Origin of the sequence: Neobacillus piezotolerans (assembly GCF_003362805.1) — a bacterium.
GTDB lineage: Bacteria > Bacillota > Bacilli > Bacillales > Cytobacillaceae > Bacillus_D > Bacillus_D piezotolerans.
On the sequence record NZ_QNQT01000002.1, the window covers coordinates 1 to 791,295 of the forward strand.

The 791,295-nt window shown below is 45.3% G+C and carries 763 protein-coding genes, 5 tRNA genes, 1 other RNA gene, 9 pseudogenes, 10 riboswitches and 3 other annotated features; of the genes and pseudogenes, 547 read left to right on the forward strand and 231 right to left on the reverse strand.

Features of this window, described 5'->3' with window-relative positions; all coding sequences use genetic code 11:
* Nucleotides 1–295 precede the first annotated feature (295 nt).
* From gyrA to dnaA, 7 genes are all read right to left on the reverse strand, one after another.
* Nucleotides 296–2,887: a DNA gyrase subunit A gene (gene gyrA / locus DRW41_RS05120; protein ID WP_115450920.1), complete on the reverse strand. Its 2,592-nt coding sequence runs from the start codon at nucleotides 2,885–2,887 to the stop codon at nucleotides 296–298.
* Between the two features lie 135 nt (nucleotides 2,888–3,022).
* A complete protein-coding gene (gene gyrB / locus DRW41_RS05125; RefSeq protein WP_115451609.1) occupies nucleotides 3,023–4,942 on the reverse strand; it encodes a DNA topoisomerase (ATP-hydrolyzing) subunit B in 1,920 nt (639 codons plus the stop codon).
* Between the two features lie 61 nt (nucleotides 4,943–5,003).
* On the reverse strand, nucleotides 5,004–5,234 hold the full coding sequence (remB, locus tag DRW41_RS05130; RefSeq protein ID WP_115450921.1) for an extracellular matrix regulator RemB: 231 nt from the start codon (nucleotides 5,232–5,234) through the stop codon (nucleotides 5,004–5,006).
* 9 nt (nucleotides 5,235–5,243) lie between these two features.
* On the reverse strand, nucleotides 5,244–6,362 hold the full coding sequence (recF, locus tag DRW41_RS05135; protein ID WP_115450922.1) for a DNA replication/repair protein RecF: 1,119 nt from the start codon (nucleotides 6,360–6,362) through the stop codon (nucleotides 5,244–5,246).
* Between the two features lie 11 nt (nucleotides 6,363–6,373).
* Entirely contained in the window at nucleotides 6,374–6,592 is a 219-nt protein-coding gene (gene yaaA, locus DRW41_RS05140) for a S4 domain-containing protein YaaA (RefSeq protein WP_115450923.1), read from the reverse strand.
* Nucleotides 6,593–6,868: 276 nt separating this feature from the next.
* On the reverse strand, nucleotides 6,869–8,005 hold the full coding sequence (dnaN, locus tag DRW41_RS05145; protein ID WP_115450924.1) for a DNA polymerase III subunit beta: 1,137 nt from the start codon (nucleotides 8,003–8,005) through the stop codon (nucleotides 6,869–6,871).
* Between the two features lie 184 nt (nucleotides 8,006–8,189).
* Nucleotides 8,190–9,536 (reverse strand): chromosomal replication initiator protein DnaA, encoded by a 1,347-nt coding sequence (gene dnaA, locus DRW41_RS05150; protein ID WP_115450925.1) that lies wholly within the window; start codon nucleotides 9,534–9,536, stop codon nucleotides 8,190–8,192.
* Between the two features lie 668 nt (nucleotides 9,537–10,204).
* Between dnaA and rpmH the strand changes: the two genes are divergently transcribed.
* The 11 genes from rpmH (at nucleotide 10,205) to DRW41_RS05210 (ending at nucleotide 20,583) form a co-directional block, all read left to right on the forward strand.
* Nucleotides 10,205–10,339: a 50S ribosomal protein L34 gene (gene rpmH / locus DRW41_RS05155; RefSeq protein ID WP_115450926.1), complete on the forward strand. Its 135-nt coding sequence runs from the start codon at nucleotides 10,205–10,207 to the stop codon at nucleotides 10,337–10,339.
* Nucleotides 10,340–10,555: 216 nt separating this feature from the next.
* A complete protein-coding gene (rnpA, locus tag DRW41_RS05160) occupies nucleotides 10,556–10,921 on the forward strand; it encodes a ribonuclease P protein component (protein WP_115451610.1) in 366 nt (121 codons plus the stop codon).
* A gap of 142 nt (nucleotides 10,922–11,063) precedes the next feature.
* Nucleotides 11,064–11,840, forward strand: coding sequence for a YidC family membrane integrase SpoIIIJ (spoIIIJ, locus tag DRW41_RS05165; protein WP_115450927.1), 777 nt, complete (start codon nucleotides 11,064–11,066; stop codon nucleotides 11,838–11,840).
* Nucleotides 11,837–12,460 (forward strand): RNA-binding cell elongation regulator Jag/EloR, encoded by a 624-nt coding sequence (jag, locus tag DRW41_RS05170; protein WP_115450928.1) that lies wholly within the window; start codon nucleotides 11,837–11,839, stop codon nucleotides 12,458–12,460. Before spoIIIJ ends, jag begins: the two co-directional genes overlap by 4 nt.
* 355 nt (nucleotides 12,461–12,815) lie before the next feature.
* Nucleotides 12,816–14,201 carry a tRNA uridine-5-carboxymethylaminomethyl(34) synthesis GTPase MnmE gene (gene mnmE / locus DRW41_RS05180; RefSeq protein ID WP_115450929.1) on the forward strand — a complete coding sequence of 462 codons (1,386 nt, stop codon included), beginning with the start codon at nucleotides 12,816–12,818 and terminating at the stop codon, nucleotides 14,199–14,201.
* Nucleotides 14,202–14,254: 53 nt separating this feature from the next.
* Nucleotides 14,255–16,144, forward strand: a complete 1,890-nt coding sequence (mnmG, locus tag DRW41_RS05185) for a tRNA uridine-5-carboxymethylaminomethyl(34) synthesis enzyme MnmG (RefSeq protein ID WP_115450930.1) — start codon at nucleotides 14,255–14,257, stop codon at nucleotides 16,142–16,144.
* A gap of 21 nt (nucleotides 16,145–16,165) precedes the next feature.
* Nucleotides 16,166–16,882 (forward strand): 16S rRNA (guanine(527)-N(7))-methyltransferase RsmG, encoded by a 717-nt coding sequence (rsmG, locus tag DRW41_RS05190; RefSeq protein WP_115450931.1) that lies wholly within the window; start codon nucleotides 16,166–16,168, stop codon nucleotides 16,880–16,882.
* A gap of 114 nt (nucleotides 16,883–16,996) precedes the next feature.
* On the forward strand, nucleotides 16,997–17,866 hold the full coding sequence (gene noc, locus DRW41_RS05195; RefSeq protein WP_115450932.1) for a nucleoid occlusion protein: 870 nt from the start codon (nucleotides 16,997–16,999) through the stop codon (nucleotides 17,864–17,866).
* A 319-nt stretch (nucleotides 17,867–18,185) separates the two neighbouring features.
* Nucleotides 18,186–18,947, forward strand: coding sequence for a ParA family protein (locus DRW41_RS05200; RefSeq protein WP_115450933.1), 762 nt, complete (start codon nucleotides 18,186–18,188; stop codon nucleotides 18,945–18,947).
* Nucleotides 18,940–19,794 carry a ParB/RepB/Spo0J family partition protein gene (locus DRW41_RS05205; RefSeq protein ID WP_115450934.1) on the forward strand — a complete coding sequence of 285 codons (855 nt, stop codon included), beginning with the start codon at nucleotides 18,940–18,942 and terminating at the stop codon, nucleotides 19,792–19,794. Before DRW41_RS05200 ends, DRW41_RS05205 begins: the two co-directional genes overlap by 8 nt.
* Before the next feature lie 75 nt (nucleotides 19,795–19,869).
* Nucleotides 19,870–20,583: a DUF554 domain-containing protein gene (locus DRW41_RS05210; RefSeq protein WP_115450935.1), complete on the forward strand. Its 714-nt coding sequence runs from the start codon at nucleotides 19,870–19,872 to the stop codon at nucleotides 20,581–20,583.
* 44 nt (nucleotides 20,584–20,627) lie between these two features.
* Here the strand turns inward: DRW41_RS05210 and yyaC are convergent, their stop codons facing one another.
* Complete coding sequence (gene yyaC, locus DRW41_RS05215) at nucleotides 20,628–21,263, reverse strand: spore protease YyaC (RefSeq protein WP_115450936.1); 636 nt, start codon at nucleotides 21,261–21,263, stop codon at nucleotides 20,628–20,630.
* A gap of 304 nt (nucleotides 21,264–21,567) precedes the next feature.
* Here yyaC and DRW41_RS05220 point away from each other — a divergent pair, with 304 nt between their 5' ends.
* The 25 genes from DRW41_RS05220 (at nucleotide 21,568) to rlmH (ending at nucleotide 44,706) form a co-directional block, all read left to right on the forward strand.
* Entirely contained in the window at nucleotides 21,568–22,461 is an 894-nt protein-coding gene (locus tag DRW41_RS05220; protein ID WP_115450937.1) for a mechanosensitive ion channel family protein, read from the forward strand.
* A complete protein-coding gene (locus tag DRW41_RS05225; protein ID WP_115450938.1) occupies nucleotides 22,461–22,658 on the forward strand; it encodes a DUF951 domain-containing protein in 198 nt (65 codons plus the stop codon). Before DRW41_RS05220 ends, DRW41_RS05225 begins: the two co-directional genes overlap by 1 nt.
* Nucleotides 22,659–22,737: 79 nt before the next feature.
* Entirely contained in the window at nucleotides 22,738–24,750 is a 2,013-nt protein-coding gene (locus DRW41_RS05230; RefSeq protein WP_115450939.1) for a molybdopterin-dependent oxidoreductase, read from the forward strand.
* A gap of 159 nt (nucleotides 24,751–24,909) precedes the next feature.
* A complete protein-coding gene (gene ychF, locus DRW41_RS05235; RefSeq protein WP_115450940.1) occupies nucleotides 24,910–26,010 on the forward strand; it encodes a redox-regulated ATPase YchF in 1,101 nt (366 codons plus the stop codon).
* 182 nt (nucleotides 26,011–26,192) lie between these two features.
* Nucleotides 26,193–26,480: a 30S ribosomal protein S6 gene (rpsF, locus tag DRW41_RS05240; protein WP_066205283.1), complete on the forward strand. Its 288-nt coding sequence runs from the start codon at nucleotides 26,193–26,195 to the stop codon at nucleotides 26,478–26,480.
* A gap of 71 nt (nucleotides 26,481–26,551) precedes the next feature.
* Nucleotides 26,552–27,064, forward strand: a complete 513-nt coding sequence (ssb, locus tag DRW41_RS05245; protein WP_115450941.1) for a single-stranded DNA-binding protein — start codon at nucleotides 26,552–26,554, stop codon at nucleotides 27,062–27,064.
* A gap of 50 nt (nucleotides 27,065–27,114) precedes the next feature.
* On the forward strand, nucleotides 27,115–27,354 hold the full coding sequence (gene rpsR, locus DRW41_RS05250) for a 30S ribosomal protein S18 (RefSeq protein ID WP_053368607.1): 240 nt from the start codon (nucleotides 27,115–27,117) through the stop codon (nucleotides 27,352–27,354).
* A gap of 360 nt (nucleotides 27,355–27,714) precedes the next feature.
* Nucleotides 27,715–29,688 (forward strand): DHH family phosphoesterase, encoded by a 1,974-nt coding sequence (locus DRW41_RS05255; protein ID WP_115450942.1) that lies wholly within the window; start codon nucleotides 27,715–27,717, stop codon nucleotides 29,686–29,688.
* Entirely contained in the window at nucleotides 29,685–30,134 is a 450-nt protein-coding gene (gene rplI / locus DRW41_RS05260) for a 50S ribosomal protein L9 (protein ID WP_115450943.1), read from the forward strand. The genes DRW41_RS05255 and rplI overlap by 4 nt, the downstream gene beginning before the upstream one ends.
* A gap of 128 nt (nucleotides 30,135–30,262) precedes the next feature.
* Entirely contained in the window at nucleotides 30,263–31,627 is a 1,365-nt protein-coding gene (dnaB, locus tag DRW41_RS05265) for a replicative DNA helicase (RefSeq protein ID WP_115450944.1), read from the forward strand.
* Nucleotides 31,628–31,685: 58 nt separating this feature from the next.
* Nucleotides 31,686–32,240, forward strand: coding sequence for a GNAT family N-acetyltransferase (locus DRW41_RS05270; RefSeq protein ID WP_115451612.1), 555 nt, complete (start codon nucleotides 31,686–31,688; stop codon nucleotides 32,238–32,240).
* A 166-nt stretch (nucleotides 32,241–32,406) separates the two neighbouring features.
* Complete coding sequence (locus DRW41_RS05275) at nucleotides 32,407–33,702, forward strand: adenylosuccinate synthase (protein WP_115450945.1); 1,296 nt, start codon at nucleotides 32,407–32,409, stop codon at nucleotides 33,700–33,702.
* A gap of 394 nt (nucleotides 33,703–34,096) precedes the next feature.
* A tRNA-Lys gene (locus DRW41_RS05280) sits at nucleotides 34,097–34,172 on the forward strand.
* A 15-nt stretch (nucleotides 34,173–34,187) separates the two neighbouring features.
* Nucleotides 34,188–34,259: transfer RNA gene (locus DRW41_RS05285), tRNA-Glu, on the forward strand.
* 7 nt (nucleotides 34,260–34,266) lie between these two features.
* Nucleotides 34,267–34,343, forward strand: a tRNA-Asp gene (locus DRW41_RS05290).
* Between the two features lie 176 nt (nucleotides 34,344–34,519).
* Nucleotides 34,520–34,592: transfer RNA gene (locus DRW41_RS05295), tRNA-Phe, on the forward strand.
* A 425-nt stretch (nucleotides 34,593–35,017) separates the two neighbouring features.
* Nucleotides 35,018–36,478 (forward strand): M23 family metallopeptidase, encoded by a 1,461-nt coding sequence (locus DRW41_RS05300; RefSeq protein ID WP_245959355.1) that lies wholly within the window; start codon nucleotides 35,018–35,020, stop codon nucleotides 36,476–36,478.
* A 412-nt stretch (nucleotides 36,479–36,890) separates the two neighbouring features.
* A complete protein-coding gene (gene yycF, locus DRW41_RS05305; protein ID WP_115450946.1) occupies nucleotides 36,891–37,601 on the forward strand; it encodes a response regulator YycF in 711 nt (236 codons plus the stop codon).
* 8 nt (nucleotides 37,602–37,609) lie between these two features.
* Entirely contained in the window at nucleotides 37,610–39,433 is a 1,824-nt protein-coding gene (walK, locus tag DRW41_RS05310; RefSeq protein WP_115450947.1) for a cell wall metabolism sensor histidine kinase WalK, read from the forward strand.
* Entirely contained in the window at nucleotides 39,430–40,746 is a 1,317-nt protein-coding gene (locus DRW41_RS05315) for a YycH family regulatory protein (protein WP_115450948.1), read from the forward strand. The genes walK and DRW41_RS05315 overlap by 4 nt, the downstream gene beginning before the upstream one ends.
* A complete protein-coding gene (locus DRW41_RS05320) occupies nucleotides 40,733–41,533 on the forward strand; it encodes a two-component system regulatory protein YycI (RefSeq protein WP_115450949.1) in 801 nt (266 codons plus the stop codon). Before DRW41_RS05315 ends, DRW41_RS05320 begins: the two co-directional genes overlap by 14 nt.
* Before the next feature lie 5 nt (nucleotides 41,534–41,538).
* A complete protein-coding gene (locus tag DRW41_RS05325) occupies nucleotides 41,539–42,333 on the forward strand; it encodes an MBL fold metallo-hydrolase (protein WP_115450950.1) in 795 nt (264 codons plus the stop codon).
* Between the two features lie 215 nt (nucleotides 42,334–42,548).
* Nucleotides 42,549–43,793: a S1C family serine protease gene (locus DRW41_RS05330; protein ID WP_115450951.1), complete on the forward strand. Its 1,245-nt coding sequence runs from the start codon at nucleotides 42,549–42,551 to the stop codon at nucleotides 43,791–43,793.
* Nucleotides 43,794–43,966: 173 nt separating this feature from the next.
* Nucleotides 43,967–44,125 (forward strand): CxxH/CxxC protein, encoded by a 159-nt coding sequence (locus tag DRW41_RS05335; RefSeq protein ID WP_115450952.1) that lies wholly within the window; start codon nucleotides 43,967–43,969, stop codon nucleotides 44,123–44,125.
* Between the two features lie 101 nt (nucleotides 44,126–44,226).
* Nucleotides 44,227–44,706: a 23S rRNA (pseudouridine(1915)-N(3))-methyltransferase RlmH gene (rlmH, locus tag DRW41_RS05340; protein WP_115450953.1), complete on the forward strand. Its 480-nt coding sequence runs from the start codon at nucleotides 44,227–44,229 to the stop codon at nucleotides 44,704–44,706.
* Here the strand turns inward: rlmH and DRW41_RS05345 are convergent.
* Complete coding sequence (locus tag DRW41_RS05345; RefSeq protein ID WP_342771989.1) at nucleotides 44,641–45,807, reverse strand: recombinase family protein; 1,167 nt, start codon at nucleotides 45,805–45,807, stop codon at nucleotides 44,641–44,643. The two genes, rlmH and DRW41_RS05345, sit on opposite strands and share 66 nt — an antisense overlap.
* Here DRW41_RS05345 and DRW41_RS23350 point away from each other — a divergent pair.
* The 4 genes from DRW41_RS23350 to DRW41_RS05360 all read left to right on the forward strand — a co-directional run bounded on the left by DRW41_RS23350 (nucleotide 45,692) and on the right by DRW41_RS05360 (nucleotide 51,761).
* Nucleotides 45,692–46,126: a hypothetical protein gene (locus tag DRW41_RS23350; protein WP_245959356.1), complete on the forward strand. Its 435-nt coding sequence runs from the start codon at nucleotides 45,692–45,694 to the stop codon at nucleotides 46,124–46,126. The genes DRW41_RS05345 and DRW41_RS23350 overlap by 116 nt on opposite strands.
* 113 nt (nucleotides 46,127–46,239) lie before the next feature.
* Nucleotides 46,240–48,597, forward strand: coding sequence for an EcoAI/FtnUII family type I restriction enzme subunit R (gene hsdR / locus DRW41_RS05350; RefSeq protein ID WP_115450955.1), 2,358 nt, complete (start codon nucleotides 46,240–46,242; stop codon nucleotides 48,595–48,597).
* A 27-nt stretch (nucleotides 48,598–48,624) separates the two neighbouring features.
* Entirely contained in the window at nucleotides 48,625–50,070 is a 1,446-nt protein-coding gene (locus DRW41_RS05355) for a type I restriction-modification system subunit M (protein WP_115450956.1), read from the forward strand.
* On the forward strand, nucleotides 50,067–51,761 hold the full coding sequence (locus DRW41_RS05360) for a restriction endonuclease subunit S (RefSeq protein ID WP_115450957.1): 1,695 nt from the start codon (nucleotides 50,067–50,069) through the stop codon (nucleotides 51,759–51,761). Before DRW41_RS05355 ends, DRW41_RS05360 begins: the two co-directional genes overlap by 4 nt.
* 34 nt (nucleotides 51,762–51,795) lie before the next feature.
* On the opposite strand, the gene DRW41_RS05365 is transcribed toward DRW41_RS05360, so the two are convergent.
* Nucleotides 51,796–52,269, reverse strand: a complete 474-nt coding sequence (locus DRW41_RS05365) for a hypothetical protein (RefSeq protein WP_115450958.1) — start codon at nucleotides 52,267–52,269, stop codon at nucleotides 51,796–51,798.
* 186 nt (nucleotides 52,270–52,455) lie between these two features.
* On the opposite strand from DRW41_RS05365, the gene DRW41_RS05370 reads away from it, so the two are divergent.
* From DRW41_RS05370 to DRW41_RS05385, 6 genes are all read left to right on the forward strand, one after another.
* Entirely contained in the window at nucleotides 52,456–52,713 is a 258-nt protein-coding gene (locus tag DRW41_RS05370) for a helix-turn-helix domain-containing protein (protein WP_115450959.1), read from the forward strand.
* Between the two features lie 596 nt (nucleotides 52,714–53,309).
* Nucleotides 53,310–53,603 (forward strand): hypothetical protein, encoded by a 294-nt coding sequence (locus DRW41_RS05375; RefSeq protein WP_115450960.1) that lies wholly within the window; start codon nucleotides 53,310–53,312, stop codon nucleotides 53,601–53,603.
* Between the two features lie 238 nt (nucleotides 53,604–53,841).
* The gene (locus DRW41_RS05380) at nucleotides 53,842–54,108 is read left to right on the forward strand and encodes a hypothetical protein (RefSeq protein ID WP_115450961.1); all 267 of its coding nucleotides are present in this window, start codon (nucleotides 53,842–53,844) and stop codon (nucleotides 54,106–54,108) included.
* 44 nt (nucleotides 54,109–54,152) lie between these two features.
* Nucleotides 54,153–54,290 carry a hypothetical protein gene (locus tag DRW41_RS22870; protein ID WP_181884430.1) on the forward strand — a complete coding sequence of 46 codons (138 nt, stop codon included), beginning with the start codon at nucleotides 54,153–54,155 and terminating at the stop codon, nucleotides 54,288–54,290.
* Between the two features lie 176 nt (nucleotides 54,291–54,466).
* Nucleotides 54,467–54,598 (forward strand): hypothetical protein, encoded by a 132-nt coding sequence (locus tag DRW41_RS23555; RefSeq protein WP_281272282.1) that lies wholly within the window; start codon nucleotides 54,467–54,469, stop codon nucleotides 54,596–54,598.
* A 444-nt stretch (nucleotides 54,599–55,042) separates the two neighbouring features.
* A complete protein-coding gene (locus tag DRW41_RS05385) occupies nucleotides 55,043–56,308 on the forward strand; it encodes a hypothetical protein (RefSeq protein ID WP_245959357.1) in 1,266 nt (421 codons plus the stop codon).
* Nucleotides 56,309–56,895: 587 nt separating this feature from the next.
* Here DRW41_RS05385 and DRW41_RS05390 read toward each other — a convergent pair.
* The 4 genes from DRW41_RS05390 to DRW41_RS05405 form a co-directional block, all read right to left on the reverse strand.
* Nucleotides 56,896–57,582 (reverse strand): RloB domain-containing protein, encoded by a 687-nt coding sequence (locus DRW41_RS05390; protein ID WP_115450962.1) that lies wholly within the window; start codon nucleotides 57,580–57,582, stop codon nucleotides 56,896–56,898.
* Between the two features lies 1 nt (nucleotide 57,583).
* Nucleotides 57,584–58,912 (reverse strand): AAA family ATPase, encoded by a 1,329-nt coding sequence (locus DRW41_RS05395; protein ID WP_115450963.1) that lies wholly within the window; start codon nucleotides 58,910–58,912, stop codon nucleotides 57,584–57,586.
* A 566-nt stretch (nucleotides 58,913–59,478) separates the two neighbouring features.
* Nucleotides 59,479–60,441, reverse strand: coding sequence for an aromatic acid exporter family protein (locus DRW41_RS05400; protein ID WP_181884431.1), 963 nt, complete (start codon nucleotides 60,439–60,441; stop codon nucleotides 59,479–59,481).
* A gap of 304 nt (nucleotides 60,442–60,745) precedes the next feature.
* Entirely contained in the window at nucleotides 60,746–61,528 is a 783-nt protein-coding gene (locus tag DRW41_RS05405; protein ID WP_115450965.1) for a metal-dependent hydrolase, read from the reverse strand.
* A 222-nt stretch (nucleotides 61,529–61,750) separates the two neighbouring features.
* Between DRW41_RS05405 and DRW41_RS22875 the strand changes: the two genes are divergently transcribed.
* Together DRW41_RS22875 and DRW41_RS05410 are read left to right on the forward strand one after the other, a co-directional pair.
* A complete protein-coding gene (locus tag DRW41_RS22875) occupies nucleotides 61,751–61,936 on the forward strand; it encodes a hypothetical protein (RefSeq protein WP_181884432.1) in 186 nt (61 codons plus the stop codon).
* Nucleotides 61,937–62,181: 245 nt separating this feature from the next.
* Entirely contained in the window at nucleotides 62,182–62,955 is a 774-nt protein-coding gene (locus DRW41_RS05410) for a nucleoside phosphorylase (protein WP_115450966.1), read from the forward strand.
* Between the two features lie 129 nt (nucleotides 62,956–63,084).
* Here DRW41_RS05410 and DRW41_RS05415 read toward each other — a convergent pair whose 3' ends face one another.
* A complete protein-coding gene (locus tag DRW41_RS05415) occupies nucleotides 63,085–63,942 on the reverse strand; it encodes a dimethylarginine dimethylaminohydrolase family protein (RefSeq protein WP_115450967.1) in 858 nt (285 codons plus the stop codon).
* 801 nt (nucleotides 63,943–64,743) lie between these two features.
* Between DRW41_RS05415 and DRW41_RS05420 the strand changes: the two genes are divergently transcribed.
* The 3 genes from DRW41_RS05420 to DRW41_RS05430 all read left to right on the forward strand — a co-directional run bounded on the left by DRW41_RS05420 (nucleotide 64,744) and on the right by DRW41_RS05430 (nucleotide 68,789).
* The gene (locus DRW41_RS05420; RefSeq protein ID WP_115450968.1) at nucleotides 64,744–66,690 is read left to right on the forward strand and encodes an FUSC family protein; all 1,947 of its coding nucleotides are present in this window, start codon (nucleotides 64,744–64,746) and stop codon (nucleotides 66,688–66,690) included.
* A 486-nt stretch (nucleotides 66,691–67,176) separates the two neighbouring features.
* Nucleotides 67,177–67,596, forward strand: coding sequence for a hypothetical protein (locus tag DRW41_RS05425; protein WP_115450969.1), 420 nt, complete (start codon nucleotides 67,177–67,179; stop codon nucleotides 67,594–67,596).
* Nucleotides 67,596–68,789, forward strand: coding sequence for a DUF6575 domain-containing protein (locus tag DRW41_RS05430; protein ID WP_115450970.1), 1,194 nt, complete (start codon nucleotides 67,596–67,598; stop codon nucleotides 68,787–68,789). The genes DRW41_RS05425 and DRW41_RS05430 overlap by 1 nt, the downstream gene beginning before the upstream one ends.
* A 57-nt stretch (nucleotides 68,790–68,846) precedes the next feature.
* Here the strand turns inward: DRW41_RS05430 and DRW41_RS05435 are convergent, their stop codons facing one another.
* Genes DRW41_RS05435 through DRW41_RS05445 form a run of 3 tightly spaced genes read right to left on the reverse strand, consistent with a single transcriptional unit; the run spans nucleotide 68,847 to nucleotide 69,891 of the window.
* Nucleotides 68,847–69,197, reverse strand: coding sequence for a hypothetical protein (locus DRW41_RS05435; RefSeq protein WP_115450971.1), 351 nt, complete (start codon nucleotides 69,195–69,197; stop codon nucleotides 68,847–68,849).
* Nucleotides 69,197–69,487: a hypothetical protein gene (locus DRW41_RS05440; protein WP_115450972.1), complete on the reverse strand. Its 291-nt coding sequence runs from the start codon at nucleotides 69,485–69,487 to the stop codon at nucleotides 69,197–69,199. Before DRW41_RS05440 ends, DRW41_RS05435 begins: the two co-directional genes overlap by 1 nt.
* On the reverse strand, nucleotides 69,484–69,891 hold the full coding sequence (locus DRW41_RS05445; RefSeq protein WP_115450973.1) for a RusA family crossover junction endodeoxyribonuclease: 408 nt from the start codon (nucleotides 69,889–69,891) through the stop codon (nucleotides 69,484–69,486). The genes DRW41_RS05440 and DRW41_RS05445 overlap by 4 nt, the downstream gene beginning before the upstream one ends.
* 336 nt (nucleotides 69,892–70,227) lie before the next feature.
* Here DRW41_RS05445 and DRW41_RS05450 point away from each other — a divergent pair, with 336 nt between their 5' ends.
* The 5 genes from DRW41_RS05450 (at nucleotide 70,228) to DRW41_RS05470 (ending at nucleotide 75,721) form a co-directional block, all read left to right on the forward strand.
* Nucleotides 70,228–70,905 carry a GIY-YIG nuclease family protein gene (locus tag DRW41_RS05450; protein ID WP_115450974.1) on the forward strand — a complete coding sequence of 226 codons (678 nt, stop codon included), beginning with the start codon at nucleotides 70,228–70,230 and terminating at the stop codon, nucleotides 70,903–70,905.
* A 220-nt stretch (nucleotides 70,906–71,125) separates the two neighbouring features.
* A complete protein-coding gene (locus DRW41_RS05455) occupies nucleotides 71,126–72,484 on the forward strand; it encodes an MFS transporter (protein ID WP_181884433.1) in 1,359 nt (452 codons plus the stop codon).
* Between the two features lie 224 nt (nucleotides 72,485–72,708).
* Entirely contained in the window at nucleotides 72,709–73,089 is a 381-nt protein-coding gene (locus DRW41_RS05460; protein WP_245959358.1) for a zinc-binding metallopeptidase family protein, read from the forward strand.
* 367 nt (nucleotides 73,090–73,456) lie between these two features.
* Nucleotides 73,457–74,362, forward strand: a complete 906-nt coding sequence (locus DRW41_RS05465; RefSeq protein ID WP_115450976.1) for a Gfo/Idh/MocA family protein — start codon at nucleotides 73,457–73,459, stop codon at nucleotides 74,360–74,362.
* A 21-nt stretch (nucleotides 74,363–74,383) separates the two neighbouring features.
* Entirely contained in the window at nucleotides 74,384–75,721 is a 1,338-nt protein-coding gene (locus tag DRW41_RS05470; RefSeq protein WP_115450977.1) for a hypothetical protein, read from the forward strand.
* 170 nt (nucleotides 75,722–75,891) lie between these two features.
* Here DRW41_RS05470 and DRW41_RS05475 read toward each other — a convergent pair whose 3' ends face one another.
* Nucleotides 75,892–76,338: an FAD-binding protein gene (locus DRW41_RS05475; protein WP_245959359.1), complete on the reverse strand. Its 447-nt coding sequence runs from the start codon at nucleotides 76,336–76,338 to the stop codon at nucleotides 75,892–75,894.
* A gap of 228 nt (nucleotides 76,339–76,566) precedes the next feature.
* Between DRW41_RS05475 and DRW41_RS05480 the strand changes: the two genes are divergently transcribed.
* The 6 genes from DRW41_RS05480 to DRW41_RS05505 all read left to right on the forward strand — a co-directional run bounded on the left by DRW41_RS05480 (nucleotide 76,567) and on the right by DRW41_RS05505 (nucleotide 83,267).
* Nucleotides 76,567–77,094: a phosphatase PAP2 family protein gene (locus DRW41_RS05480; RefSeq protein WP_342771978.1), complete on the forward strand. Its 528-nt coding sequence runs from the start codon at nucleotides 76,567–76,569 to the stop codon at nucleotides 77,092–77,094.
* Between the two features lie 295 nt (nucleotides 77,095–77,389).
* Entirely contained in the window at nucleotides 77,390–78,130 is a 741-nt protein-coding gene (locus DRW41_RS05485) for an SDR family NAD(P)-dependent oxidoreductase (RefSeq protein WP_181884434.1), read from the forward strand.
* 312 nt (nucleotides 78,131–78,442) lie between these two features.
* On the forward strand, nucleotides 78,443–79,021 hold the full coding sequence (locus tag DRW41_RS05490) for a bifunctional transcriptional activator/DNA repair enzyme AdaA (protein ID WP_115450980.1): 579 nt from the start codon (nucleotides 78,443–78,445) through the stop codon (nucleotides 79,019–79,021).
* Nucleotides 79,002–79,910, forward strand: a complete 909-nt coding sequence (locus DRW41_RS05495) for a DNA-3-methyladenine glycosylase family protein (RefSeq protein WP_115450981.1) — start codon at nucleotides 79,002–79,004, stop codon at nucleotides 79,908–79,910. Before DRW41_RS05490 ends, DRW41_RS05495 begins: the two co-directional genes overlap by 20 nt.
* The gene (locus DRW41_RS05500) at nucleotides 79,903–80,391 is read left to right on the forward strand and encodes a methylated-DNA--[protein]-cysteine S-methyltransferase (protein ID WP_115450982.1); all 489 of its coding nucleotides are present in this window, start codon (nucleotides 79,903–79,905) and stop codon (nucleotides 80,389–80,391) included. The genes DRW41_RS05495 and DRW41_RS05500 overlap by 8 nt, the downstream gene beginning before the upstream one ends.
* Before the next feature lie 437 nt (nucleotides 80,392–80,828).
* Entirely contained in the window at nucleotides 80,829–83,267 is a 2,439-nt protein-coding gene (locus DRW41_RS05505; protein ID WP_115450983.1) for a beta-glucosidase, read from the forward strand.
* A 254-nt stretch (nucleotides 83,268–83,521) separates the two neighbouring features.
* Here DRW41_RS05505 and DRW41_RS05510 read toward each other — a convergent pair whose 3' ends face one another.
* Both DRW41_RS05510 and DRW41_RS05515 read right to left on the reverse strand, forming a co-directional pair.
* Complete coding sequence (locus DRW41_RS05510; protein ID WP_115450984.1) at nucleotides 83,522–83,986, reverse strand: DUF8821 family protein; 465 nt, start codon at nucleotides 83,984–83,986, stop codon at nucleotides 83,522–83,524.
* A 13-nt stretch (nucleotides 83,987–83,999) separates the two neighbouring features.
* Nucleotides 84,000–84,479: a GyrI-like domain-containing protein gene (locus DRW41_RS05515; protein WP_115450985.1), complete on the reverse strand. Its 480-nt coding sequence runs from the start codon at nucleotides 84,477–84,479 to the stop codon at nucleotides 84,000–84,002.
* Nucleotides 84,480–84,588: 109 nt separating this feature from the next.
* Here DRW41_RS05515 and DRW41_RS05520 point away from each other — a divergent pair, with 109 nt between their 5' ends.
* The 5 genes from DRW41_RS05520 (at nucleotide 84,589) to DRW41_RS22880 (ending at nucleotide 88,501) form a co-directional block, all read left to right on the forward strand.
* On the forward strand, nucleotides 84,589–85,551 hold the full coding sequence (locus tag DRW41_RS05520) for a helix-turn-helix transcriptional regulator (protein ID WP_115450986.1): 963 nt from the start codon (nucleotides 84,589–84,591) through the stop codon (nucleotides 85,549–85,551).
* 125 nt (nucleotides 85,552–85,676) lie between these two features.
* Nucleotides 85,677–86,525, forward strand: coding sequence for an MBL fold metallo-hydrolase (locus tag DRW41_RS05525; protein ID WP_115450987.1), 849 nt, complete (start codon nucleotides 85,677–85,679; stop codon nucleotides 86,523–86,525).
* A 407-nt stretch (nucleotides 86,526–86,932) separates the two neighbouring features.
* Nucleotides 86,933–87,430, forward strand: coding sequence for an LURP-one-related/scramblase family protein (locus DRW41_RS05530; protein ID WP_115450988.1), 498 nt, complete (start codon nucleotides 86,933–86,935; stop codon nucleotides 87,428–87,430).
* 350 nt (nucleotides 87,431–87,780) lie between these two features.
* Nucleotides 87,781–88,356 (forward strand): hypothetical protein, encoded by a 576-nt coding sequence (locus DRW41_RS05535; protein ID WP_115450989.1) that lies wholly within the window; start codon nucleotides 87,781–87,783, stop codon nucleotides 88,354–88,356.
* A complete protein-coding gene (locus DRW41_RS22880) occupies nucleotides 88,346–88,501 on the forward strand; it encodes a hypothetical protein (RefSeq protein WP_181884435.1) in 156 nt (51 codons plus the stop codon). Before DRW41_RS05535 ends, DRW41_RS22880 begins: the two co-directional genes overlap by 11 nt.
* Nucleotides 88,502–88,636: 135 nt before the next feature.
* On the opposite strand, the gene DRW41_RS05540 is transcribed toward DRW41_RS22880, so the two are convergent.
* The 3 genes from DRW41_RS05540 to DRW41_RS23235 form a co-directional block, all read right to left on the reverse strand.
* Entirely contained in the window at nucleotides 88,637–89,263 is a 627-nt protein-coding gene (locus tag DRW41_RS05540) for a hypothetical protein (RefSeq protein ID WP_115450990.1), read from the reverse strand.
* 343 nt (nucleotides 89,264–89,606) lie between these two features.
* Nucleotides 89,607–90,068 (reverse strand): SRPBCC family protein, encoded by a 462-nt coding sequence (locus tag DRW41_RS05545; protein ID WP_115450991.1) that lies wholly within the window; start codon nucleotides 90,066–90,068, stop codon nucleotides 89,607–89,609.
* 293 nt (nucleotides 90,069–90,361) lie between these two features.
* Nucleotides 90,362–91,057 carry a hypothetical protein gene (locus tag DRW41_RS23235; RefSeq protein ID WP_222928832.1) on the reverse strand — a complete coding sequence of 232 codons (696 nt, stop codon included), beginning with the start codon at nucleotides 91,055–91,057 and terminating at the stop codon, nucleotides 90,362–90,364.
* A 360-nt stretch (nucleotides 91,058–91,417) separates the two neighbouring features.
* Between DRW41_RS23235 and DRW41_RS05555 the strand changes: the two genes are divergently transcribed.
* From DRW41_RS05555 to DRW41_RS05565, 3 genes are read left to right on the forward strand one after another with little or no spacing between them, the layout of a single operon-like run.
* Complete coding sequence (locus DRW41_RS05555) at nucleotides 91,418–92,626, forward strand: hypothetical protein (RefSeq protein WP_115450992.1); 1,209 nt, start codon at nucleotides 91,418–91,420, stop codon at nucleotides 92,624–92,626.
* Between the two features lie 18 nt (nucleotides 92,627–92,644).
* A complete protein-coding gene (locus DRW41_RS05560) occupies nucleotides 92,645–93,874 on the forward strand; it encodes a Zn-dependent hydrolase (RefSeq protein ID WP_115450993.1) in 1,230 nt (409 codons plus the stop codon).
* Between the two features lie 2 nt (nucleotides 93,875–93,876).
* Complete coding sequence (locus DRW41_RS05565; protein ID WP_115450994.1) at nucleotides 93,877–95,052, forward strand: M20 family metallopeptidase; 1,176 nt, start codon at nucleotides 93,877–93,879, stop codon at nucleotides 95,050–95,052.
* A 247-nt stretch (nucleotides 95,053–95,299) separates the two neighbouring features.
* On the opposite strand, the gene DRW41_RS05570 is transcribed toward DRW41_RS05565, so the two are convergent.
* The 5 genes from DRW41_RS05570 to DRW41_RS05595 all read right to left on the reverse strand — a co-directional run bounded on the left by DRW41_RS05570 (nucleotide 95,300) and on the right by DRW41_RS05595 (nucleotide 98,784).
* The gene (locus tag DRW41_RS05570) at nucleotides 95,300–96,487 is read right to left on the reverse strand and encodes an amidohydrolase (protein ID WP_115450995.1); all 1,188 of its coding nucleotides are present in this window, start codon (nucleotides 96,485–96,487) and stop codon (nucleotides 95,300–95,302) included.
* Nucleotides 96,488–97,041: 554 nt separating this feature from the next.
* A complete protein-coding gene (locus DRW41_RS05580) occupies nucleotides 97,042–97,350 on the reverse strand; it encodes a hypothetical protein (protein WP_115450996.1) in 309 nt (102 codons plus the stop codon).
* 181 nt (nucleotides 97,351–97,531) lie between these two features.
* On the reverse strand, nucleotides 97,532–98,005 hold the full coding sequence (locus tag DRW41_RS05585; RefSeq protein ID WP_181884436.1) for an MltG/YceG/YrrL family protein: 474 nt from the start codon (nucleotides 98,003–98,005) through the stop codon (nucleotides 97,532–97,534).
* A complete protein-coding gene (locus tag DRW41_RS05590) occupies nucleotides 97,995–98,375 on the reverse strand; it encodes a hypothetical protein (protein ID WP_115450997.1) in 381 nt (126 codons plus the stop codon). The genes DRW41_RS05585 and DRW41_RS05590 overlap by 11 nt, the downstream gene beginning before the upstream one ends.
* A gap of 223 nt (nucleotides 98,376–98,598) precedes the next feature.
* A complete protein-coding gene (locus tag DRW41_RS05595) occupies nucleotides 98,599–98,784 on the reverse strand; it encodes a hypothetical protein (RefSeq protein ID WP_115450998.1) in 186 nt (61 codons plus the stop codon).
* Between the two features lie 311 nt (nucleotides 98,785–99,095).
* Between DRW41_RS05595 and DRW41_RS05600 the strand changes: the two genes are divergently transcribed.
* The 4 genes from DRW41_RS05600 to DRW41_RS05615 all read left to right on the forward strand — a co-directional run bounded on the left by DRW41_RS05600 (nucleotide 99,096) and on the right by DRW41_RS05615 (nucleotide 103,809).
* A complete protein-coding gene (locus tag DRW41_RS05600; RefSeq protein WP_115450999.1) occupies nucleotides 99,096–100,034 on the forward strand; it encodes a coiled-coil domain-containing protein in 939 nt (312 codons plus the stop codon).
* 38 nt (nucleotides 100,035–100,072) lie between these two features.
* On the forward strand, nucleotides 100,073–100,798 hold the full coding sequence (locus DRW41_RS05605) for a hypothetical protein (protein WP_181884437.1): 726 nt from the start codon (nucleotides 100,073–100,075) through the stop codon (nucleotides 100,796–100,798).
* A 274-nt stretch (nucleotides 100,799–101,072) separates the two neighbouring features.
* Nucleotides 101,073–101,759, forward strand: a complete 687-nt coding sequence (locus DRW41_RS05610; RefSeq protein ID WP_115451001.1) for a response regulator transcription factor — start codon at nucleotides 101,073–101,075, stop codon at nucleotides 101,757–101,759.
* Nucleotides 101,746–103,809: a HAMP domain-containing sensor histidine kinase gene (locus tag DRW41_RS05615; RefSeq protein ID WP_222928833.1), complete on the forward strand. Its 2,064-nt coding sequence runs from the start codon at nucleotides 101,746–101,748 to the stop codon at nucleotides 103,807–103,809. The genes DRW41_RS05610 and DRW41_RS05615 overlap by 14 nt, the downstream gene beginning before the upstream one ends.
* Before the next feature lie 102 nt (nucleotides 103,810–103,911).
* Here DRW41_RS05615 and DRW41_RS05620 read toward each other — a convergent pair whose 3' ends face one another.
* Both DRW41_RS05620 and yedE read right to left on the reverse strand, forming a co-directional pair.
* Complete coding sequence (locus DRW41_RS05620; protein WP_281272294.1) at nucleotides 103,912–104,091, reverse strand: sulfurtransferase TusA family protein; 180 nt, start codon at nucleotides 104,089–104,091, stop codon at nucleotides 103,912–103,914.
* A gap of 69 nt (nucleotides 104,092–104,160) precedes the next feature.
* Nucleotides 104,161–105,392, reverse strand: a pseudogene (gene yedE, locus DRW41_RS05625) (selenium metabolism membrane protein YedE/FdhT).
* Nucleotides 105,393–105,872: 480 nt separating this feature from the next.
* On the opposite strand from yedE, the gene DRW41_RS05630 reads away from it, so the two are divergent.
* Both DRW41_RS05630 and mqo read left to right on the forward strand, forming a co-directional pair.
* The gene (locus DRW41_RS05630; RefSeq protein WP_115451003.1) at nucleotides 105,873–106,736 is read left to right on the forward strand and encodes a hypothetical protein; all 864 of its coding nucleotides are present in this window, start codon (nucleotides 105,873–105,875) and stop codon (nucleotides 106,734–106,736) included.
* A gap of 271 nt (nucleotides 106,737–107,007) precedes the next feature.
* Nucleotides 107,008–108,543, forward strand: a complete 1,536-nt coding sequence (gene mqo, locus DRW41_RS05635) for a malate dehydrogenase (quinone) (protein WP_115451004.1) — start codon at nucleotides 107,008–107,010, stop codon at nucleotides 108,541–108,543.
* A 125-nt stretch (nucleotides 108,544–108,668) separates the two neighbouring features.
* Here the strand turns inward: mqo and ahpF are convergent, their stop codons facing one another.
* From ahpF to gdhA, 3 genes are all read right to left on the reverse strand, one after another.
* Nucleotides 108,669–110,198: an alkyl hydroperoxide reductase subunit F gene (gene ahpF, locus DRW41_RS05640; RefSeq protein ID WP_115451005.1), complete on the reverse strand. Its 1,530-nt coding sequence runs from the start codon at nucleotides 110,196–110,198 to the stop codon at nucleotides 108,669–108,671.
* Between the two features lie 12 nt (nucleotides 110,199–110,210).
* Nucleotides 110,211–110,774, reverse strand: a complete 564-nt coding sequence (gene ahpC, locus DRW41_RS05645; RefSeq protein ID WP_115451006.1) for an alkyl hydroperoxide reductase subunit C — start codon at nucleotides 110,772–110,774, stop codon at nucleotides 110,211–110,213.
* 362 nt (nucleotides 110,775–111,136) lie between these two features.
* Nucleotides 111,137–112,519, reverse strand: a complete 1,383-nt coding sequence (gene gdhA, locus DRW41_RS05650) for an NADP-specific glutamate dehydrogenase (protein ID WP_115451007.1) — start codon at nucleotides 112,517–112,519, stop codon at nucleotides 111,137–111,139.
* A 175-nt stretch (nucleotides 112,520–112,694) separates the two neighbouring features.
* Between gdhA and gltC the strand changes: the two genes are divergently transcribed.
* On the forward strand, nucleotides 112,695–113,600 hold the full coding sequence (gene gltC, locus DRW41_RS05655) for a glutamate biosynthesis transcriptional regulator GltC (RefSeq protein WP_115451008.1): 906 nt from the start codon (nucleotides 112,695–112,697) through the stop codon (nucleotides 113,598–113,600).
* 229 nt (nucleotides 113,601–113,829) lie between these two features.
* Nucleotides 113,830–114,462: an FMN-dependent NADH-azoreductase gene (locus DRW41_RS05660; RefSeq protein WP_115451009.1), complete on the forward strand. Its 633-nt coding sequence runs from the start codon at nucleotides 113,830–113,832 to the stop codon at nucleotides 114,460–114,462.
* 145 nt (nucleotides 114,463–114,607) lie between these two features.
* Here DRW41_RS05660 and DRW41_RS05665 read toward each other — a convergent pair whose 3' ends face one another.
* From DRW41_RS05665 to DRW41_RS22885, 3 genes are all read right to left on the reverse strand, one after another.
* On the reverse strand, nucleotides 114,608–115,774 hold the full coding sequence (locus tag DRW41_RS05665; protein WP_115451010.1) for a hypothetical protein: 1,167 nt from the start codon (nucleotides 115,772–115,774) through the stop codon (nucleotides 114,608–114,610).
* Nucleotides 115,775–116,171: 397 nt separating this feature from the next.
* Nucleotides 116,172–116,306 carry a DUF6254 family protein gene (locus DRW41_RS23240; RefSeq protein WP_222928834.1) on the reverse strand — a complete coding sequence of 45 codons (135 nt, stop codon included), beginning with the start codon at nucleotides 116,304–116,306 and terminating at the stop codon, nucleotides 116,172–116,174.
* 54 nt (nucleotides 116,307–116,360) lie between these two features.
* Nucleotides 116,361–116,525 (reverse strand): hypothetical protein, encoded by a 165-nt coding sequence (locus tag DRW41_RS22885; protein WP_181884439.1) that lies wholly within the window; start codon nucleotides 116,523–116,525, stop codon nucleotides 116,361–116,363.
* Between the two features lie 132 nt (nucleotides 116,526–116,657).
* On the opposite strand from DRW41_RS22885, the gene DRW41_RS05675 reads away from it, so the two are divergent.
* Nucleotides 116,658–117,722 (forward strand): DmpA family aminopeptidase, encoded by a 1,065-nt coding sequence (locus DRW41_RS05675; RefSeq protein ID WP_115451011.1) that lies wholly within the window; start codon nucleotides 116,658–116,660, stop codon nucleotides 117,720–117,722.
* 120 nt (nucleotides 117,723–117,842) lie between these two features.
* Here DRW41_RS05675 and DRW41_RS05680 read toward each other — a convergent pair whose 3' ends face one another.
* Nucleotides 117,843–118,283 carry a YtoQ family protein gene (locus DRW41_RS05680; protein WP_115451012.1) on the reverse strand — a complete coding sequence of 147 codons (441 nt, stop codon included), beginning with the start codon at nucleotides 118,281–118,283 and terminating at the stop codon, nucleotides 117,843–117,845.
* A gap of 244 nt (nucleotides 118,284–118,527) precedes the next feature.
* Here DRW41_RS05680 and DRW41_RS05685 point away from each other — a divergent pair, with 244 nt between their 5' ends.
* Both DRW41_RS05685 and DRW41_RS05690 read left to right on the forward strand, forming a co-directional pair.
* The gene (locus tag DRW41_RS05685) at nucleotides 118,528–119,037 is read left to right on the forward strand and encodes a hypothetical protein (RefSeq protein ID WP_115451013.1); all 510 of its coding nucleotides are present in this window, start codon (nucleotides 118,528–118,530) and stop codon (nucleotides 119,035–119,037) included.
* Nucleotides 119,038–119,134: 97 nt separating this feature from the next.
* Nucleotides 119,135–119,473, forward strand: coding sequence for a zinc ribbon domain-containing protein YjdM (locus DRW41_RS05690; protein WP_115451014.1), 339 nt, complete (start codon nucleotides 119,135–119,137; stop codon nucleotides 119,471–119,473).
* 47 nt (nucleotides 119,474–119,520) lie between these two features.
* On the opposite strand, the gene DRW41_RS05695 is transcribed toward DRW41_RS05690, so the two are convergent.
* The 5 genes from DRW41_RS05695 to DRW41_RS05715 form a co-directional block, all read right to left on the reverse strand.
* Nucleotides 119,521–119,898, reverse strand: coding sequence for a VOC family protein (locus DRW41_RS05695; RefSeq protein ID WP_115451015.1), 378 nt, complete (start codon nucleotides 119,896–119,898; stop codon nucleotides 119,521–119,523).
* Nucleotides 119,899–119,953: 55 nt separating this feature from the next.
* The gene (locus DRW41_RS05700; RefSeq protein WP_115451016.1) at nucleotides 119,954–120,814 is read right to left on the reverse strand and encodes a helix-turn-helix domain-containing protein; all 861 of its coding nucleotides are present in this window, start codon (nucleotides 120,812–120,814) and stop codon (nucleotides 119,954–119,956) included.
* Between the two features lie 250 nt (nucleotides 120,815–121,064).
* Nucleotides 121,065–121,772, reverse strand: a complete 708-nt coding sequence (gene rluF / locus DRW41_RS05705) for a 23S rRNA pseudouridine(2604) synthase RluF (RefSeq protein WP_115451017.1) — start codon at nucleotides 121,770–121,772, stop codon at nucleotides 121,065–121,067.
* Between the two features lie 175 nt (nucleotides 121,773–121,947).
* Nucleotides 121,948–123,186 (reverse strand): MFS transporter, encoded by a 1,239-nt coding sequence (locus DRW41_RS05710; protein ID WP_115451018.1) that lies wholly within the window; start codon nucleotides 123,184–123,186, stop codon nucleotides 121,948–121,950.
* Nucleotides 123,187–123,358: 172 nt separating this feature from the next.
* Nucleotides 123,359–124,669 carry an MFS transporter gene (locus DRW41_RS05715; RefSeq protein WP_115451019.1) on the reverse strand — a complete coding sequence of 437 codons (1,311 nt, stop codon included), beginning with the start codon at nucleotides 124,667–124,669 and terminating at the stop codon, nucleotides 123,359–123,361.
* A gap of 132 nt (nucleotides 124,670–124,801) precedes the next feature.
* On the opposite strand from DRW41_RS05715, the gene DRW41_RS05720 reads away from it, so the two are divergent.
* Nucleotides 124,802–125,659 (forward strand): CPBP family intramembrane glutamic endopeptidase, encoded by an 858-nt coding sequence (locus DRW41_RS05720; RefSeq protein WP_115451020.1) that lies wholly within the window; start codon nucleotides 124,802–124,804, stop codon nucleotides 125,657–125,659.
* A gap of 37 nt (nucleotides 125,660–125,696) precedes the next feature.
* On the opposite strand, the gene DRW41_RS05725 is transcribed toward DRW41_RS05720, so the two are convergent.
* Nucleotides 125,697–126,575: a LysR family transcriptional regulator gene (locus DRW41_RS05725; protein ID WP_115451021.1), complete on the reverse strand. Its 879-nt coding sequence runs from the start codon at nucleotides 126,573–126,575 to the stop codon at nucleotides 125,697–125,699.
* A 120-nt stretch (nucleotides 126,576–126,695) separates the two neighbouring features.
* Here DRW41_RS05725 and DRW41_RS05730 point away from each other — a divergent pair, with 120 nt between their 5' ends.
* From DRW41_RS05730 to DRW41_RS05805, 16 genes are all read left to right on the forward strand, one after another.
* The gene (locus DRW41_RS05730; RefSeq protein ID WP_439330849.1) at nucleotides 126,696–127,724 is read left to right on the forward strand and encodes a YeiH family protein; all 1,029 of its coding nucleotides are present in this window, start codon (nucleotides 126,696–126,698) and stop codon (nucleotides 127,722–127,724) included.
* Between the two features lie 210 nt (nucleotides 127,725–127,934).
* Entirely contained in the window at nucleotides 127,935–128,153 is a 219-nt protein-coding gene (locus DRW41_RS05735) for a spore germination protein (protein ID WP_245959360.1), read from the forward strand.
* Nucleotides 128,154–128,220: 67 nt separating this feature from the next.
* Nucleotides 128,221–128,463 (forward strand): spore germination protein, encoded by a 243-nt coding sequence (locus tag DRW41_RS05740; protein ID WP_115451022.1) that lies wholly within the window; start codon nucleotides 128,221–128,223, stop codon nucleotides 128,461–128,463.
* A gap of 32 nt (nucleotides 128,464–128,495) precedes the next feature.
* A complete protein-coding gene (locus tag DRW41_RS05745) occupies nucleotides 128,496–128,738 on the forward strand; it encodes a spore germination protein (RefSeq protein WP_115451023.1) in 243 nt (80 codons plus the stop codon).
* A gap of 12 nt (nucleotides 128,739–128,750) precedes the next feature.
* Nucleotides 128,751–129,218, forward strand: a complete 468-nt coding sequence (locus tag DRW41_RS05750) for an Hsp20/alpha crystallin family protein (RefSeq protein WP_115451024.1) — start codon at nucleotides 128,751–128,753, stop codon at nucleotides 129,216–129,218.
* A 48-nt stretch (nucleotides 129,219–129,266) separates the two neighbouring features.
* Nucleotides 129,267–129,728 (forward strand): Hsp20/alpha crystallin family protein, encoded by a 462-nt coding sequence (locus DRW41_RS05755; RefSeq protein WP_115451025.1) that lies wholly within the window; start codon nucleotides 129,267–129,269, stop codon nucleotides 129,726–129,728.
* Nucleotides 129,729–129,756: 28 nt separating this feature from the next.
* On the forward strand, nucleotides 129,757–130,254 hold the full coding sequence (locus tag DRW41_RS05760; protein WP_115451026.1) for a hypothetical protein: 498 nt from the start codon (nucleotides 129,757–129,759) through the stop codon (nucleotides 130,252–130,254).
* A 134-nt stretch (nucleotides 130,255–130,388) separates the two neighbouring features.
* On the forward strand, nucleotides 130,389–131,402 hold the full coding sequence (locus DRW41_RS05765) for a LacI family DNA-binding transcriptional regulator (RefSeq protein ID WP_281272283.1): 1,014 nt from the start codon (nucleotides 130,389–130,391) through the stop codon (nucleotides 131,400–131,402).
* 215 nt (nucleotides 131,403–131,617) lie between these two features.
* Nucleotides 131,618–133,024 carry a sucrose-specific PTS transporter subunit IIBC gene (locus DRW41_RS05770; protein ID WP_115451028.1) on the forward strand — a complete coding sequence of 469 codons (1,407 nt, stop codon included), beginning with the start codon at nucleotides 131,618–131,620 and terminating at the stop codon, nucleotides 133,022–133,024.
* A gap of 97 nt (nucleotides 133,025–133,121) precedes the next feature.
* On the forward strand, nucleotides 133,122–134,603 hold the full coding sequence (locus tag DRW41_RS05775) for a glycoside hydrolase family 32 protein (RefSeq protein ID WP_115451029.1): 1,482 nt from the start codon (nucleotides 133,122–133,124) through the stop codon (nucleotides 134,601–134,603).
* Entirely contained in the window at nucleotides 134,600–135,544 is a 945-nt protein-coding gene (locus tag DRW41_RS05780) for a carbohydrate kinase family protein (RefSeq protein ID WP_115451030.1), read from the forward strand. Before DRW41_RS05775 ends, DRW41_RS05780 begins: the two co-directional genes overlap by 4 nt.
* 134 nt (nucleotides 135,545–135,678) lie before the next feature.
* Nucleotides 135,679–135,860, forward strand: a riboswitch (Lysine riboswitch).
* Between the two features lie 150 nt (nucleotides 135,861–136,010).
* The gene (locus tag DRW41_RS05785; protein ID WP_439330855.1) at nucleotides 136,011–136,817 is read left to right on the forward strand and encodes a transporter substrate-binding domain-containing protein; all 807 of its coding nucleotides are present in this window, start codon (nucleotides 136,011–136,013) and stop codon (nucleotides 136,815–136,817) included.
* A 72-nt stretch (nucleotides 136,818–136,889) separates the two neighbouring features.
* Complete coding sequence (locus DRW41_RS05790; protein ID WP_115451032.1) at nucleotides 136,890–137,624, forward strand: amino acid ABC transporter permease; 735 nt, start codon at nucleotides 136,890–136,892, stop codon at nucleotides 137,622–137,624.
* 25 nt (nucleotides 137,625–137,649) lie between these two features.
* Nucleotides 137,650–138,390, forward strand: a complete 741-nt coding sequence (locus DRW41_RS05795; RefSeq protein ID WP_115451033.1) for an amino acid ABC transporter ATP-binding protein — start codon at nucleotides 137,650–137,652, stop codon at nucleotides 138,388–138,390.
* A gap of 109 nt (nucleotides 138,391–138,499) precedes the next feature.
* Nucleotides 138,500–138,588, forward strand: a riboswitch (cyclic di-GMP riboswitch).
* A gap of 68 nt (nucleotides 138,589–138,656) precedes the next feature.
* Nucleotides 138,657–139,088, forward strand: coding sequence for a hypothetical protein (locus tag DRW41_RS05800; protein ID WP_115451034.1), 432 nt, complete (start codon nucleotides 138,657–138,659; stop codon nucleotides 139,086–139,088).
* 105 nt (nucleotides 139,089–139,193) lie between these two features.
* Nucleotides 139,194–140,120, forward strand: coding sequence for an HD domain-containing phosphohydrolase (locus tag DRW41_RS05805; RefSeq protein WP_245959361.1), 927 nt, complete (start codon nucleotides 139,194–139,196; stop codon nucleotides 140,118–140,120).
* Nucleotides 140,121–140,243: 123 nt separating this feature from the next.
* On the opposite strand, the gene DRW41_RS22630 is transcribed toward DRW41_RS05805, so the two are convergent.
* A complete protein-coding gene (locus tag DRW41_RS22630) occupies nucleotides 140,244–140,741 on the reverse strand; it encodes a hypothetical protein (protein ID WP_142752186.1) in 498 nt (165 codons plus the stop codon).
* A gap of 28 nt (nucleotides 140,742–140,769) precedes the next feature.
* Nucleotides 140,770–140,852: riboswitch (cyclic di-GMP riboswitch) on the reverse strand.
* A gap of 461 nt (nucleotides 140,853–141,313) precedes the next feature.
* Between DRW41_RS22630 and DRW41_RS05810 the strand changes: the two genes are divergently transcribed.
* Together DRW41_RS05810 and DRW41_RS05815 are read left to right on the forward strand one after the other, a co-directional pair.
* Nucleotides 141,314–142,246, forward strand: coding sequence for an ImmA/IrrE family metallo-endopeptidase (locus tag DRW41_RS05810; RefSeq protein WP_115451035.1), 933 nt, complete (start codon nucleotides 141,314–141,316; stop codon nucleotides 142,244–142,246).
* 17 nt (nucleotides 142,247–142,263) lie between these two features.
* Entirely contained in the window at nucleotides 142,264–142,602 is a 339-nt protein-coding gene (locus DRW41_RS05815) for a helix-turn-helix domain-containing protein (protein WP_115451036.1), read from the forward strand.
* A 121-nt stretch (nucleotides 142,603–142,723) separates the two neighbouring features.
* On the opposite strand, the pseudogene DRW41_RS23355 reads toward DRW41_RS05815, so the two are convergent.
* The 3 genes and pseudogenes from DRW41_RS23355 to DRW41_RS05830 all read right to left on the reverse strand — a co-directional run.
* Nucleotides 142,724–142,864: pseudogene (locus DRW41_RS23355) on the reverse strand (ATP-binding cassette domain-containing protein); the annotation flags it as partial.
* 255 nt (nucleotides 142,865–143,119) lie between these two features.
* Complete coding sequence (gene deoD / locus DRW41_RS05825; protein WP_115451038.1) at nucleotides 143,120–143,824, reverse strand: purine-nucleoside phosphorylase; 705 nt, start codon at nucleotides 143,822–143,824, stop codon at nucleotides 143,120–143,122.
* 179 nt (nucleotides 143,825–144,003) lie between these two features.
* Complete coding sequence (locus tag DRW41_RS05830) at nucleotides 144,004–144,720, reverse strand: Crp/Fnr family transcriptional regulator (protein WP_115451039.1); 717 nt, start codon at nucleotides 144,718–144,720, stop codon at nucleotides 144,004–144,006.
* Nucleotides 144,721–145,021: 301 nt separating this feature from the next.
* Here DRW41_RS05830 and DRW41_RS05835 point away from each other — a divergent pair, with 301 nt between their 5' ends.
* The 6 genes from DRW41_RS05835 to DRW41_RS05860 all read left to right on the forward strand — a co-directional run bounded on the left by DRW41_RS05835 (nucleotide 145,022) and on the right by DRW41_RS05860 (nucleotide 152,487).
* Complete coding sequence (locus tag DRW41_RS05835) at nucleotides 145,022–146,302, forward strand: NCS2 family permease (protein WP_439330856.1); 1,281 nt, start codon at nucleotides 145,022–145,024, stop codon at nucleotides 146,300–146,302.
* A 291-nt stretch (nucleotides 146,303–146,593) separates the two neighbouring features.
* Nucleotides 146,594–147,877, forward strand: coding sequence for an NCS2 family permease (locus tag DRW41_RS05840; RefSeq protein WP_181884440.1), 1,284 nt, complete (start codon nucleotides 146,594–146,596; stop codon nucleotides 147,875–147,877).
* Between the two features lie 385 nt (nucleotides 147,878–148,262).
* The gene (locus DRW41_RS05845; protein ID WP_115451041.1) at nucleotides 148,263–148,997 is read left to right on the forward strand and encodes a sulfite exporter TauE/SafE family protein; all 735 of its coding nucleotides are present in this window, start codon (nucleotides 148,263–148,265) and stop codon (nucleotides 148,995–148,997) included.
* 190 nt (nucleotides 148,998–149,187) lie between these two features.
* On the forward strand, nucleotides 149,188–151,068 hold the full coding sequence (htpG, locus tag DRW41_RS05850; RefSeq protein WP_115451042.1) for a molecular chaperone HtpG: 1,881 nt from the start codon (nucleotides 149,188–149,190) through the stop codon (nucleotides 151,066–151,068).
* 85 nt (nucleotides 151,069–151,153) lie between these two features.
* Nucleotides 151,154–151,200: riboswitch (PreQ1 riboswitch) on the forward strand.
* Nucleotides 151,201–151,326: 126 nt separating this feature from the next.
* Nucleotides 151,327–151,827 carry a preQ(1) synthase gene (gene queF / locus DRW41_RS05855; protein WP_115451043.1) on the forward strand — a complete coding sequence of 167 codons (501 nt, stop codon included), beginning with the start codon at nucleotides 151,327–151,329 and terminating at the stop codon, nucleotides 151,825–151,827.
* A gap of 15 nt (nucleotides 151,828–151,842) precedes the next feature.
* A complete protein-coding gene (locus tag DRW41_RS05860; protein ID WP_115451044.1) occupies nucleotides 151,843–152,487 on the forward strand; it encodes a queuosine precursor transporter in 645 nt (214 codons plus the stop codon).
* A gap of 126 nt (nucleotides 152,488–152,613) precedes the next feature.
* Here DRW41_RS05860 and DRW41_RS05865 read toward each other — a convergent pair whose 3' ends face one another.
* Nucleotides 152,614–153,948 carry a S8 family serine peptidase gene (locus DRW41_RS05865; RefSeq protein ID WP_115451045.1) on the reverse strand — a complete coding sequence of 445 codons (1,335 nt, stop codon included), beginning with the start codon at nucleotides 153,946–153,948 and terminating at the stop codon, nucleotides 152,614–152,616.
* A gap of 131 nt (nucleotides 153,949–154,079) precedes the next feature.
* Nucleotides 154,080–155,795 carry a ribosomal protection-like ABC-F family protein gene (gene abc-f, locus DRW41_RS05870; protein ID WP_115451046.1) on the reverse strand — a complete coding sequence of 572 codons (1,716 nt, stop codon included), beginning with the start codon at nucleotides 155,793–155,795 and terminating at the stop codon, nucleotides 154,080–154,082.
* A 427-nt stretch (nucleotides 155,796–156,222) separates the two neighbouring features.
* On the opposite strand from abc-f, the gene DRW41_RS05875 reads away from it, so the two are divergent.
* The 3 genes from DRW41_RS05875 to DRW41_RS05885 all read left to right on the forward strand — a co-directional run bounded on the left by DRW41_RS05875 (nucleotide 156,223) and on the right by DRW41_RS05885 (nucleotide 158,994).
* Complete coding sequence (locus DRW41_RS05875) at nucleotides 156,223–157,341, forward strand: NAD(P)/FAD-dependent oxidoreductase (RefSeq protein ID WP_115451047.1); 1,119 nt, start codon at nucleotides 156,223–156,225, stop codon at nucleotides 157,339–157,341.
* A 253-nt stretch (nucleotides 157,342–157,594) separates the two neighbouring features.
* Nucleotides 157,595–158,449 carry a KPN_02809 family neutral zinc metallopeptidase gene (ypfJ, locus tag DRW41_RS05880; RefSeq protein WP_115451048.1) on the forward strand — a complete coding sequence of 285 codons (855 nt, stop codon included), beginning with the start codon at nucleotides 157,595–157,597 and terminating at the stop codon, nucleotides 158,447–158,449.
* 41 nt (nucleotides 158,450–158,490) lie between these two features.
* Nucleotides 158,491–158,994, forward strand: coding sequence for a cupin domain-containing protein (locus DRW41_RS05885; RefSeq protein WP_115451049.1), 504 nt, complete (start codon nucleotides 158,491–158,493; stop codon nucleotides 158,992–158,994).
* A 48-nt stretch (nucleotides 158,995–159,042) separates the two neighbouring features.
* Here DRW41_RS05885 and DRW41_RS05890 read toward each other — a convergent pair whose 3' ends face one another.
* The 3 genes from DRW41_RS05890 to DRW41_RS05900 form a co-directional block, all read right to left on the reverse strand.
* Nucleotides 159,043–160,719 carry a hypothetical protein gene (locus DRW41_RS05890; RefSeq protein ID WP_115451050.1) on the reverse strand — a complete coding sequence of 559 codons (1,677 nt, stop codon included), beginning with the start codon at nucleotides 160,717–160,719 and terminating at the stop codon, nucleotides 159,043–159,045.
* Nucleotides 160,720–160,850: 131 nt separating this feature from the next.
* Nucleotides 160,851–161,570 carry a YebC/PmpR family DNA-binding transcriptional regulator gene (locus tag DRW41_RS05895; RefSeq protein ID WP_115451051.1) on the reverse strand — a complete coding sequence of 240 codons (720 nt, stop codon included), beginning with the start codon at nucleotides 161,568–161,570 and terminating at the stop codon, nucleotides 160,851–160,853.
* A 303-nt stretch (nucleotides 161,571–161,873) separates the two neighbouring features.
* Nucleotides 161,874–163,022: a GGDEF domain-containing protein gene (locus DRW41_RS05900; RefSeq protein ID WP_245959363.1), complete on the reverse strand. Its 1,149-nt coding sequence runs from the start codon at nucleotides 163,020–163,022 to the stop codon at nucleotides 161,874–161,876.
* A 337-nt stretch (nucleotides 163,023–163,359) separates the two neighbouring features.
* Here DRW41_RS05900 and DRW41_RS05905 point away from each other — a divergent pair, with 337 nt between their 5' ends.
* From DRW41_RS05905 to DRW41_RS05935, 8 genes are all read left to right on the forward strand, one after another.
* Nucleotides 163,360–163,689, forward strand: a complete 330-nt coding sequence (locus DRW41_RS05905; protein ID WP_115451053.1) for an MGMT family protein — start codon at nucleotides 163,360–163,362, stop codon at nucleotides 163,687–163,689.
* A gap of 139 nt (nucleotides 163,690–163,828) precedes the next feature.
* Nucleotides 163,829–164,032 carry a hypothetical protein gene (locus DRW41_RS22890; protein WP_181884441.1) on the forward strand — a complete coding sequence of 68 codons (204 nt, stop codon included), beginning with the start codon at nucleotides 163,829–163,831 and terminating at the stop codon, nucleotides 164,030–164,032.
* Nucleotides 163,980–165,287, forward strand: coding sequence for an ABC transporter substrate-binding protein (locus tag DRW41_RS05910; protein ID WP_115451054.1), 1,308 nt, complete (start codon nucleotides 163,980–163,982; stop codon nucleotides 165,285–165,287). The genes DRW41_RS22890 and DRW41_RS05910 overlap by 53 nt, the downstream gene beginning before the upstream one ends.
* A 258-nt stretch (nucleotides 165,288–165,545) precedes the next feature.
* Entirely contained in the window at nucleotides 165,546–166,406 is an 861-nt protein-coding gene (locus DRW41_RS05915; protein ID WP_115451622.1) for a carbohydrate ABC transporter permease, read from the forward strand.
* Nucleotides 166,406–167,221 carry a carbohydrate ABC transporter permease gene (locus tag DRW41_RS05920; RefSeq protein ID WP_115451055.1) on the forward strand — a complete coding sequence of 272 codons (816 nt, stop codon included), beginning with the start codon at nucleotides 166,406–166,408 and terminating at the stop codon, nucleotides 167,219–167,221. Before DRW41_RS05915 ends, DRW41_RS05920 begins: the two co-directional genes overlap by 1 nt.
* Nucleotides 167,222–167,299: 78 nt before the next feature.
* On the forward strand, nucleotides 167,300–168,319 hold the full coding sequence (locus tag DRW41_RS05925) for a LacI family DNA-binding transcriptional regulator (RefSeq protein WP_115451056.1): 1,020 nt from the start codon (nucleotides 167,300–167,302) through the stop codon (nucleotides 168,317–168,319).
* Between the two features lie 171 nt (nucleotides 168,320–168,490).
* The gene (locus DRW41_RS05930; RefSeq protein ID WP_115451057.1) at nucleotides 168,491–169,375 is read left to right on the forward strand and encodes an ABC transporter ATP-binding protein; all 885 of its coding nucleotides are present in this window, start codon (nucleotides 168,491–168,493) and stop codon (nucleotides 169,373–169,375) included.
* Entirely contained in the window at nucleotides 169,376–170,584 is a 1,209-nt protein-coding gene (locus DRW41_RS05935) for an ABC transporter permease (protein ID WP_115451058.1), read from the forward strand.
* A 39-nt stretch (nucleotides 170,585–170,623) separates the two neighbouring features.
* Here DRW41_RS05935 and pepT read toward each other — a convergent pair whose 3' ends face one another.
* The gene (pepT, locus tag DRW41_RS05940; protein ID WP_115451059.1) at nucleotides 170,624–171,859 is read right to left on the reverse strand and encodes a peptidase T; all 1,236 of its coding nucleotides are present in this window, start codon (nucleotides 171,857–171,859) and stop codon (nucleotides 170,624–170,626) included.
* 282 nt (nucleotides 171,860–172,141) lie between these two features.
* Here pepT and DRW41_RS05945 point away from each other — a divergent pair, with 282 nt between their 5' ends.
* From DRW41_RS05945 to DRW41_RS05975, 7 genes are all read left to right on the forward strand, one after another.
* A complete protein-coding gene (locus tag DRW41_RS05945) occupies nucleotides 172,142–173,329 on the forward strand; it encodes an ABC transporter substrate-binding protein (RefSeq protein ID WP_115451060.1) in 1,188 nt (395 codons plus the stop codon).
* A gap of 140 nt (nucleotides 173,330–173,469) precedes the next feature.
* Entirely contained in the window at nucleotides 173,470–174,348 is an 879-nt protein-coding gene (locus DRW41_RS05950) for a branched-chain amino acid ABC transporter permease (RefSeq protein WP_115451061.1), read from the forward strand.
* Nucleotides 174,349–174,359: 11 nt separating this feature from the next.
* Nucleotides 174,360–175,331: a branched-chain amino acid ABC transporter permease gene (locus DRW41_RS05955; protein ID WP_115451062.1), complete on the forward strand. Its 972-nt coding sequence runs from the start codon at nucleotides 174,360–174,362 to the stop codon at nucleotides 175,329–175,331.
* Entirely contained in the window at nucleotides 175,306–176,085 is a 780-nt protein-coding gene (locus tag DRW41_RS05960) for an ABC transporter ATP-binding protein (RefSeq protein WP_115451063.1), read from the forward strand. The genes DRW41_RS05955 and DRW41_RS05960 overlap by 26 nt, the downstream gene beginning before the upstream one ends.
* Nucleotides 176,085–176,792, forward strand: a complete 708-nt coding sequence (locus tag DRW41_RS05965) for an ABC transporter ATP-binding protein (RefSeq protein WP_115451064.1) — start codon at nucleotides 176,085–176,087, stop codon at nucleotides 176,790–176,792. The genes DRW41_RS05960 and DRW41_RS05965 overlap by 1 nt, the downstream gene beginning before the upstream one ends.
* A 263-nt stretch (nucleotides 176,793–177,055) precedes the next feature.
* A complete protein-coding gene (locus tag DRW41_RS05970; RefSeq protein ID WP_115451065.1) occupies nucleotides 177,056–178,261 on the forward strand; it encodes an MFS transporter in 1,206 nt (401 codons plus the stop codon).
* A 182-nt stretch (nucleotides 178,262–178,443) separates the two neighbouring features.
* Nucleotides 178,444–179,352 (forward strand): nuclease-related domain-containing protein, encoded by a 909-nt coding sequence (locus tag DRW41_RS05975; RefSeq protein WP_115451066.1) that lies wholly within the window; start codon nucleotides 178,444–178,446, stop codon nucleotides 179,350–179,352.
* Nucleotides 179,353–179,990: 638 nt separating this feature from the next.
* Here DRW41_RS05975 and DRW41_RS05980 read toward each other — a convergent pair.
* The 4 genes from DRW41_RS05980 to DRW41_RS05995 form a co-directional block, all read right to left on the reverse strand.
* Nucleotides 179,991–180,734: an amino acid ABC transporter ATP-binding protein gene (locus DRW41_RS05980; RefSeq protein ID WP_115451067.1), complete on the reverse strand. Its 744-nt coding sequence runs from the start codon at nucleotides 180,732–180,734 to the stop codon at nucleotides 179,991–179,993.
* An 11-nt stretch (nucleotides 180,735–180,745) separates the two neighbouring features.
* Nucleotides 180,746–181,411, reverse strand: a complete 666-nt coding sequence (locus tag DRW41_RS05985; protein WP_115451068.1) for an amino acid ABC transporter permease — start codon at nucleotides 181,409–181,411, stop codon at nucleotides 180,746–180,748.
* Nucleotides 181,412–181,491: 80 nt separating this feature from the next.
* Complete coding sequence (locus DRW41_RS05990; protein WP_115451069.1) at nucleotides 181,492–182,268, reverse strand: transporter substrate-binding domain-containing protein; 777 nt, start codon at nucleotides 182,266–182,268, stop codon at nucleotides 181,492–181,494.
* Nucleotides 182,269–182,421: 153 nt separating this feature from the next.
* Complete coding sequence (locus tag DRW41_RS05995; protein WP_115451070.1) at nucleotides 182,422–184,209, reverse strand: TIGR04190 family B12-binding domain/radical SAM domain protein; 1,788 nt, start codon at nucleotides 184,207–184,209, stop codon at nucleotides 182,422–182,424.
* Nucleotides 184,210–184,754: 545 nt separating this feature from the next.
* Between DRW41_RS05995 and DRW41_RS06000 the strand changes: the two genes are divergently transcribed.
* From DRW41_RS06000 to DRW41_RS06030, 7 genes are all read left to right on the forward strand, one after another.
* A complete protein-coding gene (locus DRW41_RS06000; RefSeq protein ID WP_115451071.1) occupies nucleotides 184,755–186,617 on the forward strand; it encodes a GAF domain-containing sensor histidine kinase in 1,863 nt (620 codons plus the stop codon).
* Nucleotides 186,592–187,239, forward strand: a complete 648-nt coding sequence (locus tag DRW41_RS06005) for a response regulator (RefSeq protein ID WP_115451072.1) — start codon at nucleotides 186,592–186,594, stop codon at nucleotides 187,237–187,239. Before DRW41_RS06000 ends, DRW41_RS06005 begins: the two co-directional genes overlap by 26 nt.
* 186 nt (nucleotides 187,240–187,425) lie before the next feature.
* A complete protein-coding gene (locus DRW41_RS06010; RefSeq protein ID WP_115451073.1) occupies nucleotides 187,426–189,909 on the forward strand; it encodes a S8 family serine peptidase in 2,484 nt (827 codons plus the stop codon).
* 374 nt (nucleotides 189,910–190,283) lie between these two features.
* On the forward strand, nucleotides 190,284–192,737 hold the full coding sequence (locus DRW41_RS06015) for a S8 family serine peptidase (RefSeq protein ID WP_115451074.1): 2,454 nt from the start codon (nucleotides 190,284–190,286) through the stop codon (nucleotides 192,735–192,737).
* Between the two features lie 195 nt (nucleotides 192,738–192,932).
* A complete protein-coding gene (locus DRW41_RS06020) occupies nucleotides 192,933–193,388 on the forward strand; it encodes a hypothetical protein (RefSeq protein ID WP_115451075.1) in 456 nt (151 codons plus the stop codon).
* Between the two features lie 63 nt (nucleotides 193,389–193,451).
* Nucleotides 193,452–193,934 (forward strand): Cys-tRNA(Pro) deacylase, encoded by a 483-nt coding sequence (gene ybaK / locus DRW41_RS06025; protein WP_115451076.1) that lies wholly within the window; start codon nucleotides 193,452–193,454, stop codon nucleotides 193,932–193,934.
* A 260-nt stretch (nucleotides 193,935–194,194) separates the two neighbouring features.
* Nucleotides 194,195–194,278, forward strand: a riboswitch (cyclic di-GMP riboswitch).
* A gap of 22 nt (nucleotides 194,279–194,300) precedes the next feature.
* Nucleotides 194,301–197,327 carry an Ig-like domain-containing protein gene (locus DRW41_RS06030; protein ID WP_115451077.1) on the forward strand — a complete coding sequence of 1,009 codons (3,027 nt, stop codon included), beginning with the start codon at nucleotides 194,301–194,303 and terminating at the stop codon, nucleotides 197,325–197,327.
* 34 nt (nucleotides 197,328–197,361) lie between these two features.
* On the opposite strand, the gene DRW41_RS06035 is transcribed toward DRW41_RS06030, so the two are convergent.
* Nucleotides 197,362–197,898 (reverse strand): HD domain-containing protein, encoded by a 537-nt coding sequence (locus DRW41_RS06035; RefSeq protein ID WP_115451078.1) that lies wholly within the window; start codon nucleotides 197,896–197,898, stop codon nucleotides 197,362–197,364.
* A gap of 433 nt (nucleotides 197,899–198,331) precedes the next feature.
* Here DRW41_RS06035 and DRW41_RS06045 point away from each other — a divergent pair, with 433 nt between their 5' ends.
* From DRW41_RS06045 to DRW41_RS06060, 4 genes are all read left to right on the forward strand, one after another.
* Nucleotides 198,332–199,432, forward strand: coding sequence for a PRK06851 family protein (locus DRW41_RS06045; protein WP_115451080.1), 1,101 nt, complete (start codon nucleotides 198,332–198,334; stop codon nucleotides 199,430–199,432).
* Between the two features lie 17 nt (nucleotides 199,433–199,449).
* Nucleotides 199,450–199,938, forward strand: coding sequence for a hypothetical protein (locus DRW41_RS22895; RefSeq protein WP_245959364.1), 489 nt, complete (start codon nucleotides 199,450–199,452; stop codon nucleotides 199,936–199,938).
* A gap of 162 nt (nucleotides 199,939–200,100) precedes the next feature.
* A complete protein-coding gene (locus tag DRW41_RS06055) occupies nucleotides 200,101–200,307 on the forward strand; it encodes a hypothetical protein (protein ID WP_115451081.1) in 207 nt (68 codons plus the stop codon).
* Nucleotides 200,308–200,438: 131 nt separating this feature from the next.
* Nucleotides 200,439–200,633 (forward strand): hypothetical protein, encoded by a 195-nt coding sequence (locus DRW41_RS06060; RefSeq protein ID WP_142752187.1) that lies wholly within the window; start codon nucleotides 200,439–200,441, stop codon nucleotides 200,631–200,633.
* Between the two features lie 66 nt (nucleotides 200,634–200,699).
* On the opposite strand, the gene DRW41_RS22900 is transcribed toward DRW41_RS06060, so the two are convergent.
* The gene (locus tag DRW41_RS22900; RefSeq protein ID WP_181884442.1) at nucleotides 200,700–200,843 is read right to left on the reverse strand and encodes a hypothetical protein; all 144 of its coding nucleotides are present in this window, start codon (nucleotides 200,841–200,843) and stop codon (nucleotides 200,700–200,702) included.
* 119 nt (nucleotides 200,844–200,962) lie between these two features.
* On the opposite strand from DRW41_RS22900, the gene DRW41_RS06065 reads away from it, so the two are divergent.
* The 3 genes from DRW41_RS06065 (at nucleotide 200,963) to DRW41_RS06075 (ending at nucleotide 203,341) form a co-directional block, all read left to right on the forward strand.
* Nucleotides 200,963–201,475, forward strand: coding sequence for a GNAT family N-acetyltransferase (locus DRW41_RS06065; protein WP_115451083.1), 513 nt, complete (start codon nucleotides 200,963–200,965; stop codon nucleotides 201,473–201,475).
* A gap of 26 nt (nucleotides 201,476–201,501) precedes the next feature.
* Nucleotides 201,502–202,170, forward strand: a complete 669-nt coding sequence (locus DRW41_RS06070; protein WP_115451084.1) for a DNA alkylation repair protein — start codon at nucleotides 201,502–201,504, stop codon at nucleotides 202,168–202,170.
* A 97-nt stretch (nucleotides 202,171–202,267) separates the two neighbouring features.
* Nucleotides 202,268–203,341 (forward strand): PQQ-dependent sugar dehydrogenase, encoded by a 1,074-nt coding sequence (locus tag DRW41_RS06075; protein ID WP_115451085.1) that lies wholly within the window; start codon nucleotides 202,268–202,270, stop codon nucleotides 203,339–203,341.
* 91 nt (nucleotides 203,342–203,432) lie between these two features.
* Here DRW41_RS06075 and DRW41_RS06080 read toward each other — a convergent pair whose 3' ends face one another.
* Genes DRW41_RS06080 through DRW41_RS06090 form a run of 3 tightly spaced genes read right to left on the reverse strand, consistent with a single transcriptional unit; the run spans nucleotide 203,433 to nucleotide 205,859 of the window.
* Nucleotides 203,433–204,083, reverse strand: coding sequence for a TetR/AcrR family transcriptional regulator (locus DRW41_RS06080; RefSeq protein WP_115451086.1), 651 nt, complete (start codon nucleotides 204,081–204,083; stop codon nucleotides 203,433–203,435).
* 22 nt (nucleotides 204,084–204,105) lie between these two features.
* Entirely contained in the window at nucleotides 204,106–205,134 is a 1,029-nt protein-coding gene (locus DRW41_RS06085) for an ABC transporter permease (protein ID WP_115451087.1), read from the reverse strand.
* The gene (locus DRW41_RS06090; RefSeq protein ID WP_115451088.1) at nucleotides 205,134–205,859 is read right to left on the reverse strand and encodes an ABC transporter ATP-binding protein; all 726 of its coding nucleotides are present in this window, start codon (nucleotides 205,857–205,859) and stop codon (nucleotides 205,134–205,136) included. The genes DRW41_RS06085 and DRW41_RS06090 overlap by 1 nt, the downstream gene beginning before the upstream one ends.
* 196 nt (nucleotides 205,860–206,055) lie before the next feature.
* Here DRW41_RS06090 and DRW41_RS06095 point away from each other — a divergent pair, with 196 nt between their 5' ends.
* Nucleotides 206,056–206,523 (forward strand): SRPBCC family protein, encoded by a 468-nt coding sequence (locus DRW41_RS06095; RefSeq protein WP_222928835.1) that lies wholly within the window; start codon nucleotides 206,056–206,058, stop codon nucleotides 206,521–206,523.
* A 152-nt stretch (nucleotides 206,524–206,675) separates the two neighbouring features.
* On the opposite strand, the gene bshB2 is transcribed toward DRW41_RS06095, so the two are convergent.
* The 3 genes from bshB2 to pdxK form a co-directional block, all read right to left on the reverse strand.
* Nucleotides 206,676–207,341 carry a bacillithiol biosynthesis deacetylase BshB2 gene (gene bshB2 / locus DRW41_RS06100; RefSeq protein ID WP_115451090.1) on the reverse strand — a complete coding sequence of 222 codons (666 nt, stop codon included), beginning with the start codon at nucleotides 207,339–207,341 and terminating at the stop codon, nucleotides 206,676–206,678.
* Nucleotides 207,342–207,378: 37 nt separating this feature from the next.
* Nucleotides 207,379–207,726: a YojF family protein gene (locus DRW41_RS06105; protein ID WP_115451091.1), complete on the reverse strand. Its 348-nt coding sequence runs from the start codon at nucleotides 207,724–207,726 to the stop codon at nucleotides 207,379–207,381.
* 244 nt (nucleotides 207,727–207,970) lie between these two features.
* Nucleotides 207,971–208,786 carry a pyridoxine/pyridoxal/pyridoxamine kinase gene (pdxK, locus tag DRW41_RS06110; protein ID WP_115451092.1) on the reverse strand — a complete coding sequence of 272 codons (816 nt, stop codon included), beginning with the start codon at nucleotides 208,784–208,786 and terminating at the stop codon, nucleotides 207,971–207,973.
* Between the two features lie 563 nt (nucleotides 208,787–209,349).
* Between pdxK and fdhD the strand changes: the two genes are divergently transcribed.
* The 12 genes and pseudogenes from fdhD (at nucleotide 209,350) to DRW41_RS06170 (ending at nucleotide 221,578) form a co-directional block, all read left to right on the forward strand.
* Nucleotides 209,350–210,156 (forward strand): formate dehydrogenase accessory sulfurtransferase FdhD, encoded by an 807-nt coding sequence (gene fdhD, locus DRW41_RS06115; RefSeq protein WP_115451093.1) that lies wholly within the window; start codon nucleotides 209,350–209,352, stop codon nucleotides 210,154–210,156.
* 47 nt (nucleotides 210,157–210,203) lie between these two features.
* Nucleotides 210,204–210,776, forward strand: a complete 573-nt coding sequence (locus tag DRW41_RS23920) for a twin-arginine translocation signal domain-containing protein (protein WP_115451094.1) — start codon at nucleotides 210,204–210,206, stop codon at nucleotides 210,774–210,776.
* A gap of 12 nt (nucleotides 210,777–210,788) precedes the next feature.
* A pseudogene (fdnG, locus tag DRW41_RS06125) lies at nucleotides 210,789–213,185 on the forward strand (formate dehydrogenase-N subunit alpha); the annotation flags it as partial.
* On the forward strand, nucleotides 213,185–214,012 hold the full coding sequence (locus tag DRW41_RS06130) for a 4Fe-4S dicluster domain-containing protein (protein ID WP_115451096.1): 828 nt from the start codon (nucleotides 213,185–213,187) through the stop codon (nucleotides 214,010–214,012). The pseudogene fdnG and the gene DRW41_RS06130, both read left to right, overlap by 1 nt.
* A complete protein-coding gene (locus DRW41_RS06135; protein WP_115451097.1) occupies nucleotides 214,005–214,715 on the forward strand; it encodes a formate dehydrogenase subunit gamma in 711 nt (236 codons plus the stop codon). The genes DRW41_RS06130 and DRW41_RS06135 overlap by 8 nt, the downstream gene beginning before the upstream one ends.
* A gap of 331 nt (nucleotides 214,716–215,046) precedes the next feature.
* Nucleotides 215,047–215,856 carry a formate dehydrogenase accessory protein FdhE gene (locus DRW41_RS06140; protein ID WP_115451098.1) on the forward strand — a complete coding sequence of 270 codons (810 nt, stop codon included), beginning with the start codon at nucleotides 215,047–215,049 and terminating at the stop codon, nucleotides 215,854–215,856.
* A gap of 39 nt (nucleotides 215,857–215,895) precedes the next feature.
* Nucleotides 215,896–216,501: a molybdenum cofactor guanylyltransferase gene (gene mobA / locus DRW41_RS06145; RefSeq protein ID WP_115451099.1), complete on the forward strand. Its 606-nt coding sequence runs from the start codon at nucleotides 215,896–215,898 to the stop codon at nucleotides 216,499–216,501.
* Nucleotides 216,502–216,531: 30 nt separating this feature from the next.
* Nucleotides 216,532–217,764 (forward strand): molybdopterin molybdotransferase MoeA, encoded by a 1,233-nt coding sequence (locus tag DRW41_RS06150; protein ID WP_115451100.1) that lies wholly within the window; start codon nucleotides 216,532–216,534, stop codon nucleotides 217,762–217,764.
* Between the two features lie 12 nt (nucleotides 217,765–217,776).
* Nucleotides 217,777–219,696 carry a molybdopterin biosynthesis protein gene (locus DRW41_RS06155; protein ID WP_115451101.1) on the forward strand — a complete coding sequence of 640 codons (1,920 nt, stop codon included), beginning with the start codon at nucleotides 217,777–217,779 and terminating at the stop codon, nucleotides 219,694–219,696.
* Nucleotides 219,697–219,768: 72 nt separating this feature from the next.
* A complete protein-coding gene (locus DRW41_RS06160; RefSeq protein WP_115451102.1) occupies nucleotides 219,769–220,230 on the forward strand; it encodes a molybdenum cofactor biosynthesis protein MoaE in 462 nt (153 codons plus the stop codon).
* Nucleotides 220,223–220,456 (forward strand): molybdopterin converting factor subunit 1, encoded by a 234-nt coding sequence (moaD, locus tag DRW41_RS06165; RefSeq protein WP_115451103.1) that lies wholly within the window; start codon nucleotides 220,223–220,225, stop codon nucleotides 220,454–220,456. Before DRW41_RS06160 ends, moaD begins: the two co-directional genes overlap by 8 nt.
* Nucleotides 220,457–220,558: 102 nt before the next feature.
* Complete coding sequence (locus DRW41_RS06170) at nucleotides 220,559–221,578, forward strand: thiazole biosynthesis adenylyltransferase ThiF (protein ID WP_115451104.1); 1,020 nt, start codon at nucleotides 220,559–220,561, stop codon at nucleotides 221,576–221,578.
* A gap of 135 nt (nucleotides 221,579–221,713) precedes the next feature.
* Here DRW41_RS06170 and DRW41_RS06175 read toward each other — a convergent pair whose 3' ends face one another.
* Entirely contained in the window at nucleotides 221,714–222,037 is a 324-nt protein-coding gene (locus tag DRW41_RS06175; protein WP_115451105.1) for a YflT domain-containing protein, read from the reverse strand.
* 162 nt (nucleotides 222,038–222,199) lie between these two features.
* Between DRW41_RS06175 and DRW41_RS06180 the strand changes: the two genes are divergently transcribed.
* The 4 genes from DRW41_RS06180 (at nucleotide 222,200) to DRW41_RS06195 (ending at nucleotide 224,187) form a co-directional block, all read left to right on the forward strand.
* The gene (locus DRW41_RS06180; protein ID WP_115451106.1) at nucleotides 222,200–222,880 is read left to right on the forward strand and encodes a uracil-DNA glycosylase; all 681 of its coding nucleotides are present in this window, start codon (nucleotides 222,200–222,202) and stop codon (nucleotides 222,878–222,880) included.
* A gap of 102 nt (nucleotides 222,881–222,982) precedes the next feature.
* Nucleotides 222,983–223,366 carry a DUF1259 domain-containing protein gene (locus tag DRW41_RS06185; protein WP_115451107.1) on the forward strand — a complete coding sequence of 128 codons (384 nt, stop codon included), beginning with the start codon at nucleotides 222,983–222,985 and terminating at the stop codon, nucleotides 223,364–223,366.
* Between the two features lie 161 nt (nucleotides 223,367–223,527).
* A complete protein-coding gene (locus DRW41_RS06190; RefSeq protein WP_115451108.1) occupies nucleotides 223,528–223,800 on the forward strand; it encodes a YwdI family protein in 273 nt (90 codons plus the stop codon).
* Between the two features lie 15 nt (nucleotides 223,801–223,815).
* Nucleotides 223,816–224,187: a DUF423 domain-containing protein gene (locus DRW41_RS06195; RefSeq protein WP_115451109.1), complete on the forward strand. Its 372-nt coding sequence runs from the start codon at nucleotides 223,816–223,818 to the stop codon at nucleotides 224,185–224,187.
* A 68-nt stretch (nucleotides 224,188–224,255) separates the two neighbouring features.
* Here the strand turns inward: DRW41_RS06195 and gerQ are convergent, their stop codons facing one another.
* Complete coding sequence (gene gerQ / locus DRW41_RS06200; RefSeq protein WP_115451110.1) at nucleotides 224,256–224,759, reverse strand: spore coat protein GerQ; 504 nt, start codon at nucleotides 224,757–224,759, stop codon at nucleotides 224,256–224,258.
* Between the two features lie 223 nt (nucleotides 224,760–224,982).
* Nucleotides 224,983–225,726: a hydrogen peroxide-dependent heme synthase gene (hemQ, locus tag DRW41_RS06205; protein ID WP_115451111.1), complete on the reverse strand. Its 744-nt coding sequence runs from the start codon at nucleotides 225,724–225,726 to the stop codon at nucleotides 224,983–224,985.
* Nucleotides 225,727–226,108: 382 nt separating this feature from the next.
* Between hemQ and pta the strand changes: the two genes are divergently transcribed.
* Nucleotides 226,109–227,086, forward strand: a complete 978-nt coding sequence (pta, locus tag DRW41_RS06210) for a phosphate acetyltransferase (protein ID WP_115451112.1) — start codon at nucleotides 226,109–226,111, stop codon at nucleotides 227,084–227,086.
* A gap of 226 nt (nucleotides 227,087–227,312) precedes the next feature.
* On the opposite strand, the gene zupT is transcribed toward pta, so the two are convergent.
* On the reverse strand, nucleotides 227,313–228,119 hold the full coding sequence (gene zupT / locus DRW41_RS06220; protein ID WP_115451114.1) for a zinc transporter ZupT: 807 nt from the start codon (nucleotides 228,117–228,119) through the stop codon (nucleotides 227,313–227,315).
* 257 nt (nucleotides 228,120–228,376) lie between these two features.
* On the opposite strand from zupT, the gene lipL reads away from it, so the two are divergent.
* Complete coding sequence (gene lipL / locus DRW41_RS06225; protein WP_115451115.1) at nucleotides 228,377–229,210, forward strand: octanoyl-[GcvH]:protein N-octanoyltransferase; 834 nt, start codon at nucleotides 228,377–228,379, stop codon at nucleotides 229,208–229,210.
* A gap of 96 nt (nucleotides 229,211–229,306) precedes the next feature.
* Here lipL and DRW41_RS06230 read toward each other — a convergent pair whose 3' ends face one another.
* Nucleotides 229,307–230,107 (reverse strand): RsfA family transcriptional regulator, encoded by an 801-nt coding sequence (locus DRW41_RS06230; protein WP_115451623.1) that lies wholly within the window; start codon nucleotides 230,105–230,107, stop codon nucleotides 229,307–229,309.
* A gap of 285 nt (nucleotides 230,108–230,392) precedes the next feature.
* On the opposite strand from DRW41_RS06230, the gene DRW41_RS06235 reads away from it, so the two are divergent.
* From DRW41_RS06235 to DRW41_RS06245, 3 genes are all read left to right on the forward strand, one after another.
* On the forward strand, nucleotides 230,393–230,614 hold the full coding sequence (locus DRW41_RS06235) for a YuzB family protein (protein ID WP_115451116.1): 222 nt from the start codon (nucleotides 230,393–230,395) through the stop codon (nucleotides 230,612–230,614).
* Nucleotides 230,615–230,856: 242 nt separating this feature from the next.
* Nucleotides 230,857–232,155, forward strand: a complete 1,299-nt coding sequence (locus tag DRW41_RS06240; RefSeq protein ID WP_115451117.1) for an HD domain-containing protein — start codon at nucleotides 230,857–230,859, stop codon at nucleotides 232,153–232,155.
* A 155-nt stretch (nucleotides 232,156–232,310) separates the two neighbouring features.
* On the forward strand, nucleotides 232,311–232,820 hold the full coding sequence (locus DRW41_RS06245; protein ID WP_115451118.1) for a YwgA family protein: 510 nt from the start codon (nucleotides 232,311–232,313) through the stop codon (nucleotides 232,818–232,820).
* A gap of 87 nt (nucleotides 232,821–232,907) precedes the next feature.
* Here DRW41_RS06245 and thmT read toward each other — a convergent pair whose 3' ends face one another.
* Nucleotides 232,908–233,093 (reverse strand): 2-hydroxymuconate tautomerase, encoded by a 186-nt coding sequence (gene thmT / locus DRW41_RS06250; protein WP_115451119.1) that lies wholly within the window; start codon nucleotides 233,091–233,093, stop codon nucleotides 232,908–232,910.
* A gap of 185 nt (nucleotides 233,094–233,278) precedes the next feature.
* On the opposite strand from thmT, the gene DRW41_RS06255 reads away from it, so the two are divergent.
* Nucleotides 233,279–233,935 (forward strand): site-2 protease family protein, encoded by a 657-nt coding sequence (locus tag DRW41_RS06255; RefSeq protein WP_115451120.1) that lies wholly within the window; start codon nucleotides 233,279–233,281, stop codon nucleotides 233,933–233,935.
* A 36-nt stretch (nucleotides 233,936–233,971) separates the two neighbouring features.
* On the forward strand, nucleotides 233,972–234,481 hold the full coding sequence (locus DRW41_RS06260) for a YwhD family protein (RefSeq protein WP_115451121.1): 510 nt from the start codon (nucleotides 233,972–233,974) through the stop codon (nucleotides 234,479–234,481).
* 149 nt (nucleotides 234,482–234,630) lie between these two features.
* Here DRW41_RS06260 and DRW41_RS06265 read toward each other — a convergent pair whose 3' ends face one another.
* Nucleotides 234,631–236,706 carry a transglycosylase domain-containing protein gene (locus tag DRW41_RS06265; RefSeq protein ID WP_115451122.1) on the reverse strand — a complete coding sequence of 692 codons (2,076 nt, stop codon included), beginning with the start codon at nucleotides 236,704–236,706 and terminating at the stop codon, nucleotides 234,631–234,633.
* 409 nt (nucleotides 236,707–237,115) lie between these two features.
* Between DRW41_RS06265 and speE the strand changes: the two genes are divergently transcribed.
* The 5 genes from speE (at nucleotide 237,116) to DRW41_RS06290 (ending at nucleotide 241,727) form a co-directional block, all read left to right on the forward strand.
* On the forward strand, nucleotides 237,116–237,946 hold the full coding sequence (gene speE, locus DRW41_RS06270) for a spermidine synthase (protein ID WP_115451123.1): 831 nt from the start codon (nucleotides 237,116–237,118) through the stop codon (nucleotides 237,944–237,946).
* Between the two features lie 102 nt (nucleotides 237,947–238,048).
* On the forward strand, nucleotides 238,049–238,921 hold the full coding sequence (gene speB, locus DRW41_RS06275; protein ID WP_115451124.1) for an agmatinase: 873 nt from the start codon (nucleotides 238,049–238,051) through the stop codon (nucleotides 238,919–238,921).
* Nucleotides 238,922–239,283: 362 nt separating this feature from the next.
* Nucleotides 239,284–239,712 carry a YwiB family protein gene (locus DRW41_RS06280; RefSeq protein WP_115451125.1) on the forward strand — a complete coding sequence of 143 codons (429 nt, stop codon included), beginning with the start codon at nucleotides 239,284–239,286 and terminating at the stop codon, nucleotides 239,710–239,712.
* Complete coding sequence (gene argS / locus DRW41_RS06285) at nucleotides 239,709–241,379, forward strand: arginine--tRNA ligase (RefSeq protein WP_115451126.1); 1,671 nt, start codon at nucleotides 239,709–239,711, stop codon at nucleotides 241,377–241,379. The genes DRW41_RS06280 and argS (DRW41_RS06285) overlap by 4 nt, the downstream gene beginning before the upstream one ends.
* A 162-nt stretch (nucleotides 241,380–241,541) precedes the next feature.
* Nucleotides 241,542–241,727, forward strand: a complete 186-nt coding sequence (locus DRW41_RS06290; protein ID WP_115451127.1) for an H-type small acid-soluble spore protein — start codon at nucleotides 241,542–241,544, stop codon at nucleotides 241,725–241,727.
* A gap of 100 nt (nucleotides 241,728–241,827) precedes the next feature.
* Here the strand turns inward: DRW41_RS06290 and uvsE are convergent, their stop codons facing one another.
* Together uvsE and cls (DRW41_RS06300) are read right to left on the reverse strand one after the other, a co-directional pair.
* On the reverse strand, nucleotides 241,828–242,784 hold the full coding sequence (gene uvsE / locus DRW41_RS06295; protein WP_115451128.1) for a UV DNA damage repair endonuclease UvsE: 957 nt from the start codon (nucleotides 242,782–242,784) through the stop codon (nucleotides 241,828–241,830).
* A gap of 57 nt (nucleotides 242,785–242,841) precedes the next feature.
* Nucleotides 242,842–244,038 carry a cardiolipin synthase gene (cls, locus tag DRW41_RS06300; RefSeq protein WP_115451129.1) on the reverse strand — a complete coding sequence of 399 codons (1,197 nt, stop codon included), beginning with the start codon at nucleotides 244,036–244,038 and terminating at the stop codon, nucleotides 242,842–242,844.
* Between the two features lie 522 nt (nucleotides 244,039–244,560).
* Here cls (DRW41_RS06300) and DRW41_RS06305 point away from each other — a divergent pair.
* From DRW41_RS06305 to pyrG, 11 genes are all read left to right on the forward strand, one after another.
* Nucleotides 244,561–246,672 (forward strand): (Fe-S)-binding protein, encoded by a 2,112-nt coding sequence (locus tag DRW41_RS06305; protein WP_115451130.1) that lies wholly within the window; start codon nucleotides 244,561–244,563, stop codon nucleotides 246,670–246,672.
* A 257-nt stretch (nucleotides 246,673–246,929) separates the two neighbouring features.
* The gene (locus tag DRW41_RS06310) at nucleotides 246,930–248,117 is read left to right on the forward strand and encodes an acetyl-CoA C-acetyltransferase (RefSeq protein ID WP_115451131.1); all 1,188 of its coding nucleotides are present in this window, start codon (nucleotides 246,930–246,932) and stop codon (nucleotides 248,115–248,117) included.
* Between the two features lie 56 nt (nucleotides 248,118–248,173).
* Complete coding sequence (locus DRW41_RS06315) at nucleotides 248,174–249,025, forward strand: 3-hydroxybutyryl-CoA dehydrogenase (protein WP_115451132.1); 852 nt, start codon at nucleotides 248,174–248,176, stop codon at nucleotides 249,023–249,025.
* Nucleotides 249,026–249,161: 136 nt separating this feature from the next.
* Nucleotides 249,162–250,280, forward strand: a complete 1,119-nt coding sequence (locus DRW41_RS06320) for an acyl-CoA dehydrogenase (protein ID WP_115451133.1) — start codon at nucleotides 249,162–249,164, stop codon at nucleotides 250,278–250,280.
* A gap of 247 nt (nucleotides 250,281–250,527) precedes the next feature.
* Nucleotides 250,528–251,667, forward strand: coding sequence for an acyl-CoA dehydrogenase (locus DRW41_RS06325; RefSeq protein ID WP_115451134.1), 1,140 nt, complete (start codon nucleotides 250,528–250,530; stop codon nucleotides 251,665–251,667).
* A 106-nt stretch (nucleotides 251,668–251,773) separates the two neighbouring features.
* On the forward strand, nucleotides 251,774–252,451 hold the full coding sequence (locus DRW41_RS06330) for a TetR/AcrR family transcriptional regulator (RefSeq protein WP_115451135.1): 678 nt from the start codon (nucleotides 251,774–251,776) through the stop codon (nucleotides 252,449–252,451).
* A 298-nt stretch (nucleotides 252,452–252,749) separates the two neighbouring features.
* A complete protein-coding gene (gene iscB / locus DRW41_RS06335; protein WP_115451136.1) occupies nucleotides 252,750–254,012 on the forward strand; it encodes an RNA-guided endonuclease IscB in 1,263 nt (420 codons plus the stop codon).
* A 52-nt stretch (nucleotides 254,013–254,064) separates the two neighbouring features.
* Nucleotides 254,065–257,325 (forward strand): fused isobutyryl-CoA mutase/GTPase IcmF, encoded by a 3,261-nt coding sequence (icmF, locus tag DRW41_RS06340; protein WP_115451137.1) that lies wholly within the window; start codon nucleotides 254,065–254,067, stop codon nucleotides 257,323–257,325.
* Nucleotides 257,326–257,782: 457 nt separating this feature from the next.
* Entirely contained in the window at nucleotides 257,783–257,983 is a 201-nt protein-coding gene (locus tag DRW41_RS06345) for a hypothetical protein (protein ID WP_115451138.1), read from the forward strand.
* A gap of 115 nt (nucleotides 257,984–258,098) precedes the next feature.
* The gene (gene rpoE, locus DRW41_RS06350) at nucleotides 258,099–258,722 is read left to right on the forward strand and encodes a DNA-directed RNA polymerase subunit delta (RefSeq protein ID WP_439330850.1); all 624 of its coding nucleotides are present in this window, start codon (nucleotides 258,099–258,101) and stop codon (nucleotides 258,720–258,722) included.
* 319 nt (nucleotides 258,723–259,041) lie between these two features.
* Nucleotides 259,042–260,640 (forward strand): CTP synthase, encoded by a 1,599-nt coding sequence (gene pyrG, locus DRW41_RS06355; RefSeq protein WP_115451139.1) that lies wholly within the window; start codon nucleotides 259,042–259,044, stop codon nucleotides 260,638–260,640.
* Nucleotides 260,641–260,682: 42 nt separating this feature from the next.
* On the opposite strand, the gene DRW41_RS06360 is transcribed toward pyrG, so the two are convergent.
* The gene (locus tag DRW41_RS06360) at nucleotides 260,683–261,219 is read right to left on the reverse strand and encodes a DUF2529 family protein (RefSeq protein ID WP_115451140.1); all 537 of its coding nucleotides are present in this window, start codon (nucleotides 261,217–261,219) and stop codon (nucleotides 260,683–260,685) included.
* Nucleotides 261,220–261,405: 186 nt separating this feature from the next.
* Between DRW41_RS06360 and DRW41_RS06365 the strand changes: the two genes are divergently transcribed.
* The 9 genes from DRW41_RS06365 to DRW41_RS06400 all read left to right on the forward strand — a co-directional run bounded on the left by DRW41_RS06365 (nucleotide 261,406) and on the right by DRW41_RS06400 (nucleotide 269,065).
* Complete coding sequence (locus DRW41_RS06365) at nucleotides 261,406–261,780, forward strand: response regulator (RefSeq protein ID WP_115451141.1); 375 nt, start codon at nucleotides 261,406–261,408, stop codon at nucleotides 261,778–261,780.
* Between the two features lie 120 nt (nucleotides 261,781–261,900).
* On the forward strand, nucleotides 261,901–262,023 hold the full coding sequence (locus tag DRW41_RS23560; protein WP_281272285.1) for a hypothetical protein: 123 nt from the start codon (nucleotides 261,901–261,903) through the stop codon (nucleotides 262,021–262,023).
* 12 nt (nucleotides 262,024–262,035) lie between these two features.
* The gene (locus DRW41_RS06370) at nucleotides 262,036–262,893 is read left to right on the forward strand and encodes a class II fructose-bisphosphate aldolase (protein WP_115451142.1); all 858 of its coding nucleotides are present in this window, start codon (nucleotides 262,036–262,038) and stop codon (nucleotides 262,891–262,893) included.
* A 146-nt stretch (nucleotides 262,894–263,039) separates the two neighbouring features.
* Nucleotides 263,040–263,681: a fructose-6-phosphate aldolase gene (fsa, locus tag DRW41_RS06375; protein ID WP_115451143.1), complete on the forward strand. Its 642-nt coding sequence runs from the start codon at nucleotides 263,040–263,042 to the stop codon at nucleotides 263,679–263,681.
* A gap of 214 nt (nucleotides 263,682–263,895) precedes the next feature.
* Complete coding sequence (gene murA / locus DRW41_RS06380; RefSeq protein WP_115451144.1) at nucleotides 263,896–265,182, forward strand: UDP-N-acetylglucosamine 1-carboxyvinyltransferase; 1,287 nt, start codon at nucleotides 263,896–263,898, stop codon at nucleotides 265,180–265,182.
* A 105-nt stretch (nucleotides 265,183–265,287) separates the two neighbouring features.
* Nucleotides 265,288–266,250 (forward strand): class II fructose-bisphosphatase, encoded by a 963-nt coding sequence (gene glpX, locus DRW41_RS06385; RefSeq protein WP_115451145.1) that lies wholly within the window; start codon nucleotides 265,288–265,290, stop codon nucleotides 266,248–266,250.
* Between the two features lie 320 nt (nucleotides 266,251–266,570).
* Complete coding sequence (gene rho, locus DRW41_RS06390; protein WP_115451146.1) at nucleotides 266,571–267,848, forward strand: transcription termination factor Rho; 1,278 nt, start codon at nucleotides 266,571–266,573, stop codon at nucleotides 267,846–267,848.
* A 174-nt stretch (nucleotides 267,849–268,022) separates the two neighbouring features.
* Nucleotides 268,023–268,226, forward strand: coding sequence for a 50S ribosomal protein L31 (rpmE, locus tag DRW41_RS06395; protein WP_115451147.1), 204 nt, complete (start codon nucleotides 268,023–268,025; stop codon nucleotides 268,224–268,226).
* Between the two features lie 218 nt (nucleotides 268,227–268,444).
* A complete protein-coding gene (locus DRW41_RS06400) occupies nucleotides 268,445–269,065 on the forward strand; it encodes a thymidine kinase (RefSeq protein ID WP_115451148.1) in 621 nt (206 codons plus the stop codon).
* A gap of 121 nt (nucleotides 269,066–269,186) precedes the next feature.
* On the opposite strand, the gene DRW41_RS06405 is transcribed toward DRW41_RS06400, so the two are convergent.
* Nucleotides 269,187–270,161 carry a cation diffusion facilitator family transporter gene (locus tag DRW41_RS06405; RefSeq protein WP_181884444.1) on the reverse strand — a complete coding sequence of 325 codons (975 nt, stop codon included), beginning with the start codon at nucleotides 270,159–270,161 and terminating at the stop codon, nucleotides 269,187–269,189.
* Nucleotides 270,162–270,508: 347 nt separating this feature from the next.
* On the opposite strand from DRW41_RS06405, the gene prfA reads away from it, so the two are divergent.
* From prfA to upp, 14 genes are all read left to right on the forward strand, one after another.
* A complete protein-coding gene (gene prfA / locus DRW41_RS06410) occupies nucleotides 270,509–271,582 on the forward strand; it encodes a peptide chain release factor 1 (protein WP_115451150.1) in 1,074 nt (357 codons plus the stop codon).
* The gene (gene prmC, locus DRW41_RS06415; protein WP_115451151.1) at nucleotides 271,575–272,435 is read left to right on the forward strand and encodes a peptide chain release factor N(5)-glutamine methyltransferase; all 861 of its coding nucleotides are present in this window, start codon (nucleotides 271,575–271,577) and stop codon (nucleotides 272,433–272,435) included. Before prfA ends, prmC begins: the two co-directional genes overlap by 8 nt.
* 13 nt (nucleotides 272,436–272,448) lie before the next feature.
* Nucleotides 272,449–272,946 (forward strand): GNAT family N-acetyltransferase, encoded by a 498-nt coding sequence (locus tag DRW41_RS06420; protein WP_115451152.1) that lies wholly within the window; start codon nucleotides 272,449–272,451, stop codon nucleotides 272,944–272,946.
* A gap of 80 nt (nucleotides 272,947–273,026) precedes the next feature.
* Nucleotides 273,027–273,344 carry a hypothetical protein gene (locus DRW41_RS06425; RefSeq protein ID WP_115451153.1) on the forward strand — a complete coding sequence of 106 codons (318 nt, stop codon included), beginning with the start codon at nucleotides 273,027–273,029 and terminating at the stop codon, nucleotides 273,342–273,344.
* A gap of 184 nt (nucleotides 273,345–273,528) precedes the next feature.
* Nucleotides 273,529–274,377, forward strand: a complete 849-nt coding sequence (spoIIR, locus tag DRW41_RS06430) for a stage II sporulation protein R (RefSeq protein ID WP_115451154.1) — start codon at nucleotides 273,529–273,531, stop codon at nucleotides 274,375–274,377.
* Nucleotides 274,378–274,592: 215 nt separating this feature from the next.
* Complete coding sequence (locus DRW41_RS06435; RefSeq protein ID WP_115451155.1) at nucleotides 274,593–274,985, forward strand: con-10 family general stress protein; 393 nt, start codon at nucleotides 274,593–274,595, stop codon at nucleotides 274,983–274,985.
* A gap of 129 nt (nucleotides 274,986–275,114) precedes the next feature.
* Nucleotides 275,115–275,558 carry a GNAT family N-acetyltransferase gene (locus tag DRW41_RS06440; RefSeq protein ID WP_115451156.1) on the forward strand — a complete coding sequence of 148 codons (444 nt, stop codon included), beginning with the start codon at nucleotides 275,115–275,117 and terminating at the stop codon, nucleotides 275,556–275,558.
* Nucleotides 275,559–275,736: 178 nt separating this feature from the next.
* On the forward strand, nucleotides 275,737–276,792 hold the full coding sequence (locus tag DRW41_RS06445) for an L-threonylcarbamoyladenylate synthase (RefSeq protein WP_115451625.1): 1,056 nt from the start codon (nucleotides 275,737–275,739) through the stop codon (nucleotides 276,790–276,792).
* A gap of 128 nt (nucleotides 276,793–276,920) precedes the next feature.
* Nucleotides 276,921–277,475: a manganese efflux pump MntP gene (locus DRW41_RS06450; RefSeq protein ID WP_115451157.1), complete on the forward strand. Its 555-nt coding sequence runs from the start codon at nucleotides 276,921–276,923 to the stop codon at nucleotides 277,473–277,475.
* 131 nt (nucleotides 277,476–277,606) lie between these two features.
* The gene (locus DRW41_RS06455; RefSeq protein WP_115451158.1) at nucleotides 277,607–278,062 is read left to right on the forward strand and encodes a low molecular weight protein arginine phosphatase; all 456 of its coding nucleotides are present in this window, start codon (nucleotides 277,607–277,609) and stop codon (nucleotides 278,060–278,062) included.
* A gap of 37 nt (nucleotides 278,063–278,099) precedes the next feature.
* Nucleotides 278,100–278,546, forward strand: a complete 447-nt coding sequence (gene rpiB / locus DRW41_RS06460; protein WP_115451159.1) for a ribose 5-phosphate isomerase B — start codon at nucleotides 278,100–278,102, stop codon at nucleotides 278,544–278,546.
* 113 nt (nucleotides 278,547–278,659) lie between these two features.
* Complete coding sequence (locus DRW41_RS06465; RefSeq protein WP_115451160.1) at nucleotides 278,660–279,235, forward strand: TIGR01440 family protein; 576 nt, start codon at nucleotides 278,660–278,662, stop codon at nucleotides 279,233–279,235.
* 83 nt (nucleotides 279,236–279,318) lie between these two features.
* Nucleotides 279,319–280,560, forward strand: a complete 1,242-nt coding sequence (gene glyA, locus DRW41_RS06470) for a serine hydroxymethyltransferase (RefSeq protein ID WP_115451161.1) — start codon at nucleotides 279,319–279,321, stop codon at nucleotides 280,558–280,560.
* A 227-nt stretch (nucleotides 280,561–280,787) separates the two neighbouring features.
* Nucleotides 280,788–281,417: a uracil phosphoribosyltransferase gene (upp, locus tag DRW41_RS06475; protein ID WP_115451162.1), complete on the forward strand. Its 630-nt coding sequence runs from the start codon at nucleotides 280,788–280,790 to the stop codon at nucleotides 281,415–281,417.
* Nucleotides 281,418–281,482: 65 nt separating this feature from the next.
* Here the strand turns inward: upp and DRW41_RS06480 are convergent, their stop codons facing one another.
* A complete protein-coding gene (locus DRW41_RS06480; protein WP_222928837.1) occupies nucleotides 281,483–282,265 on the reverse strand; it encodes an AAA family ATPase in 783 nt (260 codons plus the stop codon).
* Nucleotides 282,266–282,424: 159 nt separating this feature from the next.
* On the opposite strand from DRW41_RS06480, the gene DRW41_RS06485 reads away from it, so the two are divergent.
* From DRW41_RS06485 to DRW41_RS06615, 27 genes and pseudogenes are all read left to right on the forward strand, one after another.
* Complete coding sequence (locus DRW41_RS06485) at nucleotides 282,425–284,728, forward strand: S8 family serine peptidase (protein WP_115451163.1); 2,304 nt, start codon at nucleotides 282,425–282,427, stop codon at nucleotides 284,726–284,728.
* Between the two features lie 385 nt (nucleotides 284,729–285,113).
* Nucleotides 285,114–285,335, forward strand: a complete 222-nt coding sequence (locus DRW41_RS06490; RefSeq protein WP_115451164.1) for an AtpZ/AtpI family protein — start codon at nucleotides 285,114–285,116, stop codon at nucleotides 285,333–285,335.
* 7 nt (nucleotides 285,336–285,342) lie between these two features.
* A pseudogene (locus tag DRW41_RS06495) lies at nucleotides 285,343–285,713 on the forward strand (ATP synthase subunit I).
* A 23-nt stretch (nucleotides 285,714–285,736) separates the two neighbouring features.
* Complete coding sequence (atpB, locus tag DRW41_RS06500; RefSeq protein ID WP_115451165.1) at nucleotides 285,737–286,447, forward strand: F0F1 ATP synthase subunit A; 711 nt, start codon at nucleotides 285,737–285,739, stop codon at nucleotides 286,445–286,447.
* 68 nt (nucleotides 286,448–286,515) lie between these two features.
* Nucleotides 286,516–286,728, forward strand: coding sequence for a F0F1 ATP synthase subunit C (atpE, locus tag DRW41_RS06505; RefSeq protein WP_053368380.1), 213 nt, complete (start codon nucleotides 286,516–286,518; stop codon nucleotides 286,726–286,728).
* Nucleotides 286,729–286,927: 199 nt separating this feature from the next.
* Nucleotides 286,928–287,449, forward strand: a complete 522-nt coding sequence (gene atpF, locus DRW41_RS06510) for a F0F1 ATP synthase subunit B (RefSeq protein WP_115451166.1) — start codon at nucleotides 286,928–286,930, stop codon at nucleotides 287,447–287,449.
* The gene (locus DRW41_RS06515) at nucleotides 287,446–287,982 is read left to right on the forward strand and encodes a F0F1 ATP synthase subunit delta (RefSeq protein ID WP_115451167.1); all 537 of its coding nucleotides are present in this window, start codon (nucleotides 287,446–287,448) and stop codon (nucleotides 287,980–287,982) included. The genes atpF and DRW41_RS06515 overlap by 4 nt, the downstream gene beginning before the upstream one ends.
* 23 nt (nucleotides 287,983–288,005) lie before the next feature.
* Nucleotides 288,006–289,514 (forward strand): F0F1 ATP synthase subunit alpha, encoded by a 1,509-nt coding sequence (atpA, locus tag DRW41_RS06520; RefSeq protein WP_115451168.1) that lies wholly within the window; start codon nucleotides 288,006–288,008, stop codon nucleotides 289,512–289,514.
* A 154-nt stretch (nucleotides 289,515–289,668) separates the two neighbouring features.
* Nucleotides 289,669–290,526, forward strand: a complete 858-nt coding sequence (locus tag DRW41_RS06525) for a F0F1 ATP synthase subunit gamma (RefSeq protein WP_115451169.1) — start codon at nucleotides 289,669–289,671, stop codon at nucleotides 290,524–290,526.
* A 103-nt stretch (nucleotides 290,527–290,629) separates the two neighbouring features.
* Nucleotides 290,630–292,051: a F0F1 ATP synthase subunit beta gene (gene atpD / locus DRW41_RS06530; RefSeq protein WP_115451170.1), complete on the forward strand. Its 1,422-nt coding sequence runs from the start codon at nucleotides 290,630–290,632 to the stop codon at nucleotides 292,049–292,051.
* Between the two features lie 20 nt (nucleotides 292,052–292,071).
* The gene (locus tag DRW41_RS06535) at nucleotides 292,072–292,479 is read left to right on the forward strand and encodes a F0F1 ATP synthase subunit epsilon (RefSeq protein ID WP_115451171.1); all 408 of its coding nucleotides are present in this window, start codon (nucleotides 292,072–292,074) and stop codon (nucleotides 292,477–292,479) included.
* A gap of 174 nt (nucleotides 292,480–292,653) precedes the next feature.
* Nucleotides 292,654–293,574 carry a DL-endopeptidase inhibitor IseA family protein gene (locus DRW41_RS06540; protein WP_115451172.1) on the forward strand — a complete coding sequence of 307 codons (921 nt, stop codon included), beginning with the start codon at nucleotides 292,654–292,656 and terminating at the stop codon, nucleotides 293,572–293,574.
* Nucleotides 293,575–294,082: 508 nt separating this feature from the next.
* Nucleotides 294,083–294,174, forward strand: a riboswitch (cyclic di-GMP riboswitch).
* A gap of 230 nt (nucleotides 294,175–294,404) precedes the next feature.
* Nucleotides 294,405–297,191 carry an LPXTG cell wall anchor domain-containing protein gene (locus DRW41_RS06545; RefSeq protein WP_181884445.1) on the forward strand — a complete coding sequence of 929 codons (2,787 nt, stop codon included), beginning with the start codon at nucleotides 294,405–294,407 and terminating at the stop codon, nucleotides 297,189–297,191.
* Nucleotides 297,192–297,248: 57 nt separating this feature from the next.
* Nucleotides 297,249–297,992, forward strand: coding sequence for a class D sortase (locus DRW41_RS06550; protein ID WP_115451174.1), 744 nt, complete (start codon nucleotides 297,249–297,251; stop codon nucleotides 297,990–297,992).
* A 162-nt stretch (nucleotides 297,993–298,154) separates the two neighbouring features.
* Nucleotides 298,155–298,247, forward strand: a riboswitch (cyclic di-GMP riboswitch).
* Nucleotides 298,248–298,355: 108 nt separating this feature from the next.
* Nucleotides 298,356–299,078: a transglutaminase-like domain-containing protein gene (locus DRW41_RS06555; RefSeq protein WP_181884446.1), complete on the forward strand. Its 723-nt coding sequence runs from the start codon at nucleotides 298,356–298,358 to the stop codon at nucleotides 299,076–299,078.
* 517 nt (nucleotides 299,079–299,595) lie between these two features.
* Nucleotides 299,596–299,970, forward strand: a complete 375-nt coding sequence (locus DRW41_RS06560; RefSeq protein ID WP_115451176.1) for an NADH-quinone oxidoreductase subunit A — start codon at nucleotides 299,596–299,598, stop codon at nucleotides 299,968–299,970.
* On the forward strand, nucleotides 299,961–300,473 hold the full coding sequence (locus DRW41_RS06565; RefSeq protein WP_115451177.1) for a NuoB/complex I 20 kDa subunit family protein: 513 nt from the start codon (nucleotides 299,961–299,963) through the stop codon (nucleotides 300,471–300,473). The genes DRW41_RS06560 and DRW41_RS06565 overlap by 10 nt, the downstream gene beginning before the upstream one ends.
* Nucleotides 300,474–300,476: 3 nt before the next feature.
* Nucleotides 300,477–301,598, forward strand: a complete 1,122-nt coding sequence (locus tag DRW41_RS06570) for an NADH-quinone oxidoreductase subunit C (protein ID WP_115451178.1) — start codon at nucleotides 300,477–300,479, stop codon at nucleotides 301,596–301,598.
* A 3-nt stretch (nucleotides 301,599–301,601) separates the two neighbouring features.
* Nucleotides 301,602–302,702, forward strand: coding sequence for an NADH-quinone oxidoreductase subunit D (locus DRW41_RS06575; protein ID WP_115451179.1), 1,101 nt, complete (start codon nucleotides 301,602–301,604; stop codon nucleotides 302,700–302,702).
* Nucleotides 302,702–303,712 (forward strand): NADH-quinone oxidoreductase subunit NuoH, encoded by a 1,011-nt coding sequence (gene nuoH / locus DRW41_RS06580; RefSeq protein WP_115451180.1) that lies wholly within the window; start codon nucleotides 302,702–302,704, stop codon nucleotides 303,710–303,712. Before DRW41_RS06575 ends, nuoH begins: the two co-directional genes overlap by 1 nt.
* Nucleotides 303,713–303,792: 80 nt before the next feature.
* Nucleotides 303,793–304,212, forward strand: coding sequence for an NADH-quinone oxidoreductase subunit NuoI (gene nuoI, locus DRW41_RS06585; protein WP_115451181.1), 420 nt, complete (start codon nucleotides 303,793–303,795; stop codon nucleotides 304,210–304,212).
* Nucleotides 304,209–304,718 carry an NADH-quinone oxidoreductase subunit J gene (locus tag DRW41_RS06590; RefSeq protein WP_115451182.1) on the forward strand — a complete coding sequence of 170 codons (510 nt, stop codon included), beginning with the start codon at nucleotides 304,209–304,211 and terminating at the stop codon, nucleotides 304,716–304,718. Before nuoI ends, DRW41_RS06590 begins: the two co-directional genes overlap by 4 nt.
* Before the next feature lies 1 nt (nucleotide 304,719).
* A complete protein-coding gene (gene nuoK / locus DRW41_RS06595) occupies nucleotides 304,720–305,037 on the forward strand; it encodes an NADH-quinone oxidoreductase subunit NuoK (RefSeq protein ID WP_053368361.1) in 318 nt (105 codons plus the stop codon).
* A gap of 167 nt (nucleotides 305,038–305,204) precedes the next feature.
* The gene (gene nuoL, locus DRW41_RS06600; RefSeq protein ID WP_115451183.1) at nucleotides 305,205–307,073 is read left to right on the forward strand and encodes an NADH-quinone oxidoreductase subunit L; all 1,869 of its coding nucleotides are present in this window, start codon (nucleotides 305,205–305,207) and stop codon (nucleotides 307,071–307,073) included.
* Complete coding sequence (locus DRW41_RS06605; protein ID WP_115451184.1) at nucleotides 307,070–308,590, forward strand: NADH-quinone oxidoreductase subunit M; 1,521 nt, start codon at nucleotides 307,070–307,072, stop codon at nucleotides 308,588–308,590. The genes nuoL and DRW41_RS06605 overlap by 4 nt, the downstream gene beginning before the upstream one ends.
* A gap of 6 nt (nucleotides 308,591–308,596) precedes the next feature.
* Complete coding sequence (gene nuoN / locus DRW41_RS06610; RefSeq protein ID WP_115451185.1) at nucleotides 308,597–310,114, forward strand: NADH-quinone oxidoreductase subunit NuoN; 1,518 nt, start codon at nucleotides 308,597–308,599, stop codon at nucleotides 310,112–310,114.
* Nucleotides 310,115–310,316: 202 nt separating this feature from the next.
* On the forward strand, nucleotides 310,317–310,556 hold the full coding sequence (locus DRW41_RS06615) for a hypothetical protein (protein WP_115451186.1): 240 nt from the start codon (nucleotides 310,317–310,319) through the stop codon (nucleotides 310,554–310,556).
* Here the strand turns inward: DRW41_RS06615 and galU are convergent.
* Nucleotides 310,536–311,414 carry a UTP--glucose-1-phosphate uridylyltransferase GalU gene (gene galU, locus DRW41_RS06620; protein WP_115451627.1) on the reverse strand — a complete coding sequence of 293 codons (879 nt, stop codon included), beginning with the start codon at nucleotides 311,412–311,414 and terminating at the stop codon, nucleotides 310,536–310,538. The genes DRW41_RS06615 and galU overlap by 21 nt on opposite strands.
* A gap of 294 nt (nucleotides 311,415–311,708) precedes the next feature.
* Here galU and DRW41_RS06625 point away from each other — a divergent pair, with 294 nt between their 5' ends.
* The 4 genes from DRW41_RS06625 to spoIID all read left to right on the forward strand — a co-directional run bounded on the left by DRW41_RS06625 (nucleotide 311,709) and on the right by spoIID (nucleotide 315,620).
* Complete coding sequence (locus DRW41_RS06625) at nucleotides 311,709–311,942, forward strand: DUF1146 family protein (RefSeq protein WP_439330857.1); 234 nt, start codon at nucleotides 311,709–311,711, stop codon at nucleotides 311,940–311,942.
* A 353-nt stretch (nucleotides 311,943–312,295) separates the two neighbouring features.
* Nucleotides 312,296–313,030 (forward strand): YwmB family TATA-box binding protein, encoded by a 735-nt coding sequence (locus tag DRW41_RS06630; RefSeq protein WP_115451188.1) that lies wholly within the window; start codon nucleotides 312,296–312,298, stop codon nucleotides 313,028–313,030.
* A gap of 32 nt (nucleotides 313,031–313,062) precedes the next feature.
* The gene (gene murA, locus DRW41_RS06635; protein ID WP_115451189.1) at nucleotides 313,063–314,373 is read left to right on the forward strand and encodes a UDP-N-acetylglucosamine 1-carboxyvinyltransferase; all 1,311 of its coding nucleotides are present in this window, start codon (nucleotides 313,063–313,065) and stop codon (nucleotides 314,371–314,373) included.
* 215 nt (nucleotides 314,374–314,588) lie between these two features.
* Entirely contained in the window at nucleotides 314,589–315,620 is a 1,032-nt protein-coding gene (spoIID, locus tag DRW41_RS06640) for a stage II sporulation protein D (protein ID WP_115451190.1), read from the forward strand.
* Between the two features lie 418 nt (nucleotides 315,621–316,038).
* Here the strand turns inward: spoIID and DRW41_RS06645 are convergent, their stop codons facing one another.
* Nucleotides 316,039–316,476, reverse strand: a complete 438-nt coding sequence (locus tag DRW41_RS06645; RefSeq protein ID WP_115451191.1) for a VanZ family protein — start codon at nucleotides 316,474–316,476, stop codon at nucleotides 316,039–316,041.
* A 119-nt stretch (nucleotides 316,477–316,595) separates the two neighbouring features.
* Between DRW41_RS06645 and spoIIQ the strand changes: the two genes are divergently transcribed.
* The 3 genes from spoIIQ (at nucleotide 316,596) to DRW41_RS06660 (ending at nucleotide 320,180) form a co-directional block, all read left to right on the forward strand.
* The gene (gene spoIIQ / locus DRW41_RS06650; protein WP_115451628.1) at nucleotides 316,596–317,435 is read left to right on the forward strand and encodes a stage II sporulation protein SpoIIQ; all 840 of its coding nucleotides are present in this window, start codon (nucleotides 316,596–316,598) and stop codon (nucleotides 317,433–317,435) included.
* A 162-nt stretch (nucleotides 317,436–317,597) separates the two neighbouring features.
* Nucleotides 317,598–319,607, forward strand: coding sequence for a penicillin-binding transpeptidase domain-containing protein (locus tag DRW41_RS06655; protein WP_115451192.1), 2,010 nt, complete (start codon nucleotides 317,598–317,600; stop codon nucleotides 319,605–319,607).
* A 75-nt stretch (nucleotides 319,608–319,682) separates the two neighbouring features.
* A complete protein-coding gene (locus DRW41_RS06660; RefSeq protein WP_115451193.1) occupies nucleotides 319,683–320,180 on the forward strand; it encodes a GNAT family N-acetyltransferase in 498 nt (165 codons plus the stop codon).
* 63 nt (nucleotides 320,181–320,243) lie between these two features.
* On the opposite strand, the gene DRW41_RS06665 is transcribed toward DRW41_RS06660, so the two are convergent.
* A complete protein-coding gene (locus tag DRW41_RS06665; RefSeq protein WP_115451194.1) occupies nucleotides 320,244–321,707 on the reverse strand; it encodes a DUF5667 domain-containing protein in 1,464 nt (487 codons plus the stop codon).
* 76 nt (nucleotides 321,708–321,783) lie between these two features.
* Nucleotides 321,784–321,870: riboswitch (cyclic di-GMP riboswitch) on the reverse strand.
* Between the two features lie 221 nt (nucleotides 321,871–322,091).
* Between DRW41_RS06665 and DRW41_RS06670 the strand changes: the two genes are divergently transcribed.
* From DRW41_RS06670 to DRW41_RS06685, 4 genes are all read left to right on the forward strand, one after another.
* Entirely contained in the window at nucleotides 322,092–323,696 is a 1,605-nt protein-coding gene (locus tag DRW41_RS06670; protein WP_115451195.1) for a gamma-glutamyltransferase family protein, read from the forward strand.
* 14 nt (nucleotides 323,697–323,710) lie between these two features.
* Nucleotides 323,711–324,316, forward strand: coding sequence for a pyroglutamyl-peptidase I (locus DRW41_RS06675; protein WP_115451196.1), 606 nt, complete (start codon nucleotides 323,711–323,713; stop codon nucleotides 324,314–324,316).
* A 147-nt stretch (nucleotides 324,317–324,463) separates the two neighbouring features.
* On the forward strand, nucleotides 324,464–324,937 hold the full coding sequence (locus tag DRW41_RS06680) for a hypothetical protein (protein ID WP_115451197.1): 474 nt from the start codon (nucleotides 324,464–324,466) through the stop codon (nucleotides 324,935–324,937).
* The gene (locus tag DRW41_RS06685) at nucleotides 324,909–325,703 is read left to right on the forward strand and encodes a nucleotidyltransferase domain-containing protein (protein WP_115451198.1); all 795 of its coding nucleotides are present in this window, start codon (nucleotides 324,909–324,911) and stop codon (nucleotides 325,701–325,703) included. The genes DRW41_RS06680 and DRW41_RS06685 overlap by 29 nt, the downstream gene beginning before the upstream one ends.
* A 115-nt stretch (nucleotides 325,704–325,818) precedes the next feature.
* Here DRW41_RS06685 and DRW41_RS06690 read toward each other — a convergent pair whose 3' ends face one another.
* Nucleotides 325,819–326,844: a Gfo/Idh/MocA family protein gene (locus tag DRW41_RS06690; protein ID WP_115451199.1), complete on the reverse strand. Its 1,026-nt coding sequence runs from the start codon at nucleotides 326,842–326,844 to the stop codon at nucleotides 325,819–325,821.
* A 521-nt stretch (nucleotides 326,845–327,365) separates the two neighbouring features.
* On the opposite strand from DRW41_RS06690, the gene spoIIID reads away from it, so the two are divergent.
* From spoIIID to DRW41_RS06715, 5 genes are all read left to right on the forward strand, one after another.
* A complete protein-coding gene (gene spoIIID / locus DRW41_RS06695; protein ID WP_115451200.1) occupies nucleotides 327,366–327,638 on the forward strand; it encodes a sporulation transcriptional regulator SpoIIID in 273 nt (90 codons plus the stop codon).
* A gap of 141 nt (nucleotides 327,639–327,779) precedes the next feature.
* Nucleotides 327,780–328,781, forward strand: coding sequence for a rod shape-determining protein (locus DRW41_RS06700; protein WP_115451201.1), 1,002 nt, complete (start codon nucleotides 327,780–327,782; stop codon nucleotides 328,779–328,781).
* Nucleotides 328,782–329,033: 252 nt separating this feature from the next.
* Entirely contained in the window at nucleotides 329,034–329,312 is a 279-nt protein-coding gene (locus tag DRW41_RS06705) for a DNA-directed RNA polymerase subunit beta (RefSeq protein ID WP_115451202.1), read from the forward strand.
* Nucleotides 329,313–329,395: 83 nt separating this feature from the next.
* Nucleotides 329,396–329,830, forward strand: coding sequence for a 3-hydroxyacyl-ACP dehydratase FabZ (fabZ, locus tag DRW41_RS06710; protein WP_115451203.1), 435 nt, complete (start codon nucleotides 329,396–329,398; stop codon nucleotides 329,828–329,830).
* 374 nt (nucleotides 329,831–330,204) lie between these two features.
* On the forward strand, nucleotides 330,205–330,429 hold the full coding sequence (locus DRW41_RS06715) for a hypothetical protein (protein ID WP_115451204.1): 225 nt from the start codon (nucleotides 330,205–330,207) through the stop codon (nucleotides 330,427–330,429).
* 328 nt (nucleotides 330,430–330,757) lie between these two features.
* Here DRW41_RS06715 and DRW41_RS06720 read toward each other — a convergent pair whose 3' ends face one another.
* The gene (locus tag DRW41_RS06720; protein WP_115451205.1) at nucleotides 330,758–331,195 is read right to left on the reverse strand and encodes a YwpF-like family protein; all 438 of its coding nucleotides are present in this window, start codon (nucleotides 331,193–331,195) and stop codon (nucleotides 330,758–330,760) included.
* A 261-nt stretch (nucleotides 331,196–331,456) separates the two neighbouring features.
* Here DRW41_RS06720 and DRW41_RS06725 point away from each other — a divergent pair, with 261 nt between their 5' ends.
* Nucleotides 331,457–332,080 carry a single-stranded DNA-binding protein gene (locus DRW41_RS06725; protein WP_115451629.1) on the forward strand — a complete coding sequence of 208 codons (624 nt, stop codon included), beginning with the start codon at nucleotides 331,457–331,459 and terminating at the stop codon, nucleotides 332,078–332,080.
* Nucleotides 332,073–332,306 (forward strand): hypothetical protein, encoded by a 234-nt coding sequence (locus DRW41_RS06730; protein ID WP_115451206.1) that lies wholly within the window; start codon nucleotides 332,073–332,075, stop codon nucleotides 332,304–332,306. The genes DRW41_RS06725 and DRW41_RS06730 overlap by 8 nt, the downstream gene beginning before the upstream one ends.
* Nucleotides 332,307–332,579: 273 nt before the next feature.
* On the opposite strand, the gene DRW41_RS06745 is transcribed toward DRW41_RS06730, so the two are convergent.
* The gene (locus DRW41_RS06745) at nucleotides 332,580–335,729 is read right to left on the reverse strand and encodes a DEAD/DEAH box helicase (RefSeq protein ID WP_245959366.1); all 3,150 of its coding nucleotides are present in this window, start codon (nucleotides 335,727–335,729) and stop codon (nucleotides 332,580–332,582) included.
* Complete coding sequence (locus DRW41_RS06750; protein WP_115451208.1) at nucleotides 335,722–337,344, reverse strand: SWIM zinc finger family protein; 1,623 nt, start codon at nucleotides 337,342–337,344, stop codon at nucleotides 335,722–335,724. Before DRW41_RS06750 ends, DRW41_RS06745 begins: the two co-directional genes overlap by 8 nt.
* 466 nt (nucleotides 337,345–337,810) lie before the next feature.
* On the opposite strand from DRW41_RS06750, the gene DRW41_RS22635 reads away from it, so the two are divergent.
* Nucleotides 337,811–338,011 carry a YwzD family small protein gene (locus tag DRW41_RS22635; protein ID WP_142752188.1) on the forward strand — a complete coding sequence of 67 codons (201 nt, stop codon included), beginning with the start codon at nucleotides 337,811–337,813 and terminating at the stop codon, nucleotides 338,009–338,011.
* Nucleotides 338,012–338,133: 122 nt separating this feature from the next.
* Here DRW41_RS22635 and DRW41_RS06755 read toward each other — a convergent pair whose 3' ends face one another.
* The gene (locus DRW41_RS06755; protein ID WP_342771980.1) at nucleotides 338,134–338,724 is read right to left on the reverse strand and encodes a sigma-70 family RNA polymerase sigma factor; all 591 of its coding nucleotides are present in this window, start codon (nucleotides 338,722–338,724) and stop codon (nucleotides 338,134–338,136) included.
* A 320-nt stretch (nucleotides 338,725–339,044) separates the two neighbouring features.
* Here DRW41_RS06755 and DRW41_RS06765 point away from each other — a divergent pair, with 320 nt between their 5' ends.
* From DRW41_RS06765 to DRW41_RS06775, 3 genes are all read left to right on the forward strand, one after another.
* The gene (locus DRW41_RS06765; protein ID WP_115451211.1) at nucleotides 339,045–339,701 is read left to right on the forward strand and encodes a 5-bromo-4-chloroindolyl phosphate hydrolysis family protein; all 657 of its coding nucleotides are present in this window, start codon (nucleotides 339,045–339,047) and stop codon (nucleotides 339,699–339,701) included.
* Nucleotides 339,698–340,879, forward strand: coding sequence for a toxic anion resistance protein (locus DRW41_RS06770; protein WP_115451212.1), 1,182 nt, complete (start codon nucleotides 339,698–339,700; stop codon nucleotides 340,877–340,879). Before DRW41_RS06765 ends, DRW41_RS06770 begins: the two co-directional genes overlap by 4 nt.
* Nucleotides 340,880–341,541: 662 nt before the next feature.
* Nucleotides 341,542–342,504 (forward strand): CPBP family glutamic-type intramembrane protease, encoded by a 963-nt coding sequence (locus DRW41_RS06775; RefSeq protein WP_115451213.1) that lies wholly within the window; start codon nucleotides 341,542–341,544, stop codon nucleotides 342,502–342,504.
* A gap of 63 nt (nucleotides 342,505–342,567) precedes the next feature.
* Here the strand turns inward: DRW41_RS06775 and DRW41_RS06780 are convergent, their stop codons facing one another.
* Entirely contained in the window at nucleotides 342,568–343,428 is an 861-nt protein-coding gene (locus DRW41_RS06780) for an STAS domain-containing protein (RefSeq protein ID WP_115451214.1), read from the reverse strand.
* A gap of 699 nt (nucleotides 343,429–344,127) precedes the next feature.
* Between DRW41_RS06780 and DRW41_RS06785 the strand changes: the two genes are divergently transcribed.
* Nucleotides 344,128–348,234: a 5'-nucleotidase C-terminal domain-containing protein gene (locus DRW41_RS06785; RefSeq protein WP_115451215.1), complete on the forward strand. Its 4,107-nt coding sequence runs from the start codon at nucleotides 344,128–344,130 to the stop codon at nucleotides 348,232–348,234.
* A gap of 503 nt (nucleotides 348,235–348,737) precedes the next feature.
* Here DRW41_RS06785 and DRW41_RS06790 read toward each other — a convergent pair.
* Both DRW41_RS06790 and DRW41_RS06795 read right to left on the reverse strand, forming a co-directional pair.
* Nucleotides 348,738–350,255: an ATP-binding protein gene (locus tag DRW41_RS06790; RefSeq protein WP_115451216.1), complete on the reverse strand. Its 1,518-nt coding sequence runs from the start codon at nucleotides 350,253–350,255 to the stop codon at nucleotides 348,738–348,740.
* A gap of 216 nt (nucleotides 350,256–350,471) precedes the next feature.
* Nucleotides 350,472–351,626, reverse strand: coding sequence for a C40 family peptidase (locus DRW41_RS06795; protein ID WP_115451217.1), 1,155 nt, complete (start codon nucleotides 351,624–351,626; stop codon nucleotides 350,472–350,474).
* A gap of 1,137 nt (nucleotides 351,627–352,763) precedes the next feature.
* Between DRW41_RS06795 and DRW41_RS06800 the strand changes: the two genes are divergently transcribed.
* From DRW41_RS06800 to DRW41_RS06885, 18 genes are all read left to right on the forward strand, one after another.
* A complete protein-coding gene (locus DRW41_RS06800; protein WP_115451218.1) occupies nucleotides 352,764–355,505 on the forward strand; it encodes an S-layer protein in 2,742 nt (913 codons plus the stop codon).
* A 232-nt stretch (nucleotides 355,506–355,737) separates the two neighbouring features.
* Entirely contained in the window at nucleotides 355,738–356,232 is a 495-nt protein-coding gene (locus tag DRW41_RS06805; RefSeq protein ID WP_115451219.1) for a tetratricopeptide repeat protein, read from the forward strand.
* Nucleotides 356,229–357,797, forward strand: a complete 1,569-nt coding sequence (locus tag DRW41_RS06810) for an O-antigen ligase family protein (protein ID WP_115451220.1) — start codon at nucleotides 356,229–356,231, stop codon at nucleotides 357,795–357,797. The genes DRW41_RS06805 and DRW41_RS06810 overlap by 4 nt, the downstream gene beginning before the upstream one ends.
* A 43-nt stretch (nucleotides 357,798–357,840) precedes the next feature.
* On the forward strand, nucleotides 357,841–358,809 hold the full coding sequence (gmd, locus tag DRW41_RS06815) for a GDP-mannose 4,6-dehydratase (RefSeq protein ID WP_115451221.1): 969 nt from the start codon (nucleotides 357,841–357,843) through the stop codon (nucleotides 358,807–358,809).
* Between the two features lie 24 nt (nucleotides 358,810–358,833).
* Nucleotides 358,834–359,799: a GDP-mannose 4,6-dehydratase gene (locus DRW41_RS06820; protein WP_181884448.1), complete on the forward strand. Its 966-nt coding sequence runs from the start codon at nucleotides 358,834–358,836 to the stop codon at nucleotides 359,797–359,799.
* Nucleotides 359,800–359,809: 10 nt separating this feature from the next.
* Nucleotides 359,810–360,586: an ABC transporter permease gene (locus DRW41_RS06825; RefSeq protein ID WP_115451223.1), complete on the forward strand. Its 777-nt coding sequence runs from the start codon at nucleotides 359,810–359,812 to the stop codon at nucleotides 360,584–360,586.
* A 1-nt stretch (nucleotide 360,587) separates the two neighbouring features.
* On the forward strand, nucleotides 360,588–361,901 hold the full coding sequence (locus tag DRW41_RS22905; protein ID WP_181884449.1) for an ABC transporter ATP-binding protein: 1,314 nt from the start codon (nucleotides 360,588–360,590) through the stop codon (nucleotides 361,899–361,901).
* Nucleotides 361,883–363,193 carry an FkbM family methyltransferase gene (locus DRW41_RS06835; RefSeq protein ID WP_115451224.1) on the forward strand — a complete coding sequence of 437 codons (1,311 nt, stop codon included), beginning with the start codon at nucleotides 361,883–361,885 and terminating at the stop codon, nucleotides 363,191–363,193. Before DRW41_RS22905 ends, DRW41_RS06835 begins: the two co-directional genes overlap by 19 nt.
* A gap of 8 nt (nucleotides 363,194–363,201) precedes the next feature.
* On the forward strand, nucleotides 363,202–365,715 hold the full coding sequence (locus DRW41_RS06840) for a glycosyltransferase (protein ID WP_115451225.1): 2,514 nt from the start codon (nucleotides 363,202–363,204) through the stop codon (nucleotides 365,713–365,715).
* A gap of 49 nt (nucleotides 365,716–365,764) precedes the next feature.
* On the forward strand, nucleotides 365,765–368,347 hold the full coding sequence (locus tag DRW41_RS06845; protein WP_115451226.1) for an LTA synthase family protein: 2,583 nt from the start codon (nucleotides 365,765–365,767) through the stop codon (nucleotides 368,345–368,347).
* A gap of 78 nt (nucleotides 368,348–368,425) precedes the next feature.
* A complete protein-coding gene (locus DRW41_RS06850) occupies nucleotides 368,426–369,535 on the forward strand; it encodes a glycosyltransferase family 4 protein (protein ID WP_115451227.1) in 1,110 nt (369 codons plus the stop codon).
* On the forward strand, nucleotides 369,510–370,628 hold the full coding sequence (locus tag DRW41_RS06855) for a glycosyltransferase family 4 protein (RefSeq protein ID WP_115451228.1): 1,119 nt from the start codon (nucleotides 369,510–369,512) through the stop codon (nucleotides 370,626–370,628). Before DRW41_RS06850 ends, DRW41_RS06855 begins: the two co-directional genes overlap by 26 nt.
* A complete protein-coding gene (locus DRW41_RS06860; protein WP_115451229.1) occupies nucleotides 370,625–371,725 on the forward strand; it encodes a glycosyltransferase in 1,101 nt (366 codons plus the stop codon). Before DRW41_RS06855 ends, DRW41_RS06860 begins: the two co-directional genes overlap by 4 nt.
* A 254-nt stretch (nucleotides 371,726–371,979) precedes the next feature.
* Nucleotides 371,980–373,353, forward strand: a complete 1,374-nt coding sequence (locus DRW41_RS06865) for a sugar phosphate nucleotidyltransferase (protein ID WP_115451230.1) — start codon at nucleotides 371,980–371,982, stop codon at nucleotides 373,351–373,353.
* Between the two features lie 8 nt (nucleotides 373,354–373,361).
* Nucleotides 373,362–374,765 carry an undecaprenyl-phosphate glucose phosphotransferase gene (locus tag DRW41_RS06870; RefSeq protein WP_115451231.1) on the forward strand — a complete coding sequence of 468 codons (1,404 nt, stop codon included), beginning with the start codon at nucleotides 373,362–373,364 and terminating at the stop codon, nucleotides 374,763–374,765.
* A gap of 94 nt (nucleotides 374,766–374,859) precedes the next feature.
* A complete protein-coding gene (gene manA, locus DRW41_RS06875) occupies nucleotides 374,860–375,807 on the forward strand; it encodes a mannose-6-phosphate isomerase, class I (protein WP_115451232.1) in 948 nt (315 codons plus the stop codon).
* 874 nt (nucleotides 375,808–376,681) lie between these two features.
* Nucleotides 376,682–378,988 (forward strand): YncE family protein, encoded by a 2,307-nt coding sequence (locus tag DRW41_RS06880; protein ID WP_222928838.1) that lies wholly within the window; start codon nucleotides 376,682–376,684, stop codon nucleotides 378,986–378,988.
* Nucleotides 378,989–379,179: 191 nt separating this feature from the next.
* Nucleotides 379,180–381,456: a bifunctional 2',3'-cyclic-nucleotide 2'-phosphodiesterase/3'-nucleotidase gene (locus DRW41_RS06885; protein WP_115451234.1), complete on the forward strand. Its 2,277-nt coding sequence runs from the start codon at nucleotides 379,180–379,182 to the stop codon at nucleotides 381,454–381,456.
* A 74-nt stretch (nucleotides 381,457–381,530) separates the two neighbouring features.
* Here DRW41_RS06885 and DRW41_RS06890 read toward each other — a convergent pair whose 3' ends face one another.
* Nucleotides 381,531–383,390 (reverse strand): LTA synthase family protein, encoded by a 1,860-nt coding sequence (locus DRW41_RS06890; RefSeq protein WP_142752189.1) that lies wholly within the window; start codon nucleotides 383,388–383,390, stop codon nucleotides 381,531–381,533.
* A gap of 241 nt (nucleotides 383,391–383,631) precedes the next feature.
* Here DRW41_RS06890 and DRW41_RS06895 point away from each other — a divergent pair, with 241 nt between their 5' ends.
* From DRW41_RS06895 to DRW41_RS06920, 6 genes are all read left to right on the forward strand, one after another.
* Nucleotides 383,632–385,482 (forward strand): bifunctional metallophosphatase/5'-nucleotidase, encoded by a 1,851-nt coding sequence (locus DRW41_RS06895; protein ID WP_115451236.1) that lies wholly within the window; start codon nucleotides 383,632–383,634, stop codon nucleotides 385,480–385,482.
* A 260-nt stretch (nucleotides 385,483–385,742) separates the two neighbouring features.
* Nucleotides 385,743–389,231, forward strand: a complete 3,489-nt coding sequence (locus tag DRW41_RS06900) for a S8 family peptidase (RefSeq protein WP_115451630.1) — start codon at nucleotides 385,743–385,745, stop codon at nucleotides 389,229–389,231.
* A gap of 221 nt (nucleotides 389,232–389,452) precedes the next feature.
* Nucleotides 389,453–390,694 carry a CAP domain-containing protein gene (locus tag DRW41_RS06905; protein WP_245959367.1) on the forward strand — a complete coding sequence of 414 codons (1,242 nt, stop codon included), beginning with the start codon at nucleotides 389,453–389,455 and terminating at the stop codon, nucleotides 390,692–390,694.
* Nucleotides 390,695–390,938: 244 nt separating this feature from the next.
* The gene (locus tag DRW41_RS06910; RefSeq protein ID WP_115451237.1) at nucleotides 390,939–393,398 is read left to right on the forward strand and encodes a phosphodiester glycosidase family protein; all 2,460 of its coding nucleotides are present in this window, start codon (nucleotides 390,939–390,941) and stop codon (nucleotides 393,396–393,398) included.
* A gap of 387 nt (nucleotides 393,399–393,785) precedes the next feature.
* Nucleotides 393,786–394,193, forward strand: coding sequence for a hypothetical protein (locus tag DRW41_RS06915; protein WP_115451238.1), 408 nt, complete (start codon nucleotides 393,786–393,788; stop codon nucleotides 394,191–394,193).
* Between the two features lie 232 nt (nucleotides 394,194–394,425).
* Nucleotides 394,426–395,100, forward strand: coding sequence for a C40 family peptidase (locus tag DRW41_RS06920; RefSeq protein WP_115451239.1), 675 nt, complete (start codon nucleotides 394,426–394,428; stop codon nucleotides 395,098–395,100).
* A gap of 97 nt (nucleotides 395,101–395,197) precedes the next feature.
* Here DRW41_RS06920 and DRW41_RS06925 read toward each other — a convergent pair whose 3' ends face one another.
* Complete coding sequence (locus DRW41_RS06925; RefSeq protein WP_115451240.1) at nucleotides 395,198–396,082, reverse strand: accessory Sec system S-layer assembly protein; 885 nt, start codon at nucleotides 396,080–396,082, stop codon at nucleotides 395,198–395,200.
* A 21-nt stretch (nucleotides 396,083–396,103) separates the two neighbouring features.
* Complete coding sequence (gene secA2 / locus DRW41_RS06930) at nucleotides 396,104–398,476, reverse strand: accessory Sec system translocase SecA2 (protein WP_115451241.1); 2,373 nt, start codon at nucleotides 398,474–398,476, stop codon at nucleotides 396,104–396,106.
* A gap of 350 nt (nucleotides 398,477–398,826) precedes the next feature.
* Between secA2 and DRW41_RS06935 the strand changes: the two genes are divergently transcribed.
* Nucleotides 398,827–399,906 (forward strand): glycosyltransferase family 4 protein, encoded by a 1,080-nt coding sequence (locus DRW41_RS06935; RefSeq protein ID WP_115451242.1) that lies wholly within the window; start codon nucleotides 398,827–398,829, stop codon nucleotides 399,904–399,906.
* Nucleotides 399,907–400,027: 121 nt separating this feature from the next.
* On the opposite strand, the gene DRW41_RS23245 is transcribed toward DRW41_RS06935, so the two are convergent.
* Nucleotides 400,028–400,171 carry a hypothetical protein gene (locus tag DRW41_RS23245; protein WP_222928839.1) on the reverse strand — a complete coding sequence of 48 codons (144 nt, stop codon included), beginning with the start codon at nucleotides 400,169–400,171 and terminating at the stop codon, nucleotides 400,028–400,030.
* Nucleotides 400,172–400,379: 208 nt separating this feature from the next.
* Here DRW41_RS23245 and DRW41_RS06945 point away from each other — a divergent pair, with 208 nt between their 5' ends.
* From DRW41_RS06945 to DRW41_RS06990, 11 genes are all read left to right on the forward strand, one after another.
* Entirely contained in the window at nucleotides 400,380–401,492 is a 1,113-nt protein-coding gene (locus tag DRW41_RS06945; RefSeq protein ID WP_115451244.1) for a DegT/DnrJ/EryC1/StrS family aminotransferase, read from the forward strand.
* A 102-nt stretch (nucleotides 401,493–401,594) separates the two neighbouring features.
* Entirely contained in the window at nucleotides 401,595–402,347 is a 753-nt protein-coding gene (locus DRW41_RS06950; RefSeq protein WP_115451245.1) for a GumC domain-containing protein, read from the forward strand.
* Nucleotides 402,348–402,502: 155 nt separating this feature from the next.
* The gene (locus DRW41_RS23565; protein WP_281272286.1) at nucleotides 402,503–402,637 is read left to right on the forward strand and encodes a hypothetical protein; all 135 of its coding nucleotides are present in this window, start codon (nucleotides 402,503–402,505) and stop codon (nucleotides 402,635–402,637) included.
* Nucleotides 402,638–402,686: 49 nt separating this feature from the next.
* Nucleotides 402,687–404,000 (forward strand): nucleotide sugar dehydrogenase, encoded by a 1,314-nt coding sequence (locus tag DRW41_RS06955; protein ID WP_115451246.1) that lies wholly within the window; start codon nucleotides 402,687–402,689, stop codon nucleotides 403,998–404,000.
* A gap of 101 nt (nucleotides 404,001–404,101) precedes the next feature.
* Complete coding sequence (locus DRW41_RS06960; RefSeq protein WP_115451247.1) at nucleotides 404,102–404,833, forward strand: acyltransferase; 732 nt, start codon at nucleotides 404,102–404,104, stop codon at nucleotides 404,831–404,833.
* 1 nt (nucleotide 404,834) lies between these two features.
* A complete protein-coding gene (locus tag DRW41_RS06965) occupies nucleotides 404,835–406,268 on the forward strand; it encodes a lipopolysaccharide biosynthesis protein (protein WP_115451248.1) in 1,434 nt (477 codons plus the stop codon).
* Between the two features lie 80 nt (nucleotides 406,269–406,348).
* On the forward strand, nucleotides 406,349–407,410 hold the full coding sequence (wecB, locus tag DRW41_RS06970; protein ID WP_115451249.1) for a non-hydrolyzing UDP-N-acetylglucosamine 2-epimerase: 1,062 nt from the start codon (nucleotides 406,349–406,351) through the stop codon (nucleotides 407,408–407,410).
* Between the two features lie 12 nt (nucleotides 407,411–407,422).
* A complete protein-coding gene (locus DRW41_RS06975) occupies nucleotides 407,423–408,805 on the forward strand; it encodes an O-antigen polymerase (RefSeq protein WP_115451250.1) in 1,383 nt (460 codons plus the stop codon).
* Between the two features lie 9 nt (nucleotides 408,806–408,814).
* Nucleotides 408,815–409,936, forward strand: coding sequence for a glycosyltransferase family 4 protein (locus tag DRW41_RS06980; protein WP_115451251.1), 1,122 nt, complete (start codon nucleotides 408,815–408,817; stop codon nucleotides 409,934–409,936).
* Nucleotides 409,933–411,018 (forward strand): glycosyltransferase, encoded by a 1,086-nt coding sequence (locus tag DRW41_RS06985; protein WP_115451252.1) that lies wholly within the window; start codon nucleotides 409,933–409,935, stop codon nucleotides 411,016–411,018. Before DRW41_RS06980 ends, DRW41_RS06985 begins: the two co-directional genes overlap by 4 nt.
* Before the next feature lie 29 nt (nucleotides 411,019–411,047).
* Nucleotides 411,048–412,277 carry a glycosyltransferase family 4 protein gene (locus tag DRW41_RS06990; protein ID WP_115451253.1) on the forward strand — a complete coding sequence of 410 codons (1,230 nt, stop codon included), beginning with the start codon at nucleotides 411,048–411,050 and terminating at the stop codon, nucleotides 412,275–412,277.
* 654 nt (nucleotides 412,278–412,931) lie between these two features.
* On the opposite strand, the gene DRW41_RS07000 is transcribed toward DRW41_RS06990, so the two are convergent.
* The 5 genes from DRW41_RS07000 to DRW41_RS07020 all read right to left on the reverse strand — a co-directional run bounded on the left by DRW41_RS07000 (nucleotide 412,932) and on the right by DRW41_RS07020 (nucleotide 419,415).
* Nucleotides 412,932–414,461, reverse strand: a complete 1,530-nt coding sequence (locus DRW41_RS07000; RefSeq protein ID WP_245959369.1) for a SpoIID/LytB domain-containing protein — start codon at nucleotides 414,459–414,461, stop codon at nucleotides 412,932–412,934.
* 1 nt (nucleotide 414,462) lies between these two features.
* The gene (locus tag DRW41_RS07005; RefSeq protein ID WP_115451255.1) at nucleotides 414,463–415,176 is read right to left on the reverse strand and encodes an SH3 domain-containing protein; all 714 of its coding nucleotides are present in this window, start codon (nucleotides 415,174–415,176) and stop codon (nucleotides 414,463–414,465) included.
* Nucleotides 415,177–415,334: 158 nt separating this feature from the next.
* The gene (locus DRW41_RS07010) at nucleotides 415,335–417,362 is read right to left on the reverse strand and encodes an N-acetylmuramoyl-L-alanine amidase (RefSeq protein WP_115451256.1); all 2,028 of its coding nucleotides are present in this window, start codon (nucleotides 417,360–417,362) and stop codon (nucleotides 415,335–415,337) included.
* Between the two features lie 277 nt (nucleotides 417,363–417,639).
* On the reverse strand, nucleotides 417,640–418,683 hold the full coding sequence (locus DRW41_RS07015; protein WP_115451257.1) for an LCP family protein: 1,044 nt from the start codon (nucleotides 418,681–418,683) through the stop codon (nucleotides 417,640–417,642).
* Between the two features lie 102 nt (nucleotides 418,684–418,785).
* On the reverse strand, nucleotides 418,786–419,415 hold the full coding sequence (locus DRW41_RS07020; RefSeq protein ID WP_115451258.1) for a YigZ family protein: 630 nt from the start codon (nucleotides 419,413–419,415) through the stop codon (nucleotides 418,786–418,788).
* A 413-nt stretch (nucleotides 419,416–419,828) separates the two neighbouring features.
* Between DRW41_RS07020 and DRW41_RS07025 the strand changes: the two genes are divergently transcribed.
* The 10 genes from DRW41_RS07025 to DRW41_RS07070 all read left to right on the forward strand — a co-directional run bounded on the left by DRW41_RS07025 (nucleotide 419,829) and on the right by DRW41_RS07070 (nucleotide 429,618).
* On the forward strand, nucleotides 419,829–420,977 hold the full coding sequence (locus DRW41_RS07025) for a sensor histidine kinase (protein WP_115451259.1): 1,149 nt from the start codon (nucleotides 419,829–419,831) through the stop codon (nucleotides 420,975–420,977).
* Nucleotides 420,978–421,010: 33 nt separating this feature from the next.
* A complete protein-coding gene (locus DRW41_RS07030; RefSeq protein WP_115451260.1) occupies nucleotides 421,011–421,697 on the forward strand; it encodes a response regulator in 687 nt (228 codons plus the stop codon).
* 319 nt (nucleotides 421,698–422,016) lie between these two features.
* Entirely contained in the window at nucleotides 422,017–422,856 is an 840-nt protein-coding gene (locus DRW41_RS07035; protein ID WP_115451261.1) for a DegV family protein, read from the forward strand.
* A gap of 622 nt (nucleotides 422,857–423,478) precedes the next feature.
* Nucleotides 423,479–424,477 carry a nuclease-related domain-containing protein gene (locus tag DRW41_RS07040; RefSeq protein ID WP_115451262.1) on the forward strand — a complete coding sequence of 333 codons (999 nt, stop codon included), beginning with the start codon at nucleotides 423,479–423,481 and terminating at the stop codon, nucleotides 424,475–424,477.
* Nucleotides 424,467–425,981, forward strand: coding sequence for an ATP-dependent helicase ComFA (locus DRW41_RS07045; RefSeq protein WP_115451263.1), 1,515 nt, complete (start codon nucleotides 424,467–424,469; stop codon nucleotides 425,979–425,981). Before DRW41_RS07040 ends, DRW41_RS07045 begins: the two co-directional genes overlap by 11 nt.
* Before the next feature lie 37 nt (nucleotides 425,982–426,018).
* Nucleotides 426,019–426,735, forward strand: a complete 717-nt coding sequence (locus tag DRW41_RS07050; RefSeq protein ID WP_115451264.1) for a ComFC family protein — start codon at nucleotides 426,019–426,021, stop codon at nucleotides 426,733–426,735.
* 216 nt (nucleotides 426,736–426,951) lie between these two features.
* Nucleotides 426,952–427,500, forward strand: a complete 549-nt coding sequence (hpf, locus tag DRW41_RS07055; protein WP_115451265.1) for a ribosome hibernation-promoting factor, HPF/YfiA family — start codon at nucleotides 426,952–426,954, stop codon at nucleotides 427,498–427,500.
* 160 nt (nucleotides 427,501–427,660) lie between these two features.
* Complete coding sequence (locus DRW41_RS07060) at nucleotides 427,661–428,524, forward strand: DUF1028 domain-containing protein (protein WP_115451266.1); 864 nt, start codon at nucleotides 427,661–427,663, stop codon at nucleotides 428,522–428,524.
* Between the two features lie 12 nt (nucleotides 428,525–428,536).
* On the forward strand, nucleotides 428,537–429,091 hold the full coding sequence (locus DRW41_RS07065; RefSeq protein WP_115451267.1) for a chromate transporter: 555 nt from the start codon (nucleotides 428,537–428,539) through the stop codon (nucleotides 429,089–429,091).
* The gene (locus DRW41_RS07070) at nucleotides 429,088–429,618 is read left to right on the forward strand and encodes a chromate transporter (protein ID WP_115451268.1); all 531 of its coding nucleotides are present in this window, start codon (nucleotides 429,088–429,090) and stop codon (nucleotides 429,616–429,618) included. Before DRW41_RS07065 ends, DRW41_RS07070 begins: the two co-directional genes overlap by 4 nt.
* A 197-nt stretch (nucleotides 429,619–429,815) precedes the next feature.
* On the opposite strand, the gene DRW41_RS07075 is transcribed toward DRW41_RS07070, so the two are convergent.
* The 6 genes from DRW41_RS07075 to DRW41_RS07100 form a co-directional block, all read right to left on the reverse strand.
* Nucleotides 429,816–432,248, reverse strand: a complete 2,433-nt coding sequence (locus DRW41_RS07075; protein ID WP_115451269.1) for a cadherin-like beta sandwich domain-containing protein — start codon at nucleotides 432,246–432,248, stop codon at nucleotides 429,816–429,818.
* A 302-nt stretch (nucleotides 432,249–432,550) separates the two neighbouring features.
* Nucleotides 432,551–434,116, reverse strand: coding sequence for a cytochrome c3 family protein (locus DRW41_RS07080; protein WP_115451270.1), 1,566 nt, complete (start codon nucleotides 434,114–434,116; stop codon nucleotides 432,551–432,553).
* A 114-nt stretch (nucleotides 434,117–434,230) separates the two neighbouring features.
* Nucleotides 434,231–435,202 carry a 6-bladed beta-propeller gene (locus DRW41_RS07085; protein ID WP_115451271.1) on the reverse strand — a complete coding sequence of 324 codons (972 nt, stop codon included), beginning with the start codon at nucleotides 435,200–435,202 and terminating at the stop codon, nucleotides 434,231–434,233.
* 2 nt (nucleotides 435,203–435,204) lie between these two features.
* On the reverse strand, nucleotides 435,205–435,903 hold the full coding sequence (locus DRW41_RS07090; RefSeq protein WP_181884450.1) for a tetratricopeptide repeat protein: 699 nt from the start codon (nucleotides 435,901–435,903) through the stop codon (nucleotides 435,205–435,207).
* A gap of 22 nt (nucleotides 435,904–435,925) precedes the next feature.
* Nucleotides 435,926–437,116, reverse strand: coding sequence for a NapC/NirT family cytochrome c (locus DRW41_RS07095; protein ID WP_115451273.1), 1,191 nt, complete (start codon nucleotides 437,114–437,116; stop codon nucleotides 435,926–435,928).
* Nucleotides 437,117–437,198: 82 nt separating this feature from the next.
* Nucleotides 437,199–438,569: a cytochrome c3 family protein gene (locus tag DRW41_RS07100; protein ID WP_115451274.1), complete on the reverse strand. Its 1,371-nt coding sequence runs from the start codon at nucleotides 438,567–438,569 to the stop codon at nucleotides 437,199–437,201.
* Between the two features lie 803 nt (nucleotides 438,570–439,372).
* Here DRW41_RS07100 and secA point away from each other — a divergent pair.
* Together secA and prfB are read left to right on the forward strand one after the other, a co-directional pair.
* Nucleotides 439,373–441,880, forward strand: coding sequence for a preprotein translocase subunit SecA (secA, locus tag DRW41_RS07110; RefSeq protein WP_115451276.1), 2,508 nt, complete (start codon nucleotides 439,373–439,375; stop codon nucleotides 441,878–441,880).
* A 572-nt stretch (nucleotides 441,881–442,452) separates the two neighbouring features.
* Nucleotides 442,453–443,554, forward strand: a protein-coding gene (gene prfB / locus DRW41_RS07120) for a peptide chain release factor 2 (protein ID WP_115451278.1) whose coding sequence is annotated in 2 segments (ribosomal slippage) — nucleotides 442,453–442,524 and nucleotides 442,526–443,554 — 1,101 coding nt in all. Because the reading frame shifts where the segments join, the coding sequence is not laid out codon by codon here.
* A 183-nt stretch (nucleotides 443,555–443,737) separates the two neighbouring features.
* On the opposite strand, the gene DRW41_RS07125 is transcribed toward prfB, so the two are convergent.
* Nucleotides 443,738–444,061 carry a hypothetical protein gene (locus tag DRW41_RS07125; RefSeq protein WP_115451279.1) on the reverse strand — a complete coding sequence of 108 codons (324 nt, stop codon included), beginning with the start codon at nucleotides 444,059–444,061 and terminating at the stop codon, nucleotides 443,738–443,740.
* 73 nt (nucleotides 444,062–444,134) lie between these two features.
* Here DRW41_RS07125 and DRW41_RS07130 point away from each other — a divergent pair, with 73 nt between their 5' ends.
* From DRW41_RS07130 to DRW41_RS07165, 7 genes are all read left to right on the forward strand, one after another.
* The gene (locus tag DRW41_RS07130; RefSeq protein WP_142752190.1) at nucleotides 444,135–444,317 is read left to right on the forward strand and encodes a hypothetical protein; all 183 of its coding nucleotides are present in this window, start codon (nucleotides 444,135–444,137) and stop codon (nucleotides 444,315–444,317) included.
* Between the two features lie 146 nt (nucleotides 444,318–444,463).
* Complete coding sequence (locus tag DRW41_RS07135; protein WP_245959370.1) at nucleotides 444,464–445,330, forward strand: YitT family protein; 867 nt, start codon at nucleotides 444,464–444,466, stop codon at nucleotides 445,328–445,330.
* Between the two features lie 51 nt (nucleotides 445,331–445,381).
* A complete protein-coding gene (cccB, locus tag DRW41_RS07140; protein ID WP_115451282.1) occupies nucleotides 445,382–445,693 on the forward strand; it encodes a cytochrome c551 in 312 nt (103 codons plus the stop codon).
* 483 nt (nucleotides 445,694–446,176) lie between these two features.
* The gene (ftsE, locus tag DRW41_RS07150) at nucleotides 446,177–446,863 is read left to right on the forward strand and encodes a cell division ATP-binding protein FtsE (protein WP_115451284.1); all 687 of its coding nucleotides are present in this window, start codon (nucleotides 446,177–446,179) and stop codon (nucleotides 446,861–446,863) included.
* Entirely contained in the window at nucleotides 446,853–447,737 is an 885-nt protein-coding gene (ftsX, locus tag DRW41_RS07155; RefSeq protein WP_115451285.1) for a permease-like cell division protein FtsX, read from the forward strand. Before ftsE ends, ftsX begins: the two co-directional genes overlap by 11 nt.
* A 95-nt stretch (nucleotides 447,738–447,832) precedes the next feature.
* Entirely contained in the window at nucleotides 447,833–449,149 is a 1,317-nt protein-coding gene (locus DRW41_RS07160) for a murein hydrolase activator EnvC family protein (RefSeq protein WP_115451286.1), read from the forward strand.
* Nucleotides 449,150–449,526: 377 nt separating this feature from the next.
* On the forward strand, nucleotides 449,527–450,978 hold the full coding sequence (locus DRW41_RS07165; protein WP_115451287.1) for a S41 family peptidase: 1,452 nt from the start codon (nucleotides 449,527–449,529) through the stop codon (nucleotides 450,976–450,978).
* Nucleotides 450,979–451,325: 347 nt separating this feature from the next.
* Here the strand turns inward: DRW41_RS07165 and DRW41_RS07170 are convergent, their stop codons facing one another.
* Complete coding sequence (locus DRW41_RS07170) at nucleotides 451,326–451,589, reverse strand: excalibur calcium-binding domain-containing protein (RefSeq protein WP_115451288.1); 264 nt, start codon at nucleotides 451,587–451,589, stop codon at nucleotides 451,326–451,328.
* A gap of 370 nt (nucleotides 451,590–451,959) precedes the next feature.
* Between DRW41_RS07170 and treP the strand changes: the two genes are divergently transcribed.
* The 3 genes from treP (at nucleotide 451,960) to treR (ending at nucleotide 456,222) form a co-directional block, all read left to right on the forward strand.
* Nucleotides 451,960–453,381, forward strand: a complete 1,422-nt coding sequence (gene treP, locus DRW41_RS07175; protein WP_115451289.1) for a PTS system trehalose-specific EIIBC component — start codon at nucleotides 451,960–451,962, stop codon at nucleotides 453,379–453,381.
* Nucleotides 453,382–453,506: 125 nt separating this feature from the next.
* A complete protein-coding gene (gene treC, locus DRW41_RS07180) occupies nucleotides 453,507–455,183 on the forward strand; it encodes an alpha,alpha-phosphotrehalase (RefSeq protein ID WP_115451290.1) in 1,677 nt (558 codons plus the stop codon).
* Between the two features lie 322 nt (nucleotides 455,184–455,505).
* Complete coding sequence (gene treR, locus DRW41_RS07185; protein WP_115451291.1) at nucleotides 455,506–456,222, forward strand: trehalose operon repressor; 717 nt, start codon at nucleotides 455,506–455,508, stop codon at nucleotides 456,220–456,222.
* A 126-nt stretch (nucleotides 456,223–456,348) separates the two neighbouring features.
* On the opposite strand, the gene DRW41_RS07190 is transcribed toward treR, so the two are convergent.
* Together DRW41_RS07190 and DRW41_RS07195 are read right to left on the reverse strand one after the other, a co-directional pair.
* A complete protein-coding gene (locus DRW41_RS07190) occupies nucleotides 456,349–457,350 on the reverse strand; it encodes an anti-sigma factor (protein WP_115451292.1) in 1,002 nt (333 codons plus the stop codon).
* Nucleotides 457,343–457,861, reverse strand: a complete 519-nt coding sequence (locus tag DRW41_RS07195; RefSeq protein ID WP_115451293.1) for a sigma-70 family RNA polymerase sigma factor — start codon at nucleotides 457,859–457,861, stop codon at nucleotides 457,343–457,345. Before DRW41_RS07195 ends, DRW41_RS07190 begins: the two co-directional genes overlap by 8 nt.
* Before the next feature lie 194 nt (nucleotides 457,862–458,055).
* Here DRW41_RS07195 and DRW41_RS07200 point away from each other — a divergent pair, with 194 nt between their 5' ends.
* The 4 genes from DRW41_RS07200 (at nucleotide 458,056) to DRW41_RS07210 (ending at nucleotide 461,677) form a co-directional block, all read left to right on the forward strand.
* Entirely contained in the window at nucleotides 458,056–459,258 is a 1,203-nt protein-coding gene (locus DRW41_RS07200; RefSeq protein WP_342771981.1) for a PDZ domain-containing protein, read from the forward strand.
* 270 nt (nucleotides 459,259–459,528) lie between these two features.
* On the forward strand, nucleotides 459,529–460,443 hold the full coding sequence (locus tag DRW41_RS07205) for a VOC family protein (RefSeq protein ID WP_115451295.1): 915 nt from the start codon (nucleotides 459,529–459,531) through the stop codon (nucleotides 460,441–460,443).
* Nucleotides 460,444–460,687: 244 nt separating this feature from the next.
* A complete protein-coding gene (locus DRW41_RS23570) occupies nucleotides 460,688–460,816 on the forward strand; it encodes a hypothetical protein (protein ID WP_281272287.1) in 129 nt (42 codons plus the stop codon).
* Nucleotides 460,817–460,849: 33 nt separating this feature from the next.
* The gene (locus DRW41_RS07210; RefSeq protein ID WP_181884452.1) at nucleotides 460,850–461,677 is read left to right on the forward strand and encodes a polysaccharide deacetylase family protein; all 828 of its coding nucleotides are present in this window, start codon (nucleotides 460,850–460,852) and stop codon (nucleotides 461,675–461,677) included.
* 59 nt (nucleotides 461,678–461,736) lie between these two features.
* Here DRW41_RS07210 and DRW41_RS07215 read toward each other — a convergent pair whose 3' ends face one another.
* The 3 genes from DRW41_RS07215 to DRW41_RS23870 all read right to left on the reverse strand — a co-directional run bounded on the left by DRW41_RS07215 (nucleotide 461,737) and on the right by DRW41_RS23870 (nucleotide 463,445).
* Nucleotides 461,737–461,967, reverse strand: coding sequence for a hypothetical protein (locus tag DRW41_RS07215; protein WP_115451297.1), 231 nt, complete (start codon nucleotides 461,965–461,967; stop codon nucleotides 461,737–461,739).
* On the reverse strand, nucleotides 461,967–462,287 hold the full coding sequence (locus DRW41_RS07220) for a YbjQ family protein (RefSeq protein WP_115451298.1): 321 nt from the start codon (nucleotides 462,285–462,287) through the stop codon (nucleotides 461,967–461,969). Before DRW41_RS07220 ends, DRW41_RS07215 begins: the two co-directional genes overlap by 1 nt.
* A 114-nt stretch (nucleotides 462,288–462,401) precedes the next feature.
* Nucleotides 462,402–463,445 carry a lytic transglycosylase domain-containing protein gene (locus DRW41_RS23870; protein ID WP_115451299.1) on the reverse strand — a complete coding sequence of 348 codons (1,044 nt, stop codon included), beginning with the start codon at nucleotides 463,443–463,445 and terminating at the stop codon, nucleotides 462,402–462,404.
* A gap of 172 nt (nucleotides 463,446–463,617) precedes the next feature.
* Between DRW41_RS23870 and DRW41_RS22910 the strand changes: the two genes are divergently transcribed.
* On the forward strand, nucleotides 463,618–464,151 hold the full coding sequence (locus DRW41_RS22910) for a CueP family metal-binding protein (RefSeq protein WP_181884453.1): 534 nt from the start codon (nucleotides 463,618–463,620) through the stop codon (nucleotides 464,149–464,151).
* 129 nt (nucleotides 464,152–464,280) lie between these two features.
* Here the strand turns inward: DRW41_RS22910 and DRW41_RS07240 are convergent, their stop codons facing one another.
* Nucleotides 464,281–465,108, reverse strand: coding sequence for a sulfurtransferase (locus DRW41_RS07240; protein WP_115451302.1), 828 nt, complete (start codon nucleotides 465,106–465,108; stop codon nucleotides 464,281–464,283).
* Nucleotides 465,109–465,229: 121 nt separating this feature from the next.
* Here DRW41_RS07240 and DRW41_RS07245 point away from each other — a divergent pair, with 121 nt between their 5' ends.
* The 8 genes from DRW41_RS07245 (at nucleotide 465,230) to DRW41_RS23575 (ending at nucleotide 474,218) form a co-directional block, all read left to right on the forward strand.
* A complete protein-coding gene (locus tag DRW41_RS07245) occupies nucleotides 465,230–465,754 on the forward strand; it encodes a GNAT family N-acetyltransferase (RefSeq protein WP_115451303.1) in 525 nt (174 codons plus the stop codon).
* Nucleotides 465,755–465,830: 76 nt separating this feature from the next.
* Nucleotides 465,831–466,169: a YmaF family protein gene (locus tag DRW41_RS07250; protein ID WP_115451304.1), complete on the forward strand. Its 339-nt coding sequence runs from the start codon at nucleotides 465,831–465,833 to the stop codon at nucleotides 466,167–466,169.
* A 113-nt stretch (nucleotides 466,170–466,282) separates the two neighbouring features.
* Nucleotides 466,283–467,029 carry a hypothetical protein gene (locus DRW41_RS07255; protein WP_115451305.1) on the forward strand — a complete coding sequence of 249 codons (747 nt, stop codon included), beginning with the start codon at nucleotides 466,283–466,285 and terminating at the stop codon, nucleotides 467,027–467,029.
* A gap of 248 nt (nucleotides 467,030–467,277) precedes the next feature.
* Nucleotides 467,278–467,410, forward strand: a riboswitch (cyclic di-AMP (ydaO/yuaA leader).
* A gap of 118 nt (nucleotides 467,411–467,528) precedes the next feature.
* The gene (gene kimA, locus DRW41_RS07260; protein WP_115451306.1) at nucleotides 467,529–469,355 is read left to right on the forward strand and encodes a potassium transporter KimA; all 1,827 of its coding nucleotides are present in this window, start codon (nucleotides 467,529–467,531) and stop codon (nucleotides 469,353–469,355) included.
* A 293-nt stretch (nucleotides 469,356–469,648) separates the two neighbouring features.
* On the forward strand, nucleotides 469,649–470,005 hold the full coding sequence (locus DRW41_RS07265; protein WP_115451307.1) for a SpoIIAA family protein: 357 nt from the start codon (nucleotides 469,649–469,651) through the stop codon (nucleotides 470,003–470,005).
* Nucleotides 470,006–470,242: 237 nt separating this feature from the next.
* Nucleotides 470,243–473,089: an ATP-binding protein gene (locus tag DRW41_RS07270; protein WP_115451308.1), complete on the forward strand. Its 2,847-nt coding sequence runs from the start codon at nucleotides 470,243–470,245 to the stop codon at nucleotides 473,087–473,089.
* A 12-nt stretch (nucleotides 473,090–473,101) separates the two neighbouring features.
* On the forward strand, nucleotides 473,102–473,917 hold the full coding sequence (locus DRW41_RS07275; protein WP_115451309.1) for a CheR family methyltransferase: 816 nt from the start codon (nucleotides 473,102–473,104) through the stop codon (nucleotides 473,915–473,917).
* A 172-nt stretch (nucleotides 473,918–474,089) separates the two neighbouring features.
* Nucleotides 474,090–474,218, forward strand: a complete 129-nt coding sequence (locus DRW41_RS23575) for a hypothetical protein (protein WP_281272288.1) — start codon at nucleotides 474,090–474,092, stop codon at nucleotides 474,216–474,218.
* A gap of 48 nt (nucleotides 474,219–474,266) precedes the next feature.
* Here the strand turns inward: DRW41_RS23575 and DRW41_RS07280 are convergent, their stop codons facing one another.
* Complete coding sequence (locus tag DRW41_RS07280; RefSeq protein ID WP_115451310.1) at nucleotides 474,267–475,409, reverse strand: PP2C family protein-serine/threonine phosphatase; 1,143 nt, start codon at nucleotides 475,407–475,409, stop codon at nucleotides 474,267–474,269.
* Nucleotides 475,387–475,731 (reverse strand): hypothetical protein, encoded by a 345-nt coding sequence (locus tag DRW41_RS07285; protein ID WP_115451311.1) that lies wholly within the window; start codon nucleotides 475,729–475,731, stop codon nucleotides 475,387–475,389. The genes DRW41_RS07280 and DRW41_RS07285 overlap by 23 nt, the downstream gene beginning before the upstream one ends.
* Nucleotides 475,732–476,015: 284 nt before the next feature.
* Between DRW41_RS07285 and nhaC the strand changes: the two genes are divergently transcribed.
* The gene (nhaC, locus tag DRW41_RS07290) at nucleotides 476,016–477,419 is read left to right on the forward strand and encodes a Na+/H+ antiporter NhaC (RefSeq protein ID WP_115451312.1); all 1,404 of its coding nucleotides are present in this window, start codon (nucleotides 476,016–476,018) and stop codon (nucleotides 477,417–477,419) included.
* 64 nt (nucleotides 477,420–477,483) lie between these two features.
* Here nhaC and DRW41_RS07295 read toward each other — a convergent pair whose 3' ends face one another.
* The 3 genes from DRW41_RS07295 to DRW41_RS07305 form a co-directional block, all read right to left on the reverse strand.
* Nucleotides 477,484–478,053, reverse strand: coding sequence for a peroxiredoxin family protein (locus DRW41_RS07295; protein WP_115451313.1), 570 nt, complete (start codon nucleotides 478,051–478,053; stop codon nucleotides 477,484–477,486).
* A complete protein-coding gene (locus tag DRW41_RS07300; RefSeq protein ID WP_115451314.1) occupies nucleotides 478,050–478,655 on the reverse strand; it encodes a hypothetical protein in 606 nt (201 codons plus the stop codon). The genes DRW41_RS07295 and DRW41_RS07300 overlap by 4 nt, the downstream gene beginning before the upstream one ends.
* 348 nt (nucleotides 478,656–479,003) lie before the next feature.
* Nucleotides 479,004–479,363 (reverse strand): hypothetical protein, encoded by a 360-nt coding sequence (locus DRW41_RS07305; protein ID WP_115451315.1) that lies wholly within the window; start codon nucleotides 479,361–479,363, stop codon nucleotides 479,004–479,006.
* A gap of 194 nt (nucleotides 479,364–479,557) precedes the next feature.
* Between DRW41_RS07305 and DRW41_RS07310 the strand changes: the two genes are divergently transcribed.
* The 4 genes from DRW41_RS07310 (at nucleotide 479,558) to DRW41_RS07325 (ending at nucleotide 483,638) form a co-directional block, all read left to right on the forward strand.
* Nucleotides 479,558–480,187, forward strand: a complete 630-nt coding sequence (locus DRW41_RS07310; RefSeq protein WP_115451316.1) for an NAD(P)/FAD-dependent oxidoreductase — start codon at nucleotides 479,558–479,560, stop codon at nucleotides 480,185–480,187.
* 270 nt (nucleotides 480,188–480,457) lie between these two features.
* Nucleotides 480,458–480,868: a metal-sensitive transcriptional regulator gene (locus DRW41_RS23580; protein ID WP_281272289.1), complete on the forward strand. Its 411-nt coding sequence runs from the start codon at nucleotides 480,458–480,460 to the stop codon at nucleotides 480,866–480,868.
* A gap of 25 nt (nucleotides 480,869–480,893) precedes the next feature.
* Entirely contained in the window at nucleotides 480,894–481,100 is a 207-nt protein-coding gene (gene copZ / locus DRW41_RS07320) for a copper chaperone CopZ (protein ID WP_115451317.1), read from the forward strand.
* 117 nt (nucleotides 481,101–481,217) lie between these two features.
* Complete coding sequence (locus DRW41_RS07325; protein ID WP_115451318.1) at nucleotides 481,218–483,638, forward strand: heavy metal translocating P-type ATPase; 2,421 nt, start codon at nucleotides 481,218–481,220, stop codon at nucleotides 483,636–483,638.
* 98 nt (nucleotides 483,639–483,736) lie between these two features.
* Here DRW41_RS07325 and DRW41_RS07330 read toward each other — a convergent pair whose 3' ends face one another.
* Nucleotides 483,737–484,315 (reverse strand): hypothetical protein, encoded by a 579-nt coding sequence (locus DRW41_RS07330; RefSeq protein ID WP_115451319.1) that lies wholly within the window; start codon nucleotides 484,313–484,315, stop codon nucleotides 483,737–483,739.
* A 271-nt stretch (nucleotides 484,316–484,586) separates the two neighbouring features.
* Between DRW41_RS07330 and DRW41_RS07335 the strand changes: the two genes are divergently transcribed.
* From DRW41_RS07335 to DRW41_RS22640, 4 genes are all read left to right on the forward strand, one after another.
* Complete coding sequence (locus DRW41_RS07335; RefSeq protein WP_115451320.1) at nucleotides 484,587–484,970, forward strand: hypothetical protein; 384 nt, start codon at nucleotides 484,587–484,589, stop codon at nucleotides 484,968–484,970.
* Complete coding sequence (locus DRW41_RS07340; protein WP_245959371.1) at nucleotides 484,930–486,321, forward strand: 4Fe-4S binding protein; 1,392 nt, start codon at nucleotides 484,930–484,932, stop codon at nucleotides 486,319–486,321. Before DRW41_RS07335 ends, DRW41_RS07340 begins: the two co-directional genes overlap by 41 nt.
* 21 nt (nucleotides 486,322–486,342) lie before the next feature.
* The gene (locus DRW41_RS07345; protein ID WP_115451321.1) at nucleotides 486,343–487,281 is read left to right on the forward strand and encodes a F510_1955 family glycosylhydrolase; all 939 of its coding nucleotides are present in this window, start codon (nucleotides 486,343–486,345) and stop codon (nucleotides 487,279–487,281) included.
* Nucleotides 487,282–487,361: 80 nt separating this feature from the next.
* Nucleotides 487,362–487,544, forward strand: coding sequence for a hypothetical protein (locus DRW41_RS22640; RefSeq protein ID WP_142752193.1), 183 nt, complete (start codon nucleotides 487,362–487,364; stop codon nucleotides 487,542–487,544).
* A 29-nt stretch (nucleotides 487,545–487,573) separates the two neighbouring features.
* On the opposite strand, the gene DRW41_RS23750 is transcribed toward DRW41_RS22640, so the two are convergent.
* Complete coding sequence (locus tag DRW41_RS23750) at nucleotides 487,574–487,747, reverse strand: DUF2933 domain-containing protein (protein WP_439330851.1); 174 nt, start codon at nucleotides 487,745–487,747, stop codon at nucleotides 487,574–487,576.
* Between the two features lie 117 nt (nucleotides 487,748–487,864).
* Between DRW41_RS23750 and DRW41_RS07355 the strand changes: the two genes are divergently transcribed.
* Nucleotides 487,865–488,197: a four-helix bundle copper-binding protein gene (locus tag DRW41_RS07355; protein WP_115451323.1), complete on the forward strand. Its 333-nt coding sequence runs from the start codon at nucleotides 487,865–487,867 to the stop codon at nucleotides 488,195–488,197.
* A gap of 204 nt (nucleotides 488,198–488,401) precedes the next feature.
* Here the strand turns inward: DRW41_RS07355 and DRW41_RS23370 are convergent, their stop codons facing one another.
* Both DRW41_RS23370 and DRW41_RS07375 read right to left on the reverse strand, forming a co-directional pair.
* Nucleotides 488,402–488,854 (reverse strand): PCYCGC motif-containing (lipo)protein, encoded by a 453-nt coding sequence (locus tag DRW41_RS23370; protein ID WP_342771982.1) that lies wholly within the window; start codon nucleotides 488,852–488,854, stop codon nucleotides 488,402–488,404.
* A 281-nt stretch (nucleotides 488,855–489,135) separates the two neighbouring features.
* Nucleotides 489,136–489,597, reverse strand: coding sequence for a PCYCGC motif-containing (lipo)protein (locus tag DRW41_RS07375; RefSeq protein WP_342771983.1), 462 nt, complete (start codon nucleotides 489,595–489,597; stop codon nucleotides 489,136–489,138).
* 249 nt (nucleotides 489,598–489,846) lie between these two features.
* On the opposite strand from DRW41_RS07375, the gene speD reads away from it, so the two are divergent.
* Nucleotides 489,847–490,743, forward strand: a complete 897-nt coding sequence (gene speD, locus DRW41_RS07380) for an adenosylmethionine decarboxylase (protein WP_115451328.1) — start codon at nucleotides 489,847–489,849, stop codon at nucleotides 490,741–490,743.
* Between the two features lie 239 nt (nucleotides 490,744–490,982).
* Nucleotides 490,983–492,443: a spore germination protein gene (locus tag DRW41_RS07385; protein WP_115451329.1), complete on the forward strand. Its 1,461-nt coding sequence runs from the start codon at nucleotides 490,983–490,985 to the stop codon at nucleotides 492,441–492,443.
* A gap of 143 nt (nucleotides 492,444–492,586) precedes the next feature.
* Here the strand turns inward: DRW41_RS07385 and DRW41_RS07390 are convergent, their stop codons facing one another.
* Nucleotides 492,587–493,678 carry an SGNH/GDSL hydrolase family protein gene (locus DRW41_RS07390; protein ID WP_115451330.1) on the reverse strand — a complete coding sequence of 364 codons (1,092 nt, stop codon included), beginning with the start codon at nucleotides 493,676–493,678 and terminating at the stop codon, nucleotides 492,587–492,589.
* A gap of 203 nt (nucleotides 493,679–493,881) precedes the next feature.
* Nucleotides 493,882–494,676: a YqjF family protein gene (locus DRW41_RS07400; RefSeq protein ID WP_115451332.1), complete on the reverse strand. Its 795-nt coding sequence runs from the start codon at nucleotides 494,674–494,676 to the stop codon at nucleotides 493,882–493,884.
* 213 nt (nucleotides 494,677–494,889) lie between these two features.
* Between DRW41_RS07400 and DRW41_RS07405 the strand changes: the two genes are divergently transcribed.
* The 10 genes from DRW41_RS07405 to DRW41_RS07445 all read left to right on the forward strand — a co-directional run bounded on the left by DRW41_RS07405 (nucleotide 494,890) and on the right by DRW41_RS07445 (nucleotide 505,766).
* Entirely contained in the window at nucleotides 494,890–495,735 is an 846-nt protein-coding gene (locus DRW41_RS07405) for an STAS domain-containing protein (protein WP_115451333.1), read from the forward strand.
* A gap of 34 nt (nucleotides 495,736–495,769) precedes the next feature.
* On the forward strand, nucleotides 495,770–496,003 hold the full coding sequence (locus tag DRW41_RS07410) for a CsbA family protein (protein ID WP_115451334.1): 234 nt from the start codon (nucleotides 495,770–495,772) through the stop codon (nucleotides 496,001–496,003).
* Nucleotides 496,004–496,454: 451 nt separating this feature from the next.
* Nucleotides 496,455–498,434: an excinuclease ABC subunit UvrB gene (uvrB, locus tag DRW41_RS07415; RefSeq protein ID WP_115451335.1), complete on the forward strand. Its 1,980-nt coding sequence runs from the start codon at nucleotides 496,455–496,457 to the stop codon at nucleotides 498,432–498,434.
* Between the two features lie 7 nt (nucleotides 498,435–498,441).
* Nucleotides 498,442–501,324: an excinuclease ABC subunit UvrA gene (gene uvrA / locus DRW41_RS07420; protein ID WP_115451336.1), complete on the forward strand. Its 2,883-nt coding sequence runs from the start codon at nucleotides 498,442–498,444 to the stop codon at nucleotides 501,322–501,324.
* Between the two features lie 317 nt (nucleotides 501,325–501,641).
* Nucleotides 501,642–501,782: a hypothetical protein gene (locus tag DRW41_RS22915; RefSeq protein WP_181884457.1), complete on the forward strand. Its 141-nt coding sequence runs from the start codon at nucleotides 501,642–501,644 to the stop codon at nucleotides 501,780–501,782.
* Between the two features lie 62 nt (nucleotides 501,783–501,844).
* Nucleotides 501,845–502,789, forward strand: coding sequence for an ABC transporter permease subunit (locus DRW41_RS07425; RefSeq protein ID WP_115451337.1), 945 nt, complete (start codon nucleotides 501,845–501,847; stop codon nucleotides 502,787–502,789).
* A complete protein-coding gene (locus DRW41_RS07430) occupies nucleotides 502,789–503,700 on the forward strand; it encodes an ABC transporter permease subunit (protein WP_181884458.1) in 912 nt (303 codons plus the stop codon). Before DRW41_RS07425 ends, DRW41_RS07430 begins: the two co-directional genes overlap by 1 nt.
* A 69-nt stretch (nucleotides 503,701–503,769) precedes the next feature.
* The gene (locus DRW41_RS07435; protein WP_115451339.1) at nucleotides 503,770–504,078 is read left to right on the forward strand and encodes a magnetosome magnetite crystal formation protein family; all 309 of its coding nucleotides are present in this window, start codon (nucleotides 503,770–503,772) and stop codon (nucleotides 504,076–504,078) included.
* Nucleotides 504,079–504,178: 100 nt separating this feature from the next.
* Nucleotides 504,179–505,303, forward strand: a complete 1,125-nt coding sequence (locus DRW41_RS07440) for a DUF4097 family beta strand repeat-containing protein (RefSeq protein WP_115451340.1) — start codon at nucleotides 504,179–504,181, stop codon at nucleotides 505,301–505,303.
* 106 nt (nucleotides 505,304–505,409) lie between these two features.
* Nucleotides 505,410–505,766 (forward strand): phage holin family protein, encoded by a 357-nt coding sequence (locus DRW41_RS07445; RefSeq protein ID WP_115451341.1) that lies wholly within the window; start codon nucleotides 505,410–505,412, stop codon nucleotides 505,764–505,766.
* A 97-nt stretch (nucleotides 505,767–505,863) separates the two neighbouring features.
* Here the strand turns inward: DRW41_RS07445 and DRW41_RS07450 are convergent, their stop codons facing one another.
* From DRW41_RS07450 to nagA, 5 genes are all read right to left on the reverse strand, one after another.
* A complete protein-coding gene (locus tag DRW41_RS07450) occupies nucleotides 505,864–506,661 on the reverse strand; it encodes an N-acetylmuramoyl-L-alanine amidase (RefSeq protein ID WP_115451342.1) in 798 nt (265 codons plus the stop codon).
* A 117-nt stretch (nucleotides 506,662–506,778) separates the two neighbouring features.
* The gene (locus DRW41_RS07455; protein WP_115451343.1) at nucleotides 506,779–507,105 is read right to left on the reverse strand and encodes a YnfA family protein; all 327 of its coding nucleotides are present in this window, start codon (nucleotides 507,103–507,105) and stop codon (nucleotides 506,779–506,781) included.
* Nucleotides 507,106–507,233: 128 nt separating this feature from the next.
* Complete coding sequence (locus tag DRW41_RS07460) at nucleotides 507,234–507,965, reverse strand: GntR family transcriptional regulator (protein ID WP_115451344.1); 732 nt, start codon at nucleotides 507,963–507,965, stop codon at nucleotides 507,234–507,236.
* 12 nt (nucleotides 507,966–507,977) lie between these two features.
* Nucleotides 507,978–508,703 carry a glucosamine-6-phosphate deaminase gene (nagB, locus tag DRW41_RS07465; protein ID WP_115451345.1) on the reverse strand — a complete coding sequence of 242 codons (726 nt, stop codon included), beginning with the start codon at nucleotides 508,701–508,703 and terminating at the stop codon, nucleotides 507,978–507,980.
* Nucleotides 508,704–508,771: 68 nt separating this feature from the next.
* Nucleotides 508,772–509,968, reverse strand: a complete 1,197-nt coding sequence (gene nagA / locus DRW41_RS07470; protein WP_115451346.1) for an N-acetylglucosamine-6-phosphate deacetylase — start codon at nucleotides 509,966–509,968, stop codon at nucleotides 508,772–508,774.
* 177 nt (nucleotides 509,969–510,145) lie between these two features.
* Between nagA and hprK the strand changes: the two genes are divergently transcribed.
* The 12 genes from hprK (at nucleotide 510,146) to DRW41_RS07530 (ending at nucleotide 522,085) form a co-directional block, all read left to right on the forward strand.
* Nucleotides 510,146–511,081, forward strand: coding sequence for an HPr(Ser) kinase/phosphatase (hprK, locus tag DRW41_RS07475; RefSeq protein ID WP_115451347.1), 936 nt, complete (start codon nucleotides 510,146–510,148; stop codon nucleotides 511,079–511,081).
* A 48-nt stretch (nucleotides 511,082–511,129) separates the two neighbouring features.
* The gene (lgt, locus tag DRW41_RS07480) at nucleotides 511,130–511,954 is read left to right on the forward strand and encodes a prolipoprotein diacylglyceryl transferase (RefSeq protein WP_115451348.1); all 825 of its coding nucleotides are present in this window, start codon (nucleotides 511,130–511,132) and stop codon (nucleotides 511,952–511,954) included.
* A 655-nt stretch (nucleotides 511,955–512,609) separates the two neighbouring features.
* Nucleotides 512,610–513,551 carry a nucleoside recognition domain-containing protein gene (locus DRW41_RS07485; protein WP_115451349.1) on the forward strand — a complete coding sequence of 314 codons (942 nt, stop codon included), beginning with the start codon at nucleotides 512,610–512,612 and terminating at the stop codon, nucleotides 513,549–513,551.
* Nucleotides 513,548–514,195, forward strand: a complete 648-nt coding sequence (gene ppaX, locus DRW41_RS07490; protein ID WP_115451350.1) for a pyrophosphatase PpaX — start codon at nucleotides 513,548–513,550, stop codon at nucleotides 514,193–514,195. The genes DRW41_RS07485 and ppaX overlap by 4 nt, the downstream gene beginning before the upstream one ends.
* Nucleotides 514,192–514,749: an acyltransferase gene (locus tag DRW41_RS07495; RefSeq protein WP_115451351.1), complete on the forward strand. Its 558-nt coding sequence runs from the start codon at nucleotides 514,192–514,194 to the stop codon at nucleotides 514,747–514,749. The genes ppaX and DRW41_RS07495 overlap by 4 nt, the downstream gene beginning before the upstream one ends.
* A 538-nt stretch (nucleotides 514,750–515,287) precedes the next feature.
* Nucleotides 515,288–516,778 (forward strand): tetratricopeptide repeat protein, encoded by a 1,491-nt coding sequence (locus DRW41_RS07500; RefSeq protein ID WP_115451352.1) that lies wholly within the window; start codon nucleotides 515,288–515,290, stop codon nucleotides 516,776–516,778.
* A 197-nt stretch (nucleotides 516,779–516,975) separates the two neighbouring features.
* Nucleotides 516,976–517,929 carry a thioredoxin-disulfide reductase gene (gene trxB / locus DRW41_RS07505; RefSeq protein ID WP_115451353.1) on the forward strand — a complete coding sequence of 318 codons (954 nt, stop codon included), beginning with the start codon at nucleotides 516,976–516,978 and terminating at the stop codon, nucleotides 517,927–517,929.
* 310 nt (nucleotides 517,930–518,239) lie between these two features.
* Nucleotides 518,240–518,698 (forward strand): NUDIX hydrolase, encoded by a 459-nt coding sequence (locus DRW41_RS07510; RefSeq protein WP_115451635.1) that lies wholly within the window; start codon nucleotides 518,240–518,242, stop codon nucleotides 518,696–518,698.
* Nucleotides 518,699–518,714: 16 nt separating this feature from the next.
* Complete coding sequence (rapZ, locus tag DRW41_RS07515) at nucleotides 518,715–519,608, forward strand: RNase adapter RapZ (RefSeq protein WP_115451354.1); 894 nt, start codon at nucleotides 518,715–518,717, stop codon at nucleotides 519,606–519,608.
* A complete protein-coding gene (gene mgfK / locus DRW41_RS07520) occupies nucleotides 519,605–520,585 on the forward strand; it encodes a gluconeogenesis morphogenetic factor MgfK (protein WP_115451355.1) in 981 nt (326 codons plus the stop codon). The genes rapZ and mgfK overlap by 4 nt, the downstream gene beginning before the upstream one ends.
* 196 nt (nucleotides 520,586–520,781) lie before the next feature.
* A complete protein-coding gene (whiA, locus tag DRW41_RS07525) occupies nucleotides 520,782–521,729 on the forward strand; it encodes a DNA-binding protein WhiA (protein ID WP_115451356.1) in 948 nt (315 codons plus the stop codon).
* A 98-nt stretch (nucleotides 521,730–521,827) separates the two neighbouring features.
* Nucleotides 521,828–522,085 carry an HPr family phosphocarrier protein gene (locus DRW41_RS07530; protein WP_115451357.1) on the forward strand — a complete coding sequence of 86 codons (258 nt, stop codon included), beginning with the start codon at nucleotides 521,828–521,830 and terminating at the stop codon, nucleotides 522,083–522,085.
* A gap of 182 nt (nucleotides 522,086–522,267) precedes the next feature.
* Here the strand turns inward: DRW41_RS07530 and clpP are convergent, their stop codons facing one another.
* A complete protein-coding gene (gene clpP, locus DRW41_RS07535; protein ID WP_115451358.1) occupies nucleotides 522,268–522,876 on the reverse strand; it encodes an ATP-dependent Clp endopeptidase proteolytic subunit ClpP in 609 nt (202 codons plus the stop codon).
* Nucleotides 522,877–523,095: 219 nt separating this feature from the next.
* Here clpP and DRW41_RS07540 point away from each other — a divergent pair.
* From DRW41_RS07540 to DRW41_RS07625, 18 genes and pseudogenes are all read left to right on the forward strand, one after another.
* A tRNA-Arg gene (locus DRW41_RS07540) sits at nucleotides 523,096–523,167 on the forward strand.
* Between the two features lie 205 nt (nucleotides 523,168–523,372).
* The gene (rpoN, locus tag DRW41_RS07545; RefSeq protein WP_115451359.1) at nucleotides 523,373–524,683 is read left to right on the forward strand and encodes an RNA polymerase factor sigma-54; all 1,311 of its coding nucleotides are present in this window, start codon (nucleotides 523,373–523,375) and stop codon (nucleotides 524,681–524,683) included.
* A 16-nt stretch (nucleotides 524,684–524,699) separates the two neighbouring features.
* A complete protein-coding gene (locus tag DRW41_RS07550; protein WP_115451360.1) occupies nucleotides 524,700–524,960 on the forward strand; it encodes a glutaredoxin family protein in 261 nt (86 codons plus the stop codon).
* 154 nt (nucleotides 524,961–525,114) lie between these two features.
* The gene (locus DRW41_RS07555; RefSeq protein WP_115451361.1) at nucleotides 525,115–526,146 is read left to right on the forward strand and encodes a sugar-binding transcriptional regulator; all 1,032 of its coding nucleotides are present in this window, start codon (nucleotides 525,115–525,117) and stop codon (nucleotides 526,144–526,146) included.
* 79 nt (nucleotides 526,147–526,225) lie between these two features.
* A pseudogene (gene gap / locus DRW41_RS07560) lies at nucleotides 526,226–527,231 on the forward strand (type I glyceraldehyde-3-phosphate dehydrogenase).
* Nucleotides 527,232–527,384: 153 nt separating this feature from the next.
* Nucleotides 527,385–528,572, forward strand: a complete 1,188-nt coding sequence (locus DRW41_RS07565; RefSeq protein ID WP_115451362.1) for a phosphoglycerate kinase — start codon at nucleotides 527,385–527,387, stop codon at nucleotides 528,570–528,572.
* A gap of 25 nt (nucleotides 528,573–528,597) precedes the next feature.
* Entirely contained in the window at nucleotides 528,598–529,353 is a 756-nt protein-coding gene (gene tpiA / locus DRW41_RS07570; protein WP_115451363.1) for a triose-phosphate isomerase, read from the forward strand.
* Nucleotides 529,353–530,888: a 2,3-bisphosphoglycerate-independent phosphoglycerate mutase gene (gene gpmI, locus DRW41_RS07575; protein ID WP_115451364.1), complete on the forward strand. Its 1,536-nt coding sequence runs from the start codon at nucleotides 529,353–529,355 to the stop codon at nucleotides 530,886–530,888. Before tpiA ends, gpmI begins: the two co-directional genes overlap by 1 nt.
* A 74-nt stretch (nucleotides 530,889–530,962) precedes the next feature.
* Nucleotides 530,963–532,258, forward strand: coding sequence for a phosphopyruvate hydratase (gene eno, locus DRW41_RS07580; protein ID WP_115451365.1), 1,296 nt, complete (start codon nucleotides 530,963–530,965; stop codon nucleotides 532,256–532,258).
* Nucleotides 532,259–532,555: 297 nt separating this feature from the next.
* A complete protein-coding gene (gene nagE / locus DRW41_RS07585; RefSeq protein ID WP_115451636.1) occupies nucleotides 532,556–533,932 on the forward strand; it encodes an N-acetylglucosamine-specific PTS transporter subunit IIBC in 1,377 nt (458 codons plus the stop codon).
* Between the two features lie 298 nt (nucleotides 533,933–534,230).
* A complete protein-coding gene (locus DRW41_RS07590; protein WP_115451637.1) occupies nucleotides 534,231–535,148 on the forward strand; it encodes a DUF7916 family protein in 918 nt (305 codons plus the stop codon).
* Between the two features lie 163 nt (nucleotides 535,149–535,311).
* Entirely contained in the window at nucleotides 535,312–535,545 is a 234-nt protein-coding gene (gene secG / locus DRW41_RS07595; protein WP_115451366.1) for a preprotein translocase subunit SecG, read from the forward strand.
* 110 nt (nucleotides 535,546–535,655) lie between these two features.
* Complete coding sequence (locus tag DRW41_RS07600) at nucleotides 535,656–536,072, forward strand: NUDIX hydrolase (RefSeq protein WP_115451367.1); 417 nt, start codon at nucleotides 535,656–535,658, stop codon at nucleotides 536,070–536,072.
* 226 nt (nucleotides 536,073–536,298) lie between these two features.
* Nucleotides 536,299–537,045: an alpha/beta hydrolase gene (locus tag DRW41_RS07605; protein ID WP_115451638.1), complete on the forward strand. Its 747-nt coding sequence runs from the start codon at nucleotides 536,299–536,301 to the stop codon at nucleotides 537,043–537,045.
* A 30-nt stretch (nucleotides 537,046–537,075) separates the two neighbouring features.
* Nucleotides 537,076–539,475, forward strand: a complete 2,400-nt coding sequence (rnr, locus tag DRW41_RS07610) for a ribonuclease R (RefSeq protein WP_115451368.1) — start codon at nucleotides 537,076–537,078, stop codon at nucleotides 539,473–539,475.
* 148 nt (nucleotides 539,476–539,623) lie between these two features.
* Nucleotides 539,624–540,091: an SsrA-binding protein SmpB gene (smpB, locus tag DRW41_RS07615; protein ID WP_115451369.1), complete on the forward strand. Its 468-nt coding sequence runs from the start codon at nucleotides 539,624–539,626 to the stop codon at nucleotides 540,089–540,091.
* A 162-nt stretch (nucleotides 540,092–540,253) separates the two neighbouring features.
* Nucleotides 540,254–540,589: a transfer-messenger RNA gene (gene ssrA, locus DRW41_RS07620) on the forward strand.
* Nucleotides 540,590–540,924: 335 nt separating this feature from the next.
* Entirely contained in the window at nucleotides 540,925–541,305 is a 381-nt protein-coding gene (locus DRW41_RS07625) for a hypothetical protein (RefSeq protein WP_181884459.1), read from the forward strand.
* Nucleotides 541,306–541,976: 671 nt separating this feature from the next.
* Here DRW41_RS07625 and DRW41_RS07630 read toward each other — a convergent pair.
* From DRW41_RS07630 to DRW41_RS07645, 4 genes are all read right to left on the reverse strand, one after another.
* Nucleotides 541,977–543,305 carry a glycoside hydrolase family 18 protein gene (locus DRW41_RS07630; protein ID WP_115451370.1) on the reverse strand — a complete coding sequence of 443 codons (1,329 nt, stop codon included), beginning with the start codon at nucleotides 543,303–543,305 and terminating at the stop codon, nucleotides 541,977–541,979.
* A gap of 139 nt (nucleotides 543,306–543,444) precedes the next feature.
* The gene (locus DRW41_RS07635) at nucleotides 543,445–543,882 is read right to left on the reverse strand and encodes a threonine/serine exporter family protein (protein WP_115451371.1); all 438 of its coding nucleotides are present in this window, start codon (nucleotides 543,880–543,882) and stop codon (nucleotides 543,445–543,447) included.
* A gap of 12 nt (nucleotides 543,883–543,894) precedes the next feature.
* Nucleotides 543,895–544,650 carry a threonine/serine exporter family protein gene (locus tag DRW41_RS07640; RefSeq protein WP_115451372.1) on the reverse strand — a complete coding sequence of 252 codons (756 nt, stop codon included), beginning with the start codon at nucleotides 544,648–544,650 and terminating at the stop codon, nucleotides 543,895–543,897.
* Nucleotides 544,651–545,024: 374 nt separating this feature from the next.
* On the reverse strand, nucleotides 545,025–545,285 hold the full coding sequence (locus DRW41_RS07645; protein WP_115451373.1) for a winged helix-turn-helix transcriptional regulator: 261 nt from the start codon (nucleotides 545,283–545,285) through the stop codon (nucleotides 545,025–545,027).
* 158 nt (nucleotides 545,286–545,443) lie between these two features.
* On the opposite strand from DRW41_RS07645, the gene spxA reads away from it, so the two are divergent.
* From spxA to DRW41_RS07675, 6 genes are all read left to right on the forward strand, one after another.
* Entirely contained in the window at nucleotides 545,444–545,848 is a 405-nt protein-coding gene (spxA, locus tag DRW41_RS07650; protein WP_115451374.1) for a transcriptional regulator SpxA, read from the forward strand.
* Nucleotides 545,849–545,868: 20 nt separating this feature from the next.
* Nucleotides 545,869–546,303: a MarR family winged helix-turn-helix transcriptional regulator gene (locus DRW41_RS07655; RefSeq protein ID WP_342771985.1), complete on the forward strand. Its 435-nt coding sequence runs from the start codon at nucleotides 545,869–545,871 to the stop codon at nucleotides 546,301–546,303.
* A gap of 64 nt (nucleotides 546,304–546,367) precedes the next feature.
* Nucleotides 546,368–547,315 (forward strand): ring-cleaving dioxygenase, encoded by a 948-nt coding sequence (locus DRW41_RS07660; protein ID WP_115451376.1) that lies wholly within the window; start codon nucleotides 546,368–546,370, stop codon nucleotides 547,313–547,315.
* 49 nt (nucleotides 547,316–547,364) lie between these two features.
* Entirely contained in the window at nucleotides 547,365–548,312 is a 948-nt protein-coding gene (locus DRW41_RS07665; protein WP_115451377.1) for a ring-cleaving dioxygenase, read from the forward strand.
* Between the two features lie 149 nt (nucleotides 548,313–548,461).
* Nucleotides 548,462–549,235, forward strand: coding sequence for a sensor domain-containing diguanylate cyclase (locus tag DRW41_RS07670; protein WP_115451378.1), 774 nt, complete (start codon nucleotides 548,462–548,464; stop codon nucleotides 549,233–549,235).
* Between the two features lie 289 nt (nucleotides 549,236–549,524).
* Nucleotides 549,525–550,724, forward strand: a complete 1,200-nt coding sequence (locus DRW41_RS07675) for an MFS transporter (protein ID WP_115451639.1) — start codon at nucleotides 549,525–549,527, stop codon at nucleotides 550,722–550,724.
* A gap of 61 nt (nucleotides 550,725–550,785) precedes the next feature.
* On the opposite strand, the pseudogene DRW41_RS07680 reads toward DRW41_RS07675, so the two are convergent.
* Nucleotides 550,786–551,228, reverse strand: a pseudogene (locus tag DRW41_RS07680) (cell wall hydrolase).
* 138 nt (nucleotides 551,229–551,366) lie between these two features.
* Here DRW41_RS07680 and DRW41_RS07685 point away from each other — a divergent pair.
* The 3 genes from DRW41_RS07685 to DRW41_RS07695 all read left to right on the forward strand — a co-directional run bounded on the left by DRW41_RS07685 (nucleotide 551,367) and on the right by DRW41_RS07695 (nucleotide 553,674).
* Complete coding sequence (locus DRW41_RS07685; RefSeq protein WP_245959372.1) at nucleotides 551,367–552,365, forward strand: DoxX family membrane protein; 999 nt, start codon at nucleotides 551,367–551,369, stop codon at nucleotides 552,363–552,365.
* Nucleotides 552,366–552,497: 132 nt separating this feature from the next.
* Nucleotides 552,498–553,007 carry a hypothetical protein gene (locus tag DRW41_RS07690; protein WP_115451379.1) on the forward strand — a complete coding sequence of 170 codons (510 nt, stop codon included), beginning with the start codon at nucleotides 552,498–552,500 and terminating at the stop codon, nucleotides 553,005–553,007.
* A gap of 139 nt (nucleotides 553,008–553,146) precedes the next feature.
* Nucleotides 553,147–553,674: a GNAT family N-acetyltransferase gene (locus tag DRW41_RS07695; RefSeq protein WP_245959373.1), complete on the forward strand. Its 528-nt coding sequence runs from the start codon at nucleotides 553,147–553,149 to the stop codon at nucleotides 553,672–553,674.
* A gap of 50 nt (nucleotides 553,675–553,724) precedes the next feature.
* Here the strand turns inward: DRW41_RS07695 and DRW41_RS07700 are convergent, their stop codons facing one another.
* The gene (locus DRW41_RS07700) at nucleotides 553,725–553,868 is read right to left on the reverse strand and encodes a twin-arginine translocase TatA/TatE family subunit (RefSeq protein WP_115451642.1); all 144 of its coding nucleotides are present in this window, start codon (nucleotides 553,866–553,868) and stop codon (nucleotides 553,725–553,727) included.
* Between the two features lie 135 nt (nucleotides 553,869–554,003).
* Between DRW41_RS07700 and tnpB the strand changes: the two genes are divergently transcribed.
* On the forward strand, nucleotides 554,004–555,152 hold the full coding sequence (gene tnpB, locus DRW41_RS07705) for an IS200/IS605 family element RNA-guided endonuclease TnpB (protein WP_115451380.1): 1,149 nt from the start codon (nucleotides 554,004–554,006) through the stop codon (nucleotides 555,150–555,152).
* A gap of 46 nt (nucleotides 555,153–555,198) precedes the next feature.
* On the opposite strand, the pseudogene DRW41_RS23875 reads toward tnpB, so the two are convergent.
* From DRW41_RS23875 to DRW41_RS07720, 4 genes and pseudogenes are all read right to left on the reverse strand, one after another.
* Nucleotides 555,199–555,300, reverse strand: a pseudogene (locus DRW41_RS23875) (twin-arginine translocase TatA/TatE family subunit); the annotation flags it as partial.
* Nucleotides 555,301–555,680: 380 nt separating this feature from the next.
* Nucleotides 555,681–555,884, reverse strand: a complete 204-nt coding sequence (locus DRW41_RS07710; protein ID WP_115451381.1) for a YbdD/YjiX family protein — start codon at nucleotides 555,882–555,884, stop codon at nucleotides 555,681–555,683.
* On the reverse strand, nucleotides 555,877–557,991 hold the full coding sequence (locus DRW41_RS07715; protein ID WP_281272290.1) for a carbon starvation CstA family protein: 2,115 nt from the start codon (nucleotides 557,989–557,991) through the stop codon (nucleotides 555,877–555,879). The genes DRW41_RS07710 and DRW41_RS07715 overlap by 8 nt, the downstream gene beginning before the upstream one ends.
* A 213-nt stretch (nucleotides 557,992–558,204) precedes the next feature.
* The gene (locus DRW41_RS07720) at nucleotides 558,205–559,335 is read right to left on the reverse strand and encodes a substrate-binding domain-containing protein (protein ID WP_245959374.1); all 1,131 of its coding nucleotides are present in this window, start codon (nucleotides 559,333–559,335) and stop codon (nucleotides 558,205–558,207) included.
* Nucleotides 559,336–559,527: 192 nt separating this feature from the next.
* On the opposite strand from DRW41_RS07720, the gene DRW41_RS07725 reads away from it, so the two are divergent.
* Together DRW41_RS07725 and DRW41_RS07730 are read left to right on the forward strand one after the other, a co-directional pair.
* A complete protein-coding gene (locus DRW41_RS07725; RefSeq protein WP_115451382.1) occupies nucleotides 559,528–560,220 on the forward strand; it encodes an ABC transporter permease in 693 nt (230 codons plus the stop codon).
* The gene (locus DRW41_RS07730; RefSeq protein ID WP_115451383.1) at nucleotides 560,217–560,936 is read left to right on the forward strand and encodes an ABC transporter ATP-binding protein; all 720 of its coding nucleotides are present in this window, start codon (nucleotides 560,217–560,219) and stop codon (nucleotides 560,934–560,936) included. Before DRW41_RS07725 ends, DRW41_RS07730 begins: the two co-directional genes overlap by 4 nt.
* 104 nt (nucleotides 560,937–561,040) lie before the next feature.
* On the opposite strand, the gene DRW41_RS07735 is transcribed toward DRW41_RS07730, so the two are convergent.
* The 13 genes from DRW41_RS07735 to DRW41_RS07795 form a co-directional block, all read right to left on the reverse strand.
* Entirely contained in the window at nucleotides 561,041–561,829 is a 789-nt protein-coding gene (locus tag DRW41_RS07735) for an ABC transporter permease (protein ID WP_115451384.1), read from the reverse strand.
* 2 nt (nucleotides 561,830–561,831) lie between these two features.
* The gene (locus DRW41_RS07740) at nucleotides 561,832–562,614 is read right to left on the reverse strand and encodes an ABC transporter permease (RefSeq protein ID WP_115451385.1); all 783 of its coding nucleotides are present in this window, start codon (nucleotides 562,612–562,614) and stop codon (nucleotides 561,832–561,834) included.
* Nucleotides 562,577–563,587 (reverse strand): ABC transporter ATP-binding protein, encoded by a 1,011-nt coding sequence (locus DRW41_RS07745; protein ID WP_115451386.1) that lies wholly within the window; start codon nucleotides 563,585–563,587, stop codon nucleotides 562,577–562,579. The genes DRW41_RS07740 and DRW41_RS07745 overlap by 38 nt, the downstream gene beginning before the upstream one ends.
* 101 nt (nucleotides 563,588–563,688) lie before the next feature.
* Entirely contained in the window at nucleotides 563,689–564,723 is a 1,035-nt protein-coding gene (locus DRW41_RS07750) for an ArsR/SmtB family transcription factor (RefSeq protein WP_181884460.1), read from the reverse strand.
* 149 nt (nucleotides 564,724–564,872) lie between these two features.
* A complete protein-coding gene (locus DRW41_RS07755) occupies nucleotides 564,873–565,325 on the reverse strand; it encodes a (2Fe-2S)-binding protein (protein ID WP_115451645.1) in 453 nt (150 codons plus the stop codon).
* A gap of 7 nt (nucleotides 565,326–565,332) precedes the next feature.
* The gene (locus tag DRW41_RS07760) at nucleotides 565,333–566,178 is read right to left on the reverse strand and encodes an FAD binding domain-containing protein (protein WP_115451388.1); all 846 of its coding nucleotides are present in this window, start codon (nucleotides 566,176–566,178) and stop codon (nucleotides 565,333–565,335) included.
* Nucleotides 566,165–568,495: a xanthine dehydrogenase family protein molybdopterin-binding subunit gene (locus DRW41_RS07765; protein WP_115451389.1), complete on the reverse strand. Its 2,331-nt coding sequence runs from the start codon at nucleotides 568,493–568,495 to the stop codon at nucleotides 566,165–566,167. The genes DRW41_RS07760 and DRW41_RS07765 overlap by 14 nt, the downstream gene beginning before the upstream one ends.
* A 96-nt stretch (nucleotides 568,496–568,591) precedes the next feature.
* Nucleotides 568,592–569,209: a nucleotidyltransferase family protein gene (locus DRW41_RS07770; RefSeq protein WP_115451390.1), complete on the reverse strand. Its 618-nt coding sequence runs from the start codon at nucleotides 569,207–569,209 to the stop codon at nucleotides 568,592–568,594.
* Complete coding sequence (locus tag DRW41_RS07775; protein WP_245959390.1) at nucleotides 569,206–570,201, reverse strand: XdhC family protein; 996 nt, start codon at nucleotides 570,199–570,201, stop codon at nucleotides 569,206–569,208. The genes DRW41_RS07770 and DRW41_RS07775 overlap by 4 nt, the downstream gene beginning before the upstream one ends.
* A 96-nt stretch (nucleotides 570,202–570,297) precedes the next feature.
* Complete coding sequence (locus DRW41_RS07780; protein WP_115451392.1) at nucleotides 570,298–571,302, reverse strand: FUSC family protein; 1,005 nt, start codon at nucleotides 571,300–571,302, stop codon at nucleotides 570,298–570,300.
* A 321-nt stretch (nucleotides 571,303–571,623) separates the two neighbouring features.
* Nucleotides 571,624–572,022 carry a VOC family protein gene (locus tag DRW41_RS07785; protein WP_115451393.1) on the reverse strand — a complete coding sequence of 133 codons (399 nt, stop codon included), beginning with the start codon at nucleotides 572,020–572,022 and terminating at the stop codon, nucleotides 571,624–571,626.
* On the reverse strand, nucleotides 572,019–572,789 hold the full coding sequence (locus tag DRW41_RS07790; protein WP_115451394.1) for a phosphosulfolactate synthase: 771 nt from the start codon (nucleotides 572,787–572,789) through the stop codon (nucleotides 572,019–572,021). Before DRW41_RS07790 ends, DRW41_RS07785 begins: the two co-directional genes overlap by 4 nt.
* Complete coding sequence (locus DRW41_RS07795) at nucleotides 572,737–573,474, reverse strand: 2-phosphosulfolactate phosphatase (RefSeq protein ID WP_115451395.1); 738 nt, start codon at nucleotides 573,472–573,474, stop codon at nucleotides 572,737–572,739. Before DRW41_RS07795 ends, DRW41_RS07790 begins: the two co-directional genes overlap by 53 nt.
* 326 nt (nucleotides 573,475–573,800) lie before the next feature.
* Between DRW41_RS07795 and DRW41_RS07800 the strand changes: the two genes are divergently transcribed.
* The 3 genes from DRW41_RS07800 (at nucleotide 573,801) to cysC (ending at nucleotide 576,375) form a co-directional block, all read left to right on the forward strand.
* Nucleotides 573,801–574,523, forward strand: coding sequence for a phosphoadenylyl-sulfate reductase (locus DRW41_RS07800; RefSeq protein ID WP_115451396.1), 723 nt, complete (start codon nucleotides 573,801–573,803; stop codon nucleotides 574,521–574,523).
* Between the two features lie 81 nt (nucleotides 574,524–574,604).
* Nucleotides 574,605–575,768, forward strand: a complete 1,164-nt coding sequence (gene sat / locus DRW41_RS07805; protein WP_115451397.1) for a sulfate adenylyltransferase — start codon at nucleotides 574,605–574,607, stop codon at nucleotides 575,766–575,768.
* Nucleotides 575,761–576,375, forward strand: coding sequence for an adenylyl-sulfate kinase (gene cysC / locus DRW41_RS07810; protein ID WP_115451398.1), 615 nt, complete (start codon nucleotides 575,761–575,763; stop codon nucleotides 576,373–576,375). The genes sat and cysC overlap by 8 nt, the downstream gene beginning before the upstream one ends.
* Before the next feature lie 259 nt (nucleotides 576,376–576,634).
* Here the strand turns inward: cysC and DRW41_RS07815 are convergent, their stop codons facing one another.
* The 4 genes from DRW41_RS07815 to DRW41_RS07830 form a co-directional block, all read right to left on the reverse strand.
* Nucleotides 576,635–577,801: an ATP-grasp domain-containing protein gene (locus DRW41_RS07815; RefSeq protein WP_181884461.1), complete on the reverse strand. Its 1,167-nt coding sequence runs from the start codon at nucleotides 577,799–577,801 to the stop codon at nucleotides 576,635–576,637.
* Between the two features lie 193 nt (nucleotides 577,802–577,994).
* Entirely contained in the window at nucleotides 577,995–578,699 is a 705-nt protein-coding gene (locus DRW41_RS07820) for a DUF421 domain-containing protein (RefSeq protein WP_115451400.1), read from the reverse strand.
* Between the two features lie 526 nt (nucleotides 578,700–579,225).
* Nucleotides 579,226–580,683 (reverse strand): aspartate ammonia-lyase, encoded by a 1,458-nt coding sequence (aspA, locus tag DRW41_RS07825; RefSeq protein ID WP_115451401.1) that lies wholly within the window; start codon nucleotides 580,681–580,683, stop codon nucleotides 579,226–579,228.
* Nucleotides 580,684–580,743: 60 nt separating this feature from the next.
* A complete protein-coding gene (locus DRW41_RS07830) occupies nucleotides 580,744–582,057 on the reverse strand; it encodes an anaerobic C4-dicarboxylate transporter family protein (protein WP_115451402.1) in 1,314 nt (437 codons plus the stop codon).
* 322 nt (nucleotides 582,058–582,379) lie between these two features.
* Here DRW41_RS07830 and DRW41_RS07835 point away from each other — a divergent pair, with 322 nt between their 5' ends.
* The 4 genes from DRW41_RS07835 to DRW41_RS07850 all read left to right on the forward strand — a co-directional run bounded on the left by DRW41_RS07835 (nucleotide 582,380) and on the right by DRW41_RS07850 (nucleotide 589,209).
* Nucleotides 582,380–583,663 (forward strand): ATP-binding protein, encoded by a 1,284-nt coding sequence (locus tag DRW41_RS07835; protein WP_115451403.1) that lies wholly within the window; start codon nucleotides 582,380–582,382, stop codon nucleotides 583,661–583,663.
* Nucleotides 583,664–583,668: 5 nt separating this feature from the next.
* Nucleotides 583,669–584,592: a response regulator gene (locus DRW41_RS07840; RefSeq protein WP_115451646.1), complete on the forward strand. Its 924-nt coding sequence runs from the start codon at nucleotides 583,669–583,671 to the stop codon at nucleotides 584,590–584,592.
* 190 nt (nucleotides 584,593–584,782) lie between these two features.
* Nucleotides 584,783–587,857: an efflux RND transporter permease subunit gene (locus tag DRW41_RS07845; RefSeq protein WP_181884462.1), complete on the forward strand. Its 3,075-nt coding sequence runs from the start codon at nucleotides 584,783–584,785 to the stop codon at nucleotides 587,855–587,857.
* 194 nt (nucleotides 587,858–588,051) lie between these two features.
* Nucleotides 588,052–589,209, forward strand: coding sequence for a cation:proton antiporter (locus tag DRW41_RS07850; RefSeq protein ID WP_115451405.1), 1,158 nt, complete (start codon nucleotides 588,052–588,054; stop codon nucleotides 589,207–589,209).
* A gap of 79 nt (nucleotides 589,210–589,288) precedes the next feature.
* On the opposite strand, the gene DRW41_RS07855 is transcribed toward DRW41_RS07850, so the two are convergent.
* From DRW41_RS07855 to DRW41_RS07865, 3 genes are all read right to left on the reverse strand, one after another.
* Nucleotides 589,289–589,498: a TM2 domain-containing protein gene (locus tag DRW41_RS07855; RefSeq protein ID WP_115451406.1), complete on the reverse strand. Its 210-nt coding sequence runs from the start codon at nucleotides 589,496–589,498 to the stop codon at nucleotides 589,289–589,291.
* Between the two features lie 270 nt (nucleotides 589,499–589,768).
* On the reverse strand, nucleotides 589,769–591,232 hold the full coding sequence (locus tag DRW41_RS07860; protein WP_181884463.1) for a sensor domain-containing diguanylate cyclase: 1,464 nt from the start codon (nucleotides 591,230–591,232) through the stop codon (nucleotides 589,769–589,771).
* Nucleotides 591,233–591,385: 153 nt separating this feature from the next.
* Nucleotides 591,386–592,525, reverse strand: a complete 1,140-nt coding sequence (locus DRW41_RS07865; protein ID WP_115451408.1) for a zinc-dependent alcohol dehydrogenase — start codon at nucleotides 592,523–592,525, stop codon at nucleotides 591,386–591,388.
* A gap of 224 nt (nucleotides 592,526–592,749) precedes the next feature.
* Here DRW41_RS07865 and DRW41_RS07870 point away from each other — a divergent pair, with 224 nt between their 5' ends.
* The 9 genes from DRW41_RS07870 (at nucleotide 592,750) to DRW41_RS07905 (ending at nucleotide 602,488) form a co-directional block, all read left to right on the forward strand.
* Nucleotides 592,750–593,919 carry an NHL repeat-containing protein gene (locus DRW41_RS07870; RefSeq protein ID WP_115451409.1) on the forward strand — a complete coding sequence of 390 codons (1,170 nt, stop codon included), beginning with the start codon at nucleotides 592,750–592,752 and terminating at the stop codon, nucleotides 593,917–593,919.
* Entirely contained in the window at nucleotides 593,916–594,998 is a 1,083-nt protein-coding gene (locus DRW41_RS07875) for an NHL repeat-containing protein (protein WP_115451410.1), read from the forward strand. Before DRW41_RS07870 ends, DRW41_RS07875 begins: the two co-directional genes overlap by 4 nt.
* Nucleotides 594,999–595,283: 285 nt before the next feature.
* Nucleotides 595,284–596,594 carry an alkaline phosphatase gene (locus tag DRW41_RS07880; protein ID WP_115451411.1) on the forward strand — a complete coding sequence of 437 codons (1,311 nt, stop codon included), beginning with the start codon at nucleotides 595,284–595,286 and terminating at the stop codon, nucleotides 596,592–596,594.
* 179 nt (nucleotides 596,595–596,773) lie between these two features.
* Nucleotides 596,774–597,370, forward strand: coding sequence for a TVP38/TMEM64 family protein (locus DRW41_RS07885; RefSeq protein WP_245959375.1), 597 nt, complete (start codon nucleotides 596,774–596,776; stop codon nucleotides 597,368–597,370).
* Nucleotides 597,367–598,323, forward strand: a complete 957-nt coding sequence (gene msrA, locus DRW41_RS07890) for a peptide-methionine (S)-S-oxide reductase MsrA (RefSeq protein WP_115451413.1) — start codon at nucleotides 597,367–597,369, stop codon at nucleotides 598,321–598,323. The genes DRW41_RS07885 and msrA overlap by 4 nt, the downstream gene beginning before the upstream one ends.
* A 2-nt stretch (nucleotides 598,324–598,325) precedes the next feature.
* Nucleotides 598,326–598,448, forward strand: coding sequence for a hypothetical protein (locus DRW41_RS23585; protein WP_281272291.1), 123 nt, complete (start codon nucleotides 598,326–598,328; stop codon nucleotides 598,446–598,448).
* A gap of 11 nt (nucleotides 598,449–598,459) precedes the next feature.
* The gene (locus DRW41_RS07895) at nucleotides 598,460–599,029 is read left to right on the forward strand and encodes a glycerol-3-phosphate responsive antiterminator (protein WP_115451414.1); all 570 of its coding nucleotides are present in this window, start codon (nucleotides 598,460–598,462) and stop codon (nucleotides 599,027–599,029) included.
* 148 nt (nucleotides 599,030–599,177) lie between these two features.
* Nucleotides 599,178–600,668: a glycerol kinase GlpK gene (gene glpK / locus DRW41_RS07900; protein WP_115451415.1), complete on the forward strand. Its 1,491-nt coding sequence runs from the start codon at nucleotides 599,178–599,180 to the stop codon at nucleotides 600,666–600,668.
* A 161-nt stretch (nucleotides 600,669–600,829) separates the two neighbouring features.
* A complete protein-coding gene (locus DRW41_RS07905) occupies nucleotides 600,830–602,488 on the forward strand; it encodes a glycerol-3-phosphate dehydrogenase/oxidase (protein WP_115451416.1) in 1,659 nt (552 codons plus the stop codon).
* Nucleotides 602,489–602,708: 220 nt separating this feature from the next.
* Here the strand turns inward: DRW41_RS07905 and DRW41_RS07910 are convergent, their stop codons facing one another.
* Nucleotides 602,709–603,587: a glycerophosphodiester phosphodiesterase gene (locus DRW41_RS07910; protein ID WP_115451417.1), complete on the reverse strand. Its 879-nt coding sequence runs from the start codon at nucleotides 603,585–603,587 to the stop codon at nucleotides 602,709–602,711.
* A 203-nt stretch (nucleotides 603,588–603,790) separates the two neighbouring features.
* On the opposite strand from DRW41_RS07910, the gene DRW41_RS07915 reads away from it, so the two are divergent.
* The 6 genes from DRW41_RS07915 (at nucleotide 603,791) to DRW41_RS07940 (ending at nucleotide 609,756) form a co-directional block, all read left to right on the forward strand.
* Nucleotides 603,791–604,516, forward strand: coding sequence for an MgtC/SapB family protein (locus DRW41_RS07915; RefSeq protein WP_115451647.1), 726 nt, complete (start codon nucleotides 603,791–603,793; stop codon nucleotides 604,514–604,516).
* A gap of 72 nt (nucleotides 604,517–604,588) precedes the next feature.
* Nucleotides 604,589–605,722: an ABC transporter ATP-binding protein gene (locus tag DRW41_RS07920; RefSeq protein ID WP_115451418.1), complete on the forward strand. Its 1,134-nt coding sequence runs from the start codon at nucleotides 604,589–604,591 to the stop codon at nucleotides 605,720–605,722.
* The gene (locus DRW41_RS07925; RefSeq protein ID WP_115451419.1) at nucleotides 605,719–606,648 is read left to right on the forward strand and encodes a carbohydrate ABC transporter permease; all 930 of its coding nucleotides are present in this window, start codon (nucleotides 605,719–605,721) and stop codon (nucleotides 606,646–606,648) included. Before DRW41_RS07920 ends, DRW41_RS07925 begins: the two co-directional genes overlap by 4 nt.
* A gap of 8 nt (nucleotides 606,649–606,656) precedes the next feature.
* A complete protein-coding gene (locus DRW41_RS07930) occupies nucleotides 606,657–607,463 on the forward strand; it encodes a carbohydrate ABC transporter permease (protein ID WP_439330852.1) in 807 nt (268 codons plus the stop codon).
* Between the two features lie 150 nt (nucleotides 607,464–607,613).
* A complete protein-coding gene (locus DRW41_RS07935) occupies nucleotides 607,614–608,918 on the forward strand; it encodes an ABC transporter substrate-binding protein (protein ID WP_115451649.1) in 1,305 nt (434 codons plus the stop codon).
* A gap of 94 nt (nucleotides 608,919–609,012) precedes the next feature.
* The gene (locus DRW41_RS07940) at nucleotides 609,013–609,756 is read left to right on the forward strand and encodes a glycerophosphodiester phosphodiesterase (RefSeq protein WP_115451420.1); all 744 of its coding nucleotides are present in this window, start codon (nucleotides 609,013–609,015) and stop codon (nucleotides 609,754–609,756) included.
* 245 nt (nucleotides 609,757–610,001) lie between these two features.
* Here DRW41_RS07940 and DRW41_RS07945 read toward each other — a convergent pair whose 3' ends face one another.
* Nucleotides 610,002–610,478 carry a GNAT family N-acetyltransferase gene (locus DRW41_RS07945; protein WP_115451421.1) on the reverse strand — a complete coding sequence of 159 codons (477 nt, stop codon included), beginning with the start codon at nucleotides 610,476–610,478 and terminating at the stop codon, nucleotides 610,002–610,004.
* Nucleotides 610,479–610,613: 135 nt separating this feature from the next.
* On the opposite strand from DRW41_RS07945, the gene DRW41_RS07950 reads away from it, so the two are divergent.
* Nucleotides 610,614–610,886 carry a ubiquitin-like small modifier protein 1 gene (locus DRW41_RS07950; RefSeq protein ID WP_115451422.1) on the forward strand — a complete coding sequence of 91 codons (273 nt, stop codon included), beginning with the start codon at nucleotides 610,614–610,616 and terminating at the stop codon, nucleotides 610,884–610,886.
* Between the two features lies 1 nt (nucleotide 610,887).
* Nucleotides 610,888–611,163, forward strand: a complete 276-nt coding sequence (locus tag DRW41_RS07955) for a MoaD-like domain-containing protein (RefSeq protein WP_115451423.1) — start codon at nucleotides 610,888–610,890, stop codon at nucleotides 611,161–611,163.
* Nucleotides 611,164–611,306: 143 nt separating this feature from the next.
* Here the strand turns inward: DRW41_RS07955 and DRW41_RS07960 are convergent, their stop codons facing one another.
* The gene (locus DRW41_RS07960; protein ID WP_115451424.1) at nucleotides 611,307–612,551 is read right to left on the reverse strand and encodes an MFS transporter; all 1,245 of its coding nucleotides are present in this window, start codon (nucleotides 612,549–612,551) and stop codon (nucleotides 611,307–611,309) included.
* Between the two features lie 396 nt (nucleotides 612,552–612,947).
* Between DRW41_RS07960 and DRW41_RS07965 the strand changes: the two genes are divergently transcribed.
* From DRW41_RS07965 to DRW41_RS07975, 3 genes are all read left to right on the forward strand, one after another.
* Entirely contained in the window at nucleotides 612,948–613,907 is a 960-nt protein-coding gene (locus tag DRW41_RS07965; protein ID WP_115451425.1) for a nucleoside hydrolase, read from the forward strand.
* Nucleotides 613,907–614,839: a nucleoside hydrolase gene (locus DRW41_RS07970; protein WP_115451426.1), complete on the forward strand. Its 933-nt coding sequence runs from the start codon at nucleotides 613,907–613,909 to the stop codon at nucleotides 614,837–614,839. The genes DRW41_RS07965 and DRW41_RS07970 overlap by 1 nt, the downstream gene beginning before the upstream one ends.
* A gap of 213 nt (nucleotides 614,840–615,052) precedes the next feature.
* Nucleotides 615,053–615,943 (forward strand): DMT family transporter, encoded by an 891-nt coding sequence (locus DRW41_RS07975; RefSeq protein WP_115451427.1) that lies wholly within the window; start codon nucleotides 615,053–615,055, stop codon nucleotides 615,941–615,943.
* A gap of 269 nt (nucleotides 615,944–616,212) precedes the next feature.
* Here DRW41_RS07975 and DRW41_RS07980 read toward each other — a convergent pair whose 3' ends face one another.
* From DRW41_RS07980 to DRW41_RS07990, 3 genes are all read right to left on the reverse strand, one after another.
* Nucleotides 616,213–616,926, reverse strand: a complete 714-nt coding sequence (locus DRW41_RS07980) for a class I SAM-dependent methyltransferase (RefSeq protein ID WP_115451428.1) — start codon at nucleotides 616,924–616,926, stop codon at nucleotides 616,213–616,215.
* Nucleotides 616,927–616,929: 3 nt separating this feature from the next.
* Nucleotides 616,930–618,261: an amidohydrolase family protein gene (locus DRW41_RS07985; RefSeq protein WP_115451429.1), complete on the reverse strand. Its 1,332-nt coding sequence runs from the start codon at nucleotides 618,259–618,261 to the stop codon at nucleotides 616,930–616,932.
* A 157-nt stretch (nucleotides 618,262–618,418) separates the two neighbouring features.
* Nucleotides 618,419–620,260 (reverse strand): aldehyde ferredoxin oxidoreductase family protein, encoded by a 1,842-nt coding sequence (locus tag DRW41_RS07990; protein WP_115451430.1) that lies wholly within the window; start codon nucleotides 620,258–620,260, stop codon nucleotides 618,419–618,421.
* Nucleotides 620,261–620,435: 175 nt separating this feature from the next.
* On the opposite strand from DRW41_RS07990, the gene DRW41_RS07995 reads away from it, so the two are divergent.
* Nucleotides 620,436–621,458 (forward strand): ThiF family adenylyltransferase, encoded by a 1,023-nt coding sequence (locus DRW41_RS07995; RefSeq protein WP_115451431.1) that lies wholly within the window; start codon nucleotides 620,436–620,438, stop codon nucleotides 621,456–621,458.
* A 116-nt stretch (nucleotides 621,459–621,574) separates the two neighbouring features.
* On the opposite strand, the gene DRW41_RS08000 is transcribed toward DRW41_RS07995, so the two are convergent.
* Nucleotides 621,575–621,820, reverse strand: coding sequence for a hypothetical protein (locus DRW41_RS08000; RefSeq protein WP_181884464.1), 246 nt, complete (start codon nucleotides 621,818–621,820; stop codon nucleotides 621,575–621,577).
* 170 nt (nucleotides 621,821–621,990) lie between these two features.
* On the opposite strand from DRW41_RS08000, the gene cls (DRW41_RS08005) reads away from it, so the two are divergent.
* The 8 genes from cls (DRW41_RS08005) to DRW41_RS08045 all read left to right on the forward strand — a co-directional run bounded on the left by cls (DRW41_RS08005) (nucleotide 621,991) and on the right by DRW41_RS08045 (nucleotide 629,917).
* Nucleotides 621,991–623,502: a cardiolipin synthase gene (gene cls / locus DRW41_RS08005; RefSeq protein ID WP_115451433.1), complete on the forward strand. Its 1,512-nt coding sequence runs from the start codon at nucleotides 621,991–621,993 to the stop codon at nucleotides 623,500–623,502.
* Nucleotides 623,503–623,599: 97 nt separating this feature from the next.
* On the forward strand, nucleotides 623,600–624,424 hold the full coding sequence (gene nadE / locus DRW41_RS08010; RefSeq protein ID WP_115451434.1) for an NAD(+) synthase: 825 nt from the start codon (nucleotides 623,600–623,602) through the stop codon (nucleotides 624,422–624,424).
* A gap of 262 nt (nucleotides 624,425–624,686) precedes the next feature.
* Nucleotides 624,687–625,205, forward strand: coding sequence for a hypothetical protein (locus tag DRW41_RS08015; protein ID WP_115451435.1), 519 nt, complete (start codon nucleotides 624,687–624,689; stop codon nucleotides 625,203–625,205).
* Nucleotides 625,206–625,332: 127 nt separating this feature from the next.
* On the forward strand, nucleotides 625,333–626,505 hold the full coding sequence (locus DRW41_RS08020) for an MASE3 domain-containing protein (protein ID WP_142752194.1): 1,173 nt from the start codon (nucleotides 625,333–625,335) through the stop codon (nucleotides 626,503–626,505).
* A gap of 306 nt (nucleotides 626,506–626,811) precedes the next feature.
* The gene (locus DRW41_RS08025; protein ID WP_281272292.1) at nucleotides 626,812–627,642 is read left to right on the forward strand and encodes an amino acid ABC transporter substrate-binding protein; all 831 of its coding nucleotides are present in this window, start codon (nucleotides 626,812–626,814) and stop codon (nucleotides 627,640–627,642) included.
* Nucleotides 627,629–628,327, forward strand: a complete 699-nt coding sequence (locus DRW41_RS08030; protein ID WP_115451650.1) for an amino acid ABC transporter permease — start codon at nucleotides 627,629–627,631, stop codon at nucleotides 628,325–628,327. Before DRW41_RS08025 ends, DRW41_RS08030 begins: the two co-directional genes overlap by 14 nt.
* An 81-nt stretch (nucleotides 628,328–628,408) precedes the next feature.
* Entirely contained in the window at nucleotides 628,409–629,149 is a 741-nt protein-coding gene (locus DRW41_RS08035) for an amino acid ABC transporter ATP-binding protein (protein ID WP_115451652.1), read from the forward strand.
* Between the two features lie 390 nt (nucleotides 629,150–629,539).
* Nucleotides 629,540–629,917: a hypothetical protein gene (locus DRW41_RS08045; RefSeq protein WP_115451438.1), complete on the forward strand. Its 378-nt coding sequence runs from the start codon at nucleotides 629,540–629,542 to the stop codon at nucleotides 629,915–629,917.
* Nucleotides 629,918–630,001: 84 nt separating this feature from the next.
* Here DRW41_RS08045 and DRW41_RS23590 read toward each other — a convergent pair whose 3' ends face one another.
* Nucleotides 630,002–630,136 (reverse strand): hypothetical protein, encoded by a 135-nt coding sequence (locus tag DRW41_RS23590; RefSeq protein WP_281272293.1) that lies wholly within the window; start codon nucleotides 630,134–630,136, stop codon nucleotides 630,002–630,004.
* Nucleotides 630,137–630,335: 199 nt separating this feature from the next.
* Between DRW41_RS23590 and DRW41_RS08050 the strand changes: the two genes are divergently transcribed.
* Both DRW41_RS08050 and floT read left to right on the forward strand, forming a co-directional pair.
* Nucleotides 630,336–630,878 (forward strand): NfeD family membrane protein, encoded by a 543-nt coding sequence (locus DRW41_RS08050; RefSeq protein ID WP_115451439.1) that lies wholly within the window; start codon nucleotides 630,336–630,338, stop codon nucleotides 630,876–630,878.
* A gap of 11 nt (nucleotides 630,879–630,889) precedes the next feature.
* A complete protein-coding gene (gene floT, locus DRW41_RS08055) occupies nucleotides 630,890–632,416 on the forward strand; it encodes a flotillin lipid rafts scaffold protein FloT (protein WP_115451440.1) in 1,527 nt (508 codons plus the stop codon).
* A gap of 301 nt (nucleotides 632,417–632,717) precedes the next feature.
* On the opposite strand, the gene DRW41_RS08060 is transcribed toward floT, so the two are convergent.
* The gene (locus DRW41_RS08060) at nucleotides 632,718–634,082 is read right to left on the reverse strand and encodes a sensor histidine kinase (RefSeq protein ID WP_115451441.1); all 1,365 of its coding nucleotides are present in this window, start codon (nucleotides 634,080–634,082) and stop codon (nucleotides 632,718–632,720) included.
* 437 nt (nucleotides 634,083–634,519) lie between these two features.
* Between DRW41_RS08060 and DRW41_RS22645 the strand changes: the two genes are divergently transcribed.
* The 3 genes from DRW41_RS22645 to DRW41_RS08070 are packed head-to-tail and all read left to right on the forward strand — an operon-like array spanning nucleotide 634,520 to nucleotide 636,867.
* Nucleotides 634,520–634,825, forward strand: coding sequence for a hypothetical protein (locus DRW41_RS22645; RefSeq protein WP_222928840.1), 306 nt, complete (start codon nucleotides 634,520–634,522; stop codon nucleotides 634,823–634,825).
* On the forward strand, nucleotides 634,803–635,501 hold the full coding sequence (locus DRW41_RS08065; RefSeq protein ID WP_115451442.1) for a response regulator transcription factor: 699 nt from the start codon (nucleotides 634,803–634,805) through the stop codon (nucleotides 635,499–635,501). Before DRW41_RS22645 ends, DRW41_RS08065 begins: the two co-directional genes overlap by 23 nt.
* The gene (locus tag DRW41_RS08070) at nucleotides 635,494–636,867 is read left to right on the forward strand and encodes a HAMP domain-containing sensor histidine kinase (protein ID WP_115451443.1); all 1,374 of its coding nucleotides are present in this window, start codon (nucleotides 635,494–635,496) and stop codon (nucleotides 636,865–636,867) included. Before DRW41_RS08065 ends, DRW41_RS08070 begins: the two co-directional genes overlap by 8 nt.
* 441 nt (nucleotides 636,868–637,308) lie before the next feature.
* Here the strand turns inward: DRW41_RS08070 and DRW41_RS08075 are convergent, their stop codons facing one another.
* The 4 genes from DRW41_RS08075 to DRW41_RS08090 all read right to left on the reverse strand — a co-directional run bounded on the left by DRW41_RS08075 (nucleotide 637,309) and on the right by DRW41_RS08090 (nucleotide 640,802).
* On the reverse strand, nucleotides 637,309–638,043 hold the full coding sequence (locus DRW41_RS08075) for an ABC transporter ATP-binding protein (protein WP_115451444.1): 735 nt from the start codon (nucleotides 638,041–638,043) through the stop codon (nucleotides 637,309–637,311).
* Nucleotides 638,040–638,738, reverse strand: a complete 699-nt coding sequence (locus tag DRW41_RS08080; protein WP_115451653.1) for an ABC transporter permease — start codon at nucleotides 638,736–638,738, stop codon at nucleotides 638,040–638,042. Before DRW41_RS08080 ends, DRW41_RS08075 begins: the two co-directional genes overlap by 4 nt.
* Nucleotides 638,739–638,992: 254 nt before the next feature.
* Nucleotides 638,993–639,859 carry an ABC transporter substrate-binding protein gene (locus DRW41_RS08085; protein ID WP_181884465.1) on the reverse strand — a complete coding sequence of 289 codons (867 nt, stop codon included), beginning with the start codon at nucleotides 639,857–639,859 and terminating at the stop codon, nucleotides 638,993–638,995.
* The gene (locus DRW41_RS08090; protein WP_115451445.1) at nucleotides 639,852–640,802 is read right to left on the reverse strand and encodes a helix-turn-helix transcriptional regulator; all 951 of its coding nucleotides are present in this window, start codon (nucleotides 640,800–640,802) and stop codon (nucleotides 639,852–639,854) included. The genes DRW41_RS08085 and DRW41_RS08090 overlap by 8 nt, the downstream gene beginning before the upstream one ends.
* A gap of 313 nt (nucleotides 640,803–641,115) precedes the next feature.
* Here DRW41_RS08090 and DRW41_RS08095 point away from each other — a divergent pair, with 313 nt between their 5' ends.
* Nucleotides 641,116–641,766: an FMN-dependent NADH-azoreductase gene (locus tag DRW41_RS08095; RefSeq protein WP_115451446.1), complete on the forward strand. Its 651-nt coding sequence runs from the start codon at nucleotides 641,116–641,118 to the stop codon at nucleotides 641,764–641,766.
* 194 nt (nucleotides 641,767–641,960) lie between these two features.
* Here the strand turns inward: DRW41_RS08095 and DRW41_RS08100 are convergent, their stop codons facing one another.
* Entirely contained in the window at nucleotides 641,961–642,743 is a 783-nt protein-coding gene (locus DRW41_RS08100) for an undecaprenyl-diphosphate phosphatase (protein ID WP_115451447.1), read from the reverse strand.
* 645 nt (nucleotides 642,744–643,388) lie between these two features.
* Between DRW41_RS08100 and DRW41_RS08110 the strand changes: the two genes are divergently transcribed.
* Entirely contained in the window at nucleotides 643,389–644,549 is a 1,161-nt protein-coding gene (locus DRW41_RS08110; protein WP_115451449.1) for an FtsW/RodA/SpoVE family cell cycle protein, read from the forward strand.
* 53 nt (nucleotides 644,550–644,602) lie between these two features.
* On the opposite strand, the gene DRW41_RS08115 is transcribed toward DRW41_RS08110, so the two are convergent.
* The 4 genes from DRW41_RS08115 to DRW41_RS08130 all read right to left on the reverse strand — a co-directional run bounded on the left by DRW41_RS08115 (nucleotide 644,603) and on the right by DRW41_RS08130 (nucleotide 649,619).
* Nucleotides 644,603–645,682, reverse strand: a complete 1,080-nt coding sequence (locus DRW41_RS08115) for a Ger(x)C family spore germination protein (protein WP_115451450.1) — start codon at nucleotides 645,680–645,682, stop codon at nucleotides 644,603–644,605.
* Complete coding sequence (locus tag DRW41_RS08120) at nucleotides 645,669–646,766, reverse strand: GerAB/ArcD/ProY family transporter (RefSeq protein ID WP_115451451.1); 1,098 nt, start codon at nucleotides 646,764–646,766, stop codon at nucleotides 645,669–645,671. The genes DRW41_RS08115 and DRW41_RS08120 overlap by 14 nt, the downstream gene beginning before the upstream one ends.
* Before the next feature lie 14 nt (nucleotides 646,767–646,780).
* Nucleotides 646,781–648,259: a spore germination protein gene (locus tag DRW41_RS08125; protein WP_115451452.1), complete on the reverse strand. Its 1,479-nt coding sequence runs from the start codon at nucleotides 648,257–648,259 to the stop codon at nucleotides 646,781–646,783.
* A gap of 394 nt (nucleotides 648,260–648,653) precedes the next feature.
* The gene (locus tag DRW41_RS08130) at nucleotides 648,654–649,619 is read right to left on the reverse strand and encodes an ABC transporter substrate-binding protein (protein ID WP_115451453.1); all 966 of its coding nucleotides are present in this window, start codon (nucleotides 649,617–649,619) and stop codon (nucleotides 648,654–648,656) included.
* Between the two features lie 295 nt (nucleotides 649,620–649,914).
* On the opposite strand from DRW41_RS08130, the gene DRW41_RS08135 reads away from it, so the two are divergent.
* The 6 genes from DRW41_RS08135 (at nucleotide 649,915) to DRW41_RS08160 (ending at nucleotide 654,574) form a co-directional block, all read left to right on the forward strand.
* Nucleotides 649,915–650,898 carry a FecCD family ABC transporter permease gene (locus tag DRW41_RS08135; protein ID WP_245959377.1) on the forward strand — a complete coding sequence of 328 codons (984 nt, stop codon included), beginning with the start codon at nucleotides 649,915–649,917 and terminating at the stop codon, nucleotides 650,896–650,898.
* Nucleotides 650,895–651,950: a FecCD family ABC transporter permease gene (locus tag DRW41_RS08140; protein WP_115451454.1), complete on the forward strand. Its 1,056-nt coding sequence runs from the start codon at nucleotides 650,895–650,897 to the stop codon at nucleotides 651,948–651,950. Before DRW41_RS08135 ends, DRW41_RS08140 begins: the two co-directional genes overlap by 4 nt.
* A 128-nt stretch (nucleotides 651,951–652,078) precedes the next feature.
* Complete coding sequence (locus tag DRW41_RS08145; RefSeq protein WP_115451455.1) at nucleotides 652,079–652,906, forward strand: ABC transporter ATP-binding protein; 828 nt, start codon at nucleotides 652,079–652,081, stop codon at nucleotides 652,904–652,906.
* Nucleotides 652,907–653,056: 150 nt separating this feature from the next.
* Nucleotides 653,057–653,866 (forward strand): IucA/IucC family C-terminal-domain containing protein, encoded by an 810-nt coding sequence (locus DRW41_RS08150; protein ID WP_115451456.1) that lies wholly within the window; start codon nucleotides 653,057–653,059, stop codon nucleotides 653,864–653,866.
* Nucleotides 653,823–654,080, forward strand: a complete 258-nt coding sequence (locus tag DRW41_RS08155; protein WP_115451457.1) for a DUF2573 family protein — start codon at nucleotides 653,823–653,825, stop codon at nucleotides 654,078–654,080. The genes DRW41_RS08150 and DRW41_RS08155 overlap by 44 nt, the downstream gene beginning before the upstream one ends.
* 260 nt (nucleotides 654,081–654,340) lie before the next feature.
* On the forward strand, nucleotides 654,341–654,574 hold the full coding sequence (locus DRW41_RS08160) for a hypothetical protein (RefSeq protein WP_115451458.1): 234 nt from the start codon (nucleotides 654,341–654,343) through the stop codon (nucleotides 654,572–654,574).
* 123 nt (nucleotides 654,575–654,697) lie between these two features.
* On the opposite strand, the gene DRW41_RS08165 is transcribed toward DRW41_RS08160, so the two are convergent.
* Nucleotides 654,698–655,030: a spore coat protein gene (locus DRW41_RS08165; protein ID WP_115451459.1), complete on the reverse strand. Its 333-nt coding sequence runs from the start codon at nucleotides 655,028–655,030 to the stop codon at nucleotides 654,698–654,700.
* 12 nt (nucleotides 655,031–655,042) lie between these two features.
* The gene (locus tag DRW41_RS08170) at nucleotides 655,043–655,324 is read right to left on the reverse strand and encodes a hypothetical protein (RefSeq protein WP_115451460.1); all 282 of its coding nucleotides are present in this window, start codon (nucleotides 655,322–655,324) and stop codon (nucleotides 655,043–655,045) included.
* 524 nt (nucleotides 655,325–655,848) lie between these two features.
* Here DRW41_RS08170 and DRW41_RS08175 point away from each other — a divergent pair.
* On the forward strand, nucleotides 655,849–656,046 hold the full coding sequence (locus DRW41_RS08175; RefSeq protein ID WP_115451461.1) for a hypothetical protein: 198 nt from the start codon (nucleotides 655,849–655,851) through the stop codon (nucleotides 656,044–656,046).
* Between the two features lie 260 nt (nucleotides 656,047–656,306).
* Here DRW41_RS08175 and DRW41_RS08180 read toward each other — a convergent pair whose 3' ends face one another.
* The 3 genes from DRW41_RS08180 to DRW41_RS08190 form a co-directional block, all read right to left on the reverse strand.
* On the reverse strand, nucleotides 656,307–656,501 hold the full coding sequence (locus DRW41_RS08180; protein WP_115451462.1) for a cysteine-rich CWC family protein: 195 nt from the start codon (nucleotides 656,499–656,501) through the stop codon (nucleotides 656,307–656,309).
* A 97-nt stretch (nucleotides 656,502–656,598) separates the two neighbouring features.
* Nucleotides 656,599–656,733, reverse strand: a complete 135-nt coding sequence (locus tag DRW41_RS08185; RefSeq protein ID WP_082306974.1) for a YuzL family protein — start codon at nucleotides 656,731–656,733, stop codon at nucleotides 656,599–656,601.
* 297 nt (nucleotides 656,734–657,030) lie between these two features.
* Nucleotides 657,031–657,207 carry an aspartyl-phosphate phosphatase Spo0E family protein gene (locus DRW41_RS08190; RefSeq protein WP_115451463.1) on the reverse strand — a complete coding sequence of 59 codons (177 nt, stop codon included), beginning with the start codon at nucleotides 657,205–657,207 and terminating at the stop codon, nucleotides 657,031–657,033.
* A gap of 335 nt (nucleotides 657,208–657,542) precedes the next feature.
* Between DRW41_RS08190 and DRW41_RS08195 the strand changes: the two genes are divergently transcribed.
* Nucleotides 657,543–657,998, forward strand: coding sequence for a GNAT family N-acetyltransferase (locus DRW41_RS08195; protein ID WP_115451656.1), 456 nt, complete (start codon nucleotides 657,543–657,545; stop codon nucleotides 657,996–657,998).
* A 175-nt stretch (nucleotides 657,999–658,173) separates the two neighbouring features.
* Here DRW41_RS08195 and DRW41_RS08200 read toward each other — a convergent pair whose 3' ends face one another.
* Genes DRW41_RS08200 through DRW41_RS08210 form a run of 3 tightly spaced genes read right to left on the reverse strand, consistent with a single transcriptional unit; the run spans nucleotide 658,174 to nucleotide 659,505 of the window.
* Nucleotides 658,174–658,998, reverse strand: a complete 825-nt coding sequence (locus tag DRW41_RS08200; RefSeq protein ID WP_142752196.1) for a hypothetical protein — start codon at nucleotides 658,996–658,998, stop codon at nucleotides 658,174–658,176.
* Nucleotides 658,943–659,131, reverse strand: a complete 189-nt coding sequence (locus DRW41_RS08205; protein WP_181884467.1) for a hypothetical protein — start codon at nucleotides 659,129–659,131, stop codon at nucleotides 658,943–658,945. Before DRW41_RS08205 ends, DRW41_RS08200 begins: the two co-directional genes overlap by 56 nt.
* Before the next feature lie 5 nt (nucleotides 659,132–659,136).
* Nucleotides 659,137–659,505, reverse strand: a complete 369-nt coding sequence (locus tag DRW41_RS08210) for a sigma-70 family RNA polymerase sigma factor (protein ID WP_181884468.1) — start codon at nucleotides 659,503–659,505, stop codon at nucleotides 659,137–659,139.
* A 140-nt stretch (nucleotides 659,506–659,645) separates the two neighbouring features.
* On the opposite strand from DRW41_RS08210, the gene DRW41_RS08215 reads away from it, so the two are divergent.
* From DRW41_RS08215 to DRW41_RS08260, 9 genes are all read left to right on the forward strand, one after another.
* On the forward strand, nucleotides 659,646–660,065 hold the full coding sequence (locus DRW41_RS08215) for a VOC family protein (RefSeq protein ID WP_115451467.1): 420 nt from the start codon (nucleotides 659,646–659,648) through the stop codon (nucleotides 660,063–660,065).
* A gap of 629 nt (nucleotides 660,066–660,694) precedes the next feature.
* Complete coding sequence (locus DRW41_RS08220) at nucleotides 660,695–661,072, forward strand: VOC family protein (protein WP_115451468.1); 378 nt, start codon at nucleotides 660,695–660,697, stop codon at nucleotides 661,070–661,072.
* Between the two features lie 136 nt (nucleotides 661,073–661,208).
* Nucleotides 661,209–661,541 carry a hypothetical protein gene (locus tag DRW41_RS08225; RefSeq protein WP_115451469.1) on the forward strand — a complete coding sequence of 111 codons (333 nt, stop codon included), beginning with the start codon at nucleotides 661,209–661,211 and terminating at the stop codon, nucleotides 661,539–661,541.
* A gap of 83 nt (nucleotides 661,542–661,624) precedes the next feature.
* Complete coding sequence (locus DRW41_RS08230) at nucleotides 661,625–661,837, forward strand: hypothetical protein (RefSeq protein ID WP_115451470.1); 213 nt, start codon at nucleotides 661,625–661,627, stop codon at nucleotides 661,835–661,837.
* A gap of 109 nt (nucleotides 661,838–661,946) precedes the next feature.
* Nucleotides 661,947–662,202, forward strand: a binding site (T-box leader).
* 44 nt (nucleotides 662,203–662,246) lie between these two features.
* Nucleotides 662,247–664,184 carry a threonine--tRNA ligase gene (gene thrS, locus DRW41_RS08235; protein WP_115451471.1) on the forward strand — a complete coding sequence of 646 codons (1,938 nt, stop codon included), beginning with the start codon at nucleotides 662,247–662,249 and terminating at the stop codon, nucleotides 664,182–664,184.
* Between the two features lie 165 nt (nucleotides 664,185–664,349).
* Nucleotides 664,350–664,883 carry a hypothetical protein gene (locus DRW41_RS08240; protein ID WP_115451472.1) on the forward strand — a complete coding sequence of 178 codons (534 nt, stop codon included), beginning with the start codon at nucleotides 664,350–664,352 and terminating at the stop codon, nucleotides 664,881–664,883.
* 32 nt (nucleotides 664,884–664,915) lie between these two features.
* Nucleotides 664,916–665,479, forward strand: a complete 564-nt coding sequence (locus tag DRW41_RS08245; protein WP_115451473.1) for an NUDIX hydrolase — start codon at nucleotides 664,916–664,918, stop codon at nucleotides 665,477–665,479.
* 28 nt (nucleotides 665,480–665,507) lie between these two features.
* Nucleotides 665,508–666,113 carry a YdcF family protein gene (locus DRW41_RS08250; RefSeq protein WP_115451474.1) on the forward strand — a complete coding sequence of 202 codons (606 nt, stop codon included), beginning with the start codon at nucleotides 665,508–665,510 and terminating at the stop codon, nucleotides 666,111–666,113.
* A gap of 763 nt (nucleotides 666,114–666,876) precedes the next feature.
* Nucleotides 666,877–667,341 carry a hypothetical protein gene (locus DRW41_RS08260; RefSeq protein WP_115451475.1) on the forward strand — a complete coding sequence of 155 codons (465 nt, stop codon included), beginning with the start codon at nucleotides 666,877–666,879 and terminating at the stop codon, nucleotides 667,339–667,341.
* Nucleotides 667,342–667,429: 88 nt separating this feature from the next.
* On the opposite strand, the gene DRW41_RS08265 is transcribed toward DRW41_RS08260, so the two are convergent.
* Together DRW41_RS08265 and DRW41_RS08270 are read right to left on the reverse strand one after the other, a co-directional pair.
* Nucleotides 667,430–668,197, reverse strand: coding sequence for a helix-turn-helix domain-containing protein (locus DRW41_RS08265; protein ID WP_245959378.1), 768 nt, complete (start codon nucleotides 668,195–668,197; stop codon nucleotides 667,430–667,432).
* A 98-nt stretch (nucleotides 668,198–668,295) separates the two neighbouring features.
* Entirely contained in the window at nucleotides 668,296–669,114 is an 819-nt protein-coding gene (locus tag DRW41_RS08270; protein WP_115451476.1) for a VOC family protein, read from the reverse strand.
* A gap of 163 nt (nucleotides 669,115–669,277) precedes the next feature.
* Nucleotides 669,278–669,375: riboswitch (guanidine-I (ykkC/yxkD leader) on the forward strand.
* Nucleotides 669,376–669,444: 69 nt separating this feature from the next.
* Between DRW41_RS08270 and DRW41_RS08275 the strand changes: the two genes are divergently transcribed.
* From DRW41_RS08275 to DRW41_RS08295, 5 genes are all read left to right on the forward strand, one after another.
* Nucleotides 669,445–669,786, forward strand: a complete 342-nt coding sequence (locus DRW41_RS08275; RefSeq protein ID WP_115451477.1) for a DMT family transporter — start codon at nucleotides 669,445–669,447, stop codon at nucleotides 669,784–669,786.
* Entirely contained in the window at nucleotides 669,786–670,100 is a 315-nt protein-coding gene (locus tag DRW41_RS08280; RefSeq protein ID WP_115451478.1) for a DMT family transporter, read from the forward strand. The genes DRW41_RS08275 and DRW41_RS08280 overlap by 1 nt, the downstream gene beginning before the upstream one ends.
* 82 nt (nucleotides 670,101–670,182) lie before the next feature.
* Complete coding sequence (locus tag DRW41_RS08285; protein ID WP_115451479.1) at nucleotides 670,183–670,548, forward strand: YybH family protein; 366 nt, start codon at nucleotides 670,183–670,185, stop codon at nucleotides 670,546–670,548.
* Nucleotides 670,549–670,766: 218 nt separating this feature from the next.
* Complete coding sequence (locus DRW41_RS08290; RefSeq protein ID WP_115451480.1) at nucleotides 670,767–671,168, forward strand: GNAT family N-acetyltransferase; 402 nt, start codon at nucleotides 670,767–670,769, stop codon at nucleotides 671,166–671,168.
* 40 nt (nucleotides 671,169–671,208) lie between these two features.
* Complete coding sequence (locus tag DRW41_RS08295; protein ID WP_115451481.1) at nucleotides 671,209–671,793, forward strand: Crp/Fnr family transcriptional regulator; 585 nt, start codon at nucleotides 671,209–671,211, stop codon at nucleotides 671,791–671,793.
* 3 nt (nucleotides 671,794–671,796) lie between these two features.
* Here DRW41_RS08295 and DRW41_RS08300 read toward each other — a convergent pair whose 3' ends face one another.
* Nucleotides 671,797–672,516, reverse strand: a complete 720-nt coding sequence (locus tag DRW41_RS08300; RefSeq protein WP_115451482.1) for a DUF4386 domain-containing protein — start codon at nucleotides 672,514–672,516, stop codon at nucleotides 671,797–671,799.
* Between the two features lie 155 nt (nucleotides 672,517–672,671).
* On the opposite strand from DRW41_RS08300, the gene DRW41_RS08305 reads away from it, so the two are divergent.
* Together DRW41_RS08305 and DRW41_RS08310 are read left to right on the forward strand one after the other, a co-directional pair.
* The gene (locus DRW41_RS08305) at nucleotides 672,672–673,391 is read left to right on the forward strand and encodes a DUF5694 domain-containing protein (RefSeq protein ID WP_115451483.1); all 720 of its coding nucleotides are present in this window, start codon (nucleotides 672,672–672,674) and stop codon (nucleotides 673,389–673,391) included.
* Between the two features lie 33 nt (nucleotides 673,392–673,424).
* A complete protein-coding gene (locus DRW41_RS08310) occupies nucleotides 673,425–673,997 on the forward strand; it encodes a GNAT family N-acetyltransferase (protein WP_115451484.1) in 573 nt (190 codons plus the stop codon).
* Nucleotides 673,998–674,044: 47 nt separating this feature from the next.
* On the opposite strand, the gene DRW41_RS08315 is transcribed toward DRW41_RS08310, so the two are convergent.
* Both DRW41_RS08315 and DRW41_RS08320 read right to left on the reverse strand, forming a co-directional pair.
* Complete coding sequence (locus tag DRW41_RS08315) at nucleotides 674,045–674,575, reverse strand: hypothetical protein (RefSeq protein ID WP_181884469.1); 531 nt, start codon at nucleotides 674,573–674,575, stop codon at nucleotides 674,045–674,047.
* A 92-nt stretch (nucleotides 674,576–674,667) separates the two neighbouring features.
* Entirely contained in the window at nucleotides 674,668–674,976 is a 309-nt protein-coding gene (locus DRW41_RS08320; protein WP_245959379.1) for a hypothetical protein, read from the reverse strand.
* A 128-nt stretch (nucleotides 674,977–675,104) separates the two neighbouring features.
* Here DRW41_RS08320 and DRW41_RS08325 point away from each other — a divergent pair, with 128 nt between their 5' ends.
* Entirely contained in the window at nucleotides 675,105–675,569 is a 465-nt protein-coding gene (locus DRW41_RS08325; protein ID WP_115451486.1) for an NUDIX domain-containing protein, read from the forward strand.
* A gap of 53 nt (nucleotides 675,570–675,622) precedes the next feature.
* Here DRW41_RS08325 and DRW41_RS08330 read toward each other — a convergent pair whose 3' ends face one another.
* The 4 genes from DRW41_RS08330 to DRW41_RS08345 all read right to left on the reverse strand — a co-directional run bounded on the left by DRW41_RS08330 (nucleotide 675,623) and on the right by DRW41_RS08345 (nucleotide 678,671).
* The gene (locus DRW41_RS08330) at nucleotides 675,623–676,420 is read right to left on the reverse strand and encodes a DUF2935 domain-containing protein (protein WP_115451487.1); all 798 of its coding nucleotides are present in this window, start codon (nucleotides 676,418–676,420) and stop codon (nucleotides 675,623–675,625) included.
* Nucleotides 676,421–676,739: 319 nt separating this feature from the next.
* Complete coding sequence (locus DRW41_RS08335; protein ID WP_115451488.1) at nucleotides 676,740–677,390, reverse strand: ABC-2 transporter permease; 651 nt, start codon at nucleotides 677,388–677,390, stop codon at nucleotides 676,740–676,742.
* Nucleotides 677,391–677,431: 41 nt separating this feature from the next.
* On the reverse strand, nucleotides 677,432–678,292 hold the full coding sequence (locus tag DRW41_RS08340; RefSeq protein ID WP_115451489.1) for an ABC transporter ATP-binding protein: 861 nt from the start codon (nucleotides 678,290–678,292) through the stop codon (nucleotides 677,432–677,434).
* Between the two features lie 4 nt (nucleotides 678,293–678,296).
* Nucleotides 678,297–678,671: a GntR family transcriptional regulator gene (locus DRW41_RS08345; RefSeq protein WP_115451490.1), complete on the reverse strand. Its 375-nt coding sequence runs from the start codon at nucleotides 678,669–678,671 to the stop codon at nucleotides 678,297–678,299.
* 338 nt (nucleotides 678,672–679,009) lie between these two features.
* On the opposite strand from DRW41_RS08345, the gene DRW41_RS08350 reads away from it, so the two are divergent.
* Both DRW41_RS08350 and DRW41_RS08355 read left to right on the forward strand, forming a co-directional pair.
* Complete coding sequence (locus tag DRW41_RS08350) at nucleotides 679,010–679,546, forward strand: GrpB family protein (RefSeq protein WP_115451491.1); 537 nt, start codon at nucleotides 679,010–679,012, stop codon at nucleotides 679,544–679,546.
* Between the two features lie 79 nt (nucleotides 679,547–679,625).
* Nucleotides 679,626–679,826 carry a hypothetical protein gene (locus DRW41_RS08355; RefSeq protein ID WP_115451492.1) on the forward strand — a complete coding sequence of 67 codons (201 nt, stop codon included), beginning with the start codon at nucleotides 679,626–679,628 and terminating at the stop codon, nucleotides 679,824–679,826.
* Between the two features lie 116 nt (nucleotides 679,827–679,942).
* On the opposite strand, the gene argS (DRW41_RS08360) is transcribed toward DRW41_RS08355, so the two are convergent.
* Nucleotides 679,943–681,628: an arginine--tRNA ligase gene (gene argS, locus DRW41_RS08360; RefSeq protein WP_115451493.1), complete on the reverse strand. Its 1,686-nt coding sequence runs from the start codon at nucleotides 681,626–681,628 to the stop codon at nucleotides 679,943–679,945.
* Nucleotides 681,629–681,670: 42 nt separating this feature from the next.
* Nucleotides 681,671–681,891 (reverse strand) — a binding site (T-box leader).
* A 133-nt stretch (nucleotides 681,892–682,024) separates the two neighbouring features.
* Between argS (DRW41_RS08360) and DRW41_RS08370 the strand changes: the two genes are divergently transcribed.
* The 5 genes from DRW41_RS08370 to DRW41_RS08390 all read left to right on the forward strand — a co-directional run bounded on the left by DRW41_RS08370 (nucleotide 682,025) and on the right by DRW41_RS08390 (nucleotide 684,396).
* Nucleotides 682,025–682,444, forward strand: coding sequence for a MarR family winged helix-turn-helix transcriptional regulator (locus DRW41_RS08370; RefSeq protein WP_439330853.1), 420 nt, complete (start codon nucleotides 682,025–682,027; stop codon nucleotides 682,442–682,444).
* Nucleotides 682,428–682,769: a DUF3147 family protein gene (locus DRW41_RS08375; RefSeq protein ID WP_115451496.1), complete on the forward strand. Its 342-nt coding sequence runs from the start codon at nucleotides 682,428–682,430 to the stop codon at nucleotides 682,767–682,769. Before DRW41_RS08370 ends, DRW41_RS08375 begins: the two co-directional genes overlap by 17 nt.
* Nucleotides 682,770–682,886: 117 nt before the next feature.
* Complete coding sequence (locus tag DRW41_RS08380) at nucleotides 682,887–683,153, forward strand: hypothetical protein (protein ID WP_115451497.1); 267 nt, start codon at nucleotides 682,887–682,889, stop codon at nucleotides 683,151–683,153.
* A gap of 55 nt (nucleotides 683,154–683,208) precedes the next feature.
* A complete protein-coding gene (locus DRW41_RS08385; RefSeq protein ID WP_115451498.1) occupies nucleotides 683,209–683,802 on the forward strand; it encodes a YdeI/OmpD-associated family protein in 594 nt (197 codons plus the stop codon).
* Nucleotides 683,803–684,042: 240 nt separating this feature from the next.
* Nucleotides 684,043–684,396, forward strand: coding sequence for a DUF952 domain-containing protein (locus DRW41_RS08390; protein ID WP_115451499.1), 354 nt, complete (start codon nucleotides 684,043–684,045; stop codon nucleotides 684,394–684,396).
* A 19-nt stretch (nucleotides 684,397–684,415) separates the two neighbouring features.
* On the opposite strand, the gene DRW41_RS23380 is transcribed toward DRW41_RS08390, so the two are convergent.
* Nucleotides 684,416–684,889 carry a hypothetical protein gene (locus DRW41_RS23380; protein WP_245959380.1) on the reverse strand — a complete coding sequence of 158 codons (474 nt, stop codon included), beginning with the start codon at nucleotides 684,887–684,889 and terminating at the stop codon, nucleotides 684,416–684,418.
* 141 nt (nucleotides 684,890–685,030) lie between these two features.
* On the opposite strand from DRW41_RS23380, the gene DRW41_RS08400 reads away from it, so the two are divergent.
* Entirely contained in the window at nucleotides 685,031–685,378 is a 348-nt protein-coding gene (locus tag DRW41_RS08400; protein WP_115451500.1) for a short-chain dehydrogenase, read from the forward strand.
* 2 nt (nucleotides 685,379–685,380) lie between these two features.
* On the opposite strand, the gene DRW41_RS22920 is transcribed toward DRW41_RS08400, so the two are convergent.
* Nucleotides 685,381–685,548 (reverse strand): hypothetical protein, encoded by a 168-nt coding sequence (locus DRW41_RS22920; protein WP_181884470.1) that lies wholly within the window; start codon nucleotides 685,546–685,548, stop codon nucleotides 685,381–685,383.
* Nucleotides 685,549–685,666: 118 nt separating this feature from the next.
* Between DRW41_RS22920 and DRW41_RS08405 the strand changes: the two genes are divergently transcribed.
* From DRW41_RS08405 to DRW41_RS08420, 4 genes are all read left to right on the forward strand, one after another.
* A complete protein-coding gene (locus DRW41_RS08405) occupies nucleotides 685,667–686,368 on the forward strand; it encodes a GNAT family N-acetyltransferase (protein WP_115451501.1) in 702 nt (233 codons plus the stop codon).
* Nucleotides 686,369–686,473: 105 nt separating this feature from the next.
* Entirely contained in the window at nucleotides 686,474–687,349 is an 876-nt protein-coding gene (locus tag DRW41_RS08410) for an alpha/beta fold hydrolase (protein ID WP_115451502.1), read from the forward strand.
* A gap of 124 nt (nucleotides 687,350–687,473) precedes the next feature.
* Complete coding sequence (locus DRW41_RS08415) at nucleotides 687,474–688,181, forward strand: DNA alkylation repair protein (protein ID WP_115451503.1); 708 nt, start codon at nucleotides 687,474–687,476, stop codon at nucleotides 688,179–688,181.
* 90 nt (nucleotides 688,182–688,271) lie between these two features.
* Nucleotides 688,272–688,835 (forward strand): dihydrofolate reductase family protein, encoded by a 564-nt coding sequence (locus tag DRW41_RS08420; RefSeq protein ID WP_115451504.1) that lies wholly within the window; start codon nucleotides 688,272–688,274, stop codon nucleotides 688,833–688,835.
* A gap of 166 nt (nucleotides 688,836–689,001) precedes the next feature.
* Here the strand turns inward: DRW41_RS08420 and DRW41_RS08425 are convergent, their stop codons facing one another.
* Nucleotides 689,002–689,655 (reverse strand): carboxymuconolactone decarboxylase family protein, encoded by a 654-nt coding sequence (locus DRW41_RS08425; RefSeq protein WP_115451505.1) that lies wholly within the window; start codon nucleotides 689,653–689,655, stop codon nucleotides 689,002–689,004.
* Nucleotides 689,656–690,272: 617 nt separating this feature from the next.
* On the opposite strand from DRW41_RS08425, the gene DRW41_RS08430 reads away from it, so the two are divergent.
* From DRW41_RS08430 to DRW41_RS08485, 12 genes are all read left to right on the forward strand, one after another.
* Nucleotides 690,273–692,195, forward strand: a complete 1,923-nt coding sequence (locus DRW41_RS08430; protein WP_115451506.1) for a BglG family transcription antiterminator — start codon at nucleotides 690,273–690,275, stop codon at nucleotides 692,193–692,195.
* Between the two features lie 107 nt (nucleotides 692,196–692,302).
* On the forward strand, nucleotides 692,303–692,626 hold the full coding sequence (locus tag DRW41_RS08435; protein WP_115451507.1) for a PTS sugar transporter subunit IIB: 324 nt from the start codon (nucleotides 692,303–692,305) through the stop codon (nucleotides 692,624–692,626).
* Between the two features lie 60 nt (nucleotides 692,627–692,686).
* The gene (locus tag DRW41_RS08440) at nucleotides 692,687–692,989 is read left to right on the forward strand and encodes a PTS sugar transporter subunit IIB (protein WP_115451508.1); all 303 of its coding nucleotides are present in this window, start codon (nucleotides 692,687–692,689) and stop codon (nucleotides 692,987–692,989) included.
* Nucleotides 692,990–693,025: 36 nt separating this feature from the next.
* Nucleotides 693,026–694,360, forward strand: a complete 1,335-nt coding sequence (locus DRW41_RS08445; protein ID WP_115451509.1) for a PTS sugar transporter subunit IIC — start codon at nucleotides 693,026–693,028, stop codon at nucleotides 694,358–694,360.
* Between the two features lie 65 nt (nucleotides 694,361–694,425).
* Nucleotides 694,426–694,740, forward strand: coding sequence for a PTS sugar transporter subunit IIA (locus tag DRW41_RS08450; protein ID WP_115451510.1), 315 nt, complete (start codon nucleotides 694,426–694,428; stop codon nucleotides 694,738–694,740).
* Between the two features lie 16 nt (nucleotides 694,741–694,756).
* Nucleotides 694,757–695,200 carry a DUF3284 domain-containing protein gene (locus DRW41_RS08455; protein WP_115451511.1) on the forward strand — a complete coding sequence of 148 codons (444 nt, stop codon included), beginning with the start codon at nucleotides 694,757–694,759 and terminating at the stop codon, nucleotides 695,198–695,200.
* Nucleotides 695,201–695,218: 18 nt separating this feature from the next.
* Nucleotides 695,219–696,307, forward strand: coding sequence for a DUF871 domain-containing protein (locus DRW41_RS08460; protein WP_115451512.1), 1,089 nt, complete (start codon nucleotides 695,219–695,221; stop codon nucleotides 696,305–696,307).
* A 215-nt stretch (nucleotides 696,308–696,522) separates the two neighbouring features.
* On the forward strand, nucleotides 696,523–697,743 hold the full coding sequence (locus DRW41_RS08465; protein ID WP_115451513.1) for a serine hydrolase domain-containing protein: 1,221 nt from the start codon (nucleotides 696,523–696,525) through the stop codon (nucleotides 697,741–697,743).
* Between the two features lie 189 nt (nucleotides 697,744–697,932).
* Nucleotides 697,933–698,352 carry a PspA/IM30 family protein gene (locus tag DRW41_RS08470; protein WP_115451514.1) on the forward strand — a complete coding sequence of 140 codons (420 nt, stop codon included), beginning with the start codon at nucleotides 697,933–697,935 and terminating at the stop codon, nucleotides 698,350–698,352.
* Nucleotides 698,353–698,395: 43 nt separating this feature from the next.
* Nucleotides 698,396–699,424 (forward strand): TFIIB-type zinc ribbon-containing protein, encoded by a 1,029-nt coding sequence (locus DRW41_RS08475; RefSeq protein ID WP_115451515.1) that lies wholly within the window; start codon nucleotides 698,396–698,398, stop codon nucleotides 699,422–699,424.
* Nucleotides 699,418–700,338 carry a TPM domain-containing protein gene (locus DRW41_RS08480; protein WP_439330854.1) on the forward strand — a complete coding sequence of 307 codons (921 nt, stop codon included), beginning with the start codon at nucleotides 699,418–699,420 and terminating at the stop codon, nucleotides 700,336–700,338. Before DRW41_RS08475 ends, DRW41_RS08480 begins: the two co-directional genes overlap by 7 nt.
* 52 nt (nucleotides 700,339–700,390) lie before the next feature.
* Entirely contained in the window at nucleotides 700,391–701,371 is a 981-nt protein-coding gene (locus DRW41_RS08485; RefSeq protein ID WP_115451516.1) for an SPFH domain-containing protein, read from the forward strand.
* Between the two features lie 94 nt (nucleotides 701,372–701,465).
* Here DRW41_RS08485 and DRW41_RS22925 read toward each other — a convergent pair whose 3' ends face one another.
* Nucleotides 701,466–702,728: a transglutaminase domain-containing protein gene (locus DRW41_RS22925; RefSeq protein WP_181884471.1), complete on the reverse strand. Its 1,263-nt coding sequence runs from the start codon at nucleotides 702,726–702,728 to the stop codon at nucleotides 701,466–701,468.
* A 380-nt stretch (nucleotides 702,729–703,108) separates the two neighbouring features.
* Here DRW41_RS22925 and DRW41_RS08495 point away from each other — a divergent pair, with 380 nt between their 5' ends.
* The 5 genes from DRW41_RS08495 to DRW41_RS08515 all read left to right on the forward strand — a co-directional run bounded on the left by DRW41_RS08495 (nucleotide 703,109) and on the right by DRW41_RS08515 (nucleotide 709,137).
* Entirely contained in the window at nucleotides 703,109–704,347 is a 1,239-nt protein-coding gene (locus DRW41_RS08495; RefSeq protein WP_115451517.1) for a pyridoxal-phosphate-dependent aminotransferase family protein, read from the forward strand.
* A 326-nt stretch (nucleotides 704,348–704,673) separates the two neighbouring features.
* A complete protein-coding gene (locus DRW41_RS08500; protein ID WP_142752197.1) occupies nucleotides 704,674–705,678 on the forward strand; it encodes a LacI family DNA-binding transcriptional regulator in 1,005 nt (334 codons plus the stop codon).
* Nucleotides 705,679–705,879: 201 nt separating this feature from the next.
* A complete protein-coding gene (locus tag DRW41_RS08505; protein WP_115451519.1) occupies nucleotides 705,880–707,121 on the forward strand; it encodes a NupC/NupG family nucleoside CNT transporter in 1,242 nt (413 codons plus the stop codon).
* Between the two features lie 73 nt (nucleotides 707,122–707,194).
* Nucleotides 707,195–708,115: a ribokinase gene (rbsK, locus tag DRW41_RS08510; protein ID WP_115451520.1), complete on the forward strand. Its 921-nt coding sequence runs from the start codon at nucleotides 707,195–707,197 to the stop codon at nucleotides 708,113–708,115.
* Between the two features lie 23 nt (nucleotides 708,116–708,138).
* On the forward strand, nucleotides 708,139–709,137 hold the full coding sequence (locus DRW41_RS08515; protein ID WP_115451521.1) for a nucleoside hydrolase: 999 nt from the start codon (nucleotides 708,139–708,141) through the stop codon (nucleotides 709,135–709,137).
* Nucleotides 709,138–709,291: 154 nt separating this feature from the next.
* On the opposite strand, the gene DRW41_RS08520 is transcribed toward DRW41_RS08515, so the two are convergent.
* The 6 genes from DRW41_RS08520 to DRW41_RS08545 all read right to left on the reverse strand — a co-directional run bounded on the left by DRW41_RS08520 (nucleotide 709,292) and on the right by DRW41_RS08545 (nucleotide 716,672).
* A complete protein-coding gene (locus DRW41_RS08520; RefSeq protein ID WP_245959392.1) occupies nucleotides 709,292–710,188 on the reverse strand; it encodes an EamA family transporter in 897 nt (298 codons plus the stop codon).
* A 223-nt stretch (nucleotides 710,189–710,411) separates the two neighbouring features.
* On the reverse strand, nucleotides 710,412–711,818 hold the full coding sequence (gene gnd / locus DRW41_RS08525) for a decarboxylating NADP(+)-dependent phosphogluconate dehydrogenase (protein ID WP_115451523.1): 1,407 nt from the start codon (nucleotides 711,816–711,818) through the stop codon (nucleotides 710,412–710,414).
* 108 nt (nucleotides 711,819–711,926) lie between these two features.
* Nucleotides 711,927–713,273: a GntP family permease gene (locus DRW41_RS08530; protein WP_115451524.1), complete on the reverse strand. Its 1,347-nt coding sequence runs from the start codon at nucleotides 713,271–713,273 to the stop codon at nucleotides 711,927–711,929.
* A gap of 19 nt (nucleotides 713,274–713,292) precedes the next feature.
* Complete coding sequence (gene gntK, locus DRW41_RS08535) at nucleotides 713,293–714,831, reverse strand: gluconokinase (protein WP_115451525.1); 1,539 nt, start codon at nucleotides 714,829–714,831, stop codon at nucleotides 713,293–713,295.
* Nucleotides 714,824–715,549 (reverse strand): GntR family transcriptional regulator, encoded by a 726-nt coding sequence (locus DRW41_RS08540; RefSeq protein ID WP_115451526.1) that lies wholly within the window; start codon nucleotides 715,547–715,549, stop codon nucleotides 714,824–714,826. Before DRW41_RS08540 ends, gntK begins: the two co-directional genes overlap by 8 nt.
* A 376-nt stretch (nucleotides 715,550–715,925) precedes the next feature.
* Nucleotides 715,926–716,672, reverse strand: coding sequence for a class I SAM-dependent methyltransferase (locus tag DRW41_RS08545; protein ID WP_115451527.1), 747 nt, complete (start codon nucleotides 716,670–716,672; stop codon nucleotides 715,926–715,928).
* A 161-nt stretch (nucleotides 716,673–716,833) separates the two neighbouring features.
* Between DRW41_RS08545 and DRW41_RS08550 the strand changes: the two genes are divergently transcribed.
* From DRW41_RS08550 to DRW41_RS08600, 11 genes are all read left to right on the forward strand, one after another.
* Entirely contained in the window at nucleotides 716,834–717,175 is a 342-nt protein-coding gene (locus DRW41_RS08550) for a hypothetical protein (RefSeq protein WP_115451528.1), read from the forward strand.
* 64 nt (nucleotides 717,176–717,239) lie between these two features.
* Complete coding sequence (locus tag DRW41_RS08555; protein WP_115451529.1) at nucleotides 717,240–717,857, forward strand: NUDIX hydrolase; 618 nt, start codon at nucleotides 717,240–717,242, stop codon at nucleotides 717,855–717,857.
* Nucleotides 717,858–717,963: 106 nt separating this feature from the next.
* Entirely contained in the window at nucleotides 717,964–718,446 is a 483-nt protein-coding gene (locus tag DRW41_RS08560) for a hypothetical protein (protein ID WP_142752198.1), read from the forward strand.
* 147 nt (nucleotides 718,447–718,593) lie between these two features.
* A complete protein-coding gene (locus DRW41_RS08565; protein ID WP_115451531.1) occupies nucleotides 718,594–718,971 on the forward strand; it encodes an SET domain-containing protein in 378 nt (125 codons plus the stop codon).
* Nucleotides 718,972–719,001: 30 nt separating this feature from the next.
* Nucleotides 719,002–719,211 (forward strand): hypothetical protein, encoded by a 210-nt coding sequence (locus DRW41_RS08570; protein WP_115451532.1) that lies wholly within the window; start codon nucleotides 719,002–719,004, stop codon nucleotides 719,209–719,211.
* Nucleotides 719,212–719,445: 234 nt separating this feature from the next.
* On the forward strand, nucleotides 719,446–720,012 hold the full coding sequence (locus DRW41_RS08575; RefSeq protein ID WP_115451533.1) for a permease: 567 nt from the start codon (nucleotides 719,446–719,448) through the stop codon (nucleotides 720,010–720,012).
* Between the two features lie 222 nt (nucleotides 720,013–720,234).
* Nucleotides 720,235–720,651 carry a hypothetical protein gene (locus DRW41_RS08580; RefSeq protein ID WP_115451534.1) on the forward strand — a complete coding sequence of 139 codons (417 nt, stop codon included), beginning with the start codon at nucleotides 720,235–720,237 and terminating at the stop codon, nucleotides 720,649–720,651.
* Between the two features lie 208 nt (nucleotides 720,652–720,859).
* Nucleotides 720,860–721,237, forward strand: a complete 378-nt coding sequence (locus DRW41_RS08585) for a hypothetical protein (protein WP_115451535.1) — start codon at nucleotides 720,860–720,862, stop codon at nucleotides 721,235–721,237.
* A 269-nt stretch (nucleotides 721,238–721,506) separates the two neighbouring features.
* A complete protein-coding gene (locus tag DRW41_RS08590; RefSeq protein ID WP_115451536.1) occupies nucleotides 721,507–721,716 on the forward strand; it encodes a hypothetical protein in 210 nt (69 codons plus the stop codon).
* Entirely contained in the window at nucleotides 721,713–722,084 is a 372-nt protein-coding gene (locus DRW41_RS08595) for a hypothetical protein (protein WP_115451537.1), read from the forward strand. Before DRW41_RS08590 ends, DRW41_RS08595 begins: the two co-directional genes overlap by 4 nt.
* 192 nt (nucleotides 722,085–722,276) lie before the next feature.
* Nucleotides 722,277–723,254 (forward strand): NAD(P)-dependent alcohol dehydrogenase, encoded by a 978-nt coding sequence (locus tag DRW41_RS08600; protein ID WP_115451538.1) that lies wholly within the window; start codon nucleotides 722,277–722,279, stop codon nucleotides 723,252–723,254.
* A gap of 345 nt (nucleotides 723,255–723,599) precedes the next feature.
* Here the strand turns inward: DRW41_RS08600 and DRW41_RS08605 are convergent, their stop codons facing one another.
* Entirely contained in the window at nucleotides 723,600–724,706 is a 1,107-nt protein-coding gene (locus DRW41_RS08605; protein ID WP_115451539.1) for a carbohydrate kinase, read from the reverse strand.
* Between the two features lie 553 nt (nucleotides 724,707–725,259).
* Here DRW41_RS08605 and DRW41_RS08610 point away from each other — a divergent pair.
* From DRW41_RS08610 to DRW41_RS08620, 3 genes are all read left to right on the forward strand, one after another.
* A complete protein-coding gene (locus DRW41_RS08610) occupies nucleotides 725,260–726,342 on the forward strand; it encodes a carbohydrate kinase family protein (protein ID WP_181884479.1) in 1,083 nt (360 codons plus the stop codon).
* Nucleotides 726,326–727,243: a pseudouridine-5'-phosphate glycosidase gene (locus tag DRW41_RS08615; protein WP_115451541.1), complete on the forward strand. Its 918-nt coding sequence runs from the start codon at nucleotides 726,326–726,328 to the stop codon at nucleotides 727,241–727,243. The genes DRW41_RS08610 and DRW41_RS08615 overlap by 17 nt, the downstream gene beginning before the upstream one ends.
* 165 nt (nucleotides 727,244–727,408) lie before the next feature.
* Nucleotides 727,409–728,338: a nucleoside hydrolase gene (locus tag DRW41_RS08620; protein ID WP_115451662.1), complete on the forward strand. Its 930-nt coding sequence runs from the start codon at nucleotides 727,409–727,411 to the stop codon at nucleotides 728,336–728,338.
* Between the two features lie 71 nt (nucleotides 728,339–728,409).
* On the opposite strand, the gene DRW41_RS08625 is transcribed toward DRW41_RS08620, so the two are convergent.
* Entirely contained in the window at nucleotides 728,410–729,408 is a 999-nt protein-coding gene (locus tag DRW41_RS08625) for a hypothetical protein (protein WP_115451542.1), read from the reverse strand.
* A gap of 305 nt (nucleotides 729,409–729,713) precedes the next feature.
* Between DRW41_RS08625 and DRW41_RS08635 the strand changes: the two genes are divergently transcribed.
* Nucleotides 729,714–730,382: a hypothetical protein gene (locus tag DRW41_RS08635; RefSeq protein ID WP_142752201.1), complete on the forward strand. Its 669-nt coding sequence runs from the start codon at nucleotides 729,714–729,716 to the stop codon at nucleotides 730,380–730,382.
* A 185-nt stretch (nucleotides 730,383–730,567) separates the two neighbouring features.
* Here DRW41_RS08635 and DRW41_RS08640 read toward each other — a convergent pair whose 3' ends face one another.
* Nucleotides 730,568–731,050, reverse strand: a complete 483-nt coding sequence (locus tag DRW41_RS08640; RefSeq protein WP_115451545.1) for a nucleoside deaminase — start codon at nucleotides 731,048–731,050, stop codon at nucleotides 730,568–730,570.
* Between the two features lie 539 nt (nucleotides 731,051–731,589).
* Here DRW41_RS08640 and DRW41_RS08645 point away from each other — a divergent pair.
* The 3 genes from DRW41_RS08645 to DRW41_RS08655 all read left to right on the forward strand — a co-directional run bounded on the left by DRW41_RS08645 (nucleotide 731,590) and on the right by DRW41_RS08655 (nucleotide 733,473).
* The gene (locus tag DRW41_RS08645) at nucleotides 731,590–732,093 is read left to right on the forward strand and encodes a VOC family protein (protein WP_245959382.1); all 504 of its coding nucleotides are present in this window, start codon (nucleotides 731,590–731,592) and stop codon (nucleotides 732,091–732,093) included.
* 231 nt (nucleotides 732,094–732,324) lie between these two features.
* Nucleotides 732,325–732,771 (forward strand): DUF6376 family protein, encoded by a 447-nt coding sequence (locus DRW41_RS08650; protein ID WP_115451546.1) that lies wholly within the window; start codon nucleotides 732,325–732,327, stop codon nucleotides 732,769–732,771.
* Nucleotides 732,772–733,035: 264 nt separating this feature from the next.
* Complete coding sequence (locus tag DRW41_RS08655) at nucleotides 733,036–733,473, forward strand: GNAT family N-acetyltransferase (RefSeq protein WP_439330858.1); 438 nt, start codon at nucleotides 733,036–733,038, stop codon at nucleotides 733,471–733,473.
* Between the two features lie 160 nt (nucleotides 733,474–733,633).
* On the opposite strand, the gene DRW41_RS08660 is transcribed toward DRW41_RS08655, so the two are convergent.
* Nucleotides 733,634–734,500 carry an RNA polymerase sigma-70 factor gene (locus DRW41_RS08660; protein WP_115451548.1) on the reverse strand — a complete coding sequence of 289 codons (867 nt, stop codon included), beginning with the start codon at nucleotides 734,498–734,500 and terminating at the stop codon, nucleotides 733,634–733,636.
* Nucleotides 734,497–735,786 carry a phytoene desaturase family protein gene (locus DRW41_RS08665; protein ID WP_115451549.1) on the reverse strand — a complete coding sequence of 430 codons (1,290 nt, stop codon included), beginning with the start codon at nucleotides 735,784–735,786 and terminating at the stop codon, nucleotides 734,497–734,499. The genes DRW41_RS08660 and DRW41_RS08665 overlap by 4 nt, the downstream gene beginning before the upstream one ends.
* A 480-nt stretch (nucleotides 735,787–736,266) precedes the next feature.
* On the opposite strand from DRW41_RS08665, the gene DRW41_RS08670 reads away from it, so the two are divergent.
* The 4 genes from DRW41_RS08670 (at nucleotide 736,267) to DRW41_RS08685 (ending at nucleotide 738,720) form a co-directional block, all read left to right on the forward strand.
* Nucleotides 736,267–736,626 (forward strand): VOC family protein, encoded by a 360-nt coding sequence (locus DRW41_RS08670; protein WP_115451550.1) that lies wholly within the window; start codon nucleotides 736,267–736,269, stop codon nucleotides 736,624–736,626.
* Nucleotides 736,627–736,674: 48 nt separating this feature from the next.
* Entirely contained in the window at nucleotides 736,675–737,013 is a 339-nt protein-coding gene (locus tag DRW41_RS08675) for a DUF1801 domain-containing protein (RefSeq protein ID WP_115451551.1), read from the forward strand.
* Between the two features lie 130 nt (nucleotides 737,014–737,143).
* Complete coding sequence (locus DRW41_RS08680) at nucleotides 737,144–738,097, forward strand: NAD(P)-dependent alcohol dehydrogenase (protein ID WP_115451552.1); 954 nt, start codon at nucleotides 737,144–737,146, stop codon at nucleotides 738,095–738,097.
* Nucleotides 738,098–738,360: 263 nt separating this feature from the next.
* Nucleotides 738,361–738,720: a hypothetical protein gene (locus tag DRW41_RS08685; RefSeq protein WP_115451553.1), complete on the forward strand. Its 360-nt coding sequence runs from the start codon at nucleotides 738,361–738,363 to the stop codon at nucleotides 738,718–738,720.
* A 122-nt stretch (nucleotides 738,721–738,842) separates the two neighbouring features.
* On the opposite strand, the gene ileS is transcribed toward DRW41_RS08685, so the two are convergent.
* Complete coding sequence (gene ileS, locus DRW41_RS08690; RefSeq protein ID WP_115451554.1) at nucleotides 738,843–741,935, reverse strand: isoleucine--tRNA ligase; 3,093 nt, start codon at nucleotides 741,933–741,935, stop codon at nucleotides 738,843–738,845.
* 60 nt (nucleotides 741,936–741,995) lie between these two features.
* Nucleotides 741,996–742,233: a binding site (T-box leader), on the reverse strand.
* Nucleotides 742,234–742,528: 295 nt separating this feature from the next.
* The gene (locus DRW41_RS08695) at nucleotides 742,529–742,675 is read right to left on the reverse strand and encodes a YjcZ family sporulation protein (protein ID WP_115451555.1); all 147 of its coding nucleotides are present in this window, start codon (nucleotides 742,673–742,675) and stop codon (nucleotides 742,529–742,531) included.
* 138 nt (nucleotides 742,676–742,813) lie between these two features.
* Here DRW41_RS08695 and DRW41_RS08700 point away from each other — a divergent pair, with 138 nt between their 5' ends.
* From DRW41_RS08700 to DRW41_RS08715, 4 genes are all read left to right on the forward strand, one after another.
* Nucleotides 742,814–743,257 carry a GNAT family N-acetyltransferase gene (locus DRW41_RS08700; protein ID WP_115451664.1) on the forward strand — a complete coding sequence of 148 codons (444 nt, stop codon included), beginning with the start codon at nucleotides 742,814–742,816 and terminating at the stop codon, nucleotides 743,255–743,257.
* Between the two features lie 30 nt (nucleotides 743,258–743,287).
* Complete coding sequence (locus tag DRW41_RS08705) at nucleotides 743,288–743,503, forward strand: hypothetical protein (RefSeq protein ID WP_115451556.1); 216 nt, start codon at nucleotides 743,288–743,290, stop codon at nucleotides 743,501–743,503.
* 24 nt (nucleotides 743,504–743,527) lie between these two features.
* Entirely contained in the window at nucleotides 743,528–743,878 is a 351-nt protein-coding gene (locus tag DRW41_RS08710) for a hypothetical protein (protein ID WP_115451557.1), read from the forward strand.
* A 193-nt stretch (nucleotides 743,879–744,071) separates the two neighbouring features.
* The gene (locus DRW41_RS08715; protein WP_115451558.1) at nucleotides 744,072–744,509 is read left to right on the forward strand and encodes a YybH family protein; all 438 of its coding nucleotides are present in this window, start codon (nucleotides 744,072–744,074) and stop codon (nucleotides 744,507–744,509) included.
* An 86-nt stretch (nucleotides 744,510–744,595) separates the two neighbouring features.
* On the opposite strand, the gene DRW41_RS08720 is transcribed toward DRW41_RS08715, so the two are convergent.
* On the reverse strand, nucleotides 744,596–745,405 hold the full coding sequence (locus DRW41_RS08720; protein ID WP_115451559.1) for a DODA-type extradiol aromatic ring-opening family dioxygenase: 810 nt from the start codon (nucleotides 745,403–745,405) through the stop codon (nucleotides 744,596–744,598).
* Nucleotides 745,406–745,574: 169 nt separating this feature from the next.
* On the opposite strand from DRW41_RS08720, the gene DRW41_RS08725 reads away from it, so the two are divergent.
* The 4 genes from DRW41_RS08725 to DRW41_RS08740 all read left to right on the forward strand — a co-directional run bounded on the left by DRW41_RS08725 (nucleotide 745,575) and on the right by DRW41_RS08740 (nucleotide 748,440).
* Entirely contained in the window at nucleotides 745,575–746,015 is a 441-nt protein-coding gene (locus tag DRW41_RS08725; RefSeq protein ID WP_115451560.1) for an NUDIX hydrolase, read from the forward strand.
* 114 nt (nucleotides 746,016–746,129) lie between these two features.
* Nucleotides 746,130–746,387, forward strand: coding sequence for a hypothetical protein (locus DRW41_RS08730; protein WP_115451561.1), 258 nt, complete (start codon nucleotides 746,130–746,132; stop codon nucleotides 746,385–746,387).
* A gap of 134 nt (nucleotides 746,388–746,521) precedes the next feature.
* The gene (locus tag DRW41_RS08735; RefSeq protein WP_115451562.1) at nucleotides 746,522–747,418 is read left to right on the forward strand and encodes an RCC1 domain-containing protein; all 897 of its coding nucleotides are present in this window, start codon (nucleotides 746,522–746,524) and stop codon (nucleotides 747,416–747,418) included.
* 74 nt (nucleotides 747,419–747,492) lie between these two features.
* Nucleotides 747,493–748,440, forward strand: a complete 948-nt coding sequence (locus tag DRW41_RS08740) for a phosphotransferase enzyme family protein (protein ID WP_115451563.1) — start codon at nucleotides 747,493–747,495, stop codon at nucleotides 748,438–748,440.
* 260 nt (nucleotides 748,441–748,700) lie between these two features.
* Here the strand turns inward: DRW41_RS08740 and DRW41_RS08745 are convergent, their stop codons facing one another.
* Both DRW41_RS08745 and DRW41_RS08750 read right to left on the reverse strand, forming a co-directional pair.
* The gene (locus tag DRW41_RS08745) at nucleotides 748,701–749,057 is read right to left on the reverse strand and encodes a hypothetical protein (protein ID WP_115451564.1); all 357 of its coding nucleotides are present in this window, start codon (nucleotides 749,055–749,057) and stop codon (nucleotides 748,701–748,703) included.
* A 26-nt stretch (nucleotides 749,058–749,083) separates the two neighbouring features.
* Nucleotides 749,084–749,536, reverse strand: a complete 453-nt coding sequence (locus DRW41_RS08750; RefSeq protein WP_115451565.1) for a hypothetical protein — start codon at nucleotides 749,534–749,536, stop codon at nucleotides 749,084–749,086.
* Nucleotides 749,537–749,741: 205 nt separating this feature from the next.
* On the opposite strand from DRW41_RS08750, the gene DRW41_RS08755 reads away from it, so the two are divergent.
* Both DRW41_RS08755 and DRW41_RS23880 read left to right on the forward strand, forming a co-directional pair.
* Nucleotides 749,742–750,011 (forward strand): hypothetical protein, encoded by a 270-nt coding sequence (locus tag DRW41_RS08755; protein WP_115451566.1) that lies wholly within the window; start codon nucleotides 749,742–749,744, stop codon nucleotides 750,009–750,011.
* Between the two features lie 173 nt (nucleotides 750,012–750,184).
* Nucleotides 750,185–751,776: pseudogene (locus DRW41_RS23880) on the forward strand (GMC family oxidoreductase).
* A gap of 44 nt (nucleotides 751,777–751,820) precedes the next feature.
* Here DRW41_RS23880 and DRW41_RS08765 read toward each other — a convergent pair.
* Nucleotides 751,821–752,375 carry a DUF1259 domain-containing protein gene (locus tag DRW41_RS08765; RefSeq protein WP_342771988.1) on the reverse strand — a complete coding sequence of 185 codons (555 nt, stop codon included), beginning with the start codon at nucleotides 752,373–752,375 and terminating at the stop codon, nucleotides 751,821–751,823.
* Between the two features lie 261 nt (nucleotides 752,376–752,636).
* On the opposite strand from DRW41_RS08765, the gene DRW41_RS08770 reads away from it, so the two are divergent.
* On the forward strand, nucleotides 752,637–753,734 hold the full coding sequence (locus DRW41_RS08770; protein ID WP_115451567.1) for a metallophosphoesterase: 1,098 nt from the start codon (nucleotides 752,637–752,639) through the stop codon (nucleotides 753,732–753,734).
* Here the strand turns inward: DRW41_RS08770 and DRW41_RS08775 are convergent.
* Nucleotides 753,731–754,036 (reverse strand): hypothetical protein, encoded by a 306-nt coding sequence (locus tag DRW41_RS08775; protein WP_115451568.1) that lies wholly within the window; start codon nucleotides 754,034–754,036, stop codon nucleotides 753,731–753,733. The genes DRW41_RS08770 and DRW41_RS08775 overlap by 4 nt on opposite strands.
* A gap of 172 nt (nucleotides 754,037–754,208) precedes the next feature.
* On the opposite strand from DRW41_RS08775, the pseudogene DRW41_RS08780 reads away from it, so the two are divergent.
* The 4 genes and pseudogenes from DRW41_RS08780 to DRW41_RS08800 all read left to right on the forward strand — a co-directional run bounded on the left by DRW41_RS08780 (nucleotide 754,209) and on the right by DRW41_RS08800 (nucleotide 756,920).
* Nucleotides 754,209–754,699 (forward strand): annotated as a pseudogene (locus tag DRW41_RS08780) (DUF4275 family protein).
* A gap of 68 nt (nucleotides 754,700–754,767) precedes the next feature.
* Complete coding sequence (locus tag DRW41_RS08785) at nucleotides 754,768–755,613, forward strand: alpha/beta fold hydrolase (RefSeq protein ID WP_142752202.1); 846 nt, start codon at nucleotides 754,768–754,770, stop codon at nucleotides 755,611–755,613.
* Nucleotides 755,614–755,634: 21 nt separating this feature from the next.
* A complete protein-coding gene (locus DRW41_RS08790) occupies nucleotides 755,635–756,120 on the forward strand; it encodes a hypothetical protein (RefSeq protein ID WP_115451570.1) in 486 nt (161 codons plus the stop codon).
* A gap of 407 nt (nucleotides 756,121–756,527) precedes the next feature.
* Nucleotides 756,528–756,920 (forward strand): hypothetical protein, encoded by a 393-nt coding sequence (locus DRW41_RS08800; RefSeq protein ID WP_245959383.1) that lies wholly within the window; start codon nucleotides 756,528–756,530, stop codon nucleotides 756,918–756,920.
* A gap of 65 nt (nucleotides 756,921–756,985) precedes the next feature.
* Here DRW41_RS08800 and DRW41_RS22930 read toward each other — a convergent pair whose 3' ends face one another.
* The gene (locus DRW41_RS22930) at nucleotides 756,986–757,153 is read right to left on the reverse strand and encodes a hypothetical protein (protein WP_181884472.1); all 168 of its coding nucleotides are present in this window, start codon (nucleotides 757,151–757,153) and stop codon (nucleotides 756,986–756,988) included.
* A 198-nt stretch (nucleotides 757,154–757,351) separates the two neighbouring features.
* Here DRW41_RS22930 and DRW41_RS08805 point away from each other — a divergent pair, with 198 nt between their 5' ends.
* Entirely contained in the window at nucleotides 757,352–757,540 is a 189-nt protein-coding gene (locus DRW41_RS08805; protein ID WP_115451572.1) for a hypothetical protein, read from the forward strand.
* 278 nt (nucleotides 757,541–757,818) lie between these two features.
* Nucleotides 757,819–758,193 (forward strand): YciI family protein, encoded by a 375-nt coding sequence (locus DRW41_RS08810; RefSeq protein ID WP_115451573.1) that lies wholly within the window; start codon nucleotides 757,819–757,821, stop codon nucleotides 758,191–758,193.
* A 229-nt stretch (nucleotides 758,194–758,422) separates the two neighbouring features.
* Here DRW41_RS08810 and cspC read toward each other — a convergent pair whose 3' ends face one another.
* Nucleotides 758,423–758,623 (reverse strand): cold shock protein CspC, encoded by a 201-nt coding sequence (gene cspC, locus DRW41_RS08815; protein WP_053367965.1) that lies wholly within the window; start codon nucleotides 758,621–758,623, stop codon nucleotides 758,423–758,425.
* 335 nt (nucleotides 758,624–758,958) lie between these two features.
* On the opposite strand from cspC, the gene DRW41_RS08820 reads away from it, so the two are divergent.
* The 4 genes from DRW41_RS08820 (at nucleotide 758,959) to DRW41_RS23390 (ending at nucleotide 760,839) form a co-directional block, all read left to right on the forward strand.
* Nucleotides 758,959–759,576: a hypothetical protein gene (locus tag DRW41_RS08820; RefSeq protein ID WP_115451574.1), complete on the forward strand. Its 618-nt coding sequence runs from the start codon at nucleotides 758,959–758,961 to the stop codon at nucleotides 759,574–759,576.
* A gap of 67 nt (nucleotides 759,577–759,643) precedes the next feature.
* Nucleotides 759,644–760,126: an NUDIX hydrolase gene (locus tag DRW41_RS08825; protein WP_115451575.1), complete on the forward strand. Its 483-nt coding sequence runs from the start codon at nucleotides 759,644–759,646 to the stop codon at nucleotides 760,124–760,126.
* Between the two features lie 33 nt (nucleotides 760,127–760,159).
* Nucleotides 760,160–760,471: a hypothetical protein gene (locus DRW41_RS08830; protein ID WP_115451576.1), complete on the forward strand. Its 312-nt coding sequence runs from the start codon at nucleotides 760,160–760,162 to the stop codon at nucleotides 760,469–760,471.
* Nucleotides 760,472–760,557: 86 nt separating this feature from the next.
* Nucleotides 760,558–760,839, forward strand: a complete 282-nt coding sequence (locus DRW41_RS23390) for a DUF3658 domain-containing protein (protein WP_245959384.1) — start codon at nucleotides 760,558–760,560, stop codon at nucleotides 760,837–760,839.
* 122 nt (nucleotides 760,840–760,961) lie between these two features.
* Here DRW41_RS23390 and DRW41_RS08840 read toward each other — a convergent pair whose 3' ends face one another.
* Together DRW41_RS08840 and DRW41_RS08845 are read right to left on the reverse strand one after the other, a co-directional pair.
* Complete coding sequence (locus tag DRW41_RS08840) at nucleotides 760,962–762,323, reverse strand: DUF2268 domain-containing putative Zn-dependent protease (protein WP_115451577.1); 1,362 nt, start codon at nucleotides 762,321–762,323, stop codon at nucleotides 760,962–760,964.
* Between the two features lie 84 nt (nucleotides 762,324–762,407).
* Nucleotides 762,408–763,109, reverse strand: coding sequence for a hypothetical protein (locus tag DRW41_RS08845; protein ID WP_115451578.1), 702 nt, complete (start codon nucleotides 763,107–763,109; stop codon nucleotides 762,408–762,410).
* Nucleotides 763,110–763,185: 76 nt separating this feature from the next.
* On the opposite strand from DRW41_RS08845, the gene DRW41_RS08850 reads away from it, so the two are divergent.
* A complete protein-coding gene (locus tag DRW41_RS08850) occupies nucleotides 763,186–763,371 on the forward strand; it encodes a hypothetical protein (RefSeq protein WP_115451579.1) in 186 nt (61 codons plus the stop codon).
* Between the two features lie 11 nt (nucleotides 763,372–763,382).
* Here DRW41_RS08850 and DRW41_RS08855 read toward each other — a convergent pair whose 3' ends face one another.
* Complete coding sequence (locus tag DRW41_RS08855) at nucleotides 763,383–763,739, reverse strand: hypothetical protein (RefSeq protein WP_115451580.1); 357 nt, start codon at nucleotides 763,737–763,739, stop codon at nucleotides 763,383–763,385.
* Between the two features lie 101 nt (nucleotides 763,740–763,840).
* Between DRW41_RS08855 and DRW41_RS08860 the strand changes: the two genes are divergently transcribed.
* The 8 genes from DRW41_RS08860 to DRW41_RS08895 all read left to right on the forward strand — a co-directional run bounded on the left by DRW41_RS08860 (nucleotide 763,841) and on the right by DRW41_RS08895 (nucleotide 769,139).
* A complete protein-coding gene (locus DRW41_RS08860; RefSeq protein ID WP_115451581.1) occupies nucleotides 763,841–764,179 on the forward strand; it encodes an NIPSNAP family protein in 339 nt (112 codons plus the stop codon).
* 91 nt (nucleotides 764,180–764,270) lie between these two features.
* Nucleotides 764,271–764,705: a MarR family winged helix-turn-helix transcriptional regulator gene (locus tag DRW41_RS08865; protein ID WP_245959385.1), complete on the forward strand. Its 435-nt coding sequence runs from the start codon at nucleotides 764,271–764,273 to the stop codon at nucleotides 764,703–764,705.
* Nucleotides 764,702–765,244 carry an NADPH-dependent FMN reductase gene (locus DRW41_RS08870; protein ID WP_115451583.1) on the forward strand — a complete coding sequence of 181 codons (543 nt, stop codon included), beginning with the start codon at nucleotides 764,702–764,704 and terminating at the stop codon, nucleotides 765,242–765,244. The genes DRW41_RS08865 and DRW41_RS08870 overlap by 4 nt, the downstream gene beginning before the upstream one ends.
* 722 nt (nucleotides 765,245–765,966) lie before the next feature.
* Nucleotides 765,967–766,446 carry a DinB family protein gene (locus DRW41_RS08875; RefSeq protein WP_115451584.1) on the forward strand — a complete coding sequence of 160 codons (480 nt, stop codon included), beginning with the start codon at nucleotides 765,967–765,969 and terminating at the stop codon, nucleotides 766,444–766,446.
* A 44-nt stretch (nucleotides 766,447–766,490) separates the two neighbouring features.
* The gene (locus DRW41_RS08880) at nucleotides 766,491–767,816 is read left to right on the forward strand and encodes an erythromycin esterase family protein (RefSeq protein WP_115451585.1); all 1,326 of its coding nucleotides are present in this window, start codon (nucleotides 766,491–766,493) and stop codon (nucleotides 767,814–767,816) included.
* Between the two features lie 63 nt (nucleotides 767,817–767,879).
* Nucleotides 767,880–768,407, forward strand: a complete 528-nt coding sequence (locus DRW41_RS08885; protein WP_245959386.1) for a GNAT family N-acetyltransferase — start codon at nucleotides 767,880–767,882, stop codon at nucleotides 768,405–768,407.
* 39 nt (nucleotides 768,408–768,446) lie between these two features.
* The gene (locus tag DRW41_RS08890) at nucleotides 768,447–768,641 is read left to right on the forward strand and encodes a hypothetical protein (protein WP_115451586.1); all 195 of its coding nucleotides are present in this window, start codon (nucleotides 768,447–768,449) and stop codon (nucleotides 768,639–768,641) included.
* Nucleotides 768,642–768,686: 45 nt separating this feature from the next.
* Nucleotides 768,687–769,139 (forward strand): DUF3995 domain-containing protein, encoded by a 453-nt coding sequence (locus tag DRW41_RS08895; RefSeq protein WP_115451587.1) that lies wholly within the window; start codon nucleotides 768,687–768,689, stop codon nucleotides 769,137–769,139.
* Between the two features lie 31 nt (nucleotides 769,140–769,170).
* On the opposite strand, the gene DRW41_RS08900 is transcribed toward DRW41_RS08895, so the two are convergent.
* A complete protein-coding gene (locus tag DRW41_RS08900; protein WP_115451588.1) occupies nucleotides 769,171–769,710 on the reverse strand; it encodes a dihydrofolate reductase family protein in 540 nt (179 codons plus the stop codon).
* A gap of 262 nt (nucleotides 769,711–769,972) precedes the next feature.
* Here DRW41_RS08900 and DRW41_RS08905 point away from each other — a divergent pair, with 262 nt between their 5' ends.
* The 5 genes from DRW41_RS08905 to DRW41_RS08925 all read left to right on the forward strand — a co-directional run bounded on the left by DRW41_RS08905 (nucleotide 769,973) and on the right by DRW41_RS08925 (nucleotide 773,018).
* Nucleotides 769,973–770,299 carry an ArsR/SmtB family transcription factor gene (locus DRW41_RS08905; protein WP_115451589.1) on the forward strand — a complete coding sequence of 109 codons (327 nt, stop codon included), beginning with the start codon at nucleotides 769,973–769,975 and terminating at the stop codon, nucleotides 770,297–770,299.
* Between the two features lie 45 nt (nucleotides 770,300–770,344).
* Nucleotides 770,345–770,875 carry an SRPBCC domain-containing protein gene (locus DRW41_RS08910; protein ID WP_115451590.1) on the forward strand — a complete coding sequence of 177 codons (531 nt, stop codon included), beginning with the start codon at nucleotides 770,345–770,347 and terminating at the stop codon, nucleotides 770,873–770,875.
* Between the two features lie 80 nt (nucleotides 770,876–770,955).
* Entirely contained in the window at nucleotides 770,956–771,381 is a 426-nt protein-coding gene (locus DRW41_RS08915; protein ID WP_115451591.1) for a DUF1801 domain-containing protein, read from the forward strand.
* Between the two features lie 99 nt (nucleotides 771,382–771,480).
* Nucleotides 771,481–771,798 (forward strand): DUF2187 family protein, encoded by a 318-nt coding sequence (locus DRW41_RS08920; RefSeq protein ID WP_245959387.1) that lies wholly within the window; start codon nucleotides 771,481–771,483, stop codon nucleotides 771,796–771,798.
* 200 nt (nucleotides 771,799–771,998) lie between these two features.
* A complete protein-coding gene (locus tag DRW41_RS08925) occupies nucleotides 771,999–773,018 on the forward strand; it encodes an STAS domain-containing protein (RefSeq protein ID WP_115451593.1) in 1,020 nt (339 codons plus the stop codon).
* A gap of 265 nt (nucleotides 773,019–773,283) precedes the next feature.
* Here DRW41_RS08925 and DRW41_RS08930 read toward each other — a convergent pair whose 3' ends face one another.
* Nucleotides 773,284–773,700, reverse strand: a complete 417-nt coding sequence (locus DRW41_RS08930) for an RDD family protein (RefSeq protein WP_115451594.1) — start codon at nucleotides 773,698–773,700, stop codon at nucleotides 773,284–773,286.
* A 215-nt stretch (nucleotides 773,701–773,915) separates the two neighbouring features.
* Nucleotides 773,916–774,488: a hypothetical protein gene (locus DRW41_RS08935; protein WP_115451595.1), complete on the reverse strand. Its 573-nt coding sequence runs from the start codon at nucleotides 774,486–774,488 to the stop codon at nucleotides 773,916–773,918.
* Nucleotides 774,489–774,712: 224 nt separating this feature from the next.
* On the opposite strand from DRW41_RS08935, the gene DRW41_RS08940 reads away from it, so the two are divergent.
* Complete coding sequence (locus tag DRW41_RS08940) at nucleotides 774,713–775,306, forward strand: hypothetical protein (RefSeq protein ID WP_142752203.1); 594 nt, start codon at nucleotides 774,713–774,715, stop codon at nucleotides 775,304–775,306.
* A gap of 81 nt (nucleotides 775,307–775,387) precedes the next feature.
* Nucleotides 775,388–775,882, forward strand: coding sequence for a YfbM family protein (locus DRW41_RS08945; protein ID WP_181884473.1), 495 nt, complete (start codon nucleotides 775,388–775,390; stop codon nucleotides 775,880–775,882).
* 129 nt (nucleotides 775,883–776,011) lie between these two features.
* Here the strand turns inward: DRW41_RS08945 and DRW41_RS08950 are convergent, their stop codons facing one another.
* The 4 genes from DRW41_RS08950 to DRW41_RS08965 form a co-directional block, all read right to left on the reverse strand.
* On the reverse strand, nucleotides 776,012–776,770 hold the full coding sequence (locus DRW41_RS08950; protein ID WP_115451598.1) for a hypothetical protein: 759 nt from the start codon (nucleotides 776,768–776,770) through the stop codon (nucleotides 776,012–776,014).
* Between the two features lie 331 nt (nucleotides 776,771–777,101).
* Nucleotides 777,102–777,959 carry an SGNH/GDSL hydrolase family protein gene (locus DRW41_RS08955; RefSeq protein WP_181884474.1) on the reverse strand — a complete coding sequence of 286 codons (858 nt, stop codon included), beginning with the start codon at nucleotides 777,957–777,959 and terminating at the stop codon, nucleotides 777,102–777,104.
* Between the two features lie 272 nt (nucleotides 777,960–778,231).
* Nucleotides 778,232–778,516 carry an early set domain-containing protein gene (locus DRW41_RS08960; RefSeq protein WP_115451600.1) on the reverse strand — a complete coding sequence of 95 codons (285 nt, stop codon included), beginning with the start codon at nucleotides 778,514–778,516 and terminating at the stop codon, nucleotides 778,232–778,234.
* Nucleotides 778,517–778,536: 20 nt separating this feature from the next.
* Nucleotides 778,537–779,430 (reverse strand): HD domain-containing phosphohydrolase, encoded by an 894-nt coding sequence (locus tag DRW41_RS08965; RefSeq protein WP_115451601.1) that lies wholly within the window; start codon nucleotides 779,428–779,430, stop codon nucleotides 778,537–778,539.
* 383 nt (nucleotides 779,431–779,813) lie between these two features.
* Between DRW41_RS08965 and DRW41_RS08970 the strand changes: the two genes are divergently transcribed.
* The 4 genes from DRW41_RS08970 (at nucleotide 779,814) to ppsA (ending at nucleotide 788,453) form a co-directional block, all read left to right on the forward strand.
* Nucleotides 779,814–782,189 carry a 3-hydroxyacyl-CoA dehydrogenase/enoyl-CoA hydratase family protein gene (locus DRW41_RS08970; protein ID WP_115451602.1) on the forward strand — a complete coding sequence of 792 codons (2,376 nt, stop codon included), beginning with the start codon at nucleotides 779,814–779,816 and terminating at the stop codon, nucleotides 782,187–782,189.
* Nucleotides 782,190–782,538: 349 nt separating this feature from the next.
* The gene (locus tag DRW41_RS08975) at nucleotides 782,539–783,714 is read left to right on the forward strand and encodes an acetyl-CoA C-acetyltransferase (RefSeq protein WP_115451603.1); all 1,176 of its coding nucleotides are present in this window, start codon (nucleotides 782,539–782,541) and stop codon (nucleotides 783,712–783,714) included.
* Nucleotides 783,715–783,759: 45 nt separating this feature from the next.
* A complete protein-coding gene (locus tag DRW41_RS08980; RefSeq protein ID WP_115451604.1) occupies nucleotides 783,760–785,544 on the forward strand; it encodes an acyl-CoA dehydrogenase FadE in 1,785 nt (594 codons plus the stop codon).
* 302 nt (nucleotides 785,545–785,846) lie between these two features.
* The gene (ppsA, locus tag DRW41_RS08985; RefSeq protein WP_115451605.1) at nucleotides 785,847–788,453 is read left to right on the forward strand and encodes a phosphoenolpyruvate synthase; all 2,607 of its coding nucleotides are present in this window, start codon (nucleotides 785,847–785,849) and stop codon (nucleotides 788,451–788,453) included.
* Nucleotides 788,454–788,566: 113 nt separating this feature from the next.
* Here ppsA and DRW41_RS08990 read toward each other — a convergent pair whose 3' ends face one another.
* The gene (locus tag DRW41_RS08990; protein ID WP_115451606.1) at nucleotides 788,567–789,034 is read right to left on the reverse strand and encodes a hypothetical protein; all 468 of its coding nucleotides are present in this window, start codon (nucleotides 789,032–789,034) and stop codon (nucleotides 788,567–788,569) included.
* 100 nt (nucleotides 789,035–789,134) lie between these two features.
* Nucleotides 789,135–790,544, reverse strand: coding sequence for a MocR-like pyridoxine biosynthesis transcription factor PdxR (pdxR, locus tag DRW41_RS08995; RefSeq protein ID WP_115451607.1), 1,410 nt, complete (start codon nucleotides 790,542–790,544; stop codon nucleotides 789,135–789,137).
* Nucleotides 790,545–790,670: 126 nt separating this feature from the next.
* Here pdxR and DRW41_RS09000 point away from each other — a divergent pair, with 126 nt between their 5' ends.
* Nucleotides 790,671–791,189, forward strand: coding sequence for an ECF transporter S component (locus DRW41_RS09000; RefSeq protein WP_115451608.1), 519 nt, complete (start codon nucleotides 790,671–790,673; stop codon nucleotides 791,187–791,189).
* Nucleotides 791,190–791,295 lie beyond the last annotated feature (106 nt).

The window sequence follows — 791,295 nt, forward strand, 5'->3', positions numbered from 1 at the left end:
TTATTGTTTGTTGACGCTTGTTTGTTTAGTTTTCAAAGAGCAATTGTCGCTTAACGGCGACTTTAATAATATACCATATCGGTTAGCTTCCGTCAACACTTTTTATAAACTTTTCAACTTGTCCGTGTTAACAACTCAAGCCGACCTTTGTGATTATATCAGCATCCTAGTAATCAGGCAATACCTTTTAAAACAGAAAGTTATTTCAGATAATTCATTTCTATAAATTCAGGAAAAAAAGGAACGGGAAGCCAATTCCCGGCTTCCCGCTTTTGTTTAATGTTTGGCTTCGAACTTATTCTTCGCCGCTTTCTTCATCTGAAGTTTGTTCCAGATCCCCGGCAGGCTCATCCAATTCGACAACCTCAGTTACCGTAATATTTTCATCTGTATGCGTTGCTTCCACGGCCGCGCCGGAAAAGCCTGATTCATCTTCTGGCTTTTCTCCTTCTTCTTCTTCTTCCCTCTCTACTTTCGCAACCGTTGCAACACTTTCATTATCTTTAATATTAATTAGCTTTACGCCAATTGTGTTACGGCCAACCTTCGAAATGCTGTCGACAGGTATACGGATAAGCACGCCGCCAGTCGTTATAAGCATAAGGTCTTCTTCACCGGTAACAGTTTTCATTGAAACAAGGTCACCATTCCGTTCAGTTACGTTTGCGGTTTTAATCCCTTTTCCTCCACGCCCCTGAATCCGGTATTCGGCTGCGGCTGTGCGCTTTCCGTATCCTTTTTGGGTTACGACAAGGACATCCGTGCCCTCTTCAAGGACCTCCATCCCAATCACTTCATCATCCTGATCGAGCGTAATCCCTTTTACACCTGTTGCTGTCCTTCCCATCGTCCTTACATCGGTTTCCGGGAAACGGATTTGCATTCCTTTTTTCGTGGCTATGACGATTTCTTTACTTCCGTCAGTAAGCCGGACAGAAATCAATTCATCGCCCTCACGCAAGTTCAGTGCAATAAGGCCATTGTTTCGGATATGGGCAAATGAAGTAAGTGGCGAACGTTTCGATATTCCTTCCTTTGTCGTAAAGAAGAGGAACCAATCATCGACAAATTCATCAATTGGGATTATCGCGTTGACCCATTCACCTTTTTCAATGCCCAGGAGGTTAATGATAGGTATTCCTTTTGCCGTACGGCTGAATTCCGGAATTTCATAACCTTTCGCCCGGTATACCTTCCCCTTATTCGTAAAGAAGAGGATTGTATCATGGGTTGACGTTGTAATCAGTTGTTCAACAAAGTCATCCTCATTCGTACCCATTCCCTGGATTCCCCGGCCACCGCGTTTTTGGGCGCGATAGGTTGAAACCGGCAGGCGTTTGATGTAGCCATTGTGGGTAAGGGTAAGTACAACTGTTTCGCGTGGAATCAGGTCTTCATCCTCGATGTTTTCAATTCCGCCGGCAACGATTTCCGTGCGCCTTTTATCGTTGAAACGCTCCTTGATTTCGAGCAATTCTTCACGGATGATTTCAAGGATTTTCTCCTCATCGGCAAGGATTGCTTTCAATTCTGCGATCAATGCCATCAGGCTTTGGAATTCTTCCTCGATCTTTTCCCTTTCCAGGCCGGTAAGCCGCTGAAGCCTCATATCAAGGATTGCCTGCGCCTGCTTTTCGGAAAGGTTGAATGTGGACATCAAGCCGTCCTTTGCGATATCGGTTGTTCTTGAATTACGGATAAGAGTTATGACCGCATCCAGATTGTCCAGGGCGATGCGCAGCCCTTCGAGGATATGCGCCCTCGCTTCAGCTTTGCCAAGCTCATATTCCGTCCTGCGGCGGATAACAACCTGCTGGTGGTTTAGATAGTACTTTAAGCATTGTTTCAGATTCAAAACTTTTGGTTCGCCATCGACGAGTGCGAGGACGTTGATTCCAAAGCTTGTTTGAAGCGCGGTCTGTTTGTACAAATTGTTCAAAACGACATTCGCGTTCGCATCTTTTCTGACCTCAATGTAAATACGCATTCCGTTTCGGTCGGATTCGTCACGCAGGTCTGTGATTCCGTCAATCCTTTTGTCACGTACCAGCTCGGCGATTTTCTCAATCAGCCTTGCCTTGTTTACCTGATATGGCAATTCATTTACAATGATGACTTCTTTTCCATTCTTCAGCTGTTCAATTTCCACTTTAGCACGAAGAGTGATTGAACCCCGGCCGCTTTCATATGCTTTTCGGATACCGCTGCGCCCTATGATAATTCCGCCAGTCGGGAAATCAGGGCCAGGAATCGTCTCCATCAATTCCTGGACAGTAATATCCGGGTCTTTGCTGACGGCCAATACGCCATCTATTACCTCACCAAGCTGGTGTGGAGGGATATTCGTCGCCATTCCAACAGCAATCCCTGTCGTGCCATTCACGAGCAAATTCGGGAAACGGGCTGGAAGGACTACAGGCTCTTTTTCCTCTCCATCATAGTTATCCTGATAGTCAATGGTATCTTTATTGATATCCCTTAGAAGTTCCATTGAAATTTTGGACATTCTGGATTCTGTGTAACGCATAGCCGCTGCCGAGTCGCCGTCAACCGAACCAAAGTTTCCATGTCCATCCACGAGCATATATCGGTAGTTGAAATCCTGTGCCATACGTACCATTGTTTCATACACGGCGGAATCACCATGGGGATGGTATTTACCAATTACATCCCCAACAATACGCGCGGACTTTTTATATGGTTTGTCTGAATGCATTCCAAGGTCGTGCATCGCATAGAGGATACGGCGGTGTACCGGTTTCAGTCCATCCCGGACATCAGGAAGGGCACGTGAAACAATAACACTCATTGCATAGTCCAGGAAGGATGATTTCATTTCCTGGCTAATATTTATTTCCCTTATTCGGGGGTTTTCAAAATCAGCCATCAGATTACCTCCATTAGGGGTTGGCCACTTTTTTAGCACACAGGCCCAAAACCCTAAATTAATTACAAAAGCAGGATAGATCCTATCTATCCTGGCTTTTAAGTTGATGTATCACCGAGATGGGGACTATCCGGATTAGATATCCAGGTTTTTCACATAAAGGGCGTTTTCCTCGATAAAGTTCCTGCGGGGCTCCACCTTGTCGCCCATAAGGATTTCAAATGTCTCATCGGCTTCGATCGCGTCACTTAGGTTCACCTGGAGAAGGGTCCTGGTCTCTGGGTTCATAGTTGTCTCCCAAAGCTGGTCAGGGTTCATTTCCCCAAGACCCTTATATCGCTGGATATTTGGCCTTGGCGTCGCCGGCAGCCCACCCATTATTTCCTCCAATTGCTTTTCATTATAAGCGTATTCGATGCGTTTGCCTTGCTGGATTTTATACAGCGGCGGCTGTGCGATATAAATATAGCCCGACTCGATGATCTGCCGCATATAACGATAAAAGAACGTCAATAATAAGGTTCGGATATGGGCACCGTCGACATCCGCATCTGTCATGATGACAATTTTGTGGTATCTTGCCTTGCTGATGTCGAAGTCTTCGCCAATCCCAGTACCGACGGCAGTAATGATCGCCCTTACTTCGTTATTGGACAGGATTTTATCAAGCCTTGATTTTTCGACATTCAAAATTTTTCCGCGAAGCGGGAGGATTGCCTGAAAATGGCGGTCACGGCCTTGTTTGGCAGAACCTCCTGCAGAGTCACCCTCAACAATATAGATTTCGCTTTCGGAAGGATCTTTTGATGAGCAGTCAGCAAGCTTGCCTGGAAGGCTCGAAACTTCAAGCGCACTCTTTCTGCGTGTCAACTCGCGTGCTTTTTTCGCGGCGAGCCTCGCACGGGCAGCCATAAGCCCTTTTTCGACGATTTTCCTTGCGACAATAGGGTTTTCCAGCATGAATTTATCAAACTGGTCCGCAAATACGGCATCGGTTACCGCGCGAACTTCCGAGTTGCCAAGCTTTGTTTTTGTTTGGCCTTCGAATTGCGGATCGGGATGCTTGATGGAAACAATGGCGGTCAGTCCTTCACGAACGTCTTCCCCAGACAGATTCGTATCGGCTTCCTTAAAAATTCCGCTCCTGCGGGCATAATCATTGATAACCCTGGTTAACGCGGTTTTGAACCCGAATTCATGGGTACCGCCTTCATAGGTATGGATGTTATTTGCAAAAGAATAAAGGTTTCCTGTATAGCCATCATTGTACTGCATGGCAACTTCCACCGTGATGCCATCGCGGCCGCCTTCCATATAGATCGGCTCGTCATGGATTACTTCCTTTGTTCGGTTCAAATGCTCAACATAAGATTTGATTCCGCCTTCATAATGGTACTCATTCGACTTGTTTTCTACACGTTTATCCTCAATGGAGATGTTAATTCCCCGATTAAGGAATGCCAGCTCCCGAAGCCTGTTCGCAAGTACATCGTATTCATATTCAAGCGTTTCAGTAAAAATTTCCGGATCCGGCTTGAAATGGATGGTCGTACCTGTCCTCTCGGTCTCGCCAATCTCTTTCAAATCGGCGACTGGAACGCCGCGTTCATATTTCTGATAATAGATCTTGCCGTCCCGGTGGACAAAAACCTCAAGAAAAGTAGACAGGGCGTTTACAACTGAAGCACCGACACCGTGCAGACCGCCTGATACTTTATATCCTCCGCCGCCGAATTTCCCGCCGGCATGCAGCACTGTAAGGATAACCTCAACCGCGGGCCTGCCCATTTTCTCCTGGATTCCGACTGGAATGCCGCGGCCGTTATCTATGACGGTAATGCTATTATCTTCTTCAATTATGACTTTGATTTTATCACAATAGCCGGCCAGCGCTTCATCTATGCTATTATCGACAATTTCCCAGACAAGATGGTGCAAACCCTTGCTGGCTGTCGAGCCGATGTACATCCCCGGCCGTTTCCTAACAGCCTCCAGGCCTTCAAGTACCTGGATTTGACTGGCATCATACGATTGTTCTTTCATTTCTTGATCCATTGCCAAACCGCTCACCTGCTCTTTCATTGCATTTGCCTTGCTGATCTATGTTAAGTTCATATCAAAAGTCCTGAATGCCCATCCGGGCTGAACGTTTTTTTAATGTGGTTGAGGCAAGTGGGGATAAATAAATATTTTTCCCGGTAACCACGACCGACTTGAAGGGGCCTTTTGATAAATTAATCGCTGCGCCCGATTCAGCCAATCCTGAAGCCCCGGCACTGCCCTTATCAATAATCGCAATGATTTCATTTACCCTGACCATATGGTCTTCCCCGATGTGAATATACATAGGACCGCCTCAATTCCTGCGTATTATCTCCCCTGAATTGACAATGAAGGTTGATGCTTCCTTGATCGTCTGGTGGTCAATTCCTTCCACACTTGTAGTCGTCACAAATGTTTGGACCTTCCCAAGGATTGTATTAAGGAGGTGGGATTGCCGATGGTCGTCGAGCTCTGACAGGACATCATCCAATAAAAGGATTGGATATTCGCCTATCTCGGAGTGTATAAGCTCAATCTCGGCCAGCTTTACGGATAATGCGGTTGTCCGCTGCTGGCCCTGGGATCCGAAGGTTTGTACATCGCGCCCGTTCACATGAAACAGGACATCATCCCTATGAGGCCCAAAAAGGGTTGTTCCCCGTTCAATTTCCCTGGCTTTCACCTTTGTAAATTTATCTTCAAATACCTCTATCATTTTCGACAAATCCTGGCCTTCTAATACATTGACAGAGGGGGAATAGTGTATTTCCAGTGTTTCAATACCTCTTGAAATGCCTTTGTGGAGGGGCTGGGCCCACGTCTCAAGGATCCTGAGGAATTCAAACCGTTTCGCGGTGATTTTGACCGCTGCCTGGATAAATTGTTCAGTGAGGATATCTAGCATTGTCTCGTCACTGGTTTTCTTGATTTGCAGCATTTTCAAATAGTGGTTGCGCTGCTGCAGGATTTTCAAATACTGGCTGACACCGTGCAAATAGACAGGTGAAACCTGTCCGATCTCCATATCTATAAAACGCCGGCGGACCTGTGGGCTGCCTTTGACAAGGTTCAGGTCTTCAGGCGCGAACATTACAACATTCATGTTCCCGACATACTGGCTCAGCCTTTGCTGCTCGATATGGTTGCACCAGGCCTTTTTGCCTTTTTTGGAGATAACGAGCTGCATAGGGAGAGAGCCGTGTTTTCTTTTTATACGCCCTTCTATTTTAGCATAATCCTCATCCCAGCGAATAAGATCTTTATCATTTGATGTCCGATGGGATTTGGCCATGGCGAGTACATAAACCGATTCCATTAGATTTGTTTTCCCCTGGGCATTTTCACCAAGGATCACATTCACCTTGTTTTCAAAGTCAATTTCAAGGCTGTCATAATTCCGGTAATTTTTTAATGCCAACTTTTCAATATACATGTCAACATCCCTTAAGCCTGTCCAAGGGTAAATTCACCAAAGCCCGGAATGGACACTCTGTCTCCAGCCCTGAGTTTTCTGCCTCTTCTTTGATCCTGCTCCCCATTGATAAACACTTCATGTTCTCCAAGGAACCATTTGGCCATTCCGCCAGTCTGAATAATGTCAGCGAGCTTAAGAAACTGGCCCAGCGTGATGTATTCCGTATCGATTTTTATCTCAACCGGCATTTTCCTCACTCATTTCTAAAAGAAAATTGGCATATTCTTTAACCTGGATCAGCCCAACCCAAAGGGAGGTTGAGCATTTCCATTTTGAAGTATCTAATACTTTATTTTACTAAAAAAACAGTGAAGATACAAAGAATACTAAGAATTAGCAAGATTCTTAGCGTTTTTTAAGGCTTTTTTTGGTGAATTGGCCTTTTGGCGTTCTTTATAAGGTCTCTTTTTTAGAAAAGGAAGCTGCCAGTCACCCGGCAGCTCCTCTTCACAAATTATTTGCAATTAGTAAGTTCTAACTGGAAGGATCAGCTGCAGCGTTGACTCGTCGTGAAGTGGACGGATGACGAACGGCCTCATCGCTCCTGTAAAACTAACTTTGATATCTGTCCCTTCAAGGGCTTTCAAGGCGTCCATCATATATTTTGCACTAAAGGAAATTTTTAATTCCTCTCCCTCGACAGACTGGCTTTGGATTTCTTCAACTACCTTACCGATTTCCGGGGTATTGGAAGAAACTTCAACGATGCCATCTGTAAGAGTCGAGAATTTCACAACATTGTTCCGCCCTTCTTTTGCAAGCAGCGAAGCCCTGTCGATCGCATGGAGGAAATCCTTTGTATGGACGACTACATCTGTTTTGCTGTCCTGCGGAATGAGCCTGGATGTGTCAGGATAATTCCCTTCAAGAAGCCTTGAGAAAAAGAGCAGGTTTTTTGCTTTGAATAACACCTGGTTATCCGTAATAACGATATCGATCGGCTCATTTGTATCAGCAATGATTTTGCTAAGTTCATTCAGGCTCTTACCTGGAATGACAACATTATAGGAATCATTGTTTTCCGTTTCAACATGTGCCTTACGCATAGCGAGGCGGTGCGAATCTGTTGCAATACAGATAAGCTGGTTGTTTTCGGCCTTCCAGTTTACACCTGTCAAGATAGGCCTTGTTTCCGAAACGGAGACCGCGAAAACGGTCTGCCTGATCATCGCCTTTAGCAAATCGGCAGGGATTCGGAATTTGTTCTTTTCCTCAACCTGCGGCAGGTGTGGATATTCTTCCGCATCCAGGCCATTAAGATTGAATTCAGACTTGCCAGATCGGATGACAGTCTGAAGGTGGTTTTGTACTTCGATTTCGACCGTATCGGTAGGAAGCTTCTTGACAATTTCGCTGAAGAATTTTGCCTGAAGAACAATTGCCCCGTGCTGTTTGATCTCAACGATTTCATCGCCATTTTCTTCTTTAGGGATGAACGATTCAATGGAGATATCGGAATCGCTTCCTGTCAAGGTAACTCCTTCTGCTCCCGCAACAATTTTTATCCCAGTCAGGATTGGAATCGTCGTTCTTGATGTAACGGCCTTCATTACATCGTTTACGCTTTGGACAAGATGGTCGCGCTGGATACTGAATTTCATTTTTCTTCCCCCGATTCACGTTAAAATTTTTTGATTAAATTTATAATATAAGTTCTTTTAAAAAACAGTAGAAGTACTAGTAGGGCCTGTGGGTTTGTGGATAACTGTCTTATTCAAAGGAAAGACAGTCTATCCACATGTGGACAGACTGTGTGCAACTTCAACGGAGTTATTCACAATTAGGCTAAACTTTCAACATCTCGTTTAGCTCTTTAACCTGCTTTTGGAGCTGTGCATCGGTTGCCAGTAGCTTTGAAATCTTTTCATGGGCATGGATGACCGTCGTATGATCCCTGCCTCCGAATTCTTCTCCGATTTTCGGAAGTGAGAAATCAGTAAGTTCACGGGACAAGTACATTGCTACCTGTCGAGGGAACGCCACGGATTTGGTCCGTTTTTTCGCTTTGAAGTCCTCGAGTTTTATGTTAAATTGCTGGCCGACAGCCTTTTGGATATCAAGGATCGTGACAATTTTGGGTTTCGAGCTAGGAATAATATCTTTGAGCGCCTCGGCTGCGAGGTCTGCGTTAATATCCTTGTTTATTAAAGAAGAGTAGGCGACAACCCGGATAAGGGCGCCTTCAAGTTCCCTAATGTTCGAGTCGATCTGGTTCGCGATATAAAGCATTACTTCATTCGGGATATCAAGGCCTTCCGCCTTTGCTTTCTTGCGCAGGATTGCAATCCTTGTCTCCAGGTCGGGAGGAGTAATGTCGGTAATCAATCCCCATTCAAACCGGGAGCGGAGCCTGTCCTCAAGAGTCGGAATTTCTTTTGGTGGCCGGTCACTTGAAATGATGATTTGCTTACTTTCTTCGTGCAAAGTGTTGAATGTATGGAAGAATTCTTCCTGGGTTGATTCTTTTCCGGCAAGGAATTGGATATCATCAATCAGCAATACATCGACTTTTCGATATTTATTGCGAAATTCAATCGCCTTGTTGTCACGGATTGAATTGATGAATTCATTTGTGAATTTTTCGGAAGATAAATAAACCACTTTCGCGGATGGGTTATGTTCAAGGACGTAATGCCCGATTGCATGCATCAAGTGAGTTTTGCCAAGCCCGACCCCTCCGTAGATAAACAGGGGATTGTAAGCTTTCGCGGGCGCTTCCGCAACCGCGAGCGAAGCAGCGTGTGCAAAACGGTTTCCCGATCCAATAACAAACGTGTCGAACGTATATTTCGGATTAAGCATCGTTTGCGGGATATCATTATTTTCTTCCTCTTTTTTGAACTTCTTTTTAGGCAAATGAAGTTCGGGCTCTTCATCATTCTTTACCTGTGGAATGATGAACTTTACCTCCAGCTCTTCACCGGTGATGTCATATAGGATTTCGGATATTAATTGGGCGTACCGTTCTTCGAGCCAGTCGCGCGCGAATTCATTCGGGGCCGTTACTACAAGTGTATTACCCTGGAGCAAATGCGCTTTGGTCGATTTAAGCCATGTATCGAAGCTCGGCTTACTGATTTTCGTCTCAATTGTAGCGAGCGCCGCATTCCATAAGTCCGATATATTTTCCAACTCGTTTCCCTCCCTCTTTTAGTCTCTTTTACTATCACTTATGGCCTTTCTCCTATGTTTGATGAATATTTGGGTTGCGTTATACAAGCTGTATAACGGGGTTGAATAAATATTCAAGATGATGGATTTGTGGAAAAACATATTATAAGGAAAGAATAAGAGGTTTCGACAATATCCCCTGCTTGTGGACAAGTTTTTACAATGAGGATGGATAACCTGTCCACAACTTATCCACAATCTGTGGACATCTAGATTATCCACATTGATTTATTAGAAGTGAAAACACAACTATAATAACAAAAAAAAGTAAGCGGCGCAATGGGTTTTCGTAATTATCCACAAGAAACGCGTTTATCCAGGTTTTATTTATCCACAACATTAGGGTATGTGAAAATCCTGTCAATAAGCAAGGGAGAAGGCAAAAATTCTGTCGGAATTTATCCACAGGAATAAAAGTGGGCGTGTTTGCTTTAAAAAAGCTGAGGAGGATAGAAAGGCTGCATGAATCTGATCTTTCAATTTTTGTCTGGAAGTTGTTTGAAATCCGAATCAGTAGTTGACAACTTCCCGGATGCATCACTATAATAATTAAGACTGTCTTTACCAAGCGTAAATTAAAAGCAAGCTAGACTGTCCATATAAGCAATTCCTCAGGGAGGTGTAAGACGATGAAAAGGACGTACCAGCCAAAGAAAAGGAAGCATAGCAAAGTACACGGGTTCCGCAGCCGCATGAGCTCAGCGAACGGCCGCAAAGTTCTAGCGCGCCGCCGCCAAAAAGGAAGAAAAGTATTATCAGCTTAGGCCACTGACCGTCTCAGTGGTCTTTTTTCTATTGAAAACAAAGTCGATTTTCTTCGGGCTCACCCTAAAACCACTCTCGGCTCTAAAATGAGCCGCGCGGATTTAAAATCGGCCTTCATGCTTCCTTAGCAGCCGTTCGAATAGCGGCCGGCTGCTAAGGAGAGGATGAAACTTAGAGGCGGCGGCCATCAGTGGGCGCGGATGGAAGGTGAAGTCATGAAAAAGGAATTTAGAATTAAAAAAAATAATGATTTCCAGGCAGTATTTAAGAAGGGCAGATCAACTGCGAACAGGCAGTTCATCGTTTATGTCCTAAAAAAGGAAGGGCAGGCCTCATTCCGGATCGGCCTATCTGTCAGCAAAAAAATAGGAAACGCGGTTACCCGGAATAGGATCAAGCGATACATAAGGCAATCCTTTTTTGAGATGAAGGAAGGCCTCACCGAAGGAAACGATTATGTTATCATTGCCAGGAAGCCCGCGGCGGAAATGGATTTTTTCGAGGTGAAAAAGAGCCTCGCCCATGTCCTTAAGCTCGCAAAAGTATTAAAGAGGAATTTTCCTGTCGACAATGATTTGTGAGAACACGTTTTTTCCTGATTCCATAGATTTTGAAAGCACTTCCTTTAAAAAAATGATAGAATAATTCAGATAGCATGTCCTGGAAATTATGGGATGATTTAAATAAATTCACATACCCATCCGCTTAAGGAGGAAATTTCGGTTGAGTAAGCGAAAAATACTGTATATAGGATTATTTTTATTGGTTCTTCTGCTGACAGGATGTACTGAGGTGAATAAGCCAATTACCGCTGAAAGCACAGGTTTTTGGAACGAGTACATTGTCTACCCGCTCTCCTGGCTTATTACTGAAGGAGCGCATATTTTGTGGGGAAGCTTCGGGCTTTCCATCATTGTCGTAACCATCTTGATCCGTTTGGCAATCCTGCCATTGATGATCAAACAAACAAGAAGTTCAAAAGCGATGCAGGCCCTACAGCCGGAAATGCAGGCTTTGCGTGAAAAATACAGCTCAAAGGACCAGAAGACACAGCAGAAACTCCAGCAGGAAACTATGGCCCTGTTCCAGAAACATGGCGTCAACCCGCTTGCGGGATGTTTCCCTATCTTGGTCCAGATGCCGATTCTTATTGGTTTTTACCATGCGATTTCCAGGACAGCGGAAATAAAGGAACACAATTTCCTTTGGTTCGACCTTGGAGATAAGGATCCTTACTACATTTTGCCGATTATCGCCGGTATTACAACATTCATTCAGCAAAAAATGATGATGGCTGGAACGGAAGGCAATCCGCAAATGCAGATGATGCTTTACATGATGCCGATCATGATCCTGATTTTCGCCATCAACTTCCCGGCGGCCCTTTCCTTGTACTGGGTGGTGGGGAACTTGTTCATGATTGTCCAGACGTATTTCATTAAAGGGCCGGACCTGAAGAAGGCTTCAGCCACCGGCGGCGCGGGGGGAGCAAAGAAGTGAAACAGATAACTGCTAGCGGGCAAACCGTAGATGAAGCAGTCCAATCAGCACTAGCTCAGTTGAATGCACCAAAAGACCGCACAGAAATAGAAATTGTCGATGAGGGGAAAAAAGGCATTTTCGGCTTTTTTGGATCAAGGCCGGCTGTTGTAAAAGTCACCCTCAAACCCGATCCAATCGAAGAAGCAAAAAAATTCCTTTCCCAGGTAAGCGAGCAGATGGGCGCGCCCATTGAAATCGAAGCAAACAGGGAAGGAAAGCATGTAACGTTCGTGATGTCAGGAGAAAAAATCGCGTTATTGATAGGGAAGAGGGGACAGACCCTCAACTCCCTCCAATATTTGACGCAGCTGGTCATCAACCGTTTTTCGGAACAATATCTTACAGTTATCCTTGATGCGGAAGATTACAGGAACCGCCGCAATGAAACGCTGATCCAATTGGCGCAGCGCCTTGCACAAAAAGCCGTGAAAACAGGGAAAACGGTCACACTAGAACCGATGCCATCCTACGAACGGAAAGTCATCCATACCGCTCTTTCCGAAAATAGCAGGGTAAAGACGTATTCCGATGGCACAGAGCCTCACAGGCACATCGTGATTACGCCAAACCGGCATTAAGAATTGAATATTTCCGCGAAATTCCGCCTCCAACTCTGGAGGCGGGATTTTTTTGCGCAAAAAAATCCCTTGATAGTAGATTTGGCTATGCCTTTATTGTTATTCACATGTGGATAAGTTAAAATAATACATGTTCATTTGGCGTGTTTGTGGATAAATGTGTTTTTTGAAAAGGGACAGTATGCTATTCTGTTATTTTGGGGATAACGAAATCCGTTGGTGTTTCGCTGGTGGTTAAATGAGCCAATCGGACCTTTAGCGATAGTTGGCCTAAAGGGCTTACTGTCCTTTGAGCGTGGGATTAAGATACGGGAGATAAACAATAGATGAATTTGTCAGGAAAAGAGGTGGAAACATGGAATTTGATACAATTGCGGCAATTTCGACTCCAATGGGCGAGGGAGCAATCGCGATTGTGAGGCTGAGCGGGGATGATGCCTTTAAAATCGCAGATAGACTGTTCAGAAGCCCTTCCGGAAAGCTGCTGAGCAATGTCGCGTCCCATACGATCCATTATGGGCATCTTATTGATCCTATGACAGAGGAAACAGTCGAGGAAGTAATGGTTTCCGCAATGAGGGGGCCAAAAACATTTACGAAAGAGGATGTAATTGAGATTAACTGCCACGGCGGATTGGTTTCGGTCAACCGTGTGCTCCAGCTCGTGTTGAATAATGGGGCAAGGTTAGCGGAACCGGGAGAGTTTACGAAACGGGCATTTCTAAATGGGAGAATTGACCTTTCCCAGGCGGAAGCTGTCATGGACTTGATACGGGCCAAGACGGACCGGGCGATGAGCGTGGCGCTTGGCCAAATGGAAGGGCGCCTGTCCCGATTGATCAAGAAGCTGCGGCAAGAAATTCTTGAGACTCTGGCCCATGTGGAAGTGAACATCGATTATCCTGAATATGATGATGTGGAAGAAATGACGCACACAATGCTGCTTGAGAAATCAGGCTATGTACGGGAAGAACTTCAAAAGCTTTTACAAACATCTCAACAGGGTAAAATACTAAGGGAGGGTCTTTCTACTGTCATTGTAGGCAGGCCGAACGTAGGGAAATCTTCCCTCCTGAATAGCCTTGCTCAGGAAAACAAAGCAATTGTCACAGATATCCCGGGTACAACAAGGGATGTCATTGAGGAATATGTAAATGTCCGGGGAGTTCCCCTTCGCCTGCTCGATACGGCGGGAATCAGGGAGACAGAAGACATTGTCGAAAAAATCGGCGTGGAAAGGTCGCGGCAGGTCCTAAAGGAAGCGGATTTAATATTGCTCGTGCTGAACAATTCCGACCAGCTAACAGATGAAGACCGGAATATCTTTAAAGCTGTTGAAGGAATGGACGCCATTATCATCGTTAACAAGACTGATTTGCCTCAGGCCATCAATATGGAAGAAGTAATGGCCCTTGCCGGCAGCAGGCGTATAGTGGCGACATCACTCCTTGAAGATAGGGGAATCGATGAGCTTGAAGGAGCGATCGCCGATTTGTTTTTTGAAGGGTCCATTGAGGCCGGGGATATGACGTATGTTTCAAACAGCCGGCATATAGCCCTTCTCGGACAGGCATTGCATGCGATTGAGGAAGCTATCAGTGGCGTGGAAAACGGGATTCCTATAGATATCGTCCAAATTGATTTGACCCGATCATGGGAACTATTGGGCGAGGTTATTGGCGAAAGTGTCCATGAAAGCTTAATCGATCAGCTTTTCTCGCAATTTTGTCTTGGAAAATAACCATTTTTTCTGTATAAAGAAGAGTATTAAGCTAATTAAAAGGAGGCAGCGTAATGCACTACGAGGCCGGAAATTATGATGTAATAGTTGTTGGCGCGGGGCATGCAGGCTGTGAGGCCGGATTGGCAGCTGCCCGGATTGGCGCTAAAACATTAATGATCACAATCAATCTTGATATGGTCGCCTTCATGCCATGCAACCCGTCAATCGGAGGGCCGGCAAAAGGGATCGTCGTAAGGGAAATCGATGCCCTTGGCGGTGAAATGGGCAAAAATATCGATAAAACGTATATCCAGATGAGAATGCTGAATACAGGGAAGGGGCCGGCGGTACGCGCGCTTCGTGCCCAGGCCGACAAATTTTCGTACCAGCATGAAATGAAGAAGACACTTGAAAGTGAAAAGAATTTAACCCTGCTTCAAGGCATGGTCGAGGAACTTATTGTGGAAGATGGCGTTTGCACAGGAGTCAGCACTCAAACAGGTGCGATATACCGGGCAAAAACCGTCATCATTACGACAGGGACATTCCTGCGCGGGGAAATTATCATCGGCGATCTTAAATATTCCAGCGGTCCGAACAATCAGCAGCCTTCAATCAAACTGTCCGAGCACCTTGAAGAGCTGGGCTTTGATTTAGTTCGATTTAAAACAGGCACTCCGCCGCGGATCCATGGAAAAACAATCGACTACTCTCAAACTGAAATTCAGCCAGGGGATGATACCCCGCAGGCATTTTCATATGAGACGACAAAATTTATCACCGACCAGCTTCCTTGCTGGCTGACATATACGAATGAACATACGCATCGGATTATTGATGAAAACCTTCATCGTTCCCCGATGTTTTCCGGGATGATCAAAGGTTCGGGCCCGCGCTATTGCCCATCGATTGAAGATAAGGTGGTAAGGTTCAACGACAAGCCCCGCCATCAAATATTCCTTGAGCCGGAAGGGCGGAACACGGAAGAAGTGTACGTACAGGGCCTATCTACAAGCCTTCCGGAAGATGTACAGCACAAGATTATTAAAACGATACCGGCTTTAAAAGATGCGCAAATGATGAGGGCGGGCTACGCGATTGAATACGATGCGATCGTCCCTACCCAGCTATGGCCGACCCTTGAAACGAAAAAAGTGAAAAACCTCTATACAGCCGGCCAAATCAATGGAACATCTGGATATGAAGAAGCGGCTGGCCAGGGGTTGATGGCCGGCATCAACGCCGCGCTAAACGCGCTTGGCAAAGAAGAACTCATTCTGAGCCGTTCAGACGCCTACATTGGCGTAATGATTGACGACTTGGTTACGAAAGGAACGAGTGAGCCTTACCGCCTTCTTACTTCACGTGCGGAATACAGGCTTCTACTCCGCCACGATAACGCTGATATCAGGCTTACGGAAATAGGCCATCGAATTGGGCTGATCCAGGACGAGAGGTATGAGAAGTTCAAAAGCAAGAATGCCGCGATTGAAGCAGAAATAAAGCGGTTAAGAACGGCGATCATCAAGCCAACAGCAGAAGTCCAGGAATTGATTCGGAACCTCGGAGGCAGCGAACTGAAAGATGGGATCCGCGCTGCCGATTTCCTGCGAAGGACGGAAATGAGCTACAGCCATATCGAATCCATCATTCCCCCGGAAATAAACCTGGAAGATGAAGTGAAAGAACAGGTTGAGATTCAGATAAAATACGAGGGATATATTGAAAAATCACTACAGCAGGTTGACCGGCTGAAGAAGATGGAAAATAAAAAAATCCCGGAAAACATCGACTATGACGCCATTAATGGTATCGCGAATGAAGCCCGCCAAAACCTGAAGCAAGTAAGGCCGCTTTCGATTGCACAGGCATCAAGGATTTCAGGGGTGAACCCGGCGGATATTTCGATTTTGCTCGTGTATTTGGAGCATGGCCGGATTGCAAGGGTAAAAGCAGAATAAGAGCGGAGTTGGATGAAGAGTATGAACGCAGAACAATTTGCCGGGCTGCTTGGGGAAAGAGGAATCTCCCTTTCCTCCACCCAGCTTGGCCAGTTCGAAACGTATTTCGAAACCCTGGTTGAGTGGAACGAAAAGATGAACCTTACCGCAATTACTGAACGGGACGAAGTTTATTTAAAACATTTTTACGATTCTCTTTCGGCCTCATTTTATTTTGATTTTTCAGGTCCCTTCTCCCTTTGCGATGTTGGCGCGGGAGCGGGTTTTCCAAGCATTCCTTTAAAAATTGCCTTTCCTTCCCTGAATGTAACGATTGTTGATTCATTAAATAAGCGCATCACCTTCCTGAACCATCTTGCAAAGGTACTGAAACTGGACAATGTCCAGTTTATCCATGACAGGGCGGAAACCTTCGGTACGAATCCGCGGCACAGGGAGAGTTATGATATTGTTACTGCCAGGGCGGTGGCAAGGTTATCTGTTTTAAGTGAACTTTGCCTCCCACTCGTAAAAAAAGAAGGGAATTTTGTCGCTTTAAAAGCGGCCAATGCGAAAGAAGAATTGGCCGATGCGAAGAAGGCAATCACCATTCTCGGAGGCAGGATCCAAGAAACAAATACCTTCTCACTGCCGCTTGAGGACAGCGAGCGGACGATTATCGTCATCAATAAAGAAAAACCGACTCCAAAGAAGTATCCGCGAAAGCCTGGAACCCCTGCCAAATCGCCAATTGCCTAATCTTGTTTTCTGTTAAAGGGAAAGCGGTTTTGCCCATTAGGCTTCCGTCGGCAGGATTTTTCCGAAGAATAGAGAATTAGTTTAAGTGGGAGTATTTTAAAGGTGGTGCTGGAGATGAAGAATTCTTTTTCACGTTTTTTTGGCCGGGGTGATAAAGAAGAGGAGATTGACCTAGAAAAAGAGATTGATTTAGAGACAGAAGATAGCAATGAAGAAATTAGGAAAATTGCGATAGACTTAATTGTTCCGAACCGTTTCCAGCCTAGGACGGTTTTTGATGATGAAAAAATAGAGGAATTGTCACGTACCATTCATATACATGGCATCATCCAGCCAATTGTTGTCCGCGAACTTGAAGATGGACACTATGAAATCATTGCCGGCGAACGCAGATGGCGCGCAATGAAAAAGCTAGGCTGGGAGGAAGTGCCCGCGATTATTAAAAATATGTCCGATACGGAAACGGCTTCTGTCGCGCTAATTGAGAATTTGCAGCGGGAGGAGCTCTCTCCAATTGAAGAAGCACTCGCGTATGGGAAGCTGCTTACGCTTCATAACCTGACCCAGGAAGCTCTTGCGCAACGCCTGGGAAAAGGGCAGTCCACAGTCGCGAATAAGCTTAGGCTGCTAAAGCTTCCACAGGAAGTCCAGGATGCGCTATTGAACAAGCAAATTTCCGAACGGCATGCTCGCGCGCTGATCCCTTTAAAAGACGGATTGAAACAAGTAGCCGTAATGGAGGAAATCATCGCCAAGAATCTAAACGTAAAGCAGACCGAAGAGCGGGTCATTAAGCTTCTTGGGCAGCAGGAACAAAAGCCGAAGCCGAGACGCAAGGCTTTCAGCAAGGATATGAGGATTGCGGTGAACACAATCCGCCAATCCCTGACAATGGTCTCGGATAGCGGCATCCCACTTGATTCCGAGGAAGAGGAATTCGAGGAGTATTACCAATTCACAATAAAAATCCCAAAGAAAAAATAATAGAACAGCAAGCCGGACTGCATGTAATGTCCGGTTTTTTTTGTTCGGAAAAGCAATCAATTTCCAAAAAAAGGAAACATATGTTCCTACTCTTATGGACGAGGTTCTGCCCGGGCGCTATAATGGTAGTGGAGTGATTGCCTTAGTCAGCTCTCCTTTGCTGTTTCATTCCGGCATATGGCAGCCATTTCTTGTGGTGGAGGCATAATTTTAATAAAAAAACCTCCATCAATGATTTTTCATGATAAAATAGAATGCATGGCTTTCTCAAAACATTTTGGCAATGCCAGTTACTTTTAAGCAAAAGGTAGGTGACATCGTGGGCAAAATACTTGCAATCGCGAATCAAAAAGGGGGAGTCGGGAAAACGACCACCTCTGTCAATCTGGGCGCCTGCTTAGCATACATAGGAAAAAAAGTCTTAATGGTCGACATTGATCCCCAGGGGAATGCAACCAGCGGGATTGGCGTGGAAAAGGCTGATGTGGAGCACTGCATTTACGATGTTCTCGTAGATGATGTGGAAGCAAAAGAGGTCATCAGGCCCACATCTGTTGAAAATCTTTCCGCTATCCCCGCCACGATCCAGCTGGCCGGGGCGGAAATCGAGCTGGTCCCGACAATATCCCGCGAGGTCAGGCTTAAAAGAGCACTTGAAGAGGTGAAGGACAATTACGATTACATCATCATTGACTGCCCTCCCTCCCTTGGTCTTTTGACCATCAATGCCCTTACAGCCTCCGATGCGGTCCTGATTCCCGTGCAATGTGAATATTACGCGCTTGAAGGGCTGAGCCAGCTGCTGAACACTGTCCGCCTGGTCCAAAAGCATCTTAACCAGGACCTGAAAATAGAAGGGGTCCTCCTCACTATGCTTGACGCCAGGACAAATCTTGGAATTCAGGTTATTGATGAGGTAAAGAAGTATTTTCAGGACAAAGTCTATAAGACTATCATTCCAAGGAATGTACGCTTAAGTGAGGCTCCGAGCCATGGGGAGCCAATTATCATCTATGATCCGAAATCACGAGGCGCTGAAGTTTATTTAGATCTGGCAAAGGAAGTGGTTTCTAATGGCTAAAGGACTGGGAAAAGGGCTTGATGCCTTTTTTCAAAATATGGAACCGGAATCTGAAGAATCCATCCAGGATATAAAGATAAAAGAATTGCGCCCAAACCCTTACCAACCCCGGAAGCATTTTCAGCCTGAAGCAATCGAGGAACTGAAGGAATCCATTTTGGAGCATGGGATCCTGCAGCCGCTCGTTGTCCGCAAAAGCATTAAGGGGTATGAAATCGTAGTCGGGGAGCGCCGTTACCGCGCCGCCAAACAGGCTGGGCTGGAAACGGTCCCCGCTGTTGTCCGTGAATTATCCGAACAGCAGATGATGGAGCTGGCTGTCCTTGAGAATTTGCAGAGGGAAGATTTGAATCCCATCGAAGAAGCCGCTGCATACCAGACACTGATGGAAAAGCTGGGCCTCACCCAGGAGGAAGTGGCGAAACGCCTTGGGAAGAGCCGTCCGCATGTCGCAAATCATATCCGTCTCCTCTCGCTTCCAAAACAAATCCAGGATTTCATATCCAATGGCACCATTTCAATGGGACATGGCAGGGCGCTGCTTGGGCTTCGTCAAAAGGGGAAGCTTCCTCTCCTTGTTGAAAAAATCGTCAAGGAAAACCTTAATGTCCGCCAGCTTGAGAAACTGATCCAGCAGCTGAATGATAATGTTTCACGTGAAACAAAAAAGCCGGAAAAGAAAAAAGACCGGTTTATCCGTGAAAGGGAACATCAGCTTCGTGAAAGGTTCGGCACCACGGTCCACATTAAGCAAACCAAGAACAAAGGCAAGATTGAAATCGAGTTTTTTTCAAAAGAGGATTTGGAAAGGCTTCTGGATCTTTTGGAGCCCGAATCGAACGACTAAGCCATCACTTGATGGTTTCTTTTTTTATCATCATTCAATCCGCCATTTAGTTTTAATAAGTTAGGGGAAATTACTATGTTTTTGTGGGGAACACTTGTAAACGGCCTTTTGATCATCATCGGTACATTGCTTGGGAAACTGTTCCACCGGATTCCTGAGGGGATGAAATCGACCGTCATGCATGGGATTGGCCTTTCCGTAATGGTCTTGGGCCTGCAAATGGGGCTTAAAAGCCAGAATTTCCTGATCGTTATTTTGAGTCTGGTTCTTGGAGGGGTGCTTGGCGAGTTCTGGGACCTGGATGACAAGCTGAACCGACTGGGGTTATGGCTTGAAAGGAAAATCGGAGCGAATGGGAAGGGGAGCATATCCCAAGGGTTCGTTACGGCAACACTTATCTTCGTGATCGGGGCAATGTCGATTATCGGCGCCCTGGATAGCGGTATCCGCGGTGACCATGATGTCCTGTATACAAAATCGATTATCGACGGTTTTACCTCAATCATCCTGACAACGACTCTTGGAATCGGCGTGATTTTCTCCGCAATTCCGGTCATGCTTTATCAGGGGACGATTGCCTTATTCGCCACGCAAATCGACAGGATTATCCCAGCTGAATTAATGGATCAATTCATTGTGGAAATGACAGCAACCGGCGGGGTGATGATTTTTGCCATCGGCCTGAATCTTGCCGGTTTAACAAAAATAAAGGTTGCGAACTTGCTGCCGGGCATACTCGTTACTGCAGCAGCAGTAGGAGCTATCTATTTCTACCATCAGCTTACATAGGGAAAATAAAAACAGGAGAAGGCTGACTCGCGCTTTTCCTGTTTTTAGTTTGTCTGTTCATTCATCGTTGGTTCCTGCTCTCTGCTCCAGCGGATTTCAGACCATCCAAGCTGGTTGTATTGATATTTGGAAGCTAAATAAATCCCATTTGCTATAGTTTTGGCCATTTTGACAACAAGGCTAAGCCTTGTGTTTTGCAAAACGAAAAATTCCATAAAACCGCTTACATTAACAATTCCAGTAATGTGCATATCCCCAACTTCAGGCAGCTCCTTATTTACACCCGCCCCCGGTTTCACAGGGCCGTCGCAAACCTGTATGACTCCGACGCTTTTAAAACGCCCGAGGCAGGCATCGATCGCAATTATGAAGGGATGGAAATGTTTTTCCGTTATTTCCTTCAGTTTTTCTTCTAAATTCACCGCGTGGATTGGATCGTCAAGTGTTCCATATATATGGAAAGACGGCAATCTTTTTTCTTCAAGGAAACTACCAACGAGAGGGCCTAACGAATCCCCTGTCGACCGGTCAGTCCCGATGCAGACCACTACAATTGGCCGGCTGGTTAAAAGGGGCAAATTCGAAATCAGTTCAGCCGCAAGCTTTGCTTCTGCTTTTGACTCCTCATGGTGAATCCGGCTGTTTTGCACCCTATCGAATAAGCCAGATTTAATATTCATATAGCCCACTCCTTCATGGAAAGCGTAAACGCATTCATTTCAGTTGTTTTGTTGGCGAATGTCCGCGGGGACATAGAGTATAGGCGGGTTCAGTGCGGAGATAATGAATAGTATCAGTATACGAATATATTTCGTACTCTATACATACCTGTAAAATGTTTTTGCTAAACAGGGTAGAAAGAAGGATGATTCAGGAGTTTCAGGGAGTATTGGACTAGAAATATAAGGGATTTGACGGGGAAAAGTTGAAAAAAATCCCGCTTCTAACTAGAATAATAATGATCGATTGATTGGCGGTGGAAAAGTGGATTCATTTAACAGAGTACTGACCAGGATACATAACAGGTTCCTTGATGAAGACAGATGGGCCGCGATCGGTGAAGGAGCGATAAAAATCCTTCTAATCCTTATTGTCTCAGGAATCCTGATTAGGATAGGAAAGGCAGCTATCCATAAGGCATTTGAAATAAGGCTTAAAATGCCGCTAAGGGTAACGGAACGGCGCGAGGCAACCATGATAAGGCTGCTGGATAACATCCTGTCGTATGCCATCTATTTCATCGCATTTGTGATGATTCTTACCGAGCTGACGATTGATGTAAAGGCCATGCTCGCGGGGGCGGGCATTGTTGGGCTGGCAGTGGGCTTCGGTGCTCAGAATCTGGTTAAGGACATCATTACGGGATTCTTCATTATTTTTGAGGACCAATTCTCGGTTGGCGACCATATCCGAATTGATGCGTTTGAAGGAACCGTTGAGTCAATTGGCCTTCGGACGACGAAAATTAAGAGCTGGACCGGTGAATTGCATATCCTGCCAAACGGCAGTATTACCCAGGTAACAAATTACTCCTTGAATAACAGCATTGCTGTGGTGGATATTGGAATAGCCTATGAAGAGGATATTGAAAATGCAGAAAAAATCATCAGGGGTATTCTTGAAAAATTACCGAAAATAGATGAAGATTTAGTGAAACCGCCTGAATTGGTGGGGGTCCAAAACTTCGGACCGACTGAGGTAACCCTAAGGGTTGTCGCGGAAACAAAGCCGATGAAACATGCCGCGATTGCAAGGATGATCCGTAAGGAAATCAAGCTTGGATTGGACGAACACGGGATTGATATACCATTTCCAAGGATGGTTATGTATTCACGGGAGGATATAGGCGGCCATGCCGCTGACAGGGGGAAAAGCTGATGGAACAGAAAGAATTCGGCCTGAATGATATCGTTGAAATGAAAAAACCTCATCCATGCGGTGTGAACCGCTGGAAGATCATTCGCCTTGGGATGGATATCAGAATCAAATGCGAAGGCTGTGCCCACAGTGTTCTCATCCCGCGGAAGGATTTTTCCCGGAAAATGAAAAAGGTCCTTGTGAAGCATGAAGAATAATTTCATGCTTCTTTTTTTTGTAAAAATGTATTAACCTAGTAATTAAAATCATTAAAGGTTTTGTGTGGGGGTGGGGGAATTGCAAACGGTTGTGAAATCAGCGTGCCCGCTGAATTGCTGGGACAACTGCGGTTTTCAGGTGACAATGGAAAATGGGAAGGTCATTCAAATAGATGGCGACCCGGACCATCCGATTACAAAAGGGAAAATTTGCGGCCGGGGCCGCTCGTTGATTAAGAGAATAGAAGCGGAAGACAGGCTGCTTCACCCTCTGAAAAAAATAAATGGTGAATTCATTCAAATATCATGGCAGCAGGCTTTTGATGAAATCGCGGCAAAGTTGGCGGATATTAAAGAAATATACGGGTCGACAGCCGTTCTCCACAGCCATGACTATGCGAATAGCGGGATTTTGACAAACCTTGACCAGCGTTTTTTTAACGCCTATGGCGGAGTGACGGAACTTGTTGGTTCACTATGCTGGGGATCCGGCATTGAAGCACAAATGTGGGATTTTGGCGACGCTCTCAGCCATGCGCCCGGCGATTTATTTAACAGCAGGCATATCGTTGTCTGGGGAAGAAATGCATCGAGAACAAATCTGCATTTCTATCAAAGCCTCCTTGAGGCAAAGAAAAAAGGCATCCATATCCTGGTGATAGACCCCATGTTCAATCCAACAGCTAAACTGGCGGATGAGTATATTTCAATCAAACCCGGCATGGATGGCCTGCTCGCTGCCGGCATCCTAAAGGAATTGCTCAGGCTTGGATTGGAAGACCGCACATTCATTGACCAATTCACGGTGGGCTTTGGTGATGTGGAGGACCTTCTTGAAACAATTACATTAGAGGAAATCAGCGAAAAGGCTGAAATTCCAATAGAGACAATCACAAGGCTGGCGGGCATTTATGCCGACCGCCCTGTGTCCACTTATATCGGCCTTGGAATGCAGCGGTACCGCAATGGGGGCAATACTATCCGGTTTATTGATGCGCTTGTCGCGGCAAGCGGCAATATCGGCATCCCAGGCGGCGGGGCCAACTACGCAAACCTTCAGGTGGGTAGAAGCTTTCAGGCAGGCCGCCTTACATTGAACGAACGGCGGAAGGAATATCGCCAATTTCCAATCATGAAACAGGCAGAAAGAATTCTTTCCGAAAGGAATCCTGAAATTAAGATGGTGATCGTCACATGCGGCAACCCCGCAACCCAGGTCCCCGACTCCACTATCGTCGAAGAAGCCTTTTCAAAGGTTGACACTGTAGTCGTAATTGACCAATTCATGACAGACACAGCTTTGCTCGCGGATTATGTCCTTCCAACCGCGTCTGTCTTCGAAGAGGAAGATTTCTACTATGCTTCCATGTTCCATCATTATGTTAACTATGCGCCTAAATTGATGGAACCGCCAGGAGAAGCGAAACCGGACTTATGGATATGGACGGAGCTTGCAAAACGACTTGGCTTTGCAGCTGATTTTGACTATACAACCGAACAATGGCTTCAAATGTTCCTAGAGCCTTTGAATAAAGACGGGCTGACACTAGAGTTTCTGCAGGACAATCATACATTCGAACTGCCAGTCGTGAAGGTTCCATGGTCCGACCGCAGATTTAAAACGCCTTCCGGCAAATATGAGTTCTCATCAAACCTTGCCAGGCAAAAGGGGATGGAAGGCAAGCTGCTGCTATCCCTGCCGGCTGAAACAAAGTGGACGCAACCAGATTTGGCGGCTAAATTCCCTTATTCTCTTTTAACAATCCACCCGTTGAGATCGAACCATTCTCAGCATTATCATATCTTTCCGAAAGAACCGCATGTCGTGATAGAAATCGCTGCAGACATCGCGAATAGGCATGGACTGCTGGATGGTGAAAGGGCAAAGGTATGGAATGAGCGGGGAGAGGTAACAGGGACAGTTTCCATATTGCCAAAAGCACATCCGGGAACAATTAATATCGATGAAGGCATTTGGAAGAAGTTCGGTGGCTCTATCAACAGCCTAACATCAAGCCTTCCTTCCGATAACGGGCTGGGCAGCACATTGTATGACTGCCTGGTAGCAATAAAAAAGATTGAGGCCATCTAAACTGCCGGTTCTTCCGGCAGTTTTTATATGGACGGCAAATTAAAGCATCCTTGTGTTTTTACAAAGGAATGCCTATAATTGTGTAGTGCTTTTAAATGTTATTTACTGTAATAACGAATTTTCCAATAGATATGTTTAATTAAGAGGAGTGACCGAACTATGGCGTTAACAGCAGGTATTGTGGGCCTTCCGAACGTTGGGAAATCCACGCTTTTTAATGCAATAACCCAAGCGGGTGCTGAATCGGCCAATTACCCGTTTTGTACAATCGATCCGAATGTCGGGATCGTCGAAGTTCCAGACGATCGGCTGAATAAGCTGACCGAACTCGTCCAGCCGAAAAAAACAGTTCCGACCACATTTGAATTCACTGATATCGCGGGAATCGTTAAGGGTGCCAGCAAAGGGGAAGGTTTGGGGAATAAGTTTCTTTCCCATATTCGTGAAGTGGATGCCATCTGCCAAGTGGTCAGATGCTTCGCCGATGACAATATTACCCACGTTGCGGGCAAAGTGGACCCAATTTCAGATATCGAAACAATCAATCTTGAGCTGATCCTGGCTGACATGGAGTCCGTCGAAAAACGGATTGGCCGCGTTGAAAAGCTGGCAAAGCAAAAGGATAAGGACGCCTCGGCAGAATTTGAAGTGCTATCCATGCTCCGTGAAGCGTTTGAAGCTGAAAAACCTGCGAGGGCAGTTGAATTTACAGAAGACCAATTTAAAATTGCAAAGCAGCTTCACCTGTTGACAATCAAGCCTGTATTGTATGTGGCGAACGTTGGCGAGGAAGATGTAGCCGATCCATCCTCGAATGAATATGTCCAGCGCGTCCGTGAATTCGCAGCCAACGAAAATGCGGAAGTCATTGTCATTTGCGCGAAAATTGAATCTGAAATCGCCGAGCTTGAGGGGGAGGAAAAGGAAATGTTCCTCTCGGAGCTTGGGATTGAAGAATCCGGCCTTGACCAGTTGATCCGGAAAGCGTACAGCCTCCTCGGGCTTGCCACTTATTTTACAGCGGGCGTCCAGGAAGTCCGCGCATGGACTTTCAGGAAAGGGATGAAGGCCCCGCAATGCGCCGGTATTATCCACTCCGATTTTGAAAGAGGATTTATCCGTGCGGAAACGGTACACTATGACGACCTCCTCGCGAATGGTTCGATGAATGCCGCGAAAGAAGCTGGAAAAGTGCGCCTTGAAGGAAAAGAATACGAAGTTAAGGATGGCGACATCATTCATTTCCGCTTTAATGTTTAAAATCAAAAAAACATTCAGAAGGTGCGCGGCGGGGATTCCCGGCCGCACACCTTCTTTTTTGCGTTCCATTCAAGCGTGAGTTGCGCATTGGGCGTTTCTATGATATACTTTTACCTTGTGAGTAATTGATAAATTGCTCCTTGCCCATTATGGGCCGCTTAGACCAAAAGGAGGTGACTGTGATGAGAAAGTACGAAGTTATGTACATCATCCGCCCAAACATTGAAGATGAGGCCAAGAAAGCGCTTGTTGAGCGTTTCAACACTATTCTGGCTGACAATGGTGCGGAAGTGGCTGAAGCCAAGGACTGGGGTAAACGCCGTCTAGCTTACGAAATCAATGATTTCCGCGACGGATACTACCAAATCCTGAAGGTGAATGCTGAACCAGCGGCGGTTGAAGAGTTTTCCCGTCTTGCAAAGATCAGCGAAGATATCATTCGCCACATCGTAATTAAAGAAGAAGAATAATCCTTAAAGATAAATCGTTCCGGGAAAGATGTTCCACGTGGAACATTGCTCGGAAAAGGGAGTTGATTCTGATGATGAATCGTGTCGTACTGGTTGGCCGTTTAACGAAAGATCCTGAACTTCGATATACGCCAAGCGGTGTTCCAATGGCTACATTTACTCTTGCGGTTAACCGTACATTCTCAAACCAGCAGGGTGAGAGAGAGGCGGACTTCATTAACTGTGTGGTTTGGAGAAAACCAGCGGAAAACGTCGCCAATTACCTTAAAAAAGGGAGCCTGGCAGGCGTTGATGGACGTATTCAAACCCGTAATTATGAAGGGCAGGACGGAAAGCGTGTCTATGTAACAGAAGTCGTAGCGGAAAGCGTTCAATTCCTTGAACCAAGGAATTCCGGCAATAAAAACGACAACAACAACGATTACTATGGCAGTGCTCCAAGGGAACAGGGTAATCCTTTTGGGAACAGCAATCAGAATCAACGGACTGCACCCGCGAAGCAGCAGGGCTATACCCGGATGGATGACGATCCGTTCGCTGGCAGCGGACAGATTGATATTTCAGACGATGACCTGCCATTCTAGAACGATAAACGAACTTACTATAAATGCTTAAACAAAGGAGGGACATACCGATGGCAATGGGACGTAAAGGCGGCCGCGCTAAGCGCCGTAAAGTGTGCTATTTCACTGCTAACGGAATCACACACATCGATTACAAAGATGTGGATCTGTTGAAAAAGTTCATCTCTGAACGCGGCAAGATTTTGCCACGCCGTGTGACTGGCACAAACGCTAAATACCAACGCAAATTGACAATCGCGATTAAACGCGCTCGTTTAATGGCATTGCTTCCATACGTAGCAGGCGAATAATCGCCTGAATAGAAAGAGCAGCAGGGAACTCCCTTGCTGCTTTTTTATCATTTTACACCTGTTTAAACTTCTATTTTACCGTATTTGCGGATGAAAATGGAAAAGGAAGTCGCCTATTGTTTTTCATAAAAAATACGTTAACGTTTTGAGGTGTTTTATCACTGAGGAGGAAATAAACCAACCGTGTTGTTCTTTAAAGAGAACATTGTAAGTCCAGTTGTTTTTCTTTTCATGGATAGGATATTGGGTATAATGAAATTAGGGTTCGGTGCGAGGAAAGATAATCTTTTAATTCAGAGGGTTATCCATCAAAGCCGACAGCTAAAATTTTTGGGACATATCTGTCAGGGAGCTGAAAGAATGCCGTCATTTTTGGAAAAGCGGTCAATACGTTATCCTTTTTACGGATTACTGTGCTTAACAGCGGTGCTTTTAGGCATCCTTGCGCGTTATCATTTGGCTTTAAGCATAGCAGGGTACTTCCTTGCAGGAGCCGCTCTTTATTATTTGCTTCAAATCGATAGGCGCCAAAGGAAGGAAATGGAGGAGTATATCTCAACTCTTTCATACCGGGTTAAGAAGGTTGGGGAAGAGGCACTTATGGAAATGCCGATTGGCATCATGCTGATCAACGATGAGCTTTGCATCCAGTGGACCAATCCATTCCTGGCCTCCTGTTTTGATGAGGATACATTGGCGGGAAGATCCCTTTACGACGTGGCCGAATCGCTAGTTCCTTTGATTAAGCAAGATGTAGAGGCTGAACTGATTACACTCCACGACCGGAAATTCCGGGTAATTCATAAGGTTGATGAAAAGCTTCTCTACTTTTTTGACGTAACCGAGCAGACTGAAATAGAAAAGATGTACAGGGATGAGCGGACAGTCATTGCCATTATTTTTCTTGATAATTATGAAGACCTCACACAGGGTCTAGATGACCAGGCTCGGAGCAGCATCAATAACCTTGTTACTTCCATCCTGAATAAATGGGCCAATGATAACGGCATTTACCTTAAGAGGATTTCATCCGAACGCTTTATTGGCGTTTTCAATGAAAGCATCCTTCAAACGTTGGAAAAGGGTAATTTCGCGATTTTGGATATCGTCAGGGAAATGACGATGAAACAAAATGTAGCCCTGACACTCAGCATCGGGATAGGAGCTGGCGTATCGTCACTCCCTGAACTTGGAACGCTTGCCCAGTCAAGCCTTGATCTTGCGCTTGGCCGCGGTGGAGACCAGGTTGCAATTAAACAGGCGAATGGGAAAGTTAAATTTTTCGGTGGAAAAACAAACCCGATAGAGAAACGGACGAGGGTCCGGGCAAGGGTAATTTCCCATGCCTTAAAAGAGTTGATTGCCGAGAGCGACAAAGTCATTGTAATGGGCCACAGATTCCCGGATATGGACTCCGTCGGTTCTGCAATCGGGATCAGCAAGGTCGCGCAAATGAATCAGCGGGATGGTTATATTGTAATAAACTATGACGAAATCGATACAGGAATCCAGCGGCTACTTGAAGAAATCAAGCAGCACCCTGATTTATTCGACCGCTTTATAACACCCGAGCAGGCACTCGATTTGGCGACGAATGATACCCTGCTGGTAATCGTCGATACGCATAAACCTTCGCTTGTCATTGATGAAAAGGTGCTGGCATCGATAAGCGACGTTGTTGTCATCGACCATCACAGAAGGGGAGAAGACTTTATCAGCAACCCGCTCCTTGTATATATGGAGCCATACGCATCGTCGACTGCGGAGCTTATTACCGAACTGCTTGAATACCAGCCAAAACGGGCGAAATTCAGCATGATAGAGGCTACAGCCCTTCTTGCCGGAATTACCGTTGATACGAAGAGCTTTACATTAAGGACCGGCGCAAGGACATTTGACGCGGCATCGTATTTAAGATCGCTTGGAGCCGATACGATTCTTGTCCAGAAGTTTTTAAAGGAAGATGTCGATACGTACATTAAAAGAGCAAAACTGATTGAATCAGTCTATTTTTACAAAGAAGGCCTCGCGGTTGCGAGATCGGCTGACGGTGAAATTTATGACCAGGTGATGCTGGCGCAGGCCGCGGATACGCTGCTGGCGATGGACGGCATCCAGGCTTCGTTTGCTATGTCGATGAGGGACGATGGCCTGATTGGCATCAGCGCCCGTTCGCTTGGCGACATAAATGTGCAAATCATCATGGAGAGCCTCGGGGGCGGCGGGCATTTGACGAATGCGGCCACACAGCTTGCAGACATAGAAATTGATGAGGCGGAGCAAATGCTGAAGCAGGCCATCGATGATTATTTTGAAGGAGGAAAATCGGAATGAAGGTAATTTTTCTGAAAGATGTTAAAGGCAAAGGCAAAAAAGGCGAAGTGAAAAATGTCGCCGATGGCTATGCGCATAACTTTCTTATCAAACAGGGCCTTGCTGTCGAAGCGAATACCGCCAATGTTAGCAACTTGAATGCCCAGAAGAAGAAGGAAGCGAAAATGGCCGAACAGGAGCTTGCGGAAGCGAAGAAGCTAAAAGAAAAGCTTGAAAAAATCACGGTGGAATTAACCGCGAAATCCGGGGAAGGCGGCCGCCTGTTTGGATCGATAACAACGAAGCAAATTTCTGAGGAATTGCAAAAGAAGCATGGAATTAAAATCGATAAGCGGAAAATGGAACTTGAAGATGCCATTCGAAGCCTGGGCCAGACAATGGTGCCAGTCAAGCTTCATCATGAGGTCACCGCGACGCTCAAGGTGTATGTAAAAGAAGGAAACTAATTTTTAGTGGTAGATTTCGACTGAGAACATGTTAAGATAATAGAGTAGCTAAAATTGTGATCGGCCTTGCTGGTCACTTTTTTTCGCGGTGTTAAGCTGTATTACCTCGAGGATGGGGGGATTTTTTGATGAATGATGTATTCGCGGACCGTATGCCGCCCCAAAATATTGAAGCGGAACAGGCAGTGCTCGGAGCCATTTTTCTGGAACCGGCTTCTTTGACACTGGCCACCGAAATATTAATTCCAGAGGATTTTTACAGGGCGGCCCACCAAAAAATCTTCAATATGATGCTTAAATTGAATGATGAGGGAAAAGCCGTCGATTTAGTCACTGTAACAGAAGAGCTTGCCGCGGCAAAACTTCTTGAAGATATTGGCGGGGTCAGCTATATGAGTGAGCTGGCAGGTTCCGTGCCTACGGCTGCCAATATAGAATATTACGCGAAAATCGTTGAGGAAAAGTCACTGCTGCGCAGGCTGATCCGGACAGCAACGACGATTGCCCAAGATGGTTATTCACGGGAGGACGAGGTCGAACTTCTATTATCAGAAGCCGAGAAAAGCATTATGGAGGTTGCCCAGCGCAAAAATGCCGGGGCATTCCATAATATTAAAGATGTCCTTGTCCGGACGTATGACAATATAGAAATGATGCATAACCGGAAAGGCGATATTACCGGGATTGCGACCGGATTCCGTGAATTGGATAGGATGACGGCGGGTTTCCAGCGGAATGACCTGATTATAGTAGGCGCGCGGCCTTCTGTTGGTAAAACGGCTTTCGCGTTGAACATAGCCCAGAACGTAGCTGTTAAAACCGGTGAGAATGTCGCAATCTTCAGCCTTGAGATGGGTGCGGAGCAGCTTGTGATGAGGATGCTCTGCGCGGAAGGCAATATTGACGCACAGCGACTAAGGACTGGTTCCCTTACGGATGAAGACTGGGGCAAACTGACGATGGCAATGGGAAGCCTGTCACGGGCGGGGATTTTCATAGACGATACCCCGGGAGTACGGGTTGGCGATATCCGTTCAAAATGCCGGCGCTTGAAGCAGGAGCATGGCCTCGGGATGATTATGATCGATTATCTCCAGCTTATCCTAGGTAGCGGCAGGAGCGGCGAGAACCGCCAACAGGAAGTATCGGAAATTTCCCGTTCCCTTAAGCAGCTTGCGAGGGAACTCCAAGTACCGGTCATCGCCCTTTCACAGCTTTCCCGCGGCGTTGAGCAGCGCCAGGATAAGCGCCCGATGATGTCCGATATCCGGGAATCGGGTAGTATCGAGCAGGACGCCGATATTGTCGCGTTCCTGTACCGAGACGACTATTATGATAAAGAATCAGAGAATAAGAATATCATAGAGATCATCATTGCCAAGCAGCGTAATGGCCCGACAGGCACCGTCCAGCTGGCATTTGTAAAAGAATACAATAAGTTCGTTAACCTGGAGACCCGATTCGATGATTCGGCCATTCCTCCAGGCGCGTAGCGGTTTCAATATGCCGGCCTTTTATGGGGCCGGCAATTTTCATTTTAGGAGTGGGCTTATGGATACATATTCAATCGTTTCTGAGACAACCAGGCTTATAATCAGGCCTATTACACATTCAGATTATGAGGCGTGGATAAAAGGTTTTTCCGAAAGGCTCCCGTCCCAGCACAAATATGATGATGGACTTATTGATATGGAAGAGTGCACAGAAGAGTGGTTTGCAGATTTGGTAGATAAATATAAGCAATTGGCATTGAAGGATTCGGCCTATATCCTTGAAGTTTTTTTAAAAGAGGATGGACGGCATGTGGGCACAATAGACTTTTCTACTTTGGCAAGAGATGGTTTCCAATGGGGAAGAATTGGATACACAATCCATAACCAATTCTGGGGCAAGGGGTATGGAAAAGAAGCGGTAAAGGAAGCAATGGGCTTTGCGTTTTCAAAATTAGGTTATCACCGGATAGAAGCCCATATCAATATTGATAATATCGCCTCAGAGCGTCTGGCACAAAGTGTTGGCATGGAGTTTGAATGTGTTAGGAAAGGGTTCATATTTGAATTTGGCAAGTGGACGGACAATCTGGTGTATTATCGGAACGGAAATTAACTCTGGCCTGGAATGTTAAAATAAGAAAAAACATTGGTATTTTACGAACAAGATAGAATAATATGAAGTTAATGTTCGGATTTTCTTGACTTATCATCTGTAACCTTGTAAGATTGGTATGGTTTGTTGCTCAATATAAAAAGTAACCAATTTCGGAGGTGCTTGTATGTCATCAGTTGTTGTAGTTGGTACACAATGGGGCGATGAAGGAAAAGGGAAGATTACCGATTTCCTTTCTGAAAATGCGGAAGTTGTAGCCCGTTACCAGGGAGGAAATAACGCCGGCCATACAATTAAATTTAACGGCGTTACCTATAAATTGCACCTAATCCCTTCAGGAATATTCTATAACGATAAAATCTGCGTGATTGGGAACGGCATGGTCGTCGATCCGAAGGCGCTGATCAAGGAATTGGAATACCTGCACGGAGAAGGGGTCTCCACAGACAACCTGCGCATCAGCAACCGGGCACACGTAATCCTTCCATACCATTTGAAGCTCGATGAAGTTGAAGAAGAGCGGAAGGGTGCCAATAAGATTGGGACAACGAAAAAGGGAATTGGCCCTGCTTATATGGATAAGGCGGCAAGGGTTGGCATCAGAATCGCTGATTTACTGGACAGGGAAGTGTTTAAAGAAAAGCTGGCCAGAAACCTTGATGAGAAAAACCGTCTTTTTGAAAAAATATATGAAACAGAAGGATTTACCTCTGAGGAGATCCTTGATGAATATTATGAATACGGCCAACAGATTAAGAAATACGTCTGTGATACCTCGGTTGTCCTAAATGATGCCCTTGACGAAGGGCGCCGCGTCCTGTTTGAAGGCGCGCAGGGCGTCATGCTCGACATTGACCAGGGGACTTATCCATTTGTTACGTCATCCAACCCCGTTGCCGGGGGGGTAACAATTGGATCGGGTGTCGGCCCGACCAAAATTACGAATATCGTCGGCGTTTCCAAAGCCTATACAACGCGTGTAGGCGATGGTCCATTCCCAACAGAACTCAATAATGAGATTGGCGACCGAATTCGGGAAGTTGGCCGCGAGTACGGCACTACAACCGGACGCCCACGCAGGGTTGGCTGGTTTGACAGCGTCGTTGTCCGCCATGCGCGCAGGGTCAGCGGCATCACCGATTTGTCACTCAACTCCATTGATGTCCTGACAGGCCTCGAGACAGTAAAAATTTGCGCGGCCTACCGTTACAAAGGAGAAATCATTGAAGAGTTCCCAGCAAGCTTGAAGGTGCTTGCTGAGTGTGAACCAGTCTATGAAGAGTTCCCGGGCTGGACAGAGGACATCACTGGCTGCAAGACGCTCGGAGAACTGCCAGATAATGCCCGCCATTACCTTGAAAGGCTTTCCCAGCTCACTGGCATTCCATTGTCGATTTTCTCGGTCGGCCCCGATCGTTCACAGACCAATGTCGTCAGGAGCCCGTGGAGGACAAGCATGTAAGTTTTGTATGATAGGAACCCTTCCTGATTCAGGGAGGGTTCACTTTCTTTTTTACGAATGCTGCCGGTTAGTGTTCACCGCGTGCATCAATGTTTTAAAAGCAAGGTAAAGGGAAAAGGAGTGAGAGTTACGAGGGAAATTGATTTTATAAAGATTTTTTCTAAAATTGCTTGCTTCCTAAACAAGACGTATGCTATTATAAAAAACGTCGCCACTGGCAAAAGGTAACTAAGCTGGATGGAAGAGAGTAGTAGACTTTTTAATGAGAGCCATTAGCTCAGTCGGTAGAGCAACGAGCAAAGCATCGTGATCATGCTGCGAGTTGCGGAGTGGAACGAAAGTTACGCGGAGCATCTGACTAAGTTAATCTATGTTTAGGGAATTTTTCTTGTACGAGCCATTAGCTCAGTCGGTAGAGCATCTGACTTTTAATCAGAGGGTCGAAGGTTCGAGTCCTTCATGGCTCACCATTTATTTTTTTAAATGGCCCCTTGGTCAAGCGGTTAAGACACCGCCCTTTCACGGCGGTAACACGGGTTCGAATCCCGTAGGGGTCATTATTCTGGTCCGGTAGTTCAGTTGGTTAGAATGCCTGCCTGTCACGCAGGAGGTCGCGGGTTCGAGTCCCGTCCGGACCGCCACTTTTATAAAGTGTCATACATAAATAGAATGGCTCAGTAGCTCAGTCGGTAGAGCAACGAGCAAAGCTTCCATGAATAAACAACGAGTTGTACCCGCCGAGAAACTGCTTGCGGATCTTTCTGAGGCGGGGACAAAGGCGACTCAGAACTTTTATTTAGGAATCATATCTATATACGGCTCAGTAGCTCAGTCGGTAGAGCAAAGGACTGAAAATCCTTGTGTCGGCGGTTCGATTCCGTCCTGAGCCATCAAAAAGGAAAGCAAACAAACCTGCTTTCCTTTTTTATTTCCCAATATAAAACGCCACTTGTAATATGTATGTAATAAAACATCCATATTTTGTTAAAAAATAACCTAACTCATCCTCTCTATGACATTTATACTACAGAAATTGTCGAATCCTCAAAAAAACCACAGTTTATAGGCTTTTCGGCCTGTTTTCCCTCTATTTTTTCCTAAAAAACTGCCATTTCGAGACGAATAGTTCGCCAAAATTTTCCTGTAAATGTCAACTATTATACATTTCTGTTACATTATTAGTACTGATAATCAATTTAAATTAAATTATGGTAAAGTAGAGAAGTGTGAAAATATTTTATATTTCCCAATAAGAAAATAAATCGATTTTGAGAGAATAAGAGGTTTTGTTTCTGTCGCTCAGGGAGGATTATCAATGAAAGTATTTTCAAAGGAACGTTCCTTGCCATTGAAAAAACCGAATATCAGTATCAATTATATAAAAAAAATCATGCTTTCCGCATTGGCAACCACGGCGCTTTTCCTGGCAGCCGGAGAAAAGGCTGAAGCGGAACCCAAGCTTACCACTGTATATTATGTTTATCTTAACAATACATATATAGGCACCGTTACAGATAAAAATGTGGTTGAAACGATTGTTGAAAAGCAATTGCTAGATATGCAGAAGTTGAATAAGAACTTCAAACTTGGGTCTGAAATCACTTATATACCGGAACAAGTTTTCCGATCGACGGCCAACAACCATGAGGCTGCAAAAAGGGTTGCCCAGGAAATGACACTTGAAGTAGAGTCCGCGGCTATTGTTATCAATGGTGAGCCAGTTGTCTACCTTGATAGCAAGGAAGCGGCTGAACGGGTTATTAAATTGATGAAATATAAATACGTGACCGAGGAACAGCTAAAAGATGTAGAAGCAAGGAAAGCACAGCCTGAAGCTTCTTTACCCGCATTAAAGGAAGATGAAACCCGAATCCTTGATGTGCGCTTTTCCGCCGATGCGAAAGTCGAAATGACAACAATCGCTCCTAGTAAAATATTTTCTCAGGAAAAAGCATTGAAATTCCTCCAAAAAGGAACGTTGGAAGAAAAGAAATATATAGTAAAAGAAGGGGATGTACTTGGGTCGATCGCAGGGGAAGCCAATCTTACTACAGCCCAGCTTCTCGCCCTGAACCCTGGTATGAAGGAAGATTCCCTTATCAAGATTGGGCAGGAATTGAACATAACGGTTCCAAAGCCTTATATTGACGTAATAGTAGACAAGGAAGTTTTTAAAAAAGAGACCCTTTCTTTTAAAACCGAGGTAGTTAATAACGAGTCGATGTTCAAGGGAGATAAAAAGGTGAAACAGGAAGGCCGGAACGGGTCCAGGGAAGTCACTTATGCAATCTCCGAACAAGGCGGCAAGATTATTAAAAAGACAGTGGTAAGTGAGCAAATCACCCAAAAACCTGTTAACCATATTATTATGAGGGGAACAAAAGTTGTTCCTTCCCGAGGAGAAGGGTCATTCCTATGGCCTGCTTCCGGCGGTTATGTCTCTAGCCAGACTGGCTATCGCTGGGGGAAAATGCATAAAGGGATCGACATCGCCAGGCCGTCCAATCGTACGATTAAAGCCGCGGACAACGGAAGAGTCATTTCCGCCGGATGGGACGGAGGGTATGGCAATAAAATTGTCATTGACCATAACAACGGTTTCCGAACAATTTACGCCCATCTTTCCTCCATTGATGTCCGTGTTGGGCAGACAGTGGCAAAAGGATCAAAAATAGGGGTCATGGGTTCAACTGGGGATTCCACAGGGCTACATCTTCATTTTGAAGTATATAAAAACGGCAGTCTTCAAAACCCGATGAAATATTTAAGAAGATAAAACCCTTCGATATACGAAAACGGGCCTCCAGCATGCAGCTGGGGGCCTTTTTGGTATAGGCAATTGTTTCTAATAGATGATTTATAACGATTAAAATGGTAAAGTTAAATAGTAGAAAGTGAACTACCCGTCTTGGGGAATAAGTTTAACCGGCGGGTGTTTAGCCCAGTTCTACTGCCGCTAGAATCTTCACTAAGATGGAGATCAAATGGCAGTACGATGGGTTCAACTAAGCTTCAGAAACACACAGCGGCTAGTTTCACTGTTGTTCACCGAACGGACTTTACGGGCAGGGATCCCCACCTGTCTTCTTTGGTTCCCCTGAATCTTTCGGGGAGGGTCTGACTGCCCGTTAAGAGTGGGATAAATCGTGTAAAAAGTAAGGGAAACGGGACGAGGAAGGAGTTTTGGGATGGAGAAGAAAATTTTAGTCGTAGATGATGAAAAGCCAATTGCCGATATACTGCAATTTAATTTAAAAAAAGAGGGTTACACTGTTTTTTGCGCATACGACGGGAACGAAGCAATCTCCATGGTTGAAGAGGTTCAGCCTGACCTGATACTTCTCGATATCATGCTGCCCCTCCGAGATGGGATGGAGGTTTGCAGGGAAGTCAGAAAGAAATATGAAATGCCCATCATTATGCTTACTGCCAAAGATTCAGAAATTGATAAGGTTCTGGGCCTTGAACTTGGAGCCGATGACTATGTAACAAAGCCCTTCAGTACGAGGGAATTAATAGCGAGGGTAAAGGCAAACCTGCGGAGGCATCAGCTCCCGTCGGGCCAGGCCAATGGAGAAGAATCCTCGAATGAAATAGAAATTGGGTCGCTAACCATCCATCCGGATGCCTATGTTGTATCAAAACGGGGCGAAACCATTGAATTGACACACCGTGAATTCGAACTCCTTCACTATCTTGCCAAACATATTGGACAAGTCATGACACGGGAACATCTCCTGCAAACGGTATGGGGATATGATTACTATGGCGATGTCCGGACCGTGGACGTAACAGTAAGGCGGCTGCGCGAAAAGATAGAGGACAGCCCAAGCCACCCAGCGTGGATTGTGACAAGAAGAGGAGTCGGCTATTATTTGCGCAATCCTGATCAGGAGTAAAGAATTTAATGAAAAAAGTCGGCTTTTTTAATTCAGTACATCTTAAATTTGTGCTTATCTATGTACTGCTTATCCTCGTAGCCATGCAGATTATCGGGGTTTATTTCGTTAAGCAGATGGAAGAAACGCTTACCGGGAACTTCCAGACGTCCCTCAAAAGGCAAGTGACGATGCTTGGATATAACCTTGTGGAGCAGATGCAAAGAGAACGGGGAACAGGCGAAACGGACAGCCAGGAAGAAATCAGGAGAATTTTAAAAGAATTCGCTGTCGGAGATATCATTGAGGCAAGGCTGATTGAAGCTGATACGCTGAAAATCCTAGGAACGTCCAAGCAGAATGAACAGGAAGTGGTCGGCCAAAGGACTACCGAAATGAGGGTTAAGCGGTCAATTGTCATAGAGGACGAACAAAGCGAAATTTTGGTTGACCGAAATGGGCATCGAATATGGGTCTTGGTAACCCCGATTAAATCAGACAGGAAAATTATCGGCGTCATCAAGGTTGTCGCCAATATTGAGAGTGTTTTCGAGCAAATGAAAACAATTAATGGCATTTTGGCAACCGGGACAGCGATCGCGCTGGTAATTACGGCTGCGCTTGGCATCCTGTTGGCCCAGACGATTACGCGGCCGATTACAGATATGAAGAAACAGGCGCTGGCGATGGCCAAAGGTAATTTTTCCAGGAAGGTCAAGGTTTATGGCTACGACGAAATCGGGACATTGGCAATGACATTCAACAACCTGACGAAAAAGCTTCAGGAAGCCCAAGCCACGACAGAAGGGGAACGGAGGAAACTATCTTCGGTCCTTTCCTATATGACCGATGGGGTAATCGCGACGGACCGGAGGGGAAGGGTGATTGTCATCAATGACCCGGCGGCCAAAATGCTCGGCGTTTCACGTGAAACAGTCCTTTCCCAGCCAATCGTGTCGGTGCTTGATTTGGATGACACCTATACATTTGAGGAATTGCTGGAAATTAAGGATTCAATCATCCTTGATTACAGCACGAAGCATACCCCCTATGTTTTACGGGCGAATTTATCTGTCATACAGAAAGAAACGGGCTTTGTTAACGGTCTGATTACGGTCCTACATGATATTACTGAGCAGGAAAAAATCGATGCGGAACGGCGGGAATTCGTCGCGAATGTATCGCACGAGCTAAGGACGCCGCTGACGACGATGAGAAGCTATCTTGAAGCGCTGGCGGACGGTGTGATGGAAGATCCTGAAGTCGGGCCGCAGTTCCTTAATGTGGCGCAGACAGAAACAGAACGAATGATTAGGCTTGTGAACGACCTGCTTCAATTATCAAAAATGGACAGCAGGGACTACAGGCTTTCGAAAGAGTGGGTTGACTTTACCGAGTTCTTCAGCAGGATCATCGACCGATTCGAAATGGCGAAGCGTGAAAATGTTCGGTTCACCCGGATTCTGCCCCGGAAGCCGCTCTTTGTTGAAATCGATGAGGATAAATTGACCCAGGTGCTTGATAACATTATTTCGAATGCCCTAAAATACTCGCCTGAAGGCGGGGAGGTCATCTTTACCGTCCTCGAGGAGGAAGGGAAGATTACAGTTAGCATAAAGGATGAGGGCATCGGAATTCCGAAAGAAAATCTCGGGAAGATATTTGACCGTTTTTACCGCGTCGATAAGGCCAGAACCAGGAAATTGGGCGGCACGGGCCTTGGGCTTGCGATTGCCCGCGAAATGGTAAATGCCCATGGCGGTACTATTTGGGCAACAAGTGAGGAAGGAAGAGGGACACAGATTATATTCACCCTGCCTTACGAGCCGACTGAAGAGGTTGACTGGTCATGAGATATGAAACAGTAAAATCAATTTTGCTGACACTGCTGGTTCTTTTTAGTATCGGGCTGACGTGGACATTATGGACCTACCAGCCGAACCTTGACATGCTTGAGAGTGGGAAAATCGTTGAAGAAGTAAAAATGGGCGAGAGAAAAGACGAATCCAAAATAATCAAGCCTGATAGGATTCTTTATCATGCAGAGGGAAAGCATTACGGAACTTCACGGGTTAATGAAGTTGACAGGCTGATGAAGGAAATGTCCGGCTGGGTGTTTTTTGATGTGAAAAACAATACCGAGCAGGCGGGACCCTTTAAGCAGGCGGTCCATGGGAACGGCAAAGTTGAAATTATATTTCCACATGAAGTGCCTGTCGAGGTTTTCAGGAACGTCCTGAACTTTGAGGAAAAAAAGCTCCCATCCTTCCGGTTTGACCGAATTGTTATCGACATGAAAAGCCTTCAAAAAGACAGAGGCGTTGTTTATTTCGCAAATTCGAGGAACCGGGAGATTTATATCAGCTATATTTCAGCTTCGCTATTAGCCCATTTTAATCGCGGCTTTTATGAACGGGCCAGCCAGAATCCAGCTTATTTTGCATTCGAGGCGACCGAAAAACGGACAATTTTCCTTCCGGAAGATGAGACCGAAATGCGGGAATATAAATACCTGCCAAAGAATCTTGATTCTGAGGAATTTAAGGAAGCCCTTTTCGCGAATCCAAGCCTTGTGCAAAAAAGCATTGTTAGCACAGGTGAGGAATATGCGAATGATTCGAGCAAAATGAACATTTACACAAATAAGCATTTGCTCGTTTTCATTAATCCCGGGGAAGACAATGGGTATTTATCGGGCTCCACGAACCTGCTGAAGCGGAGTATCGATTTTATTAATCAACATTATGGATGGACGGACCCATACCGGTTTGTTTATCTCAATGAAGCTTCACAGCGGGTAACATTCCGGCTTTACAGCATGGATGGTTTTCCAATATTCAATGAAGATGGCCTTTCGGAAATCAATCAGTTTTGGGGAAAGAATGAAATTACAAGACTGACAAGGCCAACTTTCGCGATGGAGCTTCCTCTCGAAACGACGAAGGTCGTCCGTCCATCGGGAAGGGAAGCATTGGAGTTTTTACAAAGCCAAAAAGGATTCAAGCCAGAACTTCTTGAAGATTTGATCCTTGGCTACAAGATGGACAGGGACGCCGCATCCAGCAGGCTAATTACTCTTGAGCCAGCCTGGTTCTACCTCTACAATAAAAAATGGTCTCAAATCAGCACAGATGAGTTGGGGGGGATGCGGCATGGATTGGAGTAGAATTAAAACAATCTTCATCATCACCTTCCTTATCCTCGATGTTTACCTTTTGTATCAGTTAATGGTAAAACATAATGCCAACCAGCTTGAGATGATGAAGGAGACTTCCGTAGAGGACCAACTCAAGGCCGCTGATATCACGTATGAGGCGATGCCAAAAGCGGCAATAAAGGACCAGTATGTCCGGGCAAAAATCAAGGTATTTACTAAAGATGATATTAAGGAGCTAGAAGGCCAGTCGATTATGATTAGGGATGAGAGCACCCTCGTTTCGAAACTGGAAGAGCCGTATCAGCTTGATGAAAAAGCCGAACCAATTTCGCTTTCCGCGTTCATCAATGAAAATATTCTGTTTGGCAGGGAATATCAGTACTGGGAACGGGATGATAAGAAAAAAACAATCACGTATTTCCAGCAGTACCAGAATAAATTTTTGTACCAAAATGTGAATGGAAACGGCAAGATTGTTTTTGAGTTGAATGATAAAAACCAAATTGTATCCTACGAACAGACGTATTTTGAAGACATTAAGAAACTGGATGTGAAGGAAGAGGTCATCCAGCCGATAAAGGCATTGGGAATCCTCCTCCAAAAGGGGTTAATCGAGCCAAAAAGCAAGGTAACAAAAGCGGAACTTGGCTATTCGACGATTGTGCCGCTTGCCTCTTCACAGGTATTCGCCCCAACTTGGCGGTTTATTATTGATAACGAAAAGAGCCTGTATGTCAATGCCTTCGAGGGCCAGGTCATCCCGTTTGGGAGCGAGGAAAACGAAGTAACGGAGTGAACGGAATGACATTGCAGTTTAGTGTGCTTGCAAGCGGAAGTACCGGAAACGCGATCTATGTGGAGTCGGGCGATCATTCATTCTTGGTGGATGCGGGCCTGAGCGGAAAACAAATGGAAGGGCTGTTCCAGAAAATTGGCCGTGACATGCGCGATTTGTCCGGAATTCTGGTGACCCATGAGCACAGCGACCATATAAAAGGATTGGGCGTCGCGGCGCGCAAATACAAGCTCCCGATCTACGCGAATGAAAAGACGTGGAACGCGATGGACAATTGCATCGGGGAAATCCCGACGGAGCAAAAGTTTGTTTTTGGAATGGAAACGGTCAAGAGCTTCGGATCACTCGATATTGAGTCATTTGGCGTTTCGCATGACGCCGCCGAGCCGATGTTCTACGTATTCCATTCAGGCGGGAAAAAGCTTGTTCTGATTACCGATACCGGATACGTTAGCGACCGGATGAAAGGGACCATCGCGAACGCGGATGCGTATGTGTTCGAAAGCAACCACGATGTCCAGATGCTCAGAATGGGAAGATACCCATGGAACGTCAAACGCCGGATCCTTAGCGATGTCGGCCATGTCTCGAATGAGGATGCCGCGATAGCGATGAGTGAGGTTGCTGGCGAGAATACAAAAAGGATTTACCTCGCACATTTAAGCCTCGACAACAATATGAAGGACCTAGCGAGGATGGCAGTTGCACAGACGCTGGAAACGAGAGGAATCCGGATTGGTGAGCAGTTTGATTTATATGATACAGACCCGCGCATCCCGACAGCGTTGACCGCTGTGTAGGATTCTTAAAAGAGCAAATGTACGTCCAGCTGGATTGTATGTTTGCTCTTTTCTATATTTGGGCTCCCGAGGAGCGGATGTCCAACCGTGAAATTAAATATGCCTAGTGAAAAAGTGTCTCTGAATGAATGCGTTTTATATTCGAAATAGACCTTGCAGGGAGTATAATTAGTTTATAAGCGGCATGTGTACGGCAGTTTTGAAGGAGGATTTGCATGGGATATTATGACCAGGACTACCAGACCCGGTATAAGGCGCCGGAGCCGAAAAAGAGCGGAAAAGGCTATTTTTTTACCAGCCTTATCGGGGCAATAATAGGAGCGATTCTCGTTATTCTTTCTATTCCGTATCTCTCGGATGCGGGGGTGCTTCCGTATAAAGTGGCCCCTACGAACGGGCCAACACAGGATCCGGCGGGGGGCAACGGCGGGACGTCAGCGACAGATGTACGGAAACAAGTTGCTGTCGATGTGGAGACGGATGTAACGAAAGCTGTTGAAAAAGCAGCCGATGCGGTTGTAGGAATCAGCAATATAAGGACATCGAAAGGATTCTGGTTCAGCGAGGAGCAGGAGGAATCCGCCGGAACCGGATCCGGGGTTATTTATAAAACAGCTGGAAACAAAGCGTATATCGTAACGAACCACCATGTAGTGGAAGGCGCGAATGAGCTGGAGGTCACTCTTGCCGATGGCAATAAAATACCGGCAAAGCTAAAGGGCAGCGATGTATGGACAGATCTCGCAGTCATTGAAGTCAGCTCTGAAAAGATTAAAACGATTGCCGAATTCGGCGACTCCGAGAGGCTGAAGCCAGGTGAGCCAGTCATCGCGATTGGGAACCCGCTAGGCCTGACATTTTCCGGGTCGGTTACGAAAGGGATTATTTCCGGCCTCGAACGGGCCATTCCGGTCGACATTAACCAAGACGGGATTGCCGACTGGCAGGCGGATGTTATCCAGACGGATGCAGCTATCAACCCTGGCAACAGCGGCGGTGCGCTTATTAATATCGCCGGCCAGGTGATTGGCATCAACTCAATGAAAATTGCCCAGAGTGCCGTTGAAGGAATCGGGCTGTCCATCCCAATCAATTATGCCAAGCCGGTGATTGCGGACCTTGAAAAGTACGGAGAAGTACGCCGCCCTTATATGGGAGTCGATCTAAGGTCTGTATCCGATCTGCCGACATCGTTCCAGCACGGGGACTTGCAGCTCCCTAATGAGGTTAATTATGGGGTCGCACTAAGGCATGTCGTCCCAAACTCGCCGGCGGATAAAGCGGGATTAAAGGAACTGGATGTCATCGTTTCAATGGATGGCGAGAAAATTAAGGATGCCATCGATTTGCGCAGGCATCTGTACAATAAAAAGAAAATTGGCGAGAAGATGACCATCAAGTTTTACCGGGCTGGCAAGCAAATGGAAACGACGATTCAGCTTGGTGAAGGAGACGTTTAATATGAAAGCGGGAAGGCATTTGAAGAGGCCTTCCCGCTTTTTGGTGTGGAAAAGTTTAAGGAATTCTAGATTATGCAATATGGTATGATGTGAATAACTGGTTTCCGGGTGTGGAAACTAAAACTAGCTGCCATCAAAGTGGTTTGTTATGAAAAGATGGAGGTGTGCAAAACTTGATTTATTGCTGTGAAGAACATGTGGATCTTGCGCTGGATATGGTCGTGGATGAACATGAAACGTTTCCGATTTTGGAAAAAGTTGATGTGGATAACTTATCAACAAGCTGTGAATTTTGTCAAAAACTCGCAGTATATGTTGTGGCGAACGAATGATCCCATACAAGATGTGGATAGAAAATGTGGACATGTGGATAACTTCTGTGGATAACGTGTTTGTAAATTGTTTGTAACCATTTTGTAAAGGGTTGTGGATTGTGAATATCTCTGTTGTAACGGTTGGTAAATTGAAAGAGAAATATTTGAAGCAAGGGATAGAGGAATACACGAAGCGGCTGTCCGCCTATGCCAAAATGGAAATCATTGAAGTCCCTGATGAAAAGGCGCCTGAGGAAATGAGCGAAGCCGAGATGGAACAGGTGAAGAAAAAGGAGGGAGAGCGGATTCTGGCGAAGGTCAGCCCTGACGCCCATGTCATCGCCCTGGCCATCGAGGGGAAAATGCAATCGTCCGAAGAATTGGCGGCCAATCTGGACAGGCTCGCCCTTCACGGGAAAAGCAAAATCGCTTTTATTATCGGAGGATCACTCGGCCTGAGCAGCGAAGTCCTGAGCCGGGCTAATGATAAGCTATCTTTTTCGAAAATGACCTTTCCGCATCAGCTCATGCGGTTAATTTTGGTTGAGCAGATTTATAGGGCTTTTCGGATAAATAGGAACGAACCTTATCATAAATAGAGGCAAAAAATCTTGAAGATAGAGGGGCAAATGCTTTTCACTTTGCGAGATTGTAGATAATTGTTTCCAAGATGAATCTCCGAACAGGTGATGAATTAAAACGATTGATTTCGATTTATGAAGATCCTCAAAGTCAAACTCCAACTCTACAGATTCAATTACCCGTTTACGTTGAGGGAGAGAAATTACCTTCACTTTCTTAACAAGGAGTTGTATTAGGTCCTTCTTCTGTTCTCTCGTAGCCTCCTCATATGTAGCCACGAATCTTTGAAGCAGTTGATGAATCGGCTTAGGCTCAATAAACTTATGGCTTGATTGATGTAACTTACCTTTTATTTCCGATAGAGTATGTTCTATTGCTGTCTTCTCTTCGGCAACCTGTTTTAATCGTTCTTGAAGCATATCAATCGGAAAGAGTTTTTCTACAAACGCTTTAAAGTACCGTTCTTGTAATTTACTAATTTCTGATAGACGGTTATCTAATTGTTTTACTTCCTTCATATAGGCACTTTCATCATCCTTGGTAATGTTATTGATGCCAAGGATTTTCTCTATAAGCAATTTTTCATCTTGAACAAGTTTCTTTATGACCGAAAAGACATATTCTTCTGCTTCATTAGCTCGAATTGAGTTGGCATTACAGGTGGTAGTACCTTTATTAAGGAAGTCTCCGCATTCATAATATCTATGCTTCTTCTTTGTACCGTCTTTACGGGTTGATGTAACAACAGCTGGAACCATACCCTGTCCACATTTTGGACAACGTAGTAAGGCATTCAATATAAATGGCTCATTTGACTGCCTTTGTTTGAATGACTTGCTTGCTCTTCTTTCTTGCACAATTGTCCATAGTTCGTCAGAAATGATAGGTATATGCGTTCCATCCACAATGATTGGGTTTGGATTTTTTCCTTTTCGTCGTTTGGCTTCCCAATCTTGAAGTCGCATCCAACGTATTTTTCCTATATACATGGGATTATCAAGTATGGTTGCGACACCATTAATGGAAAATAATTTACCCTTCTTTGTGATATATCCATTCTTGTTAAGAATATTGGCAACGGCTTTGAGTCCTTTTCCTTGTGCGTACTCCGTAAAAATAAGTTTAACAATTATGTTACCAATCTATCATACAGGTACTTTCTATAAGGTTGATGAAGCACGCCACATCATATATAAGTCCGCTTTAACTATAAAAAATAAAGAAAAACTGGTTGATTTCCTCAAAAAAGTCTCCTCATTCGATTTGGATACCCCTCTAAAAGCTATGACAAAAGAAACACGAAAAAGAAGGTTACAAATGCTCAAAGAACTCGGTATCAATCCTGTGCCAATTCCAAAAAACTACCCTCATGCTCCATTATCTTTGGAAAATCCCCTCGATTCCTTTCTTTTAATTTCTTCTACCGATGCTATATAGAAAAAATCTATAATATCCCCCCTTCACCATAAAAGGAAATACATTGGATACTCATTCTTTGCTAAAATAGGACTATAGGCAAAGTGCGAACTTATTGGATTGGGGGGAGTTATGTGAAAAAAGGATTTACAGAACGGGATATATGCACTAAATTTATCACTCCTTCCCTCGTGAATGCGGGATGGGATCTACATAAGCAAATTAGAGAAGAAGTAACCTTTACAGCAGGCCGCATCATGGTAAAGGGAAAGAAGCACGTTCGGAAAAAGAGTAAGCGTGCGGATTATATACTGTACTACAAGGCAAATTTGCCTTTGGCGGTTATAGAAGCAAAAGATGGGGAGCATTCCGTTGGCAGTGGAATGCAACAGGGATTGGAATATGCAGAGGCACTGGATATTCCCTTTGTTTTTAGCAGTAATGGGAAAGGCTTTTTATTTCATGATCGTACTGGTCAGAGTCAGAAAATGGAGCAGGAATTAAAAATGGAGGAGTTCCCTTCACCTGCTATGTTGTGGGCAATGTATAGGCAGTGGAAAGGAATCGATGAAAAAGCTGAACAAGTAATAACACAAGATTATTATAGTGATGGCAGTGGCAAAACACCTCGTTACTATCAGCGTATTTCGGTAAATAGAACGGTTGAAGCAATAGTGAAAGGGCAAGATAGGGTGTTGCTTGTTTCAGCTACAGGAACAGGAAAGACCTTTATTGCTTTTCAAATCATATGGCGACTCTGGAAGTCCAGGACAAAGAAGCGTATCCTCTTTCTTGCTGACCGCAACATCCTGGTTGACCAAACAATGGCTAATGATTTTAAACACTTTGGCGATAAAATGACAAAGATTAAAAATCGTAAGGTTGATAAGTCTTATGAAATCTATCTTGCTCTTTATCAAGGCGTAACAGGTACAGATGACTGGAAGAATATCTATAAAGAGTTTTCACCTGACTTTTTTGACCTTATTGTTATTGACGAGTGCCATCGAGGGAGTGCGAAAGAAGATAGTGCATGGAGGGAGATACTAACCTACTTTTCATCAGCAACCCATGTGGGATTGACCGCTACACCAAAGGAAACCAAAGATGTTTCCAATATCCATTATTTTGGTGAACCAATATACACTTATAGCTTAAAGCAGGGCATTGATGACGGTTTTCTTGCACCATATCGGGTAATTCGTTACACAATTGACCGAGATGTTGACGGCTGGCGGCCAGAACAAGGGCAACGGGATAAGTATGGTAATGTGATTGGCGATCGTATTTACAATGTAAAGGATTTTGACCGTAATCTCGTACTGGAACAAAGGACACTCGAAGTTGCAAAAAAAGTCACCGAGTATTTAAAGAAAACAGATCGATATCAAAAGACAATTATATTCTGTGTAAACATCAATCACGCTGAAAGAATGAGGCAAGCGATTGTAAATTTCAATGCTGATTTAGTGGCTGAAAACCATAAATATGTTTTAAGAATAACGGGGGACAATGATGAAGGAAAAGCAGAACTGGACAATTTTATTGATCCAAATAGCAAGTATCCTGTCATTGCTGTCACATCGAAATTGATGACAACGGGAGTAGATGCCCAAACATGTAAACTTATTGTCCTTGATAGCAATATCACCTCAATGACTGAATTCAAACAGATTATCGGTCGTGGTACAAGGGTGAACGAAGAATTCGGCAAATATTCATTTACTATTATGGATTTTAGAAATGTCACCAATCTATTTGCCGACAAGGATTTTGACGGCGATCCTGTGCAAATATATGAGCCTACGGGCGGAGAGGACATAGTGCCACCTGAAATTGATGAAGGAGAGGAACCTGAACCACCGAAAGATTTTCCACCTATTGGTGGCAATGATAATGGAGATGAACCAGGTGGAGGTGGTAATGAAGTCCGCACCTACTATGTTCAAAGTGTTAAAGTGCAGGTCATTAATGAGCGAGTTCAATATTACGCAGATAATGGGGAGCTTATCACAGAATCGCTTACGGACTACACGAAAAAAACGGTCAAGCAAGGGTTCCGTACACTGGACGAATTTATTCAATCTTGGAGTATAGCCGATAAAAAAGAAGCAATAATTGAAGAGTTATTGGAGCAAGGTGTACTATTAGATGAATTGCAACAAGAAGTAGGAAAAGAGTACGATCCGTTTGATTTGATTTGCCATGTGGCATTTGAGCAAAAGCCACTCACCAGAAAAGAACGTGCTTTAAATGTAAAGAAACGGGATTACTTTGCTAAATATGGTGAGAAAGCAAGAGCGGTACTTGAAGCGTTATTGGAAAAATACGCAGATGAAGGAATCGAACACATTGAAAGCATGGAAGTATTAAAGTTAAGACCATTTGACCAGTATGGTTCTCTTATGGAAATCATCAAGTCATTTGGAGGTAAAAAACAATATGTACAGGCTGTAAGAGAGTTGGAGCAACAGATTTATCAAACAGCGTAGTTTGCAACAGTAGATGGAGGATGCAACATGTCAATTACAAACGCAATTAAGTCTATACAAGATATTATGAGGCAGGATAGCGGGGTTGATGGCGATGCCCAACGTATTGCCCAACTTGTATGGATGATTTTCTTGAAGATTTTCGCTGATAAAGAGGCAGAATTAGAGCTTTTAGAAGACGACTATCAATCACCGATTCCAGAAGAATTAAGATGGCATAGCTGGGCAGAAAACGAAGAAGGAATGACAGGCGATGAATTGTTGGACTTTGTTAATAACAAACTCTTCCCTGCTCTAAAAGAGCTACCAGATGTGGAAGAAGGGACAAGAGGTCATATTGTCAAAGAAGTGTTCCGAGATAGCTTTAATTACATGAAAAGTGGGACACTTATACGTCAAATCATCAATAAAATCAATGAGATAGATTTTAACAGCTCAGAAGACCGACATTTGTTTAATGACTTTTATGAGACTTTTTTAAAGGACTTACAATCGGCTGGCAATGCAGGCGAGTTCTACACTCCGAGAGCTGTAACAAAATTTATGGTAGATATGTCAAACCCCCACCTGGGTGAAAAAGTGCTTGATCCTGCAACTGGGACAGGTGGTTTCCTAAAGAGTTCAATTGAGCATTTGATGAAACAGGCAAAGACAGCAGAAGAAAGAAAATTAATCCAAAACTCAATTATGGGGATTGAGAAGAAGCAATTGCCCCACGTTTTAGCAGTGACGAATTTAATCCTAAATGATGTAGATATTCCAAAGATTCGCCACGACAACTCACTGGCACGCCCTATTCGTGATTATAGTATGAAAGACAAAGTAGATGTTATTTGTACAAATCCTCCATTTGGGGGGGTTGAAGAAGACGGCATACAAGCTAATTTTCCAACCGCATTTCGTACAAAAGAAACAGCAGACCTATTCATGGTACTTATCATGACACTATTAAAAGATGGCGGTAGAGGTGCTGTTGTTCTGCCAGACGGCTTCCTATTTGGTGAAGGGGTAAAGACGAGAATCAAAGAAAAGCTACTTGAAGAGTGTAATCTACACACTATTGTAAGGCTTCCTAATGGTGTATTTGCTCCATATACAAGCATTCGCACTAATCTCTTATTCTTTACAAAAGGACAGCCTACAAAGGAAATCTGGTACTATGAACATCCGTATCCAGAAGGACAGAAATCATACTCAAAAACCCGCCCAATCCGAATTGAAGAATTTGACCGAGAAAAAGATTGGTGGAATACGAGGGAGGAAAATGAGTTAGCTTGGAAAATAACAATCGATGAAATAAAAGCAAGGAACTACAACCTCGATGTAAAAAATCCTTATGCTACAGAAGAGGAACTGCTTGATCCGCAAGAAGCATTACAGCAATACATGGAGTCGGTTGAGCAAGTAAAGAAAGCAAAACAACTATTGGTAGGTGAACTATCCGAGATTCTAAAGGAAGGTTCAAGAGTATGACAGCATTATTAGATCACTTTCATGAAGCAATAACAACACCTGATGACGTAGAGAAGTTGAAAAAGTTGATACTTCAACATGCCATGCAGGGGAAATTGGTAGAACAAGATCCAAATGACGAGCCAGCATCTAAGTTGTTTAAGAGAATTGAGAAAGAAAAACAGAAATTAATTAAAGAAAAGATATTAAAAAATTCTAAGCCCCTACCATCCATTGAAGAAAGTGACATACCATATCAACTGCCTGAAGGATGGATATGGGTAAGATTAGGTGACATAGGAATCACTCAGACAGGGGCAACTCCTTCTACAAGTAAACCTGAGTATTTTGGTGGTGAATATCCATTTATTACACCTGCTGATATTTCAGAAAATGGCATAGATTATTATCAAAGAAGTCTATCAAAAGTTGGTATCGAGTATGGCAGGATTGTTTCTGAAAACTCTGTATTGATGGTTTGTATTGGTGGTTCAATAGGAAAATGTTATTACACCGACAGACTATGCTCATGCAATCAACAAATAAACACAATAACGGGACTTTGTTCAATAAGCGGAAAGTTTTTGTATTACTTTATGTCTTCTTCATACTTTTATAAGAGTGTAATTGAAAATGCAACAGGTTCCGCTACACCAATAATCAACAAAAACAAATGGGAGAGTATTGCTTTTCCACTACCACCATTAGAAGAGCAAAATAGAATTGTTAAGAAAATTGAAGAATTATTCAAGCAAAGTGATGAACTACTTTCTAAACTCATTAAAATGCAGGCTAAATCAGTTTTATTAAACAAAATCATATTTACAAAGCTCCAAGATCACTCTAACTATGAACGGATGAAAGATTTGCGTTTTGCTATAGAGAACATGGAGCATCTTTGCAACGATAAAGATAGTATAAATCAGCTTCGGAAAACGATCCTTTCCCTTGCAGTTCAAGGGAAGTTAGAAGTTCAAAATGTGAATGAAGAACCTGCATCTGTATTGGTGGAAAAGATAAAACAAGAAAAGGAAAGAATGATATCTGAGAAGATTATCAAGAAAGAAAAGCCTTTACAACCTATTACTGCCGAGGAAGTCCCATTCTTACTTCCTAATGGCTGGGAATGGGTGAGATTAGGTGAGATAACAATGAAATTGGGTGCAGGAAAGACACCTCTCGGTGGGGAAAAGAATTATGTCCAAGAAGGAATTAAATTTATTCGCTCCCAAAATGTATGGAATAGTGGATTATTGTTAGATGGTGTTGCCCATATAACGGCAGAAACAAATGAAAGCATGAAAGGAAGCATTGTCCAGGCAAAGGATATCCTCCTTAACATCACGGGTGCTTCTATCGGGAGGAGTTCTCTTGTCCCCGATGATTTTGATATTGCCAATGTAAACCAACATGTAGCTATCATCAGGTTAGTAGATGATAGTATTAGGCATTACATTCATACCTGTATCATCTCGCCTTATTTTCAAAATGAGGTTATGCGTGTTCAAGTTGGGGCATCCAGAGAAGGATTGAGCATGACGAAATTGGCAAAATTCATTATCCCGCTTCCACCAGTCGAGGAACAGGTCAGAATAATGGATAAAGTTCAAAGTCTTTTTTGTTTAATCGACCAATATGAAAACAAGATAGTATTAAAGGAAAAATCAACAAAAACTTTATCTGATTCACTAATTGAGAGCATACTTATGTAACGAACGAAAGAGCCATACACGGCTCTTTTTTTGTTTATCGCTTATATCTTTCCATAAAATCCATAAGTGATTGAGCTACCAAGTCCTGAACTTTTAGATGCGGATAGTTGGTGTCACAAAACTTTGCAAACTCACTGTAGATTTGTTTATTCATCTTTATGCTTTTGTTTTCATACGTTGCTGTTTTACTGTAGACTCTTTCGTCAAGAAGTAGGTTTCTTGAATTCGCCATTTCGATTAGCCGTTGGAGAGTGTGCCTATTTTCTTTGATAAAATCAAATATCTCTAATTCCTTTTCCTCATTATCCTCTTTTAATGCTACCGCAACGTACTGTTTACTCTTTTTACTATAATGATATTTCCCGTCAGATCTCATTTCAGTTGTAAAGGTAGAGTATGCAAAGTTGTACATTGTTGCGATTTCTTTTAGCGTGTGGTTCTTTAACAGTCGGTTGACTTCTTCAATTCTTTTGGAAGGTGCTAAAGTAAGAAGTTGTTCTTTATCCATTTCAAAACTCCTTTCTATTTGTAGTGGTTTAGTAGACTTTTTATCTTATATATAATCGACCAATTTAATGCCATTTCTCGCCGAATTTCCTATAAAAAATTGAATGATTCAAAGCCAATTAAACTATCATATAAAGATGTTGATACATCAGGGGTTTAACTTAAAACAAGATTAGAAGGTGAGAACATGAGCATAGTACAAGTAGATAAGAACTTATTTGGAACCTTTCTAAGAACTTGTCGAGCAAAGAATGGGTGGAGTCTATGTGATGTTAAACAGCGAACAGGGATTAATCCAAGCTATCTTAACAGGTTAGAACGTGGGAAGAGAAGAAATCCTTCGGTGATACTGGTACAATCCTTGGCGGTTGCTTACTCGGTTCAAGTTACAACGTTGATTGACCTATTACTACTTGATAAAGGAGAAGAACAAATTAAAGAGTAATTCTTAGGATACTATGCTGTCTGTAGCCGTTGCAAAGAGGAAGGCAATTATTTTGTTATCTCTTATAGACCAGGGGAAACTTACAACAAGGTACTAAACTGTATCCTTTCTAATGTGGAATTAGAGCAAGTAATAAAAAGAAATAGGTTAAACAATGAAAGAGGCATGAAAGAATATCGTGATTGTAAAAGACAAGCAAAGTTTATCATGGCGGTTTAACAAAAATTTTGCTTGGAATTTGGCATTTAGAGATATGAAGGTTTTTTTCCTTTGCAGTTACGATTGGAAGAAAGCCAACCAGTATTGTGGTGAATAAATTTTCTGTTCGGGGCATTGAGAACATCCTTTTATAAAAGGGAAACTGATACAAAAGGGGAAACTTAGGAGTTTCCTTTTTGTTTACATAGCAGTGAACATTCATATAATCATTTAGTGAATTGGATTCCAGACACGTAGTACTTTGGCTTTTCCTAAAATGAATGACTTTAGTCAAAGATTCCATCACGTTGACTAAAGTATTTTGAATATTTTGACAAATTAAGAAAGGTAACATATAATCATTATGTGATATGAAATAGATATTATTGGAGGATAAAATGCCAAGTAAGAACGTTACTATTGAAGATATTGTTAAAGCTGTCTTAAATGATACAGAAGAGATTGAAATGCTTGAAGGAGAAATAAAAAAATTAGTCGGAGTTGCAAACAAATTAACTGATTTCCTAATACCTGAAAAACGTGGCTATTGCGAGTACAACACTATGTTTACATATGATCAGGATATAGCAGGACTTATGGAGCCGTTTAAAACAAGAGAAGAAAAAGAAACAATTATCAATAATGCGTTGAGACTTTATTTTTCAACTATCAAACAGAAGGAATCAGGATAATGTAAATTTTGGAAGTTTCATCTATAGTAATCTTGGCAAATTTATTGATTACCCGTCAGTGAAAGGGATGGGACTTTGGAAAATTAAGAATATGACTGCAAAGGTTGAAGATATCGTTTTAAAAGAAAATAAGATATTGAAGTATTGCTATCAATCTAATTGTAAAGGGAGTCGATATTAATAGTTCAAAGTAACTTACAAAAACATAGGGGAATTAAAAAAAATCTTACTGGAGGTATTGGAGGCTTCTTTTCAGGAGGTTGCTTCAACCCAGTTACAGGAGTTTCAAAAGGGATTGCCTTCCCCAGAGGAAGAAAGGCTTAAACGTTTCAATGAAATTGTAGGTAGGCGTAAGATTGAGAGAATATTGGAGAATGAAGCTCTCTCCCTGTGGGCTACAAAACCTGAATCAGAGCGATTTAAAAAGGTTGGCTGGTTTCATAAAGAAGAGGATAGGAATAAGAAAGTGCAATCTATTAAAAGCTATATAGACTATCATTTTTAGCAAAGGATGCGGGAAGAGTTTGATTTGTAGACGGGGGGCTTTTAATGGATTTTGAAGAGAAAATTAAACGAGAAAAAGCAGAAGAGATTGCAAAAAACCTTGTTGATACTCTTGTTGTTAAAGTAATTGCTGAAAAAAGGAGTAGATATAGAAAGAGTCCAGGAGTTCCGAACAGCCTATGAAATCAAAAGAAAAACCTTAGAAGAAATTGCTGAAAAACTTGTTGATGTTCTTTCTGTCAAGGTTATTGCAGAAAATTCTGGTGTGAGCATAGAAAAAGTACGGAAGTTCCGAATAGCCTATGAAGAAAGCCTCCAGGAATAAAATCATATGAAACTGTTTAAAGGGGGCTTCTTATATGAAAAAAGCAAAGCCGAATAGAGTCATTCCTAAGAAAATCACTCGGCTTAAAAAAGAGAAAAGTGAAATTGAGAGATTAAATGAAGAAGCATTGAAACGCATTCGGGCATTTAAAGGTTCATTTGGTTGAGGATAGATAGTGTTAAACAGGGGGTTCCCTTACGGTGGGATTTTGAATTATATTAAGGTGTGATAAAATTTTTGTACAACCTTTTCGCTTTTGCGGAGCTTTAAATAGTGGCACAAAGTAGTTCTTCTCATTTTTGGGAGGAACTATTTTTATATATTGGTGTATGGGCCAGGCTTTTGCAATATTAGCAACTGGAGGATGGAATATTGTGCTTAATGATTAATAATTTGGAGAAGAAAATGAAAAGCCATTCCTAATCTCTGTTGTGCCTCTTTTTTCGATTGCGAAATACAGTGATTATGTAACCTTTTTTGTCTATATCAATGACCATATCAAAAACCTGGATTTCCAATATATGTTTAAAACAAGTGGTATAATAAATTTAAGAGGCCAAATGAGAATGTAGGAACAAGTTGATAAGAAACTATAAAGGGATGGTTATTGTTGAGGAATAAACAATACAAAAAACTGAGAGAGAAGTATATTGAGCAACTAATTGACACCATAGAGAAAAGCTCAGAATATCAGGATTACATAAAAGAAGATGAACGGTACAGAGAATATATTGAGGGTAGGAATTTACTAAAGACATGGAGATTCACCATACTGGATACTTATAATAACAAAGATATGAACAAACTCATAAAAAGGTTTTCAAAACTAAACAAGGAAAAATATCAAGTTGATTTGCAATATAGACCCAAAAGAATAAGAGACCTCAATTATTTTTCTCTTCAATATACAGGAGCAGGTTTCTCTTCATTAGCAACAATAAAGTTCTTGGATGATAAATTCATTAGAGAAATAAGGAGTGTGTTTACACAAATAAACAATAATCAAGCTGTAGTTGAGTTTGATATATCATTCAACAAAATAATGGATAATGCAATGTTTCTTGAGTTCATTAAAGAGAATAAAGAAAGATTATTCGATAAAAAATTTATCGGATTTTACAATATTGAAAGGGAGGGAAAATCAATTTGGTATAGTGATATTTACAGGAAGTTTAATGAGTTGGTGGGCTTGGCGGTTCAGTCAAAACTTATGGAAATAGCTGAACTAAATTATGGAATGAACTATAGACTACCCTCTCTGAGGGTGATCAACTATCCACAAGATATCTCTGGAGATGAATCATTTAAGGATGTTTTTTTATGTAAAACATATGAATTCAACAATGGGGGTAGGGAACAATATTTGATTACAGATGTTACAAGCCGAGAAGGATTAGAGATGGAACTCTATTTCACAGGAAATTCTTTCTCACCCTTATCCTTTACAAACATTTTGAGTAGTTACAGGATGGACTTTTATTATTTCTTATTTGATAGAATAGAAGAGTATGAATTGAACCAAAGAATGAATAAATACTTTAATGAATCAAGGGATAAAATCTCCTCAAAGGATTATAAATGGCTTGTTAATAAGATTCGTGCAATAAATGATAACAAACTACATATGAATTATGACAAGACTGACAGGAGTGAGGTAAAGGGTTGGAAAGCGTATTATGGAGGAGAGGAAACAAAACTGGGTTTTACAGAGCAAGAAGGAATCAAAAAATATGAAACTATTTATACTGAATGTTTGGAGTATATAAAGGTTCTATATTCTGTTGGTAAGGAAAATCTAATAATACACCTCGCATCAATGACTTTGATTGCTACTGTGCTTGGAGTGGCCATAACTATATTATTGTCTTTTAAATGACCCTTCATAAAAATGGACAGGATATGAGTAATCCTGTCCATTTTTTTGCCTCTCAAATATGTAAGGTGAACCTTATCATAAGTAAATGAGGTTTTAGAACATTGAACTGGTAAGTCAAAAGTACCAAGTAACTTTGACGATTTAAAATATTTTTGGCTTTATAGTAGCTTTTACAGGCATGACTCCCACTCAAAAAAGCCAGTAATTCTTCAGCGGGCAAGGCCTAAAAGGCTACTATGCCCGCCTCCAAAGAAAGTGGACACCTCTTCAGTTTCCATATTTAGTGGCTCTCATCTCCGCGAATAGTTGCTCTGCTTTCCAAAACTGGTTGTTTCTCAATCCCCATAAGCGGCCAAATTCAACTGCAATAATCAAGTGGTACATTAAATAAGATGACCCCGGCACAATACCGAAGTCATCTATTAGCTGTATAAGTTTCAACAGGTGCTTTTTTAAACTGTCCACATTATGGGGCATAGTTCAAATTTAGGTGAAGGCATTTTTTAAATAAATGTATGTTATTTCGTATAATAGGAATTTAATAAAATATAATATCTATATTTATAGCTTTATTATAGAAAAAAATTTCACTCATAATCTAGTAAAGTACCAATAAGATGCTCAAAATAGGTAAAAGGAGTTGTATTAACTAGGTAATTTATTACTACAGCATTAGAAAAGTTAGGTATAGCATTGACTAAGTCATATCCGCTTGGAGGTGGACCAGATGTATTATTAAATACATTTTGTTTACTCAGTATGCTAGCGATTTTTGCTTGTGGATAATCTTCATAAAGTCTAGTTGCATTTTCAATAAACCATTTCTCCTTTTTTTCATAAGAGGTTTTTACATCAGAATTTAATCTACTTTGATCAGTGAATGGTGTCGTATATTGTTGTCTACCGTACATACATAACCATACTTCAAAACTTCGCCCTGAGAGAATAATTTTAATATCATTACCATATGTTTTCTCAAATGATTGAATTTGTGATATAACAGTGTTCACATTCTCTCGGTTGGGTTTAATATCTGTATCCAATACAATAAAAAATAAATCCTGTGGATTTATGGATTTTTTTTTATTTTTGCTTTTTAATGCCAACTTGAAATTCTTTTCAAACTCTTCAGGATAGGAGATAATTATTGCTTTAGTAACTTTTCTTTGGAAGCTGTGCTTTATAAAAAAGTGTTCACAAAGATCAATTTTATTTCCTCTGTGTGATGCTTCAGGAAATAAAATGTGAATTTGAGGTTTTATAGTTCTAGCCATTTTAATCAAATACCTCCGGCACAGCCCCAAGTCTCCCTGTTAAATACAAATTTACCCAATTGTGATTGTTATAAGAAATATTATTAAAATCCTTTAAAGAAAATATTTCGCTACTTTGATTAGCTCGGTTTTTCTCCACAAAATATACTTGTTCCTTTGAAAAGAACCTATTATTTAGTAATAAAGGATTATGAGTAATAAGTAAAAATTGGGTTTTACTTTGTGATTCAGGATATATAAAGTTTTTTATGATACCTTCTTGTATATGGATGTGGTAATGACTGTCAAATTCGTCTGAAATATATATTTTTTCCATTAGTATACTCTCATAAATTTTAAGTGAATGGTTTAAGAATTTTTTTGTACCCGCAGATTCATCCCCAATGGGTAATTTATATTCCTTACTATTCACATTATGAATTGTATTGACCTTATATTTTTTGAATTTACTGAATTGGCTTCGATCAACATTATCAATGATTTTACTATTTATTAATGAGTCTAAGAATTCATCAGTTATATCCTGAATTTCAAAATCTGCTAAGGCAAAATCAAACTTATATAGGTTAGATAAAATATATTCTTTAAATTTTGGATTAGAGTTTAACCCCTCGATAAACTCATCCATAGAATTTAGATTTTCATCGTTACTAAAAACTAGGTTTTTTTCTATTGAGTTTCCGCATAATTCAATTATTTTATAAGAAATAGTAGCAATTTCATTCTTGAAAAAGGTTTCATTTATATCAAAATTCAACAACGATAAAACCAACTTATGTTTAATGTTCTCTTTTTTGATTTTACTTATTATCTCGGAGATTTCCTTAGAGTAAGTTTCGATTGTATTCATTGTTCTTTCAAATACAATTACTTCATTGGAGAGTGTTGTTTTTAGCACTTTTTGGTAAGATAAAATTTCATTTTCAACTAGGAAATTGTTCCGATTGATTGAAAATTTATATATAAGTTTATAATAATCTTCATTGATATTTTCCATGAATTCAACAGTAAAGCTTAAAGGATTCTTTTTCTTTTCTGCAAATTCAAATCCTTTTAGTTTTAAAGTTAAATCACTTTTTTTATCAAACTTTATGCTATCTAAATAAATTTTTCTCATTTGGCCAAAAGACTTAGAAAGATTTGATTTACCCGCTGCGTTAGGGCCAAACACAATTACACCATTTAATACAGCTCTTTTTTTCTTATTATCTTTATATTCAAATATCGTGTTATTTTTGAAAATATTAGCATTATTGTATTCGTGGTCAAAAGATATTTCTTGTTTATCGTTAAAAGATAAAAGATTTTCAATTCCAAACTTTAACAACATTTTAAAAACACCTCCAAATTTATTTTATCATAAAAGTTTGGTTTTAGATAGTATTGCTATTTGGGATAACCGTTTATTATACATATTATAGTCTAATCGAATGATTATTATACCAGTGCCTAGTCATCCCATAAATAAAACGGAGTTTTACTTTACAAAATAAGTATTGTATTAAACAAAAATTCAAATACTTGAGGAATTAAAGGGAACACTTTAAAAGAAAAGAAATCAAGAAGCATTATTAAAGGGAAAAATGGCAATTCCTAAAGTTCCATTCGCCTCTCTTTACTGATTGAGGCCATGTGATAAGAATATGATACCAGCCCTCATTTTGATGCATTACGGTGAACCGTATCATAAGTAAATGAGGATTAAAAAAAGCACTATTTGCATTAGCAATAGCGCTGCTGACAATTCATTAAGAATCTCTTGTTTCGTTAATATATCAATAACGTCATTTCTCTAAAATGGTTGATTCAGGGGAAAATAACGGGGACAGGTCCCTTGGCTAAATAAGCCGAGATACCTGTCCCCGTAACCATTGCCAAGATTATCAGCCAAAGGTGTTAAAGTTTGTTCCTATTAAAAATATTCTTCTTAATAATTAAATAGTTCTTAATCGCAAAATTTAAATAAAATAGATTTGCTCTAATTTCAAATTCTTCCCTTGTCTTCGGTAATTCTGTTTCACGTATAGACTCTTCGTACTCCTCTAATTGCTTTAATGCGATAGTGGTATCTCCTGAATCTACATGCTGACTGATATTTAGGAAGATATTAGCAAGCATTCCTCTTTGTTTGATATCTAACTCTGATGAAGAAACAATGCTTACAATGGATGCCATCTGTTTTAGAATTTCCAGTTGATCTTCGCGCATTTCAAAATAATAATAATCTTTATTTTCTTTTCTTAACAGATGATTCTCTACATCTTGGATAGTTATGCTTTTAGCCTGATTAAGAAGATTTTCTACTTCGATTAATTCTTTTCCGTCCCAGTTTCGCTTACTATCCTTTAAAAAAGCTGAGAATTCGTTTAGAATAACGCTAAATTTATTTTCAACTTTTGTTTTATATTTTTCAATTTCCTTCTTAAAGCTGGGCATAATGCTGTTTACGAGCAAGGCAATTCCTATACCAATGAAAATAATATAAAGTTCATTCAATAAGTTGTCCAGGGTGGCTTCCTCTACTGTGTAAATATGTAAAACGATCACTATACTTGTGACCAATCCTTCTTGAATACGCGTTTTTACGAGGATTGGGACAAAAAATAAAATAAATAGCGTTAAGACAATTGGATTATATCCTAAAAGTTCAAAACATATGGAACCAAGAATTAAAGATAAAAGAGAAGCAAAAAACTTTTTCTGAATGGAATGCAATGTCTTTTTCTTTGTCTTTTCAATACACATAATGACGATAATGGCCGCAAATGACGCGAATTCCAAGTCGAGCAAGCTCGCAATCCAAATTGCTAATCCTGCCCCTATTGCAGTCTTAATTGTCCGATATCCCATTCCAACCATATGTACCATCCTATTGTTTTCTTTATTTTCATTATAGCTAGTAGTTATTAATTGTAACAGAAAATTATAGGGCCGTGATAGCGCCGGTTCCTTGGTCTTATTTTAATGAAATAGGTTCATGAAAAAACCGCACTTAATTGAGGTACGGGGTACCGTATCACACATAGATGCAGTTTTAGTAAGAACAATGATAGACCACCTCATTAGATAAATTGGAGAGGTTGCCAAAAGGAAAAATAAAAACAGAGATGATAAAGACTTCATCTCTGTTTTATTATTTATCTGGTTGTAATCAATTATAAGGCTATTTCTTAAATTCCCTTTCCTCTCCATATCCCATCGTTACCACTTCGGTTTGTGGATAATCGTTTAACAACTCTTTTAAGTCTTTATCTCTATCCATCATATATTCCACTACGGGAAAGGCGTTCAATAATTGATCAAGGATATCCGGTGATGGAGCACTTTTTTTAGAAGGAAACGTATGGCTTGGAATAACATATTGAACTTTCAATAGGTTCTTTACTGCATAGGCTGCTTCTTTTGGCCCCATTGTAAAATGGCCTGATGAGGATAATATTGCAATCTCAGGATTATACACATCCTGAATCAACTTCATATCGTACATAAGAGCCGTATCCCCAGAATGGTAAACTGTATAATCATCGTCAAAGTCAAAAACATACCCGGATGCCTCGCCCGCATATAGTGGGGTTCCTTCTATCTCCCCGTATGAGGATGTATGTTTGGCTTGAACCATTGTGACGGTAAGATCATTGAAGGACACCGAACCACCTTGATTAATAGGAAGTACATTTTTAATGCCCTTTTGCAGAAGTATCATGGCCAAATCATATTGGGCAACAACCATAATATCAGGTTTGTTTTCCACTACCTTAGAAAGCCCGCTTGTATGATCAAAATGTCCATGTGTCAAAAATACACAATCGATAGCATTATAAAAATCTTTAGTATCTAGCTGTTGTGGAAATCCAGGATTTAAATCAATAAATGGATCTACAAGGTAATTTTTCCCCGCCTTACTTGTGAACATATACATTGCATGCCCAAGCCTTAATATTTTCATTACATTTTTCTCCCCCTAATAGTAGTAAAGTAAAACCACTATCATTCTATTCCTGACTTTCAAATTAATAAGTACGAATTTACAAAATGTGATTATTGGCTTAAATAAGCAAAGAATATCATGGGAAGATCCAAAAAGTATCAGTTGTTTTTAGCTAGGTATTGAGAGCAAAGCCTAGTGGTAATCACCTTCTTTTGGACCACGACATGGCAGGATGAAGGATTGGGACAATGGGATATAATTCGCGTAAGAAGAATATTCTCCATGTTCTTAGAAGCATTAGAAGAAATGCTTATTCGGAAAGGCTTTAATGCTATTAAAGGTGAAAGTGCTCAGATGGCATTAAAGGAATATGATGAATATAAAAAGCGGAATTCTGAAATGGTCGAAGTAAATAAAAATATTTAAATAAAAACGGTTCAATTCTGCTTGTACCGAAAATATTCTTCAATTAATGGAATCTACGTTCGATTGTTGATGGTGTAAACTCTCTCTCTTATGGTTGATCAGTTGGCCAGTAAAATTTTTATAAGCATCCGAGGCAATTTCATATTTCTTGACCCTCACCTGTAGTACGATAAATTAATAAGAGGGCCATAATTTATAATTTGCTGGACAAGTTGCGTTTTTTACATAAATTGGAGGGGTTCATTATGACCGCAGAAAAAAACAAAATGATGCATATCGCTTGTGGCGAGGGAGATGTAGGCGAATATGTATTCCTGCCAGGAGCGCCTGAAAGAACAATACAAATTGCCAAATACTTTGATAGTTATGAGAAAATTGCTCAAAATAGAGAACATACCACTTATACTGGTTATCTCGATGGCGTAAAAGTTTCTGTCACTTCAACAGGAATGGGCGGACCGTCAACGGCGATTTGCATGGAAGAGCTAACTAAGCTTGGGGCGCATACCTTTATCCGGGTTGGAACTTGTGCTTCAACTTCCAAAAAGGTTGGTATTGGCGACGTCGTTATTCCCAACGGTGCCGTCAAGATGGAAGGCACAAGTAGTCATTATATCCCAATGGAATATCCTGCAGTTCCGGATTATTTCTTATTGAAAAAGCTTGAAGAGGCGGCAATTAAGCTCGGATATAAGTACAACATTGGTGTGACCATTACTAAGGATTCTTTCTTTACGCAAACTGAACCGGAAACAAAGCCGGTTGGATATGAATTAGTGAATAAGTGGAATGCCTATGAAAAAAGCGGAGCCACAAGCACTTCGATGGAAGATGCGCCAATCTTTTCAATCGCCCCAACTTTGAATTCCCGCGGAGCATCCGTAATGCTATCGGCAACAAATTATAATAAATTTGCCAACCAAGATCGAACAAGCCTGGCCGAATATGAAACCAGAGCGATTGAGGTGGCGGTTGAGGCCATGCGTCAAATTATAAAGGCAGACCATTCAAATAAATAAATAGATGAGGTTTTTTATTTTATTCTATGGTTAGAAAGAAAAAAATAATTTTGTATTCCTACCATATAAACAACCTTACCTTGTTGGGGAATTGGTTGTTTATATGGTCATTTTTTTTAATACTTTTATTTAAGTTTGTCGTAAAATAGGAAGAGTACAACAACGAAAGGATCCTCCTGATTTAATGATTTCTGTGATATCTACTTCAATAACCTGAAAGCCTCGGGTACGGAGCTGTTTGTTTACATTCTTATTAATTGGCAGACTTAATACCTGTTTATTTCCAATACTGAATACATTTGTACCTAATTGAAATTGTTCTTCTTCCGAAACTTCAATTAAGTCATAGCGGGAAGCAAAAAGATCGATACTTTCTTTCGTTAAGGCATTTGGGTAAATAAGGGCCACTTCAGATGAAACGACATTAAAAACACAATCTAAATGCAGGTATTTTTCTGTAAATGGGATGGGAATAACATTGAATTGATTTAAAAGACGTTGTAATTGATCAGCAGCTTTTTGATCCGTCCGATTACTCAGTCCCACGTATATGGTTTCCCGATCTATTACAACATCTCCTCCTTCAATTCGTTCCTCTGCTAAATTGTAATAAGAGATTTCTTCATCTTCGAGCCACTGTTTTAAAACATCTTCCTCCCCTTCTCGAACATCCGTTGCCATCTTTGCAACAAAGATTGTTTGTCCTAATGTAAAACCTATATCCCTTGTAAAGACCTGTTCAGGATATTTTTTATGATAAGGTAATAAAATAACTTCGATCCCATTATCCTTTAGAGTTTTGACAAATTCCCCATGCTGCTCTAATGCACGCTCAATATGAATACCTTCATTCTTAAAATGCTCTTGCGTTTCATTAATTACTTCGCGAATTGTCATATATTGAGGCTGACAAAGAATGACTCGTTTTAATACATCGTATTCACTCATGCAAAAAGTCTTATTGTTTGTATTTTGCCTTTCTGCCATTTTTATGCCCTCCATTTTCTCTATTTATAGTTAGGTTTTCCTAAACAGCCGGTATTATTTACTAACTAACATTAAGAAACCTAATGACACTTTAGGAATTTAAACAAGAAGGAGAGTATTAGTAAAAAACCGCTAGTTTAATAGGTGAGGTGTGAGCCTTACCATAAATAAAAGCAGTTTTTTTCATAAAATATTTCCTGTCACCACCCGCTTTTTGTCGATACCCTCGACATTATTCGGGGAGTGACAGGCACTGTTTTATCAGTGGAACGAAATTTTAAGGGCGTGAATGATTGTCAGGGAGTTATGGTTCTTTAACCGGCTGATTTCTGCCTGGAAGCCAAACTCTTGAACCACTTAAATGAAAGCGTCAAAGAACAATTCAATGTTCTTGACGCTTATTTTATAAGGACGTGTCTTTTAATTAGGTGGGAGTGAGTTTAAGGAAAGGTAAGGAATACACCTACAGCCGAACTTTACAAGATCTAAAAAGAAGGGAAATATTTTGGTGATATAATAAGAAAAAGAGTAAGGTTTGCGTGATGGAGAAGTGGAGAATCGTACAGTAAGCTTTAAAGCAATGGAAAAGGTACAACTGCTTATTTCTCTGATTAACCCGATTATTCTGCCCGGCTGAATCAGAGAAATAAGGAGCTTTACTATACATAAAAGGCGCTAAATGATTTCACTTTATTTAGGACACCATAAAATAGCTATGGAAATTCTATTTTGACAGGCAATTTTGAAGTCAACCGAATTGGATCATGGTCCAATTTTATTATAAGAAAAGGAGCGATCAGTATGAGAGAAACACTAAAATCTGACTCTCCCAAATCCCCATCGATTTTTAAGCAGGCATTAACTGTTAATAGGAAGCCTTTTCCTTGGTTAAAGGCGTTTTCTGCAGGACTGGCTGCGTCTTTGCCAGTCTTTATTGGATTACTAGTAGGGAATCTGGAATATGGGTTGATCGCTGGAATGGGGGGCTTTGCATATCTTTATGTGTTTAATATCCCTTATGCCCAAAGAGCCAGAAAGATATTTTTTGCTGTACTGGGGATGACGTTAGCCTCTGCCCTCGGGACTCTTGCTGCCCCTTACTCACTTGCAGTAGCTGTTTTGATGGGGATTATTGGAGCTGTGGGTATATTTATTTTTGGAGCTTTAAAAATTAAAGGGCCATCAGCGATCTTTTTCGTGTTAGTTTTTGCGATGACAACCGGTATGCCTGTACATCCGGAACTTGTATGGGTGCGCGCCGGCCTTGTATTTCTGGGAGGGGCACTATCGTGGGTGCTTGCCATGCTTGGGTGGTTTTTTAATCCCCATGGGCCGGAAACGGGTGTTGTGAAAAATGTATATACAGAACTTGCCGGGTTTCTTGACTCAGTTGGTACAGAGAAATTCAATGAGGAAAGGCACAGGGTTATGTCAGGCTTGAGGGAAGCGGAAGAAACACTTGCAGCAGGATATATTCCTTGGCGAAATACGGACATTTTTAATCGTTTAGTTATCTTAAATGATCACGCAAACGCATTATTTTTCTATGTCCTTGAAAATTTTTCGGCAACAACCGATAAATTGCCACCACAGTTTGGGGGATTTATCAGGGAAATTGCCCAATCGCTTGATTTGAAGCATAAGAATGGGATTCCTTCTAAAAAAATCCTTCTTTCAGAAGAAATGGATGAATCCGTACTTAAGTTATTCAAAGCAATTACTGATGCGGATGCGATTAAGAATGAACCAACTTCAAAAATTAATCATGAGCTTCACATTTCCATCCCATCGCTAAGGACCATTTTCCTTGGTGCCTTTGATAAAAACTCGATCGTGTTCATCACTGCTGTACGGTTCGGCCTTTTTACCATTATCGCTGCTGTAATAGCGTACCAGTTTGAATTTACAAGGCCTTTTTGGGTGCCTTTATCCTGCGTAGCAGTTATGTCAGGCTTTACGATTGTCGCCACCTATCACCGTGCGATTCAAAGAGCAATTGGTACAATTCTCGGAATAATGATAGCAAGCTTGATTCTAATGGCTCACCCGAATGGATACATCATTGCGGTACTCATTCTGCTATTGACGTTCATTACAGAGCTGTTTATTGTAAAAAATTATGGTCTGGCTGCGTTATTCTTTACGCCGAATGCTTTGCTGATAGCGGAAAGCACGAGTCATGGTAACTTTGCCTTTAGTTATTTCGCATCAGCCAGGATCATTGATATTTTAATCGGCAGTATCATTGGACTAATTGGAGTGTTCTTCGTAGGAAGGCGGTCTGCCTCCAGTCGCGTCCCACATTTAATAACCAAAACGATCCGAAGCCAGGCGCAATTTTTATTGGTCCTATTCTCTGACCAGGGAAACGGTTTTAATGCGAGAAAAAGCAAAGAAAGAATGAAAATGCGCACAAATTTATCTAATTTAAAAACACTATACGATACAGCTGCTGGTGAGATTCCAGTCGATAGAAAAGCGCTGGAATATTACTGGCCAGTTATTTTTTCCATAGACCATTTAGCATATTTGCTGGAAAATTGCTCAAAAACTGGACATCGTCCTATTTTATCAGATCAGACACTATCCCAATTGCTTTATGTGTGTGAAACGATGGCGAATGCCGCCGATCGAAAACTGTCGCCTTCGATTAAAAATGTCCCTGAAATAGAAGGGTTTCCAAGTATAAGGAATGAGCTTATGACCTTGCAAAAATCCCTTCAAATTGATGAAAGAAGTTTCATTTAAATTTAAGGGCACTTCTCTATAAAGCCGTCATCCAGATGCCCTCATTTAGGTGCGTTATGGGGAACCGTATCATAAGTAAATGAGGTTTTAAATTTATACTTATATCTGTTAATTTGGTTTAGCTATTTATAATAAAAGGAATAGGGCTGTGCTTCTTCTGGAAAATCAATTAGTGCAGCCTATATTTGTATTACGCTTTCAAAGGATAAGGAATTTGCTATTAAAAATTTTACTCGTCAACAATGGTGAATATTAACATAAGCTCTGTATGGTAATTGAAAATAGAGTTGATTGATATATCCTCTACTTCTATACGTAATTAATTTCCTTAGTTTACAAAATACCACTTTATCTTCTATCATTTCCTTTATCGAAATAACTCCTCTAGCTGTATTAATATTTTCCAATTTATGATAAATTTAGTGGTGGAGCAGTTAACCATTTACTAAGTTAAAATAATTTTTTTAATGTATAGAGGTGCTACCCATGGGAGAAAATAAGAGTAAAAAGTTTCCTGATTATTATCCGGAGTGTTGTCCTCCTATAAAATCCATAAATGGGGATTTAACAGTTTATAGAATAATTGAATCAAATACTATTAAACCCAGAGAATTTATATCTATTGGTGAGAAAAAGAAAAAGTATTTTTCTCCCACTTGTAATAATTTTGGGATTTCTTTACTTACAGATCCTGCGGATTTACATATTGCTAAAAATTTTTTTGCCAGCATAAGTATGGAAAAGAAAAATAAAGTCGCTGTTGGCAATATCACTCAGGATAGTGGGTTATATGCTTACGAACCAAGTAATAATGTAGGCAAATCTCATATTAATTGGTGGACATATCTTGATGTAGAACCTCATACGTATTTTAAAGAGGTTTTGAGGATAGGGGTGGATATATAATGAAAGGTGAAATTTTCACACCATTAGGAAGCCTTAAAATCAAAGATATTTTTTTCTACTATGATGGGCCTAGAATATTTTCTTGTACAAATAATTCCACCACGTTTCTTGCCTTTTTAGTTGATGAGTTCGAAGAAAGGGATTTCTGGTTTTTTGTACCTATTAGTACCATAAGGGAATTTCAAATAAAAAAAGGAAAAATATCTATTAGGGAAGCTATTATAAAGGCCGAAGATCCTATTTATCAAATTTATTTACCAGTGAGCGATAATGCTCCGGCATCTTTTAGTTTAATAAATGGTGATAAAGTACCTTTTGAATATCTACCAGCAGATGATTCTTTTATTGTTGAGAACGAAGAGATAGCATCTTCTGAATTACCACCTAAGCCATCAAAAGCATTAGATGAGGCGGTATTAAGTAGGAGGGATGTTTTAGATATTGCAATAGAAAGGGTAGAGGATAAGAATGAATTACCTAGTTTACAAATGGGAAAACTTTTAACTAATACACAAAATACGTTATATGGACTCGATGAGAGATGGGATCAAAACCAAAATAAACCTCCTACATCAGTAGTTGAGGACAATAATGTAAATGTTACAATGCTATTTGCCTCCTCATTTGGGATAAGGATAAAATCAAATAAGTCATCCAACTTATTTGACGTTACCCCCGCGAGTAATTCACTTAGAGTGTTTGCTGAGCTCTTAGAACATAGTAAAAATGAAGAAGAATTAAAGCAACACCTCAAAAGGATTAATCCCAAGGCGGTTACATTATATAAGGAATTTCTAAGTTCTTTTGAAAGTGATTCATCAAAGCTAAAAGTAGAATGGGCATCTCCAAATAATGAAACACGGTATACTGTACTTACATCAGATGAATTAAATAAAGCAAAAGAAATTATATCCATAAGTACTGAAACTATGTCTGAAACAATCACAGAAACAAAAATAAAAGGGGAGCTTATTGCTATAAATCTTAAAAGAAATACTTTTTATATTGAGGGGGATGATGGAACACCATACTCCGGAGCTCTTTCGAAAGAGATTGCCGAATATGTACATAAAGGGTACAAGTTTGAAGTTCCAAAGGATATTATAGCGTTAATTGAAATTAAACAATTAATAAATGAAATAACAAAAAAGGAGACTCTACAATTAAAACTTAAAGAGGTTTATGAAGAATAAATAGTATTTTGAAAACTTAGACCTGATTCCAGTATAGAATCAGGTCTAAAATTTATTTTAAATCAAACCTTTTGAGAATTTTATTAACCTTTTGGTTACTTGCTCATTTAAATTTGGTGCTTTATATCCATGGACTACTAAGTTTCTCAGTTTAAACTGGTTTTGGAGATAATCATACTCCTCCCTTGAAATTAAACCAAAGGTATAAAGATTTTTAATCATCTGTAAAGGATTATTATATTCGGTCTTAACACTTTCATTTTTTAGTCTTTTTCTTATTATTGATTCTAGGCCTACCCAAGTTAAAATATATGAGGCTTTAATATAATGATTGATTAGCAACTCTTCAGCCTCTTGCAGCATTATATTTGTTTCACTAAAACTTAGATCATCACGTTCTTTTTCCACTATTTTTTTGAATTAATAACAATAAGTTCAAATCTCCAGCCCTTTTGATGGTCAATAACACTTGCTAAATTTTCTAACTCTTTTGACTGGGAGAGTGAATATTTATTTCTTACTTCAATAACAACTTTATCGTTTTCACTTATTGCAATAATATCAGGAGAATAATTTCTTAAAAACTCAGGTGTATCGTTGCCTAATTGGGGATTTGTAAAAACAGTATAACCTTTTTGGCTATACTCATTTGCGACTTCTTTGATTTTTTCTTCGAAATCTAGATTTTTATCTGTCATCTTGGCACCTCCTCTAGATTTGTAGCTTCCTCAACTTTAATAAATAGAAACTCATTATCCTGACTAAAACCTTTAGCAAGAACAGGGGAGAGGCCCCTAACTTTAAATGATCCGTTTATATCCCTTTTACTACAAGATGTGTCAACTATTTGTTCATCATCAATATATACTAAACCAATGAGTGAATCTTGAATTGGTTTGATAATATTGTCAACATCGGGGCTCGTGCTGTCGTAATAATATGTAATACTTATTTTTAATCTTTGGTCAGATGGTGAATCACCTGAAGGCCAATAAACTTCTGCTGCTGATTTAACTATGTTTTTCCATGCCAGTAAGCGGGTTCTGTTTCTAGTTTGTTGTGAAACAGGAGGTCCGTCAACAATAAATTCAAAAGGAATCATTTCTCTCTCCTTTCAATTACCCTAGAAATGTTAATCAAATTATAACAGTTCTCTAAGTTATTTGAATCTTTAAATATAAGTAATTGTGATTATAGAGATCGTTTAATGAAAAGAGAATGGAATTGTTACTACATATAAGAAAAAGCTGCAAGAAAGTGAAACTATAATACTTCACTAAGATTATTCTCTGAGAGATAGAGGCACTTTTTATTAATATAGTGTTTGAGGATAATTCCGTAAGTAAAATAAACTATTATTAAGTATTATATATCTAAACGGGGAACGTTGTTAAAAGTATTACTACTTAATACGCTTATAGTAAGGAGACGAGAATAAGTGGAAGAATATAAGTACAATAAAATACCTTTAACACCTGCAATCATAGAGGATTTAATTATTGCGTTACTTAATGGTAAAACGATTAAACGGGATGAAATTGTAAAGACAGTGCTAGAATATCATAAAAATAATGGTGGATTACTCCCCTCGTCAAAAGATTTTCCAAGATCAGTTAAAAAGGCTCTTGCGAATTTGTCAAAAAAAGGTTGGGTATCAAACAAGTCCTATGGATTCTGGGAAGTACATAAAGAAGATTCGCCGATAGTAGAAGGTAATGACGCACAGGAAGAAGAAGCTACAAAAGAGGTAGAAATCCCTGAACTTGCTGTGTATGGAAGTGGTAGTTCGGCGGTTTATTTGTATTATTTTGAAAATTATAAAAAACTTGCCCTATTACAGAACAAGCAAACATGGCCATGTAAGATTGGAAAATCAGATAGTGACCCAGTAATTCGAATACTTTCTCAAGTATCAACAGCATTACCAGAAGTGCCCACTATTGAATACATAATTAAAACTAATGATGCGTCCTTATTAGAAACTATGCTGCATTCAATCTTAAAACTGAAAGGTAAAAAAGTTGAAAGTTCCCCTGGCTCAGAATGGTTTGATACAAATCCAAAAGAGGTAATTGAATTAATCGAACTTGTTAATAAAAACTTGCTAGATGCGTAAGATATTCGAGATCTTATAATAATTGGAGGATAAAGCGAAATCTTTACCGCTTTTGTATTTAAGATAATAAAACTGCAGGTAAGACATGTGCGATGAACCATCCCTTAATAAATGAGTTTTTTACGGACGCAGGGACATTTCCCTGCGTCTTAGCTTTACCCTGCTTGGGATTTAAGTTGTGCTAAAATGAATGGATATACAATCTAGAGGAGACATCGGAATGGCTGTGGAAAAAAACGAAAAATTTATCATACTAGCTGTGGCATTGGGTATTATCCTTAACCCATTAAATACAACGATGATTACAGTAGCTTTACCAGCAATTCAAAAGGATTTCCAACTGACTTCAACAAATATCTCTTGGCTAATTGCTTCTTATTTTATTATTAGTGCGATCTTTACGCCGTTGATCGGAAAATTGAGTGATATTTATGGAAGGAAATTAATCCTTTTAATTGGTCTTATGCTTGTGGTGGTATCATCCATTTTGGCACCGTTATCCCCGAATATGCCTGTGCTTCTTTTGATGCGTGGAATCCAGGCAATTGGTACCTCCGCACTTTTTCCTGCCGGAGTTGGGGTAATACGCAATACCATACAGCACAATCAAAACCGTGTGATCGGTACGTTAGCCGTTTTTGCAACAACGTCCGCGGCATTCGGACCAACTATAGGTGGGATGCTCATTCAGTTCGGCGGATGGCCGGTTATTTTTTATGTGAACTTGCCGATACTGGCAATCGCAATTGGATTAACGATGGTGTTTATCCCTAAAGATAAGAAAAATACGGCTATATCTTATAAGTTGGATGGAATTGGAATTATTTTATTTAGCTTTTTTATTACTTCTTGGATGGTATTTTTACTCGGACTCGAGCAAGGTGTCCACATTGGAATATTGATTCTTGCGGTTATACTTACAGTTATTTTCTACATATACGAGAAGAGAAGGGATGAACCATTTATCAATGTGAATTTCTTCCGGAAAAACTTGAATGTAGCACTTATTTTTGGCCAGTACATTTTATCAACAGTCATATTTTTTGCAGTGCTCTTAAGCTTCCCAACATTTATACAAAGTTCGTTAGGTGCAAGCTCTCAAATGGCGGGAATCGTGATGCTGTCGCTTTCGATTTTTGCAATGATCATGACACCAATTGCGACTAGATGGATAGAGAGGAAAGGATTTCGAGTTCCGTTAATGTCCAGTGTGTTACTGGGATTAGTAGGGGTTATCCTGCTATTTACAGTTAAGGATAATTCCGCCTTAGTATGGATTGGCATCGTGCTTGCGGTTACGGGTATTAGTAATGGGATACAGAATATCGGACTGCAAAATTTGTTGTATTCCTTTATAAGTGTTTCGGAAAGTGGGATTGCATCAGGGTTGCTCATGACATCTAGATTTATCGGAAATATCCTTGCATCTAGTATTTATGGTGTGGCGTTTGCTACAGGAATGAATGAAGGAAATATGAAAACAATGGCCATTGTATTAGTTGTTGTTGCTGTTGTGCTGGTTCCGGGGATGCTCTACGTTACCGTGTCTGAAAAGAAGAACAGGGAAAAGACGGTATAAACTACCGGATTGACGCTTCCTTATTATAAGTTCAAAACTTAAAAACAAAAGTGGAATAAGAACCTGTCTATCATAAGTCGGGTGCTTATTCCATTTTTTATTGCGAACGGGTGAAATGCTTCTAATGAATAACTAGAAAAAGTGTTCCAGGCTATGATGAGTTTGATCAAGCGTATGCGAAGGAAATTAGAGACTCTCTCTCACCTGAAGCGGCATTTATAGGTTTGGATAAACCTACGGCAGAAAACCTAAAAGGGAAACACATAGCCGACTTGATTCCCCCGCTAAACGAGAAAGAAATAATGCTGTCAGGCTCAACAGATGTTGGCGATGTAAGCTGGATCGTTCCAACCATGCAGTGCATGACAGCTTGCTGGGCGCTTGGGACCCCATTCCATACTTGGCAGGTTGTCTCGCAAGGCGCCATGCCGATTGCCCACAAAGGAATGCTGCAAGCTGGAAAAGTAATGGCATGTACAGCAATCGAGATAATGGAGAATCCGGACATCTTACGAAAGGCAAAGGCTGAACATCAGGAACGGCTTGGCGGGGAACCGAACTATTCACTTATTCCCGAACGACAAGAGCCTCCTCGAAAAGATTGACCTGGATTCGAACAAACCTCGCTGTAGTTTGAATGTCACACATCAAACGGGAAGTGCAGGCACCACTTTTCTTTACACTTATTATAAAAATGTTCTTTCCCCAGGAAAGACAGGTTGCTCCTGTAATTCATTTTCGTTAGTATTGGGATATCAAACGCAGAGAAGATTAGATGTATTACTGAGAACCTTACAGTAAATAAGCATTCTTCAAAATTTTCGAATGACGTATGTATATTCAAGGAAGCTTTTCTTGGTGGAGCGTAAATCAACAAATTTAAGAAAATCACTCTTTGTGGTGAAGAACCAAGTGATTATTTTGAAAAAATTAAAATTGGGTTAAGTAAATATTTTTATTTGGGGGATTTCAATGAAAAAAATGAATGTAGGTATTATAGGAATTGGAAGAATAGCTGGGAAATATCTCAACCCAGTATATGAAAACCAGAGATATAACCTTTTTGCTTTATGTGATTTAAAGGAATCCGCGGAACAAATCTCCAGGAAATATAATGCTCTTTTTTATACCGATTATAAAGAAATGTTACTGAATGAAGAGGTGGACCTTGTTATTATTACGACACCTCCGAATACGCATTTTGAAATAGCAAAGGACTGTTTGTTCCATAAAAAGAATGTTATTTTGGAAAAACCGGCAGTACTGAATATGGAAGAATTGGATGTTCTTTTTGAAGTGGCTAAGGAAAACAATGTTTCATTTGATGTGATCTTCCATTGGATGCATGGAAATGAAGTAGTATATCTCAAAGACAAAATAGGTACTTTTGGAGATATAAAAAGGATAGAGTCTACAGTCCTGGACCCTTATACGGATGAAAATTTCCATATTAAAGATGAGTATATTGGGTTAGAAGGCTGTTGGTTTGATAGCGGGATCAATTGCTTGAGTTTGTTATCATGCTTTATTGATATTAAAAAACTCCATTTAGTGGAGAAATCGTATATTTATGATGATAAAGTCCACCAGGATATATATTCAAAGCACCAATATGTAATGGATGATATCGACATCTCGATTACGGTTGATTGGAGATATCGCGCCAATCATAAGTATACGAACATTTATTTTACAAAGGATGTCCTATATATAGATCATTCAAGGCAAATCATCTTACTTAATAATGAGTTGCTAGTGGATTTAAATAATGGTGACCGATTGGAAAATCATTATAAAAATTACTTCGAAAACTATAGAGATTTGAATAATAATGATAATATTCTTACTATACATGGTATATTAATAGGAGATAAGTAGGCCATAAATTAGGAGAATAGTATGAATAAATTGGTTGGGGCCACATTAAAAATAGGGAAATTAGTAGCGGTTATTATCATTGAGAAATTAACCCTGCTTTTAAAGGTGATTGGCGTAAGAGCGTCATTTTATATTTTAACAATAGTAGCACTCTACTACTATTACCATCAAAAATCGCTGGACGTCTTATTGCCCATAATAATTGGTATTTTTATTTCGGATTTAATCAAGTCTCTTTATGAGAATTTTCTAATGGTTAAAGAAGATAAATTAAAGACGACTCATAGCATGAGCTATTTGCTGGATATCTATCAAAATAATTATAAAAAAGAATTGGTCTTGAATGAATCGGGTATCGAGTTTTTATATAATGAAAGCTTTGTTAATCAAAAGGATTTCAAGATTATAATTGAAGATGCCCCCAGCAAAATGTTTGATCCCGATCCATTAATAAAAAGCAGCTACTCTGAAATAATGAAAGCACATAAGGGTAGTTATATTAAAAATTTTGAAACGGTTAGGCTCGATGGGTATACATTAAATGAAACTGCCCGCACCCTTACACTTTCAACGTCGAGAAGTAATTTTTATAATCATCTTTTGACGAATCGAGCAATAGACTATGAGTTTGAACCGGGATTATCCGTTCGGAAAATCTTCGAATATGGGCCTCGCCTTAATAACTTCGAAACAACTAAAATGTCCAACCATATTGGGATTAATGGAATTGTCCAGCTTAGTGATGGCTTTACAATCCTTCCTAGAAGAGGAACGAATGCTACCTATTCTAAAAATAAAATGACGGCCTCGATTGCTTCACCATTAATTAGCAGCCATGATAAAAATGGCACGGTAGAACTTACGTATGAAGGGCTAAAAAATGAGGTCAAAAGCCTATTAAATAGCAGATTATATATTGATGCAGAAACGATTAATGATTCTTCCGTTGAGGTTATTTTCCTTGGTTTCGGCAGAGAAGTATATGAGGGAGGGAAGCCTCAATTTTATTTTTTGGTTAAATTAAATTCATTAAGTTCCCAAGATTATTTACAGATTTTAAAAGATAAAAAGAAGGAAATGAAACATAATAAATCGATCGATAAGGATAGTAATTTATATATTTGCGATTTGTTATCTCTAAAGTTAAAGAAGAATTATAGCGGATCGGTTGAATGCATCAACTATTATACAGATAAAATAAAATTCAAATCGGTCGAGTTTTCCTTTTTAGCAAACGTTTGGCATCTAAAAGAGGCCGGGCATCTCGAACATTTCAAGGTAGATCAAGTGGCCAATGAAAATATCATAAATTTAGAGATGCAGAAGAAGCAAGGGGAACAGTTGAAAAAATCGGTCTAAATCCACAGCAACTAGGCAAGCTGGCTGAAAAAGTACATAAGCTAAACACTAAATATAAAAATGAAAGACCGGTTCACACCGGTCTTTTTTCAGCAATTAGTGTCTAGTATAGATTTACTAGCCGTTGTTACAATATAAAACCCTGGTAAGTGTAGCTTTAAAGACTCCTCCTATGCCTCCTTAAGTGTTGCTCCTAAGGCAGCCATATCATTTGCATCTATATAGCCGAACACCATCGCTGGTCCGATTGTGGCCCCGGGTCCGGGATAGGTTTCTCCCATCACGGAGGCCGCACAATTGCCTGTTGCATACAATCCTTGAATTGGCTGGCCATTTTCATGCATTACCCTGGCAAACTGATCGGTGACCAATCCGCCTTTTGTACCGATATCACCGGGATAACTCGGAATTGCATAGTAAGGGGCTTTTTCCAATCGGTACAGATTTGGATTATTTAACGTAGGATCACCATAATAGCGGTCGTAGGCGCTTACACCTCGCTTGAAATCTTGATCGTAGCCATCCCACGCAAATTGATTAAACCGCTCAATAGTTGCAGATAGGTTCTTTGGCGGGACGCCGATTTTTTTTGCCAATTCCTCAGGTGTTTCCCCCATTTTTATATATCCTGTATCAAACCATGTTTTAGGAAAATCTTTTCCAGGCATATCCTTTAAATGTGAGTAAAGGAAGGCATCTCAATCCTTTTAATTTGATTGAGGTGCCTTTTTTGAAATTCTAATTTTGAGTCAATTATAAATAATCAACACAAAATTTATACTCCGTTTATATTTCTCTTACAAAGGTAGGGTAAAATCCAAATAAATTGATAGGAGGGATAATAAATGATAGCCAAGTTGGTTCATCACTTGTATCAATTCGAATGTAATATCTATTCAATGATTAACAATCGTTATGATCAAAAAGGTCTAAATTTATTCTTCCATCAAATTACTCATCTGGGCGGAGCGACGGCAACCATTAGTTTTACGGTCTTCTTCATTTTGTGCTTTGATTTTCCGACTAAATTATGGGGCTTGGAAAGTGCTTTATCTCTACTGACAAGTCATCTCTTTGTGTTCTCTACGAAAAAAATATATCCTCGAGCACGTCCATATCTATCTCTGCCCAATGCTCGGGTGGGAAAAAATCCACTAAAGGATCATTCCTTTCCATCGGGTCATACGACAGCTATTTTCTCGATCATTACTCCTTTTATCTTTCATTTGCCAATCCTTGGATTAGTCCTTTTCCCACTTGCATGTTGCGTAGGAGTTTCACGGGTTTTCTTAGGTTTACATTATCCCTCAGATGTACTTGCTGGTGCCCTTGTAGGAATGGGTTTTGGGCTACTTGCAATTAATATTATTTAATGAAAGAGGAAACATGAGATTTATATTTTAATGGAGTGGCTCTAACATTCAACAATATGCTGAATATCTAAATCAGAATCTAATTGATCATCGGCTTTTTTACCATAGAGGGACAAATTTTTCACTTTGTAACTAATGCTGCATGACCCCAATTGTGGCACTTTATCGACATAATCGGTAAGAAATGTCACCGTTCTTAGGTAAGTGTTATAATAAAATAGATTGCTCATTATTTCACAATGATTTAATGGGCATATTATCTTTAGTACATAAATAATCAATTGGAGTGAGTTACATGAAGGGAAAAACAGCGATTATTACTGGTGGAGGCAGTGGATTCGGTAGAGAGACGGCGCTAAAGCTGGCTGAGAAGGGGACAAATATTTCGATAGTAGATCTGTCCAAAGAAAAAGGGGAAGAAACAGTTCAACTTTGTAATGAGCGGGGCGGTGACACGATCTTTATTCAAGCAGACGTAAGTAAGGTTGATGATGTAAAAAATTATGTCGCAGAAACTATTGACCACTTTGGGAAAATCGATTTATTTTTTAACAATGCCGGCATTTCCGGTTCTGGAGTCCGCACTTTAGAATGTTCTGAAGAAGAATTCGACAGCATTGTTGACGTGAATCTAAAAGGGGTATTCTACGGTTTGAAATATGTAGTTAATGAAATGCTAAAAACCGGGGGCGGAGTAATTGTCAATACAGCCTCGCTCGGTGGTTTGGTTGGAATGCCTACTCTAGGTGCTTATTCAGCAACAAAACATGCTGTTATTGGGCTGACAAAAACCATTGCCGGAGAGTACGGAAGGGAAAATATCAGAATCAATGCGATTGCTCCAGGAACGAATGAAACACCAATGGTAAAGGCATTCCCTGCAGAGGCTATTAAAGCGATGGCCGAAGCAGTGCCAATGGGCCGATTGGGCCAGCCTCATGAAGTTGCAGATGTCGTTTCCTTCCTGCTAAGCGACGAAGCTTCCTATATACATGGCGCGGTTATTTCGATTGATGGTGGAGCTGCTGCTTTATAATCCAATGCTTTCAGTGATAGCAATTAGGTAAGTATAATTTTGTCCGATAAAAAGTCCAATTTCCAAGAGCATAAAAAGGAAATTGGACTTTTCTTAATGGCTTCACTTTTTTCTTATTCTAAAGGCAGACCATAAGAGCAAGAATGAGGACGAAATGGATATCGATTACTTGTTAAAATGGCTCCAATAAGCATTAGGAGGAAATAAAATCAACCCGCTAAATATATTATCTTTACCAGGTCTGACAAATTGTAATAAGCTTAAAGAATTAGGAAGTAAGGTGTTTTAGCTTTGGAAAGGCGGTGAAGGTATATGGCGACAGATATCAACCTTTCATTTGAAGAGATGTGGGAGAAAATCATTGCTTGTGATCGAAAATATGATGGTCTATTTTTTACAGCTGTAAAAACAACCAAAATATATTGCCGTCCTTCCTGCAGATCAAGGAAGCCCAAAAAGGCGAATGTTGAATTTTATCAAGATATAAATGAAGTTGAAAGGGCAGGTTATCGCCCCTGTAAAAGATGCCAGCCGGAAATTGAGCACTCGCCAAATATCGCGTTTGTTAGAAAAATCATTACGTTCCTGGTCAATCATTACAAACAAACTTTGAAATTAAAAGATATAGCCGATCAAGTTGGATTAAGCCCATTTTATTTGGAACGTTTATTTAAACAAGAGACCTCCGAGACCCCACGTACCTATTTAGAAAAAATACGCATCGACAAAGCCGCCCACCTTCTGAAAAACACAACTTTGACGAACCTTGAGATCTGCTATGAGGTTGGATTCCAGAGCCCATCCAATTTTTATAAAGTGTTCCGAACCTTAAAAAATTGTTCACCAAGTGAATATCGAAAGGAATTCGTAAATGTATTGGATAGATCATGAATCCTTTATAGAGATTTATCCTCCAAAGGAATTTAACTTCGAAGAGTGTTTGATTTTTTTAGGCAGGTCTAATATGGAAGTGCTCCATCAGATTAAAGGGGGCTCTGTATATAAACTAATAAAAGTTGATGAATCTTTGGTTTTATGCAAAATCAGCTTCCTCCATAATTGCTTAAAGGTTGAATTTCCGATAAGCCCAAAATCCAAAAGCAGCCGAAAAATAGTGGCGGAGTATATTTGGGAATGGTTTGATTTGGAACAGGATTTAGGGGGATTTTATCGAATGGCAAGCAAAGATAAAATTTTAAGGACACTGGTTCATAAATATTATGGCTTACGCATTATGTGCATTCCTGATTTATTTGAGGCATTAGTATGGGCGATTATCGGACAACAGATCAATTTAACATTTGCTTATACATTAAAGAAACGCTTCGTCGAGCAATTTGGCGAAAGTCTAACTTTCGAAGGAGAAACGTCTTGGTTATTCCCCTCATTTGAAAAAATAGCATCGATAAGCGTCGAGGATTTACGAGTTCTTCAATTTACTGAAAGAAAGGCTGAATACATCATCTCTATTGCAAATGCTATGGCAAACGGGGAATTATCCAAGGAATTATTGCTTCAAAAAAAAGACTATCAGCAAATACAAAAGTCGTTATTAATGATAAGAGGAGTCGGAGCATGGACGGCAGATTATGTGATGATGAAATGCCTGCACCATCCTTCTGCTTTCCCTGTTGCAGATGTCGGTCTGCATAATGCACTAAAGAATCTATTAGGCCTTGAGAGGAAACCGCCTGTAGAAGAAATAAAAGAATACGCAGTAAATTGGGAAGGCTGGCAGGCATATGCCACCTTTTATCTTTGGAGGTCTTTATATGACTAAGCTATATAAATTGGATTATGAATCACCGATTGGCGTAGTTGAAATTAGCGGGACTCATGAAGCTATCATCTCTATTTTGTTTTCTGAAGAGAATGAAAAGGTGAATGGTCTACATGATGAAACCCCTCTAGTTTTAAAAGAATGTTATAACCAACTTGACGGATATTTTAAAGGCAAGTGCTTTGAATTTACATTCCCTTATCGAGTTGAAGGAACTGACTTCCAAAAAACTGTATGGGAAGCCTTAAAAGAAATCCCTTATGCAAAAACAGGCTCTTATAAGGATATTGCGCTTTCCATTGGAAATGAAAAAGCGATCAGGGCAGTAGGGAGTGCAAATGGAAAAAATAAGTTAAGCATTGTTATTCCTTGTCACAGAGTAATCGGTTCAAATGGAACTTTGACAGGTTATGCAGGGGGACTATGGAGAAAGGAATGGCTCCTGCAACATGAAAAAACATTTCAGAAGGAAAAACGGTAGCTGTTCAGAGCAGCTGCCCAAGTTTCAAGACAGCCAAATAAATGAAAGGGGACGGCTCATTGTTCTTTCTGCATGAAAGAGGCAATTAGCTGTCCCTTTTTATAATCTGAAGAAATCCAGCTGAATAAATACTGGTGTTTTTGCCAAAATGCACTCAATATTGGTTCCATTTCCCGCGCTTTGTAACTGTACTGTAACTACATATTCATATTAGGTTAACAGTTTTTATTTATATTAATATACTTATTGGTATAGAGGGATGATTAAGGTGACTAGCGGAATCATTAAATTATCTTGGCTTTGTAAATGTTTTGTAAATAACCAATCATACTGGCGTAATGGTTTTTTTCTATACTAATATACTTATTTGGTGGTGGGGGAGTGATGAAAAGCTATTTTTTAAAAAGACAAATCGATATAGGGAGAGATAGAAAAAGATGTTAAAACGGATTAATTTAATTTTTATGACAGCAATTATTTTACTGTCTTCATTGGTAATTCCTGCTAATGCGGAGAACGGTGGAACGGAAGGGACCAAACCCTGGATGAACACCCAGCTCTCAGCAGAAGAGCGTACCGAATTGCTTCTTGATGCAATGACGATGGAACAGAAGATGCAGCAAATCGCTATCTCGCGCTTCAATGAAAATGACAAAGGTGAACCGGTTGTCATCAAAAGAGGCGGAACTAGCAAGTATATGAACGGAGAATTTGCACCACAAGGTACCCTTCCTGGCTGTGAGTTTCAAGACACAGGCCGACAAATCAAAGGGATCGAGGAACTCGGTATCCCTACAGTACGTATGACCAATGGTGGTACGGGGGTTAAGGGCGGATCGTGTCACAATGACCCACTGGCGACTGGCCTTCCGTCTACTCCAGGTTTGGCTGCGACATTCGACCGCGAGCTAAACTATGAGGCCGGCCGAATCCTTGGTGAGGAGACACGGGCTTTCGCACATCACGTGTTCCTCGGACCAGGTATGAACCTCATTCGTCACCCGTACGGTGGCCGTAACTATGAATACTTTAGTGAGGACCCTTATTTGACAGGTACCCTTGCAATCGAGCAAACAAAGGGTATCCAGGATCAGGGAGTCCAGGTACAACTCAAGCACATGGCTGGCAACGAACAGGAAACTGAGCGTTGGACGATGGGTGTCCAAGTTCCATCACAAGCTATGAATGAATTGTACATGTTGCCATTCGAAATGACCGTAAGAGATGCTGACCCAGCTTCCGTGATGTGTTCATTCCCGGATGTTAACGGAACTTATGCATGTGACAGTTCTGAACTGCTTCAAGACGCACTAAGGGGCAAGTGGGGCTTTGATGGTTACGTCATGAGCGACCGTCGCGCGATTCACGACACAGTTGCTGCCATCAAGGCAGGTACAAATGTTGAGTTAGACTGGGCACCACAATACTACACTCAAGAGAAGATTCAAGAGGCTCTTGACGCAGGTTTGGTGACTGTGGACGATATTGATAATCTACTTCGTCCGCGTTACATCAAGATGATCGAGTTCGGCCACATGGACGAGCCTTTCGATAAATTCATGCCTGAAATCGTTGACCCGATGGCTAACGGCGCTACCGCGCGGAAGATGGCCGAGGAAGGCTCTGTGCTATTGAAGAACGACAACGACTTCTTGCCACTTGACGGCGAGCCAAAGTCGATCGCGTTGATCGGCATTGATACGTTCGCTGGTGAGGCAAAGATGTCCCCACGTTCTGTTCGTGACGACAATGATTATGTAGTGACTCCATATACGGTCACACCACAAGAAGGCTTAGAGAATGTTATCAAAGAGCTGGGCTACAACACTAAAGTGACATACAACAATGGCAGTGACCCGAAAGCTGCTGCCAAGTTAGCTGCTGAATCTGATGTCGTGCTTCTCATGGTCGGCGACAACCCACATGAGACAGTGGACCGTGAAACCCTCGGATTCCCAGCCTTGAACTTAAAATCGGGCTTGGCAGAGCAAGAGCCGGTAATCGACGCAGTTATGGAAGCTAACCCTGAGAATACTGTTGTGGTACTGAAGACTTCCGGTACGTCGATTATGCCATGGTTGGATAAGGTACCTGCAGTTCTTCAAGCTTGGTACCCAGGTATGGAGGATGGCAATGCCGTTGCTAACATTCTCTATGGTAAGGTTAATCCATCCGGTAAGCTTCCTATGACGTTTGGAGCCACTGAACGTGAAGCAGCTTTCGCGACTGAAGAACAATACCCTGGAACTCGTCAAGATACTGGTAAAGTAGGTGGACCAGGGCCTTACGGTGATGGTAAGTCCGATCAGCTAATCGCCAAGTACACAGAAGGTCTTGAGATGGGTTACCGCTGGTACGAAGCAAACAACGTGAAGCCAGTATTCCCATTTGGTTACGGACTATCGTACACTACTTTCGAATATGACGACCTCAAAGTCAAGAAAGTCCGTGGTGAAGGCAATGGTAAAAAAGACTCGATTTCTGGTATTGACGTGTCCTTCACCATTACGAACACTGGCGACGTTGCCGGTAAAGAAGCAGCACAGGTCTACCTAACCCTGCCGAACGAGGCGGGACAGCCAACAAAGCGTCTTGTCAACTTCGAGAAGGTTTACTTGGAGCCAGGTGAGAGCGAGCAGGTGACTGTACGTATTAACCATGCAGACTCGAACCACCCGTTCTCCTATTTCGTTCCGGAAGAACCTAACAACCTGGCAAACTGGGCTGACGGTGAGTGGGCAACTGCTGACGGTAAGTACCGCGTGCATGTCGGTGGTTCCTCTGCAGATACTCCGTTAGAAAAGGATGTCCCGCTGAACTTCAAACTCAGCAAGGATGAAAACAAAGGCAAGGGCAAGGGGAACTCCCGTAAGTAAGCCCATGCCCATAGGATGACGCTGGCAACCCTGTATGGGATGTCAGGCATCCAGAACCTGGTGAGCCCGCTGGCTCGGCGAATCAAGCCGTGGCCCGCGGGCTCATCGCTTTTCTAGACGCCTTCATGGTTATGAGAGGAACGCCATTGACGGAGCCCGAAAGAAGGGCCGCCGGCGGGATCACGTTGCCCCGGTCGGATCAGTGGCCGGGCCCATCTAAGGAACCCGGGACACCACAGGGACTTTCGATTAATTTAATACTCTCCTTTAATGACAAAATAAGAGCCCCGAATGGTTCCAGCCAGTTTAGACTTTTGCCTTGCAAACTTGAACTTCCCTTCCAGCTCTTTTGGTACTTCCATACCCTCGGAAAGCTTAAAGCCAACGGCCCGTTTCTTAGGGTCATCAACCGTATACATAACGTTGATCGAAAGGCCATCTTCATAAAAGACGTAGGCAAATTTGATGTTTTCCACTTGAAAACGCGATGTTTCTAAAGGCTTGGCCGCGAACTCAATATCACGTTCTTCTTTCAAAATCCGGTTCACAAAATCAAGGGTTTCCTGACTTTCGCTCGCTGGTACAACCACATATTCATGCTTGTATTTGTTCATGAAGTAGCGGGCTTCATTCGCGCGTAAACCGGCAAGTGCTTCTGCTACAGGTGAAGACTCTAATCCAACTGTAGATACATTTTTAAAATCAACGAGATAGGACAATCTTGAACCCTCCTTATTTCCTGACGACAGGAATCCAGAACTCACCATATACCAAGCCATTGCGCTGCCCCATTTCAACCGCGGCATTTGGCCCGCCAACATAGGCATAATCATTTACTTCAGGCAACACTTGGCCAAAGGCAATGCCTGTAAGCTGATTACTTAATTCTTCAGCCGTTTTCGCTTCCCCTTTAACAACCAGGTATTCCCCCTTTGGAAATTGAATCACTCTGGTTGCTTCTGGTAACGTCGCCTCTGTCATAACGCCGGCATAATGCATCATTTTGTTATTGACCGCCTCGTTCACGGCAAAAATGTAGCCATTGGTGGCCAGGGCTTTTAACGTGTCAAGCCTTCCATCTTCTTTGACAGCATGCCAAAAGTCCGCCTTTTCCTTTGTTAGGCCAGCAAAATCTGTGTAATCGCTTTTCAACTCAATTCCAATACCCAATACGGTAAAGCTGTCTTTTTCTTCAATGTTATAATCCGCCATGTTCAAAACCTTCCTTTTTAAAAAATTTTTCAAATGATTTATCTTTTCACTTGATGAGTTTATAATAGCTTTAAATCATGTCAAAAAATGATACTGTTTAGGAGCCGCGATGAAAAAAGTTGAACGGATAAATACCATCATGCGGTATATCAACAACCGCGCTCACTTTACAATTTCTGAACTTATGCGGGAATTTAACATCTCCCGTTCGACAGCGATTCGGGATGTCAGGGAAATTGAAGCCATGGGGATGCCACTTGTCGCAGAAGTTGGAAGGGATGGGGGTTATTTTGTCATGAACAACTCTGTCCTTCCTACTGTCCGTTTTACCGATAATGAGGTCAAAGCTCTTTTTATTGCCTTTATGGCCACAAGAAATCAACAACTCCCATATCTAAAGAGCCGCCAGTCTTTAGCCGAAAAATTACTGGGTCTTATCTCGGAAAACCAGCAGGATGACCTTGTCCTTTTAAATCAAATTTTGCTCTTTGAAGGGACCAACCCCCATAATCCTGACCTGCTTGATCTGTCAGACCTCCCTCACCCTATGTTAGAAAAACTCATCGAAACCCTTCTTTTGGATAGCCATTTATTGATTACCATTAAAGAAGACATGGAAATAAAGACTTATCCGATTTTTCTCTTGCACCTTTATCGTGAGAAAAGTCTTTGGCTGATCGAAGGCTTTGACCTAAAAGAAGAAAAGAAACAAATTTTTTCTGTCGACAATCTCATCGCTGTTGAACCATACCCTGCCAACAATAGATGGAGTAAGAAAAAGATTTTGGAAAAACTACGGAAGCGGGATGGAGCAACCAACCTAGTCCTTGAACTTGGTCCAAAGGGAATAGCCCAGTTTAAAAAATACCATCCTTTAAAAGTTTCGATTTCCTATACAAATCCTTTCCAGACAACAGCCATTTTAAGGACTTTTATCAATGTCAATAATTCAGAAGAATTAACCGAGATAACAAATTGGCTCCTTTTCCTGGGTGGAGATATCAAGGTTAGGGAAGTACCGGAAAAAGTCTTGGAAAGCCTACAAGAAAGATTATCCTTATTCTTTCCATGAGCTGTGTCGGGTAAAAGCCCAAATCATTTAACCGTTCCACAAATAGAGGCGGTTTTGAAAATCACGTATGTGTAAACAACCGTTGTTCGATTTAAAATAGTATAAAAGAAAGGTGGCAGCCCTTTATGCACTCAATAAATAAAATAGGGAAGAGTTTTTGGTATATCACTCCAATATCGGAGACCGACCGGCCCATTCTGGGAATGGTCGTAGGCAATAACAAGACATTAATGATTGATGCAGGAAACTCGGAAGACCATGCTCAATATTTTGTGAATGAACTTTCAAAAATGGGGATCGGGAATCCTAATATAGTCGTCCTTACTCATTGGCATTGGGACCATATCTTTGGTCTTTCAGCGTTACCTAATACAGTTTCTATCGCTTCCGAAAAAACAAAAAAAGAAATGGAGAAGCTAATCCCGTTTTCTTGGTCAGACGAGGCACTGGATGCGCGGGTGAAAGAAGGAGTAGAAATTGAATTTTGTGCCAAAGCAATTAAAGAGGAATTCAAGAATCACCGGGACATCAAGATTATTTTGCCGGATATAACTTTTGAAAAACGGGTGGAAATTGACCTTGGCGGAGTAACTTGCATCGTGCAATACGTTGGAGGCGATCATGCTGCTGACTCGGCAATCGTCTATATTGCAGAAGAAAAGATTCTCTTTCTTGCTGACTGCATTTATCCAAATATGTATGCCGAAAAACAAAACTATACAATCAAGGAAACACTTCGGCTGCTAGATGAATTGGAATCATTTGATGCGGATACCTATATACCTTCGCATCAAAAGCCAATTTCAAAAGAAGAATTCAATCAGGAAGCAGCCAAGCTAAGAACAATTGCGAAATACACAGATACTTGCCGTGGTGATAAACAGAAAATAATGAAGGAATACAAAAACCACGTGAAAAGGGAACTTACAGAAGACGAAATGGAAACAATCGCTGACTTTGTAAATGGGTATTAAAAGATCCCTTTGGCACAGCGAAGCTTTTGTATGTTAATGAGGTTGCTTATTTTAAAAAGCAGAGGGAAAGTAAATTAGATTTTTTGAAAGAAAAGTTAAAAGCCAAAAATAGACAAGTAAAAAAACTTGCTTATTTTTGGCTTTATTTTTGTTTTCAATAGTTTATATATTAGCATTAAAGTGTAATCAAACAATGTTTACACTCACTTCATCTTGGCACTACCATTCTTACTACCATAATTCTTTACTAAAATTCTGTCTCCTTCCTCCACACAAATAAAGAATGCTTTAATTATCAGGCCAATATGCCTCTGGTTTCGCACTTAGGGGCAACTATAGTTATAAATGAAACAAATCAAGCGAACGGCCGTATATGTAACTAATATCCTGCAGAGGGGCGGATGTAGATGAAAGAGTTGTATATAAAGCAGAAGGTATTTAGTTTGAGTGAAAAGTTTACGGTGAAGGATCAGCAGGAAAAGGATGTTTATTTTATAGAGGGGAGTTTCATGAAAATCCCGAAGACGTTCTCCATTTTGAATGTAAATAGGGATGTAGTGGCGCTTATTACGAAAAAGATGTTCAGTTTCCTGCCGAAGTTTTTTGTTGAGGTAAATGGGCGGGAGATGGTGACGATTCAGAAAGAGTTTTCCTTCTTCAAGCCGCGCTATTCCATTGAAGGGGTTGGCATCGAGGTGCAAGGCAACTGGTGGGATATGGATTTCGAAGTATTACGAAACGGAGAGGCCGTTGGCAGAGTGAACAAAGAGTGGTTCACTTGGGGCGATAGCTACAGAGTTCAGGTATTGAACGATGAAATGGAGACCATTATCATTGCGCTTGTTGTAGCAATTGATTGCGTAAAAGCTGACAATGCTGCTGCATCTTCAGCGTCGACTATGTAACGTGCAGTTTTACGGGGAATGGTTTTTATAATGGAGCTTGGAAGTGGGCCGCACGATTTCTTCATTTTTTCTCTTGTCCTAGAGAGATCATAACAGCAAGAATGAAGATGAAATGGATATCGGGTTACTTGTTAGAATGGCTCCAATGCAATAGGAGGGAATAAAAGGAGCAAGATTCCGAACATATAGGGGCTGCATTGTTGAAATGAATTATTAGTTCTGGGCAAAACGCCCAAAATTTGTAATAAGCTTAAAGAATAGAGATTAAGACGTCTTAGGCATACCGATATTTATATTCCAGAAGGTAGCATTATTTTGCCGGAAAATAGAGTAGCTTAGGAGTGGAAAAAATGGAGAAACCCCATTATGTTCTAAAGGCAAATGAGGGAGTTTTAGTCCCAAAAAATGAAGACTCACCGCTTAGTAAACTTAAACTTCCTATATGGATTATTGTGGGTACAATTCTATTGGGTTCACTTATCTTCCAGGATAATCTGTTCAGTGAACTTTCATGGTCCTCAAGAATATTGCTAATCGCACTGGCGATAGGAGTAAGTTTTGCCGGCGGAAATAAGAGAGTTGCTTCACCTTTTGAAATTCAGTTTTACGATTACTACCTAATTGTTTATCGTGACAAATATTATTACAGTAAAAGGGTTACAAGAAAAGAGCTTTATAAGTTCCTTTTCAAAGACATTACCAAATGCCAGTATAGAAGGGTTACCAAGCGGATTAATATTTTTGGCGATGTTGAAGCTATCTGGTATAACTACAACAAAGATGGAAGTTTGCCTGAAAAACCGACTTACCATAGAATGGTTAAAAATGGAATATGTTATTTTTACACCTCTGAAGCCCCGGAAGTTGATTTTGTCGAAGAAATTGAAAACCACTCACCAATTAAGGTAGTTATAGATGATAATTAGGAGACTCAAATATCCCCGGGATATCCTGATTGATTTACCGGTTGTAATGTTTGAAAAGCTTATGGATATTGACCTTGGCGGGTTAAATTACATCGAGCAATACGTTGAGGGGAATCAGGTATGTTGGACACACTGGGACGGGTGATGGCGGGTCAAGCATGTTTGAAGAAGGAGGGAGTGGCTGTTCAAATAGCCTGTTGCTCCTTTTTTTATTTACGGGACTTGGTTTATGAAAACCCCCTTCAAAAGAAGGGGGTCTAAACCACTAAAGGAGGTATGACTATTTTAACTTTAAACCGCGGCCTTCAAGGTATGCCCTTACTGCATTTTCATAATTGACAACATCTGATTTGGAAACATAATAATCAATGGTGTCATCGGCTATAAAAACTGGGAAAGTAGCTCCCTGGCCCATTAGTTGGGCAACATCAGAAATATAGTTGCCGTTCTTCCCGTATTTTGCCTGTATGGACGCTTCTTTTAATAATTTTGCAGCGATTGCTGGAGCGGCAGGGTAATCAGCAGTTACCTGTTGCGAAATCAGGACGGTTTCCGTGTCTTCAGCATAGTCATCTCTGTTAGGGTTCTTTTTGATTAATGTAACCTTGACTTTATATGTTCCTGGTTCAGTAATTGTCCAAGGCAGTGAAAAAGCAACATTATTTTTCTGTGCTGGCACAGTTACAGAATCACCAAAAGGATTTTCATTAATGTAAAGTTGTATTTCGGCGGCTACTGGATCTGAATTAGATGCTTTTCCCGTAATATTTATCGTTTGTGGGAAACTTGTAAAACTATATTCTTGAGCAAGTGGGTTTAGTTTGATTGTAAAATCAGCAAATGCCATAGTTGCCATACTAAGAATTAAAAGGATGGTAGAAAATAAAACAATACCTTTTCTTTTCATTTTTCAATTTCTCCTTTTTGGACAATTTTTGATAATGGAAATATAAGGCCTGGGTCGGAGTGCACAATAGATTGTTTTTTGTTGGGTTATTCCCCCTTTGTTAAAAAGAGATTAGTTCGTTCTATATAAAGGATAAGGCATTCTTTAAGTTAAACACAAGTTGAATTCCTCTCCTTTTTAATACATAAAAACACAAATAATAGGAACGATTTGGGGCGATAATAAAAAGAACCTCTATTGGTGTCCTATAATTAAAGAATATGAAATCTTTCACTTATAATGTCGAACGGATACAGGGTTTAACATGAAACATCTCTCTGTTTAATCATGCAGCTGTCTATTTTCATTTCTCCCCATTTTCATATTCCGATAGCTCCAACACTAGTTTTTTAAGGTTTTTTAAGGAACGAGTTGTGTCCCTCTTTACTACAAACTTTATGAGCCAATCAGGTGAGTACTTTGATTGATGTGAATCTAAAAGAAACCTTGTGAACATGCGTGTTCCGCCAGGGATGTCTTCCATGATCCAAGTCCCTCCACCAGTTGGTACTAAAGGAGGCGAGACACTCTCAATCTTGAGGATGGATTGGGTAGGAGGTTGAAATTTCAGGAACTTTGCTTTTCCTCTTGGCCTTAAAAAAAGCACTTTAAAATAGATGGTTACCTCAGCACCTATTTCCTGCGCTCCATGTACGATATATTTGGATATCCGGACGTCCCATTTATGGCGTACTAACGGATCTTGAGCGACCATCCACACAAAATCCCTTGGCGCAGGAATATCAATTGAAAATTCGAATTTCAAGCTATCACTCCCAAGCCCTTATATATTTTTGAAAATATAGTGCCTAAGGAATAAGCCTCGAAGATTTTCAATAATGTCCTAACAGTTGTCAATTTCCTTTCCTGAACTATTGCCCCTTGGTATATTCTTACGTTCTATGATTTATCGACATGAAAAGGGGGCGAGGTAGTACTGTTTTTTGCGGTTTATATTAGGTTATCTTGCAAGAAAAAAGGATATCTGTCCCCAGTCATGGACAAAATATCCTTTTCTATTTTTAATCCGAGTAAGAAATCTCCACGGTTTTATTACTATTAATGTGGTGGAATATCACCTGGAATAGCGTCTCGGGCATCTGGTGTTATGAAATAATGATGGATGTCATAATGAGGAACTTCATATCCTTCATGGCCATGTTCTTGAAATTCGATATTGGTATGATTAATTGAAGGTGAAGGCAGCCCTTTCATACCATCTAAATCGACTATACTTTCCCCCTTAGTAAACACTTCTTGTGCAGGCATTTGCTCGATAAACACCAGCTTTCCTTTTTCAACCCCGTAAATAGGCCCCAATGGCATCGTCGATGGAATAGCCCAATGTTCGCCCATTTTCGGCACACTTGGAGTAAGCTTGATTACACCCTTTGGCAAGACCAGTAAATAAACAGAACCGTCTTCTTTGGTTGTCATTGCTGTATAACCGGCAGCTTCGACTGCTTTAGCTAAATCATCAAATGAAGCAACATAGCCTTCTTTGAAGTTGATAATATTGATTGTTTGGTTTTCAAATGCAACTGTTTTTTTGTTGTGATTGATTGTATAGGCCTGGTTTAATGTTCCGAAAAACGCTTCGACATCTACAAAAACGTCTCCTTTTTTCTGATAGTTATAAGGTGAATACACCTTCACCCCGTTGATTTCTATTTTTGGTGAAGGTGAGGAGGCACTAACGGAAAAAACAACGACCAGGGACAAAACGAGAAACAAACCGGCAAAAATTTTCTTCATTTTAACAATTCCCCTCCAAAATAATATTAAGAACAGAGTGACGTTCTTAATAAAGATAAAACATTTATCATTAAGAGAACAACAAGAAGTTCTCGACACTTTATTTTGCAGAATCATCATATGGTAGTTCAATGTCACATTAAGGAAGTTACTATACTAAAAAGTGCCAGGTCCCTTATTTTGCCGATTCTTTCGACAAAATTCGGGTGGTGCCTGGCACTGTTCGTATTTTGCACTGCCTTAAAAAGAGTGGAAAAATTTTAAATTGACTGAACTGTGTAATTATAATATTATTCTAATATTATATTATTTTTCGCAAGACGAAATATTTTAACTTCTTAGAGAAAGCGAAGTGAGTTTATGTCACAAATGTTGGCACTTGTTATTATTGTAGGCATCCTGTTGATAGGGGACTTAGTTGCGGTACGGACGAAAGCATGGGTTCCATCCATGTTTGTGTGTGCCGTTCTATTTCTAGCTGGTTTTTGGACGTTTTTTCCGAAAGACATCGTATCCATAGCTGGTGTACCGCCGGTTGTTGCTACCATGATGATGTATTTGCTTATTACTAACATGGGTACATTGTTATCCTTGAAAGAATTGAAAAATCAGTGGAAGACCATTGTTATCGCCCTTTTTGGAATCCTTGGTATTATCTCTATTTTAATGACGATTGGAAGTCTAATGTTCGGTTTTGAGACAGTAGTCGTCGCGATACCACCATTAGTTGGGGGAGTAGTATCCGCACTTATCATGTCGGAAGGTGCAAAGGAAGCAGGCCTTGTTTCGCTTTCTGTTTTTGCCATCGTCATCTATGTTGTGCAGGGGTTTGCTGGTTATCCAATCACCTCCATCGTATTGAAAAAAGAAGGGCACAGGCTGTTAAAACTGTATCGCAGCGGTCAAATTGCGGGCAACAAGGAACAGGAAACCGCACAGTCAGAGTCGGCAGCTCCTCGAGCCACAGCCCAACCGGAGCTTAAACTATTTAAAAACTTGCCAGAAAAATACAACACAGATTTCTTCAAGCTCTTTAGGCTAGCATTCGTTGCTTTTCTTGCCTACCTCGTTTCAGCCTTGGCAGCACCGGTTGTTTCCATCAGTCCGTTCGTTCTATGTTTGCTTTTTGGGGTAATCGCCTCAAGCGCCGGATTTTTGGAAAGACAAGTATTGCAAAAAGCCAATGGTTTCGGAATGGCACTAATGGTCCTGATGCTGTTTATTTTTGACGGCCTGAAACAAGCGACGCCTAGTATGATGGTGGAGATTCTATATCCCCTGATCGGGTCAATTATTCTGGCCGTTATCGGGATGTATATTTTCTCCTATATCGCCGGAAAAATGTTGAAAATGAGCAAACATATGGCGTTTGCTGTTTCACTAACTGCCTTATATGGATTCCCAGCCGACTATATTATTACCAACGAAGTTATTAAGTCGTTAACGGATGATGAAAAAGAAAGAGAAATGCTGACAAGCCATATGCTGCCTCCGATGCTGGTCGGTGGTTTCATAACCGTTACGATTGTATCCGTTATCCTGGCAGGTATCTTTGTTGGATTCTTGTAATGAGTGGAGGGGAAAACATTGAGCGGCTTAAAGGAACGAATTGAAAAACAAATCGAAGCCCTTAGCCAATTCACGGCCACACCGGGCAAGGGGACAACCCGGCTGACTTATAGCAAAGAGGACCTGCAGGCGCGAAAATTTATTAAGGAAAAAATGTGGGAATATGGTCTTGAGGTTAGAGAAGACGGCTTTGGCAATATTTTTGGCAGGCTGGAAGGCACATTAAAGGATGCGCCAAGTGTTCTGATCGGTTCCCATTTTGATTCGGTACCAAACGGCGGGTCCTACGATGGCCCTGCCGGAGTGGTGGCCGCACTCGAGGTCGCTCATTCCTTTTTTAAAAATAACCTTAAACCCAAGTATCCATTAGAAGTAGTTGCCCTGATAGAAGAAGAGGGTTCCAGATTTGGCGGCGGCCTGATGGGCTCAAGAGGAATCGTTGGCCTGTTGAATGAAGAGGAATTTATAAGTTTAAAAGATCAAGATGGAATTACAACGGCGGAGGCGATGAAGAGTATCGGCCTTGACCCATCTCTTCCGAAAAAAAGAGATCCCAAAACAATAAAAGCCTTCCTGGAATTACACATTGAACAAGGACCGATTCTAGAAGAAAAGGGTATTCCAATTGGAATGGTGGAAGCCATTGTAGGATTGACCCAACTGGAGGTTACTGTTGAAGGGCAGGCAGGACATGCGGGCACCACCCCGATGAACCGCAGGTCCGATGCGTTAGTTGCGGCAGCCAACATGATTGCCCGGTTCCCGGAAATCGCCTCTGATGAAGGGGAAGGAACCGTCATCACAACCGGCCGCTTGAACGTATGGCCAAACGGAGCGAATGTGATTCCGGATAGGATCGTTTTTACCGTTGATATACGTTCAGGAAAAGAAGAACGGGTTCTTGATGCGGTCGAGAAAGTAATCAGATGGATCGAATCCTATAATGGAAATGGAATCAAGACATCCATCCAGCAGCAATTATATATGCCGCCCAAGGCAATGAATCAAGAAATTCTTTCTCTTTTTAAAGAAAAGTGCAATGAAATGAATCTTCCGTACTGTTCGTTAAACAGCGGTGCTGGCCATGATGCCATGGTTATTTCCGATGTAACCGATGTAGCCATGTTGTTCATTCCAAGTAAAGATGGCCTCAGCCATTGTCCGGAAGAATGGTCGGATGCCGGGGATATTGCAAAAGCTACAGAGATTTTATATGAAACAGCAAAGACATTAACGGAGGCGGAATAGACATGATTCATGCAAAAATCAAGGAAGCAATTCAAGCGTACAATGACGAACTAGTCGAGTTGCGCAGAAAGTTTCACAGTGAACCCGAGTTATCTTTTGAAGAATATAAGACAACAGCCTTTGTTTGTGGGTACCTTGAGAAACTGGGGATCTCCTACCGGAAGACCGAACCAACAGGGGTTATAGCAACCATTGAAGGCGGAAAGCAAGGCAAGACTGTTGGATTGCGCGCCGATATGGATGCCTTGACTGTTGAAGAATTAAATAAAGACCTTCCATACGCATCAAAAGAAGAAGGAAAAATGCATGCATGCGGACATGATGCCCATATGGCGATGCTGCTGATTGCCGCTAAAGCATTAAATGATTGTAAAGAAGAGTTGCCGGGCAATGTCCGGTTGATTTTCCAACCGGCAGAGGAAGTAGCGGCCGGAGCGAAAGTCATGGTGAAACAGGGAGCTATGGACGGAGTGGATAATGTGTTCGGCATCCATATTTGGTCCCAACTGCCGACAGGGACCGTTTCTTGTACCCCAGGACCATCCTTTGCATCCGCGGACCTTTTCACAGTAATGTTTAAGGGGAGGGGCGGCCATGGCGCGATGCCACAGGCTTGCATTGATGCGGCGGTTGTTGCTTCATCATTCGTAATGAATGTTCAATCCGTCGTGTCACGGACCGTTGACCCGCTACAGCCAGCTGTGCTGACGGTTGGAAAAATGGTAGTCGGAACACGGTTCAATGTTATTGCTGAAAATGCGGTTATTGAGGGAACAGTACGCTGTTTCGACCCGGCAGTGAGAGACCATATCGAGCAGCAGCTTAGCCAATATGCGGAACAAGTCGCCGCAGTATACGGAGCAACAGCGAAAGTAGAATACAAGCGTGGTACACAGGCAGTCATCAATGATGAAGACAGTGCAAAACTCGTTCAACAAACAGCCGCCGCAGCATTTGGAGCGGGGGTCATCCGTCATGAAAAGCCAACCATGGGCGGCGAGGACTTTAGCGAGTACATGATGGAAGCCCCCGGAAGCTTCGCGCTCGTAGGCAGCGGCAACCCTGAAAAAGACACACAATGGGCACACCACCACGGCAAATTCAACGTCGATGAAGACGCCCTCGCAACTGGTGCAGAACTCTACGCCCAATACGCCTGGGCATACTTAAACAAATAGAAATCATCTTAAGAGATGGCAGATAAAGAGGCGGATAACAATAAAGGTTGACGGCAAGGGAGTTGTGAAGAAAAGCCCCGATGTTGGCAAAATCCATCATAAGATGATACAAAGGTGAAGCCCAATTAGCATTTTATTTTAGCTAATTTAGGCTTCACTTTTTTTTGAGGGGGACTTCCACCTTATATCATTTTTTCCTTTATGTATTCCAACATTCTTTTCGTAATACCTTCCTTTCTCTTAGCACTTAGTCGAGCCCGTAATAGCTGCAAACAACCTGTCCGACCGATTTCGCTGCTACAAGAAGACAGTCTTCATCGATATCGAATTTGGGGTGATGATTAAAGTAGGCATTCTCGACTCCTTGTGGTTTACATCCAATGAAAAAGAAGCAGCCTGGGATTTTTTCCAAATAATAAGCAAAATCTTCAGACCCCGAGAGCATTGGGTATTCGCCAACTTCCTTGATATCCGGATCATTCGCGCTTTCAAGAGCGGCAACGACATCGGCGGTTACCTTCGGGTCATTGTATAGCGGCGGATAATCAGCTGTATAGGTAAGGTCGCATTTTACATCAAATTCCACTTCAATCCCCTTGACAATGCGGTGCACTTCTTTAGAGATTAGCTCCTGATTTTCAACCGTCATGTACCGGACATCCCCTTCAAGCTGAACACTGTCCTTAATCACGTTGAAGGTTCCTTTCCCGTCAAAAGATCCGATGGTAATAACTCCATGGTCAAACGGATTTATCCGGCGGCTAATCACAGTTTGTATGGCCGTAACAAAATGGGCGGCGGCGACAATCGCATCATTGGCCATGTGCGGCGAGGAACCATGCCCGCCAACCCCTTGGATGACAAGTTTGAAAAAGGACCTCCCAGCAAGCGAAAACCCGCTGTGATATCCAACAAAACCGGCAGGATGAGTCGGGAAAATATGAACCCCGAATATATTCTCTACATCATCCAGGATTCCGGATTCAACGATGCTTTTTGCTCCGCCAGGGGGTGCTTCTTCAGCGTGCTGGTGAATGATTTTAATTGTACCGGGAAGTTTGTCTTTTAATTGGATTAAACAATCCGCCAAAACAAGTAAGTAAGCCGTGTGGGCATCATGTCCGCACGCATGCATGACGCCTTCATTTTTCGATTTGAATGGCACGTCTGTCTCTTCCAAAATGGGAAGGGCGTCAAAATCGGCACGAAGAGCGATCGTTTTTCCCGGCTTCCCTCCCTTGATCGTTACGATGATTCCATAACCATTTCCGACATTACGCTGAACGTCAACATCCTTGCCGTTGTAAAAATCGGCAATATATTGCGCTGTTTTTTCCTCTTTAAAGGACAACTCGGGATGTTCATGCAAATAACGGCGGATTTGAACCATTCCCTCTTTACGCGCTTCCAAAATTTCCATTAATTCTTTTTGCATAGTAAGAGTCTCCTTTTTTCCTTATTTAAAAAGCAGCGACTGCAAGGTATGTAATGCTAGAACAGAATAATAAACTGGCCTTCTATGGTGCTTTATATACCCGTTGCTTTTTAAAGGAATCCACCTGGATAGTATTTGGATAGGCGTTTTTTTCATGCAATTTTGTTATTCTGATTCAAAATGAAAGGAAATGAAGGGTAATTAGAGGGAATCTATATCTGAAGAAAGTAATAAATGTATGGTGAAGAATCAATTTTGTGGGTTTTGAACTTTGCGGACTAACAAGGGGAGGGTTAGTAGTAAGTGTAAAAGGTGAAATAAGTGAAGCCTAATCAGCTTTGGTTAAAAGCTTATGCAGGCTCCACCTTATCCTGTCTATAAAAAATCAATATGTTTGTTTAGGGGAGAACGCCCGATGCCCTTTAATTCATAATCGAAAAATGCAAGGATTAGGCTGTTTTCCGTTTCAAGGCAGTAATCTTGATCAATTTTGGCTTTTCCGCCTTGCAGCATATTTGCAAGGATTGGCGAGAAAAGCGGAAGGTCGGTCAGGCTTAAATGTTTCGCTCCTTTAAAATGGACGGTATAGGCATCATAGAAGACATTTTGTATTTTTTTGTATTCGTTTTATTGCGGAAAAGCGAAATGGCGGAGTTTATGGCTAAACAGAGAAGAAGCAGCGTAAGGAGCAACCAGCGGAAACTCCACTCAAGCACTGATGCAAGAGTCAGGATTGCAAATGCTGCGAAAGCAGTAATCCGAAACCAGTTGATTAGTTTTTTATGATTTTGGTTCGTTACGATGCAGTAGGTTGCAAAAGCAATTTCAAAAAGTATACCGATTAAAAAAAGCAATGTTCCCATTAAAATTACCCCTCCACTAGTGAATGTTTTTTTCATGAACTCATCATAAAAAAATCCAAAAAGGAAGTATATAGAAAAACGGTAAGTTGCATCCTGAAGTGAATAAGTTGCAAAAAAGGTGATGTAAAATATAAAAATGCCGCGGCCAGTTGGCGCGGCATTTACTTTGGATGGCATTTTGTTATTTAAATATCGTGGAAATGACTTGGTCGTAGGTCATCGAGCTGTCAACCACAAATACGCCAGGGCGAAGCTTGTTCATGAGGTTTTTTTTCTCGATATCTTTGGAAAATGTAAAGGCATCCTTGATAATGCCTGCTTGAACAAGCGCTCTTCCTACATCAATGCTCGTCATCCCGTCCGATACATTAATGACTACTTTTGTTACAGGCTTGGCAGTTGTCTTGCTGTCTGCAGGCACAGTTTTCTTTTCGGCTGCCGCCTTTGCATCTGCCGCGGCCTTGTCGTATTCGTCCTTCGTTTGCACGATATAGCCTTTCGTCTCCAGTTTGCTTTTCATCTCGGCCTCGGAAGGATTAACTTTTACCGTTTTGCTGGAAGCCTTCTGTGTGCCATCCGTGAAGTAGACGGCTGAACATATTGCTGTGGTCAGAAGCATTCCGGCCGCAAAGCTGCTTAATAAATTAATTCTCATTGGCAACTTTTCTCCCTTCATCCTTCATGGCCTGATAAGGAGCAAGCAATTCTTGAATAGTACTTGAAGAAACATTTTTCATTTCCGCAATACTCTCAATCGAATATTTGCGATCATATAAGTCAAGCACTTCACGCATGAAAAGTTTTTCCTCAAGAGAAAGTTGAAGCCCTGCTTCCTTCATCAAAACTTCTTGGTCAAGCTCAATGTTTCGAATCGATTTTTGAAGGGTATTGATTTCTTCCATTATAGAAATATGAATCTGGTCGATTTGGGTGTGTTGAGCCTTAGCTGCGCGAGTTGATTTTAGAATAGAAACAACCAGCATTAAAGCGGATATAATAAATAATCCGGTAAATGTCCATTCCATTCATCATACCTCCTTCTCAAGTTGGGATTTTAGATTCACAAGTTTATATTATACAAGGAAATAAGGTTTATTTCGATTAATAACCCTAAAAGCCACCGCATGATTCTTTTTCCATTTAGTCTGCATAATTACAACTGTTTAAAGCAAAACGAAAGCCCGGAGCCTTATTTTCCAAGGCCCGGGCTTTGTGTATGATGATAGTATTCTACAATTCGTTGCATGCTTAAATTTCTTTTTTAAACGCCTTTAGTTTCTCGTTGATTTGCTGGGCATCTTTTTTGTCCCTTTGCCATGAAAGCAGACGGATCAGGAAATAAATCAAAGCAATTTGCAATGCAAGTACGATTGCCTCTGATGCGCTGTTTACGAGCTTGAAAATGGCGCCAAGCGAAACCAGCAATATCTCCAAAGTGAAACACCCGCGAAAACTCAAAAATGCAGTTCTTTTTTATTATTTTAACAGATTATGGATTGGAATTTATAGGATGATTTTTAGTGGCGATGTATTTATTTGTTTGGCCAAAAAGAGAATACGAATTCAATCTTTTTAAGAGAAGGATTATTTTCAATTATGTTATAAAATGGTAATAAGAGCTTGTTTTGAATAGGAAAAAATAGTTGTTCGCTTGAAATAAATCTTCAATCGTTTAAATTTATCCATTTATAGGAAACGTTTTTTGTTTTTACCCGTATAGCATACATACGACAAGGAGGGGTCAAATGTTTACTGAAATGAATAACAAACTGGTCGCGATAAAAGGAGAATTGCGTAAAGACCATAAATATCGGGTACAGATGGCTGATTATGAGCAGGAACTTGCCCAGATTGAGGAGAGGATTGCCCAACTGCAAAACCAGTTTGAATCGGAGCAGGATGATGTGGTGAAGCTTGAGCGCCTTAGTTTAGCCAATTTGCTCGCGACACTGGCAGGTACAAAGGAGACCAAACTAACAAAAGAAAAACAAGAGATGCTGGCAGCGCAGCATAAGTTATCGGAAGCCCGGAAAACAAAAGGTGATATTGATAAGGAGATAAGTTTGCTTCACGAAAAAATGAAAAAGCTTGAAGCTTCCAAGCTGGAGTATCAGCAGCTTCTTAAGCAGAAAGAAGAGTTGATTAAAGAAAGCCCATCGCCTTTTGCCGAAAAACTATTTGAACTGATTGAACAGGAAGGCGGACTGCAATCAAGCCTTACCGAATTGAACGAGGCGATTGCTGCTGGGGGGAGCGTCAAAAATGCTCTTATGGATGCATTGGAATCCCTGGATCGCGCAGGGGCTTGGGGACAATTCGATATGTTTGGCGGGGGAACCATTTCCGGAATTAAAAAACATCAACATATTGACGCCGCTGAAGAAAGCCTTCATCGGGCACAGGTAAGAATGCGTAAATTTCAAAAGGAATTGCTTGATGTGAAAGAAACAGCTTATCTTGATATCAATGTTTCCGGAATGTTGAAGTTTGCGGACTTTTTCTTCGATGGGTTCATTGTCGATTATATGGTCCAGAGTAAAATCACCCAGTCGGTCGAAGAAACGAGGCATCAGAACCGTAAAGTCAGTGAAATTTTAACAAAGTTGGAGAAGAAGCAGGCGGAAACCTTGAAACAGCTTGAAGCAGTCCAAAAGGAAAAGCGGGAAATCGTGGAGAATTTATAAGTATAGGATTCTCACTTTTAATAGAATGGGTGACAATGATGAAACCTCTTATCTTTATAGTTTTATTTGTGGTTGCTGTATTGTTTTTTAATAATCTAAGAAAGTCACGATCGGTGGATAAAGGCTTGCGGGCTGCTGATACCCAAGCAGCCGAATCATTCAAGAAGCGTGTTTATAATAATCAACCGGATATGCCTGTAGGTTTTGGCTATAAGTCGCAATGGTTAGTAATTAAAACTGAGAATACGGGCGAAGTCGCCAAGGAATTGAACTTGGAAGACATTCAGGCTGCTAATTGGTCGACTGGCATAGATGGAGCTGAGGATGATTATTGCTTTGTCGCTCCCCCGGTGAAGGGTTGGACCATCGTGGTCAATCCGGAAATGCCCGATATATCGGATTCCACAGATGAAGGCCCACTAAAAACTATCCAACATCTAAGCGAAAAATTTGGCGAGGCATATTATTTTGGAACTCATCGCGTTGTTGACTATCACGCCTGGGCAAAAGCGATTAACGGTGAAATCGTCAGGGCATATGGTTATTTGGGTGAAAGCGGCGAGACATTAATAAACCAAGGCGAACTTACCGCAGAGGAGCTAAAAAATCATTTCGTATACACAGAATTGGATCATGAAGACCCTATTTTTCCAGATGAGGAGCATGTACTAAAGCTATCAAAGGAATGGGCAATCGATCCGCTTATGGAGTATAAAGGCCTGAATCCGGGCGTTGGATTGGTTGGAAAGAGAAATCCAAAGTAATGGATCTTGGCATTTGCTAAAAACAATAATGGCTCCGCTTTAAGTGAAACAATTTAATAGTAAATATGGCCGCTCTTTGCTCTGAAGACGATTCAAAACCATCTGCTATTAAGCCCAACGTGTTGGAGAAATCCAAGACACGTTGGGCTATTTTATTTTCATTAAGAAAATCTTAAGATTTTTATCATTGGTTTGTTAAGATTTGCCCGGTATCATGAATTTAGAGATACAGGGGGAGATTAAAGATGACATACATATTTGGGAGCCAACGAACATGAATATTTTGGTTTGTGATGATGATAAGGAAATTGTCAACGCTATAGGCATTTACCTGGAAAACGAGGGTTACCAGGTATTTAAAGCCTTTAACGGTTTAGAGGCGATCGAGATCATCGATAATCAGGAGATCCATCTGATTATCATGGATATTATGATGCCGATGATGGACGGATTAAGTGCTACCAGGAAGATTCGGGAGGATAAAAATATACCTTTGATCATGCTATCCGCCAAGTCGGAGGATTACGACAAAATATTGGGGCTCAATATTGGGGCAGATGACTATATAACCAAACCGTTCAATCCCTTGGAGCTCATCGCGAGGGTAAAGTCGCAACTGCGAAGATTTACAACTTTGGGGAGTCTTGAAACAAAAAGCAATGTATACAAAACAGGGGGGCTCGTCATCGAGGATGATAGTAAAACCATCACCGTCGATGGAGAACTGGTCCACCTTACCCCGGTACAATATAAAATATTGAAACTTTTAACGGCCAATGCTGGAAGAGTTTTCTCCATTGAGGAGATTTATGAAAGGGTTTGGAACGAGACGGCCTTTAGCCCGGAAAATACGGTGTCTGTCCATATAAGAAAAATCAGGGAAAAGATAGAAATCAATCCGAAAGAGCCTAAATATTTGAAGGTGGTGTGGGGAGTTGGATATAAAGTTGAAAAATTATAGCCACTCAGTCGTAACAAAAATAATCGCTTTTATTCTGGTTATTTCTTGTTTTGCTGGTTTTTTAAAAGAGTTTTTTGAAATTAATAAGGTGAATCATGGGAATTTTGGCATTATTTTTGAAGAGAACTATTTTCATAGCTTTTCTTTTTATAGAGAAAATGAAACACTCGTTACCGACCTCAACCAACTGATAGGGGAATATAAAAGTGAGAAGCATATTCTAGATGGCGGAACAGTCAGTGAAGAGGACTTAAGATTTTCTGATGAAGATTTATTTCATGAGTATCAGAACTATTCAAGAAACTATAACCCAAATTTAAGCGAAGCGGAAAACTATGAAAAGTTTAAAGCCGACTATGCAGATAAGATTTCCGAAGCAAGAGAGAAACTTATTAAAGATGATTTAAGGGTATTCCATTCCTTGTTGCAAAGAGTACATGAAGTTAAAGAACCGCTTTATTTTGCCAGTGATGGCGTCAATGAATATAAGAACAGTAGGATGACAGACCAAGAACAGTTTAAAGGTTTTCCTTCTTATTTGATATATGACGGATATAAAAGTGACATTTATCCGAAAGAAATAGAAGAGAATGAATACTTCCAACAGATGGGAGAAAGTAAAGTAGAAGTGGATGCTGCAGGCAAAGCTATTTACGTTGGTTTTCCGGAGGATTATTTAAATCCCAAAATCCAGGAGTGGAAAGATAACAAAGAAATTGCCCGAAATAGCTTTTATGCATTACTAGGATTTTTGGCAGGCTTAATCCTTTCATTTCTCTATCTTGTAGTCGTGACCGGGAGAAAGTCATACAATGATAAAAAACTGCACTTGTCTTCATTGGATAAATTGTATGTTGATGTGAACATTGTACTATGTATGATATTAATCGCAGTTTGGGTTTCAATGGTGAACGGGGTTCCACATCAAAACCTTTCAAAAATGGTGATTCCTATAACATTGCCGATTGCGATACCAGGCCTATTCCTTGTCCTCTCATTGGTTAGGCATTTAAAGAATCGAACATTCTTTAAACATTCACTCGTTTATCAAATTATTTACCGATTCATTAAATTTGTCCGGAATGTATATGATAGCGGAAGCATTGGGGTTAAGACGGTATTGATTGTAATTGGATACCCCATATTGGTTGGTTTAACGTTCTTTATTTTCCCGATTACCCTAGGACTTGCGGCTTGGTTTTCATTAAAGAAGATCAAGGCATTCCAGGCGATACAGGACGGGGTGGAGAAAATAAAAGATGGCGACATCCATCACCGTATTTACGTGGGAGAAAAAGGAGAGTTTGCCGGACTGGCCGCCGATATTAACAGCATTACCGATGGTTTGAAAAAAGCGGTGGACAGCGAACTGAAAAGCGAGCGATTAAAAACTGAGCTTATCACCAATGTATCGCATGATATTAGGACACCATTAACATCGATTATTACGTACGTTGATTTGCTGAAAAGAGAAAAGGATCCGGCAAAGGCTGAAGAATATATCGATGTACTCGACCAAAAATCGAAGCGGCTCAAAGTGCTGACGGATGATTTATTTGAAGCGGCAAAAGCGTCCAGCGGTAACATTCCAGTCCAGTTGGAACGAATCGATATGGTCTCGCTCCTGACACAGGGATTGGGAGAAGTGAACGATAAAATTGAAGCCTCCGGTTTGGATTTCAAGATTAATTTTCCTAGCGAAAAGGTAATTGTAAAGACCGATGGGAAACTATTGTGGAGATCGATAGAGAACATTTTATCGAATATTTTTAAGTATGCGCTTCCCGGGTCAAGGGTCTATATCCAAATCGAGGATGCAGGAAACAAAATTCTTCTCTCTTTCAAGAATATTTCCGCTTATGAGCTTAATATCTCCGCGGATGAATTAATGGAACGGTTTAAGAGAGGCGATGAATCCCGTTCAAACCAGGGCAGCGGCTTAGGGCTATCGATTGTCAAAAGCCTGATTGAAATCCAAGGCGGGAAATTTGCCATTCAAATTGATGGAGACTTGTTTAAGTCGGTAATCTCTTTGCCGAAGGAACAGTAGAAAAGTAACATAACAAAAAAGTACCCTAAAGCCTGACTTCAATATCAAGGCTGCAGGGTACTTTTTAGATATATTTGCTTTAAAGGCAAATAATGCGTAAAGCTAGTGAACGACTTTAATGTAAAAATAGATGTCCTGTCCGACTTTCTTCGGCTCTGCCAATAGCTTGTAGCCGTGTTTAACAGCCTCTTCGGGAACACTTCGGAAGGATTGCGGGCAATCAGCAATAACTTGCAAGACTTCCCCGATCTTCATGGTTTTCAGCGCATCCAGCGCATAAATGACAGGGTACGGTCAAGGCTCGCCGCGAATGTCGAGAGTGTAATTGACGTCAATTACTTGTGACATGGATTAAGCCTCCTTTGTAACGTGGGAGATCCTCTTTTCCGTATTAGGATGTTTGATTCCTGTGCCATAGCGGAATCGCTTCTCCCACCAATTTGATAATAAGAACCAGGCAGCAAGCATGGCCAACGTTCCAAACAAAGCTCCCATTGGCCCCCATTGCTCGACCAAATTCACTTTCGGCCAATTTTCGACTAGGGCGTTGTAGATACCAAGATGATCCCAGCCGTAAGCTAGCAGTGTGGCGCCAACAATATTTCCCGCGCCTACCACCCAGTATAACACTTGGCCTTCCATAGCCCTATACATCATACCGGTCTCACAGCCGCCGGCCAAAACGATGCCAAACCCGAATAGCAGCCCGCCAATTGCAGTGCTTGGAGCAACGACTTTAATGAGGGCAACAGAGCCACTTTGAATATAGAAGAACGTAACGACAACACTGATCATCATCCCAACCGCAATCGCCTTTGACATCACGGCGCGACCGCTGATCCATAAATCGCGAAAAGCGGAAGTGAAACAAATTTGTCCACGTTCAATTAAAATCCCAAACAAAGCCCCCGCGATACAGGTGACCGCGAGCATGGATTTTCCAGCTGCGAAGAAGTATATAACCAGGCCTGTGTAAAGACATGCGAAAAGTAAACCCAGGATCGGCTGGATATTCTTTTTTTGTTCGTGTTCGGTGACAACCGGGTTCGGAGTTCCTTTCATCAGGGCCGGTTTACCCCGCCACCATTTCGTATTCACTACTTTCACCCCAAAGAAGGTCCCGATGGCCGTGGTCACCATGAAGAACCAGGAATGAAACGAGAACTGTGGTACCCCTGTGAAAAATGCTGCCAGGTTACAGCCGAGGGCAAGGCGGGCTCCAAACCCCGCGATAATTCCTCCGGCAAAGCCTTGTGCCAGACGGCGCTTTGTTTCGGAATACGGATTTTAAAACTGTTGCTTAATAAAATGGTTATAAGTCCGCCAACCAGCATTCCAATGACAATCCAGCCATCCGTCCGTGTAATGGGAGTCCCCTGCATGCCAACCAGGTTAAAATACGCCCAGTCCGTTACATTCACCCCAAACCACTCGAGGACGTGCCCGCCTAAACGGGTAAATTCCCCGGTAACCGCCCAAACCGTACCGGTAATTCCGAAATACAAGGCGCTTATCAGGCCCGCAATGCCAATCGCCATGTACGGATTCCAATATTCTTTGTATATTTTTGAATAAAGATTCATTAGACCTCACTCTCCTTTTGAAAAAACCCAAGTGGACAGCCTTTTGGTAAAGCGGCCCGATGGAAACGTTCAGAATTGATCCATACAAAAAATGCCTAGGGAGTTCTAGGCATGTTAAAGATATAATTTACTCCTTACTATAACGGTAATTTTATATCAAGGGCAATTTGAATTATCAATAGGTCGAATGATTTAGTATCGAAAGTATGAATAGCAGGAGAGAAGGCCGGTCAAAAGCTGTTAGCAGGCTAGGCCGCCTCCGGAGAGAGTGTTACTAATATCTGACAAGCGCAAGGTGAAATCGGGGTTAGGTTGTCAGAAAAAGCCATGATATGTGACAATCGCCGGCTTGAAATCATGTTAGTACGGGTGTGATAAAATGGAAGGAACTAAGTAACGTTAAAGGACGGCTTTTTTTAAAAAATATTAAGATGTTTGCGCTATTAAAAGGAGGGACACCGTCTGAAGAATTCACTCTATGTGGGTACAGCGGCTATCATATTGCTGATTGGCATTGCCGCCTGGTGGGCGGTATCAGCTGCGGGCGACAGAAAGGATCCACTGAACAAGGCTGATGCCTATGCATACAGGGAAAATGGCATCCTTTACTGGCTCAATTTGAACAGCCGGGGCGGGAAAGTGAAAGGGAAACAGCATCGAATGAATATCATCGAAAAAATCGGGGATCCTCCCTTTCTGGAAGAAAAACATTATTCCTTAAGGGGAGAAAAAACCGGAAAAGGGTATGAATTAACAGTAACCGGGGACGGGAAAAAAATCACGTACGCCGCATGGTTCAACGGGCCGAACCTTATGGTGCAAGAGCAGGGGAGAGCCGCAGATATATACAAAGCGGTTGGGCAAAAGATAATCGATGATTATGTAAAAGATATTCAGCAGGAGTTTGAAACGGCCGTGTACCATTCTGAGGAAAAAGAGAACAAACGGTTAAGGAAATTCTTTTCCGACCTTAATCATATCTATGGATTTCTTTATACCTCGGAAAACGGTTCTTACCAGCTGTTCCTGAAAATCGATGAAGCCCTGCTTGAAGGCGAACTGACAGGATCTCTTCTTTTAATGGCTGATACGGGGACCCCGAATAATTCCTATGAGGAAACCAACTATGCTCTAAACGGAATAACTGATGGCCAAATGCTGGAGTTTTACACAAATGTAGACGGTAAGCAAACCAAGTTGAAAGGCACTTTTCATGGGGATGCAGCTGCTTTTGATTTGTCATTTTGGTTGTCCGAAGACAGGCTGCCATTCAAGGCGGTAATGGAAGAAGAATACAAGCGAAGTTATGCGGAATTTAAAGCGGAAGCGTTAAAACGGAAATGATAGTTTAATAGATATAATCCCCCAGATTAAAAAGGTCTGGGGTATTTTTTATGTGTTATCCTACTTAAGAAGATATTTTTAATATTGGCATCTTTTAAACAGTAGAAATGTTAATCTGTAAATAACAGTGATATACTAGAAAAGTAGGGTTTTACTATCGGATTATACTGAATGCAGAAAAGATGTTTTGTTTGCGCCTAGGCTTTCTGTGACTCATTAAAGAGAGCGTTTACATTCTTTCTGCAAAGCTTATAAGATAAGGATGGGTAAAATGAGTAACAGACAAACTGAAACAGACGTTATCTTAATTGGCGCAGGGATCATGAGCGCTACTTTAGGGACACTGCTGAAGGAATTAGTTCCGGACTGGAAAATTACTGTATTTGAGAAACTTGAAGGCCCCGGAGAAGAGAGCTCCAACGAATGGAATAATGCTGGCACAGGTCATTCGGCTCTATGCGAGCTTAACTATACCGTTGAAAAACCGGACGGTTCCCTAGATATAAGCAAAGCTATCAATGTAAATGAACAGTTTCAGATTTCAAGGCAATTTTGGTCTTATCTAGTAAACAGAAATATAATCCGTAATCCAAAAGACTTCATTATGCCTTTGCCACATATCAGTTTGGTGGAGGGTGAAAAAGATGTTACCTTCCTAAGAAAAAGATTTGAAGCGCTTTCAAACAATCCACTGTTCCAGGGTATGGAATTTTCCGAAGACAATGGGAAACTAGCGGAATGGATGCCGCTAATTATGGAAGGGCGAAGGGTCGACGAACCGATGGCGGCAACCAAAATCGATTCTGGGACAGACGTTAACTTCGGCGCATTGACACGAATCTTATTTGATCACTTAAAAAATCAAAAGGTTGATATAAAATATAAACACCAGGTTGATGATATAAAACGCGCGAGCAACGGCCTATGGGAATTGAAAGTCTGGAATATGGCCACAGGTGCCATTGAACGCCATTCCGCTAAATTTGTTTTTATTGGCGGCGGGGGAGGAAGCCTTCCTTTGCTTCAAAAAACAGGCATTCCGGAAAGCAGGCATATCGGGGGTTTCCCTGTAAGCGGACTTTTCCTTGTATGCAACAATCCAGACGTAGTCGAGCAGCATCACGCCAAAGTATATGGTAAAGCCAAGGTAGGCGCTCCGCCAATGTCGGTGCCCCATCTCGATACACGCTATATCGACGACAAAAAATCCCTGCTCTTTGGGCCATTTGCCGGCTTCACGCCAAAATTCCTGAAAACAGGTTCAAATATGGATTTAATAAATTCCGTTAAACCTAATAATCTCGTTACAATGCTTGCCGCTGGGGCAAAAAACATTCCATTGACAAAATACTTGATTGAGCAGCTGATGCTATCGAAAGAACAGCGTATCGAGGAATTGCGGGAATTTATTCCGAACGCCAGAAGCGAGGATTGGGATATCATTGTGGCGGGCCAGCGTGTCCAAGTGATTAAGGATACAGTTGCCGGCGGAAAAGGAACGCTTCAGTTTGGTACGGAAGTAGTTAGTGCCGCTGATGGGTCTGTCGCCGCATTGCTTGGCGCATCCCCGGGTGCTTCAACCGCTGTGCACGTCATGCTTGAGGTTATCAAAAAGTGTTTCCCGCAGCATGTTAAAGCTTGGGAACCGAAAATCATGGAAATGATTCCTTCCTATGGTTTGAAACTTTCCGAGAACCAGGAACTTTTCAATGAACTTCATGCTTTCACCACCTGGGCGCTTGGCCTTGGAGGAGAAAGCTCGATGGCCATCCATGAGAATGAAGAAAGAAAGACAGTATCCCATTAATTATGATTTTAAAGCATCTTTTAGAAGGTGCTTTTGTTTTTTACCCGGGCGGAAGCCGAAAAAAAAAGCCGCTGTACTCCTTAATTGGAAGTACAGCGGCTTTATTATGTTGCTAAAGATATCCATTAATTTCTGATGAGATAATCAAATGCGCCTAGTGCGGCTGTCGCACCTGAGCCCATCGAAATAATGATTTGCTTATACGGGCTGTTTGTACAGTCGCCGGCGGCAAATACGCCAGGCAAAGTTGTTGCACCGCGGCTATCAACGACGATTTCACCCATGCGATTGCGTTCGAGTGAGTCACCCAGCCAATCCGTATTCGGTACAAGGCCGATTTGAACGAATACCCCAGCGAGTTCGACATGATGTTCATTGCCTGTTTCGCGGTCGATATAAGTAATTCCGTTTACTTTGTCAGTACCGGTAATTTCTTTTGTTTGGGCGTTCTTAACAACCGTTACATTTGGAAGGCTGAATAGCTTATCTTGCAGGACTGAATCAGCTTTTAATTCCGGCATGAACTCCAGAACGGTTACATGATTCACAATTCCAGCAAGGTCAATGGCTGCTTCAATTCCGGAGTTCCCCCCGCCAATGACCGCAACATCTTTTCCTTCGAATAGCGGACCATCACAGTGGGCGCAGTAGGCGACGCCCTTGCCTGTAAATTCTGTTTCACCTGGAACATTGACTTTACGCCAGCGGGCGCCGGTAGAAAGAATAACGGTTTTGCTTTTTAGAACAGCGCCGTTTTCCAACTCAAGTTCAATGAAGTCTTTCTTTTCCAGGCTTTTTGCCCGCTGAAGATTCATGATATCAATTTTATACTCTTTCACATGCTCTTCGAGGGTTGCGGCCAGCTTGGGGCCTTCTGTATATTTCGTGCCAATAAAGTTTTCAATTCCGACCGTATCCATAACCTGTCCGCCAAAGCGTTCAGCTACAATCCCGGTGCGAATCCCTTTACGCGCCGCATAAATGGCCGCGCTTGCACCCGCGGGGCCTCCTCCGACAACCAGGACATCGAAAGGTTCCTTATTGGAGAGCTCGGATGGATCCTGTGTGCTTCCCAGCTTTGCCAGAATTTCTTCGAGGGACATACGTCCGCCGCCAAACTCTTTTCCATTAAGGAAAACAGTTGGCACCGCCATTACGTTTTTGCTTTCTACTTCATCCTTGAAGGAAGCCCCGTCAATCATCGTATGGGTGACTCCGGGGTTAAGAGCGCTCATTACGTTCAACGCCTGGACGACGTCAGGGCAGTTATGGCAGGTTAAGGACACGTATGTTTCAAAACGATACTCGCCTTCCAAGCTTTTCACTTGATCGATCACGCTTTGATCAACCTTTGGGGCACGTCCGCTTACCTGCAGCAGTGCCAACACAAAGGAAGTGAATTCGTGTCCAAGAGGAATACCGGCGAACGTTACTCCGGTATCCTCACCGATGCGATTGACACTAAAGCTTGGTGTTCTTTCCAAAGTGGCAGTTTCGACTATTATCCTTGGAGACATGCCTTTTAACTCATCAACAAGAGCTAGCATGTCTTTCGATACTTCATCGGACCCTGCGCTGACTTTCAGCAGAACATCGTTTTCCAACAGTTGAAGATATTGATTTAATTGGGCCTTAATATCTGCATCTAGTATCATTCATAGCACTCCTTAGATTTTTCCAACAAGATCAAGGCTAGGCTTAAGGGTTTTAGATCCTTCTTCCCATTTCGCCGGGCAAACTTCACCTGGATTGTTGCGTACATATTGTGCTGCTTTGATTTTGTTAATTAGCGTGCTTGCGTCACGTCCGATGCCGCCTGCGTTGATTTCAACCGCTTGGATGACTCCATCAGGGTCAATGATAAATGTACCGCGGTCAGCAGCGCCTTCCTCTTCAATGAACACATCAAAGTTTCGAGATAGAACATGGGCAGGGTCACCAATCATTGCATAAGTAAGTTTACCAATTGTTTCGGATGTATCGTGCCATGCCTTATGTGTAAAATGAGAATCCCTTGATGCTGAGAATACTTCAACCCCTAGTTCTTGAAGAGCTGGGTATTGATTTTGAAGGTCTTCCAATTCAGTTGGGCAAACGAATGTAAAATCCGCTGGATAGAAGCAAAGGACAGTCCACTGGCCTTTAAAATCCTGCTCAGTTACTTCGATAAACTCTCCGTTTTTGTAAGCTTGTAATTTGAATGGTTGTACTTCTTTTCCGATAAGTGACATAATGCAATTCCTCCTATTGAAATAATAATTAGTGGTTTGGTGAAAAATATAAATAACTAAAAACAATTTCTTTTTATTATCATTAGTTATTTATAATAATTCTAATACACTAACTATTATTGTATAGATGTCATTGTATGTCAAGGGAAAAGGTTTTATTTTGCTGAATGCAATCGAATTTAGATTGTAAGTGGCTATTTATAGCGGTTAGAAACGGTTGAAAGAGGGGGTTTTTTATTTTCAATTGGCTCTTTTATTCTCAACTAATTGCATCTTTAATAATGGTGTTGGGATATATTTTACGAAAAAAGGATTGCTTCTGATTAAAAGCAATCCCACTTAGTACAATGACAGTTTTTTTATTAAATAACTCCTTGAACAATCATCGCGTCAGCCACTCTTAAAAAACCAGCAATATTGGCACCTACAACAAGATTTCCAGGATAGCCGTATTCATCGGCCGCCTTGACGCTGTTTCGGTAAATATTCTCCATGATCATTTGCAATTTGGCATCCACTTCTTCAAAAGTCCACGACAACCTCATGCTGTTTTGGGACATTTCCAAAGCTGAGACTGCGACACCGCCTGCATTGGCGGCTTTTGCAGGACCGAAAAGGACTTCATTTTTCAAAAAAACGTCAATCGCCTCCAAAGTCGATGGCATATTCGCCCCTTCTCCGACCGCTTTCACCCCATTGGCAACCAATAGTCTTGCAGACGCTTCATCGATCTCATTTTGCGTTGCGCATGGCAAAGCAATGTCGCAAGGGATCGACCAAATCCCTGAACACCCTTCGAAATATAGTGCCTGTGGATGTTCTTCTACATATTCCTTAATTCTTCTCCGTTCAAGCTCTTTCAGGCGTTTAACGGTATCAAGATTGATGCCGTTTTTGTCATACACATATCCGTTTGAATCGCTGCAGGCGACGACCTTCGCGCCAAGCTGCATCGCCTTTTCAATCGCATAGATTGACACATTGCCTGAGCCGGAAACGACAACCGTGCTGCCTTTAAAGCTGAGCCCTTTGTCTTTTAGCATTTCCTCGACAAAGTATACAGTGCCGTAGCCAGTCGCTTCGGTCCGGCCGAGGCTTCCACCGTATCCAAGGCCTTTTCCGGTCAAGACACCTGCTTCAAAACCGCCGCGTAGTCTCTTATATTGGCCGTACATAAAACCAATTTCCCTGGCCCCGACACCGATGTCTCCGGCTGGTACGTCAACATCCGGGCCGATATGCCTGTAGAGTTCCGTCATAAAGCTCTGGGTGAATCTCATGATTTCCCCGTCGGATTTCCCTTTTGGGTCAAAGTCGGCTCCGCCTTTGCCTCCGCCAATCGGGAGCCCGGTGAGGGAGTTTTTAAAAATCTGCTCGAAGCCAAGGAATTTAATGATGCTTGCATTAACGGAAGGATGGAAACGAAGCCCGCCTTTATAGGGTCCGATCGCACTGTTGAATTGGACCCGGAATCCGCGGTTTACTTGTACTTTTCCCTGGTCGTCAACCCAAGGGACCCTGAAGCTGATGACTCTTTCCGGTTCCACTATGCGTTCAAGGATGCCGTGGGCCATATATTTTGGATGTTTCGCAAACACTGGGGCAAGGGAATCGAAAATTTCTTTTACAGCCTGGTGGAATTCACATTCAAAAGGATTACGCTTCATAACTGTTTCAAATACTTCATTTACATATTCTTTCGCCATTTCCATGTTTGCTTCATCAAGTTTATGTAGTGTAGCCATGCTCGCTTGAACACCCCTTCGTTAGCATTTGTTTGCATTTAAAAATTGGCTGGATTTAGTCTTTATTCATATAGATTATTTAATTTCCTAATTTTATTATTGAAAAACAATCTAAACAATATGAAAATTAGATAAGAATGATGCCGAAATGAGAACGATTGGGAGTGGATCGTCAATGGAGTTAAGGCAAATCCAGTATTTTATTGAAGTTGCCAGGCGGGAGCATGTGACAGAGGCCGCATTGGCGCTGCATGTGGCCCAATCCGCTGTGAGCCGACAGATCTTTAATCTCGAAGCGGAACTTGGGGTCGATCTTTTTATAAGAGAAGGCAGGAATGTGCGCTTAACCTCTATTGGGAAAATTTTTCTTGAACATATGGAAGAAGCGATGAAGGTAATCGATAATGCGAGGCAGGAAGTCCAGGAATATATCGACCCGGAGCATGGGGTCATCAACATTGGTTTTCCAAGCAGCCTGGCAGCCTATACGCTGCCTACAATTGTTTCTGCCTTTCGGGAGCGTTATCCGCAAGTGAAGTTTAAGCTGAAACAGAGTTCTTACCATGATTTGATTAGTGGTGTTGTAAAAGGGGATATTGATTTGGCGCTTCTCGGTCCGTTTCCAATGCACGAGAAAAAGGTAAGAGGGGATATATTGTTTACAGAAAGTATAGTTGCCCTGCTTCCAGCCCACCATCCTCTTGCAAATAAACGATCACTTAACCTGAATGAATTAAGAGATGATTCGTTTATATTGTTTCCAAAGGGGTTTGTTTTGCGTGAAATAGTCGACAATGCCTGTAAGCAATATGGCTTTGAGCCCGATGTTTCCTTTGAAGGGGAAGATATTGATGCAATTAAGGGGTTGGTCTCGGCGGGCTTGGGGGTGACCCTTATTCCGGAAGTTACATTGGTTGAAAGCCTTCCGCGCTCAACAGTAAGGCTGGCGGTCACTGAACCGCAAGTTGCCCGTACAGTTGGCGTCATCATTCCTTCTGAACGGAAGCTGCTTCCCGCAGAGAAGTTATTCTATGATTTTGTTCGTGAGTTTTTTAGCCTGTTGGACAGGTTTCAAAAATAAGGGTGTTCTAATATGATCGACGTTAAGAAGAGTTGTAGATAAAATATCTACAACCCTTTTTTATTGGGGATGGCTGCTCTCTTAGTTAGGTTCGAATCGTTTTCGAACGGTTATAGGTATAAGGAAAGTTCGTAGGGTTGACTTAAATGATATTTTGATATATTTTTAATTCGAGATATATTATACGAAGATATCTCGATTTCATTTAAAAAAGGGAGATAGTAGATAAATGAACGTATTAGTAGTAAAAGCAAATAACAGACCAGCTTCTGAAGCTGTATCAAGCAAGATGTATGAAACTTTCATGGAAAACCTTGAAGGCGTCAATGTAACAACTTTTGATGTTTTTGCTGAAGATATGCCGTACCTAGGCCAGGATCTTTTCAATGCATTCGGCAAACTTGCATCTGGAGAAGAACTTGCAGATGTTGAAAAACGTATTTTGGCTGCAAAGCAAAAAGCAAAGGATGCTTTAACAGCAGCGGATGTCGTTGTTTTTGCTTTTCCATTATGGAATCTGACAATTCCTGCCAAGCTTCAAACATTTATCGATTATGTATATGAGGCAGGCTACACGTTCAAATATGATGAAAACGGCCAGGCAGTCCAGCTTATGAAGGACAAAAAGGCAATCATCCTAAACGCACGTGGCGGCATCTATTCCCAAGGCCCAGCAGCTGCAATGGAAATGGCCGTTAACTACATTAAGAATGTTGCTGGCGGCGTATTCGGTATGCAAATCATTGATGAAGTAGTCATCGAGGGACATGCCGCGGCACCTGATCAAGCTGAGCAAATCATTGCTGAAGGATTGGAAAAAGTTAAAGAAGTTGCTAAGAAACTTTCTGCAGTAACTGTTTAATATTGGATTTTTAAAATTCACTACAAAAACTAACCGGAACCAACTTCCGGTTAGTTTTTATTTTATGAGGGCGATTAGAAATATGATTAAAGAATCTTCCTACCTAGTACGAAGGCAATGCGCATCAAGGAAAGATAGAAGATTGTTATTCCACGATTTCAAATTGGGCCTCGCAAAATTTTTTCCCATTTATCGTGATGATGGCGGTGTAGATACCTGTTTCCCACCTGCCCGGATCGAAAAACCCCCAGCTATTAAACAGACAGGCATTTTCCCAGCCTCTTTCTAAATAGAATGGACTTTTATCGTAACCGAACACGGTTTGGTCCTGCTTCAGGTACACGAATTCAACCTCAATCTTTCTTTTTTTATGAATAAGCGGGAACGAGAACGATAGCTCCCAATAGACATAACAAGTAGTTTCTTTAGAAAACTTGGTTTGATAGACTCGTTTTTCATTTTCATCTATCACATACCCAGACTGAAAGAATTTAAGGGAGTCAAAAATAAGCGCAGGAAGCAAGGCTACATTAAGGGTGATGATTTCAAACTCTTTTTCGCCTAAGTACGATCCATTAAGAAATAACTCAATTCTATATAGTCCGCAGAGCCATCTTCCACCTGTGTCATAGCCCAAACCCATTTCGAAAGTTAAGCATGTTGTTTCCTTTTCAGCAATAAATTCAAGTTGATTTCTTCCGAATTCATTGCCATCGGGGTCATAATAGATTTGATCAATAATGGCATGCGTATCCTTTCGAAGCTTAGGGTAGGAGACATATACCTCACAATAAATCGCCCTAGTTTGCACTTGCATAAATTTAGAAAGATAGAGACGTTCAATTGGTTTAGGCAATTCTTCTAAATCTGACTCAAACAAAAGGAAGGAATCAACTGTCATTTCATTAAAGGCAGAATCAACTCTTCTTATCATTTCAAACGAGTTTACAGCTATTTCATTCCCATCATAAAAAACAGCCACTTTGTATTCCCCGGGCAGCCATGGGGTGTATTTGAGGATTCCGTTTCGAAAGCTGTGGGAATAAGAATCTGTTCCAGCGGGAAGTTCGATGTCCATCGTATTTTGGTCGAAAATGGTACCGTCAGGCGAGTAGTATACATATTCCAATTGAACCAATCGGTTGTTTGTTAGGAGAGAATAAGAAAGCTCAATTTCTCCATAAATAAATCTGGTGCGGTTAGGGAAGAAACGGGTATGGTATAATCGCTCTTCTTCATAAGGGGTATCCACTCCCCCCTCATAAAAAAGAAGTGACTTAGTTTCGATTGTCCAATTAACTAATCTCAACATTGAAGTTCCACCTATAATTTTAATAGTGTATTTCTTTATATTTTCTGTTTGTTTCTGTAAATCCCTTTCTCTCGCTGGTGGTAAATTTCGGAAAAAAGAGTAGGGAGGGCTGCGGGACTTGTTTCATGTTAGTATCATCCGTAGAATACCTTCTTGCTTAAAGTGTGATTTATATCACAATGCAAATTGAGAGAGTATAATATAATAAACACTGTTACTATTTATGGAGGCAATTTATCGTTCGCTAAAAGAATTAGGTGTAAACGAAGAGAGAATCCATTATGAATTTTTCGGCCCTAAGGGCGATTTGACAGCATAATAAACAAAAAGCCAATTTCCGGCACGGCGGAGATTGGCTTTTTGTGTTAAAAGTAGTCCTGTGCATGAAGAACCCTGTTTATTTCCCCTGCTGGTTGCCGCCTTTTCCTGCTTCGTCAGCAAGCTGTTCGAATGATTTCACTTTTCCATGGGGATTTTGCTCTTCTTTCCTGGCGGCCCATTGCCTTTCCTTTTGACGTTTCGATTGGGTCATGTATATAAGCTCCTTCAGATAAAATCGTTTTTGATAGGGAGCGGCGCGGGGGTGCTAACTCCTGTTCTCATATGCCCTCTGTTCTTTTTCCTTTTCCTTTTTAGCCTTGTTCGCATTGGCGCTGCCAAATTCCTTTCCAAATTCGGAGTCGGTTTGGCTTGAATCAAAGCCTTGTTTGTTTTTTTGCTGAGGATCATTTTTCATTGTCCGTTTTGCCATGATATTCGCCTCCTTTGATTTTAGTATGGAAAACGCCCTTTAAAATATTCGCTTTGCCTTGCGGCCGAAGAGGCTAAGGCGTTTAATGGACATAAGACGGTAAAAAACCACTGTTTAAAAAGGGGAATGTCCATGTTCAATCAAAAGAGAATACGGGATTACGGAGTCAAAATCGGCAAATTGGAGCCGGGGAATCTTAATGCGATCACGGATGTTGAAGGGGTGGCTGTTGGCCATGTGACCCTGAGCGATAAACAGATGCAGACTGGAATCACAGCCATCCTTCCCCACCAGGGGAATACATTCAAAGAGAAGCTGATCGCCTCAAGCCATGTCATTAATGGGTTTGGAAAAACGATGGGAACCATCCAGATGGCGGAGCTGGGTACCCTGGAAACACCGATTCTTCTTACAAATACATTGGGGATTGGCACGGCAGCCGATACGTTGATCGACTATATGCTGGACCGGAACCCGGAAATCGGCCGGACTACCGGGACCGTCAATCCAATCATCGGAGAATGCAATGACATGTTTTTGAATGATATACGGGGAAAGTTTGTGAAGCGGGAGCATGTTCTCCAGGCAATTGAAAATGCCTCGGTTGAATTCATGGAAGGAGCGGTTGGCGCTGGGACCGGGATGCTCTGTTACTCCTTGAAAGGTGGAATCGGGTCTGCTTCCCGCAAGATGGAAATGCAGCATGGGACGTACACAATCGGAGTTTTGGTTTTATCGAATTTCGGGATTTTAAGCGATTTAAGGGTGACTGGCAAGGCGATAGGCCAGGAATTGAAGGAAGCCATTACACAAGCGTACCAGGAAGAGGATAAAGGATCGATCATGATCATCGTTGCTACGGACCTGCCGGTATCAGAAAGGCAGCTGAACAGGATTCTTAAACGCTCAGTCACGGGGCTTTCCAGGACGGGTTCGATTATTACAACCGGAAGCGGGGAGGTCATTATCGGTTTTTCCACAGCCACAAAAATCCCACATGAGAAACCGCAACGTCTATTATCTGTTCCTACGATTCATGAAGAAGATATTGACCTGGCCTTCCGCGCGATAGGCGAAGCAACAGAGGAGGCTGTTTTGAACTCCCTGGTTACAGCGGAGGCAGTAGTGGGGCGCGACGGGAATACACGGCCGGCTTTTAAAGATATGGTTGAAGAGTTTAATATTTCTCTGGTTTAAAGAGGCTCATGTTGAATGAGAATACAATTGCTCAATACGATTAAAGTAAGACTGATTTGGCGGGAATAAGGATTAAAAGATAAAAATAAAAAGGGGAAAGCAGCCGCTTTCCCTTTTTGCCTATTCGAAGATATAGCTTAAAACATCGATGGCCTGGTCGACAGTTTCAACTGTTACATTTGCCCGGTTGGAAAGTTCTTTTAACGGGTGGATTAGCGATTCCGGCCTGACAATGATGGTTGGTTTATTCATCGCAATCGCCATGCTTGCGTCCATTGCTGTATTCCATTGCTTGTATTTTTCACCGAATAGTGCGATGACGACATCCGATTTTTGCATCAATACTTGAGTCCGGAAATTGTTAATATCGGATGCGGCATCATCCTTATAGACACTTCCGGGCTGTTTCCCCAAAATATCCTCGCCAATGTTATCTGACCTATCATGATTTGTTTGCGGACCGACAAAGGCCAATGGAAGATTTTTTTCCTCCGCCTTCCTCTGCACTTCTTCCCGCCAATTGTCATGAATCTGTCCGGCTAAATACACAGTGAGTTCCATTCATATCCCTCCTGGAAAGAAAGTATTACCCTCATACTAGTAGAATGGGCAATAATTATCAAAGGAATTACCTGCCGGTGTTTTTCCCCTATTTGAACGCATAGAAAACAGGATTTCTTTAGAGGTGAAAACATCCCAAAAGGCGAAATGCTTTAAATAGATAATTGGCTGTAAACACTTCGTTAAAGAAGAAGCTGTTTTGCATAGATTATTGTTTTAAATTGAAGATATAGAGAGGGCTGGAATGAATATGGGCTGGTTAGTAATTGTTATACCGATTATTGGCGGAATCATTGGCATTACTCTCCAGAGAAAAAAAGGAAAAAATAATGCAAGGAAGGCACATCAAAAGCTTGCCTTTGAAGTTTTTAAGAATCACTTTCATTATGTGTGTAAAAAAAATCTATTTTATGATGGGGATCATTTATTTGTCATAAAGGATAAAGGAATTCGATCATACGGTAATTCCAAGATTTTTTATTATACGCTAAAAACTGAGTCGGGAGAATTTGAACACAGAGTATTTACGAATGTATATGATTACAACAAACTTAAAAAAGGGCAATTGGTCAATCGTGGCCTTATTAGACATAAGAAAAAAAACTCAATTTATACTTCAAGTGAAAATAAAGGAGAAAAAGCAATAAGCAGAATACAACAAAGAAGTGTAATGGTGATTTTAAGTACGATTGTGGTGATGGGGTTTGCTTTATCAACGTTGGTATATATGGTAATGAAATTTTTAAGAGGATAAATCCCTCTTTTTGGAGGGAAAGAACGCCATATTCTTTATGGTATAATGGGCATTTAGTAGGTATGTAACAAAAATGCCAATGGGAGGAAATAAGAAAATGAGCAACTTACCTAATTGCCCACAATGTAATTCAGAATATACATATGAGGACGGCGTCCAGATTGTTTGCCCGGAGTGCGGGTATGAGTGGGCCGCGGATAGTGCAGAAAATAACGAGGACGTTAAGGTCATTAAAGATGCGAACGGCAATGTCCTGAATGACGGGGACACTGTTACTGTAATTAAGGATCTTAAGGTAAAAGGAAGTTCATCTGTCCTGAAGCAAGGCACGAAAGTAAAAAATATTCGCCTCGTTGAAGGGGACCACGATATCGATTGCAAAATTGATGGTTTCGGTGCGATGAAACTGAAATCCGAATTTGTGAAAAAAATATAATGTAAAAAAGCAGGGGGCCGTTCCAATAGCGGCCTCCTGCTTTGCGCTTAAACCTCAAACTCGCTCATCAATGCATGGGTATTGCCTTCCGTATCCCTGAAGAACGCCATCCACGTTTCTGTTTGGCCCATTTTGGCAATAAGGTGCGGTTCGTCGATGAACTCAACGCCATTGCTTTTTAATGCATCGTAGGATTCATTGATGCTTTCGACCGTAAAATAGACAACGGAGCCAGGATGTGCGAACTCCTCGTTCTCTGGAGGGCTAAGAAAAAGGCGAAGGCCTCCGCAATCAAAGAATGCGAGATTCCCCGCTGTGAAAAGAAGCGTAAGGCCGAGTTTTTCTTTATAAAACTGGACCGCCCGCTCCATATCCTTGATTGGCACCCCGATTTGTCCTACTTTTTGAATTGCAGATGTTACCACTTTCAATTTCCCCCTTTGATTATTGGCTTATTTTAAGAATAGGTAATTAAAAGGATTAGTTCTTATCCAAAATCACCTTTTTGCGGTACTGATTAGGGGATAGCCCCTCATGCTGCCTGAACATTTTGCTGAAAGAAACCGGGTTGCTGAAACCCAGCTCGAATGTTATGTCCGTGATGGACAACCCTGGATTTTTCAAAAGCCGCTTTGCTTTTTCCAACCTGAGTTCGGATATGTGCTGATAAGGTGTTTTGCCAAAGAGTTGTATGTAAGTTCTTAAAAGATGGTTGGCAGACATGCAGGAAATACGGGCGATATCATCCAAACTTATCGCCGTATCAAAAAACGATCGTATGTAGTCATTGGCGATGCTGATTCTCCGGTATAATTCCTCGCGGGTCGAGCTGCGGACCGCGTTAAGTGATTCAATCTCCTTGAGGGTGTCCAGCTGGGTATAAAGAAGCGATTGCATGAACATGTGGAATTGCTCCTCATAACCTAGCGGGTCCTCCTTCAGGACGGCCAGGTTTTTCTTAAAGGCGGTCAGTCGGGCGGATAGGCTGGTTGTCGCGTTATACGTTTTTTCAAAAAAGCCAATCGAATCCGAATCCTTAAAAGGGTCTGTTAACAGCGCATTTGAGGAGGATGACATTGTGCGTAATACTTCTCCCGCAAATCCATCCCTGAAGAAAATGCAGAAGGATTCCACTTCTTCCTTTTGGTCGATTGAAATGGTGTACTCGCCTTCATTCAAGAGCAAATACCTGTTTTCCTCAACAGCAAAGAAACCTTTATTTGTCTTGTATAGTGCCTTTCCATTTGAAAAGGTTTTAATGGAAAGCTGCCCGGTGCCTTCCCAATGGAACTGGTTGCTTTTTGCGTGCAAAACAAAGTTTGTTGAATGTTCTTTCGCCATGGCATCGACTCCCGAAGTAGAAATTTTCAGATAACAATAGTATACCATGGGTGTTGATCAGCTAGTATGGTCTGGATGAGTAGTGGAAAAGAAGATTACTAGTTACATAGTGTTTAAGGGACATTTAATCGGGATGAAGACAGTTTGGGGTGATGAACCGAATAAAAGTGTCTTCATCCTCCTGAAAAAAACATTCTCAGCGGCATACCGAATAGAAAAGGGTCCGCACACTGTGCAAACCCTCAATCGTTCACCATTCCTGCGGTTCATAATTCAATTCGGCAAAAAGGCGTGTTTTCTCTTTCTTTGAAAGATCCCGCCATTGTCCGACAGGAAGGTTGCCTAACTCAATATTCATGATGCGGATGCGCTGCAATCGGTACACGTCGTAGCCCAGCGCCTCGCACATGCGGCGGATTTGGCGGTTCAGCCCTTGGGTGAGGATGATTTTAAAATCAAACTTTGATAGCTGCTCCACTTTACATGGAAGAGTCTTCGTGCCGAGGATTTTGACCCCCTCAGACATATGCTTCAGAAATTCCGGAGTAATCGGTTTGTCGACCGAGACAATGTACTCCTTCTCATGCTTGTTTTCCGAACGCAAAATTTCATTGACGATATCGCCGTCATTCGTCAGGAGGATAAGCCCTTCCGAATCCTTATCAAGCCGGCCGATGTTGAAAATTCGCAGCGGGTGGTTGACCAGGTCGACAATATTGCCTTTCACATTCTTTTCGGTTGTGCTCGTAATGCCAACTGGCTTATTTAATGCGATATATACATGATTCCTGGCAACACGAATTTGTTCGCCGTTCACCCGGACGTCGTCGCCCGGATTAACCTGGCTGCCTATTTTGGCGATTTTTCCGTTTATGGTCACTCTGCCATCAGCAATGAGTTTATCAGCGCCGCGCCTCGATGTTTTCCCCGAGTCACTAATGAATTTATTAAGCCGCAAGGTGATACCAACCTTCTGTAGTATTTTGTCTTTTTAAAAATACACCACAACTCATCTGTAGTGCAAAGCAAAAGTAAAAAAGAAAGGTTACTTCTCCTTTCTTGTTAACCGGCGGGCATTAGTATAAACGTTTTATAGCTAATTATTCAGAACTCTTCATAAGTAAATAAGCTCGCTATTTCACGTTGCCAATCGGGTTTCCGCGCATCCCGAGGCATAGCAGGAACATGAGGATGCTGCAGCAGACAAACAGGCTCGGGACATTCCAGACCTCCGCCCATATACCGGAAATGAATAATCCAAATGGCAAAGCCAGTTTCATAAGCATGGACGAGGTGCCCGCGACCCTCCCCAGAAGGTGGTTCGGCGTAAATTCCTGTCGGAAGCTCAAATAGTTGACATTGATGACGATTACAGCGAAAGTCCTTATGAACTGTGATATGCCGACAAGCCACCATGTAGTGGCAAAATTGAGGATAATTGTCCCGGCAAGAACGAAATACATTGAATAAAGAAACAACTGTCCCCTTCGAAACCGTTTCTTTAAATGGGGCATTACGAGGGCGCCCAAAAGGCCGCCGACTGCCCCTATGCTCAGCATGAAGCCTACCTGTTCTTCCGTCGCATGCAAAAGATCGACAGCATAGAACACGACAATGTTTCCAAGTCCGTTAATGAAGTTGAGGAGCAGGATGATGATGGTTGGCGCCAGCAAAAGCTTATTATGGATAAGCTCGTCCCATCCTTCCTTCATCTCGCCTCGAATCGAGGCTTTCCCTTTCTGTTTTACAGGGATGGTGGTCTTCGGTATCACCGTCAGCTGGACGAGAAAAAGGGAAATCAATAATAAAATTAAGTAGACGATGAAGTTGGCTTCATATGACAGCCAGGCAATCATCATGCCGGCGATGCCAGGTCCTATCATGTTCATAAGCGTGCTGGCAAAAGAGAAGTGGGAATTGGCTTCTGTCAGCTGCTCTTTGCCGAAGATTTGCGGAAACGCGGAGTGCTGGGCATTGCCGAAAGCATATCCGGCAGTTGAGACAATAAACCCGATTAGATACATATGCCAAATCTGCAATTGGCCTGCAAGAAGCAGGAGTACAAGGGCGAGCATGCAGCAAACATGGACGAGGGTCGTCGAGAACATGACTCCTTTCCGGCTGTACCGGTCAACAAGCACGCCAATGATCATCCCGAAGATGATATTGGGTATGAACTCGATTGCCCGCATCGTCGACATCGCGCTAGCGGATTGTGTCAGTTTGTAAATCAGCAAGGGCAGGGCGACATAGTAAAATTGGAATCCGAACGACCAGATAAGGCCGCTTGTCCATAGAAGCAAGAAGTTCCGCTGCTTCCAAAGTGAAGGCTGTGGCTGATTTTTTATTTCAGATTTTAAGGCAACTTCCATGAAAAATGTATCCCCCTATGTTTTCTGTATATACATAGTGTTATATTCTAGGAAAATGGTAATTACCCTCTTTTGGAAAAAACAAATAGAACCAGCATGGGGAAAAGGCAGTGAAAAACCCCACTTCTCCAGGCGCAAGGCAGGCCGCGCCGTCCAAATGGGGTAGGAAGGATTATTTGCTTACTGTCGTGGCCCTATTTTCCAAAGGGGATTCGGAACCGGTTCGTAACCAGATAGCCGCGGGTACAAGCAGCAGGGAAAGGATGCCGCCCGCGATGGAGAGGCTGTAGTAGCCAAATTGCGATGCCGCCAAACCTGCGCCAGCCCCCGCCATGGCCCCAGCGAGTGAAATCAGGACATCGACCGACCCTTGTGTTTTCGCTCGGGTTTCGGGGTTTGTTGAATCGACGATGAGCGCGGTTCCGCTAACCAACCCGAAGTTCCATCCTAGGCCGAGTAAGGCCAGGGCTGTAGTAAGCAAGAACATGGATTCCGGAGGTGCGAAAGCGGCGAGTAGCCCGGCTCCGAGCAGGGTGATGCCGGATGCAATGGCAATCGCACTGCGGCCGGCCTTATCGACAAGCTTCCCGGTAAATAGGGACGGAAGATACATGGAACCGGCATGGATGCTGATTAACAGGCCGACATTTCCGAGTCCATGGCCATGGTGCCCCATATGGACGGGAGTGATGGCCATAATTCCAACCATGACGCTGTGGCTGATGATCATAACGGCTGTCCCGACAAACAGCCCTTTTTTGTTTTGCTGTTTAGCAGAGTTAGCGATGCCATTGGCAGTTGGTTCGCTTTTTGGCAATCCTATTGTTTTTGCCAGGAGGAGCGGATCCGGGCGTAGGAAAACGAATAATACCAGTCCCGCAAGCGTGAAGGCTGCCGCCGAGAGAATGAAAGGTCCGGCCAAAGGTGGAATGCCGGCTAGTTTGGCAAGCCCGCTCATAGCCTGGATGAGGTTCGGTCCGGCAATCACCCCGAAGGTCGTTGAAACCATGACAGTACTGATTGCAGTAGCCCGCTGATTCGAGTTGGCCAGGTCTGTGCCCGCATAGCGGGACAAGAGATTGGTAGCAAATCCTGAGCCGTAAATTACCAGTGAGAGAAATAACAGGAGAATGCTGTTGGTCACAGCCGCAGCCACTACCCCCGCGGATCCAAGTCCGCCGGCAATGAATCCAGCTGAAAGCCCAAGCCGGCGCCCATACCGCTGCGAGAGCCTTCCAACCAGAAATGCGGCACCGGCAGAGCCAAGAGTGAACAGGGCGGAAGGGATACCAGCGTAACGATCAGTACCCAACATGTCCTGGGCAAGGAGGGCGCCAACCGCAATACCCGCGGCAAGGCCGGCACCGCCGAAAATTTGCGAGATAACGACTACAAGCAAAGTCCTCCTATAAAGGTGTTGCTGTTTTTCTGGTGAGCCTATGAAGTCTTTGGCCGCTTTGGAACGCTTTAAAGATGTCTTCATTTTTTAGCCTTTCCGGGTAAACATTCCTTTTTCGCCCTTTTAAAATTTGGTGGTAAAAAACGATTCTTAAATTTAATAATAATAGTATACATCCTTGTAAGCTGCTTAACTATCTAGGAAGGAGCTCGAGGTATGAAATCGGGGAAAGCCATTATTCATTGTTTTTCTTTTTTGTCTATATTTCTCGCCACGGCCATTTTTGTGAACCCTCTGACTGATGGGATAGGCAATGGCGCAATCAGAACTCTTTTGAAAGAAAGCTTGCGGCTGCTAGTTACTGTCGGTCTGTTTTGGGTGTACTCAAGCAAGGTGCTGAAAAAATCGAATGCCAGCTTTGGAATTCAAAGGCCGATTAAGGTGGAAAAACAATGGATTTTGATCGGACTTGGAATGCCTCTTACGGTAATCGTATTTTACCTTCTCGCTCAGTATTCTGTTTTTGAAATTCAGACGGAGCTTTCCTTTAAAACTATTTTGGCGTTGCTGGTTGGTTCACTTATTGTTTCATGTTCCGCAGGCATCATAGAAGAAATGCTGTTCAGGGGCTATTTGTTTAAAGTGATTGAAGGGAAATGGGGCGCGGCTTCAGCCATAGTTGCCACCTCGGTTTTGTTCGGGGCCCTTCATCTCCTAACGGGAGGCAGTCTTCAGGTGCTTGATACATTGTTCATTTTAACAGCGGGCACTATTGTGGGAATAATGTTTTCACTCATTGTGCAAAAAACGGGAAATCTTTGGAATGCGGCGGCCGTTCATACGATATGGAATTTCGTCCTTAATCCAAGAATTATCGGCTTTACTAATGGCTCCGATTACGAAGGGGCGTCCCTAGTCAAGGCGAGTTTTGCGACCGACAGCCCGTTGGTCACTGGAGGCGCATTCGGGATTGAAGCGGGCATTCCGGCGGTTATCCTTTATAGTGCCTTCATCTGGTGGCTTGTTGTCGGGAAGGCGGGAAAGGATGAATACAAAAAAAGCGGCTTCAATTGAGCCGCTTTTTGGCCGCTATTATAAAGTAAAGTACTTTTTATTCTTTGGAAAGCACTTGCATGAAGGCTTCAACGCTCCGCTTGTTCCTCATGATAGGGGAATAGATATAGGAAAGGGTCCGGGTGAACTTTTTGTTTTTTAAATGGATGATCGACAATTCCCCGTGCTTTACCTCCCTGTCAATTACACTTTGTGACAGAAGTGAGAGGCCCAATCCTTTCATGATGCTTTCTTTTACCCCCTGGTTGCTGCTGATTGTAAGGAGGGATTTTACTTTTATTCCGTTGGAACGGATAAAATGGTTTAAATATTCCCTTGTCCCCGACCCTTCCTCCCTTGTCACCCATGCATGGTTTTGGAGATCATAAATGGAAACCTCATCTTTTCCAGCAAGAGGGTGGCTTTTTGGGGAGACGAGGAACAATTCATCTTCCATCAGGGGATGGACCATAAGCTCCTTTTCGTTTGTGTGGCCTTCGATGAGCCCAATATCTACCTTAAAAACCTGGACATCGTTCACGATTTCATCTGTGTTGCCGATGACAATTTGAAACTCCAATTCGGGAAAGTCATTTTGAACCTTCAGGAGAAGCCCCGGTAATATATACTCCCCTATGGTAAAACTCGCCCCGATGATCAATTTTCCCCGCACTGAATTATGGTGCTCCAGTATTTCGTCTTTTGCCTGCTCGTAAATGGCCATCAGCTGTCTTGCCCGGCTGTACAGAATTTTTCCTGTTGGCGTAATTTGGACTCCTTTGGGAGAACGCCGGAATAATTCGGTCTGAAATTCCTTTTCAAGATTCTTAATGTGAAGGCTGACGCTTGGCTGGGATATATGGAGGGATTCGGAAGCTTTCGTGAAATTTCCAACTTCCGCAAGGGTTACGAACGTCTTTAACGCGTCATAATACAACTTCTTCACCTCAGCTATTAAAAAAACTAATTGCTCTAATTATTAATATGTATTTTACTAATACATATCCATTCTATAAAGTAATAAGTGTACAAACTTACTACACGGGAAGTGACAGAGATGGGGAACGCATACGGGAGAGAAATGAAGCAAAACAAGGCTGAGGCCTTTATAAAAGGACTAGGGATTACACTTTTACTTGCGCTGGCCGCGAAATTTTTATCAGGATTTTCGTTCCTGTCCATCATGGGCCAGCTTGTCATCGCGATTCTCCTCGGAATGGCATGGAGAGCCGCGTTTGGGTTCAAGGAAGATTTGAAGCCTGGAATAACATTCGCGAATAAGAAATTGCTCAGATTGGGGATTATTTTGCTGGGTATGAGGCTGAACCTTGCGGATATATACAACGCGGGGGGAAAGGTGTTCCTTTTGGCATCGCTGAACATTGTTTTCGCCCTGTTTGTAGTATACGGATTATGCCGCTGGTTTGGGGTTGAAAAAAAGCTTGGCATCCTCACCGCATGTGGAACGGCGATTTGCGGGGCGGCCGCCATTGTAGCGATGTCGCCGCAAGTGAAGGCGAAAGAGGAAGAGACTGCGGTTGCGGCAGCGACCATTGCCATTTTGGGAACTTTGTTTACATTGACCTATACACTGCTCTACTCAGTATTGAACCTTAGCCCGGCCGGTTATGGCGTGTTTACGGGAGGGACATTGCATGAGATCGCCCATGTTGTCGCGGCGGCGGCGGCGGGAGGCAATGAGGCGGTTGATTTGGCGGTAATCGTTAAATTAACGCGTGTCGCCCTGCTGGTTCCGGTTGCGCTGGCAATTGGCTTTTATGTCCAGCGAGGCGAAAAAGGAGGCGGGAAGAAAGGCATCTCCATGTCGATCATTCCGTGGTTCATCCTTGGGTTCCTGGCGATGAGTGGCTTTAATACGCTCGGGATTGTGTCGGAAACCGTGGCCGGCTACATTGTAACCGCGGCCTACCTGCTTATTGCGATGGCGATGGCTGCTTTGGGAATGAATGTTGAAATTAAAACATTCCGGAAACTGGGTATGAAGGCTTTTACCGCAGGGCTCATTGGGTCGGTGCTTCTATCGGTTTTCGGTTATTTACTTGTTCACTTCTTTCATTTGAATTAAGACGGGACAAGCCAGGGCTGCTGGCTTGTTTTTTTATGGAAGTGTTGCTCTTTTGAAAGAACATAAATTGGGGGTTCGGCCAACTTATACTTATATTTGGTCAAGTAAGGGATAATCCGGCCAAGCAGCATACGGAGGACTGCTCATAACAACAGACAGGCCTTTGGCATATAGTATTCTAAACGAAATTGCCTTTTAGGATGTGAGCCATTGAGAAATATAGCGATTGTCCACCGGATGAAAACGAATATTATCGCCCAGAACGGAAACATCAACATTGGTTCTACCGTGCAAAACAGCCATACTTCCAATTTTAAAATGGCGGGGGCTTCCTTGGCTTTTGGGGATTTTTCAAAGGTTATTGAGTGCGGCAACGAGACAAAGGCGATTGATATCAATACGGGTCAAACAGGCGGTGGAAACGAGTAGAACCTTCTTTAACCAATTGGAGAACCTGGGCATATATATAACCAACGCCATGTTGGGAGGAGAGAGTATGCCCACAAATATCAACATATACAGCATTAAAATAAACAATATATCGAACAATGGCTCCCTGAACATCGGAGACGCCCTTCATAACTCGCCAACCGCCAATACGAAATCGCAAGGGGTCAACTCCACTTATGGCGATACTTCCCCGGCAACTTCCGGCATGGAAAATGTATTCATCGATCCGGATGTAAACGATCAAGGGGATATCGGAACTCCTGCAAATGTAAATTCGAACCAGTATTGATAAAACCATCGCTTTTTTGAAAGGAGTACAGCATGCCTTATTTCATAAATATATTCAGCATGAAAACGAACGGAATTACAACCAACGGCAACCTTGATGTGGGAGCGGTTATTCATAACAGCCATACTGCGAACGCGAAGTATGTAGGTGCGAACATTTCCTTGGGTGACTTGTCGCCGACTACATCATGTATGGGGGCTAACAACATTGACCCTGATATAAGTGACCAAGATCAAATCGCCAACCCATCGTTCCCAATGAGCAATCAATTTTAAAGGAGGGCTGTTATGTTGCCTTTTCCATTTTTTAAAGGCGGGCTGCCAAAGTGGCTCAACCAGTCGTTCCTGAATAACGATATTACTAAATTTGTGGAGGATATGGTGGAAAAGTCCATAGCCTCCTCAATGAAACATGTTGAAATGGCGGACATCCTGCATGCGGAGCAGGGAGAGGCCATGCAAACAAATCCAATAGAATCGTTTCAGGCCGCCACTTTCGAAAGCCATGACCATGTGTATGTAAGAATGTATATCAAAAATGCCGAGCAGCTGGCGAACTTGAAAATCTATCATAATACGAACCAGTTGATCATAGAAGGGCTGCCGACGCCAGAGTCCAGGCAAGTCCTGGCATTGCCTTCGATGGTAAAAATGAAGGATTCTGTTTCAGAATACCGGGACAATTACCTGCAAATAAAAATGAGGAAGAGGATGGACCCGCAATTTACCGAAGTCGCTGTCCCGCCCATGGAATAATCCTTCCCTGGCGGATCGTTCTTTTTTAAAAAAGTGGGGGACGAACGGATGGATATGGATAAAATCAAACAATGGATTGAAATGACCCAGCAGTATCAAAATGGCCGGTTTTGGGAGATGGTGTTTGAAGACAATCCGCCAGGCGACGCACCGGACGACCAGCCTGTCCGCCAAAGAAAGGCGAAAGAAAAACCAGGCACCTACCCGAAAACCGATATTTTCCTAACCGACAGGGATGTCATCCTTTTGCTTGAAATCCCGGGGGCGCTAAGGGAAGATATTGCCCTATCGGTTTCCGGCACCAGGCTCACAATTAAGGGAATCCTCCAGGCGCCGATGATCAATGGGGTCACTGTGCAAACCGAACGGAAATACGGAGAATTCCAAAGGAATATTGACCTTCCGGAGCCCGCCGAAAGCAAGGATATCCATGCAAGGTTTGAAAACGGGCTTCTCATTATGACGTATCCAAGAAGGTATACAAGGGAAGAAACGATCATGATCCGCTGAGTTTAAAAAGTAGGGTGTGAGCCAGGTTATGCCTTTAAAAAAATCAGAGCAGGAAAGAAAACTGGAAGGTACCGATCATCTGGAAAGAAAGATCTTTCTATACATCCAAAAAACAGTCAATGCGGAAATGGCGCCAATCTATCAACTATTGAATCAGTTTGCGAGGACCATTTCGAAACTGGAGAACAGGGTGTCGGATTTGGAAAAACAGTATGGCGAAATTTCCGGCATATGGGCCAGTCAACCGGAGACTCCCAAGGAAAACGGGAATTCTAGCATACCTCCAGTCATATTTCAGGAAATTAAGGTCGAAAAGCTGTTCATTGAAAAATTTGACCAGGCAAACAATCTTGGGACCATCGGGATAAAAGAGCTGAGCGGCCATTTGAATATTGGAACAACTTATGAAAAGGCCGGCCTTGGAGAAACCAGCGAGGAATCGAAGGGCGAGTTCGAGGAGCTAAAGGGGAAGTATAAGGAAAAGATGGGTGAAATAAAGGAAAAGGGGAACAAGGATGATTCCTGAAGAATGCTGATGGAGGATGCATCAGCATTTATTTATGCGAAAAAGAAGGGCTTTTCCGAATGAGATGAGTAAATTGCTTTTCCGGGACCTCTAAAAGGCTGGATGGGACTTCTGGCTTTTTTTGTGTACAATAGTTGTATGCCAGGAGGGATTTATACATGTTGACGATTAAGGAAATTGCCGAAAGGGCGAACGTCTCAAGGACGACTGTTTCCCGGGTTTTAAACAACAGTGGATATGTAAGCGGGGAAGCAAGGGAAAGGGTTATGAAAGTGATTGAGGAAACTGGGTATGTCCCGAGCGAAAATGCGAAATCCCTGCGCACGAAGAAAACAAGGGTCATTGGCGCGATCCTTCCGAAAATCAGTACAGAAACCTCCAGCAGGCTTGTAAAAGGAATGGATGATATTCTGGCAAAGGAAGGGTATCAAATCCTTCTAGCAAACTCAAATCTTAAACCTGAAAAAGAAATAGAATATGTAAGGCTGCTGAAAAGCCGCCATGTGGATGGCATCATTTTATCGGCAACAAATATTAATAGTGGGCTGACGGGGGAAATCAAGCGATTGAATATGCCGTTTGTCGCTGTCGGGCAACATATCCCGGAGCTCGCGAGTGTCATATTCGATGATTACCAGGCGGCAAGGGACATGGCCTCTTTATTTATAAAAAAGGGCCATAAAAGGATAGCGTTCATTGGAGTGGATGAAAAAGACCGCGCTGTTGGCCATTGCCGGAAGCTCGGCTATGTGGATGCCATGGAGGAACACCAGTTGCCCATTGAGGAAGGCTGGGTCCAAAAAGGGGAATTCAACATGGAATCCGGCTATCATTGCATGAAAGCAATCCTCGAAGAATCGAAAACAATGCCAACCGGTTTGCTGGCCGTAACAGACAGGCTCGCAATCGGCGCGATGCAATATTTGAAGGGACAGGGGCTCTCGGTGCCAAAGGATATGGCTGTCGCGGGTATGGGAGCTTCGGAGCTTTCAAGGTTTATTACCCCTTCTTTGACAACCATCGATTTTTCCGTGGAGGATGCGGGCCGTGAAGCAGCCAGATTGTTATTAGGGTACATAAATGGAGAATCCTATCATGAAAAACCCCAAGTTGTTCATCATAGACTTCTCGAAAGGGAAAGCATATAATAGAAAGTGTAATCGATTCCATAATTAGCAGTGCCATCGATTACACTTTATTTTTACTTATTTGTGGAATCGATTCCACATAAAAAGGCCGCTTCCATTCCGCCTTTTTTGAAATCACTTCCGGCTGAATCCGATTCCAGTCTTTAGAAGAAATAGTTTAATTTTCAGGCCGTTGTGATATTGATTCGTAAGTAAACTAATTAGGGGTGAATCCAATGTCGGAAAATCGCAAAATTGCCGAAGATTTGATTGATGCTGTCGGCGGCAGGGAAAATATCCATTCGGTTGCCCATTGTGCAACCCGCCTGCGCATCATGGTGAACGACAAGGAAAAAATTGATCAGGAACGAGTCGAACAGATTGATAAGGTCAAGGGGGCTTTTTTCAACTCGGGGCAGTACCAGGTTATTTTTGGGACAGGGACGGTCAACCGGATTTATGAAGAGGTTTCCCAGTTTGGGCTAGAAACAAAGTCGGCTTCCGAGCAGAAGACGGAAGCAATTAAATCGGGATCGAGGTTCCAGCGGGCAATCCGGACGTTCGGTGATGTGTTTGTTCCCATTATCCCCGTCCTCGTTGCGACTGGATTATTCATGGGTGTCCGCGGCCTTGTCATGCAGGAAGAAATTTTGTCGCTATTCGGCATTACGCCTGACCATGTGCCGGAAAACTTCCTTCTGTTCACGCAAATTTTGACGGATACGGCGTTTATTTTCCTCCCAGCGCTTGTGGCCTGGTCAACGTTCAGGGTATTTGGCGGGACGCCGATTATCGGCCTTGTCCTTGGATTGATGCTTGTCAGCCCGTCTTTGCCGAACGCATGGGGGGTAGCTGGCGGTGATGTCGAACCGCTTCGCTTCTTCGGATTCATCCCCGTTGTCGGCTATCAAGGGTCGGTTTTACCTGCATTTATTGCGGGGATAATCGGGGCGAAGCTGGAAAGGTGGGTAAGGAAGCGCGTGCCCGAAGCGCTTGACCTTATTGTTACGCCATTCATAACTTTACTTGTCATGATTTCACTTTCACTGCTCGTCATCGGCCCGATTTTCCACACTATTGAACAAGGCATTTTATCGGTTGCAACGAATGTCCTTTCCTGGCCTTTCGGAATTAGCGGCCTGCTGATTGGCGGACTTAACCAAATCATTGTTATTACCGGAGTCCATCACATTTTCAACATGCTGGAAATCCAGCTGTTAGCGAAATATCACAGCAATCCGTACAATGCGATTGTTACGTGCGCGGTTGCCGCGCAGGCCGGCGCAGCGCTCGCGGTTGGCCTTAAAACCAAATCAGTTAAATTGAAAGCACTTGCCTATCCATCCTCGGTCTCGGCTTTATTGGGAATCACCGAGCCGGCGATTTTCGGGGTTAACCTCCGGTACGGCAAGCCGTTTGTCATGGGCCTCATCGGCGGGGCGGCCGGCGGATTTTTGGCGTCAATTCTTGGACTGAAAGGAACCGGAATGGCTGTTACCGTTATCCCGGGAACGCTCCTCTATTTAAATGGGCAAATCCTTCCGTACATCCTTGTCAACCTGGTGGCGATAGCTGTCGCGTTCGCGCTTACCTGGATGTTTGGATACTCGGATAAGGTGAAAAAAGAAATTGAACAACAATAAGTTTTGCAAAGAAGGCAGGGCGGCCCTTGCCTTCTTTTTTTAAAAATTGAAGCTCCTCGCAAAAATGGGGAAGAAACCGACACAAGGAGGTTCTCTGATGGCTGAAAAGGAAGCTCTCCTGGTTCAAAAAGCGTATGAAGAAATTGAAAAGAATAAAGTTCTGGTGGAAAACGATCCATATCGGCTTAATTACCATCTTATGCCCCCGGTTGGCTTGCTGAATGATCCGAACGGACTCGTCCAGTATAAAGGCTCCTATCATGTGTTTTACCAGTGGAACCCTTTCGAAACTGCCCATGGGGCGAAGTTTTGGGGACATTATTCATCAAGGGACATGGTTCACTGGAGGGAGGAGCCGATTGCCCTCGCCCCGAGTGAATGGTATGAGCGGAATGGCTGCTATTCCGGAAGCGCCGTTGAATGGGAAGGAAAGCTGTATCTCTTTTATACCGGAAACGTTAAGCTTGATGATGGGACGCGGGAGACGTATCAATGTGTGGCGGTCTCCGGGGACGGCGTTCATTTTGAAAAAAAGGGGCCGGTCCTCAAGCTGCCAGAGGGGTACACTGCCCATTTCCGGGATCCGAAGGTTTGGTGGAAAGACGGCCGCTGGTATATGGTCATCGGCGCGCAGACACTGAATGGGAAAGGGGCCACGGTCTTATTTTCCTCGGATAACCTGCTGAGCTGGACGGAAACGGGCCTGATTGCCGGAGATGGAATGAATGGCCTGTCGGACTTCGGCTATATGTGGGAGTGCCCGGACCTCATCCGGCTGAGCGGGAAGGATGTTTTGCTCGTGTCGCCTCAGGGATTGGATCCGAGCGGACACTTTTACAATAATCTGTTTCAATCGGGCTATTTTGTCGGCCAGCTGGATTATGAAACAGCGCAATTTATGCATGGCACGTTTACAGAGCTTGACCGCGGGTTTGATTTTTATGCGCCGCAAACATTTGTCGATGATAAGGGAAGAACCATCCTTTACGGCTGGATGGGCATAACCGACGAAAATGAGCCGCATCAGCCCACTTTAGCCAATCGTTGGGTACATGCGCTCACTATTCCGCGCGAATTAAACCTTCGCGGCGAAAAAGTTTACCAACGGCCGATTGATGAGCTCTCAATGCTCCGGAAAAACAGAATTGAATACAAGGATGCCGAGTTGGCCGGACCGGCAACAGAATTCAACGGAGTCAAGGGGAAGTCGGTGGAATTGCTACTGGATACAATGAGAGTAGAGTTCGGAGGCTTCCGAATCCGGTTTCGCGGCGAAGCGGAGCTATTTTATGATTCTGATAAACGGGAGATTAGCCTGATCAGGAAAAATTTCAAATCAGGCGAACCGGAAAGAAGGACATGCGAGATTTCCGGCCTATCACAGCTAAGGATTTATATGGACAATTCTTCGCTCGAAGTCTTCGTGAACGAAGGGGAGGAAGTATTTTCCGCGCGCTATTTCCCTAAACCCGAAAACGAAACAATCATTTTCTATGGTATGGGGAACTTCAGCCTCGCCAAATGGGACTTGGAGAAGATGAGCATTGAACGATACAATTTTCAAAGAGGTGCGCTATGAAGGGTGTTTTATGTTTAGGGGAAGCGCTGATTGATTTCATTCCGCTTGATTCCGAAAATCTTACGTATCAAAAAGCGCCGGGCGGGGCTCCGGCCAATGTCGCTGTCGGCATCTCCAAACTCGGAGGAAGGGCGGCCTTTATCGGGAAAGTGGGCGATGATGTGCTTGGGCATTTCCTGAAGGAGACGCTCGAAGGCTACGGTGTCGACGCATCTCCTCTTGTCCTGACGAAGGAAGCGAGAACCGGCGTGACATTTGTGACGCTTGAACCTTCCGGGGAACGGAGCTTCAGCTTTTACATCGACCCAAGCGCTGACCGTTTTTTACGAAAAGAAGAACTTGCCCCTTCCTTGTTTAAAACCAATAAGATTTTCCACTTTGGATCCATTTCCTTAATCGGCGAGCCGTCAAGATCGGCAACACTTTGGGCAATTGAAAAAGCAAAGGAAGCGGGAATGCTCGTTTCCTATGACCCAAACCTAAGAATTGGTTTATGGGAGTCCGAAGAACAGGCGAGGGAAACGATTCTCTCTGTCCTTCCATATGTTGATATCCTGAAGGTTTCGGATGTGGAGCTTTCTTTTCTGACCGGTGCCGCAAGCCTGGAGGAAGGACTGGCCAAGCTCCGTGAAGTGCCACTTACACTTTTGACGCTTGGCGGTGAGGGGAGCATCTATTCTTTTAACGGAATAACAGGAAAGGTGCCAGCCCTTCGGTGCAAAGTTGTCGATACAACAGGTGCCGGCGATGCCTTTGTTGCGGGCATCCTTTATTCCATCAATGAATCCCCGAAAACCTTAACCGGCCATTCCGAACAGGAAATACGGGAGATGGTCCGCTTCGCCAGTGTGTCGGGCGGGCTCGCGACAACGAAAAAAGGAGCCATGGCAGGACTGCCTAATCTAAAAGAACTAAGCGGCTATTTAAATACCAAAAACTGATATCACTTTGTTTTCCAGAACGAACCTTAAATGGAATCAAGAAACATGCGCCGCAATGGGAATTTGGTTGACATACTTGGCGGAATGTTATAGTCTAACTTGTATATAATTTAATAGAACCACCTCACTTTGGATAGTGGGGTAGAGGCGCGGTATTTAACAGTCTTTAGTGGAGCCTGAGAAGCATCGAGACTAGGGAGAAGGAAATACCGCCGAAGTGGGCCATATACTCAATATTGCCTGCTGGGCCTGCAGTGAAGAACTGCCGGACTGTCTCAATAAGCTGCCCGGTTTATTGAGTTGTGCTATCTCATTGGGAAAAAGAGAGGATTTAGGTGCAGACTGTACATTTTGCGGCCTGAGTTTATCTCGGGCCGCTTTTTGGTGTTTTGGCGAATAGAAAAAATGAAAGGGGAAATGAAGGGTGAAAAAAAGGGGAACGTTGTTTCTGGCATTATTGTTTTCAATGATTTTGGCATTGTCCGCTTGCGGAGGTGCCGACAGCTCAAAAAACACAGGATCGGAAGGCAAGTCAGATAAGGATACGTTTAAGGTAGGACTCGAAGCGGGCTACGCGCCATTTAACTGGTCGCAAAAAGATGATTCAAACGGGGCTGTGAAAATTGCTGGCACATCGGAGTACGCCGGCGGCTATGACGTTGAAATCGCCAAGAAAATCGCTGATGGCCTCGGCAAGGAACTTGTCATTGTCAAAACAGAATGGGACGGCCTTGTACCAGCGCTGACTTCCGGCAAAATCGATGCGATTATCGCGGGGATGTCGCCAACCGAGGAACGCAAGAAAACAATCGACTTTTCGGATAACTACTATAAATCGAATCTCGTTATGGTCGTGAAAAAAGGCGGCAAGTATGAAGGAGCGAAATCAATCCAGGATTTCAAAGGGGCGAAGGTAACCGCCCAGCTGAACACATTCCATTACTCCGTTATCGACCAAATTGAAGGCGTCAAGAAAGCGACAGCTATGGACAACTTCCCGGCAATGAGGGTTGCCCTGCAATCAGGCATCATTGATGGATACGTATCCGAACGCCCTGAAGCTGTGAGTGCTTCAACAGCAAATGAAAACTTCGCAATGGTCGAATTCGAGGATGGTTTTAAAACATCCGAGGACGATACCGCGATTGCCGTTGGGCTTAAAAAGGGAAGCGGCTTGAAGGACAAAATCAATGAAATCCTGAGCGGCATTTCCGAAGAAGAACAAACAAGCATCATGGATAAAGCAATTCAGAACCAGCCGGCGGCAGAATAAGGATAGATTTCGGTGGAAACCGGCTGTGTCTTGTATACAGCCGGTTTCATGATGATATGGAGGAGGAGAAACATGAGCATCGAGTGGATTGTGAAAATCGTATCGGAAAACTGGGAGATGTTCCTCCGCGGAGCGGGCACGACGTTATGGATCGCGCTCATCGGGACAATTGCCGGGGCCGCTATCGGCTTGATCGCCGGTATTATCCGGACAATCCCTGTTCCTGAACGGGGACTGAAAAAGGTTATTCTCGCAGTCGTAAATTTCCTTTTATCGGCCTATATTGAATTTTTCCGCGGGACGCCAATGATAGTCCAGGCAATGGTTATTTATTACGGTTCCGCATTGGCGTTTGGAATAGATATGAATGTAATGATGGCGGCCTTGATTGTTGTCTCGATTAATACAGGGGCCTATATGGCGGAAATTGTCCGAGGAGGAATTATTTCAGTTGATAAGGGCCAGTTCGAGGCAGCCCAGGCAATTGGAATGAACCATATTCAGACAATGATGAATGTTGTTTTGCCGCAGGTTATCCGCAACATCCTGCCGGCCACCGGGAACCAGTTCGTCATCAATATCAAGGACACATCCGTCCTGAACGTAATCTCGGTATCGGAACTTTACTTCCTGACAAAGTCGGTTGCGGGGAATAATTTCCGTTACTTTGAGTCATTCTTTGTAGCATGTGTCCTTTATTTCGTCATGACCTTTGTTGTAACGAAAATCCTTCGTTATTTTGAAAAGAAAATAGAAGGGCCGGACAGTTACGCTATTGTCGGCGAGGAAATCCAGCCAGCAAGATAATTGGCGGCGGAAAGGAGGAAAACGCATGGAGAAAGTTATTGATATCCAGCATTTAAATAAGTCCTTTGGAAACCATGAAGTGTTAAAGGATATTAACTTTTCAGTGAATAAAGGGGAAGTTGTCAGTATCATCGGTTCATCTGGTTCCGGGAAATCGACGCTCCTTCGATGTGTAAACCTATTGGAAATGCCGAGCGGCGGCCAAATCATCTACAACGGGGAAAACATCCTTGATGACAGGCATGACTTGTTCCTGTACAGAAGGAAGCTTGGCATGGTGTTCCAGCAGTTCAACCTGTTCAACAACCACAACGTCCTTGGAAACTGCGTCGTCGGGCAAGTGAAGGTGCTGAAGCGTTCAAAGGAAGAGGCGGAAAAAATCGCCATGAACTATTTGAAAGTGGTCGGCATGGATAAATACATCAATGCGAAACCGCATCAATTATCCGGCGGGCAAAAACAGAGGGTGGCGATTGCAAGGGCCCTGTCAATGGAACCGGATGTCATGCTGTTTGACGAACCAACATCGGCGCTCGACCCTGAAATGGTCGGCGAAGTCCTCAAGGTTATGAAAGACCTTGCCGAATCAGGATTGACCATGCTGATTGTTACGCATGAAATGGAATTCGCACGAGAAGTATCCGATCGTGTCGTCTTTATGGATAAAGGTGTTATCGCCGAGGAAGGCAGCCCTGAGCAAATCTTCACCAATCCAACCCAGGAACGGACAAGGGAGTTCCTAAAAAGGACATTAAAGCAGTATTAATCGACATCTTTTATTCCCTTTACAATTATTGAAAACTAAATTTCGAAAAATTTAGATAATAATTGCAAATAGTTTAAAAGTCCCTGTATAATTAAGGAAGATGATAAAATAGACCCAGGGGCAACTTATCTGAAAAGATAAGAACGCAAAGCTAAAGGGGCTAAAGCAGGAGACCTGCCATGCCAGCCAGCTGCAGATGAATGACTCCCTATAAGATTTATGGGTCTTTTTTATTAGACTTTTTAAACATTTGGAGGGAGTAGGGAATGTTGAAAAAAGTAATAGCCATTGTTTTCTCGGCTGCCCTGTTTTTTGGGTTAGGGTCGCCAGCTTTCGCAAATGAAAATAAAGATGTCGACAAAGCCATCAGCATGATTGAAAAGACGAATATCGAAATTCATGAAAAAGTAGAAAAAGCGGTAGAAAAGGCAGACAAGCTACAGGTTGAATATATTGAAGATATTGGAAAACTTCCAGAAGGCAGCACTGAAACGCATCAAAAACTAACGCAAAAATACAATGAAAAATTGGATAAAATCATTGCCGATGTTTATGAGGAAACGCTGAAAATGTCGCAAAAAACGATTGCGAAGGCCGCGGAATACGGAGTGACTGCCGAATGCAGCTGGGTGCTTGTCCGCTTTGCCGATCGATATGTGTGGATTGACCCGGTTCGGGTAGTAGGATTAGGAAAATAGAAAAATATTGAATTGATGCAATTATTCGAATGTTATATTATTAAATTAAGGTAACGAGTCTAAATTAGACTCGTTTTTTGTTTACTATGACCAGGAGGTGTTTACTTGGGATTATCAATAGGAAAAAGAGGAGATGTATTAGAAAAGGTTTCTCTTGATACGTTTGATATTAGTTTGCTGGCCAGGGGCGGCGGAATGGAATGTATGATCCAAACTATTTCAAAAGATAATCTCTTCTACGTTTATCCGAGTGATACACCTGATGTGATGGAGTTCTTCTACATATTGTCGGGGGAAATGGTTTGTGAATATCAAGGGGAAAAGATTAAGCTTGAACCGGGTGATTATTATTCGGCTGTTAACCTGGAAAAGCCAGTTCATTTCTCCACCCTAACAGATATAACCTATTTATGGATAATATCAGAACCCACTTTTTATCAATTGAGTGATAGCCTCTTAAGTTTAAAAGCTATCGTTCATGAAGTAGAGAAGAAGGACATTCATACACATAAGCATAGTGAAAGAGTCTCCGGGTATGCGGTGAAAATGGCGAAAAAACTCATGCTGCCAAAAGAGAGGCTGGAAAATTTGTTTGTCGCGTCTATGTTGCATGACATAGGAAAAATTAATATTCCATCAGAAATATTAAATAAACCCGGCAAATTGACAGATCAGGAATTTTCCGTCGTTAAGCGCCACCCGGGTGATGGAGCGGAAATGGTGAAGGATCTTTATTATAAGGATATAGCCACGATTATCGAACAGCATCATGAAAGGCTGAATGGTAGCGGGTATCCCCGTGGCTTAAAAGGAGAAGATATCCTTTTGGAAGCACGAATCATCGCAGTAAGCGATTCATTTGATGCCATGACCGAGGACCGGGCCTACCGGAAAGCCTTTGATGTCCAGTATGCTGTAGATGAGCTAATCAGCATGGCTGACACCCATTATGACAGGAAAGTCGTTGAAGCGTTTGTGGAGATATTAAAAGAAGAAGGACGCTTGGAAAACGAAATGCTTAAGGTAAAATGAAAGGAATCAATCTGGTGGGATTGATTCCTTTTTCATTTGAATTTCGGATTACACTACGGGTACCATACAGTCCGAGTGTCCATATCGCTGTATTTCAGTGCCTCCCTGATTATAAGGCAGTTGTTACTGTATTTGAACGCCGTTTACATACAAACCGCTTGTTGAGGAAACGAGGTCAACCGATGACACAATATGCCCGGATTGTCCCGGGAACTCCTCGCCGACTTGTGGAATCTTACCCGTTACTTCTTTTTCATCAGTAAAATATTTAAGGTTGAATCCTGATATTTGCTTGTTCGATTTTGGACTGAAATCTATAGTGGCATTAATGGAAGATATTCTTTCATGTTCAACATCATGGGTTTTTTCTCCCCTTTTCCCATCTCCCGTAGTCCAGGTAACTGTAATAGCATAGACCTCTTTAGTCTTATACGTAAAAACTAAATCCCCGGCATTCTTCTGCAGGTCAGCATTATTCCATCCCATGGCGGTTTGGACATCGCCTTTCCCTACGTATCCAGCGCCAGTTGCCGGATCGAACGTTACTGCCGCGAATGCGGAGCCCGCGAGCAATCCCATAGCCAAAGCACCTGCTGCCAAACCTGATAAAATTTTCTTCATTCTCTTCATCTCCCCTAAGAGTATAGTTGATTCTAAGGGCCGGTTACACTATTGGCTCCATATAGCCCAAGTGTCCACGTAAAGGCTATACTTCATTGCTTCCCCCGTGCCGATCCGTTCCTATGTACAGAACAAACCAAATAAAGATGGGCGATATATCGATTGTTTAATTCTATATACCGAACATCTTTTATAAAATTATTATAATTTAAACTATGGTTTAAATAAATGGATTCCGGTCGACATTCACGTTTTAAATATCGACATCTTTATTGGGTAATGGAGGTAAAATAAACCGAGGATGATCAAGGAAAACAAAAAAAGAGCACTAACATCGTTAGCGCTGGCAATGGATTGTTTGTACCTAGGAGGAAGAAAGTAAACAAGGGTATTGGTACCCTTGTTTGTTCAAAGTATATAGTAAACAATAGTTGAATAATATCTTTTTTTGTAGACAAATTACGTCAAAAACTGAGAATGTGTAGAAAAATAAATATTAAAAAAAATGGGATTTTCAATTATGATAGAAGAAGGATTCGGAGACCTATTACTAGGAAAACAGGTGAAGCCCCATGAGAAGCATTGTCCGGAAAAATGTCAGTCTTGTTTTTCTTATCCCTGCATTGCTTTTGACCAACGAATTCATAACGATTCCTGCCGAGCTGGAATGGGATATTCTTCTTTTCCTTTGTATCATGGTTGTGTTTGACCAGGTGAATTTAAAGGTATTTTCCGGTTTTGGGTATTCCTTCTTCAACGTCATTTTATCGCTGATCGTATTTGATCGATTTTCAGTTGTATATGGATTCATTTATCTTCTCGTTGATAGCCTGATGTCGATTCTCCTGAAGAAAAGAGGGCGGCTGCAGTCCATCATCTCCCTATTGTCCATCTATACGGTTATAATCATCGTCTGTAACGAATTGTATAATGGATACTCGGATATGGATTATCAAGCACGCTATTTAACGTCCTTGTTCATGTTGTTCCTGAGTGTCCTCCTGAAATACGTGTATGTTTACCTGGAAACCGGGGCGGCTACGACAAAGCTTTTCCTGGATCGGTTTGGGCCAATGCTTTTCGAGGCGGCGGTTGTTTTTCCGATTCTTGCATTCTACGATCATCTTGAAATCAATCTTGTGCTCATCCTTTTCCTATCGTATTATACGTTCATTGGTTTCCTGCATAAAAAATTTATCGGAATTAACCAGGCGCACATCGATTCAATTACAGAAAAATTGTCCAAGAAATATAAAATTCAATTCTTTTTTATGGATTTAAGAGAAATAAAGGGCGTATGCTATTACGAGAAAAATATGATTGTCATCGACGAAAAATTGGATTACCCGGAGCAGCTGCAGACGATTATCCACGAATTGCTCCACTACCACATGAGGAGATTCAGGTTTCCAATAAGGACAGAAGAAATGATTGTCACTATTTTCGAAGCGGCGATCAGCTGGTATTGCATTGTAACGCTTAAACATAGACTCGAAATCGATTAGGGGAGAGGGAGACAACTATGCCAACGCCGTTAGGACAAGAACTAAGGAGATTACGGTTTGAAAAAAACCTGAGGCTTGAGGATGTCGCCAATGGGACGGGTATCACACTTCAGTATTTAAGCATGCTTGAAAAAGGCGACCGCAAGTCTGTTTCCTTTGAAATCATGGCTGATATATCAAGGTTCTATGGTGTGCCCCTTGATTATTTCGCGGCTTTTATTAAAGAGGAACAATCCCAGCCGCTCTCTGATGTTGAAATTATGCTCTGGCAGTCCATAAATGAAAAAGTACGTGATGAAATTTACTATAAAAAAGGTAAGTCTCTCAAAGCGATTTTCGCAAAATTGTTTAATTAGCCAGAAAACGCCAGCCCGGCAAATGGGCTGGCGTTTTGTTTAAAGCGGGAGATCGCTTTTCCTGAAGGCAAAGATGCCTGAAAAAAAGGCAAGGCTTGATTAGAACTATCCCTGTTAGCAGGACAAGCGGCCTGGGTAAAGGTGATTTTCCCGCCCCATTCGGTCCTGAAAAACCGAAAACCTCGCCTTTCTTTACCTCGAAGGAGACATCGAAAATTCCTTTTCCATTTTTAAATCGATTAAGACTTTGAACGGCCGGCATGTTGGCACCCCTATGGATGGAGTAATTTCGGTTCATCACCCTAATTTTAATACTTTCACAGGAAAGGGGGGCCATCTTCGGAAAGTAACTCCAGATAGGTCGCTTATAAAGACATTTTGGGTTGGAATTTGAGGTTAAACGGACTTAACGGGGGTTTTGAAGCCTGTTTCGCAAGTATTTACCGGTCCAACGATTTTTACACAAAAAACCAGGGAGCCGGCGCGAAAACGCTGGCTTCCTGGTTTTTTGAAAAGATTAACCGCGCACTGTTTCAAGCGCGACTTCGATCATGTCGTTGAATGTTGTCTGCCGCTCCTGTGCGGATGTTTGTTCGCCAGTTACGATATGGTCGCTGACTGTCAGAAGGGCAAGCGCCTTGACGTTAAATTTCGCGCCAAGGTAGTAGAGGCCCGCGGCTTCCATTTCTACTGCCAATACTCCGTGTTTTCCAAGACGGACAAATTCATCCTGGCGGTCAGTGTAGAATAGATCGGAAGACAAAACATTGCCCACGCGAAGCTTCAAGCCTTTTTCCGTACCTGTATCATACGCCTTTTTTAATAAATCGAAGTTCGCGATTTGCGGGAAGTCATAACCCGGGAAGCTGTTGCGGATGATGTTGGAATTGGTTGCCGCCGCCTGGGCGACGATGACATCACGGATTTTAACATCTTCCTGGATGGCACCGCATGTTCCGATACGGATCAAGTTTTTAGCGCCATAGCCTTCGATGAGTTCCTGGATGTAGATCATCGCGGAAGGCATGCCCATTCCTGTTCCCTGGACGGAAACACGGTTTCCTTTATAAGTACCTGTAAAACCAAGCATTCCGCGGACGTTGTTGTAGCATTTAGCATTCTCCAGGAATGTTTCGGCAATATATTTCGCGCGCAGTGGATCCCCCGGCAGCAGTACGGACTCGGCTATTTCTCCTGCTTTTGCTTCAATGTGAAGACTCATACATTTCCCTCCATAATGTTGTTTGGTACACTGTTTCAATCGCTGAAAATCTTGCCATACAGAGTGATGTCAATCTGTTAAGGGGCAGGCGCAAAAACTGTGAACCAGTTAACAAAATTTGCGTTAAAGCGCTAACTGAAAAACGGGCGCTTTCACTGGTATAGTATCTTCAGATAAGACTAAAGTTTATACCATTTCCGGAGTGTTTGGATTTCTTCAGTTTCCTCACAGAGGGATTCAAGCTTTTCCATATCCAGTATGTAAAAGTACTTATCGCGGATATCAATTATTTTTTCATCCTGGAAGTCGGTGAGAGTTTTTGAAACCGATTCCCTCGTTACTCCGAGCATATTTGCCAATAGGCTTTGGTTGATTTTCAACTCAATGTAATACCCTTTATCAGTCTGCCTGCCGAAATTGAAATAAAAATCTACGATCAAATTTGCAACCTTTGTCCGGACATCATAGAAAGTCAAGTAGCGGATAAGCCGGTTAAGGATGCGAACCCTTTCTACAAGAATCATATATGCTTTGCGGATGACGGTTGGGTATTTTTCGGCAATTTCAAGAAAGTCTTGTTTTTTCATTTGCCAGACTGTTACCTGTTCAAGGGCTTCAACAGAGGAAATCCTATATGTATCATTGGAAAGCGTTTCAACTTCACCGATGATTTCCCCTTGTACCGCTATGCTGAGGACAATTTCCTTCCCTTCATGCAAGCGATATACCTTGAGCATACCGGAACGGATCAGGTATACTTCGTCACTCTCATCATTCTCAAACATGAGGATGTGGTTCTTTTTAAACTGTCGTTCCTTTAGTAAGGGCATTATGTCTTGAAGCACACCATCTGGAAGGTCGGAGAATATCGGGAAATCCGAGAGGTCCATTATCATCTATATGCATCCTTTCCGTTCGAAATAGCCTTCTGCCACACTGATTCTGCAGTTGGAAGAACGAAGAGTGTTTTTAAAGGCATTATAACAGAATCGGATGGCTTGAATGGGGAATCTTAACTTAAGCGGAAAAATCAAAATGGTCTGCTGCTAGTGTCACCACCGGAGGAATGTGCCATTCACTTTCTTTATGATTTCTATGGGTTCCGTTTGCGAACCGTATGGGAGAGATAAGTAATTTTCTGCAGTAAAGAGCTGAAATCAATAAGGACTACTGCTCTTTCAAGCATATTGAGGTGAAATAACTGTGAATAAGTTTTTTTCTATACATTCTGAACAGACGAATGCCCGGACGGAAATACTCGCCGGGCTCACATCATTCATGACGGTAGCCTACATTATTGTCGTGAACGGTGCGATTTTGAGCATGGCTGGAATGCCGTACGAAGCGGTTACTCTTGCCACGCTAATCGTATGCTTTGCCGGCTGTATGCTGATGGCGCTATGGGCGAATTCACCACTCATTATCGTCCCTGGGATGGGAGACAACGCATTTTTCGTGTTCACACTTGTCCTATCGTTTGGCCTGACATGGCAGCAATCGCTTACCGCTGTTCTGTTCGCCGGAATTGTCTTTGCCTTGGCGGCCTTTACGAAGGGAGCGGTCTATTTATCGCGGTCCATCCCGCAATCGATGGTTCATGCCATGACAGCCGGGATTGGGCTGTTTATTGCTTTCCTGGGCTTGAAAAATGGCGGGCTGATTGTTGCGAGTGAAGGCACATTCGTAACGTTAGGTGACTTTTCCAACCCACATACCCTGACAACGATACTTACCCTGCTGATTGTGCTGCCGCTTTTCCTAAGGAATGTTAAAGGGAATTTCCTGATTGGCATTCTTGCGGGAACGCTAATCGGGGCTTTGCTCGGAATTGTTGATTTTTCCTCACTGCGCGACTTCAGCATCTCCTTTAAAGGATACGATTCCATCTTTGCGGCTTATGATTTTAGCGAAATCGTCACAGTGAATTTTTGGACAGCCGTTTTTTCGCTGTCTATGGTCATCATTTTTCAAAACATGGGCGCCCAGCTGGGGATGCTGTCCGACAAATCGAAATTCCAGCGGTCGTTTCAGGCCAATTCGGTTTCGGTCGTTGCCGCATCACTATTTGGCTGCAGCCCAGCCACAACTGCTGCTGAGTCGGCAACGGGCATCGCGGCTGGAGGAAGGACGGGGCTTACTTCGTTTACGGCAGGGCTATTGTTCATCCCTGCATTGTTCCTCATCCCGTTATTTAAAGTCATTCCGAATGAAGCGATCGCGCCTGTCCTTATCATAGTCGGCTGCCTGATGGTGCAAAGCCTGAAGCAGGTTCCGTTTGATGACTTTACGGAAGCGTTCCCCGCATATTTAATGCTAGCGTTAATGCCATTGACGTTTAGCATCGCGAATGGACTTGCCTTCGGGTTTATCGCCTATCCTATCGTAAAACTCGTAACCGGAAAGAGGAAGGAAGTTTCCGGTACAATGTACGTGATCGCGTTTTTCTTCCTCTTGTATTTCCTGCTGGGATCGATATGAAAAAACGGATGCGCTTGTTTAGCGCGTTCCTAATGATTTTGACAAAGAAAGACAACCGGTATGCCTTTTTGCGCGGTGGTCTTTTTTTGTGTGAAATTCCAACTTTTGTTCGTCAATGGTGTTGTACGCGGTTGTTTTGGTAAAAGTGCCAATTAAATGAAAGTTAAAACACGAACGTTTGCTATTGATTTTATATTAATATTCGCTTATAATTGCATGTGGCTCGAACGAATATATGTATTCTTCCCCATTTTTGGAATGGGAATTTATATTTTTTAGGAGGCTATCATCATGGAACGCCTTTTTAAGCTGAAAGAATTAAAAACAAACGCAAAGACCGAGGTCGTGGCGGGCATGACAACGTTCATGGCCATGGCGTATATCATTGTTGTAAACCCTGCAATTCTATCCTCCGCTGGTGTTCCGTTTAACCAGGTATTCATGGCAACCATTATTGCAGCGGTAATCGGAACGCTAATCATGGCGCTTTTTGCCAATTACCCGATTGCAATCGCGCCTGGCATGGGGCTGAACGCCTATTTTGCCAGCGTTGTTGCAACGCAGGGGGTCAGCTATCAAATCGTTTTCGGAGCGGTTTTCGTGGCAGGCGTCCTGTTCTTGCTCCTGTCGTTAACGAAGCTGCGTGAAATGCTGATTGAATCGATCCCTGAGTCTCTGAAGCACGCAATTACCTCTGGCATCGGCTTGTTCATCGCATTCCTCGGGCTAAAGATGGCGGGCATTGTCGCCGGGAATAAGGAAACTTTGGTTTCGATCGGGAACCTGCATCAGCCGGGAACTTTACTGGCCATTGCGGGATTGTTCATAACCCTAATCCTGCTTGCGCGCAAGGTGAAGGGGGCTCTCTTTATCGGGATGCTTGTGACTGCGGTCATCGGCTATTTCATGGATATGCTTAAACTGAACGGAGTTGTTTCGGCTCCGCCGCCGCTTGTTTTCTTCGATATGGATATTACAGGCGTTTTCTCACATGGTTTGTTCACCGTGGTGTTCGCCTTCCTGCTTGTAACGCTATTTGATACGACCGGAACGCTGATTGGCGTGACCGAGCAGGCCGGGCTGATCAAAAATGGAAAGCTGCCGAGGGCTAAAGCTGCTTTAAGTGCTGATGCTGTTGCCACTACGGTCGGTGCCGCGCTAGGGACAAGCCCTTCTACCGCTTATATTGAATCTACAACCGGGGTTGCGGCAGGAGGGCGTTCAGGGCTCACAGCTTTGACTGCCGGCGCGCTAATGCTTGCTGCTATGTTCTTTTCGCCGCTCGTCTCGGCAATCGCATCCTTGCCGGCAATTACGGCGCCTGCCCTAATCATTGTAGGCTGCTACATGATGGAGGGTCTCGCGAAAATCAACTGGCGTGAACTCGATGAAGCTTTCCCGGCTTTCATTACCATTCTTGCAATGCCGCTGACTTCAAGCATTGCTACCGGAATTGCCCTAGGGTTCATCACCTATCCGATTATCAAGCTGGTAAGCGGAAAGGGCAAAAATGTCCACGCGCTGATTTATGTATTTGGCATCCTGTTTGCCGTTCAGTTGTACTTCTTTTCCTAAGCCTGTTTCCCGGCTGCTTGCGAGCATGTCGGGGCAGGTTTTTGTTTTTAATCGACGTTATACCCCATCGGACATAGCTTCAATTTTTGATCCTCTTTAGACTCAAACTAATCCATCATTCGAACGAAGCCTCGTATTTTGTTCCTCCTTGAGTCCGAATCAGACGGGTTTTTGGACAATGCGTATTCCTGTTTCTATGTCCGAATACTCCATCTATAACTAACTCGACAGCCGTTTTTCTTCCTCTCTACGACGCAATTCCTGTTTCCAATTTTCCCACACCATTCGACAAATTATAATAAGAAAAACTTATGCATTTTAATTAAAACAATAATATTTATTTAAGTTAACTTCTGTACTACACTAAAGGAAAGAGGTGAATAAATTGGAATATATTATAATTTTCCTTATTGGCATATGCGCGACCACGATTGGTACCTTGGCAGGGGGAGGCGGGTTGATTAGCCTGCCGGCGATGCTTCTGCTTGGCATGCCCGCCCATTCGGCAATCGGGGCGAACAAAGTGTCAAATACAGTCAGCTCCTTTTCAAGTTTTTTTCATCTATATCGGACGAAACGGATTACCTGGAAAGAAGCATATTGGATTATTCCCGTCAGCATTTTCGGAGGGATGAGCGGCGGATTCCTGGCGTCAAGAATACCAGCGGATAAAATGATGATCCTAGCCTTAATTTTATTAACCTTTGCTTTTATTACTTCATTTATCGGAAAAGGAAGTTTTACGGGGAACGGATTGCTGAAAATTAATAAAATAAGCCTTCCGGGTTTATATGGAATTGGCATATATGATGGGCTTTTTGGGCCTGGGCAGGGCACCCTGATGCTCTATTTGTTCGGTCATTTGAACATTTCCTATCTCCGCGCTGTCGGCTTCGTGCGGCTGGCTACTTTTTCAAGCTGTATTGGGGCGGCGGCGATGTACATCGCTTATGGAAAAATCATTTGGCCGATGACACTCGCCCTTATGCTTGGCTCGGTAACAGGCGCGCAGCTTGGCGTCCGGATTGCCGAGAAACTGAAGCCGCAATTTGTAAAGCCAATCCTGCGAGTGGCCACTGTCGCGCTGATTATTCAAGTGTTTGTACGGGCCATTCAATAAATCGCCCAATCCTTTCCGTATATCTTGTGCAAAAATTCCCCTCAAAAGTATTGCAACATATTTACAAGATTTTGAAGTCTGGGATATTGACAGTTTTCAAATCGGTATGATAAAAAAATAGTGGGATTAGCACTCTGTTGACAAGAGTGCTAAGATAAATGAGGACATGCACTGGAAAGGGGATATCACTATGGAAAAGAAGCAATTCCAGGCCGAGTCAAAACGGCTTTTGGAGATGATGATCAACTCCATTTACACAAAGCGGGAAGTGTTTTTACGCGAGCTGATTTCCAATGCCAGCGATGCGATCGACAAGATCTACTACAAAGCGCTGACAGATGATTCGCTTGTTTTTGATAAAGACAATTACTACATAAAGATTGTCCCGGATAAAGAAAGCCGGACTTTGAGAGTCATCGATACCGGCATCGGGATGACGAAGGAAGAGCTTGAAACGAACCTTGGGACCATCGCGAAGAGCGGTTCGCTCGCATTTAAAAAAGAAACCGATCTAAAAGATGGCTATGACATTATTGGCCAATTCGGTGTCGGGTTCTATGCGGCTTTTATGGTTGCCGACGTCGTGACAGTAATCAGTAAAGCGCTTGGCAGCGAAGAGGCTTATAAGTGGGAGTCCACCGGTGCGGACGGATACACGATTGAGCCGGCCGAAAAGGATGCCGTGGGCACGGAAATTATTTTGAAAATAAAAGAAAATACCGAACACGAGAACTACGACGAATTCCTAGAGGAATATAGCCTCAAGTCGGTTATTAAAAAATACTCCGACTTTATCCGCTATCCAATTAAAATGGATGTCAACACAAGCAGGAAAAAAGAAGGCTCCGATGACGAGTGGGAGACTGTCAGCGAAGAGCAGACGGTCAACAGCATGGTGCCGATTTGGAGAAAGAACAAAAGTGAGCTGACGGACGACGATTACACGAATTTTTATAATGAAAAGCATTATGGGTTTGATAAGCCGCTGAAGCATATCCATATTAGCGTCGACGGGGCTGTCCGCTACAACGCCATCCTGTTCATCCCGGAAAGCATCCCATTCGATTACTACTCAAAGGAATTTGAAAAGGGGCTCGAGCTGTATTCTAACGGCGTTCTGATTATGAACAAGTGCGCGGACCTGCTTCCCGACCATTTCAGCTTTGTAAAGGGGATGGTCGACTCCGAGGATTTGTCCTTGAACATTTCAAGGGAAATGCTGCAGCATGACCGCCAGCTGAAGCTGATTGCCAAGAATATCAGCAAGAAAATCAAGAGCGAACTTCTCGCCCTCCTGAAGGAAGACCGGGAGAAGTATGAAACATTCTATCAATCGTTTGGCCGCCAGCTGAAGTATGGCGTCTACAGCGATTTTGGCGCGCATAAAGAAACGCTGCAGGATTTGTTGATGTTCTATTCATCCAAGGAGAAGAAGCTCGTTACGCTTGATGAGTATGTCACCCGGATGCCTGAAGACCAAAAGTATATTTACTATGCGGCCGGCGAATCGATCGAGCGCATCGAAAAACTGCCGCAGGCCGAGCTTGTGTCAGAAAAGGGATACGAAATCCTTTACTTCACGGAGGACATCGACGAGTTCGCCATCAGGATGCTCATGAATTACAAGGAAAAGGAATTCAAGTCGATTGCAAGCGGAGACCTTGGGATTGAATCGGAAGAAGAAAAGAAGGAAGCCGAGGCCGAAGCGCAGGAAAACAAAGAACTGTTTGATGCGATGAAGGGCGTTCTTTCCGGAAAAGTAAAGGATGTGAGGATTTCCAAGCGCCTCAAATCCCATCCGGTCTGCCTTACAAGCGAAGGTGACCTGACGATCGAAATGGAAAAAATCCTCCGCCAGATGCCGAACAGCCAGGATGTAAAGGCGGAAAAAATCCTTGAAATCAATCCGAACCACGAGGTGTTCCAGTCGCTTAAAGGTGCACTTGAGAAAGACAAGGAGAAGCTGGCCCTTTATACGAATCTGCTTTACAATCAGGCACTTCTCATCGAAGGTCTGCCGGTCCAGGATCCGGTCGAATTTACGAATGATATCTGTAAGATCATGGTCTAAAGGGTAAATTCTTGCCGGAAAAATTTATTTGACGTTTGCGCGCCTTTTCTGTAACATATGAAAAGGAATTGAATACCCGTACTTTGCGGGAGAGGTTCATAGCTGATACCCTCTATAAAAAACTATGGATACATGACTATCTGCCATGTCCATAATCGGACATGGCTTTTTTAATGGTTATTTCCATTGTTTTTCATAGATTTATAAGCAGAACTCTCTTGTAAAAGGAGCGGGATACTTTTACAAGGGGGTTTTTTAATGTCTGGACGAAGCCATGAGGAAGGTTTGAAGGATTTAACGTTATTGGGCAACCAAGGGACCCAATATGCGTTTCAATATGCTCCGGAGGTTTTGGAGGCTGTCGATAATCTTCATTCAAACAGGGACTATTTCGTTAAATTCAATTGTCCTGAATTTACAAGCCTGTGCCCGCTGACCAATCAGCCCGATTTTGCCACGATGTATATTTCGTATATTCCGGATAAAAAAATTGTTGAGAGCAAATCGCTCAAGCTCTATTTATTCAGTTTCCGAAACCACGGAGACTTTCATGAGGACTGCGTCAATATCATTATGAACGACCTGATTAAACTGCTGGACCCGCGCTATATCGAGGTTTGGGGAAAGTTCACGCCAAGGGGAGGCATTTCGATTGACCCTTGGTGCAACTATGGGAAGCCAGGGACGAAATATGAGGAAATGGCCAATTTCCGCTTGATGAACCATGATCTTTACCCTGAAAAGATAGACAACCGATAAGAGAGGACAAAAAAGATGATTTTATACCTGAATGGGGCGTTTGTCGGCCTGCTGATCCTTGCGAACGTTGTGGCTGTTAAGCTTTTCGGCATCGGCAACTATGCCATCTTGCCCGCCGCTGTCATTGTGTATGTCTTTACCTACCCTATCATTGATGTAATTGTCGAGGTGTATGGGAAAAAACAGGCCCAGAGGACTGTCCAGGCCGGTTTGATCACGCAAGTCCTAGCCCTGGCTTTCATTGCGGCTGCAATAGCGCTGCCGTCAGCGTCAGTTTTTACAGAGCAGCAATCGTTTGAAACCATTCTGGGAGGAAGCTTCCGGGTGATTGCCGCGAGCCTGATTTCCTATGCTATTAGCCAGAATCTCGATGTGCTTGTTTTCAATAAATTGAAAAACCGCCATGGGCAAAAAAAGCTCTGGCTCCGGAACAATGCTTCGACAATGCTTAGCCAGCTTGTCGATACGGCGATTTTCATTGGAATTGCCTTTTACGGGGTCGTGCCTGCGGCTGTGCTTGGGACGATGATCATTACCCAGTACATCTTTAAATTTTTCGCTTCAATTGCAATTACCCCGCTTGTGTACCTGCTAGTGAGTATCATTAGAAAGAAAGAAGGGCCAAGCCGGGATGGCTACGAAGCTGTATCAATAGATTGATTGGCTCATTAAAAGAACTCCGCCATTGATAAACAGCGGAGTTCTTTTTTCTATACTGTTAAAGGGTTGATCAACATGGCTATTAGCTTAAATTTAAAACCCTCGCTGAGGGAGTTTCTTCGTCCTCTATTGTACCGATGCCGCTTTTTTTACGGCTTCAAAGGCGTTTACGTACCCGGCGCCAACTTCATGGTATTGGTGAGCAGGCATCGGCTCCGCGGTTTGAGCCATAAAATCCAGCGCCTCTCCAGGCGTAAGATCCGGCTTGGCTTCCTTCATGAGGGCGACAACCCCGGAAATGTGCGGTGCGGCCATGCTTGTGCCGCTGGATGTCGTATAGAAAAGCAGATGCTCCGGGTCAATATACGAGATATCCGTTGTTGTGCCGAGCACGTTCATGACGATGCCGGTTGAGGACCTTGTTGCGACGATGTCCACCCCCGGGGCTGTGATGTCAGGATGGAGGAATTGATCACCTGCAACACCGCGGGAAGAGAAGTCAGCAAGCTGTTTATCCTTCGTCCCAGCAGCTACACTAATGACCCAAGGCGCCGCGGAATACGGGTTAAGGGTATTGTCTCCGGGGCCTTCATTTCCCGCTGCAAACGCAACTGTTATCCCGGCATCATGGGCAGCTTTTGAAGCAACATTGATTGGGTCGTTCGGTGAGTATACACCGGTTGTCCCCCAGCTGTTGCTAATCACGTCGATCCCATACTTGTCTTTGTTTTTAATGGCGTAATCAAAGGCTTCAAGCGACCAAAGAATGTTGATACCTTCCCCAACGCCAAGGCCGACAAGCTTCGCATCCGGGGCGACGCCTTTATAGAGGCCTGAACTCGCTTTGCCGCTTCCGGCTATTGTCCCGGCAACATGTGTCCCATGCCCGGAAGAAGTATCTGTATTAACAATGTTCTCAAGGTAAAGCGGCGGATTGCCAAACAGGTCACCGACAACAAATTTTACGTTCTGGATGACTTTTTCACCGAATCTTAGGTCCTGGTGGGTCGCGTCAATGCCGCTGTCGATAACTGCGACAGTTACCCCTTTTCCTGTATAGCCAAGGTCGTTCCAGACTGATTCAGCGCCAATCAGCTGGCGGCTGTCGCGCAGGAAATACTTCAGTTCTTTATTTTCATAGACTGAGAGAATATTCGTGGATGAAAGGAGGAGGCTAGCCAACGCTGCGATTTTCCCTTTTACCGCGACCATTGGCAGGGTTTCAAATGTTTTTGTTTCAAGTCCCAGGGCTTTCAGGAGTTGGATGTCCGCCAGGGCGGGAGCTTGTTTGTATGTAATGATGGCTTCCGCTTCACTCCCGGATAAAGTTGAGTTTAGCAGTTTTTGAATAACAGGGCTAACTTCAGCTTTCAAGCCAATAGCTTTTGACTGGGTTGAAAAGAATGGCCCGGCCATAGTGAAAATAAGAATGAGCGCAATGAGAAATTTGAGCTTTTTCATAAGGACCCCCTAAATAATTTAGAAATACCTTTTCTGTTTATCCAGCAAGTTAGTTAGCAAACATACTGGAGGTTGGGAAAATTTTTAAGAGGAAATAAAAACGGCTGCCTGCGATTGGCAGCCCTGATCCTTTAGATTAACGATTGCTTTTGCTGGATGAGTTTGTTCAGTTCCTTATCGACATTGGCATAGTCATGGCTTTCTGGCGTTAGCATGCTGATTTTACCAAGCAGCTCGGCTATTTTTGTGTCAAGCAAGGCAAGCTCTTCTTCGCGGTTGCGGTTATCCGGCCGCGCTTGGGCAAATTGCCGTTCTTCATACTCCCGCAGGCCCATCTCAATTCGCTGTATCCGGTTATTTTCAATCACTAACAATTTATCGCAGAGCCTTTCAACGAAATACCGGTCATGCGAAACGATTAGAAGGGTGCCGGAATAGCTCGCCAACGTTTCCTCCATTTGCTCGCGGCTTGGCAAATCAAGATGGTTGGTTGGCTCATCAAGGACGAGCATATCGTATTCCTGCATAATCAAATGAACAAGCTTGACCCTCGTGCGTTCACCAAGGCTTAAAGCAGAAAAAGGATTTGATAGCTTTTCTTCCTTCATGCCCATATTGGCAAAAAGGGTACGCGCTTTGGTTCGTTGCTCCAAGCTTTCCATTCCCATGAAATCAAGGACTGTCCGGTCACCTGGAAGGTCGCCAACATCCTGGCTTAAATAGGCAATCCTGACTGAATCGCTTTTCCAAAGTGATCCCTTCGAGGCGCTTAATTCTCCCAAAAGCATTTTTATAAAGGTTGTTTTTCCGGCTCCATTTGAACCAAGCAGGGCAATCCGCTCGCCGTGCTTGATGTAAAAATGGCTTTTTTCAAAAAGAATCCGTTCCGCAAATGATTTGCCCAATCCGCGGGCTTCAAGAATCCGTTTTCCGCGGTTCCCGGCTGCTTCAAAGTCAAACCTGATAGATAGTTCATCTTTTGGCTTTTCAATGTTTTCCTTGGAGAGTTCGTGATTCAGTCGCTTTAGCTTGGATTTGATTTGCGCGTCTTTTTTCTTAGCCTGGACTCGACCGTATTCTTTGAAACCTGTCTGTCGGTTTTCGGAGGGAGACCTGCCTTTTCCCGCTTCCCGATGCGACTTTTCGGACCACCGCTTAAGCTGGGCAACCTGTTCGTTGATGAGTTCTACTCGCTGCTGCTGCTTGTGAAACTCCTTTACTTGCTGCTCATGCCGCCGTTTCTTCTCGGCTCGGTAATCAGTATAGTTGCCATCATAGACGGTTAGCTTCCCGTCTTCAAGCTCGAAAATTTTTGAAACGGTCACGTCAAGAAAATGCCGGTCATGTGATATGATTAGCGCCGCCTGAGGAGAATTTTTAATGGATTGGATTAGCCAGTTCAGCCCTTTTAAGTCCAAATGATTTGTTGGTTCATCTAGGATAAGGAGCCCGGGGTTTTCAGCCCAGACCCCGGCGAGAGCGAGCTTCAGCCGTTCTCCGCCGCTAAGGCTGCCAAGCCGTGAATCCTCCCATTCACGAATTTTTTCAAGGCCCAGCTGACTGGCCGTTTCAAGTAGTGTTTTTCCCTTTTCGTTCTCCAGGGTAGATAGATCATAGTCAGTTGATTGGGGCAGATAGCCAATCCGTAAGCTGGAAGACCTTTTAGTAAAGGTTCCGCCATCAGGTTCCAGCTCACCTGTAAGCAGCTTAACGAGCGTTGTTTTCCCCGATCCATTCCAGCCAACAAGCCCGATCTTTTCCCCATCTCTTATATCAAAGGAAACGCCGCCCAGTAGTTCGCGTTCTCCAAAACTCTTTTTTATATTTATTGCCTTGATTAGTTCCATACAAATCACCTCAGTATGTTTTTGAAAAATCACATTGTAGACTGAGCCGAGTTTGAAAAAATCATAAGAAAAACCTCCCCGGGAACCCGAAGAGGCTGATTGTATGGCAAATTAGTCCTTTTCAAGCCGCCTTTTAAAACACACCTAAAAGGCGCGCAAAAAAGCAACCGCTTGAAAAGCAAAAAAGGGCATACGAATCCTATTCTTCAGGTTTCCTCATTTTATTTGCATGAGTCCACTCCTAAAAAATAAGATTATAACTTCATTGCCCCAGTACCATCCTTTTAATGTATTCGTATTTCATCACAAGTATATGCGGGAGACGGCATGTATGTCAATGTTCATGGAAGAAACCGCCTGGCTTTGAGGTGGAAACCGAACTCCGGTAGAATGAAGGTTAGGAATACATAGGGAAAGGTGCATGTAAATGGAGAAGTTCATTGTGATTGGGGCGGGAATACTTGGGGCATCCGCAGCTTACCATCTGGCAAAAGCCGGAGCCGATGTAACCGTCATTGACCGGCGCGATCCCGGCCAGGCAACCGATGCGGCAGCGGGGATTATCTGCCCGTGGCTGTCCCAGCGGCGGAACAAGGCGTGGTATGCGCTTGCGAAGGGAGGAGCGGCCTATTATCCAACACTTATCCGGCAGCTTGAGGAAGACGGCGAAAAAGAAACCGGTTATTCAAGGGTTGGGGCTTTGAGCCTGCATACCGATAAGGGCAAGCTTGCGAAAATGGAAGAGCGGGCTCTTGCAAGGAGAGAGACCGCACCAGAGATAGGCGAAATCCGCCAGCTTGACCCGGGGCAGGCTGCACGGCTGTTTCCGCCCGTTTCGGAACAGTTTGCTTCGCTCCATGTTGAAGGCGCGGCCCGCGTTGATGGCCGTGCGTTACGGAATGCGCTCATGCATGCGGCTGGAAATCATGGCGCCAGGGTTATCGGCGGCTCGGCAAAGCTGGAGTTATCCGGCGATTTGATTACGGGTGTTACGGCGGAAGGGAAGTACTATGAGGCCGATACGGTCATTGTGGCGGCCGGAGCCTGGGCGGGAGAGTTATTGAAGCCATTGGGGATCAATTTAAAGCTTTGGTCGCAGAAAGGACAAATTGTCCATCTGAAGCTTGATGGCAGGGACACAGGTAATTGGCCAGTCATCATGCCCCCAAGCGATCAATATATCCTCGCCTTTGATGGCGGTAAAATTGTCGTCGGGACAACTCATGAAGAGGACAAAAACTTTGACATGAGGGTGACAGCGGGCGGGCTGCATGAAGTGCTTGATAAGGCTTTGTCAACAGCGCCGGGGCTGATGGAAGCCGAATTTGTGGAAGCCAGGGTTGGCTACAGGCCGTATGCGCCAGGTTTCCTTCCGGTGATCGGAAAAGTGCCTGGTCATGAAAACCTCCTGTTCGCAAATGGGCTCGGAGCATCAGGACTGACAGTCGGGCCGTTTTTGGGTGGGCAGCTTGCAAAGATGGCGCTCGGTGAGATAGTTGATATTGATTTGGACCTTTATGAGTTAACCGGGTTAATTGGGGATTAAAGGAAGAAAGCGGGCGTACTTTGCCCGTGCTTTTTTATTTTTGTCATAAGTAAAAAGCGCAATTACTTAATTTTTCCATAATAAAATATTATGAATTTCGGAATGAATGAAAGTTTGTTTTTTTTATCATAGCGAATAAAGGGCCTCATTTTCAGAAAATAATCCCAGTCCGTGTTGATTTTAAAATAACCATATCGGGGTAAAAGGGTAGATATAACAATTGCTATTTTTAAACTTCGAGGAGGAACAACCTATGCAATGGAAGGGCAGACAGGGAAGTTCGAATGTTGAGGATAGAAGAGGAATGGGCGGCGGAGGATTGCTCATGGGCGGTGGAATCGGCGGGATTGTCCTTGTCCTGATTATGACGTTTCTTGGCGGCGGCAATATTGGGGATGTGCTGAATAACCTCGGCGGAGGCGGGACTGGGCTTGAATCCCCTCCGCCATACCAGGAAACTGCTGAAGAGAGGGAATTGGCGCAATTTGTTTCGGTTGTCCTTGCTGATACAGAGCAGGTATGGACTGAAATATTTGAAGAAGAGGGAATGGTTTATAAAAAGCCGACGCTTGTTTTGTATTCTGGCAGTGTTCAATCAGCCTGCGGCACAGCTGGATCGGCGGTTGGCCCGTTTTATTGCCCGGGTGACCAAAAGCTGTACATCGATTTGAGTTTTTATCAGGAGCTTCAAACCAAATTCCAGGCTCCGGGTGACTTTGCCATGGCCTATGTTATTGCCCACGAGGTTGGACACCATGTCCAGACTTTATTGGGGACATCGGAAAAAATGGCATCGCTCCGGCAGAGGCTTAGCGAAACGGAATACAATAAGTATCAAGTTCGGATGGAATTACAGGCGGATTATTTCGCGGGTGTCTGGGCAAACAGGGCTCAAAATATGAACCTTTTAGAAGAGGGTGACCTCGAGGAAGCGCTCAATGCCGCCACCGCTGTCGGTGATGACACCATCCAGAAACGTTCACAGGGATACATCGTTCCGGAAAGCTTCACCCACGGGACTTCCGAACAGAGGAAACGCTGGTTTTACAAAGGTTTCAAAACGGGTACGATCAAAGGAGGAAACACCTTCAATGCCAAGAATCTCTAGAGGTACTTGGCGATTCATTTAAGAGAAAGGGGAGCTTCATTATGGCAACTGCTAATGAACGATCTTTTTTTCTGAAGGATGACGGACAGGTCCCAAATAACCCAGAGCTGCCAGTAATAGTTTATGAGGGTGTTTTTAACGAAAATCCCAACGGAATAGAGGAGACCTTTAACCGGCATAATTGGACCGGCAGCTGGTCAGACGGTATCTTCGGCTACCACCATTACCATAGCAACGTGCATGAAGTGCTCGGAGTTAAATCCGGATATGCGACTGTCCTTCTTGGCGGTGATGCGGGTGAACGTGTCGATGTAAAGGCGGGCGATGTAATCCTCCTTCCAGCTGGAACCGGCCATAAGCTGGTTGAAGGAAGCGAGGACTTTGAGGTAGTCGGGGCCTATCCAGAAGGGACGAGCCCAAATATGAAGGAGAGGGACCCGGCGGGACGCGCGCAAGCGCTTCAGGAAATCCGGAATGTGCCGGTTCCTGAAACAGATCCGGTCTACGGGGATACGGGCCCGCTCCACCGTAAATGGGTAAAATAAAGTATCAGACAAAAAACACGATGGGAGTTCCCATCGTGTTTTTTCACATTATAACCCTTCTATTTTAACCTGCATGGCCGGGAGGAAGTCTTCCCCTGTATCCTGGTAGGTTACCTGTACTTTGTCGCCTTCCTTCAGGTAAATCGCAAGCGGCTCGCGTTCAGAAGAAATAATGTAGCTCAGCTTATTGTCGAGCAAGAAGGATATGGCCGTAAAATCGCCGGACTTTTCCTTGTATACGCGAAGAACCGTTCCGCTTACTTGTTTCTCCTCAGCTTCAGACCTGCCATCAAGCCCTCCCCCTCCGCGCTGAAGGGCCAGCTTATATTGCCGGAGGGCATCATTCGGAGTCGTGCCATATACCGATGTTTCAGGGTTGGCCGCGGATACGATAAAGTAGTTTTGCAAAAAGCCGTTTGAATCAAGGACTGGCGTCAGCCAGCTTGCTTCGCCATAAAAATTGTAAAGGACTGGCATTTTGCCTTTCCACTTCTTTTCAATGAATTTCTTCTCGATGATTTGTAGGGCGCCTTCGGAATCCATATACGATTCTTCAAGGTTGCCGGTGTAATAGGTTGCTTTACCGGTCCTTGAGTCCGTCAGTGAGTATCCTAGCATCGAATCGACGCCTTCCTTCGGGCTGGTGAAATCGGTAAAATAATGCATCGAGCCATTTTCATCGAATATTGGCGTTACATTCGCCTCGGTTCCTTCATCCGACGGGAGCTTTACGTCCTTTTTCCCAAACACGCTGTTCCAAAAGCCATGGACATAGTTGCCGAAATAGCTGTTCTGCACGCTTACGACCTCTGGAGAAACCGCTCCGTCTATGAAATCGGGAATGTCATCCAGTGTGTAATCCTCCGTTTTCCCGCTCCGGGGGTCGACCAGTACAATCCCTTTCACATCAAAGCCATTCCTGGCCGAGATGAAGTTGCCGTACGAACGGATATAGAATGGCTTTCCGTTTTCATCTACTTCGAGCTGGACATCGCCATAAAAAATCGATTTCGGGTACATCATCCGGAGATGGCGCTCAATGTTTTTTCCAAAATAAGAGGACGGTGTATAGACCATCTCCGATTTAATGAACTTTGGGTTTGCGGATGAATCGGTTGCACTAAGCGTAAAGTAGCCAGGGGTCGTTTTCCCGTTCCACCATTTGAAGATTCCGGAAAATTCTACTGGCGCGATATACACATATTCCCCGTTCACCTTTTGAATCTGCAGGCTGCCAAGCTCGTAATAACTAGTGTTCGGAACCTGGCCGAATGCCTTTCTCATTTTATTCCGCGCGAATTGGGGCGGAACGCTTGCAGGCGTTTTCGTTTCATCAAATGTTTTGATTTCCGTTTGCTGATCCATTTTTGCTGTATCATACTTTTCGTTGGCGTTAAAGAGGAACGCCGTCAACAAATAGAGGCAAAAGACAAGGCTCCCTAAAAACAGCAATGCCTTTACGAACTGTTCCTTTCCAGTGGAAAAAAGGGCTCCGACAGCGGAAGAAACAAGAATGAAGAACCATAGCGATGAGAGGTTCCTGTCGATGTTAAATAAATAATAGAAAGTAAAAACAAGCAAAGTGAGGAAAACAGCAAGTCCAATATGCGTGGACAGCCCTACTTTCTTTCTTCCCTTTTTCCCGGCAGGGAGCCCATAAAATGGCGCGATAAGGACCGCCATAAGCAACCCGGCAATCAATGAAAACAAATAGATGTTTCCCATAAACGATCTCCTTCCCGGCCGCTAAAAAAGCGGCTGCTATTAAGAAATACGGCGACCAGGGCGAAAAGATTCACCGTTCCAACAAAAAACAGGCCTTCCTGACTGGAAAGCCTGTATAAAAAATGGATTGCCTATTCTCCCAAATCGACATTATGATACACTTGGCGGACATCTTCGAGATCTTCAAGCGCATCAATCATTTTTTCGAATTTGGCCAGCGCATCGGCAGGAAGGGTTATATCATTTTGTGCGAGCATTGTCAGCTCGGCAACGGTAAACTCCGTAATGCCGGCAGTTTTAAACGCTTCCTGAACTGCATGGAATTGATCCGGCTCCGCATAAACGATTACCGAATCATCTTCTTCAATAATGTCCCGCACATCTAGATCGGCTTCCATCAACAGTTCGAGAACATCGTCCGCTGTTTTTCCTTCGACTCCGAAAACCGCTGTCGCATCGAACATATAGGCAACAGATCCGCTGACTCCCATATTCCCGCCATTCTTCCCAAAAGCCGCGCGGACTTCCGAAGCGGTCCGGTTTACATTGTTTGTCAGGGCATCGACAATAACCATTGACCCATTTGGCCCAAAACCTTCATAGCGCAGTTCGCTGTAGTTTTCTTCAGAACCGCCCTTTGCCTTCTCGATCGCCCGGTCAACGATGGCCCTCGGTACATTGTATGTTTTTGCGCGCTCAAGGACGACCTTGAGTGCCTGGTTCGATTCAGGATCCGGCTCGCCCTGTCTGGCGGCGACATAAATCTCGCGGCCAAACTTTGCGTAAATACGGCTTGTATTTGCATCCTTGGATGCTTTTTTCTCCTTGATGTTATTCCATTTGCGGCCCATTCTGAACACACTCTCTTTCCTATAAATCTCCATGGGATAATTAATGCAATTACCAAAATAAATACCCTTTATCCTGTATCTTCAATCGGAGTTTAGAAGCCGAAAAAAATCACCACGAATTATTATACAACAATTTCAGGAAGAAATTAAATTGCAAAATTATTGAACATATGCCAATAGGACGGGACGGCTGTGCGGCACGAACCCGAAGCACCCCAATACGATGGAGATGGACTGAATTTTACAGTTTCTATATTGAACAGAAAAAGCCGCGTTGGTGTGCCGGCTTTTCATACGTTCTATTTAGTTGTTTACGAGAACAGTTTTGCCTGCATCGACACAGCCGTTAACCGCAGTTATCCTGTTTCGGCCGTCCTGCTTCGATTCCAGCAGCAGGTGATCGGCATAAATATATCCTTTTTCAAGGGGGACCTGGTCTGAAATTTTGTAGAAATATAGGCCGAAAGAAGATGTATAGGAGATGGAAACGATTTCAGAAGCGAACTCGACTTCAACGGTGCTGTTTTCCACTCCTCGTAAAATCCTTTCGACTAAATCGACACATTGGGAGTAACTCCTGTTCCTAAGAAACAGTGTAAATTCTTCGCCGCCACTCCGGAAAAGACTGTCATTGGCGTTTAGGTAGTTTTTCAGAGTCTTGGTGAAATGCCGGATGACCTGGTCGCCGATGGAATGGTTGTAGTTGTCGTTGATGCTTTTGAATTTGTCGATATCCGCAACAACGACTCCGATATATTCCTCGGTCTGGCTAAGTTCCGCAATTTTTAGGTCCATATAGGCCCTATTGTTGATGCCTGTGAGAAAATCCGTATAGGCCATCTGTTCAAACTTATCCCTCTCGTATTTATCTTGTATACTCTGGGATTTTGAATAAAATGATAAGCTGACAAGGTAATTCAATAAGAAAAGGGCAACGAGCGTCCCCCATTCAGCGTCATGGATAAAAAGCAGCAGCAGTCCATTCGTCAACGCCGTTTTACCCATATCAGTAAGGCTCCTGCTTTTATAAAAGTCGAGAGCATCCCTAACCGAGTTCACATCACCGAGAATTCGGAAAATGCATATCAAAAAGGTATCTATCAGGAATGATGAAACAACTACGAGCAAAAATAACAAAATCCAGAACCCTAATGGCAGAGGTTCAAAAAACGGCAGGAGCAGATTGTATAAATAGTAGGCTGCTGAATAAGCCAGCGAAAACGATCCAATATTATAAAATGTATCCCAAAATTCTTCGGGGTCTGCTGTTTTGGTCCTTTTCCTATTAAAGAAAATCGTAAACCGGTAAATCGTTTCAAAGATGAACAGCCCAAGCGGCCCGGCAAAAATACCGAATGACAGGCTGTAGCTAATCCCATAGTCTACATTCGTGCTTCCGGTTTTTTTTACGACCCGCAAGTGATGGTAAAGGGTCGAAAAAACCCAAAACAAAAAAAGTGCTTTTAAAAATAGGTTTGTATGTACTTCCAGGCTCCGCGAATGCACGGCAATAGCCAGTGCGGAAAAAAACAAAATGAAATCGAATATCCTTGCTCTCCACATTGCAGTTGCTGCCCCTTCCCAATCCTATAACTTTAATAATACTTGAATTTTGACATAATTTGCATACTATTTTTAGAGAAATCAGAAATAATTTCATGATATGTAAATAACTGCAACGCTGCCGCGGGGCATTTTAATGAATGGGACAATATCTATGGTAAACTATCTATTACATTAGGTGATTTTTACAAAAACGATTAAGGTTCTACAGAGAGCGGGATATAGAATGACTCCATTTACAGAAAGAACAATCGGGATTATCCGTGATATCCCAAAAGGAAAAGTGATGACCTATGGACAGATTGCTAGGCTTGCCGGTAGCCCCAGAGCCGCTCGCCAGGTGGTCCGGGTTCTTCATTCAATGAGTGAAAAGTACAGCCTTCCATGGCATCGTGTGGTAAATAGCCGCGGCGAAATTTCCATACAGGATGAAGAGACGCGTTGTCAGCAGATTCTGCTGCTTAAGCTTGAAGGGATTACGTTTGAGGGTAACAAAATCAATCTCAAATCTTTCGGCTATCAGCCCGAATGGTGGGGGGCATTTGGGGAGTATTGATTGTTCGATTTGTTAATTTTTTCATACAAAAAGATTGCGGGTGGGATCTCAGACGTGATACGATAAGTGAGCAAGGTGTGCAAACGCTTTCTCAAAATCGAAAAGGGAGGGTCGTACGGCTAAATCATCTGTATTTCGCATGACAGTGCTTTTTTTTAATGTTTTAGTGCAAACGATTTCACATAAGGGTGCACAGTCACCCACCGCCGGATTGCGTGGCGGAGATTTTTTTATAGCAGGCGCAAACGCTTACATTTGCCTGTCTAACACTTACTTAACGGGGGTTCGTCATGAAACAGAAAAAGATTTTTTCAAGCCTGTTCGCAGTTATCCTGTTGTTTAGCCTTGTATTGGCCGGCTGTTCATCTTCATCGGGCGGTTCCAAGGATACAACATCGAAAAACAAAGATGTCACACTTGATATTTTCCAATTTAAAGTAGAGTTTAAGGATCAGTTTGAAGCGGTTGCAAAACAATATGAACAAGAAAACAAAGGAATTAAAATCAACATTACGACAGTTGGCGGCGGTGAAGATTACGGTGCCGCTCTAAGGTCCAAGATTGCATCCGGGAAGGAGCCTGCCATTTACAATGTGGGCGGCCCTCAGGACGTTGAAGACTGGAAATCCAAACTTGCTGATTTGTCAGATACAAAAGCTGCAGAAGCGGCACTTGAAGGAACACTTGATGGCGTGACAGTCGATGGTAAAGTAATGGGTCTCCCATTCAACCAGGAAGGCTATGGCCTCATCTACAATAAAGCCGTTTTCGAAAAGGCCGGCATCAATCCTGAAGATATCAAGAGCTTTGCCGCCCTTGAAGAAGCTGTAAAAACACTCGACAGCAAGAAGAAAGAACTTGGACTTCAGGCAGTATTCGCTCTTCCTGCAAAGGAAACTTGGGTTACAGGCCTTCATTTATCCAACGCCTTCCTGGCGGGCGAGTTTGACGGCAACGTATTAAAAGCTTTTGCAGCAAAGAACGTTGATTTCACATATGGCGACAGCTTTAAAAAGGTTCTTGACCTTCAAAATGAGTATTCAGTCCAGCCGGTTGTCAGCCTCGACTATTCCAAGCAGGTTGAAGAATTGTTCTCGCTGCAAAAGGTTGCGATGATCCAGCAAGGTAACTGGGTATACGGTTCAATCGCCGGTATCGACCAGGAATTCGCCGATAACGGCATCGGCCTCCTGCCAATTCCGGTTGAAGGCTACAAGGAAGACTCCATTCCTGTCGGCATCCCAATGTACTGGGGCGTAAACAGCAACAAAGATGAAGCAACGATTAAAGAAGCGAAAAAGTTCCTTGATTGGCTTTACACGTCCGACGCAGGAAAAGAAGTAGTATTGAACGACTTTAAATTCATTCCGGCTTATGGCGGCTATGATTCTTCAAAAATATCAGATCCACTTGCCAAGGATATCTACAAGTATGCCGAGGAAGGCAAGACGATCGGCTGGACCTTCATGGGCTACCCAACAGGATGGGGACAGGATACTCTGGGTATTGAAATTCAGAAATATGTAACCGGCAAGGCTAAGTGGGATGATGTTGTGAATGTTTCAAAAGAAGCATGGGAAAAAGCAAGGAACAAGTAAAGAATAAGTAAGTTCGGCTATCGGGCAAATTAATATTTCCCGCACATGGCCAGGAGACAAAGGGTCTGATTCAATAAGGCGAACACCTTATGGGTCAGTCCCTTTGTTGCTAGTTGCCGCTATTTTCCAAAATTTATGAACTTGAAAACTAAGCGGCATGCCTATTGGGCACCGTTTTTAGATAAAGCGAGGCTTCCATTGCGGTTTCTGGCAAGATTGTACCGTGAACGAAGCGAATGATGTGGAGGGTTATACATGCTGCGAACGAAGGATTTATCATACTGGCTTTTTCTTGCTCCGGTCCTATTGGCGTTGTCGATGGTCGTTATTTTGCCGCTCTGCCTTGGTATCTATTATTCTTTTACAAATTGGAACGGCATCGAAACAGGCGGTTTCATCGGATTTGAAAACTATATCAATGTATTCAGCGATAAAAAGTTCATGGACGCCATGTGGTTTACAGTCAAATTTTCGGTCGTTTCGATTATTTTGATCAACCTGATTGGCCTATCGCTGGCCCTTATTGTTACATCAAGGATTAAGTCCAGCAATTTTCTCAGGACGATCTTTTTTATGCCGAATTTAATTGGCGGGCTAATTCTTGGGTTCATTTGGCAGTTTATTTTCATGAAGGTGTTTGACGGGATTGGCAGCCTGATGGGAGTGGAAAGCCTGCAGGGCTGGCTCTCAACCACAGAAACTGGTTTTTGGGGGCTTGTCATTCTAATGAGCTGGCAGATGTCCGGCTATATCATGGTCATTTACATCGCCTATTTGGAAGGCGTTCCGCACGAACTGCTTGAAGCAGCCGAGATTGATGGCGCGAGCCCCTTCCAGCGCCTCCGCTATATCGTTCTCCCGCTTGTCGCGCCAGCCTTTACGGTAAGCATGTTCCTTACTTTGTCCAACACGTTTAAGCTGTATGACCAAAACCTTTCCCTCACGGCGGGGGGACCGTACAATTCGACCCAGATGGTCGCAATGGAAATTTTTAAAACGGCATTTGTTGAATTGAATATGTCTTATGCGCAAGCCAAGGCGGTTATCTTTTTCATCATCGTGGCGGCTATCTCGCTGACACAAGTTTACATTAACAAGAAAAGGGAGGTTGAGCTCTAGTGAAGCGTACAGCCAAATTGCCAATTGAAATCATCGGAATCTTGCTTGGGCTTCTCTGGCTATCACCCTTTTACTTAATGATTGTCAATTCTTTTAAAACGAAGCGGGAAATCTTTTCCGATACATTGAAGCTGCCGGAATTATTCAGTTTTGAAAACTATAGCATTGCCTTTACGCAGCTCGACTTCATGAAGACATTTATGAACTCGCTCATTATTACGGTTGCGAGCGTAGCGGTCATTATCGTGTTTTCCTCCATGGCGGCTTACGCCCTTTCCCGGAACAAAAGCAAAACCAGCACAATCATTTTCTTTATATTTGTTGCGGCCATGCTGATTCCGTTCCAATCCGTGATGATACCGCTCGTTACTATTTTTGGGAAAATCGATATGCTGAATAGGAGCGGGCTTGTCTTTATGTACCTTGGTTTCGGAGCAAGCCTGTCGATATTCCTTTATCATGGAACACTGACTTCCATACCGAAAACGCTCGATGAAGCTGCCACAATTGATGGCGCTAATAAATTCCAGATTTTCTGGTACATCATTTTCCCAATGTTAAAGCCGATTACTGTAACTGTCGGGATTCTTAATACAATTTGGATTTGGAATGACTACCTCCTTCCATCGCTTGTTATCAACCAGGAAGGCATGGAAACGATCCCTCTGAAAATGTTCTTCTTTTTTGGAGAATACACGAAGCAGTGGCATTTGGCCCTCGCCGGCCTGACGATTGGCATCATTCCGGTCATTGTTGCGTATTTCTTCGCGCAAAGGCAAATCATAAAAGGGATTTCGGAAGGTGCCGTCAAGTAAAGGCAACATAGGCAAGTATCTCTTGCCTATATATCGACAGAAAAAAGCAGATGCAGTTGTATGCCGGGAGGAAGCAGGATGGTTACGATAAAAGAAGTTGCAAAAGAAGCGAATGTGGCGCCTTCCACCGTGTCAAGGGTCATTGCCGACAGTCCCCGGATTAGTGAGAAAACGAAGCGGCGTGTTAAGGAAGTTATGGAGCGGCTTGGCTATTACCCGAACCTTCAGGCAAGGAGCCTAGCAGCAAAAAGCACAAGGACCATCGGGGTGATTATGCCGGCCTCAGCGGAGAAAGCCTTTCAAAACCCTTTCTTCCCGGAGGTATTGAGAGGCATCAGCAAGCATGCCCATGCGGCGAAATACGGGCTTTATCTTTCAACGGGGTCCACCCTGGCCGAGATACATGAAGAGGTTGTGTCAATGGTGATGGGCCGGCGGGTGGACGGGATTATTCTGCTGTATTCCAGGATTAAGGACAGGACGATGGAATACCTTAGGGAAAGCGGGTTCCCGTTTACAGTAGTGGGAAGGCCGTATAAAAATAAGAATTCTATTACGTATGTCGACAACGATAATGTTGGGATAACGAAGCAGATTACCGAGTATTTAATAAGCCTGGGCCATAAAAAAATCGCGTTTGTTGGAGGGAGCCCCGACTTTGTAGTGACAATCGACCGGCTTAAGGGATACCGCGAAGCGCTTGCCGAATCCGGAATACCGTATGGAGAGCAATATACGATTACGAATGATGAGGTAGCGGGAAACGGGAAGAATGCGGTGAAGGCCCTTTTAGAGGTTGAAAACCGCCCGACCGCGGTGGTCACCCTCGATGACCTTCTCGCGCACGAAATGATTGGCTGCCTCGAATCATACGATATCCGGGTGCCGGCCGACATTTCCATTGCGGGCTTCAATAACCTTTCCTTATCGGAACATTCGAATCCGCCCCTGACTTCAATAGATATTGGAACTTTTCAGCTAGGCTATCAAGCTACGCAATATTTGATAGAAAAGGTTGAAAACCCGGAGGTTGAGCCGAAGGGCGTTATTATTCCGGCCAAACTGATTGAACGGAAATCGTGCGCGCCGATTCTCTGAGGAATATGCCTTTTAAACAGAGCCCGCCATATTATGCGGGCTTTTTATATGGATAAATATTACTAAATATGAAATGAAATCCTTGAAAGCCGGCAGAACAATTATTATAGTTAGGATGGCATGAAAATGGCTTAATACATAAAAAGATAGCATTTATGAGGAGGGGAAAAGATGGGATTGGAAATTCGGAATCTTACAAAATGCTACGGCGATAATGTCGCCGTAAACAATATTTCGGTTCAGCTGCCAAAAGGCCAAGTGCTGGGACTACTTGGCAGGAATGGCGCGGGTAAGACAACTACGATTAAAATGATGCTTGGCCTGGTTCGCCCAGACAGCGGCGAAATTCTTTGGGAAGGGCGGCCGTTTCTTAGGGAAGAGCTATCGATTGGCTATCTTCCTGAAGAAAGAGGACTGTATCCCAAAACAAAGATTGCCGAGCAGCTGCGATACTTCGGGCAGCTTGAAGGGATGGGCCGGAAGCTTGCCAATGAGCGTATTGATTATTGGCTCGAAAAGTTTGAAATTACCGAGTATAAAAACAAACTGGCAAGTGAGCTGTCAAAAGGCAACCAGCAAAAGATCCAGATCATTGCCACCTTGCTGCATGATCCCGACATTATCATTCTCGACGAGCCGTTCAGCGGACTCGACCCGGTGAATGCAACCAGTCTTGGCAATGTCATAGAAGAGCTTGTTGAACAGAAAAAAACGATTATCCTTTCAAGCCATCGCATGGAATCAATCGAGATGTTTTGCGAGAATGTCTGCATGATGAAAAAAGGGGATATCGTTGTGTCCGGAAAGCTTCAAACAGTCAAAGATGAATATGGCTACAAGAACTTACGGATTACGTCAGCAGGCCAGCTTGAACAAGTATTCAGGAAATTGAATACGCCATTCGAAAAAAATGGCCTGGTTTATAATGCGAAGGTACATAACGAAAAAGAAGGGATGGATATACTGAAAGCCGCCGAGGCTGACGGTGTCCCCCTTCAGAACTTTTCCCTGCTTGAACCGACGCTCCATCAAATTTTTGTCGAGAGGGTGGGCTAAATGGAAAAGTTCCTCGCAGTATTGCGGTTTCATTTAAAGGAAGGTTTGTCCGGCAAGGGTTTTATCATCACAGCTGTTGTATTATTCGCAGCCATTTTTGGCTATTTCGGTTTTACGCATTACTTTGGCAAGGATGAAAAAATGACTGTCTATGTCAGCAACCAGTCGACCGGCTATTCCTTTGACACCAGCAGGGCGAAAGCTGATTTTGCCGATGTAAAAGAAATCGGGCAGGATAAGGTTGAAGGGTTGAAGAAGAAAGTAAAGGATGGCAATGCCGATGCCCTTATCATCCTGAAGGGAAGCGGCCAAACCCCGGAAATTGAATATTATTTCCGCCGGATGGCGGACTTCCAGGTGCTCGGGCTGATCAATTCCATCATCCAGCCTCAGTATCTGCATACTGTCATTTCAGAGAATAAATTAGAACCCGCTGTAGCTGGAGCACTGCTGACACCTGTAAAAGTAACTGAAGTGGCCCTTAAGAAAACAGAGTCGCTCGGGCTTGTTTACTTCTTCCTTTTCCTTATGTACATGTTTATTATCATGTTTGGAAACACGGTTTCGTTAAGCATTGCCGGAGAAAAAACATCAAGGGTCATGGAAATCATGATTACAAAGGTTAAGCCTGCCATGATGATGTATGCGAAAATCATCGCCGCGATGGTTTCTGGGCTGATTCAAATCGGCATGGTTGCCCTTGCTTATGGAATGGCCAAGCTGCTTGGGTGGACATCGGGTGAACTTGAAATTTTCGGAATGCCGCTCGACCTCTCAGCGCTTAACCTGAAAATATTTTTATTCTTGAGCTTGTTTTTTGTCCTGGGCTATTTCGTGTACGCCCTGTTGTTCGCTTCGATAACATCGGTGATCAGCAGGATGGAGGACATCGGCTCAATCATTTTTCCGGTATCCATTTTGCTGATGGGTGCCTTTATGCTTGGAATCAAAACGATGATGGACCCAAACGCGGGTATAGTCCTGGCGAGTTCCTATATACCGTTCTTTTCCCCAATGGTCGTTTTCTCACGGATTGTCCTTGGTGAAGCAGGGGTGTTGGAGGTTTGCGTTTCAATCGCAATATTGATTGCGACAATAGGGGTATTAAGCTATATCGCAAACCGGATTTATACAAAAGGGGTCATGAGATACAACGGGAAGACAACTCTTGTAGATATTGTTAAAATGGCAAAAAGCCGGGAAATATAAATTAAGCGAGGCAGGGGATTCGTCCCCTGCCTCCTTTCATTAGTTGGCCTTTTCTTCAAAAAGCCTGGCGATTCCAATGATGACATGCACCGCCTTCAGCATATTGTCTACGGAAATGAATTCATACTTTCCATGGAAATTCTCTCCGCCGGTAAAGATATTCGGGGTTGGAAGGCCCATATAGGAAAGCTGGGAACCGTCCGTACCGCCGCGAATTGGCTTGATGTTTGGTGTAATACCGATGTTTGTCATCGCTTCGTGGGCGATATCGACAATTTCCATTACCGGTTCGATTTTTTCACGCATATTGTAGTACTGGTCATTCAGGTCAAGCTGGATAGCGCCCTCGCCATAGGTTTTCCTTAGCTCCTCAGCGATTTCAGCCATCCTCTGCTTCCTTGCCTCGAAACTGCCGCGGTCAAAATCCCTGATAATGTAGTAAACCTTTGTTTCTTCAACATCCCCGTTAAAGGAAATCAAATGGTAAAAACCTTCGTAGCCTTCCGTCAATTCTGGAGCTTCGGCCTCAGGCAGCCGATGGTGGAACTCCATTGCGATTTTAGCGGAATTGACCATCTTGCCCTTCGCGGTGCCGGGGTGGATATTCGATCCCTTGAAGGTAAGCTTTGCTGAAGCCGCATTGAAGCTTTCGTATTCAAGCTCCCCGATTGGGCCGCCGTCAACTGTATAGGCGTATTTTGCCTGAAATGCGTCAACGTCGAATTTATGCGGTCCTCGGCCGATTTCTTCGTCCGGCGTAAAAGCGACCCTGATTTTTCCGTGCTTAATGTCTGGATTTTTTATCAGGTATGCCATCGCGGTCATGATTTCCGCGATCCCCGCTTTATTGTCGGCACCCAGGAGGGTCGTTCCGTCCGTTGTAATCAGCGTGTGCTCGAAGTATTCGGCAAGCTGAGGGAAGTCACTAGTTTTCATGACTACATTCAGGCCTTCGTTCAGGACAATGTCTTTGCCATCGTAATTCTCAATGATTTGCGGGTTTACGCCCTTGCCCGTGAAATCGGTGGCGGTATCCAGGTGTGCCAGGAAGCCGATTACCGGGACGTCCTTGTCTGTATTGGCAGGCAGGGTCGCCATGACATATCCGTTTTCATCCATTGTTACTTCTTCCATTCCGATCTTTTTCAATTCGTCAACAAGCATCCTGGCAAGCTCAAGCTGGCCGGAAGTGGACGGACAAGTTGTGCTCGATTCATCGGATTGGGTGTTTACCCGGGCATAAGAAGTGAAACGTTCAATAATTTCTGATTTCAAAATTGTTCTACCCCCACATATGTAATCGAAAATATTTCCATGACAATGCCATTATAATACAAACCACGGAATTAACAGAAATCTCAGGAATAAAGAAATATCCATTTGTCGAAAAAAGAGGATAAACAAAACAAAAAAGCTATGGCAATAAACCTTTAAATCACTAGACGGGATGAAATGAATCATGTACAATGTTTTCAGAATATTGTTTTTATTATGAATCAAATGTATTTTCAGTTTTCTATGGTGGTAAAGGTTAAAAAAGAGAAGGGGGAACTAAAAATGAAGAAACGCAAGTTGGCAGGAATTTTTCTATCATTTTCTTTGATTGCCGGCATTATGGCAGGCTGTGGCACAAAGGAAAGCAGCGGGTCAAGCAGCTCGGGTGGCAAAGACAGCGATACGATCAAGATTGGGGTAAACGTTGAGCTTTCGGGAGGAGTAGCTTCCTATGGCCAATCGATTTCCGAAGGGCTTGCGCTGGCTGTGGACGAAATCAATAAAGAAGGCATTAACGGCAAAAAAATTAAGCTAGTTAAGTTCGATAATAAGTCTGACGCCTCGGAAGCTACTGCCGGAGCGGTTAAACTGATCAGCCAGGACAAGGTCGCCGCGATAATCGGCTCGGCAACAAGCGGAAATACATTGGCCCAAGTCCAATTAGCAGAGAAATATAAAGTCCCGATCATTACTCCTACCGGAACGAATCCGGATGTAACGAGCAAAGGCGGGAAGCTGAACGCCTATGCATTCAGGACATGCTTCATCGACCCGTTCCAGGGAACAGTGGCGGCTAATTTCGCATCTGATGAGCTGCAAGCCAAGAAAGCTGTTGTCTACATTGATACAGCGAGCGACTATTCAAAGGGGCTTGCGGCGGCATTTAAAGAAGCCTTTAAAGCAAAAGGCGGGGAATTGCTTGAAGATGCAGCCTACATCGCCAAGGATACTGACTTTAGGGCGACTTTGACTCGAATTAAATCCCAAAATCCAGATTTCGTTTTCCTTCCTGGCTACTATGAAGAGGTTGGCCTGATCATTAAGCAGGCTCGTGAAATCGGCCTTGATGTACCAATTATGGGAGGAGATGGCTGGGATTCACCAAAGCTGGTTGAGCTAGCTGGGGCAAATGCCCTGGGTAACACGTTCATCACAAACCATTATTCGTCAGCTGATCCAGATCCGAAAATCCAGGAGTTTGTTGAAGCTTTCAAGAATGCGAACAAAGGTAAATCACCTGATGCCTTCGCAGCCCTGGGCTATGACACCGGCTATTATCTGGCTGATGCAATTAAGCGCGCCGGCAGCGCCGATCCGGAAAAAATCCGAACAGCTCTTGAGGAAACAAAGGACCTTCAGCTTGTCTCTGGTACTCTTACCCTTGATGAAAACCACAACCCTGTAAAATCAGCAGCAATCCTGAAGTACGAGAATGGCCAGCAAGCTTTCGAAACGAAGGTTAATCCATAAAGAAAGACCTGATAGGGGGCATCGTCCCCCTATTTTGGGTTTTTAATATTTTTACAATAAACACTTCCGGAAGATGATTAAAGGAGGAAAACCCGATAAGATACACCAAATAACAGTACCTTTCAAGGGGAGTAATAATTATGGAATTTGTACAGCAATTGATAAACGGAATTTCACTTGGAAGCATTTATGCTCTGATCGCCCTTGGCTATACGATGGTTTATGGAATCGTAAAACTGATTAACTTTGCCCATGGCGATGTTTTTATGGTCGGTGCATTCGTCGGTTTTTATTCGATTACGGTTCTTGAGCTTTCTTTTTTTCCCGCACTTATTCTTACTATGGCCGTCTGTTCCCTTTTCGGTGTCTTGATTGAGAGGATTGCCTATAAGCCGCTTCGGAACGCGACGCGGATAGCGGCGTTGATTACCGCGATTGGCGTATCACTTCTTATTGAATACAGCGTCATTTATGTCCGGGGAGCCCAGACCGAAGCGTATCCTGATAATGTCCTTCCTAAAGAAACCATTAATCTTTTTGGAGTGAATGTCAGCAGCCAATCTCTTTTTATACTTGGAATATCGGTCGCCTTGATGGTCATCCTTCAGTTCATTGTCCATAAGACGAAAATCGGCAAGGCGATGAGGGCGGTGTCCCATGATGCCGATGCTGCGAGGCTTATGGGCATAAATGTGAACAATACAATTTCGGCAACGTTTGCGATTGGCTCGGCTCTTGCCGGCGCCGCGGGCGTCATTTTCGGAATTTATTATACGAAAATCGAACCGCTGATGGGCATCATTCCAGGCCTTAAGGCCTTCGTTGCCGCGGTCCTTGGAGGAATCGGCATTATCCCGGGAGCCATGGTAGGAGGGCTCTTGCTTGGGATTATAGAGGCACTGGTCAGCGCGCTTGGCTACTCGCTCTGGCGTGACGGGGTTGCATTCATTGTCCTCATCCTGATTCTTATTTTCCTCCCATCCGGTCTATTCGGGAAAAATATGAGAGAGAAAGTATAGGAGGGAGCAAGATGAAATACGTTAAGAGAGGAAAAGGCTTCTGGCTCTCAATTGTACTGGCTTTGGTCGTCTTTTCTGTCATCCAGGCGATGATTTCCGGAGGAATATTGAATATATTCCATGTTAATACCCTGATTACGATTGGCATCAACATTATGCTTGCGGCAAGCCTGCATTTGATTATCGGTATTACCGGCCAATTCTCAATCGGGCATGCCGGTTTCCTCGCGGTAGGGGCTTACTCATCGGCGGTCATGACCATGATGTTCGAAATGCCATTCGCCGTCGCGATTATCATTGGAGGGCTTGCTGCCGCGATTGCGGGGCTGCTCATCGGTATCCCGAGCCTTCGCCTAAAAGGGGACTATTTGGCGATTGCCACGCTTGGGTTTGGTGAAATTGTCAGGATCGCTCTCTTAAACTTCGATTATGTTGGCGGGGCGAGCGGGATGCAGGTTATGCCATTAAGTACATGGGCATGGACATTCGCCTGTGTGCTTATCACGCTCGTTGTCATCGTCAATTTTACAAATTCCACCCATGGCAGGGCTTGCATTTCAATCCGGGAAGATGAAACCGCGGCGGATGCGATGGGCATAAACACAACGTACTACAAGGTTGTGGCATTCGCGGTCGGGGCGTTCTTCGCTGGAGTGGCGGGGTCAATTTTTGCCCATAACTTCTACATCATTCAGCCGTCCAATTTCGGCTTCCTTAAATCGTTCGATATCTTGATCATTGTTGTGCTTGGCGGGCTGGGCAGCCTATCGGGAGCGGTTATCGCCGCCATCCTGCTGACGCTTGTTTCGACGTTCCTGCAGGCGTACCCGGAAACAAGGATGATTTTATACAGCATCATCCTCATTATAACCATGCTTTACCGTCCGCAGGGGCTATTGGGTACAAGGGAAATCACTTCATTCTTTAAAAAATCGAAAAAGGCGGGAGGCGACCATGATGGCACAGGGCAATCCGTTGCTTAAAGTTGAAAAGGCCGGAATCCGCTTCGGCGGCCTGAAAGCTGTTTGGGACGTCAACCTGGAATTGTTCCAGGGTGAACTGGTCGGTTTGATTGGGCCGAATGGCGCCGGAAAGACCACCTTTTTCAACTTGCTGACAGGCGTTTACGTTCCGACTGAAGGGGAGATAAAGCTTGATGGCGAGAACCTGAAGAAGCTGCCTCCGTATAAAATTACAAGAAAGGGCGTCAGCCGGACGTTCCAGAATATCCGTCTTTTCGGCGAACTTTCCGTTATCGACAATGTCAAAGTCGCCTATCATTCCTTGGCGAAACATGGGATACCAAGCTCCATATTCCGCCTTCCGAAGCATTTTGAAGGTGAGCGAGAAATGGATGAAAAGGCAATTGAGTTCCTGAAAATCTTCGGGCTGGACCGTGTTAGGGACGAGAAAGCGAAAAATCTGCCGTATGGCCAGCAACGGAGGCTTGAAATTGCCCGTGCACTCGCGGCCAACCCGAAACTATTGCTTCTTGATGAACCGGCGGCAGGCATGAACCCTCAGGAAACGAAGGAGTTAATGAGCCTGATTTCCTTCATTCGGAACCGCTTCCACCTGACTGTTCTGTTGATTGAGCATGACATGGGGCTTGTAATGGGGGTTTGTGAACGTATCTACGTCCTTGACCATGGACAGCTGATTGCGCAAGGAACGCCTGAAGAAATCAGGAATAACCCAAAGGTAATCGAGGCGTATTTGGGCGAGGAGGTATCGTGATGCTGAAAGTGGATGGAATCAATGTGTATTACGGAAATATCCAGGCGTTAAAGGAAGTTTCCCTTGAAATAAATGAAGGTGAAATAGTCACGCTGATTGGTGCGAATGGCGCTGGGAAAAGCACTTTGCTGAAAACAATATCCGGGCTCCTGAAGCCAAAGCGGGGAAAAGTCAACTTTAAGGGGGATGAGATTGCCGGCAAGGCGGCTCAATCAATCGTTAAAATGGGTATTTCCCATGTCCCCGAGGGGCGGCGTGTATTTTCGAATATGACTGTTGAGGAAAACCTTGAGCTTGGGGCGTTTCTCCGCAAGGATAAAGAGGGCATCAAGGAGGATTTCAATAAAGTATACGATCTGTTTCCTCGGCTGTTGGAACGGAAAAAACAGCAGGCGGGAACACTGTCCGGCGGGGAACAGCAGATGCTCGCCATGGGTCGCGCCCTGATGGCAAGGCCAAGGCTCCTTCTCCTTGATGAGCCGTCCATGGGACTTGCACCCCTTCTTGTAAAAACGATTTTCAGGGTTATTACTGAAATTAATGAGACGGGGACAACGATTCTGCTCGTTGAACAAAATGCCCATATGGCATTGTCGATCGCCAACCGCGCTTATGTCATTGAAACCGGCCGGGTAGTCCTATCGGGAACAGCCGCCGAGCTGAATGAAAGTGAACAAGTGAAAATGGCTTACCTTGGCGGGCATTGATAGTGAACTAGCCATGTTTTTAGGGGCCATAAATAGTGAAAAGTAAAAGGGGCATATGTGGTGCCACTTAACTAGCCATTTAAAACCATCCTTCCTATGTCAAGAGGGGTGGTTTTTAGCGTTCTTTGGCGAATTTTGTTTCCTGGGAAATAATTTTAAAAAAAGAGGTGATAAGTGTCTTGACACCTGTTAAAATAAAAAACAGGCAAATTGATTATTATGCCAATGGGTATATTAATTGAAACAGAACTCAGGGGGAAAAAATGAAAAAATCACAAACGATCTCAGAGAAAAAATTATTGGGTATTGCCGGGCTCGGGTGGATGTTTGACGCAATGGATGTCGGGATGCTTTCGTTCATCATCGCAGCGCTCAAGATTGATTGGGGCCTGACGCCAAAAGAGATGGGCTGGATTGGCAGCATCAACTCAATTGGAATGGCGGTGGGGGCGCTCTTATTCGGCCTAATGGCAGACAAGGTTGGCCGTAAAAATGTCTTTATTATAACGCTTTTATTATTTTCCGTCGGAAGCGGTCTGTCGGCCCTGACTACTTCACTTGCCCTATTCCTTGTTCTGCGTTTCATGATTGGGATGGGGCTTGGCGGTGAGCTCCCCGTCGCCTCAACACTTGTTTCGGAAAGCGTCCCGGCGGATAAACGAGGCAGGGTCGTCGTGCTGCTTGAAAGTTTTTGGGCATTTGGCTGGCTCATTGCCGCGGTCATTTCCTATTTCGTCATTCCGAAATTCGGGTGGCAGACAGCGCTTATCCTCGGAGCCATCCCGGCGCTTTATGCGATTTATCTAAGGATTAACCTCCCGGATTCACCACGCTATGTGACCATTCAGGAAAAGAAGAAACCTTCCATCCTTGAAGGGATCAAAACGCTTTGGTCGGGTAAATATCTCCGTCCGACTGTGATGCTCTGGATTCTTTGGTTCTGTGTTGTATTTTCTTACTACGGCATGTTTTTATGGCTTCCGTCCGTTATGATCATGAAGGGCTTCAGCATGATTAAAAGCTTCCAATATGTATTGATCATGACGCTGGCCCAGCTCCCTGGCTATTTTACAGCCGCTTATTTCATTGAAAAAATCGGCAGGAAATTCGTCCTTATTGTGTATTTGGCCGGAACTGCAGCAAGCGCTTATTTCTTTGGCACCACAGACACTCTCTGGGTCCTTCTTATGGCCGGTGCATTCCTGTCATTCTTCAACCTTGGGGCATGGGGTGCGCTTTATGCATATTCACCTGAGCAATATCCAACATCGGTCAGGGGAACAGGCACCGGAATGGCCGCTTCCTTCGGCCGGGTCGGTGGCGTCCTGGGTCCGCTTTTAGTTCCGTATCTTTCCGCGCAAGGATACTCGATTCAGCTTATATTCTCGATATTTTGCCTGTCCATCCTTATCGGCGCAGCCGCTGTGTTCTTTCTTGGACGTGAAACGAAGAATCTGGAGCTTGATTAAGTATTTAGAGATTGCAAAGGTGCCTGGGTTTCCGGGCGCCTTTTTTTCGCTTTAAAGATTGCTGATTTGTACGTTATTGCTAAAACTTGAAAAAAGTTAACAGAAAATTCATATTTGTTGCAGGGTTAGAAAAGGGTTTTCCATAAAATTAAGGTTAGAACATATGAAAGGAAGCTGAGTTTATGAATTTGAAAGAACGAACAGAATCTGTAGCGCTGCGTTGCTTGGGGTCTTTGAATGCGCGTATGGAACTGTCTGAGAGCGAAAAGTTTTACTTGTCGAATCTGGAGGCGGGATTCGAGGGGGAGGTGGCATTCGACAAGCTTTCCGCTAAGCTTAAGGAAGAAAGGTATATTTTGAATGATATGTTACTTGAGGCAAACCGCTCTGATTTCCAAATTGATTCGATTATTATTTCCGAGGGGATCATTGACGCGATTGATGTAAAGTATTTCAAGGGTGATTATGTATGGAAAGATGGTGAGATTTACACGAGGCAGACCGGCTATAAATGCAAGAATCCTTTCGAGCAGCTAAATAGAAGCAATTATCTTTTCAATCAATACCTCCGTGAGAACAAGCTGAATTTCCTCGTTCGATTCACTCTGGTCTTCAACCACCCTGAATTCACCTTATACAATGCTCCCGAAGACGATTCTATTATTCTCTCGACCCAGGTAAACCGGTTCATGGCCGAAATGGACAGCCGTCCTTCCAAACTGCATGATGGCCATAAGAAACTGGCTAATATTTTATTAACATCCAATAAGGATGGCAGCAACTATTCCAAGTTGCCGGCGTATACGTATGAGGGGATTAAGAAGGGGATATTTTGTGAGAAGTGCCTTTCCAAAATGAATACTTTCAATAAGCATTTTTTAATCTGTAGTAATTGCGGTCGCCAGGAAAAGATTGAGAATGCCATTGTGAGGAGCGCCAACGAGTTGAAATTGCTTTTCCCTGAAATAAAATTGACGGTCCAAACGATAAATGAATGGTGCAGGGCTGGCCTTAGCAGCCGTACTTATTTAAGGGCTTTGCAAAAGTATTTTAGGGTTATGGGAAATAGTAAAAATACATACTATGAGTGATCTTCTTTGGGTCTACTTGGTTATGATAATAAGAATAAGATAATGCTTAAGGAAAAATTCCGAATGAGTGACATTCAAAGGCCAAAATCGCGTTTAAATGTCAGGCAAAGCATGGATGCGTGACATTTAAAGGCCGGAATCCCGTTTAAATGTCAGGCAAAGGCCGGATGCGTGACATTCAAAGGCCAAAATCCCGTTTAAATGTCAGGCAAAGGCAGGATGCGTGACATTCGAAGGCCCAAATCCGGTTCAAATGTCAGGCAAAGCCTGGATGCGTGACATTCAAAGGCCAGAATCCGGTTCAAATGTCAGGCAAAGGCCGGATGCGTGACATTCAAAGGCCCAAATCCGGTTCAAATGTCAGGCAAAGCCTGGATGCGTGACATTCAAAGGCCCAAATCGAGTTCAAATGTCACGCAACCCCCGGATGCGTGACATTCGAATGCCGAAATCCGGTTCAAATGTCACGCACCCCCAGGATGCGTGACAACAACGCGCCAAAGTCCGTAAAAAGGTGCCAAGCACACCCCAAAACAAACTAATTCCCAACCAAAAAACCCATCGGATCAACGGCAAGCCGATCCAGTGGGTTTTAATTTTTCCAAAAAAAGCAATTGCCTCTTACCCAGCCACAGCTGTCACTTTAACCCCGTAGAGCTCAGGAACTCGCGTGTCCTTTCCTCTTTCGGATTGCTGAAAAATTCATCGGGATGGCCCTTTTCGATGATGACGCCGCCATCCATGAAAACCATCCAGTCGGCGACTTCCCTGGCAAAGCCCATCTCGTGGGTGACGACGATCATGGTCATGCCATCCACGGCGAGTTCTTTCATCGTCTGGAGCACCTCGCCGACAAGTTCGGGGTCGAGCGCCGATGTTGGTTCATCAAAGAGCATGATATCGGGCTTCATGGCCAGTGCGCGGGCGATGGCGACACGCTGCTTTTGTCCGCCTGAAAGCTTGCTTGGATATACATCAGCCTTATCCTCAAGGCCAACTTTCTGGAGGAGCTCCATCGCGTCCTTTGTGGCTTCCTCCTTGGATATCTTTTTCACATGGACTGGTGCTTCGATGATATTTTCAAGCACTGTCATATGGGGAAATAGATTGAAGTGCTGGAACACCATGCCGACATGCTGGCGGACTTCATTGATATCATGGGTTTGCGGAAGGACTTCCTGGCCATTCAGAATAATTTTGCCATTATCCTTTCTTTCAAGGAAATTCAGGCAGCGGAGCAGGGTGCTTTTACCAGAACCGCTCGCGCCGACGAGGCAAACTACATCACTTTCATAGACGGATAGATTAATATTTTTTAAAACATGCAAATCTCCGAATGATTTATTTAAATTTTCGACTCTGATCATTTCACGTGTTTCCATTATATTTCCTCCTATCGGTCGCTGACGGCCAGTCTCTTTTCAAAACGGTTGACAATAAATGTGAGCAGGGCGACGAGGATCAGGTAGTATACCGCGACAATCAGCAAATAGGTCATTTCGTCGAAATTGTTTGATCCAAGTGTAGTCGCCACGTTGAATAGTTCGTTCATTGAAATGAAGGCGGCGAGTGACGAGTCTTTAAGACCGATAATGAATTGGTTGCCAAGCGGCGGAAGGGCGCGGCGGAACGCCTGGGGTAAAATAATCCTCCGCATTGTAAGCCATTTGCTCATCCCGAGTGAACGGCCCGCTTCCATTTGGCCATTATCGACCGCCTGGATGGAGCCGCGGAATATTTCAGCGATGTAGGCGCCATTGTGAAAGGCTAGCGCCAAAGATGCGGCCCAGAAGTCCGGCAAAAGAAAGATGCCGCTAATCCCGAAATACAAAATGAAAATCTGGACAATTAGCGGAGTTCCGCGCACAAGGTATACATAGGCGTCAGAGATATAGCCGAGCGCTTTCACCCTTGAAATTTTCAGAAGGGCGAAAAATAGCCCGATGACAATACCGACCAGCACCGACACTACAGTAAGTTTTAATGTTAAAAGCATGGCGTCCATGAACAGCCCGCTGCTATCGATTAACGTATTGAAGAAGTGTGAAAAACTAGGCAAAATAGGATCTTCCTTTCTCACTGGTTTATAGTCAGGGCCTCAACAAGCCTTGTAAACACGGGCCTTAAGGCGCGAATTGATTATTCAGGTTTTTTGGTAATATCCTCACCAAAGAACTCTATTGATATTTTGCTCAAAGTTCCGTCTTCCCGGAGTGCTTCGAGTGCAGCGTTTACCTTTTTAAGGAGGGCGGGATTATCCTGAGGGAGGACGATCGCCTGTTCGCTTCGTTCAATCAGCTGCCGGCCCTCGATTTTAAAGCCTTCCTTTTTCGCGCTTTTTCCGGTAACAAAATCGGTGATGACCGCATCGTGCCTTCCGATGCTAAGGGCTTTCAGCGCGGTGATGTCACTGTCGTACATTTTTAGATTGGAGGTATACTTGCTGGCGGTATCTGCGTATGTAGAGCCTTTTGCAACGGCAACCTCTTTCCCTTTTAAATCTTCAACAGTTTTAATCCCGCTGTCTGGTCGGACAAAAATTTGCGGCCCTGAATAATAATAAGGAGTAGAAAAGGAGACATGCTTGCTCCTTTGGGGATTGATGGTGTGTGAAGCTACCGCGGCGTCCGCGCGGCCAGTTTTAACCCCTTCGACAATTCCTTTGAATTTCATCCTCTTTGGGATGGGTTTGAGGCCCATTTCCTTTGCGACAGCCTTGCCAACCTCGACATCAAACCCGGTTAATTCAAGGTCATCCGTCATATAGCTGAAAGGCTTGAATTCACCCGACGCGGCAAAAGCAAACTCCCCCTCGCGAATAAGTTCGCTTCCATCGGCGAGCTTGTGCTTTTCGGCACAGCCGGAAAATAGCAAGATAGCAACCAAGCAAAAAGCATATAATTTCCATCTATTCATCTTAACGGTAAAACCCCTTTCTCCTGCGACTGATAGAATTATTTACCCTTATGCCAGTATAATAATCCTGTTTCCTAAAGAAACTTCCTTCGATTAGGCGTTGGGTAATGGAATGAAAAATAAAAAGAGCCCTCAAAAAAAGGGCTCAATTCCTTATATGTCGAGTTTTACCTGATGGCGCACTTTTGGATGGAATTGCTTGCGGAGCTTGATGGCATATTCCTCGTAAAGCTGTTCCAAACCGACCATCGCAAGGGAGAAGAAGTTTGCATAGTTCTTTTGGACTTCCCACTTCAATTCGTTGCTGCCGCAAATACTATGTTTGTTCAATTCCTCGATTTCCTTCTTGATAGTTGCCAATTCTACTTCATATTCTTTCTCGGGAAGGGTCAGCAAATGGTCGATCCTTTCGATGTAATGGACGGATTTTTCGATTTTATTTTCAATGTCTTTGTAGCCTTCAAGATCAATTAGGTTGTATTTTAGCTTGAATTCATTTAGAAGCCTTGCTGATTCATAGGTTGCGTTCACTATGTCATCCCGGGTCATCTCAAATGTTTCGTAGCTTAGCATATGCTTCCACGATGGCTGGGTAATCGCCTTACGGTGGTCCTCGAGCGAGTGGCAAAGTTTTTTGTAGCCGTAGCGGTCAGGATTCTCAAAAGCCGCGCTCGCCGGATCAAGGAATGGTGCCAGCGGGGCGACGAAATAGAACAGGCGCGGGTCTTCGCCGCATGCAAGATGGATGGTTTCGGCAAAATTAATGTTTTCAAGGGAGCTTTGGAAAGTCTGGCCGGGAATCCCGACCATAAAGAAAAGGTCAATCTTCTTGCAGCCGTGTTTCAAAGCGTATTGTAATGTATCGATGACCTTTCTATTGCTGCAATGGAATTTTCCATTCAAGCGCCGCAGCTCTTCGTCATGTGTCTCAAGAGTCAGTTCAACGCTGTATTTTGGAACAGCCTCATTGATTTGTTTAAAAAAGCTTTCATCCGCGTATTGGAACAATTCAAAAACCAGTTCATTTTTTAAATTCATGCCTTTTAGAAGCTGTAAAAACTCCTCCACATACTTTTTGCCGCCCTGGCGGATGTCATGAAGGATAAAAATCGGCGCCCTGCTGAAGCGCTGGATGAACTGGATATCTTCTATTAATTTTGCAGGGGATCTTAAGGCGAGGGACTTGCGGTTGCAGTTTTGCTCATAGCCTTCCTTTGATCCGCCGCAAATAAGGCAATTCTGGGTGCAGCCCCTAGCTGTCAGGATGGCTGTGTTCGGATACTGGAGCCAGCCGTTATAGGGAAGGGGATCCATGAAATTTTTATACTTGAAAACAGACCGGATTGTGTAACGATAGCCAGGGACGTCAAACTCATCAAGATCCTTTGGCACATAGGATAGAGGGTTAAAACCAATTTCCGCGCCTTTTTTCCACGTCAGGTTCGGGATGTCCTCAAAATGGGTATTCCCGAATTCAAGCTTATTCATTAGCATGAGCACTAATTTTTCAGTCGAGTCACCGCGCACGACAAAGTCGATAAACGGATACTCAATTAATTCCTTATGGTAATAGGATGAGGATAACCCACCGAACATGATAGGCGTATCCGGATGGAGCCTTTTGACGATTTTGGCCAGTTCAATGCTGCCATGGGCATGGGGAAGCCAATGAAGGTCGATTCCAAAGGCGCGGGCCTGGATGTTCGCCAATTTTTTCTCAACATTGAAATCAGGGTCCATCAGCATCCTGTTCGCAATATTGATAATCCTTACCTTTAGTCCGTACCTTTCAAGATAATCGGCGATGCTCGTCAGGCCGATCGGGTACATTTCAAAAACCGGAGAGGAAGGAACCACATCGCTGATTGGGCCGGCAAGAAGTGAATTTTTCCGGAAGTCATAAACACTCGGAGCATGCAGGAGAACCAAATCGTATTTCATTTCGTCACCCTCTGTTAAGTAGTTACTCCCACGATTATCTTTATGTTGGAAAGGCACTGCCAACCAGCAAGGAAAGTGAGAGATTTATCTTTATGTAAGATGAACATTGAAGACTTGATAAAAACCGACAAAATGTGAAGTTTTTCACAAAATAATTTAAGTCTGTCGGCAACCATTCACACCTACAGTGTAGTATAAAAAACAGTGGCTGGGTTTGGCATAGATTGACAAAAGCGTGACAAACCAGTCAATACTTCCATCAAATTTGTGGCAGTTGATAGCTGTTTTCAATTTTACTACTAAAGTAGTACTTAAAATATTGCTTTTGCTGAATAGGAGGGGATTGAAGAATTTGCGATAATGGCAGTAAACAAACCCACGAATAGGTTTGTCCCAGCATCGGCCAGTGGCATGCCATTTGGCCGGTTTGGGTTTTCCCGCCTTTTTCATCATGAAAGAGGCTTTTTTATTGTACATCGAATGCAAATCACATAAAGTGTTATTAACAGAAAATTTTGAACTGGGATGGAAGGGGAAGAGGGTGAATGGGAGCAAAGGAGCTTCTGAAAAGGAAAGAAAAGGTATCCCGCTATTCAATGATGGGCATATCCGCGGTTGGGGGGCTTATTCTCCTTGACGCTTTTTTGAAAATTAAGGAACCGAATGAACCGTTGATCTTCTGCCTTCTTGTTGTCTTTCTGGCAATCATAGAGCTGTACCCGATGCCTGTCTGGAGGGGATTTACGACGATTGCATTTCCGATTGTGTATGCCATTTATGTCATGCAGGGAATCGAGTATGCGGTTTTGGCCTATGCATTTGTCGTATTCGCAACCAATCTTTGGAAGAGAAGGCCGCTCAGGATTGTTTGCTTCAATCCGGCACAGTTGGTCATCAGCCTGTACGGGGCATATTTGCTGGCTGAATGGGCGGATGTGGCAGCGGGGCTTGACGTTAAACCGGCGGTCATTGGCGGCTTGCTTCATATCACCTTTTTCATCATCCCCTTTTACCTAATTAATAATCTTTTGGTTGATATTATCCTCGTTGTCCGTCCTCAGCCATATTCGCTTAAAATGTGGAAGCAGAAAACGCTCCAGGAACTGAACAGCCTTGCCGTTTCTTATATTTACCTCGTCCTTTTCATTGTCTTGGGCAATCAGAATAGGGGAGAAATCGATGTTATTACCTTTTTCTTCTTTTTCTCGCCGCTTGTCGGGTTTGCGCTGCTCAGTTCGATCATTGTGAGGCTGAGGAAGGAAAAATCGAAACTGAAAGCCCTTTTCAGCATTTCTTCGGAATTGAACAAGAAGATTGCATCAAACGATTGGCTTGGTTTTCTTGGTGAGAATCTTCCAGCGTTTCTTGATGTGGATGCCTGTGTTTTGTGGACAAAGGAAGAAGGGCAATGGGTTCAAAAATTTCATTCCGGGCTTATTAACGAAGATGCCGGATTTGGCGAGGAACAGCTAGCCGGATTAGATACGGTAAGGCATCTTGTTATCTACCATAATTCCCGCCGTGAGCCAGGCCCTGCGGCAGCATTTTTTCATGATGAAATCCGCTCCAAGATGTACGCCCCGCTTATGCTCGATGAAGAGATTGTTGGCTTGTTCGTTTTTGGGAGGAGCAGGACAAAAAGTTTTACGGAGGATGACATTCAGTCGGCTGTCACCCTCGCCAACCAATTGGCCGTGCTGATTAAAACAAAATGGCTTTTCGCGGAGGAGGAAAAACGGCTTATCCTCGAGGAGCGGAACCGGATTGCCCGGGATATCCACGACGGCGTTGCGCAGACGCTCGCCGGCGCGGTCCTGAACCTTGAAACCGCCGAACGGAAGTTTTTGAAGGCCCCCGAGGACTCGTTAAAATTAGTCCAGGAAAGCACCGACAAACTCCGGAAAAGCTTGCGGGAAGTCAGGGAGTCGATCTACGCGCTCCGCCCTTACCCGACTGAAAGGGTCGGCCTCATGACAGCCATCCAGTCAAGGGTCCAGGCTATCAGGAAGGAACATCCCGTCGAGATTGACCTTGCAAAAAGAGGGACTGAATTCGAACTAAGCTCAATGACGGAGAAAGTCATATTTGATATTTTCCAGGAAAGCGTCCAAAATGCCTTAAAACACGCACAGGCCACAAAAATTGAAGTGATGCTTAGCTATCAGCGCGAGAATGTTTTTTTGAAGATAAAAGACAACGGCATCGGATTTTCATTGTTCCAGGCCATGATCAAAGCGAGGAACGAACCCCACTTCGGCATTTTGCATATGAACGAGGCGGCGGAAAGAATCCAGGCCTCCCTTCAGGTGGACAGCAAAGAAGGAGCCGGAACGGAAATCACGCTGACGGTGCCGCGGATGGGAATAGAAGGGGGAGTAATGAATGATCAAGCTTATGCTGGTCGATGACCATGCGGTGTTGCGCGACGGCCTGAAGAATATCCTTGACCTTGAGCCCGACATCAAAGTAGTTGGAGAGGCCGTTTCGGGGCTCGATGCACTGGCCAAAGTGCCGGAAATAATGCCGGATGTTATTTTAATGGATATAAATATTCCTGATAAAAATGGGATTGAAGTTACCGGATTGATTAAGAAAGATTATCCTTCAATCAAGATCCTGATTCTGACGATGTTTGACCACGACGAGTATTTTATGTCGGCAATCCGTGAAGGGGCAGATGGGTATCTGCTGAAGGATGCGCCTTCCCAGCATGTCGTTGAAGCCATCCGGTCCGTAGCCCGCGGGCAATCTGTTATCGCGCCGTCGATGACGAAAAAGTTCCTTAGCTTTAATCAGCAGCCTCCGGAACAGCCGAAGGAAAAGAAAGACGAGATGCTGACGGAGCGCGAAAAGGAAGTTCTTCTCTGCCTTGTCCAGGGGATGAATAACAAGGAGATTGCTCAAGCACTGTTCATTAGCGACAAAACAGTCAAGATCCATGTATCGAAAATTTTTAAAAAGCTGGATGTGAAAAGCCGTTCGCAGGTGGTCATCTACGCGGTCCAAAACCAGCTCATACCACTGCCTTGAACCGATAGCCGGGCTTCGTAATGAAGCGCCGGCTTCTTCTTTGGAAAATTGGTCTGGTACTACTTTTGGCTTATAAAAAATTAGTACCTTTGCGTCCGCCAAATACAGCCTGTGGAGAATAGGACCACAACTTAAACAATGTAATAATAGAATTAAGTTGGAATATTCAAAATAGGAGGGTGTGTAATGAAAAAAGCGTCTTTGTTCCTGTCCATTTTTATGATACTAGGACTGTTTTTAAATTCAATCCATTTCGGAGGTTCTGAAAAAGTAAGCGCGGCCGGCACGGCTGTCATCGAGCCGGGCTTGCTGAAAAAGCTGGCATCCTCGACAGAGCCGCAGCAAGTCATTGTAACATTCAAGGAGGGAGCCGGCGGGCAGAATGGAATCCTGTCCCTTTTAAATGGCCTCGGGCTGTCAAAGGGAGTCGTCCTTAACTCGCTGCCAATTGCGGGGGTCCTTGCTACAAAGGATCAGGTTGAAAAACTGGGCCAGAATGAAAATGTGCTCTCTATTTATCCAAATAAGAAGCTTAAATATGAGAACAAAGAAGCGACCGAACTTACTGGAGTCGACCGCCTGAGGAGCGAGGCGGCTTTTACAAAAGCGAATGGCGGCCTTCCTGTCAACGGGAACGGAATCGGCGTTGTCATCAATGACAGCGGCGTGGACGGCACGCACAAGGACATCGAGTTCGGCGGCCATCTTGTCCAAAACGTCCTAGGGGCAACGAACCTTAACGCCCTTAGCGAATTGCTTCCGGTTTCCTGGATTGAAAATGTGCCGAACACGGACACGAGTTCCGGACACGGCACGCATGTTGCCGGGATTGTTGGCGGCAATGGAGCAATGTCAAAAGGTGAGTATGAAGGGGTAGCGCCAGGCGCGAAGCTGATCGGCTATGGTTCCGGAGCGGCGGTTGCCATGCTTGATACGCTCGGAGGATTCGATTACGCACTAACGCATCAGGCTGAATACAATATTCGCGTCATCACCAATTCATGGGGAGATACAGGGGATTCCGGAACGGACTTTGACCCGTTCGACCCAATCAACGTTGCGACAAAGGCGCTTTATGACCGCGGGATTGTTACTGTATTCTCGGCCGGGAACTCGGGGCCAGGGGATTCGACTATCTCTGGAAACTATAAAAAAGCGCCATGGGTCATCACGGTTGCGGCAGGTACGAAGCAAGGCCAGCTTGCTGAATTCTCCTCCCGAGGCGTGAAGGGGAAAGGCGGTACGGTCGCCGTGGGGTCTGAAACGTGGACGTGGGAAGACCGTCCAACCGTTACTTCACCGGGGCAAACAATCATCTCGACACGGGTCCTTGCGCCAGTGGCCGCGCTTGGCGCTACGGATGATGTAAACCTGATTCCACCAGCCTATTTGCCATACTATACAACAATGAGCGGGACCTCGATGGCCGCGCCGCATGTCGCGGGAATCGTCGCTTTGATCCTCGATGCAAACCCTGCGCTCTCGCCGCTTGAAGTAAAGAGAATCATTGAGCAAACGGCGACGAACATGCCTGGCTATGAATCATGGGAAGTTGGCTCAGGCTATGTCAATGCCTATGCGGCTGTGGACGCCGCGCTTAACCAGCGGGTATATGGCTCAATCCTGAATGTGAACAATAATTTCAATTCCAATGCGCAAATGAGCGCTTCTTCGCAAAATGTAACCATTGATTACAGCCCGCTGAACCTGAAAAACGAAGCATCGTTTACCGTATCCCAGGGACAGACAGAACTAGTCGCCCGCCTGAATGCATATGGCTTGCTCGGGCAGACTGGGAATACAATCAACCTCGTCCTCACCGCACCGGATGGAACGAGGCATACATCGGGAATCTATCTGCTGTTCCCTCTTTATGTTGACCGCACGGTACAGGTAGTCAACCCACAGCCGGGCACCTGGAAGGTAAGTGTGGAAGGGCTCGAAGGTTCACTTGCCCTTCCGGAAACATTGAATGTTGAACTAGTTACAAAAACAGCCGGGAGCTATAGCGGATTGGATGACATCGGCGGCCACCCTGCGGAGTCGGCAATCAAACTGGCTGTGAGCAAACGGCTCGTTGACGGAAAAAGCACGAAAAAATTCGAGCCGGATGCCGCGCTGAAGCGTTCCGAGCTTGCGAAATATCTTGTGATGGGTGCTGGGGTAAGGCAGTTCCTTCCGCTGACAGGCACTCCTAGTGTGTCCGATGTTAAAGCGATGGACCTTCCGTACGTTGAAGCGGTACTCGCCAAAGGCGCCGCGCTTAAAGACGGAAACCAAAACAACGGCGGCGTCATGCTGGCTGCTGGCTCAGGGAAATTCTCGCCGGATGAAAAAGTAAACCGCGCGCAGCTTGCCTACTCTCTTGTCCAGGCGCTCGGTCTCGAGGAGCAGGCAAATGAGATGAAAGGGCAGGGGCTTACCGTTCAGTACAATGGAACGAGGGTGGCAATCCAGGATGCGGCGAACGTTCCCGCCGAACTTCGCGGCCACGTCCAGCTCGCCCTTGACCTGAATATCCTGAATGCGTACTTCTCGGTCGTCCAGGGCCCATTTGACTTAAAGCCTACAATTACAGCGAAATTTGATCCAGGAAAAACAGTAACGCGCGCCGACTACGCGGTAGCCATCACCCGCTACTTCGCAAGCTACCATCCGGCCGCGCTATAATCTAAACAGCCTCCGCTCCTTGTTGGGCGGAGGCTTTTACATGTTATAGGAACGGGCAGGGTTTTTATTGGCAATGAAGTGTTTCAAGACCATTTGGATAACTTTTAAGGTTGAAACGATCCCTATGGCTCTCTCAATACCATCTGGGGGAGCCTTTTCCATGAAATAATCTTAATCACCTCTTCCGGTCACCCCCGCCTCTACCACAGTCTACTCCCCCGGCATATACCTTACTCCTTTTCTATAACTTTCGTACGATTGAAAAATAGTACCTTTACCAGGCGCAATTACTCCATTTGCTGAATAGTTAGAAAGCTTTGATTTTACGATAATGATAGTAGCAAGAGAATTAACCATTGGAAGGGGATTGCAAAATGAAAAAGTGGTTTTCGGGTCTTGTTAGCCTGCTGATGTTGCTTTCATTGCTGGCGCCAGGCATGGCCAATCCAAAAGCGGCGGGGCTTACGGCGGCAATCGATGGCAATTTGGCCAAAGCGATGGAAAAGGCAACGGGCAGCCTGCAGGTAATTGTTACATTCGACGGGGAAGGGGCGCCTTCCGACTCACAGCTTAACGTCTTAAAACAGCTCGGTATAACGACTGGCGTGACAATGAAGTCACTGCCGATCGCCGGGATTATCGCCACAAAGGATCAAATCAATCAGCTAGCGGCAAAAGAAGGAGTAAGGTCGCTATACTTGAACCATAAGCTCACCTACTCAAATTACGATGCGACTGCGTTGACCGGCGTTGATAAAGCGCGCACGGATGCAGCGATGCAAAAGGCGAATGGAGGTCTGCCTGTGACCGGCAATGGAGTCGGGGTTGTCGTGAATGACAGTGGGGTTGACGGCACGCACCGCGACCATGAATTCGGCAAAAACCTCGTCCAGAACGTCCTTGGCAGCATCAACCTTGCAGCCCTGGAACCAGGATTACTTCCGGTTACGTATCTTGAAAACGTCCCGAATACTGACTCAAACTCTGGGCATGGGACCCATGTTGCCGGTACGGTTGGCGGAACGGGAGCAAGCTCAAGCGGAAAATATGAAGGGGTGGCACCAGGTGCAAATCTAATCGGCTACGGTTCGGGAGCGGCATTATTCGTCCTGGATGGCCTTGGCGGTTTTGACTACGCAATCACGAATCAAACTAGATACAATATCCGTGTTATTACAAACTCCTGGGGATCTTCAGGCGACTTCGATCCAAATGACCCAATCAATATCGCAAGCAAGGCCGCGCATGACCGCGGAATCACTGTTCTTTTTGCAGCGGGAAATGAAGGGCCTGGGGAAAATACACACAATCCTTACGCAAAAGCTCCTTGGGTTATCTCCGTAGCTGCCGGTGAAAAAGATGGTTCATTGGCTGACTTCTCTTCCAGAGGTACAAAAGGGGTTGGCGGAACGTTTGAAATGGACGGGGAAACCTATACTTGGGCAGACAGGCCAACACTGACAGCGCCAGGAGTGGATATCATCTCGACCCGGGTTATCGCTCCAGTTTCCTCACTTGGGGCTGATGCTGACGCGACCACAATCGAGCCTGCCTATCTTCCATTCTATACAACGATGAGCGGAACCTCGATGGCGACTCCGCATGTCGCCGGGATTGTAGCGCTTCTACTAGAAGCGAAACCATCATTGTCGCCGGATGAGATTAAAAAAGTCCTTCAGGATACGGCGACAAATATGCCGGGCTATGAAACGTGGGAAGTAGGTTCAGGCTATGTCAACGCCTACGCGGCCCTTGAAGCGGTGATGTTCGGAAAGCAATATGGAAAGACCGTCAATGAATACCAGAAGTTCAATGCGAATGTACAGGCGGAAACTGAGCGGGTACCGTTTGAGGTAGACTATAACCCGTTGCTGACAAGCCAGTACTCGTTTACAGTGCCGGAGGGAATTTCCCAGCTTACAGCACGGATTGATGCATACGGCCTTTTGGGCCAGACCGGAAATCCAGTCAACCTGGTGCTGACTTCGCCGGACGGAACGGAGTACAGCTCCGGAGTCAATCTGCTATTCGCCCTTTATCCGGACAGGACGGTTTCCGTAACATCGCCAAAGGCAGGGCAGTGGAAAGCAGAAGTACGCGGCCTGCGCGGTAATGAATTAAATCCGATTGGAACGGCGCTTCCGGAAACAATCTCGGGAACCCTCGCTTTCACGAAAGTAAGCGGTTTTACTGGACTCAACGACATTAATGGCCATGCGGCGGCTTCGGCAATCCAAATGGCTGTCAATGAAAGGCTGATGGATGGCTATTCGGACGGTACATTCAAACCTGACCAATATTTGCTGAGAAAAGAATTGGCACGTTATCTGGTTGCCGGTGCAGGCATTCGTCAAAGCCTATCCGGTTCAGCAAAGGATTCGGCTGCGGAGGAACTCCCATACGCACTTGCAGTACTGGCGAAAGGTGCCGCAATCAAGGATGGGAAAATTACGCAAAAAGGCGTCATGCGCCTCGATTCTGCTGGGAACTTCAATCCCAATGGCACCTTCACCAAGGCTGAACTCGCCTACACGCTAGTCCAGGCGCTCGGGCTCCAGCAAATGGCGCTTGACCATAGCGGCGATGTTACGGTCCTTTACAATAGCGACCGAATCAAGCTTAAAGATAATTCATCAATTCCGGCTGAACTAAAGGGATATGTTCAGGTTGCGCTTGATTTGAATATCCTCAACGCGGCATTCAGCGTAAAACAGGGGCCTTATGACTTGTTACCGACAGTCGAAGCGGTTTTTGAACCAGGCAAAAAAGTAACCCGCGCCGACTACGCAGTAGCATCGTCCCGCTGGTTCCAGGCATGGTTCCAGTAAACATGAAAAACAAATAACCAAAAGAGAGGAGCATCCCGCTCCTCTCTTTGCCGTTTGCACTGAAGCAGGTGGCGGTTGCACATTATCGACAAAGCAAATGAGCAGATATCTCTTTGGAAAAACAGGTAAAAAGGCGGATTTTCTCTCCCCGTCCATAGGAGTATACTGATTTCCATTATGTAAAAAGGGGCGGAAATGTTGATAGAAATATATACAAAGATACTTACCCCGCTTCTCCTCCAGTCCGGGAGCAAGGCAGCTATCAAGCTGGAAAATCACCATCCGGAGTCCAGGCTTGCAGGAGGAAAATACTCCTTATCCACTCATACAATCACCCTATATATAGAAGAAATCAAGGAGCAGTGCCTCCAGCTGTTCGGTTCACTTGTTAACCTGGATCTTTATATCGCTGTTATATTCGCCCATGAACTCGGGCATGCAGAAGATAAGGCTCTAGCTATATTGGCGGAACGGCTTGAATATGCCACAACCGAAATTGAGCGGGCGAAGCTGTCATTTTTAATCGAAAAAAGGGCATGGAAGTACGCTGAAAAGCTGCTCCAGGGAACAGATCGGAACTTTACGAAAAAAATAATCTTCCAGTCGCTTCGCTATTATTACGAACAAATCGAGCTGCAGCAGGGTGCTTGAATTTTCCAGGCAAAAGGCATAGGCTATTCCTATCTGGCTGTAAGATAGAAAGGACGGATAGGCATGGCTGTTTCAAAAACAAATGCAATGCGGCTGCTCGATTCGAAAAAAGCCGAGTACGCCATGTTGTCTTATGAAGTAAGCGATGGCAAGGTGGACGGAGTTTCCGTTGCGGAGAAGATTGGCAAGCCGAAGGAAATGGTCTTTAAAACGCTTGTCACCCAGGGAGCATCAAAGAATATTTATGTTTTCGTCATTCCAGTAGAGGCCGAACTTGACTTAAAAAAAGCAGCAAAAGCCGCCGGCGAAAAGAAGGTCGAAATGATACCTGTAAAGGATATTCAAAAATTTACCGGGTACATACGCGGCGGCTGTTCGCCGATCGGGATGAAAAAGCTATACAGGACGTTCATTGACAGCAGCGCGGAACTGCTTGAGCGTATAGTTGTCAGCGGGGGGAAGATCGGGGTTCAAATTGAACTCTCGCCACAAACTTTAAAAGAGAGTATAGATGCCGAGATAGCTGACCTATCTGGGCAGGGGTAAAAAGGCGCATGACAAAATGCGTCTTTTTTCTATGGAAAAGCTCTTTTTTTATTTCTTGGATTCATGAAAAAATCGATAGTTGTTATTTGTTCACAATTTGGCAAATATTTTCTGAGTCCATTTTTTCTTCTTCGACAATTTCCATTTAATTTCCTCACATTCTACCTATATCCGCCCCGAGAATTGGCTAACGATTTGTGTTTAATTTAGGTGGTTTGACGATTTATAATCTAGCTATCTGTTGGAAAAGCCATGGAAATCATTCGAAGGGAAGCGATGAAGGACCGCCTTTATGTGGACACTTGGGTGATCTGGAGCTAGTAGTGTAACCGGCCCTCTAAAAAATTTATTTTTTGGGGGAAAAACATGAAGAAGAAAAGCATCGCGAAAAAATGGGGTTCAACACTTTTGGTAACGACGTTAATCTTGAATGCAAGCCCAATGGCGCTTGCAGCTCCCGCCGCACAGCCAAATGAAAAAACCGTCACAACCGGCAGGACCGAAATGAATAAAATGACAGGGAAAATCAATCTGAATCCAATTCCTGCCCGGGTCGACAATGCAAACACTGTCCTGTTGAGTGGGACAGTCGTAATTGATGGGCCAAAGTTAGAGCTTAAAGTAAATGATCAAATTGTAAGTCCTAAACTTACAAAAATGAGTGACACTGTCTGGGCATTTGAATATGTCCATCCGCTCGATGAGAAAAATTTAAAAAACAAAAATGATGAACAAATTACCATTGATGCTTACACCGTTTACCAAAATGGCAAGACAGCGGGACAGGTGCATACGAGTGCACCGTCAGTTTTTACAACGGTAGACCTTACTCCGCCGGATATTAATTTTAATGACTATACAAAAGACTGGACAAATCAAAGTATTACGGTGTTTGCCACTATGAATGAAAAAGGCACGTTGAATGCCAATAGCCATACCTTTGATGAAAATGGCAGTTTCACCTTCGTCGCCACTGATTTGGCGGGGAACGTTACGGAGAAAACAATAACAATTGATAATATTGATAAGGTAGCCCCAAAAGCGGAGGTTCAATATTCAACGAAATCACCGATCAATACGGAGGTGGTTGCCACTATTAAAGCAAATGAATCTGTAACGTATACGAACATTGACCAACTCCCTGAATATGTAGCCTTTACTGAGGAAGCATCGACTCTTACTTTCTCTGAAAATGCCAGTTTTGAATTAAAATTTATTGATAGAGCTGGAAACCCGGGTTCGGTGAACGTTTCGGTAAACAATATTGATAAGAAAGCTCCAGTAGGATCCATTACTCTTACCACCAGTGAATGGACAAACCAAGATGTAACAGCGACGGTGGCTGTCACTAAGCCAGTTACATTTACTAACCTTAATGAATTGCCTGAAACAGTTGCTTTTAAGACAGTAGACGAGTTGACCTACACACTTACTTTTACTGAAAACGAGAACATAAATCTTAAGTTTAAGGATGCAGCAGGAAATACCGCCGAAGTAAATGTTAATATCTCAAATATTGACAAAGTGGCTCCAACCGCCGAAGTAAGCTATTCAACTGAAAAGCTTACAAACCAGGATGTTGTCGTGACAATTGAGCCAAGTGAGGATGTAACAATCCTGAATAACGAAGGTTCATTAAGCAAAACATTCACAGAAAATGGCGAGTTTGTATTTCATTTTGTCGATATGGCAGGGAACAGGGGATCAGCTAAAGTTTCTGTAAAGAACATTGACAAAATTGCTCCAAAAATCACAATCAGTGAATATGCGACCGATTGGACGAACCAGGATGTCACTGTAACTGCTAGCATGGATGAAGATGGAACGCTAAATGCGGTAAGTTATACTTTCACTGAAAATGGCAGCTTTGAGTTTGTCGCGACAGACCTTGCCGGGAATGTTACAAGGTACACTGTCCAAATCAACAACATTGATAAGGTGGCTCCAGAAATCACGGTAAAACCGTACAATACAGACTGGACAAACCAGGATATTACGGTCGAGGTTTTAATGGATGAAGAAGGTACCCTAAACAAACAGAGCCATACGTTCGCCGAAAATGGCAGCTTCACTTTCATTGCTACCGACCGGGCAGGAAATATTACCGAGAAAACAGTAACCATTTCAAACATCGATAAAATTGCTCCTGAAATCACTGTTGAGGATTATGTTACTAGTCCGACAAACAAGGACATCACTGTAAAAGTTAGCATGAATGAGCCTGGTACATTAAACCAGGAAAGCTATACATTTGAAGAAAATGGCGAGTTCGAGTTCATTGCGACCGACCGTGCCGGAAATGAAACGAAGAAGAAAATTGTCATAACCAACATTGACAAGGTTGCGCCAAGTATCACTGTATTTACCTATAACACATCACCAACCAATCAGGATGTTGTCGTGACAGCTGAAACAAACGAAGGTACATTGAATGCAACTAGCCATACCTTCACGGAAAATGGATCTTTTGATTTTATTGCAACCGACGATGCCGGCAATGAGACGGTAGAAACCATTACAATTACAAATATCGATAAAGTTCCTCCTATCATTACAGTAAATCCTTATAACGGAGAACCGACAAATCAGGATGTCATCGTTACGGTTGAAACCAACGAAGGGACACTGAACGCTTCATCCCACATTTTCACGGTAAATGGTAAATTTGAATTTGTTGCTTCTGACGAAGCCGGGAACGTAACAAAAGTAACAGTTTCGATTAATAATATTGATAAAACACCGCCAACTGTAAGTGATGTCATTAATGGATTTGCTTACAATATTGATGTAAAACCAACCTTCGATGAAGGAACAGCGACCCTGAATGGTAAACCATACCATTTGGGCACAGCGGTATCAGCTGAAGGAAGCTATATCTTGATCGTAACTGATTCGGTGGGAAATGCCACAACTGTGACATTCACAATCGATAAAACCGCACCAGTCGTGAGCGGAGTGTTGAATAATCAATATACCAAAGAAGATGTTATACCGACATTTAACGAAGGTACTGCTACTTTGAATGGCAAAACATTTGTATCTGGAACCCCTGTATCCAGCGAAGGAGTTTACACTCTAGTCGTGAGGGATGCGGCAGGAAATGAAACTAAAGTATCTTTTACAATCGATAAGACAGCTCCGAGCTTAACAGGTGTAAGTGCGGCAAATGACAACAATGGAAAAAACGCAAAAACAACGGTTTCTGGTTCTGCCGAGCCGGAAGCGACTATAAATGTATATGTAGGTAAAGATTTAGTAGGTAGTGGAACCGTAGCTTCAAATGGCAGGTTTAGTTTTGAACTAACTAAATCCCAAGGGAGAGACACTGAATTAATCGTTCGGGCATTTGATAGAGCAAACAATTCAACAGAAGTAAAAGTAAAAGTTAAGTAAAAAATTTATATCCCAAAAACCCTGTCCAAACCCATTACGGGTTCTGGCCAGGGTTTTCTTTTTCCAAAAAGGCATCAATCATCTCGTCAAGGCGGATGATGCTCTTCAGCGCGCGGTCGTATTCAATTGTTCGGTAGTGGTGCATGCCGCCTTCTTCCTCATCCTTTTCGTCAGCCCATTTAACAATTTGCTGAAGGGGTGTCCGGACGATGTCGTTGGTGGGGAGGAAGGAATCGGTATGGAACAGGATGGCGAGCGCGATAGTTTTTGCTTTGACCGGATTCTCGCCGAGCCTGATCAGCAGCTTATGGGCGCGCTCTGCCCCTTTGATTGCATGGATATCATTTTTCCGGTACAGCTCGTAATCCCATTTTCCGTTCCTGTACCACGTATAGTGGCCCATATCATGTAAAAACCCCGCCTTTGCGGCGATATCGACATCCTGGCCCTGATCCCGCGCAAGATTGAACGCGTGGTAGGAAACGGCGATGGCATGTGCCATGCCCGAGCGGTTCAGGAATTTTTGGGCAATCCGGTGTTTGAAAATGTTCTCAAGTGTTACATCCCTCATAGTCCACCTCCGCTTTTAGCAATATTATCATTTTTTCCCCATATATGAAGAAAAAGACTCCCAGATCGGAGTCTTTTTCCTAGAAAGATAAGATAGCATCCTTTCCCTTTAAGAATTGTCCGGCTTCAGCGCCTAGCCCCTAAGCCGGTTCCCTCCGGAGGGCAGGCCAATCATGCGGGCCCATCTTAAGCTTATAGGGGCTAACAAGGCGCTTCTGCTTTTCTTGCCATCTATATCAACCGCCTTTTTGGGCGGAGGAGTAACTTGCTTCTTTACTCCTACTATTCCCGCGAAGAAAAGGTTTAAACACGCCGCGAAATTTGTTGGAACATGGGCCAAGCCCATTTTTTGCACTGGGCATTCACCTAATGGTGGGCGCTGCATATGATAGTGGTTGAAACAGTCCATATGTCTGAAAAAGGGGTGTGTTCATGTGGCGGGCAAGATCAGGAACTACTATGCCGGGGGCAATACCGCAAGGGGGTTTTACAGTTTATACGACTCGAATCTGCAGGGGCTTGACTGGCTTTTCATCCTGAAGGGAGGGCCCGGGACCGGCAAATCATCTTTGATGAAAACCATTGGCAGGGAATGGCATGAACGGGGCTATGACATAGAATACCTGCATTGTTCCTCGGACAATAAATCAATTGACGGGGTCATGATCCCCGCCTTAAAAACTGGGATAGTCGACGGGACCCACCCTCACGTCATTGAACCGTCCGCGCCAGGGGCAATTGAGGAATACGTCAATCTCGGCGAGGCTTGGGATTCCACGGCGCTCCACAAGGAAAAGGAAACGATTATCAAGCTGAACAAACACATATCCGAAGCTTTCAGGCAGGCGTATGACACATTTAAGGAAGCGCTGGCCGTCCATGATGAATGGGAATTGATTTATATCCAAAGCATGGATTTTGAAAAAGCAAATGAACTGACAGGAAAGCTGATTGAGCAGTTTTTTGGAAAAATGAAACTCAACAAAACGGGCGAGGTCCGCCATCGTTTCCTTGGGGCTGCCACGCCAAAAGGAGCAGTCGACTTTGTCCCCAACCTGACAGAGGATGTCCAGAAGCGTTATTTCATTAAAGGCAGGCCTGGAAGCGGCAAATCGACAATGCTAAAAAAACTCGCGAAAAGCGGCGAGGAGCGAGGGCTTGATGTCGAGATTTATCATTGTGGTTTTGATCCGCACAGCCTAGACATGGTCATTTTTCGGGAATTGGGAATTGCCATTTTCGACAGTACCGCGCCGCACGAATATTTTCCGAACCGGGGCGGCGATGAAATCATCGATATGTACGAATTGCTTTTTCCGAAGGGAACGGACGAAATCTTTGAAGACCGGCTCTCAGAGATAGCTGGAAGATACAAAGCAAAGATGAGGGAGGCAACCGCTCATCTTGCAAGAGCAAAAGAACTGCATGATGACTTGGAGAAAATTTATATAGCCGCGATGGATTTTAAAAAGGTGGAAGCCATCCGCGAAAGGCTTGCCAGCCAAATAAGGGAATTGGCCAGGTCGAAAGTTTAATTGGAGGAGGAATACGAATGGAAGACAACAAGAATGAGTATTTTTATGGGCAAGTACCCTATCAGGAAGTAGAGGATAACAGGCAATTTCCGGGAGGAGGCCAAACCGGCGGCCAGTTTCCGGGAGGCGGGCAGATGGGAGGCCAATTCCCAGGCGGGGGGCCAGGCGGCCAGTTCCCGGGAGGCGGGCAAACGGGAGGACAATTTCCTGGGGGTGGCCCAGGGGGAGGGTTTCCAGGGGGAGAACACGACGGGCCGCCGTCCGGGCCGCCGCCGTTTGCAACCCCTCTTGAAGCGCAAGGGGCGACTTCTTTAGCCATCGATCCGGGTGCAATTCGTTTCTGCCGGAACCGCTTCACTTATATATGGATGAACAGCGGACGAAGTTTTTGGTTCTACCCGGTCTTTATCGGACGGACGTCGATTGCGGGCTGGCGCTATAGGAGAAATGGGTGGACGTTTTACGGAACCGATTTGCGGAGAATAAGGTCATTTAGGTGTTTTTAACCAGGCAATGAACAGGCGCCCGGGGCATCCAGGCGTCTTTTTTTCGCTTACTTTGAACTTTCGGAAAAGATATGAGAAAATTAGGTAAATAAGTGAATCCGTTTCCAATCTGTACCGTATTAATAAGTATAGGAAATACTTGATAGCGAAGGGGCGGGAGCAATGAAGAATTTAATGGTATTCAAGCAATGGCTCTTCTTGTTCGGAATTGGTCTGCTACTTGGTTCCCTGGCGATACTGGTGGATGTCGTGTGGGTAAAAAAATTGCTGTGGATAACGTTGGCGGTCCTCGGTGCGATTTCTATGGGAAAATTCTATCAGATGTATGAGTATGGATTCGATACAATAGAGAAAAGGAAAAAGAAATAACTGCTTAGGGCCTGCATCTTGTGAATGCGGCCCTAATTTATTTGAAGGTTTGAATGTTTCTTCACAACTTTTGGTGCGAGGAGGGGTGCGATGCGGATAGATAGAGAGCTATTGAAAGTGTGGAGGAGGTGATGAAGGTGTTATTACGGCGCTGGCGATTCCGTATTGTCTTCTTGCTTTCCTTGGTGATGGGGCTAATCTCTGCAGGCTTGGAAGTCATTTGGGTGAAAAAACTGATACTGATTTTCCTTGTACTGCTCGTATTCGCCTTTTCGGATACAGCCCGGCAAATTTATGAACAAGTGAAGGAGGAGCTCCAAAGATGACTATAAACTAGATGCCCGGCTACGGCCACTTGGCAGCCGGGCACTTTTTTGCTTACGAAAACAATATTATTTCGTTTTTGTCTTTTGATTTTTGTTCCGCTTGTTTCCTTTGCTGTTATCCCCGCTGTTTTCCTCGGCGATTTCCATTTGGTAGTGTCCGGACTCGGGAGAATTTTGGTTTTGGCTGCCCCGGTTGAATTTTTTCGTCAATGCTTAACCCCCCTTTCCTTTTCCTTTGTAGTTTGTCTGGAGAGAATCGTTTCATACAAAGGATATCGCCAGCTTGAAAGAGAATAGTTTAAAGAGATAATTTGGATGGAGCTGACAGCATGGATGTATTTTTACAAAAAACAGGCCCGCAAGACGCCGAAATCCTTGCCAATATGTACTCCCTCTACCTACATGACCTCACCGCCTATTCGGATTCATTGAAGGAAAATGAGGCTGGGATGTATGAATTCGATGCGTTCCCCCTCTTTTGGGAAAAGGGTGGGGTCAATCCTTATTTTATTATGGCGGATGGGGAGCGGGCTGGATTCGTCCTCCTTTTGGAGCCGCCTTTTACAAAAAAAGTGGATTATGTGATTAACGATTTCTTTGTCTACAACCGGTTCCGTGGGAAAGGAATCGCGAGCCGGGCGGCCGATGCCATTTTTAGCGGAAGGGAAGGAAGCTATTTTGTCGCGCAGCTTGCACGGAATGAAAGGGCGATTGCGTTTTGGCGGAAGGTGTATAACAGGTGTGCGATTGATTATGATGAATATGGGGACGAGGAAGATGGCGAGCCGATTGTCTGCCAGGAGTTCACATTAACCAACAAAACTTGGGACCTGGACAAATAACAAGTTTTTGAAAAAGGAAGACTGCCATGGATAAGTATATTTCAAAATTAAAGGATCTTTTTGAAGAACACCGCAGCCCTGAAAATGCAGTTGGGATGGAAAAATACATGAAGAACCACTTCCCGTTCCTGGGAATTAAAAAACCGCTGCGGGCGGAGCTGGAAAAAGCATTCTACGTGGAGACCGGGCTCGACAAGGAGCCGTTTGACGAAAGGTTTGTGCGGATGCTCTGGGAGCTGCCGGAGCGGGAATACCAGTATACGGCTCTCGGCTACCTGGCGAAATTCAACAGGAAATTGGGACCGGAAACCCTGTGGCTGGCGAAGGATTTGATTACAGGGAAATCATGGTGGGACACTGTCGATGCCCTTGCGTCAAACCCTGTCGGTGTTCTCGCGGCGAGGTCCCCGGAGGAAATCCCGTTTGTAATTGACAAATGGGCGGTTTCCGATCATATGTGGCTAAGGAGGACTGCAATCCTCCACCAGCTGAAATATAAAAACGAAACGGATGAACAGCGATTATATACATACATTAGGCAAAATGCCGATAGCAAGGAATTCTTTATCCAGAAAGCGATTGGCTGGGCGCTTCGGGAGTATTCAAAAACGAATCCGGACTCAGTGAGGGAATTCATCCAAAACTCAAAACTTGCTGCGCTTAGCCGGCGGGAGGGTTCGAAGTATCTCGGCTGAAATGATGTGGGGACCGGTTATTTTTAAAAAACGGGAAGAGACCAACAAGAAATAAGGAAACTGGCTGCTTAACATGTACGTGAAGGAGTTGAAGCGAATGAAGAAATCGATTCCGCTGCTTGTTGTTCTGGCCACTTTCATATTAGGTGGATGTTTTCCAGAGAGGAAGGCCGAGCCGGGAAAGAAAGCGCCTGAAGACACGCCGGCTGTTTTGCAGGGGAAGGCTGAAATAATTGATGAAAATCTCCAAATCCCTTGGTCTATAGAGAAATCGGGGGAAACTTTCTACATTTCCGAACGGCTCGGTTCCATTGTGAAAATTGAAAACGGGAAATCAGAGCGGCAAAGGGTCATGCTGAAGGAAAAGCTTTCCGACGCATCCGAAGCGGGGCTGCTTGGTTTTGTCCTTCCGCCTGATTTCCTCTCGAGCCAAACGGCTTATGCCTACTATACGTATAATGATTCATCAGGCCAGAAAAATCGTGTGGTTGCCCTTTCACATCGAAACGGGGCCTGGTCGGAAGAGAGGACGCTGATTGACAACCTGCCAAGCGGGGCGGTCCACCATGGGGGAAGGCTGGAGATTGGCCCGGACGGAAAGCTGTATACTACCGCGGGGGATGCAGCAAATCCCGATCTTGCCCAAAGCCTAGAAACTCTCGGGGGAAAAATCCTCCGGATGAACCTTGATGGAAGCGTACCGTCTGATAATCCAATTCCCGGTTCGTATATCTATAGCTACGGGCACCGTAATCCGCAGGGGATTGCCTGGACGGCTGACGGGACGATGTACGCAAGCGAGCATGGGCAGTCCGCCCATGATGAAATAAACGAAATTAAGCCCGGCAAAAACTATGGCTGGCCAGCCATTATGGGGACTGAGAAAAAGCAGGGAATGGAAACACCCCTCTTCCAGTCGGGTGAGGAAACATGGGCCCCTTCCGGCATGGCGGCGCGCGGCGATAAACTGTATGTCGCAACATTAAGGGGAAATGCGGTCAGGGAAATCGACCTTGCAGGGAAAAAAACGCGTGAATTCGTTAATGGACTTGGCCGCATTCGCGATGTGCTCATTGACGGGGACTATCTGTATTTCGTCAGCAACAATACAGATGGACGGGGAACACCGGATGATACGGATGATAAACTGTACCGGGTTCGCATGAGGTAAGCGGATGTTTTTGGAAAGAGTGGAGGGTCCCTTTTAACGGAAAAATGATTAAAACCAAAAGAGGCTGCCTTTTAACCGGCAGCCTCTTTTGTCATTTCGTTCCCTTGCCAAGCCCGTTCAGGATGAATTGGATTGTGCGTTCCGTTTCAGCCTCGTCATCCCATTCCGATTCCGGGATGATCAGGTATTTGGCGATAAAATAGCCAATGATGGAGGAGGCCGTCAACCGGAGCGCGCTCAGAGGAGGAATGTCAATGATCTCCCCCTTCTCCTGATAGTAGACGGCAACTTTCGTAAACCGCTCAAACAGCCTTGTTGCGACATGCTCCTTGAATTGTTCGCGGAGCTCGGGCTGGAACGGAATTTCCTGAAGAAGGATGCGGATAATCTGCCCGTTTTTTTCAATGAATTCCCGCCTGTTTTCAATCATCGCCCGAAGGAAATCCTCAAATGTATCGAAGCGTTTGTTCAGCACCTTATCGAGGTCCCGGATGACGAACGGAGCGACTAACTTCGCCATGACCGGAGCTACGATATTCAACAGCAGATCCTTCTTTGTTTTGTAATGGCGGAAAATCGTCCCTTCGGCAACGCCCGCCTTTTTGGCAATTTCATTTGTCGAGGTTGCCGCATAACCTTTTTCGGAAAACGACTCAATCGCGGCAACCAGGATTTTCTTTTGCTTATCGGTTAATTCGTCCTCTTCTAAAAGGAACTCTATAGAAATTTCCTCGCCTGTCATGGGCAATCTCCTTTCAGCATTGCTACATCTTTCGGTGTTTTTTTAACGCAGCAACATTCAATATCATAAATAGGATGGATAAACCGAACAAAAGGAATAGGTCCGGATATATTTCCTTTAATCCATAGCCTCTCACCATCAGGTCGCGCATCGCGTCGGCTGCGTAGTAAAGAGGTGTGAGCGGGCCAATCCAGCTGAGCCACTCGGACATCGTTTCAAGGTTGAACAAGCCCGAGAAGAAAACCTGCGGCACGATAACGAGCGGAATGAACTGGATGATCTGCATTTCATTATTCGCGAAAGCGGACAGCAGGATCCCGAGCGTCAGTGCTGTAAAGGAAAGGAGCAGGATCGTCAATAGGACGAGCAGGAACGACCCTTCCATAAGCATATCAAGAATATAGATTCCATACCAGGTGATGATTGATGCCTGAATGGTTGTGAAAATCCCGAAACCGAGAACATACCCCGCAACAATTTCCCAGCGCCTTAGCGGGCTTGCCAGCAGCCTTTCAAGCGTTCCGCTCGTCCGTTCCCGCAGGAAGGATACACCCGCGATTAAAAAGACAAAGAAGAATGCGAAATAGGCGAGAAGGACGGGGCCGAAGAAATCAAATTGGCTCATTGTCGCCGAGCCGTGCAAATAGTCGACATCTAGTTGTTGTATATTCGAGTTGGGGAGAACGGGCTTAAATGCCTTTTGGGCCCAAAGCATGAATGCGCGGTTCGCGGTTGGATCGCTGCCTTCAAGCTTAATTTCAGGCTTCTGCCCTTTAAGGGACAGGTATCCATCCAGCTTGCCGTCTTTCAATGCTTTTCCCGCGGCTTCGGTGGAGGAGTAGTCCTTTATTTTGGCATCATCAAGATCCATTTGTTCCATTAGCTGCTCCGGAAAACCAACGAGCCCAACCTTCGGGATATAATCCCTGCCGTTAAAGACGAGATTCAGCATTGTCAGGATCAGGATCGGGGCAAGGATCATGAGCGCCATCGTCCGCTTGTCGCGCAAAAACTGCCTTAATATCCTGATTACGAGTGCCTTGATTCGCATTATAACGCACCTCCATAAACGAGGAATGCCTGCTCGATTGTATCGGAACCAGTGTTATTTTTTAACTCTTTTGGCGTTCCAACGGCTATCAGTTTCCCGTCGCGAATCATGCCGAGTCTGTCGCACTTCTCCGCCTCGTCCATTACATGTGTTGTCACGATGATAGCTGTGCCCTTTTCCTTCAGGTGGTAAAACCGCTCCCAAATGGATTTCCGTAATACAGGGTCGATCCCTACTGTCGGCTCGTCCAGGATCAGCAGTTCCGGTTCATGGAGTAAAGCTGCCGCGAGAGAAAGACGCCGTTTCATGCCTCCGGAATAGTTGGACACAAGCTTGTTCAAGTCACCGCTCAATTGCACAATTTCCATTACTTCGGTTATTCGCTGCTTCAGCCTTTTCCCTTTCAATCCATAGAGCGCGCCAAAAAACTCAAGATTGTCTTTTGCCGATAACTCCAGGTAGAGGGCGTCGGCCTGGGACATGTACCCGGCTTTTTCAACTAGCTTAAGTGAGGGCATTTTTTCATTGAACAGCCAGTTCTCCCCTTCTGTCGGGATTTCAAGGCCGACCAGCTGCCGGACAATGGTTGTCTTCCCCGCGCCGGAGGGACCGAGCAGGCCGAAAATTTCACCTCGATAAATATCCAGATTAATAGAGTCCAGAACCTTCTGTTTACCAAAAGACTTTGAAATGTTTTTAATTGAAACGATGGAGCTGTTTCCCATAACAATCCACCTTTCTTTATTGGAGTGAGTAATCACTCATTTTCTGATTTTATTTTATGCTAACAGGCTGGAAAAGTAAAGTGAGTAATCACTCACTTTTTAAAAATAAATTTCGACAATAGGTTTGGGGACTTTTCCCCCGCGGTTAGTGAACTTTTAAGAAAACAATATATAATAGTAAAAAGAGAAGTATATAGTGAGGTGCAAAGAAGTGGCGGACTTTCAATCAAGTGTCATCATCCATAAACCGGTCAGCGAGGTTTTCAGGTTTGTCAGCAGTATGGACTACATGCCGGAAATCATGCCGAATATAGTCAAAATTGATAAGCCGGGCCCCGGCCCTTTGAAGCCGGGTGATAAAGTAGTCGAAACGCGCCTGATCAGGGGCCGTGAAACAAAAAATGAACTCGAAATCTTGGAATATGAAGAAAATAAATTGTTTTCGTACCGAAGCAATGTGAACGGGCTTGAATCGACCTACCAGTATAGCTTTGATGAAATAGAAGAAGGAACGAATGCCCATTTCAAAGCCGATATTAAAACAAGCGGCATCGTCATGGCCCTGACAAAGCGGTTCATTGTCAACATGCTCAAGAGAGAAGACGGCAACCAGATGAAGTACTTGAAGGATGCACTGGAAGGAAATGAACCAGCTTCCAAATAAGGACAGATGTTCTGAAGACCGTTTCGGGAGGTTTTTGAAGCTGAAACGGTCCATACCATCCAAACGAGGGGTGAAAAACACCCGGTGGCAACCGCCAGCCGGGTGTTTTTATCTAATCCGTTGGTGAACCCCAAAAATCCCGTTAAACCGGGTTAAAATTGATATGTCCAAAACCGTTCCACGTTGACCCAAACCATCGTTTGCGGGTCCTGTTTCTTCAATTTCTCTTCCATATCCTTCGCCATCAGCTGTGTCTGGGAACGGTGGGCTTTGATTGCCTGAAGCTTTATGTCTCCAACCGGAGTGATGTCATGGACAACGTCGGCTTCCCCGAGTTCCTCGACGCAGTTTTTCGCGAATGCGACACAGTGGAGCTTCGGCCTTTTTTCCGGAGCGATTCCACTGACTGCGCGCACCACTGCCCTTCCAGTCGCCTCATGGTCGGGATGGACAGAGTAGCCTGGGTAAAATGTAATAATCAGCGAAGGGTCAACCTCTTCGATTATGGATGAAATCTCGGCGGCAAGCTTTCCTTCATCCTCGAATTCAACCGTTTTGTCCCTGTAGCCAAGCATGCGCAAATCCTTAATTCCAAGCACTTTGGCAGCTTCCTGAAGTTCTCCCCTGCGGATCAGCGGTAGTGATTCCCTTGTCGCAAAAGGAGGGTTCCCCATATTCCTTCCCATTTCCCCAAGAGTCAGGCATGCATAGGTAACGGGTGTCCCGTTCTTTGTGTGCGTGGCGATTGTCCCCGATACCCCAAATGCCTCATCATCCGGATGTGGAAAGACTACGAGCACATGGCGTTCCTTTTCCATATACAAATCTCCTTTAGGATTATTCTTCATGATGCCCTTATTCAAACGGCGTAGGGCTTAATTGGAGGGCAACCGCGAGTTTTCCGCTGTAATCGTGCCCCGCCATCAACAGGCGGCCTTTTTCATCTACCTCGTAATGGGTAATCCCTTCCGCGTATACCCAGCCAAGGGGTATTTTCAGCCCTACACGGTACGGTCCGGTGCCTGTGATTTTGCCGAGTTCGTACGTGACCTTGGCGTTCCGGATATGGGCCCCCGATGAAAAGAATGACTGGTCAAAATGGGAAGCATAGGCTCCATTTGTGGTTTCCAAATGGATGTAAACCTCTTGTCCGCAAAACTTGTCGATTGCGGATTGGACCTCGGCCATGATGACTGGTTCCATATAAATTCCCCTTCCCTGCAGATTCAACTGCTACTTCTGTAAAGCCCTTTAATCCTTTTATCATACTAAAAACTGGATTGGAATGCGAAAGCAATGCACTTGGCTAATTGTCCCGTAAAACAACAGCGGGCCGGAAGCAATCCCGGCCCGCTGTTTAAAGCTTTGGAGCCAGACTCATGGCCAGGCGCCGCAAGAATGGGACGCAATTTTCTAATCTTGTCCCGGATCTTTCAGATTTATTTCTTTATGCGTTTTTATGAAGGTTTCGGTAGGCACCCTGCCAGGTCGGCCCTACATATTCGTTTAGCTTGAAGCCGTGTTTAATGGCTTCTGTAATGAAGGCCTTTGCTGTATCGATTGCCTGCTCCGCTTCCTGCCCTTTCGCAAGTCCAGCTGCAATCGCAGCGGAGTATGTGCAACCCGCCCCGTGGGTATAGGTTGTTTCAATTTTTTCAGTTTCATACAATTTGTAGTTTTTGCCGTCGAACAGCAAATCCACAGCTTTGCCTTCATGGTCAAACTTGCTGCCGCCCTTGATGATGACATATTTGGCGCCCTGTTCATGGATGATGGCTGCCGCCTGCTTCATTTGGTCCATGTTCCTGATTGGGCCTGTCTTGGCAAGCTGGCCCGCTTCGAAGAGATTCGGAGTGACCACAGTCGCCCGCGGAACAAGCAGTTCGCGCATTGCATCAGTTGTTTCAGGATTCAGAACCTCATCCTCGCCCTTGCAAACCATGACCGGGTCGATGACAACTTTACCGAGTTTATTCTCATCAATAACTTTAGCGGCGAGTTCGATGATTTCCACCGTTCCGAGCATTCCAGTCTTCATTGCATCAATCCCAACGGAAAGGATTGTTTCCAGTTGTGTCTTCAGCGTTTCGACAGGCAGCGGATGGACTTCATGGTGCCACCCCTCGGGTTTCATAGTGACAATCGTTGTCAACGCGGTCATCCCGTATACTCCAAGCTCCTGGAACGTTTTCAGGTCGGCCTGAATGCCAGCTCCGCCGCTTGTATCTGAACCTGCAATCGTCATAACTTTTTTAATCGACATGCTGTTGCCTCCTTCTGCTTGGATGAAAAATGGGTTGTCCACTCTCATCCCAATCCAATATCATCTGATTTAATATAATTCATTCCTAATTTTACTCATGAAGATGCACGTTTGTAAAGGAAACGGAACCCTTCTTTTCGGGAGGCGAAATTTGTTACGGTTTTATGACTTTGGGAGCTGCCGTGATAATTATTACTGCAAAAGCCCTCCTGCGGCATTAATCTAATAGAAAGAAGAAGGTTTACAGAGTAGCAATAGTTGAAACCGCTCTCATGAAAAGTAGTGTTTTATACATTAACACGATGTATAACTATGCGATTCACAAATTCTACAAATAAAAGACACAAATATGCAAACGAACTGTCAAATCTTAGCCACCATATTTCATGATTTTCCTATAAATTTTATTAGGTAACGTGTAAATTTCCTTTACTATCAGGGGATTGCAGCACAAAGGCATCCGGAAACGGGTTAGTGATGTTCATCACTGCTTGAACAGATTTCCATTTTTACAATTAAAATAGCGAGTTATTCTTGCCAGAACATGTGAGGGAGGAAAGGCAATGAACAGGAAAAGCTGTCCCGATGAGTACCCTATTAATCTTTCGGTCAACGGCTATGAAATTGCCGTTTTCCAGCTGACGAAATCCGATTTGGAGGACTGGGCATACGGTTATCTTTTTTCCGAAGGGATGATCGAGTCTGCCGATGACATAGAGGAAGTTGCTTTCCATGAAGGGACTGCGACCCTCCAGGTAACGCTTGCCAATCCGTTTGACGGGGAGAAATTGTTCTCCAAGAAAAAGCATTATACCGCCGGTTGCGGGCGGGGGGTAACGTTTTTTTCGATGACGGATGTAAAACAGTTTGAAAAGATCCGTTCGAACCAGAGGTATCCATTAAGCTATTTGCTTAAAAAACGGGCGGAATTCGCCCAATGCTCGACGCTTTATTTGGAAACGGGAGGCATGCATGGCGCCTGCATCATTGATGCGGAAGGCCTCATGACTGTCCGTGAAGATATCGGCCGCCATAACGCGGTCGACAAGATTATAGGTTTTTGCGTCAGGAACCGCCTCAATCCAGAGAAGCTTATTCTTCTGACAACAGGAAGGGTTTCCTATGAAATGCTCTCAAAGGCAGCAAAATTTGGCTTTGCCGTCATAGGTTCAAGGACTGCCGCAACGAAGCAGGCTGTCCAGTTAGCCAAATATTTAAATATAGAGGTTGTTGGCTATTTAAGGGGGAAAATGGCCGTCATTTATACCTCGGCAGGAAGGGTCCATAGCGACCTAAGGGAGACTGCGGCTGCAGAAGTTTATGGGGAGGAGGGAATTGGAGGGGCTGTTCACCAGCTTGCTCTGGATTAAGGGAGAAAAGGGATGCTCTAGGTTAATTAAGGGAAGGAGACACAGAAATGGTTGAAATCAACCTGAACCGCCGGCAATTTTTAAAACTGTCAGGCGCCACCGCGGCCACATTGGCCATCGTCGAGCTGGGATTTGATGAAAAATCAGCTTATGCGAAATCGAAAGAACTTAAAATTGCCCAAGCAAAAGTAACGCCAACCATTTGCTGCTATTGCGGCGTAGGGTGCGGAATCCTTGTCCACACAAAAGACAACACAGTTGTGTACACAGAAGGGGATCCCGACAACCCAATCAACGAAGGAAAGCTTTGCTCAAAAGGAACCACTTTAAGGCAGCTTTACACATCCGAAAAGCGATTGACAAAACCGTTGTACCGCGCTCCGGGCAGCAGTACATGGGAGGAAAAAGACTGGGAATGGATGTATGACGCCATCACCAAGCGACTCAAGGAAACGCGTGATGCTTCTTTTGTGGAAAAAGAAAATGGAATGATTGTCAATAAAACCGAGCGGATCGCCAGCATGGGCGGAGCCGCGCTTGATAATGAAGAATGCTATTTGCTCGCTAAACTGATGAGAGGGCTTGGCGTCGTTTATCTCGAACACCAGGCACGAATATGACATAGTTCTACGGTTGCCGGTCTGGCACCTACATTTGGTCGTGGAGCAATGACTAACCATTGGAATGATCTGCAATATACCGATTGTGCCCTGATTATGGGTGCTAACCCTGCTGAAAACCATCCGATTTCATTCAGGTGGCTGACAAAGGCGAGGGAAAAAGGAGCGAAAATTGTTTCGGTTGACCCGCGCTACACAAGGTCTTCCGCTATGTCAGATGTTTACGCACCGCTTCGTTCCGGTACAGACATCGCTTTTCTTGCAGGAATGATCAATTATGCAATCGATAACAATTTGATCCACAAGGAGTATGTTGCTAAATATACAAATGCTTCATTCATCCTTAAGGATAGCTATGAATTCAATGATGGCCTATTCTCTGGGTATGATGAAGCAAAGCGCATCTATGACAAAACAAAATGGGCATTCGAGACAGATGAAGAAGGGAAGCCGGTCAAAGACCTGACCCTTGAACATCCACGTTCTGTTTTCCAAATGATGAGAAAGCATTATTCCCGTTACACAATTGATAAAATCGTTGAAACAACTGGGACTCCTAAGGAGGATTTCCTGAAGGTTTGTGAAGCATTCTGTTCTACCGGAAAAGTAGGCAAATCAGGCGTCATCATGTATGCAATGGGCATTACCCAGCATACAGTCGGTTCCCAAAACGTCCGTGCGATGGCGATGCTGCAGCTCTTGCTCGGCAATGTCGGCGTTCCTGGAGGCGGCCTTGCAGCCATGCGGGGTGAATCAAACGTACAGGGTTCGACAGACTTCGCCCTTCTTTACGGAGACCTGCCTGGTTACGTGGGAGTGCCAAAAGCGACTGTCCCTGAACATGCGACTCTCGCTGGCTACAATGAAAAAGAAACACCTAAAACAGGCTACTGGAGCAACAAGCCTAAATTCATGGTCAGCATGCTGAAAGCCTGGTACGGCCCAAATGCGACCAAGGAAAATGAATTCTGCTATCAGTATCTGCCAAAAGGAAATAAAAACTATTCCCATATCAACCTATTCAATGCCATGTATAACAAGGGAATCGATGGATTGTTCCTATTCGGGACCAACCCTGTTGTAGGGGGCCCTAATGCGGGCAAGGAGAAAGAATCGCTTGCCAACCTGAAATGGCTTGTAGCAGTTGATTTGTGGGAAACAGAATCGTCTGCATTCTGGAAAAAGGAAGCTGGCGCCGATCCGAATAAAATTGCAACAGAAGTATTCCTGCTCCCAGCATCGGCATCATTTGAAAAAGAAGGATCTGTATCGAACAGCTCCCGCTGGATGCAGTATCGCTGGAAAGCGATTGATTCAAGGGGAGAAGCAAAAGCGGACCTGGAAATCATCCATGAGTTTGCAACAAGAATCAAGGCGCTTTACAAAAATGAAAACTCACCGATTGCCCGTCCAATCAATGCTCTTTATTGGAACTTCGGCGAAGGAAGCCATCCGGATATAGACCTTGTCTGTAAGGAAATCAACGGTTATGATCTTACGACCGGCAAGCTTCTTCCTGGATTTGGCAAGTTGATGGACGATGGAACAACATCAAGCGGAAACTGGATTTATTCCGGCTTCTATCCTGAAGAAGGAAAGAACCGTGCGAAAAACCGTGATGCGAAAACAGGCGGCCCTAACTTCCTGAACTGGTCCTATGCGTGGCCGATGAATCGCCGTATCATTTATAACCGTGCTTCGGCCGATCCGCAAGGCGCTCCTTGGAGCAAAGATAAGGAAGTCATCCATTGGGATGCTCTCCAAAGCAAATGGGTCGGAAACGATGTACCTGACTTTGTAGTCGACAAGGCGCCATCTGACCCGGGCGGACAAAATCCGTACATCATGCTGAAGGATGGTGTGGCAGGAATTTTTGCCGGCCTGAATGAAGGTCCGTTCCCTGAACACTACGAGCCGTTTGAGAGCCCTATTTCCAATGTGTTCTCAAAGCAGAATTTAAACCCAGCTGTCCAAATCTTTGAAGGTGATTTCAACCTTAAGGGTGATAACAAGGATTTCCCAATTGTTGCAACAACCTATCGGGTAAGCGAACATTGGCAGTCTGGATCCATGACAAGAAACCAGGAATGGCTGTCTGAGCTTGTAGGCCATATGTTTGTAGAAATCAGTGAAGAACTGGCAAAAGAAAAGGGCATCAAGAATAAGGACAAAGTAATCGTTACCTCAGCCCGTGGAGAGGTTGAAGCCTACGCCATGGTGACGAAGCGTTTCAAGCCATATAAAATAAAAGGCAAAAAGGTCCATCAAATTGGCATGCCTTGGCATTTTGGTTACAAAGGGTACGCAACAGGGGATTCGGCAAACCATTTGACACCGCACATCGGCGATGCGAATACAACCATCCCTGAGTACAAAGCATTCCTTTGCGACGTAAGGAGGAAGGGCTAATGCCGGAATACGTAAAATATGTTGATGTCACTAAATGTGATGGGTGCCGTGCCTGTATGGTGGCGTGCAAGAACTGGAATGACCTTCCCGCCGAGGAAACAAACTTCCTTGGAAGCGTTCAATCGCATCCAAAGGTAACAGCTGATACATGGAATGTCTTGCAATACATTGAGCATGAAAACTCGAAAGGCGATTTGGATTATCTTTTCCGCCATTCCTCCTGTTTCCACTGCAAAGATGCGGCTTGTGAAAAAGTTTGCCCTGAGAATGCCATTTCCTACACCGAATTTGGGACAGTTGTCATTGACCAGGAGAAGTGTGTAGGCTGCGGATATTGTGTCCAGAACTGCCCGTTCGATGTTATTTCGTTAAAAACGTATATTGACAAAAACGGCAAGGAATATAAGAAATCTCATAAATGCACAATGTGCACAGACAGGATTGAAGAAGGCCTCCAGCCAGCTTGTGTAACAACCTGCCACACAGGCGCAATGGAATTCGGCAACAAAGACGAAATGATTAAAAAAGCGGAAAAGCGCGTGACTGAGATCAAGGAACGCTATCCAAACGCGATGGTCTATAACCCTCAAGGGGTTGGCGGAACACATACCGTTTATGTGCTGGCAGAAAAGCCATCCGTTTACGGTCTGCCTGAAAACCCTAAAGTTCCGACTTCCGCTGTATTGTGGAAGGATTATGCGCAGCCAATTGGCAAAATGATGATTGGCGCGACAACGATGGCTGTCGTTGGCGCCTTTGTTACCAACAAGCTGTTCAACAAGGAAGGCAAAGAGCATGACGAAGATGGAGGTGGAGGCAATGAGTAAGCCAATCAGGCCGGACATTAAAGTAAGGCGTTTTTCAAAAGCATTCGTTTGGGCTCATGCTGTAAATGCCATTTCCTTCTTCGCCCTGTACATTACAGCCCTTCCGATGTATACAGAGTTTTTCGACTGGCTTTATCCGGTTTTAGGCGGACCCGCCAACGCTCGCCTGCTTCACAGGATATTTGCGGTAACATTTGTTATGCCGACGTTCATCTGGCTCATCTTCGACCCTAAAGGCTTTATGGTATGGATGAAGGAGCTCGTCACCTGGAAAAAGAGGGACCTTCAATTCTTCACGGAATTTGTAAAAGAACTATTCGGTTTCAAATTCAAGCATGTGAAGCAAACATTCTTTAACGCAGGTGAAAAAATCAACTCGATTATCCAGATTGTAACGGCCATTCTGATTATCGGTTCTGGTTTCCCGATGTGGTTCCCGCACCTGTTTCCGAAGGCTGTCGTCCAATGGGGTTATTTTTTCCACAATGTGGGCTTTGGCCTTGCGATCGCGGTAGTTGTCGGCCACGTCTATCTGAGCGTGGTGCACAAGAATTCCCGCCCTGGCTATTCAGGCGTCGTGACCGGGAAGGTTCCTGCCTGGTGGGCAAAGGAGCACTACACCGAGTGGTATGAAGAAGAGGTTGAAAAAGGCAATTTCCCTGATCTTGATAAACTCAATAAAAAGAAACACAAAGGCGCATAGAAAAGCAGAAGCGCCCGTTTAGCGCCGTATGGACTGGAGGGCCCCGATGGAGATAAAGGAAACACGATAAGCGTGAGCGAATCGATGTTGACTTATCGCAGCGAGGGGACTGAAGTACACTAGGCGCTGGGCGCTAGAGCTAGACAATAGAAAAGCGGAAGCGCCCTTGGAAATCAGCTTGAAAAAAGACTAAAAGGGGAATGGCTGTCTATATGGACAGCCATTCCTGCTAAATGGAACCCTCACCGGAAAACGGGAATTATAATTCCGGTAATTACAAAAAGAAATAGTGCTGCTTTGCAGTATACTTTATGAAAAGAGGTGCAATGGGTTGAAAACATCCGTCGTCTCAAAAGATTATCAGAACTTGCAGAAGGAAATCATTGGGTTGCAAGAGAAATGGAAAGAAGGCCTTGGCAGCGAGGCGGTCACAATCAAAACGGATAAGACGGCAATGAGCGCCGGGGTGCCAGTGGCGGCACTTTCAATTTTTGATTTTGATATTCCACTATTTTTACAGTGGATAGAGGAAATTAAAGGGTTGTTGGTGAAGAATAATGATAAGATGGAAGAGAAGCTCGTTTTTTTAAACAACATAATGGACGAAAATACGGCGCAGCGCTGGATTGATGAAGCGCTTGCGTTTAACCATATTTATTTTCACAGATTCGCCGAGGAGCATGGTGTGGAAGAATGGATTCCTTACTTCCTTGCGGAAACAGCGCTCCGCCCATATTTGCGGCTGGCAGCAGAAAAAGCCCAGCCAGAAATCGTTTCTGGAAATCATGGGGCCGGCTGCCCGGTTTGCGGTGAACCAGCCAGGCTGGCGCAGCTTGAAGGGGAAGGAAAGAAGGAATTGTGTTGCCCGCGTTGCCTTGCCCACTGGAATGATAAACGGGTTAGCTGCTCCCATTGCGGGAACGAGGATCATGAAACCATGAAGTATCTAACCGTGGAAGGTGATGCCGCTTCCCAAATCCAGGTTTGCGAAAAGTGCCGCGGCTATATAAAAATTGTCGATACAAGGCAGTTTATCAATAAGCCATCCGCGGCCATGCTTGATTTGACTACACTTCATCTTGATTTCGTCGCCCAGGAAAACGGCTACCTTCCAGGCGGGAGCGGGGAAACGGAAAACTAAGGGGCCCGGGAAATACCGGTCCGGGAAGAAGGGGTTTCAATGAAAGCGGCGGCAATTCTACTATCCGGCGGAAAATCAAGCAGGATGGGAACAAATAAGGCCCTTTTGAAAATTAACGAGAAAACGAATATTGAGAGAATACGAGATGAACTCCTCAAACTATTTGATGAAGTAATCCTTGTGACAAATGAACCAGAGGAGTACGATTTCCTTAATTTGAAAACAGTGGCGGATGAATATCCGGGGAAAGGGCCTTTGGCTGGCATCCATGCCGGCTTGAAGGCCTCCAGCTTTGACGCCAATCTCGTAGTCGCGTGCGACATGCCGTTTGTTTCCGCGGAACTCGCCGAGAATATGGTAAAGAATCTTGGCCATCATGATGCTGTCGTTCCTGTTATTGGGGGGAGGCAGCATCCGCTTTTTGCCGTTTATCAAAAAAGCATCACGGAAGCGGTCGAGGCCTGCATACAAAAGGACAGCCTCCGCCTGAAACATTTGTTTGAAACTCTTGATGTCCTCTTTTTAACGGAGCAAGATTTGGAAACCTATTCACATGGCTCGCTTGAACGGATATTTTTTAATATGAATAAGCCGGAGGAATACGAACTGGCCGTCCTGCAGGCGAATGAAGAAGCATCGAGATAAGAGTTTCGATTGAAAGAGAGGGTTAGGGACATGCAATTTTTCAAAGTCAAAACAGTTGAGGAAACTTTCACGCTGATCGATAAACATGTAAAGAAAATCGGCGTAACCGAAAAAAGGCCGCTGGAATCCGCGCTTGGCTGTATCATTGCCGAGGATATAACCGCACGGGAAGATGTTCCAGGGTTTGACCGGTCAACAGTTGACGGTTATGCCGTGAGGGCCGAGGATACATTTGGTTCATCGGAATCGATGCCAGGTTTTCTGACTGTTGCCGGAGAGGTAAGGATGGGTGAGGCAGCCAGCTTCCCGGTCGGCTTTGGAGAAGCGGTCTACGTCCCTACGGGGGGAATGCTTCCCCCCGGCGCCAATAGCGTTATCATGATCGAGCATTGCGAAGAGATCGCGGGACTTCTCAATACATACAAGCAGGTGGCTCCCGGGGAGAACGTCATCCGGGCGGGAGAAGATATCCGGGAAGGAGAACTCCTTCTAAGTGAAGGGACCAGGCTTAGGCCGCAGGAGATTGGGGCCCTTGCCTCCCTTGGGATAACACATGTGAGAGTATACCGAAGTCTGAAGGCGGGATATTTATCCTCGGGGGATGAAATTGTCCCCTTCGATACGCCTGAATTAAAAATAGGGCAAATCCGTGATATAAATTATTTAACAATCGCGGGCCTTGCAAAGGATTGGGGAATTGACGTCATCTATGGAGGAATCGTGCCGGATGATTATGAGGAGTTCAGGTTAAAGGCGTTTGAACTATACAATCAGGTAGACTGCCTAATCCTTTCAGGCGGAAGTTCTGTTGGCGCAAAGGACTATACAACCGAAGTCATCCAGTCGCTTGGCGATCCGGGGGTATATGTTCACGGGATATCCGTAAAACCGGGCAAGCCGACGATCCTTGCGATGGCGGGGGAAAAACCCGTGATTGGGCTTCCGGGGCATCCGGCGTCCGCCATGATTATATTCCGCCTTTTCGGCGAACGGATACTAAAGAACCTGCAAGGGGAAAATCCCGAGCACCGGCCAGACCGGATTTTCGCCAGGATTACCAAAAATATTCCCTCCGCGCCAGGCCGGTCCGATTATATCAGGGTCAGGCTATATGAAAAAGATGGCGAATGGTGGGCAGATCCGATAATAGGAAAGTCGGGTTTGATTACGACACTTGTGAAAAGCGGCGGGATTGTAGAGATAATATCTGAAAAAGAAGGCATCGCCCAGGGCGAGTACGTCCCGGTCATCGCAACAAGGTAGGGGGAACGGCATATGGACCAGAAACGGTATAAACGAAAAATATATCTCGAGGATAAGCCAAGGCCGAAAGCGCGGGAAGAATTGCTTGCCGCGTTTGGACTGCCGCCGCGGAAGGAATGGGTCAAAGTGGAGGATGCCCTCGGCAGGATAACAGCCGAGCCGGTATTCGCGTCGACGTCCATGCCCCATTACCATGCTTCCGCGATGGATGGGATCGCTGTAAACGCGGCGGATACGTATAGCGCGCATGAGCAGAATCCGCTAAGGCTCGCATATGGCGAACAATTTGTTTATGTCGATACTGGCAATGCGATTCCGGCCCAGTATAACGCAGTCATTATGATTGAAAATGTCAATGTGATCGACGACCAGACAATTGAAATCATTGAACCTGCGACACCGTGGCAGCATATCCGCCCGATTGGCGAGGACATCGTCCAGGAAGAAATGATTTTTCCCCAGGGACACAAGCTGCGCCCGGCCGATTTGGGTTCCCTGCTCGCCGCCAGAATTACTAACCTTGAAGTCGTAAATAAACCCGTCGTTTCCATCATCCCGACAGGCAATGAGCTGATCGAGGTAACGGATGAGCCTGTGCCAGGAAAAATCATTGAGTTCAACGGTACGGTATTCGCCAATTTTGTCAAAGAGTGGGGCGGAAATCCCCGTTTGTCGGGTATTGTAAAAGATGAGCCTGAAAAGATAAAGGAAGCGCTTCTTCTCGCTGCCGAAACATCGGATATTATTGTCATCAATGCCGGCTCTTCAGCCGGGTCAAAGGATTTTACCGTCCACATTATTGGGGAAATCGGTACAGTCTTCACCCATGGTGTCGCGGCGAGGCCAGGCAAGCCCGTCATCCTAGGCAAGATAAACGAAAAACCCGTAGTCGGTGTTCCGGGATATCCGGTTTCCGCCTATTTGGCGCTTGAATGGTTTGTGAGGCCATTGATTTGCAAATATCTGCAAATCCCCGAGCCGAAGCGGCAGACAATCCAGGTCAAGCTTGGAAGGAGAATTGTCTCCACGATGGGGCAGGAAGACTTCATCAGGATCAACATCGGTTATGTGAACGGAGAATATGTAGCCAATCCACTCACAAGGGCGGCGGGGGTGACGATGTCCTATGTCCGGGCAGACGGCCTCCTCATCGTTCCGGCGGATGTGCTGGGATACGAACAAGGGGAAACCGCTGAAGCCGAACTTCTGAAACCATTGGAAGAAGTAACAAACAGTATCGTATTCAGCGGCAGCCATGATTTGACAATTGACCTTTTGTCTTCCCAAATAAAACAGAAGCGGTATGACATGAAAATCATCTCATCCCATGTCGGCAGCATGGCCGGGCTGATGGCCATCCGAAAAGGAGAGGCCCATGTCGCGGGAATCCATTTGCTCGATCCGGAGACAGGGGAATATAATCTTACGTATGTGAAAAAACTGCTTGATGACATGGACATTGTCCTTTTCCCATTCCTAAAAAGAAAACAAGGCTGGTTCGTACCGGAAGGAAACCCGTTTGAGATCCAGTCGGTCGCTGATATAGCCGCAAAGAACGCCCATTTCGTAAACCGCCAAAGGGGAGCGGGAACACGGATCCTTTTTGACCTACTGCTAAAAGAAGCCGGCCTGGCACCAGATTCCATCACGGGCTACAGCAGGGAAATGTTCTCGCATCTCAGCGTCGCCGCGGAAGTGAAAGAAAATGCTGGGGCGGTCGGTCTGGGTATTTTTCCGGCGGCAAGGGCGATGGGCCTTTCCTTTATACCAGTCGCGGATGAAGAATACGACTTGGTCATGACGAAGGAATTTTTCGAGAGTGAAAAAGGCCGGTTGCTCGTTTCCGTGATTCAATCGGAAGAATTCAGGGAAAGCGTTGAGAAAATAGGGGGCTATAAAGTTGTCGCAGACGCGGCCCCGAAGATAGGGTAAGACAGAAGGGTTCATTTTAAAAACCATGGGAGGCGCTTTGGGCGCTTCCGCATTTCAATGGAGGCGGGATGCATGTTTGAAATCTCTAAAGAACCGATTGAAATCCAGGCTGTGATTGATAAGGTCGTCCAGCGGGAAGCCGGAGCAATCACTACATTCATTGGAACAGTCCGGGAGCTGACCCATGGCAAAAAAACGCTCTACCTCATTTATGAAGCGTATGAAGCGATGGCCGTGAAAAAACTTGAGCAAATCGGCCAGGAAATCGAGGAACGCTGGCCGGGCGCCAAAGTGGCCATCAGCCATCGGGTCGGCAGGCTGGACATTACCGATATCGCGGTGGTCATTGCTGTTTCGACCCCGCACCGCGCCGATGCTTATGAAGCAAACCGTTATGCAATTGAGCGGATCAAGGAAATCGTCCCTATCTGGAAAAAGGAGCATTGGGAGGACGGCGAAGAGTGGGTAGGCAACCAGCTGGAAACAGTAGCCTACCCGACAGGCAAGCCCGAGGAAGGTGATTTGAATGAATAAAGTCATGTTTTTTGCCCATTTGCGCGATGCTGCCGGCATTGACTCCATCACGGTCGATGCCGCGGGCAAGACGGTTGCGGAATTAAAGGCCGAACTCGCCCAAAAATACGATTTGCCAAAAATGGATACAGTAATGGCGGCAATCAACGAAGAGTTTTCATCGAATGAAGAAACGATCAATGAAGGTGACGTTATCGCCTTCATCCCTCCGGTAAGCGGGGGCTAAAAACTCAGGTCAATAGATGAACGCAGGGCTTCCCGAAATAAAGGAAGCCCTGTCCTATCTAGTGCGAAGTCCACTATCCATGGCAGGAAGGGGAAAATAAGAATGGCAGAGAGATATTCAAGGCAGATCCTTTTTCCCGGGATTGGCAGGGAGGGGCAGGAGAAAATCCGCTCCAAACATGTATTGCTAGTGGGAGCCGGGGCGCTTGGTTCTGGTAACGGGGAAATACTGACGAGGGCTGGAATTGGCAGACTGACGATCATAGACAGGGATTACGTAGAGGAGAGCAATCTTCAACGGCAGCAGCTGTATACCGAGGCTGATGTTGAACAAAAGCTTCCCAAGGCAGCGGCTGCTGAAAAAAGGCTCCGGGCCATTAACAGCGACGTTGAAATAGAAGCGATTATCGGCGACGCCACTCCTGAAGTATTGGAAGGGCTGGCAAACGGGATCGATTTGATCATTGATGCGACCGATAATTTCGAAACGAGGATGGCCATTAATGACGTGTCCCAAAAATACCGGATTCCGTGGATTTACGGCGCATGTGTCGGCAGCCATGGCATGAGCTTTACAATCCTTCCGGGAACGACTCCATGCCTGAATTGCCTTCTGAGGAGAATTCCGCTTCAGGGCCTTACCTGCGATACGGGAGGAATCATCGCGCCGGCTGTCCAGATGGCCATCTCCCATCAGTCGGCAGAGGCGCTGAAAATCCTTGTCGAGGATTGGGAAGCGATCCGGAGCACATTTGTCAGTTTTGATCTATGGCGGAATGAGTATACAGCCATGAAAATGTCGAAGGCAAAATTCCCGGGGTGCCTCTCATGCGGAGAACATCCAACCTACCCGTATCTTGACAAGGAAAACATGACAAAAACGACCGTGCTGTGCGGACGGGATACAGTCCAAATACGGCCCTCCGCCAAAGGGGAGATTTCGCTTGAAAAGCTCGCATCCCAGCTTGGTTCCCTCGGTTATGAGGTAAAGGGCAATCCTTACCTTCTATCAGTTGAACTTGGCGGGGAAAGGATGGTCATTTTCAAGGATGGACGCGCCCTCATCCACGGAACAAAAGACCTGACACATGCAAAATCGGTATACCAAAGGATTATGGGGTAAAAATTAGCTCCATGCCGAATCCGGGAACAGCATTAATGGCTGGACGTGGATCGTGCATGCCGCTTTTTCAAACCGCCGAACGTCATTTGGGTACTTCTCACTAAAGAATCCCCGGAAAGGTTCCGGGGATTTCGCTCATTTTTTGGAGGCGACCAAGACAATCTTGCCTTCATCCAATACTTTTTCATAACGTTCAGCCTCATATGCGGTCAAGCCTAACGACTCAAACTGTGAGCGCAATTCGTCGCCGCGCTTTTTGAAGACATTTGTGACCGAATCGATTAAACCTTGCTCCTTCAAGCCGACATCGCCGGCGCCAAGTGCATCCGCCAAATCATCTTCGCGCTCCTTGTCATGTGCAAAAAGATAAACCTCGTCCCTGGTATAACCTTCGGTAGCGAGCAAAGTTAGCTTATCCTTAGCTTGGACTCCGTTCTCGACAACTTCTACTTTATACATAATGAAATTCCTCCTTTGCATTGGTTCACACAGTTTTTATATAACCTTTCCTGTAGTCGCTAAACATGAATATTCTTGAAAAATCCGTCGATTGCCGTTTTTCGGTAAAAGGATGATAGAATCATAGGGAAAAGGGGAATAGTACGGAAAAGGAGGGTTATCATGCTGGAAAATACATTGCCGCCTTGCTGGTCAAATCTGCTTGCCGAGGAATTTCAAAAAGATTACTTTCAAAAGCTGCGTGATTTTTTAATAGAAGAATACCGTACCAAAACCGTCTATCCGGAATACAAGGATATTTTCAATGCGCTCATGCTGACAGAGTATGAGGACGTAAAAGCGGTGATTCTTGGACAGGATCCGTACCATGGGCCAGGGCAGGCGCACGGCCTGAGTTTTTCAGTCAAGCCGGGCATAAATCCGCCTCCGTCGCTTAAAAACATATTCAAGGAATTGTGTGATGATCTTGGCATCGAATCGCCTGATCATGGGTATTTGCTTAAATGGGCCGAGCAGGGCGTGCTTCTTTTGAACACTGTGCTGACAGTCCGGAAAGGAGAGGCGAATTCCCATCGGGGCAAAGGCTGGGAACAATTTACTGATAGAGTGATAACCCTTTTGAACGAACGTGATAAACCAGTTGTTTTCATTCTTTGGGGTAAACCGGCTCAAGTGAAGTTAAGCCTGATTGATGCATCAAAGCATCCAATCATCCTGTCTCCTCACCCCAGCCCTTTTTCAGCGAGGAAAGGGTTCTTTGGCAGCCGGCCTTTCTCGAAAACGAATGAATTGCTGCGCTCGATTGGCCGGGAAGAAGTAGATTGGCGGCTTCCTCCACTGTAAGCAATCCTTTTTTTCTTCCAATCTTTAAAATCGGGACAAGCGTTTATACAAGAAAGCTCCTCCCTTCATAGTCTGTAAGGAACTAGAAGGGAGGGACAAAATATGAATAGGAGAGTGACTTGCCAAGAGCTGGCGAATATTATTGGCGGGGCAGTTGTGACAACCCAGGGGGCGTGCGTGGTACAGCGCAATAGGAATATCAATGCCACAATCCTCGGCCGCCAAACAAGGTCCCCGCTCGCATTGCCGTTTGCGCTATCATTTGAAAGAAATGGCCTTAATCTGGGCGAAACAGTCATCCTGCAGAAGGAAATCAATCCAATGCTTACCGCATTGAGAAAACGGGGGCTGATTGTAACAGCTATGCACAATCACTGGCTGTTTGATGAGCCGAGAATAATGTATATGCACTGGGAATGGGTCGGAAATGCGGTTGATTTCGCCGAGTTAAGTTTTGAGGCGGCCCTTGAAGCGGGATTGTTTTAACTGAAGTGAACACAGGTGCGGGAAGGCCAGGTCCATTTATGGCGCTTGGCCTTTTTTATTTTTTGGAGTCCGTCAGCCTCGAAGTGGGGTATGTGCGAATCGGTACGGAATCATGTAAAATGGAGGGGACGCGGTAAGCGCTGTTCGAAGGGGTGGATTTTTTGAACATACATATTAAAACGCTTTTGGCCAAAATGGAAGAAGAACTCGTCCGGGCAAAGGCCGCCGAGAAGGAAGATGAATTGCGCGAAAAGCTATATTCCATTAAAACCCTTTGCGAAGTCGTGCTGGCTGATAGTACGAAGCCTGTCCAAGTGGAAAGGCGGCCATTAACGGAACGGCCTTTTCAGGCGGCCAGGTTCCAGGCACAGGACCAGGGAAAAAAACTGGTATTGGATGATGACGCAAACGGGGATTCAATTTTCGACTTTTAGAAGGATGGGAAGCCAATGAAAACTTTTATTATTATTGGGGCAGTAAATGCATTCTTGGCAGTGGCGCTCGGAGCGTTTGGCGCCCATGGGCTGGAAGGGCGGCTCGCGCCAAAATACCTTGAGATTTGGAAAACCGGCGTCCATTACCAAATGTTCCATGCCGCCGGACTGCTCATAATCGGAATACTCGCTGGCAAGGTCCAGGCTGGATCGCTTTTTACAACAGCCGGCTGGCTCATGCTCGCGGGCATCGTCCTGTTCAGTGGGAGCCTTTATGTGCTCAGCCTTACGAAAATCAGTGTGCTTGGGGCGATTACGCCATTAGGCGGAGTTGCATTCCTTGCCGCTTGGGTACTGATTACGGTTGGTGCCGCAAAATATTTATAGCATTTTGGAAAAATAGGAGGACCGCGCTTCAACATGCGGTCCTCCTTTTATGCGCATAAGAGATTTTCTTATCGGGGGGAGAAGGAGCTCAAGCCTGCCCCGCCGCCTGGGAATGGATAGGTATATTCGATTTCCTCATCAAATGAGATGTAATCCAGGTAAACCATTAACAGCAAATAGCGGGTACCGGTCTGAGGGTCACTGAGAATGATATGGTCCCGGCCGGCGGCTTCTATGATGCCCTTGAATACCTGCTGCCTTCTTTGTCCATCCCTTGTCCCTTCAAATGTCATGTATACCGTGGCCAGCTTTCCTTTGTTGAGCCGGAGGATATTCTCGATATATGACTGTTCAATTGGCAGCATTCCGGGCACCTGCGGCCCAGTGGTCGGAGCGCTGTGCGGAATGGGTACGAAGCCGCCAGTCCCAGTGCCCATTGGATATCCTCCCATTTGGCCGCCCCCCATAGGCTGCTGCTGTTGCCTCTGATCAGGGCTGACAGGTACGCCCCCTGTTCCGGTATAAGGCTGGTAACCTTGCTGTCCGGTTCCATAATTACCATATGGATTCATTGCATTCCCTCCTCTAATAATAAGCATGGGGATTCCGCCTAATAGAAATGGCTATCCCGCCGCGAATTGCCGATTATCCACCATCCAGGCAAGGGCTTGTAAAGGCTTGGAAGTGAAGACTCGCTAATTGAAACATATGAAGGCTGGAACCGGAATATGACTGTGGGAAAAGCTAAAAAACCCCGGCCGCAAGAACGGACGGGGCTTTGTAAATCAATTTATTTTATACGCGAAAAAATGAGCTTATGCCTTCCTCTGTTAGCAGGTTGCCGACAAAGAACGAACCAAACTCCCCATAACGGGCGCTAACTTCGTCAAATCGCATTTCATAAACGAGCTTTTTAAACTGAAGGACATCGTCCGCGAATAGGGTGACACCCCATTCGTAATCGTCAAAGCCCACAGATCCGGTAATGATTTGTTTTACCTTGCCAGCATACTGGCGGCCAATCATGCCGTGGCTGTACATAAGCTTCTTGCGATCTTCCATCGGAAGCATATACCAGTTGTCGTTGCCCTGGCGGCGCTTGTCCATTGGATAGAAGCACACATATTTCGCTTTTGGCAGCATCGGGTAAAGCCGGGCGCGAACATGCGGATTTTCATATGGATTTTCCCCATCATTCAGATAGTTGCTCAATTCGACGACGGAAACATATGAATGAGCAGGCACTGTATACTCGGCCAGCTTCGATTTGTTGAATTCCGTTTCGATCTCGTTAAGTTCTTCCATCGTAGGGCGAAGGACCATCATCATGAAGTCCGCCTTTTGGCCAACGATGGTGTAGAGGGCATGGCTGCCTTCCTTCATTTCCATTGTCGCGTTCCACTTTTCGACCAGGCCAAGGAATTCATCTATAGCGGCCTGCCGCTCATCCGCAGGCGTCATTTTCCACGTTGTCCAATCCATACTCCTGAAATCATGCAAACAGTACCAGCCATCCAGTGTCTGTGCTGCTTCACTCATCAAAATCACTCCCCATTCATACTATCCATACACCAAACTACTATACCACAGTTTCACCCAATTTCCCCAAAACAAACCCACTGCCCAAAACCGTTTAAAAAACTCCCAAAGAGGATATTGTAACAAATGTGGCATTTTAGCCAGGTAAAGTCAATTTGCCAAAAATACGGCATTATCCGTCCCCTTTGCTGGAAGACGCCGTGGACTTTTTCGGTAAAGAACAGGCAGGGCGACAGTTCTTATTTATTTCAATGAATTTTTTCGCTTTAAATGAGTAAAGGTTACTGAATAGAACAACTTTGTGACGGGCGGCCTGTTTCCCTTGAATTTTGCCTGCGGTAAAGTATCCTAAAGATGAGTGAATAGAAGGAGGAAGGCTATCGTGAGTGATTTATTTGAAGGTATTAAACAGAAAATCTCCGGCCATAATTTGCGGATTGTATTCCCTGAAGGGTTTGACGAAAGAATCCTGAACGCGGCTGGACGCCTGGCTGCAGATGGAATCCTCACCCCTGTCCTGATCGGCAATATTGAAGAATTGCAAGCAAGGGCCAAAGAGCTTGATGTTTCCCTTGAAGCGGCAGAGATTTATGACCCCGCCAATTATTTAATGATGGACGAGCTGGTCGCCGCGTTTGTAGAGCGGAGGAAGGGGAAAGCGACAGAGGAGGATGCCCGTAAAATCCTTCTTGATGTGAATTACTTCGGAACGATGCTTGTCTATCTCAATAAAGCGGACGGCCTTGTAAGCGGGGCTGCCCATTCTACAGCGGATACGGTCAGACCGGCGCTGCAAATCATCAAAACAAAGGAAGGCGTTAACAAAACATCCGGCGTTTTCCTTATGGTCCGCGGGGATGAGCAGTATGTCTTTGCTGATTGCGCGATCAATATCGCGCCGGACAGCCAGGACCTTGCCGAGATTGCAATCGAGAGCGCCAAAACGGCAAGGATGTTCGATATTGAACCTCGAGTAGCCATGCTGAGCTTCTCAACGAAAGGTTCGGCCAGGTCGCCGGAAACCGAGAAGGTAATGGCTGCGGTGGAAGAGGCTAAGCGACGTGAACCGCTTCTCATTATTGATGGGGAGTTCCAGTTTGACGCTGCATTCGTCCCGGAAGTGGCGATCGCGAAAGCCCCGGATTCCGTCCTGCAGGGAAATGCAAACGTTTTTGTATTCCCGGGACTTGAAGCTGGGAATATCGGTTATAAAATCGCCCAGCGGCTTGGCGGCTTCGAAGCAGTCGGGCCATTGCTGCAAGGGCTTAACCGCCCTGTAAACGACCTTTCCCGCGGCTGCAGCACGGACGATGTCTACAACCTCGCCCTATTAACCGCCGCACAGGCTCTCAGGCAATAGCACCTCATCCGGTTAGCCGCCCATGGATCCCAATGCCTTTTTGGCGGACAACAGGCGCTTCTGTGCCCGGATGGAAAAAGAGTATGAAAACCGCAGCAAAAATCCCGGCTCCTCGATGGAAGCCGGGATTTAGTTTGTAAATTGGGGTAAAGTGGAGCGGAAGACGGATGCCACGGGACAGCAATAAGCAGTTTTCCGTATGGAGCGGAAATCAGCAGCAGATATATTAAATAAACAGCAGCAAACTAACCGCCATGACCGCCATCCCAGCGACGAGCCCGTAGATAGGCAGGTGGGTTTCATCATACTTCTTCGCTGCGGGGAGCAGCTCATCAAGGGAAATAAACACCATGATGCCGGCAACTGCCGCGAAAATCACCCCGAACATAATATCATTCAGGAACGGCATAAGAAAAAGATAGGCCGCCAAAGCGCCGATTGGCTCCGACAATCCGGAAAGGAATGAAAGCTTGAACGCTTTCTTCTTATCGCCGGTCGCAAAATAAACCGGGACGGAGACGGCGATTCCTTCGGGAATGTTGTGGATGGCGATGGCAATCGCAATCGCAACGCCGAGGGCCGGGTCCTGCAGCGCTGAGGTGAACGTGGCAATCCCTTCAGGAAAGTTGTGAATCCCGATTGCGAGAGCCGTGAACGTTCCCATTTTTAACAAGGCTGCGTCTTGGACTGTTTTTCCCGGCTGCATTTCTTCAACCGTTTTTAGTTCGTGGGGGTTGCCCTGTTTCGGAATGAACCGGTCGATTAACGCAATCAGAAGAATTCCCCCGAAAAAGCCGCCGGCTGTGGCCCAGTTCCCAGCCTGCACCCCAATCGCGGAAACGAGGGAAGTTTTCGCTTTTACAAAAATCTCAATCATTGATACATAAATCATCACCCCGGCAGAGAAACCGAGAGTCACTGAAAGGAATTTGGTGTTTGTTGTCGATGTAAAGAAGGCCAGCAAACTGCCGATTCCGGTCGCAAGGCCAGCGAATAATGTCAATCCTAATGCAAATAGTACTTCCTGAGACATGCTAATAACATTCCCTCCCAATTATAGGTATATAATGATGCCCCGATTTGAAGGGCGTGCCTTGTAAAACCACTATATGCACACAAATCAAAAAGTTTCCTATGGTGAAGATTCTATCTGATAGTTAACTTGAATTGCAACTGTTATTTATTCTTTGAAAGAAAATGCCGCTCCAAACCTTCCCTACATGGATATTTTTCAAAACAGGCGCTGTGATATAATAGTCAGCAGACTATTTGCAATGGAGGCATGTTTAGATGGACGGCTCGTTGCTGCGCCAGGATCAATGGCGGCTGATTGACCAATCGACTTTAGGCATCCTGATGCCTGCCATACAATCTTTTGCCCTTGATGACACACTTTGCGCCTCTGTCGGAGCGCTTCTTGCGCCTGCTACCGCAAGGACATGGGTCCACCACGATACTGTGGTCCTTGGCATACAGGATACAAAGCTGCCTTACCTCGAGGACGGGCTTGAATTTTTACGCGGCAAGGGATATACACCCATTGTCCGAAATTCAGGAGGGCTTGCGGTCGTTCTCGATGAAGGAGTCCTTAACATTTCGCTTATTTTTCCGGAAAAGGAAAAAACCATAGATATCAATCGCGGATACGATGCGATGTGGACGCTGATCAGGCGGATGTTCGCCGACTTTGGCAAGGATATTGAAGCGAGGGAGATTGTCGGCTCTTATTGCCCCGGAAGCTATGACCTGAGCATCGGCGGAAAGAAATTCGCGGGGATTTCGCAGCGCAGGCTAAAAAGGGGCGTTGCTGTACAAATCTATCTCAGTGTGGAAAACAGCGGCGGAAAGCGGGCGGAGCTTATCCGGGATTTTTATTCCCGAGCCTTAAAAGGTGAACGGACGAAGTTCATATACCCGGAAATTCGGCCGGAAGTGATGGCAAGCCTGTCCGAACTGCTTGAATCCCCCCTGGAGGTAAAGGATGTGCTGTCCCGGCTGATGTTTGAGCTAAAAAAGAACAGCGGCCTAATCTATTCAGGGCAGCTGACCCCTTATGAACTTGAATTGCTGCCCGGCTACCTGTCAAGGATCGCCGAACGGAATCAGCCATTAATAAAGCCGTAAACCCGAACGGGTCTACGGCTTTATGAATGTAATGCCACATTCGTTCTCCGTTAACGCATCTTATTTTTCTATAAGAGCTCCGGGATCGTCAGGCAGTCATTCGGCAATTTTTTCAAGATTCCCATTCCGGTCCATTTTGAATTTTGTCGTGGGGCGATCTTCTTCTTCAAAAAGGACAAGATTGCGCGCCTTGTTCATGATTTTTAGAAGTGTTTCATAATCTTCCTGGATGACGCCGGTGTTTTGCTCAAGGTCACGGATTTTATTTTCCATTTCCTCGTTTTGCCTGCGAAGATTCGCAACTTCCCTCTTCAATCTTTCATTCTCGCTTTTTAATGCCTCGGCATGGACGCTTGAATTGTCATAGTTTTGCAAAAAAGCGATGACAGCTTGCATTGTCATGCCTTGCGGTGCAGGCTGCATGCCGAAACCTGAAGATAGGGATGAGGAAAATCTCGAAGACTGCGATTGTACAGCCGCCGGCTTGCCATTCAATTCCTCAACCATCTTCTCTAGATCGAACGTTGTGGATTCCCCGTCAGCCGGTTGGCCCAACTCGTTGGAAATCTCCATCTCCATAACAGGGCTATTATCGGCCAATTCAGGCTGTACTTCAATGGGAGGTGTATATAGAAGCTTTTTCTTTCCTCCCTGCTCTTTTCCAAGCATCCTCTGCCGCTGTTTTCGTTGTTTTTTGGCAAGCTGCAAAGCCTTTTCGTACGTATGGCGAACGACGGCGTTCCAGCGGAATCCGCAGGCCGCGGAAGTACGGTTCAGCTTGTCCCCGACTTCCTCGAAGGCGTTTAGCTGCGTGCTGCCCTCCCTTACGTGGCGGAGCACTGTTTCCGCCAACAGCAAGTCATCTTCGGCCGTCCAGGCATCCTGGCGAACTTTCATGTCAAAACACTCCTTCTCATTATTTGTTTCTGGATTCATGTTCTTTCCTCCCTGTGCAAAGAAATAGTATGGCTGCTCGAATTTGAATGTTTATATTCCTAGCAATATCATGGACACTTTTTTTAAGTTTTATACAGGAGGATAAAAGGATAGTAGAGTACGAAGGGAACAGGGAAGTTCCACGGGACTGTTGCATTGCAGGAAAAGAAGCTGTAAAATACGTTAGGACCTTATTGGCCTGTGGCTCATTAACATAGATCGATTACCGGAAAGGATTTGAACGGAATGCCGAATGAATTCCGCGTGTGCGACGATTGCCAGGCAGTCAATCTGAAAACACTTGTCCCGCGCCTGAAGCAGCTGGATCAAAACGCTAAGATAGAAGTCGGCTGCCAGTCCTATTGCGGACCAGGACGAAAAAAAACATTTGCCTTTGTGAACAACCGCCCGCTTGCCGCATTGAGCGAGGATGAACTAATTGAAAAGGTTACCAAAAAATTAAAATAATTGAAACGTACTCATCTTTGCCTATTTTGTCGGGCAAGGGTGATTTTTTTTGCGAAATTCCCTATCCACCCATCCTGGAACGTGGGCTTGGATAAACACTGGATATGCCGACAGAGCAAATTTTTGTAAAAATTGCAAGATGATAGCGTCGAAAATTGCTGTAGGAATTTGCTGAAAGAGGGATGATTCTCACCCGGAATGGGGATATAATAGAAACAAGTTTAGAGGGGCAGGGGTGCGAGATGGACGTACTATCGGAAAAACTGAATGAAGAAAAAGTATTCAAAGATCCCGTCCACCGCTATATCCATGTCCGCGACAAAATTATCTGGGATTTAATCGGGACGAAGGAATTCCAGCGGCTCCGGCGCATTAAACAGCTTGGGACGACTTTCCTGACATTTCACGGGGCTGAGCACAGCCGTTTCAACCATTCCCTTGGAGTGTATGAAATAGTTCGGCGGATTGTCGACGATGTGTTTGCGCGGAGGCCTGAATGGGATGAAAACGACAGGCTGCTGACGCTATGCGCCGCACTGCTCCACGACTTGGGGCATGGGCCGTTTTCGCATGCGTTTGAGAAAGTCTTCGATCTCGACCACGAAGAATTCACCCGCGCCATCATCCTCGGCAATACGGAGGTAAATGCCATCCTGTCAAGGGCGGGCGCCGATTTCCCGAAGCACGTGGCGGAGGTCATCGCCAAAACCTCTGACAAGAAACAGGTCATCAGCCTTATATCCAGCCAGATTGACGCCGACCGGATGGATTATCTTCAGCGTGACGCCTATTTTACGGGGGTCAGCTACGGATTTTTCGACATGGAACGTATTCTCCGCGTCATGCGGCCCCGTGAGGACCAGGTCGTTTTCAAACATAGCGGCATGCACGCAATTGAGGATTACATAATGAGCCGGTACCAGATGTACTGGCAGGTGTATTTCCACCCCGTATCACGGGGGGCGGAGGTTATTTTGACGAAAATACTCCATCGCGCGAAGGACCTCCATGGCCAGGGCTATGAATTCAAGAATGAGCCGCTCCATTTTTATTCCATTTTCGAAGGAAGCGTGACACTTGAAGACTATTTAAAGCTAGATGAATCGATCATCCTCTTTTATTTCCAAATGTGGCAGGAGGAAGGGGATTTCATCCTCAGCGACTTGTGCAGGCGGTTTGTGAACCGGAATTTGTTCAAATTTGCCGAGTTCGATCCGGCCAGGGAATATAAAAAACTCACCGAACTGACCGATTTGTTCCGTAAAGCGGGCATCGACCCGGATTATTATCTCGTCCTTGATTCCTCCTCGGATTTGCCGTATGACTTTTACCGGCCGGGCGAGGAAGAAGAACGGCTGCCGATCAATCTTTTAATGAAAAACGGCGACCTGAGGGAACTATCCCGGGAATCGGCAATCGTAGAGGCTATTTCCGGCAAGAGAAGGACCGACCACAAACTTTATTTTCCGGGAGATTTCCTGCTGGACGAATCCACCAAGAAAAATATAAAAAAGCAGATTCGCAGCATTCTTGATTATTAAAAAAAGTCCATTCATGGCGCGAGGAAATTTTAAAAAGATGCCATCTTTTGGACGATATTAAAAGACAGAGTTTATTTTTAATTGTGTTGATTGGAGCGGAAGTCAATAGCTGGATTTTATACAGTCCTTTAAAAGGGAGCAGGAGATGAAGAGGTTTGTTAAACGATCATGCAAGGCTGATGCATGCAGTCATGGTTTCTGGTGAGATTGTCGGGAGAAAAAAGCTGCAGAAAATGATTTTTATAGCCAAAAAATTGGCCTTCCCATTCCAGGAGCGGTTCCAATTCCATTTTTACGGCCCGTATTCGGAAGAATTGACACTCCGCGTGGAAGAGCTCTGCAACATGGGCTTTCTTGAAGAGTGCAAGGAAAACAAGGGCGCCTACAGCCAGTACCGCTACTGCCTGACCGAGGCGGGCAAGGAGTTCCTCGGCATGAGCCAAATTGAAATGCCGAATCTGTCCGATTGCCTGTCCGATATGAACGGCCAAAATGCAAGATTCCTTGAGCTTGTCTCAACTATCCTTTATTTTGATACCCTGGAGCGCCCCGAGGTTGCCGAAAAAGTATTTACCTTGAAAAGCAGCCAGCGCTACACGGAGGAAGAAATTGATGGCGCGTACGAATACATCCGCCTTTTAAAAGAAAAAGCTAAGCTCCAGTAAATGGGCTTAGCTTTTTGGTTTAATACATATGATGGGCTATAGCGTTCCAGTCCGCAGCTTAGCGGAGAAAACGGGCATTTCCGGAATTTATTGGTCGCTTGCCCTGACGCCCGCTTTGGCATAATGGTTTTTCGCCATTTCTTCAATGATGACCGTGACATTTTCCTTCGGCGCCCCGGCAGCTTCTACGACAGCTTCGGTTACTTTTTCAACAAGTGCCTTTTTCTGTTCATCGGTGCGGCCTTCAAGCATTTTGACTGTTACGATTGGCATTTGTGATTCCTCCTCCCAAGTACGTAATTCCAGTTTTCCATAAACAGAAAAAAACCGCAAGAGGGGGCCGGCGGTTTTTAATTTCAGGCTTTCATCGTGTATACTTGAGGAAAGCAGCGAGGAATGAACTTATATATCCGTAGGTTCGAATATAGATAGAACAATACAGTACAGGGGGAAAAACTTTGAGCCTTTTTCCATATAATACTCTTGAAAAATTTGTTTTCGCGGCATTGACCCTTGTGATCGCGTTTTCGGTGCATGAATTCGCCCATGCTTTCACAGCCTGGAAATTCGGTGACAACACCGCGAAGAACCAGGGAAGGCTGACGCTCAACCCGATTAAACATATCGATCCGATTGGCGCCATCATGATTTTTGTCGTAGGATTCGGGTGGGCCCGCCCCGTTCCGGTCAATCGCTTCTTTTTTAAAAAACCCCGCCTGGCGGGAATCCTTGTTTCGTTCGCGGGGCCGCTCAGCAATTTCATCCTTGCTTCAATCGGCTTCATTGTTTTTTTCAGCATTGGGCGCTTTGGGGCGGATGGTGCTTACGCTGAAACGATGATCCAGTTTTTGAACACATTTATTTGGCTGAATCTAGTTCTATGTGTTTTTAACCTGATGCCGCTGCCGCCTCTTGACGGATACCGAATTATCGAAGATTTGGCTCCAGGCGGCCTTCGGGCGAAAATGACCCAGTATGAGCAGTACGGTACGTTCATTTTCTTGATTCTTGTTATCACGCCGCTTGGTGACTACACCATCTGGCCTGTGTTCCAGGTGATCCTTCCCGCCCTTGCGGATGGGATGTACCAATTTTTCTTATCGTTCTTTGTGTAATCAATATTTTATGTGGTCGCAGGAGGTAGTTCTAGAATGGAAGAAAAAAAGAAAAAGGTCGCCTTTAACATTATTAAAACCGATCCACTCGATAAACATAAAGGCTTTGGGAAAGGCGCTCTATCCCTTGATAATGTCTCACCGGTCATCATCGATGTTGAAGAAGGGGAGGCGGCCATCGATGTCGGGGCGATGCATGCGCGCAGCATCGTTGAAAAAGGTATTAAGTTCCTGCCGAATAAGGATGAGGTTCCGGATGCGAAGCCGTACTGGCTTATCTGGGTGACAATCGACCGGAATGAGGAAGGTCCATATTACGCTGGTGTAACCGCCTGTGAAATGACCATTAACCGCGAAATCCGCAGGGGGTACAAATCCCTGCCAGAGCATGTGAACAGAATGGATAAATCGCTGAAACGCCAAATTATCGTCAGCCACATGGACGATAAGTCAAAAAAAATTCTGGCGGATTTCCTTAAGGCCCACAACGAAGTCCTTTGGGAAAATTCGCCGGAAGAACTGAAAAACGGACTTGCTGTTAAGTAAAAAGAACCCAGGTCAGTCGGATGAAAATTGCCGTCTGAAGGGTGGCGGGGTTCGTTGGACAGACATGAAAAAGCCGAACAGCTTAGCTGTTCGGCTTTTTTTCGGTAAAGGTTATGCAACTTTCATCTATACAGTAGGTATGGCCCGTGCTAGTCTCCCCAGTCCCAAAGCTGCTTGTACCATGACTTTCCGCCTTTTTGCCTTTGCGCATCTTTTCCATCCTGTGAATGGGTATGTTCGAGATGGTCGGTGCAGTATTCCACCGGCTCTGTTCCTGAAACGAAATAGGTGAACCGGCGGACCGGGCATTCCTTAACCGCGAGTTTTCCGTTTGCCGGGTCCACGTAGACGCCGGTCACGCCGTCGCGCGGCGGTTTGAACGCCTTGACCGGCTTTCCATCCAGCGCATCCTCCATGAACCGAACCCAAATTTGTTTCGCATATGATTTTTCCGGTACTCCATCAATTTCCCGGGCATCGTCGTACCCGGTCCAAACGGCGGAAACAAGCTGCGGGGTAAAGCCAATCATCCAACTGTCGGTCGGTGTCGACCCGGATTTCCCGGCATATGGCCTGGTCATTCCTTTTGCGATCGTCCCGCCAGTAACTGCCGTATAGCCGTTCAGCGTAGTGTCGAACACCCCTGTCATCATCTGGGTCATTACATAGGCCCTGGCTGGGTCGAGAACCAGTTCATCTATTTCTTCATTTTCATAAATGACTTTCCCGTTCGCTGTTTCAACCCGGGTAATCAGCGTAGGCTCGACCTTTTTGCCTCCATTGGCGAAGAGGCTGTAGGCGTTGGCCATTTCGGTTACCCTTACGCCCGATGTTCCAAGCGCGAGCGAAGGTACTTTCGCCATCCTGGTAGAAATTCCGAATTCCTTCGCGGTTTCAACAAGTGTATCCTCGCCAAGGAAGAGATGTGTTTTGACCGCATAGACATTGTCGGAGACCGCGAGTGCCTGGGCAAGCGTAATTTCTCCGTCCGCATACTTGTTATTGTAGTTGTGCGGCGTATAATCAGGTCTGCCGTTCTCAAACCGAAATGTCGTCTGCTCGCTCCGGATCAGCGTTGAAGGGGTGTATCCTTGCCCTAGCGCCGCATAATAAAGAAGCGGTTTGATTGTCGAACCGGGCGCCCGTATCGCCTGGACCGCCCGGTTAAACGGGCTTTTTCCATAATCGCGCCCCCCGACCATTGCCTTCACATGTCCATTCCTCGGATCGATTGATACAAGTGCAGCCTGAATTTCGGAGTCAGGCGAGATTACGGCCTGCACCTGCTTTTCAGCGGCTTCCTGCTGTATCGGATCGATTGTTGTGTAAACCTTCAGTCCGCCAAGCGCAATTGCCCGTTCATTCAGGCCGAGTTGGTTCCGTAATGCATTCGCAACCGCGTCCTGAAAATACGGAGCTGCCTTCAAATCCCGATGAGGGTCCCTTCCGGTCAGCGCAAGTTCGGCCGCATACGCTTTTTCTGCTTCCGTGCCTTTGATATAACCGTTTCTTGCCATCGCTTTTAAAATAACGCCCTGCCTCTGCTTCGCCCGTTCCATCGAGGCAAATGGTGAAAAGGAGCCGGGGCCTTTTGGGATGCCGGCAAGCATGGATGCTTCGGACAGGGATAATTCAGAAGCATTTTTGCCAAAATAATACTGGCTTGCCGCCTGTACGCCATAAGCGCGATTTCCATAGTAAATTGTATTTAAATAGCCCTCAAGGATTTGGTCCTTGGAGTAATTCATTTCAAGCCTGATTGCGTAAAGTGCTTCCCGGAGCTTTCTTGCCCATGTTTTATCGTGCTCAAGGAAAAGGTTCCTGGCATATTGCATTGTGACCGTGCTCGCACCCTGGACTTTGCCGAACGCCTTTATGTCGGCTAGTGCGGCACCAGCAATCCGTTTGAAATCAAAGCCGCTGTGCTCGTAAAATTTCCTGTCTTCAATGGAAATGGTCGCATCAACCAAATAGGGCGAAATATCTTTAAGCGGCACCCAATACCGCTTTTGCCCGTAGCTAGTTTCACCGATGATCGTTCCATCCTCCGCAAAATAGAGGGTTGACTGCGGTACAGCCAGCGGGGGAGCGCCAAGAACCTTGACGTACATGAGCAAAAGCAGGGCCGCGAGTACAAGCAGCGCTGAACCAAACAACCCCAAAAAGGCGGCCGCCCGCAAATATTTCACGACTCGTTTCAACCCATGTCCAGTAATGGTTTCCATGCATTCACCCCATTGCTTCCTTTCGGAAAAAATTCGCCCATCCCGGGCCGTATCAACAGTATGAAAGGAATGGGAGAATTTTAAACATTACGGGCTGGAAAGCTTGAAAATATTTCTTGCATTTTTGCCGGATTCCTCTATACTTTTTCTCATGTTTGCAATTATCCCACACTTAACAGGCAGTAAGCCCCCCAACCTGGGATTTAGGGATTAGCAGGAATAGGGTGGGGGCCCAACTGCCCGTAAAGGTCCGATTGGTTCAACTAACCATCAGTGGGAGAGGAAAAACCCCACTGATGGAGTTTCACTTTAATCAGTTGGGGAAGTATAGCAGTAGAAACGGCGGCTTCTTTTTGATGGCCGATTGCTGCTTCCCTGTGGAAATTTTATTTTTGAAAGGAAGATGGAAATGGGTGGACTTTGGTTTACTGAAAAACAAACCGAAAACTTCGGAATTACGATGAAGGTAAAGCGCACATTACATACAGAACAGACAGATTTTCAAATGCTTGAAATGGTTGAAACGGAAGAATGGGGCAATATGCTTCTTCTTGATGGAATGGTTATGACCTCCATTAGGGATGAGTTCGTCTACCATGAAATGGTTGCGCACGTTCCATTGTTCACGCATCCAAATCCGGAAAACGTCCTCGTTGTCGGCGGCGGCGACGGTGGCGTTATCCGTGAGGTGCTTAAACATCCACAAGTGAAAAAAGCGACGCTTGTTGACATTGACGGCAAGGTTATTGAGTATTCGAAGAAATTTTTGCCGGAAATCGCCGGCAAGCTTGATGACCCGCGCGTTGATGTAAAGGTTGGCGACGGCTTCATGCATATCGCCGAAAGCGAAAATGCCTATGATGTCATCATGGTTGACTCAACCGAACCGGTAGGCCCGGCGGTTAACCTGTTTACAAAAGGCTTTTACGCGGGCATTTCAAAGGCATTGAAGGAAGACGGCATTTTTGTCGCCCAGTCCGACAATCCTTGGTTCAAATCGGACCTGATCCGCGATGTTCAGCGTGACGTAAAGGAAATTTTCCCGATCACCCGCCTGTACATTGCCAACATCCCGACATATCCGAGCGGTATGTGGGCTTTCACAATCGGATCAAAGAAATACGATCCACTTGAGGTATCGGAAGACCGCTTCCATGACATCGAAACAAAGTACTATACAAAGGAACTGCATAAAGCAGCATTCGTCCTTCCGAAATTTGTTGGGGACTTGGTGAAGTAGGAAATTTAGGGCCTTAATTTAGGCGGCCCTTGGAAAATAAAAGAAAGCAGAGCGGAGGGAGGCGTCGTCTCCCTCTCGTTGTGCCGGAAAGGATAGTGTGCAATGAGATTTGATGAAGCTTATTCAGGTAACGTATTTATTAAAAGCCATCCAAATTTTGAAGAAAGCAAAGCAGTCCTGTATGGAATGCCGATGGACTGGACAGTCAGCTATCGCCCGGGTTCCCGCTTCGGCCCCGCAAGGATTCGCGAGGTATCAATCGGCCTCGAAGAATACAGCGCGTATCTTGACCGCGAACTTGATGATGTCAAATACTTTGACGCCGGGGACATTCCGCTTCCCTTCGGAAACCCTCAGCGAAGCCTAGACATCATTGAAGACTTTGTCGACAAGGTTCTTGCCGAGGACAAGTTCCCGCTTGGCATGGGCGGTGAGCACCTTGTATCATGGCCGGTCATGAAGGCAGTCTACAAGAAGTATCCGGACCTTGCCATCATCCATATGGATGCGCACACCGACCTTCGTGAAGAGTATGAAGGCGAGCCGCTGTCCCATTCAACGCCAATCCGCAAGATTGCCGATCTGATTGGACCCTCGAACGTGTATTCCTTTGGCATCCGCTCCGGGATGAAAGAAGAATTCGATTGGGCGAAACGCGTTGGCATGCATATTTCCAAATTCGACGTCCACCAGCCGTTGAAGGAAATTTTGCCGAAGCTTGCCGGCCGCCCGGTTTATGTGACAATCGACATTGACGTCCTTGACCCGGCCCATGCTCCAGGCACCGGTACGGTAGATGCTGGCGGCATTACTTCCCGTGAACTGCTTGCTTCCATCCATGAAATCGCCCGTTCCGATGTGAAGGTTGTTGGTGCTGATCTCGTTGAAGTGGCCCCGGTTTACGACAACTCCGAACAAACCGCCAACACCGCAAGCAAGCTTATCCGTGAAATGCTGCTCGGCTGGGTAAAATAAGCAAGGCAAAGAGAGGATTGTATCGTGGCTCCTGTTCGCTAGATCGGATTGATGTCACTCATGTGGAATTGAGTGACTTTCTTTCGTGATTTTTGCCATTTGTACTCACCAAACGAGCCTGTTTTTGACTTTCACAGCCACACCTTTGAACACCTAGTGCCTGTTTCTTCCATGAAGCAGGCGCTTTTTGAATTGTCGGCGGCTGAAAGCTATAATAAAGTGAAACTGCTTTAGGTAGGGTGGAGCAACGAAGGCTTTCGTGCTATAATTTTTAATTTATAGGGCAAAAGATACGGAGACGCCCGCTTGGCGCGAAAACAAGATACAAAATAGGTATTTTTTAAAAAAGGGAGTGGACCCGGATGGACCCGAAACCTGTTACTGTAACCATCAGCACCTCGATTGTCCAATCCGGGGTAAAAGATGAATACACGACCGGCGCGAACGGCTTTTTTTACAAAAAGGGAAGCGGCGTTTATCTTCAATACGAGGAAATGTCGGAAGAGGGCAGCATCCGTACTATTTTAAAAATGGACAGCGGTGAAGCTTTGCTCCTAAGAAGCGGCGGTGTGAAAATGAGGATGCCATTCAAGCTTGGAGAAGAAACACGGGGCAGTTACCATACCCAATTTGGAACGCTTCCTGTCGCGGCTGTCACGGACAGGCTTGCCCAGGCAATCAGGGAAAATGGGCGTGGAGGCATGTTCATGCTGAAATATGATTTGCAGGTCGCGGGCGCGCCCGCGGGTACATATAGCTTGGCGATAACGTTTGAGGAGGAAATGGAATGAATCTAGTTGAACAGGTCCAGCAAAATCTGAAACAGGAAATTAAATCGGCCGTCCTAAAAGCCGGCCTTGCTACGGAAGACCAGCTTCCAGAGGTGATTTTGGAAGTCCCGAAGGAAAAAGCGCACGGCGACTATTCGACGAACATGGCGATGCAGCTGGCGCGCGTGGCGAAAAAAGCGCCTCGGGCCATTGCGGAAGCGATTGTCGAACATTTCGACCGCTCTAAGGCGTCAATTGTAAAAATAGAGCTCGCGGGTCCGGGGTTCATCAACTTTTACATGGATAACAGCTATTTGACAGGGCTGATCCCGGCCGTTTTGGACGCGGGCGGCAAGTACGGAGAAACGGATACCGGTAAAGGGCAGAGAATTCAGGTTGAATTCGTATCCGCCAACCCGACGGGAGACCTCCACCTTGGCCATGCCAGGGGCGCGGCTGTCGGCGATTCGCTCTCCAACATCCTTGCCAAAGCGGGCTATGATGTTTCGCGCGAATACTATATCAATGATGCCGGAAACCAGATCAACAATTTGGCCCTCTCCGTTGAAGCGCGGTATTTCCAGGCGCTCGGCCTTGAGAAGGAAATGCCGGAGGACGGCTACCACGGCGAGGACATCAAGGGGATTGGAAAGAAGCTTGCTGAAGAGTTTGGCGAGAGGTTTGTCCATGAGCCGGAAGAGGATCGGTTCAACTTTTTCCGCGAATATGGACTGAAGTATGAGATGGCCAAACTCAAGAAGGACCTTCAGGATTTCCGTGTTGAATTCGACGTTTGGTATTCCGAGACTTCGCTGTATCATAATGGGAAAATTGATGCCGCGCTCAAAACGCTCCGCGGCAACGGCCATATTTTTGAGGAGGAGGGAGCGACCTGGCTTCGCTCGACCCCGTTCGGCGACGATAAGGACCGCGTTTTGATCAAGCAGGATGGGTCGTACACATACCTGACTCCGGATATCGCCTATCATAAGGATAAGCTCGACCGCGGCTTCGAAAAACTGATCAATGTGTGGGGAGCGGACCACCACGGGTATATCCCGCGGATGAAGGCTGCAATCCAGGCGCTTGGATACGACAAGGACGTTCTTGAAGTGGAAATCATCCAGCTCGTTCATTTGTATAAAGATGGCGAGAAAATGAAAATGAGCAAGCGTACCGGCAAGGCGGTCACCATGCGCGATCTTGTCGAAGAAGTTGGCCTGGATGCGACGCGCTACTTCTTCGCGATGCGCAGCGCCGATACACATATGGACTTCGATCTTGATCTGGCTGTTTCCCAGTCAAACGACAACCCGGTTTATTACGCCCAATACGCGCATGCCCGAATTTCGAGCATCCTGCTCCAGGCGGCTGAACAGGGTTTTGAAGTTGACAAGAATGTCGATTTGGGTCTTGTCGGATCGGAAAAAGAAATCGACCTGCTCAAAAAGCTCGGCGAATTCCCTCAGGCAGTCGGCGAAGCGGCCCTGAAGCGGACGCCGCACCGTATCGCAAACTATATCTTTGATCTTGCTTCCACCTTCCATAGCTTTTACAATGCCGACAAGGTGGTCGACAAAGAGCATGCGGAACGTACAAAGGCGCGTCTTGCACTCGTTAAGGCTGTGCAGATTACCATGAAAAACGCCTTGTCGCTAATTGGCGTTTCGGCTCCTGAAAAAATGTAGGTTCTATCCTTGGCCCTCCGGCTCACTCGGGGGGCTTTTTGCATGCCTTTCAGGAATGATGTTCCCCGCCAATTTAAATAGGTCCGCGGGGAAACAGTGGCATAAAAAATTCCTGGTCGGCAAATAGTAAATAGGAGAATCTGTGAGAGGAGTGGGGGCAGCATGAACGTAGGCCGCGCAAAGGAAATCATGGAATCGGCGGATAATATAAAAGTGACGTACGAAGGAAGCGGGGTCATCATCCAAAACGTTGACGAAAAACAAAGAACGGCCCGGATTTATTGGAGGGAAAGCCCCGAACAGGAACGCACCGTCCCTGTCTTGAATTTAATTGAAGAAGTGGACTAAGCCGATTATTCAAGTACACAGGTATATCAAAAAAGAAGCTATCCAAATTGGAGGCTTCTTTTTAAATGGCCAAAATTCAGCTTGACTGATTTAGAAAACCTTATTTCCACTCAATTGCGGCACCGCCTGTCCGTTTCACCCCGCGAATGGCGGCTATTTCCGGCACAAGCTTCAGGAGCGCCTGATCCTTTGTTTTAGCTTCAATCATAAAATCAACATCCTGGCCAAATTCCCGGAGCAGCTTCAATAATGGCATGATGAATTCAAGGTCGACATGGTCGGCATGCGAGCGGAAGGCGTTCTCGGATTTTGGCGAAGAAACATGGATTTTCGGAACGTGCTCCATATGGGCCCATGTCGAAAAAACCTCCGGCAAAAGTCTATCAAGGGGCAGGTCGGACGGATTTGCCATATGGTGGTGGTAATCGAAGGCAAGCGGAATACGCTCTTTTTTGCACGCGGCCAATGTTTCTGCGGTTGTATACGTCTTGTCGTCATTTTCAAGCGTCATAGCCGCTTTGATTGGAGAAGGAAGCTTGCGCAAATTTTCATGAAAGCGGACGATTGCCGAATCCTTGTCCCCGTAAGCCCCGCCAATATGGATGTTGAGCGTTCCCCAATCTTCAAGCCCCATGCATTCTAACATCCGGTAATGATACTCCATGTCCCGGACGGCATTCTCCGTTACTTCTGCTCGCGGCGAAGTAAAAAGAGTATATTGGTTCGGATGGAAGCTGACCCTGATGTGGTACTTTTTAACAAGCTCGCCGATTTCAAGCCAATCCTTCCGAAAAGGAGCCGCATAGTCCCATTTGGCCTCTGGATGGGTCGCGAGGGGTACGATCGAACTGGAAAAGCGGTACACATCAATGCCATGGGAAATATTATAGTAAAGGATCCTGCGCGTATTCCATAGGTTTTCCGCAGTAATCGCGTGCAATTTTTGCCGCCGCTCATCTTTGCCAAGAACCTTGTAGCGGGCGAAGGTCATCGTCCGGGAAGGAGAAGCTTCCCAGAGTGAAAGAGCCGTCGATACATAGCCGAACCGTATTTTCAAAAAACCATCCCCCTGCATTGTAGTGCTGCGCAATCTTTCAGCCGCATAGTATAACGTTTATAAGAAGAGTGAAAGCGCCCTGGCAATCAGCTCTTTAACAGACCGACGGAAATCTGGCTTTTCTAGAACCGAAAGCTTCAGCTCCCTTGAAGAATTGATATCATTTTTAAGTATGGAGGCGGCTTCGCTTATTTGCTGCTCCCCAAACATATAGCAATTGATCTCGCTGTTTAGAAACAGGCTCCTTTTATCAAAATTGGCTGAGCCAATGTCACAGACTGCATCATCGATCAGCAGTGTCTTTGCGTGGTAAAAGCCGTTCATGTATTGGTATACTCGCGCGCCTTCCTTTATAAGGCGGCGAAGGTATCTGTAGGAGCCTTCCTGTACAAAAGGATGGTCCGCGATTGCCGGGACGATGATTGTAAGCGAAACCCCGCGCCCAAGGCAGGCCAGAAGTTCAGCGAACAGTTTTTTGCTTGGGATGAAATAGGGGCTGCCGATAATGATTCGTTCATTTGCTGTTTTAAAAAGCCCCAGGGACATCTCCTCAAGAAGAAAGCCCGAGGTCGGAACAATTTGATGCTCTGCCCCGCTGTCCCTTTTTTCACAAAAGTAAAGGGGGTGTTTTCTTAAATCCTCTCCGGCTGATTCCTTCCAATCAATAAGAAAAACTTCCTGAAGGTCCTGGACGGAACCGCCGGTAAGTTTCAGGTGGTAATCACGCCAGGGTGAAAGCTTCGGGTGGCCGCCGATATATTCATTTCCGACATTATACCCCCCAAGATAGCCGATTTTCCCATCAATAATCGTTATTTTCCGGTGGTTCCTGGCCTGCAGCGTGTAGAAAAGGAAGGGAAGCTTTGGTTTGTGTGAAAAAGCGAAATGGATCCCATCTTTTTTAAGGGTGGACACTGTTTCTTTTTTTATGGCCATGCCGCCAATCCGATCAACGAGCAGCCGAACTTCAACGCCAGAGCGCGCCTTTTCCCGGAGTAAATCGAAAAATTCTTGGCTAAGTGCATCTTCTTTAACAATATAGAATAAAACATGAATATAGCGCTCCGCCTGTCTTAGCTCCTCAAAGTAATCCTTGAATAATTCGCCGCCGCTTGTAAAAATGCGGATCGTTCCCTCGCGCCTGGGCATGGGGGAAAAACCGTTTTCCATAATCCGCTTTCTCCTTCCAAGTTGGAGGTCGGCGTGGAGCCAGGCCAGGAACAGCGCCAAACATGCGATAAGGAAAAATACCATAAAGTCTGCCTCCGTTCCTGTTTTCGGATGGGGTAATGCAGGAAAAGCCCGTTTCCTTTATAGCGGGAGGGTGTTTCTGCGTCATAGTATATTCAGGGAAGCTGTCTTTAGCTCGTCACAAAACTGCAGGGGAGTAACTCAGGCAGCTGCTTCCCTCCAGTCCTGTCGAGCGCTAAACGCGTACGCTTTTCTTTGTCCAGCTACAGCGCCCAGCGCCTAGTGTACTTCGGTCCCCTCGCTACGATAAGTCAACATCGATTCGCTTTGGCTCATCGTGTTTCCTTTATCTCCATCGGGGCCCTCCAGTCCATACGGCGCAAAACGGGCGCTTGCGCTTTTCTTATTCCCATAGCTTTTACCGAAAGCAGGGGTTGTATGAGTTGTAAGCGCATGACAAAATTGTTGACTGAATGCTCATTCATCTTATAATGAAAGTATACATAGTTCAGAAAATTATTTAGGTTTGAAATTTTCTTCTAACGGGCTAAAGGGGTATAACATGAAAGGAAAGGGGAGTTTCAAGTGGATGGACTGTTGTGGATTAATTTTATCGCGTTCCTAATTGTAACCGCTTACGCAGTAAGTTTGTTCGTCTATGTTGTCAAAACAAGGATTGCCTACATCAAGCTTGGCAAAAAGGCCGAATTTGATGAAGCCGCCAAGGAGCGCTGGCAGAAAATCTGGTCCAATGTGTTTGGGCAAAAGAAGCTGTTAAAAGACAAAAAAAGCGGAATCATCCATGTTATGTTTTTTTACGGGTTCATTCTCGTCCAATTCGGGGCGATCGACTTCATTTTGAAGGGAATCAAGCCGGGCATGCATTTGCCGCTTGGCTCGCTGTACAGAGGGTTTACTTTCTTCCAGGAACTTGTGACGCTTATGATCCTTGTCGCGGTCGTCTGGGCATTTTACCGCCGCTATGTTGAAAAACTTGTCCGCCTTAAGCGGAATTTCAAAGCGGGCCTGGTCCTTATTTTTATCGGGGGGCTCATGCTTTCCGTCCTGTTCGGAAATGCAATGGGAATGATTTGGCATGGTGCGGATGGTTCATGGTCCGAACCGGTAGCCTCCGTAATCGCGGCGGGCTTTGGCTGGATGGGCAAAACGGCTGTCATTTCGGCCTTTTACATTGCCTGGTGGGTTCATTTGCTCCTGCTGCTTGCCTTCCTTGTGTATGTACCGCAGTCGAAGCACGCTCATTTGATCGCCGGCCCGGTCAATACGTATTTCAGCCGTACGGGACCTGTCGGAAAGCTGAAGAAAATTGATTTTGAAGATGAGTCGCAGGAAAGCTTCGGTGTTGGGAAAATCGAGGATTTCAATCAACTGCAGATGATCGATTTTTACGCATGCGTCGAATGCGGCCGCTGCACGAATATGTGCCCGGCAACAGGCACAGGGAAGATGCTTTCGCCGATGGATATCATCCTGAAGCTCCGCGACCACCTCACCAACTACGGCGCGGCGGTTACGCAAAAGCAGCCGTGGGTTCCCGCCTTTGCTTTCGCCAATACACAGGGCAACCAGCTGGCGCTTTCCGGAAAAGGTGCCGCCGCAGGAGAAGCGGCTGCCGCTTCCGCTTATAACCCAAGCCTTATTGGCGAAGTCATCACCGAGGAAGAGCTTTGGGCGTGCACGACATGCCGTAACTGCGAGGACCAGTGCCCAGTCATGAACGAGCATGTTGATAAAATCATCGATTTGCGCCGCTACCTCGTTTTGACGGAAGGGAAAATGAATCCGGATGCGCAGCGGGCAATGACCAATATCGAACGCCAGGGGAACCCTTGGGGCCTGAACCGCAAAGAGCGGGAAGACTGGCGTGAAGCCCGCGAAGATGTCCATGTACCGACCGTAAAAGAAATGAAAAAATCAGATGAAGAATTCGAGTACCTTTTCTGGGTCGGCTCGATGGGTTCGTATGATAACCGGAGCCAGAAAATCGCCCTTTCCTTTGCGAGGCTCCTGAATGAAGCTGGCGTCAAATTCGCCATCCTTGGCAATAAAGAGAAGAACTCCGGGGACACGCCACGGCGCCTAGGAAACGAATTCCTGTTCCAGGAGCTTGCCGTGAAGAACATCGAGGAATTTGAGAAGAACGAAGTGAAAAAAATCGTCACAATCGACCCGCACGCCTACAATATTTTTAAAAACGAGTATCCTGATTTCGGGCTCGAGGCCGAAGTCTATCATCATACAGAGCTATTGTTCGACCTTGTCCGCGAGGGAAGGATCGTGCCAAGGTATAAAGTGAACGAAACAATTACATTCCACGACTCCTGCTACCTGGGCCGCTACAACGAGGTTTACGACGCGCCGCGGGAAGTCCTGAAAGCGATACCCGGCGTCAAGCTTGTTGAAATGGACCGCAGCCGTGAAAATGGGATGTGCTGCGGAGCAGGAGGCGGCCTGATGTGGATGGAAGAAGAAACGGGGCACAGGATTAACGTTGCCCGGACCGAGCAGGCGCTAGCCCTCAATCCTTCGGTCATATCCTCGGGCTGCCCGTATTGCCTGACCATGCTGTCCGACGGGACAAAAGCGAAAGAAGTGGAAGAAAGCGTCGGCACCTACGATGTCGCGGAATTGCTGGAACGTTCCGTCATCGGTCCAACGGCCACGCTTGTTTCGTAAAATCTTTTTTTAAAAAAGCAGGACTGATTGGCGCAAATCCCTTAAAAATTATGAGCTTTGTGTCTAAAATTTCAGTTCCTGCTTTTTTTGCTGTAAAATTATTGTTAAAGAGTAAAGCGCTTACAAATTTTTGACAACAGAATGAGCGAGCGTTCGGTCGCCGCGTTTCCACTTGGCAAAACGCGGGGAATATCTTATCGGACATCGGCAAGGGCTTATGGGATTGTTTGCTAAAAAACTGCAAAGGAGTAGATACAATGGCCAGAACAGTTATTTTAAGCGGAGTACGGACGCCATTTGGAAAATTTGGAGGGGCGCTCAGCAGCCTTGCCGCATCGGAACTCGGCGGGATTGCGGTAAAGGAAGCCCTGGCGCGGGCAGGTGTCAATCCTGAAGATGTCGGCGAAGTTATCCTTGGTTCCGTCCTGCAGGGGGGGCAGGGACAGCTTCCATCAAGGCAGGCTGCCCGCCATGCCGGCATACCATGGGAAGTTCGGACGGAAACGATCAACAAGGTTTGCGCATCAGGGATGAGGAGCGTCACAATCGCCGACCAGATCATCCGCGCAGGTGACGAGGAAGTTATTGTCGCTGGCGGGATGGAGTCGATGAGCAACGCCCCATATATTGTGCCAAAAGCACGCTGGGGTTTTCGGATGGGTGACGCTCCAATGCAGGATCTCCTGCTTGTGGATGGACTTAGCTGCGGGTTTACGGGAGTCCATATGGGAACATACGGGAATTCCACAGCATCCGAAATGGGCATTACCCGGGATGAGCAGGACCTTTGGGCAATGAGGAGCCATCATCTTGCCAATGAGGCGATTGAAAAAGGCATCCTTGCCGAGGAGATTGTGCCGGTATCGGTACCCCAGCGAAAAGGCGAACCCCTTTTGGTTGAGCACGATGAATCGCCAAGGAAAGACACAACGATCGAAAAGCTAGGGTCGCTTAAACCCGCATTTGATAAGGACGGAACAATCACAGCCGGGAACGCGCCCGGCATTAACGATGGGGCCGCCGCGCTCGTGCTGATGAACGAAGAACGAGCGAACCGCGAAGGGCGGAGCATTGGCGCTGTCATCCTTGGTCACACATCGGTTGGCGTAGAAGCGAAGGACTTTCCGCAAACGCCCGGCCTCGTCATTAATGCCCTTTTGGAAAAAACAGGCCGCTCACTCGAGGAGATCGACTTGTTTGAAATCAACGAAGCTTTCTCGGCTGTCGCGCTCGCAAGCAATAAAATAGCAGGGCTTGACCCTGAAAAAGTCAATGTCAATGGGGGCGCTGTCGCTCTCGGGCATCCAATCGGGGCAAGCGGCGCCAGGATCATCGTGACTCTGATGCACGAATTGAACCGCCGCGGCGGTGGAATCGGGATTGCGGCAATTTGCAGCGGAGGCGGACAGGGCGACGCCATCATGATCGAAGTACCGAAACAATAGAATACGAGATTCAGAGGCGGGCGGCGCTGCTCCCCGCCTTATTTGGAGGGGAAAATATGGCGATTAAAAACGTTATGGTTATCGGCGCGGGGCAGATGGGCTCCGGCATTGCGCAGGTATGCGCCCAATCAGGCTATACGGTCTTTTTGAATGATTTAAGTGCCGATCAAATAGAACGAGGCTTGAAAGGCATAAAAAAGAATCTTGGCCGGGCCGTGGAAAAGGGAAAACTCGAGGCGGATGCAATGGAAGAAACCTTGTCCCGCATCTCGGCTTCGACATCGCTAGAGGATGCCGCTGAGGTAGACCTTGTCATCGAGGCAGCTGTTGAGAACATTGCCGTGAAGGCTGATATTTTCCGTAAGCTTGATAAAATCGCGCCTGCGCATGCAATTCTTGCGACAAATACCTCTTCACTTCCAATCACGGAAATCGCAGCGGAGACAGACAGGCCGGAAAAAGTGATCGGCATGCATTTTATGAATCCGGTTCCGGTCATGAAGCTGGTCGAAATCATTCGCGGGCTAGCGACTGCGGACGAAGTTTACAAAGAAATCGAGGAAATGACAAGGGTGCTAAATAAAGTGCCGGTTGAAGTGAATGACTTCCCGGGCTTTGTCTCAAACCGGATTCTCATGCCTATGATCAATGAGGCCATTTATACGCTATATGAAGGCGTGGCGTCAAAGGAAGCGATCGATGATGTCATGAAGCTCGGGATGAACCATCCAATGGGTCCGTTGACACTCGCGGATTTTATTGGCCTGGATACTTGCCTGTATATAATGGAAACGCTTTATGAGGGGTTTGGAGACAGTAAATATCGTCCATGCCCGCTATTGCGGAAATATGTGAAAGCCGGATGGCTTGGGAAAAAGTCCGGCCGCGGCTTCTATGAGTACCAGTAGTCGTTTAGGCTAACTTTCCAATATTATTTGCAAGCCGGGAGAACAGGGGAATTCAAGGATTGGAGAATTTGGCGCGGGATTTTACGGCAACGGAGGCGGCCTCCGCAGGAGAACCGGCTCGGGAGGGGGATGGACAGTGGATATCCGGTTTACAGATGAGCAGGAAATGATGAGGAAAATGGTCCGCGACTTTGCGGAAAAGGAAATCGCACCCTTTGTGGAAAAAATGGAGCAGGGGGAATTCCCGAGGGAAGTCTTGAAAAAAATGGGCGGGCTTGGACTAATGGGCATTCCAGTCCCTGAAGAATACGGCGGCGCGGAGATGGACTTTATGTCCTACATAATCGCCATCAATGAAATTTCAAGGGTCAGCGCGGCGGTTGGCGTCATTTTATCCGTTCATACTTCAGTAGGGACCAATCCGATCCTTTATTTCGGCAATGAGGAACAGAAGCAAAAATATGTTCCGAAAATGGCAGCTGGGGAATGGCTTGGCGCTTTCTGCCTCACTGAGCCGGGCGCCGGGTCGGATGCGGGGAACCTTAAGTCGAAAGCCGTCCTTGACGGTGATTCCTATGTTCTTAATGGGGCGAAAGTGTTTATAACAAACGGCGGAGAAGCCGATGTCTATATTGTTTTCGCGAGAACCGCAGGCGATGCCATTTCCGCGTTCATTGTTGAAAAAGGCACAAAAGGCCTGATAATCGGCAAGGATGAGAAAAAAATGGGCCTTCATGGCTCACGCACCGTCCAGCTAACATTCGAAGATATGAGGATTCCGCGCGAAAACCTTCTAGGCATCGAAGGGGAAGGTTTCAAGATCGCCATGTCCAACCTTGACGCGGGCCGGATTGGCATCGGGGCGCAGGCGCTGGGAATTGCCGAAGCAGCTTTGAGCGCCGCAATCGATTATGCCAAGGAACGCCATCAGTTCGGCAAACCAATCGCGGCGCAGCAAGGTATTGCCTTCAAGCTTGCCGATATGGCCACAGCTGTCGAAGCGGCAAGGCTCCTCGTGTACAGGGCGGCATCGCTCCGATCCGCTGGGCTGAAATGCGGCCAGGAAGCGTCGATGGCAAAACTTTTAGCCTCAAAAACGGCGGTCGAAACCGCCACGGAAGCCATCCAGGTATTCGGCGGCTACGGCTACACTGAGGACTACCCGGTTGAAAGGTACTTCCGTGATGCGAAGGTTACCGAAATTTACGAGGGAACAAGCGAGATCCAGCGGCACGTCATCGCCAGGCAGCTTTAATTTTAAGTCTACAGTTGATTTCGGGAGAGTTGATTGAAGCGAAGGGCACCGAGTTCCGATCATCATGGTGGCAGACGGGGACTAGTGAATTAGTGCCATTAAAGTTTCAGGAAAGTAGTAGGTGTCTGACGCTCACTAGTGAATGTTACAAATAACTAGTGAATTTCGCGTCAAGCCCGAACAGCATCTTGTCCCAAGAGCAAACGATACGAAAATTAACATAAATTCCTACCAGGGGGAAGCAATAATGAACTTTAAACTCACAGAAGAGCATGAAATGATTCGGAAAATGGTTCGGGACTTTACCCGGAACGAAGTCGCACCGACAGCGGCTGAGCGCGATGAGGAAGAGCGCTTTGACAGGGAGATTTTTGACAAAATGGCCGAGCTCGGCCTGACCGGGATTCCGTGGCCGGAAGAGTACGGCGGCATTGGCAGCGATTACCTAGCTTATTGCATCGCCGTGGAAGAGCTTTCCCGTGTCTGCGCGTCCACAGGTGTCACCTTGTCAGCGCATACCTCGCTTGCCGGTTGGCCTATTTACAAATTCGGCTCCGAGGAACAAAAGCAAAAATATCTCCGGCCGATGGCGGAAGGATCAAAAATCGGCGCATACGGCCTGACTGAGCCAGGCAGCGGTTCGGACGCAGGAGCCATGAAAACGACCGCCCGACTCGATGGCAGCCATTATGTACTGAACGGCGCGAAAATTTTCATCACAAATGGTGGAATTGCCGATATTTACGTCGTGTTTGCCCTGACTGACCCATCAAGCAAGCAAAAAGGCACCACCGCGTTCATTATTGAAAAAGACTTCCCAGGCTTCTCGGTTGGCAAAAAAGAAAAGAAACTCGGGATTCGCTCATCACCGACAACGGAAATCATTTTTGAAGACTGCCGTGTACCGATTGAAAACCGGCTCGGTGAAGAGGGAGAAGGTTTTAAGATTGCCATGATGACACTTGATGGCGGAAGGAACGGAATCGCCGCCCAGGCAGTCGGGATTGCCCAGGGCGCTCTTGACGCCGCAGTTGAATATGCGAAAGATCGCCACCAGTTTGGCAAGCCGATCGCTGCGAACCAGGGGGTTTCCTTCAAGCTGGCCGACATGGCTACTGCTGTGGAAGCTTCAAGGCTATTAACCTACCAGGCCGCTTGGCTAGAGTCGGAAGGCCTTCCTTATAGCAAAGCCTCCGCAATGGCTAAGCTGTTTGCCGGCGATACTGCCATGAAGGCCACGACGGAAGCCGTCCAAGTATTCGGCGGATACGGATATACAAAGGATTACCCGGTCGAGCGGTTCATGCGCGATGCGAAAATCACTCAAATTTACGAAGGCACCCAGGAAATCCAACGCCTCGTGATTTCGAGGATGTTGACAAAATAATCGGGCTTTGCATGATTTTAGGGTCAAGTACTAGGCAGGAGAAGTTTAGGGATTTTATGATAAAAAGTATACAAACAAATGGCATTGATAAAAGGCGGTGGTTTTTGTGAAAAAACGGGAAGTCCAAGCATCCGTAAAGGATGAACTTCTTGTAAGGAGAAGGCGCAGCCAGATGATCAGGGGAGCTGTCGCTCTTTTTAAACAAAAGGGGTTCCACCGCACCACAACGAGGGAGATCGCGAAGGCATCCGGATTCAGCATCGGCACACTCTACGAATATATCCGGACGAAGGAGGATGTCCTGTACCTGGTGTGCGACAGCATCTATGATCAGGTTTCCAGCAAGCTGATGAAGGACCTGAATGGAAAAGGCGGGACACTGGAAAGCCTGAAGCAGGGCATCGCGGATTATTTCCGGATCATTGATGAAATGCAGGATGAAGTACTCGTCATGTACCAGGAGGCGAAGTCGCTGTCAAGGGACGCGCTTCCTTACGTTTTTCGGAAGGAAAACGAAATGGCGGCGATGTTTGGAAAGCTGCTCTCCCGCTGCACTGAAAACGGGGAATTAGAATTATCGGAAAAGGAAATCGATTTGATTGCCCATGACATCATTGTCCTTGGCCAAATGTGGGGATTTCGCCGCTGGGCGCTGAAAAAACGGTTCACGCTAGAGGAATACATCCATCACCAGACGGAACTTCTGCTATCGGGAATATCCAAAGGAAAACCAAGCGGGCAATTGAATGGGCAGGCAACATTGAGAGGAGCTCCGAACAGTTAGTGAAAAACCATAACAAATTACATCAAACCATACTAAAATGAAACCCAATCGTTTTGGATGAGACTGTTCCGTGCTCTCAAGCCTAAGTGAGTGTAGTTTCCTGAAAGGGAAATAGCACGATGAACTACGTTAGTGGAATCAGGTAAAGAAACACCTGCGGATGTGTCCACCAGTCTGCTGCTCTGTTAGCTATGAGGAAGACCGTTTCCTAGGGTTTGGAAACCAAACACCGAAATAGCATGTCCTATCCATTGACTTTGGCAAGGAGGAAAATACCCGTAATGGAGGTTGGTCAGAAATGACCCATTGTTTTGTGTTAGATGCGCAAGGCCGCAAATTATCTCCAACAAAAGAAAAACGGGCATGGTATTTAATTCGGAAACAGAAAGCTATTTTGAAATGCAAATTTCCTATGGTGATTCAACTTGTAAGGGAAGTGCCGGAGGAAGAGATTGATACAACCCCCATACATCTAGGCATTGACGATGGTTCCAAGTTAGCTGGGATTGCTTTGGTACAAGAATGCGGGACAGAAAATAAGCCTGTATTCAAAGGAACCATTGAACTTCGAATAGATGTAAAGGAAAAATTGGCAGTAAGGCGCGGGCATCGACGATACAGGAGACAACACAAAAAGTATCGTCCAGCTCGGTTTGATAATCGTTCTTCTTCAAGAAAAGAAGGGAGGATTCCTCCAAGCATCAGACAGAAGAAAGATTCTGTCTTGCGAGTAGTGAGGCAGCTAACCAAATGGGTGCGTATCGATCAAATATTTTTAGAAGATGTCTTAATCGATAATCGTGCGCTGGAAAAAGGCTATAAACCATATCGATGGGAATACCAACAAAGGAATCGCCTAGATGAAAATATAAGAAAGGCAGCCATTCTTCGTGACCGAAATACATGTCAAGATTGCGGTGCAACAAACACCAGAATGGAAGTGCACCACATTACACCAAGGCGTTTACACGGCAGTGATTCCATTCATAATTTAATAACACTCTGTTCAAAATGTCATGAAAAAATAGCAGGGGAAGAGTTGCTCCACAGTCAAAGATTCTATCAAAAAATTAAAGGGAAAAGCATTTCTTTCAGGGATGCAATGCATGTAATGCAAGGGAAAACCTATCTGCAAAAAGCTTTGAGAGAAATAGCCCCATTAAACCTTACAACCGGTGGAGATACAGCAAATAAGCGAATTGATTGGGATATTGAAAAGACTCATGCAAATGACTCCATTGTAATTTGTAATTTAAGGGTAAACCCAGAACAATGTGAGATGAAAGATTGGGTCATAAAACCCATGAAAAAAAGGTCAAGCAAGAAAATAAAATCGGCAAATGGTATTTATCACCGGGATTTTGTAAGGTATACAAAACGTAACGGGGAATCCTATATTGCTTATATCACGGCTTTATATCCAGAAAGAAATCAATGTAACATGACAACCATTGATGGAAAGGTCTTGAAAAGATACGGTCTTTCAAGACTATCCTTACTATGGCGTTTTAACAGGATTTATTGGTTAATAAATTCTAATGAAGGAGGTGAATCCTGGTAGCATTATAGGATAAGTGTTACAGTTTGTTACACTTTTTGTTACCAGGAGAACGATGAGCGCTCAGGAAATTTACAAGCCGGTCCACCATGTCCGGTTCGTTACTGCTTCAAGCCTGTTCGACGGGCATGATGCTTCGATCAATATTATGAGAAGGATCCTCCAATCGACAGGGGCTGAAGTTATCCATCTTGGCCACAACCGGTCCGTGGAGGAAGTGGTGAACGCCGCAATCCAGGAAGATGTCCAGGGGATTGCGATTTCGTCCTACCAGGGCGGCCACGTGGAATATTTTAAATACATGTACGACCTGCTGAAGGAAAAAGGCGCGGAGCACATCCGAATCTATGGGGGCGGGGGCGGGGTCATCATCCCCCGTGAGATAAATGAACTGCATGAGTACGGCATTGCCCGCATCTTCTCCCCGGAAGACGGCCGAAAGCATGGCCTTCAGGGCATGATCAATAAAATGGTAGAGGAATGCGATTTCCCGACATTGCCGAAGGAACCGGCCTCTGCAATCGAAGCGCTTCAAAAAGGTGATACTAATGCGATTGCCAAAATGATCACACTTGCCGAAAATCAGGTTGGCTCAGGGAATGAAACGGCCGCAGCGGCTGAAATCATCGACAAGGTAAAGGCTGTAGCTGTCCCGGTTCCGGTTGTCGGTATTACCGGGACTGGCGGGGCGGGAAAAAGCTCGCTTACCGACGAGCTGATCCGACGGTTCATCAATGAAATTCCAGAAAAGAAAGTCGCCATCCTGTCAGTGGACCCGACAAAGCAAAAGACAGGCGGCGCGCTGCTTGGCGACCGGATTCGCATGAATTCCATCTTCAATCCGCGGGTCTATATGCGCAGCCTTGCGACGAGGGCATCGAGGAGCGAGCTGTCCCTCGCGATCAAGGATGCGGTCGCGGTTGTAAAAGCGGCTGGCTTTGATCTTGTAGTGGTCGAAACAAGCGGGATTGGTCAGGGTGACGCGGCCATCACCGAGATTTGCGATATATCAATGTATGTGATGACGAGTGAGTTCGGCGCGCCATCCCAGCTTGAAAAAATCGATATGATTGATTTCGCCGATTTGATTGTCATCAACAAATTCGAGCGCAAAGGCTCCGAGGATGCGAAACGCCAGGTCCAAAAACAATACCAGCGCAGCCATTTGCTGTTTGAAAAGGACCCGGAAGATCTGCCGGTATATGGAACAATCGCGAGCCAGTTCAACGACCCTGGTACGAACGCGGTATTTGCCGCGCTGATTGAAAAAATCAATGAAAAGTCCGGCACGGATTGGAAGACCACTTTTACAAAAAATGCGAAAGTGGAAAAGCAGAACGTCATCATTCCAACCGACCGCCGCTATTATTTAAGGGAAATTTCCGAAACGGTCAGAAATTATCATAAAAAAGCGGAAGAGCAGGCAAACCTTGCGCGGAAGCTGTTCCAAATCGAGGGCGTCCTTGAAGCGCTCTCGGAAGGCGGAAGTGAAGATACAATCGCCGAATTGAACCGCATTAAGGAAAAAACCGTAGCGTCCCTGACGCCTGAATCAAGGGAAATCCTCGATGGCTGGGAAAAGCTGAAGGCCGATTACAAGGCGGACGAATATGTTGTCAGGATTCGTGACAAGGAAATCAGGACAGCGCTAAAATCAAAGAGCTTGTCGGGACTTGATATCCCGAAGGTGGCCTTGCCGAAATACAAGGATTATGGTGAAATCCTGCGCTGGGTTTACCGCGAGAACGTCCCTGGATCATTCCCTTATACTGCGGGCGTATTCCCATTCAAGCGCGAAGGGGAAGACCCGAAACGGCAGTTCGCCGGGGAAGGTACGCCGGAGCGGACAAACCGCCGTTTCCACTACCTTTCTAAGGACGATGCGGCCAAACGGCTGAGCACTGCGTTTGACTCAGTTACCCTGTATGGGGAGGACCCGGACTACCGGCCCGATATTTACGGGAAGGTCGGGGAAAGCGGCGTCAGCATCTGCACACTGGAAGACATGAAAAAGCTGTATGCAGGCTTTGACCTGTGCCATCCGTCGACGTCCGTGTCAATGACCATCAACGGTCCGGCGCCGATCATCCTGGCAATGTTCATGAACACGGCCATCCACCAGCAGGTCGAGAAAAGAGAGGCCGAGCTTGGAAGGATGCTTACTCCTGAAGAATTTTTCGAAGTCCGTGCCTTCACGCTCAAAAATGTCCGCGGTACTGTACAGGCGGATATCCTGAAGGAAGACCAGGGCCAGAATACGTGTATTTTCTCGACTGAATTCGCGCTTAGGATGATGGGGGATATCCAGCAGTATTTCATTGACCATCAGGTGCGCAACTATTACTCGGTATCAATTTCCGGCTACCATATTGCCGAAGCAGGTGCAAACCCAATTTCGCAGCTTGCCTTTACGCTCGCGAACGGGTTTACGTATGTCGAATATTATTTGAGCCGTGGCATGGATATCAATGATTTCGCGCCGAATTTGAGCTTTTTCTTCTCGAACGGGCTTGATCCCGAATATACGGTCATCGGCCGGGTAGCCCGCCGGATCTGGGCAACGGTCATGCGCGATAAATATGGAGCCAATGAACGAAGCCAAAAGCTAAAGTATCACATCCAGACATCAGGACGTTCCCTTCATGCTCAGGAGATCGACTTCAATGATATCCGGACTACCTTGCAGGCATTGATGGCGCTGCAGGATAACTGCAACTCGCTCCATACGAACGCGTATGACGAAGCGATTACGACGCCTACCGAGGAGTCGGTTCGGAGAGCGATGGCGATTCAGATGATCATTACGAAGGAGCACGGGCTGTCGAAAAATGAAAACCCGCTTCAGGGAGCCTTCATTATTGATGAATTGACAGACCTTGTCGAAGAAGCGGTCCTTCAGGAATTCGAGCGGATCAATGACCGCGGGGGCGTGTTGGGCGCAATGGAAACACAGTATCAGCGCGGTAAAATCCAGGATGAATCGATGCACTATGAAATGAAAAAGCATTCCGGCGAGCTTCCGATCATCGGAGTCAATACGTATTTGAATCCAAACCCTCCATCAGAAGACGATTTGAACAATATGGAGCTTGCGAGGGCATCGATGGAAGAAAAGGAGCTTCAGATCGCGAACTTGAGGAAGTTCCAGGAGCAGCATGCGGACAAAACCGCTGAAGCGCTCCATAGGTTGAAGGATGCGGCCGTTTCCGGAGGGAATATTTTCGCGGAGTTAATGGAAACTGTAAAAGTCGCCAGCCTTGGCCAAATTACAAATGCCCTTTATGAAGTCGGCGGGCAGTATAGGCGCAATATGTAGATAAGAAAAGCGGAAGCGTCCGTTTAGCGCCGTATGGACTGAAGGGAAGCAACTTCTTTGCGTTACTACCTTGCAGCTTTGCGACGAGCTGAAGACAACTTCCCCGAATTTGCTGTGGCGCAGGAGCACCTCGCCCACAGTAAAGGAAACACGATGAGCGAAAAGCGAATCGATGTTGACTTATCGTAGCGAGGGGACCGAAGTACACTAGGCGCTGGGCGCTGGAGCTGGACAAAGAAAAGCGGAAGCGTCCGTTCAGCGCTGAGCTAGATAAATTTTAAACATTCGTTTTCAGGAAATTCGGGGATGGCGCGGCAGCCATCCCCGGATTTTTAAAAATCGGATTGCTTCATGCACCGGCCTTGAAAATTTTTTGTAAAAAAAATCCGGGGACGATTAAAATTTTTTCTTTTTCATATATAATATTGGCATACAACAGGGAATGGCTGGTGAAAAAATGAAACTGAAACATGTTATTATGCTCCTAGTCCTCTTGGCATGGCCGCTTTATTATCTTTATCAGCGCCAGCTCGGGGCCATTTCATTCCTGTTGCTTGCCATTCTCTTCCTTTATCTCACCATCAAGGAAATCAAGGATGAAAAAGAACGAAATTCCGGTCCAAAAAAGAAAGGAAACGGAACCGGTCCGGCAAATTAAACTAGGGCCAAATTAGCACTGGCTAAAACGGGAAGAATTTGTTTATAATGAAGAATATGCAATTTGGAAGAATCTCTTCCTGGACCTCGTGGTTCAAATGAGAAAGGAAGTGCCAATGTTGGGTTTAGAACAATACTCAAAAGAACAGTTAAAGGAAATGTCTTTGATTGAAATGGCCTATGAGTTGCTGAAAAGCAAAAAACAGCAAGTAGCCTTCAATGAGATGCTCGATGAAATCGCGGCCACCGGGGACATTTCATCAGATGAAATCAAGGCGAGGATTGCGCAATTTTATACCGATTTGAACATAGATGGGCGTTTTATCAGCCTTGGTGAAAACAAATGGGGCCTTCGTGTCTGGTATCCGGTCGATACGGTTGAAGAAGAGCAGGTTGCGGCCGTTAAACCGAAAAAGAAGAAGGCGAAGAAAGTCATCGACGAAGATCTTGATGATTATGAAGAACTTGACGACGATCTTGATTATGATGATCTGGATGAATTCGAAGAAGACGATGTCCTTGATGACGAAGAAGATACATTCGAAGATATCGATGAGGCAGAAGACTTCGAGGAAGAAGAGGAAGATTTTGACATCCCTGAAGATGAAGCCCTTGACGAGGATCTTGATGATGAACTGGATGAGGACCTTGACGAGGATTTGGACGAAGACCTTGAGGAAAGCCTTGAGGCTTTGGAGGAAGATGAACTGGCCGATGATGAGGATGACGAAGACCTGTAGAGGCTTGACAATCCGTGTCGCTGCCTGTAGAATCATTTTTGGGCTCCTTAAATAAGGACGGACATAATTTGCTATCAAGCGCTCCCCTTGCCATTTAGGCAGGATGGGCGCTTTTTTATTTTGAAAATAAGATTCGTCAAGCCGCAGCGCCAAGGCAAATGGCTTGCGCTTTTCTTATTTTCGGCTTTGGGAACCATCGCAGTCCACTGTTACAATTCCCCTTAGTAAGAATTAGCCGCTTGCCGCCGCAATATTTTTTTCGCGATGAAGCAGTAAACAAACCAACATTGTACAAACTGTATTAGAGGGGGACTTTATTATGACAAAGTATGTTTTTGTAACGGGCGGGGTAGTATCCTCGCTTGGCAAAGGGATTGTTGCAGCCTCCCTTGGCCGACTATTAAAGAACAGGGGCTTGGATGTTTTTATTCAAAAATTCGACCCGTATATCAATGTTGACCCTGGAACCATGAGCCCGTATCAGCACGGGGAAGTGTATGTCACGGGAGATGGGGCGGAAACGGATCTCGACCTTGGCCATTACGAGCGTTTCATCGACATTAATTTGACGAAGAACAGCAATGTGACCACGGGGAAAATCTACTCAACAGTACTTAAAAAGGAACGGCGCGGCGATTATCTTGGGGGGACTGTTCAGGTAATCCCACATATCACGAATGAAATCAAGGACCGCGTTTTCCGTGCAGGCCACGAAACGAATGCGGATGTGGTCATCACTGAAATTGGCGGAACGGTCGGTGATATTGAATCGCTGCCATTCCTGGAAGCCATCCGCCAAATCAAGAGCGACATTGGCCATGAAAACGTAATGTACATCCATTGTACCTTGATTCCGTATATCAAGGCGGCTGGCGAAATGAAAACGAAGCCGACCCAGCACAGCGTAAAGGAATTGCGGAGCCTCGGCATCCAGCCAAATGTGATTGTCGTCCGGACCGAAATGCCTGTATCGCAGGACATGAAGGATAAAATCGCCCTTTTCTGTGACATTAACAAAGAAGCGGTCATTGAATGCCGAGATGCGGAAACGCTTTACTCCGTGCCGCTCGCGCTACAGGAACAGGATTTGGATCAGATTGTATGCGACCATCTAAAGCTTCAATGCACAGAAGCGGATATGACAGAGTGGAAAGCTCTTGTTGAAAAAGTTACCCATCTTTCTGAAAAAACAAAGATCGCCCTCGTCGGAAAATATGTTGAGCTTCAGGACGCCTATATTTCTGTTGTCGAAGCACTCAAGCATGCTGGGTATGCATTTGATGCCGATATCGATATCAAGTGGGTGAACGCTGAAGAAGTCTCCGAAGAGAATGTCGCCGAGCTGCTAGGGGACGTTAACGGTGTACTAGTCCCAGGTGGGTTTGGCGATCGGGGCATCGAAGGTAAAATTGCGGCTATTAGGTTCGCGCGCGAAAACAAGGTGCCATTCCTCGGCATTTGCCTTGGCATGCAGCTCGCGACCGTCGAATACGCAAGAAATGTCCTTGGCTTGAAAGATGCTCACTCAGCTGAAATCGATCCAAGCACCACCAACCCGATCATCGACCTTTTGCCAGAGCAGAAGGACGTTGAAGATCTTGGCGGAACTCTCCGGCTTGGCCTTTATCCTTGCAAGCTGGTGGAAGGGACAAAGGTTTTTGAAGCATATGGCGAAAAGGTTGTTTACGAACGACACCGCCATCGGTACGAATTCAATAACCACTACCGCCATGATATGGAACAGGCTGGATTTGTATTTTCAGGGACAAGCCCGGATGGCCGCTTGATAGAAACCATTGAGGTGAAGGACCATCCTTGGTTCGTGGCATCCCAGTTCCATCCTGAGTTCCTTTCCCGGCCGACGCGTCCACAGCCGCTTTTCCGTGATTTCATTCACGCGTCTCTAAATCAACGATAAAATGAGAGCCGGATTCCTATGACGGGAATCCGGCTCTTTTACTCATTGCTCCTCATACTCGGCTAGGATTTCATCGATGATGAATTTGATTCCATAATAGGCGAAAAGGCCGGCGATTGGAGCCGGAAACCCGAAACGGCCCCCGGTTTCATCCGGGAGAAGCCCTTTTTTCAATAAGAGCCCAACATGGACATCGGCAAGCTCCTCTAGAGTATCGCTGTCCGTCCCTTCCAGCGATGCGGAAATCGCCGCGAATGGAATTCCTTCTTTTTGTAAAAGTTTCGCCGCATTGAGGGCACTCGGATCCCCCGAAAAACGGGCCGCTATTAAAGCTCTATCCGGTGCCGTGAACCCTTCGATATTTTCCCCGTCCCAGTTCACCGCGGCGGAAAGCGGCTCTGCCCCAAGCGTTGCTTCAAGCGCGATTGCTTCCATTTCTCCTGCCCCAAAGATGAAAATGCGCCCTTCACCTGCGGCGGCCTGGGCCAAAAGCCGGGCGGCATCTTCCAAATTTTCTTCCTGTTTTTCCTGAATCCTGCCAAGCAGCCCGGCCAGCTGCGTAGAAAACATTTTTAACATGGCGGCCTCCACTCATTTCATTTTTCCTTCATTATAGACAAATTCAAGCAGGTTGCAAAAAATGTCGTAAAATCAACGGGTGATTTTTGCAGGAAATTACAAAGAAAAAGAGAAGTAGTCAAATGGAATATCCGGGGCGAATGGCCTGGGAGAGAAAATTAGCAGGGAAATCGGGGCGATTGTAAAATGAAGGGAAAAATATTGATTGTAGACGACCAATTTGGTATCCGAATTCTGTTGAATGAAGTTTTTCAAAAGGAAGGATATTCGACATTTCAGGCGGCGAATGGCATCCAGGCTCTTGATATTGTTAAGAAACACTCACCCGACTTGGTGTTGCTGGATATGAAAATCCCCGGGATGGATGGTATAGAAATTCTTAAACGGATGAAAATCATTGATCCGGAGATTCGGGTAATCATTATGACGGCATATGGAGAACTGGATATGATCCAGGAAGCAAAAGATCTTGGGGCAATTACGCATTTCGCGAAACCGTTCGATATTGATGATATCCGCGGTGCTGTGAAAATCTATGCCGACAGGAGCCAAGGCGTTTAAAAATCCAGGTTTGCCAGTTTTATTTTCCTGGCATGGTGGTAAAAGGAAAATGGTTGCGCTTACAATGCGTATGTTGGCTGGAATCTGTCCGATTAATGGAATTTTCGGGGCTGGTCTGCTATGATTACTAATGGAATTGGCTGGCGCGAGCAGCTTTCAGCCGGCCAAAATCGTTACATATTTGGCTATCGGAAGGGGGACCTTATGATGGGAACCCTGGATACGGGATACGGCCAATACTAAGGAGGAAATCCAATGCCTTTAGTTTCCATGACAGAAATGCTGAACAAAGCTAAAGCGGAAGGCTACGCTGTAGGGCAGTTCAACTTGAACAACCTTGAATTCACACAAGCGATCCTTTTGGCAGCCCAAGAGGAGAAGTCCCCTGTTATCCTTGGGGTATCCGAAGGCGCAGGGCGATACATGGGTGGATTCAAGACAGTGGTGAAAATGGTTGAGGGCCTAATGGAGGACTACAATATCACAGTGCCTGTCGCAATCCATCTTGATCACGGTTCAAGCTTTGACAAGTGCAAGGCTGCCATTGACGCTGGCTTTACGTCCGTCATGATTGATGCCTCGCATCACCCGTTTGAAGAAAATATTGAAATCACTTCAAAAGTGGTAGAATATGCCCATTCAAAAGGAGTTTCTGTTGAAGCGGAGCTTGGAACAGTTGGCGGCCAGGAGGATGATGTCGTTGCGGATGGCGTTATCTATGCTGATCCAAAGGAATGTGAAGAACTTGTAAAACGCACAGGAATCGACTGCCTGGCTCCCGCGCTTGGATCTGTTCACGGTCCTTATAAAGGCGAGCCAAACCTTGGTTTCAAGGAAATGGAAGAGATTGGGAATATTACCGGCTTGCCACTCGTCCTGCACGGAGGGACTGGCATCCCAACAAAGGATATCCAAAAATCCATTTCGCTTGGGACAGCAAAAATCAATGTAAATACTGAAAATCAAATGGCATCAGCAAAGGTTGTACGTGAAGTTCTGGCCGCTAAGCCGAATGAGTACGACCCACGCAAATATATGGGCCCTGCCCGTGATGCCATTAAAGAAACAGTGATCGGAAAAATGCGTGAATTCGGTTCAGCAGGCAAAGCATAATGCCGACTTGGCCGGAGCTTGCTGTTAAAAGCCGGCGGAGGCCATATAAAGTTTGGAGGAACCGCCCCCTGGGACAGAGGGCGGTTTCCGTTCATTCACTCCCGGTTTGGAAAACCCAAAATAATTAAACATCAGGAGGTAACCAAATGAAGTTCTTTATCGATACAGCCAATATGGATGAAATTCGCGAAGCCTACGCGCTTGGCCTTTTATCCGGAGTAACCACGAACCCTTCCCTTGTCGCCAAGGAAAAGGGAGTGTCCTTTGAAGACCGTTTAAAGGAAATAACAGAACTTGTACCAGGTTCCGTCAGTGCCGAAGTAATTGCTCTTGATGCGGAAGGCATGATTAAAGAGGGCAAGGAACTTGCAAAAATTGCACCGAATATTACAATCAAAGTGCCGATGACTCCAGAAGGGTTAAAAGCAGTCCATGCTTTTTCAAAGGAAGGCATTAAAACGAATGTTACCCTCATCTTCAATGCAAACCAGGCATTGCTTGCGGCCCGAGCCGGTGCGAGCTACGTATCCCCTTTCCTTGGAAGGCTTGATGATATCGGCCAGAACGGCCTTGACCTCATTTCTACGATCGCTGAAATTTTTGCGGTTCACGGTATTGAAACGGAAATTATCGCGGCTTCAATCAGGCATCCAATGCATGTGACCGAAGCAGCTTTACGCGGTGCGCATATCGCAACCATTCCATATAAGGTCCTTATGCAGCTATTCGGCCATCCGCTTACAGACAAAGGAATCGAGGCATTCCTGAAAGACTGGAATTCCCGTTAAGTAATCCCTGAGGTGCCCGTACTGGAGCATGCTTACTATTTTTGAACTTTTTTAGTTATCGATACATGAAAAGGGAATTTTCGTGTAAACTAGAGGGTAAGACAAACTGCCGGATTATGCCTTATGTTAATGGAAAATAATACCTTAAGCGTCGGCCGGAAGCAAAGCTGTCGGCCGATACAGCTATGATCGATGGCTGGAAAGGGAGTCGGAAATGGAAAAGCTTAAAATTGCCGGTGGCTATCCACTGAAAGGGACTGTTCGGGTAAGCGGTGCCAAAAACAGCGCGGTAGCATTAATCCCCGCCACAATACTTGCGGATTCTCCTGTAACGATCGAGGGGCTGCCGGATATTTCGGATGTTGAAATCCTTAAAGGGCTTCTGGAGGAAATTGGCGGGCACGTTAAGCTATCTGACAATGAAATGACGGTAGATCCATCCGGCATGATCTCCATGCCGCTGCCAAATGGAAAAGTAAAGAAGCTCCGGGCATCCTATTACTTGATGGGAGCAATGCTTGGGCGGTTCAAGAAAGCCGTAATCGGGCTCCCAGGCGGATGCCATCTCGGGCCAAGACCGATCGATCAGCATATAAAAGGGTTTGAGGCGCTTGGGGCTAGCGTTACAAACGAACAGGGCGCCATTTACTTAAGGGCGGAAGAATTAAGGGGCGCGAGGATTTATCTCGATGTCGTCAGCGTCGGCGCGACAATCAATATCATGTTGGCGGCGGTTCGCGCCAAAGGGCGGACCGTTATTGAAAACGCGGCCAAGGAACCCGAAATCATTGATGTGGCCACGTTGCTGACCAATATGGGTGCCCGGATAAAAGGCGCAGGAACAGATGTCATTCGTATTGACGGCGTTGAAAGCCTTCATGGCTGCCGCCATACCATTATCCCGGACAGAATCGAAGCGGGTACGTATATCATTCTCGGCGCCGCGATGGGGGAAGGCGTCCTTGTCGATAATGTCATTCCCCAGCACCTCGAGTCACTGATCGCCAAGCTTAGTGAAATGGGTGTGTACGTTGAAGCCGGAGATGACCAGATATTCGTACGGAGTTCGTCCAGCCTGAAGGCTGTCGATATTAAGACGCTTGTGTACCCAGGTTTCCCTACAGACCTTCAGCAGCCGTTTACGTCCCTTTTGACAAGGGCTGAAGGTTCAAGTATGGTAACGGATACTATATACGGTGCACGTTTCAAGCATATCGACGAACTAAGGCGGATGAATGCGAGCATCAAGGTCGAGGGGCGTTCCGCCATCGTTTCCGGTCCCGTCCAACTTCAGGGGGCAAAGGTGAAGGCGAGCGATCTCCGCGCGGGCGCGGCGCTTGTGATTGCCGGGCTAATGGCTGAAGGGATTACCGAAGTGACGGGCCTTGAGCACATTGACAGGGGCTATAGCAATCTTGTCGAAAAGCTGAACGGCCTTGGAGCGACAGTCTGGCGGGAAGCGATGACTGAAGATGAAGCCGAACAGCTGAAAAATACGTAGCATCGTCTTGAAGGCGCCAGCCGCAATGGGCAGCGCCTTTTAAAGCTGCACTTGCGTAACTGGTTTAAGAATACTAGAACTAAACCAACGATGGGGGAAAAACCGATGGAAAGAAGCTTAACGATGGAACTCGTCCGCGTAACGGAAGGAGCCGCCCTGGCTTCCGCCCGGTGGATGGGCAGGGGAAAAAAGGATGAAGCGGATGATGCGGCCACCTCGGCCATGCGGGATGTGTTCGATACAGTGCCGATGAAGGGCACGGTTGTAATTGGCGAAGGGGAAATGGACGAAGCGCCAATGCTTTTTATCGGTGAAAAGCTTGGCACTGGTTATGGGCCAAGGGTCGATGTCGCTGTCGATCCCCTTGAAGGTACGAACATTGTCGCTTCAGGAGGCTGGAACGCGCTGGCTGTACTCGCTGTCGCCGACCATGGAAACCTGCTTCACGCACCCGATATGTATATGGATAAAATCGCGGTTGGGCCCGAAGCTGTCGGCCTGATCGATCTGAATGCTTCCGTACTTGATAATCTCAAGGCGGTTGCCCGCGCGAAAAACAAGGATATCGAGGATGTCGTTGCAACCGTCCTGAACCGTGAGCGCCACGCCGGCATTATTGCCGAGCTCCGTGAAGCGGGCGCGAGGATTAAACTTATCAATGATGGCGATGTGGCCGGGGCAATCAACACGGCCTTTGATTTTACCGGCGTCGATATTTTATTCGGGTCGGGGGGCGCGCCTGAGGGTGTGCTTGCTGCCGTAGCCTTGAAATGCCTCGGCGGGGAACTGATTGGAAAGCTGGATCCTCAAAATGACGCTGAAATAGAACGATGCAGGAAAATGGGTCTTGATGTGAATAAAATTCTCAGGATGGAAGACCTTGTTAAAGGCGATGATGCCATTTTTGCAGCGACCGGTGTAACGGATGGAGAGCTTTTAAAAGGGGTCCAATTCAAAGGTTCCTATGGTTCGACCCATTCCGTCGTCATGCGGGCAAAATCAGGGACAGTCCGATTTATTGAAGGCCGGCACAGCCTTCATAAAAAACCAAACCTTGTAATCCGATAACGATAACGATGATGTTCCGGGCCTTCGGTTGGCCCGGGGCCCCTATTAGCGGAAAAAAAACCGAATTGCAAAAAGTATGGTTATTTTCATGAATAACGGGTAAAATAGAAATTGTTTTGCAAGCATCTGTCAATCTTCCAATTAAACTTCCAGAATCCTTCAAGAGCAATGAAATCCCTCTCTGCATGAAACATGGCAACCCAACTATTTAACTTGAATCGTTGTGCCTGCCTTTCAACCGTTTTCAAATGTAAAAAAACGAGGGCATCCCAAAGGATGCAGCAAAGAGAAGAACCAAATTTGTAAAGAGTGGTGTCCAAATGGAATTAACAATTACAAGCCTCGAAAATATGAAGCTTAAGGAACTATATGAATTGGCAAGGGAATATAAGGTTTCCTATTACAGCAAATTGACAAAAAAGGAACTCATTTTCTCCATCCTAAAGGCTCGCGCTGAACAGCAGGGCTATTTCTTCATGGAAGGCGTCCTTGAAATCATCCAATCCGAGGGATTTGGATTCCTGCGCCCAATCAACTACTCCCCGAGTTCGGAGGATATTTATATTTCGGCATCGCAGATCCGCCGCTTCGACCTTAGGAATGGAGATAAAGTGTCAGGCAAGGTAAGGCCGCCAAAAGAGAGCGAACGCTATTACGGCCTGCTCCATGTTGAGGCGGTCAATGGAGAAAATCCGGAATCCGCAAAGGAACGGGTCCACTTTCCGGCACTTACGGCCCTGTATCCCGACAGGCAAATCAAGCTTGAGACGACTCCAAAACATCTTTCAACAAGAATTATGGATTTAATCGCCCCTGTCGGCTTCGGGCAGCGCGGTCTGATTGTCGCACCGCCAAAAGCAGGGAAAACAATGCTGATAAAAGAAATTGCAAACAGTATTACGACCAATCACCCGGAAGCTGAGCTAATTGTCCTTTTGATTGACGAGAGGCCGGAGGAAGTGACCGACATTGAACGTTCCGTGGCCGGGGATGTTGTCAGTTCGACATTCGACGAAGTGCCTGAGAACCATATAAAGGTTGCTGAACTTGTCCTTGAACGCGCGATGCGCCTTGTGGAACATAAAAAGGATGTCATTATCCTCATGGATAGTATTACAAGGCTTGCAAGGGCGTACAACCTGGTCATCCCGCCGAGCGGGAGAACCCTTTCCGGAGGTATTGACCCTGCGGCCTTCCACCGTCCGAAACGGTTCTTTGGAGCGGCGCGGAATATTGAGGAGGGCGGTAGCCTCACCATCCTCGCGACAGCCCTGGTGGACACAGGCTCACGTATGGATGATGTCATTTATGAAGAATTCAAAGGGACAGGAAACATGGAACTCCATCTTGACCGAACCCTTGCTGAAAGAAGGATCTTCCCAGCCCTTGATATCCGGAGATCGGGAACCAGGAAGGAAGAGCTGCTGCTGCCAAAAGACCAGCTTGATAAGCTGTGGGCCATCAGGAAATCGATGTCAGACAGCCCTGACTTCGCGGAGCGCTTCCTGAAAAAGTTAAAACAAACAAAGTCGAACGAAGAATTCTTTGCCCAGGTTGGCGAAGAAATGAAAGCAAGCACGGCAAGAAAACAGCAGTAATAGGGAGTTCGGTTCAGCCGTAAATCCGATACGATTTTCTTGAAAATCCCATCTTGCAAAAGATGGATGGGCTTGTTATAATAATAACAGTGTTTTTTTACCACTTCGGGGCCAAAACGCACCCGGGTCTATAACTCTGTTTCGAATGATTCAGGGCGGAAGGAGATGAAAAGAATGAAGGCAGGAATTCATCCAAATTATAAAACAGTAACGGTGACTTGCGCTTGTGGCAACCAGTTTGAAACCGGATCAGTGAAAAACGAAATTCGTGTAGAAACTTGCTCCGAGTGCCATCCATTCTATACAGGACGTCAGAAGTTTGCTGAAGCTGGCGGCCGTGTTGACCGTTTCAATAAGAAATACGGCATCAAGCAATAATCGAGCAACTGTTCAAAAAACAGGCAAGAATCAACATCGCTTGCCTGTTTTTTTACTTTTTAAAACGAGAAAATCATCGAAATTTGCCAGATTCATGGTTTTATAACGGCGGTTTGGTTAACAAAGTGTAGTGGGACGCTTTTGTCGGTGAATGCTTGAAAATAGAGATTGAAATACATAATAATTAACAGGGTATGCACGGAAGGAGAGGCAGCAGTATGTACGTAATGAAACAAAGCGGCTGGGTTGAGGTCATTTGTGGCAGCATGTTTTCGGGGAAATCGGAAGAATTGATCCGGAGGGTCCGCCGCGCGCAGTTTGCCAAGCAGAAAATTGCTGTTTTCAAGCCGAAAATTGATAACAGGTACAGTGAGGAATCCGTTGTTTCGCACAATGGAAATTCCTTTATTGCCTTGCCTATCTCACATTCCACTGAAATTTTTGACCATATCGACGTCGAAGTCGATGTGATAGCGATAGATGAAGTCCAGTTTTTTGATAATGAGGTTGTCAATGTCATCCAGCATCTTGCCAACAGCGGCTTCAGGGTCATTGCCGCCGGGCTTGACCAGGATTTTCGCGGAGAGCCTTTTGGTAAAATGCCCGAACTTATGGCGGTTGCGGAGCTGGTTACAAAATTGCAGGCGGTTTGCGCTGTTTGCGGTTCACCCGCAAGCAGGACACAGCGCTTGATTGACGGCCGTCCGGCATCCTATGATGATCCGATTATCCTTGTAGGCGCGTCCGAAGCATATGAGCCGCGCTGCAGGCACCACCATGAGGTTCCAAACTCTGCGGCAGAGGCTGAACCGGCCATCCAAAACACAAGGGCATTATAATGAAAAGAGGCTGTCCAATTTTTGTGGACGAGCCTCTTTTTTTTGCCAAAGCTTTTTATTGTGACTGATGCCTGCTGGCTTGGAGATTGGAGACACGGACTAGCAAAGTTCTTCGGAAGGGTTATTCTTCCGGGGTCGGCTTCCAATCCGTAATTCCGTCGGTTTCCAATATCCCTAATGTCACATCGCTAATATCCGGGTCGGCGAGGAGCCTGTCCCGAATCCTGAATTTAATGTCGTCGGCGACAGCAAGGCTTAAGCCCCTTTTCAATTCAATATATCCTTCAACGTGGTATTGGCGCCCTTCCTGGATGATCCGCATCTTATTAATATCGTCGACGGAGGGATCGGAAAAAATCGTATCCGCAATCCTGTCCTCGATAACTTTTGGCGCCGCTACTCCAATAAGGCCTATCGTATTTTCATAGCCAATTTTAATCGCGATGCCAAATAGCATAAACCCAATTAGGAGCGTCCCAACTCCATCCAGGAAGTAAAGCCCTGTGAATTTTGCGAGGACAATTGCGAGCAAAGCAAGCGCGGCTCCCGAGGTCGCGATGATATCTTCGTAAAAAACGAGCCTAGTGGGAGGGGCGGCAAGTTTAACATTTTTGAACGCTGCCGGTATCATCGCCAATCCTTTCGCATCACTTCGCGTTTCATGTGCAATTTCTTTAATTGCCTTAACGAGTACGGCTCCGTCAAGCCCGACCGCCGCCAAGAGAATAAGGACATTCAGCAAGACTCTGTCAGGTTCCTTGGGGTGCTGGATCAGTTCCCAGCCTTTGAGCACCGTTTCATAGGACATGATCGAAATGACAATGACCGCTATCAGTACGAACAAGTTGACGACCCGCCCGAATCCGGTTGGGAACCTTTTGGTCGGTGCTTTCTCCGCCAAGGCGCTCCCAATAAACACAAATGCCTGGTTTGTCGCATCCGCGATAGAGTGCAGTGTTGTTGCAAACATAGTACCGCTCCCGCTTATAAAAGCCGCAATTCCTTTTATAACAGCAAGCAACGTATTTGAAAGTGCGGCAATCCCGGAGGATTTGTTCCCTTTTTTCAAAAGTGCTACAAAGGTCACCAGACTCATCCTTTCCAGTTTGGTTTGTTAAAAAATACCCGTCCCATCAGAATTTAACCCTCCTTAAAGAAAAAAGGAAAGAATTGGGCCGGACTCATCCGGCTCCGGATGCATTGAAAGCAAATCGAAGACAGGGCCTATTAAATAGCGGCTTTGACGGAGATTTCCTCCTATATTATAATAAGGTGATACTCCAAACGGGGAGGAAGGTATCCATCCCCAATGAGGCATGCCGAACCAATCGGACCTTTACCAGTGGAATCCACTTCCGCTTACTATGGAAAGGCTAAAGGCGGCTGCTGCCGCCCGTTCGAGTGGAATTAAAAGTTTTGATCTAATAACTGAGGTGAATGGTTGTGTTTGATCGTCTCCAGGCTGTTGAGGACCGCTATGAAAAGCTGAATGAGCTTTTGAGCGATCCAGCCATTATAAATGATTCAAAAAAGCTCCGCGAATATTCAAAGGAGCAGTCGGATATACAGGAAACTGTCGCGGTTTACCGAGAATACAAGGAAACGAAAGAGCAGCTGCAGGATGCCAAAGCCATGCTTGATGAAAAGCTGGATGCGGAAATGCGCGAAATGGTGAAAGAGGAAGTGAACGAGCTTTCCTCCCGGATAGAGGAACTTGAGGAAAAGCTGAAAGTCCTGCTTATTCCGAAAGACCCGAACGATGACAAGAATGTTATCTTTGAAATCCGCGGGGCCGCGGGCGGGGATGAAGCCGCGCTCTTTGCCGGTGACTTGTACCGCATGTACAGCCGTTATGCCGAGTCACAGGGCTGGAAGACTGAATTGATGGACGCAAGCCCGACCGGACTGGGCGGTTTCAAGGAAATCATCTTCATGATTAATGGGACTGGCGCATATTCCAAACTGAAGTTTGAAAATGGCGCCCACCGTGTCCAGCGCGTACCGGAAACGGAATCAGGCGGGAGGATCCATACTTCAACCGCGACTGTCGCGTGCCTTCCTGAAGCGGAGGAAGTCGAAGTTGAAATCCATGACAAAGATATACGTTTCGATACGTTCGCATCAAGCGGAGCTGGCGGACAATCCGTTAACACGACGATGTCAGCTGTCCGCCTTACCCATATTCCCACGGGGATAACTGTTTCGATGCAGGATGAAAAGTCGCAGCACAAAAACCGCGACAAGGCGATGAAAATTCTCCGGGCCCGCGTATACGACAAGTTTCAGCAGGAAGCGCAGGCAGAGTATGACCAGGTGCGTAAATCCGCGGTTGGGACCGGCGACCGTTCTGAGCGCATCCGCACTTACAATTTCCCGCAAAATCGTGTCACTGACCACCGTATCGGCCTCACCATCCAGAAACTTGACCAGATTCTTGAAGGCAAGCTTGGTGAAATTATCGATGCATTGATTATGGAAGACCAGTCGGCAAAGCTGGAACGGGCTTCCGATGAGTAAGAAGGTATATGAAGCCCTCAACTGGGCTTCTTCTTTTTTAAAAGAAGCAGGCCGCGAGGAATTCGCCGGGGAAGTATTGTTAAGGCACGTCCTTGGAGCCGATCGGACAAAGCTGTTCGCGGTTTTGAGGGATGAAATTGATTCAGGCTCTCTTAAACAGTTCGAGGAAGCGGTCCGGGAGCATGCCGCCGGAAAACCGGTCCAGTATATAATTGGACAGGAAGAGTTTTATGGAAGGCCTTTTTTGGTGAACGAAGAAGTCCTTATCCCACGGCCTGAAACCGAAGAGCTTGTCGAAGGCGCGCTTAAAAGGATTAGGGCAATGTTCGGGAATCCCAAGGGGTTGAAACTCGCTGATATCGGGACAGGAAGCGGGGCTATCGCAATTTCGATGAAGCTTGAGGAGCCTGGGCTTTCCGTGGCAGCGACGGATATCGCGGAAGGATCTCTTTCGGTAGCGGGTGAGAATGCCCGCCGCCTTGGCGCGGATGTGGCATTCATCAAAGGCGACCTTTTGGAACCATTTATTAAAGCCGGGGTCCGTTTCGATATTGTCTTATCAAACCCTCCCTATATTCCGGAGGGGGACATGGCATGGATGTCGGATATTGTGACGGACCATGAGCCGCACAGGGCATTATTCGCAGGTAGTGACGGACTTGATTTTTATAGAAGATTTATGGAGGAATTGCCTGCTGTCCTTAACAGCCGTGCGCTTGTCGGATTCGAAATAGGCGCGGGCCAGGGGGAGGCTGTTGCTTCTTTATGCAAAAAAACCTTTCAATCCGCAAATGTAGAAATCATCAATGATATAAACGGGAAAGACCGGATGGTATTCATCGAGCGAATGTAGAGGGGGAAGCCACATGGAAATCAGGAGAGCCGCGGCTGGGGACGGGGCCAGGCTTGCGGCGTTGATTAAGCATGTTGAAGCGACATCGGAGTTCATGATGTACGGTCCAGGGGAAAGGGTTCTAACAGCGGTTCAGCAGGAAGGCATGATTGCAAGGCTGGCTGAGGAATCCAATACTGCCCTGTTTGTTGCCGAAAAGGACGGGGAGTTGATTGGCTACCTTTTCGCAATTGGCGGAGGAGCCCCGCGTAAGAGGCATTGCGCCTATATTGTCGCGGGGATAGCGGAAGCGCACCGGGGCAGCGGAACTGGGACGAGGCTCTTTGGGGAACTTCTGGCGTGGGCATCCCAAGCGGGAATCCATCGGCTTGAGCTTACGGTGATGGCGCACAATGAAGCTGCCATAGGACTTTACAAGAAAATGGGATTTCAAATTGAGGGGACAAAGCATCATTCCCTATTTATCAATAGTTCTTACATTGATGAGTATTATATGTATAAACTGATATGAAATTTTTGCAAATGTGTTTAATGGTGCCGAATGTAGGGTAAATAGACAAGTCGGCATTTTTACTCACAGGGGGAGACAAAATGGATAATGCCATAGTCGGCATCTTTGATACTATCCAAAGACTGGAGGAAGCCATAGCAGAACTTAAAAAAAATGGCTGCAGGTCCGAGGATATGACGCTTGTTATAAGAGAGGAAACAAATGTTGAGGGAGAAATAGACATTCCGGTTATCCAGGTAACGGATGGGGAATTGCTTTGGGATATCATACAGGAGTATGTCCTCCACGAAGAGGCTGACGCAGTCATGCTAGCACAGATGAAATCGACGGTCCTGAATGATGGAAAGTATGTTCTTTTAATGGAAAAGAGCCGCGGCCATGTGATGATGCCGGTATAAAAATGAATAGAATAGTTTAACCCGGCCGCTGCCGGGTTTTTATATTGACGTGAATTCCTGCTCTTAGGCGTCGCGGGAATAATTTTAACTTTTCCATGCCGAATGATTTTTTATGAAAAAATTCTCCCAGTTTATGATTCTTCCATTTTGGACAGACTGTTGATAGTGAAGGACGGTGGGGGAAATGAATCATAAACTAATCGTTTGGCTGTATTTGGCAGCCTTATCAATTGGAACAATCGTGAATCTATATGCGCCGCAAATCGAGGCGGCGGGCAAAGAGGAAATCGTCATTCCTGGTGAGGCAATCCGTTTAAGGATCCTCGCAAACAGCGACAGGGAGGCTGACCAGGAGCTAAAACGCAAGGTGCGCGATGAGGTCAATGCGAAAATAACGGAATGGGTTGGCGATTTGACGAGCCTGGACGAAGCGAGGGAGGCCATCAAGGGCCATCTTCCGGAAATTGAAGCGATCGCTAAAAAAATTATAGATGAAAACGGTTCAGACCAAAATGCCAGTGTTGAATTCGGCATTGTAAACTTTCCGACAAAGCTTTACGGTCAATTCCTTTATCCCGCGGGGGAGTATGAAGCAATCCTCATTACATTGGGGGAAGGGAAGGGTGCGAATTGGTGGTGCGTATTGTATCCTCCACTTTGTTTCCTTGATTTCTCAAGCGGGACAGCCGTAAGGTCCCCCGGGTTTGAGGATGGGCGGTCCGAAGCAGGCATTAAAGAAAAAGTGGAAACCAGCGGAACCGGGTATCCTGATAATGTGAAAGAGACAGGTGGAAAAGAAGCTGTAATGTCATCAAAAACCATCGGTGAATATTCAACTGAAAAAGTTTTGCCAAAAGAAAACAACAGCTTGCGGAATGAGCAGACAGCTCAAAAGGATGAGCTTCCCGTGACTAATGTTACAGTTGAAGATAATCGAAATCAATATACTAAAAAAGTCTATGTTTCCGAGGATGAACAACCGGTGCAAGTAAAGTTTTTTGTAGTTGAATTATGGGAGAAGCTAATGAATTAAAGCCTGCACGCAGGCTTTTTTTTTATGAAAAAATCGAAGATTTGAAAGTTAAACAGAAAAGTTATGAAAATAAAATGCCAGTCGAACCTTATTCTTCCTAGTATATTTCCTTGAAATTACAAGTGGATAACAATCGCTAGTAAAGCGTTTTTTAAATCGAGAAGCGGATAAAGAAGGGGTGTGCAACACAAAATCTTCGAAGGAGTGATCTTACGATGGCTAACAATAATAACAACGGAAAGATGTCTCGAGAAGAAGCAGGTCGCATGGGTGGGGAAGCTACAAGCAGGAAACACGACAAGGATTTCTATCAGGAAATCGGCCGTAAAGGCGGGGAAGCAACAGCTGGATCCCATGACAAGGATTTCTACCAGGAAATCGGCCGTAAAGGCGGGGAATCGACAGCCGAATCCCATGACAAGGATTTTTATCAGGAAATCGGCAAAAAGGGCGGCGAAGCGACAGCTGAGTCCCACGGAAAAGAATTCTATCAGGAAATTGGCCGTAAAGGCGGCGAAGCTACCAGCGATAATCATGACCGCGGATTTTATGAAGAAATTGGCGAAAAGGGTGGAAAGGCCCGCTGGGATAAGGACAATAACAACTAATAAATAGAAGCGCTTGATCCAAAAGGTGCCCACATGGTTGGGCGCCTTTTGCCATTTTGGAATGATGGTTCTATTCTTTTTTCCTCCTACATAATCATAGAGTAGATTACTAGAACAGGAGTGGGAGAGATGGAATTGTCATTGAAGAGCGGCGCCAGGGAGGACGTGGAAAGAATTGTTGGTTTTCTGGAGAAGGCAGGCTTGGGTACGGCGGGCATTGATGAGGAAACGATGGAGCATTTCCTCATAGCGGAGGATGAAGGTGAAATCAAGGCATGCCTAGGCATCGAGCTATTCGGTGATTCCGGGCTGCTTCGGTCGCTCGCGCTATCCGAAGGCCTTGGTGGCCATAAATTATTTATGCTTTTTGAGCAAATGCTTGTTTTTGCTAAAAAGAGGGGGCTAAAAGCAGTCTATTTGGCCACTAATAAAAGGACAGCTATACCGTTCTTTGAAATGGTAGGTTTCGGGATGATTGTCAAGAGTGAACTTCCAGAAGAGTTTTTCCGTTCGTCGCATGTCATGGATATACTAAATGTGGAAAACTCAGTTTTTTTGAAATTTACAATCTAAATTGTGGATATATCCACAAAGTTATCCACTATTCCAATGGTATTATCCACAAAATGTGGATAATACCTTGTGTTTGCCAATCTCTTCTTTTATACTTTCAAGGATAAAGATACCGAATAATGCCTAACTGTCTCGCATTTTAAGACGGTGGTGCTGAATGGATAAAGGTGAAGAAACGATGGAAACGAAACGATGGAAAGTGGATAACGCTGTGGAAAAGTTAAAAAATAATCCACAAATCAAAATCGCCGCCCAACTTCTATCCGAAAATCAGGTCGTCGCATTTCCCACAGAAACTGTATATGGGCTTGGAGGAAATGCGGAAAGTGATGAAGCGGTTGCGAAAATATTTATGGCTAAAGGAAGGCCATCCGATAATCCTCTCATTATCCATATTGCGGAAAAAAGCCAGATGGCAAGCTTTGTAGCAGAGGTTCCCGGGATTGCGGAAAAGCTGATGGACTCGTTTTGGCCAGGGCCACTTACACTTATATTGAAAAAGAAAGAAGGCGCATTGTCGGAGAAAGCAACCGCGGGGCTTGAAACGATTGGGGTCAGAATGCCGGACCATCCTGTAGCGCTAGCGATCCTTAAAGAGTGCGGCCTTCCAATAGCGGCGCCGAGCGCAAACAGTTCGGGGAAACCAAGCCCGACAACAGCGGCCCATGTGGCGGAGGATTTGAGTGGGAAGATCGCCGGAATTGTCGATGGCGGACCAACAGGGGTTGGGGTAGAGTCAACCGTACTGGATTGTACAAGCATTGTTCCTACCATCCTGCGCCCGGGGGGGATTACAAGAGAGCGGCTTGAAGCGGTAATCGGCCGTGTCGAGGTAGATCCTGCCCTTGTTGGCGGGGAATCCAAACCGAAAGCGCCAGGCATGAAGTACCGGCATTATGCGCCAGAGGCTCCGCTATACCTGGTTGACGGTTCCCGTGAATACGTGCAGAGGCTGGCCGCAAAACAAATGGAAGAAGGAAAGCGGGCTGGCATTTTAGCGACCGAAGAAAGTGCTGGCTTCTACGACGCGGACGTGGTTCTTGCATGCGGAAGGCGGGACCGCCTCGAGACGGTTGCCGCATCGCTTTATGACACTCTGCGTATGTTCAATGAATCCAAAATTGATGTTATTTTTAGTGAAATGTTCCCTGAAAAAGGGGTTGGCCATGCGATAATGAACCGTTTAATGAAGGCGGCCGGGAACAAAGTGATGATTGAATCCAATAAGCGGTAGTGGACGGGCGGATTTAAATGGTATTGCCTGAGCCCCCTGAACAGGCAATACCAAATCGGTTAATCAATTCTTCTAAACATTCCTGGACGTGCATATGATGAACTAGCATGTCCGGGGAGCTGGTCACGATGTCGATGCTAGTAGGAGAGTTGGCAACACTTTTGCTTATGGCGTTCGCGCTTGGGATGGATGCATTTTCGGTAGGCCTTGGAATGGGGATGTACAGGCTCAGACTAAGGCAGATTTTTAAAATCGGCATCACCATCGGCATTTTTCACGTTTGGATGCCGTTGGTAGGGATGATTGCCGGCAGGTTCCTGTCCGAACAGTTCGGGACGTTCGCATCCCTGATTGGCGGCCTGCTTCTTGTGCTACTGGGAATCCAGATGATTTGGACGGGCTTGAAAAAGGACCAGGAAAGTGTGATTACGCCGATGGGGTTCGGGCTTTTATTTTTTGCCTTGAGTGTCAGCCTGGATAGTTTTTCGGTTGGTCTGACACTCGGGATTTACGGAGCGAGGACAATGGCCGCAATCTTTTGTTTCGGTATTGCCGCAACCATTTTAACTTGGGCCGGGCTCCTTGCGGGCAGAAAAGTCCAGGGCTGGCTAGGGTCATATAGCGAATCGCTTGGCGGCGTGATTTTGCTGGCATTCGGCCTGAAATTGCTGCTGCCAATATAAAGAAGCGTAGGACGGCTCTGTAATAGGGCCGTTTTTTATTGCCCAATTTACATATGTACGGTGCGTTGAAATGCCTCATTGGAAAATGGGGCAAACGGGCTATATAATGAAACAAGAAAGGAGGCGCGGACATGCATCGAGTTTTGTTCGTTTGTACCGGCAATACATGCAGGAGCCCGATGGCGGAAGCCATTTTACGAAGCAAAAAGCTTTCCGGGGTCGAGGTAAGGTCTGCCGGCGTTTTCGCCGCCAACGGGGCAGCCGCATCCCTGAACTCCATTCTGGTGATGGATGAGAACAAGATTGGCCATTCCCATCAATCAAGGCTTCTTGAAAAGGAGGACATTGACTGGGCAACCGTCATCCTTGCAATGACTATGACCCATAAACAGGCGATTACAGGACGTTTTCCGGAGGCATTGGGTAAAACCTACACGCTAAAGGAATTTGCCGGGGAAAAAGGCTATCCGGACGTCGGCGACCCTTTCGGCGGTGATATCCATGTTTACCGGGACACCTTCTCGGAACTTCAAGGGCTTATTGAAAAAGCATCCAAAAAGCTCATGGAGCAGGAATATAGGGAATAATAAAACTATAGTTTTTTTATTTTAGGAGGAACTTAACATGAAAGTCGCACTCGCATCAGACCACGGCGGAATCAACATCCGCAAGGAAATAGCAGGACTTCTTGACGAAATGGGCATTGAATATGAGGATTTCGGCTGTGATTGCAGCACGTCCGTCGATTACCCTGATTATGCTTTGCCAGCGGCCGAAAAAGTGGCGTCAGGCCAGTTTGACAGAGGCATCCTAATTTGCGGAACCGGCATTGGCATGAGCATTGCCGCGAATAAAGTGAAGGGAATCCGCTGCGCTTTAGTCCACGACACCTTCAGTGCCAGGGCCACCCGTGAACATAATGACTCGAATATGCTTGCTATGGGAGAGCGCGTCATCGGGCCTGGCCTTGCGCGGGATATTGCGGAAATCTGGCTTTCGACAGAGTTTACCGGCGGACGCCATTCAGGCAGGATTAACAAGATAACGGAATATGAAGGAAAACACCTGTAATATTTATCGAATTTAAGGAACATTTACTTACGGATTGAGGAATGGCGCCCTGCGGCTGTTTTGGGGACGGTCCAGGGCCTTCTTTAATCCTGAATACCCGGGGAGGGATAGCAATGCCGAATGAAATAGAAATTTGGGAAAAGGAATTTAGCGAGATTCTTGGTGGCTTTGCGGAAAAAGTAGAGTTGAAACCGGGGAGCTTGTTTGTTGTCGGCTGCAGCACAAGCGAGGTAGCCGGGAAGCATATAGGGACCGCGGGAACAATGGATGTCGCTGAAATGCTTTATCGCGAACTGGAAATGTTTCGCGAGCGGACAGGCGCCGATCTTGCGTTCCAATGTTGTGAACATTTGAACAGGGCAGTGGTCATGAGCAGAAGCGCGGCTGAAAAACGGGGCTTGGAGGAAGTATCCGTTGTTCCTGTCAGGACTGCTGGCGGGGCGATGGCAACGTACGCTTTTGAAAAAATCACCAATGCGGTTGTCGTGGAATCAGTCAAAGCGGATGCCGGAATCGATATCGGCGACACGCTTATTGGCATGCATTTGAAAGCGGTTGCTGTTCCTGTCAGGGTCGGCCGCCGGACAGTAGGGCATGCGAATGTCGTACTTGCGAAGACGAGGCCAAAGCTAATAGGCGGGCCGCGGGCCGTTTACGAGCGAACTCCCGGAAATCTTTCCTGTACGTGAGTATCTTTTTCGTCAGGAAACTGCTAAAATAGTATCGAATTTTCAAAATAAATAGAAACGCGACTTCTAAGGGGGATTAATTAATGGAGCACTTGGCAAAGCGGGACCCGCAGGTATTTGAGTCGATTCAGCAGGAATTGCAAAGGCAGCGTACGAAAATTGAGTTGATCGCTTCAGAGAATTTTGTCAGTGAGGCTGTCATGGAAGCCCAGGGGTCAGTTCTGACCAATAAATATGCCGAGGGATATCCACACCGGCGCTATTACGGCGGCTGTGAATACGTGGATGTGGTGGAGGACCTTGCCCGCGACCGCGCCAAGGAAATATTCGGAGCCGAGCATGCCAATGTACAGCCCCATTCCGGAGCGCAGGCGAACATGGCGGTGTATTTCACCATCCTTGAGCCAGGAGATACCGTCCTCGGGATGAATCTTTCGCATGGCGGGCATTTGACGCACGGCAGCCCTGTTAATTTCAGCGGCGTCCAATATAATTTCGTCGAGTATGGAGTCGATGAAGGATCACATCGAATCAATTACGAAGATGTCCGTGCGAAAGTGCTGGAACATAAACCGAAACTGATTGTGGCTGGCGCGAGCGCGTACCCAAGGGAAATCGATTTTAAGAAGTTCCGTGAAATAGCCGATGAGGCGGGCGCTTATCTGATGGTTGATATGGCCCATATTGCCGGACTTGTTGCGGCAGGGCTGCATATGAGCCCAGTGCCTTACGCTGATTTTGTCACTTCCACAACGCATAAGACGCTGCGCGGACCGCGCGGCGGATTAATCCTTTGCCGTGAGGAGTTCGCGAAGAAAATAGATAAATCCGTATTCCCTGGCATCCAGGGTGGCCCGCTCATGCATGTCATCGCGGCAAAAGCTGTCGCATTCGGTGAAATTCTAAACAACGGCTTCAAGGAATATGCGGGAAAAATCGTTTCCAATGCGAAAGTCCTAGCCAAAGCCCTTCAGGATGAGGGAATCACTCTTGTTTCCGGCGGGACGGACAACCATTTACTTTTAGTTGATTTGCGTAACCTGGGATTGACCGGCAAGGTTGGGGAGAAGGTACTTGACGAAATCGGCATCACCGTCAACAAAAACACTATCCCATTCGATCCAGAAAGCCCCTTTGTAACAAGCGGCATCCGGATTGGGACTGCTGCCGTCACAACACGCGGTTTCGGCGATGCTGAGATGAAGGAAATCGCCTCGATCATGGCGTTTACTTTAAGGAACCACGATGATGAATTGAAGCTTGCTGAAGCGCGTGAACGCGTCGAAACGCTGACTGCCAAGTTCACTCTATATCCTGACTATTAATAGGAGGGAACATCAAGGAGGACTCGCCTCCAGATGCTTCCTTTGCCGGTCCGTGATTTTCGGACCGGTTTTTTTCTGTCCTTGGAAGGGTATAAGTGTCGGGAACTGCCAGGAGAGGAAAATGGCGAGAATGCATATTCTTTGTTGCTCCGCCATAATTTTTTCTGTAAAATTAGACGAAGTGTGCAACCTATATCAGAGGATACTACAAAGAAGGGGCGATTATATTGGCAAAAGTATATGTATTTGACCACCCGTTAATCCAGCATAAACTTACCTACATACGTGACAAGAATACCGGAACAAAGGAGTTCCGCGAGCTTGTCGATGAGGTCGCTACGCTCATGGCATTTGAAATCACCAGGGATATGCCGCTTGAGGATATTGAAATTGAAACACCTGTGAGCCTTACGAAATCGAAAGTCCTTTCCGGCAAGAAGATGGGTGTAATCCCAATCCTTCGCGCTGGAATCGGAATGGTTGATGGAATTCTGAAGCTAATTCCAGCCGCAAAGGTTGGCCATATCGGTTTATACCGCGACCCTGAAACCTTGCTTCCGGTTGAATATTACGTAAAGCTGCCGAGCGACGTCGAAGAGCGTGATTTCATCGTCGTTGACCCGATGCTTGCAACGGGCGGATCGGCAATTGAAGCAATCAACTCCCTCAAGAAGCGGGGAGCGAAACATGTGAAATTCATGTGCCTGATTGCCGCCCCAGAAGGTGTGGAGGCTGTCAAGAACGCTCATCCGGACGTTGATATTTACATCGCCGCGCTTGATGAAAAGCTGAACGATCATGGCTACATCGTCCCTGGCCTGGGCGATGCCGGTGATAGGCTTTTTGGAACGAAATAACTAATTGAAAAAACCGAACGGAGACCAAACCCGTTCGGTTTTTTTTTCGTATTGCCGGCGTGTGGTTAAAGATGGCGCAAAAACCGCTGCGGATCATCGAGGAAATCCTTCGTCAGCCGAACATGTTCGACTTCCTGGTAGTCCGTTTTTATAAACTCACCTTGATCAAGCGTGTAAATATCAGCTCCCGGTATTGCCATTAGAATGGGGGAATGGGTCGCGATGATGAACTGCCCGTTTTCCTTAACCATTTCAAGAATTAACGAAATAAGCGAAAGCTGCTTGATGGGTGAAAGCGGCGCTTCCGGCTCGTCGAGGATATACAGTCCATCGGGGCGGAACCGCGCCTGGAACAAGTCGAGGAAGCTTTCCCCATGCGAGCGGACCTCAAGCCCCTCGCCATATAGCTGCCTAAGGTCATGGAGTGTGCGCGCATAGGGCAATACCTCAAGGCTGAAAGGGTCGCGTTCCTTGATGTCGAGATAAGCCTTCCTGGACTCCGCCTTGATTTCAGCAAGCTTTCTGGAATAGTTTATGAAGTCATTGGCCCTGAAGAAAAAACCATTCTTTGTCCGGACACTCCATGCAAGTTTCAACCTCTGCCCAAGCTCCCGGGCCGGGGCGAGAGCCGGGTCGGTATCAATCGGTTCTCCCCCTATCAGGATGCTGCCGCAATTTGCGGCAACGGCTTCAAGAAAAGTCGATTTTCCAGTCCCATTTTCGCCAACCAAAATAGTAACCGGATTTTCAAACGCAAATTCCCTGAAATTTTTAATAAGCGGCAGGTTGAATGGGTAATGAGTATCTTCTATTTCCATGGCTAAAGCTACTTTTCGTAAAAGAACCATGCTTTCCCGCCTCCAAGAATTGTTACCTTTACAATAACAAAAGGTGATGGTGATGGCGAGGGTATTAGGAGGGATAATCTGATTCTTTTGAACCGGCTCCAATTCCGAATATAATTCCGATTCTTTTCAAACCCTATCAAGAAAAAAAGGAATAAGCTTATGAAAAAATTGCTCACTGCATTTTGCTGTTTCGTCCTCCTCCAATCCGGCAACAGCTCTGCTGCCGGGTTAAAAATTCCGCCTTTGCCGGAAGGGAATCGCTTTGAAGTGAAAAGGGGCATTATTATCCTGAAGGAGTCGGTTTCTCCATTGGAAAGGCACAGGCTTTTGGTGAAATATCCTAACGTCAAGGTAAGGCGCAGCTATACGGAGGCCTTAAATGGATTTTCGATTGAAGGGGCTGCGGACCAAATCCGCCAGTTTGAAAAAGAACAGGGTGTCGAATCCTTTTCCGAGCTTCAAACTTACAGTATAGAAGAGGAGACATCGGAATCTAGAAATGGTCAAATAGAAATCCGGCCAATTCCATCCAATGAAATAAATATAAGAATCAGTTCTTTTCAACAAGACCAGGAAACAGACGCCGCGAACGGGTCGGAAATGATTGGCGCGCAGAGGCTGCGTGGCGTTTTGGATGGGAAGGGGAGAAGGCTTACCGGAGAGGGTGTGACCGTTGGAGTGATTGATACCGGCCTGGACTATACCCACCCGGATTTAAGAAAAAATTACGGCGGCGGCAAAGATTTGGTCGATGGGGATGCGGACCCTATGGAGTCCAAGGGACCGGAGGGAGAAGCGACACTCCATGGCACCCATGTCGCGGGAATCATCGCTGGCAATGGGAAAGTCCAGGGCGTAGCGCCGCGCGCAACCATCAAAGCATACAGGGCATTGGGCCCAGGAGGGAAAGGGACGACCGAACACGTCCTGGCCGCCATTGAAGAAGCGATTAAAGACCGGGTCGATATTCTTAATTTATCCCTTGGAAGCGAGGTTAACGGACCGGATCTTCCCGTTTCGGCCGCCCTGAACCGAGCCGCGGAAAAAGGGATTATCCCTGTTGTTTCTTCAGGGAATTCTGGCCCTGGACAATGGACGGTAGGTTCACCGGGAACAGCTTCAAAAGCCATTTCTGTCGGCGCATCGACCCCTTTTATGAAGACTCCCTTCCTTATTATAAAAGGTACGGGAAGAAGGGTGCGGATTGAAAAGATTGCCGGGTCTGGAAATTGGAAATCGATGCTGCCTGATGAAATTGCAGACGGCAAATTTGGCAAGCCAGAGGAATTAAAAACCGCAAGGAATAAAATTGCCGTAATCAAACGTGGGAAAATTACCTTCACGGAAAAAGTGAACAATGCGATAGATGCGGGTGCAAGGGCAGTCATAATTTATAACAACACGAAGGGAATTTTTAACGGTAGCCTTGAGAAGGCCGTACCTATACCCGCGGGGACTGTTTCCGCGGCAGCCGGGAGGGAACTTCTGAAAACCGCTGAACGTGTAAGCGTTGAACTCCTTGACGATAGCGACAGGCTCGCGGCTTTTAGCTCACGGGGGCCGGTCACCGGAACATGGGAGATCAAGCCGGATGTCGTCGCCCCGGGTGTCGCAATTACAAGCGCCGTTCCCGGTGGGTATCTTGCCCTCAATGGGACAAGCATGGCGGCCCCGCATGTCGCGGGCGTATGCGCTCTCCTCAAACAGGCGCATCCAGGATGGGGGCCGGCTGAAATGAAAGCGGCATTAATGAACACGGCCCTTGTTTTAAAAAATAACCGCGCGGAGCCGTACAGGACATATGAGCAGGGGGCGGGGAGGATACAGGCGGAAAAGGCGGCCGCAGCCGGCACACTTGTTTTTCCCGGTTCACTCGCATTTGGAAAAGCTGCCAAACCGCTTTGGAAGGCATCGAGAAATAGCAGGCTGGTTGTTAAAAATGTTAGCCGTAAAACGATACGCTACTCGTTTTGGGTTCCCCGCGATGATGATGGGCTGGACTGGAGGCTGCCCCTCCCATTCACGCTGTCCCCAGGCCAAGAACGTGCAGTGCGGGTGACGGTAACCGCCGATCCGTCCCTCCATAAAGGAAGAATTGTCGATGGAGCGCTTTTTTTGCAGGCTGCAGGACAAAAAATCCGGATTCCTTATATCCTTGCGCTTTCAGAACCGGATTATCCAAGGGTGATGGGTTTCGGCATGGCTGAGGGAGATACGCCGGGGGTGTTCCGCTACGAGGTATACCTGCCTGGCGGCGCTGATGAATTCGGAATCGCCATTTTTCGCCGGAATGATTTAAGTTTCGCGGGTTTTCTTGATTATGGGAGGAAGATTGGCAGGGGGATGCTCAAGAAGGAAATCAATCCATCGAAGCTTCCGGAACCGGGCCTTTATATAATAAAGGTATTTGCCAGGAAATCCGGGCAGGAGGATAGTTTTGAAACAACGCTGCAAATCAATTGAAAAGAAACCCTTTCCCTGACGCGGAAAGGGTTTTTGAAATAGGCAAATGGCTTGGGATGCGCTAGAAAAACAGAAGCAAAAATGCGCGCTTTGTTATGGAACACAAATACCCCTTCACAGATAGTGTAATCGCTTTCTCGACATCGATCCTTCTTCTGAATACTGTTTCTTTGTTAAATTTCAAATTCCAGCTTATGATTGTGAATGTATTCCCACATTTGGATTGACATTGACAGGGGGCTATTGTATGCTTACAAAGGGCATAAAATGACAAGGTTTTCATTAATTTTCCTGGTGAAATGTCAAGCATTGAAACAGGTCTTTTTCATACATATTTTTTAAAATTCTTGCCCAATCCCATTCTCGAAAGCGGGGATGTGATCATATGCGACAGAATGACCGAACCCCCTTCCAGGCAATGGCGCTCATGTCGGGAATCCTTGCCCAGTTGGCCGGATCCGTCCTCGTCGGCATTTTCGCGGGCAGGTGGATCGATGGCAAAGCAGGAACCGCGCCTCTGTTCCTGATCATTGGACTCTTCCTCGGATTGGCGGCCGGAATCTACGCCATGCTCCGCCTCGTAAAGCAATATTATTCAGGAGACTAATCACGATATGTCCGATTTAAGGGCCCTTTATTTCCGCGCCAGAAGATACCTCTTTTTTATACTTTCATTTTATGTGCTTGGCTGGGGATTCACAGACCAAAACCGATTTTTGCCGGCCTCATTTTAGGCACAGCCTTAAGCCTGTTCAACCTGTGGCTGATGGTAAGAAAAACAGACCAGTTCGGCGAAGCTGTGATGAAGGGCAAAAAGGTCCGTTCACTCGGGTCGTTCAACAGGATGGCCACCGCGGCCCTTGCGGTTATTATCGCAATGAAATATCCGGATCAATTCCATTTAATCAGTGTTGTTTTGGGATTAATGACATCTTATATTGTCATTATGATAGATTTTTTCAAGCAAACCTTTTTACGCAAATAGCATAAGAAGCGAGGTGAATACTATTGCATCATGGAGCTCCTATTCGTGAATTTATGGGGTTGCATTTCAACTTGGCGAATATCCTTATGATCACAGTTGCATCGGTGATTGTGTTCCTCATCGCAGTCCTGTCAACGCGCAGGCTGGCCATGAAGCCTACTGGAATGCAAAACTTCATGGAATGGGTCATGGACTTTGTCAAAGGGATCATCAATAGTACGATGGACTGGAAAACCGGTGGAAGATTCCATATTCTTGGACTCACCCTAATTATGTATGTGGCTATCTCAAACTTTCTTGGGCTTCCATTCTCGGTCGTCTACAAAGGTGAACTATGGTGGAAATCCCCTACCGCAGACCCGGTCATTACTCTGACATTGGCGACAATGGTTGTCGGTCTGTCACATTACTACGGGATAAAAATGAAAGGAGCCGGAGCTTACGCCAAGGAATTCTTCAAGCCGTTCTGGTTCATGTTCCCAATCAAAATTATAGAGGAATTTGCGAATACCCTCACGCTCGGCCTGCGTCTTTATGGTAACATCTATGCCGGGGAAATTCTTCTGGCGCTCATTGCCGGAAGCATGGCAACTGGATTTTGGGGGAATTTGGCCGCAATTATCCCAATGCTGGCCTGGCAAGGATTTTCTGTCTTTATCGGCGCCATCCAGGCGTTTATCTTCACTATGTTAACGATGGTTTATCTGGCCCATAAGGTCAGCAGCGACCATTAATATATACCTGTTCATTATATGGACAAAAAAATAAACCTATTCACCATACATTAAGGAGGAGCTTTTTAATGGGTCTTTTAGCAGCAGCAATTGCAATTGGATTGGCAGCACTCGGTGCAGGTATCGGTAACGGTCTTATCGTTTCAAAAACAGTTGAGGGTATTGCCCGCCAGCCTGAAGCTCGCGGTATGCTCCAAACTACTATGTTCATCGGGGTTGCGTTGGTTGAGGCGATTCCTATCATCGCGGTTGTTATCGCGTTCATGGTTCAAGGCCAATAATAGCGGGGCATTGTTCAATAATGGCGAAGATCATTCCATAATGAACCTTCGCCATTGCTTTATGCCCGTTTTTACTTGGGTAAACAGTGGAAGCATCCATCTGTTCAAACAAGAAGTTTATTGACTAAAGGCAGACGATTAATCATATACACGTGTCCGGGGCAACCCCGGAATGACTCTTGAAGGGAGTGACTCGAGGGTGTTGACAAGCAGTTTTGTACTGGGTTCGGCAGAGCCCCTTTTTAACGGCGGCGATATTCTTTTCCAGCTTTTAATGTTCATTATACTGATGGCACTGCTCAAAAAGTATGCGTGGGGTCCGTTAATGGGCATCATGAAAGAGCGCGAAACCCATATTTCCAATGAAATCAGCCAGGCTGAAAAAGCGAACCAGGATGCCAAAAAGCATCTTGAGGAGCAGCGCGAACTTTTGAAAGAGGCGCGCCAGGAAGCGCAAATCCTTATTGAAAATGCCCGTAAGCAGGGTGATGTCCAGCGTGATGAGATCATTTCGATTGCGCGCGCCGAGGCAGACAGGATCAAAGAATCCGCTAAGCTTGAAATCGAACAGCAAAAGGAACAGGCTGTCGCGGCTATCCGCGAGCAGGTGGCTTCCCTGTCCGTCATGATCGCCTCGAAGGTTATCGAGAGGGAATTGGGCGAACAGGACCAGCAAAAATTGATTGATGAATTTATCCAAGAGGCAGGAAGAGGCCAATGAGCGCATCGATAATCTCCAAGAGGTACGCGCTGGCATTGTTCCGTATAGCGAAGGAACGCGGCCTCCTCGAAGCCATTGAAGAAGAGATTCGCGTTGTGAAAGATGTTTTTGAGAACAACAAGGAATTGAATGCGGTTTTGAACTCACCTAGGCTTTCTTTGGACCAAAAGAAAGCCATTGTTAAGGGTGCCTTCGCGAACTTGAACACTTTTGTTCAAAATACCCTTATGATTCTGATCGACCGCCATCGGGAAAACGAAATACCGGGGGTGGCGGATGGATTTATCGAGCTTGCGAATGATGCAAGGGGCATCGCCGAAGCGAAGGTATACAGCGTCCGGCCGTTGTCCGACGAAGAGAGCATCGCACTTTCGGCATCTTTTGCGGCAAGGGTTGGTAAAAAGGCTCTCCGGATTGAGAATATTGTCGACACCGACCTTCTCGGCGGCATCAAGGTCCGGATTGGAAACAGAATTTTCGACGGCAGCCTGCGCGGCAAGCTGGACCGTCTTGAACGTAAACTATTGACCTAGATTTGTAGATAGGGGTGAAACTCATGAGCATCAAAGCTGAAGAAATCAGTGCGCTGTTAAAGCAGCAAATCGAAAACTATCAGTCGGAAATTCAAGTGAGTGATGTTGGTACAGTCATCCAGATTGGTGACGGTATTGCCCGTGCTCATGGCCTCGACAATGTCATGGCTGGGGAACTTGTTGAGTTTTCGAATGGCGTTATGGGTATGGCGCAAAACCTTGAAGAAAATAACGTGGGTATTATTATCCTTGGGCCGTATACGGAAATCCGCGAAGGCGATGAAGTCCGCCGTACAGGCCGCATCATGGAGGTTCCGGTAGGCGAAGCCCTTATCGGGCGCGTAGTTAACCCGCTAGGCCAGCCTATTGACGGCCTTGGCCCAATCCACACAACAAAAACTCGTCCAATCGAAGCGGTGGCCCCTGGGGTAATGGACCGTAAATCCGTTCATGAGCCTCTCCAGACTGGCATCAAGGCGATTGACGCCCTTGTGCCAATCGGGCGTGGGCAGCGTGAATTGATTATCGGCGACCGTCAGACTGGTAAGACATCTGTCGCAATTGATACCATTCTGAACCAAAAAGGCCAGAACATGATTTGTATTTATGTCGCGATCGGCCAGAAAGAATCAACGGTCCGTAACGCGGTGGAAACATTGCGCAAGTACGGAGCGCTTGATTACACAATTGTTGTAACTGCATCGGCATCCCAGCCTGCGCCACTTTTATTCCTTGCTCCATATGCAGGAGTATCGATGGCGGAGGAGTTCATGTATGATGGAAAGCACGTGCTGGTCATTTATGATGACCTTACCAAGCAGGCTGCAGCCTACCGGGAACTTTCCTTGCTGCTGCGCCGCCCTCCAGGCCGTGAAGCTTATCCGGGGGACGTATTCTACTTGCACAGCCGCCTACTTGAACGCGCGGCAAAATTAAGCGATGCAAAAGGCGCAGGGTCAATCACTGCCCTTCCATTCATTGAAACCCAGGCGGGAGACGTTTCCGCTTATATTCCTACAAACGTTATTTCTATTACCGATGGACAGATCTTCCTCCAGTCGGACTTGTTCTTCTCTGGCGTACGCCCGGCGATCAATGCTGGTCTTTCTGTATCCCGTGTAGGGGGTTCAGCACAAATTAAAGCATTGAGAAAGGTATCTGGAACCTTGCGTCTAGACCTTGCGTCTTATCGTGAGTTGGAAGCATTCGCCCAGTTCGGTTCCGACCTTGACAAAGCGACCCAGGCAAAGCTTAACCGAGGCGCCCGAACAGTTGAAGTACTGAAGCAGGACCTTCATAAGCCACTTTCAGTTGAAAAGCAGGTTGCAATTCTGTATGCATTGACACGTGGATTCCTGGATGATATCCCAGTTGGCGATATTCGCCGCTTTGAAGCCGAGTTCCTTAGCTGGCTCGACCACAACCGCAAAGACGTGTTGGACCATATCACTACAACGAAGGAGCTTCCTTCAGATGAAGATATGGCAGCTGCAATCAACGACTTCAAAAAGACGTTCGCAGTTACGGAATAATGGCTAAGGCACTGAGCCCTTCCAGTTTCCCGGGCTTTTCCGAATGAGGAAAAGCCTGCTTGGAGGGGAGCCGTGGCCAGTATATACTCCAACATTAACAGGCAGGAGCCCAATAGGCTTTCGGCCTTAACTTTGATAAGGGTGGTGAGAACCAGTGGCATCATTACGCGACATTAAATCCAGGATTGTTTCCACTAAGAAAACGAGCCAGATTACTAAAGCGATGGAAATGGTATCGGCGGCAAAATGGAACCGTGGAGTTATGAATGCCAAGTCCTTTGTCCCTTATATGGAAAAGATTCAGGAAGTGACGGCTTCGATCGCGGTTGGCAGCAAGGATGCGAACCATCCAATGCTCCAGTCAAGGCCGGTAAAAAAGACTGGCTACCTTGTCATCACATCCGACAGGGGGCTTGCTGGCGCATATAACAGCAATATATTGCGCCAACTGTACCAGACAATCCAGAATCGCCATAAATCGAATGACGAATTCGCCATCATCGCAATCGGACGGGTTGGTAGGGATTTTTTCCGCAAAAGGGGAATGAATGTCGTCCTTGACATAGTCGGAATCTCCGATCAGCCTTCATTTGACGATATAAAGGCAATTGCAAGCAGCACGGTTGGCATGTTCTCCGACGGAACATTTGACGAACTGTATATGTATTACAGCCACTACCTCAGTGCGATTTCGCAGGAAGTAACCCAAAAGAAGCTGCTTCCATTAACGGATATTGCCGCTTCCAAAAAGCTTACATCCTATGAATTCGAGCCAAATGCCGAGGAAATTCTGGCAGTTCTCCTTCCGCAATATGCGGAAAGCCTCATTTACGGCGCGCTTCTTGACGGGAAGGCCAGCGAGCATGCTGCCAGGATGACCGCTATGAGGAATGCAACCGACAATGCAAAAGAGCTTATCAATTCATATAGCTTGAAATATAACCGTGCCCGCCAGGCGGCAATCACTCAGGAAATCACAGAGATTGTCGGCGGAGCATCTGCTTTGGAGTAATCGTGCGGCACGAATGAGTGGCCAAGGCTTCCGCTGTCCAATTGCCTAATTACAGGTAAGGGCACGGCCCTGGTCCCGTATTTTTCAGATTGGAGGGAAAACGATGAACACAGGACATGTCCTGCAAGTTATGGGACCGGTTGTTGACGTTAAGTTTGACAGCGGCAACCTGCCGGAAATCTATAACGCATTAAAAATCAGTTCCAAAGCGCGCAATGCATCAGAAGTCGATATCGACCTGACCCTTGAGGTAGCCCTTCACCTTGGTGACGATACTGTCCGTACCATTGCAATGGCTTCCACAGACGGGTTGACACGCGGCCTGGAAGTAGTGGACACTGGCGCTCCTATTTCAGTTCCGGTTGGGGATGTCACCCTTGGTCGCGTCTTTAACGTGCTTGGTGATTCAATCGACCTGGATGCTCCAGTTCCGGCCAGCGCCCGCAGGGATTCCATCCACCGCGAAGCGCCTTCTTTCGAGCAGCTTTCGACAGAAGTTGAAATTCTAGAAACGGGAATTAAGGTAGTTGACCTTCTGGCACCATACATTAAAGGTGGAAAAATCGGCCTTTTCGGTGGTGCGGGCGTAGGTAAAACCGTCCTTATCCAGGAATTGATCAATAACATCGCCCAGGAGCACGGCGGTATTTCCGTATTTGCCGGTGTCGGCGAGCGTACACGTGAAGGAAACGACCTTTACCATGAAATGACCGACTCGGGCGTTATCAAAAAGACAGCGATGGTATTCGGCCAGATGAACGAACCGCCTGGCGCGCGTATGCGTGTTGCTCTAACAGGTTTGACAATGGCTGAGTATTTCCGTGATGAGCAGGGACAGGACGTTCTGTTCTTCATGGACAATATTTTCCGTTTCACACAGGCAGGCTCGGAGGTATCCGCCCTTCTCGGACGTATGCCATCCGCGGTTGGTTACCAGCCGACACTTGCAACTGAAATGGGTAAGCTGCAAGAACGTATTACATCAACCAATAAAGGTTCCGTTACTTCGATTCAGGCAATCTATGTACCAGCGGATGACTATACAGATCCAGCGCCGGCTACAACATTTGCCCACTTGGATGCAACGACAAACCTTGAACGTAAGCTTTCTGAAATGGGTATCTATCCAGCGGTAGACCCGCTTGCATCGACTTCACGTGCGTTGTCTCCTGAGATTGTCGGCGAAGAACATTACAATGTTGCGCGCCAAGTACAGCAGACGCTTCAGCGCTATCGCGAGCTTCAGGATATCATCGCCATCCTTGGTATGGACGAACTTGGTGATGAGGATAAGCTAGTCGTTCACCGTGCTCGCCGGATCCAATTCTTCCTGTCGCAGAACTTTCACGTTGCCGAGCAGTTTACCGGCCAGCCTGGTTCATACGTACCGGTCAAGGAAACTGTTAAAGGATTCCGTGAAATCCTTGAAGGAAAATACGATCATCTTCCGGAAGATGCATTCCGCCTAGTTGGCCGCATCGAAGACGTTGTCGAAGCTGCAAAAGGCATGGGCGTAGAGGTCTAAACAAGCCAGGAGGGTGAAAAATGAGGACTATTAAAGTCAGTGTTGTTACTCCCGATGGCCCGGTTTATGATGCAGATGTCGAAATGGTAAGCACGAAAGCACAAAGCGGTGAACTGGGAATCCTTCCAGGACACATACCAATGGTCGCTCCGCTGCAAATCGGCGCGGTCCGGATGAAAAAGGACGGAAAGACTGAACTCGTCGCGGTAAGCGGCGGCTTTCTGGAAGTCCGCCCTGAGAAGGTAACCATTTTGGCCCAGGCCGCGGAACAGTCGGAAGACATTGATGTCGAGCGGGCGCTGCGTGCGAAGGAGCGGGCCGAACAGCGCATCCGGGAGCGTCAGCAGGAGCATGTCGATTTTAAACGTGCGGAACTTGCGCTTCAGCGTGCCATTAACCGTCTGGCCGTTGCAGAGAGAAGATTGTAAATAGCGATATATTAACTAGGACATTACCCCCGTTAGGAAGTGAAAGCTTCGTAACGGGGGTTTTTATCTTTTTATAAGTAGTTTTACTTTGGAAGTTCAGGTAAAAAATGTAACGTTTTTCATTCCCCCTTCGACTATAGAATTGCATGCACAAAATAATCGGAGGTAATAAATATGGGAAACAAAAAAGTATTGATTGCTGGCCTTTCAATGGCTTTGCTTGGAGCACCTCTTCTTCAAAATACGGATACGGCGTTTGCTGACGAATCAAATAATATTATCTCAGCACAAGTAATAAAGGCTTCAACCGATTTAACCAACAAGCAGGCTGTTAAGATGGCGGCAGATTTAGCGACAGCATCCGCTTACGTCCAAATGGGAGGATTTTATAAGGAAGGCGAGTACAAAACTTTTACTATCAAGGGAAAAACTTATCGATACCTTTCCAGTTCGATTGACACTAAAAAGGAACTGCTGGCTTACTTGAAAAAAACCTTAACCCATCATGCTGCTGAAAAGTTTATAAAAGACCGAGGCATTATCATCCACAAGGGCAAGCTTGCCCAACCTGAAGCAGACGGCGGCTCGCTGCTTCAATGGAGTAAGGCCGAGGCCCAATTTTTGAGGAACGATAAAAGCGTAAAGGTTTTCCGGCTTGTAGTTCCGGTGGGTGATACAACTGTTAAGTCGGCCTATATCGTAAGGTACCATTACTATCCAACTATTGGCTACAGGATAAGCAGTGAACCGGCTCTTGACCTTGATGTTCCATTAAACATCAATCCCGCTTTCGTTTTCTTTAAATATCTTCTCGTGGATTCAGGCGTATCCAAGGAACAATTCCTTAATTCTTCGGAAACCGCCTGGGTTGATGGGTTCAAGAAAGGAATCAAAAAGGTGGAAGTTAGGGAAATGACAGAGGTTGCCAGATCAAAAGCCCATGTAGAATATAAGGTTAAATTCTTTGTAGAACTTGATGCAGGATATAAAGGAACTTTAAAGCCAGGCGAGAATCAAATCTATTTCCTGATTCAGCCTACAAGCGACATGGAGTTTAAGATTGCCAGCCATGGAACCGCCCCTCTTCTAAAATAACTGTAAAAGGAAACCTGTCTATATGAGGCAGGTTTCTTTCTTCTGGAAGGTTGTATTCCCCCTCCCAAAAATTATATTAATATTGACTTCCAAAAACTATCTAATTCCCTCTAAACCTCGAAAAGTATTTCTATAAAAAATAGCTTTCCTTACGTCATAGAAAACCCCAATTTCCAACTGTTCTTTATAAGAAATCATATACCGAGAAACTTTTGATAGGCAAACGATAAGCCGCAATGCTGAGAGGTTAAATGATTTTTTAGTGGAAGAGGTGCTATAAAATAAATTGTTCTTTATTTTGAACAAAGCCTTTAAAAATTTTCTTTATTAAGGTATAATTGGTAAAAAAGTCCACAATATTCCGATAAGCATAATTTTTTATAGGTATTTTCTACCTTTATATCAAATTAATCCTTTATTTGGTTTATTGAGTATGTAAGCGGGTAATCAATAAACTGTAATCGATACATGGAATTTTCGGCTAACTTAGTGTTCGTAATTACATACATGATGCTAAAGGCAAACCATTCGAAAGGGTGGGACGCAAAGCCTCGGAGCCTGCTACCGAATTTTCTTCGGAATGGCCGTCCAGCTGCCAGAAACTATTTCTGGCGGCTTTTTGGTGTTCTTCATTATTTTTTAATAATAATGAAGGGATATATATGCCTTTCAATATTAAATACAAGTGCCCAGAAAGGGAGGTGTTCGTTAAATATTGACCGAATATTCCGAAAGTAAATTCTGAATAAATAACTGATTAGGACAGGGAGGGTTTGTTTTTGAAAAAGAAATACGTAAGAAACGCTGCTATATTTCTTTCAGCATTACTAATGATTTTTAACATTCTTCCAATGGGCGCGGCCTTCGCGAACCAAGGGGGAGCAGCGGAAGACCGTGATGGCTTCAAAATGTTTAAGCTTGAAGAAGGCAATCTAAAGAATGGAACATACAAAGATCCGGATGGTCCGCTTCAGGTAACCCTCAATTTTTCGGTAGCAGGAAAAACATTTGGATGGGAATCAAATATTCCTGTTGCTGATGTATACGTTAAAGCTGGAAATGACGGATTGAGTTATACTACCGGAGGATTTAGAGGAACAGGCCTAGTAGCTCCGGACAATAAAGACATATCACACATCGCCTTCTATTACAAAGTTGAAGGCGGGAACAATGATGACAACGGCGGCCAGGGTGATGACAAGAATCCCGGAAATGAAAACAATAACGGCGGAGGCCAGGAAAATAGAGATAAGAAGAATAAATACACTGTTAATTTAATTGGAGGATGTAACCCCCTAGCAAAAGAATTCTACTTTATCTTAAAAAACGGTGATAGGGTAGAGCTTACAAATGCAGCTATTGATCTGGACTACGATTTTGAGGATATTTTAAAAATAGAAGTAAAACTGAATAGTGGAAAGGTATTAACCTTTGATAGAGATGACGTAGTTGTTGAATCACCAAAGAATGAAAATGGAACTACTGTCTTTAAAATCACTTGCAAGGACGAAGAACCTGAAGTAGATATTTCAAAAATCAACCTAACCTCCATTTGTTCGGCTGATCCAAGCAAAACGCGCGAGTGGAGAGTAACAAACAACAATGACTTTGATGTCGCGGTGCAGTGGCAGGTTTATGGGACAGCACAAACCGGAACCGTTACAGTGAAGGCCAACTCAACCGCAACATTCACAACCAATACGGTTCAAGGGGCAAATACAGTAGTCCTAAAATATGGTGACAAGCAGATTTCCGTAAAGGCAAGCGGCGGGGCACAGTGCCCAGTAACGCCACCGGTGCCAGATTTAACGAAGATCAATCTCACTTCGCTTTGCTCGGTTGACCCAAGCAAAACGCGCGAGTGGAGAGTGACAAACAACAATGACTTTGATGTGACCGTCCAGTGGCAGGTTGTTGGGACAGCACAAACCGGAACTGTTACGGTGAACGCCAACTCGATCGCCACATTCACAACGAATACGGTTGGTGGGGCAAACACGGTCATCATTAAGTACGGTGACCAGCAAATATCCGTAAAGGCAAGCGGCGGGGCACAATGCCCAGTAACGCCACCGGTGCCGGATTTAACGAAGATCAATCTCACTTCGCTTTGCTCGGTTGACCCAAGCAACACGCGCGAGTGGAGAGTGACAAACAACAATGACTTTGATGTGACCGTCCAGTGGCAGGTTGTTGGGACAGCACAAACCGGAACCGTTACAGTGAAGGCCAACTCAATCGCCACATTCACAACGAATACGGTTCAAGGGGCAAATACAGTAGTCCTAAAATATGGTGCCAAGCAGATTTCCGTAAAGGCAAGCGGCGGGGCACAATGCCCAGTAACGCCACCGGTGCCGGATTTAACGAAGATCAATCTCACTTCGCTTTGCTCGGTTGACCCAAGCAAAACGCGCGAGTGGAGAGTGACAAACAACAATGACTTTGATGTGACCGTCCAGTGGCAGGTTGTTGGGACAGAGCAAACCGGAAGCGTTACAGTGAAGGCGAATTCAACCGCCACATTTACAACCAATACGGTTGGTGGGTCAAATACGGTCATCATTAAGTACGATGACAAGCAAATTTCTGTAAAGGCAAGCGGCGGGGCACAGTGCCCAGTATCGCCACCGGTGCCGGATTTAACGAAAATCATCCTTGAAACGGTTTGTACTGACAACCCTGCTGCAACAAGGGCATGGAAAATAACAAACAACAATGATAGTGCAACGACAATTAATTGGGAAATTGTTGGCACAGACCAAAAGGGTTCGGTGACCATAGCTGCCAATAGCAACACTACAATTACGTCTACTGCTGTTACAGGTGATAACATACTAAAACTCACCTATAACGGTAATCAATTCACAATCAAAACAAGCACAGGTCTAAAGTGTGGAGATAACGGCGGCGGCACAACCCCTCCAGGGGACAATAGCGGCGGCGGTGGCACAACCCCTCCAGGAGACAATAGCGGAGGCGGCGGCACAACTCCAACCGTTCCACCGGTAATAGTCATTCCAGATAACCCTACACCGGGCGGACCGATTGTTGAGGCAAAAGAACTTGCATGGATTAAATTGCTGGCCAGCGGATGTGCAAACATTGGGGCAAACGGCAAAATCCTTCTGAACAATGGACAAGCCCTTAATTTCACATTCGGGGAAAATGGAGCCCTTGTGGACGTAAACCTGGATGTGAGTGAGATCAAGGGTATTGAAGTCGAGTTGAACGGAACCCAGACAACACTTACAATGGATAAACTGCAGGCTACGAAGCTTGACAGCGTCCTTACTGTAATGATTATTTGTGAATCATTAACCCCACCTCCAATTCCGGGAGGCCCGGGCAATGGCGGTGAAACTGATCCTGGCACCGGCGGCGGAACCGATCCTGGAACGGTTGTAAATCCTGAAGACCCTGCGACAGGCGGAGAAAGCGATGAAAATCCTCCTGTGACGATTGGTGACAACGAAACACCGGGAGGAAATGTAGGCGGATTTGACGGATCGCTTCCTCAAACAGGTGAGTCCAGCCCACTGCCATACTACTTCATTGGCATGCTGCTGGTGGTTGCCGGATTCGGGATGCTGCGCGCGAGCAAAGTACGAAGCTAAATAAACTGGGGAGGGAGGAGGCTGAACTCCTCCCTCTATTTGTTTAAGGAGAGCCAAATGAAAAAGACTGCTGCAATTTTGCTACTCTTAATTGGAAGCGGGTTCCTTTTGTTTCCGATATCCACAAGGATGTATAGTGAATATATGCAGGAAAAACTGCTTGAGGAATGGGAGCCATCCGGCCAGGCCGCGGCGGCTGAAAGCAGCATCGCAGCGGAAAACTACCGTGGCCTTGATGAAGTCTTTTCAGCCGGGCCAGATAATGAAAAAGCCGATCAGGAAAATAAGACTGCTAATAAAAAGCCGCCGGTAGGGCAAATCGTGAGCCCGGATAAACGGGGCCAAAATACGCAGAAGGAAATTGTACCCTCCGGGAAAAAGAAACCGCAATCACCATCGCAGGTAATTGGAGTTTTACAAATCAAAAAAATCGGTTTGAAAATACCTGTCCTTGAAGGAGCCACAATGAAGAACATGAGAAAAGGAGCGGGATTAATAAACGGGACTACATTGCCTGGCCAACCAGGGAATAGCGCGATTGCGGCGCATCGAAGCCGCAGCTACGGACATATGTTCAACCGGTTGAATGAATTGGAGAAAGGCGATACGATAATTATTAAAGACAGAAACCGGACGTATACCTACAAGGTATATAAAAAGATGGTTGTTAAGCCGACAAATACATCTGTTCTGAACGCAATCCCTGAAAAGAGGATCTTGACCCTCGTTACTTGCACCCCGATTAAAACGGCTACTCACCGGCTGATTGTCCAGGCGGAGCTAATAAAAGAAGGCAGCTGAAAGCCATCTCATCCAGGGATGGCTTTCTTATTTCTATTGTTGCAGGTTTTAACCAGAGGCTAACAATGACAAATCCTGACAAATTCCTGAACTTTTTAAAAATCATGTAGAAAATTTTGGGAGTTTGTTCTATACTATACTGTATTAATAGTAAAAACTTTTCAACGACAATGGCAAACCTATTGAAAAGTAGGGACGCAAAGCCATAGGGCCTCAGCCTTTTCTTCCGAAAAGAGTGGCAGCCTGGCTACCGAAAGGAGAGTTATTTTTTTGCGGAAAATAATCATTTGCCTCTGTTTTATTCTATTTTTGGTTCCTGCTTATTCAGTTTCTTCCCCGCCCGAAAAGGCTGCCGCCGAGGCTGTGATACAGCCAATTGATGCAAATCCGATAGGGAAAGGGATAATTGGTGTAAAATATAACAGCCAGGAAGGGAAAAGGGTAAAGGTTGCAATCCAGAAATCAGGAAGCGTTTATTATTACGATCTTCCGAACGATGGGAAAACCAATTATTTCCCCCTTCAAATGGAAAATGGAAGTTACACGATCAGTGTGTACGAGCAGATTACAGGCACCAGCTATCTTCCTGTCCATCAATCAGCTGTCAATCTGTCACTGAAGGATCCCAAGCAGGTTTACCTGCAATCCATCCAAAACATTGCCTGGAATAAATCGATGAGACCGATTAAAAAAGCAGCTGAACTAACCTCCAAACTCAAGAGGGATGAAGATAAAGTAAAAGCAATCCACAGCTATATTGTGAAAAATATAAACTATGATTCTCAAAAACTGAAAACGGTCCAGCCTGGATACTTGCCAAGTATTGAAACGACATTCAAGGACAATCAAGGAATCTGCTATGATTATTCTTCCTTGTTTGCCGCGATGCTGAGAAGCCAGGGTATCCCCACGAAAGTCGCCATGGGATATACTCCAGGGGTCAATGGATACCATGCCTGGAACGAGGTCTACATCAAGGAGTTAAAAAAGTGGGTCATCATTGATACAACGGTTGACGCTGGCTCCAAGAAAGCTTTATCCATTTATAAAAAGAATTCCCTGTATACAAAGGAAAAAGAATATTAATAAAAAGTGCCCGCCTAAAATTGCAAATGAAAAGCAGTTCTGGCGGGCTTTTGTGTCTGGATTTATTTACTAAACGTTCCTCCCCCCTTTTGGAACAAATGGCTGGAATGAATGTGTTTATATAGAATAAAATGGAATGTGGATTGGCTGAAGAAGTAAAAGGACCATCGCAATTTTAGACGTTTTTTTACAAAAAGCAAAATCGTGGAAAAAACATGCGATTGATTGACAAACCTCACTGACAGCCTGATTAGCCACAGGTAAAGTGAAATAGCGGGCATTTTCCAAAAGATGCGAAAATGTGGAAAAAGCCCCCATTATAGCATTTTACCTTGTTTCCAGGCGTTTTTCTTCCAGGTACTCCTTTTAATTTGGGGGAATGGGAGAGGATTTTCGGAAGGAAGGGGGAGCTTCTTTTTGCCAATGGGCTTGTCGACACAGAAATGTAACAATGCTATAATGAATTCGGTTACAAATTTCATATTTGTGAAAATTTACAACATTGGAGGGGATGGGCATGGAATACTTGAATTTATATCAGAATAACTATCTGATAGTTTTTGTGTTTCTATGTCTGGGAGTATTGCTGCCGGTAGTGGCATTGTTTCTGGGTAAGCTTTTGCGTCCTTACAAGCCAAGTGATGCGAAGTATACGACATATGAAAGCGGTATTGAGCCGTTTCACGATTCCCGTGTACAATTCAATGTCCGCTATTATATTTTTGCCCTGATGTTTGTTATTTTTGATGTCGAAACGGTGTTTTTGTACCCGTGGGCTGTAGCTTATGAAAAGCTCGGGATATTTGCATTGATCGAAATGTCTATTTTCGTATTGATGCTCTTGCTCGGGCTTGTTTATGCTTGGAAAAAGAAGGTGTTGAAATGGATTTAAAATTGGATGGTATCTCACCTCAGGAAATGGAAGAAATGAAAAGGAATGTGTTTTTGACAACGCTTGAGCAGGTTAAGGCATGGGCGAGGAGCAATTCCCTTTATCCGATGACTTTCGGGCTTGCCTGCTGTGCGATTGAAATGATGGGCAGCGGTTCCTCGCATTATGACCTGGACAGGTTTGGATCATTTTTCCGTACCTCGCCAAGGCAATCCGACTGCATGATTGTTTCCGGAACGGTTACAAAGAAAATGGCGCCAATCGTCCGCAGGCTCTACGACCAAATGCCAGAGCCAAAATGGGTGATCGCGATGGGTTCATGTGCTACTGCGGGAGGGCCGTATGTAAAGTCCTATTCAGTTGTAAAAGGCGTAGACCAAATTGTCCCGGTTGATGTCTATATTCCGGGCTGCCCGCCGAATCCGGCAGCGTTGATCTATGGAATCAACAAACTTCGAGAAAAGATTCGCTACGAGGCGAAGACGGGGAAGAAGGTGATCTAACCGATGAGCGGGGAGAAAGATCTGGAGCAATTAAAGAAAGAAGCGGTTGAGAAAGCAAAGGCAGCCGCGGCGGCGAAAAGGGCCGCCAAGGCAGCGCAAGCCGAAGGGAAATCCGCGGCGGATAAGCCGGCTGGGCCAGCTTCCGAATCTCGCGCCGCAAAAGATTCCTTGGATGATAAAGTGGTAGGCGAAGTTGCTGAGAAGAGTAATCCTGAATCGGCGGCACAGCAATCTGTGGAGGATTCCGGTACTGTGAAAGCGGTTTCGGATACAACTGAAACAAACCTGGCTGATGAAAAGGCGAAGGCGGCTGCGGCAGCGAAGGCAAAGGCCGCGGCGGCAGCGAAAGCGAAAGCGGCCGCGCTCGCGAAGAAGACGGGAGAGGCCGCGCCGGAAGCAGGCGGCGACGATGAAAAGGCGAAAGCGATTGCCGCTGCGAAAGCAAAGGCAGCCGCAGCGGCAAAAGCGAAGGCGGCCGCGCTCGCGAAGCAGACAGGAGAGGCCGCGCCGGAAGCAGGCGGTGACGATGAAAAAGCGAAAGCGATTGCCGCCGCGAAGGCAAAAGCAGCCGCAGCCGCGAAAGCAAGGTCAGCGGCCGCAGCCAAGGGTGAAGGAGCGGCTGAAGCAGAAACTCCGGCAGCGCCGTCACCGAACCAGCCTTATCTAGATAAATATGTAAAAGTCATTGAGGAACATCTCGGAAATGATGTTCTTGAAGATTACTATATCAATAAACTATCAAAAGATGTACCGACTTTGGTCGCGAAGGCTGAAACCTACTATAAGGTGGCCCAGTTCCTTAAATTCAATGAACAGCTTGGGTTTGATTATTTATCAGAGCTGCATGCCAGCGATTTTGAAACCCATTTGGAACTATATGTGCATTTATTCTCATATAAGAACAGGCAATCTGTAGCCCTGAAAGTGAAGATTGACCGTAACGCGCCAACAATTGAATCCCTGCAGCCGCTTTGGGCAGGAGCAGATTGGCCTGAATGCGAGGCTTATGATTTACTGGGCATTACATTCACGGGGCATCCGCATTTACATCGAATCCTGCTGGGAGAGGATTGGGTTGGCCATCCACTAAGAAAAGACTACGAGCAATACGACGTGGAGGTATAACCAATGATACGTACAGAAGAAATGCTTCTAAACGTTGGGCCGCAGCACCCGAGTACCCATGGGGTGTTCCGCCTTGTCGTCAAGATTGACGGGGAAATCATTACCCATGCCCAGCCGGTGATTGGCTACCTGCACCGGGGCACCGAAAAAATCGCTGAAAATCTTCAATACACCCAAATCATTCCTTATACAGACCGGATGGATTATATCTCTTCGATGACCAACAATTATGTCATCTGCCATGCCGTCGAAACGATGATGGGCATCGAGATTCCAGAACGCGCTGAATACCTAAGGGTTATCGCGATGGAATTGAACAGGGTTGCCAGCCACCTTGTCTGGTGGGGAACCTATTTGTTGGATATGGGAGCGGTCAGCCCCTTCCTTTATGCCTTCAGGGAAAGGGAAATGATCATTAACATGCTGAATGAGCTATCAGGGGCGAGGCTGACCTTCAATTACATGCGTGTTGGCGGAGTAAAATGGGACGCGCCGGAGGGCTGGATCCAAAAGGTCAAGGATTTTATCCCTTATATGAGGGAACAGCTTAAAGGCTACCACCAGCTCGTCACCGGGAATGAAATCTTCATGAACCGGGTTAAAGGAGTTGGCCGTTATACGAAGGAAGAAGCAATCCAGTATTCGCTTACCGGCCCTAACCTAAGGTGTACAGGGGTAAAATTCGACTTAAGAAAAGACGAGCCATACTCGATCTATGACAGGTTCAAATTCGACGTGATCACAGAGGAAGGCGGGGATTGCTGGTCCCGCTACCATGTAAGGATTCGTGAAATTGAGGAATCACTCAAAATCCTGGAGCAGGCATGCGAACAATTCCCTGAAGGCGGGGAAATCCTTGCCAAAGTGCCAAAAATCATCAAGGCGCCAAAAGGGGAAGCGTATGTGCGCATTGAATCGCCGCGCGGCGAAATTGGCTGCTACATTGCTAGTGATGGAAAAAAAGAGCCTTACCGCTTGAAATTCAGGAGGCCGTCATTCTACAATCTCCAGATTCTTTCGAAGCTGCTTGTCGGAGAGAATATGGCGAACATGATTGCCATTCTCGGAGCAATTGATATTGTCCTAGGGGAGGTGGACGGTTAATGGTAGAGAATCTTCTTACTTCATCCCCCGGGCTCGTTAACTTCGGGATATTCTTCCTGCTTGCGACCGTTTTGCTATTGGTTGTACTAGGTTTTGTAACATACGGCATCCTTGCCGAGCGCAAGGTAATGGGCTACATGCAGCTGCGCCACGGGCCGAATCATGTCGGCGGCCGCTGGGGACTCCTGCAGACTGTAGCCGATGTATTGAAGCTTTTGCTGAAAGAAGACATAATCCCAAAGATGGCTGACAGGCTCCTCTTCATCCTGGCGCCCGTTATTGCCTTCGCGCCATCGTTCATGGTGCTTGCGGCTATTCCTTTCACGGATAAACTGCAATTTGCCGATATCGGCGTGGGGCTTCTATATTATATAGCCATCTCAGGCATCACAACGCTCGGAATTGTGACCGGTGGCTGGGCTTCGAACAATAAATATGCGCTTTTAGGCGGTATGAGGGCGGCGGCCCAGATGATTTCTTATGAAATTCCGCTGGTCATGTCCGTCATTGGAATCATTCTGCTTACAGGAAGCCTAAACTTGAACGACATCGTTGATGCGCAGCGGAATGGCTGGTATATCCTGCTCCAGCCAATTGGGTTCATTGTATTTTTAATAGCGTCCGTAGCTGAATTGAACAGGACGCCATTTGACCTTCCCGAAGGGGAATCCGAGCTTGTCGCGGGTTACCATGTTGAGTATTCCGGTTTCCGCTGGGCGTTTTTCATGCTTGCGGAATACGTATACCTTTTCGCAATGGCGGCTCTGACGACGGTGCTCTTCCTTGGGGGCTGGCTTCCGCCATTGTCAATCCTGGACTTCATTCCGGGAGCTGTTTGGTTCTCGCTTAAATTCAGCGTAGTCATCTTTATCCTGATCTGGTTCCGCGTAACTTACCCTCGTTTCCGGGCCGATAAACTGATGGAATTCGGATGGAAGGTATTGCTGCCGGTAGCGCTCGCAAACGTCTTCCTCACCGCATTGATCAAAGAACTATTTAAACTGTTTTAATAAATATCAGGGATTAGCATAACTGCATTCCCTGCAGGAAAAACAGCATTCTTTTATCACGCACCAAAGGGGTGAAAAACATGCTTGGATTGGCAAAAGGCTTAAAGTATACCCTTAAAAACCTGACCAAGGAAAAAATCACATACGATTATCCAAATAAACCGCTTCCTCTTCCGGACCGGTTTCGGGGAATCCAAAAATTCTATCCCGAAAAGTGCATCGTCTGTAACCAGTGCGCCAACATATGCCCGACAGAGTGCATCCAGCTGACAGGCAAGAAACATCCGGACCCGACAAAAAAGGGGAAAGTCATCGATACGTATGACATTAATTTTGAAATTTGCATCCTTTGCGATTTATGTACCGAGGTTTGCCCGACTGAAGCAATCATCATGACGAATAATTTCGAACTTGCGGAATATAGCCGGGATAACCTGTTTAAGAACCTTGAATGGCTGGATGAAAATGACGAGAATGTTCGGAAGGTGAATAAGGCATGATTTCAGGTGAATTTCTGGCATTTATGTCACTCGCGCTAGTGGCAGTCATCGGGGGCGTGCTCTTACTGAATCTGACAAAGGTCATCCACACAATTATCGCTCTCGTATTTACGTTTATCAGTATCGCCGGGATATTTGTCCTGCTGTCGGCGGAATTCCTGGCCGCGGTCCAAATTCTCATTTACTCCGGGGCAATTACGATCATTATGCTTTTCGGCATCATGCTCACAAAGCATGATGATGAAAGTGAGGCGAGCACAGGGAAATGGAGGAAGTTCCTCCTCCTGCTTGGCGTTGCCGGCTTTGCTATGGCGGTATATGTTGGAATATACAATCTAGACCTGGGCCCAGGCTCGACTGAGCTTCATGTAAACAATACCGAACAAATCGGGATCGCGCTTTACTCAAAGTTCATCATCCCGTTTGAACTTGCTTCGGTAGTCCTGCTCGTTGCGCTTGTCGGCGCGATTATCCTTGCAAAAAAAGACAATAAGGAGGCGGAATAATATGAACTCGGGAGTTCCAGCTTCTGCCTTCCTCGCGCTTGCCCTGATTTTGTTCTGTATCGGCCTTTACGGAGCCCTGACAAAGCGGAACACAGTAATCGTTCTTATATCCATCGAACTGATGCTGAATGCGGTGAATATCAACCTTGTTACATTCAGCAAGTATGGAATCACCCCTTCAATAGACGGGCAGATTTTCACCCTGTTCGCAATGGCGGTGGCCGCCGCCGAGGCTTCGGTAGGCCTGGCAATCCTGATTTCCCTGTATAGGAACAGGAAGACAGTGAACATTGATGAAATGGATATAATGAAAAACTAATTGTGGTTCATTCCGTATTCATAAAGCGGGCCGCCAAAAGCAGGCTGCCCGGGATACTTCCATCGCAGGGCCTGCACCTGCGGAAGCCCTGTGTGTCAGGGTGAAATCAGGCGCGCAGCCAGAGTTACATCTGCATCAGAACGCGCGTTCATAAAGGGGATAGTGTATTGATGGAAAATGCATGGATCATACCGCTTTTCCCGCTTCTATCATTTTTGATTCTTCTTCTATTTGGCAAACGGCTCAAAGAGGCAAGCTCCTTTGTCGGAATCGCGCTGACACTCGCTTCGCTGGCAATGTCAGTGGCCGTTTTGGTTGAACGGTTTTCGGCGCCGACATACAAGGCCGAGGCTGTCTGGCTAAAAATAGGGGATTTTCAATTAACAGCGGGCTTTGAAGTGAACCAACTTAATGCATTAATGCTGTTTATCGTGTCTCTCGTTAGCTGTCTCGTACATATCTATTCCAGGGGATACATGCACGGCGACGAGCGAATTCCGGTTTTTTACGCCTATCTTGGCTTATTTACTTTTGCAATGCTGGGGCTTGTCGTATCGCCTAACCTCCTGCAAACCTATATTTTCTGGGAGCTTGTCGGGGTTGGATCCTTCCTCTTGATCGGTTTTTATTTTTACAAGGAAGAAGCGAAGGCTGCGGCAAAGAAGGCTTTTATTATGACCAGGATTGGGGATGTCGGGCTATTAATCGGCATGATTCTATTATTCTGGCAAACTAAAAGCTTTGAATATGATGAAATTTTCGCCGCTGTTGATGCCGGAGCCATCACCGCGGGGATGCTCACGCTGATTGCCATCCTTATTTTCATAGGCGCCATGGGTAAATCCGGCCAGTTCCCGCTCCACACATGGCTTCCGGATGCGATGGAAGGTCCGACTCCTGTTTCGGCGCTGATTCACGCCGCAACGATGGTAGCGGCCGGCGTCTATTTGGTGGCAGCGTTGTTCCCGCTTTTCGCAGCGAGTAAAACCGCTCTCCTGACAGTAGCGGTAATCGGTGCGTTTACCGCGATTTTTGCGGCGAGCATCGGCCTTGTTCAAAAAGACATCAAACGGGTACTGGCCTATTCGACCGTCAGCCAGCTTGGCTACATGATGCTGGCCCTTGGTTCGGCTGGATACGTTGCCGGCGTTTTCCATCTGATGACCCACGCATTCTTCAAGGCGCTTTTATTCCTTGCGGCGGGGAGCGTCATCCATGCGGTCCATACTCAAAACATTGAGGAAATGGGCGGATTGTGGAAAAAGCTGAAGCTGACTGGCCCGTTATTCCTGATTGGGACACTGGCAATCAGCGGCGTTCCATTGTTTTCAGGGTTTTTCAGCAAAGATGAAATTTTGATTGCGGCATGGGAAAACGGCCATCCTGTTTTATTCCTGCTCGCGCTTATCGCGGCATTCTTCACCGCGTTTTACATGTTCAGGCTCTTCTTCATGGTCTTCTGGGGCGAGTCCCGATCGAACGTTACGAATGTCCATGAATCACCGGGAACCATGACGCTGCCAATGATTGTACTGGGCGTTTTGGCTGTCGTTGCTGGTTATGTCAATACACCGTGGTTCGGCACCTTCCTCGGCGACTGGCTTGTGGATGGCAATCCCGCGCTGGGACATGGCCATATTGAAGGACCAGGCTGGATTATGATTGCCGCGACGGTTGTCTCTTTGGCAGGCATTTATCTTGCATGGCTGATGTACGGGAAGCGTTCCCTGTCCCGCGACTGGCTCAGCTCCGCGGCACCCGGGGTATACAACGTCCTTTACAACAAATATTTTATTGATGAACTTTACGGGTTCTCAATCTTGAATGCGACAAAAGCGATCAGCCATCTTTGCCGCTATATCGATGTGTTCCTTGTTGAGGGGATTGCTTCAGCGGTTGCAGGAACAGTCCGGGCATTTGGAAAGACGGGTTCAAAACTCCAATCCGGGCAGGTTCAGACATATGTGGCGTTCGCCTTTATCGGGCTGGCCGTATTGACAGTCATCTTCGCGCTGACAGGGGGGTATTTGCAATGAACCTTTCATATATACTGACTATTTTGGTATTCTCCCCGCTGCTCGGCATTATTGTCCTGGCATTTTTGCAAAAGTCAAATGAAAAAGCGATCAAGCTGGTTGGCTTCCTGGCAACCTTGCCGGCCCTGCTCCTATCGCTGGCCGCCTATGCGCATTACCTTGCCGGGAAGAGTTTGGCGGATTTCTCAACGAGGGCCGACTGGATCCAGTTTGGCGGTTTCAAGCAAATGGGAGAGAAGTACTTCTCCATTCATTATGAATTGGGGATTAATGGATTCTCGCTATTGCTCGTTGTCCTGACGGCTGTCGTCGCCTCATTGGCCGCAATCGCTTCTGGCATGATTAAAAGGGAGTGGAAAGGGTACTTTATGCTCTTCCTTCTTCTGGAGGTAGGCATGCTTGGCGTCTTCACGGCGCAAAACCTTGTCCTGTTCTTCCTGTTTTTCGAATTGACTTTGATTCCGATGTTTTTCCTGATCGGAAAGTGGGGTTATTTTGAAAAGGAAAAAGCTGCTTACAGCTTTTTGATTTACAACGGGCTCGGTTCAGCAGTCCTGTTGATTGTCATCATGGTCCTCTTCACGAGGACAGGCACATCGAATATCCAACTGCTGGAACAACTTATTGCAAATCCAGATGCCCAGCTAATGGCCCCGATTTCAGAGGGAACGAAAATGGGGCTTCTCATTGCCCTGTTGGTTGCCTTTGGAATCAAACTGCCAATTTTTCCGCTGCATAGCTGGATGCTCCGCGTCCACGTCCAGGCACCTCCGGCGATTGTCATGATCCACTCGGGGATTCTTTTGAAAATTGGCGCCTTCGGTTTAATCCGGTTCGGGATGGGCATTTTTCCGGAACAGTTCAAACAGCTCGCCGTCCTTTTGGCTATACTTGGCGTAGTGAATCTACTGTACGGGGCGTTCCTTGCCTTTATCCAGACGGATTTCAAAATGGTTTTGGCCTATTCGTCCATTTCCCATATGGGAATTGTCCTGATTGGCCTGGCCGCGCTGAACGAAGCGGGTATACAGGGGGCAATTTTCCAGGTCATCTCGCACGGGCTGATATCCGCCTTGCTGTTCTTCCTGGTTGGTGTGTTTTATGAGCGCCTTGATACTTCGCTCATTTCCAATTTGGGCGGCCTTGCAAAAGGTATGCCGATTGCGGCTGGTATCCTGCTTGCAGGCGGTATGGCCTCTCTCGGCCTTCCAGGTATGTCGGGGTTTGTCAGCGAGTTTATGGCATTCCTGGGATTGTTTAAAGAAATGCCGGTCCTTGCAGCCATAGGCTGTATTGGCATCATTATGACAGCCGCCTATCTTCTGAGGGCGATTCTCGGCATGACATACGGAACGCCACATCGCGAATTTACGGGAGTCCTTGATTTAAAAGGGGTAGAATATGTGCCGGCATTGACATTGCTGTTCCTGATTGTCCTAATCGGCGTTTACCCAAGTGTGCTCAGCTCACCGCTGGAATCCGCACTTAAAACTATCATGATTGGGCTGGGGGGTTGATGAACGATGGAACTCAAAGAATTGCTATCATACAACTGGGGCATTATGGCGCCTGAGTTCATCATACTCGGTACAGCCGCTCTTTTAACCATTCTCGATCTGTTTTTGCCAAAAAGCAGCGACCGCAAGATGTTTGGATGGATTTCACTTGCCGCGATCGTGGCTGCCGGGATTGCCCTGGTAGGGATGCTTGATTCGCCGGTGACATCAATTCTTGCTGATACGTACAGGCTTGATGGTTTCGGCAAGGTGTTTAAGTTGATTCTTCTTGGTGGTTCCGCGCTAGTGATGCTTTTGGCTGTCCATTATGAGCCGAAGGATGGATTCGCGGAATATAAAGGCGAATTTTTCTATCTGTTTTTGACAGCCCTTCTTGGCGGGATGTTCATGGCGTCAAGCGGAGATTTGATTACGTTGTTTGTCGGCCTTGAACTACTCTCAATCTCTTCCTATATCCTTGCGGGTATACGAAGGAATCAGCTGAACTCGAATGAGTCGGCCATGAAGTATGTCATTAATGGCAGCATCTCGACTGCAATCACGCTGTTTGGGATGAGTTATGTGTACGGAATTGGCGGCTCGACGAACCTGAAGGAGATTGCCAGCACGCTTTCTGCTATCTCTTCCGGCCAGCAGGTCTACCTTCTGGGAATCGCGTTTTTCATGATTTTGGTCGGGCTTTCCTTTAAGCTCGCCGCAGCGCCGTTCCATATGTGGGCACCGGATGTGTACCAGGGAGCGCCGACTCCGGTAACAGCCTTCCTGAGCGTCGTTTCAAAAGCTGCAGGTTTTATTGTATTAATCCGGATCATGCTTACAGTGTTCGGCATGGCGGTCACAGAAGGGCCGCAATCCATGCCGCTATTGCTGAAGTTGCAGGATTATATCGCGTTCCTTGCAGCAGCTACAATGATTATCGGAAACGTTGTCGCGCTTAGGCAGCGGAATATCAAGCGCCTGTTCGCATACTCAAGCATTGCGCATGCAGGGTACATGCTTGTCGCATTTACGTCGCTTAGCTACTTCATGTTTGACGCGATATGGTTCTACCTTGTAGCCTATACGTTTATGAATGTCGGAGCGTTCGCGATCATCCAGTTGATGAGCGAAAAAGCTGGTTCTGAGGATATCAAGGATTTCGCAGGTCTTTACAAGAAAGCGCCCGTTCTTTCCGCCGCTTTTGGCATTTTGATCCTGTCGCTGGCGGGTTTTCCTGGAACAGCGGGATTCATTGGCAAAATGAACATATTCCTGAGTGCTTTCATTGATGAGAAAAATCCGCACTATGTCCTGGCATCGATTATGATTGCCGCTACAGTCGTATCGTATGTATATTACTTCGGGATTTTGACTCAAGTTTTCTTCCGTCCGGCGGCGGATGAAACAAAATTCAAGGTTCCAGCCGGGATACTCGCGGCGCTTGCCATTACGGTGGCTGCCAGCGTCCTGTTCGGAATCATGCCAAACCTTGCGTTGGACTTCTTGCATAACAATTTCGGCGGTTTTGGGGAACTGTTGAAATAGCGGTATTTTGAGCTTAAGCGCCTTTTGGGATTATGGAGAATAATCCGAAGGCTGTAAAGCGAATGCCAGCGGCCTGCTTTGGGGGAAGGAGGCCGCCTAGCATGAAAGCCATGCAGCTTCCTTTGGGAGAAGGGAGCCGTATGTATGATTCAAAGGGGAAACATAAAATGTGCTGCTTCCTTTGGGGAAGGAAGCCGTATGCATGATTCAAAGGGGAAACATAAAAGCAAAATGGCAAAGGGCTGCTCCGTGGGATGGGGCGGCCCTTTGCTTTGATTCCGGTTACAACGGTTCAGGCGAAGAGGAAAATCTTTATAAGGATACAAATTGCGCTTTGATTCCGATAAAAACAATGGGTTACTATTCTTTCCTAGGCTTCTATACGAAACAGCCGCACCCAGTTATGGATGCGGCTGTTCATTTAGTTTCCATTCAGTTCTAGTTGTTTTTTCATAAATGCGATTAAATCCTCTTTTAGTTCAGGCATCTGCAGCGCGAACTCAAGAGTCGTTTCGATAAAGCCAAGTTTTTCGCCGACATCAAATCGTTTGCCCTCGAATTCGTATGCAAAGACCCGCTGTATTTCATTGAGGTTTTGAATGGCATCGGTAAGCTGGATTTCTCCGCCCGCGCCAATTTCCTGCTTGTCCAGGAACATGAAAATTTCCGGAGTCAGGATATAACGCCCTATAATCGCCAAATTCGAAGGGGCGGTCCCTTGCTTCGGCTTTTCGACGAACTGCCTTACCTGGTAACGGCGGTTGTGCTCCTCGAGCGGGTCGATTATTCCATACCGGTACGTTTCCGATTCTGGCACCCTTTGGACGCCAATTACAGACGACAGGGTTTCATTGTATTGGTTGATTAACTGCTTAAGACAGGGCACTTCAGCCTGAACAATGTCGTCACCCAGCAAAACGGCAAATGGTTCATTACCAATGAAGTTACGCGCGCACCAAACCGCATGGCCAAGCCCCCGAGGTTCCTTTTGGCGTATGTAGTGGATATCAACCATATTTGAGGAAGCCTGAACCTTTTCAAGCAGCTCAAACTTTTCCTTTTCCAGCAGGTTTTGCTCAAGTTCGAATGCATGGTCAAAATGGTCTTCTATGGCCCGTTTGCCTTTCCCGGTAACAATAATGATATCCTCGATGCCGGATTCAATTGCTTCTTCAACGATGTACTGAATCGTCGGTTTGTCCACGATCGGAAGCATTTCTTTCGGCATAGCTTTTGTCGCAGGCAAAAAGCGGGTTCCAAGCCCGGCGGCCGGGATTATCGCCTTTCTTACCCTCTTCATAAAAATCACCTTCATACCAAAATTTTATATATCCAAAAACTATAATTCTCCTGCCCCGTGGAGGTAATTCAAAAGATTGCTTTTCCCTGTGGCTATCCATACAATAGGGTTGGAGAGGCATTAGACATAAGCATATCTCTTATCTTATCATGAATGATTATTTCACACTAATAAAAACAGACAAGGGATAATCCTAAATATTACCTTTGTTTTTGCGTTGGTTATCAGTGGCCCCAATGCTGAAATCGTACATGAAACAGGTTGGGCGAGCCAGGTTAAGGGGGCGTTTTATTGATCACGGATTTTGGAGTAGGCGCGCTAGTCGGAATCCTGGTGCATCTGGTGTGCATTACAATGGCTTGGTGGGCAATTCAGGCATTGAATTTTGAAAAACTGCTAAAGGCAAACCGGGTTCTGCAGGCAAGGGTTTTATACATATTGCTGGCAATTGCCATTGGTACCGCTGTGAGCAATTTCTTCCTCGATTACCTTCTATTGTCCCGCCAGCTTCCGGCTATATTTGATTAGTGGTTGCTCAAAGTCGGGCTAAAGCGGTTCTGTTGCTGCGATTATTGGGTCTGTGGCAACTGCAAACAATTTTGAAATTTTTGTAAATGCTGTAAAGTTGATCCCCCATGGGAGCCAATTTCATGCTGTAAGGACGCGAGAGCCCAATATTTATGAAAAAAATCAATTTTTAGCCAGCTATTTAGGACTTAATACATGTGTTCAAGCTTGATTATTTTGAGTACAATCATTATTGTGCATTATTTTACAAATTTCGCGATTTGCCTGTGCGTTGTCTAAAAGTGACGAGAATTCCCATGTATGCCCCATAACCCCTTGGTAAAAATGTTAATGAGGGGAAGGGGATCGGGCGCATGAAAATGAAGCGGGTTTTATCAATATTTGCCATTATTGGTTTTGTTGTGTTAGAACTTGGGAATAAAACGATTGTAGCTGACAGTGCACCGGAACTGACAAAGCTCGCGGCTGTATTGGAGGCAGAAGATAGTTTGCTTAAGGAGTGGACGGTTTATTCACGGGAAATAATTGAGGATTCTAATTCACCCGGGGAATTGGAGAAGTATGCGGCGCGGCTTCAGGACAAGTTACCAGGCTGGGAATGGACCTTCACGGCATCCGGCCGAAAGTGGGAAGCGGCGGCAGTATCCCCCGCATCCGGATATGGAAGGGAATATCTTCAAATTATTTCTACCCGCACACCCCACGAGACAAATGCGTATATAATATATAAGGCCGCGGGCAGGGAATGGAATGAAGAAAGTGCAGCCTTTTTGACAAAAGGCGGGTTCAATGATCGCCTGCATGACATTTTTCGAGGTGAACCGCCAATTTTCTCTTGTATCACCGGCATTTTCGATGATAGAATGGATAAGGCTCTATACTTAAAAGCAAGCCGAATAATGAAACGATTAAATGCCGTTGAAACCGAGGCAATCAAGGAAAAAGATTTCATCTCAATTTCGGCGCATTCGCCATTGTTTACCGACACTTTTGAATATGGAATGAACGTACAAATTGCTGTTCGCTCGACAGGGGGAAAGTATGCGACTGTCACAGTCGGAACCCCCATCATTACGATTGAATATTAATATAGTGAACTTGGACGCGGAGGGGAATACACTTGGAAAAAATCATCGTCCGCGGCGGAAATAGGCTGAATGGAACGGTCAGGGTTGAGGGTGCCAAAAATTCTGTACTGCCTGTACTCGCTGCAACATTGTTGGCCAGTGATGGAAAATGCATTATACGTGATGTCCCGGCTCTCTCCGATGTATATACGATCAACGAAGTATTACGCCATCTAAACGCAGAAGTGGTGTTTAAAAATAATCAAGTTGTTGTAGATGCATCCAGAGAGTTGAAAGAGGAGGCGCCATTCGAATATGTTCGGAAAATGCGCGCTTCAGTTTTGGTAATGGGTTCGCTTTTGGCCCGCAACGGGCGTGCCCGCGTGGCATTGCCAGGCGGATGCGCGATTGGTTCGCGCCCGATTGACCAGCACCTGAAAGGCTTTGAAGCGATGGGTGCGAAAGTGAAAGTCGGAAACGGGTTTATTGAAGCGGAAGTTGATGGCCGGTTGAAAGGCGCGAGAGTCTATCTCGATTTCCCAAGCGTGGGGGCCACTGAAAATATCATGATGGCCGCAACACTTGCGGAAGGCACAACCATTCTTGAAAACGTCGCGAAAGAACCTGAGATTGTCGACCTTGCCAACCTTTTGAACAAAATGGGCGCCAAGGTTGTTGGCGCGGGTACAGGTACGATCAGAATTGAAGGCGTAGATGTATTGTTCGGCGCTGACCATGCCATCATTCCGGACCGGATCGAGGCTGGGACATTCATGGTAGCCGCCGCGATCACAGGCGGCAATGTACTTGTACAGGGGGCTGTTCCCGAACATTTATCTTCATTGATTGCAAAAATGGAGGAAATGGGAATTACCATTATCGAGGAAGAGGACGGAGTCAGGGTAATCGGTACCGATACACTGAAGGCGGTCGATATTAAAACGATGCCGCATCCGGGCTTCCCGACCGACATGCAGTCACAAATGATGGCGCTGCTTCTCCGCGCGGAAGGCACGTCAATGATTACCGAAACGGTATTTGAAAATAGGTTCATGCATGTGGAAGAATTCCGCCGTATGAATGCTGATATAAAAATTGAAGGACGATCCGTCATTATTCCGGGTAAATCAAACCTGCAAGGGGCGGAAGTAGCGGCAACCGACCTGCGCGCGGCAGCGGCCCTGATTCTCACTGGGCTTGTAGCGGAAGGTGTGACAAGGGTTACCGAACTGAAGCACCTCGACCGCGGCTACGTAAATTTCCATCAAAAGCTTGCGGCGCTTGGAGCCGATGTAGAGCGAGTCGTTGATCAAGTCGAAGTATTCACGGAAGAAGAAACACTTATCACCGATTTGAATGCATAATAAATTGTTATTATTTATTGGAATATGGGTCCGATTACGAGGAAGCCGAAGATGGAGCTGTCAGATGTCTGACAGATTCATTTCTTTGGCTTTTTCTTATCTCTAAACAGCGCCAAGAGCCAATTTCATGCATAACTGTTTGTCCAGTGCCATATGTTTAAGTGAAGCGGAAGCCGGCTATGCCGGCCGTTTACTTTTCAATTGGAGGCTCGTCCATGAAAAATATGAAATCGATCATCGCACTAGCATCCTTCCTGTTCGCGGTAACGCTTGTAATCCCGGCATTGCTTGTCCTGCCCTACAAGGACAAGGGAGTGGACGGGAGACTGGGTGAAAAGCCGCAGCAAGCCCCCGTTGAGGAAAACAGAAAGGCGGCCGATTCGGCAGTTGAAATCGCAGTATACAGGACGGGGCTAAAAGAGGTTGAGAAGGTGCCTTTGAACAAGTATCTGGAAGGCGTAGTAGCCGCGGAAATGCCGGCCGAGTTCGAAGAAGAAGCATTGAAGGCCCAGGCTCTTGCGGCGAGGACCTATATTGTCAAACAGCTTATGGCGGGGGAAAAGGCAGGCCTTCCGGGCGGGGCTCAGGTGAGCGATACCGAATTCCATCAGGTATATAAAAGCGATGCCGATTTGAAAAGGGCTTGGGGCAAGGATTATGGCTGGAAAAAGAAGAAAATAGTTGAAGCGGTCCGCTCAACCGACGGCCAGATCCTCACATATAACGGAAAGGCGATTTATGCGCAATTCTTCTCAACAAGCAATGGTTTCACCGAAAACTCGGAGGAATACTGGGAAAATGCGTTCCCTTATTTACGGAGTGTGGCAAGCCCTTGGGATAAGAAATCGCCAAAATTCAAGGACAGGATGAGCATTTCCGTCAGCGATTTTGAAAAAAGGCTTGGCGTGAAGGTGGGAACTTCCAAGACGATCGGGAAAATAACGGGCCGTACAGCGGGCAATAGGATCAGCCGAGTGGAGTTTAACGGTAGGGTTCTTAGCGGGAGGGAAATTCGCGAAGAGCTGGAACTACGGTCATCAGATTTCTCCTGGGAGCGGCATGGAAATCAAATCATCATCACGACCCGCGGCTTTGGCCACGGAGTCGGCATGAGCCAATACGGCGCGAATGGAATGGCTTCCGAGGGGAAAACATACCAGGAAATCGTCAAGTACTACTACAAGGGGATTGAAATTAGCCCCGCCGACAATCTGCTCGCTACCGTTACAGCTAGCGCGAGGAAATAAAGAATAGGTTTTAGGAAGCCGGCCTTTTATGGGGCTGGCTTTTCTGTTTTGCTGGTTTGTTCGCCCTTCATAACCCGGATAATTAGGCCAAAAACCCGGATAATAATGCCGAAAACCCGGATAATGAGGCCGGAAACCCGGATAATGACACCAAAAACCCGGATACTAAGGCCAGAAACCCGGATAAAATTCTCCTAAGGAAACTTCATGCGTACTATAGAGTACACATGGGCCATTAAACAATCAGCAATTTTCAATTGAACCGCGATGGAAGATATGCTGGGAAAATATGGACAAGCTCGGTACGTTAAATTGCAAAATAAAAGGGATGGAGGGCGAGATGGAATAACTCCGACCTCTTGCCTCAATCCCTGGCTTCCTATTCAGTTATCGATTTTTATGTTTAGTAGTAACCGGCTCAGCGTTGCATGAACGCCTTCCATTTCCAAAGCAGTCCGCCAAGCCTCGGAAACTTCCCCCTGAACAGGGCGCCGTCCACGAAATAATACACAACCGCTATCCCCAGGACGTCTTTGAAGAGGTCAAACAGCGACGAGGAGCGGTAGGGGTAGAACGACTGGTGGATTTCATCCGTGAGCCCGTAAAGGGCCGCAGCGGCCGCGAGGAGCATATTCACGCTTCTCTTGAACTTCCTTTTCCCAGTAAGAACGGCAAGGACGTAAATTCCGTAAAGAATCGCGAATTCAATTAGGTGGAGCGATTCCTTGATTGTCCGGTCGAGGGACGAGTCGGGGAGCTCGACGAAGTGGTTGCTTGGCAGGCTGGACATGATCCAAATCATGGCCATATAGATGAAGGGAAGCAGCCTCGCCGCCCATAGAAGTAAAATTTTCATAAAAAATCCTCCTAAATATGCATAAAGATGGGCCGGATTGCAAAAAATATTCCAAAAATTTATCCGGCAATGTATATAATTCTACCATTGTGTTCAGAATGATTGCTGAGGTGATGATAATGAGAGAGGAAGAAAAAAAGCAATCTTCTCGAGGTTTCAAACGTTTTCTTAAAAAGAGCTGGGTAGTACCGGCAGTCTACATTGCAAGTGCGGCAATCATTCTGACAGGTGTCCTTTGGTATCAAATGAGCGGCGATTCAGCGGAAAAGTACAATTACAAAACTACTGAAAACGCCAAGAAGAAGTTTAACGAGCCCGCCCTTGAGGTGAACAAATCGCTCGAAAACTTCGCGATGCCGGTCGTAAACAAGGAGAACGCGGTCATTCAGAAAAAATTCTATGAAAACTCCGCCGATCCGAAAGAGCAGCAGGAAGCATTGGTCGTTTACAACAACACCTATGTTCCGAATACCGGCCTCAACATCGCGATGAAGGATGGATCAGACTTTGATGTCGTTGCTTCATTAAGCGGCACGGTCACCAGGGTCGAAGAGGATTCCCTGCTCGGCAATGTGATTGAAATCCAGCATGACAAAGGTATTGTAACACAATATCAGTCCGTGAAAGATATCAAGGTCAAAGCTGGCGACCAGGTTGAAAAAGGCCAAGTGCTGGCCGGTGCGGGCCAAAGCCAGGTAAACCAAAAAGGCGGCACGCATGTCCATTTTGAAATCCGCAAAGACGGAGTAGCGGTCAATCCGGCCAATTATTTCGATAAGCCGCTGAGCTCGCTCCAGAACAGCAAAACGGACGAACCCTCCAAAAAGAAAGAATCAGTCGAGGGTGAAGACAAAGGCAATACCCCTGTTGATGAAGAAGATGCAGACTCCGCCGAAGACGGCCTCCACGAGCCATCCGGCGACTCCACTGACAAATCCGGAGATAAAAAAAGTTCATAATCATACGTTGTAGAGGGAGGGATACCCCTCTCTTTTTTTTTGTGGAAAATTGGCCCACGCCCTACTGGCGGTTCGGCACAACAGTCTGCCCGCAATGTGTCCTCCTTCAGGAATTCCCGTGAACTGTGGTAAAATGAGACAAATTGACAAGGGGGATGGGTGATGAAAAAGCTGTTCATGATTGTTTCTGCTATGATTTTTGCAGCCGCTCTTGCAGGCTGCACGGAGAAAAAACCCGACCCGGCAGACCGTTTTTCGGAATATGTGGAGCTGTGGAACAAGCAGGATTTTGACGGAATGTATGGGTACTTGTCTGCGGACGCGAAAGCTTCAGTCAGTAAACAGGATTTTACGGAACGATATAAAAAGATCTATGGGGATCTCAAGATCAACAACCTGAACGTGAGTTTTAAAAAGCCGAAAGAGGACAAGCAGAAGGATGGCGAAGGGGCCCAATACGGCTTTACGGCAACCATGGACAGCATCGCCGGCCCGATCGAGTTCGGACATGACGCCTTTCTTGTGAAAGAGGAGCGGGACAAGAAAGAAGATTGGTATGTTGATTGGAATACAGCCTATATCTTCCCGCAGCTCGGAATGGGGGATAAAATCTCCCTGTCAATGCAAACCCCCGAACGCGGCGAGATTTTTGACAGGACAGGAAATCCATTGGCGACAACTGGCCTTGTGTATGAAGTTGGCGTCGTTCCAAAGGATATGGAAGGGCAGGAGGCGGAAACAATCGCCCAGCTCGGAAAATTGCTCAATATGGCGCCGGAAAGCATTGAAAAGGCGGTTAAGGCAAGCTGGGTAAAGCCGGACTATTTCGTGCCGCTTAAAAAGGTATCCATGAACGATGAGGCGTTAATCGCGGAATTGATCAAGCTGGAGCCAGTCCAGACGAAGAAGGTGGAGTCGAGGATTTATCCGTATGGGGCCGCGGCCGCCCATCTTGTCGGCTATGTAGGGAAGGTGACAGCCGAGGAGCTTGAGAAGCTCGAGGGCAAGGGCTATTCCAGCGGGGACATGATCGGCAAGCGCGGCATCGAGCAGGTGTTTGAGGAACAGCTCCGCGGCCAGCCTGGCATCCAGATCGTGATTAACAAGGATGCGGGCGGGCAGGAAATACTTGCTGAAAAGCCGGTGGTTGACGGGCAGCCTGTCAAGCTGACAATCGATGCGGAGCTGCAGATGAACATTACCGCCCAAATGAATGGGGAAGTAGGGGCCGCTGCCGCCATCAATCCAAAGACGGGCGAAACGCTCGCGCTGGTCAGCTCGCCAACTTTTGACCCGAATCAGGTGGTTTTCGGAATGTCGGCGGCCGAATGGAAAGCGCTCGACGAAAATCCAAATAAGCCGCTGAACACGCGTTTCAATAAAAAGTTCGCTCCGGGGTCGGTCATCAAGCCAATTGTCGCTGGGGCGGCGCTGACGGCGAATGCGCTCAATCCGGCGGATGTGATGAACGTAAAAGGCCTGAAGTGGCAGAAAGACGCCTCCTGGGGAGGGTACTTTGTCACAAGGGTGCATGAGGCCGCCAATGTTAATCTTGAAAAGGCGCTCGTGTTCTCGGACAATATATATTTTGCGCAGACGGCACTGAAAATGGGTAAAGAGGGCTTTACTGAGGGAATGAAGAAGTTTGCGTTCGAGGAGGATTTCGGCTATCCGTTCCCACTCCAGGCTTCGCAGATTGGTTCGCTTGATAAGGATATCCTGCTTGCCGATGCCGGCTACGGGCAGGCGCAGCTTGAGATGAATATCGTTCATTTGGCGGCAGCGTATACGCCGTTCCTGAACACGGGGAATATGATTAAGCCGGTGCTGCTCCTAGATGACCAGCATGGGCAGGTGCTGAAGGAACAGGCCATCTCGCCGGAAGCCGCTGCAACAGTCGGCCCGATCCTCCGGAAAATTGTATCCGACCCGGGCGGCACGGCGCGCGCGGCGGAAATTAAGGGCTATCCATTGTCAGGGAAAACGGGCACCGCTGAAATCAAGGCGGCCCAAGGCGAAACCGGAAAAGAGAACGGCTGGTTTGTCGCTTACAATGCGGAAGCGGGAGACATACTCGTGGCCATGCTCGTCGAAGACGTCCAAAAACGCGGCGGCTCGCAAATCCCGGTCAAGCTGGTCAAAAATGTTTTTATTGAGGCTGGAAAGAAGTAACCGACAGTTCATGAAGGGTATTACCAGAAAAGAACGCGCACTGTATGTCAACGTTCTTTAAATGAGGGGATCGAGATGAGGGATCAGACAGAACCGGAAGCGGTGGCCCTTGAGTTTTACAATGAACGCCATCGCGCTTATTTAGAAGAATATTCATTGCCTGAGGAGCAAAAGAAGTTTACGGCGATGCCTTTGGAGGCGTTGAAAGCATGCGAGAATGATAGCGGCAGGCATCCTGTCGTAATTTTGTACGACGGTGAGCCTGTAGGTTTTTTCGTCTTGCATGAAGGGGAAGGGATTGCACCGTATACGGAAAGCCCGGAAGCCATCCTGTTGAGGGGCTATTCCATTAACGTAAACTGTCAGGGATTGGGAATCGCTTCGCAATCACTTCGGCAGATCTCAGGCTTTGTTAAAAAGAACTTTCCCGATAAAACGGACATCATACTCGCTGTGAACAACGCCAACCTGGCAGCGCAGCATGTATACCGGAAGTCGGGCTTTGCCGACCGCGGCAGGCGGATTATGGGCAGGAGTGGGGAGCAGTATATTTTTCATAAGGACATTGTTTAAAGGGTTTTTCCTGTGAATATAGTAAAAGCACCATCCGGTTGGATGGTGCCCATGAGGCGGTTTTTATTTCCCGCCTTTTTGTTTTGCGTTTTCTTTTTGGGATTTCTCTTCTTTCACTTCTTTTTCAGGTTTCTGTTGTTGCTGGCCGTTATCGGAGCTGCCAGTTTCTTCGTCTTTTGTTTTCTCCTCTTTTGCTTTTTCAGAGGTTTCTTTTCCTTTTTGACCTGGGTCAGCTGGCTTTTTTGCTTCTTCGGCAGCTTTTTCTTTTTGTTCTGGCTCGTTTTCCTTTTTATTCTGCTCAGCTGTTTCCTTGGCGGTTTGGGCAGGGGTTTGCGCCTTTACGTTTTCTTTTTCATTTTTGGCAGGCGCGCTTTCCTTCTTCGCTGTTCCGGCTGCTTTGCCAGTCCCATTTTCCTTTTTAACAGTATCAGGAGACTGTTTTGCAGGTTTTTCTTTCTTCACCACCGAAGAAGTGCCTGCGGCTGTTTCTTTTTTGGATAATGTTGAGGCGGCTGCCAGCGTTTGAACGTTTTCCGTACTTGCAGTGCCTTCCTCGGATGCCCCGGAGGTTTCCTCGCCGGCTGTGCCTGGGGCACTTCCAGTTTGTTCTTCACTTGCCGGAGTACCTCCGTTATCCGCGGCTTGTTCCCCATCCGTGCCTTCTCCGGATTCTGCAGGTGTTTCACTTTCCTGACCGTCATCCTTTTTCTCTTCGTCCCTCGCAGCAAAGCGTTCCTTTTTGGCAGTCAGGACAGACAGTTTCTTCTCAAGCTTTTTCACTTGTTTGGAATTTTCATTTTCTCCTGCTTCCGCAAGTGAATTTTCCAGGTACGCAATTTTTTTATCAAGGACAATGGATTTGACTTGGCCCATCGTAACGTCCAGGTCGGCCATGACTTCATCGATGTCCTTTTCCTCAAGCATCGCTGTTAGCTCTTCAATCGTTTTTCCGCTTAGCTCGGACAGCGAGATTATTTTTGTGATTTCTCCGTAGCCAAATTCCTTTGTGCGAAGATTCTTGACCGTTTCAGTATCGAAGCCTTTGACAACGTTTGCGACCAAATAAGCTTCGTCAATAATCTTTTGCGCTTCTTCCAACTCTTCTTCTTGAAGCTGGCCTTCCACAGATTCATCTAGCTCAGCTGCTTCTTCAAGTTTGTTCGTTAATTCCTCTTTTACTGCATCTGAGGCTTCTTCGTCGGCGATAACCTCAGACACCGTTTCTTTCGCTGTTTCAAGAAGTTTGGTATAGTCTGCGACAGCGCTGCTTACATATTCAGTCTTCTCGGCTTCCGTCATTAAAGCTGCTTCAGCAAGGCGTTCTTTTGCGAACTCCATCAGCAAGGTCGCTTCCTCTTCCGAATCAAACGTAAACAATAACTTCAGGTCTTCAAAAAGCTGGTCGAAGTTATAAAGGAACTGATCAGGAGTGGTTCCTGCGGTACCTTCAAGCTCTGTGCTCGCGCTGGCGGTTGTCCCGAACGCAAGGGTTGCCGCCATGGCGGCTGTAAATACAAACTTCTTCATCTCTTTCTCTCCCAAAATTTTATTACAATTAAAACCGAAGGGAGATTAAGAAGATTTGTCTGAACCCTCTTAGCTCTTCGGCAGCTGGCTAGCGTAACTTTTTAAGGTCGAAGCCCCTGTAGCTTTGCGGCGCCGGGTTTCCCCGGGTGTGCCCTTTCGGAGTTTAATTGCATCTTTAGTATAAAATAATTTTCCAATTTAAAAAATAGCAAAAATAGTTGGGTCCTATTTTTCAGAACCTTTAGACAGTTAATGGGTCTTTTGGTATACTTTTCGTGTAACGAAGTAATTCCCGTTTTACGAGTTTTTATACCAATGCTCCAAGTGTATACAATAAGGCAATGTTTCTAAAAAACTATGTTCTTTTGCCGGGGGGAAAAGGGTTTGTCACTACTAAATTATCCATTTGCATCACGCCGGACGGCGGCTGTTGCTAGAAACGGAATGGTTGCCACATCGCAGCCGCTTGCGGCCCAGGCTGGGCTGCGCATTCTCCAGCAGGGGGGGAATGCGATTGATGCCGCGATTGCGACAGCGGCCTGCCTGACTGTGGTCGAGCCGACGTCAAACGGGATTGGCGGGGATGCGTTCGCGCTCGTCTGGACACAGAATAAGCTATACGGCTTGAATGGGAGCGGGCCGTCGCCCCAAAGCATATCAATCGACAAGGTGAAACAACTTGGGCATGAAAAAATGCCATTGGCAGGCTGGATCCCTGTTACAGTTCCCGGAGTGCCGTCTTCCTGGGCAATGCTGTCCGAACGCTTTGGAAGGCTTCCTCTGACAGAAGTTTTGCGTCCAGCGATTGAGTACGCTGAAAATGGTTTTCCGTTATCGCCAATCACTGCGAAGTACTGGGCGAGGGCCCTCAAAATTTTTAAAACAAGGCTGAACGGCCCTGAATTCGATGAGTGGTTCAAGCTGTTTACGCCAAACGGCAGGGCGCCTGAGCCAGGCGAGATGTGGAAGTCTCCGGACCATGCAAACACACTGAGGGAGATTGCGGAAACAAAGGCGGAAAGCTTCTACCGCGGCCGCCTCGCCGAAAAAATTGCCGCGGCTTCAAAAGCGGCCGGGGGTTTCCTGGATGAATCGGATCTCGCTACTTACCAAGCAGAATGGGTCGAGCCGATTTCCGTGAATTATAAAGGGTATGATGTGTGGGAAATCCCGCCAAATGGGCAGGGGCTCATTGCCCTGATGGCATTGAACATTTTAAAAGAATACAACTTCACGCACCGGGAAAGTCCGGAAGCGATTCATATTCAGCTTGAAGCGATGAAGCAGGCATTCGCGGATGGGAAAGCCTATATTTCCGACCCGCGGACGATGAAGGCGAAAGTGGATGACTTTTTATCGGAAGAATACGCGAATAACGCCCGCGCCAATATCCAGGGAACCGCGCAGGTACCTGAGCCCGGCAGTTTTCCAAAGGGAGGAACAATCTATCTCGCTACCGGTGACGGGGAAGGGAACATGGTTTCTTTTATCCAAAGCAATTATATGGGCTTTGGTTCAGGGATTGTGGTGCCGGGGACCGGAATTACGATGCAGAACCGGGGTGTCGACTTTTCGCTCGACCCGGACCACGAGAACTGCCTCCAGCCGGGGAAGAAGAGTTATAACACAATCATTCCTGGCTTCATTACGAAGGACGGGGAAGCCATTGGGCCATTTGGTGTGATGGGGGGCTTTATGCAGCCGCAGGGCCATGTACAGGTCGTAATGAATATGGTCGATTTCGGTCTGAATCCGCAGGCTGCCCTCGATGCGCCGCGCTGGCAGTGGATTGAGGGGCTTAGGGTCGATGTGGAGCATGAGTTCCCGAATTATGTAATCCAGCAGCTTGCCGCCAAAGGGCATGCGATTACGGTTGCCTATGACTCAGGCGGTTTCGGACGCGGGCAAATTATCGTCCGTGATCCGAAGACTGGCGTGCTGACGGGCGGCACCGAGCATCGGACCGATGGCAGCATCGCCAGTTGGTAGAGGAGGGCTTATACGTGAAAAAATTGCTTTTGACAGGCTTTGAACCGTTTTTATCCTTTCCGATTAACCCGACCGAAAAGATTGTTTCAGCGTTGGACGGGCAGGAAGTTGGCGGGTATAAAATCACGGGATTGCTTTTGCCTGTGGATTACAATTCAGCTTCGACGAGGCTTTTGGAAAAAATGCGCGAGGAGGGGCCGGAGGCGGTTATTTCGCTCGGCCTTGCCGCGGGCCGATCATCGATTACGCCGGAACGGATTGCGATTAACTGCCGGGACGGAGCCGCTGACAACAACGGGGTCGCGCTTGAGGATGCTCCAATTGTCGAGGGCGGGCCGGACGGCTATTTCTCGACCCTCCCAATCAGGAAGATGGTAAACGCGCTGAAGGAAAGCGGCTATCCCGCCGAGGTTTCCAACACAGCTGGAACGTACCTATGCAACAATGTCATGTATGCCGCGCTTCATGAACTTGCTGAAGCTGCCAAGGAGATACCGGCCGGATTCATCCATATCCCGGCCTCTCATGAGCTGGCTGTGGCGGGGAAGAAAGCGATGCCGTCCTGGAGCGACAGGGACCTGCATGATGCGGTGAAAGTTCTAATTGAAGCGCTAGGGTAAAAGAGAGAATCAATATCTAGGCAATTTGAATCTAAAGGCCGTTTTGATAGAGCTTGCGTGAGGAGGCGGTCTTAACGGCGATTCTAAAGATCGTTTTGATAGAGCTTGTGTGGTATAACGGTTTTGAGGCTAAGGATTGCAACTAAAATGGACCAGGGGACTGAATCCCCTGGTTTTTGTTATACTAGTAAAAATTCCAGCATGGGCGGAGGATGTTATCAAACGAATGCTGATAACCCAGGTTCGTTTGCTGATAAACCGAGTTCGTTTACTGATAAACGATGCGTGTTCGCTGATAAGCGTTCAATTACTAATAAACGATACGTGTTCGCTGATAAACCGCGTTCAATTACTGATAAACGATACGTGTTCGCTGATAAACCGCGCTCAATTACTGATAACCCAAGCGTATTCGCTGATAAACCCCGTCCAAATGCTGATAAACGGAGTGCGTTTGCTGATAAACCGCGTTTAATTGCTGATAACCCAAGCGTATTCGCTGATAAGCCCCGTCCAAATGCTGATAAACCGTCCAAGTCCGCTGATTCAGACAGAAAAACCAATATTTTTTTGAAAACAGGAGGGAGACTTTTTGAGAAACCATATCCTCGATGTTCTTAAAACCATCGAAAAAGACTATAACATTAAAATATTGTTTGCCTGTGAGTCCGGGAGCAGGGCCTGGGGGGTTCCGTCCAAGGACAGCGACTATGATGTCCGGTTTATCTATGTTCATCAAAAGGACTGGTATTTATCGATTGACCAGAAAAGGGACGTGATTGAAGTTCCAAAGCACGATCCTATTTCCATTCCGGTTGATGAGTTGCTCGATGTCAGCGGCTGGGAGTTGGCCAAGGCGTTGAGGCTGTTCCGAAAGTCGAATCCGCCATTGGTTGAGTGGCTCCGTTCCGGGATTGTCTATTACCAATCTGGTAAGGCAATCGATACATTACGAGAGCTGAGCGGAAGCATCTACTCACCTGTCTCGGGCATCCATCATTATCTCAATATGGCAAAGGGAAATTACCGGGAATATCTGCAAAGCCCTTCTGTAAAAATCAAAAAGTATTTTTATGTCCTGCGCCCGATCCTTGCGGCAAAGTGGATTAAAAAATACAATACAATCCCGGCGATGGAGTTCAAGGAGCTAGTCGAAGATATCATTCCGAATGGCGTCCTGAAAGAAGAAGTAATGGTCTTGCTGAAGCGGAAAATCGCGGGGGATGAGCTCGATCTGGAGTTGAGGATTGAGGCAATCAATCAGTTCATTGAGGGAGAAATCAGCCGTCTTGAGGCATACGCCAAAACACTTAACGTCCAAATTGAAGACCCGACTGAACAGCTTAACCGCCTTTTCCGCGATACGCTGGAGGAGGCCTGGAGATAAACCGATTCTCAGGCTAATCCACCTGGACATGGGGGGTTTTTCGTGCCCACGATCGCAGAACTCAGCTTTGTTAACAAAAACACAGCCACGCCGGCTGTGTTTTTGTCGTGATTCATTATTTTGGTGAAACTTCGTACGCGCGCAGGATGATTTCCATAGCTTTTTTGCCTTCTTCGCCGTTGACGAGCGGTTCGCGGTTGTCATTGATCGCGTCGATGAAATCCTTGTAAAGCGGGGTGTGGCCTTCGCCATAGACGCTGTCGATATCGGTGCTTGTATCGTCCTTGTCGTAATCGCGCTCATCGGCGAATTGCCATGTTTTAATCTCGTTGACCGCAAGGCCGCCAATGACGACAGTTCCTTTTTCGCCAAAAATGCTCAGCGTTTCTTCGAGGTTCTTCGGATAAACGACGGCGCTGCCTTCGACAATTCCGATCGAGCCGTTTTTGAACCTGATCAGGATGGCGCCGAAGTCCTCCATTTCGATATCGCGCAGGAATGTTTCCCGCTCGGCGTGGATCCGCTCAATTTCGGCGCCGCCAAGCATCCATTGCAGCAAGTCGATGTTATGGATGCACTGGTTCATCAGGGTGCCGCCATCAAGCGCGGCTGTTCCCCGCCATGGGGCCTGCTTGTAATAATTCATGTCGCGTGTCCAGAGGATACGTGCCGTTCCGCTCATAATGCGGCCAAAGCGGCCTTCCTCGATAGCCCTTCTGAGCTTCTGGATTGGCGGGTTGAACCTGTTCTGGTGGGAAACGCAGATTTTTCTGCCCGTTTCTTTCGAGACTGCGATCATCTTGTCCGCATCTTCGACGGAAAGCGCCATTGGCTTTTCAATCAGCACATGGGCGCCACTGTTCATGCATTCGATTGCCTGCTTCGCATGGTAGCCGCTCTCAGTCGCAATTGTGACAACATCAAGCTGCTCTTTTTCTAACATGTCTATGTAGTCGGTATATACCTTCACATCGGAACCCTGGACTTTAGCTTCGTACTGTTCCTTCCGCTCGACTGCCTTGCTCTCATCAATATCGCATACTGCAGCCAATTCGGCATACTCAATGTTGTTGATTAATGCTTCGATGTGTTTGTACGAAATTCTCCCGCATCCAAGTATTGCAAACCTTAGTTTAGTCATCGTAACCTCCTGTGTTTGGCAAGTGAAATTTTCTGCCCGGAAAAAGCAGGGCACTTAAAGACCTACGGTTATTGTATCAAATTGCTCCCCGAAAGGAAAACATCCTACTGCCTGATGCCACTAGCCCTTTTTAGGAAAATAGTCCCGGTTCCCGCCTGTTTCTTCCTCGTAACAGCGGGTGTGAAGGGAGGGAAAGAGAGATTGGAAACATGGCGCATTGTCCGCTTTTTACAAAAACTTCCCGGTACTCCTTGTCCTGTGTGCATATTCGCCTATCCAAGCTAATAAACTGTTACAAACCTGTACAAGAGAGTGTTTGAGGTGAAGAGTCGTTTTGAGGAGAACGTGTATTTAGCCAGGGATTTGTTTAGACCTTACAGGGTCAGAGGGCAGGGCATTTTTGTGTAAAAGCGCTGCTATCTGCCGCGCCGGTTCATGGGCGCGGAAGGCAGAATTTCGTCGAAGTGATAACGGGTCTCATTTCACACTTCTCACATCCAACCTAAGGGAGGGCGAGTGGTGTGCACGATTACATCAAAGAGAGAACTATCAAGATTGGAAAGTATATCGTGGAGACGAGGAAGACGGTTCGCGTAATCGCGAAGGAGTTCGGCGTATCCAAAAGTACAGTCCATAAAGATTTGACGGAAAGGTTGCCGGAGATCAGTCCGGAGCTTGCAAATGAAGTGAAGGAGATCCTTGATTACCATAAATCAATCCGCCATTTGCGGGGTGGGGAAGCAACGAAGATGAAATACCAGAAGGAAGATGTGGAAAGCGAGCCTGTTAAGTAACCTTCCTCCATTAAAATTTAACAAATTTCAACAAATTTCTACGTAAGCTTCCGGAAAAGGTATGGAAAACGGAACCGGTATGATACAATAAACAATTAGGACAGTATGTGGAATCCGTTTTCAAGGAGGAAGAAAAAAGCAATGTTTGCAAGGGATATAGGGATTGATCTTGGAACGGCCAACGTGCTTATTCACGTTAAGGGCCGGGGAATTGTACTGAATGAGCCATCCGTTGTTGCTATTGATAAAAATACAAACCGCGTTCTTGCCGTTGGGGAAGAGGCCCGGCGCATGGTCGGGCGTACGCCTGGAAATATTGTCGCCATCCGCCCGTTGAAGGACGGGGTCATCGCAGACTTCGATGTGACGGAGGCAATGCTGAAATACTTTATTAACAAACTTGATGTGAAGGGCTTTTTATCGAAGCCGCGCATCCTGATCTGCTGCCCGACGAACATTACGAGCGTCGAGCAAAAGGCGATCAAGGAAGCCGCTGAGAAGAGCGGCGGCAAGAAGATTTACCTTGAAGAAGAGCCGAAAGTGGCTGCCATCGGTGCGGGAATGGATATCTTCCAGCCAAGCGGCAATATGGTAGTGGACATTGGCGGAGGAACGACCGATATCGCCGTCCTTTCGATGGGTGACATTGTTACTTCCTCCTCCATTAAAATGGCCGGCGATAAGTTCGATACGGAAATCCTGAATTATATCAAACGCGAGTACAAGCTGTTGATTGGTGAGCGGACGTCCGAGGATATCAAGATGAAGATAGCGACGGTTTTCCCTGGTTCACGCAAGGAATCACTGGAAATCCGCGGCCGCGATATGGTCAGCGGGCTTCCGCGCACCATCACCGTCCAGTCTGAGGAGATTGAATTGGCTCTCCGTGAATCGGTGGCTGTGATCGTCCAGGCGGCGAAGAGTGTCCTTGAACGCACTCCTCCTGAGCTTTCTGCCGATATTATTGACCGCGGCGTGATCCTGACTGGAGGCGGCGCGCTTTTGCACGGGATCGACCAGCTCCTTGCCGAGGAACTGAAGGTGCCTGTTTTGGTTGCCGAAAATCCAATGGATTGCGTAGCTGTTGGTACTGGCGTAATGCTCGACAACATTGACAGGATTGCCAGAAGGAAATTGGGTTAAAAGAGAATGAAAGAATGAAGCCTGGCATGAGTTTTGCCGGGCTTTTTTGGTGTGATTGGGGCATTGGGCAAGGTCTGGATTGGAAATGCCTGTAGCATAAATGATGCCTATATTTGGGTTTTAGTGAAAAAGGATGTTTAATTTGCCGTTTTTCCTTATAATAGATGTATACAGAATGATTTTTCGATACATTTTTCAAAAAGGAGCAATGGCGGCCTTGTTTGCCTTGGCTCCCGTTTAAAGGAGTTCATTATGTCTTCTATCTCTTATAAGCAGCAGGAGCCGAAAACACGCGAACAGTATAAGAAGTCCAAGAAGGAAGGAATGGGCAAAGCCACTGGGAACAGGAAGTACGTCCGGATTAGGCTGATCCCAATCTGGCTCAGGATTATCCTGTTCGTCCTTCTAATTTTCGTCTGTGCTATTGGCGGGGCGATGTTCGGGTATGGAGTGCTCGGGGATGGAAATGCCGGAGATGTTTTCAATAAATCGACGTGGGCACATATCCTTGACCTTGTGTCCAAAAAATAACGAGGAGGGGAGAAATCCCTTCCTTTTTTTATACGGAAACCGTAAAATGAATTTGTGAGTTCATATTATGAGGAGGTACTAAAATGTTTGATATTAAGCAAATCAAAGAAATCATCCCGCATCGATACCCATTTTTGCTTGTAGATAAAATTCTTGAAGTCGAAGAAGGAAAACGCGCGGTTGGCATAAAAAATGTCAGCGCCAATGAGGAATTCTTCAACGGCCACTTTCCGGATTTCCCGGTCATGCCAGGAGTCCTGATTGTTGAAGCGCTAGCCCAGGTCGGGGCCTTCGCCATGTTGAAGCGTGAAGAAAACCGCGGGAAGCTTGCATTTTTCACTGGCATCGACAACTGCCGGTTTAAAAAACAAGTCTATCCGGGAGACCAGCTCCACCTTGAAGTAGAAATGGTCCGTTTCCGCGGCCCTATGGGCAAAGGCAAAGGAATTGCCACAGTCGACGGCGAACTCGCCTGCGAAGTTGAAATCATGTTCGCCCTCATCGACCAGAATAAATAGGTCTTTACAGTGTTAAAGCCGCCGAGCTGGGGATTTAGGTAAATCCAATGTGGGGGCATTTCTTGTCCGGTTTGCTGCCGGTCATCATCGCTCACATGCTATTTTTATGGGCCCTTTGGATTATTTTGGCTGGGATTAGGTTTACCTTTTTTTAAATATGTTTATTTAGTAAGAACATTAAAGCATACAGTGCCGCATACTCTCCTTCCAAGACTGTAACTGGCACTGTATGTTTTTGTTTGTCTTGTTCTTTTTAGTGAACTATCTATTCAGTCAAATGGATTTTTGGCGCATGTATGCAAGTTCCTTTCGTTTTGGGGCAATTTAAGGGAAGGCGATATCCGGCCGACTTAAAAAATGAAAGGGGCTTTTTTATGAAAAAGAAGCTGTTCATACTTCTCGCGGGAACGATTTTCGCAGCATGTCTCACCCTTACTGGCTGCGGGACAAATGATGATGAACAAAATCCTCCCTCACAAAACCGGATTCAGGATTATAAAGGGAATGATGTGAATCCGAATAACGACGGAAGGGTCGATGAAGATGGCCTCCCGAGCGACACGAATGACAATGGCGATAATATGAAAAAACGCCGGTAAAAGAAAGAAGGCCAACACTGGAATCGCGGCTCAGACTATGTTTTAGGAGCGATCTGTGCCGCGAAAAGCCCAGGTTTGGGACACACAAGCACCAGGAAGCAAGCAGGATCTCGGAATGCATGTGCTGGCCTTTTTAAAAGACATTTCAACCCCCTGGATCCGCCAATTTCCGTGCGTTTTTCCTGGCAAAACCCATGCCCCATAAGCGTTCCGCAAAATTCAATCAAACGTTTGATTGAATTCCCAAATGTCGAAACTAATCATTTCTTTCAAAAAACCCCCCATATAAAAAACGGCCCCAGTGGAGCCGCCTTTTGTCCGTTATTCATTAAACCTCTGTCTTCCGGGTTTTCAGCTTCGGTTTACGCTGCATTTTATCCTTAAATTCATCAAGCAGCGAGTCACCCTTAAATCCTTGGTCAAGCAATTGCCCAAGAAGGACCTCTGCATAGTCGTTTTTCGTTTTCCGGAGCCTGCCTTGGAGGAGGACGCTGATATGCTGTTCGAACTTCTTAAGGGAGCAAACCCTTGTCTGGAAAAATGCCGGGTCGTTATCCTTGTGAGTAATTACCGCCTGAACGATAAACTCATTGCCGGAATCAAACAAATTTTTGAAATAATCATGATGGGCAACCCCGGTATAGGCCTCGAGAAGCCAGTTGGAATGCTCATCTTCCTTGTTAATGATCAGGCCGCTTTCAAGGGGAATATCCGTAGAATCCTCGCCATTGAGTATTTCCAGTGACACCAGTTTGAAAGTTTTCACTCCAGCAACCCTCCCTACAGTGATTTTGCCTGTATTATATCATACCCAGGGATAAATGCCGCGCCGAACGGATGTGTCGAAAAATAACTTCCCAACCCCTAAATTCGTCAAAATTTGCAGGGATCGCGCACAAAAGTGTTTTTTACAGACGGAAAAATGCTTTTTTGGGGCATAAAACATGCTTAAAAGCCATTTTTGGCGGTTTTACATTTGTCGCATGCGGGAGGTAAGATGGACGCATCGACGAAAGGAGTTGGAAGTATGATAAACCAAGTTACGCTAGTGGGCAGGCTGACCAAAAACCCCGAATTGAAGGTCACAACGGAAGGTACGCCAGTGTCGAATGTCATCCTCGCTGTGAATAGGCACTATAAAAACAGCCATGGTGATTTCGATACAGATTTCGTCCAATGCACCCTGTGGAAAAAGGCTGCCGAAAACACTGTTCAATATTGCCGGAAAGGGTCGGTGGTCGGCATCACCGGAAGGATCCAGACCAGGCATTATGATAACCAGGAAGGCAAACGGGTTTATGTGACCGAGGTCGTTGCGGAATCGATCCGCTTCCTTAGCAGCAAGCCAGCGGACTCAGTTCCGCATGACCAGGAAAATTCAAGGCCAGTTCCGATTCCAGGTATGGACGCCCCCCGGAACGCGGAGCCTGAACCGATTCCCTTCCTGCGCAAGGAACAACCAGTCGGCCAGGAACAGTTAGGGACCGCCAACTTTGATTCAGGAGCCAACAACAGCAATTATCAGCAACTCCAACAGCAACAGGCGGCGGGCCATGAGTCCCCCCTTCGTTCCCAGCAAATTGCACCTCCACCGTTTACCTTTGAGAGAGAGCCATCCGCCCCTTCCAAGGAGGAATTCCCCTTTGGATAGGAACAAAAGCAACGTCGCGGAGAGCCTGGAGCTGCTGATCGAAAGTTTAATCCGCATGACCGGGAAAACAAACGAGCATGTCAGCAGCCTTCACAGCAGGATTCGTATTTTGGAAGATCGGCTTGCGGAGCACGAAAATGAGTGGAAACAAACGTGCAGCGGGTGTCCCGTGAAGATGCCGCAGTTTCCTTTAAATGAGGATTCAAGATTCCTCTTTCGCCTCTAATACCCGCAGCCGGCTTGCATATGCACAGTTTTCCCCGAAAGAGAGTTCCTCCCTTTTAAGAAACCCCAACATGCCCCCCGCAGAAATAAAATCAATCAGCTCCCCGAACCTCCCCACATACTCCGGCGGATTCCGCCGGCTTTTTTTGTTGATTCAACCTATATAGTGTGTATATTTTTAAAAGCGATGGACATACTTGATAAAAACCCCCTGTTATATAGGAAAGGCCGCTGAACTGCCAATTCAGCGGCCTTTTCCCTTTAGCTGTTTCCATTATCTTAACAGGACCAGGTCCCGCAATTCCTCGGTCGATAGTTCGGTAATCCAGTTTTCGCTCTGGATAATCTGGTCATTAAGGTGCTGTTTTTTCTCAAGCATCGCATCGATTTTCTCTTCCAGCGTCCCTGTGCATATCAGTTTATGGACGTGGACGAACAGCTGCTGCCCAATCCGGTAGGCCCGGTCTGTCGCCTGGTTTTCGACGGCCGGGTTCCACCAGCGGTCGTAGTGGATGACATGGTTCGCGGCAGTCAGGTTAAGCCCCGTTCCGCCGGCCTTCAGGCTCAGCAGGAATACCGGGAATTCATGTTCCTGGAATTTCGCGATCATTTCATCCCGTTTCGCTTTTGGCACGCCGCCATTCAAAAATGGCGCATCAATTCCAAACTTTCTTTTCAACGCGGCTTTAATCATTTCGCCCATTTCAATATACTGGGTAAAAATCAGGCAGCTTTCGCCCTGTTCGAGGACAGCGTCCACAAGATCCACAAGTTTCTCCATCTTAGCCGACCGGGTAATCAAATCCCGTCCGGAGGATCCGGCCCGGGCGGTTAAGCCTCCCAATCGTTTATCCCCGCCAACTAAATCCGAAACAGGGTGTACAGGGGCTTCCGGCGCTCCGGCAATTTCGTTTTCGGCATCAAGGCCTGTAAGGTCAGTTTCGTTTTGCCTAGCCGGTCCGACGCCTTCAGCTTCGCTTTTATCCGGCAAGCCATCCATTTCTTGTTTCAAAATGAGGTCCGAAATGCCGCTGTCGCCATCCATTTCTTCGACAGGTTTCAAAATGAGTTCATCCGTTTCTTCCAGGGCATCCAGAATGCCCAAGGCGCCGGCTCTCCAGGATTCCTTCAAGTACAGGGCGGGATGGTTGCAGAGCTGCTTCAGCTTGCTTAAAAGCTGGAGGATCATTCCTTTCCGTTCAAAGCCGGTCAGCTTTTCAAGCTGGTTGAATGTATCCTGAACGAGCTGTTCATACAGTGACGCCTGCTCGGCGGTTAACGGGCAATATTCCTTCTGTTCCTGCTTATCAGGCAGGTTAAGCGCGACATCCTCATCCTTTTTCGTCCTCCTGAGAAGGAACGGGCGGATGAGGCCCTGAAGCTCGCGTACCTTTTCAGCCTTTTCTTCCTTTTCAATCGGAATGACAAATCGCTTCTGGAACTGTCCGAGGCTCCCTAGATAGCCGTGATTCGTAAAATCGAATATCGACCAGAGCTCCGATAGGCGGTTTTCCATCGGCGTCCCTGTCAGGGCGATGTGATGGCGCCCGCGCAGCTTCCGGACAGCCCGGGATTGCTTTGTGTTAGCGTTTTTAATGTTTTGCGCTTCGTCAATCGCAATCACTCCCCATTCCATCCGGCTGAACTCTTCCTCATCGAGATGGCTCAGCCCATACGAGGTCAGGACGACATCGCTTCCGGCAGCCGTTTCGGCGAAGTTGTCTCCTTTTAGCCTGTTGGAGCCGTAATGGAGATGGACGCGCAGGCTTGGGGCAAAGCGCTCCAGCTCCTTTTGCCAGTTTCCGAGTACCGAAGTCGGACAAATGATGAGCGCGGGCGCCTCTGTGCCTTCGCCCAAACTTCCTGCTTCGGCGGCTTTTTCTTTTACCGAAAGAAGGTAGGAAATGAGCTGGATGGTTTTCCCGAGGCCCATGTCGTCGGCGAGGACCGCGCCAAAGCCGAATTGGCGCAGGAACAGGAGCCAGCTCATCCCTTGCTGCTGGTATGGTCGCAGCGTCCCATGCAGGCCTGCAGGCACTTCCGCCAGGGGAATTTCCTTAATCTCGCCAAGCTGCTTGATCATTTGTTTCCATTGCCTGTTCAGTTCGATTTGGATTTTCGCGAATGCGCGCGGGTTCTCGAGCTCGTCGCCCTCGGGTTCATCGACAAGCTCCTGTTCAAGCAGGTCGCGGACATGGAGGCCATCCCGTTCGGCCTTCTTCATTATTTCCTGGATTTGGCGGATGAAGTTCGGGTCGAGCTTCACCCAGCGCCCGCGTACGTAAACGAGCCTGCGTTTTTCTTCCACAAGTGAACGGAATTCGTCCTCGCTTAGATCAACGCCGTTCATCGAGAAACGCCAGTTGAAATCAAGCATGGCGTCAAGGCCGACGAATGATGGGCGATGGCTCGCCGTTCCCTTGAGCGATGCCTTGACGCGCAGGTTGGCATTTTTCATCGCCTGCCACCAGCCAGGAAGCAGGATTTCGACCCCGAGCGCCAGCAGCATTTCGCTTGATTCGGTTAAAAAGACCCACGCTTCCTCCTCGGAAAGGGAGGTCTTCAGCCTGCCATATACCCCAAGCGATGGGATGAGCCCGACCCAGCGCTCTTCCTCGCGTTCGGCCTTTTCCAAAAACGGGCGCCAGGAGGCAGGGACAGCGGGATCATCGGAACGGTACAGGTCATCAGGGTCCTTTTTCCCGCGTAAAAATGTCTCGAGCAGCCAGAAGCCCTCGCCATCTTCAGGCTCGTCAAGGCGAAGCCCGACCGTGAACGGCGCCCCGTTCTCCTTGATGCCGACCCATTCGAGCCAATTATCTTCGTCAAAATACCGGGCAAGCGCGGCCGCGGGAATATTGCTGCCTTCAAGCAGATCGAGCTTCGGGCCGAACAGTTCGCGCATTTCGGCGTTCCGGGTAAGATAAGAGTCGAGCGCCAAATTAAAGAGCTCCTCCACAAAATCGTAGGCGGTCATCCGGATGCTACCGGATTCAAGCTCCTGTTCCCAAAAAGAGCTGTCGAATTCGTCGCTCACCCTCCCCGGAAGGCGCCAGCGGAATGTTCCCGCTTCCCAGGCAGCGAAATCAGGAAGCCACTCTTTTTCAAGAATGCTTTCGTACAGAATGTGGGCGGATGCAAGGCAGATTTCAGCCGCTTCGTTCCAATCCCATTCAATAAAACGGTTGAACGATTCGCGCGCGAAGAGGGTTACAAGCTGCCAGGCGGTCAGTTCGATCAACTCAGCCCCGTCTTCCTTCACCGGATCCAGAAACGCGCCAAAGTAGCTTTCGGGATGATGGCTGAACAATGGATATTTCCAGTAATCAGGCGTAAGCCATACGCCATTTTTCCCCTGTGCGCCAATCAGGCATTTATTTTCCTTGACAGTGACAACCAATTTGATAAACGGTTCCTTATACATCGATCAGCTTGCTCCTTTGGCATTCTTCATGGAAAGCGCGAAGCCGTTTCGTCCGTTCCAAAAGTTCTTCAAAAAACGCGTTCCATTCAGCCTGTCGCTTTTGTTTCTTATACAACGTCCGCAATTTCTTAAGCATCCGCACAGCGCTCTTATAGCCAGACCGGTTTTTTGCGGCAATTTGTTTTGCCGCGGCCTGGTGCAGCATCGAAATGACCGCTTCAGGCTTTTCCTTTTCCAGCACTTTCATCCTCGCGGTCGGCAGGTCCGTGTACTGGTAGCCCATAAATGCCTGAAGATCCGCCCATTTCGCATAATCCCCGCGCTCGAACAAAAGGCTTCCGTACTCATAATAACTGTAAGGAAGAGCCTGCTGAAGGAGCCTTTCAAGAACGTCTCCGCGCCCGGTCCCTTCCACATAAGGGATGGCCGCGTCAAGGACAGCCCTCGCATACTGGGTGCGTGCCTGATAGCCGCCGATCAGCGCCAAAGTCCCCCGTAAATTATGGGACAGCACATCGATATAAGGAGCAGTCCGGCCCCACTCTTTCTGGGTGGACAGTTCTTCCGTCCAGTTAAGCAGGAACGGGGCTGTTTCCTGCCCGTCAAGGCCATCTAGGGATTCCAGCGCCAACATGTCTTCCTTCCGGAGGAAGTGGATATGCGCCATGGCAATCTGAAGGGGGTGGCTGTTTTCTTCATCTTCCAAGTGGCTCGCGGTTTCCTCCAGCAGCCGTGTTTCGTCTTCGAGGTTCGCCTTCTTTTTTTTGAACAAAGCCGACCAAACGCCCATATAAAGGAATGCCCGTTCATACGGAACGAGCCGGAGCCCGGCCAAAAGCCCGCGGACATCTTCCTTTAGGCTCTCCAGAAACGGATCGAACGAAAGCGGAAGCGGAAGGCCGGCCAATCTTTTGGCAATTCGTTCGGCCGCCCTTTGCAATTCATCGAATATATGCCCATAATACCTCTCCGCTGTTTCCGCATGATGGCGGAGTTCCGTTGACAGCCGGTCAAGTTCCCTGAAAGAATGGACAATCCCGGCAAGCTCATAAAGGAGCGCCCACACCTCGCCGCGTGGCGCTCCGGCCCTTACCCGGCGCCAGTGGATCCCGAATAGCTCCCCGACCACATACGGATTCAAATGATTCTTCGACCGCATAATCGTATCAAAACTCTCCGAGAACGAATGAAGCCAAACTTGGTAATCCGGTTCCGCCGCCCCTGCGGATTTCATTAAGTCACGAGCCCGCTGCATTCCCCAGCTAGCGGCTTCCTTCTTTTCCTTCACAGGATAGCGCCAATCTTCAATCCACTCGGCCACGCTGCCTTCCCGTCCATACGCGGCGAAAAACACCGCGATTTGATGCCGGCAAATCCCGCGCGCCGGACATGAGCACTCACTCATATCGAAGAACTGCAGCTCAAGCCGCACCCTCACCGGCATCACATCCTGGACCACCGCCGTAACGGTCTCTTCATCCATTCGCAGCTGCGAAACAAGCCCCTGCCGATACAAAAGCATGCCTTTCTGGATAAGCCGCGCATCTTCTTCCGAATGCGGCGACAGCATATCCCGAAGCCGTTCCGACAATACCGCCAGTTGTTCATTCCGCATCCGAACACCCCCATTTTTTTAAAATGAACCCTTGTTTCTGCCCGAGGCTTTCCATTGCTACGGACAAGGGATACAATCCGATACATGTTTGCGTTACGCCCGTTCTTGCATGCGCATCATTTCCTACGCCCACCGATTCCATGCTGATCCAGAATCACAGGCTTTTTTCGCGAATGGAACTTCCACTGGGCGAAAACCATATTCTTTTATTATACCCAAAACCGGCTCCCCACAGAAACCCCCGTGTATATTTTCGCGGAAATGGCCTTTCCGTCAGAAAAAAGATGTCGGTTTCGAAGACTATTACGGGAGCATCCATCTAATCGGTTTACTAGTTTTAAATAAGGGACGGGCGGGAAAAGTAGCTTCAAAGCATTACAGCTCTAGCTGTGGTCGAATTTTGTCACAAAATAGCCAACTATGCAGTTATTGGAATTGATTTACATTCGACAAAATTTTTAATAGAATGATAAAAAGAGCGAAAAGGAGGAGAAAAGGCGCGGTGAAGGAAAACAGCAATGAAAACGGCCAAAGCATCTTTATAGAAATCCTGAAAAAGGCCTATGATAAAGGACGAACTGAAAACGGAATGACGTCCAAGAAAATGATCGAAGAGTTGAAAGTAGACTTAAAAAATATGCCGATTGCTCAATCGGATACAATATAAAGGGGAAGGAGGGGTGCATGGCATCCCTCCTTTTCAATTTTTCCGGCTATTAACCTATGTGTGTCCGCCCAATTTAATTTCCTTCCGATCAGGTTGGATAATAAAATTTAAAATCCTTCGGGTTAATACGATATAACTATTTCTCTTTTCAGCTTTTCCTTCGCCCCCTTCCTCCAGCTTTTTACCGCGGATGCGCTGACATCCTCTTTTTCGGCAATTTCTTTTATAGACAGGCACTCAAGGCATGTATACAGAACCCATTTTTTCTGATTTTCGGTAAGGCCTTTGCAATAGGAGAGAAGAAGCATTTCGGAAAGGGTTTCGTCTTCGGCGGAATCGCCAGCCATTTCCCAAAATTCTTCGCTAGGAAAAACGGTTCTTTCCGCAAAGGCAGATGCTTTTGTGAGTTCCGACATGATCCGTCCTCGAATAAAGCTGTAGGCGTATCCTTCGAAACTCCCTTTTTCCGGATTGAATCCCTTTGTCGCTTCCCAAAGTGCGATCAAGCCTGTTTGGTAAAATTCATCCTTGTTTTTATAAATTTGCAGGGAACGGATGATACTGGTAATCATTGGCGCATACTGGTGCGCCAGGTATTCAAAGCTTTCCACTTGCGTTCCTTTCAGGAAAGCGCGCTTGCCATTGTATTCCCGGGTACATCCAACATACAGCCTGCCAAATTTTTTGACGATTCGCGGAAATTTAATTTTCAAAGGGAAAAGCGGTTGAAAATAGGATTTTTCGTAGGGGATAAAAGGTGTTTTAAGCTGAAAAGCAGTTCAAAATCATCATTTTCGCTCTTTTTAAAAATATTGCGAAAACTTTTCGACAAGGATGCCAATAAAGACCGGCTAAGACTTAAGACTTAGAAGCTTTTACATTTGCAGGCTGTGGAAACACATGGCATTTTCATGTATTGTTAAGGCAGGAAGAAAAAACTTCCATGAAAAAACTTACAATGTGTTGAAACAATTTCAATGCTCTGAACGTACTTACAAGTACACGATCAATAGAGTCAGGAGTCGATATTGATATGAATCCATTTTTATCATTTTTATTGCGGACTTCCATCGCCATCCCGACCGCCTTCACGGCGGGTTTAGTCAGCTTATTTGGGTTTCATGTTAGTTGGGGGCTTTCAGCGGGGATATCGATTGCTGGGGGAATCGCCGCTTACAAAACTGTCGGGATGTATACCAACTCGCAGTTTTTGAAACAGCACCGGCTGACCCGGAAGGAATATCGTTATATAAAGCAGAATTTAGAAGAAGGGAAGCGGAAAATCAACCGCCTCCACAAGGCTCTTTTTACAATAAAGAATCTGCCGTCATTGAAGCAGCGGATTGACCTTTTAAGGGTAACGAAGAAAATCTATAAGCTGACGAAGGATGAGCCAAGGCGTTTTTACAAAGCAGAGCGCTTTTACTTTTCCCACCTTGATTCACTTATCGAGCTTGCGGAAAAATACGCTTTCCTCTCCACGCAGCCGAAGCGGAGCCCCGAGCTGGGATTGATGCTCCATGAGACGCAGCGTACACTCGACAGCCTGTCCGATGCGGTTGAACAGGACTTGTACCACATAATCAAGGACGACATCGACACCCTGGATTTTGAAATCGATGTTGCGAAGCAGGTGCTTGAAAATCGGAATAGCGCGAAATTCATTGAGGAAAACAGGAGGACGAAATGAACGAAAATAATTCAGCTGCCATGAATACAAATAATCTATTGGATGATATATTGTCGGACCCATTCGGGGCGAAGGAAAATGAGGCTCTGGCCCCGGCTCCCGCGGATGGTGAACGGCAACAGGTCAGGCTGATCGATGTGCTTCCTGAAGAAAACAAGGCGCGGGCTTTGCAGCTCGCTAGCCAAATCGATCCGAAAAACCATCAGGCGATGATTTCCTACGGGACACAGGCGCAGGCAAAGCTTCTTACGTTCTCGAACACGATGCTTGAACATGTCCAGAAAAAGGACGTCGGCGAGATCGGGGAAATCATCAACGATCTCATGAAACGTTTGTCAGATGTAAACCCCGATGAATTGAATGAAGCGAAGAAATCGCTGATTTCCAGGATGTTCGGGAAAATGTCCAATTCGATCCAGGAAGTGCTGTCGAAGTACCAGAAAACAGGCGCGCAAATTGACCGTATTTCCGTCAGGCTTGACCGCAGCAAAAACACCCTTCTCGCGGACATCGCGATGCTTGAAAAGCTGTATGAGTACAATAAGGAATACTTTAATGCGCTGAACGTTTACATCGCAGCGGGTGAATTGAAGTATGAGGAGCTCCAGCGGGACGTCATTCCAGCCTTGAGAAAGGAAGCAGAGGCGTCCGGGGACCAAATGAAGTTCCAGGAAGTCAATGACATGCTGCAATTTGCCGACCGGCTGGATAAGCGGGTCCACGATTTGAAGCTGAGCCGCGAAATGACAATCCAGAGCGCGCCGCAAATTCGCCTGATCCAAAACACGAACCAGGCGCTCGCTGAAAAAATCCAGTCGTCCATCATGACGGCCATCCCGCTTTGGAAAAACCAGGTCGCCATCGCCCTGACGCTCATCAGGCAGCGCCACGCGGTTGAAGCCCAGAAGCAGGTTGCGAAAACAACAAACGAACTGCTTTTGAAAAACGCGGAAATGCTGAAGACGAACACAATCGAGACAGCCCGTGAGAACGAACGCGGCATCGTCGAAATCGAAACATTGAAGCGGACGCAGGAAAGCCTTGTTTCCACTCTTGAGGAAACGCTCCGCATCCAGGAGGAAGGCCGCACTAAGCGCCGCCAGGCCGAGCATGACCTTTCCCTCATGGAAAGCGGCCTAAGGCAGAAACTGCTGGAAATCAAGGGAGATACGAAATAGTGAATTAACTGCCGGCTGGGGCCGGCAGTTCTGTTTTTAAGGATAGGTTGATGGCTTATTAAGTAACTAGTGGAAACCCGAACCGGTAGGGGAGAGGGACTAGTGATTAATCACTATGCGGAGTTCCGGAAAATAGTAGGTGTCAGACGCTTACTATTTTTGAAGCTTGCGGTATAGTCCTACTTTGCTAGTCACTCCACAAACGGATACGGAGTTTTGAGAGCGGCAAACTCGTCCATGCAAAGTACTCAAATTATACCTATTTTCACTGTTTCAAAATACGGAATTTCGCCTTTTTTTTCACAAACAAATTCCTTAAAACCCATAAAAGATGCATTAAAATCATAAATCAATCAAACGTTTGATTGATTTTCCGCGTGTCGGAAAATGTTGAATGAAATGACACAAAATTTCTTAATGCCTGGGTGACCATCTTATGGTAAAGTAGTGAAAAATAATTAATTTTAGGAGAGTTAAATGGAATTCAACAGTAGATGGATACTTGGATGCGGATTGTTCCTCCTGGCTGTTAACGGAATCTGTTTTGCACTGGCAAAGCTGTTTGCCTAAATTTATGGAATCACCCAACCACTGGCACGTTCGTTGTATTCGGCAAATAGCCGAAATAGCAGGTTAATAGATTAGGGCATTATTAAATTCAAATGGAGCGGGGAAAAAACTTGATTAATGATTTAGTCCAGCCGGTATCGAAACGGCTTTTATTGTTGATGCTCCTTGTCACAGTCGGATCGGAAGCGGTCCTTTTATTATCAAGATACAGCTATTTTTTCTCGGATTTTTATAATTTGCTGATGGTTGGATCGATTACACTCGCATGGAAGCTTCATCCAAGGCTCGCCCCGGCGCCAAGGAATGCTGGATTGGAAAATGGGAGTACGCCATTCCCGTCCGATTCCGAATCATTCTTCGGTTTTGGGGGAGGAGCTCCGAAACGGCAGATTGTGTCCCAGTTTGCTGTCATCTTTCTGTTGTTTTATCTTGGGTCGATCATTACGAATTTTTATTCCAATATCCTGTATAAGGATTTCAATGATAATTACGCTGAATACGTTGAGGAATCCGCGGCGGCTATCGAAAGCGGACTGGACGGGAGCGGCGAGGACTTGGCAGGGCCAACCAGGGTGTTCGAATGGTTTGATCTCGTAGGCTACGATTTCCTTTCCGATACACTTGCGGGGTTTGAGGAAGTATATCGGATTTCCTACATCATCCTATTCCTCATGCTTTTTAAAAAAATCTTCCCGCATAAGTGGGCAAAATGGCCTCAGGAAGTTTTCCTTATGGCTGTCCTTTTCATTAGTTCGCTTCTTTTCGGAATCGGGCACACGCTCGCCAATCCGCAGCCCTGGAGCGTTACCCTTGGAACAATTGCCACTTTTACGAATATGGGCCTCATTTTAGGGCTGCTCCTGTTATGGAGCCGGAACCTCTGGCTTTTGATTGCCGTCCATTCGGTGTATGATATCCTAATGACGATTCAATGGTATTATTTCGATGTTGCAGCCCCGGTTTTTTCCGGAGTTTTGATTTTGGCATGGATCATTGAAACGGCCACCCGCAAAAAGCCAAATTACCAGGAGACATCATTAAAAATAGGCGAATAGCACAAGTTCATACAAAAATAGAGACGCCTGGCATGAAAGCAGCCAGGCGTTTCTATTTCCAATCTATTTTTCGATAGAAGCTTGCTTGTCAATCTTTTGAACACCGAGGTCTTTTAGGGCCTGCCGCATCGTTGCGCGCGTTTTGACCGAGTTGAAGTTGAGCCCCAGGCTAACAATTGTTTGTGAGATTTCCGGACGGATGCCGGTTATGATGGCCTCAACGCCCGTCAGCCTAAGAGCGCTGAAAATCTGGAACAATTGGTCGGCAACCATCGTATCGATAACCGGGACGCCTGAAATATCGAAAATGATTTGCCGGACATTCATGCGGGTGCTTTCCGACAGGGCTACATCCATAATCAATCGTGCCCGCCTGGTATCGATCGACCCAACGAGCGGAACGACGGCGACTCCTTCGACAATCGGAACAACAGGGACTGAAAGCTCTTCAAGGGCCGTGTAGGCAACATCCATCAGCCTGTTTGTGTGCGCCTCGAATTCCTCGCCGACCACGCTTGAAACCCTGTCCAGGAGCGGGTCGATGATTTTGGAGGCATCAAGCATCGTAATGGCCGCGAATTTCTTTTTTTCCAATTCGTCGGTAAAAACGTCCCAAACCACTGTCCTGAAAAACGAAACGCTTCTCAACGAATCGGTCAGGGAAATAGTATACCGGATCGCCACATCGGCGGCTTTCTTTCCCCATTCCTCAATTTCAGGCAAGATGGACTCCCTTTTCCCGGTCAAAGCTTCTCCAAGGTGTATAATCAATTTTGCGCAAAAATCCACTTTCCGCTCAAGGGGAATTTCCTGGCTGGGCAGGCGGAACGTATCATTCTTATCGAGAATATCCGTTACGCTCCTTGCAATCACACGATCATTTGCGATGATTTTCTCGCCAATATACCGTAATTCATCCTTCATATGCATTAAACCCCTTCTACATACTCTATACCTTCTATCATATAGTATTTTCACCCAGGGTGGCAAAATGCAGGATAGGAAGGAACCCTTTCCCTTCGATTTCTAATGGAAAGTAGATGAAAACAGCTAAAAAGGCAGTGGGCTCTCCACTGCCTTCTTTTATAAAAATGATAATGTCTGTCTAGCGCCTGAAACGGTTGCTGAGCATCTTCAACAAAAATTGCTTTTCTTCAGCGGAAAGCATTCTCCAGTTTTTTACTTGAATTTTCATCAAAGTTCACTCCCCGTCTTTTCAATGTCATTTTTTCGGCAAATACCAACTTTCTGCCTATAAACAACTATACCGAGTCTAATACTGAAACTGAATAGGGAATCGTTCAACAAATAGTGACCGGAATAAGCGTTTTCAGCCAGAATATCCCTAATAAAGGATGTCCCGTGGGTAAAAGGGAGGGGAAGTGGCCGGAAATTTGGAGAAATTAGTCGACCGAAAATTTGCATAATTAAGGTAAAACATGAGTTTTGCCCTATAGTCGTATTGTTAACCTTGGGCTAGAATGGACGTGCAAATGAGTAAATCGGTATCCAGGAGGGGATAGGCGTTACCATTACCATATTTGTCCTGCAGTATATGCAGCCTGTTTTAGAAAGGGCATAGGAAGACAAAATAACTTGGTAATAAGAAGGAGGCACCAGAATTTGAAGGCATTAAAAAGACAATTGTTCATTTTGACTACCATTTTAACCATGCTGGCCGGCACGGTTTTTCCGTATGCGGGAAAGGCGGCGGCAGAAGAAAACTATATTACGGTCGCCCAGGCGATTGCGAATAACACAGGTACGGCAACGGTTAAAGGCTATATCGTTGCCTATACAGTAGGAACAAAGAATTATGATTTTGATGCTCCTTTTGGAGGAAATACAAATATAGCAATCGCGGACTCAGCGACTGAGCGCGATCCGGCGAAAATTCTTCCTGTCCAACTCCCAAATAATGATTTTCGGACGAAGTTCAACCTTCAGTCCAATCCTGGGAACCAAGGTAAGCAAATCCTGGTCACAGGCTCGCTTGAAGCGTATTTCACCGTTCCGGGACTGAAATCTCCTACTGCGATGAGTTTTGTCGGAGAGACGCCGACGGATCCGGAGCCATCTCCGGAAGGCCTGAAGATTCACCAAATCCAGGGCGGCTCCCATGAATCTCCATATAAAGACCAAAACGTAAAAGGCGTCCGGGGTATTGTTACGTATGTTGAGGATGCAAGCAATTTCTACATGCAATCCGCAACCCCTGATAATGATCCGAATACTTCGGAAGGGATCCTTGTCTACAAGCCAACCCATAATGTAAAAGTTGGCGACCTCGTATCCGTGGACGGCCTTGTAAAGGAATGGGTACTTGATGGGTACTCGGACAAGCTTCAGACAGACCTTGCAATGACGGAACTGAACGCAACGGGAACAGGTAATTCCGTAACTGTCATCAGCAGGAACAATCCGTTGCCTGAGGCATTGGTTATAGGCAAGGACATCTTCCCTCCAACCCAAGTCATCGACAACGACCGGTTCGGAACTTTCGACCCAGGTGAAGATGGCATCGACTTTTATGAAAGCATTGAAGGTATGCGTGTTGCGATTGAAAATCCAACTGCAACAGCTCCGCAAAAATACGGGGAAATCCCGGTCATTGCCGGCAAAGTGGAAGGGAAGCCTTACACGATAGCGGGCGGAACGATTTTAACAAAGGACACTGCGAACCCTGAACGGATGCATATCCTGATGGGAGACAGGGACTATGTCAACAAAACCGGTGACCGCTTAAACGGAACCGTAACCGGGGTTGTCAGCTATGGATTCCAGAATTACAAAATCCTAACTGACCGCGCCAGCCTTCCTGAACTGGTTGAAGGCCCTGCGGTACGTGAAACAACAACCATTAAAAAAGAAGCGGACAAGCTTACAGTCGGTACCTATAATATGGAAAATTATCGGGCTTCCGAAACAGTGAAAACACAAAAGATTGCCGAATCGATTGTGAAGAACCTGAACTCGCCTGACATTCTCGGGCTTGTGGAAGTCCAGGACAACAACGGTCCGACAAATGACGGGACTACTGACGCCTCGAAAAACTATCAGGCTCTGATTGATGCCGTCAAGGCAGCCGGCGGCCCAGCCTACCAGTGGACCGATATCGCGCCTGAGAACCTGAAAGACGGCGGCGAACCGGGCGGGAATATCCGTGTCGGCTACCTCTACAACCCAGCGAGGGTACAGCTTGCAGCTGGGGCACCAAAAGGAACAGCCACACAGGCGGTTTCCTATGTTAACGGCTCGCTGACTTTGAACCCGGGCCGGATTGACCCGACTAACACGGCGTTCAACTCAAGCCGCAAGCCGCTTGCCGCGGAATTCGTCTTTAATGGCGAAAAAGTAATCGTCATTGCCAACCACTTCAACTCGAAGGGCGGAGACCAGCCGATTTTCGGAAAAAATCAGCCGCCGGTACTTGGCAGTGAGGCACAGCGCCTGCAAATCGCGCAAATCGTCAACAACTTCGTATCAGATGTCCAAACAAAAAACCCGGATGCAAACGTAGTTGTCCTCGGTGACTTGAATGATTTCGAATTCTCGAAACCGCTTGAAGTCCTAAAAGGCGATGACCTGACAAACCTGATTGAAACTGTACCGCAGCCAGAGCGCTATACGTACAACTATCAGGGCAATGCCCAGGTGCTTGACCACATGCTTGTGTCAAACCGCCTGGCAGGGTCTTCCGAACTGGATATCGTCCACTTAAACTCGGATTTCTCAGCAGCACAGGGGCGTGTCAGCGACCACGATCCGCTTGTGGCCCAAATCGACCTGACTCCGGCACCAGCCGGCCCTAAACCGCTTGACCTGACAATCATGCACGTAAACGACAGCCACGCGCATGTCGAGCAGTATCCGAAGCTCGTTACGGCTGTAAACGAAGTCCGCAGCCAGGCGAAGAACAACCTGCTTCTCGATGCGGGCGATGTGTTCTCCGGAACATTGTACTTCAAGCAATACCAGGGCCTCGCCGATCTTGAGTTCATGAACCAGCTCCGCTATGATGCGATGACATTCGGCAACCATGAATTCGATAAGACTTCGGAAACGCTGGCCAACTTTATTTCAAGGGCAAACTTCCCGATTGTCAGCGCGAACGTTGATGTAAGCAAAGACGCTTCGCTAGGGAAACTTTTTGAAAATAAAATCGCCACCAAGCCTGAAGGCGGCAAAATCTATCCAGCCATCATCAAGGAAATCGACGGCGAAAAAGTAGGCATTTTCGGCCTGACAACGACCGATACGACATTCCTTGCCAACCCGGCGGATCAAATTGTATTTAATGATGCAGTAGCAAAGGCTAAGGCCACTGTGGCTGCCCTTAAGGAGCAAGGGGTCAATAAAATTGTTGCACTTTCCCACCTTGGCTATGTGCCTGACCAGGAACTCGCGGCAAAAGTCGATGGCATTGACGTTATAGTCGGCGGCCACTCACATACAAAGCTGGACAAGCCTGTCCTCGTGCAAAAAGCAGAGCCGACGCTGATTGTCCAGGCGAACGAGTATCTTAACTATCTGGGCAAGCTTGAGGTTTCGTTTGACGAGAATGGCGTCATCAAGAGCCATAACGGCGTTCTGCTCGACCTAAAAAATTACACTGCGGACGCGGCAGCGGCGGCACGCGTAGCAGAACTAAGGGCCCCTCTAGATGATTTGAGGAAACAGGTCGTCGGATATACGAATGTTCCATTGAACGGTGTCCGTGATGATGTCCGATCAAAGGAAACGAATCTTGGCAACCTGATTGCCGATGCAATGGCGGCAAAAGCGAATGAATCGCTGCCGACAACGATCGCAATCCAAAATGGCGGCGGAATCCGCGCATCCATTGATGTAGGCGATATCACACTTGGAGAAATCCTTGAAGTAATGCCGTTTGAAAATCAGCTAGTCGCACTTGACCTGACCGGCGCGGAAATTTGGGCGGCGCTTGAAAATGGCGTATCGCAGGTGGAAACCAAGCAGGGCAAGTTCCCGCAGGTATCCGGACTGCGCTTCCAATACGATCCGGCCAAGCCTCCTATGCAAAGGGTATGGAAGGTAGAGGTCAAGAACGGCGACAAGTATGAAGCGATTGACTTGAACAAAACGTATCGCGTTGCGACAAATGCGTTTGTTGCCGATGGCGGGGACGGCTATACATCCTTCAAGAAAGCCAAAGATGAAGGCCGCATCCATGAATTGTTTGTCGTCGACTTTGAAGTACTTGCATCGTATATCGAAAAGAACAGCCCAATTTCACCGGCAGTAGAAGGGCGGATCCTTGCCGGACAGGAGCCTCCGAAAATTGTAAGCGGCTGGGTTGAAAAAGACGGCCAATGGTTCTTCTATGACGAAGCCGGCAAAAAAGTAACGGGATGGCTTGAACTTGAAGGCAAAAAGTATTATCTTGACCCGGCAGCGGACGGGGCAAGAATGACCGGTTGGAAAACGATTGACCAATCAACCTATTACTTCAATGACGAAGGCGTCATGCAGGTTGGCTTGGTTACAATCGGCGGCAAGACCTATCTATTTGACGAGGATGGAGTCCAGCAGACCGACAAGTGGTCGGAGTATGACGGCTGGTGGTACCACCTCGACAAGGATGGCGTCGTGAAGAAAAAGCAGAAAAACGCACCTCCAGGCCAGATTGGCAACACCCCTGGACAGGGCGGCAGCCAGCCTCCTGGACAGTCCGGGGAAACACCTGGAAAAGGTAAAAAATCCGCATAAATGATAGAAGCACCCGAGGGCCTTTTCGGCCCCGGGTGCTTTTTCTGTATATTTCGGTATCAATCAAAATAAAAAGAGACGCAGCAATGCCGCATCCCCTTAAAACTTAAGTTTTGAAGACATATAGCTTACCGCCCGCAAGATGAACAGCTTTTCCTGCAAGGTTAATCTGTTCCAGTTCCCGGCTTTGATTTTCATCCTCCCACTCCCCTTTACTTCAGCCTAGTTTTACCTTCCTGGCAGGAAGGCCCGCCGCTTCATATTTCATTTACTTATTCTTCCTTTACCGCGATTCAGCCACGGGTAAACGATGAATCGTTCTGCAAATTCGGCGCAAAAAGGACAAGCTTTTGCCTCGTTCAACGAGAGTGGATGCAGATAGTGGCGATTGAAATTGGATGAACAGGAATGATGGCGAATGAAATTTGGGAGAACGGAAGCAGGATGAGGAAAAGCCCTTCGGATTTGCGGGAGTTGAATGAAAAAAGAGGCTTTTTAAAGCCTCAGTTTTTGTATGGAAAAGTAACAATAAATGTCGTTCCTTTATTCGGGCCATCACTTTCTACAGTGATCCGCCCCTTATGGTCCTGAATGATTTTATACGTGACCATAAGTCCCAGCCCGTTTCCGGCGGCCTTTGTTGTAAAAAACGGCTCCCCAAGCTTTTTTAATTGCTCGTCTGTCATGCCGACGCCTGTGTCTTCTATTATGACGTTAACTTCCTTTCCACGTTCCTCGATCGAAATTGTCACGATCCCGCCATTCGGAATAGCCTCGATGGCATTTTTAAGAATATTGAGGAATACCTGCTTAAGCTGGTTTTTTTCTCCGGAAATCTTCACTTCCTGGTTTGGAAAGTGGGTAATAATGATCACGTTCCTCAACAAGGCTTCAGGTTCGAGGAATCTTGCCGCGCTTTGCAAAATCGAAGCAAGGTTGCATGTTGAGAAATCCGCCTGATGCGGCCTCGCGAAAATCATAAAATCGCTGACAATCGAATTGATCCTATCAATCTCATCGAGGATCGTCTTGGTGAAAACGGTTTCATTTGTAGTTTCGGTTAGAAGCTGGACAAAACCTTTTATTGTGGTGAGCGGGTTCCGGATTTCATGGGCAAAGCCAGCTGCGAGCTCCCCGACCATTGAAAGTTTCTCCGCTTTCTGCAGTGTTTCCTCCGTCCTTTTTTTCTCGGTAATATCATATTGGATCGAGATATGCTTATATTTTTTCCCGTTTTTATCAAGGAAAGGAACCATTGTTGAATCCACCCAATAGGTGGTTCCATCTTTGGCTTTGTTCAGGATTTCGCCGTTCCATACCTTCCCTTTGGATACTTCCTCCAGCAGCTCTTCGAAATATTCCACTGGATGGTATCCTGAATAAAGGAGGGCCGCGGGCTTTCCAATTAGTTCTTCCTGTGAATACTTTGTGACTTCACAAAACTTTTCATTTACATAAATGAACCGGTCATTTTCATCCATAACAGCGAAGATTGTTGCTTCATTCAATGCCTTTTTCAGCTCGGCAAGCTCAGTAAGGGTAACTTTCAGCCCCTCCGCCGATTCATCCAATGCGAATCGGGTTGTTGATAGGATCTCGTTATAATGGGTAACGACTGAAGAAAGGACTGCGTGATACAGGGGGTCGAGGATTTTAATGCTCTCCAATAGGTCTCCGGTTGTAATGGAGCCTGCTTCAATCTCTTTTTCCATAAGGTCGAATACATCGGTACGCGTTTCATTTAACAGGCCGATGCTAGAATCAAGGGATCCGCCTCCAACTACCGACTTTCTACCCAGCAAATTTGCGAAGGAAAATAAATCATCTTTAATGGCGGGGCTCTGTTCTGCAAGGTATTCTCCGACCAGATAAAAGATGTACCCCTTCATATAGTATTTATTATCAAGCTGGCTATAAATAGCACTGTACTTGCCGTTGTTGCGGGGCAAGTCCAAATAACCGGCCACTTCACCGCTGAGCTCCTTGATTTTCCAGCCTAAATACTTCATTTGACTGTTCATGACTCCCCCTCCGCAAAAAGTGGCATTAGAAGACGTACTGAAAGTCCCTCCCAGGAAAAAGGTGAGAAATAGCCAGTATATCCTATAACTAGTATAATTTTCCCAAGCTATTTTGTAAAATTGGAGGCCGGGAAATACGGTTTTTCTAAGCTGGTAAAAAAAGGCACCAGAGCAGGTGCCTTTTTATCTAGACAATTCTATATGGAAAAAGAAATTTTAATAGAACCGTTTAAAGCTTTCAAAACGCGCTTTGTAATATGGATCATCAAGGCTTGTTATTGTAACGCCTATGACCGCGTCAGCGTGGAGGAAGAAGTTGTCCCCCAGGTAGATGCCCATATGGGAAATTCCCTTCTTGTATGTATTCTCAAAGAATACGAGGTCTCCCGCCACTGGTTTATCAACTTCATAGGAACGATTGTAATAGCCTTCAGCCGAATGGCGGACAAGTTGGTTCCCGGCCTGATTATAAACATAATAGATGAAGCCGCTGCAATCAAAGCCTTCAATCGTCGAGCCGCCCCACACATACGGGGAGCCGATCAGGTTTTTGCCAATTGAAATAACTGCAGGGGTGATGCCGCTATTCTCCGCTGGTGAAGCTGGCTGAGGCGTTTCAGCAAGCGCCGGAACCTTCAAAGTCTGGCCTACCCTGATCATGTCGGTAGCAAGTCCGTTCAGAGCTTTGAGATTTTCGACGGTTGTATTGAATTGCAGGCTGATCTTCCCAAGTGTGTCGCCGCTGACAACCACGTAGGAACCAAGGCTTCCTGTTGCGGGCTGTGCTGGAACGGTTGGTTTTTCCTGTTGAGTCGGTGGAACCTTTACTGGTTCAGCAGGCTTAGCCGGCGCCTTTCCTGGTTGTGCGGGCTTAACAGGTGCTTTTGCTGTATCGGCAGGTTTTACGGGAGCCGCGGGTTTTGCTGGTACTGCGGGCTTTGCAGCAACAGTGGATGCCGCCTGAAGCTTAAGGACCTGCCCAATATAAATCATATCGTTTTTCAGGCCGTTCAAGGTTTTTAAATCACCGATTGGTACGCCGGTTTTAACGGAAATGGCGCTTAATGAGTCGCCTTTTACGACGGTATAGGTTTTAGCTTTCGCCTGGCTAGGAGCCGCGGCCGGCTTTGTTTGGGCTGGGGCTTTTATACCTGGTCCGGGCAAGGTGATTTTTTGGTTCAGGAAGATTTTATCGGAGGCCAGTTTGTTTAGCTTCATCAGGTCAGCCACGGATGTATTTGCCTTTACGGAGATTCCGGAAAGTGTATCGCCTTTCTGCACTGTATACAACTCCGAAGCCGATGCACTTGAGGAATACGCTATAGATAGAAGGGCAAAGGTCGCAAAGGTGGCAGATGCTTTCTTCTTCATCACTTTACCTCCAAAATGTGTTCAGGTACAGAATATTTTACCATAAGAAACGAACCTTTCTAACCCTTTTTGGAAAATTAAGTCGAAATATGGATATCACTTAAAGTGATTTTTGAAAAGCATCCTGAATAAATAATACGATGGGATAGGAAATCGTAGGATCGGGCGGCTTGAGACGGAGGATTGGAATGGAAATCATATATAGATATGGTTGTCTCGTTCTAGAACTTAGGGACTAGAACATTGCCTATATCTCGAATTAGATGGATTCTGTTTATCTCTATAATGATATCTTGGGGGAGAAATGGCAATTCCTTCTGAAGGAATAGGTTGAACTGCCGGCTGGCAATCGAATCCACTATGGGTATGTTGCTTATTCCTTCTATAGAAGAAAGACGGAAAAGATATCTATCATGATCAAGCGGGATTGGGCTACATAATTAAAGTAAGAAAGGTTATTTCGGATGGTTGGGACCTGGAAGACGCTTACGGGGGATTGGAAATTCAAAAACCAAAAGTAGCAGGGATAAAGTCACGCTTATAGTTCCGGCTTAGAATATGGGCCAAAACGGACGAGTAGTTGTAAAATCATACCAGGCTCTGAATCTAAAGGCTTTAAAGCATTTAAACTTGAAACTCCCCGAAGGATTCACTTTGGACAAAAATAGGGAAGACTAATATTGGGGCGAGAAGAAAGCTATAAAATTAACACTACGGAGAACAACTCCAGGATTAGCCAGATAATGTAAGCGAAATCCAATAAAAGGAGGTGGGTTTTGATAGTTATTTAGATTTTCGCATGATTTTATTCACGAAAAATTAACATTTTCCGAAAATAACCCATTACCTTCCATTCAAACCATTAATTTCTTCCATTTTTTCGCCAAATATATACATATAAAACTAGATTTCCCTAGGGAAATGTATTATTATAGAAAATGTGAAAGGTGCTGGTAAGCCGCTCAATACCTGGCTAATTTCACATAATTTCTAAAGCATATGCAGGAATTACACATATTAGTTGATATTTCCATATTGCTTTAGTATAATTGTCGTTAAGTTTGTTAGGCGGTAGTTTGTGCCTTTCAGGCGGAAACTGTCGTACTACTAAAATACCGAAAGGGGAAAACCAGACTTATGAAGAAAAAAGCTATCAAGATAGCTGCTGCTTCCGCAGTCGCCGCTTCTGCATTCGTTGCTGCCGCACCAGCCCAAACTGATGCCGCTACTAACGTAGCAACAGAAGTAAGCAAAGCTGTTACCCAAATGAAGAAAGCGTACCACACGTACAGCGATATAACCGCTACTGGCGAATTCGCTGACATCAATGTAGTTTACAAAGAGTACAACGCTGCTAAAATCGCATACAACAACGCGAAAGCAATCGTAACAAAAGCAGGCGGAGCCCAAAAAGAAGGCTACCTTGCCCAGCTTGAAGTCACTTATGATGACTACATCGCTAAGCGCGTCGTTACATACATCGACGCTTACAACTACGCTGTAGCTCTTGATGCTAAGAGGCAAGCTCTTGCTAAAGCCCTTACTGACAAAGACTGGAACGCTGCTGAAAAGCTTTATCATGAAATTTCTTATGAACTAAAGACACGTACAGTGATCCTTCACCGTGTATACGGCGAATCTACTCGTGAACTTTTTGTTAAAGGGATGAAACAAGCTGCCCAAGATCTTCGCGACAGCCAATCAGTTAACATCACTGTTAAAATGTACGCTGATGTTGCTGCAAAAGAATTGGCAGAGAAGGATCTTGCTGGTGCTAAAGCTGCAATCGACAAAATCAACGAGTTTGTTGCTAAGGTTGATAAGGACAGCGAATTCGGTAAATTCCTACTAGCAAAAGTTGCGGAAGTGAAGTCTCAGTATGACGCACTTGATGCTCCTAAAGTAACTGGAGTTACTCCAATCAACGCTACTCAAGTTGTTGTTACTTTCAATAAAGAGCTAAACCGTACTGATGCTCAGACAGCAAGCAAGTACTCAATCAATTCTACTACTCCATCCACTGCTTCTTTAAGCGCAGATGGGAAAACTGTAACACTTACTTTTGCTACGGCAAACCAAGTAGAAGTTACTAACGGGGTATTTGTAGTCGAGCCTATCAAACTAGCTGCTGACACTACAAAAACTACACCAAAATACACACAGGTATTTACTTATGAAGATACAGTAAAACCTGAGATTGCCTCCGTTGAAGCTAAGACAAATGGAACTGCAGCTACAAGCCTAACTGTAACTGCAAGTGAACCAATTCAGTCTTCCTTGGCAAAGGTTAATGGATCTTACTATGCTATTAACTTTAACGGAACAGACGAAGCTACAATCACAGGATTATCCCTAGATGCTAGCAAAACTCACACTATTGAGTTGATCAACCTAACTGATAAAGGCGGCAACGTCACTGTTAGCACTTCTAAATCCTTTGGCGTAACTGTTGACACAGTAGCTCCAACCGTAGCACTTGCACCACAAGGAGATAAGCAAATCCTTCTTACTTTCAGCAAAGCAATGGATGTTAACTCTGTAACTTCAGCTCTAGCTTCAGGTGCAGTTAAGGATGAAGCGCTGGCTAATGTTAACCACTTAGCACCGACAGTTGTAGCTGGTTCTGGCAACAAGCAATTTGTTATTACAATTACAGATGCGCTATATGCTAACAAAACTAGCAGAGTATTGACTGTCGTATTCCCTAACACAATTAAGGATTACCTCGGTAATGCGATTGCCCCAGGAACACAGTCAGTAACTTTGACTAAGGATACTGTAAAACCGGTTGCTACTGGATACAAGGTAAATAAAGATGCCAGCGGTAATGTAACTGGTATTGAGGTTACTTTCAGCGAAGGACTTCGTGCAAATGCAGATCCAACTGAGCCTACTATCGTTAACATGAACGGAGTAATTGTAACAGGTACGCTCCTTGGAGGATTTACAGCAGCTCCTGTCGCGGCGGGTGACAAGAAAGTAACTTTCACTGCTAATACTCCTGGTAAAGTAACAGGACAATACGCATTCTCATTTGGTTCTGGACTAGTACAAGACCAGGCAGAGACTGCTAATTCGTCTGATGCGTTTAATTACAATATTGATTTTGGAACTGGTGCAACAACATTCAGTTTGCCTGCTAATCCTGTTTCTTCAACTGGAAATACCATCACAGTAGAATTTGGAAGAACGGTAAAAGGTGGAGCTGTTGCAAATTCAGCTACTGATCCTGCAAACTACACATTAGCTGGTCAGCCACTACCTGCAGGTACGACAATTTATCTTGATGTTGATCAAGATACTGCAACAATTACACTTCCAGCTGGTTCAGTTGCAAAATCTGATACCCACGCAGTGTTCACTGTTGCAAACATTATGTCACTGAATGGTGCTCTTCTTAACACGTATACTGGCACTGTAGCAGTAACTGACAACACTAAACCAGAACTTAACAGTGCTGTATTGAATGCTGATGGTACTGTTACACTTGGATTTAGCGAAGCGTTGACAGTTGGTCCAGATAAAGACGACCTAAAACTTGTTCTGAATGGTTCTCAGGTTAATGTTGCAGCATACAATGTTACAGCTGTAACGGCTGGTGCTGATGCTGGCAAGTACCTAGTTTCAGTAAATGCTCTTGTTGATGATAAGGCAACTGCCGCTACTACTGATGACACTCTTTATGTGGATGTAGATGGAAGTGGTACATTTACCAATGGAGATATCGTTGTTGCAACTGGAAATGTTTCAGCTGGTACAGTTAGCTTAAGGGCTGCTGCATTCACATCTGTGAAGGTTGGAACAGTTGCTGCTCCAAACACAGCTAAAGATGCTGCTGGCAACTTCGTAAAAGGAAACGCTGAAATTGCAGTTAAGTAATTTCTAACTCAAAAGTGGTTTCGGTTTTTAACCGAAACCACTTTTTTAGTTTGAAAAGCAATTAATTTTCTTTCTGAAATTAAAAAATGATTGAGCAAGAATTGTGTGGGGGAGAGAAATCATAAAGGATAATTTTTCCTAATAATTAAATACCACCAATCTATTGATTAACTGTCGTTCCTATTCTAAAATTGGTTAAGGAGTAAATAATTGGCGAAACAGGGAGAAAATCATGAAGGAAAATGTAAGATTAGCTATATTTGTGGGTGTATTTATTTTTTCCGTTATTATTCTATTTGCCTCCAGCTTTATTGGTAATAAGGAAAATCAAATTTTTATCGAAGAAAATAAAAAGTACGAACTAGCTAAGCAACAAATGAATAATCCTGAGACAGATCGATCAATAGAATTGTTAATGGATCTACAGGAAAAATATAATGATAACTATAATGTTTTGCGTTATATGGGGTTGTATTATGGTTTGAAGGGAGATTTTGAAAAGGGAGTTTTATTTACACAAAGAGCTGTTGAGAAAAGGCCCTTTTTGGCCAAGAGTCCCGGGTTTTGTTTTCAGTTTGGAGAAATGTTGTTCTTTTATGGAGATTATAAAAATTCAAAGGCATATCTGGAACTAAGCTTAGCTAATAACATACAGGAAGAGCATAAGCTGCGAATTCAGCAATTAATAGCGGAAGCCGAAGCGAGGTTACAGGGTGAGGGAAAATGAGTATAAAAAATGGTTATAAGATTTATCGAGATGAACAAGAAGATCTTTTGGAAACAAAAAAGACTAATCATCTAATTTTTTTCATGTTTTTAATAATTATAATATTAGTGCCGTTAGCGGCAAAATTGCATGGTGTAAATCATGTAAGCCCAATAATAACAGAAGAACCCATATTGAGTTCAGGGGAAAAAGGAAACATATTTTCATACTACAAATTTTTCATTTTAGTAGCAGTGACTATATTCATTTCCTTAGCTTTTCTCTACAAAGTTTTAGTTTTAAAAAATAATATCTTAAAATCCAAAATTAATATTTACATTGGAACCATGGTTGTTTTTGTTGCTTTGTCCACTTTATTCTCCAATGCAAAGATAATTTCCTTATTTGGAATGTATGATAGGCACGAAGGTTCAATCACCTATTTGTGTTATTTTTTCTTATTCTATATAGCTTTAAATATTCAGGTTGAAGAAAAAAAGAAAGAATTAATTTTTTGGTCATTGGTTCCTTTTGTGATAATAAATTTTGCGTTGGGTCTTCTGAATTTATGGAACATCAATATATTAAACAAGCCATTTATTCAAAAAATGGTTTACGGTGAATTGCCTGAGGGAGCAACAATTAGGGAAGGCTCGTTTATAATAACCACTCTGGGCCATGGGAATTATTTAAGTGGAACATCAGCAATGATTACAGTAATATTTTTAATTCTCTTTATTCTTTCAAATAGTCTTTCGAAGAAAATCATATATGGAATCCTAACAATACTTTCTTTTGCTACATTAATTACTTCATTATCAAGCAGTGGATTTGTAACTACCTTATCAATGATTCCTATAGTTGTCATAATGGTTTTGTACAGGGCAGATAAGAAGTTAAAAATAATAAGAGATTTCTCTATTATGAGTATTTCATTTCTATTAATAATCTTTATTTTCTCTAAAATACAGCCCAGGGTTTGGGATGAAACAATAGGACTTATAATCAAACAGAATCCATTCCAGGTAAGCGTAGAAAGTTTTAAGGGAATACCCAAGGAGCTCTCCATTTTTAGTATTAGTGAGGTAGATGCCTCAAATGCGAGTGATTTTACCCCTCCAGAATTGCCTGAAGCCGGAGTAGCTGCAGGAACGGGTAGGGTTTATATTTGGGAGAAAACGATAGAACTAATTAAAAATAGGCCGATATTTGGATACGGGTTGGATACATTTGCCTACTATTTTAATCAAGATGATCCACAAAAACATGCCAATCTTAATGAGGGCTATAGTGTGATAGTAGATAAACCCCATAATATTTATTTGAATCTTGCATATGGAGCAGGAGTAATAACACTAATAGGTTTCTTAACTTTAATTATCAATTATGTTAAAAGCATAATACGAGTTGTGAAAACAATAAATATGAACACGGTGGCACTTGTATGCGGGTGCTTAGCTTATTTGTTCCAAGGCATGTTCAATGATTCGACGATAGGAGCAGGTGTGATATTTTGGATTTTATTCGGTTTGAGCTTTAATAGCTTGCTAATTCTAGAAGCAAATCGTAAAGAAGCTGATATTTAGATATAAAATAAACATACGAGTACTGATTATGGAGGATTCCTAAATGAAAAAGGCATTAATTACAGGAATTACAGGACAAGATGGTTCATATTTAGCAGAATTATTATTAGAAAGAGGTTACAAAGTATACGGTTTGGTAAGAAGGACGAGTACCCCAATTATGGTTAATATTGAACATATAAAAAATGATGTTGAATTAATTTCAGGAGACTTAACTGATTTGTCTTCTTTAATTAGAATTGTTGAATCTATTCAGCCCGATGAAGTATATAATCTTGCAGCTCAATCTTTTGTTGGATCATCTTGGGATCAACCAGTTTTAACTGGTCATGTAACTGGACTAGCAGTAACAAATATGTTAGAAGCTGTCCGTATTGCAAAACCGGATGTGAAATTTTACCAGGCTTCTTCCTCTGAAATGTTTGGTAAGGTTGTTGAAACTCCCCAAAAGGAAACAACTCCATTTTATCCAAGAAGCCCTTATGGAGTTGCTAAACTGTACGGTCATTGGATAACTGTAAATTATCGAGAAAGCTTTAATATGTTTGCTTGCTCTGGGATTCTGTTCAATCATGAATCTCCGAGACGCGGGGTTGAATTCGTAACTCGCAAAATTACAGATGCAGTGGCAAAAATTAAATTGGGTTTAGCAAACGAACTGCGTTTGGGTAACTTGGATGCAAAACGAGACTGGGGCTTCGCTGGTGATTATGTAAAAGCTATGTGGTTGATGCTTCAACAGGAAACCCCCGATGATTTTGTAATATCAACTGGTGAAACTCATACGGTTCAAGAATTCGTTGAAATCGCATTTAACCATGTCGGTTTGGATTGGAAAGATTATGTAGTGATTGATCCAAAGTTTGTACGTCCTGCGGAAGTAGATCTTCTACTTGGAGATTGTTCTAAAGCAAAAGAAAAACTAGGATGGAAATTAGAAGTTTCATTTGAACAATTAGTAAAAATAATGGTTGATTGCGATTTGGATAAATATAGTAAATTATCTAATTAATCTAATTAAAAGAGTGTGATGAAAGTGAGAGCGCTAATTACTGGAGTTAAAGGATTTGTAGGTAAGTATTTAGCAGACCATTTACTATCGCAGGGAATAGAGGTATGGGGGACTTCACGTAAGGAATCCCCTTTTTTATGTTTAAGTAATGGTAATATTTCAGTTATTAAGAATGATTTAAATAATACAGAAGAAATATTTAATCTTCTTCAATTAATCGAGCCAGACTATATTTTTCACTTAGCAGGACAAAGTAATGTCAAACAATCATGGATTGACAAAGAAGGAACTTTTTATGCGAATGTTAATAAAACGATTTTTTTATTAGATGCCTGTGTTGCATATCAAAAGGAAAATCCTCAAATGAGATTGTTAACAGTCGGTTCTTCAGAAGAATATGGGAAGGTATTGAAGAATGAACTTCCAATTCAAGAGACTACTCAACTTCGTCCGGTAAGTCCATATGGGGCATCAAAGGCAGCTGTTTCAATGCTAGTTAAACAATATAATACGGCTCATAATTTAAATGTAATACATGCGAGACCTTTTAATCATATTGGACCAGGGCAATCTGATGGATTTGTTGCAATTGATTTTGCAAAACAAGTTGTTAGGTTAGAAGAAATTCAAAATCCAACAATGTATGTTGGAGATTTAAGTAGTAAAAGGGATTTTACAGATGTTAGAGATATCGTTAGAGCATATTTCGAAATAATTCAGTTTGGTGAAATAGGTCAAATATATAATATTTGTAGTGGAACGCCTGTTGCAATTCAGGAAATTTTAAATTACCTCCTTTCATTTTCTTCGAAAAAGATAAATGTTGTTGTTGATGAATCAAAAATGAGGCCAATAGAGATAAAAGAATATTATGGTTCTAGTAAAAAAATCAGAACGACTTTAAAGTGGAAACCATTATATACAATTGAGAAGAGTTTAAGTGATATTTATTTCCATCTCCAAGAAGCCAACAGTGAAAAAGAGTGGTGACAGTAATTAGATGGTAAAAGATTTAAAGGCAATTTTAAATTATAGACACATGCTCTTTAGCATGGTGCAACGAGAATTAAGGTCAAGATACAAGGGATCTTTTTTTGGGTTTTTATGGACTTTCATAAATCCATTATTACAATTGATAGTATATTCAACGGTGTTTCCATATCTATTAAGAGTGAAGCAAGAGAATTATCCGATGTTTCTCTTCATCGCATTATTACCATGGATTTTTTTTACAACATCTGTTCAGAATGCTACTTCAAGTATAGTAGGTAATGCTAATTTAGTGACTAAAATCCATTTTCCGAGGATGATCTTACCCTTATCTGCTGTTTCAACAAATTTAATGAATTATATTTATAGTTTAGTAATAGTAGTACCTGCTTTATTGCTAACCGGTGTACAGTTAACGGTTAATCTTCTTTGGTTCCCATTAATTTTATTTATTGAGTTTATATTTGCATTTGGTTTAGCGTTGATATTTTCAGCCTTACATGTAAAATTCCGTGATATAGAACATATAGTGGGAGTTTTAGTTTTCTGTTGGTTTTATGTTACTCCTATTGTATTTCCGATGGATATTTTTCCACCGGAGCTTGCAAGGTTGATGGGAATAAACCCCATGGTTGGGGTTATACAATCATTTAGGAATATCTTTCTTTATGGAATTCAACCAGATTTTGGAGCATTAGCTTATTCATTAATAGTTGCACTTATTGCTCTATTTATCGGTTTTTTTGTATTTAAAAAATATGAAAAAACCTTTGCGGAGGATTTATAAAATGAATAGTAACATCGCTATATCAATACAAGGTATAAGTAAGAACTTTAAAATATTTAAAGATAAACCTGTTTCATTAAAAGAGAAAATTTTAAAGCTTAGAAGTAATCATTTTGAGCCTTTTAATGCTGTTAAGAACGTTAGTTTAGATATAAAAAAGGGTGAAACCGTTGGCTTAATTGGTCATAATGGATGTGGAAAAAGTACATTGTTAAAACTTATTTCTCAAATTTTATATCCAGATCAAGGGATGGTTATAGTAAACGGCAGAATTTCAAGTTTAATTGAATTAGGTGCTGGTTTTCATCCCGATTTTACAGGACGTGAAAATATTTATATAAATGGTTCGATTTTCGGTCTTTCTAAAAATCAAATTGATGAACGAATTGATGAAATCATACGCTTCTCTGAATTAGGAAGTTTTATTGAAAACCCTGTACGAACTTATTCTTCAGGGATGTATATGAGATTAGCATTTTCGGTAGCAATTAATGTCGATCCTGAAATTTTATTAATTGATGAGATATTGTCTGTCGGCGATTCTAATTTTCAAAAAAAATGTTACAACAAAATTGAAGGATTTAAGAATAGTGGGGTAACAATTATTATTGTTGCTCATGACCTTGGAACAATCGAAAAAATTTGTGATCGAGTTATTTGGATGGATAAAGGTGTAGTTAGAGAACAGGGTGATCCTGATAGAGTTGTAAATTTATATACACAATATATGAATAAAAAGTTTGTGGAGCAAAGACAGGAAGAGCACAAACACAAAGAAGAAAAGAAAAAACAAGCAGATAAGAAACATCAAGAGGGACAACAGTATCCAAAAGAAGAAATGCAAGTTGAAGAAGAATTGAAAACAAGCCAACAGGTATTTTCAGATGATATACGTTGGGGGAGTAAAGAGGTTGAAATCACAGGAGCAAGAATTTTAAATAATAAACATGAAAGTACAAATGTAATTTTAGCTGGAGAATCATTAGATATAGAAATTGACTATAAAATTAACCAACCTCAAGAAGAATATATTTTTGGAATGGGGTTCTATACAGTAGATAAATATCTAGTTTATGGGAATAATACTCAAATTTCTAAGTTAAAAATAACAGAACTTAAAGAAAAGGGAACTGTTAAATTTAAAATAAATGAATGCAATCTTTTGTCCGGTAATTATAAATTAAATGTAGCAATTGTTGATAAGAATCATAGAGCTTTAGATTTCATTAAATTTTATCAGGACTTTACAGTTATTTCTAACGATAAAGCTGTAGGAGTCCATTCAATTGATCATAAATGGGAAATTATACAATGAGAGTAGAAGGTGTCAAAGAGTCAATGAATAATCAATTTAAAAGCATTGAACAGGAAGTAATATACAAGAAAATGGTGGAATTTCTAAAAAAGAATGGACAAAACGAAATTTTACCTATAGAAGCCACTTTAAATGATTCAAGGGATTTAAGTCAATATATTCATGACATGGATGCAACTAAGAATAATGAAGCACACAGATTCTTACACTCCCATAGAAAAGTAATAGGACCCATTATAGTATTTTCAAAAAAAGTAGTAAGAAAATTATTGAAGTGGTATATAAATCCTATAACACAACAACAAACAACATTTAATAATGCAACAACATCAGCTATGGTGAAAACGTCCGAGTTAGTAACAAAAATAAAAGATGATGTAAGTACTGTTAATGCAAAATGTGACAATACTATACAAAGTATTAGTGAAATTAATGAAAAATTAAAAGTTACTGAAGAGAATATTGAACAATTACAGGATACTATTACTTCAAAACTTCAAATAGAATTACAGCAATTGCTATATCAAAATCAAGAGCTTCTTTTAAGACTAACAAGTATGGAAGAAAAAAACTCTAGTCTTTTAAATAATATAGAGATTGGTTCTTCTAGTGGAGATGATTTTTTTAATAAAAAAACATTTGGGCAGTCCGGTGAAGATAGCATCTTGGCTTACATTATATACGTATTAGGAGTACCTTTTGAACAGTTAAGGTATATTGATTTAGGCGCAAATCACGCTAAGGAGCTAAGTAATACCTATTACTTTTATAATAGAGGATCGAAAGGGGTATTAGTAGAGGCAAATCCAAAGTTGATTTCAGAACTTAAGTTTTATCGAAATAAAGATATTGTTTTAAATAATGTAGTTGATATTGTTGATGATAAGGATGTTGATTTCTATATCTTAAGTGGTGATGGTTTAAGTACACCTGATTATGAATCAGCTAAAAGCTTTTGCGAAATAAATCCTAATATTAAAATTGTTGATAAAAAAAATATAACAACTATTACTTACAATACAATAGTTAAACAATATTTAGGTGTTGCTCCTACAATTTTGTCTATTGATATAGAAGGAAAAGAAATGGAGATATTACAATCAATTGATTTTGAAAACTATCGTCCCTTATTAATTGTAATTGAAATGGTAAATTATGATACAAAGTTAAATTATAAAACCAAAAACAAAGAAATTGTCAAATTCATGGATAGTAAAAACTATGATGAATATGCATTTACAGGTATTAATTCCATCTTTATAGATAAAGAATTTTTGGAACAAAGGAGTTAACCAGAACAATGAATATAGCGATCGATGTTTTGGCAATACTTGGAGCAGGATCAAAAAATAGAGGCATTGGTAATTATACAACAAGTCAACTAAAGGCATTATTTAATCAAGACAAAGAGAATAAATATTTCTTATTAAATTTTTATGAAAATATTTCTTTAAAAGAAATTCTAGATTATCCGGATAATGTATCTGAGTATTATTTTTATCTTGGGAAAAATGAATATATTGGAAAAGAAGAGGGTTTCAAAAAGATATTTGAAAATATTGTGAAGAACTTTCTTGAAACCAATCGTATTGATTTATTCTATTTTACATCTCCTTTTGATCCAACAGTATCTTATGATATAAGTTGGTTTAATAATGTGAGGACAGTTGCCACCTTGTGGGATATTATTCCTTATATCTTTAAGAAAAAATACCTCTCTGATAAGACAACATATGAAAATTATATGAAGTCTATTAGTTTTTTGGAGAATGTAGACAAATTATTAGCCATTTCTAATAGTGCAAAAGAAGATATGATTCAAAATTTTAAAATAAATCCAGAAAAAATTGATGTGATTTATGCTGGAACAGATAATGATTTTAGAAAAATAAATATTTCTTTTGAAGAGGCTTTAGATTTTAAGAAGACTTATAATATAAAAGATAAATTTATTATGTGCACAGGTGGAGATGATGAACGCAAAAATATCGAAAGCCTAATTGTGGCATATTCAAAAATGCCAAAAGAATTGATAGACGAATTTCAATTAGTTGTAGCGTGTAAGTTAAGTCAACACTCCGAAACACATTACTATGAGGTAGCCAAAAAAAATAATGTATTAGAACGAGTAATTTTAACAAATTTTGTACCATTAGATCATTTGGTAACGTTATATAATCTTGCTCATATTGTTGCGTTTCCTTCAAAATATGAAGGTTTTGGGTTACCAGTTATAGAAGCAATGGCTTGTGGTACACCTGTACTTACGTCAAATAATTCGAGTTTAGGAGAAATAGCAATGGATGCAGCCTTTTTAGTTGATCCATTTGATGTAAATGATATTTCTAGAGGGTTAGTAAATATATTAACGGAAGTTAATTTAAATAAACTTATAAATCGCGGTTTCGAACGTATAAAAATGTTTACTTGGGATAAAGTAGCTCAAAGTACATTAGATGGAATTGAAAAAATTGAGTCTAAAATTAAAGTTCAAAAAAAACTCAAAAAAAAGATTGCATTTTTTACCCCTTTGCCTCCTTTACAATCAGGCATTTCAGATTATAGTGTAGATGTTTTAAATAAATTATCAAAATACTTTACTATTGATGTGTTTATTGACAAAGGATACACTCCGGATAATCTATATAATAATAAAATTTCCGTTTATACACATAATTTTTTCGAATCTAAACAGAGTGAATATGATGAGATAATTTATCAAATGGGGAATAGCTCATACCATGCTTATATGTTGGAATATGTAAAGAGAAATCCAGGTATTCTTGTTTTACATGACTATAATCTACATGGATTATTGCATTTTGTGGCTCAAAAAGAAAAAAACTTAGATTTATATAAGCAATTCCTATATGAAGACTATGATATAAACTATATAGACGAATATATAAATAAACTCCTAAATGGAACGAGTGGTATTCAGGAATATGAAATACCAACTAATGGCGCATTGGTAAACTATTCTAAAAAAGTAATAGTGCATAGTGATTATTCTAAAAAACAACTTTTATTAAATAATATAAATAGGAATGTTAGGAAAATTCATCACTATGCGGAAATTGAGGAAGATGTTGATAAAGATGAAAAATGTAGTAATTTAAATTTTGAAGAGAGTAAATTGATTTTATCAGCATTTGGTCATATTCATGAAACTAAGCGCATTATGCCCATTTTAAAAGCATTTAAAAATTTAACTATTAAATATAATAATATTCAATTAAATTTAGTTGGTAAGCCTGATGTAAATATTGAAAATGAAATAACTCAATTTATCTCTTCAAATAATTTGAGTTCAAAAGTAACTGTTACAGGATATATAGGATTGGATGAGTTTGAAGGTTATATAGATATTTCAGATATATGCTTGAATTTAAGATATCCATATAATGGGGAGACTTCAGGTAGTTTAATGAGAATTTTGGCGAAAGGCAAGTGCACTATTGTAAATAACATTGGTAGTTTTTCAGAAGTTCCGGATGAATGCTGCTTAAAATTGGAATCACCCGAATTCCTAACTCAACAAGATGAAATTGATTTAATTTATAATAGTATTGAGTCATTAATCTTAAATCCTAATAAGATTATTACTATTGGGGATAATGCAAGACAATATGCTAAAGAAAATTTAGACATAGATAAGATCGTATTGCAGTATGTAGATTTTATTAATTATACCCTTATAAATACTTTAAACGCATCATTATTAAATGAAATTAGTGAATTTATTTTAAAAAGTTCAGGACCTGATTTAAAAGAAATTCATAAGGTAGCCCAAACTTTATCATATCTAAAATAATTAATTAAGCAAATTGATGAAGAAATAAATATTAAAGAGTTGATTTAAATTGCAAAAAAAAGTTTTACCAATATCCATTATTTTATATTTAATTTCTTTTTGTTCTGGAAGGTTTGTCCTGATTGATACTAAGGAATTAAAATTAGAGAAAGTTGAATTAATTATACCAGTATTACTTGATTTATCATTTGCAGTTCTGGTTTTATTTATTAGTTTCTTTATTTTCAAGAAAACTAAAATAATTGCAAGTGTTTTCCTGCTAGTCATAAATATATTCCATATCTCTAATATGGAATATATTTATGCTTTAAATGGAGTTATTAATATAAATGATATACATTATCTTCAAGATACGGAGTTTATTAAAGGAAGCCTTTCTTTAAATTTTCTGATGTATACTTTAATTTTATTTTTAGCTTCAATTTTATTTTTTGTAACATTACATTATTTAAGTAAAAATCAACATTGTAGATATCCCAGTAATAAGTATTTACTAATTACACTAGTCAGCTTTTGGGGTTTACAATTTGTCTCAACGACATCAAGTTGGGAGAAAAGTAATTTTATTTTACTATCTATAATGAATAGCTTTAATAAGCAAATTTCTTTATCTGCCGATGCATCCATTGATTATAAAAAAATTTATGATGACTTTTATTCATATAATAAGGTAGTTGATGGGCAACAGATTCCACTAGGAAAAGAATATTCATCGAAAGAAAACGTTCTATTGGTAGTGCTTGAGGGGATTCCAGGTGCGTATCTTGAAGAAGTTCAAAAGAAAAATGGATTTGACTATGATACAAAAATTAATAGTTTTGAAAAAATCTATAATCATTCTGTTGTAATACCTAATCTTATTACTCATAATAATCAAACAATAAGAGGTCTGTATACTATTCTTAGCGGAAAATATCCAAAATTAGATGCATCTACTCCAAAAGCTACAGAATACTCTCAATCCGAAAATAAGGATGATATGCTCCCAAGTATCTTGAGGAAACAAGGTTATAATACAGTATTCTTACAGGCTGCTCCACTTGAATTTATGTCTAAGGAACAGTTTGCAATGGATGCAGGATTTAATACAATTTTAGGTGAGGATAATTTTAAATACCAATATATAGAATTTGGTTGGGGTATAGATGATAAGGCTTTTTTTGAACAATCTTTTGAATATCTTAATGAATTAAACAATCGAGAAAAGCCATGGTTTACTACCATGTTAACTGTAGGTACACATCATCCGTACGCATTTCCTCCAGAACTAGAAAAAGAATTTCCAGGCCCTAAGGAGGCTGCTGTTAAATATTTGGATGATTCTTTAAGTAGTTTTTTAGATTCTCTTGAAAAGTCAGGTATAACTGAAGATACTTTAATATTATTTACTTCTGATGAGTCACATGGTGTAAATGGTCAACCTTTAGGCTCAAATTGGGGTTTTCTGTTAGCATATGATCCTAATATTGATGGACCTATCATAAATAAAGGAGTATATGGGCAAATCGATATATTGCCATCAATATTAGATTATCTTGGTCTTTCTTCTGAATTGAATGGAAGAAGTATTTTTAGGAATTATGAACAAGAAAGACCAATAATGTTCTCAACTCATTATGATGGAAAGATTTATTATATAAAAAATAAAGGTATTGTTTATCAAGTTAATAGTCATGGAGATTTAACTCAAATTAATTATAAAAATAATTTGTTTGAGGGAGATTATCAGATTGAGGAGATAAAAAATTATAAGTTACGAGATAAAATAATGAGTTATGCTACTGCTTTAAACAACGAACTCTCTAGAAACTATTCAATGGATAAAATTGCTTTGCAAAAAAGTAAAAAAATTCCCTTAGAAAATAGTAAAAAACTTTTAATTTCTAGCGGCCAATATTTGACATTACCTGAAGATAGTATGGTGAATATTAGCTTTGACTATAAAATAGACGATTATAGTATGGTAAATTCATTAGTATTTGATTTAACTCTAAATGGAGAGGAAAGATTGTCTACTATTAAAAGATCTAAAGAATTTGAACATGTTGAACATGAATTTTATAATAATAAAAAAGTTGAAAAGTTTTCATTTGATCTTTTTATAACACCATATTTAAAAGGTAATGAAAACACTAATATTAAAATAACGAATTTAGAGATAAGCTTTAATAATAACTCAAATGAGAAACTTGTGAGTGATTTTAAAAAAGTGGCTAATTTGAGTTTGAATTCAAATATACTTCCTTATTTTTCATTTGCCAGTTCGGCATACCCTACTTCTAATGGGAATGTACAAATAAAAAAAATACAAAATAACAGTTTTTTAATGTTTGGACCTTATATGACTATAGGCAGTGGAAAATATTATGCAGAAGTTACATTAAGTAATTTTAAAAGCTTATCTGCTGATGATTTTTCTCTAATTTTAGATGTTGTTTCTAATTTAGGGGAAAATACGATTGGAGAAAAGGAATACTCTTTCAGGGAATACGATTTAAAAAAAGAGAAAATAAAACTAACAATTCCTTTTGAAATACAACACCCTTCAACTAATGATCTAGAAATTAGACTTAGAGGAAATAGTATAAGCGGGATGATAATTGAAGATGTTAGAATTTTAGAGGTAAATTAGACTTTTTCCAGATAAATCTGTACTTAAAATGGTATGGATTCTAATTTTGTATTTAATTAAGAATAGGAGAAAGTTTGAATGATAAGAGTAGCACTAGATTCTCAACCATTATTAGGGGAAAAGACAGGGATTGGCCAATATGTAGATAATTTAACTAATGTTTTAAAGAGAAATAGAGAAGAGATAGAAATTAAATATTGGTTTAACCAAATTTTGAAAAAAAAGCACTCTACTCTAAACATTGATCAGTTTGATATAATCAATTCTAGCTATCCATATAAAGTTATTAGAAGATTACAAGGTCCGGATTTACTCCATAGTTATCCTATTGACATAGGAGATAAATTTGATCTCTTTCATGGAACAAACTTTATTGGGTATAATACAAATAAATCGAAAATGGTTTTAACAATACATGATTTAGCTTTTCTTCGTTATCCAGAAGTGGCAGATTATATAACTTATCGTCATCATACAAGATGGCTTCCATACTCGATTAAAAAGGCAGATCATATTATAGCGGTTTCTAATCAAACCAAGAAGGATATCATAGATTATTATAAAGTTCCTGAATATAAAATATCTGTAGTCCATCTTGCGGCTAATCATACGGTAGCTAGTGTAGAAACTCATAGCTTTAATCTCCCTGAACAATATATATTATTTGTAGGGACATTAGAACCAAGAAAAAATATTCCTTTTATTATTAGAGGATTTGCATTAGCAAAAAGGAAATATAGTTTCAATCATAAGTTGGTGTTAGTTGGGAAAAAAGGCTGGAAATATGAAGAGATTTTTAAGACTATTGACGATTTAAAACTCAATGATGAAATCATATTTCTAGGATTTGTAACTGACCAAGAATTATCCGTTATTTATAAAAAAGCTTCTCTATTTTTATTTCCATCTTTATATGAGGGGTTTGGTATGCCTATTTTAGAAGCCATGAGACATGGTGTACCAGTAATAACGTCTAATCTTTCATCTATGCCAGAAATCGTGGGTGATTCAGCGATAAAAATATCTCCCAATCACCTGGATGAATTAGTTGAGTCAATTGGCGTTTTAATTGAGAACGTGGAGATTCATACTAATTATTCAAAAAAAGGGTTGAAACAATCAAAATTATTTTCTTGGGAAAGAGTGGGGAAAGAAACACTGGATGTTTATAAAAAAGTATTATCCTAAGAAGAAAGTTATTTATATCAATGGACGCTTTTTAACACAAACCATTACTGGGGTACAGCGATATGCGTTAGAAATTGTCAAAATCATTGACCGTTTTATTTCAAAAGGAATTATTGATAAAGAAAAATACGAGTTTATTTTGTTAATTCAAAGGAGAAACCAACACTCGTTGGAGTTAAATAATATTCAGATACAAAAGATAGGTAATTTAAAAGGGCAATTATGGGAGCAACTCGAGCTCCCATTTTTTTCGTCGGGTTATTTGCTAGTTAATTTATGTAATACAGCTCCTGTTTTAAAAACTAATCAGGTATTAACTATTCATGATGCTGCAGCTTCAGCGAACAAGGAGAATTTTTCATTATTTTTTAGAATTTGGTACCAACTTCTACATCGTATCTTACCTTTTCGAACAAAACGAATCTTGACCGTATCTAATTTTTCCAAAAATGAATTATTAAAATATTATCCTATTCAAAAAGATAAAATGAATGTAGTTTATCTAGGAATTGAACATATGAATGATGTTCAACTGGATAATAAAATACTTTGTCAGTACGATTTATTGAGCACAAAATATATATTAGCAGTAAGTAGTATAAATCCAAATAAAAATTTCAATGGAATTATAGAAGCATTAAAATACATCAAGAGTGAAGAAGTTCAAATTGTAATAGTTGGCCACAGGGATAACCCCATTTACAAAGAGGCTGATATTCCACCTTCTACAAAAATTAAATTTGTAGGATATGTAACTGATGAAGAGTTAAAAGCTTTGTATAAAAACGCTAGTTGTTTTGTTTTTCCTTCATTTTATGAAGGATTTGGCTTACCTCCATTAGAAGCAATGTCTAGTGGTTGTCCTGTAATTGCTTCTAATCGTGCTTCATTACCAGAGGTTTTGGGTGATTCTGCTCTTTTTTGTGATCCTGAAAATCCAAGGGACATAGCGGAAAAAATAGAAATTTTGCTTAATAACCATAATATTAGAGCAGTATACCAGCAAAGAGGTCTAGAGAAATCAAGACAATATTCTTGGGAACGCTGTGGAAAAGAACTAATTGAGGTGATAACGGAGGTAATCGATTTATGAAAGTAGCAATCGTCCATGACTGGTTAATTGGTATGGGAGGAGCAGAAAAAGTCATTCTGGAACTTCATAAACTCTTCCCTAGTGCACCTATCTATACGTCAGTTGTAAACAAAGATAAATTAGATTTTGCTTTTAGTGAAATGGATATAAGAACGACTTTTATTCAGAGGTTACCTTTTAGCAAAAAGAAATACAACCGGTATCTACCTTTCTTTCCATTAGCTTTTGAGGCCTTAGATTTGAGGGAATTTGATGTAATTATTAGTAGTACAGCTTCCATTGGAGCAAAAGGTGTTTTAAGAAATTCATCCAGTGTGCATATTTGTTATTGTCACACCCCTCCAAGATATGCATGGGATTTTTATCATGAATACTTAGCCAGCGTAGGGAAGGTAAAGAGAATAATAATCCCATTTTTAATGCATTACTTACGCCAATATGATCAACTCTCATCAAATAGGGTTGACTATTTCATTGCTAACTCAAATATGGTAAAAGAACGAATAAAAAAAATATATAACCGTGAATCACAGGTTATTTATCCACCAGTTGATATTGATAGATTTAAATTGTCGGATAAAGATGAGGGTTTTTACCTGGTGATTAGTCGTCTGGTTCCTTATAAAAGAATTGATTTGGCAATTGAAGCTTGCAATGCATTAAAAAGGAAATTGGTTATAATAGGTGATGGTGAAGAGATAAATAAGCTTAAGAAATTAGCCGGACCTACTATAGAATTTCTTGGTTATCAATCCGATATGGTTGTAGAGAGATATCTGAACATTTGCAAGGCTTTAATTTTCCCCGGATATGAGGACTTCGGAATTACTCCTGTCGAAGCACAGGCATGCGGAAAGCCAGTTATTGCTTATGGAAAAGGTGGAGTATTGGATACGATTATTCCTAATGTAACGGGAATATTATTTGAAGAACAAACAATAGATGCATTAATTATGGCGATTGAGAGGTTCGAGCAATCAGATTTTTATGTAAATAAAATTAGGGAACACGCAGAATTATTTTCGAATTTAAATTTTCATTTAAAATTTGCTGAGTTCCTTAAAAGAATAAATCTACTAAATATAACAAGTGAGTAATTTATGATTACTGGTGTTTGACTTTGAGAATTATAAAAATGGTTTGAGAGGAAGCAATTAAAGACAGAAAAAATTGAATAATCCCCCTAAGAAGAAATTCTTTCATAATACCCTCTTTTGCATTAGAGGGTATTTTTATTTGTCTTTTTTAATAAATTTCAATTTAAATAAAATTCATGTCAAAATTGTGGTAAAATAATGGGAGAATTTATCTTCTTATGTAGGAAAATGTATAAATGGAAGGATAGAGCATCATGAAATTAGTTTTACTTTCTGGTGGTTCGGGAAAACGCCTTTGGCCGTTGTCGAACGATTCAAGATCAAAACAATTTTTAAAAGTATTGAAAGATAAAGATGATAGTTTGGAATCTATGGTTCAACGAGTTCATAGGCAAATTACCAATTTTTATTCAGATAGCGACATTTTTATTGCGACAAGCAAAAACCAAGTGGAAATGTTAAACAATCAATTAGGCAATAAAATAACAGTTTTAGAGGAACCTGAAAGAAGGGACACTTTTCCTGCTATTGCCCTTGCTGCAACTTATTTATATTCCGAAGTCGGTATAGGTTTGGATGAGGTTATCTGTGTTCTTCCAGTAGACCCATATGTTGATGACAAGTTCTTTGAACAACTGCCTTTGCTGGAAAATGCACTGAACTGCTCCCAAGCAGAACTTGCGCTTATAGGAGTAAAGCCATCGTATCCCTCTGAAAAATATGGTTATATTGTTCCAAAAAAGCTTTCTGAATTTGATTTTTTTAGCGAAGTAAGCCATTTTATTGAAAAACCCAACGAAGAATTTGCTAAAGAACTAATTGCAAAAAAAGCTTACTGGAATTGCGGTGTATTTGCTTTCAAGCTTGATAAAATTATCACCAAGCTAGAAGAAAAAGGATTACCTGTCATCTATCCTCAACTATTGAGTGTGTATAGTACTTTAATTAAAACTAGTTTTGATTATGAAGTTGTTGAACAAACAAACAATATAATATTCATACCATATGAAGGCGAATGGAAAGATCTTGGTACCTGGAATACGTTAACTGAAGAAATGAAATTTAATGTTCTTGGTAATGGCACAATGTGTGATGAATCCAATAATACACATTTAATTAATGAGTTGGATATTCCCGTGAAAATCATTGGTATTAATGATGCAATTGTAGCTGTTAGTTCTGATGGAATACTTATATCTGATAAAGAAAAGAGTCCAAAAATAAAAGATCATATATCTAATCTCGATCAAAGAGTTATGTATGCAGAGCGAAAATGGGGATATTATCGTGTGCTTGATTACACTAAGTTTAACAATCAAGAAGTTTTGACACGCAGGATTGTAATCAATCCTGGCTCATTTCTTAGTTACCAATACCATTTGAAACGAAAAGAAATTTGGACAGTTTTAACTGGAGAAGCAGAATCAATTCTTAATGGAAAAAGAATAACTCTGACTCCAGGAAGTGTTTTGGAAATAAAGCCAGGAGAGCTTCATGCCCTAAAAGCACATAATAATTTTGAAATGATTGAAGTTCAAATTGGAGAAGAACTCATAGATGAGGATATTTATCGTGTATGTACAGAGTGGGAAGATATAAAAAAACAAAAGTATATTACTAGTCGGTGACTCGAATTATGATTAGAAAAAATGAACGTTTTCTCTCTAAAGTTTACGCATTTACCGATGTAGTCGTAATACAGCTTGCTTTTTTTCTAAGCTGGATTATTCGCTTTATGATTCTAAGCGATGGGATTGAGACTATTAGTTTCATAGATTATTTTAGGTGGAATTTATTTTACACCATTTCAGTCGTTACTATTAGTGCTCTCCTTGGACTATATTCTTCGAAAAGGCGCAGATCATATACATTTGAAATATATCGTGTATGTCAAGCTCATCTGGTTAGTGTTGTTGTTTTTATGAGTTTATTATTTATTTTAAGAACAATTGATATCTCTCGTATATACCTAATGATATTTATACTAGCTAATATCTCGTTATCAGTGGCATATCGATTTGTTGTTAAATATGTTCTTAAGATACTTAGAAAAAGGGGATATAACAAAAAATTTATGCTAGTTTTGGGTGCCGGTACCTTAGGTAAAAAGTTTTACAATAATATAAGAAAACATCCGGAACTAGGATATGAAATTATTGGTTTTCTCGATGATTATCAAGAGGGTTTTTACCGGGAAGATAATATGGAAATCCCAATACTAGATAAAATAGACCGCTTAGATGTAGTGCTGAAACAACACCTGGTTGATGAAGTAGTTGTAGCACTACCTTTATATGCCCATGAAAAGTTCCAAAATATTATTTTCTCTTGTGAAAAAGCGGGGATAAAAGTTTTGATTATTCCTGATTATTATCATTTCTTGCCTGCAAAGCCATCAATAGACTCTGTTGGAGAAATGCCCTTGATTAACATCAGGGACGTCCCACTAGATGAAATGCAGTTGCGCTTTTTTAAGCGTCTATTTGATATTGTCTTTTCTTTGATAGTGTTACTATTACTTTCTCCGTTATTAATTTTAATAGCTTTCTTGGTAAAGCTTTCTTCTCCAGGTCCAATAATTTTTAAGCAAGAGAGAGTAGGCTTAAATCGTCGTTCATTTAATATCTACAAGTTTAGGACCATGAGAGTTATGAACAACGACATCTCTAATAATCAGTGGACTACAGCGAATGATTCAAGAGTTACAATTTTCGGTTCCTTCTTACGGAAATCTAGCTTAGACGAATTACCCCAATTCCTAAATGTTTTAAAGGGTGATATGAGTGTGGTTGGTCCAAGACCTGAGAGACCTTTCTTCGTTGAAAGATTTAGGGAAGAAATTCCTCAATACATGATTAAACACCATGTTAGACCAGGTATAACGGGGTGGGCGCAAGTCAATGGTCTGCGAGGAGATACGTCAATAGAAGATAGGATTAAATATGATGTTTTCTATGTGGAAAACTGGACATTTATTTTTGACATTAAAATTATTTTAAAAACTTTTTTAACAGGTTTTATAAATAAAAATGCTTATTAAATTTATTGTTACGACATTGTTGGGGAAACGGGGAAACACCTAAATCTGTTTCCTTTTTCCTTTTAAAATTAAAGAGGTAGTAAGGGTGTAATTGATGATACTAAAAGAGCCTATTTTTTTTGAGCCTGAATTTAAAGAAAAAATATGGGGCGGCCAGAAGCTACGTTCATTTGGGTATGATATTCCTTCACCTAATACAGGTGAGTGCTGGGCATTTGCTGCGCACCAGAATGGGCAAAGTATAGTGAAGAATGGGGTATTTAAGGGGTTATCGTTAGGTGAGCTTTGGAATAATAATCGTTATTTATTTGGTGGTATTAGTGGAGTAAAATTCCCGTTATTAACAAAAATATTGGACGCTGCAGATGATCTATCTGTTCAAGTTCATCCCGACGATTTTTATGCAAATATTCATGGGAATGATAGTGGTAAGACAGAATGTTGGTATATTATTGATTGCGAAGATGAGGCGGAAATTACTATTGGACACAATGGAAACTCGAAAGAGGAACTTATCGCTCTAATTGAGAATAGGCAATGGGATAAGTTACTCAGAAAGGTTAAAGTGAAGCCGGGAGATTTCTTTTTCGTTCCCAGCGGGACAATTCATGCTATTGGTAAGGGTATTCTTATTTTAGAAACTCAACAAAACTCGGATACTACCTACCGGGTTTACGATTTTGATCGTAGAGACAAAGAGGGAAATTTACGGGATTTACACATCAAACAATCTATAGAAGTTACAACAATCCCATCAGCCCCTCCAGTAAATAATTATTTATATGAAGATTTTGGTGAATTAAAAGTTACTACGTTCTTACAATGCGATTTTTTTACTGTACGAAAGTGGAAGTTAGAAGGTAGGAAAGGTTTGGATCAACCCTTCCCTTTTATACTGGTTAGCGTAATACAAGGAGAAGGTACAATAATCAAAAATAGAAATGAATATTTTTTTAAAAAAGGAGATCATTTTCTTCTGCCTTCAAATTTTGGAGAATTCGCTCTTTCAGGAGAGGCGGAAATGATTGTTTCACATCTTTAGATTAATTTTATTCGAGAAAAAATGTTCTAGGGCCTTTTCAGGTCCTTTTTCCTTTTAATGGATTAATATAAATTTCAGTTGAACTTAATGGACTCATACCCCAATGCCAATTGATTTAATAAATAAAACTAAAAAGGTAACGGAAGTGTTACTGCCAATTTCGTTGTGAAGGAATGCCATTCAAAAAGGGCTCTTAACAGTGAGTTATTAATTGCCGATAAATGATTATAAGAATATTGTTAAGGTGGCATGGTAATGATTATTAAATATTGGCATTTCCTTAAAATGAAATATTACTTGCTATTTATCAAAGATGCCCGAGACCAAAAACTCAGAGGAAAAATGTTAGATAAACTGGAATATCACAGTACTGAGTATAACAAAAGAGTAAGATGAATTCTCGGACGAAACCATGTCATACCGTGTAACGTCTCTGAGTTCAAGAACTACAGCATAGGTAAAATAATCGTTGGAAGCGTAAAAAAAATCATGTAATACTCTCCCGAAATTTTATACTGCCTTGTTTGATTGAACCTAGGCAAAACGATACGGAAAGTATTTTTTAGATTCCAATAGGGCTTTTTTTAATGAAGTTCGAGAAAGAATTACGTACTCTAAAATCACTCTCTAATATGTTCATTTTAGACATATTAATCACAGCCATCTTTCAAAAGAAGTGAATTGTACAGTGAACTGCCATCCCCAAAGACTAGTGGTTTCACAGAGTTAGGACTAAGGAACTGTTTAACTATAATATTAATACAGTAATTGAAATTACTGGTATAATAAAATAATGCTTTACTAATATGACATTTCTTGGAGTGATTTTTTTATAATGAAACGCCTTTTACTTCTGGTAACAATCGCAGCTATGATGATAAATCTTTTACCTGTCAATCAAGCAAAAGCGTTAGAATTTGATTGCACAGGGATTAAGATTGGACAAAAGATTTACTGGGAGGGGGTTGAGTTGAAGCCTGGCCAGATTGGCAAGCTAATGGTTTTAGAAGATACGCCACTATATAGATTTGTAGATGGAAAGCCTGAAATAGAACGGATGCTGTATAAGGGAAGTACATACAGGATTTATAATTTCAGGGCAGAATATCTCGGGGTAGGCGCTGGCTTCTATGTAGTTCGGGATGAACGGGTCGAATACAAAACGCCTTCCAAGCAAAAACTGAATGCTGTAAAATGTGCAAACCCGAAACTGGAAATCCCTCCAGTCACTTCTCCAATAGATGAAGGAACCCCACCTATACAGGAAAAACCTCCTGAAAAGCCGCAATGGGAGTCAATGGACCTTGGTCCTCAGGTTTCCAATCTTAGTACACTGGCCTCCAGGGCGGGAATGGATCAAAACGGAAATGCTTACCTATATGTCATCCTTCATGGTACGCCTTCCTCTTTGGCAGTGGTTGATTTGAATACAAATGAAACGAAGCGTAGTTTTTCTCTTGGAAACTCAACAAGTGCTTGGGCCATGGATGTTGATAGCAGTGGAACTGTCTGGGTTGGCGGTACGACTAACGGGAATCTTTACAGTTATAACCCAAACATAGATGAATTCAAGGACCATGGAGATATGCTTGCCGGAACTGCGGAGACAACAATACAGGATTTGGCAGTCACAGATTATTTTGTGTACGGCTCAACTGCCTACGGAGCATCCGCATTTACGTTTAACAAGATAACCGGTGAAAGGGAAAGTATCAAGTCGGCTTCCTTTGGGAAGCAGTTCGCAAAGTCCATCGCCGTGGAACCTGACGACAGGTACGTGTATATCAGCACCGGACCATTGGTTGATATTTTTAAGTGGGACATTATTAGCGACCTTAAAATTCCTATTTTAAACGGCGCTCACCCAGCCGAATCATATGCGGAAAAAATGAAAAAGATAGATGATTTGCTTGTAGTAAAGTTTTATCCATCAAAGAAGGCAAATATCTACAGCCTTTCTAGCGGGACATTCCTTAAAGAATTCATGGCTGATTCAAGAGGATTCTCTCCTAAGGAGCCTGAGAAAAATGAATTCTATTACACATACGATGGAAACTTCTATGCTTATAATCTTGGAACCGGTACAATCCGTAACACAAATGCGCGGCTACCAAGAAAACGGACTGCGTTATCCCTTGATTTTATCCAATTAAAAAGCAATCCGTCACGTAATATCCTGACAGGATTAATTGATAATGAAGGGAATTATTTTCTCTATAATCCTTTTTCAAATGTAGTTACGGTTAAAAAGGCAATTTTGCCTTCGAACCCAGTGAACCTCCATACCTTATTTACGGATTCGGAACAGAGATATATTTACGTAAATGGATTTATGACTGGCGGATTGACGAAGTTCGACTCAATAGAAAGAAAGGGAGTACAACTTGGAGGGGTAAACCAACTTGAAAGTGCGATCGTAATGAATGGCAAACTATACGGCGGTGCCTATCCAAAAGCCAGGCTGATTGAAATTACTCCAAATGAGTTCTGGGACCAATCATCTATAAAGGAATTGATTTCCCTCGACAAGTATAGCCAGGAACGAATTACTGCAATGGCAGGCTATAATAATACCCATTTGTTTGCGGGGACATATGCCCAGGATTCCATCAAAGGTGGTCTACTGCTCGATTATGATGTGGCAACCGGTGATTATAGGGTATACGAAGACTTTATAACAAACCAAAGCATTATCTCGTTGCTTCCTGATGAGGGGTACATCTATGCTGGTACCTCAATCCATTCTAATTACAGACGTGCCGAATTCAGCGCAAAGTTTTTCCGTTTTAACCCGGATAATCCGAATGAAAAGGAGTTTTTTTTCCTTCCCATGAGGGCCACAATGGTCATGTCATTGATAAAGGGACCGGACGGAGATATTTGGGGAGCGGCTGACGGGACAATCTTTGCATATAATCCTTATTTGAATAAATTCAGATCAGTTAAAGTACTAAATGCAATTTCCGGAAGGTTCAGCAATGCCAAGCTTCTAGTAGGGAAAGATGGTTTTGTATACGGAACCATGGAGGGCCGGCTTTTCCGGATTAATCCCGCCGACATGTCATTTACATTCCTGCTTGAAAGTGGTGCCTACGAAATTGCTCAGGATGAAGTGGGAAATCTCTATTACCGATACCTCTCGAATCTCTACATGATTCCGGTTGAAAACCTAAACCAGTAGTTAATATGATACATTATGCAAGGTATGCACCAGCTATTGCTGGTGCTATTTTCTTATTTTAAAATATTAGTATAGTAAATTTAGTGTAATTAACAGGTAAATACGTGCAGGAAATTGTTAATCTGTGATACTATTAGAATGCTTCAGAAGATAGACTTTAAATTACATAGCAAGAAAAGGGGAATGAAAGTATGAAAATGCCAACAAAGAAAGCGCTTTCGAGCGCCACGCTTGCCCTTGGGCTGATTTTGTCGCAAGCTGCACCACCGGTTGCTTATGCAGAAGCCTCCAGCAATGATGTTGTAAAATTGCGCATCCTCGAAACAACAGACATTCACACCAACTTAATCAATTATGATTATTTTAAAGATGCGCCAACAGAAGCTTTCGGCCTTTCGAAAACAGCCACCCTTATCAAGGCGGCCCGTGCGGAAGAGCCAAACACCCTTTTATTCGATAACGGAGACTTGATTCAGGGCAGCCCGCTTGGCGATTATGTACAAGGCGTCCAGAAGCTTGCCGATGGCGTTGAGCACCCGGCTGTGAAGCTTCTCAATCTTCTGAAGTTTGATGGGGCAACAGTTGGAAACCATGAATTCAACTATGGCTTGGATTTCCTTGATGAAGTCCTCGATGATGCAAAATACCCTGTCGTAAATGCAAACGTTTACCATGACGATAAAGACAATGATCCAACTAACGATAAGAACTACTTTACTCCTTATAAAATTCTAAACCAGGAAGTAACCGATACTGACGGCGAGAAGCATGCCATTAAAGTTGGCGTGATCGGTTTTGTCCCGCCGCAAATCATGACCTGGGACAAAGCAAACCTTGAAGGAAAAGTGATTGCGAAAGAAATCGTTAAATCTGCCGAGGAATTCATTCCTAAAATGAAGGCTGAAGGCGCCGATGTCATTGTTGTCCTTTCCCACTCTGGAATTGGCACAAGTTCGGAAAACGCATCGATCAATCTGACAAAAATCCCTGGCATCGATGCCGTTTTGACAGGGCATTCACACAATAAATTCCCGATGGCCGGCGATAAGCCGAACTATTCCGGGGAAGGAATCGATAATGCTAAAGGAACGATCAATGGCATTCCTGTTACAATGCCTGGTTCATGGGGAGACAATCTTGGAGTTATCGATCTGGAAATCTCCAAGACAGATGGCAAATGGAAGGTTACCAATTCCAAAGCGGAATTGCGCTCCATTGCCGGGGTTGCAAGCGATAAGGAAGTAGAAGCCGCGATTAAAGCAGAGCATGAGGGTACTGTGGAATATGTCAGGAAGCCTGTTGGTGAGACAAAAGCTCCGATCAACAGCTACTTTGCGCTTACTAAGGATGACCCGTCCATTCAAATCGTAACAAATGCCCAGAAGTGGTATGTAGAAAAAACGCTTAAAGGAACAAAATACGAAAACCTTCCAGTCCTTTCAGCCGGCGCTCCATTCAAAGCTGGCGGCCGCGGAGGCGCTAATTATTACACAGATATCGATGAAGGGACGATTGCAATCAAAAATGTTGCCGACCTTTACTTGTATCCAAACACTGTATTCGCTGTTAAAGTAACAGGCTCTGATATCAAGGAATGGCTCGAATGGTCCGCTGGCCAGTTCAAACAACTTGATGCAAAATCAACGGATGTCCAGGAACTCGTCGATACAGCATTCCCGACATACAACTACGATGTCATTGATGGTGTAACGTATGAAATTGACGTAACAGAACCTGCTAAATACGATAAAGATCAAAACCTGGTCAATCCAGATGCAAACCGCATCAAGAATCTTCGTTTTGACGGAAAGCCAATCAATCCGAATGCCGAGTTCATTGTTGCGACAAACAACTACCGCGCAAATGGAATCAAAGTGGCGGCCAATAAGGAAATCGCCCTTGCATCACCGGATGAAAACCGCCAAGTCATCATCGACTACATTAAAGAAACAAAGGTAATCAACCCAAGCGCCGACAACAACTGGAGTTTCGCGCCAATTAAGAATCAGGACGGCCTGAAGGTTTCGTTCGAATCTTCGCCAAAAGCACAGAAATACCTGACTGAAGGCGGAGATGTAAAATACGCTACAACCCTGGAGTCGGGATTTGCGAAATATGAACTGACCCTTCCTGCATTGAAGGATACAAAACCAGGCGACAAGCCAGGAGATACTCCTGGAACAAAGCCTGCTCCCAAGGTTTATTGGAAAGGGTCTTACCTGAAGCCGAACCAAATCGGCCGGGTATCAATCGAAAAGCCAATCAATCTTTGGAAGCTTGACGGCAATAAACTTGTCTTTGTCCGTATTCTTAAACCGGGTGAAGCATACCGCGTTTACAGCTACCAAAGTGCCCATGGCGGCCAGTATGGAGTGGGCGGAGGTTACTATGTAACCAATATGAAAGGCTATGTAAAATACGAAACCCCATCCAAAGCAAAGTTAAAAGAGCTTAGAGGGGAAGAATAATATCGTCTAAAAACCCCCTGCCTGGGATCCCTGGCAGGGGGTTTCTTTTAGATGATTCTTATTCCGTCTCCAAACTATTTGTGTGGCTTCTCCGCCGCCTTCACAGTCCCGTTATCGAATATTCTCCCAATATAGTCATTCTCCAACAGAAGTGTGGAAATCCGGATATCCTTGTAAATCGAATCATAGCCTGCACGGCATAGTTGGACATCAGTTTTTTTGCCAGTTCGGTTGTCAATGCAGATTCCCTTTTCAAATACGCCTTCATGCGACGCCATGTAATCATATTCATCCGAAAAGAAAGAATAGCGGGTTGTTTCAAACGCGAAACCAGTAATCCTTTTATGGTTCGCATCAAGCGTCGTACCGAGCTGGACGAGCTGGTCGTCAATCCCCAGCAGGGCGGTAAGCGTCGGGTAGATATCCATCTGGCTGCCGGTTCCTCCATTCACCACCGGTTCTGTCTGCCCGGGATGGTGGATGATTAACGGGATATTGAACCTTGTTTTTAAATCAAAATTAACGCCCAACAGGTTCCGCAGCTCTTCTTCATCGGTTGGAAGCGGCCCATAGTGGTCCCCATAGACCACAAAGATTGAGTCATCCCAAATGTTTTCCTCTTTTAACTCTGCAATGAATTCACCAAGCGCATCGTCAAAATAACGGATGCTTTGCAGGTAATTGCCCGTTGCAGTGCCTTCAAGCCCGGATGGAAGTGTGAGATATTGGTATTTTTCATCAAGAATGAATGGCCGGTGGCTTGTGAGTGAAACGATAAAATTAAAGAAAGGCTTTGATTCCTGTTTATACATCGCTGTCATTTGATGAAAGATGCTTTTATCCGAAATGCCAAGCCCGATAATTTCATCATCTTTTATTTCGGGATGGCCCCGATAATAAAAATCGCCATATCCCTGGTTTTTATAGGCAGTTTGCCTGTTCCAGAATTCAGGAGTATTGCCGTGTGTGACACTCGTCGAATAGCCATACTGGTTCAGTAAATCCGGAAGGGAGAGATACTGGTTGTTCGGATAACCTTTATATGCTCCGATATACCCAATCGGATACAGGGAATTGTTTGCGACGAACTCCGCGTCGGATGTATTCCCCCTTCCAATCTGCAGGTACGTGTTCGGATAATAGTGGCTTTCATTTATTAGCCTATTCAGGTTGGGGGTGATTTCCTGTCCTCCGACCTGCAGGCCGATCGGGAAAGTGTTCAATGATTCTGCCTGCACCATAATGATGTTTTTCCCTTTGAACTTTCCGAAGTATGGGGATCCTTTTTGGATTTCCTGCCTGCTTTTAAACGTATCGCGGATCTCTTCTATGCTCTTTGTTTGAAGGAGGGCTTGTTTAAAATACGCCTTTTTATACACATTCCAGCCAATGTCATACATATGGGCAGGGATAACGCCACCCAGCGAAATTTTATACTGGTCGGAGTAGGTGAATTTAAAGGCGGTCAACGAGATTCCGAGAAGAATAGACAACCCCAAGGACAGGATTGCAAGCCCTGGCTTTTTCCACTGAGCCGGTCCCTTCCTTTTTGCAAAAAAGAAAAACACGACCGCGGCCAAAGGGACGTCAATCCAGTATAGGAAATCCCAGCCGCTGATTAATGAAATAATTGAGGATCGGATGTCCTTCAGCTGCCCGGCCTGGGCCAGAAGTTCTATGCGGATAATCGCATTATAATAACGCTGGTACATGACATCGGCATAGAGCAGCAGGCTGGCCAATGTGTAAAGCATACTGGCTGAAGCAATTGCAATAAACTTGCGTTTTATCAATAAAAGGCTCGCAACGATGGCCGCGAAGCCGAGGGATGATAGGTAAATTAACGCATAGCTGGGTGACAGGCCGGTTTCTTTTACAAAAAGAAGGGTTTTCCCGGTCCATGGCAGAGCGAGCAGCAAACACAATAGGATCATAGAAGAATATTTTTTAAGAATGGTTAACAAATCTACACTCCTCCAGCTATTAAAACAATAGCCTTATTTAATTAGTTATTATAGCAGAAATCCGTTTAAAAATTTACAGGAAATTTACAATTTTAACAAATGGGAATTTTTGTCGAAATAGTGTTAAGATTTACAAAAAATGAAGGACTTTCCTCTTAATTTTCGCTATAATTGGAGTGTTTGAGAATACATACTTGTTAGGGGGAGCAGAATGAAAAACATGAAAAAAGGGCTAATCGCCCTCGTTTCAGCAGTCGTTGTCGGCTCGGGATTCGGTTTGAATTTCGCATCGCCAGTTGAAACCGCACAGGCAGCATCGAAGAAGATTACCATTCTCCACACAAACGACTCGCACGGGCGGGTTGAGGAATCTTCCGCCGACGGAATGGGATTTGCGAAAATTTCGACTCTCGTAAAACAATATGAGGCGCAAAATCCAAATACCCTTCTGCTTGATGCGGGGGATACATTCCACGGTACGACCTTTGCCACTTTGGAAAAAGGGGAGAGCATTGCCAAGGTTTTGAATGCTGTAGGTTATGACGGCATGGCTGCAGGCAATCATGATTTCAACTACGGTTATCAGACTTTGCTGGAATTGACCAAGAAAGTCAATTTCCCAGTGTTGTCGGCCAACGTGAGGAAGAAATCGGATAATTCCCAGATTCTTCAGCCATATGAAATAAAAGAAGTGGACGGAATCAAGGTAGGCATATTCGGGTTGTCGACTCCTGAAACACATTATAAGACCCACCCGAAAAACGTTGAAGGCCTTCAGTTCACAGATCCGGTTGAGGAAGCAAAGGCGATGGTTGCCGAGCTAAAATCGAAAAACGTAGATGTAATTGTCGCGGTTACCCACTTGGGCATTGATGCTTCAAGTACCGATACTTCCATTAAGGTTGCCAAGGGCGCGCCAGGGATCGATTTGATTGTTGACGGCCACAGCCACTCGACACTTGTCGAAGGCTTGAAAGAGGGCAATGATACCCTGATTGTCAGCGCGGGTGAATATACGAAAAACCTTGGTGTAGTTGAACTTACATTTGAAGGAAATAAGCTTGTTGATAAAAAAGCCCACCTGATTACAAAGGAACAGGCGAAAGATGTTACACCTGACCCTGCAATCTTGGACGTTGTTAAAAAAGTAAAGGATAGCCAGAAGGAAATCCTTTCGCAGGTAATCGGCGAAACGGGCGTTGTCCTTGACGGGGAGCGCTCCCAGGTGCGTGGCGGCGAAACAAACCTTGGAAACCTAATCACCGATGCGATGATTGATTTAACAGGTGCTGACATTGCGATTACAAATGGCGGCGGTATCCGCGCGTCCATCCCTGTCGGCAAGATTACAAAAGGCCATGTAATCACAGTACTTCCATTTGGAAACTACATTGTCACAAAGAAGCTTACGGGCGCACAAATCAAGGCAGGCATTGAAAATGGCGTTGATTCCTACCCTGAACCAAAGGGCGCGTTCCCTCATATTGGAGGAATGTCTTTCGCAATCGATGTTACTCGTGAAAAAGGCGATCGGGTACATTCTTTGAAGGTCAACGGCAAGCCAATGGAAATGGACAAAGAATACCTCGTTGCAACGAATGACTTTATGGCAGCTGGCGGAGACGAATATACGAGCTTCAAGGACAGCCCGATTGTAAATGAATTCCCTGCCCTTGATGAAGCGCTAATGAATTATATTGGAAAGCGAGGCGTCCTGAACAGGAAAGTTGAAGGGCGCATTGTAGCCAAGACCGTAGAGGAAGTAAAGAAAGAAGAAGAGTTGCTGAACAGGCCTGTCCCTGTTGTTTACTGGGATGGAACACTGATGAAGAGGAACCAGATTGGCCGGATTTCCATTCTTCATTCCGTGAACCTGATGAAGTTTGACGCTGACGGAAATGCGGTTGTTGTCCGTGAGCTTAAAGCAGGTGAGCGTTACCGTGTGTATAGTTATAACGGAACGTACGGCGTGGGCGCTGGCTACTTCATTAGCGACAATGGTGCGAACACACGTTACGAAACACCGTCCAAGCATAAACTAGCTCTTTTAAGGGCCAATTAAATATGTATTGAATGGACCGTCCTGTATATTGGGACGGTTCCTTTTTTGTTTTTTAAAAAATTATGGAAAACTGCTTTGGGGTTTTTCTTAAAAATTTATAGTTAAAAATGAAACTATTCTCCTTTTCGCTGAGTCTATATAAATAGTAAACTATGGAAATGGAGAGATTTTTTTCATCAACGGGGGGTTCTCAAGTGGGATGCCCTGTCTCCATTCCTTTTTTATTTGCAAGCGAAAAAGATGAGAAAGCGGGGGGTCCTATGAAAAAGTGGTTTAGGAAATCCGGACTTGCGGTAGTTGGTACAACGCTTGTGGCGGCAAGCCTGCTTACAGGCCCGGTACATGCGACAACGGTGAAATACAATGATTTTACGTCAAGCCCTACTGGCTTTGTGAGCCAGGCGCAAATGAAGGCTCAAAAAGATGGGGAGAAGGCGCTGAGCGATGATACGCTGATCATCAAATTTAATAAGCCTTTGACCCTGTCCGAACACCGTTACGCGGGCGGGACGCCTGTGAAGCAAATCGAAGGCCTCGATTATACGGTTGTAAAGGTGAAGAATAAAAAAGATTTCGATAAGGCAATCAGTAGGTACAGGGAAAACACGAAAGTGGCGGCAGTTATGCCGAGTGCCTTGTACAGGCCGCTTGGGATTGAGGATCCAAAGGCAGCGAGTCAGTATCAAGTGAACATGCTTAATTTGGCAAAGGCTCAGTCTCTTGCGGGGAAATACCAGGTTACCGTTGCTGTCATCGATCAGGGAATCGATCCGAATCACCCGGATTTGAAAGGGAAACTGCTTCCGAGCTATAACACCGTTTCCCCGATGAACCAGGGAACGCCGGATTTCCATGGCACGCATGTGGCAGGGATTATCGCGGCGGCAAAGGATAACGGGATTGGCGGATACGGCGTGAACCCCAATGCAAAAATTTTGCCAATCGACGTTTTTGACCGGGCTTGGGGGGCATCCGATTTTGCAATCGCCGAGGGCATTCTTTATGCGATAAACAAAGGAGCGAAGGTTATTAATATGAGCCTTGGTGGTTCGATGCCTTCCCCATTAATTGAGGATGCAGTTAAAAAAGCACTTGAGAAAAATATTGTCGTTATTGCGGCGGCAGGAAACACGGGAAATGATATGCTAAGCTACCCGGCGGCCTATGAAGGTGTTATATCTGTAGGGAATGTCAACAGCCAGAAAAAGCTTTCGGCGTCATCTTCCTATGGCCCTTCGGTCGATGTGGTTGCTCCAGGAGAGGACATTTACAGCACGATTTATGAATATGAACGCAAATCGAGTTACCGAAAACTGACTGGCACCTCGATGGCCGCGCCAATGGTCGCGGGCGCTGCTTCACTTCTGTTATCAAAATATCCGTTGCTGACCCCCTACCAGGTCGAGTATATTCTTGAGCATACTGCCGAGGACCTTGGTGAGAAGGGGTTTGACGTTAAATATGGAAACGGGCTTATTAACCCTGTTGCAGCTTTGCAATTTGATATGAAAAAACTTCCCAACATTGTGAAGAAAGCCTATACAGAAAAAGAATTGAAGGAGAAAGCTCAGCCTGTTTCACTCGGCAAGGAGACAAAGCTTTCAGGTAATATTACCGCTGCCTATGAGGAGAAATGGTATAAGTCAGATGTGGAAAAAGGTGACAATCTCCAGTTCATTCTTGATGGCGGGTCGCAGTTTGATTTTAAATTGATGATCCACATGTATTCCGCTTCGGAAAAACTGATGATTGATGTCAATAAGGTCCGTGAAGGAGTAAAGGAAGGAAGATTCTTCGAAGCGCCTTTCAGCGGAACCGTCCTTTTCGGAGTAAAAGAAGTCAATGGAAGCTATGATGATTCCGCGAAGGGCGGTTCGAAATTCAGCCTTACTGTACAAAAGGCCGACGAGTTGCCGGTGGATGAGTCTTCCCTTGATAAGCCGATTGCAATCGAGCTTCCATACGATAGCGGCAGCACACCTCTGCACCTGCTTGGCAAAGACGGCGATGACGACTATTACAAGTTTTCTGTCAAAGAATCCCAGGCAGTAAGAATTGAGCTTTCAGGAGTGCCTGGCACCGATACGACCATCGGCCTTTATACAGCTGATATGTTCTTCCCGCCAGACTTTGACAAACTTCCGGCAGAGGAGCAGAAAACGATTCTTGACGGACTCGCATCCGGAGACATGAAGGTCGATCCAATGCTATACAGCAACAGGGGCGCCCATGGCGCGGGTGAAAGCCTCAACTTTACCGCCGGCCCGGAAATGACTTATATCGTGAAAGTGTCGAATAAAATTGATCCTAATTATTTTATGATGTACGATTTCTTCTTCAACCCGGGTCTGATGTCCAAAGATCAAGTAGCGGAGCCGTCGCTTGTTCCATACAAGCTCAAAGTGGATGGGAAGGTATTCCCTGCAGATGAAGACATGTTCCCATTCATGGGTCGCGGCAAAGAGGAAACAAGCGAAAGCCCTGGGGAACAGAAAAAGGAAATGGAAGTTGGCCCAACTGAAGGCGGGGAAGATGAATTCCTGAGAATGATCAAGGAAGGTTCCCAGCCATATGAGATTGGCGCACAAGCCGGTGGCTATTTGCAAATGATGGAGGATGAGGACTGGTTCCAGACAACTCCTTCCGAAACAGGCATTTACCAGTTTGCTTTTTCAGAAAAAGGCTTTACGGTTCCGTTAATTAGTATATTTAAGATTATCGAGGAAAAGGATTACAATGGAAAGCCAATGAAATATTTGGCCCAGATTGGTTCCAATATGACGTGGGACTGGGCGGGGATAAGGATGGATCCTTCCCTCTATACAGGGCTAAGGAAAGGTGAAACATACTATATTAAAGTGAACTCGAATTATTATACAGGTGAAATGTCCTTCGATCCGTACCAGTTTACATCAACGTTATTGTTTGCCAACCCGCAGGATCAATACGAAGACAATGATAAGCCGGAAAATGTCCGAAACCTCCCGGCTGGTACAGTCGAAGGGAATTTTGCGATGCCGTTCGACCAGGATTATTTCTATTTCGAATCAAAAACGGATGCAATATACGGCGTAACGTTTGGGACGAAGGCAATTGACCCCGCTGCTTCCAGCAAGTATCCGAAAGAGCTGGTCAACCCGATTTTCGGGATGGTGGTCGTAGTGGAGGACACGAATAAAAACCGGAAGCTTGATGAAGAGGAATACAGGAAGGGCCAGTACATTGACCGCGGCGCGTTATCCGGAAACACATATGGATCGTTCAAAGCAGGCAAGAACAAGAATTATATCATGCTTGTAAGTGGTTATATAGACGGTCCGGTTCCGCTTTCCCTTCTTCCTTATCAATTGAAGGTAGCTCCGGTAAACACGGTGGACGAAGACAAGGGGTCCGTCGTGAAGAACAACATTCCTTCTAAACCGCTAAAGTTTGCGGTAAACGGAAAGAATGGGTTAAAGGCTGTTGGTTACTTGAATGCAGGTGTTGCTTATGGGGACGAAGATTGGTATGAACTGAAGCTGGCGAAGGATTCAAAAGGGAAAATTGAATTCGCGGCAGGAATCGAAGTTGATAGTATCATCTCCCTTTATAAGGATGGAAAGCTGATCGCACAGGCGGATTATTATCCGGAAGGCGACGCGGAAGTCCTGAGCTTTTCCCTAAAAAAGGGTACGTATCATATTAAGGTCAGGGATGCCTTTGGAAACTCGACAATAAATCCATACACCCTGACTGTGAAATTCCAATAATTGATGTGCCGGGGCCAGCAAGTTAGGCCCTGGTTTTATTTTGCATAAAGACTCATTCTTGGAAAAATAAGGTTTAAATACCAATATATTTTTTCCTTGATTTCACCAAAAGTTCAAAAACAGCGGGCCCATTTTCCTAAAAAATGACTAAAGTCCCTCTATACGGTAGAAAGCCAAACTACTAAAATGAGGTGGTACAAAAAAGAAAAAGGGGAATGGGAATGAACGTAAAGAGAAAGTTGCTTAAGGTGGCTGCTTCGGCATTCATGCTCAGCACCGCCTTTTATTTAGCGCCGGCCGAAAAGGGGAAGGCCGCCGAGTTGTGCACCGGGATTTCAGCAGGATCAGTCGTTCAATGGGATGGCGAAGAATTGAAGCTTGGCCAGATTGGAAGGCTTATAGTCATTCAAGACACGCCGCTTTTTAAACTGAATGACGACAGCAGGCAGTTTACTAGAATCCTAAAAGCAGGTGAGACTTATAGGATTTATGCCTTCAAACCTGGCATGCTGAGTGTCGGCGGAGGTTACTATGTTGACCGTGATGCGAGGGTAAACTACGAAACGCCTTCGAAAACGAAGCTTGGCCAGTTGGAATGCAAAAAGACGGCGATTGCCGAAAGTAAAACCCCGGTCGAACTAACCGATTCTAGGACAAGCATTATTGATAAGCTTGGTACGGAAAAGCGTATTAGCGCAAATGAATACGGAACATCCTGGTACACCTATCAAAAGGCTTACAGGAATTTCTATATGATCAGCTATGTAAATGGCAAGATTGGCGCGCTTTACACAATGGATAGCGGATTCCAAATCGGGAATGTAAAAGTGGGAATGGCCCGCGATTCAATAAAAGCGGCGCTTGGAAATCCCGTTGAAGGAATTTTAAAGGGGGATATCAGTTATTCCACCCGTAATGATAGTGAACAGGAAACCTTCTACAGGAATGGTTTTTATATAACCGTATTTTATGATATTCATAACTACGGTAAAGTAACTGCCTTGCAGGTAGTTTCGAGTGATGTGGAGAACAGGAAGGCCGGATTTTACGGGCCATCTTCCACATCATTGCAGCAGGCATTCGAGCTTCAGTTATTTGACCTTGTCAATGCTGAACGCGTCAGAAAAGGCCTGCCGGCTTTGGCCTGGAGTGAGAAAGCAAGGGCATCGTCGAGGAGCCACTCACTTGATATGGCTGCAAATAATTTCTTCAGCCATACGAACCTCCGCGGACAAGACCCATTCGAAAGGATGAGGGCGTCAGGAATTGTCTACCAGGCTGCAGGTGAAAACATTGCGATGGGCTATGCTAGCAGTATCTTGGCACATGAAGGCTTGATGAATTCTCTTGGCCACCGGAAAAATATCCTGAGTGGAAGTTATTCGTATTTGGGGACCGGGGTACAATTCCAGGCGGGGACAATGCGTCCTTATTATACGCAAAACTTTTATAAACCTTATTAATGCCGAGGTTTGCTAAATACATCCGAGTGCCCGGAATTCTCTCCGGGCATTATTTTTGGGAATGGTCAATAATGCGGACCTTATGGTTATTTTTACTATATAAATGAATCGTTTTTCCTAGAAAATGCACGGTAAATAAATTCAAACCGGTACTATATTTCCAATTTTGTAGAAATAGAGGCATTCGTGGCAGGATTTGTCGTATACTAGATAAAGAATGTTTGAGAGATGAAGGGAGAGACAAATGAGGAATAAGGTTTTTATTTGTATAGTATTGTTGTTGTCAATGTTTACAGCTCCATTTTCTGCCGGCCAGGCGCAAGCCGCTACCGCCACTCCATATGTTAGCTGGGACGGGGCGCAGCTCGTGAAAGGCCAGATTGGCAGGGTAGATATTCTTAAGCCTATAAATTTATGGAAAAAGGAAAATAATAAACTCACATTTGTCCGTGTCCTAAAGCCAGGGGAGCGATACCGGGTATATCAGTACAGTTCGGAATTTGGCGGGCAATACGGGGTTGGCGGGTCATATTTTGTAACGAAAATGGCTGGGTACGTAGAGTATAAAACTCCGTCGATTCATAAACTTAAGCTGGTGAATCCAGAGCTCTATGGAACGAAGCTTTCTATCGGGACAGTGACGGATGAGCAGTCAAAAGTCCTTGCCCCAGGGGTCACCCAGTCACAGCTTTCTGTCGACAGCTCCCGTGGTAAGCAGCAAATATATGTTCTTGGAGTCGACCAGCAGGCTTCACAAATCAAATTTGAAACAACGCTGGCAAAGGACCAAATGATTGGCTTTGAAACGGTAAGTTCAATGGCCGCCCGAAACCAGGCCGATGAGCATTTTATTATCGGCGGCGTGAATGGCGACTATTTCGATTCGAATGGCGCGCCGACTGACCTGACCGTCCATAACGGGGAGCTTGTGACGACAAACAAAACCCCTGAAAATGAACGGACAATCTTCGGGGTCTCCCCTGAAGGAAAAGCGATGATCGGCAATCCGGATATTACCCTCAGTTTAACGGTAAATGGACAAAATCCATATCTTATTGATTCGGTCAACAAGCGTCGCTTTGCGGACCATCTTGTTCTCTACACGCCATATTTCGCTTCTACAACAATGACGAACGAACTCGGTACGGAAGTTGTTCTGACGAATATTGAGGGCAAACTGAACGGGAATGGCACCGTCAAGGCTACCGTAAAAGAAGTTGTCGTCGGCAAGGGAAGCGCACCGCTCGTTCCAGGTGAGATGGTCCTATCGGGGCATGCAAAGGGAAGTGAGTACCTGAAAGGCCTTGTTGCCGGCGATGTCGTCGAGATTAATCTCGCTTATAACAATCCGGACTGGGACAAGGTTGAACAGGCAATCGGGGGCAGGTATTACCTTGTTAAAAACGGAGTCGCGCAAACCCTTAATGTAGCTGGAGCGGCGCCAAGGACAGCAATCGGAATCAAGAAAGATGGATCGGTTTTCGTCATCGTCATTGACGGAAGGCAGACTGTAAGCGCCGGAGTCACCCTGACCGAAACTGCCAAAGTCATGAAAGATCTTGGGGCTGTCGAGGCGATGACATTTGACGGCGGCGGCTCATCCACCATGGTTGCCAGGAATCCTGGCAATGCTGATGCGACCGTCATCAACTCGCCTTCGGATGGAAAAGAACGATATGTCGCCAATTCCCTGCTCATTGTTGGGTTGTGGAAAGCCGGCCCGCTTAATACACTGCTTCTCTCCACAAATAACTTGAAGCTGTTTGCGGGTGCGACATATAAAAATCTCGATATCACCGTACGCGGGCTTGATAAAAACAATAACCCGATTCCTGTAACGGACCCGCTCGCCTGGACTTCGACAATTGGAAGCTTCAACAGCGATGGGTCGTTTACCGCCGGCAAGACGGCTGGAAAGGGCACGATTACCGCTTCAACAGGTACAATTAAAGCAAGTGCAAATGCCGAAATCGTCAATACACTTGACAGCATAAAACTTGCCAATCCGACTGTTATCGTTGAGAAAAATGGCTCCTTCCCGGTTCCTGCTTCAGGGTATCTTGCAGGCAAAAAAATCGTTGATGATCCTGCTGTATTCCAATACAAGCTTTCCTCACCGATCGGAACGGTTGACAAAGGAATCTTTAAGGCCGGTACTGTTGATGGCTCGACAACGGTAACAGTTTCATACGGTTCCGTTTCTGCGACCTTCAATGTCATTGTCGGCAACCCGGGCTCCATCGTTGTCGAAAACTTTGAAGGAAGCCTGTCCGGATGGAAGGCAAGCGGAGCAAAGTTTAATTCTGTATCGATTGCACCGGAAAAGGTTTATGTCAAAACAGGGAGCCAATCACTTAAAGTGGCATACGACTTTATCGAAATGACGGGTACATCCGGTGTCTACGCAACTCCTCCGGCTTCAATTGAACTCCCGGGAGCTCCTGTTAAAATCGGCATGTGGGTTTATGGAGATGCGAAAGGCCATTGGCTGCGTTCCCAATTGAGGGATGCGGCAGGGACTGAAGTCCAACTCGATTTTACAAAGAATCTTGACTGGACCGGCTGGAAATTCGTCGAAGCCGAAATTCCAGCAGGTCTGAAAGCTCCATACAGGCTCGAAATGCCAGTCCGTTATATGGAAACGGATGATTTGAACAAAAACAAAGGCCAAATTTTTGTGGATGATATAACCGCGGTTTATTAATCATAAAAGACTAAAGGCCTCTGCAAGATTTGCAGAGGCCTTTGATTTTTGTATAAAGGTATAATGACGTTTGACCAGTGTAACATAGGGAATCTACATTATAAGCGGCATTACCTTTACAGGCATTTTTATCAACCTGAAAAGTATATTTTTGCTATTTTACCAGCAATACTATATTGCTACCCAGGGCACAAATTACTATGCTAAAAGCAGGAGATTGCAAACGGATGTTTGCAGTTTATAGGCCTTTATGATAATAATAAGATGATACGTTTACAATTTTGTTAATATTGATTATGCTAAAAAAGCATATTCGATACTATATACCTATTATTTTTTGTGTTTGTGTCTATTTATCTTTGGGAGCTGGAGGGAGTATTTTTAGCAATGGAACACTTAAATGGTCAAAATGAGCTATTGGAAGAATTGAAGGAAAACCCTCCGAAAATTATTGGAGGATATAAAAAACAAGGATGGGCAGTCAAGTCATTGGACAAAATCAGCAATGATCCGGTGGAAAAAGAGGAAGATGGAACGATAATGGCCAAAGCGGTGCTGGAATCGAGTGATCTATCGTATTATCCGGCATTCCTTCATCTGCACCCAAAGAAAAAAGGCCAAATTCTTGGAGTTTATTTTATAGCGGAAAGCAAAGACCAGTACGATCTTATTCCGTTTGAGCTTGCAAAGGAATTTATTGATAAATCGGACGGGGAACTTCTCCCATTCAGATACCGGACAATTGAAAAAGTTGAAGGCGATGAATTCCAGAAAAACTGGCCGGAATTCAGCTGACTAAAAGGTAGGCCCTGTATAGCGCCTGCCTTTTTATTTTGTCTGCAATCTATCTTTTTCCCCAATTTCGACCTCTTTCAAACCCGTTGTAATCAAATTGTAATAAAAAACAGTAATTTGTAAAACGGGTGAAATAGACTCTCGCAATCTCCTATACTAAAATGTAACTATGTTGTAAGTATTTACATAATTTTCGCAAAAACGACAAAGAGAGACTTTTCGGGGGTTGCTGATGAAAAAGGTTAGAAATTTGCTAGGTTTACTATTGTTCATCATAACTTTGTTAACTTCAGGCCAAGGAAAAGCCGAAGCTGCGGAAATTGCAGATTTAACAGATTATGCCCAAAAATTTGTAGGCGTTCCATATAAATGGGGCGGCACGACACCTTCCGGGTTTGATTGTTCGGGGTATGTCTCCTATGTATATAGCGAATTTGGAGTTGAGCTTCCAAGGACGAGCGCGGATCAATTCGCGCAAGGCGACAAAATAGAGGCGTCTGACAGGGTTCCGGGCGACCTGTTATTCTTTACAACCTACAAGGCGGGCCCTTCCCATTCCGGAATCTATCTCGGAGACAATAAGTTCATTCATGCCTCACCAAAGGGAATCCAGATTGCCAGCCTGAATGACAGCTATTACAAGAATAGGTACCTTGGCGCAAGAAGATACATACAGCCCGCTCCCATGAAGGAAGGGCAAATCGGAACGGTTTACATAAAGAAGAAAGTGAACCTTTGGCAGCGTGACGAAAACGGCAAATTAAAGGAAGTAAAGGTCCTTAATCCAGGTGAAACATACCGTGTATATGGAAGTGATTCTCTGTACGGGGGACAATTCAATCTTGGATCGCAGCTTTTTATCACCAACATTCCAACCCATATCGAGTTTAAGCCGGCCGGCAATTAAATAGAACCAAAAGCCTCCTACCATGAATATAGGAGGCTTTTATTTTGGGGATCTAATAGAAAAAACAGCCCCCAAATCCAAAGGGGGCTGTCACATCTTATTGTCCCTGATTCGGCATGAAAACCTTCCAGCTCGACAGATCAGGATTTTCTTTTAAGATAAGCTCCTTAGGGAATACGAATGTCCACGGGCGTGCTGAATTGGGTTTGACTTTAAAATCGTCTAGTTTAAATCCGCCTTTTGCCACAGCTTCACCTGAGGCATCCTCTACGGCCAGCGGGATTTGTTCGAATTGCAACTCTTTCTGGCTGCCATTCCTGATTAGGAGTGTTACAGCAAGCTTGCCTTCGTTAAGGAATTTTGCTTCCAGGCCAACAACATTTATTTCGTTCGGCCCTAGTTTCGGCAGCCCGGCAACGATATTCTCAAGTTGCTCTTTTTGAGCCGGAGCAAGTTGTTCCTCCCAGCTTGGGGCAAGGTCCAGTTTATGGGAGGCATCATGCTGCTTGATTTCAAAGGCGATACTCCAGCCTTCTTCCGGGATTGTTTCCCCCAGCTTATCCCCTTCTTCGAATAAAAATCTCCAAGGCATACTTGAACGGGCGGGGATTTCGCCAATCGTATCGAGAGAGAAGTTCCTCTTTGCGACAGCCTGGCCTTCTCCATCGAGCAGGATCAGGTCGATTGCTTCAAACCGGATTGGCTTGTCCAATGAATTTCGAAGGAAAGCCACCACAACAAAGCCATCATTATAATTCAGCAGCTTGATTCCCTTTATGGAAATCTGGTTTGGTTTTAGCGCGGGAAGCTGCTTATGCTGAAACATATATACATACCGTTCCGAATTCGTCAGTTCCCAGTCGGGATGGAAGACGAGGCTGGTTTCGACAAACTCCTCATCCCCGTTTGTTCCCGCAGCTTCCTCTGTGACTGAATTACTCGTAATCTCGGTTTCTTCTTCTTTTTTTCCAAATAAGGCCATCGGTATTATGTCCCCCTAGCGTCATTCCGGTTTGAACCTGTTTTGGCTCTTGATGTATTCGATAAACCGTATGGTTACACCGGATTCAATTGCAAATAAGAGTTCGTTGAATTCACGGAGTGCGTCAAATTCAAACAAGCGGTACGGGTCCTCCTGGCTGTAGCCCCTCAGGCCGACTCCGTCCTTGTATTGAGTCATCACTACAAGATGCTGGATCCAGTTCATGTCGATCATTTGCAAAAGGAAGATTTTAAGCTGTTTGCCTAAATCCTCATCTTCTTGAAGCGAAAGAATTTCTTTCTCGAGTACTGCGTATTCCTCCATCATCCTCGCAAGAATTTCTTCACGGGAGAAATCCTCAATATCTTCTATATTAATATCGAAATGGATGAATACGAAACGTAATTCTTCAATAAGCCCCTTCAGATTCCAGCTGGCGGTGTTTTCTTCATTATCAAGACAGTATTTGTCCACGACCGAGTTGATATAGTTCTTTATATATCCTGTAACTTCCGGGAAAATTTCCTGCGGGTCGGCTTTTAGGACCCGATCGCGCATCGAGTAAATGATCTTGCTCTGGCTATCCAGGACATTGTCGAGCTTGAGGATATGCTTCCTCGAAGAATGGTGTGCGTATTCGACTGTCTGCTGGACCTTGAGTACGAATTTATGCGGGTCCGGTGACAGGACCAGACCGGTTTCATCCGTTTTGACTTTCTTGAGATAGCGTTCCATCTGTTCTTCATCGTAATAGATGAAAAGGTCGTCCTCCAGGGAAATTATGAAAAGGGAGGAACCTGGATCCCCTTGGCGTCCCGAACGTCCCCTGAGCTGCATGTCAATCCGGAAGCTTTCGTGCCGCTCAGTCCCGATGATATGAAGTCCGCCCAGCTCCTTGACGCCCGGTCCAAGGACGATATCCGTTCCACGGCCGGCCATATTGGTCGCGATCATGATTTGGCCCTTTTGGCCGGCGGTCTGGATGATCGCTGCCTCGTCTTCTTCCGTTTTTGCATTCAGGATCCGATGTGTGATCCGTTTTTCTTTTAGATGCTTTGACAATGTCTCTGACTGTTCGATCGAGGTTGTCCCAATCAGGATAGGTCTCCCGGTTGCGTGGACTGTTTGGACCTCTTCTATAATGCGGCGCATTTTCGATTTTTTATCCCTGTAGATAAGGTCATCCATATCAATTCTTTGGACAGGACGGTTCGGCGGGACGGAAACAACATGCAGGTCGTATGTTTCAAAAAATTCTTCCTTGGAAGGGGTCGCACTCCCCGTCATTCCGCAAAGCTTGTCATACATCCGGAAGTAGTTCTGGATGGTGATGGTCGCCTGTGATTCGTTTTCTTCCGTAATTTCAAGGCCTTCCTTCGCTTCAAGCGCCTGGTGGAGCCCTTCGCTGAAAGTCCTGCCCTCCATGATGCGGCCGGTGAATTTGTCGATTAGGGCGATTTTTCCATCCTTGACGATGTAATCGACATCCAACTTCATGGTGAACGCCGCTTTTAACGACTGGACAACATTATGGAGAAGGTCCTGGTGCTCGGCGTCATAAAGGTTCGCAATGCCAAACGCCTTCTCGACCTTTGTTGCGCCATCGTCCTTCAGGTAGATTTGCTTTGTTTCAGAAAACAGCTCATAGTCGGAATCGGCTTTAAATGTTTTCATCAATTCCGCTGTAATGTAAAATAAGTCGGCACCGTGGCTTGATTTATTGGCGATGATGAGCGGAGTCCGCGCTTCATCGATTAGAATACTGTCAATTTCGTCGACAATCGCATAATGGTGCGGCCTTTGAACTTTGTCGTTTATATTGAACACCATATTGTCGCGCAGATAATCAAACCCAAACTCCGTACCCGTTCCATATGTAATATGGGCGGCATAGGCCTCCCGTTTGGCTTGGGGCGTCATTTCGGAAATATTCAGGCCGACTTTAAGGCCGAGGAATTCATGGACCTTGCCCATTTGTTCAAAGTCACGCTTTGCCAGATATTCATTCGCTGTAATGATGTGGACGCCCTTGTTCTCGAGTCCGTGAAGATAGCTTGGCAGCGTCGCCACAAGGGTTTTTCCTTCACCTGTTTGCATTTCGGCGATGCTTCCTTCGTGAAGGACGAGGCCGCCGATCAGCTGGACGTCAAAATGCCGAAGCCCCAGGACGCGTTTAGCTGCTTCCCGGACTACGGCGAAAGCTTCTGCCTTTATATCGTCAAGGGTTTTCCCTTTTTCCAGTTCTTCCATGAAAAATTCAGTTTTGTTTTTTAATTCCTCATCACTGAGGCTTTCGAAGTGTTTTTCAAATCCGTTGATTTTATCGACAATTTTCGATAAACGCTTGATTTCCCGGCTGCTGTCACTGAACAGCATTTTAACCTTGGCTAGCATATTTTTCGCTCCTGTGTAGATATAGAATGGTCTAGTCGCATTATATCATACATAGGAAGGAAATGGTCGAAAACGGGCAAAGGGATAATTTCCCATGTGGAATGAAGCTTTTTGGGGCAATTTGAAACTTATCCTGAGGAGATAACGTCTCAATAAGGAGAAAGGCACAGTTTCGGAGCAGGGAGGGCGGGTAATATAAGGAAAGCAGGCAGACTATTTTACTAACTAGTTTGCCATACAGGTTCCATCATGATTCATCCCAATTAAAAAATCATTGCGTAACCTGTTGGATGTGTTACGATAGGATTGATTGGGAGACACTAAAACAAACCTATCAAAGGTGATGATGAATGTACACACAAGCTATCCTGGCTTTTTTTGCCGCATTGATAACTGTCCTGGTCCTTACGCCGCTTGTCATTAAATTCGCTGTTTGGTTTGGAGCAATCGACAAGCCAAATGAACGGAAAGTCCATCAAAAAATCATGCCCCGCCTTGGCGGGCTTGCCATATTCCTTGGAGTAATCGCCGGCTATCTCGCAGGCGGCCTTTATGAACAAAAAGTAAACACAATCAGTGTCGGGGCAATCCTGATCATCCTGATTGGGATCCTTGATGATAAATACGAACTTTCCGCAAAAACAAAATTCGCCGGGCAACTCATCGTTGCCGCGCTTATTCTCGCAAGCGGGCTGAAAATTGATCTTGTTACGATACCGTATATCGGCAGCTTTGAATTGGGGCTGTGGAGTTATCCTGTAACAATTTTCTGGATCGTAGCCATTACGAACGCCATCAACCTGATCGATGGGCTTGACGGCCTCTCCGCGGGGGTGTCCGCGATTGGCATCGCCACGATCGCCATCATGGCCGCTCTGGCTGGAAAGGTGCTTATTTTTACCCTTTCCCTAATCCTTCTAGGAAGCATCATTGGCTTCCTGTTCTATAATTTCCACCCGGCGAAAATATTCATGGGGGACACAGGCGCATTGTTCCTCGGCTATTCGATATCGATATTATCGCTGCTTGGGCTATACAAAAGCGTTACGCTGTTCAGTTTCCTTGTCCCGATTATTATACTCGGGGTTCCGGTATTTGATACCACGTTTGCCATAATCCGGCGAATTGTCAATAAAAAACCGATTTCCGCGCCGGATAAATCGCACCTTCACCACAGGCTGCTCGAGCTGGGCTTGTCGCATCGGAACACAGTGCTGGCGATTTATGCGTTTGGCATTTTGTTCAGCGCGGCTGCGGTCCTTCTGTCCGAGTCGACACTATGGGGTTCGATATTCATCATTTTCGGCCTACTTGTTATTACGGAAGTAATTGCCGAGGTTATCGGGATTGTCCATGTTAAGTACAAGCCCATATTGGGGCTCTTTAAAAAGCTGACCCAAAAAAGGCCGGTTGGCGGAAGGCGCTACTAATCCTTTTGCTTATTGCCGCTGAACATTTTTGCACAGAAGCGGCTGTCCGGTAATTAAAACGAATATCAAGGCTTCCAGCAACTTGCAAGCCTGTCCGGGCCCGGCGGCAGCCGGGTCTTTTTCATGGAATGATGTAAGGGACGGGACCTTGCCCTTCATTCAGTTTGACGGTGCGGTGAAGCGGATAACTTTGCTCAAGCACCACCGTGATTGAGAATGGCTGGAATTCCGGGCGCCGAAAGATTTCGGTAAACTTTTCATGCAATGTTTTACAGTAAGAAATTATTTCCCTTTTGGTTTGTTTTATGCAAAAATAAGTGTGTTTCGAATATTTTTTGTCCAAGTTATGAAACCTTGAGAAAAAGATATGCTTTTTTTGTCAAAGTATGGCGGTTTTTAATACGGAAAATATGTTAAACTAAGACATGTTTTTATAAAAAACATGCCGATTTTACACTATTGGAGGTTTACCTATGAAAGTGCCTATGCTCGATCTTAGTGAACAATATCAGGGACTTCGCTCTGAAATTTTGGACGTGCTGGATCAAGTGATGAGTTCATCTCAGTTCATTCTGGGCAGCCAAGTAAAGAAGCTTGAACAGGACGTTGCGGAATTCAGCAATGCCGCTCATGCGGTCGGATGCGCGAACGGCAGCGATGCGATACATATAGCCTTGCAGGCATTGGGAGTGGGCCCAGGGGATGAAGTCATCACAACCGCTTTCACGTTCTTTGCCACCGGTGGGGCGATCGTCCGGGCCGGCGCGAAGCCTGTATACGTTGATATCGATCCGGTTACCTTCAATATCGACCCGGTAAAAGTCGAGGAAGCGATTACAGAGAAAACGAAAGCCATTATTCCGGTCCATTTGTATGGCCAAATGGCTGATATGGAGAAACTGGCGGAAGTCGCGAAGAAGCACAATCTTTTTATTGTTGAAGATGCTGCCCAGGCAATTGGGGCAAAGCAAAACGGCCATCATGTCGGCGAACTTGGCGATGCGGCTACTTACAGCTTTTTCCCTACGAAGAACCTTGGCGCATACGGCGATGCGGGCATGATTATTACAAACAATGAAGATACAGCAGAGAAAATGCGGGTCATCCGCGTCCATGGAAGCAAGCCGAAATATTATCATCATGTCTTGGGCTATAATAGCCGGCTTGATGAAATGCAGGCTGCTGTGCTGAACGTAAAATTCCCGCACCTTCCTAACTGGGGCGAACTGCGCCGTGAAAAAGCCGCTGAATATACAAGGCTTTTGAAGGAGAAGGTAGGCGGCCATGTACAGGTGCCGGTCGAAGCTGAAGGAAACTATCATGTATTCCATCAATACACAATCCGCGCCGAAAACCGCGATGAACTTCAGGCTTACCTGAAAGAACAGGGCGTGGCGACAATGATTTACTATCCGCTGCCGCTGCATGTACAGCCTGTCTTTGAAAACCTTGGCTACAAGGAAGGGGATTTGCCGATTGCGGAAAAGGCGGCGAAGGAAGCACTCTCGCTTCCAATGTTCCCTGAATTGAAGCAGGAACAGCAAGAGTATGTCGTTTCGAAGATTGCTGAATTTTATACTAAATAATGACTGGAAAACGTCGCCAAAAACGGGGGCGTTTTCTTTGCTTGCCTTTGCGCCAGAACGCAACGGCAGTATTCCAACAACGTTGTAGAGGATGGTGCCGATTTGGCGGAAGAAAAGAAATACATTTTATATGAATACCTATCGTATTTTTGGAAAAGGAAATGGCTATTTGTCATTATCCCGCTCGCGACAGCTGTCCTGATTGCGGCGGCGGTCTATATCCTTAAACCGGACAGCCGGGGTTATACGGCTGAAGGGACGGTCTTTACAGGTTCTGTCAATCAAAAGGAACTTACCGACCCGGATATCATAGAGGCTAAGTATCAGGATGTAAAGGGACTATCTATTTTAGTTCCTGAAAGAGACAAGGTGAAGTTTAAGGTCAAAGCAAAGTCCCAAACTGAGGCGGAGAAAGTACTCGATCAGGTGAGGAACCAGTATTTCTCCGATCTGAAAAAAAACGCCCAGCTTAGGATAGATCTTACGACCAGGCAGTTTGAATCGCTACAAAAAAGGATGGAGACGCTGGACTCCAATTTGGCCCTTTATGAAAAAAGACTGGCCGCTTCTGATGATACGTACGATCAGGAAGGATACAGGGAGTTGATCGGAAAATCCATGGATGAACGATACAGGGCATCCGAACGGGCCGATAAAAAGGAAGGCGATATCGCCCTCTTCTCCAACCCGGAAATCCTGCCGGCCGAGGTCCATAAGGCAAAAACCTATATTCCGGAAAGCCTGGCAATCGGAATAATCCTCGGATTGATCCTGGCTGTGGCACTTTTGGCCCTGATGAAATATCTGTCCGATGCGAGAAGGTTTTATAAGGAAAAAGGTTCATTTCTTGATTAATTGAATATAAAGGAAATTAAAATGCAATTGCTGGAAGCCCCATGGCCATTGTTTGAATTACAAGACGATTAAATGATAAACTAACAAAAACTTGTGCCTGAGAATGATTAAGAAGATTGCTGGTAAAAGACTCAAAGCTGGCTTTGTTTTTTTGATTGATTGAAACGGAGGGCGCCGACTCCGGCGGGATGCAGCGGCAAGGTGGAGACCCCACAGGCGCAAGCGCCGAGGAGGCTCCACTGACGCCCCGCGGAAAGCGTGTGTCCGGAGTGGAAATCAAAACGAATTAACAAAAGAAAAAGCCAGTCCAGCGACGGCCAAGTAAAGGAGAAGAAATCAATGGGTTCATATGAAAATTTAATTAAAAAGATTGAAAACAAGGAAGCTGTCATCGGAGTTGTCGGGCTTGGCTATGTAGGCCTGCCGCTAGCGGTTGAAAAGGCGAAGGCAGGATATAAAGTAATCGGCTTTGACGTCCAGGCCGCTCGTGTTGAGCAGGTCAACATGGGAATCAATTATATTGGCGACGTCGTTGACGCCGAATTAAAAGAAATGATCGAAAGCGGACAGCTTGTGGCTACAACAGATTATGCCCGTATCCAGGAAGTAGACGCGGCGGCAATCTGCGTGCCTACACCTCTTGATATTTACCAGCAGCCGGATACTTCTTATGTTGAAAGCTCTGCAAATGAGATTGCGAAATATGCCCATGAAGGGATGCTCGTTGTCCTTGAATCAACAACCTATCCTGGCACAACCGAAGAGATTGTAAAACCAGCCCTTGAATCCAAAGGTCTTGTAACAGGTGAGACAGTTTTCATTGCCTACTCTCCTGAACGTGTCGATCCGGGCAATAAGCAGTTCAAAACGAAAAATACGCCAAAAGTCGTCGGCGGAATTACGCCCAACTGCACGAAGGTCGCGGCGGCTCTTTACCGCAACGTGCTTGAAGGTGACGTGCACGAGGTTTCTTCACCGGCAATCGCGGAAATGGAGAAAATTTTCGAAAACACTTTCCGCCATATCAACATCGCGCTTGCAAATGAAATGGCCATCCTTTGCGACAAGATGGGCATCGATGTTTGGGAAGTGATTGATGCAGCCAAAACAAAGCCGTATGGCTTCATGGCGTTCTACCCGGGCCCAGGGCTTGGCGGCCACTGTATCCCGATCGACCCATTCTACCTTACTTGGAAGGCACGCGAGTACAACTACCATACCCGCTTGATCGAGCTTGCTGGGGAAATCAACAATACTATGCCTGAATATGTCATCAATCGGATGATGCAAATCCTTAATGATGAAGGAAAAGCCCTTCGAAATGCGAAAATCACTGTTTTAGGCGTTGCGTACAAGAAGGACATTGATGATGTACGCGAATCACCGGTATTGAAGATTATTGAGCTTCTGAACCACCATGGCGCCGACTTTAAGGTCGTCGACCCTTATGTGGCCAGCTTCCGTTCTTGCAACATGAAGATGGAAACGGTCGAACTGACGAAGGAATTGCTGCAGGATTCCGATTTAGTCCTTGTTGCCACCGACCACTCCGACTTTGATTACAACGAGATCGCGAAAGAAAGCAAAGTCATTTTTGATACCCGCAACGCATTGAAAGATGTTGAAAAGCCAAACAGGTACGTAAAACTGTAAGAATCAAGCCGAACAACGTAAAATCTTGGGGATAGAAAAACGCGGGGCCGGGAAAAAGCCGGCCCTTACCTACATATCATGCAAATAAGGGAGAATCTTTCATGAATTATATCGATCCTTCTGCTGTTCTTGGCTCCGGTGTTTCGGTTGGCCATTTCTCTGTCATTGAAAAAGATGTCCGCATTGGTTCCGGCGCCATCATCGGCAATCGCGTGACGATCCACGAAGGGACCGTAATCGGTGAAAACACGACCGTCGCCGATGGAGCTGTGCTCGGCAAGCCGCCAAAACCGGGCAAAACAAGCACAGTAAAGCTTACTGGAACATTGCCGCCTCTTGAACTAGCGGATGATGTGACAATCGGCGCCAACTGCGTGGTCTATAGGGGAGCGAAAATCGGCTCCGGCACTTTGATCGCTGACCTTGCAAGTGTCAGGGAAAATGTCGAAATTGGCGAAGCTGTCATTGTTGGCCGCGGAGTAACTGTGGAAAACTATGTTAAAATCGGCACCCGGACGAAAATCCAGTCCAACTCATATATCACCGCCTATACAACGCTTGAGGACCATGTCTTTATCGCACCTTGCGTCACAACGACGAATGATAATTTCATGGGCAGGACAGAAGAGCGTTTTGATAAGATCAAAGGCGCTTATGTAAAAAAAGGCGCGAGGGTCGGCGGAGCATCGATCATCCTGCCGGGGATTACAATCGAGGAAGAAACATTTGTGGCTGCAGGCGCCCTTGTGACGAAGGATACCGAGCCAAAGGCCCTTATAAAGGGTGTTCCGGCCAAGTTTGTCCGTTCCGTGGACGAACGGGAGCTGTTATAGGGTGCTGGCCCAATTTAAGCGTTTAGGAGCGGATTCGCTCCTTTACGCATTTATGAATGTAGGAACAAAGCTGATCGCGTTCATCATGCTGCCAATTTATACGAATTTCCTGTCCACAACCAAGTACGGTTACCTGGAAATTATCGATAAATGGACGGCGATGCTGACGTTTCTGATTATTTTCGGGACCGACTCCGCGTTGTCGTATTATTACTTCGAGACGAAGGATAAGGAAAAAAGGCTCCAGCATGTCAGGAATGTCATGTACTTCCGCCTTGCGATTGTCGGTCTTCTCGCTCTTGCGGTGATTACAGCCGGCCCGCAGATTTCCGCTATGCTTTTTAAAGGGGACAGTGCCCACGTTGACCTATTGTACATTTCAATTGCCACGCTCCTTGTCGATACGGTGACAATTGTCGTCCTGATGGTCATGCGCTTTGATTTTAAGACGAAAAAAGTGGTTGTTTATACAGTCGCAAAAATGCTGTTGATGGCTGTTTTTTCCTACCTTTTCCTAAAATATATGATGCAGTCGGCCGCAGGCATCCTCTGGGGCAGATTTGCGGGGTTCGGGCTTATCTTCCTGCTTATGCTCACAACAAGCTGGAAATACCTGAAGCCCAAAATCGATATGACCATGATGAAGGAAATGCTCAAATACGCCGCTCCGCTAGTGCCCGCATCACTCGCGTTTTGGGTAATTGCCAATCTGAGTGTCTTCATTCTGCAGGCATTTCAACCAATGTCGGAGGTTGGAATCTATGGCGCGGCGACAAGGCTTGCCATGATCATTACCTTGCTGACAAGCGGCGTCCAGATGGCTTGGCGCCCTTATTCAATGAACATTAAGGACAAGCCGTCAAGCCCGCTCTTATTCTCTAAAATTTATATGGCACTATTGCTGCTTGGCATCTTTGGGATTATGGCGATTGCTTCCGCGATGCCTTGGGTTATCCGCATCCTTGGCGAGGAGTATTATGAGGCCTATAAATATGTGGCGCTTGTCTCGGCTGCTGTGTTCCTGAATTTTTATTACCTGATCATTTCGTCAGGGCTGTTTTTTACCAAAAAGACGTCATTTATTTCCCTGGCCTTCGGCATCATCGCGGTGGTGAACATTGTGCTTAATATTGCCTTGATTCCAACCTATTCGATTTGGGGAGCGGTGGCATCCTACGTAATCTCCTATATGCTTGCGGTTGTTTTCATTTTCCGGAAAAGCCAGAAGGAGTATTACGTGCCTGTGTCGTTCGGAAAAATGGCGTTTTTGTTCACCGTGATGCTTGCTGCCGTTATCGGCATTATCTACGCACAGGAAAACGGACTCGGCTGGGCGTACCAAGGGCTCGCATGGCTGGCTGTTGCAGCCGCCATTGTCATTAGCCGTGTCGACAAGGACCTACGGAAAAAGACCGTGGACGTTGTTGCCAGCTAAGGGTCCCATTGTAGAAGTATAATAAAAGTTCTTCCGATAATAGTAAAAGTAAAATAACCCCTGTTTAAGGAGGCAAATCCGTGAAGATTATTACCGTACTTGGCGCACGCCCGCAATTCATCAAAGCGGCGCCTGTATCACGCGTCCTGCGTGAAAAGCACACAGAGATCATCGTCCATACCGGACAGCATTACGACCCGAACATGTCCGATATTTTCTTTGAAGAACTAAACATCCCAAAGCCTGACTACCACCTGGCAGTCGGTTCCGGCAATCACGGCAAGCAGACAGGCGAAATGCTTCAAAAGCTTGAGGAAATTGTCCTGGATGAAAAGCCGGACTATCTGCTAGTTTACGGTGATACCAACTCAACGCTCGCGGGCGCGCTCGTTGCCGCGAAGCTCCATATCCCGGTCATCCACATCGAGGCCGGCCTGCGCAGCTTCAATAAGAAAATGCCTGAAGAAATCAATCGGATCATGACAGACCATGTGTCGGAATACCTGTTCTGCCCGACTGATACGGCTGTCGAAAACCTTAAGAACGAAAACATCACGCGCAACGTTTTCAATATCGGTGACGTCATGTATGACGCCGTCTTGTATAACCGGGCGATTGCCGAGGAAAAGTCTACAATCCTTGAGGAAAATGGCCTCTCGAAGAAGGAGTATCACCTTATCACCATCCACCGCGCGGAGAATACGGATGACGTCCAAATTATGCAAAACATCCTTGAGGCCTTTTCGAAAATCGATACGGTCAAAGTGTGGCCGCTGCACCCAAGGACGAAAAATAAGCTCGCCTCCTATGGCATCGATGTAAATGCGATTCCGAACTTGAAGCTGATTGAGCCAGTCGGGTATCTCGACATGCTTACACTCGTTTCAAACGCGAAGAAAATCATCACCGATTCAGGCGGGGTCCAGAAGGAAGCCTATTTCATGAAAGTTCCGTGCATTACAGTCCGCGAACAGACAGAGTGGGTCGAGACGCTTGAAGAAGATGCGAATATCATCGCCGGGACATCGGTCGAGAAAATCCTTGAAGCGGTCCAAAAGAATGTGTCCCCATCGTATAAGGATGTATTCGGGGATGGCATGGCGTCCGAAAAAATTGTTGAAATCATTGAAACCCAATCGTAAGGTGGACAGGCTATGCTCTTTCTCCTAATCTGGCTTGTTGTCCTTTCGGGCTCCATCTATTTCTTTACGAGGGCGAGCGGGAGCCTGAGCCTTTTAAAGCCGAATATGAATTCAATTATTTTTTACTATTCCTTTTTCATTTCCAGCTATATCGGTGCCCTGCTCATTGCGATGGGCGTCGACCATTACTACATGATCAACAGGATGGTTTTTGATTACAACCGGTATGTCGGCTTTTTCGCCATCTCGTTTGTGATGCTTGTTTTCCCGCTTGTCATGTATTTAATTGGGAGGCTCGTCGGATTTGATGCGAAAAAGGAATACAATGCCTATCTGGAAAAGAATGTTGAACTCCCCTTCGCCGGAAGGAAGGATTTTTTCCTGATTTTCCTCGGGATTTCGCTCGTCTCACTAGCGGCCATTGCCTATACGATGCTGAAAACAACGCATATTCCGATTCTCGACCTTGTCCTCAACAGATCCGGGCTGTCACCGGGGGAATTGAGGATTAGCGCCCAGCGGAACTTCGGGGGGAATGTGCTGATCAGGAATATATTCGCCATCGCATTGACGCCAATCCTGTCCCTTGTGGCCTATGTATATGCCGCGAGGACGAAGGATCCAAAATGGCAGGTCCTCTTTGCTGTATTGTTTTGCGGAGCCATCCTGATCAGTGTGTATGACCTTGCGAAATCACCGATTTTCTTTTACATCATCATGTTCATGCTGCTCATGCTTTATATAGGGAAGCTCCGGTTTACTTGGGGAAGGCTTCTCGCTTGGGGCTCGATTGGCGCTGTTCTGTTGATCGGCATGTACATCGTGATCCAAGGCGTAACGAATATTGATGCGTATCTGTCCTATAACTCGGGTCCAATCGGGAGGATGATCTTCGCGCAGATTGCGCCAACCTTCCTGCATCTCGATACATTCAATGAGGCAATGCCCTTCCTTGAAGGAAGAAGCCTTCCATCCTCGCTCATCGGGCTGTTCGATGTCGAGCAGGTCCGTTCCGCGAGGCTTGTCATGGAAAGGGTCTTTCCTGAAAAGGTTGAACAGGGGACAGCCGGCGTTTTGAATACTCTCTTCATTGCAGAAGCATACGCCAACTTTGGCATGCTCGGTGTAATTGCCGGGACGGTGTATATTGCGACGCTTGTACAAGCATTGTATATCGCTTTTCTAAGGCTGCCGAAGAACCCTGTATTCCTGTGCCTGTTCATTTATTTTACCGTCAACATCCCGCGTACGCTTGTCGGTGGTTTTACCGATTTTCTATTTAATCCAATCTGGGTTATGATTACGGTCCTTTTCGTCGGAATCATGGTATTTATTCGCTTGCGGATCGATTTGTTTGCCTTCCTCCGGCAAAGGAGATCGAGAGTAGGGCGATAGGAGGAAAACATGAAAACTGTACTGCTTTACTATCCCTTTCAGCTTGCAAAAAATGCAAACAGCGGCTCGAAGCTCAGGCCAAGGAAAATGCACGAAGCGTTCCTTGAATGGGGGAAGGAGCGAGGAATTGAAATCCTGCTTTTGTCCGGCCAGTCTAAGGATCGGGCCGCTTTGTTTGAGCAATGGAAGTCGGAAGGGCGACTGGACAATCTTTTGTTCTGCTATATGGAAAACCAGACGATTCCATTTTGGCTGACCGATTCGGGCCATATTCCGAAGCAGCCATTTGTCGATTCGAATGTGATGTCTTTCTTGCGCGGAAAAAATGTCCCTGTCGGGGTTTTTTACAGGGATGTGTATTGGAAGTTTGATGAACTCTATCCATTAAAGGGGGCAAAAAAGGCCCTCATGCAATTTGTCTACCGGATGGAGGAACGATTTTACGAAAAATACTGTAAGGTTGTCTTCCTGCCTAGCGATGCGATGGGCAGCTTTGTCGACATAAATCTTCCAAAGGTTTCCCTGCCGCCGGGCGGAACGGACCGGATTCCGGGAGCTTCAAACGGGAGTGTACCAGGGGAGCCTTCGAAAGCTATTTACGTAGGCGGAATCAACAACGAGGATTACGGACTCTTCCTATTGCTTGACGCGCTTGAGAAAGCCAACGCCGATAAAAAGGTATGCGATTTGACGGTTGTCTGCCGGGAGGACGAGTTTGAAAAGCTTCCGGCCGACAAGAAGGAACGGCTAGAAAGACAAGGAGTGGCGGTGCGCCATGTAAGCGGCGAAGACCTGAATGACCTGTACCTGGAAATGGACTTCGCGTTCATCCCGCGCTACAAAAGCACCTACAACGACTTCTCCGTTCCTGTAAAGCTCGTCGAGTACCTGTCCAATGGCCTGCCTGTCCTCGCGACGAATTGCAGCGCCCAGGAAGAAATCATCGAGGGCGGCGGCTATGGCCTCATCTGTGAGGATAACGCCGCTTCAATGGCCGCGGCGATCAGCCGGATGACCGGGGAAACGGGGAAGTACCGCGAAAATATTAAAGAGACGTTCATCCAAAATCATTCCTGGAAAGCCAGGGTGGAGAAGGTGCATGAAAGCCTGACTGGAGGTGGCGGCCTGTGAAAATCCTTCTATTAGCACCGGGAAGGTCGATCCATACCCATAAATGGGCGCTTTTTTATAAAAATAATGGCATTGATGTGAAAGTTGTCACGTTTGCCGATCACTATTCGGAGGAAAATGCTAAGGAAGTGGAAACAATCCAGCTTCCAAAGCTCCTCCCTGGGAAGCTCTCCTATTTTTCGGGCGTGTTCAGCCTGAAGAAAATCTTAAAGGAATTCAAGCCGGATATCCTTCATGCCCATTACGTATCAAGCTACGGCCTCATTGGCGCGCTTGCGGGCTATAAGCCTTATTATGTGTCCGTCTGGGGCCGCGATATATTCCAATTCCCGCAGCAGGGCTCCGTCAACAGGAAAATCGTTGAATACACGCTTGGCAAGGCGGACACGATTTGCTCGACAAGCCATGTCATGGCGGTGGAGACCAATAAATATACAAACAAGCATATTTATGTAACTCCTTTTGGAGTCGATCTTGAACGATTCAAGCCTTTGGAAAAACCGGCTGGCGAGAGAGGCGAGGAGGATGGCATCACGATTGGAACGGTGAAAGCCCTGTCCGATAAATACGGGATTGCCGACCTCATCAGGGCGTTCGCAATTGTATATGAGGCCTATCCTTCCGCAAAGCTCCTGATTGTCGGCGACGGGCCGCAGCGGGCTGAATACGAGCAGCTGGTGCGGGATTTGGGGATTGGCGATGCCACACAATTTACCGGGCGTGTTCCGAATACCGAAGTACCGGCCTACATCAACCGGATGAATATTTTCGCGGTCCCATCGACGGAGGACAGCGAAAGCTTCGGAGTCGCCGCCGTTGAGGCAATGGCCTGTGGCGTTCCGCCGGTCGTATCGAATGTGGGCGGCCTGCCGGAAGTTGTCATTGAAGGAAAGACCGGTTTTGTCGTGCCAAAAGAAAACCCGAAAGAGCTGTCCGAAGCCTTCCTGAAGCTGATCAAAGAACCGGAAACAAGGCAGGAAATGTCTGTGAACGGAATCCGGCATGTGCGCGACAACTATGACTGGGCGCAAAATGCCGCGGATATGGTTAAGCTATACAGGAAGACGCTGAAGATGGAATAGTTTTATACCAAATTAATGGAGTTTTTAAAATGAAAGTTATCTATTTGTGCCAGCATTTCCCGCCGGAAACCGGCGCGCCGCAAATCCGGGTTTATGAAGTAAGCAAGGAATTGATCCGGCGTGGCCACCAGGCGGAAGTCCTGACCGCGTTCCCGCACCATCCAAAGGGAGTCATCCCGGATGAGTACAAAGGAATGTTTTATAAATTTGAAAATTGGGATGGCATCCCGGTCCATCGCTCATGGATTTATCCATCGCCAAAGGGCAGCTTTTGGAAAAGGCTCGCATCGTATTTTTCGTTTACGTTCAGCGCGTTTTATTCCATTTTCAAGGCGAGGCCGACCGATGTCATCATCTGTAACTCCCCGCCATTGTTCCTCGGGATAACCGGGTACCTTGGCGCGAAAATCAAACGGGCGAAGTTTGTATTCAATGTTGCCGACATATGGCCGGAGTCTGCCGTCGAGCTCGGTATTTTGAAAAACAAAAACTTCATCCGGATGGCGGAGTGGCTCGAGATGTTCCTGTACCGGAAGTCTTGGAAAATCGCGACCGCAACGGAAGGAATCCGCCAGTATATGATTGACAAAGGAAAGAAGCCCGAAGACGTGTTCCTGCTTCCAAACGGCGTCAATACAGAAACATTCAGGCCGATGCCAAAGGATTCTGGCCTGCTTCAGGAGATTGGAGCTGAAGGGAAAAAAGTCTTCATGTATGCCGGTACGTTCGGATATGCACAGGGACTTGATTCGGTCCTCGAGGCCGCAGCGCTGTTGAAGGAGACCGAGCCGGATGCGCATTTCCTCTTTGTCGGGGACGGCCAGGAGCGGGAGAAGCTTCATAAAATGAAGGAAGACCTGAAACTCGATAATGTGACATTTTATGGATCTGTTCCGGTCTCCGAGATGCCTCGCTTATTTTCGGCGGCGGATTATAGCATCGTCTCTTTACGAAACATCGAATTGTTCAAGGGAGCCCGTCCTTCGAAAATTTTCCCGGCGATTTCCTCCGGCGTTCCGGTCCTGTATTGCGGGGACGGCGAGAGTGCTGCCATTCTTGAGGAATACAATTGCGGAAAAATCGCTCCGCCGGAAAATCCAGAAGGAATCGCCGCTGCTATCCGCGAGCTGATGAAAGCGGATGAGACTGAATATGCGAAAATGAGTGAAAACGGCAGGAAGCTTGCCGTCGAACAGTATTCATGGAGCAGTATTGTTGACGACATTTTGGAAAATATTAAAGGCGCGGAGAAGAAATAAGATTAGGTGTGGAGTGCGGGGCTAAGTGCCCCGTACTTTTTTGGTGTGGGATTGTTTTTCTGCTGAGTTTACCGTATTTGAATAGCGTTGAGGTATATATGAGGGTGGGTTTCCTGGCCGATTTGGCTTAGTATCATAATGGTGCTGGCATTGTGCTATTTGTGTCCTAGCTTTTATGAACCGGGTTTCGGAATTTATGAACCGGATTTTAATTTTATGAACCAAGTTATGTCGAAAATGAACCTGATTTTAATTTTATGAACCGCATTAAAATTTAGGAACCGGTCCCAATAATGAACCCCCTATTTCTCCACCAAACTTTGGAACCTTCCTGGAAATACACCCTGCTTCGCCAGGGTGGCCAGCTATTGGCGTACAAGGATGGTTTCCAAATTGGAGGATCCATTTGCTATCAAGCGCTAGCTTTTATGAACCGGGTTTCGGAATTTATGAACCGGATTTTAATTTTATGAACCAAGTTTTGTCGAAAATGAACCGGATATTTTAATTTTATGAACCAAGTTATGTCGAAAATGAACCGGATTTTAATTTTATGAACCGAATTCAAACCCCATTTTAGCTATGAACCATGCTACGATTCTTGCAACAAAATAAAATCCGCCCCAATCGATGATTGGCGCGGATTTTACTTGGTTATTTGGATACAGTCGTTCCCCGGAAGTAGTGGGTGACGATTTGTTCTGCTGTGTAGCCTTTTTCCGCGAATCCTTTCGCTCCGTATTGGCTCATGCCAATGCGGTGCCCCCAGCCTTTTCCGGTCAGGATGACTTCGGAAATGCCGGATCCTTCGCTGGAAACGACGCCACCGGACGTTTGAATCGAAACCCCGGATCCATCAAGTGTAACGGTGCCCTGAGGCGTCTGGACTGTGTAGCCCTTAAGTGTATCGATGGCTTCGGTCCCTGTGGAGGTCTGTACCGACATGGCAGCCGTTTCCCTCGTTATCGAGATATCGAACCAGTTTGAGTAAAGCATATTGTACGCACTTGTTTCTTCGATTGGGAATAACTTTCTAATCTGCGATTCATTTCCCGTAATCGTTTTTGTTCCAGCCGATGTTTCAACCGTAACACCCCTTACTTCGCCATTCATCCCTGTTTTTGAAAGGGTAATGTTGTAGAGTGTGGCTGTTTCCGGATAGCCGAACGATTTTAGGATTGTGGATGCAGGAAAGACTTTCGTCCATGATGTATACTTCGATGTTTCATACGGGTCATCGACGGAAATGAGATACGGATAGTAGGATTGGTTGGAATTCCAAACATCGCCCACGTTCGCTGTTTTTCCGCCGCTTGTGGAAAAGAAGTACGTTTCGGCCACTTTACCACCGTATTTGACTAATAGGCCTTCTGTTTCCTTGATTGCCGCGTTCGACCTTGAGTCCTCAGCTGTATAGCCGCCGTAAACCTGGCTTGCAGCCGTGTTGGTCAAAGCCCTTATCCTTGTTGCATACGTCCGCGCGACGATTGCCTGCGCCTTTAGGGCTTCCTTGTGCCAGGAGGCCGGCATTTCGCTCGGAACAACGCCTTTAAGATAATCCTCCATCCCGAGTGTGTTCAAAACTTCCACCTTCGATCCGTTCGGCTTAAGGAAAAAGCTTCCGCGGTATATTTTTTTGGTGTCGTTATTTATTTTCGTTAGTGACTCGGATGGCGCATCGAGAAGGTTGACATACGTAAATGGCACCCAGCCTGTTTTCCCTGATGCAGATACCCTGTACCATACCTGTCCCTGCGAATTGGTGATTTCCTCAAGGAAATCGGCTGTATCGGTTGCCTGGAAAGTATGGATGACATCATAGCCGGTCGAGGCGCCGCGCCTCATGTCGGTTTCATAGGTGAAAAAAGCGATTTTTTTGGTTGAAGTAACTTCCTGGAGATCGAACCCCTTCGCGGAAGTTTGGCTGAATCCGGTATAGGTTACCGTCACGCCGGCTGTTTCCTTTTTTACCGAAATGGCGGTTTCGGGAGGAATACCCTGTATTTTCCCGGTATCTTTGTTAACAAGCTGGTACGTGCCGTTCAATACCATTGGAAAGCTCGATGCAAGGAAAATCGAGACATCGACTTTATTTTGGTACTGAACCGGCTCGGCCGCTTTTCCTGTTGGCGGAAAAGCGGTTAATAAAAGCAGAAGGCAAAGGAACGGATAAAGTTTTTTCAACTTACTTCACCTCGCCAAGGGTGCTGATCATCCAGCCCCGAACTCCGGCGGAGGTTTCAACGTTGTACCAAGTTTCCCCGTTTGAGTTTGTGAACGTGCTCAAGTATTTCAGATTTGTTCCCGCTTTAACAGTTGCAACAACCGTGTAGATGGTTGAAGCCCCTCTGCGGATATTAGCTTCCGATTTAACTGTGACAGTCGTTGGCGCGGTCACGGTTGGCTTAGTTGTCGAGACATCGCCAGAGAAAACCCAACCCAAAATGCTTGGTGAAACTTCAATTCTGTACCAAAGGCCTGTGGCAACCGTTACCGAACCGACCACTTTCAGTGAACTCCCGGCTGGTTTTGAGGCAAGGATTTTGTATTTAGTGGATGCACCTGAGCGGATGTCGACAGAACTCTTCGCATAAACAGTTGAAGGCAGCTGTCCTTCAGCAGGCGGCGGTGGAGGTGGAGGTGTCTGGTTGCCGATTTGCGCCTTAAGGCTTTCGATTTCCTGCTGCTGTTTTGCGATTTTTGCTTCTAGATCCGTTGTTTTTGTTTGGAGCCCGGTTATTTTCGTATTTATTGGAGTAAGCTGCGATGTTACCCAATCAACGCTCGCAAGGACAACGTTTCCGGCAGCGTTCATTCCCGTAGGAGTAACAATGATGGCTCCCGCGCCAATCCCAAGTGCGATTGCTCCTGCCGCGATTAGTTTTTTCGTTCGTTTCATTTGTTAAAAACCCCCCGTATACATGTTTAAGAGAAAATGATAAGGGTAGAAGAAAAGCGTTGTCCCTATCATTTTCTCTAGAATACTAGTACTTTAAGAATACCGCAAATTCGCTACTGTTTGTTAAAACAGCAGCTTCTTCATGCGGATTTTACTACCTATAAGTTGCTGAAATACTGTTCAAGCCCTTTACGGATGCCGATCGCCGAATTCTTCTTAAATGTATCGGAGCGCATAAGGGATTCTTCGGTCCTGTTCGAAATGAAAGCAAGTTCGACAAGAATGCTTGGCAGCTCGTTTATGCGGTTTACATAAAATGCCTGTTCCTTGATGCCCCTGCTTGGCGTTCCAATGGATGAGACGAGATTCCTTTGGATATCACTTGCCATTGCGGCGCTCTTTACGCCATTGAAGTTGACAGTCGTATTGTAATACGTTTCCGTTCCTCTTGGAGTCCGGGAAGTATTCGCATTCGCATGCAGGCTTATAAATGCATCGTAATCGGATGCATTCGCGATGGCGGTTCTTTGTGAAAGTTCCAGGAATACGTCTGTCGACCGGGTCATGTATACAATTGCCCCATAGCTCTCCAATTCTCTTTTCAAAAGAAGTCCTGTGGATAGGACTACATCCTTTTCTCTTAATCCAGTTGGGCCGACTGCGCCGGAATCCTTGCCGCCATGGCCGGGATCAAGAAGGATTTTTTTCCCCAATAGCCCTGTCTCCATGACTTTGATCGATACCTCAGTCTTGCTGTTGCGGATGGTGAACGTATGCCCTGGCTGGAAGGTCAGGATTGCAATTTTATCCCCGGCGCCTGAGTTCTGTACGGTAACCGATTCGATTCCTGGCACATTGGCCATAGGCGTTTCAACATCTGTCAGGCCGCCGTATAATTTCAACTGGTTGCCTGATATTGAATATTTAAATTTGTAGTTGGACGACTTTTTCCAGACGAGATACTGTTCTCCGTTCTTAATTTCATAAATTGGCGCTGAAAGTTTTCTTATCGTAAGGGATGTAGGGGAGGTAAGCGATTTGTCCACCCATCCGCGGATACCGGCCGATGTTTCTACGTTCAGCCAGCCATTCAGCTCATCCAGGACTATTACAGACTCGTTTTCTTTCAAATATACATTAACGGAGTAATTGGTGGAAGCTCCGCGCCTGACCGGTGCTTTGCTCATTCCATATACATATTTGATTTCACTTTTCGAAGAAACTAGCTCATCTTTAGGCACCCAGCCGGCAACCCCAGTTGGCGTTTTTACATTTAGCCACGTTTGCCCCATGGAGTTGGTGAATTCCTGTATAAAAGTAACAGTGCTTAAATATCCTAATTTTTGCTTTATTTTATATTGATAGCTGGCTCCGGAATATAGGGATGTATTCCTAGTGGCAACATATCTTGTAGGAGAAACATATACTGGCTGCTGCGAAACGACCGACTCGTGCACCCAGAGGTTTTGGTTTGACGGGGTTAGCACTTTGTACCATACATCGCCATCCGCATCCGCCTGCTGCTCTAGTGCCGTAAGTTTGGTTCCTTTTGGATAGGCTTCCATTACATCACTGTCCATTGAAGGGCCGTTACGCACATTTGCTGAATCGACACTTACATAAAGCGGCATGTCCAATGCCTGGGCGGTGCTCACGAATGAAGAGGGAATCCACCCTGCGACAGCAGGTGTTGCCTGGACCCTTAGCCATATTTCACCCGACGGGGAAGTGAAGGTGGCCAGGACAGGCACTTTGGCATTAAAGGATAGATAGGCATTGACTGTGTAGGAAGCTGCGGCTCCGCGCCTTACTTCCGCGTTGTTTGTATACGAATAAACATCTGAGCCAATTCCGGGAACCCCAGTTGGAGGCTCTACGGCTGGTGGCACAGGCGGTTCCGTTTCATCCATTTTTTTGAATTGGCTTGCAGGCGCCCAGCCTTTTACTGTTCCAAGGTCGACCCTGTACCATAGTTGGCCAAAGGAATTTGTAAATTGATCAATGACAGTAACTTTTTGGCCAGAGGTTATAAAAGTAACGACCGGGTAATTCACGGTTGCCCCTTTATGTATTTCGACTCTCTCGGCTGTAGTTAACTTGGTTGGGAATCGTAACTCTTCTGCACCAGCGAGGACAGGAAACAGAACCGTTGTTGCAAGGACAGAAGAGGCTAAAAACTTTTTCACGTTATCGTTATCCCTCCATCGAATATTCAGATTCATTACCTATTTTAGCGGAATTTGTCAAACATTCCAATGCGAATATAGTTCTATTCTGGCAGTTTGGGAGATTTATGGTCAAACTGGAAAAGTGGTATTTGCGTTTAAACGTGCGGTACATAAGGATTTCTGGGGAAAAGGATATGGCTATGGAGGAATAATTTACCTGTCCTTTCGAAGCAAAAAAGCTCCCGCCAACACGGCGGAAGCTTTTGAAACAACTATTTTCTTGATAAAAGGTCAACTACTCATTCCGGCCGTCCCCGTCGCCGTCAAATCCCGATGCAGCTGCGGAATTTGCCGAACTTGAGCCTGCCAGCGAAGATGAGCCGTCTGGGCTCTCACCCCTCGCCTGTGTAAGGAGCGTGGTGAGCTGGGCGAGTGAATCCTCATCCGGGATGAAATAGGAACCATTGTTGATCATCTGGTCGGAGCCCTCAATCTTAAGATTTTCAATCGGGGCGTTTTTTAGCTTGGAATATAGTTTTACAAAACTAACAAACTTGGATGGAGGAATGTTCGTCTTCACGTTATTCCCCATATCGTCAATTAAATTATCAATCTTTGTTATGGATGTGAACGATGTACCCTTGTCGATAATGGCCTTAATCACCTGCTGCTGGCGCTCGTTCCGGCCATGGTCGCCGTTCGGGTCGGTTTTCCTCATCCGTACATAGGCAAGCGCTTCGTTTCCGTTCAAATCCATCTCACCCTGATAGTAAGTTTTCCACTTCAAGCTGCCGGTCAGCTGCGCCTTGAATGTAAAGGGCACATCGACCTTTACGCCATTCAGCGTATCGACAACATCCTCAAATCCGTCGAAGTTGGTTGAAATATAGTAATCGATTGGAACGTCAATAAGGCTTTGCACCGACTTGATGGTCGTTTCGATTCCGCCATTCCCGTAAGAATGGGTGATCTTCGTCTTGTAGCCTACTTCATCAATATACAGCCTGGTATCCCGCGGGATGCTCAGCATGTAAATTTTCTCGGTTTTTGGATTGACGGTCGCAAGCATCAGGACATCCGACCGTTCCCCGCCACCTTGATTTTCGATCCCGACAAGCAAGACAGTGAAGGGGTCCTTTGTAACCTGCACGTCAGGGGCTTTATTATCGGCCTCGAGCTGATGGTAGATTTTCTTTGAAGCTTTCTGGGTACTATAAAAAATCTCATATGCAAAAAAGGAGACGGTTCCAACTATAATAAATGCCATCAGCAGGGCAAATACGCGGAAAACCCGTTTTTTCCTTTGCTTCTTCCTTCTTAATCTTGTATTTTCAATCATGGGTAATCCTCACTTTAGTAGAAATAGTGAATGAAAATATCTTGCGGCAATACTTTATTCTATAGTAATTTCCAACTAGAGTAAATAGGATTATTTTTCAATTCAATTTTCTTCCAAATAGCTTAGGCCGCCTTTCGTGATTGATGCCTGGCCGTTTGTCAGCTCAGTCATCCAGGCAGTAAACGCCACTGCCTCATTTTCCTTCACAAAAATGTCGAAAATGGCCTGTTCCGCATAGTCTACTCCATTCAGGATGTAGGGGGCATTCCTTAATTCGTTGTCAAGTTTCCCAATCCATGTATAGTCGACGGATACCTTCATGTTTTGCATAAGGACTCTTTGGACAATCCCCGTTGCGTTAAGCCCTTCTGAAGCCGATTTGCCATAAGCGCGGATCAATCCGCCAGCGCCAAGCTTGATTCCTCCAAAGTATCTTGTTACAACAACGACAGTGTCCTTCAATTTTTTCTTTTTTAAAACCTCTAAAATCGGAACCCCTGCCGTGCCGCTCGGTTCGCCGTCATCATTCGCCTTTTGGATTTGATCATTTTCACCTATGAGGTAGGCGGAACAATTGTGGGTCGCATCACGGTGAAGCCGCTTGATTTCCGCAATGAAATCCTGTGCCTCGGCTTCCGATTCCGCGCGGGCGCAATGCGAAATAAACCTTGATCTTTCGATGATGATTTCATGTGTGCCTGTTTGTTTCACAGTACGATAAGCAGCAAGCATTGATGGGCTCCTTTCTATCCTACAAGTTAAACTACCCCTATTTCGATATTTCCCAACCTAAAATATAGTCCTTTTTAGCCAAAAAGACTAAAATATTTCAACATTGAAAATCTTTGCATGCTATAATTATTACGGTTTGTGTAGGGTTATTTTAGCAGATGAGGAAAAGCTATATTTCTTGTTTAGTTAAAAAATACTAGTACAATGAGGTTTAGCTTTCCTTCCTATAGGCTAAAGGATTTAGATAGAGAAATCAATCGTGAATCAAATTGCCGATTTTTGGCGAAATTCAACTTTTATGCCAAATAGAGATAGTTTCGTTCAAACTTTCACGATAAACTAGGAGAAAAGGGCTTGATATGCCAAACGGCGGCCGGGCTCGAAACGGAGTTTAGGTGGGGCGGAGAAATGCTATGGGTATAAAAGATTTTGACACGAAAACACTCGACATCATTCTTGAAAGAATGATTGAATCTGTCGGGAAAAGCAAGAATGAGATTTTCAGGATCGGCGAGCAATCCAGGGCCGACCATGAAATGCTCACTTCTGAAATGGCAGAGGTGGAGGAGTTGACTGCCAGGGTCATATCCGAGGGAGACCGGCTTGAAGGACAGGTGCGCAAAGCACGTGATGTCCTTACCGAGGTAAGTATGCACTTTAAGGATTATACCGAGGATGAAGTGCGTGAAGCCTATGAGGAGGCGCATCAGCTACAAATGGAGCTGACCCTCAACAGGCAGATGGAAAGGCAGCTCGGGGAGCGGAAAAAAGATTTGGAACGAAGGATGCGCTGCATCCGGGAAACAATCGAACGAGCTGACCACCTCGTTTCACAAATTTCGGTCGTGCTGAATTATTTGATGAGCGATCTGAAGGAAATGGGCGAAATCCTTGAAGATGCCAAGCTAAAGCAGGAATTCGGCATAAAAATCATCCAGGCGCAGGAAGAAGAGCGGAAGAGGCTGTCACGGGAAATACATGACGGGCCGGCTCAAATGCTAGCAAACGTGATGATGCGCTCCGATTTGATTGAGCGGGTTTACCGTGAAGACGGAATCGAAGCGGCGATCGCCGAAATTAAAAGCTTTAAGCAAATGGTCAGGACCTCGCTGTATGAAGTCCGCAGGATCATTTATGATTTGCGCCCAATGGCCCTGGATGATCTTGGGCTTGTGCCGACCCTCAAAAAGTACTTGCGGACAATAGAAGATTATTACAAAACAGTGAAAATTACTTTTATGACCTTGAAGGAAGAGCGGCGCCTTCCCGCCAATTACGAAGTAGCGCTGTTTCGGCTTATCCAGGAATCGGTCCAAAACGCGCTTAAACATGCGGAGGCTGATGAAATCCAGGTGAAGCTTGAAATTTCGGAGAAAGTTGTTACTGTCGTTGTAAAGGATGACGGCAAAGGATTTGATCCGAAGAAGCGCAAATACAATTCGTTTGGCATAATGGGAATGAAGGAAAGAGTCGACCTTTTGGGGGGCCAGTTTGCCATCTCCTCCAAGCCCGGACAGGGAGCCGCTGTGATTATCCAGGTTCCGGTTCCGGATGGAAAGTAATTGGCAGGCAGTAGTTACAAGGAGGCGATTGGATTGAAAACGAAAATAGTAATTATCGATGACCACCAGCTTTTTCGTGAAGGCGTAAAAAGAATCCTCGAATTTGAGAAGTCTTTCCAGGTTGTTGCCGAAGGAGACGACGGCACTGCAGCGCTTGACTTAATCCGTGAGCATGATCCGGATGTTGTCATAATGGATATCAATATGCCTACCATGAATGGGGTGGAGGCAACCGGCCGCGTAATGGAGCGGTATCCGGAGGCGAAGATTATCATCCTGTCCATCCATGATGATGAGAATTATGTGATGCACGCGCTTCAGACAGGCGCCCGCGGCTATCTTTTAAAAGAGATGGATGCCGACGCGCTTATCGAAGCTGTCAAGGTCGTTGCCTCCGGAGGCTCTTACCTCCATCCGAAGGTAACACATAACCTTGTAAACGAATACCGCCGCCTTGTCGGATCCGGTGAAGAAAGTGCTGCCGCAACACTGCAGCAGCCTGAAATCCGCCGCCCTCTTCACCTTCTTACGAGAAGGGAGTGCGAGGTGCTTCAAATGCTGGCTGATGGAAAAAGCAACCGCGGCATCGGCGAAGCCCTTTACATTAGCGAAAAAACAGTCAAGAACCATGTAAGCAATATCTTGCAAAAAATGAATGTGAACGACCGTACACAGGCAGTCGTCGTGGCCATTAAAAACGGCTGGGTGGAAGTGAAATAATTTACTTCCTGCCTGCGGACCAATCGAATCAAGCACGGCTGATAATGCTGGGCGGAAGCTTGGATTTGGAATGGCGAAAGTGTCCGGGCGGAAACATCCAGCAGGAAATTGGTGTGCGCTGTCACAACATACATAGGTGCAACAGGGTACATTGGCAAAGAACACGGGAGAATTCCCGTGTTCTTTTTTCAAAAAAGAGAGGGTAAGGGGGATGCTATCTCGACAATGCATGGATCATCGCTGATTGTGATTATTGGATGCATTACTCACGGGGATTGGGTACAATGGAAGGGATGAAAATTGGATAGGGATGGTAACTATGAGAACCGTAGTCGTAACAGACAGTACAGCCTATATACCCCGTGAAATGCGGGAAAGCTTGAATATATACATGATCCCTTTGAATGTCATATTCGGAGAGGAAGCATACCAGGAAGAAGCGGAACTGGGAGCGGCAGAATTTTACCAGGAGGTCAAAGCGAAGGGATTGCCCACTACCTCCCAGCCGCCGATTGGACAGTTTGTCGAGCTGTATGAACAGCTTGCGCGCGATTATGATGCCGTTATAAGCATCCATTTATCAAGCGGGATCAGCGGAACGTACCAGGGTTCGGTCACCGCCGGAGGTATGGTGGAAGGAGTAACGCTTTACCCGTTCGATTCGGAAATCAGCTGCATGGTGCAGGGATTCTACGTCCTTGAGGCGGCTGAAATGGCACAGCGCGGCGAAAATCCTGATGCCATTCTCGCCAGGCTCGAGGAAATGAAGCAAACCGTGCGCGCCTACTTCATGGTCGATGACCTAACACATCTCCAACGGGGCGGCCGCCTCTCAAGCGCCCAAGCTATCATCGGAAGCCTGCTCCAAGTAAAGCCGCTCCTCCATTTCGAGGACAAAAAAATCGTACCCTTTGAAAAAATCCGCACCCGGAAGCGGGCCATGAACCGAATCGTCGAACTGCTTGGCGAAGCCGTCTCTGAAGGAGGCCAATACCGGGCCGTCATCATCCACGCCAACCGCGAGGAGGAAGCTATTGAATGGAAAGCCGAATTGGAGGAAGCCTTCCCCCATGTCGAATTCATGATCAGCTACTTCGGCCCCGTCATCGGCACCCATCTAGGGGAAGGCGCGATGGGGATGGGGTGGTATCGAAGGTAAGGATTTGTAAATATTGTTTTGGAGCCACCCTTGCGGAGCAGGGTGGCTTGTTCATTTCCTGAAAGTATCAAATTTTGGTGGGAAAGAGGGGGTCATTATCGGAGTCGGTTCATAAATTTGAATCGAGTTTATAAAACAGCTCTATCGGTTCATAAAATTAAAATTCGGTTCATTTTCGACAAAACTCGGTTCATAAAATTAAAATCCGGTTCATAAATTCTCAAACCCAGTTCATAAAAGCTAGCGGCTGCTAGCAAATGAATCCTCCATAGGAAACCATCCTTGTGCGCCAACAGCCGGCCACCCTGGCGGAGCAGGGTGGCTTGTTCATCTAAAAACGGAAGCCGGGGTTCAAAATCGGGAGCTCGTTTATAAATCTAGAACCCGGTTCATAAAACAGCTCGATCGGTTCATAAAATTAAAATTCGGTTCATATTCGACAAAACCGGGTTCATAAAATTAAAATCCGGTTCATAAAAGCTAGGGACTGCTAGCATTTTGCCATGTAGATCGAGAAATTTGACTTAAATTCAAAAAATGTTCAAAAACTCCACTAAAACCAGGAAGGGAAAATGATTACGAAAGAGAAATTCAACATTAAACTAAAAAGGAGTGAAATTTATTGGTAGTAAAAGTAAGAACAATCCCTCTTCGCATCCTCAAGGATGAAGCTCTCCTCCGCAACATTTCCCCTCAATGCCCAGATTATTCAGTTATTGAAAACGATTATTATCGTCGAAAAGCAGGTTACTGGGGAGAAACCCAGATTGACCACTATTTACGACTCCTCCCGAAAGATGGCTATTATATTCTGAATGACCTTCGTATTCCCTTCGCCGGCCGCTATTTCCAGATTGATTGCCTTATTCTAACAGCCAGATATTGCCTAGTAATTGAATCGAAAAACATTAAAGGAATATTATTTTTTGACCATGTATTTGACCAACTCATCCGTACAAATGGCGATTTACAAGAAGCATTCGAGGATCCCATTACTCAAGCAAAAAATATCCTCCTGCAGCTAAAAGCTATTTTGAAAGAGCTGGTTCCCAATTTGCCATTCGACTTTATTGTTTCTATCGCGAGCTCTAAAACGGTTCTAAAATCAGATTCCCAACCAATGAAGCAGGTTTGCCACGCCTACAGTCTTGTCCAAAAAATCTTAGAGATGGATAAATTTTATTCCAGGGAGGCCTTAAACAATTTTGAAATCGAAGAAGTATGTAAATTGCTTCTTAAACTACATAGCCCTGATCAGCCAAATATAATGAAAATTTACGGTTTAACGGATAGGGATATTTTAAAAGGAATATATTGTCCAAAATGCGCAGAGAAAATGGCTCTGCATAATACAAAATGGATTTGCCGCAAATGTGATTATCATTCAAAGGATGCCCATGTACAGAAAATAAAGGATTATTTTCTCATATATCGGCCATTCATCACAAATAAGCAGTTGCGCTTTTTTCTTGATATTCCATCCAGGCGCTCCGCTTATCGTATGTTAACAAGTTGCCAGCTGCGTCTGACCGGTAACGGGAAAGGCAGAATCTATTATGCCCCTCCTTCTTTTTCCCCTAACGAAATAGCGATAGCGGAGGAAGAACAGGATGAGATTTAACAGTACACTCAATCGAATCACCCCCATCAACCCAACCTATTCAAAACACGGCCATCCTGAATTCCCGCCCGGTACACTTCGTATCTCCCAAATCGAAACAATTCCGCAGCCGACGCCCAATCCAAATTACACATTCAATCCGGATCTCCAGCAAATCCTCGCCGGAAAGCAACTCCTCCTTGATGACCTCGGAATGCCACTAGAAGAAATCCAGGCCCATTATGAAAATGGGTTTATAACCTTCCGTAAAGGAATTGAACGCCATGGAAAAAAACCAAGCTGCTCTCGCTGCGGGAACAAGGATCCCGGGCTGTTCGCCTCGTTTGCATGTTCACGGTGCGGGGAAGTGTGCGTCTATTGCCGGAAGTGCATCATGATGGGCCGGGTTAGTGAATGCACTCCACTTATAGGGTGGACCGGTCCAGAGCCGTCCTTCAAAAATCCCGGAAAAATCCTCGAATGGCAGGGGACACTATCCGACGGCCAGCAGATTGCTGCAACCCGCGCTGTTGAAACCGTCCGGCAGCATGCTAGTTTGCTAGTCTGGGCTGTATGCGGAGCGGGAAAAACCGAGGTGCTGTTCCCGGCGATCGAAGCGGCTATAGCAGACGGAAAACGGACCTGCATTGCTACGCCGCGGACCGATGTCGTCCTTGAACTAGCCCCCCGCCTTAAGGAGGCATTTCCCTCTATAAAAATCGCTTCCCTGTACGGTGGGAGCGAAGACCGCCACACTTACGCCCAGCTGACGATTGCCACGACTCACCAGCTGCTCCGATTCCGCCAGGCATTTGACACAATGATCCTTGATGAAGTCGATGCTTTCCCGTACACGATGGATGAATCGCTCCAATTTGCCGCCGAAAAGGCGAGAAAGCTGGGCTCCTCAATCATCTATCTTACCGCTACCCCAAGCAGGAAATGGCAGGCGGAATGCCGGTCCGGAAAACGGCCTTACGTGACAATCCCGGCGAGGTTCCATCGCCATCCCCTTCCCGTCCCGGAATTTTCCTGGTGCGGCAACTGGAAGAAACAGCTTCAGAAAAAACAGCTCCCAAAAGAATGCATGAGATGGATTAACGACAGGATCAAAACAGGGAAGCAGGCGCTGGTCTTTTTCCCGCATATCGAATCGATGCAGGCCGCCTTGCCAATTTTACAAAAATTTCATAATAGAATTGAATCGGTCCACGCCGAAGACCCTGATAGGAAGGAAAAAGTCCTAAGGATGAGGAACGGCGAGACGCCAATCCTCCTGACCACCACCATCCTTGAACGCGGCGTAACCCTGGCAAACATTGATGTTGCTGTAATCGGTTCCGAGGACAGGATTTTTACCGAAAGCGCCCTCGTCCAAATTGCTGGCCGCGCCGGAAGGAGTGCCAGCTACCCAACCGGAACTGTCACGTTTTTTCATTTTGGAAAAACAAATGCGATGGTCGATGCCCGTAAGCAGATCCTTTCAATGAACAGGGAGGGGAAAGCCAAAGGGCTACTTGACTAAAGTCGTGATTCACGGATTGAAAAGAGGAGGCCATAAAATGCTTTTTACAACCATCCGCTGCCTGCTGTGCGGAAATGAAAGCGACGAAGAGGAATCATGGACAAACCTGTTTGCAAAGGCAAGCGAATACATCACTTGCGAACCATGCAGGAAGCGCCTCAAAAGGGTGGACGGAAGCCAATGCGGCATATGCGGGAGGCCTTTTTTAGGATACGACGAGAAGTTCCGTGTAGGGGAACTTTGCGGTGATTGCCACCGCTGGGAACAGGACGTGGAGTGGGCAGGAGTTCTTACCCGCAATCGGTCGCTATACGTTTACAATGATTTTTTAAAGGAGGTGATTGCGCGTTTCAAGTACCGTGGTGATTATATCCTGGCAAAGGTTTTTAGTGAATTGGCCGCTGAAGAAATTAGAAAATTGAAGCCAGACATTCTCGTTCCAATCCCATTGAGCCCCGAAAGGATGTACGAGCGCGGCTTCAACCAGGCGGAAGCCATTGTTAGGGAGTCAGGGCTGCGGTATGAGATGCTGATTGCCCGGGACCATGGTGAAAAGCAGTCGAAGAAGTCCAGGGAAGCACGCATCCACCTTCCGCAGGTTTTCCGCCTTGTTGAAAATCCCGTATGTACCGGGAAAAATATCCTTCTAATAGACGATATTTATACAACCGGTTCAACCCTTCGGCATGCGGCCAAACTCCTGAAGGGGGAGGGAGCCTGTCAAATCATGTCACTCACAATCGCCCGCGGCTGACTCGGAATTTACGCATTTTCGACAAACTGAGATTACCTGCAGAACCCGAAATATTAGCCAGAAATACCCTCGGAATTTATGTGGAAAAAAGTTGTCACTATTTCCTTAGTGCTATTGTCAAATATTCGACAAACTTTTTGTTCTGTTTTAGCAGGATTCTCATAGGGTAAAAGAGAATTATATTTACATAGTCTTAACAAAAGGAGGAGTTTCATTATGAATTACAACATTCGTGGTGAAAACATTGAAGTAACTCCAGCAATTCGCGAGTATGTGGAAAAAAAGATTTCCAAACTGGATAGGTACTTTACTGAGACCCCTGATTCAAATGTAAACGTAAATCTAAAAGTTTACCAAGACAAAACTTCCAAAGTGGAAGTGACCATTCCGATGCCGCATCTCGTCCTCCGTGCCGAAGAGAGCCATGAAGATATGTATGCCGCGGTCGACCTGATTACCGATAAATTGGAACGCCAAATCCGTAAGCATAAAACAAAAGTAAACCGTAAATTCCGCGAAAAAGGCGATTTCGCCGCATTGTTCGCGACCGTAAATGGTTCCGATGCCACCGAGTTCGAGGATGAAGACCTTGAGGTAGTCCGTACAAAGCGATTTGAACTAAAGCCAATGGACAGCGAAGAGGCCATCCTTCAGATGAACATGCTTGGCCATAACTTCTACGTTTTCACAAACGCGGAAACAAACCAGACGAACGTCGTCTATAAGCGCCATGACGGCCGCTATGGGTTAATTGAAGCTCATTAATAATAATGATCCGGTTCCCGATTCGGGAGCCGGATTTTTTTATGGAAACGCAACTAGGCCTTGATCCGTGAACTCTTTGTAAATATGTGAAGGATTTTCATTTAGAGTATCGAAATGTAGGGTAATAGATGTACAATACATACGAAGGGGGAGCGATTACATGACCTTTTCCATTGTCGGATTCGATCCAGTCGAAAAAGAATGGGGAATTGCGGTACAATCGAAATTCTTGGGAGTGGGGGCTGTCGTCCCGTGGGCAAAAGCCGGAGTTGGGGCGGTTGCAACCCAGTCCTACGCAAACACAACGTATGGCCCAAAAGCGCTTGAATTAATGGCCGCCGGGAAAACAGCGGAAGAAGCCCTGCACCTTATTCTTGAAGAAGACAAAGAGCAGGAAATGCGCCAGGTTGGCCTGATCGATGCTCATGGCAACGCTGCAACCTTTACAGGCAGTGAATGCTACAAATGGGCAGGAGGTGTCACGGGACCACATTTTGCGGCACAAGGGAACATCCTTGTCGATGAAACAACCGTTTCACAAATGGCCGCGACTTTCATGGATACGAAAGGAACGCTTGCAGAACGCCTTTTGGCGGCGCTTGACGCTGGCCAGGCGGCAGGCGGGGATTCAAGGGGCCAACAGTCCGCGGCTCTTTACGTCGTTAAGGAGCGCGGGGGATACGGCGCTTTCAATGACCGTTACATCGATCTCCGGGTCGACGACCATCCAGAGCCAATCAAGGAACTAATTCGTATCTACGGCCTCCAGCAGCTTTATTTCGCCCCTTCCAAGCAGGAGCGAATCGTACCGATAACGGGCGACGTTGAAACCGAACTTGTCCAGCATCTGGGGCGCCTTGGTTATTTTAAAACAAACATAGCTGGAAAAAATGAAACACTTAAAGCACTGACAGACTATTTGCACACTGAGAACTTTGAAATGCGGGAACAGGAGGAAGGCTACATCGACCTCGATGTTCTTGAATACATGAAAACACAGGAACCGTCCACACAACAGAAATGAGATGAACATTGAATGAAACAAGCTGATTTATTCATGGCCTTTTTCCGGGTTGGCATGCTCGGATACGGCGGGGGACCCTCATCCATTCCCCTCGTCCAAAAAGAAGTCGTGGGCCGCTACAAATGGATGGACAGCGAGGAATTCGGAGATGTCCTCGCCCTCGCCAACGCGCTTCCAGGGCCAATCGCTACAAAACTCGCTGGCTATATCGGTTACCGGGTTGCGGGTTATACAGGGATGCTGAATGCCGTCCTGGCAACCATCGTCCCAACCATCATTTTAATGATCCTGCTCCTTACCGGGCTAAATGCTTTCAAGGACCAGCCATGGGTCCAGGGGGCGGCAAGCGCGGTCGTACCGGTCGTTGCCGTCATGCTCTTGACGATGACCTGGGATTTTATTAAAAAATCACTTGGATCGAGCCTTGGAACCGTATGGACGATTATCTTGCTGGTAGGAAGCTTTGTCCTTCTGGAAGCACTTGGTGTCCATCCGGCGATTATCATTTTTGCTCTTCTTCTTGGTGCTTTGCTGAAAAAGGACAAGAAGGAGGGAGGCACACCATGATTTATCTGCAAATATTTTGGGCATTTTTTCTCCCTGGAATTCTTGGATACGGCGGAGGTCCGTCGACCATTCCCTTGATTGAAGCGGAGGTTGTCGACCGTTATGGCTGGATGACCACCAGCGAGTTTTCCGAAGTACTTGCCATGGGGAACGCGCTTCCGGGACCGATTGCAACAAAAATGGCCGGGTACATAGGTTATGAAATGGGGGGCACACTAGGCGCGGCGATTGGCGTTTTCGCCAGCGTGGCTCCGTCGCTCGTGCTCATGATAGGGCTTCTCGGCCTGCTCATGAAACATAAGGAATCACCAAAGGTAAAACGCATGACCATGATTGTCAGGCCGGTCATCGCCGCTTTGCTTGCCGTCATGGCATATGACTTTTTTATTGAATCCTACCAGGGGCCTGGCCTGCTGCAAACTTTGTTCCTAGCTGCGGCCAGCCTACTCCTGATGGAAAAAATGAATGTCCATCCGGCGTATGTTATTGCCGGCAGCCTTCTGTATGGGGCGATATTTCTAGGATGAATAGGAGAAACCGAAAGGGGGTCCTTTCGGTTTTTTGGTGTGTTTGTTTTGTGCGTGAAAGAATCGCCTCACTTTTAAGATATCCATTTTCAAAAGATGTCGTTATGTATGGGAAAGAGGACTAATGCGGCAAGTTTCAGCAAATATTTCCCGGGAAAAGGATAAAAGCAACCCGAAATTTGTCGGGTTGCTTTTAATTATGTTTTGGGAGCAGCGCGTTTGACAGTTATTGTATAAGAAGTTTCTTTTCCGTCAGCTGATTTTACTGTTACTGTGAAATTGTTTAACCCGACATTTAATGCCTTGGTACCAGTCCCGCTGACAGTATTATTGGAATCATTGGTTTCGCCAATGATAGTAATGCTTGAAACTGTATTTTCCACCTTTACCGTATAGTTTAGGCTGTAAGGGGAAAATTTCGGACTTAGAGCCTGATTGCCGACATCAAGCTTACTTAAGATTGGCATTGCCTTCCTAGGTGCGTGTGCGGCATTCATGGCTTTTTCTTTTGCATCATTACCTATTCCGTGGCATTTGGAACACGGGTTATCTTTGTTTGATTCTGATTCCAAATGGCCGTCTGACTTTTCTGGATCAGGTGTTTTTACTGAAACTCCATAAATGGCTGTAGCACCATTATGGCATTTGAGGCAGAAGCTTCTCTCTGCTGCCGGAGTCCATTCGCCAGTTTCAACAGCAAATGGCTGCTTATTTTCGTGTCCAATTGTTGTTTTTAGTTGCTTAATATTTGAAGAACCGTGTGTATCATGACAGTCCCCGCAAGGTATCTGGCCAGCTAACGGGCTTCCATCCAGTGCTTTAATTGTATGTCCGGAAAAAACAAGCTCAGCGGGAGAAATATCCCTTTTAATGAAGGAGGAATCCCCATTAATTTCTTCATAATCATTCTTAACCTGTTTTGTTAAATTGCTATAATACTGGGCAATGTCTGCAGCTTTGGCGGTTTTATCATTTATTTTTTGATAATCGGGGTTATGGCAGCGTAAACAGAGTCCATAATCTTCATAAATCCCAATGGCCGTATTTGCATTCTTATATTCAAATATATTGTATTCTACCCTTGGGTCTCCAAGTTTATTAGCAGTTTCGGTTTCATGGCATGTTTCGCAAAGCTGGGCTTTACTGCTAATTTCACCCGAAGGTTTTCCTGGTTTGGGGAGCGTATCATCATGTGTATAAGTAAAATGGCCCTGGGTTAGGTTTGGATTGGCAGTCGACCACTCGGAATGTGGATTATGGCAGCTGGAACAGGAACTTCCCGTTAATGTTCCGTCCATACTGATTCCAGCATTGTGCGAATGGGTACTTTTATTATTTTCCGGAAGCGGAGCAACCGTACCATCGTGGCAAGCCATACAATATTGGTCAACTGTTAATTCTCCATTGCCGTTTTCGCTGTTTTTCTTTTGGTCTAAAAGCTTTGGGTTGCTGGCAGCGTGGGTGCTATGGCAATTCGCGCAAGTATTGAAGTTGCTTGAATAAATTCCATGTGGGCTTTCACGATGCATCGTTTTATTGTTATAAGCAATCTCGTAAACTTTTTTGTTCTCCTCCACAGAAGGAATGCTTTCCGTTGTGAAGGACCAAAACCTCGGAAAAGCCTGATTCCCGGCAGCATCCAGCACGCCGGATGGATTAATTGCCACAAGATATTTTGTGCTTCTTTCTAAAGGCTGGGTAAGTTCGAATATTACTTCTTTTGTCGCTTCGGTGTATCCAACGTAACGAATAGGCTCTGGTTCTACGGCCCCGTCTTTAATCAAAGTGAGGCTATTCTTCAGTTCATTTTCGGTTATTTTATTAGCATCCAAAATCCTGAATTTTAGTAGTGTAGTATCTATATCAATGGCAACTTGTGACATCCCAGGTTTAGGCTCGAGGCTGCTTGGTAAAATAATTGGCCTTAGCGTGTCTAAAATAAAGCTAATGTTGGCAGGATTCCCGACGTTCCCTGCCAGGTCCGTTGCCTTGGCAAAAACAGTATGTTCTCCTTGTTTCAATTGAAGATCCTCATAAACGAAATTACCAGGACTGTCCGGGGTTTCCCGAACGGCAATCCAACTGCTTTCCAATTCTTCGCCTGTTTTCTCTGTACAGTCAAAACAGATTTGCACTTTTGAACCTGGTTCGGTCGCCATTTCTATAGCGGGACTATTGGAAAACGATCCTTCTGTTTTATTTAAAAAAGAAATCGTGGGGAGAACTGTATCACTTGTAATAGTAAATGGAACTCCCGGTGCCTTAAATCCTCCCGAGTCCGATGCCTGCACATATAATTGATTAGCCCCTTCAATTAATGTGACTGACACGCTCCAGTCATTGTCCGTATCTGGCACTTCAGTTGATCCGATGAGTTCTTCCCCTCTGTAGATGCTTACAGAAACAACGGATGTAAAGTTCTGGACGGTTCCCGAAATGGTGATAGTGGATTTGTTCGTAACAGTTCCGGGTCCTGGAATAGAAATCGTCACGACAGGATCCGCACCTGTTAAGGCTGCCGCTTTTTGAATTGGCTGGCCGGGAAATTGCGTAGGTGAAAGTAAATACATATATAAAACAATAATTGTTAAGAGGTTAAAGGTTCTTTTATACAGGAGTCTTCTTTCCATTAGCTCCGCCTCGTTTCTCCTGATGATGCAAAATCCGATCGTGTCTATACTAACATTATAATCCCATTGTGAAGGCGGCACTAGTGAATGCAGCTATAATTCAACGAATATTCATATATGGATTGTAAATATGTAGCTTTTCAGTATGGCGGTTTATAATATCTCTTTTAGAGTTGTACTCAATAAGGCTTGGACGCTATTACACCAGAAAAATAAGATGCTATGCATAAGCATAGCACCTCATTATTCAAACCTTTTGCTAGAGGCTAACCACTAGTGGGGCTAGTGGTTAGATTAGCTTATTAATAGCCTGTTGGCATACCATTTGGATGGTCGTCACGGCGCTCAGTGTTTTTGATTGTTTCAGCATGGGAGCTGTTGTGGCAAGCCCAGCAAACTGACATGTTAGTGAACTTCTTAAGAGCGGAAGAAGCATTGTTGTCTTGCATGTAAGATAAAGCTGCCGCTTTTTGTTCGTCAGGAGTTCCTGTATCAAATCCAGGAGTTCCTACTAAGTCATTAATTGTACGACCAAGAGAATCTTTCATGATGTAAGCATCAGTACCGTGGCCATAGTGGCAGCGTACGCAAGTGTAGCTGTCGCTGTTGGTGCTGTGGCGGTAAGCAGAATATTCATTTCCGAAGTGGGAACTTGGCGTTTCACCTTTAGAAACATCTACCGACTTTCCAAAGTAGTCAGTGTGGCAAGCTGAACAGAACTTGGACATTGCAACACCGATTCCTGTAACTTTTCCATCGGTCGCTACTGTATAGCCAAGGTCTTTCAATTTTTGTTCAGAAATACCCATTTTAGTTACAGTAGAACCGCCGAAATACGCAGCTTGATTAACCGTATGTGTTGCTTCGTCTTTTTCCATTTTAACAACTATCGGACGGGCTAAGAAACCTTTCGTTGCTTTACCTAGTGCAGTGGCACCAGCAGCATCTGTAGAATATGCTTGTGCATGTTCATAATCGAAATAAACACCTTTAGTAGAACCATAAGCAGCTACAGTAGTATCATTTTCCATTAAACGGGACCAGTAAGTCTTGCCGTCTGAACGGTTGTCATATCCATACAGCCATGGAGCTTCGGATTTTGTATAGCCGGAAGTTCCTTTGTTGTATTGAGCAACTATTACTTTGCCATCTGCATCTGTAGAGCGGAGCAATACAACAGGTTCGGTTTTTCCTGCTAGAGCTTCATCAACAGTTTTCCCTGTTGCTTGATCGTAAACAGGAACGTTTTCCAATTGGTTACCGCCCTGGGAAGCAGGCATGGACGCAATTCCGTTTGGATTGTACTGAAGCAAGCGGTCAGAGTAAGATCCGTGCGGCGCGTGGCAGCTTGCACAGTTGAAGTTTTCGCCCCATGCAGTGCCTTTAATCTTTGAACCTTCTAGTTTGTTACCGCCAGGAGCAGCACTGATTTTTATAGTGTCGTTTGCCATGTGCTGGGAAGCTCCATGAGATCCCCCGAATGTACCGGCACCAGTCATTTTGGCAGTTTCGCCGCTTGCAAAAACGTTGGCAAATCCTAATGTGCCATCATGGCAGGCAGTACAAGTGTTGTAAACAGTGTCTGAGAAGAGCAATTGGTCACCTTTCGCTGTGTGTGTCTGATGGCAGCTGGCGCAAGAGTTTGTGTTGTTTTGATAAGCAGTGTGCATTTTTTGGCCAGTTAGTGCCTTTATGACAGTACCAGCAGTTGAACCGTCGTTTACGTCAACGCCTTCACCGGTCTTGTTCGCATTTTCAATGGATGTCCCTTTTGTTCCTGGTGTCATTGGGCCTTCTGCTGATGCAGCGGCTGCAAAAACCCCAAGAAGCATAATCGCGAACAAGAAGCTTAAACTAAACTTCTTCATCCTTAAAAACCTCCCTGTTAATCTCTTTTTTATATAGTTTGAAAAACTGCATTCTTTCTTTTTTCCATATCACCTCCTTAAAATGTGAAGGATAGTGGTTCTGTGGAAGTCTATTTAATTGAAAGCTTGAACCCGGATATTTAGTGTATCGGTGATTAAAACGTTGTCGTTTTTATCGATGAACAAGCCATTAGGGAGTGAGAACTGGCCGTTATCTTCACCCATTCCGCCAAATTGGAAGACTTTTTTGCCTTCCTTGTCAAAACCGTAAACAAGGTGGGTCAGGTTGCTGACGACATACATGATGCCGCGGCTGTCGATTCCGATTCCTCGTGGGTTGACAAAAACTGATTGGCCTTTTCCGTTTTCTGACCCGTTAATGATTTTTAGGAACTTGCCTTTTGAATCGAATATCTGTACACGCTGGTTGCCGGTATCGACGACATAAACATTGCCTTCTTCATCGGCGGTGATGCCATTCGGTGCGTTTAGTTCACCGTCTCCGGTACCCGGCTTGCCGACTTCAAGGAGCAGTTTGCCGTTCAAGTCAAAAACATAGGCTTTACTTGTTTTAATATCGGTCATATAAACTTTCTTACCGATGATCCTTAATGCGGCAGGGGCTGAAATGCCTTTATCCGCCATAACTTTTTGTGCGAAGTAGTCAATAAACTTGCCCTTTTCATCAAAAACCGAGATGTTGCCGTTATACAAATCTGCTACAAACACTTTGCCTTGGTCATCCGTTGAAATTCCATACGGGAATTTAAATTGTCCCTTTCCGGTTCCTTCCTCCCCGAAAGCGAAGAGGAGGTTGCCGCCTGTGTCGAATGCGAGGACGCGTTTATTGTTCGTATCGGAAACATAGGTGAACGAACTGTTTGCTGTTACGTCCATCGGTTTACTCAAGGGCTTGTTAAAGTCACCGGTAAGCGAAATGCTGTAGTCCGGTGCGTCGTCAGGCTTAATGACCGCTAACAATCCTGTTTTGACATCTTTTGTCTGGTAAAGAAAAAGGAAAGTAAATACTGCTGCCGTGGCAATAGCAATGAGCGCCATTCCGATATATACATTCCGTCTTTTCATGGTTACTCACCCTTAGCCTTTGTGTCTTTATCTTTAAGTCTATCTAGTGCATTCAAGGCATCCTTGTACAATGGGTCAAAGGAAAGTGCGTCCTTGTAGATGGCTATGGCGTTTTCAAAATCGCCTTGCGCCTCCGCGACCATGCCGATCTGATAGATGATATCCGAATTGGTCGGAGCCAGCTTGTTGGCCTGTTCAAGTGATTTCGTCGCCTTGTCGTATTCCTTTAATCCGCGGTAGGCGATACCCATTTGAACGTGTCCTTTAAAGTCCCTTGGCGCTATTTTTACCGCCTTCTCAAGTTCAATCAGCGCTTCGCTGTATCGTTCTTCATCGATGAATACCAATCCTAGATTGTAATGGGCGTCATAATAATTTTTGTCCTGCTCCAATACATAATCGAACTGTCTAATCGCTTCATCATGATCACCTTTTAAATAATAGGTATAGCCAAGGACGATGCGGTTTTGCAGGTTTGATGGATCTTTTCTTACTTCTTCTTTGTAATAAGCCAGCTGCTCATTTACTCTCTTCATATCAATGTCATTCCAGAAATAAAAGTGGCCGAGAGCATAGCCTGTTCCTACGGAAATGGCCAATGTGAGGAATAGGAGCATGAATGCTGTTCTTTTCTTGAATTTCTTGGGAAGTTTCTTGGTCTTTATTACCTCAACTTCCTGAGGTGCTTTTTCTGTTTCCATCATAAAATCCCCTCTCGGAATTCTACTTCTTTTTGTTATTTGTCCGGTGGCATTTTGAACATGTCGTTTCAACATGGCATTTTAAACACGTTTTATCGAATTTCTGATTTACTGGAACATCGAAAGGGTGCCTGCGTCTCCAGGTATCCCCATGCTGGCTTGGGTGGCAGGAAGCGCATTGTACCTTTGTGACCGGTGAGGAACTTGTGATCCGGTTATCGTGGCATGTAAAACATTTTTGGTTATCTTTTGATAAAGTTCCGTGTTTGGTCATAAAAGCATCAATTTTATGGCTTTTTGGCCTTTGGCCATGGCAATCCTTGCAGAAGGTATTCGTTTTTGCGTATTGCTTTACTGAAACCTTGGCCGTATCTGTATCTGAATTTGTATGTCCATTCTTTATAAATTGGGCATATTTTGGCTCTTCTTTAAAAAAGTCATAGTCTTCCTTGGACATGTAGGAGTGGCACTGCTCGCATGTCTTTAAATCGGCAGGCTCGATTTTGCCGTGTCCGCCGGATTTGAAAGTTGTTGTTTTATGAGTGTCGGGGACCATGGAAGTCTCATGGCATGCTTTGCATTCTAGGGTCACTTTCCGGGCTTCATGGCACTCCATGCATGTATCCATCTTCGGGCTGCTGTATTTCCTGTCACTCATGAATATAACGCCGAGCCGGTCATCCCATTTTTCATAATCACTCTTATAGGTTACTTTTCGCTCGGCTATTTTTCCGTGCGCCACGCCGCTGTGGCACTGGACGCATTCTATGCCTTCTTTTTTATGCTTATCATGCGGAATGATGATGTCACCGGAAGGGGATACCTCTCGGTTGAATACATTGTGACATCTTTCACATGATGTATCTGGAATCAGACTTGGCATTTTAATCGGTGCGAGATAAGTGTTTGTCTGTTTCTTGAAAAGCTGGACGAGTCCGTTGCCTTTTGCTTTTGCTAAATTCTCGACCCCAGGTTCGATATGGCAGTTTACGCAATCCACTTCACCGTGGGAAGAAGCCTTCCAGGTGTAGTACTCCGGCTTCATTTCATGGCAGGATGAGCAGAATTCGGAGCTTGATGATGTTTCGAGCCCTACAAATCCAATTGTGAAAAAGAGGACGAGAAACAGCAGGGTTAATGTTGCGATTTTGAAAAACATATTGCGAAAACGGGGAGGGGCCGGGAGTTCCTGGTCGATTTTTTCTTCTTCCATAAGACTGTCCCTCCAGTTTCAGTTTTACGGTTTATGTGAGCGGCCCTGTAAGCTTTGATCCAGGGCCGCTGTCCTAAAAAGGTTATACGCCTTTTTCGCTCTTGAAGCCGGTTCTATGGCAGTATTTGCAGTAAACGTCTGTTGGCGCGGTTGATTTTGTTCCTTCCGCCGGCTTTTCCTTGTCGTGGCACACATAGCAGCGGGCTTTTGCATCCTTAGTTTCCGCTTTCGAGGCGTGGGCTGTCAGCCATTTATCGCTGTCAAGGTGGCCTGGCGGTCGGTTTCCATGGCAGGCGGAGCAGAAGGCGCTGTCACGGGATTTATCTTTCACGACGGTGATATCTGGTACGTATTTTTCTTTAACGCCGTCATCCTTGATTAACTCCAGGATGTCCTGTTTGGCGATGTCGCGAATCCATTTGGAATCCTGGTGGCAATTGATGCATTCGTTGAGTTCTTTAAATGCAGTGCCGCCGTGGCTTTCGTTCCATTTCACTTTTTCGTGGCTCTTCGGTATGGCGACTTCTTTATGGCAGGTGAAGCAATCCATTGAAATTTTTGCGCCATCCTTTTGTTTGCCGATTGCCTGGAGGATGATCTCCTGGGTCTTCTTGGTAGTTTCGTGGCTGCCCTGTACTCCGGTTACATCCGCTTCGTGGGGCTCGGCGGTTGCGGTCTCGGCTCCATCGCCTTTGCCTTTTTCAGCTCCGTGAGTGCTCACCGGTAGGCTGTAGGCGATGTCTTTCCAAGGCTTCTGGCCTTTGTTCACCTTGTCATGGCAATCGATGCACGTTCCCATATTCGGGTTCGTGTATTCTTTTTTCATCAATTTTTTAATGTTTTGTTCTGTCCAGTGGTCGTATGTTTCAGATCCGTTGATTCCGCGGTCGACTACCTTCGCGTGCGCAACACCCGCGTGGCAGGTAATACAAGGAATGTCTTCTTTAATGTGCTTTTTGTGGTTAACCTTCAAGTCGCCTGTCGCGGTGACGAGGCGGTTATCCGAGTGGCACTGTCCGCAGTTTACTTTCATGACCGGAACGGTCTGGACGATTGGGTCTGGCGGACCGACGATGTGGTAGTAAACTTCCTTCATCGATTCAATTTTATGGAGAACCATGTTTTTCGCGCCCGGCTCGATGTGGCACTGGGTACATTTGATTTCGCTGTGGGCGCTTGCTTTGAATGTCTGGTACTCCGGCGCCATCTCGTGGCAGCTTTTACAAAATGACGGAGAAGATGTAAAAGCAATGGCCCCGTAAGCCGTCCCGCTCATCGCGATCAGCCCGAACAGGAGAACGAAGCCGAGCTTCCAGCGGTTAACCGGGTTCTTCCAATCTATATTTCTAAATTTGCGCCATAATCTGCGTATAAGGCCGACTTTCTTTTTCCCTTCCCTTGTCTCTGTCTCAGGGCTAGTCTCTGTCTGTTTGGATTTTCTCCAAAAGGCCACGCTGTTTCACCCTTTCTGTTTATCTGTTTGATTTTCTATCTACTTTTATTTCCATATTAACCTCTCTAAAGGTAGTATCTAACAGCGCGAAGTGATTTTCCAATGTACAATTTGTGAATAAACTTACGAAATTTGCCTCCCCTTTTTTAAAATAGAAATTCTTCACAAAAAGTTGGTGTGGCAAGCGTCGGGTTAATAATGTAGAGGTAGTGAAAAGCTTGGAAAAAATTTATATTTATACATAATTTTTAATAAAAATCATATTTTTTCACGTTTCCTGCCCGTTTTTATGCATAAAGAAAAATCCTTGATCATTATCAATGGCCAATACTTATCAATGACGCGACTTGTGTTTTTATTATGGGGAAGATGTGAAGAAGTTGTGAAGATTTTATTCTTTTGGGAAAATTGGCCCACAAACAAGGTGAGGGAATGGAGTTTTAAAGGGAGAATTTTTAAGGACGAAGTAAACGTTTCGGAGGCAGAAGCGGACAAACCCTTTGCCAAACAGTTTGGAAGTCCAAGCTTTCAAAATTCGGGATTCAAAATAAGAAAACGAACCCTTTTCCTGCTATCGTTCAGTCCATTTGCCTAGCGTAAAAACTTTGTGGAAACATTATTAAAAATTTGTATGATTCCCATATCCCAAGCCTTTATCCGAAAGGGCATTTGTTGTCACTGCATAGCGGAAGTGGTAAGATGGTAACAGAAATTGGCGAATTATTTTTAGAGGAATTTTGCAATCGAAAGAGAATCCTTTCTCCTTATGGGATTCGAATGCTGAATGAAGAAGGAGAGTCACGATGGGAATTTTAAATAAATTGTTTGATATGAATAAACGCGAGGTCAAAAAGCTGACTCGGATGGCCAGCCAAATTGAGGCGCTGGCAGATGAGACCGAAAAGCTTACAGACGACGAGCTTCGCGAAAAAACTGATGAATTCAAGCAGCGCTACCAAAATGGCGAATCGCTAGACGACCTGCTGACCGAAGCGTTCGCGGTTGTCCGTGAAGGCGCGCGCCGTGTTTTGGGCCTGTATCCATATCCAGTCCAGCTGATGGGCGGTATTTCCCTTCATGAAGGGAATATTTCCGAAATGAAAACCGGGGAAGGTAAAACGCTGACCGCGACAATGCCGGTTTATTTAAACGCGCTGTCCGGCAAAGGCGTCCATGTCGTTACTGTCAACGAATACCTGGCCAGCCGTGACGCCACGGAAATGGGCCAGCTGTACAACTTCCTTGGGCTTTCCGTCGGCCTCAACCTGAATAGCATGACGAAGGAAGAAAAACAGGAAGCATACGCCGCGGATATCACTTATGGTACGAACAATGAATTCGGCTTCGATTATCTCCGCGACAACATGGTGTTATATAAGGAACAAAAAGTTCAGCGCCCGCTTTATTACGCGGTCATTGACGAGGTTGACTCCATCCTGATCGACGAAGCGAGGACGCCGCTGATCATTTCCGGCACCGCCCAGAAATCGACTTCGCTCTACATGCAGGCGAATGCGTTTGTCCGGACACTGACAAGGGATCAGGATTATACGTACGATGAGAAGACGAAGGGCGTCATGCTGACAGAACAGGGGATTTCAAAAGCCGAGCGCGCTTTTGGCATCGAAAACCTGTTTGATATCAACCATGTAACCTTGAACCACCACATCAACCAGGCGCTGAAGGCGAATGTGTCGATGCACCTGGATATTGATTACGTCGTCCAGGACGGCGAAATTGTCATCGTTGACCAGTTCACCGGACGCCTCATGAAAGGCCGCCGCTATTCGGAAGGATTGCACCAGGCAATCGAGGCGAAGGAAGGGCTAGAAGTCCAGAACGAAAGCATGACGCTTGCGACAATCACCTTCCAGAACTATTTCCGGATGTACGAGAAGCTTGCCGGTATGACGGGTACAGCGAAAACCGAGGAAGAAGAATTCCGGAACATATATAATATGAACGTTGTTGTCATCCCAACGAACCGTCCGATTATTCGTGACGACCGCCCGGATTTGATTTATGCGACAATGGACGGTAAGTTCCGCGCTGTCGTCGAGGACATCGCCGAGCGCCATCAAAAAGGCCAGCCAGTCCTCGTCGGTACGGTTGCAATCGAAACGTCCGAGTTGATTTCAAAATACCTTCAGAAAAAAGGCATACCGCATAACGTACTGAATGCGAAAAACCATGGCCGTGAAGCGGAAATTATTGAGGATGCGGGCCAAGCAGGCGCCGTGACCATCGCGACGAACATGGCCGGGCGCGGTACCGATATCAAACTTGGCGAAGGCGTCGTCGATCTTGGCGGGCTTGCCGTCATCGGTACGGAACGCCATGAATCCCGCCGGATTGACAACCAGCTGCGTGGACGTTCCGGACGTCAGGGAGACCCGGGGGTAACCCAGTTCTACCTTTCCATGGAAGATGAACTGATGCGCCGCTTCGGTTCCGATAATATGAAGAACATGATGGCCCGCCTTGGAATGGATGATTCCCAGCCGATCCAGAGCAAAATGGTGTCGCGTGCTGTTGAATCCGCCCAGAAGCGCGTCGAAGGCAATAACTTCGATGCCCGTAAGCAGCTCCTCCAGTATGATGATGTTTTGCGCCAGCAGCGTGAAATCATTTATGGACAGCGAAACGAAGTGCTTGAGGCGGAAGACCTGCGCGAAATCGTCGAGAATATGATTAAAGGGAGCATCGACCGGGCAATCGCCGCCCATGCCCCTGGCAGCGGGGACGAAGAGGAATGGAACGTCCAGGGCATCGCCGACTTTACAGCGGCGAACCTTCTCCATGAAGGCGACATTACGGTTGCCGATTTGAAGGACAAGGATCCGGACGAAATGGCCGATATTATTTTTGCCAAAGTCAAGGAGCGCTACGACGAGAAGGAAGAAATCCTTTCACCGGAGCAAATGCGCGAGTTCGAAAAAGTTATCGTCCTCCGCGCCGTCGACTCGAAGTGGATGGACCACATCGATGCGATGGATCAGCTTCGCCAGGGTATCCACCTTCGCGCGTATGCACAGACCGATCCGCTCCGCGAGTACCAGCATGAAGGATTCGCGATGTTCGAGAACATGATTCTCTCCATTGAGGAAGAGGTTGCCCGCTACATCATGAAGGCTGAAATCCGCAGCAACCTGCAGCGCCAGGAAGTTGCCAAGGGCCACGCGGTCAATCCTAAGGAAGACGGGGAAAAAATCAAGAAGAAACCTGTTCTTAAAAAGACGAACATTGGACGCAATGACCCATGCCACTGCGGCAGCGGCAAAAAGTTCAAAAACTGCCACGGTGCAATGTAATAGTGTAATTGATGGGAGCCGGCTGTTGCCGGCTCTCTTGTTTATTAGGTTTACATTTATTTAAGGGCTGGCAAAGTGGATTTTGGAATCCCAGCTATTGATGCCAGCAGTAAACCAGTTTTTTGGCGCTGCCTGATGTTTGGACACGGAACTTCATTCCCGGGATATACGTGTCCAAAGATGCCTGATGTTTGGACACGGACCTGCGTTTCCAGGGGATAAGTGTCCAAAGCTGCCTGATGTTTGGACACGGAACTTCATTCCCGGGATATACGTGTCCAAAGATGCCTGATGTTTGGACACGGAACTGCATTTCCGGGATGTACGTGTCCAAAGATGCCCGATGTTTGGACACAGAACTGCATTTCCAGGAGATTTGTGTCCAAAGGTGCCTTATGTTACGGACCCAACCCTATGCTTCCGGGAACTTTTTATCGGAAGTTATCCTGTTTTTTGCCTGCGTAGCTGTGCTTCGGCGGCTTTTAATTTTAACAGGAGCTTTGGCATTCGGGGCTTGAGGGTATATACTAGTTAGTGACTATTCTAATGGAAAGATTTTTGAGGTGATTGATATGGAATTTGCGGATATCAGGAATGAATTGGAGAAAACAGCTAAGCGATTAGCGGGCTTCAGGGGGTCTCTTTGACCTGGAGGAAAAGGAGGCGCGGATAGCGCAGCTTGATAATGAGATGGTGCATCCGGATTTCTGGAATGACCAGAATGCCGCGCAGACCGTAATTAATGAGGCGAATGCGCTGAAGGACCAGGTGCATGCGTTCCTTGAGATGAATGAGAAGTACGAGGACCTGGAAGTGACGTTCGAGCTTCTGAAGGAGGAGCCGGATGAGGACTTGCAGGCGGAGCTGGAAGAGGAGCTTGTGGCGCTGACATCCAGGCTTGACGAGTATGAGCTTGAGATGCTGTTGAGCGAGCCTTATGATAAAAACAATGCGATTTTGGAGCTGCATCCGGGTGCTGGCGGTACGGAATCCCAGGATTGGGGTTCGATGCTCCTCAGGATGTACACCCGCTGGGCGGAAAAACGCGGCTATAAGGTAGAGACGCTTGATTACCTTCCTGGCGATGAAGCCGGAATCAAGAGTGTCACGCTGGGGATTAAAGGGCACAATGCGTATGGGTATTTGAAGGCGGAGAAGGGCGTCCATCGCCTCGTGCGGATTTCGCCATTCGATTCGTCGGGGCGCCGCCATACGTCCTTTGTTTCATGCGAGGTTATGCCGGAATTCAACGATGAGGTTGAAATCGACATTCGGACCGAGGATTTGAAAGTCGATACGTACCGGTCAAGCGGAGCGGGCGGGCAGCACATCAATACGACCGACTCTGCGGTGCGGATTACGCACATCCCGACCGGGGTCGTCGTGACATGCCAAACCGAGCGGTCGCAGATCAAGAACCGCGAGCGGGCGATGAATATGCTGAAAGCGAAGCTGTATCAGCGGCAGATTGAGGAAAAGGAAAAGCAGCTTGCGGAGATCCGTGGTGAGCAGAAGGAAATCGGCTGGGGAAGCCAGATCCGTTCGTACGTGTTCCATCCGTATTCAATGGTGAAGGACCATCGGACGGGTACTGAATCCGGGAATGTGCAGGCTGTGATGGATGGGGAACTTGATCCATTTATCGATTCTTATTTGAGGTCGAAGCTGTCGTAAGTTTTGTATTTGTGAAAATTAAAGCCTTTGCTGGCCATATCGCCGGCAAAGGCTTGTTTTGTTTTTGGATTTCATTTGCCGACGTGGAGTAGTCGGAGAGGTTAAAGCTGCATGCGTTTTTTTATTGTGGAGATTTCGGTTTCGTGGATGCCTGATTTGGCGCTGAGATGGGCAATATCAAACTTAATCCCTGACAAGTTCGTCGGCAACGACCGAGAAGATCTTTCCATGCTCGTCCAGCCTGGTGTGGATTTGCTTGAAATGGCTCCTAAATTCTGTTGCTTGGTTGTTGATTGTTTCAGTGAATGTTTCGATACGGCCACGGACTCCATCCAACCTTCCGTCAATCCCATCGAACCGTTTGTCCATGCCGTCAAGGCGCAGGTCGATTTCGTCGAAGCGTTTGTCCATGCCATCAAGGCGCAGATCGATACCATCCAGGCGTTTACCCATCTGATCAAATTGAATATCGATTTTCCCCATAAGTTCTCTTAATAGTGCCTCCATAGTTTCACCTCCTTTTTGCCAGTATACCACGGAATTTTTAGCGAAAAAGCCTGGAGGAATTGTGGAAACTCTAATGAATTATCAACAAAAACCAGTGGATAACCGCTTTATCCACAAGGGATTTTGGAAGCATGTTAAAGTTATTCACAAAAGCGGGAAACCTTTTGCAGGTTATGCGGGTTATCAACAGGCCAAAATTGATAAAAGCCCAAACATATCCACAGTTTTTATGAAAAATAAATCTATATTCTTGTAAATTTTTTTGCATGTATTTGCGCGGCATGCCGGCTGAATGCTATACTCTTGCATTGGTACGGGTATAGTTTGCATAAGTGAAAGCTGAATTTATCCTCCCCGATGGGAGTAGAAAAATAAATGGATTATTATGAAGGAGTGCACCCCTTGAGAAAACGCAGAAAGGCTTTGTTTGTTGAGTCACGCGCTGAAAAAGTGCTTGAATATATTTATATCCTGATTGGGTCCGCCGTCGTGGCGCTTTCGTTCAATCTTTTCCTGTTGCCGAACAGGATTGCCTCCGGCGGAGTAAGCGGGATTTCAACGATACTGGATGCGGTCGTAGGCTGGGAGCCGGCTTTTGTGCAATGGTCCTTGAATATCCCCTTATTCATAGCGGGCGTCATTTTGCTGGGCAGGAATTTTGGGGTTAAAACGCTTGTCGGAACGGTTTTTCTTCCGCTAGTCGTCCTTGCCTCCGCGCATCTTGAGCCGTGGACGAATGACCCGCTGCTAGGCGCGCTGTTTGGCGGTGTGGGAGTTGGGCTTGGCCTAGGGATTGTTTTTCGCGGGAAAGCATCAACCGGCGGAACCGACCTGGCGGCACAAATCATTAATAAATACTCGGGGATGACGCTTGGCCGCTGCGTGGCTTTGATTGACGGCCTGATTGTTCTTTCGGCCGCGATTGTATTTGACATTGAACGGGGGCTGTATGCGTTAATTGGCCTTTATGTGACCAGCAAGACAATCGATCTAGTCCAGGTCGGTTTCGGACGCTCCAAAATGGCCATGATCATTACCAATAAACAAAACGAGGTCCGTGAAGGAATCCTGAATAAAATTGACCGTGGTGTCACAAGATTATCAGCATACGGCGGTTTTACGGATTCCGAGAAGCCTGTCCTTATGTGCGTGGTCGACCAGACAGAGTTCACAAAGTTGAAACAATTGGTCAAAACCATTGACCCGACTGCGTTTGTCATCGTTATGGATGCGGCAGAAGTCCTTGGGGAGGGTTTCAAACGGGAATAGTATTGGTATAATTATGTAGGGTTTAATAACTTTGCTAAAGGGGTTATATGAATGAAGAAAAAATTACTTGCTTTGCTCATGGGCGCATCAATGGTACTCGCCGCATGCGGAGGCGGTGGCGGCGATAAAGATTCTGCTTCTGCTGGCGATCCGGAAAAGATGTATAACCAAAAATGTTCAGGATGCCATGGCGGTGACCTGAAAGGCGGAGCAGGCCCAGACTTGACAAAAGTTGGCAGCAAATACTCCAAAGATGAAATCGAGAAGATCATTGTAGACGGAAAAGGCGGCGGCATGCCGGCAGGCCTTTATAAAGGCGAAGAAGCATCAAAGGTTGCCGAGTGGCTTTCCGAGAAAAAATAATTTAGAAGAGCGTCCTGTCCAGCGGCAGGACGTTTTTTTGTATAGGAAAATAACGTTTAAGGCAGGCGCTGTCTTTTTTTGAAATAACCGAAAGTTCCGATAAATAATCAAATTCAATGGGCAAAATATTTTTTGAAATAAATTTGAAATAAAGTTGCGAAATTGCAATGATATTTAAGGAAAACAATTTCCCTGCCTATTCCACCTTGCTGGTACGCCAACCATTAATATCCAAAGGTTTTTTACTATTTTCAAAGAACAAAAATAATGATATATTCGCCAGTATAGGATAAATTTGGCATTATTCGACTTTTTTGAAAAGAAACTGTAATAAAGAACCCCTTTTTTTACGTGCTTTGAATGATATAATGGGTTTGTGTTGTTAAACACATTGTTTTTTTGTCAAAAATGCGAGAATAGTGTCCAACTAGACTAGTCAGCGTGTAGGTCGTTGTCGACAAAACAAATTAGGTGATTGTTTAAATGATAGAAATGCAAAATGTTTATAAAAAGTATCCGAATGGCGTAACGGCTGTAAGCGGCATCGATGTTCGAATCAACCAGGGAGAGTTTGTTTACGTGGTTGGGCCGAGTGGGGCCGGCAAGTCGACGTTCATTAAAATGATGTATCGGGAAGAAGTGCCCACATCCGGTACAATCCTTATAAATGGCGTAAATATTGCGAAGCTGAAATTGAAGAGGGTGCCGATTTTCCGGCGGAACCTTGGCGTGGTCTTTCAGGATTTCAAGCTGCTTCCGATGAAGACCGTCTATGAAAACGTCGCTTTCGCGCTTGAGGTAATCGAAGAACATCCGAAGTACATCAAGAAAAGGGTTATGGAGGTTCTTGATCTCGTTAACCTTAAACATAAGGCCAGGATGCTCCCGACCGAATTGTCAGGCGGGGAACAGCAGCGTGTGTCGATCGCGCGTTCAATTGTCAACTCCCCAAAGGTTGTTATCGCGGATGAGCCGACCGGGAACCTTGACCCGGATACTTCATGGGAGATCATGAAAATATTCGAGGAAATCAACACGCGCGGCACCACGATCGTCATGGCGACTCATAACCGGGAAATCGTCAATACAATCCGGCACCGCGTCATCGCGATAGAAGAAGGCAGAATTGTCCGTGACGAGCAGAGGGGGGACTACGGCTATGAAGCTTAGAACCCTGGGACGCCATGCACGGGAAAGCTTGAAAAGCATTGGTAGGAACGGGTGGATGACGTTCGCGTCGGTCGGCGCGGTTACCGTCACGCTCATCCTTGTCGGTGTCTTTTTCGTTATTATGATGAATCTCAACAAGGTGGCTGAAACCATCGAAGAGGACGTGGAAATCCGCGTACACATCGATACCACTGCCAATAAGGACCAGCAGCAGGAACTTAGGAAAAAGATTGCCGCCCTTCCGGAAGTCAGGAGCATTAACTTCTCGTCGAAAGAAGAGGAGCTGCAGATTTTGATAAAAAATCTCGGTGAATCCTATAAACTTTTTGAACAGGACAATCCTTTGAACGATGTATTTATCGTAAAAACGAAAAATCCCGAAGATACTATGAAGGCTGCCGACAAAATCAAGAAGATGGACTTTGCCTATAAAGTCCAATACGGGCAGGAGAGTGTCGAGAAGCTGTTCAAATTCATTGCCGCGAGCCGGAATGTCGGGCTCGCACTGATTGCCGGGCTATTCTTCACGGCTGTGTTCCTTATCTCGAACACAATCAAAATCACTATCATTGCGAGAAGAAGAGAAATCCAGATTATGAGATTGGTAGGCGCGACAAACGCCTTCATCCGCTGGCCGTTCTTCCTTGAAGGCCTGTGGCTGGGGATTCTCGGGTCGGTCGTTCCGGTCGTCCTGATTTCAATCGCGTACTATCAGGCATACAGTTATCTCGATCCGTTGCTTGAGGGCCATTTTATACAAATTCTTCCGTTCGACCCATTCATGTACCAGGTATCCGGGCTGCTTATCCTTATGGGAGCATTTATTGGAATTTGGGGAAGCATGATGTCAGTCAGGAAGTTCCTTAGGGTTTAAGTGAATTTTTTAGTCAGGCTTACATGAACAGAGAGTTCCAAAAATAGAGACGATTTACCTGTACATGGGTTGCAGTGGAAAGGAGAAATCGGGAATTGAGAAGATCAGCCATTGCGCTTGCCGCGTCGGTCGTGGTAGGCATAGGGAGTTTATTTGGGGGTTCGGCTTTACACACAGAAGCTTCCAAACTATCGAATTTGCAAAATCAAAAAACAGAGATCCAGAAAAACCGTTCTGAAGTGGACGCCAACATAAATGAGGCGGACCAGAAAATTAAAAAGCTGCAGGATGAGCAGCAAAAGGTAAATGCGGAAATCAAGAGGCTCGATCTCGCAATCGGCGAGACAAACAAGAAAATCCGTGACAAGACACAGGATATTCAAGAAACACAAATGGAAATCAAAAAGCTCCAGGGAGAAATCAAAGTCCTCGAAGAGCGGATTGCGAAGCGGAATGAACTTCTTAAGGACCGCGCCCGTAATTTCCAGGTAAATGGCGGCATGGTCAGCTATATGGATGTTTTAATGGGTGCGACAAGCTTCAGTGATTTTGTTGACCGGGCAACCGCGGTGGCGACAATCATGGAGGCGGACAAGGACATCCTTGAACAGCACAAGGCTGATATGGAAGAACTTGAGCAAAAGAAGCAAAAGGTTGAGAGCGACCTCGCCAAGCTTAAGCAAATGCTTGCCGACCTTGAAGCGATGAACAAACAGCTCAATTCACAGCGCGCCCAAAAGGACAAGCTGATGAAGGAGCTTGTGAAGCAAGAAGAAGAGCATGACCATAAGATGGAGCTGCAGGAGAAGAATGAAATCCTGAAATCGCAGGAATCCGCGATGGCAAAGGCAATCCAGCTTGAAAAAGATCGGATTGCCAAGGAAGCCGAACGCGCGCGCCGTGAAGCGGAAGCCAGGGCAGCCGCCGCGCGCGCTGCTGCGGCAAAAAAGAATAATGGCGGCGGATCCCATGGATCCTCTGAACCGGTTGAGGCTCCTCCTGTCACTTCAGGCAATTTCATGAAGCCGACGACAGGCGCGAATACTTCCGGCTTTGGCGCCCGCTGGGGAACTTTCCATTATGGAGTTGACTGGGCAAACAGGTCCGGGAATGTTCCTGTTGTCGCCGCGGCAAGCGGAGTTGTCATCAAGTCCTATTATTCTAGCAGCTATGGCAACGTGGTTTTCATTGCCCATTATATCGACGGGCAAACGTATACAACCGTTTACGCACACTTGGATATGCGCGGGGTCGAGGATGGAGCGGTAGTTTCCAAGGGGCAATTTATCGGCTATATGGGCAATACCGGCCATTCGACAGGAAAACACTTGCACTTTGAGCTTCATAGAGGCGACTGGAACGACAGCAAATCAAACGCGGTCAATCCGTTCGCGTATGGCGTGCCGCGTTAAGCGCGCAATACCAATTCCAATATGCATCAGTAAAGAGCGGAGGAAGCATAGCTTCCCCGCTCTTTTTGCACCCGGCCTGTGTAAATCATGGTGCCGAACGCCGGGGCCTACATTCTAATTATTTCCTTTTTATGCATCCGGGAAACTGGTACTTTTTACTTGTTTTTTTCTTGTTTTTTGCCATTTTCCGACAGGAGAGCCGCCGAAAAGGCGTGTGCTCGGACTCCATGTAGGGCGGAGCCTTATGGCATGGGCCCATTTTCTCCAAAGCAGCTTTATTCATAACTCGTCCATTCTGGCATATATGTATAGTAACGGGCATCGCAAGTAGGGCGGTGCTTTTTACAAAAATGGCGTGATATGTTGGGAGTGGGGGCATGAGGCGGAAGTGGTTGGCGCTTATGGTGGCGGGGTCGCTCGCAGCCGGGTCAGGCGGGACATTTGCTGGAATGAAGTGGGCGGAGTCCCGGGCCGAGGGGTTTGCGGTTGATGCGGCGGCGGTTCCGAAGAAGGGGAAGGATAAGCCGACGGATACAGCGCTCCTTGATAAAGTGGAGCAGGCGTACGAATTGATTGTCAGCCAGTATGTGGAGAAGGTGGAGCGCGAGGAGCTTGTTGAGGGTGCGATCCAGGGGATGCTGGCTTCGCTTGATGATCCTTATTCTGTTTATATGGACAAGGAGACGGCGCGGCAATTCAATGAATCGCTGGAATCAACATTTGAGGGGATTGGCGCCGAGGTTGGGATGGAGGACGGCAAAATCGTGATTGTGTCGCCGTTTAAAAATTCCCCTGCGGAAAAAGCCGGCTTGAAGCCGCATGACCGAATCCTGAAGGTGAATGGGAAAAGTGTCGAGGGGCTTGATTTGATTCAGGTTACAGTCAAAATCCGGGGCAAGAAGGGGACGATTGTCCGCCTTGAGGTCGAACGGAAGAATGTGAAGGAGCCGATTACGGTTGAAGTGAAACGGGACCAGATTCCAATCGAGACGGTTTTTTCAAAGGTGAAGAATGTGAATGGGAAGCTGATCGGGGTAATCGAGATTACTTCATTTGCCGAGGAAACAGCGACCGATTTTAAAAAGCAGCTGAAGGCGCTTGAGGACAATGATATCACCGGGCTTGCGATTGATGTACGGGGCAATCCGGGCGGGCTGCTATTAAGTGTGGAAGAAATCCTCCGCGAATTTGTTGACGGCGATAAGCCGTTTGTCCAGATTGAGAAACGGAATGGCAAGCGAGATAAGTATTTTTCAACTTTGAAGAAGGGGAAGCCGTATCCTGTTGCAGTGCTTGTTGACAAAGGGAGCGCTTCCGCTTCGGAAATTCTCGCCGGGGCGCTTGCCGAGGCGAAAGGGTATCCGCTTGTCGGGGAGAAGACGTTTGGCAAAGGGACGGTTCAGCAGGCGATGCCGATGGGGGATGGCAGCAATATTAAGCTGACGCTTTTCAAATGGCTTACGCCTGACGGGAATTGGATTCACCGGAAGGGCATCATGCCGGATGTGGAGGTTATACAGCCTGGTATTTTTGGGACGCACCCAGTACAGGTGGACGGCGCGCTTGAAGCGGATATGAACAATGAGCAAGTGAAGAACGCCCAGGTTATTTTGGAGGGGCTTGGCTACAGCCCGGGGCGGACGGATGGGTATTTCAGTACGGGGACTGTCCGGTCGGTGAAGGCGTTCCAGCAGCATTCAGGTTTGCAGCCAACCGGCAAAATTGACGGGAAGACAGCCGCTGCACTTGATGAAGCAAGGTTGACGGAAACGAAGAAAGACAAAAATGACCTGCAGCTAAGGACAGCGCTCCGGCTGTTGGCGAAATAGCGTCGGCTTGTAGTGAGCCGAACATGTTTGGCATTGGGTGGGGAGAAAGAATCCCCGCCTTCTTTTTTTTGCGAACAGTGCCTGTCACTCCCCGAATTTTCTTGTTTCACAAGTAGTGTTTCACGGAATTTGAACTGCTGGCTTGGAGGGGTAAATCAGTTTTTGAGTGAGGGTTCGTAAGCCGGGCAGGTGTTTATGTACAGAGTTAGTGGGTTTATGAACAGACTCGGATGGCGAGGCGACTTCTAAAACGACTTCGACGTACTTGTACCGTTTGGAACTCTATCGAACTGCTTAGGGACGTTCAATATTTAAATAAAAAAAGAGCCCTAGGTGGGACTCCGGGATTATCTTTCACAGGCAATGCCGTCTTTGTCTCGGTCTTTTGATTTGTTTGCTTCATAGAGGTCTTTAGAGACAAATGGCTTGTACCGCGTTTTTCCCCCTATGTTTTTCACCTTGGAGTCTTTCGCCACGCCCCCCTTGTAATCTTTATTTAATTCGGTGCAATTGGCGTATTTTTTTGCAGCGCCTTCTGCTATAGTCGCAGATCCATAGGCAAGTCCGAAAAACAAAGCGGACGAAAGGATTATTTTTAAACTCTTTGCCAATTTACTAGCCCCTTAAGCTTCATTACCATTTATTTTACAACGCGCTTATAGTGTAAACAACCACAAATTGTAAAGGGAGGAAGGGAAAGTCTGTTTAGCCATCTGATTATTGCCTTCGTTCGAAGATTGCGGGAATCTCCATAGTTGACCAACTTGTATATACAGGATATACTAAATATTAAATCTTGTATATACAAGTTAAATCTTTTTAAACAATTATGAATCCGTTTACTTAAAAATACCGAAACCTATAAAGTGACTTCCCGCCGTTCGGTTTGATTTTTTCGAAATCGCACCAAAGGGGAATCCTAGGGTTCATAATCGATAAAAAGAAAACGCTCACATTCGAATGTTTTAGGAGGGAAAGAGGATGGATCTAAAAAAGTCTGCTTCCGAAATTATTGATGCGGTCGGGGGCAAGGAAAATATTGGCGCCGCGACTCACTGTGTGACACGCCTTCGTTTTGCGCTTAAGGACGAGGGGAAGGTTAATAAAGAAGAACTTGAAAAAATCGATCTTGTGAAAGGTTCATTTTCGGCAAATGGGCAGTACCAAGTTGTAATCGGCCAGGGGACTGTCGACAAGGTTTACAATGAACTCGCCGCTCAGGCGGGAATTGAGCATGCGAGCAAGCAGGATATAAAAGACGCCGCGGCGCAGAAACTGAATCCGCTCCAGCGTGCGATCAAGACGCTGGCTGATATATTTATCCCAATATTGCCAGCAATTGTGACTGCTGGTCTTTTGATGGGGATTAACAACGTCCTGACAGGGCCGGGGATTTTTTACCCTGACCAGTCATTAGTTGATGTTCATCCGCAATTTGGTGATTTTGCTTCGATTATCAACTTGATTGCCAATACGGCGTTCGTATTCCTGCCGGGATTGATTGGCTGGGCCGCGGTAACCCGATTCGGCGGAAGTCCGCTTCTTGGTATCGTGCTAGGCCTGATGCTTGTCCACCCGGATCTTTTGAACGCGTGGGGATGGGGAGCTGCGAAGGCTGAAGGTGATATTCCTACCTGGAACCTGTTTGGGCTTGAAATCCAAAAGGTTGGCTACCAGGGACAGGTTTTGCCGGTGCTTGTGGCATCGTATGTTTTGGCGAGAATTGAACGCTTCCTGCGCAGCAAGATTGCCGATGCGTTCCAGCTGCTGCTTGTGGCACCGATTGCGCTATTAATTACCGGTTTCCTTTCATTTATCATTATCGGACCGATCACCTTTACAATCGGCCAGTGGATTACAAATCTATTTACGGGCATTTTTGATACAGTTCCGGCGATTGGCGGACTTATTTATGGCGCCCTGTACGCGCCGCTAGTTGTAACCGGTATGCACCATACGTTCCTGCCGGTCGACCTGCAGCTGATTTCTAGTACAGGCGGAACATTCCTGTGGCCTATCCTGGTTATGTCCAACGTAGCCCAGGGATCCGCAGCACTTGCGATGATGTTCCTGCTGAAGGATGAGAAGCTGAAAGGCTTGTCCATAACGTCCGCGGTCTCCGCATATTTGGGAATTACCGAGCCTGCTATGTTTGGGGTGAACCTCCGCTTCCGTTTCGCCTTCATCTCCGCGATGATCGGCTCCGCGCTGGCCGGAATGTTCATTACGATTAACAAGGTTATCGCGCCATCGATTGGCGTTGGCGGTCTGCCTGGATTTTTATCAATCGTTCCGCAAAAATGGGCGCCATTCTTTATCGGTATGGCCATTTCCATCGCCGTACCGCTCGCCCTTACCTACCTGTGGGGCAAAACGAAAGCTCGTAAAGGGGAGCTTGCTTAATTACAGGTTAAGAGATTGGGCCAGGAACCCAGGATGGATCATAGTGTCCCGCCGAGTTCCTGGCTTTAAAACTGGACATAAACCAAAAACGTACCAGGCACCATTATCAAAATGAGGTGATCAGCATGAAGGAACCGTGGTGGAGAAGGTCGGTTGTTTATCAGATTTATCCGAAGAGTTTTAAGGATACAACAGGGAACGGCGTTGGAGATTTGCGGGGTATTATTGAAAAGCTGGATTATTTAAAGGAGCTTGGCGTGGATGTCGTTTGGCTGACGCCGATTTATAAGTCTCCGCAGCGGGATAATGGGTACGATATTAGCGATTATTTTTCAATCCATGAGGAATACGGAACGATGGAGGATTTCGAAAGTTTGCTTGATGAGGCGCACAAACGCGGCATTAGGCTTATTATGGATCTCGTGGTCAACCACACATCCACAGAGCATCCGTGGTTCCAGGAATCACGCAAATCGAAGGACAACCCATACCGCGACTTTTATATCTGGAAGGACGGAGCCGATGGCGCCCCTCCGACAAACTGGGAATCAAAATTCGGCGGCGGCGCCTGGGAATATGACGAGCAAACCGGGCAGTATTACCTGCACTTGTTTGACGTCACACAGGCGGACCTGAATTGGGAGAATGAAAAAGTCCGCCGGGAAGTCTATGAAATGATGAAATTCTGGTTTGAAAAAGGGGTCGACGGTTTCAGGCTCGATGTAATAAATCTGATTTCAAAAGACCAAAGCTTTCCAAATGATGATGAAGGCGATGGACGCCGCTTCTATACAGACGGCCCGCGCGTCCATGAGTTCATGAAAGAGATGAACCGCGAGGCATTTTCCAAATACGACAGCATGACCGTTGGTGAAATGTCTTCGACGACCATTGGAAATTGCATCAAGTACAGCAACCCGGAAAGAAAGGAGCTAAGCATGACTTTCAATTTCCACCATTTGAAGGTTGATTACGAGGGCGGCGACAAGTGGACGCTTGCCGATTTTGACTTCCTTGCATTAAAACGAATCTTGTCCACTTGGCAGGAGGAAATGAACCGGGGAGGCGGCTGGAATGCACTTTTCTGGTGCAACCACGACCAGCCGAGAGTTGTCTCGCGATATGGCAATGACGGTAAATATCGGGTCGAGTCGGCTAAAATGCTTGCAACAACCATCCATATGATGCAGGGCACGCCGTACATCTATCAGGGTGAAGAAATTGGGATGACAAATCCGGGCTTTGAGTCGATCGAGAACTACCGTGACGTGGAATCACTCAATATTTTCAGGCTGAAAAAAGCTTCCGGCATGGACGAAAAGGAAATACTCGAGATTCTGAAAAGCAAGTCGCGTGACAACTCAAGGACTCCTGTCCAATGGGACGCATCCGCTAACGCAGGTTTCACGACAGGAACCCCGTGGATCGGCGTTGCCGGAAATTACCCGGACATTAATGTTGAAAAGGCAGTTGCCGACAGGGATTCGGTTTTCTATTATTACAAAAAGCTAATCGGCTTGCGGAAAGAATACGATATTATAACGTTCGGGGACTACAAGCTCCTCCTTGCCGATGACCCGAGGATATTCGCGTACACCCGCTCCTGGAACGGAGAAACCCTGCTCGTTGTAAACAATTTTTATGGTGAAGACGCGCAGTTTGAGCTACCGGATGACGTCCGTATTGATGGTGACGGCGGAAAAGCCAGCGTGCTCATATCGAATTACAAAGACCAACCCGGAGACTATCTTAGTTTCACCCTCCGTCCGTATGAATCGGTTGTATTCCATTTGAAAAAGTGAAGCTGAGAAATGCGAACAGTGCCTGTCACTCCCCGAATAATCTTGTTTCACAAACAGTGTTTCACGGAGAAACGGGATCGGGAATACGAACAGTGCCTGTCACTCCCCGAATAATCTTGTTTCACAAGCAGTGTTTCACGGAGAAATGGGTTTTCAGAAATACGAACAGTGCCTGTCACTCCCCGAAAAATCTTGTTTCACAAAGTAGTGTTCCACAGAAAAAACGGATTGGTCTGTTTCTTCATTACAGGAAGCAGCAATGGTACAATGAACGGGAGGCAGTTTCAAGCTGCCTCCTAATTTTATAAACCGGGTGAGAGCCATGGTAACGAATAAATACGATAGCATTTACCAGGATATTGCCGCGCAAATCGAGAGCGGGAAGCTGAAAAAGCATACAAAGCTGCCATCGGAGAACGAATTGTCGGAGGCATATGGGACGAGCAGGGAAACAATTCGTAAGGCGCTGAATCTCCTTTCGCAGCATGGCTATATCCAAAAAATAAAGGCAAAAGGGTCGATTGTGCTCGACATTGGCCGCTTCGACTTTCCGGTTTCCGGACTGACAAGCTTCAAAGAGGTCGCGGAGAAGGTTGGGCAGCAATTCCATACGACAGTCCATGAACTATATGTAATGAAGCCGGATAGTTTTTTACAAAACGAATTGAAAATCTCCGCCAAGGAGGAAGTCTGGAAGGTTGCGCGGACTCGTGAAAAGGACGGGGAGCGGATTATACTCGACAAGTCGTTTTTCGTGAAAAAATACGTACCGGGGCTTACCAAGGAAATTTGCGAGGACAGCATCTATGCGTATCTCGAAGGCGATTTGAATTTAAACATTTCGTTTGCCCGGAAGGAAATCACCGTCGAGGAATGCACGGATGAAGACCGCACCTACCTTGATCTGAATGGATACAACCATATCGTTGTCGTACGGAACAATGTTTTCCTCGACAATGCGTCCCTGATTGAGTATACCGAGTCAAGACATCGCCTCGACAAGTTCCGATTCGTCGATTTTGCGAGGAGGAGCAGGTAAACCGTTCACAGCGACAACCGGCACTGAATGTGAACCGATAAGATTTCCATTCGCAACAAATGAAAAAGGCTGGCAAGTAGTCACTCACTTGGCAGCCTTTTTTTGTAAGGAATATTCCAGCCGAGGTTATTCCCCGGTCCAATTCCAATAAGCAAATTCGCCAACCTCCGCCGACTGAATCGTTTTCAGTTCACGAAGCTTCAGAAGTTCCTTAACTGGGCCGGTCACAACAGCGCCGTATACTCTAAATCCATTTTTCTTCAAATAATCTTGCCTTTCCTGAAGGAATCTCAGTCCAAGGACATTTTCTAGGTAAGTTTTGTTTTCAGACTTCAGCAAATGCTCCATATTGGCGAGCATGATTTTTTCATTCTCTTTTATCCCATCAGGATGCAGCCCTAATTCCCTATAGGATGTGTAATCATCCGTTTCCCGGGCGCGGGTCATTCCGAGGCCGTCAACCGTAAAATAGGTCCCACCCGCAACACTATAACTGACGTCTTTTATTTCCTTCACCTCTCCGGCATATAAAGGCATCCAGAGCACATCAACATCATAGTTGGACAAAACCGTCAGCAAATCCTCTGGTTTGTAATAGCGGTCAGTCGAGAATGCAAAATCCGCAACTGTCCCTTCATGCACCTTTTCTAGCGTGGACCATACCGCGGGGTCCACCTTTAAAGTCAGCTTTTTCCCTGTACGAGGATCCTCGGGCAGGAAAAAAGAAAAACCGGATTGAGCGGATGTTTCGGAATAGGCAATGCTTTTTGATGAAAAGGGAGCGATCAGCCTTTTGGTAACATCTACCGAGCCAATCTGCACCTCCTTTTTCCCAATCGTGCGAACGAGGGGCAGCGAAAGCTTTTGGCTTAAAAAAGGTGTGATTTCGGCATGGGAAAAGGGCTCGTTTTTTACAAGGTACCCGTTCTGGGTCCAATTGATGGCCTGCGCTATCGAAAAATAATTCTTGTCGGCCTTTTCCGACTGGTCATATGAAATAAACAGAATGATGGTATAAGCCCAATATAAAAGTCCAATCGCAGCCAAGACCCGTACGATTCTAAGCGTTAGCGTAAACCGGTATTTCCATAATATTTTCTTTTCCTTATCCTTCGTCCATTCAGTCATTCAAAAATTCCTCCTTCGCGCCGAGCTGCTTCAGTTTTTGCCTCGCCCGATGCAATTGCACCTTAACCTGTGCGCTTGTTAAACCAAGGGCTTCCTCCAGCTCGCTGTATGAAAAGCCCTCATACTCCCGCAAATAAATGATCGTCCGGTAATTTTCAGGCAACAAACCGAGCAGGCCTTCCAATTCCCTGGCTGTTTCACCGGCGATTGCCTCTTGCTCCGGCGTCCCAAAAGGGCTGGTCATTTCTTCCCTATCAAAGAACGGCACCCACTTCCAGCGCTGCCGGCGCCGCCATTCATCAATATAAATATTTCGGGCTATCCGGAACAGCCATGGTTTGACATCCTCATGCCTGTAAAATGACAACGAAACCGTTGCCCGTAAAAATGTTTCCTGGACCATGTCCTCTGCAATGGACGGGGAGCCGGAGAGCCGAAGCAGGTAGCCGTACAACCCTTTTGCATATTTTCGGTATAAATCATCGAGTTTTTCAATCCGCGAACTATCCAACGCTTCCCTCCTCCCGCTCCCATACAACGAATGGATCCATTTTTTGTTACACCTAGCTTGAATTTTAGCACGAACGGAAATCTAGCAATATGTTTTACCGGCCTTTTTTGATAGAATGGAAGTAAGCCGATTGGCTGGATAGTGATTATCCTAAAAATAATATTTGTACAAAATTTTACGATATTAACAGGGCGGTGCGGGATTTGATTGAGCAATGGGGTATTGAGGTGCTGAAGGGGATAGGGAGGATGCTGCTGCATCCGGTTTTCTACTATGCGTTTTTCCTTGCGGCTATGCTTGGGGTCAGCCGTGTTAAGCGCGAGCGCAAAAATTTCACTGTCAGGGCGCAGGATGCGTATTTCGAGCTTCGGCAGCTCGTGCCGGCCGGGCTTATCGCCGGGCTTCTGTTGTCACTTATAACGCTGGCGTCTGGCCTTGCTGTGCCGGTTGCGGCCATCATGCTTGCAGCTCTTTTTACGCTCCTTTTCAGCCTGACCGGAAATATGCGGCTTATCGGGCCGGCCTATACGGTCGGTGCGGCGTTTTTCGCGCTCATTTACCTTGGAGGAAAGACATTCAACGTCCCATTCATCCGTGAAGCATTCGAATCGGCATCCGGCCGGATTTACCCATCTCTCGCAGTGCTTATCGCCATCCTGCTCATTGCCGAAGGAATCCTCCTTTTAAAAAGGGGAAGCATTGCAACTTCGCCGAAACTCATCACGAGCAAACGTGGCCAGCGGGTCGGCGTCCATGAAGCGAGAAGGCTATGGCTTGTACCTGTGTTCCTCCTGATTCCGGGCAGCGCCCTCACATTGCCATTCGACTGGTGGCCAGTGTTCAGCATTGGCGAAAATACTTACTCCCTGTTTCTCGTCCCATTCGCAATCGGCATGCACCAGCAAATCCAGGGCATGCTTCCGGCTGAAGCCATTAGGGCCTATGGGAAAAAGGTGACAACGCTCGGGGTTCTTGTCCTGCTCGTTTCGGCGGCAGGCTACTGGTACCCGGTTGCAGCCATCGGCGCGGCGGCCCTTGCCATCCTCGGACGCGAAGCGATAGCATTTTACCAAAAGGTAAAAGAAGATAACCGCCCGTTCTATTTTGCGCGGAAAAATGAAGGGTTGATGATCCTCGGCGTCCTTCCGGGTTCGCCCGCTGATAAAATGGAGCTGAAAGTCGGAGAGCTGATCAGCAAGGCGAATGGCATGCCGGTTAGCAACGAAAATGATTTATACGAAGCGCTTCTGCAAAACCGGGCCCATTGCAAGCTGGAGGTTTTCGATACAAACGGGCAAATCCGCTTCGTCCAGCGCGCCCTCTATGAAAACGATCATCATGAATTGGGCATCCTTTTCGTCCACGATGACAGGAAGTGGGACGAAAAAGCGGTTTAATAAAGGGATATTATAAATACTGTTAGTCCTTTGAGAAATTAAATCTCAAAGGACTTTTTTACGTGGATTTCCAAACCTAAGTGGCTTTCATAGAAGGATTAAGTGACCTTTAATTGAATTCTATTACTATTATGCAGCAGAATGCTTCGATAGGTGAGAATAGCCAATATAGCAATCGGTAAGAAATTATAACAGAGTGATAGTGGTAAAATAATTTGGAATGAAAGTCGTAAGTTTTTGTAGTCGTATCAAAATTAAGGAGGAATTTCTTTGTCAAAAACAAATCAAAAAATTGTTCCGCATTTATGGTATGACAAGGAGGCAAAAGAAGCTGCCGAGTTTTACGCTTCCATATTCCCGGACTCAAAAGTTACGAATGTCAGAACACTCCGCGACACACCATCAGGCGACGCTGATCTAGTTTCTTTTGAGCTTTGGGGACAGAAGTTTATGGCAATCAGTGCAGGGCCATACTTCAAAATCAATCCGTCGGTGTCTTTTTTCGTCAATTTTGATCCATCGCGAGATAACGACGCGAAAGAGAAATTAACAGAGGTTTGGAACAAATTGTCCGAAGGCGGTACAGCGTTAATGCCGCTTGATAAGTATCCGTTCAGTGAGTGGTATGGCTGGATTCAGGATAAGTTTGGTTTGTCCTGGCAGTTGATCCTGACCAATCCGGAAGGGGAAGAGCGGCCCGCAATAATCCCGTCATTTTTGTTTGTCGGCGATAAATGCGGCATGGCGGAAGAAGCAATGAATTTTTATCTGACTGTATTTAAGAACGCAAAGCAGGGCCTTATCGCCCGTTACCCCGCAGGCATGGAACCCGATAAAGAAGGATCAATCATGTTCTCCGAATTCATGATTGAAAACCAGTGGTTTACCGCAATGGATAGCGCGCATGAGCACAAATTCGGTTTTAACGAGGCAGTCTCATTTATTGTCTACTGTGACACACAAGAAGAGATTGATTATTACTGGGAAAAGCTCTCGGCAGTTCCTGAAGCGGAGGAATGCGGCTGGCTGAAGGATAAGTTTGGCATATCCTGGCAGGTTATGCCGAGCAATATGAATGAGATGATGAGCAAGGGAACACCTGAGCAGCTTGCCCGCGTAACGAAGGCATTTCTAAAAATGAAGAAATTTGATCTAAAGAAAATAGATGAAGCATACAAGGGATAATTAGAATACACTCTACGGTAGATTTGAGATTACAGAAGGGCTCAAAGAAAAAAATTATTATGAATAGGAATAACGCTCTCCTAATTGGAGGGCTTTTTTTATTGAAAAATATATTTATTGGTACATTTATTTAGTTCGAAAGTTTAGAACTCTAAGCCAATGTTTGGGATTTTGTTGGAAAAGAACTCGATTAATTTTGTTAATATTTATCTAATAACCCTGCTTTATAATAAGGAGGATTTTAATGCCAGAAAAATGGTTGTTTGATAATAATGAAGGTGTTGGTGGGTTTGAGAAAGGTGCGTATGATCAAGAGGCCAGACATCCTGTGGATATAAATTGGACAAGGCAATCCAGGTTAGTTATAGTGTAGCCTTCCTTAAAAAAAGAAAGAATAAGTGATAGATTGAAAGTGAAAGCGGGGTTACTCCAATACATGATCCGGAAGTTATTATTTTTACTAGTACTCGTAATTGTGACATTGCAATTAACAGCTTGTGGAGCTGAAAAGGGGCATTCCGCCATTGTAAAAGGAAACGGTGATTCGGCAAATCAGCCATACAGTGTTTTAAGTGAAAGCTATGTTATTGAAGATATAAAAAGCGATATAAAAATTAACTATCCGCAAATCAATGGGTTATCCAATGTCTCGACGCAGAATTCAGTTAATAGCATATTGAAAGAAGAAGCCATAAGAATAACTGAAGTATATAAATCGGATGATGACAAAGTTCACCCGGATGTTGAACTGAAGGTTGATTCTGTTATAAAGCGGAAAAGTGAACGATACATTAGCGTTCAATACTTCGGGGCTGTATATGTACAAAATACTCCCCATCCGACCAATCTATTTTATACAACTAATATTGATCTGAAGAATGGAATAAAAGTGAGATTGGCTGATTTAGTTAAGATTGATACAGAGCTAATAGAGAAATTTAGGAATGGAAGGTATATACCTTTTGATGAGGGATTGAACTTGGAAAAAGAAAGGGTCCTCACGGATTTAATAGAACGTTTTACAGACGAGGAGTTAATCAATATGTTCGTTGCTGCCGACAAAATGGATGAGAGCAATTCTTCATTCACTTTCAGTTATTTTACGGAAAATGCCTTGGGAATAAGCATTGGTATACCGCACGCGGTCGGTGACCACCTGGAAATCGAAATTAAATTTGATGATATAAAAAACCTTATAAAAGCTGAACGAGAGATTTGGAAGGATGGTATTTAAAAAAGCCACAAAAAAGATGCTTCGGCCATCATACCCGGAGCATCTTTTTATACGAAACATTAAATTTTCCTATAGAACCGCTCGCCTGTTTCAGGATTGTAGTATACCTTCGTTTTTTCCCCGGTCACGGGATCAACATTGATTTCATCCGTAGGAATGAATCCGGCGGGTACCTTTGCGCCCTGGTTTTTCTTGTAGCGCTTGTCATAAATGAAATAGCCAAGCAGGATGCAGACAATGACGCCGAGAATTTGCAGCCCGTAAAAACCGGCGGCAATGAGCCAGCCCATTAAAGCTTCTCCACCACGGCTGCCGTGCCATATGCGACAATTTCGCTCATGTTTTGGCCGATTTCCCCGGAATCGAAACGCATCATGATGATAGCGTTAGCACCCATTTCGGTGGCATTCCGGATCATCCGGTCCATTGCTTCCTTCCTTGAGTCCTCGAGCATGGCCGTGTACTGCTTAATTTCACCGCCGACAAGCCCCTTAAGCCCGGCCATGATGTCGCCGCCCAATCCCCTGCTTCGCACAATCAGACCGAATGCCGGCCCTTTGATTTCTTTCACTTGGTAACCTTCGATTTTCTCAGTCGTTACTACTATCATTTTTATCACCTCATTCTATATAATTCGCTAAGAAATTGAACATTCCTTTTCTTTTCAAATACACAACCAGGAAAATTCCTCAAATGGGTAAATCTAGTTTGAGGTTTTAGAAGATCAGTTCCCAGCAGAGAATTTCTTCTCATATTTAGTTTTCAGGGCTGGCACGCTCCGGATATAATTTTGTGTCTCGGCTATATACATGTATCTGGAGTTAATTACGTTTCCAGGGCCAGCGTTGTATGCTGCCAGCGCCAACTCAAGATTGCCAAAACGGTTAAGCTGGATGGCCAAATATCTGGCGCCGCCATCGATGTTTTCGGCGGGATCGTAAGGATCGACCTTCAATCCCCGGGCTGTGTTTGGCATGAGCTGCATCAGGCCGATCGCGCCGGCTGAACTCTGGACATCAGGGTTGCCCCCCGACTCCTGTTCGATTACAGCCGCGATTAAAGCAGGATCAATTCCGTATTTGTCAGAAGCAGCCTGAATTTCCCGGCCCCATTTCAATACTTTATCCGACGGATCAAATTCAACCACGACAGGCGTATCATCAACGACCTTCACGATCATCGGTTTGCCATCTTCAGTCAATATCCTGACCGTCAGCATATCCTCCAGGGCGCTGAAACCATCCCTCAGGTTAACTTTTATGATTTCCCAATCCGATTGCGCCACCTTCCGCTCCCCATCCATATCACCCATTAATTCGATTGGGAGGTCTTTGAATTTACTTTTATTGAAAACATCTTTTTTGATGCTGGTGAAATTCTCGTTTCCATTACTTTTTTGAAATCCCACCTTAGAAACAAGCAGTTGAGCAGAATTTTTTATATTCGTTTTAAAAATCAAGTATTGTTCCTTCTTGTATGCCTTTGTATCTGTAAAGCTAACCTTTCCTTCTACAGGAAGGTAGTCCTGTCGGCCGGCGGGCTCCATGTAGGTTAGCCTGTCAATCACCCAATTCTCGAAAGGTGACCAGTTTATTTTTCCTGCCAGAAAAACCAGTAAAAGTGTGATTCCTATAAAGATAGCGGTACGCCGGAAAAAAGGCCATACCACGGATTTTAAGGCATAGAGCACTATTTTCTTTAATGCAAAACGGTTTTTATCCAAGGCGGGTTCCTCTTTCATAAGGAGCTGAAGGATGCTGTGGATCATTCCTGTATTAATTGTAACGTTGACATGCTTGGCTATTTTGCCTGAGTTTTGTCGTTTCTTTTACAAAAGTGGGGTGAGTATTGGGAAAAGTGTAGAAAATGTGAAAAGGGTAACAAACAGAATTGCAGGATGATATAATTGTGCTAAGTAATGATAAGGTGGTGAATGCCGGATGAAATTTAAGTTTTTGTTGATTGGTTTATTTGCTGCGTTGGTGCTGTCTGCCTGCAATGCGGAAAATTCGAAGGAAAGCAATGACGCAAAAGGGAATGATGGCATTAACATCAAAGAGATGGTGCAGGGTTATAGCACAGACAGCCTGCAAGCAGAATCGGCTTCCATTACGTCCAGCCAGCTTATTGTTAAAAATGATGGAAGCGAGAAAGTCTACGATCTGCCTAAGGACGCGTTTTTTGTTTCGATCGCGCCATATGTTAATACAACCCATCCTTGAACGAACCATAACTTGACAGGTTGTCAAGGCGAATTAGCAAATGAAGAGTTTAGTGTTTATATTGAAGATGAAAAAGGCAATGCAGTGATTAATGAAACCGTGAAGTCGCTGGCGAACGGCTTTATTGACCTGTGGCTGCCGCGGAATCAAACTTACAATGTGAAAATAGACTACAGCGGAAAAACTGTTGAGGCGGAACTTTCCACTTTTGATAACGATCCAACTTGTATTACAACTATGCAACTTATGTAAATATAGCAGAGGCTCTAAAAGCTTGGAAAACGCTTTGGGGTCTTTTTTTTGGCAGAAATTCACGTGTCCGGACCCACAGCTTTTGAGAAAAAAAACAGCGGGAAGGCTACCTCCCGCTGGTAAAACAAACTATTCAATCTCATTCTCCTCATAGGAAATCCAATCACTGAAGCTGCCCAAATAAAGTTTCACATTTTCATAGCCGGCTTCTTTTAATGCAAGGAAATTAGGGACCGCGGTGACGCCGGAGCCGCAATATACCACAACTTGTTTATCCGGAGCGATGTCGGCAAATCGCTTTTTCTGTTCCTCGATTGGCTTATAGCTCCCCGCATCGAGCCCAAGCATCCACGGTTTGTTGACGGCTCCAGGGATATGGCCCTTCTTTTTATCAATCGGTTCCTCTATGCCCTGATAGCGCTTTTCTTCACGCGAATCAATCAGGACGGCGTTTTTGGTTTTGCCCATGGAGATTGCTTTGACTTCTTCCATATCGGCCAACAAAGAACCGTCAATGGAAGGATGGAATTGAGCGCGATTGAAGGCGGGGATTTCCGCCGTAACCGGATAATTAGCTTCGGTCCATTTTTTGAAGCCGCCGTTCAGTACATACACATTTTTGTGGCCCAGGTAGGACAGCATCCACCAGAAACGCGCCGCAAATGCTCCTTCGCCGTTATCGTAGGCGACAACTTTCGTATTTTCACCAATTCCAGCCTGTTCAAGTTTGTCAATCAGCCCATCCAGCTGGGGTAATGGATGCCTTCCTCCGTGATCTGAAACGGCTCCTGACAGGTCCTTCTCCAAATCAAAGTAAACGGCCCCTGGAATGTGCGCTTCCTCATACTCGATGCCGCCCTTTTCTTGGTTCGCGAGCGAAAACCGGCAATCAATGATTCTTACATCCTCTTCATTTAAATGTTTCAGCAGCCATTCTTTTTCGACGATATGCTTCACCCGGATTCCCCCAAATTTGTTAAAATTAAAAAACAGTATTATCAAAAGTTTAACACGATTTGTAAAAATAGACGGCTGATTAAGATAAGATTTTTGTTAAATACCTTAAGGGGGATGCAAAATGCAGGTTATATTCGAGACTGAAAGATTGTATTTAAGAGAATTTTCCGATGATGATTTTCCTTTTCTCCACGAAATCTTTTCCGACCCGGAAACAATGAGGCATTACCCCGCGCCTTTCAGTGTAGAACAAACAAAAAACTGGATTGCGAGAAACAAATTGAGATATGAAAAGGACGGTTTTGGGCTTTGGGCGGTTTGTTTAAAGGAAACAGATGAAGTAATCGGCGACTGCGGCCTTGTGAAGCAAACTGTCGACGGTACGGAAGAGGTCGAAATCGGCTACCATATCAACAAGAAATACTGGTCAAAGGGCTATGCGTCGGAAGCTGCTCTTGGAACCCGGGAGTACGGCATTGGCCGGTTGCGATTGAAGCGGCTAATCAGCATCATCGGCCCAGAAAACATCCCTTCGATAAGAGTAGCGGAGAAGATTGGCTTCACGCTAGAAAAGGAGTCATTCATATTCAACAAAATCCATCTTATCTATGCCGTTTCACAAATGGATAGCCCAAATCTTTTGTAAAAGTCCTCGTTGACCCCCTTGTCATACTCCCTGCTTTCTATAAATAAGTATAGAAGGACAATGTTTTTTAGGGGGTATGAGAATGGCGGGAAAAGATGATTTTGTGCCAGGGTTTGTGCCAAACCACAATCACGGGTCAGTCGATTATACAGGGGTGAGTGACGGCCATGTCCATCAGTGCCTGGATGTGACGTCTCCTCCGATTCAGACGCAAGATGGGAGCCATGTCCATTATACGGAAGGCTATGTTGTTTTCGAGGACGGCCATTACCACCAGTACAAGGCATACTCGGGGCCGGCGATTCCGGTTGGCAATGGCATGCACGTCCACTACTACGATTTTTACACGACCGAAAACAATGGCCATCGCCATCGTGTAAGAGGAGTAGACCAGGCAGCACCCGGCACGAAATAAGTTTTATTAAGCGGCTTGCGTTCCCCAATGCAGGCCGCTTTTTTCTTTTGAAAAAAGCAATCTTTTCCTGTCCGGAAACGTCTAATTAATAGATAGGAAATTGGAGGGATTGGATGAGAAACGCCGTGCTGACTGCCGGGTTTTTAATACTGGCAATATGCTTAAGTATATTTTTTACCTTAGCACCCGGGGAAGAAGATAGGCAACGTGCTGCGAGAAACAGCAACGCGAGTGATGAATTGGAAGAGCTAGGAGAAGGAATCCGCCTCGGGATGAACAAAGAGGAAGTAATTCGGTTATGGGGTGAACAGCCAGCAAACTTTGATGGCGTGATGGATGGGAATGTCTATACAGCGTTTCAATTCAGGACAGGCCAGTGGGACATTACAGGCCCGAAGGAGATAGTGATTATTGGCAGGGAAGCCCATCAATTTGGGAAAACAGGAAAAATCATTTTCGTGTTTTGGAACGAACAAGACAAGGCAGGCGATGTGGCGATCTGCTACCGGACTGAAGAATCGGAGAAGTTCCGCTCTTTTTATACAGGCGATGCCGGGAAGGATAAGGCTTGTGGAACCGATGGCTATATAATTGTAAAGGATAGCGGAATGTTTTTTGTAAAAGAAGAGGAAGCGCCCCTTTTTAAAAATGCCCAAGAGGCTGAAAGTTATTTTGGAAGCCGGGGAGAATACTTGGGAACCCAAATCGAATTTGTGAAGGAGACGAAAGTAAAGGAGTTTTTAAAAACAGGGGACAAGGCAAAGATTTGGTACGAATTAAAAAATATGGCCTCAAAAGGGGAAACACTCCTAATAAAAGAACTTTTCATCATGGATTCATCGTTGGAGAAGAAGGACTGATATTACCGGCAGTTGGATTGTGGAAGGAGTTCGGCTGCCGAGCTGTAGAAAAATCCGTTTAACAAGCGTTGGCACTATCCAATACGAATGGATCGGATAACCCCCTTTGCGGAGGTTTTTTTTTATTTTTAACCAATATAATTCCCTGCTGAAAAAAGTTGCTTAAAAGCCATTACTTTCATGAAAAAATTTAGATTTGCCATCTTTACAACCAAATGCGGCAGGAGTATAGTAGGTAGCAGTTTCAAATTTCTAAATCGCTGAAACCGACTGGTGCGGGGGACCCAATCTTGGTTTTTCCAGGGGTGAATCCTTTACAGGTAGGGCTACTCACAGGCCCGAATCCGGCAGCTAACCTCGTAAGCGTTTTTGGGAAGGGAGTTGAAGCTTGCGCGACGGGAATCCAAATGTCGGCAAGTCTATTCGTTGATGGCTTGCGGGCATTTTTTTGTGGTGTTTTTTAAACTAATTCTATTCATACATCTGGTGGTGAACATAAGTGAAATCTTCCATAAAGCGGTATTTGATCGGGAGGCCTTTAAAGTCCAACGAACTCGGTGAGCAGAAGCTGAACAAGACAAAAGCGCTCGCCATCCTGTCATCGGACGCCCTGTCGTCTGTTGCCTACGGCCCGGAACAAATCCTGCTCGTCCTTGTAACAATCGGCGCGGCGGCCTTCTGGTACTCCATTCCGATTGCCGTGGGCGTCCTCGTGCTCCTGCTTGCATTGATCCTGTCCTATCGGCAGATTATCTATGCGTACCCGCAAGGCGGGGGAGCCTATGTCGTATCGAAGGAAAATCTGGGGGTGAACTATGGCCTTGTGGCGGGCGGCTCGCTCCTTGTCGATTATATTTTAACGGTGGCCGTCAGTGTTTCTGCAGGAACGGATGCGATAACTTCTGCTTTTCCGAGCCTGCATTCCCACAATATCCTGATTGCGGTTCTGTTTGTCCTGTTCATTACAACGCTCAATCTGAGGGGGGTGACCGAATCGGCGTCAATCCTTGCCTATCCGGTTTACCTGTTCGTTATTGCACTCTTTATTATGATTGGTGCGGGGATGTATAAGATTTTCACCGGCCAGGTGACGGAAGCCCTGCATTCGCCAATCGGCACGCCGGTGGCCGGTATTTCCCTGTTCCTGCTGCTCCGGGCTTTTGCTTCGGGCAGTTCGGCTTTGACCGGGGTTGAGGCAATCTCGAATGCGATTCCGAATTTCAAGGATCCGGCTCCGAAAAATGCGGCAAAAACGCTCGCGGCGATGGGAACACTGCTCGCAATCTTGTTTTCAGGCATCGTCCTGCTTGCATATTATTACGGGATTTCTCCTAATGAACAGGAAACGGTAGTCTCGCAAATCGCGGAATCTGTCTTCGGAAGGAATGCGGTGTATTATTTTATCCAGTTCACAACGGCGCTGATTCTTGTATTGGCGGCAAATACGGGATATTCCGCATTTCCGCTGCTTGCTGTCAATCTGGCGAAGGATAAGTTCATTCCGCGTATGTTTACAATCCGCGGCGACAGGCTCGGCTACTCAAACGGCATCATCACACTTGGGTTTGCTTCAATCCTGTTGATCATTATGTTTAAAGGGCACACTGAAAGCCTGATTCCGCTTTATGCGGTCGGGGTCTTTATTCCGTTCACCCTTTCACAGACCGGAATGATTTTAAAATGGCTTCGGGAAAAGCCGGCGGGCTGGCGGGTGAAACTAGCCATTAACGCAACGGGTGCGGCCATTTCATTCATCGTTTCCCTGATGTTCTTTTTAACAAAATTCACGCAGGTCTGGCCAGTTCTTGTGTTCCTGCCGTTGACCATCTTGCTGTTCCATCGCATCAAGCGCCATTACGAGGCTGTCGGCGATCAGCTTCGGATTGCATCCTGCGAAGCGGCAACGCCTATCGAAGGGAATGTCATGATTGTCCCGGTCGCCGGGATTACCCATGTCGTCGAGAACTCGATCAATTACGCGAAGTCGCTGAACGCGGACCAAATCATCGCTGTCTACGTGGCTTTTGACCGTGAAGAAGAAAAGAAATTCGCGGAGAAATGGGCAAAATGGCAGCCGGATGTCCGTTTGGTTACACTCCATTCGCAATACAGGAGCATCATTCAGCCGCTGACCAAATTCGTCGATATCGTTGAGCACAAATCAAAAGAAATGAACTATCGGGTAACGGTCGTCATCCCGCAGTTCATTCCAAAGGAAGGCTGGCATAACATTCTTCACAACCAGTCGAGCTTCCTTATCAGGGCGTTCCTGCTCTACCGGCGCGACGTCATCGTCACAACCGTGCCGTACCATTTGAAAAAGTAGACTCGTGCCTAATAGAAATTATTTTCATGGAATAATAGAAGCGGAGCGGCCCCTTGTAGAACAAAGGGCCGCTTTCAATTTTTTGGCGGTCTTAAATGTGAATTAGGGAACTGATTTGATTCTTCTTTCCGTATACGGATGAAGAAAATGATATGTCCCTGCTTCTCTCTGCTTGCGTTAAAAAAGAAAAACTTGGTGAAATGCCTATGAAATTGGCAGAAGCTTTGTAGTTTCGAAGCCCCTGATACGGGGAATTCTAGAATGGATATATATATTGGCGGGAGGCTTCGAATATGCTTACGATAATTCCAAGCAGGGATGAGTCGACCATCGCTGTTGAATTCTCCGGTACGGCGACTCGTGAGGATGCCGAAAAGCTGGAGCAGTTTGTAAAATCTACGATTGGCGATAACAGGGAGTTTAATATATTTGCAAAAATGCATGAAGTGGACGGAACGACACTGATGGGGCTGGCCTATGGGATGAAATTCGACGCGAAGAGGTGGAGCCAGTTCCGGAAATTCGCCGTTGTCACCGACCTGAAGTGGCTTGAAGCGGTGACGGAGCTTGGGAAATTCCTGCCCGGCCTTGAAGCCAGGCATTTTTCTGGCGGTGAGGAAGAGGCTGCCTGGGCATGGATCAAACAATAAGTGCATCAAGGAAAATGCCGGCAAATGTGCCGGCTCGTTTTTTGGGGATCCCAGTATTTTAGGAATGGGAATTATTGCATTTCAGTTTTAATAAGAGTGCTTGGTTATTTCTGCTCTAGATCAAATTTCGATATTTTTTGTAATGCGTGGCAATTCCCGCTTAATTCTCGAAAAACATTAAAACCACTGATATAGTATTAAATAGAATACGAGACCGTAGATTTGAAGAAAGTGGGAATGGTTGTGACATTTAAAAAGAAACAATTTTTTGGGCTCGGGTTGACACTTTTATTTATGACGCTGCTTTTATTTGTCATTTTATCGTTAACAGGAAAAATTAAGACAAATATGTTGTCAATCGTCGAAGACCGGTACGATAAAGTAAATGATGCCATGGAAATACGCCAGGCAGTTCTTTTAACAGATAGGGAACTCGTTAATGCGATTCAGGAAGGGAACAGCCCGGATATTGAAACCCTCATCCCATTGCTTGAGTCTAACCAAAAAATTGTCCAGGAATCGATTGTTAAGCTTGATGGGATCCTGAACAAGCCGACATCGAAAAAATTGCTTAAGGAAATAGATATCGCCTACCGGGAATATCTGGATACGGAGAAACAGCTCATATCGGGGTTAAAGGCGGGCGCCAAGCCGGCCGATCTTCGGAAAATCTATTATGGCTCGGTGGCTGAAAAAGGCGAACTCGTTAAAAAGGTTAATGAGTTCAAGTCCTATCAGGAACGCCTGATGAACGAGTCGCTTAAAAGCGCCAATAAATCCTACGACCAGTTATTCGCCGCGCTGTTCATTTCAGTTATTGCAGCGGCAATTCTTATCACCGGGGTTACGCTTTGGGTAATCCGAAGTACCAGCAGGAGATTGGATTCAGTGGCTGAAGGAATTAAAACGATTGATTATAACAACCTCGCCGAAATTCCAAGGATAAAGGTTGAAGCGCATGATGAAATCGGCCAAATTTCTGCCGCCTTCAATTCCATGGCCGTGTCGCTTGAGACATACTACAATAAGGAAAAGAAATTTACAGCTGAAATATCAGAGCAAAACTGGGTGCAGACCCAGTCCGCCGAACTTATCAACCTGTATCACAAAAGTACTGAAGTTGAAGGTCTTGCCGAGCAGCTGATGGCAAATTTGGCTCCCGCGGTAGGTGCAAGCCTTGGCGCGTTTTACCTAATGGAGAACCAAACTTTGAAAAAAGTAGGTTCGTTTGCTGATGGGGGCGGAACAGCCGGCCGTGCAGAAATCGCGCTCAGGGAAGGCCTCGCAGGTCAGTGCGCGGTGAAAAAAGAAGCTATTTATATTGAAGATATTCCGGAAGATTATACTGTGATTTCCACGGGGCTTGGCTCAATGAAGCCTAAAAGCCTACTGATCGCGCCCGTTCTCGTCAAGGATGAAACGGTCGCGGTCATTGAACTTGCATCCCTGAAGCCATTTACCCGGGCCGAAAGAATACTCGCCAATAAAGTATTTGAAACGCTTGGCATGGCAGTAATGAATATTCTTGGCAGAATGGAAATTGAACGCCTTCTCCTCGAGTCGCAGGCCCAGGCGGAAGAACTTCAGTCCCAGTCCGAGGAATTGCAGGCCCAATCCGAAGAACTGCAAACCCAGGCGGAGGAACTCCGCATGATCAATGAGCAGCTTGAAGAACGGACGAAAGACGCGGAAATCAAGTCTGCAGAACTGCTTATAGCGAAGGAAGAGCTTGAGGTCAAAGCGAAGGAGCTGCAGCTGAGCTCGAAGTACAAATCTGAATTCCTGGCGAATATGTCCCACGAATTGCGGACTCCGCTCAACAGCATTTTGCTGCTGTCCGAAATGCTTGGGGAAGACACGGATGAAAACTTGACGGATGAGCAGAAGGATTTTGCCAAAGTCATTCATACTTCAGGCCAGGATTTGCTGAACCTGATTAATGACATTCTTGATTTATCAAAAGTCGAGGTAGGAAAGCTTGAGGTTGTCTTTGACGGCGTCAACATTGCTGATTTCGGCGGAAGGCTGGAGCATCTCTTTTCCCACCATGCGGTAAGGAAAGGGCTCGGGTTCATGGTCGATATTGAGGATAACCTGCCCGATCTTTTTTACACGGATGAACAGCGCCTCCAGCAAATCGTTAAAAACCTTCTGGCAAACGCATTTAAATTTACTGAATCAGGTGCTGTTATTGCAAGCATAAATAGAGCGGAACCCAATGAAATACCAGCTGAGCCGGTTTCAGATACATGGCTGAAGTTTTCGGTCAGCGATACGGGCATAGGCATAGCCGAGGACAAACAGCAGCTCATATTTGAAGCGTTTCAGCAGGTTGACGGGGCGACAATGAGGAAATATGGCGGCACGGGGCTGGGTCTCTCGATTTCAAGCGAATTTGCCCGCTTACTTGGTGGAACGGTCACCGTTGAAAGCGAGGAAGGCAAGGGAAGTACATTCACACTTCTCATCCCAAGCCTTCCAAAAGGGGTGCCAACCAGCGGGGAGGCGATAACTCCCGCGGTTCATAACGGCGCGTCCGAAGATGAGGGTGGAGTAGAAGCATCAGTTGGCGGAGAGCATCCTTCCGGCCAGGTTAAAGCAGCGAGCGTAGAGGTTGCCGCAGGGAATTCCGTACTGTTCGCCGATGGAAACCCGTTGATGGCTGAGGAGGAAGGGCATGAGGAAAGCGGGTCTGTTCCGTTCAATAATCTCCGTGGCAAGACGGTAGTTGTCGCCGATGACGACCATCGCAATATTTACGCGCTTGACAAGGCACTTTCAAGGGAAGGCATGCGCGTCTTATCGGTCGAGAATGGAATGGAATGCCTGGAAATTCTCCAAAGGACCGACAACGTTGACATTATCCTGATGGATATTATGATGCCAATCATGGATGGATATGAAACGATGCAGCAAATTAGGGGAATGGACCGCTATGGGAACATTCCGATTATCGCCCTGACCGCGAAAGCGATGAAGGGAGACAAGGAGAAATGCCTCGAAGCGGGCGCCTCGGATTATATCAGCAAGCCGCTAAAGATGGACCAGCTATTTTCAGCGATGAGGGTCTGGCTCGCCAGATAGAGGAGGATTTTTTTGCAAAAGGAAGAACTTGAACTTGAATTATTGCTGCTGGCAGTCTACCGGCTGTCCGGTTTCGACTTCCGGCAGTATATGAATTCATCCATTATGCGCCGCGTCCAGAACCGGCTTAGGCTCGAACAGCTTCCCGGCATTTCCCGCCTGACGGAAAGGGTGATTGAGGATGATACGGTCCTCAAAAAACTGCTCGATGATTTCTCAATCAACGTCACGGAAATGTTCCGAGACCCAAGCTTCTTTGCTTCATTCCGCCGGAATGTCGTGCCCCATTTAAAGGGTCTCCCGCAAATCCGGATTTGGCATGCCGGCTGCTCGACCGGCGAAGAGGCCTACTCGATGGCGATATTGCTCGAGGAGGAAGGGCTTGGCGGCAAGGCCAAAATCTATGCGACCGATATGAGCGAAAAAGTAATCCGGGCCGCGGAAAAAGGAGTAATTCCCCTTTCAAAAATGCAGGATTATACGAAAAATTACCTTCAGGCTGGCGGAAGGCGTTCCTTTTCCGAATACTATACCGCAGATAGCCACTTTGCGACACTCGACCCGTCGCTTCGGGAAAAAATCATTTTCGCCCAGCATAATCTGGTGACTGACGGCTCTTTTAATGAATTCCATGTGGTGATTTGCAGGAATGTCCTCATTTATTTCAACCAGGACCTTCAGAACCACGTACTCCGGCTTATTAATGCGAGCCTCAGCCAGGGAGGGTTTCTCGGGCTTGGCAGCAAGGAGGCCATCCGGAGCGAAGCCCATCCGCAATTCACGGAATTTGATGCTTCCGAAAAGATTTACAGGAAAATGCAAAGGTAATTGGAAATGCACCGCTTTCTTCGGAGAGCGGTGTTTTTTCGGGAAAAGAGCTGATGGACTAGGTTATAAAGCTTAGAAATGGGATGCGAATGCTGATAAGTAGGGAGCAAATACTGATAAAAGAGTCCGAATGCTGATAAACCCGAATCAAATACTGATAAAGGAGTCTCGAATGCTGATAAACGTGAAACAAATGCTGATAAATGAGTCCCGAATGCTGATAAACCCGGATCAAATGCTGATAAACCAGACTGGCAAAGATTCCTCCCAAACCGGAATCCTGACAAAAGATTGTGACTAGCTAAAAAAAGCCCGGACCAGTCATCCGGACTTTCGTTTATCCTTGTCATTATGATGCTTTTATTAAAACGACACACATATCATCACTTGCCGATGTCTGCTGCTCCTTTGAGAGAAGGAGGTCGATCGGTTCGCACTCGGCTAAATTAGACCAACCGGATGATGCGGCCATCTGTAAATACTCCATCCCTGCAAGGCCATTTTTCTCGGCCGTTTCCGGTACACCATCCGTAAATAGAAGCAGCTGCGCGGAGTCTTCATATGTAAGAATCTTTTTTTCAACCGTGATTGCATCAAAAAAACCAACCGCGCAAGTAGTTGAGCCGAGATCTTCAAGCCGCTGCCCGTCAATGAGCGCGTAGCCGGAAGGATGTCCGGCATTCACGTATTCAATCGTCTTTTCTCTGGCGTCAATAACCGAATACACAGCCGTGAAATAGTATGGGATTTGCTGGTTCCGGCTGTTCAACGAGTTCATCCAGCGGTTCAGCTCGCGGATGACATGCTCTGGGTCCGGATTCACCCTGATTAAATCCCGTAGTATAGAGGAAATGAACATGCACACGAGCGAGGCGGAAATCCCATGGCCCATCATGTCCAAAAGAATGACTGCATAACGATTTTCATCAATCTTATGCCAGTAATACAAATCACCCGCCAGAGTATTCGCCGGCAAATACGAGGCTTTTATTTTCAAATTGGAATCGTCCACCGGTTCGCTAAGCAGGCTCGTCTGAACCTGCATCGAGAGTTCCAGCTCATTCCGGATTTTCTCATCATGCTTTTTATGCCAATCCTTTTCATATTTGAGCCGGAGCACAACACGGATGCGCGCAAGCAATTCGGTCTTATTGATTGGCTTCATTACATAATCCATTCCGCCGACGTCAAGCGCTTCGGCAACCTTGTTCGAATCCTCGAGCGCGGTGACGAAAATAACGGGGATATCCCTCGTATGCGGCGTCTCCTGCAGCTTCCTGCATGCCACAATCCCGTCGATTTCAGGCATCATAATATCCATCAAAATTAAATCCGCAGGCCGTTCAACCGGATGCGGACTGTCAATCTGCAAATAATCAAACATCTCGCGCGCTGATGAAAAGGACAGGTAATTCTCATATCCCGCCCGCTTTAAAATCTTTTCTATTAAAAACAAGTTCACCTGGTTATCATCTACAATCAAAATCGCCATATCCTAACCCCTTCGGCTGCGCAACCACTGAATTTCTCTCTCTTTTAAAACCATATCCTTTTTCAATACCCCAAATTGGCAAATAAAAACCCGTTATCAGCCTTTTACCAAGAATTTCTCCAACGTGGCACTCGGAAAATAAAATCCAGTAACAGCGCCAGGCCCACACGCCGGACAACGCAACGTATTTTTTGCTGCTCGTCCCTTTTTCTATTATGGTACTTTTTTCTTTTTGACGGCAAGGGAAAAGGGGTGTATAGTAGTTTTGTAGAATTGCTTTAACGCTTAAAAGCGTTTGTGCAAAGAAGTGATTTCCTTGCATCGAATACAAAACAGTATATAGTATGCCCCGCAGAATTAATAGGGTGGCCGATAGCGGCAGCAAGAGACCGGATGGCTGGTGGGAATTCGGGCGTTGGTAATTTCGAAAAAAATATAACTGATTTGAATGGGCATATTTTGCAAAGAGGGCAGGGATCGCCTGCCAATTAGGGTGGTACGCGGAGCCTTTTCGCCCCTGACGGCGAAAGGGCTTTTTGTGTCAAAACAGCCGCCAAGAAGTGCGTGCGCATCAAGAAAAACCAGGGATTCATTGGAGGAGTTAATATGCTGCAGGGACAGAAAGAGCTTGCTATCAAGCCGATAGAGGCCGCTATCATTACGCTATTATTGATGGGGCTAGTCGGGTATCTGATTATCGGGTTGGAGGTGGTACCGCAAATCGCGATTATTTCCGGGATCGCCCTTTTGCTAGGGTATGGGGCGGTTAAACGGGTAAGCTTCAAGGAGCTTGATGCCGCGATGGCGGAAGGTGCGAAATCGGGCATAGCCGCGGCGATGATTTTCTTTTTTATCGGGATGCTCATTAGCAGCTGGATGGCGAGCGGGACGATTCCGACGTTCATTTACCTCGCCGTCGATCTCGTATCGGGGAAGTTCTACTATGCGATTGTTTTCGTTGTTACATCGATTATCGGCCTAAGCATCGGCAGTTCACTTACGACAGCGGCGACACTTGGGGTTGCATTTGTCGGAGCGAGCACGGCGCTTGGCATTTCACCCGTCATCACGGCCGGGGCAGTCGTTTCAGGGGCATTCTTTGGTGATAAAATGTCCCCCCTATCCGATACGACCAACTTGGCATCAAGTGTCGCGGGCGCTGATTTATTTGAACATATAAAGAATATGGCCTGGACAACCATACCTGCATTCATTCTTTCATTCATCGTATATATGATGATTTCGCCGGCCGATTCCCATCAGAGCATAAAGCAAATGGGAATCATTAAAGCTGAATTGCTGGACTTGAATCTTGTCCATTGGTACTCGCTCGTGCCGTGCGCCATACTTGCGGTGCTTGCTCTGAAAAAAGTGCCCGCTATCGCCACCTTATCGGCGGGAACCATTTCGGCACTGCTAATTTCGTTCTTCATTAATGGGGGAGTGGACGGAAAAGGATTCCTCGCGCTCCTTTATTCCGGCTACAAGTCGGGAAGCGGGATCCAGGAAGTCGATTCGATGCTGTCACGCGGCGGTATTGAAAGCATGATGTTCAGCATCTCCGTCATCCTGCTTGCCCTCAGCATGGGCGGACTTTTGTTCAGGCTCGGGATTCTCCCCTCCCTGCTGTCGGTCGTCCAACGTTTCCTTAACCGGGTTTCAATGCTGATTGGTGCAACCGCAGGAATGGCCATTGCCGTCAATTTCATGATTGGAGAGCAGTATTTATCAATACTTTTGCCGGGGAATGCATTTAAAGAGCATTTTAAAAGAGCGGGCCTGCAGCCAAAACACCTATCCCGGGTGCTTGAGGATGCTGGAACAGTCGTCAACCCGCTTGTTCCGTGGAGCGTATGCGGGGTTTTCATCGCATCGGTTCTTGGCGTGCCTGTTACGGATTACGCACTGTTTGCCTTCTTCTGCCTGTTCTCACCGCTTCTCACCATTTTTTATGGCATTACAGGCATCACCCTTCCGAAGCGGTCTAAACTGCCTCAGCTTGAAAAATAAATGTCCATGTAAAAACAGCCTGATCGGGGTAATCCTCCGGTTCAGGCTGTATTTTTATAATCGGTTAATTTGCTTCTTTTAATAGCTTGGCCATAAGTTCCTCGTCCATCGGCCCGATGTATTTCTTTGAAATCCTGCCATCGGTGCCAATGATATAACTTGTCGGTATCGTTATCGTCTCATAGAGCGTCCCAATTTTATTTTTCTCATCGAGGGGAATCGGGAATGTCAGGCCGTAATCCTTCACAAACGTATCAATCGCTTCTTGGCCCTTGTCAAGCGCGGTGAGGTTGACTGCCAGGATCGTCATCTCTTTGTTTTTATTTTTTTCATAAAAGCTTTGCATATGAGGCATTTCCGCTTTGCACGGCGGACACCACGTTGCCCAGAAATTCAAAATTACTTTTTTCCCGCGGTAGTCGGATAGCTTTACCTTTTCACCCGTCAGCAAGGCGAGTTCAAAATCCGGCGCGATGTTTCCCTGGGCGATGCCAACGACATTCGAGTTAGCCGCGGATTCACTTGCTTCAGGTGTTTTTTTCTCCCCGGATGAAAGCAATGGTTTCCAACTATTCACCGCAATGATTGCAATAGCCAGACTAAGAATAATTGCCGCGAAAGCTTTCTTGTTCATGCTTGCACCCCCTTTTTTAAGTATGCCATTAAACCAAAGAAAAGTCCTCCGGCAAGAACAGCCAGATTGCCGGGGCTGAAAATGGAACTAAAAATACTTACTCCAAGCACTTCTGCGAAATACAGCATGATAAAGGCCTCAACACTTAGTTGCCTTTTTTGAAAAACAACTAATAGTGTACCCGCCAGCAATAGGAAATACACGGCGGCGGCCGGCAATTCATTGGCCATCATAGAAAGAATTAAAAAATGGGGCAGGGCGAACAAATGGAATAAAGGAAGCCCTTCGCCTGCGAGAGGAAGCTTCCCGCTTTTGGCTAGGTAAAAAAGGTAAAAAAACACAGCAAGCAGGGCGAGCAGCATCCCTTTTGAGCCACCGTGAAAATAAAGGAGCGATACCGGGGATTTGCTAAAGATACCCCAATAAAAAAGAATATAACTTAGTTTTGCTGCCAGGAAAAAGAAGAAGAAGGTATTCCAATACCAATCTCCGGCCTTTGTTTTCATAAGTGCCCTATAAAGGAGAGGAGCGAGGAAAACCGCCGCCAAGGCCGCGGCCAACCCAGCCGGCACAGTCACCTTCCCGATTGTCAGTAAATTCATGGACTTGCCTCCAAACCGAGTCGTTTTACTTATTGTACCCCATGGGGTATGATTGGGTAAATAAAAATAGCTCACGGTTGGGAGGAGGATACTCTTGCAAAATGATATGGATAAGAAGGAAGATTGTGAGGAAACTGGCTCCTGAGGCATCCGGCTGGGAAAAGCATCCGGTCAGGATGTAAAAAAAGGAAAAGGGGCCATTTCGCTATGACCCGGAGTTTTTGTTTGGCTCCTGGCAGGAGTCATTTATATGATTTATCACCTATTCTAATAATAATAGATGGCTTTTGGGAAACCGGGGGCCATTTTAGCAGGCCAAAAATCCCGAACGAAAGCTGAAAAAATGGGCTAGCCGAATAATTGCAGAATTGCCCAACCTGTGATGAATAAGGAGCCGGCTGTCCCGGTGAATAGCACAATCGCTTTTCGATTATCACTCTTTTGCACTCTCTGATAATCCTTATAGTTGATTTCACCCTTTGCAAACCTCAAGCCATTCTCCACGGGTTCCACTTCATACTCGTTTCCTTCGTGATCCTGCAGGACGACTTTTATAATATAGCCGTCCGGGGACTTACTGTCGTCACCAAAATTCACCCGTCTCCCGCCGGAAAAAATAGCCGCTACAGGGATATAGATGGAATGAACCCTGATTTCCTCGCTCATCCTGTAGGTTTGCATCTCAATCGCATTATTGGAAACACACATCGCCGCCACCTCATTATCAGGATATTAGGGTAGGAACAATGGAGTGAATGTCCTTGCTTACATCTTAGCATATTCGGAAAAAAGGGACCCGCGAAATTCACCTAACAACAATGCCCTCCGATTAGCTATAATGATAGAAAGTAGTTTTATAGCGGGACAATTTAATTTTAAAATATCCTTAGAGGGAGAAACCCATGGAAAAAATGATAAAAATAGCCGTTAATGGCGGAATCGGATTTGGCGCGAAACTGACGGCCAGGCAGCTCGTAACTCTGGCGAAGTACCTTGGGGAAAACGGGGAGCTGGAACTGACCACCTTCCAACAGCTGTATATTGAAATACCCGAGGGAAAGAAAGACGAAGTTATAAAGGAATTTGAAGAAGTGGGCTTAAGCTGTTATCCGGTTGGAAACTATGTGAAAAGCCTTAGGACGTGCAATTTTTGCAAGGGGGAAATTGAAGAAGGCATGCCAGTTGCCATTGAACTAAATAAGCGGATTGCAGGACAACCGGTTCCTTTCACATTGAAACCCGCCTATACCGGCTGCCCGGTTGGCTGTGGGGAGCCGCTGGTCAATGATATTGGCGTCATGAAGGTAAATGATCATTACAACCTTTACATTGGCGGAAAATCAAAGGGAGCCGACGCCAAAGCGGGAACTTTGTTCAGGGAACGGCTGAATCCGGATGAATTATACGAATCCGTCGAAAATCTCCTCGGGATTTATGGCTCGCTCGGTAAAAAAAGAGAGCCTTTCCACAAGTTTTTGAAACGGATTGGAATCGATGAGGTTTCCCGCCTTGTTCAGGAAAAAACGTCCTGACTCCCAGATAGTAAGAAACCCGGCTTCGATAGCCGGTTTTTTACATTGTGTTATCCAGCAGGGGAAAGCTCACTCTCCGTTACCCATTTATGGTTGGTCACTTTTTTATCATATCCCAACCTTTTTGCACAATCTCTCAATTTTATAAGATTGGATTATCAGGAAAAGATATAGGGAATATGTGTATTTATATTTTTTTCAAAAAATCGCCATTCATATCTCTTGTATACCATATGGGGGTATGGTAATATCGAATCAGGAGGCGATGGAATGAATCATTTAAATCCTAAAGAGCTTATCCCGGAATCGGAGAACAGCCTGAAGGAACCCGTCTTGTTGAATGTGGGGACCACTGAAGCTGTTCCTGGCTGCGACGAACATTGCGCCAGCGAGGGTTCTGTCCGTAAAAGCCACCATTCGGAGAAAACAAAAAACAATTTGGTGACGAGGCTGAATCGGATTGAGGGACAAATCCGGGGGATAAAGGGCCTGATTGAAAAAGACACATATTGCGACGATGTCATCACGCAAATTTCGGCAACACAGGCCGCCCTCAATTCTGTCGCGAAGCTCCTTTTGGAAGGCCATATGAAAAGCTGCGTCGTAGAACGGATTCAGGAAGGCGATCATGAAGTAGTTGATGAGCTCCTTGTAACCATTCAAAGGCTCATGAAAAAATAATCTCATATTGAGAGGGGAATATCTCATGGAAAAAGCACTTTTAAATGTAGAAGGCATGTCTTGCGGCCATTGCGTAAAAGCGGTTGAAGGAAGCGTCGGCGCTCTTGAGGGCGTTGAGCGCGTCCTCGTCGACCTGAAGGAAAAGACAGTTGCCGTCGAGTATAAGGACGATGCCGTTTCACTTGACAAAATCAAGGAAACAATCGAAGACCAGGGCTACGACGTAGTCTAAGGGATCAAGCGGAGCTTCTTTTTGAGGAAGATTTTCCGTATTGAAGGCGCGTGCTCGTTCAGGCACGTTCCTTTTTTCAATAAAATATACCCCTGACGGGTATGAGGAGTTGAGGAAATGAGCCAGGCAACAGCAACGGCGCAAAAAGAAACGACGATGCAAATCACGGGGATGACGTGCGCGGCATGCGCGGTCAGAATAGAAAAAGGGCTGAATAAGCTTGAAGGCGTCCAGGAAGCAAGCGTGAACCTGGCGCTTGAGCGGGCGGCTGTAAAGTTCGATCCGGCTGTCACGAACGTCGAAGCATTGGAAAAAAAGGTCCGTGACCTCGGCTATGATGTCATCGCCGAGAAGAAGGAATTCGATATTAGCGGGATGACGTGCGCGGCTTGCTCCGCCCGGATCGAAAAAGGGCTGAACCGGATGGAAGGCGTTACGAACGCATCCGTTAACTTGGCGCTTGAAAAGGCGACAGTCGAGTACAATCCATCTGTCCTTTCAGACCGCGATATTATTAAAAAGGTGGAAGCCCTTGGATACGGGGCGATTTTAAAAGATGAAAATAACGGCGGGGAAGCGGCGGATCACCGCCAGAAGGAAATCAAAAGGCAAACGAATAAATTCATCATTTCGCTTATTCTTTCGCTGCCGCTCCTTTGGTCGATGGTCGGACACTTTTCGTTTACATCGTTCATCTATGTGCCGGATATGTTCATGAACCCATGGGTGCAGCTGGCATTGGCGACACCCGTGCAGTTTATTATTGGCGGCCAGTTTTACGTTGGCGCATACAAAGCGCTTAAAAACGGCAGCGCCAATATGGATGTGCTCGTGGCACTCGGAACGTCGGCGGCCTATTTTTACAGCCTTTATATGTCGATTAAAGGAGGCCATTCGGTCGAACTTTACTATGAAACTAGCGCCATCCTGATTACGCTCATTATCCTCGGGAAGCTGTTCGAAGCAAGGGCGAAGGGCCGATCTTCGGAAGCGATCAAGAAATTGATGGGCCTTCAGGCGAAGACCGCGATCGTTGAACGGAACGGGGCCGAGGTGGAAGTTTCACTTGAGGATGTCCTCGTTGGCGACATTATCCACGTCAAGCCGGGAGACAAAATTCCAGTTGACGGCAAAATTGTTGAAGGCCACTCGGCGATTGACGAATCGATGCTGACCGGCGAAAGCGTCCCTGTCGATAAAACGGTTGGGGACTCTGTCATCGGCGCGACGATTAATAAAAACGGCTTTATTAAAATAGAAGCAACGAAGGTCGGCAGAGACACCGCGCTTGCGCAAATCATCAGGGTGGTCGAGGAAGCGCAAGGGTCCAAGGCGCCAATCCAGCGGCTTGCCGATAAAATTTCGGGCATCTTTGTCCCGATTGTCGTCGGGATTGCCGTTGTTACATTCCTTATCTGGTATTTCTGGGCGAGCCCAGGCAACTTTGCCGAGGCGCTGGAAAAAATGATTGCCGTACTCGTTATTGCCTGCCCGTGCGCGCTTGGGCTTGCGACGCCGACTTCGATTATGGCTGGGTCAGGCCGGGCGGCGGAATATGGCATCCTGTTTAAGGGCGGCGAACATCTTGAGCTGACCCACCGCATTACAACGGTTGTTTTGGATAAAACCGGGACCGTCACCAATGGCGAGCCTGTTTTGACAGACACCATCCTTTCCGGTGCGGTTGAAGAGGTGGAGTTTCTCGCTCTTGTGGGCTCCGCGGAAAAGCAGTCCGAGCATCCGCTTGCCCAGGCGATCGTCCAGGGCATCCAGGAAAAAGGAATTGCGCTTAGGCCGGTGGATTCGTTTGAAGCGATACCGGGTTATGGAATTAAAGCCAGTGTTGGCGGACGCGAACTGCTCGCGGGCACTCGAAGGCTTATGGAAAAATTCAACGTCGGGGCGTTGTCCGCTTTTCCAAAAATGGAAGAGCTTGAACGGGAAGGGAAGACAGCGATGCTGATTGCTGTTGACGGTGAGTACGCCGGCATTGTGGCGGTTGCCGATACGATCAAGGAGACGTCGAAAGCGGCGGTGAAGCGCCTGAAGGATATGGGGCTTGAAGTCATTATGATTACGGGCGACAACAGGCAGACGGCATTGGCGATCGCTTCGGAAGCGGGGATTGGCAACGTCATCGCCGAAGTTCTTCCGGAGGGCAAGGCGGAGGAAGTGAAAAAACTCCAGGCCGCCGGTAAAAAAGTCGCGATGGTTGGCGATGGGATTAATGACGCGCCGGCGCTTGCCGTGGCTGATATCGGCATGGCGATCGGGACAGGGACGGACGTCGCAATGGAAGCGGCGGACATTACGCTCATCCGCGGCGACTTGAACAGTATTGCCGATGCGATTTTCATGAGCAAGCTGACGATCCGCAATATTAAACAAAACCTGTTCTGGGCGTTCGGGTATAACACGCTCGGCATTCCTGTCGCCGCGCTGGGATTTCTGGCCCCGTGGCTCGCCGGGGCGGCTATGGCATTCAGTTCTGTTTCCGTCGTACTGAACGCATTAAGGCTGCAGAAGGTGAAGCTGTAGGATTGGACATATTAATGGAAAAAGCTGATTCAGCGGGGCTGGATCAGCTTTTTTTGTTGACTCTGTTTCCCGGGGCAAAACCATGCTAATGATCAAAATCAGTGGCCATGTTCATTCTGTTTCTCCATCTGGTAATCCTCTTTTACTTTTCCTTCAGAATATTTGAACCAGTGGCTGCCGCCAACCAATAAGCCGGTGATGAGCAAAAACACTGCTAAAGGCTTTAGGAGCCATCTTTTGGATGGGAGTGGAGGTTCCGTTTCCTTTTTTGAAGGAAGTACTCCGAATAAAAGTAATGAACTGAAAGTTAACCCCAGCAAAAGGTTAACAAGTTTTTCCGATTGGGAAGAAGTTAGCATTTCCCCTGCCATCGCCCCCATCATTCCGCCCATCAAGCCCGCGCCAAAGCCTTCAATCAAAGCCGCCTTGCCTAATGAAAAAGCGCCTGCCATACCCGCCGATGCCCCGAAAAGCGCGGCGTAAAGCGTAGCTGAATATAAATCCCCCTGAAGCACAGTACCGAATGCCGTCCCCGCCGCCAAACCCGCCAGCATTCCAAACAGCATTGAAATTGCCATCCCTTCAGAATGGCCAAGCCTGGTTTTGAGCTTCCCGGAGAGGAAGGCCGCGGCAATGGCAGCGGCACAAAGTGAAATCAAGATAAACGGGAGAAACATGGACATCACCTCGGTTCATACATATGAAAGCCGTTCGGGAGACATGCTTCGTTTTTTGTTCGCATAGGACAGAAACTCAATAATAGAATTTTTCTTCCTACTAACAACTTAAAAATTGGTGGAAAGTCTATTTTTTACAGAATGGTGGCAAAGGGCTGTTTCAACGCTCATCTCCACATTTTATTCACAGAAAAAGCAAAGAATCTGCACAGTTTCTTTTTACATTGTACCTATAAAGAAATTAAGCAGGAATTTGCGGAGGTGAGGGCAAGTGAAAAAGTGGTTATCTTTATTGGCTGGAGTGGCGCTTATCGTTTCCTTTGGTATAAACGTTTCCGCCGATGGTGGGCATAGCCATAATGATCAGGGGGTTTTGGATGCGGCTCAAAAATTCAGGAACAGCGGAAAAGAAATGCCCCATGCAGGGCATGAATCGGAGAACAAGGAAGCAACGGGGCACAGCCATGAGGGCGGCGGTGCAGAGGGCGGAGGCCATAGCCACGGGCCAGTAACCGAAACCCCTCCAAATATGAAAGTGCTTGGCACCTTTGGCGTTATTAATCTCTTATTCATTCTAATTGGCATCTGGAATAAGTTGTCCAGAAGGAAAGGTGATGAACATGGCAATCCCGGAAAAAAATCTGCACGCGCCTAAAACAAGCGATAAGGCGGAAAAGCAGCCTTTTAACCTGATGACCGTGCCGGCAATCAAGAAATTCATGCAAAGCCGTTGGTACCCTGGAATTTTCCAATGGATTGTCATAGTCGTTTTCTCTTATATCGTTTTCGAGCTTGTTGCCGGGACGGCGAATCCTTCAAAGAACTTTGGAACGACAATGACCTGGGTCCTCTGGTGGCCTATCATCCCAATCCTGTTTATCGCCCTTGGCCGCTTCTGGTGCGCGATTTGCCCGTTCGGAAAATTGAGCGATATCGTTAGGAAATTGGTTGGAGGCAATCGCCCGATGCCGAAATTCCTGAGGAAATACGGTATTTGGCTAATCGACCTGTTCTTCATTATGATCACATACAGCGACCATGTCTGGGGGATAGTCGAGTCCCCGCGTGGATCGGGCTACCTGTTGCTCGTCCTTGTAACAATGGTTGTTGCGACTTCGGTTTTTTATGAGAGAAGGACTTTTTGCAAAACGCTCTGTTTCCTTGGCGGGCTGGCTGGAAACTATTCACGGGCCGGCTCACTCGAATTGAGGGGAACGGCGGATATTTGCAAATCATGCAAATCACAGTCGTGCTTCAAGGGAAGCGAGAAGGCGGAAGGCTGTCCGATGTTCCAATATGTCAGGACGATGGATTCAAGCGCGGAGTGCAATGTTTGTGGAAATTGCATCAAGAACTGCCCGAACGACTCAATCCGGCTGTCTTTTAGAAAACCTACAAAGGAATTGTGGTTTATTAAAAACCCGAGGCTCGAGCATGCGGCACTAGCGGCGGTCATTATGGGCATTGTTTTTGTTCAAAATATCACAATGCTCGAAATATGGGGCGAAATCCTTGAGAAAATTGGAAGCATTACGGGTACGGACAGCTATGTCATTAATTTTACAATCGCCTATGTCATTTCGATGGCGCTCCCGATCCTGCTTCTTCTGGGCACCGCAAAGCTGGCGAGCAGGATGGGCATGGCCGATACTGTAAAACGGAACTTCATCCGCTTCGGTTATGCGATTATCCCGCTTGACCTCGCAGGGCATTTGGGCCATAACCTCTTCCACGTCATCACGGAAGGAAAGGCAATTTGGTATAACTCAATCGCCGTATTCGGGGTAGAAACGTATCCCGGCAGCCTTGCCCTGTTGCCTACATCGTCTGTTCAGCTGCTCCAATTCGCGATAATTGCAGTGGGATTCTTCGGGTCAATGTTTACTGTTTATAAAATGGGCAACAAATCAGGCTTCAAAAGCATGCTGCCAATCTATGGGCTGATGCTGCTGCTGGCGGTTATCAACATTTACCTGTTCTCGCTCCCGATGAGCCATCGGGTATAACAATGAAAAGGGGATTATTAAATGAAAAAATTGGGAGTTCTTGCAGGCTTACTATCGATAGGTCTGGTCATCAGCGGATGCAGTTTGGCTTCATCAAAGGAGGAGGGAAGCGCCAAGAAAGTCAACAAAGGCTTTAAGGCGGAGCATCTGCACGGAATTGCCTATGCCGCAGATCAAACTATTTATATTGCCACGCACGAAGGAATGCTGGCAACAGCAGGTGGGAATAATTGGACCTTTAAAGGGAACTACGATTTTGATTTTATGGGCTTTAATGTAATGAGCGATGGGACGATGATTTCAAGCGGGCACCCTGGAAAAGCGTCCAATCTTCCCAATCCGCTGGGGTTTATGGTAAGTAAAAATAATGGGGAGAAATGGGAGCCGATTTCATTGCTCGGCAAGGTTGACTTCCATATCCTTTCGTCTAATTTCAGCAACCCCGATATCGTTTACGGTGTAAACCAGATGGACAGCGGAAGCTACAAGGCGGGGATTTACAAGAGCGCAAACGGGGGTGAGGATTGGGAACTCCTAAACTCAACCGGACTCCCGCAGGATTTGCATACGATTTATTCGATTGTTTCAATGCCGGATAACGAAAATGTCCTGCTGGCCGGTAGCGATTCCGGCATCCTGAGGTCAGAAGACGGCGGCGTTACGTGGGGACTGTATGACCAATCCCGACTGATTACTGCATTTGGCGTATTGCCGGATACAAAGGAATTGATCAGCTACTCGATTACCAACCAGGGAGCAGGGATCATGACAAGCTCCGATAAGGGCCAAACCTGGACCGATAAAGGATTCGACCTTGGACAGGATGCGGTGGCATATTTCGGAATCAACCCGAAGGATTCAACAAAAATCGCGATTTCCACCTTTGAAAACAGTGTTTTCTATACTGATAATGGAGGCGGGAACTGGAAACCGTTAATGGATAAGGGAGTTGTCCAGTAAGAATTCAAGGAGACCGGGCACCGACGAGAGATCAAGTCCATAAAGTAACCACGTTTCGTAATTTGAAAGGGAAAAGTGAGGTGGTCTTAGTGATCGGGGTATTGTTCGGATTGATCCTGATGGTTGGGTTGGGAGTCATGTTTGTAATCCGGGCCGCCAGCAGTGAAGCAAAAGAAGAACAGTGCTGTGGTGAAAGCAACTGCGGCTGTAATGGACAGGATTCGAAGAAGAAATCCTCTGGCAGCTGCTGCAGAGGATTATGATAAGTGTTTTTAAAGCCAGGACTTTGAATTTAGAGTCCTGGCTTTGTTTTATAAAAGTCATTATTACTTTTTTTCCTGAAGTAATTTAGTAAGATTTTTACCTCCGCTTCAAGCTTCATTATTTTTTCATCAGAATTCTTGTTTCCATGATGGCTATGCCCCATGCCTTTCATGCAAAATATCATCATAATCGGGCAGAGCAATAAAATTAGATAAGAATCCCACTACATTTTCATTAGAATGAGGGGTGAAAGAACGCCCCGTTTAACCTTTAATGGCCCGGGTAACAGTATAAAGGATTAAAAAAGGAGGTGATTCGGATGGATACGCAAATGTATCAGGAGTGCATTGATGCCTGTTTTGAATGCATGGATGCATGCAATTCGTGTTATGATGCCTGTTTAAGGGAAGAAGACGTCAAGATGATGGCGGAATGCATCCGTTCTGATCGGGAGTGCGCCGATATGTGCGCGTTCGCGATAAAAGCGATGCAGTCCAATTCCCCTTTTGCAAAACAGATTTGCGCCCTTTGCGCGGAAATTTGCGCGGCGTGCGGGGAAGAATGCCAGAAGCACAGCCATCATGAGCACTGCCAGAAGTGTGCCGAAGCCTGCTTCCGCTGTGCCGAGGCTTGCAGGAAGATGGCTGCCTAATGTACTCGGTATATACAATAAGCAAGGGCATTCGCTTTCCAATTGCTGGCGAATGCCCTTTTTATTCGAAAATCATTTTTTGAAATGTGGCTGCACGCTTTTCTGGTTCCAGTAATAGGTAGCCTTCCTTGCGATTGAAAAATGCCGCCCCGGCTTTGGAGCGGCATACTTGCTTCGTAAATCAATCGTGTAAATGACGCAGGCTTATTTTGCCGGAACAGGTGTTGGCGTTCCTTCACCGTATGATGAATAATGGTCGACGATTGTTTTGTTGATTTCCTTCAGGCTTTTTCCGTCTTGTTTCAGCATTACCGCCTCCCGGGCGATATTGACACAAATGTCTCAGGAAATCCCGTGAGGATCCCACTCGGTTACAGCCATATCGCCATCCATTCCGGCAATGAAGCAGTGAAGGTTGTTTTCATGGCCATCTGCCGCGCAGCCGCAATAGCATGGAACAGATTCCAGAACTTCCGGATACTGTGCCGCAAGGAGATACGTTTCCTGGACCTTTTTTGATGAATTCATAACATAATCGGGCATGGCCGCATGCTTTGAATCAAGCGCGAGGTCTTTTGTATCCAAAGAGCTGCAGGCTGAAATGATGCCAATGGCGAGTATCGCCATTGCAAGGAGCAAATAACGTGATAATTTCATGGCTCTCCCTCTCGTGACGTTTATTGGACTGCAATCGCAAAACCCATACAGCAGCCGGATTGAACGACTGTTTTTTCTGAAAATCATATGGAACGTCCTGCTTTTAGGATGCAGGAAAATTGTGCAGAAAGTATCGAGAAAAGGTTAAGGAATTTCGAACAATGGCCGCGTATCCAAGAAAATCGGATCGCGGCTCACATAGCGCCGGTGGTCCAAAAAAACCTCCCTGGGAAGAGAGGCTTCATACTTTGATTTAATTGTGTTTGCCAGCCAGGTCGGAGTTAATCTGCGGGGACAGGCGTTGGTGTCCCTTCTCCATAGGAGGAATACTTCTCGACAATTGCTTTATTGATGCTCTTTAGGCCTTTTCCATCTTGCTTCATTTGTACCGCCTCCCGGGCGATATTGACACAAATGTCTCAAGCGGTGCCGTGGTCATCCCATTCAGTCACGGCATTTTCGCTGCCTATGCCTTTGACAAAGCAATCGAGGTTGCTCTTATGGCCGGCGCCTGTGCCGCAGCTGCAATAGCATGGGACTGATGCGAGAACTTCAGGATATTCGGCGGCCATTACATACGTCTCCTGGACCTTTTCAGGGGTAGACAGGACAAAGTCAGGCAGCGGCGCATGCTTCGAATCCAGCTTCAGTTCATCGGAATTCGATGAATTCGAGCTGCAGGCTGAAATTACTCCAATGGCAACAATTGCACACATCAGCAGCAAATACTTAATATATTTCATAGCCTTCTCCCTCTATCAGTAATGTATATCCTTATTTTAACAAGGAATCCATGGTGGAAACCTAACCCTTTTCAAACGTTTTGTGACACCAGTTCATGGGCGCCGGGCACTATCAGGAAGCAATATAGAAAAAGCATTTAAACAATACGCCTAAAAAAACACCTCGGGCAGGCTCTTTCAAGTTCTGTTTTTTTCGGCAAAAGGTTGGGTATTATAACAATATTTACAGCTTTCGGAGGGGGTTTCATCATGGATTTGACGCCGCAGCAGCGGGTGGAGCTGCATGGTTTTAATAATTTGACGAAGAGTTTGAGTTTTAATATGTACGATATTTGTTATACCCAGACGAAAGAGGAGCGGGAAGCATATCTTGAGTATATTGATGAGAGATATAATGCCGATCGCCTGACGAAAATTTTGAAGCATGTTGCTGACATTATTGGAGCGAATGTGCTGAATGTGGCGAAGCAGGATTATGTGCCGCAAGGGGCTAGCGTGACGATGCTTGTCTCGGAAGGGCCGGTTGTCGAGGTGCCTACCGAAGTGTTCGAGGAGTCGCCCGGTCCGCTGCCGTCCGCGGTTACACTTGCTCTCGACAAAAGCCATATTACGGTCCATACGTATCCCGAATACCATCCGGACGAGGGAATCAGCACATTCAGGGCCGATATTGACGTATCGACCTGTGGGGAAATTTCGCCGCTGAAGGCATTGAACTACCTGATCCATTCGTTCGAGACAGACGTGATGACAATGGATTATCGTGTACGGGGATTCACGCGCGACAAGGAAGGCTATAAGCTGTTCATCGACCATGAAATTTCCTCAATCCAGAATTATATTCCCGACGAGGTTATCGACCGATACCAGATGATTGATGTGAATGTCTACCAGGAACATATTTTCCACACGAAGTGTAAACTCCGCGACTTTGATTTGAACAATTACCTGTTCGGCTATACAAAGGATAAGCTCACCGAAGAACAGCGCCAGGAAATCACCGAAAGCATTATATGGGAAATGGACGAGATTTTTTACGGGAAAAATATATACCAAGGCAGCTTTGTAAAAAATGCGGAAAAGGTATTCCGCGACAATCTCGAGCAGGAAGTCCAAAAGAAACAGACCGACCCGGAGCCTGAATAAGGTTTCCCGGCCGGTCTTTTTTTATCAATTTATAAAAGTGCCTTATTTACCTTACTGCTCAGCCCAACCTGAAATCCGGATCCTGTTAAACGGCTTAAGCCAACAATCCTTTGATGATCCGGATAATTTTAAAACAGCCGCGGTTGTCTTGCCACCCTTCAATAGTATGAACGGCCGGCACTATGGCAAAGATGGTATGTATATTATGGAAGAACGGGCAGGGTGTGCCGAGGTGGGAAATGAAAGCGGACGTGAAAAATAAAGTAAGCACTAGCCTTGGGGCGAATGTGGATTTTTTTAAAAAAGAGCTTGGGGTAGGCAAAAGCTTCGACGTCATCCATCTGGAAGTGGAATATGCCGGGCGCAAAATGGCGCTGTTCATGGTGGATGGGCTCGTCAAGGATGATATGCTCCATCTCCTTCTGAAGTTCATGGCGAATTTAAAGGAGGACCAGCTTCAAGACGCGACAATCCAGCAGCTCATGAAGTCGTACCTTCCCTACATCGAGCTTGATTCGACGGATGATCTGGACAAGGCTGTTGACATGGTGCTGGCGGGACCGACGGCGCTTGTGGTGGAAGGGGCATCCGAAGTTATCATCATCGATGCCAGGACCTATCCCGTCAGGGGGCCCGAGGAACCTGATACGGAGAGGGTTGTGCGCGGGTCACGCGATGGTTTCGTGGAAACAATTGTTTTCAATACCGCGTTGATCAGAAGGCGTGTGCGCGACCGGACGCTCCGAATGGAGTACATCCAGGCGGGACGGCGGTCAAAAACAGATATGATCATTTGCTATATCGAGGACATCGCCGACGGGGAACTGGTAGATAAATTAAAGGACAAGTTGTCAAACATTGATACAGACGGATTGCCAATGGCGGAGAAAACCGTTGAGGAATTCATTACCGGAAGCCAGTTAAACCCGTTCCCCGCGGTCAGGTATACGGAGAGGCCCGACACGACCGCGGTCCACCTGTACGAAGGGCATGTTTGCGTTCTGGTTGACGGATCGCCAAGCGTTTTGATTACGCCGACAACGTATTGGCACCATCTTCAGCATGCCGAGGAATACCGGAATAAGCCGCTTGTCGGCGCCTATTTGCGGATCGTCCGGTTTTTCGCCGTTTGGGCGTCCCTGTTTTTGCTTCCGCTTTGGTACTTGCTCGTAATCGACCCGAGCCTGGTGCCGAAAAGCATGAAATACATCGGGCCGAATGACCCCGGCAAAATTCCTTTGTTCCTGCAATTTTTAATAATTGAAATTGGGATTGATATGCTGCGTATGGCTGCGATCCATACACCGACTTCGCTCGCGACGGCACTTGGACTTATCGCCGCATTGATGATTGGACAGGTGGCAGTGGAAGTCGGTCTCCTGACGAATGAGGTTATCCTGTATTTGGCGCTCGCTGCAATTGGCACATTCGCGACGCCAAGCTATGAACTGAGCCTCGCGAACAGGCTTATCCGGCTATTTTTACTCATTGTAACTGCATTGTTCCATACCTTCGGGCTTGTTGTCGGGTTTACACTCGTCATCATTTATTTGGCGCGCATGAAAAGCTTCGGCGTTCCTTATTTGTGGCCGTTTATCCCGTTTGATATCAAGGCGTTGCGGGACGTTGTGTTCAGGTCGCCCATCCCGCTTAAAAACAAGCGCCCAAGAATACTCGATCCCCAGGATCCGGACAGGTAGGGAACACGGACTTAACCGTATCGGGCAAATGTTCAAGCACATGTGCAGCAGCTTCGTCTAGGCATTTTCAGTTCATTACATAGCGTTCCACAAAAACAAGGCCAATTCGGCGCCCGGGAAACGGCGGCGGATTGGCCTCTTTATTATTCGCCTATCGCGGCTGATATGGATTTTGCGTATTCCTCGGCGAGGTACCTTTGCCCTTCCGTGCTCGGGTGGAGCCTGTCGGACGCCATATACGTATCAAAATTGCCTTCATTCATTTTTCCTGTCATATCAATGTACGTACAGTTTGGCACTTTGGAACAGGCGGTTTTTATGTCCTCGTTATATGGTTTGAGCTCTTCATCCGAGTAGGAAGGTGTGGCCATGATGGCGCTCGCAAAAACCTTTGTATCTGGAAGCGCGTCATGGATAGCTTTGATGAATTCCATATATTTTTCTTGATATTGCTCGTGGGTTATTTTTCCCTGGTAGATTGTAGAGATGGAGTTGAACCCGTAAATCGAGAGGACATAATCCGGTTTCAGATCAATTACATCCTCCTTGGCCCGTCCGAGGGCGCTGTTATTGTCTCCGGGAGGGGAAGAAATATCAATGTCGGTCCTGCCAATTCCCTGGTTGATGCTCTCAACCTCCATTATGTCGCCAATTACGGAAGCCATTGATTCCATCCCCATATTTGGGGTGCCTGTCCCGTCTGCGTGGCTATGGCCGATGACAACAAGCCTTTTCCTTTTTTCTTCCGGCTTCCTGGCCTTTGCCCCCTCGCTAATATAGAGGCCGTCTATCTCGCTTAAGTTGGAAAAGCCGATTTCAATCTGGTGCCATCCCTTTTTATTTTTGTAAATCGGAATCTCCACAGGCTTGCCGTCCACATCAAGTTTTTGAGTCACAGCCTGTTTTCCATCAACGAAAATGAAGACTGTTCCGCCAATGCCGCGTTGTTTCAATGTGGCGAAGCTGCTGTTTGTCTCAATCCTTGCCCGCCTTCCATAATGCCGGCCGTTCTTCCCGTCAAGCCATCCCTGCATCGCTTTATCCCCGTCGGGTTTTGCAACCTCTTTCCATTGCCCATTCGCGTAAAGCCATTCAGGAGAGGTCGGAGCAATGAATCTCTTTTCGGCCGTCACGGCATCTTTCTCCTGGCAGCCTGCTATCATTGATAGAATTAAAACAGCGATAAGAATCTTGGATCCAATGAAGAGCCAATGGTTTTTAGTAGAAGTCTTCATTTCTCACATCCTTACATTATTTAGGGGAATAACAATAATGTAATAGGAAAAAAGAGAACATGTAAATACTGTCCGTTCGTCAAATTTTGCGAAGGTTGATAAAGGAACAAGTTCAAAAATGGAATTACCCGAGGGGAGGGACAGCTCATGCTGCTGTCCCAAATAAGGCTTCCTTTCTGACATGCTCGAACTATAAAATAAAGTCAATCCTCCACAAACGGAAACATCAGCACCTTTTTCGACTCGCAATACTGAAGCAGCGGCTCCCTTGGCAGCGGCACAGGGCACATCGTATTGACAGAGACCGAGGCCTCAGCTGCGGAAACATCCCAAGGCAGGTGATGGATATCGCCGCGGAGGACCTTGCCATCCCGTGTCGTGAACAGGCAATACCGCTCAATCAGCCAATGCTCAAGCGTCCCCGACTGGCACAATCCAGGCTCCGAAACCGGCCGATACGAACAATCGAACCGGCCGAACCAATCCTCGCCCGTTATCCGGCTATTCATAAACCGGAAACCCTTCTTTTTGTTAAAATTGGCCCCCGCGCCATCTTTTCCTTCATACATTTTTAAGGCTTCCCCGGGATGGTCCTCCTTGTCAAACGACATTTCCGCATTTTTATACGGAAGAGCAAGCAGCCCGTTCGCGGCGAACACCGCCGGTGCCAGGTTCGCATCAAGCGAAAAGAACCAGACTCCCTGTTTTCCGTTCCGTTTTACATACGTCCTCACATTCAACTCCAAATACTCATTCAGCATCGGGATTTCCGGCAATATCCTGAATCGCTGGTGCTTAACCTGGAACGGTGATATCGAAATCCATGCCTCGCCATCCCACGTATCAAGCTCCAATTCCACTGGGACAAGCTCCCTCACCAAGGCGGCATCCACAGGCCAATGCATAAACAGCAGGTTTTCCCAAGTCTGGGTCATCAGCCATGGCGCATCCGGCAGGGGATAGGGCCGATGCGCCGTCTCCTTGAGCAACTCGTCCATATCATTAACCACCTCTCAATCTGCACTTTCATTGGTTCACCTGAACTAAGCAAAAACCGCTGCTTATGGAAGGTTCACTGTATCATTACCCGATTTTTCCGCGCGGCCACCCTGTCGACCCAGCGTAAATTTAAAACAGGCACCCCTTAATGCAAATTAAAGCTGTTTCAGGTATGATAGAATAGAGAATTACAAACGTTTACGGGGGGAACCATGAAAGACTTAGACCGTGCACTTTATACTTATCTACTCTCCCATTCTTCCGAGATGACGGAGGAGTGGCTAAGCCGCAGGAATGAAAAAACAGGTTCGCCTTACTCTGTTGATGCATCCCCTGAGCTCATAAATAAGCTCCGCGAACGAAACAGGCTTTTCATTGAAGGGATAACCAAGGTTTTTATAGAGGAAGAAGAGGAATTCAAAAGGGGCATCATCCCCTGGACCCGTATGGTTTCGGAGGACAGGGTGAACACGGGCGTACCGCTCCACATGGTGATTGAGCAATTCGGGATCTTCCGGAGCGTCATCTTACTGTTTATCGAAAATTTCGCGCATGAATCCGAGGAAGAACTCGCCTTCGAAGACATTTTCCGCTGGTCAAGGCAAATCAACTTCGCCTTTGACAAAGTCATTGATTTATTTACCAAGCATTATTACGAAGTCTACAACAAGCAGATTTCCGAAAAGGAAAAAATCATCTACGAACTGAGCTCTCCGGTCATCCCTGTAGCAAAGGGCACCGGCGTATTGCCGCTCATCGGGGAAATCGACCTGGACCGGGCCTCCGATATCCTGGAATCCGTCCTGAACCAAAGCGCCGCGATGCGCATCAACAAGCTCGTCATTGACATGTCAGGCGTACCTGAAATGGACACGGCCGTCGCATGTGAGTTATCAAAATTATTCAAGGGATTGAACATGATTGGCATCCGCGCGATCCTTTCCGGTATTAGGCCAGAAGTCGCCCAGGCCGCCGTCACCCTGGGAATTAACTTTAACAATACCGAATTCGAACCGGACCTGGCCGCGGCATTGACGAAGCTCAACTGGCTAAACTGACGCAATAAACCAATTAGAAAGGGGGGGGTAAAAGGTGATTCAATATCTATCGGCATTCTTCCTACCAGGCTTGGCGGTCATGCTGTTCGCAAGGGTCACCTACAACCGTGTCATCGGACTCGCCCTGACAGTCGGCCTCATTGCCGCCTCCGTCTATAAAGGCTATACAAACAGCTGGGGGCTCATCATCGTCGATGCCTTCTCGCTAACGGCGGGCTTCTGGGCCGCTTCGCTATTAATCCCGAAACCAACCGAAAAAAAAGCCTGATTCCCCGCCAGAGACTCTTCGGCGGTTTTTTTTTCGTAGCCCCGTCCGTCCCGGGCAATTTTTGAAAAATTGGCCACCGCTCCTTGTTGCCCGCGAAAATTTGGCTTGCATACCCCGCAATTTTGCCATTTTTATAAAAAAACTCCCGATAAAAGCAGGAAACCCAAAAATTTAATCGAATATTTGTTCGTATAAAGTTGGTTTGCATCCTCTCCTTTGTGGTAGAATGTTTTTATAAGATTTTTGGCAATGCCGGAATTGTAAATTCCGGCATCCTTTCAGTTTGTCCAGACAGGCCATAGCCGGTTTGAAGGCAACCCTGTGCCGGGCATACTGTTCAATATATGAATGGCGGCGAATGGCCCGCCCATACACCAACTTGTTTAGTGACGAAACCATACATCTTGTTTGCCGATAGACGACTTATTTTAAGAATTGGAGGTTCTGAAACGTGAAGAACCAATTTGAATTAGTGTCCAAATACAAGCCGGAGGGAGACCAGCCGGAAGCCATTAAAAAGCTTGTCGACGGCATTTACAAAAATAAGCGCGTGCAGACACTCCTCGGCGCGACGGGTACGGGCAAGACGTTTACCGTTTCCAATGTCATCAAGGAGGTAAACAAACCGACCCTGGTAATCGCCCACAACAAGACACTCGCCGGACAGCTGTACAGTGAGTTCAAGGAATTTTTCCCAAACAACGCCGTCGAGTATTTTGTCAGTTACTATGATTACTACCAGCCGGAGGCCTATGTGCCCCAGACTGATACATTCATTGAAAAAGACGCGAGCATCAATGATGAAATTGACAAGCTTCGCCACTCGGCTACTTCTTCTTTATTCGAACGGCGAGACGTTATTATCATCGCTTCTGTTTCGTGCATTTATGGTTTGGGTTCTCCGGAAGAATACAAGGAAATGGTGCTCAGCCTCCGGACCGGAATGGAAATCGAACGGAACAAGCTGCTCCATAAGCTCGTCGACATCCAGTATGCCCGGAACGACATCGACTTCAAGCGGGGGACCTTCAGGGTAAGGGGCGATGTTGTCGAGATTTTCCCGGTGTCAAAAGACGAGCATTGCGTCCGCGTCGAGTTTTTTGGAGACGAGGTTGAACGCATCCGTGAAGTCGACGCCCTGACAGGCGAAATCATCGGCGAGCGCAGCCATGTCGCTATCTTCCCGGCTTCCCACTTCGTTACGAGGGAAGCGAAGCTGAGGCTCGCTATTGATAATATCGAAAAAGAGCTGGAAGAACGGTTGCAGGAACTCCGTGCCGAGGAAAAATTGCTGGAAGCCCAGCGCCTCGAGCAGAGGACCCGCTATGACCTCGAAATGATGAGGGAAATGGGCTTTTGCTCAGGCATCGAAAACTATTCCCGCCATTTGACGCTCAGGCCGCCTGGCTCGACGCCATACACGCTTCTCGACTATTTTCCGGACGATTTTATGATTGTCGTCGACGAGTCCCATGTTACGCTGCCGCAAATCAGGGGTATGTTTAATGGAGACCAGGCCCGGAAGCAGGTGCTGATTGACCATGGATTCCGCCTGCCGTCCGCGCTTGATAATCGTCCGCTGAAATTCGAGGAATTCGAGCAGCATATCAATCAGCTTATCGCCGTTTCGGCGACGCCGGGACCGTATGAAATCGAACATACGCCGGAAATGGTCGAACAAATCATCCGGCCGACCGGGCTATTGGATCCATTGATTGATGTTCGCCCGATTGAAGGGCAAATTGACGACCTGATCGGCGAAATCAACGAGCGGGTCAAGCGGAACGAGCGCGTCCTTGTGACGACTTTGACGAAAAAGATGTCCGAGGACCTGACCGATTATCTGAAGGAGATCGGCATTAAAGTGCAATACCTGCACTCAGAAGTTAAGACTCTGGAACGGATTGAAATCATCCGGGAACTCCGTCTTGGCAAATATGATGTGCTTGTTGGGATCAACCTGCTCCGGGAAGGCCTCGATATTCCGGAAGTGTCGCTTGTCGCCATCCTTGATGCCGACAAGGAAGGCTTCCTCCGTTCCGAGCGTTCACTGATCCAGACAATCGGCCGCGCGGCGCGGAACGAACGCGGGCACGTTATCATGTATGCGGATAAGATGACCAATTCCATGCAGATTGCGATTGAAGAAACGAAGCGCCGCCGCGCCATCCAGGAAGAATACAACAGGAAGCACGGTATTACGCCGATGACGATTCAAAAAGACATACGCGCCGCCATACGCGCCACGCAGGCCGCCGAGGAAGGCGAAGCGTATTCACCGGCGAAATCACTCGCCAAGCTGGCCAAAAAGGACCGCGAGCGCGTAATTGCCGATATGGAAAAAGAAATGAAGGAAGCAGCAAAGGCGCTCAACTTCGAGCGCGCCGCCGAGCTTCGCGATTTAATTCTAGAGTTAAAAGCGGAAGGATGACTCATACATGGCAATGGATAAACTAGTTGTGAAAGGCGCCAGAGCCCATAACTTAAAAAATATCGATGTCACCATTCCGAGAGATAAGCTTGTCGTTTTGACAGGACTTTCCGGATCCGGAAAGTCCTCGCTTGCCTTCGACACCATTTATGCAGAAGGGCAGCGCCGCTATGTCGAATCGCTGTCCGCCTATGCCCGTCAGTTCCTTGGGCAAATGGACAAGCCGGATGTCGATGCAATCGAGGGCCTTTCGCCGGCGATATCGATCGACCAGAAAACAACAAGCAGGAATCCGCGGTCTACTGTCGGGACGGTTACAGAAATTCATGATTATTTAAGGCTTCTTTTTGCCCGTGTAGGGCGCCCCGTATGCCCGAACCATGGAATTGAGATATCATCCCAAACGATTGAGCAAATGGTCGACCGGATCTTGGAATACCCTGAACGGACGAGGCTGCAGGTCCTCGCGCCGGTCGTGTCGGGCAGGAAAGGGACTCATGTCCAGGTGCTTGAAGATATAAAGAAACAGGGATTCGTCCGCGTCCGAGTTGACGGGGAAATGGTTGATTTAAGCGACGAAATTGCTTTGGAAAAAAATAAGAAACACTCGATCGACGTTGTCGTAGACCGTGTCGTTGTAAAAGAAGGAATCGCGGCCAGACTCGCGGACTCACTTCAAACTGCGCTTCAGCTTGGGGATGGGAAGGTTGTCATCGACGTCATTGGCGAAGAGGAACTGCTGTTCAGCGAACACCATGCCTGCCCAATCTGCGGATTCTCCATCGGCGAACTCGAACCGAGGATGTTTTCGTTCAACAGCCCGTTCGGCGCCTGTCCTGAATGTGACGGGTTAGGTGCAAAAATGGAGGTCGATCCGGACCTTGTTATCCCGAACAAGGAACTGACCTTGAATCAAAATGCAGTTGCCGCATGGGAATCTGTTTCTTCGCAATATTATCCGCAGCTTCTGAAGGCTGTCAGCGACCATTACGGCATCGATATGGATGTTCCGGTAAAGGACTTGCCTAAAAACCAGATGGACCGGATTTTATATGGATCGGAAGGCAAAAAAATCTATTTCCGTTACCGGAATGATTTTGGCCAGGTAAAGGATGGCTATATCGTATTTGAAGGCGTCCTGCGCAATGTCGAGCGCCGCTTCAAGGAAACAAGTTCCGACTGGATCCGCGAACAGATGGAAAAGTACATGGGACAACAGGCTTGCCCAACCTGCCATGGATACAGGCTGAAGAAAGAAACACTGGCTGTCCTTATTACAGGCAAGCATATTGGAGAAGTAAGCGAGCTTTCTGTCGAGGAAGCAAAGCGATTTTTCCAATCCCTTGACCTGACTGAAAAAGAAAAACAGATTGCAAGACTCATTCTCCAGGAAATCAATGAGCGGCTCGGCTTTTTGGTGAATGTCGGCCTGGATTATCTGAATTTGAGCAGAGCGGCCGGAACGCTTTCCGGCGGTGAAGCCCAGCGGATTAGGCTCGCAACACAAATTGGCTCGCGTCTGACCGGGGTACTCTATATTCTTGATGAGCCGTCAATAGGCCTTCACCAGCGCGATAATGATAAACTAATCAGCACATTGCAGAGCATGCGTGATATCGGAAATACCTTAATCGTTGTTGAGCACGACGAAGATACGATGCTCGCTGCCGATTACTTGGTCGATATCGGTCCGGGTGCCGGGGTTCATGGCGGAAAGATTGTTTCAGCTGGAACGCCCGAGGAAGTGATGAACGATCCGGCGTCATTGACTGGCCAATATTTGGCCGGCAAAAAGTTCATTCCGCTTCCGATCGAACGGCGCAAGCCGGATGGCCGATTTATTGAAATTAAGGGCGCTGCCGAGAACAATCTGAAAAATGTCTCTGTCAAGTTTCCGCTTGGCGTGTTTCAGGCTGTCACCGGCGTTTCCGGTTCGGGAAAAAGTACGCTAGTAAATGAAATTCTTCATAAGTCACTTGCCCAAAAACTTCAAAGGGCCAAAACGAAGCCCGGTGCTCACAAAAGCATCAAGGGCATCGAGCACCTTGAAAAAGTAATCGATATCGACCAGTCGCCAATCGGCCGGACACCACGTTCCAACCCGGCAACGTACACTGGGGTATTTGATGATATCCGCGATTTATTTGCGAGTACAAATGAAGCGAAGGTGCGCGGCTACAAGAAGGGGCGTTTCTCCTTCAACGTCAAGGGAGGACGCTGTGAGGCCTGCCGCGGCGATGGCATCATCAAAATTGAGATGCACTTTTTGCCGGATGTTTATGTGCCATGCGAGGTATGCCACGGGAAACGATACAATCGTGAGACACTCGAAGTGAAATACAAAGGCAAAAATATCTCTGACATCCTTGATATGACCGTAGATGACGCAGTTGAGTTTTTTGCCAATCATCCAAAAATCAGCCGCAAACTCCAGACGATTGCCGATGTCGGCCTTGGCTATGTGACACTAGGCCAGCCAGCGACAACTCTGTCCGGCGGGGAAGCGCAGCGGGTTAAACTTGCCTCCGAATTGCACAGGCGCTCAAACGGCAAGACAATGTATATCCTCGATGAGCCGACTACCGGCCTGCACGTCGATGATATCTCCCGCTTGCTGAGCGTCCTGCAGCGCCTGGTGGAAAACGGGGACACGGTCCTTGTCATCGAGCACAACCTTGATGTCATAAAAACGGCCGATTATCTCGTCGACCTTGGCCCTGAAGGCGGCGACAAAGGTGGAACGATTGTGGCAACCGGAACGCCCGAGCAGGTAGCGGAAGTCCCTGAATCGCATACCGGCCGTTATCTAAAGCCAATCCTCGAACGCGACCGCGCCAGGATGCTAAAACAAGTCGAAGGTACGGAAAAACAAACAGCTAAAGTAAGATAGGAAAAACGGGATCGCCCATTTTAAGGGAGGTCCCGTTTTTCGTGTTTGGAGACAAATATTCTTAAACGAGGTTTTGTATCCTTTTTTTCTTCCAAATCGTCAACTAAATAGGAATGCCCAGTAAAATCTAACCTTTTGGCAAACTATATTTTTGTTTTTGTTGCATCTTTCTACCAAAATTGTAACAATTATGAAGTTTATGTAAAATAAATAAAACAAAAAAAACAGATGGAGCTTAACCAAAACTGAACTAGCTCTGTAAAAAAGGGTCTATATAGGTTGAAATAAATTTTTTCACAATAAGTTTGGAATCTTAGTTGATTGTAGCGGAAGGCACCGACTCCTGCGGGATGCAGCGGCAAGGTGGAGACCCCACAGGCGCTAGCGCCGAGGAGGCTCCACTGACGCCCCGCGGAAAGCGTGTGCCTGGAGCGGAAATCAACCGCAAGGTTTATTAGAATAAAATTTTTGATTTAACCTATCTAGATGCTATTTTCAATCCTAGGGGGATGTGAGAAAGATGTTGAAATTTTTAGTTACGCAGGGAGTAATCTGGGTTTTTGTGATGGCTCTTTTCTTGGCGCTGTTATTTTTACCAAGGGATATCATCTATAAGGAAGGCCGTGCGGGGAAATTCCTTGGGGCGAATTACGAATATTCCCTTGAGAAGCATGCCGGGCAATTCAAGGAATTCTTTGCATATATCAAGGAAAACAAAGGCCTGGGGGATGTAATGGAAGGCCATTCGCGGGTTGACAGCATAAAGCGCACATTCCTAAAGAGTATGAAAATCGCCATTCCGGCTTTATTCATCGGCCTTTTTGGCGGTGTGGCCAAGGGCGTTTTCGATTACCGGATCAGGAACAGGAAGACTAGGATATTCGGTGAAACATTGTCCAGGTTTTTTCTTTCGATTCCAGACCTGTTTTTAATCATAATGATCCAAATTGGCGTCATGACAGCGTACAGTTGGGGCCTTCTGCCTTACATGAGGGTTTACGGAAGCGACACGATGAGCACGACGATTCTCGGAATCATTTATCTTTCTATCTATCCGGTTTTTTACATTGCGAACATAACGTTTTTAAGCATCCGCGATGAGCAGGCAATGGATTATATCAAGACAGCTTTTTCTAAAGGGACATCTTCATTAAAGGTTCTCTACACGCATGTATTGAAGAATTGCTTTCCGAAAATCCTCAGCCACACGAATACGATTACCCTTTATACACTTTCAAATTTATTTATCGTTGAATTCCTGACGAATTACCGGGGCGCGGCCTACTTCTTTTTCCAATCCGTCGCCTCGCCATTCGTTTTTGCGATTGGCCAGCAGCAATATCCAATCAATATTTACAGTGCCGCGGGGTACATCTTCCTGTTTACATCGGTTATTTTCCTGTCCAAAATAATCAGCGAAATTGGAAAAAACCTTCTGTCTCCGCTTGAAAGGAATGAATCATGATGAAGAAAAACTGGAGGCTTTGGACAGGTGCCTTATTTCTCGTCCTCTTGGGTGTCATCGCTGTGGCCGGACCGCATTTGCCATTTGTAGATACGGAACTGAAGGAAATTGGAGCAATCAGGACGGATGAAGGGAAATTTATCCTTGTTCCATTCCCGCCAATGGAGGGATATCCATTGGGAAGCACCCATAAAGGGGTCGATATCCTGAGCCTGCTCATTATGGGCACAGGAGAAACACTCAAGATTGTCCTGAGTGTTGTCGCGCTCCGTTACGTGCTCGCGGTCCCGCTTGCGGTTGCAGGTTTTTATTCCAAATTTATGGAAGGGGTCATGAATGGCTGGCAACAGCTCTTTTCATTCATGCCGCCAATTTTCTTTGTATCGTTTTTTTCCGGCCTGCCGTTTATCTTTTTCTCTGAATGGAGGCCCGTTTATATGATTCTAATCCTTGCCCTGTTGGAAACGGGGCGGGCCGCGGAAATTATCCACACGCATTTGCGGGATACCGAGAAACGGCCATATATCGAAGCTGGGATTGTATCAGGATGTTCACCGTATACATTGTTCAGGAATTATTATCTGCCTGTCGTCATACCAAATATTATTGTAATGGTTATAAATGATATCGGCAGGACGCTTTTCCTGCTTGCCCAGCTTGGCATCGTTTTTATTTTCATCAGCCAGAAATTCATGATGAACGAATGGGGAACGGCTTATGAAGTTGTCAACACCTCGCCAACCTGGCCGATGATCTTCACCTCAATCCTTGATGATGTACGAATCTACAAATGGATTCCGTTTGCGGGGATTGGCGCGATTGGACTCACCCTTCTTTTCATCAACCTGTTCGCGGGCGGGCTGCAGCGCTACTTTGAAAGCAGGCATCGGACGGCGAGGTATGATTTGTGATATAAAAATAAATCGTCCCTGAAACTTTTTAGGTAAAGGCCCGTAATAAAGGGAAGGGAGGCTGGTGTTATGGATACAAGGAAAATCCTGTCCGGGTTATGCTATTTCAGCATCTTTTTTGCACCATTCCTGTTTCCGATTGTCGTTTATTTTGTAGCGGATGATTCAATCACGAAGGAACACGCCAAGAAGGCATTGTTATCGCATCTAATACCATTCGCGGCGATTCCGATTGCGATGCTAGGTGCGATGGCGGGTGCCGGGTCAGATGCGGGATTTGTGATTGCGATACTCGGGATGGGCGTGTATGGTATCCTGTCGGTAGGCGTAATCATCTGGAATGTTGTGAAAGGCATAAAAGCAATCCAGGAACTTTAGACTGTAAGAACTTTGCAAAACGGTATTAAAAACACACATCCCTGTTTTGGCTGATTCTTTAAATTTATGTGAAGGAATAGTGGAGGAAGGGGAGTTAATTGTGAAGGATGAACGGAGAAGGATTTTGGAAATGGTCGAGCGAGGCAGTTTATCTGCGGTGGAAGCCATTACACTGCTTGAGGAGCTTGAAAAGTCAACCCAGTCCGCCGGCCAGAGGGAGCAGGAGTTGAGGAATGAGCTTTCTGTAGTCGTGCATGAGGATTCTGGTAGCAAAAGGGCAAGCGAGGAGCCGTACAGGTCGCAAACATCTAAGGATAAGCTTTTTGAACTTCTGGACACCGCGATTAAAAAAATCAAGGAATTGGATTTGGATTTCAATTTTGGCCAATCGGTGGAGATTTCTCATATTTTCCACCAAAACGCCGTGAGCCTGACTGACATTGATATTAGCATTGCCAACGGCTCGCTGAAAATTGCGCCATGGGATCAGCCGAACGTCAGAGCCGAGTGCCAAGCACGGATTTACCGGGTTGAGAACCAGGATGATGCCAGGAAAACGCTCCTTGAAGCGGTTGTTTTCGATGTCGTCGAAGGAAGGCTTAGATTTTTAACAAACAATAAATGGATGAAAGTAGATACTGTCCTATATGTCCCGGATGCGTCATATGAGAAGGTCCGCGCCAAATTGTTCAACGGGCCGGTTACCGGGGAAAACCTTCGCGCCGCCGATGTAAAAGCAAAGACGGGCAGCGGAAAAATCTCCTTTAAAGGAATAAGCGGAAGAAAACTCGAAGCCGAGACGGGAAATGGACATATTAAACTTAAGGGCTGCGAGGTTGAAAAGATTGAGGCCGAAACGATCAATGGCGGCATCAAGCTGGATGGATCGTTCCATTCCGCCGATTTGAGAACCTTTACAGGTGGAATCACCTGTGAGATTCAAGGCGCGTGCGAGTTCCTATCGGCGAAAGCGGCGACCGGCGGCATTGACATTTATGTCCCGGAAGGCCAGGCGGTCGATGGCGAGTTAAGGTCCAATTTGGGCGGTTTCCAGGTTGACCTTGACAGGATTCAGCTTCTTGAAGAAAAGAGCGAAATGATCCAGAAAATGCTTCGCTTTAAAACGATTCAGCCTGATGGCGGGACATCCCGGATTATCGCCGAAACGAAAACCGGCGGAATCACTGTCAAAAAGGCGGATGCATCAAGGAAAGATGACCTTTAATTGGATTTAGCGCCATGACGACCCCATGCCATCAAGGATTTGGGGCGCGGCTTGAATTTTTTTAAAAAGATAAAGTCTTGATGGGTTACGAAAGGGTGGGCTAAAAATGAGATGGCTGATTGGAATAGGGATAAATGCGGTACTGTTCATGGCAATCGCGGGGTATTTTGACGATGAATTCCGGCTTTCAGGCTTTGGCGCCGCCATCGTTGCCAGTTTCCTGCTGTCAATCCTGAACGTGCTCGTAAGGCCAGTGCTCATTTTGCTCACCTTGCCGGCTACCATCCTGACACTCGGGCTGTTTTTGTTCGTGATCAATGCGGTGACTCTGCTGCTTACAGACGCGCTCATGGGGCCGGCATTCGATATTTCCGGCTTCGGCATGGCGCTCTTCGCGGCAGTCATCCTGTCATTGGTGAACATTATTATCCAGAAATTTGTATTGGATAAAAAGCGGAAATAGATTCCAAAAGAAAAAGCGCGGGCGGCCGCGCTTTTTTCGTTTGCCCACAGGTTGAAAGGCATTTGTTTAAAATTATTTAGGTTGTCCATTCCTGTTCTTATCCTTGAAAAACAAATGCGGTAAATCCATCTTCCTTTAATCTTTTTACAAGATCATCGGCATTTTCCTTTTTGGCAAAGGCGCCTGCCTGTACTTTATAAAGGGCATCTGTGTCCTTTGAAGTAAAGGCCTCGTATCCTTTTAAGGAAAGTTTTTTAACCAAATCGTCGGCGTTTCCTTTATCACGGAAAGCACCCGCCTGAACCCGATAAAGAGCTCCGCTGCCCGGCGCGGGCGCTGTCGGTTTCTTCTTCAATCCATAATGTTCGGCAATCCCGGATGCAATTGCCTTTCCGCATACCTGCCTATAGGAGTCGGAACGCAGAAGGGCCTCCTCTTCCGGGTTTGTCATGAATCCACATTCCGTAAGAATCGAGGTCATGTTCGTTTCGCGGAGGACATGGAAATTGGCCGTCTTTACGCCGCGGTCACGCCGACCGGTTTTCTCGACCAAATTTTTCTGAACCTTTAAGGCAAGCTCATAGGCATCCTTTGGTTTTGTAACGTAGACGAACGTATCCACCCCGTTCGCGCTGTTCCATGTATCCTGGTACGCATTTGCGTGAATCGCAATATAAGCATCAACCTTCAATTCATTTGCCTTGTCTGTCCGTTCCTGAAGAGGAACATCCCGGTCGTCCGAATGGGCAAAGTACACTGTAACGTCCAGATACGTTTCCAATTCCGTTTTCGTATAGGCAGCCACAGCCCTATTAAACTCATATTCCCGCATTCCCGAAGGGCTCCGCTTGCCCGCTGTCGAATACCCATGGCCAGCATCCAGCATAAACTTCATAAAATTATAACCCCCTTTCGTAACTCTTTCTCTAATTAAAATATGAAAAAGTTCCAAAGGTGGATATGGACAAGCAGCTATTTTTTATATGAAATTCCTTTAAAATAGCCATCATTTCTAGTGCCTAGGCGCCCACAGCATGATAAAAACGCCAACCAAACATATGGCGGCTCCCAGCCAGTCATAAAAGTCCGGTGTTTTCCGGTCGATCCCCCAGCCCCAAAGTACCGCCAGGATAATGAATACTCCCCCATAAGCGGCATATACGCGGCCGAACGAGGGGAAATTTTGCAGTGTAGGGATAACGCCATACACGACGAGGATGAGGCAGCCGAAAATCCCGTACATGAGAGGGCGGCCTTCCCTCAGCCAGAGCCAAACCAAATAGCCGCCGCCAATTTCCGCAAGGCCGGCAATGACGAATAAAAAAATAGCTGTAACCATTGTGGACCTCCATTTAAAAAATTCCTATACCCATTGTAATGGTGTAGGAGAATAAAACAAAAAAAGAGCCATTACAGCTCTTTCATCATCATTTATAGGAGGTTTGCGATCCGGCTGCCAAAACAGAGCTATTTGCCGCTCCGCCTCAGGTTATGGATAAATTTATAGCGGTCAGCCCGAAAGGCCGATTGGACGTATTCAAACGGGGTGCCATCACCCAGCCTTGACGTGCGGGTGATCAGAAGGATTGGCGAGCCTTCCTTAATGCCAAGATGGCCGGCGTCTACGGGTCCCGCTGCAGAGGCTTCAATTTCCTGGGTGGCATCAAGGATGGTCAGGCCGAGGACATCCTCAATATAACTGTATACAGAAAAAGCCGTCTGGTTTTCAGTGAGCCCGGGAACAAGCTGCTTTGGCATATAGACGGTTTCGATTGCCATCGGGATCCCATCCGCAAGCCGAATCCTTTTTATTTCATAAAGCAGTTCATTTTCCTGTACAGAAAGCGCATCGGCAATTGCCTGGTTAGCGGAGACAGCCGCGAACGAAAGAAGCCGATTTTCCGGTTTCATGCCCCGGGCGACCATATCCTCGGTAAAGCCAGTCAGCCCGAATAGCTCCTGCTCGATTTTGGGAGTGGAGACAAACGTGCCTTTTCCTTTTTGCCTGTATAAAATGCCGGCTGATACAAGATTGTTGATTGCTTGCCTGACAGTCATCCGGCTGATTTCATGCAATTCCGCGTATTCCCGTTCAGAAGGGATGCTGTCTCCCGGCTTGAGCGAACCCGCTGCAATTTCCTGCCGAATTAGCTCTTCAAGCTGGAAGTATAGGGGGATGCTCGATTTTTTGTTAACCATGGAACATTCTCCTTAAATCAGGCTGAGGGCATCCTCATCGGCAATGATTGTCACATTGCCATGTCGCTGCAATATGGAAGCCGGGAAGTCTTCGGTAACTTCCCCTTTAACGAGGCTGTAAAGCGCTTCTGCCTTTGACTTTCCGGTAGCGAGGAGGATAATTTCCTTGCTTTCAAGAATGGTTGCGATTCCCATCGTAATTGCCTTAGTCGGAACTTCCTCAGGGGAGGAGAAAAAGCGGGCGTTGTCCTTGATTGTATCCTCGGCGAGCGAGATGACATGCGTTCTGCTTTCAAAAGGAGTGCCCGGTTCATTGAAGGCAATATGGCCGTTGCGCCCGATTCCAAGCAGCTGAAGGTCGACTCCGCCGAGCGCGGCTATTTTCCTTTCATAATTGGCGCATTCCTCCTCAAGGTCAGCCGCCGATCCATCCGGAATGAAAGTCTGTTCCGGATTAATGTCCAGATGGTCAAATAGATTTGTTTTCATAAAAGAGTAGTAGCTGTTGGGGTCGGTTTTCGGCAGGCCGATATATTCGTCAAGGTTCACGGAAGACACCCTGCTGTAGGAAGTTCCCTTTTTCCTGTGATCCTCGATCAAATACTGGTAAGTTCCAACCGGCGTACCGCCCGTCGCGAGCCCAAGGACAATCTCCGGATTGGCGCGCACCTTTTCCGCGATCATTTCCCCGGCGGTTTTTGACATTTCCGTACTGTCTGCAACTTTAATAATTTTCATCCTAATCCCTCTTTCCAAATCTTTTTCTCTTCGCAAAAATTACACTTATTCCAAACTGTTGCGTGGCCTTAATTTCCTTTTTGATGCGTCAGTACGCCGCGGCACCAGGTGGCTTTGACATTCATGCCGGCATCAAGGACGACGAGGTCCGCATCCTTACCAGGAGCGATGCTGCCTTTTGTATCAAATATACCTATTTGCCTGGCCGGGTTGACGCTTGCCATCCGGACCGCATCAAGGAGGCTGATGCCGGAAAAATCAGCCGCGTTACGGACCGCTTCATTCATTTTTAAAATGCTCCCGGCAAGCGTTCCATCCGCCAAAACGGCGCGGCCATCCCCGACGGTCACGTCCTGGCCGCCGAGGTCATAGACGCCCGCATTCAGGCATTTCGCCCTCATTGAGTCTGTAACAAGGACCATTCCCTCAGGTCCTTTCGCCGAAACGGACAGCTTCACCATTTCAGGGGCGATATGGATTCCGTCGACAATCATTTCAACAAGCAGCTCCTTGAACAAGAGCGCCGCGCCGGCAGTACCAGGTTCGCGGTGGTGCATGCCGCGCATTCCGTTGTACAAATGGGTTACATGCTTAGCCCCTGCCTTGACCGCTTTTTCGACTTCTTCATAGACAGCGTCCGTATGGCCGATGGAGGCGACAACGCCGGTGCCCGCCAAATATTCGATGAACTTTGTTCCATTTTCTAGCTCAGGCGCCGTGGTGACAAGCTTGATTAAGCCTGCGGCGCTAGATTGCCAGTGTTTGAACAGGTCGATATCCGGATCGATGATGTATTCCCTTGGCTGGGCCCCGGCCCTTTTTGCGTTGATGAATGGCCCCTCCAGATGGATCCCGACAACTTCGGCCTTGCCGGGGCCGTTATCGGCTTCACAGTAACTCGCCGCATTTTTCAGCGCCTGCTCGATATTGCCATGTTCCTGGGTGATCGTCGTTGCCAGGAATGCGGTTGTTCCTTCCGCGGGCAGCGCCCCGGCAATTGTCCCAAGCGCTTCATGCGTTCCGTCCATTGTATCAGCCCCAGCCGCGCCATGTATATGGAGGTCAATAAACCCTGGAACGACCGTTTCCGATTCCTGGATTTCAAACACATCCGCATCCCGGTATTTTCCTTCGGCTTCAGCCAAAGGGCCAACCGCGGCGATTTTTCCATCCTCTATATAGACGAAATGATTTGTTTTAACTTCATTTTCAAAAACGATTCTGCCTTTGATTTTCAGTAAGGTGGCCACGATAACCAGCTCCATTCGCCTAAAATACGTTCTTCCTGCAATACCTTCAGTATACGTATTGCTGGATTAGTTGTCTATACCACAGGGCTGTGCCTTATTAAATGGGACAGCTTGATTTTGTTCCGGCCAAAAAAGTGCTAAAATAGATAGAATCTAGTGAATGGCTGCGCCAGAAGAGAAGGAGGAACGGCTTTGCTGAAAGTACGTACCAGGGATATATACGAGAAGTTTGACCTTGAACTCATTTGTGGCGAGGAAGGAATTGACAGGCCGATTACCACGAGCGACTTGTCCAGGCCGGGCATTGAGCTTGCCGGCTATTTTAATTATTATCCAGCCGAGCGCATCCAGCTGCTTGGGATGACCGAGCTGTCTTTTTTTGAAAAATTGCAGGGAAGCGACCGAGTCTTAAGGATGGAGCAGCTTTGCACGGATATTACACCTGCAATCATCATTACCCGGGGCCTTGAAGTTCCGGATGAATTAATAGAAGCAGCTGAGCGGGAATCCGTTCCGGTGCTGCGCACAAAATTCAAGACAACCCGTTTCTCCGGGAACCTGACTAATTTCCTGGAAAGCAGGCTCGCACCAACAACCGCGGTCCACGGCGTATTGGTAGACGTTTATGGAGTGGGGGTCCTGATTACCGGAAAGAGCGGCGTTGGTAAAAGTGAAACCGCGCTCGAACTCGTCAAACGCGGCCACCGGCTAGTCGCCGATGATTGTGTTGAAATTCGCCAGGAGGACCAGGATACGTTGATTGGTACATCGCCTGAGCTAATCGAGCATCTCCTCGAGATACGTGGACTCGGCATCATCAATGTGATGACGCTGTTTGGCGCTGGAGCCGTCCGTACCAACAAACAAATCATTTTAAATATTCACCTTGAAATTTGGGACCAAGATAAGCAATATGACCGCCTCGGCCTTGACGACGAAAAATTGAAAATCATCGATTCCGAAATTACGAAACTGACGGTTCCTGTCCGTCCTGGACGAAACCTGGCTGTCATCATCGAGGTTGCCGCTATGAACTTCCGGCTGAAGCGAATGGGCGTCAATGCGGCCAAGCAGTTTAGTGAAAAGCTTTCCGGCGTCATCCGGGAAGGCGGGCCGCAAGAGTTTTAAGGCTGCTTGCCAATTTTAATAAAAGAGAGATAAAAAAGGAGAATGAGAATGGAAGAAACGATTACACCGCTTAACCCGGTTGCGATCGACCTCGGCCCTATCCAAGTCCATTGGTACGGCATCATTATCGGAACCGGGCTCGCGCTGGCTTTATTTCTCGCCATGAGGGAAGGTGACCGCAGGGGGCTGCCAAAAGAAACCTTTTCCGACCTGCTTATCTGGGCAATCCCAATCGCGATTATTTCGGCGCGTATTTATTATGTTATTTTCCAATGGGATTATTACGCCCAAAACCCTGGTGACATCATAAAAATCTGGAACGGTGGAATCGCCATCTACGGAGCGCTGATCGGTTCCGTTTTGACAGCGTATTTCTTTACGAAAGCGCGGGGTATATCGTTCTGGAAGGTGGCTGATATCGCGGCGCCAAGCATCATCCTTGGCCAGGCAATCGGCCGCTGGGGAAATTTCATGAACCAGGAAGCCCATGGGGAAGAGGTTTCGCGGTCTTTCCTCGAAGGCCTGCACCTGCCGGACTGGATCATTAACCAAATGTATATTGAAGGGCACTACTACCATCCGACATTCCTGTACGAATCGCTCTGGAACTTCGCCGGCTTCGCGCTGCTGCTATTCCTGCGCCGCGTCAACCTGCGCCGCGGGGAGAGCTTTCTGGCATACGTTATCTGGTATTCAATTGGCCGTTTCTTCATCGAAGGGATGCGCACTGACAGCCTGATGCTCGGTGATATCAGGGTCTCGCAGCTGCTATCGATCGGTCTCATTCTGCTTGCCGTTGGATTGATCGTTTACCGGCGCAAAAATGGCCTTGCCGACGCCAGGTATCTTGATGACGACGGGAAAGGGAAGTAGTACGTTGGATTCAGCCCGGCAAAGCCGCCATTTAATTTGGAGACAGTTTGGATAGGGTTTTCCGTTTGAAAGTGTCATCATCGGGACACGAGGTAGTTGTGTACTCTCAGCTTCGAAGTCTGAATGAGGTGGGGATTTGGACAGCGAATCGAGTTTTATGAACTTCGGTGTCCAAATAAAGCCCGGATTTGGACAGCGAATGGAGTTTTCTGAGCTTAGGTGTCCAAATAAAGCATGGATTTGGACAGCAAATGGAGTTTTCGCAGCTTAGGTGTCCAAATAAAGCATGGATTTGGACAGCGAATGGAGTTTTCGCAGCTTTGGTGTCCAAATAAAGCATGGATTTGGACAGCGAATGGAGTTTTCGCAGCTTTGGTGTCCAAATAAAGCATGGATTTGGACAGCGAATAGAGTTTTCCGAGCTTTGGTGTCCAAATAAAGCATGGTTTGGACAGCGAATAGAGATTTCCGAGCTTCGGTGTCCAAATACAGGGAATTTAAACAGCAATTGAAGTTTTGTAATCCAGATTTTTCAAATGAATAAACATGTCTTCATCGAGTTTATGCAGACATGTTAGATAAGTCTATCAGCTTAAAACGATCTTCTAAATAAATTTGTCTACACACATCACGCACAAAGGGGAAAAGAGAAGCAATGCTGATCAACTCAATCAAAAAGGGCTTGCTCGTTGGCATAAAGACAACCTGGTCGCTGGGTAAAGTCATCTTTCCTGTCACTTTAGCCGTTTCAATATTGCAATATACGCCTCTTTTGGCATGGCTGATAAAAGCAATCGGCCCTTTGATGAAACTGATCGGCCTGCCCGGCGACGCGGCCATCCCGCTCGTCCTTGGCAATATTCTCAACCTGTACGCGGCAATCGGGGCGATCCTGACCCTCGACTTCAGCGTCAAGGAAGTGTTTATTCTCGCCGTCATGCTGAGTTTTTCGCATAATCTGCTTGTCGAGTCGACCGTTGCCCTCAAGGCGGGCGTAAAGCTCTGGGTTGTCCTGACGGTCAGGCTTGGACTGGCATTCGTTTCGGCCGCTGTCATCAACCTCGTTTGGCACGGAGGCGGAAGCCAGGCGGTTTACGGATTCATCCAGCAGAAGGCCGAACCAGCTTCAGGCGTCTTGAACATTCTTCTCGAAGCCGTCGAAAAAGCTGGCCTAGGCATCGTTCAGCTTGCCATGATCGTCATCCCGCTCATGGCCGCCATCCAAATCCTGAAGGACCTGCAATGGCTCGGCAAATTTTCAAAAACAATGGCGCCGATGACACGGACGCTCGGCATGAAGGAAAACACCTCCACGACAATGGCGGCGGGCCTTCTGTTCGGCCTTGCCTACGGGGCTGGCGTCATGATCCAGGCTGTAAAAGAGGATGGGGTCAGCAAAAAGGATGCCACGCTCGCATTCATTTTCCTCGTCTCCTGCCATGCCGTCGTCGAGGACACACTGATATTTATCCCGCTCGGCATTCCGGTCTGGCCGCTCCTACTTATTAGAATCGGCGTCGCCGTTCTCCTGACGCTAATCGTCGGCACGATCTGGAAGCAAACAGGTGTTATTAAAAGAAAGGAAGTTAACTTATGAAGTTTGCCAATGGAATAGATACAATCTTGTTTGACCTTGATGGAACCTTGATTGATACGAACGACCTGATCATCAACTCATTCATGCACACCCTTAACCGCTATTACCCAAATAAATACACTCGTGACGATGTTCTGCCGTTCATGGGCCCGACACTCCGGGAAACATTCGAACCGATGAACCCGGAAGCTGTCGAGGAAATGATCGCCACGTACCGTGACTTCAACCACGCCAACCATGACCTGCTCGTCAAGGAATTCACCGGCGTATTTGAAACGGTAAAGGCGCTGAAGGAAGGCGGCTACAAACTCGGCATCGTCACCACGAAAATGCACGATGTCGTCCTAAAGGGGCTGAAGCTCTCCAAGCTTGACCAATTTTTCGATGTCATCATCGCCCTTGACCATGTCACCAACGCAAAGCCCGACCCGGAACCGATCATGCTCGCCCTCGAGCAGCTTGGATCGAAACCGGAAACGGCTATCATGGTAGGCGACAACTACCACGACATTCTTGCAGGCAAAAACGCCGGCACGAAAACAGCCGCGGTCGCCTGGTCGTTAAAAGGCCGCGAATACCTCGAAAAGTTTGAACCGGATTTCATGCTTGAAAGCATGGCCGACATCCTGGAAATCGTGCAATGAGGCGCACGAAACGATACCCTGTCGAAGGCGCAAACTCCCTCTGGCAGGTATACAAAACGGTATCGTTCTGGAAAGTCGCCAAAAACTTCATCATAATCCAGATTGCTCGCTACACGCCGTTCATCGGAATGAAAAACTGGCTCTACCGGACATTCCTCGGAATGAAGGTCGGCGACAGGACCTCATTCGCCCTGATGGTCATGCCGGACACCATGTTCCCCGAGTTAATCAACGTCGGTCAGAATAGCGTCATCGGCTACAACACAACCATCCTTGCCCACGAATACCTGATCAAGGAATACAGGCTGGGCGAGGTCCATATCGGAAGCGAAGTCATGATCGGCGCCAACTCAACGATACTGCCCGGAGTCGTCATTGGCGACGGCGCCATCGTCTCGGCCGGCACCCTTGTCCACAAGGACGTCCCCGCCGGAAGCTTCGTCGGCGGCAACCCGATGCGCATCATCTACACCGCCGAACAACTCGCCCGGCGCTGGGCCGATGACCCGATATACGGCACCGGAGTAAGTGACCTTTCTGGAAAAAGGAACTAAGCCAGGCGCGCCTAGCCACTTAGGCTCCCAGAACCCTGTTCGGCTCAGGCCGTTCCGGAAACTGCCAAGCGCAGCTTCCGGAACGGCCTTTTTGCATGCGGCCTGGACTCACGTCCTATAAGCGGCCGCTTTGAAGTGAATGTTATTCACCCCCTTAATAAGAAAGGGGAGTGCCCCGTCCTATGCTAGCGCCCACTTTTTATCAGACTTCAGATGCTAGCAATCTGCTAGTTGACAGCTAGCGATTCACTGAGATTTTAAGTTTTATTGTGAGGTTTTGAAATTTTATCCTGAGGTTTTCATATTTTATATTGAAATTTCCTTGTTCTATCCTGAATTTCAATTTTTTACTTGTAGTTAAATCAATGCCACGTTTATCCACAAACTCAGTTCGTTCCCCGGAACCTTCCAACCTTCTTTAAAAAAAAATCAAATTCTTAATTTGTAAATCTCCCTGTTTTTAGAAGTTTCTGAGTTTGCACCCGCCCGGCCGAATTTGTGATATACTACATTAGTTATTACATTAGTGGAGGACTCCATGGGGAAAGATTCAAAAGCAATTAAAGGCAAGGGGAAGCTTCTCTCCTTTTTTCCGACAGGTGAGTATTATTTTACAAAAGGGCTGAAGGCCTATCACCGCCGGGATTTCGAAAAAGCGAAACGATATTTACAGCGGGCATTCCAGCTGGAGCCGGGTGAACCAATGATTGCCTGCCAGCTTGCTTTGGTGTGGACTGAAATTGGCGGGTATGAAAACTCGAACAGGCTGCTCCACCTTATTCTGGATGAACTTGATCCGGAAATGACCGAATGCCATTATTTTTTAGCGAATAATTACGCCCATTTGGGTTTCTTTAAAGATGCCACCCACCATTCAAGGCTCTACCTTGAGCTTGAAGAGGATGGGGAATTTGCCGATGACGCCGAGGATCTCCTAGAGCTGCTCATGATGGAGGGCGTCGATGATGATGACGAACTATTTGAGGAGGATGACCTGATGTCGCGGCAGGAGGAAGCGCGCAATCTGCTTGAGTCGGGTTATTTTCCAAAAGCGATAGAAATGCTCACGTCCATTGTCGAGGAATATCCGGAGTACTGGTCGGCATACAACAATCTGGCTTTGGCCCATTTTTACCTTGGTGAAACGGAACAGGCCCATGAGGTGCTCTATGATGTTCTTGAGCGCAATCCCGGGAACCTGCATGCGCTTTGCAATTTGCTTGTATTCGCCAATTACCGCAGGGATACAAAAGAGACTGAAAGATTGATAGGAATACTGAAAAAAATCAAGCCAATTATGACCGAGCACCAGTTCAAGCTAGGTGCGACCTTCGCTTTATCAGGTGAGTACAGTCTTGCGTATGAATGCCTGAGGAAGCTGCATAGGCGCGGATATGAGGGCGATGGCCCATTCTACTACTGGTACTCGTATGCGGCATACTATACGGGAAGGGAAAAGCTTGCCCAATCCCTTTGGAAAAAGGTCATTGCGATTTCACCTGACAAGGAAGGCGGCGAGCCATGGAATGACGCCTCCGCCCCGGGTGGGATTGAAACCCAATCCCGCGCGATTGTTGAAAAGCTGTGCAGCGATCATACCGAGGAAAGGCTGTTTGCGATTTTCCTTGCATCCGTTTCAAGAAACAGCCAGGAGCTTTTCCAATCCAGCGAGTTTTTTGGAAATGAAAAGCTTGGCGATCATGAACGGGCTTATCTTACCTATCTCAAGGAAGGCAAGCGTTCGCCGGCCGCTGATGCACATGACACAGCGGAACTGCTTTACCAGTGGTACCGGCCGATTGGCGCTCTTGAAGCGGGCCTGTTCCTCATGTGGTTCTCAGTGTTCGAGGAAGCCGAAAAGCAGGGGCACAGCCTCAAAAACACAGCCGGCTGGGCGGCCGCGACCGCGCATGTTTGGCATAAATTGCGAAACGATAAAGTGCCTATGGATCAGCTTGTCGACCAATACGGCGTTTCCTCCGGAACAATCAGGAAATATGCCAAACTGATTATGGGCTGCATGCGATAGGGCAAAACAATCATCTACGGCCAGCCTAGCCTTCACATGGTTTGGAAGACAGGGGAAGGGGAAATCCCGAAATTCCCCGCAATCCAAGCCGGATGAGCAGATGGTTGGACTGGGAGCCTGTTGTTTAATAGGATAGGTATGAAAAGGAAACACTATTCATGGATTGTAACTATCGTTCGGTATAAGGAGTGACAGGCATGTCGGAAGAAAAAATTTATGATGTCATCATCGCTGGCGCTGGGCCTGCCGGAATGACAGCCGCGGTATACACATCAAGGGCCAATTTGTCCACGCTGATGATAGAGCGCGGAATTCCCGGCGGGCAAATGGCAAATACGGAAGAAGTTGAAAACTATCCTGGTTTTGAACATATTTTAGGGCCGGAGCTGTCGACAAAGATGTTCGAACATGCGAAAAAATTCGGCGCTGAATATGCATATGGCGATATAAAGGAAGTCATCGACAACGGCGATTACAAGACTGTAGTTGCCGGAGCAAAGGAATACAAGGCTTATTCCGTCATCATCTCCGCTGGCGCCGAATACAAGAAAATCGGCGTGCCCGGAGAAAAAGAGCTTGGCGGGCGCGGTGTATCCTACTGCGCTGTTTGCGATGGCGCGTTTTTCAAGGAAAGGGAGCTTGTCGTAGTCGGCGGTGGGGACTCCGCGGTTGAAGAAGGCGTGTATTTGACAAGGTTCGCTTCAAAGGTGACGATCGTACACCGCCGTGATGAACTGCGCGCGCAGAAAATTCTTCAGGACCGTGCGTTTGCAAATGACAAAATCGATTTCATCTGGAACCATACAATTAAGGAAATCAATGCCAAGGATGGCAAGGTTGGCGGCGTTACGCTTGTATCGACGGTTGACGGCAAGGAAACGGAATTCCCGGCGGATGGCGTCTTCATCTACATCGGCATGGTGCCGCTCTCTAAACCGTTTGAAAACCTCGGCATCACGAACGCGAATGGCTACATCGACACGAATGAGCGCATGGAAACACGGGTTCCGGGCATCTTCGCCGCGGGTGACATCCGTGAAAAAACGCTCCGCCAAATTGTCACCGCGACAGGCGACGGCAGCATCGCGGCCCAATCTGCGCAGCATTTTGTTGAAGAGTTGAAGGAATCCTTGAAGGAAAAGCAAGCCTAACCTTTTTTGGCAAGGCGTGCCTGTCGAAGGATGGGAAAGCTTGTCTTCAAAAATTAATGTCATTTTAATTTAACTGTAACAAAAGTGAAATAATGGTAGGGTATCATAAAACTAGAAATTGACCCCCTTTTTATATACCCTTTAGCACGGGCTGCTGTCCGTGCCCTTTTTTTGTTGTTTTTTCCATACCCCCTGATATGAAAACTTATTTTCCCTTCATTGTGGGGGAATTTTAAAAATAGTATAATGTATAGAATCAGGCGTGAATATTCGTTTAAATTCCCGCTTTGCCATAATTGAGGTGGAAGCTGTGCAAAGGGTCGCCAATTGCGTATTGTTCAAAGAAAATGAAATACTTCTTCTGCAAAAACCGCGCCGGGGCTGGTGGTCCGCTCCAGGCGGAAAAATGGAGCCCGGTGAATCCGTCCGTGATGCGTGCATTCGTGAATACAGGGAGGAAACAGGCATATACCTGAAACATCCGAAGCTGAAAGGCGTTTTTACGATTATCATCCAGGAAAACGGTAAAACCGTGAATGAGTGGATGATGTTCACCTTTTTTGCGACCGAATTTGCGGGGAAGCTGAATGATTTTTCAGAAGAAGGGATTCTCCAGTGGCATTGCGCCGACAAAATTTCTAGCCTTCCGATGGCCCCAGGGGATTACCATATCTTTGAATACATGATTCATGGCAACGATATCATTTATGGAACGTTCACATATACGCCGGAGTTCGATTTGATCGGCTACCGGCTTGATCCAGGCTGAAAAGGGGGAAACACAAATGAGCACCGGTTCGGTACATGATACACAAATGGTCATCATTACAGGCATGTCGGGCGCCGGCAAAACAGTCGCCATCCAAAGTTTCGAGGACCTTGGCTTTTTTTGCGTCGATAATCTTCCGCCAACCCTCTTGCCCAAATTCCTGGAATTGATGAAGGAATCAGGGAGCAAGATGAACAAGGTCGCCCTTGTCATGGATTTGCGGGGCAGGGAGTTTTTTGACCATTTATTTAAAGCGCTTGACGAGCTTGCCGAGACAGACTGGGTGACTCCGAAAATCCTCTTCCTTAACGCCGATGACGCGGCGCTTGTCAGAAGATACAAAGAAACACGCCGGTCGCACCCATTGGCAAGTTCCGGGCTTCCGCTCGAAGGCATCAGCCTTGAGCGCGAGCTGCTCGAGGATTTGAAGGGCAGGGCCCAGGTTATCTACAACACAAGCGGTATGAAGCCAAGAGAGCTACGCGAAAAGATTCTAAACGAATTTTCAGAAGACAGAGAAACGATTTTCACCGTCAACGTTGTGTCCTTCGGCTTCAAACATGGACTTCCGATTGACGCGGATCTTGTCTTTGATGTAAGGTTCCTTCCAAATCCCCATTATATCGAGCATATGCGCCCGAAAACCGGACTTGAATCCGAGGTATCCGAGTACGTGTTGAAATGGAGCGAAACACAGAAGTTCCTTACGAAAGTTACTGATCTGCTAAGTTTTATGCTTCCCCATTACAAAAGGGAAGGGAAGTCGCAGCTTGTCATCGCCATTGGCTGTACGGGAGGCCAGCACCGTTCGGTCACCCTCGCGGAATACATCGGTCATTATTTTGAAAATGAATATAGAACTGTCATTTCCCATAGGGATATAGCTAAGCGAAAGGATATCACGACATGACAGGCGCGCAACCAAGAGTCGTAATCATAGGGGGCGGAACCGGCCTTCCGGTTCTGCTCAGGGGATTGAAGCGATATCCCGTCGATATAACAGCCATTGTGACCGTCGCGGATGATGGCGGCAGTTCCGGCCGGCTGCGTGAAGATTTGAACATACCACCACCCGGAGATGTGCGGAATGTGCTTGCTGCGCTGTCAGACGTCGAACCCTTGGTGGAGGAAATGTTCCAGCATCGATTCGCCACTTCAAACGAGCTATCCGGCCACTCGCTCGGGAACTTGATTCTCGCCGCGATGGCTTCAATTACAGGGAATTTCACCCATGCAATCCAGGAAATGAGCAAGGTTCTGAATGTCAGGGGAAAAGTCTTGCCTGCCGCAACGCGCAGCGTCATCCTTCATGCCGAAATGGAGGATGGAACCGTTGTGTCCGGAGAATCGAAAATTCCTTATTCGGGCAAAAAAATAAAAAGGGTTTATCTGACCCCTGCAGACGTCAAGCCGCTTCCTGAAACGCTTCAGGCCATCCGGCAGGCCGACATGATCATCATCGGGCCGGGAAGCCTTTATACGAGCATCCTTCCGAACCTCCTAGTAAAAAAACTTGGGGCAGAAGTTTGCCGTTCGAAAGCAAGGAAAGTATATATTTGCAACCTGATGACGCAGGCGGGGGAAACGTTCGGATACACGGCAAGCGACCATGTAAAGGCGATCTACAAGCATATGGATTGCCCGTTCATTGATACAATCCTCGTCAACAATGAGGAAATTGACGAACATATCCAGCTCCGTTATAAAGAAGAATTGGCCCATCCTGTCAAATATGACACGGAACGGCTTGAAGAGTTGGGTATCGAGGTCGTCCATGAGGAGATTGCCGTCCAGGATGGCACCGCCCTCCGCCACGATACGAAGAAGGTATCGGCGATTCTTTATTCGATGCTCGTTGAGGAAACAAAAAAGCGCGGGAAGAGCTGAGTATTCTCGGGTTGAACAAACCGCGCGATTCCCATTGGCTGTGAGTGCCTTTGATAGCCTGAATTCATTTGGCTGCACGGGGCAGAAATTAGCCGATTTTTTAAACTCCGCCGGTTTTAAAAACCCTTAAAGTGAAACCAATCCGGCGGATGGACGTATATATGAAGAATGTAGTGCCCGCTCTGGAGGTGAGGAATTGTCTTTTGCATCAGAAACAAAAAAGGAATTGACGGCTATAGAGGGAAAGCCATGCTGCTGCAGGGCCGAGCTTTCCGCCCTGATCCGGATGAACGGCTCGCTTTCCTTTTCAAACAGGAAACTGTCGGTGGATATCCAAACAGAAAATGCCGCGATTGCCAGGCGGATTTATACACTGATCAAAAAGAGTTATCCCATCCAGGTCGAGCTGCTTGTCAGGAAGAAAATGCGCCTTAAGAAAAATAATGTTTATATTGTGCGCCTTGCCCAGGATACGAAGGAAATCCTTGAGGATTTGAAGATTCTTGGCGAAGGCTTTACAATTATCCACAATATATCTCCGGAATTAATCACAAAGAAATGCTGCAGGCGTGCTTACCTGCGTGGGGCATTTTTGGCGGGAGGCTCTGTCAACAATCCGGAAACTTCGTCTTACCATCTTGAAATTGCATCTCTGTATAAAGAGCACAGCGATTCCCTTTGCGAATTGATGAATACATTCGGACTGAACAGCAAAACGCTTGAACGGAAGAAAGGTTTTATTACCTATTTGAAGGAAGCGGAGAAAATCACTGAATTCCTTAATGTTATTGGGGCCCACAATGCCCTGCTCCGTTTTGAAGATGTCAGGATTGTCAGGGATATGAGGAATTCGGTGAACCGGCTAGTGAACTGCGAGACCGCCAATTTGAACAAAACAATCGGCGCATCCCTCAGGCAGGTGGAGAATATCCGGTACATTGACAGGACGGTCGGACTGCAGATTTTGCCTGGAAGGCTTCGGGAAATAGCGGAATTAAGAGTGGCCTACCAGGATGTGACGCTAAAGGAGCTTGGTGAAATGGTTTCCGGTGGGGCCATCAGCAAATCGGGAATCAATCATCGCCTCCGCAAAATTGATGAAATCGCCGAGAAACTTAGGGCCGCTGAACAGGCACCGAAATAGCAGCGCCTCGTGCGAAAAGTAGTTTCACATTTAAGCTACAATGGGTGGAATACCAACAGGCAGCTGCCGTAAAAGAGAAATAGAGGAGGAAGAATGTTATGGTAGAAAAAGAAGTAGAAGTAAAATTGAAAACGGGCCTCCAGGCGCGGCCGGCTGCCCAGTTCGTACAGGAGGCAAACCGCTTTTCAGCTGATGTCTTTTTGCTGAAAGACGGCAAGAAAGTGAACGCGAAAAGCATCATGGGGCTTATGAGCCTGGCGGTGGGCTCCGGCTCGGTTATCACCATAGCCGCCGACGGCCCCGATGAAAACGCAGCCGTCCAAGCCCTGGCTGAGTACGTTGCAAAAGAAGATTGAATTTTTTGAAAGCGGATTCGTTCAGAGGTGAACGGGTCCTTTTTTTTCGGAGTTTTAGGGTTTATGGACATAGTGTGCAATAGAGAGGATTTAAAACGTCTAATTCTTTAAGCGGGGAAAAGAGAACCGCACCAAACCAAAACAGCCCGCTTCCAAATGGAAACGGGCTGACTTGACAATGATTATTGCTTATCTTTTTTCTCTTCAACGATATTACGAGTGATGATATGGTCGACGAGGCCGTATTCTTTCGCGCGCTCAGCAGTCATGAAGTTGTCGCGGTCTGTATCCCTTGCGATTACTTCAAGCGGCTGGCCAGTACGCTCGGAAAGAATGCCATTCAGCTTCTCGCGAAGGAACAGGATGCGCTTGGCGGCAATTTCAATTTCGGTTGCCTGTCCTTGCGCGCCTCCAAGCGGCTGGTGAATCATTACTTCCGCGTTTGGAAGGGCGTAACGTTTGCCTTTCGTTCCCGCTGCAAGAAGGAATGCTCCCATTGAAGCCGCCATGCCGATGCAGATGGTCTGGACATCCGGCTTGATGAACTGCATCGTATCATAAATGGCCATCCCCGCAGTAATGCTTCCGCCTGGGGAGTTGATGTAGATGGAGATGTCCTTTTCAGGGTTTTCCGCTTCCAGGAACAAAAGCTGGGCAACAATCGAGTTGGCAACATGATCGTCAATCCCGCTTCCTAGCATAATAATCCGGTCTTTTAAAAGGCGGGAATATATATCGTATGCTCGCTCGCCCCGATTTGTTTGTTCAATGACTGTAGGGATCAAATTCATTAGAGTGCCTCCTTATGAAACATTTTAAAGATTCCTTATGTAAGTATCATACAATGATGGTCAATAAAGGTCAAACGAATCGCTCATATAGACAAGACTTTATTCGAAATTTTTTTCCATGTCATCCATCTTACCCAACGTTCTCCATTTTAAACATAATCTGTGCTTGCAAAGAGGATTGGTTTCCACTATAATATGAAAATGTGATGCAAAAAACATGCCCTCGTGGTGCAACGGATAGCACGCAAGATTCCGGTTCTTGAAATTCGGGTTCGAGTCCTGACGAGGGCGCTACTTTTCAAAAATCAACGGTACCTAAAACGGACCGTTGATTTTTTTTTGTAAAATTGTCCTTGGCATCCTGACCTGGTGGTCGCCCAAAACCTAGACTAGAAAATCAAAAAACAACTCCTTTCCCAAAAAAAGCTGCCAAGTTTTTCTCCCTATCACCCAAACAACCGATTTTCATGTAAAATAGAAGTCGGAGGGAAAGCGGATGAACATGAGGATTGGACTTTTACAACAGCAGCAGACAAGATTGTCAATGACGCAGGAATTGTCCCAGGCGATTGCCCTGCTCCAATATAACGCCCAGGAGCTCTCAAGCTTTCTCGAAGCCAGGGCGCTTGATAATCCCCTGCTTGAAATCGTGCCTTCCGGGCAACCGAAAGACCGTTCAAGAAAAAAATCAGTGCCAAGGGACAAAGAAAACGATATTAACGGAATTGCATCGGAAACGGGAACGACGCTTGAGGAACATCTCCTTTCACAGCTTAATCCAGCGCGTTTCCATAAAGACGAACACAGACTTATTCGCCAGGTGATATTAAATATAGATGAAAATGGGTATTTTCGCGGAGATATAAATGAAATCGCTCTCAATTTGAAAGTAACCCCAGCCCATGCGGAAGAATGCCTGCATGAAATCCAGCAGCTCGACCCGCCTGGCATCGGCGCCAGGAACCTGCAGGAATGCCTGCTGCTCCAGCTCGACAGGATTGGGGAAAAAGTTCCTTTGGCCCGTGTAATCGTAGAGGGCTACTTTCCTGAATTTGCCGAGAAAAAGTGGAAGAAGCTTGCGAAGGACTTGAGGATAAGCCTTCAGGAAGTACAGGAGATTTATGACCTTTTGCAAAAATTAAACCCGAGGCCAGGGGCTGCTTTCCACCAGGAAAGGGCTGCTTACCTTGTTCCCGACGTAGTGGCGGATTGCATCAACGGGCAATGGAGCGTCCATCTCGTCGAGGGGAACCTTCCATCGATCGGTTTTAATGATGAAATGTACAATTCACTTACGAACAGCGGGGACATACAGGCGATTAAATTCCTTCAGGATAAATACCAGGATTATCAATGGCTCACAAAAAGCATAAGGCAGAGGAACGAAACACTTTTAAAAGTAGCTGGGAAAATAATTGAAAAACAGCCGTTCTTTTTTTCGGCAGCGAAAAGGGAGCTTATACCCCTTACGATGAAGGAGATTGCTGAATCCCTCGATATACATGAATCGACTGTCAGCAGGGCTGTTCGTGAAAAATACCTCGGCACGCCATTTGGCACCTTTGAATTGAAGTCGTTCTTCTCGTCCGGCATTGGTACAGTTTCGGAAAGCAGCGCATCCTCCGCACAGGTGAAAAAATTAATCGCTGCCATTATCGGGCATGAGGATAAGCGGCAGCCTGTTTCTGACCAGGATATCGCCGAGATGCTAAAGGAAAATGAAGGCCTTGTCATATCGAGGAGGACCGTGGCGAAGTACCGTGAACAGCTGGGCATTGGTTCATCTTCAAAAAGGAAACGCTTTTAAAAAAGGATGATTGAATTTGAAATCGAAAGTTACCTTCTATACGAGGAGCCGCTGCCCGCTTTGCGACAAGGCTAAGGCGGATCTGCTTGAAATCCGCGAGGCTATTTCGTTTGAACTAGAGGAAATTGATATTGCGTCCAGCGACAAATTAACTGAGGAATACGGGCTTATGATCCCGGTCATCCTTGTGGATGGAATCGAAGCGGGCTACGGAATCATCGATAAGCAGTATTTATATTCATTTATAAAAGAAAAACAATCCAATCATATTAGTTGAATGTGAAAATCACTCCTGTTACAATAAATGCGAACAGGGTGATTTTTTTTGCGATAGGTGGGACAAAATTTGTCATAGTGGGACAAAAAACGTCCCAGTAACTTGCCGAAGAATCGGCCAAGTCTCGACAATTTGCAAGAAGGAGCTGCGTTCCATGCACTCGATTTTAACTATCCAAAAAAGATTATTGCCGGACCTTTTGGCTGTTATGCAGGAAAGGTATACCATTCTCCGGACAATCAATTTTCTGCAGCCGGTCGGCAGAAGGACACTGGCGGCAAACTTGGGCTACACGGAAAGGATCATCCGCACCGAGACCGATTTCCTTAAGGAACAAAATCTTATTCTATCCCACCCTATGGGCCTGACCCTTTCCGAAGAAGGTAAAAACCTTCTCGAAGGCCTTGATGGCATAATGCGGGAGCTAACGGGTATAGATGTAATGGAAATGGACCTGAAGCGTCTCCTGGGAATCCGGAACGTCATCATCGTCCAGGGGGACAGCGATCAGTCGCCCCTTGCCAAAAAGGAATTAGGGCGGGCGACCGCGGGCAGCATGAAAAAGCTGATTGATGGAAAAAATATCATCGCTGTCACCGGTGGTTCAACAATGGCGGCTGTTGCCGAAGAACTCGGCCCAGGCCTCGCGAAGGAAGATTTAATGTTCGTCCCGGCCCGCGGCGGAATTGGTGAAGACGTCCAGAACCAGGCGAATACGATTTGCTCCATCATGGCGGCAAACACGAAATCGCGCCATCGCGTCTTTTATGTTCCCGAGCAGGTGAGCATGGATATTTACGAAACCTTCATAAAGGAACCTGGAGTCCATGAGGTGCTTTCACTGATCAAGTCGGCTGGAATGGTGCTTCACGGAATAGGGGATGCTATTACAATGGCTAACCGGCGGAACACGCCAGAATCCGACATGAAAAAAATCATCCTAAATGAGGCTGTTGCGGAAGCGTTCGGCTATTATTTCAATGAACAGGGCGACATTGTCCATAAAGTAATGACCATCGGCTTGCAGCTCGGCGATCTGGCGGGCATTCCGAATGTCATTGCCGTGGCGGGTGGAAGCTCGAAAGCCAAAGCCATCCAGTCCTATTTAAAAAAGGCTCCTCCCCAAACAATTCTCATAACGGATGAAGGGGCAGCCAAATTAATGTTAAAAGGCAACTCGAACTAAACAACGCACATGTTATTAAAAGGGTATTTACCCTTTGATATAAAAATTAAGCTTCACCGAATCAAAGGAGGAACTAATCATGGCACTAAAAGTTGGTATTAACGGTTTTGGACGTATTGGACGCAATGTATTCCGCGCCGCCCTTAACAATCCGAACATTGAAATCGTTGCGGTTAACGACCTTACGGATGCAAACATGCTAGCGCACCTTTTGAAATATGATACTGTCCACGGAACTCTTTCCGAAGATGTGACTGTTGACGGTTCCAATCTTGTGGTTGGCGGAAAAACTGTTAAAGTACTCGCTGAGCGCGATCCTGCCCAGCTTGGATGGGGAGACCTTGGCGTTGAAGTGGTTGTTGAATCAACAGGCCGCTTTACAAAACGTGCCGACGCCGCGAAACACCTTGAAGCAGGTGCCAAGAAAGTTATCATTTCTGCCCCGGCTTCCGATGAAGATATCACAATCGTAATGGGTGTTAACCAGGACAAGTACGATGCAGCGAACCACCATGTTATCTCTAATGCATCTTGTACAACAAACTGCCTTGCTCCTTTTGCAAAAGTACTTAACGACAGCTTCGGCATCAAGCGCGGAATGATGACGACTGTCCACTCCTATACAAATGATCAGCAAATCCTTGATTTGCCGCATAAAGACTATCGCCGCGCGCGCAGCTGCTGAAAACATCATTCCTACAACAACTGGCGCAGCGAAAGCCGTTGCCCTTGTCCTCCCTGAACTGAAAGGCAAGCTAAACGGAATGGCGATGCGTGTTCCAACTCCTAACGTATCGGTTGTTGACCTTGTAGCTGAGCTAGAGAAAAACGTGACAGCTGACGAAGTGAACCAGGCGTTGAAAGAAGCGGCTGAAGGCCCACTGAAGGGAATACTCAAGTTCACTGAACTTCCGCTTGTCTCTTCAGACTACAACGGCAGCACGGAATCATCGATTGTTGATGGCCTGTCCACAATGGTCCTTGAAGGCAATATGGTGAAAGTCCTTTCCTGGTATGACAACGAGTTCGCTTACTCGAACCGAGTGGTTGACCTATGCGAATACATCGCTGAAAAAGGCGTATAATCCATATCACTTGTAAAATTGGCTAACTTTTTAAAAAACATCTATAATGAAATTGGCTTTTAGTGGGGAGCGGGGAGGATTCCCCCTCCTTTTTTTAAGGGAAAAATAATACAGGCTACAGTTGGAAAAATTCGATGTTCCAGGAGGGATTCCATGAACAAGAAGACGTTGAAGGATGTAGATGTAAAAGGAAAACGCGTTTTCTGCCGTGTTGATTTCAACGTCCCGATGCAGGACGGTAAAATCACAGACGAAACGAGGATACGCGCGGCGATGCCAACGATCCAGTATTTAATCGATCAAGGCGCCAAGGTCATCCTTGCAAGCCATTTTGGACGTCCGAAAGGCAAGGTTGTCGAGGAAATGCGCCTCGCTCCCGTTGGGGATCGCCTCGCCGATTTGCTGGGCAAACCTGTCCTTAAAGCCGAAGAGGCGTACGGAGATGCCGTAAAGGAACAAATTGGCGGCATGGAAAATGGCGATGTGCTTCTTTTGGAAAACGTCCGTTTCTATCCCTGTGAGGAAAAGAACGATCCTGAACTCGCCAAGGAATTTGCGGCGCTTGCCGATGTTTATGTGAACGACGCGTTTGGCGCGGCCCACAGGGCTCACGCATCGACAGAAGGGATTGCACATCACCTTCCAGCCGTGGCGGGATTTTTGATGGAAAAGGAACTTGAAGTGCTTGGCAAAGCCCTTTCCAACCCGGAACGGCCATTTACTGCCATCATCGGCGGCGCGAAGGTTAAGGATAAAATCGGCGTAATCGAAAACCTGCTTGAAAAAGTCGACCACTTGATCATTGGCGGGGGACTTGCTTATACTTTTGTAAAAGCAAAGGGCCATGAAATCGGCAAATCCCTGCTTGAAGAGGATAAAATCGATTTGGCTAATTCGTTCATGGAAAAGGCGAAGGAAAAGGGCGTATCCTTCCATATGCCAGTCGATGCTGTCATCGCGGATGACTTTTCTCCGGAAGCCAATTCCAAAGTCGTGGGCATCGACGAAATCCCTGCTGACTGGGAAGCGCTCGATATCGGCCCAAAAACCGCGGACCTTTACAGGGATGTCATCCAAGGTTCAAGGCTTGTCATCTGGAATGGCCCGATGGGTGTCTTCGAATTTGATAAATTTGCAAACGGGACAAAAGCAGTTGCCGCGGCACTTGCTGAATCCGAATCTACATATTCGGTCATCGGCGGCGGTGATTCTGCCGCGGCAGTTGAAAAGTTCGCCCTGGCGGATAAAATGAGCCATATTTCAACAGGGGGCGGCGCTTCCCTTGAATTTATGGAAGGCAAAGACCTTCCAGGCGTATCCGCGCTGAACGATAAGGAATAGACCTAGAAAGAAAGGACGTGCCGGAATGCGGAAACCGATCATTGCGGGAAACTGGAAAATGCACAAGACGTTATCGGAAGCAAAAAGCTTTGTGGAAGAAGTGAAAGGCCTCGTGCCGAACAGCGGGGAAATCGAATCGGCCATTTGTGCCCCGGCACTATTCTTGCCAGCCTTGGTTGCCGAAACGGACGGCTCCCCTATTAAAATCGGGGCGCAAAACATGCACTTCGAAGAAAAGGGCGCGTTTACCGGCGAAATCAGCCCGGCTGCGTTGGCCGACCTTGGCGTAGCCTATGTCATCCTCGGCCACTCCGAGCGCCGCGAAATGTTCAATGAAACGGATGAGATGGTCAACAAGAAGACGTTGGCCGCATTCAAACATGGGCTTGTGCCGATTGTGTGCTGTGGCGAAACACTTGAGCAGCGTGAAAAAGGTGAAACAAACGGCCTGGTTGGCGGCCAAATCGAGAAGGCCCTTGAAGGCCTTACGGAAGAGCAGGTAAAGAAAACTGTTATAGCTTACGAACCGATTTGGGCAATCGGCACTGGAAAATCATCGACAGCTGAAGATGCGAACGAAGTGTGCGCCCATATCCGGAATGTTGTTGCGGAAAAGTTTTCACAGGAAGCAGCTAACGCGGTCCGGATTCAATACGGCGGCAGCGTCAAGCCGGAAAACATTGGGGAGTACATGGCCCAGCCAGACATCGACGGCGCGCTCGTTGGCGGCGCGAGCCTTGAACCGCAATCGTTCCTTCAGCTCTTGGAGGCTGGTAAATAATGAAGAAATCTCCCGTGGCATTAATCATCCTAGACGGCTTCGGCCTGCGGGGTGAACGTTCAGGAAACGCGGTGGCACAGGCTAAAAAACCAAACTTTGAACGGTACTGGAACGAATACCCGCATGCACAGCTTCGGGCATCCGGCGAGGCGGTTGGCTTACCTGAAGGGCAGATGGGCAACTCCGAAGTCGGCCATTTGAATATCGGCGCCGGACGGATTGTGTACCAAAGCCTGACCAGGGTGAATATCGCCATCCGCGAAGGGGAATTCCAAAAGAATGAAACCTTCCTGGGCGCCATAGAGCATGCGAAAAAGAATGGGACCGCCCTTCATCTATTCGGGCTTTTGTCAGATGGCGGGGTTCATAGCCATATCAATCATATGTTTTCGTTATTAAAGCTTGCTGCCGAAGAAGGATTGAAGAAAGTCTATATCCATGCCTTCCTGGATGGACGGGATGTCGGCCCACAGACGGCCGGGACCTATATCCAGGAAACACTCGAGAAAATCAAGGAGTATGGCGTTGGCCAGTTTGCGACCATTTCGGGACGTTATTACTCCATGGACCGCGACAAACGCTGGGACAGGGTTGAAAAGTCTTACAGGTCTATGGTCTATGGCGAAGGTCCGTCGTATTCCGAGCCGATGCAGGTAATAGAGGATTCGTACCAGCACGGGATTTTCGATGAATTCGTCCTACCTTCCGTCCTGACCGACGAAGATGGCCAGCCGGTAGGAAAAATCCAGGACAATGACGCGATTATTTTCTATAACTTCCGTCCTGACCGGGCCATCCAGATTTCGAACACATTTACGAATGAAGATTTTAGGGCGTTTGACCGGGGTCCAGGGCATCCACATCATTTGTATTTTGTCTGCCTGACCCATTTCAGCGAAAGCGTTGACGGATATGTCGCATTCAAGCCAACCAATCTTGACAATACACTTGGCGAGGTACTTTCGCAAAATGGCCTGAAACAGCTGCGGATTGCGGAAACCGAAAAATACCCGCACGTCACTTTCTTTATGAGCGGCGGCAGGGAAGACAAGTTTCCGGGCGAGGAAAGGATCCTGATCAACTCCCCGAAGGTGGCAACCTATGACCTTCAACCGGAAATGAGTGCATATGAAGTGACGGACGCTCTTTTACAAGAAATCGGGGATGAAAATTTCGATTGCATCATTCTCAATTTCGCGAATCCGGATATGGTCGGCCACTCAGGAATGCTTGAACCGACAATCAAGGCAGTAGAAACGGTTGATGAATGCCTTGGCAAAATTGTCGACCTTCTTTTAGAAAAAGGCGGCACCGCCATTATTACGGCTGACCACGGAAATGCGGACGAGGTTGTGACAATAGAGGGCAACCCGATGACCGCGCACACAACAAACCCGGTTCCCGTCATCATTACAAAACCGGATGCTGAACTAAGGGAAGACGGAATCCTTGGTGACTTGGCCCCAACTGTCCTGGACCTGCTCAATGTCGAACAGCCGAAGGAAATGACAGGCAAGTCGCTTTTGAAAAACTGACGTAGGTGTTACTGAGAATCACTAGCCGCATTACTGCCGGCCAATTACAAATACATTTACAAGGAGAGAAAAGCATGCCATTTATTACTGATGTTTACGCACGCGAAGTACTTGACTCCCGCGGCAACCCAACAATCGAGGTAGAAGTTTTCACTGAATCCGGCGCCTTCGGACGCGCCCTTGTACCAAGTGGGGCTTCCACAGGTGAATACGAAGCAGTCGAGCTTCGTGACGGCGACAAGGGACGCTACCTAGGCAAAGGCGTCCTGAAGGCTGTAGAAAACGTGAACGACATCATCGCGCCTGAATTGATTGGTGAATTTAGCGTCCTTGACCAGGTCGGCGTCGACCAGGCCCTGATTGAGCTTGACGGCACAGAAAACAAAGGGAAACTAGGCGCCAATGCCATCCTTGGCGTATCGATGGCGGTAGCCCACGCAGCAGCTGACTACCTTGATATTCCTTTGTACCAGTACCTTGGCGGCTTCAACTCCAAGCAGCTCCCAGTTCCAATGATGAATATCGTTAACGGCGGCGAGCACGCTGATAACAACGTCGATATCCAGGAATTCATGATCATGCCTGTCGGCGCTCCGAACTTCCGTGAAGCGCTTCGCATGGGCGCGGAAATTTTCCACAGCCTGAAATCTGTTTTAAAAGAAAAAGGCCTGAACACAGCGGTAGGGGATGAAGGCGGTTTTGCTCCTAACCTAGGTTCCAACGAAGAAGCGCTCCAGACAATCGTTTCCGCGATTGAAAAAGCCGGCTACAAGCCAGGCGAAGAAGTAATGCTCGCTATGGATGCGGCATCTTCAGAGTTCTACAACAAGGAAGACGGAAAATATCATTTAGCCGGTGAAGGCGTTGTGAAAACATCCGCTGAAATGGTCGACTGGTATGCAGAAATGGCTTCCAAATACCCAATCATTTCAATTGAAGATGGCCTGGATGAAAACGACTGGGAAGGCCACAAGCTATTGACCGAACGCCTTGGCGGAAAAGTACAGCTTGTCGGTGATGACTTGTTCGTAACAAACACAAAGAAATTGGCGCAGGGAATCGAGCAGGGTGTCGGCAACTCCATCCTGATCAAAGTGAACCAAATCGGTACATTGACAGAAACGTTCGATGCGATTGAAATGGCGAAACGCGCGGGCTACACTGCCGTCATCTCCCACCGTTCCGGTGAAACGGAAGATGCGACAATCGCCGACATCGCCGTCGCAACAAACGCAGGCCAAATCAAAACCGGTGCGCCATCCCGTACAGACCGCGTTGCAAAATACAACCAGCTGCTCCGTATCGAAGACCAGCTTGGCGAAACAGCCCAATACCTTGGCCTAAAAAGCTTCTACAACCTTAAGAAGTAATAAATGAACCTAGGTACGTATTCTAGGTTTCATTAGAACTGAAAATACCAATGAAGAAGTAGACTCCTCCAATGTGCAGCATCACATATGGAGGAGTTTTTTTATATAATGACGATCCTTCCAAAGAGTCCATTTGGTCACCGAGTTGGCGTTAGATCCTGCGGTCGCTGTATTTGTCACAATTTTTCGACACATATTATTTTACGTATACAAATATAGTGTTTAATATAAAGGTAGGCAGGCTATCTGCCTGTTTGAAAACGCTTCACAAAATTGAAAAGGAAGAGGTGTGGAATGATGTTAGGTTTTTTGGTACGGATAGGAAGGGCGCTCATGCTCCCGATTGCCGTATTGCCAGCAGCCGCCCTATTGCTACGATTGGGCCAGCCGGACTTATTGGATATTGAATTTATTTCTTCTGCTGGTAACGCAATTTTCTCTAACCTAGCACTTCTGTTTGCAATCGGTGTCGCTGTCGGAATCGCAAAGGATGGCAACGGAGCCGCAGGGCTTGCCGGAGCCATTGGCTACTTCATTTTGACAAACGCAACCAAAGCGATCAACGACGAAATCAACATGGCGGTCCTCGGGGGAATCCTCGCCGGGGTCATTGCCGGGCTATTGTACAATAAATACCATGATATCAAACTGCCGGATTGGCTAGGTTTCTTTGGCGGACGGCGCTTCGTTCCGATTATTACAGCACTAACGATGCTCATCCTTGCCGCGGTCTTTGGATATGTATGGCCGCCAATCCAGCATGTAATCAACTCTGTCGGTAACTGGATCGTTGGAGCGGGGGCTCTGGGGGTCGGGGTATTCGGCTTCCTGAACCGTTTGCTCATCCCACTTGGCCTGCACCATGTCCTGAACACGCTCGTATGGTTTGAATTCGGTGAATTTACGAATGCAGCCGGCGAAGTCGTCAAGGGTGACCTGACACGTTTCTTCGCGAAAGATCCAAATGCAGGAATCTTTATGACAGGCTTCTTCCCGGTCATGATGTTTGGCCTTCCAGCGGCAGCCGCGGCAATGGTGGCGGCAGCCAAAAAAGAAAGGCGCAAAGCAGTAGCCGGGGTAATGATAGGGCTTGCGTTCACATCGTTCCTGACAGGGATTACCGAACCAATCGAATTCTTATTCATGTTCCTGTCCCCGGTTCTTTACTTTGTCCATGCACTCTTGACAGGGATTGCGCTCGCAGTCACCTATCTGATGGGAATACGGCATGGATTTGGATTCTCCGCGGGTGCGATTGACTACTTCCTGAATTACGGGATCGCTACAAAGCCGCTCCTTCTCGCGCTGGTCGGCTTAGTATACGCGGCGATTTACTTCGTCGTATTCTATTTCCTTATCAAGAAACTCGACCTGAAAACTCCGGGCCGTGAAGATGATGTCGAAGGCGAGTTTGACGAGGACTCCGCGATTAAGGGAGACTACCATACTGCCGCCGTCCAATATGTCGATGCCCTTGGCGGGAAGGATAACCTCGTAAGCATCGACAACTGCGTCACCCGCCTTCGCCTCCGGGTGAAGGACACTGACAACGTCGATGAAAACCGCCTTAAGCAGCTTGGATCCAAAGGGGTCATCAAGCTCAGCAAACAGGATATCCAGGTTGTCGTCGGAACCGACGTTGAGTTCCTGTCCAACGAAATGAAGAAGCTATAGAAATTTGCGAATACGCTTGGCGGCCCCGTGCCGCCAGGTATTTTTTTCGTTCCCTGTGGAAAAATTAGCCTGGTTGGCGTTTTAAGAAAAGGACACTGTTTAAGAAGACAGTTTGGAAGGGATTTCTATTAGAAACTGTTTTCATCAGGTTTATGAAGACAGTTTGGAGATGGATTTTCATTTGTAAGTGTCGTCATCGGATTTTATGAAGACAGTTTTGAACTAGATTTTTAACTGGAGGTGATTTCCGGCCAATTTGGAAGCACCTCCAAAAAAATTCCCTTGGGAGGTAGCCGTATTGAAACGTATTCTTGATTGCACTGCGTCCGATTTTGCGAAAATGACCGGGCAAGATATAAAAAAGTCGATCCTCGCCTCGGAAGGGAGGACGATTTTAGCAGAGGTCATCGGGTCGTTCACCCCGCTATATCCGGCTGTCACGAATGCCGAAATGGTGTCGGCCTTTGGCGCGGACCTGGTCCTGCTGAACTTCTTTGATGTTTTCAATCCTGAAATGCAAGGGATGGCGGCAACTGAACCGGATGACATTGTTCACAGGCTTAAACAGCTTGTTGGCAGGCCTGTCGGATTGAATCTTGAACCGGTCGACCTTTCAGCGGAAAAGCTTGAGGCGCTAACCGAGCTTCCGGAAGGCCGTATCGCCACTGATCGTTCCCTTCGCCGGGCAAAGGAGCTAGGTTTTGATTTTGTATGCCTGACGGGAAATCCGAAAACAGGCGTCTCAAATGCCGAAATTACAAAAGCGATTGCCATCGCTCGCGATGCCTTTGGCCCGGAAGGCTTGATTATTGCCGGAAAAATGCATGGTGCCGGAGTCGCAGGGGAGACTGGCAGCACCTTGATGGGGGAAGAAACGTTGAATGGATTTATTGAGGCGGGTGCCGATATTATCCTTATCCCGTCACCGGGAACCGTTCCAGGGTTTACAACAGAAAAAACAGCCCGCCTCGTCGACCTTGTCCACGAAAAGGACGCCCTTGCCATACTTACGACCGGGACAAGTCAGGAGGGAGCCGACGAAGCGACAATCAGGCAAATTGCCCTTAACAGCAAAATGGCTGGTGCGGACCTTTACCATATCGGTGATGCGGGCGCGAATGGAATCGCGCTGCCGGAAAATATCATGGCTTATTCAATTGTCGTCCGCGGGAAGCGGCATACGTACGTAAGGATGGCCGCTTCGGTAATGCGTTGAGGTCTTGATTCGGCTGCCACGCGTACCCCTATTTGGTGGGACAAAGGCTGAGGCCACTCTCAAGCTACTGTCAAAATCTCCAAGAATCCCGCTATTGTGAAAAACGGGATTATATGTTAAATTAAGAATACTGTGAGTGAACGTCTAACAGGAGGTGGCCTTCATGCATGCATTGTTCGTAACATTATTGGTAATCGTATCGATTGGACTTATTGTCGTTGTATTATTACAATCTGGCCGTAGCGCGGGTCTTTCCGGCGCGATTTCCGGCGGGGCGGAGCAGCTTTTTGGGAAGCAGAAAGCTCGCGGCATCGACCTTATCCTTCACCGGATCACGGTTGTCCTCTCGGTATTGTTCTTTATCCTGACAATTGCCGTAACGTACTTAAAACTTTAATCAAGAAAATTGAGCCCGGCCGCGTGCCGGGTTTTATTTTTGTTTGAAAAAAGGAAGAACCGCTTCAGCCCTCGAATAGTATGTGGGATTGAAATAAAAGGAGCGATCGGATGGTAAAGTGGGCAGGCGCGGCGGGTATATGCATTAATGAAGAAAGCCGTATTTTGATGGTATTGCAGGGAAAACCGGAGGAAACGAAAAAATGGGCGGTCCCCTCTGGAGGCGTTGAGAAAGGGGAAACCTATCGGGAATGCTGCAGGCGTGAGTTCGAGGAAGAAACAGGTTTTTTAGTAGAGGTCCTTGATGAAGTAAAGGTGAAAACAGGAACATATGAAGGATTTTCGGTGGAAGTGCGTTATTTTATTTTAAAAATCATGGGCGGCAGCCGAAAAATTCAGGATCCAGATAACCTTATTTACGATATTGCCTGGAAAACAAAAGAGGATTTGGCCGCATTGGACTTTTCCTTCCCGGAAGACAGGGATTTTTTGCTGAGATACATAGAAAAGGTTTGTAATTTCTCTTAAAAAGGAACTTATCTGATCCGCTTCCTTACTGGTAAAAAATAATTCGCCTTATCTTTGGGCTTAATCGCCCTAATTTTTTAATAATTCGCCCCAAATTTTTCGGGATTCGCCTTTATCTAAAAATTCTGAAAAAACCTCCGCTATGCTGTAAAGGCTTATTTCTGGAATGTGCGTCCTGCCTTTGTTAAAACTAAAGGAAGATGTATACATGAAGGAGATAACAGAAATGAAAGTACAACCACCAAAGCCGTTTACATTTGAAGCCGGGCCGCGCGCGGTGCTTCTGCTGCACGGGTTCACCGGGAACTCCGCCGATGTGCGCATGCTGGGGCGCTTCCTAGAGAAAAAAGGATATACAAGCCATGCGCCGCATTACAAAGGCCATGGGGTGCCGCCGGAAGAACTTTTGAAAACCGGACCCGAGGATTGGTGGCAGGACGTAATGGACGGATATCAATTTTTAAAAGAAAATGGCTATGATGAAATCGCTGTTGCCGGCCTGTCGCTTGGCGGAGTATTCTCGCTGAAACTGGGTTACACTGTGCCTGTAAAGGGTATTATTCCGATGTGCGCCCCGATGGATTTCCGAAGCGAGGAAACCATGTATGAAGGGGTTCTTCACTATGCCCGCGAATACAAGGAGCATGAAGGGAAAACGCCTGAAGAGGTCAACGAGGAAATGGAAGAATTCAAGAAAACACCAATGACTACGCTAAAAGCGCTTCAGGAACTGATCACGGATGTCCGGAACCATGTCGACCTCATTTACGCTCCGCTGTTCGTCGTCCAGGCGCGCCATGACGGGATGATTAACCCAAACAGCGCCAATATTATCTACAGCGAAGCAGAGTCGATTGACAAGAAAATCAAGTGGTACGAGGAATCTGGGCACGTCATCACCCTCGATAAAGAGAAAGAACAGCTCCATGAGGATGTTTATGCGTTTCTAGAAGGCCTGGATTGGAAAGAATAATAAGAAACACCCTGTAAGGGAGGGATTAGCTTGGAAGATAATATTCAAGCACATATAGACAAGCTTTTGCAATATATGAGGGATGAAGCCTACAAGCCGCTGACTGTCCAGGAGCTTGAGGAAGCGTTCGGGATAGAGGATTCGGCCGATTTCAAGGAATTCGTCAAGGCCCTCGTCCAGATGGAGGAAAAGGGGCTTGTCGTACGGACACGTTCGAACCGCTACGGCCTTCCGCAAAAAATGAATTTGATTCGCGGCAAGGTTGCCGGCCATGCAAAGGGCTTCGCGTTTGTCATGCCGGAAGAGCCTGGCATGGATGATATTTTCATCCCGCCAAATGAAACGAACAATGCGATGCACGGCGATACAGTCCTGGTGAGGGTATCATCGGAAACCTCAGGCGAGCGAAAGGAAGGGACAATTGTCCGCATTCTTGAGCGCGGGATTACCCAGATGGTTGGTACATATGTCGAGAGCAAGAGCTTCGGCTTCGTCATCCCTGACGAAAAAAAGTTTGCCGGCGACATCTTTATTCCAAAGGCCGCTAACGGGGGCGCAGTCGAAGGCCACAAAGTTGTCGTGAAAATCGTCAGCTATCCGGAAGGCAGGACAAGCGCGGAAGGAGAGGTTATCCAAATCCTCGGCCATAAAAATGACCCGGGTGTTGATATTCTCTCAGTCATATACAAGCATGGGCTCCCGATTGCGTTTCCCGAGGAAGTGCTTGAACAGGCTAACGCGGTGCCGGATGAAATCAGCGAAAGTGATCTAACGGACCGCCGCGATTTGCGCGACCAGGTCATCGTGACCATTGATGGCGCCGATGCGAAGGACCTTGATGATGCCGTCACCGTTACAAAGCTCGATAACGGCAATTACAAGCTCGGCGTCCATATCGCCGACGTCAGCTATTATGTGACCGAGGGCTCGCCGATTGACAGGGAAGCGGAAGAGCGCGGGACGAGTGTGTATCTCGTTGATCGGGTCATTCCAATGATTCCGCACCGTTTATCGAACGGCATCTGTTCCCTTAATCCGAAGGTGAACCGCCTGACGCTTTCGTGCGACATGGAAATTGATTCGAGCGGGCATGTTGTAAGCCATGAAATCTTCCAAAGTGTCATCAAGACAACGGAACGGATGACGTACAGCGACGTGAACAAGATCCTTGTCGACAAGGATGAGGAAACGCGAGGCCGCTATGAAGCGCTCGTTCCGATGTTCGAGCAAATGGAAGAACTTGCGTCTATTTTGCGTAAAAAAAGAATGGACCGCGGTGCGATCGATTTCGACTTTAAGGAATCAAAAGTGCTTGTTGAAGAGGACGGCAAACCGATTGATGTCGTTCTACGCGAGCGCTCTGTCGCCGAGCGTCTGATCGAGGAGTTCATGCTGGCAGCCAACGAAACGATCGCTGAGCATTTTCACTGGATGGATGTACCGTTCATCTACCGGATTCACGAGGACCCGAAGGAAGACAAGCTGCGCCGCTTCTTTGAATTCATCACGAACTTCGGCTATTTTGTCAGGGGGACGGCCAATCAGGTGCACCCGCGCGCCTTACAGGAAATCATCGAAGAAGTGCAGGGCAAGCCGGAGGAAATGGTCGTTTCAACCGTGATGCTGCGTTCCATGCAGCAGGCGAAATATTATCCCGAAAGCCTTGGACACTTCGGACTTTCAACTGAATTCTACACGCATTTCACATCCCCGATCCGCCGTTATCCGGACTTGATTGTCCACCGGCTGATCCGGACATACCTCATAAAAGGAAAGCTGGATGAAGCGACCCGTGAAAAATGGAATGCGAGGCTGCCGGAGATTGCCGAGCATACGTCCAAGATGGAGCGCAGGGCAGTAGATGCCGAGCGGGAAACCGACGAGCTTAAAAAAGCGGAGTATATGGAGGACAAAATCGGCGAGGAATACGACGGCATCATTTCCTCGGTTACAAATTTCGGTATGTTTGTCGAGCTGCCAAACACAATTGAGGGACTTGTCCATGTCAGCTACATGACAGATGACTATTACCGCTATGACGAGCGCCATTTTGCGATGATTGGCGAGCGGACCGGCAATGTGTTCCGGATTGGCGATGAGATCACAGTCCGCGTCATTAATGTCAACAAGGACGAACGGTCGATTGATTTTGAGATTGTCGGCATGAAAGGGACAAGGCGCGAGCGGAGCGGGGAAGGCCGCATTTTCAGGACGAACACTGGTGAAAAGAAACCAACCAAGGGCAAGGACGGCAATCGCCGCGGCGGCTCTAAATCCGACAGCGGCCGCGGTTCCGTAGCCAAAAGCATCGGACGAACAGAGCCTGGTGCTTCGGGTGATGATGATAAGGCCAAAAAGAAAAAGAAACGCAAATTCTACGAAAATGTCCCGAAAAACAAAAGCGTAAAACGGAAAAACAAAAAGAGGTAGAGCGCCGATGTCATAGTGCTCCGGCAATAAGCCATAACGTGTTTCCGCAAAGATGGAGGGCCTCCTTGAGGCTCTCTTTCATTCCCGGGCATTCATTGTGGGAATAGAGAAATTTTGCTACAATTAAGGAACGTTAGGGGGAGTCAGCATGCCTAAAGGTGTAGGAAAAACAGTCGCGCAAAATAAAAAAGCGTACCATGACTATTTTATAGAAGAGACATATGAAGCCGGAATCGTGCTGCAGGGAACCGAAATCAAGTCGATCCGCGCCGGCAAGGTGCAATTGAAGGATTCTTACGCAAGGATCCACAATGGCGAGATGTTCCTGTACAGCGTCCACATATCCCCGTATGAACAAGGGAATCGCTATAACCATGACCCGCTCAGGACACGGAAGCTTCTCTTGCACAAACGGGAAATCATGAAGCTGCTCGGCGAAACGAAGGAAGCAGGCTTCGCGCTCGTTCCGCTGAAGATGTATCTAAAAAACGGCTACGCGAAAGTGCTCATCGGCCTGGCGAAGGGGAAGAAGAAGTACGACAAACGCGAGGACCTAAAGCAGAAGGAAGCAAAGCGCGATATCGAAAGGGCATTCCGTGAACGGCAGAAAATGTAAGATGCGACAGGGAAGCCAAGTCCTTCCTATTGAAAAAATGGCTGTTTGTGATATAATAATAACTGTCGCAGGGTTACTGCGGCGCATAATCTAAGCTCATTCTCTGGGCTTTTCCGACGTCCGGCAATGAAACAATTGCCGCTCATACTACAATGGGGACGCTACGGATTCGACAGGGGTAGTTCGAGCTTAGGTTGCGAGTCGAGGGGATCGGCCTCGTTAAAACGTCAACGCCAATAACTGGCAAAACTAACAACAACCTCGCTTTCGCAGCTTAATACTGCATAGCGGTTCCTCCCTCCATTGCCCATGTGGTAGGGTAAGGGACTCACTCTAAGTGGGCTACGCCGGATTCCACCGTCTGAGGATGAAGGAAGAGAACAACCAGGCTAGCTGACCAAACGCCTGTCGACAGGCAGATGGCTCAGCGAATCGCGAATATGTCGACTACACTCGTAGAAGCCTAAGTGCCGATATCTTTGGACGTGGGTTCGATTAGCAATTAGTCGCCTTGCATAGCAATATGCAAGTGAAAATCTGGCTTTATCGGTGAAACCTAAGTCGCAACATTTGCGATAAGGCAATGCCGAGCGGTATGTGGAGCAATCCAACAGCCGTGTATCGACTTATAGGCTGCCCAAGAGGCAGTACTAGGATGCATAATCTGTCCGGGAACCGGGCAAAACTACATTATGCATAATACGCCAGAGGGCCTTCAGACTGAAGGTTCAAGATATAGTCAGTGCCATTATCGAAAGAATGGAATAGCACGTCCCACCGTCTCCACCAATACATAATTGGTGGTTTTTTCTTTTTATAGGCAAAAATCCGTGATGATCAGTCACAGTTTTTTATTAAAATCTTTGTTTGATAAGATGTTTTTAATGACTTATAACTGGCATTGGCCCGGCGGTCCATCGGGTCTAATTGCTCCTATATTCCCTGTTTTGGATTATGCAGTTTCTGTAGTCCCTAGATCAAAGCTAATGCTTGGTATTCCTCAATATGCATATAATTGGTCAATAACAGGTGCTAAGAAAAAAGGGGTTCCCTTCTCTACCAAAATGCCATTAACTTGTACCATAAACATGAAAGTTAAGTTTATTATGACCAAAGGGCAAAATCACCATGGTTTAGATACCAAGGTGAGGATGGAGCTATACACGAAGTTTGGTTTGAAGATCCAAGAAGTCTCCAAGCCAAGTTCCGTCTAATAAGTTGGGTGGAATGGGGTGTTGGCATTTAGGAACGTCGATGCCCCAAACAGAGGAGTTAATACTAGAGGAATTTAAGCTGCAGAAGTTGGGGACCTAGTGTCTATTAAGGGGTCCAACAACTGAATTCGTAAAAGGAAAAAGGGTCAACTATCCTGGGAACTGAATAGAAGAGGGTTTTTTATAGGAAGGAAACTGTTTACTTAATTGTTTTTTTAGTTTTTGCTTTAGAATTACGGAAACAGAGGGTCATTTAAAAGACCCCTGAGAGTGTCGACAAAAGGCCAGGAGAGGCTACCTCCTGGCCTTTTGTCATTTTTGCGCAAAATTTCTAGGGGTAATCATAAGATGCTTTTCATATTAGCATACACTTCAAGTATCCTTAGACAACTTTCCATGTCCAATTGGCTAGTTTCTTCAAAGTCATTGATGCAAAAATAGCAGTACCAAAATGGACAATTTTTTAGGCCTCGCAAGGTTGTCCACCGAATACCATGCTTTTTTTGTCCTGTCTGCGAAGGCATGCTTAATTTTTTCATTTGCCCTAAATCTGTTTTACTCGCGAAAAAAGCTCCGATTGGTAGCAACATTGAGGTTTTAATTCAGTACTTAAGTCAAGTATAAAATAGGGGGCTGTCCGCTATTTTTCTTGAGAACTTTCTTTAAAAGTGTTATCTAATAATATTAAATTCCTCCAATAACATTTCTTTTGTTTGAGGCATTGTTAGTCCTAAATGCCAACATCCAAATCCACCTAGACCATATTCTCGAACAAGACGGAATTTTAGTAGAAGGCTCCGAGGGTCTTCAAACCAAACTTCGTGAAGTGCTCCGTTTTTGTCTACATAACGGAACCATGGAGCACCCATTTTTTCATCATAATGAACAGCACTTTGATAACCGGTATACAAATCGATTGCATGTTGGGTGGAATAGGCTGTTCCCGATCGACCATCCCCTTTTATTGTCCAATCATAGGCATATTGCGGTATTCCAAGCATTAATTTCGATTTCTTAATGACCGATGAGGCGTATTTTACAGTAGCTTCTACTTCTCCAATGGGTGCAATAGCGCCTGATGGACCACCTGGCCAATGCCAATCATATGTCATTAAAAATAAGCGATCAAGATACTTTCCAAGGGTTTTATAATCATATGCTTTAGAATGGGCTGGTTCCTGATCGCTTTTTTTAGGTGGGACAGCCATCATGACTTCCATTCCTGCCGGATGAAGTTTTTCTGCTAGTTCTTTAATAAATAAATTAAGATTAGCTCGATCGCGGGCTCTTACTTGTTCGAAGTCAATGACAACACCTTTATAGTCGTGACTATCTAATAAGGAATAAATATTATTGATGAATTTTTTCCTTAGCCAAGGGGTACTGATCAATTTATGAGTCAAATCAGGATCAAATCCCTTTTCACTTAAATTAGATAATGTGGCATAAGGAGTCAGATTCTCTTTCCAAGAAATCTTATGTGCCTGGTTTTCCTCTACTTCAATAAGATTTCCTTTTTCATCTGAACGATATTCAAACACGAAAATACCTGAAAGAGTGCTTTTATAGTTATTAAGCATCCAAGTATTTGCGTTCTTATCCTTCGGAACAAAATATGTTCCTGTCCAAACATCTAATTTAGGTGGAGGAGGGATGTTTAATTTTTGGCCAGGGACAATGACGCGGCTTTTTAGGTGATTAAGATCCATTAGTGTCCTTTCACTAATACCATGACGGAAAGCAATTTCCCAAAGACTATCACCAGGATGGACCACATATGTAGAACCGGGTATTAAGATCGCCTGCCCTAGTACAAGTTGAGCATTTTTGGCTAGCCCATTCAGTTTAGCAAGATCATCTTTGTTTACGTTATAATCTTTGGATATCTTCGATAAACTATCCCCATACCTTGTCTCATGAATAACTTGAGCATAAGTGTTAATTGGCAGAGTGCAAATAAATGTAAAAAAGAGGACGCCTAAAAATAGCTTTTTTAACATAATTTTTCTCCTTAGCAGATTTAAAGGTAGTATTAATCTAAAGATTATTTTTTATTATTAGAACTGCTTAACAAATTTCGCCTTTATTCAAGATTGGGGTGGGAATTTTCTTTTTCAATAACTTACTTGCGAAAACCATTTAACTGAATTTTCTCTTTACTTTTAAAATTTGCATGATCGCTTCTGACAAGACGAGTCCGACAGCAATGGCACCTGCTGTCATAATGGCCTTTACGGCAAACTGAATTCCTAAGCTGTAATGGTCTTCAACAAAGTTTCTTGTTGCATCATAGGCTAAGCCGCCAGGCACTAATGGAAGTATGCCTGAAATGCTAAATACAATGACAGGCGTCTTATAAATCTTGGAAAATAGTTGGCTAATAACGCCTATGGAAAAGGAGGCAATTAATGTGGCTTGTACTTTATCAAAATCATGGTTCATCAACGAACTGTGTAAAAGTCTCCCTACCATACCAACAATGCAACATTGCAGGATATTCTTTTCTGGTACATTAAAAATGACAGCAAAGGCACCTGAAACAAAGAAGGTAGCCAATAGTTGTGTAATCATATCCATGTTTTCCTCGATCTAGTTAAAGAGTGAAAAAACAACTGCTACACCCGCCCCAATCGCAAATGCAGTCAAGGATGCCTCTGCACCTTTAGATAAACCAGAAACAAGATGCCCAGCCATTAAATCTCTTACAGCGTTCGTAATCAGAAGGCCGGGTACTAATGGCATAATACTTGCAACAATGATATTTGGAAGGTTTTCTCCAAAACCAATATATTTGAAAAAATAGGACATTAAACCCACAATTAGAGCTGCGAAAAATTCTGTAAAAAATTTTAAATCTACTAAATGATGAATATAACTCACGCATAAAAAACCAGCACCACCGGCAAGGAACGCGGGAAAAAAATCATTCCATTCGCCATTAAAAACGACGATGGAGAAGCCGCTTACGATGGAAGCTGCAAGTATCTTTATATATATAGGATATTTAGGATTTCCTTTTTCGATTTTTCTTAAAGTAGAGTAGGCCTCCGCTGCTGAGATTTCACCGCTGCTAATTTTCCTGGATATACTATTTACGATTATCACTTTATATAAATCCGTAGACCGTTTTGAAATTTGTGCCAATTTGGTTTGTTCAGTTCCACATAATGAAAATACAATTCCAGTCGGTGTCACATAACTGTTCGAGGACCTTATTCCAAAAGAACTTGCAATTCTCATCATTGTATCTTGAACTCGGTATGTCTCTGCTCCGCTTTCCAACATTATTTTCCCAGCAAGTAAACACAATTCTCCTAATTCATGATTATTGATTTTCTTATCCAACTGTAACCCACTCCAAAAAAGATATAAGGATATTGTTATCTTTCAACTTATTTGGGATTATATACATTTAAGAAAAGAATGAGGCGGCGAATAAATAAAAGGCATCGGGAGAAATCATTCCCAATGCCTTTTATCTTTGGCCTCAAATTTTAAATATTGCTGCGCTCCGCTCTAGTTAGGTTTTTTCGCGATCCTTTCGATCTCAACGTCCGCTCCAAGTGGCAGTTTTTCTTGCCATTTTTATTCATCCTAAATATTCGATGTCTATTCTTGATGTGTTTTTTTCAATAACCGGTGAAATATCGGCGTTTTACTTAAAGCCAATTTTCAGCCCATGATTCTAAACCTTTAAGTGCTTTCCCTAATTCGGTTCCTTATCTTGTTAAGGAATATTCAATGCGCACAGGTCGGCTCGTAATGACATGTCGAAGGATAATCCCCGATTCCTCTAATTCTTTCAGGCGTTCATTAAGGACGCGCTTACTTAAATCAGGTATGTAAGCGTGAATTTCACTAAATCGTTTTGGTTCCTCAATAAGTGAACGAATAATAAGTCCTACCCATTTTCTTCCGATTAACTGATAAGAATGTTCTATTTTATCGCATAGTGGTGGTTGGGGTACTTCTTTGCTCAATGTATGTAAGAGTTTGATTAAAGGCGACCCACTTGTTGCAACAGGAAATAAAAATTAGTCTTAGTGATTGACTTATAACCACTTAAGTCATATAATTATCTTGAATTAAAGATATTTTAATTTGAGATATATATATTTATTTTAGGAGTGTGGTACACATGTTGAATTTATATACTTCTCCAAGTTGTACTTCCTGCCGTAAAGCAAAAGCATGGCTGGAGGAGCATCAAATCGATTACGTAGAGAGAAACATTACGAAGCAGCCGCTGACGATTGAAGAAATAAAAGAAATCCTCCGCCTAACTTATGAAGGAACCGAAGAAATAATTTCGGTTAACTCTAAAACGTTTAGGAAACTTAACATAGATTTGGAATCACTTAAACTACACGAGTTATATCAAATTATAACTGAAAACCCGTCTATGCTAAGGCGGCCAATTATCAAGGATGAAAAAAGAATGAACATTGGATTTAACGAAGAAGAAATACGCAGTTTCTTGCCTCGAAATTTAAGGAATTTCATTTTTGACGAGCCTCATCAAATGGCTGACCATACGCATTGAAACTTTTAGGAGGATAGGAGGTGAGTACAGTGAATAGACGATTCCCTAATGAACCGTTTATTGTATTAATGAAAACTGCAAAAGGAATTCATGAAAAAATAAGAGAACAAATGCTCAAGAGCAATTTAAATGTAACGGAATTTTCAGTGCTGGAAGTGCTATACCAAAAAGGTACACTGACAATCCAGCAAATTTGCCAGAATGTCTTAATTTCAAGTGGTTCAATGACGTACGTTATAGATAAATTAGAAAAGCGAGGTCTCTTAAAAAGGAGTGCTTGCCCTAATGACCGCAGGGCGATACATGTTTCAATAACTGATGAAGGGCTTAACATCATGGACATGATTATGCCTAAGTATCTGGACATGGTTGATGGTCTATTCGAAGTCTTGAACCCAGAAGAGGCAGAAACATTTTTGAAACTTTTAAAGAAAGTAAATAATACAGTTGAATAATATGCTTTTAAAAAATATCTCGAAATCTAGATTCTTGAGATAAAAATAAAAGGGAGTGCTATGAATGAGTAAGAAAACAATGGGAATACATCATATAACGGCGATTGTAGGTCATCCACAAGAGAACGCAGATTTTTATGCAGGGGTTCTAGGATTGCGTTTAGTTAAAAAGACTGTGAATTTTGATGATCCAGGTACGTATCATCTCTATTTCGGCAATGAAGGTGGAAAGCCGGGAACAATTATTACGTTTTTTCCATGGGTCGGTGCATACCAAGGCAGAATAGGAGATGGGCAAGTGGGAATCACTTCCTATGCTGTTCCTAAAGGAAGCCTTCGATTTTGGGAAGAAAGGCTAGGGAAGTTCAATATACCATTTATAAAAATTACCCGCTTTGGGGAGCAATATTTAGAATTTGATGACCCGCATGGCCTGCGTCTTGCACTAGTTGAAAGAGAAGAAGGGGAGGTTAACACCTGGTCGATTGGAAATATTACTCCTGAAGTTGCCATTAAAGGTTTTGGAGGGGCAACCTTACTTTCGGCTCAGCCAAAAAAGACAGCCGAGTTGTTGGAAACTGTAATGGGATTGGAACGAATTGCGGAGGAAGGCGATATGGTCCGGTTCCGTTCTACTGCAGATATTGGGAACATCATTGATTTAAAAATGACCCCTGTTGGCCGCGGACAAATGGGAGTAGGAACCGTCCACCACATAGCATGGCGAGCAATCGATGACCAAGACCAGCTTGAATGGAAGGAATATGTTGAAAGCTTCGGTTATGGGGTCACTCCTGTTCAGGACCGAAACTACTTTAACGCCATTTATTTTAGGGAGCATGGGGAAATATTGTTTGAAATAGCAACAGATCCTCCAGGATTTGCCCATGACGAATCCTATGAGACGATGGGTGAGCAATTAATGCTGCCAGAACGATATGAGCAATACCGCGATAGGATAGAAAGGTCTGTCCTTCCTTTCGAAATCAGGAATTTAGACGAAAAGCTTTAGTTGATCCGCCAATGCACAGTACTGAGCTCAACTGAAGGAGGAAGCAGGTATGCAAAAAACAGCCGGGATTCATCATATTACCGCGATGGTGAATGATGCTCAAAGAACGATTGATTTCTACTCTGGCGTACTTGGGCTAAGGCTTGTAAAGAAGACAATCAATTTCGACCGTCCGGAAGTATATCATCTTTACTTTGGAAATGAATCGGGCGGACCGGGAACTGTTATTACATTCTTTCCGTGGGAAAAACAGTTAAAAGGCCGTATTGGTACTGGCCAAGTAGGCTCAACAAGTTACGTCATCCCAAAAGACTCACTCGCCTTTTGGGAAGCACGTCTTAAGAAATTTAGGATAAAAACTTATTCGACTATTCGATTCGGTGAAAGATATTTAAGCTTCCAGGATCCTGATGGGCTTGAAATTGAATTCGTAGAAAGAACCGAGGGGCCAGTCAATAATTGGAGCTTTGGTGAAATTCACCCAGACGTTGCCATTAAAGGATTTGGCGGAGCGACCTTGATTTCGGCGCAGCCAAATAAAACTGCTGATGTTCTTGAGAATATACTGGGGCTCCAATTGATTGGGCAGGAAGAGGGTTTCTTAAGATTTAAAGCAAATTCCGACCTTGGAAACACAATTGATATCAAGCTTACTCCATCGGTTCGAGGGCTGATGGGAGCTGGAACTGTTCACCATATTGCCTGGAGAGCAAGTGATGAAGAAGACCATAACCGGTGGAGATCACTTCTTGAGGAAAAAGGATATTATCCAACAGAAATTAGGGACCGAAATTATTTTAAAGCTATCTATTTTCATGAAGAAGGTGGAATCCTATTTGAAATAGCTACCGACGAGCCTGGCTTTGCAGTTGATGAACCAATTGATGAACTTGGGGGAAAATTGATGCTCCCATCTTGGTTTGAAACAAAGCGGGAAGAATTGAAGGATATGTTGCCCCCTGTAGAAGTCCGGGTATTTGAGGAAGATATAAAATGATGCACATTTTTCAAAAAAGAAAAGGAATTGGACATGTTCCGAAAAAAATTTCTCCATTCGAAAAATGATTGAGAATACCTATAGGGAATGGCAATGGATTTAGACTTCTGACTCACAGCAAAGGGGTAGCCGGATGGATCTGAAAGTAGATGATTTATCAAATATTGGGCGTAATGCGTTTGAATTATTCGGAAAACAAAAACGATATTGAACAAAAACTCTTCATTATGATGGACGGTTTTGATGCTTACAAACCTGTTACTTTTGTAGAACGGTTTATCCGCTATGACTATAAACAGTTTTATGCAGAGGTTACAGCCTTGCCGATTATTTATAATGGGGAAGCTGTTATGCAGATTCTATTAAGGGATGTAACAGTCAGAAAAAAATATGAGAAGGAACTTGAAAATCTGGCTTATTATGATTCGTTGACCGGACTTAGAAATAGGCGCAGTTTCATGGAGATTCTTGAACAGGGTATTTTATCTGCGAGTAAAATAAAGGAACAGCTTGCATTATTTTATGTAGATATTGATAAATTCAAGGAAATTAACGATTCATTAGGCCACGATGCAGGGGATGAGCTGCTTAAACAGTTTTCGCAGCGCTTGGTAAATAATTTAAGGGAAGAAAGTATCATTGGCCGATTAGGTGGCGATGAATTCGTAGTTTTAATTAGAGGCGTTAAAAATAGTAAGAGTGTTTATAAAATTGTAGAGAGGCTATATAAGGCGCTCCAGCTGGAATATACCATCAGTGGCCACAGGATTGTAGCAACAGCAAGTATCGGTATCTCGCTATACCCCAAAAATGGAGCGAGCAGTGAAATATTAATTAAACATGCTGACGAAGCATTATACTTAGCCAAAGAAACTAGAAACCAGTACCATTTCCATAGTATATCACGTATTAATGAGCAGTAAGCCCTCACAGATGGCTGTTCTATGAAGAGGAAAGCTCATTAAGTTGGCTTTAATTTTAAAATATATCTTTAGTTTGAGATATGTTAATTAGAGATATATTTTTGAAGGATTGGTAGAGTTAAAGAAGCTGCAAAGAAGCTTTCAGCAGTAGCTGTTTAATAGTAGATACTTTAAAAGTTAACCAAACAAATGCTAACCGGAACTTGCTACTGGTTAGCTTTGTTTCTTAAAGAAGCATAGAACAATGAATTTAGAAAGGGTAATATAAATGATTTTTGATAAGGGTGGTCTGAAAAATCCATATCTAAAAATGGCAATGGGTTTATATTTCAATTATTTGCTATTAGGTATGGTCAATGTAATTATTGCATCCAATATGAATTTTTTATCTCAACAATTAAATACAGGCAGTGCGGAAATTAGTTTTTTGATTTCTGCTATTGGGATAGGTAAATTAGTTGCATTAAGTTTTTCTGGACGGCTTTCTGATAAGGTGGGGAGAAAGCCCCTTGTCGTAAGTGCATCATTTATATATGTTATTTTTCTAGTTGGTATTCCTCTTGCACCAAACTATCATGTTGCTTTCGTTTTTGCGATTATTTCGGGCATTTGTAATTCAATTATGGATTCAGGGGCATATCCCGCTCTAATCGATGCTTTTCCTAAAAATTCTGGGTCCGCCATGGTACTGCTGAAAGCCTTTATCTCCTTTGGGGCAACCCTTTTGCCTATTCTGGTGGTATTCATTATTTCAAACAATCTATTTTATGGATTTGCCTTTTTTGTTCCTGCGGCAGCTTACCTTATCAACGGTTTTTTCCTTACATTAGCTATATTTCCAAAGCATAATGTGGGTAAGTATGATTACTATTCAGTGGATTACAGTTCTATACGAAAGAGCTTTTCAATTAAGCCCATGTTCTGGAGAGAAGGTATAGGAGTCATCTTGATTGGCTTTAGTTCAGTTGCTTTGTTTATGATTATCCAAACCTGGCTTCCAACTTACGGCCAGCAGATAGTAGGGCTGGGTAAGGAGGCGGCAGTTGGATTATTAAGCTATTATAGCATTGGAGGATTAATTTCAGTCCTTCTGCTCACAATCCTGTTTAAAAAGGGAATAAAGCCTATAACCGTAATGATCGTTTATCCGTCTATAGCTTTTATTACGTTACTAGCCATGTTAGCTCTTCCATACCGAGTAGTGATTATGGTCTGTGCATTCGTTTTAGGATTTTCAACTTCAGGAATTTTTCAATTAGCTGTTACGATTATGGCTGAATTTTTCCCGGATACAAAAGGCACGAGTACCGCATATGTCAGCATTGCTTCTAGCCTGGCGTTTATTGTTATTCCATTTATTACAGGAATGATGACAAAGTATTTTAGCGTAACGTCAGTATTTATTTTTGATCTTGCCTTAGCAATCTTAACTATATTACTGGGAATCAATTTATCCTTCCGGTATAAGAGAGTATTTAATATGCATTAAATAGGCTCGATACATAAAGGGAAATGGGTGAAGAATAAAAGCTTACCCAATAGAGTAAGCTTCATCCTCCCGTATAAATGCTTTCACATGTCCCGGCTGCCGGTTCATAGTAGCAATGGTTTTTGAATTGGCCGGAAAAGGCTGGTCGAACCATGTTGGAGGGCACGGAGCGTATGGATTGAAGTACCATAGGGCAAATTTCGCCGGGTGCTCTCTCCAATACTCCAAGTTCTGCCTTGCCAACCGTTTTTCAACTTCTCTTGCCCGTTGATAAAACACATTCCCTTTCTGCACTGCTTCAAAGGAAAAATTTCCTCCCTGTACATGAAAAATCACCTGGCGAATTGTCCTCACATCCCTGAAGTCTGAACACTCTGCTTTGGCACGGTTGACAATTACATTTCCCACATACAGCATACCCTGTTTTCCTTCGCCCTCGGCTTCCGCTCTCATCATCCTTGCCATTAAGGCAACGTCCGCGTCCGTGTATTTAACTCTCGCCATATTTTCACCCCAAGATATAGTATGAAGAACGCCTATATTGGTGTAGGTCTTTTTTTAAAAAGCAGAATTTAATAAATAAGGTTCGAAAGCCCCCGGATTGAGGAATAATAAAAGGACATACCAAAGGGGGGGGTACTTGTGAAGAAAAAAATGGTGCAGGGAATCGTTTTATTGGGGGTATTGCTTATACCCTTTCTTACATATGCACATGTTAAATGGTTTGCCGAAGTGAAGCCGGAGAGGGAGTCCATTGAGAATATCCTTTCACCGTTATTTATTTCGGTGGCTTTGCTTTGTGCAGTTCTCCTCGCAGTGTTATCGCAAGTGATGCACAAACTGACCGATTTTGCATTTGCGAAGAGAATAGACCTGTGGCTGGAAAAGCGAAGGGCTTATTCCCACCAACTGTTAAAGTACGGGACCGCGCTGGCGTTGCTGCTGCAAGTTTTTTCAGGGACGACGTTTGCTCCCGAATTCCATATAGCACATACCTGGGAAACCGTATTGATGTGGGCGGCCATCATCCTGCTGGTTATCCCTCACCACATATCAACCAAGTTAGGCGCAATCGTGCTTTTCATCCTTTTTGTAAACGTGACAATGACCGCGGGCTGGTTCCATATGCTCGATTATGGCTTTTACCTCGCCATTATTGGCGTTTTACTGGTCGGGAAAACGAAGTGGGAGGATTGGGGCTTCCCGTTTTTATATCTTGGTACGGGTTTAAGTCTGTGCTGGGTGGCGGTTGAAAAATGGGTGTTCCCGAATATGACGCATCAAATCATCCAGCATCACCACGTGCCAACCTTTGGTTTTCCGGCTGATACGTTCACGGTTCTTGCTGCATTTATCGAATTTGTAGTCGGTTATTTACTAGTCGTAGGTATTTTAAATCGAATCCTTGCGGTAGTCGTGACAATCCTATTCATCCTGACGACAATGATCTTTGGCTACACCGAAATTGTTGGCCATGCCATGGTCCATATTGTGTTGCTTATTTTTATAATCGAGGGAGTATCCTTTTATCAACCGCCGATCCAAATGCACAAAACGAAACTGGATCAAATGGTTTTCGTATTCCTGAATTTCATTTTTGTTCTTTCGACGTTTTTGCTGATATATTATAGGTTTGCTTAAGAGGTTTTTAAAAATAATCATTTAGAACGAATGGCCAAGCGGAATTTTCCGATTGGCTTCTTTTTTGTTTGGCCTGCATTTTTTTGCAACTTTCTTCCAACTTTTTCGTAAGACAGACAAGAGGTGATCCAAATGGACAAACAGACATTATATGTGTCGGATAACTTTTTCTCTGCTGGACGGACAGATGTATATAATGGGTTAAAGGAGAAGGTTGGAGAAGTCGATTTAAGGAGTATGTTCACCGCCGGATTGGATGTCCTTAACAAGGAAGGGGAGATTATCGTTAGCGGCAAGTTCCCCTTCTTAAGCCGGAGATGGATTGTCACTGGTTCAGATGGACAAGAAATCGGTAATCTAAGGGCAAAGTTCGCATTATTTTCGAGAAGGTATCAATATAACACCGAAGCAGGCCGGGTTTTCGAGATTGAGTCGGAGGCCTTTTCCAACCTTTATCTCCTTTATGATGAGAATGGGAACGAGGCAGGCCGTTTTGAAAAAATCAGCGGATTCTTTTCGGCTGCTGCATTTCAGTTGACCAGCTCGGATGAAGGGCTGGATGTATATGAAATGATTGCCGTTGTCATGGGCGTCAATGCCATCCAAAAGGCGGCCAGGAGCGCTAGGAATGCCGCTCACTAACAACAAAAAATGGACTTTAGGGATGAAACCATAGGGTGTTTTAAGATGCGCCTAACTTGTTGTAAAATATAGGTAAGAATGAAGACTTAGTGCAGGTACAACGTTTGGTGAAGATTACGTAAAAAAAGGGGGATGCTATTTGAAGAGTTTAAGTGAGAAATATACGATTCGGGCAGGGACCGTCGCAGATTCGAAAGGAACTTTTGAAGTGCAAAAAGCGGTCATTGCCGAGGGCGGTTATCTTATGACGGCTCTAGAGGAATTCAATAAAACCATCGACCAGCACGAAGAGTGGATAAAGAGGCTTACGAACAGTGAACGGGAAGCACTTTTTGTTGCCGAAAGAGACGGAGAAATTGCCGGTTTTATCATGTTTCAATCACCCGATCGGAAAAGGGCCGCCCATACTGGCACTTTTGGAATTATGATCAGTAAAGAGCACAGGGACCAAGGGCTTGGCAAATTGCTTTTAAAAACGCTCCTCGACTGGGCGGAAAAGCACCCTCTCATCGAAAAGGTAAGCCTCGCTGTTTTTTCTACAAACGAAAGGGCCATTGCTTTATATAAGAAATTTGGGTTCATAGAAGAAGGGCGCAAGGTCAATGAAGTAAAGTTTGGCGAGAATGAGTATGCGGATGACATCCTTATGTACAAATCAGTGAAATAATAAAAAGGCACGATACTCCTTAAACAGCGGGTACCGTGCCTTCTTTCAATCTATTTTTTCGTAGTGTCCTCTTCGCCAGCTTTGGTGATTTCCTTTTTGATCTCATCCGTAAGCCCTTCGGAAGCCCGTTTAAACTCACGAACCGACCTTCCGACTGCGCGGCCGATTTCAGGTAATTTATCTTGCTCCTGCAGAAGACTCCTTCTTCAATTTTGTGCAGGGCGCAGCCAAAAAATAAGCGGGAGATGAATGGCGATAGGTGGTAGCCAAAGTATGCCCGTTTGGTATACAATAGAGGTAGAACAAATGTTCCGATTGGAGGTAGGAACTTGAAGAAAAGAGCCTATAAATTCCGAATTTACCCAAGCAAACACCAAGAAATTCTCATCGCAAAAACAATCGGCTGTTCTCGATTTGTTTTTAACCACTTCCTCAGCAAATGGAACGACACCTATAAGGAAACAGGAAAAGGTTTGTCTTATTATAAATGTTCTTCCAGGCTGCCTTCCCTGAAAAAGGAACTCCCTTGGCTAAAAGAAGTAGACAGCACGGCCATCCAGACCTCACTCAGACACCTGTCGGATGCGTTTGACCGATTCTTCAAGAAACAAAACAACGCCCCGCGCTTTAAATCAAAGAAAAACAATGCCCAATCGTATACGAGTAAACAGACAAACGGCAATATAGCTATAGTCGGCAAGAAGGTAAAACTGCCAAAACTCGGCCTCGTCCGGTTTGCCAAAAGCCAGGAAATCAAGGGACGGATTTTGAATGCGACCATCAGGCGTACCCCATCAGGCAAATACTTTGTTTCCGTCCTAACCGAGGAAGAGATAAAACCGTTGGATAAAACCGGCTCAATCGTTGGAATCGATCTGGGTTTAAAGGATTTTGCCATACTTTCCGATGGAACCACTTATAGGAATCTTAAATTCTTCCGGACGTTGGAAGAAAAATTAGGCAAGGCACAACGCATCCTGTCACGAAGGAAGGAACAGGCCATAAAACAGCAGAAACCACTCGCAGATGCCAGAAATTATCAAAAACAAAAACTGGAAGTTGCCAGGCTTCACGAACGGATTGCAAATGCAAGAAAGGACTTCTTGCACAAAACCTCCACCGAAATCATCAAAAACCACGATGTGATCGGAACCGAGGACCTGAAAGTCAGCAATCTCCTGAAGAATGCAAAGCTCGCAAAATCAATCAGCGAAGTCTCATGGTCGCAATTCTGTGTGATGCTCGATTATAAAGCAAAATGGTACGGAAAGAAGATTGTCGTGGTTTCCAAAACATTTGCTTCAAGCCAATTGTGTTCCGCGTGCGGCCATCAGAACAAAGACGTTAAGAATCTCCATCTGCGGGAATGGGAATGCCCGCTCTGTGGAACGCACCATGACCGGGATATTAACGCAGGGAAAAACCTTCGGGACGAAGCCATTCGCCTCCTAACTGCCGGAACGGCAGGGATAGCCTAATCAATTAGAAGCCATTAGGTTTCTTTACTTAGGAATCCCCCTCCTCAACAGCGTTAGCTGTAGGTGGGAGAGGTTCAATAGGGCCAAAAACGATAAGCGCTACAATTAGGATCAAAATCATTCCTGGTACACCGATATTTGAAAGCATCGTCTCATCTCCTGGTGGAATTGTCTCCAGTCATACAAGACAAGTATATCCTTTTTTAAAAAAAGAGGACTACCGTGGGCTTCATCCAAACAATAAATAGGCCCGTACCCAATGAAAGCTTGGATACGGGTTTTCCTTTTTTATTCTCTAGTAAATTTTAAAATTAAAACTTCTGGGTAACTCGAAACCAGTTATTGTAATCCAGCTCCACAAGGAAAGCTACGGTAGCATAGCATCGCACGAAGGGAAAGTGTTTTTCTTTTCCGAGGAGCGCCTAGCCCCTCGAGGTCATAAGCCGATTCCCTCCGGAGGGCAGACCCATCCTGCGGGCCCCGTCATATGCTGGTCGGGGCTGCCCAAGGCGCTTCCGCATTTTGTTCCTAGCAGCACCTTGATACTTTGCCGCCCTTGGCATTATAACGGGCGTCCTGTGCTTCGCAGAAGAATTCCTTTCTAGTTTTAACAGGCTGGTCTGGGTGTTCGGACTTCATATGTTCAACATATCTCTCATAACTCGGGACCCCGACGAGAAGTGAAATAAATTGTTTCCGGTATGCGAGCATGTCTTTCAGTCTATTAAGCATAATGTTTCAAGTCTCCATCCCCGCGTGGAACGTATGGTGATTCATGCAGTTCCAGCTTCTGGTTTTTCAGTACCTTCATCCAAATCCTTAAGGCCGAGATTAGGACCGCGATCACGACCACCATGAAGAATCCGCAAAGGGCGGCATCAATATAGTCGTTCAAAAGGACCTGCCTCATTTGCGCCTCGCTAGCCGCGGGGGCAAGAACCTTGCCTTCATCCAATGCCTGGCCGAATACCTTGGCGTGGGCGAGGAATCCGATTTTTGGATTCTCGTGGAAAAGCTTCTGCCAGCCGGCCGTCATGGTAACGATCAAAATCCAGGTTGTCGGCACAAGGGTGACCCATACATACGCTTTTTTGCCCATTTTGAAAAGAACGGTTGTCCCGAGCAGAAGGGCGATAGCGGCAAGCATTTGGTTCGCGATGCCAAACAGCGGCCATAGTGTATTGATTCCGCCAAGCGGGTCGATAACCCCCTGGTAAAGGAAATATCCCCAGAATAAGACGCAAAGCGTTGTCGCGATAATGTTTGGAATGAGGGCATCGGTCTTTGCGAATGGCTTGTACACATTGCCAATCAAATCCTGGATAATGAAGCGGCCGACGCGTGTGCCGGCGTCAATCGTCGTCAGGATGAACAGGGCTTCAAACAGGATGGCAAAGTGGTACCAGAACGCCATCAGCGCTTTGCCGCCAATTACTTTTGAGAAAATAAACGCCATGCCGATTGCCAGTGTCGGCGCGCCGCCTGTCCGGGAAAGGATTGTTTGCTCCCCGACATCATCGGCAAGTGCCGTCAAATCATCAGGCGTGACCGTGAATCCCATGTTTGAAACAGCGGTGGCGGCCTGTACCGCATCCGTTCCAATTACCGCGGGCGGGCTGTTGATCGCAAAATAAATCCCCGGCGTCAGCACGCAGGCTGCAATCATCGCCATGACGGCAACAAACGATTCAGTCAGCATCGCGCCATAGCCAATTGGCTGGGCGTGCGATTCGCGTTCGATCATCTTTGGCGTCGTGCCCGACGAAATCAATGAGTGAAAGCCCGAGACGGCGCCGCATGCAATGGTGATAAACAAAAACGGGAACATATTGCCGGCGAATACCGGGCCAGTGCCATCAATGAACTTTGTCACGCCAGGCATATGTAGATCCGGGGCGACAATCAGGATGCCCAAAGCCAGTCCGAAAATAACGCCGACTTTCAGGAATGTACTTAAATAATCACGAGGCGCCAGAAGCATCCAGACAGGAAGGACGGATGCAACGAAGCCGTACACAATCATCATGATGGCGATAGCTTCGCCTGAAAACGTGAACATTTTGGCAAGCTCCGCATGCTGGGAAACATATTGTCCTCCATAAATCGATAAAAGAAGAAGGATTCCCCCCATGATCGAGGCTTCACCCACGCGCCCCGGACGGATATAGCGCATATAGAATCCCATCAGGATCGCAATCGGGATGGTCGCCGCGATTGTGAACATGCCCCACGGGCTTCCTACAAGCGCCTTGACAACGACCAACGCCAATACGGCCAATAATATAATCATGATTCCTAAAATGCCGACCATGGCGATGACCCCTGTGACAGGGCCGATTTCTTCCTTGATCATTTCCCCAAGCGATTTGCCGTTGCGGCGCATCGAGCCAAACAGAATGACAAAGTCCTGGACAGCACCAGCAAGCACAACGCCGACGACAATCCATAAAGTTCCCGGGAGATACCCCATTTGGGCAGCGAGGATTGGGCCAACAAGCGGGCCTGCGCCGGCAATCGCGGCAAAGTGATGGCCGAAAAGAACCCATTTGTTCGTCGGGACATAATCTTTTCCGTCATTGTTCACTTCCGCCGGAGTTTTCCGGTTGTCATCCAGCTCGAATACTTTCCTTGCGATGAACTTGCTGTAAAAACGGTATGCGATTGCATAAACACAGATGGCGGCTGTTACGAGCCAGATTGCATTGATGGTTTCTCCACTATTTAGAGCCAGGACCCCGAAGGCCGCTGCCCCCAAAGCGGAAATCAACCCCCAAATAATGATCGACTTTAATGCTTTAATGATACTCCCCACCTTTTCTGTTTTTTGTGTATCCAACATGAATTATATTACACTATTCAGAATTTTTGAATAAATAAATGTCGACTTGTGAAAAAATAAGGAAAAGATACTAGGATATTCTACTAGGAGCAGGTAGAGGTGTTTTTTAAAAAAAAGCAAAAAAACCGCTTGCTTAGGCATAACGGGTACTAAAGTAACCCGTTAGCTTCGGTTGGCGGCTTTTTCGTTTCTATAATCTTTGTAAAATATTAATTAGCGTTTTGAAGCATTCGGAACGAATAGAGGCTTTCCGAACTTCGTTTTTCCATACTTGCCAATGATTTTCTGGCCTTCATCACCCACCAGGAAGTCAATGAATGCTTTGCTTGCATTTGGTTTCTTCGTGCTTTTTACCCGGATGACTCCGTATGGGTTCAGGAGCTCGTCCTGGCCTTCCGCCAAACGGACAAGGGATGTCTTGTTCGTCAGGAAGGTTGCTTCGTCTGTAAGCGTGTATCCTCCAAGCTCGTCAGCCATGCGGAGTGTATCCCCCATGCCGAGGCCAGCCTTTTTATACCATTTGCCTTCAGGAGTGATGCCGGCATTTTTCCAAAGCGTAAGTTCTTTTTTGTGGGTGCCTGAATCATCGCCCCTGGAAATGAAAATCGCTTCTTTATCCACGATTTTTTGCAATGCGGATTTAACAGTTTTCGAGTCTTTAATTTTCGCGGGATCATCTTTTGGCCCCACAATCAGGAATTGGTTGTACATCAGGCTATAGGCTAGGTCCCCATATTTATCGCTGACAAACTTGTCTTCGCTCTTCCGGTCGTGGACGAGGATGACATCCGCATCGCCCTGTTCGCCCATTTTAATTGCCTGGCCTGTTCCGACGGCAATGACTTTTACATCAACATTGTACTTTGCTTCAAATATTGGAATGATTGTGTCGAGCAATCCTGAATCCTGTGTGCTCGTTGTAGTTGCAAGGGTGATCGATCCTTCAAGCTTTGGTTTAGGCGCTGGTTTAGGAGCAGGTGCCGGTTTGGTTGCGACAGGCTTCGAAGCTGGTTTAGGTGCCGGTTTTGCTGCCTGGACTGGTACATCTTTCGTATATTTCTTGGACACATACCCGTACTTTCCATTCCACTTCACTTTAAGCCATTTATCCGCAACCTGGACAACACTCAATTCCTGGCCTTTTTTGGCGGTCCCAATTATTCCGTAATTGGTGCCGGCCCCTTTGCGGACGTTGAGGTTCACGGTTGTTTTTACTTTTTTAACCACACTGGCCGTTGCGGTGCTTTTGGACGTGCTGGGTGTTGCGGCCATAGACGGTGTAGCAAGGTTGAAGATGAGCAAAAGGGCGGTCAAAACGGACAAAAAGACATTTCTCAATTTCATTCCATAACCTCCAAGAATTTTTTTACATTCCTACCTTAATGTGTAACTCAATATTTGTAAATTAAGTTTTGTTTGGTTTCATCAGTTTTTGTTTAAGTTGTTACGGTTTTATGAAGTTTCGTATATCCGTCTAGTAAATTTTTCTAAAAGAAAATATACTATTTCCATTATTGTTAACTGGGGGAAGAGCCTATGAAAGAATGGATCCTTCTTTTTAAAAAAGATACAATCCTCGATGTTATTGCTTTATCACTTCAAGTATCCTTAACAGCTTTATTGATTGGAAGCCTGGTTGGAATTTTAATAGGAACCCTCTTGGGCATTTATCGGTTTAAGGGGAAGAATTTTATCTTATCCATCGTCTATACAATGATGGGGTTCCCTCCTGTGCTCATCGGAGTAATCGTTTACCTTCTTTTATCGAGGAAAGGGGTATTCGGTTTTGCGGAACTCCTTTTTACGCCAACGGCAATGATTATCGCGCAGGTCATTTTGGTGACACCGATTATTATGGGGCTTACCTATTCGGCCGTATCCTCGAACGTCGCCAAATATTCATCTGCGGCATTGACTCTGGGTGCCAATAAGCTGCAGCTTTGGACGGTTTTGCTTCGCCAATCGGGCAAGGGGATCATCACCGCCTGCCTGACCGCTTTTGGCAGGGCGATTTCGGAAGTCGGGGCGGTCATGCTTGTTGGCGGGAACATTGAAGGGGAGACAAGGGTCATGACGACTTCGATTATTTTAGAAACGAGGCAGGGGCATTTCGATGTCGCCCTAGCGCTTGGGGCTGTCCTGCTCCTGATCAGCTTCCTGATTAATTTCTTCATCCTTTGGAGGTTCATGCTGAGGAAAACGCCTGGCCAGGAGGTGATTGCCTTATGACGCCAATCGTATCCCTTAAGGGCCTGTCGGTAAAAACAGCCCAAAAAACGCTATTGAATATTGGTGGTTTGGATATTGAAAACGGGAAAAGGTATATTGTCATCGGGCTTAGCGGCGCGGGGAAGAGTACGCTGTTGAAGTGCATTGCATCCCTACAAAGTTTCAGTTCTGGCGAGATTATGTTGTTCGGGGAAAGGATGGCTAAACCAAACATCTACGCTTTACGGCAAAAAATGGTGTACGTGGCGCAGCATGAAGTCCTTTTCAATGGAAGCGTCGAGTACAATATTGGCCTCGGCTTGAAATTCCGTGGCGTCAGCAAGGCCCTTCGCCTGGAAAAAATAAAAGAGGTCCTCAATCTTGTAGGTCTGGCCGGCTATGAAAAGCGGAATGTAGAATCGCTATCAGGCGGGGAAATCCAGCGCGTCGCTTTGGCAAGGGCTCTTGTGACCGAACCGGAGCTGCTCCTCCTGGATGAGCCAACTGCCAACCTGGACCCATATAATGTGCAAATGATGGAGCAGGCAATCCGTGAATATTGCACGAATAACGGGGCTACTTTGATTCTGGCGACCCACAACATCAATCAGGCGAAACGGATTGGGCAATATGGACTGTTCATTGCCAATGGTGAACTAACCGAAATGGGGCAGGTTCCCGGCATGCTCGAAAATCCTGATTCGCCGCAGCTAAAGCAATTTTTAGAATGGGCGTAATATATGGAACCCCCGGTGATAAGACGGATTGCGCACCAGAGCTCGCGCTTGCCGGCAATCTTGCGGGGGTTCCTTTTTATGTATTCCTTAGATTAATAGATAGTTTAACTTAAATCCATCGTCCCTTTTACTCTTGCCTGGTAAGCAGCAAAACGAATACACCCGAGGCAAATAATGAAAAAGGCGATTCCCAATAAAAACTCCTGCCCGGCATAAACAGCGACTTGATCAAAATTTCCTTCATTCATAATCTCCTTTGTCAGCTTGACCCCTCTTGTTAATGGCATGAAGTTTGCTATGAACTGCAGCGCATTGGGCATGCTGGTCTGAGGATAATTAGCCCCGCTTAATAGAAGAAGGATACTTGCCAATAAATTGGTGAGAAGATGCATGGATGGCGTCCATAAACAAAAGCTTCCGATGATTAACCCAAGCCCGCAAGCAGAGAAAATTGAAACAGCCCAAACGAGTGCAAGGGCGCCCGCCGCTTCAACGGTAATCGATATGTCGAAAATAAAAATCCCGAATAGTAAACCGATAAATGCGGTAAACATCCCGTTTGCCACGTGCGCTAAAGAACGGGCCAAAAACATCGCAGGCTTGTTCGCCGGAGTTGCCATAATTAGCTGCAGCGTACCCATGCTCCGGTCTGAGGTAATGACGGATGTGATTCCAAACACCGAATTCATTACACACAGCAGTAAGGCATTTGCGCCTATATAGCCGGCAAGGTCCACACCATCATAAACATGCCTCACCAAAAATGAAAAAAACAGCAGTTGGCTGAGCGGCATGCAAACCATGACAAGTATATACACCTTCGGATTCAGCCAGCCAAATAATGCCCGGTAGGATAAAAAACTATGGCGAAAAAAACGCTGAATTGCCCCCATGATTAATACACCCCCAACTTTCCGTCAATACGGGCTTTTCGCTCGACAGCTTTATAGCAGAACCACGCAATCAATCCATACACAAGAGACAAGACTAGTAAAATGCCCATTGTCTGAAGAATGGCATCAGTGCCAGTGGCGGCAAGGGTCTCCCGCAACAATGCAATCGCCCATGTTGGGGGCAGTAAATATGAAAGCGGCTGAATCCAATCCGGCAAAATGGAAATCGGGAATAAAAATCCGCAAACAAAATAAATCGGGTATTCAAGGAAATTCATTAATGCTTCCGCCTGGCGGGATAACGTGAAAAACAGCGCCAAAAAGAATGAAAAGATAATCAACGCAAATACCACAAGCAAGAGTGCCAACAAAAACAGGAGGGGATGGGCGATCTCAACCTTGACACGGAAAAACACAACTAAATAGAGCACCGACAAGCCCATAGCGATAATTCCCCAGATGGTGTTCCCGACAATTTTACCAAGGAGGATAATTGAAAAGGGGGTAGGGGCAACGAAAATGTTTTCCAATGTTCCGTAAAACCGTTCCCGGTTAATATCGCTCGCGGAAGAGTAGACAATTGAGGACCACAGGGCCATAAAACCGGAACCGAGCAATACATAGTGCACGAGTGTCTCATTTGGGACGTTCCCGTATATAAAGTAGCTTAGTGTCGCGTAAAAAAGGGGGGAAATCCAGATGATGAATTGAAACATCGGACGTGCGATCGAAAGCTTCATTTGCAGATTAGCTGTTTGCCATAATGGGTGAAGAATGCTGTTCATCCTTTAATCCTCCGATCAAATGCAAATAAACATCTTCCAGGGAAGGTTCCGTAATTGAAATGTTTTGAATTCCGCTTTCACCCAACCCGCTATAAAGAAGGGAAATGACTTTTTGCGGTTCGCTGGTTTGGACACGGACAGTGGAATAGTAGTCATTTGTGGTTTCTTCAATATGTTGCAAGCTGGCATTTTTGCTTAGCAAAGATTTTGCTTTCAGTCCATTCATACAATCAAATTGGACGACCGATAGCTGGCCAACCATCTTCTTCAAATTATCGGGTGTATCTATTGCGATAAGTTCGCCTTGATTAATAAATGCAATGCGGTCACAAAGCTCATCCGCCTCTTGCATGTAATGGGTTGTCAGCACAATAGTCGTTCCTTTTTCGTTTAGCTGACGGATGACTTGCCGCAGGTTTCTGGCGCTGATTGGGTCAAGGCCGATGGAAGGCTCGTCTAAAAAAAGGATTTTTGGGTCATTAATCAACCCGCGAGCGATTTGCAGCCGCTGCTTCATCCCTTTTGAGAAAGTTTCAACACGCTGGGTGGCCGCATTCTCAAGCCCCACAAGTTGCAGCAATTCAGGGATTCGTTCCTTCTGGATGCTCCTTGGGATTTTATACAAGTCCGCAAAGTAGGTGAGATTATCATAGGCTGATAAGCGCCAGTATAAATTCCGCTCACCGCCGAGAATGAAATTGATTTGGGGCCTCAATTTGTGATTTTCAGTTTCAGCATCCAAACCAAGGATTGTGGCTTGGCCCTCCGTTGGAATGAGCATGGTCGTCAAAATTTTAATCATCGTCGTTTTCCCGGCCCCATTCGGCCCTAGCAAACCAAAGACCTCTCCTTTATTCACTTCGAATGAAATCCCTTTTAATGCTTCGATGGTTTTCTTTTTCTTTTTGAAAAGTCCCTGCTCTGCCACATACGTCCGCTTAACATTTTTAACGTTGATAATTGAAGGATTCATTTCTTCACCTCTATATTAGATGATTGTCTTATAATATGATTGTATTATAATTCTAAATATTTGCAATAAAAAAAGAACGACATTTTTTGTCGTTCTATTAATCAAGTTTTAATAGTAGTAAATTCCTGCAATACTGATTTAAACTTTTCCAACTGAATCGGGTCTGCGGAAAAATATTTAATAGCCCCAATTTTTTCTTCTTTGATCAGATTCGCCTTTTTGAGCAAGTCCAGATGATGGGAAACAGTCGCCGTGGTGACCCCGACATACTCCGCCAATCTCGCGCCATATTCCTTTTTTACGCATAACATCCTTAAAATCAGAAGTCTGTTTGGATCCGAAAGAACTTTAAGTGTTTTAGACAATTCCTTGCTTTTTTCCCTGTCGTCATTCAATGGTTGGGCGTAGCCAAAAATCACAATACAAACCGCATGATTAAAGACACGCATTTTAGATGGGGAAAAACTATAGCTTGGGAAAAAATAATAGAGCTTATAATCACTTGTGCGCCTGAATGTTTTTCCCATTACATATTGTGAAAGTGCGAGAGGTTTCATGTTTAATTTTTTCAGTTCGATTAATGAGTGATCAATGGCTTCTTGTTTTGCCCTAATCAATTTTTGAAAAAAATCGCCATGAACGATGTGGAGGAATGTCTCCAAAAATCCTAACCGGAATGATTGGAGCTCGAGCAAAAACTTTTTAATGAATTGCCGTTTCTCGGGAGTGCTCCACTCATAACGCTCTTCCATGGATTCAATGTCATCTGGTGAAGCAAGGAGCCTTTCTGTTAAATCGCTTGGGATTTCTCCTCCTAAAAAGCTCTGGACAAAATCAATATCGGATAAGGCTGAAATGCCGGTGCAAAAATCCTTTTCATTTTGAAACTGCGGTACTTTTAACAGTAGTTCGAGGCAGCCCAACAGATCATTAGTAGAATAACGGCGCCATTTTTCGATAAAAACCCTTGATGGTTCAGGAAGCGCCTTTTCAACTGATTGGTAATCTATATAATGAAAATCCTTTTTGTTTTTTAATAACATTGCACAAAGGAGAATCATCCCTTCCACAACGGGTGAAAAAAACATATGTACTTGTTCATCCGCCGTTTCTTCGTAATTTATCTCAATGGTCATTCGTCCATCCTCCATAATTGTGTTACCTATATTATAAAATGACCATCTGATATTGTGAAGTAAGGGACCACGGGGCCTCAGCATAAATAAAAAAAGCCATGAGTGGAAACTCCTGGCCGCTTGAATTGAAAATCCAACTACGAAACCCTTTATTTATCCTTCGTCTCTTCCATAGCCGCAAGCACGGCTTCCCTGATTTCCTTATACCCGGTGCAGCGGCAAATATTGGACTCAAGCCAATCCTCCAACACTTTTTCATCAGCGGTTTCCTTCTGGGAAAGTGCATGGCAATTCATAATGAACCCTGACGTACAATAGCCGCATTGGAAGGCGAAGTTCTCGACGAATGCACGTTGGATGGGCGTATCCTTCAAGCCCTCAACCGTCGTGATATCCTTACCCTCACCTTCTATGGCAAGCATGAGGCATGATTTTTGAGGGATGCCGTCAACTAGGACGGTGCAAGCCCCGCAGTCCCCATTCAGGCAGCCGGGCTTTGACCCTGTCAGCCCGAGCCTCCCACGGATAATATAAAGCAATGTATCGGCTGGCCGGACCGTAACAATTTCTGCAGCGGAATTGATGGACAGCCGTACGGTCATCCTCGGATCATTGGCCAATTTTTTCACCCTCCAGCTCACGGATGGCATCCGCAATCATATTTTTTAACACGTAGAGTCGATACTCCTTCGAGCCTTCGACATCATCGAGAATGGGGGAAGGGAGGCTGCCCAAAGCCTGGTCCGCCCTTTCTTCCGGAGTAATTTCTGTATCATTCACGGCCTTTTCTATAGGTGCGGAGCGGAACGGAAAGGGAGAAACCCCGCTGAACGCCATCCTGATTTCTTCACCTTTTTTAATAGCGGCGAGTGTTACGAGCGGATAGCCGGTTTTCCACTGCTTACGCCTTTTTTGTGTAAAATAGGGCAAGCTCAAATACTCTTTTTCTATTAAAATTGTGAACACAAATTCCCCATCCTGCAATTTGATTGTTTGATTGAAAATATCGTTTATTGGTTTGTAGGCCAGTCCTCCGGGTCCCATTATCCCGACCAGGGCGTCTGTGAGCAGCAATGGCAGCACCGCTTCCCGGTAAAAAATTTTCCCGCATATATTCCCGCCAAGTGTGATTTTGTTGCGGGCGGTCCGATCGGCGATTTCACTCACCGTTTTGCCGAGAAGGGGGAAGGAATTGTCCTCCACGATGGATGTTAGCGTCACGCCGCCCCCAATCACCAAATATTGTTCATGCAAAGAAACCTCCCCATAGCCAGGCAGCCCTTTAAGGTCAATTACATCATCCGCGTAATCTAGGCCAATCCGTCCAAGGGTAATCAGTTCGGTTCCCCCTGAAAAATAAAAGGGGGTTTGTTTCTGGTTTTTTGCTGCCTGAAAAAGCCGGACGGCATCATGTGCCCCTGTTGGTTTGAAATACCGAAAGTTAAACGGTAGCATTTTTCATCCCCCTTGAAGCCCGCCATAACTGCTCCGGAATAAGGGGAAGGTGGTTCAACTGGACGCCAAGCGCGGCCGACAGGCAATTTCCAATGGCGGCGGGCATCCCAATCAACCCATGCTCGCCAACGCCTCTTGATCCATACGGCCCGGCCAGATGGGGAGTTTCTACAAAGTCGACGATGTATTCGGGCTGTTCCCCATAGTGGAGCGGCCTGTAAGTCCTAAGCTGCGGATTTAGGACCCTTCCATTTTCATCGAACACAAATGTTTCTCGTCCCCCAAATGCGATTCCCATGCTCATTGCACCCATTACCTGCCCAAGAGCGGCTTTATAGTTCAGGACCCTCCCGATATCGATGACTGCATACGCTTTAAGTATGCGATACGTATAATCCCTTGTGTCGAGCTCGAGTTCAATTCCCTCTGCCCCTACTGTCCATTCAGGGCCGGGCCGACTTTTTCCAGTCTGGGGGTCAAGCCTCGTAATCCGGTTTTGTGTATAATTCCCGGTGGCCAGGATCTGTCCGCCAATCGTCTCGCCGTTCGGGAATTTGTATCCGTAGGCGATATCTTTTACATCAATGCTTACGGTTGGATCGTCGATGTAAAAAACTTTTTCGTATGCCACCTCAAGGTCATCGGTGTCTACATGCAATACACAGGAAGCACGTTCCTTCAGCTGCCGAATGGCGTCCTCGGCGGCCGCGAGAACCGCCCTTCCGCCCATCAGCGTGCCCCGGCTTCCGACTGTCTTCCAATGCTCTGGCGTTGTCTGAGTATCGATCAGCATTTTTACATGAATCCGTCGAATATCCATCTTCATCCGCTCCGCCAAAATTTGCGCCAGCACCGTTTTTGTGCCCGTGCCGATTTCGACAACCCCAGACATAATGTTGATACTGCCGTCGGGATTGAAGGTAAGGATGGCTCCGGAAGTTGCATCTGTATCAAAAGTCGAGGTCTTCCAAATACAGCAGACGCCTTTTGCCCGGATTAACCGTCCTACTTTCTGGATTTGCGGCTCCCCTTCCCAATTCATTAGTTCCTTCAGCCTGTCGATGCATTTTGGGAGGTCGCCGACAGTGCTTCGGTTCAGGACGACCTGGGTCGGGGTCATATCGCCTGGCATGATCGAATTTTTCCGCCGGAGTTCAAGCGGGTCCATCGAAAGCTTTTTGGCAAGTACATCCATCGTCCGCTCAAAGGCAAAATGGACTTCAGAATGGCTGTAGCCCCTGAATGCGCTGGCATACGGATGATTTGTATACATGCAATACGAGTCGCAGTAAATATGCTCAATGTCATATGGGCCGGTACAGTCAACCGCCCCGGCACGGCTGATGTCGACTGATTTATCGGAGTAGGCCCCTCCGTCCCACAGGAAGATAATTTCTGTTGCTTTCAGGATTCCATCTCGTGTCGCGCCAAGTTTTACAGTTGCGTCGAGCCCGATATGGCAGGGGGAGGTAATCATGTCCTCCTCCCGGGAATTAAAGAGCTTGACCGGCCGGCCGCCCACCGCTTTTGAGGCGAGATAAGCTATGATTTCAAGCTGGATGGCCGCCTTGCCTCCATATGCCCCACCGACGAGGGGGGTATGGACGATGACCCTGCCAGGCTCGATGCCAAAATACCAATTAAATAATTTTTTGATAGCGAAGGGAGCCTGGGACGATGTCGTAATTTTTATATAGCCATCCGGCATAATTTCGGCAATCGAGGCCCTTGTTTCCATCGCAACATGGTCAGAGGGATTGAAATCGATTTGGAATTCCACGACTACCTCGCTTTCACGGAATCCTTTTTCGATATCGCCTTTCCTGATTTTATCCAGTGTGGCAACATTTGTGCCGGGAATCGGATACACCCCTGGCGGTTTTTCATAATCGCCCAGCTGCTCATGGACAAGGACGGCATCTTTTTGAAAAGCCTGCCTTGGTGAATTCACGACAGGAAGAGGCTTGTAGGATACCTTGATCAGGTCAACCGCCTGCTTTGCGATCACCGGTGTTTCCGCGACAACAACCGCGACAGGCTCGCCGTGATACCGGACCCTCTTGTAGGCGATTGGCGACCTGTCCTTGATTTCCTCGCCGACGAGCGGGAAATGCTCATTTCCGAGAATCGCTTTCACCCCAGGCACTTTCCAGGCATCGGAAAAGTCCATGCTGGCGATTTCGGCATGGGCGTAGGGGCTTACCAGCATCCTGGCATGAAGGGTTCCTGTTTCCTGGAAATCGTTCGTGTACTTCGCCCTGCCTGTCACTTTATCAAACGCTTCCTTTCGGATCACACTTTTCCCGATATACTCCAACCAAACCACCTCGATTCAAATTGCCTGTTCAGTTCTGGTACCTAAACGAAAGAAACACTTTTCTGAATAGGAGGTATTATTGATAGTCAAAACACATCAACTTTCCAACTGCCGCACTATTGCTTTATATTCCTCCATCGTGTCAAGATCAATAAAAAGCCTTGGACATTTGAATTCGATTGCCCGCCCGAAGGCCTTTAACTCACCTCTGATCAAGTCGCGAATGCCGCGGTCACCCTCGAGATTTTCAAATAAGGAAAAACACTCACTTGAAAACAAGATTGGCGGCATCGGATTGCCCCCGGGTCCCAAAGCTCCGACAAAAGGGCTGGGAGCAGCCATAAAAGAGTCTATTAACGTATCAATTATTTTAAACGTAACAAAAGGCTGGTCTGCAAGGAGGACCATCACTGCATCCGCTCCTGACTCGGCAGCCTTTTTGATTCCGCTGCTTAAAGAGGATCCCTGCCCTTTACGAGCGTCGCATTCCACCTGGACGTATCTCTTATGTTCCCGGGTTCCAACAAACCAATCAGGCAGCCAATCCAGCCGGTCTCCTTGCCTCGTTACGACAAAAACAAAATCCAGTCTTGAGAGGAGGGCCTGTTTAAGGGCAATGCTTCCTAGCGGCAGCCCTCCAAGCGGCAGCATCCGTTTATCCGTTCCCATCCGCCTGCTACAACCGGCTGCCAGGTAAACCCCATCTATTTTCAACAGTCGGTCTCCTTAGTTTTGCGTATTTCCATAATCATTTCGGAAACGATGCTTACGGCTATTTCTTGTGGCCCGCGCGCGCCAATCGCCAAGCCAACTGGAGAATGAAGATAATCAGGAAATGGCGTACCCCGAAGCAGCCGTTCAGTTCGCTCCCTGGGCCCGAGAACTCCCAGGTAAAATAACGGACCGGATTCTAGCAATCTGGCCAAAATTTTTTCGTCCTTCTCAAATTGATGTGTCATGACGACCGCCAAATCCTCGGGAGAAAACGAGAGGTCAGTGAACGCTTTTTCAAGAGGCTCTATTAGGAGCTTGGTTGCCTCCGGGAACCTCTCAATCCTTCCAAAAGCCGGCCGCCAATCGATTACGGTGACATCAAAGCCAGTTTTGGAGGCTAGGGAAGCAACCGGGATGGCATCATCACCCCCACCAAACACAAAAAGTCGGGGCTTCGGCTGCAGATGATGGACAAACACGAATCCGCCAGTTTTAAAGTCGGGATGAAGCCCTGTTGGCAGGCGCCAAAATGTTGCCGCTTCCAAGCATATTCCTGATTCATCGGCGAGAAAAAAACGTTCATCGGAAACCTTCATATCGTGAGTGAACCGGATGACTCTTGTGACTGCTTTTCTTGTATCAAGGTATTTTTTTGTGAAGAGCAGACCCGAAAGCAGCGAATCGCAGACAGGCTCCAACAGGATGGTCAATCTTCCATTGCAGCCCGCTCCTCGTCCCCACGCTAAGTCATCCTCATTTGCCATATCAAAATGGAGGACGCATCGTTCCCCGAATTCGAAAAATTCGGATGCCCGCTCTATTACATCCGCTTCAAGGCAGCCAGCCGACAGGAGCCCGAGCTTAGATTTGTCCGGAAAAATCAGCATCGACGCCCCTTCCTTTCTGTAGGCGGAGCCATCAACATGAATAATGGTCGCAAGTACCATCGGCATATTCGGTGAGAGGGAAATCATTTCGAGCAGTTGATTCATCGTATCCACTGTTTCTCCTGCTTTCCTCCAATTTTCATCTCTATATGGATATTCCTCCGCGCAAAAAAATATCCCAGGCCGGGCGGGCGAGGGATATCACTTCAACCGTTGTAGCAGTCTTCGGGTATCTAGATAAAAGGCGTTTCTGTACACTTCACTGTTTTGGCCGTGCGGAACGGCTAGAGTTGATTGGAGGAGGTCAATCAAGGCTTCGCGCCTTTCCTGATTGATGTCCGAAGAGCCGGCATCCTTAAAAAAATCTTTTAAAACCTGCAAATCAGTTTTAAGCATAGTTTGGTCAATGGGCGAAAGAGTTCCTGTTTTTTCCCATTCAGAAAGGGTGCCGATCACGGCGGAGGCATATTCAAATCCATTTTCGAGCAACTTGAGCCGTGTTTTATGACTCGAAAGAGCTTCTTTATGTTTTTTTCCTAGAGGGTTGAATTTTAGGCTTCTTGAAGCAATGTTAAGAGAGTCCTTAACCGTATGGAGGTCGTCTAGCAAATCCTTACGCCGGTTCTCCATTTCCGTCCGCTTATTGGCCCCCCATTCATCATCGACCCAATTGGCCATTTCCCCCAAGAGTACTGACAACTTGTGGCTGGTCTTTTTGATTGCTATCTCAGCGTCTTTTGTAAAATCAGGAGGAAATAGAATCATGTGAACAATAACAGCGACAGCCGCGCCAATGATGGTGTCCACGACACGGTCAAACCCATAATCGCCGGACTTTCGCTCAAAGGTGAAAAGCAGAAGGATTGTGAGCGCCACCTGGTGGATAGCGGTTTCGTCCATCTTAAGCCACTTGGCCGCTAACGTCCCGGCAAGCATCAACAGGCCGAGCGACCAGCCATTCATGGGAAGGTGGCTGACAAACCAAGAAACCATCAGCACACCAACCACAGTTCCCGCAATCCGGTGAAACGAGAACCTGATTGATTTGTAGATGGTTGTCTGCAAGCACAAAATAACTGAAAGCGGAGCGAGATATGGGTGGTTTGAGCCAGCCAATTTAGCCAGTTCCCAGGAAATCGCGGAGGCAATCGCCATTTTCCAGATGAGCAATGTTTTGTTCGCGAAATCTTTTTTATCCTTTTTCATGCTGGTCCTTCTTTCAAATGTCTTCTTTATAGAGTTCTTTTGCGGGCATCGTTTTATTCGGCGTTTAAAATCGGGGTAATAAAGAAAAAGTCCGCTTCCTCAATAAAAGGGATAGCGGACTTCCTATCGTTTCGGTTCAGTTCATTTTATTAAACTCGGGAACAAATTCCTAAATCCTTGATTCGGGTTCATAAAAACAAAATAGGGTTCATAAAATTTCGATCCCGGTTCATAAATCTGGGAAGAGGTTCATAAAACTGAGATTCCGGTTCATATATTCAGGATTCGGTTCATAAACCAAAAATCAAACCGCAAACATGATTAATAAACCATTCCCTCATCATGATAATATTTGAATTCGAGCAGGTTGTTCGCCGGGTCGATCAAAAAGAACGTAACATGCTCTTCTATTTTGCCTGCGAACCGGACCATCAGCTCCTGGAAAAACGGCAATTCGTTCGTTGTCGCATGTTCGAGCGCCTGGTCGAATTCCTCCCTATTAAGGAATGTGACCCCAAAGTGCCGCGGGTACATTTTCGGAGCGGGGTCGATTTTATCCGGATTCAAGTGGCAGACGACCTGGTCGCCGAAAAAGTCGAAGGTAACCCTGTCATGGTACCGGCGCGCAAGCCTGCAGCCGAGTTTTTCATAAAAATCCACTGTCTCGTCAAGGTCCTTGCACGGAATCGCAAGGTGGAACACTTTGTTTGTATCCCTCATTTTACAGCCTCCTCGAAAAGGAAAAATGTATCGGAACGCAAGCCGAGCCGGAGCGTTTCAAGGGCGATCGCGTCGCTGAACGGGATGTTCGCCAAATTTGCATTCGGGCCGGCAAGCCTGATGAATTCTGTTTGCATTTTTTTCGTCGGCGCTTCAAACAAAATCCGGTCAAGGGGAATGCCGGAAGCAAGGATGTCATTGACGATGTCGAAGCGCATTTCCCCGTTTGGCTGGCAGATGCCGCTTGTTCCGCTTTCCCTCGCTTCCGTGATGACTTTGGCCGCGCCAGCCTCAAGGTCCTCCTCTATGGACTCAAGCCATTCTGAAGGGGAGGCGGTTACACTGCTGTCCTTATTACCAACTTCACTGAAGACGGTGAACTCTTTCGAAAAATTGGTGATATGCCTCGCCTTTTCCTTGTTCGGTATTGGCAAAGTCCCGTTTGAGATTTCGATGTGGTTACAGCCGAATCGTTTGCAATAATCGTAGTAATCGTCCAATTTGTTTTGGCTGAGGAATTTTTCAAAAAGCGTCCCACCGAAAAAAAAGCTGACGCCATTATCCTGCAATACCGAAATTTTGCTTTGAAGGCCAGGCGAAACAATCGATGTGCCCCACCCGAATTTTACAAAGTCCACATAGGGAGAGGCGCTTTTAATCGTATCAGTAAAAAGTCCTTCAGGCACGCCGTTGTCGATTAGGACGGTTACCCCATTAAACCTCGGCTTCGCTTCTCTTTCCGGCAGGTTCAATCCTATATAATTCATCGTAATCCACCCTCACAATCGTTGGGAGTTCCCCCTTGCAATCCACATGCATCACAAACCCGCCAGTTAGTTCCCTCGTACAATAATCAATGTCCTCAGCCTGGAATTCCGGCTGCAGCGTATCAAAAAACTTCCTCGCCGGCCCTGAACGCCTGATTCTTCCGGCGACAGCTTCCCCGGAAATGAAATCTTGGCCTTGAAGAATTCCTTTTATATATTCGGCGCAAGCAAGGTCATCGTCCCCATCGGGATGGGAAGCGATAATATTGACGGTTGAACCAGGGGGCCACAGTTCAAGGACACACTCAGCTGTTGCCCTGGCGTTTGAAAAGCCGGTCACAAACACCCCATCGGCATCAAGAGCATTCAGCGCGGCTTTGACCCCGTTCGTCGTCTTTTGCACAAGCGTCCTTCCCCGAACATCGGCGGCGGCCATTTTTGCGGGGGAATTATCGAAGTCAAACCCTGGGATTGGAAGCCCCCGGATTTCGCCGGCAAGCAAATAGTCCGGATTTTTTTCTTTTAAAAGAAAGGCCTGGCCTTCGGTTTCAGCGAGGATGATTTCCCTGGCCCCGCGGAGGAACGCGTAATGGGCGACCGTGAACGCCCTTACAACATCAATGACGATATTCACATCCGCGCGCGGCAGCCGGGGGCAATGGCCCTGGTAAATGGTTGCTTTCATGTTTTGCGCTCCTGTTCGTTAATGCCTAGTCACTCTGCCAAAAGTATATGCCCAAGACACGAAAGCGTGACTTATCCCGCCCTTTTTGCAGCTGGCCTTTAGTGAAACTTCCATCAGCGGCGACTTTTCCCTGATGGTATTTAGACTTACTGTCCCTTAAGACTTGGAAAAAATAGGCGCATACCCTTCCGGAAATAGGCTTTTACCCTCCGAACTTTTGGGAAGAAAAATGAATATTTTGTACATAGGTTTTAACCTGGTTTAACAGTTGGAAGGGTTGTTGGCTGAAATGGACCTGTTCCAAAAAGGAATGCGAGGGGAAGGAAATGGGGAATGTGCTCACCTATGAAACATGGGAGGAAGATAAGGCTGGATTCGTGCTCGAAGGACTTTCCGATACAATCGAAGTGCTGAAGTGGGCGTACAGGGAATACGGCGGGGAAATTGTCTATGCCTGCAGCTTTGGCGCGGAGGGCATTGTTATGCTCGATCTGATTTCAAAAGTAAACAAGGAAGCGTCGGTCCTGTTCCTGGATACCGGCCTTCACTTTGACGAGACATACGAACTAATCGAGAAAATCAAGGGAAAATACCCTCGGTTCAAGATAAATATGGTCAAACCGGACTTAACCCTCCCTGAGCAGGAAGCTCTCTATGGGAAGGAATTATGGAAATGCGACCCAAACCTTTGCTGCAAAGTCAGGAAGATCGAGCCGCTTTCGCGTGAGCTTGGAAACGTGAAAGCCTGGATTTCCGGACTGAGGAGGGAGCAGTCCGAAACGAGGAAGCATGTCCAGTACATCAACAAGGATGACCGGTTTAAAAACATAAAAATCTGCCCTCTCATCCATTGGAAATGGGAAGATATCTGGAATTATATCACCCTCAACAGCCTTCCCTATAATCCGCTCCACGACAGGCTTTATCCGAGTATCGGCTGCCAGCCGTGCACCCAGCCGGTAATAGAGGGGAATGATTTGCGGGCGGGGAGATGGGCAAATACAGGCAAGACGGAATGCGGCCTTCATCAAACGGGAGGGAACGGCTGAAAATGGCCTGTCCTCTGCCCGGGCGACCGGGTTTTTTCAGGAGATGAACAGACCACTTGAAAGTGTAAGGAGGAAATTTACATGGTCGAACCTCACGGGGGAGTCCTGGTCAATAAAGTAAATGACGAATATTGGGTGGATGAAAAGAACATGTCAGTCGAACTGGATGCGATGGCCCTCAGCGACCTTGAGTTGATTGCGATTGGGGCGTATAGCCCGCTGGAGGGTTATATGGAAAAGGGCGACTACCTTTCCGTCGTTGAAAAGATGCGTCTTGGGAACGGGCTGGTCTGGAGCATTCCAATCGCGCTTCCCATATCGGTGAAGGAAGCACAGCGGATTAAGCCTGGCGATACGATCAACCTGGAACGGGAAGGGACCATTTATGGCATCATGGAAGTCACCGACAAATACGTCCCTGATAAAAGGAAGGAAGCGAGGCTTGTATATAGGACCGAAGATATTGGCCACCCGGGGGTAAAAAAGCTTTTCGACCGGGGGGAAGTTTACCTTGGCGGCCCGATAACCATGGTAAAAAGGCCGGCAAATCAATACCAGGAACAGAACCGCGGCCCGAAAGAAACAAGGGAACTGTTCCAACAGCGCGGCTGGAAGACAATAGTTGGCTTCCAAACTCGGAATCCGGTCCATCGTGCCCATGAATACATCCAAAAGTGCGCCCTTGAACAAGTCGATTCCCTTTTCCTGCATCCGCTCGTCGGCGAGACAAAAGCGGACGATGTTCCCGGTGATATCCGCATGAAAAGCTATAAGGCGCTTTTGGAAAAATATTACCCGAAGGACAGGGTCCTGTTATCGGTTTTTCCAGCAGCCATGCGGTATGCCGGCCCCCGGGAGGCGATATTCCATGCAATCATCCGGAAAAACTACGGCTGCACCCATTTTATCGTCGGGCGGGACCATGCCGGCGTAGGGAACTATTATGGAACGTACGATGCCCAAAAAATATTCGCCAATTTTACGAAGGACGAAATCGGCATCCAGACCTTATTTTTCGAAAATAGCTTCTACTGCGAAGTATGCGGAAATATGGCGTCGGTAAAGACATGCCCCCATGATAAAAAACACCACATCGCACTTTCCGGGACAAAAGTCAGGGCGATGCTTCAAAAAGGTGAGGCGCCGCCGCCGGAATTCAGCCGCCCGGAAGTGGCCGCTATATTGATAGAGGGCATGAGGATGCAACAGGCCTCCCTTCAGGAGATGGTAGCGAAAAATGAGTGAGCATATAGTTTGGCACCCAGCTGCAATCACAAAAGCGGACCGCCAAAATTTGAATCGGCATAAAAGCTTTGTCCTTTGGTTCACGGGACTGTCAGGTTCAGGGAAATCAACCCTTGCCAACGAGGTCGACCGCCAGCTTTTCAGCATAGGGGTCAGAAGCTATGTCCTCGATGGGGACAATGTCCGCCACGGCTTGAACAAGGGACTTGGATTCAGCATTGAGGACCGGGTCGAAAATATCCGGCGGATCGGCGAAGTTTCAAGGCTTTTCGTCGACAGCGGCCAAGTTGTGCTGACGGCATTCATTTCACCGTTCCGTGAAGACCGCGACAGGGTTAGGCAGTTGTTCGAGCCCGGTGAATTCATCGAGGTTTTCGCGGATTGCCCGCTTGAGGTGTGCGAAAAGAGGGATGTAAAAGGGCTTTACGAAAAAGCGCGCCGGGGTGAAATCCGTGAATTCACAGGAATTGATTCCCCGTACGAGGCGCCGCTTGATCCGGAACTCAAAATCGATACCACGTCGGCGTCGGTGGAGGAATGCGCAAAGCAGGTCATCCGCTATTTGCAGAATAATGGAATGATAGGACTCGAAAGCCAAATTCCATAAAGAGTGTAAAACTCAAAAAGCATAACCGCCTTCCAGTGGAGAGGCGGTTATGCTTATTAAAAAAGAATTTGCCAGTCCTGTCGAGTGCTAAAAGGGCGCTTGCGCTTTTCCTTGTCCAGCTCCAGCGCCCAGCGCCTAGTATACTTCGGTCCCCTCGCTACGATAAGTCAACATCGATTCGCCTTCGCTCATCGTGTTTCCTTTATCTCCATCGGGGCCCTCCAGTCCATACGGCGCTAAACGGGCGCTTCCGCTTTTCTTAGTTCCAACCTTTTTCGGCCAGATATTGTTCTTTTTTCAAAATATCATCCCGCGATTCGCCGATCAATATGCCGTTAATGAATGGCTTCATGCCCGGGTTGCTTTCATCGTCAGGATGATAGATTGCCAGCGGAATAAGCGTTCCGGTTTCAATCATGTTTTTACAGACTGAATGGAAATCATCCCATTCGGAATCGATTTTCCAAGTTTTATACATCATATCCTGAGTATTATAGCTTTCAAAAATGCTGTCTTTCAGCAGGAGTGCGGGTGTGGAACCATTCAGCCGGAAATTCAGGTCGATGCATACCACCCGCCCGTCCTCAGACAAAAGGATATCGAATCCGGCGACCCCTTCGTATCCAAGTTCGCATGCCTTTTCCATGATGGATTTCCCAAGGGCGATTGCCTCATCAGGCGGCTCCTCGGCGTTCGAAATCCAGTTGCCTTTATACTCGCCGGAATCAGTCGTGATTTGTTCACCAGCGCCAAGGTAAATGATTTTTCCGTCATGCATTTTGGCAAATTGGATGCAGTAATTTTTCTTAATATCAACAATCTCTTCAATTACAATGCTCTCGCTGTCTTCCAGGTTTTCTAGCGCTTCGGCGAAATCCCCATCCGTATGGCAAAAGAAGACGTCAAATCCGCCTCCGTTCGGGAGGTCCGTCCCGGCTTTCATAACAAATGGCAAACCCCACTCGTCTTTAACCGACCCGGCTTCCGAAGGGGTGACAACAATCCGTTTCGGGCGATGTTCATGAGGGACGAATTCCCCGAGGTTCGCTTTATTATTCAAATAGGAAAATACATCTTTATCAATCCAGTACTTTTCCTCCGGCACCTCGGTTTCCGGGACAGGCTGGTTCAGCACCTTTTTCAGTGGGCTGCTTTTAAGCTTGTCCAACAGACTATAGAAGCTTTCCTCCGAATCATAAACGAGGAGGTTTGAGGCGGGGGTGATTCCCGCCTTTTCAAAAAGGCCAAGCGTTTCATCTGTCACTGTCCGTCCATTGCACACGAGAGGCATGTCCCCCGCAATTGGAAGTAGCGCCCCCGTTCGGAAATCATCCATGTTAACATCTGACGGAACCCAGCCCATGCCCTGGAATGAAACGCGCGGATTGAAAACAAGCTCCGGCCCGAATATATCTTCTAAAGTCATTGAAGGCTCTATTTTCATTGTTTAAAGGTCCCTCCCTTGAGCAATTTCAAATCGCCAACTAACATACCATTACCCGGAAATGCTAACTTTTAAAATACGCTCCCGTAGTATCCTGATATTGCCAAAGGTGATTTATCAGATCCATGCAAAAAGGAGGACGGGATTTATCCTCCCATCCTCCAAAACCCACCTGCTATTTATATAAAAAAATTGACACTTGATCATTCCTGTCGACTGTGGCGAGCAGTATATCTGCGACATCTGCCTGATAGTTGCGTTTCATGGTGGATCGGACCCATTCCTCATCCTTGCCGATTCTTTTCAGCTCTTCGAAATTGAGTTTCCCTTCCTTAACAATGACCCCGGGCAAAAAGAACGGCTCTGTGCCTATTTTTAATGTTGCCGGCGTTACCGGTTCGTGCTGCGGGTCGAGGAAAAAAGAAATCCGCCCGTCCGCTTCCCAAATAGCAAGCGCGACTTTTTTTACGTCTTCGATCTTGTTTTCACGCATTTCCTCCAACAGGACATCGAGGGAGATCCTGGCTTGTTTCAGCCCGGGATAAAGGATGCCGCCGTTTTCGATGAGTGTGATAGGAGCATGACTGACCAATCGCCTGAACCATGGCCATTTTAAAAGTAAAAAAATCCCCAGGCTATACAAAGAGACAAGGACGATTGTGGTAATAAGAGACCCCTTCATACTTAGGTGATGGTCCGACAACGGGTGGGCAATAATATTCCCGATTACCAAAGCAATCACAAAATCAAGCAGCCTCAATTTCGAAATCGCCCTCTGTCCAAGAACTTTTGCAACCACCACCAAAAAAACAAATCCAACAACCGCCCGAAGAATCCACTCTAAAGTGGATAGGGTTTCATCCATTTGATAAAAATCCATCCGTTAGCACTTCCTTGCCCATACCGTTTTTTTCACTGATTAAAAGGCTACTTTTACTATTTCCAAACTTTGGTACACCATGCAAAAAATCAAAATGGTTAGACGATTAATAATGATTTCCAGGATGAAAACAGTTTTGAGGAGGTAATCCATTTAGAAAAGGTTTCATGCCGTTGATGAGGTCAGTTTTGGGGTGGGAATCCGGTTGAAAGTGTTTTTATGGCTTTGATGAAGACAGTTTTGAATGGAAAATCGTGTGGAAGCGTCTCTTGACTAGTGAAAAATCACCATCTGTTTTTTGAAAAAATAGTAAGTGTAAGACGCTTACTATTCGTCCTGAAACTTGATAGGAATAAATCACTAGTCCTTTCGCGGACGGAACCGAAGTGTCCATGGAACTTTAATAATGAAGGCAGGAACCGAATGACGGCCCCTGCCTTGTTTTCTTAGCTACTAAAACAGCTCATGAATGATTATGCGGTTGCCTCTTTATGCATCGCACCGGCCCTGCCGAATTCCATTTTTCCTACACCATTACCGGCTCTTTGGATGAATCGGCCTTTTCTTTCATAAGGGATTTGCCAGCAATTCCGGGGTGCGTCATTTCATACGGGTTTAGAATTACGTCCAAATCGGATTCAGTGAGCGCCTTCCGTTCGAGGACGATATCCCTGACAGGCCTGTTCGATAATATTGCTTCCCTTGCAATCGATGCGGCAGCTTCATAGCCGACATGCGGATTGATTGCCGTGATGACGCCGACACTATTATTCACATAGTCTTCCATTCTTTCCTTGTTGGCGGTAATGCCTTTTAAACAATGTTCACGGAAGACCCCTAAAACATTTTTCATAATTTTAATGGATTGAAGAAGATTGAAAATAACGACCGGCTCCATGACATTCAGCTCAACTTGGCCGGCTTCGCATGCCATGCTGATGGTCAGATCGTTTCCAGCCACCTGGAATGCACATTGGTTCAGGACTTCCGCCATGACAGGGTTTACTTTTCCCGGCATGATGGATGAACCTGGCTGGCGCGGCGGAAGGTTAATTTCCCCTAGTCCGCACCGTGGGCCAGAAGCCATCATCCTCAAATCATTTGCAACCTTCGACATATTGAGCATACAAATTTTTAAAGCGCCGGAGACCTCGATATAGCAATCCGTATTTTGGGTGCCATCAACAAGATTTTCGGACCCTTTAAGCGGAAAACCGGTGAACTCAGCCAAATAGGCTACGGCTCTTTTAATATAGGCAGGGTCAGCATTCAGGCCTGTCCCAACGGCAGTGGCCCCCATATTCACTTCGTAAAGATGCTCACGGGTAGTTTGAATCCTTTTAATATCCCGTTTCAGCACGCGGGCATAGGCTTCGAATTCCTGGCCAAGGCGGATAGGCACCGCGTCCTGCAAATGGGTGCGGCCCATTTTAATGACGCCGTCGAATTCCTTCGCTTTATTCATGAATTCATCGTATAAATCGTCCATTTCTTTTAAAAGGCCTTCCAGTCCGCTTAGTGTGGAAAGATGGATTGCGGTAGGAAATGCGTCATTCGTCGATTGGGCCATATTGACATGGGTATTCGGGCTGATAATCTTATAGCTGCCTTTCTCTTCACCCAGCAGTTCAAGGGCGCGGTTGGCAATCACTTCATTGGCGTTCATATTGATCGATGTACCCGCCCCTCCCTGGATAGGGTCCACGATGAATTCCTCATGTAGGCTGCCAGCAAGGATTTCATCCGCGGCGGCTGCTATCGCAAGTGCAATCTTTCCATCAAGCTGCCCAATATCGGAGTTTGCCAGGGCTGCCGCTTTTTTAACAACGGAAATCGCCCGGATCAGCGCTTCATCGATCCGGTAGCCTGTAATTGGAAAGTTTTCAATTGCCCGCAGCGTTTGAACGCCGTAGTATGCATCTTTTGGAACAGCCTTCTCACCAAGAAAATCCTTTTCAATACGAAAATCCGTTTGGTATGCCATTTCGTCATCTCCTATTTTAAAATGATACACAGCCGCCCGAATAGGGGACGGCTGCTTTTTCTATAGCAAAATAGTACTTAGCAATATGCCGATGCCGACCGCCAAAATTGTCGCTACTAAACCTGGTACCATAAAGCTGTGGTTCAGGACGTACTTGCCAATCCGTGTTGTACCCGTCCTGTCAAAGTTGATTGCGGCAACGACGGTAGGATAGTTCGGGATAAAGAAGTAGCCATTGACAGCAGGGAACATAGCAATTAACAGTGCGGGATTTATGCCTAAAGTCACTCCTAGCGGCATCAGGGTACGGACTGTTGCCGCCTGGCTGTAAAGCAGGATGGAAAGGGCGAAAAGTGCGATTGCGAACAGCCATGGTGCGGCTGTGACCAAATCGGAAATTGAACCGGAAATCATCGCCATATTACCCTGGAAGAAAGTGTCCCCCATCCAGGCGATTCCGAAAATCGCCACTACGGCTGCCGCTCCCGCTTTAAACACACTTCCGGAAACGATATCTTCAACATTCGGTTTGCATAATACCAGAATGAGGGCTGCAGCGGTCATCATGACAATTTCAATGGAGGCCGGCATTCCCATCCGGGTGAACACGCCTTCGATATCCCAGCCGGGCCTGAGTTTCTCGAAGGATCCTAGAAGAACAACCGAAACGGCGGCCATGAGGAATAGGGCGACGGACAGTTTTGCTCCCTTTGTCGGGACAAACACAATTTTATCTTTTTTGATCGGAGCAAGGCCGGCTTCGAGGCGCCGTAAATATTCAGGGTCATTCGGAAGCTCTTTCCCCATTTTGCTGGAAATGAAGGCGGCAATCATACAAGCAATGAAAGTGGATGGAATACAAATCATTAGTATATCGAGCAATTGAATTTTAAAATCTGCCAAAAGTGCAAGCAGGGCCACGGTGGCGGCGGAAATAGGGCTTGCGGTGATCGCCTGTTGGGAGGCAATGACGGCGATTGACATCGGCCGTTCGGGACGGACTCCGGATTCACGAGAAACCTCGGCTATGACAGGGAGTACGGAGTATGCCACATGCCCTGTTCCGGCACAAAGGGTGAAAATGTATGTTACGATTGGAGCGATAAAGGTAATTTGTTTGGGATTTTTACGTAATGCCTTTTCAGCCAAATAAACAAGGTATTCCATTCCTCCCGCAGCCTGAAGTGCTCCGGCCGCGGTAATGACAGCGAGAATCATCAGCATGACATCAATCGGCGCGGATGTGGGCTGGAGGCCGAAACCAAATACGAGGATTGCAAGGCCGACTCCGCCCATAACCCCGAGTCCAACCCCGCCAAGCCTGGCGCCGATAAAAATACAGGCCAGGACTACCAAAAATTCAATCCAAAACATAAAAAATGCCCTCCTTGCAACAATTTTTTGAAAAAACTAGGTCTATATACATCCGGGATCTTATTAAGTGGCCAACCTCTATGCGGTTTTTCGTAAATAAATTAAGATGTATAATGAAAGCGATACCATGATGGAAAGGAAACATTTCAATTATGATTTAAAAGTGTTATGGCCACAGCTAGAACATAAACCAAAGACTACAGAAAACTACAGAAAACGACAGGTTGAAGTGATATGTTAAAACAATTGCCATACTTTTCTCTAAATGTAAAATCAATGCTGAAAAAAGGATGAAGATTACTAGGTAAAAAGGTTGGATAATATGAGGAAAACTAGAGATAAACTGTTGATTTACATATTGATGGCAATCGTTGTCCCGATAGCGGGTGAACTTAAATTTTTTCCTTTCCTCGGGGATCTGCGGGTAAGCCTTGGAACACCTTCATTTTTCTTCATTCTTTTATGGTTCCGGCAATCGCGCCCCATACCAGCCGGATTTGTAACCGGGATATCCGTCGTTGCTTTCAGAATCGGGCTGGAAACCCTGGAACCAGGCCTGTTCCTGCTGGATGACGCACTAAAGATGCATTTCCCGGTGTTCTTCTACTATTTTGCGTTCGCTATTCTTTTTCATATTTTTAAAGTGAAAAAATATCATTCTAACCCGATATACATAGGACTTTTTGGAGTCGGGGCGGAAATTCTTGCCACCTTGGCTGAGCTGTTTTTCAGGTCTATTTTCAGCCATACACCCCTTACCCCCAAATCATTTACGATGATTGTTGGGATTGCCATAATCAGGAGTTTTTTTGTTCTGGGGTTTTACAATATTTTTATCATAAGAGAGACTAGGCTTTCCGAGGAACAGCAACGGAAACGGAGCGAAGAAATTCTTATGATGGTCTCCAGCTTGTTTGTCGAAAGGATTCAGCTGAATAAATCCATGAGAAATGCCGAACAGTTAACGGCCGAGTGCTACGCATTGTACCGGTCCCTAAAAGAAGCAAGCCAAGAATCCGCTGCCGGAAGGGCCCTTGGCATAGCAGGCAGGATGCATGAAATCAAAAAGGACAGCCAGCGTATATATGCGGGATTATCCAGGTTAATGGATCATGAAAATCTTAAAGATTTCATGGACATTAAGGAAATTTTGTATGTATCGATTACCGCCAATAGACGGTATGGGGAAATGGTTGGAAAAACGATTCAATATGGGGTGGAAACGGAAGGCAGCCATCCTGACTATCATGCGGTAATCCTGCTTTCCTTATTGAATAACCTGGTTTCCAATGCAGTTGAAGCCATCCAGTCAACAGGGAAAATTTTAGTATACGCTAAAAAAGCCGGTGAGCAACTGCTTATCGAAGTCCGGGATACAGGCTCCGGCATATCCGAAAAATCCAAAAAGTTAATTTTTGAGCCTGGTTTTACAACAAAATTCAACGAATCGGGATTGGCCTCCAATGGAATCGGACTCGCTTTTGTTAAAGAAACGGTTGAAAATATGGGCGGTAAAATCAGCCTTATTGATGAAATCGGGAACGGCGAATATGAAACAAGTTTCCAAATCAGCCTGCCAGTAAGGGAACTGACAAAAAGGGGATGAGCGTGTTGAGATTTTTCATAGTGGATGATTCTGCCTACATCCGTGCCATGCTGGCAAACATAATTGAGGACCATGATTTGGGGGAGGTTGCCGGCGAAGCCGAAGATGGCTCGGAAGTGTACGCCGATATTCTCGCCAGGGAAAAAATCGATATTCTTCTTATCGATCTTCTCATGCCAAATCGCGACGGAATTGAAACCGTCAGGGAAATTTCAGCATCATTCTCAGGGAAAATCGTCATGATTTCCCAAGTGGAGGCAAAAGAGCTAATCGGTGAGGCCTATTCCTTGGGGATCGACCATTATATTACAAAACCGATTAACCAGTTGGAGGTTATCCAGGTTTTAAAAAAGGTCAGCGGGTATCTCCAGCTCGAGAAATCATTGAAAAACATCCACGAGTCGTTAAGTTTCCTGGGCATGCCAAAAGAGAGCCCCAGCCTTGTGCATAATGAAAAAAGCGCCTCGGACTCAATCGTAGCTGCCGGAAAAAACGTTTTGCTTGATTTAGGAATTTATAGTGAAAGCGGCGGAAAGGACCTGCTTGATATGGTAAGTATTCTATATACCTTCGAAAGGGACGGAAACAAGGAAATGCCTCCGCTAAAAGAACTGTTTACCCAGGTAATGGCCAAAAGGCTGGGGAGCCATGCGTCAGCAGACGAACTAGCGAAGGAAGCCAGGGCTGGTGAACAAAGGGTCAGAAGAGCAATCCACCAGGCGCTTGACCATATTGCTTCCCTTGGGCTGACAGATTACAGCAATCCAAAGTTCGAGAAGTACGCGCCAACACTTTTCGATTATACGAATGTACGGATTAGAATGCTTGAACTTGAGAACAAAACGCCTGGAACCTATTCAAACACAAGAATCAATATCAAAAAATTTGTTCAGGTCCTATATAACGAAGCGCTTGAAAAGATGAACTAAAGGCTCTGCCCTCCCCGAAAACAAGGGAGGCAGAGCCTTTTATTGTATTCGTCCCATTCCCCCTCGGTCTGAAGTCTTAGGAAAAAATCAATCCACAGCTTCATACCCTAAAAAGGCAACTAAATTACCATAAAGAGGATGATGTTCCAGAATGTTGCTCTGGGCAATAAAAGGATGGGAGATTGGTAATATGAAAAAAGTGATTCAATTCAGTATGAGAAATGGAGTGGCGCTGTTTTTAATGATGGCGCTGATTCTGGCTGGGGGCATCTTTTCCCTCAAAGAAATTAATATTGAAAAGTACCCGAATGTCGACATTCCGTATTTGACGGTTGTCATTCCATACCCTGGTGCTTCGCCAGAGCAGGCAATGAAGGAGATTGGCGAACCGGTTGAACGGGAGCTGATGAACATCGAAGGCGTAAAGAATGTATACACCGATGGGGTTGCCAATGCCGTTTATGCCACAATGGAGTTTGATATGTCCATCAATATGGATGACGGGGTACAAATGGCCAAAGACGCCGTCGGGAAAATCGCCATGCCGGACAGCGCGAAAAATCCGGAATACATCTTGCAGGGGCCAGATCCCGATCCAGCCGTCTATACAATTGGCGCTTATGCCGGAAAAGATGGCGCCGAAGTCCAGAAGTTTGTAAAAGAGAAACTTGTCCCAAGGCTTGAAATGATTGAGGGAGTCAGCAAAGTGGATACTGGCGGCATTGCCGATAAAAGCGTAAATATCCGTCTGCTCCCGGAAGAAATGAATAAGCGTGGCATAACGCTTGACCAGGTAAAAGCGGCGATTGCCGCGAACAATATGACAATTCCGACTGGAGATGTAAAGCTATCAGGCCAGACGCTTCCTGTCCGGGTCGGAAAGGAACTAAAGTCGCTTGAAGACATTAAAGGAGTCACCCTGTTCGGGCAGGGAACCGGGCAGCTTGAACAAATAAAGCTTAAGGAAATTGCCGATATTACATACGGCGATGAAAATAAGAGCGATTTTACCCGCATCAATGGGAAAGAAGGCGTCCGGCTCGGAATCATCGTGGAAGGCGGAGCCAATGTTGTATCGATTGTTGAGAAGGCAAAGGAAGAAATCAAAAAAGCAGACCTTCCCGAGGGAGTGAAAATTGATGTCCTGAGGGACCAGTCGATTGAGATCAAAGATTCTGTTTACGCGATGCTGCGTGAAGCACTGCTAGGTTCTTTAATGGCTGTCATCGTAACCTTCCTTTTCCTAAGGAATTTGCGCTCGACGCTCATTGCCATCATTTCAATTCCGCTGTCAATTTTCGCATCTTTTACCGTTTTGAATATGCTTGGCTATACACTCAACATCATGACGCTCGCGGGTATCGCGGTTGCCGTCGGCCGCGTCGTCGATGATTCGATTGTTGTCATTGAAAATGTATTCAGAAGGGTCCGCGCCGCGAAAGACCGCGACGAAAAGCTTGTCGAAGAGGCAACGAGGGAAGTGGCGTCCGCCATCACCTCTTCAACGATCACCACAGTGGCGGTATTTTTGCCAATGGCATTCGTCCCTGGAATCATCGGGAAGTTCTTCGCGCCGCTTGCCTGGACAATCGTGATTTCCCTGCTGTTCTCGCTTCTTGTCGCGGTTACAGTCGTCCCGCTTATGTCTAAATTATTCCTTCTAAAGCTCTCGCCGAAAGAGCATAAAGAAGGGATCATTCAAAAAAGCTACCGCACATCTTTGAAATGGGTTTTGAGCCACCGCGCATTGACCCTTGCGGCATCGATTATACTTCTCGCGGGAACGGCCGTACTCATTGCGCCGAAACTTGGCACAACGTTTTTGCCGCAGGAACGGGTAAGCAACTATGACGTGAGAATGACAATGGACAAAGGCGCATCCCCTGAAAAAACGAGTGAAGCGGCCAGTGCAGTCGAAGACATTTTATTGGAAAAAGACGAAGTCAAACTCGTCAGCACGAGCGTGAACGGCCAATTCGGAAGCGCTTCGATCAGCTTCGAGATTAAAGATTCAGTCAAGGATGCTGATGGCTTTATAAAAGATTTGCGTGCGCAATTTGAAAAGCTGGATGCAGCGAAGGAAATCTCCGTGACAGGAGTGGGCGATTTCGCAGGAGGAGCCCAGTCCCAATATGTCCTTGTAGTGAACGGCTCGGATTTTGAAGACATCAAGGCTGCCAGCAAAGACATCGTAAGCGAGCTGAAAGGAATCAATGGCATGGCGGATGTCCAGTCCTCGCTTGAAGGGGATGAGCCTGAAATCCAAATTGATTTAAATGAACAGAAGCTTGCGGAGAACGGGCTGATGCCGGCGATGGTCGGAAAAAGCCTTCGTGACCTCATTAACGGGGACGTTGTTACGACAATGTCCATTGATGAAAATAAAACAGATGTCAGGCTTGACTTAAAAATGGATGCAATCGCCTCGCTGGAGGAGCTAGGCGAACAGGAAATTACAAATATGATGGGAATGCCGATCAAATTGAAGGACATCGGCGTACTGAAGCGCGGAAAAAACCGGACGGTCATCACCCACTTGAACCAAAATGAATACGTCATGGTCTTCGGGCAAATCACCGACAGCAAAACCGGCGATATCGCGAAGAAGGCCGACAAGGCGATAGCCAGCCTGGATTTGCCAAACAGCGTTAACTATTACAAGGAAGGCGCTTCGGCTGCGATGGAAGAAGGCTTTAAAAATATGGCGATTGCCATCATCGTCAGCATCCTGCTCGTTTATCTTGTGATGGTCATCGCGTTCGGCGAGGGGAAAGCACCGTTTGTGATTCTGTTCTCGATTCCATTCTCGTTGATTGGCGCACTGATCGGGCTGTACATTGTCAACGAGCCGATCGGAATGCCGGCACTGATCGGGCTGCTGATGCTGAATGGAATTGTTGTAACGAATGCCATCGTCCTTGTCGATAAAGTGAAGCAATTCGAGAAACAAGGCCTTGCTGCGAGAGAGGCATTGCTTGAGGCCGGAGTCATCCGGATCAGGCCGATCCTCATGACGGCAATCGCCACGGTTGGTGCGTTAATTCCGATGGCGGTATCGAGCCATGCCGGCATCGTCTCGTCTTCGATGGCAGTCGTTGTCATCGGCGGGCTTGCTACTTCGACCCTTTTGACACTTTTCATTGTGCCGGTCATGTACAGCCTCTTTAATCCTAAGAAGAAAGTGGCGGAAACTGTACCGGAAAGTGAAAAAGAGGTCAAGGAAAAACCACTGAAAGGCGTCATCATCACAACAAAACCTGTTTAAATTAGATTGAAATCAGAAAAATAAAAAAATTACCAGTTCAAAATCCGTGAAGTTGTTCAAGAAGTATGATATAAAGGTATAGGATAAAAAAATACACGTATCTTGGAGGAGCCTGTCACCAAGGGGAAGAGTCTGCCCTTTGGTGGCAGGCTCTTTTTGTATTTTTTTTAAAAAAATTGAAGGGGTGGGAAAGAGTGTTAATACTGCAACTGGCAATTATTCTAATTGCTTCAAAATTAGCCGGCAGCCTAAGTGTCCGGCTCGGGCAGCCATCCGTTCTCGGCAAGCTGCTAATTGGCATCATCCTTGGCCCATCCGTCCTTGGCCTTGTAAATGAAACGGCGACGCTGGCCCAGTTAAGCCAAATAGGTGTAATCCTCCTTATGTTTATCGCGGGGCTCGAAACTGATATTGATGACTTCAAAAAATCCGGCAAAGCAGCTTCCTTTGTCGGGTTTGGTGGAATTATCTTCCCGCTTGTAGGGGGGTATTTAGTCGGGGGATTGTACGGCCTGACTACTTTCGAATCCTGGTTTCTTGGCCTATTGCTTTCGGCAACGAGCGTAAGCATCTCGGTCCAGGCTCTAAAGGAACTGAATCAGCTCCAATCCCGCGAAGGGACGGCAATCATGGGGGCTGCGGTCATCGATGACGTCGTCGTAATTATCGCCTTGGCCTTCCTGATGAGCTTTGCGGGAGGGGATGTAAATCTAACCACCGTCATCCTAAAGAAAGTTGTTTTCTTTGCCGCGGCAATTCTTGTCGGCTGGAAGGCCGTCCCATGGTTCCTGGAGAAATTCGGAGGTCTGAAGGTTACGGAAACAGTCATTTCTTCCGCATTGATCATCTGTTTTGTTTTTGCGTACTTCGCGGAATACACAGGGGTAGCAGCCATTATCGGGGCATACATCGCCGGAGTGGCAATCAGCGTTACGAAATTTAAGGAAGAGGTTTTTGAAAAAGTAGAGACTATCAGCTATTCCTTGTTCGTCCCTGTATTTTTCACCTCAATCGGCATTTCGGCTGAATTCAGCGGAATTGGGGATAACATCACCCTGATTGTCGTTCTTACGGTCCTGGCGATTTTAACAAAATTGGCAGGGGCAGCCTTCGGGGCGAGATTATCCGGGTTTGGATGGAACAGCTCGATGGGGATAGGCTCTGCGATGGTTTCCCGCGGGGAAGTGGCCTTGATTATCGCATCCATCGGCCTTGAGTCCAAGCTTTTGACTCAGGATTTGTTCGCAACTCTTGTTGTTGTTATTTTGATTACAACAATCGTGACCCCGCCAATGATGAAAGTATTCTTCAGCCGCGGGCAGAAAAGTGCGGAACCTGTTCATTTGAATTAAGTGGTTCCAGGAAAGCAGGGATGGATACGTCCGCCTAAAAAGAGCCTGCCGGCCTCAAGCTGGCAGGCCACTTTTTACATTAAACCTCTTCAGTTATCGGGATGCCATTCTTATCCTTGAAGCTTCCCGTCAAAATCAAAATCAGGTCTATCAGCACCCATATGCCGAAGCCCCCAAAAGTCAATAATTGCAGGATTCCAGTGCCGACCTTCCCGACATAAAAACGGTGCGCCCCGAGCCCCCCTAAAAAGAGGCAAAGCACAAGCGCAATAATTCTTCGTTGATTCATTTTCCAATCCCCCTTATAAATATAGTATTTCACACTAAAGAAGAGAGGCTGCGCTTTTCCTTTTATTGTATCCATATTCCCCGGCGTGCTATTCCATTAACCAATTTCCAGTTGTCTTTCAACGGAGATCTTCAAGGCCCTCCTTTGCCGCCCGCCAGCCGCTGTGAGCATCGTTTTAGGCGGGACCCCTAGGAGTGCGAAGGCGCCACCTCATTCCCCAGTAATCCTCGTCATTTCCACGATAATAGAAAAAGAGCCGTGACGGGTTCCTTAGTTCGTCACAGCCCTGAACATTGACTTTTCCTTATACATTTCCTTATCGGCCAGTTCGATGATTTCCTCGGCTGTCATCTTATTTCCTGGAGTAAAGTGGTAAAGCCCGTAGCTGGCCGAAAGCTGGAAATCCTTTTGCATTGTGGAATTGAGGATTTCAAACTCGACCGTAATTGCATCCCATGTTTTCCTGACCCCATCGGGATTTTTTTCGGTAAAGATAATTACAAATTCATCCCCGCCAAGCCTGAAAAAGACATCATCAGCGTTGATTTGGCCAGATATAACATCACAAATCAGTTTAATCATTTCGTCACCGACATTGTGCCCGTACCTGTCATTAACCGTTTTTAAATTATTAATATCAACAAAGCAGAGCGTAAATTCACGTCCTACGGATGAAAGCGTTCGCTGTTCCAGAATTTCAATTCCGCGGCGCCGGTTCATAATCCCGGTCAGCGTATCAAGCGTTGCCTGACGGTGAAGCTCTTCTTCCTTCTTTTTAAAATTCGTAATATCGGAAACGCCAATCAGCACACACGGCTGCTCCATATAATCGATCGGCTCTAAATTAAGCATCGCCCATTTTGGGGAACCATCAGAATCCGTATATTCAATCTCAAAATTCTGTAGGTATCCGGTATGTTTGAGTTTTTCAAAAATCTCCTGTTTTTCCTCAATTTTCGGAAACAGGAAATCGGCGTTCAATTCATGCAATGGGACTGTTCCGGTTTGATAAAATTCCGTTGCCTGCCTGTTCATCAGGACGATTTTATTTTCCTCGAGGTTTGCCAAAAGCAGTGGAGACGGGTTCATGCTAAAAAGCCTTCTGAAGCTCTCTTCCTTGCCTTTCAGCTTTTCCTCATTGATATAGATTTGCTTTTGGAACATGTAAAAGCTGTAGCAGATTAGTAAGGATACAGCCGCGGCCCCTGAAGCGTTCAATTGCTTGGCGAGCAGCGTATAGTAGTTTTCGTTTACTTCCGGCAATACCGCCAAAAAGAGTGCGTGTACACATGCGAGCATGATTGAAAAATGGAACGGCCTGAGCGGGAATACGGCAGCTGCTGAAATGATGACAATCACATAGGCGGCAATCGTGCCGGTCAGCATCTGGCTGTTGATTGAAGCGGCCGCGCCGGCGGCCAGATAAAAAGCTATATATGTATAGTTGATAAATCGTTTGTTCATGCTCCATCTTTTTTTGCGCAAGTATAAAAAAATCACCGAGGCAAAAAAGCACACCGTGTGGATAATGAACAAATTCATCCTGTATATTATGCCTCCGAGATCCCGTAAAAGAAAAAAGTCAACAGCGAACATCAATGGATAGGAAGCGGCCAAAAGAAGGGAAACCAGTTTAATCCTCTCAAAGATGAGGCCATCGACATGGTGATGGAAAGTACGGCTGGCGTTCCGATCCTTAAAGGACGGTTTTAAAAGTTTGCTCAGTGGCCTCATGGGCATCGTTCCTTTTATTTTGATAAACTTATTATTATTTTACCATATTTTTCATAAAAGTTAGTAATAACATATAGGTTTTCTATTATTTTTCAAAATCGTGACATTAGGAAACCCCTCCCAGCCGGGAGGGGCATGTTATGCTTGGAATCACTATGGTTTAAGGACTACTTTAACGACATTATCCTCGTGGTCATTGAAAATTTGATAGGCTTTCGCTGCTTCATCAAGCGGGAGCCGGTGTGTGATAATTTCAGTCGGGTCCAATTGGCCGCTTGTAATCTTGTCAAAAAGAAGCGGCATGTAATGGATTACCGGTGCCTGTCCCATTTTCAACGTCAGGTTTCGTTCCCAAATATGTCCGAGCGGGAATGCGTTGAATAGTGCGGAATAAATCCCAGTCAGCTGAATGGTTCCGAATTTCCTGGCCGCATTCATGGCAATTTCAATCGCGCTGATCGTACCACCCTGCAGATGAAGCTTTTGCTGGACTTTTTCCATCGCGGATTTCTTTCCATCTATTCCGACACAGTCGATGACAACCTCAGCACCGCCGTTTGTCAGCTCGCGCAGGAATTTTCCCGTATCGTCATGATCCTCGAAATTGCAAATTTCAACATTGTTCATTTGTTTCGCTTTAAGGAGCCTATAGGGCAAATGGTCAACAGCGATGACACGCTTTGCGCCTTTCATCCAGGCGAACTTCTGGGTCATCAGGCCGACCGGTCCGCAGCCTAGGACAATCACAGTATCCCCCGCTTTTACTCCCGCGTTTTCGACACTCCAATAAGCTGTCGGCAAAACATCCGACAGGAACAGAACTGCTTCATCCTCTAGCTCGCATGATTCGGGAATGACAAACGGCATAAAGTTTCCGTAAGGCACCCTTAAGTATTCAGCCTGCCCGCCGGGATAATCCCCGTATCGCTCCGTGAAGCCAAGGTAGCCCGCGGAATCAAGAAGAGGATTCGGGTTTGAGTTGTCGCACTGGCTTTCCATTTCATGTTTGCAGAAAAAGCATTCGCCGCACGATACATTGAATGGGATGACGACGCGGTCGCCTTTTTTCACCTTTGTGACTTCAGGGCCTACTTCCTCAACAATTCCCATCGGCTCGTGCCCGATTACATAGCCGGGACGGGTCGGGACAGCCCCAAGGTAAATGTGCAAGTCCGATCCGCAAATCGCGGTTGATGTAATCCGGACAATAATATCATCATTTTTTTCAATCTTCGGGTAGTCCACTTTTTTCACTTGTATATCCTTTGCGCCTTGAAACGTAACAGCTTTCATTTCCAACCTCCTAGCAATGGAATATTACCCTATACCCTGTATCTCGGTCCATATGTATATTTTTTTCGGATTCAACTGTGGTATTGAACGATGGTTTTTCGAAGGGGCAAAGGGAAGATTAAACCTACGGGATTACAAAATGTGTGAAAAAAGGAAAATAGTCCGTATTTTTCAGCGGGCATTAGTGGTAAAATTTCCGCGACACCAGGAAAGGATGTGCATCAGTGAAAAGAGCATTTTCAATCATTGTTGGACTAGCCCTGCTGCTTGCCGGGCTTCCATTCGCAAATGCAGAGGACAACTGCTCCCAGTACGAAGGAATTGAAAAGGTATGGTGGGACGGCGCCGAACTGAAACCCGGCCAGATTGGCAGGCTGACAGCCCTTTCCAGTACCCCTTTATATAAAATGGATGGAGAAAACAAGATTTACGCCCGCACGCTGAAAGCAGGCGAACTTTACAGAATATATGCCTTTAAGCCAGGCATGCTCAGTGTCGGCGGCGGATATTATGTGGTCCGCGACAGCCGTGTGAATTATGGAACGCCAAGCAAAGCGAAGCTGGAAGCAGCCGCATGTGTGTATGCGCCGGTGCCAGCGGGGCAACTCGTAAATATAGGGCCGACAATTCAAAATATCACCGCCATGGCTGCCGCTACCGGATATGCACCAGACGGTACGCCGCTAATGTATGTCGTCATGCAGGGCCAGCCCGCTAAACTAATTGTCATGGACCTTTTGCAAAATAAGGTGGTCGACCAGAAGCCACTTGGGACGTCTACAAGCGCTTGGGCGATTACCGTTGACGCCGCTCAAAACGCATGGATTGGCGGGACGCCGAGCGAGCATCTATACCGCTACAATCCCGGGACGAAAACATTGACGGACGCTGGAAAAGCGACGGTGAAAGGAACGTCGATCCACGACCTAGAGGCTTTGCCTGATGGAACCATTTATGGAAGCGGATCGCCTAACGGGAATGTGTTCAGTTATAAGCCGGGACAAGGGTTCACTGATTTGGGACAGGTACTTCCTGATAAAAAATTGGCGCGGAGCGTCGCCTACAATGAAAAAACAAATACCCTGTTCGTTGGAGTCGGTGCAAAAGCACAGCTTGTCGCCTGGAATTTGGCAACGAACAAGAAACAGGCAATCCTTCCCGCCGCATACCAGGGCGAAACGTCTGTGTATGATTTGGATGAAGAAAATGGCTTCCTGTTCGCAAAATTGGAGCCAAGCAAGAAAATTCTTGTTTTTAATAGCTCGACGTATGCTTTCCTTGGCGAACTGCCAGCAAGCTCGCGGGGCGTATCGCCGGTTTTAGGAAGGGAAAATGCCGTTTATTTTACTCATCAATACACGTTGAAAAATACAGCCTTGATACGAAAAAAGTGACAGCCATTCCCGGAACAACGAAGGGAACCGAGGCGGTATCACTCGATGTGATGGATTTGCATAGCAAGTCCTATCCAGGTGAATCGGTGGTTTCCTTGCTTGGGAACACGGGGACGTATATGATTTACAATCCAGCCACTGGACAGTCTAAAATCAGCAAATTCGAATTGCCGCCGCAGCCAATCCCGATCTATTCAATCGCGAAAGGCCCGGATTGCCGTATTTACACAAACGGATTCGTCTCCGGCCAGCTAAGCGCCTACAATCCGCTGGATGGGTCGATAAAATCATTGCTGAAGGTGGGACAGGCCGAGTCGATGGTCCCGCTGAACGGAAAGCTTTATCTTGGGGTATACCCGGGTGCTTCCCTTTATGAATACAATCCGGCTACCGATACACTTGGCGTTCCATCTCCGTTATTCTCCGTCGGGAACGGACAGGACCGGATCGCCGCGATGGCTGTGGATTCCGGAACAAACACGATTTTCATGGGAACCCACCCGAAGAACGGGGAAATTGGCGGAGCGTTCGTCGCCTTTAATACGGCAACCAAAAGCAAGACAGTAAGGCGGAATATTGTCGCCAATCAAAGCGTTGTCTCGCTTGCGGTTAGTGGCGGATACGTGTACGGAGGGACGTCCATTTTTAGCAACAGCCCCTCGGAAGGTACGTATACAGCGAGATTTTTTAGGCTGAAGGCGGGCCAGCCGGGAAGCCAGCCGGAATTCATCTCGCTTCCGCTGACGAAACCGCGGATGATCCATGCACTTGCAGCGGCGCCGAACGGTGTCATTTGGGGGCTATCGGATGGAAATTTATTCTCCTACGATCCCAGAACAAAAACAACGAAAACAGTCTCCATAACCGCCAACACGAGCGGCCGTTTCAAAAATGGCTCACTTGTTATCGGCAAGGACGGAAATGTCTACGGAACGGTCGAGCAAAAACTTTTCAAAGCCTTCCCTGCAACAATGACGAAGAAAATCCTGTTGGATAAAGGCGCCGCCAATTTGGCGATGGATGACAATGGGACCTTATTTTTCAACAACAATACCGATCTTTGGATGTATACCAAGTAAGAGGAAACGAATAATGCGGTTTGTTTATCCGTAAATTAAGGCTTGCCTGGGGTGATTCAGGCAGGCCTTTTTTGCGGGAGCGGGGGGACTGGTATGACATTTAGAAGCCAGGTCCTTTTTCCACCTAGGTTAACTGGGATGCCTCCTTCGAAAGAACCATTCTTCATAAAAATGCTAGGAGTTAACTCCCAATTTACCTGTTTGTGGAACAATTACCCCTATTTAACAATTACTTCAAGCGTAATTCTTATAATGAAACCGCATCAATCAAAAGGAGGGATTTAAATGAAGAATAAGTTGAAGAAAAAAGTTTTGGCAGTAGCGGCTGTTTCCGCCATGGCCCTCGGCGCGCTAAGCCTCGGGTCGTCAGCCGGGGCGGATGGGACGTACAAGCATAACCATAGCAAAGTGAAAAATGTAATCTTTTTAATCCCTGACGGATTCTCTGCTTCCTATGCAACAAACTATCGTTGGTTCAAAGGAAAGGAAAGCCAAATGGACTCCATCCTTGTCGGCATGCACCGTACATACTCTGCTGATACCGAAGTGACGGACTCAGCAGCGGCAGGTACAGCAATGGCGACCGGCATAAAAACGAATAACGGCATGATAAGCACATCACCTGATGGGAAAAAGCTGACAACAATCCTTGAAGCGGCCGAAGCAAGCGGCAAGGCAACCGGGCTCGTTGCGACTTCGACGATTACCCATGCGACGCCTGCTGTCTTCGCATCCCATGTGGCAAGCCGTGCGGATGAAGCCTCAATCGCTCCTCAAATGGTCGAAAACGGGGTAGATGTCCTGCTTGGCGGCGGAAAAAAATATTTCCCTGACTCCTTAATAGACCAAGCGAAAAAGAAAAGTTACACATACATCAACCACAAGTCTGGCCTGGCCAGCGCCGCGAAATCGAATAAGCTGATAGGCCTGTTTGCGGATGACGCACTTGCTCCTTCCCTCGACAGGGAGGAAACGAACCAGCCATCCCTTGCGGAAATGACTGACGCCGCTTTGAACGTCCTGAAAAAGGATAAAGACGGATTCTTCCTAATGGTCGAAGGCAGCCAAATCGACTGGGCCGGCCACGACCACGACGCGGCATGGGCGATGAACGATGTACAGGCGTTTGAGGAAGCCTTGGCCAAAGCGCTTGCTTTTGCGAAAAAAGATAAGCAGACACTCGTAGTCGTCGCCGGTGACCATGACACAGGCGGAATGTCCGTCGGCGGTTACGGCGTTTACGATGCAAAAGTTGAAATCCTCCGCAATATAACCGCGACCGGCGACTATATGGTTACAAAGCTCGATGCGAACCGCAGCAACATCAAGGCGGTCGTAAAACAGTACACAAGCCTCGACCTGACCGATACAGAGGTTGAAAAAATCAAGAATGCATCGAAGCCAGACATGGCTATCAATGATATTATCTCGGAACGCGCCCTCGTCGGATGGACGAGCACCGCACACACCGGCGTTGACGTCCCACTCTACGCATTCGGGCCAGGCTCCGATATGTTCAACGGCCTTCACCAGAATACAGATTTGCCTGTCTTAATGGCAAAAGCAATGAAAATTAACCTTAGCGGAAAGAAATAGTTTGGTTAATGGGGCACCGTCCGGATTTTGGCGGTGTCTTTTTGGTGTTGGGGTGGCTTTGGGGAGTACGGTTCGTGTGCCCGATCCGCCGATGGATGGTTCACTATATTTCATCCCACCGTCATTTTCCGCTATACTTGCCTTAAAGGGGATGGATTCGGCTGCCGGATGCGTTCTATATGCATGATTGGGGTAAAGTGATGCAGGACTGGGTGATTGGGCTTTTTGAAAACTACCGGGAGGCGGCGCTGCTGCTCAGCGTGCTGCTGAATGTGGCGATCAGCATTGTTGGCATTGTGCCAAGCGTGTTTTTGACAGCGGCGAATATCATTGTATTCGGGCCGGTTGGCGGGACGCTGGTTTCAATAGCCGGCGAGGCCGCGGGTGCGGTCGTTTCGTTTCTTCTTTACAGAAAAGGGTTTAAGCGGTGGGCCGATAAAAAACTTCCGGATAAACGCTGGATCAAAAAGCTGCTCAATGCCCGTGGCAAGGATGCTTTTTTCCTGATTCTCGCTTTGCGGATTCTGCCTTTCGTTCCCTCGGGGCTTGTCACGTTCGCGGCGGCGATCGGCACGGTCGGGGTTGCTGTATTCACTATAGCCAGCACGATTGGGAAAATTCCCGCCCTCATAATCGAAGCATATTCCGTTTACCAGGTTACGGAATGGTCTTTCCAGGGCAAAATAATTCTGGCGGTTTTTTCAATGGGAATCATTTTGCTTTGTTTGAAAAATAGACGAATGGGTTTTTACAAAAAGAAGGAGGGTCCTAAATGACTGAAAAATTCGAGTTGGCGACATTCGCTGGCGGCTGTTTCTGGTGCATGGTACAGCCGTTTGATGAACAGCCGGGCATCAAGGAGGTCGTTTCCGGCTATACCGGCGGCCATACCGAGAACCCGACGTATGAGGAGGTTTGCTCGGACACGACCGGCCATTACGAAGCGGTCCAAATCACATTTGACCCGGACGTTTTTCCGTACAGGAAATTGCTTGAATTGTTCTGGCAGCAAATCGACCCGACCGATCCGGGCGGCCAGTTTGGCGACCGCGGCTCCTCGTACCGGACGGCGATTTTTTACCACAGTGAAGAACAGCGCGCGCTCGCCGAGGAATCGAAGCGGCAGTTGGAAGAAAGCGGCCGGTTCAGCAGGCCAATCGTGACGGACATCCTTCCGGCCAAGCCGTTCTACCGGGCTGAGGAAAACCATCAGCATTATTACAAAAAGAACGCTTGGCACTACAATACGTACAAGGAAGGGTCGGGCAGAGCCCGGTTCATCCGAGAAAATTGGAAAAAGAAAAAGAGCGATGAGGAATTGCGCCGCGAGCTTACGCCGATACAGTATGAGGTGACCCAGAACTCAGCGACCGAGCCGCCGTTCCAAAACGAATTTTGGAACCACGAAGAGGATGGCATTTATGTGGACATCGTTTCGGGTGAACCTTTGTTCAGCTCGACGGACAAATACGATGCTGGCTGTGGCTGGCCGAGTTTTACAAGGCCAATAAGACGGAATGAAATCGAGGAAAAGCTGGATACCTCGTACGGGATGAGGAGGATCGAGGTCCGTTCCAAAACGGCTGATTCGCATCTCGGACATGTGTTTGACGATGGCCCGGGACCGGATCGTGCGCGGTACTGCATCAATTCGGCCGCCCTCCGCTTTGTGCCGAAGGATAAGCTGGAGGAAGAAGGGTACGGGGAGTTTTTATCGCTGTTTGAATAAAGGTGCCAGCGGTTGAAAAACGAGCCGGTGTGTTTTTCATGAAGAAGGAAAGACACGCCGGCTTTTCATTTTCTGCTAGTGATTTTTTAAAAAATAAAGTTTATGATGATGAAAATAGAGTTTAAGGGTGAAACAGATGAACCAGGTTATTCTTCCCGCATCATCAAATATGAAAGATTTTGAGGCTTTTTTAGCGAGCCCTTATGATATTGGCGTGTTTCTTGAGCTCCATATCGCCCTGCTGAAAAATGTTAACTCCATGGCAGGTGAGCATGGAAAGAAGATGCTTTACCATATGGACATGATCCGCGGCATCAAAAGCGATGACGCCGCGACTGAGTTCATCTGCCAGGAGTACAAGCCATACGGGCTAATTTCCACAAAAGCGAATGTTATCCTCAAGGCGAAGCAAAAAGGCGTCCTTGCGATCCAGAGGATTTTTTTAATAGACTCGCATGCGCTCGAAAAAAGCTATCAGCTTCTTGAAAAAACGCGGCCGGATTACATAGAGGTTCTGCCGGGGGCGATGCCTGACCTGATTGCCGAAGTAATCCGGAAGGTGAACATCCCTGTGCTCGCCGGCGGATTCATCAGGACCCCCGCCGATATCGAAAACGCCATAAGGGCGGGCGCCCATGGCGTGACAACATCCAAGAAGGAGTTGTGGCAGCACTTCGCAAAAGAACAATCGCCCATGACAAAATGATTGAAAGCGGTTCCGCGCTGGAGTATACTCAAATACAAGTTAAAACGTGATGGAGCCCGGGAGAATCACACAGACAAATCCTTTTATAAGGGGTATTTCTGTTGGTTCTCCTTTTTTGTCCAATCAAAATCCGCGAGGGGGAAATGGGATGAAAACGTATATTTTGGCTTTGGATCAAGGAACGACAAGTTCGAGGGCGATTATTTTTGATAAGGAAGGGAAAATCGTCCATTCTTCCCAAAAGGAATTCACGCAGCATTTTCCAAAACCAGGCTGGGTGGAGCATAACGCGAACGAAATCTGGGGTTCGATCCTCGCTGTCATCGCCGGCGCTTTGTCGGAATCGAATATCAAGCCGGAGCAAATTGCGGGAATCGGGATTACGAACCAGCGTGAAACGGCGGTCGTATGGGATAAGGAAACCGGAATTCCCATTTATAACGCAATCGTATGGCAGTCAAGGCAAACAAGCGCCATTTGCGAAGAGCTGAAGGAAAAAGGGTATAACAATGCGTTTCGTGAAAAGACGGGTCTCTTAATCGATGCCTATTTTTCAGGGACGAAGGTGAAATGGATCCTTGACAATGTCGAAGGTGCGAGGAAAAGGGCAGAGGAAGGAAGATTGCTATTCGGGACAATCGATACATGGCTAATCTGGAAACTGTCCGGCGGGAAAGCCCATGTGACGGACTACAGCAATGCGTCACGCACGCTGATGTTCAACATCCATGAATTGAAATGGGATGAAGAATTGCTCGAAATCCTCGGCATCCCGGCCTCGATGCTTCCTGAGGTAAAGCCTTCATCTGAAGTGTACACTCAAACAGCGCCGTTTCATTTTTTCGGAAAAAAAGTGCCGATATCCGGAGCGGCGGGCGACCAGCAGGCGGCTTTATTCGGCCAGGCGTGCTTTGAAAAGGGCATGGCGAAAAACACGTACGGAACGGGCTGCTTCATGCTTATGAACACAGGTGAAAAGGCGGTCCGCTCGGAACACGGGCTTTTGACGACGATTGCCTGGGGATTGAACGGTAAAGTGGAATATGCCCTTGAAGGGAGCATTTTCGTGGCGGGCTCCGCCATCCAATGGCTCCGCGACGGGTTGCGGATGCTGAAGGATGCGAAAGACAGCGAAAGCTATGCCAAAAAGGTTGAATCGACGGACGGCGTTTATGTTGTACCAGCTTTTGTCGGACTTGGCACGCCATATTGGGACAGCGATGTACGCGGCGCGGTTTTTGGTTTGACCCGCGGAACGGCAAAGGAGCATTTCATCCGGGCAACCCTTGAGTCGCTCGCCTATCAAACGAAGGACGTCCTGTCCGCGATGGAGATGGATTCGGGCATTAAGCTGAAAACATTAAGGGTGGACGGCGGGGCTGTCAAAAACAATTTCCTGATGGATTTCCAAAGCGGCATCCTCGATGTGCCAGTTGAACGCCCACAAATCAATGAAACGACTGCCCTTGGCGCGGCCTATCTTGCCGGCCTTGCCGTCGGGTTCTGGGAAAGCCAGGAAGAAATCGCCGCGAAATGGGCGATCGACCGGGCATTTGAGCCGGAAATGGCTGACCGCGAACGTGAAGAATTATACAGCGGCTGGAAAAAAGCGGTCAAAGCGGCAATGGTTTTTAAATAAACAAAAAATGTTAACTTCGTTTAAATGGCAATTGGTTTGGGGATTTGATACAATAGCGATAAGTTAATAAGACGGCAGGAGATTTGGAGAGACCGCGAAGCATTATCACTCAGGGTGGTAATGTTCTTTGCGGTCTCTTTCCTGATTTAGGAGGAAAACAAATGTTCACGAATTTGCAGCGCGTGGAAATTATCGAAAAGCTAAAAGGGAAAACCTTTGATCTGCTTGTAATCGGAGGCGGAATTACTGGCGCCGGCATTGCCCTAGACGCGACAACAAGGGGAATCGACACGGCCCTGGTCGAAATGCAGGACTTTTCGGCGGGAACGTCAAGCCGGTCGACAAAGCTTGTACACGGCGGGTTGCGCTATTTGAAACAGTTTGATGTAAAGGTCGTCGCCGAAGTCGGAAAGGAAAGGGCAATCGTTTATGAAAATGGCCCGCATGTGACAACTCCGGAATGGATGCTCCTTCCATTCCATCAAGGGGGAACGTTCGGCAGCTTTTCCACTTCAATCGGACTTCGGGTATACGATTTTCTCGCTGGAGTGAAAAAGGAAGAACGCCGCTCGATGCTTTCTGCTGAGAAGACATTGCAAAAAGAGCCTCTCATCAAAAAGCAGGGCCTAAAAGGCGGCGGTTATTACGTCGAATACAGGACAGACGACTCTAGGCTTACCATTGAAGTCATGAAGGCGGCGGTTGAGAAAGGCGCTACAGCAATCAATTATGCGAAAGCGGACGACCTTGTTAAGGAAGGCGGCAAAGTAGTCGGCGTTGTCGTGAAGGATCAGTTGACAGGCGAGACGTACAAGGTTTTCGCAAAAAAAATCATCAACGCCGCCGGACCTTGGGTTGATGCAATTCGTGAAAAGGATGGATCGAAAAAAGGGAAGAGGCTCATTTTATCGAAAGGCGTCCATATCGTAATTGACCAGTCCCGTTTTCCACTAAAACAGGCGGTTTATTTTGACACCCCGGACAAGCGGATGATCTTCGCGATTCCGCGCGGCGGAAAAACGTATATAGGTACGACGGATACCTTTTATAACGGAGATAAGGTGAATCCCAGGATGACTATAGCGGACCGCGACTACCTCATATCCGCAATCAACTATATGTTCCCAGAGGTGAACGCAAAGCCGGAAGATGTTGAATCCAGCTGGGCAGGCATCCGGCCGCTTATCCATGAAGAAGGGAAGAATCCGTCTGAAATCTCCCGCAAGGACGAAATATGGGAGTCGGATTCGGGCCTGATCACCATAGCCGGCGGAAAACTGACCGGTTACCGGAAAATGGCCGAAACGATTGTCGACCTTCTCGCGGATAAACTGGAGGAAGCCGGGCATGAAAAGCCGGGGCCATGTAAAACGAAATCAATTAAAATCTCCGGGGGCGATTTCGGCGGTTCGGGAAACTTTGCGAGTTTCATCACCTCGGCAATCCAGCAGGGAACAAGCATGGGGCTGAGCGATAAGGATGCCAGGCATCTCGCGGGTTTTTATGGATCGAATGCGCCAATCGTTTTCGACCTGGCCAAAATTCACAGGGATGACGCTGATAAATTCGGTATGCCGGCCGTCCTGATGGCAAAATTGGTTTACGGCATCCAGTATGAAATGGTCGCGACGCCGCTCGATTTTTATTTCAGGAGGACCGGCGACCTTCTATTCGATATCGGATCTGTAAAAAAGTACCGCAAAGCAGTCTTGTCCTACATGGGTACTCTTTTCAGGTGGAGTCCCGTGCAGTCCAAAAAGTATGCCGAGGAGCTTGAGGCGGAGCTTGAATTTGCTTCTGAACCTATTGCTGCGGAATAAAGACAAGCGGAAATGAAAGGGCTGGCGCACTTTATTGGCCAGCCCTTTTCATTTCGTTTAGAGTATGGGAGGCTATCCACTGCTTCAAATGGTATCAGGGCGCTTCTGAAAACAGTTTCAGTTGCGGAAACCGTTTCAAAGAGTCTTCATTCCATCAATGAAGACAGTTATAAGGCAGGCAATCGTTTGAAAGTGTCCTCATCCCCCATGGTGAGGACGGTTATTCCTCCGACTTCCTCCCGAGCAGTACAGCGAGGCGGTTTGGATAGTTCGTAAAGGCACCGTCCACCCCAAACTCCAATGCTTTTTTCATTTCCTGCTCCGAGTCGATCGTATAAGGATGCACCGCGAGCCCTGCTTCGTGCGCTTTTTTAACATAATCCTCGCTTATCATTTCAAAATTCGGCCCTATCCCCGCTGCATACCGTCCGATCATCCTCGCTTCCTTTTCGGAAAGGGAAGCTTGTTCCTTATATTTTTTAAGCTGGATGAGCGGAATTTCCGGATCAAGCTCGTGAATCCTTTTCAGGCTCTTGCTGCTGAAGGATTGGAGGATGAGGCCGGGGTACTTGCCATCCTCGTTCCGAATGACGGAATATTTCCTGGCCAGCTCAATTAATTTATCCTCCATCCCCGGATATTCGTCCGGGGATTTTGTTTCAATATAATAATTTGCGGAAGTCCCGAAATGTTTGAAAATCTCCTCTAAAGTGGGGACCCTTACGTTTTCAAACTCGGGGCGCGCGTTTTCAGGATGGAGACGATTGAAGAAGGAGCCCACATCAAGCCGTTTTATTTCCTCAAGGGTAAACGAACCCGCAGGGCCAGTTCCACTGGTTGTCCGGTCCACCGTTTTATCATGCATGGCAATCAAATGTCCGTCCTTTGTCATCTGCAAGTCAATTTCCAAATAATCGGCGCCAAGAAGATGGGCCAGTTCATAGGAAGCAATCGTATGCTCGGGCGCGTATGCCGATGCCCCCCGGTGGCCGATGATCATGAACCCGCCAGGCAATCCGGAGACAGGAGCCTTGTCCGTATTCCCACAACCTGAAAGCGCGAGCACCATAAATACAATCATTACGATCATTTTATTCATCCAGGCACCTCGAATCTATTTTTCTGGTTATAAATACTATATATCTGATTTGAATCTATAAAATGAGTAAATTAATTGACGAAAATTTGGATTTATTGTAATATTATAACAAGTTAATAGTGTGATGGAGATCAGGAGGCTCACAATTTTTGTCTATTTTTTGATAGGCACGATTTGTGGCCTCCTTTTTGCTTAACCTGGGGGTGAAAACAGTTACGATTTCGGCTACTGCGATTATAGGACGCCTGCTTTTGGCTGCCTTTCTGGGAGGCCTTATCGGATGGGAGCGCGATTTGCGCAACAAGCAGGCGGGCGTGAAAACGCATTTACTCGTTTCTGTCGGGGCGGCGTCAATCATGCTCCTATCCATTTATGGGTTCAACGAAACAATCAACCATGTGAATGCCCGTTTCGATCCAGCGCGGCTGGCACATGGGGTCATCAGTGGAATAGGTTTCCTTGGTGCGGGTGCGATCCTGAAACATTCCAACAGAAATGTCACGGGCATAACGACTGCGGCGACATTATGGGTTGTTTCCGCAATCGGTCTCGCAGTTGGAAGCGGCTTCTATCTTCCCGCACTCGTTACGACGGGAATTGTCATGTTAACCGTTTTTGTGCTAAGGCATTTTGAAGAAAGGTTCCTTTCAACCTACAAATTTATTACTTTTACCCTGACGATGAAGGACGAAGCGCAAATCCTTGGCAAAATCAACAAAGCCTTCAAGAATGAAGATGTGCACATTGAGGCGATTTCGATGTCGGATGAGTACTTCTTTCTTGAAGAAGGACATCTGACGATGGATATCCGGGTGAAAATTTCCTCAAAGAAAAACATTTTGGAGCTGTCCAGAGAACTGGGAAAGCTGGATGGCATCAAGCAAGTAAAGCTGAACAATAAAGCCATTCCTTCACGGGCGGTGGAGTGATTTTTTTAAAACGACAAAGGCGAATTTTTGAAAGCGCTTAAATAAAGTTAAGCAACAAGAAGGGGTGGCAATATGAAAAAAGTTGAGTTGGTGAATGTCTCAAAGTCATATGACAAAAAGACCGATGTCATCACCGATATTAATGTAACGATCGAACCCGGGGAGTTTTTTGTGCTTGTCGGCCCGTCCGGCTGCGGGAAAAGTACAATGCTCCGCATGATTGCCGGGCTTGAGGAAATAACCGGCGGAGTCCTGCGGATCGGCGGCAAGGAAGCGAACCATCTTCCGCCGAGCAAACGGGACATTTCCATGGTCTTCCAGAACTACGCGCTGTATCCCCATTTGAACGTTGAAGAAAATATCGTGTTCGGGCTCCATGTAAAAAAAGTGTCCAAACATGAAAGGAAAAAACGTTCCGACGATGTCGCTGCCATGCTTGGGCTGACGCCTTATCTGAACAGGAAGCCGCGCGAACTATCCGGCGGGCAAAGGCAGCGTGTCGCATTGGCCAGGGCAATCGTCAACCAGGCGCCGATTTGCCTCATGGATGAGCCGCTTTCCAACCTGGATGCGAAGCTGCGCGCGCATATGCGTTCCGAAATCAGGCAAATTCAGAGAAGGCTTGGCATTACGATGATTTATGTTACACATGACCAGGTAGAGGCAATGACGATGGGTGACCGGATTATGATCCTCCATGACGGGAAAATCCAGCAGATTGGAAAACCAATCGATATTTATAACAATCCCGCAAATCCTTTTGTGGCAACATTCATTGGCTCCCCGCCGATGAACATTGGGGATGGCAATGTTGACCGCAAGAACTCTGTCGTAACCGTTGGCGATGGCGCGAAAATAGCTGTTCCGGCCAGGGATCATGGGCTGCTGAAATCAGAGCGGATTATTGTCGGTATCCGTCCGGAGCACTTGAAGCCCGCCACGAAAGATACTGGTACGGAAAACAAGATCGACGTAAAGGTAGTCAACGTTGAGGTTCTTGGAAACGAAACGATCTTTTCATTCAATATGGGCGGACGGGAATGGCTCGCAAAATGGACGGGCCAATGGCGCATCGATGTTGGAGACACCATCCCAATCGTCATGAATTATGATTCGGTATGCTTTTTTGACGCCGAAACAGAAAAAATCATTAAAACGCCAACCGATATTGAAAACTATGTGTTTGGTAAAGAGGTGCTCATATGAAAGCGGAAGTAACCGGCCGCGTCGCATACACTCCTCCGAAATTGTCTTTATGGAGAAGGTCGCTTAATGCGCGGACAGCGCTTCTGTATTTGCTCCCTTCAATCCTGCTGTTTTCTGTATTCGTTTTTTATCCGATGTTCAGGACCATTTATTTAAGCTTTTTCCTGACCGACCAGCAGGGGACCGCGGCCGTTTTCGTCGGTATGGAAAATTACCAGTATCTCCTTGAGTCGCCTGCCTTCAGGAATAGTGTGAAGGCGACCGTCCTGTTTGTCCTGTACACTGTTCCGACAGGTGTTATCATTTCCCTTTTTCTAGCACTGATAGCGAATGAAAAGCTGAAGGGAATCGGTTTTTTCCGGACAATTTACTCCTCGACAATGGGAATATCGGTAGCGGCTTCATCCGTCGTATGGCTGTTTTTGTTCCACCCAAGCATCGGGATGTTCAACCGGCTGCTCAATGTTCTAGGCATGCCGGGAGTCCAGTGGCTTCTCGATCCCGATTGGGCGCTTGCATCCATATCCATCTCGACAATTTGGATGAACATCGGCTTTTCTTTCCTGATTTTGCTCGGAGGCCTGCAGAATATCGATGAATACTTGTATGAAAGCGCGAAAATCGACGGCGCCGGCTATTGGTACCAGCTGAGGAGGATTACAATCCCGATGCTTTCGCCGACACTGTTCTTCATCATTACGATTTCCCTGATCAATGCGTTCCAGACGTTTGGCCAGGTGGATATTTTAACAAAAGGCGGCCCTTCCCAGGCTACCAACCTGATTGTCTATTCGATTTACCGGGAAGCGTTCGTCAACTACCAGTTCGGCACAGCGAGCGCGCAGGCTGTATTCCTGTTCATCTGCATACTCGTTGTCACTATTTTGCAATTTAAGCTCGGAGAAAAGAAGGTGCATTACCAATGAGCATGTCCATGCCTAAAAAAATACTGTTCTATGTTTTGCTGGTACTGTCCGCCTTCTTTGTGTTCTTTCCGGTCCTATATGCATTCATGATCAGCTTCATGACGGGAGGGGAAATCCTTCAGGGAAAGTTCTTTCCGAGTTCGTTCAGTTTTGAAAACTATGCCAAGGTATTCGACAGGCTTCCGTTAATGAAGTACTTGATTAATAGTTTTGTCGTTTCATTCGGGGTCATGCTTGGCCAGCTGGTCGTCTGCAGCATGGCGGCATACGCATTTGTTTTCATCCCTTTTAAAGGGCGGGATTTCATCTTCTTCCTTTTTATCTCGACGATGATGATTCCGTGGGAAGCAACGATGATCCCAAATTTTTTTACCATCCAGAAGCTTGATTGGATGAATACATACCAGGGCCTGACCGTCCCGTTCTTCGCGCTCGCGTTCGGAACATTCCTGCTCCGCCAGCATTTCAAGACGATCCCGAAAGAGCTGCATGAAGCGTCGGAAGTCGCCGGATTGAGCAAATTCGCCTTCTTCTGGAGGGTTATCCTGCCAATTTCGAAAACAAGCCTTGTCACCCTGGGCGCGTATGGATTTTTAACAACATGGAATATGTATCTATGGCCATTGCTTGTAACAAGCACAAACCAGGTCAGGACCGTACAAATCGGGCTGAAACAGCTTCAGTCGCAGGAAGTCGCGACAGAGTGGGGCGTCGTCATGTCCGGGGTAATCGTTGTCATCATCCCGACGCTGATCCTCTTGTTTGCCGGGCAAAAGCAGCTCCAAAAAGGGCTTACACAAGGAGCAATCAAGTGAAAATTAATTGGGTTTTACCTTCTGGAATCTCGCTCTGTTAGGAAATGCCGGAAGTTTTTATAAACAAAATGAAAAAAAGGGGTGTAGTAAAAGTTGAAAAAGAAGCTTAAATGGTTATTTGTGCTAAGCACGATTATCAGCGTTCTTATCATGTCGGCCTGTTCAAATGATGCAAGCAAAGGAACAAATGACAACAGCAATAGCAAGGAACCAGGTGAAAAGAAGGAGAAAACGGAAATTTCGTTCTGGCATGCCATGTCAGGCCCGGGACAGGTCGCGCTTGACAGCATTCTCGCGGATTTTAACAATTCACAGGATAAATATGTTGTAAAAGCAGAATTCCAGGGTACATATGAAGAGTCACTCACAAAGCTACGCAGTGTCGGCGGCACAAAGGATGCGCCGGCCATTACCCAGGTATTTGAAGTTGGGACGAAATACATGATTGAAAGCGGCTATATCGAGCCGATGCAAACATTCATCGACAAGGATAACTATGACCTTTCCCAGCTGGAGGATAACATCCTGAACTACTACCGTGTCGACGGAAAGCTGTATTCCATGCCATTCAATTCCTCGACGCCTGTTATGATCTACAATAAGGATGCGTTCAAGGATGCAGGGCTTGATCCGGAAAGCCCGCCGAAAACCTTCAACGAAGTAAAAGAAGCGGCAAAGAAGCTGACCAAGAAAAACGAACGCTTTGGTTTCTCCATGCTGACGTATGGCTGGTTCTTTGAACAGCTCGTAGCAACACAAGGAGGACATTATGTCGACAATGACAATGGACGTTCCGATGATGCCACAAAGGCTGTCTTTAATGGAGAGGAAGGCCTTCGCGTCTTCAATTGGCTAAATGAAATGAACAAGGCGGGAACATTCGGGAACTACGGAACGAACTGGGATGATATCCGCGCCGCGTTCCAAACAGGCAAAGTGGCAATGTACATGGATTCATCAGCTGGTGTAGCCGGCGCGATCAACAACTCTCCGTTCGAAGTGGGAGTCGCCTACATTCCATATCCGGATGAAGTCGAAAGGCAAGGGGTTGCCATCGGCGGAGCATCCCTCTGGATGTCAAAAGGAATAGCCAAGGAAGAACAGGAAGCAGCATGGGAGTTCATGAAATTCCTCGCGTCTCCTGAAAGCCAGGCGAAGTGGCATGTTGGAACAGGCTATTTTGCCATCAATCCGGCCGCTTACGACCAGGATATTGTTAAGACCGAGTGGGAAAAATACCCTCAATTTAAAGTAACGGTTGACCAGCTTCAGTCAACAAAAGCATCGTATGCGACTCAGGGTGCTTTGATTTCCGTGTTCCCTGAATCCCGCCAGCAGGTAGTAACAGCCCTTGAAAATATGTATCAAGGGATGGATCCGAAAAAAGCGCTCGACCAGGCTGCCGATGGAACAAACAGGGCAATTGAAATCGCCAATAAAACTAAGAAGAAGTAATCAATAATAAGGGTAGGGCGGCCATCCATCCCGGCTGATTTGGGGAAATGGGCGTCCGCCCTTTTGGGATTTTTTTAAAAAAGAGGTGCGGCATATGGGGAGGACAAAAATTTATGCACACAGGGGAAGCAAAGGGACGCATCCCGAAAATACGCTGGAAGCTTTCAAGGAAGCGGTCAGGCTTGGGGTTGACGGGATTGAGCTTGATGTCCACCTCTCGAAGGATGGCAAGCTGGTTATCATCCATGATGAAACTGTCGACCGGACGACGGACGGGTCGGGAAATGTACGCGACATGACGCTTGATGAGCTGAAAAGCCTTGATGCGGGATCATGGTTTGGCTGGGAGTTCCAAGGCGCGGCAATCCCGACGCTCGATGAGGTGCTCGAACTGTTGGCTGGCACAGGAATCATGCTGAATGTCGAAATCAAAAGCGACGTCATCCCGTATGAGGGGATTGAGCAAAAGGTGCTTGAAGCACTCGAACGGCATTCCTATAAGGAGCAGGCAATCATTTCATCCTTTAACCATTACAGCCTGAAGAAGGTCCGGAAGCTTGATCCCTATATCGAAACCGCGATCCTCTTCATGGAAGTTCTCCATGAACCTTGGGCGTACGCGAAAACCATTGGCGCTTTCGGGCTTCATGTCTACCTTCCCGTTGCCTATACCGAAATGGCCAGGACAGCCACCAATCTTGGAGTCCCGGTCCGTGTTTTTACCGTAAACAAGGAAAAGAATATGAGAGAGCTAATTCAACTTGGCGTTGATACAATCATGACAGACTACCCGGAACGCGCTCTTGAAATCAGAAACGGGCGCGGCGGAGAGGAATAGGGATTTTTAGGAGGGACCTGGAGCGGCAGGCCCTTCCTTTTTTGTTGGGGGAAAATAACGGATGGTTGACAGGTAGGAATCGTGGATGTCCTGCATTTTTGGGGGGCATTCATGCCGAATTCTGACAGAGAATAAGAGTTTTCAAGGTTTGGTGTCAGAATGAACCCCAGATTCTGGACAGAGTACCGGAGTTTTCATCGTTTGGCGCCAAAATGGGTCAATGAACGCTTGTCCCAAAACCCTCACTATCCGCTTTTAAAAACACTGATGAAATAATCCTCTTCCGGAAAGTCCCCAATATATTCGAGGTCGCACCCTGTATAAAACTCCCGGAGCTTATGGTTGCCAGCCCAGCAGTCGAGGTACATGGGCTTGCCTGCGGTTTTCGCTAAAGTACATGCGAAAGACACAATTCCTCTTCCAAAACCATGCCCCTGATAGTTTGGAAGAATGGCAATCTTTGAAAGATACTGGCTGCCTTCTTCCACCCGCAAGCCTGAAAAATGGCCCGCCCTGCCGATCCAAAATGCCCCGACGATGGTTCCGTTCAATTCGGCTGTATAAACTTCACGCCTGTCAATCGCCTCTTTTACGATATCCTCCCGCCACGGATAGTCCCATTGCTGGATTCCTTTCCTTTGAAGCTGCAAAGTGACTTCATTATAAAGTTCAACGATATCACTGCATTTTTTAAGGTCAGCAACCTTGAATGTTGCGGCCATGCTGTTCCCCCCAGTGCAATTCTGATTTAAAATAAGTGTAATCCGGCCTTCCTTGAAAAGGCAGTCAATTTGTCCGCTTTCTGGGTGACATTCAACCTTGTTTCCCTTAAGATGGAAGATAAAGGGGGAGTTTGCATGCAGGTCAAGGTGTTTGCCAATCTCCGCGTGATTTGCGGGGGCGTGACTGTTGAAGTGATGCCTGATGGGCACAGGGTCATCGATGTTTTGGAGAAAATGGTCGAGATGTTCCCCGATATTGAAGAGGAAATTTTTACTTCAGATCGGACGCTTAAGGATTTCGTCCATGTGTACATAAACGGAAAGAATATCGTCCATCTGGCCGGTCTGGAAACTGCGGTCGCCGAGACGGACCAGTTTGCGTTGTTCCCTCCGGTTGCGGGCGGATGAGATGAAGGAAGCCGTTCTTGAATTCCGCGGCATCAATCGCCGCCATCTCGAAATGTACTTTGAGGAACTTGGCGGGGTGGGAACGGGAAACCCCTGTCTGCCGAAAAAGTATACCGGAGGCAATTGGAGCGGGGAAATCCTTTCGGAAAAAGAGATTGCCTTCACGTCCACCTTCAAAGTCAACTCTGTCCTGGTCCGATTCCGCGCGGAAACCGAGGAAGAGCTTGCCGCGCTTATAAAAAGCTATCGCTACAAAACGACAAGGGTCGGCGGGTAGGGTTGGATTTTCATAATTAATTGGAAATTTAACAAACAATATTTGAAAAGCTTGTAAGTCCTTTAAGATATTAATTTTAAAGGACTTATATTTTTTATGGACGCTTTAAAGTTTAGGGGGAGAAATTTATACCCGTACAGTTTTTATAGGCTATTTTCTGCTTCAGAAACATCCCACGTTGCTACATTATTATCGTTAAGGCTATTGAATATAGGATTTAAAAAGCAAATGAAGGTTGTCAGGCAGATGAGGATGCCTAATGCTAAAAATAAGCTAGAAATGGAATAGGTTTCGGCAATAATACTCCCTAAACCTGCACCGATGGGAATTCCGGCCTGCGCCAATAAAATTCTGACCGAGAAAACCCTGCCCCGTAAATGATCAGGTACCCTTTGTTGGTATAGGGTTGTGTTATTTATATTAAAAATGATGGCAAAGAGGCCTTGACCGAAAGAAAGAACTAGAGCTACCCAGTAAAATGGAGTCCAGGCCAACCCCAAAAAGAGTGATCCATTTATAAATAAGGATCCCAACATCACTCGTTTTCTGTTTTTAGGCTGCTCCCGTATACCAGTCAGTAATGAGCCGGCCAGCATCCCAAAAGAAAAAGCAGAAGTAAATAAACCGTATTGAAAGGCAGTTCCACCTAAATCATCCAAAATATATGGTAAAAACATGGGTTGTGCGGCTCCAGAACTAGTATTGATGAACATCATCATAATACCGACCCAAAACAAGACTGGGTAAACGCGATAAAATTGCAAACCCTCTTTAAATTGAAAAAACCAACTTTCCCTTTTCACGATTGTCTTATTCTTGGAGCTTGGGTTCAACATAAGTAATAGACCGGATAGCCCTAATGAAACGACCAGGAACAATAAAACAAGCTCAACTCCAAAGGCGGTAATTAACAGGCCTCCGAGAGTTGGCCCTAATAGCATCATGATCTGTCCTGTTCCTTCGAGGATGGAATTGCCTTTCATTAATTTATCTTTAGGCAGAATATCGGCGACATAGGCCATACTTGAAGGTGCAAAGAGTGGCTGGGCAATGCCGGCTGCTAAAGAAACGAGGTATAAATGCCAGGTTTCTAAATGGCCCAGCGGGTATAAAATAATAGGAATCAGGAAAGCGGAGGCCCTAAACCATTCAGAAAAAATCATTACTTTCTTACGTTCCCATCGATCTAAATAAGGCCCCGCAAACATTTGAATAATAATATTTGGAACCATGAATGCTACCCAAACACTGCCCATGGCAACTTTGGAGCCTGTCAATTTATAGACAAGCCATGATACAGCAAAAGTGGAAAAAGTACCGCCTAATCCAGATGCCGCCTGGGCTAACCATAATAAGACAAATTTTCTATTATTAAATAACCCCTTCACTCTACATACCACCCTTTTGTCGACTTAAAATTAATCAAAACATAAGAAGATATAGTGAAACTTTAACAAGATTCCTCGGGTTTATTTTCTTCAAAGTAATCCATACTAAAATTATATATAACTATCACTTATCTGAATATACTTATTTTTCTGTATTTTAGTGCCGATATGTCGGTGTTTTTTTATGTTCAAAAAGCCATCATAGTTAATAGTGAACGGGATTATTATTGGACTGCCAAAATAGGGGTGTGCAGTTTCCGCCGGGTGCATGGGCCCAAAGGATTTTTTGAAAAAAGTGGGGGTTGGAAAAGCTGCCTGTGGCGGAATTGTTTGATAAAGTGATATTCTGAGAAAGTATTTAGGCAGTACATCATGTGAAAGCAGGTGGGACAATTGGTGAAAAAAGTTATTCTGGATATTGATACGGGCATTGATGACGCCCTGGCGATCCTTTATCTTTTAAAGCATCCCAATGTTGAGGTGAAGGGGCTGACAACAGGCTTCGGGAATGTGGATGTTGCCTTGGCGACAAAGAATACCCTTCAGATTTCTGAGCTTGCAGAAAGGCCGGATGTTCCGGTTTTTGCAGGTGCTTCGAAACCGTTCCTCAGGACGTGGAAAGGGCCGGTCGTCCATGTGCACGGCGAAAATGGGATTGGGAATGTTTCACTGCCGGAGCCGAAAGCAAAGGCACAGGACGAAACAGCTTCCGATTTCATTGTCCGCGCGGTAAATGAGGAGCCGGGCGAGATTTCGGTGATTACGGTCGGGCGTCTGACGAATCTAGCCGAGGCGCTTGCAAAGGATCCTTTCCTTCCGAAAAAGGTTAAAGAGGTCGTTATCATGGGCGGAGCGGTCACGGTGCCGGGGAATGTGACCCCTGTAGCGGAGGCGAACATCGCTGGCGATCCGGAAGCGGCCCATATGGTGTTCGAGGCTGGCTTCCCGCTGACGATGGTCGGCCTGGATGTCACGATGCAGACGCAAATCACGGCCGAAGACATGGCGTGGATGGTGAGCCAGAAGAATGAGACGAATGCGGAACTGATCGATGCGCTCGATGAAATGGTCCGTTTCAGGCTCGATGCGTACAAGAAGCAGGACGGCATTGACGGAAGCCCGCTCCATGATCCGTTGGCGGTCGCCGTAACCCTTCATCCTGACCTTGTAAAAACAAAACCAATGCTCGTGGCGATTGAAACGAAGGGCGCGCTTTCCTCCGGGGCCACGATTGCGGACCTTCGCGCCTCGGAAAAGCCTTACTACAATGTGAACGTCTGCCTTGAAGTCGACGCGGAGCGCTTCATCAAGGAATTCGTTGAAGTTGTTTCCGGCAAGCAAAGGGAGGTTTTATAATGAAGAAAGTCATCCTTGATGTTGATACAGGTATTGATGATGCGCTGGCGATTGCGTATGCTGTGAAATCGAAAGACATTGACCTCGTCGGGCTTACAACCAGCTTCGGGAATACGTCGCTGGAGGAAGCGACCCGCAATACGCTTCAGCTTCTTGAGTTGATGGGCCGCGAGGATATTCCGGTTTATCCAGGTGCGGAAAAGCCATTGTTCAGGCCTCATTTGAAGCAGAAAGCGGCATTCATCCATGGCGACGACGCGATGGGGAACCACTCGCTTCCATTGCCAAAAACAAAGCCGTCGGAAAAGCACGCGGTCGAGTTCATTATTGAAATGGTCCATAAGCATCCAAACGAAATCACCCTTGTTTTTGTCGCGAGCATGACTAACCTTGCGCTTGCTATCATGAAAGACCCGTCGATTGTTGAAAAAGTCGAACGTGTCGTCATTATGGGCGGTGCCGCGACTGTGGCAGGGAATGCCACCCCAGCGGCGGAAGCGAATATTTACACGGATCCGGAAGCGGCGGAATATGTTTTCAGATCCGGGCTGACGGTTACAATGGTCGGCCTTGACGTGACGATGCAGACGCTCCTTCCAAGGGAACAGATTGCGGTATGGAGGGAGAAGCAAACCCCGTATGGTGATTTCATGGCTCATATAGTGGAGTTTTACATAAATGCCTACCAGAACTTTCTTCCGGGCATCAAAGGCTGTGCGCTCCATGACCCGCTCGCGATTGGGGCTGTCATCAATCCTGATTTTATTAAAACAAAGCCGATGCACATCCAGGTCGATTGCGAAGGCATTCATTCTGTGGGCAGGACTGTTGCCGATTTGCGGGGCATCCCGGCGAACCCTCCGAACGTTGACGTGGCGCTTGAAGTCGACGCCGAAGGATTTCTGGAGCATTTCCTGAGTGTGGTCGTCTGAGGGCTGAGGGTTTGAAGGCGGATTTGATTAAGGATTGTGGTTTTATGCGTAATTGGCCAGCAAGATAAGTTTTGATGGCTAACACGTTTGTTGTAGGGTAAAATTTCGGGGAAGCCGTTTCCTGTGGAATTTAGCGGAATCAGGTTTCCGTTTTCCACGGAGCGGCCTTCTTTGATTTGTTTTGTAGTTGATTGGAGCGGAAGGGTTGATTAGTTGAACAGAACGCTTGGAATAGTATCGGTTTTGCTTGCGGCATCATTATATGGATTTGTGAATACGATCGTGAAGCTCGCCTATGCGGATGGCTTTGAGTTTCCGGAGCTGACGATCAGCCAATATGTATATGGAACGATCGGGCTTATTATTTTGATTTTGGCGACGCGCTCTTTTGGGAGAGTAACACTAAGGGATTACTTGAAGCTGCTTGCGGTCGGGGGATTCGGCCTCGGCGGCACGAGCCTAGCCCTTTATAAGAGCCTTGCCTATGTGCCGACGTCCGTTTCATTGGTGATGCTGTTCCAGTTTACATGGATCGGACTGCTGATAGAAATGCTTGTTTTAAAAAGAAAGATCCACCGGAACGAGTGGCTCGCGGTCGGAATAATCCTGGCGGGGACGCTGCTTGTCCTCCAGATAACAGGGATTGATTCGGAAACGATTAACGCGCCTGGCTTGATTTTCGGGTTTATCGCGGCGATTTGCTATTCCATTTTCTTGATCGGCGCATCCATGCTGCCGGAAACAATCCCGCAATTTTATAAGAACGGCCTGATGGTATCGGGCACGCTTGTATTGCTGTTTATAGGGTTTGCGGTTACCACGCCGATCGTTGAAATCAATCCATTCGGCGCGGTGCTGAAATGGGGGCTGCTGCTTGGAATCCTCGCCCAGCTGCTGCCGCCGGTCCTGTTCACTTACGGGGCTCCGAAAATCGGCGGTACGCTTACGTCGATATTGAGTTCAGTCGAGCTGCCTGTAGGAATCATCGCCTCCAACCTGATTTTGGGCGAACAGGTCGTCCTCGTCCAATGGATCGGGATGCTGCTCATCCTTGCCGGTATTGTCGTTTCGCAGGTGCGGCAGGGCGAAGCGGGGAAAGCCTAGATTCTAGGATTTAGGTCGACTTCGCGGACCTGCATTAAAGGAAATAAGGAAAACAATCCCCCACCGGTTAGTAGCCGATGGGGGGGGGTTTGGGGGCAGTTCAAGACCGTTTTACTTTTAATTTACAACCGAAACGGTCTTGAGAACGCCTGGTCGGCCCAATAGTTCTTCATCCCCTCTATGAAGACAGTTTCAACCGGAAAGGTTGCCTCGAAAGTGTCTTCATTTTTTAGAGATACAGTTTGATGGAACAATTTTCAGACGCTAATCTACTTTTTGGCCACTGCTGCCTTGATGATAAGAAAGTTCGGCGTTTTCAGCAGCCTGTTATAGGAAACGGGATTTGCCATTTTAAATGTTTCCGTTGGGAGGGGCTCGATGACTTCCTTTATTGTAAAAAAGGAAAGGGTGTCGTTCAAAATTTTTTGCAGCGGCCTTCTGTAAAAAGGCACATCGAACACTTTCCCATCCTTCCGCCACTTGTCGATGATGAGCTCGGTTGAAAAGTAGCTTGGGTTCCTAAGAAGCTTGATATCCGCGAACGGGTGGTGGACGGAAAAAAGGAAAACGCCTCCGGATTTCAAAATCCGTCTGAATTCACTAAAGGTAAGCTGCCAGTCTTGTAAATAGTGGAGAGTAAGTGAACTGACCACGTAATCGAATGATTGGCTGGCGAACGGAAGTGGTTCCGCCAAGTCGTGGCAAAAGATTTCGGCTTTGTCGCCAACGCGCCGTTTCGCGGCATTGACCATCTCGGGGCTCAAATCAATGCCCACGACCTTCGCGCCGCGTTTCGCAAGTTGAAGCGCATACCATCCAGCAGCGCAGCCAGCATCGAGTATCACTTTCCCCGTTAAATCATCCGGCAAAACGGCGAGCATGGAAGGGCGTTCGTATTCACTATTGTACAAACCGTTCGTGTCGACCGATTTTTCATAAGCGCCAGAAAGTCCGTTGAAAACGTCTTTTACTTTGTCTTTCATGTGTCACCTCGCATAAACGCCGTCCTGAAAGCTTTTCAGGAATTTTTCATATGCCGCTCTGGCCTCTTCTTCCGTTGGAACAGAATCAAAAAGCTCCTCTTGCGAAAAGGCTCGCCCACCTTTAATGACCAAATCGATGTCCTGGGTATTCCGGATTGTATCCAGTGGGTTGCTGTTAAGCAGGACGATGTCGGCTAATGCCTCTTCTTTAATGACCCCGAGTTCGGGTCTGCCCATGGCTTGTGCGGCAAACAAGGTGGCAGCCCTCAAGGCGTCAATTTCCGAAAAACCCGCCTCTACAAGTAACTCGAGCTCCCGGTGCAACGCCATTCCCGGATAAGTCCATACGCCTGCCGGTGTGTCCGTACCTGCAACCACCGTCCCGCCTAATTCGAAATAGATTTTGGCAATCGCCTTATTTAAGGTGCTTTGTATCCCCGTCCGCTTAAGCGCGTCCTTACGTTGGGAGAGATTTTCCCATTGTGCATCAAGGGAGTTGTTTGTGAATGAATTCCTTTCAGGCTCCCAATGATTTGGCAAGTGATCCATTTGGTCATACAGCACCATCGTCGGGCACAGAATCACGCCAAGCTCAGATAACTGGGAACAGACTTCCGTTATTTTCTCCCTTTCAGGCTCCAGCCAGTTGACTTTTTCCCAAACATCCTTGTCTGCCTTCATATTCCATTCCGGGTACATTGCCTGGATGATTCCGGAGGCATGTTCATTCCACTTGACACCAATCTTGGCTGCGTCAATCGCATTCACTGATGTCGAATGAATCAGGTCGCAGCTGACTTCTTTTCGATGTTTTTTCGCTTCATCAACGACGGCCTCCATTACTTCTCTAGAAAGCCAGCCGTACACTTTTATAAGATCGGCCCCGGCTTCAACCTGGCGAATGACTTCAGCTCGGGCGGCGGATGGTTCATCAATATTAATATTCCACGGACTCGTTTCTCCCCAAAGTCCGGGCGGGCCATCGATAATCCTGTCCGCAGAATATACCCTTGGAGTAGGAGCGTTTCCCGGGGCCTCAATAAGGTTCATTAATTCCAGGACATTACCGCCAGTATTGCGGACGGTGGTCACCCCGGCAGCAACGAAGAGGGGCGCATAGCTTTCTTTTATATGGACGTGCATATCGATCAGTCCAGGGAGAATCCACTTGCCAGCGGCATTTATAGTCGGGATTCCATTTTCACTAAAGGGCATTTGGTCGGGGGATGTGTATATTTTGGCAATCCTTTCACCTTCTATTAAGATAGAAGCTTGGTAAATTGTATCTGAAGCAACATCAATTACATTGCCGTTTTTTACAAATAGTTTAGGCATTCCGGGAAATCACTCCAGTCATTTTAGTGTAATATGTACCAATAAAAAGGCTTCTGCACAGCAGCGCAGAAGCCTAAGTTAATTTTTCAAAATCGATAACGGTTCCCAGCTTCACTTCCAGAAAAATGAAGCAGCAGTTCCGTCCCCAGCTTCACTCTTAAACTAGCTGGCTGCCTGGTTCGGCTGCTGCTGGGAGGATGCCGAGTTCGCGGAGTTTTTGTTCCGGCACGACGCCATTTTCCCAGCCGCGGACCTGGTAGTATTCGTCGAGCATGATGTCCATGCGGCTGACGGAGCCGGCGCTGTTGCCTGTTGCCGGTTCTTCGGTGAAGCGTTTCGGCAGGAAGTCGTCCTCGCGGCGGTTGAAGCCGGCGAGGTTATTGTAATAGCGTTCGAGATTGTAAATCCGTTCCCCTGCGAGCATGACGTCTTCCGCTGTCATCGGGATGCCGGTCATTGTGCTGTACTGCTCGGCATAGTGCTCGGCGTTTTCCGAGAAGGATGAGAATTTACAAATATTCATTGAGTCGGAGAAGGAGAGAAGGTCCTGGAATATTTTCAGGAGCTCGCCCTTTCCTTCAGGCTGCAGTCGGTCGGTTGGTTCCGGGATGCCGGCGATTTCCGATGCGACGGTATAGCCGCGCAGATGGCAGGCGCCGCGGTTGCTTGTCGCATAGCCAAGGCCGATTCCCTGGATGCCGCGCGGGTCGTACGCCGGGATGGACTGGCCTTTGACGGACATTGACAGGTATGGGGCACCCCACATCGCGGTTGCCCGCGCAGGGCCCTCGGCAAGGATGCCGCCGAAGCCTTCGCGGTGGGCGATCTTCCTTGTCATTTCAATCATCTTGTCGGCGTCGCCCCAGTCAAGCTTCTCGTCGACGATGCCTTTTTCGTATGCTTCCATCGTTACCGAGAAGGCATTTCCAAGCTCGATGGTGTCGATTCCGTATTCGTTGCATGAGTCGATCAGGTAGGCGATCGCCTCGGAATTGCTCAAGCCGCTGTTCGCGCCAAGCGCCCAGGCGGATTCGAATTCGAAGCTTTCAACACGGGTTTTGTATTTGCCGTCCTTGACTTCAACTTCGATTTTACAGGCGACAGGGCAGGCGTGGCATGTATTGTTGGCGACAAGCAGGTGCTCGTTTACATACTCGCCGCTGTGCAGCTCGGCCTGGTCCCAGTTGGTGAACTGGGAATTCTTTGTCGGAAGGGCACCCACTTCGTTGATCAGGTTTGTTAGGACGTTCGTGCCGTAAACGGACAATCCGCCTTTGTTTGGCGCGGTCAGGCCGCCTTCAAGGATTGCTTTGACCGCTTTTTTATTGGCCTCTTTGTATTCGTTCTCAAGGGCCGGCTGCGGCATATTGCCTTTTTGGGCCGCCTTGATGACGATTGCCTTCAATTTTTTATATCCTGCGACAGCGGCTGTTCCTCCACGGCCGGCCGCGCGGTCATGCTCGTTGATGAAGGATGCGTAGCGGACTGTGTTTTCCCCTGCCTGGCCGATTGCCATGACGCTCAGGTCTTCCGCGCCGTAGCGGTCTTTCATCGCCTTGACCGTTGCCCGGGTGGAAGTTCCCCACTCAGCCGAAGCATCGCGCAATTCAGCTTTGCCGTCCTCGATGTAGAGATAGACGGGCTTGTCGCTTTTTCCTTTGAAAATGATGTTGTCGAAACCGGACCACTTCAGGCGCGCGGCAGTCCAGCCGCCCATATGGGAATCGGTTACTGTCCCGGTCAGCGGCGACTTCGTTACAACCGCAAGGCGTCCGCTCATTGAGGAACGTGAGCCTGTCACCGGCCCGGTCATAATGCAGAGGATGTTTTCCTCCGAAAGCGGTTCCACTTCCGGCCCGTTGTCAAGGACATACTTGACGCCAAGGCCGCGCCCGCCGATATACTTGCGCGCATCTTCCTCATTGATGCTCCTGTACTCCACTGTTCCACTGGTCAAATCAACAATTGCTTCCCTGTTTTTGAAACCGCCAAGTTTCATTGATTCGGAGCCCCCTTAAATGGATTGAATTATACGCAAAAAAAGCATGTACCTGTTCTATATTCTTCTAACCTGCTGCATATTCCTTCCTTTTTTAAAAATTATTTAAAATTTTTAGTTAATTATAAGTTATCTTTTATAATAGAAGGAAGATGAAACGAAGGGGGGCTGGCGGATGGAACGTTATTCACGCCAAATACTGTTTAAGCCGATTGGGGAAGAAGGGCAGAGGCGGCTGCTAGAAAGCCGGGCGGCGGTTGTCGGAATGGGCGCGCTCGGTACGGTGATTGCCAACCACCTTGTCCGCTCTGGTGTCGGATATGTCCGGCTTATCGACCGCGACTTGGTCGAACTTTCAAATCTTCAGCGCCAGACGCTTTATACAGAGGAAGATGCGCGCAAAAATTTGCCGAAAGCGGTTGCGGCAGCTGACCGGCTGCGGGCGGTGAACTCGGAAATCACGATTGACCCGGTCATAGCCGACCTGAATCTTGATAATGCGGAGGATTTGCTGGCGGGGTTCGATGTCATCGTGGACGGCACCGACAATTTTTCGGCGCGGTATCTGGTCAACGACATTTCCGTGAAATTCGGGATTCCGTGGGTGTACGGCGGCGCGGTCAGCTCGCGCGGCATGTTCGCGGTGATTGTTCCCGGTAAAACGCCGTGCTACCGCTGCCTGTTTCCGGATGCGCAGACCGGCCTAGGCGAGACATGCGACACGATTGGCGTCCTCTCCCCGATTACTGAAATTATCGGATCATTTGAAGCGATGGAGGCGATCAAACTTCTGGCGGGGGCGGAGCACAACCCGAATCTTGAACAAATCGACATCTGGTATAACTCGACTATGCAAATGGACATTTCCAAGGGGCGGAATCCCGATTGCCCATGCTGCGGAAGGCGGCAGTTCGATTTCCTGGACCGCTCCTCCGACCGGCAAGTGGCCTTCACCGCGCTATGCGGGCGTGATACCGTCCAGATCAATCCTCGTAAAAAGAAGCCTGTCGAGCTTGAAAAGCTGGCTGGCGTCCTGCGCGAAGCGGGAACTGTTACCGCCGCGAACCCGTTTTTGTTAAAATTCTCGCCGGATGAGCGTATCACCATGGTCTTTTTCAAGGACGGACGCGTTTTGGTGCACGGCACAAACGACCTGGCAGAAGCCAAATCGTATTTTGCCAGATATGCCGGGGCGTAGGGGGGCATTAAACAGGAAGTGGATTTTGTGATTTAGCCGCAAAGGAGGGGATTCACCCTCCTTTTTGCGTTAACAAAGAGTAAAAGCAACGTGTATCAACTTTATCGGACGGTTTATCAGCAATTGCCCACGTTTATCAGCATTCGAACGGGTTTATCAGTAAACGCAACCATTTTATCAGTAAACGAACGAGGTTTATCAGTAAACGCACCCATTTTATCAGCATTCGAACGGAGTTTATCAGGAAACGAACGGAGTTTATCAGGAAACGAATGGGGTTTATCAGTAAACGAGCGGGGTTTATCGGTAAACGAACGGGGTTTATCAGTAAACGCAGGCGGTTTATCAGTATCCTTCGCCACGCGGAGCGAGCACCGAAATCCGCCGGCTGCCCCGTCGCTTTGGCTGGCATTTCTGTTAACAAAAAGCTGGATCGACATGATGCCTGGGCTAGGGGATGTTTTTTTTCCAAAAGGAGAAGGGTATAGATAAATGGAAGAGAATTTGGCTGCGGCTGACTTGGGGAGTATGTATGTTGAAACGGAGAATTGAGTTTTTGTTTGTGATTGTGCTGACCATATCTTTGTATATGGTGTTTTTTACAGATGCTGGGCCGTGGCTGAAGCTGATGTTCGGGCTACTGTATGCCGGGATTATCCTGGTGAGCGTGTGTTCGCTTATTCTTGAAAATCGGTCGGCGCAGCATACGCTGTTGTGGATTTATGTGCTGGTGTTCATTCCGCTGCTGGGTTATATTTTTTACTTGTATTCTGGGCAGCTTTATTTGAAGGGCTATTTGTTCAAGTCGAAGCGGCAGCTGAACCGGGACCAGTGGGAGAGGATGATGCGGTCGGAAGTTACGCCGGATTTGACATTTCTCGTCGGCAGCCAGGAGAATTTCGCGCAGTTTGCCGGCAAGGCCGCAAAGACGCCGATTAGCACGGCTTCCAGATCGGTTGTTTTAAAAAATGGGAAAGAGACGTTTGGCGAAATAATGGATTGGCTTCGGAAAGCGGAATCCTATATCCACATTGAATATTATATTTTCCGGTCGGACCGGCTGGGAAAGGAAATTATTGATATCTTGATTGAAAAAGCGCGTTCCGGCGTCGAGGTGCGGTTCATTTTCGATGCGGCCGGGAGCAGGACGCTTTCGGCGGCTGACCTTAAGGCGATGAAGGAGTCGGGAATCAATGCCATCCCGTTTTCACCGCTGAAATTCGGGTTCTTCAACCAGAAGTTCAATTTCAGGAACCATCGGAAGATTGTTATTATTGATGGGAAAGTTGGCTTTGTAGGCGGCCTGAATGTCGGCGTCGAGTATTTGGGCGAGGACGAAAACTTCGGCTATTGGCGCGATACGCATATGATGCTGTCAGGGGAAGCGGTGTACACGCTGCATACGATTTTCCTGCTTGACTGGGAGTATGTGAGCGGGGAGAAGGTGCTTAATGAGTTTCCGCTCGAGAAGCACCCGATTGAGGACGGCACGCTGGACGGCGCGATCCAGGTGGTCGCGAGCGGGCCGGATACGCAGCAGGGGATCATGAGCGATTTTTATTATGCGATGATGGCGGCCGCGAAACAGTCGATTTGGATTGCGACCCCTTATTTCGTCCCGGATGAGTCAATCCGGACGGCGCTCAGGATTGCGGCGGCGAAAGGTCTCGAGGTCAGGATTTTGGTGCCGGAAATCAATGACAGTTTTCTGACGCAATATGCGACGCGCTCCTATTTTCCGGAGCTGCTCCGCAGTGGTGTCGAGATTTATTCGTATAAAAAAGGATTCCTTCATCAGAAGGTAATCATTGTCGATGGCAATCTTGCTTCAATCGGGACGGCGAATATGGATATGCGGAGCTTCCACCTGAATTTCGAGGTGAATGTGTTCCTGTACGGGACAAGCTCGATCCGCGACCTTGTCGCCCATTTTGAAGAGGACATGAAGGATAGCGAAAAAATCGGCGCCGTGGACTTCTACAAACGTGGCTTGTGGAACAGGATGAAAGAATCATTCGCCCGCTTGTTTTCCGGAGTGCTATAGAATGCGCGGAGTGAAGCGAAAGATATGCCCATGCTTGGACATTTTTCCGGGTAGGGGTAAAATAAATACAGTGTAATTTAGGCTAGGAGGGATTGCGATGGGTATGCAGGAGCGTATTATCGCGGAATTGCATGTGAAGCCGGAAATCAACGCGGAAGAGGAAATTAAGAAGCGGGTTGGCTTTTTGAAGGAGTATTGCAAGAAGGCTAGGGCGAAGGGGTTCGTGCTCGGGATTAGCGGCGGCCAGGATTCGACGCTGGCGGGCAGGCTGGCGCAGCTAGCCGCAGAGGAACTCCGCGAAGAAGGCTACACAGCCAAGTTCATTGCCGTGCGCCTTCCGTATGCGCTTCAAAAAGATGAAGACGATGCGCAGCTTGCGCTTGATTTTATAAAGGCAGATGAAGAATTTACCTTTAATATCAAGGATGCCGTCGATGCGGTGAAGGCGGAGTACGAGCGGTCCGGCGAAGGCCAGGTTCTCGCTGATTTTCAAAAAGGGAACGTAAAAGCGCGGATGCGGATGATCGCGCAATATGCGTATGCCGGCATGAATGGCCTGCTGGTGATTGGGACAGACCACGCGGCCGAGGCGGTGACTGGATTTTTCACAAAGCACGGCGACGGGGGAGCGGATATTTTCCCATTGACCGGCCTGAACAAACGGCAAGGCCGGGCTTTGATGAAGGAGCTTCGCGCTGTCGAACGGCTGTATTTGAAGGAGCCGACCGCCGACTTGCTGGATCAGGTACCGCTGCAGGCGGACGAGACCGAGCTCGGGATATCGTATGATGAAATCGATGATTATCTCGAGGGCAAGAAAATTTCCGAAGAGAACGCCGCGAAAATCGAGCAGCGTTTCATCATTTCGGAGCATAAGCGCCATATGCCCGCCGACCCTTATAGCGAATGGTGGAAGAAGTAGGGTTTGGCAAGGCAGGATGGGCTTAGAACATTGAAACGAGTGAATTAAACGAACACAGCCTTTTACAGAGGCTGTGTTTTTTGTATAGGGGAGTTTTGCGGAATAAGGGTTTCATGCCAACATGCACAGTTCCAATTTTCTTTGAATTTTCACAGTTTCGGTCCTGGCAAACCTTTATACTTAAAGGCAGATAAGGATTCCTCTGAATCCTGGGGTTTGACTGTCCCGAAAGTGGGATCGTTTATACGGAAAGAGGTGCGGGATGAGAAAGTATGGTTGGATAATAGTGCTGTTTTTTGTGGCTGCGGCAGGGGTTTTTTATGTTAAACAATTTACCATGCTGCTGGATTTTAAACGTTCAGCGGAAACGGTCAGCCGAAGGTTTGAGTTCGAAAAAGATTTTTCGGACACGAAAACGCTCGTTGATGGAGCGGACCGGATTTTCATTGGCGAGGTCCTTGAGGAAAAAGGCCGCGGAACACATGCTGGGAATCCTGCCACCTTTTTTGAAGTGAGGGTCACCCAAAATATTAAGGGCGCCCTGCTTGGCGGTGTTACCGTAATTCAGGACGGAGGGTATTACAAGGAAAACGGCAAACTGTACCTATTGAAATACGAGAATGATGAGCCTTTGAGAAAAGGCCAAATGTACCTGTTCATAGTTAACCTGGATAGGGACGGCATGTACTGGGCAATGCCGAGATACGGCCTTACCCCATTGGATACCGAGGAACAGAAGCACCGGTTAATCGAGGAAATCCGCGGTGTCCTTCAGGAGTGAATCCCACTGCCCTTCCCAGCCACAGAATGTTGCAGGAATATTCATAATTCTGCTATATTCGCCCAGGCCCAAGCTCCCGCATTGCTTTTATAATGGAGAAAAACAGCTTGGAAATGAGGGGAGTAAGGTGAAGGATACGATGACGGAAGGGCGGTTTCTTATGTGGGTGATCGCGGCGATCATCTTGCTGATGGGCATCCACGTTTTCCACCCGCAGCTGGTTCAGTCGTACAATCCGATAAACTATGTTTCATTCCACGCGATTTTTGAATCCATCAGCATCATCATTTCGCTCGGGATTGTGCTGTTTAGCTGGAAAGCGTTTGAACGCCAGCGCTTCGTAAGGCTTCTGATGCTCCTTTTCATTTTTTCCACAGTGGGAATGGTTGATTTCCTCCACACACTCACCTTTAAAGGAATGCCCCACTTCCTCACCGAAAGTTCCGTCGCGAAAGCAACCTGTTTTTGGATTTTTGCCCGGATGGTTGAATCCGTCCTGATGCTGGCGGTGATGATTTTGCCCGACAAAATGGCGAAGCGGGATTTACGGGTGCCTGTGGTCGCCGGCGCGGCCCTATTCGGATTGGCAATCACGGCGGTCGTTTTCATTTTTGAAAAGCGCCTTCCCGTCCTTGTTATCGAAGGGCAAGGAACCACTCCTCTTAAAAATGGCCTCGAGTACTTCATCAGCTTCCTGCATTTCCTGTCGCTCGTTGTCTGCCTGTACTATTACTATCTTGAAAAACGCACAACGTATTTGAATCTCGCGCTCGCCTTTACGTTTCTGTTCCTGTCGGAAATGATCTTCACCGTCTACCAAAGCGTTTTCGATATTGACAATTTTATCGGCCACTTCTTTAAAGTGCTTGGCTATTATTTCATTCTGAAAGGCGTTTTCCTCCTCATAAAGAAAAAGGAACCCGAACCAAAAGGAAACGCGATTGTAAAACAAAGCCCGGGGGCCATTTTTTCTTTTACGGAAAAGGAAGGGGGCTTCGTTATCACTTTTATGGATGGCGGCCTTCTCGACGAGATCGGACTCCGGCCAGCCGCCCTTATCGGAACCGCCGTTGAGGACCTGCTTCCCCCATCGGAAGGGGATGCGCTCGACTGCTGCCGTGAATGCTGGGAAACCGGTACGGAACAGACTTTTCTGGCCACTTTTAACAAAAAGCATTTGGCGATTTCCCTTGCGCCGATCCGAAAAGGCGGAGAGGTGGCGGAAATCGCTGGCACGGCAATCGACGTTTCCAATTTTGTCCATTACGGAACGAGGGGGCGGCCTAAGTCCCCGGCTTAGAAATTATCGATAGGTATTCGAGCGCTTCCAAACCCGTCCGTCATAAATTTGATTGGAAAAGATAAACCGTCCGGGATTCGGATTATCCCTGGACGGTTTTTTTCGTTAATTCTGTTCCCTTTCGGCAGTCTTGTCGGCAGGAGAAATGAAGCAAGAGGCACTTCCTTGCTTCTGCTTCAACTATTGGACGATTAATCTTGGATAGGGAGGGTAAAATATACAGAAATTAATCTTTGACATAGCTGGTGTTTTTGTTCTATTATGTTTAATGTTGACCAAACCAATATGAATTAGGGGGTTTTAAAGTTGAAAAAGTTATCAATCCTGTTTGCGCTCATGCTTAGCCTTGTGCTGGTGGTTGCTGCGTGCGGTACGAATGACAAAAATAATGCAAATAACAATACAAATAATGAAGAAAAGAAGACTGGCGGAAATGATGTCCTCTCCAAGGTAAAGGATGAGGGGAAACTTGTTGTCGGTACGGAAGGTACATATCCTCCGTTCACGTTCCACGATGATAAGGGCAAGCTGACCGGCTTTGATGTTGAGATTGCCGAGGAAGTCGGGAAGCGCCTGGGAGTAGAGGTTGAATTCCTTGAGACCCAATGGGATGCGATTTTCGCGGGGCTGGATGCGAAGCGTTTCGACATGATTGCCAACCAGGTCGGCATCCGTCCGGACCGCCAGGAAAAGTACCTGTTTTCCGAGCCGTACATCACTTCAGCGGCGGTGCTGATTGCGCGTGAAGACAATACGAAAGTGACAAAGTTTGAAGATATCAAAGGCCTTAAATCCGCCCAGTCGATGACAAGCAACTATGCCGATATCGCAAGGAAATACGGTGCGGAAATCGTTGGCGTTGAAGGTTTCAATCAGGCTGTCGAGCTTTTGAACTCGAAGCGGGTCGATGTGACAGTCAATGACAAGATTGCATTCCTTGATTTTAAAAAGAACCGCCCGGAAGCAAAAGTGAAAGTAGTCGCGACTTCGGATGATGCTTCAAAGAGCGGACTGATGTTCCGCAAAGACAGCCAGCCGCTTGTGGATGAAGTGAATAAGGCGCTCAAAGATATGATCGACGACGGTACGTACGACAAAATTTCAGAGAAATGGTTTGGTGAAAATGTACTTAAGTAGTATTTTCACAGATCCCGCCCGAATGGACAGGTTAGTTACGATTGCGAAAAGTTCCTTCCAGCCTTTGCTGGAAGGACTTGTTGTAAATACAATCCCTCTGACGCTTATTTCTTTCGCACTGGGATTGGTTTTGGCCATCCTGACGGCGCTGGCGCGGATTTCCCACATGAAGGTACTCCAGGGCATCGCGCGCGTGTATGTGTCCGCGATCCGCGGCACGCCGCTTCTGGTTCAGCTGTTCATCCTCTTTTATGGGCTGCCGACAATTGGCGTGGTCATCGATCCATTCCCGGCGGCCGTCATCGGTTTCTCGCTCAGCGTGGGAGCATATGCTTCGGAAATCATCCGGGCCGCGATCCTGTCGATTCCAAAAGGGCAGTGGGAAGCAGGCTATTCAATCGGGATGAACTACCCGCAGCTTTTAAAAAGAATCGTCTTGCCGCAAGCGGCGCGGGTTTCGGTTCCGCCGCTGTCAAACTCGTTCATCAGCCTTGTAAAAGATACGTCGCTTGCCGCGATGATTCTCGTAACGGAAATGTTCCGCCGCGCGCAGGAGATTGCGTCGACCAACTACGAGTTTTTGCTGCTTTACCTGGAAGCCGCCCTGCTTTACTGGGTTGTCTGTTTCATCCTTTCCATTATCCAGGGCAAGCTGGAAGCAAGGTTTGACCGGTATGTCAAATAGTTGGAAAGGGGGTATTGATAGATGGATACTGTAAATGAATCGGGCAGGCTCCAAGGTACAAGCACGTATGCTGGTGCCCCGATGATTTCCATAAAAGGTTTATTTAAGCAGTTTGGAGAGTTGGAGGTCCTGAAGGGGATCGACCTGGAAGTCGGGAAGGGTAAGGTGGTCGTTGTCATCGGCCCGTCTGGTTCAGGTAAAACAACGCTTCTCCGCTGCCTGAATGTTCTTGAAACGCCTACGAAGGGAAGCATCTCAATTGCGGGGCAAACGCTTGATTTCTCTGGCGGCGTTCCGAAAAAGAATATTGCTTCGTTCAGGCGGCTGACGGGGATGGTTTTTCAAAGCTACAATCTCTTCCCTCATATGACGGCGCTCGGGAATGTAATGGAAGGTCCGGTTACCGTCAAAGGCGAAAACAGAGAGCAGGCAAGGCAAAAGGCGGCGATGCTTCTGCAAAAGGTCGGGCTTGGCGACAAGCTGGATTATTACCCGCACCAGCTTTCCGGCGGGCAGCAGCAGCGGGTCGGCATCGCCCGGGCGCTTGCGATGGAGCCCGAGGTCATGCTGTTTGACGAGCCGACATCCGCTTTGGACCCCGAACTCGTCGGGGAAGTATTGAAGGTTATGAAGGACTTGGCGAACGAAGGGATGACCATGGTCGTCGTCACCCACGAGATGCGATTCGCGCGGGAAGCCGCCAATGAGGTCATTTTCATGGACAAAGGCGTCGTCGTCGAACGCGACCACCCTGAGAACTTCTTCACCAACCCGAAGCACGAACGAACCAGGCAATTCCTCAACCTCATTCGGCCGGAATAATGGCGCCAGGCGCATTCATGGGGCGATTATTGGCCCTGTTGGCTGCGAGGCGCCACTTTTTCGTTGGGAGTATGCTTTTTAAGCAGTCCGATTTTGATTGGGCTGTTTTTTTGTGCTGTTTGGCCTTCACCTTTTGAATCGAGTGGTGTCCTCGTCCAAAGATGGATGCAGGCGCGGTATTTTGAAGGGAAATGGCGAAAAGGTCCCAGCCTTGGGCTCTTTCTTACAAAAAGCCATTCATAACTATGCTGGCTTGCCAGCCGGTTGATGTGTTTACCCCATTTTTGTGTATTGCAAAATATTTCCCAACTCTTGTAATCCTGGTTTTTTGCCATATTAATGGAAACGAGTGGTAAAATAGTAGAAAACAAATACAAAGGAGGGGGGAAGGTGGCAAGGTGGGGGAAGATTTCGCTTACCATTGTTGGTTTTATGGCGTGCATTTTACTGATTATTGTCATCGGGGCGTACAATTATAACATCATAGAGGAAGAGTATGATAAACTGACGATCACAAAAATGGATAAGACGGCCGCCATTATAACCGAGAAATCACAAATCGAGAGTATTATAGACAGGATTAATGACAGCCCGAGGAAGTTTATGCGGCGGACGGGATTCACATACGATTATCTGCCCTACGGCTTCCTCATTTTTGAGAATAAGAAGGAAAAGGTTGAGCATGTTTTTTACATATTTAAAGGAAACACGGTTATCGGTTATTGGGACATAGATACGAGGTTCGAGTTTGCGAAGGATTTGGAATAGCAGTTAAAATAGGAAAAGCTTAGAGAAATTCTAAGCTTTTTTTGTTGAAATGAAAGTTTACTCCTGATTTTGGAGGTCAGTGCGTTATTTATGGTAGTCCTGTCTTTTAAGTTTGTCAGTGAGGTAATTCGGTTTTTTCGCAACGGCTATTAATGAAGCGATGAAGGAGATGCCAAGTACTGTTGTTACGACCCATGCCAGATGGTCAATCGGTTCCATGGCGATGCACTCCCTTCTACTCATGGTCTTATGCGCTATTATTCATATACCCTGTTTGGGAAAAGGGGAAACGGATAGGCCTTTTCCAAATTTTTTAAAAATATTTACAATTTTTGCAGGAAATGAAACTTTACCTGTCAATTGCCGTATACCTTACTGTAAAATAAAAGGGAAGACGACTAAACGGGGGTGATGGCAAATGGAAACGATTAATGGCGTGCCAATTGAGACAATTTACCTGTACAGCCTTATCATAGCCGGCGCGTTGACGCTGCTGTATGTGCTGTTTAGCGATCTTTTGTCAGGCCTGTTGGACAGCTTTGATTTTTTAAATCCCGTCCTTTTATTTTCGTTCATAACCTTTTTGTCGGCCGGTGGGTTTATTTTGGAAAAGGTGACGGCTCTTTCGTCACTTGTGATTCTTTTGATTTCCGCGGGAATTTCCGCCATACTTGTAACCTTGTTGAATGTTTTTGTCCTAGTGCCCCTATCCCAGGCGGAAGCGTCGCTTTCCTACAATGACTCCGATTTACGGGGCCGGATTGGAAAAGTGATCACGTCCATACCTGTGAACGGGTACGGCGAGGTAATGATTGACAGCATCAGCGGAAGGATCGCAAAGCCGGCTTCAAGCTATGACGGCACCGAAATCGGTTCCGGCAAGGATGTATTGGTTGTTGATACGGCCAACGGAGTGCTTCAGGTCGCTGTAAAAGAAAAATTAGAACAAGAGTGGATTTAGGAGGAGATTAGATGATTGATTTGACGTTGATTGCAATAGGGATAGCGGTATTCGTCGTTGTAGCGCTTTTGGCTGTTTTCGTTACAAAGTATAAGACGGCCGGCCCGGATGAGGCGCTGATTGTGACAGGCAGCATGCTTGGCAACAAGAACGTCCATGTGGATGAGTCCGGCAATAAAATCAAGATTATCCGCGGCGGCGGTACGTTCATCCTGCCGGTTTTCCAGCAGTCACAGCCGCTGAGTTTACTTTCGAGCAAGCTTGAGGTTACGACTCCGGAAGTTTACACTGAGCAGGGCGTTCCGGTAATGGCGGACGGCGTCGCGATCATTAAAATCGGCGGTTCGATTTCCGAAATCGCCACCGCTGCAGAGCAGTTCCTCGGCAAAGCGACATCGGACCGCGAGAACGAAGCGAAGGAAGTCCTTGAAGGGCATCTCCGTTCCATCCTCGGTTCGATGACTGTTGAAGAGATTTATAAGAATCGTGACAAGTTCTCACAGGAAGTCCAGCGTGTCGCTTCCCAGGACCTTGCAAAAATGGGTCTTGTGATTGTTTCATTCACAATTAAAGATGTCCGTGATAAAAACGGTTACCTTGACTCGCTTGGTAAACCGCGGATTGCCCAGGTAAAGCGTGATGCGGACATTGCGACAGCCGAGGCGGAAATGGAAACACGCGTCAAAAGGGCGGAAGCCGCCAAGGAAGCGAAGCGAGCCGAGCTTGAGCGTGCAACTGAAATCGCTGAAGCTGAAAAGATCAACCAACTGAAGGTCGCTGAATTCCGCGCCGAGCAGGACAGCGCGAAAGCCCGTGCCGACCAGGCATACGACCTTGAAACTGCCCGCTCAAAGCAGCAGGTAACCGAGCAGGAGATGCAAATCAAGATCATTGAGCGCCAGAAGCAAATCGAGCTTGAGGAAAAAGAAATCCTCCGCCGTGAGCGCCAATACGACTCCGAGGTTAAGAAGAAGGCGGACGCAGACCGTTACTCTGTTGAGCAAGCTGCTGCCGCTGAAAAGGCAAAGCAGATAGCTGAAGCGGAAGCGAACAAATACCGTATTGAAGCGATGGCAAAAGCAGAAGCGGAGCGCATTCGCCTCGACGGTCTTGCGAAGGCTGACGCTGTAAGGGCACAGGGTGAATCTGATGCTGAAATCATCCGCCTGAAAGGTCTTGCCGAAGCGGAAGCGAAGCAAAAGATCGCCGAAGCGTTTGAACAGTTCGGCCAGGCAGCCGTTATGGACATGATCATGAAAATGCTTCCTGAGTACGCGAAGCAGGTTGCCGCTCCACTTGCGAACATTGACAAGATTTCCATCGTCGATACTGGAGGCGGCGGTGCCAACAGCGGCGCGAACCGAGTGACCGGCTACGCGACCAACCTGATGGCCGGCCTTCAGGAAACACTGAAAGCATCCAGCGGCATCGATCTGAAGGAACTGATTGAAAGCTATGCAGGTAAAAACACCCTTCGCCAAAATGTTATCGAAACAGTTATGAAGGATGATTCCCAAAAGGAACCTGTAAAGCTGTAATTGCATACAATAGAGAATCGAGAAGCCATTCCAGTTAGCTGGAGTGGCTTTTCTTTGTTTTAGGGAGGTTTTGTTTGGGGTTTATTGTGGGGGGAGGATAGGCTGCTAGCAGTTAGGTAGCGGTGTGCTAGCGATTCGTTGAGTTTTTTGGTTTTATCGTGAGATATTGGAGTTTTATCGTGAAGTTTTGGATTTTTTTCTTGAGATTATTCTGTTTTATCTTGAAGTTCACCAAAGTTACATCCGGAAGTTTCTAAGTCACTGATCAAAAAAGGGTACCCAATTAAGGGCACCCGGTATTCTATAAGATAATTTCAAATTCAGTTCCATGGCCTTGCTGGCTTTTGGCGGAGATTGTCCCGCCGTGGGCTTCGACGAGTTGTTTGGCGATGGCGAGGCCGAGGCCGCTGCCGCCGAGCGCACGGGTCCGGGATTTGTCAACGCGATAAAAGCGTTCAAATATCCTTGGCAGGTCTTGTTCGGGAATGCCCCATCCAGTGTCGCGGATTGAAATTCGTACCCTTCCGCCATCCAATGGAGCCGCTTCCACTGTGACGGCACTTCCCGGATCGGAATACTTGCGGGCGTTGTCCAAAAGGTTGACGATCACTTGCCCGAAGCGCGTAGGGTCGATACAGGCGCTCAGCCCCGCCGGGCAATCGAGACGGAGGTCGATTTGCCGTTCCCTGAAAACGGGGGCCAATTTTTCAAAAAGGGCTTTGAAAAAGGGCTTGAGCTCGACGCCGGTTTTTTCGACGGTGAAGATGTTTTCGTCCATTTTGGCGAGGTTGAAGAGTTCCTTGATGAGCTGTGCGAGTTTGCCGGATTCTTCATGGATGATTGAGAGATAGTTGTCGCGTTCAGCAGCTGTGAGATCGGGACGCCGGGCGATTTCCGCGTAGCCTTTAATGTAGGTGAGCGGGGTCCGGAGTTCGTGCGAGATGCTCGCGAGAAATTCGTTGCGTTCTTTTTTCAAAAGCTCGAGGTCCCGGGCGAGGATTTCAATCGATTGGCCGAGCTCGCCGACTTCATCGCGGGACAGTTTTGGCAGAGTGACCGAGAAATCCCCTTTGCTGATGCGCTTCGTTGCCTCGTTCATCCTGACCAGCGGCAGTGTGAGGAAGCGGGATAGGAAGGCGACGACCCCAATCATGAACAGGATCGAAAACAGGCCGGCTATAAGGAAATGCCGGTTCATGTTGGCGATAAGCTCCTTCAGCTTGCCGGTATCCTGGAACATGTAAATATAGCCCTTCAAGCCGCCATCAATCTTGACAGGGGTGACGGAGGCGATGAATGGACGGTTTTCCCAGTCGTCCTCAAGAATCATGCCTTGGCGGGGAACGCCATCGGGCCGCATGCCCATAAGTGTCTTCATGGCCGGGGTAACGGTGTTTGACGACATGAGGATCGAGCTGTACGTATCGGTCAGGATGACCATCGTGTCGGTTCTTGATTCCATGAGGGCGATGTGGCGAATGGTTTCCTCATGGAAGCTTGCTTCGAGGATTTCGCGGTGGTTATTGCCGCGTGTCATCAAGGCTGAGAGTTCATCGTGGACCCGGGAGTGAATGATGTTGCTGTGAAGGAAAACCATAAGGACGATTTGAAGCAGGATGATGGCGGCCAAAAAGACCAGGCCGATTTTGAAGGATAGTTTGTTCATGGGACTCGGCCTCCAATGCGAAAAGTAAAGTATTCGGGAAGTAAAGAACATGATTTTTATGTGTCGGCTTAGTTGAAACGCACGCCAGCCCCGAACGGATAGTAAATCTTATAATTGGACCGCATTTGCGGAAGTGGTTCTTAATGGAGATAAATTTAGGATACATCATTTCGCGGGTTTTTTGTGATGGTGTTTTTATGAATGTTGTTGGTTTGTGCCGGCGGGGAGGTTTCGCGGCTATCGCAAGCGGCCAGGCTGCCGCAAACGAGTGGTTTCCCGGGTGATTCATTAAACCAGGGGGTCCGTCACCTGCTTCAAAAACGGCAAAAAAAAGTGGGCCCTGCGTCGCAGGCGCCCGTATTATTAAAGGGAGGTTAATTAAGGTAAAGCTAGATAGTTCAAACAAAAAACTGGGTAAAACAGATGTTCAGTCAGTGTTGCGTATTGAGCAATCTGATTTGCCTTGTCGGTTTAGGCTTCATGCTGTCATGGCCCCACCATGTGCATTCTGCTTATTTCCTTACGGCATTTCAGGATCGATTCCTGAATTTTGGGTTCGTCTGGGGCTTTTTCATCCCCTTCCTTACCACATCTTTATCATAAAAAAAGGGAATGTAGATGGTATGAAGAAGTTGTGTGGTTTTTGTGAAGATGAAAATTGTTCAAATTTGCCGTGCGTTTTAGATGGTATGATGGAGGTGGCGGAAGGAGTGCATATTTATGGCGAAAATTCTCATTGTTGACGATGAAAAAATGATAATTGAAGTGCTCGAGGCCTACCTGGAACGGGAAGGGTACGCCATTGCGAAAGCCGATAACGGGGTGGATGCGCTTAAGATGGCGCGGTCGGAAAACCCTGATTTGATTATATTGGATTTAATGCTTCCGGACATTTCCGGGGAGGAAGTGTGCCGGCTTGTCAGGAAGGAGTCGGAGGTCCCGATTCTCATGCTTACTGCGAAATCGGGTGAGGATGACAAGATCAATGGAATTGTTATGGGGGCGGACGATTATGTGACTAAGCCTTTCTCGCCCAGGGAAGTTGTCGTCCGGGTCCAGGCGATTTTGCGCCGGGCCAAAAAATCAGTTGAAAAGTCCAGCAAGCTTCAATTCAAAGGCGGCCTCTCGATTGATACCGGGAAAAAAGAAGTGACCATAAATGGGGAATTGGTTAACTTGACCCCGATTGAATACAAACTTTTGACGAATATGGCCGAGAATCCGGGACGGGTGTATAGCCGGATGGATTTGCTTGAAAAGATCCAGGATGAGGGCATGTTTTATGAAGGCTATGAACGGAGCGTGGATACGCATATTAAGAATCTACGCAAAAAAATCGAACTCGATTCAAGGCAGCCGCAGTTTGTTGTGACAGTGTTCGGGATGGGCTATAAATTCGGGGGCATCCCCAATGCTTAAGACGCTGAGGGCGAAACTGTTATTTTACATCCTGTTCGTGTCCATGGTCGGGATTGTGCTCGTCAGCCTTTTTATCCAGTGGGGGTTCGACAAGAGTTTCAACAACTACCTTGAGCGGAACCGCGACCAGAAGATCGAGAGGGTTGTCAATCTTGTAAAAGCCGGGTATCAGCGTGAAGGGAAATTGGTAGATGACCAGACTCTGAGATTGATGAATGAATACGCACTGACAGAGCAGCTTTATTTTCAGGTTTACGATGTTGCCGGCCATACTCGGCGGGATACATCTGCGATCAGGGCCGTAATGAACAATATGGGGATTGCCGTGCCGGAAAATACGGAAGGCTGGCTCTCCAAGTCATATCCGCTCATTGTCACCGATAAGGCGGTTGGAGAGGTGGTCGCGATTTATCCACGGGGATTTATTAAGGATCAATCAACATTCCTGCAGACGATCCAGCTGTATATATACGGGGCGGTTTGCCTAACCGTCGTTATCGCAATCATTTTTTCGATGTTTTTTTCAAAAACACTGACGTCCGGGCTGAAGAAGCTCCAATTTGCCGCAAATCAGCTCCAAAATCATGACCTGGAAATCCGGATTCCACTCAGGGGGCTGCCTGAAGAGGTAAAGCAACTGGCGATTTCGTTCAATAATCTCGCCGAATCGCTAGCGAAAGAAGAAATGCTCCGCAAGCAGTTCACGGGGGATCTCGCTCATGAGCTGCGAACCCCTCTCGCTACATTGAGGAGCCAGATCGAGGCGTTTCAGGACGGCATCTGGGAGCCGACACCGCAGCGGCTTAAAGCAAGCCATGAGGAATTAATGCGGCTCGTCCGGCTTGTGAACGAACTGGAAAAATTGCTCGCGGCAGAAAATCCGCAAATCCAATTGCAGATGGCGAGGCTTGAAGCGGGCGCTGTCCTATCCCTTTTACGGGAAATGATTTCGCCGTCCTTTGCGAATAAGGGCGTGGAGCTTGTTTGCAGCCTTCCTGACAGGGAAGAATGGTTTTACGGTGACAAGGACAAGGTGATGCAAATCCTCTCGAATGTGATTAACAACGCGCTAAAATACACGCCTGAGGGGAAAAGAGTGTCCATTTCCGTGGCTGGCGGCAATGAATACTCGGTCGGCTTCATTATTCAGGATGAAGGGAGCGGGATTGCCGAGGAAGATATCCCGCATATATTCGAACGTTTTTACCGCGGTGACAAGTCGCGCGACCGGAAAACGGGCGGCGCCGGAATCGGCCTTTCGATTGTGAAGGCGCTCATGGATGCCCATAAAGGCAGCATCCAAGTGAAGAGCCGGTTGAAAAAAGGTACAAAGATGACGCTTTGGTTTCCACGCGAAGAAGAATGAATTCCGGGAACTGGCCGCGTCCTGAAAAGCAAACCACTCCTTGATTGGGGTGGTTTTTGCGCGGTTTGGGCAGCGCGGCGAGGAATGGTGGAGAGGGGATATCCATTATCTTTCCGGAGACTGCTAGAGACGGCGGAAGCAACAGAAATATTTCTGTTCATTAGATAGAACAACCCGTTCAGATGTTATCCACAGGTCAGAAAATTAATTTTAAAAATTCGCCGAAAGTGCCCAATTCCAGCGGTTTATCCCCATTTCGCTCCTTACATGTCCACAATTCCACAGCCAATCCCCGGTTATCCCCAGAAAAATCAAAAATACCACCCGAAATCAAGGGGTGGTATCCACAAACTCATCATTATCCACATGTGGATGAACGAACTAGCCACGTGCATTAGACTATCCCTGGCAGCTGGAAGACCGCCTGTTAGAATGCCCATTTCAAATACTATATTTCTTCCAAACCTCAAGAAATTCCGCGGCCGCTTCATTCGGTTCGGCCAATACGTCCAGGGTGGCACCGGACTGCTTGATCTCCCCGCCAACCATGATTGCAAGACTGCTCGTCAAAAACTTCACTTCCATCAGGTCGTGGCTAACGAACATCGCGGTTGTCCCGGAACTGGCGAAAATCTCCCGGAAATCCTCCATCAATTTGATTTTTGTTGGAAAATCAAGTGCTGAGAACGGCTCGTCCAGAAACAAAATCTCCGGCTCGATGATCATCGCACGCGCAAGCGACACACGCTGCGCCTCGCCGCCCGATAGGAAACGGGCGTTTTTCCGGGCCAGGTGGCTGATTTGGAACCGGTCCATCCACAAATCGACCCGCTTGGCAATCTCCATGCGTGGAATCTTCCTTAACTTCAGGCCGACCCCGATGTTTTGCGAAACCGTTGTATCAAGGAGCAGCGGCTGCTGGAGCGCGATTGAAAATTTTCTCCGCAGCCCAAGCGGCGCGCCGTTTTCCGGAACAGTTTCGCCCCTGTAGGAAATGGTTCCTTCCACCGGCGCTTCCAGGAAGGATGCAATTTTCAAAAACGTGCTTTTTCCTGCGCCATTAGGCCCCATTACGCCAAGAAAATCACCCCCAGAGATTGAAAACTCGGGGATATCAAGGACCTTCCTTTTTCCAAAATAATGCTTGATGCCCTGAAAGTGCAGATATGGATTCATAGCGGCCGCTTCCTTTGCTGAAGGGATGTTAGGATAAATGTAATCAAAAACGCCAGCGACATGAGGATAAAGGACAAGGCAATGGCAACATCGAAGTTGCCTTTTGAAACTTCCATAACAATCGAAGTAGTTAGTATCCGAGTGTCTCCTTTTATGTTGCCGCCGACCATCATCGCTGCGCCAACTTCGGCTATGACCCGGCCAAATCCGGCCATGACGGCGGCGAAGATGGCGATTTTTGCTTCTTTTAGCAGCAGCCAGAGCGATTGGGCTTTCGTAGCACCAAGGGCATTTATTTGTAAAAGAAGCTTCGGGTCAAGCGCCTGGAACGCTGATGCGGTAAGCCCGGTCACAATAGGCAGCGACACAAGGATTTGCGCCATCACGATGGCGGTGGGCGAATAAAGGAGCGACAAGTCGCCAAGCGGCCCCGAGCGCCAGAGCATGATTGTGATGCTCAAGCCCGCGACGACTGGCGGCAGCCCCATGCCGATATTGATGAACACCATCAAAAGGCTCCTCCCCCGGAACCGCGCGAGCCCGACGAGCATCCCGAATGGTATCCCGATAAGCGTGCTGATCAGGATGGACAGAAAGCACACCCTGAGGGTCAGCAGTGTGATTTCGACTATTTCCCTGTCGCCGGACAGGATCATCTCTATTGCTTTTAAAAAACCATCAACAATCAAATCCATCGCAGACAGGCCTTTCGTGTATGGTGGGGTTTGTTCAACCGATAGTTGCAAAAGAAGTATTCTATTCCATTAAACTACAAAACTTCCCCCGGATAAAATAGGGTTGCCCCCGTCCTTGGCGAAAACGGGGGCAAATATAAGGGAACTCTATAGAAACAGGAAGGGAAGATCCTGTTTGCTACTGCTTGGATCCGCCCCGCGGCAAGTGAACCGATGGAGCGGCGCTGCTTCTGTTTTTACCAGAAGAAGGGCATTTATTCGGTATACTTGAAGAACAGCGACTGGCCGTATTCTTCCTTGCCGAATTCTTCAATCATGTCTTGGGTTTTGCTGTCGACCATGAACTCGACGAACTGCTCGCCGCCATTGGCGTTGACTTTGTCGTGCTTTTCAGGGTTGACCTGCATGACATGATAAATGTTCTGCAGATCAGGGTCGCCCTCTACGATAATACCGAAATCTTGCAGATTTTTTTCCTGCGCAAGGTAGGTCGCCCTGTCAGTCAGGGTGTAGCCCTGTTTTTCAGAGGCGATTTGCAGGGTAGGCCCCATTCCCTGGCCGCTTTCAACATAATTGTCGCCGCCCGGTGTAGCGGAAATGGATTTCCAGATGCCCAGTTCTTTTTTATGCGTACCTGAATCGTCGCCGCGGGAAACGAAAACGGCTTTTGACTCAGCCAGCTTCTTGAAGGCTTCCTTCGTTGGCACGCCCTTGATTCCGGCAGGGTCGCTGGTTGGACCGACGACGATGAAATCATTGTACATGACCCGCTTGCGGTTGACTGCGTCGCCGGCATCGACAACTGCCTGTTCGGCTTCAGGGGCGTGTACGAGCAGGACATCCGCTTCGCCTTTCGTGCCCATTTCGAGCGCTTGGCCTGTACCAACGGCAATCGTTTTTACCTCTACGTTATACTTTTCTTCAAAGACAGGGATGAGCTCATCGAGAAGTCCGCTGTCCTGGGTACTCGTTGTTGTGGCGAGTATGACTTCCTGAGGCGGCTCCGCCGCTTTTTCCTTATCAGCCGGTTTCTTTTCGGAAGTTGTTCCAGAGCTTGAACAAGCCGATAACAAGAGCATGAATGCGACCATTACTGCAGATAGATAGCGATTTTTAAACATTTGCAGATTCCTCCGGTTGAGTGGTTTCATAGATTTTTGCGCCAAGTTCGCTAATGTCATAGCCTTCGAGGTTTGAGAGGCTTCGTTTGAAATTTTCCGACTGGATGTAAGAAGCCAATTTGCCGAGTGTTTCCCGGTTTTCATCTGTCCAGCGGAAAACAAGGTCGAATTGCTCCTTCGCGACCGGAATGAAGTCAAGGCCAAGGTGGCTTGCGGCTGAACGGATTCCGAATGCCGCATCGGCGGCCCCCCTGCTGATGTGGGAGGCAGTCGAAAGATGTGTCCATTCCTCATTTTCATACCCATTAATATCGGCAGGCGCGATGCCGCTCGCCAGGAGCTTCGAATCGAGCAGGAACCGCGTCCCGGAACCCTTTTGACGGTTGATGAAACGGATATCCTTCCGGGTAAGGTCGCTGAATCCAATAATGCCTTTCGGATTTCCTTTTGCGACAATGAAGCCCTGCTCGCGGGAAGCGAGCCGTATGACGGAGATTGTTTCATAGACGAACAGCTGATGGATGAACGGCAGGTTGTATTGCTGTGAAGTCGGGTCAAGAAGGTGCATCGCCGCTATATCCGCCTGTCCGCGGTATACCATCATCAAGCCTTCAAGGCTGCCTATGTAGGTTGGCTGGATTTGGAGTCCTTGGGCCGCCGCCGCTTCCTTAACAAGATGCTCGACGAGGAAGTCGTGGCTTCCGGCAAGACGCGCCTGGATTTGCCTGCTTGGCGCGGGTTGCTGTTGCTGCTCAGGGGCTGTCTTTCGGGCCGGCGCCTTCATGCTTTCCTTGTAGCGCTCGATTTCATCGTGCTCGATGCGCATCTTATTGCCGATTTTGAATGCTTGAAGCTCGCCGCGTTTGATCATTTCATACACGGTATGTTTTGAAATCTGGAAGATCCGCGCTACTTCATCGGGCGTATATGCTTTCAATTCCACGAAAGAACCTCCTTTTCATTGTCGATTAATGGCTCTTTGAGAGGTTAATTAAAATAATCTGACACTTTCATAGTAAACCATTTCCAATGCAAGGGGAAGTGAGATATGTTACAGATTGTTTAATTTTATTTGGTTTTATTAAGTTTCGTTTGGAATTGCTTGGCTTTTTGGCCATCACGATGGCTTCGACCAGATGGATTTTTGGGCGGCTTTCACATAATCTCCATAAACGTCACTGATTGTTCAACGACTCACAGATGATTTTTACTGTACTATGGAAGAGAGTCAATTCGTATAAAAGGAAGGGATGTTTATGGCAAAGCTTCTCTACGTTACCGCGACACCAAAAACCGACAGCAAACTTTCAAAAGGAATGCAGCTTGGCGAGGCGTTTATTGATGCCTTCAAGCAGGAGCAGCCGGACGTTGAAATTACACATATGCACCTTTACGATATGGATATCCCGGTAATCGACATGGACATGTTATATGCCCGCGCGAAACTGAGCTTCATGGGGAAAAAGATAGAGGAATTAAGCGAAGGGGAGAGGAAACAAATCTCCGATATGCACGCACTTGCCGATCGTTTCATCGACAATGATTACTATGTATTTGTGTCCCCGATCTGGAATCTTGGCTCGCCGGCAATTTTAAAATCGTTCATGGATAACCTTTTCATCGCCGGCAAGACCTTTGACCCCGATCCTGGCAACCGGCATGGGCTGCTGACAGGCAGGAAGGCCATCCACCTGCAGACACGCGGCGGGATTTATTCAGAGGGGCCGCTTAAGGATTTCAACTTCGGCGACCAGTACTTGACAACCGCTCTCCGTTTCCTCGGGATAGAAGTCCTCCCGACCGTTTACGCGGAAGGCGTCGACCATTTTCCGAAAGAAGTACCGGCCATCATGGCGGCAGCAAAAGAAAGCGCGGCCGAAGCCGCTCGTACGATGGCGAGAGGGTAAGAGGCGGCTGAATAGCCAGATCGGAATATTCATGGGTTGGTTCGAAAAAACAAGGCCTGGAAAACGCTCCAGGCCTTATTTTGTCGTGGCCGGCCATGTGGAAGTGAAACACGATGTTGTATTTCCTAGGAAATTGTCGAGGGTTCCATTTTCATGAAAAACACCCGCCTGGAAGGGACGGGTGCAAAAATGATTTAAAATTTGCCTGTAAATTGGAAGAAGAGGACGGCAACGCCCAAAATCCATACATAAATCGCGAATGGTTTCAGGGAGTGGTTTTTCAAATAGCCAATCATCCACCTAACCGCGATATAGCCGAAAATGGCTGAAGAAATAATACCGACGGCGAGCGCGGAGAGGGAAATCGTTTCCGCACTGCCTTCCATCAAATCAAATGACTGAAGGACGACCGCTCCGACAATGGCCGGGGTCGACAAAAGGAACGAGAAATAGGCGGCTGTCTCCCGGTCAAGCTTCCGCCATAGAGCGGCCACAATCGTAAAACCCGAACGCGAAATCGCCGGCATGATAGCCACCGCCTGGAAGATCCCAATAATGAATGAATCCTTATAGGAGATATCCTCCATTTTCTTATGGCCATTTTTAATCGATTCGGCCATCCAGAGGAAAAGCCCGGTAATGAGGAATTCCCAGCCGATTGTCGAGCCTGTTTTTGAAATTTCGTCAATGTAATCCTTGAGCAGCAGCCCTACGACCACAGCTGGAATCGTACCGATAACTAGCAGCCATGTCAGCTTGCCGAACGGGTTCTTGAGTATTTTTAAAAATTCGTGCCTGTAAAAAACGAATACAGCTGCAAGGGTGCCGACATGGAGCATCGTATCGAGCAGAAGTCCCGCTTCCTGCAGGCCAAACAAGTTCCGCCCAAGATACAGATGGCCGGTCGAGCTGATCGGCAAAAACTCCGTCAATCCCTGGATCAGCCCCAAAATGAACGCTTCAATTTTCGTTAACATCGCGTACCTCCAGATTTCATGAATGGCTCCGTAATGGAACCCGAAAATAGGATGATGCCCTTCTGGCGCATGCCCAATCAGTGGAAAACGGCCAGTCCATTAAATATGTATGCGTAAAATGAATCCAATAGCCCAGGCTGAAAACCTGTTAATAGGGAAAACTAAACAGGAAATTCCAGCATGCCCTTTCATTTTAGTAGCCCGCATGCACGGCAGTCAAGAACAAAACAAGGCAACGTGGCGACGGGTGGAAGGTGGCTTACGGGTTAGAGAAACATATTAAAAAGAAATTTGGGCAAGCCAATTTTACCCAGTACTCCCCTTTTAAGTTGAGATTTCCACCGGATGAAAATATAATGAAGTATTGGAGCCGAATCGTATTCAGGGAAATTTGAATATACGATTTTGCACCTAAATAAGTAATCTAGAAGAATTTTAAAAAATGCCCTCATTAACCTAAAAATTTTCACCCTGTAATGAACTGCCACGCCATCAGGTAATTTCTGGACCATGGAACACGGGACACTTGATTAACGGCCCGGATCCAGGCGGATTTCCTGCATCACGCGGCGGGCAGCCCCGGAAAGTATCATACAAAACCCTTGCCGTACAACTGAGGACGGGACAAAGGAGAGCACCGCCCAAATGAAAAATACTACAAAAATAGATTATAATCTCGCACTGATCCTGTTGCTGCTTTTCCTCTCAAGCTGCATAGCCATCTACAGCGCGCAAAGTTCCGGCCAATACCAGGGGAACTTCCTTCTAAAGCAAATACTATGGTACGCGGTTGGCAGCGGAATCATTGCCGCTGTTATTTCGCTTGATTCCGACCAACTGAAAAAAATAACCTGGTATGCCTATGGTTTCGGACTCTTGCTGCTTTTGGCCATCATCCTCGCACCCGAGTCGATTGCCCCGCGCATTAATGGAGCGAAATCGTGGTTCAAGGTGCCGGGGATCGGATCGCTGCAGCCGTCTGAATTTGTGAAGGTCTTTATTGTGCTGGCCCTATCCAGGCTCATTTGGGATCATCACCAGAAATACCCGTCCAAAACGATGGGAACCGACTTTATCCTCCTTGGAAAATTGGCCGCTGCCACATTTGCGCCTCTCATTCTTGTCATGAGGCAGCCCGACCTTGGCACATCCCTCGTCTTCATCGCAATCCTGGTTGGGATGATTTTCATCTCGGGCATTACATGGAAGCTGCTTGTCCCGATTTTTGCGGGAGGCCTGTCGCTTGCTGCGGGAATATTGTATTTTGTCCTCTGGAAGCCGGAGCTGCTTGAGAAATACCTCGGCGTCCAGCCATACCAGTTTGGACGTATTTATTCATGGCTAGACCCGTACAATTACCAAAGCTCGACTGGATTCCAGCTGACGCGCTCGCTTCTTGCAATTGGCTCCGGACAAACGGAGGGGAAAGGCTTCGGCAAATTGCAAGTGTATCTTCCTGAAAGCCATACGGATTTCATTTTCGCGGTGGTCGGTGAGCAGTTCGGCTTCGTCGGCGCGAGTATTTTGATTTCGCTGTTCTTTTTGCTTATTTACCACATCACCAAGGTAGGGATGGAAACAAAAAATAACTATTATACGTACTTGTGCGTCGGCGTCATTTCGATGATTACCTTTCACGTCTTCCAGAACATCGGCATGACTATCGGGCTCCTTCCCATAACCGGAATCCCGCTGCCCTTCGTCTCCTACGGGGGCAGCTCCCTCATGGGCAACATGCTCGCCATCGCACTGATTTTCTCCATTCGCTACCATTACAAAAAATACATGTTCTCGACCAAAGAATAGGTGCCTGGATGCCGGCCACCTATTCTTATTATTGAATTTTAAAGCGCCCGGTTTTATTCGATAACGCCGCTTTCAACGATGTTTACGTGGGGCTTGATGTTGACTTTTAAGCTTTTATAGTCATACTTCCGCCAATGTTTGTAGTCGAAGCCGCGGATTCTTGAGTCGGCGTAGTGCCCGAAACCGAAAGGATCGACTCCTTTTTTTTGGAATTGTTTGACGAGTTCCCCAGCATTTGAGCGGATTTGTTTTTCTAATGTCCGCTCGACTTCGTGTATGATTTTCTGGTTGAGGCCGCGCCCTGTATATTGGTTGAGGTAGCCTTTCATTTTTATGTGGACGTCGATTTCATATGGATTTCTGCGGACAATTTTCTTCTTTAGCCTGGAATTTATACTCTCAACGACTGCCTTATGTTTGCCAATGTCTACCCGGATTGACCCCCCGCTATGTTTTTGGGCCATGAGTTTAAAATAGAACATTTTGTTTCGGGGAATCTTGTCAACCATCTTCCCGTTGTTCAGCAAAGCGAGGCCGGCGATTTCAACTGCGGTCTCGCTTTTCTTTTTGATGATCGGCAGGAAGGAGGTTTTGCCCGTCTGGTAAAAATCGGACATAAATAGATGTAAGTTTGTTTTTGGCATATCCCTTGTTTTAATATTATGGTCGAGCAAATCCGCAATGTATGATGAGTTTCCCCGTTTCCCATATTGCCCCTCCAGGAGTTCCCGCGCTTCGCCATCAACAACCACCAAAAACATTTTTGTTCCAACACCGGGATCGCGCCCGAGTGAATCAACCACTTGATAAATCCCGTTTTTCGCAAAATCCATCCCGAACAATACCACCTCCAGTGCGCCCCCAACGATCGGATCTGAAGACATTTGCTGATAATTTTTAAATAGGTCCCGGGTAGGCGAGGCGGAAGACGTCAGCGTATTGTTCTCAATCTTTTGGTCGGGCAAATAATAGGGGATTAATGCTGTGCCGACAACCTTATCGCCTTCACCTAAATCGTAGCCAATCCCTGTCACAAGCCGGACATCATCGATGATTTCAGTATTCACGCAGCCACCCAATAGAAGCAGCGAGGAAATAACAATATGACAGCCAATCCATTTACGTTTTTCCATTTCTTTTTACCCTCCTGGCGATAAGCACTCCAATAAAGAGAAGGGGGATATATCCAAAATTAATAACGAACCCGGTTCTCCCTGTAAAAGTATTAAGAAAGTCGTCTTGTTCCCTGCCCCTTAATAAAACCGTTGAAACCAGCATGAGTACAGCAAATACATACACACTGTATTTTTGTTTTATTTTGTAGGTCCGTTTTAATAATCTTGTAGCCGCCCACATGCCAAGGCAGATATTTGGAATAATGATTAACAGCCACGTGGCAATCCCTATATATTCAAAACGTTCGACAAAAGGCATTTCAACAATCTTGAACATCGAAAGAGTTGCCCAAATGTTCCGCTGCAGCTGCCCTTCGGAAAAATAGCCGAAAGAAATGACGGCAATGTAAACATAGGCAAGGGTTGTGAACAAAATTCCTCGTTGCGCCCATTTATGGGAGGCCTGGGGATTTTTAATAAAAGGATAATAGGCAAGTATAAGCTCCCAGCCATTAAAAGTAAGGGACATGTTAAACGCCGCGATCCCGATTTGCTTAAAGGAATGATTGAAAATAGGGAGCAGGTCCGAATAATCGGAATAGGGTATTGTGTAAATAAAAATCAACATTAAATAAAGTGTCAGGATGATTCCGAAAAAGACCATTCCAGTAATCGTCCTGAAACCTCCCTGGATTACATAAAGCGCAAGAAGGATTAACCCAAGCCCCAACCAGAACGAACTGATTTCAGGGAACATCCAGACCTGGACGATTTGTATGAAGGTCCTTAATGTAACAACGCTGTACAGCAAAAAATAGACGACAAAAGGCAGTGTGATTAATTTTCCAAGCATTTTCCCATAAGTGAATTCATGAATAGAAACAATGTCCCCGCCAGCAATTCCCGCCATTTTATAAATCATCCAAAGAAAAGGGTGGATGGCAAGCCCGCCAATCAGGATGGCAATCCAGGCGTCATAGCCCGCGTTTTTCGCGATAATCCGCTGAAAACCGAGGACGCCGACCCCAAATTGCGATGAGTGGATAAGGAAAAAGACGAGGAATGGGGAGACCTTATATTTATCGGGAACCAATCCTGCCATTTTATCCACTCCTTTTACTCATCGATATCTTCCTTTTTCTTCAACTTTTTCATGTTCTTTGGATTGAAACGGATTGGGTTTTTCGTTCGTAAAAAGAGGGGCCTTGTTTTCTGGGCAGTGAACGGAAGCCGAATTAGAACATCCTTGTTATCTGTCAGCCTGGGAGGATAAATCGGCTCCATGAACGGCCTGTTCATTGATGTAAGCCTAATTAAATGGGTAAGCATGATGCAAAAGCAAAGGGTAATCCCAAGCAATCCCCATAGTGAAGCGAATAGTAAAAACGGGAAGCGGATTAGCCGGATTGTATTGCCCATTTTATAAACTGGCGTTGTAAATGATGCCAGCGCGGCCAGGGCTATCATAATAAGCAATACATTGCTCGTCAGGCCGGCATCTACTGATGCGGTCCCGATGACAATACCGCCAACGATGCCGATTGTCTGGCCAACCTTTGTGGGAAGCCGCGCGCCAGCTTCGCGGAGCAGTTCAATCACCAGTTCAAGAAACAACGCCTCGAGAATTGGGGGCAATGGGATCAACCTCCGGGAACTGACCAGCGTAGTCAGCAAGTCCTTCGGAATCAATTCGTAGTGAAAGGTCAAGACCGCGACATAAATGGGTGTAATTAATACTGAAAATGCAATTGAAAAAAAACGGACAACCCTGAAGAAGGATGCCACCACCCAATTCAGGAAGTAATCATCAAATGAGCTGAAAAACTCGCTAAGTGTTGTCGGACCAATCAGCGCATGCGGTGATCCATCGACAAGGACTGCCACTTTTCCTTCAGCAAGTATGGCCGCAACCCGGTCGGGCCGTTCGGTATCCAGCAGCTGCGGGAAAGGGGAGTACCTATTATCGGATATAAGCTGGACAATAAAGGAACTGTCGATGATTGTGTCAAAATCAATCGCCTTAATCCGGTCGGTAATCGTTTTAACATTGACCGGATCTGTGATGCCCTCGATATGGAAAACAGCCACCCTTGTTTTTGTCAAAGACCCGATAATAATTTCCTCTGACACGAGCTCTTTTATCGGCAGCCTTTTACGGATAAGGTTCGTATTGGTCACCAGTGATTCAACAAATGCTTCCTTTGGGCCAATTACGCTGAATTCTACTTCAGGCGCGGTAATCGACCGGACATTCGCCTCGACCGTTTCAAAAAGGGCGAACTTTCCGGGATCTGAACTGACGGTTAAAAGTAGAAAGCCCCTTAGAACCTTTTCCTCAAGCTTATCAGGTTTGTCGAGGATTTCGATGCCGGTCATCGGCACAACCGCGGTCACATCGTCAATGAACTCAAAATGCTTCTCGAGCAGGTAGGGAAGAATGTCTTTCTGTACAACTTTCTCATCGACTAGGGTTGAATAAAAGGAGAGATGAAACAATACCCCCGTCTTCCGATTCGAATATTCTTGCTGCACAAAGTCGTTCGATCGCAAAATAATTTCCGGCAGCGGCACCTCAACCCCAGCCTTTCGACCCATCGCCCACACCTCCTCAAACTTCACAAACTTATTATTGCCGGAAAAGGCAGGATTATGAAAAGGAAAATAGAAAGGGACTGTCCAATTTCAAACATAGGTTATGGAGACATTTTTATAGGGGACGGCCAGAAGGAAAGGTGAGGGAAGTGGATTCCGGGGAGAGACAACAAAAATAGAGGCGCCGCAGCAGCCTCTATTTAACAATGAAATTAAGCGTTTTTAAACCAGCCTAAAGGAGGGACGCACAATACAACGGGTGCATAAATGGATAGGCTGGAGACGGATTGAAGCGTTAAGTAATAAAAAGGCATCCACAAAAGCGGATGCCGAAGCGATTTTATATAGAAAAGGGGAGGGGGACATGCAAAAGGACATGTATTGCGACCGTTCAAATTTACCCGGCAAAAATCTTTTCAATATCGTCAAGCATCAAGTTTGCGGCGATGACTCCGCCGGCAGTATTCCAGATTGTATCACTGACTTTATGGACATTGCCGCTTTTGGCAACCTCAAGATTTTTGAAAAGAGGGTCTTCAATCCATTGCTTTTCGACCTGTGAAGCTTTTCCGTCGCCTTCTTCATATGTGAAATAGAAGAGGATGTCGCCATCCATCGCCGGGATACGTTCCTTTGTTACATTCTTTTCGGCAAAATCGTCCACATCCTGGCTTTCCGGCCGGGCAAAACCAATTTCCTCAAGGATAACACCGGAGAATGTATCCTTATGGTAAATGCGGACATCGCCAGCCATGAAACGGACCATTGAAACCTTCATGTTGAGCTTATCGCCTAGGGTTCCTTTAATGTCCTCGATTCGCTTGCCGTAATCTGCAAGCACTTCCTTGCCTTTTTCCTCTTTGTCGACAGCCTTCGCATAAAGCTCAAAGTTTTGCTTCCAGTCGCCGCGGAGCGTCTCCGCGAAAACAGTTGGCGCAATTGCGTTCAGCTGCTCATAAATGGCTTCCTGGCGCATTTTGTTGCCGATGATCAAATCCGGCTTCAATGCGGCAATCGCCTCGACGTTGACCTGGCTTTCGACGCCGACTACTTTGGTGTCCTGCATATCTTCCTTAATGTGATCGTACCAAGGGTCGCCAGTCCAGGACTGGACAGCGCCGACAGGCTTAACGCCAAGGGCCAGCAATGCTTCGGTACCTTCGTTTGTTAAAATCACAACGCGCTCGGGAGTCTTTTCAAGGGTGGTTGTTCCCATCGCATGTTCAACTGTATAGCTTTGATTCTCCCCGGTTTTAGGCTGTTCCTTGCCCTCCGAATTGTCTTTGCCGTTTCCTCCGCAAGCCGCCAGCAGCAGCACAGCGAAAATCGCCATAATCGAGAATATGTACTTTATGTTTTTCATGATAGGCGTGCCTCCTAAAAAAAAGTGATAGTTGGTATTGATAATCATTTTCAATGACATCACCATCATAGAATGATAAAATAGACCTGTCAATATCTAATTGAAAATAATTCTCAAGTATAAGGCGGAAGTGTGAACGGCTGTTTGGCTGTTTTGTGAAAAGTCGAACTTTCAAATGAAAATGATTCTCAGAATCATTGACACTCATATGGAGCCCCTTTAGACTAGAATGTAATGATTGCAGAATGTTAATGTGGGAAAGGTTTTTGCTATGGTCCTCCTGAAAAATAAAGGCATGAAATGGCTTGGCCTATTAGCCGCTATTTTAATGCTGCTTGCCCTGATGGCGGCAAGCATTGTGTTCGGCTACACCGACACAACAATTAAAATGGCCATCGATACATTTACTAATTTCAATGGATCCAATGAACATATAATCATTGAATCGGTCCGTCTGCCGCGCGCGCTCATCGCCGCAGCGGTCGGGGCGAGCCTTGGCGTGGCGGGGGTGCTCCTCCAGACCCTGACGAAAAACCCCTTGGCATCGCCGGACATTTTTGGCGTCAATGCCGGTGCCGGAATGATGGTCGTCATCGCTGTCACACTTCTTAAAGTGGACAGCATCCAGGCATTCACCTGGCTGTCTTTTTTCGGAGCCGCGGCTGCCGCAATCGGCGTATACGCGGTCGGATCATTTGGGCGCGAAGGGCTGACGCCGATGAAGCTGACACTTGCTGGTGCCGCGCTTACCGCTATGTTCGCGAGTTTTACCCAAGGGCTGCTCGTCCTGAACGAAGCGGCGCTTGAACAGGTGTTATTCTGGCTCGCCGGCTCCGTTGCCGGACGAGAACTGGACAACCTCGTTGCCGTGCTTCCTTACCTGGCTATCGGCTGGATCGGTTCACTGCTGATCGCATCGAAAATGAATGTCCTGTCGATGGGCGAGGATGTGGCGAAAGGCCTTGGCCTGAACACGGCTTTTGTTAAAATTGGCATCGGGATTCTTGTCATCCTGCTCGCCGGCGGGGCGGTCGCGGTTGCCGGGCCGATCGGATTTATCGGCATCGTCATACCTCACGTAACCCGCTCGATCGTGGGCATTGACCACCGCTGGGTCATCCCGTACGCCGCGCTTCTTGGAGCCATGCTTTTACTGGCAGCGGATATCGGCTCTCGGTACCTGCTCATGCCGCAGGAGGTTCCAGTCGGCGTCACAACCGCAATCATCGGCACCCCATTTTTCATTTATATCGCGAGAAGGGGGTTTAACAGCCGATGAGCCAATTTAGGAATATGCGTATTTTCAAAGGAAAAGTTTCCTTCCTCCTTGATAAAAAAGCACTGTTAATCTTTTCGGGTCTTGCGCTTGCCGCTTTCGCCATTTTCGTGGCCAGCACGGCAATGGGAGAAATGAAAATTAGCCCGCTTACGGTACTCCAGGTATTTTTTGGCGGCGGGACCGAAATGGACCAGCTAATCATAAAATCGTTCCGCCTGCCGCGCATCATCATCGCGCTTACAGTCGGCATGGGGCTCGCCGTTGCGGGGGGCATCCTGCAGGGAATGATCCGCAACCCGCTGGCATCGCCGGATATCCTTGGGATAACGGGCGGGGCTTCGGTCGCCGTCGTTGGCTTCCTTGCTGTATTCAGTGATAGAAGCAACGCCCTGACCGTCAGCATTGCCTGGCTCCCGGTCGCCGCGTTCATCGGCGCCGCGGCAGCTGCCTTCCTTGTTTACATTCTTGCATGGAAAAACGGCGTCTCGCCAATCCGCCTCGTCCTGGTTGGGATTGGGCTGATGGCGTTAATGAAAGCATTGACAACCCTAATGATGATACTCGGGCCTATTTATCAGGCCAGCCAGGCAAATATTTGGATTACCGGAACCGTATACGGCTCGACATGGGCGAACGTTTCAATCGCAATGCCGGCCACGGTCATATTAATAGTACTAGCCATTATTTCCGCGAGAAACCTGAACCTTCAGGAACTTGGTGATAATGTCGCGACCGGGCTTGGTTCACGTGTACAGAAGCAGCGATTTGCCCTCCTCGCGATTTCGACCGGACTGATTGGGACATCCGTTGCGTTCGCGGGCGGCATCGGATTCGTTGGCCTCATGGCTCCGCACATGGCGCGCAGGCTTGTCGGATCATCCTTCGGGGCACTGATTCCTGTATCAGCCCTGCTTGGCGGAATACTCGTCATGGCCGCGGATCTAATCGGAAGAACGATGTTTTCCCCACTCGAAGTACCAGCCGGTGTCTTCACCGCGGGAATCGGGGCGCCATACTTCATCTATCTTCTTTTTAAAACAAGGAACCAGTAAGTAAGGGCGCGAAAGAAATTCTAAATAAAGCAACTTGGTCATATTAAAAAACAAGGCAAATAAAATAAGCGATGCTACAAAAAGCCATTGGAACAAAACGCGATAACGTGTAAAGGAGCTGTCTGAAATTGACGCAAGCGCAAGCGATTGAAACGAAAGAACTGTCCCTTTCCTACGGAGATACATTGATCATAAAGGAACTCGACCTGAAAATCCCAAAAGGAGAAATCACTGTTTTCATCGGAGGGAATGGCTGTGGGAAATCGACGCTTCTCCGTTCAATTGCGCGACTGCTGAAACCAAAATCAGGGACAGTCCTGCTGGAAGGAAAGGCGATTTCTAAGCTATCAACCAGGGAAGTCGCCAAAAATATGGCGATCCTCCCGCAGACGCCTGTCGCGCCGGAAGGATTGACCGTCCTCCAGCTAGTAAAACAAGGCCGCTATCCGTATCAATCCTGGCTGAAGCAATGGTCCGAAGAGGATGAGCAGAAAGTCAACGATGCATTGAAGGCAACGGGCCTTGCGGAATTGAAGGACCGCCCCGTCGATTCTTTGTCAGGCGGCCAAAGGCAGCGGGCCTGGATTGCGATGACACTCGCGCAGGACACGGATATCCTGCTTCTTGACGAGCCGACGACTTACCTCGACATGACTCATCAAATTGAAATCCTTGATTTGCTTTTCGATTTGAACGAGCGTGAAAACCGGACAATTGTCATGGTTCTCCACGACCTGAACCTTGCCTGCCGGTACGCCCATAACATCGTCGCCATCAAGGACAAGAAAATTTATGCGCAGGGCCGTCCCGAAGTCGTCGTCAACTGCTCTCTCGTCAAAAACGTATTCGGCATGGAATGTGAGGTCACGATGGACCCGCTTTTCGGAACGCCGCTCTGCATACCATACGGTAAAGGCCGCTGCATTTTTAAAAAAACCGTCGCCGCCAATGGCTAAAATTAGTTCAGTGCCCGAACAGCAGTGTTCAGCGGATCGTTCGGTCACTAAAGGAAGATTTGGTGCCCGAACAGCAGTCGGCAACCTGTCGTTCGGTAACTAAAAGACGGTATAGTGCCTTGCACTCTTATTTAGGAAGGGGGAGTTTGTTTGGCAGTTGATTCGCATTTTTTCGTGAGTGCTGGCGAAAAGGCGGTCCTCGAGGGATTCCGTTTTTCGGACGAGCCGATGGAAGGAATGATTTCCGCAAATAGCCTGCTGGATCCGGAGGAGATGCATTCGTTCATTCAACGACTAAAGTTGACGTTCCAGACGGATTCAGATAAAGTGGCAGCATCGGTTTTCATGAAGCGGTATGCGTTTCTAGCAGTGATTGCCCTTTACACGATGAGTGCTTGGAACAAAAAGCTCGATGTCCGTCCAGAAAACATTTTTTTCGAGCCGCCCGCGGATGAGCCGAAGTGGCTTCCGAAGTTTTACCTGAAAAACACCCAGTCAGTGGCATGGAACTCCGAAGACCGCCAAACCCTTTTCCAGAAAGGAATTGCAGATTTGTTCACCAGCCACATTAACCCGGTTATCGAAATGCTCGCGAAAACCACTGGAGTGTCAAAACTAATCCTCTGGGAAAACGTGGCCATATACATGTTATGGCTGTATGAATCAAAGCTTGAAAGTACGCCAAATGCCGCCGACGACCTGGACTTTATCTTCAAAAAGGCGGAAGGGAAGTTGTTCGGCCGATATAACCGGAACCCGATCAACAAATTTTACACCGAAAAAACATATGTGGACGATTTGGACGAACTGATCCGGATCCGCCAGACATGCTGCTTCTCATATTTAACAGGCGAAAAGGCCGCGCGCTGCAAAACGTGCCCGTGCCGGAAACTTGAAATGGAAGGGAAATGCTCAAATGGACCAGAAGACGTTTGCGATGCAGTTCGAAGCCTTACTTGAAAAATATGCCGAACTCCTCGTCGGAACCTCAGACAAGGACATTACCGAAAAAGTGAAAATGTATGCCATCTACACTCACATCGCCAAAACGATGCCGGCCCTCGCCAAGCATTGGAACGCTCTCTATCCGGATGCGAAGGATGGCATGAAGGCGATTATGGAGGAAATAAAAAAGCTGAACGAAGAGCATAGGAACACAAAGCCCACTCCCTGAACCATAGGGTGTGGGCCATTTTTTTTTAAAAAGAAGAAGGTCTTAGGTATACAACTCGCAGAGTAAATGGTAAAATTAGGTAATTGTTGAATGTGACAGTGAAAAGGATCCCGTATGCCGATCATTTGCTGGACATCGAACCGCGAAATACGCGATTGTCGCTTTTCTGAAATGGAATAAGCGATTGAAACGCCGGTGGATTTTTTAGGGTAAAACGTCAAGCATGTATGTACCCGGCATTTTAAACAAAGGAGCGGATTATGAGAATTTTTTTAATTGCTGTATTGATGAGCTTTGTCGGCGGAGCCCTATTGCTGCTAGGACCGATTGGAGGCATCATCGCGTTCGGCATCGTTACCGCACTGTTGATTGAGCTGCTGATTATTTTAAAAGACGTAGAATTCAGAGTATCTAGGCTGGGCCCAAAACGGGATAAGGTAAAGGAATTTGTGGAGGAAATCCTGCTGAAAAAGGATGACGTTGATTTAAACTAACCCGGTCTAATAACCATCCAATTGAAAAAGCCCCCAACCGGAGGCTTCATTTTTTTGCCCATCGTACGGTGGGGGCATCCGCACTATTGCACATTATCGCCGTACCCCATTGGTATTCCAAAACTATTGCACATTACCGCCATAAGGAAGCTGGTCGCGGTAGCCGGAGAATTGCTGGGCCTTCTTTTGCAGCGACTGTGCCTGGGCCGGCTCAACCTTGTACCAGCCTTCCTGGAACATCAAATTGTACAAATGGCGCTGCAAATTTTGCGTCTCCGTGTACATATCGAGCACGTCCTTGTACAGGCCCATGTGGCTCGCCTCGTTCAAAAATACATCATAGCCGTGGGTCATATACTTCTCGGTCGCAAGCAAATCGTTGATAAAATCGCGGTCGTTCATTGATGGATTCTTTTCGACCTGTGTCGGCTGGTTTGAAATCGAATTATTGCTCATCGTCCGCTCCTCCTATTGCTGCATATACTGCTGCGCGTTTTGGTTTTCATGGGCGCTCAAATGGCCAAGGATTTTCTCATAATGCCGCTGGTGCATCTGCCCAACCTTTTCAGCCTCTGCCCGCATCGCCTCAATCTGGCAATGCTGCGCGTAAAAATGCGCCTTTTTCGCCGCCAGCAAATTCCATGTCAGCATATCCGTCAAATACAGCTCATCCTTGCCCGACAACACATTCGGCGGCTGCTGCATATACCCCTGCTGATTCTGCATACCCTGATTCTGCTGCTGTTGCATAACTAAAACCTCCTGAACAAAATAATCCCGCATCCGTTAACATCCCCAATGGCTTGGGAAATATTCGGGGAATGAGAAATTCATAGAAGCGAGATCAACTGTTCCTTTGTGGTTTTGAAAAGGAAGAATGAGGTTTTATTATGTGTTGAAGTTGAAAAACTCCTCCTTTAAAGTACAAGGAATAGTTCGAGGAAAGTGGAATCGATTGATATGGGTTTTCCCAAGTGCCATTTTTCGGCAAGTTATTGTATAATTAAATCGAACATATGTTCTACTTGTGTTTTTGAATGGAGGATAAGGATCGATGATGAATTCTTAGTGAGAATCTTCAGCTAGACTCCAAAAGGCTGATTGGAGAATTCAACCCTATGAAAGGAGGAGGATAAAAAATGCAATATGCTTAATCGAGGAACTTGTGGGGACAGGGGATTCCATAAAGTAAAAAAAATTCTGATCATTATATTAAGCACCAGGTTCTTGGGAAAATGCCAAACTGGTTCGGAAAGGGGGGATAGGAATTTAACATGGAAATCATATACGCCATGACCTTTATTATTAGTTGTGTGGTCTTGGGAGTACTTTTTCGCCAAATAGATATTCAATTAAAAATTACTAACATATTGGATCTGCATCTTAAAGCGAATAAAGAGGAGAACGATGATGAAAAAAAAGAGGACTCAACCCTTGGGTTGAATCCTCCCCCTGAAAAACATGATAAATAGGGATGCGCCCCTGTTTATCATATCTAGTATACCGAAAAAACAAAAAGGGAGGAATCCATTTTGCTTGAAAAATCACTAACGATTTGGGAAAGATTTGGAACAGGAAATTAAACTTAAAGTTATTGAAGCCGAAATTTATAACAAAATGGGGTATTCACCCCGGTTTTTGGGAGTTTTGTTGAAAACACGAAACAGCAAGCAGTTAGCATAGGCTACTTGCTTTTTTAACAAAATGAAAAACTGGGGCAGGCGGCAGGGCGTTAACGGCCAGCCGCCATTTCTTCCTTGAACTTCAACAAACATTTCCGGCAAATGCAGACCTTGTGTAAAAACTCGGTTGGGATAACTTCAAAGATGTCGTTAGGGAACTCTTCATGCGTGCACCAGCAAGCTTCGTTTTTCCCCGACATGCACCCGTTCTCCTCCCCGCAAAGCGGGCAAATATTCCCGGCCATCGCCAGCCCCTCCTTATCGCTTTTCTCTATTTTAAGCTTTTTTGGCGAATAGTCCCACTCAAAAACAAAGAAGGCACCCGCTTTGGGCGCCTCCGCTTTAGTCCTTTTTAAACTGATTGTTTTGGCTGTTCACCTTATTCTTCCGATGCCGAATATTATGTGGTCCAGCATTCCCCTTCACACTCGCGGCACTAACCCCGGCCTCGGAAGGATTCTTTTTTAACCTCGCCATCAACCATCACCCCTTACTTTAACATGCCCAGTTTTCAAAGAATTTATGGCGGTAATTAAGGTGATCACTATAAATGAAAAAAAAATCCCGGCACCTGGCCGGAAAATAGGGTGTCTATAGTAAATAGAGAGGGGAAAATGAAAAGTGGGGTAACTTTCCATGCCTTCATCCTATCCATTCAATATGAACACAATATGAACTTAATGTTAAGATTTCCTAAAGATCCCGGATGTTTCAAATAATATAACATGAGGCCAGGTATCGAAGTGTGGGATGCCTGGCCATTTATGCAGAGCATCAGACTTCCTTTTTTGCCATCCTTTGGTATAGGAGGATGTAGTAGTCGAGTTCCTGGCTGGCATGGAGGGTCGCATGATGGTCGATTCCGTGTCGCAGGCTTTTTTCAAGCATATCACTCCGCAACAATTCGATGTAAGCAGACAATCCGTCCAAGTCAAACAGCCGTTTGCACATCGCGAGTCCTCCTGTCGGGATTAGTCTAGGTAAAAAAAGATCCGGCTAAAAAGCCGGATATGGACTCTATATTAAAAGAGGGGGAGTATGAAAAAGTTGAGGGGTTCCTTTTCACAAACCCATCATACCGCGTGAAAATGAACAAACTATGAACAAACCTTTAACATTCCCTTAAATCTGGCACCTATTAAAAGTTGCGGGAAAGTGAAAAACTCCTTGCTAAAATCCAACAAAAAAGTGCAGGAGAAGCGCGATTGATTTTTTATAAAAGAATTAAAAAGGATTTCCTGCTTAAATATCGAACCTTAAAGCAAAAGAAAGTGGGGGATTTCGAGATGTACGAATACTTTAATGGGCTCGTGATCAGGGAAGGCACGGAAGGTGTTCCGGCCGGCAAGGTCGAGGCACTTTTCGAAGATGCAGGATGGGCCAGGAACACGCCCGAATGGCAAAAAGAAAAGTTCACACTAATTTTCAAAAACTCGACATGGGCCTTCACCGTCTGGGACAGGAATGAAATGATCGCCATGGTCCGCGTGATCTCGGACCAAATCATGGCAGCGACGATTATGGACCTTATTGTCCGCTCAGACTACCACGGCAAAGGCGTCGGCCAAAAACTCGTTTCCCTCTGCCTCCAAAAACTCCCGCACGGGGACTGGTTCGCACATACTTCCGCCAACAACTTCCCATTCTATGAAAAATGCGGCTTTGAGGTAAAAGACCCCGCCAAAAATGGCACATGCGCCTACTACGGATATATACAAGCCAGAAAGGACGGGCACCGGTAGGAAAAGGTGACACGCCTAACCAAAGCGGACACCAAGTGATGTTGGAGATATGCTTCACTTTCCCTATCCACATGATTCTCCAGTTGGATTCTGCTTGAACCCCAGCACATGAAAAGAGGGGGAGCCATTCCCCCTCCAAACCCGCAACGTAAACTCAGTTATCATCCCTCGCAGATTATTCCTTCGTTTCAGTCCCTGTAATCAGCCAAGACCCATCAACATAAGTTACTGTCACACTTATCGTATAATTCGGCCCATACATGATTGAATCAATCTTTTGGACAAGCTGGTACTCCGTATCGCTTATTTTAGTTGTTTCATACGGTTCATCAGGCAGGAAAAACAATCCCCGGCCCTGCGGCAATAAATAAAGCCCATCGGAAGTTTCCTTAAAAAGCCGGTCAAACTGTTCATAGACACCCCGTGTAGCCAATCCGGCAAGCTCCCCATACAGCTCCTCTTTCGTTGAGAAGTCTCTGTATTTATAATCTGAATTCGGGATAAAGCGGTCTTGTTCAAAAAGCGAATTGAGCTTATCGCTAAAAGTTACGAGAATAGCCATCACATCAGGCTGTGCGGGTGCCTCCGGTGGAAGGTGATCAGACGGGTTCGAATTGTCGCCTTTAGAGTCATCCACTCCAGGTTCAACGTCAGGCACGGGTTGTTCAGTATCCACATTTTCACTGTCCTCAGGTAATTTTTCGTTATCGTTAGCCTCTTTGTCATCAGGAATAACGCCTTTATTGCCTGGATTGGCAGCCGGCCCGTGATTGTTACCGCCGAAATGTGGAACGAGTACGAATTCATACATACCTCCAAAAAACAAAAGAATGAGCGCCGCACTAATAAGCGATGGGATAATTTTTTTACTTAAAACAGGTCCTTTCCTTCCCGGGCGGACTTTACGCAGTACATTCTGTTTCATCTCCCCGGTAAACTCTAATTCAGCCAATTCGCCCTTGAGCATCGCTGCCTTTGCTTCCGTTAACCGATTTTCCATGGCCGCCACTTCCTTCCAAAAGAATTTGTTTTAAAAGAACCTTTGCCTTGGCCGTGCGTGATTTCACTGTATTTACGTTGATTTCGGTAACGCTCCCAATTTCGTTCATCGTCAAATCGTGGAAATAGGCCAACACGATCACTTCCCTGTATTTAACTGGCAGCCGGAAAACCGCATTGACCAAACCTGTTCAGCCTTCGCGAAGTATTGCGTTTCCGCCCCGTGCTGCTGGCCTTTTAACAGACTCGAGAAATATTCGCTTACATGGACTTTTCGGTAATGCCAGCTTTTTATGTGATCCTTGCAATGGTTCACCGCAATCCGGTACAGCCATGTATGGATTTTAGATTCGCCGCGGAAGCTGTCAGCTTTTTCATAGCATTTGATAAAAATCTCCTGTGCCAAATCCTCGGCGGTTTGCCGATTCCTGACAAACGAATAAGCGAGATGAAGAATAGATGTCCCATACTGGTCCATAAACCCGCCCAACCAATCATTATCTTTCACATTCCACACCTCCCAGCCATTCCCTATATACATTTAGACGAACTAAAACCTGGAATGGTTGAAATTAAATGGAAAAAAGAAGGGTTTTTGCGAAAATTGGAGAATAAGAGAAATATATATGAGGAAAGGACGAAAAAGAAATGGAGAAGAAACTTTTAAGGGTTGGAACAATGTATTTGCCTGTTTCAGATGTAGAGGCTGCCACAAAATGGTATACAAGCAAACTCGGGGCGCAGATTAGCTATAAGGACGGGGACAAGGCAATCGCCAATTTCGCCAACCAAAGCTTTTTCCTTGTAAAAGCGGAAGAGGGGCAGAGCGCGAATTTCCGTGATTCCTACGGCAACGAACGTTTCTCCGTCACATTTGAGGTCGATGGGCTTGAGGCGCTTGAAGCCATACAAAGCGATTTCCTTGAAAATGGAGTTACGGTAGGCGAAATCGAGAACCGGGGCCACACAGGCAGAAATTTTGTTTTCCGTGATCCTGACGGCAACGCATTCGACGTCTGGAGTGAACTCAGCCCAACCTTCAAGGAATACCTCGCGCATGTGAAATAATGCTGTTGTCCCAGGGATCACCACCGCGAATGAAAATATCCAACTGAGTGCCGAACATGAATAGAAAGCGGTCTTTTTTGTGATGAAAAAGGCCTCTTTTTCAATTTAATGGGCAGATTTTTTAAGAAGGATTGGGTTATAGTGTTGATTTTGGAACTAGTTGGGAATTTATCTGTGTACCAAATAGTTGTTCTATAGTGGTTTTTAAAGATATCCGGAGAGCGTATCTGGGATTTTTAAAAATATCCGGGAATTTCGATAGATATCCGGGTTTTTAGAGCAAATATCCGGGTTTATAAAGCAAATATCCGGGTTTGTCACATTTTCGACTAATTTAACCTTCGAAAAAACTCTAAATGTTGCCCGCACTTAGAGCTTCCAACCGATTCTATTATGAGCCTGTTTTGAAAATGGCTGCATCCCAAACAAAAAAAGGTCCGGCACAAGGCCGGACAAAAAAGAGAATTTTAAAGGGGGTATGAAAAAGTTGGTTCCTTTCCACACACCTATCATACTGCCCAATTATGATAATTCTATTACCGTCAGATTAAAAATTCGGTTAAAATTGATTACAGCGAAGTAATATTCCCTCTATTTGGGATATCGACTAAAAAACTGGGGGAGAAATGATGGCGAAACCACTTTTAAAAGGAATGGAAGGGGTATTTATCCCTGTTAAGGATCCGGCTGATTCAGCGAAATGGTACGAGGAGATACTAGGATTTTCACTTCTTTACATGGAGGCGGAGGCTGCGGTGATGAAAATTTCCGAACAAGCGCAAACCGTCGTTTGCCTGGTAAAAACGGACAACCACCATCCGATGAAATTTCCGGAGAACAATTTCGGAGTCGGGAAGTATTATAATTTCATCCCAGAGGACATCGAGGAGACCTACAACCTTTTAATCGAGAAAAAGGTAAAAGTCAATCCGATTGGAGGGGAAGGCTCAACAAGATTTTTCACGTTTTATGACCCGGACGGAAATCCACTTGGCGTATGCCAATAACACGAAAGGCTGCCGAGGCAGCCGTTTTTTTATTTATATAAAATAGGCATTTGGAAGGAATTGGTGGGTTGGTTGCCGAATAGTAAAATAAGGAAAGCAACTTTCAGTACCTAAAATATTTTGAGGGAGGTCTACAATGCCGCGAATTGAAATGTTCATGAAAGTTCTTCAATACCTTACTATTCCCTTTGTTATTGCCGTACTCATTTTTATTTTCTTAATTTTAAGAGCTATTTTTGCCATCCTTATCCCCCGCAAAACACGCCTCGTCCAGTGCACGAATTGCATTGAACTGATTGACGAGACCGCACTTACATGCAAGTATTGCAAAACGGTTATTAATAGGCCAGAGAAAAAGCCGAACATATTCATAAGAATGGTAAATTATAAAACCTTTGACAACCGGCATGACAGGTTTCAGGCTATGATCAAGGATTTCCACCGAAAAAACAATGATCCAAGGGTTTAGGAGGCACTCGAACCTGCTGGCCTATTTTTCAAAAAGGCTATTGCCATCGATGCATAAATAATGTAATATGTGGAAACAACAATATGAACTCTGATTTCAAAAGCGATGATGAGGGCATGGGGTACTTTTTCGGTTTCCAGAGAGGGAAGGAAAGCTGGGACTTCCTAACGCAGGAAAGTATCTTACCACCTACTGAGCTGCATTGGGGAATTGAAGTATCCAATGCCGTTTTTGCTACGTTACAGCGCCAAAGCCGTAAGCAGCCGTCCCTTTACACGGGAATGTTCCGCATTTAAAAGCGGAACACATGGTCAGGTTTGCGTATGGGAAATTGGGTGGAACCACGGGTAACACACTCGTCCCTTGCCAAGGGATGGGTGTGTTTTTTATTTTTCAAAAAATACAAGTACCGCGATGAAAAGGACATGAATTGTTTTTCCGGTTTCCAGAGAGGGAAGGGTGCTGCGAACTTCCTAACGCAGGAGAACAATTTACCGCCTTTGAGCCGCATCGGGGAACCATAGTATCCGATGCCGTATATGCTGCGTTAAAGCACCAAAGCCGTAAGCTACCGCCATTGTACATGGAAATGTTCCGAACAGGTGAGGTTGACTTACGGGAAATTGGGTGGAACCACGGGTTATTCGCACTCGTCCCTTGTTTAGGGACGGGTGTTTTTTTATTTTAAAAAAGGAGAGGAAGACCATGATTAACGTAAAATTGGCTGATGGAAGCGTTAGGGAATTTCCAAAAGGAGTATCAGTCGGGGAGGCGGCGATGGCAATCAGCGCAAGCCTTGGGAAACAAGCGATTGCCGGGAAGGTGGACGGCGAGCTCGTCGACCTGAGCTTCATACTTGAAAACGGCGTGGAGCTTCAGATCATTACGCTCGATTCCGAAGATGGGCTGCACATTTTGCGGCATTCTTCGGCGCACATTTTGGCGCAGGCAGTGAAGCGGCTTTTTAGCGAAGTGAAGCTTGGCATCGGGCCTGTCATTGAAGACGGATTTTACTACGACATGAAGCTTGAACGGAGCCTGTCCCCCGAAGATTTACTCGCGATTGAAAAAGAAATGGAATGTATTGTCGCAGAGAACCTGGAAATCAAGCGCCATGAGGTTTCCTATCAGGAAGCGGAAAGAATTTTTTCGGAAAAAGGCGAGCCGTTCAAGCTGGAAATTCTGAAGGACCTGCCTCCCGGCGGAAAAATAACTCTCTATGAGCAGGGAGAATTCGTTGATCTTTGCCGCGGCCCGCACCTTCCGTCTACTGGCTTCGTAAAAGCGTTCAAATTGACACGCGTTTCCGGCGCTTACTGGCGCGGCGACAGCGAAAAGGAAGTGCTTCAACGAGTCTACGGCGTTGCTTTTAAAAAGAAAAAGGAACTGGATGAGTACTTGAATTTCCTTGAGGAAGCGGCCAAGCGCGACCACCGGAAGCTTGGGAAGCAGCTGGAACTGTTCATGTTTTCCGAGGAAGCGCCGGGAATGCCGTTCTATCTGCCGAATGGGCAAATTATTCGCAATGAACTGGAGAATTTCTCGCGCGAGCTCCAATACGGCGCCGATTACAGTGAGGTCCGGACTCCGTTCATGATGAACCAGCGGCTCTGGGAGCAATCGGGCCACTGGGACCACTACCATGAAAACATGTACTTTTCAGAGGTCGACGGGACAAAATTCGCGATGAAGCCGATGAACTGCCCCGGCCATATGCTGATTTTTAAAAACAATCTATACTCCTATCGCGATTTGCCTGTGCGTTTATCCGAGTTTGGCCAGGTCCACCGCCACGAATACAGCGGCGCGCTGAATGGCATGCTGCGCGTCCGGACTTTTTGCCAGGACGACGCCCACATTTTCGTGCGCGAGGACCAAATCGAGGATGAAATCAAGAAAGTGTTCAAGCTTGTTGACCGGGTGTACAGGACTTTCGGATTCGATTATTCGGTGGAACTGTCGACTCGCCCGGACGACTCACTCGGCGAAGATGCGCTCTGGGAAGTTTCCGAGGCCGCTTTGAAGCGGGTGCTTGAAAACTTGCAAATCCCGTATCATTTGAACGAAGGCGATGGGGCGTTTTACGGACCGAAAATCGATTTTCATATAAAGGACGCCTTGAAGCGGAGCCATCAATGCGCGACAATCCAGCTTGATTTTCAGATGCCAGAGAAATTTGATTTGGCGTACATCAACGAAAAGAACGAAAAGGTGCGGCCCGTCGTCATCCACCGCGCAATTTTCGGCTCCATCGACCGCTTCTTCGGAATCCTCGTCGAACATTTCGCCGGCGCCTTCCCGGTTTGGCTCGCTCCGGTCCAGGCGCAAATCATCCCTGTTTCAGGAGTCCACCTGGATGCCTGCTTGCAGATCCAGTCAGAATTGAAGCAGCTAGGGGTTAGGGTAAAAGTGGACGGAAGCGGGGAGAAGCTTGGCTACAAAATCCGCCAGGCACAAATGCAGAAACTCCCGTATGTGCTCGTGATTGGCGACAAGGAAGTGAACGATAACGCCGTGAATGTGCGGAAATACGGTGAGCAAAGCTCCGAAAGCCTTCCGTTCGAAGTGTTTAAAGAAAACATTGTCCGGCAAATCAAGGAACGCTCCCTCAGAAATGAAGAGCCAGCGGGTGAACTTGTATAATTGGTTGTGTGCGCCGATCCTTTGGGATTGGCGCATTTTCTTCAAGATCGTTAGGGCATATTTCAAAACTTGGCAAACCATTAGGCGAAATGTGATAATTTGAGTATCCAATAATATGGAAACGAAGAACGCGAATATGAGAAACAATGAAAGGCGGCGGTCTCTTTGAAAAAATGGCTCCTGTCCAGTATAGGGATTGCGGCCATAATCGCGGTTCTTTTTACTTTTTTGAAAAATGGGCCCACAAACCCTGTGAGTCTAGGGGAACACATCAACCTGCTTGCATCCGGTAATAGTCTCCCCGCCAATTTCGAAGAGATCTCCTTTCAGAACGAAAATCATCCAGGTAATAAATATTTGGTGAAAAAAGTAGGCAATCAAATTGGCTACCAAAAGATGTGGAGCTATTTCGGGCTAGATTCAGCTAGAATTCCGGCTATCGATTTTTCAAAGAAAGCTGTCATTTTCATTGGCACCTATGAATCAGGCAGCTGCCCTTATAAGTTTGAAGAAGCCGCTATCCGGGCTGCGGGAGAAGAGTTAGCGATCAGGCTTGCGGCCGCAAGTGGAGTCTGTACAACTGATGCCTCACCAAGAACTTTTGTGATTGGAATTGAAAAAGATGCTTCGGAGAACATGAGAAATTTCGTTGTCTTGCAAGGCAGAAAAGAAATCTCGGTGCCAGTGTTGGAGGAGTAAGTTGTTTAGGAAGAATAGGGGATGGATAGTAAGTGAAAAAGTGGAAAACCATAGCGTCTGAGTATTTTTACAAAACGCCATTCGGCAATTTGCGGAAGGACACATGTCAGCTTTCAAACGGAATTGTTATCAAAGATTATTATGTAAATGAATACGCCGACTGGGTGAATGCCGTAGTTATAACCGAGGACAACAAAATCGTCCTTGTTAAACAATACCGCCACGCGGGGAATGACTTCTTCCTGGAGATACCCGCCGGCAAAGTTGAAGAAAACGAAACGCATGAAGAAGGAATCCTTCGGGAAATTAGGGAGGAAACCGGTTTTGCATCAAAATCCGCGCCTGTTAAGTTAGGGGAATACATGGTCAATCCCGCAACCCAAACAAATAAAATAATAACCTACCTGATCCAGGGCGCCTATCAAGCATCCGTACAAACCTTGGATAGCACAGAAGAGATCCAGGTTATGCTCGTTGATTTAAACGATTTCGGCAGGCTGATCCGAGCGGGGGAAATCAAAACCCAGCTATTTACCGCGAGTGCCTATTATATGGCGATGGATTATATTGCAAGTCCGAGGTTAGTGTCTTCATAGATTAAAATACATAGAGGTGGCAAAGGATATGTTTCTCTCAAAATTAGATGCGGGAACGCTGACGGATAGTCAGTTGACGAACGTGCTATTCGGGGGCATTGAGGATGATGGCGAACGAGGAGACTGCATTTTTGTGGCTGGGAGCAATAAGGCTGTCCAGTACAGGCTGCCAAAAGCGGTGCAGCTTTATAATGAAGGCAGGGCCGGCAAAATTCTTTTTTCGGGAGGGGTAACGTGGCCGGGCACCGACTTTCCGGAAGCCATTATGCTGAAAAATGAAGCACTCGCGCTCGGGGTTCCGGAAGAGGATATATTGGTTGAGGACCAGTCGCTCCACACAAAGGAAAACGTGCTCGCCTCATTGGTAACATTGGATCGTACGTTTTACCTGCACAAAATAAACCGGCTCCTGGTTGTCACGACCGCCTACCACATGCGGCGGATGCACCTGACGTTGAAAACATACATGCCGCCGTGGATCGGTTATACGTTGTGCCCCGTTAAGGATAACAATACAAATGACGATAACTGGTTCCTCAGTGACATCGGGAGAAACCGGGTCGAGACCGAAGCCCAAAAACTAATACACTATGTAAAACTCGGGGTTCTGAACGATGAAAACGTGGATTTATAAAATTCGTTTAAAAAATATCCTACATTAATAGAGTGGAGTGGACAAAAATTAAAAGGTACATTGCATTTCTTATTAGCTTTATTCTCTTGTATATGTTTTTCGAGGTGATCTCAGGTTCTGTCCTAACAGCGCTTTACACGCCTGATTTATATTTAGTAAGCAACAGCCTAAACGGGGAAGTGCTGTTTGCGAGACCGTCCAGTTTCTTTTTTCTAGGCATCCTGTTTATTGCCACATTAGCTTATTTCTTTTCGCAAAAGTTGTTTAGGGAGCCATCAAAATGACTGTTCTTGAAAATTAACCAGCCAAAAAGAAGGCCGGTTCTGTATGGCCAATCTTTTTTAAAAAAATGTTGGAATTTGCGGGAAAAATCGGTTTAGCATCTTGGTATGTCGGGTAAATAGGACTGAATGTGAGAAACTTCAGTGAGGCGAGCGACATGCACGAACATGAACAACAATTGCTAAGAAGAGAAATCAGCAGGCTGTCACAAGACCTTGAAAGGTGCTCCGACCCTCAGTACAAAGAGCTGATACAAGAATATATTATGTTTTTAGGTACTGTCATAGACGATAATAATTAATCCCCGTTTAGGGGGTTTTTTTGTGAGCAAAAGTTTTGCGGAGAGAATTTTTCAGGCTGGCTAAAATGCATAAACTTTAAATTAGCCGTTTCTATCTTTGAAACGGTTTTGTGTGAAGGTAACTACATATTATGGTAAAATTAGGATAAATGAGTAACCTCGGTTAAGGAGGTTTTAAAAATGGACTCCATTCAAAGAAGGTTCGTGATTTCAAACAAAATTAGGAATGTCCTCACAGTTCTTCTTGTAGGCTATTTCACTCTGGGGGTAGTTTTTTATGTTGTGAAGATTCCTATATCAGCTGCGGGTTTACTCTTCAAGGTGGAACCGCCCGCCTATCTCCCAATTGAGGCGGAACAATCGTATGCCAAGGTCATCGGCTTCAACAGGGTGCAGCTGATCTACGAAAATCAAAATGAGTCCATTATTGTTTGGGCGACAAGCAAACTAGGGTGGAACAATGTAGCGGGCTGGGATGAAACCCTTTCATTACCGGATGGCACTCCCGCCTATTTCACCGTCGGCGCAGATGACATCCAAATGTTCAGCTGGACAAAAGGCAAAGTGGAATACTCAATTGACTATAGAGGAACAAGGGACCTGGGGAAAGAAGAGTTCATTAAGACTGCTTTAAGTATGAAGTGAAATTTAAGACTGCCGGCAACCCTCCAACAAGGTTGCCGGCAGTTTTTTATTGTGGGGAGTCTCTCAGAAAGCTTGTTGGAAACATCCATTATCCTTCCCCCGCCAAAACGGGAATCATATACCGAAATGTAGGTGCATAGGGAGATTCGAATTTCTCCAATTTGGCCCCTTGGGTCTTGAACCCGAACCGGTAAACCTGCCTCATGAACTGGAAACAGATGAACGGATCATTGACACTGCAATCCAATGTGGCAAAGACCGTTGGCTTCAGTTTTTCAACATATATGTCTCCGCCGTAGGGCGCGAGGGAAGGCACTTTTGTTAAAATAAACCCTACTTCTCCCGTCATGGAATCGCCAATGGAATCGAGTGTCCGAAGGTAGATTCCAGGCCGAACGTTAAGTCCAAGTTGCTTTATTTTATCCATATCGGAAAGCATGGCAGACTGGAAAGGGTTCGTTTGCCTTTTGACAGTATGCCGGAACCAAATGAACGTCGGCTGCTCGTCCCACTTCACCAACTGCATATGCTGCTCCTTGGCATTCATTCCATGCAAATATTGTTTTGCAACCTGCAGGGAAGCAAGCTTCTCATCGACTTCCAACCTCCATCCGGAGAGCAAATGCTGTCTTTTTTCCTCATCCGCGTCCATGTACGTATGAATGTCCTCAATGCTGATATCAGCAAGGCGGAGGGAATGGATAATGTGGGCTTGATGCACCTGTTCCTCGGAGTAAACCCGATAGCCATTCTCGAGCCGCCCGGCAGGCACGAGCAACCCTTTCTGGTCATAGAACCGGAGTGTGCTCGGTGAAAGCCCGGTCCGCTCGGAAAATTTCCGTATGGTTATCGCCAAACCCGTTCACCTCCATCAAGGTATGCATCCAAGTTATCTCTCGCAAAATGGCCGCAACATTCACTTGTCGGGCTATACATTGAGAACAGCAGATGGACTTAGGCAGGATACGACCAAATATTGATCCGGTTTCCGTCCGGATCAAAAAAGTGGAAGCCAGCCCAGCCTGAATTCGGATTACCGGCGATTTCCGAGGGTTCCAGCCCTTTTTCCTTCAGCTGATTATACGTTTCGAAGAACAATTCAGGACGGACATCAAAATAATTCCGTACGGAAGGGTTTGCTTTTTCAAAAGAAGCGTCCTCAATGCGCTCAAGCCAAATATTATCGTAAAACACTTCAGAAAGCTGAATCCAATCATAGGCATCCTCTACTTGTAGGTGCGCATAATCACAGCCATATTGTTTTACAAATTTCAACCCCAGGTTCTCTTCATACCAGGCCACCGCTTTCTTTATATCCCTGACTCCAATCCTCAGGTTCACATCGCTGAAACCTGTAATCCGCGCTTCTAGGAATTGACCTTCAAGGGAAGGGTTATGTACAGCGGTTATCCTTGAGTTCTCAAAGCCGAAAATATCAAAACTTATCTGCCCCGTCGGCAATTCTGTCATTGATGAGACCTTAATTCCTTCCCTTTCGAAATATGCCAAGGTTTCCTTCAGATTCACAACTTCAAACCCAATCCTTGTATGCCCTTCAAAGGAACTGTCTGATTTAAAATGCTCGAAATCAGCCTCAAACGATTTAAGCGTTACAACCCCAAGCCGCGGCATTTTAAGAAAGGCTTTTTTCCCGACTGGGCTCACAACCTGGTCCAGGCACGTCCACCCCATATGTTTGGTATACCAGGTAACACCGTCCTCAAAACTATCCCACGAAACCATAATAAACCCGCCATCCCATCTAAAAACCATCACTTCAACCCCTTATAAGTGTATCGGTAACATCTTCCAACTCCTATTCTAAAGGTTAAAGTTACTTTAAGGTCAAGAAGTTTTAAGAAATTTCAAGCCAATCTACCAGGAATTTCATCTTGTGTAAAATTGATAGGTATGTATAATGAAAACTAATTGTATAAAAAATGTTTTCTAGGGTTCCGTAACATCATGTTAGCCTGGTCCGAGAGAAAACTCACAGCCAATGCTGTGCCACGGAGGGACAAAAGCCTGGGAGATAACTGTTTACAGTAAATCTCTCGGGTTTTTTGTGTTTCTGAACTAAATGCTACAAGGAAGGTGAGAAAGATGAATTCAAACTGGACGAAAGTTATTATTGCCGCCATATTCGAGGTAGCATGGGTGATTGGATTGAAACATGCGGATGGATTCCTGGAATGGACAGGAACCGTTGTGGCGATAGCGATAAGTTTTTACCTCATGATCGAGGCGAGCCGGAATCTGCCCGTGGGAACGGTTTATGCTGTGTTCGTCGGCCTTGGGACCGCGGGAACGGTTATATCCGATATCGTAATCTTTGGAGAGCCATTTAAGGTGGCTAAAATCCTATTGATTGTCATTTTGCTTGCCGGAGTCGTTGGCTTAAAGTTGGTCACAGGCGGCAGCGGGAAAGAGGAGGCGGAATCATAATGGCATGGATTTCATTGATTTTTGCGGGGCTTTTTGAAATGTTTGGCGTTGCCATGATGAATAGGCTTAACCAAAAACGGAACTGGCAATCGGTGGTCTTGTTGGTTCTAGGGTTCGGTGCCAGCTTCCTGTTTTTATCGTATGCGATGAAAACCTTGCCGATGGGGACGGCTTATGCGATTTGGACTGGAATCGGCGCGTCAGGCGGGGCGCTCTTAGGGATGTTCTTTTACGGGGAATCAAAAGACTGGAAGCGGGTTGTCTGCATTTCAATGGTACTAGGATCCGCAATAGGGCTGAAACTCATTTCATAATCGTGGAAAATAATTCCTCCATATGGTTAGATAGGATTATCTGAAAATTCCTTAATAGATAGCTAATGGAGGGATGATTTCAATGGGCCACGAACAGGCTTTGGAAAATTATATCCGGGCAACAAACACGCATGACTTTAGCCAGGTTGAGAAACTTCTGCATCCAGGAGCGGTTTATTGGTTCTCGGATAAAACCTGCACATCGATAAGCGATATACAGGCATATTTTGAAAATTCATGGAATCTAATCAAGGATGAGGTATACTCCGCGTCCGATATCAATTGGCTCGCCGTTGACGCCAACTCAGCCACCTGCATTTACCGGTATCACTACGAGGGATATTACAACGGAACCTTTGCTTCCGGCAGCGGCCGGGTAACCAATGTTTTCGTAAAAGATGCCAACCAGGAATGGAAACTAATCCACGAGCATCTTAGCCCGAACTAAAGCTTTTTTAAAAAGCGGTTTTCGTTTACACCTGGTTTAAGTAGTTATAGAGTGCCAACCTGATTTCAAGACCGTTTTGAAAGATTTTAAGAGGTGAAACGGTTTTTATCCAGGTTCTAAAGACCGTTTCTATAGATTTTAAGAGGTAGAACGGTCTTGCTCTGGGTCCTTTTGTAGGCCATCCAAATTATCAAACTAGCAAATGAGGAAAACGAGCCATGAGTATTCAAATTTTAACTAACTCCGAAAAGTCAATTAAGGCTGCGGACGTGATGCGGCTCTACCGGGATGCTGGATGGTGGCGGGAAAGGGAAGAGGGCGATATTGAGCTGATGCTTGCGAGCGGGCCATCCGTGGGAGCATGGGACGGGGAAGCACTCATTGGGTTTGCCCGCGCCGTCGCGGACGGGAAATTCAGGGCGTATATCGAGGACGTTGTTATCCATTCAGCCTATCAACGTGATGGGATTGGGACACAGCTTGTATCCAGGCTTTTGGAAATCCTCGCCCATATTGACGTCATCAGCTTATTTTGCGAACCACACCTCATTCCTTTTTATGAGAAAAACAACTTCAGGCACAGCAAATCGCAAAACGTCATGCATTTGATTAAAAGATAGATTAGCCTAAACGCATTTTTTTAAAAGAAAGGAGGGTACGATGAAGAGCATATTGATGAAGTATATTGCTGAATTTACGTCTCTCAGCGACGAACAACGACAGGAGATTTATGGACGTATCGAAACCAGGAATTACAAAAAAGGCGCGTATCTTCTAAGGCAGGGAGACATGCCAAAGATAAAATGTTATTTCGTTTTAAAGGGATGCGTCCGGCAGTATTTGATAGACGAAACAGGGAAAGAGGTTACAACGAATTTTTATATCGAAGAACAAGCCATTCCAATTTTTACTGAAGGAAACCAAGATGTGCCGTCGAAATACTCTTTAACGTGTTTAGAAGATTCCCTTTTCGTAGTTGGTGATCCGGCTGTTGAAAAGGAGATGTTCACCAGCTACTCGCAATTGGAGACATTGGTGCGCAAGATGATGGAGGCAAACCTAAGGGAAGCACAGGATGAATTCGCTGAATTTATGCATTCTTCTCCTGAAGAACGTTACAAAGCAATCCTAAGGAATCGGCCACAGCTGATTGACCGGGTAACCCAGCATCAATTGGCCAGCTTTCTTGGAATGACCCCAGAGTCGTTAAGCAGAATCAAAAAACGAATGAAAACAGATAAATAATTATCATCCACTCCTGGGAATTTTCCCGCCTTTCACCAAGAGCCATACACCGAAACTTATTTCTCCGAGAAACATTGGCACACTTAGAATCGATTCCATAACTTTTGTAATCCCGTTTAATTGCGGCAGGAACACATAATTAAAATGAATGCTTATATAAGCGATTGAAGCAACCAACAAGAGGATGCCAATGATTCTAGGCACAATTCCTGATTTGAACGTTATGAAGCCCACTATCAATAAATGCCCGCCAAAAATAATTAAGCCAATCGACCACATCGATTGAAATGCTTTTAAAAATAGCATTACAAATGCTTTGAGATGCTGAATGTCCAATGAGGAATAGGTAAGCGGACCATTTGTAAGAATCGAGATTTGCACCAAATTGGCAACCGCAATGCCCAATATACCTGTGTAAATTAGCCTCAACAATAAGCCTAACAAGGATAGATGTTTATTTACTGGCTTTAGAAAAATATAAAAACCCCATGCTACCACGATGTCACACACCAGAACGATGAGCCATCCCAATATCCCGTAATTGAAAAATGCATGTGAGGATATAATGTTCTGAAACGTTGCGCCGGCGTCTCCTTCGGACACCAGCTTTCCAAGAACAAGGCCATATGAAAAAAATGCAGCGAAACACATGATAATAAGCCCGGTGCCTGCAGCCAAAGCGGCTTTTCGCTGAGGCGAGCGTTCAAAAACACTATTATACATAGCATAAACTCCCTTTTATTCATTTTCACCTCATTTTAAGGGGAGAAAGTAAAACTTTCATTGACTTAAGTTAAGGACGAAAAAGGAAATCATCACTTTAAGGCAAACCAGTCATGCCGAGTCTGCTCATTCGAAAAATGAAAGGAGTGCCATCGATGGAACAATCCAAACCCACTGTCCTTGTACTTGGCAGTTTCCACATGAGCGAGCATGAAGAATTATTTTCAAAAAAACGGCAAGCTGAAATTGAGGACGTTGCAGCCAAATTAATCGAATTCCAGCCAACGAAAATCGCAGTGGAAATGACCGCCGAAAAGAACGGCCTACTGAATCGACAATATCAGGAGTTTATGGCGGGGCAGTTTTCCTTGGAGCTGAATGAAATTGATCAGATTGGCTTCCGGATTGCTTCGAGGCTTAGGCATGATCAGCTTTATGCGGTGGATTGGATGGGCAAATCGCGGATGGGCTATGGGGAAGTTGATCAGTGGGGAAAAGAAAACCAGCCTGAACTGCATAAGGAAATTTACGATGGTATTTTTTTGCCGGAACTATCAAGCGAAAAGAGTGTCCTTGAGTATTACCGGGAGCTTAATGACCCTGTATGGCTTGCCAAAGTACATAAGATGTATCTAAATATGGCGCGTATTGGCGAATTCAACAATTATGTAGGCATGAACTGGTTAAGCTGGTGGTATGAAAGGAACTTAATCATTTTTTCCAATTTAACCCGATTAATGAGTACCGACAGCGAGAGGATTTTGTTCATTGTCGGCTGTTCCCATAGCTCGATCATCACCAAGTTTCTCGAAGAAAGCGGAATGTGCGAGATTGCAGAACCATTAAGGTATCTATCCTACAGGTACTTGGAGTAATAAAGCAATTTTGATTAGTGTTGAGGTGAACAGGTGATCACATATAAGGAGATAGATGAATCATATTTTGATAAATATGATACGATTCCAATGCTCGTCCATGTTAGAAGTATATTTAGCTTGGAAAAGATAGAAAATGGTTTGGGCGGAATATTGCTAAAAGAAACCCCGGTTGAAGAATATATAAAAGATTTAGGAGTATTTGAGAAAGCAACACAATATACGCAAGAATTTGACATAACAAATTGGGCGTTCTTCATGGCATTCGATAATGAACGGCCTGTTGGTGCAGTAACGGTTGCTTCAAAAACAAAGGATGTCCATATGCTTGATGGCAGGGAGGACCTTGCTGTGCTATGGGATATAAGGGTGGAGGATCAATATAAGCAACAAGGTCTCGGCACAACCCTGTTTAACATGGCAGTTGAATGGTCCAAATCAAAAGGGTTTAGCCAAATGAAAATCGAATGCCAAAATAATAATGTACCAGCGTGTAAGTTTTACCAAAAACACGGCGCGGAGTTAGGAAAAATAGACGAATATGCTTACATTCACGATCCTAACGTTAGAGAAGAAGTTCAACTTATATGGTATCTCAATCTATAACTTTCCCAAACAAAAACCTTCGCGCGCATACGAAGGTTTTTTTCTGATTATTTTATACGAAGCCTTTTAAAAGAAACATATAGGATGGCGAGCAGCAATACAAGCCCGCTCCCCAGAATCCATTTGGATGTTCCCGCACCGCTATGTTCCAGATCAACTATTTTTGCAGGTGTTTTCCCCGGCCCAAGAATCTGCAGGTCCTCAGTGGCATTTTGTAAAAGTTCAGTCCGGTCACATAAGCCAGTTTTCAAGTCGCCCAGATTTCCTGATGCATAAACCATATATTCGTTTCCTTCAATTAAATTCGCACCACAACTGGCAGTGCTTTTCGCAGTAGTCACAATCAATTGGCTCTCACTCGGGCCTTTCCAGACTGATTTTACTTCGAAAATAACGGTAAGCGGGTCAGCCGAGGACTGTGAAAGCAGGTTGAAGTTCCTGTCTTCAATCTTAAGTACCTTCCCTGAAAACACCGCGGTTTTGTTTTGAAATTCCGTTTCGACAGGCTGCGGTCCTGCGCAGGAACAAGCCGCGACTTGAGTTGGCCCGCCAATCCAAAACGATCCCGCAAAAAGCAAAATAGCTATAAGTCAGAACAATCTTCTCATCCTCATCACCTCTTACTAAATAGACGTTGTGATGAGTGAACATGTGGCAAAAATTTCCGAACTTATCGATACAGCCGGAGCCAGCCTGGATAGTCGTATTGGCCTTCTGAGATTTGGAAAAAGTGGCCCATGAATCCCAAGTGGACGATACCGTATTCGTCTTTAGTGTTTTTTGGAGCTGGTGCGTAAGTAGAAAAGACAAAGAAATTAATCCGTTCAATCCGGATTGAGTCAGGGATTGGGATCCCGGTTTCCTGCCGGTCAAATGCAATGTAGTCCTTCATTGTGGGGTTTGTCAGCAATGATGCAATTAAAATGAGGCCAAAAACCAGCCCGAAAACCGAACCCTTTCCAACCTTCGTTTTTAACAAAAAACACACCTCCTTCTCAACATATTCGGTATTTGTAAAATAAATCCTTTCGTTCGCCTGTTTTTCTTCCGAATAATGTAAAATGAAGAGGCGGTTTACGGGAGTAATGTGAATTAGGGGGATTGCGCATGCATGTTAGAAACTCAGCTAAAGCGGTAATTATCATGGATGAAAAGATTTTACTGATAAAGAAACACGATGAAGAGGGGAATTATTATCTCTTTCCCGGGGGCGGACAGGATCACGGTGAAACCCTTCATGAAGCACTAGTAAGAGAGTGTATAGAAGAAATTGGCCAGCCTGCCGAAATCGGGGAACTGCTGTATATCCGGGAATACATAGGAAAGAACCATGAATTTTCTTCAAAGCATTCTGATATTCATCAAGTCGAATATTATTTCGCTTGTAAACTGGTAGATGGGGTATACCTCAACCAATTGCCGGCGAACCCGGACGAAAATCAGATTGATGTCGTATGGCTGCCAATCGATGATATTTTCCACTATAACGTATATCCAAAAGAACTTAGACATCACATAATCAAACTTGCCAGAAACGAAAAGTCTCCGGTGTATTTGGGGGATATAAACTAGATGAATTTATAAAGGGTTGAGGATAAATTTTTCCTCAGCCCTTTTAGTTTCTCTCACTCTTTTAGCCGCGGTTTTGCAGGATCGCAATTTGGCCTTTCGAGATTTGCGGATTCGCTAAGTTTCGTTAAGTAATAGCATTCTTCACGGAACATGTGGTCCGCCATCAGCGGGGCAAATGTTCCGAGTGCTTCCTTGGATAACCGGAGCTCCTCAATTTCCTCTAAAAATTGCTGGAATAAAACGATTTCCAGCTGTGCCTCCGAATTGAACCTGGCCAACGCGGGGAATTCCGTCAAGTTCGAACGTAAATAGCCAGCCATTTCAACTGCCTTTAGGTAAAACTGTTCAAAGTGCATCGTGAAGGTGTCGCTTGTCTTTTTAAGCCGTTTCTCGACGCTGTCCAAATTGGATGAAATCGCACCCGAGTGTCCAGCGGCGTCCAGCAGCCAAAGTAGGTGATGGTGAACTTCATGGAATACTGGAGGAACCTGGCCTGCCCTTAAATACTTAAGAATTCTCACATATTCCTCAAGTTCATTAACCATATGATTAATGAAGGTGGGGGAAAGGTGGATTTTTATTTTTCCGGCAAGATGTTCCCGCAATAATTCAAGTTTGAATTCCCGCAGCCTGAGCGCCTCGGCTTCAGCTGTGGCTGCAAGCTGCATTGGATCGGATGTTCGCGCCTGAGCGAGAAGGATATCAAATACCTGTATAAATCTTGAAGACTCTTCAATCTCCCTTTTTTGGACGGGCGCCAGCGCTTCGAATATAAACCGCGAATGATCGCCTAAGATTTGAAGCCAAAACAGATGTTCATCCATTGCTGATATTTGAAAATCAACAGCCATTACGGTCCCCCCTTAAAAAATCCTAAGCCTTTTAAATGTGTATTCCTTGTTTTTAGGGGTTATGATTTTTCGGGGATTACCCGTTTTTAATACAGTTACTGTCCTTCTGAAAGTAAAAACATTATTTGTCATTTTTACTACGTAAAGCTCTTTGGAAAAAAATAATCGAACAGATTAATGGAAAAATTGCTGAATAGCTTTGGGCCTTGGCATTAAGAAAAGCCGTCCCTAACAAGATGAATCCAATCAAATAGAAAAAAACGGTTTTATAACCCATGCTCTGACCTCAGCCTCCCAGTCAATTAATCCCCTGAACTAATCAAAAATCAGTCTTAGCAAAAATTTTCCCTGACAAAAAGTATGATAAAGAGGATACAGCTAAGGAAACAATTGCAATTGAAAGAATTGGATGGTTTTGCAGAACAATAGAAATACCCGAATTCGTGCCCAGTAGTTTGCCAAGGCTGCTTGTAATAAGGAAAAATAGTAAGATTCCAACTAAACTTGAAGTTCTGTACCCAAACTTAAAGTGAATGGGATAGAAAACGGATGACAAAAGATAGGCGAAGCAAAACGATAGAAGTGTACCATGAAGCCCAATCGAAAGTTGAGGTAAAAGATTGAAAACATAGTTTAAAAGGAAAATTAAAATAAAATAAGTAATATAGGAAATTACCCACCACACAGCTATCATCAAATATTTTGCTTGGATGACTTCCCAACGGCTTACCGGAAGACTGAGGATCAACCTATTTTGCAGCCGTTCGCTTTCCCCTGTATTGAAGTTAGAGTACATCGTCATAAAATAGGCAATAAAGCCAACACTTAAACCAAAAACAACATTTTCGATAGAAGCATTCCCCATGCTGACTTCCTTTTGTTTTGATAGGAAAAAACCAAGCAGAAGGAGCGGGGCAAAATAAGCACTTTTCTTTTGAATATAAAGGTCTTTTATCATTAGCTGAAGCATATTAAACGATCTCCCTTCCTGGAACCCATTTGTTTGAACTATTATCTGGACGACTTTACCAAGTAGTACATCAATTCTTCTAAAGAAGGCTGCTCAACTTTCCAGTCAAAATCCAATTCCAATTCATTTAAGCTATCACTCTTTAAAAAGGCTTCAAATCCAAGGGGAGATTCTTTTACCATAATGGGCTGAAGATCTTTTATACTGCCAATCAAACTTTTCGGTCCTTTAACTAAAACATAGTTCTCCAATAGAGTCTCAGTCTCTTCCGAGGCAATAATTTTACCATCCAGAATAAAAGTAATATAATCAGCTACTTGTTCCAGGTCGGTTGTAATGTGGGTTGAGAAAAAAATGGCTTTACTCTCGTCCTGGATCACGTCCAATAAAATATCCAGTAATTCTTTTCGGAATACAGGATCAAGTCCGGATGTAGGTTCGTCCAATATAATCAACTCCGCTTGATGGGAAAGGGCGACTGCTAACGAAAATTTCATTTTTGTCCCTTTTGAGAGTGCTTTTATAGGCTTATCAAGTGGGACCTGAAAGTCTTTAGCGTAACGGTAAAAGGATTCATCATCCCATGAATCATAAAAGGAAGAAATGATTTTTTTGTTTTTTTCGGCAGACAAATCCTCAAAGAATACATCTGTGTCATAAACGAAGCCAATTCTCTTCTTTAGATTTTTCATATTTTCCCGATATGTAGTTCCAAACAGTTTAACCTCACCAGCATCAATATGGGCAAGGTCCATAATGCAACGGATTGTTGTACTCTTGCCTGATCCATTTGGCCCGATGAAACCCATAATATATCCTCTTTTAAGCGAAAAACTTACCTCTTTTAAAGAAAAGTCATTATACTCCTTGCTAACCTGGTTCAGCTCCAAAATATTCTCCATCGATTCATTCCTCCTCGTACAGCTTTTTGATCATTTCCAGCACTTCATGTAAGGGAATGTCATATTGTTTGCAGTCTTTGACAATCAGCTTCAATTTGCCATTGATTGTTTCGAACTGTTTTTGTTTTAGCATGTTTTTCCCCCTTACGGAGACGAACGTTCCTTTTCCGATAACCGTATCAATGTACCCTTCCTTTTCCAAATCATCATAAGCCCGCTTTGTTGTAATGACGCTTATTTTTAACTCTTTGGCAAGGTTGCGTATGGAAGGCAACTGTTCTCCATCTTTAAGGTCACCTTTCATGATTTGTTGAATCATTTGATTTTTTATTTGCTGATAAATGGGTAAATCTGAGTTATTTGAAAGTATAATATCCATTACAACACCCAATCGTATTAACTGTATATATCCATTATATACAGTTGTTTATTAAAAATCCTTGTCGAAATTGTGGATTTTTTAGAAAGGGAGGGGAGAGGCTTCATTTAAAAGCAGCTAAAGTAGACCATTAAAAAACGCTCCTAGTTTTAAGAGCGTTCAAGGGGCGAAAAATATAGAAAATTGCGGGGTAACTATAGGACAATGGCTTTGGAACCCCTGGCGGGTAGTGTCAACACAAATTTTTCTACTTCTATTTTACCACAACAAAAAATCAATTTTCAGACTGCAAATAGCCACCTATTCCAGTTACCATAAGGGAAAAAGGAGGGATGGCTATGAAACTGGGACTAAAATCGAATGAAGTACGAGTTGTGCCGTATGATCCCGAGTGGAAGAAGGAATTTGCCAAGGTGAAAAAGAACCTTATGCAGCATACCAATCTACAAGACAATCAAATTGAGCATATCGGAAGCACAGCGATCACTGGAATCCACTCGAAGCCGATTATTGACATTCTCGTTGGGATCGGCGACTATTCATCCGTTTCCGATTCGCTAGCCAAAGGCTTGCAGAACGCGGGCTTTTACCGGCTTCGTGTGGAAAGGCCGAACGAAATCGTCTTTGCGAAATTTACGGATAACAGCTACCAGGTAAAAACCCATTTCATCCATCTTGTTGATTTCGGCGGCGAGCTTTGGAACCACCTCATCTTTTTCCGCGATTATCTAAACTCGAACGAAGAGTCGAAAAGGGAATACGAAGAGCTGAAACTAGAGTATACCAAGCAGACTTCACAAGGAATCAACGAATACACGGACCATAAAGAAGCCTTTGTTAAAAAAATCTTTGCCATGAGCAATAGCACAAACTAGACTATTATAATCAGATATAAATCAACCAGGGGCTATTTGGGAGGCGAAGTAGTAAAATCGAAACAAAGGGGGAGCAAAAATGGTCATACAAGCGAACATGTCACCGGTTGGAATTGTGGATGTTTGGGGAGAGATGGCATCTATTTTCAAAAAACATAACATCCCTTTGACGAAACAAAGTTTAGAGGAAATCGTTGAAGGGAATGCCCTTTCTTTACTTCTTAAAGAATTAAACGCTGCGGTTGGAAGTTCAACATCCACTTGTATCGAAGGCGGCTGACAAATGCCAACCAACTAGGGGTAGTTTACTCCTTTTATAAAATGCTTCTTAATGAAATTGACCTGCACTAAAAAAGGAAATGCTCAGAGCCACCTGAGCATTTCCTTTTTCTAACCTTACATCTCCTTCGGCGCCTCAATCCCCAGCAGCCGAAGCCCTTCTTTCAGGACAATCGTGACGGAATAGGCCAGCGACAGGCGAGCCTGCTTCTGGCTGCTTTCCTCCAGGAACCGGACCGAGGCGTAATATTTATTGAACGCACGCGATAATTCAATGACGTATTTGGCGATTTGCGAAGGATCGTATTCAGCGAAAGCGCGTTTCACCGCTTCCGGGAAGGCCATTAAGGCTGTAACGACCGGCCATGCTTCCGGGTCCTCAAGCTGAATATCCCCGCTGCTCCCGGCAAACTTCCCTTTTCGTAAAAGCGAGGCGGCGCGGGCATGGGTGTATTGGACATACGGCCCGGTTTCGCCTTCAAAGCGTAGCATGTCTTCCAATGAGAACTCAATATCATTCATCCGGAAATTTTTCAGGTCGTGAAAAATCACAGCCCCGGTGCCAACCTGGCGGGCAACTTTCTCCTTCGCGGGTAGGTCCGGATTTTTCTTCAGGATGTCCTCGAGTGCCAAGGAAATGGCTTCATGCAAAACCTCCTCCAGCAAAACGACTTTCCCTTTCCGGGTCGACATTTTCTTACCATCCTTCAGCATCATTCCAAACGGAATGTGCACCAATCCGCCTGCGCATGTAAAGCCCATCTTCTCCAGAACGGAAAACAATTGTTTGAAATGGAGTGACTGCTCATTCCCGACCACGTACAGCGACTGAACGGATCCGTACGTTTCGTGGCGGTAAATGGCAGCAGCCAAATCACGTGTTGCGTAAAGGGTCGTGCCGTCCTTCTTTTTTATTAGGCAGGGAGGAAGGTCCTCGAGCTGAACGACCTGGGCGCCATCCGATTCGATGAGAAGCTTCTTTTCTTTAAGCAGCTCGACAACGCGGTCCATTTTATCATTGTAAAAAGCTTCGCCATTCGTCGAATCAAACCTAATTCCAAGCAAATCATAAATCTTGGAGAACTCCTTGAGCGATTCTTCCCGGAACCATTTCCATAGCGAAAGGGCTCCGCCGTCCTCGTCCTCAAGCTTTTTAAACCATTGGCGCCCCATATCCTCAAGCTCCGGATTAGCTTCGGCCTCCTCATGGAATTGGACATACAGCTTCAATAATTCCTTAATTGGCTGCTGTTTCACTTTTTCCTCATTGCCCCACAGCTTGTAGGCGACAATGAGCTTGCCGAATTGGGTTCCCCAGTCGCCGAGATGGTTGATCCGGATCGCCCGGTAGCCGCATTTTTCGGAAATCAGCGCAAGGGCATTCCCGATCACCGTCGAGCGCAGGTGGCCCATCGAAAAAGGCTTCGCGATATTGGGCGAAGACAAGTCGATCGTTATCGCCTGTCCGTTGCCCAAATTTGCATCCCCGTACGCTTCTTTTTCAGTAAGGACCTGCCGGATGACACTTGCTGTAACGATTCCCTTTTCGAGGAACGCGTTAACGTATCCGCCCGCAGCTTCAATCTTTTCAAAAAATGGCGAGCCATTTTTTCCAGCCAAATCTGCAGCAATGCCTTGCGGCGATTTTCGTAAAATCTTTGCCAGTTCGAAGCAAGGGAACGCCAAATCACCCATATGCTCGAACTTCGGCTTCTCAATCATCAAACTGATTTTCTGCTTATCCAAATGTCCGTCCAGCGCTTCAAAAAGAACATCCGCAAAACTGTCCTTAAAATTTTTCATCCCGATCCCCTCCCGGAAAAATAAAAAACTCCCGCCTCTACTAAAAGAGACGGGAGTTGGAATCAAACCCGTGGTACCACTCTGCTTGTTTTTTCAATGAAAAAACCACTCAACTTTGTAACGGGGCAATCCCCGGCCATCCCTACTCGTTTTCAGGAAAGCATCTCCGAAGTGCGATTCATTATCCGCCTCATGCCAGGCTTCCACCATCCCCGGCTCGCTTCTTTCGGCAAAACAACTACTCTCTTCATCATCGATTTTATATTTTGTTATCAATAGTATAGCCAATTATTTGAAATTTGCAACAGGTTGATTTCCTTTTATTTGATTCTTTGTTAGAAATATCGTAGTATAAGATATATTCTGAAAGAGCGATATATAGAGGTGAATATGGATATGGAAATTAAAAAGATAAATGAACTATGGACGGATATATACTATCTGTTGCGCTATAACCACCAGGAAAAACTTACCCACCAAAATATCAGAATTCTGCAAGTGATTCAAAAAGAAAATGAAGTGGGGATTAAAGAGATAGCAACTGCCATACAAGTGTCCCATAACACGGCTTCTGAACATATTAAACGATTAATAGAAAAGAAGTATGTGTACAAAACCAGAAGCACTGAGGATGAGCGGAAGGTGATTTTGAGGCTTACTGACCTAGGAATGGAGTTATTACACCGGCACTCCAGCCTTGACGAGGAAAAGCTTGAGCAAATATTATTTGACCATATGAATAGTGACGAAAGGCAACTCATCCTTGAGGCATTTTCATTATTAAAGGAGAGAACAGCTGATGTTTACCATCGTTAAGATTTTTGTTTCAGCTGCTATTATTGCTGTAATCACGGAAATATCGAGAAGATATCCTGTTCAAGGGGGGATTATTGCCGCATTGCCTATTGTAAGTGTTTTGAGTATTTTCTGGTTATATCTTCAGGGCGAACACATTGAGAAACTAAGCAAATTTGCATTAGGGGTAGTATGGGGTATTCCATCGACAGTTGTCATGTTAGTCATTATAGGACTAGCGTTGAAAAACTCGATTCATTTATTCGTTTCACTAGGACTTGGAGTGGCGGGCTGGCTGATTTTTCTTTTGGCTCAAGAGTTAGTCGTAAAACACTTTACTAGCTAAGGCAACGAGACAAGATGGTTCCTTTGGGCTGAATGCATAAAAAAAAACGGTGATACAATTAATTATTTGCCATATGTATGAATAAAACGTCGATTTTAAAGAAGGGGAATCACCATTATGATGAGAATTAAATTTATGCTGAAGCAATTCTTAAAAGAGCCGTTTTGGTTTAAGGTGTTGATCATTGCAACTTTAGTAAGTTCAATCCTTTTTAGCAGCTCGTTTTTTTCAGGGAATGTATTTTACCAAAGCCTATCCAAACTATCGGCGGCTATATTTTTCACCGCTTATGGATTAAAGTTCTGGTTTAATCGTTTAACTTCCGGCATCTTTGTCGCTGCAGCCGTTCTATGTATCTATCTCTCCATTAATGTGTTTTTCTAGAGTGGATACTGGCTATACTGCGAAGGAAGTAGAGCAAAAAGAGGAGGGTCGCTGGATGGCAAATGTCAAATTGAATCTTAAGGTGGATGAATTTTTACGCAAAGCAAATAAGTGGAAGGAAGAATATAAGAAGTTAAGGGGAATCGCGCTTGACTGTGAGCTGGACGAGGACTTTAAGTGGATGCATCCTTGCTACACATTCGAGGGGAAAAACATCGTCTTAATCCATGGTTTCAAGGAATATTGCGCGCTTCTTTTTCCAAAAGGAGCGTTGTTAAAGGATACGCACGGGATTTTAATTCAGCAAACGGAAAATGTTCAGGCTGCGCGCCAAATTCGTTTTACCAATATCCAAGAAATAATTGAACTGGAACCCATCCTGAAAGAGTATATTATTGAAGCGATTGAGGCGGAAAAAACCGGGCTGGAAGTGAATTTTAAAAAGACTGAAGAATACATCATCCCGGAAGAACTCCAGCATAAATTCGATGAAATGCCTGCCTTGAAAACAGCTTTTGAAGCGTTGACGCCGGGAAGGCAGAGGGCATACTTACTTTATTTTTCACAGGCGAAACAGCCAAAAACCAGAGTGGCTCGTGTGGAAAAATACACGCAGCAAATTCTGAACGGAAAGGGTTTAAATGATTAGTTCCTGAAGGAATTGTCTGGAAAGTGTTGAAGGAATACATAGAGGATCGTAAAAATTCCTAAAAGTATCACATATATTTCGGACCCGATTCCCAATGGTGGAAAAAGGACACTAAAACATTGGAACCTACGCCGTTCCTTTAAAATTTCTCTAATTCCTTTGCTGCCAACCGGCGGCTTTTTGTTTATTCTTAAAGTAATTCGGGCAATTTGAAGCGAAACAAACAAGGAGGGAACGGATATGATAATTTTACACTGCTTAAAAGAGAGTGTATGGGAAAGAGTCAACACAGATCGATATTATGGGAAAGAATCTATTGAAGCGTGTGGATTTATTCATTGCTCCTCCGTGGAAAACTTTTGGAGGGTGGCACCCAATTTTAAAGGAATCGAAGAGCCATTGGTCCTCCTATTAATTGAATCCGATAAGGTGGAACCTCAAATAAAATGGGAGGACCACGATCATTGCGGCAGAGAATACCCCCATATTTATGGAGAATTAAACTTGGATTCAGTTGTTAAAGTACTGCCTTTTTTTAAAAATGAGCAAGGAGAGTTTGTTTATAACAAGGAGCTTGAACACCTGATTTCTTGAACTTGCGTGAATTGCCAAACTAGCGATCTATTTGGGCTTTAGAAGCTTGTTTTTCTTCCCAGGCTTTCATCAGGTTTTTGTGGAATTCCTTTGGTTTTTCGATAAAAGACCATTCAATCGAGTGTGCGGTCGTTGGCATCCACTTATTGCGGCGCGCCCTTATTTTCTCAAGGAATGTATAATGGGGATAAATGACTGTCGATTTCATCCCTCTGTAATTAGTATAGCGGATGCTCTCTATTTCCTCCCAGAAAACCTTATTGCCATTCAGGTCAATTACAATTCCATCTTCGTCCCAGTAAAATCCGTTGCCCTGGATTCGCTTTCGTAATAAATATGAGGCGTAAGCGATGAATAAGAGAGGAAAACTTAACGTAAGTAAAAGGCCTGCGGTAACCTTTTGAAATAATGCAAAAATGCCCAAACCGAACCACGCTATTCCAAACACCATAAACACGCTGATTGCCAGCAATGAAATCCGATATATTCTCATTTCTTCACATCCGCTTTCCATTTACACTGCGTTTATTCTATTATAATAGCATGGTGCAAAGTGGTGGTTTATACCAATTTAAGGTAATAGCATTGGGGAAGAATGGACTTGAAAATTTTGTGGAGAAGGGGGGAGTAAACGGTGGCTTGTGTACACGAGTTTGGAATAATAGATGTTTTCGACAAGCAGGGAAATTATCAAGAATACAACCCTGATACATACAATTGCATATCCGTTCACGATGATATCATCGCGTCAATGGCCAATGAGCTGGCTGGTATGAAAACCTATTTCCACTCGCTAGATCGGCCGGAATTTGGTTTGGCTTATTGCGGGATAACGATCATTCCGCCAGATTCTCTGTCGCTTTTTTATGATGTTGTTTCGGCGTCAAGGTATTTTAAAAAGTCAACAAATCTTGCTGAATTAGCCGCCAAGATTATTCAAGCAAGCAAGGAAAAGAAATATATGATTCACTACGGGGTTTAGGCTTATTCCTTCCTGTCCACTTTTTCAAGCAACTCAATAATCCTTTTGTTTTGTTCCACCTGAATTTCGGTGTTTCTTTTAATCTTTAAAACCGAAACCACGAGAACAATTACCGCTATAGGAACTCCGAGCGTGATTATTAAAGACGCAAATCCCATTATACTAACCATATCAATATCCTCCTCAGCCTTTTCCTCAATTTTACCATCGATTAAAGGAGATTCCCCATAAATTGTTGAAAATTAATATAAGTGTACAATTTTTCACGATGAATTGAGGTGAAAATGGATGTCTTTTAAAAAACTTATTCAAACTGCAACACTTCGGGAAATCCGGATTCCTGATGATTACGAGCAGCTTGCGGCCCTTCTTAACATAATTGAACGAGGTTCCAATTCAGCCACGGCGCTTGAAGAGGAGGACCGGCAAATCCCTTCGGCCTCCAATCTGAAACTGGATGAAAATGGCCTTCTTGCTGGCTTGGGGAGAACAAGGGTTATCGCTGAGACCGAAAAGGGCAAAATTATTGGATACGGCGCTTGTTTTAGGGCTCCTTGGGTGGATCCAGGCCAGGTGGGCAGCGTCTTCTGTGTTCACCCCGAATTCCGCGGGCAGGGCGTAGGGGAAATGATTCTTTCCCATATTGAAAAATGGGCCAACGACCATCAGGCTTCGGTTTTTGTATCAATCGTAATGGATTGGATTGACGGTTCACTTCCTTTTGTCAAAAAGCGGGGCTTTACGATGGACGCTCACATTTATGACCTAGAGCTGCATGTCAACGAGTTTGATGTTACTGCTTTTTCAGGTACAGTGGAAAAAGCAGAGGAGTCAGGCATTCGGTTTATGACATTGGCTGAACTGCCAGGTGAAGAGTCGGAGCGGAAGTTAAACGAATTATTCGAGGAAACAGCAAAGGACAATCCAGGCCAATATGGAAGCGTCCCTCCTTTTGACCAAGTTATTAAACAGTTATTAGATAAGCAGTGAATCGGTTAATTCAGAAACCAATATTATATAGAATACGTCAGTTAACTGCGGAACAATTTAACAGGTTGTAAAAAAGTAGTTTCTGATGAAAGCCGGGGAAAATGAATGGAAAGAAGAATAAAAGTATTTTCGTCCAAAGGGTTGTCGATGGAATATTCGGTGGTCGGCAGCGGGGAACCGATCATCGTCATGCACGGTGGGCATTCCAATTGCCATGAGGAATTCGGATATGAGGCTTTAGTGGGGAATGGATTTTCGGTAATAACACCTTCCAGGCCCGGGTATGGACAGACATCGAAAGAAATCGGGCAAAGCCTTTCACTCGCATCCGAGTACTATGCAAAGCTTTTGGATCATTTAAACATTGAAAAAGCCCATTTGATCGCGATATCCGCTGGAGGCCCAAGCGGAATTTATTTCGCTTCAACTTATCCGGAGCGGGTTTCCGCGCTTATTTTACAATCCGCAGTTACGAAAAAGTGGCTTCAGCCGGGCGATAATGAGTACAAAGCAGCAAGGGTTCTATTTCGCCCAGGAACAGAAAGATTTACATGGGGTTTAATAGCATCGATGAATAACCTATTCCCGCGGTTTATTTTCAACCAAATGTTTCCTTCTTTCAGCAAGTTAAAGTATGATGAAGCGAAGGAATTGATCTCTGAAGGCGATTTCGAAGCGATACGGAAAATGAATAACCGCCAGCGCTCAGGTGAAGGATTCTTTATTGATTTGACCCAAGTAAATGAACTATCGGTTGAAGATTTACGAGCCATTACTTGTCCTACCCTTATTATGCACAGTAAGCATGATGCATCTGTTTCGTTGGACCATGCATATGCCGCCCATGAGAACATTGCATCATCGGAATTATGTATTCTTGGCTCGTGGGGACACTTAATTTGGCTTGGGAAAACAGCAGGCGAGACGGATAAAGTCGTTGTTCATTTTTTAAAAGAACACTTATTTACCGAACATCAGTAGGCAGCGGGTCCTTCGGTCACTAATAGAAGACCTGGTGCTCGAACAGCAAATACTCATTAAAAATATGCTCTGAATCGCCCTAAACTTGTGCGGTTTCGGGAGGAAGTGAAAGGAAGTCGAAACTTTGAACGCTGAGACAGTGATGCAGGAGCTTGAAGCGCTTGGCAAAGAACGATTGAAAAAAATCTACATATCCAATGGCGCCCATGAGCCGGTTTTCGGCGTGGCTACAGGCGCTATGAAGCCAATCGCGAAGAAAATTAAAATTAATCAAGGTTTAGCTGAAGAACTTTATGCCACTGGGAACTACGATGCAATGTACTTTGCAGGCATTATTGCAGACCCAAAAGCCATGACTGAGTCGGATTATGATCGCTGGATGGATGCGGCCTATTTTTATATGTTGTCCGATTTTGTAGTAGCCGTAACTTTATCGGAGTCGGATATTGCACAGGACGTTGCGGATAAATGGATATCAAGCGGTGAGGACCTGAGAATGTCGGCGGGATGGAGCTGTTACTGCTGGCTTTTAGGGAATAGGCCGGACGCTCAGTTTTCAGAAAACAAGCTTTCCAGCATGCTAGATACGGTGAAAAATACGATTCGCGACACACCGGAACGGACGAAAATTTCTATGAGTAATTTCTTATACACTGTTGGGCTATCGTATTTGCCGCTCCATGAAGAGGCAGTCGAGACCGCAAAGGCGTTAGGCATTGTTGAGGTCAAGCGGGAAGGGAAAAAAAGCAGCTTCCTGAATGCATACGAACGTATCCAAAAGGATGTCGAAAAAGGAAGGATAGGTTTTAAACGGAAGTATGTGAGGTGTTAAGACCATTTTAAAAGTGGGTTTTATCTTATGGTGGAATAGTAGAAAGACCTTGGTCTTGTTGGTAACTGAAGATTGGAGGGTGTTATTGAAATGGCTAAACTGATCTACCCTATTAACGTATCTTTGGATGGTTACATGGAGGACGAGCGCGGCAATCTCGAGTGGTCGATCTCCGATGACGAGGTGTTTACGTTCTGGACTGAATTCCAGCGTCCGATTGGCACCTACCTATACGGGCGTCGAATGTACGAGTCGATGGTGTACTGGGAGACGGCGAGCGCCCAAATAGGCGATCAACCGGAGGAAATACGGGAATTTGCGCAAATCTGGCGAGCTGCTGAGAAAATTGTGTATTCCCGGGCGCTGCAGGCAGTTTCAAGTTCCAGGACTAGGATCGAGAGCGAATTCGAACCTGATGTTATTCGGAGGCTGAAAGAGTCTTCAGAAGCCGACATAACGATTGGCGGCCCCGAGCTTGCTAGGCAGGCGATGAGCGCGGGACTGATCGACGAGTGTCATCTGCTTGTTAATCCGATCGTCTTGGGTGGAGGAAAGCGAGCATTGCCGGACAACCTCCGCGTGCGGCTCGAGCTGCTCGGTGAGCGCCGCTTCCGATGCGGCGTTGTTCATCTTCACTACCGCGTGATCGTCTGACCACGGCGCAACAAACCAAGGAGACGCAGGGATTTTAAACTCCGTAATGTTTTATCTGTTTCAAAAAGTCCAAAACTGACAATGCAAACTGTCCAAGATACAATCCAAAAGGACGCCTTCTTATTAAAGAAAAGCGCCCTTTATGTAAGAGCATAACTATTTGTCCTTATTCAACATAGCTTTGAATCATATTCGCAATATGAGCGTAAGCTCCACCTGCAAGTAAAGCAGAAGTAACCATTACCGCTTCTGATAATTCTTCTTTTGTCGCCCCGGCTTTCACAGCATTTTTCGTATGAACATCAATACAGTAGGGACATTGAGTAGCATGGGCAACTGCGACGGCAATAATTTCTTTGAATTTCGCACTTAACTTTCCTGCCTTTACAGCTGCAGAACTGAAATTTGAATAGCCTTTAAAACCATCTGCCGCATATCTTCTTAAAGTTCCAAGATGTTTTAGATTTGATCTGGCATAAAGCGTATCATCTGCCTCAGGGTTATTGGCATTTTTCATATGAGTACTATGGGTTACGGCTCCTCCAGCTTCCACACCAGCTACAACAAATACAGCTTCAACTAATTCTTCAAGTGATGCTCCTTCTGCCTTTGCTTTACGTGTATGTGAATCAATGCAATAAGGGCATTCTGTTACATGGGCAACCGCTACCGCAATGATTTCTTTTTCTTTTTTAGTAAGTGCTCCTTCTAGAAAGACCGCGGTGTTAAATTCAGAAAATGCTTGTAACTGTTCTGGGGCTAGGTCTTTTAATTTATTTAGATGTTTTAGATTTTCTTTTTCATATAAACTGTGTGTCATTTTAGAACATCCTTTCATTTTTACATGATTTTTTTCGTTAAAAAGGAATTTTTATATACATTAATATATTTTTTTCAAAAAGGTAGGTACTTCTGCCCTATAGGCAAGCATTTCAGTTATGTTAGTTCACTAATAATTTGCTCAGTTCTTCAAAGGTAAAAGTCATGTGATACACCTTCTTTCTTTTCCCCGTTGAAAAGACTATTTCATATAATTGTTCCATGATAGGAAATAAACTAAACATTTTTCAGCAATTTTAGGATGTAGCCGGATTTAAGGGTAAATTGATTTTCGTCCGCCGAATAATTGAGGACAACATTCTGAGATGTGAGGTTATTGACCTTTTTACTTTATGAGATGGGTATTAACATATTTTTCTTTTTGTAAAAGTAAAATAGATTAGATAACAACTTTCAGCCACATTATTCTTGGGGCAGGCTGAAATTGCAAATTTCCCTGATGACCTCGTTTTTCCTCACCCTAGAAAGAAGTATCCTTCATCCTTCATACGCTCAAAGCGCTCGTAATCAAGGTGTCCACTGTCAAACACATACATCCATTTACATTTTGTAATTTCCTGTTAAATTAGTCCTAAAGAAGGTAGGGGGTGCCTTATTTTGTATATTCAATCAAGACTCCAGGGAATTTTGGCAACATTATATGACGAAAAAGAGAATATTAAAGGGGAAAAATTGGCTAAAATGCAGGGGGTGTCCACAAGGACACTAAGGAGTGATATTAAATCGTTAAACAATGTACTAGAATCTGTGAGCGCATTCATTTCCTCAACACGTAACGGCTATAAGCTTAATATAAATGATTCTGAGGCTTTTTCTAAATTTCATCATCAGTTTAGCAATCAGTCTGAAAATGAACGTAACATCCCACAAGAAAATGAAAAGCGGATTGATTATCTTTTAAAAAGGCTGCTCATGACTAATACCTATTTAAAAGCAGAAGAATTGGCTGCTGAATTATTTGTTAGTAAGTCAAGCCTAACAAGGCTTTTAAAAGGGGTAAGAGATCGTTTTGGTTCTTTCGACCTTTCCATCATCATTCGACCAAATTATGGTATAAAAGTTATGGGTGACGAGATACAGAAAAGAGCGTGTATTTCTGAATACTTTTTCCCAAAAAGAGGCGAGACACCACTTGCATTTCAAAGTTCATTTTTCAATTCTTATTTTTCTCAAAGTGAACTGCAGAAGATAGAGAATGTTGTTTTTCAGCGGTTGAAGGATACTGGAATAAATGTAAATGATATAGGATTTGAGAATATTGTCATACACTTGGCTATAAGCATTAAGCGAATTCAAATGGGGACAGAGATCCTTCAGTATCCACTTCCAAATAAAATGGTACATGAATCCAAAGAATTTCAAGTTATGAGCCAAATCCTATTTGATTTACTTAAGATTTTTCATATTTCCTTTTCAGAGGGGGAAAAATTGTATTTAACCGTTCATTTGATCGGAAATCGATCTTCATCACAAGGATGGGGCTTTGAAGATAAAGAAAAAGTATTAAATTTAACTTTAAAAGTGCTAAACACTATCTATGAAGTGATGGGATTGGATCTTAGGGAGGATATGGAATTACAACGCAATTTGACTAGCCATCTTCAGCAAGCTTTTACTCGTTTATTGTTAGGACTTAGAATAAGGAATCCTTTAATTCAGGAAATTACTTCCCATTATCCTGTAGCCTTTGAAGCAGCTGTTTTGGCTGTCTCTATTTTGGAAAAAGAGCTTAAGCTAAGTATAAATAAAGAAGAGACAGGTTTTATAGCGATCCATTTACAGGCAGCTATGGAACGAATACATGGAACAAGGGACCCCAAACGCTGCCTAATTGTATGTGGTACAGGGCAAGGGAGTGCAATTTTATTAAAATATAAGTTAATGGATTATTTTGGCGGGCTTTTAGAAGTGATTGACACAATGGGGTATTATGATTGGAGAAATTATTCCATCCCTTCCAATGTGGATTTTATTATTACTACTATTTCGACTGACCTGGAAACTACTCTCCCTGTTCTAAGAGTGCATCATATTTTAGGAACCTCTGATTTCGAAAGGATTCAGGAAGCATTTTTTCACAAAAGGAAAGAGGAACTCAGCTTTATTGAGAAAAATCTTATTTTTTTACAAATGCCTTTAAAGAATAAAGAGGAAGTAATTCACTTTTTGAGCAGCAAAGTGGTGGAACAAGGATTAGCAGATCCGGGGTTTGAACAAGCTGTTTTGGAAAGGGAAAAATTTATGGAAACTGCGTTTGGTAATTTGATAGCGCTTCCACACCCTATTCAAAATATCAGTACTAAAACCTTTTTGTCGTTTTGCACCTTGCCAAAACCTATTTTGTGGGGAACAACATCTGTTCAATTAGTATGTTTATTTAGTGTAAGGAAAAATAATAAGGAAAACCTACAATATCTATATGATTTTCTTTACGAAGTTCTAAATGACACAGATTTGATTAGTGAATTAGTTAAAATAGAAACTATCCAGACATTTTTGGATAAGCTAAAACGTAAATAAAGAAAGTTGTCTTAATCATTTCCGCGATCATGCGGAAATTTTTTGTGTTTAGTTGAAAGCGCTTTCATCATATACTTTAGATAAGCATCATTAAAGGAGCAGAAAAAATGAAAATTTTGCTTTGTTGTGCCGCGGGAATGTCTACAAGTCTTTTAGTAAGAAAATTACAATCTCTCGTTTCTAAGGAAAAAAAGGGTTACGTTATACAGGCAATGGATCAGGACAGTGCTGAGGTTCATCTAAAGAATTTTGATGTGGTTCTAATAGGTCCTCAAATTAGATACACGCTTCCAAGATTAAAAAAAATTGGTGAATCATATGAAATTCCTGTTGAAGTGATAAATCCAACAGATTACGGAAGAAATAATGTAGAAGCGATACTCGCTTTTGCTGAGCAACTTTTTAGTAAGAAACAAGAAAAACTGGATTGACGAAACACCGATGCTGCACGATCTGAGACTGAAAGCAGGCTCCATGAAGGAGGTGAATTTATGTTTAATATCATGTTAGTTTGTTCAGCAGGAATGTCAACTAGTTTACTAGTAAACAAAATGAAAGATTATGCAGCTTTGCAAGGAATTGAAGTGAATATATGGGCAAATGCTGAAGCGGAAGCAAAATCAGTATGGGAGAAGGCTGATATTATTCTTCTGGGCCCGCAAGTAAAATATCTAGAATCAAAAATGAAAGAAATGGTTCAAAACAAAATCCCAGTTGCTGTGATTGATATGATGTCCTATGGAACCATGAATGGAAAAAAAGTATTGGAAGATGCTTTGGCCAAATTAGGCTAATGTTTCTCATAAAAATTAAAAAGAGGGGGAGTATAAGTGACTGGTTTTATTAAATGGATGGAGAAGCACTTTGTTCCAGTTGCCGCTAGAATTGGCGGACAGCGTCACTTAGTAGCAATCCGTGATGGCTTTATTGCATTAATGCCATTAGTAATGGCAGGTTCATTGGCAGTATTATTAAACAACCTTTTCTTTACACCAGCTTCACTTGTCGCAACATGGTTCAACTTAAAGCCGGAAACTAGCGGTTATTTGCAATTTACAACAAAATACCTACAGCCTTTTATGGGCAATATTTGGTGGGGAACCTTCGCCATTCTTGCATTAGTGTTAGTATTTACAGTTGCTTATAGTTTGGCAAAGTCATATGAGGTGAATCCTTTATCAGCTGCAGTTGTTGCAGTTGCAGGATACCTTGCATTGACTCCTCAAGGAGTAACCGTTACCTTGGCAGATGGAAAAACCACTCAAGGAACATGGGGGAATTTTGGCTGGCAATACTTCAACTTCGGTGCATTATTAACAGCAATTATAGTCACATTGGTTATCACACAAATTTTCGTAACTTTAATGAGAAAAAATCTCACCTTTAAATTACCAGAAAATGTTCCACCAGCAGTTGGACGTGCATTCGCTGCAATCATTCCTGGCTTAATCGCCATCATGGTTGGCGGTCTAGTACCAGTGTTGTTCTCAATCTTAAATGAAGCAAAAATTTTAACAGATACGAATCTCTTCGATTTAATAACAAGAGTCATTACAGATCCATTCATGCATTTATCACAAAACCCTTTTTCAGCAATTATTTATGTTTTAGCGATTCAAATTCTTTGGTTCTTCGGTTTACATGGCGGTAACATGATGGGCGCCATTACGAGCGCAATCTATCTGCCGGCAGTTGCAGCAAATGCCAATGGTGGACACAATGTTTTCACATCTGTATTTTTTGATTCATTTGTACACATTGGGGGAGCGGGTGCTACATTAGCACTAGTAATAGCCATTTTTATTGCTTCCAAACGTAGTGATTGGAGAGAAATTTCTAAAATTGGCGGAGGTGCGTCAGTATTTCAAATCAATGAACCAATCATGTTTGGTCTGCCAGTCGTATTAAGCCCAATTTTAATTATTCCTTTCTTGATAGTACCAGTGATATTAACCCTGATAGCTTATTTAGCGACAGTGTTCGGTTTCATTGGTTACACAAACGTCGTAGTACCGTGGGTAACACCAGTTGGAATTAGTGCCTTCTTAGCTACCTCCGGTGACATTAAAGCTGCTTTAGTAGCGGTAATCAACCTAGTAGTTGCAATCATAATTTACTACCCATTCGTAATGTTAGCAAATCGTTACGAATCAGAAAAACTTTAATATTATAGAGAGAAAAGAAGGTCACTTCTTTTCTCTCTTTTCTAAATAGCTTGGAGGAATATGAAATGGAAAATAACGAATTAGTTTGTTTTCAAATAATTTCAACAGTAGGCACAGCTAAATCCATGTATCTAGAAGCAATTCAAGAAGCAAAAAAAGGTGAATTTGAAAAAGCTGTTACCTTAATTGAAGAAGGGCACAAAATTTATGCAGAGGGTCACCACATCCATGCTAAATTAATCCAAAAAGAGGCAAGGGGAGAAAAAACTGAAATTCATTTATTACTGCTGCATGCAGAAGATCAAATGATGAGTGCTGAGACCGTAAAAATTATGGCTGAAGAGTTTATTGAAGTATATAAGAAATTAGAAGAACGATAGAGAGTGTGAAAAAATAATGGAAATAAAAGTACAGTTGCAGGTTAGTGCAAAAGAGGTATTTGAACAATTGCTCAGTTCAATCATACAAGATATTAAAAATAGTACAGGCCAAACTATAGCTAAGGACAAATTGTCCAAAGATTTTTCCTATGAAAAAAGTCTTAGAAACCACATGGGATATGATGTGACGGTGAAAGTTCAAATTAATGAGCTAATTCAGCCACTTAAGTACAGTGCTACAATTGAAAACCCAAAGGGATTCAATACAATAGAATATTCGCTAAAGGATACCGTAAAAGGAGTAGAAATAACCTATAAAGAAAATTACAAAGCCAAATCGGCTTTGCAAAATTGGAATTATATACTCATATCATTAATTTATTCTAGAAGAAGCAAAAAGAAAATGCGCAATCAATTCGCCTATCTAGAACAACAAATACTTAATGGAAAATTCCAATAAGAAAAAAGAGGTCATATTATGCCAAGACTAGGTGTTTCAATTTATCCAGAACACTCAACCAAAGAAAAGGATATAGAATATTTAACACTTGCCGCAAAATATGGTTTTAAACGGGTTTTCACTTGTTTATTAAGTGTTGAAGGTAAAAATGTAGATGAAATCAAAAAGGAATTCAAAGAAATTATTGGTCATGCAAATGCATTAGAAATGGAAGTTATATTGGATGTAGCTCCAAACATTTTTTCTAAACTAGGTATCACTTATGAGGACTTAAGCTTCTTTGCAGAACTTGGTGCAGCAGGTATCCGGCTAGATGAAGGTTTTGACGGTGCAAAAGAGGCCTTTATGACTTTTAACCCATATAATCTTAAAATCGAAATTAATGCCAGTATTGGTACTAAATATATTGATAATATCTTAAGCTATAAAGCAAATAAAGAAAATATTATTACTTGCCATAATTTTTACCCACAAATGTATACAGGGATAAGCTTTAGGCATTTTGAAAAATGCAGTAAGGATTTAAAAGACCTTGGCCTAAGGGTTGCTGCATTTGTTTCCAGCCAAAATGACTCCACTTTTGGACCTTGGCCAGTGAATGAAGGCCTTTGTACATTAGAGGAGCATCGTTTTCTCTCGATGGATGTAGCTGCCCGTCACTTGTTTGCAACTGGATTAGTAGATGATGTTATTGTCGCTAATGCTTATGCAAGCGAGGAAGAACTAAAAGCACTAAGTAAAGTGAATCCAGCCAAATTAACCTTCAAGATTGATATGAATGACCAAGTGAGTGATGTGGAAAAAGAAATTATTTTTAATTTCCCACATTATGTCCGTGGGGATATGAGCGAATACATGGCACGTTCTACAATGTCGCGTATTACTTTTAAAGATGCAGACATTGGTCCTCATCACACTGATGCCTTAAAACGTGGTGACATCATTATTATCAACAATGCATATGGTCGCTATAAAGGGGAACTTCATATTATTTTAAAGGATATGCCAAATGATGGCCGTAAAAATATTGTTGGCCGTATACCGGAAAATGAATTGAAACTTTTAGAATACATCGAACCGTGGAGGGTATTCGAAATTATTCTGTAAGAAAAATGATAATTTTAATATGGATTTCATAAACGGAACATTTTCTAAGACAGGTTAAATATATATCGTAGCCATAAGGACAATATTCTTAGTGTGAGTTTATTGTCCTTTTTACTATTTAAAGATAGATAGTAACATTTTTTCCTTTTTGTAAAAATAAAATAGTTTAGTAACCACTTTCCTGCCACATTATTCTAAGAAATTAAGGAGGTAAAATGAAGAAGAAAACTGCCAAGCTATTGATTATATTCTTAACAATTTCCTTGATAGGTTCAGTGCTTCTTTTATTCGTTTCCTCATTACTATTTTCCCCACAATATGTTTTTAGGACGATCGTTAATGGAAATTCGGATGTAATGGATTACAAAGTGTTTCCAGAGCGGATTATCCAGAAAAGCTCTCAGCCCTACCGGTATAAATACAGCCTGAATGATTCACTAAAAGACATGTCAATTGACTATACGTATAAAGGAAAAGAAAGAAAAAAACCACTGAATAGTTTTCTGAAGGAAACTAATACCACATCTTTTATCATTGTCCATGATGACAAGGTGGTACTGGAAGAATATTTCAACGGATATGACAAGGATTCTATTAATACTTCTTTTTCTATGGCTAAATCAATTGATTCGCTGTTAATTGGAAAGGCAATTGAAGAGGGTTATATAAAAAGTGAAAAACAGTCTATAGCAGATTTTATAAGCGGGTTTAAAGGTACAAATATGGAGAGTATTACAATTGAGGATTTACTGCTGATGCGTTCAACCATCAGCTACGAGGAAGGGAAGCTTTTGTTTAGCGACGATGCTAAAACGTATTATATGCCTGATTTACGTAATTTAGCGTTGACACATATTAATCTGACGGAAAAATACGAAGGCAGATTTCATTATAACAACTATCATCCTCTATTACTTGGCATCATCTTGGAGCGAAGTTCGGGAAAACATGTAGCGGATTTTTTCCAACAGGAAGTTTGGGATAAAATCGGAGCTGAAAATGACGCCTCATGGAGTCTCGACAGTAAAAAAACAGGCTTTGAAAAGATGGAGAGCGGTATTAATTTTAAAGCGATTGACTTTGTAAAGATTGGCAGCATGTTACTCAATGGCGGAAAGTGGAATGGCCAGCATATACTAAATGAAGAATGGATAAAACAGTCTACACTCAGTGAATTCCCTCGAAATAATGATGAATATAAAGGATCATTCTTAGAAAATAGTAAGATAGGATACAAATACATGTGGTATAGTACCACGAATGATAATGGCGGTTTAGACTTTTTTGCGATGGGAAAGTATGGCCAGTACCTGTATATTTCTCCGGAAAACAATGTGGTCATTTTACGGACGGGTAAATCGCATGGTGATGTAGATAGGTGGGAGGATATTTTTAAAGAAATATCGTATAAATTAGGTGAAAATAAATCGCGATGACGAATTCGGTCAGTCCTTTTAAGGAAATTGTTTATGCCCCTTAATCATGTTCTAAAGCAGTGTGATTTCAATTGAGAAATCCACTGCTTTTTTATCGTCTAGGGAAATGTTTTACGGAAATGAAACTTTTAATAAAATTTACCAGTATAATGAAGTGGTGATCCTCTTATTGGAAGGAGCTGAAAAACTGTGAGCATTTTTTCAAGGATTAAGGATTTAATGGGGAACAAAGTCGATACTTTTGATGGGACTGAAGATCTGGAAAAAATGGTTGAGCAGAATTTACAGGATCTGAATAGGGAGTTAGGGAAGGTAAAGGCGGAATTGGCATCGGTATTGGCAGACGAGCAGCGCTTGAAGCGGGAACTGATTGAGTGCCAAGAAGGTATTGAGAAAATGGAACGATACTCCGTTAAGTCTCTCGATGAGGGCAATGAAGGAGATGCAAGAACGTTTCAAGAACGAAAGTCGGTTTTAGCGGAAAAGTTATCTGATTTGCAAGCAGCCATTCAATTTGCTTCATCGAAATCGGAGCAGTTAAAACCGATACATGATCAGCTCATAGCTAATATAAAAGAATTGGAATCTATTAAAAGGAGCGGTTTTTGACCGCTGCCATACATATAGTTTGTGTATAGGGGGGATTTTGTTCATGATTCTTCATTATAAATGCCCTGGCTGTGGGAGTGACATGAGCTTTGATACTGAATCAGGCAACCTGAACTGCCATAGCTGTGGCAGACTTGAAACGATTGAGAATTATCCGGAAGATCTGGTAACAACAAGATTTTCAGCGGATGAAGCAAATGAATACCATTGTGAGAATTGTGGAGCTGAGCTCATCACGACAGCTGAGACAGCGGCAACAAGCTGCAGTTATTGCGGAGCTGCAGTCGTCATTGCCGATCGCGTATCAGGCCTGCTTGCACCCGCAAAAGTCATACCTTTTACGATTAGCAAGGAAGAAGCGATGGCGGCATTTCAAAAATGGTGCCGAAAAGGATTGCTTACCCCAAAAGACTTTATGACAGCGGACAGGATAAAAAGTATTACAGGGATGTATGTGCCGTTTTGGTTGTTTGATTTGAATAGTAAAGTGCAGGTAAGCGCGGAATGTACGAAGGTCAGAACCTATTCACAAGGAGATTATATTTATACAGAAACCAAGTACTATGATGCCTTCCGTGATATCAATTTAGATTATCTCAAGATTCCTGTTGATGCATCCGTCAAAATGAACGATGAATTGATGGATAAATTGGAGCCCTATCCGTATGATCAATTAAAGGATTTTAGGACACCTTATTTAGCAGGGTATATCGCGGAAAAATACAATTTTACAGATGACGAACTGCTCCCAAGGGCGAAGGAAAAAATCAGCGGTTATGTAGAGTCCTATATTAAATCTACCTTTACAGGCTATCATTCAACCCATTATAAATCTAAAAATATTGATACGAGAAATGTAAAAAGCCATTATGTTTTATTGCCAGTTTGGATGATCAGTTATGATTATAAAAATTCAGGCTATACGTTTGCGATGAATGGACAGACAGGCAAGGTTGTCGGCAAACCGCCAATCAGCACAGGTAAAATAACGGCGTGGTTTAGCGGCATTGCAGTAGGAACCTTCTTTGCTTTAAAATGTGTCTCCTTTATGATGGGAGGGGGTTTTTGGTGAGAATACATCAAAAACGAAGTATGCTTGTTTTAATGCTGATGCTGTTGGTTTTCCCATTGGGGATATTAACTGCGAACGCGGAAACCTTTGACCGGAATCATTTTATATATGACTATGCTCTTTTATTAACGGACGATGAGTCGGCGGAACTTCAGCATGCAGCCAGTGAGCTCGGAAAAGAGAGAGAGACCGCTTTTATCATTATTACCTTAGATGGCACAAACGGGAAGGATATTGTCCAGTATGTAGAGGATTTCTATGATGAGCATGGCCCGGGGTACGACCAGCCCCATGGAAATACAGCAATCCTGGCGATTGACATGAATGAACGTGATGTCTATTTGGCTGGTTTTAAAAAAGCTGAGCAGTTTTTGGATGACAGCCGGCTTGATCTCATTCGCGAAGAATTGACTCCGGACTTATCAGGTGGCCAATATTTTGCTGCTTTCTCAACATTCATCAATAGAGCCTATGAATATATGGGCAATGAGCCGGATTTCGGAACGGGTAGCTATACGGGCAATGGATCTGATGTCGGAAACGGCGGCTATACGGGCAATGGATTCGTTGGAAGCCCGCATGTGAATAATGATTATGAATTCGCTGGCCAGCCCTCTACAAATATATTTTTTCAATGGTGGTTTCAATTAATGGTATCGCTAATCGTTGCAGGGGTGGTTGTCCTGATTATGGCCTACGGTGCTGGCGGCAGGGTCACGGTAAATGCACAAACCTATATGGATGGTCATCGATCAAAAGTTGTGAATCAATACGATAACTTTGTCAGGCAAACAGTAACAAAGCAGAGGAAACCGTCTAATAATAACCATAGCCGCGGCGGTGGTGTCGGTGGCGGTGGCGGTGGTGTCACAATGGGCGGCCATTCGCATAGCGGCAGCAGAGGGAAGTTTTAAAGGGAATTGCTGGAGCTAGCCCGGAAAAATGATAGGAAAGGGGCGGATTGTAGTGTCATTTTTTAAAAATCAATTTGCAAATGTAGTAGAGTGGCAGGAATTCCGGGATGATATGATTTTTTATAAGTGGAGTAACCGCGAAATTAAAAAGGGGAGTAAACTGATTATCCGTCCTGGCCAGGATGCGATCTTTTTTAAAAATGGGAAAATAGAGGGGATATTCCGCGATGAAGGTGAGTATGATATCGAATCGCAAATTATTCCCTTCCTATCTACATTAAAGGGATTCAAGTTCGGGTTTAATAGCGGCATGCGGGTAGAAGTGCTGTTTGTGAATACGAAAGAGTTTGTCGTGAAATGGGGAACGCAAAATGCGATTAACATCCCCACACTAGGGCTTCCAGGCGGCCTCCCGATACGTGCGAACGGAACCTTTCATTTTAAAGTGAATGATTATATTTCCCTAATTGATGAAATAGCGGGTGTCCGCGAGCACTATTTAGTAGAGGATGTCCGAATTCGGATTACAACGGTTCTCGATCAGCTTTTGATGAAGTGGATTTCTCGAGAAGGAAAGGATATGTACAACCTGCAGGCCAACTCGTTCGACATTGCTAAAGGCATTCAAGAGGATCTGGATATGCAGATGATGAAGAGCGGAATTTCGATTACTGGGTTTAACGTCATGAGTTTTAGTTATCCAAAAGAGATTCAAGACATGATTACGAAAAATGCTTCACATGGAATGGTTGGTGACGTGAATCGCTACCAGCAAATTTCAATCACAGATGGAATGGCCTCTGGCAAGATGAGCGGTGGAGGAGCAGCCTCCGATATAGCCGGGATGATGATCGGGATGAACATGGCAGGAAAAATGATGAATCAGATGAATCAGCCATCCTCTAATCAGCCAGTTTCAGCGGGAAATCCCGAACCGGCAGACGGTCAAAAGAAGCCAAACTTTTGCCCGAATTGCGGCAACAAAACAGAAGGCGCCAATTTCTGCCCAAACTGCGGACAAAAGCTTGTTTAATCGGGGTCCGTCCTCAAGAATTTAGTGAATAACCTGATCGAAAATACATCATGGAAAAAGCCACCGTTGCTGGTGGCTTTTTGCTCTTTAGCTATTACAGTTTCCTTACTCCTTCTTTTCCTTCGCTTGAGACGTAGGTATGGTATAGTTCTCCGTTGAGGTGGAACAATCTATGGATATTCAGACCACCAGGCGGGGTGATGTCCTCTAGCAGTTTCATGGTGGTTGTGTATTTTAGAATTCGGTCCGAGCCTTCCTTGCGTTCGATTGTGTAGATGGCGCCTTTATGATAAATGATGTCTTTGAGCTCTGTGTTATTTAGTACGGCCAGCTGCTTTGTTTCAAGGCTAGCGAAGGAGATTGTGTTGATTAAGTAATTGTTGCGCTCCTCGCTGTTCGTAGGTGTAAAAACGTACATTTGATTGTCATCGTAGGTTATGTTTTGACCGAGACTATTAAAAATCGTGCTGGTTGCCTTGATTTGTTTTCCGTCTTCTGCAAAAGGGCCATCCCAGCCGTAATGCCCTGCTGCTTTGATGGCCTCGTCGGATTTGAGAAGGTTGTAGTAACTCGCCTCATCACCGATATCAGCCCATGTCAGGTCGATGTGGTAGTACTGGCCGTTCAGCTTGACCATGCTCCAGGAGTGAGCCATCGGTCTGCTTGTAACTTGAAAGACGGTGATGCCGAGTTCTCGAAGGATGTCATTTAGCGCATTTGTATAGCCGTCACAATACGCCTTTCCAAACACAAGCGCCCCAAGTGTGGTATGGTAGACTGGATAAGGGCCCCATGGAATATTTGTCCGGATGATTTCCGCGTAGCCTTCTTCATCATACTCTATCATGGTTACTAGGGTGTCGTGAACATACAGGATTTTGGCAAGGTCGGTCTTCTTGAGTTTGGCCTCTTTAATAATTGGTGCCTTTTTCTTCTCCAGCTCATCATAAATATTGAGTTTGTATTTGCAATAGCATTCTTCGAGTTTTGCTTTGCTTGGCGTCTCATATATCACGGCTTCATTCCGCTCAACGTACAGACCCCCGCCAACGCTCAACAGCCCTGGCTTAAATGCATAGATCCGGTAAAAGTCTCCTTTTTTCAGAGTTCGGACGAATGTTTTCGTGCTTCCGGTCACTTTGTACAACGGTGTGTTTTTCAGAACAGTAAGCCTGCCGATCTGCCCCTCTTTCAGGATTGCCCCATTCCACCACACCACCTGTTCAATTGGTGAATCCATCCATTGCGCCCGCTTGTAGTATTTCACGCAATCGGCGTTTTCAGTAGCATCAGCAGCTGGCGGATTGAGAAGATAGATAAAAAATAATAAACCAAATAAGACAGTCAACTTTTTCATGCCGGTCCCCCCTCGTATCGGTTTAAACACGATACCTGATAAAAGGATAACATGGAAAAATGTACCTAATTGTGAAAAGGTTTTGACACTTTAGATTAATAACTGATAGCAGGGTTCGAAGGCAGAAAAACCCTGTTTATTTCTTAATCCCTCTGAGTATTTTCTTTTGTAGGCCAAGGCAAAAGTAGTAACAATCTGTATAAAAACTTAGTCGCATTGGATATGCTTTATTAGGTGATTGATTGTATTTTCCTTTGATTCCATCGCGTTATCCTGCTAAAATCATATTATTATTTTTTTCAAATAGTAATGTTTAAATGAAAATGTTTTCATAATAATTCATTTGATTCTAAATATATTCTTGATAGGAGCTATGATATATGACCAAGTACACAGATTTAAACGTCCCGATTAGAACAATTATGACTCCTGGGCCAGTAGAGGTCGATCCAAGAGTATTAAGAGCGATGACCACCCCGATATTAGGACAATTTGATCCTGCATTTACAAATATCATGAATGAAACAATGGAAATGCTACGTGCCGTATTTCAAACAGAGAATCAATGGGCATTCCCGGTCGATGGTACTTCCCGGGCAGGTATCGAAGCTGTCCTGTGCAGTATTATTGAGCCTGGTGATAAGGTTTTAGTTCCCATTTATGGCCGATTTGGCTATCTTTTAACCGAAATCTGCCAACGCTATGGAGCAGATGTTACGACTATGGAGGCTCCTTGGGGAGAGGTTTTTGACCAGGAAGAAATCATTAACAAAATTCATGAGGTTTCTCCAAAGATTGTCGCCATCGTACATGCCGAAACATCAACTAGCTGCATGCAGCCGTTAAAGGAAATTGGAGAGGCTTGCCGGAATGCTGATGTTCTGTTAGTTGTCGATGCTGTAGCATCATTGGGCGGAGTCGACCTCAAGGTGGATGAACTCAAGCTTGATGCGGTTATCGGCGGTACGCAAAAATGCTTATCCGTTCCATCAGGATTAGCTCCAATTACGTTCAACAACCGGGTTGAAGAAGTAATCAATAAAAGAAAAAGCATTGAATTAGGTTTGAAAACATCTGCTAGCGAGTCATCCAATAATCGAATTATTAGTAACTATTTTGATTTAGGGCAGCTGATGGATTATTGGAGCCCTGTCCGCCTTAATCATCATACTGAAGCGACAAGTATGCAATATGCTTTAAGAGAAGGGCTTCGCATTATCCTGGAAGAAGGACTGGAAAACCGCTTTGCTCGTCATAAGTTAAATGAAGAAGCATTGGTTGCAGGAATTAAAGCAATGGGACTGAAGATATTTGGAGATGAAAATCACAAGATTCCTGTTGTTACTGCAATCGAAATCCCTGAAGGAATTAACGGCGATGAGGTCCGTTCCATGATGTTGGAGGATTTTGAAGTAGAAATTGCCAGCTCTTTCGGACCGCTCCACGGAAAGATCTGGAGAATCGGAACGATGGGCTATAGTTCGCGTAAGAAAAATATTCTTCATGTTCTTGCCGCGTTGGAAGCAACGCTTATCCGGAAAGGCTTTAATCTGAATAAAGGTGAAAGTCTCCAGGCTGCATTAAACGTATATGATGAATATAAAAAGCGGAATTTTTAAATGCTGTAGTACTTGCTTTGAACTGGGAAAAATAAAAGTACTCATCAAACCGATCGCGACCTAAATAAAATAAATAACACGCCGTGCGAAACTTTTGGGAATCGCATGGCGTGTTATTTTAATATTGAAATTTAAAGTTACACAAATTTTATTAGGAAATATATATTTCGGCAGGCAATGCCTGAGCACAACCCACAAAGTTTGAATTCCTTCGAAATATTTCCTTTGACATAATTCTATGAATATAGTAAATTTACTTTTGAAAGCGGTTTAATTTTTAAAAAAAATGAAACGTTTCATAGTTTGTAAGGGGTATCGAATTGGGAGTGACAATTAAGGATATTTCAGAAAAGACGGGTCTTTCTCTAGGGACTATCTCAAACTTTTTGAATGGAAAAAATGTCAGGGAAAAAAACAAATTTTTAATCGAAACAGCCATTGAAGAATTGGGATATAATGTTAACATGTCTGCCCGGTCGCTTAAAACAAAACAGTCAAAGTTGATCGGATTAGTCATTCCATCATCCGGGTTAACATTTTCAGCCAAACTCGTTTCCGTTGTTGAAGAAATTTTATCAAAAAAAGGATTTATGGTCATGATTACAGTCATCGGCCATTCCCCGTTTTTAGATTATCAAAAGTTAACTAATTTACAATCTAGAAATGCGGACGCCATGATTATTATCCCTTCAACAGATAACGAAACATTGGAGAATTGGCTGAAGAGCCTAAGAAGTTCGATTCCGATTATCATACTTGACCGGATCATTGAGGATTATAATAAAGCGAAATATGTTTTAGTCAATAATGAAAGCGCATCAAAAATGGCTGTTGACTACTTGATCCATAAAAACCATGAATTGATATCCATTATTGGGGGAGATATGGACGGGTATACGACGATTGAACGTATAAACGGTTATAAAAAATCCTTAGAAGAGAACCGTATTGAAATTAATCCTGATTATATCGTTTATAGTGATTTCACTAAACGCGGCGGGTATCTAGCCTGCGAAAAGATATTTCAATTGAAAAATCTCCCATCAGCAATATTCGTAACAAACTATGATATGACATTAGGCGTAATTGAATACTTGAATGAGCACAACATAAAAATAGGCAAAGATATTTCATTGATTGGTTTTGACCTGGATGATTTAACGAAAATTGTTAATCCCGGTATAACAATGATTATCCAGCCAATAAAAGAAATGGCGGAATATACTGCATATCGGCTGCTGGATTTTTTGAAAAATAATTATTATGAAAAAGCGCCTATGTTCTTTACTTGTACACTAAAAGAAGGCGGATCTGTAGCTGAACTTATATAACCTATATTTTTTTAACAAGAAAATGAAACGTTTCAAGTATCTGGAATTATATGATTCCGATTTTTTTAAAATGAAAATGAAACGTTTCAATTATACCAATTTATGTAACTCCTTTTTTTAACAGAATAAGATGAAACGTTTCATCTTATTCAGGTAATACAAAACCAACAACAACTATGACAAAAGAAAAGAGGAAAAAGTATGGACATCATTAGAGGGATCATCGGTTTAGCCTTCATTTTTGGTTTAGGTTACTTGATAAGCTTTGATAGAAAAAATGTTCGATATAAACCGATGGCTATCATGATTGGGTTGCAGCTTGTTATCACATTTGTTTCTTTAAACACTGCATTTGGGATAAAAATTTTAGGGGCGATTTCTGACTTCTTTAGTTGGTTGTTGAAACAGGCAGAAGGTGGCACCAACTTTGTATTTGGCGGTATACAAATGGAATTTGTCTTCTTTTTCCACGTATTAATGCCTATTGTTTTTGTATCAGCGTTACTTGGAATTTTAAATTATATCAAGGTTTTGCCATTTATTATTAAGTGGACAGGAAAACTAATCAATAAGATTACAGGGATGGGAGATCTCGAAAGTTATTTTGCACCTTCAACAGCTATTTTAGGACAGCCTGAGGTGTTTATCACAATTAAAGAACAAATCTCTAAAATGAAACCGCAGCAGCTTTATACCATTTGTGCATCGGCAATGTCGGCTGTTGCGGCGGCCACATTGGGAGCTTATATGACAATGGTTCCAGGCCAATATGTAGTAGTTGCTGTATTTTTAAATATTTTTTCAGCTTTAATTATTTCTTGCGTTGTGAATCCTTACGATCCAAAAACAATCAACGAAGATGCTTCAGTTAATATGGAAGGTGCAGAATGGGTAAGTGCAGAACGCGAAGTAAGTGCAACAAGTGAAGTAAGTGCAGGAAGTGAAGAAAGGGAACCGTTTTTCCAAATGTTAGGCACTTACATTTTAGATGGTTTTAAATTAGTAATTATTGTATCAGCCATGTTAATCGGTTTTATGGCTTTAGTGACGTTATTAAATAATTCATTTGAAATTATGTTTAATATTACGTTTACAGAAATTATGGGCTGGATCTTTGCGCCAATTGCATTCGTATTAGGTGTCCCTTGGGATGAAGTCGTTAAAGTTGGCAGTATCATGGCTACGAAACTAGTTACGAATGAATTTGTTGCAATGGGTGAGTTGGCAAAAGTCGCTGAAACATTGTCACCAAAAGCAAATGCGATGATTTCTACGTATTTAATTAGTTTCGCAAACTTCGGAACACTTGGGATTGTATCCGGTTCAATTAAATCCATCGATGAAAAACAAGGAAAAATGGTTGCTAAATATTCGGTGAAACTCTTAGTAGGTGCCACAATGGCCTCCATGCTGACAGCAACAATCGTCGGTATGTTTTATTAATTGGTACGGGGGTGCGTTGACACCTTATAAAACTAAGGGTCCTGTCCCTGCATACCACTAAGAAGGTGCTTGAATGATAACTGTAGTAGGCAGTATAAATATTGATTTAGTAGTACAAACAGATCACATGCCCGAACAAGGAGAAACTACGTTAGGGAACTCCCTTTCCATTTTTACTGGTGGAAAGGGTGCGAATCAGGCAGTAGCGATTTCGAGATTAGGAATGAATGCACAATTTATTGGTGCTTGCGGTACCGATGAGTATGGAAAAATTGCATTATCATCATTAAAAAAGAAAAACATTAAAACCGATCAAGTCTTTATAGTTCCAGATGTTTCAACGGGTGTTGCTTCGATTATCGTTTCTAATTCTGATAATCGAATCATTGTCATTCCTGGAGCAAACCATTTATTAACACCGGAAAAAATTAGTCTTGTAAAAGATGAAATCGTAAAAAGTGAAATGGTTGTCCTTCAGTTGGAAATACCGCCTGAAACTGTCCAGGCAGTATTGGAAATTTGTCATGAACATCAAATTCCTACGATTTTAAATCCCGCGCCAATGGATAAATTTAAAAAAGATTTTATTGATTTGGCAACGTATATTACACCGAATGAAACTGAATGTATCAGCCTCTTTGGAGAAAATATCGAAGAAACTTTAGAACAATACCCAAATAAATTGGTTGTTACGTTGGGAGATAAAGGTGCTCGTTTTTATGACGGGGGAAAACATGTTTATGTTAAAAGTTATCCAGTAAAAGCGGTTGATACAACAGGTGCCGGGGATACCTTTAATGGCAGCTTCGCAGTGGCTTTGACCGAGGGGAAAACGATTGAAGAGGCTGTAAGATTTGCAAATGCAAGTGCTTCACTATCAGTTGAGAAAAAAGGGGCGCAAACCGGCATGCCTTCATATGAAATGGTCCTAAACCGGTTGGGTGAGGATGAGGCGGCAAGTTCCTTATCCAAAGCTGGACTAATCGTAAATTAAAATTCTTATATGGGGTGACAAACATGGAAAAAAGAAAGATTATCATAGACACAGATCCAGGCATTGATGATACGTATGCAATTGTCGCCGCATTAAGTTATGGTGGATTTGATGTAGCAGGAATAACAGTTGTAGCAGGCAATGTAGGTTTGGATAACTGTGTGAATAACGCTTTAGGGATCGTTAATTTAATGAATGCCGACTGCCGCGTTTATCCTGGGGCGACCGCTTCTTTGGTAGATCTGGAAAATGCTAAAACATATAATATTGATTCTTCGGTCCATGGAGCAGGCGGTTTGGGAACGGTTACGCTTACTCCTGACCGAACCAAACTGTCAGATACTCACGCCGTCGATTTTATTTTGGAAACCGTAAAAGAAAATCCGGGAGAGGTCGAACTGATTACCTTAGGCCCATTAACAAATATTGCCTTAGCCATTCGAAAAGATAAAGAAACGATGAAAAAGGTTAAAGCGATTTGGTCCATGGGTGGCGGCGTTCGCATTGGGAACCGGACACCGGTGGCAGAATTCAATTATTGGGCAGACCCTGAAGCCGCGAAAGAAGTCTACGAGTCGATAGGTGAAGATGTTGAAATAAATATGATTGGATTGGATGTTACACAAAGTACTCGTTTTACTTTGGATGACTTATTCTTCCTGGGAACAGAGTGTGGCCATTTAGGGTCGCTATTAAGCGAAATGTCAGATCATTATAAGAAAATGTATTGGGACGCCCTTCGTATTTCCGGTATTATCGTTCATGATTTAGTTGCTGTCATGCTTGCGATTGACCCAAGTTTAAGTGACCAAGATGACGTCTATAAACGAGTCAATTTAAAGATGGAATGCCAAGGAATATGCAAAGGACAGACGGTGGTTCAATTATCTCCTGGGAATCGTGATGATGAACCAGCAAATGCAAATGTTTATATGGGAATCGACAACGACAGCTATAGAAAAGCCTTCTTCAAACTTTGCTTCCCGGAATCCTATTCCATGTATACCAAATATATTTTATAATGACTTGCACTTCATTTTAAGATTTGGGTACGATACGGACCATAAGAGTAATGAATTATTTACCAATACAGAAAAAAGGGCCAACCTTGTATGCGTTACTGCAGCAGGTTTGGCCCTTTTTAGTATAAAAAAACATAATTGGGATAGAAACTATTTACCCCTTTAAATCCTTCCTGATTTTAAAAAGATTGGTGCCTAGTTCATTTAACACGATGGCAGCCAATATTATAGCCGTTCCCAGCCACTGCAGCGGCGTGATCGCTTCTGACAAAATCAGGCTGGCGGATACGATTGCGACTGGCAATTCGATGGATGTCAGGATATTGGCGATGCCGCCTGGAACCAAAGGCGCGCCGACAGCGAAAAATAATGGCGGGATCACGGCACCAAACAGCGAAGCGCCAGCAGATGCCATCAATAAGTGGCCATCCAATGGAACTACAGTCGGAATTTCACGCATAAATACGACAAAAACGAGAAGGGCCGACCCTGTTGCCATTAAGGATGTCCGTGTCCAGGAATCCACATTTACGGCAATTTTTCCGCTGAAAAAAATAAACCCGGCATAGGTGAATGCGGATAGAATGCCAAAAAGGAAGCCTTTAAAAGGAAGTCCTTGTATTTCTCCGTTCATGATATTGGAAGCGAAAAAGACCCCAATCAATATAATCACGATCGACAGGATGGTCACAGGAGCTGGCTTTATTTTGCTGAAGATCCATTCCAGGATGATTCCAATCCAAACGAATTGGAACATTAAAATAATCGCCAATGAGGCTGGCAGATATTGCATCGCGCCATAATAGAAAATACTCGTTAATCCGATAAAGCAGCCAGTCATCATCAACTGGAGAATATTTTTCTTATTCAGCCCTTTGAAACTCGAGCGTTTTATCAAGGTAAACGACCATAATAGCAGAAAGGAAATTGCCATTTGGACGATATTTATCTGTCCCAGCGAGTAGCCGTAGCCAAATCCCAATTCAGCAAAGATCGGGGTAAAGCCAAAACAGCCCGCGCCTAATAATACAAATAAAATTCCTTTGTTCACTTTCAAGATGAAACCTCCTTGAATCACAAAACTATCAAACACTTATTATATCATGATAGTGAATTTGCTGTCCCCGGAAACTTTTGAGAGAGAGGCGATAGCCGGAGAAATTGCCGCGGATAAACGTTGATACCAAATTCAAGGTATTAAAAAAACGCCCAGTAAAGGGAAAATATCCTTTACTGGAGCGACAAAGTTAAAGCCTAGCTTATATCATTGAAATTTAAGACTGCCAGTTCGTGTGAAAGAACCCATCAGCATCCGTTCGTTCGTAAGTATGGGCTCCGAAATAATCCCGTTGTGCCTGAATTATATTTGCGTTGGACATGCCTGTCCGGTAGCTGTCGTAATAAGTAAGCGCCGAACTTAGACATGGGAACGAGATGCCGGAATTTATACCTTCACTGACCACTTTTCGCAATCCCTTTTGATAGTCTTTTACTTTTTCGGTGAAATACGGGGCAATTAATAAATTTGCCAAGTTTGGCTGCCCTTCATATATTTCGCCAATTACGTTTAAAAATTCTGCGCGAATGATGCAGCCGCCGCGGAAAATTAGGGCAATATCCTTTAACGGCAAGTCCCAGCTGTACAGATCGGAAGTCATCTTATATTGCGTAAATCCTTGCGCGTAGGCACAAACCTTCCCCATATATAAGGCCTGCCTCACATTGTCAATCCACAATTCTTTATCCAAATGTGCTTGATCATTTTCCGGGCCAGTCAGGATTTCTTGCGCATTCAGTCTTTCCTCTTTTAAAGCAGAAAGGTACCGAGCAAACAATGATTCCGTAATGATTGAAGTAGGAATTCCGTTATCAATTGCCTGGAGGCTTGTCCATTTGCCTGTTCCTTTTTGGCCGGCCTTATCAAGGATTACGTCGATTAGCGGCAAGCCTGTTAGTTCATCTTTTTTCCTAAGGATTTCGGCGGTAATTTCGATTAAATAACTTTTCAGCTCGCCATGGTTCCAGGATTCAAAAATATCGGCGATTTCCTCGACAGGCAATGCCAATCTCTTTCGTAAAAACGTATATGCCTCCGCAATCAGCTGCATATCCGCATACTCGATCCCGTTATGGACCATTTTAACAAAGTGTCCCGAGCCTTTAGGGCCAATATAGGTGCAGCAAGGGTCATTGTCTACCTGGGCCGCGATTTTTGTAAGAATAGGGGCCGCTTTTTCATAAACGTCCTTATCTCCACCCGGCATAATGGAAGGCCCTGTTAATGCGCCGATCTCCCCGCCGGAAATGCCAATCCCTAAATACCCGATCCCTTTTTGCTTCAACTCATCATATCTCCGAGCCGTATCTTCAAAGTGGGAATTGCCGCCGTCCATAATCACATCGCCAGCTTCAAGAAAAGGAATTAATGATTGGATGACCGAATCAATCGGGCTTCCGGCTGTAACCATGAGGAAGATTTTCCGCGGGGTTTGTAAGGACTGGACAAAATCCTGGACTTCATAGAAAGGGGAGATGGCCTTCCCGCTGCTTTTTTGAACGAGTTGGTCGGTTAAATCCCTTGTATAATTGTAGACAGCAACTTGCTCTCCTTTACTGGCCATATTTAAAGCGATATTGCTGCCCATTACTCCTAAGCCAATGACTCCAATTGTGTTCAACATTTTGGCAAGACTCCTTTTTTAACAGATAAGGGGCAGTGTATCCCCCGCATTAACTGCTAGGGATATACTGCCCGGATGGACAATTTTTCAAAAAAGAAATTTCAACCATTAAACAATCAAGCTTAATAGTAAAACAAATCCTAAGCCCGCAACAGAGATAATTGTCTCAAGCAATGTCCAAGTTGCAAATGTTTCTTTCATCGTTAAGCCAAAGTACTCTTTAAACATCCAGAAGCCTGCGTCGTTAACGTGGGAAGCTATTAAACTTCCAGCACCGGTTGCAAGAACGACTAAAGCGAGATTCACATCGGATTGTCCAAGCATTGGGATAACCAATCCGGCAGTTGTCAAAGCGGCTACAGTAGCAGATCCCAGCGAAATCCTTAAGATTGCGGCGATGATCCAGGCAAGCAGGATTGGGGACATTGAAGTTCCTTTGAACAATTCAGCTACGTAATCACCGACGCCGCCATTGATCAATACTTGTTTGAAGGCTCCGCCTCCGCCAATGATCAAGAGCATCATCCCGATATGGGAAATCGCTGTCGTACAGGAATCCATAACGGACTTGATTGGAATTTTCCTTGCAATACCCATTGTGTAGACAGCAACCAATAAGGAAATCAACATAGCGGTCCCGGCTTCACCGATAAAACGGATTCCCGCAAGGAAGCTATTATCTTCAAACCCGATTGTTTTTTGAAGCAAAGTAATAATTGTCGCGATTGACATTAGAATAACAGGCAGGATGGCAGTAAATACACTGATGCCGAATCCAGGAGTGTCTTCCATTTTAAATGTTTTTTGTTCGCCTAAAGAGGCAATATTTCCTGTTTTTGTAAACGATGCCGGAACGAGCTTTTTAGCAAGCTTCGTAAACAGCGGCCCTGCGATAATGACTGTCGGAATAGCAATAATGAACCCGTAAAGCAATACTTCCCCAATGTTCGCTCCATATTCGCCCGCAATAACAGTCGGTCCTGGGTGAGGAGGGAGGAAGCCGTGTGTAACGGATAATGCTGCTGTCATTGGAATACCAAGATACAGAATCGAAATCCTTAACTCTTTTGAAATAGCGAAAACGATTGGAATTAAGAGAACTAATCCTACTTCAAAGAATAATGCGACGCCGATGATAAACGATGCGGCAACGACGGCCCATTGAATATTTTTCTCACCGAACTTGTTCACGAGTGTCATGGCAATCCGTTGCGCGCCGCCGGAATCGGCGATTAACTTACCCAACATCGCTCCAAGTCCAAAAATCAATGCCAAGTGCCCTAGCGTTCCACCGAGGCCGGCTTCAATTGTTTTGACGATTTCTTCAAGCGGCATCCCAAGGGCCAAGGCAACCCCGAACGATACAATGATTAACGAGATAAAAGTGTTTAATTTTAAGCCCATAATTAAAAGAAGTAATGCTAAAATTCCAATTGCTACAATAAATAATGGCACTGTAATATCCCCCTTAATGCTATCTTGTTGTTAATCCTCTTTGATACTTCGCAATTCTTGAATAATCTTCTGTTAATACTCTTGATAGTTCAATGAAAATCGGCAATAATTCCCGATACTCTTTCACTGCATCTCCTTTCGGGGTATGTTTGTACGTGCTGCCAATCATTTCGGAAACGATTTCAAAGGACTCGATTTCTCCCAATGAATACAATCCTAAAATGCAGGCGCCAAGGCACGAGCTTTCATAGCTTTCCGGAACGACCACTTCAGATTCAAAGATATCCGACATCATCTGGCGCCAGACCTCAGACCTTGCGAAGCCTCCAGTTGCCTGAATGCGGGTCACAGGACCATCCATGCACTCAGTTAAAGCAAGAAATACTGTGTACAAATTGTATATAACGCCTTCAAGGGCGGCACGAACCATATGTTCTTTTTTATGCGACATCGTTAAGCCGAAAAATGAGCCGCGTACATCCGGGTTCCACATTGGCGCCCGTTCACCCGCCAAGTATGGATGGAATAATAATCCATCAGCACCTGGCCTCACACCCGCTGCGATTTTTGTTAAAACCTCATAAGGGTCGATTCCCAACCTCTTCGCTGTTTCAACTTCGGCTGAGGCGAATTCATCGCGGATCCAGCGCAACACCATTCCGCCGTTGTTTACCGGACCTCCAATAACCCAATGGTTCTCGGTTAAGGCGTAGCAAAATATCCTGCCTTTTTCATCTGTCTGCGGCTTGTCGATAATTGTTCGTATAGCGCCGCTTGTCCCAATCGTGACAGCGATTTCGCCTTTTCTGATCGCATTTACCCCTAAATTCGAGAGCACGCCATCACTGGCGCCAATGACAAAAGGAGTCTTTGGGTCGAGTCCGATTTGGCTTGCCAAAACCGGGTTGCAATTCGTAAATAGTTTGGTTGTCGGGACGAGTTCGGATAATTGATCTCTTGAAATCCCTGCAATGGTTAATGCCTCTTCATCCCAATCCAGTGTTTTCAAATTCATCATACCCATGGCCGACGCAAGGGAGTAATCAACAACATATTGATCAAAGAACTTCTTGAAAACAAATTCTTTAATCCCGATATATCTCTTCGTTTTGGCGGCGATTTCCGGACGCTCATTCACAATCCAGGCAATTTTGGACAATGGCGACATCGGGTGCATCGGCGTTCCTGTCCGTTTATAAACCTCATGGCCATTCAGTTCATTTTTAATTTTATGCGTCCACGCTTCACTGCGGTTATCTGCCCAAGTAATGCATGGGGTAAGCGGCTCGTTGTTCTCATCCATGGCAATAACGCTATGCATGGCGCTGCTAAAAGAAATAAACTTAAGCCTTTTTTCGGGATGTTGTTTTGTAATATTGGTAATCGCTTGCAAAACGGCCTGGAATATTTCCTTCGGATCTTGTTCCGCTGTTGAAATATCAGGTGTGTAAAGCGGATAACCAATATTCTCCGTATGGATGACGTCGCCTTTTTCACTGAATAAAACCGCTTTTGTACTTGTGGTGCCAATATCGATTCCTAACATAAAGTTAGTCATTTTCTTGTTCCACTCCTTCTGAAAGCATTTGCTGGGACCTCCACAGGTCTTCTACCTTGCCTTGGACATCATCAAAATTTTGGTGGAGGGACTTGATCATAAGGGTCCGGTCTTTCGTTTTTATTGCTTCTATATATAGCTCGTGATTTTTCAGAATCCGATCAAAATCATCGTATTTTTCATTGAAACGATTGCGCATTGACAACAGAATCAAGCTTTCCATTACCGGCTTCAAATTATTCCAAATCATTAGGATGTAGGAATGGTTGGCGGCCCTGATGATCGTTTCATGGAACAAAACATCTTGATACGAAAATTCATCGGGGTCATGGTATTTGATGGCAACCTTCATCATTTCAAAAATTTTGCTTAGTTCTTTGACTAATTCACTAACGTCAATTCTGGCAAGCCGTTCGAAAACAAACGTTTCGATAAGCAGCCGAACATCATATATTTCTTCAATTTCCTTTTGCGATAGGCCCGAAACCACCGCGCCCATTCTTTCTAACTGAATGATGTTTTCAGATGACAATATTTTTAATGCATCACGGATAGGTGAGCGGCTTACCGAAAAATCGGCTGCCAATTTATTCTCTGATAGAGTGGAACCGGCTTCAATCATGCCGGATATAATCCGCATTCTGAGTTCATAAGCAATCCGGTCGCCCGTCGAGGCCTTGGAAAGCCATTTTTCGGGATAGAGGTTTGACCCTGCCATAAAGTTCCCTCCTAGTCGATGTACAACAAGTATACTTGTATACAAGTTATTATAATATAAGATTCTGAAATGTAAACGCTTTTTTAACTTTTTCTTAAAATCATATTATTGAAATTGATTATATTACCCAGGGGGAAGGCTAAAAGCCCTTTCTTAGCCTTAGAACGGGGCAAATGGGGAATCTAATAGTGGGAGGGAGAAGGGGCTCCAATTATACGATTCACTTTACTAACAAAACGTCGATTATATTTCCAGTATAAGGTTGTTGTTTTTTAAAACTTTAAAATGATAAATGTCAAAAAGCATCCTTTCCCATACGGCCAAAAAGGCGCGTTAATCTTTTAGTGATAAACGCACCTGTAGAATTATATGTTCATCATAATTTCCTGGCTTTAATGATTAGAGTAGTGGGAAGGTATTGGGCTTTTTCATAACAATACCAGCTGTTGGAGTGCCGTTCGATGTCCGCTTCCGATAGGCAAGCATCTTCCACGACTTTTTCAATCGTAAATCCGTTTTCGATTAACGTATTTATGTAAGTGCTAAGCCTGAATTGCTGCATTATGGCCGGATGGCCCCATGCTTCATGATCATAAGGCCCTTCTTCATGATACGACTTAGTAATCATCACAATGTCGCCATCATTTTTAACTCGATTGTACAGCGGATGCTCCCAGCTAAAAATGAAAACGCCGCCCTGCTTTAAATAGGAATGCACATTTCTTACCGTCCGGTTGAGGTCAGCGGTCCACCCCAAGGCGTAAATCGAAAAGACGATATCGAAGCAATCAATTGGAATGCCCGGGTTTTCCTCCATTGGCGATTCAAATAACTTAATAGGGGTTTTGGCTTTTTCTAATAATTCCTTCGCAGCGCCTATCTGCGTTTTCGAAAAATCCAATCCCCATAATTCACGAGCGTTTTTCGAATCCAAGTAGTTCAATGAATGCCCGCTGCCACAGCCTATCTCCAAAATCTTTAAACCTTTCACATCTCCGAACAGATTAAGATCCTCTTCATTGGGAGCCAATGGCCCATATTCGGGCAGTGGATTCCTCCCGTAAAAACGATGCGCCACCTCATCCCAACTTTGTTTATTTACATTTAGCGTATTCATAGCCATAGCTCATCCTCCATTAGTTGATAAGAACATATATTCTCCAATTAGGGGGAATATCCTGCCTTGAATGATGAAATTGGGTATACATGGAGATCTTCAAGGACGAAACTGAATGATGTGGTAAAATATAGAAAGTAAAAGAGGGTTAACTGGTTAGAGGGCATATGATAAAGAAAGTAATTTTTACTTTAGTGGCAATAGCGATCATATTTTTCCTCTATCTTCATCAAGGGAGGACCCTGACCACGGGCGAAGCGATCGTTCGTGTAATGGAACAATCGCAAGATCCTCCAAAAGAATGGCAAAACTCTATACCAGAAAATGATTCTGATTTGAAAGAAATTCCACCTGAACATATTCGGGCGGAACTAAAGCACCGGGAAGGATTTTGGAATGAATTTCTTAATAGAAAACAATGGGAAGTTACAATTAAATATGGAAGCAGCGAGCCAACAATCGTGCTGGATGCTGAACAGGGGAATTTATTGATCTTTATGGGCCGTTAAATTAATTTCAACGTGTAGCTTCAAGAATAAATTTATATTTATATAGAATTGGCGGTGATGAAGGATGGAGCCTAAATGGCTGGAGTGGGCGAAACAGCTTCAATCGATTGCACAGGCCGGATTGACATATTCCAAGGATGTTTATGATTTGGAGAGATTTGAAGAGATAAGGAAAATAAGCGTTGATATCATGGCCCATCACACTGGGGTGGATACAAATAAAATTGCGGACTTATTCGCCAATGAAACGGGCTACGCCACACCAAAGGTTGATATTCGGGCTGTTGTTTTTAGGGAGAACAAAATTTTAATGGTCAAAGAAAAAATGGATGGCGGCTGGTCGCTGCCAGGAGGCTGGGCTGACATCGGTTTAACTCCGAGTGAAGTAGCGGTCAAAGAAGTAAAGGAAGAATCAGGGTTTGATGTCAAAGTAGTAAGGCTAATCGGCGTCTTAGATAAGAAATGCCATCCGCATCCGCCATCGCCCTATCATACGTATAAACTTTTTTACAAATGCGAAATCATAGGCGGGCAGCCAAAGGAAGGGATTGAAACAAGCGCGGTCGGGTTTTTTCCGGAAGATGGGCTGCCGCCGCTTTCAGTAGAAAGAAATACAGAATCCCAAATTCAGCTAGCTTTTAAACACTTGCATTATCCGCAGGAACCCGTCTGGTTTGATTAAAAATTGCCGCGTAATGAACTGATTATATGAAGAAGGGGTGTTTTTTATCAACTCCAGGAAGCTAATAAAATATGCCTTTGTTTTCCTTTTCGCCGCTTCTCTCAGTTTGAATTTTTACCAATATCAAAAAAACCTGGATTTTCAACAATCCTTGGGGGCGTCTTTTCAAAATACAGTTCGAAAAACCATTTTTCACCTGGATGATCCAGCTGGTTTTTGGCAGGAAGAACTGAAAAATGAAAATGGAAATGTGGCATTAGAGAGGCATAGAGGAAAGTTGGAAGCAAACGCTGACAAGTTTAACGCCATGGGCGGGAACATGGGGGTTATGGGAGATCAGCTCCATTATTTATCAAAATTATACTGGAACCTCGCAATAGCAGTGAGTTCAGGTGCAGAGAATACTAGAGAGCTTAACGAACAAATTGAAGGCCATAGGAGTTTCATCACGGAAGCTTTGAAGGAAACGAATGATCATTTAGGGGAAGACGAAATGTTGTGGTTCAATGAATTATCCAATCCCGATTCCCAAACGTCCAAACAATTTTGGGAAGAATTCAAAGCATTTGAAAGTGGATTGGAAAACTAGCTTATATGGCTGACTGAATCCGTTAACAATGGATTTTTGTTTAGTCTGGCTGCTGGACTGGGCATAATTTAGATAATATAGTCCGGAATGCGTTCAATCTATGGTAAAGTAGAGAAGGTAAATTTTAAAAGTGAGAAGGTGAGCAGCATGATTGAGGTAAAAACATCATCACTTAGTAATGGTGAATTCAATAGAGGCGTGTTTGCGACACGAGATATAAAAAAAGGGGAGCTATTGCACGAGGCGCCTGTCATTGCTTATCCAAATGACCAGCATGAACATATAGAGAAAACCCTGCTTGCCGATTACGCTTTTGAGTATGGGATAAACCATTCCGCGATCCTCCTTGGGTATGGGATGCTGTTCAACCATTCGTACGAACCGAATGCAACGTATGATATTAATTTTGATAACCACACATTCGAATTTTATGCTTACAGAGATATAAAAGCAGGGGATGAAATTCTTATCAATTATAATGGCGACGTTGATGACAAAGAGGAACTGTGGTTTAATAAGGAATAAATTTGTCCTGCCAGGTAAGGAGCAGAGAATATGAATAAACGATGGACAATTGATAAAATCAAGGAATTTGTTGAGAAAAATTCGGACAGCAAATTGCTGTCGACTGAATATCACGGTTTTTCGCAAAAGCTGCTATTTAAATGTCCATGCGGCAATAACTTTGAAAAAACATTTACCAAGTTTAAAAATAACCACCAGCGTAAATGTGACGTGTGCCAGCCGCCGAAAGTATCACGCTAACAAAATAGCCAGCACATAAAGCGCCGATTTCTATTGGAAATTGGCGCTGTTTTTATTTTATGAGACGAAAGTGGGGCAATCCATATACCGTTCTAAAGCCGGCTATTGAAGAGGCTATATAAAAACCTACTACAAAAATTACACAAATTTAACTATTGTCCCCAACAAAGAAGATTAAAGTTAAATAGAAAAGGGATTTTTTATTATTATTTCTAATTTTAGGAGATGGTTAAGATGTTTGCTGGACATTTTGGAGTTGCTGCTGTAGTGAAAAGTAAAACCCCAGAACTGCCAATTTGGTCGCTGTTGGTCAGCACTCAATTACTTGATATAGCCTTTATTCCATTCAATTTAGCCGGGAAGGAGTCAATCGAACCAATCGGCGATGGCGGCTACGCTCAGATGATGATTTATGCATTTTACACTCATTCTTTCATAGGAGCCATGTTGCTTTCCATTCTAGCCGGGTTCCTTGCTGTAGAATTTTGGGGCAAAAAATCAGGGGTGATAATTGGAACTGTAGCTTTTAGCCACTGGGTTTTAGATTTAATCGTTCATCGTCCCGATCTACCCATTCTCCCGGGAAACGCAGGCGGCCTCCCTCTCCTTGGTTTAGGATTATGGGATTCTGTTTTTATAAGCATCCTAATCGAACTTCTCTTGATTACAGCTGGGTCTTTTTATTATTTCAGACACGTACTCCAGTCTCCTGAACTTAGACACAGGGGAAAAGCCATTATAGCTGGTAGTTTAATGACCTTTTTTCTCTTTCTATCATTAGGCATTGACGTTTTATCATAAATTAAAGTCATGATTCAATCCCAGAAAGTATTTCCAGTCTCAAAGGTGAATGTCCTCGAGTCTTAAGGATAATTACAGGATTTAAAAGGGATTCGGCATATTAAGAGTATAAAAAACGCGGGGATTAGACTCTTTGATTTTTTTCCAAGCTAACACGTGGCGGAAGGTTCGTCGTGAAATTTTTATCAGGCAACGGGAATACTACCCTCGGAGGTGGTAAGGTTGGTTAAGAAGGTAATTGTTTGCATTTTCCTAATGGGTTTTCTTTCTATACACACTTTAGCTCAAACACACCGACAAATTGAAATATTCGATATCGCAAAGGGAAAGGTCGTTATGACGTCGCAGCCGAATCCCAAGGTAAATTTGGAAGTAGGGAAATACCTTGCTGGAATAAGCAGTGTTTATCCGAAATTAAATCCTGTTCCGAGGGAAGGCTTTATGATTAAAGTTCCTTTGGAACCGAGTGTGAGGGTGAAAACCCAACTGTTTACCGGGCCAGTGGAGGAAGTCATCATTATTTTCCCAGCTTATGAAAATCCGCACCTAATGTTTTTTGATGATAGAGGCAGGGCATTGGTGTTTAACTTTAAAGGTGATGCAGCCAAATTGTTGGAGTTGTTAAACTTTAAGCCATAGGAATTTTCGCAAAAGGAGGAGAAGGTTTCGGTTTAGGGGATTCCATATACGCCTCTGCACCGCTGTTTCACGAAGCCGATTTCTTATTCAGAATAAAATTTCCTTTAAAAACGAGTAAGGCTGTTTTTTGAAAAATGAATCCTTTAATCTATTCACACGTCTAATTCCTAAACAAGGTCTTTTTTAACGAAAAAGGGGAGTGAAGCAGGTGAAGAAGAGGGCTCTCGCAATAGGTATCGCAGGTTTGGCGGCAACCGTATTTTTTATTTTCTTTTTAAAAAAGGATGTCACTTACAAGGAAATATCGCTTTCGGAAAATGAAATAAACAGCATGTTGGCAAATTTCCCTTCAAGTGAAACCCCCTTTACAGGGATAGAAGAAAAAGGCATAAAGACCGAAGCCTTTATTGTAGGCCAGGCCGGGCAGCGGATTGAAATCGTATCGATTAGAAAATCCGATAATGTGGGAGTGGACATAATTTATAAAATGACAGACTCCACAGATCTCGATTCTAAAAGGGCAGTTAAAAAAGTTAGCTTCATGAATGCTTTGGGGAAACCTGTTGGATTTATAAAAGTGGATTGACGATGTCTACGGAGTTTTTCAAAAGAGCATAACCAGCCGTTTTTTTCTGCCGTGGAACAATGCGTTTGGGAAATTGGGGAAATCTGTAATGGATACAGACCATGTAATATGTCCGGTGGTTGAAGGAATTAAATGAATAAGCTTTTTCTTAAAACTCTTCCGATCTAAGGGAGGGTTTTTCCATTATTTTAGTATATTTTTAAAATGGGCCAAAATGGTATACTCACCTTAATTTACAACCATTTTGAGATACGATTGGAGCGCGGCGGATGGTTTGGCTTTTAGTATCATTGCTCGGATTAATCCTTATAGTAGGGGCGATTTTCTTTTTTGTTCATGAAGCAAAATCATTGGAAAATAAAGCAATGGGCACTTATTCGTTTCTCTTTGACTTGGTATTCTCTTTTATAGGCGGAGCCATTTTGCTCGGGCTGCTTTTGTTCATATTTGGACTTGCTAAGGCGGTGGAACTGTTGTGAGAATGAAAAAGTTCACTGTTTTCATTGTAATTTGTTTTGTTGCCATTGGTGGAATATACATTTGGTTTGAAAAACAGAATGATTTTTCAACTGAAAAGTGGATTGCTGAACCCTTTGAACGCGGGAAAATTGTTGATGATTTACTTACTTCCTACCAATTGGTTGGCATGACTAAACAGGAAATAGTTAAGTTATTGGGTCCGGATGGTGAACCAACAGATTTGGGTCCAATAGGAAACAGGAACGACAATACCCTTGCGTATAATTTAGGGCCGGAGCCTGGTTTTATCAGTATCGATGATGCCTGGCTCGTCATTTATTTTGATGAAGATAATCGGGTTAGTGAGTATATAATGGCGACTGATTAGAGGAAGATATCAGCGATTCTTTTGCATAATACTCATTGAGAGAAGTTGCATATAAAAAAATTTAAAGCACTTGAGGTGCTTTTTTTATATGGAAAAATGTAGGTTGCTTAAAGGGAGACGGGAAGGAGATTGGGAGTTTGAACGAGAATTAATTGGAATAAAATCCTGCTAGGATAAAAGGAGAACCTTTTCATGAAAGCGATGGTTTACGATAAATACGGAACAACAGGGATTCTTAATTTGGCTGAGGTAGAAATACCTGTACCAAAGCACAATGAGGTATTGGTAAAAGTCCATGCAGTTTCCGTAAATTCCTGGGATTGGGATCTCCTGAGAGGTAAACCATTTCTGGCGCGCCTTGGGGGACTCTTCAAACCACAATATAAGATACTTGGTGCGGACATAGCCGGGATTGTTGAAGCAGTTGGAAGCGATGTAAATAGTCTTCAGATCGGTGATGAGGTATTCGGGGATATTTCCTGGTGTGGCTGGGGTGGATTTGCGGAATACGTTTGCGTTCGAGAAGAGGCACTGTCAGTGAAACCCGCTGGAATGACTTTCGAGGAAGCGGCCGCAATTCCTCAGGCGGGAGTCCTTGCCTTGCAGGGGCTCCGGGATAAAGGCGGGATTCAAGCTGGCCAAAAGATTCTAATCAATGGGGCCGGCGGGGGAGTCGGGACATTTGCGCTGCAAATTGCCAAACTTTACGAAGCGGAAGTCACTTGTGTGGATAGTACTAAGAAATTGGCGGTGCTCAAGTCCCTTGGGGCAGACCATGTTATTGATTACACTCAAGAAGATTTCACCAAAAATGGACAGTTGTACGACCTGATTCTGGATGTTGTGGGAACCCGGTCAATTTTTACATACAAGCGGGCATTAAACCCAAACGGTAAATATGTGATGGTCGGTGGAACGCTTTATCTTATTTTACAGCTATTGTTCTTAGGGCCAGGGATTTCAAGATATGAAAGGAAGAAGTTGGGCATCCTGGTTCATAGGCCGAACAAAAAGGACCAGGCCTTTTTAAAAGAGCTTTTCCTCGCAGGCAAGATAGCGCCGGTTATAGATAGACGATATTCTTTAAGCCAGGCGGAAGAAGCGATTCGTTACCTTGGTGAAGGCCACGCCCAGGGTAAAGTGATTGTTAGTGTAATAAATTCAGCATAGTCTGGTTTAAAATCCTCCTATCTGACAAGCGCAGGGGAAAATCGAGGTACGGTTGTCAGAAAAGCCTCGGATATCTGACAAGCGCAGGCGGAAACCGGGTTGGCTTGTCAGAAAAGGCTCGGATATCTGACAAGCGGAGGGGAAAACCGGGTAGGGTTGTCAGAAAAGCCTCGGATATCTGACAAGCGCAGGCGGAAACCGGGTTGGCTTGTCAGAAAAGGCTCGGATATCTGACAAGCGGAGGGGAAAACCGGGTAGGGTTGTCAGAAAAGGCTCGGATATCTGACAAGCGCAGGAGAAAACCCGTAAAGGAAGTCACTCAAACCCCGTTGAGTGACACCCTAGTCAACTATGATTTTCTCTTCTATACTCCTTCACGAGTTCGTAAATGGTTTCAGGGTTTAAAAAAGGCGAAATTGATTTTTCTGTTTGTAGGGCAAGTGCGGATCCAGCGAGGCCTAATTGACAGGCGTCCAGCAATGATTTGCCATTCATAAGTCCGTATATTGTGCATGAACCAAAGGCTTCACCCGCTCCAGTTACATCAACCACTTCCCTTTGGAAAGCTGGCAGATGTCCGGATTCCTCCACTGAGTCGTAATAGACCCCCTGATCACCGAGTGTGATAATCACTTTTTCAACCCCGCGTTGCCTTATTTTTTCACAAGCGGTTTGGCAATCGTTAATTGAGTCAATTTTAATTCCAGAAAGGACTTCCGCTTCTTCCTGGTTTGGCAGCATTAGCGCGACTCCGTCAAGGCGAAAAGGAAGTTTTTGCGCCTTGGCCGTGGAGACTGGGTCAATGTACAGAGAAATGTTTTCGTCCTTGCAGCGTTTAATCAGGTAGCTAATACAATCACTCGGAATGTTCGTATCCAAATAAACTGCTTGCGAAGCAGCGATATGGGACCATTTTTCCTCGAACATGGAAATGGTCAATTTTTCGTATATATTCATGTCGGCCATTGAGACAATGCTTTCACCATCAATATCCAATAAAGTGGTAAAGGTACCCGTCCGTTCAGTAGGGAGCACCCATACTTGGCTGACATCGACTCCCTGGCCCTTTGTTTCCTTCAGGATCCAATTTCCTTCCTTATCATCCCCGACACAAGTCATGAGAGATACGCTCACGCCGAGCCGGCTTAAATTTTCCGCAAAATTACGCGCCACCCCGCCAACAGCCTCCGTTATTTTGACCGGATTGGAAGAATACAATCGCACTTTCTTATCCGTTCGTGCTTTCCGGTCCGTGTTCGCCCCTCCAATGCAAATAATCGATGATTCTTCCCTAAGAATATAGCCTCGCCCCTTAATCTCCCCGCGTCTGGTCAGGCTGCTAATATAATTGGCGACGGCTGGGCGTGACAAGCCGACAATGCTTGATATCTCCTGCTGGGAAATGAAAGGATTCATTCTTATCAAATCCAAGATTTGCTTTTCTTTATCCATCGAGGTCCCCCCTTTCTCTTCTCTTTTAAACAATAGATTATTCTATAAACGGAAGTTTGTAAACGCTTAATTTTACAAGGATTAACAACATATGTGCAATTTAGCCATACAGGATGGACGAATTTTTTTTAAAAAAACCTGCAAAACTTAGTCAGATTTCCGTTCTCTTGGCAAAATAAATTATACGCCATCGAAAATGGAGAGACAAACGGTAGTCCATTTCTCTGAAGCTGGACAAATAGCAAATTTGGTTTTTTTTTTAAACCACAAAATCATCACTTGAATTTATTGCTGAATAAATGATTAGTTGAGGTTGAATAATAAAATGTATTTACCAAGTTGGAGACAGGCTAGTAAATCCCGTAATACCAAGCTTTCACCGTCCATCCATAGACGGTGGGGAATTATGGGATTATTTTTTTCGAATAATATAGTTGACTTTCGAAGATGAAAACGTATACTAAACTTATGTTTATATAATAAACTTTTGTCGCGAAGGGAGGTTGTAGGAGTGGCGAATGATCTTACCAGAAACGAAAAATTGGTTTTGGAAATGGTTCGGGCAAACCCGTTTATTTCCCAGGAGGAATTATCGGAATTAATGGGAATCCCAATGACCTCCATTACGGGCAGTATTTCTGAACTAATTAAGAAAGACTATGTTTTAGGAAAAGCGTTTGTTTTAAATGAAACATCTCCCATTATTTGCATTGGCGGCGCTAACGTTGACCGAAAGTTTTATGCAAAAGAGGAAATCACAAATGAGACATCCAATCCAGTGAAATCTTCTACTTCGGTAGGAGGGGTAGCGAGGAATATTGCTGAAAACCTGGGGAGATTAGGCGAGGAAGTACTATTACTATCTGCCAGGGGCAATGATTCTGAATGGGACATGATTTATGAACTGTCCTCACCCTTTATGAATTTGGAACATGTCACCCCTTTTGAAAATTCGTCAACAGGTTCCTATACTGCCGTTTTAGACAAAAATGGTGACTTAACAGTCGCATTGGCAGATATGGATATTTACGAAAGTATTACACCTGAGTTGTTAATAAAAAACAGCAACCTGCTTAGGAAAGCGAAATGTATCGTCGTTGATTTGAATTGTCCAGGAGAAACGATTGATTTTCTCAGTGGTTTTACATCAAAATATCACATTCCATTAATCGTTATCCCTGTTTCAGGCCCTAAAATGAATAGGCTTCCGAAGAACCTGAATGCTTTATCCTGGCTCATCGTTAATAGGGATGAAACTGAAACCTACATGGATATGAAAATCGATGATGAACGAGACTGGAAAGAAGCAGTTAAGAAGTGGCTTGAATTAGGCGTGAAAAATGTCATCATCACGAATGGTTCAAAAGGTGTTATGGCGGGATTTGAAAACGGCGAAATACGTTATTATCCAGCCATTAAAACGCCAACGGTTGTCGATGTGACAGGCGCGGGTGATTCATTTTGTTCAGGAGTTGTTTATTCCTGGTTACAAAAGAAAGACCTTGACTACATTATTAAATCCGGTTTAGTCAATGCGCACAAAACCATAATGTCAAAGTACACAGTTAGACAGGAACTATCCCAACAACAATTCAATTTGGATATGGAGGAATTTCAGAATGAAACAGTATATTGAACTATCCGCAGAGGTACAAAAAGCGAAAGAAGAAGGCAAAGCAATCGTAGCACTTGAATCCACAATCATTTCACACGGTATGCCTTACCCGCAAAACGTCCAAATGGCGCGTGAAGTTGAACAAATTGTTCGCGACAACGGCGCTGTTCCGGCAACAATCGCGATTATTGATGGAAAAATTAAAATCGGCCTAACTGATGAAGAGTTAGAGCTATTTGGTAAAAGCAAAGACGTTGCGAAAGTATCACGCCGTGATCTGGCTGCAATTGTTGCAACGAAAAAACTGGGTGCGACAACTGTAGCCACAACTATGATCTGTGCTGAAATGGCAGACATCAGCATCTTCGTAACTGGCGGTATCGGCGGCGTTCACAGAGGCGCTGAAACAACAATGGACATCTCAGCTGACCTTGATGAATTGGCACAAACAAATGTAGCGGTCGTTTGCGCGGGTGCGAAATCAATCCTCGACCTTGCTCTTACACTTGAGTACCTTGAAACAAAAGGCGTTCCTGTCATCGGCTACGAAACTGAAGTTCTTCCTGCATTCTATACAAGAAACAGCGAATTTAAATTAAACTTCTCCACTGATTCAATCGATGTAATCGCTGAAACATTGAAAACGAAATGGGAATTGAACCTTAAAGGCGGAGCAGTAATCGCGAATCCAATCCCTGAAGAGCATGCGATGGATGAAGATTATATCAATGGCATTATCACAGATGCAGTTAAAGAAGCAGAAGAAAAAGGCATTTCCGGTAAGGACACCACGCCATTCCTGCTTGGAAAAATCAAAGAATTGACTGAAGGCAAGAGCCTTGTCGCCAATATCGAATTGGTAAAACACAATGCGAAAGTTGGATCCCAACTTGCAGTTAGCTTCAACAACAAAACAAAGTAATTGATTTGTTAAAACTACAGCTTCTATAAAGTGGCGTAATCGCTCACTTTATAGAAGTTGTTTTATTAAAAAGTTTCCTGAAAACGTTCACAATAAGAGATGGCTGAAGATGAGTTCAGGAACGATGACGGTTTTAATGTGCAAAAATTTGATGGGGTGAATAATGTGGATAAAAGAAAAATTATTTTAGATTGCGACCCGGGACATGATGATGCAATAGCAATTATTTTAGCTGCCGCAAGGCCGGAATTAGAGATTCTTGGAATCACAACCGTTTCAGGGAATGCGGAGATTGAAAAAACAACGAATAATGCGTTGAAAGTTTGTGATTTGGTTTCATTAAAAGATGTTGTTGTTTCAAAAGGCGCAAGCGAACCTTTAATCCGCGTTCGCGAAACCGCACCTGGTATACACGGGGATTCAGGGTTGGATGGTCCGGAGTTGCCTGATCCATCCCGGAGCTGGAGTGATGAACACGGTTCCGATACCATTATTAGACTGGTAAAAGAGTCAAATGAACCTGTTACGATCCTGCCAACAGGGCCGTTAACAAATGTTGCATTGGCGTTAACCAAAGCACCGGAAATTAAAAATAATATAGAAGAAATTGTCCTTATGGGCGGCGGGACGTTCGGAAACTGGACGCCAACCGCTGAATTCAATATTTGGGCCGATCCGGAAGCTGCTAAAAAAGTGTTCGATAGCGGTGTTCCAATCGCTGTAATGGGACTGGATATTACTCACCAGGCCTTGGCAACAAAAGAAGTCATCGAACAAGTGAACAAAATTGATAATAATGTCGCACGGATCGTTGGCGAATTATTAGTATTCTTTGCTTCTACCTATAAAGAAATGTTTGATTTTGACGGAGCGCCGGTACACGATGTCTTGACAGTCGCTTACTGCGTCGCACCGGAATTGTTCAAAATGAAGGATGTCAATATCACAGTCGAAACAAAAGGCGAGTTCACAGCAGGAACAACGCTCGTTGATCTGCATGGGGTAACCGGCAGAGAAGTAAACGCCAAGTTTGGGCTCGAGCTGGATGTGGAAGGCTTCTGGAAGCTGATGATTGATGCGTTGAAAAAATACTAATTACAAAAGTTTTTACTAGACCCGGCAAAGAGAAGCCGGGTCATTTTTTTGTTCGTTGGCGACGGCCAAAATCAATTCAAGACCTCTGTATACGGATCTGCGATTGCAGGTACGTACAGCGCCTGCCCTTCTTTATTTTTAAAAACATAATAAGGCTGCATTACTTGTCTTGAGGTAAAGGGTTGTTGTTCATGGTAGGCTATTTCAATATCAGTTATTACAAACTGATCAGTCTCCCTATTGAACTCTGGAAAAAATTCATAAGCATCGAGAAGTAGCCATTTTCCCTTTAGTAAGTCCTCTATTGCTTCATTTGGTGAACGTGTTGGATAATAACTTTCCTCAATGATTGGTTTTCTTCTTCCTGCGATTGAAACAACCCGGCCTTCTTTATCAAAACCGATTCTTATTGGTTTGTCCACATACACTTTGTATCCATTTATATATCGATAAAAAGTAACCGTCCAGCTCCCGTCATTGTGTTGAACTGTTGATGGGCTTGAATCAGGCATTAATAATTTTCCGAGAACCTCTTTCGCCTTATTTTCGATATCATGCTGTTGGGGTTCATCAAGTTTTTCAGTAATTGGATCAATGCCTGCAAAGTATATGCCTGAATAGGAGGGGTGATAATCTAGAACTTCGTGGTATGGGGTAAACGATTTAAGGAGTTCTTTATGACGAGATGGGTAGCTGCCTTGCATATAAACTGGGAGTTCTTTTGGTATGGTGGGAAGTTCAGTATGAACTTTAAACTGTTTTATAGATACCTTAATATTTAGAGGGATGTGATTTAATTCCCCAAATGCAACCCTTTCCAATTTTTTTGGTTTATCGGTTGCCCAGAATTGCCCTTCTTCTGGAAAAGCCTGATCCGACTGCTCTCCCCACTCTTCAGGGGACCATAAACATGGATTGCACCTTAACCGAGGCTTTTTTACTATTTTACTATTTTGATTCTTGCCAGTATTATCAACATTTTTTGCCTTTGGTCCATCTTCTTTAGATTCGCACCCAAGAATCAAGGATAAAATAATCATCATAAGGCTCATCTTCCTTTTAACTCTCATTATACCCACATCCTTTAATAAAATTTCCTTACTTAATATACGTATCAAGCAAATAGAAATTTCAATTAGGTTTGCTTATTTACAGATTTTTAGTCGTATTATTTTAAAAAAAACAGAGCAAAATTTTTGCAGAATAAAAATTTAAAATAATCAATTTTTCACTAAGAGCGCGCTAAAGTAGTCATTAAAATGCTGGAATCTTAACGAGGTATTTAAAGAAGGAAGAGTCCGATAAATGGTAATCAAATATTTAGCGTGTTACGCTTATATTGAAATATTATTAAAATTAGGAAAAGGGTGGCAGCATGAAGAAGATTTTAATGGTATTGGTGTCAATATGCTTGATTTCCCCATTCAACACAACCGCGGAAGCTTCAACTTCAAAGGTATGGTGGGACGGTGCGGAACTAAAGCCTGGCCAAATTGGGAGGGTTACGATAACCAAAGGAGCTATGTTGTTTAAGCTGGAGAAAAATTCATACCTTTCTCCTGTTCGTTATCTTAATCCTGGTGAAGTATTCCGAGTCTATACAACTAAAGTTAACCGTGATATCCCGCTTTATGGTTTAGGTGGCAACCTATATGTGGCGCAAGAACCTGGCACTACTCCTGGTTATCTAAAATATGAAACTCCATCAAAAGTAAAACTGGCCCTGGTAAATAAACCTTCATCAATTTCAGAAACTCCGTCTTCAATAGTAATGTGGGATAACGCTGAATTAAAACCTGGTCAGATTGGGAGAATAACAGCTACAGATGGGAATCCCCCTCTATTGAAGATTAATGAAGAAGGAAAGGAAATACTTGTTCGCTACTTAAATCCAGGCGAGGTTTATCGAGTCTATACGTACACTTCCGGCCATTATGGTGATAATCATTATGGAGTTGGCGGCGGTTTATATATTTACAAAAATGAGCGAATAAAATACGAAACTCCATCTAAAGAAAAACTTGCATTAGCAAATAAGAAATAAACATCGAAAGGTGCGTTGATCCAGTTAGGTTTAACGCACTTTTTGTTGAGCATTTTTAAAAGACGCAAAGTCCTATAAGAAAGAGAGGTATTTTGCTAATGTGTCAGTCCCCACTATTCTATCATTGTATTTCAGCAAGGGGACTGGGCTTATGACAGGTTTAAACGGGTCGAGAAGAGGTATGTTCAACGTCTCATTGCATGAAACTGTCGATGGAGTTGATGAACTTGCTCTGCTAGTTCAGGAACAGGGCCATCTATTGGGGTATCAAGAATCACATCTTGAATAGAAAGGTTCCGAACGCGCGATGGAGCAACTCCCATTTCACTCAACCATTTTACCAACTGTTCGGACGAACTTGCGTAAACAATCCGGCCTAACCCAACCCAACCATGGGCCGCAGCACACATAGGGCAATGTTCGCCAGAAGTATATACGGTCGCCTTGCTTCTTTCTTCAGGTGTCAAGTTACTGGCAGCCCATCGCGCCAAAGCAAACTCCGGGTGTTGGGTATGGTCACCACCTGCAACGTGGTTATGATCTTCTGCAAGCACCTCTCCATTGGCAGAGACAAGGACAGAACCAAATGGCTCGTCACCTTTCTCCAGCGCGATGCTGGCTAATTCAATACAACGGCGCAGGTGCTTCAAATCTGAATCATTTATCATAATTGAATCCTCCTCGTCTTTTTTCAAGATCTGTTTGGGGAAGACTTGTCTAATTAAAAGCTAATCTTATTTATATATAAAACTATAGCATTTTCAACGTAAGTCAAACAAACCCTCCCACTCCTGCTGGTGGGGTAGATGTACGCAATGCTGGTTTTATTTCTTTAAAAAAGTAATAGGAAGATCATTGGGAGGACTTTTTTATTTATAACCTTTTTAACCACTTACGATTTTCTTTTCAAATTAAATCTTGAGGTTGATTTGCACTAATTTAGGCTTTTTTTATTCTTTGAGACTATATTTTTTGTTTTTCTAAATCAATATGTCAGGATAGAAATAGAAGATAAAATGTACGATTAAAGGAGATTCTAAAAATGAAAAGCCGCAAAGTTGGAATTCTACTTTCATGATGGCGACGTGATCACCTCCGGCAGGGTATCTTCTGGAATTAATATAGCACTTTATCTTTTTAAGTAAATTTTGGGCAAAACGGCTGCTGATAGAACGGCTAAAACGATTGAGTTTGTATATTAGATATTATGATTTTTAAAAAATTTCTAAGCATAATACAAGGAGGTTTTATTCTGATTAAAGGGTTATATGAGGCGCATTTACCTGTTAGTAATCTTGAAAAATCAATAGAATTTTATAAAAAATTAGATTTGGAAATTGCGTACAAACAAGAAAACTTAGCATTTTTCTGGATTGAAAAAGGGAAAAGCTGGCTGGGGTTGTGGGAGACTGATAAAGTTCAAACACCTTACCATCCTTCATTAAGGCATGTAGCCTTACGTATTGATCTAGAAGATTTGGAAAATATTAAAGAATCGTTAGAAGAAAGAGGAATAGCGGTCTCAACTAACTTTGGATTCCCTCCTGAAAAACAACCATTAGTATTACCTAATAATCCACAAGCGCATGCAGCAATTTACTTTAAGGACCCGGATGGGAATAGTATTGAATTAATTTCGCCTTTAAGGATTGATTTTGAAGAGGAATTTAAAATGATGACTTTAGAAGAATGGGAACGACGGAACGGTTAGGCAACGAAACCAAGTTATAAATTCAACTGCTGGATCCCAAAGGTGTATATGCAGAGCTAATGAAGAAGAAAAAATCAATAGGTTCCCCATTTTTTAATTAGGTACTGAATTTCCTGTATGCAAAAAAAGAGATAAGGCATTCCTCGTTTTGGCAATACTTACCCTAGATGGGTGCCTAGATTATCTTTAATAATTTTGATAGAATGAAGGGCTATTAGGGAGGTTTTATACTTGAAACTTAAGTTATTGGGGGTAGCGTCGGCTTTGATGCTGCTTTTGGGGGGCTGTTCGCTCCTTGATGAAGCAAATGATATACTTTCATACGTAAATGGTGTCTCGAATTATGTAGATAAGGCGACCACTTTTGCCCAGGAGGCTCCACAAAAAGTTCAACAAGCCCTCCAGGATGAACAGGCTGTCGAAGACCTAAAAACCGAGCTAGAGAACATGAAAAGAGAAATCCAGGCATTCGATAAGCTTGAAGCTCCAGGAATTGCCTCGGATCTTCACACTCAAATAGAGGAAAAAAACGCACAATTGCTGGATAAGATTAATCTTTATCTTCAGAACATAGAAAACGGAACCCTTGGTGAGGAAGTCCTGAAAAATGAGGATCTTGCCCAACCAATTCAAGATATCATGTCGATTTATGAGCAGATAAAGGAACTTGGGAGGTAATCCGTTCCCATCGCTCTTCCGCCTACTTCAAGGAGTGCATCTTGGAGATCAGGCGTAATAAGGTATTTGATGGACCCTAGCCAAGGGTCTTTTTTTGTGAACATAAGTTAAAGAAAAATATCCAAGAATTATATAAGTGAAATCAATGAAACCTCATAAAAAAGTAATAATTACCCTTATGGTATAAAGCTGTTAGCATAGAAAGTAACTAAGGGTTTACTAAAAAGAGGAGGGGTTTTATTGGAGACTGAAATTAGGTTTAGAATGGCTACTGAAAAAGATTTAGATAGTATTGTTGCAATGCTTGCTGATGATGTTTTAGGAAGTAAACGTGAACGATATGAGCATCCACTTCCTAATAGTTACATAAAAGCTTTTGAGGCTATTACATCTGACCCTAATAACGAGTTAGTAGTAGCTTGTGACGGGAATAAAGTAATTGGAGTGCAGCAAATTACTTTTACACCGTATTTAACACATCAAGGTGGATGGAGAGCAACTATCGAAGGAGTGAGAACATCAGCTTCTGTAAGGGGCAAAGGTGTAGGTACTGAACTTATAAAATACGCAATTCAACGTGCGGAAGAACGTGGTTGTCATTTAGTACAACTGACAACGGACAAAAAAAGGCCAGATGCATTAAGATTTTATGAACGGTTAGGTTTTAAAGCAACACATGAAGGTTTAAAGCTGAAACTTTAACTTTTTTAAAACTACCATAAATTTAGCGAGCTCAAAGGCCTGGAGAAAGTAACTTACTGAATGAATGATCGATAAATAGTAAAAACAGCTGGCTTGAAGGATTGGCCAGCTGTTTTTTGTGTAAGAATGTGAATTACGATTTAGTAACCGCAGGGGTCTTCTATTGCAAATGCCGTAGTTTATCGGGATTAGCAACCGTGAAAATCGTCTGAATTCGATTGTCGTTAAAGTCAAAGGAGTACACATATTTTAGGTCCTCATCGGTCGTTAATATCAGTCCAGGAAGCCCATTGACTGTTGTAAATGTGATAGAGAACTTTCCTGCATATATTTTCAATAAGTTTTGAAGCAATTGTATTACTTTGGCTGCACCCAAAATAGGTATTTGGGCGGCCATTACTTTTCCGCCGCCATCTGAGTACATTGCCACATCTTCACTAATTAGATTCAATAATTGATTTACGTTGCCATTCAAGATAGACTGTACAAACTCTTTTACAGTCGATTCGGCTACTGAAATAGAAGGTTGTTTCTTAGGATTATAGTCCATGCCTTTTTTTGCACGGTGAAAAATCTGCCGACAGTTAGCATTGTTTTTTCCAAGAATTTCAGCTATTTCATCATACGAATATTGGAAGACATCACGGAGTAAAAAGACGGCTCTTTCCGTTGCATTTAGCTGTTGTAATAATAGCAAGTATGCGTTTGAGAGGGACTCTTGTTGCAAGAAGGCTTGGGAAGGATCGTTTGGTGAAGTCTGTATTTCAAGCAGTGGTTCCGGAAGCCATGGGCCGACATACACCTCGCGTTTTTTTGCGGATGACCGTAACAAGTCCAGACAGCGATTGGTGACGATTTTACATAGATATGCCTTTTTGTTTTCAATATGGTCGTGGTTGGGGAGCTGATCAAAGGTTATAAACGCTTCCTGGACAATATCCTCCGAATCCATCACGCTGCCTAACATACGGTAGGCAAGGGAAAAAAGTAGAGGCTGATAAGTTCGATAAAGTTCTTCCATGCTCATACTTTGATTTCCTCTCTAGCATTTAGTAATTGTGAAACTGCTCGTTTCGCGCTGGCTACGGATGCATTAACGAGCAGCTCCCCGTGTGATGCCCAGTCACCAGCAACATATAATCCCTCAATTTCAGGAACAGCAGGGCCTGGATTCTCCATTCTTTTCATATGAGGAAAATCGTGGACTACAGTCATTCTCGGCAGGAACTGTCTTGTAACTACTTCATTCCGCCAGCCGGGCTGAACCACATCTAATACATGTTCGAGCTCATTTTCATCCTTTGCTGCATCTATTTGTGGACCTTGATATTTAATCAGCGATATCACTTTTGTCCCATCATCACTCAAAATAGCCGGCCTTGGCTTACCCTCCCGTGATTGGTGGGTAAAGAAAATTGGTTGATCCAATCCATAAATAAATTGGTGCTCCTTTATAGGCAGTTGGCGCAGTCCAATATCTAGACAGGCGACCGTAGCTGGAATCGCTTGCTTGTTCCATGTGTCCAGTGCAGTCTGATCCGCATGTGGAACTAGTTTGTGAGAAATGGAAGGCGGTGTAGTTAGTATAACATTCGCTGCTTCTATTCTGGCGCCACTCTCACATAAAATCGAGTGAACTTTTTGATCTTGATGTTCGACTTCAGCCACCTTACAACCAGTAACTATCTCTACGCCTTGTTTGACAGCGAGTTCACGCAGTTGTTCTACGATTGTCCCCCAGCCTTTATCGAGATACAAGACTCCTTTTAGTGCGCGCTGCAGCTGCTTTAAGGCAGGGCCAGCGCTGTGTAATTCAGGTGCAAATACATAAGTGGATGTTCGGAGCAGTGCATAGAAGACGTTACGCAGCATTGGATCATGTAATTGGGTTTCAATCCAATCGCGGATACTGATGTGGTTCCATACACTCGTGTCCATTTTTCCTAATTTCATGAACGATTTTGCAAGCTCGAGCTTTCCTCCCCAGCTCAGGAGCGGTGTTTGAAAGAAGGAGGATGTGTTCGTTGGCAATGCTAAAAGTTGTTCTTTCCACATCACGTAAGCATCTATAGACGGTGTACTTCCCTCGAGCCGTAATCCGAGTTCGCGGAATGCTTCATATGCTTCTCCTTTATATAGTGCATGAGCCCCCAAATTAAAATATACCCCCAGCTTCTTGTTCGTGATGGCTCTGCCTCCCAATTGTTTTTGCTGTTCCAATACAATGGTTCGTTTCCCAGCTCTTGCTGCATAAATCGAAGATGTTAAACCCGAAATTCCCCCACCCACAATAGCCACTTCATAATTTGTCATCGTCATCATCCTTTTCGATTAATTACCAACATAACGGATAAGTGAATGATTCTGTGACAAAATGGAGGCGAAAGTTTTTTGATGGAGTCGAAGAAAAAATACTTAAAAATTCAATCTTTTGTGGTGCACCTCTGCAGCATGTATAGGGATCACTATCTAGTATCTTTTTTTATGATTGTCCATTCCGCTCGCAATCTGCTAGGAGCAGGGTAAAAAAGAACTATTTTAGTATTTAAGAAAAAAGAGGCGGGGATTTAAAGGAATGTAAAGAATGTGATTATAAACAAATTTAGTCAATAAAACAATATAAGTACGTATGCAGCCAAAATGGAGAGATATGTACAGTTATCTCCCAGATTTATGATCTTAATATTTTTCAAGGGTAGTTAGTATTGGTAAAGCTATGGGACAATAATATTGTTAATTTATTCCAATTTAGCTACAATGGTAATGGTATTATCATGCTAAAGGAGGATATATATGAACCGTATAACCCACTTTGAAATGCAGGTAGCAAATACTGAAAAGACGATCGAATTTTACAGAACTATTTTTGGATGGAAGATAGAGCCGTATGGGGATTACGGATACAATTTTGTAACTACGGATGAAGAAGGCGTTGAAGTAACTGGTGGAATCTTACCCTCTCCCGATGGCCAAGCTCGTGTAATTAATACAATTGAAGTAACTAATCTGGAAGAATCGTTGGAAAAAGTCAAAGAAAATGGCGGAGAAACGATATATCCCAAAATGGCACTCCCAGGACGTGGATTTGTTGCATACTGCCAGGATCCCGAAGGACTTCTGTTTGGTTTATTCCAACCAAATGAAAATGCATAATAATTAAGTTTAGGAAGACAGATTTTTTAAGGAAGGAGCTGTGCTGCAATGAACCAGGAGGTTTCCTCTTTTATCGAAGGTCTTGATCAGCCCTGGAAGATGGAAGTTTGTAATCAACTTCGCCATCTAGTCCATAAAACGATCCCAGGAGCCGACGAGCGGATTCAATACAAAAAGCCACATTTCTTAAAGAATGGGAAATACGCGGCGGTAATTTCTCCCTCCAAGGATGCCATTGCGTTTATTATTATGAACACCTCTGATCTGGATTTCCCTAAGGGTTTTGACGGTCCAGCAGAACGAAAATGGCTCAAAATTCGTGAAGGTGATTCGCCAGATTACGAGTTACTTTCTGATTTGCTGGATCAGGCATCCGGTTCATTATAACTCCATATGAATATACAAAAGCAAGGATACTGTTTGAAGGATCCTTGCTTTTTATTCAAATATCGACTTAACTGAAAACTTCCCCAGCAGCCAGAAGAACTTTTCCAATTATTAAGGAGGTAATACACAGGTGAGAGCAGCTGTTTATAGTACCTTTGGTCCCCCTGACGTCTTGGAGATAAAGGATGTCGACCAGCCAACCATCAAGGATGATGATAGAGTGCTGATTAGAGTGCACTGTGCCTCGGTCAATGCTTTAGACAATTTGTACCGAAAGGGCTATTTGCCTTCAAGGTTGGATAATGGACTAACAAAACCCAAAAATTCCATACTGGGCATTGATGTTGCGGGTACGATTGAGGCAGTCGGTAAAAACGTACAAAGATTTAAAGCAGGTGACCAGGTTTTTGGGAGTTGTTTCGGATCGCATTCCGAATATGTCTCACCGCGTGAGAATTCCTTAAGCCATATGCCTAAAAACGCCACTTTTGAGGAGGCAGCGGCTATACCTTGTGCTGCCCAAACAGCGCTGCAAGCATTACGAAATGTTGCTCAGGTAAAGGAAGGCCAAAGAGTCTTGATCTATGGTGCGTCAGGTGGCGTTGGACACTTTGCTGTTCAGCTTGCCAGATACTTTGGGGCTGAAGTAACTGCGGTTTGCAGTACGTCGAACCTTCAGTGGGTTAAAGAACTTGGGGCACATTACGTAATCGATTATACCAAGGAAGATTTCGCGAAAAACGGGAAGAAGTACGATGTCATTCTCGATGCGGTTGCGAAGCGGACCTTTTTCAGTTGTTTGCGCTCTCTGACCGATACGGGAGTTTACATTACAGAAAATCCACTCAAACCAAAGTATCACCCCATTCAATTAATAATGGGTTCTTTGATTGGACGAAAAAAAGCAAAGATTCATCTTGCAAAACCGAATGATACAGATTTAGATTTCTTACGTGGTCTTGTGGAGGAAGGAAAATTAAAACCTGTCATTGAGAAATGCTTCCCTTTGGAACAGATCGTAGAGGCTCACCGGCATATAGCAAGCGGGCGTACGAAGGGAAAGATTGTTATAAAAATCAAATAGTAATAATACATATATGGGGTGTTAATCCAGTTAAGGATTAGCGCTTTTTTCTTTTTCAAAAAAGAATCTACCATTAACGCTGGCTTATGATTTATAATCTGCAGAGTTGATTTTACGCGAATAAATCAGAGGGGGGTTAGTACAATAAGGGAAAAATTCATATTCAAACCAATGGAATATGCTGTTAAGATTTAAGAAGTAATACTTTCTAAGGAAATAAATAAGTAAACAATGGTACATATAAAATAACGTGAGGTATTAAGATGCTTTGGAAAATATATTTTTGGATTATGGTAGTTTTGTTGATCGTGTCAATGTTTTTAAAAAATGAATATGGTTTAGCAGGAACTGTAATCCATATTGTGAGTTTGATGATTAACGTTATTAACACAGTAGGTCTATATGGTTATGTATACAAGAAACAATTCTATTTACAATCTTTTTGGAAAATCATATTCATAATTTCTGTAATAGATGTAATTGTAACTACACTTTATTATAGGTTTAAAGAAGCATCTTCCCAGGAAGAGTTGATTTTTGGTGCGATTTTTACGTTTATTGTACTGTATCCTCATTTGTTAGGTTTATATAGATATGGATTTCAAAAGCAAAAATTAGCATAGAAATTTCTTATTAAGATTTCTAGTTAGGTGTAAATACTTACGTCAGCTAAGTATAGAAAAAATCCAAAGAGAAAGCACTGCAAAACAGAACTGTAAGCAACCCTGTCCGCAGTACTTTATTTTTAATAACTCAATGAAACCTTCACAGCCCCATCTCCGAATTTCACTTCAAAGCTGTTGCCAGACTCGCTTAGCGGGCAATAGGAAATCTCCCTGACGAGAACATTTTCTTTGATGAGCGCCTCAAACCGTTGGAGGATTTCCTTGCTGGATTCGGATGCCTCGACAGTGACCCCGATGTACTTTTCAACCGGTAAATCGAGTTTTTTGCGGGTATCCTGGATCGCGCGGATGAGGTCCCGGACATGGCCTTCCTCTAGCAGTTCCGGGGTGAGTTTTACATCAAGCAAGACCTTCATTTGCTGGTCGCACGCTATTTCAAATCCCAGAGCAACGACATGGTCGACATGGACATGCTCCTTGTTCAATGTCACGGTTTGCCCGTTAACCTCAATTTTCAGCTGGCCATTTTCCAATAAGAATCCCTTCTCGAAATTGGATAATTGATTAACATAAGCCTTTACTTCGTTTACCAGCTTTCCAAACGCCGCGCCAGCGGTTTTAAAATTCAGCTTAATAACGCTGGATTCGTACCGGGATAAATCATCAGTAAAGACCACTTCCTTTACGTTAAGTTCATCTTTGATGATGCCGGTATAGGCGTCCAGACGGTGCCCGCTGTCCTTGCGCCACACAATGAGCTGCTTTAAAGGCTGTTTTACCTTCAGGTTGCCGGCATTGCGGATGCTTCGGCCGAGCTCGACAATTTTCAGAACGGCTTGCATATCTTCCTCAAGCTCTTGATCAATCATTGAAAGATCAGCCTGAGGATAATCCTGCAGATGGACGCTCTCCTGATGAAGCTTTAAATGGATATCCTCGGAGAGATAGGGAACAAACGGAGCGAGCAGGCGGCTGAGTGTGCTCAGCGTTTCAAAAAGTGTTGAATAGGCACCAACCTTATCCTCGGAAAGTCCGCTCGCCCAAAATCTCGTTCTCGACCGCCGTACATACCAGTTGCTCAGTTCGTCGACAAATGCGGCAATCTCGCGGGCGGCTTGGGTGAATTGGAACCGGTCCATGTGCGTTTCGACTTCGCTGACTGTCCGATTCAACCGTGAAAGCACCCAATGATCCAATACGGTCCGCTTACCAGTTTGGTCGGGGTTATAGTCGAAGTCATCAATATTCGCATAAAGGGCAAAGAATTTATACGTATTATCAAGCGTATCAACGAGTTTGGACCTGGCATCCTGGACAATTTTTTTCGAAAAACGCTTCGGATTCCATGGCGAACTGTCAACTAGGAAAGCCCAGCGCAGGGCATCCGCTCCGTATTCCTTCATCAATTCATCCGGGTCGAGCGCGTTTCCTTTGCTCTTGGACATTTTCTGGCCGTGTTCATCAAGCACATGTCCAAGCGACAACACATTTTTATAAGGCGCCTTGCCAGTAAAAAGGGTCGAAACCGCAAGCAGGCTATAGAAAAATCCTCTTGTCTGGTCAATTCCCTCGATTACAACATCCGCAGGGAACTGGGCATGGAATTTATCGTTATTTTCAAAAGGATAATGGTACTGAGCAAACGGCATCGAACCGCTATCGAACCACACATCGATGACCTCAGGCGTCCGGTACATGGCTCCGCCGCATTCCGGGCAAGTGCATTGGACCTCGTCGATAGATGGCTTGTGGAGCTCATTATTGTCCGGGACATCAGTTGCAGCGAGCTTTTGAAGGGCAGCGATGCTGCGCGGTGCTTCCTCATGCCCGCAAGCTGTACAAACCCAGACATTCAGCGGTGTACCCCAATACCGGTTCCGGCTGATGTTCCAGTCAACGAGATTTTCAAGGAAATTCCCGAATCGGCCCTCTTTAATATGGTAAGGATACCAGTTCACCCCGGCGTTGTTGGTAAGCATTTTGTCCTTTAGCGCCGACATCTTGATAAACCAGCTGTCTGTCGCATAGTAAAGCAGTGGAGAGTCGCAGCGCCAGCAGTGTGGATAGCTGTGCTCGTATTTTTCTTTATGGTAAAGCGTTCCCCGCTCAGCGAGCATTTTGATGATGTCGACATCGCAGTCCTTCACGAATTTCCCCGCGAGTTCCGTCACCTCAGCCGTATAGCAGCCGCGTGCATCAACGACATTGATGAACGAGAAGCCGTTTTGCTGGACGGTTTTGTAGTCATCTTCCCCGTAGGCAGGTGCGATATGGACAATCCCGGTTCCGCTGTCCTCCGTCACATACTCCGCCATCACAACTTCAAGGCCTTTCTCGACGGCCACATAATTGAAAGGCGGCACATAACACACACCTTCAAATTCACGGCCGCTATGCTCGCCCAGCAATTCGCAGTCCCCAAGCACCATTTCGGCGAGCGATTTGGCGACGATATATACCTCGCCATCCTTTTTTGCCCGCACATACGCCATGTCAGGATTCATGGCCAGCGCAACATTTGCCGGCAGCGTCCATGGTGTGGTCGTCCAGCCAAGGAAATACTCATTCTCCCGGTCTTCCATCCTGAATTTAACAGTCGCCGATAAGTCCTTTACATCCTTATAGCCCTGGGCCACCTCATGCGAGCTTAACGAAGTCTGGCAGCTCGGGCAGTATGGCGATACCCGATGGCCCTTATACAAAAGTCCGTCGCCATGGACCTTGCCGAGGATGTTCCAAACACTTTCGATATACTCGTTGCTCAACGTTAAATATGGCTGGTCCATATCGACCCAGTAGCCCAATTCCTCAGTAAAGGAACGCCATTTTTTCTCGTACGTGAACACGCTCTCCTTGCATTTTTTGATAAAATCCTCAATGCCGTATTTCTCGATTTCCTGCTTTCCTGATATGCCGAGCTGCTTTTCGACCCCAAGTTCGACTGGAAGCCCGTGCGTATCCCAGCCAGCTTTTCGCTCAACAAGGAAACCTTGCATCGTTTTATACCTGGCCACCACATCCTTGATTGTCCGCCCAAACGCATGGCCAACGTGGGGAAGGCCATTTGCTGTCGGAGGCCCTTCGTAAAAGACAAACGGTATATCACTTTGCCTCTGCAGCACCGATTCCCTGAAAGTATTCCTTTCCGTCCAGTAATTCCGGATCCGTTCCTCACGCCCGACAACGGACTCCTGTTTTTGATTAGAGTTCATCGATATCGCTCCTTTTTTTAAAAAAAGTATTCTAAAAGCACACAAAAAACCCCATCCCAGACAAGGGACGGGGTTAACCGCGATACCACCCTAATTCTATTGATCCGATCAATAGCACTTAGCAACGTACAATCATACGCGTTCCTTGTAACGGCGGACTTCCGTCCAGGCTTACTGCATGTTCAGCCTGGCTTCTCAGAGAGGATTTTCACGTAACACTCGAACGCCAGCTTGCACCAAAGTGCCGGCTCTCTGTGGATCAAGACGAAACGCTACTTTTTCTCATCAACGAATTTGTATGCTTTTATTGGAATTTATTGTAACAACCTGAGGCTGAACCGTCAAGAGATTAATTTAAACGGCAATCATTAACCTATTTTATGTTAAAATTAGGCAAATGCATGCCCCGAAGGATAATTTTAGTAATCGTCTTTTTAGGGAATTGAGAGTGATTTGTAAAAAAATACGCCAAGACAGCGGAGGAGTCTTAGCGCAAAGAAGTTATAGAATAGTGAGGTTTGTGAAAATACTTTTGATGCGGTTTAGGGAATATGGATCGATGGACGGCTGGGTTGATTGAATTAGGAAACGCACTACCAACAAATTGTAGCACCAATGATAATTAATAAGATGAAAAGGACAATGATTAGAGCGAAACCGCCGCCCCAGCCAAAGCCACCAACTCCGCCATAACCGTAACCGCAGCCTCCGTAACCGAAGCCTCCACCATAACCGAACATGAACAACACCACCTTTGGATAGAAGATACCATACCATATGTCACGATTCTGGGTTAGGTATAGGCAAGAGCGGAGTATTGGGAATTTTTAATAACATAAAAAATCTACTATAGGGAGAGAAACCGTGTGAATCGAAATATGGAAATTAGGCCGGCTGCCTATCAAGATGTCAACAGGCTTTATAAACTCATGAGACAATACATAGTTGATTTCTACAAGCAGCCTGAACCTGAAGAGGATAAGTTAAAGGGCTTAATCACCCATTTAATGGAGGCGCCTTCAAGCGGGCTTCAGTTCGTGGCGGAAGAAAATGGGGAGTTGATTGGGTTCGCCACATTGTATTTTACGTTCAGCACCCTGAAGGTAAAGCGGCAGGCAATCCTCAATGATTTATTTGTGGTTCCCGAGTCGAGGGGGAAGAAGGTTGGGGAAAAGCTGTTCCAAGCCAGTTTGGGATATATCCGGGAAAACGGCTTCGCGTCCATGACCTGGGAAACCGCAAAAGACAACCTGGCAGCCCAATCGCTGTATGAAAAAATGGGCGGGAAGCTATCGGAGTGGCTTGTGTACGAAATTAACTAAGGTAAAAGAAGTGAGGGATCGAATTTCAAGATGGCAAAAAAACTGATTTATTATTTTTTTATCCTTATCTTTTTTGTGATTTACTTTAAGCTGTTCAGTTACTTGTACCGGTATATAGAAATGTTGTTTGACCCTTCTTTTCTAAACGTATTGGTGATGGTGCAGATTTTTGTTTCGGTCGTAATCCTTGTCCCAGCCTCGGTTGCAACGACTAGAAAGGTTTTTGAAATTATTAAAAGTACTTAAGTCTCAAACTCCCGGGAGGCCGTAATGAGAAAAGCTGGATTCCTACTTCTTTTGTCCGTTCCGTTTTTCGTCCTCCTGTTTATTTCGTTTGTCGATTCGTTTACGTATCACACCGAAATTAAAAGGGCGTACGGCTATATTGATCCTGTTTCACAGAAATCCATCAAGAATGCCAATCTCGCACAGGTCAGGGAGGAGAAAGTTTCCGAAGACACGAAAATCATGGATGAAATGATAAGGACTTTAATCAACATCAAAGGCAAAGAAGTTCTGATCATTTCTTTTAAAACAAAAGACGAAGGTAGTTTAGGTCCTATCAGCGTCTACTTGGATAAAAAAACCGGCGAAGCAATAGGCATGGGCATGAGAAAATAAGGATTCCATAAAACAGGGCGGCCCGATTCGCAAAAGAATCAACTGCCTTTTTTAAACTGTCAGGCCGTTTCCACCGGAATGCCAATTATGATTGCCTCTCCAAATTTAGAAGGAAAAATCTCTTAGACAAAGAATGTATTAACGGCAAGCAATAAATATGGATTTAAGAATACGATAAGGGAGCTGACTCTTAATGGCGGGTTTTACCAGAGTTAAAGATGTCTTGGAAAACTATCAATCTTCCGTTTATGAAAAAGATGTTGAGAAATTCTTATCTTCATACGCTGATGACATCCATATGTATGATTGCTGGGATAGCTGGGAGGTTACGGGTGTTGCCGGATTGAGGGACATGGTGACAGGGTGGTTTACTGGTTTAAGTGAGGAAGGTGTTTTACTTAAAGTAATGTTTACAGATTTAGTAGTGGAAGAAAACTCGGATTTGGCATTTGCCCATTGTGCTGTTACATTTGCGGCTCATAACGAAGAATCTGGAGACAAACTGCGTCAAATCACAAATCGGTTCACCTATTGTTTTAAAAAAGAAAATGATGTTTGGGCCATTGCACATGAACATTCATCACTGCCCATAAATGGTGAAACCGGCGGAGGGATTTTTAACTTGAGGTAACACTTTCGCACGAGGGATGTCGCCGCCATCTCTCTACATAAAAATGAGTGGCAATCGAATATTCCGAATGCCACTCATTTCTTTTCTTACGCATGATACCCGGCGCAAATCAGCCCGAAATAAGTCGGCGCTTCATAAGAAAGGAATTCGACTTTTCTTTCCTCAAAAGGAATGGCTCCTGCGAGAATCAGAGTTTGCCAGATTCCGTCCGGCTTGGCCGCTTCGATAAAGTCTTCTTGGAATTCAGCCATCTTTTCCAAGTTATTCGATTGAATCAGTCCGACCGTCTCCTCATCGAATTGGCGCGCTGCCGGGTCAAAACCGTACGGGCCATCGGCATCATGGGCGTGCGCCCAATCGCAGCTTGCAATCAGTCCTACCCGTTTTCCGGATTGCGTTACGGCCTTCCTAAGTGCTTTCCCTAAATTGATATGGTCCTCGAAGGACATTTCCCTGGAAGGTGTAATCACAACAACCGGAACATCCGGCATAAACCGGAGCGGGACCATCACGCCCCAATCAAGAGGCAGGCAGGAAATTGGGCCGGCCGCCGTACCATAATTAATCGTCGAAGCCGGCACGCCGTCAGCAGCAGCTTGCCTGTTGATCAATTTGGCGAGCTCCCGGTCAACCTTTTTCTCCATCGAAAAGTCTGCTTCATTTTCTCTTAAAAATCCTTCCATCCTTTCCGAATCGGTTATGGAAAACCGTCCGTTAATCCGCGTCCCATGTGGCGTCAGAACGATTAAACTATCCGGCATGGCATCGCTCATCCATCCCCCGAGCTTCACCATATTTTCTCTCGTTTTAGCCATCCGTTCAGGCATGGCGCCCTGCAATTCAGGAATAATTTCGCCTCCGTGCGGAGTAATACACGCAAATACAAATGGATTCATCGACGACAACCACCTTAAAGAGTTTGTATTACTAATTTGCTTAGAAGAGGGAAGAATCCTTCTTTTTAAAAAAGAAACAAGTGGTAGCCCGAAAGAGGGGAAATTTGGAAAAGTGGCGAATAGGTATGGAAAGAGCAAGGACTGGCTGTAAAAATTAGGGAGGAAACAAATGTTCATCTTAAATGTGGAAGGCGCAATCAATAAGGATGGTAAATGGCTGCTAATTAAACGCAGTGAAAAGGAGGAACATGCTGGGGGATTGCTTTCCCTTATCGGCGGCAAGGTGGAGAAGGAAGGAGCTTCAATTGAAATTTTGGAAAGGACACTTCACAGGGAAATCGGTGAAGAAGTCGGCATCGAAATCGATAACCTTCGCTACGTAACGAGTTCTTCCTTCGTAACGGATAGCGGACTGAATGTCGTTAATATTGTTTTCGTGTGTGACTATAAATCAGGCGAGGCTTTCGCGAAATGCCCTGCTGAAGTGGATGAGGTAGTCTGGATGTCGACAAAGGAAATCGTTGGCCATTCCGATATTCCAGTCTATTTGAAGGGTTATATTGAGCTTGCTGATAAATTCGTCGGGGGGAATCCTGCTGCGGATTTATAATTTTGGGGTGGAAGAGTTCAATGAATATGCCGCTTTGGCTGCAAGGTGGCTTGTATCTGAAAATAAAGCCTATGAGGAAAACACATTGTTAACAATGTAGAAAGAGGTGTAATAATGAAAGGATTATCCGCTAATATAATTGCTCTAGGTGTTGTTGTCCTTTATTCAACATGGTCAATATCCAATGCAATTATTTCTTCGTCGAGTAGTTTCCCGCATCACATAAGTGTAGATCAAAATACAGAGGGAAGCTATGAATTAATCGTTAACGATGGCTGGCTTTATCTCTATGATAAGAGCAACGGACAAATCTGGAAAAAGCAAGACAATCTAACAGCCGAATGGGAAAGGGTCAAGCATTATTCGCAATGAGTTTTTTAACTTTTGAAAAGAAAATATTGTGATGGAGAAAGGAGCAAATTTTAGTATTGATGTCACTCAACATTGCTTAAGTGACAACTATACCGAATTTTAGTGGTTTTTACTCGCGTTCAAGGAGGTAAAACATGGATTACTTTTCACCGAATGAAGTGGCGTTAAAGGTGAAACGGTGGCCTAAAGATACGATAGCGGCCGGTCGTCGTCATACCGTTGGGCTTAAATCTGATGGGACGGTGATGGCAGTTGGCGATAATAAAAATGGCCAATGTAATGTAAGCAGCTTGCGCGATATTGCGGCGGTCGCGGCCGGTAATGTTCACATGGCGACGAATACAGGAAATGCTCATACTATTGGCCTTAGATCTGACGGTTCTGTGGCAGCTGTGGGTTGGAATAGGCATGGCCAATGCGATGTACATGATTGGCGTGATATTGTAGCGGTTGCTGCGGGTTGGCGGCGCACCATTGGGCTTAAATCGGATGGGACGGCGGTAGCTGTGGGCCGGAATAATGATGGTGAATGCGAGGTAAGCGGCTGGCATGATATTGTGGCCATCGCGGCAGGCGACTGGCATACCATCAGTCTTAAAATGGACGGCACCGTGTCCGCCGTGGGTAATAATCGGTATCGCCAATGCAATGTAAGCGGCTGGTGCGATATTGTTGCGATTGGAGCGGGTTATCTTCATACAATCGGCCTGAAATCGGATGGTATGGTGACGGCTGTGGGTTTGAATAACCATGGCCAAAGCAATGTAAGCGGCTGGCACGGCATTGTCGCAATAGCTGTGGGCAGTAATCATACAATCGCCCTAAAACCTGACGGTACTGTAACAGCTGTGGGTTGGAATAAGTATGGCCAATGTAATGTAAGTGATTGGCGCGACATTGTGGCAATTGCGGCGGGTTCCGCCCATACCGTCGGGCTTAAAGCGGACGGAACGGTGGTTGCCGTGGGTGATAATGAATATGGCCAATGTAATGTAAGCTGCTGGGGTGGCATCCAACTGCCTGGCAGATAGTTTTAATAACAACAAGAATTGTTTACATATAGTAAGAAGTAGAACCAAAATCATTTTTATCGGAGGAAAACTGTTTGAACCTAGACAATGCTAACCAAATTTCATCTTTCTGGGGAATTCAAATTAAGGAAGGTAAGATTTTATCCGAAAGGGCAACCCTTTTGATTGCTAGCGACCAACAGAGGTTCATTTTGAAAAAAAAGGGGAGCACCCAGGAAGTTGAGAGGGAAATAAAGCTTTTAAAGCAACTGAAAGATAATAAGTTCAACACACAATATCCGATTGCAACAAGTTCTGGGGAAGTTTTTGCCTCCTACCAAGAGAAAAACTATTGCTTATATCCTTTCTTGGAAGGCAAGCCCTTTGATATAAAAGAAGCTTTAGATAACTCGGAAATTCCCCGCCTTCTCGGTGAAACAATTGCTTTGATGAACAAATTAATGAGCAGCTTTAGTGGGTTTGAAGATTTCCCTGATAAAAACCTATACAAAATGGTTTACGGTTATGCGGTTAAGGAAATCGGTAATGGCGACGAGTGCGAAAACCTTATGAAGCTGTTTAGAGAATTGGAAGTTGGCCTAAAAGGGCATGTCGGCGAATTGCCAAGGCAGCTCATTCATCGCGATGCGCACCTACATAATATGTTATTTATAAACAATAAGCTAAGCGGGGTAATCGATTTTGAAATAGCTGAGGTTAATGTAAGGATTTTTGATCTTTGTTATTGCTGTACGAGCATCTTAAGCGAAGTTTTCCATGATGAAGTACTAAGGGAGAAGTGGCTGCCTTTTGTTGGGGAAATTGTAGCCGCATATAACCGGCATAGTCCTTTATCGATCAGTGAATGTAAGTCTGTCTGGTATGTAATGCTTAGCATACAAACAATCTTTATGGCTTATCTTATAAAAGATCCAAGCTTATATGGATTAAACAAATCTATGTTTAAGTGGATCTATGACAACAAGGATAGGATAGAAGAAAACGTTCCTAAAATTCATCAACAAGGTGTATTTAATCGTTAAAGGGTTTTTTCGAGAATAATAGAAGCGGTTCAAAAGAAAGGGCTCTTCTCAAAGAAGAATGGAAAACTAGTGTGCGGGTCGTTCTTCTTGTCGGATTTTTTTAGCATTTTTCGTTCCAGTGATAGCGCCTTATCCAATACAGTACAAAAAAAGATTGGGTATATTGAGAATGAAGAGGGGATATGACAGGCTTTTCAAATAACAATTTGAATATCATTAGTAAAAAAGAAATCCTCCCCTGTTTTACAGGGGAGGTTCGATTAAAAATTTCCGAAAAGATGCCGTCTTGGCCCAGGGTGTCTCCTTTGGTTTTCAGGCTCTTTCTTTTGCTCTTTATGCATTAATTCCTCCAATTTTTTAATTGCGAAGGAAAATTCTTCGTTCGTCAATTCTTTCCTGGCTAGTGAGGAACAGAGCAAAGCATATGCAATTGCCTTCGTTTCAATTTGGACGTTTACATTTACATCCACATTTGAGTTTCCGCTATGCCCAATCTTTGAGGTGTTTTCATTCTTATCCAAGGATTTCGAGATGTTCTTTTGGATTTGGTCTTCGGAAACCTCTACATTTTGCCTTTCCGAAACCTCCACATTTTGCCTTTCCTTTGACTCTGACATACGTTTCCCCTCACATTCCCAGAACCTTAGAAATCAAAAGATTCCCTTTGATTCTGTTCTTGTTCTTGGTCTTGTTCGGATAAGGCACTTGAACGCACCCTTGCCGCGGAATCGGCGTCTACATTGATGTCCAGGCAGATTTTCGCGTTGCCGCTTCTCCTTATTCTTGCGATGTTTTTGTTTCGGTCGAAATTCGTTACGTCGTTTTCATTTTCCACATCGATTTCATTTACGAATTCATTTTCGACATCGACTTCTACATCCACTCTTTCCCTGACATTATTATTTACATTTCTTCTTTCGAAATTGAAACTTTGTGATTCAAATTCATCACGAATATTCCTAAATGAAGAACTTTCTTCAACCCTTGAACTTCTTCCCCTGCTCCTCCTGTCTAACCCAGGAAACCAGCCTTCCATAGATAATCCTCCTTTTTCACTGTATCTTGGCCCCATCGATGGATACCATACTTCTCCCATATAAAAACCTCCTTTGCGTGTTTAGTACCAATGTATTCCGTATTTGGGAAAAAGTATGGACAGCTGCATCAGATGGAGGGATTTTTTTTATTATATTCATGATTTTGATTTTTGTTTTTTTCCATGTTTGTACTAGGGTAAATGTCCATATCTTTTTGGGAGCGATGAATAGACTGTAATTACAAACGATAAGGAGGGAATTATTTTGGCTGGAAGACGAAGGAATGAAACCGATATCAGAACTGAAGTGGATGTCGAGTTTGATAATCGGTTAGACAACAGGACCGACGTTGACAATGAGAACAGGGTGAAGAACCGGGATTTCAACACAAACGTCGCAAAAATTGAAGAAAGTGGAAACGCGAAAATTGATTTGGAAATCCGAGTGGATTCCGATTCCAAGGCCCGCGTACGTTCTCGTGCGGAAGCAGACCAGGATCAAGACCAGGAACAGCGCCAACGTCTAGAGGACTAAATTAATTTCTAAGCCCGCCATGTCGCATGGCGGGTTTTTTGATGTGTGCAACGCTCCTTTTCCCCGTAACCCCCATATGCACTAATTCTTTATTTTTGTACAAGTAGTCTCACTGCCTATCTCTCCGGTTCCCTTCATTCATAGAATATATAAATTCGGAAGGGAGAGTCATCATGGAGTTTCCAAATTATGATGTTTTTGACTATATTGTCGTTGGCAGTGGCCCTGCGGGAGCTGTTATTGCAAAGATTTTATCCGACGACAAAAAGACTTCTGTCCTCGTTTTGGAAGCGGGGGATAATAATGATAGGGATATACCAATTCAAGATTCAAGGTTCGCGCCGGAATTGGAAGAAAAGTATTTTCTACAGTATTTTTGGCAGGGGGAAGGGGTTCCCCAAGAAGGGGTGGATGACCGGACGTTCGAATGGACGACGGGAAGGTTGTCTGGAGGAGGTTCCTCAATCAACGGGGAACAATATGTTCGGCCGACTCCTTCTGTACTCCAGAATTGGGAAAGGCTTTTAGGGAGGAGATGGGGTCCAAATCAGGCAATTCGAAACTTTAAAGAGATGGAAAAATTCTTGGGAACCACAGAAAATCCAAACTACCACGGATATAGTGGACGGCTTCATATAAGGCAGGCGCCTGCTAACCCGACTAACGTATCGAAAAAAGTGGTGCGGGCGATATCTGAAGCGGCGGGTGTAGAAATTATTGATGATTATAATGACCCGTCGACTCCGATTGGAGCATTTACACAATGGCAGTTATTCCAAAACCCCATGGAAGAAGGGAGAGTTCTTCCACTGCATTTTTATCCCAGGACATTATGACACCGGATGGATATGGGGTTAATGGCCGGAAATTGAGGGTCTTTTTTAGGACAACAGCACTTAGAATTCTTTTTAGAGGAAATAAGGCAATTGGGGTTGAGATGCTCAGGGAAGGCAAAGAGATTAAGGCGTTTGCCCGGAAAAAAGTAATAGTATCCGCTGGGATCAACAGCCCTCATCTATTGATGCTATCAGGAATCGGCCCTGCAAGGGATCTCGCAAAGGCGGGGTTACCAGTCATTTTCAACAATCCGAACGTTGGTAAGAACCTGGTGAACCATACTCTGAATACAGCTGTTTTTTCAATGAACCAAAGAGATGTGGGTGACCAAAAGGATCCATTTGCCTTATACACGGGAGGAGCTTTCCTGCCGCATCCGTTTGATAAAAGTGGAAGCCGCAGAAGCGTTCAATTGGTAGGCGCAGTATCTGAGGGAAAACTGAATCTCATCATCATTTTCCTCCAGCCAAGGAGCAGAGGGAATATAAGAATCCAAAATGATGATCCGTTGAAGATTGTACTGGCTGACGAAGGATTCCTCAACCACCGATACGATATGGAAAGTATAAAAGCAATTTACAGAGAGTACATCAAGCCAATAGCAATGAAACTGTCCAAAATCGATCCGGCATACCGGCTAATGGCCCCTTCCATGGAAACGATTGATAATGACGCTGAACTTGAAGATTACATTAAGGAAAACTTCGGACATAACCATCACCAGCAAAGCTTTTTAAGAATGGCGCCTTTTGAAAAAGGCGGTGTTGTTGATAACCGCGGCAGGGTGTACGGAGTGGAAAATTTACTTGTTGCAGACGCTTCGATTGTTCCGTTTACGGTTGACGGCAACACGTCCGCTGCCGCCTATCTGATAGGCTATACGATTGCCCGTAATTTACTGGATGAAAACCTCGGAGAAACTTACTAAATGAAAAAGCCATTTGCGACAAATCGTAAATGGCTTTATCGCTGTTAAAAAAGGCCAACTTCCAAAGCTGCATCCCAACTCTTTTGTGCAAATTCGAAAGGATCACCAACATTCTCCCAATGCATATACATCAAACGAGGGTTTTCGAACAACCAATGGTTATGGATTGCCGTTACGATAATGCCCCTCTTGCGCAGCGCTGAAATGAAAGGATTTATTTCTTCCTGAAGAATGACTGTTTCACCTAGATTAAGAGTTTCGCCCCTTACATTATTTTCAAATGAAAGGCCAAAAGGCAAAGAGAGCGCGGAAAGTGTGCGGTGTCCAAGGATGGTTGCGTTAATATTTCGATTGCGCATCACGACACACGCTGGAGACGAGGAAATAACCATACCGCCAATTATATCCGCCAGCTGCTGGCAAGTGGATTTCCGTCCGTATTCTCCCATCTGTTCTCCTTGAATATCCGATCCGCCGTCCATTTCCATATCACTATTTTCAGGTCCATATTCGGTCCCATATTCAGATCCATACTCATGTCCATGTTTAGGCTGTTTCATTCTGCGATGGCCAAATAGAATTCGATCCCAATTATCCAACTAATTCACCTCCTTGTCCGTTACTAACAATCTATTCTTTGAAAAATATATTGGGTGGATAGAACGCCGGGGGCATGTGCACATTTTTTTAAAAAAACCTTAGCTGCCAAACCTGCAAATTTTAGATCCCCATAAACCATTTGCCATAATGGAAAAAAGGGAAGGATTATCGCTATTTTTGTGGAATTTTATAACAAGGGTCAACGTATTTCGACACAATTTTCACAACAATAAGGAAGATACATAGAGGAGAAGGACGCTTTGGATAAAATTAACGAATTGAAACTTCCCGAAACTGGGAGGGTGATTGTTATTTCCGATATTCACGGGGAAATCGGGCTTTTTAAGGAATTGTTAAATAAGGCCGGGTTTAGCGGTGAGGACTATTTAATCATTAATGGCGATTTGTGCGAGAAGGGAGGCAACAGCAAAGAGGTTGTGCGCTATGTGATGGAGCTCGCTGCCACTAACCCGAATGTTCATGTAATCGAAGGGAATTGCGATGCGCTCGTGGAGCATCTGCTGAAGGAAAACCCGCAGCTGCTAAACTATTTGGCTGCCCGGGAACATACTCTTATCGGGGAATGGCTTAAGGAGGTTGGTTTTCAACTTAATGACCACTCAACCATCCAGGAAGTGAAGGAAGTATTGCTCCGCTACTATGGAAAAGAAATGGAGTGGCTGGCAAATTTGCCGACAGCCATCGAAACGGATCGCTATATTTTTGTCCATGCCGGCTTGGAGGACGGGGAGGATTGGAAGGAGACCGAGCGAAGCAACGCGCTGGCGATGCCTTCTTTTTTGGAAAAATCACACCGCACGGGCAAGTTTGTCGTCGTTGGGCATTGGCCGGTGGTGAATTACTCGACCGATATTCCGTCCGACAATCCAATTATTGATGAGGCGAAAAAAATAATCGCCATCGACGGCGGCAACGTCATCAAGCCAACCGGGCAATTAAACGCCTTTATTATCCAGCGGACTGCGGAAGGCGATTCGTTTTCTCATCTGTATGTGGATAAGCTGCCGTCTAGGGCTGTCACCAAAGATTTTGTCGCTGATTCCGCAATAAAGGGCTCGATTAACTATCCGTTCTACACAATCGTTCCTGTTGAAAGAGGAGAGTTCTTTACTCTGTGCCGGCAACCGGAAACTGGCCGTATGTTTTATGTGAAAAACGAGTATATCCTGCAAAATGAAAATGGCGATTTTACAATTAAAACAGATGTATCCTGTGCCCAAATCAGTGTAACCAAAGGGGAAACCGTGTCAGTCATAGATGAGGATTGCTCCGGTTATGCCTTGATTAAAAAGGAAGGCAAGGCTGGGTGGATTCCAGGAGAGTGCCTTATGGACTAGCGTTCAAATTGGTCTAGTATCATGAGTAGAAATACAGCCAAAATATTAAGAACGGCTAGTATTGTAAACTGGTAACCTTGTATTCCGCTGAAAAAATGATAGGCAATTGGGAACAAAACAGTTTCCACACCAAATAACATTATCACCAAACCAATTCGTTCTGCTAATTTCCTTTCGTTTCTAGGGACGAAAATTTCATTATTACCAGCAATGAATGAAGTTTTTCCTTTATGTTTAATGGAAATGCCTACAAAAATAATGACGAAACCTAAAGCTATCAACACTAAGGATTTTACCAGCATATACTTCCTCCTAGAGAATAGATTTTATCCTGGATTAACTACCGGTTAATTCAAAGAGTGTTTTCCTCCATTATATGTAATTTGATGCCGAGATTAAAACATTAGGAGCGGAAGAAAGTTCAAGTATATCTTGGACAAACATAGGTGAAAGAGAAATGTCGGGGGGATTGGGATGGACATGGTAGATATTCTTAAAAACAAAAACATTAAGGTAAGAAAATTACCGAAATGGGGAGCGGATTTACGGAAAGAATGGGAAACTCATTTCGCCAATCATCTCAACGACGAAGAAAAAAGAGAAATTTACTTATTTGACCATGGCGGTTATTGCGGCTATTTATGGCATCTATTCAGTTATAAAAAGAAAGATTGTCTTGAAGGTGAAATGGCCCAAAAGGCGTTTGACATGAGACCAAAACAGAATGTTATGTGTTTTTTCAAGACTCTGATTTTGCCTTACAACTTGAGAATGCTTCTGGATTTAGCACCACAGACTTGATTCATGAAACAGCTATTGATTTGTACATAGTAGATAAAAAGTTTCGCTGGACTTTTGTGATAACGCACGAAACAGGTTGGTGCGGCCTTATTTTAGCCGTAGGTAAGGACTCAATCATGGTGAAATTCCAGATATTCTTTAGAAAGTATGGAGGCCAAATGTGATTATCCCAACAATTCTTCGTAATACTTTAGGAATAATAGGATTTCCTTTTACTATCTGGAACCTGGCGATGGACCGAAAAAACAGGGTCGAACCGCCTGGGCAGATTATAAAAACGAGATATTCAGATATACATGCAATTGTAACAGGTGGTGGGCCGATAACGGTTATTCTGGAAGCTGGATATACCTCCGTTTCAATCGATTGGTGCTATGTCCAGCCGGAAATTTCCAAGATTGCCCGGGTCATTTCGTTTGACAGGGGGAATTATGGTTGGAGTAGAACAAGACGGAAAACAATGACTTCCTTGGATAGCGTTGAGGAAATAAGAGAAGTGTTAGATCATCATAAAATCAAGCCGCCATATATTTTAGTAGGCCACTCCTACGGCGGGCTTTCGATGCGATTGTTTGCAAGCATGTATCCAAATGAGGTGGCTGGACTTGTTTTGGAAGATGCGGTCCATGAAAGCCAGTATATGCTTACCCCGGAGAATACGAAGCGAATCACGAAATTCAGGAGGCTTGTCACTACGGGGTATGTTACTTCGCTCGTTGGCATTCCAAGAGCGTTGAAACAGAAAATCGGCAGGAAGTTTCTCGAAAAGAAGTATGATCAATCACTAAACTACATTGGTTATACGTTAGGTGCTTATCAATCCGCCTACCGTGAATACCTGGATTCCGAACAGTCGGCACAACAACTCATAAACGCCGCTCCTTTACGAGAAAATTTGCCCGTTATCGTGATAAGCGCGAAAAAGCAACCGGACAGTTGGAAGCGCGACCAGCTGTTATTGGCGAATTTAACGGAAAATACAGAGCATATCGAAGCAGACACTGGGCATTCCGTTCACCTTGAGAACCCTGCAATTGTGATAGAGAGTATAAAAAAATTAATAAACAATAGGCCATAGAGTTAGGGGGACAATTTTAAAATGACCGAATTCAAAACATCTCAAGAGAAGGAAATCCATAAGAAATTAGCAATCGATTTGTTTAATTATACATGGGATTTAATTGAGAAAAACAATCGTAGTGAAGCAGACGACGAAAACATGGTAAATGCAGCTCATGCTTCGCGTTTTCATTGGGGATTAGTGGGAACCTTATTGAATTTTGCGAGAGGTGAATGGCAAATTTCACGTGTATATTCGCTTTTAGGAAGAGCGGAACCCGCGCTTAATCATGCGAACAAATCCTTGGACCTTTGTTTAAATAACAATCTTGGTGCATTTGATTTAGGTTTCGCATATGAAGCGCTGGCCCGTGCCTATGCCGTAAAGGGAGACAAGCAAAAACGGGACGAAAACATTTCATTGGCCAAGCAGGCCGCTCAGAATGTTCAAGAGGATGGAGATAAGGCTTGGCTGCTGAAAAACGTAGATACAGTTGCCACGCTTTCTCTTCCGAAGTGGGAGTGATCCAAATTTTGAGAAGGTGGTAGGACAGTGATTTATTTTCTAATTTTTGTTTCATTCATATTATCTACTACGGTCTCAGTCCTTTTTTTGAAAAAGAGTTTCAACAAGTGGTTGGCGTGGTTAGTGGCATTTTGTTTAAATACGTTATTTCTAGGAACAGCCATCTGGGTTTTCTACGTGACAAACGACGAGGTAAGACTATTTGGCATTGGGGCTACGAACGTTTCATACCTTGCCTTATCAATCCCATTCATCACTTGGAGTAATTTATACATACTTGAATTTGCAAAACGGAAAATGGTGAAAAACAAGGCCTTATAAACACTTTTTCAATATGGAACATTATGGCCGCGTTGTCGTATATAGTTAGAGAGGGAGGGATTTTTCTGAAAAGGTTCCTTTATTATTTGGGTTGCACGATTGTCATTGGAGTTATTTTTTATGTGGGCATGAAGTATCACATTAACCTAAAAAGAGAAGCCGAGATGACGTATAATATGTTTCCGACTTTGATTTTTACAATTGTCTCCCCTGTCGTAATCGGGTTGCTGCTACGGATTCCAAAGCTGATCCTGGAGATTATTGAAAAAAAGAAGTGGACGTTTGATTGGGTTAAAATTGTCGCAGTTGGGCTTCCCGCACTTTATGTGGCGTTGGCACCGTATTTGTATTACTCCCCAATGGGGGACTACCTCCCTTTTGCAGCAGTATTTGCATCTTTCGGGGCTTCCACCATAACCACAGCGGCAGGAATTGTTTTTGGATATGTTTTATTGGACAGCTTGAAAAAGCCCGATTGATCTATGTAAAACGCCCGCCAGAGTTTTCTTGGCGGAGGCATTTTATGAAGTTTTCCACCTAACTATTAAAAAAAGAAAAATGGAGCAACGGCAGCGCCGGTAAAGCCACCGAGGAATCCTCCCGCAAATCCTCCTGCAAATGCCGGACCGAAACCGCCACGGAAGCCAGGACCGAATCGGTAAGGAGGATAACCCCTGAACCTAGGACCGTACCCATAACGATAATAACCCATCATATTCACTCCTTTAGTTGTTGGCATGCCGTTCCCTATGGGTCAAGCAACCTTACTCCTACTATATGGAATTCACCTTGTGCCTGTACTGAACAAAAGCGGAGTTAATAGGAATAAATTTTAAAAAAAGGGCCTTTGGAGCAGCTAAAGCAGGAATGGATTACCTGTACCATTAGCAAAGGAATTAGGTGCATTAGGATGAAAGATTTTCACTGCTGCGCGACATGCCGGCATTTCCTGGCCGAGAAAAAGGCGGAAGGGATGATGTATTCCTGCAGCCGGCTCGGGTACGAAACGAAACCTACTTATAAGTTCAACTGCTGGAACCCTAAGGAGCATGTAAATAAGCTGATGAATAAAAAAAACATGGGCCACGCTAGCGGTTAAAAGAATACGAATGAGAAAGGGCGCTCCAAAGAGGAATACGCCTTTTTTTGTTGAATAATAGTTTATAAGTCCTGGATTAATTTTCCTCAACAGGAATGTCTTTTGAGTATACGGTAGTGATGCCATCTTTGTTGAGGGACAATATGTACGGGGAGCGGATGGAATTAGTCGGGGCATTGGCTTAATGCTCAATGGCGCTGCATTCCTCATCATTTTTTCGATTTCATCCTTCTTTTTAATGATCCGTTCGAAATGACTAAAACTAAGGAGTGATAAATATGATGTTTCTTTGCCTGGGTTATTTTGACCCCGAAAAAATGGATTCCCGCCCAAAGGCGGAGATTGATGCTGTCTTGGATGAGTGCGGCCCCCACCTCGAAGAATTGTACAGGACCGGACGAGTTCTGATGGATGCCGGCGTGGATGTGGCGGCTAAAAACCTCCGCTGGGATAATGGGGCAATAACGGTTAATCACGGTCCTTTTACTATAGCGAAAGAAAGGGTTGGGAGTGCATTCCTTATCGAAGCCGAGAATATGGAAGAAGCAATCCGGATTGCCTCATTACACCCTACCGCACAATTGGCAGCGGGTGAGCAGTTTGGCTGGGGCTTAGAAATTAGGCCGGTCCACTATTTTAAGGGGAAGGAATAGCGTATCTTGAAGTTGAAGTTGTTCTCTAAATAAAATAAATGTTACACTAGAATCGCATATTGTGAATGGATATGTTATACTGAAAACAACCTTTGAAGCTTTAAACTTTTTACATTACCGGCACCATGCCCCTACTCGATCGTTGAGTAGGGTTTTTTATTGATTATTTTTTAATAAACATAAAAAAACAGGCCCTAAAAAGAGCCTGTTTTGGTTATACAAATATGATTTAAGCTTTTTGAACGTTCGCAGCTTGAGGTCCACGAGCGCCTTGCTCAACGTCGAAAGTTACTTTTTGGCCTTCGTCAAGAGATTTGAAGCCTTCACTTTGGATAGCAGAGAAGTGTACGAATACATCGTCACCGTTTTCGCGTTCGATAAATCCAAAACCTTTTTCTGCATTAAACCATTTAACTGTACCTTGTTCCATATTTGTTGCCTCCTAGTGCGTTAGCGCACAATGTGTTACTATCTCTGCCCAAAGTGACTTCAAGACGAAAAGTCGAAACTCATACAATCCTTTACACCGAACAAAAATAATTCTTCTCCATCATAACAGTAATCGGAAGCAATTGCAAATGAGCCATATAGACTATCTTGGGTCCGGGCATTTTTTTAAAAGAATCGATTGTGTGTCTTAATGCCTAGTCAAAGGATTATCTTGAAGTTTAAGATACAATCTTTTATCAAGGTAATTGGAATTATTATGGTAGCATCCCCTCTTTCTGGTAAAATAAAGTTAAGGGATGAAGAGGGGGCAGAATTATGAAAAATGGGATAAAGCTGCTATTGCTGATTGCAACTGCCGTACTTCTAGCCGCTTCAGGCTGCGAAGTCAATACCGGAAGCCAAGTCCAAATAAAGATGAAAACCGTTGAAGAACAAACAGAAATTCTGGAGTCATACACATTTGAGGATTATAAAAACATCTATGAAAATGTCCTGAAGGAAGCGAGCAGGCTTGAAAAGGACGAAGATTTGCTAAAGTGGGTAATCCGGACATTAGCCCAGGAAAAATTGCTTTTTAATACAGACTTATCCGACAAACAAATAAGGGCGCTCGCCAAAGAGGCGATGGAAAAAGATAAACTGTGGAAATCAATTGCTGAGGATCGGTATGGAATTAAAGCCAGTGATGCCGAAGTCGACCGCTATATCGAGGCGGGGCCTGACACCAGCAGCTTGCCGCAGCATATTGCCATTGCGGAATCCCTGAATATGAACCTGGATGAGTACAACCATGGCTTTGATTGGGACATTTATGAAAAAGCAGTCATCTGGCAAAAATTAAAGCCAAAGCTCGAGAAGAAATATAACACCACAAACAACGAAACGCTTGCTGAGAAATTCAATGCAGAGGTAGAGAAAAACTATAAAAAATAGTAATTGGTAAAGGGATTGGCAGACGCTAATTCCTTTCATTTTAAAAAAGAGAATTGGGGGAAAAAGCATGGCAATGCCAACACACATCGCCGCTGCAGGCGGAATCGTCGAGAACGAACAAGGAGAAATCCTTTTGGTAAAAACACACAATCAGGGATGGGTATTCCCTGGTGGGCAGGTCGAAGTCGGAGAAAACCTAATTGATGCTGTAATCCGTGAGGTCAAAGAAGAAAGCGGAATCGACATTGAGGTTTCCCATTTGATTGGTGTGTATTCAAATACGGCCATCTACAAATGGTACGATGGCGTAACGGATGTCCCGACTAAGGTCATGTTCGACTTTGTTTGTAAATTCATTGGCGGGGAATTGGGAATCTCGGAGGAAACGACTGACAGCAAATGGGTTCCCAAAGAAAACGTCGTCGATTATATCGAAACTCCTGCAATCCGCACCCGCTACCAGGCTTATTTGGATTTCAACGGGAAAACCACGTACATGGAATACGTAACACGGCCGGATTTTGAAGTGAAACTGAATCGGACTGTTTAGGACTGGGGCAACGCTTGGGGAATTACCTGGGCGTTGTTTGTTTATGGTGAAATTTGGGCGGTTATCGAGCGGGGTTTGCCTAAAGGAGTGGCTGGATTGATAAATGAATTGAAAGAAAAAGTAAGGGATCTCAGTGAAAACGAAGCAAAATCCCTTTTATTTCTGATTTTATTGAGAATTGAAATGGCTGAGGAGACAAAATCCTTGGATGAACAATTAAGGAAAGATCTAAGAGAAATTTATTCTGATTTTATGAAAAATAATGCTGGCCATTCCAATAGCGAGAGTGCTAAAGTCCGACTGCTTTTCATATTGTGTTTGGCGAATCGACTCTCCACATGCTAAAGCACGTGCTGAAAACAGCGGGAAAGGCTGATAGGGAAGTCTATCTTCCGGGGTGAGTGACATGTTGTTTCTATTTCCCTCAAAAATTGACCACAATTTTTCCGGGTGGCATTCCCCGGTATGCAACGGCCTATACTCAATCTCCTCTGTATTATTTAATAAGGATAGCTGAGGAACTGAATCGCAAGAAATTGAAAAAGGGCTTTTCGATGGCTGCAAGGATTATTGGTGAGGCAATCGGCCAAATTGAAGAATATGTTGGTGATTCTTTTTTGGAATACAGGCTAAGGCATTTAATCGCGGAAGGTGTTTTTGAAGTCCAGGGCTCGACAAAGGCAATGAGGTATTATAGTGTGAAGCTTCGGTAAGGGTATGTTAATGGAGGTTGGTGTCAGCTATCCTCTGTGGTAAAAGGAAGCCGGACTGTGATGAATCGGGAGTTATCGGGACACAAGTTGGTTCTAAAACGTAATGTGTGTCCCGATCCATTTTAGTTTGAGTTTTGTTTTAGCAAAATCAGCTCTTTCCTCCCCTCGGAAACACTCGGATATCTTTCTAAAATAATCGTTATAAGATGATCTTTGTTTTTATCCGTTAATGAGCTGTCTTTACGCAAGAAATGCAGGTAACCCAGCAGTGGATCGCCATCCTTAACCATTACTCGTAAATTCTTTAACTCTACTAGATAATCTTCATAAAATTCTACATCCTCACTATTTGCCATCTCTACAGAATTTTCAGCAGCTTCGATGGCCTTGTCCAAGTCCAAAAATAAATAGGCATTAGCCAGTTGCAGATAATAAGAACTGTAAGGAAATAAATATACAGTCCGTTCATAATATTGCAGTGATTTCTCGTAATCTCCTAATTCAGAATAAATTTGCGCAATTAATAACATCACTTCATTGACATTGGGAATAGTGTCGTTGAGTTCCGACGCGGTTGCCAATGCTTTGTGGGGATTTTTTTGCTGGTAAAGTTCCCCCCGCGCGGTGATAATTTTTAACGGAAATTCCTTTAGTTTCTTCATGGTTTCGAATTCATAGGAAGAGAATGATTGGCCGGCCTCTTTTTCAAAAACGGCATAAAAATCGTCTTTTTTGCAGCCTTCAATAATTTTATTGATGGCAGCGGCGCCTTTATTTTTGACTAATAGGCCGATTAGCACACTGCTCTGAAGATAGGGATTATACGGGGAACGAAGATGTTTATCCCATTGTTTATGTGTTCCTAGTTCTTTAAAACCAACTGTTTCTGTTTCCTCAATATCGTCGGATGTAATCCCTTGGTTTTTACGTTCAACATATTCGGCTAACCCTTCATGAAACCATACAGGCAAGTCTGAAAATCGGACGCTACTATTCTTTAATGTGCTGCTAATCAAATGATGGGTATATTCGTGTACAATGGTTTGTTTAAATTGCTTTAATTCAGTTTCATCCTTTGGAGTAGCAATATAAATGGAGCTTTTTTCAGCAACATAATACCCGGCTATGTGGCCCTCTGCGAGATTTCCAAATCTATCGTTTAATTTCGAAAGATCGTTTGCTAAAACAATGGATAAAGGGCTGTTAAGATTTTTGCCGAACAATTCTTTTAAAAGGCTCTGATTTTCATTTAATGTTGATAAAACGGCATCAAAAGCCACTGACGTTTTTTCATTATTATTTTTATATTTAAAGGTAACATGTCCAACCTTTTTTGATTGAGCATTCTCTTCTTCAACAAGAGGTTTTGAAAAAGGGTTCGGTTTTATCGCTTTTGTGAGTTCACCAAAACCAACGTTCGCCAAAAATGATAGTCCAATGAAAAGTCCCACAACGACTATCCAAAAAGTAATTTTTTTTATCATCGTATGGTTTCTCCTAAGTAAATTATCATTTGGATTCTCCTACACTGATGTGTACTGGACATGCCGTTTTGACCAAAAAGAGCTTCACTCAACTGCTTTTTTTCGGATGAAAAAGGCGATGATGCATAATAAAATCCCTAATAGTGTTGTTACATACGGATACAAGATCGGGAAAAAGAGGGTTGGGTACATCTGCAAGATATCCGATTGGTAGCCCATTGCCATTTGCGAGGTGCCGGAAGCGTTTATTAGCCGGACCCCGAGTGGATTTTCAGCCCGGGTAAGATAAGAAACTCTTTCCTCTGTGATTTTGTCATCGATCCAAATGATTTTCCATCTGCGATCGTCCATTGGGGCATCATCATCGGTAAGCCGCTGGACGATGGCGGTCTTGTCGTTTACTTTTAAAACTTCGAGCCAGGAATAATATCGGCCGCCTTTATCCCTATTTGATAGCCAGATTTCATCCGCATTCGTGACCTCATTCCCATCCACCAGCAGATGCAGTTTCACAATATCGCCGGCGGGTACCCCTTCTTCCAAATCCCAATGAGTTAAAGGAGCTTTTTTCCCGGTCAGCTCTTCAACAATTTTTATCGATCGGCCGTTGACTTCAATTTCCTGCGTATCAATAGGCCTTGGAAAGCCTTGTTCATAATTTACAAAGTCAATTTTATATTGTTTCGTTATTTTCGAATTAATCACTTCTTCTCTGGCCATTTGAAACATCGGCCACGCGGAACCAACAATCAACAACAAGCCAATCAGCATCAAAATCTTCCGCATTCCTACGCCTCCCTAATTAAGTCAATTATACTAAACTATTACAGGTGACATGTTAATTAATGTTAAAATAGTGATAATGTGGTTCTGGAAAAGCAGGGATCGTATCATTATAGGAAAAACAGCGAACGGGGATGCCACTGTCCAGCTCCCTGACAGCAAAGTGCAGCCCAGAATCCGTATGGTGGTCGATGCCAATGATGTTCCGGGAATGGAATTCCTCGACGGGGAAGGGAATGTTGTTTACAAATTGCCACCTGAATAAGGAATACCTTTTTAGTTTTTCTTTTTTTGCTTAGCCAGCTTAAAAGCCATAAACTGTGGAATCAAATTTAAAATGCTGATAGTGAATAAAAGTGAAGTGGCTGTCAAAGGTTTAAAGTAATATCCCCATCGATCAACCCCGGCCATCTGGTTGGAAAAATAAAACGATACGCCAGCCGAAAAAAGGTTACCGATTACGATAAGGAATGTATAGCCTTTCAATTTGTTAATAAAAGCAAGGATGGCAGGCCCTAAAATCAACAGCAGGTAACCAAGCATGGAGCCGTCTTTATAATCCTGATAAATGGCAAAGTAGCCAAACGGAAAGCAATAAGCAATCAAAGTCGAATAAACCCAAATTTTTTTCATAACGCACCTCTTTTTGGTGTAATTTTACACTAATTATAACTTTTTTTATTGAGGTGCACTATTTTTTTCAATCAATCCTATAGTAGATGGGAGGCCCATTGATGTTTTATCGAAGAAAGTTTTATATCGTGAAAAACGAATTTGTGGTGGTATTTAATAACCATTTCAATGAAACGAATCTCCCGAATCAGTTAAAACATGGTGCGCGGCTGATCGGCAGATGGATGGTGCCAAACGATGAAAAGACAACCGAGATTTTCGCAATCTGGGAATATGACAGCTACGAGAATTACCAGGAAATCGAAGCGAATATCCGTAGCGACAGCGAACATGTCGCACGCGTCAACAGATGGTACGAAGCGAACGGTGGCCGGGATTCTGTGATGAGAGAATATATTTTGAGCGTAAAAAACGAAGAGTTGAAGACTACATTATTTTAAAAAAGAAAACCTCTAAGTTTCCAAGCTTGACCTTGTGAAAGATTCTGACTATTATTGTTGATATATCAACGTTCTTGAGGAGGCGGGTCCTTTGGATGAAAACAAATACATTGGACTCTTAATCCGGAACGCGGACTTGACGATAGCGAATTACATCAAGAAGCAGCTCGGGCCGTTCAACCTTGCTCCCGAACAGAATCTGATCATGATGATGCTGTGGGAAAAGGACGGGATTTCCCCGAACGAACTGTCCCAGCACCTGAAAAAGGACAAAGGCAATATCGCGCGCATGATCGCGAGCCTCGAGAAGAAGGGATACATCAAGCGAATCGATGACCCTTTCGACAAACGCACGTTCAAAGTTCATTTAACAGAAGCCGGCAGGCAGCTTGAATGCCAGGTGGCCCCCATTTTGGATGAGGCGAGCCGGACCGTGATGAACGGAATCAGTGCGGAACAAACGCTCCAACTGCAAAAGGTTTTAACAAAAATTATACATAACATATCTGGAGGACATTCAACATGAAAATCGTAGCAATCGTAGGAAGCATCAGGAAAGACTCACTAAACATGTACTTCGCAAAAACAATGCAGGAACGCTACCAGGACAAGTTGGACATCGAAATCGCAGATATCCGCTCCCTGCCTCATTATGACCAGGACGAGGAAAACAATCCGCCACAATCTGTTAAGGATTTTAAACAATCCATCGCAGACGCAGACGGGGTAATCATTATTACCCCCGAATACAACTGGTCCATTCCAGGCGTTTTGAAAAACGCTCTTGACTGGGCTTCCCGTGTCGAGAAGGTATTCATCGGCAAGCCAGTATTTCCAATGGGCGTTACCATGGGAACTCTCGGAACCATCCGCGCGCAATTGCATCTGCGTGAAATTTTGACAGGCCTCCAAGCAAAGCAAATGCCGGCTGCAGGAAACGAAATACTCATTGGCTTTGCCAACCAGAAATTCGATGCCCAAACAGGCCGCTTGGTCGACGAACAAACACTCAGCTTCCTCGACAGCAAAATCGAAGTGTTCATTGATTTGATTAAAACGGTGTAACATCGTTTTGATGATTTTGTAAAAAATAAAGTGTATACGTTAAATGCGTTCCCATTTTGAATGGGGGCGCATTTTTTTATTAAAAATTTGATGGCTTAATAATATTTTTAAGGGTAGTGTGTTCAAAGAAGCCCGGTCTCTGGACAGTAACGTGAATTTCCAAGGATAGTGTGTCCAAAGAAGCCTGGTCTCTGGACAGCAAAGTGAATTTTCAAGGGATGTGTGTCCAGAGAAGCCTGGTCTCTGGACAGTAGAGTGAATTTTCAAGTGTAGTGTGTCCAGAGAAGCTTGGTCTCTGGACAGTAAAGTGAATTTCCAAGGGTAGTGTGTCCAGAGAAGCCGGGTCTCTGGACAGTAACGTGAACTTCCAAGGGTTGTGTGTCTAGAGAAGCTTGGTCTCTGGACAGTAATGTGAATTTCCAAGGGTAGTGTGTCCAAAGAAGCCCGATGTTTGGACACGATAGTGAGTTTCAGGGGTAGTGAATCCTAATGAGCTGGCAATGATGACAGCAAACAAGGATTTCAAAGCGAGTGATTGCCAAATTTTGTGTTAATATTTATTTAAACTAATACACCTAGGGTAAATAAATCTCCTGCCACTCTGTTTAAATTCCTCACACATCAACGATTCTCCATATTGCAACTTCTTGGAAACGGGAGTTATAAACTCTTAATAAAAATATCCATTTTCTACTTCAAAAAATTTAAAAGGATGTGGAACCGTGATTAATGCTAAAGATGTTTTAGCCGAACAGCTCTTGGCAAATTCGAATGATCCAAGCTGGTATAGCCCTTTTTTACAATCAGTGGAACAATTGACTGAAGAGCAAGCCTTTTGGAAACCGGATGAAGGGAGTTTCAGTATTGCTGAAATCGTTCAGCATCTCCTTTACTGGAACCAAACATGGCAAATCCGGTATCAAAGCGGCAACGTAAAGGCAGTGCCGCCACTTTCAAGCAATGAAGAAAGCTTTATAATTCCGGACAATCAAACATTTTTCAACTTAAAGAACCAGTTAGTCGACGTGCTGCTTCAATGGCAGGATTTAGTAACGGCGGAAAAATTGGAATCCAATGTTGAAGGCTTCTCTGTAAAGGCACAGTGGTGGGGAATAATCGCGAATTTAACTACCCACAACGCCTATCACATTGGCCAAATTATGTATATTCGCAAGCTGCAAAAGAGCTGGCCGAACGAGTAAATGGAGGATGAAACGAACGACTGGGAAGTATTTGGAGGTTTTCTATGCGGAGAAAAATTCAAATCAGTTCACTTGTGATGATTGCTCTTTTTAGTTTGTGGCTTATTGAAAGGCCAGCTAATTCTATTATAAAAAAAGATAAAGAGATGCAATGGCTGGTAAAAAACAGCCATGAAATTTTATCGCTGGAATCAGAAGTTTATAAGGATTTGGAGTTTTTAAAACCTCTTTTAAAAGATAAAAAATATGTGTTCCTTGGCGAGAGTTCCCATGGGATTTCGGAATACAATCAGATTAAGGTGAGGATGGTTAAGTATTTGCATAAGGAATTAAGGTTTGATGTCATTGCGTTTGAAAGTCCCGTGCTTGACGCTTCTCTTTCTTATTCTGAAAAGGAAATGATGGGTTATTCGGGAAAAGACCTCAATCAAGAAGCCGTTTATAATTTTTGGCACGCAGGCGAGGTTACCCCATTATTTGATTACATCATTGATAATAAAAGCAAAAATCCACTTATTTTAACAGGATTTGATATTCAACTAAAGAGTGATGTTCTTGAAAGGTTTTTAACGAAAATTAGTAAAACTGACACGGAGCTAGCAGAAGAGTTTGCAGAACTGGAAATGAATTATAAAGCAATCAGAATGGAAATGATGAAAGGAACTGCCCCGAGCGATGAGGATATAAAGTATTTTGAACTTGGTTATCAGAAAGCCATGGGATATATACATAAAAATGAAGATAAGATTTTTGAAGAATACAAGGAATACCCCGAGTTAAAAAAATTGCTTATTTTAGGAATGCAAAATCGAATTGATCTAATTAAGAGCAGGGCTACAACAAGACAGCATGACTTTATTATTAGGGATGAGCTGATGGCCAAGAATATAGAAGAGCTGGCAAAAGAGGTTTATCCAGGTAAAAAGATTATTTTTTGGGCCCATAATGGCCATATCCGAGATAATAACAGTGAAGTTCTGCAAAATGTAGAAGGTGGAACTAAATTTTATCCATGGACCATACCTACCATGTATGAAAATTTGCCGAATCAAATGAAAGAGGAGAGTTATAATATCGGCTTATACGCCTATGAAGGCAGCTTCATCGACACTTCAGGCCAAATTGCCACGTATAACAACGGGGAAAAGTATAAGGAAATTTCTCTGGAATACAAATTAAACCAAGCCGGAAGTGACTATTCCTTTATCGATATTAGCCGCCAAAAAGAAAATCAGTACAACAAGTGGATATTTGAACCGATTGAATCTGTCTATCAAGGTTTATTTCTTGAAAAATTCATTCCTAAAAAGACTTATAATGGGTTGACTTTTATAAAAGAAGTGAATCCCCCTTTAATTTATAATGATTGATCTTCTCTTCCAAAATTGTAGCCGCATAATTTCCGCTTAATTTAAAAAATAGGAGATGCAAAAATGGCAATGACCAAACCACCGCCCGTAAAACTAAGGCCGTTAACCATGGATGATTTTCCTGGAGTTTTAAATTGGGGCAAGGACAAGAAATTTTGCCTTGCTAACGGGTGGGAGTTGAACAGGGACGAGGAGGAGCTTTACAACTGGTGGCTTCGTTGTGTGAAAAATGAATCCGGCGACTTTACCCGTATGGGAATTGAATATGATGATAGGCTAATAGGGTATGCGGATTTGGCCTGTTTGCAGGGGCATACCGCCGAGTTGGGTATCGCAATTGGCGAAAGCACGCTATGGGGCCAGGGAATAGGAGCGAAAGCAGCTCGTTGCATGATCGAGTTTGGTTTTGAAAAGCTGGGCATCACTGTTTTTACTGCCGAAACGCACGAAAGCAATGTCCGCTCCGGAAAAATGCTTGAGAAACTAGGCTTCAAAGAAATCAGCAGGATTGGCCACGAAGTATATATGGAAAAGGAAACCCGGTTGGTTCAATATCTATTTTCATTTAGCGAAAATGGTGTTAAACTCTGAAAATATAATTAAAGGCAATAGGGACTAGGCAGGTTTAAAATGAAGCTAGTTACATTGAAGACTAATTTTCATGGTTATAAAAAAGGAACAGAGTTTTACTTGGTCGCGGAGTCGGAATTCATCGGGGTTAAGGAGTTTGTGTTGAGAACAACAGATTTAACGGGCAGGATGTCAATCAGTGAAACTGAACTTCGTAAGAATTTTATTTTTATAAAAGACCTTTCAATGAACTGACCTGGATTGGGATTCTACTAAAGGTAGGGAAGGGTTTGTTGAGAAATGGGGCAGAGACTTTCAACTAATAGTTGGTTTATCTATTTGGGAATTATCTGGTCTGTTATTTTTTCAGCCATGAGTTTTTATTGGGCGATGGGAGGCAGGTTGGGGGTCAAATCTTTAGGTGGGGCAATTTATGAGATGTCTTTAAATCCATCGTCTTCGTTCCTCGTCCTCGTTTGGCTTACTGGTTTCATGAAGCTGCTCGGGGCTGGATTGTTAGTGCTGGTACTTGTCCGCCGTAACAATTCAAAATTACTCTTTTATACGGTAAAAATAGCAGGAGCATTCCTGTTTCTGTACGGCGCGCTTAATTTCATCACAATTTCTTTACATGCATTAAATATACTTGAATACAACTTAGACGACTATGCGACCTTTTGGAGGCTGGCTTTTTGGGAACCATATTGGATGGCCGGAGGAGTTTTTTATTTTTTGTCTGTTAAAAGAGCATAGCTGTGTATGAATTAGGGGGGGCAAGGTTGTTTTAATTTGTTTGGTAAAAGAGTTGAACACTTCCACAACGAAGAGTCTTTGAGTTATAGAGGTCCATCTTCATTCTCTTGTCTATATCTTTGAATAGCGGTTTACCGCAGCCTAATACAATGGGAACAACCGTTAGATGAAGTTCATCGATTAAGCCTTTATTCAATAATAATGAAACCAATTCTGCACTTCCTAAAATCAATAAATCTTTTCCAGGCTGTTGTTTAAGGTTCTGAATTTGATCGATATAGTTATGGGATACTAATTGCGTATTTTGCCAGTGTACGCTTTCTAATGTTTTCGAAAAAACAATCTTTTGCGAAGAATTCATTTTGTGTGCTATATCATTGGATTCGTTTGGCCAATAGCTCGCCATTAATTGATAAGTCACCCGTCCAAATAAAATCATGCTGACGGTATTGAGCAGATCCAGAGCATACTCACTGTATTCATCATCAACAATGTGCCAATCAATCTCTCCATTTGCCCCGGAAAAAAAACCATCCAGCGATACCAACTCTTGAGCAATAAGTTTTCGCATACGCTCCTCCTGATTAATGTATGGTTTTTTGTAAAAGTCCTTCTCGATTTATCTTATTATATGTAAAGTTAACATAATCTTCAAATTTTGACAGAAGGAACCGATTACATTGAGTAAACCAAGCTTTACACGGATTCCTTAACAAGGTGAATGCGAAAATTGCATACCAAGTGTTTTCACGAAATAATTAGAATGGTCAGAATATTCCTTGACGGGAATATTCCTTTTTGGTAATATTGTAAATGAAGGGAGAAAGAACTTAATGGGCGAACATATCTCAACTATTTTAACCGCACTAGCTGAGCCCAACAGGTTACAGATTGTGGAGCTTTTGCGTAAGAAACCATTGTCGGTAGGGGAAATTGCGGAGCGGCTCAACCTTCTCCAACCGGCTACATCCAAACATCTTCGGGTGCTGAATAAGGCTGGCCTGGTAGAAGTGAAAGCAGTTGCGAATCAACGGATTTATAGGCTTAAGCAACAACCTTTTCAGGAACTTGATAAGTGGGTTGAATCATTTAAACACATCTGGGATGAAAGATTTGACCGGTTGGATGAGTATTTGCGCAAGCTGCAAGATGGGAACTAAGGGGATTCTCTTGAGTATTCACTAAACAAAGTGGGAGGAATCAACATGTCAGAAAACAAAGCTTTAAACGCGGTGGCATCCAGGGTCGAAGGTTTGGAATTAATTATCGAGCGGGTTTTCGACGCACCACGGGAATTGGTTTTCTCTGTCTTTTCAGATCCTGTTCACCTGGCAGCTTGGTGGGGGCCAAAGGGTTGGGAGACAGAAGTTCCCGAGCTGGATTTTAACGAAGATGGGGTTTGGTTATACTGTATGACATGTGTTGATAAAAACCAGGGTGACTTCTTTGGAATGAAATCCTGCGCTAAAGCGGTTTATCATGAAATTGTTGTTCCGGAAAAAATCGTTTACACCGATTTCTTTACGGATACTGAATACAATGTTCTCCCGGAAATGCCTGAAATGGTTATCACGATGGAGTTCATAGAAGAGGAAGGCAAAACCAAAATCATTTCCCGCTCGAAATTTTCAACAGCCGAAGCTGTTAAAAAAGTGGTCGATATGGGTGCTGTTCAAGGAGTTTCTTCACAATACGAGAGACTTGACGATTATCTATCCGAACTTCAATCGAAATAGGCCCAAAGTGGTTTCATCGTTAGCGTTAATCAAACTTCATTTGGTTAACGCTATTATTTTACATAAAAGGTTGTGATTATATGAAGAATGGATCGGAAAAACCAGTAAAAAAGAAGCTTACGGGGCCCGAACAGGTTGAGGAATTTATGGGAAAACTTCAGCATCCTCTTAAAGAGGAAATAGAGGAAGTCCGGAAAATAATCCTGAGTTCCGATACCCGCATAACAGAGCAGATTAAATGGAATGCGCCGAGCTACCTTGTTGATAATGACGATCGAATAACATTCAACTTGAAAGGAAAAGGATTTTTCCGCCTCGTTTTTCATTGCGGGGCAAAGGTAAATCCGGAAGCGAAGAATGAACCGCTGTTTGTGGACCACACCGGACTGTTGGAGTGGCAGGCAAATGACCGGGCTATCGTAAAATTTTCCGAGAAGGATGATATTAAGGCCAAGGAAGATGGGCTTAGAACCGTAATCAGCGAATGGATCAAGGCGACTTGTTAATTGGAAACACCCCACTGCCTAACAAAACAGCTGCGCTGGTTTTACAAGGCCAAATAATGCCGCGACAAATGGTAAAAAAGCCGTTGGCAAATATCCCCTATGGATTTTATGTTTATTGCAGCTTTAGTTGGGAATAACAATCTAAATGGACCAGCCAGATTGGTAACTGGATTCATTGAATATTTCTTAAAGGAGTTAGGGGATATTTCTATGGCGAAAAAACGAGCAAAAATTGGTGATCAAATATCATTTACGCGTAAGGATTGCACGTGCGAAGGCATTGTTGAAATTGTACGAGACAGCAGTGTGATTGTCGAGGTTTCTAAAGAATTCGCTGAAAGATTGGGCTATGATACACCGAAAACCGTGGTCAGGCATTCGAATTACTCGATTTTAGCCTCTTCGGAAACGGCATAGGACGAGGCCATTTACATAAGTTCAAATAGTGGATAAAGTGTCAGCTAAAATGGCTGGCACTTTTTAATTTAGTTAGTCATTAGAAAGTTCACACGAATTATTTCTGGGATTTTATGTTGCGCTTCCAAAAACTTTCCTGTGGCGAGAATATCCTATACACTTATAATTCAAGGACATTCTTTTGAAAAGGGGATTTTGCATTGGAGGACAAGAGGGCCTTAACTATTTCCGGGATCGATTTGAACTGGGATACTCAAAAAGGAAAACTGCAGTTCCAGGGTGACGACGTTGCGATGTTTTGGATCAGTTCGGCAATGAGAACCTTCTTTGATACCATTGAGGAAATTTCAGGGGAAGAAGCGTCTAACCTAGTTTTTGAAGCAGCGGGTTTCCGGCAGGGCATGGTTGTTGGCGATTATTTTGATATATATAAGGAAATGGATTTAGAGGACGCCACAAAAACGCTATCGAACATTTACGCTGTTGCGGGTTGGGGCGCCGTTGAATTTATTGATATGTGCTACGAGGTGAAAAAAGTAACTGTCCTGATTAAGGATGGCTGGGAATACAAAATCAACCTGGCGCAGGGAAAAACGAAAGGAAGCAACTTCATTCCTGCCCATTTTGCCGGTGTATTCACTTCGATATTCGGCGCGAATATTTGGTACGAGGTCGAGCTTGACCAGATGGAAGGCGAGCCATACACACAAATCAACTACTTCCCTTCCGATATTACGGTTTCGGAAAACATCCACCAGCTGGCAAGGAAAAAGGAATCCGAACTTATCTGCCAACTCGAGAAAGCCGTGGATGAAAAAACAAAAGAATTAAAAACACTCGTTGAAAAATTATCCTCCCCTGTAATACCCGTTCATGAAGGAATCGTTGTCGTTCCCCTGATTGGCAATTACGATGAAGAGCGCTCCGAAAAACTGCTTGTAAATACGCTGAACAAACTTCCTTCCTATAAAGCAAACTATTTAATCCTGGATTTAACAGGACTTGATACAGACGCCGGAACCTATGTGGCCATACTTATTGGAAAAGTCGGTGCCGCCGCGAACCTGATAGGGACAAAAACAATCCTTGTCGGTGTCTCACCAAAACTCGGAAAAATGTTCGCAGAGTCTGCTTCAGACATTAAGAAATTCGACTTCTTCCAGACACTTCAGCACGGAATCCACTACGCGCTCGGGCAGAGCGGAAGGAAGATCATTTAACACTGCTGGACTCCTAAGCGGTGTTTTTTCAAAAGTAAAGCAAGGGACGTATCTTCATCTACACAACGAAAAAACACACAATACAAATAAAAGGCAAAGAGAAGGAACCTCTTTGCCTTTCCATAAAACAAAATAGTTTTTTAATGAACTCTCTTTTTTCCACAACGAATACATTTACCAGAAAAATAGTCATACTTATGATTGGGGCGTTTTATTTTGTAAAAGTAAGGACGGGAAAAACTCAATGTTCCTTTTTAGGAACCACCTAATATTCATACCCCACGTACGTCCCGCCAATGAAATCATGGATCGCCCGTTTGTCTTCACGGAAAATTACCATAAACAAGCTCACAAGGCCCGAAATCCCAAAAGTTACAGAGGACAATAGGAACTTTCCGACAACTTCACGTAGAATCATATTCTTAAAAGTCAGTGGCTCGTCGTCCACGCGCATGATTCTAATCTTCATCATGCGCTTCCCTACAACATAGCCATTCCAGACCAGGGGCAAAAGCGTTAAATAGAGCAAATAAATCAAATTATATGTCCAACCTGTCCCGAAGCTAGTTAAACCATCTCCTGTTAACAGGGCAAACAACAAACCGAGCGGCAGAGAAACAAGCAAAAAGTCTATAAAATCCGCAAAAAACCGCAACCCAAAACCTGCCGGGGAATAATTCATTCATATCGCTCCTAACCTATGATTTTATAAATTTCACATACCGTTTTCCTGAATCGCCGCGACAATCCAAATTGTGATGTTTACGGAAAGGACAATTAAAAAAGTGCGTAATTTACATTTTTATTGCCTTTGTTCTTACCAGCTAAGCACGGTGCATGTCAGCAGTTGAAGCAGGGGACGTATCCAATGCTTCACCACTTTAAGTAGTGCTGGATTCAATTTTTCGCTCCCTTCCAAATAAACAGGCCAACAAGCGCGGCAACGCCCAAAACCGGGGACCACAGAAGAAGCGAACTGGAAGCCGCTGACCGCTCCATCTCTTCCTGGAGATTCACCTGCTTCACTGGGGAATCACCCTGGCCAAGGAATGCCAAATCCTCACCGGCTTTTCCCACTTCAACGGTCCTGTTGCAAACCTCAGAGGTCAGAACCGCTTTATTTTTAAAATCAGGATTTTCCTTGGCGTAGACCAAGTACTCTTTGCCTTTTTTAAAATCAATGCTGCAGGAAGTTTGATAATATCCAAGAAGCACCTGGGACTCTGTTAGCCCTTTCCACGTACCGCTTACCTCGAAAAGAACCTTCTTAGTCCGAGAGTCAGTACCACTCTCTTTTTCTTCCTTAATATCAATCACTTTTCCTGTGAAAACCGCAGCCGACTTTTCAAACTCATCCCCGACAGACGGCTGCCCGTCACACTTGCATGCATAGCTAACTGATGAACCAACCGTAATCAAAAAGAACCCCACAGCCAAACAAACAGCAAAAACATATAACTTTTTAATCATTCAATCCCTCCTAAATAGGGTGAAACGGGGTGCGTCAGTATTTCTTTTTTCGAAGAAAAGAAGCGGAGCCTTAATGGGGTCTGGATCCTGATTTGTATATTCATGGAATAGATTTTAAAATCTGTAATATATGTTATAATTTTACCATAATTCGGAATTGTACAAAACTTCACCGTGAGGAGGCTTATTTGCCGGCAGCAAATCAACCAAAAGGAGACAGAAACATGTTAAATTTTTCAGGTATTGAGAGAAAAAGTTCGCAATACATACTGGCCATTTCCATCATGCTATTCATCGGAAGCTTATTTATGCCCTTTATTCTTGTTTATCTCATCCAGGAATCGCTCTACAACACGAAGGAGATAATGTATTTCAAGGCGCCGCCATCATCTTACGTAACGTTCGGAGTTGGAATGATGTGGATAGCACTTGTCCTGTTAGTCCTCGTGATAACCAAAAAGAAATATGAAATCGGTAAGCTCAAGTGGCTGTCGCTTTTGTTTATCCCGCTAAGCATCCCTTTCTTTATGTTCAGCATCGAGAACTATTATTACCTCGACAAAGAAGGAATTCATTCCAATGAGCTGAAAAGCTACAAAACGATCGAAACGTTCCGATGGGATGAAATGAAAGAAGTGAAAGAGATATACGCTAAAGAAAAAGGCGATACGAAAACTAAAGCATACCAATTCATCACGAAGGATAACCGTGTCTTTGAATTGCCGCATAATAAAAATGTCCTTCCATTCCGCGCAGGATTAATGGATATGCTGCGGGCAAACCAGGTCACGATAACCGATAATTACGATGAGTTGTGAGGGGCAGTAGAATTGCCCTGCTTCAAACCGCTTCAAAATATGCTATTCTTATGGGAAAGATAGCATGAGGAGTGTTGGATGATGGGAATGATTGCGAGTTTTTTCAGGGTAACGCCCAAGGCGCTGCAGGGGTTAAAATCAAATCCGGACGAGGCGGCAGACTTGATTTTCGAAATGGAAGAAATCGAGGAGCTTGAGCTCGACATCGATAAATCTTGGCATGGCATCTACTTTTTGTTGAGCGGCGTGGCAGACATCGATCAGCCAACGGGCGGGCATATTGGCCGGGCCGTACTTGGCGGGCATGAGCTCGGCGAAGACTATGGCTACGGACCGCTACGTTATTTTGAACCCTCCGAGGTTGCGGAGATTTACAACGAACTTAAAGAGATTTCGCCCGATGAACTAGCCAGCCGTTTTGACCGCGAAACGTTAAGCGAACATGGAATCTACCCAATGAACAAAAAGTGGACCGAAGAGGATAAGGATTATTTGGTCGACAACTACGACTTCCTCCTCCGCTACTACGAAACCGCGGTAAAGAACAACGAAGGCATGCTGCTGTTGATTCAATAAGGGCAGTTTTTTTGTAAAAATAGAATTAGTAATGATGAAAATCTTTTTTCATCTATCATTTTAGGAAGCCTTTCTAATTAAGGCTTCCACTTTTTTAAACTAACATAGCCATTTGAAATTAGTTAATGCCTATTTTTTGAAAATAAAAGCGTAAAGGTCCAGCGCCTCATTAACAACAGCTGGGCTAATCCCTGTCCTGGAATAAATGCGTTCACTCCATTCTTCATTTAAAGTTAGCGGAGAGTCATGAAATAAGCCGGCATTTGTGCTTAGAAAGCTGGCCCAATTGTAAAATTCCCAATGCTGGACCTCATCCTCACTGTGAATCCGCATTTCGCATAAAGGGGGACTTAATAAATTTTGTGAAAAATGGCCGGCTTCAAAAAGCTCATCATCCGTGATTTTACTCAAAGAATACTGCTGGCGGCTTATTTTCCCATTGGGGCGTTGATAGGTAATTTCAAAGTCCGTTGACGCCGAGCAGACTTGCACGTTCGCGGCGGGGAAAAACCCGGAGACAGGTTCAGTTATAAAATCCGAACTTGAGCTGTCGATCAAGATAGGGAGGATCCATTGATCCCCAAGGTCGCACAAATAGCGGTATCCATCAACATACGCAAGAACCCCGACATGGGCTTCAGGGGTGCCAAAGTCAGAGCCAATCGCATGGGCTTCAATCCCTGCATCCTTCAATTCATGCAAAAGCCAAATAGCTAAATCGAAACAATTTCCACTCGTGCCAAATTGGTTTCTGTGCTCGATCATCTCACGAACAGTCCGCTGCCTGCGCCCCGATGGTTGATTATAAAACCAAGCCTTTGTGAGTGTCTCCATCGGAAAACCATCAAACAACCGCCAAACCTTTAACAAAGAATCTGGTGGAACCAACCCAACCCCTCCTCGCAAAAAAACGTTTACTTAATTTTACCATGCAGATGAAGCTTTGAAGCAGTTCAAACCCCGTTGAGTGACTAAGTCCGGCCATAATTCGAAAAGTTAGTCACTCAAACCCAGATGAGTTGACTAACTCTGATTGTCAGGGAAAGCTCTTAATGGTTGTCTTAAATAAGGTTTTTAGCGAAGTTAATGAGGCGAAAGGTCTTTTTAAATAGGGTTTAACAAATTTTATAGCTGGGACTATGAAGCTGGGGATCCAGCACCGAATCCAACCCATCGAACTCTGTTAGGGACATGCCTGAACAATAAGAACCGTCCTTGCTTACTTCGCCAACGACATATACCCAAACAACACCTCAGCCCAAATTCTTTGTCCCTCATCGTTCATGAGGACGCCATCTCCATTTAGCATATCTTTGAATTTTCCGCCGGTGTCATCCAAATATTTTTGGATTCCTTCATTCATGTCGAAGTATTCCCAGCCGTTTTGTTTGATGAGCTCCTCGGTATTCCGGATGTAGTCCTCATACCGGTATCCCCGCGCATTGGCTTCCTTGAGTTTTTCTGGGGAAGGGGAGGCTGAAAAAAAGACAAGCCTGGCATTCGGCAAAGCTTCCTTCAGGGAAGAAGCAATTTCATTCAGATTCGCCTTGGTTACATCCATCGAAAAAGATTTTCCGTGATTATGCAAAAGAGACGTTTCGATTAAAACGAGGGCGGGGTAATCCTTTACCACAGCGCTGACGATGTCACGGTCCACAATGTCCTGCGTGGTCCAGCCGCTTTCCCCATGATTTTTAATCGCAATCTTGCCAAGGTCTTCGTTCGCACCCCGAATCTTGCTCTCTACTAAACTCGGCCATGCCTTTGAAACTGAACTTGCGCCATCGCCTTTCGCGACACTGCTCCCAATCACGGAGATTGCAACCCGCTCTTTCATTAAAGCGTTGAAGTGAAGGAAGTCCACCACAGACTGATTTTTATTTGTTTTTGGATTCAGGCGTTCCAGCTTGGCCTGCGTTTCCTTCTTTTTTTCCAATTCCTCTTGCTGGAGCGTTTTCTTGTAAGCTATGTATGATTCCTTACCCTTGGCCTCGATTTTCTTATTGTAGTAATTACCTCCAAACCCAAGCACAACTGCCAGCGACAGGAAAATAAAGAAAAGGATTAACCTCTGCACCCAAAACTCCCCCAACATTGTATTACTACAATTATTACATGCATTTACAAAAAATTACAAGTGCGCCCTATGCCTTTACTCCACATCTGGTAAAACTATATCTATAAATAAAAAAGAAGACTACGAGAGCCTTCTCAAATGAATGATTCAAAGTGTTGAAGTACCGAGATTAGTCTCTAGCATTACGGCTTCTATTTTAAAAATGAAGCCCCCCGGTCCGTCCCTCGTTCCAGACTCTAAAATGCAGCGAGCCGGAATCCTGTCTAACATTTTTAAAACATCGGCTTGGCAGGGTCAACAGCCAAAACCTGTTGGCCATCCACTTCAATCCAGTAGTAGTAGTGGTCGACTTCTGCGCCTGTCGTATTAGTTAGAGTATTATGTACAGATTCCTGGAGCTGGAAAGTCGTACCGCCAGTACTCAATGAAGGAAGTTTAAGGCCGGTATTAATAGAGATGGTCTTGTCGGACCCGCTCAGGTATGCAGCGCTTGCCGCACCAGTGAACAAAGTTTGCAGCGCGAACGCCAGCGTTAAAACCATAAGCAGTCTTTTCATGTGTATCACCTCCTTTCAAGTCAGCTCTCTTTTAAGATTGAAAAAAACGCATCAATGACATCCGGATGGAACATGGTGCCTTTATTGCGGGCCAACTCCTCGAAAGCCTCATCGTGAGTCATCCCTTTCCGGTATACGCGGTCAGTCGTCATCGCGTCAAACGCATCCACTACAGTTATGATCGCGGCCTCGGTCCGGATTCCGCCTCCATTCAGCTGATGGGGGTAACCCTTTCCGTCAAACCGCTCATGATGCTGCTCGACAATTTCGCCCGCCTTGATTAAATCCGGATTATTCGTTTCGGTTAAAATTTCCCTTCCCCAGACAGTGTGCATTTTGATAATGTCATATTCTTCATTTGTCAGCTTTCCGGGCTTTTTTAAAATTTCATCCGGAACCTTCACTTTGCCGACATCATGCAAAAACCCCGCCAAATTCATAATATAAAGCTCGTCCGAATCCATTCCCATCACTTTCCCGAGCTTCATGGACAGTTCCTTAATCCGGTCGCAATGGTTGGACGTATAGCCATCCTTCTCCTCCACACGGATGGCAAGGTCCATCATATCCTTAACCGAATTGCTGTAAAAATGGAACTGTGGCTGAGAGGTAACGTATAAAAATTCCACTTCCGTTTCGGCTGTAAAAATCATATGTTCCTTCACCGGGCATGCATTCACCGAATCGCCGCGTCCAAGCACAACTTCCCCGGCCGACGATGTCATCAATAGCCGTCCGGACATAACGGTCAAATGCTCAAGAGCCGTCCAGTCATCCGCTGGGGCCATCGCCCAGCGCGCGCCCGCGTACAGCTTGTGGAGGATAACCTCCGTTCCATCCCCGGACGCAAGAAGCGAAAGTTCCATATTTTTCATCAGCAATTTATTTAGTGGATTTTTCTTCACTATGTTCATACAAATCCCTACTTCCAAACCCTCTTAATTTCGAAAAAAACCCATGTAGAAAAGGGGAGATAACTGTCGAAAAAAATGTCAAATAATGATTATAATACCATCATTTACATTGTAAAAATAGGGGGTATTACCAAAAAATATCGGTTCATAAATAGCCTGCCAAAAACGACTCTCCACGAAGCAAAAAGGAAGAACAGGACATACCAATTGATAATGAAATTGCGGACCACTTAAATAATCAATCCGGCTGGCTTAATTGTTGCGCTAATTTTCAAAATATTTTATTATTAGAGGTAGCAGAACTCATTTTTTTCCAGTGCAATTTTTTTTGCTGAAAAAATGAATGAGTATTCATTCAAATTTTGTCGAAGGGGGAGACACTTGTGATTCAACCGATTAAAAAGGCTGCTGTGCTTGGCTCGGGGGTGATGGGCTCGGGAATTGCCGCCCATCTCGCCAACATCGGAATCCCGACACTCTTGCTCGATATCGTCCCGCGTGAGCCAAACGACGCCGAAAAGGCGAAGGGCCTGACGCTCGAGGACAAACAAGTCCGCAACCGCATCGCATCCGAAGCGCTCCAAAAACTGCTCAAGCAAAAGCCCGCGCCGCTTACCGTCAAAGAAAACCTGAACCTCATCGAAGCCGGCAATCTTGAAGACGACCTGGCCCGCCTCAACGAAGCCGACTGGATCATCGAAGTCGTCACCGAAAACCTCAATATAAAGAAGCAAGTTTTTGAAAAAGTAGACCAGTACCGGAAACCGGGCAGCATCGTCAGCTCGAACACATCCGGCATTTCGGTCGAAGCGATGGCGGAAGGCCGTTCCGAGGACTTTCAAAAGCACTTCCTCGGCACTCATTTCTTTAACCCGCCGCGCTACTTAAAATTGCTTGAAATCATCCCAACCCAACACACCGACCCGGAAGTCCTCAATTATATGAAAATGTTCAGCGAAGACATGCTCGGCAAAGGAGTCGTCATCGCGAAAGACACGCCGAACTTCATCGCGAACCGCATCGGCACATACGGATTGCTTGTCACCTTGAGGGAAATGCTGAAGGGCGGCTACTCGGTCGGCGAAGTCGATTCCGTCACCGGCCCGCTCATCGGACGCCCGAAATCAGCAACATTCCGAACGCTTGACGTTGTCGGCCTCGACACGTTCGTCCACGTTGCGAAAAACGTCTATGACCAGGCGGAAGGCGCCGAAAAGGAAGTATTCGACGTCCCGCCGATTGTGCTGAAAATGCTTGAAAACGGCTGGCTCGGAAGCAAGTCAGGCCAGGGCTTTTTTAAAAAAGAAGGAAAAGACATTCTCGAACTTGATCCGAATACACTCGAGTATGGCCCGCGAAAGAAGCTAAAGACGCAGGCCACCGAGCTTGCGAAGCAGGAAAAAGGCTCAGCGAATAAATTGAAAGCGCTCGTTTACGCCAAAGACGACCGAGCCGGAACGCTGCTCTGGAACATTTTCAGCCCGGTCCTGCTCTATTCCGCCGAACTTCTTGGGAAAATTGCCGACGACATCCCTTCCATTGACAGAGCAATGAAATGGGGCTTTGGGTGGGAGAAGGGTCCATTTGAAACATGGGACGCAATCGGCGTCGAGCGTGCTGCCGCGAAAATAAAGGAGCAGGGCGTACAAGTTCCGCAATGGGTCGAGGATATGCTCGCAGCCGGACACACCTCTTTTTATAAAAATAATACGTACTATCATAACGGCGAATACAGGCCACTTGAAGTAAACCCAAAAGCTATCGACCTGAAGCAAATCAAAGAGGAAAAGGGCGTCATTAAAAAGAATTCCGGCGCAAGTCTGATCGACATCGGGGACGGCGTCGCGCTGCTCGAATTCCATTCGCAGAACAACGCGATCGGGCCGGACATTCTTCAGATGATCAACTGGTCAATCGACGAGGTCGAAAGGAATTACAAAGGGCTCGTCATCGGCAACCAGGGCAAGAACTTCTGCGTCGGCGCGAATATTGCAATGATCCTGATGGAAGCCCAGGACGAAAACTTCTTCGACCTCGACATGGTCGTCCGCCAGTTCCAGAACACGATGATGAAAATCAAATACTCAAGAAAGCCGGTCGCCGCGGCGCCATTCCAGATGACACTCGGCGGCGGAACCGAAGTCAGCCTGCCGTGCGCCCACGTCCAGGCATCGATGGAAACATACATGGGCCTCGTCGAAGTCGGCGTCGGCCTCATCCCGGGAGGCGGGGGTAACAAGGAGCTTTATCTTAGATACTTGAACGCACTCCCGAAAGGCGTCGATTTCGACCTTATGAAGGTAGCGGCCAAAGTATTTGAAACAATTGCGATGGCAAAAGTCTCAACATCAGGCCCCGAAGCTAGCGAGCTCAACTTCCTGCGGCCATCCGACGGAATCTCCGTCAACCCGGACCACCAAATTTACGATGCGAAGCAGGCGGTCCTCGCCCTTCATGAAAAGGGCTACAAACCGCCAGTCCGAAAGAAAATCCCGGTCGTCGGCGAAACCGGCTACGCCGCGCTCATCCTTGGCGCACAAGCGATGCAGCTATCCGGCTACATCTCCGACCACGACATGAAAATCGCCAAAAAGCTCGCTTACGTACTAGCCGGCGGAAAAGTCCCATTCGGCACCGAAGTCGACGAACAATACCTGTTGGATCTGGAGCGGGAAGCCTTCCTAAGCCTCCTCGCCGAACCAAAATCCCAGCAGCGCATGCAGCACATGCTCCTAAAAGGCAAACCGCTCAGGAACTAAGCGTGGGGCATACCGATTTGCGCTCATTCACAATTTAACCAGTTTACAAGTGAAACAGTGGACGGATTTATCCGCAAATGCGGATAAACGGCGGCCAATTACTGATAAACCGTGTCCACTTACTGATAAACGGCGGTCAATTACTGATAAACCGCGCTCACTTACTGATAAACCACCAACGAATGATGATAAACAACCGCCAAATACTGATAAACACATTACATTCGCTGATAAACACCAGTAACAGCTGGTACCCGGTTGCAAACCGAATGAAGATGGGAACTCATCCCACGATTCATCCAATAAACATTAGTCTACAAGACCAATAGAACGAAAGAGAGGGAACCCAATGAGAGAAGCGGTGATTGTTGCCGGAGCCCGCACCCCGGTCGGAAAAGCGAAGAAGGGCTCGCTCGCCCAGGTTCGCCCCGATGACCTCGGCGCGCTCGTCATCAAGGAAACCTTGAAGCGGGCCGGCAATTACGAAGGAAACATAGATGATGTCATTATCGGCTGCGCGATGCCGGAAGCGGAGCAGGGCCTGAACATGGCGCGCAACATCGCGGGCTTGGCCGGGCTCCCGTACGAAGTCCCGGCCATCACCATCAACCGCTATTGCTCATCCGGCCTGCAGTCAATCGCCTTCGCCGCAGAGCGGATTATGCTCGGCTATGCCGATACGATTCTCGCAGGAGGAGCGGAGTCGATGAGCATGGTGCCGATGATGGGCCATATCACCCGCCCGAATGTAAAGCTTGCCGATACGGCTCCGCAATATTACATGAGCATGGGCCACACCGCGGAAAAAGTCGCCGAGAAATTTGGCGTCACCCGCCGCGACCAAGATGAATTCGCAGTCCGTAGCCATGAGCGCGCCGCCCGCGCCATCCAGGAAGGCAAGTTCAACGATGAAATCGTCCCGGTCGATGTTACCATTCGCTCGGTCGGCAGCGACAACAAGCTGAAAGAAAAGACGTTCCAGTTCGAACAGGATGAAGGCGTCCGCCCGGATACGAACCTCGATACGCTGGCAAAACTGCGTCCGGCATTTGCCCTGAATGGAACCGTCACAGCCGGAAACGCCTCGCAAACAAGCGACGGAGCCGCCGCTGTCATGGTCATGGAACGCGAAAAAGCAGAATCTCTGGGCCTAAAGCCGCTCGCGAAATTTAGGTCGTTCGCCGTTGGTGGAGTGCCGCCGGAAATCATGGGCGTCGGCCCTGTCGTCGCCATCCCAAAGGCGCTTAAGCTCGCCGGCCTCGAGGTAAGCGACATATCGCTGTTCGAGCTTAATGAAGCATTCGCTTCCCAGGCCATCCAGGTCATCCGCGAACTGAACCTTGATGAGGACAAAGTCAACGTGAACGGCGGCGCAATCGCACTCGGCCACCCGCTTGGCTGCACAGGCGCAAAACTCACGCTGTCCCTCATCCACGAACTGAAGCGCCGCAACGAGCAATTCGGCGTCGTCACCATGTGCATCGGCGGCGGCATGGGCGCTGCGGGCGTATTTGAACTGCTATAGGTAGAACCCAATCAAACTCGTCAAATAAGAAACGGAGGAATCGCAATGACCAACCAGCTCGGCGAATCAATTAAAGGCGGAAGCTTTTTAATCGAGGACGTACCGTATGACAGTGTCTTTACCCCCGAAGACTTTACCGATGAGCACAAAATGATTGCCAAAACGACAGAAGAGTACATTAACAATGAGGTCATGCCGCAAATTGAATACATCGAAAACCATGAGTTCGACCGCTCCGTCAAGCTGCTCAAACAAGCCGGCGAACTCGGCCTCCTAGGAGCGGATGTTCCTGAAGAATACGGCGGACTGGCGCTTGATAAAATCAGCTCCGCCCTCATCGCCGAAAAAATGGCCCGTGCCGGAGGTTTCTCGATTTCCCACGGCGCCCACGTCGGAATTGGCTCACTGCCAATCGTCCTTTTCGGAAACGAGGACCAGAAGCAAAAGTACCTCCCCGACCTCGCAACCGGTGAAAAGCTGGCCGCTTACGCCCTGACCGAGCCAGGCTCAGGATCCGATGCACTCGGCGCGAAAACAACCGCCAAACTGAACGCCGAAGAAACACACTACGTCCTGAACGGCGAGAAACAATGGATTACAAACTCGGCCTTCGCTGATGTTTTCGTCGTCTATGCGAAAATTGACGGAGAGCACTTCTCGGCATTCATCGTCGAGCGCGACTTCCCGGGGGTCTCAGTTGGGGCTGAGGAAAAGAAGATGGGCATCAAAGGTTCATCGACCCGAACGCTCATCCTCCAGGACGCACAAGTTCCGAAAGAAAACCTCCTCGGTGAAGCGGGCCGCGGCCACATCATCGCCTTTAACATTTTGAATATTGGCCGCTACAAGCTCGGCGTCGGCGTCGTCGGAGGGGCCAAGCGCGCCTTTGAAATCACCGTCCAGTACGCGAACCAGCGCCAACAGTTCAAAACGCCAATTTCGCAATTCAACCTGACAAAGGAAAAATTCGCGACGATGGCTTCGAAAATCTATGCTGCCGAAAGCTCCGTCTACCGGACAGTCGGCTTGTTCGAGGACCGGATGGGGCGCCTCACCTCGGACGAAGCGAAGGACGGCCTTCAGGTCGCTAAATCGATCGCCGAGTACGCAATCGAATGCTCACTCAACAAAGTCTTCGGCACCGAGACGCTGGACTATGTCGTTGACGAAGGGGTTCAAATCCACGGCGGCTACGGCTACATGGCCGAATACGAAATTGAGCGTGCCTACCGCGACTCCCGTATCAACCGGATTTTCGAAGGCACGAACGAAATCAATCGCCTGCTCGTGCCAGGCACCTATATCCGAAAAGCGATGAAAGGTGAGCTGCCGCTTTTCCAAAAAGCCCAGCAGCTTCAGGAAGAACTCATGATGATGATGCCCGAAGAGCCGGGTGATGAGCCGCTCGAGCAAGAAAAGCACCTCGTCAGGAACGCGAAGAAAATCGGCCTCCTTGCCGCCGGCCTTGCTGCTCAAAAATATGGCAAAGCCCTTGAGCAGGAGCAGGAAATCCTCGTCAATATCGCCGACATCATTTCCAACGCATATGCAATGGAATCGGCAGTACTCAGGACCGAAAAGGCAATCGCCAAATCCGGCCTGGAAAAATCCAGGCAGAAACTCCTGTACACACAAATCTTTTGCCAGGAAGCATTCAACGAAATCGAGCAGCACGCCAAAGAAACACTCGTCGCCACAGAGGAAGGCGATACCTTGAGGATGCTCATGTCGGCCCTCCGCAAATTCACGCGCCACACGCCAATCAACGTCATCGCCAAAAAACGCCAAGCCGCGGAGCGCCTCATCGAAGCCGAAAAATACGTTGTCTAAAAAGAAAAACGCTCAGAACTTTTTAAAGTTTTGAGCGTTGTTTTCTTTATGAGATTAAAAATCCGAATGAAAATGAAAAAATGCCATTGTTTGTATTCTACTATAGTCGATTCTTTGTGGGTTAAAAGGGTATATGATCTGCTTCGAGAGGTAAACATGGGCATTAGTTAACTAGGTTTAGCAATTTTTTTAAACCCTTCCCGATATAATTATAACATGTAAAAAAAGTTGAAAATAGACTGTTTATTTTTACTGAATGCGGCTAAAATCAATGGGACATTGATGGTTGGGAGCGATGCAGAATGAGTTCTTTGGTTATCGGTTTTCAGGAAATGGAAAAAAATCAAAATCAACTTTTACTCGTTGGCGGAAAAGGGTTAAATTTAGGGGAATTATCAAAAATCGAAGGAATACGAGTGCCAGAAGGATTTTGTGTTACAACTGAAGGATTTCAAAAAGCCATCGAACAAAATGAAACGTATCATGCTTTGCTGGATCGACTATCAATGCTAAAAGTAGAAGATCGAGATCAAATTGGTGAAATCAGCAGAAAGATTAGACAAAACATAATCGAAACAGGAATCCCTTCCGATGTTGTGGAAGCAGTTACTCACTATCTCTCCCAGCTTGGTGATAAATATGCCTATGCAGTGCGTTCTAGTGCGACAGCTGAAGATTTGCCATATGCCTCCTTTGCTGGTCAACAAGACACCTTTTTAAATATCATCGGCAAAGAAGCAATCATACAGCATATCAGCAAATGTTGGGCTTCCCTATTTTCGGACCGCGCGGTAATCTACCGGATGCAAAATGGATTTGACCAAAGACAAGTGTATATATCCGTTATTGTTCAAAGGATGGTTTTCCCGCAGGCTTCAGGGATTTTATTTACCGCTGATCCGATTACCTCTAACCGAAAGCTGCTATCAATCGATGCCAGCTTTGGGCTTGGAGAAGCACTGGTCTCTGGTATGGTATCTGCAGATTGTTATAAAGTCCAGGAAGATAAAGTCGTCGATAAGAGAATAGCAACCAAACAATTGGCTATCTATGCGTTAAAAGAAGGCGGAACAGAAACGCAGCAGATTGAACCAAATTTGCAAAAGTCCCAAACACTCACTGAACAGCAAATTTTACAACTGGCACGCATCGGAAGACAAATCGAAGCTTATTTTGGTTGCCCGCAAGATATCGAATGGTGTTTGGTTGATGATAATTTTTACATTGTCCAGAGTCGGCCAATCACAACTCTTTTCCCCATCCCTGAAGCGAACGATGAGGAAAATCACGTTTATGTATCTGTCGGACATCAGCAAATGATGACAGACGCCATGAAACCATTGGGATTGTCTTTTTTCCTATTAACGACACCTGCCCCTATGCGTAAGGCTGGTGGAAGGTTGTTTGTCGATGTCACACATCGACTGGCTTCACCTGTCAGTAGAAACATTTTATTAAATGCTATGGGACAACATGATCCACTCATGAAAGACGCACTTATGAACATTATTGACCGTGGAGATTTTATAAAATCGGTACCTAATGATAGTAAAGGACCGAGTCCCATTAGGGGAAATACAGATAGTCTGGCACAAATCGAAAACGACGCGACTATCGTTTCTGATCTGATTAAGCGCAGTCAAACATCCATAGAGGAGCTAAAACAACACATTCAAACAAAATCGGGATCAGATTTATTTGATTTCATCCTGGAAGATATCCAGGAATTAAAGAAGATTTTATTTGACCCACAAAGTTCAGCTGTATTTATGTCTGCCATGAATGCTTCAGCATGGGTCAATGAAAAAATGAACGAATGGTTAGGTGAAAAAAACGCAGCAGATACGCTTTCGCAATCTGTACCAAACAATATTACTTCGGAAATGGGCCTGGCGCTTTTGGATGTGGCGGATGTGATCCGCCCTTATCCAGAAGTAATAGATTATTTACAACAAGTAAAAGATGATAACTTTTTGGATGAATTGGTTAAGTATGATGGTGGACAGGAAGCCCAAGACGCAATAATGGCTTATCTCAGCAAATACGGAATGCGATGTGCCGGGGAAATCGATATTACTAGAACACGATGGAGTGAAAAACCAATTACACTTGTGCCGATGATTCTAGGTAACATCAAAAACTTTGAGCCTAATGCAAGCAATCGAATTTTCGAGCACGGGCGGCAAGAGGCTTTGAAAAAAGAACAAGAGTTAGTAGAACGATTGAAGGAATTACCGGACGGTGAACAAAAATCCAAAGAAACAAAGCGGATGATCGACGTAATCCGGAATTTCATCGGCTATCGGGAATATCCAAAATACGGCATGGTTAATCGCTACTTCGTTTATAAGCAGGCTTTATTGAAAGAAGCCGAACAACTCGTACAAGCGGGCGTTATCCATGAAAAAGAAGATATATTCTATCTCACTTTTGAAGAACTTCGCGAAGCCGTACGCACAAATAAGCTTGATTACCAGGTCATCGGCAATCGAAAAGATGAGTACAAATTTTATGAAAAACTAACACCTCCACGTGTAATCACGTCGGATGGTGAAATACTCTCCGGTAAGTACAAAAGAGAAAACCTCCCAGCAGAAGCGATTGCAGGCCTGCCTGTTTCTTCCGGAGTGATTGAGGGAAGAGCGCGTGTCATCTTAAACATGGAAGAAGCTGATTTAGAAGCTGGAGATATATTGGTCACCTCGTATACGGACCCAAGCTGGACGCCACTGTTTGTATCCATAAAAGGCCTGGTCACCGAGGTTGGCGGGCTGATGACACATGGAGCAGTTATCGCACGAGAATATGGCTTACCAGCAGTTGTTGGAGTGGAAAATGCCACTAAAATGATAAAAGATGGGCAACGAATTCGCGTTAATGGAACAGTGGGGTATGTCGAAATAGTGTAATTGTCAAAAAGCGCCAAGCTGCCGACCGCTTCATCGAAGCCAAAAAATACGGTGTCTAAAAAGAAAAACGCTCAGAACTTTTTAGGGTTTTGAGCGTTGTTTTCTTTATGAAATTAAAAATTCAAATTTAATTGTTGTCTTATTTCATCCAGCAATTCTTTGTGTTCCGAAGTTGTTACAAGAGGCTTGTCCAATGGCTTGTCGACATCCTCGTGCGTAAAGACAAATGTTCCGTCGCCAAGTACAAAAAAAGAATAGGGTACCATTTTCCGTCTCTCCGAATCGTCTCCTTTAAGGAAGCTGAACATATACGTATCTGGCGACTCAATACGAACTTTTTCCTTGGCTTCCTTAACTTCCAAGCCTTCAACCATCGATAAGATTTCCTCTGCTTTTTGAGGATTTTTGACTGTTCTATTTTCTACGTAGAAAATGTCTCCAATCCCCTTTTGAATAGCAATCGCTTGCATCTGATTATCCTCGTTCATTGTAATACGTACTTTCTTTTCGGAGAATCTATCTATCAGGAAAATAATTAAAAGTATACTCAATATAAAAACCACTGGGCTTTTTTTTCTCATCCGACCCCCCCTATCTATATACAATTTTACCATAAATAAGCATTGGCGAAGGGAACTTATCCTAGTATCACTTAATCTGAATAGCTTTGTCACATTCCTGCTAATAGGAAACCTGTTTCGCAATCCCCCAGCACTCCATTAACCGATGAATCCCAGTTTCAATTTCATCCAATGGAATTCCGCCAAAGCCAAAAAGAAAGGTTGGATAGAGGTAATAAATTGGTTTTAACAGGTAATCGGTTACCGGGTAGATGGCAATACCGTTTGCCGCGGCAATCTGTTTTAACTCCGCTTCACTTTTTAGAGAAGGGACAGAGATTAAAATATGCATGCCCGCCTGGTCGCCAGTTATTGTGACATTTGGGTAATATGTTTCAAAGGTGTGGGTCAGTTTATCGTGTTTCTTCCGGTAAATTTTCCGCATCCGGTTTAAGTGCTTTGAAAAATAGCCATCTTTCATGAAGTTGGCCAATATATGCTGATCGAATCTCGGTACGGTTGCGGAGTAATAGCTAAACGTCTCTTTGTATTTGCGGACCAATGTCGACGGCAATACAAGATAAGCGACACGCAATGAAGGCATCAATGATTTTGTAAATGTGCTGAGATAAATGACTTTATTGTTTTGGTCTAGGCCGTGCAATGCGGGAATCGGCTTTCCGATATAACGGAATTCACTATCGTAATCATCTTCAATAATGAAGCGTTTTTCATCCTTTACCGCCCACTTCAAAAGCTGGGTTCTCCTTGTTGCGGATAAAACAGCTCCGGTTGGGAATTGGTGGGAAGGCGTGATGTAAACGACATTCGCGTTTGTTTTTTCAAGCTCATCGACCATTAATCCATCCTCATCGACCGGGATTGGAATTGCCCTATTTTGCAATTCAATTCTTGGGATTGCGGAGTAGCCGGGATTTTCAAGCGCGAATTCCGAATCATTTTCAAGCAATCTCAAAATGATTGGAAGCAGCTGCTCCGTACCCGAACCAATGACGATCTGCTCAGGTTTGCAAACAATCCCCCTCGATTGATAAAGATACTTCGTAATTTCGGTCCGCAATGCGTATTCCCCTTGAGGCTCCCCAATTTGCAAGAGCTCCTTTGAACTGCTGTCATACAAATCTTTCGCGTATTTGCGCCAATGTGAAAAAGGGAAGGAGTCCGTATCGATTTTTCCAGGATGAAAGTCATATTGAAAAGTCCTGCCCACAGCATTTTCGACCGGAATGTCCAAAAGCTCTTTTTCTATATAAGGCAATTCATCGATTTCTTCTACAAAATAACCGACGCGGGGCCGTGAGATGAGATAGCCCTCCGCGACAAGCTGTCCATAGGCGATTTCAATGGTTGTTTGGCTTATATTTAAAAATTCGGCTAATTTTTTTTTGGAAGGCAATTTCGTTCCAACTTCAATTTGTTTATGGATAATGGCATGTTTAATACCGTGATAAAGCTGTTCATACAACGGCTTTGCCGTACTTTTATCCAAATCAAAGATGAGCATATCCATTTGCAAATCTCCTAACTGACCACATGATTTTTTGAAAAGTTGACTCTTTTTACAATGTCAATTTTCATTATACTAAATATCAAGCAATCATTGGGTTTTAAATTTACACAAAAAAGGGGTATTCATATGCAATCTACGTTAGCACCTGCATCAACAAAAACAAGATCCTTGGTGATCAATTCACTTTTCATCGCTCTTACCCTCGTGGCGACTATGTTCATTAACATTAAGCTTCCAATCATGGGGAACGGAGGCCTGATCCATCTCGGGAACGTACCACTTTTTATCGCGGCATTCGTTTATGGCAGAAAGACGGGCTTCATTGCGGGCGCATTCGGAATGGGAATGTTCGATATTCTCTCCGGCTGGGCGGCATGGTCGCCGTTTACATTCATCATCGTAGGAGCAATGGGATATGTAGCTGGCCTTATTGCTGAAAAAATGCCTGGAAAAAGAGTGCTTGTTTACACAGTAGCGGTTGTTGTCGCGTTGATCATCAAAGTCGTGGGCTATTACTTTGCCGAGGTCATCCTTTACGGAAACTGGGTCATCCCATTCGGTTCAATTCCAGGAAACATCATGCAGGTAGTCATTGCCGGCCTCATCGTAGTTCCGCTTGCGGGGCGGTTTAAAAAGCTATTGTAAAAAGAAGAACGGACAATGTTGTTGGCGCCACAAAAAGAATAAAAAGTTCAAAATGAAGCAGTGAACTGCACCCCGTCAAGTAGACAGTGGAAATAATAAAACAATC

Bases quoted from the DNA above. Each gene is read 5' to 3' on its own strand.
- thmT (WP_115451119.1), bottom strand. From the start codon at position 233,093: ATGCCAATCGTAACAGTCAAAATGCTTGAAGGCCGCACCGATGAACAG.
- DRW41_RS08125 (WP_115451452.1), bottom strand. From the start codon at position 648,259: ATGGGTCGAAAGGCTGGGGTTGAGGTGCCGCTGCCGGAAATTATTTTG.
- DRW41_RS07865 (WP_115451408.1), bottom strand. From the start codon at position 592,525: ATGAAAGCTGTTACGTTTCAAGGCGCAAAGGATATACAAGTGAAAAAA.
- DRW41_RS08435 (WP_115451507.1), top strand. From the start codon at position 692,303: ATGAAAATTTTGCTTTGTTGTGCCGCGGGAATGTCTACAAGTCTTTTA.
- DRW41_RS08375 (WP_115451496.1), top strand. From the start codon at position 682,428: ATGTTTACCATCGTTAAGATTTTTGTTTCAGCTGCTATTATTGCTGTA.
- hemQ (WP_115451111.1), bottom strand. From the start codon at position 225,726: ATGAGTGAAGCAGCACAGACACTGGATGGCTGGTACTGTTTGCATGAT.
- DRW41_RS05935 (WP_115451058.1), top strand. From the start codon at position 169,376: ATGGAAAAGTTCCTCGCAGTATTGCGGTTTCATTTAAAGGAAGGTTTG.
- DRW41_RS07295 (WP_115451313.1), bottom strand. From the start codon at position 478,053: ATGAACAAGAAAGCTTTCGCGGCAATTATTCTTAGTCTGGCTATTGCA.
- DRW41_RS22930 (WP_181884472.1), bottom strand. From the start codon at position 757,153: ATGGGTTATTATCGTTATGGGTACGGTCCTAGGTTCAGGGGTTATCCT.
- DRW41_RS05210 (WP_115450935.1), top strand. From the start codon at position 19,870: ATGTTTTTGTGGGGAACACTTGTAAACGGCCTTTTGATCATCATCGGT.
- treR (WP_115451291.1), top strand. From the start codon at position 455,506: ATGGTAACGAATAAATACGATAGCATTTACCAGGATATTGCCGCGCAA.
- DRW41_RS05505 (WP_115450983.1), top strand. From the start codon at position 80,829: ATGTTAAAACGGATTAATTTAATTTTTATGACAGCAATTATTTTACTG.
- DRW41_RS06750 (WP_115451208.1), bottom strand. From the start codon at position 337,344: ATGCGGAATGAACAACTGGCGGTATTGTCGGAACGGCTTCGGGATATG.
- DRW41_RS05895 (WP_115451051.1), bottom strand. From the start codon at position 161,570: ATGGGCCGCAAATGGAATAACATCAAGGAGAAAAAAGCATCCAAGGAT.
- DRW41_RS07605 (WP_115451638.1), top strand. From the start codon at position 536,299: ATGAAAGTACAACCACCAAAGCCGTTTACATTTGAAGCCGGGCCGCGC.
- murA (WP_115451144.1), top strand. From the start codon at position 263,896: ATGGAAAAGCTTAAAATTGCCGGTGGCTATCCACTGAAAGGGACTGTT.
- DRW41_RS05875 (WP_115451047.1), top strand. From the start codon at position 156,223: ATGGAGAAGTTCATTGTGATTGGGGCGGGAATACTTGGGGCATCCGCA.
- DRW41_RS07020 (WP_115451258.1), bottom strand. From the start codon at position 419,415: ATGCTTGCTGCTTATCGTACTGTGAAACAAACAGGCACACATGAAATC.
- rho (WP_115451146.1), top strand. From the start codon at position 266,571: ATGGAATTAACAATTACAAGCCTCGAAAATATGAAGCTTAAGGAACTA.
- DRW41_RS05375 (WP_115450960.1), top strand. From the start codon at position 53,310: ATGCCAAGTAAGAACGTTACTATTGAAGATATTGTTAAAGCTGTCTTA.
- DRW41_RS06980 (WP_115451251.1), top strand. From the start codon at position 408,815: ATGAAAACTGTACTGCTTTACTATCCCTTTCAGCTTGCAAAAAATGCA.
- DRW41_RS05810 (WP_115451035.1), top strand. From the start codon at position 141,314: ATGAGAAGCATTGTCCGGAAAAATGTCAGTCTTGTTTTTCTTATCCCT.
- ychF (WP_115450940.1), top strand. From the start codon at position 24,910: ATGGCGTTAACAGCAGGTATTGTGGGCCTTCCGAACGTTGGGAAATCC.
- DRW41_RS05790 (WP_115451032.1), top strand. From the start codon at position 136,890: ATGAGCATCGAGTGGATTGTGAAAATCGTATCGGAAAACTGGGAGATG.
- DRW41_RS05685 (WP_115451013.1), top strand. From the start codon at position 118,528: ATGAATATGGGCTGGTTAGTAATTGTTATACCGATTATTGGCGGAATC.
- DRW41_RS05465 (WP_115450976.1), top strand. From the start codon at position 73,457: ATGAAAAAAATGAATGTAGGTATTATAGGAATTGGAAGAATAGCTGGG.
- DRW41_RS07690 (WP_115451379.1), top strand. From the start codon at position 552,498: ATGGACAAACAGACATTATATGTGTCGGATAACTTTTTCTCTGCTGGA.
- DRW41_RS05275 (WP_115450945.1), top strand. From the start codon at position 32,407: ATGTCATCAGTTGTTGTAGTTGGTACACAATGGGGCGATGAAGGAAAA.
- DRW41_RS06130 (WP_115451096.1), top strand. From the start codon at position 213,185: ATGCCGGAATACGTAAAATATGTTGATGTCACTAAATGTGATGGGTGC.
- DRW41_RS05955 (WP_115451062.1), top strand. From the start codon at position 174,360: ATGAAATACGTTAAGAGAGGAAAAGGCTTCTGGCTCTCAATTGTACTG.
- DRW41_RS05945 (WP_115451060.1), top strand. From the start codon at position 172,142: ATGAAGAAACGCAAGTTGGCAGGAATTTTTCTATCATTTTCTTTGATT.
- DRW41_RS08715 (WP_115451558.1), top strand. From the start codon at position 744,072: ATGGCGGGTTTTACCAGAGTTAAAGATGTCTTGGAAAACTATCAATCT.
- ppsA (WP_115451605.1), top strand. From the start codon at position 785,847: ATGAGTTCTTTGGTTATCGGTTTTCAGGAAATGGAAAAAAATCAAAAT.
- DRW41_RS05440 (WP_115450972.1), bottom strand. From the start codon at position 69,487: ATGACAGATAAAAATCTAGATTTCGAAGAAAAAATCAAAGAAGTCGCA.
- DRW41_RS05520 (WP_115450986.1), top strand. From the start codon at position 84,589: ATGAAAAAAGTTGAACGGATAAATACCATCATGCGGTATATCAACAAC.
- DRW41_RS08035 (WP_115451652.1), top strand. From the start codon at position 628,409: ATGATTTCCATAAAAGGTTTATTTAAGCAGTTTGGAGAGTTGGAGGTC.
- DRW41_RS08840 (WP_115451577.1), bottom strand. From the start codon at position 762,323: ATGATAAAAAAAATTACTTTTTGGATAGTCGTTGTGGGACTTTTCATT.
- gdhA (WP_115451007.1), bottom strand. From the start codon at position 112,519: ATGGCTACACTACATAAACTTGATGAAGCAAACATGGAAATGGCGAAA.
- DRW41_RS08695 (WP_115451555.1), bottom strand. From the start codon at position 742,675: ATGTTCGGTTATGGTGGAGGCTTCGGTTACGGAGGCTGCGGTTACGGT.
- DRW41_RS08615 (WP_115451541.1), top strand. From the start codon at position 726,326: ATGAAACAGTATATTGAACTATCCGCAGAGGTACAAAAAGCGAAAGAA.
- DRW41_RS08895 (WP_115451587.1), top strand. From the start codon at position 768,687: ATGGGGCAGAGACTTTCAACTAATAGTTGGTTTATCTATTTGGGAATT.
- DRW41_RS08885 (WP_245959386.1), top strand. From the start codon at position 767,880: ATGGCAATGACCAAACCACCGCCCGTAAAACTAAGGCCGTTAACCATG.
- DRW41_RS07940 (WP_115451420.1), top strand. From the start codon at position 609,013: ATGGGGAGGACAAAAATTTATGCACACAGGGGAAGCAAAGGGACGCAT.
- nuoI (WP_115451181.1), top strand. From the start codon at position 303,793: ATGCTTGGATTGGCAAAAGGCTTAAAGTATACCCTTAAAAACCTGACC.
- DRW41_RS05455 (WP_181884433.1), top strand. From the start codon at position 71,126: ATGGCTGTGGAAAAAAACGAAAAATTTATCATACTAGCTGTGGCATTG.
- DRW41_RS06910 (WP_115451237.1), top strand. From the start codon at position 390,939: ATGAGGAATAAGGTTTTTATTTGTATAGTATTGTTGTTGTCAATGTTT.
- DRW41_RS08305 (WP_115451483.1), top strand. From the start codon at position 672,672: ATGGAACAATCCAAACCCACTGTCCTTGTACTTGGCAGTTTCCACATG.
- DRW41_RS06135 (WP_115451097.1), top strand. From the start codon at position 214,005: ATGAGTAAGCCAATCAGGCCGGACATTAAAGTAAGGCGTTTTTCAAAA.
- iscB (WP_115451136.1), top strand. From the start codon at position 252,750: ATGACCCATTGTTTTGTGTTAGATGCGCAAGGCCGCAAATTATCTCCA.
- DRW41_RS08960 (WP_115451600.1), bottom strand. From the start codon at position 778,516: ATGAAAAGACTGCTTATGGTTTTAACGCTGGCGTTCGCGCTGCAAACT.
- DRW41_RS08120 (WP_115451451.1), bottom strand. From the start codon at position 646,766: ATGGCAGGATTGGTTCCCGATAAATATAAGGTCTCCCCATTCCTCGTC.
- DRW41_RS06905 (WP_245959367.1), top strand. From the start codon at position 389,453: ATGAACGTAAAGAGAAAGTTGCTTAAGGTGGCTGCTTCGGCATTCATG.
- DRW41_RS05925 (WP_115451056.1), top strand. From the start codon at position 167,300: ATGGTTACGATAAAAGAAGTTGCAAAAGAAGCGAATGTGGCGCCTTCC.
- DRW41_RS08775 (WP_115451568.1), bottom strand. From the start codon at position 754,036: ATGCTGGTAAAATCCTTAGTGTTGATAGCTTTAGGTTTCGTCATTATT.
- DRW41_RS05490 (WP_115450980.1), top strand. From the start codon at position 78,443: ATGGCGACAGATATCAACCTTTCATTTGAAGAGATGTGGGAGAAAATC.
- mqo (WP_115451004.1), top strand. From the start codon at position 107,008: ATGAGTAACAGACAAACTGAAACAGACGTTATCTTAATTGGCGCAGGG.
- DRW41_RS07730 (WP_115451383.1), top strand. From the start codon at position 560,217: ATGACGCCAATCGTATCCCTTAAGGGCCTGTCGGTAAAAACAGCCCAA.
- DRW41_RS06765 (WP_115451211.1), top strand. From the start codon at position 339,045: ATGAATCCATTTTTATCATTTTTATTGCGGACTTCCATCGCCATCCCG.
- DRW41_RS06680 (WP_115451197.1), top strand. From the start codon at position 324,464: ATGGACCAGGGGACTGAATCCCCTGGTTTTTGTTATACTAGTAAAAAT.
- DRW41_RS07895 (WP_115451414.1), top strand. From the start codon at position 598,460: ATGAACCAGGTTATTCTTCCCGCATCATCAAATATGAAAGATTTTGAG.
- DRW41_RS06570 (WP_115451178.1), top strand. From the start codon at position 300,477: ATGAGCGGGGAGAAAGATCTGGAGCAATTAAAGAAAGAAGCGGTTGAG.
- ahpF (WP_115451005.1), bottom strand. From the start codon at position 110,198: ATGATACTAGATGCAGATATTAAGGCCCAATTAAATCAATATCTTCAA.
- lipL (WP_115451115.1), top strand. From the start codon at position 228,377: ATGGACGGCTCGTTGCTGCGCCAGGATCAATGGCGGCTGATTGACCAA.
- DRW41_RS07835 (WP_115451403.1), top strand. From the start codon at position 582,380: ATGAGGAAAACTAGAGATAAACTGTTGATTTACATATTGATGGCAATC.
- DRW41_RS05990 (WP_115451069.1), bottom strand. From the start codon at position 182,268: ATGAATAGATGGAAATTATATGCTTTTTGCTTGGTTGCTATCTTGCTA.
- DRW41_RS05840 (WP_181884440.1), top strand. From the start codon at position 146,594: ATGGAACGCCTTTTTAAGCTGAAAGAATTAAAAACAAACGCAAAGACC.
- DRW41_RS06465 (WP_115451160.1), top strand. From the start codon at position 278,660: ATGCCGAATGAAATAGAAATTTGGGAAAAGGAATTTAGCGAGATTCTT.
- DRW41_RS23555 (WP_281272282.1), top strand. From the start codon at position 54,467: ATGAAAAAAGCAAAGCCGAATAGAGTCATTCCTAAGAAAATCACTCGG.
- DRW41_RS08420 (WP_115451504.1), top strand. From the start codon at position 688,272: ATGGCTAAACTGATCTACCCTATTAACGTATCTTTGGATGGTTACATG.
- DRW41_RS05815 (WP_115451036.1), top strand. From the start codon at position 142,264: ATGCCAACGCCGTTAGGACAAGAACTAAGGAGATTACGGTTTGAAAAA.
- yyaC (WP_115450936.1), bottom strand. From the start codon at position 21,263: ATGAATATTAAATCTGGCTTATTCGATAGGGTGCAAAACAGCCGGATT.
- dnaB (WP_115450944.1), top strand. From the start codon at position 30,263: ATGAATGATGTATTCGCGGACCGTATGCCGCCCCAAAATATTGAAGCG.
- DRW41_RS08975 (WP_115451603.1), top strand. From the start codon at position 782,539: ATGAGAGAAGCGGTGATTGTTGCCGGAGCCCGCACCCCGGTCGGAAAA.
- DRW41_RS08845 (WP_115451578.1), bottom strand. From the start codon at position 763,109: ATGCGGAAGATTTTGATGCTGATTGGCTTGTTGTTGATTGTTGGTTCC.
- DRW41_RS06865 (WP_115451230.1), top strand. From the start codon at position 371,980: ATGAAATTAGTTTTACTTTCTGGTGGTTCGGGAAAACGCCTTTGGCCG.
- DRW41_RS22925 (WP_181884471.1), bottom strand. From the start codon at position 702,728: ATGAAAAAGTTGACTGTCTTATTTGGTTTATTATTTTTTATCTATCTT.
- DRW41_RS05320 (WP_115450949.1), top strand. From the start codon at position 40,733: ATGGATTGGAGTAGAATTAAAACAATCTTCATCATCACCTTCCTTATC.
- DRW41_RS07980 (WP_115451428.1), bottom strand. From the start codon at position 616,926: ATGAAAGACAAAGTAAAAGACGTTTTCAACGGACTTTCTGGCGCTTAT.
- DRW41_RS08080 (WP_115451653.1), bottom strand. From the start codon at position 638,738: ATGGATTTGATTGTTGATGGTTTTTTAAAAGCAATAGAGATGATCCTG.
- DRW41_RS07445 (WP_115451341.1), top strand. From the start codon at position 505,410: ATGAGATGGCTGATTGGAATAGGGATAAATGCGGTACTGTTCATGGCA.
- DRW41_RS06090 (WP_115451088.1), bottom strand. From the start codon at position 205,859: ATGGGAAACAGCTCCATCGTTTCAATTAAAAACATTTCAAAGTCTTTT.
- DRW41_RS06325 (WP_115451134.1), top strand. From the start codon at position 250,528: ATGAACTTTAAACTCACAGAAGAGCATGAAATGATTCGGAAAATGGTT.
- DRW41_RS08705 (WP_115451556.1), top strand. From the start codon at position 743,288: ATGGCAAAAAAACTGATTTATTATTTTTTTATCCTTATCTTTTTTGTG.
- ftsX (WP_115451285.1), top strand. From the start codon at position 446,853: ATGAAGCTTAGAACCCTGGGACGCCATGCACGGGAAAGCTTGAAAAGC.
- spoIIR (WP_115451154.1), top strand. From the start codon at position 273,529: ATGAATCATAAACTAATCGTTTGGCTGTATTTGGCAGCCTTATCAATT.
- DRW41_RS06900 (WP_115451630.1), top strand. From the start codon at position 385,743: ATGAAAAAGTGGTTTAGGAAATCCGGACTTGCGGTAGTTGGTACAACG.
- DRW41_RS06590 (WP_115451182.1), top strand. From the start codon at position 304,209: ATGATTTCAGGTGAATTTCTGGCATTTATGTCACTCGCGCTAGTGGCA.
- DRW41_RS08555 (WP_115451529.1), top strand. From the start codon at position 717,240: ATGGAGCCTAAATGGCTGGAGTGGGCGAAACAGCTTCAATCGATTGCA.
- DRW41_RS23590 (WP_281272293.1), bottom strand. From the start codon at position 630,136: ATGGAACCGATTGACCATCTGGCATGGGTCGTAACAACAGTACTTGGC.
- DRW41_RS06715 (WP_115451204.1), top strand. From the start codon at position 330,205: ATGAAAAAGAAGCTGTTCATACTTCTCGCGGGAACGATTTTCGCAGCA.
- cysC (WP_115451398.1), top strand. From the start codon at position 575,761: ATGAGTGAGCATATAGTTTGGCACCCAGCTGCAATCACAAAAGCGGAC.
- DRW41_RS06960 (WP_115451247.1), top strand. From the start codon at position 404,102: ATGAATTATATCGATCCTTCTGCTGTTCTTGGCTCCGGTGTTTCGGTT.
- DRW41_RS08670 (WP_115451550.1), top strand. From the start codon at position 736,267: ATGAACCGTATAACCCACTTTGAAATGCAGGTAGCAAATACTGAAAAG.
- DRW41_RS07665 (WP_115451377.1), top strand. From the start codon at position 547,365: ATGCAAAAAACAGCCGGGATTCATCATATTACCGCGATGGTGAATGAT.
- DRW41_RS22885 (WP_181884439.1), bottom strand. From the start codon at position 116,525: ATGGCAAAACGGACAATGAAAAATGATCCTCAGCAAAAAAACAAACAA.
- DRW41_RS05565 (WP_115450994.1), top strand. From the start codon at position 93,877: ATGATTCATGCAAAAATCAAGGAAGCAATTCAAGCGTACAATGACGAA.
- DRW41_RS08270 (WP_115451476.1), bottom strand. From the start codon at position 669,114: ATGGTTTTTAGATGGGATGGCGGGTTTATTATGGTTTCGTGGGATAGT.
- DRW41_RS08350 (WP_115451491.1), top strand. From the start codon at position 679,010: ATGAAACTGGGACTAAAATCGAATGAAGTACGAGTTGTGCCGTATGAT.
- DRW41_RS06085 (WP_115451087.1), bottom strand. From the start codon at position 205,134: ATGCGAATCAAGGCACTCGTAATCAGGATATTAAGGCAGTTTTTGCGC.
- DRW41_RS06105 (WP_115451091.1), bottom strand. From the start codon at position 207,726: ATGGAACCAGTCATCATGGCCGAGGTCCAATCCGCAATCGACAAGTTT.
- aspA (WP_115451401.1), bottom strand. From the start codon at position 580,683: ATGGCATACCAAACGGATTTTCGTATTGAAAAGGATTTTCTTGGTGAG.
- gnd (WP_115451523.1), bottom strand. From the start codon at position 711,818: ATGTTGAACACAATTGGAGTCATTGGCTTAGGAGTAATGGGCAGCAAT.
- DRW41_RS07820 (WP_115451400.1), bottom strand. From the start codon at position 578,699: ATGGATTTTTATCAAATGGATGAAACCCTATCCACTTTAGAGTGGATT.
- fdhD (WP_115451093.1), top strand. From the start codon at position 209,350: ATGAACAGGAAAAGCTGTCCCGATGAGTACCCTATTAATCTTTCGGTC.
- DRW41_RS08190 (WP_115451463.1), bottom strand. From the start codon at position 657,207: ATGTGCAAACGGCTGTTTGACTTGGACGGATTGTCTGCTTACATCGAA.
- DRW41_RS08505 (WP_115451519.1), top strand. From the start codon at position 705,880: ATGGACATCATTAGAGGGATCATCGGTTTAGCCTTCATTTTTGGTTTA.
- DRW41_RS23235 (WP_222928832.1), bottom strand. From the start codon at position 91,057: ATGAAGAAAATTTTTGCCGGTTTGTTTCTCGTTTTGTCCCTGGTCGTT.
- DRW41_RS08475 (WP_115451515.1), top strand. From the start codon at position 698,396: ATGATTCTTCATTATAAATGCCCTGGCTGTGGGAGTGACATGAGCTTT.
- DRW41_RS09000 (WP_115451608.1), top strand. From the start codon at position 790,671: ATGCAATCTACGTTAGCACCTGCATCAACAAAAACAAGATCCTTGGTG.
- DRW41_RS22890 (WP_181884441.1), top strand. From the start codon at position 163,829: ATGACAGTGCTTTTTTTTAATGTTTTAGTGCAAACGATTTCACATAAG.
- gyrB (WP_115451609.1), bottom strand. From the start codon at position 4,942: ATGGATCAAGAAATGAAAGAACAATCGTATGATGCCAGTCAAATCCAG.
- DRW41_RS05475 (WP_245959359.1), bottom strand. From the start codon at position 76,338: ATGGGGGAAACACCTGAGGAATTGGCAAAAAAAATCGGCGTCCCGCCA.
- eno (WP_115451365.1), top strand. From the start codon at position 530,963: ATGCCATTTATTACTGATGTTTACGCACGCGAAGTACTTGACTCCCGC.
- DRW41_RS07860 (WP_181884463.1), bottom strand. From the start codon at position 591,232: ATGAGGCCACTGAGCAAACTTTTAAAACCGTCCTTTAAGGATCGGAAC.
- gntK (WP_115451525.1), bottom strand. From the start codon at position 714,831: ATGACTAACTTTATGTTAGGAATCGATATTGGCACCACAAGTACAAAA.
- DRW41_RS07745 (WP_115451386.1), bottom strand. From the start codon at position 563,587: ATGAATCCTTCAATTATCAACGTTAAAAATGTTAAGCGGACGTATGTG.
- DRW41_RS07390 (WP_115451330.1), bottom strand. From the start codon at position 493,678: ATGAAGACTTCTACTAAAAACCATTGGCTCTTCATTGGATCCAAGATT.
- DRW41_RS06360 (WP_115451140.1), bottom strand. From the start codon at position 261,219: ATGTTAAAAATGTTTTCTACGCAGCTGGCCGGGCTGCTTGGCAGGATT.
- ftsE (WP_115451284.1), top strand. From the start codon at position 446,177: ATGATAGAAATGCAAAATGTTTATAAAAAGTATCCGAATGGCGTAACG.
- speB (WP_115451124.1), top strand. From the start codon at position 238,049: ATGAGATTTGATGAAGCTTATTCAGGTAACGTATTTATTAAAAGCCAT.
- DRW41_RS06935 (WP_115451242.1), top strand. From the start codon at position 398,827: ATGTACACACAAGCTATCCTGGCTTTTTTTGCCGCATTGATAACTGTC.
- DRW41_RS07265 (WP_115451307.1), top strand. From the start codon at position 469,649: ATGCTTACGATAATTCCAAGCAGGGATGAGTCGACCATCGCTGTTGAA.
- msrA (WP_115451413.1), top strand. From the start codon at position 597,367: ATGACTGAAAAATTCGAGTTGGCGACATTCGCTGGCGGCTGTTTCTGG.
- DRW41_RS05495 (WP_115450981.1), top strand. From the start codon at position 79,002: ATGTATTGGATAGATCATGAATCCTTTATAGAGATTTATCCTCCAAAG.
- DRW41_RS05515 (WP_115450985.1), bottom strand. From the start codon at position 84,479: ATGGCGGATTATAACATTGAAGAAAAAGACAGCTTTACCGTATTGGGT.
- dnaN (WP_115450924.1), bottom strand. From the start codon at position 8,005: ATGAAATTCAGTATCCAGCGCGACCATCTTGTCCAAAGCGTAAACGAT.
- rnpA (WP_115451610.1), top strand. From the start codon at position 10,556: ATGAAAAAGGAATTTAGAATTAAAAAAAATAATGATTTCCAGGCAGTA.
- DRW41_RS05470 (WP_115450977.1), top strand. From the start codon at position 74,384: ATGAATAAATTGGTTGGGGCCACATTAAAAATAGGGAAATTAGTAGCG.
- DRW41_RS08370 (WP_439330853.1), top strand. From the start codon at position 682,025: ATGGAAATTAAAAAGATAAATGAACTATGGACGGATATATACTATCTG.
- DRW41_RS08600 (WP_115451538.1), top strand. From the start codon at position 722,277: ATGAAAGCGATGGTTTACGATAAATACGGAACAACAGGGATTCTTAAT.
- DRW41_RS07455 (WP_115451343.1), bottom strand. From the start codon at position 507,105: ATGGTTACAGCTATTTTTTTATTCGTCATTGCCGGCCTTGCGGAAATT.
- nuoK (WP_053368361.1), top strand. From the start codon at position 304,720: ATGAACTCGGGAGTTCCAGCTTCTGCCTTCCTCGCGCTTGCCCTGATT.
- DRW41_RS06160 (WP_115451102.1), top strand. From the start codon at position 219,769: ATGTTTGAAATCTCTAAAGAACCGATTGAAATCCAGGCTGTGATTGAT.
- DRW41_RS05950 (WP_115451061.1), top strand. From the start codon at position 173,470: ATGGAATTTGTACAGCAATTGATAAACGGAATTTCACTTGGAAGCATT.
- DRW41_RS08980 (WP_115451604.1), top strand. From the start codon at position 783,760: ATGACCAACCAGCTCGGCGAATCAATTAAAGGCGGAAGCTTTTTAATC.
- DRW41_RS07565 (WP_115451362.1), top strand. From the start codon at position 527,385: ATGAACAAGAAGACGTTGAAGGATGTAGATGTAAAAGGAAAACGCGTT.
- DRW41_RS08790 (WP_115451570.1), top strand. From the start codon at position 755,635: ATGACCGAATTCAAAACATCTCAAGAGAAGGAAATCCATAAGAAATTA.
- DRW41_RS07530 (WP_115451357.1), top strand. From the start codon at position 521,828: ATGGTAGAAAAAGAAGTAGAAGTAAAATTGAAAACGGGCCTCCAGGCG.
- DRW41_RS06665 (WP_115451194.1), bottom strand. From the start codon at position 321,707: ATGAAGAAGTTTGTATTTACAGCCGCCATGGCGGCAACCCTTGCGTTC.
- DRW41_RS06480 (WP_222928837.1), bottom strand. From the start codon at position 282,265: ATGGTTCTTTTACGAAAAGTAGCTTTAGCCATGGAAATAGAAGATACT.
- queF (WP_115451043.1), top strand. From the start codon at position 151,327: ATGTCTGGACGAAGCCATGAGGAAGGTTTGAAGGATTTAACGTTATTG.
- DRW41_RS07970 (WP_115451426.1), top strand. From the start codon at position 613,907: ATGAAGAAAGTCATCCTTGATGTTGATACAGGTATTGATGATGCGCTG.
- DRW41_RS05690 (WP_115451014.1), top strand. From the start codon at position 119,135: ATGAGCAACTTACCTAATTGCCCACAATGTAATTCAGAATATACATAT.
- DRW41_RS06825 (WP_115451223.1), top strand. From the start codon at position 359,810: ATGGTAAAAGATTTAAAGGCAATTTTAAATTATAGACACATGCTCTTT.
- DRW41_RS08070 (WP_115451443.1), top strand. From the start codon at position 635,494: ATGCTTAAGACGCTGAGGGCGAAACTGTTATTTTACATCCTGTTCGTG.
- gltC (WP_115451008.1), top strand. From the start codon at position 112,695: ATGGAGTTAAGGCAAATCCAGTATTTTATTGAAGTTGCCAGGCGGGAG.
- DRW41_RS06870 (WP_115451231.1), top strand. From the start codon at position 373,362: ATGATTAGAAAAAATGAACGTTTTCTCTCTAAAGTTTACGCATTTACC.
- DRW41_RS05720 (WP_115451020.1), top strand. From the start codon at position 124,802: ATGAAATCGGGGAAAGCCATTATTCATTGTTTTTCTTTTTTGTCTATA.
- DRW41_RS05885 (WP_115451049.1), top strand. From the start codon at position 158,491: ATGGCAACTGCTAATGAACGATCTTTTTTTCTGAAGGATGACGGACAG.
- DRW41_RS08110 (WP_115451449.1), top strand. From the start codon at position 643,389: ATGAAAAATACTACAAAAATAGATTATAATCTCGCACTGATCCTGTTG.
- DRW41_RS08575 (WP_115451533.1), top strand. From the start codon at position 719,446: ATGTTTGCTGGACATTTTGGAGTTGCTGCTGTAGTGAAAAGTAAAACC.
- DRW41_RS08220 (WP_115451468.1), top strand. From the start codon at position 660,695: ATGGCGAAACCACTTTTAAAAGGAATGGAAGGGGTATTTATCCCTGTT.
- prmC (WP_115451151.1), top strand. From the start codon at position 271,575: ATGAGTAAGAAGGTATATGAAGCCCTCAACTGGGCTTCTTCTTTTTTA.
- atpD (WP_115451170.1), top strand. From the start codon at position 290,630: ATGAACACAGGACATGTCCTGCAAGTTATGGGACCGGTTGTTGACGTT.
- DRW41_RS08290 (WP_115451480.1), top strand. From the start codon at position 670,767: ATGAGTATTCAAATTTTAACTAACTCCGAAAAGTCAATTAAGGCTGCG.
- DRW41_RS07340 (WP_245959371.1), top strand. From the start codon at position 484,930: ATGAACATGGCAATCCCGGAAAAAAATCTGCACGCGCCTAAAACAAGC.
- zupT (WP_115451114.1), bottom strand. From the start codon at position 228,119: ATGTCTCAGGAAGTACTATTTGCATTAGGATTGACATTATTCGCTGGC.
- DRW41_RS23350 (WP_245959356.1), top strand. From the start codon at position 45,692: ATGGTTGCGACACCATTAATGGAAAATAATTTACCCTTCTTTGTGATA.
- DRW41_RS08140 (WP_115451454.1), top strand. From the start codon at position 650,895: ATGAGCCAATTTAGGAATATGCGTATTTTCAAAGGAAAAGTTTCCTTC.
- DRW41_RS07165 (WP_115451287.1), top strand. From the start codon at position 449,527: ATGAGGCGGAAGTGGTTGGCGCTTATGGTGGCGGGGTCGCTCGCAGCC.
- ppaX (WP_115451350.1), top strand. From the start codon at position 513,548: ATGAAGTTTGCCAATGGAATAGATACAATCTTGTTTGACCTTGATGGA.
- DRW41_RS05330 (WP_115450951.1), top strand. From the start codon at position 42,549: ATGGGATATTATGACCAGGACTACCAGACCCGGTATAAGGCGCCGGAG.
- DRW41_RS08990 (WP_115451606.1), bottom strand. From the start codon at position 789,034: ATGAGAAAAAAAAGCCCAGTGGTTTTTATATTGAGTATACTTTTAATT.
- DRW41_RS06955 (WP_115451246.1), top strand. From the start codon at position 402,687: ATGGGTTCATATGAAAATTTAATTAAAAAGATTGAAAACAAGGAAGCT.
- DRW41_RS08635 (WP_142752201.1), top strand. From the start codon at position 729,714: ATGAAGAAGATTTTAATGGTATTGGTGTCAATATGCTTGATTTCCCCA.
- DRW41_RS06920 (WP_115451239.1), top strand. From the start codon at position 394,426: ATGAAAAAGGTTAGAAATTTGCTAGGTTTACTATTGTTCATCATAACT.
- DRW41_RS08965 (WP_115451601.1), bottom strand. From the start codon at position 779,430: ATGAACATAGTGAAGAAAAATCCACTAAATAAATTGCTGATGAAAAAT.
- DRW41_RS07015 (WP_115451257.1), bottom strand. From the start codon at position 418,683: ATGATTGAAAATACAAGATTAAGAAGGAAGAAGCAAAGGAAAAAACGG.
- DRW41_RS06450 (WP_115451157.1), top strand. From the start codon at position 276,921: ATGTCGATGCTAGTAGGAGAGTTGGCAACACTTTTGCTTATGGCGTTC.
- treP (WP_115451289.1), top strand. From the start codon at position 451,960: ATGGATCTAAAAAAGTCTGCTTCCGAAATTATTGATGCGGTCGGGGGC.
- DRW41_RS08450 (WP_115451510.1), top strand. From the start codon at position 694,426: ATGGAAAATAACGAATTAGTTTGTTTTCAAATAATTTCAACAGTAGGC.
- fabZ (WP_115451203.1), top strand. From the start codon at position 329,396: ATGTTTGATATTAAGCAAATCAAAGAAATCATCCCGCATCGATACCCA.
- DRW41_RS07905 (WP_115451416.1), top strand. From the start codon at position 600,830: ATGTTCACGAATTTGCAGCGCGTGGAAATTATCGAAAAGCTAAAAGGG.
- DRW41_RS06990 (WP_115451253.1), top strand. From the start codon at position 411,048: ATGAAAGTTATCTATTTGTGCCAGCATTTCCCGCCGGAAACCGGCGCG.
- DRW41_RS07250 (WP_115451304.1), top strand. From the start codon at position 465,831: ATGAGAATGGCGGGAAAAGATGATTTTGTGCCAGGGTTTGTGCCAAAC.
- DRW41_RS05390 (WP_115450962.1), bottom strand. From the start codon at position 57,582: ATGGCTAGAACTATAAAACCTCAAATTCACATTTTATTTCCTGAAGCA.
- DRW41_RS07955 (WP_115451423.1), top strand. From the start codon at position 610,888: ATGAAGGAAGCCGTTCTTGAATTCCGCGGCATCAATCGCCGCCATCTC.
- DRW41_RS07330 (WP_115451319.1), bottom strand. From the start codon at position 484,315: ATGTTTCTCCCGTTTATCTTGATTTCACTTTGTGCCGCTGCCATTGCC.
- DRW41_RS05205 (WP_115450934.1), top strand. From the start codon at position 18,940: ATGGCTAAAGGACTGGGAAAAGGGCTTGATGCCTTTTTTCAAAATATG.
- DRW41_RS07090 (WP_181884450.1), bottom strand. From the start codon at position 435,903: ATGGAAACAGAAAAAGCACCTCAGGAAGTTGAGGTAATAAAGACCAAG.
- DRW41_RS07750 (WP_181884460.1), bottom strand. From the start codon at position 564,723: ATGACCATTGAGATAAATTACGAAGAAACGGCGGATGAACAAGTACAT.
- DRW41_RS07495 (WP_115451351.1), top strand. From the start codon at position 514,192: ATGAGGCGCACGAAACGATACCCTGTCGAAGGCGCAAACTCCCTCTGG.
- DRW41_RS06780 (WP_115451214.1), bottom strand. From the start codon at position 343,428: ATGAAGGATGAATTACGGTATATTGGCGAGAAAATCATCGCAAATGAT.
- DRW41_RS06080 (WP_115451086.1), bottom strand. From the start codon at position 204,083: ATGACAGGCGAGGAAATTTCTATAGAGTTCCTTTTAGAAGAGGACGAA.
- cls (WP_115451129.1), bottom strand. From the start codon at position 244,038: ATGGTATTTTTCCTTATCGCATGTTTGGCGCTGTTCCTGGCCTGGCTC.
- DRW41_RS07310 (WP_115451316.1), top strand. From the start codon at position 479,558: ATGGAAAAAATGATAAAAATAGCCGTTAATGGCGGAATCGGATTTGGC.
- DRW41_RS07045 (WP_115451263.1), top strand. From the start codon at position 424,467: ATGAGATTTAACAGTACACTCAATCGAATCACCCCCATCAACCCAACC.
- DRW41_RS06195 (WP_115451109.1), top strand. From the start codon at position 223,816: ATGAAAACTTTTATTATTATTGGGGCAGTAAATGCATTCTTGGCAGTG.
- DRW41_RS07355 (WP_115451323.1), top strand. From the start codon at position 487,865: ATGGATACGCAAATGTATCAGGAGTGCATTGATGCCTGTTTTGAATGC.
- DRW41_RS05420 (WP_115450968.1), top strand. From the start codon at position 64,744: ATGAGAGAAACACTAAAATCTGACTCTCCCAAATCCCCATCGATTTTT.
- DRW41_RS08590 (WP_115451536.1), top strand. From the start codon at position 721,507: ATGGTTTGGCTTTTAGTATCATTGCTCGGATTAATCCTTATAGTAGGG.
- DRW41_RS08665 (WP_115451549.1), bottom strand. From the start codon at position 735,786: ATGACAAATTATGAAGTGGCTATTGTGGGTGGGGGAATTTCGGGTTTA.
- DRW41_RS05980 (WP_115451067.1), bottom strand. From the start codon at position 180,734: ATGGAAACACGTGAAATGATCAGAGTCGAAAATTTAAATAAATCATTC.
- DRW41_RS06745 (WP_245959366.1), bottom strand. From the start codon at position 335,729: ATGTATAAGGAACCGTTTATCAAATTGGTTGTCACTGTCAAGGAAAAT.
- DRW41_RS22920 (WP_181884470.1), bottom strand. From the start codon at position 685,548: ATGGTTAGTATAATGGGATTTGCGTCTTTAATAATCACGCTCGGAGTT.
- DRW41_RS07775 (WP_245959390.1), bottom strand. From the start codon at position 570,201: ATGAATCAACTGCTCGAAATGATTTCCCTCTCACCGAATATGCCGATG.
- rpsR (WP_053368607.1), top strand. From the start codon at position 27,115: ATGGCAATGGGACGTAAAGGCGGCCGCGCTAAGCGCCGTAAAGTGTGC.
- DRW41_RS08730 (WP_115451561.1), top strand. From the start codon at position 746,130: ATGAAAGGATTATCCGCTAATATAATTGCTCTAGGTGTTGTTGTCCTT.
- rapZ (WP_115451354.1), top strand. From the start codon at position 518,715: ATGAGCACCGGTTCGGTACATGATACACAAATGGTCATCATTACAGGC.
- DRW41_RS06790 (WP_115451216.1), bottom strand. From the start codon at position 350,255: ATGAACAGTCAAATGAAGTATTTAGGCTGGAAAATCAAGGAGCTCAGC.
- mgfK (WP_115451355.1), top strand. From the start codon at position 519,605: ATGACAGGCGCGCAACCAAGAGTCGTAATCATAGGGGGCGGAACCGGC.
- DRW41_RS05485 (WP_181884434.1), top strand. From the start codon at position 77,390: ATGAAGGGAAAAACAGCGATTATTACTGGTGGAGGCAGTGGATTCGGT.
- DRW41_RS06370 (WP_115451142.1), top strand. From the start codon at position 262,036: ATGCCTTTAGTTTCCATGACAGAAATGCTGAACAAAGCTAAAGCGGAA.
- DRW41_RS07245 (WP_115451303.1), top strand. From the start codon at position 465,230: ATGCAGGTTATATTCGAGACTGAAAGATTGTATTTAAGAGAATTTTCC.
- DRW41_RS08425 (WP_115451505.1), bottom strand. From the start codon at position 689,655: ATGACACACAGTTTATATGAAAAAGAAAATCTAAAACATCTAAATAAA.
- DRW41_RS07930 (WP_439330852.1), top strand. From the start codon at position 606,657: ATGCCTAAAAAAATACTGTTCTATGTTTTGCTGGTACTGTCCGCCTTC.
- rpoN (WP_115451359.1), top strand. From the start codon at position 523,373: ATGAACATGAGGATTGGACTTTTACAACAGCAGCAGACAAGATTGTCA.
- DRW41_RS07725 (WP_115451382.1), top strand. From the start codon at position 559,528: ATGAAAGAATGGATCCTTCTTTTTAAAAAAGATACAATCCTCGATGTT.
- DRW41_RS06440 (WP_115451156.1), top strand. From the start codon at position 275,115: ATGGAATTGTCATTGAAGAGCGGCGCCAGGGAGGACGTGGAAAGAATT.
- DRW41_RS05580 (WP_115450996.1), bottom strand. From the start codon at position 97,350: ATGGGAACATTGCTTTTTTTAATCGGTATACTTTTTGAAATTGCTTTT.
- DRW41_RS06655 (WP_115451192.1), top strand. From the start codon at position 317,598: ATGAAAAAGCTGTTCATGATTGTTTCTGCTATGATTTTTGCAGCCGCT.
- DRW41_RS08195 (WP_115451656.1), top strand. From the start codon at position 657,543: ATGTACGAATACTTTAATGGGCTCGTGATCAGGGAAGGCACGGAAGGT.
- DRW41_RS08230 (WP_115451470.1), top strand. From the start codon at position 661,625: ATGAACTCTGATTTCAAAAGCGATGATGAGGGCATGGGGTACTTTTTC.
- ssb (WP_115450941.1), top strand. From the start codon at position 26,552: ATGATGAATCGTGTCGTACTGGTTGGCCGTTTAACGAAAGATCCTGAA.
- DRW41_RS05785 (WP_439330855.1), top strand. From the start codon at position 136,011: ATGATTTTGGCATTGTCCGCTTGCGGAGGTGCCGACAGCTCAAAAAAC.
- DRW41_RS07995 (WP_115451431.1), top strand. From the start codon at position 620,436: ATGGAACGTTATTCACGCCAAATACTGTTTAAGCCGATTGGGGAAGAA.
- tpiA (WP_115451363.1), top strand. From the start codon at position 528,598: ATGCGGAAACCGATCATTGCGGGAAACTGGAAAATGCACAAGACGTTA.
- DRW41_RS22630 (WP_142752186.1), bottom strand. From the start codon at position 140,741: ATGAAGAAAATTTTATCAGGTTTGGCAGCAGGTGCTTTGGCTATGGGA.
- DRW41_RS08935 (WP_115451595.1), bottom strand. From the start codon at position 774,488: ATGATTAAAAAGTTATATGTTTTTGCTGTTTGTTTGGCTGTGGGGTTC.
- DRW41_RS05610 (WP_115451001.1), top strand. From the start codon at position 101,073: ATGAATATTTTGGTTTGTGATGATGATAAGGAAATTGTCAACGCTATA.
- DRW41_RS07300 (WP_115451314.1), bottom strand. From the start codon at position 478,655: ATGAATTTACTGACAATCGGGAAGGTGACTGTGCCGGCTGGGTTGGCC.
- bshB2 (WP_115451090.1), bottom strand. From the start codon at position 207,341: ATGGAAAAGGAACGCCATGTGCTCGTAGTCTTTCCACATCCGGATGAT.
- moaD (WP_115451103.1), top strand. From the start codon at position 220,223: ATGAATAAAGTCATGTTTTTTGCCCATTTGCGCGATGCTGCCGGCATT.
- DRW41_RS08175 (WP_115451461.1), top strand. From the start codon at position 655,849: ATGGAAATCATATACGCCATGACCTTTATTATTAGTTGTGTGGTCTTG.
- DRW41_RS22635 (WP_142752188.1), top strand. From the start codon at position 337,811: ATGATAAAAAGAGCGAAAAGGAGGAGAAAAGGCGCGGTGAAGGAAAAC.
- DRW41_RS08280 (WP_115451478.1), top strand. From the start codon at position 669,786: ATGGCATGGATTTCATTGATTTTTGCGGGGCTTTTTGAAATGTTTGGC.
- DRW41_RS06425 (WP_115451153.1), top strand. From the start codon at position 273,027: ATGGATAATGCCATAGTCGGCATCTTTGATACTATCCAAAGACTGGAG.
- DRW41_RS08910 (WP_115451590.1), top strand. From the start codon at position 770,345: ATGTCAGAAAACAAAGCTTTAAACGCGGTGGCATCCAGGGTCGAAGGT.
- DRW41_RS08855 (WP_115451580.1), bottom strand. From the start codon at position 763,739: ATGAAAAAAATTTGGGTTTATTCGACTTTGATTGCTTATTGCTTTCCG.
- DRW41_RS23380 (WP_245959380.1), bottom strand. From the start codon at position 684,889: ATGAGAATATATCGGATTTCATTGCTGGCAATCAGCGTGTTTATGGTG.
- DRW41_RS08455 (WP_115451511.1), top strand. From the start codon at position 694,757: ATGGAAATAAAAGTACAGTTGCAGGTTAGTGCAAAAGAGGTATTTGAA.
- DRW41_RS06835 (WP_115451224.1), top strand. From the start codon at position 361,883: ATGGGAAATTATACAATGAGAGTAGAAGGTGTCAAAGAGTCAATGAAT.
- DRW41_RS05905 (WP_115451053.1), top strand. From the start codon at position 163,360: ATGACTCCATTTACAGAAAGAACAATCGGGATTATCCGTGATATCCCA.
- hpf (WP_115451265.1), top strand. From the start codon at position 426,952: ATGAATTACAACATTCGTGGTGAAAACATTGAAGTAACTCCAGCAATT.
- DRW41_RS05535 (WP_115450989.1), top strand. From the start codon at position 87,781: ATGGAGAAACCCCATTATGTTCTAAAGGCAAATGAGGGAGTTTTAGTC.
- DRW41_RS08540 (WP_115451526.1), bottom strand. From the start codon at position 715,549: ATGGCAGGGTCAAACCTCTATCCCGAAAAATGGCTTTCCAAGGCCTCG.
- walK (WP_115450947.1), top strand. From the start codon at position 37,610: ATGAAAAAAGTCGGCTTTTTTAATTCAGTACATCTTAAATTTGTGCTT.
- DRW41_RS07280 (WP_115451310.1), bottom strand. From the start codon at position 475,409: ATGGCGATTTTGATTGTAGATGATAACCAGGTGAACTTGTTTTTAATA.
- DRW41_RS05740 (WP_115451022.1), top strand. From the start codon at position 128,221: ATGCCCACAAATATCAACATATACAGCATTAAAATAAACAATATATCG.
- DRW41_RS08610 (WP_181884479.1), top strand. From the start codon at position 725,260: ATGGTTCGGGCAAACCCGTTTATTTCCCAGGAGGAATTATCGGAATTA.
- DRW41_RS07405 (WP_115451333.1), top strand. From the start codon at position 494,890: ATGAAAGACTTAGACCGTGCACTTTATACTTATCTACTCTCCCATTCT.
- DRW41_RS08810 (WP_115451573.1), top strand. From the start codon at position 757,819: ATGATGTTTCTTTGCCTGGGTTATTTTGACCCCGAAAAAATGGATTCC.
- DRW41_RS08170 (WP_115451460.1), bottom strand. From the start codon at position 655,324: ATGCAACAGCAGCAGAATCAGGGTATGCAGAATCAGCAGGGGTATATG.
- DRW41_RS06775 (WP_115451213.1), top strand. From the start codon at position 341,542: ATGGAGCGGGGAAAAAACTTGATTAATGATTTAGTCCAGCCGGTATCG.
- mobA (WP_115451099.1), top strand. From the start codon at position 215,896: ATGAAAGCGGCGGCAATTCTACTATCCGGCGGAAAATCAAGCAGGATG.
- DRW41_RS08685 (WP_115451553.1), top strand. From the start codon at position 738,361: ATGCTTTGGAAAATATATTTTTGGATTATGGTAGTTTTGTTGATCGTG.
- nuoN (WP_115451185.1), top strand. From the start codon at position 308,597: ATGGAACTCAAAGAATTGCTATCATACAACTGGGGCATTATGGCGCCT.
- DRW41_RS05405 (WP_115450965.1), bottom strand. From the start codon at position 61,528: ATGAAAATATTAAGGCTTGGGCATGCAATGTATATGTTCACAAGTAAG.
- DRW41_RS22880 (WP_181884435.1), top strand. From the start codon at position 88,346: ATGATAATTAGGAGACTCAAATATCCCCGGGATATCCTGATTGATTTA.
- DRW41_RS08165 (WP_115451459.1), bottom strand. From the start codon at position 655,030: ATGAGCAATAATTCGATTTCAAACCAGCCGACACAGGTCGAAAAGAAT.
- DRW41_RS06490 (WP_115451164.1), top strand. From the start codon at position 285,114: ATGCGACAGAATGACCGAACCCCCTTCCAGGCAATGGCGCTCATGTCG.
- icmF (WP_115451137.1), top strand. From the start codon at position 254,065: ATGAGCGCTCAGGAAATTTACAAGCCGGTCCACCATGTCCGGTTCGTT.
- DRW41_RS06290 (WP_115451127.1), top strand. From the start codon at position 241,542: ATGAACGTAGGCCGCGCAAAGGAAATCATGGAATCGGCGGATAATATA.
- DRW41_RS08700 (WP_115451664.1), top strand. From the start codon at position 742,814: ATGGAAATTAGGCCGGCTGCCTATCAAGATGTCAACAGGCTTTATAAA.
- DRW41_RS05360 (WP_115450957.1), top strand. From the start codon at position 50,067: ATGACAGCATTATTAGATCACTTTCATGAAGCAATAACAACACCTGAT.
- DRW41_RS06420 (WP_115451152.1), top strand. From the start codon at position 272,449: ATGGAAATCAGGAGAGCCGCGGCTGGGGACGGGGCCAGGCTTGCGGCG.
- DRW41_RS08300 (WP_115451482.1), bottom strand. From the start codon at position 672,516: ATGTATAATAGTGTTTTTGAACGCTCGCCTCAGCGAAAAGCCGCTTTG.
- DRW41_RS05270 (WP_115451612.1), top strand. From the start codon at position 31,686: ATGGATACATATTCAATCGTTTCTGAGACAACCAGGCTTATAATCAGG.
- DRW41_RS07720 (WP_245959374.1), bottom strand. From the start codon at position 559,335: ATGAAATTGAGAAATGTCTTTTTGTCCGTTTTGACCGCCCTTTTGCTC.
- DRW41_RS08645 (WP_245959382.1), top strand. From the start codon at position 731,590: ATGATTTTTAAAAAATTTCTAAGCATAATACAAGGAGGTTTTATTCTG.
- DRW41_RS08710 (WP_115451557.1), top strand. From the start codon at position 743,528: ATGAGAAAAGCTGGATTCCTACTTCTTTTGTCCGTTCCGTTTTTCGTC.
- ileS (WP_115451554.1), bottom strand. From the start codon at position 741,935: ATGAACTCTAATCAAAAACAGGAGTCCGTTGTCGGGCGTGAGGAACGG.
- DRW41_RS05755 (WP_115451025.1), top strand. From the start codon at position 129,267: ATGGATATGGATAAAATCAAACAATGGATTGAAATGACCCAGCAGTAT.
- DRW41_RS08515 (WP_115451521.1), top strand. From the start codon at position 708,139: ATGGAAAAAAGAAAGATTATCATAGACACAGATCCAGGCATTGATGAT.
- DRW41_RS06000 (WP_115451071.1), top strand. From the start codon at position 184,755: ATGGGAGCAAAGGAGCTTCTGAAAAGGAAAGAAAAGGTATCCCGCTAT.
- DRW41_RS05860 (WP_115451044.1), top strand. From the start codon at position 151,843: ATGATTTTATACCTGAATGGGGCGTTTGTCGGCCTGCTGATCCTTGCG.
- DRW41_RS05410 (WP_115450966.1), top strand. From the start codon at position 62,182: ATGACCGCAGAAAAAAACAAAATGATGCATATCGCTTGTGGCGAGGGA.
- DRW41_RS05570 (WP_115450995.1), bottom strand. From the start codon at position 96,487: ATGCAAAAAGAATTAATGGAAATTTTGGAAGCGCGTAAAGAGGGAATG.
- DRW41_RS22895 (WP_245959364.1), top strand. From the start codon at position 199,450: ATGGAAGACAACAAGAATGAGTATTTTTATGGGCAAGTACCCTATCAG.
- DRW41_RS07815 (WP_181884461.1), bottom strand. From the start codon at position 577,801: ATGACTTTAGAAGATATATTCGGGCCGGAGCTTGTTTTCAATCCGCGC.
- DRW41_RS05715 (WP_115451019.1), bottom strand. From the start codon at position 124,669: ATGAAGACATCTTTAAAGCGTTCCAAAGCGGCCAAAGACTTCATAGGC.
- DRW41_RS06810 (WP_115451220.1), top strand. From the start codon at position 356,229: ATGAGTATAAAAAATGGTTATAAGATTTATCGAGATGAACAAGAAGAT.
- DRW41_RS05775 (WP_115451029.1), top strand. From the start codon at position 133,122: ATGGCTGAAAAGGAAGCTCTCCTGGTTCAAAAAGCGTATGAAGAAATT.
- atpA (WP_115451168.1), top strand. From the start codon at position 288,006: ATGAGCATCAAAGCTGAAGAAATCAGTGCGCTGTTAAAGCAGCAAATC.
- DRW41_RS06405 (WP_181884444.1), bottom strand. From the start codon at position 270,161: ATGAGTCTGGTGACCTTTGTAGCACTTTTGAAAAAAGGGAACAAATCC.
- gmd (WP_115451221.1), top strand. From the start codon at position 357,841: ATGAAAAAGGCATTAATTACAGGAATTACAGGACAAGATGGTTCATAT.
- DRW41_RS05395 (WP_115450963.1), bottom strand. From the start codon at position 58,912: ATGTTGTTAAAGTTTGGAATTGAAAATCTTTTATCTTTTAACGATAAA.
- DRW41_RS06400 (WP_115451148.1), top strand. From the start codon at position 268,445: ATGTACGTAATGAAACAAAGCGGCTGGGTTGAGGTCATTTGTGGCAGC.
- lgt (WP_115451348.1), top strand. From the start codon at position 511,130: ATGGAAGAAACGATTACACCGCTTAACCCGGTTGCGATCGACCTCGGC.
- DRW41_RS08785 (WP_142752202.1), top strand. From the start codon at position 754,768: ATGGACCGAAAAAACAGGGTCGAACCGCCTGGGCAGATTATAAAAACG.
- nagE (WP_115451636.1), top strand. From the start codon at position 532,556: ATGTTAGGTTTTTTGGTACGGATAGGAAGGGCGCTCATGCTCCCGATT.
- DRW41_RS06260 (WP_115451121.1), top strand. From the start codon at position 233,972: ATGGAAGAAAAAAAGAAAAAGGTCGCCTTTAACATTATTAAAACCGAT.
- DRW41_RS06705 (WP_115451202.1), top strand. From the start codon at position 329,034: ATGTCTTCTATCTCTTATAAGCAGCAGGAGCCGAAAACACGCGAACAG.
- DRW41_RS06075 (WP_115451085.1), top strand. From the start codon at position 202,268: ATGAAGAAATCGATTCCGCTGCTTGTTGTTCTGGCCACTTTCATATTA.
- pdxK (WP_115451092.1), bottom strand. From the start codon at position 208,786: ATGTCGATTAAAAAAGTTATGACGATTGCAGGTTCAGATACAAGCGGC.
- DRW41_RS06455 (WP_115451158.1), top strand. From the start codon at position 277,607: ATGCATCGAGTTTTGTTCGTTTGTACCGGCAATACATGCAGGAGCCCG.
- DRW41_RS06855 (WP_115451228.1), top strand. From the start codon at position 369,510: ATGTTTATAAAAAAGTATTATCCTAAGAAGAAAGTTATTTATATCAAT.
- DRW41_RS08945 (WP_181884473.1), top strand. From the start codon at position 775,388: ATGGGAATGATTGCGAGTTTTTTCAGGGTAACGCCCAAGGCGCTGCAG.
- DRW41_RS06945 (WP_115451244.1), top strand. From the start codon at position 400,380: ATGAAAGTGCCTATGCTCGATCTTAGTGAACAATATCAGGGACTTCGC.
- secA (WP_115451276.1), top strand. From the start codon at position 439,373: ATGGGAATTTTAAATAAATTGTTTGATATGAATAAACGCGAGGTCAAA.
- DRW41_RS08900 (WP_115451588.1), bottom strand. From the start codon at position 769,710: ATGCGAAAACTTATTGCTCAAGAGTTGGTATCGCTGGATGGTTTTTTT.
- DRW41_RS05540 (WP_115450990.1), bottom strand. From the start codon at position 89,263: ATGAAAAGAAAAGGTATTGTTTTATTTTCTACCATCCTTTTAATTCTT.
- DRW41_RS23560 (WP_281272285.1), top strand. From the start codon at position 261,901: ATGATTACTAATGGAATTGGCTGGCGCGAGCAGCTTTCAGCCGGCCAA.
- DRW41_RS06690 (WP_115451199.1), bottom strand. From the start codon at position 326,844: ATGACTAAACTAAGGTTTGCAATACTTGGATGCGGGAGAATTTCGTAC.
- DRW41_RS07050 (WP_115451264.1), top strand. From the start codon at position 426,019: ATGCTTTTTACAACCATCCGCTGCCTGCTGTGCGGAAATGAAAGCGAC.
- DRW41_RS06180 (WP_115451106.1), top strand. From the start codon at position 222,200: ATGCTGGAAAATACATTGCCGCCTTGCTGGTCAAATCTGCTTGCCGAG.
- DRW41_RS08065 (WP_115451442.1), top strand. From the start codon at position 634,803: ATGGCGAAAATTCTCATTGTTGACGATGAAAAAATGATAATTGAAGTG.
- DRW41_RS07305 (WP_115451315.1), bottom strand. From the start codon at position 479,363: ATGTGTGTTTCCAATAATGCGATTGAGATGCAAACCTACAGGATGAGC.
- DRW41_RS05665 (WP_115451010.1), bottom strand. From the start codon at position 115,774: ATGTTGAGATTAGTTAATTGGACAATCGAAACTAAGTCACTTCTTTTT.
- DRW41_RS08805 (WP_115451572.1), top strand. From the start codon at position 757,352: ATGAAAGATTTTCACTGCTGCGCGACATGCCGGCATTTCCTGGCCGAG.
- DRW41_RS07025 (WP_115451259.1), top strand. From the start codon at position 419,829: ATGGGTATAAAAGATTTTGACACGAAAACACTCGACATCATTCTTGAA.
- DRW41_RS05555 (WP_115450992.1), top strand. From the start codon at position 91,418: ATGTCACAAATGTTGGCACTTGTTATTATTGTAGGCATCCTGTTGATA.
- spxA (WP_115451374.1), top strand. From the start codon at position 545,444: ATGTTGAATTTATATACTTCTCCAAGTTGTACTTCCTGCCGTAAAGCA.
- DRW41_RS06280 (WP_115451125.1), top strand. From the start codon at position 239,284: ATGGACCCGAAACCTGTTACTGTAACCATCAGCACCTCGATTGTCCAA.
- DRW41_RS08060 (WP_115451441.1), bottom strand. From the start codon at position 634,082: ATGAACAAACTATCCTTCAAAATCGGCCTGGTCTTTTTGGCCGCCATC.
- mnmG (WP_115450930.1), top strand. From the start codon at position 14,255: ATGCACTACGAGGCCGGAAATTATGATGTAATAGTTGTTGGCGCGGGG.
- DRW41_RS08260 (WP_115451475.1), top strand. From the start codon at position 666,877: ATGGACTCCATTCAAAGAAGGTTCGTGATTTCAAACAAAATTAGGAAT.
- DRW41_RS05750 (WP_115451024.1), top strand. From the start codon at position 128,751: ATGTTGCCTTTTCCATTTTTTAAAGGCGGGCTGCCAAAGTGGCTCAAC.
- DRW41_RS08915 (WP_115451591.1), top strand. From the start codon at position 770,956: ATGAAGAATGGATCGGAAAAACCAGTAAAAAAGAAGCTTACGGGGCCC.
- gyrA (WP_115450920.1), bottom strand. From the start codon at position 2,887: ATGGCTGATTTTGAAAACCCCCGAATAAGGGAAATAAATATTAGCCAG.
- rpsF (WP_066205283.1), top strand. From the start codon at position 26,193: ATGAGAAAGTACGAAGTTATGTACATCATCCGCCCAAACATTGAAGAT.
- DRW41_RS07005 (WP_115451255.1), bottom strand. From the start codon at position 415,176: ATGAAACGAACGAAAAAACTAATCGCGGCAGGAGCAATCGCACTTGGG.
- DRW41_RS05370 (WP_115450959.1), top strand. From the start codon at position 52,456: ATGAGCATAGTACAAGTAGATAAGAACTTATTTGGAACCTTTCTAAGA.
- DRW41_RS08075 (WP_115451444.1), bottom strand. From the start codon at position 638,043: ATGAATCCATATCTGCACTTTCAGGGCATCAAGCATTATTTTGGAAAA.
- DRW41_RS08285 (WP_115451479.1), top strand. From the start codon at position 670,183: ATGGGCCACGAACAGGCTTTGGAAAATTATATCCGGGCAACAAACACG.
- remB (WP_115450921.1), bottom strand. From the start codon at position 5,234: ATGTATATTCACATCGGGGAAGACCATATGGTCAGGGTAAATGAAATC.
- DRW41_RS06890 (WP_142752189.1), bottom strand. From the start codon at position 383,390: ATGATCCTATTGTGTTTGCTGCTCGCTCTGCCATGGACCGGGAAAACC.
- DRW41_RS05480 (WP_342771978.1), top strand. From the start codon at position 76,567: ATGATAGCCAAGTTGGTTCATCACTTGTATCAATTCGAATGTAATATC.
- DRW41_RS23580 (WP_281272289.1), top strand. From the start codon at position 480,458: ATGAATCATTTAAATCCTAAAGAGCTTATCCCGGAATCGGAGAACAGC.
- DRW41_RS08605 (WP_115451539.1), bottom strand. From the start codon at position 724,706: ATGGATAAAGAAAAGCAAATCTTGGATTTGATAAGAATGAATCCTTTC.
- DRW41_RS06975 (WP_115451250.1), top strand. From the start codon at position 407,423: ATGCTCTTTCTCCTAATCTGGCTTGTTGTCCTTTCGGGCTCCATCTAT.
- nhaC (WP_115451312.1), top strand. From the start codon at position 476,016: ATGCTGCAGGGACAGAAAGAGCTTGCTATCAAGCCGATAGAGGCCGCT.
- DRW41_RS07925 (WP_115451419.1), top strand. From the start codon at position 605,719: ATGAAAGCGGAAGTAACCGGCCGCGTCGCATACACTCCTCCGAAATTG.
- DRW41_RS06850 (WP_115451227.1), top strand. From the start codon at position 368,426: ATGATAAGAGTAGCACTAGATTCTCAACCATTATTAGGGGAAAAGACA.
- DRW41_RS05675 (WP_115451011.1), top strand. From the start codon at position 116,658: ATGTTCAATCAAAAGAGAATACGGGATTACGGAGTCAAAATCGGCAAA.
- DRW41_RS07085 (WP_115451271.1), bottom strand. From the start codon at position 435,202: ATGAAAAGACGGAATGTATATATCGGAATGGCGCTCATTGCTATTGCC.
- DRW41_RS06185 (WP_115451107.1), top strand. From the start codon at position 222,983: ATGAATAGGAGAGTGACTTGCCAAGAGCTGGCGAATATTATTGGCGGG.
- DRW41_RS06485 (WP_115451163.1), top strand. From the start codon at position 282,425: ATGAAAAAATTGCTCACTGCATTTTGCTGTTTCGTCCTCCTCCAATCC.
- DRW41_RS08440 (WP_115451508.1), top strand. From the start codon at position 692,687: ATGTTTAATATCATGTTAGTTTGTTCAGCAGGAATGTCAACTAGTTTA.
- DRW41_RS08250 (WP_115451474.1), top strand. From the start codon at position 665,508: ATGTTTCTCTCAAAATTAGATGCGGGAACGCTGACGGATAGTCAGTTG.
- DRW41_RS05325 (WP_115450950.1), top strand. From the start codon at position 41,539: ATGACATTGCAGTTTAGTGTGCTTGCAAGCGGAAGTACCGGAAACGCG.
- DRW41_RS05830 (WP_115451039.1), bottom strand. From the start codon at position 144,720: ATGATAATGGACCTCTCGGATTTCCCGATATTCTCCGACCTTCCAGAT.
- DRW41_RS08155 (WP_115451457.1), top strand. From the start codon at position 653,823: ATGGACCAGAAGACGTTTGCGATGCAGTTCGAAGCCTTACTTGAAAAA.
- DRW41_RS08640 (WP_115451545.1), bottom strand. From the start codon at position 731,050: ATGATAAATGATTCAGATTTGAAGCACCTGCGCCGTTGTATTGAATTA.
- ypfJ (WP_115451048.1), top strand. From the start codon at position 157,595: ATGCAATGGAAGGGCAGACAGGGAAGTTCGAATGTTGAGGATAGAAGA.
- DRW41_RS06575 (WP_115451179.1), top strand. From the start codon at position 301,602: ATGATACGTACAGAAGAAATGCTTCTAAACGTTGGGCCGCAGCACCCG.
- spoIIQ (WP_115451628.1), top strand. From the start codon at position 316,596: ATGAGAGAGGAAGAAAAAAAGCAATCTTCTCGAGGTTTCAAACGTTTT.
- DRW41_RS07780 (WP_115451392.1), bottom strand. From the start codon at position 571,302: ATGAAAAAGGATAAAAAAGATTTCGCGAACAAAACATTGCTCATCTGG.
- rpmE (WP_115451147.1), top strand. From the start codon at position 268,023: ATGAAGGCAGGAATTCATCCAAATTATAAAACAGTAACGGTGACTTGC.
- DRW41_RS07345 (WP_115451321.1), top strand. From the start codon at position 486,343: ATGAAAAAATTGGGAGTTCTTGCAGGCTTACTATCGATAGGTCTGGTC.
- DRW41_RS07425 (WP_115451337.1), top strand. From the start codon at position 501,845: ATGTTGAAATTTTTAGTTACGCAGGGAGTAATCTGGGTTTTTGTGATG.
- pyrG (WP_115451139.1), top strand. From the start codon at position 259,042: ATGACAAAGTATGTTTTTGTAACGGGCGGGGTAGTATCCTCGCTTGGC.
- DRW41_RS05965 (WP_115451064.1), top strand. From the start codon at position 176,085: ATGCTGAAAGTGGATGGAATCAATGTGTATTACGGAAATATCCAGGCG.
- DRW41_RS08675 (WP_115451551.1), top strand. From the start codon at position 736,675: ATGAACCAGGAGGTTTCCTCTTTTATCGAAGGTCTTGATCAGCCCTGG.
- DRW41_RS08115 (WP_115451450.1), bottom strand. From the start codon at position 645,682: ATGGAAAAACGTAAATGGATTGGCTGTCATATTGTTATTTCCTCGCTG.
- pdxR (WP_115451607.1), bottom strand. From the start codon at position 790,544: ATGGATATGCTCATCTTTGATTTGGATAAAAGTACGGCAAAGCCGTTG.
- DRW41_RS08820 (WP_115451574.1), top strand. From the start codon at position 758,959: ATGAAAAATGGGATAAAGCTGCTATTGCTGATTGCAACTGCCGTACTT.
- DRW41_RS07600 (WP_115451367.1), top strand. From the start codon at position 535,656: ATGGTAAAGTGGGCAGGCGCGGCGGGTATATGCATTAATGAAGAAAGC.
- DRW41_RS07635 (WP_115451371.1), bottom strand. From the start codon at position 543,882: ATGGATATGATTACACAACTATTGGCTACCTTCTTTGTTTCAGGTGCC.
- cccB (WP_115451282.1), top strand. From the start codon at position 445,382: ATGAAGAAAAAATTACTTGCTTTGCTCATGGGCGCATCAATGGTACTC.
- DRW41_RS07885 (WP_245959375.1), top strand. From the start codon at position 596,774: ATGCATGATTGGGGTAAAGTGATGCAGGACTGGGTGATTGGGCTTTTT.
- recF (WP_115450922.1), bottom strand. From the start codon at position 6,362: ATGTATATTGAAAAGTTGGCATTAAAAAATTACCGGAATTATGACAGC.
- DRW41_RS08100 (WP_115451447.1), bottom strand. From the start codon at position 642,743: ATGTTAACGAAAATTGAAGCGTTCATTTTGGGGCTGATCCAGGGATTG.
- DRW41_RS08920 (WP_245959387.1), top strand. From the start codon at position 771,481: ATGGATTTTATGTTTATTGCAGCTTTAGTTGGGAATAACAATCTAAAT.
- DRW41_RS06540 (WP_115451172.1), top strand. From the start codon at position 292,654: ATGGGAAACAAAAAAGTATTGATTGCTGGCCTTTCAATGGCTTTGCTT.
- DRW41_RS07945 (WP_115451421.1), bottom strand. From the start codon at position 610,478: ATGGCCGCAACATTCAAGGTTGCTGACCTTAAAAAATGCAGTGATATC.
- DRW41_RS06645 (WP_115451191.1), bottom strand. From the start codon at position 316,476: ATGAAAATTTTACTTCTATGGGCGGCGAGGCTGCTTCCCTTCATCTAT.
- DRW41_RS06150 (WP_115451100.1), top strand. From the start codon at position 216,532: ATGCAATTTTTCAAAGTCAAAACAGTTGAGGAAACTTTCACGCTGATC.
- DRW41_RS08880 (WP_115451585.1), top strand. From the start codon at position 766,491: ATGCGGAGAAAAATTCAAATCAGTTCACTTGTGATGATTGCTCTTTTT.
- DRW41_RS23240 (WP_222928834.1), bottom strand. From the start codon at position 116,306: ATGACCCAATCGAAACGTCAAAAGGAAAGGCAATGGGCCGCCAGGAAA.
- DRW41_RS06435 (WP_115451155.1), top strand. From the start codon at position 274,593: ATGGCTAACAATAATAACAACGGAAAGATGTCTCGAGAAGAAGCAGGT.
- DRW41_RS06065 (WP_115451083.1), top strand. From the start codon at position 200,963: ATGGATGTATTTTTACAAAAAACAGGCCCGCAAGACGCCGAAATCCTT.
- DRW41_RS06800 (WP_115451218.1), top strand. From the start codon at position 352,764: ATGAAGAAAAAAGCTATCAAGATAGCTGCTGCTTCCGCAGTCGCCGCT.
- DRW41_RS07070 (WP_115451268.1), top strand. From the start codon at position 429,088: ATGATTTATCTGCAAATATTTTGGGCATTTTTTCTCCCTGGAATTCTT.
- DRW41_RS08015 (WP_115451435.1), top strand. From the start codon at position 624,687: ATGAGAAAGTATGGTTGGATAATAGTGCTGTTTTTTGTGGCTGCGGCA.
- DRW41_RS08905 (WP_115451589.1), top strand. From the start codon at position 769,973: ATGGGCGAACATATCTCAACTATTTTAACCGCACTAGCTGAGCCCAAC.
- DRW41_RS05400 (WP_181884431.1), bottom strand. From the start codon at position 60,441: ATGGTTGGAATGGGATATCGGACAATTAAGACTGCAATAGGGGCAGGA.
- DRW41_RS08345 (WP_115451490.1), bottom strand. From the start codon at position 678,671: ATGGATATTATACTTTCAAATAACTCAGATTTACCCATTTATCAGCAA.
- DRW41_RS07760 (WP_115451388.1), bottom strand. From the start codon at position 566,178: ATGCTACCGTTTAACTTTCGGTATTTCAAACCAACAGGGGCACATGAT.
- DRW41_RS08850 (WP_115451579.1), top strand. From the start codon at position 763,186: ATGTGGTTCTGGAAAAGCAGGGATCGTATCATTATAGGAAAAACAGCG.
- DRW41_RS08275 (WP_115451477.1), top strand. From the start codon at position 669,445: ATGAATTCAAACTGGACGAAAGTTATTATTGCCGCCATATTCGAGGTA.
- DRW41_RS08185 (WP_082306974.1), bottom strand. From the start codon at position 656,733: ATGGCGAGGTTAAAAAAGAATCCTTCCGAGGCCGGGGTTAGTGCCGCG.
- DRW41_RS06560 (WP_115451176.1), top strand. From the start codon at position 299,596: ATGGAATACTTGAATTTATATCAGAATAACTATCTGATAGTTTTTGTG.
- DRW41_RS07555 (WP_115451361.1), top strand. From the start codon at position 525,115: ATGCACTCGATTTTAACTATCCAAAAAAGATTATTGCCGGACCTTTTG.
- DRW41_RS06015 (WP_115451074.1), top strand. From the start codon at position 190,284: ATGAAAAAGTGGTTTTCGGGTCTTGTTAGCCTGCTGATGTTGCTTTCA.
- DRW41_RS05300 (WP_245959355.1), top strand. From the start codon at position 35,018: ATGAAAGTATTTTCAAAGGAACGTTCCTTGCCATTGAAAAAACCGAAT.
- DRW41_RS07460 (WP_115451344.1), bottom strand. From the start codon at position 507,965: ATGGTTAACAAAAAATCGAGCATCCCCCTATACTTCCAGCTTGAAGAG.
- DRW41_RS05600 (WP_115450999.1), top strand. From the start codon at position 99,096: ATGTTTACTGAAATGAATAACAAACTGGTCGCGATAAAAGGAGAATTG.
- DRW41_RS06055 (WP_115451081.1), top strand. From the start codon at position 200,101: ATGAAGAATTTAATGGTATTCAAGCAATGGCTCTTCTTGTTCGGAATT.
- nuoH (WP_115451180.1), top strand. From the start codon at position 302,702: ATGGTAGAGAATCTTCTTACTTCATCCCCCGGGCTCGTTAACTTCGGG.
- DRW41_RS05795 (WP_115451033.1), top strand. From the start codon at position 137,650: ATGGAGAAAGTTATTGATATCCAGCATTTAAATAAGTCCTTTGGAAAC.
- DRW41_RS08135 (WP_245959377.1), top strand. From the start codon at position 649,915: ATGAAATGGCTTGGCCTATTAGCCGCTATTTTAATGCTGCTTGCCCTG.
- DRW41_RS08380 (WP_115451497.1), top strand. From the start codon at position 682,887: ATGATGAGAATTAAATTTATGCTGAAGCAATTCTTAAAAGAGCCGTTT.
- DRW41_RS06885 (WP_115451234.1), top strand. From the start codon at position 379,180: ATGAAAATGCCAACAAAGAAAGCGCTTTCGAGCGCCACGCTTGCCCTT.
- DRW41_RS06630 (WP_115451188.1), top strand. From the start codon at position 312,296: ATGAAAATGAAGCGGGTTTTATCAATATTTGCCATTATTGGTTTTGTT.
- glpK (WP_115451415.1), top strand. From the start codon at position 599,178: ATGAAAACGTATATTTTGGCTTTGGATCAAGGAACGACAAGTTCGAGG.
- DRW41_RS08405 (WP_115451501.1), top strand. From the start codon at position 685,667: ATGTCTTTTAAAAAACTTATTCAAACTGCAACACTTCGGGAAATCCGG.
- DRW41_RS22870 (WP_181884430.1), top strand. From the start codon at position 54,153: ATGGATTTTGAAGAGAAAATTAAACGAGAAAAAGCAGAAGAGATTGCA.
- DRW41_RS07065 (WP_115451267.1), top strand. From the start codon at position 428,537: ATGAAACAAGCTGATTTATTCATGGCCTTTTTCCGGGTTGGCATGCTC.
- DRW41_RS06365 (WP_115451141.1), top strand. From the start codon at position 261,406: ATGAAGGGAAAAATATTGATTGTAGACGACCAATTTGGTATCCGAATT.
- DRW41_RS05975 (WP_115451066.1), top strand. From the start codon at position 178,444: ATGAATTTGAAAGAACGAACAGAATCTGTAGCGCTGCGTTGCTTGGGG.
- DRW41_RS05970 (WP_115451065.1), top strand. From the start codon at position 177,056: ATGAAAAAATCACAAACGATCTCAGAGAAAAAATTATTGGGTATTGCC.
- DRW41_RS05865 (WP_115451045.1), bottom strand. From the start codon at position 153,948: ATGAAAAAGCTCAAATTTCTCATTGCGCTCATTCTTATTTTCACTATG.
- fsa (WP_115451143.1), top strand. From the start codon at position 263,040: ATGAAGTTCTTTATCGATACAGCCAATATGGATGAAATTCGCGAAGCC.
- DRW41_RS06535 (WP_115451171.1), top strand. From the start codon at position 292,072: ATGAGGACTATTAAAGTCAGTGTTGTTACTCCCGATGGCCCGGTTTAT.
- DRW41_RS08390 (WP_115451499.1), top strand. From the start codon at position 684,043: ATGATAATTTTACACTGCTTAAAAGAGAGTGTATGGGAAAGAGTCAAC.
- DRW41_RS07450 (WP_115451342.1), bottom strand. From the start codon at position 506,661: ATGAAGTTTATGCTGGATGCTGGCCATGGGTATTCGACAGCGGGCAAG.
- gerQ (WP_115451110.1), bottom strand. From the start codon at position 224,759: ATGAATCCATATGGTAATTATGGAACCGGACAGCAAGGTTACCAGCCT.
- DRW41_RS06265 (WP_115451122.1), bottom strand. From the start codon at position 236,706: ATGGAAACCATTACTGGACATGGGTTGAAACGAGTCGTGAAATATTTG.
- DRW41_RS05770 (WP_115451028.1), top strand. From the start codon at position 131,618: ATGTCGGAAAATCGCAAAATTGCCGAAGATTTGATTGATGCTGTCGGC.
- DRW41_RS06060 (WP_142752187.1), top strand. From the start codon at position 200,439: ATGAAGGTGTTATTACGGCGCTGGCGATTCCGTATTGTCTTCTTGCTT.
- DRW41_RS06725 (WP_115451629.1), top strand. From the start codon at position 331,457: ATGATAAACCAAGTTACGCTAGTGGGCAGGCTGACCAAAAACCCCGAA.
- DRW41_RS07845 (WP_181884462.1), top strand. From the start codon at position 584,783: ATGAAAAAAGTGATTCAATTCAGTATGAGAAATGGAGTGGCGCTGTTT.
- DRW41_RS06805 (WP_115451219.1), top strand. From the start codon at position 355,738: ATGAAGGAAAATGTAAGATTAGCTATATTTGTGGGTGTATTTATTTTT.
- cspC (WP_053367965.1), bottom strand. From the start codon at position 758,623: ATGGAACAAGGTACAGTTAAATGGTTTAATGCAGAAAAAGGTTTTGGA.
- DRW41_RS05365 (WP_115450958.1), bottom strand. From the start codon at position 52,269: ATGGATAAAGAACAACTTCTTACTTTAGCACCTTCCAAAAGAATTGAA.
- DRW41_RS06020 (WP_115451075.1), top strand. From the start codon at position 192,933: ATGTTGATAGAAATATATACAAAGATACTTACCCCGCTTCTCCTCCAG.
- DRW41_RS05745 (WP_115451023.1), top strand. From the start codon at position 128,496: ATGCCTTATTTCATAAATATATTCAGCATGAAAACGAACGGAATTACA.
- DRW41_RS08325 (WP_115451486.1), top strand. From the start codon at position 675,105: ATGCATGTTAGAAACTCAGCTAAAGCGGTAATTATCATGGATGAAAAG.
- uvrA (WP_115451336.1), top strand. From the start codon at position 498,442: ATGGCAATGGATAAACTAGTTGTGAAAGGCGCCAGAGCCCATAACTTA.
- DRW41_RS07285 (WP_115451311.1), bottom strand. From the start codon at position 475,731: ATGCAAGGAAATCACTTCTTTGCACAAACGCTTTTAAGCGTTAAAGCA.
- speE (WP_115451123.1), top strand. From the start codon at position 237,116: ATGGGTGGACTTTGGTTTACTGAAAAACAAACCGAAAACTTCGGAATT.
- DRW41_RS05590 (WP_115450997.1), bottom strand. From the start codon at position 98,375: ATGGAATGGACATTTACCGGATTATTTATTATATCCGCTTTAATGCTG.
- rpmH (WP_115450926.1), top strand. From the start codon at position 10,205: ATGAAAAGGACGTACCAGCCAAAGAAAAGGAAGCATAGCAAAGTACAC.
- DRW41_RS05930 (WP_115451057.1), top strand. From the start codon at position 168,491: ATGGGATTGGAAATTCGGAATCTTACAAAATGCTACGGCGATAATGTC.
- DRW41_RS06170 (WP_115451104.1), top strand. From the start codon at position 220,559: ATGGCAGAGAGATATTCAAGGCAGATCCTTTTTCCCGGGATTGGCAGG.
- DRW41_RS07080 (WP_115451270.1), bottom strand. From the start codon at position 434,116: ATGAAGAAGTTTAGTTTAAGCTTCTTGTTCGCGATTATGCTTCTTGGG.
- spoIID (WP_115451190.1), top strand. From the start codon at position 314,589: ATGAAAAATATGAAATCGATCATCGCACTAGCATCCTTCCTGTTCGCG.
- DRW41_RS05355 (WP_115450956.1), top strand. From the start codon at position 48,625: ATGTCAATTACAAACGCAATTAAGTCTATACAAGATATTATGAGGCAG.
- DRW41_RS07715 (WP_281272290.1), bottom strand. From the start codon at position 557,991: ATGTTGGATACACAAAAAACAGAAAAGGTGGGGAGTATCATTAAAGCA.
- yycF (WP_115450946.1), top strand. From the start codon at position 36,891: ATGGAGAAGAAAATTTTAGTCGTAGATGATGAAAAGCCAATTGCCGAT.
- DRW41_RS08095 (WP_115451446.1), top strand. From the start codon at position 641,116: ATGGCAAAGCTTCTCTACGTTACCGCGACACCAAAAACCGACAGCAAA.
- DRW41_RS06550 (WP_115451174.1), top strand. From the start codon at position 297,249: ATGAAAAAGACTGCTGCAATTTTGCTACTCTTAATTGGAAGCGGGTTC.
- DRW41_RS08160 (WP_115451458.1), top strand. From the start codon at position 654,341: ATGAGAATTTTTTTAATTGCTGTATTGATGAGCTTTGTCGGCGGAGCC.
- DRW41_RS08890 (WP_115451586.1), top strand. From the start codon at position 768,447: ATGAAGCTAGTTACATTGAAGACTAATTTTCATGGTTATAAAAAAGGA.
- cls (WP_115451433.1), top strand. From the start codon at position 621,991: ATGTTGAAACGGAGAATTGAGTTTTTGTTTGTGATTGTGCTGACCATA.
- thrS (WP_115451471.1), top strand. From the start codon at position 662,247: ATGATTAACGTAAAATTGGCTGATGGAAGCGTTAGGGAATTTCCAAAA.
- DRW41_RS07060 (WP_115451266.1), top strand. From the start codon at position 427,661: ATGACCTTTTCCATTGTCGGATTCGATCCAGTCGAAAAAGAATGGGGA.
- deoD (WP_115451038.1), bottom strand. From the start codon at position 143,824: ATGAGTCTTCACATTGAAGCAAAAGCAGGAGAAATAGCCGAGTCCGTA.
- DRW41_RS07990 (WP_115451430.1), bottom strand. From the start codon at position 620,260: ATGAAACTTGGCGGTTTCAAAAACAGGGAAGCAATTGTTGATTTGACC.
- abc-f (WP_115451046.1), bottom strand. From the start codon at position 155,795: ATGGAACTAATCAAGGCAATAAATATAAAAAAGAGTTTTGGAGAACGC.
- DRW41_RS08340 (WP_115451489.1), bottom strand. From the start codon at position 678,292: ATGGAGAATATTTTGGAGCTGAACCAGGTTAGCAAGGAGTATAATGAC.
- copZ (WP_115451317.1), top strand. From the start codon at position 480,894: ATGGAAAAAGCACTTTTAAATGTAGAAGGCATGTCTTGCGGCCATTGC.
- DRW41_RS05585 (WP_181884436.1), bottom strand. From the start codon at position 98,005: ATGAGAATTAATTTATTAAGCAGCTTTGCGGCCGGAATGCTTCTGACC.
- atpE (WP_053368380.1), top strand. From the start codon at position 286,516: ATGGGTCTTTTAGCAGCAGCAATTGCAATTGGATTGGCAGCACTCGGT.
- DRW41_RS07660 (WP_115451376.1), top strand. From the start codon at position 546,368: ATGAGTAAGAAAACAATGGGAATACATCATATAACGGCGATTGTAGGT.
- DRW41_RS07270 (WP_115451308.1), top strand. From the start codon at position 470,243: ATGGTTGTGACATTTAAAAAGAAACAATTTTTTGGGCTCGGGTTGACA.
- DRW41_RS08385 (WP_115451498.1), top strand. From the start codon at position 683,209: ATGGCAAATGTCAAATTGAATCTTAAGGTGGATGAATTTTTACGCAAA.
- DRW41_RS06840 (WP_115451225.1), top strand. From the start codon at position 363,202: ATGAATATAGCGATCGATGTTTTGGCAATACTTGGAGCAGGATCAAAA.
- DRW41_RS06615 (WP_115451186.1), top strand. From the start codon at position 310,317: ATGATTCAAAGGGGAAACATAAAAGCAAAATGGCAAAGGGCTGCTCCG.
- DRW41_RS07950 (WP_115451422.1), top strand. From the start codon at position 610,614: ATGCAGGTCAAGGTGTTTGCCAATCTCCGCGTGATTTGCGGGGGCGTG.
- DRW41_RS06235 (WP_115451116.1), top strand. From the start codon at position 230,393: ATGCCGAATGAATTCCGCGTGTGCGACGATTGCCAGGCAGTCAATCTG.
- DRW41_RS08295 (WP_115451481.1), top strand. From the start codon at position 671,209: ATGAAGAGCATATTGATGAAGTATATTGCTGAATTTACGTCTCTCAGC.
- DRW41_RS07215 (WP_115451297.1), bottom strand. From the start codon at position 461,967: ATGGGCTGGCTCATTGCCGCCGGTTTTTACGGGCTGCAAATTCTCGGC.
- DRW41_RS05890 (WP_115451050.1), bottom strand. From the start codon at position 160,719: ATGGGAAACATCTATTTGTTTTCATTGATTGCCGGGTTGCTTATGGCG.
- DRW41_RS07880 (WP_115451411.1), top strand. From the start codon at position 595,284: ATGAAGAATAAGTTGAAGAAAAAAGTTTTGGCAGTAGCGGCTGTTTCC.
- yaaA (WP_115450923.1), bottom strand. From the start codon at position 6,592: ATGCCGGTTGAGATAAAAATCGATACGGAATACATCACGCTGGGCCAG.
- DRW41_RS08545 (WP_115451527.1), bottom strand. From the start codon at position 716,672: ATGGCTATGAATACGCTAAATGTAAATAAACAAAGTTGGGATGAGGTG.
- ybaK (WP_115451076.1), top strand. From the start codon at position 193,452: ATGGCTGTTTCAAAAACAAATGCAATGCGGCTGCTCGATTCGAAAAAA.
- DRW41_RS08495 (WP_115451517.1), top strand. From the start codon at position 703,109: ATGACCAAGTACACAGATTTAAACGTCCCGATTAGAACAATTATGACT.
- DRW41_RS07910 (WP_115451417.1), bottom strand. From the start codon at position 603,587: ATGAATAAAATGATCGTAATGATTGTATTTATGGTGCTCGCGCTTTCA.
- DRW41_RS08085 (WP_181884465.1), bottom strand. From the start codon at position 639,859: ATGTTTAAAAATCGCTATCTATCTGCAGTAATGGTCGCATTCATGCTC.
- DRW41_RS07435 (WP_115451339.1), top strand. From the start codon at position 503,770: ATGGATACAAGGAAAATCCTGTCCGGGTTATGCTATTTCAGCATCTTT.
- DRW41_RS05700 (WP_115451016.1), bottom strand. From the start codon at position 120,814: ATGGCGAAAGAACATTCAACAAACTTTGTTTTGCACGCAAAAAGCAAC.
- speD (WP_115451328.1), top strand. From the start codon at position 489,847: ATGGATTTGACGCCGCAGCAGCGGGTGGAGCTGCATGGTTTTAATAAT.
- DRW41_RS05500 (WP_115450982.1), top strand. From the start codon at position 79,903: ATGACTAAGCTATATAAATTGGATTATGAATCACCGATTGGCGTAGTT.
- DRW41_RS05255 (WP_115450942.1), top strand. From the start codon at position 27,715: ATGCCGTCATTTTTGGAAAAGCGGTCAATACGTTATCCTTTTTACGGA.
- DRW41_RS06155 (WP_115451101.1), top strand. From the start codon at position 217,777: ATGGACCAGAAACGGTATAAACGAAAAATATATCTCGAGGATAAGCCA.
- DRW41_RS07790 (WP_115451394.1), bottom strand. From the start codon at position 572,789: ATGAATTATATAGGATTGAACCTGCCGGAAAGAGAAGCGAAGCCGAGG.
- DRW41_RS07385 (WP_115451329.1), top strand. From the start codon at position 490,983: ATGAAAGCGGACGTGAAAAATAAAGTAAGCACTAGCCTTGGGGCGAAT.
- DRW41_RS05415 (WP_115450967.1), bottom strand. From the start codon at position 63,942: ATGGCAGAAAGGCAAAATACAAACAATAAGACTTTTTGCATGAGTGAA.
- nadE (WP_115451434.1), top strand. From the start codon at position 623,600: ATGGGTATGCAGGAGCGTATTATCGCGGAATTGCATGTGAAGCCGGAA.
- DRW41_RS07735 (WP_115451384.1), bottom strand. From the start codon at position 561,829: ATGGGGGCAATTCAGCGTTTTTTTCGCCATAGTTTTTTATCCTACCGG.
- DRW41_RS07855 (WP_115451406.1), bottom strand. From the start codon at position 589,498: ATGAATCAACGAAGAATTATTGCGCTTGTGCTTTGCCTCTTTTTAGGG.
- DRW41_RS08355 (WP_115451492.1), top strand. From the start codon at position 679,626: ATGGTCATACAAGCGAACATGTCACCGGTTGGAATTGTGGATGTTTGG.
- DRW41_RS06880 (WP_222928838.1), top strand. From the start codon at position 376,682: ATGATAAATCTTTTACCTGTCAATCAAGCAAAAGCGTTAGAATTTGAT.
- DRW41_RS06605 (WP_115451184.1), top strand. From the start codon at position 307,070: ATGAACCTTTCATATATACTGACTATTTTGGTATTCTCCCCGCTGCTC.
- DRW41_RS08570 (WP_115451532.1), top strand. From the start codon at position 719,002: ATGAATAAACGATGGACAATTGATAAAATCAAGGAATTTGTTGAGAAA.
- DRW41_RS08720 (WP_115451559.1), bottom strand. From the start codon at position 745,405: ATGAATCCATTTGTATTTGCGTGTATTACTCCGCACGGAGGCGAAATT.
- DRW41_RS08180 (WP_115451462.1), bottom strand. From the start codon at position 656,501: ATGGCCGGGAATATTTGCCCGCTTTGCGGGGAGGAGAACGGGTGCATG.
- DRW41_RS07920 (WP_115451418.1), top strand. From the start codon at position 604,589: ATGAAAAAAGTTGAGTTGGTGAATGTCTCAAAGTCATATGACAAAAAG.
- DRW41_RS07785 (WP_115451393.1), bottom strand. From the start codon at position 572,022: ATGAGGGATACAAACAAAGTGTTCCACCTTGCGATTCCGTGCAAGGAC.
- DRW41_RS07255 (WP_115451305.1), top strand. From the start codon at position 466,283: ATGAGAAACGCCGTGCTGACTGCCGGGTTTTTAATACTGGCAATATGC.
- DRW41_RS07500 (WP_115451352.1), top strand. From the start codon at position 515,288: ATGGGGAAAGATTCAAAAGCAATTAAAGGCAAGGGGAAGCTTCTCTCC.
- DRW41_RS06895 (WP_115451236.1), top strand. From the start codon at position 383,632: ATGAAAAACATGAAAAAAGGGCTAATCGCCCTCGTTTCAGCAGTCGTT.
- DRW41_RS05680 (WP_115451012.1), bottom strand. From the start codon at position 118,283: ATGGAACTCACTGTGTATTTAGCCGGACAGATTCATGACAATTGGCGG.
- DRW41_RS06240 (WP_115451117.1), top strand. From the start codon at position 230,857: ATGGACGTACTATCGGAAAAACTGAATGAAGAAAAAGTATTCAAAGAT.
- DRW41_RS06010 (WP_115451073.1), top strand. From the start codon at position 187,426: ATGAAAAAAGCGTCTTTGTTCCTGTCCATTTTTATGATACTAGGACTG.
- DRW41_RS08745 (WP_115451564.1), bottom strand. From the start codon at position 749,057: ATGTCAGAGTCAAAGGAAAGGCAAAATGTGGAGGTTTCGGAAAGGCAA.
- gpmI (WP_115451364.1), top strand. From the start codon at position 529,353: ATGAAGAAATCTCCCGTGGCATTAATCATCCTAGACGGCTTCGGCCTG.
- DRW41_RS08940 (WP_142752203.1), top strand. From the start codon at position 774,713: ATGTTAAATTTTTCAGGTATTGAGAGAAAAAGTTCGCAATACATACTG.
- DRW41_RS06005 (WP_115451072.1), top strand. From the start codon at position 186,592: ATGATCAAGCTTATGCTGGTCGATGACCATGCGGTGTTGCGCGACGGC.
- DRW41_RS08335 (WP_115451488.1), bottom strand. From the start codon at position 677,390: ATGCTTCAGCTAATGATAAAAGACCTTTATATTCAAAAGAAAAGTGCT.
- DRW41_RS06030 (WP_115451077.1), top strand. From the start codon at position 194,301: ATGAAGAAGAAAAGCATCGCGAAAAAATGGGGTTCAACACTTTTGGTA.
- DRW41_RS07220 (WP_115451298.1), bottom strand. From the start codon at position 462,287: ATGATAGTAGTAACGACTGAGAAAATCGAAGGTTACCAAGTGAAAGAA.
- DRW41_RS08460 (WP_115451512.1), top strand. From the start codon at position 695,219: ATGCCAAGACTAGGTGTTTCAATTTATCCAGAACACTCAACCAAAGAA.
- DRW41_RS06315 (WP_115451132.1), top strand. From the start codon at position 248,174: ATGGCGATTAAAAACGTTATGGTTATCGGCGCGGGGCAGATGGGCTCC.
- DRW41_RS07985 (WP_115451429.1), bottom strand. From the start codon at position 618,261: ATGCCTAAACTATTTGTAAAAAACGGCAATGTAATTGATGTTGCTTCA.
- DRW41_RS23920 (WP_115451094.1), top strand. From the start codon at position 210,204: ATGGTTGAAATCAACCTGAACCGCCGGCAATTTTTAAAACTGTCAGGC.
- treC (WP_115451290.1), top strand. From the start codon at position 453,507: ATGAAGGAACCGTGGTGGAGAAGGTCGGTTGTTTATCAGATTTATCCG.
- DRW41_RS06515 (WP_115451167.1), top strand. From the start codon at position 287,446: ATGAGCGCATCGATAATCTCCAAGAGGTACGCGCTGGCATTGTTCCGT.
- DRW41_RS07755 (WP_115451645.1), bottom strand. From the start codon at position 565,325: ATGACCGTACGGCTGTCCATCAATTCCGCTGCAGAAATTGTTACGGTC.
- rsmG (WP_115450931.1), top strand. From the start codon at position 16,166: ATGAACGCAGAACAATTTGCCGGGCTGCTTGGGGAAAGAGGAATCTCC.
- DRW41_RS08225 (WP_115451469.1), top strand. From the start codon at position 661,209: ATGCCGCGAATTGAAATGTTCATGAAAGTTCTTCAATACCTTACTATT.
- floT (WP_115451440.1), top strand. From the start codon at position 630,890: ATGATTGATTTGACGTTGATTGCAATAGGGATAGCGGTATTCGTCGTT.
- DRW41_RS06175 (WP_115451105.1), bottom strand. From the start codon at position 222,037: ATGTATAAAGTAGAAGTTGTCGAGAACGGAGTCCAAGCTAAGGATAAG.
- glyA (WP_115451161.1), top strand. From the start codon at position 279,319: ATGGAGCACTTGGCAAAGCGGGACCCGCAGGTATTTGAGTCGATTCAG.
- clpP (WP_115451358.1), bottom strand. From the start codon at position 522,876: ATGAATTTGATCCCTACAGTCATTGAACAAACAAATCGGGGCGAGCGA.
- DRW41_RS07125 (WP_115451279.1), bottom strand. From the start codon at position 444,061: ATGGAGGCACTATTAAGAGAACTTATGGGGAAAATCGATATTCAATTT.
- DRW41_RS05995 (WP_115451070.1), bottom strand. From the start codon at position 184,209: ATGAAATACGATTTGGTTCTCCTGCATGCTCCGAGTGTTTATGACTTC.
- DRW41_RS07935 (WP_115451649.1), top strand. From the start codon at position 607,614: ATGTCGGCCTGTTCAAATGATGCAAGCAAAGGAACAAATGACAACAGC.
- rpoE (WP_439330850.1), top strand. From the start codon at position 258,099: ATGTTGGGTTTAGAACAATACTCAAAAGAACAGTTAAAGGAAATGTCT.
- DRW41_RS22905 (WP_181884449.1), top strand. From the start codon at position 360,588: ATGAATAGTAACATCGCTATATCAATACAAGGTATAAGTAAGAACTTT.
- DRW41_RS05605 (WP_181884437.1), top strand. From the start codon at position 100,073: ATGAAACCTCTTATCTTTATAGTTTTATTTGTGGTTGCTGTATTGTTT.
- DRW41_RS06795 (WP_115451217.1), bottom strand. From the start codon at position 351,626: ATGAAGAAGAAAGCATCTGCCACCTTTGCGACCTTTGCCCTTCTATCT.
- DRW41_RS06230 (WP_115451623.1), bottom strand. From the start codon at position 230,107: ATGAAAGTTCGCCAGGATGCCTGGACGGCCGAAGATGACTTGCTGTTG.
- DRW41_RS08735 (WP_115451562.1), top strand. From the start codon at position 746,522: ATGGATTACTTTTCACCGAATGAAGTGGCGTTAAAGGTGAAACGGTGG.
- rbsK (WP_115451520.1), top strand. From the start codon at position 707,195: ATGATAACTGTAGTAGGCAGTATAAATATTGATTTAGTAGTACAAACA.
- DRW41_RS08050 (WP_115451439.1), top strand. From the start codon at position 630,336: ATGGAAACGATTAATGGCGTGCCAATTGAGACAATTTACCTGTACAGC.
- DRW41_RS08030 (WP_115451650.1), top strand. From the start codon at position 627,629: ATGTACTTAAGTAGTATTTTCACAGATCCCGCCCGAATGGACAGGTTA.
- DRW41_RS06700 (WP_115451201.1), top strand. From the start codon at position 327,780: ATGTTTGCAAGGGATATAGGGATTGATCTTGGAACGGCCAACGTGCTT.
- DRW41_RS08825 (WP_115451575.1), top strand. From the start codon at position 759,644: ATGGCAATGCCAACACACATCGCCGCTGCAGGCGGAATCGTCGAGAAC.
- manA (WP_115451232.1), top strand. From the start codon at position 374,860: ATGATACTAAAAGAGCCTATTTTTTTTGAGCCTGAATTTAAAGAAAAA.
- DRW41_RS23870 (WP_115451299.1), bottom strand. From the start codon at position 463,445: ATGATCCACAGCATCCTTCAGCTCCTTATGAAAGAGGAACCCGCCTTG.
- DRW41_RS05660 (WP_115451009.1), top strand. From the start codon at position 113,830: ATGAACGTATTAGTAGTAAAAGCAAATAACAGACCAGCTTCTGAAGCT.
- DRW41_RS08930 (WP_115451594.1), bottom strand. From the start codon at position 773,700: ATGAATTATTCCCCGGCAGGTTTTGGGTTGCGGTTTTTTGCGGATTTT.
- DRW41_RS06345 (WP_115451138.1), top strand. From the start codon at position 257,783: ATGAAACTGAAACATGTTATTATGCTCCTAGTCCTCTTGGCATGGCCG.
- DRW41_RS23575 (WP_281272288.1), top strand. From the start codon at position 474,090: ATGCTGATAAACGTGAAACAAATGCTGATAAATGAGTCCCGAATGCTG.
- DRW41_RS07190 (WP_115451292.1), bottom strand. From the start codon at position 457,350: ATGACTGAATGGACGAAGGATAAGGAAAAGAAAATATTATGGAAATAC.
- DRW41_RS06035 (WP_115451078.1), bottom strand. From the start codon at position 197,898: ATGAGGGATGTAACACTTGAGAACATTTTCAAACACCGGATTGCCCAA.
- DRW41_RS06770 (WP_115451212.1), top strand. From the start codon at position 339,698: ATGAACGAAAATAATTCAGCTGCCATGAATACAAATAATCTATTGGAT.
- DRW41_RS06070 (WP_115451084.1), top strand. From the start codon at position 201,502: ATGGATAAGTATATTTCAAAATTAAAGGATCTTTTTGAAGAACACCGC.
- DRW41_RS05800 (WP_115451034.1), top strand. From the start codon at position 138,657: ATGTTGAAAAAAGTAATAGCCATTGTTTTCTCGGCTGCCCTGTTTTTT.
- DRW41_RS05430 (WP_115450970.1), top strand. From the start codon at position 67,596: ATGAAAGGTGAAATTTTCACACCATTAGGAAGCCTTAAAATCAAAGAT.
- DRW41_RS05315 (WP_115450948.1), top strand. From the start codon at position 39,430: ATGAGATATGAAACAGTAAAATCAATTTTGCTGACACTGCTGGTTCTT.
- secA2 (WP_115451241.1), bottom strand. From the start codon at position 398,476: ATGCTAGCCAAGGTTAAAATGCTGTTCAGTGACAGCAGCCGGGAAATC.
- DRW41_RS08330 (WP_115451487.1), bottom strand. From the start codon at position 676,420: ATGGCTGTTGATTTTCAAATATCAGCAATGGATGAACATCTGTTTTGG.
- DRW41_RS05445 (WP_115450973.1), bottom strand. From the start codon at position 69,891: ATGATTCCTTTTGAATTTATTGTTGACGGACCTCCTGTTTCACAACAA.
- DRW41_RS07800 (WP_115451396.1), top strand. From the start codon at position 573,801: ATGGGGAATGTGCTCACCTATGAAACATGGGAGGAAGATAAGGCTGGA.
- DRW41_RS05225 (WP_115450938.1), top strand. From the start codon at position 22,461: ATGGAACAGAAAGAATTCGGCCTGAATGATATCGTTGAAATGAAAAAA.
- DRW41_RS08215 (WP_115451467.1), top strand. From the start codon at position 659,646: ATGGAGAAGAAACTTTTAAGGGTTGGAACAATGTATTTGCCTGTTTCA.
- rplI (WP_115450943.1), top strand. From the start codon at position 29,685: ATGAAGGTAATTTTTCTGAAAGATGTTAAAGGCAAAGGCAAAAAAGGC.
- htpG (WP_115451042.1), top strand. From the start codon at position 149,188: ATGGAAAAGAAGCAATTCCAGGCCGAGTCAAAACGGCTTTTGGAGATG.
- DRW41_RS06565 (WP_115451177.1), top strand. From the start codon at position 299,961: ATGGATTTAAAATTGGATGGTATCTCACCTCAGGAAATGGAAGAAATG.
- nagB (WP_115451345.1), bottom strand. From the start codon at position 508,703: ATGAAAATTATTAAAGTTGCAGACAGTACGGAAATGTCAAAAACCGCC.
- DRW41_RS06445 (WP_115451625.1), top strand. From the start codon at position 275,737: ATGGAAACGAAACGATGGAAAGTGGATAACGCTGTGGAAAAGTTAAAA.
- DRW41_RS07630 (WP_115451370.1), bottom strand. From the start codon at position 543,305: ATGTTAAAAAAGCTATTTTTAGGCGTCCTCTTTTTTACATTTATTTGC.
- DRW41_RS05730 (WP_439330849.1), top strand. From the start codon at position 126,696: ATGGGGAACGCATACGGGAGAGAAATGAAGCAAAACAAGGCTGAGGCC.
- DRW41_RS05710 (WP_115451018.1), bottom strand. From the start codon at position 123,186: ATGGAAGTTGCCTTAAAATCTGAAATAAAAAATCAGCCACAGCCTTCA.
- DRW41_RS05960 (WP_115451063.1), top strand. From the start codon at position 175,306: ATGGCACAGGGCAATCCGTTGCTTAAAGTTGAAAAGGCCGGAATCCGC.
- DRW41_RS07670 (WP_115451378.1), top strand. From the start codon at position 548,462: ATGATTTATCAAATATTGGGCGTAATGCGTTTGAATTATTCGGAAAAC.
- DRW41_RS07075 (WP_115451269.1), bottom strand. From the start codon at position 432,248: ATGGAAAGAAGACTCCTGTATAAAAGAACCTTTAACCTCTTAACAATT.
- noc (WP_115450932.1), top strand. From the start codon at position 16,997: ATGAAGAATTCTTTTTCACGTTTTTTTGGCCGGGGTGATAAAGAAGAG.
- glpX (WP_115451145.1), top strand. From the start codon at position 265,288: ATGGAAAGAAGCTTAACGATGGAACTCGTCCGCGTAACGGAAGGAGCC.
- DRW41_RS06310 (WP_115451131.1), top strand. From the start codon at position 246,930: ATGGCCAGAACAGTTATTTTAAGCGGAGTACGGACGCCATTTGGAAAA.
- secG (WP_115451366.1), top strand. From the start codon at position 535,312: ATGCATGCATTGTTCGTAACATTATTGGTAATCGTATCGATTGGACTT.
- DRW41_RS07795 (WP_115451395.1), bottom strand. From the start codon at position 573,474: ATGAAAGCAACCATTTACCAGGGCCATTGCCCCCGGCTGCCGCGCGCG.
- DRW41_RS08130 (WP_115451453.1), bottom strand. From the start codon at position 649,619: ATGAAAAACATAAAGTACATATTCTCGATTATGGCGATTTTCGCTGTG.
- DRW41_RS08660 (WP_115451548.1), bottom strand. From the start codon at position 734,500: ATGAGCATGGAAGAACTTTATCGAACTTATCAGCCTCTACTTTTTTCC.
- sat (WP_115451397.1), top strand. From the start codon at position 574,605: ATGGTCGAACCTCACGGGGGAGTCCTGGTCAATAAAGTAAATGACGAA.
- DRW41_RS08870 (WP_115451583.1), top strand. From the start codon at position 764,702: ATGAAAATCGTAGCAATCGTAGGAAGCATCAGGAAAGACTCACTAAAC.
- DRW41_RS07430 (WP_181884458.1), top strand. From the start codon at position 502,789: ATGAAGAAAAACTGGAGGCTTTGGACAGGTGCCTTATTTCTCGTCCTC.
- DRW41_RS07710 (WP_115451381.1), bottom strand. From the start codon at position 555,884: ATGCTTAATAGACTGAAAGACATGCTCGCATACCGGAAACAATTTATT.
- DRW41_RS07130 (WP_142752190.1), top strand. From the start codon at position 444,135: ATGAATTATCAACAAAAACCAGTGGATAACCGCTTTATCCACAAGGGA.
- DRW41_RS06925 (WP_115451240.1), bottom strand. From the start codon at position 396,082: ATGGCCTTATTTGGAAAAAAAGAAGAAGAAACCGAGATTACGAGTAAT.
- ahpC (WP_115451006.1), bottom strand. From the start codon at position 110,774: ATGTCACTTATCGGAAAAGAAGTACAACCATTCAAATTACAAGCTTAC.
- DRW41_RS06915 (WP_115451238.1), top strand. From the start codon at position 393,786: ATGGAACACTTAAATGGTCAAAATGAGCTATTGGAAGAATTGAAGGAA.
- DRW41_RS07095 (WP_115451273.1), bottom strand. From the start codon at position 437,116: ATGGAAGAAGAAAAAATCGACCAGGAACTCCCGGCCCCTCCCCGTTTT.
- smpB (WP_115451369.1), top strand. From the start codon at position 539,624: ATGCCTAAAGGTGTAGGAAAAACAGTCGCGCAAAATAAAAAAGCGTAC.
- DRW41_RS05780 (WP_115451030.1), top strand. From the start codon at position 134,600: ATGAAGGGTGTTTTATGTTTAGGGGAAGCGCTGATTGATTTCATTCCG.
- galU (WP_115451627.1), bottom strand. From the start codon at position 311,414: ATGAAGAGGGTAAGAAAGGCGATAATCCCGGCCGCCGGGCTTGGAACC.
- DRW41_RS07740 (WP_115451385.1), bottom strand. From the start codon at position 562,614: ATGAACAGCATTCTTCACCCATTATGGCAAACAGCTAATCTGCAAATG.
- DRW41_RS23570 (WP_281272287.1), top strand. From the start codon at position 460,688: ATGCCAGAAAAATGGTTGTTTGATAATAATGAAGGTGTTGGTGGGTTT.
- DRW41_RS05760 (WP_115451026.1), top strand. From the start codon at position 129,757: ATGCCTTTAAAAAAATCAGAGCAGGAAAGAAAACTGGAAGGTACCGAT.
- trxB (WP_115451353.1), top strand. From the start codon at position 516,976: ATGTCGGAAGAAAAAATTTATGATGTCATCATCGCTGGCGCTGGGCCT.
- DRW41_RS08750 (WP_115451565.1), bottom strand. From the start codon at position 749,536: ATGGGAGAAGTATGGTATCCATCGATGGGGCCAAGATACAGTGAAAAA.
- DRW41_RS06860 (WP_115451229.1), top strand. From the start codon at position 370,625: ATGAAAGTAGCAATCGTCCATGACTGGTTAATTGGTATGGGAGGAGCA.
- rpiB (WP_115451159.1), top strand. From the start codon at position 278,100: ATGAAAGTCGCACTCGCATCAGACCACGGCGGAATCAACATCCGCAAG.
- DRW41_RS08565 (WP_115451531.1), top strand. From the start codon at position 718,594: ATGATTGAGGTAAAAACATCATCACTTAGTAATGGTGAATTCAATAGA.
- DRW41_RS07830 (WP_115451402.1), bottom strand. From the start codon at position 582,057: ATGTTTTGGATTGAATTTTTGGTAGTCCTGGCCTGTATTTTTATCGGC.
- DRW41_RS05425 (WP_115450969.1), top strand. From the start codon at position 67,177: ATGGGAGAAAATAAGAGTAAAAAGTTTCCTGATTATTATCCGGAGTGT.
- nagA (WP_115451346.1), bottom strand. From the start codon at position 509,968: ATGGAGCTGGTTATCGTGGCCACCTTACTGAAAATCAAAGGCAGAATC.
- DRW41_RS06660 (WP_115451193.1), top strand. From the start codon at position 319,683: ATGAGGGATCAGACAGAACCGGAAGCGGTGGCCCTTGAGTTTTACAAT.
- DRW41_RS05910 (WP_115451054.1), top strand. From the start codon at position 163,980: ATGAAACAGAAAAAGATTTTTTCAAGCCTGTTCGCAGTTATCCTGTTG.
- DRW41_RS08550 (WP_115451528.1), top strand. From the start codon at position 716,834: ATGATAAAGAAAGTAATTTTTACTTTAGTGGCAATAGCGATCATATTT.
- DRW41_RS07625 (WP_181884459.1), top strand. From the start codon at position 540,925: ATGATCAGTCACAGTTTTTTATTAAAATCTTTGTTTGATAAGATGTTT.
- DRW41_RS08200 (WP_142752196.1), bottom strand. From the start codon at position 658,998: ATGGAAAATCGGTTAACGGAAGCAAAGGCAGCGATGCTCAAGGGCGAA.
- DRW41_RS08465 (WP_115451513.1), top strand. From the start codon at position 696,523: ATGAAGAAGAAAACTGCCAAGCTATTGATTATATTCTTAACAATTTCC.
- DRW41_RS08860 (WP_115451581.1), top strand. From the start codon at position 763,841: ATGTTTTATCGAAGAAAGTTTTATATCGTGAAAAACGAATTTGTGGTG.
- DRW41_RS07325 (WP_115451318.1), top strand. From the start codon at position 481,218: ATGAGCCAGGCAACAGCAACGGCGCAAAAAGAAACGACGATGCAAATC.
- DRW41_RS08725 (WP_115451560.1), top strand. From the start codon at position 745,575: ATGTTCATCTTAAATGTGGAAGGCGCAATCAATAAGGATGGTAAATGG.
- DRW41_RS07485 (WP_115451349.1), top strand. From the start codon at position 512,610: ATGCTGATCAACTCAATCAAAAAGGGCTTGCTCGTTGGCATAAAGACA.
- argS (WP_115451126.1), top strand. From the start codon at position 239,709: ATGAATCTAGTTGAACAGGTCCAGCAAAATCTGAAACAGGAAATTAAA.
- DRW41_RS05530 (WP_115450988.1), top strand. From the start codon at position 86,933: ATGAAAGAGTTGTATATAAAGCAGAAGGTATTTAGTTTGAGTGAAAAG.
- DRW41_RS08410 (WP_115451502.1), top strand. From the start codon at position 686,474: ATGGAAAGAAGAATAAAAGTATTTTCGTCCAAAGGGTTGTCGATGGAA.
- DRW41_RS05525 (WP_115450987.1), top strand. From the start codon at position 85,677: ATGCACTCAATAAATAAAATAGGGAAGAGTTTTTGGTATATCACTCCA.
- DRW41_RS08655 (WP_439330858.1), top strand. From the start codon at position 733,036: ATGGCTACTGAAAAAGATTTAGATAGTATTGTTGCAATGCTTGCTGAT.
- argS (WP_115451493.1), bottom strand. From the start codon at position 681,628: ATGAAAAATTTTAAGGACAGTTTTGCGGATGTTCTTTTTGAAGCGCTG.
- DRW41_RS07035 (WP_115451261.1), top strand. From the start codon at position 422,017: ATGAGAACCGTAGTCGTAACAGACAGTACAGCCTATATACCCCGTGAA.
- DRW41_RS07400 (WP_115451332.1), bottom strand. From the start codon at position 494,676: ATGGACGAGTTGCTCAAGGAGACGGCGCATCGGCCCTATCCCCTGCCG.
- DRW41_RS06545 (WP_181884445.1), top strand. From the start codon at position 294,405: ATGATTTTTAACATTCTTCCAATGGGCGCGGCCTTCGCGAACCAAGGG.
- mnmE (WP_115450929.1), top strand. From the start codon at position 12,816: ATGGAATTTGATACAATTGCGGCAATTTCGACTCCAATGGGCGAGGGA.
- DRW41_RS08625 (WP_115451542.1), bottom strand. From the start codon at position 729,408: ATGAGAGTTAAAAGGAAGATGAGCCTTATGATGATTATTTTATCCTTG.